We start from the raw sequence: 922746 nt of genomic DNA, 5'->3' as shown, positions 1-922746 counted from the left end.
GACTTCGCGCTGGTCCGCCTCGCCGGGCTGATCGAGAAGCTCCTGGTGTACCCGTCGAACATGCAGAAGAACCTCGACCGCCTCGGCGGCCTCGTGCATTCGCAGCGGGTGCTGATCGCGCTGACCCAGAAGGGCGCGAGCCGCGAGGACGCCTACAAGCTTGTGCAGCGCAACGCGATGCCGGTCTGGCGCGGCGAAGGCGACTTCCAGACGCTGCTCAAGAAGGACGCCGACGTGAAGAAGTACCTGACCGACGCGGAGATCGAGGAAAAGTTCGACCTCGGCTATCACCTCAAGCACGTCGACACGATCTTCAAGCGAGTGTTCGGCGAAAGCTGAAAGCACAGACACGTAGCCCGGATGGAGTGAAGCGAAATCCGGGGATCGTTTGGATGCCTGGATCCCGGATTGCGCTTCGCTCCATCCGGGCTACCGGCTGACGTCCTTCCGCGTGACAAAGCGGCGGGTTACGCTAGGCTCACGCGCCCTGCAAAACGCACAAACGGACCCTCCCCATGCCCATCGTCAACCGCGTCGCCGCCCTCTCGGACGAAATGGCCGCCTGGCGCCATGACTTCCACGAGAATCCTGAACTGCTTTACGAAGTCCACCGCACGGCCGGCATCGTCGCCGACCGACTGCGCGAGTTCGGCTGCGACGAGGTGGTGACCGGGATCGGGCGCACCGGCGTGGTCGGCGTGATCCGCGGCCGCAAGAATACGTCGGGCAAGACCATCGGCCTGCGCGCCGACATGGACGCGCTGCCGATCGAGGAGACCTCGGGCGTGCCCTACGCCTCGAAGATTCCCGGCAAGATGCACGCCTGCGGCCATGACGGCCACACCGCGATGCTGCTGGGGGCCGCGAAATACCTGACCGAGACGCGCAATTTCGACGGCACGGCGGTCGTCATCTTCCAGCCGGCCGAGGAAGGCGGCGCGGGCGGCAAGGCGATGGTCGACGACGGGCTGATGACCCGCTGGGGCGTCCAGGAGGTCTACGGCCTGCACAACATGCCGGGCCTGCCCGAGGGCCATTTCGCCACCACGCCGGGCCCGATGCTCGCCTCGTCGGACACGGTGCAGATCACGATCCACGGCAAGGGCGGTCACGCCGGCGCCGCTCCGCATGAGGCGATCGACAGCGTACTGATCGGCGCGCAGGTGATCAATGCGCTGCAGTCGATCGTCGCGCGCAACGTCGATCCGCTGAAATCAGCGGTGATCTCGATCACCATGTTCCAGGCGGGCACGGCCTTCAACATCATCCCGGAGACTGTCAAGCTCGCCGGCACCGTGCGCACGCTCGATCCCGAGGTGCGCGATCTGGTCGAGCGCCGGATCGGCGAGATCGCCGACAATGTCGCCCGCGCCTATGGCGGGCGGGCCGAGACGACCTACTCCCGGCTCTATCCGGTGACGCTGAACCATGCGCGCGAGGCCGGCATTGCCGCGGAGGTTGCCCGCGACGTGGTCGGCGCCGACCGCGTCAACGAGCGGGTGGTGCCCGTGATGGGCGGCGAGGACTTTGCCTTCATGCTGGAAGCGCGCCCCGGCGCCTTCGTGTTTCTCGGTATGGGCGACGGCCCGATGTGCCACCACCCGGCCTACAAGTTCAACGACAACATCCTCGGCCACGGCGCATCCTATTGGGTGCGGCTGGTCGAGAAGCAGATGCCGGCGGGATAAGGACCGCCTGCCCGCACGGCGTTCAGCCACGAACCATCGGGCTGCGTTCCCCTGCGGTCCGTTCGGATTTTGCATGTCACAGCAATGGCTTGCGCTGACAGATAAAGATATCGGCCGAGGCTATCCGAAATTCCCTGACACCACCGCCTTGTGCATGCCCCAATGGTCGGACAGGCAGCACAACCGAATGGTAACCCTGGACCGGATAATCTTCTGGACGTGTCTACTTCCTCAACCATCCTTGTCTTCGATTCCGGCCTTGGCGGCCTCACGGTGCTGCGCGAGATCGTCCGGGCCCGGCCCGACGCGCATTACATCTATGTCGCCGACGACGCCTTTTTTCCCTATGGCCATCACGGCGAGGACGAGATCGTCGCCCGCGTGGTGCCGCTGGTCGGCGAACTGATCGAGACACATGCGCCCGACCTCGTCGTGATCGCCTGCAATACCGCGTCCACGATCGTGATGTCGCATTTGCGCGACGCCTACCGGGTGCCCTTCGTCGGCACGGTGCCCGCGATCAAGCCGGCCTGCGCCTTGTCAAAGACGCGGCGGGTCTCGGTGCTCGGCACCAGGGGCACCGTGAAGCGAGAATATACCCGCAAGCTGATCGCCGATTTCGCCCAAGGCTGCGAGGTAACGCTGGTCGGCTCCGGCGAGCTCGCCTCGCTGGCGGAGGCGGCGCTCAGCGGGCAGATGGTGCGCGACGAGGACATAGCGGCCGAGCTCGCGCCCTGCTTCGTCGGTCACGGCGCCGACGACCCCGCCCGCACCGACACCGTCGTGCTCGCCTGCACGCATTATCCGCTGTTGCTGGAGCGGCTCGCCCGGCTCGCGCCGTGGCCGGTCGACTGGATCGATCCAGCACCCGCGATCGCCCGCCGCGTCGCCGACCTGCTCGGCCCGGCCAATGGCAAGGGCGATGCGGCCGGCGCCGAGATGATCTTCACCTCCAAGCGCCCGCACAAGCTGAGCGAGGCGATCACGCCATTCTTCGGCGGCCGCGTCCCGGCCTGATCCTTTCCGCCGTCACGGCGTGCTGCTAGTTTTCCCTCGCCTCACCGAGGGAGGACTGCCTTTGACATCCGCACCGCTGACGCCGCTCAACCGCCTGCGCAAGCAGTGGCGCGACAAGCGCCCGACCTTCGGCGCGATCGCCACCATTCCGAGCATCCAGACCGTGCAGATCATGGCGCAGTCGCTGGACTGGATCATCGTCGATCTCGAGCACGGGCCGATCGACCTGACCACCGCGCATGCGATGATCGTGGCCACCTCTGGCACGCCGTGCGTGCCGATGGTGCGGATCGCGGCCAACGAGCCGCACCTTGCGAAGGCGCCGATGGATCTCGGCGCGCTCGGCATCAACTTCCCGATGATCTGCAACCGGCAGGATGCCGAGAAGGCCGTGCGCAGCGTCCGCTATCCGCCGAAGGGCGACCGGCTGTGGGGTCCGTTCCACGCCCCGTTCCGCTGGGGCGTCTCGATGACAGACTACATGGCGACCGCCGATGACGACATGATCTGCATGATCACGATCGAGCATGTCGAGGCGGTGAACCGCATCGACGAGATCATGGCGACGCCGGGCATCGACCTTGCGGTGATCGGCCCCGGCGATCTCGCCACATCCATCAACAAGCGCGGCCTGCCCGACGACCCCGAGGTCGTCGCGCTGATGCAGCGCGCCGAGGAAGGCATCATGAAAAGCGGCGTGCCGATCGGCGGCGTCGCGCGCACCGCGGAGCAAGCCAACGCGATGATCGACCGCGGCTATCTCGCGCTCGCGCTCGGCTTCGACTGGTCGCTGTTCCAGCGCGGCATCGCCGCGGCGTTCGCCGGGATCAAGCGCTGAGCGCAAGCCGGCTTGATCCGGATGCGCGAGCGATTCGCGCAACGAACCCGCCGGACCTCGATGTCCCGGCGCGCGACAACACCGCAATCGCGATTGCCGAAGTCCCGCCGAGGTGCGTCGGGAGGTCACACCCATTCCGGGGTGGGAAGCGAAGGCAAGCTCGAACTTCCCCTGAAACTGAAGCGGGCCGTTCCTGCGGGATTCCGGAAGGTGCGATGCATCACACTGGAATATCCTGACAAGCCCCTCAAGGTGTTCGGGATTCACCCGAGCAAGGCTTTCGAGCCCCAGGCGAAACCCGTGCCACAGATAGGACTAAGAGATAGGTAGAACCGACTGGCCCTAGGCCAGTTAGTTCGTGCTATCAGTGGCTTGGCGAGCAGTCGATTTTGCTCGCCGGGCGCCTGACTTTTTTGCCGATTGCAGGGATTTGAGCAGAACGGATGCGCGGTACGCCTCGGAAGATCTCATTGCCGCGCCGCCTTGTTGCCGATCTGATGTACGCATCGGTCCGTGTGCCGCTCGTCACATTGACGCGTCCATTGAACGTCAGCGCGGTGATCGAGGCCCGCGCCCAGGCGGGCCGGTCGGCGGGTTGGGCCGCAATCTTCGTCAAGGCATTCGCGCTGGTTGCCAAGAGCGAGCCGATCTTGCGGACGCTCTATGTCAGATGGCCCTGGCCGGCCCTGTATGAATTGCCGCGCAGCGTCGGCATGGTGGCGATTGCCCGCGTCGAGAACGGCGAGGATTGTGTGATGTTCGAGCGCGTCTGTGCGCCGGACCAGATGACCCTCGCCGACATCGACGCGCTGATCCGGCGCGCCAAGACTGCCCCGCTGCTCGAAGTCGACGCGTTCCGCAAGATCCTGTGCGTGGAACGCCTGCCTTTGCCGCTGCGGCGCCTGGCCTGGGCGATCGGGATGAATGTCGGCCGGCAACGCGCCAATTTCTGCGGCAGCTTTGGCGTGACCTCGGTCGCGGCTTATGGTCCGGGTGAGCTGCACGCGCTGAGCCCGGGCCCCTTTCTCGTCAGCTATGGCGTGGTCAAGCCGGACCACACCGTCGATGTCGTGCTGCGCTGGGACCATCTGGTCTGCGATGCCGCCATGATCGCCAAGACCCTGACCAGGCTCGAAGAGGTGCTGAACAGCGAGATTGCCGCCGAACTGCGCGCGATCCGGCCGCAGGCCGAAGCCCGCCCCGTCCGGGTGGTCGGAAACCGGCCGTAAAGGGCCCAAAATAGCCGGTTTGGCGCCAATCGGCCCGAAAAATCGGCCTATTTGTTTGACATGACGGCACAATGACCTTAAGACCACTCCTGCTCGCGGGCCGGTTTCGGCCCGCGAAGCGTTTCGCGACCCGTGGTTCGTCCCCGAGCTTTCGAGGCGGATCTGTCGGCACAGGCCTTTGGGCCGGTGCACAGGAGGGCGCGTCTCCTCAAACCTGAAACCAGACAAAACGCCGGCGCACTGTGCGACGGCTATGCAAAGAGGACGCGATGACAAAGCGCAGTGAGGCGAAGTACAAGATCGATCGCCGCATGGGCCAGAATATCTGGGGCCGCCCGAAGAGCCCCGTCAACCGCCGCGAATACGGCCCCGGCCAGCATGGCCAGCGCCGCAAGGGCAAGCTCTCCGACTTCGGCGTGCAGCTCCGCGCCAAACAGAAGCTCAAGGGCTACTACGCCAACATTTCCGAGCGCCAGTTCCACGGCATCTATGTCGAGGCCAGCCGCCTGAAGGGCGACACCGGCGAGAACCTGATCGGCCTCTTGGAGCGCCGTCTCGACACCGTGGTCTATCGCGCCAAGTTCGTCTCCACGATGTTCGCCGCGCGCCAGTTCATCAACCACGGCCACGTCAAGGTGAACGGCCGCCGCGTCAACATCGGCAGCTACAAGCTGAAGGTCGGCGACACCATCGAGGTGAAGGAAGCCTCCAAGCAGCTCACGCCGGTTCTGGAAGCGACCCAGCTCCCCGAGCGCGATGTGCCCGACTTCATCGAGGTCGATCACTCCAAGATGACCGCGAAGTTCGCGCGCATCCCCGGCCTCTCCGACGTGCCGTTCCCGGTGCAGATGGAGCCGCACCTGATCGTCGAATTCTATTCGCGCTGATCGCTGCAGCGTTGCGAGATACGAAAGGCCCCGGTTTTGCCGGGGCCTTTTTGTTTGGCTAGAGCATTTCGGTTCTGATTGAATCAGAACCGAAGCTCTGGATTCTTGTCTTGACGCGTTTTCTTCACGCGAACCGGTATCCACTTCGCTCGAAAACGCTCTAAAATCTGCGCGCACCGACCGAGAGACACATCATGCATTACACCCCTGCCCCGCCTGATCCCAAGGCGCCGCCCGTTCGCATCAACCTGTTGTCGGATACGGAGACGAAGCCGACGGCTGCGATGCGCGAGGCGATGGCGAAAGCGGAGGTTGGCGACGAGCAGGTCGGCGACGATCCGACCACCAATGAGCTCTGCGCCCGGGTCGCCGATCTGCTCGGCAAGGAGGCGGCCGTGTTCATGCCGTCGGGCACGATGTGCAATGTCGCGGCGACGCTGGCCTATTGCCGCCCCGGCGACGAGATCCTGGCGCATGCGACCGCGCACATCATCGCCCGCGAAGGCGGCGCGCATGCCGCGCTCGGTGGCTTCCAGATCACACAGCTCGCGGGCGACGACGGCCAGTTCACGCCAGAGGCGCTCCGCGCCGCGCTGCATCCGCGCACCCGCTACCAGCCGCCGCAAGTCCTCGTCAGCGTCGAGCAGACCGCCAATATCGGCGGCGGCACGATCTGGAAGAAGGCCGCGCTCGACGAGGTCGTCAGCATCGCCAAGGCCCATGGCCTTGCCACCCATATGGACGGCGCGCGGCTGCTCAATGCCACCGTCGCATCTGGCATCTCGCCGCGCGACATGACGGCGGGCTGGGATTCCGCCTGGATCGATTTCTCGAAGGGACTGGGCGCCCCGATCGGCGGCGTGATCGCCGGCACGCGCGCCTTCATCGACGACGTCTGGCGCTGGAAGCAGCGGCTCGGCGGCTCGATGCGCCAGTCCGGCGTCTGCGCCGCGGCCTGCATCTACGCGCTCGACCATCACGTCGATCGCCTCGCCGACGACCACGCCAATGCGCGCGCGCTGGCGCGCGGGCTGTCCCAGATCAACGGCATCCAGGTGCAGGCGCCCGAGACCAACCTGGTCTTCTTCGAGCCCGACGGTGCCGGCGTGCCCGGCGACAAGATGGTCGCCGAGCTGCGCAAGCGCGGCGTGATGCTGGCGATGATGGACGGCCGGATCAGGGCCTGCACGCATCTCGACGTCACCGCCGCGATGATCGAGGAGGCCATAGGCCACGTCAGAGACATCGTGCGCGCCGCATAGCTCTTGTAGCCCGGATGGAGCGCAGCGCAATCCGGGAGAGCATGATCCACGGGGAGACTGCCCCGGATTGCGCTTCGCTCCATCCGGGCTACCAAACTACGAAACGAGCGCTTCCTACCGCCCCATCGCCTGGTAGATCAGCGTCTTCAGCCTGAGCTGGATCCGGCCGCGCTCCGACGGCGTCTGCACCAGGAATATCCCGATCAGGTCATCCTCGGGATCGATGAAGAAGAACGTGCCCCCGACGCCGTCCCAGCGATACTCGCCGAGCGGCCAGGAGGTGTTCGCCGGAACCGAGGTGCGCACTGCGAAGCCGAGACCGAAGCCCGAGGTCTCGCCTGGATAGTAGTTCTTGTCCCGCCTGATCCCGGTTTCGGGCCCGACATGATCCCGCGTCATCAGCGCGATGGTTTCGGGCTTCAGGTAGTGCCTTCCCTCATAGGTGCCTCCGTTCAGCAGCATCTGCGTGAAGCGCGCGTAGTCGCCGACGGTGCCGACCATCCCGCCGCCGCCCGACTCCCGTTTCGACGGCCTTCGCGGATCGCTGATCTGGTTGGTCGGGCTGAGCGCGCGATCGTTCGGCATCGGCTCGGCAATCAGCCGCCACTTTGCGGGATCGGCGACATAGAACGCGGTCTCCTTCATGCCGAGCGGATCGAGCAGCCGTTCCTTCTCGAACTCGAGCAGCGACTTCCCCGAGATTACCTCGATGATGCGACCGAGCACGTCGGTGGAATAGCCATAGTCCCAGAGCGTGCCCGGCTGCTCGGCGAGCGGCAGCTTGGCAAGCTTCGCCACGAAATCGGCGTTCGTCATGTCACTGCCGAACAGGCCCGCGTCGGCATAGACCTTGTTCACCAGACCGCCGCCATAATAGCCATAGGGCAGTCCGGAGGTATGGCGCATCAGGTCCTCGATCGTGACAGGACGCTTCATCGGCTCCATCACCATCATCGGCTTGCCGTCGTCCCCGGGCTTCTCCACGCAGACCTTCATGTCGGCAAAGGCCGGAATGTATTTCGAGACCGGATCGTCCAGCCCGAGCTTGCCCTCCTCGACCAGCATCATCGCTGCGACTGATGTGATCGGCTTCGACATCGAATAGAGGCGGAAGATGGTGTCGGCGCTCATCGAGAGCTCGGTTGCGACGTCGCGGACACCGAAATTCTGGTAATAGACCGGCTTGCCGTGCTGCTGCAGCAGGAGGATCGCGCCGGGAATCTTGCCGGTCGCGATCTCATTCCTGATGTAGTCGGAGACCTTGGCCAAACCTTCCGGCGAGAACCTGTGCCCGACGTGCCTCTCGGCGCCCGCCTTCGCACTGGTCGCGCCAACCGTAAGCACGAGCGCTGCGACGATCGCGCGGCGCCCGGGCAGGTCAATTGTCCATTGCTTCATAGATCAACTGCTTCAGGGTCCGCTGGATGCGCTGGCGCTCGCTCGGCGTCTGCTCGAGCAGGATGAAGAACATGTCCTGCTTGCGGTCGATCACGAAGTAGCAGCCGCTGGCGCCGTCCCATTTCAGCTCGCCGAGGTCGCCAGGCGGTGGCGGCTTTGCATTGCCGGGATCGGTGCGCACCGCGAGCCCCAGCCCGAAGCCGAAGCCGTCACCGGGGAAGTAGAAATAGTCGCGCTCGACTCCGGAGCCCGGACCGACATGGTCGGTCGTCATCTCCTTGAACGTCTCCGGCTTCAGGATGGTCTTGCCTTCGAAGGTGCCGCCGTTGAGCAGCATCTGCGCGAAGCGCGAATAGTCAGCCATGGTCGAGACCATGCCGCCGCTCGCGGACTCCCACTTCTTGACCTTGGTCGGATCGTTGATCCGCCCGACCCGGAAATCGCTGTCGTTCGGCATCGGCTCGGCCATCAGCTTCTGCTTTTCGGGATCGGTGACGAAGAAGCTGGTGTCCTTCATGCCGAGCGGATCGAGCAGTTTCTCGCGCTCGATCGTCGAGAACTTTTGGCCGGTCACGACCTCCATCACACGCGCCAGGATGTCGGTGGAATGGCCGTACTGCCAAAGCGCGCCGGGCTGGTTCTGCAGCGGCAGCTTGGCGATCCGCTCGGCGAACTCGGCGAGATCGAAATCGCCGGCATAGATGTTGGCCGCGCGATAGGCCTTGCGCACCAGGCTGTCGCCATAGAAGCCATAGGTGATGCCGGAGGTGTGCCGCATCAGGTCGAGGATAGTCGGCGGCCGGTTCGGCGGCACCAGCTCGAGCGTCTTGGTGCCGTCCTCGGCCTTCTTCTCGACGCCGACCTTCACATTGGCAAAGGAGGGAATGTATTTCGAGACGGGATCGTCGAGCTTGTACTTGCCCTCCTGCAGCAGCTGCATCGAGACCACGGCGGTGATCGCCTTGGTCATCGAGAACAGTCGGAAGATCGTCTTGTCAGTGATCGGCGCCTTGCTGACCACGTCCTGCACGCCGAAGGCTTCATGGTAGACCGGCTTGCCGTGCTGCTGGATCAGGACGATCGCACCGGGAATCTTGCCGGTCGCCACCTCGTTCTTGAAGAACGCGCCGATCTTGGCGAGCTTCTCCTGATTGAAATGCGCGCCCGCCGGAATTTCGTAGGTGCCTTCGGCGTGCGCCAGAGGCGCCGCCAGCAGCACCGCGCCAGCGGCTGCCGCGCGCAACAATCCTGACAAAGTCATCTATCTCCCTCCCCGGAAATCACGGGGAAGTGTAGCGACCACGGCATCAGGCACAAGGGCTGCCAAAGGTGGACAAAGCGGCCTCGTGCAGCTTGCCGCCCTGGGCGGAGAAGCAGCAGAAGATGACATGCGTGACATCGGGAGCGGCGGCCAGGGCATCGACGACCGCCTTGATCGCAATGCCGGCCGCACGGTCGGGCGGAAAATGATACACGCCGGTCGAAATGGCCGGAAATGCCACTGAGGCGAGCCGGTTGGCCTGACACAGCTCGATGCCGCGGCGATAGCAGGACGCGAGCAGCGCATCCTCGTTGTGAGTGCCGCCGTGCCAGACAGGGCCGACGGCGTGGATCACGTGCTTGGCGGGAAGCCGATAGCCTCTGGTGATCTTGGCGTCGCCGGTGCTGCAGCCGTTGAGCGTGCGGCACTCGGCGACCAGATTCGGTCCGGCTGCACGATGGATCGCGCCGTCCACGCCACCGCCACCCAAGAGCGACGAATTGGCCGCGTTGACGATGGCGTCAACGCGCAGGGTTGTGATATCTGCAACGATGACTTCAAGCCGCGCCTTGCCGATCTGGCGCGCGGTCAAGCTCAGGCCGCCGCGTCGACCGGGATGCCTTTGTCGGCGAAGAGCTGCTGCAGTTCACCGGCCTGGAACATCTCGCGCACGATGTCGCACCCGCCAACGAATTCGCCCTTCACATAGAGCTGCGGAATGGTCGGCCAGTTCGAATAGACCTTGATGGCGTTACGCAGCTCGGCCGACTCGAGAACGTTGAGACCCTTGTAGCCGACACCGATGTGATCGAGGATCTGCACGACCTGTCCGGAAAAACCGCACTGCGGGAATTGCGGCGTGCCCTTCATGAACAGCACGACGTCGTTCGACTTCACTTCATTGTCGATGAATTGCTCGATGCTCATTTTCGCTTCCTTATGGGGCGGCGCTCTGAAGCCCGACGGGCCGGCCCGCCCTGCTTAACCCGTGACATGCCATATATGTAGCCCAAACCATTGTGCATCCAAAGCAAAATGGCGGAAATCTGGCATGCGGCAGGAGCCGGACGGTGTCCCTCTAGGGGCAAATCATAGTCTGACGGCACTAATATAATCACCGGGGGAGGCTTTTTTCCTGAACGGTAGCTCCTATCTAGGACGAACTGTCCGTCAGGAACCAGTTCGCCGAAGCAACGTTCTCCTGAAGAATCGGAGATCACCGTGACGAAACCAGCCTCTGCTGCGGCCGCCAAAGCCACCGCTTCCCCGTCACTGTCGTCCGAGTCCGGGCCCCTCGCCCAGAGGCTGGTGGACGCTTACCTTGCGGTCCGCGGCGAGACTGAGCGCCGGGCGGCGCCATTGTCGCCGGAGGACCAGTTGATCCAGTCGATGCCGGACGCGAGCCCCGCCAAGTGGCACCGCGCCCATACGACCTGGTTTTTCGAGCAGTTTCTGCTTGGCGAGCATGTCGACGGCTACACGCCGTTCCATCCGGACTACGCTTATCTGTTCAATTCCTATTACGTCAGCGCCGGCCCGCGGCATGCCCGCCATCAGCGCGGCCATCTGACCCGCCCGACCGCCGACGAAGTCACCGCCTACCGCCGTCATGTCGACGCCGAGGTCGTCAAATTCTTCCAGACCGCCGAAGAGGCGAAGCTTCAGGCATTGGTGCCGCTGGTCGAAGTTGGTCTCAATCACGAACAGCAGCATCAGGAATTGATGTTTACCGACATCCTCCATGCCTTCGCGCAGAACCCGATCCCGCCTGCCTACGATCCGGCGTGGCGTTTCCCGGCGTCCAGCCGCGCGACCGAGCAATGGGTGACGCTGAACGAAGGCATCCACACCGTCGGCCACGCCGACGACAGCTTCCATTTCGACAATGAGAAGCCCGCCCATCGCGCCCTCGTCGGCCCGGTCAAGCTCGCCAAGAACCTCGTCACCAATGCCGAGTGGCTCGCCTTCATGCAGGACGGCGGCTATTCGACCGCGACACTATGGCTGATGGACGGCTTTGCCACCGTCAATAGCGAGGGCTGGCAGGCGCCCGGCCACTGGCGCGAGATCGACGGCGAGTGGAAGATCATGACGCTCGGCGGCCTGCAGCCGATCGATCCGCAGGCCCCCGTGTGCCACATCAGCTATTACGAAGCCGACGCGTTCGCCCGCTGGGCCGGCAAGCATTTGCCGACCGAGATGGAATGGGAGGTTGCGGCCCGCGCCGGCCTGCTCGACGACGCCTACGGCATCGTCTGGCAATGGACACGCAGCTCCTATTCACCATATCCGGGCTACCGCGCCATTGAGGGCGCGCTTGGCGAGTACAACGGCAAGTTCATGGTCAACCAACTTGTGCTGCGCGGCTCGTCGCTGGCGACGCCGGCCGGACACAGCCGCGTCACCTACCGCAACTTCTTCTATCCGCACCATCGCTGGCAATTCACGGGGGTACGCCTCGCTGATTACGCCTGATTGAGTCCTGTCGACATCAATAGCGCGCCGGTAAGCGCGTTCGGGAGAGTACCATGAATGTGCATGCCGCCGCTTTGGCAAAAGCGTACCCGTTCGACGAGGCGACCTCGGCATTTGCCGGCGACGTAATCGGCGACCTCGCCCGCCATCCGAAACGGCTGTCGCCGAAATATTTCTACGACGCCGCCGGCTCCGAGCTGTTCGAGCAGATCACGGTGCTGCCGGAATATTACCCGACGCGGACCGAGCTCGGCATCCTGCGCGACCGCGGCGACGAGATCGCCGCGATCATTCCGCACGGCGCGGCGCTGGTCGAATTCGGCGCCGGCGCGACTACCAAGGTGCGGCTGCTGCTCGATCACTGCGAATTCAGCGCCTATGTGCCGGTCGATATCTCGGGCGACTTTCTCAATGCCCAGGCCGACGGCCTGCGCAAGGATTTCCCGGATCTCGGCATCTATCCGGTCGCCGCCGATTTCACCACGCCGTTCGCCTTGCCCGAGGCCGTCGCCAGCATGCCGAAGGTCGGCTTCTTCCCGGGCTCGACGCTCGGCAATTTCGAACCGCACGAGGCCGCTGCCTTCCTGCGCAGCGCGCGCAAGATCCTCGGCCACGGCGCGCAGATGATCATCGGCGTCGACCTCGAGAAGGACGAGCGCGTGCTCTACGACGCCTACAACGACGCCGCCGGCGTCACTGCACGCTTCAATCTCAATGTGCTGGTGCGGATCAACCGCGAGCTCGGCGGCAATTTCGACCTGTCGGGATTCACGCACCGCTCGATCTACAACCGTGATCGCCATCGTATCGAGATGCACCTGATCAGCCACAAGGCGCAGACGGTGCGCATCCTCGGCAACACCTTCGCGTTCCGTCCCGGCGAGAGCATCCACACCGAGAACAGCTACAAATACAGCCTCGACCGTTTCACCGCGCTCGCCCGCAACTCCGGCTGGCAGGTGCGCGAAAGCTGGACCGACGCCAACAAGATGTTCTCGGTGCATGCGCTAGCCGCGGAGTAAATCGACGCGGGTGGCGACGGCTGCCGCATAGGCTCCTCATGGTGAGGAGCGCGCAGCGCGTCTCTGGACGATGCAGCGCATCGCCAGGCGAACCATGAGACCCGTCTGCGGGCTACATCCTTCGAGACGCCCGCATACGCGGGCTCCTCTGGATGAGGAGATAGACCATTGATGAGATAGTGAATCGCCCATATGCGGTTACGCTTGCTCTTCACCTTCCGCCGCCGACGACCCCAGCGAGATCGATTCCCACGCTGCGACCACAATCATGATCGCGGTGGTGACGATCGAGAGCCACAGCGGCGACAGCTCGCTTGCGAAATAGGCGGTTATGGCGAGCGCGACGATGCCGACGCAATGCGAGAGCTGCAGGAAATTGCGGATCACATGCTTGAACAGGATGGTCCCGACCAGGAACAGCAGCGGACCGCCTACCGAGCTCACGATCGTCTTGAGATCGGAATGCCCGCTCGGGTGCTTCAACACCAGCTCGTCGGCGACCGCGGTGAGGATGATGCCGCCGACGATCGGCATATGGAGATAGGTGTAGGCGATCCGCGCCACGCGCCCGGACTCGGCCGATTTCGAGATCATCTCCGAGCCGGCCTCCGCCCCCTTGTGGAAGTAGATCCACCACATCGCAATGCTGCCGACCAGGGCGGAGACGAAGGCGGCAACGTTCTCCGGCGTCCAGGCCAAATCGGCGAAGGTCGCGCCGTCGACGACGATGGCCTCGCCGAGCGCGATGATAACGAACAAGGAGCAGCGCTCGGCCATATGGCCGCCCTCGACCGCCCAGGCCTCAATCGAGGAGAAGCCGAGGTTCGGCGTCCAGAACCGCGCGGCCGGCGCGACATATTCGATCACCAGCGCCGCGATCCACAGAAGCAGCCGGGTGTCGCCCTCGGACAGGCCGCCTGATATCCAGAGCACGCCCGAGCAGGTCAGCCAGGTCAGGATGCGGATCGCGTTGTGGCGTACCGCCGTCCGGTGCCGCGGCGTCGCCAGCAGCCAAAACAAGGTCCGCCCAGTCTGCATGACGGCATAGGTGGCGGCAAACCACAGCCCGCGCCCCTCGAACGCCGTCGGGATCGACGTCGACAGCACGAGCCCGCCCAGCATCATCAGGAAGAGCAGGATGCGGACCGGCGTCAGCTCGGGGTTGAGCCAGTTGGTGACCCAGGTGGTGTAGACCCATACCCACCAGACCGCGAGGAACAGCAGCGTGACCTGGACCGCGCCGAGCGGGGTGAAATGGTGCAGCAGCGTGTGCGACAGCTGCGTGACGGCGAAGACGAAGACGAGGTCGAAGAACAGCTCGGCGTTGGTGACGCGGCTGTGCTGGTTCGGCACGACAACGCGGAACATCGCGCCGTCTGGGTTGTCGGCCATCGATCAGGCCTCCGCCGGCCGGACCTAGCCTTCCGGCACGCCGGTCTGCAGGGCCAGCGCGTGCAGCACGCCGCCCATCTGCCCTCTGAGCGACTGGTAGACGATCTGGTGCTGCTGAACGCGGGACTTGCCGCGGAAGGACTCTGAAATCACAGTGGCCGCGTAGTGGTCGCCGTCGCCGGCCAGATCGCGGATCGTTACCTCGGCGTCCGGGATCGCGGCCTTGATCATCGATTCGATATCACGGGCGTCCATCGGCATCCCAGTCCACCTCCATCAGGTCATTCGAATCATGGCTGGATCGGCAGCCATGCAGGTAAAACCTAGCGCCAGTGGTCTTCTAGGTCATCCCCGGCAGCACTATATTCCCATTCCCAGCGATTTAAACCTGCATCAATCGGTCACAAGCATTCACGTCGAAATGACCAGAAAGGGCGCAGAACCATGAAGCTCCCCGGCCCCGACCATCCGATCACGATCACGCCCAATGCGAAGCGCGTCCGCGTCACCGCAGACGGCGTTGTCGTGGCCGAGACCAGCCACGCGCTGACGTTGAAGGAAGCAAGCTATCCCGCCGTGCAATATATCCCGCGCCAGGACGCCAACATGGAGTTGCTGGCCCGCACCGAGCGGACCACGCACTGCCCCTACAAGGGCGACGCCAGCTATTTCAGCATCAAGGCCAACGGCAAGACGCTGGACAACGCGATCTGGACCTATGAGACGCCATTCCCGGCCATGACCGAGATCGCCGGCCACCTGGCGTTCTATCCGGACAAGGTGACGATCGAGGAAGTATCCTAGGGGTCAGTCTTCCCCTGTCGTGGTTGGCCTGGCTCGCCCCGGACTGTCACGCGGTCCCTTCCCAGCCCGCAAGACGTGAATGCCCGGGACAGGTCCGGGCACGACGACGAGGGTGTTCGACCCGGCTCAGGCTACGCTCTGAATATCGTGAGCCCGAGAATCAGAAGCACCAGGAAGATCACGACGAAAACGTAGAACAGGAAGCGCGCGATGTCGGCGGAGGCGGCCGCAATGCCGGTGAAGCCCAACAAGCCCGCGATGATCGACACGACAAGGAAGATCAGCGCCCATTTAAGAATAGTCATTACCAACTCCTCCAAACCGTGCGGCATGCGCGGCCGCCAGTCGCCGCGACAACGTCCGCGAATGACGGCAGTTCCTGAAACGAAGCAGATGCACGCAAATGATGGACCTCGACGCCACGGAATCGAGACGAATGGGCCTTGCTGAATCGGATTCCCGGTTGCAACATCCGATCACTCACCCTGCTGGGGGTACCATGAAATCGATCGCTCACGCCGCTCCGGCCGTCGACATTCAGGCAGCCCCGAAGGCTCATGCGCGCAATGTCGCGCTGGACCGTGCGCGCACATTCCTGACCCTGGTCGTGCTGCTGCATCACTCGGTGATCCCCTACACCTATTTCGGGCACACCGATCCGACGTCGTGGATCGGCTTCGACTGCGTGGTGCTCGCCACCGACAGCTTCTTCATGGCGATGTTCTTTTTCCTGTCGGGGCTGTTTGTCTGGCCTGGGCTTGGCCACAAGCCGCTGCCCATTTTCCTGCGCGACCGCCTGTTGCGGCTCGGCCTGCCGTTCGCGATCTGTGCCTTCACCGTGATCCCGCTCGCCTATTACGCGATCGCGTTGCGCGAGACGCCGACGCTGACCTTCTCTGAGTTCTGGTGGAAGACGGTGACTGTCGGACCATGGCCGAGCGGCCCGATCTGGTTCGTCTGGGTGCTGCTGGCCTTCGACGTGACCGCGAGCCTGCTCTACCGGGTGTCGCCGCGCCTGCTCGATCCGATCAACCGCCTGTCGCAGCAGGCATTCGATCGCCCCGCAACGTTCTGGCTGCTGATCGTCGTCGGGAGCGCCGCCGTCTACCTGCCGATGCTGGTCTATTACGGCCAGAACCGCTGGTTCGAGTTCGGACCATTTTCGGTGCAGGCCAGCCGCGTGCTGCTCTATGCGTCCTATTTCTTCATTGGCGCAGGCATCGGTGCGGCAAACTTCGAACGCGGCGTCCTCAGCGCGAACGGACGGCTGACCAGGACTCCGCTGTTCTGGGCGATCATCACGCTGATCCCTTACGCCGGGATGTGGATGATGATCTACATCAAGCGCGCGATCATCGGTAATCCCGATCCGCTGCCGGGCTGGTATCTCGCGTTCTACGGCACCTTCTTCGTGCTGTTCAGCGCCTCGATCCTGTTTGCGATCCTGGGCTATTTCCTGCACTCGAAGGCGTCGGGGCCGACGCTGCTCGATCGCATGCAGGGCGACGCCTATGGCATGTTCCTGGCGCATTATCCGATCGTGCTGTGGCTGCAATACTGGCTGTTCGACTTCGACCTGCCGGCGATCGCAAAGGCGGCGATCGCGTTCTTCGCCACGGTGGCGCTGAGCTGGGCCGCCACGGCGGCGCTGCGCAAGCTGCCGGGCGCCAAGCAGGTGCTGTAGCCTAGAGCATTGAGTATTCAACACCGGGACTGCGTCCCAGCGCGAACGGCGCCGCCAGCGCGTCTTCGCCTGGACGCATTGTGCGAGTAAGCGGCATCTGCACCGCCGCCAGGTCAACGCGAATCAAGCCGCACACGGCCGGAACCGAGCCTCACTCCACCATCCCGGCTTTTCGTCCACGGATTTCGCAGCGTGACGCGAGTTCGTCACAAACAGTATTGCACCGGAGATATCCGTGCGCATCGCCTTGGTGCGATTGGAGTCTTTCGTTCATCCTTGCACTCTTTCGTTGCTGCAGGTCGGCAGCAAGGCCTGCGGCGCGCGTGCATGCGATTGCGGGTGAATGGTTCTCGGTTATGCTGATCGCATTGGTGGACCGCACACGGAGACTAGGATGAACGACCCTCAAATCGGATGGATCGCCGCAATCATCGTCGGCGGGCTCGCCGGCTGGCTTGCCGAGATGTTCATGAAGTCCGGAACCGGCATCGTGATGAACATCATTCTCGGGATCGTCGGTGCGGCGCTGGCGAACTGGCTGCTCGGTCTCGTTGGCGTGTCGCTCGGCGGTGGATGGATCAGCTACCTCGTGGCCGGTTTCATCGGCGCCTGCATCATCATTTTCGCCTGGCGCGCGGTCCGGAGCGCGACCTGATTGCGATCTTCAATCGCGACAAGCGCAAAGCGTTTGCGCGAAGATCGTGCCCATACAAAAAGTAACAGCGCGATGATGCTTCATCGCGCTGTTGCCGTCATCTTACCTTCACACTGTGACGCCTGATCAGGCAGCAGCGCCGCGCATATAGTTCGGCAGCCAGTGTTCGAACGCGTGCGAGAGAGTCTCGACCGATACCGGCGGCTCGCCGGCGACGGCGATTGCGTCGCCCCCGGTGGTGCCGATCCGCACGCAGGGCACGCCCGCGCCCTTCATCTTGGCGAGCACGAGGCCGGCTTCCGCTGCCGGCACGGTGACGATGTAGCGCGCCTGATCCTCGCCGAACCAAAAGGCATGCGGCACGATCGAGCTCGGCGCAGCCAGAAGCTGCGCGCCGATGCCGCTCGCGATCGCCATCTCGGCCAGCGCGATCAGAAGCCCGCCGTCAGAGACGTCATGCACCGCGGTGGCGGTGCCGGCGTGGATCATGCCGCGCACGACGTCACCATTGCGCTTCTCGGCGGCGAGATCGACCGGAGGTGGAGCGCCCTCCTCGCGGCCGCAGATGTCGCGCAGATAGACCGACTGGCCGAGCCAGCCCTTGACGTCGCCGATCAAAAGGATCGCTTCGCCCGCAGCCTTGAACGCCAGCGTCGCCGACTTGGTGAAATCGTCGAGCAAACCGACGCCGCCGATCGAGGGTGTCGGCAGGATGCCGCGGCCGTTGGTCTCGTTGTAGAGCGAGACGTTGCCGGAGACGACCGGGAAGTCCAGCGCGCGGCAGGCTTCCGAAATGCCCTTCAGGCAGCCGACGAACTGGCCCATGATCTCGGGTCGCTCCGGACTGCCGAAATTGAGATTGTCGGTGATCGCGAGAGGGCGGCCGCCGACCGCGGTGATGTTGCGCCAGGCTTCGGCCACTGCCTGCTTGCCGCCCTCGAACGGATCGGCCTCGCAATAGCGCGGCGTGACGTCGACGGTGAGCGCAAGGCCCTTCGGCCCCTCCTGCACACGAACAACGGCGGCGTCGCCGCCCGGCCGCTGCACGGTATTGCCGAGAATGACGTGGTCGTACTGCTCCCACACCCAGCGCTTGGAGCAGAGCTCGGGCGTGCCGATCAGCTTCTCCATCGCCGGCGCGATGCCGAGCGGCGGATTCACGTCCTGCGCGCGGATCACCGGCAGCACGTTCGAGGCGACGTGCGGACGGTCATAGACCGGCGCCTCGTCGCCGAGCTCCTTGATCGGCAGGTCGGCCATCACGTCGCCGCCGTGCTTGACGACGAAGCGCTTGGTCGACGTGGTGTAGCCGACGATGGCGAAGTCGAGCCCCCATTTGCGGAAGATCGCCTCGGCCTGCTTCTCCTTCTCGGGCTTCAGCACCATGAGCATGCGCTCCTGGCTTTCCGAGAGCATCATCTCGTAGGCGCTCATGCCGGTCTCGCGGGTCGGCACCGCGTTGAGATCGAGCTCGATGCCGAGATCGCCCTTGGCGCCCATCTCGACCGCCGAGCAGGTCAGACCCGCCGCGCCCATGTCCTGGATCGCGATCACGCACCCCTGCTCCATGATCTCGAGGCAGGCTTCCAGCAGCAGCTTCTCGGCGAAGGGATCGCCGACCTGCACGGTCGGGCGCTTCTCCTCGGAGGCGTCGTCGAACTCGGCCGAGGCCATCGAGGCGCCGTGGATGCCGTCGCGGCCGGTCTTGGAGCCGAGATAGACGATCGGCATGTTCACGCCGGACGCCGCTGCGTAGAAGATCTTGTCGGCGTCGGCGAGGCCGACCGCCATCGCGTTGACGAGGATGTTGCCGTCGTAGCGGGTGTGGAAGCGCACCTGGCCGCCGACCGTCGGCACGCCGAACGAGTTGCCATAGCCGCCGACGCCCGCGACCACGCCGGACACCAGGTGCCGGGTCTTGGGATGCTCCGGCGCGCCGAAGCTCAGCGCATTGAGGCAGGCGATCGGGCGGGCGCCCATGGTGAAGACGTCGCGCAGGATGCCGCCGACGCCGGTGGTCGCGCCCTGATAGGGCTCGATGTAGCTCGGGTGGTTGTGGCTCTCCATCTTGAAGACCACGGCCTGGCCGTCGCCGATATCGATCACGCCCGCGTTCTCGCCGGGGCCCTGGATCACCCAGGGCGCCTTGGTCGGCAGCCCGCGCAGATGGATGCGCGAGGACTTGTACGAGCAGTGCTCGTTCCACATGGCCGAGAAGATGCCGAGCTCCGTAAAGGTCGGGACCCGCCCGATCAGCTTCAGGATGCGCTCATACTCATCCGGCTTCAGCCCGTGGGCGGCGACGAGTTCGGGGGTGATCTTGGGCTCGTTCTTGGGCTCGTTCATGGGTCCCTTAATAGGTAGATCGAACGGGGGCGAAAAGGCCTTTTACGGGGCATTTTCGGCCTGTCCAGAGCTTTGCGGCGGCTGGCCGCGGATCGCAGGATTTGCACATCGCGGATGGATCGGATTTAAGGACCGAAACCCGATAATTGAAGGCCAATTTCGTGAACGAGCTCGCCAAGACCGCAATAGAGACCGCATTCAATCGCCGCCCCGATCTGCACGTCGAAACCGAGGGCGAATTCGCCGGCTGGCGAACGTGGACTCGCGACAATTTCGAGACCCATACCGGCCCCTTCTACCACCGCATGGACGAGAATGGCGTCATCACCTGCGCGTTCCGGGTCGGCAAAAAGCACCTCAACGGCTCCGGCAACGTCCACGGCGGCTGCTTCATGACCTTCGCGGACTACTGCCTGTTCGCGCTCGCCGCCTCGGTGCTCCAAGGGCCCGGCGTCACGGTGTCGTTTTCCTCGGAATTCCTCGACGCGGCCCGCGAGGGAGAGCTGATCGAATGCACCGGCGAGGTCACTCGCGCCGGCGGATCGTTGATTTTCGTGCGAGGTATGCTGACCTCGGGCGAGCGGCCGCTGTTCACCTTCTCCGGCACCATCAAGCGGGTGAAGCGGAAGGCGCCGGCGGAGGCCGGCGCGTAGGGTTCGGAAAGCGCGATGAGACGAGGATGAACCGTCATCGCGCTTTGGCCTCTTTGATCCTTCCCGGAAGCATTCTACCGGATCGTACTCCAGGAATCGGAAACGGATGCAGCCGAAGAGCCTGGCGACGATGCGGCCACTCTCTGGCGCGACCTCAAGATCTCGTAACTACGACTTCGAGATATTCGCCGGGGACGATGAGGCTGCCGCCACGGCTCCAATTCGATCTTTCCAGCAGGTCGAGAATGTCGGCTTCAAGTGCGGCCGCCTTCTCGGCATCCAGCGCCGCGAACGCACGGTTCGTAGGACCGTAGCAGGTGCGGAAGACCTCGAGCCAGTGCTCCGGAGATTCATACCTGAAGGTGAAGATCTGCACGGAGCTATCGATTTCATGCCCTTGGAACAGCTCTCCGAGGCGGGCCGCAGTTCCCCAGAGCGTAGGCGACTTGATGCCGGCCGGCGGCGGCACGTAGCTTCCAACGGTTTTGAGAAGCTGGCCGATAAAGCCATCCGGCGTCCAATTGGCGAGCCCGATCTTACCTCCTTTGCGGACGACGCGAATGAGCTCGGCGGCCGCCTTCTCCTGATTTGGAGTGAACATGACACCGAACGTGGACAGCGCCGCGTCGAAGCCGCCATCAGCAAATGGAAGCGCTTCGGCGTCGGCCTCCTGAAAATTGACGGCGAGACGATCGGCGGCGGCGCGCTCCTTGCCTCGCTCGAGAAGTTCACCGACGTAGTCGGTGGAGGTGACGCGCGCGAAACGGCGTGCTGCGGCCAGGGTCGCGTTCCCGTTGCCGGCTGCAACGTCGAGCACGGTACTGCCGGCGCGCATATCGACAGCCTCGCAGAGCCGCTCGCCGACGATCTGAAGGGTCGTTCCAATGATTGCATAGTCGCCTGCGGACCAGACGGCCTGCTGGCGTTGCTTGATGGCAGTATAATCAAGGGGTAGCGTCGCAACCGACATAAGCGATCTCCTTTGCCTAAATACCTCCGCCTGAAGGCGGACCCCGCAACTTGCGAGCGGGCGGGAGCATCTCATCACGTCCCGGAAAGCGGCCAGTTCAGGATCTGAATCGGGGTGGTACAGATTTTGAACTGGCCCCGTTGGATCGATCGTAGCATTCTTCCCGTGCGGGTTATGGTCGGAGGAACGCTGCAATGTCCGACAGCGGCTACAATCAGTTCTGTCCCGTCTCGATGGCAGCAGAGATCATCTGCTCCCGTTGGACGCTTCTCGTACTGCGCGAGCTCGTGCTGGGTTCGAACCGTTTCAATGAACTGCGGCGCGGGTTACCGAGCATGTCGCCCGCGCTTCTCTCCAAGAGGCTAAAGGATCTCGAAGCCGCCGGGATCGTCGTGCACGCCGCCGCTGAACGCGAGCCTGGCGTACTTGAATATCGTCTCACCGAAGCAGGAAACGAGCTGCGTTCCATCATCGAAGCGATCGGCGTCTGGGGACATCGGTGGGTTACGACCGAAGCTACGCTGAAGAATCTCGATGCCAATCTGCTGATGTGGGACATCAGGCGAAACATAAACACGGATCCAATGCCCGCTCGCCGCAATACAATCCAGTTCATCTTCAATGACAGGCCGTCCTCGGAGCGCAATTATTGGCTCATCGTGGAGCCGGGCGCAGGAGTTGACCTGTGTCTCGTCGATCCCGGCTTCGATGTCGATCTTTACGTGTCAACGGATCTGCGGACGATGACCGAGATCTGGCTCGGATATGCGGCGATCAGCGCTGTGTCTGAAGATGGCCGGCTCATCCTGACAGGAAACCCGAAGCTCGCCGCCGACCTGCGCACGTGGTTGAAGCTCAGCATGTTCGCAAACAGCGAGAAGAGGGTTGCCTGAAGCCGGGCGCCATCGCGCTGGCATCGCGCGGCGCGCCAGTGTTGCTCCCACACCGGTGTGAAAGACGCATGGCTCGATTGAGATGCAGCACGCATGCGTCGTTCTGATATGCCGCGTGACAGAATTGCGAGTGAGCCGATGCCACTGTCGATCTCCGCGCCACGCCGCATAAGCGAAAATTCCTCGCCACGGCAAACCGGCTTGTCGACCGTCCGCCGAGACTGTGCCGCACCGAGATGATCCGGTGAGGCGCGGACGATTTATCCTCTGGCCTCCGCTGCGGTCCCGAAGTATCAGTGTCCCGGCGCGCCAATGCGCCGGGAGCCAATCAAGGTGCCGAAGAGCACAGCTAGAGCGGGTGGCGTGACGGCTCCCGTGCGAACGTCCACTGTATCCACGACAGCACCATACGTGCGCGGCTGGCGCGACTACGCACTGCTGCTGGCGCTCGCCTGCTGCTGGAGCTCGACCTATCCGCTGACCAAGATCGCGCTGGGCTCGATCCCGCCAGTCACCTTCATCTCGGCCCGCTCGCTGATCGCCGCGCTCTTCCTGCTCATCGTGCTGCGCATCCGCGGCATCCGCGTCCCGACCGACCTGAAGGCCTGGAAGCTGTTCGCGTTCCAGCAGACCATCAACTCCACGATCCCGTTCCTGGTGATCACCTGGGCGCAGCAATTCGTGCAGGCATCGCACACCGTGGTGCTGGCCTCGACGACGCCGATCTTCGCCTTCCTCATCACCTGGGCGATCACGCGGCACGAGCCGGCCTCGCTCATCAAGCTGCTAGGGGCGATCCTCGGCCTCACCGGAACGGTCGCGATCATCGGTCTCGATGCGCTCAGCGGTTTCGGCAAGGAGATCGCTGCCGAGATCGCGATCCTGCTCGCCACCATCTCGTTTGCCTGCGCCACGATCTTCGGCCTGCGCCTGTCGGATTACGACCCGATGGTTGTCGCGGCCGGTTCGCTGCTGTTCGGCGGAACGGTGCTGCTGCCCGTCGCATTGATCCTCGAACACCCCTGGACGCTGCATCCGACGCCGCAGGCGCTGGTGGCCACCGTCACCATGGGCGTCTTCTCGAGCGCGCTCGGCCTGATGCTGTTCTACATGTGCCTGACGCGGCTCGGCACGCTCGCCACCAACGCGCAGGCCTATCTGCGCATCCCGATCGGCGTGGCGCTGTCGGTCGTGCTGATCGGAGAATCCGTGCCGTCGAACCTCGCGCTCGGCCTCGTGCTCGTGATGGCCGGCGTCGCCGCGATGACCGTGCCGGCCGACGTGCTCAAACGCGGACTAAGTCGCTTACGGGGCACGTAGCTTCCGGTCGCGCCAAGGGGCATCATTCCAGGGCGCCGCGAGACGCGAACCTCATATCAGGTGCGCAATTGCGCATCGGGAATTTTGAGATTCTCAGGCGCGCAAATGCGCGCCATAGTTCGATGCTGACGCAACGCCGCGGAATGACGGGCATGCGATGACGTCTGACCGTCCGCCAGCAGCGGGCGGTATTCGCGACGTCGCGCGAGAAAGCACGATGCGCCTTACGCCGCCTTTTCGTGATGCTGGACCAGCCCTGCGAACAGGCCGCGACCGTCGGTGCACCCCATGATCTCTTCGACGTGGTTCTCGGGGTGCGGCATCATGCCGAGCACGTTGCCGCGCTCATTGACGATGCCGGCGATCGAATGCGCGGCGCCGTTGAAATTGAAGGCCTCGTCGACCACGCCTTCGGGCGAGCAGTAGCGATAGAGCACCCGGCCCTCGCCTTCGAGACGCTTCAGCGTCTCCTCGTCCGCCTCGTAATTGCCCTCGCCATGCGCGACCGGCACGCGGATCACCTGGCCGGCATTGTAGCCGCGGGTGAACGGCGTGTCGGAGCGTTCGACGCGCATATGCACGTCGCGGCAGACGAATTTCAGCCCGGCATTGCGCATCAGCACGCCCGGCAGCAGGCCGGACTCGCAGAGGATCTGGAAGCCGTTGCAGACGCCGAGCACCAGCCCGCCCTTGGCGGCGAAGTCGCGCACCGCGTCCATCACGGGCGCACGCGCCGCGATCGCGCCGCAGCGCAGGTAATCGCCGTAGGAGAAGCCGCCGGGCACCACCACGAGATCGATGCCCTTGGGCAGGGACGTTTCGGCGTGCCAGACCATCGCGGTCTCGTTGCCGGAGGCGAGCTTGAGTGCGCGCGCCATGTCGCGCTCGCGGTTGATGCCGGGGAAGACGAGGACGGCTGATTTCATGGATTGCGGCCTAGAGCAGTTCGACCCGGTAATTCTCGATCACGGTATTCGCCAGGAGCTTGTCGGCGGCGGCCTTCAGCGCAGCTTCCGCCCTCGCCTTGTCGGTCGCGGCGAGCTCGATGTCGAACACCTTGCCCTGGCGAACGCTGGCGATGCCGTCGACGCCAAGCGATTTCAGCGCACCCTCGATCGCCTTGCCCTGCGGATCGAGGATGCCCGACTTCAACGTCACAGTCACACGTGCCTTCACGATCGCCCCTTCAACTTTTCACCAGCACCGGGCCGGTCCCGGCCGGCCGCTCGTTTTCCATGAGAATGCCGAGCCGCTTCGCGACCTCGGTATAGGCCTCCAGCAGGCCGCCGAGATCCCTGCGGAAACGGTCCTTGTCCAGCTTCTCGTTTGACTTGATGTCCCACAGCCGGCACGAATCCGGCGAGATCTCGTCGGCGACGATGATCCGCATCATCTCGTTCTCGAACAGCCGCCCGCACTCCATCTTGAAGTCGACGAGGCGAATGCCGATGCCGAGGAAGAGGCCGGTCAGGAAGTCGTTGACGCGGATGGCGAGCGCCATGACGTCGTCGATCTCCTGCGGCGTGGCCCAGCCGAAGGCGGTGATGTGCTCTTCCGACACCATGGGGTCGTTGAGCTGGTCGTTCTTGTAATAAAATTCGATGATCGAGCGCGGCAGCTGGGTGCCCTCCTCGATTCCGAGCCGCTGCGACAGCGAGCCGGCAGCGACGTTCCGCACCACCACCTCGAGCGGCACGATCTCGACCTCGCGAATCAGCTGCTCGCGCATGTTGAGGCGGCGGATGAAGTGGGTCGGCACCCCGATGTCGTTGAGGTGCTGAAACAGGTACTCCGAAATCCGGTTGTTGAGGACGCCCTTGCCCTCGATCACCTGGTGTTTCTTGGCGTTGAACGCGGTCGCGTCGTCCTTGAAGTGCTGGATCAGGGTTCCCGGTTCGGGGCCTTCGTAAAGGACCTTGGCCTTGCCTTCATAAATACGGCGTCGACGGCTCATTGGGATGTACCGTGTTTTGTTGAAATCCATGAATTTGGGTGCTCCGGATGACTTGGGGTTACGACCCACGACGGAGCTGCCGCGGAGGCCTGGAATCTTGGTACTCCAACTGGAAACAGAACAAGAACCAAGCCTGCTGGCAACCTACCCGATTGGCCCATCCAGCACAATCGATACGACCCCATCGGGCTGACTTATACCGCCATATGATAAAGGGCCGATTCCGCCTGTTTTGCCTGCGGCTTAACGGCTCGTTGTGTTGCCGATTCCTCTTGCATATCTAGGCAGGGATCGGGGCTGCCGCAACGAGCTGCGGCCCACCATTCAGCAGGGGATTGGAACTTCGGCCATGAACGAATTCAACAAGCGCGAGGAAGGTTTCGAGAAGAAGTTCGCCCTCGACGAGGAGCAGAAGTTCAAGGCCGAAGCCCGCCGGAACAAGCTGCTCGGCCTATGGGCTGCGGAAAGGCTCGGCATCACGGGCGATGCCGCCAATACCTACGCCAAGGAGGTGGTGGCCGCCGATTTCGAGGAAGCCGGCGACCGCGACGTCCTCCACAAGGTGCTGAAGGATCTCACCGCCAAGGGCAACGCCGTCACCGAGGCCGACATCCGCGCCAAGATGGATGAACTCCTGGCACAGGCCGTGGCGCAGGTGAAGGCGGGCACCTGAGGACCCAATCCAACGCCTGCACGCGGCGGATGTCGATCCGGCGCGCTTGTGCGGATTTCGCCATGGTGAAGTCCGCACGCATGATCTCCAGAAGACAGCGGACGATGGCGCGCGACGCGCTTGCTGCGCCTGTCGCAATTCCGCTTCAGCTTTCCCTGAAGCCGTACTCCGGCACGTTGCCGCTGGCGCCGTAATATTTGTACGGCAGGAACTTGCCGCTCATGGTGATCTTGACGCGGTCGCCCTTCGGGTTCGGCAGCCGCTCCATCACCATGTCGAAGTCGATCGCCGACATGATGCCGTCGCCGAACTCTTCCTCGATCAGCGCCTTCCAGGCCGGGCCGTTGATCATCACGAGTTCGTAGAAGCGATAGATTAGCGGATCGGTCGGCGGCATCGGAATGCCCTGCCCGCGCATCGGCGTCTCGTTCAGCATCGCGACCTCCGATGGCGACAGCCCGAACAGTTCGCCGGCATTGGCCGCCTGCGGCTTGGTCAATTTCATCTGGCCGAGGATCGCGCCTGTTATCAGCACCTCCGAATAGCCGCCGATCTTTTCGCAAATGTACTTCCAGCTCCAGCCCTTCTCGCGCTTGATGTCGAGCAGCTTTTCGGTGAGCTCGGATCGTTTCATGGGTCGTCTCCTTGGGCGTTGCACTGTCCAACAACGAGCAAGGAGCATGCCAGCAATCGCGTGGCTTGCGCAGGCCTACGTTGGTAAAGATGCCGGCATGCCCGAGGCAGAGATCCCCGCGACATTGTCCGGATGAAGCGGCGGGATCGCCTCTAGAGATCGAAATTCGTCGGCAGCATGACGACGTCGCGGATGGTCATGCCGCGCGGCCGCGTCAGCATGAACATCACGACGTCAGCCACCTCGCTCGCCTCAAGCAGGCTTCCCGCCGCCTTGGCCTCCTCCAGCTTCTCCGCCGGCCAGTCGGCGAGCAGCGTAGTAATCACCGGTCCGGGCGAGATCGAGCCGACGCGAATGCCGTGCTTGAACACCTGCCGGCGCACCGTCTGCACGAAGCAGTTGATGGCCCATTTCGACGACGCATAGACCGGCTCCCACGGCGTCGGAAAATGCGCAGCGAGCGAGCTCGTGACGATGATGTCGCCCGTCTTGCGCGCGATCATGTGCGGCAGCACGTCGTGCACGTTCTTCATCACGACATTGACATTCAGGTTCAGCATCCGGTCGATGGCGCCGGTGTCGGCATCCACCAGGTCGCCGCCGATATAGGTCCCGGCATTGGCATGCAGGATGTCGAGCCGGCCGGCCTTCTCCAGCACGCCCGGCAACAGCGTCGCGCAGCCGTTCGGGTCGAGCAGGTCGACGACCAGCGGGATTGCGGCGTCGCCGTGCCTGTCGCGGAGCGACTTCAGCGCCGCCTCGTCGCGGTCGACCATCACGACGCGCGCCCCCGCCGCCAGCATCGCTTCCGCGCTCGCCAGACCGATGCCCGAGGCGGCCCCGGTCACGGCGGCGACTTTCCCTTCCAATTCTCTCGTCATAGGTCCCACCCTGCTGAACTCACCGCGCCTTGTGGCGGAGTATAGCAATCCGTCCGTTGTTGTCGGCGTCGGAGGCGGCCTGCCACTTGCCTCGCTTGGTTGCATACATTGCGCCGACCGGACAATCTGCCGCGGGGTAGAGGCTTTGCCCCATCTCAACCTGTCGTCCTATTTTGCAATCTAACGTCGGCGCCGATGGAACAGATCGGCGGCTTGGGGGTCATTTGTTCGCATCCTCCCAAGGAGATCGGCATGCAGCTGACGACACCCCCAGGCGAACAAGCCCGCACCGACGATCTGGAACTGCTCGACCGCTACTGGCGCGCCGCCAACTATCTCTCCGTCGGCCAGATCTATCTGCTCGACAATCCGCTGCTCAAGGAGCCGCTCAAACCCGAGCACATCAAGCCGCGGCTGCTCGGGCATTGGGGCACCACGCCAGGCCTCAACTTCATCTACGCCCACCTCAACCGCGCGATCCGCGCATCCGATCTCAGCGTCATCTACATCTGCGGTCCCGGTCATGGCGGACCCGGCATGGTCGCCAACACCTATCTCGAGGGCACCTACACCGAAATTTATCCGGAGGTGACGCGCGATGCGGATGGCTTGCGCAAGCTGTTCCGCCAGTTCTCCTTCCCCGGCGGCATTCCGAGCCACGCCGCGCCCGAGACGCCCGGCTCGATCCACGAGGGCGGCGAGCTCGGCTACGCGCTGGTGCACGCCTACGGCGCCGCCTTCGATAACCCCGACCTGATCGTGGCCTGCGTGGTCGGCGACGGCGAGGCGGAGACCGGCCCGCTCGCGGCCTCCTGGCACTCCAACAAGTTCCTCAATCCGGTGCATGACGGCGCGGTGCTGCCGATCCTGCACCTCAACGGCTACAAGATCGCCAACCCCACCGTGCTGGGGCGGATGAGCGATGACGAGCTGCGCAGCCTCTTCACCGGCTACGGTTACGAGCCGCTGTTCGTCGAAGGCGACGATCCGCCTGCGATGCATCGGCTGATGGCCGACACGCTCGACACCGCGCTCGCCGGCATCCGCTCGATCCAGCAAGGCGCGCGCCAGCAGGCCGCGGGCGTCCAGCGGCCGAAATGGCCGATGATCGTGCTGCGCAGTCCGAAGGGCTGGACCGGCCCGAAAGAGGTCGATGGCTTGAAGGTCGAAGGATTCTGGCGCGCCCATCAGGTGCCGATATCAAATGCACGCAGCAATTCCGATCACCTGAAGTTGCTCGAACGCTGGATGAAGGGCTACGAGCCGGACAGACTGTTCGGCGCGGACGGCCGGCTGGTGCCGGAATTGCAGGCGCTCGCGCCGACCGGCGATCGCCGCATGGGCGCCAATCCGCATGCCAATGGCGGCCTGCTGAAGCGCGAGCTCAAGCTGCCGGATTTCCGCAAGCATGCCATCGAGGTGCCCTGCCCCGGCGGCGTTGTCGCCGAAGCCACGCGCGAGCTCGGCAAGCTCCTGCGCGAGGTGGTGAAGCTGAACGCGGATGCCCGCAATTTCCGCATCATGGGTCCGGACGAGACCTCATCGAACCGGCTCGACGCGGTGTTCGAGGCGACCGACCGCGTCTGGATGGAAGGGATCGAGTCCTATGACGTCCACCTCGCCCATGACGGACGGGTGATGGAGGTGTTGAGCGAGCATCTCTGCCAGGGCTGGCTCGAAGGCTATCTGCTCACCGGCCGGCACGGCTTCTTCTCCTGCTACGAGGCCTTCATCCACATCGTGGATTCGATGTTCAACCAGCACGCCAAATGGCTGAAGGTGTCGCGCGCGCTGCCCTGGCGGCGCCCCATCGCCTCGCTGAACTATCTGCTCACTTCGCATGTCTGGCGCCAGGATCACAACGGCTTCAGCCACCAGGATCCCGGCTTCATCGATCTCGTCACCAACAAGAAGGCCGATATCGTCCGCGTCTATCTGCCGCCGGATGCGAATACGCTGCTCTGGGTCGCCGATCACTGCCTGCGGACCTACGACCGCATCAACGTGATCGTCGCCGGCAAGCAGCCCTCCCCGCAATGGCTTCCGATGCGCGAGGCCATCACGCATTGCGAGGCAGGCATCGGCATCTGGAAATGGGCCGGCACGGAGCCGGCAGACGCCGAGCCTGACGTGGTGATGGCCTGCGCCGGCGACGTTCCGACGCTGGAGACGCTCGCCGCGGTCGACCTGCTGCGCAAGGCGCTGCCGGACCTGAAGATCCGCGTCGTCAACGTGGTCGACCTGATGACGCTGCAACCGAAGGAGCAGCATCCGCATGGCCTGTCGGAGCGCGATTTCGACAGCCTGTTCACCCGCGACAAGCCGGTGATCTTCGCCTATCACGGCTATCCCTATCTGATCCACCGCCTGACCTACAACCGCACCAATCATTCGGGCATGCATGTCCGCGGCTTTGCGGAGGAAGGCACCACCACGACGCCGTTCGACATGGTGGTGCTGAACCAGCTCGACCGCTTCCATCTCGCCATCGAAGCGATTGAGCGCGTGCCGGGGCTCGACGTCGTCGCCGCCCACGTCACACAGCAATACCGCGACGCCCTGATCGAGCACTCCCGCTACGTGCGCGAGCATGGCGAGGATATGCCGCAGATTCGTGACTGGGTCTGGCCCTATCGCGCAGCCGGCGCGACACCGCGCAAGTCCGGAGACTGAGGCGCAGCGAACGCGAGAGAGGCCGCCGATGTCCGACAGCGTCCTGGTGCTCAATGCCGGCTCCTCCAGCGTCAAGTTCGGCCTGTTCGACATCGCGCCGGTCGAGCCGGAGCTCAAATGCAAGGGCCTGCTCGACGAGCAGGAGCAGGTCCCGCGCGTCGTGGTGAGCGATGCGTCGGGCCATCAGTTGTTCGAGAAGCGCCGCGCGAGCGGCGCGGCGAAGGACAACGGCCTGTTCGCCGACATACTGGCCTGGATCGAGGACTATCTTGCGAACGGCAGGCTCGCCGCGGTGGGCCATCGCATCGTCCATGGCGGGCGCGACTTTTCCGGCCCCGTCGTCATCACTGAGCAAACTCTCGCCGCGCTGGATGCGCTGACACCGCTTGCGCCGCTGCACCAGCCGCGCTGCCTCGCGCCGGTTCGCGCGGTGCAATCGCTGCAGCCGGAGCTGACGCAAATCGCCTGCTTCGACACGGCCTTCCATCACGGCCTGACGCCGCCGGCGAGCCGCTTTGCCATCCCGCGGAATTTGGAAGCGCGCGGCATCCGCCGCTACGGCTTTCACGGCCTCTCCTTCGAATATGTCGCGGGCCGCCTGGCCGCGATCGCGCCGCAATGGGCCGGCAAGCGCGTCGTGGTGGCGCATCTCGGCAACGGCGCGAGCCTGTGCGCCCTGCATCGGGGCAAGAGCGTCGACACCACCATGGGCTTGACCCCGCTCGACGGTCTCGTGATGGGCACGCGCTGCGGCACGATCGATCCGGGCGTGCTGCTGTATCTGCTGCAGGAAGAGAAGATGTCGGCCGACGAGGTGCAGCATTTGCTATACGAAAAGTCCGGCCTGCTCGGCATATCCGGCGTGTCGGCCGACATGCGCGCGCTGCTGGCAAGTCGGGAGGCTGCCGCGCGTGAAGCCGTCGACCTCTTCACTTTCCGCGTCGCCGCCGAGGTCGCCGTGATGGCGAACACGCTCGCCGGTCTCGACGGCCTGGTGTTCACCGGCGGCATCGGCGAGCATGCCGCCGAGATCAGGCAGCAGGTCTGCGAACGCCTCGCCTGGCTCGGCGTTCGCCTCGATGCCGCAGCCAATGCCAAGGCGCAGCCACGCATCGCGGCGGCAGACAGCGGGGTCGACGTGCTTATCGTCCCCACCAGCGAGGAGAGCAGCATCGCGCGGCACTGCGCGGCGCTGCTCAGTTCGCGAGCGAACCCGTAAAGTTCCGGTAGCGTCCGCGCTCGTCAACCGGTAGTGGAACGATGCACCGCCGAACTTGTCTACCCGAGTAGACAAGCTAAAGTGTCATCGATTCCATTTAGATTTACTGCAGCAATGGCCAAGTCATCCAAGCTGGTGGCCGCGAAGCGCGGCAAGGTTCTTCTGGTACGACGCCGATCCGACGGTCTGTGGATGTTCCCCGGCGGGCGCAGGCGCGCTCGCGAGTCGGGAAAGGATTGTCTCCGGCGCGAGATCAAGGAGGAATTGCCAAAGCTCAAGCTCGGCAGGCTCAGCCTCTGGAGGGAAGTGAAGGCAAGGAATAAGCGCTCCGGCCGCAAGATGAGCGACGCGATCTTCATTGCCAAGAACGCCAAGGGCAGGCTGGCGATCGGCGACAAGAAGGAGATCGACCGCGCGGTCTGGCAGAAGCCCCGGGGAGTCCGCCTGACGCCGACCTCGCGCTATATCCGTGACCGCCTGTTTCCGAGGAAACGACGGCGGAGATAAGCGGCGGGATATTCGACCGCAGCGGAGGCCGCAAGCTTCCGCATTGCGATCAACCCCAACGCCACCCCCTCATCGGTACGTCAGCTCGATGAACGCTCGCGCGAGGCCAGGCGAATGGCAGGGCCTTTCGCGGACCTTGTCTTGGCGTGCGCGACGACGTGGCGCACCTTGCCGAGCCGGGCAGCCCCCGGTGTGGTCTTCTTGAGCAGGATCGCGAGCCGCTTGCGCACGCGGCCGGCCGCGGCCCTTGCCGCCTGCTCTGCGGCCTCGGCCTTGCGGATGATCATGGTCACACCGGGCGCGGCCAACGCCGAGACGAAGGCGACATCCTTCGACTTCGACAAGCCGCCGATCCCTTCGCAGGGTGCTTCGCGCGGCAGATCGATGCGGATCGCGAGCCGGTCGGCGTCCTCGATCCAGTCCTCCGCCCTGGTTCCGGTGATGATCCGGACATAGTCGCGGGTCTCACGCGGCAGTTCGCCCTGCCTGGAGAGCCACTTCTGGATACGGCCGGGGCCGGCGTTGTAGGCAGCAGCCGCAAGTCCGAGATTGCCGAAATCGTCGCGCAGCTTGCGCAACAGTTTTGCGGAGGCGGGCAGCGCCTTGAGCGGATCGAAGGGATCATCGAGGCCGACTTCCGCAGCCGTCTCCGGCATGAACTGCGCAACGCCCTGCGCACCCGCACGGCTCACTTCGTTCAGGCGGAAGCGGCTCTCCTGCCAGATCAGGCGCGCAAAAAACGCGACGGGTATTTTGCTCGCCTCGGCGGCATCCCGCAGGGTACGGCAAAACGCATCGATCGCGGATGCCTGCGGCTCGGCTGCGGTATTGCCCGGCTGGCCTGCAGGCGCAGGCGTTTCACCCTCGACCGTCGCACTCTCGACCATCCAACTCGGCTGTTCGCTGGCAACCGCGCTTTCGATGAAGCGGGCGGCGAAGGGAACGGCGTCGGATACGGAGTCCTCCGAAACAGGCGACGCTTGGGTTGTTGGGGTATCGTTTGGAACTGGGCTTGGCGAACGATCGACATCGACCATCAAGGCGAGAAACGCGGCAAGCACCGCGACGATGAATCGCATTTGCTTCGGAGGACCTGAATCGTGCTGTGAGTTGAATTGTGGTGTGAGTTGCGCGCAGAAATGCGCTTCCGATAACGACTTTTTAACGGGTCGATTGCGGCGAAGCTGCGATCTTCCCTGTTCCATCTCGGAACGTCGCCGGTGTTTGCGATGGAACTTCGAAGCTCCCCGTAACTTTACCGAATGATCCACGCATCGGATGCACGATGTTCCGATCGCTTGCCATTGTCCTTCTGCTTGTGTCGGCCGAGCCGGCGATTGCAGCACGGCTCGATGCCGCCTCCATCAATGACGCGGCGGCGCCGGCAAAAATGCCGGGCCATAACCAGCTCAGCGCCTCCATTGCCAAGCTCGAGATCCTGCTCGATCGCGCGCATTTTTCCCCTGGCGAGATCGACGGCAAGCTTGGCGAGAATGCACAGAAGGCGCTTGTCGCGTTTGCCGAGGCGAATGGATTGTCGTTCGACAAGGCCGTCACGACGGATCTCTGGGACAAGCTTGCCGCCGCCAGCGACGGTGCCATGATCGTCAACTACGAGATCGCCGGGGCCGACGTGAAGGGACCGTTCCTCAAGAAGCTGCCTGCAAAGATGGAGAGCATGAAGAACTTGCCGGCGCTGAACTACACCAGTCCACGCGAAGCACTCGCCGAGAAATTCCACATGAGCGAAGAGTTGCTTCAGGCGATCAATCCCGGGAAGAAATTCGACAGGGCCGGCGAAACGATTGCGGTTGCGAACGTCCTGCAAACCGGAAATTCGGTGCCGGTTGCACGCGTCGAGGTGGACAAGGCGCGGCAGACGGTCCAGGCGTTCGACGCAACGGGGAAACTGCTCGCGTTCTATCCCGCGACGGTCGGCAGTTCGGAGAAACCGACGCCCAGCGGAACGCTGAAAGTGACGGCGATCGACAAGAATCCGACCTATCGCTACAATCCCAAATACCACTTCAAGGGCGTCAAATCGAAGAAGCCCTTCACCATCAGGCCCGGTCCGAACAATCCGGTCGGCTCGATGTGGATCAACCTCTCGGCGGAGGGCTATGGCATTCACGGCACTGCCGATCCCGGCAGGATCAGCAAAGCAGCCTCACATGGCTGCGTGCGATTGACCAATTGGGATGCGCATGCGTTGGCTGCGGGCGTCAAGCGCGGCACGCCCGTGACCTTCCTGGATTTGACGAGCCGGACGTGATCGGGATTGCGGGAAAAGTGGAGCGTGCGCTCGGCCGCGATGTTCGATCGGATTCCCCTCGAGGGCCGACGGCCCCTTGTCCTCGCCGTCCGCCATCGAATACTTGGTGTCTCATAAGGCCAGGGGGCGCATTTGCTGAGCAACGAGACATTGGCCAAGCTGGTCGTCACCGCCCTGCTGCTCGGAGGCTTTCTGATTTGGCGGGTGCTGGATAAGGCCGACTTGTCGTGCCCAAATTGCCCGACGGAGTTTTCCGCCAATCGACGTTAGCTGTGGGCGGGCCCCCAAGGCGCCCTTTTTTTGGGGCCACGTCACGGTCCTGCTGCAGGGCATCCCTGATCGCGTGTCGGCAGGCAAAATGCTTGATCCCGCTCCATTGGCTCCTACTTCCCGCAATAGGGGCCATGAGGAGGTTCGCATGAAACTCACACGCCTTGTCCTCGCCTGCTCCGTTCTTTCCTGCGTGCTTGCGGGCCATGCAATTGCACGCGATGCAGCGACCGGTCACGGTCGCAGCCCAACCGGCACCGTTGGCGCAGATACTGCCACACCGCCGAAAGGTGCTGGACACGCTTCCAGCAAAGACAACCCGCGCAAATCCGACGACAACGCCGGCCGCAAGGGCGTCTCATGTCAGCGGGACATCTTCTTCAAGGGTGACGACGGCCAAATGCATCTCTGCAAATGAAGGCGTGAGACTCGATCGCCAACGCATGGCGGTCGCAGGAACAAATTGGGACAGCGTGCGTTACCGGTCCGTACTGCCATCTGGAGAGGGCCCTGGCGCATCAGCCCCTGCGTCGGGGCCTTTGTGTGCGGCGAACACGTGTGCGCCAAACAACACAACGCCGCCCGCTTGAAATACGCGCGAGCGGCGCTGGCTCTAGGCAGTGTGGACTCTAAGGATTCCCTTTTGAGAGCAAATCAGATTCAAGTCTGCTTTTGGGGAGGCAGTCTTGGGTGTGATGGATCGTTTGGTATTGAGCGACGCGGCCTGGGAGCGCATGGCGCCGCTGATCATCGGCCGGCCCGACCAGAAGGGCTCGACCGGGCGAGACAACCGGATGTTCGTGGAAGGTGTGCTTTGGATCGTGCGCACGGGCTCTCCCTGGCGTGATCTTCCGGAGGTGTTCGGGGACTGGAACAGTGTGTTCCGGCGCTTCAGCCGATGGAGCGCCAAGGGTGTTTGGTGGCGGATCTTCGAGGCGATGTCCGATGATCCGGACTTCGAATACCTGATCGTCGATTCCACCATCGTCCGGGCGCATCAGCACGCCGCCGGCGCGAAAAAAGGGGGCCTGAAGATCAGGCGCTTGGCCGCTCGCGCGGCGGCCTGAGCACGAAGATCCATATGGCCGTTCGCGGCTTGGGATGTCCTGTCCGGTTCACGCTCACCGCAGGCCAGAAGGGCGATGCACCGCAAGCCGCTGCGTTAATCGAGGGACTGCCTGCCGAGGTCGTCATCGCCGACACGGCCTATGACGCCGATCATTTGCGCAAACACATCGCCGCCAAAAACGCGCTCGCCGTCATCCCCAACAACCCGTCACGCGCGCTCAAATATCCGCTCGACAAGCATCTCTATGCCCAGCGCCATCTCGTGGAATGCTGCTTCTCCAAACTCAAGCAGTTCCGTCGCGTCGCTACCCGCTTCGAAAAAACCGCCCGAAATTACCGAGCCGTCGTCACTCTCGCTGCCATCGTCCTATGGATGCGATAAGTGTCCACACTGCCTAGCCCCAGGAAGGGTGATGCAAAATCCTGGTAAGCATACGTCTACATACCCCGCGCCAAGGTTCATGTCCCAAATGGGCTATCCGGGACGTTGGTGATCAAGCGCACGTGAAACGGCCTGCAGCGACCGGCGTCTAGCCGAACGAAGGGGGTCAATCCTTGATGCGGTTTTCGACGCGATTTTCATCCTGGGCCTCGAATACCCGTTGCGCATAGCTCTCAAGCAGCGCTTCACAGGCTTTGAGTTTCTGCTCTGCCTCGGCGGCAAGCGTTGCGCCGTAGAAGTCGAGCTTCTTGATTTTCTCCAGCCATCCCTGAAGCTTCTTGAGATCGGTATCTTCCTCCTCGAGCTCCGCGTAGGTGAACTTGTTGATCGAGAATTCCTTCGCGATCTCCTTCTCGAAATCGGCGCAGCGCCCGAGGAATTCGCGATATTGCTCATCGCGGTCCGCCTTGAAGCGGTCGACGACCTTGTCCTCCTGACTTTTGTCGAGCGCCACCGTCTCCAGGATGACGGCTTCACCATCCATCTCGGCGACCTCGTTCTCGATCATCTTCAGCTGCCTGATGTGCGCATCCGTTTTCGGAAGCAGGCAAACACCGTTCTGAAGATAGACCGCGCCCATTGCTTTCACGCGACGCCATAATGCGACCCGCCTGGCGCCGGGTTCGGGCGGGACTTTGTAGGTGAGAAGCAGCCAATTTGATTGTGACATGGCAACAATATGATGTTACGGTGGTTACAAATCAACTGGAACGCGCCCGAGGAAAGCGAAGTTTTCGGCTATAATGATGCCAAAGCGCGCCAACCACGCATCAGTCAGACACTCGAGACTTGACCGTGAATCCGGGACGAGCTTGGTCGGGGACGCTACATGAGCGGGAAGGAATCGGCAGTATCGTGGTCGGTGAGACTGCTGGTTGCGGCGGCCGTCGTCGCTTGCGGTGCTCTGTTGGGTTGGGGACTCGTTGCGGGACGGGAGAAGGCCGCAGTCGAGGAGCAGCAGGAAGGGGCTATCAAGGTCCCGGTTCGAGTCTCCGATAAGAACGGCGAACGAGTGATCAGGCTCGACGCCGAAACGCAACAACGCAGCGGCATCGAGACACGTGTTCTGTCTTCGGCTCCCCATCCAGAGCAGCTTCGCGCCTACGGAATGGTTCTCGATGTCGCGCGACTGACTGAGCTGAGCAACAGCTACGCCAATGCCAAGGCGCAGGTGCAGACCGCACAGGCGAAGCTTGCGATGTCGAAACCGGCATACGACCGCGCGCAAAAGCTTTTCAACGAGACTCACGTCGTCTCGCAGGCCCAGGTGCAGGCCGCCGAGGCGGCTTTCGGTACGGATCAGGCCAGTCTGGTCGCAGCCGAAGCTCAGGTACGCACGCTCAGCGCAACGGCCTACCAGGAGTGGGGCGCCGTTCTCGGCAAATCGCTGATCGAGGAGTCGCCGATGATCAAGGCGCTGATCGAGCGGCAGAGTTTCCTGTTGCAAATCACCTTGCCCCCCGGCGTGGTGCTCCCGGCACCACCTGCCACGGCTTCGATAAAGGTCGGCGACACTCGACAACAGATCGCCTTCGTATCGCCAGCAACGCGCATCGACCCAAGGATTCAGGGCGTCAGCTTCTTCTACACCGTGGCGGCGGCAAGTGGCGTTCTGCCCGGGATGAATGTGCTCGCCTTCCTGCCCACCGGCAAATCGATCGAGGGCGTCGCAGTGCCGCCCTCCGCTGTCGTCTGGTGGCAGGGTCGGGCCTGGATCTATCGGCGCACAGACCCGTCGAGTTTCACACGCCTGGCAATCGCAACCGACGCGCCAGCACCTGACGGCGGCTACATCGCAAACAACGTGGCGAAGGACGCGGAGATCGTCACCCAAGGTGCGCAGTTGCTGCTGTCCGAGGAGTTCCGCGCACAAATCCAGGTTGGCGAGGATTCGCAGTGAGCGCCGCCTCGCGTTCTGGTCCACAGGCCGCGATCCTCGCTTGGGCGATCCGATTCCGCGGCATTGTCGTCGCGCTCGCTTGCGTTCTCGTCGCCTACGGGGTCTATGGGCTCGGCCGCGCCAAGTACGATGTCTTCCCCGAATTTGCGCCGCCCCAGGTCAGTATTCAGACCGAAGCCGTCGGGCTGACGCCCGAGCAGGTCGAGGTCCTCGTCACACGTCCGATCGAGAACGCCATCAGTGGCGTCCCTGGCGTCCGGACCCTGCGCTCCACGTCGATCCAGGGGCTATCCGTCGTGACGGTCTTTTTCAATTCGTCGAGCGACATTTATCGCGACCGGCAAGTTGTTGCCGAACGTTTGGCGGCTGCCGCGCAGCAGCTTCCGCAGGGGGTGCAGGCGCCCGTCATGACACCGCTCACGTCTTCGACCAGCCGAATGCTGGTGGTTGGCTTGACGTCCGAGACGCGCTCATTGATGGAGCTGCGCACGGTCGCGGACTGGACAGTTCGCTTGCGCCTGCTCGCCGTTCCCGGGGTGGCCAGCGTCACGGTGTTCGGGGGCGACAAGCGCTCGATCCAGATCCAGGTCCACCCTGACGAATTGATCCGATACGGCCTGACGCTCAATGACGTGCTGACCGCAGCGCGCCGGTCGACCGGCGTGCGCGGCTCGGGCTTCATCGACACAAGAAACCAGCGGATTGTCTTTCAGACCGAGGGACAATCGCTCAAGCCAGATGCCATCGCGCGAACCGTGCTGCTGAGCCGGGGGGCCGCGAGTGTCACATTGGGCAACGTGGCCGATGTCGTTGACGCGCCCGTCCCACCCATCGGCGGTGCCGAGATTGGAGGAAAGCCCGGCGTCATTCTCAATCTGGCGGAGCAATATTCCGCCGACACGCTCAAGGTCACGCAGGACGTCGAAGCGGCGCTGGAAGAGCTGCGGCCGGGTCTTGCGGCGGATGGCATCACGCTCCACGGCGATCTTTTCCGACCGGCAAATTTCATCAATGTGGCAACCAGCAATGTCCGGGACTCGCTGGTTCTGGGCGGCATTCTGGTGATCGTCGTCCTGTTCCTCTTTCTGTTCGACATGCGGACAGCCGCGATCTCCTGCGCCGCGATCCCGCTTTCGCTCTTTGCCGCCACGCTGATCCTCGAGCGCATGGGCGCCTCGCTCGACACGATGACCCTTGGCGGGCTGGCCATCGCGATCGGCGTTGTCGTGGATGATGCGGTGATCGACGTCGAGAACATCGTGCGGCGCCTGCGCGAGAACAGAAGGCTGCCCGAGCCGCGGCCGTTCGCTCAGGTGGTCCTCGATGCAACGCTCGAGGTTCGCGGCGCCGTCGTCTATGCAACCTTCGCCGTCATCCTGGTGGTTCTGCCGGTGATGACATTGTCCGGAGCGGTTGGACGCCTGTTTGCTCCGCTCGGGCTCGCCTACGCTACCGCCGTCATGGCCTCGCTTGTCGTCGCACTGACCGTCACACCCGCCTTGTCGATGGCGCTCCTGCCGGGCCGGATTCCCGCCAGCGATCCACCCGTGATCCGCTGGGTGCGCGCTGGCTACCAGGGCCTGTTGCGGAAGCTTGCAGAATGGCCGCGTACGCTGATCACGGCCGCTGCCGCGCTGACGATTGCCGGCTGCGCTGCGCTGCCGTTTTTCGGCCGCGGGCTCATTCCCGAGTTGAAGGAGGGGCACTTCGTCGTCCACTTGGCGACAGTGCCGGGCACATCCATCGAGGGTTCGCTGCAAGTTGGCGCGCGCATCGCCGATGCATTGCTGAAATTGCCGGAGGTGCGGTCGGTTGCGCAGCGCGCAGGGCGGGCGGAAGAGTCCGAGGACACCTTTGGGCCTCACTACAGCGAGCTGGAAGTTGCTTTGAAGCCGGGGTTGTCGGGAGACGACACCGAGAAGGCCGAAGCAGACATTCGCCGAACGCTCGCCGGCTTCGTCGGCGTAAGCGCCTCCGTCATGACTTTTTTGACCGAGCGCATCGAGGAAACGCTCTCGGGATACACCGCGGCCGTTGTGGTCAACATCTTCGGCAATGATCTCGACCTCCTCGATCGCAAGGCACAGGAAATCGCCCAGGTACTGAATGAGGTTCCTGGCGCGACCGATGTTCAGGTGCAGTCGCCGCCAGGCCTGCCGCAGCTCACGATCCGCCTTCGCAATCCCGATCTGGAGCGTTGGGGCTTCGACGCGGTGGAGGTGCTCGAATTGATCCGCACCGCCTATCAGGGCGACGTCGTCGGGCAGACCTATGAGGGCAATCAGGTCTTCGACGTCATGACGATCCTGGACGCTGCCAGCCGGGACAACATTGCCAAGGTCGGCGATCTGCCATTGCGCAGTCCGAGTGGCGTGTATGTCACGCTCAGGCAGATCGCAGACATTTACCAGAGTTCGGGACGCTACCAGGTGGTCCACGAAGGAGCGCGTCGCGTTCAGACCGTGACAGCCAACGTCACAGGGACCGATGTGGTTTCCTATGTTCGCGCGGCGAAGGCGATGATTGCCTCGAAGATCCATCTTCCCTCCGGAGCGTACCTCCAGTTCGCCGGCGCAGCGGAGGCGCAATCGCGGTCGCAGCGCGATCTCATCGTCAACTCGCTGATCGCCACGATCGGCATCGTCCTCTTGCTGTCGGTCGTCACCCGAAACTGGCGCAATCTGCTGCTGGTGCTGGCGAACCTGCCGTTCGCGCTGGTGGGCGGCGTGCTGGCAGTCTTCGCGACCGGTGGGGTTTTGACCCTGGGCGGCATGGTCGGCTTCATCACGTTGTTCGGCATCAGCCTTCGCAATTCGATCCTGATGATCGCGCATTACGAACATCTTGTTGAAGTCGAGGGCTGGGCATGGGGATTGGAGGCTGCGATCGCGGGCGCCGCCGATCGGCTTACGCCTATCCTCATGACGTCGATCGTGACAGGGCTCGGCATCCTGCCGCTCGCGATCGGCATGAACGAACCCGGCCGTGAAATTCAGGGACCGATGGCAATCGTCATCCTGGGCGGCCTCGTAACGTCGATGGCGCTTAACCTGATCGTGTTGCCGACACTGGCGCTGCGCTATGGACGCTTTGAACCCAAACCTGAGGAATTCACTCACTTGGCTTCATCTCATCGCTCCAAGGCTGCTGAGTGAGGTGCCCGAACGAAACTGCGTTCGCTCAGCCGCCGGTGAAACTTGTCAAGCCCTCGCGCGCAAAATATTTCTGTTTTCCAGAAGTGCAATTCAGTGTATGAATAGCCCGTCTCACCCGCCTGAGGGGCGCTTCGCGATCGTCACGAGTGCTGGGTCGAGATGCGGTGGACGCTGACTGCGCGACTGACGACGGCGCACGAGGCGGACGGTGAAGTCGTGCAGGCCTGACGCCCTAGTGGCAGGTGTCTCCTCGCAAGATGCGAAGCATCTTTGCGAAGACGGTGACAACAAAGCCCAGTCTCGCCGGGGCGAGCACGTATAAGCCGTAAACCATCGCGCAGGGAAAGCCGGGATTGCTCCGGTTTCACCTGTGGTCCTACCTCCCGAGCTTTCCATTTGCTCGGGACCCATGGGTGCGATCGGCACCCGGCTTTCCCTGCGCCCTCTGATCAATGGGAGGGCGAAACGAGATGCAAAGCTCGGACGCATCGTGTCGCGAGAATGCAAAGCTGCGTCCCCATCCACTTCTGTCATCGCCCGGCTTGACCGGGCGATCCAGTACGCCGCGGCCTCTCGGCTCAAGTCCTGACGTCTCTGGAATACTGGATCACCCGCTTTCGCGGGTGATGACACCGAGCGAGCTGCTTACACCTCGAAACGAGAACTATCCGACTTGATCCCAACGGTGAAGTTATCGCCCTTGCTAAGCTCAACGCCGCTGCCGAAGACTTTCCTCCAGCCGCGCCAGCTCTCCGTCGAGATCGCGCTCCACGTCGGCGACCTGCATGTCGACGACGCGATAGTCGCGCGCCTCGAGCCAGGCGCGGCGCTTGGCGCGGTCGGCGGCGATCGCCTCGCTCTCATTCGGATTAACCAGCTCGATCGCGATCCGGTGGGTGAAAGAAACGAAATCCGGGATGTGGCGGCCGACCGGGGTCTGGCGCTTGAACAGGCCGGCGAAGCGGCGGTCCCGCGTCAGCGCCTGCCACAGGATCCGCTCAGCATCGGTCGGGTTGCGGCGGAGCAGCCGGGCCAGCCCGCGGACGGTGCTGCTGTTGTCGGCGGTCGCCCCGCCCTGCCCCTGCTCGGCCAGCAGCGCACGCAGGCGCGTCGCTTGGGCGCCGTCGAGCACGCCGCCCTTGGCCGGGCCTTTGCGCCCTTCGGCGATCGCCATCACCACCCCGTGCAGCGTGTGCATGTCCTGTTTGGTCGGGTCCATCCGGGTGAAGATGTTGCGCAGGTTCACCAGCATGGTGTCGCGCTTCTCCGCCGGCCGCAGGAACTCGACCTTGTCGAGCTCGGCGACGAGATTGTCGAAGAAGGCCTGGATCTGATGCTGGGACGCCGGCTCGGACCGCTCGGGCATCGCGAAGGGCAGCGCGCCCGCGGTCGAGAGCTTGAACCACTCGTAGCCCGTCAGCAGCACTGCCTGTGCGAGGTTGAGCGAGGCGAAGCCCGGGTTCACCGGGAAGGTGATGATGCGGTTGGCAAGCGCGACCTCCTCATTGGTCAGGCCGGAGCGCTCGCGCCCGAACAGGATGCCGGCGCCGCCGCCATGCCCGACATGGCCAACGATCTCGCGTGCTGCCGCCTCGGGCCCGACCACCGGCTTGGCCTGGTCGTGGGCGCGGGCCGTGGTCGCGAACACCAGCGTGAGGTCGGCAATCGCCTGCTCGACGGTGTCGAACAGCTCGACGGAACCGATGATGTGGTCGGCTCCGGCGGCGGCGCGTTGGGCGGCGATGTTCGGCCAGCCGTCGCGCGGCTTGACGAGGCGAAGCCTGCTCAGCGCGAAGTTGCCCATCGCGCGCGCGGCCATGCCGATGTTCTCGCCGAGCTGCGGCTCGACCAGGATGACGACGGGACCGGCAAGGTCGTGCCCTGCCTTGGTCTTGTCGGTGCCGGACATCTCACTTCACTTTCTGATTCAACGTCTGGAAGGTTTTGAATCAGTTTCCGAACAGGCTGATTCAAGACCTTACGCCGAGGCCGCGGACCGGCTTCGCACCGGTTTCGCCCAAGACCATTTTCTCCAGGGAGATAACAGGGTTAGCGGCGTTTGCGAATCCTCAATCGGAATTCCGGCGGCGCCGCCGCGGGCTGCGCCCTGCGCGCCCTTCGTCCTCGAACGGGCTATCAACCACAATCAAAGCGAAGCTGTAAAGCCGGGCTTGAGACGCCACTTTAACGGCGTGGCGCAAGATGAGAAGCGAATTCGGGGCAGATGGACGCTGGCCGGGCGCGCTGATCACCGGGCTGGTCGTGACGTGATATGTCGTCGCGGGCACCGCCACGCAGGCAGCATTTTAGGCCAAAAGATGGGCTTAAACTGCATAACCGGTCCGCTTCCGCCCGCCCCCGGGCGGTGCTATAGCGCACGCGTATTCCAACCCGCGGTCAAAAGCGCGCTGTTCCCAAGAGGGCCTCTCCGTCATGGCAAAAATCAAGGTGTCCAACCCCGTCGTCGAACTCGATGGCGACGAGATGACCCGGATCATCTGGCAGTACATCAAGGACAAGCTGATCAACCCGTTCCTGGATGTCGAACTGCTCTATTACGACCTGGGGATGGAACACCGCGACGCCACCAATGACCAGGTGACCATCGACGCCGCCCACGCCATCAAGAAGGTCGGCGTCGGCGTGAAGTGCGCCACCATCACCCCGGATGAGGCCCGGGTGAAGGAATTCGGCCTGAAGGAGATGTGGAAGTCGCCGAACGGCACTATCCGCAACATCCTCGGCGGCTGCATCTTCCGTGAACCGATCATCTGCAAGAACGTGCCGCGCCTCGTTCCGGGCTGGACCAAGCCGATCATCATCGGCCGCCATGCCTATGGCGACCAGTACCGTGCCACCGACATCAAGTTCCCGGGCAAGGGCACGCTCTCGCTGAAGTTCGTCGGCGAGGACGGCACCGTGATCGAGAGGGAAGTATTCAAGGCGCCTGGCGCCGGCGTCGCGATGGAGATGTACAATCTCGACGACTCCATCATCGACTTCGCCCGCGCCTCGTTCAACTACGGCCTGATGCGCAACTACCCGGTCTACCTCTCGACCAAGAACACAATCCTGAAGGTCTATGACGGCCGCTTCAAGGACATCTTCCAGGACGTGTTCGACCGCGAGTTCAAGAAGGAATTCGACGCCAAGGGCCTGACCTACGAGCATCGCCTGATCGACGACATGGTGGCCTCGGCGCTGAAGTGGTCCGGCGGCTATGTCTGGGCCTGCAAGAACTACGACGGCGACGTGCAGTCCGACACCGTGGCGCAGGGCTACGGCTCGCTCGGCCTGATGACCTCGGTGCTGCTCACCCCGGACGGCAAGACGGTGGAAGCCGAAGCCGCCCACGGCACGGTGACCCGCCACTACCGCGAGCACCAGAAGGGCAAGGAGACGTCGACCAACTCGATCGCGTCGATCTTCGCCTGGACCCGCGGTCTCGCCCACCGTGCCAAACTCGACAACAACCCCGAGCTGGCGAAGTTCGCCTCGACCCTGGAGAAGGTCTGCGTCGCCACCGTCGAGGACGGCTACATGACCAAGGACCTCGCGCTGCTGGTCGGCGCCGACCAGCGCTGGCTGTCGACCACCGGATTCCTCGACAAGGTGTCCGACAACCTCGTGAAGGCGATGGCGGCCTGAGGCTGCCGTTTCCGGACTGCTCGCGGCGAGCGTCATCATGGCCCTCTTCAAAGGCGCGACGCTCGCAACGTTCTTGCTGACCGGGTCGGCGGCGCTCGCCGCCGACCCCCTGCCCACCGCCGTCGCGGCACCAGGCGAGACCGCGGTGCTCACCGTCCACGCCGAGGGCGTGCAGGTTTACGAGTGCAAGCCGGTCACCGACGGCAAGCTCGCCTGGTCGTTCCGCGAGCCGATCGCGACCCTGATCGCCGACGGCCGCACCGTCGGCCGGCACTTTGCCGGGCCGAACTGGGAGCATGTCGACGGCAGCGCCGTGACCGCGCGCACCGCCGGCGACGCGCCCGGCGCCACCGCGTCCGACATTCCCTGGCTGAAGCTCGAGGTGATTTCCCGCCGCGGCGAAGGCGTGCTCACCGGCGTCACCACCGTGCAGCGGATCCATACGTCTGGCGGCCAGCTCAGCGGCGCCTGCGACAGGGCCGGCGCGCTGAAGAGCGCGCCCTACACCGCGGATTACGTGTTCCTGCGAAAGAACTGAGCCGTCTATGCCCGGTCAGGCGCCGGCCATCGCCTGTTCGATCGCCGTCAGCGCCGCGTTCGCCTTGGCGCCGTTGGGACCGCCGGCCTGCGCCATGTCGGGCCGGCCGCCGCCGCCCTTGCCGCCAAGGGCTTCGGAGCCCTTGCGCACCAGGTCGACCGCGTTGAAGCGCGAGGTGAGATCGGCGGTGACGCCGACCACGATGCCGGCCTTGCCGTCCTCGGTGACGCCGACGATCGCGACCACGCCGGAGCCGATCTGCTTTTTGCCGTCGTCAACCAGGCTCTTGAGGTCCTTGGTCTCGACCCCCTCGATCGCACGCGCCAGCAGCTTGACGTTGCCGACCTCGCGGACGCCGCCGGCCGCGCCGTTCGACGCTGCGCCGCCACCCATCGCGAGCTTCTTGCGGGCATCCGACAGGTCGCGCTCGAGCTTCTTGCGCTCCTCCATCAGGACCGTGATGCGCGCCGGCACGTCCTCGATGGTGGTGCGCAGTTCAAGCGCGGCGGTCTTGGCCAGCGCGATGGTGTCGTTGGCGTGCCTGCGCGCATGGCGGCCCGTCAGCGCCTCGATGCGACGCACGCCCGAGGCGACCGCGCTCTCGCTGGTTACCGAGATCAGGCCGATATCGCCGGTACGGCGCACATGGGTGCCGCCGCAGAGCTCGACCGACCAGCCGAGCGCGTTCTGGCCATGCTCGCGGGCGCTCTTGCCCATCGAGACGACGCGGACCTCGTCGCCATACTTCTCGCCGAACAGCGCGCGGGCGCCGGCCTCGCGGGCGTCATCGACGGCCATGATGCGGGTGATGACCTCGTCATTCTCCAGCACGACGTCGTTGGCGATGTCCTCGACACGCGCGAGCTCCTCCGCCGTGATCGGCTTCGGATGCACGAAATCGAAGCGCAGCCGGTCCGGCGCAACCAGCGAGCCGCGCTGGGCAATGTGGTCACCGAGCACCTGGCGCAGCGCCTCGTGCAACAGATGCGTCGCCGAGTGGTTGGCGCGGATCGACGAACGCCTGGCGTGATCGACCTCGAGCTGCAGCGCGGTACCGACGTTCAGCGTGCCCTGCTCCACGGTACCGAGATGCACGAACAGGTCGCCGGCCTTCTTCTGCGTGTCAGTGACACGGAAGGTGACGCCCTCGCCGCTCAGCACGCCGATGTCGCCGACCTGACCGCCGGACTCCGCGTAGAACGGGGTCTGGTTCAGCACGATCGCGCCGCTCTCGCCCGCCTTGAGGCTATCGACTGCGGTGCCATCCTTAATGAGCGCGATCACCGCGCCCTCAGCGCTCTCGGTCTCGTAGCCGAGGAATTCGGTCGCGCCGAGCCTCTCGCGCAGCGGGAACCAAACGCTCTCAGTCGCGGCCTCGCCCGAGCCGGCCCAGGAGGCGCGGGCCTTCTCGCGCTGCCGATTCATCGCATCGTCGAACGCCGCCTGGTCGACGCCGATGCCGCGCGACTTCAGCGCGTCCTGTGTCAGATCCAGCGGGAAACCATAGGTGTCGTAGAGGGTGAAGGCGGTATCGCCGTCGAACATGTCACCCTTCTTCAGCTCCGCGCTCTTCTCGTCGAGGATCGAGAGTCCCCGCGCCAGCGTCTTGCGGAAGCGGGTCTCTTCCAACCGCAGCGTCTCTTCGATCAGGCTCTCCGCGCGTACCAGATCCGGATAGGCTTGGCCCATCTCGCGGACCAAGGCCCACACCAAACGATGCATCAGCGGCTCCTGCGCGCCGAGCAGTTGCGCATGGCGCATCGCGCGGCGCATGATCCGGCGCAGCACATAGCCGCGGCCCTCGTTCGACGGCAGCACGCCGTCGGCAACCAGGAACGCCGACGAACGCAGGTGGTCGGCGATCACCCGGTACGAGGCGACGGTCTGCTCGGTCGGTCCATGCCCGAGCGCGGACGCGGTGGCATCGATCAGATGGCGGAACAGGTCGGTCTCGAACACGCTGTCGACGCCCTGCAGGATGCAGGCCATGCGCTCCAGTCCCATGCCGGTGTCGATCGATGGGCGCGGCAGCGGCACGCGCTCGTCCTTCGTCACCTGCTCATACTGCATGAAGACCAGGTTCCAGAACTCGAGGAAGCGATCGCCGTCCTCCTCCGGGCTGCCGGGAGGCCCGCCCCAGATGTGCTCACCGCGATCGATGAATATCTCGGAGCACGGACCGCACGGGCCGGTATCGCCCATGGCCCAGAAATTATCCGAGGTCGCGATGCGGATGATACGGTCGTCCGAGAAGCCCGCGATCTTCTTCCAGTGGCCCGCCGCCTCGTCGTCATTGTGGTAGACGGTGACCAGCAGTTTGTCCTTCTTCAGCCCGAAATCCTTGGTGATCAGGTTCCAGGCGAGCTCGATCGCGCGCTCCTTGAAGTAGTCGCCGAACGAGAAATTGCCGAGCATCTCGAAGAAGGTGAGATGGCGCGCAGTGTAGCCGACATTATCGAGGTCGTTGTGCTTGCCGCCGGCGCGCACGCATTTCTGCGAGGTTGTGGCGCGCTGGTAGGACCGCTTCTCGACACCGGTGAAGACGTTCTTGAACTGCACCATGCCGGCATTGGTGAACATCAAGGTCGGGTCGTTGCGCGGAACCAGCGGCGACGACGCCACGATCTCGTGACCGTTCTCCTTGAAGAAATTCAGAAATGTCGCCCTGATGTCGTTGACGCTGCTCATGTTCATCCAATCGGAAAATGGGCCGGCCAGGCGCAAAATAGCGTCAATTTCCGGCCGAACGCTTTTAGACATTGCCAGCCGTGGTGTCCAGAAACTGTGCAGGCGGATCATGGGCTTGCCGCAGGAGCACAAAGCCCGTTGATAGCAGCTTGGGCCGCGTTGACAGCCTTGGCGAAGGCGTGGTTCTGTCCTACCTATTGTTAAGTCACGTCGGGAGAGACCGGCCTTGCCGGCGCCGAAGGAGCAACCGCCCCGGAAACTCTCAGGCAAAAGGACCGCGTGACGTCTGACATCTGGAAAGAGGCGCTGACGGGCTAGGGCCCGATGCGTCCGCCGACGGGATAATACTCTCAGGCAAAGCGACAGATGGGGCTTTCTGCAGGTTTCTCAAGGGGAATGGGTCCCCGGCGGGAACCTCGAGGGCCCAGTGATGCTTGCACCCGATAATTCCCCGCTGAAGCAGACTCCGCTGCACGCGCTTCACCTCGCGCGCGGGGCCAAAATGGTGCCCTTCGCGGGCTACGACATGCCGGTGCAATATGCCGCAGGCGTCTTGAAGGAACACCTGCACACCCGCAGCCGGGCGGGCCTGTTCGACGTCTCCCATATGGGCCAGCTCGTGCTGAAGCCCAAATCCGGCAAGGTCGCGGACGCGGCGCTCGCGCTGGAAAAGCTGGTGCCGCAGGACATCCTGGGCATCGCACCGGGACGGCAGCGTTACGCCCAGTTCACCAACAATGACGGCGGCCTGCTCGACGATCTCATGGTGGCGAATTTCGGCGATCATCTGTTCCTGGTGGTCAACGCCGCCTGCAAGGCCCAGGACGAGGCCCATCTCCGCGCGCATCTCTCAGATACCTGCGAGATCGTGTCGCTGGCCGATCGCGCTCTGATCGCGCTGCAGGGGCCCAAGGCCGAATCGGCGCTGGCGACGCCTTGTGCAGAGGTCACGGCGATGAAGTTCATGGACGCCGGGCCGCGCCGGGTCGGCGACGTCGACTGCTTCGTCTCGCGCTCCGGCTACACCGGCGAAGACGGCTTTGAGATTTCGGTGCCCGCCGACAAGGCCGAGGCGTTGGTCACCGCCCTGCTCGACAATCCCGACGTGCTGCCGATCGGGCTCGGCGCGCGCGACAGCCTGCGGCTCGAGGCCGGGCTTTGCCTCTATGGCCACGACATCGACACCACGACCACGCCGGTCGAGGGCGCGCTGGAATGGTCGGTGCAGAAGGTCCGCCGCAGCGGCGGCGCCCGCGCCGGCGGCTTTCCTGGGGCGGACAAGATCCTCGCGCAGTTCGCGCAAGGCGCATCGCGCCGGCGCGTCGGCCTCAAGCCGGACGGCCGCGCCCCGGTGCGTGAGGGCGCCGCGCTGTTCGCCGATGCCAGCTCGAGCGAGCAGATCGGCAAGGTCACCTCGGGCGGCTTCGGCCCAAGCCTCAATGCACCTGTTGCAATGGGCTACCTGCCCACCGCCCTTTCCGCCATCGGCACCACCGTTTTCGGCGAAGTGCGCGGTCAGCGGCTGCCGCTCAAGGTCGCCGCCACGCCCTTCGTCCCCAACACCTATAAGCGCTAGAGGACATCCATGACGACGCTCTACACCTCCGATCACGAGTGGCTCCGCATCGAGGGCGACGTCGCCACCGTCGGCATCACCGACTACGCGCAATCGCAGCTCGGCGACGTCGTGTTCGTCGAACTGCCCAAGGTCGGCCGCAGCCTGAAGAAGGCCGAGGCCGCCGCCGTCGTCGAATCCGTCAAGGCCGCCTCCGACGTCTACGCGCCGATCACCGGCGAGGTGATCGAGGTCAACGAGGCGCTCGCGGCCGACCCCGCGCTGGTCAATTCGGATGCCGGCGGCAAGGCCTGGTTCTTCAAACTGAAGATTGCCGACAAGAGCGAGCTCGGCGGCCTGATGGACGAGGCCGCCTACGCCGCGCACACGGCCTGAGAGAATGACAACATTCGCGACCACGCACTCACTGTCATCGCCCGGCTTGACCGGGCGACCCAGTACGCCGCGGCCCTTCGGCTCGATCGCTGATGTCCCGGCGGTACTGGATGCCCCGCCTTCGCGGGGCATGACGGCGAACAGAGAGGATTCTCCATGAACGCGCCCTTCAAGCCGACCAACGAAGCCGCCGCCGATTTCGTGCGCCGTCACATCGGCCCGTCGCCCCGCGACATCGATGCGATGCTGGAAACGGTCGGCGCGCAGAGCCTGCAAGCGCTGATGAGCGAGACGCTGCCGCCGTCGATCCGGCAAAAGGCGCCGCTCGATCTCGGGCGCGCACTGAGCGAGCCCGAGGCGCTGGCGCATATGAGCGAGCTCGCCGCGCAGAACCAGACCTTCACCTCGCTGATCGGCCAAGGCTATTACGGCACGATCCTGCCCACCGTAATCCAGCGCAACATCCTGGAGAACCCGGCCTGGTACACGGCCTACACGCCGTATCAGCCGGAGATCAGCCAGGGCCGGCTGGAAGCGCTGTTCAACTTCCAGACCATGATCTGCGATCTCACCGGGCTCGATGTCGCCAACGCCTCGCTGCTCGACGAGGCGACCGCGGCGGCGGAAGCGATGGCGCTCGCCGAGCGTCACTCGCAGGTGAAGGCGAAGGCCTTCTTCGTCGACAAGGATGTGCATCCGCAGACGCTGGCGGTGATGCGCACCCGCGCCGCGCCGTTGGGCTGGGCCCTGATCGTCGGCGATCCCCTGACCGAGCTCGACAAGGCCGATGTACTCGGCGCGTTGCTGCAATATCCCGGCACGTCGGGCGCGGTGCGCGATCTCCGGCCCGCGATCGCGTCGCTGCGCGCAAAGGGCGCGCTCGCCATCGTCGCAGCCGACCTGCTGTCGCTGGCCTTGCTCACCTCGCCCGGCGAGCTCGGCGCCGACATCGCGGTCGGCTCGGCGCAGCGCTTCGGCGTACCGATGGGTTACGGTGGCCCGCACGCGGCCTACATGGCGGTGCGCGACACGTTGAAACGCTCGCTGCCGGGCCGCATCGTCGGCCTGTCGGTGGACTCGCGCGGGCTGCCCGCCTACCGGCTTGCCTTGCAGACCCGCGAGCAGCACATCCGCCGTGAGAAGGCGACCTCCAACATCTGCACCGCGCAGGTGCTGCTTGCCGTGATCGCCTCGATGTACGCGGTCTATCATGGCCCCGAAGGCCTGATGCACATCGCGCGCACCGTGCATCGCCGCGCCACGGTGCTCGCAGCGGGCCTGCGCAAGCTCGGCTTCGCGCCTGATAGCGAGGCGTTCTTCGATATCCTCACCATTGAGGTCGGCGCGAAGCAGAATGAGCTCATCGCCCGCGCGCTCGCGGAGCGGATCAATCTGCGCATCGGCGAGACCACGCTCGGCATCGCGGTCGACGAGACCACGACGCCCGAGACCATCGAGGCCGTTTGGCACGTGTTCGGCGGCAAGCTCAGCTATGCGGATATCGAGAGCAGCGCGCGCGAGGCGCTGCCGAAGGATCTGAAGCGCACCAGCGCCTTCCTGACCCATCCCGTGTTCAACACCCATCGCTCGGAGACCGAGCTGTTGCGCTATATGCGCAAGCTTGCCGACCGCGACCTCGCGCTCGACCGCGCGATGATCCCGCTCGGCTCGTGCACGATGAAGCTGAACGCCACCACGGAAATGATTCCGCTGACCTGGCCGGCGTTCGGCAATCTGCATCCGTTCGCGCCGGCGGACCAGGCCAAGGGTTATCACGCGCTGTTCAAGCGGCTGGAAAAGTGGCTGTGCGACATCACCGGCTATGATGCGGTCTCGCTGCAGCCGAATTCCGGCGCGCAGGGCGAATATGCCGGACTTCTTGCAATCCGCGGTTATCATCTCGCGCGCGGCGAGCCGCACCGCAAGGTCTGCCTGATCCCCTCCTCCGCGCACGGCACCAATCCGGCATCCGCCGCGATGGTCGGCATGGATGTCGTGGTGGTGGCCTGCGACATCAGAGGCGACGTCGATGTCAATGACCTCCGCGCCAAGGCCGAGAAGCATTCGAAGAACCTTGCCGCTGTGATGATCACCTATCCCTCGACCCATGGCGTGTTCGAGGAGCATATCAGCGAGATCTGCGACATCGTTCATGCGCATGGCGGACAGGTCTATCTCGACGGTGCCAACATGAACGCGCAGGTCGGGCTCTCCCGGCCCGGCGATTACGGCGCCGATGTCAGCCACCTCAATCTGCACAAGACCTTCTGCATCCCGCATGGTGGCGGCGGCCCCGGCATGGGCCCGATCGGCGTGAAGGCGCATCTCGCGCCCTATCTGCCCGGCCATCCCGCGACCGACGGCGCTGTGGCGCATCCGATCGGCCCGGTGTCGGCCGCGCCGTTCGGCTCGGCGTCGATCCTGACGATCTCCTACATCTACATCCTGATGATGGGCGGCGAAGGTCTGACGCGGGCGACCGAGATCGCGATCCTGAATGCGAACTACATTGCCGCACGGCTGCAGCCGCACTTCCCGGTGCTGTACCGCAACGCGCGCGGCCGCGTTGCGCATGAATGCATCGTCGACCCGCGGCCGCTGAAGACGAGCGCCGGCGTCACCGTCGACGACATCGCCAAGCGGCTGATCGATTACGGCTTCCATGCGCCCACCATGAGCTTCCCGGTCGCGGGCACGCTGATGATCGAACCGACGGAATCGGAATCGAAGATCGAGATCGACCGCTTCTGCGACGCCATGATCGCGATCCGCAACGAGATCGCCGAGATCGAGAACGGACGCTTCAAGGTCGAAGCCTCGCCGTTGCGTAACGCACCGCACACCGTCCACGACATCGCTGACGATGCCTGGAACAGGGCCTACACCCGAGCCGAGGGCTGCTTCCCAGACGGAGTATCGCGGTCCGACAAATACTGGAGTCCGGTCGGACGCGTCGACAACGTCTACGGCGATCGCAACCTGGTGTGCTCGTGCCCGCCGGTGGAGGATTACGCACAGGCCGCTGAATAAAGGGCCGCTGTTGTAGGATGGGTAGAGCGCAGCGAAACCAATCACTGCCAATCAAGCGCCGTGAAAGATGGGTTTCGCTTCGCTCTACCCATCCTACGAATCTACGATCCGGCCAACATAAGGTCCCCACTGACCGCGGGACGAACAACATAGGTCGTTCGCCGCAGGAGGATTCATGCGCCAGGATTTCTGGTTCCATTTCCCGTTTCGCGTCCGCTATTCCGAAGTCGACGCGCAGGCCGTGGTGTTCAATGCCCACTATCTGACCTACTTCGACACCGCCATCACCGAGTATTTTCGCGCGCTCGGCTACGACTACCTCGGTGAGGTGGCGAGGACCGGCATCGATTTTCACACGGTGCGCTCCGTGGTCGAGTACAAGGCGCCGATCCGGTTCGACGAGGACATCGACGTCTGCGTGCGGGTCGCGCGGATCGGCCGATCCTCGATCACGCTGGCGCTTGCGATCTTCGCCAAGGGCTCGGACGATCTGCGCGCGACGGGCGAGATCGTGTGGGTGGCGACCGATCAGAAGACACATCAATCGATCGCCGTGACAGAGGACTTGCGGGCGCTGATTGCAGGCCGTGAAAAGATGCCTGGCTGAGCGGGCTACGGCTTGATCAGCGTTGGAGCCCACCGCCAGAGATTATCGTTGGTGAGGTGCGTGCCGCCCCACCAGCGATCGATCGGATTGTGGCTGCTGAAATCCTCCTTGTGCGCGATGCCCCCCCGACCGAACTTCGTCAGAGAAAGCTCGCTTCGGCGATACGCGAACAAACGAGCCCGCAGCGCGTCCCTATCAAGGGTGCGCAATTCGTCATCAAGGCCCGCCACGGCTGGTCGCGGGCCGAGGGCAAGTCCGTCAAGCAGATAACCAAGCTCGTTCTCGTTGAAAATGCGAGTCTGGCGCAAGTTCTCGAGATAGAAGAGCGCGTTCGTTAGCGAGCATCCTCTTGCGACCATCTCAAGCATCCGCATTTCCGTGGCGCCAAGTCCTGTTGACGGCGACGGCAGGTCGGCGAGCAGATCGATCAAAGCCGGCTTGAGCAATGGCAATGCGCTCAAATCCCGACCGAGTAGATCAAAGCAGCCTTCCGGCCTCGCCGCCCGATATGCGAGCCATGCCGCACTCGCAATCGCGAACTCTGTTTCGGTAACGTCAACGACCGGCGGTCGCCACTTGTCGAGTGCCCCCGGGCGAAGCCCCTTCATCTCGGAATCGACCAGGCACAATCTCAACTTGGTCGCAGCTTGCGGATGGGACCGGAAATGATCGAGCAGCCAGACCAGTTGCAACTGAGCCTTGGGGTCCATATCGAACCAAAGTTCGACTATCTCATACTGTTGGCAGGCACCCGCCAAGCTGAGGTTCCTGGCACTTTCGTTGCGCTCATTCCATCGACTGGCAAAATCCGACCAATGGAAGCCTGGACGGAGATCGGGTGTGCGCGCACCGAGATAGGCTGCGAGTTCGCCCGGAGATGGCAGCGGCCCCCAAACGAAGCGGAACGCAAAATCGACCGCCAGGTCGGCGAAACCCGACTTGGCGAACTCCGGGGTCGGCCAGCCGGTCAGTATCAGACGCTTCATAAGTTTACTGCCACGCGCAAAAACGAAACGGGCGCCGAAGACGTCGGCAACTCAACGTCCTCAGCGCCCGCCTGCAGCGAAATCATTCAAACCTTTAAGGCTTACTCCCCCGGCTCTTCGCCGTCGGCGTCGCGTTCGGGCGTACCGGCGAGGATCTGCTCGGCGATCAGGCCGGAGTTCTGACGGATCGCAGTTTCGATCTTGGCGGTGATGTCCGGGTTTGAGCGCAGGAACGCCTTGGCGTTCTCGCGTCCCTGGCCGAGCCGCTGGCTGTCGTACGAGAACCAGGCGCCGGATTTCTCGACGAGACCGGCTTTGACGCCGAGGTCGAGGATCTCGCCCATCTTGGAGACGCCCTCGCCGTACATGATGTCGAACTCGACCTGCTTGAAGGGCGGCGCCAGCTTGTTCTTCACCACCTTGACGCGGGTGGTATTGCCGACGACCTCGTCACGCTCCTTGATCGCGCCGATGCGGCGGATGTCGAGGCGGACGGAAGCGTAAAACTTCAGCGCATTGCCGCCCGTAGTGGTCTCCGGCGAACCGTACATCACACCGATCTTCATGCGGATCTGGTTGATGAAGATCACCATGGTGTTGGATTTGTTGATCGAGGCGGTGAGCTTGCGCAGCGCCTGGCTCATCAGACGCGCCTGCAGACCCGGCAGCGCATCGCCCATCTCGCCCTCGAGCTCGGCCTTCGGCACCAGCGCCGCGACCGAGTCGATCACCAGCACGTCGACCGCACCGGAGCGCACCAGCGTGTCAGCGATTTCCAGCGCCTGCTCGCCGGTGTCCGGCTGCGAGATCAAGAGCTCGTCGATGTTGACGCCGAGCTTGCGCGCATAGACCGGATCGAGCGCGTGTTCGGCGTCGATGAAGGCGCAGATGCCGCCCTTCTTCTGGCCTTCCGCCACCGTGTGCAGCGCCAGCGTGGTCTTGCCCGAGGATTCCGGCCCGTAGATCTCGACGATGCGGCCCTTCGGCAGACCGCCGACGCCGAGCGCGATGTCGAGTCCGAGCGACCCCGACGACACCGTCTCGACATCCATCGAGCGGTCGTTCTTGCCGAGCTTCATCACCGAGCCCTTGCCGAACTGGCGCTCGATCTGGGAGAGCGCGGCTGAGAGGGCCTTGGACTTGTCCATGGAGGATCCTTCGACGATACGCAGTGCAGTGGCGGACATTTGGGATGTGCTCCTTATGGCGGGGATTCGCTAGCGGGACAAACGGCGATAAGATCAGACGGAATGCGTTGTTGCTGGGAACTGCGTACCACGTTTGTTCCATGTTCGCAATATGTTCTTTCTGTGCGCGCGGGCGCTGGCCCGCTTCCGGCTCTAGTGGCCTAGTTTGATTTTCGCAGTGGCCTGAATTGGTTAGGCCCCGTTCTCAGTAGGATTACTGAGAGGTCAAAGAACGTTCCGACCACAAAAAATTTTATGGCGTAAAAAGTTGTTCTGTCCGGAGTTCTCCGGAGGTGCCTCCGTCCAGCAACCGATAGGATGCCCGATATTTCAGGTGTGGGAGCATCTGATGAAAGGCATATTGATTGCCCTGGGCGTCATTCTGGCCCTCTACGTAATCGACCAGCAATTCGCTGACGGCCGATATACCGACGCGCTCCAGCGTATGATGATTCAGATCAGACGCTCTTTCGGAGTATGAGGCCGCCTCGGTTGGCGGCCCCTTCCTTAAACGGCAACGGCAGCATTCCGTCGTCACGCGGATGGATGCGGTCCAATTTCAATTCGAAATCCCAATTGACGAAGCCCCCGCCGAATTTGATCTGGCCTCTGGGACCATCAAGACGGCCGGGATTTAGGACTTGCCCAATTCGCCTCCGCGCTCGCCCCAAAAGAAGCGGCCCCAGCGCGGTTGCTGCGCCGGGGCCGAAGGGCGGAACTCACTCGAAGTGAGACCCCAATCCGGGGCGATGTCGTTCGTTCCTATCCGTGCCCGTAATCATACGGGGCGTGATGTCATGAACCTTTGGCCCGCTTCGTGCAGACTTATAGAGGTCAGGATTTTGCCACGACCCTCCTGGGGCTAGAGCAGACGCCGCCCGTACGTATTTCAAGCGGGCGGCGTTGTGTTGCGATGCTTCGAAACGGCCCCGGCGCACCTTCCGGGGCTTGGCGGCACGCGCCGGAGCCGTCCCACCATTGCGCTCCACCGGAGCGCCATTCACAGTACCGGGAAAGGGTGGCAACGGAGATGCCCTCCCGGGTTACCTCAATTGGTAGGTGTCCTAGCTTCCCGCGGCGCGTGTCCTAATTAGGGCAGCACCGATGCCTGAGCGCTGGCCTGTTTATCCCCCTTGGCCCAAGTTGATTTGGGAGCGGCCTAGCTCGGTTTAACCGAAAGAAAACCACGACTTAGCAGCGTTCCGAGTAGTCCTGCTGAGATGGGTAGCAAATGTTCTCCCAATCCAATCTTTGGAAATTCGCGGAACCCCGTAATCATACGGGCCCAAACGCATGAACCTTTTTGGCACATCGTGCAGACTTATGTGGGCCAGGATTTTGCAGCAACCTTCCTGGGGCTAGAGCCGACGCCGCTCGCACGTATTTCAAGCGGGCGGCGTTGGGTTGAAACGAAATCGCCCGGCGCCCTTGGACACCATCGGGACTTGTGCTTGCGCCGTCGCCTGATCCGCGGCTAGCACAGAAGACATCGTTGATGCTGCGCGGTCGCTTGCGGTTCCCGCATTAGCTCGTGCATCCGAAGCTCCCGGTATCGCAGACAGCGCACGATCCGGCGACGAGGGCCACGTCAAGGTCCGTAGTTCTCCGGGCAGAACAAAGTTCCTGAGGCAACACGGCCTCGCCTAGAACATATGTTATCTCTATAAATCAAACCCTTAATGAGCAGCCGAAAATGCATCCCGAACCCACTCCAGCCCGTTTTCGGAAATCTGGTTGAGGCATCGATCCGTTTTTGCACGTACTACCTTGGTACGCCTCCTACCCCTGAAAAATGTGCGTAGCCTTCAAGGGAACACACCGGTTCCATCGGTGTTTGTCACAGCAGGTGCCCGGACAATGTCGCTCGACCGTGCCTGCGCGCGAATTGCGAGCCCCCTGGACGCGCGGGCGACCGCTAGCGGACGGATCCCCGCGAAGGTCCGCTACAAAACTGAAATCCGAACTTGGGGCAACGCGCCGCAATGCGCGTCTGACGAGCTTTATTTATTAATACAACCAATCGTTTAAGCGCCCGCCTTTGATTTCCGCGGAGCTCCATCAATGATCCACAAGGGCGTCGAATTCAGCGTCACCGAGGTTGCGGCCGGCGTCTGGACATGGCGCTTCCAGATCGGCGATAAGGTCTTCACCGGCAGGACCGAGACAAATCTCAATCTATTGGCGATCCGCCGCGTGCAGTTGCGGATCGACCGCGAGCTGAAGAAGATCGGGCAGGACCGGCCTCGTGGACGCGGCGATACGGATTGAGCGCGATCCGGACAAGACCGCAGCACTTTCCCGAACGAACCGATGAGACACACTCGTGCCGAGATCAACTTGACCGACGACGCATGCCGGATTCCGGTAGCCGCATCAGGACCTAGTCCGCGCTCGCAAGGCGCCGCATCGTGAACTCGATGTCGCCACCGGGCAGCTCACGCCAGCTTTCGACGGCGCTCATATAGGCGGCCTTCGGGTAGCGCGCGAGAAAGTCGCGCGCCCGCAACCGCGCCTCGTCGCGTGGCAAGGTGAAGGTCTCGCGCACATAGCCGTCCTGCGGGCTCCGCCGCTCGGCCATTCGGCTGGCAAGATCGCGCGGGCGAAAGGCCATTGTCGCAACTCCAAACCATCTGACGACCCTTCCAATATAGGGACGGCGCCGATGGAATCCGAGTCCGCGAGATGATCGATGCCGGGTGGTCGTGCGCTACTGGCCGCGCTGCGCGGTGCTGCCGGTCTTGGCCTTCGGCTTGGCGGGACGGGCGGCCGCCTTGGGCGCATCGCTGCGCACCGCACCCCAGGGATCGGACGACGTCTTGGCATCCGGGATCTTGCTGAGCGAGTCTTTGTAAGCCTTGTCGTTAGCCGCGTCCTGATCCTTTTCTTCCTGGGTCTTGCTCTTGACCTCGGGCATCAGGTTGATGTTGGGCATCTGCGCATAGGCCGGCGCCGACAGCAGCACCGCGACCGCAACCGCGCACAAAACTCGCATGAGAACGCTCCCTCGCATTGTCGTCAGCGGTATATCACCGCAAAAAAGGCGCCGCCAAGCGCGCCTGCGGCGGACCTCTCATGCCCGCTAGAGATTGTCCGACTTGCAGGATTTCGGCGACTGCACCCAGTCATCCCAGATCGGTCCGCACTTCGTGCAGCCACTGAGCGCAAGCCCGATCGCGATCACGCTGCCCAGCATCACCAATCTGCGGAACATGAGCGGCCCCATCCCCTGACGGGGGCAATAGGCCCCAAAACTGGGGCATTTTCAAGCCGGCGGGCGCAGCGCCCGGCTCCCGCGCCGCCACACGCTTCGGATGGTTTGACCCGACGCCCGCTCAATTTACAGTGCGAAACAAAGCAGAAAAGGAATCGACAACATGACTTTGGCGATGAGCTGGGACGAATGGGCGCAGCACGATGGAACGGCACTCGCCGCCCGCGTCAGCACGGGCGAGCTGACGCCCCGGGAATTGGCGGCCCAGGCCGCCGCCGCCGTCGCCAGGGTCGATCCTGCGCTCTCAGGCGTGGTCGAACTGTTCGATGACGTGATTGCCGACCCGGCGCGCGACGGCACTGATCTCGACGGCCCGTTCGCCGGCCTGCCCTTCCTGATGAAGGACCTCGGCCCGACGCTGAAGGGCCGTCTGCAGGAAATGGGCTCGCTGATGATGCGCGGCAATCGCGCCGCGGAAGACACCTTCCTGACGACGAAGATGCGCAAGGCCGGTCTCAACCTGATCGGCCGCACCACCACGCCGGAGTTCGGCGTCTGCAGCTCGGCCGAGAACCCCGCGGTCTATGTCACGCGCAATCCCTGGAACACAGATTACACCACCTGCGGCTCGTCGGCCGGCAGCGCGGCGATGGTGGCGGCCGGCGCCGTCCCGATCGCGCATGCGACCGACGGCGGCGGATCGATCCGCATTCCGGCAGGCGTGAACGGCAATATTGGCCTGAAGGTCTCGCGCGGCGTGTTCTCGCTGGCGCCGCATCTCTCGGACCTCACCGGGCTGGTCTCGATCCAGGGCTGCCAGTCGCGCTCGGTGCGCGACACCGCGGCCTTTGTCGATGCCTGCCGCGGCCCCGGCCCAGGCGAGTTCATGCCGTTCTGGACGGTGCCCGAGCCGTACACCGCGACCATTGCCCGCGATCCGGCACGGCTGAAGATCGCGCTGTCGCACCAATGGGGCGACCATCGCGCGACGCCGCATATCGCAGCCGAGCTCGAGCGGGTCGGACGCTTCCTCGAAGGCCTCGGACATCACGTCGACTACGCATTGCCGTCGGTCGATTACCGAGAGGCCTTCGCGGCGCAGACCACCTGCTACATCAGCAACTTCGCCGTTGTGATCAGCAACATGCTCGCCGCGCGCGGCCTGCAGCGGCCGCCGGCGGACCTGATCGAGCCGATCAACATCCGGATCTGGGAGCACGGCCGGCACACCAGCTTTGCCGATCGCGCCCGGATGCAAGCCACCTTCAACACGACATCACGCGGCTTCGGCGCGTTCTTCGAGGATTGGGACATCATCCTGACGCCGATCACGGCGCTGCCGACGCCGAAGGTCGGCACGACCGAATTTCTTACGATCAGCGACAATCCGTCGGTGCTGGACTGGTTCGCCAATCTCTGGCGCAACTTCGCCTTCACGCCGCTCGCCAATCTCTGCGGCATCCCCGCGATCTCGCTGCCGCTTGCCACCAACGAGCATGGCCTGCCGCTCGGCATTCAGGCGATTGCGAAGCAGGCCAATGACGGGCTCCTGTTGCAGCTCGCCGCCCAGATCGAGCGGGCGATCGACGGCAACTGGAATCGCGGCGAGACGCCGCGCGTGCATGTGACGCGCGACTAGAACAAGATAGCCATCTGGGGAGGAAACGGGACATCATGCAGCAGCAAGCCGGAGAGTTCGGGATCGGCGATGCGCGGCGCCTGCTCGGCGACGTGTTTGCGCCGTGGGTGCAGGATCTCAACCTGTCGATCGAGCAGTTCGACTTCGCGCCGCCTTCAGGCAATGCCGCCGACTGGCAGCCCGGCGCCGTGCTGCGCATGCCGTTCTCCGAACGGCTCTGCCGCACCGGAGGCATCGTCTGCGGCCAGGCTTTGATGGCGTTTGCCGACACCGCGATGGTGCTGGCCAACCTCGCCGCCAACAAGGCCTACCGCCCGATGACGACGGTCGACCAGACCACCCATTTCATGCGCGCGGTGACTGCGTCCGACGTGCTCGCCGACGCGCGCGTGGTCCGGCTCGGCCGCACCATGAGCTTCGGCCGCGTCACGCTGCTTTCCGCCGCCGACAACAAGCCGGTGGCCATGGTGTCGAGTGCATTCGCGATGCTGCCCGGCTAGGTACTGGCTCGCAGGGAGTCATGCGCCCGACCTCGGCTATCCGGCCCTCACACGACGCCGCCGCCAGCGCCGCAACAGCGCGACGAGTGCGATGAGCACGATGACGGCCGCGGCCGCCTTGGCCGCAAACCGCCCGCCTGGACGATCGATCATGAGCGACCACAACGAAGGCCCCTCGCCCACGCGCGGCAGGCGGAACGCCACCACGCTGTCGCCGATCGAGGTGCCGGCTTCGGAATGGCCGCCAGCGCCGATTGCGACATATTGCTCGTCCTTCCAGAGATAGGTCATGGGATTGGCCACACCCGGCACCGGAAGACGGCCTTGCCATAGCTCCTGGCCCGACCTGGCATCGAACGCGCGCAGATAGGCGTCCATCGCGCCGGTGAAGACCAGCCCGCCCGCGGTGATCACGACGCCGTTCACCAGCGGTGTGCCCCAGTGGAATGCGAGGCCGAGCGGCGCGAGATCCTCGCTGGTGCCGACCGTCGAATGCCAGAGGATCTTGCCGGCCTTCAGGTCGACCGCCACCATCTCGCCCCATGGCGGCTTGTTGCAGAGCAAGCCGAGCGGCGACATCGCAAGCGCCCGCGACATCGCAAACGGCGTCCCTTCCTGCCGGCCGAAGTCATGGCCCGGCGGCGGATTGAAGCCCTTCGCCTCGTCGCGCGGGATCAGCTTGACGATATGCACGGCGTGGCTGGTGTTGGCATAGAGGATCTGATGAACGGGATCGAAGGCTGCGCTGCCCCAGTTCACGCCGCCGCCGGTCATCGGATAGACCACCGTGCCCAGCGTTGATGGCGGCGTGTAGAGGCCCTCGTTGCGGGATTGGGCGAGCAGCTTTTCGCAGGCGCCGCCGTAGCCCGGCACCAGGCTGAACGCATCGGCGGCGGAGATATGCTGCGGCAGCAGCGGCGGCACGTGGGTCGGAAACGGCTGCGTCGGCGACAGCCGCTCGCCCTCCGCGCTGTCCTGCGGCACCGCGCGCTCCTCGACCGGCCAGACCGGCTTGCCGGTGTCGCGGTCGAGCACGAACACCAAACCCTGCTTGGTCGGCTGGATCACGACATCGCGCAGACCAGCGCCGGTGTCGATCCGCGCCAGCGTGGGCTGCGCCGGCAGGTCGTAGTCCCAGACATCATGATGAACGGTCTGGAACGCCCAGACGAGCTCGCCAGTCTCGATCTTCAGCGCCACCACCGAGTTGGCATGCTCGTCGTTGCCCGGGCGCTCGCCACCCCAGAAGTCAGGACTGGGTGACGTCGTCGGCAGGAACACCAGGCCGCGCGCCTCGTCCACCGACATCGGCGCCCAGACATTGCTGTGGCCGGCGGCGATGCCGTCATGCACCAGCGGGTCGAAGCTCCAGCGCGGCTGTCCGGTCCGCGCGTCATAGGCGCGGACCGCGCCGACCGGCGCGTCGACCCTTCGGTTGTCCGCGATCGCCGATCCCACCACGACCACACCGCGCCCCGTCACCGGGGCCGACGTGATCTGGAATTCGCCGGGCCATTCCAGCTTCATCCCGGCGTCGATACGAATCTCGCCGCCGGTCCCGAAGTCGGCGCAAGGCTTGCCGGTCCTGGCGTCGAGCGCGATCAGGCGCACGTCGTTGGTGCCGGTGAAGATCCGCGAGCGGCAGGCGACGCCGTCAGGTGCATGATCGTCGACCCAATAGGCGACGCCGCGGCAGACGAAGCGGTTGGCCGGCCGCTGCGCGATGCTGATCTTGGGGTCGAAGCGCCATTTCTGTGCGCCCGTGCCGGGATCGAGCGCAATCACTTCGTTGAACGGCGTGCAGAAGATCACGCTGTCCTCGACGAACAGCGGCGTCGCCTCGAACTTGGTGCGCTTCATCACATCGTGCGGGCGCCTCTCGAGATCGCCGGTGCGAAACTCCCAGGCGCGCACGAGGCTGCCGACATTATCAGGTGTGATCTGCGTCAGCGGTGAGAATCGCGTGCCGCCGCGGTCGCCGCCCCAATGCTCCCAGGCCAGCGCGGGTGATGCGACAAGCAACAGCAGCGCAAGCAGGCGAAACAGCGATCGCATCGCACCCTCCGGCCGATGCGATCGTTGACCGATTTGTCGCACCTCGTGCGCCGGAGGATTTAAGCCATCAGCGCGTCAGTATCCACCCCTGCGAACACCTCCGCCGCCATAGCGGCCATAACCGCCACCGATGCCAATTCCGATGCCGACGCCAATCGGCGGTCCCACAGGCGCGTACACGACGGGCGGAGGTGGCTCGCGCACCACGACGACGTCACCGTCATCCACATAGCGCTTCTTCCGCGAACGCGGCGGAGGTTCGCGATCCGCGCGCTTCTTCGTCACGGCGCCGGCCTTCTTCGGCTGCGGCGGCGCCGCGTTGCAGGGACAGGTCGGCCCAGCGAGCGCGACATTGGTCGCGGCGGCCATGGCGTCGGGACGGTAGCGCAGCCGCTCGATCAACTTGCGCGCGGTTGCGGTCAGATCGCTGTCGGGATACTGCGCGAGGAACGCGCGATAGGCCGCGGCCGTGTTGGCGAGAACGGCATTATTCCAGGCGACCATGCGGCGATGGCGATCGAGCCAGTCGCGCGCCTGCAGGCCGCGCGGCGTGCCGGCATAGAGCGCGACGAATGCCTCATAGGCCTCGTCGGTGCCGTCGACGACGATCAGCTCGTTCGCGGCCTCGACCGGCTTGCCCCGCAATTCGCGCTTCCAGTCCGCGACGGTGCGCTTCGTCGCTTCTGGCTTCGTCGCTGCTGGCTTTGGCGCATCCGCGAGCGGTGGCGTGGCAGCACCGGCCGTGAAGCGGAAATCCTCGGTGAGCGACGAAGAATCCCACGGCGTCTGCCGGCCGTCGGTCGCCTTGTTCACGGCAAGACGCACGCGCTTGAAAGTATCCTCGATCGGAATGCCGGGCTCTTTCGCCGTCGCCAGCAGGGCCGTCGTGTAGGGGCTGTTGCTGCCGCTGCCGTCCTCGGCCTCGGCGCCCGGCGAGGTCGAGAACGACACGAAGGTCCCGGGCGCGCCGACCTTGGCATCGATGATCGCAAGCCCATGGCCCGCGGTCTTGCTGAGCTCGGGGAACGGATTGTTGCGGCAGGCATCGAGCAGTAGGATGCGCATCCGGCTCGGCACCGAGGTCAGCGTGTTCAGGATGTCGTTGAGGCGGACGGCCTGGATCGGGATGTCGGCCTCGCGCTTCGGATCGATATCGACCGGGATCAGGTAGTTCTCGCCGTCGATCTGCAGGCCGTGGCCGGCATAGAACACGAGCGCCACCGTGTCGGCGCCCCTTGCGGCGACCTCGCCAGCGAAGTCACTGATTTTTGCCCGCATCTCATCCTGGGAAAGGTCGGATGCCGATGTCACGGTAAATCCGGACTCGGTCAGCATCTGGGTCACAGCCCTGGCGTCATTGGCCGGATTGGGCAACGCAGGAACCGATTTGTAGGCCGATTGCCCGATGACCAGCGCAAGGCGGCTCTCCGCGAAGGACGCGGTGCTGCCGAGCAGGATCGAGACGGGAATAATCAGGCTGAGGAGCGAGCGGCGAAGCATGGTGACCTCCGACGACAACGTCAAGAATAGGTCGAAATCTCCACGCGAAGGTTCATGACGAGCGGCCGTGTGCTGTCTGGCCGGCATTCTCAACAGTCGAATTGTCGCAGCGACCGACGGCGGACCGTAACGGAATCACTTCGGCTTCCTGGCGGTATTGGCCGGCTTGGTGACGCCCTACGGATCGTATTTCTCGTTGGGCTCGGGAATCCGGTCGAGCGCGGCGTTGTAGACCTTCTCGTCGATCTGCGGCTTCTTTTCGGTCGTCTTGTCCTGCTGATGTCCCCGCCGGCCCTGCGCCAACGCAGGCGTCGCGATCAGCGCAAGAATGACCGCAGCCACCGTGAAGCTCTTCATGTCAACCCCTCCCCGCCCCGCAGAAACATCCGGCAACACCGGGGCGTCAAAAATAACTTGTCCATCGACATCTGTTGATCGACAAAGCGCGCCTCGCGAAGCGAATTCAGCGCCTCCAAGGGGCGCAATCTTGGCGGCGGTACATTAAGTAACTTCCATGGGACAGGAACGTATTTCCATAGCGGCGCTGCTGACCGGCGCCATGTTGACCTTGAGCGGCTGCGGCCTGGCCGATAGCCACGCGGTGTGGCCGGAGTTCTTGAAAGCCAAGGCCTCCGATCCAGCGCCGCTCGAAACGCCGCCGGATATCAAACAGTTGGTCGGCACGAAGCTGGATTCGGTGTTCGCCGCGGGCTCGCAGCCGACCCATGTCAGGGTCTCGGCGCCGCTGCACGATCCGCGCGGCCCCGGCTGGACCGCCTGCGTGCGCGCCGAGCTGACATCGGTGATCGGCAAGCCGCTCGGCACCCAGACCTACCGCATCTTCATCGACGGCGGCACGATCCAGGATCGCCGGCTCGTGGATGCCGACGACAACTGCCTCACGGAAAATTACGAGCCGATCGAGAGCTCCGGTCCGATGGAAGCGCAACGAAACCCCAAATCCTAGTCGCGTGGCCTGGCGCGAACCGGCATCCACTTCGCTCGAAAGCCCTCCGGCGCGGCGAGATCGATTGCGTCCACCGGTTCGCAATGCCGGCAAACATGATTCCGCTCTCTCGCGACATCATCTGTCCGAGTTCTGCATCTCGTTGTCCCTCACCTAGAGAGCAGAGGGCGCAGGGAAAGCCGGGTGCCGATCGCACCCATGGGTCCCGTGCGAATGGAAAGCCCGCTGCGTGCGGCAGCATTTTCATTTCAGCCAACTGAATGTGGCAAGTCAGCGTCACTGACTCGTTCTGCGGCTGGTCGCAGCAATCGCGCCCACGACCTATTGGCATCCCGTGCGGAGACTGCAGCTCTCACAGATGTCCGGAGCTGGATCCTCTGCGACATGACGAAGTGATCAATTGACGTCAGCTTGCAACGGAGACTGACCGTGTCACGGATTGTGCTGCTATGCTATGATGGCGATGACGAGACAAGGTTCGCAATGACGTCCAAGTCTTGGATCTGCCGGGTCGGCGCACCGCTCATCGCGCTTGTTTTGACGGTCGTGCCGTCGGTTTCGACGATGCACGCGGTTGAGGACGCTCGCAAGGTGAGCGTGGTGTCCTTCGGCCTTTTCGGCGATCAAGGCGTGTTCAGAAGCGAGGCGACCGGCGCAGCACAGGTCGTAGCGGGCCGTTTCGGGAGCGGCCCAGTCAATGTGCAATACAATTCGAAGAAGGGCGGAGGTGCAACGATCGAAGCCCTGGCCATGTCATTGCAAGTTGCCGCCAATGGGATGGACGCCGAGAACGACGTTCTGTTTTTGATTCTGACCTCGCACGGCTCCCGCGCCGGTCTTGCAGTCAAAGCGGGGCGGCTCACGCAAACGCTCACGCCGTCTAACCTCGCTGATATGTTGGCGCGGACGGGCGTACGACACAAGGTGGTGGTCATATCAGCCTGCTATTCTGGAGTCTTTATCCCTCGTCTCGCGAACCCCGATATGTTGGTCATCACCGCGGCCGACGCCGACCATCCATCGTTCGGCTGTCGGGACAAGGCCAAGTGGACCTATTTCGGCGATGCCTTTTTCAACGTTGCGCTCCGGCAAGCTAAAAGCCTGAAGGACGCCTTTGTTGTTGCGCGCGCGCTCGTCCGGAAGCGAGAACTGCGCGAGCACTTCGAGCCGTCGAATCCCCTAATGGCAGGCGGCGCAAACGTGGAGCCGTTGCTCATGGCGAGTCCTTGAACTGCACTTCTGCTTTTGGGCCCCCAGCCGAACAGAGTTCAAGCCGTTGTCACGTCGGCTGTCAGGGGTAACCGGACATCAGTCCGCGCTCGCCTCCACCGCCGCTTGTGACCCACAGCGGTCCAACGCGCGCTCCGGCGTGCCGATATCTCGGGTTCCGTCCCGCCGCGCGTCGTCAAGCCGATCCTCGATAGTAAAACTAACTTGGATGTCAGAATCTGTCACATCAGTCATTTGACGTTTCAGAATAGTTTTGGCCTCCTCATCGTTGTTCTTGCTGCGACAGGCGCTCTCACTGTCGCGTCAACAACGGAGGATTATTCGATGAGCAACAGGCTCGCAAGTTACCTCATTACGGGTGCGCTCGCCTCCACGCTTGCCCTTGTATCACCGGCCCTTGCCCAGAGAGGGGGTGGCGGTGGTGGTGGCATGGGTGGCGGTGGCGGGCATGCTATGGGAGGAGGCATCGGCGGCGGTGGCGGGCATGCTATCGGCGGCGGTGGTGGCTTCGGCGGCGCACGCTTCGGCGGCGGTGGCGGCTTCGGCGGCGCACGCTTCGGTGGCGGTGGCGGCTTCGGTGGCGCCCGCTTCGGTGGCGCGGGCCTAGGCCCTCGCACCGGAGGCATGACAGGCCCGCATTTCGGCGGCGCCCGCTTCTTCGGCACGGGCATCGGCCCGCGTACCGGAGGCATGAGAGGCCCGCATTTCGGCGGCGCTCGTTTCGCGGGGGCGCCCTTTGCGGCGCGTGCGGCATTCGTGCCGGGTCAACGCTTCGCGTTCCACCCCGGCTTCCATCACCGCTTCTTCCATCGTCGCTTCCACCGCTTCGCCTTCTTTGGCGCGCCCTTCTTCTACGCCGCCTACAACTACGACTATTGCTGGCGCAGAGTGTGGACGCGATATGGACTGCAGTGGGTCAACGTCTGCTACGACTACGGCTACTAAACGCTGGCGAACCGACGTCATTGTGATGATCGCCACTGGCGCATTTTCTGGCGAAGAGAAACTGGATAGGCTGGTGGCGATCGTCGGAGAAAGACGATGACGGGTGGCCACCGCCGCATTCTGGTCGTCGAGGACGACCCGGAAACCGCCGGTCAGCTCATGGAACAGCTCACGACCAGCGGCTATGAGGTGGATTTGGCTTCCAGCGGCAACGAAGCGCTGAGCCACGGTGCGGCACACGACTATGCCGTGATCACGATCGACCGCATGCTTCCCGACATCGATGGCATTGCGGTGATGCGCCAGTTGCGCGACGGCGGCGTGGCCGCCCCCTTCCTGATCATCAGCGCGCTCGGAGAAGTCGACGACAGGGTCCGTGGGTTGCGCGCCGGCGGCGACGACTATCTGGTCAAGCCTTACTCCTTCCGCGAGCTGTTGGCGCGAATGGAAGCGCTTGGCCGGCGCAGCGACACCATCGCCAAGGAGACGATCCTGCGCGTCGGCGATCTCGCAATCGACCTGATCTCGCGGACCGTCAGCCGGCGCGGCAAGGAGATTCTCCTTCTGCCCAAGGAATTCCAGCTTCTGGAATATCTGGTGCGCAACGAAGACCGCATCGTGTCGCGCGCGATGTTGCTGCAGCACGTCTGGGATCTTCATTCCGATCAATCGATGAATATCATTGACGTCTATGTCGGACGCCTCCGTCGCAAGGTGGACGACCAGCAGGCCTATCCGCTGATCCATACGATTCGCGGTGTCGGATACTGTCTCCGTGGTCCTGGCTAAGACGCTCAGCTCAACGACTTTCAAGCAGGCGCTGATCGCGATCGGCGGGAGATTGAGGTCCTGGTGCCTCCACCCCTGCTCGGCAGCGCCGACGAGCTGATCGAATAGAACGTAATTTGCTGCGATGCATGAGTCCGGAAGTGGGCCCTTAGCCGACATGTATCCAGGTCCGATTTGGCGTCCGCTCGGCAAGGTAAAGCGGACCACCCCTGGTCGTTTAGCCGCCCGTTCGGGCTTCGATTTCGGATTCTCCCCGGAGCCATTGCTGCCACCGTGTCGGAAAGCCCCTATAAGACGCGGCTTTCTCTGATTTTCGATGGAATCCGAATGGCGATAGCGAAGCCGCTGTCGCGTTCGGATTCCGTGCGACCACGAACGGCATTTGCCGGGAATTCCGCTGGTGCCGATCGCGCCGCGCTGGCTAGGGTGTCATTCGAAGTTGCGCGACCGCGGTCCCGCCGATTGCGCGCCACCGCCCGGCCAACCCCTTGAGAACCCGTCACTTCCCGGTCAATCCCGGCTAATCCCGGAACTGGCCAAAGGGTGTCACCCGTAATTGCGCGTAACACGTCAGTATGGAAATATACCGAGGATCGAGACGCAACAGTCATGGCATACGGCCGAACGGAACGTGGCGGCGGCGCTGACCCGTACAATTGCGCTGGGGGTAGAATTTTTTGACTGGCGCGGGGCGACTGTTTTCCAACCGCGTTCCTCGCATTGCTTGATAAACTAGGGATCGATCCTCGTAAGGACGCTGAGGTGTATCACAATGCTCAGTTGCTCCGGGCCCTCACGTTTATGGTGGACGGTACCACTTCATAGGTACTCTGGACCCAACCGGAGATTTATCGCCTGCTGATCTGGGAGGCGGCTTTACCGTTTGGATGTGGCACGCCTCGGCACCAAGACTGCCAAGCCTAGAGGGCATGGAGGTTATGCAGGTGGAATTTCATGCCGAGGCTGTGCCATGGCGCTTGGATGAGCCTGAAACAGTTTAGTGCTCATGGATCGACCAAGGTTCGCTATCGGCCCCGATCAGCGATCTCATTGAGGTTCGCTTAGTGGGGGCATAGCGGGCTAGATTTGCTCGACTGAGCGACACGCTTTAAGTCGGTTGCATCAACGAGGTAACGTGTCAGCGCTCAAACTTGGGAAGCCGTTTCCATCCATTGTTCTGGCCGCCTGCATTGCTGCGCTGTCGTCGATTGGAATGACAGCCGCGCAGGCGAAGCGACAATGCAGTGTCGCGGTGCCATCAGATGCGCACGGGCAATGGTGGTCCTATCGTCTCATCGATGGACGAAAATGCTGGTACGAAGGCAAGCCCGGGCTTTCGAAATCATTGTTGGAGTGGCCTAAGGAAACATCCGAACAACCGGGCTCCGACAGAGAAGTTACAGGCACCGTCCCAGTGAAGCCCGGAAATCCATTAGATTCGCAAGCGTGGGCACCGGAAGGCTCTCACACCTTACGCCGCTTTGGTGATTGGACTATCACCAAGAAGGACTCGGTGATCACGCTTCACTCCGACACTGGGAATCTTGCTGTCAGGTGTTCCGACGCCGCAATGACGTACATGGTCTTTATTAGAATTCCTGATCCCCGCGCGACTACTGGACGCCCTGAAGCCGAACCTCCCCCCTACTTTAATTTTACAGCACGGGCGGATTCAAACGAGCCGGCGAATTTCGTCTTTTTGGTGCCTTACGCAAGCGATGTGTACGCGACCGGAATAGTGCTGTTAAATCCTGAGTTCGCTGATCAGAACAACAAATTCTGGGCCATCCTGAAATCAGCGAGATCCCGGTTCTCGTATAACACCAGCACAGGAACTATCTCAGTGAACGCAGTCGATTTATCGCCTGCTATTGCGCGCTTCCAAGAGGAGTGTTTTAAGATTTTTAAGGCTAATGCTCACCACCGCCTGCGCGAGCCAGTTCCCCTTGACTGGCTGCGTGGTTAAGCTGGCCGCACAGTTTGTGCTGACCAGGTCATGCAGCCGCCTGACGTGGCCCCGATACTAAGGCCTAACGTATCCACGGTGCCGACATAGGCCTTGGCGGTGCAGGAGTCCGCTGTTGGACCCGGAGCCGACCATTGATCGATCGCGCTTACGCGTAGTGCGCGACCTCGGAGGCAAGCCGCTTCCCGACATCAGTCGTCACATCGTGATACGGTAACGAAGTCTCCTTGGCCCCTACCTGGTACGATCCTCCCTTGGGTTTTGAGTTTCCTCGTTTGTGTGCCTGAGCATCGCTTCCAGTTCTTGTTCGAGCGATCGCGGCGAAATTCCGAGTAGATCAAATCCCGGCTGGCTGCCCGAGGCCGTCGTGTCGATCTGCATAAGCTCAACCTGATTCCGCGTGAGCGGCGGGTGCGGCAGGATCTCAGCGAGACCGGCGGCGGCATTCCAGAAAGCAAAGGGTATTCGCACCAGCACTGGCCGCAACCCGGCGGCGCGCGCAATGGTCCGCAACAGCTCCCCGTATGAGTAAACGCGCGGGCCGGCCAGTTCGTAGATGGGATAAGGTCTTTGTGTTTTCCGCAGGACTTGTGCGATCGCCGCGGCGACGTCGTCCACGTACACCGGCTGAAGCCTTGTCCTGCCGTCGCCGAATAGCGGATAAGCCGGCAAGGTCCGAAGCAGCCCAAGAATTGTCGTCAGAAAGGCGTCGTCCGCCGCGAACATTACCGCTGAGCGGATAACGACTGCGCCAGGGAATGCGGCTTGCACGGCCGCCTCGCCCTCGCCGCGATTGCGAATATAGGGCGAAGGTGATGCGGGGTCAGCGCCAATTCCTGACAGGTGCACAAATCGTTTGGTCCCGGCCCGCCGCGCCACTCTAGCGATCCTGGCGGCCGCTTCGACGTGCACCGAATGAAATGTGTCGCCTCCACGCTCGGCGTAAAGGCTGATTGCGTTGACGACGCCGTCGGCACCCATAACGGCGGCCTCTACGGAGCGCTCGTCATGTGCATCAGCGATGACCCGTTCCGCGTCGTCGCCGTCGACCCGCGCAGGATGCCGCGAGGCTATGCGCACCGTAACGGTGAAGTCGCTCAAATGGCGAACAACGCGACGACCAACAAACCCAGTCCCGCCAAACACGGTCACGCGGTTCATTCCCTGGTCCATCCCACGGTCCTGTGCGACGTCTATATTGACGCGCCGAGCGCCGGGTACACTGCCTCAGCGGCCTCCGCCGGCGAACTGCCTTTGTTGAAATGATGTAAGATCACATCAATCAAAATTTGCGCTGCGGGGCCGACCGTCTGCCACTCCTTTCCTGGCTTGATCGATCAGCGACTGCGCTTCATTATAGAGCGTTTCCACCTGCTCGATGATCGGATGGCCTTTGATTTGGAGCATACTCTGAGAGAGATTGCTCGTGGTTCAAGTATTTTGGGGGCATTCCGATGGCTTGGCTCTTCCTGTTCACTGCCGGCCTGTGCGAAATCGCCTGGGCGATCGGCCTCAAATTTACGGACGGCTTCGCGCGCATTTTGCCGACAATCGGCGCAGTCGCCGCTATGGCGGCCAGTATTGGGTTCCTCGGACTCGCCCTTAAGTCGCTGCCGGTCGGTACGGCCTATGCGGTATGGACGGGCATTGGCACTGTTGGCACCACGGCGCTCGGCATCTATCTGTTTAACGAGCCCATGACGTTGCTTAGGCTTGCCTGTATCGGCTTTATTCTCTTGGGCATGATCGGACTGAAAATCACCTCTTAGGCGGAGCGGCGCGACGAGACCTGTTGGAAGTCGGCTCAAAAGTAGCTCTCCAACGTGCCGCGCCGCCGGACGTCGAGCGTGGCGCAATGGAAGGCGCCACCAAATGCTGCATAGTGCAAGAACTCGCAGGGAATCGGCTCGAATCCCCAATTCTCCAACGCACGCATCGTTGCGGTATGATGTGGATCTACGATGACGCGCCTCTCGTCCACCATCAGTACGTTCATGTTGAGCCATTTCCCGCATAGCGAAGTGATCCTGAGCATGGGATCGGTTATCCGGTCGGGCTCGGGGGCCACGAGGATGTCCCATCCTTTCAAGATGGCCGGAAGATGGTCGACGTCAATGTATTCGGGATTGATCAGAATCTTGCCGGGTCCAAGCGGCAGTATGGTGGTATCGATGTGCATCGGATTGGGACAGCGGCTCTCGATCTCATGGATGCGATAGCCGTCGCCAAGGTGGCGGCGCAGCCATTCAATACCGGACGCATTGGTGACGTTGCTGCGGGTCACGAACAGGTCGCGCCCGCAGCGAAAGAAGTCGGCGGCGTCAAAGACCGGTTCGAATTCGGTGAGGATGTATGAGATCGGCTCGCCTTTCTTGGGGACGCGAAATTCAGGGTCGAACAGTTCGTCCGTCAGTTGCGGTCTGGGCGCGCACGTCCACCGCGCGCCGCGTTGGAAATAGTCCTTCAGAATCGGACGATAGGAGTGTGTCTCGAAGTAGCGACAGGGCCACACCATTGGGGTTTCAATGATCTCGTCGCCGATCACGAGCATGCTGTCGCGCGGGCAGGAATTGCAGAAGCCGCGCGAGGACCATTCCGGCGTGCTGAAGTTCTTCCTGTGGTCGACGGCGTCCGGCCGCCTTACGACGATGTCCAGCGACTGCAGCAGCGCAACAAAGCCATCAAGCTCACGCTGGGCCGGTTCGATCATGATCTTTGGGTAGCGGAAGCCTGCCAACAGCGACTGCGCACGCGCTGCCATACCCGGAATGTTGCAGGTAACAACCGGATGATCGGACGGGATAACCGCACCTTCAAGCCTTCCCACTATCACTTCCTCCAGCGTGTCCCACTCGTTGTGTGAGTTCACCGGAGACACTCGTCCCGCCGGGACGGCATCCGAACCGCGAAGGCGCGTGACCATGTCCATGCATTAGGCCCTCCGTGCGCTACAACAGCCGCCGGTCCTGGAAGTTCCAGCGCGCTGGCAAGGCCAGTCACGCTGGGCCGAGGGCGTGCGGCTCTTCACGGAGTTCGTAGCGAGCAAGCACGCCGCGCATGTGCAACTGATCGCGGGGGCGTTCTATCCGCAGTTCCCATCATCGTAACTTCTGCCGTTTCCCGGCCTATTTCGCGTCTCCCGCGGGCCGCATGCTGAACGCCCCGTTAACGTGACCGCTCAAATTGCTCGCCCGTCCCAACGGCATTGTCCATCTCTTTCCGCTAGCGTTGCCCTGACGACCGCGGGCCGCTCGGGAGAGGCCTTGCGCACGGGGAAACAGGGACATGGCCGATATCGCGCACCAGGCAGTGAGCCGTGGCGCATCGCGCAAGGGTGCTGCCGACAGGCATGCGCTACCGCCGCTATCAGCTACTCCGGTCGGCCAATGGCGCGCCCTCGCCGACCGCGCGATCGAGGCCAATGGCTACTACCAACCCGACTGGGAATTGGCGGTCGATGCCTCCGCACGCGGCCGCACCGGCGCCAAAGCGCTCAGCGCCTTCGGCGACGCCGGCCAATTGATCGGCTTCCTGCCGGTCGTGCCGATGCGGCGGATCTATAGAATCCCCCTGCCCGCCCTCGTCGGCGCCGAGCCTTACGGAACGCTCTGCACGCCGCTGCTCGATCGTCATGCCGCCGAAGATGCCGCGGCAAAATTGCTGCGCCAGGCGCGCAGCGCGGGCGCGCATGCGCTGATCCTGCGCACCATGTCGCTGGAAGGGCCGGCCATGGCGGCAATCCGCGCGGTGCTGGCGCGCGGCGGCTTGCAGCCGCGCGTGCTGAGCGCGTGTCAGCGCGCGGAGCTCGATGCGACGCGCGACGCCGACGAATTGCTGCGCGATGCGCTCGGTGCCAAGAAGCTGAAGGAGCTGCGGAGGCAACGCAACCGCCTCGCCGAGCATGGCGCGGTGCGGTTCGATGTCGCCCGCACGCCGCGCGCCGTCGCGGCCGCGCTCGAGACGTTCCTTGCCCTCGAGGCCGGCGGCTGGAAGGGCAAGCGCGGCACCGCGCTCAGCCAGCATCCCGGCGATGCCGCCTTCATCCGCCGCGCGACGTCAGCGATGGCCGAAATCGGCCGCTGCGAGATCGTCACGCTGCACGCGGGCGGCACGCCCGTCGCCGGCGGCATCGTGCTGCGCCATCAGGACCGCGCGTTCTTCTTCAAGATCGGCATCGACGAGCGCTTTGCGAAATGCTCGCCAGGTATGCAATTGACGCTCGACCTGACCCGTCACCTTTGCGCCGATCCCGCGATCGTCTCGGCCGACTCCACCGCCGCGCCCGGCCATCCCATGATCGACCCGATCTGGCGCGCGCGCTTCGCGATCGGCGACGTGCTCATCCCGTTGCGACGCCGCGATCCGCTGCTACCGGCCATTCGTGCCGCGCTGACCCTGAGAGATCTCGCCTACAACGCCGCGCGCGGCGGGGCCCGCTTCATCCGCAACCGGCGCGGCAAATCCGGATAGGCGTGCCGCGTCACACGATCAGGTCGTGCAACGCGTGGATCACGTGGCCGTTCTGGCCTGAGGCATCATGAAAATGGTCCGTTGGGTGTTGGGCCTGTGAAGACAGGCCAACGGCTTGTGCGTCGTCTAACCCCGGGGGCATGTTGCTGCCTTTCGGATCACCGGAGGCTGCTGGAGCTTGATTGAGCTCTGCGAGGTCGGTGGCGGCCGAACCTTTGGGGCTGGAGCCTCCGCTCTTGAACTGGAAGGAGTCGCCGGCCATAGCGGACGTCTCGCCTCCCACCGGGGCCGCCTGCGATCCCTGAGCTACCGCAGCGTCGTCGTGATGGCCCTTCGGCGCCGGGTTATCGTTGGGCTTTGCAGCGTCATTGACGTCCGACCCATCGGCCCCCGAAATGTTGTCCTTGAAATGAAATGCGTTCCAGGGCGTGCCGGCAAAGTCCTCGGACTTGGCCTGCCCCGGAGGGGATGATCCATCGTCATGCGTGCTAGCACCATGCGTGGACGCAGCGTCTTCGCCTGCATCGCTTGCAGTCGGGTGATTGCCGTTGCCATTACCGTTGCCGGCATTCGTGGCGTCCGCGTCCTTCGCGGGCGAGGCTCCATGATCTTGGTTCTTCAAGCTCGTGTCTGAATCGTCCTTCCAATCGCTCCCGGACGGCACGAACCAGTTGCCGCTCTCCGCTGCCGCACCATGCAGCGCGGCTCCGTGGTCGATCGTCATCGCGTTGGCGCTGTCGAACGCCGGCGCCTGATCAAACACGAAGCTCGCCTGCATCAGTGCCATCATGGCAACGTGTGGTAGCTCGAGCGACAGTCCGCTGGGCAGGCTTGTCGCCGCGTCATCGACGCTAGCCGGCGTCCCGCTGTGGGCAAAGCCGGCAGATTTGCCATCGTCGATCGCATCCCGCGCGGTATCGAAGCCGTGATGCGCTTTCGCCTGGGACGAAACGTCGCTGCTTGTCGTGTCGGATGCATCGACGAGAGTAATCGTCGCGTCGTCGTGGGTCGCCGCTGTCGTCGTCGCGAGCACGAAATCCGACAAGTGCACGTTCGACACACCCGGCAGATGGATTGCCACGAGACTGGAATCGCCAATGCTCAGGGCGTGGTCGGTCGGATTGACATACACAATCGCCTGGTTCGTCGCGCCGTCGTAGCACCAGGCGATGGTATGCGCCGGGACGCTCGTGCTTGTGGGCGTCAAGGCCAAGAGAGCGGAGGAGAACGAGCCGAAAGCCGTCAAATCGATCTTGTCGGACCCGGATACGAACCAGGTCAGGTCGGAACCTGCCGGGGACGATTTGGCGAATACGTGGCTTGCGTTTGCGCCTGTCAGCAGCACCGCACCAAGTCCGCCGAGGACGTCGGTCAGCGCGTCGCGGCCATTGAGCGCGCTTGCCGCGCCGTGATTGGCGGTCGTGGGGACCGACGCGGCGGTCGCCATTGTCGGGACAGAGCGATAGCTACGACCGCTCTTGGTCGCCGAGCTGACCGATGTGAGGACGTCGGGCGTCGTGTCGACATTGGTACCCGCGGACGTGCTGGGCGTGGCGCCGGCTATTGCGGTCGCCGTGCCGGTGGTGGCGCTGGAAGAGATGGTCGTCGCGCCAGTGCCGCTGCCGCCAGCCGGCACATTGCTGCTCGACGTGCTCGTCGATGTGAGAGCGGACGCCCCGGTCGTGCTGCCCTGGAGATTGACCTGCAGGCTGGTCGTGGCCGAATCGCCGTCGGCGTCGACTGCCGAGACATTGAACAACAGGTCGGTGCTCGGGATCGTCGTCTCCTCGTCGTAGGTGATGTTGTTGACGGTGAACGTCGCGTTCCCGGTTGTCGCCTGATCGTAGTCGACCTGGGTTTGATTGAACGTCTGTCCGACGTAGAGCGTATAGGTCAAGGTCGCGCTATCGAACGTGTAGGTGCCCACCAGCGCAGCATTCGACGTTTGTTGCACCACGATGTTGGCGCTGCCGCCCGCGGGCTTCGGAATATTGATGTTGAAGTCGTGGATGTCGTTGCTGCCGTCAAGGATCCTGAAGATGACATCTGCGGTGCCGTTGCCTTGCCACTGGGTCAGAACGAAGCTGACCTGCGATTGCTCCTGCACGAAGACGAGATGCAACTCCTCGTTGGGATCCATTTGCAGCCCGGTATCGCCGACCGCGATGCCGTTGCTCGACGCCTTGACGTCAAGCGGATTGCCGCCGCTGTCAGACCCGGTGATGACGAGGTTTCCGTCCGGAGCAGTGAGTGACGGCGTGCCGCCGCCGGAGGCGCCGAAATCGGAGCCAGCCACGGTGACCTGCTTCAGGAGCCCGACGTTCTCGACGTCAAAGGTGTACGTCCCGTTTGGATTGATCAGCAGCGTGAAGTACGGATTTCTCAGCGTCCCGTTGACATCCGTCAGGTAAGCGTCCAGTTCGACACCGCCGCCGGCCACCGCGTGGCTCGAATAGTAGAAGGTGTAATCGTCGCCATTCCCGGTCACATGCACCGAGGTGATTCCACCGCCCAGGCTTGACGTGGCCAGATTGTATCCAGTGCTGCCGACCGCGCCGTCGCTGATAGCAACGCGCATCGCCGCCTCGCCGTCCGCGCCGAAATTGACGCTGTAGGTACCATTGACGACCTGATTGTTCTGAGCGGCGACGAACGCTTGCTCGAACCCGCCAATCGTCGGGCCGTCGTCCGTGATGGTCAGCTGCTTGCCAAGGTCAAGGCTCGCCGTCTGGAAGTCGCCGTCCCTGTCGGTGATGGTCGCGACCAGATCAACAATCCCCGGCGTCAGCGACACGCCTTCCGCGGTGTCAGGGTTAGTTCCGAAGGGCTGGGTCACCGCACGATACTCGGTGAAGGTGACAAGCCCGGTCGCCGGATCAACGGCGATGGTGAACGCCAGCGCGCCGCCGGCGGCGCCGACATGGCCTTCGATGGTGTTGCGGTTCAGAACCAGCACGTCGGCCAGGCCGGTGTGCGAGTCGATCAGGCCCGACGCAGTGCCGTTGCCGCCGACGATCGCCAGCGCATAGCGGATGGTGGCGCCATCGGCGCCTTGAACCGAGGTGAAAGCGGTCGAGAAGTCGCCCGACGTCGTGGTCAATGCGGCGTTCGGCGTCGACCCGACGCTATTGTCGTCCAGCGCCGTCGCCGTCAGATGCGTCTCGCTCAGCGTCAGCGACGGACCCGTTCCCGTCGTCCTGATGCTCGGACCGTCGTCGGTGATGGTCAGCTGCTTGCCAAGATCAAGGCTTGCCGTCTGGACGTCGCCGTCCCTGTCGGTGATGGTCGCGACCAGGTCGACGATCCCTGGCGTCAGCGACACGCCTTCCCCGCCGTCCGGGTTGGTTCCGAAGGGCTGGGTGACCGCGCGATACTCGGTGAAGGTCACAATCCCTGTCGTCGGATCAACCGTGATGGTGAATGCCAGCGCGCCGCCGGCGGTGCCGACACGGCCTTCGATGGTGTTGCCGTTCAGAACCAGCACGTCGGCCAGGTCGGTATGCGAGTCGATCAGGCCCGACGCGGTGCCGTCGCCGCTGGTGATCGCCAGCGCATAGCGGATCGTGGCGCCGTCGGCGCCTTGAACCGAGGTGAAAGCGGTCGCGAAGTCGGCTGACGTCGTGGTCAGCGCCGCGTTCGGCGCCGAGCCTGCGGTGTTGTCGTCCAGCGCCGTTGCCGTCAGATGCGTCTCGCTCAGCGTCAGCGACGGAGCCGTTCCCGTTGCCCCGATGCTAGGACCGTCGTCGGTGATGGTGAGCCGACCGCCAAGATCGAGATTCGCGGTCTGGAAGGCACCGTCCTTCTCCGTGACCGTCGCAATCAGGTCGACAATCCCTGGTGTCAGCGACACGCCTTCCCCCGTGTCCGGATTGCTGCCGAAGGGCTGGGTCACCGCACGATACTCGGTGAAGGTCACAAGCCCGGTCGCCGGATCAACCCTGATGGTGAACGCCAGCGTCCCGCCGGCGGTGCCGACACGGCCCTCGATGGTGCTGCCGTTCAGAACCAGCACGTCGGCCAGGCCGGTATGCGAGTCGATCAGGCCTGACGCGGTGCCGTTGCCGCCGACGATCGACAGCGCATAGCTGATGGTGGCGCCATCCGTGCCTTGAACCGAAGCGAACGCGGTCGAGAAGTCTCCTGAGATTGTCGTCAGCGCAGCATCCGGCGCGGAGCCCGCGATGTTGTCGTCGAGCGCCGTTGCCGCCAGATGCGCCTCGCTCAGCGTCAGCGACGGACCCGTTCCCGCCACCCCAATCAGCGGACCGTGAACGGTAATCGTCACCACCTGCGGGGTGCCGCCTATCGTAGTCACCGTGAAACTGTCGGTCAGCGTGCCGCCGACCCCGAGCGCCTGCACCGCGCTGTTGGCGTCGTCGAGCGTGTAGGTCCACACGCCGTCCGTCGTGATCGTGAACGTGCCGTAGCCACCGGCGCTTCTGATCGGCGAATTGACCGCCGTAAAGGTGTTGGCCGGATCGTCGACGTCGGTATCGGTGAGCAGGCCAGTCGCGATCAGCAGGCCGGGCGAGGCACTGGTGACGCCGACGGCTGCCACCACCGAACCCGTCGTGGCGCCGGAAATGATCGAGGCGTCGTTGACGCCGACGATGGTGATGTTGAAGGCCTGCTCGGTCGAGAACGAGCCCGCCGATACCGTGATGACGAAGGTTTGAATCGTGTTGGACTTCAGTGCATTGATTGCGTCGTTGTTCGGAATGAACGTGTAGGCGCCGCTTGCGCTGTTCAGGTAAAATGTGCCGAACGCGCCAGTCTCCGACTCGTTGTATGTCACCCCGCCCAGCACCGTGTTGCCTGCAATGCCCCCGCTGATGCCGAAAACTGGTGTGAAGCCATTGGTGTTGCCGGCGGAGAACGCCCCGCTTGTCGCGGCGAACGTGTCAAATACCACCGTATCGTTTTCGGTCGGCAGCGCTCCCAGATTCAGCGTGAGAGGAAGGATATCCGGGAGCTTGAGGGCCGCGTTTTCCAACGGAGGAAGCTGATTTTGCGGGGGGCCAGGATCAGGCTCAACGTATTTGATCGGCTGCAGCAAATCCTGCGGATTGGGAAAAGGAGATGCGCCGGAGCCGATTCCCCATCCTTTCGCGTAGTTGGCCAGCGCGTCCTGTTGGGCGATCTGCAACAACTGCATTTGCGCAGGCGTATTCGCGACGGTGTTCACGCCGACCGAAGACCCTGTCCTGCTCAAGACAACCGTCTCACCGGGATCCTCAACAACGAGGTGTCGCGGGATTGCCTCCTTGGTTACGAGTTCGAAGACGCCGTGATGCAGGTCCTTGTACGTGACGCTGTCGTCATCCAGGAATGTGACGTTCGGGTCCGCGGCCTGGGCTTCCGTCACGAATGAGAAGATCAGCGTCGCGAGCGACAGCAAGCCGAAACCGCTGGCCTGGCTCCGGCTGCGAATACTGCCAATGGGCGTGTCCACGGTCAGCGAGCCGGCTTTCGCCAGTTCGCCCGCCGCGAAAGCGAAGGCGCCTCTGGTCACTGTAAACAGGGCCGACCGCAAGCTACCGTTGGTGTCGCGCGCGAAATCGCCCAGCACCACGCCGGCGTCGTAAGACAGGTTGAACACGGTGCCATCAACGAAGCGGATTTCGATCCGTCCGTCGGTCGCGGTCTCGATGACGTCACCCGGACAAACGGGATCGCCAACCATAGCTTGAACGGGAATGCCGTCCGCACGCCTGATGGTGGCGCAGCCGATCGCCGTCTGAATATTGCCGATGATATTGCCCAATGCCGGGGAAAGCTGGCCCAACGCGGCCGTGCTCGCGTCCCCGAACTCCGCGCCGGACGCAACAAACATGGACTTTCGACCTCGCCTGCTGAGTAACTCAGGCTCGGCGCGGTGCCGCAGTCTTCTTGCTCTGGCTTGCCCACGCCACGCGGTCAAAATATCTTTGGCGCTGGCAGCCTTGGGCCTGCCCGCCGAAACGTCCTGATTGAACTCAATTACGACAGTGAATTAATCGCAAAAAATCAGGGACGCCTTCGCCGATCCGACAGTATTGCTGTCGTTCTGTTGCGAATGCGATCCCATAAAACTTATAGTATAGTTTAGCGACGAAATGTCTACTCGTTAATTGCTCGACGCCCGGCTCTTGGGTGAGCTTGGCGGAAGCACTTTTTTGACGTCAAAGTTATTTGGCTCGAGGACCAATCATCATCGAGCACCACACAATAAGGTCTTCTCAAGAAGGAGGGGATCATGCGCATTCATTCAATGAGCGTATTGGCCGCAAGTTTCATTTTGGCGCTGGCAAGCCTGGCGCCTGCTCCAGCGCAAGCACAAGCCGATTCAGCCCAACCCGCCGCTCAGGACTCTTCGTCAACGCCGATTGGGAAAGTCGTCACCGTCGCCGGTTCGGTCACGATCGAACATGTGAATGCCGTGGTCGTTCAGGCGAATGTGTCCGGTCAAGCTTCCCAGACGAAGGTTGGCGATCTCGTCTATTTGGGCGACGTGGTCCTGACGGGAGCCGATGGGCGCGTCGGAATCAATTTTGCTGATGGCACCTCGTTCAGCCTGTCGCGCAACGCCCGCATGGCCTTGACCGAGTTCGTCTACGCCCCACACGGAAAGTCGAATTCGAGCTTGCTCACCCTGACCAAGGGCACGTTCACCTTTGTTGCCGGCAATATCGCGAAGACCGGCGACATGAAGATCGACACCCCCGTCGCGACGATGGGGATTCGCGGCACCACGCCGCACATCGAAATATCGGATGATGGAACCGTCAAATTCGCAACGCTTATTGAAGAGGGCAAAACCAAGATTGTGAAAAAGTTCAAGGCACCCGCGGCGCAGCCACCTGAGCAAAGGGTCGACCACACGTTCAATCCCCGCATCTGTCGAGGGTGCTGAAGAGTTGGGCTTCGCCACAGATCGGCGATCTTGCGGCCATCAGCGGCCGCACATTGCAAAATCGGGAAGCCTGATATGGACATTCGTGCAGTGACCGGGGCTATCGACAGCCTGGCGCAGATCCTCGTCGTGCTCCTGCTCGCGTCACCGGCGGCAGCGCAAGATGCGAAGAAAGAAGGCTATCTCCGGAATATTGAGCTCTGCAACGGGCTGAACCGCACGCCATTTGAAGTTCGCATCAATGGTTGCACAGCACTCATCGATGCGGGCGATGACATGACGACGACCGGTTTGGCTATCGCATATAACAATCGTGGCAGCGCCTATGCCGCAGAACGTGACTATGATCGCGCCATCCGGGACTTTGATAGCTCAATCAAGCTCAATCCAAAGTACATCAAGCCTTTCAACAATCGCGGCGTGGCCTTCCTCAGGAAAGGCGAATACGATCTCGCGATCGGTGCTTTCGATCAGGCGATCAAGCTCAACCCCAACTACGGCGAAGCCTTCGCCAACCGCGCAGAAGCCCATTTGAAGAAGCACGAATACGATCGCGCGGGGCGCGATTATGATGAAGCAATTCGCCTCGAGCCCAATTTGGCAGGAGCGTGGAACGGACGTTGCTGGACGCGAGCCGTGCTTGGCGCGTTGAACGCGGCGCTGGAGGATTGCAACAAGGCACTTCAGTCGGATTCCGCCAACGCCGCGACGTACGACTCGCGCGGCCTGGTCCACCTGAAGATGGGCCAGATGTCAGCGGCGATCGATGATTACAATTCTGCACTCCGGTTGGACCCGAAGCTGGCGAGCGCGCTCTATGGGCGCGGGCTTGCCGAGCTCAAACAGGGCAATAAGGCCGGCGGCAACGGCGATATCTCCGCGGCAAAGGCAATCCGCGGCACCATAGGCAACGAGTTCGCGCGGTATGGCGTGCGATAGTCACAGCCTTTGAGGATGGTTCGGACCAGCGCGTCCTTGCGCGAGGGGCATCGCGCAACGCAATGCCGCCCTGGCTGTTGTGATGCCGACGAGCGCCTCCGCTACTGCAACGGCGAATGCGGCGCCGGCAGCATGATGGTGGAGTGCATCTCTTCCAGCAGCAGCGTGCCCTTGCTCAGGAATTCCAGCCACGCCGGATCCTTCATCGCGTTGGCGCGCGCCTCGGCGCGGGCGTTGAGGCTGGGATAGGCCCAGATGTGGCAGACCTCGTTGGGCTGCCCGGCCTCGGTCTGCCAGAGGCCGACGATCTTCGAGTATTTCTCGCGCGCCGGCAGCACGCCCTTGACCAGGTCGAGCCATTGCTTGGCGGCGCCGAGCGGCTTGGCGCGATAGTTGCGAAATTCGTAGACGTTGCCTGACGTAGCGGGCGCGATCGGCGCAATGATCGCGTTGAGCAGGCGGACCTCCTGGCGCACCAGCAGCGGCCGGATCGCCGGAATGTACTCGCCGGTCCAGCGCGGGTTCTTGGCGAGCTCGGCGCGCAGCCGGGTCCGTTCGTTGAGGTCGGCATAGCTCCACAGGTGCATGACCTGGTTGAGCGGGCCGATCTCGGTGATCCAGTAGCCTTCGAGCTTGCCGAAATTATCGCCGCGGATGTCGCGCGACAGCGTGCTCGCGAACTTGACCATGTCGCCGACGGTGCCCGGGTGCACCGTGTAGGTCCGCAGCTCATAGATCATGGTGGTCTCCCTGGTTGTTTCTGATTGATCCTGACGCAAACGAAAAGCCCGGCGCGAGCCGGGCTTTGAGGAAGGACTGCAATCTAATCCGCCACCTCGGCGTTGATCTCGGCCGAGACCTGGCGGATGGCGCGGGCGAGCTGCTCGGCCGGCTGGGCGCCGGACACGGCATATTTCTGCGCGAACACGAAGGTCGGCACGCCAGAGATGCCCTTGTCGGACGCTTCCTGCGCCTGCGCCGTGACGAGGTCCGTATCCTCGTCGGTGGCAAGGCGCTTGCGGATGTCATCGGCATCGAGCCCGATATCCTTGGCCGCCTGCACGAGCACGTTGGTATCTGTGAGATCGCCGCCGTCGCGGAAATACAATTCCATCAGCCGCTGCTTCATCTCGGCCGCCTTGCCGTTAGCCTCGGCCCAGTGGATCAGGCGGTGGCAATCGATCGTGTTGGGCTGGCGCTTGACGAGCTCGGGGTGATAGCTCAGCCCCTCCTCGCCTGCGGCCGCGACCACGCGGCCGGCGATGCCCTTGTAGGCATCGACCGAGCCGAACTTGGCGGTGAGATATTCCTCGCGGCTGATGCCCTCGCGCGGTACCCAATTGTTGAGGAAGAACGGCCGCCAGTGCACCTCGACCGGAACGTCGGGCACCAGCTTGAGCGCATCCTCGATGCGGTGCTTGCCGATATAGCACCAGGGGCAGACGACGTCGGAGACGATGTCGAGGCGAAGCGGCTTCAGGTCGCTCATGGCAGGCTCCTCGCGGAAGTGGAACCGCAAAGGTAGGCCGAAAGCGTCCCGAGACAAGCCGCTATTTCATACTGGCTGCTATCTGCCGCATCCGCTCCGCGGTCAGCTCATCAGCCGGAAAGAAGGTTTCCAGCGCCAGTTCCTGCAACGTGACGTCAACAGGCGTGCCGAACACCATGGTGGTCGAGATGAAGCTCAGCACCTCGCCATTGTGGCGCAGCTTGAACGGGATCGCGACGTTGTTGTCGGGGGTGATCGGCGCCGAGCGCGCCGGGATCGGATAGGACTTCAGGTCCTGGTAGAGTTTCAGCAGTTCCGGATCGGCGGTCGCCTCGCACTGCCGGTGCAACCGCTCCAATAGGTGCGCCGCCCATTCGGGCAAATTGACGGTGCGCGGCGCCAGCCCCTCAGGATGGAACGCCAGCCGCAGGATGTTAAAGGGCTGGCCGAGCAGGCGCTGCGGCACGCCCTCCAGCAGCGGCGCCACCATCCGATTGGCAGAGACCAGATTCCAGTGCCGGTCGTAGGCCAGCGCCGGGTTGGGCTCATGCGCCTTCAGGACCAGGTTGATCGCCTCGCGCGCCGATTTCAGCGCGGGATCGTCCAGCGAGCGTTGTGGGAATGCGGGCGCGAAACCCGCGGCGACCAGCAGCACGTTGCGTTCGCGTAGGGGCACGTCCAACCGCTCCGCCAGTTTGAGGACCATGTCGCGCGACGGCGCCGAGCGCCCGGTCTCGACGAAGCTCAAATGCCGCGCCGAGATCTCGGCGTCGACTGCAAGGTCGAGCTGGCTGAGATGGCGGCGCTGCCGCCACTCACGCAGGTGCTCGCCGATATGGATGGGTCTTGCGGGCTCGGCCCGCACCGTGGATGCGTGTGCGTTCATGGTGGAAAACCTACCACGCGGATTTCGCTCGTTCCATTACGCGTGAGGTAATCGAATTGGCGCGCGCGGCGGATCATCTTCCCAAGCCACAGGAGATGACCATGCTGATGCTATCCCTCATCCGCGCCTCTGCCGTCCTCCTCCCGTGGCTGGTCCATCTGGCCACCTGGCTGGTCGCGCGAAGCCTCAACATGCCCCAGCCGCTCGTGCACGACACCGGCGTGTTCGTGGTCGCGCAGGTGCAGGCGGTGGAGACGAGGGTCGGCAAGGCGCTCTGCCCGCTCCGCCTGTGGCGCCAGCTGCAGTCCTGGTTCTGCTGACAACCCGATCCCAACGAGAGGAGACTGCCATGATCCATTCGTCCCAGTTCCTGCGCCGCGCGCTGCTCGCGGACGCCGTCTTCAGCGGCGTATCCGCGGTCGCCATGACGCTCGATGCCGGAATGCTGGCGTCGTTCCTGAACCTGCCGGAGGCGCTGTTGCGCGAGACCGGCCTGTTCCTGATCGCCTACACCGCGCTGGTCGGCTGGCTCGGCACGCGGACCTCGGTGCCAAAGGCGCTGGTGATGCTCGTGATCATAGCCAACGCCGCCTGGACGCTCGCCAGCATCGCATTGCTGTTCTCGGGCGCGGTGTCGCCGAATTTGCTTGGGACGATCGTAGTCGTGGCCCAGGCGATCGCCACCGGTATATTCACCGAGCTGCAATATGTCGGCCTGCGAAAGAGTGAGAGCGTGGTGACGGCGTAGACGCTATCGTCATTGCTGTGCATGTTCACTAATTCGCTATTGTGCCGCTCTCGTTTCCGCTCGCCGGTAACGCTCGCCGACGCCAAGCATGACGCCCTGCCCGCTGGCGACACCCATTTCCAGGCTCGCGGCGATGCGCCGGGCGCGGTCGACGAAATGCGCGGCTGCCGCAGGCGAGCACAGTTCGGCTGTGGTCGCCTCGAACAGTTCGAGCCAGCGATCGAAATGCGCGGCATCGATCGGCAGCGGCATGTGTTTGACCATCGGCGTGCCGTGATAGCGCCCGGTCATCAGCGCAACCGAGGACCAGAACGCGCACATCTGCGCCAGATGCGGTTCCCAATTGGTGATCCTGGCCTCGAACACCGGCCCGATCATCGGGTCCTTGCGGACCTTTGCGTAGAACGCCTGCACCAGCTGCTCGATGACAGCCTCGGTGATCCCGGTCCGCGCGACAATCTCGGCGGTGATCTGCTCGCGGCGCTCTGCTCCTGTCATGGCTTGCATCCCAAATAGGTATTTCAAATGCCCATTTAGACTGGTATAGCTGATCCGCCAAGTGCTGATTTCGAAGGGCTTCCATGCGCCTGACATCGTTCACGGATTTTGCGCTTCGCGCGCTGATGCGGCTGGCCGGCGAGCCGGACCGGTCGTTCGCGACAAGCGAGATCGCGGCCGAATTCGGCATCTCCCGCAATCACCTTGCGAAGGTGGTGCGCGACCTGGCCGAGGCCGGTTTCATCACGACCCAGCGCGGCGCGGGCGGCGGATGTTTGCTGGCGCGGCCGGCGGAGGCCATCACGCTCGGCCAGGTGGTCCGCGCGCTGGAGGGCAGCGGCGCGCTGGTCGAATGCTTCAGGGACGATGGTGGAGGTTGCGTGCTGCTGCCGCGCTGCCGGCTGAAGGCGAAGCTCGCCGCGGCGCGCGAGGCCTTCCTGCGCGAGCTCGACGGAACGACGCTCGCGCAATGCGCCTACCTGCCAGCCCCCGCCCGCCATCCTGCGAGGGCGTCATGACGACGATTGCATTCGCAGACGGCGCATTCGAGGTCGACGCCGCTATCGTCGCCGAGGGGCTCGGCATCGCGGTTCCGCTGCTGCAGGCCGGGATGCGCGAGGGCAGGATCACGACGCTGTCGGAGCGCGGGATCGAGGCCGATCAGGGACGGCATCGCCTGACATTCTTCTCTGAGAACAGGCGTTTCCGTCTCGTCATCGACGAGCACGGCACGATCATCCAGCGCTCGACGCTGGATTTCGGCAACTCGCCGATGCCGAGCTCGGCGCACCGGCCCGGCTAGAGCGGGATGAGTTTGGGTTGAATCGACTTGCGGCGGCTCCGGTCCACCTCTCCCCGTCGGGGAGAGGTGACCTCCGACGCTGTTTTAGTCAACCTAATCCCATCATGCTTTAGGCCCGTTCTGGGGATCAGGCGTGCAGCGCCCGCGCGGCGCCGCGCTTCGAAGCGGCCGCCTTCTTGCCCGCTGCCTTGGTGAGGCTGTGACCATTCAGCTGCTTGCCGTTCAGCGCCTTGCCGTTGGCCTTGGCGCCATTCGCCTTCGCCCGGGCCTTGGCTTTCTCCTGGGCGGCCTTCTCGGCCTTCCGCTCGGCCTTTTCCTTCAGGCGGAGCCGCTCCGCCCTGGCCTCCGCGCGCTTCTTCTTGCGCTTCTTCTCGCGCTTCTTCTCGCAGGCATCGCACTTGCAGCCGATCGGCTTCAGGTAGGCTTTGAAATAGTCGGTGCCGTAGTCGTAGTTGATCTCCTCGCCCGGCTCGATGTTCTTGATGGCGCGGATAAACACCTTGCGCTTGCGGGGCTTGACGTCCGATTCCGCGTTCGGCCTGCAGGCGTGGTTGATATAGCGGGCGATGTTCTCGCGGATCGAGCCGTCGATGGTCCAGCGATTGGTGAGTTCGAACAGATATTTGTTCTCGATCGCGTCCTCATCCTTTTTTTTCGAGTCGAGGAGCGGCCCGAAATAGCGGATGATCTTGGTGCCTTTCTTGATCGGCTTGGTGGCGAAGAGGCCAAGTCCGGTGCGGGACCGGCCGACGCGATAGGGCTTGTTCGGTGATATCGTGGGCATGGCGATCGAGGCTACAGCACGCAAGGCGCAAGCGACAGAAATGGCGAAGCCGCCCTTCTAGGACGATTCCGCGCCCCTGTCAGGTATTTCCAGCGTGTCTCTTGAACCTTCCCCAGATTGTACATGTCAGACACAAAAGTAGGTCCGGATCGCAGGCTTTCCCGATGAAATACCTCACTTTTGCAACAGCTGTTGTGGCCATCATCAGCGCGAGTGGCTGCCAGGCTGAAGCCGAAACGATCAGCAGCTTCTATACGTCGACTGCGCCGAAGGACTGCCGCACATGATCGGCAAGCCCAATGAAGAGGACGGCAGCGCGAGCCGGGTCTGTCCGGGGAGGTCCGGTCTTGTGGTGCTGATCAACGAGGGCGATCTGCGCGAGGCGGTCTCGGTCGGCCGAAACCATCAAGCTGCGGTCAGGGAACCGGCCGCGCAGGCTTGGTTCGGGCCGTTCAGTTCGACCGGCGATACCGTCGAGTGGCGCGCAGCCGACGGCAAGCCCTTCGCGATCATCCAGCGCTGGCTGATCGCCGACAACAGCGAGCAGGACAAGAGCGGGAGCCCCAAGTCGCGAGCGATGCTCGCGGTGACACGGCTGCCGCCGGGCGCCGTGTGCCACGTCGCCTATGTCGATGTCGCGGCCAATCCCAACGCCAACGAGCTGGCGCGGCAGGCGGCCGACGATTTCGCGCGCGATTTCAGGTGTGACAAGGACGAGGTGAAGACGATCGGCCAGAGCGGCCGGAGCACCGCGCTGACCAGACGCTAGGCCCCTCGCCTTAGCCTGCTTCCTTCGCGCGACCAGCGTTTGTCCCGGATCAAGTCCCGGACAGGCTTTCGCTTGAAAGCGCTTTGGCTAAGAGCCCGGTGGCTTGCTGATCGACCCCTTCAGCATCGCCTCGAGCAGCATCTCGACGGTGTTTCCTGGCGGCATCCGGTTCAGCACATCGGCCAGCCGCCCGTCGAGCAGCAGCATCGTGAAGCCATGGACCAGCGACCAGGCGCGCACGATCGCGCCGCCCTGCTCGAGCGTCAACGCGCTTTCCTGGATCTGCTCGTGACGGCTTTCGCCGATCGAGCCGGCGAGCCCGGCGAACGAGGCATTGGCTGCCTCATGCAGCGACGGCCGCTTCATGTCGAGCCGCTCGGTCCGGAACATCAGCCCGTACATGCAGGGATGCGCCTGCGCGTAGGCGATGTAGGCCTTGGCGCGCGCCAGCCCCTTCTCGTTCGGCGTTGAGCCGGTCGCGCCCGCCGCGATCATCGCCTCGTTGAACTGGCGGAAGCCGATCGCGGCGAGCTCGCTGACGAGCCCGGTGAGATCGCCGAAATGATGCGTCGGTGCGGCATGCGACACGCCGGCCTCGCGCGCCACGGCACGCAGCGTCAGGCCCGCGAGTCCGTCGCGCTCGAGCACCAGCTCGGCGGCCTTCAGCAGCGCCTCGTGCAGGTCGCCGTGATGGTAAGGCGCGTCGCCGACACGCCGCCGCGGAGCGGGACGATCGGCCGCAACGTGGGCGGCCCGCCGAGCGCGCCTCGGCGCCGGTCGGCTCGCCTTGTTTTCCTTGGACAATCTCGCCATGACCTTCTTATATGACGCAATTTTGACAGTGTAAAGATTTTGCTTGACGATCATGTGCCTTGCACCTACCAACATCTTTACGATGTAAAGATAAAAGCGGAGGAGGCGTGAGATGCTCGACCAGGTGACGTCAAACGCGGCACGGACCAATCTGGCGCCGATTCCCTTTGAAGCCGATGCGCCCTTCCCGAAGATCACGGGCGAACTGCCGCGCGAGCTGAACGGCACACTCTATCGCAACGGCCCCAACCCGCAGTTCGATGCGGCGGGCGCGCACTGGTTCGTCGGCGACGGCATGCTGCACGCCTTCCATCTCGCGAACGGCCGCGCCAGCTACCGCAACCGCTGGGTCCGCACGCCGAAATGGCAGGCCGAGCACGACGCCGACCGCGCACTGTTCGGCGGCCTCGGCCGCAAGCTTGCGGACGCGCCCGCCACCACGACGACCGACGGCGGCGTCGCCAACACCAACATCATCTTCCACGCCGGCCGCCTGCTCGCGCTCGAGGAGGGCCATCCGCCGACCGAGATCGAGCCCGGCACGCTCAATCGCCTCGGCTACTGCGATTACAAGGGCGCGATCACGGGTCCCTTCACCGCGCATCCCAAGATCGATCCCTTAACCGGCGAACTGGTGTTCTTCGGCTACAACGCCGCAGGTCCGCTCACGCCGGCGCTGTCGTACGGAGCGGTCAATTCGTCCGGCGTGGTGACGCGGCTCGAGCGTTTCGAAGCGCCCTATGCCAGCATGGTGCACGACTTCATCGTCACCGAGAACCACGTGCTGTTTCCGATCCTGCCCATCACCGGCAGCATGCAGCGCGCGATGCGCGGACAGGCACCCTACGCCTGGGAGCCGGAGAAAGGCGCCTATGTCGGCGTGATGAAGCGCAGCGGCTCCTCGAAGGACATCGTCTGGTTCCGCGCCGAGACCTGCTACGTCTTCCACGTCATGAACGCGTGGGAAGAGGGAAACCGCATCATCGCCGACGTGATGCAGTTCGAGGAAGCACCGCTGTTCAACCATCCCGACGGCTCGCCAACCGATCCGAAGAAGAACCGCGCGCGCCATTGCCGCTGGACCTTCGATCTCGCCGGCAATACCGACCGCTTCACGCAGACCTATCTCGACGATCTCACCGGCGAATTCCCCCGCGTCGACGACCGGCGTGCAGGAATGACGAGCAATCACGGCTGGTACGCCTGTGCCAATCCCGATCTGCCGATGTTCGGCGCGCTGTCGGGCATCGTGCATGTCGACGGCAAAGGCAAGCGGCTCGGCCACTACCTTCTGCCGGCCGGCGACACGATCTCCGAGCCGGTATTCGTCGAACGCGGCCCTAATGCCGCCGAGGGCGACGGCTGGCTGCTCACAGTGGTCTGGCGCGCGCGAGAGAACCGCAGCGACCTCGCCATCTTCAACGCGACCGATGTCGAGGCGGGACCTGCGGCACTGATGCATCTCGGCCATCGTGTGCCGGATGGCTTCCACGGCAATTGGGTCGGGGCGGAATAACCCCTCGTCCGTCGCTCTGGACTCTCGCGACATCAAACATTCCGGGCGGCGCACGGCGCGCGGTCCGGATTATCGCCGTCAAGCCGCTAATCTCCCGTCTTTGCGCGCTCCCTCACGATTTTGACACTGTAAAGATTTCGCTTGGCGACCTCGCGGCCCGCCTTTAGGCTATCTTTACAACGTAAAGATTGGCCTCCGAGGCTGCTCATGACGATCTTCCTGATCCTCGCTCCCTACGGCGTCCTCGCCGTGCTGTCGCTGCTGACGTCAGCCACCGTGAGCATGTTCTGCGCCGCCCTGATCTGCCTTGCCGTGATCGTGCTCGACGTCGCGCGCGGCCGCACCATCAAGATCCTCACCGTCGGCTCGGTGACCGTGTTCACCGCGATCGGCTGCTATCTCACCTTTGTCGATGCGACGCTCAGCAACAACGCGGTGAGTTTCGCCGTGAATGCCGGCCTGCTGTCGGTGGCGTTGCTGTCGATCGTCTTCCGCCACCCCTTCACGCTGCAATATGCGCGGGAAATGGTCGACGCAGAGACCATGCAGCATCCCGGCTTCGTGCACACCAACTATCTGCTCACCTGGGCCTGGACCGGCGCATTCCTGCTGATGGCGATCGGCGACATGGCCGTGCTCTATGTGCCCGGTTTGCCGCTATGGTCGGGCCTCTTGATCGCCTTCGCCGCCCGCAACAGCGCGATCTATTTCACCAAATGGTATCCGGAATATCGCAAGGCCAGATATGGCGCGCCGCCGGCCAACGCCCTGCCCTCGCCCTAGGCCTTTCGGTTCTGGCTGACCCAGAACTGACGTCACGCGATTGAACAACCGCACCGCCACAACGATCAAGCGCCAGAGGAAGCGGAAGACACGACGATGAAGAGCGTATTGGCCAAGCTCGCGAGCGATTTTCTCTCCACCATCGTGTTTCTGGTGGTCTACCTCAGCACCGATAATGTGCTGCTCGCCACCGGCGTTGCGATCGCAGGCGCGATCGCGCGGGCGGTCTATTCGCGGATCAAGGGTGAGGCGCTGGGCTTCATGACCTGGGCCAGCCTCGCGCTCGTCATCGTGCTCGGCACGGCGACGCTGCTGACCCACGATCCCCGCTTCGTGCTCGCCAAGCCCGCCATCGCGCATTTCGCAATCGGCGCCATCATGCTCAAGCGCGGCTGGATGCTGCGCTACATGCCGCCGCGAGTGACCGAGGTGATTCCGGAATATGTCACGCTCGCAGGCTATGCCTGGGCCGTCCTGATGTTCGCGCTCGGCGCAGGCACCATCGCCGTTGCGGCGACCGGCGACGTCAGGCTGTGGGCGACCTACGTGACCGTGGTTGCGGCCGGCGCCAAGATCGCCGCCTTCGCGATCCAGTACCTCGCCTTCCGCATTCTGATCACGAACCGGCTGCGCGCCGCCGCCCGCGCCTGATCGCCGCAGGCGCAAAGGGTTAGGCTTGCGCAGCGAGATGGGTTATACCGCCCCGCACGCTTTCATCTCGAGGGGAGACCTACATGGCGGTGGACGGAAACTGGAATCTCACCATGACGACGCCGATGGGCGAGCGCAAGGCGACGCTGTCGCTGAAGGCCGCCGGCGGCACGCTCACGGGCACGCAGGGTGCCGAGGGCAATTCCACCGAAATCTTCGACGGCACCGTGAATGGTGACGACGTCGCCTGGAAGGTCTCGATCACCAATCCGATGCCGCTCACGCTCGACTTCAGCGGCAAGGTCGCTGGCGACAGCATCTCCGGCGAGATGGGCATCGGCCCGATGGGCAGCTTCCCGTTCACCGGCAAGCGCGCCTGAGTCATCCGATGGACGGAGAGACACTCCGTCACGCATTAGGGCCGCGCCGGTCACCGGCGCGGCTCTCATTGTATCCGGCGCATGCTGGTCCGGATCGTTGCCGAAGGCCTGTAGCCCCGCGCTAGAACCAGATCTGCATCGGCAGGCCGTACGCGTCACTGAGCGGCGCCCCTGCGGGAAGGCAGCCATGAGGCTCATATGCGGCCAGCGCAACGGCACAAGCATCCAGCACATCGTCGCGCTTCGCGCCGGTGCCGATCCGCGCGTCACTGAGCCAATGATCGATCTCGCGAAAGCCCTCCCGCTTGAGCAGCCTGCGGCGCAGCGCATCGCCCTCCTCCGACTTCTTGCGCGGCAGCGGCTTGCCGCCATTCAACCGCAGGAACACCAGCTCGGGATGGACCTCGCGGATGTCGCGCGTGCGATCTGCGCGCATGAAGGCGTCGACCTCCATGATCTTGACCCCGATGTGCCAAAGCTGACGCGAGACCCGCATCTCGCCGCGGCGCAACGCATCCGCATTCGCCTTATCGGGATCGCGAAATTCCTGCCACAGCCAACGCCGCGCACCGGTGAAGACGCGCGACGTGTGCGGCCGCAGCCTTTCGCGCGCGAGCCGGTCGCAATCGCGCGCGCCGTCGTCGGTCATGCCGATCGGAATATCGATGCCGGCACGATCGAACGGAGCGGCCAGCGCGTCCGCGATATCAGCATGGAAGGAAATCGTCCGCCGGTCGCCGTCGATCGTGACGGCGACCCAGCCCCTGGAGAACCCGTCGAGGCCTGTTACCCTCAACCCAGGTTCAATTCCTTGAAGAAGTCGTTGCCCTTGTCATCGATGATGATGAAGGCCGGGAAGTCGACGACCTCGATGCGCCAGATCGCCTCCATGCCGAGCTCGGGATATTCAAGCACCTCGACCTTCTTGATGCAGTGCTCGGCGAGGTTCGCCGCAGCACCGCCTATCGAGCCGAGATAGAAGCCGCCGTGCTTCTTGCAGGCCTCGCGCACCGCGACCGCACGGTTGCCCTTGGCGACCATCACCATCGATCCGCCCGCGGCCTGGAACTGGTCGACGAAGGAATCCATGCGCCCCGCCGTGGTCGGGCCGAATGCGCCGGAGGCATAGCCGTCGGGCGTCTTGGCAGGACCGGCGTAATAGACCGGATGGTTCTTGAAATAATCCGGCAACGGCTCGCCCTTCTCCAGCCGCTCGCGCAGCTTGGCGTGTGCGGCGTCGCGGGCCACGATCATGGTGCCGGTCATCGAGACCCGGGTCTTGATCGGATATTGCGACAGCGTCGCCAGAATCTCCCTCATCGGCTTGTTGAGGTCGATCTTGACCACCTCACCGCCGAGCGACTGTTCGACCGCCGGCAGATACTGCGCCGGGTTGTGCTCGAGCTCCTCGAGGTAGACGCCGTCCTTGGTGATCTTGCCGAGCACCTGGCGGTCGGCCGAGCAGGACACGCCGAGCCCGATCGGCAGCGAGGCGCCGTGGCGCGGCATGCGGATCACGCGCACGTCATGGCAGAAGTACTTGCCGCCGAACTGCGCGCCGACCCCCAGGCTCTGCGTCATCTTGAGGATTTCCTGCTCCATCTCGAGATCGCGGAACGCGTTGCCGTCAGCTGAGCCGTGGGTCGGCAGCGCATCGAGATAGCGCGCGGAGGCGAGCTTCACCGTCTTCATGCAGAGTTCGGCCGAGGTGCCGCCGATCACGATGGCGAGGTGATAGGGCGGGCACGCCGCGGTGCCGAGCGTGAGCACCTTCTCCTTCAGGAACGCGAGCAGGCGGTCCTTGGTCAGCACCGAGGGTGTCGCCTGGAACAGGAAGCTCTTGTTGGCCGAACCGCCGCCCTTGGCCATGAACATGAACTTGTAGGCGTCGTCACCCTCGGCGTAGATCTCGCACTGCGCCGGCATGTTGTTGGCGGTGTTCTTCTCCTCATACATCGACAAGGGAGCCACCTGCGAATAGCGCAGATTGCGGCGCAGATAGGCGTCGCGCGCGCCTTCGGAGAGCGCAGCCTCGTCGTCGCCGTCGGTGATGACGTTGCAGCCCTTCTTGCCCATGATGATCGCGGTGCCAGTGTCCTGGCACATCGGCAGCACGCCGCCAGCCGCGATATTGGCGTTCTTCAGAAAGTCGAAGGCGACGAACTTGTCGTTGTCGCTGGCTTCCTTGTCCTCGAGGATCGAGCGGAGCTGCTTCAGGTGGCCCGGTCGCAGGTAATGGTTGATCTCGCCGAAGGCCGCTTCCGAGAGCGCCCGCAGCGCCTCGCGCGACACCACCAGCATGTCCTTGCCCAGGACCTTCTCGACCCGCACGCCCTCGCTCGTGACCTTCTTGTAGGGCGTGGTATCCGCGCCAAGCGGGAACAATGGGGTGTGCTTGTAGGGCGGAACGGGCTTCTGCTGGTCGGGAAAGGCGGTGGGGGCGTTCATGGGCTGCTCTTTGGGCTGCTCGTCGGTTCGAAAGGCCGCCTCGGCCACGAGGGCCGCCGGCAACATAGAGCGTTCTAAGCATTTTTCGGACAAAGGAAAGGGAAGCCGGCTGCCCCCAGCCATGCACGGGGAACGGCAATCCGTGTGATATTCTTCGCGGACGTGTAATCTCTGGTTGCTGTATCGCGAGCACGCCAGAAATCGGTCAACGGAGGCCATCATGAAGGCAGGGCTTCTCGTCTCGTTCGCGGCGCTCGCGCTGCTGGTCCCGCTGGCGACAGGCGCCAATCCTCGGCCAACGCTGCTGCGGCCTCGCCGGCCCGCAATGCCGCTCCGACCAGTTCTGCCAGTTCAAGTCCGGAACGTGCGGCCGCTCCGACCGGACCGGCATCTGCACGCGCAAGCCGAGGTTCTGCAACAAGATCTTCAAGCCCGTCTGCGGCTGCGACGGCAAGACCTATGGCAATGACTGCGAGCGCATGACGGCCGGGACGTCCAAGGCGCACGAGGGCAAGTGCGCCTCGTGATGTGCTGGTCCGCCACATTACCTGAGGTTGACGGCGTATTGACGCGCCGCGCGGGAGTCTGCATGAACCTTCGCGCATTTCATGCCGCGGGGGTATCATGATCGGACGATCGCCGTTCAATATTCGCTCCACTTTATCAGTTGCGCTGCTGGCGCTGGTCGCAGCCTTGGCCGCTGCGCCGGCGCATGCCGATCCTTGCGCTGATATCGCCAAGCAGCTCGCAGGCCAGATCGAAGGTCTGAAGATCAATTTCTCTGCCGGCAACATTACGTACCTCACGCATCCGGCGGCGAAGGAAGTGTCGCTCGGCTGCCGCGGCAAGGACTATTCGATCGAGCTCTACGCCAAGACCGACCGCAAGATGAAGCCGGAGTTCTTCAACCTGGTCGGCTCCGCCACCGCGCTCGTGTTCACCGTGCCGAAGGACGACACCATGACCGGCACCTCGCGCTGCCTGAAGCGCATGGGCATCTTGCGCGGCAACACCATCACGATGCGCTATCGCCGGCTCAATCTGGAATGCACGCGCACCAGGACCGAAGCCTCGATCACCGTCCGGCGCGGCAAGAGCGAGTGAGCAGCGCCGTTCTGATTCAATCAGAACCGAAGCTGCCTTAGCCTCCGGTCTCCGCGGTCACGCGCGCGATGCTGTCGAGCACCCTGCCCCAACCCGGGCTCATCATGTCGAAGGCGATCTGGTTACCCGGGAAGACGAAGCCGTCATGCACCATGCGCAGATGCGCGCCACCCTCGACCGGCGTCAGCGTCCAGGTCACGATTGAGTCGAGCTTCGAGCCGTAGGCGGGATTGCTGTCGGCGCCCCCCTTCCAGGAATAGCGCAACAGGCGCGGCGGATCGCAGTCGAGCACCTCGCAATGTACGACGCCGTCCCAGTCGCCCATCGGCGTGGTGCGGAAATTGAACTTGTGGCCGACGGCGGCGACGAAATCGTTCGGCATCAGCCACTTTGCGATCGTCTCGCTGACCGTCAGCGTCCGCCAGATTGTCCCGGGTGCATAGGGCAGCACCTTCTCAACGGTGATCGCATGTTTCGCACTCATCACTCGGTCTCCTTCAGAAGTTTCTCGAGGTTCGCGAACCGTTCGGCCCAGAACGTCTGGTAGTGGCCGAGCCAGTCGATCAGCGGGCCGAGCCCCTTCGGCGCCACGCGATAGTGGATGTGCCGGCCGTCGCGCCGCTCGGCGACGAGACCGGCATCGCGCAGCGCGCGCAGATGCTGCGACACCGCCGGTTGCGACACTTTTGAGCCGCGCACCAGCCCAGTCGCGGCGATCTCGCCCTCCTGCGCGATCCGCTCGAACACCGCGCGCCGCGTCGGGTCCGCGAGAGTCTTCAATACATTGGTGAGCTGCATCGCGCTGGTCATGCCAATATATAAGTATATACTTATACATTTGTCGACAGTGGAATGGCGCAGATGATCGGAAAGTTGATGGCTGCCGTCGCACGTTCGCAGGAAAACATGCGATGATTTGTTTTCCGTTTCAGGGGTCGCACGGAGCCGCCAATGATCGCCAAGCTCCTCCTGCAAAACACCGCCTTCGTCATCGGCATGGGCGCATTGCTGTTCGCCTCTGCCGGCACGCTGCAATGGCCCGGCGCGTGGGCCTATCTCATCGGCTCCGCCGTGCTCGGCCCGGCCGGCGGCGTTTGGCTTGCCAGGGTCGATCCCGGCCTGCTTGCCGAACGCATGCGCCTGACGGCGCGCGAGGAGCAACCCGCCGCGGACAAGTACTTCATGCTGGTGCTGATCATTCTTGTCGTGATCTGGCTGGTCGCGATGGGGCTGGATCGGCGGTTCGACGGCGCCAATGCCGGCACGGCGCTGATGCTGCTCGGCCTCGTCCTGTATCTGATCTCGATGGTCCTGATCCTCTGGGTGTTCCGCACCAACTCCTTCGCCGCGCCGGTCGTGAAGGTGCAGGCCGAGCGCGATCATCGTGTGATCTCGACCGGTCCCTATGCCCTGGTGCGGCATCCCATGTATGCGAGCATCATGCTGTTCTTCATCGGCGTGCCGCTCATGCTCGGCTCATGGTGGGGCCTTGCCTTCGTGCCGGTGTTCTTTCTGATGTTCGCGATCCGCACGCGCATCGAGGAGCGCACGCTGGCGGCGGGACTGCCCGGCTACGCCGACTATGCGACGCGGGTGCGTTATCGTCTGGTCCCGGGGCTCTGGTGAGGACACATCATGCCTGACAGCAAAACCTATACAGGCGGCTGCCATTGCGGCCAGGTTCGCTTCGAATGCACCACCGACATGGCTGTCGTCACCGCCTGCAACTGCTCGATCTGCACCAAGAAGGGCCTGCACTTCGTCTTCCTGGCGCCGTCGAGCTTCCAGCTCCGTGCCGGCGGCGAGAATTTGAAGGAATATCTCTTCAACCGCCACGTGATCCGCCACCAGCTCTGCATCGACTGCGGCGTCGACGTATTCGCGCGCGGCAAGAAGCCCGACGGCAGCGACATGGTGGCCGTGAATGTGAGCTGCATCGACGGCATCGACCTGTCGAAGATCGCGATGACGCCGGTGGACGGACGGAGCAGATAGCGCACGCCGCGGTGTCATTCCGGGGCGATGCGGAGCATCGAACGTCAGATGCGCAATTGCGCATCGGGGAATTTCGAGATTCCGGGTTCGCTTCGCGCTCCGGAATGACGAAATCACAAATCCAGCGCCTTGTAGCGCCGGAAGATCCCGTCTTCGTTGAATGCAATCCGCCGCTTGCTCGCAAGATAAGTCTTGATATTCGGTCGCTCTGCGACGCGGTCACGCAATGCGACGAGGCGCGGAATGTTCTTCTCGAACGCCGCCATCCGCTGCGGAAATGCATAACGCAGGCCTTCGATGATCTGGAATAGCGAGAGATCGGCATAGGTCACACGGCGGCCGGTGACGAAGGCGCCACCATTGGCTTGCACCAGATCCTCGAAGTAACCAAGATATTTCGGCACGCGCGATTTCCAGAACTCCTCGGTGCGCTTCTTCGCCGGCGCCTTCTGGTCCTCGTAGTAAAGCGACGGCCCGAGCGGATGATGGGTGTCGTGAATCTCCAGCACGAAATCGGCGATCGTGAGCTGGAGCTGGTGCACCCACAGCTTTCCCGCCTCGGCCTTCGGCGCCAGGCCGTGGCGCGCACCGAGATAGAGCAGGATGTTGGCGGTCTGCCCGATCACGAGACTGCCGGCCTTGAGGAACGGCGGCGCAAACGGCGGCGTCCCCTTGTGGCCCTCCATCATCTTCATCATCGCGCCCGTGCCGCCCTTTTCGCGCGCGACGTCGGTGTAGCCGGCACCTGCATCCTCCAGCGCGAGCCGGATATATTCGCCACGGCCCTGAATGAAGGGCCAGTAGTAGAGTTGATAATGCATGGACGATCCTTGGGATGGCCCTTGGGCGTGAACAGAAGCCTCGACCTGCGGTAGCGCCCCGCAATCTGCGGCGCGCTATCGCAGGCGTCAACGCACCAATCCGGGATCAGTTCGCCGCGAAGCAGTACAACAGGCCGTCGCCGCCGGTGCTCTTCAGGTCGGCCCGCGAGCAGCCGCCGTCGGGACCGCGCGAGGGATGCGACATGTTCCAGGATTTTGACGGCTCGTCGTCGCGCAAGCCCTTGCGGTCGAGATGCCCGACCATGGCGGCACCTTGCGTGCTGCTTGTCCAGTTCTTGCAGGTGCGGTCCTCTCCGGCAGGAAACGCGGTGCCGTCCGCCTGCGATCCCGTCAGCACGTCATGGCGGTTCGGCGTATCGCCGACACCATTGATGACCTCGCCCTTCTCGGACAGGGCAGTCTGCTTGGTGAGATTGTTGTTGGCGCTGTGCAGGTCGGCGACGTCTTTCGCAATCACGACGCCCTTGACGTTCTTCCACGGCCCCTTGCCGATGCGGTCGCGCGCATTCACCGCGGGCTGGCCGTCGGCCGCCTGCGTCGAGAGATAGGCGCGCCACGTCTTCGGCGCTCCGAAGCCCGCGGCCTGCGCCAGCGTCTGGCAGTGATTGTCGGCGCCGGCCAGTCCGCCGAGATTGCCGCCATTGCCGATACCCTTGCTGGTCACAAAGAAGCTGGCGTCAGTGGTCTGGGCCAGCGCCGGCGGCGCGGCAACCACGGCAAGCGCAAGACAGGCGGGAACGGCAATCCGCGCAACGACGTTCATTCCATCCTCCAATGGTTGTTGTGGTTCGCTGACATCAACCCGCGGCGGCGCTGGATATTCCGATGACGCGACGCGCTCGTGAAACGCGCAAAACAAAGGCGCCGCGGATTGGAGCCGCGGCGCCTTGCATCGTCAGGACCGGCAATCGGTCAGTTGGTCTGCTGGATCGCCGAAAGCTCCCAGGGGCCGCCGCGCTGGCGCAGGAAGGTCCAGACCTCCGTGACCTCCTCCGGCTGCTCGCTGCCATCGACCATGCGCCCGGTGCCGCGATCGAGCATGGTGTCGACCAGCGAGTAGCGCATCGCGACCGTCGCATATTCGCTGTCGCCTTCGCGCCAGGCTTCCGCGAGGTCGCCCTGCAGCAGCTTCACATTGGTCACCTTGTTGGTGACGTTACGGGCCTTGTTCTCCTCGAGATCCTTCGAGAAGTACGACACCATCTCGGGCGTCGCGAGCGTGTGCAGCTTCGCGATGTCCTCGTTCGACCACGCGGTCTGGATCTCGCCGAGCAGCCGCTCGAACGTCTCGTAGTCGGCCGGCGCGATCTCGACAGGTGCGCCCGAGGCGCCGCCGAGGCCGAAGCCGAAACCGGAGCGGTAGTTCGGCTGCGGGCCGGCGCCGGCGGCAGGACCGCCGGCATAGGCCGGCGCATTGCGGCGCTGCCACCACGACATCGCCAGCCGCACCACCAGCACGATCAGGCCGATCTGCAACAGCAGGCCGAGGATCGACGACAGGCCGCCGAGACCGGAGAACAGGCCGCCGCCGAACAGCATGCCGAACAGGCCGGCGCCGAGGAAGCCGGCGGCCAATCCACCGAGCAAGCTGCGGCCCATGCCCGGACGGCCGAACAGGCCGCCCGAATTCGTCGCCGGCGCGCCCATGTTAGGGCTGCCAGGCTGACTGAAGGTACGGTTCATCGGGGCGACCGAGCCCGGCGCCGTATTGGTGCTAGGCGGCGCGGAGAAGGTGCGCGAGCCGCGCGAGCCTCCGCCGCCGACGCGTGCGTCGGCCGCCGAAGCAGTCATCACGACAGGCAACGCCAACGCCATCGCGACGGCGATCGCCCGAACTATTCCACGGGTGCGTTGCGAGAAATTCATGTTGGTTTCCTCAAAGGTTCCCCAGCATGGGGACGCGCCCTAAAGATGGGCAGCGATAGATAAAAGTGAAGCGGGAAACGGGAACCGCGGCTGCGGCCCTCAGTCGCGGAGATGTGACACTATGATCCTTGTGGATGCAACAGCGCACCCTATTGGAGCGTCATGGTTTCCTTCACCGCGGCGACCAGCTGGGTCAGCGTGAACGGCTTGGGCAGGAAGGCGAACTGCTGGTTCTCGGGCAGGCTCTTCTCGAACGCATCCTCCGCATAGCCCGAGACGAAGATGATCTTCAGGCTGGGGTTGCGGCTGCGCATCTCCTTGAGCAGCGTCGGCCCATCCATCTCCGGCATCACCACGTCGGAGACCACGAGATCGACCTCGCCATTCTTCTCGTCGAAAGCCTCCATCGCCTCGACGCCGTTCGCGGCCTCGATCACGCTGTAGCCGCGTGAGCGCAGGCCGCGCGCGTTCAGCGAACGCAATCCGTCTTCGTCCTCCACCAGCAGGATGGTGCCCTGCCCGGTGAGATCGGGTTTCGGCTTGGCAGCTTCGGCTGCGACGGCGGTGTCCTTCGCCGCGCCGTTGCCGGCATGGGCTTCGGGTACGACCTCCTGCTCGGGCATGTGCCGCGGCAGGTAGATCCGGAACGTGGTGCCCTCGCCCGGCCTGGAATCCACATAGACGAAACCGCCGGTCTGCTTGACGATGCCGTAGACCGTGGAGAGGCCGAGGCCGGTGCCCTTGCCGACATCCTTGGTGGAGAAGAACGGCTCGAAGATCTTGTCGATGATCTCGGGCGGGATGCCGGTGCCGGTGTCCGAAATCTCGATCTTCACATAGTCCGCCGCCGGCATGCCCTTGTTGGCGAGCTGCGCGGCTTCCTCGGTCGGCACGTTGGCGGTCCGCACGATCAGCTTGCCGCCGTCGGGCATCGCGTCGCGCGCGTTCACCGCGAGGTTGACGATCACCTGCTCGAACTGGGAGACGTCGACCTTGACCGGCCACAGATCGCGGCCGTGCACCAGGTCGAGCTTGACCTTCTCGCCGATCAGCCGGCGCAACAGCATGGTGAGGTCAGAGAGCGCATCGCCGAGATCGAGCACCTGCGGCCGCAGCGTCTGGCGGCGCGAGAACGCCAGCAGTTGCCGCACCAGCGTCGCGGCGCGGGTGGCGTTCTGCTTGATCTGCATGATGTCCTGGAACGACGGATCGGTCGGCTTGTGCGCGTTCAGCAGGAAGTCGTTCGCCATCATGATGGCTGACAACACGTTGTTGAAGTCGTGCGCGATGCCGCCGGCAAGCTGGCCGACCATCTCCATCTTCTGCGACTGGTTGATCTGGTTTTCCAGCGTGCGCCGCTCGGTGGTTTCGAGCATGTAGACGATCGCGGTCTCGGCGTCGCGCTCGTCCTTCTTCTCGACGGCGGTCACGAAGAACTGCGCGAAGCGCTCCTTGGGCCCGTCGAGCATCACCTCGACCGGCGGGATGTCGCCCTGGCCCTCGGCCGCATGGTTGATCGCCGCGATCAGGAGACCGCGGTCGCGCGGATTGACCGCGCGGAAGATCGACTTGGCCGCGCCGCCTTCGCCGTTCAGGCCTTGCGCGAGCTTGGCATAGCGCGCGTTGGCGCCGACCACGCTGCCGCCGCGATCGACGGTCGCGATCGCCATCGGCGTGTGGTCGAAGAAGCGCATGAAGCGCACCTCGGCGGCGCGCTCCGGATCGGAAGGCTCGTCGCGGGCACGGCTGATCACCAGCGTGCGCGAGGCGCCCGGCGCGCCATCGGCGCCGAAGGCAAGCTTGTGATAGAGCCGCACCGGCACGGTCCTGCCGCCGCGCATCCGCAGGTCGATGTCGAACACCTCGGTCTTGACTTCGCCCGGCACCGGAACGATCGAGGTCAGCAGCGCCGCGCCATCGCCGGAGACGATGTCGGTCAGCTTCAGGCCGCCCGAGCCGATCTCGGCAAGGTCGTAGTCGAGCCAGTTCGCCAGCGTCGCGTTGACATAGGCGATCTCGCCAGCCGGATTGACCGAGAAGAAGCCGCAGGGCGCATGATCGAGATATTCGATCGCGTGCCGCAGCTCCTGGAACACGTCCTCCTGGCGCTCGCGGTCGCGTGTGATGTCGGCGATCGACCACACCGCATATTTCCCGTCGCGCTTGCCCTGGCCGAGCGGGCGCACCCGCAGCCGCAGCCAGCGGCCCTGGCTGCCGTCATGGCCGGCGATCCGGACCTCCTCCTGCTGCCGCTTGCCCTCGCGTGCCGCCTTCAACAGGCGGAACACCGCTTCCGAGACGTCGGGATTGCCGATGAAGACGCGCTCGACGGGACGGACGTCCTGCGGCCCGGCCGCGCCGGTCAGCGCGAGATAGGCCGCGTTGGAATAGACCACGTGGCCGCGGGAGTCGGTGACCACGAGCCCCTCCTGCGCATGGTCGGCGATACGCCCCATCACGGGATCGTCGGTGGCGCGGTCGGAGAAGCGGATGATGCCGGCGGCAAAGGCGAACAGGTTGAACAGCCCGACGGTCGCGAGCAGCGCCAGCAGGCCGAGGATATAGGGCTGTGCCTGGTTGCGGCCGATGGTCATGAGCCAGACCGCCACCGCGACGATACCCGCGGCGATCAGCAGCACCAGCAGGATGCTGCCGCCCCGCCGCACCGGTCCATGGGCCACGAACGGCTCGGTCGCGGGATGATCGTTGGAATCGGCAGTCATCTGGAGAGACATGGCTCGTCTGCATCAAGAGGACGTCCGGACCCGGACGCCTGCTCCCTGAGTGCCTGAATCGGACCCGAAAACCAAGTCCATCAGGCGGCAATTTCGCAAGTTACGCGCATTTCAAGCGGATAACAGCCGGCTTTTACGACCGCAGGCCGGACAACCCGCGCCTCAGCCGCATCACGTAGCCGATGATTTCGGCGACCGCGTGATAGTGTTCGACCGGGATCTCCTGGTCGACCTCGACGGTGGCATAGAGCGCGCGGGCGAGCGGCACGTTCTCCACGATCGGAATGTCGTGCTCCTTGGCGATCTCCCTGATCCTGAAGGCCAGATTGTCGACGCCCTTGGCGACGCAGACCGGCGCCGACATGCTGCGGTCGTAGGCCAGCGCCACCGAGAAGTGGGTCGGGTTGGTGATGATCACTGAGGCCTTGGGAACCTGCGCCATCATGCGCTTCTTGGCGCGCTGGACCCGCAACTGCTTGATCTTGCCCTTGACGTGCGGGTCGCCTTCGGACTGCTTGAACTCCTCCTTCATCTCCTGCAGCGACATCTTGTGGCGCTCGTACCAGGTCCGGTACTGGAAGAAGTAATCGCCGATCGCGACCGCCGCGAGGATCGCCACCACCGCGGCCATCAGGTGCACCGTGATGCTGACGACGGCGGGCAAGAGCTCGGCCGGCTCGACATGCAGGAGCGCTTCCATGCGGAAACGATCGGGCCACAGCACCGCGACCATGACGGCGCCGAGCGCGATCAGCTTGAGCACGCCCTTGAGGAAGTTCGCCACCGCCTGCTTGCCGAACAGCCGCTCGAGGCCGGCGCCCGGCGAGATCTTGGAGAACTTGGGCTTGAGCTGCTCGCCCGACCACACCAGGCGGTGCTGGATCATGTTGCCCGCGATCGCCGCCAGCGCCAGCATCAGGAACGGCACACCGATCGCGGCAACCACGGCATAGCCGAGCGATTGTGTAAGCTGGAGCAGACCGGCACCGTCGGTGCGGATCATCCATGAATTGGCGATCAGGTCGCGCAGGGGCATCAGGATGCCGCCGCCGATCGAGCCCGAAAAGGTCGACAGCACCAGCGTCGCGCCTGCGATCACGAACCAGGTGTTGACCTCCTGGCTCTTGACGACGTCGCCCTTTTCCAGCGCCTCATCGAGACGTTTTTGCGTAGGGTCTTCTGTTTTGTCTTCGGTATCCTCGGCCATCTCGGCTCCTTGATGCCTAGTTCATTGGAGCGAGCTGGCGCATGACGCCGACGAAGTAATCGAGATAGCTGCCCATCATCGCCGCGAGCACTAGGCCGAAGATCAGGAAGCCGACGATGATCGAGAGCGGCACGCCGACGAAATAGACCTGCATCTGCGGCATCAGCCGCGCGAGCACGCCGAGGCCGATGTTGAACACGAGGCCGAACACGAGGAACGGCGCCGACAGTTGCAGGCCGATCTTGAACGCGGCGGCAAAGGCGCTGGTGGCGAGCGCAGCGACATCGCCGGTCGGCATCACCTCGCCCGGCGAGAAGATGCGGTAGCTCTCGCTCAGCGCCGCGATGACGAGATAGTGGGTATCGGTGGCAAACAGCAGCGTGATGCCGAGGATGGTGAGGAAGTTGCCGATGATCTGGCCTTGCTGCCCCTGGGTCGGATCGACGGCGGTGACGAAGCCGAGGCCGAGCTGCTGGGCGATGATGGAGCCCGCGACATTGAGCGCCGACAGCGTCACCCGCGCCGTCGCGCCGAGCACGATGCCGATGATGAGCTCATGCACCATCAGGACCCCGATCGAGGCGATCGACGTCAGGTCGACATGATAGGCGTTGCGATGCAGCGGCAGGATGATCAGCGTCAGCAACAGCGCGATCGACAGCTTCACCCGCGCGGGGATGTTGGTCTCGCCGAAGCCGGGCAGCAGCATCACCATCGCGCCCACGCGGGCGAACACCAGCACGAAGGTTGCGGCCAGCGCCGGCAGGAGCGAGATGTCGATGCGCATGACCGGGGCATTACTGCATCATCCGCCGATGATTCGCGACGAAATCCGCATCATGTGGGCGTGCAGCGAGTCGGCCATGAACGGCAGCGCGAGGAGTAATGTAACGAAGATCGCCAGGATCTTCGGCACGAAGACCAGGGTTTGCTCCTGGATCTGCGTCAGTGCCTGGAACAGCGACACCACCACGCCGACCACGAGGCCGACCACCATCAGCGGTGACGACACCACCACGATGGTCCAGATCGCATCACGCGCCACGTCGAGAGTTTCAGGGCCGGTCATTTTGAGTTCTCACTGTTGTTCGTCCTCATGGTGAGGAAGCGCGAAGCGCCGTCTCGAACCATGAGGCCTGTGGTCCATCCTTCGAGACGCCGGCTTCGCCGGCTCCTCAGGATGAGGATCGGTCAAATCGGCATCTTCATGATGTCTTCATAGGCCTGGATCACGCGATCGCGGACCGAGACCAGCGTCGACACCGCAACGTCGGTGTCTGCAACCGCGGTCACCACGTCCATCACATTCGCCTTGCCCGAGGCCATCGCCATGGTCTGCGCATCGGACTTCCTGCCGACCTCCATCACGCCGCCGACGGCGTCCTTGACGAGCTCGCCGAACGAGGGTCCGGCGACGGGATTGCCGGACTTCTCAAGCCCGCCCCGCTCCATCAGCTTGGCGAAATTGGCATAGGCGTTGGCGGCGATTGTCGGTGAAGCCATGATCTACGATCCCTGCTGTTCTTGTTGTGTCAGGACTTGAGGATGTCGAGCGTGCGCTGGATCATCCGCCGCGTCGCGCTGATGATGTTGAGGTTCGCCTCGTAGGAGCGCTGGGCGTCCCGCATATCGGTCATTTCGACCAGCGCATTGACGTTGGGGTATTTGACGTTGCCGGAGGCATCCGCTGCCGGATTGCCCGGCTCATGCTTGATCCGGAACGCCGACCGGTCGGGGCTCACCCTGCCGAGCGACACCACCTGGGCATCGAGCGTGCGGTCGAGCGTGGATGAGAACGTCGGCACCTTGCGGCGGTAGGGGTCGCCGCCCGCGGTCTGCGCGGTCGAATCGGCGTTGGCGATATTTTCCGAGATCACCCGCATCCGCCCGGCCTGCGCGCGCAGGCCTGACGTCGCGATGCTCATCGAGCGGGCGAAATCGCTAATCTCATTTGCCATGACATCCTCCCGCCGCCCTCAGGCGGCCTAGCCCTTGCCGATCGCCGTTTTCAGGAGGTGCAGGCTCTTGCTGTAGAGCGAGGTGACCGCCGCGTAGTCCATCTGGTTGGCCGATACCTTGAGCATTTGGTCTTCGAGATTGACCGCGTTGCCGGCCGGGCGGGTCTCGAAACCGCTCTTGCCACGGTCATTGTCGAATGTGTCGGGCGCGCCCGACGCCGCCATGTGGGCGGCGCTGGTCTGCGTCATCGGCAGCGTTCCGAGGCCGCCGCCGATCGTGGAACCGGCCCGGTCGAACTTGGGCTCGGCCAGGTCGCGGGGTCGGAAGTTCGGCGTGTCGGAATTGGCAATGTTCTCGGCGAGCACCCGCTGGCGTTCCTGGTGCCATTGCATCTTGGTGCGCAACGCCGACAGGATCGGGAGGTCGTTCATGGACATTGGCGCGGCTCCGTTAACCCCTGGAGGTAGGCAGAATTTGCCCGGTGTATGGTTAACGGAGAGTTAAAAGTGCCGATGGATCCGTGGAGAACGCCGCAATTGCGGCTTGCGAGCGCATTTTCGCCACGAAAGCTGCGTTAACCAGCCCGGACCAAGCCGGCGTGACGCGCCGAGAAGTCGTTTTGGGACAAGCGATTCTTGGTCTATTAATAGAACAGTCGGCTGCAAGCCGTGGGGAATTAAGGAATAAGGCGGATCTCGGGCGCGATTCGCTGCGCAATCCGCGATATCAGTTCGCGCTCACTGACGGCGGTAGCTGAGGATGGCCACCATGGCCGGGGACTCCAGTATGCAGGCACTTACATTCGTCTTCGCATTCGTAGCCGTGCTGGCGCTGATCTTCGTCGCCGCGTGGCTCGTCCGGCGCTTCGGAGCGAATCGTCTCGGCGCCAACGCCAATCGCGGGCGGATGCCGCGACTCGCCGTGATTGACGCTGCCGCTGTCGACGGCCGCCGCCGGCTGGTGCTGGTCCGCCGCGACAATGTCGAGCATCTGTTGATGATCGGCGGTCCAAGCGACATCGTCGTGGAGCCCAACATCGTGCGGGCGAGCCCGGGACGCGACCAGATGTCGGCGCGCCCGGCGGTCGCAGCCGACTCCGCCCCGCCGCGGGTCGCGCCGCTGCCAGACGCGGCCTGGAACGAGAGCGAAACCGCCCGCACTGACTTCGATCAACCGGAGCCGCAGCTGCCCGAACTGCCGTCGCGCCCGGCCCGCCCCTCCTTTGCCGACGAGGTCCGCCGCTCCGCGCCGGCTTCCGAACGCCGCCCTGATCCGCTCGCGGGTTTCACGCCCGAGCGCACCGAACCGATGCCGCCGCGGCTGCCGCGCTCCGAACCGGTGATCCCGCGTCCGCCGCGCGCCGCCGAGCCGCCCAAGGCGCCGCCGCCGCTGCGCGCGCCCGATCGCGCCGCAGCACCGCCGCCACCGCCTGCTCCGCCGCCACCGGCCGCAACGCCCGCGCCTCTGGCTCCGCCGCCGAACGCCGACGCCAATCTCGCCGAGATGGCGCAACGGCTTGAGGCGGCGCTACGCCGACCGTCCGGCGGTGGCGACGCCGTCGCGCCGCCGGTTGCGCCCGACGCTCCGCCGGCGCGTCCGCCGCGCAGCGAGCCGCCCGCGTCTCCGGCGCCGCAAAAGAGCGGCTTCGAGAATCTCGAGGACGAGATGGCATCGCTGCTCGGCCGCCCGAAGAATCCTTCGTGAGGTCCACAAGCCTTCCGCGTAGAGTTTTTTTTATCGCTGTCCTGATCGCCGCCGGATCGTTCGCCGACCCGGCGATGGCGCAGGACATCAGCATCAACCTCGGTGGCGGCAATGGCGGCGTCACCGAACGCGCGATCCAGCTGATCGCGCTGCTCACGGTGCTGTCGATCGCACCGTCGATCCTGATCATGATGACGTCGTTCACGCGCATCGTGGTCGTGCTGTCGCTGCTGCGCACCGCGCTCGGCACCGCGACCGCGCCGCCGAACTCGGTGATGATCGCGCTCGCCATGTTCCTCACCGCCTTCGTGATGGGGCCGGTGCTGCAGAAATCCTACGACGACGGCATCAAGCCGCTGGTCACCAACCAGATCGGCGTCGAGGAAGCGTTGCAGCGCGCCTCGGTGCCGTTGCGCGGCTTCATGCAGAAGAACGTGCGCGAGAAGGACCTCAAGCTCTTCATGGACCTTTCCGGCGAGCCGCCGCCGGCGACGCCGGACGAGATGTCGCTGCGCATCCTGGTGCCGGCCTTCATGATCTCCGAGCTGAAGCGCGCCTTCGAGATCGGATTCCTCTTGTTCCTGCCGTTCCTGATCATCGACCTCGTGGTCGCCTCGGTCCTGATGTCGATGGGCATGATGATGCTGCCGCCGGTCGTGGTCTCGCTGCCGTTCAAGCTGATCTTCTTCGTGCTGGTCGATGGCTGGTCGCTGGTCGCCGGCAGCCTGGTGCAGAGTTACGGGGGGTAGCCCCGCGAAACATTCATGGCCTGTTCGCTGGATCGGCCGCCGCATTGCACTATCATGTGCGGCGTCGCATCCGGAGAGCCGCGTCCATGCAACAGCAGTTCGACCGCGCCGCAGAAGACCTCGGCAACGCCATCCATCTCGAGCATGTCAACGTGCAGGTACCCGACCAGCGCCTGGCCACGCTGTTCTACGTCGGCGGCATCGGCCTGACCCGCGATCCCTATCTGATGGTCTCGGACAGCAACATGTGGGTGAATGTCGGCCGCAGCCAGTTTCATCTGCCTAGCGGCAAGCCGCAGGTGCTGCGCGGCCACATCGCACTCGTGATCGCCGGGCGGCAGGCGCTGCTCGACCGCCTTGCCTCCGTCGCGCCGAAGCTCGAAGGCACCGCCTTCACCTATCGCGAGCACAATGATCATGTCGAGGCCACCTGCCCCTGGGGCAATCGGCTGCGCTGCTACGAGCCGGACGCCGGCCGCTTCGGGCGCATCAGGCTCGGCATGCCCTGTGTCGAGTTCGACGTGCCGCGCGGCAGCGCGGAGGCGATCAGCCGGTTCTATCCGGAGATCATGGGCATCCCGGCGAGCGTCGCGAACGGCGACGGAATGGTTGCGCGCGTGAAGGTCGGCAAGGATCAGTATCTGCAATTCCGCGAGAGCGAACAGGCGCAGCCGGAGTTCGACGGCCATCACGTCCAGATCTACATCACCGACTTCTCGGGCCCCTACCGGCGGCTGCGCGAGCGCAACCTGATCTCGCGCGAGGACAATCAGTACCAATACCGCTTCTGCGACATCGTCGATCCCGCCGACGGCAGGCACCTGTTCACCGTCGAGCACGAGGTGCGCAGCGCCACGCACCCGATGTATCTGCGGCCGCTGATCAACCGCAATCCTGCGCAGACCAACCGCACCTTCGCCCACGGCCATGACCAGGCGCTCTGGGCCATGGGGCCTGATAAGTACGACGGATAACGGCCTGTGCCTCCCGCATCCAGATCTCATCCGAAAACCGCCAGCAACGAGCCGCCATGCTTCCTTCGCAGCGCCATCTGTTCGATGTTCCGCAAGACGTTTGCTACCTGAACTCGGCCTCCTACAGTCCGCTGCCGCGGAAGACGCTCGACGCCGGCCGCATCGCGGTGGCGCGGAAGGGCCAGCCCTGGACGCTGGATGCGGACTTTGCCCACCGCCAGCATGAGCGCGCCCGTGTCGCGGCCGCGCGCCTGATCAATGCCGATGCTGACGACATCGCGCTGATCCCTGCGATCAGCTATGGCGTCGCAACGATGGCAAAAGTGCTGACCATCCCGCGCGGCACGCGCGTCATCGTGCTGGAGAACGATCACTCCTCGCCGGTGCTGGAATGGCACGCCCGCGCCGACGCGCAGGGCTTTGTGGTCGAGACCATCAGCCAGCCCGCCGACGGCGACTGGACCTCGGCGGTGCTCGCGGCGATCGAGCGCTCCGGCGCGCCGCCGGTCGGCCTCGCCTCGATCTCGTCGGTGCACTGGTCGGACGGCGGCCTGATCGACGTCGAGAAGGTGCAGGCGGCACTGCGGCGGCAGGGCGCCATGTTCGTGATCGACGCGACGCAGGGCGCGGGCGTCGTGGCGATGGATGTGAAGCAGCTCGATCCCGACGCCGTGATCTTCCCGACCTACAAATGGCTGATCGGTCCCTACGGCCGCGCGTTCCTCTATGTCGCGAAGCGCCACCAGAGCGGCGTGCCGCTGGAACAGACCTCGGCCGGCCGCCGCAACGTCAACTCCGAGAATCCGATCTATTTCGGCGATCTCGCCTATGTCGATAGTGCGCGGCGCTACGACATGGGCGAGCGCGATCATTTCATCTCGCTGGAGATGGCGTCCATTGGCATGGAAATGATGGCGGATTGGGGGGCGGCCACCGTCAGCGCGCGGCTTGCGATGCTGACCCAGCGGATCGCCGACGGCGTGCGCGACCTCGGCGTCGGTGCGCCCGACCAGCGGCTACGCGCGCCGCACATCGTGAGCCTCGGCATGGCCGGCGGCGTGCCGAAGCACCTGATCGCGCGCCTTGCCGCCGAGAACGTCCACGTCGCGCTGCGGCTCGGCCGGATGCGCGTCTCGCCGCACGTCTTCAACGACGAGGCCGACACCGACCGGTTCATTGCCGTGCTCGCGCGCGCGCTGGACGGCTAGCGAATGATCTGGCAGACCGGAAACGGATGTCGTTCCGGGCGCGGCACCGCCAGCATGCGGCACCACGCCCTTATGGCAAGTTCTCAGCTTGGGAATGGATTGACGACACGGAACGTATAGTAAGATCCAACCCCCGCGATATCCTTCGAATCGATCAGCTTGAACCGAACAGCATCGTCGCCCGTCAGCGGCTTCGATGGCGTGAAGAAGATGTCATTCGCCCCCATCTTTCCTACGACGGTCGCGTCCAACGCATCAGATGGCACAAACACCAGGAACGACGCGCCCATCACCCAGTTCTTTTCGTCGCTCTTGTCCACCAGCTTGAGCGCTTGCTGCTGAAATATCTTCAGCGTGATGAATACTCGCCCGCCGTGATTTTTCGCGTCGTAGCGGACATGGTGATCGTCGATTTGTGTCAGATGAACAAAATCAACGAATGCGCATGGATTGTTCTCCGGGCCGGGAGAACAGATAAATGAGCTATCCGCATTGTCGAAGGATAGTTTCTTGTCGGCCGCAACGACGCTCCCGCTGTAGGTCTCTGGGTGCTCCGCCGTCCTGTCGTTCATCGGAAACCCTGGCAATGGGTCCATCAGCACGCGCTGGTCCGACCAGCCGTTCCGCACGATTTCCAAGTGCCACGTGCCGACATTCGTCCCGTCTGAAATCGCTTTGTCCAACATATCCTCCTGTCTTCCATTAACTCGACCGCCCGGCGCTGCCGTTCGGCCATCCAAGAAGGCAACAATGGTGAGATGGTCGCCGTCCGAGATCTGGGTGTCTCGTGAAGGCAAACCACGCCGCCGAAGGCTGAGAAATTCAGGGAGGCCGCCTACGCCTCGCTGTCGGCAATCGCAATCCTTGCTCTGCCCGTGGCAGAGATGAATCGTTTCGCGAACGACTTCAGGCGAAAGCGTACGCTGACCGCCCCCTCCGTGACGAGACGCCTACGATGGCTACCGGTTTGCCACTCGATTGAATTCGTTCAGCTGGTGGGGGACGCTCGGAATCGAAACCTTCTGAAATTCGCCGTCGATTTGAGCGGACGGATCTTAGACTCTGCAAAAATACCCGCGTAATACTTCACTCAAAAGAATATGACCCTTAGGTTGTATGACGGAAAGCAAAAAAAGCAACTGAAATTTTCGCCGGATTCGCGACAACGAGTCCTGGATAGGCGATCCTTCGCGCCTGCCAAATCGGCATCGCGACGCGTCCGGGTCAGCAGAGCGTAATCGCCGCGACCTCTCGCAGCGCCAGCGATTAGATCGCGCGCCCGCGCGCCGATATGACGGCGCTGATCAGCTCGAGCGCCAGCGCCACGATCACCGCGGCCGCGCCGATCACGAACAGCAGCGCATAATTGCCCCCGCTCTGGGCGAACAGGAACGACATCCCATAGGCGCCGGCCGCCTGGAACAGCGCGAATGTCGTGGTGGCCTGCGCCCACGCGGTGCGCTGGCTGGGGGCGGAATGCGGGATCAGTTCGTGGATGCGGCCTATGACCAGTGGCACGATACCCGGCGTGAAGCCGCCGACGATGATGCTCGACACGATCAGCGCGACGGCCGACGTGCTCACTGCGGGCAGCCCGACCGCCACGCCCTCGACCACGAAGGCCACGCGAAGCGCCGCGGCAAATCCGGAGCGATCGGCGAGATGGCCCGTCAAGAGCGGACCAACGACGGCGCCCAAGCCGTACAGCACCCAGTAATACGATCCGGCCGAAATCCCCTGCCCGAGCCCGCGGGCCACGAAATCGACCAGGAACACCATGTGCGGCACCAGCGCCAGCGCGTTGAGGCCGTATTCCAGGCTCAGCAGCAGCACCAGCGGTGATCGCGCGCCGTGCGCCGCGACGCGATGCTCGACGGCGGCATGCGCCGCTGATGTCTCCGCCGGCCACGCCTTCCAGCTGATCAGCGTCAGCAGCGCCGACAGCGCGCCAAGACCATACCAGGCCTGCGTCAGCCCCTGCCGCAGCAAGAGCGGAACGAGCGTGCCCGAGGCCGCGACGCCGAGCCCGACGCCGGCAAAGATCACGCCGCCGACGAAGCCGCGCTTGCTCGGCGCGGTGTGCGGCAGGATCGCCGTTGCTGCCAGCACCATGATCACGCCGCCGGTGACGCCAGCGAGGAATCGGAAGCCGAAGAACCAGACGAACGAGATCGGCACGGCGCAGGCAAAGCAGCAGAGCGCGGCGAGCACCATCATGCCGCGCAGCGCGCGCACCGAGCCGATGCGCGCCCCGAGGTCGCGGGCGATCAGCGCACCGGCGAGATAGCCGGCAAGGTTGGCGGCGCCGAGATAGACGGCTTCCGCCGGCGTGAACCATTTGGCCGCGATCAGTGCCGGGATCAGCGGCGTATAGGCGAAGCGCGCAAGCCCGAGCCCGACCAGCGAGGCGCAGAGCCCGGCAGCCGCAGGCAGCCACACCGGCCCGCCCGCATCCTGATGCGGCGCGGCGTGGTGGTGCCGGCGATCGACATTGGCAGACATGGACCCGCCAGTAGGCCCGGGGATCGTTCTTGAAAAATGATTAGTTACGATCGCAGCGATCGCTCACAGCGATCACGGACACTTCCGATAAGGCGCGAGGCGCTCAGATCAATTGGCCAGGGCCGTCAGCTGGCAGATGTCGGCGGAGCGGCCGCGGCGAGCTTCCTGCGATAGTCGAGCGCGGGCAGCCGCCCCAGCCCCAATTGTCGGTGTCGACCTCCTCGATAGTGACGAAGGTCGATTCCGCGCGGTGCCGGCCGGCGTCGCTCAGCTTCAACGACCGCGTGGTGCGATGAAGCAGCTCGGCACCGACATGATGCTCGAGGAACGCGATCGCGCGGCTGACCGCCGCAACAGCTGCCGGGCGCCGGCCAGGCAATCGCTTATGACGTCCGCGAACTCTGGGCTGACGTTTCCGCGTAGTCATGGCCGGGCGCCCGGGACAAGCCCGAGCACGACGAGTTTGTGGGGAGACTAACCGAACCGCGGGCACCGAACGCGCAGCATGATCAGCATATGCGATTGCCCTGCGGCGCCGGCAAGGCTGCCCTTGTCGACAACAGCGACAAAAACATTCATGGCGTCAATGCGGTCCATGAGTTTTCCTCAGCGCGTCCTCAAGCCCTCATGGTGAGGAGGCGCGAGCGCGGTCTCCTTCAACTCGGCCCGCGCCATAGCGATGAGTTCGGCTTCGGTCTTGATCGGCTTGCTCATGGTGACGACGTCTCCCAGCAGAGCAAAACGGCGCTGTTGCCAGCGCCGCTTCGGTGCACCTCACGCGTGGAATCGGCCCACTTTGACTGGCGCTGGCGGGAGCGACCCGCTCTGGCTCGGCTGGCGTGGGAGGCCTGCTCGCGATCCGGCGACGAGGCTACGCCGCGTCCAAGCAGAGTCAATTGGACCGACGATTATTTTAGGCCAAGGCCGATCCCAATCACGGCGTCGCAGCATACGCCCGTCATCGTTGGCACCCATGTTCAAATTCGGCCCCTCAATAGCCAATTGTGACACTGAGTACTTCAAAAGCTCACGTCGCCTTGGATATTGCAGACTCTATGGAACTTCCGGAGTACAGCTGGCCATCGCTCAATAGAAGGGCAATCGCCTAGCGATTGTCCGGATTCCCGATCAGAGGCCATCCAGGTCTCTGTTAACCGCCCACTCGCGGACGGCCTCCGGAAGACTTTCTGGCGGGTAAGTCCGTATCTCGCTATCCTGATCTTGATCCAGTCTTTGTGACCCCGAATGCCCGTGGTGCTGCCTTCCGTCAATATCAAAGCGATCGCAGCCGGCAGCCGCAAATCGTTGCCGGAGGAACGACGGGTGAGCCTGCTCGTTCTCTGTGGCCTCGCGCTGGTTATCGGGGTGATGACTGGACTCGGCGCGGTCGTGTTCCGCGCGTTGATCGCCTTCGTGCACAACATGTCTTACAACGGCAGGCTCAGTTTCGTTTACGACGCCAATATCAGTGAGGGTCCCAGCCGGTTTGGCGACTTTGTTCTGCTATCCCCGATCGTCGGAGGCCTGATTGTCGTCTTTCTCGTGAGGCGCTTTGCTCCCGAGGCAAAAGGGCACGGCGTCCCCGAAGTGATGGATGCAATCTTCTACAAGCGCGGCAATATCCGCGGCACGGTGGCCGTGATCAAAGCCCTGGCTTCCGCAATATCGATCGGTAGCGGCGCTGCCGTCGGGCGCGAGGGGCCGATCATCCAGATCGGCTCGGCGCTTGGTTCGGCCTTCTCTCAATTCATCGGGCTCTCCACGCGGCAGAAGATAACGCTATTGTCCGCCGGCGCCGGCGCAGGTATCGCCGCAACGTTCAACACGCCGCTTGGCGGCGTGCTGTTTGCTCTCGAAATTCTCCTACCGGAAGTGTCGAACCGTACCTTCCTTCCCGTCGTCGTGGCGACTGGTGCTGCGACGACGATCGGACGAATTCTAATCGGCCCGGATCCGGCTTTTGCGGTGCCGGACGTACAATTTCCCATGGTTGCGTCGTTCAATCTGCAGGAGGCAGTTGCGTTCGTCCTGCTTGGATTGCTCTGCGGCGTAGCAGCCTGGTCTTTCATCCGGCTGCTCGTCTTCATGGAGGATGGATTTCCGAAACTGTTTGGCAACGAGTACGTCCAGAACATCATTGGCATGGTGGTTATCGGCCTGATGATGGTGGGACTCACTCGCGCGTTCGGCCGTTCCTACATCGATGGGGTGGGCTATTCGGTCATTCAGGACATCCTTGACCACAAGATGACAGCAGCAGGCCTTCTTGCACTGCTATTTGCGCTGAAGCTGGTTGCCACGACCGTCAGCCTTGGCTGCGGGGCCTCGGGCGGGATCTTCTCTCCCTCGCTGTATCTTGGCGCCACGCTGGGTGCGGCATTTGCGGCCGGGAGCAGCTCGATTTTGCCTCATTCCGGGCTGACGCCTTCCTCGGCCGCTATCGTTGGAATGGCAGCCATGGTCGGCGCGGGAACAGGCGGCGTGATGACGGCCATCGTCATGGTGTTCGAAATGACGCGTGACTATGCGATCATTGTACCGGTGATCGTCGCGGTGGCGCTGGCTGCAGGTGTAAGACGCGCGCTTGTCAATGAGACGATCTACACCGTCAAGCTGCGTCATCGCGGTCACCGTATCCCCAAGGAGCGACATATCAACCTTTACCTGGTCAGACAGGCGCAAGACATTATGGAGCGTCGCTTTATCGTAGCCAGGGCCGGCACAACGCTGAAGCAAGCCATGCCTGCGGAAGATACCGATGACGCGCGCGCTATCGTCGTGGAGCGGGATGGTCGGATCGTGGGGCTGATTCCGCCGCGCTCGGGTCTGTGGATGGAATCTCGAACCGATCCCGACCTCGTCATCGAGACGTTCGCCGAACGGCGAATCGTCATTTGTCGCGATCAGGACCTCCTGAGCTTGGTATTTGCGAGACTCAAGCGTCACCGCGCCGGCGCCGCGATCGTTTTTCGGGGCGGCGCCCGCCCGCGGGTAAACGATATAGTTGGTATCGTCACCAAGCGTGTGATCGCTGACGCGGTCATCGACAGCTACGAAGACTGACCCGCGTGGGCATCTAATCGACGCCGACCAGAAATCGCCGTTCTTTCAGGCCGTTCTGCGCTGGCTCGCGGGCGATATTGGTTGCGGGCCGGCCCGACCGGCATGGAGCGCATTGGACGAGACGATCCGCTGACGCTGACGCAGGCGGGCTGCGTCGAGCAGCATCTGCGCCGCCCATCGATAAACGTTCCGCTCGCGCACGAGATCGCGCATCAGCCGCATGCGGTCGCGTTGCTCCGCGTGTGACATCTGCAACGCCTGCACGAACGCCTCAGCCATGCCGTGCGTGTCATATGGATTGACGATCAACGCTTCCGACAGTTCCCGCGAGGCTCCCGCGAAGCTCGAGAGGATCAGCACACCATGCTCGTCGTCGCGCGCGGCCACGAACTCCTTGGCAACCAGATTCATGCCGTCGTGCAGGCTGGAGACAATGCACATGTCCGAGGCCCTGAAAAGCTCGAAAACCTCGCCAGGCTCGTGATGTCGCACGACAAGACGAATCGGCTGAAAACCTTTGTTGCCGTGCCGCGCGTTCACCTCCGTAACGAGCTGTTCGGCCTCGCCCTGCAGTGAGCTGTAGGTGGCGAGCTTGCTGCGAGTGGGAGCCGCCGCCTGAATGAAGACAAGCCGCCCGATCCATTCGGGGTGGCAGGTCAGCAGGTCGTCGACCGCGCGGATGCGATCGAGGATTCCCTTGGTGTAGTCGAACCGCTCTATGCCGACGGCGATGCGGACATCGGCAGGCAGAGAGAAGCGCCGCCGGACCGCGTCGCGGCACTCCCGAACAGGCGCCTGCTCGACAAGCGCCGCCGGCGGCCATTCGATCGAGATCGGATAGGGTCTGATCAGCGTCTCATCCCCGCGGAAAGTGACGGAGTCATGCTCGCGATCGATGCGGCTCTCCATGAAGCGGTCCGCCGTTTCGAGAAAATTGTTGCAGTGGAATTGCGTATGGAAGCCAAGGATGGTGCTCCCCAACAGCCCGTCGATGATTTCCCGCCGCCACGGGCAGATTCCAAACGTCTCGGCGTTGGGCCACGGGATATGCCAGAACGCGATGACCGTTGCCTTTGGCAGCCGATCGCGGATCATCCTTGGCAGCAGGGCGAAATGATAATCCTGAACCAGCACGATCGGATCGTCGCAGGTCGCCTCCTCGACAATTGCGTCGGCGAACCGCTCGTTCACCTTCCGGTACTGGGCCCAATCCTCCTCTCGAAAGGTCGGGCGTACGAATGCGATGTGACAAAGCGGCCATAGCCCTTCGTTGGCCAGCCCATAGTAGTATCCGCTCTGCTCCTTTTCCGAGAGCCATACCCGACGCAGCAGATAAGTCGGTTCAGCGGGAGGCACACGCAGTCTGTCGCTGGCATCGACAGTGTCGCGATCTCCAGAACCGGAGCCGTGCGCAATCCATGTTCCGCCACAAGCCCGCATCACCGGTTCGAGAGCGGCCACAAGGCCGCTCGCCGGAATCTGCAACGTGAGTTCGCCGCCGGAGCGGTTGTGAATGTAAGGCTCGCGATTGGAAACAACGAGCACCTGAGCGTCCGGCAGTTCCTCAACTAGCAGGCGATGCAAGGTCTTGGGCGACCATTCGACATGGATGCCATTCGCAAAACGACGCTCCATTCGCAGTTCCGAGAGGGCCGCGTGAACCTCGCGACTGATCGGAAAAGGGCTACGCGCCAAAGCTTCGCCGACGGCTCCGTGTCGGACCTCGGTGAGAGCGCCTCGAATCGAACGGGTCCATGCCCGCATAAGTGCGAGGACGATGGCTGTGGCGAGCAGCCCCAGGCCTGATGTCACGCCGACGAGAGCAAGCAGCGTGTAGAGGCGCGCCTCGTTCGTACGCGCCTCTATATACGCCAGATCGTGCAACACCAGCAGGTGGCCGGTCGAGTCTGCGACGGTAATCGGAAAGGAGCTGATGTGGATGTGGCGGCCGGAATCCGCGACCGCAGCAAAAGTGCTGGACTTGGTCCGCTTCAGGCTGTCGCATGTGACAGACTTCGGAAACTCCTTGGTCGCGTACCGCAACTGGCCCTGCGCGGAGCAGAAGCCCAGAGCCAGTATTCGTTCATCCTCGGTAATCCGCTCGAACACTTGAGCAAGATCGATGTCCGGCTTGGCCGTCATCGCCATCGCGACCTGGTCCCGGATCGACCGGAATACGAGGCGGGAACGCAGATCGATGTCACGCTGGGACCAGTCCTCGACCATGACCGCAGCGAGCAAGGTGAGCGCCGCAATCACGACTCCGGCGGCGAAGAGACCGAGCAGCGTGTAACGAGCGAGCGGATCGCGGAGCAGCCGCCGGGCTCCCATGTGTCGCATCCAGCTACGACTACGCCGTTCGAATTCGCTGCCGATACGGTCCATCCGATCTTCCATTGCTCTTCCCCAACCGCACTGGCATGCCGCACAAATGTCTCATGGACCCGCTAATATTCCGGCCCCGATGTGCGTGCCTGAGGATGCGCCTGATCGCCGTGCTTCTCGCCGACCGCCTGCAGGTAGGCAATGATATCGTGGCGAGACGGAGCATCGAGCACGCGAACCGGCATTCTTGCTCCAGGCACCAACTTCTGGGGACCGGCCAGCCATTCGTCCAGCTTGTCGGTAGACCAGGTGAGATGGGCGTTCTTCAATGCTGACGAGTAGCTGAAGCCAGCAGCGGAGCCGGCCGGGCGGCCGACCACACCGCCCAGCATGGGACCGGCCATGTTCTTGTCCAGCGCATGGCATGCGCTGCAACGCTGGGTAAAGAGCTCGAGGCCATGAACGGCATCCGGAGCAGCATTGGCGAGAAAGCGCGACAAATTCTTTGCGTCTAACGGACTCGCCGATCGGCCAAATGTATAGCTGAGTGTGATGGCATCGACGTGGTCCATGTCCGAGTCCTTGGCGAAAGCCGAATCGACATAGAAGACGACGGGCATGTCCACCTTCTGGTGGGGATCAAGACGCTCTTCATTGAAGCAGAAGCACTGAATCTTGTTGAAGTAGATCCCACTCGTCGGAGGCGTGACGTTGAATGTCGCATGCCCGACGGTCGTCTTGTCACTGAGATTCTCGGCACTGAAGAATACCAGCTTCTGCTCGCCGAGATGAACGGTAACCGAGCGCTGCTCCGGTTCAAAGCGCCACGGCAGCCCGGGCGCGACATTGCTGTCAAAGTCGACCGTCACAGTTCGTCGCGACGTGGTGGTTGGATCGGTATAGGCTCTTTGTGTCGTTCCGCCATATCCCGTTGCGCCGCAGAATGCACGGTAGAGTTCCGGCGAATAGGCCACCAACCCGGACATGATGGCGAGCGCGACAAAGCAAGGCACCAGAACATTCATATTTCGGTAGCGCACGTCCATTTTTCTCTCCGGTGCCGCCCAAGCCCTTGCTCTGCAGATCAACCGCGCCGAGGCAGGGCACCCAGGAAGGCTTCAGTGCTTGACAATATTGTGACCTTGAAATGCGCTCCCGAAGAGCGACTCATGTAACGAGGCGGACGACCGCTGGAGCTGTTCCCACATCAAGCATGGAACGCGAGAAGGTCCGCCGGATCCCGGCCGGAAGCGTTATGGAGAACATTTACCCGGAAGGCCGTTTTGGCTCTCGGTCCACGAGTGCGGACTCGCCCGCAGCGACAGGAGCCGAGAGCGAGACAGGCGGTCGTTGGCGGGAGCCGATGTCAAGCGCAGGCAGTAGATGGCGGCGATATTCGCGCTCGATCAGCTTGAAGCAATCGCAAGAAAGCTTCGATAACTCGGTAGCATCCTGTATCTTCACGGAACCGCGTCTGGTTATTACCGTTCCATCCCTTTGGAAGACTTCCAGACATTCCGTAACGCTGGCACGCCGGACGCCCAACAATTCGGCCAGAACTCCGTGAGTGAGCGGAATCTCGTCTTCGCCCGTGGCGTTCTGGGCAATGAGCAGCCAGCGCGCCAGTCGCTGCTTGAGGCTATGATACGAGTTGCAGGCGCCCGATTGTGAAGTCTGGGCCAATACGACTGCCAGATATCTCTCGACCACCGAGCGCAAGTGCGGAAGGGATTCCAAAAGTTCGCAAAACTCGGCGGTCCTGATCCGCCATGCATCGCCCGTCAGCTGGACGGTTCTTCTATGCAGTGGCACCCCTCTGGCCGCAAGAACGACCGGAGCGCCGACCAGTCCCTCGGATCCGATCAGCCACACCTCGACGAATTTCTCGCGGCCCACTTTCGCAGCCACCGACACCAGTCCGCTTTCAACAAAGTATACGTGCTCCATTGGCAGCATGTAGTGATGAAGAACCTGGCGTGGCGCAAGCTTGACCCGCTCGCAGACGTCCATAACGCGCAAGAGTTCATCATTCGGGATAAGGCGCAACAGACTGTTTCTAACTTTGGGCGTCATCGCTTTCTGTGTAGTGCGCAACACTGATCGAAGAAGCGTATGGCGGGTTGAACACCTACACAAGACGCGGTCGAACGGGTCTCAGTAGCATCTTGCCGCACGTAGATATCTGTTCCAGCGGGCACGGGCCGCATTTTCAACTTAGGTATGATCCGGCCTTCGAGGGTCTCGCGACAGCGCGGTCAGCTCTATATGTACGCTACCGTACCTTCTGTGGCGACGATCTAGCTAATGGGAGAAAGTCCGCTTTGTGTCATAGTCGAGCATTCGAAGCGCAGGTGCATGATGTCAGACTATGAGTCCGTGATCGCCGCAATCGAGGAAGCTCAGCGGCTCCTGGCTGTCTATGACGAGGCGACTTCCAGGAAAAATCAAGAAGACCTTGTTGCGATGCTCCAGTTCATCTTGTGTGATCCATCCGTTGCCCTCGCGGTGAGACGATTGAAAAACCGATCGCGCCTGAGCCTGGTTGAGTGATGCAACAGGCATGTGGCTTGAAAGCGCGCGTGCCCGATCGTCTCGGCTCAATCCAATCTTGGATTCCTGATATGCGGTCGAGGTGACGCTCGCCCGAGGTCGCTGAATGTCCAAAGCACCAATGCCGGAAGAGGTCCGGGATTTGATTGTAAGACACATCGATTCCGTGGCTCAACTCGAAGCGCTTCTCTTCCTGCACGCACGTTCAAGCGAACAATGGGACGCCGCTTCCGTGGCCAAGCGGCTCTATGCGCCTCCTTCGGATATGGCTGCAGCCTTGGCTGGGCTCGCCGATGACGGATTTCTCGTGCGAGATGGCGGGCAATATCGCTATGCCCGGCGTTCGGATCGAGACGCCGCCGTCGAGGCGCTCGCAGAGGCCTATGCGCATTACCTGATTCCCATTACGAATCTGATCCACTCAAAACCCCGCCATATCCGAACATTCTCGGATGCGTTCAAGTTCCGAAAGGACTAGGAAGCTATGGCCGCGGTGATCTACAGCTTGTGTGCGATCACCGGAGCGCTGTGCGCTTGGTTGATGGTTCGCGCATCTGCGGACGCACTCCAGGCTTCTGCTGTGGAGCTCGATCTGCTTTGCGGGTCTTGCACTGAACAACGTCGCACTTTGGGCGGACAAGCTGGTGTTTCCCACGACGGATCTTTCAGTCCTCAGGATATCGATCGGCCTGCTGGCAACGCTGGTCCTGCTGTATGGGTTGATTTGGGAGGAGCGTTGATAACACACCTCGCCGACGTTCTCTCAGGCGCCGCCTCAATGGCCTCTCTGGCCGTCGCCCTGTTCTTCCTGAAGTTCTGGCGACGAACGCGAGATACCTTTTTTCTGATTTTTGCGGCGGCTTTTGCCATCGATGCCATATCGCGCTTCGCGCTGGGAGTGAGCCAGGTTTCCGATACGACGGAGCCCATGTATTTCTTGCCGCGTCTGGTGATGTTCGGACTTATCGTGGCAGCCATCATCGGCAAAAATGCGGAGCGCAGCGGTCCCTGAAGCAGACGCGCTGGCTGCCGGATCGCAATGCGTCGCCGGCATGCCGGGCAATCCCGATTATCGGTATCGTGCCGATCGTTTCCAGACGGGACGCGTCCGTTCACCTTGGCCGCGTGCGCCTGGTCTTGCTGTAGCAGGCGTCCATGCTTTGCTTTGCCGAAGGATCGTCGTGCACAAAGTCGGTACGATAACGTACGGCTCCGCGAATCGGTTGTCTTTCAAAGTTGCCCTGAGTGGGAGGGAAGTGATTGTTATGCGCGGGGGCGATTCGTGGACACTTCAAGAGAAATTGCATTGCGGTTGCCGCGCGCATACTGCGAGTCCTGTACGATGAGGACTCCGCACGTCCACGAACGGTTAGCCATCAACGGAGTTCAAGTAGCACGCTCGGTCTGCTTCATATGCAAGAGAGAGCGGCCTAAGGAACAACCGCACGAGCCGCGGTCGTAGCTTGCCACCGCACGAATGGGCTGGCGCCGATAATTTTCGGCGCGCAGCATCGGCAGTAGCCGTCAGGCCGAACAGGGAGAACCGCTAATGGCCGCGAATGTTTTCGACGAGCATGAAGGTCGCGTGAGGTTCATCACTGCGATCGCCATGGAGGTGAAAGCCCTCACTTTGAGCGAATCCGGTGACGCGCCGGTCTCGATGACCGATCCAGATGCCGAAAAGTTGGTTTATGCCAGGGCTTACCAGGCCTGGGCCGATTGCAAGATCGAAGGAACGGCAGACGACATATTTGAAGCAGTCCAAGAGGTGCTGGACACCTGAAGAAGATGCGCCGTGGCGAGCGACATCTCATGAGGACTGTCATCGTCGGCGTGAAAACAGAGAAGCAAGGACCGCAACCTCGCGCAGGTTCCTGAAGGCACATCCAAATTGACACCTGTCGGCTGTCGCGTCTTGATTCAGTTCAATGTAGGTGAGCGGCCGTTGTCTCTCGCCGAGCCGAACATTCGAGTTCTGTCTCTGCAACGAACTGACGCCGCCTATCGAAACAGCGTAATTTGGTGCACAAAATCGAGCGATGGCGGAGAGTCAGTCAATCCCCATTGAAAGATCAAACATTTTCGACTTTCCGGAGCCGAAACCCACCAATTGAGCTACGGCCAGAAATAGAGTTTTCGCCTGCCGCAAAGGGTCGAGTAGAGGCGGCGATCGCTCGCCGCCCACCGGGTCACCGGAGGCAGTTGCCCGCCTCCGGCTCCCTCAGAACGTAGCGTGCGGGTTTCCCACACTACGCTCTTTGACAGTTGGTTCACAGCACTGCAAGAGCCTGCAACTCCGCATGTGGGAGGCGCAGCTTTGGCTTCAGTAACGGCGTCCTTGCTTTGATCTGGTGATACTGGTCCCAGGTCAAGCGTCGCCCGGCCCAGCTGCGGCTGCGCAACATCTGACGCCAGTAACGCTCCACGGCGCGGTACACCTTCACGAGACACCGAAGATTTCCGGCGACCCTGTAATAGGCATAGTGGCCGCGTAGGAAGTCGTTGATTTCGCCGACTTGGTCACCGATCGTGTGATGTCGTATTCGCCGCATAAGCTCCTGCAGTGACAAAAGGCTGCGCCGCAGCCGAGATTTCTCGGTGCGCATCCCAATCTTGAAGTTACCTTTCAGGTTTCGCGTGCAATACAGCGTCAGCCCCAGGAAGTAGATGGTCTCCGGGCGCTTTCTGCCGCGTTTGCCTGCGTGTCGCTGCGCGAACCGTCCAAATTAAACGGTGATTTGCTCTGCTCTATGCGCATGTCGCCACAGCCCCTAAGGGCGGACATCGCGCTCTTATAATGCTAATGGTAATGGCGCACGCTAGCGCGAGGCGCTAGCGCGCCGCTCGCCCTTGATGGCCGTCAAGGCGCTCACCGGCGCGGCCTTCGCCTTGTCCGGCAGCGATCCGGTCGCGACCGGGTCCGGCAGCGGCGCACGGGCGGTGGCGTCGGGGAAGCGGATCTTCATCTCGCGGATGAAGCCGTCCAGCGTGTCGACGCTCGCCGCCATCCTGGCGATCAGGGCGAACTCCGCGCTCGAGGTCGCAACCGGCTTGCTGGCGGTGTCGAACGCCAGCTTGTCGGCCTCGCCCGACATCAGGGGAGCGTATTTTTCGCGGAACCGCGCCAGGCCGATGGCGTCCTCGGCCAGCGCGTAGCCGACCACGGCGCGGATGATGTCGGCCTTCTCGGCGGCATTGAGCGGGGTGAAGTCGCGCCAGCGGTCGCCGTAATACAGTTCGATCTGCTCGGACGCCTCGCGCCAGCGCCGCGCCGCCCAATAGATGTCCGAGCGCAGCCGGATCGCCTCGCGGCCGGTGATATTCGAGATGATGTCGAGCGCGAGGTCGTGGCGACCGACGTCGCTCTGCGCCCGCGCCTCGAGCAGCAGCCGCTGCTGCCGCAGTTCGCCGGACAGGTCGGCGATCCGCGTCGAGCGCAGCGCGGCGATCGCGCGATCGGGCTTGCGGTTGGTCAGATACACCATGGCAAGGCGCGCGGCGACCTGGGCGCGTGCCGCGCCTTCCAGCCGCTTGTCGACCTGGTACTGCAGGAGGTCGGCGGCCTGGTCCAGCAGGTCGACGCCGACGAGGCGATCGGCCAGCCGACGGATCATCTCGTCGCCGCGGCGGCCGATCGGGGTCAACTCGCGATATTCGTAGAAGGTGCTGAGCGCGTCGATCGGCGACATCTCGTCGCCCTTGGGGCCGAGAAAGAGCTGCACGAACAGCGCCGATGCCGCATCCTGCGCCTGCCGCGACTCCGGTGCATTGGGCTGCAGCCGCGTCGCTGCGCGGCTTACGGCAAAGGCATCGGCGTAGCGTCCGGTCTCGGCATAGATCTTCGACAACACGAACAGCGTCTTCAGCTCGATGTTGTCGCCGCGCCACATCATCGACAATAGCTCCAGCTCCTTCAGCACCTCGTCCTGGCCGATCTCGCCGCGCTTCTGCCGCAGCAGGGTTTCGAGCAGCTTGCCTTCCGCAGCCGCCTGACGATCGGAGGAGATGGCGGCGAAGTGATAGGAATCGAGTGCATCCTTCTCCTGGCCGAGGGCTTCCGCCAGCCGGCCCTTCAACACAGCCGTCGCGGGCTTGAGGTCGTCGGGGACGCCGACCACGTCGAGATCGCTCTTGCGCCGCGCGGCGCCGGCATAATCCTTGACCTCGAGTGAGGCCTTCATCGCATTCATGGTGACGATACGCTGCAGGTCGGACGGCAGCGTCGCCACCGAGAACTCCACGTTGTTGAACTTCTCGCGCGCCTCGACCCATTTGCCCTCGCGCGCGAAGGCGAGCCCCTTCCACAGTTGGGCATCGTAACCGTTGCCGATCACCGGGCTGGCAAGATCCTTCAGACCCTGCGCCGGCCGGCCGATCAGGATGCTCGCGATGGCGTGCACCATCACCATCGCCGGCGTCTCGCTGCCGCGCTTGCTTTCGGAGAGCATCAGGTTGGTGACGGCATGGGCTTCCTCGTACATGCCGCGAGCCATGTAGAAGTCGGCGAGATCGAGCCGCGCCTGCGGAAGCTGGTCGGCATTGGCCGACGCCGTGGCGTCAATCAAGCTGTCGAGCCGATTGAGGAAATTCTCCGATCGGTTCTTGTGCCATTCGTCGATGTCGAACAGCGGCTTGACCGCAGCGGTGGCGCGCTCGGCGGCCACATCGGCCGACGACAGCGTCAGCCCGCCGGGACGTCCCAGTGTCACCTTGTCGTCGCCGATCTCCGCCTTCACGTCGTCGGCGTTCGGACGAACCACCAGGCCATGGATCGATTCCATCAGCGACAGTTCGACGAAATCCTGCCGCTTCAGGATGCCGCGGGTCGGAGGCGGCGCGGTCACGACCCAGAGTGTGTCGCCGGCATCGGGATCGACCAGTCTGTGGAATTGGCCGGGATTGGCGAGCGGCACGCTGACATTGGCGAGCGCGGGCTCAGTGATGTTGCGCACCACCGTGAGCGGCAGCGGCGGCTTCTGCACGCGATCGGCGAAGGTCAGCGTCCAGCTGACGCCGCGCGATCGGTCATCGCTCTCGAGCGACGGCATCTGCGGCCGGTTGAGGCGGAAGCGCACCGCCTGGCCCTTGTCCAGGGCAAACCGGGTGACATCGGCAATGATGGAGCCACCCTTGGCGCGGATCGGATCGACGTCGATCACGTCAGGCGTGTCAAACACCATCCACACGGCATCGGCACGGCGGAACAGTGCAGCCGGAGTGGCCGCGGGGAACGAAAACGTCACGCGCAGCCCGTCGCTGGCGCGCTGTGCCTCAACCGAAGGCTTGCCGTTCGCGCGAGCCTCGGAGGATGACTGCGGCGCCGCGGCCGGCGTCACCACGTTCTCGGCAGCCGGTGCTTTCTCCGCCGGCGCGGCAGCAGCCTTGGGTGACTCCGACTTGGGCGGCTCAGACTTGGCTGGCTCAGACTTGGCTGGCTCCGACTGGGGCGGCGCGGATGTCTGCTGTTCGGTATTGCCCTGCTCCGGCTTGGCCGGTTCGCCCTGCGGCTGATCGGATTTCGGCTGCTCGGGCTTGATCTCGATCTTGGCCTGCTGCGCGATGCCTTCCGAGGTCACGGGCGGGATCGCGGCCAGCTGTTGTGGCATCGCGGCTTTCGGCTTGCCGCGCGGTGCGGGCATCAGCGCGGTGAGCGCAGGCTTTGTCTGAGCCTGCTGGTCGCTCTGCTGGAAGGCGACATCGACGATATAGTTCTTCTCGTCGCGGAACGAATGCACGTCGACATCGCCGACCAGCGTCATGTCGACCGCCGACGTATCGGTATCTGCGCGTGCGCTGATCGACGCGACATTGGGGGGCGCGGCGATCTTGGCGTCGGCGAGGTCGAAGGTCAGCACCGCATTGAAGGACAGCGTCAGCTTCTGCTCGTTCAATACCGAGGATACGCCGACACCGTCAGGAACCTCGAAGACGAAGCGGACGAAGGTGGGCTGCAGCAGCGCGCGGACGCGCACCGGCGGCCGCTTCTTCGCGGCATCGGCCGCGCGCTGCAGGCGAAGCAGGCGCTCGGCGTTGCGGGCACGTTCGGCGAGTTCGCGGATCACTTCCTGCGGCAGCGGTGGCGGCGGGCCGGTCCAGCTGTCGGGCAGGAAGTCGACGAAGATCCGCTCGCCGGCGGTCATGGTGTTAATGGTGACGCGGCGCGCCAGCGACAGGCGGATTGCCGAGCCGTCGGGATCGCGCCGCGCCGAACCGACATAGTCCGGCACCGCATCCGATAGCTTCTCGACGGGGATGTCGACCGGGCGCTTGAAGCGGATGACGATGATCGAGCCCGCCGTCGTCACTTCGGAGTCGACGTCTTCCTTCAGCTTGAGCACCAGCCGGGCAAACCCGTTCGCAGCGGAGAATGTCGCTTCCCCGGGCACGGGCACCGGATCGTCTGCGCGCGCGGCGCCGGCAGATGCGACAGTGGCGACAGCGAGGCCCGCGGTCAGCAGACACAGCCGCGCGACCCGCGTCCAGGCGCGGCCCAGCGACCATGTTCCAGCGGCAGCCGTTCGCGCCATCTCGAAACGTCTTGTTAATGCCTTAACGATGCCAGCGCGAAGCGCCCTCGCCCACGCGTTCCAATCTTGGATTGGCGGCGTTAAGGAGCTGTTAACGTCAACGCATTGCGAACACCGTATTGAGGGCTAGGAAAAAGCCTGGGACAAGCAATGAAAACCGCCTCGCCGTCTGGGTAGGTTTATTGCTGGGCCAGTGTATTTATGTGTAGAAAATATGAGCGTTCGTGTGTATAAATACACGCATGAGGTCGACAGACCTCATCAAGGCCATGCTGGCCGATGGTTGGAGACAGGTCAGCCAGAAGGGTAGCCACGTTCAGTTCAAACACCTAACCAAGCCCAGCCGCGTGACAGTCCCTCACCCGAAACGGGATATCCCTGTTGGGACCTTCAAGAGCATTGAGAAGCAGTCCGGCCTGAAACTGAAATGACATCGCATAGAGAGGGCCAACGGCCCGTCCCAAGGACCATGCGACACTACATTGCCCTGATCCATAAGGACGCCGACAGCGATTACGGCGTCTCGTTTCCCGATCTACCTGGCGTCATCACTTCGGGTACCGATCTGGACGACGCGCGCACGATGGCCGCGGAAGCCTTGGCCCTCCATCTAGAAGGTTTGGCCGAAGACGGTGAAGCCGTGCCTGAGCCTTCCTCTCTCGAGAAGATCATGGCCGATGTCGAAAATCGAGATGGCGTAGCCGTGCTCATTCCGGCTCCGTCGGAGGGCGTGAAGAGTGTTCGTGTCAACATCACTCTTCCGTCCGACATACTCAACGAGATCGATCGTCGTGCCGAACAAGAGGGATTCACTCGCTCGGGCTTTCTCGCTCAGGCTGCTAGGAAAGCTTTGGCAGCCTGAGCCAGCGTAACGAGGCGATCGCGGTTGGCAACCGCGGTTAGATTTCTTGCGAGCCGCTGTTGATAGACGGAAGAGCTACGTCGTCCGTCAATTCGTCTTCGGTGCCAGCAACCTGCCTTCGATCTTGGGAAGATCGTCAGCCGCTGCAGAGGTGTCACCGCTGGCGCGGCGGGCGAGCTCGACCGTGAGCCGCTCGGCGGCTTCGGGCTGCATCTGGCCGAGGATGTCGGACATCTTGCGCGGCTGGATCTGCGAGGCGATCTGATAGAGCACGCCCATGTCCAGCCGGTCGAACACCTTGGCGGCGTCCTTCGGCTTCATGTTCTCATACATGGTGACGATGCCCTTGAAGCGGGCGGCCTCGGCCGCAGCCTTCGCCGCTGCATCGGCGCTCGCCTTGGCATCGTTGGCCTTGGCCTCCTCGACCTTGGCCTCGATGCGCTTCTCGGCGGCCTTCAACAGGCTTTCGCGGATCTCGACCTCGCGTGCGCGCTGATCGAGCTCCTGGCGGCGCGACTGCAGCCGTTCCAGGATCGCGCGCTCCGTCGCCGACACCGGCGCGGGTTGATCCATGTTGACCGCCACGCCGTCGGGCTTGGGCGGCGCCGCCTCGGGAACAGCGGGCTTCGGCGGCTCGTCCTTCTTGGTCTCCTTGTTCTCGACCGATCCCGTGATATCGGAGGGATCGCCCTTGACCTTATTGTCGGCAGCAACCTTGCTGCCGCCGGGGAAGTTGAAGTTCTGCTGAGCCCACGATTGCCCTGTCGGCTGCGGAGCATCATCGAATACATAGCCGCCATCGAGCACAAGGCCGGCGATCTTCAGCACCATCAGGCCGAAGACCGCGACCAGCACGACAGGCATCACTCGGATGTCACGGAACGACTTCATGCAGCGAGGCCACCGGCCCTCCTGCGCTCGGTGAAGGCCTCGGCGGCCGCGGCCACGGCACGCGCGGCTGAGACGCGCGGGGCCGGCGCCACTGGTGCTGGCGCCTGTACCGGTGCCGCCGGCGCGGGTGCCGACGGCCGCGCGGCAAGCGCGATCTTGGACAGGCGGCGCACCACGTGATCACCTTCGGCGAGCTGGTTCTTCAACTGCATCGACATCTGCGTCGCCGCGTCGAGCTGGTTGCCGAGATTCTCGTTGACGTCGCGCACGGCGTGCTTGAGCCCGCCGATCGCCCGCTCGGCGATCTCGGTCGCGGTGATCAGTTCGGCGATCGTCGCCTTCAGCGAATGCTCGTCGGCCTTCAGCCGCTGCAGGCGCTTGTTGAGCAGCCAGCAATAACCGATCGTCAGCATCAGAAGCACGGCCACCAGGCTCTCGATTGCTAATCCAAGCACATGACTCATGGTGCCTCCATCATTTTGGTCTGCTCGTCCGCCTTCTCGAACATCGCGAAGGTGGTCTGCGGCTTGCGCAAATTCTTGGTGACGCGGATCGCGACGCGGTCGCCGACGCGGCCCATCCGCCCCTCCGTCAGGGTGACGTTGCCGCAGCGCACCGACACCAGGGAGTCGGCGCGGATCTCGAGCGGCAGCGTGTCGCCGACCTTCAGCCGCATCAATTGCTTCAGCGGAATGTCGGCCTCATAGAGCACGGCGTCCACCGAGATCTCGGCCTGCGCCACCTCGGTGGCGAAATGACCTTCCCAGATCGGATCGCGGCCGAATTTTTCACCCATGAACATCTGCAACAGCACGTTGCGGATCGGCTCGATGGTCGCATAAGGCAGCAGCAATTCGATGTTGCCGCCGCGGTCTTCCATGTCGATGCGCAGGCGCACCAGGATCGCGGCGTTGGCCGGACGGCTGATCGCGGCGAAGCGCGGGTTGGTCTCGAGCCGGTCGATGGTGAAGGTCACCGGCGACAGCGGCCGGAACGCCTGCTCGGCATCGGCCAGCACCACCTCGACCAGCCGCTTGACCAGGTTGGTCTCGATCGTGGTGTAGGGCCGGCCCTCGATCCGCAGTTGCGTCTGGCCGCGGCGGCCGCCAAGCAGCACGTCGATCATCGAATAGATCAGGCTGGAATCGACGGTGGCGAGACCGAAATTCTCCCACTCCTCCGCCTTGAACACCGAGAGCACCGCCGGCAGCGGGATCGAGTTCATGTAGTCGCCGAAGCGCACCGAGGTGATGCGGTCGAGCGAGACTTCGACATTGTCGGAGGTGAAGTTGCGCAAGCTCGTCGTCATCAACCGCACCAGGCGGTCGAACACGATTTCGAGCATCGGCAGGCGCTCGTAGGACACCATCGCGGAATCGATGATGGCGCGGATGCCGGAATGGTCGTCGACGTTGACGTCACCGACGGTGAAGCCGAGGAGATTGTCGATCTCCTCCTGCGACAAGACGCGCTCGCCGTTGGTGTTCCTGCTGCCGAAGTCGCGGCTGCCGTCCTCGACCATGGCCGCCCATTGCAGCGCCATGCTCTCGGTGAGCTCGTTCTTGGCAGCCTCCGCCGCCGCGGCGACGGGATCCTCGGAATCGAGCGAGGCTTCCCACTGCGCCGCAATGGCGTCCTGGTCCATCTGGTCGTTGCCGGCCATGGCTTTACATCCGCCCTGTCACTGGATCACGACTTCCTTGAACAGCACCGCGTTCACGTGGTTGGGTGCGAGTGCCAGATTGACGCGCTTGGTCAACTCTTCCTTGAGGCGGAACAGGCCGGCGGAGCCGTTGAGGTCGCTCGGGCGCAGCTCGCGCATATAGGTCTGGAACAGGTCGGTGACGCGCGGCAGCGACGGCTTGATGGCCTCGGCCTGCTTCTCTTCCTTCACTTCGAGCACGAGCTTCAGTTTCAGATATTGCACGCGCTCGCCCGGTGCGCCGACCAGGTTGACCAGCATGTCGGGAACGTCGACGAAGGACGGCGGCTTCGGCGGCGCCGCCGCGGCGTGCTGCTCGTCGCCATGGCCGCGCATGAAGAAGAACCATCCGGCCGCGCCGGCACCGACGATGACGAGGAAACCGACGGCGGCAATGATCAGCTTGAGCTTGCCCTTCTTCGGAGCGGCCGCGCCCTCGCCGCCCTCCGTCTTGTCCTCGTCCGCCATCGTCCGCCCGCTTCAATTGAAGGATGCGAACGCGATTGCCACCAGCCTTGGCTTGAAGACGCGATACAAATGCCGCCGGCGCACACGCGCCCCAATGCCGGCAACGCTAGGGCCATAATGGTTAACGGAAGCTTAGGATTACCCCTCAACTAGGAAAAAACTGCCGGGCAAGCATGGTCAACAAGACCTTTCTGCCGCCCCTCTCGAGGCCTGGCGGAATATCTAACCCATTCAAACATCATCATATTTCGAGTTGGCACGGCTTTCGCTGAGAGATTGGCGTAACCCGCGGGTTTGGGAGAGCCCAAAGGTTAACGACGGTCCGGGGTGAAGGCTTGGGAGAGCCTCTGCAACGGATCACCTCACAGGGGAGAACCGCCGATGCAGAACACGCTTCTGATCGGACTATCGAAGCAGATGGTGCTGGAACGGCAGATCGACGTCGTTGCCAACAACATCGCGAACATGAACACGAACGGCTACAAGGCCGATCGGTCCTTGTTCCAGGAATACCTGTCGTCGAGCGCGCGCGAGAACAATTTCGCTGGCAACGACCGCCGCGTCTCCTTCGTGCAGGACCGCGCGACGTACCATGATTTCTCGCAGGGCTCGACCGAGCAGACCAAGAATCCGCTCGACGTCGCGATCGACGGCAGCGCGTTCCTCGTGGTGCAGACGCCTGGCGGCGAACGCTACACCCGCGACGGCAATTTGCAGATCAACAACCAGGGCCAGCTCGTCACCGCCGACGGCTACCAGGTGCTCGGCAGCTCCGGCCCGATCACCTTCCAGCAGACCGACCACGACATCAGCATCGCCCCCGACGGCAACATCACCGTGATCGAGGGCACCTCCACCCTCGATTCGGTGCGCGGCCGGCTGCGCCTGGTGTCGTTCCCGGAGGCGCAGCGCCTGCTGAAGGAAGGCTCCAACCTCTACGCGCCGGGCGAAGGTGCCGTGCCGGTGGTCGATACCAAATCGGTGCTGCGCCAGGGCTTCATCGAGAAGTCCAACGTCAATTCCGTCACCGAGATGAGCCGCATGATCGAGATCACGCGGACCTACACCCAAATCGCCTCGCTGCTGCAGCAGCAGAGCGACCTGCATAAATCGGCGATCGAAAAGCTCGCCGACGTGCCGACCTGATCGGAGGCTGATCCATGCGCGCACTCTACACCGCTGCGACCGGGATGGCCGCCCAGGAACTCAACGTCCAGGTGATCTCCAACAACATCGCGAACCTGCAAACCACCGGCTACAAGAAGCAGCGCGCCGCGTTTCAGGACCTGATCTACGATCACGTGCGCCGGGTCGGCGCGCAGGCCTCGCAGCAGAACACCATCCTGCCTGTCGGCATCGATCTCGGCGGCGGCGTCAAGACCGTCGGCACGCCGCGGATGATGACCCAGGGCACGCTGTCGCCGACCGGCAACGATCTCGATATCGCGATCCGCGGCGAAGGCTTCTTCAAGATCCTGATGCCGGACGGCACCTTCACCTACACCCGCGACGGCTCGTTCCAGATGGACAACCAGGGCCGCATCGTCAACGCCCAGGGCAACCCGGTGCAGCCGACGATCACGATCCCGCAGAACGCCTCCGGCATCACCATCAACACGCAGGGCCAGGTCTCGGTGACGCTGCCCGGCCAGACCGCCTCGACCACGATCGGCCAGATCGGCCTGACGCGCTTCATCAACAAGGCCGGGCTGAACCCGATCGGCGACAATTTGTTCACGGAGACCCCGGCGTCCGGCCAGCCGCAGGACGGCACCGCCAACACCGACGGCTACGGCGACATGCAGCAGGGCAACCTCGAGCAGGCCAACGTCGAGGTGGTCTCGGAAATCTCCAATCTGATCGCCGCACAGCGCGCCTACGAGATGAACTCCAAGGTGATCTCCGCGGCCGACCAGATGATGCAGTCGACCTCCAACCTGTTCCGCTGAGGATGATGTCGATGATCGCCCGTTCGCTCCTCGCCGCCGCGCTGCTCGCAGTCACCGCGACGGCGTCAATCGCGCAAAGCCAAAGCGAGACCATCGCGGTGCCGACGCTGCGCGCCAGCGTCACGGTCGCGGACGACATCGTGCGGGTCGGCGACCTCGTCGACAATGCCGGCAGCGCCGCCTCGATCGCGGTCTATCGCGCGCCGGATCTCGGCACCACCGGCACGCTGCCGGTGGCCCAGGTGCTGACCACGCTGCGCGCGCGCCAGATCATCGGCGTCGACACCCGCGATCTGAAGGAAGTCACCGTCACCCGGCTGGCGCGCACCATCGACGGCAAGGAGATCGAGCAGCAGGTGGCGCGCGCGCTCGAGCGCCGCCACGGCCTCGGCAATGCCGCCGACATCGCCCTGACCTTCGACCGCGATCCCGGCGACATCAGGCTCGAAGCCACCAACACCGGCGCGTTGCAGCCGGTCGCCGTGCGCTACGACCCGCGCAGCACGCGCTTCGACGTCACCTTCGAGATCGGCAACGGCGATGGCACCGCGCCGGTCAAGCTGCGCTTCACCGGCACCGCAATCGAAACCGTCGAAGCCGTCATCCTGACCCGCAGCGTCGAGCGCGGCGACGTGCTGAAGGCCTCCGATGTGGTGGTCGAACGCCGCCCGAAGGCCGAAGTCGGCAGCGATGCCGCGGTGCGCGACAGCGCGGTCGGCATGCAGGCCCGCCGTCAGATCGGCGCCGGCCGCGCGCTGCGCGTCACCGACCTCGCCAAGCCCGATCTCGTCACCCGCGACCAGAACGTCACGCTGGTCTATCAGAACGGCGGCCTCTACCTCACGATCCGCGGCAAGGCGATGGACAACGGCGCCGAGGGCGACGTCGTCAGCGTGATGAATCTGCAGTCCAAGCGCGTCATCTCCGGCGTCGTCACCGGCCGCGGCGAGGTCTCGATCGCGGTTGCGACGCCGCGTCCGGTGCCGGTCGCCGACACCACCGAGCCAACGTCAGCCCCGATCAAGCTCAGTTCAGTCGCTCCAAACGCCGAGTAAAGTTCATGTCCTGGTATCGTATCAACCGCCTTGTCCTGACCGGCGCCCTGCTGGCACTTGGCACCATCGCCAGCGGTTGTTCGTCGATCGACCGGCTCTCCCAGATCGGCGAGCAGCCGAAGCTGTCGGCGATCGACAATCCGACCACGCAACCCGGCTACAAGCCGGTGCAGATGCCGATGCCGAAGCCCGAGGTCGCCTCCTACAGCCCGAACTCGCTGTGGCGAAGCGGCTCCAGGGCCTTCTTCAAGGACCAGCGCGCCTCGCGCGTCGGCGACATCCTGACCGTCACCGTGAACTTCACCGACAAGGCCGCGATCGCCAACGAGACGCAGCGCAGCCGCACCAATACCGAAGACTCCGGCGTCACCAACTTCCTGGGCTCGCAGACCATCACGCAGGCGAACAAGATCCTGCCCGGCCGCATCCTCACCGCCGACTCGTCGTCCAACAGCGACGGCAAGGGTTCTGTGAACCGCCAGGAGGCCTTGCAGACCAACGTCGCCGCTGTCGTCACCCAGGTGCTGCCGAACGGCAACCTCGTGGTCGAAGGCAAGCAGGAGATCCGCGTCAATTACGAGATTCGCGAGCTGATCGTGGCTGGCATCGTCCGCCCGGAGGACATCCAGAGCGACAACACCATCGACTCCTCGAAGATCGCGCAGGCTCGCATCGCCTATGGCGGCCGCGGCCAGATCACCGACGTGCAACAACCACGCTACGGTCAACAGGTCCTCGACGTGCTGCTGCCGTTCTGACCTCTTTCAAGAGCTCCCACATCACGTCGCGAACCTAGGCGCGGCGCGGTGTACCAACGCGGCCTCCGTTAGCTCCCCTGACGGAGGCCGCGGCTTTTCCGCACTCCGAACAAGTTGCGTCGCCGCCTTCTCGGTTCATTAACCTTCGCCACAGAGCGCAGTAGCCGTTCGCTCGATTGCAACGTAGCTAGACGACCACGCAGGGGTTGCAGTTCGACAGCCATGATCAGAGACGGTCAATATGCGGCGTGGTTCCGGACGCCGCGCGGCGAAGGCACCGGGATAGTCTATCTCACGAACGGCAAGATCTCCGGCGGCGACAGCATGTTCGCTTACGGCGGATCCTATGAGGTCGACAACGACCGCTTCACGGCGACGTTGACGACCCGCCGCTATGCCGATGGCCCGACCACCGTGTTCGGTTGCGACGAGGTCGAGGCGCAGCTGGTCGGCTGGATCCGCGGCAACCGGGCGGTCTGCTCGGGCACGGCCAAGCAGGCGCCCGGGGTGCGCTTCGAGGCGACGCTATTCCTGCAGCAGCAGGAGTCGCCGCCCGCGCCCGGCCCGAAGAAATCCACGCCGGCGCGGACTGATGTGACCAGGCTGCCGAAGCTCCCGTCCGACCGCCGCACGGCAAATCCGTTCGCAAGCAAGCGTTTCGGCTGATCCCCGCCCCCGATGCCGATGGCGTCTCCGTCCGGGCAGGCGTACGATCGCGCATGCGCGAAGCGCAGCCCGATCGATGCAGCCGGAAGGAGGATCCCATGTATGCCGCCATCCGTCAGGCCAAGGCGAAGGCCGGCACCGCCGAAGAACTCGCGCGCCGGATCAAGGAGGGCGCGATCCCGATCATCAGCGACGTCGAAGGCTTCATGGCCTATTACGTGGTCTATGCCGGCGACGACACGGTCACCGCGATCAGCGTCTTCAACAACCACGCCGGCGCCGAGGAGGCCAACCGTCGCGCGCTGGCCTGGATCGACGACAATCTCGGTCCGTTGCTGGTCGGGCAAGCCTCCGCGGTCGCGGGTCCGGTGATCGTGCATACGATGGCGTGACCGCCGGCAACGCAAGCGAGGGCGCGTGCGGGTTGCGCGCATGCTTTTGCGCGGCCGCGACCGGGCAAACTTCACCCTGGCAAAACCTTCCTGCCGCGCGCCGATGACGTCGATCTCAGCCGTAAGCCTCACCCCTTCTTCCGCGCCGGCGCGCGAGCCGATGCAGCTGCCTTCTTTGCCGGCTTCTTCGACTTCGCCTGATTGAACGCGATCGCGGCGCGGATCAGGTTCTTCAACGCGCGATCGTTGATCTTGTCGCCTTCGAGGAAATCGATGGCGCGCCGCGCATTGCCTTCCAGCCCGGCGTTGAAGAGCTTGTCGGGATCGGGAAGGCTCGCGCCGTACATGAAGGTCAGCTTCACCTTGCCCTTGTGGGCATTGGCGACCGCGATGATCCCGTCGCGATACCACACCGGGCTTCCCATCCACTTCCATTCCTCTGTGATCTCAGGGTCGGCCGCGAGGATGGCCTTGCGCATGCTGGCAAACATCTTGCCGCGCCAATCCGTGAGCTCCGCGATCATCCGGTCGATGCGTTCCGATGGGGTCATTCATGCCTCGTGGTGTGGTCCCGCGTCATGCAACCACAACCGTGATACCGGGGTCGAGGCAAAAGTCGAAGGCGGCGACATGTTCGTGTGATCTTCGCCGCCGCCCTCGATATCGCGCCGCTATTCGGTTCGCACTGCTCCGCTCACGGCATATCCGCTGCGCCCCTTCGCGGCATAGGGCAGCGCGAACATGTACAGGCCGGTGAGCAGCAGGAAGATGAGCGGGAACAGCGCCAGCAATCCGATCCAGAGCGCTTGCACCTGTTGGATCATGGCGACGATGTTGACGATGACGGCCAAGGTAAAGGCGATCGACAACCAGCGGTGAAGCTGCCGAATCCAGTTATTCCAGTTCAATGAGACCTCCTCCTGAGACGAACTGATGCGGATCGGTGAGCCGCCACGCGGCGGCTCACTCTGTAGTGCGGCGAACGTCAGTCTCCCCGCGCCAGGAGATCATCGAGCTTGCCAAGGAACTGCTTCCATCCGGCCTGAGCGCCGGCAAAAGCCTGCTTGTGATGCGGCTGGAAGCCAGCCTGCTCCACGCGCAGGTGAGTGCCGCTGGCCGTGGGCGTCAGCGTGAAGGTCACCACGCTCTGCAGATTGAAAGCCGGGTCGTCGTTCGCAAAATTCCAAGTGTATGACAGTGTCTTGTTCGGCTCGACGGTTAGCACCTTGCAGTCCAGCACGCCGCCCCAGTCGCCGCGAAGATTGAAGCTGTGTCCGACGACAGGCTTGAAGTCGTTTTTCATGAGCCATTCCTCGATCAGATGCGGTTGCGTCAGCGCGCGCCAGAGCTTCTCCGGCGGATGAGGAAATTCACGCTCGACAATCGCGGAGCGTGTTTCAGTGGCTTGCATGGTCATTGGTCTATCCTTTTGAGGAGATCTTCGAGGTGGTCGAACCGGTTCTGCCAGAAGCCGGCCATCTGGCTGGTCCAGTCGATCAGCGGGGCCAGGGCACCAAGCTGCGCGCTGTAGTGCGTCTGGCGGCCCTCGTGGCGGTCCCGCACCAGCCCGGCCTGCTTCAGCATGCCGAGATGCTTCGAGACGGCCGGCTGCGAGATGTCGGCATGCAGGGTCAGAGCTCCGACCGTCTGCTCTCCGTTGCGGCACAGCCGCTCGAAAATGGCCCGCCGCGTTGGATCGGCGAGCGTCCTGAACAGCACATCGTGAGCTTCAGACATTAATCAATAACCCGCTGGCTATGGATTGACGTATAACTATCCAGCTATGTATGAGTCAACCCGAAATGTGAGCGCTGCGAGCAAACGCGGCCTCGCGGCGGCATCGTCCGGGGAACAGGCCGCCGCAAGCGATAACCCAGAGGTTATGGTGGAGACGGTCATGCGCCGCGCCCGGCGCGAAGTCCATTTGGCCACGCGCTCCGTGGATGAATGGATTCCGGGCCCGACGCTACGCGTCGCCCCGGAATGACGCGTGGATAGAAACTGCCCCTTGGCACTGAGTTGCCCGACGGCGCAAGGCCTCGCGCGCAAAATATTTCTGTTTTCCAGAAGTAAAAATTCCGTGTATGAATCGCCCGTCTCACCCGCTTGAGGGGCGCTTCGCGATCGTCACGAGTGTTGGGTCGAGATGCGGTGGACGCCGAGCGCGTGACTGACGAGCGCACGCAAGGCGGACGGCGAAGTCGTGCAGGCCTGACGCCCTAAGGTTTGTACTCAATCAGATGTATAATTTTACGTGGAGATATGATTCAAGCTCTGCATTTGCGGGGCTTGGATCATGGCGGGCGAGTTTTGGTTGAATGATCGGCAGTGGGCAGCAATCGAGCCCTTGCTGCCGCAAAATCAGCCCGGCGCTCGTCGAGTCGATGATCGCCGCGTGATCAGTGGCATCATCCATGTGTTGAAGTCCGGCTGCCGCTGGCGCGATTGCCCGGCAGTGTTCGGCCCTTACACGACCGTCTACAATCGCTGGAACCGCTGGTCGGATCGTGTCCCTGAGCGTGGTGTAACTGGCGGTGGGACACCGCGTTCGCCGGCAAGAGCCGGACTGGTCAGCTGGCGATAGCCGGGAGACTGACGGTTGGATCATCGCTCAACGGCGCGATGGTTTCCAGCGTCATGTAACGGGCGCGCTGGACGGCCCATTCATCATTCTGTTCGAGCAGGATCGCGCCGATGAGGCGGACGATGGCGTCCTCATTGGGGAAGATGCCGACGACCTCGGTCCGGCGCTTGATCTCGCCGTTGAGGCGCTCGATCGGGTTGGTCGAGTGCAGCTTGGTGCGGTGCTGCGGCGGGAACGTCATGTAGGCCAGCACATCGGTCTCGGCCTCGTCGAGGAAGCCGGCGAGCTTGGGTAGCTTGGGGCGGAGCTGATCGGCGACCTTTCGCCATTGCGCTCGTGCGGCTTCGGCATCGTCCTGGGCAAACGCAGTGGCGATGAAGGCGGAGACGACACGCCGTCCGCTTTTGCCGGCATGGGCCAGCGCGTTGCGCATGAAGTGCACGCGGCAACGCTGCCAACTGGCGTTGAGCACCTTGGCGACGGTCGCCTTGATGCCCTCGTGGGCGTCGGAGACGACCAGCTTGACGCCGCGCAGGCCGCGGCGGGCGAGCTTGCGCAGGAACGCCGTCCAGAATGTCTCGGCCTCCGAGGGACCAATGTCCATACCGAGAACTTCGCGCCGGCCATCGCTGTTGACGCCGACCGCGACGATCACCGCGACCGACACGATGCGCCCCTGCTGGCGCACCTTCACGTAGGTGGCGTCGATCCACAGATACGGCCAATCGCCCTCGATCGGGCGAGCGAGGAACGCCTTCACCTTGTCGTCGATCTCCGCGCACAGCCGCGAGACCTGGCTCTTGGAGATGCCGCTCATGCCCATCGCCTGCACCAGGTCGTCGACCGAGCGGGTGGAGACGCCCTGCACATAGGCTTCCTGCACCACGGCGGTGAGCGCCTTCTCGGCCATCCGGCGCGGCTCCAGAAAGCCGGGGAAGTAGGAACCCTTGCGCAGCTTGGGGATACGCAGCTCGACCGTGCCGGCGCGGGTCTCCCAGGTCCGGTCGCGGTAGCCGTTGCGCTGCGCCAGGCGCTCGGAGCTCTTCTCGCCATAGGCGGCCCCAGTCTGGCCTTCCACTTCCAGCTCCATCAGGCGCTGGGCGGCAAAGCCGATCATCTCGCGCAGCAGATCGGCATCAGGGGTCTTCTCCACGAGCGTGCGGAGGTTCATCATCTCATCGGTCATCGGTGGTTCCTCGAATCAGGTTGGTATCAGCAACCCGACCCTACCGGCGAACTGCCGGTGACCACCGCAAAGCCGCCCGCCCGCTACGGCGCCATGGGAGGGCGCGCGTGCGGACGGCTTTGCTCTACCGAGCTACACCACCAATGGGGACACGACCGCTGGTCGCGGCGCGAGGTCTGGCGCAATCTGTTCGAAGCACTTCGGGGCCTGTCGCCCGATGACGACTTCCAGGCCATCGATTCCACGACCGCCAAGGCGCACCGTGCGGCGGCCGGTGGAAAAGGGGGGCGGAGGCTCAGGCCATCGGTCGTTCCCGCGGTGGCAGGACCACCAAGATCCACGCCGTCTGCGACAGTCTCGGACGCGCCATCGCGCTCGAAGTAACGCCAGGTCAGCGTGGTGACATCCGCGCGGCGCTGCCCCTGCTCAGCTCTCTGCCACCACCGCGTTGCTGTGCGGCCGACACGGCCTATGACGCGAACGAACTGCGGCAATTCCTCATCGAACGGGGAACAACCCCGGTCATCCCAAACAATCCCACCCGAAAACGCTTCCATCCGTTCGACCGCGCCGCATACAAGCGGCGCAACCTCGTCGAGCGCATGTTTTGCAGGCTCAAGGACTGGCGGCGCATTGCAACCCGCTATGACAAGCTCGCCAGAAACTTCCTCTCGGCCGTCAATCTTGCTGCCGCTATCATTTGGTGGACCTGATTGAGTCCGGACCTTAGTGGCAGGTGTCTCCTTGCAAAGCGCGAAGCGCTTTTGCAAAGACGGTGACAACAAAGCCCAGTCTTGCCGGGGCGAGCACGTATAAGCCGTAAAGCCATCGCGCAGGGAAAGCCGGAGTGTTTTCCGGTTTCACCTGTGGTCCTACCTCCCGTGCTTTCCATTCGCACGGGACCCATGGGTGCGATCGGCACCCGGCTTTCCCTGCGCCCTCTGATCCTCAGAGTGGCGAAGACTTGACGAAAACCTCGGACGCATCGCGCCGCGAGAACGCGGATGTACGACTCTCAACCAGCGCCACACATTCAGTGTCGTCCTGGCGAAAGCCAGGACCCGTTACCCCCAATGTTCATTATGCTCATTGTTGCGCGACGCTGGGGCCAAGATCTCATTCATCATCAAATGCGGTGGTTATGGGTCCTGGCGTTCGCCAGGACGACGAACGGCGAGTCCCGTTCACAACACAAGCCGCGGCGTATGGGCCCCGGCTTTCGCCGGGACGACAGCGGTGGACGCTGCTCCGGCCTTCGTGGAACGACGGCCGTTGGCGAGGCGGCCGCCCTACTCCGCCATCTCGACCGCCGGCCGCGTGGCGGGGCCGGCGAGCGGGCGCTCTTCCATCGTGATCATGCAGATGGAGGCGGTGGTCAGCAGCACGGCAGCTGCGGTGAACACATAGCGGAAGGCAGTGATCATATCGGCGACCGGGATCGCACTCACGACGCCCGCGCCCGCCGCGTGATGTTCGCCGGCAAGCGAGATATCGGGCCCCAGCGTCATCAGCAGGATCGCCGCGAAAGCAGCGACGGTGAAGGAGGCCATCAGCGCGCGGAAGAAATTCATCGCGCCGGTGACTGTTCCGACCTGCGCGCGCGCCACCGAGTTTTGCAGCGACACCACGCTGACCGGGAACGTGGTGCCGAGCCCGAGCGCGAACACGCCCATCAGAACAAGCAATCCCCACAGCGGCAAGGTCGTGACGGCCATCCCGACGGCGCAGATCGCGGCGACAGAGGTGCCGACGATCGCCACGCGCTTGTAGTGCTTTGCCTTCGCCATGGTTCGTCCCGCGATCGCGGCCCCGCAGGTCGAGATCGCGGCGAGCGGGATCAGCGCAAGCCCGGCCTCGCTGGCGCTGAGGTGATAGACCACCTCGTAATAGAGCGGCAGGTGGACGGTCAGGCCGACGATGGCGCCAAGCGCGCAGCCGCCCGCACCCATCGCGAAAGGAACCACCGAGCCGCCGAGCAGCGACAGCGGCAGGAATGGCTCATCCGCGCGCCGCGCATGCCAGACGAAGGCGCCGGCGAGCGCGACCGAGGCCCCAAGCATCGCGGTAATGGTGGGCGACAGCCAGGAATAGCGGGTGCCGCCCCAGGTCAGCACCAGCATGAACACGACGGCCGATGCCATCAGCAGGATGCCGCCGAGCCAGTCGACCTCGCGCTTGCGGTGGAACACCGGGATCTTGGCCATCTTCGGCAGCAACAGCGCGAGCGCAGCCGCCGCCAGCGGCAAGTTGATCCAGAAGATCATCGACCAGTGCAGATGCTCCGCGAACACGCCGCCGATCACCGGCCCGAGAATGCCGCCGGCCATCCAGACGCTGGAGAAATAGGCCTGGTAGCGGCCGCGTTCGCGCGGGGAGACCACGTCGGAGATCACGGTCTGGACGACCGGCATGATGCCGCCGCCGCCAAGCCCCTGCAGGCCGCGGGCGAGGATCAGCATGGTCATGTTCGGCGCGATCGCGCACAGGATCGAGCCGACCACGAACAGGCTGAGCGAAGTGATGATCATGGCGCGGCGGCCATAGATGTCGCTCAACGTGCCGAACACCGGCGCCACGGCGGTGGACGCCAGCAGATAGGATGTGATCACCCAGGACAGATTGGTGACATCGTGAAACTGGCGGCCGATAGTCGGCAGCGCGGTGGCGACGATGGTCTGGTCGAGCGCCGCAAGAAACATCGTCAGCATCAGGCTGATCACGATGGTGCGGACTTCGTCGTGATTGAGCGCGGCAGGCGGCGCGATGGGCGGGGCCTCGCTGAGTTCAATCACCTCGCTCGGAAGACCAGACAACTCTACGGCAATGTCGTCGGGCAATGTCTGTTGGTCGGCAGGAAAACGGCTCTGCCGTTCATACTTGTTCATTTGGGGCGTATAAGTGCTGCGCGGGCCGTGCCCGCGATGGAATGATTCTGCAAGCGGCAATTTATGCAGCAATTCGTTACCGAGGCAGGCACCTCCGCGCATGGGTGCTTCCCGCCGGGGCATTCTCGCGATGACGTGATTGAAAGCCGCGTGGCCCCACGTCTTACGACGTCACGCCTTCGTCGTTTTCTGACGTTTCTTCAGCCGTGCCCGCTTCGGCAGCAGCGCCGGCCACCGCACAATGTGATCCTCGAGATCGGCGTCGTTGACGTCGAGCTCGGTGCCCTGCACCCGGCCACGCACCGAGACGCCCGCTTCATGAACGGTGTTGGGATCGCCGGAGATCAGCGGGTGCCACCAATAGAGATCCCGTCCCTCGGCCACGAGGCGGTAGGCGCAGCTCGGCGGCAGCCAGTTCAGGGTGCGGACGTTCTCAGGCGTCAGGCGGACGCAATCCGGAACCTTGTCGGAGCGGTTCGCATAGTCCTTGCAGGTGCAGAGGCCGGCATCGAGCAGTTTGCAGGAGATATGGGTGAAGTAGATCCTGCCCGTGTCCTCGTCCTCAAGCTTCTCCAGGCAGCAGCGTGCGCAGCCGTCGCACAGGCTCTCCCATTCGGCGTTGGACATCTCTTCCAACGTCTTGGTTTTCCAGAAGAATCCCTCCTGGTCCGACGGGCGCTTGGGCGGTGCTGTCATGATTCCCTGAAAATGCCGATGCCGCTCTTCTTGGGATGCCGCCAAAGCCCGCGCAAGGGGGTGGTTTTTGCGGGGTCGAAAAAGCCGGTGGGCGACGTTAGCCCTCTCATTAAATTCACGAGCCGTGCCATTGGTTTATAGCTGCCGCTCGGATAGAACAGCCTGCGAGTCCCCAATGACGCAAAAGCGCCTTGGGTTTGCCGCAACCTCCAAGCAAGACGCTCGTCGGTGCCCCCGTGGGGCGCCTGCAGCGCTGTCGAACTGATCAAGGGCCACGGTGCGCCAGATCCTACCGCCGCATTGGAAGCAGAAGGTCCGGAACTTCTTCCTCGACCTCGATGCGCGTATCGACTCGACCCTGTTCTCGTCGGGCAAGGGGCTGCGCGAGCTCTACGAGCGCTACTCGACCTTCATGGACCGCTTCTATGTCGGCCGCTGGAAGCGCTGGGTGTTTATAGAGCCGCTGTCGGAGGCCGCGACCATCGGGCTCGCCGGCATGGTCCTGATGCTGACGCTCGCGATCCCCGCCTTCCGCGAGACCGCCGACGAGGACTGGCTGAAGAAATCCGATCTCGCGGTGACCTTCCTCGACCGTTACGGCAACCCGATCGGCAGCCGCGGCATCAAGCATAATGACTCGATCCCGCTGGAAGACTTTCCGGACAACCTGATCAAGGCGACGCTCGCCACCGAAGACCGCCGCTTCTACGACCATTTCGGCATCGACGTTCCGGGCCTGGTGCGCGCCCTCGTCACCAACGCGCAGGCCGGCGGCGTTCGCCAGGGCGGATCGTCGATCACCCAGCAACTCGCCAAGAACCTGTTCCTGAACAACGAGCGCACCATCGAGCGCAAGGTGAAGGAAGCCTTCCTCGCGATCTGGCTGGAGACGCGCCTCACCAAGAACGAGATCCTCAAGCTCTATCTCGACCGCGCCTATATGGGCGGCGGCACCTTCGGCGTCGACGGCGCGGCGCATTTCTACTTCAACAAGTCGGTGCGCGACGTGAACCTCGCGGAGGCCGCGATGCTCGCCGGCCTGTTCAAGGCGCCGACCAAATACGCCCCGCATATCAACCTGCCCGCGGCGCGCGCCCGCGCCAACGTCGTGCTCGACAATCTCGTCGATGCCGGCTTCATGACCGAAGGCCAGGTGTTCGGCGCCCGCCGCAACCCCGCGGTCGCGGTCGACCGGCGCGACGACAACTCGCCAAACTACTATCTCGACTACGCCTTCGACGAGATGCGCAAGCTCGTCGACACCTTCCCGAAGTCCTACACCGAACGCGTCTTCGTGGTGCGCACCGCGATCGACATGAACGTGCAGCACGCGGCGGAGGAAGCGATCGAGAACCAGCTGCGCCAGTTCGGCCGCGATTATCACGCGACCCAGGCGGCAACCGTCGTGTCCGATCTCGACGGCGGCATCCGCGCCATGGTCGGCGGACGCGACTATGGCGCAAGCCAGTTCAACCGCGCCGTCGACGCCTATCGGCAGCCGGGTTCGTCGTTCAAGCCCTACGTCTACACCACGGCCTTGCTGAATGGCTTCACGCCGAATTCGAAGATCGTCGACGGCCCGGTCTGTATCGGAAATTGGTGTCCGCAAAACTATGGGCACTCGTATTCCGGCTTGGTGACGCTGACGCAGGCGATCACCCGCTCGATCAACGTCATCCCGGTCAAGCTCTCGATCCTGCTCGGCGGCAAGGCAGGGCCGAAGGCCGGCCGCGCCAAGATCGTCGAGGTCGCGCGCCGCTTCGGCCTCACGGCGCCGCTGCCGGACACCCCGTCGCTGCCGATCGGCTCGGACGAAGTCACCGTGCTTGAACACGCCGTCGCCTATGCGACCTTCCCGAACAAGGGCAAGGCCGTCACGCCGCATGCGATCCTCGAGGTCCGCACCGGCGCCGGCGACCTGGTCTGGCGCTGGGACCGCGACGGGCCGAAGCCGCGTCAGGTAATTCCGCCGAATATCGCCGCCGACATGGCGGGCATGATGAGCCACGTGGTCAGCGAAGGCACTGCGCGCCGCGCCGCGCTCGACGGCATTCCGACCGCGGGCAAGACCGGCACCACCAATGCCTACCGCGACGCCTGGTTCGTCGGCTACACCGGCAACTTCACCTGTGCGGTCTGGTTCGGCAATGACGACTATTCGCCGACCAACCGCATGACCGGCGGCTCGCTGCCGGCACAGACGTGGCACGACATCATGCTCGCCGCGCATCAGGGCGTCGAGGTGAAGGAACTGACCGGTGTCGGCATGGGTCAGAAGCTGCCGCAGCCGCCGCAGGCCAATGTCGCGGCCAATGCTGCGCCCAAGGTGCTGGAGACGCGGCCGGGCCCGCCGCCGGTGCTGACCAAGCGTGGCGCCGATGTCCTGGTCCGCGTCGAGAAGGAGCTCGATGACGCCGCCAAGACCATCGGCAAGACCACGCTGAACGAGCCGTCCAACGTCACGCCCAAGCCGGAATCCTCCAGCGCACTGGCCTTCCCCGAAAACTATGTTGCCGCGGCCGGGCCGGACGGCGCGACGGCGACCGTGCCACGTAAGAACTGACGTGCGGCTACTCTTCTCCACCTTGCTGGCGCTGTTGATCGCCGCCGCTGTCGGGCTCGGCCTGACCTACATGACAGCGACGCGCGGCACTGATCTCGGCACCCTGAAGATCGGCGCCTGGACCGCGCGGCCGAAGAACGGCACCTCCGACGTCGACCCTTATTCCCGCGCGACCATCGCGCGCAGCGGCGAGCTGCCGATCGGCACCGGCGACGGTATCGCATTCACCGCCACCACAGACGACAAGAACAAGCCGCTCGACGGCCGCTGCGATGTTGTCGTCAGCGGCGTGACGCCGGCGGCGCGGTTCTGGACGCTGACGCTGTTCGATCGCAAGGGCCATCTGGTCGCCAACGCGCTGCAGCGCTATGGCTTCACCAGCCAGGAGATCATCCGCGCCTCCGACGGCACCTTCGAGATCCACATCGCCTCGCGCGCGCGGGCCGGCAACTGGCTCCCGACCGGCGGCATCGAGCGCTACGCGCTGATGCTCCGCCTCTACGACACGCCGGTCGGAGTGGCGACCCGCACGCAGCGTGATGCGCCGCTGCCGGCGATCGCAACGACAGGCTGCCCATGATCCGCTTGCTGCTCACCATCATCGCGGGCGTGCTGCTGGGCGGCGTGGTGCATCTCGTCAGCGTGCTGGCGCTGCCGAGCATCGCCTCGCAGGACGCCTATTCGCGGCTGACGCCGATGACCAAGCTCAACGAGGTGACGCAGCTGCCGCTGGCCGATCCCAACAACTCGCCTATGCCGTTGATGGACCCGGCCTTCGCGGTCGCGATCTGCCGCTACGATCTGTCGACCGGGCCGATCAAGCTCACGGTGCCGGTGAGCCAAGCCTATACGTCGGTGTCGTTCTACACCCGCCAGGAGATCGCCTATTACGCCATCAACGACCGCTCCGCCGGCAAGAAGGTGATCGAGCTCGACCTGATGACGGAAGCGCAGCACAGCGACCTGCCAGAGGACGAGGACATCACCTCCGCCGACCGGCTGATCATCGACTCGCCGACGACCACCGGGCTGATCCTTTTGAAGGCGCTGGCGCCGGAGCCCGGCCTGATGCCGCAGGCGCAGGCCTCGCTGGCAGCCGCGAAGTGCAAGGTGCAGTCAGAGCCCGCGACCGCGAAGCAGGACGCGCCGCCGCCGGTCGCCCCGGCTCCGGCACCGCCCCCGGCGCGCAAGCGCTAGGCCGCGGCGGCTGGCGCCGTATGCCGGCCGCAGCGGCAGGCCTCGTAGTCGACGGGGTCGTGGCTGTTGATGATGGTGACGGTGTCGCCATGGGCCGCCTTCAGCGCCCGCAGCCGCTCCTGGTTGTGGATGCGCGCCGCGCGATCCATGTCGACGCGGCGCTGGAACATGCCGAGCACGAGCGGAATCCTCGGCCTGGCGTCGAGCTGCGCGTGATGGAAATAGGCATCGCCAGCGTGCAGCAGCCACCTGCCCCCATCGCGCACCGCGATCGTGCAGTGGCCGAGCGTGTGGCCCGGCAGCGGGATTACGAGAATATCGGGCTCGCGGTCGCCGAGCGCGCGCACGCCCGCAAAACCGAACCAGTTCTCTCCACCTTCGTCATGGAGCGCCCAGTCCGGCCCGCGCCGCCACTGCGCCGTGACGTAGCGACCGGGCGGCGGCGCAATCTGCCGCGTCACCGCCATCTCGTACTCCTTGCGGTGGACGTGGACCTTGGCCTTCGGAAAGTCCGCCACGCCCCCAGCATGATCGCGATCGAGATGCGTCAGCAGGAGATGCCGCACGTCGTTCGGAGAGAAGCCGAGAGCCTTGATCTGCCGCACCGCGGTCTCCGCCGGGTCGAGCCGCGGCGTGGTCTGCCTGACCCATTTGCGGCCGAGCCGCGCCGGGTCCGCGATATCGTCAAGCCCGATGCCGGTGTCGACCAGCACAAGGCCGTCATTGCTCTCGACGAGCAGGCAGTGACAGACCATCCGCCCGCGCCGGAACAAGCCGCCGATGCCGTTCACAAGCCGCTGTCCGATCGGACACATGGTGCCGGTGTTGAGATGATGGATGCGCATGATGAACCCTCCGCTGAACCAGCTCACGGCTTGCCACGCGTCATGACATAGGTAAAATATTGTATTCTGATCTATTCGATAGTCACTTCCTATGGATATCCGCGAGCTACGCTACTTCGCAGCGGTCTATCGCGAGCGCAACCTGACGGCCGCGGCAAAGCGCTGCTCATCTCGCAGCCGTCGATCTCGGCGGCGATCACCAATCTCGAGGCCGAGCTCGGCACCACGCTGTTCATCCGGCACAAGAAGGGCATGGCGCCGACGGAATCCGCCGCGCAATTCCATGCCGTCGCCCGCAGGATCATCGACGAGGCGGACGCGGCGCGAAACCTGTTTCGCAAGCCGGCGACGCGGCAGGCGCTGACGCTCGGGCTGTTGCGGACGCTCGATCAGGCGCGCACGATTGCGCTGCTGAAGCCGCTGACCGGCAACACCGATCTCGCGCTGCGCCTGGTCGGCGCCAACGAGAAGGCCGACGCACGGATCGTCGCGAAGTCCATGATCGACGCCGGCGAGCACTTCATCCCGCTCTGGAGCGAGCGCTACGTCGCGGCGCTGCCGCCATCGCATCCGCTCACCTTGAAGGAGACGCTGCGGACCGCCGATTTCGCCGGCGTCCCGATGATCGATCGCTGCCATTGCGAGCAGCAGGAATTCTTCAAGCGCGCCTCGCCGCCGCGCGCCCCAGTGGCGATCGCCGAATCGGAGGATTGGGCGATGGCGCTGGTTGCCGCCGGCGTCGGCGTTGCGATCGTCCCCGAAGGAGTGGCGCGCGGCAATCCCGACGTCGTAGTGCGCGCGATCGAGATCGACGTGACGCGGCAGGTCGGGCTCGCCTATCCCGCAGCCCGTCCGCCGTCCGATGCGCTGAAGGAGTTCATTGCGACACTGCCGCGGCAGCAGGCCAAGGGCGGCCGCGCAAGACTAAAGGAAAGGAAGCCTAGCCCTTCGACACCACGGCGCGGCCGATGACCGGCGCGGAGACGATCGGCGCAGCGGCCGCGAGACGCGCGAGCTCGCCGATCTGGCGGTCGGCGTCTGCCGCCATGCCATCAGGCGCCTGGATCACCAGCCGCTCCAGCGCCCAGCGATAGGACGAGATGCGCCGCTCCAGGCTCTGCTGGACCCATTGCACGATCAGCGCGTTCTCTTCCATCCGCGCGACTGCGTCGGCGCGCTCGCGCGGCGACACATCCGCGATCATGTTGAGACTGGCGTTGCGCTTGCGGTCGAGGTCGATCACCTGGCTCGCGGTGGCGAAGAACGGTTCGAAGCGCGTGATGTCGTCGCGGACATCGTCGATCAGCAGCGAATAGCGCGAGGCAAAGGAGCGGTGCGGCTCATCGATCAGGTTGCGGCCGTAAGCGGTGCGGTCGAACACCACTTTCTGCCGCCATGGCGACGGCAGCGGCTGGTAGTCGCCGAACACGCTCTTCCAGGCCGGGCGCGAAAGCGGCGCCTCGACGAACTGATAGGCGAGGTCGCGCAGCTGCCGCTCATTCTCGGTGAGCTGGAACTGCGAGGCCTTCATGCCGATGCTGCCGGTCGCTTCCGCACCGAGCCAGCGATGCATGTCGTCGTTGCGGAAGTCGGCGCGGGTGCGGCCGAAGTCACCGCCGCTGCAGCCGCCGAGCGTGGCGCCCGCCAACAGGAGGATCAGCGCTGGGAGTGACCGCCGGCCAGCGATCCGCTGCGCAAGCTCCGGCATCGCACGATGTCCGCAATCAGGAGCGCCGGCGGCGACGGCGCCCCGGTGCAGTCCCCTGTTCGGGTCCACGATCACCGCCGGTCTGTTCGGCAGCTCGCTCGATCCGAACGACGGGGAGGATCAGCACGATTCCCATACCTTCGCTTGCAGCGCCGTCCATCATGCTCGGCCGCCGGGTAGCCGCATCCGCCGGAAACTCGATGATGGTGCCCATGTTCCGTTCTCTCTGGCCGCCGCACGGACATGATTTGCCCTGCGCTGCCCGAATTAAGAACGGGCATGGTTAATGACATCTTAATCTGCAAATGCGGGCGGTTACGGATGTGGCGTTGTGCCTTATTTGACACGCGCAAATTGTAGCCTTCGCCTTCACGACTTATTTTCCTTAACTGCCTCTTAAAGCAGCCCGCGTAGGCTCGCTTGCACGAGGATTCCCAAACTCGAATCGATACCGACGTCGCGTAACGCCCGAGATGAGCGCAGCTCCACTATTTCCCGGCTTTGATGGGCTGATGACGCTCTCCCGACGCGAGGGTGTCGACATCCGCCCCACCCTGTTGCGCGTCTTGACTGACCTCTATGTACAGGCAAGCGCCCACTCCGCCGACGAAGAGCAGCAATTCGTCGAGCTGACGTCGCGCCTGATCGACGAGGTCGACGACGCGACCCGCGCTGCCGTCCGCGCCCGCCTTGCGATCTATCCGGCAACGCCCGCCAGGATCCTCGACAAGCTCGGGCTGCGGCGCGCCGATGCCGGCCAGCCGATCGCGGCTGCGTCTCCCATTCCCGCTCCCGCGCCGCCAGCGCCAACCGTCAGGATCCCGACCGAAGCCGAGATGCGGATAGCGGCGAGCCTGTCGATGCGGCCGAACGATGCGGCCGAAATCTCCGACATGTTCTTTGCCGCCGGTGCCAGCGAGCGCGCGCGGATCCTGCATAATCTGCAGGACACGCCGCTGAAGGCCGCCGCGCGAATTCCGGCCGACCGCGCCGCGCGCGCGATCCACATCCTGGAGATGGCGGCGTTCGCCGAGGACGTCGAGAACTTCACGCTGGAACTCGGAGAAGCGTTGATCCTGTCATCGCCGATCGCCGCGCAAGTGGTGAACGATCCCGGCGGCGAGCCGCTCGCCTGCGCGATGCGGGCGCTCGACGTGTCGAGCGCGGCGTTTCAGCGGATCCTGATGTTCCTCAACCCGGAAGCGGGTTCATCGGTCAACTATGTCTATCGCCTGTCGCGGCTCTACGATCGGCTGAGCGAACGCTCCGCACTCGTGATGCTGGCGGCGTGGCGCGGCTCGACCATGGCGGTGGCCCGCGCCAAGTATCGCCCCTCGCTCTATGACGATGAGCTTCATCGCGCGCGTCCGGCGTCGTCGCTGACGCGGCCGACCGTGCAGCCCGGCAGCGCGCCGGCCATTCGCAACCACAAATCCGGAAGCTAGCTTTTCGCCAGATCGAGAAGATGCCGCCCCGCGCGGTCCTCGGTCTCGACGATCCATGCATCGGGGTCGAAGCGGACCTCCTTGACCAATCGTTGCTCGACCGACGGCTCGGGCAACGGCTCCGGCGCTATCGGAACAAACAAGCGTTCGACCGGGCGGCTGTCGTCATAAACCGTCTGTGGCGCCGGCGCATACAGCATTGCGTTGCCATCCATCAGCGCCACCTTGACGAAGACGGCACCGGCCTCCTCGGCACCCTTCTTTCGGATCGCGCCGAACACGCCCTCCGTCTGGCAACGGCGCAGATAGGCGGCCACCCATATGCTGGTTTTCAATCGCATGCGCGACCTATAGGCCAGCGGCGCGGCTCCGTGCAATCGCGGCGTCGAGCACCCCTGCAGGTTGCCCCTCGCACCAGCCGTCCATATCCTCGCTGTCGCAGTGTGAGCCGCGCCTGGGTCGACGGGGCCATTCCGGATCCCGACGATCCGGAATCGGTGTTGGTTTGGGGGGGGGGACGCAAGAAAGAGTTCTCCGACGAGGTCAGAGAGGTCCTGCTTGAGGACGTCAGTTGACGAGCGGAATCACTCGATCGGGTGGCCTATCATCGCGGTGAGTTCGTGGACGAGGCGATCGGACATCTGTCCGGTCACCGGGATCTTCCGCGCCCGCTCGAACTTCGCGATCGCGGTCTGCGTATCCGCGCCGATCGTGCCGGTCGGCTTGAGCTGACCATAGCCATATTCGGTCAGCGCACGCTGGACCGCGGCGATGCGTCTTCCGGCCGGGCTCAGATGCGGGGTCGGGATCGGTGTCGGCGGACGAATGACGTTGGACGGCGCGGCGGCCGGCGGCGCAGCGGTCGACTTCATCACCAGATTGGTCATGGGGTCGGACGCCTTCGCCTCGGCCGGCTTGGCTTCAGCAGATTTTACCTCGGCGGCCCTGGTTTCAGCCGGCTTCGTCTCCACCGGCTTCACCTCGACCGGCCTCGGCGTCTCCACGGCAGCCGGCTCGACCGACCGCGCTGCGGCTTCAGCCGGGCGCGGACGCGGCAACGGGCTGGTCACGGCGACGACCGGCACCGGCGGCGGAAGCGTCACGACCGAGCCGCCAAACATCGGCGACGGATGACGGCCAGCCTGCAGGAACAAGGCATTGATCAGGATCGCAACGATGACAGCCGCTGCCAGCACGCCCACGACCATGTCCTTCGGACTGTAGAGCAGCACGCGCAGGAAGAGGCCACGTTCTTCCTCGGCCTCGATCGCCATTACCTTCGCGCCGCGGCGACGGCGCGGCGCCTCATCATCGTCCAAAGTCTTTCTAGGCACTTTTCTTCACCTGATGGGCTTGCTCTTGTAATCCGGACCGCAGCGCGGGCTTCAGCGGCGAGACATTGCTGGACGGTTCGGCCGCTGCCAGCGGCGTGAACGCGAGCGGCAGCGCGATCGACACCGTGGTGCCCTCGCCGACCTTGCTTTCCACGCTCAGTTCGCCGTGATGGAGGCTGACCAGTCCCTTCACGATCGAGAGGCCAAGGCCCGTGCCTTCGTGCCGACGCTGATAGGTCTTGCCGGCCTGGAAGAATGGGTCGCCGATCCGCTTGAGGTCGTCGGCGGCAATGCCGACGCCGGTGTCCGAGACACGCAGCTGCAGCCGCGATCCTTCGACCGCTGCCGACACCGTCACCCTGCCACCGCGTTCAGTGAACTTGATGGCGTTGGAGACGAGATTGAGCACGATCTGCTTGAACGCGCGCAGATCGCCATTCATGACCGGCAAATCATCGGGGACGCGGGTCACGAGATCGACGCCGTTCTCGCGCGCCTTCAGCGCCACCAGGTTGCAGCAATTGACCAGCGCCGGCCGCGGGGCAAACGGCTCGGGAGAAATCTCGAAATTGCCGGACTCCATCTTCGACATGTCGAGGATGCCGTTGACGACGGACAGCAAATGCTGGCCGGAGTCGTGGATGAGTTGCGCGTACTCCTTGCGGCGCACGGCATCCAGGCCCAGGGCCTCCTCCTGCGCGATCATCTCGGAGAAGCCGATGATGGCGTTGAGCGGCGTCCGCAGTTCGTGGCTCATGGTCGCGAGGAAGCGCGTCTTGGACGCATCCGCCTGCTCTGCAGCGTTGCGTGCCAGCTCCAGGGCTTGCTCCTGCACCTTGCGATCGGTGACGTCACGGATCACGGCGACGACCTCAGCCTCGCCGGAGGTCTGATCGAGCGGACGGCAGCGCATCTCCACCCAGATGAAGTCGGCCGCGACGGTCTGGCCCCGCGCGGCGTCGCGGCGCAGGCGGAACTCGACGCTGCGCGGCTCGCCGCCGCGCGCGGCATCCGAGAGTGCGGTGAGATAGGCTGGGCGGTCCGCGACATGAACGCGGTCGAACAGACCGTGGCCCAACAACCGCGGTGCCTGAACGCCGAGCATGATCTCGGCTGCGGGCGAAATGAAACGCACCGCACCATTGCGGCTGTGCCGCGACAACACATCGCTGATGTTGTGCGCGAGCAGCCGATAGCGCTCTTCCTCGACGTAGAGCAGCGACACGGTGGTGCGCGCCAGCGACTCGGCGCCAAAGGCGAGCCCGGCTGCATAGAATATCGCCGACACGACGCCGAAGCCGCCCAACATGCTGCTCGCCGCGATCGCGGCGTCAGCAGCCGGCAGCACGTGATAATATCCGAGCGCGCTCAGCAACGCCGCGCAGGTCATCGCCAGCGCGAATGCAAAGGCCACCACGCGCCGCGACGCCGACAGCGCCGCCTCGATCGGAATGACGATGAGCCATACGGCGGCGAAGGACGCAATTCCACCGGTGTTCGCCGCGATCATCATCACGAGACCGGCGAGCGCCAGCGACGACAGCACATGCGCACCCTCGTAGCGGCCGGTGCGCGACAGGAACCATGACAGCAGGATCGGCGCGATCAGCCAGGCGAAGGCCGCGACCTCGATCGCCGTAGGCGCACCGCGCATCGCAAGGAAGGCCGGGAAGGACGCGAGCGCAGCCAGGCTGCCGAGCAGCCGCGGCGCCATGAAGGCGCGATGGCGCGCACGCGTCAGCGCATCATATTGCGCCGACGGATGCAGCAGCGCATCGAGGCAATCGCGAATTAGACTCACAACACTCACAGCACTCGCGCTTCGGCTCGATCGTCGGACAGACGCGCCGGAACGCCTCCTTGGTGATTGTAGGTCAACGTGTCAGAGCGAACTTAAGCGAACGCTAAGGCGAGGCGTCCCGCCACCAAACACCGTGCATTCGCGAAGCTTTGGCGCGCTATTCACCGCGCATTTGTCAGGGATGGTGAACGGCAGGTTTCCGGACGTGACGATCTATGGTTTCGAAATGGTGGACACGCCCGATCCGGCACATCAGGCCTCGCCGCACGTCATCAATCGAAAATTTACGCCGAATCAAATCAGGCGGATTTTACGCGTTTTTTCGGCGGATTTACCTCAATGCAAACACTTCCGATTTATCGAGCGATGCTACGTGTGAGCCAAATGCGGCATCGACCGCATGTGAAGCAAAAGACAAGACAGACGACCGGGGTCGCGCCATGTTTTTCCTGTTGCGCTTGGCATTCTGGCTCGGGCTGGTGCTCGTGCTGCTACCGAGGGACAAAACACCTGAATCGGACAAGGTGCCGCAGATCAGCGCATCGGACGCGGTCTCGGCTGCGACCGCGACGATTAGCGACATGGGTCAGTTCTGCAAGCGCCAACCCGCTGCCTGCGAGGTCGGTGGCCAGGCCGCGACCGCGATCGGCCAGCGCGCAACCGACGGCGCGCGCAAGCTCTATCAGATCATCACCGACAAGAAGGCCCCCGATCACACGGACTCGATCGGCGGAGACGATATGGATGCTGCGTCGGCCATGGCCGCATCCCGCGACACCCTGACGGCGGACGATCAGGCGATCGAATTCCACCCGCCGCCGGCGCCGTAACCCGCAAATTAAGCGGGGAACCAGGTCCATTTCCGTCGCTTTCGCGGCCCGCCTTCCTATATAAGCCGGTAAGAACGGAACGCAGGCCGCAATGACGACGATCGACGAAATCAGGGACAATTTTTCGCTGCTCGACGAGTGGGACGACCGTTACCGCTACGTCATCGAGCTCGGCCGTGCGCTCAAGCCCCTGTCGGAGGCAGAGCACTCGGCCGAGAACAAGGTGCAGGGCTGCGTCAGCCAGGTCTGGCTGTCGAAGCGGATCGAGCGCGACGCCGATGGCGAACCGCGGCTGATCTATCTCGGCGACAGCGACGCCCATATCGTGCGCGGCCTGGTCGCGATCGTGCTGACCCTGTTTTCCGGTCACACGCCGAAGGACATCCTGGCCACCGATGCGCTCGCGCTGTTCGACGAGTTCGGCTTCCGCGACCACCTGACGCCGCAGCGGTCCAACGGCTTGCGGTCGATGGTCGAGCGCATCCGCAACGATGCGCGCGAGGCGCTGGCGTCCGCCGCGTAAGCCACGCTTCCTTCACGCGGACCGCGTCCGCGTCGCTGGAAACGCTCTACTTCCGCTTCCGCGCCTGCTGGCCCAGTCCCATCTTCTTGGCGAGCTGCGAACGCGCCACCGCGTAGTTCGGCGCCACCATCGGGTAGTCGGCCGGCAGCCCCCATTTGTCGCGATACTGCTCCGGCGTCATGTTGTACTGCGTACGTAGATGACGCTTGAGCGACTTGAAGCGCTTGCCGTCTTCAAGGCACACCAGATATTCGGGCGTGATCGACTTCTTCATCGACACCGCAGGCTTGGCCGGCTCGAGCGGCGCATCGTTGCGTCCGGTCGAGACGCGCAGCAGCGCGGCGTGGACCTGGCTGATGAGGTTGGGAATATCCGAGGCCGGGGTCGGATTGTTGCTGAGATAGGCCGACACGATATTGGCCGTCAGTTCGACCGGACTCTTGCCCGACGTATCAGACATGGCTCAACCTTCCCTGTGCTCTCGAAGGGCGCGGCACCCGCGTGCCGACCGGTCAGTATCCGGCCGCAACAATACGTCCGCAGAATCTCGTACTACTTTGCGAATATGAGCGAACTACAGGGAATCTGACAAGAACGGCGATGGTCTATGTTCAAAACCGGGCTTGCCGCAAGTATTGGCCTCAAATTAAGGCCGCTGCTCCAGGTGCGACCGGAGTTCGTCGATCGAGGCAAACCGCATCATGCCCTCGGGCATCTGCGCTTCGATCGATCCGTCCGAATAAAGCGAATAGGCCATACCGTCCACGACACCGGACTTGAGCACCGTCACCGGGGGCTGCTCCTGGGGCGCCGGCGGGTGGCCAGGCGATGGCGGGGCAGCCGATGGCGGGGCGGCCTGGGCCTCTCCGAAAGTCGAGGGCGTGCGGGCGCCCCGCCGCGGAGCAACATCGACCGACCGCGGTCGCTCCGCTTTCGGCCAGGCATCGTCGAAGGTGGCGGGTGAGGACTCGCCGGCCTCAGCCGGATTCGGGCGAAGCTCCGGCGACAACAGGTCCGGAGGCAGTGGCTCGGCAGTCCGGGTCTGGGTACGCTCGCGCTCCTTCCGCGAGGTCGAGGAAAACAGCAGGTTGCGCCGTTTGGGCGGCGCCGGAGGGGCGTCTGGAGCCGCGCCGGCAGGCGCGGGCGATGGCACCTCGCCAGGGGACCCGCGCGAGGCGATCTCTTCGTGCCACGGCGGCCGGGCGGACGAAGCCGGCGATGACGGCGCCAGCGGCGGAGGCGCCACGGCGTGGGGGTCCCGCTGGGACGGGAAAGGGATGTCACCCGGGCTGCGCGGGGAAATTGCAGGCGCCGGCAATGGGAGCTCGGGCTGCGCACCCGCCGCAACGGTACCAAGCCGCCGGGCGATGTTCTGGAGTTCCCGGACGGCTACGGCGATCGCCAGCACGATGGCGCCGGTGCACACTCCGGTCACGCCGGCCATGATCAACGTGCTGCCGACACTGAATTCCTTGTAGGGAATTCCCAAGCCGATCGCCGCCAAGCCTGCCAACACCAGGCCTGCGCCGACGACCCACAGAGCAACCATCATCGAACTAACCCCCGGGCGGCCCGCATGAAAATCTGCGCGGCCACCAACGCCACGATACCGTCATATTGCCCACACCGCCAACCGCCAATTGTGGACAGAGTTCCCGAAAATCTCATTACAACCGGCAGTGCGGGCCTCCCGTCAGGCCTGGCGCCGGTCCTCCCGGCAGCGATTCCTGTAAATCTACTGCCTACGAAATACTGCTAATTTATTGCAACGCTTCGGGGAAATTACGCCACAATTACCAATTACTTGGAAATGGAACTGCGCTATATGGACGCCGGGGAATGAGGCCCTAAAGCGCCAACTGGGCCACAGGGACGCCGGTACCAATAGCCATGTCATCCATCACGACGTCTGCCATCGATACGCCGGCGCGGCGCTCGGTGGAAAAGACCTGCGACGATCTCGCCATCCTGGTCCTCGGCGTGGTCGCCGTCGTCGCTGGTCTCACCTTTCGCGATTACGGACTGGGCTGGGACGACTACACCCACGCCGAATACGCCGATCTCCTGCTGCGCATGTACCGTTCCGGCTTCAAGGACACCAGTGCGCTGTCCTTTGCCAACCTCTACATGTATGGCGGCGGCTTCGACATGGCGGCGGCATTGCTGCACAAGGTCATTCCGCTGGAGCTGTTCGAGACGCGCCGGCTGCTCGGCGCCATCGTCGGCGTGATCGGGCTTGCGGTCACCTGGCGGCTGGCACGGCGCGTCGGCGGTCCGCTGGCCGGGCTGGCGGCGCTCCTGCTGCTGGCGCTGTGCCCGACCTTCTACGGCCACATGTTCATGAACCCGAAGGATGCGCCGTTTGCCGTAGCAATGGTGTTCCTGATAATGGGCCTCGTTCGTCTCGCGGAAGAATATCCGGCACCCTCGCCGCGCACGATCCTGATCGTCGGCTTCGGCGCCGGCCTGTCGCTCGGATGCCGGGTCCTCGGCGGCCTCGCGCTGATCTACGCGGCGATCGGATTCATCCCGCTCTGGATCGATGAGTACCGCAGCCAGGGCCCGCGCGAGGCCGTCCGGCGCTTCGCGCATGTGGTCTACGTGCTGCTGCCGGGGCTCGTGTTCGGCTATCTCGTGATGGGCCTGATCTGGCCCTGGTCGATCATGGAGCCCGGACATCCGCTGGAAGCGGTGACCTACTTCTCGCACTTCTTCGAGAAGCCCTGGAAGGAGATGTTCGACGGCGCGCTGGTGTCGGTGCCGGACATGCCGTGGTCCTATCTGCCGACCCTGTTCGCGCTGCAGCTTCCGGAGGTGCTGCTGGTGCTGCTGATCGCGGCTGTCGTCATCACCTTCATGTCGCTGTCGCGCAAGGAGGTGCCGGCGCGGCGCAAGACCATCATGCTGACGCTGATGCTGGCGGCGATGCTGCCGCTCGTCATCGCGATGGTGAAGCGGCCGGCGCTCTACAACGGCATCCGTCATTTCATCTTCGTGATCCCGCCGATGACCGTGCTGGCCGGCGTCGCATTCGCCCGCGGCATCGATTGGCTCGGCGAAAAGCGCCGCGCCTGGCAGCCAGCCGCACTCGCGGTGTTCGCGTTCGGCCTGCTGCTGCCGCTCAGCGAAATGATCCGCCTGCACCCGTATCAGTACACGCACTTCAACCACATCGCCGGCACGGTGCGGACCGCCGACAACTACTTCATGCTGGACTATTGGGGTCTGGCGCTGAAGCAGGCGTCCGACGGGCTGCGCGAGCAGTTGACCGAGCGGCAAGAAGTCCCGCCGCAGGACCGCAAGTGGAAAGTCGCGGTCTGCGGTCCGCAACGTCCGGCCCAGGTCGCGCTCGGCCCCGACTTCACGATCGGCTGGGACAGCAAGGGCGCCGACTTCGCGATGACGCTCGGCGAGTTCTACTGCAAGGGCCTGGCCGCGCCCGTGCTGGTCGAGATCAAGCGCGACGACGTGGTGTTCGCCCGCGTCTACGATATCCGCGGCCGCAGCATTTCGAGCCTGCTCACGATCCCGGCTCCTTAAGGGCCGAGGTCTTCACAGCAAATCCATCGCGCGTCGGCGCGGTGTTGGAGCATGATCGTTTCCGATCATGCCCCAGCCGTCACACGGCGGCATGACTGTCACGCCGGAGCGCGGCCTTGCTGCGCTCAGGCCGCAACGCTAGGCTTCCCTTGAACAGCAGCAGCCATCAACGGAGCAAATCGACCATGTCGCCAGCGGAAGCGCGCCTGAAGGAAGTGCCGTCGGATATCAGCGCGGCGGAGTGGGAGCAGCGGATCAACCTCGCCGCATGCTACCGGCTGGTTGCCCTCTATGGCTGGGACGATCTGGTCGACACCCACATTTCCGCACGAGTGCCGGGACCGGAGCATCACTTCCTGATCAATCCCTACGGCCTGATGTTCGACGAAATCACCGCGTCGAGCCTGGTCAAGGTCGATCTCGGCGGCAATCAGCTTTCCAAGAGCGACTACAGCATCAACCCGGCCGGCTTCACCATCCATTCGGCGATCCACGAGGTGCGCGAGGACGCCGGCTGCGTGCTCCATCTGCACACGATCGACGGCACCGCGGTGTCGAGCAGCCCCGAGGGGCTGCTGCCGCTGAACCAGACCGCGCAGCTCGTCACCCACGACCTTGCCTATCACGACTATGAGGGCATCGCGCTCGATCATGACGAGCGCCCGCGCCTGCAGCGCGACCTCGGCAACAAGAACCACATGCTATTGCGCAATCACGGCACGCTGACGGTCGGCCGCTCGGTCGCCTCGGCGTTCGAGCGCATGTACCATCTGGAGCGGGCCTGCTCGATGCAGGTGGCGACCCGCGCGCTCGGCCCGATCGCGTATCCGGTCGAGCAGCAAGCGATCGACAAGAACACCGAGCTGCTGTCCAATCCCGACCGCGCCGAGCTGCGTTCGACCCAGCTCGTTTGGCCGCCGCTGTTGCGCAGGCTCGACCGGGTCAATCCCGGTTACCGCAGTTGAATTTTCACAATCTTCGCGTAGATTAGCTCCAACACCCTCTGCACTATCGGAATCAAACGCCGCCCAATTCCGGGCGGCGTTTTTACGTTCGGCGGGTGCTGTGCGCTTCGCGCCCTACTTGGCGTCCGCGAAGGCCGCGAGGATTCGCGCCCAGGAGCGGATGCCCTTGTGGAAGCTCTTGAGGTCGTACTTCTCGTTCGGCGAATGGATGTTGTCGTCGTCGAGGCCGAAGCCGACCAGCACGCTGTCGAGCCCGAGCGTGCGCTTGAAGTCGGCGACGATCGGGATCGAGGCGCCGGAGCCGATCAGGAGCGCCTCCTTGCCCCATTCGTCGGTCAGCGCACGCCGGGCGGCCGCGAGCGGCTTCATGTTCCAATCGAGCGCGATCGCCGGCGCGCCGGCATGGTCGATGAACTCGGCCTTGCAGTCCGCCGGCACGCGCGCCCTGACGTAGTCGCGGAACGCCTGCCGGATCTTTTCCGGGTCTTGTCCCTCGACCAGGCGGAACGAGACTTTCGCCGATGCCTCCGCCGGGATCACCGTCTTCGAGCCCTCGCCGGTGTAGCCGCCGACGATGCCGTTGACGTCGCAGGTCGGACGCGAGGACACCTGCTCGATCAGGAGCCTGTCCTTCTCGCCGGCCGGCACCGAGAGGCCGATCGGCTTGAGGAAGCTTTCCGGCGTCAGATTGAGCTGCTTCCACTGCGCCAGGATGTCCGGCGGCAGATCCTTCACGCCGTCGTAGAAGCCGGGAATGGTGATGTGGCCGTTCTCGTCATGCAGGCCGCCGAGGATGCGCGTCAGCACGCGGATCGGATTCTGCGCGCCGCCGCCGAACACGCCGGAATGCAGGTCGCGATTGGCGGCCTTGATCTTGACCTCGTCATACACCAGTCCGCGCAACGAGGTCGTGATCGCTGGCGTGTTCGGATCCCACATGCCGGTGTCGCAGACCAGCGCGAAGTCGGCCTTCAGCTCGGCCTTGTTCGCCTCAAGGAACGGCACGAAGTTCTTCGAGCCGACCTCTTCCTCGCCCTCGATGATGACGGTGATGTCGACCGGCAACGACCCCGTCACCGTCTTCCAAGCGCGGCACGCCTCGATGAAGGTCATCAGCTGACCCTTGTCGTCCTCGGCGCCGCGCGCGACGATGATCTTGCGGCCGTCGGCGTGGTCGGTGACCACAGGCTCGAACGGCGGACGATGCCAGAGATTCAGGGGATCGACCGGCTGGACGTCGTAATGGCCGTAGAACAGCACATGCGGGCGCCCGTCGGTGCTGCCGGTGAACTTGCCGACCACGGCCGGATGGCCCGCGGTCGGCCGCACCTCGGCCTGGAAGCCGAGCGTTGCGAGATCCGCGGCAAGATGATTGGCGGCCGCCTTGCAGTCCTTGGCGAAGGCCGGATCGGCCGAAATTGACTTGACCCTCAGGAGCGTGAACAGCCGCTCGAGACTGTTGTCGAAATCGGCATCGATGCGGTCGAGGACCGGCTGCAGCTTGACGTTGGACATCGCGGACATCCTCTTGGTGAACGTGGCACCGGGTTGTAGCCCGCTGCCCGCCGGAGGCAAAGCGCCGGCCCTTATTCGTGGCGCGCCGGCGCGGGATATTACCTGCGCAACAATCCGCCGAGCGCACCGCGCACGATCGCGCGCCCGATCGACCCGCCGACGGAGCCGCCGACCGACTTGCCGAGATCGGCAACCACGCCGCCAACCACCTTGTCGGTCACCGAGCGCGTGACATTGCGCGCGATCACCTGCCCGGTCGACAGCCGGCCACGCTTGACGTTGGTGCCGAAGATCGCGGCGGCGATCGCACCGATATGGCCGAGGATGCCGCCGCCCTCCGCGCCTTCTGCCGGCGCCGCCGTTGCGGCGAGACGCTTCTGGATGATCTCGTAGGCGGATTCGGCGTCGATCGCGGTGTCGTATTTGCCCTTCACCGGACTTGCATCCATGATCGCCTTGCGCTCCTCGGGCGTGATCGGCCCGATCCGCGCCGATGGCGGCCGGACCAGGATGCGCTCGACCATCGACGGCGTGCCGCCGCCCTCGAGGAACGAAACCAGCGCCTCGCCCTTGCCGAGCTCCATGATCACGCGCGCGGTGTTGAACTTCGGATTGGGGCGGAACGTTTCCGCGGCCGCAGCAACGGCCTTCTGGTCGCGCGGCGTAAAGGCGCGCAGCGCGTGCTGCACGCGGTTGCCGAGCTGCGCCAGCACCTTGTCGGGCACGTCGATCGGATTTTGCGTGACGAAATAGACGCCGACGCCCTTGGAGCGGATCAGCCGCACCACCTGCTCGATCTTGTCCATCAGCGCCTTTGGCGCATCGTTGAACAGCAGATGCGCCTCGTCGAAGAAGAACACCAGCTTCGGCTTCGGCAGGTCGCCGGCTTCCGGCAATTCCTCGAACAATTCCGAGAGCATCCAGAGCAGGAACGTGGCGTAAAGCCGCGGGCTCTGCATCAGCTTGTCGGCGACGAGAATGTTGACCATGCCGCGGCCGTCGCGGTCGGTCCGCATGAAGTCCTTCAGCGTCAGCGCCGGTTCGCCGAAGAATTTCGTGCCGCCCTGGTTCTCGAGCACCAGAAGCTGACGTTGAATGGTGCCGACCGTCGCCTTGGACACGTTGCCGTAGCTTTGCGCAGCCTTACGGAGCGGCGCCAGCGGATCTTCCTCATCATCGGCGGCCTTCTTGCTCCCGTCGGGAGCGACCGCATCGAGCAAGGCGCGCAGATCCTTCATGTCGATCAGCGTAAGGCCGTTCTCGTCCGCGACACGGAAGGCAACGTTGAGCACGCCTTCCTGCACGTCGTTGAGATCGAGCATTCGCGAGAGCAGCAGCGGACCCATTTCGGTGACGGTGGCGCGCACCGGATGCCCCTGCTCGCCGAAAACGTCCCAGAACACGGTCGAGAACTGGTCGGGCTGGAAGGTCAGCCCCATCTCCTGGGCGCGCTTGATAATGAAGTCCTTGGCCTCGCCGACTTCGGAGATGCCGGAAAGATCGCCTTTGATATCGGCCGCGAAGACCGGGACACCGGCACGCGCAAAGCCTTCCGCCATGACTTGAAGCGAGACGGTCTTGCCGGTTCCGGTCGCACCGGTCACGAGGCCGTGCCGGTTGGCCAGCGCGAGCGTCAGCCACGCTGTCTCGTCACCCTTGCCGATAAAAATCTTCTCGTCGGTATCGGCCAGCTTGTTGTCGGAAGTCGCCATCGCTTGGTCTCTTCGCAAAGATAGATCGGCCTCGGTTGCCGAACCCACAGCAATCATATTGCATCTTGCCGGTCGAATGAAACTGTCAGTGTGCGCTGACATACATTGTCGCTCCGAGGTTCCTCATACTTTCTTCCCTGTCGCGCGAAGAAAACGAGTGCGCATTGCGACAAGATGGCGTGAATCCGGCGCTCACTCTTGCATCGGTGCAACACTTGCAATGCGATCGAAAACTGAAATGCGCGGATCGCTTGTATTTCGTGGCGCAGACGCTCAAGATGAATTGTTAATAAATATCCGGCAAGAACCGGATGAGGCGGGGCAAGATGGACGAACTGGTTGGACGGCTGGCCGCGAAGGCCGGCATCGATGGCGCTGTCGCTGAAAAAACCATCGGCATCGTTCTGGGTTTCCTCCGTAACGAGGGACCTTCCGACAAAGTCCAGGCTCTCATCGACCAAATCCCCGGCGCCGAAGCGGCAATCGCCGCCTCCAACAACAGCGGTGGTCTATCGCGGTTGATGGACGGCGGACTGATGGCCGTCGGCACCCGACTCATGGCGCTCGGCTTGAGCATGAGCGAGATTCAGAAAATCGCGCGAGAACTTTTCGTGTTCGGTCGCGACAAAATCGGAGCTGATCAAATGGGCGAGATCATTTCGGGGACGCCGGGCCTTAGCCAATTTGCCTGAAGCACGTCTCACGCCTTGCGGATACGCTCCCTTCTACCTGCATACGAGTATCATGACATACCCCCTCTCCGAGATCGACGGCCTGTCCCCCTATTGCGCAGCAAAACTGAAATCACAGGGTATCCGCACGACCGAAGCGCTGCTTGAAGCCGCCCGCACCGTCAAGGGACGCAAGGCGCTCGCGGCCACGACCGGGATCAGCGAACAGCAACTGCTCGAATGGGCCAACATCTCCGACTACATGCGGATTCCGGGTATGGGCAGGGCGAAAGTCGGCCTGATGCGTGCCGCCGGTGTCACCACGGTGCGCGAGCTCGCGCACCGCAATCCGTCGCGGCTGGTGCAGAGCATGAAGGACGCCAACCTCAAGCGGAAGCTCGTCCGCGTCATGCCGTCCGAGAAGTCGGTCGAGCTGCTCATCGAACAGGCGCGCAAGCTGCCTCCCAAGATCACCTACTAGCCCGCCTGAAGGCTCCAGGTCGCCGCCGGCGCCAGCCTTGCTTCGCCATGCCTTGACTTGCCGGCGCTGTCAGCGCAAAGCGACCGCATGATGGCGACCAAGCCCATATCGTCAGCCGCAGCCGGCCTGGCCGGACGCGCGCTGCTGCAGACGTTGCCGTCCAAGCCCTATCCGGCCGTGATGGGCATATTGAACGTGACGCCGGATTCATTCTCGGACGGAGGGCAGTTCATCGCGCCCGAGCAGGCGCTGGCGCAGGCCCGCAAGCTGGTCGCTGACGGCGCCGACATCATCGACATCGGCGCGGAGTCGACCCGCCCCTACGGCTCCCAACAACCAGTCTCGGCGGACGACGAGTTGAAGCGGCTGAAGCCGGTGCTGGCCGACGTCATCGCGCTCGGCGTACCGGTCTCGATCGACAGCATGAAGTCGGAGGTCGTGGCCTGGGCGTTGGACCAGGGCGCCGCGATCGCCAATGACGTCTGGGGCCTGCAGCGCGATAGCGGCATGGCCCCCCTCGTCGCCGCACGCGGCGTGCCCGTGATCATCATGCACAATCGCGAGCAGGCCGATCCGGCGATCGACATCATGCATGATATTGCGGCCTTCTTCACCCGCTCGCTCGACATTGCGGCCGGCGCCGGCATTGCGTCCGACCACATCGTGCTCGATCCCGGCATCGGCTTCGGCAAGACGCAGGAGCAGAGCATGACGGTGCTGGCGCGGCTTTCCGAGCTCGACGCGTTCCGCCTGCCCGTGCTGGTCGGCGCCTCGCGCAAGCGCTTCATCAGCACGGTTGTACCGTCGGAGCCGCGCGAGCGGATCGGCGGCTCGATCGCGGCGCATCTGATCGCCGCGCAGAATGGCGCCCGCATCATCCGCGCGCATGACGTCGCGGAAACCGTTCAGGCGCTGCGGGTGGCTGCAGCAATCAAGGGACAGCAATGACCGATACGATCTTCATCACCGGGATCGTCATCCATGCCCGTCATGGCGTGATGGAACATGAGACCGAGGTCGGGCAACGTTTCGTCATCGATCTCGAGCTCTATACCGATCTCTCGGAGTCCTCGCGCACCGACCGCCTTTCCGACACCGTCTCCTATTCCAACGTGGTGGCGACCGCGACGTCGGCGTTCAAGGACACGAACTACAAGCTCTTGGAGCGCGCCGCCGGTGCGGTGGCCGACGACATCCTCAGTGCATTCCCGCGCATCAGGGCCGTCAAGGTCACCGTCCACAAGCCGCACGCCCCGATCGCCGCGATCTTCGACGATGTCGGCGTGGTGTTGACGCGCTCACGGCATCCGCCGTCCCATGGCTAGCGTCCTGATCGCGCTTGGCGGCAATGTCGGCGACGTCCGCACGACGTTCCGCAAGGCCATCGCCAATATCTGCGGCATGGCGCAGGCCGCCCTGCTGGCGCGCTCGTCGGACTATTCGACGCCGCCCTGGGGAGAGGAGCAGCAGCAAAGCTTCATCAATGCCTGCATTGAGATCGAGACCAGCCTCGATCCGCATGCGCTGCTGTTCACGCTGCACAAGATCGAGACCAGGTTCGGCCGCGACCGCGCCAACGAGCGGCGCTGGGGGCCGCGCACCCTCGACCTCGACCTGATCGCCTATGACGACGTCAAGCTGGACAAGCCGGAACTGACCCTGCCGCACCCGCGCCTGTTCGAGCGCGCTTTCGTGCTGGTGCCGCTGGCCGAGATCGTTCCCGATCGCCTGATCTCCGGCCGCCGTGTCGCCGACGCGCTGGCCCAGGTTTCCGCCGACGGTATTTTCCGTCTGCCGGACCTCGATTAAGGTCAAATTTCCCCAAAACAACTGTTTGGCTTGGCCGCCCGCCCGTGGCAATTTCCGGCCAAATCAGGAGGCCCCTTGCGGGCTGGCGAAGGATATTTTGGGCGGATGACGACCACGACTGACGATTTGCGGCTGGCAGCGGATTTTCAATCAGCGACCTATGAGGACTGGCGCAAGCTGGTCGACGGCGTGCTGAAGGGTGCGTCGTTCGAGAAACTGGTCGGCAAGACCTATGACGGACTGAAGATCGATCCGATCTATCGCCGCGCCACCAACACCGGCCCGATCGCCGGCCGCGCAGCCGCGGCCCCCTGGCGGATCCTGCAACGGATCGACCATCCCGATGCCGCGCAGGCCAACGTGCAGGCGCTGCACGATCTCGAGAACGGGGCGACCGGCCTCGAATTCGAATTCGCAGGTGGTCCCGGCGCGCGCGGCTTCGGCCTCGCCGACGCCAGCAAGCAGACATTGGCCAAGGTTTGCGACGGCATCCATCTAGACGCCGGCATCATGATCGCGCTCAACCCGGTGATCGGACGCGAGAACGCCGGCGAAACGTTTGCCGACGTCGTAGAAGCCCGCAAGTTCGATCCGGCCAAGCTCGACCTTCACTTCAACTATCAGGCGCTCAGCACGGTCGCTGTGCGGGGCGCCGCGGCTGCCGCCTGGGCCGATTACGAGAAGCCGTTCGGCAAGGTCGTCAGCGAGCTGATCAAGCGTGGCTTCAAGGGACCGTTCGTGCTGGCCGATGGCCGGCCGATTCACGACGCCGGTGGTTCCGAAGTGCAGGAGCTTGCCTTCACGCTCGCGGTGGCGCTCGCCTATCTGCGCATGCTGGAGGCGGCCGGCATTGATCTCGATGCGGCGCGCACCGCAATCTCGTTCCGGCTCAGTGCCGACGCCGACCAGTTCCTGACGCTGGCGAAATTCCGCGCGCTGCGGCGGCTGTGGGCACGGGTCGAGCAGGCCTGCGGGCTTGCGCCGAAGCCGATCTTCGTCAACGCGCAGACCGCGTGGCGCATGCTGACCCAGCGCGACGCCAATGTGAACATGCTGCGCGCGACCATGGCGACGTTTGCGGCCGGCCTCGGCGGCGCGAATGCGATCACCGTGCTGCCGCATACTCTGGCGCTCGGTTTGCCCGACGAGTTCGCCCGGCGCGTGGCGCGCAACACGCAACTGGTCCTGCTTGAGGAAGCAAACCTCGCAAAGGTCTCCGATCCCGCGGCGGGCTCCGGCGGCATCGAGACGCTGACGTCGCAGCTTTGCGAAGCGGCCTGGGCGATGTTCCAGGAGATCGAGAAGGCCGGCGGCGTCTTCGCTGGGCTCCAGCAAGGCCTGATCCAGAACAAGGTCGCCGCGACCCGCACGGCACGCGAAGCCAACGTTGCGAAACGCCGCGACGTGCTGACCGGCGCCAGCGAGTTCCCGAACCTGCATGAGGCCGACATCGCGGTGCTGGACGTGAAACCTTCACTCCCGATCGCCCCGGCCGATGCGACGATCAAGTTCGACGCACTGGCGCCGACGCGCCTTGCCGAACCGTTCGAAGCGCTGCGCGACAGGTCGGATGCGGCGCTGAACGCGAAGGGTGCGCGGCCAAAGATCTTCCTTGCCAATCTCGGCACAGCGGCGGATTTCACCGCACGCGCCACCTTTGCCAAGAGCTTCTTCGAGACCGGCGGCATCGAGGCGATCGACAGCGAGGGCTTTGCCGACGCGGCGGCGCTGGCCACGGCCTTCAAGGCCTCCGGCGCGGCAATGGCCTGCATCTGCTCCTCGGACAAGGTTTATGCCGACCGTGCGGCTGATGCCGCCAGGGCCCTTCACGGAGCCGGAGCGAAGCATATCTATCTAGCAGGACGGCCCGGCGACCAGGAAGCGGCGTTGCGGGCGGCTGGCATTGGTGAGTTCGTCTTCGCCGGCGGCGACGCGCTGGCGACATTGCGCGACGCCTATCGGCGGCTGGAGCAAGCATGACGGCTGAAGCACCATCAAAACCCGTTCTGACCGGCGGCTGCCAATGCGGCGCCGTCCGCTTTGCAGTATCGACAGCACCAACCCGGATCAGCATCTGCCACTGCCGGATGTGCCAGAAGGCCTCCGGCGCGCCGTTCGCCTCCTTCGCTGAGGTCGATCGCAACGATTTCACCTGGACCCGCGGCAGGCCCGCCGCGTTCAGGTCCTCGTCGATCGCCGAGCGCGACTTCTGCGCGGCTTGCGGCACACCCTTGAGCTTCCGCCGTATCGACGGGCCGCGGATCGAGATCATGACCGGCGCCTTCGACCGGCCGGACCGGGTGGTGCCGACGCAGCAATTTGGAAGCGAGTCCCGGCTCGGCTGGGTGGTTGGTATTGCCAATCTGCCGAGCCAGACCACGATGCAGAATTACGGCCCGGAGAAGATGGCGACCATCGTCAGCCACCAGCATCCGGACCATGATTGAGGGCGTCGCAAGACGATCCGAGTGATATGATGGACAACATGAGCCGCATACCAAATTTTGCCGATATCGCTTTTGAGAAGGTCGGCGGTGCAGCGCCCGCAACGAACGCCGAGCCGTGGCTGACGCCCGAGGGCATCCCGGTCAAATCCGTCTACAGCGAAGCCGACCTCGAAGGCATCGACTTCCTCGAGACCTGGCCGGGGATCGCGCCTTATCTGCGCGGTCCCTACCCGACCATGTATGTCAACCAGCCCTGGACGATCCGCCAATATGCCGGCTTCTCCACGGCGGAGGATTCCAACGCCTTCTATCGCCGCAACCTCGCGGCCGGACAGAAGGGCCTGTCGGTGGCGTTCGACCTCGCCACCCACCGCGGCTATGACTCGGACCATCCCCGCGTCTCCGGCGACGTCGGCATGGCCGGTGTCGCGATCGATTCCATCTACGACATGCGCACGCTGTTCGCCGGTATTCCGCTCGACCAGATGAGCGTGTCGATGACCATGAACGGCGCGGTGCTGCCGATCCTCGCGCTGTTCGTGATCGCCGCCGAGGAACAGGGCGTGCCGCCGGAGAAGCTGTCGGGCACCATTCAGAACGACATTCTGAAAGAGTTCATGGTGCGCAACACCTATATCTATCCGCCGGTGCCCTCGATGCGGATCATCTCCGACATCTTCGCCTACACCTCGCAGCGGATGCCGAAGTTCAACTCGATCTCGATCTCCGGCTACCACATGCAGGAAGCCGGCGCGACGCAGGACCTCGAGCTCGCCTATACGCTGGCCGACGGCGTCGAATATCTGCGCGCGGGTCTCGCCGCCGGCCTCGACGTCGATCGCTTCGCGCCACGGCTGTCATTCTTCTGGGCGATCGGCATGAACTTCTTCATGGAAGTCGCCAAGATGCGCGCCGCGCGGCTGTTGTGGGCCAAGCTGCTCAAGCCGTTCAATCCGAAGGATCCGCGCTCGCTGTCACTGCGGACGCATTGCCAGACCTCCGGCTGGTCGCTGACCGCGCAGGATGTGTTCAACAACGTGATGCGCACCACGATCGAGGCGATGGCGGCGACGCAAGGCCACACCCAGTCGCTGCACACCAACGCGCTCGACGAAGCGCTGGCGCTGCCGACCGACTTCTCGGCGCGCATCGCCCGCAACACGCAATTGTTCCTGCAGCAGGAGAGCGGCACCAACCGCATCATCGATCCCTGGGGCGGCTCCTATTATGTCGAGCGGCTGACCCGCGATCTCGCGGCGAAAGCCTGGGGCCATATCCAGGAGGTTGAGGCGCTGGGCGGCATGGCGAAGGCGATCGAGGCCGGCGTGCCGAAGCTGCGCATCGAGGAGGCCTCCGCCAAGACGCAGGCGCGCATCGATGCCGGCCGCCAGGCCGTGATCGGCGTCAACAAGTACAAGCCGGAGAACGAGAAGCCCATCGACGTGCTGAAGGTGGAGAATTCCACCGTGCGGCGGCTGCAGATCGACAAGCTCGCGCGGCTGAAGAAGGAGCGCAACCAGAAGGACGTGGACGCGGCGCTTTCGGCGCTCACCCGCGCGGCCGGCGAAGGCAACGGCAACCTGCTGGCGCTGGCGATCGACGCGGCGCGGGCCAAAGCGACCGTCGGCGAGATTTCGGATGCGATGGAGAAGGTGTTCGGCCGGCACCGCGCCGAGATCAAGTCGATCACCGGCGTCTACAAGCGAGAGGCAGCGACCATGTCCAACCGGGTCGGGAAGGTGCAGGCCCTGATCGATGCGTTCGAGGAGGCCGAAGGCCGCCGTCCTCGCATCCTGGTGGCAAAGATCGGCCAGGACGGTCACGACCGCGGCCAGAAGGTGATCGCGTCCGCTTTCGCCGATGTCGGCTTCGACGTCGATATCGGGCCGCTGTTTGCGACCGCGGACGAAGCCGCCCGCCAGGCGGTCGAGAACGACGTGCACATTCTCGGCGTCTCGTCGCTGGCGGCCGCGCACCTCACGGCGGTGCCGGAGCTGAAGGCCGCGCTGAAGAAGCACGGCCGCGAGGACATCATGATCATCGTCGGCGGCGTGGTGCCGCCGCAGGATTACGATGCGCTGTACAAGGCCGGCGCCGAGGCGATCTTCCCGCCGGGCACGGTGATCGCGGATGCCGCCGAGGAGCTGATCCACAAGCTCAACGCGCGGCTCGGCCACAGCGAGGCGGCAGAGTAGCTCTGCCGCCTCCGTCCCGAACGGAGTTTTCCATGCGCGCCGCTCGCATCACGACGCCTGCCCGCATCCTATGTCTTGCCGGCGTGCTTGCCTGCCTCAGCCTTCCCGCGCGTGCCGACGATCCCAAGCCCGATGCATCGGTCAAGAACAACAGCGTTGAGGCCAACGTCTATCTCGACGACAAGATCAAGGCGGATGCGGCCCTTGCCGCCGATTGCCTGGCCGAAGGCCGGAAGTGGATCGACAAAAATGCGGCGGAGGCGGCTTCCGCCCGCAAGGAGGAACCGGAGTTCTTCAAGGACCGCGGCGGCTGGTCGTTCGGGCGCAAATATTCCGTGCGCTCCGTGGTCGACAACCGCTATGTGAGCGTCCTGCGCGACGACTATATGGACACTCACGGCGCGCATCCGAACTCCGATGTCAACACCATCCTGTGGGACTCAGCCGAGAAGAAGCGCATCAGCATCCGCCCCTTCTTCACTGAGACCGCCGACAATGGTCCGACCCTGAAGGCGATGCGGAAGGCCATCGTCAGCGCGCTGAACGCGGAGAAGAAGAAGCGCGGCGCAAGCGAGACGGCAACGGCCGAGTGGTACAAGGAGCTCAAGCCGACGCTGCTGAAAATCGGCGCCGTGACGCTGGCGCCGTCGACGGAAGCCGGCAAGAGCTCCGGCCTCACCTTCCATTATCCGCCCTATGCCGTCGGCCCCTATGCCGAAGGCCAATATGTCGTCTTCGTGCCGTGGGAGACGCTGAAGCCCTATCTCACGCCGGAAGGCACAAAGATTTTTGCCGGTGCTCGGCCGAGGAGCGACGAGGACGATCAGCAGTAGTGGTCCTCAGCAAGCCTGGCCGGCGCTGACACGCGTTCCTCTCGCCTGCGATGACCGGCCGGTGTAAACCAACGTCATGATCGCCTCGAAGTCTGTCTCTCCCGACATCCACGCCCTCGCCCGGCAGCTCCGTGCCGGCCAGCGCGCTGCGCTTGCCCGAGCGATCACGCTGGTGGAGAGCCGCCGTAGCGACCACCAGGCGGCGGCGCGCGACCTGGTGCAGGCGCTGCTGCCCGACACCGGCAAGGCGGTGCGGGTCGGCATCACGGGCTCACCCGGCGTCGGCAAGTCGACCACCATCGATGCTCTCGGCATGTTTCTGATCGAGCACGGTCACAAGGTCGCGGTGCTGGCGGTCGATCCTTCCTCCGCGCGCACCGGCGGCTCGATCCTCGGCGACAAGACGCGGATGGCGCGGCTTGCGGCCTCCGATCAGGCCTTTATCCGGCCCTCGCCTTCCTCGGGTACGCTCGGCGGCGTCGCGGCGAAAACCCGCGAGGCGATGCTGTTGTGCGAGGCGGCCGGCTTCGACGTGGTGCTGGTCGAGACCGTCGGCATCGGCCAGTCCGAGACCGCGGTCTGCGATATGACCGATTTCTTCCTGGCGCTGATGCTGCCTGGCGCCGGCGACGAGCTGCAGGGCATCAAGAAAGGCCTCGTCGAGCTCGCCGACATGATCGCGATCAACAAGGCCGACGGCGACAATATCAAGCGCGCCAACCTCGCTGCGGCCGAATATCGCAGCGCGCTGCACATCCTCTCGCCCCGCTCCGAGCATTGGCATCCGCCGGTCGAAACCTATTCGGCGCTGTCGGGTACCGGCCTCGACAAATTGTGGAAGAAGATCCTCGAGCACCGCGCCGCGATGGCCACCTCCGGCGAGTTCGCCAGCCGCCGCCGCGAGCAGCAGGTGAAGTGGATGTGGTCGATGTTCGAGGGGCGGATGATGGCGCGACTGCGCGCCGATGCCGCGATCCGGGCGAAGGTGAAGAAGATGGAGAGCGACGTCGCCGACGGCCGCATCGCTCCCGCGCTCGCCGCCGAACAGATCGCAGAGATGCTGAGGTGAGCGGCAAGCTGCGCCTCCTCGTCACCGGCTTCGGGCCGTTCCCGGGCGCGCCGTTCAACCCGACCATGGCGCTGGTGAAGCGGCTGACCGAGCTGCGCCGCCCGACCTTCGACGACGCCGCGCTGACGAGCCATATCTTCGATGTCACCTATGCTGCCGTCGATCGCGAATTGCCGGAGCTGCTCGCAACGCATCGCCCGCAGGCGTTGTTGATGTTTGGGCTGGCCGGCCGCACCGGCTATTTGCGGATCGAAACCCGCGCCCGCAACGCGGTGACCACGCGCTTTCCCGATGCCGGCCGCCAGCACGCGCGCAAGGGATCGATCGCCGACGGCGCCGATGCCCGAATGTTCGGGCCGCATTCGGAGAAGCTGCTGCGCGCCGCGCTTGCAACCGGCATCGACGCGCGCCTGTCGCGCGATGCCGGCAGCTATCTCTGCAACTATCTGAGCTGGCGCGCGATCGAGGCCGTGGGCCGCAACGGTGGCCTTCACCTTGCGCAATTTGTCCACGTTCCGCCGCTCGCCCATGACGGAACGGCGGCGCGTGGCATGTCGTCGATTGCGCTCGAACAGCTTGTCGATGCCGGCGAGGCGATGCTGATGGAGCTGGTGAAACTGACCCGGCAGGCTACGCTCACCGGCATGCATGATCGCTGCACCGGGGGTTAACCCTACCGCCAACAATTGCCCTGTTCCGCCGGCCCATTCACCATGCAGCGCCGCGTTTCGCGCTACGTAGCAAGGGCGAACGTCATCGCTCGCGTCTGCGAGGGCCATGCAGCATGGACGTCAACCGCCGTCATCTCATTGGAGCATCCGCCGTCGGCGTCGCCGGCGCGCTTGCGATGTCGCCGGACGCCGCGCGCGCGGCGCCAGCGGCCGGGTCGCTCGGCCGCGATGTCACGCAATATGGCGTTCGCCCCGGCAGTCCCGACGATCAAACCCGAAATCTGCAGCGCGCCATCGACGAGGGCGCACGTGCCCAGGTGCCGCTGGTGTTCCCGCCCGGCGTCTACCGCACCGGCCTGCTGCGGCTTGCGCCCGGCAGCCAGTTGATCGGTGTGCGCGGCGCGAGCCGGCTGGCCTTCACCGGCGGCGCGTCGATGCTCTCGGGTGAAGGCGCCGACGGCGCCGGCCTCACCGGCCTGACCCTGGACGGCGGCAACATCCCGCTGCCGACCCGGCGCGGCCTCGTGCATTGCCTGGCCGGCCGCGACATCCGCATCAGGGATTGCGAATTCAAAGGCAGCGGCGGCAACGGCATCTGGTTCGAGCAGGTGTCGGGCGATGTCAGCAACAACATCTTCACCGACATCGCGACCACAGCGCTGGTCTCGTTCGACGCGCTGGGCCTGATCGTCGCGCGCAACACCATCAAGGGCACCAGCGACAACGGCATCGAGATCCTGCGCACTGCGATCGGCGACGACGGCACCATCGTCGCCGACAATCGCATCGAGGACATCAAGGCCGGCCCGGGCGGCTCAGGGCAGTATGGCAACGCCATCAACGCCTTCCGCGCCGGCAACGTAATCGTGCGCGGCAACCGCATCCGTAACTGCGACTATTCGGCGGTGCGCGGCAATTCGGCCTCCAACATCCACATCACTGATAACAGCGTCAGCAATGTCCGCGAGGTCGCGCTCTACTCGGAATTCTCGTTCGAGGCCGCCGTCATCGCCAACAACACCGTCGATGGCGCCGCGGTCGGAGTCTCCGTGTGCAACTTCAACGAAGGCGGCCGTATCGCGGTGGTCCAGGGCAACATCATCCGGAACCTGATCCCGAAGCGTCCGATCGGCACCGCGCCCGACGATGACGCCGGGATCGGCATCTACGTCGAGGCCGATAGCACCGTCACCGGCAACGTGGTCGAGAACGCCCCGTCGTTCGGCATCATCGCCGGCTGGGGCAAGTATCTACGCGACGTCGCGATCACCGGAAACGTGATCCGCAACGCCTTTATCGGCGTCGGGGTCTCCGTGGTGCCGGGCGCGGGCACGGCGCTGATCAACAACAACATGATCTCGGAAACGCCGCGCGGCGCGGTGGTCGGGCTCGATCACGCCCGCGCCGTGACCACCGACCTCTCGGCCGGCGGCGCCCAGCAATATGCGCAGCTGATGGTTGGCTCCAACGCCGTACGGCGCTAAGGCGCGATACGCGCTAGAACGAGTTGCGTAGCAACGGATAGCGCGCCTGGATCGCGTTGAGATCAAGCACCGGCGCCGGCATCTTGAGCGGCGGCGCATCCTTCACGGCGGATGCTTCCTCCAGCACCTCGGCCGCCGTATCGAGCGCGGCCGTCATGGCCGTCATGGTGGATTCCGCGAAGGTCAGGACCTCCGGCTCGCGGTCCGGCGCGGACAGGGTGACCCGCGGCGGCAATTTCGCGCGTCCGCGCCCCAGCCACGACAGGTCGATCGGCGAGTTGTCAAGCGAGGCCTCGCGCGACAGAAGCTCGCGCCAGATGTCGACCGCCGCCCTGGCTTCCCTGATATTTTCGAGAAAGGCGTCTTCGGTGTGATAGCGGCGCCAGCGCCCGGTCTCGAACAGTTCGGTGAGGTGTTCCAGCCTTTGCTCGGCAAGGTTGCACCAGCGCGCAACAATCTCGTGACCCCTGGCCACGTCGGTCCGATGTGTCATTCAACTTGCCCGGAAAGAGAGAAGGCGGACGCAGACGCAACCGAACCGAATCAACTGGACGTGACGGAGATATTCTGTGGAAAAGGTAAATAAAGTCTAACTAAATTCCTAATCTCCTCAGGTCGACGAAGAAAGTCCGCACCACTAAACCACTAAGGAGTTTCTCGCTCGATCCGCAGTGAGGTCATGGGCTTGCGTGACAACGATGCCGGGATCACCAGCTGCATCGGGTCAACACCGTCCAGGGCATGCCCAAAATGAAAGACCCGTCCGGGGGGACAACCGGACGGGTCAAAGCCATATGGGCGCTTGGGGTGGATGGGCGCTCGCGCCTGATATAGCCGGGGAGGGATAACCGCTCCCACACACATAAGTCGTGACAGGAACGCCGACGTTCAAACCCTCGACGATTTTTTTAACTTTCTCGCCCCGAGGTTCCCTGCGTGAGCCAGCGCGTTCAGCGCCGAAAAATCGCTGCGGAGCAGCGCGATTTGCATCATTTGCAGCGGATTTGTCCCATGCCGTCGATGGCGCTGCGTTGTCCTGCGCGCGGGCTCACGGAAGTGTTATTGAATGCTGCAAGGCCTTCGGCTGCTGCGACGGTTTGTCCGGCGTCGCAGACATCCGCCCTGCCCGCGGCTGTTGGTATTGACATGCGGCTCAACGCATAACCGATAGCCTACGACGCTTCGGCCGCGAAGCTGACGATCTTCTCCTTCTGCAGCCTGGCGACCAGCGCTGCGACGTCGCCCCTGGACATCGCGCGGTTACCGAACTGCAGGCGGAACAGCCCACCCTTGGCGCCATCGACGATCGACGCCTGATAGCTGTCCAGCAACGCGCTGATGTCGGCGACCTTGGCATCCGGCGTGAAACGCACCAGCACGCGCGACGGCGCGGCCGCCGGGGCAGCCGAGAGATCGCGGGTCAACGGCGCGCTGCGCTCGGCCGTCTGCGGTGGCGTTGGCGCCGGGCTAGAGAGGTCGCGGGTGACCGGTACGCCGCGGTCGGCCTCGTCCAGTGACGCGGTCTGAAACGACGTCGGCTGGCTCCGCATCAGCACCGTGCCGATCACGCCGGCCTGCAACAGCACCAGGATCGCACCGAGCGCGGACGACCAGGCCAGCGTCCGCGGCGACAGCTTCGCGAAGAACTCCGAGATGCCGGCCGACATGCGCGCCACCATCGACGGCTTGCGCTCCGGCTCGGCATCGATCGCTGTAAACAGCTTCTGCATGGCGCGCGTCGAGGGCGCACCGAGGCTCTCGTTCAGACGAATGGTCTCGGCATATTCATCGCGGGTCACGGCATATTGCCTCGCTAGCTCGGGATCGCGGGCGAGCGCGTCCTCGACACGGCGCGCGTCACGCGCGTTCAGCGTGCCGGCCGCGTGCCAGGGCAGCAGCAGCTCGATATCGCCCGGCTCCTGATCCAGCACCTTCCTGTTCGCTGCCGTCATGGCCAACCTCGCTCGACGCCGGCTGCCTTCAGCAACTCGGCGAGTTTCTTGCGCGCGTAGAACAGACGCGTCTTCACGGTGTTCTGCGGAATGCCAACGATTTCAGCGACGTCTTCCACGGATTTCTCGTGATAGTAGACAAGATCGACGATCTCCCGATGTTCCGCCGACAATGCCGTCAGGCACTTGCGCAGCGCTTCACCGGTATCCTTCTTCTGCACCACCGTTTCCGGATCGTCGGACGTATCCTCGATCGCGTTCGCGGCCTCATCGTCCAGTTCCGCGTCTTTCCTGCGCCGCAGCGCGGACAACGCCTTGAACCGGGTAATCGCCAGGAGCCAGGTTGAAACGGCGGATCGACCCTCGAACTTGCCCGCCTGACGCCACACGTCCAAGAACACCTCACTGATGAGGTCTTCCGCCACCTGTTCGTCCCGCACGAGCCGAAGCCCGAAACGATACACCCTGACATGGTGCCGTCCGTACAGCACCTGCATGGCAAGCCGGTCGCCTTGGCCGATCCGGGCGATCAGAATTTCGTCTGAAGCCGCCTGTGTCGCGCTCAATGGCCGTCTCGCAAGATTGGTCTAAAGGGGATGGCGCGCGGTTCGACGCGGAAGCCAAGATTCTTCACATTACGGCAATGCTCTAACCGCATGTGTGATCTACACCACAGACGAACTTCCGACTGCAGAAAAAATCGTTGGGAGCGATCGGGGCCCCAAAAACGGTATCATAATAACGAAAACCCTCTCTGACACCGCGCTCTCCGGCACGACCTTACCAGGGCTTCACCCGCAAGCCAGCGCCACTTGCAGTCTGCACCCCCAACGCGAGAGCGCCCGAGCGGCCTCTCGCGGCACCGTTGGCAACACGGATTTCCCTTACGAAACAAGGGCGAGGACCGGATTCCAATGGAGCGGATTCGACTCCAAAAGATACCAAACCTAAAGGCTTTCCCAGGTAGATTTTTGCCGGATTTCACCAATGGCGAGACCATGGCCGGCGCTGCGTCGTCATTTCTCGGCCCGATCGCGGGCGCACTGGACGGCGACCGTCCCAAGCTGACGGCTGAACGTCTGGCGCTCCGGGCCAGACAACGCCGCCAAATCCAGGCGATGATCGCCGGCTGCTATTTGCTCGATGCCGTTGTCCTGCTGATCTACGCCCATGCCGGCACCACTACGGTCGAAATCGCGGCCAGCTATGCTCTGGCCGGCCTCGCTTTGGTGGCAATTTACGTGCTGCTTTCGGAGCGCGGCTTCCACGAGCGCTTCCGCGACCACTATCTGGTCACGCCGCAATCGGCCATCAACATGGCGAACCTGCTCGCGTTCACCTACATCGCGCCGGAAGTTGGCGTGCTCTTTCTCTGCAACCTGTTCGTCGTGTTCGGCTTTGGCGCGCTGCGCATCTCGGCGCGGCAGACCGCCATCGTCTGGACCGTCATGGTGTTGGGCCTGGCGGCGCTGCTCCTGGGAACCGACAAGCCGATCGGCATGCCGACCGGCACCACGATGGAGCGCCTGGCCACCATGCTGGTGTTCGCGCTGACCATCGGACGCTGCATGTGCCTCGGCATCTTCTCGAGCTCGATGCAGCAATCGCTGTATCAGAGCGGCTTAAAGCTCAAGGAGGCCTATCGTCGTATCGAGGAGCTCGCCGAGCTCGACGAGCTGACCGGCGCGTTCAATCGCCGCTGCATCATGCGCATGCTCGATGAGGAGATCGCGCGCTGCACCCGCAACGGCAGCTCGTGCGCGGTCGCGCTGATCGATCTTGACCATTTCAAGCGGGTCAACGACGTCTACGGACATCCGATGGGCGACGAGGCGCTGCGCACCTTCGCGATCAGCATGTTCGCCAATCTCCGCAGCATCGACCGCTTTGGACGTTACGGCGGCGAGGAATTCCTGCTGGTGCTGCCTGACCTGTCGCAAGACCAGGCCATGCGCGCGCTCCAGCGTCTGCGCGCGATCATCGCCGATCTCGACTGGAGCGCGTTCTCGCCGGGCATGCAGGTGACGATCTCTGCGGGCGTCACGACGCTACGGCCGCGTGAAAGCGCCGACACGTTGCTCGCGCGCGCCGACGGCGCGCTCTACACGGCCAAGGCCCGGGGACGCAACCGCATTGTAGGTGCCTGATCGCCCCCGTTCTGCAAGCGGCGCCGGAGAAACCGTCGCCATCGCTCCAGGATAGAGTCATGAGTTCGAAGTCCGCGACCGCCCCCGCAAGCCTGCTCGACGAGCTGCAGGCGACGCTCGCCCACGGCCCCGTCGCACGCCGTGTCGAGACGTTGCGTCGCGTGACCGACCTCTTCATCAGCGGCTCGGTGGACTATTCGCACGAGCAGATCGGCCTGTTCGACGACGTTTTCCAGTGTCTGCTCGAGCACATCGAAAGCTCGGCCAGGGCTCTGCTCGCCAATCGGCTCGCCCCTATCGACACCGCGCCGCCGCAGACGATCCGCACACTCGCCTTCGACGACCTGATCGAGGTCGCGGGCCCGGTGCTGGCGCAGTCGGCGCGGGTCGACGACGACACCCTGATCGAGACGGCGCGCAGCAAGAGCCAGGCGCATCTCCTGGCCATCTCGACCAGGAAAGCACTGAGCGGCGCCGTCACCGACGTGCTGGTGCTGCGTGGCAATGACGAGGTGATCCAGAGCACCGTGAACAATCCCGGCGCGGAATTCACCGAACGCGGCTTCACCCGCCTGGTCAGCCGCGCCGAGGGCGACGACAACCTGTCGACCTGCGTCGGCCTGCATCCGAGCATTCCGCGGCACCTTTATCTCAAGCTGGTCGCGAAGGCATCCGACGCCGTGCGGCAGCGGCTCGAGGCCGCCAACCCGCAGCATGCCAAGGAGATCCCGATTGCGGTGAAGGAAGCGACGCGACGCGCGCGCTCGGCCCCCGCGGCCGTGACCCGCGACACCACCATCGCCCGTGCCCTGGTCAAGTCTCTCTACGAGGACGGCCGGCTCGACGAATTCCAGCTCGCGGCGTTTGCCGAGGCCGGCAAGTTCGACGAGACCAATGCCTCGCTCGCCGCGCTCGCCAATGTCACGGTCGGCGTCGCCGAGAACATGATGATCGAAACCCGCGCCGAGGGCGTCATGATCCTCGCCAAGGTATCGGGCCTGTCGTGGTCGACGGTGCGGGCGATCATCAATCTGCGCGACGACATCTCGGGCGGCGAACCGACCGACCTGCAGGCCTGCAAGGACACCTACGAGCGGCTGCGGCCCTCGACCGCGCAGCAGGTGCTCCGCTTCCACCGTATGCAGCAGTCCGCGCCGGCGGCCTGATTTCTCAGCCTGATCTCCCGTAGCCCGGAAGCAGCGCGGCGAAGTCTGGGATCAAAGACTCCTGGGTTTCATGAAGCCTGCCATCGGGCGCGCATTCGCGCGACCCGTTGGCTCCATTCGCGCTACAATCGGTCAGTATCTCAGCACCCGCCGTCCAGCGAACGCGCCGACGGTCGCGACGATCGCAGTTGCGAGCGTGTACCAGGTCGCGACGAACAGCGGCGAATCATCGGTGCAGTGCGACGCATAGATCGTCGCCGCCAATCCTGCCGACAACATGCCCGCGACCGCGCCGGCCACCGCCGGCCGCGACGGCGCGCCCTGCCGGAGCGCGCGCAGCGCGCCCGCGAGCAGCGGCAGCGACATCGCGGGGATCGCGGACATGCAGGCCGTCGAATTCTTGCCGATCAGCCGCGTCATCATCGGTGCGCGCTGCGGCATCATCATCTCGCCGCTGATCGCGGCAACGAGAATGCCGGCGGGAACCAGCAACCACCAGCCGAAGCCGCGTAGCGAGGCTTCGGGCCGCGACAGATGCAGGCTGACCGCGATCGCGGAGGCCGCAAGCGCCAGCGTGACGGCGAATTTCAGGTCGAAGAACGGGTTATGCATTGCCGTCATCACGTCGGGGCGGACACCAAGCTCGGCAAAGAAGATCAGGAGCGAGACCGGGGCCGCGGCAAGCAGCGCCAACATCAGCGCAAGACCGATCGGCCGCGGGCGGTAGGCATTGTCGGCGGCCAGGGTTCGAATGAGTTGATCCGTGTCCATGCTCATCGGTCCCGTAGTTTCGCAGTGAGGCTCGCCAACCCACGATGCAGCGCGACCCGCACCGCGCCCTCGCTCATCGAGAACTTCGCCGCAGTGTCCTTGATCGAGGCGCTGTCGACCGCGATCGATCGCAGCACGTCGCGCTGCCGCGCGGGCAAGGACTGCAGCTGGGCCGCCACCTCGTTCGCCGACGCGGTCGGCTCGGGCGTTTCTCCCGGCAACGTCTCGGCAAAGTCGTCGATATTGACAAAGATGCGCTTGCCGCGACGGCGCAGCGCGTCGATCAGCTTGTTGCGGGCGATCGCGAACAACCACGGCGCAAATGGAGCGTTAGCGTCCCATGTCTCCCGCTTCAAATGCACCGCCAGCAAGATGTCCTGCACGATGTCCTCGGACTGATCGACCGGTTGTCCCGCGCGCGCCAATCCCCGGCGCGCCGCGGCGCGGAGCACCGGCGTGATGGCCTTGAGCAGACGATGATACGCTGCCTCATCGCCTGAAATGGCCGACCGCATCAGGTCGGTCCACTCGTCCTCACGTTCCCGCACGCCTGCTCCTGAGTTGCAATTCGGTCGACCTTTCAATTCGTTACGCGCAGAGCAAGCGCATCACGAATTCGTGATATCAGGCTCCGGCGAGGATGGCACCGACGACCGGCTGGCAGAATCGCCCCCGTGGGGTTCCAGGGCCTCTGGCTCATAACACCGATCGGAGCGACAAGCATCGGTGCCGCTCCAGGCCATCAAGTCGGCAACGCAGGAATTGCCCAGCTTTCGCCCGTTGTGGCCCGAAGATTCCCTTTTTCTGCCCCGGTGTGGACACGCAGCAGGGTCTCTTTTCGCCCCGGGGCCAGGCGAATGGGGAGATAATCAAATGAAAATCAAAGCCAGCGGGCGCTTGGCCTTGATGGTTGCTACAGGGTTCCTCGTGTGTGTCACCGGCTCCTCGCCGATGCGTGCGGCTGGTGCGGACACCACGGCGTCCAAATCCAGCAGCGCCACCGCTGACAAATCGGTCCGGCACGACAAGCGACATGCCCACCGCAAGTCCTCCAAGAACGCCGACAAATCCGAGAGCAAGGCCGCTGTCGGCGACGCCGGCAGCGTCACGTCGAAAGGCATCCCGGCCTCCGTTGCCAACGCCAATGCAGAGCTGACCGCCGGCGACACCCACGCCGCACCCGCCAACGCCAATTCCACTGTAGCCGCAGCCGACAAACCAGCCGATTCGCAGCCGCAGGCCGCCGACACTGACGTGGTCGCGTCCGACCAGCTCAACGACGTCGATCGTGCCTTGCAGCAGGCACAGCCGACGGAACAGCAACAACCAGCCCAGCAGCAGGCAGCTCAGCCCGAAACCCGGCCGGCGCAGCCGCAAACCGTGGCAATGGCTACCGCCACGGCAGCACCGGTCGTGGCCAGCGGCGACGGCTCGACCTGGGACCAGACATCGCTGATCGGGAAGATCTTTATCGGCTTTGGCGCCCTGCTCACCGTGGCCTCCGCCGCGCGCATGTTCATGGCGTAAGTCTGTCGACCATCGCGGGCGCGGCGCGAGTAGCGCCGCAACCGGCCCGGCCCTCCCTTCAGCCACTTGAAGCGCATCCCGCCAGCGGGCACATTGCCGGGCAAATCAGGCACGGGGTTTGCGTCCATGGCTACGTTCGAATTCATCATCGTCGAGAGCAAAGGACCGGTCGGCGTCATCACGCTGAACCGGCCAAAGATGCTCAATGCTCTGTCTTTCGGCGTGTTCCGCGAGATCGCCGCAGCGGTCGACGATCTCGAGGCCGACGACAAGATCGGCTGTCTTTTGATCACCGGCAGCGAGAAGGCATTTGCGGCCGGCGCCGATATCAAGGAGATGCAGCCGAAGGGCTTCATCGACATGTTCACCAGCGACTTCGCCTCGATCGGCGGCGATCGTATCGCCAGATGCCGCAAGCCGACGATCGCGGCGGTGGCCGGCTATGCGCTGGGCGGCGGCTGCGAGCTCGCGATGATGTGCGACGTCATTATCGCCGCCGACACCGCCAAATTTGGCCAGCCGGAAATCACCCTCGGCACGATTCCCGGCATCGGCGGCACGCAGCGCCTGACACGCGCGATCGGCAAGTCGAAGGCAATGGATCTCTGCCTCACCGGGCGAATGATGGACGCTGCCGAGGCCGAGCGCTTGGGCCTGGTGTCGCGGATCGTGCCCGCCGACAAGCTGATGGAAGAGGCGCTCGCCGCGGCCGAGAAGATCGCCTCGATGTCGCGCCCGGCGGCTGCGATGGCCAAGGAGGCCATCAACCGCGCCTTCGAGACGCCGCTCTCGGAGGGCATGAATGTCGAGCGCAACCTGTTCCACTCGACCTTCGCGCTGGAAGACCGCTCCGAGGGCATGGCCGCGTTCATCGAGAAGCGGAAGCCGGTCAACAAGAACCGCTAGCGTCCCCTGCTCCGCGCGAGCGCCGCGCTGACCAGGGCGCGATAGGCGCGCTCGGCAAAGTGGGTAGGCTTGTCGAGACCGAGCCGCGCCAGGCATTCGCGGTCGGCGGCGTCGGGCGGATGCCGCATGCCCTGCCATAGCAGGCTTGGCAGCTGCAGCGGTGTGCGCTGCGCCTGCTGCAGGATCTGCAAGGCGGGGATCAGCCGCTGCTCGACCGCGGTGAAATCGCTTCCGAACGGGAACGGCGACAACAGGCCGGCGTCACGCGCGGGCTTCAGCGCAGCGCTGATCCGCTCGGGATAGTTTTCGCGGTGGGCGACCGGAATCTCGTAATTGCGCGGTAGCTTGCCGGCATCCTTGGCCTGCCGCATCAACTCGCCCTGGAAGCGGGAATCCGCCACCTGCAGCATCGCTGCAATGACATCGGCATCCGATTTCCCGCGCACGTCGGCGACGCCATATTCGGTGACGAAGATATCGCGCAGGTGCCGCGGAATGGTCTCGTGGCCGTAGCTCCAGCGGATGTTCGACTGTATCTGTCTTGCGGACGGATGGGTGGACTCCAGCGTCAACACTGAGCGTGCGCCCTCGAGCGCAAACGCCTGTGCCACGAAATTGTACTGGCCGCCGACTCCGCTCACGACCTGGCCATTCTCCAGACCGTCCGAGATCGCCGCGCCGAGCAGCGTCGCCATCATCGCATTGTTGACGAAGCGTGCATCGACGCGGGCGCGCCGCTTGGCGTCCTCGTCACCGAAGATCTCGTTGGTGAAGGACACCGGCATCATCTGGATCCGCGCCAGCTGCTCCGCGGACATTTCGCGCAGCGCCCGATAGAACGATTGCGGGCCCAGGAAGAAGGCGCCGTGCAGGATCACGCCGTCGACGTCGCGCTTGAGGATGCCGGCGTCGATCAACCCGAGGAACGCCTCGAACAGCATCTCGCTGACGCCGTAGAGGCCCTTCTCGAACGGTCCGGTTTCGGCTGCGGCGAACTGTTCGCTACCGGGCGCAAGCCGCTTCATGATGCCGTGGAACTGCCCATTGTCGCGATGACGGACCACCAGCCCCTGTGCCAGCGCATCGCCGACCTGACCGATGCCGATTTGCAGCGTGCCGCCGTCGCGCACCAGGCCCGCGGCATGCAGCCCGATCGCATATTTGGTGTCGCTGATCGGCTCAGACGGCGGCGCGAACAGCGGAAAGTCGACCGTGGGGCTGTCGAGCACAGCCGCGAATTCATCGGCCGGCAGGTCGCTGGCGCCGGGCATGAACGGCAGCTCGGAGTTGACCTGCGCGATCAGCTTGAACGCCGCACGCCCGCCGCTGCGGGCACGCAGAACGTCCAGGGTCGTATCTGTGTTGCAGCTCAGGCTGTAGCGCGCCTCGCCATCGACCACGCGTTTGGCGACGAGCTGGGTAACGACATTCAGTCCACGCGACAGCAAACAGGATGCCGCGTGGGTGTAGTTCGCGGAGATGTAATGCTGTTGTGCGAATGGCTGATGCAGCCACTGCCCTGCGAGGAAGAAAAACTCGATCACCTTGATGTTGGGCGGCAGGGCGCCGGCATGCAGCGCCTCCGCATAGGCGAGATCCGGATAGCCGCCGAACAGCCGCTCGATCACCGGACCGATGAAGCGCTGCTCGAGCAGGTTCTTCGGCTTCGGCTTTTCCAGCGTGAGCGCCGAGAGCAGCGTCAGATTGATGGAACGGTCGGCGGCGGCCCGCGCATACAGCGCATTGACGATGTGGTTGGCCTTGCCAAGCCCGAGCGGCAGCCCGACCACCAGATCGGTTCCGACGTCACGGATGATATGTTCGGCGATCGCCTCGGGATCGGAGAAGATTTTCGGCATCACGGTTGAACCCGGCGAGGCTGTGGACAACCGGCATCCAGAGTCGGCCGCCGGTGGCCGGAATTTATACTGCATATGACATTGAGGTTCGCCTGTGACGAACCGGCAACAGACAACAATTGAATTGATGTGCAGATGTCGCGCTGCGGTTTGCCAGTGGCGATGCCGCCCCTTAAACAGGTAGTAGATGTGTCGAACGCGCCGGCAGGGGCGGCCTGCCGGGGTTGGGTTTGCGGGATCACATGGTTGAGCGTGCCGCCAGGTTTGGCGACGTCAAGAGACGCGTGCCGTTGTCGGGCAGTTGCGTTGGCGCACTCGTGTGCACGCTGCTGCTGGCCCTGCCCGCCGCCCGCGCCGAGAGCCTGCCGGAGGCGCTGGCCAAGGCCTATCGAACCAACCCGCAGCTCAACGCCGAACGCGCGCGCCAGCGTGCGACCGACGAAAACGTGCCGCAGGCACTTGCCGGTTACCGGCCCCAGATCGCGGCCAGCCTCTCGGTCGGCCTGCAGGCGGTGCGCGACCAATTGCCCGGCAATGTCATCCAGACCGCGACCTTGAAGCCCTGGCAGATCGGCCTGACCGTCACCCAGACCCTGTTCAACGGCTTCAAGACCGCCAACAGCGTACGCGTCGCCGAATTGCAGGTGCAGTCCGGCCGCGAGGCGCTGCGCAATGTCGGCCAGGGCGTGCTGCTCGATGCCGTCACCGCCTATACCAACGTGCTGGCCAACCAGACGCTGGTCGATGCCCAGCGCGCCAACGTCGCCTTCCTGAGGGAGACCCGGGCGATCACGCAGCGGCGCCTCAATGCTGGCGACGTCACGCCGACCGATACCGCGCAAGCCGAGGCGCGGCTCAATCGCGGCCTGGCCGATCTCAATGCCGCGCAGGTCAACCTCGCTGTCAGCCAGGCCACCTACGCGCAGGTGATCGGCAACCCGCCGTCGCAATTGCGCCCCGCCGAGTCCATCGACCGGCTGCTGCCGCGCAGCCGCGAGGAAGCCATCGCGTTTGCGTTGCGCGAGCACCCGGCCGTGCTGGCGGCCGGCTACGACGTCGACGTCGCCTCGACGTCGATCCGCGTCGCCGAAAGCAGCCTGATGCCGAATGTCACGGTGCAAGGCAGCGTCAGCAAGAGCCGCGATACCGATACGACGCTCGGCACCTTCGGGACCGATCAAGCCTCGGTGATCGGCCAGGTCACCCAGCCGATCTATGACGGCGGCACGGCGGCATCGCAGACCCGGCAGGCCAAGGAAATGGCGGCGCAGAGCCGGCTCGTGCTCGACCAGGTCCGCAACCAGGCCAAGACCGCGGTGGTCAGCGCCTGGGTCGCAAGCGAGGGCGCCAAGATCGCAGTGTCGGCCTCCGAATCCGAAATGAAGGCCGCCGAGGTTGCGCTGGCCGGCGTACAGAAGGAAGCCGCCGGCGGCCAGCGCACCACGGTCGACGTGCTCAATGCGCAGCAGGATTTGATCTCGGCACGCGCCCGGCTGATCGGCGCGCAGCGCGATCGCGTGGTCGCCTCCTACACGCTGCTCAGCGCGATCGGACGTCTCGACGTCAAGACGCTCAATCTCAAGACGCCGGACTATCTGCCCGAGGTTCATTACCATCAGGTCCGCGACGCCTGGCATGGCCTCCGCACGCCGTCGGGACAATAGACGTCGACGCGGAACCGTTCGCACAGCGAACGCCGAGCCCTTCCCGCCCGAGCGATCCCCCGATAACCTCCCTCCCCACCGGCGGCAGATAACGCCGAGGCGCGGATGACGCGCATAACAGCCGAGCACGCAGGGAGACGTCCAATGCTGACGCGACGCAGTATGATGCTGGCTTCCATCGCGGCGGGAGTGACCATGACCAGCAGCAACGCATTTTCCAGGGCCTCGCAGCCATCGACCCCGGTGAACTTCGATGTGCCGGCCGGGGCGTGCGACTGCCACACCCACATCCATGGGGACCCCGCGAAGTTCCCGTTCTTCGCCGGCCGCGTCTACACGCCGGAACAGGCCTCGCCCGAGGAGATGAGTGCCCTCCACAAGGCGCTAAACATCGAGCGCGTGGTGATCGTGACCCCGAGCGTCTACGGTCCGGACAATTCGGCGACGCTGTTCGGCATCATGGCCCGCGGCCCCACCGCGCGCGGGGTGGCCGTGATCGACGACAAGACCAGCGAGAGCGATCTGGACGCCATGCACAAGGCCGGCTTCCGCGGCATCCGCCTCAACCTCGCGACCAGTGGCGTCAACGATCCCAATGTCGGCCGGCAGCGCTTCTCGGCCGCCGTAGACCGGATGAAGGCGCGGGGCTGGCACATCCAGCTCTTCACCAACCTCGCCGTGATCTCGGCGATCAAGGATCTCGTCGCCGATGCCCCGGTGCCGGTCGTGTTCGACCATTTCGGCGGCGCGGAGGCCGCGCTCGGCGTCGCGCAGCCGGGATTTGCCGACCTGCTCGAGCTCGTCAAATCCGGCAAGGCCTACGTCAAGATCTCCGGCGCTTACCGTGCCTCCAAGCTCGCCCCCGACTATCCGGACGCCGTGCCGCTGGCGCAGGCGCTGATCGCGGCCAATGCCGAGCGGATCGTCTGGGGCACCGACTGGCCGCATCCGGATTCGGTGACGCCGCCGGGCAAGAAGGTCACCGACGTGACGCCGCTGTACCAGATCGACGACGGCCGCCTCCTCAACCAGCTGCCGGTCTGGGCGCCGGATGCCGCGGTCCGCAAGACGATCCTGGTCGACAATCCGGCACGGCTCTACGGCTTCACCTGATTGCCTGCCGGATCGCTCCCTAGCGCTCCCGCGGCCGGCGCGAGAAATACGAGATCAGCACCGGCAGCGTGACCAGGATCACCAGCGGCGCCAGCATCATGCCGGTGACGACGACGATCGCGAGCGGCTTCTGCACCTGGGAGCCGATGCCCTCCGACACCGCCGCCGGCAGCAGTCCGACGCCAGCGACGACGCAGGTCATCAGCACCGGGCGGAGCTGCAACTCGCCGGTGCGGATCACCGCGCGCATGCGGTCGTAGCCCTCGTCGATCAGCTGGTTGAACTGCGACAGGATGATGATGCCGTCCATTACGGCGATGCCGAACAGCGCGATGAAGCCGATCGCCGCCGACACGCTGAACGGAATGCCCGAGATCAGGAGCCCGAGCACGCCGCCGAAGATCGCCATCGGGATCACGCTCATCGCGAGCAGCGTGTCGACCATCGAGCCGAAATTGAAGAACAGCAGCGCCGCGATCAGCGCGAGGCTGATCGGCACCACGATCGACAGCCGCTTGATTGCGTCCTGCAAATTGCCGAACTCGCCGACCCATTCGAGATGCGAACCTGGCGGCAGCTGCACCTGCTCGTTGATCTTCTGCTGCGCCTCCAGGATCGCGCTGCCGAGGTCGCGGTCGCGCACCGAGAACTTGATCGGCAGGTAACGCTCCTGCTGCTCGCGGTAGATATAGGCGGCGCCCGAAACCAGCTTGATCGAGGCGACTTCGCTCAAGGGAATCTGGGTGATGCCGCCATTACCGTTGGATACGCCGACACGGAGGTTCTGGATCGCCTCCGCACTCTTGCGATATTCGGGTGCGAGCCGAACGATAATCGGGAAATGCCGGTCGCTGCCGGGCTCGTATAGGTCGCCGGCGCTGTCGCCGCCGATTGCGACCTTGATCGTTGCGTTGATGTCGCCCGGCGACAGGCCGTAGCGCGCCGCCCGCGCACGGTCGACGTCGATCTGGATGGTCGGCTGGCCGAGCGAGGTGAACACCGCGAGATCGGTGATGCCCTGCACGGTCGCCAGCACGGACTTGATCTTGTTGGCGGTGTCGGTCAGCGCCTGCAGGTCGTTGCCGTAGAGCTTGATCGAGTTCTCGCCCTTCACGCCCGACACCGCCTCCGAGACGTTGTCCTGCAGGTACTGCGAGAAGTTGAATTCGACGCCGGGGAACTTGTCCTGCAACTGCGCGAGCAATTGCGCGGTCAGTTCGTCCTTGTCATGCGTGCCGGGCCATTCGCTGGCCGGCTTCAGTGGCGCGAAGAACTCGGCATTGAAGAATCCTGCGGCGTCGGTGCCGTCATCGGGCCTGCCATGTTGCGACACCACCGACACCACCTCGGGCCGGCTGCGGATCAGCCGCCGCATCTCGTTGACATAAGTATTGCCTTCCTGCAGCGAGATCGTCGGCGGCAGCGTGGCACGGATCCACAGATTGCCCTCTTCCAGCTTGGGTAGGAATTCGAGGCCCAGGAGGCGCGCGAAGATGATGGTCATGACCACGAGGCCGGCCGCGCCGGCCATCACGACCCTGCGGTTGGCGATCGCCCAGTTGAGCACTGGCAGATAGATCTGGTTGAGTTTCTCGACGATCCACGTCTCGGTTTCGTGAATATGCGCCGGCAGGATGATCGCGCTCAGCGCCGGCGTGATTGTGAAAGTCGCCAGCAGACCGCCCGCCAAGGCGTAGGCATAGGTTCGCGCCATCGGCCCGAAGATGTTGCCCTCGACGCCGCCCAGCGTGAACAGCGGCAGGAAGGCGGCGACGATGATGGTCGCGGCAAAGAAGATCGAGCGCGAGACGTCGGCCGCGGCCGACAGGATCGCGTGGCTCTTGATGCCCATCACCGTGTCCTCGGAGATGTGGCTCTGCTCCGCCTCCGAGAGCGCGGTGGTCTGCGACAACCGCCGGAAGATCGCCTCGACCATGATGACGGTGGCATCGACGATCAGGCCGAAGTCGATCGCGCCGACCGACAGCAGGTTGGCGGATTCGCCGCGCAGCACCAGGATGATCACGGCGAAGAACAGCGCGAACGGAATCGTCGCGCCGACGATCAGCGCGCTGCGGAGATCGCCGAGGAAGATCCACTGCAGCAGCACGATCAAGAGGATACCGACCACCATGTTGTGGAGCACGGTGTGGGTGGTGAGTTCGATCAGGTCCTTGCGGTCGTAGATGCGCTCGATCTTCACACCTGGCGGCAGGATCGAGGAATTGTTGATCTGGTTGACGAGCTGCTCGACGCGGGCGATCGTCGGCGAGCTTTGCTCGCCGCGCCGCATCAGCACGATGCCCTGCACGATGTCGTCGTCATTGTCGATGCCGGCGATGCCGAGCCGTGGCTTCTCGCCGACGGTGACGGAGCCGATATCCCTCACCAGCACAGGATTGCCGCCGGACTGCGAGATCATGGTGTTGGACAGGTCGTCGATCGAACGGATCAGGCCGACGCCGCGCACCACGGCTGATTGCGAACCGATGTTCACGGTGTTGCCGCCGACATTGATGTTGGCGTTGGAGACCGCCTGCAGCACCTGCGGCAAGGTCAGGCCGTTGGCGACCAGCTTGTTGAAATCGACCTGGACCTCATAGGTCTTGGTCTTGCCGCCCCAGCCGGTGACATCGATCACGCCGGGCACCGCGCGGAAGCGGCGCTGCAGCACCCAGTCCTGCAGCGTCTTGAGATCGAGCACGCTGTAGTTCGGCGGGCCCTTGAGCCGGTAACGGAAGATCTCGCCGATCGGGCTTGTCGGCGAAATGCCGGGCTGCACATTGCCCGGCAATGGCGCAAGCTGCGACAGGCGGTTCAACACCTGCTGCAACGCCTCGTCATAGGTGTAATCGAAGGAGAACTGCAGCTTGACGTCGGAGAGGCCGTACAGCGAGATGGTGCGGATGGTGCGCAGGTTCTTGATGCCGGCGACCTGGGTCTCGATCGGGATCGTGATGTAACGCTCGATCTCCTCCGCCGAGAGGCCCGGGCTCTGGGTCACGACGTCGACCATCGGCGGGGTCGGGTCGGGGTAGGCCTCGATGTTGAGCTGCTTGAACGCAAGCAGGCCGCCGATGAGGACGGCGGCGAACATGGCCACCATCAAGTAGCGGCGATTGACGGCAAGGGCGACGAGGCGATCCATTCAGATCGGAGCTTTCAGGCTGGAAGGACTGCTTTGATTGAGCATGATCTCGCCGGAAGACCGACCCCACTTTTCCGGATCATGCTGTATTAAGTGCCGGATGCGGCGCGGTCGATGAAGAGGCTCCCCTTCGTCACGATCTGCTCGCCGGGCTTCAGATTGCTGGCAACCTCGACAAGGTCGCCATTGGTGAGGCCGGGCTTGATCTGCCGCAGCTCGATCGTCTTGTCGTCGCGCACGACCCAGACCCGAACCTGGTCGCCCTCGTAGATCAGCGCCTGCTTCGGCACGCCGACCGCCGGGTGATCGCCGGTCGAATACAGCGTCACATTGGCGAACATCTCAGGCTTCAGCCGGTTGTCCTTGTTGTCGATGGTGGCGCGGACCAGAAGCCGGCGCGAGGTCGGATCGATCGCGGCGGCCACGTAGTTGATCCGGGCGTTCAGCACCTTGCCCGGCAGCGCCATCACGCTGAAGCTGACGTCTTGCCCGACAGCGACGTTGTCGGCGTCGGATTCGCGGACATAGGCGATCAGCCAGACCGTGGAGAGGTCGCCGATCACGTAGACCGGATCGCTGGCGCCGGTCGAGACGTACTGACCCGGGCCCGCCTTGCGCTGGACGATGGTGCCGGCGATTGGCGCGAACACCGTCGTCTCCGGATTGAGGCGGCCCTTCTGCTGCAGCGTCGCGATGGCGTCGTCGCCGAAGCCGAGGATGTGCAGCTTGTTCTGCGCGGCTTCCAACTGGGTCTGCGCCGAGCGGGCGTCATTCTGGGCCTGTACCAGCGCTGCCTGCGCCTGCTGATAATCCTTCAGCGGGATCGCCTTGCCCTCGGACAGGTCCTTGGCACGCTTCTCCTGGATCTGTGCGAGGTCGAGCGCCGATTGCGCCTTGTTGAGGCCGGTCATCGCCGCGACATAATCGTTCTGGGCCTGCACGGTGTCGGCCGCCTCGATCACGAACAGCGGCTGCCCCTTGGCCACGCTCTCGCCCGGCCGCACCAGCAGCCGGGTCACCCGGCCGGTATAGGGCGAATAGACCGGGGTGGACCGGTCTTCATCGATCCCGATCTTGCCCTCGGTCACCAGCTCGGAGCGGAAGGTGTGTTCGGTCACTGTCTGGAAGGTCAGGCTGGCCCATTCGGCCGCGGTCGGGGTATAGCGCGAGCCTGCCTTGCGGGACTGGCTGGAGACCTCCGACGGCGTCGGTTTGGCCGCGCTGAGATACGCGTAGCCGTAGACAGCGGCCCCGGCCAGCGCCAGCACCGCCACGGCCGTCACCAGTCGTGGGCGGCTAAAGCTCTGTGTTCGTTTGGTGAATTCTTTAAGCATGCGGTCCGGGGGTCGATCGTTTCAGCTTCCGACGGGACGGCCCCAGCGGTGCGCTAATAGTGCTGATTTGGTGTTGTAAACAACCTAAAAATCGCCGTTCGGCAGCGGCTGCGGTTAAAGATTGGATAGTCTGAACGACGCCTGAATGCTTCATCCGGGAAACTCCGGGGGATGGCTGCCGAGCGGCATCGCTGGACGCGACCAGCGGGCCGGCGTTTTCGACAGCACGGCCGCGTGCCCGACTGAGCTCAGGGTGCCAAAACCGGACGGGAGTTGCTCGATGTACGGCGTCACCGCATCGGCCTTCAGGTCCTCGGTGGCCAGACCGCCCGCGACGCGGTCGAGATTCCACAGCCAGCGCCCGGTCTGAGCCAGCGACACCCGAACGTGCCAGCTGCCGCCCTCGCGCGCCTGCCGGGCCTTCGCCATCATGGCGCCGAACGCCATGAAATATCCGGTGGCGTGGTCGAGCATCTGCGCCGGCAGCTCCTTCGGCCCCTCGATCCCGGCGGCCTGGCCTTCGGCGTGATTGAAGCCGGTCGTGGTCTGCACCAGCGAATCGAAGCCGCGGCGGTCCGCCCACGGACCAGCGTGTCCATAGGCCGAGAGCGTCACATAGACGATGCCGGGGCTGATCCGTGCGGCCTCCTCCGGCGAGAAGCCGAGACGCGCGATCGCCTGCGGACGATAGCCCTGTGAGAAAATATCGGCCTGCGCCACGAGATCGCGCATCACGCGCCGGCCCTCCTCGCTCCGCAATTCGACGAAGCTCGAAAGCTTGCCGCGGCCGATGTCGATGGTGAGCCACGGGATCGCGGGCAGATCGGGACCCGAGATCAACAGCACGTCGGCGCCATGCGCGGCGAGCGTGCGGCCGGCGACGGGGCCCGCGATCACGCGCGAGAGATCGAGCACGCGGATGCCGGCCAGCGGCCGGTCGCCCGGGGCCCAAGGCTTTGGCGCGGCGTCGCCGATCTTCTCGATTTCGATCAGCGGCAGTTTTGCGAGCTCTTTCGCGTGCGGCGTCGCGGACCATTCGTCGTGCGAACGCATCAGCGCGACGACGGCGCCGGCGGCGTAGGCCGCGGTCTCGAACGCCTCGCCGTCCCACTGCATCAGCGCGGCCTGGACGTCGTCACGTTCCGCCTTGCAGGCGAGCACCCGGCAGACGGCGTCGCGGTGATGCGGGAAATTGGTGTGGAGGCGGACGAAGCGGTTGTCGCGTGTGCGGTAAACGCCGGCGATCTTGTCCCAGGCCGGTGGCGGCGGCTTGCCGTCGACGCGCAGGTAGCGTTCGCTGCGGCATTCGACGACGGCGTGGCGCATATCGACCGCGACGTCCTGCGTCTCGGCGCTGCGCGATCGCCAGATCTCCGCAGCCGCCAGGCCCGCCGCGGCGATTGAGGCCTGCGCCGCCGCGCCGACACGGAACGACGACGGCAGTTGCGGCTCGGCGCCGGTCAGCCTGACTGCATCGAGCGCGGACGGCGCGCCGCCGGCACCGGTCCAGATCTCGGCAAGGATTTCACTGACGTCCTGCATGCGCATGCCTCTTTCCGACCGTTGTATGCCCGAGCATGATGACAGAAAGGCGGTGCCGGTTTGGCCCGTCAAGTTGGGCTTTTCAAGGGCTTCGCCCGACCGGAACAGGAGTTGCAATGGCTGCCATCGATCCCCTCACCGCCGGCGGCGTTTTTCTTGCGACCGCGGCCACCGACGCGGTCTATGTCATGTTCACCTCGGCAGTCGTCGCGCGCAAACGCGTGCCGGCCGCGACCTGGAGCAGCATTTGGTACCTGCTCTCGTCCTATGCCGTGATCAGCTACACCGAGAACTGGGTCTATGTCGCCTTCGCCGCCGCCGGCTCCTGGGTCGGCGCCTATGCATCGATCACCTTCCTGCATCGCCCGCCGGGCGGACCGCCGGTGGGTGCCGCGGTGGAATAGTGTGCGGCTGCTGAAGAATTCATCCGCCGTCCCTGCGAAAGCAAGACCCATCCGATAGGGACCACTTGTAAGCTACACGTCAGCTGTAAGCTACACGTCAGCATTCTCGCGACACGAATTGCCCGAGCTTTGCATCTCGTTCCGCCCTCTCTTGATCAGAGGGCGCAGGGAAAGCCGGGTGCCGATCGCACCCATGGGTCCGGTGCAACAAAAAGCACCGGAGGTAGGACCACAGGTGAAACCGGAGCAATCCCGGCTTTCCCTGCGCGATGGGTTACGGCTTACTTCGCGCTCTCCCCGGCGAGACTTGGCTTTTTTGTCACCGTCTTCGCGAAGACGCTTTGCATCTTGCGAGGAGACACCTGCCACTGGGGCGTCGAGACCACACGACTTCACCGTCCGCCTCATGCGCACTCGTCAGTTGCGCACTCGGCGTCCACCGCATCCCGCCCAACACTCGTGACGATCGCGAAGCGCCCCTCAAGCGGGTGAGACGGGCTCTTCATACACTGAGTTGCGCTTCTGGAAAACAGAAATATTTTTGATACGAGGGCTTGCGCCGTCGGGCAACTCAGAGGTAAGGGCGCGCCGCATCCCTCACCCATCATTCCGAGGCGACGAGCGACCGTTGTTCAGCGTCGCCGCGACCGACGCTATACTTGAGCAAAGTGAACGAAAGGAGAGCTCAGGTGAGCGTTTCCGCCTCGAACAAGCTGACGTGCACGCAGACCATCATGCATGGGTGCCAGTCGGCCGACTCGTCGGCGTTTGCTGGGATTCAGGAGGCTGGTCGCAATACCTTCGACGGATACCTCAAACAGATAGACGACAGACTAAATGGGCGGCGTTGGTTCTCGGACCAATATACGGTCGCAGATCCCTACTTGTTTGTTTTCTATGTCTGGGCCCTGCGAAGGGGTTATCCGGTTCAGGAACTGAAGAACTTTACGACGTTGAAGGACAGCTTGTTACAGCGTCCGGCCGTGCAGCGCGTTCTTGCGAAGGAGAAGATCAGTTTGCCCGCGTAACGCAGGGCCGACGGATCAAAGGACGTAATCCGTCCTCCAATCGACATCAATGAAAATCGCGCGACGGCGGCAGGATGCGGACGTTGCGCGGGTGGCGGATTTTTTGCGCCGGCGCATCGGCATGATCGCGGCGGTCGTCGTTGAGCGGCTCGACCAGCGCGGGGCCCACCGGCACCGGGTGCTTGCGGCTGAGGGAATCGTTGGCGAGACCGATCAGACCGTGGGAGCGATCGATCATGCGCCGCGCCACCAGATGGGTCACCCCTTCCGGGCTGCTCTGGATATAGCCCTCGACCAGGATCAGGCGCGCGCCCATCACCTCTTTCCGGTACTGCTCCATCACCTTTGGCCACACCACGATATTGGCGATGCCGGTCTCGTCCTCCAGCGTCATGAACACGACGCCCTTGGCGCTGCCCGGCCGCTGCCGCACCAGCACCACGCCGGCGCAACGAACGCGGCGGCGATCATTGTCGCGATTGATCTCGTGGCAGGCGACGACGTGCTCCTTCGTGAACATCTCGCGTAGGAACTCCATCGGATGGCCCTTCAGCGACAGACGGATGGTCTGATAATCGGCGACCACCTGCTCGGGGCGCGGCATCTCCGGCAGCGGCTTTGCGTTTTCATCCGGCTGCTCGCGCGCCGTCGCCGCCTCGAATAACGGCAGCGGCACGTCGTCCGGCAGCCGCCGCACCGCCCACAGCGCCGCGCGGCGATCGAGCCCGAGCGAGCGGAACGCATCGGCGTCCGCCAGCAGGATCAGCGCCCGCTTCGGCAGGCCGGTGTCGCGGGCGAAGTCTTCCAGCGAGGTGAAGGGCCGGCGGTTGCGCGCGGCGACGATGCGATCGGCCCAGTCTTTCTCTTGCTTCACCTCCCCCGCTCGCGGGGGAGGCCGCAGCGCGGATGCGCTGCGGGTGGGGGCTCTCTCCATAATGGGACTCGCGGAGACACCCCCACCCCAGCCCTCCCCCGCAAGCGGGAGAGGGAGTGCAAGCGTACCCCGGAACGACTGCTGAACTTCCTTCAGCCTCTGCTCGTCCGGATCCAGCCAGTGAAAGCCGTCGATCTGGCGGAAGCCGAGCCGCACGGCGCAATGATCGCCAACCTTCTCCTCCAGCGTGTTCTGCGCAAAGCTGTAGGAGACGTCGACCTCGCGCACCGTGACGCCGTTCTTGCGCGCGTCGCCGACGATCTGCGCCGGCGCGTAAAAGCCCATCGGCTGCGAGTTGAGCAGGCCGCAGCAGAAGGCATCGGGATGATGGTGCTTCAGCCATGATGAGATGTAGACGAGCTGGGCGAAGCTCGCAGCATGGCTTTCCGGAAAGCCGTAGGAGCCAAAACCCTTGATCTGGTCGAAGCAGCTTCTGGCGAAGTCCGGCGAATAGCCGCGCGCGACCATGTTGCCGATCAGCTTGTCCTCGTATTTGCCGATGGTGCCGAGGTTGCGAAAGGTTGCCATCGAGCGGCGCAGGCCGTTGGCCTCCTCGGATGAGAAATGTGCCGCCTCGATCGCGATCCGCATCGCCTGCTCCTGGAACAGCGGCACGCCGAGCGTCTTGTGCAGCACATTGTAGAGTTCGTCCGGCGGGCCGTGCTCGGGGGACGGTGATGGATAGCTTTCCTGCTCCTGCTTGTTTCGCCGGCGCAGATAGGGATGCACCATGTCGCCCTGGATCGGCCCCGGGCGCACGATCGCGACCTCGATCACGAGGTCATAGAACTCTCGTGGCTTCAGGCGCGGCAGCATGTTCATCTGCGCGCGGCTCTCGACCTGGAACACGCCGAGCGACTCCCCGCGGCACAGCATGTCGTAGACGTTTTTGTCGTCCTGCGGGACGGTGGCAAGCTCCCAGCGTTTGCCCTTGTGGCCGTCGATCAAGTCGAAGCATTTTCGGATGCAAGTCAGCATGCCCAGCGCCAGCACGTCGACCTTCATCATGCTGAGCGCATCGACGTCATCCTTGTCCCATTCGATGAAGGTGCGGTCGTCCATCGCGGCGTTGCCGATCGGCACATAGGTGTCGAGCCGGTCCTGGGTCAGCACATAGCCGCCGACATGCTGCGAGAGGTGACGCGGAAACTCGATCAGCTCGGTGGCGAGCTCGACCGCGAGATTGATCATCGCGTTCTTGGGATCGAGTCCGGCCTGCCGCACCTGCATGTCGTTGAGGCCCTTGCCCCAGCTGCCCCACACGGTATCGGCGAGCGCCGCGGTGACGTCCTCGGTCAGCCCAAGCGCCTTGCCGACGTCGCGGATCGCACTGCGCGGGCGATAATGGATGACGGTGGCGATGATGGCCGCGCGGTGGCGGCCATAGCGGCGGTAGACATATTGCATCACCTCCTCGCGCCGCGAATGCTCGAAATCGACGTCGATATCGGGCGGCTCCAGCCGCTCCTTGGAGATGAAGCGCTCGAACAGCAGATCGACCTTGGTCGGATCGACCGAGGTGATGCCGAGCACATAGCAGACGGCCGAATTCGCCGCCGATCCCCGCCCCTGGCACAGAATGCCCTGGCTGCGCGCATAGTGCACGATGTCGTGCACGGTGAGGAAGTAATGCGCGTATTTCAGCTCGGCGATCAACGCGAGCTCTTTCTTGAGAGTGGCGTGAAGCTTGGTGTCGATGTTGGCCACGCCGCCGAAATATTTGTCGACGCCGGCCCAGGTCAGGTCCTCCAGATGCTGCTGCGCGGTCTTGCCCGGCGGCACCGGCTCGTCGGGATACTGGTATTTGAGCTGGTCGAGCGAGAAGGTGATGCGCTCGGCAAAGCGCATGGTTTCCGTGATCGCGTCGGGCAGATCGCGGAACAGCCGCACCATTTCATGCGCGGGCTTGAGATGACGCTCGGCATTGGCCTCGAGCTTGCGGCCGACCGCCTCGATCGTGGTCTTCTCGCGGATGCAGGTCAGCACGTCCTGCAGCGGGCGGCGCGCCGGATGGTGATAGAGCACCTCGTTGGTGGCGAGCAGCGGCACGTCGGCCTCGGCGGCAAGCCCATGCAACTGCGCGAGGCGGCGCCTGTCGTCGCCGCGATAGAGCAGGCTTGCCGCGAGCCAGACGCCGTCGGCGGCGCTCTCCTTCAACCGTGCGAGCAGATCGAGCGCCTGCGCCGGATCGAAGCGATGCGGCAGCGCCAGCACCAGCAGCTGGCCTTCGGCGTAGTCGAGCAGGTCGGACAGTTTCAGATGACACTCGCCCTTCTCGATGCGCACGATTTCTTGTTTTGACGCGTTTTCTTCACGCGAACCGGTGTCCACTTCGCTTGAAAACGCTCTGTCGTCGTCGCCACGCTTGCCGCGGGTCAAGAGCTGGCACAGCCGGCCGTAGGCGGCGCGATCGCGCGGATAGACCAGGATGTCGGGTGTGCCGTCGATGAAGACGATGCGGGCGCCGATCAGGAGCTGGGGTGGATGCTTGACCTCGGCATTGTCGAGCTCCTTCCAGGCGCGCACCACGCCGGCCAGCGTGTTGTGATCGGCGATGCCGATCACGGGAATCCCGAGCTCGCTCGCCTGATGCACATAGGCGCGCGGATCGGAGCCGCCGCGCAGGAAGGAGAAGTTGCTGGTGATGCCGATCTCGGCATAGTCGGGCACGGGCGCTTTCATGCGAACAGCCCGTGCACATACCAGTTGGCGGGAACAGGCTTGCCGTCTTCGTCCCTCAGCTCGCTCTCATAGAGACCGTCGCGGAAGATCCAGAAGCGTTGGCCCTCGGCATCCTCGACGCGGAAGTAATCGCGGGTCAGCGGTTGGCCGTCCTGCTTCCACCATTCCATCGCGATGCGCTCGGGGCCCTCGACCCGCACCACCTCATGTCGCGCGCGGCGCCAGGTGAATTGATGCGGAGGGCCGTCGGGCACGGTCGCGAACGGCACCTTGATCGGCTCCGGCCGGTCGAACAGTCGCAAGGGGCGCAGCGGCGGCTCGCCCGCGACGCGCTCCGGCCAGGCGGCCGCGCTCGCGGCGGCGAGATGATGCTGCGCCGGCACCGCGAGCGCTGATCGTTCGGGGATGTGGCTCTCCAGCGGCAGATGCACGACCACGCGTTTGCCGCCGATGCGGGCGGCGATGCGGTCGATCAGCGCGGATACCTCGTCGCTGTCATGGACGGTGGCGTCGAGATCGCGCTGCTGCTGTACCACGAGCTCGGTGCGGCCGGCGGCGAGACGGATGAGATCGAAGCCGAAGCCGGGATCGAGCGGATCGTTGAGCGCATCGAGCCGCTCACGGAACAGGCGGTCGATCATCTCCGGCCGCGTCACCGGACGCCCGGTCTCGACCGCGATCGAGCGCACCGCGCCGTCGGTGCGGAAGAAGCTCGCCTCCAATTGCCGCGCGCCCTTGCCCTGCTTGTCCATCGCCGCGACCAGCATCCGGGCGAGGTTTTGCAGCGTCAGCGCGATCACGGTGTCGGTTGCAACAGGCTCGGGGAAACGCTTTTCCACGATGTAATCCGGCAGCGGCTTGCGCGGGCTGATCGGGGCATCGCCCTGCCCCAGCGCATGACTGAGCAGCGTGGTGAACGCGGCGCCGAACCGCGCCGAGATCTCGTGCGGTGCGCGCGCGGCGACATCGCCGATGGTCTTCAAGCCGGCGCGACGCAGGCCGGTCGTGATCGCGGCATCGGCGCCGAGCGCGGAAACCGGCAGCGGACCGACGGCCTGGGCCTCCTCGCCATCGGCTGTGATTTTCCCCGAGGCATGCCGCGTCAGCGTGCGCGCCGCAATCGAGGTGCCTGATATTGCGGCACTAACGGCAAAGCCGCGGCGGCTCAGCGCGTTCGTCGCGATCTGCAGCAGCGCGCGCTCGCCGCCGAACAGATGCGCGCAGCCGGTGATGTCGAGGAACAGGCCGTAAGGCGGATCCAGCGCCACCAGCGGCGTGAAGCGGTCGCACCAGTCGGCGATGTCGTTCAGCGTCTTCAGATCGGCGGCGGGATCGGCGTCGTAGACGGTGAGCTCCGGGCAGATCGCGCGCGCATTGGCGAGCGGCAGCCCGATCGACAGCCCCGCGCGCACCGCGGCCTCGTCGACGGCGTGGAGCAGGATCGCGTTGTGATCCTTTGCGACCACGACGCTGGGTGCCACTTGCGCTTCTGTCTCATTCCCTCCCCCCTTGCGGGGGAGGGGCAGGGAGAGAGGTAAGCCACATACGCCGGCGTCCGTGGTACCCCTCTCTCCAACTCTCCCCCGCAAGGGGGGAGAGAGCCCTGCCACCTCCCGAGTGGAAACTCTCTCCTCACGAAGAGCATCGCTCGTGGCGAGACCCCCACCCCAGCCCTCCCCCGCAAGCGGGAGAGGGAGCCCGACGACCTCCCGAGCGTCAACTTGCGAGACGCTGCGCTGTGCGAGCTTCCGCTTGATGCGGTCGATGGGCAGGCGTGGCAGCCACAGGCTGAGGATACGCCGACGGTTCACTGAATTGGCACTCATCACATTTCCATTCCATGATCCATCGCCCGACCGGGCCATGACGATTGCGCACGAGTTTGGCGTCGAAGCGCGGCGCGCCCCAGGCGCTGGCGGCGGTGCCAGGCGGCGAATGCGCCGCGCGCACGATCCAGCGCGTCTCCGCGGTCGAGGGGGTCGGGCTCGCCGCAATCCGCAGCACCAGCGCGGTGACGCCAGAGGCTTGCGCGGCCAAGGTCAATTTGCGGCTGGCGACGAGATCGAGCTGACGCACATTGCCCCAGACCTCGAGCACGACCGCGCCCAGCGCATCGCAGGCGAGCGCGTCGGCCGTGGTGCGCAACGCGGCATCGACATCGGCGGCGCGCACCGTGACGAGCAGGCGCGGATCGAGGCCGAGCTCGGCAAGCCCGCTCATCGACAGCGCGCCGCTTTCAAGATCGGAAAAATCCTGCCGCACCCAAACCAGCGGCTTGCGCGGTGACATCAGTCCGGCAAGCCCCGCGATGAAGCCGGTCGCGGCCCCGCCCTGATGGCCGCTCGCGAACACCTCATGCAGCACTGCGGGCACAAGTCCGCCGCGCAGCATCGCATCCGCGCCCACATGCCCGAGCGCGACGCGGTTCAGTATGGTCGCATCCGATGGCGCCTCGATGCGCGCGATGCTGCCGCGCAGGGACGCAAGCGTGCTCATGCGTGCGCCGTTCATAGCGCCGCTCCTTCCCAACCAAGATTTGAAGCCGTCACTGGTCTGAACAGAGAACCAGGGTCTGGCTCATTTGTTCATGGTATGTTCTAATATAAAGCTAACAGGACCGGCGGAGTCAATCGGATTGGTGGGATCGCCGATTCATGAGCGAAATCAAGGAGATTCAAGCGCGTCGACGCGGCCCTCACATCCTCTCCCCGCGTCACCGGACGCGCGGGCCCCGAAATGACGGCGAGACGGAAACGGAGCAGATCGCATGCATATCATCATGCTCGACAGCGACACCGATTTCGAAGGCTGGCGCAAGGCCGCGCGACGACTGGCGCTGAATGACGTGAGGCCATCTGATGTCGCGTGGACGGTGCGCGGCAAGGCCGAATTGTTTTCGTCATCTCACGCGAACGACCTGCCCGATGCGCCGCATGCGACGTTCAACGTCCCCGCCAGCTTCGTCGAGCTGGCAAGGACCGCGATCCTGCATCGCCATGACGAACGCTTCGCCCTGCTGTATCGCCTCGTATGGCGGCTGCGCAGCCATCACGATCTGCTCAGCGCGACGATCGATCCCGAGGTCGCCGAGGTTAACGCGATGGCGCGCGCGGTCTATCGCGACATGGACAGGATGCACGCGCTTGTGCGCTTCCGCGAAATCGGTCGCGAGAAGGCGCATTACGTCGCTTGGTTCGAGCCGGAGCATCACATCGTCGAGCTCGCCGCGCCCTTCTTCGCCAGCCGCTTCGCCGACATGCCGTGGTCGATCCTGACCCCCGACGTCTGCGCGCATTGGGATGGGCATGCGATCTCGATCACCTCCGGCGTTGACAAATCCGAAGTGCCGACCGAGGAGCGGCTCGAAGAGATCTGGCGGCGTCATTACAGCGGTCTTTTCAATCCCGCACGGCTGAAAGTGATGGAGATGCCGCAGGCCTATTGGAGGAACCTGCCCGAGGACTCGATCATTAAGCCCTTGCTCGAAGACGCGATGCGGATGACGAGCGGCGCCTTCATCGCAAACAAGGCGTCGAAACCGCAGGCGCCGCAAAAACCGCAGGACACGCCGATGGCCCGCAGAGACGCCCACGACACGATCGCGACGCTACGCGCCGAAGCCGCCGATTGCCGGGCCTGCCCGCTGTGGAAGGATGCAACCCAGACCGTGTTCGGCGAAGGGCCGCAAAGCGCAACCCTGATGCTGGTCGGCGAGCAGCCCGGCGACAAGGAAGATCTCGCCAGCAAGCCGTTCGTCGGTCCGGCCGGATTGATGCTCGATCGCGCGCTGGACGAGGCCGGCATCGACCGCGGCAAGGTCTACATCACCAATGCGGTGAAGCATTTCAAATTCGTGCCGCGCGGCAAGATCCGGCTGCACCAGAAGCCGAGCACGTCGGAAATCCGCGCCTGCCGTCAATGGTACGAGCGTGAACTGGCGGCCATCAAACCGGAACTGGTGGTGGCGCTCGGCGCGACGGCCGCACAGGGCGTGCTCGGCAAGATCACGCCGATCAACAGGAACCGCGGCCGCCTGATCGACCATGATGGAACCAAGGTGCTGGTCACCGTGCATCCCTCCTATCTGCTGCGGCTGCCCGATGAGGAGACCAAGGCGAAGGAATATCAACGCTTTGTCGACGACCTGAAAATCGCGGCCGGCTTGCTGCGCCGTTCCGCTCGCGCGGCCTGATGTGCCCGCGCAACAACTCGTCCCCGAAATTCACACCTTGATGTGAAAAGTCAGAAACGGGCCGAGAAAAACCTACAACCTTTAATTGATCCATGATAGTATCACAGGCTCAATAGGCATTGGGCGTCATGTTCACGCCATGACGTACCCTGAGGCCAGCGCGCTGCGCGGTTCGACTAGCCCCAACCGCGTGGCGCGCGACCTCTACCCGCCGGCCCGCCGGATCCTTTGGCCATACGCTGCCTGATCCTTCCAACGCAGCCTCCGCGGTTTCCTGGTCCGCAAGACGCAGTCCGCACCGGCGTCTGCAATCAGTGACGTTTGTTACTGATGTTACTGAAGATTGCCGCGTCTGAAATCTTCAGGGCCTGTGCGTGGATTGCATTGCAAGCAATGACTCGACCCACGCCATTATGGCCGACCGGCCGCGCCGGATTTCAATTGCTTGTCATGTGCATCGATCAAAATCGGCGCCATTGCAATAGGAGATTACCCATGAGCGACGTGGCGTTACCCGGCTCGATCGAACCTGCCTTGAAGAAAGGTCCCGATCTCGACAAGGGCTTTCACCCACTGACCGGCATCATCTACATGGGCGTGGTCTCGGCAGCGCTCCTCTTCGTCGCCTACAGCATCTACGCTGACATCGACGCCACTGGCGCTCGCGTCACCTCCTATCTCCCCTTCATCCTGCTGTTCGTCGCCCTGCTGATTGCGCTCGGCTTCGAATTCGTCAACGGTTTCCATGACACCGCAAATGCGGTCGCGACCGTGATCTACACCCGCTCGCTGCCCGCCCACGTTGCCGTGGTCTGGTCGGGCATGTTCAACCTGTTCGGCGTGCTGCTCTCGAGCGGCGCGGTCGCGTTCGGCATCGTGTCGCTGCTTCCGGTCGAGCTGATCCTGCAGGTCGGCAGCAGTGCGGGCTTCGCGATGGTGTTCGCGCTCCTGATCGCCGCCATCATCTGGAACCTCGGCACCTGGTGGCTCGGCCTGCCGGCCTCGAGCTCGCACACCCTGATCGGATCGATCATGGGCGTCGGCATCACCAATGCGCTGTTGCGCGGCCGCGACGGCACTTCGGGTGTGGACTGGTCGCAGGCGGTCAACATCGCCAAGGCGCTGCTGCTGTCGCCGCTGTTCGGCTTCGTGCTCGCGGCCCTTCTGCTCTACGTCCTCAAGGCCGTGCTGCTGCGCGCGACGCCCAAACTGTTCGGCGAGCCGGTCGGCGACCAGCCGCCGCCGTGGTGGATCCGTGGCATCCTGATCCTGACCTGCACGCTGGTCAGCTTCTTCCACGGCTCCAATGACGGCCAGAAGGGCATGGGCCTCATCATGCTGATCCTGATCGGCACCGTGCCGACCGCCTATGCGCTGAACCGCGCGCTCCCGAGCAGCCAGATCGAGCAGTTCGCCGCGCATTCGGCTGCGGCCAGCAAGGTCATCGAAGGCAAGGCCTCCGGTTACAACGTGATCGGCAACCCCCGCCCCGCCGTGACCAACTATGTCTCCCAGCACCAGATCAACGAAGGCACCTTCCCGTCGCTCGCCGTGCTGGTCCGCGACATCGGTCAGCAGGTTGCCCAGTACGGATCGCTGGCCAAGTTTCCGGCTCACGCGGTCGGCAACACCCGCAACGACATGTACCTGGCCTCCGAGGCAATCCGCTTCCTGATGAAGGACAAGGAAGCCGAGCTCTCCGCCGCCGATGTCGCCACGCTGAACGAATACAAGGGCTCGCTCGACAACGCGACGAAGTTCATCCCGAGCTGGGTGAAGTTCGCCGTCGCCATCGCGCTCGGCCTCGGCACCATGGTCGGCTGGAAGCGCATCGTCGTCACCGTCGGCGAGAAGATCGGCAAGACCCACCTGACCTATGCGCAGGGCGCTTGCGCCGAGATCACGGCGGCCGCGACCATCGCTGCCGCCGACGGCTACGGCCTGCCGGTTTCGACCACGCACGTGCTGTCATCGGGCATCGCCGGCACCATGGCGGCCAACGGGTCCGGTCTGCAATGGACGACGATCCGCAACATCGCGATGGCGTGGGTGCTGACGCTGCCGGCCGCGATGATCCTCTCGGGCGTTCTGTACTACGTGTTCTGACGACAACGCCGTCGGCGCGATGCCCCGCGCCGGACGACAAGGCCCGCACCATCCGGTGCGGGCCTTGTGCATTTGGCGCGTGAAGCAATGGCCACCGCGCAGGGCCGGATGCTCAGGCGGCGTAGCCCTTGGCCACCTCGGCGAGCAGACCGCGCGCCCATTTGTGCAAGCCTGACTTGGCGGTCCTGGCGCTCCAGTACATGTCGATCGAGATCGGCACCCGGAACGGCAGGGCAGCGACATGCAGCCCGCCGCGCATCGCGCGCGCCAGATGATACGGAATGGTGGCGACGAGCCGGGTGCCGGCGATGATGCGCTCCAGACTGTCATGATTGGGAAGGGTTACCGCCGGCTCCAGCGCAATGTCCTTGGCCTTGAGAACATCGAGATAGAGCGGCTGCCACTCGCCGCTATGGGTCACAAAGACATGCTGCGCCCTGGCATAGGCCAACAGCGCGACGCGACCGCGCGCGAGCGGATTGTCCGGATCCATCACACAAACATAGTGATCAGTAAGAATGTGGCGCCGATAGAAGCTCCCGCCGACGATCCCGACCGGACCAAGGACGATGTCGCACTGGTTCTGCTTGAGATGGACGTTGCCATGTCCGGCGGCATCGAGCAGCACCAGCCGCGCCTGCGGCGCGCTCGCGCGCAGCCGGGCGCAGAATTGCGGGATCAGCGTCTGGCGTTCGTGATAGTTGCAAGAGATCGTCACGGTGCCCTGCGCGACGGCCGGGTCGAACTCGGCCGGCACGGCAAGCCCCTCCATCTCGCCGATCATGTCCCGCGCCCACGCGACCAGCGCCGCGCAGCGCTCGGTCGCGCTGACGCCATTGCCCTGGCGGACGAACAGCGGATCGCGCAGCACGCCGCGCAGTCGTTCGATCGCGTAGCTGATCGTCGACTGATTGACGTCGAGCCGCTTGGCCGCAGCCGAGAATGACTGCAGGTCGTACACCAGCACCAGCGTCCGCAAGCTCCCGATGTCGATCGGATCGATCGATGAATTGCCCGCCACCCGTCGCCTCCCGCGTTGGCCGGTGCCCGCAGCCTATCACATGTCATGCAGAATTTCGATGGCCTGAATTGGCTCTATCGAATTGAGCGATTACGCGCCCGCGGCTAGCCTTTGCAAAAAAGCCGCCCGGGAGGATCAATGACCAGCACCATGCCCGTCGTCACGGATATCTCGTATCAGGATCTGCTCGACGACCCCTATCCGATCTTTCGCCGCCTGCGCGCGACGGCGCCCGCCGTGTTCGTCGAGACGGCGAAGCTGACGCTGGTGACGCGCTTCGACGACATCACGAAGATCGAGCGCGATCCGGCAACCTATTCGGCCGACAACCCCACCTCGCTCGTCAACAAGGTGATGGGGCCGACCTTCATGCGCAAGGACGGCGCCGAACATGCGATCGGCCGCAAGGCGATCGAACCGTCCTTCCGGCCCGCGATGGTCAAGGAGCATTGGGCGCCGAAGTTCACGGCGATCTGCGAGCGATTGATCGACGCGCTCGCCGGCGCGGGCGAGGCCGATCTGTTCAATGCGCTTGCCGCACCGATGGCGTCCCTCAGCCTGATGGAGATGATCGGCTTCGAGCCGATGCCGTGGCAGACCCTTGCCGAATGGTCGCAAGCGCTGATCGACGGCGCGGGCAATTATGCCGGCGATCCCGAGATCGAGCGCAAGGCGATGCAAGCCGGGGCCGCCGTCGACGCCGCGATCGAGGTGGTGCTCGATCATCACCGCAGCCATCCCAATCCCTCGATCCTGTCGTCGATGGTCAATGCCGATCCGCCGATGTCGATCGAGGCTGTCAGAGCCAACATCAAAGTGATCATCGGCGGCGGGCTGAACGAGCCGCGTGACGCGATCCTCACGCTCGTGCTCGGCCTCCTGGAAAATCCGGCGCAGAAGAGAAGCGTGCTGGCGAAGCCGGAGCTGTGGCCGGCCGCGCTCGAAGAAGCGGTGCGCTGGATCTCGCCGATCGGCATGTATCCGCGCCGCGTGACCCGCGACGTCGATCTTTCCGGCGTGACGCTGCCGCAGGACCTTCAAATCGGGCTCTGCATCGGCGCGGCGAACCGCGACGACAAGCGGTTTGCCGACCCTGACAACTTCGACGTCTCGCGCCCCAAACAGTCGCATTTGGCATTCGGCGCCGGGCCGCATTTCTGCGCCGGCACCTGGGTCTCGCGGCTCACCGTCGGCAAGATCGTGGGGCCGATGCTGTTCGAGCGCCTGCGCAATTTGCGGCTCCGCGACGACGCCCCGCCGGTCGTGCGCGGCTGGGTGTTCCGCGGGCCGGTCTCGCTGCCGGTGAGGTGGGATGCGTGAGGCAGCAATGACGACTGGGAGAAATCACGCCGCCAGCGCGTTCTCCACGATCTTCACGAAATACGATGTGCCGTAAACGATCGCCTCGTCATTGAAATTATAGGCGGGATGGTGGAGGCCCGCGCTGTCGCCGTTGCCGCAGAAGATGAAGGCGCCGGGCCGCGATTCCAGCATGTAGGAGAAATCCTCGGCGCCCATCAGCGGCGGCATCTCGTGCACGTTGGCGGCGCCGGCGACTTCCTTCGCGACGTGGGTCGCGAATTCGGTCTGCGAACCGTGGTTCACGGTGACCGGATAACCGCGCTCATAGGTGAGATCGATTTTCGCGCCGGTCATCTTCGCGACGCCGTCGACCACCTCGCGCACGCGCTTCTCGACGAGGTCGCGGACCTCCTTGGTCAGCGTGCGCACGGTGCCGCGCAGCTCCGCGGTCTGCGGGATCACGTTGCGGGCGTTGCCGGCATGAAATTCGCACATCGAGATCACCGCGGAATCGAGCGGATCGACGGTGCGCGAGACGATCTGCTGCAGCGCGGTGATGAGCTGCGCACCGACCAGCACGGAATCGATGCATTTGTGCGGCCGCGCGGCGTGACCGCCGTGCCCCTCGATCTTGATGTCGATCGCGTCGGTTGCGGCCATGATCGGGCCGGTGCGGATCGCGAACGAGCCGATCGGAATCCCCGGGCCGTTGTGCATGCCGTAGACCTGCTCGATGCCGAAACGGTCCATCAGGCCGTCCTTGATCATCGCGGCGGCTCCGGCCCCGCCCTCCTCGGCCGGCTGGAAGATCACGACGGCGTCGCCGGCGAAATTGCGCGTCTCGGCGAGATAACGCGCGGCGCCGAGCAGCATCGCGGTGTGGCCGTCATGGCCGCAGGCGTGCATCTTGCCGGGCGTCTTGGAGGCGTAAGGCAGGTTGGTTTCCTCGTGGATCGGCAGCGCATCCATGTCGGCGCGGAGCCCGATCACCTTGATGTCGCCCTTGGCGGGTCCCTTCTTGCCCTTGATCACCCCGACCACGCCGGTCTTGCCGACGCCGGTCACGACATCATCGCAGCCGAACTCCCTCAACCGGTCAGCCACGAATGATGCAGTGCGATGCACGTCATAGAGCAGTTCGGGGTTTTCGTGGATGTTGCGGCGCCAGGCCTGGATATCGGGTTGCAGATCGGCGACGCGGTTGACGATGGGCATGAGAGTTCTGACCTCGAAGGTTGGACTGCAGTTATCCTCTCTAGCATGCAAGGACCGGTCCACCCAACGGCTGTGGCATGCCTTAGACCGGGTCCGGCGGAGCAGCAAATGCAGAGCCGACCGACCGCCGGTTGCGCGCGCGGCGCAGCCCGGATGATTTCGGCTAACCCGACGTGAGCATCTGGCTGCGGATTTCCTGTGCGGTGCGGCGCAGCGGAAGCAAATATTTCTTGCGCGCGCCGGCCTCGCTGACCGTGCCCGAGATGGTGTTGACGCTGAGCGCTGCGACCACCGCGCCGGCCGGATCGCGCAAGGGCACCGCGATGCCGCAGATCGCCGGATCGAGTTCGCCGTCGACCCAGGCATAGCCCTCGCTCTCGACGCGCGCGAGCAGCACGCCGAGCCGCGCCGGATCCGTGATCGTCCGCGGCGTGACCTGCCTGAAGGTGCCGGAGGCGAGATAGGTGTCGCGGCTCGCGGGCGGCAGCGCCGCGAGCAGCACGCGGCCGAGCGATACCAGATGCGCCGGCAGGCGGCTGCCGACGCCGAGATTGGCCGAGAGGATACGGCGCGCGGGCAGGCGCAGCGCGTAGACGATTTCGTCCTCGTCGAGCACGGCCATGGCGCAGGACTCGCCGATCTCGCTGCGCAGATTTTCCAGCGCGCGCTGCGCATGCGCCCAGTACGGCAGAGCGTTCAGGTAGGACAGGCCGAGCCCGAGCGCGCGCGGCCTCAAGCTGAAATAGCGTCCGTCGGAAGCGCAATATTTCAGCGCCACCAGCGTCGCCAGGATGCGGCGCGCGGTGGCGCGGTTGAGGCCGGCGGTATCCGCTGTTTCCGCCAGCGTGTGCCGTCCCGGCGGCTTCCCGAGCGCCTCGATGATCGAGAAGCCGCGCGCGATCGCGCGTACGAAGCCGTCGCTCTCTTTGCTCATGGCGTCATTTTGTTGGGGGCGTCGTTTTGCTCATGACATCGCAGCCCGCATGGCAGCCCGCACGTGAGCGGCTCTCCGCGCTTGTCAGGGTCCCCCGACCGCGCTAGCGTCAGTTCAAATAGCGAATGAATAGTTCGCCTGGCGAACTAGCAGGAGAAACAGAGATGGCGCAAGCGGAAAGTTCTGCGGCCGGCACCTTCGAAACCGATTTCTGGAAGGACGCGAAGCTGCGCAAGGTCTGGGACGAGATCGTTCCGGGCGAGCCGCGCAAGACGCTGCCCTACAAGCTGACGCAGGAGGCGATCGCGCTGTATTGCCGCGCGGTCGGCGAGACCAATCCGCTCTATCTCGACGAAGCGGTGGCGAAGGCCGGCCCCTATGGCGGGCTGATCGCGCCGCCCTCGATCCACATCCTGTTGATGTTCGCCTGCACGCCGGCCGACGACTGGATGCGCTCGCCGGGCACCGTCAATGCCGGACAGTCCTGGAGCTACAACATCCCTGCTCGACCCGGCGACACCATCACGCTGCAGGCCCGCGCGCTCGACAAGTTCATCAAGCGCGAGCGGCTGTTCGTGGTGCACGACAACGTCTTCTTCAACCAGCATGGCGACGTGATCTGCTCGGGTCGCGGTCAGACCATCCGTCCGATGTAAGGAAGTTCAGGATGACCACAGTGAATTTCGATCAGCTCAAGGCGGGCGACACCATCGACGGTCCCGCGTTTGCCATCTCGCGGGAATCCATCCGCCTGTTCTGCGATGCCTCGCTCGACTACAACCCGCTGCATCTCGACGACGACTACATGAAGGGCAATTTCGGCAAGACCAATTTCGGCGGCATCATCATGCACGGCATGAACAATTTCGGCCTGATCTCGCGCATGCTGACCGACTGGGCGATGCCCGCGGGCGCGATCCATCGCCGCCTCGAGACGCGCTGGCTGAAGCCGGTGAAGCCGGGCGACACGGTCCGCCCGGCCGGCACCATCAAGGCCAAGCAAGTGACGACCAAGTCGCGCTGGGTGCTGGTCGATGTGTCCGTGCAGAACCACCGCGGCGAAACGGTTGCAGCCGGCGAAGCAATGCTGGAGTTCCCGGCGAGCGCGAAAGCGGGCTAACGGAGTGCGCTGAAGCAGCGAACTCCACTTCGCCTCTCCCCGCCTGCGGGGAGAGGCCGGAACGGATCGCCAGATGCGTTCTGGGTGAGGGGGAGCCTCCACGAGCGCAGCTATCACCGCGTTTGCCGAGACAGCCCCCAAGCGTTCCCAGGCCCAGGCAGGAGGTCGCGCTGGCCGAACCCGGTCGTCCCTGAATAGCCTCCCCGCCCCGCCACCAACCTGAAGCTTTCGCAACCATTCGGAACGCCGGGAACTTTCGCGAATGAGATAGGTTCTCACTGCAAACCAGAGGCCTCGTCCATGCGCAGCATCCGCTGGCTCGCCGTTGCCCCGTTCCTCGCTCTCCTCGTCGGTCCGTTCTTCGTCAACCGGGCGACGCCGCTCATCCTCGGCCTGCCGTCCCTGCTGGCCTGGATCGTGGTGTGGATTCTGCTCACCTCCCTCATCATGGCCGTGATCTACGCGGCCGATCCGATCAACCGGGAGGACGAGCCATGAACGCAGCACTGCCCTTTATCGCCGCCGCCGCGCTGCTGGCGCTGGTCCTCGGCTTTCTCGCCCGACGCGGCAAGGACATGAACCTCGAGCAGTGGACGGTCGGCGGACGCGGTTTCGGCGCGATCTTCGTGTTCCTGCTGCTCGCCGGAGAGATCTACACCACCTTCACCTTCCTCGGCGGCAGTGGCTACGCTTACGGCAAGGGCGCGCCGGCCTATTACATTCTCGCCTATGGTACGCTCGCCTACGTGCTCTCCTATTTCATGCTGCCGCCGATCTGGCGCTACGCGAAGGAGAACCGGCTCTACTCGCAGTCGGACTTCTTCGTGCACAAATACGACAGCCCGACGCTCGGCGTGATCGTCGCGCTCGTCGACATAGCGGCGCTGATCCCCTACCTCGTGCTCCAGTTCAAGGGGCTCGGCATCATCGTCGAAGTCGCCGGCTACGGCGCGATCTCCTCGACACTTGCGATCTGGATCGGCGCCGCCATCGTCGCCGCCTACGTGATGGTGTCGGGCGTGCACGGTTCGGCATGGACCTCGGTCGCCAAGGACACCTTGATCCTCGGCATCGTGATCTTCCTCGGCATCTATTTGCCCTATCATTATTACGGCGGACTGGGGTCGATGTTCGCGGCGATCGAGCAGGCCAAGCCGGGATTCATCGTGCTGCCACCGCACGGCGAGAGCCTGTGGTGGTTCTCCTCGACCGTACTGCTCACCGCCCTCGGCTTTTACATGTGGCCGCACACCTTCGGCTCAATCTACACCGCCAAGAGCGCCACGGTGATCCGCAAGAATGCGATCGTGCTGCCGCTTTATCAGCTTATCCTGCTGTTTGTGTTTTTCGTCGGCTTCGCGGCGACCCTGCAGGTCCCGGGGCTCACGGGCTCCAACATCGATCTTGCGCTGTTCAAGCTGTCGGTCAAGACGTTCGATCCCTGGTTCGTCGGCGTGATCGGCGCGACCGGCGTGCTCACCGCACTGGTGCCGGGCTCGATGATCCTGATGACCGCCGCGACATTGATCGCCAATAATCTCTACCGCGCTGTCAAGCCGTCGGCCGATGACGAGCAGGTATCGCGGCTTGCGAAGATCCTGGTGCCGCTGGTGGCGCTGGTTGCGGTGTTCTTCACCTTGAAGGGCGGGGAGACCATCGTGGCCCTCCTGCTGATGGGCTACAGCTTTGTAACGCAGCTGTTTCCCGCCCTGGTGCTCAGCCTCGCGCACCGCAACATCGCCACGCGCGAGGGTGCGGCGGCGGGCATCATCGCCGGCGTCGCCACGGTCGCCGTCGTCAGCCTGAGCGGTGCAAACTTCCACAAGCTGTCGTGGCTGCCGGCCCAGGTCCAGGACCTCAACATCGGCATCGTCGCACTGGCGGTGAATCTCATTGTGCTGATTGCGGTCAGCCTGACGATGCGGCTCGCCGCGGCGCCGGCGCGCGCTGCCGCGGAATAAGTCCGAGAAAGCGACGCGAAACCAGACATCGCTGATGTTCTGAGAGAGGCCATCCGCGTCGGCTTTGGCGATTCGCAGCATGTCTGGTAAGTGGGTAATCTCGGGCTTGACGCCGCAGATTTCGATTCAGGCTGACGAGATATCGGTCTAATAGTCTGAGCAAAGATGACCGCCGGGAAACGAGGACATGCCGCGAAGGCTCGAGGGTGATTTCGACTACATTGTCGTCGGCGCGGGTACGGCCGGCTGCATCATGGCCAACCGCCTGTCGGCCGATCCGAACAAGCGCGTGCTGCTGCTCGAGGCCGGCGGCAAGGACAACTGGATCTGGTTTCACATCCCGGTCGGCTATCTCTTCGCGATCGGCAATCCGCGCTCGGACTGGATGTTCAAGACCGAGGCCGAGCCCGGCCTGAATGGCCGCGCACTGAGCTATCCGCGCGGCAAGGTGATCGGCGGCTCGTCGGCAATCAACGCCATGATCTCGATGCGCGGACAGGCCGCCGATTACGATCACTGGCGCCAGCTCGGGCTCACTGGCTGGAGCTACAGCGACGTGCTGCCGGTGTTCAAGCGGCTCGAGGATCACTTCCTGGGCGAAAGCGAGCATCACGGTGTCGGCGGCGGCTGGCGCATCGAGGCACCGCGGCTGTCGTGGCAGGTCCTCGATGCGGTCGGTGATGCCGCGGAAGAGATGGGCATCAAGCGCATCCCGGACTTCAACACCGGCGACAACGAAGGCACCAGCTACTTCCATGTCAACCAGAAGCGCGGCCGGCGCTGGTCGTCGGCACGCGGCTTCCTCAAGCCGGTGCTCAATCGCCCCAACCTGCGGCTGGAGACCAATGTGCTGGTCGACCGCCTGATCATCGAGAGCGGCCGCGCCGCCGGCGTGCTGTTCCGCCAGGGCAACGATGTGGTGGAGGCGCGCGCGAAGGGCGAAGTGATCCTCTGCGCCGGCTCGATCGGCACGACGCAAGTGCTGCACCGCTCCGGCATTGGCCCGTCCGAGTGGCTGTCACCGCTCGGCATAGATATCGTGCTCGATGTGCAGGGCATCGGTCGCAACCTACAGGACCATCTGCAGCAGCGCGCGATCTACAAGGTCTCGGGCGTTCGCACGCTGAACGAGACCTATTACAACCTGGTGCGCCGCGGCCTGATGGGGCTCGACTACGCCTTCCGCCGTCGCGGTCCGCTGACCATGGCGCCGTCGCAGCTCGGCATCTTCACGCGCTCCGATCCGACGCGATCGCGCGCCAACATCCAGTTCCATGTGCAACCGCTGTCGCTCGACAAGTTCGGCGATCCGCTGCACCGCTTCCCTGCGATCACGGTGAGCGCCTGCAATCTGCAGCCGACCTCGCGCGGCACCGTGCGCATCCGTTCGTCCGCGCTGGATGACAAGCCGTCGATCGCGCCGAATTACCTCTCGACCGACGACGACCGCCAGGTCGCGGCCGATGCGATCCGCACCACGCGGCGGCTGATGAAGCAGAAGGCGCTGGAAAAGTACCACCCTGAGGAATTCCTGCCCGGCCCCTCCATCGGCGACGACGATGCCGCACTCGCAAAGGCCGCGGGCGACATCGGCACCACGATCTTCCACCCCGTCGGCACCGCGAAGATGGGGACGGCCAACGATCCCCTGGCGGTCGTCGACGAGCGTCTGCGCTTCTACGGTCTCCACGGCCTGCGCATCGCTGACGCCTCCGTGATGCCGACGATCACCTCGGGCAACACCAACACGCCGACCGCGATGATCGCCGAGAAGGCTGCGGGAATGATCCTGCAGGACGCGCGATAGCTCGATGACGCAGCCGCACCGCATTGTCGTGGGCCGCGCCGAGGCGCCGCTTGCGCTGGCACAATGGGGCGAGCCCGCCTCAGGCAAGCCGCCGGCGCTGCTGCTGCACGGCACCGGATTTGTCGCCGAGGTCTGGACCGAAGTCGCGGCGGCGCTGGCGTCAGACTACACGGTCTACGCGCTCGACCGTCGCGGCCATGGGCTCAGCCACAAGCCGCCCGCCGATCGCTATCACTTCCAGGATTTTGCCGAGGACGTCTGCACAGTGGTCGAGAGCCTCGACTTCCGTTGCATCTTCGGCATCGGCCACAGTGCCGGCGCCACCGACCTGTTGCTCGCGGCGAAACTGATGCCCGGACGCTTCGCGCACCTGTTCGTGATGGAGCCGACGGTGATGGATCCGCGCACGCGGCGCACCGGCGGCCTGAGCGAGTTAGCCATGGCATCGGTGCAAGGCGTGCTGCGCCGCCAGGCCGAATTCGACAGTCCGGACGTCCTGTTCCAGCGGCTGCGCAAGGCGCCGGCCTTCGCGCCATGGACCGAGCCTGCGCTCTGGGCCTATGTCCGCCACGGCTTCGCCGAGCTCGACGATGGCCGCATACGGCTGCGCTGCACGCCCGAGATCGAATCCGCGCTGCTCAAGCCGATCTTCCAGGCGATGGAGCAGACCTATAGCGGCGATACGCGCGGCAATCCGTTTCCCTGGCTGTCCGAAATCAGCTGTCCGGTCCGCATCGCCACCGCCGAGCAGTCATGGCCGATCTACAAGGAGATGGCCGCACGTGCCGCCGCGCTGATCCCGCATGCAACCCGGTGGACATTCGAGGGCATCGGACACTGCGTCGCGCAGGAAGCGCCCGATCGGCTGCTCAATGCGCTCAGGACGTTCACCGCTGAAGTCGATGGGCACCCGCGCAACGATCCGGCGCCATCGTCGTTGTAACGGCGTGACCAGCAGCCGGGTGGTCGGCCACTTGCTCGGGACGTCATGACGATGGTAGCAGCGGATGCCCTTTTCGACGATTTCTGCCCTGGACGACAAGACTGGCTTCACCGGCACGGCGCACAGCCGGTTTGAGCAGGCGCCGAGCGCGACCAGCATCCTGCTTGCCCTCGGCATCGTCTATGGCGATCTCGGCACCAGCCCTCTCTATACGCTGCAAACCATCGTTCACCTGATGGGCGATAGCTTCACCCCGGAAGCTGCGCTCGGCTCGCTGTCGCTGATCGTCTGGGCGCTGATCATCACGATCTCGATCAAGTACTGCCTATTCGTGATGCGCGCCGACAATCATGGCGAGGGCGGCATTCTGGCGCTGATGGCGCTGACCGGCTCGCGATGGTCCGGCCACGGCCGATGGCTGATCGCGCTCGGGCTGTTCGGCGCCACCCTGATCTATGGCGACGGCATCATCACGCCGGCCATCTCGGTGCTGAGCGCGGTCGAAGGCCTGAATGTCGCAACCGACGTGTTCAGGCCGTATACGATGCCCATCGCCGCCGCGATTCTGATCGGGTTGTTCGCGTTTCAGCGTCACGGAACCGCAACCGTCGGCAAGGCGTTCGGCCCGGTGATGCTGCTCTGGTTCCTGACCATGGCGACGCTCGGCATCAGCGCGGTCGCGCGGCATCCCGACGTCTTGCGCGCGCTCAATCCGGAACACGGCTTTCTGCTCCTGACCACCCATGGTCTGCTCGGCTTCACGCTGCTCGGCGGCGTTTTCCTCGCGCTCACAGGCGGCGAAGCGCTCTACGCCGACATGGGACATGTCGGCCGCAAGCCGATCCGGCTCGCCTGGTACGGAATCGTGCTGCCGGCGCTCGTGCTGAACTACGCAGGCCAGGTCGGCAATTTCATCGCATCGCCTGATCATGGCGCCAATCCGTTCTTCAAACTCGCACCGATCTGGGCGATCTATCCGCTGGTGGCGCTTGCGACGCTGGCGACCATCATAGCAAGCCAGGCCATCATCACCGGCTCGTTCTCGATGACGCGACAGGCCATGCAGCTCGGATGGTTTCCGGGCGTGCGGATCAACCAGACGTCGGCCGAGGAATACGGCCAGATCTACGTGCCCTTCGTGAACTGGACGATGATGTGCCTGACAGTTGCGCTCGCGGTCGGCTTCGGCAGCTCCGATCGGCTCGCGGGCGCCTATGGCGCCGCCGTCTCAACGACCATGGTGCTGACCACCGCGCTGCTCTTCCAGGTGATGCGACGCACTTGGCACTGGAGCGCGGTGCGGGCGGCCGCGATCACGGGCGTGCTGCTCACGGTCGATCTTGCGTTCTTCCTCGCCAATCTCTTCAAGATCGAGGAAGGCGGCTGGATTCCCCTGCTGTTCGGCGCGCTGGTATTTGCCATCATGACCACCTGGCATTTCGGCATCGACGCGCTGCATCGGCGAAGCATGGCGCACGCGCAGCACGTCGATGCGTTTGTCGCTGGCCTGCGCGAGCAGCACATCGTGCGCGTGCCGGGGACCGCGATCTTCCTCACCCGGCTCGGCCACAGGATTCCGCCGATCATCGTCGACTATGTCAGGCAGGCGCATTCGCTGCACCGGACGGCAATCGCGCTAACCGCAAGCTTTGAAAGCGTCCCCCGGATCCGGCCGGCCGATCGCATTCGCTGCGAGCAGCTCTGCGAAGGCCTCTGGCACATCACCGTGCATTTCGGCTTCGTCGAGATCCCGGATCTCCCGACCGTGCTGGCGAATGCGAAGCAAGTCGGAGTGCCGGTCCAACACGACACGACCTACTACATCGAGCGCCACGATCCCGTCAGCCGCCCGCGCCGCAATCCATTGGCCCGATTCCAGATTGCCCTGTTCGCCTTCATGGCACGGAATTCCGCGCACGCGATCGATCGCTTCCGGATCCCGCGCGGCTCGCTGATCGAGATCGGCAGCCGGATGGAGATCTAGCAACTGATATGAGCCGCCGGTCGCGACGCGGCAGCATGATGGGCATTGTCGGGCCGTTCCATCACCAACGCTGCACGAAAAATGCCGCCCCCTTGCGGGGACGGCAGACGCTACTCACGCAGTACTGGAACCGATCAATGCTTGCCGTGGCGCTCGGCGTGATGCCGGCTGGCCTCGGTGTGGTGATGCTGGGCATGGCTTGCATGGCCATAGGCGCTATGCGCGTGGTGCGCCGCCTTCTCATGATCGCCGGCTTCGTGGTGCCTGGCAGCTTCGCGGTGATGGTGCGCCGCGTGTTCGTGATGCTCGGCCGCCTTGTTGTGATGCTCAACGCCTGCGCGGTCGCTCATAGGGCTCTCCAAGTGTGGCGAAGGAAGTCTGCCATCTTTGCGCAGGAGCGCTGACACTATGCTGACGGTTGCAAGACACCTTTGTTGCGGCCGTTCATGTTCGGAAGCGTTTGGCCCCATTTCGAAGGCGCCCCTCACGAAATCGTCATCTCCCCTGTCCCGCCCGGGATGGCGGGAATAAACGCCCCCGCCAGCCGATCACTTCCCCGGAAACCCAATCCCTGGGCCCACGGGAGACTTTGCCATGAGCGATCACGACCATCACGATGAGGAAAAAGGCGTCAGCCGACGCAAGGTGCTGGAATGCATGACCTGGGCCGGCACCGGCGTGCTCTGGACGATCACCGGGGGCGTGCCGCATTCGCTGGGCATTGTCGACTCGGCCGCGGCCGCCGAGGCGTCCGGCATGACGTTCATGCAGATCAGCGACAGCCATGTCGGCTTCGACAAGCCGGCCAATCCGAACGCCATCGGCACGCTGGAAGAGGCCATCAACAAGGTCAAGGCGATGCCGGCCAAGCCCTCCTTCATGATCCACACCGGCGATATCTCGCATCTGTCGAAGGCCTCCGAGTTCGACGACGCCGAGCGCATCATCTCGCAGGCCAAGCTCGACGTGCACTACGTGCCGGGCGAGCACGATTTCATCGACGAGGAGGTCAAGCTCTACAAGGAGCGCTACGGCCGCGGCACCACGGGCGCCGGCTGGTATTCCTTCGATGCCGGCGGCGTCCATTTCATCGGCCTCGTCAACGTCGTCGACCTCAAGGGCGGCGGCCTCGGCAATCTCGGCAACGAGCAGCTCGAATGGCTGGAGAACGACCTCAAGGGCCGTTCGAAGTCCACGCCGATCGTACTGTTCGCCCACATCCCGCTGTGGACTGTCTATCCGCAATGGGGCTGGGGCACCGAGGACGGCGGCCGCGCGCTTGAATATGTGAAGGGCTTCGGCTCGGTCACCGTGCTCAACGGTCACATCCACCAGGTGATGCAGAAGGTCGAGGGCAACGTTACCTTCCACACCGCGCGCTCCACCGCATTCCCGCAACCGGCGCCGGGCTCTGCCCCCTCGCCCGGCCCGATGAAGGTCGAGGATTCAAAGCTGCGCAGCATGCTCGGCGTCGCCAGCATCAACTTCAAGCAGGGCACCGAGCGGCTCGCCATCATCGACACGCCGCTGCAGGGCTAAGAAAAGGACGACAAAGCCATGACTTCAATCAACCGCCGCGACTTCGGCATCGCCGTGGTCGCGACCATGCTGCTGCCTGTCTCCGCGGCCCGCGCAGACGACGTCGCTGTCCACATCGACAACTTCGTGTTCCAGCCGGCCCAGCTCGACGTGAAGGTCGGCACCACCGTGACCTGGACCAATCGCGACGACATCTCTCACACCGTGGTGTGTGCGGGCAAATTCCGCTCGAAGCCGATGGACACCGACGGCACCTTCTCGTTCACCTTCACGGAAGCCGGTGAGTACAAGTATTTCTGTTCGCTGCATCCGCACATGACAGGCAGCATCAAGGTTGGGTAACGTGACCAGCCAGGTCATCACAACCAGGCCCGGCCGGTGGGGTTCGGTCCTCGGCCGGGCGAAAGCTCCTTCTGGAAACGCCGGGCAGAACACGATGGCGGTCAGAGCGTCGGACGACGACCCCGATAGAGCGCGGCGCTTCCGCGAGGCCGCGCTGCCCTATCTCGACGAGGCCTACACGCTGGCGCGCTATTTGCTGCGCGACGCCGCCGACGCCGAGGACGCGGTGCAGGAGTGCTATCTGCGCGCCTACAAGCATTTCGACAGCTATCGCGGTCCGGCGATGAAGCCGTGGCTGTTCGCAATCCTGCGCAACGTTTGCCGCGCCGAATATGCGCGGCGCAAGACCGCCCCCACCACCGTCGAGGAGATGCCCGAAAGCGCCGAGCAGGCGCCGCTGTGGCACGAAACCCCGGAGACGCCGGAACGGCAGATGCTGCGCCGCTTCGACGGCGACACCGTGCGCAAGTTGATCGCGGCGCTCGCCGAGCCGTTCCGCGAGACCTTCGTGCTCAGGGAAATCCAGAATCTTTCATACCGCGAGATCGCCGATGTCGCCGCCGTGCCGGTCGGCACCGTGATGTCCCGCCTCGCGCGCGCCCGCGCCATGCTGCGGTCAGCCTGGCTTGCGGAACAGGAGCAAGCGAAATGACCTGCGAGGAAGCCGAAGTGCTGCTTCACGCGCTGATCGACGGCGAGCTTGACGCCGGCCATGCGCGCGAGGTGGAGACCCATATCGAGGGCTGCGCGCATTGCGCCGCGCTGATGAAGGAGTATCAGGAGATCCGCCAGGCAATGGCCGAGACCGATCTGCACTATAAGGCGCCGCTCGAATTGCGCCGTCGCATCGAGAAGGCGTTGCCGCAGCCTCAGCCGCAGGCGACGCCGAGCCGCCGTTCGGTGCTGCGCGGCTTCGCGATGGGCTCTGCGGTTTCGGCGATCGCCGCAACCGGCCTGTTCGCGATCGTACTGCGCAACGACGACGAGCAGCGCATCGAGGCCGAGGTGGTGTCGGCGCATCTGCGTTCGCTGCAGGCCGGACACCTCACCGACGTGGTCTCGACCGACCAGCACACGGTGAAGCCGTGGTTCAACGGCAAGCTCGACGTCTCGCCGCCCGTGATCGACCTCACCGCTCAGGGCTTCACGCTGATCGGGGGCCGGCTCGACTACGTCAACGCCCGCGAGATCGGCGCCGTGGTCTACAAGCGGCGCCAGCACGTGATCAACCTGTTCGTGGCGCAGACCGCGAACACCGAACGCCGCCTGGCGACGATGACGACGCTGCAAGGCTTCAACATCCGCCGCTGGAGCGATCACGGTCTGAAGTACTGGGCGGTGAGCGATATCGGCGCCGACGAGCTGACGGAGTTCGGCGAGAAGTTCGAGACCGCGATGCAGGCGAACAAGGAGGGATGAGAGTCGTAGGGCCGATTAGCCGGAGACGTAATCCGCCGGCTCTGTCGCAAGCAAGTGGCGGGTTACGGCTTCGCCTAACCCGCCCCACGCGAGCTTCGCTCCATCCGGGCTACCAAGTCTTCGGGCTTACGCCGACTTGCGCACCGCGTTGTCGACCAGCGTCTTGCCAAGCGACCAGATCGCGCCGGGCACCTTGTGGCTGCCGGCGATCACCTCGTCGAACGCCTTTTCGATCCAGGTGCAGTCCTCTTCGGTGATAACGAGCGGCGGCAGCAACTTGATGGTGTGGCTGCCGTGGCCAGCGACCTGGGTCAGGATCTTGTAGTCTTTGAACAGCGGCACCGTGATAAGCTGGCAGAACAGGCCCTTGTTGGCGGTCTCCAGCAGATTCCACGACGCCTTCAGCTTGAGCGATTTCGGCGGGCCGAACTCGACACCGATCATCAGGCCCTTGCCGCGGACTTCCTTCATCAGTTCATAACCGGGCACCATCCGCGTCAGCGCGAGGCGGAGCTCGGCGCCGCGCTTGGCGGCCTGCTCGACCAGCTTCTCGGCCTTGATGACCTCGAGCGTCGCGATGCCGGCAGCCATCGCCAGATCGTTCTTCGCAAAAGTCGAGCCATGCACGACCGCGCGATCCATCTGGTTGAAGATCTTGTCGAAGATGTTCTTGCGCGTCAGCAGCGCGCCGATCGGCACGTGACCGCCGGAGAGCGCCTTCGCCAGCAGCACCATGTCGGGCTCGATGCCCCAATGCTCGATCGCGAGGAATTTTCCGGTGCGGGCGATGCCGGTCTGGATCTCGTCGGCGATAAACAGCGTGCCGTATTTGCGGCACAGCGCCAGCGCGCCGGGCAGGAACTCGTCGGTGGGCAGGTTGACGCCCTTGCCCTGGATCGGCTCGACGATGAACGCGCCGACTTGTCGCGACGACAAAGCCCTTTCGAGCGCTTCGAGATCGTTGAACGGGATCGGCGTGCAGCCCGGCAGCAGCGGTTCGAAACCGGTGCGGAAGTTCGTGTCATCCGTCAGCGAGAGCGCGCCATATGACAGGCCATGAAACGAATGCGAGCAGTAGACGATCCCGGGCCGGCCGGTCGCGCTGCGCGCGAACTTGATCGCGGCCTCGACGGTTTCAGCGCCGGAATTGGCGAAAAACACCTTGTCCAGATATGGAACATGTTCCAGCAGCCGTTCCGCCAGCACGCCGGCGAGCGTGGAGACGTCGAGTTGCACCAGATTCGGCAGATCGGCATCGAGCACGCTTTTCAGCGCCTTGCGCAACGCCGGATGATTGCGGCCAATCGCAAAAACGCCAAATCCGCTCAATAGATCGAGATAGCGGGCCCCCTGACGATCGAAGAGATATTGACCTTGCCCCCTCTGGAAGCCGACATCATAGCCGATGGTCTTGAGAACGCGAACGAGCTGCTCGTTGAGGTGTCGGGTATGCATGGCACCGCGCTGCCCCTCGCGCTCCACAAAAATCTCGGAAACGTCTAAATTGGAACTTACCATTCGTTACATACGTCGGTTGATGGCCATCTCGTCAACTTAAAACGCTCCATAGCGGCGTTTTGCCCCCCGCTCTGATCGTCCAGTTAAGCACAGGTTTGGACCATGTTGCACTGCCCAAGAACTTTCGCGCGTACAATAGCCTGTTCAGGTTTATTTTTGGCCACCGTATTAACACCGGCCTTGGCTGCGGATCCTACCGGTGACTGGAAAGACGCGGACGGCTTCGCGAACATCCGCGTCGCCCAATGTAATGGCAACATGTGGGGTGCAGTTGTCTGGGAAAAAACCCCCGGCGGCAAGGATAAGAACAATCCTGATCCCGCAAAGCAGACCCGGCCGACGCTCGGCATGCCGATCCTGATCGACATGAAGAAGAAGCCCGGCGCCGATGCGTGGGAAGGCCAAGTCTATAACGCCAAGGACGGCCAGCTCTACAGCGCGACGATCAAGCCTGTCGGCACCGATCAGCTCGAGATCCAGGGCTGCGTGCTCGGCTTCCTCTGCGGCGGCCAGACCTGGACCCGCGTCGGTCCGCCGATTCCAGTGAGCACCGCCAGCAATCCGCCGAAGGGCGCAGCCCCCAAATCGGCGGTACCGCCAAAGACCACAGGCTCGGTGGCGCATGGTACCAAGCCGGGTCAGAAGCAAGCCGCCAACGTGCCAGGTGCGCCTGGTGACACCGTCGGCGACATCTGTCTGCTTCCCGACATTGCGCACCCGACGCAGTAGCGCCGGCGACAGACGCGTCAGCGCAGCCTGCAACACAGCAGCACAGTCGCAAGCGAGAGCACAAGCAGCTTGCCTGTGCTCACTGGTGGCGGGATGCCAGCATAACCGCACGCGACGAGACCGACCGGCCCGGTGGCGCTTGCGACCGAGCCGGATCAGCAGCAGACCGCCAATGCATCAGGTGACGTCGTTGCCGATATCCGAGTCCTTCGCGACCTCGCGCGGCTTGCCCATCAGCGCGGGTTGGAACAGCAGCACCGCAGCGAGCGTGGTGACCAGCGACAACGCCAGCAGCTTGCCCATGCTCGCAGTCCCAGGATGACTGGATAGCCAGAGGCTGCCGAACGCTGTTGCCGTGGTCAGCGCGCTGAAAAAGATCGCGCGCGTCAGGCTCGACTGCAGCAGTTTCGTCCTGCCCTGCCGCCACGCAGTGACATAGTAGATCTTGAAGGCGACGCCCACGCCAAGCAGCAGCGGCAACGCGACGATGTTGGCGAAGTTGAGCGGCAGGCCGATCAGCACGCAGATTTCCAGGGTCACGACGCCGGCGAGCAGCAGCGGCACCAATGTCAGCAACACGTCCGTCACCCGCCGCAGCGTCAACCACAGCAGCAGGCTGATCACCAACAGCGCCCAAATGCCGGCGTGGATGAACGCCTTCACGACGACATCGCCGGATTTCAGGATCGAGACCGGTCCACCGATCGCGGTCGGTGCGGCGGCGAGCACGGCATCGGCGAAGCGGCGCAGATTGTCATTGTCGTTCGGATCACCCTTCGGCTCCGCCTCGACGCGCATCAGGCCGTCCTTGGTCTTCCAGCTCGCCACCAGCTCCGGCGGCAGGTTCTGCAGCGTGACCGTCTGCGCTTGCAGCGTGTTCCTGAGCTGATCGAACACGATCTTCATCGGTGCGACGAAGATGTCCTGCGCCTTGTCGCGGGTCGCTTGGTTCGAATCGGCGAGCTTCTGCAAAGCGTCGGCCAGGCGACGCGCGGCAACGCCGCCCGGCCCCTTGTTGTCGCCCGCCGTCTTGCGCAGGCTGTCGACCGAACTCTTCAGCGACTCGACGTTTTCCTGATCGGAGGGCGCCGGATCGATCGATTCGGGGTTGAGCGCCGGACCCAGCACCTTCGCGGCCTGCGCGATCAGCTGCAGCTTGGCCGGCTGGTCATCCGGCACGAAGCTGTCGAGCGACATCACGCGCGCCACCTCCGGCAGCTTCTCGAGCTTCGCCTCGATCTTCTTGGCGTCGGCCTCCGAGTTCGTCATCACGTTGATGGCATTGGCGCCCGTGTTCGGATCCTTCCTGAGATCGAGAAAGGTCGCGATCGACTCCACCTTGGAACTACGCAGATTGATCGGGTTGAAGTCGAACTTCATGTACTGGAGCAGTGGCATGCCCGCGAGCGCGACCAGCAGCGTGCCAACGATGATCGGGATGCGATGCTTCTCAAGGAAGTCGTCGACCGGAGCGAGGAAGGCATAGCCGACCGGCTCTCTCTCGCCCGGCGGATTGAGCAGATCGAGCAGCGCCGGCAGCACCGTGATGCTCGAGACGAACGCCACCAGCATGCCGGCGCCGGCGATCTTTCCGAGCTCGGAGATGCCCCGGTAATCGGTCGGCAGGAAGCAGAGGAATCCGGCCGCGGTCGCCATCGCCGCGAGCGACAGTGGCACCGCCGAACGGCGCGCCGCGTTTTCCAGCGCCAGCGTCAGATTGTCGTTCTTGAAGCGCTCGGAGCGGTAGCGGACGCTGAACTGAATACCGAAGTCGACGCCGAGGCCGACGAACAGCACCGCAAAGGCGATCGAGAGCAGGTTCAGCGACCCCACCATCATCAGGCCGACCGCCGTGGTGATGGCAAGGCCGATGAACAGGTTCACGAACACGGCGAAGATGATCTTGCCGGAATGCAGCGCCAACCAGAGGATGACCAGCACGATCAGCACGGTGCCGATGCCGTTGACGATCGCGCCGTCCTGCACCGTGGCATATTCCTCGTTGGCGATCGGCACCGGTCCGGTGAGCCGGACGCGCGCGTGATATTCGGTCGGGAATTTCAGGTCGGCCGCCGCCTGCCGGATCGCATCGGTTGCGGCCTTCCCAGGCTCCAGCGCCGAATAATCGATGATCGGCTTGATCTCGATGAACGCACGTTTGTCGGAATCGGTCAGCGGCTTGTCGCTAGTGAGCTCGCGCCAGGAGAAGGTGGCGTCACCCTTGGCGAGGATGGTCTCGACGGTCTCGGCGATCTGGTTGAAGGGACGTGCGGTGTTGTCGAGTTTGACCTGCCCGCGCTTGACGCCGGCAAGGCCGGTTTCGAGCGCACCGGTCAGGCCACGGATCGAGGGATCGCCCGCCATGATCTCGATCAGGGGTGCCGCCTGTTCGAGCTGGCCGGTCGTCTTGCCGACCTCCTCGGTCGGCAGGAACAGGAGCCCGTTCTTCTCGAAGAATTCGCCGGAGCCGAGCGGCGTCACCGCCTCGAAGTTCTTCTTGTCGGCGATCAGTTTGTCGGCGAGCGCCTTCGCCGCAGAGCTCGTCAGTTCTGGCGTCGCAGCCTCGACGACGGCAAGAATCAGCCGCTCGCGGTCAAAGGCTTGCTCGAACTGATTGTCGCGCTTGCGCCAGTCCAGGTCGGGCGAGATCAGCTTGTTGATGTCGGTGTTGATCGAAAAATTCCGGGCCGTGTAGTAGCCGGCGCCGACCGACAGGAGCAGAGCGAAAATGACAACAGGAAGGGCAAAACGCGTACACGTCCGAACAACGGAGACGACAATATTTGTCAGCACTTCGTATCTTTCTAATCTCGGGAAGCATGGCCGAAAACGCCCGCTGTCTAGCGGAGTTCCCGGAGCCGATCTAATGTTGTTTTGGTCATCTTCCTCGACACGACGGCGAGGAGTACCGAACAGCACACACGGCTACGAGCCGCCGGTATAAACCGCCTCGATGGGCGATAAAGTGACGAACAAGTGAGCGGACGGACGTTCGCAAGGAAGGACTGCGGTTACCATAATACCTCAAAGTGACCTTCCTCACAGATGGCGTCCCTTTTCGGGGCGCTTAGTTTTTGACACAAAGCCTTGTACTTCCATGTGCTTGGGACGTGGATTAAGTGCAGGAACTGCGTTGGTTCGGATGTTGCAATCCGCGTTGCCGATGTCCGGCGGGGTGGAGTGCGGCGTCGAAAATGCCGCAACGGCATTGAATAAGACGGGTGCAATTTGCGTAACGGACGTCCTATGGAAGTTTTTCTTGCCCAGCCGCGCGGCTTTTGCGCGGGCGTCGTGCGTGCCATCGAGATCGTGGAACGTGCGCTCGAGAAGTATGGCCCGCCGGTCTATGTCCGCCACGAGATCGTTCACAACAAGCACGTGGTCGAAAGCCTGAAGAAGAAGGGCGCGATCTTCGTCGAAGACCTGTCGGAAGTGCCGCCCAAGTCGGTGACCGTGTTCAGCGCCCATGGCGTGGCCAGGAGCGTCGAAGAAGAGGCTGAGGCCCGCGACCTGCCGGTGCTCAATGCCACCTGCCCGCTCGTCACCAAGGTCCACAACCAGGGCAAGCGCTACATCGCCAAGGGCCGCACCCTGATCCTGATCGGCCATGCCGGCCACCCCGAGGTCGAGGGAACCATGGGGCAAGTTCCCGGGCCGGTTTTCCTGATCCAGAGCGTCGAGGACGTGGCGGAACTGACCCTGCCGGCCGGTACTCCGGTAGCGTACATCACGCAGACCACCCTGTCCGTCGACGACACCAAGGACATAATCACGGCTCTTCAGGCAAAATTTACAGATATTCAAGGCCCAGACATCCGGGATATCTGCTATGCGACACAGAACCGCCAATCTGCGGTAAGGGACCTGAGCAAACTCGTCGACGTCATATTGGTGGTGGGGGCTGCCAATAGTTCCAATTCAAACAGGCTTCGCGAAATCGGCACCGAGGTCGGCGTCGCGAGTTACCTTATTGCCGATGGAAGCGAGCTCAACCCGGATTGGCTGAAGGATGCGAAGGCCGTCGGCATTACGGCGGGCGCCTCGGCGCCCGAAGTTCTGGTCGACGACGTGATCGAGGCCCTGAGGCAAATCGGACCGGTTACGGTCTCGGTGCTCCCGGGCCGGGAAGAGAACATCGAATTCCGGCTACCAGCCGAACTAACTGCAGGCTGATCGAAATACACCTTACGTAAAGTCCAGAAAGAAAACCGTCTAATGGCTATACCGTTCTTCAAGGAAATCCGTATCGGCGGCTACCTGATGAAGCAGAAGCTGCTTGGCCGCAAGCGTTATCCGCTCGTGCTGATGCTGGAGCCGCTGTTCCGCTGCAACCTCGCCTGCGTCGGCTGCGGCAAGATCGATTATCCGGATGCGATCCTCAACCGTCGCATGACCGCACAGGAATGCTGGGACGCGGCCGACGAATGCGGCGCGCCGATGGTGGCGATTCCCGGCGGCGAACCGCTGATCCACAAGGAGATCGGCGAAATCGTGCGCGGCCTCGTCGCGCGCAAGAAGTTCGTCTCGCTGTGCACCAACGCGCTACTGCTGGAGAAGAAGCTCGATCTGTTCGAGCCGTCGCCCTATTTGTTCTTCTCGGTGCATCTCGACGGCCTGAAGGACCACCACGACAAGGCGGTGTCGCAGAAGGGCGTGTTCGACCGCGCCGTCTCCGCGATCAAGGCGGCGAAGGCCCGCGGCTTCACCGTCAACGTCAACGCCACGATCTTCGACGGCCATCCGGCCGAGGAGATCGCCAAGTTCCTCGACTTCACCACCGAGCTCGGCGTCGGCGTCTCGATGTCGCCGGGCTATGCCTATGAGCGTGCGCCCGACCAGGAGCACTTCCTCAACCGCACCAAGACCAAGAAGCTGTTCCGCGACGTCTTTGCGCTCGGCAAGGGCAAGAAGTGGAACTTCATGCACTCCGGCCTGTTCCTCGACTTCCTCGCCGGCAACCAGTCCTACGAATGCACGCCTTGGGGCATGCCGGCGCGCAACATCTTCGGCTGGCAGAAGCCCTGCTACCTGCTCGGCGAAGGCTACGCCAAGACCTTCAAGGAGCTGATGGAGACCACCGACTGGGATTCCTACGGCACCGGCAAGTACGAGAAGTGCGCCAACTGCATGGCGCATTGCGGCTACGAGCCCACCGCCGCCACTGCGGCGCTGAGCAACCCGCTGAAGGCGATGTGGGTGGCGCTGCGCGGCATCAGGACCACCGGCCCGATGGCGCCCGAGATCGACCTCTCCAAGCAGCGTCCGGCCCAGTATATCTTCTCGGAGCAGGTCCAGAAGAAGCTCTCGGAGATCCGTCGCGACGAGGCGCTCGCTGCCCAGCAAAAAGCCGCGGCTGCCGCGCAGAAGGCCTCCACGGCCGCGTAAACCGCGCGCTGAGCCGAGCATCAAAAAAGGCCCGGTCGCGATGCGATCGGGCCTTTTGCTTTTGATGCTCTTGAGCGTGATCCGGCGCGGAACCGTCCAGCCTGCGACGGAAATCAGGCCGCCTTCGCCGTAATCAGAACGTCCTCCACCGGAGCCAGCACGTCGTTTCCGAGCAGGAAGCCGCGGCAACCGCGCAGCGAGCGCAACGCGCGGTTGAAGTCGATCCCCGTCGACACCAGCGCGCGCAGCGTCCGCGGATTGCGCACGATGCCGCGCAGCACCTTGCGCAGGTCGATATCGCCGTTCGGCTTCACCGCGGACTTGGCCAGTTCGGGCAGCGCCCGGTGGGCCGGATCACTGATCACGCGCAGCGCGGCAAATGGAATGCCCGCCCTATCGGCATAGGCCGCAGCGATATGGCTCTCCATGTCGACCGCGGCCGCCCCTGTGATCGAGCGTAGCGCGGCCTTGCAGGCCCGAGCCACGACGACCTGCTCCACGCCTGCGAGCCCACCGCGCACGATCCTGCGGCGCTTCAGCGCGGCGCTGGCGATCATCTCCTCGTTCAGCGCGGACGCCGCCAGGAAGCGCGTATCGCCGGACATCACCTCGGTCGCGACCACGACGTCGCCCGATTTGAGCGACGGATCGAGCCCGCCGGCCACGCCGAACGAAATCACGCCGCGGAATGTCGTTGGATCCAGTGTCGCCAGCAATGCGCGCAGTTGCTGCGGATCGCTGGAACTGCAGATCACGATCATGCCGGGACCCGCCGCAATGCGGGCCTCCTGCACCAATCCAGTCACAATCAATACCGGCCGAGGATCAATTCTGCTGCCCACGGTTCCGGCGGCCCCCGCCCCCAAAATCACATTCCGACCCCTACCACCCTGCTATTGGTGCTTCTCAAATTCCGATACCGCGCCATTGCCCAGAGCGGAAAGAATTTCGAGTAGCCATGATATCGCAAGTAAAATACGCGCGGAAACCCCGTAGCTGTGTATCGCTGCTCGTCCCAGAGTCCTTTTTCCGTCTGTGTTGCCTTTAGGTACTCCACCCCGCGGGCAACGGCCGGATTTTCGACTTCTCCGGCCGCCATCAGTCCAAGCAAAGCCCATGCCGTTTGCGAGGATGTGGACGGCGCGATCTCATAGCCCTTGTAATCCAGCCGGTAGCTGACGGCGTCCTCGCCCCAGCCACCGTCCTGATTCTGGACAGACACCAGCCAGTCGACCGCCTTTCGAATCATCGGATCGTTGCGATCGATGCCTGCGACATTTAGCGCGGATAATACCGACCAGGTGCCGTAGATGTAGTTCAGTCCCCAGCGGCCGTACCAAGACCCTTCCGCGAGCTGGGTCCGGCGCAGATAGGCGACGCCGTCGGCCATCGCCTTGCTGGTCTCTACCGTCTCGCCAAGCTGCCCCAGCATCGAAATGCAGCGCGCGGTGACATCCTCGGTCGGCGGATCGAGCAGCGCGCCGTGATCGGAGAACGGGATGTTGTTGAGGTAGTATTCGAGGTTGTTGACGTCGAATGCAGCCCACCCGCCGTCGCGGCTCTGCAGCCCCTCGATCCATTCGCGGCCGCGCGCGATCGCCGCGTCGTATTCCTTGGTCCCCGTGTGCCGCCGCGCGCGGTCCATCGCCATCACGACCACGGCTGTGTCGTCGAGATCCGGATAATGGTCGTTGTTGTACTGGAACGCCCAGCCGCCGGGACGAACGTTCGGCGCCTTCACCGCCCAATCGCCCTTCAGCTCGAGCACCTGGCGCGGCTTCAGCCAGTCGAGTCCCTGCTTCGCCTTGGCAAAGGTGTCCTCGCCGCCCACCTCCTCGAGCGCGTGGCAGGCCAGAGCGCTATCCCACACCGGCGAAACGCACGGCTGGCAATAGGCTTCGTGCTCGCCGATCACGAGCAACTTGTCGAGCCCACGGCGCGTGGTGGCGCGCGGCGGATAGTGTTCGTCCTTGCCGAGCGCGTCGTACATCATGATGATGTTGGCCATCGGCGGATAGATCGCGCCCATGCCGTCTTCGCCGTTCAGCCGCTCCTCGGTGAAGGCGAGCGCGGCGTCGATCGCGCGCCGGCGCAGGCTCTTCGGAAACATCGGCTCGACCACGCGCAGCACCGCGTCGAGCGATCGGAACAGATAGAACCAGGACGCGCTCTGGTGCGGCGCCTTCGGCGCCATGCGGACCGATTGCGGATCCTCGAGGAATAATTCGTCGATGCCGACGCCCTTCGGATTCTTTGCACGCGGCTTCAGCGCGGCGAGCACCATCAGCGGCACCATGGTGGTGCGCGCCCAGTAGGAGATCTTGTTGATGTGGAAGGGCGACCACATCGGCAGCAGCATGATCTCGACCGGCAATACCGGCGTTGCGCGCCAGCTCATGACGCCGAACAGCGCGAGCAGGAAGCGCGTGAAGACGTTGCTGCCCGCCGCGCCACCGCGCGAACGGATCGCTTCGCGCGCCCGCACCATGTGCGGCGCATCGACGGAATCGCCGATCATCTTCAACGCGAAGTACGACTTCACACTGGCGCTCATGTCGAACGGGCCATCGTGCACCAGCGGCCAACCGCCGTGTGCGCCCTGCACGCGGCGCAGATAGTTGGCGATCTTGGCTTCGAGCTCGGCGTCGACGGGTTCGCCGAGATAGTGGCGCAACAGAATGTATTCGGCCGGAATGGTGCTGTCGGCCTCCAGCTCGAACACCCAGTGTCCGTCGGACTGGCGATGACCGAGCAACGCCTCTGTCGCCCTGGAGATGCTGTTCTGCAGCGCGACCGGGTCGACTGTGATGCTGTGATCTCTCGAAAGCATTTCGCTCGATATCCTCTTCATCGCGGCCCCGCTCACGAAGGGTCGAAAGCCGCTACAACAGGTCAAATCTAGCGCGTGGCAAGAACCAGATCGGCGGCGCGATCCCCCGACCGCACCGATCCCTCGATGGTTGCCGGCAACCCGGTAGCAGTCCAGTCGCCCGCAAGGAACAGGTTTCTTTGCGCAGTCGCAGGCCCCGGACGCAGGGCATTCTGCTCCGGGGTCGCCTCAAATGTGGCGCGGCGCTCGCGCACGATCTGCCAGGGCGGCAATGCGCCGGAAACGCCGGACGCCTTGCAGATATCCCGCCAGATCGCCTGCGCGAGCTCCTCGCGGGGCATGTCGACCAGGCGGTCGCCGTTGCTGATCGTCACCGACAGCCGCTGCGGGAACGCGAACAGCCATTCGACGAGCCCGCCGACGACACCGAGAATGGGCACAGCATCGCTCGGCGGATCGATGCGGAAATGCGCGTTCACGATGGCGCGGAATTTCGAAGGCGTCTTGAGGCCGGGCAGCAGCGCCGCGGCGGCGCGCGGCGGCACCGCGACCACGACAGCATCGTCGGCCGCGAGCGCGAGCTTGTCGCCGCCGCCGAAGTCGAGCTCGCCGACGTGATCGCCGGACATGCCGAGCGCGCGCAGCTCATGGCTGAACTGGACGCTGTTGCCTCGCTCCTGCAGCAGCTTCACGGCGGGCTCGATCAGCACCGAGCTCAGGCCGTCGCGCGCGATCAGCGGACGGCAGGCCTGCCCGCCCGCCAGCAGCGTCTCGCGCACGATGGCGCCGGCGAGCCCGGCCGAGCCTTCCGGGGGATCGACGTTGAGCGCAGCCAGCAGCAACGGCTGCACCAGACGGTCATACAGTGTGCCCTTACAGGGGATGGTGTTGCCGACCAGCGCCTCGGTACCTGCCCAGGCCAGCGGCGCCAGTGCGAGATAATCGCGCAGGCTCGTATCGGGGACGCGGCGCGCCTCGTCGAACACCCAGAGCGGCAGCCGGGACTCGCCGAGGTCGAGCTGCCAGCGCCGGCCGGTCGAGAGGTCGACGAACGGAAACTGCGCGCGTTTCGGTCCGACGAGTCCGGCCTCGGTGCCGATCGAGCGCGCGTAGCTCAGCGCATGACTGTTGCCCGACAGCAGGAGATGGTTGCCGTTGTCGATGGTGAGATTGGTTGCAGCGTCGAAATAGGAGCGGCAGCGGCCGCCGGCCTGCTGCGTCGCTTCATGGACAGCCACCCTGTAACCGGCATTGGCGAGCCGCACGGCCGCTGACAGGCCGGAGATGCCGGCGCCGATGATATGAACGGTCTTTTGCATCAGATGATCGCGTAACGAAGAAGGATGCCGATCTTGGCGGCCTTGGACACACGGACCGGCGCGCGCGGGGCGGCAAAGCCGCGCGCAATCAGCAGATCGAGGATAGCGCGGTAGTATTTCGACATGATCCGCGGCGCGCGCACGGCGCGGCGCGAATTGCGCTTCATGATCTCGTCCGCCTTCTGGAAGTGCATCTTGGCGCGCTCGGCGAGCGGCACGCACACCTTCGGCAGCGCCCGGTCAGCGGTGACGCGGGCCGGATCGTTGTTGGTGATGCCGGCGTGCCACAGCCATTCGCGCGGCAGATAGAGGCGGCCGAGACCGGCATCCTCGTCGATGTCGCGCAGGATGTTGGTGAGCTGCAGCGCGCGGCCGAGGTGATGGGCGAGCTCGATGCCGTCATCCTCGGGCAGGCCGAATACGCGCACCGACAGCCGGCCCACGGCGCTCGCGACACGGTCGCAATAGAGATCGAGCGTCGCAAGATCGGGCGCACGGATATCCTGCGGCACGTCCATTTCCATGCCGTCGACGATCGCGACGAAATCCTCGCGTTTCAGCCCGAAGGTCTTCACCGAGGCGACGTAGTCCGCAAGCCGCGGCGGCGGGTTGCCGGCGTAAAGCGCATCGATGTCGTCGCGCCATTGCTGGAGCGCGGCCAGCCGCTCCGGCCGCGGGCCGTCGGAATCGGCGATGTCGTCGACCTGCCGGCAGAAGCTGTAGATCTGGAACATCGCCTCGCGCTGCGCGCGCGGCAGGATGCGCATCGCGGCGTAGAACGAGCTGCCGGACGCGGTGCTTCCGTAATTTGCGTTGGCCGCCGCCTCGACGCTCATGCACCGGCCGCCGTCTTGGACGCCGAGCGCCGCCCGGTCGCACGGCGCGCGGTCTCGCTCGCCACCCCGCCGAGGCTGTGCAGCAACAGCTCGATCGGGCTCAAATGGACGCGCTCGCTGAGCGGATCGCGCACCTTCAGCATGTTGACGATCCTGTCCGCGAAAGCCTGGATCACGCCGATCTCGAGTCCGAGCCTGAAATTCTTCACCTCGGCCGCGAGCGACTTGCTGTCATCGAGCAGCGCAGCAGTCTGCACCGCGAGCCCCTGCAGGCACGTCAGCAATGGCGGCGGCGATTTCGCTTCGCCGAGCATCTCGACGGTCGCGCCCGATGCGGCCAGCGCATCCCGCGGCAGGTAGACGCGGTTCAGGTTCTTGTAGTCCTTGGCGCAGTCCTGCAGGTGGTTGTTGATCTGCAGTCCCGCGCACAGCGCATCCGACGCCGTCCAAGTGGACGTGTTCTCGCCATGCACGTCGAGCATGAAGCGCCCGACCGGCATCGCCGAATACCGGCAATAGTCGATCACATCGTCCCAGGTCTCATAGCGCAGCTTCGTGACATCCATGCGGAATGCCACCAGCACGTCGAGCGCATGCCGGGGCGGCATCCCGCGCTCAGTGAGGGCGCGGCGCAGATTGACGGCTTCCTTCTGGGTGTCGCCGCTGCCAAGCAGCTCGGCCTCCAGAAGGTCGAGATAGCGCAGCTTCTCCTCGGCGGGCAGCGTGGCGTGGTCGGCGATATCGTCGGCGGTGCGGACGAAATTATAGAAAGCCAGGATCAGGGCGCGATGCCGCGGATGAATGATCCATGACGCGACCGGGAAGTTCTCGTCGCGGTGGGTCTTTCCTGATCGCAGGTCGCTCGCGGTGGTCATTGGAATTTTGGGCTACACTGGTCATGGCACGGCGCAGGCGCGAAGTGTCAGGCGCGCGTGCTGGGATTGCGAGCCCCATATAGGGGAATACGCCGCCAAAACCAATGCTGTCTGTGACCGCCAGCATATGCGGCCCGCGGCCGGCAGCAGGTGCCGACCATGGGCTTCGCGGCGGTCCCTTGAGGCCTGAACGCGGCCTTATTGGCCGTGGTTCTTCAGAACCAGGTCGCAGGCGGTGCTGATCTTGGTGCGGTTCTGCTGCAAGCAGGCGAGAATGGTGAAATCGCCCTGATCGATCACGGCGCGGCAGTGACGCTGCACGTCGCGCGCACAGGCCTTCTGCTCCTCGGGCGTGCCGCTGCGCTGCGGCTGCTGCTGGGCGAAGGCATTCGATGAAAGCGGGAGCGACAACAAGGCGAGAGCCAGAAGAAATTTACGCATCGTATTCCTTCATTTCCGACAGCAGAGAATCTGTCCTCGAAAGCGCTTCGGCAAGGCCGGGACGGATTTGTGGGGATTGTAGACGCCGCGTAACGCAGCAACGAGCCGACGACAAGGACCACTAAATGCGGCTAAATTTGCGACGCTGTAAACCATCATATAAGTTATTGATTTTGAACGATTATTTAGGCCGCTCGTCGACGGCTGTTAGGTGATTGCGGAGCGGGCATGTGCAAACTAGATGCGATGGCATTGTCCGCGGTTTTTGATTCGGTTCGGCGACGTATCAGCGTCACGCTCACCGGTGCTGCTGTTTGAACCTAACATGCCGCGATGACACTAACCTTCGGTGCGGAGCGACGTTTTCTTTCACGAGAAGCGTTGATTTTGATGGGATTATTCACGATGAATACGTCTGGTTCGGGTCTTTTCGGTCAGGCTCTGAAGGCTGCCGGCATCGGCGCCGCACTCTTGCTGTCGGTCTCCGCGGGCCACGCCCAATCCAGCGGGCCGTTCGCCGGCTTTGCTGGCTCGTGGGCCGGCTCGGGGACGGTCGCACTGTCCAACGGCACCACCGAACGGATTCGCTGCAAGGCGAACTACAAGGTCGCCGCATCCGGCATGGCGCTGAAGCAGAGCCTGCATTGCGCGAGCGACAGCTACAAATTCGACCTCTCCAGCGACGTGACCAGCCAGGGCGACCGCATCTCCGGCAACTGGAGCGAAGCCAGCCGCAATATCTTCGGCAACCTGCAGGGCACCGCGGGTGGCGGGCAGATCGATGTATTCGTCGAGGCGTCCGGCTTCGCCGCGAACCTGAACCTGCGGACCAACGGTTCCAAGCAGATCGTGCAGATCGACTCGAAGGGCGAGATCCGCGGCGTCACGATCACGATGACGAAGAGCTGAAGCTCCAGCTTTCTCGCCTGCCGACAAAAGGCCCGGATCCGAAACGAGCGGATCCGGGGCTTTTTTGTCAGGCCTTCTCGATCGGCGCCGGCTGCCCGCCCTTGCCGCGGAGCCTTTGCGACAGGTTGATCAGGAACATCGAGGTCGGCCGCAGGATGAAGAGATCCGCGACCAGCGCCGCAACCATCGAGAACGCGCTGAGCCAGCCGAACAGGCGCAGCGACGGCAGGTCGGAGAACACGGTGACGACGAGGCCGCAGGCCAGCACCACCGTGGTCAGGATCAGCGCCGGACCGACCAGGACCGTGGCGCGCTCGACCGCAAGCTGCGGCGTCACGCCGGGCTTGGTCTCAAGCCGCAGGCGGTTGAGGAAGTGGATGGTGGCGCTCAGGCCAAGGCCGAACGACACCGTGAGCGCCACGACGCTGGCGAATTGCAGCCCCTCCCCCATCAGCCACAGCACGGTGCCCGACAGCACCACGGGAAAGATGCCGGGCAGGATGCAGGAGAACATCACCACGATCGAGCGGAACGCCAGTCCGATGAAGATCGCGACCAGCGCGAACTCCACGGTAAGGCCCCGATTGAGCTTCTCGATCATGCTGGCGCTGTTGCGCGCGGCGATCGCCGAGAGGCCGGTGACCGCGATCTCATAGCCGGGATGCTCGGCGCGCACCTTGTCGAGCTCATGGTCGAGCTTGTTGACCACCGGCAGGATCTGGCTGGAATCGAGGTCAGGCACGCGGCCCGACACCACCACCGCGTCCTGGTTCTTATCGATAAAGCGACGCACCAGGTGTTCGGGGATCAGGTCGACATATTCCTTCAACGTATTGACGTCCGTTGTGCCGGCCTTCTCCACAAGCCAACGGCGCAGGGTCTCCAGCGACCATACGTTGCCGACACCGGCGGTCTTCTCGACCATCGCATGGACGTCGGCGATCGTCTTCAGCGTCTCCGGCGCGTACAGCGAGGCTCCTTGCGGGAATTGGATCAGCACGTCGATCGGGTTGGCGCCGGTCAGCTTGGCGTCGAGGCGGTTCGACGCGGCCACGGCCTGCCGCTTGTCCGGCACCTGATCGGCAAGCCGGTAGCGCGGCTGCAGGTTGGCGTAGATGAGGCCGAGGCTGCCGACGACGAGCAGCGCGATCAGGCTGAATAGCCCGGGACGGCCGACCATGCGCACGGCGATCCAGTAGCAGAAATTTCGCAGCGCCTGCACGCCGGCGTCGGCGCTCTGGAATTTGACCGCGAAGATCCGCTCGTTGCGCACGAACAGCACGCCGAACACCGGCACAAGGCTCAACACCGCGATCAACGCGATGATTGTGGCGGCAAGGCCCGCCTCGCCGAATTTGCGGATCAGGTCGGAATCCGAGAACTGCAGCGCGATAAACGAGATGCCCGCGGTGCCGTGGGTCAGCACGCAGGCGGGACCTACCACCAGCACCGCGTTCTTGAAGGCAGTGAACTTGTCCTGGCCCGCGATCAGCCGGTCGCGCGCCGCAAAGGTGAGCTGCATCGAATCGGAGAAGCTGATCACCATGATGAGCGGCGTCATCACGTTGAGGAACATGTTGAGATTGAAATTGGCCCAGCCGAGGCCGCCGAGCGCGAGCAGGATCGCGATCATCGGTGGAAATGCCGCCGCCACCATGAAGGAGATCTTGCGGAAGAAGACGATCGCGATGATGCAGCCGGCCAGGATGCCGAGGATATTGTAGGTCAGTCCGTCGCGCTCGACCGCGTTGCGGATTTCGAGCTGCATGACCGGCACACCGGAGAGTTCGGCATTGAGCCCGCTGCCGCCGAGATCTTCGGCCATGATCTTTCTGATGTCGCCGACCACATCGCTGAGCTTGTTGCTGCTGACCACCTTGGGCTCGAGCGACAACACGATCAGCGCAAGCGTGCCGTCTTCCGACAACAGCTTGCCGCGGATGATCTCGTTGCTTTTGACGGTCTCGATGAACTTGTCGTAGGCCTCCCCTTGCGGCAGCTCATTCGGGAACAGCGCCGCCGGCAGCTTGCCGGGCGCCGGCGCCTGCCGCGCTGAGAACAGCGAAACGAGGCCGCGGACCCCATCGACGAGCTGAAGGTCGGTGACCATGTCGCGCAGCTTCTGGAGATTGTCACGCGCGAGCAGCGTCTTGCCTTCGACCACGACCAGAACGTCGAATTCGGTCGAAGGGAAGCGCTTGGTGACCGCCTCGTACTGCTTGAAGTCCTTGGAGTTGGACCGGAATAGCTGTGACAGCGAGTCGTCGATCTTGATCCGTTGGACGCCGAACACGGCGCCGATCAGCAGGAGGACGAGAACGATGCAGGACAGGATCGGCGCCCGCATTGGGATCAGGCCGAGGCGCTCGATCCCGAACGCAATGCTCGGCCCAGACCGCGGCTCTTCGACCTTCTCGACGTGGACCTGACTTTCGGAATTCTTTTCGAGCATGCCCTGTCCAGTTCTGAAAACGGCTCAATCTAGCTTGGGTGTTGGGTCCTCAGGCGCGAATGAGGCTCGTGGGCGCAGCCGATCGGCGCTAGTCCTTGAAAACACGCGAATATTGACCGGCGCCTGTTTACAGGCCCACCACCATGCTCGCAAGCGCGAGCATGGTGTCGAATCGGCGGGGAACCGCCGAAAACAACCATTAAGTAGCTGATTTGTCACACCCTGGTAACGCATTCCGAGACGATCCACCGCCGCTTTCATCTTTCAGTGCGACTCCCGTGATCTGGCGTGCCAGGCCCTCGCGTACAAGCCAGGAAATCCTGAATGCGGCCTCCGGGTAGCTCAGCCCGGCACCGTGAATATTGGAGACGCAGTTGCGCTCGGCGTCGGTCAGCCCGATGCGCGGCGCGAAGGTGAGATAGGCGCCAAGGCTGTCGGGCGCCGAAAGGCCTGGCCGTTCGCCGATCAGCATGACGAGCATGCGCGCGCCGATGACGGCGCCGATCTCGTCACCGAGCGCGACCCGCGCCCCGGACGCGATAACCGCCGCGCCGACCTCGATCTTGTCCGCGGCGAGTCGCGGGACGAGATGCCGGAGCAGCTCGACGGCGCGGACGTTGACCGCGGTCGGCGACAGGCCGTCGCCGATCACGATGGCGCAGGGGCACGGGGCGATACCCCTGCCGTCCAGGGTTCGCAGCGCTGCGGGATCAAGCCTGCGCCCGAGATCGGGACGGCGCAGATAGTCGCGCCGGCTGTGTGCCTGGCTCGACACCTCGACCGGTGCGAAACCGAGGCTGGCGAGACTCGCAGCGATGCCGGCGACATTGAAGGCGGCGTGAACGGCGTCGCGGGCGCGCGCGTGGTCGAGCGTGAAGGAGAGCAGCGCATCGGTCGACAGGCTGGCGCCGGATCGGCCAAGGCCGACGCGCGCCGGCGTCAGCTCGCGGAGATCAGCAAGGGAATGTGATGATGGCGCCGGGGCTTTCATGCTCTATTCGGCGGGCACGGACGCCTCGCGCAGCCGGATCGAATAGTTCGACGCGTTCTGCCGGCCGCTGGAGGCCGCACGCGCGAACGTGATCAGATGATGCCCGACCAGCGTCGCCGAGATCAGCCCCTCGATGTCGCCGCGCTTCAGCCGTCCCAGCGCAAATTTCCAGAACACGCGCCTGTAGTCGCCGAGCACGCCGACCTTCCAGAAGATGTTGCGCAGCATGATCAGGCCGCGCCGGATGTTGGCCCAGCTCTTCATCTCCGGGCTGACCGGCACCTTGATGCGGTTGGCGTAGGTATATTCACATTGATACAGGTAGCGCGCGTACAGCTTCTCGGGCTGGTAGGCGACCTCCATGCATTTGCGCCAGGAATTGACCACCTCGTCGTAGGGCAGCAGGAACTGCACATTGGAATCGCGGCTATCATCGTGGACCAGCCGCCCGGCCTTTTCGAGGCGATCCCACAGCGGCGTCTTGGGCAGCGCCTGCAGCAGATTGATGGTCAGGAGCGGAATGCGGGACTCGTCGATGAAGGAGAGCAGCGCATCACCGGTCTCAGGCTTGTCGGTATCGAGCCCCATGATGATACCGGAGACCACCTCCATCCCGTAGGAATTGATGGTGTGCACGCCCTCCAGGATCGGGACCATCATGTTCTGATCCTTGTGCATTGCCTTCAACGCGTCGGGGTCGGGCGTCTCGATGCCGACGAAGATCGTGACGAAGTACGCTTCACGCATCTTCTCCAGGATCTCCGGCCGCTTGGCGATGTTGAGCGTCGCCTCGCAGGCAAGCCGGGTGACGTAGCCGGTCCGCTTCTGCCACTCGATCAGGTGCGGAAGCAGCTCGACCGCCGCCTTGCGGTTGCCGATGAAATTGTCATCGACGAAGTAGATCGTATCGGTCATGCCGCATGCGCGCAGCTTGTCGAGCTCGGCGACGATCTGCTGTGGTGTCTTCAGGCGCGGATTGCGGCCATAGAGGCTGGGGATGTCGCAGAACTCGCACTGATACGGGCAGCCGGACGAAAACTGGATGCTGCCGAGGAAGTACTTTTTCGTTTCGGCCAGTTCATAGGCCGGCAGCGGAAAGTCCGTCATCGGCACGCGGTCGACGGTCTTCAACACCACCTGCGCGTCCGGACGCCGAGTATCCTTCGCCAGGCGCCGGATCAGCTCGTCGGTGGCGTCGCCGAGCTCGCCAACATGGAGGTAGTCGAACGACGGATAATAGTCCGGGCAGGCGCTGACCGACGGGCCGCCGATCGCGACCGGTAGGTCATGGTCATGGGCGCGGTGGCAGATGTCGTTCATCTGCTGGCGCTGGATGTGCATACCGCTGACGAACACGGCGTCCGCCCACGCGAAATCATCATCCGACGCCGGACGCAGATTCTCGTCGATGAAGCGGACCGACCAGCTCTCGGGCAGATAGGCAGCGATCAGCAACAGCCCCTGCGGCGGCATGAACGCCTTGACGCCGTCGGTGAGCGGATAGGAATACTCGAAGGTACCAAAGGCCGACGTATAGCGCGGAAAGACGCAGAGGATACGCCGCACCGTCTCAATGCCTTCAGCTCTCATCAAACATCCTCAAGCGAAGCACCAACAAATCTAACCACGCCATTGAACGGTGGGCCAGAAATTCTTCAACATTGTGGCACCTGCTAACGTCACAACGTCGGGAAGGTTGCTACGGAGGAGTCCGTTTTCGCGTCAGGCCAGCAGCCTGGAAGCAAATTCGGGCAGCTGCCCCGCGTCGCCAACTAGGCGAAAGTCCTGACCCGCAAGGCCGGCGCGCATTAGCCAGTCGTCGAATTCGGGCGCCCGCTTCAGGCCGAACAGGTCGCGGATATAGAGCGCATCGTGAAACGAGGTCGACTGGTAGTTCAGCATCACATCGTCGGCGCCCGGAACGCCCATGATGAATGTGACGCCGGCGGCCGCCAGCAATGTCAGGAGATTGTCCATGTCATTCTGGTCGGCCTCGGCGTGATTGGTGTAGCAGACGTCGACACCGAGCGGCAGGCCGAGCAACTTGCCGCAGAAGTGATCCTCGAGCCCAGCACGAATGATTTCCTTGCCGTCATAGAGGTATTCCGGACCTATGAAGCCGACCACGCTGTTGACGAGCAGCGGATCGAACGCGCGCGCCACCGCATAGGCCCGCGCCTCGCAGGTCTGCTGATCGACCCCGTGGTGCGCGTTGGCCGACAGCGCCGCCCCCTGCCCGGTCTCGAAATACATGACATTGTCGCCGACCGTGCCGCGGTGCAGCGAGCGTGCCGCCTCGCGCGCTTCCCGCAGGATCGAGAGGTCGACGCCGAAGCTGCGGTTGGCGGCTTCGGTGCCGGCGATCGACTGAAAGACGAGATCGACCGGCAGTCCCTGCCCGATCAGGCCGAGCGTGGTCGTGACATGCGTGAGCACGCAACTTTGCGTCGGGATCTCCAGCCGCGTGATGATGTCATCGAGCAGCCGCAGCAAGGCCGCGATCACGTTGGGATCGTCGCTCGCCGGGTTGATACCGATGCAGGCATCGCCCGATCCGAGCAGGAGTCCGTCGAGGATCGATGCAGTGATGCCGCGCGCGTCGTCGAAGGGATGGTTGGGTTGCAGCCTTACGCTCATCCGCCCGCGCAGGCCGATGGTATTGCGGAAGCGGGTCGTCACTTCGCACTTCCGCGCGGCCAGGATCAGGTCCTGGTTGCGCATCAGCTTCGAGACCGCCGCCACCATCTCCGGCGTGACGCCGCGCGAGATCTTCGTCAGGGCGTCGGCGGTCGCGGTGTCCGACAGCAGCCAGTCGCGGAAGCCGCCGACGGTGAGCGACGACATCGGCACAAATCCCGCAACGTCATGGCTGTCGAGGATCAGACGGGTGACCTCGTCGTCCTCATAGGGGACCACCGGCTCGTTGAGGAACTGACTGAGCGGAACGTCGGCCAGCGCGAGGCGTGCGGCTATCATCTCCTCGGCGCTGTCGGCCGCGATGCCGGCCAGCCGGTCACCGGAACGCGGCGGCGTCGCCTTGGCGAGCAATTCGCGCAGGTCATCGAAGACGTATGAGGTTGCGAAGACGGTGTGACGGTAGACCATGGCATTTCGGGTCTCGGAGGGAGGCGGGACGGCGCAGCGTAGCACCTCTTTGCTAACAGCTCCCCTGAAGCGTCGATGATGACTGGCAGATGCCTGCAAGGTTCCAGCAACGCTGCCGCGCGCCTCCAGCGGAACTCGCAGCATCAGAGTAAACGCCTGGCATCACTCGTCAAACCTCGCAGGTTGCAACTGCGAAAAGCTCGCGCATTAAGGAATCCTCCATGAAGATTCTGCATAATTTTTGATCGGCGAAGGGGTTCGCCGACCTGCTGGGGTGCCCTTGATGCCCATCTCGAACGTCTCCCGACCTCCTCTCTCCGGCGTCCCATGGCATCCCGATTCTCGCTCGCAGCCAAGCTGTACTCGATCTTCGCCCTGATCGCGGCGCTGACCGCAGCCATCACTTTCCTGTCCGACCACAACACGCGGCGGAACGCGGAACTGACCGAGGCCGTCGACCTCGCGAGCCGCGCCGCGCTCAACGTCGAGCGGGTCAACTCGCTGGTCTATGCCGTGGTGATGGAATCACGTGGCATCTACATGTCGACCGAACCGGCGACAGTGAAGAAATATGGCGATGGCTTGTTGAAGTTCAACGAACAGATCCTCGCCGTGGTCAGGAACTGGGAAGCGCTGGTGCAGGCCGACGACGCCGAGCAGTTCGCGACGTTCAAGAAGCGCATTGAGCAGTTTGTCGATTTCCGCAAGGAGTTGGTCCGCCGCGGCGTCGAGATCGGCGCCGCCGCCGGACGCGAATGGGGCGACAACGACGCCAACCGCCAGGTGCGCTCCGCCCTGAACAAGGATCTCGAAGCGCTGTCCAGGGTCTACGCCGAACGCAGCAAGAGGCTCGCGCGGCAGGCCGCCGTCAACCGCGACATGGCCCTTGTCCTGACTTGCCTCGGCGCCGTGGCCCTGATCGTGGTTGTGCTCGGCGTGCTGATCATCGCCCGCTCGGTCGCACGCCCGCTGTCGCAGATCACCGCGACCATCAAGCGCGTGGCCGAGGGCGCTAACCACGTCGATGTTCCGCATATCGGCCGCGGCGATGAGATCGGCGCCCTGGCGCGCGCCATCAAGGTTTTCCAGGAGGCGATGCAACGCAACCGCAGCCTCAATGCGCAGGTCGTGCAGGACTCCGAGGCGCGCGACGCCCGCAGCCGGCACATCGAGACCTCGGTGGAGGCGTTCCGCGGCACGATCGGCTCGGTGCTTCGGGCGGTGCACGACAATGCGGCCACGATGCGCGACACCGCGCAGACCATCGCGAGCGTCGCAGCGAATGCGAGCGGACGTGCCGTTACGGCGGCGAGCGCGACCGAGCAGGCCTCAAGCAACGTCTCCGCCGTGGCCGGCGCCGCCGAGGAACTCTCCGCTTCGGTCCAGGAGATCGGCCGGCAGGTGAACCAATCCTCCGCTGCGGTCGAGCAGGCAGGTGCGCGCACCGACAAATCGATCAGCGAGATCGAGGGCCTTGCCGCCACCACCCAGCGCATCGACGGCGTGCTCAACCTGATCCAGGCGATCGCCGAGCAGACCAACCTGCTCGCCCTCAACGCCACGATCGAGGCCGCGCGCGCTGGCGAGGCCGGACGCGGCTTTGCCGTCGTCGCACATGAGGTCAAGGCGCTGGCCGCGCAGACCGCGAAAGCCACCGCCGAAATCAGCGAGAATGTCAGCCTGATCCAGACCTCGACCCGCAACTCGGTCGGCGCCGTCCGCGAGATCGGCCACGCCGTGCGCGAGATCAGCGATGTCACTTCGACGATCGCCGCCGCCGTCGGCCAGCAGGATACAGCCACGCGCGGGATCTCGGTCAACGCGCAGATGGCCGCGCAAGGCAACGAGACGCTGGTCGCAAACATCGGCTCGCTTCGCGACGACATCGGCCAGACCAGCAAGGCTGTGGAATCGGTGCTCACGGCATCGAACGACCTGACCGCGACCGCCGAAACGCTGTCGCGCGAGGTCGAGCAATTCTTCCGCAACCTGCGCACCGATGCCGCCGACGGGATGCGACGGACCGGGACCTGAGCGCAGGGTCGGCGCGACGCCGCATTCTCTCCGCTACGGTTAACGACACCCTAACCGGCTCGCATAAATTGCCAGCTGTTCGCGCCGGCTTTTTCAATTTGATGCCCCTATCAGAAAAGCCAAAGCGCGGGGGCGCGGAATTTGGAAGCGAGTCATGGACGGGCTTTTGCCTCGGCCGAAAGCGGTGCCAGCCAAACGGCTCCTTGCGCTCGGCATCGGCCTCGTTCTGGGCTTTTCAGTCGTCTGCGCGTCCATCCTCTGGGAGATGGCGCAGAAGGACTACCAGCACGCGAAGGAAGGCGCGACAAACTTGATCGCCTCCATCGCAAGCGAAATCGAGCGCAACATCGAGCTCTACGATCTCTCGCTACAGGCGGTCGCCGACGGCGAGAAGCTTCCGGAGATCAATAGCATCAGCCCTGGGCTTCGCCAGGTCGTGCTGTTCGACCGGGCTGCGACTGCCAAGGATCTGGGCTCAATCCTCGTCCTCGACACCGCCGGCAACGTCATTCTCGATTCCACGACGCTGACGCCCCGGAAGGCGAATTTCGCTGATCATGATTTCTTCCGGATACACCGGGCACGATCGGATGCCGGACTATTCATCAGCCCTCCCTGGGTGACATCGGAGGGAGAGTATCTGATCAGCCTAAGCCGGCGCATCAGCAATAATGACGGCTCCTTCGCCGGCGTGGTTGCCGGCAGCATGCGGCTCAGCTACTTCCACAACCTGTTCCGGAAGCTAAATTTCGGACCTCTTGACAGCATGGCGCTGTTCAATAGCGACGGCACCATGCTGATGCGCACGCCGTTCGAGATCGATCGCATCGGCCAAAGCATCAGGGATGCCCAGGTGTTCCGGCTGTTTCCGCGCCAGCGGTCCGGGTCCTATACATCGAATTCGATCGTCGATCACGTCAATCGGCTCTACGTCTTCCAGCAGATCGGGAACCGCCCGCTGCTGATCGCCGAGGGCCTCGCGCTCGACGGCATCTATGCGGACTGGTGGCAGCAATTCTGGCTGATCAGCATCGTGGTCGTTGCACTTGGCAGCTTCGCGATCGTGCTGATGTTCTATTTGGTGGCCGCCGTGAAGCGGCGGGCCGCCGCGGAAACTCAGCTGGCACACCTCGCCGGCACCGACGGATTGACCGGGCTCGCCAACCGCAGGCGGCTCGACGAGACGCTGGCCGTCGAATGGCGCCGCGGCCTGCGCGCACAAGCACCGCTCTCGCTGTTGATGATCGATGTCGATCACTTCAAGGCCTTCAACGACACCTACGGGCACCAGGCCGGCGATGCGGTGCTGGCCACCGTGGGCCAATGCATCGCGACGAGCATCAAGCGCGCGTCCGACCTCGGCGCACGTTATGGCGGCGAGGAATTCTCCGTGCTGCTGCCCGGCATCGGCAGGGCCGGCGCGCTGGAGATTGCAAACCGGATTCGTGAGCTCATGGCAGCGTTCCGCGAAACCCAGCATGAGTTGCCGACCGTGAGCATCGGATTGGCCTGTATGACACCGGCCGAGGAAGGCGCCTTGCACGACCTCGTTTCGGCCGCAGATCTTGCGCTCTATGAGGCCAAGCACGCGGGCCGCGATCGCGTGGTCGTCAGCCCCGCCGGGCGCAACGGCTCGCGTGAACGTCATGCGGCGTAGGCTACCGATTCGTCCAGCGGCATGCCGGCTCCATCCGGGCTACGCGATCGCGCTACATCGTCGCCCCTAACACCCAGGGCGCGAACTCGGCGCCGCCGAAATCAAAGCTCTCGCTCTTGGTCGGCTGGCCCGACGCGGTCTTGAGGATGAGGTCGAAGATGCGCTGGCCGCATTCCTGCACGCTCTCCTCGCCGTCAAGGATGGTGCCGCAATTGACGTCCATGTCGTCTTCCATCCGCTTGTACATCGGCGTGTTGGTGGCAAGCTTGATCGACGGCGCGGGCTTGCAACCGAACACGCTGCCGCGGCCGGTGGTGAAGCAGACCAGGTTGGCGCCGCCGGCCACCTGCCCGGTCGCGGCGACCGGATCGTAGCCGGGCGTGTCCATGAACACGAAGCCCTTCTTGGTCACCGGCTCGGCATAGTGCAGGACGTCGACGAGGTTGGTGCTGCCGGCCTTCGCCATCGCGCCGAGCGACTTCTCCAGGATGGTGGTGAGACCGCCGGCCTTGTTTCCGGGGCTCGGATTGGCGTTCATCTCGGCGCCCTCGCGGCTCGTGTATTCCTCCCACCACCGCATCAGGCCGACGAGCTTCTCGCCGACCTCGCGGCTGACGGCGCGGCGGGTCAACAGATGCTCAGCGCCATAGGTCTCCGGCGTCTCCGACAGGATGACCGTTCCACCGTGACGCACCAACAGATCGCTCGCCGCGCCCAGCGCCGGATTGGCCGACACGCCCGAGTAACCATCCGAGCCGCCGCATTGCAGGGCGACGGTGAGTTCACTCGCCGGCACGGGCTCGCGCTTGACCTTGTTGGCGTCGGCGAGCGCTTCCTTCACGAAGGCGACGCCGGCCTCCACGGTCTTGCGGGTGCCACCGACCTCCTGGATGTCCATCGCACGCAGACGGCCGGCTAGCTTCTGTTCCTGCATCAGGCCGCCGATCTGGTTCACCTCGCAGCCGAGGCCGAGGACGATGACGTTGGAGAAATTCACGTGCCGCGCATAGCCGCCGAGCGTGCGGCGAAGCAGCGCCAGCGGCTCGTCCTGGGTCATGCCGCAGCCGGTCTTGTGGGTCAGCGCGACGACGCCGTCGACATTGGGAAAGTCGGCCAGCGGATTGTCGCCGGTGAACGGGTTCTTCTTGAAGACGTCGGCGACGAGGCCCGCGACATGGGCGCTGCAATTCACCGAGGTAAGGATGCCGATATAGTTGCGCGTGGCGACGCGCCCATCGGGACGGCGGATGCCGTCGAAGGTCGCCGGCAGATCGAAATTCGGCACCGGCTTGACGTCGACACCATAGGCATAGTCCTTGTCGAAATCGCCCATGCCGCAGTTCTGCGTGTGCACATGCTGGCCCGGCGCGATCGGCTGCGTCGCAAAGCCGATGATCTGCCCGTAGCGCTTGATCGGCTCGCCCTGCGCAATCGGCTTGATCGCGACCTTGTGGCCGGCCGGAATGCGGTCGACCGTAGTAACGCCGTCGGCCACCACCAACCCCGGCGGCAGGCTCGCGCGCGCGATCAGGACGCTGTCGTCGGGATGCAGGCGGATCACTTGTGCCGGGGCCATGTGGGTTCTCCTTTGGAGTTCTTCACCTCTCCCCGCCCTTTACGGGGAGAGGTCGGATCGCGACAGCGATCCGGGTGAGGGGCAAGGCAAAGTGCCAATTGCAATGACGGTGCTCGGCGGATGGAAGCCCCTCACCCCAGCCCTCTCCCGGCAAAGAGCGGGGCGAGGGAGCAGAGCTTAACGCTTTGCCGGCGAGCTTACGCCTTGCCGCCGGACTTCTCGCGGGTCTGGTTGACCTGCATCTTGGCGTAGGTCTGCATCAGGCCGACCTCGTTCGACAGCGTCACGAGCTTGAAGCCCATGTTGATCGCGCGCACCGCGCCTTCCGCGCCGGAGCAATGGATGCCCGGGTTGAGGCCGCGCTTGCCGCACTCCTTGATGATCTTCTCGTAGATCTTCAGGATCTCCGGCTCGTCGCGATCGAGCTTCGGCACCAGGCCGTAGGAGAAGCCGAGGTCGGACGGGCCGATATAGACGCCGTCGATGCCCTCAACATCGAGGATCGCTTCCATGTTCTCGACCGCAGTCTTGGTCTCCATCATCGGCAGCAGTACGATCTCGTCATTCGCGGTCTGCTGGTAGGTGCCGGCCGAGCCGTACATGCCGGCGCGGATCGGACCGTTGGAGCGCACGCCCTTCGGCGGATACTTGGAATAGGAAACGAGGTTCTTGGCTTCCTGCGGCGTGTTGACCATCGGGCAGATCACGCCGTAGGCGCCGCCATCGAGCACCTTGCCGATGATACCGGGCTCATTCCAGGGCACGCGGACCATCGGCGTGACCGGGTGGGCATGCATCGACTGGAAGCACTGCACCATCGAGAGATAGTCCTGCACGCCATGCTGCATGTCGACGGTGACGCTGTCGAAGCCGCACTGCGCGATCACCTCGGCCGAAAATCCCGACGGGATCGCGAGCCACGCGTTCACCACCGCCTTGCCCGATGCCCAGACCTGTTTGACCTTGTTTGCCATTGATCGCGTTTCCTTTTCGCGTTTCTTGGAGGGCGAGCCTTAGCTGGTCGCCCGCTGGATAGAGACTTCGCTGACGCCGACTTCGCGCGCGGTGTTCACTATCGCCGCCCAGGTGTCGTCAGGCAAGGGGATGCCGTTCCTGGTGCGCTCGGCGCGGGTTTTCCGCTCGGGATCGCCCGGAACCAGCACGGAATCCGTGCCCGCGATCGGCTTGGTGGCGCGGATGAAATCGGTATAGCGGGTGATTTCTCCGTCGAAGAAATTGCTGGTGTCGACCACCTTGGGATCGATGTAGAACGCCATCATGCCGTTGGCGAAACGCCGGTCCCACGACGTCGCACCTGTGCCTGTGAGCGCGCCGCCGAGCAATTCGCAGATGAAGGCAAGGCCCGAGCCCTTGTGATCGCCGAAGGCGCGGATCGCGCCGGTGCCCTTGGTGTGATCGCGCGGACCGTCGGGCGTGTATGGGCCATACAGCACGTGCGGATCCTCGCTCAGCGTGCCGTCGGCATCGACGAGTGCGCCGGTCGGCAGCTTCTTGCCGCCGCGGCTTGCAACCAGGCATTTGCCCTCAGCGACGACGGAGGTGGCGAAATCGAGCACGATCGGATCCTGGCCCTGCCGCGGAATGCCGACGCAATACGGCGCGGTGGACAGGCGCTTTTCGACGCCGCCATAAGGCGCGACCAACAGCGAGCCTGCCGCGGTCACGAAATGAATCGAGACGAGACCTTCCGCGGCCGCCATTTCGGCCCAGTCGCCGACGCGGCCAAGATGGCCTGAGTTGCGCAGCGCGACCGCGGCAAGCCCTGCCTTCTTGCACTTCTCGATGCCGATCCTGACCGCGATCGGCGTGACGGTCTGGCCGTAGCCGAACTTGCCGTCGACCACGGCGAGCGACGGCGTATCGACCACGACCTCCGGCGTCTGGTTCGGCACGATCGAGCCCATCTTCTTCCAGCGGACATAGACCGGCACGCGGATCACGCCGTGGCTGTCATGGCCGGTGAGGTTCGCGGTCGTCAGGTAGGTCGCGATGCGCCGCGCCTCTTCCGGAGAGGATTCCGAATGGGAAAAGACCTCGGAGACGAAGTTGATGAGGTTCTCAACCTTGATGGTGACCATGAAAGACTAGCTCGCTCGGTTGTTGAAGCATGATCTGATCGGAAAGCCGGGACCAACATTTCCGGATCACGTAGCTTTAGGCACGAGCCTTGGCGTGACCGCCAAGATAGGCCGCGGCGATGGCTTCGTTGCCCCACAATTCGTCGGGTTTGCCGCCCAGCACGATCCGCCCGGTTTCCAGGACGAAGCCGTGATCGGCGACCGAAAGTCCCATGCGCGCATTTTGCTCGACGAGCAAGACCGTGGTGTCCTTCCTGATCTGCGAAATGATGCGGAAGACGGCCTGCACGATCACTGGCGCCAGCCCAAGCGAGGGTTCATCCAGCAGCAGGAGTCGCGGCTTGGCCATCAGGCCGCGCGCGACCGCGACCATCTGCAACTGACCGCCGGACAAGGTCCAGCCGAGCGCATTGGAGAACGTACGGATCTCCGGGAACAGGTCGAACATCGCGTCCGCCTCGCGCGAGATCTGCGACGGGGACACCTTCCGGTTCGACGCGCCGAGCATGATGTTCTCTTTCACGGTGAGGCCCGGAAATATGCGGCGGCCTTCCGGCACGTGCGAAATGCCGAGCCGGACGATCGCTTCCGGCCCGAGGCCCGCGATCGATTGACCGTCGAAGATGATATCGCCCGAGGTTGGCTTGGCGAGACCGCTGATCGCGCGCAGCGTGGTCGACTTGCCGGCGCCGTTGGCGCCGAGCAGCGTCACCACTTGGCCCTGCTCCACGGCGATGGTGACGCCGCGCAGCGCCTCGATCTCGCCGTAGCGGACCACGAGATTGCGGATTTCGAGCAGCGGCATCATTCGCTCCCGAGATAGGCGGAGACGACGTCGGGATGGCGCAGCACCGCCATGGATTCGCCGTCCGCGATGCGGCGCCCGAAGTTCAGCACCGTGATGTGCTGGGCGGCTTCCGAGACCAGCGTCATGTCGTGATCGATGATCAGGATGGTGAGGCCCTGCGCCGCGATGCGCTTGAGCAGTTCGTGCAGCTCGAGCTTCTCGGTCGAGTTGAGGCCGGCGGCCGGTTCGTCGAGCAGCAACAGCGTCGGATTGGACGCCAGCGCGCGTGCGATCTCGATCAGGCGCTGGTGGCCGTAGGAGAAGCTCGAGATCAGCTCGTTGGCCCGGTTGCCGAGGCCGACGAAGGTCAAGGCCTCCATCGCGCGTTCGGTCAGCGCGTCCTCGCCCTTCCCGATCATGGTGTTGCCGGGACGCTCCGCGCCGATCTCGACGTTCTCCAGCGCCGTCATCGAGCGGAACAGGCGGATGTTCTGGAAGGTACGTCCGAGGCCCGCCGCCGTGCGCTGGTGCGGCGCCATGTTGGTGATGTCGGTGCCGTCGAGCACGATCTTGCCCGCGGTGGCCTTGTAGAGGCCGGACAGCACGTTGAGCGTCGTGGTCTTGCCGGAGCCGTTGGGACCGATCAGCGCATGCACGCCGCCGCGCTTCACGGCGATATCGACGCCGTCGACCGCCTTGAGGCCGCCGAAGTGCTTCGAGAGCCCGGTCACCTCAAGCACGATGTCGCCACCCGCGGTCGCGGGCTTGAGCTGCAGCGCGGCGGCAGCCGGCGGCGCCTTGGTGCGCGCGCGCCAGCGCGTGAAGGCATCCGAGACGAAGCCCCAGATGCCGTCGGGCATGAAGCGGATGATGAGGATCACGAACAGGCCGTAGATCGCGAGATAAAGGCCCGGCACGCTCTTGAGGAAGCGCAGCCATTCCGGGATCAGGATCAGAAGGCCCGTACCGATCGCTGCGCCGATCGGCGAGGCCACGCCGCCGAGCAGCGACATGGTCAGGAAACCGATCGATTCCGCGAACGAGAACTGATCCGGGCTGACATAGGCGAAGCCGCCCGCGAACAGACCGCCGGCCAGGCCGCCGAGCAGCGCGCAGATGCCGAAGGCGTAGACCTTGGTGCGGAATACGTCGATGCCGTTGACGCCGGCCGCGAGCTCGTTGTCACGCACCGCGCGCATGGCGCGGCCGAGCTTGGTGTCCGGCAGGTGCCAGACGAGGTAGCCGACGATCGCCAGCACCGCGACGCAGAAGGCGAGATAGCTCTGCGAGCTCTGGAACAGCGCCGGCCGCTGGATGTTGGCGACGCCGTCCGGCCCGTGGGTCAGGCCGATGGCATTGATCATCACCAGCGTCACGATCTGCTGGAACGAGATCGTCACCATCGCCAAATAGTGGCCGCCGAGCCGCAGCGTCGACATGCCGAGGAACGCGCCGGCAATCAGCGCAACCGCGCAGCCGCCGACCAGGCAGGGCCAGAAGCTCATGTGCAGGTCGGTCGTGCCTAGACCAACCGCATAGGCGCCAAAGCCGAAGAATGTCGCCTGCGCCAGATTGATCTGGCCGCAGAGGCCGAGCACAACCGACAACCCGAACACCGCGATCGAGAAGGTCGTCGCCTGCAACAGGATATTGAGAACGTAGCCGTCGAATCCCATGCTGGCGGCAAGCGCGACCAACACGGCGGCGCCGATGAAATACGGCAAGTGACGGATGACCAGCGGCTTCGAGCGCACCGCAGGCGCAGGGATCTGAATGTTGTCGCTGACGCTCATGCTTTCTCCGCGACGCGTTCGCCGAAGATGCCCTGCGGCCGGAAGATCAGGAAGGCGATCAGAACCAGGAAGGCGAAGCCATCCTTGTATGGCACCGAGATATAGGCGGCGCCGAAGGTCTCGATCACGCCGAGCGCAAGGCCGCCGATGATGGCGCCCGCCACATCGCCGAAGCCGCCGATGATGGTGGCGGCAAACGCCTTCAGTGCGATCGTCGAGCCCATCTGGATCGACACGAACAGCACAGGCGCGACCAGGATGCCGGCGAGACCGCCGAGCACCGCCGAATAGATGAACGTGATCATGATCATGGTGGAGACGGAAATGCCGAGCAGCGAGGCCATTTCCTTGTCCTGCGAGGTCGCCTGCAGCTTCTTGCCGAGCAGCGTCTTCTCGAAGAACCAGAAATTGAATAGCACCAGCAGGATCGTGACGCCGATGATCAACAGATACTGGCTGTCGAGATAGACCGGGCCGAGCTGGATGCCGGGCGTATCGAACCAGCCCTGCAGCACCTGCGGCTGCGGGCCGTAGATCGCGAGCACGGAATTGGAGAGCAGGATCGAGGCGCCGATGGTGGCGATGATCACGGGCAGATAGGTGCGGTGGCGCAACGGATAGTAGACGCCGAGATTGAAGATGACGCCGAGCAGCGCCATGCCGGCGAGCGCGATCAGGAACGACAGCCAATAGGGCCAGCCAAGATCGACGGCGAACACCACCATCAGATAGGCCGCCACCATCGAGAATTCGCCTTGCGCGAAGTTCACGACGTTGGTGGCGCGGAAGATCAGCACGAAGCCGAGCGCGACCAGCGCGTAGACCGCGCCGATGCCGATGCCCGTGAACAGGAGTTGAAGAACCAGATCCATGACAAGCGTTCGGTTGAAGGATAAATCGTTTCAACGGCTGGCCGGCGCGGCCTCCCCGGCTATTGCCGGAGAGGCCCGCACCCGCATCAGCCGTTGGATTCGATATGCTTGTCGAAGACGATCTTGCCCTTGTCGTTCTTCACGATGTTGTAGCCGTGAAGCCCGTCGCCGTTCTGGTCGAAATTGTATTCGCCCTCGGCACCCGGGAATTTCTTGATCGCCAGGATCGCCTCGCGGATCTTCTCGGGCTCGGTCGAGCCGGCCTTGTTGATCGCGGTGGCCAGGACGGTGACGGCGTCATACGTCCAGGCACTCTGGTTGTCGGGCGCGACCTTGACCGCATCGCGATAGAGCTTGCCGAACGCCTTCGAGGCGTCGGAGGAATCCTCCGCATAGTCGGCGACGCCGTAGGTGTTGTAGAGCGCAGGACCGGCAAGCTTGAGCGCGGTGATATTGACGATTGAGGGCGAGCCGACCCACGGAATATTCACGCCGAGCTGACGCAACTGGCGGGCGAAGATGCCGAGATCGTTCTCGAAGGTGAAATAGGAACCGAGGATATCCGCGCCCGACTGCTTGATCGCAAGCACGACGGGCGTGAAGTCCTGGCTCTGGTTGGCATAGCCCTGGTCCAGCACCGGCGGCGCGCCGAGCGTCTGCAGCGCTTCGGTCAGCGCCTTGCCGCCGGCGGTGCCGAACGCGTCGGTCGAATGCAGCACGGCCCATTTCTTCTTGCCGAGCGTGTTGACGCCGTATTCGGCGATCACGCGGCCCGAATAGCTGTCGTTCGGGCGGAAGCGGAATAGCCACTTGTTGCCCATGTGGGTGAGATTCGGATCGGTGCCGCCGATCATCACGGGCTTGCCGAGCTTCAGCACGTCGGGCGCCATCGCATGGACCTGGGTCGAACGGATCGAGCCGAGGAAGCCGACGATGTCGGACTGGGCGGCGAGCTTGGAAAACGCGAGCACGATGCCGGGGTTGGTGGTCTGATCGTCCTCGATGATCAGTTCGCCCTGCTTGCCAAGGATGCCGCCGGCCTTGTTGACGGCCTCGAGCGCCAACTTGGCGCCCTTGATGGCGTAACCGCCGGATTCTGCCGCGGGACCGGTGACGGGCGCGCACATGCCGATCTTGATGGTCGCGCCTTGGGCCCACGCGCTACGGAGCAGCGCAGGAGCAGCGAGACCTGCCGCCAAACCGGCGGAAAACTCACGTCTCGTCAGTTTCATTCAATCCTCCCTGTATAACGCCGAGCTTGCATGTCGGCTGCATTGAAACGAGCTAGACGCGTAGACTTGTTGCCCCACCCATGGCCATTGCGCAGCGCAACGAACAAACGTTTGCGCCGCTGCAGCGCACCCGACGTGCAACGGCGATCATCAATCTAGGCGTATAAGGCAGCTAATCATGATTGCACATTGCACGCAATAGTCAAAAGTTCATCATGAACGGTGCGTAAATGCCTGCAACGAGCGACCACGGCCCGATCACGTGATAGTGTGACCGGCAGGGCAGCCATCCATGTCGATGCCAAGAGCGAAATCGCGGACCAGACGGAAACAGCCGGCCTATGCGCTGATCAAGAATGCATTGGCAAAGCGCATCCGCACCGGTGACGTTCCGGCCGGCACCGTCCTCTCCGAATCGGCGATTGCGACCTTGTTTGGCTCCAGCCGCTCCCCGGTACGGCAGGCCTTCGAGCAGTTGGAGCATATCGGCCTGGTGCGCCGGTTCGACGGCCGTGGCGTGATCGCCGGCAAACGCAAGGTCGAACCCCGGCGCGTCCCGATCACGCCGGAAATGCTGGGGCTGACCGACGGGCCGGTCGAGGCGGTGCGAAGCGATGCCTGGGACGCCCTCTATTACGAGCTCGAACGCGAAATCATCTACCGGTCGCTGTTCGGACGCTTCCGAGTCAGTGAGCTCGCATTGGCGCGGCATTTCCGGGTGGGGCGCACGGTTGCCCGCAACCTGCTGCTACGTGCGCAGGCGATCGGAATCCTGGAGAAAGGCGCCAAGGCCCACTGGTATGTGGTGCCATTGGACGAGGACCGCGTCCGCGACATCTTCGAGGTGCGGGCAACCCTCGAGCCGCTCCTGCTGAAATCCGCTGCTACGAGGATTCCGGCGGCGCTGCTGGACAAGATGGCGGAGCGGCTGCGCGAGGGAATCCGGTTCCGCGACCGCGTCGGCGTCGCCGAGCTCGACGAGATCGAGGGTCATCTCCATATCCAGTGCCTGGGTTACGGCACCAATCGCGAGATGATCGAAGCCCTCAAGCGCACCCACTGCGCCTTCGTGATCGGCAAGCACATCCAGGTGGCCTTGACCGCGCCGCAGATCGATTCCTTCATGGATGAGCATCTGGTGATCATTGAAGCATTGCGCGCGCGCGACGGCGACGCGGCGGCCGCGACGTTGCGCCGCCATATCGAATGGTCCCACTCGAAGGTTGCCGGCTGGATCGCCGAATTCCGCGCAATCAACGTAATTTCGCGCGTGCCTTATATGGCCTAGATTGTATGGCCTAGATTGCCGCACACCATCGTGCGAGTCTTGGCTACTCGTCGGCCTCGACCTCATCATCATCGGCGGAGGTCATTCCGGCCAGACTCGCCTCCAGCGCGCCCAGCATGTCCTGGAGCTCCGCAAGCTTGCGCGCCCCGTAGCGCCGGGTGATCGCGGCATAGATGGCTTCCGATGTCGGCGCCACCACCTCGATCAATTTCAGGCCCTTGGTCGAGATCGAGACGACCGCGCGCCGCAGGTCGTTCTCCGCCGCCTTGCGCTCGATCAACTGACGGGCCTCGAGATCGCGCAGGATTCGCGACAGGCTCGGCCCGAGCAGGAACGCCACGCGCGCGAGCTCGGTGACTTCGATCTCGTCGACGGAAGTGAGTGCGCGCAGGATCCGCCATTGCTGCTCGGTCAGCCCATGATTGCGCAGCGAGGGGCGGAATTGCCGCATCACGGCTTCGCGCGCCCGGAGCAGTAACATCGGCAGCGAGCGCGAGAATTCGCGCATCGGCGCGCGGCGGGGTGACCCGGCCTCGGTCGGCGCTGATCGCAGGTCGTTCGATGATTTCTTGCGCGCCATTGCTCAATCCACTGCCACGAATTTTTGCGTTGCAGCATAACTCGATTCAGTTTGCGGGAATTCACTTAACATGTTAATCATCTCCCGACATCCTAAATTTGGGTATCACGATGGCCCTCTCCCAGGACGATATCCGCACTGCCGCCGCAAGGCTCGACCAGGCGGAAAAGACCCGCAAGCAGATCCGCCAGCTCTCACTGCAATATCCCGGCATCACCCTTGAAGATGCCTACGCGATTCAGAAGGCCTGGGTCGAGATGAAGGTGGCGCAGGGCCGCGTCATCAAGGGCCACAAGATCGGCCTGACCTCGAAAGCGATGCAGAGCGCGCTCAACATCGACGAGCCCGACTCCGGCATCCTGCTCGACGAAATGTTCTTTGCCGATGGCGGACTGGTGCCGAGCGATCGTTTCATCGGGACCCGGGTCGAAGCCGAGCTCGCCTTCGTGATGAAGCATCGCCTGGCGGGACCGAACTGCACGCTGTTCGATGTGCTCAACGCCACCGACTTCGTGGTGCCGGCGCTTGAAATCCTGGATACGCGCGTCGAGCGCGTCGATCGCGAGACCAAGGCGACGCGCAAGATCTTCGACACCATCGCCGATAATGCCGCCAATGCCGGCATCGTGCTCGGCGGGCGGCCGATCCGCCCGCTGGACGCCGATCTGCGCTGGATCGGCGCGCTCTGCTTCCGCAACGGGCAGCTCGAGGAAACCGGGCTCGCCGCCGGCGTGCTGAACCATCCGGCGACCGCGGTGGCGTGGCTCGCCAACAAGATCGCGCCCAACGGGCTCGCGCTGGAGGCCGGCCAGGTGGTGCTGGCGGGCTCCTTCATCCGCCCGATTGAGACCCGCAAAGGCGACACGATTCAGGCCGACTATGGAGCTTACGGTTCCGTGAGCTGCTACTTCGCCTGACGCCGGACGCAATCGCAAGGAGACTGCTCATGCCGCACTTCACGCTTGAATACTCCGCCAATCTCGACGGTCTCGTCGACATGGCCGAGACCGTCGAAGTGGTGCGCAAGGCAGCGATCGAAACCGGCATCTTCCCGCTCGGCGGCATCCGCGTCCGCGCCGTCAAATGCGAGCACTATGCGATCGCCGACGGGCGCAAGAACTACGGCTTCGTCGACATGGTGCTGCGGCTCGGCGAAGGCCGCGATCTCGCCACCCGCAAGAAGGCCGGCGAGCACATCTTCAAGGTGCTGTCGGCCCATCTCGATCCGGTGTTCGCCAAAGCCAAGTTCGCGCTGTCGTTCGATATGCAGGTCAACGACAAGGAGACGAGCTGGAAGCGCAACAACATCCATGAAGCGCTGAAAGTGGAGACCGTCAATGGATAAGGCCAACCAGAAATCCGCAGACCTGTTCCAGGCCAATCGCGACCGCGCAGTCCCCCTGCTTGCCAAGCTGAAGGCCGAAGGCATCGGACACATGATCGACGGCAAGGTCGTGCCGTCGGTGACGGGCCAGACTTTCGAGACGAAGTCGCCGATCGACGGCACGGTGCTGGCGTCGGTCGCAAAGGGCAATGCGGAAGATATCGATCGCGCCGCAACCGCTGCTGCCCGCGCCTTCAAGGCCTGGCGGGACGTGCCGGCGGCACAGCGCCGCAAGCTCCTGCATCGCGTGGCCGATGCGATCGAGGAGCGTGCCGACGACATCGCCGTGCTCGAATGCATCGATACCGGTCAGGCGCACCGCTTCATGGCCAAGGCCGCGATCCGCGCCGCCGAGAACTTCCGCTTCTTTGCCGACAAATGCGCCGAGGCCCGTGACGGCCTGAACGCGCCGAGCGAAGAGCACTGGAACATCTCGACCCGCGTGCCGATCGGCCCGGTCGGCGTGATCACCCCGTGGAACACGCCGTTCATGCTCTCGACCTGGAAGATCGCGCCGGCGCTCGCTGCGGGCTGCACGGTCGTGCACAAGCCGGCGGAATGGTCACCGGTGACCGCTGACCTGCTGGTCAAGCTCGCAGAGCAGGCCGGCATCCCCGATGGCGTGTTCAACACCGTGCACGGCTTCGGCGAGGACGCCGGCAAGGCGCTGACGGAACATCCCGCCATCAAGGCGATCGGTTTTGTCGGCGAGAGCGCGACGGGCTCGGCGATCATGGCGCAGGGCGCGCCGACCCTGAAGCGCGTGCATTTCGAGCTCGGCGGCAAGAACCCGGTGATCGTGTTCGACGATGCCGATCTCGACCGCGCGCTTGATGCGGTCGTGTTCATGATCTACTCGCTCAATGGCGAGCGCTGCACGTCCTCCAGCCGCCTGCTGGTGCAGCAGAGCATCGCCGACAAGTTCATCGAGAAGCTGACGGCGCGGGTGAAGGCGCTGAAGGTCGGTCACCCGCTCGATCCAGCGACCGAAATCGGGCCGCTGATCCATGAGCGGCATCTCGTCAAGGTCTGCAGCTATTTCGACATCGCGAGGCAGGACGGCGCCACCATCGCGGTCGGCGGCAAGCCGCATGAGGGTCCAGGCGGCGGACACTATGTGCAGCCGACATTGGTGACCGGCGCCAATGCCACGATGCGCGTCGCGCAACAGGAAGTGTTCGGTCCGTTCCTGACCGTGATCCCGTTCCGCGACGAGGCTGATGCCATCGAGATTGCCAACGGCGTACAGTACGGTCTCGCCGGCTATGTCTGGACCGGCGACATGGGCCGCGCGCTGCGCGTGGCGGATGCGCTCGAAGCCGGCATGCTCTGGCTCAACTCGGAAAACGTCCGCCATCTGCCGACGCCATTCGGCGGCATGAAGGCCTCGGGCATCGGCCGCGACGGCGGCGACTATTCGTTCGATTTCTACATGGAAACCAAGCACGTCTCGCTCGCGCGCGGGACGCACAAGATTCAGAAACTGGGAATCTAGCCAACCGTCGTTCCGGGCGATGTGGAGCATCGAACCCGGAACTTCGAGATTCCGGGTTCGGTCCTGACGGACCGCCCCCGGAATGACGATCCAGAGGGGAAACATCAATGCCCGTTCCGCAGCACGTCTTCGATCCGCCGTTCAACATCATCCGGTGCAGCCACGCCATCCTCGACGTCACGGACCTCGACGCCAGCGCCGCGTTCTACGAAAAGACCATCGGCCTGCACATTGAGGACCGCGACGACAAGGCGGTGTACCTGCGGGCCTACGAGGAGCACCAGCATCACTCGGTGGTGCTGCGCAAGGCGCCGAAGGCGACCTGCAACCGACTCGGCTTCAAGGTCGGCAATGACCGCGACCTCGACAAGGCGGCGGCGTTCTGCTCCGAGAACGGCATCGAGCATGCCTTCGTCGACCAGCCGTTCCAGGAGCGCACGCTGCAGTTCACCGACCCGTTCGGCTTCCAGATCGAGCTCTACGCCACGATGGAGAAGCGCCCGCATTTGCTCCGGCGCTACGATCTCTACAAGGGCTGCCATCCGCAGCGGCTCGACCATTTCAACGTCTTCGCCGCCGAGGTGCAGGACACCGTCGATTTCTACGCCCGGCTCGGCTTCCGCCTCACTGAATATGCCGAGGAGGACGGCGCCAACGGCCGCATTGCCGCGGCATGGATGCATCGCAAGGGCAATGTGCACGACTTCGCCATCACCAACGGCAAGGGTCCGCGCCTGCACCACATCGCCTATTGGGTGCCGACCGCGATGAATATAGTGCATCTCTGCGACGTGATGGCCTCGTCTGGCTTCCTCAAGAATATCGAGCGCGGTCCCGGCCGGCACGGCATCTCCAATGCCTTCTTCCTGTATGTCCGCGATCCCGACGGCCATCGCATCGAGCTCTACACCAGCGACTACTTCACCGGCGATCACGACCACGAGCCGCTGCGCTGGTCGCTGCGCGATCCGCGCCGCCAGACGCTGTGGGGCGCGCCGGCGCCGCGCTCCTGGTTCGAGGAAGGCTCGCCGTTCGCAGGCCAGGCCGTGCGCGAGCCGCGCTTCGTCGCGGACGTGCTGGTTGCGGACTGACGGGAATTGCAATGCCTGCTCCTCGCCTCGCCACCTATTCCGCCAACGGTGCAATCCGATATGGCGCCGTCACCGACACCGGCTTCGTCGATCTCTCTTCGCGGTTCGCCAAGGACTATCCGACGCTGCGCGAAGCGATCGCCGCGGGCGCGCTGATGAAGCTCGCGGACGCCGCCGCCGCCCGCTCGCCCGATCACGCGCTAGACGCGGTCGCCCTCCAGCCGCCGATCCCGTCGCCGGAAAAGATCATCTGCATCGGCGTCAACTATCCGGACCGCAACGCCGAGTACAAGGACGGCTCGGACGCACCGAAATATCCGAGCATGTTCCTGCGCGTGCCGCGCTCCTTCGTCGGCCATAACGCTCCCCTGGTGCGCCCGCGCGCCTCGCCGCAGCTCGACTATGAGGGCGAGCTCGTGCTGGTCGTCGGCAAGGCCGGCCGGCACATCCCGGAAAGCGCTGCGCTCGACCACATCGCGGCGGTTTCGCTGTGCAACGAAGGCACCATCCGCGACTGGGTGCGCCATGCGAAATTCAACGTCACCCAGGGCAAGAATTTCGATTCCACCGGCAGCCTCGGCCCGTGGATCGTGCCCTATATCAACGAAGCGCAGATCGCCGATATCCGCCTGACCACGCGGGTGAACGGCGAGACGCGGCAGGACGACCGCACCTCGCGCTTGATCTTCGGCTTCCGCTACCTCATCAACTACATCTCGACCTTTACGACACTGGTTCCTGGCGACGTCATCGTCACGGGCACGCCGACCGGCGCGGGCGCGCGGTTCGATCCGCCCCGCTATCTGAAGCCAGGTGACGTCATCGAGGTCGAGGCCGAGGGCGTCGGAACCTTACGCAACGGCGTCGTCGACGAAGCCAACTAGCAAACGAACGGACAGTGCCATGACCTCAACATCCGGCGGCGAAGCGATCGTCAACGGCCTTGTCGGCCACGGCGTCGACACTGTGTTCGGCCTGCCCGGCGCGCAGATCTATGGCCTGTTCGATGCGTTCCACCAGGCGCAGCTCAAGGTGATCGGCGCGCGGCATGAGCAGGCCTGCGGCTATATGGCGTTCGGCTATGCCCGCTCCAGCGGACGGCCAGGCGTGTTCAGCGTGGTGCCCGGCCCAGGCGTGCTGAATGCCTCGGCCGCGCTGCTCACCGCATTCGGCTGCAACGAGCCGGTGCTGTGCCTGACCGGACAGGTGCCGACGCAATTTCTCGGCAAGGGCCGCGGTCATCTGCACGAGATGCCGGATCAGCTTGCGACCTTGCGCACCTTCGTGAAGTGGGCCGACCGCATCGAATATCCCGACAATGCACCGGCGATGGTGTCGCGCGCTTTTCAGGAGATGCTATCCGGACGGCGCGGGCCGGCCTCGCTGGAGATGCCGTGGGACGTGTTCACCCAGCGCGCCCAGGTCGCGGCCGTAAAGCCGTTCGACCCGCTGCCGGCGCCGCAGCCCGATCCTGTCCGCATCAAGGCGGCCGCCGACCTGATCGCCGGCAGCAAGGCGCCGATGATCTTCGTCGGCAGCGGCGCGATCGACGCACGCGAGGAGATCCTGGAGCTTGCCGAGATGATCGACGCGCCGGTCGTTGCCTTCCGTAGCGGCCGCGGCATCGTCTCCAATGCGCATGAACTCGGGCTCACGATGGCGGCGGCCTACAAGCTCTGGCCGAAGACCGACCTGATGATCGGCATCGGCACCCGTCTGGAATTGCCGACGATGTCGCGCTGGCCCTATCGGCCGGACGGGCTGAAATGCGTCCGCATCGATATCGATCCTGTCGAGATGCGCCGGTGGCCGGCGGATGCCGCCGTGATTTCCGACGCGAAAGCTGGCACCGCCGATCTCGTCGCCGCCGTGCGCAAGGCCGGTTACAGCAAGACGAGCGGCCGCCGCGCCGCGATCCGCGAGGCGACCGCTGCCGCCGAGCATGAGATCCAGCGCATCCAGCCGCAGATGGCTTACCTGAAGATCCTGCGCGAGGTGCTACCGGCGAATGCCATCGTGACCGACGAGCTGTCGCAGGTCGGCTTCGCCTCGTGGTACGGCTTCCCGATCTACGAGCCGCGCACCTTCGTCACCTCAGGCTATCAGGGCACGCTCGGCTCGGGCTTTCCGACCGCGCTCGGGGCCAAGGTGGCCAATCCGAACAAGCCAGTGGTCGCGATCACCGGCGACGGCGGCTTTATGTTCGGCGTGCAGGAGCTTGCGACGGCCGTGCAGTTCAAGATCGGCGTGGTGACGCTGGTCTTCAACAACAACGCCTATGGCAATGTCCGCCGCGACCAGCGCGAACGTTTCGACGGCCGCGTCGTCGCCTCCGACCTGGTCAATCCTGACTTCGTCAAGCTCGCGGGGTCCTTCGACGTGGGGGCGGCGCGCGTTACCTCGCCCGATCATTTCCGCCCCGTGCTGGAAAAGGCGCTGGCGGACGGCGGCCCCTACGTTATCTCGGTCGAAGTGCCGACGGATTCCGAAATCTCGCCCTGGGCGTTCATCCACCCGGCGAAGAATAACTGATTCCATACATGACGGCCGGCGGCCTAAAGGCCGGCGGCGCGCCGACGCACCTTGCGAAAGGTCAAGTTGATGCGCTGGCGGCCAAGCACGCCGTGCTCGCCTTCGGCGAGCGGCGCGACGCCGTGGAAGACGAGCCGCGACGGCCCGCCCCACACCACGACATCGCCGTGCTCCAGGCGGTAGCGCCGCGTCGGATCGCTGCGCTTGAGGCCGCCGAACAGGAAGATCGCCGGCAGCCCGAGCGACACCGAGACGATGGGTGCGGCGAAATCCAGTTCGTCCTTGTCCTGATGCAAGGACAGTTTGGCGCCGGGGACATAGCGGTTGATCAGGCAAGCCTCCGACGTGAAGCCAGTGAAGCCACCCTCGGCCGCGGCGTCGGCGGCGAGCTTACGTAACACCGGCGGCATCGGCGGCCACGGCGCACCCGAATTCGGATCGATGCCATCATAGCGATAGCCGCTGGGGTCCGAGACCCAGCCGAGACTGCCGCAATTGGTCATCGCGACCGACATCCGGTGGCCGCCCGGCGTGATCAAATGGCGGAACGGCGCCTGCTTTACGATCTCGCGCAGGGCTGGGATCAGCTCGGCCTCGAACGGCCTGGCGAAGCCGCGCAGCACAACGGCGCCCTCCGCCATCGTCTCGCGCGGGGGCCGTGCGTCGCCAACGGTCTCGAACAGATCAGCGGTCACGCTTGTGCGCACTCACGTCGCATCGTGGAAGATCACACCAACGGTGTGGCGATGGCCGGAGCGGATCCGGCTGACGCCGTGGCGCAGATTAACGCGATAGGAGCCGCGTGTCCCCTGCACCGGGCGATGATGCACGGCAAACGCCACGGCGTCGCCTTGCGTGAGCGGCACCACCTCGGGCCGCGACTGCATCCGCGGCCGCTGTTCCGTCAGCACGAATTCGCCGCCGGAGAAATCGCGCCCCGGCTGCGACAGCAGGATCGCGACCTGGATCGGGAACACGTGCTCGCCGTAGAGATCCTGGTGCAGGCAGTTGTAATCGCCCTCGCCATATTGCAGCAAAAGCGGCGTCGGCCGCGTCTGCCCGGCATCATGGCAGCGCTTGAGGAACGCCGCATGCGATGCGGGATAGCGGATGTCGATCCCCATCGTCTGGTTCCAGCGATTGGCCGTGGCGGTCAGCTGCGCGTAAAGCGTCGGTCGGAGTTCCGCGATCAGATCCGGCAGCGGATAGGAGAAGTATTTGTACTCGCCGCGGCCGAAGCCGTGGCGGCCCATCACCACCTTGCTGCGGAACAGACCGTCATCGGGATAAAGCGCGGCGATCGCATCACACTCCTGCGGGGTCAGCAGGCCCGGAAGGACGGCGCATCCCTGCCCATCGAGATCAGCCGAGATCCGGCCCCAGTCCAGCGCGTCGACGCGCGTGGGGATATCTGATGGTGCGCCATGGGCGGCGATTTTGGCTGTAGCTTTCATGGGGCGAAGTCTCGCGCAGTATCACATCCGGCGCCACCCGATTTCCGATCGTCCGACCGTCATTGCGAGCCAACGGGTCGGCGCAAAGCGCTGCCCGATGACAGGCTCCGCGAAACAATCCATCTCACAGCAAGTGGAGAAATGAATTGCTTCGTCGCTTTGCTCCTCGCAATGACGCGTTGCGGAACCGGTTAGCCCAGCACCGGCAGCGTGATCACGTCGTAGCCGTGCCGGATCGTGCGCTTCAGCACGGGGTCTTCCATCTCGAACTCGAAGCGGCTCGCCGGGCGGATACCGCTTTTGGCCGCGAAGGTGCCGCCGAACATCGCGCAGCCGTCGGGCAATCCGCCCGCGCCGAAGCCCCTGTTGATCAGGTCCTGCACCGGCAGCATGTGGTCCAGCGTGCCTTCCTGGTAGAGTACGCGCTGGCCGCCGATCACGGCCCAGGAGCGCAGGATCAGCTGGTCCCAGTGGCCGATCACATCCTCGAGCTCCCACAGCTCGGACGCGATCGGCTTGTCGCACATCTGCTTCGAGACGGTGACGTTGTAGCTCTCGACCTTGCGGTCGGTGTGGTCGGAACCGCAACCGACGAAGGTGCGGCCCTGCCAGCCGATCAGCATGAACTCAACCTCGCCGCTGGAGTCCCCGCCGCATACCTCGATCGCATCGGCGAAGGTGAGCCGGCGCGCCGAGCAGCGGTAATAGATCGGCGTCGTCGCGGGCCGCGCGATGCCGAGCGCCTCGAGCTCGGCGATATGTTTGTCGCGCGCAACCGGATCGCGGCCGGTCCAACCGGCGATCACGGCCTGCCTGATCTCGAGCGTGAGCGGCGTCGCGACGCCCTTGTCGTCGACGTTGAAGGTGAGGTCAAACACGGATCACGGTCTCCATCCCGGCCGCAAGTTCGAAGATGCGGCGATCCGTGCCACCGGCGGCGGCGAGCATCAGGCCGACCGGCGCCTCGCCCTCGCGATGCGCCGGCAGCGATATCGCGCAACCGTCAAGCACGTTGATCAGCGAGGGGTTGCGCAGCGCACGCAGGTTCTGCGCGGCAAACGCCTTGTCGTCGGCGAGATCGGCAATGGCCGGCGGCAGATTCGCCGTGGTCGGCAATACCATCGCGTCATAGGGTGCGATGCGCTTTTCGGTGCGTGCGATGAACGACCGCCGCGCATCGCAGAGATCGATGTAGTCGGCGGCAAGGAAACCCTCGCCGCGCAGAATGCGCACCGACACGCGGGGATCGTAGATGTCGCCCTTGCTGGCGATCAGGAAGCGATGCCAGGCGTAGCTTTCGGCCGCGGAGAAGCCACCGTTTGCATTCATCACGCCGACATCGAGCAGCTCCGGCAGCTCGATCCGCTCGATCAACGCACCGGCACGCGACAATGCCGCCACAGCGCGCTCGAAGGTCTTGGCCACCGCGTCATCGAGATCATCGAGCACGACGGTGGTCGGCACCGCGAGCCGCATGCCCTTCACCGGGCGCGGGGTGAGCGGCTCGACCTTCTCGTCGGCGAGCACTGCATCGAGCGTCGCGCAGCAGGCCACCGAATTTGCCAACGGCCCGTAGCTGTCGAGCGTGAACGACAGCGGCACGCCGCCATCGAGCGGAATGCGGCGCTGCGTCGGCTTGTAGCCGACGATGCCGTTGAAGGCCGCCGGAATCCGGCAGGAGCCGCCGGTGTCGGTGCCGAGCGCACCATAGGCCATGCCGTCAGCGATCGAGACCGCAGCGCCGGACGACGAGCCGCCGGGCACATGGCCGACATTCCGATTCCAGGCGCTCTTCGGCGTACCGTAATGCGGATTGATGCCGATGCCCGAATAGGCGAACTCGGTCATGTTGGTGCGGCCGATCACGATGAAGCCGGCGCGCCGCAGCCGCGCCACGACGGGTGCATCCGCCTCCGCCGGCGCGGAATCGTCCAGCGCCCGCGAACCGGCGCGCGTCACCTGCCCCTTGATGTCGAACAGATCCTTGATCGAGACCGGGATGCCGGCAAAGGGTGACGGCGCGGCGTTGGCCTTGCGCAGCCTGTCCATGGCGTCGGCGGCCTCAAGGGCAGCGTCCTTGTCGACATGGATGAAGGTGCGCTGGCCCTCCCCAGCGGGATCAGCGATCCTGGCGATGCACTGCTCGACGAGCTTGCGGGCAGAGGTGGCGCCGCTGGCGAGATCGGCGGCAAGGGCGGCGAGGGTCGGATTGTTCGGCATGGCTCTCATTTCATGGCTTGCATCTGATTGTCGCGCGAACCGGCGTCGATTTCCAGATGGCTTGCGCCAGACCCGGCCCTGACCGTCCGCATCACTTCAACCCGAAATAGGCGCGATGTAGCTCCTCATTGCCGCTCATCTCGGCAACCGTGCCGGAGAAGCGGATCCGTCCACCCTCCAGCACGAACACGCGGGTGGCGACGTCAAGGAAACTGATATTTTGCTCAGCAATCAGGAGCGCCAATCCCCGCCCCTGCAGGCTGGAGAGAGCGCGGATCACCTCCTTGACGAACAACGGCGACAGCCCGGCCGAAGGCTCGTCCATGACCAGCAGCTTCGGATCGGCCGACAGCGCCTTGGCGATGCCGAGCATCTTGCGCTGGCCGCCCGAAAGGCTGGAAGCCGGATCGCGGCGCTTGTCGCGCAGCACCGGGAAGAGGCCGTACAGTTCGTCGACCCGTGCCCCCGGATTGGCATGCCCCAAGGCTTGCGCTCCGACCCGGATGTTCTCCTCGATCGACAGATCGGGAAACACCGCGAGCTCCGACATATAGGTCATGCCGCGCTTCATGCGGTCTGACGAGCGCATCCGCGTGATGTCCTCGCCGCCGAGATTGATATGGCCGCTGCGCGTCTCGATCAGGCCGACCAGCGATTTCAGGAAGGTGGTCTTGCCCGCGCCATTGGCGCCGAGCAGCAGCACGGTCTCGCCCGCGCGGACGTCAAGATCGACGCCCCACAGCACCTGCATGGTGCCGTAGCCTGCATTGACGCCCTCGGCGTCCAGAAGCGGCGCCGCGTCAGTGAGCATGCTCGCCTCCCAAAAACACTTCGATCACCTGCGGCTCGCGCACTGCGGTCGCGAGCGTGCCTTCAAAGATCTCCTTGCCCGCATTGAGCACGATGACGCGGTCGGTGATCTGCTCGATGAAGCCCATCAGATGCTCGACCACGATGATCGCCATCCCGGTGGCGGCCAGCGCCTTGATCCGTCCGGCAATCCAGTCGAGCTCGGCCGGGTTGAGGCCGGCGGCGAGTTCGTCGAGCAGCAATAGCCGCGGGCGCGTCGCGAGCGCGCGGGTGAGATCCAGCATCTTCTGCTGCGCACTGTTGAGATCGGCTGCGGGGCGGTCGGCGACCTCCTTCAGCCGGTATTCGTCGAGCAATTCCGCCATCGACGGCGGCGCGACGCCGGCATGGCCGGCAGCGTGCCCGTAGGCCAGGGCCACCTGGATGTTCTCGCGCACCGACAGCGACAAGAACGGCTTCGGCACCTGGAAGGTGCGGTTGATGCCGCGGTGAACCAGCTTGTGCGAGGCGATGCCGCCGGCCGTGGTGCCATCGAAGACCACCTCGCCGCCGTCAGGCGCATAGAGGCCGGAGATTACGTTGATCGCCGTGGTCTTGCCGGAGCCGTTGGGACCAACGAGGCCGAGGATCTCGCCGGGCACGACGTGAAAGCTCAGGCCATCGAGCGCGTAGAAACCACCGAAGCGCTTGACCAGCTTGGAAACCTTGAGAAGGGGCGCTTGCTCAGGGGACATACCACCCCCTGCGCGTTGCCAGCGACACTAGCCCTGCGGGCAGGAACAGCACCAGTCCCATGATCAGGAGGCCGTAGATCAACTGGAAATACTGCGGCGTGGTGAAGCCGATCAGGTTGTAGATGCCGTAGAGGATGATCACGCCGACGATCGGTCCGGTGATGGTGGCAACGCCGCCGAACAACGCGAACACGATCGCGAAGATGCTGAACTCTCCGGAGAACACATTGTCCGGATAGAATACCGAGACGTACCAGGCATAGATGCCGCCGGCGAGGCCAGCGACCAGCGCGGAGGCGAGCCAGGCGATCACCCGCATCTTGACGATGTTGACGCCGGCCATCGAGGCCGAGACCCCGTCCTCGCGCACGGCCTGCAAGGCGAGGCCGAAGGCCGAGTTCCGGAGATAGACGACGCCGCCAACCGTCAGCGCCATCACGGCGACAGCAGCATAGTAGGCGTGCGTCGGATTGAACGTCCCGGTGAGCGACACGCCGTAGGGTCCCTTGGTGATGCCTTCGAGCGCCGGATTGGCGACGAAGTGCAGCACGGCAAGCGAGGCCGCCAGATTGGCGATCGCGAAATACGCGCCGGACAATCGCAGCAGCGGCGTCAGCAGCAGGCCAAGCGCGACGGCGACCAAGCCACCGACCGCGACCGCGAGCGGCGCCGGCGTCTGCAGATGCATCACCATGATGGCGAAGCCATAGGCGCCGGCGCCGAAGAAGCCGACATAGCCGAACGGCAGATAGCCGGTGAAACCATAGATGATGTTCACGCCTTGCGCGAGGATCAGGAAGATCACGAAGTTGAACAACAACAGATGGTTCTGATAGACGCCGGGCAGCAGTGCGAACACCACGACCAACGGCGCCAGGATGAACAGCAGGTGTTTCGATGCGTTAGGCAACGCGCACCCGCCTTCCGAGCAGACCGCTCGGGCGCAACAACAGGATCACGATCAACAACACATAGGGCAAGAGGTCGGCCCAGGAACTGAGATAGGTCTGCACCAGCATGTAGCAGACGCCGTAGACGACGCCGCCGAGTGCGGTGCCGAGCGGATTGCCGAGCGAACCCAGCACCACGATCGCAAACGACGTCACCGTCGCGTCCGCGCCGAAGGCCGGCGTCACCGAGCCGAACATGAAGGGCGCGAACACCCCGGCGATGGCCGCGAGCCCCAAGCCGATTCCGAACGCCGCCGCCGACACGCGGTCGACGTCGATGCCGGTCGCCAGCGCCTCGTCGCGCCGTGACATCACCGCGCGGGTCAGCGTGCCGAGCCGCGTGTGGTAGAGATAGAGATAGACGAACGCGATCACGATCAGGCTGGTCACAGCCGCGATCACCCAGGGTGCGGGAAAACCCTGGCCGAAGATCTGGATCGGCCCTGCCCCGGCCTTGCCGCCGAACCACTTGACTTTGATGGTCGTGAATACGGTTCCAAGCAGCCGGCTCTGGATCGACCGCTCGCTGGTGCCGGCGAAGATCGTGGTGACGGCTTCGATCACCTGTGACAGGCCGAAGAACAGGATGATCGACAGCATTTCCGGGTTGGCTGAGCCCTGCAGACGCGGCACCAGCACCCAGTACAACAGCAGGCCTGCGAGGATGAAGACCACGAAGGCCAGCGGCACCGCGAACAGTGGGTCGAGGCCGGCGATGCCGACCACGCCCACCGCGATGAAGGCGCCGAGCATCAGGATGTCGCCATGCGCAAGGTTGACGATGCGCATGACGCCGAACACGAGATTGAGACCGATGCCGACCAGGCTGAAGTACAGCCCGAACAGCACGCCGGCGACGAGCGCGTAGGTCATGCTACCGCCCGCCCCCGATGACCTCGATTGACGCCGATGACTGCATTATGGCGCCGGATAGACCGGCTTGCCGGTCGCGGTCTCGTGCGGATAGATCGAGACGAACTTGATGTGATCGTGCTCGTCGACCGTGAGCTGGCCGAGCGGCGTCAATTCGCCGACCTGCCCGCCCGTATCATCCAGCGCGAAGGTGCCGTCGAGCGTCTTGAGCTTGCCGTTGAGCGAGAACACCGCGCGGCGCAGCTCCATCTGGTCGAGGCTGGTCGCCTCCGACAGCGTCTTCTCGATCACCAGCGCCGTGGTGTAGCCGGCCACCGCATTGAAGCCGAACTCCATCTTGCCGTCGCTGTACTTCTTCTCCCAGGCGGCGCGGAAATCCTTCATGTTCATCCCGAAATTGACGGGATAATCCAGCTCGGACGGCGGCACATAGGTCCAGATGTGCTCGAGCCCCTTGGCGCCAACATTCTTTTCGAGCAGCTCGGTCTCGAGGCCGGCATAGATCGAGAAAAGCATCTTGAACTTGATGCCGACGTCCTGGACGTTGCGCAGGAAGGCGATGTCGTTCGGCGCGTAGCCGAAATGGATCACCGCGTCGGGATTGGCGTTGTTGATGTTGTTGATGATGACGTTGTAGTTCGTGGTCTCGGTCGGTACGCCCTGGTCGTAGACGATCTCGATCGGCGCGCCCGAATCCTTGACGAACTTGCGGAAGGCGTTGGCCTGCGTTCCCGTGAACTCGTTGGTCGCGTAGAGGATCGCGATCTTCTTGATGCCGAGACCCGGACCGTCATGGCTGATGAAGTCCGCCACCGGCTTCGGCCAGATGGTCGACACCGGGTCGGCCATCAGCGCGATATACGGGTTGTCTTTGGAGAAGAAGCTCGCGCCGGTGCCCGTCTGATCGAACAGGAACATCTTGTGGTCGCGCGCGATCGCAACCGCCGGCGCCGTCAGCACCGATCCGGAATCCGCCACCAGCAGATCGACCTTATCCTGGGTGATGAGCTGGTTATAAAGAGTCGCGGCGGTCGCGGTGTTGCTCTGGTCGTCGTAGGAGACGAGCTTGATCGGAATCTTCTTGTCGAAGGCCTTCACAAAGACGCCGCCATCGGCGTTCTTCTGTTCGACCCAGAATTTCAGCGAGCTGTAGACCGGCATCGAGATCGAGGCGTAGCGCCCCGAGGACGCATAGAGCGTGCCGATCTTGATCTCGGACGGCGCATCTGCCGCCATGGCCTGCGTGGCAATTGCGAGGCTGGCAGCGAGTGCCGCGCCGGTCATCCTCAGCATGATCTTATTCCTCCCGGATGCTTGGTACCGGCGCCCTTCTACGCGCGAGACCGGAGGGACACAAGCAGGCCGGCCTTATCAATTGTGCGAGGGACGGAATATGCGGCATGCGCGTGGCACAGGCGGCTGCGCGCTGCACGTATAGACCGTTGACGGGCCTTGGTCCGATGTCGCATCAAGATTGGAACGATTTCGGGAGGATTTTCAGACATGGCCGAACCCGCGCGCGCGAAACCAAAACCGACACCGGAGACCCAGCACTTCTGGGACGGCACGAAGGCGGGCGAATTGCTCCTGCAACGTTGCGATGCCTGCGCCAATGTCTACTTTCCGCCGCGGCCGTTCTGTCCCTCCTGCGCCTCGCGCAAGGTCTCGGTCTTCAAGGCCAGCGGCAAGGGCAAGCTCTACAGCTATGTCATCAATCATCGCCCCGCCGCGCCCGGCTTCACACCGCCTTATGCGATCGCGGTAGTCGAGCTCGACGAAGGCCCGCGCATGATGAGCAACATCATCGATTGTCCGCAGACGCCGGAGGCGCTCGAACTCGACATGCTGCTCGAGGTCGCGTTCCAGCAGCTCGACGACAAGATCACCCTTCCCGTTTTCCGTCCGGCAAAGGGGTAACGCGATGCGCAGGAACCAGGTTGCCGTCGTCGGTGCGGCTGAAACCACCGAGCTTGGCGTGATCCCGAACGTGTCGCAGATCCAGCTCCACGCGGATGCGGCGCTGAACGCGATCGCGGATGCGGGGCTGAAACTGTCCGACATCGACGGCTTCGCCACCGCGGTCGAGACGCCGCAGCAGATCGCCCACTATCTCGGCATCACGCCGACCTGGGTCGACGGTACGTCGGTCGGCGGCTGCTCCTTCATGCTGCATGTCCGCCATGCGGCCGCGGCGATCGAGGCCGGCCTCTGCAAGACCGTGCTGATCACCCATGCCGAGAGCGGCAAGTCGATGATCGGCAAGCAGCCGCGCTTCACGCCGCCCGACAGCCTCAACGGCCAGTTCGAGGCGCCGTTCGGCGTCTACGGTCCACCGAGCATGTTCCCGATTCCGGTGCTGCGCTTCATGAAGACCCACGGCATCACCCATGAACAGCTCGCCATGGTCGCGGTCGTACAACGCGAATGGGCGGCGAAGAACCCGCGCGCGACCATGAAGGACCCGATCACGGTTGCCGACGTGCTGAATTCGCGGATGATCGCCTATCCGTTCCGCCTGCTGCAGTGCTGCCTCGTCACCGACGGCGGCGGTGCGCTGATCCTGACCTCGGCCGACCGCGCCAAGGATTTCCCGAAGAAGCCGGTCTACATCCTCGGCACCGGCGAGAGCGTGGAAACGCCGATGGTCAGCCAGATGAAGACGTTCGACTCCTCGCGCGCCTTCAAGGTGGCCGGCCCCCTGGCCTTCAAGGAAGCCGGCATCACGCACAAGGACGTCGATCACCTGATGATCTACGACGCCTTCGCGCACCTGCCGCTCTACGGCCTCGGCGACCTCGGCTTCATGCCCTATGAGGAAACCGGCAAGTTCATTGCCGACGGCAACACCCGCCCCGGCGGCAAGCTGCCGCTCAACACCAATGGTGGCGGCTTAAGCTACATGCACTCCGGCATGTACGGCATGTATGCGCTGCAGGAGAGCGTGCGGCAGATGCGCGGCATCGCGCCGGCGCAGGTCCCGAATGCGAAGATCTCGGTCTGTCACGGCGTCGGCGGCATGTTCGCGGCATCGGGCACGATCATCTTCACGAACGAGAAGTGAGTCATCTGTGAGAGACACACTGCTCCTTTCCCTCCCTCTCCCCGCCCTACGCGGGGAGAGGGAGGGGGTGAGGGGCTCTCTCGACAAGGACAGACTCGCGGAGAAGCCCCCTTCACCCGGATCGCTCGCTTGCGCGTGCGATCCGACCTCTCCCCGCAAGCGGGGCGAGGTAAGCGCGCACGGTCACTCAATCAGGAGAACCACATGGCAAAATCACTGCAGGATAAAGTCATCATCGTCACCGGCGCGGGCCGCGGCATCGGCCGCGAGATCGCGCTGCTCTGCGCGGCCGAAGGCGCGAAGGTCGTCGTCAACGATCCCGGCGGCGCCGCCGACGGCGCCGGCTCGAGCGCGGCGCCCGCCGAGGAGGTGGTCGAGGAGATCAAGAAGCGTGGCGGCACCGCCGTCGCGAACTTCGAGTCGGTGGCGGAAGCAATTCCCGCCAGCAAGATCGTGAAGACCGCGACCGATCATTTCGGCCGGCTCGACGGCGTGGTCAACAATGCCGGCATCCTGCGCGACATGATCTTCCACAAGATGAGCGTGGAAGCCTTCGAGGCGGTCATCAAGGTGCATTTGATGGGCTCGTTCTACGTCTCTCACGCTGCGGCGCGCATTTACCGCGAGCAGGAGAGCGGCTCCTTCGTGCACTTCACCTCGACCTCGGGCCTGATCGGCAATTACGGCCAGGCCAACTACGCCGCCGCCAAGCTCGGCATCGTCGGTCTGTCGAAGTCGATCGCACTCGACATGGGCCGCTTCAACGTGCGCTCGAACTGCGTATCGCCGTTCGCCTGGACCCGCATGATCGGCACCATCCCGACCGAAACCGACGCCGAGAAGGCGCGTGTCGAGAAGATCAAGCAGATGGGGCCGGAGAAGATCGCGCCGGTATGCGCCTACCTGCTCTCGGACGCCGCCAAGGACGTCACCGGGCAGATCTTCGGCGTGCGCATGAACGAGATCTTCCTGATGGGCCAGTCGCGCCCGATCCGCTCGGTGCATCGCGGCGAAGGCTGGACGCCGGAGACGATCGCCGAGCACGGCATGCCGGCGCTGAAGGGATCGTTCTACAAGCTCGACCGCTCGGCCGACGTCTTCACCTGGGATCCGATCTGACAATTTTATGAAACGTCGTCTCGGCGCACTCCGTGCGCAATCGCGCACGACGCCGGGACGACACACTCTTTAGTTGCTTCATGGCAACTTGCCCGCTTTGTGCCAGATTGCGGGCGCATGAACGGCCTCCCCATAACAAAAGCCTGGGAGGACTTCATGACTAATCCAATCCAAACATCTGACCATCAGGGCGACGGCGCGAAGGCATTCGACCGTCGGACAATCTTGCGCGGTGCAACCGCGCTGGCCGCGACCGCGATGGCCGCGTCCGATGCGGCTGCGCGCGACTACGGCCGCAATGCAGAACCGCAGCGCTATCCCGACCCCGATATCGTCGTGATCGACGACAAGCGCTTCAAGGCCAAGGTCGGCAACACCGCGATCAAGCGGCTCTACACCGGATGTCTCTGGGCGGAGGGTCCGGCGTGGAATGCGCAGGGCCAGTATCTGGTGTGGAGCGACATCCCGGCCAATCGGCAGTTGCGCTACCTCGACGATGACGGCCACATTTCCGAGCAGTTCCACAAGCCGTCGAACGAAGCCAACGGCTCGACCTTCGATTTCGAGGGCCGGCAGATCACGGCCGAACGCACGCGGCTGGTCCGCTACGAGCACGACGGGACCATCACGTCACTGGCAGAACAGGCCAATGGCAAGCAGCTCAACGGACCGAACGACATGGTCGTGCATCCCAACGACAAGTCGATCTGGTTCACCGATCCCGGCTACGGCGCGATCTCGATCTATGAGGGTCAGCGCGCCAACACCGGCTCGAACCAGCCCTACCAGAAGGAAGCGGTCTATCGGATCGACGCATCGACCGGACAGATCACCAAGGTCGCCGACGAGCCGTTCAAGCCGAACGGCATCGCCTTCAGCCACGACTACAAGAAGGTCTATGTCTGCGACACCGGCATCACGCATTATCCGAACGCAAAGAACATCGTCTGGCAGTACGACCTCAACGGCGACAAGCTCTCCAACCCGCGCACGCTGATCGACATGACGCTGGACGGCAAGTCAGGCTTCCCGGACGGCATGCGCGTCGACATCGACGGCAACATCTGGGTCGGCGCCGGCTGGGTCGGCCCCGGCTATGACGGGGTGCAGGTGTTCGCGCCCGACGGCCAACGCATTGGCCAGATCCTGCTACCGGAGACCTGCGCCAACCTCACCTTCGGCGGCAAGAAGCGCAACCGCCTGTTCATGACCGCGAGCCAATCGCTCTACGCCGTCTATGTGGAGACCAGAGGCGCGCATAATTGCTAGTGTTGTCATCGTCCCGGCCTAGTGTGCAATTGCGCACTAGGCCGGGACGACGTGTGATTATCCGCTGTTTCTAAGCCCCGCCGAAATCCCGTTGATCGTGATCTGAATCCCGCGCAGCACCTGCTCGTCCGGGTTCTGCGCGCGATGCTCCTTCAACAGTTCCACCTGCACATGGTTGAGCGGGTCGAGATAGGGGAAGCGGTTGCGGATCGAGCGCTCCAGCAGCGGATTGCCTTGCAGCAGGCGATCCTGGCCCATGATGTCGAGCAGCGTCTCGATCGAGAGATGCCATTCCCTGCGGATGCGGCCGAAGATCTCCTCGCGCAGCGCGACGTCGGAAACCAGTTCTGCATAGCGCGAGGCGATCGCAATCGAGCTTTTCGCCAGCACCATGTCCATGTTGGAGAGCAGCGTGCGGAAGAACGGCCATTCCTTGTAGAGCTCCTGCAGGAAGGACATGCCCTGCTCCGGATGGTCGGCGATCCATGTCTCCACCGCGCTGCCAAAGCCGTACCAGCCCGGCAGCATCAGCCGGCACTGCGCCCAGGAGAACACCCAGGGGATGGCGCGAAGATCCTCGATCTCGCGGGTCTTCTTGCGCGACGCCGGGCGGCTGCCGATGTTCAACGTCGCGATCTCGTTGATGACGGTCGAGCCCCAGAAGTAGTCGGCAAAGCCCTCGGTCTCGTAGACGAGGCCGCGATAGGCCTTGAAGGCGAGCGCCGAGATCTGCTCCATCGCCTGCAGATATTCGGGCCGCGGTGCGCTCTTCCGCGGCTGCAACAGACTGGTCTCGAGCGTCGCGGCGGCGAGGATCTCGAGATTGCTGCGGCCAACCTCGGCATTGGAATATTTCGAGGAGATGATCTCGCCCTGCTCGGTGATGCGGATCTGGCCGTTCACCGCGCCGCCGGGCTGCGCGATGATCGCGTCATAGCTCGGGCCGCCGCCGCGTCCGACCGAGCCGCCGCGGCCGTGGAACAGGCGCAAACGCACGCCGTGGCGCTCGAACACCTCGACGAGGCCGATCTCGGCCTTGTAGAGCTCCCAGCCCGAGGTGACGAAGCCGCCGTCCTTGTTGCTGTCGGAGTAGCCGAGCATAACTTCCTGCACGCTGCCGAGGCTGTCGACCAGCTTGCGGTAGTCGTGCAGCGCCAGCATGCGGTCCATGATGCCGCTGGAAGCCTGCAAGTCCTCGATCGTCTCGAACAGCGGCACGATATTGATCGCGCTGCGGCCGGATGGATTGACCAGCCCGACCTCCTTCAAGAGCACCGCGACCTCGAGCATGTCGGACACGCCCTTGCACATCGAGATGATGCATTGGGAGATCACCTCGGAGCCGAATTTGGCGTGCGCCTCGGCCGCTGCGCGGAACACTGCGAGCTCACCCTGGGTCTCCTCCGAATACTTCACGAAGGGTGAAGCGAGCGGCCGCGCGTTGCGCAACTCATTGACCAGCAGGCTGACACGGGCGTCCTCGCCGAGCGCCAGATAGGACATGCCGGCATTTGCGGTATCGAGCAGCTCAGCAATGGTGCGCTCGTGCACCGCCGAATTTTGGCGGATGTCGAGCCGCGCGAGGTGGAAGCCGAAGCAGTCAACCGCGCGCCGCAGCCGCCGCAATCGGCCGCGGGCGATCACGCCGGAGTTGTTCGCGATCAGCGAGCGGTTCAGCACATCGAGATCGGCCTGGAATTCCTTGACGCTCGCATACGGCTCGGCCTTGCCGACCGGCGGCCGCCTGGTCTCGACCTCGAGCCGGGCGGCGGTCGCGGCGAGCCTGGCATAGATGCCCGACACCGCGAGACGGTAAGGCTCGCCGCTCCGGTGCGGCGAGGTGTCGGGCGAACGCTCGGCGAGCGTGCGCAGCTCGTCCGAGACATCAGCGAGATGCGCCGCCAGCGACAGCTCGGCACCGAGAGCGTGCAGCTCCTCGAGGTAGAAGCTGAGTGCGCAGCTCGACTGCAGCCGCAGCGTGCCGCGCATCACTTCCGCGGTGACGAAGGGATTGCCGTCGCGGTCGCCGCCGATCCAGCTTCCGATCTTGAGGAACGAGGCGAGATCGCCAGCCTCGCCGCCCTCCTTGTTCAGGCGATCCTCCAGCGCGCAGTGCAGCCGCGGGACTTCCTGCAGGAAGGTGTAGTCGTAGAAGGACAGGCCGTTGGCGACCTCGTCGAGCACGGTCAGCTTGGTCCGGCGCAGGAGATTGGTCTGCCACAGCGTCACCACCGCGCGGCGGAGCTGCTCGTCGGCGGCCTCGCTCTCGTCCGGCGTCATCTTCAGCCGCTCGCGGCGGTCGAGCAGGTTCGCGATCTCCATCTCGCGGTTCATGGTGCTCTTGCGGCGGACCTCGGTCGGATGCGCGGTCAGCACCGGGCTGACCAGGGCGCCTTTGAAGAAGCTGCGGAGATCGGCCGGGCTGATGCCGGCGTCCCTGGCGTGCTTGAACGTTTGCTCCAGAAGGCTCCGCCGTGGCGCCCCGCCCGGGCCGCCACTGCGCATCTGGCGGATGTTGTTCTGGTCCTCGGCGATGTTGGCCAGATGGGAGAAGTAGCTGAAGGCGCGGACGATCCGCAGCGTCTCGGCGATCGACATGCCGTCGAGAATGGTTTCCAGCTCACGCCGCGCCAGCTTGTCCTCGTCGCGGTGGAACCGGACCGAGGTCTGGCGGATGCGCTCGACCAGTTCGAACACGTCGGCGCCTTCCTGGTCCCGCACGGTATCGCCGAGGACGCGGCCCAGCAGGCGGATGTCGTTGCGGAGCCGCGCATCCTCCTCCTGAGCCGTTTTCTCAAAGAGGCTCGCTTCCTCGGCGCGCTTGGCGCGGACTTCGCTCTCGGAAGGCATGGTCTGGGGAGGCATGGCTGGCTACTCCAGAAGCGGCCCGGCAATACCTCGGAGTGTGCAACTTTTTTACCGCAGCGCAAGATGAACTTGCGCGGTGCACACACCGAGGCGAGCTGAGGCGTCCGGCCCAGTTCCGATCTCGCCCCGAGGAGCGGCCGCAAGGCCGCATCTCGCCACGAGGGGCGAGAGCTAGATCCTCCTCCCCGCCTGTTCCCAATACGGGTCGCGCAGGCGGCGCTTGAAGATTTTGCCGGAGTCCTCGCGTGGCAGGTTGGTCTGGATCTCGACGTGCTTGGGCACCTTGTAATCGGCAAGCGAGGTCTTGAGCTCTGCGCGGATCGCGGCCGTGTCGAGCGTCACGCCGGGTTGCGGCTCGATCACGGCCATCAGAGCCTCACCGAACTCTGCGTCGGGAATGCCGAACACCGCGCAATCGTGCACGCCGGGAACCGCATGCAGCACCGCCTCGATCTCGGCCGGATAGATGTTGACGCCACCCGAGATCACCATGTCGCGCTTGCGATCGCAGATGAAGACGTAGCCGTCCTCGTCGATATAGCCGACGTCGCCGGAGGTGATGAATCCCTCGCGGTCGATCTCGGTGCGCTTCTCGGGCTTGTTGTGATAGGTGAAGTCGGGATTGCCGGCGATCCGTGAATAGATCTCGCCGATCTGCCCTTGCGGCACCTCCTTGCCGTCATCGCCGATGAAGCGCAGCTCGGCGCCGGGCGAGATCTTGCCGACCGTGCCGGGCTTTTTCAGCGCATCCTCGGAATTGGCGAAGGTGACCGCGCCGGATTCCGTCGAGCCGTAGAATTCGTAGATCACCGGTCCCCACCACTCGATCATCGCGCGCTTGACGTCGGGCGGACACGGCGCGGCGGCGTGGATGATGTGGCGCAGCGACGACATGTCGTACTTCCTGCGCACCTCCTCCGGCAGCTTCATCAGGCGGATGAACATGGTCGGCACCATGAAGATGGTGTCGATCTTCTCGCGCTCGATTAGCCGCAGAAATTCTTCCGCGTCGAACCGCGGCATCAGCACCAGCACGCCGCCGAGCCGCCCGGAGCGCAGCCCGAAGGAATTCGGCGCGGAATGATAGAGCGGACCCGGCAGGATCGCCCGCGCGCCCGGCTTCAGGCCATAGATCATCGCCCGCATCGCTTCGGCATTTGCTGTCTGCGCCGGCGTCGGCGCAAAGCGGCGCACGCCCTTGGGATGGCCCGTGGTGCCGGAGGTGTAGATCATGTTCTGCGGCTGCGGCACCGCCGGCCCCTCGTAGCGCGGGTGCTGCACCAGCCAGGACTCGAAATCGATCGCGAAATCCGGCGTTGCGAGATGATAGGGATCGATCTTGTAGTTCGCCAATATCTCCGGCGGCGTCGGCACGCTGAGCACGGTGACACCTGATGGAATGGCGCCGCGCAGCGCATGCAGCATATCGGCATGGGCGATCAGGACGCGCGTGCCGGAATCGGTCAACACATAGTTGATCTCCTCCGGCTTGAAGTGCCAGTTGATCGGCACGCCATAGGCACCGAGCCGCATCGCCGCATAGGCGGCCTCGATGAAGGCGATGTCATTGCGCATCAGCATGCAGACGCTGTCGCCCGGCCTGACGCCGAGCCTGTGCAAGCCGCTCGCGATGCGGTCGACGCGCTCGGCGATTGCGGCGTGATCACGCTTGCGCTCGCCGCTGATGATGCCGTGGAAGAGTTGGGACGTTTCGCTCATTCTTTCTTCTTTTTGGTCAACTCGAATAGCTACCCTCATGGTGAGGTGGCGCATCGCGCCGTCTCGAACCATGAGGCCCGTGGCCCATTCCTCGAGACGCCGCTTGCGCGGCTCCTCTGGATGAGGTCGGAAGCTGGCTCACGCATCCGCAAAGCGCGGCGCGCGCTTCTCGAGATTCGCGCGCACGGCTTCGGTCTGGTTCGGGCTGCCAAGCAGCTTCTGCTGCTCGACGGACTCCGCAAGCAGCGCCGCAGCCGGATCGACGGAGAGATTGTTCAGCATCCGCTTTGCCGCGCGGATCGCATCCGGGCTCTTGTCGGCGATCTCGCGCGCAACCTCGAGCGCCGCGGCGCGGGGATCGTCGCATACGCGGGTGGCGAGGCCGTAGCTCTGGGCCTCCTGTGCCGAGAAGATGCGCCCGGTGTAGGTGAGTTCGCGCAGGATGTCGTCACGCACCAGGCTCGCAAGGATCGGCGTGCCCGCCATGTCGGGCACCAGGCCCCATTTGATCTCCATGATCGACATCCGCGCGTCCGGCGAGAGGAAGCGCATGTCGGCGCCGAGCGCGAGCTGGAAGCCGCCGCCGAAGGCGACGCCGTGGACCGCGGCGATCACGGGCACCGGAAGCTGGCGCCAGCCCCAGACCGCCTGCTGCGGGAAGTTGGCCTTGCCATGGGTGCGAACGGTAAGGTCCCGCTTTTCACCGCCCGGCACCCCGTTACCGCCCTTCTCCTTCATCGCGGCGAAGCGGCCCATGTCGAGGCCGGCGCAGAAGGCCCGGCCCTCGCCGGACAACACCACCACGCGCAGGCCTTTTTCCTTGGAAAGTCGGTCGGTTGCGGCCACCAGCGCCTCGAACATCGCGGCATCGAGCGCGTTCATTTTGTCCGCCCGCACCAGACGGACATCGGCGATACCGTCCGAAATCGATATCGAAACGCGATCTTCCATTGAAATCTCCTCCGCTTTCCTCGTTGGCGCTTTACAGAAAGGCTGTTGTTCGGTTTTAGTCAATCGACCAATTAACTGACAACCCCCGTGGGTGGAAACGATGTTTAGCGATCAGCTTCTCGCCGGGCGGCGCATCCTGGTAACCGGAGGCGGCACCGGCCTCGGCAAGTCCATGGCCTCGCGGTTCCTGCAGCTCGGGGCCGAGGTCCACATCTGCGGACGCCGCAAGAGCGTCTGCGACGAGACCGCCACCGAGCTGATGGGCGAATATGGCGGACGCGTCGTCAGCCACGGCGTCGACATCCGCAACGCGCAGGCCGTCGACGAGATGATCGAGGCGATCTGGACCACCAGCGGGCCACTCACTGATCTCATCAACAACGCCGCCGGCAATTTCATCTCGCGCTCTGAAGAGCTGTCGCCGCGCGGCTTCGATGCCGTCGCCAACATCGTGATGCACGGCACCTTCTACGTGACGCACGCCGTGGGCCGGCGCTGGATCGCCGGCAAGCACCGCGGCAACGTGGTGTCGATCACGGTGACCTGGGTGCGCAATGGCTCGCCTTACGTGGTGCCGTCGGCGATGAGCAAGTCGGCGATCCACGCCATGACGATGTCGCTCGCGGTCGAGTGGGGCAAATACGGCATCCGCCTCAACACCATCGCGCCCGGTGAAATCCCGACCGAGGGCATGAGCAAGCGCATCAAGCCGGGCGACGAGGCCGGCGCGCGGACCAAGGCGATGAATCCGATGGGCCGCGTCGGCAACATGGAGGAATTGCAGAACCTCGCAGTGTTCCTGATCTCCGGCGGCTGCGACTGGATCAATGGCGAGACCATCGCCATGGACGGCGCACAGGCGCTCGCGATGGGCGGCAACTTCTACCAGCTTCGCGACTGGAGCGACGACGACTGGACCAAGGCGCGCGAGTCGATCAAGGCGCAGAACGAGAAGGATCGCGCAGCGCGGGGCTAATCTCGTCCCTGTGGTTCGGGACGGCATCCGCCTCGACCTCTCGTGTCTTCCCGGTGCAGGCCGGGACGACGACGTTGAAACATCGCGGCCCCCTCTCCCGTATTGTCTTTGCTGTCGGATGCCGCCACACTCCGCGCAAGCAAAACAAAACACCACGGGAGAAACATGTCCGCTGCACAGCCACTGGCGAACCTTGCCGACATGGTGCGCGACCGCGCCAAAAGCCGCGGCGATGCGCTGGCCTATGAGTTCGAGGGACGCCAGACCACCTTCGCCGAATTCGACATCAAGACCAACCGCGTCGCCAATGCGTTGATCGCGATGGGCGTGAAGAAAGGCGAGCGCATCGCCTATCTCGGCAAGAACAGCGACTTCTATTTCGAGCTCTTGATGGGCGCGATGAAGGCCGGCGTGGTGATGGCGCCGGTGAACTGGCGGCTTGCAGGCCCCGAGGTCGCCTTTATCGTCGACGACTGCAAGGCGCCGGTGCTGTTCACCGGTCCCGAATTCATCACGCAGGTGCGCAATATCAGAGACATGCTGCCGAACGTGCGCACGATCATCACGACCGAAGGCGGCGCCCCGGAATGGCCCGATTATCTCGCCTGGCGCGACGCGCAGAGCAGCGACGATCCACGCGTGCCGATCGCGCCGAAGGACATCGCGATCCAGCTCTACACCTCGGGCACGACGGGCAAGCCGAAGGGCGCGATGTTGTCGCACGCCAACTTCCTCAACCTGGTGCAGTCCGGCAACGAGGCCGACAAGCCGGACTGGAACAAATGGACCACCGACGACGTCTCGCTGGTCGCGATGCCGATCTTCCACATCGGCGGCTCCGGCTGGGGCGTGATGGGCCTCTATCACGGCGCCCGCGGCGTGATCGCCCGCGAGTTCGATCCGACCAAGGTGCTCGACTTCTTCGAGCAGTCCGGCATCACCAAGCTCTTCATGGTGCCGGCCGCGATGCAGTTCGTGGTGCGGCAGCCGCGGGCGCGGCAGGTCGATTTCTCCCGCCTGAAATACATGCTCTATGGCGCCTCCCCGATTCCCGCAACGCTGCTGAAGGAATGCATCGAGGTCTTCAAATGCGGCTTCGTGCAGATGTACGGCATGACCGAGACCACCGGCACCATCGTCGCGCTGCCGCCCGAGGATCATGTCGAAGGGCTCGACCGCATGCGTTCCGCGGGCAAGGCCCTGCCCGGCGTCGAGCTTGCGATCCTTGACGCCGAAGGCAACCGCCTGCCGCCCGGCGAAGTCGGCGAGATCGCAACCCGCTCCGGCTCCAACATGGCCGGCTACTGGAATCTGCCTGAGGCGACGGCGAAGACCATCGACAAGGACGGCTGGCTGCGCACCGGCGATGCCGGCTACATGGACAAGGACGGCTATCTCTACATCCACGACCGCATCAAGGACATGATCATCTCCGGCGGTGAGAACATCTATCCGGCCGAAGTCGAGAGCGCGCTCTGCGATCACCCCGACATCGCGGAAGCCGCGGTGATCGGCATCCCCGACGAGAAATGGGGCGAGGCGGTGAAGGCGGTGGTGGTGATGAAGCCGGGCAAGACGGCGACGGCGACCGACATCATCAACTTCACGCGCGAGCGCATCGCCGGCTACAAGACGCCGAAGTCGGTCGACTTCATCGCGGCGCTGCCGCGCAACCCGTCGGGCAAGATCTTGCGCCGGAACTTGCGTGATCCGTACTGGGCGGGGAAGGACCGTCAGGTGAATTAGTCACCGTTGAGCCGGCGGCCAGTGCCGTCGGCCTCATGGTTCGAGACGACCCAGGTCGTGGGTCTCCTCACCATGAGGAGATCGATTTCCGGTGCCGCACGAACGTTTCCCTTCATGGTGGGGAGGCGCAACGCGCTGTCTCGAACCATGAGGCCCCGCTGGTGCCGAATGGCGCTGCGCATCACTTCTTCCCCGCCTTCTCCCGCATGATCCGCCGCCGCTCCTTCGCCTCGTCAGACCACACCTCGTTGAGGTCGTAGAACTCGGCGAAGACTTTTGCGCCCGGCGGCAGCGTCACCCAGGGCTGCTTGGTCGAGGTGAAGATGTGGACGTCGGGCGGGCACTGGCTGGGATCATCCATGGTGCCGACGCGGACGAAGCGCACCGCCGGCCCCGAGCCCGGGTAGTTGCTCCAGACCGCGACCTTGCAGATCGGGCAGCGCGCGATCTTCTGGCCCTTGCCGCTGGCCGACGGCGTATCGATAATATCAGGCTCGGCCGCGAGGTGCTCGACCCGCTCGGCTTCGTACATCGCGTTGACCGCATGCACGGTGCCAGTCTCGCGCTGGCACCAGGTGCAGTGGCAGGCATGCACGATCAGTGGCCTGCCGGTCAGGCGGTAGCGGATGTGTCTGCAGGTACATCCACCTTCCATGCTCATGCCGCCTCCTCCATTGGATGGCTCAGTGCTTGCCGGCTCCCATGTAGCCGAACAGGAAACCCGCCACCTTGCGCTTCTGGATCTCCTCGCTGCCCTCGGTGATGCGATAGCGGCGGTGGTGGCGATAGATGTGCTCGAACGGCTTGTGGCGCGAATAGCCCATGCCGCCATGCACCTGCATCGCGCGATCGGCGGCATCGCAGCACAGCCGGTTTGCCCAATAGTTGCACATCGAGACCTTGTCCGACAGGGTGTGCTCGACCTGCGCCTGGGTGAGCTGGTCCATCTCCCAGGCGGTCTTGCGGATCAACAGCCGCAGCATCTCGGCCTGGGTTGCAAGCTCAACCAGCGGCCACTGGATCGCCTGGTTCTCGGCCAGCGCCTTGCCGAACGGCTTGCGCTCCCGCGCATATTTGACGCTCTCGTTGATGCAGTAGACCGCAGCCCCCAGTGAGCTTGCCGCCTGGCGAATGCGGTTCTCGTGGACAAAGCATTGCGCAAGCGACAGGCCGCGGCCGACTTCACCGAACTGGGCATCCTCAGGCACGAACACATCGGTAAAGCTGACGCGCGGATGATCGGTCGGCATGTTGAAGGTCCACATATACTGCTCGACCTTCACGCCCGGCGATTTCGCCGGCACCAGGAAGCAGGTGATGCCGCGGGCATCGCCGTCATTGCCGGACGTGCGGGCAAACAGCGCGCAGTGTGTGGCGACATGCATGCCCGTCGTCCACATCTTCTCGCCGTTGATGATCCAGCCCTTCACATTGTCGCGGGTCGCCGGCACCGCCCTGGTTTCCATATGCGTGGCATCGGAACCGTGATCGGGCTCGGTGAGCCCGAAGGTGATGCGGTACTTGCCGGTGATCGAACCATCGATCATCGCCTTCTGCTCGTCGGTTCCGTAACGGTCGAGCATCGTCACGACGGGGAAATTGCCAACGATCGAATGCTCGTTCTGCAGGTCGTTGTGCAGGCCGAGCCCCTTCGAGGCGAAATGCTCGCGGATCACGGCCATCCAGAGGTTGGAGCCGTCCTTGCCGCCATAGCGCTTCGAGATCGCAAAGCGCAGGTGGCCGGCGGTATCGGCGCGATCCTTGGCCTTCCGCAGCAACGCTTCCCATTCGTGGCGCGGCAGGCCGCCATTGTCGAAATCGGTGCGAGCCCATTCGCGGCGATGGTCGAAGAAGCGGATGTTGTCGTCGGCCTCTTCAAGCGGCTTGATCTCGCGTTCGATGAAGCGATCGAGCTCGCCGAGATAGGCTGTCAGGTCAGCCGGCAGATTGAAATCCAAGGCAGTCTCTCCCGGAAATATCGTTGTTTTTGAGTTTGTGTTTAGACGCTATCGCGCCCGCGCGTTCGGATCGATTAAGGTGAGAAGCCCACGTCCAAGTCAAGCACGCGGATGACGCTTGCATGCGCGGTCGCGTTGCGCAATTGGATGACACGGAACGGCGCGCACGCGCTAGGATGCCAACCATATTCTTCGCCGCAGAAAATCGACGGGAGCAAACATGGACCTCAAATTCTCCAAGGTGACGCGCAAGGGCCCCATCACCATCGTGACGCTGTCGCGCCCCGAGGTTTACAACGCGCTGCATATCGACGCGCATTTCGAGCTCAACAAGGTGTTCGACGACTTCTCCGCCGACCCCGATCAATGGGTCGCGATCGTCACCGGCGCCGGCGACAAGGCGTTCTGCGCCGGCAACGATTTGAAATGGCAGGCCGCGGGCGGAAAGCGCGGCTGGGACAAGGGCGGCTTCGCCGGGCTGACCACCCGCTTCGACTGCGACAAGCCGATCATCGCCGCCGTCAACGGCGTCGCGATGGGCGGCGGCTTCGAGATCGCGCTCGCCTGCGACCTGATCATCGCCTCTGAGAATGCAACCTTCGCCTTGCCCGAGCCACGCGTCGGGCTTGCGGCGCTGGCCGGCGGCCTACACCGGCTGCCGCGGCAGATCGGGCTGAAGCGCGCGATGGGCATGATCCTTACTGCGCGCCATGTCAGCGCCAAGGAGGGCCTTGAGCTCGGCTTCGTCAACGAGGTGGTGCCGCAGGGCGAAGCGCTGGCTGCCGCCGAGCGTTGGGCGGAGACAATTGCCAAGAACTCGCCGATGTCGATCCGCGCCTCCAAGCAGACGATCCAGCGCGGCCTCGAAGTCTCGCTGGAGCAGGCGATCACCGAGCAGCGCGACTATCCGGCGGTGAAGGCAATGGTGGCCTCGCAAGACTACATCGAGGGCCCGAAGGCGTTTTCGGAGAAGCGCCCGCCGAAGTGGCTGGGGCGGTGAGCGAGCCGTATTGTCATTCCGGGATGGTGCGCAAGCACCAGACCCGGAATCTCGAGATTCCGGGTTCGATGCTTCGCATCGCCCCCGAATGACGGCGAAAGCGTTGCTACCCCTTATTTCCCAACTCCCTCTTGTACGACGCGTAGTTCGGCTGATCGACGGCGAGCTTGTCCATCGTGGTCTGCCAGAGATGCTCTGACAGCCCCGGCGTCTTCAGATCGACCTCGCCGCGCGCGATCTTGTCCGATAGCTCCCGGTTCAGTTCCATCAGCGAGCCGTCGGCGTCGAGCAACTGCTTCAGCCGCGCGGCCTCGGCCGTATCGCTTGCTTCGGCAAGCGCGAGCTGCCGCGTCACCAGGTCGAGCGCATTGATGCCGACGCGCAGCTTGAAGGCATTGTGACCCTTGATGACAGGCGTGATCTCGCTGCGCAGAAAGTCGGCGACGGCCTTGATCAGTTCCGTGGGTGTCGGTTCGTCCTGCATGTCAATTGCCTCGCGGAGCAAGTAGCCGCAACAAATCGATCTCGGTTTCGGACGCACGCCGTCCGATCATCGCGCGCTCCATCGAATGGTCGGGGCCGGTGCGGAAGCGCTGCATCATGCCGCAGCACATCACACCCCAGCGCAGCGTGCCCATCACTTCCCAGAACATCACCCGTTCCGGGTCCGCCTTGCGGCCGGCCTCCTCGTAGCCTGCGAACAGGTCCTCGCGCGAACCGAAGCCGCCGACCGGCTTGTCGATCTCGCCGAAGCGCCAGGAGTTGACGCAGATCCATCCCAAGTCCTCCATCGGATCGCCGAAATGCGCGAGCTCCCAGTCGAGCACCGCGCGCACCCCGTCGGGGCCGATGATCAGATTGCCGTGGCGGAAATCGCCATGGACCAGCGTCACCTCGGACGACGGGCCGGGATCGTGATCGCGCAGCCAGCGCAGCGCCAGCTCGAACACCGGCCGCGGCCAATTGAAGCTGCGATATTCGCGTTCGAGATCCTCGATCTCCCTGGTCGCGGTCATGCTGCGCAGCTTCGGCAGCCCGGCTTGCGGCAGGCCATGAATGCCGGCGATGACCCGGCCGAGCTGGCGCGCCAGGATCGGCCGGGCGCTCGCAAATTCCTCGTCGCGCAAAATCTTGCGCGCGATGGTCTCGCCCTCGACACGCGCCATGATGAAGCCGCGGCCGAGGCCGTCCTCCGGCGTCAGGACGTGCATCACCTTCGGCGACGGCAGGCCCGCGTCATGCGCGAGCTGCATCAGCGTGGCCTCGGCCTCGAGCCCCGCCGCGCGCGAGGGCGAGGCGCCGTAGCCCGGCGGTGCGCGGCGCAGGATCGCGCCGACATTGCCGCTGGGATGGACGATGTCGAAGCTCCAAGTCTCCTGGCTGGCGCCGCCGGAGAGCTTTGCGGCACCAGCGACGCCGGTCGCGCCTGGAAAGAACGACGCGACGCAGCGCCCGAGGTCGGCCTCGATCATTTGCCCCGAAACTTCGCCGGCCGCTTCTCGAGGAATGCGGTGACGCCTTCCTTGAAATCCTCCGCCCTGCCGGCGATCCGCTGCGACTCGAATTCAAGGTTGAGCTGCTCCTCGAACGAATTCTCCGGGCTATCCCAATAGAGCTTCCTGATCAGCGACAGCGCAATCGTCGGACCGTTGGCGAGCTCATGGGCCAGCTTCATCGCTTCCTCCATCAGCGCGCCGTCGTCATAGACGCGGTTGACGAGGCCCCATTCCAGCGCCTTCTCGGCCGACAGCCGCTCGCCTAGCAGCGACAGCTCGACCGAACGCGCCTTGCCGATCAGCCGCGGCAGCAGCCAGGTCGAGCCGCAGTCCGGTACCAGACCGATGCGGCGGAACGCCTGCAGGAAATAGGACGAGCGCGCGCACAAGATCATGTCGCCCATCAGCGCGAAGCTCATCCCGGCGCCAGCCGCGGGGCCGTTCACCGCCGTGACGATCGGGCAGTGCAGCTTACGCAACCGGCGCAGGAACGGATGGAACGCAGTCTCCAGCGCCGCGCCGGCATTGCTGCGGCCGGGCTTTTGCTGCGTATTGCGGCCCTGCAGATTGGCGCCGGTGCAGAACGCCCTGCCCGCGCCCGTGATCACCAGACAGCGCACCTCATCGCGCTTGTCGTCGATCGCATCGAGCGCCTCGCCAAGGCCGCCCAGCATGTCGATCGACACCGCGTTCATGACCTCCTGATGGTCGAGCTTGAGGATCGCGACCGATCCGTCGAAGTCGAGCGTGACGTGCTTGAACTGCATTGTTTCCTCTATCTGTTGTCCCGCATTGGTAGTGCGGTAGGTCGAACGTGATGTCTCGACCCATATTTGATTTTTGCGTCGGGCTTGTCCATGGTGGCCGCAAGCCCATCCTCGAACGCGTGATTAGCGCGCGCCCAACCAAATGGAAACCCCAATGAGTGGCATCTTCGATCTCACCGGCCGCGTCGCGGTCATCACCGGCGGCAATGGCGGCATCGGCCTCGGCATCGCGCAGGCCCTGAACGCCGCCGGCTGCAACGTCTCGATCTGGGGCCGCAACGCGGACAAGAACGCGAGCGCGGCCGCGTCGATGGCGGCCGGTCCCGGCAAGGTCGCAACGCAGATCTGCGACGTCAGCGATCCCGCTTCCGTCAAGGCGGCGATGAAGGCGACGCTCGACAGGTTCGGCCGCGTCGACGGCTGCTTCGCCAATGCCGGCATCGGCGGCGGCGGACGGCGCGCCTTCATCGACCGCACCGAAGAGGAATGGCGCAGGATGTTCGCGACCAATCTCGACGGCGTCTTCCATGTCTTCCAGGCCGCGGCGCGCCACATGACCGCGCGCGCCGAGGCCGGCGACAAGTTCGGCCGCCTGGTCGCGACCTCGAGCCTCGCCTCGCTGTTCGGCACCGCGCGCAACGAGCACTATGCCGGCACCAAGGCGGCGCTGAACGCGCTGTGCCGCGCGCTCGGCGTCGAGCTCGCGCGCTACGGCGTCACCGCCAATGCCATCCTGCCCGGCTGGATCAAGAGCGACATGACCGCGGGCATCATGGCCAACGACAAGTTCGTCGCCAACGTGATGCCTCGCATCCCGGTGCGCCGCTTCGGCGAGCCGAGCGATTTCGGCGGCATCGCCGTCTACATCATGAGCAGGGCCTCGTCCTATCATACGGCCGACTGCTTCGTGATCGACGGCGGATATACGGCGTTCTGATCGCCGTCTCGGCTGTCCCGCGCCGGGATAGTAAATCCATCATCCTGAGGAGCGCGTAGCGCGTCTCGAAGGATGCACGGCCCCGCTGGTGGCCGTTGTGCTTCGAGACAGCCGCTGCGCGGCCTCCTCAGCATGACGGAATTCGCTTCTGTTTCGATTGTCAAATATCGATGAGGATGCACGTCCGCATTCTCGCGGCGCCGGTGCGTCCGAGTCTTGCGTTGACTTGCTCCTCCGCATTGAGCAGAGGGCGCGGGGAAAGCCGGGTGCCGATCGCACCCATGGGCCCTGTGCAACAAAAAAAGCACAGGGGTCGGACCACAGGTGAAACCGGAAAACACTCCGGCTTTCCCTGCGCGATGGCCTTACAGCTTATACGTGCTCTCCCCGGCGAGACTGGGCTTTTTTGTCACCGTCATCAGCAAGACGCATCGCATCTTGCGAAGAGACACCTGCCACTAGTTGTGAGCTTTCAGGAGGTTGTCCATCTGGTCTGAACCGAGGAAGCTGAGGCTGCGACGCTTCAGGGTTCCCCGGAGAGACCAGATGAACATCCACAAGAATGCGCCTTTGACGCCAAAAGGTCGAGCGGCGATGGCGCGGAGCGTGATCGAGAGCGGCCTGACGAAGGCCGCCGCCGCGCGCCAATTCAATGTTACGGCGAAGACAGTCGCCAAATGGGTCAAGCGCTTCCGCGCAGAAGGCGTCGATGGTTTGCAGGATCGGTCCTCACGGCCGCATTCCTTGCCAAGCCAAACCCCGGCCGCCACATGCGCCGCTGTCGAGACGTTCCGCCGGCAGCGCCACACCGGCAAGCAGATCGCGCGCGAGGTCGGGGTCTCAGCAGCAACCGTCAGCCGGATCCTGCGCCGGCTCGGTTTGAACCGGCTGGCTGCGCTGGAGCCGGCTGAGCCGATCCGGCGCTATGAGCGCCAGCATCCTGGTGAGCTGATCCACATCGACATCAAAAAGCTCGGCAAGTTCAATCGGATCGGCCATCGGATCACCGGCGATCGACGTGGGGCGAGCAACCTGCGTTCTCGCCGTCAAGGACCAGGTTGGGAATACGTCCATGTTTGCATCGACGATGCGTCGCGGATCGCCTTCAGCCAGGTCATGAAGAACGCGCGAAAGGGCTGTGCCGTCGCCTTCCTCAAGGCGGCGGTGGCCTACTACGTGAGCCTGGGCGTGAAGGTCGAGCGCGTCATGACCGACAACGGCGCGTGCTACAAATCCGCCGCCTTCCGAAAGGCATGTCAGCGCCTCGGCCTCAAGCACATCCGCACCAAGCCCTATACGCCCAAAACCAATGGCAAGGCCGAACGCTTCATTCAGACCAGCCTGCGAGAATGGGCCTACGCGCAGGCCTACAACACCTCAACAGAAAGAGCCGCGGAGCTGCCACGATGGCTTCACCGCTACAACTGGCATCGTCCTCATGGCAGTATCGGCTCAAAGCCGCCGATCAGCAGGCTCGGATTAACCGGGAACAACCTCTTGAGGCTCCACAACTAGGGCGTCAGGCCTGCACGACTTCGCCGTCCGCCGCATGCGCACTCGTCAGTTGCGCAATCGGCGTCCACCGCATCCCAACCCAGCACTCGTGACGATCGCGAAGCGCCCCTCAAGCGGGTGGGACGCGCCATTCATACACCGAGTTCGCTGCGGGGTCTTGCGCCGTCGGGCAACTCAGTGCCAAGGGCCAGCCTCCATCTCCTCCGTCATTCCGGGCTCGCGAAGCGAGACCCTCAGGTGCGCAAGAGCGCACCATAGTTCGACGCTGGCACGTCGCCCCGCAATGACGATTGAGGACGACATTGCATCAGAATGCAGCGCGACGCGGCGCCCGCTTCCGTTGCGAGAAAACTGCTGCTAGCGTTCGGGCCGCAGCACGCACCGGACGGTCACTTCCCGACATTGCGCATCGTTGCGGCTGTTGCAAGCAACAGGAGGATTCTTGAGATGTTTTCACACGTGATGGTCGGCACCAACGATCTGGACAAGGCCAAGGCGTTCTATGATGCGCTGCTGGCCACCCTCGATGTCCGGCCAGCCAGGGTCGACGGTCACCGCATTTTCTACATCACCAAGACCGGCGTTTTCTCGGTCTCCAAGCCGATCAACGGCGAGCCGGCGACGCACGCCAATGGCGGCACGATCGGCTTTGCCTGCAATTCGCCTGAACAGGTCGAGGCCTGGCACGCGGCCGGCGTCGCCAATGGCGGCAAGTCCTGCGAGGATCCGCCGGGCGTGCGCGAGGCCGCGGTCGGCAAGCTTTACCTGGCCTACCTTCGCGATCTCGATGGCAACAAGCTCTGCGCCATGCATCGGCTGGGCTGACACCGCTCGGCCAAAGTTTCGCAGCGCGCGGCGGCGTTCAAACAACGTTTTAAACGCCGTCGCCAAATTCCGTGATGCGGCACGGATCGTCTCCGAAAATCGGTGCTCGCGCTTCGCATCGGCCACGTCTATTGTCCGCCGCGAAGCGCCTACGTCGAAGGGAGAAACGACAATGAAACACGCCTACGTGCCCCGCACGACCAACTACACGCTCAACCCGGGCGACGAGCTCAACGACCTGCGCATGTCGGATCAGGTCCGGCCGCTCTACGACCATGTCAAGCAGTTCATCCGCGACGTGGTCGAGCCGATGTCGGTCGAGTTCTACCGCCTCGGCGAGAAGAAGACCGATCGCTGGAGCTTCACGCCCGAGCAGCTCGCGGTGCTGCAGAAGGCCAAGGACAAGGCGAAAGAGGTCGGCCTCTGGAACTTCTTCCTGCCCGATGCCGAAACCGGCGAAGGCCTCAAGAACCTCGACTACGCCTATATCGCCGCCGAGCTCGGCAAGAGCCCGCTGGCCTCCGAGACCATGAACTGCTCGGCGCCCGACACCGGCAACATGGAGGTGCTGGAGCGCGTCGGCACCAAGGAGCAGAAGGAGAAGTGGCTGAAGCCGCTGCTCAACGGCGAGATCCGCTCGGCCTATGCAATGACCGAGCCGAACGTCGCCTCCTCCGACGCCAAGAACATCTCGACCACCGCAAAGCTCGTCGGCGACGAGTGGGTGATCAACGGCGAGAAGTACTACATCTCCGGCGCCGGCGATCCGCGCTGCAAGATCATGATCGTGATGGTGAAGACCAATCCCGACGCGCCGCCGAGCAAGCAGCAGTCGCAAATCCTGGTGCCGATGGACACGCCCGGCGTCGAGATCCTGGGGCCGATGCAGGTGTTCGGCCACGATCACGCGCCGCGCGGCCACATGCATCTGCGCTTCAACAATGTGAAGGTGCCGAAGGCCAACATGCTGCTCGGCGAGGGCCGCGGCTTCGAGATCTCGCAGGTCCGCCTCGGCCCGGGCCGCATCCATCATTGCATGCGCACCATCGGCAAGGCCGAGAAGGCGCTGGACATGATGGTGCAGCGTGGCCTGACCCGCGAAGCCTTCGGCAAGAAGATCGCCCATCTCGGCGGCAACACCCAGATCATCGCGCAGGCGCGCTGCGAGATCGAGGCAATGCGGCTGATGGTGTTGAAGGCGGCCAAGGCGATGGACGTGCTCGGCAACAAGGAGGCGCGCGTCTGGGTCTCGATGGTCAAGGCGATGATCCCCGAGCGCGCATGCAAGGTGATCGACCAGGCGATCCAGATGCACGGCGCCACCGGCATCTCACAGTGGACGCCGCTCGCCGAAATGTACCAGGACGTCCGCCATCTCCGCTTCGCCGACGGTCCGGACGAGGTGCACTGGATGGTGGTCGGTCGCCACGAGCTGAGCATGCCGTAGCGCCTATCTTCCCCTTCTCCCCGCGTGCGGGGAGAAGGTCGGGATGAGGGGGAGTCTCCACGAAGACGGTGAGAGACGGGATTTGCGGACGGCCCCCTCACCCGGAATTCAAGCTACGCTTGAATTCCGGCCTCTCCCCGCAAGCGGGGCGAGGCAAGCAAGCGAGAAAGCGTTCCCATGGAATACACCCCCGAGAATCTCACCCAGCGCGAGCGCTACAAGGTGCTGACCTCGTTCGTGCTGCCGCGGCCGATCGCCTGGGTGACGAGCATGGGAGTGGACGGCGTCGTCAACGCGGCGCCGTTCTCCTTCTTCAATGTGTTCTGCGAAGATCCGCCGCTCTGCATGTTCGCGGTGAACCGCCGACCCGACGGCCGCGAAAAAGACACGCTCTCCAACATCCAGGCCACGTCCGAGTTCGTGGTCAACCTCACCGACGAACCGCTGGCACGCGCGATGCACGAGACCAGCGGCGACTTTCCGCCGGAGATCGGCGAGCCCGCCTATCTCGGGCTCAAGCTTGCGCCCTCGAGCAAGGTCGCGGTGCCGCGCCTCGCTGACACGCCGTGGGCGATGGAGTGCCGGACCTGGAAGCTGATCGACGTCAACGGCAACCGGCAGCTCATCATGGGCGAAGGCATCAACTTCTACATCCGCGACGAGCTGTGGGATCGCGAGGCGATGCGCGTACACATGGAGCGCTACCATCCGATCGGGCGCATGTTTGCCGACCGCTACTGCCGCACCGATGACCGCGTGGTGTTTCCGACGGCCGAAGGCGCGAAGAAATAAAGGAAGAGACAATGAGCGAAGCATTCCGCGACAACGAAGCGCAGAGCCGGTTCGAACTTGCGGTCGACGGCGCGACAGCCTTTGTCGTCTACCGCAAGACCCCTGACACCATCACGCTGGTTCACACCGAGGTGCCGCCAGAACTCGGCGGCCGCGGCATCGGCTCGAAGCTTGCCCGCGCCACGCTCGACGCGGTGCGCGCGGATGGCCGTAAGCTCGTCGTCAAATGCGAGTTCATCCAGGGCTTCATGAAGAAGCATCCGGAGTACAACGATCTGCTGGGGTGACGCTGAGCAATGGTCTTGCGACGTCACAAACCCTCATGGTGAGGAGCGCGGACGCGCGTCTCGAACCATGAGGCCCAGTCCGTGGCCTACATCCTTCGAGACGCCCGCTTCGTGGGCTCCTCAGGATGAGGGGCGGAAGCATAGCGAGGATTATGATGCCGTCGCCTCGCCGATCTTGTCCTGCGTCTTCGTGTCAAAGTCGCCGGCCTCATGGCGCTCGTGGAGCTGGCTTGCGGGATCGCCCCAGGTGCGGTTGACCATGCGGCCGCGCTTCACCGCGGGCCGCGCCGCGATCGCATCGGCCCAGCGTTGCACGTTCTTGTACTCATGCACCGAGAGGAATTCGCCGGCACCATAGAGCAGTCCCTTGGCCAGTCCGCCATACCAGGGCCACACCGCCATATCGGCGATCGTGTAGACATTGCCGGCGAGATATTCGTTGTCGGCGAGCCGGCGGTCGAGCACGTCGAGCTGGCGCTTCACCTCCATCGCGAAGCGGTCGATGGCGTATTCGATCTTGGTCGGCGCGTAAGCATAGAAGTGACCGAAGCCGCCGCCGAGATAGGGCGCAGCGCCCATCTGCCAGAACAGCCAGGAAAATGTCTCAGCCCGCGTCTTGACATCGGTCGGCAGGAACGCACCGAACTTCTCGGCGAGATAAACCAGGATCGAGCCCGACTCAAACACCCTGATTGGCTCCGGCCCACTGCGGTCCATCAGTGCCGGGATCTTCGAGTTCGGATTGACCGCGACAAAGCCGCTGCCGAACTGGTTGCCGTCGATCTTGATCAGCCAGGCATCATACTCGGCGCCCTTGTGCCCGGCCGCCAGCAGTTCCTCCAGCATCACGGTGACCTTCACACCGTTCGGCGTCGCCAGGGAATAAAGTTGCAGCGGATGACGTCCGACCGGCAATTCCTTCTCATGCGTGGGACCGGCAATCGGCCGATTGATGCTGGCAAAGCGCCCGCCGCTCTCCTTGTTCCAGGTCCAGACTCTCGGCGGCTCGTAGGCAGGGGTATTTGTCATGCAATTGGCTCCGACGCAAAAGGCGCGTCAGTTGTAGCTAGCCTCGAAACCGTGGTTGGCAAGGGTGCTGGGCGAGCGACCGCCCTTTCCCGTCGTCATGCCGGGCATGACGAATCTGGATCTCGCGTTGCCCCACCGGTCATTGCGGGCGAAGCGAAGCAATCCATCTCTCCGCTTGCTGACGCATGGATTGCTTCGTCGCTTCGCTCCTCGCAATGACGGAAACTATGATGCCGCTGCTCGTTGCCTCTGCTCCAACCCCGTCATGACGAAGCCTTCATACCCCTTCGCCGCGACCTCGTTGCAGATCTGCCGGTAGGGACCGACGCCGCCGATATAGGGCATGAAGATGCGCGGCTTGCCCGGAATGTTGGCGCCCATGTACCAGGAATCCGCCTGCGGATAGAGCGTCGCGAAGGCGACCTCGTTCACATGAGCGACCCATTTGTCCTCGGCGTCCTTCTCTGCCTCGAGCATCGCAAGGCGATTGTCGCGCATGTAGCTCAGGCAATCGCTGATCCAGTCGACGTGCTGCTCGATCGAGACGATCATGTTCGACAGCACCGATGGACTGCCGGGGCCGGTGATGACGAACAGGTTCGGGAAGCCTGCGCTCATCAGGCCGAGATAGGTGCGCGGCCCCTCCGCCCATTTCTGGTTCAGCGTCAGCCTGTCGCAGCCACGGATATCGATCCTGGCCACCGAGCCGGTCATCGCGTCGAAGCCGGTCGCCAGCACCAGCGCGTCGAGCTCGTAATCCTCGCCGCCCGAATGCACCGCGGTCTCGGTGATCTCCTCGATCGGGTTGGTCTTGATATCGACCAGCGTCACGTTCGCCCGATTGAAGGTCGCGAAATAATCGGTGTCGATGCAGATCCGCTTGGTGCCGATCGGATAGCTCGACGGCGTCAGCAATTGCGCGGTCGCGGGGTCCTTGACGATCTCGGCGATCTTGCCGCGCACGAAGTCGGCCGCGGTGTCGTTCGCCGCCTTGTCGAGCGCGAGGTTGTTGTAGACCGTCATGAAGGTGAGCCCGCCGCGCTGCCAGCGCGCCTCGTATTTGGCGCGGCGCTCATTGTCGCCGTCGTCGAGCGCGCCGCGATCGGGCAATTCGGTGTAGATGCCGTTCTTGGCCTGTTCGCGGGCGAACCTCCTGATCTCCGGATAGTTGGCGCGGAACCAGGCGCGCTCCTCGTTCGTCAATTTGGCGTTGCGCGCGGGGATCGAGAACTGCGCCGTGCGCTGAAACACCGTGACGTGCCTGGCCTGCTCGGCGATCACGGGGATCGACTGGATGCCGGACGAGCCGGTGCCGATCACGCCGACGCGCAGGCCGGTGAAATCCACCGGCTGATGCGGCCAGTGGCCGGTGTGATAGACCTTGCCCTTGAAGCGCTCGAGCCCCTTGATGTCGGGCTTGCGGGCATTCGACAGGCAGCCGGTCGCGAGCACGACGAACCGCGCCGTCACCGTCTTGCCGTCCGATGTCGTCACCTGCCAGAGATTGTCGCGCTCGTCGAACTCGGCGCGCTCGACGCGGGTGTCGAACTGGATGTCGCGCCTGAGGTCGAAGCGATCGGCAACATGGTTGGCATATTGCAGGATCTCCGGCTGCGGCGCGTAGCGCTCGCTCCAATTCCATTCCTGCTGCAGCTCTTCGGAAAAGGAATAGGAGTACTGCATGCTCTCGACATCGCAGCGCGCTCCGGGATAGCGGTTCCAGTACCAGGTGCCGCCGACGCCGCTGCCCTGCTCGTAGACACGCGCGGAAAAGCCGAGGCCACGCAGACGGTGCAGCATGTACATGCCGGCGAATCCGGCACCGACCACGACGACGTCGTAATGTGCTGCGCTTGTCTTGGCGGCTGACGATTGGGCGGACATTCCAGCAAACTCCCCGATGAATTCTTCTCGCTTTGCCGAACAGAATTCTCTCTCGATCGCGAAAGCGCAAGAGGGCAATGCGCGCCCCTTCGATCCGCATATTTTGCCTTGCGGAATGCGTTGCGCGCAGCGCCATTGCCGTAGCGCCTGCACGCAAGATCGCCGCCGACGAAAGCCGCTTGGCTTCGCCGACCATCAGGGCTAGCGTCGCCGAGGCTGATGCCACCGAAGCAGGACAAGCAGCCGTCGAAGCTGCCGCCGGGGAGAGAACGCATCCATGAAATCACCGATCTGCGACATGCTGGGAATCGAATTCCCCCTGCTCGCCTTCAGCCATTGCCGCGACGTGGTGGCGGCGGTCAGCCGCGCCGGCGGCTTTGGCGTGCTCGGCGCGACTGCGCATACGCCGGAGACGCTGGAGCAGGAGCTGAAATGGATCGACGCGCATGTCGACGGCAAGCCCTATGGCATCGACGTACTGATCCCCGAGAACATCTCGACATCAGGCGAGAAGAACGTCACCTGGAAGAGCCTGGAAGCGCGTGTCTCGCAGGAGCACCGCGACTTCACCCGCAATCTCCTGAAGAAGTACGACATCGAGCTGACGACCCGGAACGTCGCCGACAACCAGCCGCAGCCGTTCGATGCCGAGACCGCGCTGCAGCTGCTCGAGGTCTCCTTCGGTCATCCGATCAAGCTGATCGCAAATGCGCTCGGCGTGCCGCCGAAGGCGATGATCGAGATGGGTCGCAAGCACGGCGTTCCGGTCGCAGCGCTGGTCGGCTCCAAGGAGCATGCGCTGCGCCAGGTCGCGGCCGGCGTCGATATCCTGGTCGCGCAGGGCACCGAGGCCGGCGGCCATTGCGGCGAAGTCTCGACCATGGTGCTGGTGCCGGAGGTGATCAAGGCGATCAAGAAGGTCCGCGACGTGCCGGTGCTCGCCGCCGGCGGCATCATGACGGGAAGCCAGATGGCCGCTTGCATGGCGATGGGCGCGGCCGGCGCCTGGACCGGTTCGGTGTGGCTCGCGACCGTTGAATCGGAGACATCGGAGATCTTCCGCGAGAAGATGATCGCGGCGTCCTCGCGCGACGCGGTGCGCTCGAAAGGCCGCACCGGCAAGCCGGCGCGCCAGCTCCGCTCGGTGTGGACCGATGCCTGGGATCGCGCGCCTGATAGCCCCGGCGCGCTGCCGATGCCGCTGCAGAGCATCATCAGCCGCGACGCCTTCAACGCGATCGACCGCGCGGCCGCCGCCGGCAACGAAAAGGCGCGCGATCTCGTCAGCTACTTCGTCGGCCAGGGCGTCGGCCTGATCGACAGCGTGAAATCCGCCGGCGCCGTGGTGCAGGAGTTCAAGGAGGATTTCATCGAAGCCGTCGAGCATATGAACGCGCTGGTCGCGGAGTAACGTAACCCGCCACCGTCATTGCGAGCGAAGCGAAGCAATCCATCTATCCCTCAACTGAGATATGGATTGCTTCGTCGCTTCAGCGCAAAATTGCTCTGCAATTTTGTCGCGAGCTCCTCGCAATGACGCAACCTGCGTCATCAAATCCAGAGAGCGAAACAACAAGAATGTCGAACAACCTTCCCGAAGACCGCATTCCCGTCATCGTCGGCGTCGGCGAGATCGTCGATCGCCCGAACGACATCGCCGCCGGCCTCGAGCCGCTCACGCTGCTGGAAGAGGCGCTGAAACGCGCCGAGGCCGACAGCGGCGCAAGGCTGCTCGGCGACATCCAGTCGCTCGACATCGTCAACTTCCTGAGCTGGCGCTACCGCGATCCCGAGAAGCAGCTGGCGCAGCGTCTCGGCATCAATCCGACCCATCTCTATTACGGCCCCGTCGGCGGCGAGAGCCCGATCCGCTATCTGCACGAGGCGGCACAGCGCATCGCGCGCGGCGAATGCAGCGTCGCTGCGGTCTGCGGTGCGGAGGCGCAATCGACCGCGACCAAAGCTCAGCGCGCCAGCATCGAGCTGCCCTGGACGCCGTTCGCGCATGACGTCGAAGAGCCGAAGCGCGGCGCGGCGTTCCAGAAGCCGATGGCGGTGACGCTCGGCGTCTTTCGGCCGATCACGGTCTACCCGCTCTACGAGTCAGCGACGTCGGCGCATTGGGGCCAAACGCCGCGCGAGGCGCTGAAGGAATCGGGCGAGCTGTGGTCGACCTATGCGCGGGTCGCGGCCGACAACCCGAACTCCTGGCTGAAGCAGCGCTTCACCGGCGACGAGGTCACGACGCCGACGCCGGACAACCGGATGATCGCCTGGCCCTACACCAAGCTGATGGTGGCGAACCCGACCGTGAATATGGGCGGCGCGCTGATCCTGACCAGCCTGGCCAAAGCGCATGCCGCGGGCGTGCCGGAGGACAAACTGATCTACCCGCTCGGCGGCGCCTCCGCCGAAGAGCCGCGCGACTATCTGACCCGCGATCAGTTCGTGGAGAGCCATTCGCAGACCGCGGTGCTGAAGGCGGTGATGGACCTCGTCGAGGGCGACGGGAGGACATTCGACGCGATCGAGCTCTATAGCTGCTTCCCCTGCGTGCCGAAGATGGCGCGCCGGACGCTGGGCTTAGGCCGTGACGTGCAGCCGACCGTGACCGGTGGGCTGACCTTCTTCGGCGCGCCGCTCAACACCTATATGACGCATGCGGCCTGCGCGATGGTGCGCAAATTGCGCAGCGGCGGCAAGCTCGGCCTGCTCTACGGCCAGGGCGGCTTCGTCACCAAGCATCACGGCCTCGTGCTGTCGCGCCAGGCGCCGAAGGCAGCGCTCAAACAAGACACCAGCGTGCAGGCGGAGGCCGATCGCCATCGCCGCAAGGTGCCGGAGTTCACGACCGAAGCCCGCGGCAAGGGCAAGGTGGAGGCGTTCACCGTGATCTATCGCGGCAATGGCGAGGTCGAGCACGGCGTCACCATGCTGCGCACCGAAGACGACCGGCGCACGCTCGGCCGCATCCCGGCCAGCGACACGGCAACGCTGGCGCATCTGCAGAACATGGACCGCACGCCGGTCGGCACGACAGGTGACATCGTCACCGCCGGTGACGGCATGCTGGAATGGCGAGTGACCTAAGATTCCTTCGGCGTCATGGCCGGGCATAGCCGTCCGAAGGACGGCGTCGCCTCCGCTCGCCTATGACCCGGCCATGACGAAGAGGAAGCAGCTCGCGTCCTCTGCTTACCCCTTCACGTCCTGCTTTTCGGAGGCCGTCGTCGGCTTGCCCTTGGTACCGACGCCGACCACCCGCACCTGCTCGCCGTCGTTGAGGCCATCCGGCGGAGCGGTGATGACGCGGTCGTCGGGCGCAAGGCCCGAGGCCAGCTCGATCTCCTTGCCGAGGTCGCGCCCGATCTTCACCGTCTTGAACACCACCTTGTCGTCCGGGCCCACGGTCGCGACCCGCAGCCCGCTGGCGTTGAAGATCAGCGCGCTGGCGGGGATGCTGAGCGGCGTGGCATCGCGATGCAGGTTGAGCTTCACGCTGGCGTAGCCGCCCGGCATCAGTTCGCCCTTGGGATTTTCCAGCCCGAGCTGCATTCGCGTCGTGCCGGAGGCAACGTCGACTGCCTGCGACGAGGCCTCGACCGTCGCCTCGAACGTCCGGTTCGGATATTCCGGCAGCGAGATCGTGGCCTTGGCGCCGAGCTTGATCGCCGGTACGTAGTTCTGCGGCACGTTGACGTAGACGCGCAGCTTGCTGATGTCGGAGATCGTGAACATCGCAGGGCCGGTGCCGCCGCCGGCGTTGATCAGCGCGCCGACGTCGGTATCGCGCGACGTGACCACGCCGTCGAACGGCGCCGTGATCTTCTTGTAGCCGGCGAGCGCTTCCAGCCGCTCGACATTGGCCTGACCGGCCTTGACCGCGGCATTCTTGTTGGAGAGGTCGGCGGTGCGCTCGTCGATCTCCTGCGCGGAGACGAAGTTCGACGCCACCAGCGTCTTGCGCCGGCTCAGCGTGGCCTCCGAGAGCCTGGCGCTGGCCTGTGCGCTGGCGAGGTCGGCGCGCGCCTGCAGCAATTGCTGGTCGAGGTCGGGAGCCTCGATCTCGGCGATCACCTGGCCGGCCTTGACCCGCGCACCGATGTCCGCGTTCCAGCTCTTGAGGTATCCCGAAACCCGCGCGAAGATCGGCGCACGGTAATAGGCCTCCAGCCGTCCCGGCAGATCGATGGTCGGGCTCAAGGCCTTGGCATTGGGCAGCGCCACGGCAACGGTCGGAATGGCCTGGTCGTCGGTCCATTGCTTCAGCCGCGTGTCCTTCTCCTCGCGGGCCCGGATACCGGTGCCGACGATCAGTCCCGCGCCGATCAGTGCGACCACGCCGAATATGCCCAGTTTCCGGTGAGAGACCGGCGGGTGCTGTTCAGTGGGCGGCATGCGGGATCTCCGACGGGGCGGCGGCTTTGGCGCCTTGTTTCTTGTGTACCATACTGAATACCACGGGAACAAACATCAGGGTCGCGAACGTCGCGAAGATCAGGCCGCCGATCACGGCCCGGCCGAGGGGCGCGTTCTGCTCGCCGCCCTCACCCAGCCCCAGCGCCATCGGCGTCATGCCGATGATCATGGCGAGCGCCGTCATCAGCACCGGGCGGAACCGGACGAAGCCGGCCTCCAGCGCCGCCGCAACGGGATCGCCGAGCTCCTCGTAGCGTTCGCGGGCGAAGCTGATCACCAGCACGCTGTTGGCGGTCGCCACGCCCATGCACATGATGGCACCGGTCAGCGCCGGCACCGACAGCGTCGTCTGGGTCGTGAACAGCATCCACACGATGCCGGCGAGTGCGGCGGGCAGCGCCGTGATGATCACGAACGGGTCCGACCAGGACTGGAAGTTCACGACGATCAAGAGGTAGATAAGCACCACGGCGCCGAGCAGACCGAACAACAGGCCGGTGAAGGCGCTGTTCATGGTCTGCACCTGGCCGAGCAGCACCACGGACGAGCCCTTCGGCACCTCCTTGGCGGTATCGGCAATCAGCTTGCGCACGTCGGTTGCGACTCCGCCGAGGTCGCGGCCCTGCGTCGTCGCGTAGATCTGCACCAGCGACTGGATGTCGTATTGCGACACCACCGCGCTCGAGGTCGAGCGCTTGATGTCGGCGATGCCGCCGAGGATCGGCGCCTGCGTGTTGCCCGTCGCCGTGATCGGCAAGGTCTGCAGCGCGCTCAGCGAGTCGATCTGGTATTGCGGCGTCTGCATCACGATCGAATAGGACACGCCGTTGTCCCGATTGAGATAGTAGGTCGGCGCGACCTGCGACGAGCCGGCGAGGTTGACGACGAGGGCGTTGGTGACGTCACGCTCGGTCAGGCCGACATATTGCGCGCGGGTGCGGTCGACATCGATGTTGAAGGTCGGGCTGTTCGGCGACTGCTGGATGCGCGCGTCCGCAATGCCGGGGATGCGGCGGATCTTGGCAAGCAGCTTGTTGGCATAGGCGAAGTTGGCTTCGAGATTGGCACCGCGGATCTGCAGGTCGATCGGTGCCGGCGCGCCGAAGTTCAGGATCTGGCTGACGATGTCGGCCGGCAGGAATGCGAAGCTGGTGCCCGGGAACAGCCGCGGCAACTGCTCGCGCAGCGTCTGCACGTGTTCCGCGGTCGGCTTGTGACCTTCCTTCAGCTTGATCTGGATGTCGCCGTCCTGCGGACCGATCACGCCGGTGTTGTTGTAGGTCATGTTGATGCCGGAAATCGGCATGCCGATGTTGTCTGTCAGGGTCTCGATCTCGCCGGGGACCAGCTTGCGGATCGCCTTCTGGATATCGGCGAGCTGATTGGCGGTCTCCTCGACGCGGGTGCCGACCTGGGTGCGGACATGCATCAGGATGTTGCCGGCGTCGACCGACGGGAAGAAGTTGCGTCCCAGGAACGGCACCAGAAGGAAGGACGCGGCGACGATCGCCAGAAACCCGGTGACGAACACCGCGCGGTGGCCGAGCGCCATTGCGAGCAGGCCACGATAGCCGCCGCGGATGCGCTCGAACCGCGCCTCGAAGCCACGCTGGAACCAGACCAAAGGATTGCGCGACGTCGGCGGTTCGCCTTCGTGATGCACATGCGCCTGCAACAGGTAGTTCGCCATGGTCGGCACCAGCGTGCGCGACAGGATGAACGACCAGATCATCGCGAACATCACCGCTTCAGCCATCGGCACGAACAGGAAGCGCGCGACGCCGGTCAGGAAGAACATCGGCACGAACACGATGCAGATGCAGAGCAGCGAGACGAAGGCCGGCGTCACGATCTGATTGGCGCCGTCGAGGATCGACTGCTGGACCGGCTTGCCCTGCTCCAGATGGTAATTGATGTTCTCGATCGTCACCGTGGCGTCGTCGACGAGGATGCCGACCGCAAGCGCCAGGCCGCCGAGCGTCATGATGTTCAGCGTCTCGCCGATCGCCGACAGCATGATGATGGCGCCGAGCACCGACAGCGGGATCGACACCGCGATGATGATCGTGGAGCGCCAGCTGCCCAGGAACAGCAGGATCATGACGCTGGTGAGCAACGCGGCGATCACGCCCTCGAAGGCGACGCCCTCGATTGCGCCGCGGACGAACAACGACTGGTCGCCGATGAAGCCGATCTTGAGCGCGTCGGGCATCTGGTCCTTGACCTCGATCACCTTCTGCTTGATGCCCGAGATGATATCGAGCGTCGAGGTCGCGCCGGCCTTCAGCACCATCATCAGCACCGAACGGTTGCCGTTGACGTGCACGATATTGGTCTGCGGCGGGTTGCCGTCACGCACGGTGGCGACGTCGCGGATGAAGACCATCGCGCCGTTGACGGTCTTGATCGGCAGGTCGCCGAGCTCCTCGAGCTTGAGCGGCGAGTTGTTCAGGTTGATGGTGTATTCGAACTCGCCGATCTTCTGGGTGCCGACCGGCGTGATCAGGTTCTGGGCGGCGAGTGCGTTGGCGACGTCTTGCCCCGACAGGCCGCGCGCCTGCAGCGCCGTCGAATTGAGGTCGATCTGGATCTGGCGCTGCTTGCCGCCGAACGGATACGGGATCGCCGCGCCGGGCACCGTGACCAGCGGCGTACGCAACTGGTTGATGCCGATATCGGCGAGGTTCTGCTCGGTCAGGCCCTCACCGGACAGCGCGACCTGGATGATCGGGACCGTCGAGGCGCTGTAGTTCAGGATCAAGGGCGGCGTCGCACCGGGCGGCATCTGCTTGAGCAGGGTCTGCGAGATCGCGGTGACCTGCGCATTGGCCGTGCGGATGTCGACGTTGGGCTGGAAGAAGATCTTGATGATGCCGACGCCGTTATAGGAATTGGCGACGATATGCTCGATGTCGTTGACGGTCGTCGTCAGCGCACGCTGGAACGGTGTCGTGATACGACCGGACATCTGGTCCGGCGGCAGACCAGTGTACTGCCAGACCACGCCGATCACGGGAATGCGGATATCAGGGAGGATGTCGGTCGGCGTGCGCAGCGCCGCCAGCGGTCCGATGATCAGCAGCAGGACCGCGAGCACGACGAACGTATATGGCCGGCTCAGCGCGATACGGACCAGTGCGATCATAGAAAGCGTATTCCCGAAATTCTCGAAGGAGCCTGCCCATGCAAAGGAATCGGCGCTGGAAAAAGGCCGTTGTGCACAGGCCGATTTACCCGAACGACCGTGAAACGCCAACCCGTCGCGGGCCGGCCGCCTTCACTTCCTTGGCATAGCGCGTGAGCGAGCCCACCACGACGCCTCCCGCGCGAGCAAGTTATCGCCCAAAAAGAGACTGACCTGCTCTGAAAATCGGCACCGCAACGACATTGTTTTGACCCCACGAAGCCGATGCATCGCAGGTCTGCGAAATTGTCAAACGTGGTGCGCAGATCCGACGCGCCACGTTCTGTTGCAGCTCGTCAATGCGGGTTCCGGCCGCCGCTCGGGGACGATGCCTTTGCGGCCGCTTGATACGCAAGCGCCTCAGGCGGCGCAGACCGCGTTCAGGAATCGGCCGACCTCGAGCTTGAGACGGTTGCTGTCACCCGACAGCGTCTGCGCCGCCGACAGCACCTGGCTCGAGGCCGAGCCGGTTTCGGTCGCGCCGTGCTACACGTCGGTGATGTTGGCCGAGACCTGCTGGGTGCCCTGCGCCGCCTGCTGCACGTTGCGGGAAATCTCCTGCGTCGCGGCGCCCTGCTCTTCGACCGCGGCCGCGATCGTGGACGAAATCTCCGACAGGCGCTCGATGGTCGAAGAGATATCCTTGATGGCGCCGACCGACTCCTGCGTCGCGGCCTGGATGCCGGAAATCTGCTGGCTGATCTCGCCGGTCGCCTTCGCGGTCTGCTCGGCCAGCGCCTTGACCTCGGAGGCCACGACCGCAAAGCCACGGCCCGCTTCGCCGGCGCGTGCCGCCTCGATGGTGGCGTTCAGCGCGAGCAGGTTGGTCTGGCCGGCAATGGTGTCGATGAGCTCGACCACGTCGCCGATCCGCGCGGCCGCCTTCGACAGCTCGCTGACGCGATCATTGGTGGTGCGCGCTTGACCGACGGCGTCAGTGGCCATCCGCGCCGACTCCTGCACCTGGCGGCTGATTTCGGTCACCGACGACGACAGCTCTTCGGTCGCAGAAGCCACAGACTGCACGTTGGCGGACGCTTCTTCAGAGGCCTCGGCGACCGCGGTGGTCAGTTCCTGCGAACGCGTGGCCGTCGCCGACAGCGTGCCGGCCGAGGCCTCGAGCTGGGTCGAGGCCGACGACACGGTCTGCACGATCTCGCCGATCATCTGTTCGAAGTTGCGGGTGATGGCGTCGACCCGGCGGCCGCGCTCGATCTTGGCTTCAGCGTCCGCCGCGGCGGTCTCGTCGGCGGCCTTCTTGGCGATCAGGGCTTCCTTGAACACCTGCAACGTATCGGCCATCGTGCCGATCTCGGTCTTCTCGCCCTGATGGGGAACGACCAAGGTCAGGTCACCGCGTCCGAGCGCCTGCATCGGCGCGACGATCGAGGCGATGCCAGCCGAGACGTCACGAACCAGGTAGAAACTGACGCCGACGCCGATCAGGACGGGGACGCCGAGAATGACCGCAAGCACGATGAAGGCCGAATTGTAATTGTCGGCAGCATCCTGTGCAGCCTTGTCGGCGCCGGCGTTGTTGAGTGCGATGTCCTTGCGCAGGATCTCATCGGCCTCGAGGCCGATATTGTTCACGACCTTGGTGTTGAGCTGATGCGCTTCTTGCGGAAGCTTGCCAGCTTCCTTGCGCGACAAGGCCAGCACGTCCTCGGTCCCCTTCTGGTACCTGTCCCAGGCCTCGGACCACTGCTTGTAGAGCGCCTGCTCCTCCGCCGAAGCGATCATCGGCTCGTAGCTCGCCCGCACCTTGCCGTTGGCCTCGACTACGCCGGCGAGCGTCTTCTCGGCCGCCAGCTTCTCTTCAAGAGTCTCTGCGAGCATGTGCTCGCGGATCACGTTGCGGTAGGTGATGACGCCGGCGCGCAGCTCGCCAAGGACGCGCACGCTCGGCAGCCAGTTGGTGGTGATGTCGACCGTATTGGCGTTGATCACCTGCATATCCCTGACGGCAAGCAGCCCCATCCCCGCCATCGCGACAAGCAGGAACGCCACCACGGAAATGATCTTGGCGGATCGAGAGTTTGGTGGACGTCGTGATGTCTCTGGCTGGTGGGCGCGGCCTGGCGGCAATCAAACGGCGACGCGACGGGACGCCACAGGCATCAAAGCCTGCGCCGTTCCTTCGGTTGGGTTAATTTGAAACTCTGTTGAACTACGCACCCGCGAATTGCCGCCCGTGACGGCATGCGCGAGGCGCGCTCAGCGCATCAGGGCGAGCGCGTCCGAGAAGAATTCCGGTCCGCCGAAATTGCCCGATTTCAGGGCAAGCAGCATGTCGCCGCTGTTGATTCCGACGGCACGCAAGACCGGAACGCCGGCGGCGATTTCCGCACCGACGAGGAAGCCGGGGATGCGCAGGCGATCGACCACGGCGCCTGACGTTTCACCACCGGCCACCACCAGCCGGCGTACGCCCGCCCGCACCAGGCCTTCGGCGATGTCGGCCATCGCCTGCTCGATGGCATGTCCGGCTGCATCGCGGCCATGACGGGATTGGAGAGCTGCGACCTCGTCGGGGGTCACGCTGCTCGCGATCAGGATCGGGCCGTCGCCGATCCGATCCTTTGCCCAGGCCAGCGCGCGCTGCGCCTCGTCCTTGCCGGTGACCACCCGCTCGGGATCCAGATGCAGCACCGGCATCACCTTCTCGGCGTTCGCGATCTGCTGCAGGGTCGCCTGCGAACAACTGCCGGCGAGACAGGCCGCCGGCCCGCCGACTGCAGCATCGGGCATCGCGCTCGAGGCATCCGGTTTCACTGTCCCGGCCGCGACCAGCGCCCGCGCCAATCCGAGGCCGATGCCGGAGGCGCCGACCGAGACGCGATGGTCGAGCGCCACCTGCCCGATCGCTTCGAGGTCGCGGTCGAACACCGCGTCGACGATCGCAGCGCCAATGCCCCTGGCTGCGAGCTCGGCGAGCTTGGCCCTGACGGCATCGACGCCACGGGTCAGCGTCGCGAGATCGACCAATCCCACCTTCGTCCTGCTCTGGCGCGCCAGCACCCGCACCAGGTTGGAATCGTGCATCGGATTGAGCGGGTGGTCCTTCAGCGGACTCTCGTTCAGCGGCACCGAGCCGACGAACAGATTGCCCTGATAGACGGTGCGGCCGGTCTCCGGAAACGCCGGCGTCACCAGCACGATTGTATCGCCGGAATCGGCGCACAGCGCGTCCATCACCGGACCGATATTGCCGGCGTCGGTGGAATCGAAGGTCGAGCAGACCTTGAACAAAATATGAGCAGCGCCGCGGCCGCGCAGCCATGTCTCCGCCGCGCGCGAGCGCGATACTGCGAGATCAGCCTCGATGGAGCGGCTCTTCAGCGACACCACGACGGCATCGACCTCGGGCAGCGCGAGATCGCCAGCGGGCACGCCGATGGTCTGCACGGTGCGCAGACCGGCGCGGGTCAGCGTGTTGGCGAGGTCGGAGGCGCCGGTATAGTCGTCGGCGATGCAGCCAAGAGACAGTTTCGCTGCTGGTGTCACGGCTTCACTCCGGCGTAGGGCTTGAACCAGGCGAGACCGTCCGTGGTCTTGCCGCGCGGATTGTATTCGCAGCCGACGAAGCCGTCATAGCCGAGCCGGTCGAGCTCGCCGAACAGGAACGGATAGTTCAGCTCCTCTCCGTCGGGCTCGTTGCGCGAGGGGATCGATGCGATCTGGATGTGGCCGATAATTGGCATCATCTCGCGCAGCCGCATCGTCACGTCGCCATGGATGATCTGGCAGTGATAGATGTCGAATTGCAGCTTGAGGTTTGGAATCTTCAACTCGTTGACCAGGTCGCGCGCGAAGGTGAAGTCGTTGAGGAAGTAGCCGGGCACATTGCGCGGATTGATCGGCTCGATCACGACGTCGAGGCCATGCGGCGCGAAGAACTCCGCGGCGTAAGCGACGGATTTGTAAAAGGCTTCCACCGCGCGCCGGTCTCCACGGTCTGCGATGCCTGCCATCAGATGCAGCCGCTTCACCCCGGTCGCCTGCGCATAGGGCAGCGCGGTTGTCAGGCTCTGTTGCAGGTCGGCGAAGCGATCCGGCAGCGCGGCGAAGCCCTTCTCGCCGGCGTTCCAGTCGCCCGGCGGCAGATTGAACAGCGCCTGCGTCAGGCCGGCCGCCTTCAGCCGCTTGCCGACCTCCTCGGCCGGATGATCGTAGGGAAACAGGAACTCGACCGCGGTGAAGCCCGCTTTCGCCGCCGCCTCGAAGCGGTCGAGAAACGGGACTTCGTTGAACATCATGGAGAGATTGGCGGCAAAGCGGGGCATCTGGAGATCCTCTTATTTCTCGCCGGGCAGTTTGGTACCGGTGACCTGCGCATACATCCGCGCCACTGACGCATCGTCGTCACGGCCCATGCCGGCCGCCGCCGTCATCAGGAACATCTGCAGCGCCGCGGCCGAGACCGGCACCGGGAAGCGCGCATTGCGCGCCATGTCCTGGATGATGCCGAGGTCCTTGACGAAAATCTCCACCGCGCTGCGCGGCGTGTAGTCGCCCTCGAGCACGTGCGGCATGCGGTTCTCGAACATCCAGGAATTGCCCGCGGAGGCCGTGATCACCTCGTAGACTTTCCGGATATCGAGGCCCTGCTTGGCCGCGAACGCGATCGCCTCCGAGGCGGCGGCGATATGCACGCCGGCGAGCAGCTGGTTGATCATCTTGAAGGCGGCGCCCTGCCCTGCGGCATCGCCGAGCTCGTAGAGCTTCGCCGCCATCGCATCCAGCGCCGGCCGCGCTTTTGCAAATGCCGCAGCGCTGCCCGACGCAAGGATGGTCAGCTCGCCCTGCGCCGCGCGCTGGGCGCCGCCGGAGATCGGCGCGTCCAGATAGTGCCGGCCGCTCGCCTCGAGCTGCTTGGCGAGGCGCCGCGCGATATCGGGGTCCATGGTGGCCGACGACACGAACACCGCGTCCTTGGGCAGCGTCTCGGCCACGCCGCCGGCGCCGAACAGGATAGCCTCGGTCTGCGCCGCGTTGACGACGACGCTGACCGCGATATCAGCATCCTTCGCGGCCTCGGCCGGCGTCTTGGCGCCCTTGCCGCCGTCGGCAACGAACCGCCCGACCGCCTCCGCCGAAACGTCGCAGCCGGTGACGTCAAAGCCGGCGCGCTTGAGCGAGGTCGCCATGCCGAAACCCATCGAACCGAGCCCGATGACGGCAACGCGCGGTGTGGCGGAACTGGACATGCGGCGATCCCTCGAAACGTTATTGGCGGGTTTAGCTGTCTGCCTATCACGGCTTGGCCGCGCTGCCAAAGCATGAGACAAAGTGACAACAGGGGAGGCTTGCGCGTCATGAACGAAACAAAGCTTCGTGAGGATATCTGCCGCTTCGGCCGCTCGCTGTTCGAGCGCGGGCTGACGCCGGGCTCCTCGGGCAATATCAGCGTCCGGCTCGATGACGGCGGCTGGCTGGTGACGCCGACCAACGCCTCGCTCGGCTTCCTCGATCCGGCAAGGATGTCCCGGCTCGCGGCCGACGGCCGGCTGGTCTCCGGCGACGCCCCAACCAAGGAAGTGCCGCTGCACACCGCGCTGTACCAGACCCGCTCCGCTGCGCGGGCCGTGGTGCACCTGCACTCCACCCACTCGGTCGCGCTCTCGATGCTGCCCGAAATCGACCCGCGCGCCGCGCTGCCGCCGATGACGGCCTACTACGTGATGAAGTGCGGCCAGACCGCGCTGGTGCCGTACTATCGCCCCGGCGATCCCGCGGTTGCCGACGCGATCAAGGGGCTGGCCGGGAAATATTCATCCGTGCTGCTCGCCAATCACGGTCCAGTGGTTTCGGGCGACACGCTGGAAGCCGCGGTGTTCGCGACTGAAGAGCTGGAGGAAACCGCCAAGCTCTATCTGCTGCTGCGCAGGCTCAATCCGCGGTACCTGTCGTCGGAGCAGGTGGCGGATCTGACGAAGGTGTTCGGGCTGACGCTGCCGGAACACTGGCACTAGCTCGTAGCCCGGACGCCGCTCACCACACGCACCGGCGTCATCCTGTGAGGCGCGCGCCCCTTCGGCGTGCCTCGAAGGATGGCCGCGGGCGTTTGCAGCTCATCCTTCGAGGGTCGCTCCGCTCGCACCTCCAGGATGACGGCTGGGTGGGTGCGTGGAAATATCCTGCTGATTACAGCCCCAAATACGCCTTGCGCACGTCGGGATTGGTGCTGATCTCCGCGGCCGCGCCCTGCATCAGCACGCGGCCGGTTTGCAGGATGTAGGCGCGGTCAGCGATCTCCAGGCACTCGGCCATGCGCTGCTCGACGATCAGTACCGTCATGCCGGCGTCGCGGATGCGCTTCACGGCCTGGAAGATCTCGTCGACCAGCTTCGGCATGATGCCCTGCGACGGCTCGTCGAGCATCAATAGCCGCGGCCGCGTCATCAGCGCGCGGCCGATCGCCAGCATCTGCTGCTCGCCGCCCGACAGCGTCTCGGCGCGCTGATCGAGCCGTTCCGAGAGCCGCGGAAACAGCTTGAAGACCAGATCGAGCGGCTCGTCGCGATTGGCCTGGCTGCGATAGAGATAGCTGCCGAGGCGCAGATTGTCGCGCACCGAAAGCCGCGGAAACAGCCGGCGGTTTTCCGGCACGAAGGCGATGCCGCCGGCGGTGATGACGTGCTGCGGCTTGCCATCGATTCGGTTGCCGTCGAAGGTCACGGTCCCCGAGCGCGGGCGCTCGGCGCCGGCGATCGATTTCAGGAGCGTCGACTTGCCCGCGCCGTTGGCGCCAGCGACGCAGACGATCTCGCCCTTGGCGACGTCGATCGACACCGAGGAGATCGCAACCAGGCCCTGATAGGCGGTGGTGACTTCACGCACCGACAGCATGACGATCCCCGAGATAGGCAGTGATGACTTTGGGATTGCGGACGACCTCAGTGGGCTTGCCTTCGATCAGCACCTTGCCGAGATCGAGCACGATGGCGCGGTCGACCAGCGGCATCACGATCTCCATGACGTGCTCGACCATCAGCACCGTGATACCGGTGGCGCGCACCTTGCGGACCAGCTCGACGCCGGTCTGCGCCTCGACCGGCGTCAGCCCGGTGAGGACTTCGTCGAGCAGCAAGAGCTTCGGCTCGGTTGCGAGCGCGCGCGCAACCTCGAGTCGACGCTTCTCCGACGGCACCAGGTCGCTGGCCAGCACATCGGCGCGCGCGGCAAGGCCGCAGAACTCCAGCACCTCGTAGGCCTTCTTCCGCGCCACCCGCATCACCGTGTTGCGGATCAGCGCGCCGACAATGACGTTGTCGATAACAGTCATGGTCTCGAAGCTCTTCACCACCTGGAAAGTGCGTCCGATGCCGCGCTGGCAGCGTTCCGCCGCGCGCAGCCGGGTGACGTCCTCGCCGTCGAAGATGATCGAGCCTTGCGTCGGCGGCAGCACGCCCGCGATCAGGTTGAACAGTGTCGACTTGCCGGCGCCGTTCGGACCAATCAGGCCGACGATCTCACCGCGGCCGACCGAGATCGAGACGTCGCTGTTGGCGACAAGGCCGCCGAAACGCTGCCAGACGCCGCGGGTTTCAAGAAGCGTCGTCATCGCGCGGCCCCCTTGCGCAGGGAGAACACACTCACCAGCCCCCGCGGCAGCGCCAGCGAGATCAGGACGATCAGGGTGCCGTAGACGATCAGGTCGACGCCGCGCCCCGAACCGCCGACGAACGACCGCGTCAACTCGGTGAGCGGGATCAGGATGACGGCACCCAGCATCGGCCCCCACAACGTGCCGATGCCCCCGAGCACCGCAGGCAACGCCATCAGCAGCGAGAACTGGAAGCCCATCACGCTTTCGGGGTCGATATAGGAGACGAACTGGGCGTAGAAGCTGCCGCCGACCGCGACCAGGAAGGCGGACACCGCCGCTGCGCCCATCTTGGAATTGAACACGACCACGCCCAAGCTCTCAGCAGCATCCGGATTGTCCTTCACCGCACGCCACCAATAGCCCCATTTGGAGTCTTCCAGCCACCAGGTGACGAACCAGGCGATGCAGGCCAGCGCCAGCGCGAAATAGAAGTACGGCAGCTTGGAACGGGTGAACTGGAATTTCAGCCAACTGTCGCCGCGCACCGGGATGTCGATGCCGAGCGCGGCACCCGCCCAATCCCAGTTCTGGATCAACAGCAGCGCGATCTCGGCGATCACGATGGTCGCGATCACGAAGTAATGGCCGCGCAGGCGGAAGCAGGGATAGCCGAGCGCCATCGCGATCACCGCGGAGATCGCACCGCCCGCCAGCATGCCGAACCACGGCAGCACGCCGAACTTGGTGAACAGCAGCGCCGTGGTGTAGGCGCCGAGCCCGAAATAGAGCGCGTGGCCGAGCGAGATCTGCCCGCAATAGCCGGACAAGATGTTCCAGCTCTGCGACAGCGCCGCGTACATCAGGGTCAGAACCATGATGTTCTGGACGTAGACGTCCTTGACGAACAGCGGCACCAGCGCGGCGATCATGGCCAGGCAACCGGCCATGATCAGGTCACGCCTGCGGCGTTGGGCGAAGTGCTTGTCCATCACATCGATCCGAACAGGCCGCGCGGCCGGATGAAGACGATCAGGAGGTAGACGGCATAGATCCCGACCGATTTCAGCGACGGCGGCAGGATCAGCGCAGTGGTCGCTTCCACCAGGCCGACAATGATGCCGCCGGCAAAGGCGCCGAACACGCTGCCGAAGCCGCCAAGCGCCACCGTGACATAGGCGATCAGGGCGAAGGACGCGCCGACATCGGGATAGACGTAGAAGAAGATCGCCATGATGGCGCCGGCGAGCCCGACCAGCGCGGCGCCAAGGCCCCAGCCCAGCGCGAACACCCTGTTCTTGTCGATGCCGACCAGCGCCACCGCGCCGGCGTCCTCGCGGGTCGCCTCGAGCGCGCGGCCGAAATCGGTGCGATGGATGAAGAAATAGAGCGCGACAAAGGCCGCAATCGAGACGAACGCGCCGACCAGTTGCGGCTCAGGCAGATAGATGCCGGCGACCGCCACCGTCTTGCCGCCGAGCCACGAGTGCGTGACGCTGCGATAGTCGGGCGTGAAGAAGAACTGCGCCAGACCGCGCATGACGATCGCAAGACCGAAGGTCGAGAAGATCTGCACCATGCCGGCATTGGCTTTGGCGCGCACGGCGAAGCGGACGACCAACAGATAGACCACCGCGCCGAACACGAACAGCGCCGCGGCGACCAGCGGCGCCGACAGCAAGGGATCGATCGCGAAGAACGCGAACAGGAAGAAGGTCGCGTACATCGCGATCATCAGGAACTCGCCGTGCGCGAAATTCACGACGTCCATCAATCCGAAGATCAATGCGAGCCCGGCGGCGATCAGTCCGTAGAGCAGCCCCATCAGCAGGCCGCTCGCCAGACTCTGGATGATGGTCTCGGCTGTCACCGTTGCGCCCCGATCAATGCACGGCTCCAGCGTCGTCCTGGCGAATGCCAGGACCCATAACCACAAATGCATCGAGAGGAGAGACAGCAACCAATCATCGCAAAACGCCTGCCTGGGGTAATGGGTCCCGGGTCGCGCTTCGCTTGCCCGGGACGACGAAGGAGAGTGGCCGACCGATCAGCTGTTCATCGGCCAGATCGCCTCGGAGACGGCGGCCTGTTCCGGGAAGATCGTGACGAAGTTCTTCGCGGCATATTGGAGCAGCACCGGATCGGCGAAGTTGTTCTGCCCCATCTCGTCGAACTTGACGCGCCGCCACGGCATGATGGTCTGCTCGCCCGGCATGTCGGTCGCGGCCAGCGCCTCGCGGATCTTCTCGCCGTCGGTCGACTTGGCGCGGTTGATCGCATCGGCCATCACGATCAGGCCCATGAACTGGCGCGACGAATAGTCATTGAAGTCCTTGCCGGACTTGGCGCGGTACATCTCGTTGATGAGCCCCACCATCGGACGCTTCTGCGCAAGGTCGAGCGAGAAGCTGCCGCGCGAGATCACGCCTTCGAGCTTGTCGCCGACCGCGTCGTACAACGCCTTTTCCGAGAAGCCGGCATCCTGCGCTACGATGTTCTTCGGCTTGTAGCCGAGCTCGGCCATAGTCTTGACCAGCAGGATCGCGTCGGTGGTGTAGCTCGACGGCATCAGCACGTCGGCATTCGCGGCCTTGAGCTGCTGCACCTCGGCGGTCAGCGACGGCGAGTTGGCGCGATACTTGATGTCAGTCACCACCTTGTAGCCGCGCTCGTTGGCGAGCTTGAGCTGCGCGTTGGACGAATCGGTGCCGAAAATCGTGTCCTCGTGGAACAGCGCCAGCGTCTCGATCTTCTGCCCCTTCTTCTTCATCGCGTCGAAGAAGTCGAACATCGCGGTCGAGAACATCTCGTCATGCGGCGCTGCGCGGAAATAATACTTCAGGCCGCGACGATGCAGGCTCGGCGAGGAGTTGTCGGCCGAGATGAACGGCACCTGGTAGCGTTCGCAGATCTGGCTGACGGTGACGGCGACCGCGCTCTGATAGGTGCCGATCACGGCGCAGACCTTGTCCTGCGTGATCAGGCGCTCGGCTTCGGCGCGGCCCTTCTGCGGATCAGCCTGATGGTCGGCGAACACGAGCCGCACCTTGGCCCCGCCGAGGCCGGGCAGGCCTTCGCCCTTGGCCAGCGGCAATGCGAAATCATAGTTCTTGTTGATGATGTCGGCCGCGGTCTCGAACGCACGCTGCGCGTCGACGCCGATCTGTGCGCTGGAGCCGGACAGCGGATAGATCACGCCGATCACCACTTCGCTGGTCTGCGCGCGTGCGGCCATCGGACCGAGCGCAGCGGCGGCAGTGGCACCGAGCAACACGTTACGGCGAGAGATCGTCATTCCCAATTCCCCTAGGTCAGTCTGTTTTTATCGATGAAGTGCTTGTAGCGCGCAGTAAAGCCTCAATGAATTGCACGAATTGCCTATTCAAAGCACAGCGAGCTGTTTGTTCCTGAGATCCGTGACAAGCATCAATCCGGGCGCGTGCGTGATTGCGAACGGCAGCTTCGCATTTGCGATCACCGCTTGCGGAGTCACACCGCAGGCCCAGAACACCGGGATCTCGTCGTCCGCGACCGGCACCGGATCGCCGTAGTCGGGTTTCGCGATGTCCTTGATGCCGATCGAGTGCGGGTGGCCGAGATGGACCGGCGCGCCATGCACCGAAGGAAAGCGCGAGGTAATCTGCACCGCGCGGATCGCGTCCGCCGGCTTGAACGGCCGCATCGACACCACCATCGGTCCCTGGAACGGCCCCGACGGACTGCACGCGATGTTGGTGCGGTACATTGGCACGCGCACATTGTGCTCGATGTGACGAATCGGCAGCCCCTCGTCCATCAAAGCCTCTTCGAACGAGAACGAGCAGCCGAGCACAAAGGCGACGAGATCGTCGCGCCAATATTGCATGATGTCGGTCGGCTCGTCGGCCACCTCGCCGTCGCGCCAGACCCGGTAGCGCGGCACATCGGTGCGGATGTCGAGATCGAGGCCGAGCGCGGGGATGCGGGGATCGCCGACATCGGACATACCGATGATCGGGCACGGCTTTGGATTGAGTTGGCAGAACCGGTGGAAGGCGCCGGCGAGCTCTTCCGGCAGGATGGCGAGATTGCCCTGGACGAAGCCCTTGGCGACGCCGGCGGTGGTGGAGGCCATGCCGTTGCGGCAGGCCTGGCGGGCCTCAACGCTCGGAAGCACCGCTTCCCCCTGAGATCGCTGCACTGCCGCAAAAACAGTCATGGGACCCTCCTGCCCATAATCTCGACAAGGACAAGCCAACACCAAGCGTGGTATAATGTCTAATCGTCCTTTCTAATCAAAATCGATAACTCTGATTTATCGATTGGAAAAATGCTTCCAGTGACCGACTTCCGCTCGATCGAAACCTTCCTCTGGGTCGTCAAGCTCGGCAGCTTCCGCGGCGCCGCCCAGCGGCTCAACACCACCCAGCCGGCGATCTCGCAACGTATCGCCCAGCTCGAGCGCGAGATGGGTGTCAAGCTGTTGAACCGCGACCATCGGGTGGCCTCGCCGACACCGAGCGGGCGGCAGATGATGATCTATGCCGAGAAGCTGATCGGGCTGCGTTCGGAGATGATGGCCGAGGTCGGCGACCGGTCGGCGATGCGCGGCGCGCTGCGGCTCGGTGTCGCGGAGACGATCGTGCACACCTGGCTGCCGCGGCTGGTCAAGAGCGTGAACGAGATCTACCCGAACCTGTCGCTGGAGATCGAGGTCGACATCACCCCCAATTTGACCGCGCGGCTGCTGGCACAGGAGATCGAACTCGCCTTCGTGCTCGGACCGGTCTCGGCTTCCGGCGCGCACAACCGCGTGCTCTGCGACTATCCGATCGGTTTCCTCGCGAGCCCTGCGCTCGGCCTCGGCGCCGGCCCGGTGGCGCGGCAGGATCTGGCGCGGTTTCCGATCATCACCTTTCCGCGCAAGACCCAGCCCTACGAGACCGTGCGCGCGCTGTTCAACGGACCCGATCTGCCGCCGATCCGCCTGCACGCCAGCACGTCGCTGGCGACCGTCATCCACATGGCCAATGAAGGTCTCGGCATCGCCGTCATTCCGTCGGCGATCGTCGAGAACGAGCTTGCCGACGGGCGGTTGCAGCTGCTCGATACCGACCTCAAGCTGCCGCCCCTCACCTTCACCGCAAGCTGGCTCGCCTCCCCCGATGCGGTGGCCATCGAGCGCGTCGCCAATCTCGCCGGGCAGATCGCACAGCCAAGCGTGGCGGTTGACGGGGCGACAGTGGCGCGTCATGAAAAAACGATCGCGTAAAGGGAAGAGCCGCAATGAGCCGAGCCGCCACCAACCTGCAGATCGATTCCGCCCGCCTCTGGGGCACCATCCACGAAACCGCGCAGTTCGGCGCCACCCCGAAAGGCGGCGTACGGCGGCTGACACTGAGCGCCGAGGACAAGCAGGTGCGCGACTGGTTTCGCAAGGCGTGCCAGGATGCCGGCCTCGAGGTGCATGTCGATGCGCTCGGCTCGATGTTCGGCCTGCGCAAGGGCCGCGACATGTCGAAGCCTCCGATCGGCGTCGGCTCGCATCTCGACACCCAGCCGACCGGCGGCAAGTATGACGGCGTGCTCGGCACGCTCGCCGCGCTCGAAATGGTGCGCACGCTCAACGATGCCGGGATCGAGACCGAGCTGCCGATCTGCATCTGCAACTGGACCAACGAGGAAGGCTCGCGGTTCGCGCCGGCGATGATGGCGTCCGCGGCCTATGTCGGCGACTTCACCACCGACGACATTTTGTCGCGTAAGGATGCCGACGGCATCACGGTGGCTCAGGCGCTCGACACCATCGGCTATCGCGGCGACAGCCCGGTCGGCCGCCAGAAGTTCACCAGCTTCGTCGAGCTGCATATCGAGCAGGGACCGATCCTTGAGGCCGAGAACAAGACCATCGGCGTGGTCGATTCCGGCCAGGGCGTGTTGTGGTACGATGGCAAGATCACCGGCTTCGAGAGCCATGCCGGCTCGACCCCGATGCCGCTGCGGCGCGATGCCCTGGCGACGCTGTCGGAGATCGTGCTGGCGATGGAAAGCATCGCCAAAAAGCACGGCCCGAATGCGGTCGGCACCATCGGCGAGGCCGTGATCGCAAAGCCCTCGCGCAATGTGATTCCGGGCGAAATCGCCTTCACGGTGGATTGCCGCAGCGCCGACGCCGCGATCATGGACGCACTGGATCGCGACCTGCGCGCGGCGGTGGCCGAGATCGCGACGCGCCGCAAGGTCGAGGTTCAGCTCGATCTGGTCTGGCGCAAGGCCCCGACGCATTTCGACCCGAAGCTGGTCGATGCGGTCGAGAATGCGGCAAAGCAGCTCGGCTACTCGCACCGCCGCATCACCTCCGGCGCCGGCCATGATGCCTGCAACCTCAACACGGCGATGCCGGCGGCAATGGTGTTCGTGCCCTGCAAGGACGGCATCAGCCACAACGAGCTGGAGGACGCGACGCAGGCCGACTGCGCCGCCGGTGCCAACGTATTGATGCACACCGTGCTGGCGCTCGCGGGCGTCGCATCCTGATCATCATCTTTCCCTTTGGACGGAGGCTTTCGTGCGCGGAGTGTTTGTCGACGCCAATGAAGCGCTCGCTGCGATCACGGAGCGGCTGGAGAAGCCGGGCGATCCCAAGGTGCGGATCAACCGCAATCCCGACATCAAGCCCGAGGATTACCCGGCAGTGCTCGACGGCGCGGAGATCGCGATCATCGACCACACCGCGCTGCCGACCGACATCGCCAAAAAATGCTCCGGGTTGAAGCACGTCGTGTTCCTCGGCACCGGCGCGCGCAGCTACATGAACCCGGAGGAGCTCGCCGAGCTCGGAATATCAGTGCATCTGATCAAGGGCTATGGCGACACCGCGGTCGCGGAATCCGCGATCGCGCTGATGTGGTCGTCGGCGCGTGTGATCGCGCAGATGGATCGCGAGATGCGCGCCGGCAACTGGCTGCGGGAGGACGGCATGCAGCTCACCGGCAAGACGCTCGGCCTGGTCGGCTTCGGCGGCATCGCCGCCGAGGTCGCCCGCATCGCGCTCGGCAGCGGCATGAAGGTGATCGCCTGGAACCGGTCGCCGAAGTCCCATCCGGGGGTCGAGTTCGTCGATCTCGACACAGTGCTGGCGCGGAGCGACGTGGTCTCGATCCATCTGCTCCTGAACGACGAGACCCGCGGCCTGATCACGCGCGAGAAGATCGCGAAGATGAAGAAAGGCGTGGTCCTGATCAACACCGCACGCGGCGCCATCGTCGACGAGCAGGCCATGATCGATGCGCTGAACTCGGGCCACATCCGCCACGCCGGCCTCGACGTCTATAACATCGAGCCGCTGCCGAAGGATCATCCGCTGACGAAGATTCCCAACGTGACGCTGTCGGCGCACTCCGCATTCCGCACGCCGGAAGCGAGCGAAAACCTGATCCATGCGGCGTGGGAGCATTGCCGAAGGATCGTGAAGTCATAGATCGTAGGGTGGGTTAGCCGAAGACGTAACCCACCGATTTCGTGACTGCGGGAAGAATGGGTGGGTTACGCTTCGCTAACCCACCCTACGCAGGCGATCTTAGTCCACCATCTCCGCGACCGCCTTGCCGCAAGCCGTCGTGTCGGCATTTCCGCCGAGGTCGCGGGTACGCAGCGTGCGTTCGCCGAGCGTGCGCTCGATCGCGCCGACGATCGCGTCCGCCGCCTGCTTCTCGCCGAGATGCTCCAGCATCATCGCGCCCGACCAGATCATGCCGATCGGGTTGGCGATGCCCTGCCCCGCGATATCGGGCGCCGAGCCGTGCACCGGCTCAAACACCGAGGGGAATTCGCCCTCCGGATTGATGTTGCCGGACGGCGCGATGCCGATCGTGCCGGTGCAGGCCGGGCCGAGGTCGGAGAGGATGTCCCCGAACAGGTTGGAGCCGACCACGACGTCGAACCAGTCCGGATGCAACACGAAGTTCGCGGTCAGGATATCGATGTGGTACTTGTCCCACTTCACGCCAGGATACTTCCTGGCCATCGCCTCCACGCGCTCGTCCCAATAGGGCATGGTGATGGAGATACCGTTCGATTTGGTCGCCGAGGTCAGATGCTTCTTCGGCCGCGACTGCGCCAGATCGAATGCGAACTTCAGGATGCGGTCGACGCCGGTGCGCGTCATCACCGTCTGCTGGGTCACGAATTCGCGGTCGGTATCCGGGAACATGCGGCCGCCGACGGAGGAGTACTCACCCTCGGTATTCTCGCGCACCACCCAGAAATCGATGTCGCCGGGCTTGCGGTTCGCCAGTGGCGACGGCACGCCGGGCATCAGCCGCACCGGGCGCAGGTTGACGTATTGATCGAACTCGCGGCGGAACTTGATCAGCGAGCCCCACAGCGAGATGTGATCCGAGATCTTGGCCGGCCAGCCCACCGCGCCGAAATAGATCGCGTCGTGCTTGCCGATCTTCTCCTTCCAGTCCGGCGGCATCATCTCGCCCTGCTTCTCGTAATAATCGTAGGAGGCGAAGTCGAAATGATCGAACTGCACGGCGACGCCGTGCTTCTTCGCCGCCGCCTCGATGACGCGCAGCCCCTCCGGCATCACTTCCTTGCCGATGCCGTCGCCGGGAATGACCGCAATCCGATACTGTTTCTTGCTCATCGAGAACACCCTTGTGATTTGCCCGGCCGGCAATGCCGCCTATCCTGATCGCCCTGCAATGGACCAAACTTCGCGTGAGCGCAACGCTGCAGTGCAATGTTGACCGCTGCGCGACCCTGCCCCTACGAATTCGCCGACATCCGTTCCTCATAGCAAGTGAGTCATCCCATGGATCTGCATCTGCGCGGCAAGCGTGTCCTGATCACCGGCGCCTCGAAGGGCATTGGCGCGGCCGCCGCCGAAGCCTTTGCCGAGGAAGGCGCCAATCTGCTTTTGGCCGCCCGCAATGGCGATCAGCTCAAGGCGCTCGCCGAACGGCTGCGCTCCGCGCACCAGATCGATGCGGCAACCAGCGTGGTCGATCTGCGCAAACCGGAGGATCGCGCCCGGCTGGCCAACGAGGCGGCCGACATCGACATCCTCGTCAACAACGCCGGCGATATCCCCGGCGGCTCGCTCGACAAGATCGACGAGGCGACCTGGCGTCACGCCTGGGAGTTGAAGGTGTTCGGCTATATCAACCTGACACGCGCAATCTATGCCCAGATGAAGGCGCGCGGCGGCGGGGTGATCGTCAACGATATCGGCGCGGCCGGCGAGAAGTTCGACGCCAACTACATCTGCGGCAGCGCCGGTAACGCCGCGCTGATGGCCTTCACCCGTGCGCTCGGCGGAAAAAGCCTCGCCGACAACATCCGCGTCGTCGGCATCAATCCGGGTCCAGTCGGCACCGATCGCCACGTCACGCTGCTCAAAACCCGCGCCAAGCACCAGCTCGGCGACGAGAATCGTTACAAGGAGTTCCAGACGGGCCTGCCGCTCGGCCGCCCCGCGCATGCGCGCGAGATCGGCGACCTCATGGCGTTCCTCGCCTCCGACCGCGCCGGCTATACGTCGGGCGTGATCTACACGGTGGATGGCGGGCTGACTGCAGGATGGGGTTAGGCACGTCCTTCTCCCCCGTCATTGCGAGGAACTCGCAACAAAATTGCAAAGCAATTTTGCGCTGAAGCGACGAAGCAATCCATCGCACTACACGCGCAGATCGATGGATTGCTTCGCGGAGCCTGTCATCGGGCGGCGCTTTGCGCCGACCCGTTGGCTCACAATGACGCGCGTGGCTCGCCTCCCGCGCATTGCCACGACTGCGGAAAATGTTCTACAGCAGCAAGAACAGAAGACTTATAAGAGATGGAGACAAGCAAGTGGCAGATCAGGGGCTCATTCGGGAAACGGCCTGCGCCGTCGTCGATAAGCTGAAGGCCGGCGAGGTCACGCCGCTGGATCTGCTCGACGTGCTGGAAAAGCGCATCGCCGAGGTGGACGGCAAGGTGAATGCGTTGCCCACCCTCTGCTTCGACCGCGCCCGCAGCCACGCCAAGGCCCTGATGCAGAAGCCCGCCGCCGAGCGTGGCCTGCTCGCAGGGCTTCCCGTTCCGATCAAGGACCTCACCGCTGTCGAGGGCGTGCTGACCACGCAGGGCTCGCCGATCTTCAAGGATAACATCCCGGCAAAGTCCGATCTCCTGGTCGAGCATCTCGAAAACAATGGCGGCGTGATCTACGCCAAGTCGAACACGCCGGAATTCGGCGCCGGCGCCAACACGTTCAACGAGGTGTTCGGGCCGACGCGCAATCCCTGGGACACGTCACGCTCGGCGGCCGGCTCCTCCGGCGGCGCGGCCGTGGCCCTTGCGACCGGCACGGCCTGGCTCGCGCACGGCTCCGACATGGGCGGCTCGCTGCGCAACCCCGCCAGCTTCTGCGGCATCGTGGGCTTGCGGCCGAGCGTCGGCCGCGTCGCGCACACGCCGAAGTTCGGGGTCGACCGCACGCTCGGCGTACAGGGACCGATGGCGCGCAACGTCGAAGACCTCGCGCTGCTGCTGGATGCGATGAGCGGAGAGCACGCGGCCGATCCGCTGTCGCTGCCCGCGCTGCCGACGTCGTTCCTCTCGGCGGCGCGTTCGAACCAGAGGCCGAAGCGCGTTGCCTATTCGCCCGACCTCGGCATCACGCCTGTCGATCCCGAGGTCAAGGCGATCACGCGCAAGGCGGCGGAGCGCTTTGCAGAAGCCGGCGCAATCGTCGAGGAGGCGCATCCCGACCTGCATGAAGCCCACGAATGTTTCCATGTGCTGCGCGCGTTCGATTTCGCGATCAGCAAGGCCGCGCTGCTGCGCACCAAGCGCGACCTGCTCAAGCCCGAAGTGATCTGGAATATCGAGGAAGGGCTGAAGCTCACCGTCGAGAAGCTCGAGCGCGCCGAGGCCCAGCGCGTCGCGATGACCGAACGTGCGCTTGCCTTCTTCGACAAGTATGACCTGCTGCTGGCGCCTGCGACCATCGTGCCGCCATTCCCGGTGGAGAACCGTTATGTCGCCGAATGCGACGGCAAGAAATTCGACAACTATGTCGAATGGCTCGGCATCGTCTACGCGATCACGCTGGCCTGCTGCCCGGCACTGTCGCTGCCCTGCGGTTTCACCGCGTCCGGCCTGCCGGTCGGTTTGCAGATGGTCGCGAAACCCCGTGCCGAAGCGAAGCTCTTGGCCGGGGCGAAGGTGCTCGAGGATATTCTCGGCCTGCGCGGCACGACGCCGATCGATCCGCGGCCGCCGAGGTAAGGACGCGACCTACTCCGTCACCAATTCTCATGGTGAGGAGCGCGGAACGCGCGTCTCTGGACGATGCTGCGCATCGCCAGGCGAACCATGAGGCCATGCACGGGCCTGCATCCTTCGAGACTCCGCTTCGCGGCTCCTTAGGATGAGGAAATGAAGTCGCCACTCGTATGGTAACAAGGCAGCGTCCTAGGCCTTCTCTTCCGTCGCCTTCAGCGCGACGGTGAGCGCAAGCTTAGTCTGCTCGACGATCTCGTCCAGCAGCTCCTCGCGGCTGATCTGCGCGACCTCGCCGGTAAGCAGTCCCTGCTCGGCTAGCATGACGATGCCGTGCAGCCCGGCCCAAATCTTGAGCGCCTGGCGTTCGCGCAACAGGCCGACGGCCGGTGCCTCGAACGCCTCGATCAGGAGCGCGAGCGTTTCCATCGCCGCGGTATGCAACTCGCTTCCCTTCGGCGCACAGGCCATGGTTCGCGAGGCAAACATCAGCCGGTAGACGCCGTGGCGCTGCAGCCCGAAGGCGAGCGCAGCCTGCGCGAAGCGTGACAATTTGGACTGCTTGCCTGGTTTGTCGATCGCCTCGCGCATGATCACGTTGAATTGCCGGAACGCCTCGGCGGTGACCGCCTGCAACAGCGCGTCGCGATCGGCGAAATGCCGATACGGCGCCGGCTGTGAGACGCCGAGTTGCTTGGCCAGCGCCTTGATGCTGATCGCCTCCGGCCCGCCAAGCTCGACCTCCTGCAGGGCAGCCTGGATCAGGGCTTCTCGCAGATCGCCATGGTGGTAGGTCTTGAACGGCTTACGAATGATTTGTCCCATTGCGGTGATGATCGCTGGTCGTCAGGCAACAGAGAACGTAACATTAGCGATATCAACCGCTTACGTCACTTCCTCCAAACGGCGCGTACGCAATCTGCAGGCCATTAACCGCGAAACCGGCAGGTCCGTCCATCAAAAACAGCTGCCCGAACGCCACGGAAATACCACCGGGCGATCTGCGTCCCACGCAGTACGGACGAGACGTGTCAACGGGTGGCAGTCGAGAGGGCCGCGCCTGGGCGTCCAGCGGTCCGGCCCTGCCGCTCTTGAAGGCAGCCCAATCCGGCTTCCGCGTCCTCAGGACTCAATGGAAAGCCGACCTCCGGAAACAAGCTCGAAGCCCTCGCTTTGCGAGATGGCGAACGCCGCGAGAGCCGTTCGATTGCTGATCTCGAGTTTCTGGAAAATGTTGTGCAGATGAACCTTGATGGTGCCGTCGGCGATGTTCAATCGGCGTCCGATTTCCTTGTTCGACAATCCCGCAGACACCAGATGCATGATCTGCCGCTGGCGCCCCGTCAGCGATGCCAGCCCCTTTTCCGCGATCGTGCTCATCTCCCGGGGAGCAAGCGGACTGGATGACCGCGGCAGCAGTCGTTGGCCATCGGCAACCTGCCTCAGGGTCTGAACCAAGATGTCCGGCTCGGCATCTTTCGGAATGACGGCGTAGGCTCCAGCCTCGACCAGCGCCACCCAGTCTTCCTCTTCGACCGATGCTGTAAAGAACACAATTCGCGTTGCGACGTTCGCGGCATTTGCCGCAGAAAGTATTTCTCGCCATGACATGTCGAGGATCGAGAAATCCAGAATAGCGATATCAGGCGCAAACCTGCGGATCGCGTCGAGACAGTTCGTACCGTCGATACAACGCGCGACAATTTTGAAATCACGCTCCGCACTCAGCGCGCTACTGAGGCCTTGCAGGACGACAGGATACTGGTCTGCAATCACCACACTCGTACAACGCATCCGAACCTCGGTTCGCCCTCCTCGCGACATGCGCACTGTCTACCCCTCACCCATACAACTTCCCTTTTTAGCCTACCTCATTTGGAGAGATAATCTTTCATAAAATTGCACGTTGCATTGCAGCAACGCGAATTTCCGCGCTCTTCGCGGAGGTCAAAAGACCACAATGTTTGATGGTCACATATCAAACTTTCATCCGAAAGGTGCGCCATGTCCTCGCGCATCGTTGATCGTGCGGTCGATCGGCCTATACCCAAAGGCATATAGGGATATCGTGCATTCGAATCTAAACTTTATAAATGGCGTCACAGTGAACGGAGGTTCCGCACGAATCGGAAACTGCATCCAACAGATATTGACGAAGCCTTCAAATTTTTTCCGCCACCGCATTAGCCACCGCATCAAGGCGTAAGAGTCGGATTTCAACCGCGCCCCCACTGTAATTTTGGCAGGGAGTTTCATCATGAGGCGGCAACATTGCTTTTCAGTCGTACTTGTCGGCAAAAACGGATTACGCAGGGAAGGTCTGGCTGGCATCCTCCGATCGGCGAATTTTCGCATCCTGACTTCAGTTTCAAGCGCCGATGATTTGCACGCACGCAAGGCTCCTTCTTGCGAGGTGCTGTTTCTTGTCGTCCATTCGGGCGACGAATTTGACGCCACCGTCGAGCAGATCGAACTTTGCAGGAGCCATCGTCCGGACGGACGCATCGCCGTCGTGGCCGATCGCTACCAGATGAACGAGCTGGTTTTGGCATTCCGCGCAGGCGCCACAGGCTACTTCGTCGACATCACGACCCGCGACGTGTTCATCAAGTCGATTGAGCTCGTGATGATGGGGGAAACGGTTTTCCCGGCGACGTTCCTGTCAGGGACCCTCGATCCCGCGGCGGATGGCCCGAACGGGACAGGTTCGCGCGACAACAGGGACACCGCGATCATTGCATCGGACGACAGGACCTCTCCCCAGCTTTCGCCACGGGAGAAATCGATTCTGCGCTGCCTCATCGAAGGCGATTCCAACAAATGCATCGCGCGAAAGATCAATATCGCCGAGGCCACCGTGAAGGTCCACATCAAGGCGATCCTTCGCAAAGTCCGGGTCCACAACCGGACGCAGGCGGCAATTTGGGGGATGAACAATGGGTCGCTGACGCGACCGGCAGACGACAGCTCTCGGCCCTTGATCCCGGATTCAAGCAACCCCGATTCCAACAAGGTCATCGGCGAAATCAGACAAGTTGAGGGGCCGACACTGGCATGCGCGGTCAATCACCAGGCAAACCACGTCGACGTGGCTCACATCGAAAGCCTAATCCCTCGAAGGACTCTCGGCACGACGCAAAAATAGGCACCCACGTCAAGGCTGCCGACAGGAGCAGTCGGCGACCTCCCCGCTGTTGAAGAGGGCTGGGAGCCATCTGGCGCTGTCCACGACGGCCGGAATTGAGGTGCCCGGCCCGACCTCAATTGCTTCCCGCGGACACGAGGCGTCAGCACAAGACATCAGAATAGGTAAACTGAGCAGGCACCCAAGGGCCGGTCCCGCGAGGGACCGCAACCGTGCTCTGTGCCGGTCGATGCGTTTTGTCCGAGCAAACGGCAACCAATCACGTCATAACACATCGCGGCCTCTCGCTAATCGTGGAGCGCATTCAGCTGGCCGTAACCCTGAACCCCCGCCAGACCGGCTCGTGATGTTGCGCGCGATAGACCATGACCGAGCCTATTCCGAAGCCGATCAGGCACCAAAACCAGACGCCCTGCACGGGCGCCTCGAGCGTGACGTCGAATGTAGCATTGATGACAATCGCCATGACATAGCAGGCGATGAAAAGGAACAGAGCGGCCCAGTCGGTCTGCCCGCGGCGGCGAGCGATCCACATCGTGCGCATCATCATACCGAGCCAGGAGGCGAGGAAGGCACCCCACAGCGCCAAGCCCGGCACGCCGGCCCGCGCCAGGATCGTCATGTGCACATTGTGCGGACTTCGGAGTGGACGCGTCAGTCGGTGGTTGTCCGAAATGCCAGCCGCTTCGGCCAGATTCAATCCGAACCCGCGTCCGGTCCAGAAATATGGACCGTAGACCGTATTGTTGACAATCACGTTCCACCATTCCACGCGCCATTCCTTCGTGCCCTCGGTCTGCTCTTGCCCCTCGCCGGCTATGCTCACAATGTTGTTGACAATCTGCCGCGTGCTGATCGGACGCTCTATTGAGGAGGCCGTCTCGCGATAGTGAGTGAAAATCGGCTCGAGGACGTAAGCCACAGCAAAGATCCCCAGCCCGGCCACAAGAACAATTGCCAGTTCGCGTATCTTCCCGAGCACGAGGGCCGCAAACGTGACGGGAACGGCAAAGGCAAGCATACCGCCGCGACTCTGGGCGCAAACCATCGCGAGCGCCGCGACCAGAAGAGCAATCCACGGCGGCGTCGCCTTGCGAAATCCCACAACGGCGAACACCGCAGCTCCGGCCAAATGCGTCCCAAGCTCGCTAGGTGCAATGAGAATTAGGGGAACATCTGTTCCGGGCACATTCGGAATGTAGTTCTCCATGAAATGATTGAACGCGAAAATGAAAGGAATGGCCAGAACATAGATCTTCGAAAATCCGCCATAGCAACGAACTATCGTATTGATGCGGTGCGGGTCCTCCAGCAGGAGCGCGATGATGATGAAGGCGAAGCCTCCGTACATGATCACGACACTGTCGCGCAGCGCATCGAAGCCATACATGCCAACAAACGGCAGCGTTCGCAGCATCACCCAAGCCATCGCCGCAGCAAGGAAGAGGCTCGGCAAACTCGCAAGTGCAGCGATGAGGCAGCTGGTCCGCAAAAAGATGATAAATCCGGTGAGGAGGGCTATCTCTCCGATATAGAGGGGCGGAAATCCGAGGTATGCAAAGCCCTTTCCAATGAACGCGTATCCGAGCACCACGCCCCAGAGCAGCAAGAGATAACGGTCGCCCAAGTTGGCCGGTCGTAATGTGCTAGAAACGTAATCCATGCGTTTTCCAAACCAACGGACACAAGGACTGCCGCGCATGAGCGCGATGTGGCTGCCTCAACTGCTTGTTCGGCGACGGCCGTCCGAACACTAGCGGCCTGGCGCGCGCGGTCCCGGTCAATTTGTGGCTAGGCTAGTTCTTCATGAGTACTCCCTTCTGGACGCATCATGACTACCCCCCGCTCATGCACTATTGCCCCCTATGAGCAGTTATCAATCGTTGTCCTGTCAATCATCATGCGACGGCGCATTGAGGCGCGATCGGCCTCGCAGAGACCAAGCGCCAGGCGCCTCCTCTGGATGCAGCGAAACGGACTTGAATGGCTGTTTCGGCGGTGCTCGGAACCGCGCCGCCTAGGGCGTCGCTATGCCTACGCGGTCCCCGGCTTTCTTGGCGAGCCCCCTGCATCGTGCAATCGGAAGCAGCGGAGGGAGATCGCTGCCTGAAGCCGGGGAAGCGCCACCTGGGAAGGAGGAAGGTTGAACTGGGATTTGAAAGACAGCCTGCGGATCACGGAACTGCGCACCCCCTGGGCAACTTGGCAAACGCACGCCTTGGCCCTGGCAGATCAGGCGGTGGTGAGCGGTACCAGCTTTCTGACAATGGTCGTGGTCGGCCGCTCGACCTCTGCGAGCGAGCTGGGGCTTTACTCGATCGCAAGTTCCCTGCTGGTCGCGTTGGTTACAATCCAGGATTCGCTGATCTCGCTCCCTTACACGATCCAGCGGCATCGGCTGCTGGGAAAGCCGGCTGAACACTCGAACAGTTCGCTCAAACTAAGCTTTCTGCTGTCGGCACTTTGCATTGTCGTTCTGGTCCTGACCGCTCGGGGCCTGTCCTCATGGAACGCAAAGGCCAAGCTGGTGGCAATGATCTGGGCGCTGGCGGCGGTGGCACCATTCGCGTTGTTGCGAGCATTCTGCCGGCGGTTTGCTTTCGCGCACTTCCAGATGAACCAAGCGCTGATCCAGGACACTGCAGTGGCCGCGATCCAGCTTGGTGGACTCGGCGTGCTGGCATGGACTGGGCTGTTGTCCGCCACCACGGCGTTCGCCGCAATCGGCGCAGCGAGTGCTGGGATCGGTGTCGTTTGGTTGTACCGCGCGCGCGCCACTTTTGCGGTCCGCGGGGACAATCTGCCGGAAACGATGCGGCAAAGTTGGAATCTGGGAAAATGGCTCTTAGCCAATCAGCTGATCATGGCAGCGCAAACTAATGCTACCTACTGGCTGTTGGCATCGGCCGCTGGCACGAGCGCGACAGGTGTCTACGCCGCGTGCATGAGCATCGCCTTATTGACAAACCCTCTGATCATGGGGCTTAGCAACGTCTTGGCTCCGAGAGCCGCCTTGGCCTTCAAGGAGGGAGGTGGCGCGAGGTTGCGGCGCGAGGTCATTCAGGAATCGCTGGTGCTTGGCCTAGTGATGGCCTTGTTCTGCATCGTGACCCTGTTCGTCGGCGAGCAGCTTATGCATCTACTCTATCACGGCAAGGAGTACGAGGGGAACGGCCACACCGTCACGGTCCTGGTCCTGGCGACGCTGGCGGGGGGGATGGGAATGCCTGCTTTCAACGCCCTGGCAAGCGTTGAGCGTGCGCGTGAGAGCTTCTGGATCGGTGCATTCGGAGGCATTCTCGCCGTTGCTCTCGTCTGGTGCTTGGTGCCCGGGTGGGGCTCGTTGGGGGCCGCCTGTGGATTCCTGGTGGGCACCGCGATCCGGGCGGCGGGAAGGTGGCTAGCGTTCTTGGCCCTCGTCCCGCGGCACGGCCCGGAAGCGGTTCGGAGGACACTTCCGGATGCAGGTCCGAGGACGATCGGCTCGGATTCCATCTCTGCACCGCTGAAGCCGGTGCTCTCCCGTCCCATGGACGCAAGAATTCAAGACCGAACTTGAGAGATCCGGTCCGAACTAACTGTTCTGCCAGCAAGCAATGAGTGTCGCGCGGTGACTATGAAGCAGACATACATCACGACCAGTTGGGACGACGGTCATCCATTGGATTTGCGCGTGGCGGAATTGCTCACGAAGTATCGCCTGCACGGCACGTTTTACATACCGAAGGCGGCAGAGAGCGGGACGATGACGGCGGCGCAGGTCCGGGAGCTGAGCTGCGCTTTCGAGATTGGCGCACATACCCTCCATCATGTTGTTCTCACCAGTACCACCGACCAGCAGGCTTGGCAGGAAATCATCGGTTCCAAGTCTTGGGTTGAAGAAAACACCGGTCTGCCGTGCCTCATGTTTTGTCCGCCGACAGGCAAGTATTCGAATTGTCACCTGGAAATGGTCCGAAAGGCCGGCTACCTCGGCTTGCGCACCGTCGAGATGGTTTCTCTCGACTTCCCACGACAGAAATCTGGACTCATGTTGCTGCCGACCACGATTCAGGCTTATCCGCACAGCCTCCTCGCCTTCGCGAGGAACAAGATCAAGCGGGCCGCCTTCGGCAACATGTGGCGGTTTGTTGCTCACGGCTGCACGACTGAGTGGCCGACGTTGGCGCGATCCTTGTTGCGTCAAGCCCTCACATCCGGCGGCGTGTTCCATCTCTGGGGCCATTCATGGGAGCTGCAGGAAACCGGCCAGTGGCAGCGTCTGGATGAAGTCCTGCGATTCATGGGTGAGTTCGCGAGCCAAGCCCCCGCGCTTACAAACGGGCAAATCTGTCTGAAGGCTGCCTCCTCCCACGAAACAGCGCGAGCGGGAGAACTCATCAGAAACGAACGATGAAAGCTGGCCCCAACGGGATCAATGTTCCCGCGGCCGAGACTTGCCCACGATACAGTCTTCGTCGGGATATCCTCTGTGATGAAAATTCTGGTAGCCCACAATTTCTACAAGATGCCCGGTGGTGAAGATCAATGCGTGGCCACCGAGGTCGCCATGCTCAGAGCGCATGGGCACGAGGTGACGCAATACTGCATGCGCAACGAATCGATCGATTCCATGAGTCGCCTTGACCTCGCCTCGCGCACGATCTGGAGCCGGCCGGCGTTCCACGAGCTACGACAGCTGTTCCGAGCGCATCGGCCGCAGATCGCCCATTTCCACAACACGCTGCCTCTAATCTCACCGGCCGGCTACTATGCGGCACGGGCGGAAAATGTGCGCGTCGTCCAGACCTTGCACAACTTTCGTCTTCTCTGCGCCAATGCGCTTTTGTTCCGTAACGGAGAAGTCTGCGAAGACTGTCTGGGAAAATCGATTCCCTGGCCGGGCATCGTCCACAAGTGCTACCGCAACAGCCGCGCGGCGAGTACTGCCATCACGACGATGCTCACGACGCATCGAGTACTGGGCACCTGGCGGAAGGCGGTCCATGTATACGTCGCGCTCAGTGAATTCTCTCGACGCAAACTTGTCGAAGGGGGCCTCCCCGCGGACAGGATCGTGGTCAAACCCAACTTCGTCTACCCGGATCCTGGCCCCGGTGCGGGGACAGGCGGGCATGCCGTGTTCGTTGGGCGACTATCAGCAGAGAAAGGGGTGGGCACGCTCCTCGATGCTTGGCGGCATCTCGGTGGCAGTGTGCCCCTGAAGATCATAGGCGATGGTCCAATGTCCGCGATGGTGCAGGAGGCCGCGGCGAACGACGCCTCGATCGAATGGTTGGGAACTCTCCCGCTCGAGGCGGTTTTTAAGTTGATTGGAGAAGCGGCATTCTTGGTGCTGCCATCCCAATGCTACGAGAATTTTCCCCGCGTCATCACCGAGGCGTTTGCAAAAGGCACACCGGTGATTGTTCCCAAGCTGGGGTCAATGGCCGGGCTGGTCGACGATAACCGCACGGGGCTGCACTTCACGCCGGGAGACCACGCCGATCTCGCCGCGAAGGTGCATCGGCTCGTGGCGGAGCCGTCACAACTGCCGCCGATGCGGCAGGCCGCTCGCCAGGAATTCAACGACCACTTCACCGCTGACGCCAACCATAAGATGCTCATGACGATCTATGAGCGGGCCCTCTGTGGCCGCCCCAAAGTCGAGTGCGGGGCGTTGGCGCCGGGCATTGGGCCACTACCGCCTCACTGATCGAGACCTGCAAACTCAACAATATCAATCCGCTCGAGTATCTCGCCGACGTCCTCATCAGGATCGTCAACGCCCACCCCAACAGCGATATCGATCAACTGCTTCCGTGGGCCTACCCGCGTCAAAACCTCAAAGCCGTGGCCTGAAAAGCGACGCTTACGTTGTAAACGAGGACATCGCGGACAATCGGCAAGTGAGCGCCGCGTCGAAGGCGGAGCGACACCACCGCTGGTCTGCTTCTGGGACTGTTCCAGGCCGGGGATCGTGGCGGGAAAATGCCTTGGCGCCGAACCAGAATGCCAACGCGACCGCCCTGCAATCCAGGGGCAAGTCTGAAGGCTGCTAACGCGCAGCGGCGGCGTTGAGTTGTGCGCCAACCAGAAGGTCATTCGGGTTACCCCCGCTGCAACCCTTTTTGATGCGGATTACCCCCAGGGAGCCCTTTTCATCAATCTTCATCGGGCGTTCACTTCTATCAGTTTGGGGCAACCTCAGACTGAGCGGTATGTCTCGTACCGCAGCTGAAACCTGTCATCCTTAAGGTAACAGGAATATCCGGAATGACGGTTCAACTCAAGATCGAGACCAAAGAGACCGCTGACTTGCCTGCCCATTATGAGCAACTCGCGCACGACACACTGCGGGTCCTGTGGCAACGGAAGTTGCTGATCTCAGCGATCCTCGTCGCGGCCGTTTTGCTCGTGTCAGTCATGCTCGTGCTATTAGGGCCACGTTATTCGAGCGAGGCCATCATCGAGTTCGATTTCAGCCGCGAGGCGCCGACCGCCGGTGCGCAAATCCAACCGACCGCCTCGGTGGAGGCGGCGGCCATTGTAGACAGCGCAGCGCGCGTCATTCGCTCGCGGGCGACCGCCAGCGCGGTGGTGACTCGGCTCAGGCTCGACAAGGATCCTGCTTTCGCGCGCCGGTCGGCCTTTTCGTATGTCCAATCAGTGCTCGGTTCGTACGTCCAATCAGTGCTCGGTCTGGAGGCGGCGGCGACGCCGTCGCCCCACGACCTTGCAGTGAGTGAGCTCATGCGGAAGATCACGGTGACAAACGAGCTACGTAGCTATCTGATATCGATTGCCGTCACTACAGGAGATCCGGAACAATCCGCCAATCTCGCCAATGCTGTTGCGGTGGAGTACCTTCGAGGCGAATTGCTGCAACAGCTGACCGACGCAAAAGCCTCGGCTGAGCGCGACCTAAATCACCTTGCTTCGCTCTACGGCGTACGCCACCCGAATTACGTGAACGGCCGGACAAGGCTCGAAGATTGGGACGCGCAGTTGAGGGCCCTGCCCGGGTTGCCAGCCGATGACGTGGTCAAGCTCGTGAGGGGGCTGTCGCTCCTTACTGCCGAAAAAGTCATGGTTCCTTCCGGCCCCAATATCACGTTGATCCTCGGGCTTACGATTGTCGCCGCGCTCGGGGTTGGGATCTGGCTGGCTCGGTGGCTTGGGCCGCGCAGGCCCGTCCGGTCGCAGCGGCTCGCCGTCCTGGGTGAGCAGTTTTCAGGGCCCGTCCGCGGATAATCGATTTGGCTTTCGGCTTCCTTCACGGGGAGTGGGTCGCCACTGAACGACTGCGCCGATGTTCGATCCGTAAAGCCGCTGCGAGAGATTCGACGCACCGGCAGGAACCATAGGGAGCGGATCTGATGCGAGCGGTCCCCCATCGCCGGTGCCTGGCAAATGCAGCTGCGTTTTCGCTTTTGTTTCTCGGGAGCGCCATACTGGCACTGTATCCGGATTGGTTGAACAGGCCCGTCGCAAAGGCCATCAATAGTCTAACAATGGACTGGCAGTTCGCGAATGCGCTTGCCTTCAGTGTCGCATATCCAATACTGCAGGGTTTGGCCGTAGTATCGCTGGTCTGGTGTTGCTGGTTCTCTGGCATCAAAGCGGAATTGCGAGCTCACATAGTCAGTGGCACTTTTGCGGCTATCCTTGCTGGGCTCATCGCTCATCTATTGCATCGAACGCTGCCCTCATCTCCGCGGCCCATTTTCGATCCACTGCTTCAACTTCACGTACCGGCCGTCCTTGGCGATATCGACACCCTGAGGACCACCTCATCTCCTAACTCGCACACTTTTCCGAGCGAGCGTGCGACCATGTTCGCGGGCTTGGCAATTGCCGTGCTTCTAATTCGACCCAAGCTTGGATTACTCGCGCTTGGGTGCGCGATGTTGGCGGATGTTTCGCGCATCTACTTAGGTCTTCACTACCCGACTGACATCATAGGAAGCTATTCCCTGGCCGCTGCTATGGTGTGGCTCGCGCAAATGCAGTGGAGTTCTGAACTGGGTCTTCGATTCGTCAGATGGGAACGTATCTCCCCATCGACCTTTTACATGTGTGCTTTCGTTGCGTCCTACCTAATCACCACCGCGTTCCAGGATTTGCGCGATCTTGCGGGCATTCTTCTTCCGTAACCGGCACGAAGCGCCCGTCTCGCCATGAGGTTCGCCTGCGATACGCCCTGGCACGAGCTGATATGTGGGTATCCATTCGGCGTAGGCCGCAGGGTCACCGCTTAGGCAGTCCGGGTTTTATCTTTGTAGATCAGCTTAGGCATTTACCGTAGCCCAAGAGCGTATGGATGACGGGCTGCCGAAAAAGAGCGTGTCTTGCTCCCGGCGCAGGGCGTCGCACAACCGGCCCACCGGAATCTCGACGTCATCGTATCCGAGCACGTGGTCTCGCGTGACGTTCCGCCGAAGACGACAGCCTTCGGCGAGACCGATCGGAAGAAGGCGCTCGGCGTGAACGATCTGCGCGTTCTCGCACAAGCCGTAAGTCATGTAGTGGCCAAGCCCATCCAGGACCTCTCCGGCCTTGAGATCCCTCTTCGCGGCTGCAACCACGTCGACGTGCGGCGCGCCGAGCGGCGTGATTGCTGCATCTCGGAAGATCGCCGCGCGGGCAATCGTGAACGGGACCTCAAAGTGACAAAGATGATAGGGCCAGTAAAAGCAGTAGAGTGGGCCCGCTCCCATCTTGTAGAGCGATAGGTAGTGCTTCTCGACCGTATCGTTTGTTGTCCCAAGTACGAATATGCCCGGGTTTGGCATAGCTCCGACACAGTAATCCACGATACCGGGGCCATCGAGAAGCTCGTCGATCGGGTACCAGTTGACCGCTTCCTGGATCGGCGTGCCGGCCTCGACGACGGGACCGTGCATCCCGCGCCTGGCAACCCGCATGCCCGTTGCATTGGCAACGATCGCGTTCTCGAAGGATATCTTGGTGCCGTCTGCGAAAGACGTGACCATCGGGGCCTTCATCCCCCATCTTCTGGCGAACCCCTCCTGGGTTGTGGGATTGCGGTAGGGGTCGTGCAGACCTTTGATGTTCCCGCACAGAACCGGCCTGATACCCAATCCCTTCACCCACCGGTACAGGTTCATGATGACGCCTGGCTGGTCACCTTCCGTGTTCGTGATGACCACCCCGGCGCGGTCGGCATAAACCTTCAGGATCGGGCCGAGGGTGCCGTCGAGTTCGGCGTTCATCATGACGACGTGCTTAGCTCGGGCGATCGCCCGCATGACCACATCGGCCGCGAATTCGATCGTACCGGTGACCTCCAGGATCGCATCGATCCCATTAGCGTTGCAAAGAAGCATTGGATCGTCGGTGATCGCGCGCTGGCCCCGGGCGATGCAGTCGTCCAGTTCGTCCACGCTGCGCACATGTGTGACATTGCTCTCGCCGGATTCGGCGTATGCCCTACTGGCTCCCTCAAGATGACGGTTGGAAATCGCGGCGAGCTCCATGCCCTTGGTATAGTGCAGCATCTGACGCGCGATGCCTCTGGCCATGAACCCGGCGCCCACCATTCCCACCCTGATCGGGGTGCCGGCCCGTTTCAGCCGCTCGAGCTCGCGGTCGACGATGAACATGGCTGTCTACTCCTGATCGGCGGTCGCGACGAGCCTGCGCTCGTCCACAAAATCAGGCCAGCTGCAGTCCTTTTCGGAGATGACGGCGGGCTCGGCGGGCCACTCGATGCGAAACGCCGGATCGTTCCAGCGCACACCCCGCTCAGCGGCCGGCGTATAGAACTCAGATACAAGATACGTGACCTCCGTCTCGTCCGCGAGCGTCAAAAAGGCGTTCGCGCAGCCTTTCGGGACGAGGAGCATGCGGTAGTTTTCCGCACTAAGCTCGACCGCTATGTGACGCATGAAGGATGGCGAGTCCGGCCTCAGATCGAGCATCACGTCGTGCACGGCGCCGCGAACGCAGCGCAGGAGCTTGTCCTCCTGGTACGGGGCGACCTGGTAGTGGAAGCCGCGCATCGTGTGCTTGCGGCGGTTGAAGGAGATATTCATCTGGACGATCCGGTTGGGGAGGCCGCGATCGTCGAACTCCTGGCTGCACCAGCCGCGGGCAAAGAAGCCGCGGCTGTCGGCTCGCTTGTCAAGTTCTACCGTATAGGCGCCCTCGATTTCGGTGGTCTTAAAAATCATCTGATCCTCCGAGACCAGCCTCACCCGGCCGGGTAAAGCACCCGCGAGCCGTGTACCTCGTACCCAAGCGACACCAAGGGGAGGTCCGAGAGCGCCTGACGCACCCGCTCGCGTTTCTCCGGCTTCACGATGAACATGAGGAAGCCGCCACCGCCGGCGCCGCAGAGTTTGCCACCTTCGGCACCTGCCTCAAGGGCTCGCGCGTAACAGCGGTCGATCTCCGAGGTGGTAATCTTGGAAGCAAGACCCCGCTTCATCACCCAGCCGCGGTGAAGAGCCTCGCCCACCTGCTCAAGCTCGATGTGGTGACCGGCGCAGAGGGCACGAAACTCATAGGCGTCGTTGCGCATGTGCCGAAGGACGTCCAGGTTTCGCGACGTGTTGCTCCTCTGCTCGGTGAGCACCGAGGCGGCCGGGCGCTGATGACCGGTCCAGAACATCATGATGTTGCTGAACAGGTAGGCAGCGGAACCGTTTCGGACCGGCTGCGGCTCGACCGTAACGCGGCCGCCGCGCCCGAACCGAAGCAGATTCAGGCCGCCGAAGGCGGCGGCGTATTGGTCCTGCTTGCCGATCGGCTCTTTAAGAACCTCCATCTCAATATAGCAGGCCTCTTCAGCTAGTTGACCCGCGGTGACGCGCTCGCCACGGAAGGCGTGGAGCGCGTGGAGCAACCCCACCGCAAAGGAGCTCGATCCCCCCATGCCGGTCGAGGCCGGCATGTCGGCAACGGTACTGATGAAAATCGGAGGCTCGATGTTGAGAAATTTGAGGCACTCGCGGGCGATGTTGTTGTCAATCTCCGCAATAGTGTTGACCTGCTCGGTGCGCGAGTAGTTGAGCCGGATCGGCTCGTTGAAGAGGTCGCTGTGGCGCTTCACAGTGACGTAGACGTATTTGTCAACGGCCGCGCTCAGGACGGCGCCTTCTTCAACCTCGTAAAACTCCGGCAAATCCGTGCCGCCTCCTGCAAAGCTGACGCGCAGCGGAGTCCGCGTCATGACGATGCTGGTCGGACGCCAGTTGGCGTAAGCAGGTCCGTGCCCCTCCTCATCGAGGATTACGGATGCAGGCTCGAGTTCACGCGTCGATAGAGTTTTCACTGCGCTCGGCCTCCTACCCTGTTGAGAGACTCAGGCTCGATTTCGGCTCACATTGGCTCTGATCTCAGTCCACCTGAGCGACTCGTCGATCGATCCGCTGTCGAGCAGATGCCGCAACCAGCTCAGACGCGTAAAACGCTTGTCCGTGAATACGCCATGCTTCAGACCGATTCTTTGGAACGCGGTGTAAAGCTCCTTCGCTCCGTCCCTCGCCGTCCATCGGAAGCGGAATCCCGGAAAGGTTCGCTTGAACTTGGCAAAATCCGCCTTGTAGGTGCGCTGATCCGCGCCGGGCTGCGGCACGCTCGCGAGTTCGCAGCCGGGAACCCTTTCCGCCGCAATCTGCCCGAGATCACGGATCTGGTGATTGAGTTCGTCCGCACCGATGTTGAAGGCCTCGTTGTGGACCGTCTCTAGTGGCGCCTCGAGCACCGCCTGAAACGCGCGCGCAACATCCTGGACATGAACGACTGGTCGCCAGGGTGTGCCGTCGCTTTGGATCACAATGCGGCCAGTCGTAAAGGCATTGCCCATGAAATCGTTGAGGACTGTGTCGAACCGCATCCGCGGCGATAGGCCGTAGACAGTCCCGTTGCGGCAAAACGTCGGGGAGAAACGATCATCGGCGAGCGTGCGCAGCGCCATCTCCGCCTCGACTTTGGAGCGGGCGTATTCGGTGCGCGGCGCGAGCGGCGCATTCTCGTCGACAACCGCCGCTTCCGACGTCCCGTACATGATGCAAGAGGATGAAAAAATGAAGCGCGGGACGCCCGCCTGCTTCGCGAGTTTCGCAAGCCGGATCGTCCCCTGCCAGTTGATCTCCCGCGTCCAGGCTTCGTTCAAGTTGCCGATCGGATCGTTGCTGAGTGCCGCCAGATGAATCACCGCGTCGAAACCGGCGAGATCCTTGGCGGTAACCTCTCGTAGGTCCTCGCGGATTGTCGGGACGTCAGCGAGGTCGGGGACGAGTGTGCAGACAGAGAAATATCCGGTGTCGAGACCAACCACGTCGAATCCCTGGCCCTGGAGCCAAGGCGCCATAACCGATCCGATATAGCCGTTGTTGCCGGTGATCAGGATCCGCTTGTTGTTAGGCATATGCGGGGGTGCCTTTCCGTTCAAGCAGTTGTCGGGTGACGTCGAGGAGCGAGCACGCACTGGTCACGCGACGGAAGGGGCAGTCAGCCGCCGCCGCAGCCGCGGCGTCGCGCTCGTCGTCGCCAACAAATAGCGTGCGCGTGAGGTCAAGGTGGAAGTCCCGCTGGGCTTGGTAAAGGAGGCCGGGTTTCGGCTTGCGACACTCGCAACCGTCTCCCCAATCGTGCGGACAATAATATATTGCGTCGATGCAGCCTCCCGCCTGCGCGATCTCACGCTTCATGCGGTCATGTACGGCTTCGAGGTCGGCCTCGTTCATGACGCCGCGACCGATGCCGGGTTGGTTGGAGGCGACAATTGTGCGGTAGCCCCGGTCGTGCAGGAGCCGCAGTGCCTCGAGAGAGCCCGGGCACCATGTCCACTCACTCCAGTTCCGTACGTATTGCGCCGGCGGCGGCTTGTGGTTGAGCACGCCGTCGCGATCGAGGATCACGGTTGGCTTGCGCCGCATGAAGGCTTCCGTTGCCGGGAGTCGCTCCAGCGAGCCGACGCCGTAATAGCGGTGATCGCTCGAATACGCCGTGAGCCGCCCCTGTTGAGCGAGCGGCGTATAGATCGCCTCCTCGAACAGCGTGTCCTGCTCGGGTAGCAGCGCGAGGGCGAGGTCTGTAAGGATCGCGTAACTGATTTCGACCTGCTGCAGCCCGGGGGTCGTGCGCAAACGATCGAATACGCTCACGTGGCCGTCGTGGTCGAGGAGGACGCTGCCTCGGGAGTAACCGTCCTTGTTGCCGTAGACGGTGATCAAACCGGGCTTCCCGGCCTCGCGGAACCGCGCCCACAGCCGGTTCATCTGCATCGGCCAGTAGTTGTCGCAGTACAACAGCAGGAAGCAAGGATCGATCAAGTGCCGAGCAGTCGCCACTCGGCTGCTGGTCAGTTGGTCGGGAGCCGTTACCGAGTACTCGATGTGCACACCCCAGTCACGACCATCGCCGAAATGGTTCTGTACGACCTCTGGCAAATACCCCAGGAGGATCAGGACTCGTTCAAAACCCTGGTCGCGCAATTGCTCGATCTGGTATTCTAGAAAAGGGCGCCCCAGAACCGGCACCATCGGCTTGGGCCGATCATCCGTGATCGGCCGCATTCGGGTGCCACGTCCACCGGCAAGGATGACTGCCTGCGTCGGCCGATCATAGATCCGGCCTTCGATACGCGCGTGGAGGGAAGTGTCGTCGAGGGCGGCCATTAATTAGGACCTGGTCTGTCGGCAACGAGGCACCTTGTGGCCGCGTGACAGATCGCTGAATGGACGTCCTCGACGAGCTCGTACCTGCCCTTCTCGGTCTCGACGCACACTGGCTCGTCGACCAGACCCTTCAGCACGCCCCCATCAAATCCGAGTAGGGCCACGGTGGTGAGCTTCAGCCTTCGCGCCAATTCGACCGCGCGCACCAGGTTCGGGGAGTTGCCGCTCGCAGAGATGCAGGTCAGCACATCTCCCGGGGTCGCGAAATTCTCAAGCTGGCCCGCGAACGCCCTCTCGTAACCTTCGTCGTTTGACAGAGCGGAGAACCAGGACATGTTGTCAGATAAGCACATGACCTTTAACGGTCGGCAGCCCGAGCGTTTGGTTGCCTTGCCAAGGTCATTCACCCAGTGAGAGGCGGTTGAAGAGCTACCGCCATTGCCGGCGATGTAAATGAAGGCCCCTCGGTCGCGGGCCTCACGGAAAATCTCGACTAGTCTCTGGACCGCGTACACTTGAACTTCCGCCAGCACGCGGCGCACACTCTCAAAATGCATCGAGATGACGTCTGACGTCTCCAGTGATGTCGAAATCACCGGCGGCACATGTGGTGATTCAGACCGAATTGTGCGCATGCGCCCGGTTCTCCAGGATGAACAACGGCTCAAACCTCTGGATCCATTAGACGCCAGATCTTGCCGCCCGACATCCACTCTTTGGGGGTAGGCCGGATTGGCCAGCACAAGATCATTGCGGCCAAATAGTCCTCAGTGAACAAGCCTCTAAGCGATTGAGCGGGGAGTCTGTTTTCGGATGCGAGGGCATTTGCGAACCATGATTCTGCGGTGCATCGGAGGAGACCATGCGGCCGAAGAAGCACCAGACGACGGGGCCGAACGATCGACGGCGCCGGCTACGGCCCATGCCAAGCAGTTCAAGCGGCATCGGCGGCAGTTGCGCATCCTGCGCAGCCGGCTGGGCCGGATCATCCGCGACATCCGTTGCAAGATCGAAGGTGAAGCTGCGCTCGAAGAGGCGTTCGCGCTCCCGCGGCGACGATGCGCAAAATCCCCGCCGCATCTTCATCTCGGGCCAGAAGCACGGGTATCTCAGGCGGCTGCGCTATCGGGCGATGGCGACATGGCGGCGGCTGCGACTTCGCTCAGCCGGGACTTGCGATCATGGAGCTGCGGAAGCGGCTCCATTCCGATTGTGGCCAAGATGTGCTCCCAGCGGTAGACCCAATCGTGCCGTAGCAGGCAACGCACGGCGTTCGTCCGGCGCACGCGCTCTATCCGCTCGGGCTGCGCATCCAATTCGTCGATCACGGCGGCGATATCGCTTGACTGTGGAGAGACCTCAATCACCGCATCTGGCCAATCGAAGCACTCTCGGAACTCGGCACATTGCGGCGTGGTGCCAAGGATGACGGCGCCCCCGGCGGCACCCTCGAACAGACGTGACGGAAGGACCTGCTCGCCTACGATCTTGTGCGATTTTGCACCCACTACTGCCGCGGGACTGAAGCCCATGAAGTAACGGGTGCGCTTGATAGTGTTGGCGAGAAGCAGTCGATGCTCCCGCCAATCCTTGACCTGGGAATCGCCGCTCGAGAGCGAGTCATAGAGATAGAAGAAATTGCGCCGTTCAGCCAGCGCCACCAATTGCCGATGTAGTCCCGTTGCGCGATTGCCCATCGAATATACATCGACGACCCGTTCGGGCGGCGAGGGATACGGTGTGGCAATCAGGCAATCGACGCCCGTCGCCAGAAAGGAACAGGGAGCGGACGTGTATGGGGAAAGGCGCGGTACGCTTGCGCTGTGAAGCAGAAACACGTGGTCGAACTGGTCCAATAGTCTCAAGTAATTGCTGTCCTGTTCGAGTGTGCTGGACCAGAGCTCGAACAGATATGCCACGGCGATCTTGCACCGTCCGCGCCAATTTTGGATGCGCGAGAGCTCAACGAAACTTTGCGGACTCCAGGCCACAAAGAAGAAGACGTCGTAGTTCTGGTCGAGCTCGACCCGCTTGATCGTCGGCGCGTTCTTCAGTCCAAGCCCCTTACGGACACCATTGACCAGCCTGTTGAAGTCGCGCTGGACGTTCAGACTGTCGTGAGGTGGCAGAATGCCACTGAGATACCTCGTCAGGTAGTTGTCGATGCCAGGCGCGACGAGGTCTGCATGATCACATTCGGTGACGATACTGCAGAACTCGTAGGACAATGCGAAGTGAGCTCGATCTTTCGCGTTAAAGTCAGAAGCAACGAGGATTCGTCTCTTCAAGGACAGGTCCTCCATGTTACCTTTTTGGCCACCTCTAGCCTCTGGATTGCGATCTACGCCTGTACGGCCGGCTGAGCCGGACGCTGGACCCAGTCGGAGGGATCAGAACGCATTGCGGGCAAAGGATGCCGTCCCAGAATCATGTCCGCGGCCTTTTCTGCGATCATGAACACAGCCGCGGACGTGTTGGCGGAGGGCACAGTGGGCATTATCGAGGCATCCGCTATCCGCAGGCCCTCCAAACCGTGGACACGTAATTGATCATCGACGACCGACGCCGGGTTGTCCTGCGGGCCCATTTGGCACGTCCCGCACACGTGATATGCTGTCAGTCCAGCTTCCCGCGCGTATTCTAGGCACTCGGAGTCGTCCGTGACCGAGGGACCGGGCAACTCCTCCCCGCAGTAGTAAGGCTGAAGCTCTGGGGCGCCGAGCAGCCGCCGAACCGTCCTGATGCCGTCGACAGCAACACGCTGGTCCCTTTCGTCCACGAGATAGTTGGGCTGAATGATCGGGGCACGGAAGGGATCGGGCGAGCACGCGCGGACGAATCCGGTGCTGTTCGGCCGCAGCTGATAGAATCCGGGCTTGAGGACGGGAAAACTTTCCAGGGTGTGGTTCGTATAATTCCCAATGGCAATATCCAGCTGAATATCCGGAGTGGAGGAGAGATCCCGCGAATTGGCGAAACCGTAGACGAGAGACGGACTAACGGCGAGAATGCTCGGACGGCCGAAGGCCCATTTGGCGCCTTCCCGAAGCAGAGCAAAGCCGTGCCCGCTGATCGTCTTGCCCTTCACCCGGACGATGAAATGGATCATGTAGTGGTCCTGCAGGTTCGCGCCGACGCCAGGCAATTCATGCAGGATCGGAACACCAAGGTCTGCGAGCAATGCTTGTGAACCGACCCCTGAAATCTGCAGCAGCTTCGGCGTATTCGTAGCCCCGGCGGTGAGGATCACCTCGCGGCGTGCTTGCAAGTCACGAGCAGGACGGCCAGGTCCTTGCGCGTAGCGAACCCCGATCGCGCGCTTTCCCTCGAACACCACCGCAGTGGCTTGGGCTCTGGTCCGAATCTCCAAGTTCCTCTTCTTGGTAACTGGTCGCAGAAATGCCCGCGCCGCACTTACGCGCCAGCCGTTCTCGATATAGCGCTGATAGTACCCGACCCCCGCCTGCCTTGCGCCGTTGTAGTCGGAATTGTGCGGCAGTCCGAGGTTGTGCGCAGCCTCAATGAAAGAATCGCAAAGCGGGTGTTGCCAATCGCAGTCCGTGATGGGAAGCGCTCCTTCCAGGCCTCGGTACGTGGTATCGCAGGTCCCGATTCTCCGTTCGGTTCTTTTGAAGTACGGAAGCACGTCAGCGTAGCCCCAGCCCCGGTTGCCCCGGCGGGCCCAACCATCGAAATCCTCGTAATGGCCCCGGTTGTAGTTCATTCCGTTGATCGCGGTCGAACCACCGAGCGTCTTGCCCTGCGGGATCGGTATGGCGCGGTTTGCCGTCGCTGGGCTCGGCTCCGTTTCGAACTGCCATGCGTATTTCGGAATTGATGAGGCCTTGTAGACCCCGGCGGGGACACGCAGGAAGACACTGTAGTCGGGCGGGCCCGCCTCGAGCAGGCAAACGGTGCGGTCTTGTGCGGCCGCGAGTCGATTGGCCACCACGCACCCCGCGGCCCCGGCGCCGACAATTACATAGTCGAAAACCTCTGTTTCCGCCGACATTGTTTCTACCCCACGGGTTCCACTGCATGGAGAATGTTAGCGGATGGGTCTTCGCGTCACTTGGCTCATCGGTGTTACCCCTTCGGAGCGCTTTTTGAGATTGTCATTCGCAGGCATGCTCCGGAGTGCCGCGCGGCTCACCATGAAAGAGGGGCCCCCGGGGGGTGATCGGCGTTGCTTCACTCTCTAGGGTGCGGTGCGGCTCACGGCTCCGAACGTGTTCGCCAATGCAGCGCAAGACGCTGTTCACCAAGCTCAGATTGGCGACGCCTGGGACGTGTAACCGGGCGTGTCCAGAGGCAAGCCATGAACTTCTTTCGGCAATCGCGACGCGGGCTGACCTCCCGGACGGCTCTCTGCTCGTCACGACGTCAGCGGATGGTGGCCATCCCCTCAGAGATTGGTATCGCGGAGTCGCTCAAGGAGCATGGGCTGAGCGGGATTCTTCCCACTTCTTGCGCCATTTCAGACGCCAAGCCGGTCATGCGGCTGGCTGAGATTGCTGAATACGGGCGGGGATTTGAGATCAGAGGCTACACCAAAGACCACATCAGCCTCACCAGGATCGCTCCGCGTTTAGCCCCGCATCAGATTCAACCAACAAGCGCAGGCTTGAGGATCTCCTTGGTCGGGACGTCTACGGCTTCGCCTGCCTGGACGGAGTCAGGACTTATGGGACTTCCCTCGGTGAGGTCTGCTTATGAGCCTGCGTAAGCAAGCGGCCAGCTTAGCCATTATGCATGCGGCGGACGTCCTGCAGCCCCTTCTCATTCTGCCATATGCCGGCAGGGTTCTGGGGCCCCTTCAGTTTGGACAATACGCATACGCCCTGAGCGTCGGATGGCTCGCAGCCACGATCGTGGAGTATGGTTTTCATTGGACTGCGCAACGTGCGGCGGCGTCCGCCCGGCATGAGCCAGCCGTGATCGCCTCTCTCTTCGCGGAGGTCGCTGCCACGAAAGCTATACTGTGCTTCGTGGTGACGCTCGCTGGCGTCGCTGCCCCGGACGGCCTCCTCGCTGTCAGCAAGCCCATGTTCTTGTGCGCCATGCTGACCTCGGTGGGAGGCATCCTGTTTCCGACCTGGCTGTTCATCGCTCTGGAACGCGCATGGCAAGCGGCCGTCGCGGTGGTCGTCGGCCGCAGTTTGGCTCTGGTGTGCTTCCTGACGATGGTGACCTCGTCCGCCCAAATCGAACTTGCGGTGGCGATTCAGAGCTCGATACCCCTGGTCGCGGGCCTTGTCAGCCTGCCGTTCATCGTTCCCATCGGCTTCAGCGGCTTCAGGGCCGTGACACCGTCCACGGTTGGAATGCAGCTTCGCAACGGCTGGCGAGGATTCCTCTTTACTCTTGTCGAGAGGCTGTTCGTGACTCTGCCTGTTCCGCTTGTCGAGCATTTTGCGGGTTACGTTGCCGCCGGGCACTATTCGATCGCCGAGAAGTTCGTGAGCGCCACACGGCCTTTTTTCAGAGCCATGTGCGAAACGCTTTTGCCCAGAGTCGCATATTGCGCGCACCACGACCCGGAAGCTGGGCTCGTTCTGATTCGGCGTTCCTTGCTGACCCTCGTCGTTGGTGCGGCACTCAGCCTTTTTTTGTTCTTTCTCGCCCCATATGTCATCCTCTTATTATTCGGCGAGAGTTTTTCGGGTGCGATCCCGATCGTTCGGGTGATGTCTGTCATCCCTATTCTAATAAACGCGAATACCTGCACGTCAAACCTCTATATGTTTAACTACGGCCACGAGCGCGCTTGGGCCTCTCTCAACGTATCCGGCTTATTGATATTCCTCGCCGTAGCATACCTACTTTCTCTCCAACTCTCGAACGCGGCCATCGCCGTCGCGATCGCACTAATCGCGAGGGAATGCTTCGTGCTGGTGGTTTCGGCAGGTTTCTTCTTGGTGTTTGGCACTGCCAGAGTGCGGATTCCCGCAACTCAAGGTGACGGCAAGGCGCGCGCAAGCGACGTTGCAGCGGGTTCCATGCTCGCGTCCCCCACCAGCGCCGTGCCGCCTTGGCGTGGTCAACTTCGTTCCGAACGCTAACTCGACGTGCTTCCTCCAGGCTTACCGCCTCACGAGTTAGCCGAGGATCCTCTAGAGCCAGGCGATCCGGCGGCGGCGTAAGCACCGCCGCACACGTGGATGGCTGCTTCAAGGCGGGCGTCACGAGCGTATGGAGTACTCCTCTGTTGACGGTTGAACCTATGCCCTTTGTAATTCACAATCGACAGACGGAAAGGTCGATCGCATGCGTGTTGTCCTCACTCGGCGCGAGGCTCTCGACTCGCCGGACGGCATCAATATTTTCATCGTATCGCTTGCTCAAGCCCTGTCCGATCTGGATCACGAGGTGAAGATCGTTGTGGGGAGCCTCCAGAGCCATGCGGAGTACAGGCGCCTTCTAACTCCTCGTCTCGATCTGCCGATCCTTGCATTGAGTCGCACGCCTTCGACGGGGCTTGCCTCCGTCGCGGCCTGGCTTCGCGCGAAGTGGATTATCGATCGCTTCAGGCCGGACCTTGTCATCCACAGCGAGGCAGTTCCTCTCCCGCTCCGCGGCACAATCGTCCAGGTTGTCCACAATCTCGAGCTTCGCAGTGGGCGACTTGCTCCGGTGTGGCGGATCATTCGGCGGTTCAGCACCAAGCGGTGCGACTACGTGGTCGCTACGACGACTGAGCTTCGTGATGAACTCGTCCGCGATCTTGGCATGCCACGGCACCAGCTTGCCGTGATCCCCAAATGCATCGACCTTCAGGCCTACCATGGGATTGACCTTGCAGCCCGTGAGCGGGCGATCCTCCATTCCGGGACCCTGCCCTACAAGGATCCCGGCGCCACGATCCGGGCATTCGGTGAGCTCGACGATCCGTCAGTAGGACTCTACGTTGCAGGCGACATCACTCAACCGACGCAAGCGGCGGTGGATGCTCTCCCGGATCGGATTCGCAGGCGCGTTACCCTCCTGGGTCCCGCGGATGGGCAGACGGTGCGGAGGTTGCATGGTCGGGTTAGGGTCGCTGCCTTCCCCACTCGCTATGCGACCCCTGTCGCGTCTGCAACTGTCATGGAGGCGATCGCTAGCGGAACGCCTATTGTCGGTTCTTCACGGCTCAGCCGGGATGTGCTCGTGAATGGCGTGAACGGGCTTGTGGCCGATACAGACCCAAGCGCGATGGCGATTGCGCTCAGATCCGTCCTGAACGATGACGCGTTGTGGTTACGGCTGTCCGCAGGCGCGCGCCGAATGGCCCAACGGTTCGATGCCTTTCGCGTCGCGCGGCAGTACATCGAACTTGCGTCTGCGACGAGCCCGCGGCAGCTACCGTCTTATCGACTGCGAAAGCGGTTCCAGTGATAATCTAATCAGCTCTGGGCGGGAGAACCCACATTCGCCGCAGCGGTTGTCGAGCAACGGTTCGTGTCTCTAGAACCCGTAAAGCCGAGCAGGGTTCTCCACCAAGATGGTGCGGCGGATCTCCGCGTCGGGCACCCACCTCGCAAACAGATTGAGAAGATGCCCGGTATCGACCGGAAGGTTGGGCGCGAGATCCGTGTTGGATCGACCAGCGACAGGGGTCGAGTCAACGTGTGGCCAACCCGAGCCCCATAGCAGCCGATCCGGGTTTGCGGCCAGAAGAGCCCGAACCACAGGTATGAGGTCCCCATAGTCGGGAGCTTTCTTGGAGAGCCGATATGGTTCTGCGAGTTTGACATAGGCGCGCCCCGATTTGACCAGCGACAGCACCGCCTCGAAGCCGGGCTGCTGCACGCCACCGGCAACCCATCCGAAGTAATCGAGAACAAGGGGCACAGGGCACGCGGCGAGTTGCGGCGCGAGAGCTGCGACCACGTCGGGAGGTGCCGAGATGTCGAGGTGCCATCCCCGTACGTTAGCAAGATCGATTGCAGTCTGTAGGTGCTTTGCTGCAGCCGCCGGACGGAAGACGCCGGCGCCGCCGAGGAACAGCCGCATGCCGGTGATGCCACCCTTCATCATTGAATCGAGCCTCTCCGACGAAGTGGCCTTGTCGACCAAGGCAACGCCGCGCGCGCGATCTCGCCCGAGCTTCTCGATGGCCGCAAGAGTCACTGAATTGTCATTTCCATAGATGGTCGGCGTGACGATGACCGCACGTTCGATACTCAGGAATTTCAGCATTTCAACCAAGTCGTCGGCGGTCGCGGCGGGAGGGGTGTAGTCCCGTTCCGGCGACATGGGGAATTCCTCCGGCTGGCCAACGACATGGACGTGCGCGTCGCAGGCGCCGCGCGGGACATCGAAAGCGACCGTTGTATTCGGCTTTGGGCCGGCGGCAGAAACCCGCTTCAAGTTGGCCATCGAGACGCATAACGCGCTTGCGGTCTCAAATAGCGCTCGACGTGTCAGCATGAATGTCCAAAGCCTCGGCTTCTTACGTGGCGTCCCGCCGCACTCCGGAAATGGCCGTCACCGTCCGCGCCACCAACCGATACTCAGGTCCCACAGCACAGACCGCAGCGGGGAAGCGCCAAGTGACCAAAGGGGCGCCGATCCGAGGATCATACGTCCGGTCGTGGTGCTCGTGTCAATCGGCGTACCGAGGATGCGAAGGCCGACGCCCTTGCGGCCCAGCCGCTCGATGAGCGCCAGCACCCCCCGGGTCGAACGCGCCACTCGATAGGGTTTCGTGATCGCTATCACGTCCCCTTTCCGAGCGGACTCGATCGCCCGCTCCAACTCCGGCATCTTCCCGAAGACACTGGCCTTCTCGCAGAAATACTCCTGCGCCCCGATCGCGGCCAGATCGCGCCTCTGAGCGTCAAGTCGCCCGATAGGTTCGAGTGGACCAATGCGACAATAGCCCACGATCACGGACTTTCCCCCTGGCAGCCACACACAGGCCCGAAACACGTGCCGCTTTGGACGGTAGTTCTGGACAGTCTCTCGCGGCAACCACTTTGAGCCAATCTACTTTCCGGCGCAAGTTTCGGATTCTTGATGGGTTGGTCTGCACCACCGTAGGTGTTGAGGGTGATCACCAATACTGAGCACAACTCAATACAACACTCTTTGACGGGTTTATTGCGAACGGACTCGCGCTGCGAGACCAGCGGTTTCGGCGGTGATGCTGGCACGCCCCGAATGGAGACTGACTGTCCAGCTAACCAAGCGCTACTTCACCAAAGTACGTCCGGTGTAGTCGATGCGATGAAGCAAAGGCGACATGCTCTGTTCTTCGAAGTATTGGTCTACAGCCTTTCGCGCTCCGGCCCAGTGCCCATAATCGTCAATGATGAGAACTCCGCCCGGTGAGAGCCGCGGGAAAAGGTGAACGAGTTCGTGATAGGTGGATTCGTACCAGTCTGTATCCAGTCGAAGCAGCGCAATTCTCTGCGGGGCCTGCTTTGGGACTGTGCTCTCAACCGGGCCCTGTACGTAATTCAGGAGGTGCGGCGGGTAGCCGGTCGACGCGACATTCCGCTTGACCTCATCCAACGGGGCGGCAGCCCAAATATGACTTGTGTCGCGGGGTTCTGCCGAAAGCAATGTGGCGGCCGATTTTCCTCGTAGATCGCGGTCGGCATCGGTTGGCTGTGACATGCCTTCAAACGTGTCGAACATCCAAATATCGCGCAAATCTCCCGCATCTAAAAGCGTGAGGGCGCAAGCCATGACGCTGCCGCCCTTCCAGACGCCACATTCGAGGATGCTGCCCGGGATGTGATTGCGGACAACATATCGGACCGCTTCGCGCAACGCGGACACCCGTTCTGGTGTCGTCATGGTGAAGGGTTTGACTCTGTTGCAGAGGGAAACGGCTTCTGGACTGAAGTCAGGGGGACAACCCGTCTTTGTGCGTGCGGCGATCGTGTATCCAGCCTTCTCGATCAGCAATCTAATCACCCGTCTCGCAACTCTTCTCATTTACCCCTCCATTAGTCGGGGTTTCGCTGTTCTTTCTGCACTCGTAGCGTATTCAGATTGAGACTGGCCGCTTACGGCAACTAAGGAGTAACCCGGTTTCTCTTGCGTTCGGCGCGAGGCTCTTCATGCTGGCCGTACCGCCTGCCAGTATCGCGCGACAGATCCTTCAGCGCAGCGTCAACCAGGTCGCGAATCGCACGCAGCAGGTGATCCACCAGACCGCTGCTCCAACCGCACGCAACTTTTCAACAGCCTGTTAGTGGCCTCTCTAACGGATGCCGATCCCGAACGCATCTGCTGTCAACTTTTTCTCCCAGTTGTGAGCATGCTCAATCATCTTTGACAGATCGTCTAATTCTGGCCTCCATCCCAGTTTCATAAGTTGACGGCTATCTGCCACAATTGAGGCGGGATCTCCCGCTCGACGGGGCGCTTGGCGAATTTCGAAATCAACTCCCGAGACCCTCCTTACCGCATCAACAACTTCTCTGACCGAGTATCCTCGTCCATAGCCGCAATTAAGGGTCCGGGACTCACCACCGTCCCGCAGATGATCGAGCGCCGCAAGATGCGCACGAGCCAAATCGGAAACATGCACGTAATCTCGCACGCATGTACCGTCGGGTGTTGGATAGTCGCTGCCAAAAATACTCATGCAGGAGCGTCGGCGAAGTGCCGTCTCAAGTGCCACTTTGACGAGATGCGTCGCACCAGGCGTCGATTGACCAAGGCGTCCGGCCGGATCGGCTCCGGCGACGTTAAAGTAACGTAGCGTTACATACCGCAGATTATATGCCGCGCTTGCATCACGCAGCATATACTCCGACATTAGCTTTGACCTTCCATAAGGCGAAAGCGGCGCTGGATCAGCTGTCTCACTTACGGGCGTAAAGCTTGGATTTCCATAAACTGCTGCAGTTGAAGAGAAAACAAAATGCTTTACGTTTCCTCTCACCGCTGCTTGTAGCAGAGCATGTGTTTTGACCGTGTTGTTGAAATAATAGCTAAGCGGATCGGCTATCGATTCCGGAACGACTATTTTGGCCGCAAAATGCAGGATCGCGTCAATCCGATGATTTTGTACAAGACGCAATACCAAATCCATATCTCCGACATCGCCGGCAAAGAAAGGGACACATGACGGAACTGCCGCCCTGTTGCCAGTCGATAGATCATCCAAAACAATCGGAATCTCGCCCCGATCGAGAAAGGCGAGAACTGTATGGCCGCCGATGAAGCCAGCGCCCCCTGTGATCAGTATCGTCATTCGGTAACTCCCTTCGATGAGTTACATTTTGGATCGAGATCGTGCCGGACCGAGGAGCTCGCGTGATCGTCGACAATGGCGTCGAAGCGGCGGGCCTGCGCCAGGTTCTGAACGTGTTGAAGCGATCTCTGAGCGGGCGCGGGTAAGGGCTTGCGACCGGCCACGCCGACGTGAGGAAGAGCTTTGCGAACGAGCCGTTTCTGATGCAGGAAGTGTTGCAGCGCGAGAGCCCGGCATCTCCTTCGGACTGCGCGACGAACGATGCCGCTGGATCGTGCAAGGCATCAGGATGCGGGCGTCCTGCACCGCGAGCACCGATCTCAAGATGGAGAGCCCGATGGTGTAGACGCCGAGTTGACTGGGCTGGGCGCAGCGACCGACCAGCACCGTCGACAGCAGGCTGGTGCCGCTGACAACCGCCTGGTCCGCCAGCGTCAGGGCGTGTGTTCCGAAGATGACGCGCGTGATCTCGGCCACGCTGCTGCGCTCCGACTTCCGGATTCTTCCAGGACATGGAGTTTCGGCTGCAGCAGCGCAATACGGTCCGCTCCAAGCGCCAAGGGCCGGTCTTTCACTCCGACTTCCTGCATGCCAACCTTCTCAACCCGTCTCGCGCGACGGCATCGCGCCGGCGGACTCCCGGCCACGCATGGCGCGTCGCAACAGCTCGCCCGCCGCGAGACAAGAGAATCCCGGCACGATGTAGACATAGCGTCGCCACAGGCGCCGCGGCTCCGAGCACAGCCGGAACAGCCATTCGAGGCAGTGACGTTGCATCCACCTCGGCGCCTGGCGCTTGGTTCCAGCCAGGAAATCGAATGCCGCGCCGACGCCAATCATGACCGGCGCCTCGATGAGGCCGAGATGCGCGGCCATCCACCGTTCCTGTTTCGGCGTGCTCAACCCGACCCAGACGATGTCCGGCCGCGCGGCATTGATCATGTCGATGACCGCGCGATCCTCGTCCGGCGTGAGTGTCCGAAACGGCGGGGAGTATGTGCCGACCACCTGGAGCCCCGGAGTCGCGCGGACCAGCGTTTCCTTCAGCTTCTCGGCAAGGCCGACATCTCCACCGTAGTAGAATTGCCGGTAACCTCGCCTTGCGGAAACTGCCGTCACCTCCCGCATCAGGTCCGGCCCATAGACCCGTTGCGTGCGCTGCTTGCCGATAAGGCGCAGGAAATAGACGAGTGGGACGCCGTCCGGGGTCACCATGCCGGCGTCATTGTGGATCCTGCGCAGCGACGGATCGCGCCGGCATTCCATTACACCGTGGGCTCCTGTGACGCAGACATATTCGCGGCGCCCCTCCTCGATCCAACCCTCAAGGGTCGCGATCGCGTCGTCCATGGTAATGGCGCTCACGTTGACGCCAAGCACGTCGCCGCGATCAGGAACAGGGCTGGCCGAGGCATTCACTGGGGGATCTTCCACACGAGCTTGTCGGCCTCGCGCGGGTCGGCCAGCAGGTTGTCGAAATAGGCGATCGTCCTGCTCAGCCCCTCCACCACGCTCACCACGGGCGACCAGTGCAGAAGCTCACGCGCGCGGGAGATGTCGGGCCGGCGCTGGCGCGGATCGTCCTTCGGCAACGGGCAGAACTCGAGCCGGGAGCGCGACCCCGTCAGTGAGATGATGAGCTCCGCGAGCTCGCACATCGTCATTTCGGCGGGATTGCCGAGATTGACCGGTCCCTCGATGTCCACGGACGCGTTCATCAACCGCGTCAAGCCGTCGATCAGGTCGTCGACATAGCAGAACGATCGCGTCTGCGTGCCCGTTCCGAAGACCGTGATCGGTTCGCCCCTGAGCGCTTGCACGATGAAGCTGGAGACGACGCGGCCGTCTTGCGGATGCATGTTCGGGCCGTAGGTGTTGAAGATGCGGGCGACGCGGATATCCAGCCGGTGCTGCCGCCGGTAATCGTAGAACAGCGTCTCCGTGCAGCGTTTTCCCTCGTCGTAACAGGCACGCGGTCCCGCGATATTGACGATGCCGCAGTAATCCTCGGTCTGGGGATGGACATCCGGATCGCCGTACACCTCGCTGGTCGACGCCTGAAGGATGCGGGCGCGGAGTCGTTTGGCGAGGCCAAGCATGTTGATCGCGCCGAGCACGCTCGTCTTCGTAGTCTGGATGGGATCGCGCTGGTAATGGATCGGAGATGCCGGACATGCGAGGTTGTAAATCTCGTCGACCTCGACATAGAGCGGGAACGTCACGTCGTGCCGCATGACCTCGAAGGCCGGCTCGCCGAGAAGCGGCTCGATGTTGCGGCGCATGCCGGTGAAGAAGTTGTCGACGCACAGCACCTCGCATTCCTGCCTGAGCAATCGCGCGCACAGATGCGAGCCGAGGAAGCCTGCGCCCCCAGTCACCAGAACACGTTTTTTCACGTTGCGTCTCCGCCCGTTTGCATGTTCGCCGGACGGTCTCCGGCGTTCTTGATCTTGAGGGAAGCAAGACGCCGGCAACAATCGCGCTCATGGATCAGCAGCAGCGAATAGGAGCTAACCGACGTGGACCGCGGGTTACCCCCAGCGAAGTACCGCAGACGCGTGCGCCGATAGTCCGTGTTTTTCCGCAGCTTCGCTCACGCAACCACTAGTCTAGAGGCGGCCGGCCGCGGAACCCCTGCGCGTGCCCGGTCGGAAACGCATGGAGCCTTCGTGGACCGCGATCGCCAACCAATAGCCTCCGGACGTGCCGGACTCGCCACGCCCATCTGGCGTCTGTTGCGCTTGTTATCGGCGGTGAGCCTTTCCGTCCTGCTGTGCACTGCCGCAGCGCCGGCGGGCGAGACGACCTACCGGCTTGCGCCGGGCGACCGCATCACGGTGACTGTCTTCGGCCAGCCGGAACTCTCCGGCGACGTGCAGATCGACGATGCCGGCACCATCAATCTTCCCTTGGCTGCGCCCATCGAAGTCAAGGGCCTTACCGTGTTTGAATGCCAGAAGCGGATCAACGACCGACTGCTTGCCGACGGGATCCTGCGGACACCCTCGGTCGGCGTGCGCATCGCCGAGCTGCGGCCGCTCTACGTGCTGGGCGACGTACGGCTGCCAGGCGCCTACCCCTTCCGCTACGGCAGCACGACGCAGAGTGCGGTGGCGCTCGCCGGAGGATATGGCCCAGGCGCCGCGCTACGCAGCACCGCGCTCTCCGATTATCTGACGGCGGAAGAACGTGTCCGCCAGCTGACCCTTCAGAAGCGCACCATGCTCGTCCGCGAAGCGCGCCTCGAGGCGCAGCGCGACGGACAAGACAGCTTCTCGCCACCGGATCTCGGCAACGCGGCCAACGACAAGGACACGCTCCTGATCATCGCAAGCGAGCAGGACATCTTCCGCGTCCAGGCCGCGATCTTGCGGGGCCAGATCGACCTGCTTCGGTCGCAAAAGCCCCTGCTCAAGGAACAGATCGACGCCAACACCGAACAGAGCAACGCCGGCAAGAAGCAGCTCGACCTGATCCGTCAGCAAATCGATCGATATGGCGCCCTTCTCAGGCAAGGATTGGGAACACAGAACAACGACTTCAACTACCGCGTCCTCGAGGCGAACCAGGAGGCGGCGGTCTGGCGGTTGCTCTCGGACGTCTCCCGGCTGCAGGTCGACGCCGGAAACCTCGACTTCAAGATCAAGGATATCGAAGCGGCATTCAAGCGCCAGGTCGCGACAGACCTGCAGCAGACCCGCGATCGCCTCAACGACCTCGAGATCACGCTGCCGGCTGCGATCGCGGAGCGTGACGCCAGGCTGCAAAATGTCGGCGGCGCGACCGGCAACGGCGTCAGACATTTGATCCGCATCACGCGCATGCGGAACGGTCACGCCGTCGTTTCGGACGCGGACGAAACGACCCCCGTCGAGCCCGGTGACGTCATCGATGTCAGGAATGAGATGCCGGCCGGCCCTTTACCGAGCGGCGAAGCGAGCGCGCAACCGCCAAGATCACGATCATCCAGGACCGAACAGGCCAGCGGCCAGGACTCCATCAACCCGATTGCCAGATAGCAGATCGCGTTGCCGAGACGAGCCGCCGCCATGACATGAGATCGCGCCTTCGGGAGTCATGACCACAAACGCCTCAATCCCGCGTATCTTACCTCCCGGAGACCGCTACGTCCTGCTGCCGTGTTGCGTTCTCATGGGCTATGCGCTGCTCGGCAAGGGCTTCGTCTATTTTGGCTACCGGCGTGCGTGATCAACGGCTCTTTCGACGTCGCGCTCGAAGCGCCGACGCAAGGCGTCTGGTTCTGCAGCCTGTTCGGCTTCGGCATCGGCACGACGATGATCTATCGTTACATGGAAGGCCGCGGTCTATGGCGCGCACCCCCCTCTCGCGAGCCCCTGCCGGCCAGCGCACGCTGAAGCTCACGGTCTGCCTGACGGCGTTGATCTGGCTCGTCTCGGTGGCGCCGGCGCTGTGCGGCGTCGTCGACGAGCCGTGCCCGGCCGATGCCATCCCGGTTCTGCCGGGCGAACCGATCCAGGCCGCCGTCGATCGTGCCGGAGCGGGCGCGGCGTTTTGCCTGAAGAACGGCGTCCACCGCAGCCAGGCCGTCCGGCCACGCGCCAACCAGCGCTTTTATGGAGAAGGTCGAACAATCCTGAACGGCAGCCGCCGGCTCACCGACTTCAGCCGCGAAGGAAGTTATTGGATTGCCGGAGGTCAGAACCAACAGGGACGGCGGGTCGGATCATGTGTCAGGTCGATGCCGGCCTGCAACGTGCCGGAGGCGGTCTTCATCGACGACGCACCGCTCGTTCAAGTGCTGACGAAGAACGAGCTCACTCCGGGACGCTTCTACTTCGACCATTCGATCGGAGAGATCTTCCTCGCCGACGACCCTTCGGCCCACAAGGTCGAAGTGACCGCCGCCGCGTTCGCCTTCGAGAGCACCGCACCCGGCGTCCTGATCAGGAACCTCATCATCGAGAAATATGCCAGTGTCGGCCAGAAGGGTGCAATTCAGGCCCAGGACACCAACGGCTGGGTGGTCGAGAATTGCGAACTGCGGCTGAACAGCGCGGCGGGGATCGCGGCGGGATCAGGCACCCGGATCCGCGACTGCGACATTCACCACAACGGCCAGATCGGGATCACGGGAGCAGGCCACGACGTCGTGATCGAACGCAACCGTGTCTTCGAGAACAACACCCGCGGCTTCAGCTCCAACTGGGAAGCCGGCGGCGTCAAGCTTGCGGTCAGCTCAGACGTCGTCTTGCGCGGCAATCTGGTCTACGACAACCGCGGCCCGGGCCTATGGTGCGACATCGAATGCCGCGACGTTCTCTACGAGGGAAATATCATCGAACGAAATCGCGACGCCGGAATATTCCACGAAATCTCTTTTTCGGCCGTGATCCGCAACAACAGGGTTCGGCACAACGGCCTCGGCAAGGGTTGGTTCTGGGGCAACAACATCCTGATTGCCGCGTCGCAAGACGTCGATGTCCATGACAACGCGCTGGCCGTGAGCGCCGGAAAATGCGGGATCATCCTTGTCGATCAGGGCCGCCGCATGAAATCCGGCGATCTCTACAAGACGCGCAACAACAACATCCACGACAACGACATGACATTCGAAGGTGCGGTTTGCGCCGGCGCCGCCTCCGACGTCGGGCCCGACAACGCAAACGCCAACGTCATCGAGACCGGCAACAATCGGTTCGACAGCAACGTCTATCGCGTCTCCCGTGGAAGCGCGCGGGTCAGGTTCGCGTGGGGACATGCCGTCTTCGACTGGGACGAGTTGCGGCGCGCCGGACTCGAGCACAACGGCAGTCTTCTCGTCTATTGAGCGAGCAAACGGCTCGACGCACTTGCGGCGATTCCGGACTACCACCTCGTTCCAATCGGGACTCCGAAACAGTCCGGCTAAGATCGACGCTCGACGTAGCTTAATCCCTTCCGCGACTGATGCAGCTGAGGCAGGACACCACCAGGACAACACGGAGGCGCGAAAATGCGAGGCAGGAAAACGGCGCTCGTCACGGGTGCCGGCGGATTCATCGGCCACCATTTGGTCAAGTATCTGGTCGGGCTCGGATACTCCGTGCGCGGCGCCGACATCAAATGTCCCGAATACGAGGAAACCGCCGCCGACGAGTTCATGATTGCCGACTTGCGTGACCCTGCGGAATGCCTGCGTGTCACGAATAAGATGGACGAGGTTTATCATCTTGCCGCCGACATGGGCGGCATCGGCTATATCACCGCGCAGCACGCGGAGATCACGATCAACAACACCCTGATCGACGCGCATATGCTGCAGGCCGCTCAGCATCACGGGGTCAAGCGCTTCCTGTTTTCCTCATCGGCCTGCGTCTACCCGCAATATCTGCAGCGAGATTCCAACGTCGTTCCTCTGCGCGAGGACGATGCATTTCCGGCCGACCCGGAAGAAGGCTATGGCCTCGAAAAGCTCTATACGGAAAAGCTCTGCCAGTACTTCACCGAGGACTGGCACCTGCCGACGCGCGTCGTCCGCTTTCACAACGTCTACGGTCCGCTCGGCACCTATGACGGCGGCCGCGAAAAGGCGCCTGCAGCGCTGTCGCGCAAGATCGCTGTTCTCCACAGCGGAGACGAGCTGCAGATCTGGGGGGACGGCAAGCAGACACGATCGTTCATGTACATCGATGATTGCGTCGAAGGCATTCATCGCATCATGCAGTCCGACTATTCCCGCCCGCTGAATCTCGGCACGGACGAGTTGGTGACGGTCGATGAACTCGTCGACATCATTGCCGCCATCGCCGGCAAGTCGGTGATCAAACACCACGACACCTCGAAGCCGCAGGGCGTGCGCGGGCGTAACAGCGATAATTCGCGGCTAAGGACTGTGCTCGGTTGGGAGCCGAAGACAACGCTGCGACAAGGACTCGTTCCCACCTACCGCTGGATCGAGGAGCGCGTTCTCGGCAAACCGGATCTCTCCAGCATCGCAGCCGCATAGCAGCGGACGTCCTCCGGTATCGCAGCCGGAGGACGTTGTCTATTGGATCGAACGGAAGCAAGTACCAGCATGGCGGACCAGGGGCTGAACCTGCATCAAGCGAGCCGCCCGAGCCTGCGCTCTGGCAGCGACCGCGGTCTCGGATTGGTCCGGCGACACCGTAAGTCGATCGTCATGGCTTCGCTGGTCAGCGGCGACGTCGCCGCCGCGTTCGCCGCAGGCTACTGTACCGGTTTGCTCGCACGAGCGGCCGGACTGCCGGCGCCCCAGCATCTTGAGGTCACGGTTCTCCTCGTCGTTTTCGCGTTCTTCGTGGTCGGACTCTACACCGGATCCGGTCCGGGGCCTTACCAGCGCTTCCGGCAGCGCGCGCTTGGCATTGGCGTTGTCGTCGCGGTGTGGAGCATCGCCACGATAGCGCACGACGGCGGGGGAAAAATCGCCGACCTCATCGTTGTACAAGCCGCTTACGCGGCCTGCCTGTTGTTGATCGGCCACTACGTCGAGGCCGCGTCCCGGGCTCTGCTGATGCATGTCGACCTCTGGGGCGCCTCCACCGTCCTGGTGGGTACAAGCAGCCAATGCCGCGACCTTGCACAGTTGCTGACGCGCAAATCCGAGCTCGGCCTGAAGCCGATCGGGCTGATCAGGACTGCCGATGATGATTCCTCTATGGCAGGGTTATTCCCGTTGCCCTTGATCGGGACGACGACCGACCTTGCCAGCATCAGGCCGCGCACCGAAATCGAAGTCGCCATTTTCACGACCGCGATCGGACTCGCCGCGATCCAGCGCGATTGCCATGTGCTCGCGCAGCCTTGCCGCTTCATGTTGCTCGAAGACATCCGCACCGCTCAGAGCCCATGGCTGCGTATGCACGCGCTTGAGACCATGCTGGGCATCGAAACTCCCCGCAACTCTCGCTCCCTGCAGAACTGGCTCCTCAAAAGGATGTTGGATATCGTGCTCGCCGTTCCACTGGCGCTGCTCGCGCTGCCTGTCGTCGCGCTGGCGGCGATTTCGATCAAGCTGATCGACCCGGGTCCGGCCTTCTTTGTCCAGGAACGCATCGGGCATCGGGGACGGCTGGTGAAGATGCACAAGCTGCGCACGATGTATGCCAACAGCAATCACCTGCTGGAAGAACATCTCAACCGCAACCCGCAGGCACGCGCCGAGTGGCGGCAATTCTTCAAGCTGCGGAATGATCCGCGGATTCTACCGGTTATCGGCAACTTCCTGCGCCGCTCCAGCATCGATGAACTGCCGCAGCTCTGGAATGTCATCCGCGGCGACATGAGCCTGGTCGGGCCGCGCCCGCTTCCCGCATATCATGCCGAACAGCTGGATGAGGAATTCCGTTCGTTGCGCACCAGCGTTCTGCCGGGCATCACCGGGTTGTGGCAGGTCTCGTCGCGCAGCGACGGCGATCTGCAGGTGCTGCGAGAGCAGGATCTCTTCTACATCCGCAATTCGTCGCTTTGGCTCGACGTGTACATCCTGCTGCAAACGCTGCCGGCCGTTCTGGGCGCCAGGGGAGCCCGTTAGTCGCCTGGCGTAACGCCCGCTCTCGTCTCACAATCTTAGAAGCAACCGTGTCGCAGCAACGCGCCAAAGTTGAGAATCTTTATCCACGTAGTGCGCTTTAGTCGCAGCAGCGTTCTCGCCATCGGGGTCACTGCCGTCAGCCCAACGGATTCTACGGTGCTCTTCCAAATTGGGCCTCGAAGAGCGGCCATCGGGAGCGATGATATCCGTCGTTATGCTAATTGCGCGCCCGTCCAATCGGTCGGAACCTCGTGGCGGAGTTGATGTTTCCATGTTCGGACCCGACAAGACCGTCTGAAGGCGGCAAGGGCACGAAGTTCGCGCTGTACTGACGGGGGCGGACTGGAGGAAGCTGTGGCGCAAGCCGCCGCTCAAGCGGACACATTCCCTAAGCTATTGATTCGCAACGCCCTTTTGTTCGGCTCCCGACCGAGCATGCGGCACAAGGACCTTGGCATCTGGCAGACTTGGACTTGGAGCCAGGTGGCCGAGCTTGTTCGTGCTTACGCCATCGGTCTGCAGCGGCTCGGCCTCAAGCCCGGCGAGACGATTGCCATCGCCGGCAATAACCGGCCACGGCTTTATTGGACGATGATGGCGGCGCAGATGCTCGGCGCCATTCCGGTACCGGTCTATGCGGATGCGGTGGCCAACGAGCTCGCCTTCGTGCTGGCACACGCCGAAGCGCGTTTCGCGGCGGTCGAGGATCAGGAGCAGATTGACAAGATCATCTCGGTCCAGCAGCGCCTGCCCAAGCTGGAACTTGTGCTCTACGACGAGAAACGGGGACTGCGCGACTACGACCACAGCCGCCTGCACTGCATGGACGAGGTGATCGCCGATGGACAGCAAGCGCTCGCCAAGGATCCGCACCTCTCCATTTGGCTCGATGCCGAAATCGAGAACGGCAAGGGGTCTGATCCCTCCATCATCCTTTACACCTCCGGCACCACCGGCAACTCGAAAGGCGTGGTGTTTACGAGCGCGCGCTCGATTGCCGCAGCCACCGACACGGTGGCCTTCGACAAGCTGACCGAGAGAGACGTCGCGCTTGCCTACCTGCCGTCGGCCTGGGTCGGCGACCATTACCTTAACTATGTGCAGGGGCTGGTGTCCGGCTTTTGCATGGCCTGTCCGGAGAGCCCCGACACAGCCATGGCCGACCTGCGTGAGATAGGCCCGACCTTCTATTTCGCGCCGCCGCGGACGCTCGAGGCGCTGCTGACCCGCCTGATGATCCGAATGGATGATGCCGGCTATCTCAAGCGCAAGATGTTCCACTATTTCATCGGCGTCGCGCGCGCCTACGGCGAACGCATCCTCAACAGGCAGCCGGTGCCCCCAGCCGGACGGCTGCTCTACGCGCTCGGCAACATCCTAGTCTACGGCCCGCTAAAGAACGTGCTTGGCTTCTCGCGTGTACGCGTCGCCTATACCGCAGGCGAGGCCATCGGGCACGATTTATTCAGCTTCTATCGCGCGATCGGGCTTAATCTGAAGCAACTTTACGGACAGACGGAAGCTTTCCTGTATCTCACCGCCCAGCCCGACGGAGAAATCTACTCCGACACCGTCGGACCCACCTTCCCCAACGTCGATATTCGCATCGCCGAGAACGGCGAGGTGCTGTTCAAGTCGCCGGGCATGTTCACCCGCTATCTCAAGGACGAGGAAAAAACCGCCGAAGCGTTCACAACCGACGGCTATGTGAAGACCGGCGATGCCGGCTACTTCGACGAGCGGACCGGCCACTTGAAGATCATCGACCGCGCCAGGGATGTCGGCAAGCTCAATGACGGCACGCTGTTCTCGCCGAAATACATCGAGAACAAGCTCAAGTACTATCCCAACATCCGTGAGGCGGTCGCCTATGGCAATGGCCGCGACTTCGTCGCCGTCATGATCAATATCGACCTCACGGCGGTCGGAAACTGGGCCGAGCGCAACAATGTGACCTATGCCTCCTATCAAGAGATGGCCGGTCACCCGCAAGTCTACGACATGATCGAGAAGAATGTCGCCGAGGTGAACCGCTCGCTTGCCGCCGACGGCAAAATGGCGAGCGCGCAGATCAAGCGCTTCTTGATCCTTCACAAGGAGCTCGACGCAGACGACGGCGAGCTGACCCGCACACAGAAGGTACGCCGCCGCTTCATCGCGGAGCGCTATGAGCCATTGGTGAAGGCGATCTACGACGGCTCCAAGGAAGCCAACATCGCGACCGAGGTGACCTTCGAGGACGGACGCAAGGGCACCATCAAGGCGCTGGTGAAGATCCGCGAGATGGAGATCCAGCCGGCCGCATCCGCGATGGAGAAAGCGGCATGAGAGCCCCCGGCGGAACTGAAGCTGCTGTCGACACCGTACTGCTGTCGATGGAGCAGGTCTCGCTGGCGTTCGGCGGTGTCAAGGCGCTGAGCGGCGTATCGTTCAACATCCACAAAGGGGAAATCTGCGCCATCATCGGCCCCAATGGCGCCGGCAAGACCTCAATGCTCAACGTCATCAACGGCTTCTATCATCCGCAGCACGGCCGCATTACCTTCAAGGGCGAGACGCGCGCCGAGATGCACCCGTACGAAGCTGCGCGCGGTGGCATCGCCCGAACCTTTCAGAACGTGGCGCTGTTTCGCGGCATGACCGCGCTCGACAACATCATGGCCGGACGCTCGCTGAAGATGCACAGGAACTTCTTTTGGCAGCTGCTGCGCCACGGGCCTGCCATGAAGGAGGAGATCGAGCACCGTCTGCGAGTCGAGGAGATCATCGACTTTCTCAAGATCCAGGAAATCCGTCGTGTGCCGGTCGGCCGATTGCCTTACGGCCTCCAGAAGCGCGTCGAACTCGGGCGCGCGCTCGCTATGGAGCCGGACTTGCTGCTGCTCGACGAGCCGATGGCTGGCATGAACCTCGAGGAAAAGGAGGATATGTCGCGCTTCATCCTCGACGTCAATGACGAGTACGGCATCACGATTGCGCTGATCGAGCATGACATGAGCATCGTGATGGATTTGTCCGACCGTGTGGTTGCGCTCGATCACGGCATCAAGATCGCCGACGGCGCGCCCGACGACGTCAGGAGCAATCAGGCCGTGATCGACGCCTATCTCGGCGTCGCGCGCTAGGGGAGATGTCATGGAGCTTCTCCACATGGCCTTCATCGAACCCTTCGTGCAGATGGCGCGGGCGCCCGATCTCTTGGCGCAGACGTTGTGGGAGGGGCTGGTCAGCGGCACGCTCTATGCGCTGATCGCCCTCGGCTTTGTGCTGATCTTCAAGGCATCGGGCGTGTTCAACTTCGCGCAGGGCATCATGGTGGTGTTCGCCGCGCTGACGCTAGTTGGCCTGCACGACGCTGGCGTTCCGGCCTTTCTCGCGCTCGCGCTTGCGGTTGCGGTGATGTTCTGCCTTGCCCTCGCTGTGGAGCGGCTGGTGCTGCGACCGTTGGTGAATCAACCCGACATCATCCTGTTCATGGCCACCTTCGGCATCACCTACTTCCTCATAGGCTTCGGCGAATTGGTGTTCGGCGGCGACCCGAAGGTGATGATTACGGACGAGCTGTACCTGCCGCAGGGACCCATCACCTACCGCACGTTGGGTGGAATCGTCCAGTTGCAGAAGCTCGACATCGCTTCCGCCGTTGTCGCCTCGTTGATGGTGGCAGGGCTCGGCCTGTTCTTCTCCATGACGCGCATCGGACGCGCGCTCCGGGCGGTTGCGGACAGTCACGCGGCAGCACTTTCGGTCGGCATCTCGCTCGAGCAGATCTGGGTAATCGTCTGGTTCGCTGCCGGGCTGGTGGCTTTGGTTACCGGCATCTTCTGGGGCGCGCGCTCGGATGTCTCGTTCGCACTCGACGTGATCGCACTCAAGGCACTGCCGGTGCTAATCCTCGGCGGACTCACCTCGATTCCGGGAGCCATTGTCGGCGGTCTCATCATCGGGGTCGGCGAGAAGCTCGCCGAGTTCTACTGGGGGCCATTAGTCGGCGGCGGCACCGATGCTTGGTTCGCATATGTGATTGCGCTGATCTTCCTGCTGTTCCGCCCGCAAGGGTTGTTCGGCGAGCGGATCATCGAGCGGATATGAGCTGTAGCGGGTAGTTCGATGCTTTATCGCGAAACCGGACAATTCAAGACCGACTACGCCAGCGATCAGGCGATCTTTCCGATCCTGCAGGACCGCATCGGCATCGCGGTCATCCTGGCAATCGCGATCGCCATTCCATTCACCGGGCACGACTTTCTCGTCAACGCTGTGCTGATCCCGTTTCTTATCTTCGCACTCGCGTCGATCGGGCTCAACCTGCTCACAGGCTACACCGGGCTGTTGTCGCTAGGCACAGGCGCCTTCATGGGGGTTGGCGCCTATTCGTGTTACCGGCTGACGTCGTCGTTCCCGGACGTGAACATCCTTGTCTGGATCATCGCTTCGGGATTCATCACCGCAGCGGTGGGCGCGGTGTTCGGCATACCTTCGCTGCGCATAAAGGGTTTCTATCTCGCCGTCGCGACATTGGCAGCACAGTTCTTTCTGGAATGGTGCTTCATCCGCATCCCCTGGCTCTACAACTACAACATCTCGGGCGCCATCGAGGTGCCGCAGCGCGAATTGTTCGGCGTCATCATCACCGGGCCGCGCGCCACGTCGGAGACTCGCTACTACGTCGTGCTGGCCTTCGTGATGGTCATGACCTGGCTCGCCTCTAACCTTGTCCACGGTCGCATCGGCCGCATGTGGATGGCGGTGCGCGACATGGACATCGCCGCAGAGTTGATGGGCATCCGCCTGCTGCCGACCAAGCTTCTCGCCTTCGCGGTGTCCTCCTTCTATTGCGGCGTGGCCGGCGCGTTGATGGTGTTCCTCTGGTACGGCGGAGCGGAAGCTTCTGCTTTCAACATCAACCAGAGCTTCACTGTCCTGTTCATGATCATCATTGGCGGTCTGGGCAGCCTGCTGGGCTCCTTCATGGGTGCCGCGCTGATCTACATTCTTCCGATCGTCGTGCGCCTGCTGCCGGAATCGCTCGGCCTGCCGCTGCAGGCGGACACGGTGGAACACATTACCTACATGACAGTCGGCGTGCTGATCATCGTCTTCCTGGTTGGTGAGCCGGCCGGGCTGGCGCGTCTGTGGCAGATAGGGAAGCAGAAAATGAGGGTGTGGCCATTTCCGTATTGATAGAGCGAGAGGAGCCAATTTTCGACCGCAGCCGGTTTGAGGCCGCGGCTCCCAAATTGTCGCCTTGCAAAGCGGGGGCGAAGCTAGACGCGCCGGCTGTCGGCGCGGTTGATGGGAGGATGTCATGAATACAAGACCACTGCTTATCGTCATTGCCTGTGCCGGGTTGCTGGGAACCACAGCGCTGACCAGCCCAGCTCTGGCGCAGGACTCGATCTACGTGCCACTGTTTACCTACCGTACCGGTCCCTATGCCAATTCCGGCATCCCGATCGCCAACGGCATGCACGACTATCTCACCATGCTTAACGAGCGGGACGGCGGAATCGGCGGCGTCAAGCTCAAGGTGGAGGAATGCGAAACCGGCTATGACGTCAAACGGGGCGTGGAATGCTGGGAGTCGGTGAAGGACAAGAACCCGACAGTCGTCAACCCGTTCTCGACCGGCATTACGCTGCAGGTGATTCCGAAGGCCGCGGTCGACAAGATCCCGGTCCTGTCGATGGCCTATGGATTATCGGCTTCGGCGATCGGCGAGGACTTCCCGTGGGTGTTCAATCCGCCCGCCACTTATTGGGACGGCATGTCGATGATCATCCGCTACATCGGCGACAAGGAAGGCGGCCTGGCAAAGCTCAAGGGCAAGACGATCGGCTTCATCTATCTCGACGCTGGCTATGGCCGCGAGCCGATTCCGCTGCTTGAGCAGCTGGGCAAGGACTACGGCTTTACGGTGAAGCTCTACCCGGTGGCCGGCAAGGAGATGTCGGATCAGTCCGGACAATGGCTGTCGGTTCGCCGCGACCGTCCGAACTGGATGATCATGTGGGGCTGGGGCGCCATGAATCCGACTGCGGTCAAGCGCGCCGCTGAGAATGGTTATCCGATGGACCACTTCGTCGGCATCTGGTGGTCGGGAGCCGACAGTGACGCGAGCGCCGCGGGTCAGGAGGCCAAGGGCTATCTCGCGCTCAATATCAGCGGCTTGGGCTCGAACTATCCCGCGATCCAGGACATCAAGAAATACGTTGTGGACAAAGGCAAGAGCCAGGTCGCAAGCGATCAGTTCGCCAGCACCTTCTACGATCGGGGCGTCTACAACAGCGTGCTGATCGCGGAAGCGATCCGCAATGCACAAAGGATCACCGGCAAGAAAGTCGTGACTGGCCCGGATGTCCGGCGCGGCCTCGAAACGCTGGACATTTCGGAGGCGCACTGGAAGGAGCTCGGCCTCCCGAACTTCGGAACAGTTGTCCACTCCACTTGCACCGACCATAACGGCCACAGCCCAGCCTACATGCAGCAATGGGATGGCACCAAATGGGTCAAGGTCTCCGACTGGATCGAGCCGATGAAGGACAAGGTGCAGCCGTTGCTGGAGAAGGCTGCTGCCGACTACGTCGAGAAGAACACCGGCTGGCCGAAGCGCACCGAGGCTTGCGACAAGCCAGCGTAACTGAGAAGACCCTTATCCTTCCGAGCGCGGTGGGGCGCGTCTCGAGAAAGGAGAGACGATAGATAGGCCAGTTGCCCTCATCCCTCGAGGCGTGCGCACCTCGTCGGGATGAGGGCGGCTTCAAGGGAAAGACCGGCATGCCCACCGCCGAACTCGCCGCTTCTAAGCCAGTGACCACGCCCGCCGCCCTCTTGCTGTCGGTCAACAATATCGAGGTCATCTACGACCGCGTCATCCTGGTGCTCAAGGGCGTATCGCTCGGCGTGCCCAAAGGCGGCATCGTGGCATTGCTCGGCGCCAACGGCGCTGGCAAGACCACCACGCTAAAAGCGATCTCCAATCTGCTGCACGCCGAACGCGGCGACGTCACCAAGGGCATCATCCAGTTCGACGGCGCCGAGGTGCAACATCTCTCGCCCAACGAGCTGGTGCGGCGCGGCTGCATACAAGTGATGGAAGGCCGTCATTGTTTCGGCCACCTCACCATCGAAGAGAATTTGCTCACTGGCGCCTTCACCCGGCGCGACGGCAAGGCCGCGATAAGCCGCGATCTGGATCTGGTGTATAATTATTTCCCCCTCCTCGCCGAGCGGAAGAATGCGTTGTCCGGCTACACCTCCGGCGGCGAGCAGCAGATGTGCGCCTTGGGGCGCGCGTTGATGTCGCGCCCGAAGATGATTTTGCTCGACGAGCCCTCTATGGGGCTGGCGCCACAGATCGTCGAGGAGATCTTCCGCATCGTCAAAGACCTGAACGAGAAGGAAGGCGTGTCGTTTTTACTCGCCGAGCAGAACACCCATATGGCGCTGCAATTCGCGCGTTACGGCTACATCCTAGAGAACGGTCGCGTGGTGATGGACGGCGAGGCCAGGGCGCTCGCCGCCAACGAGGATGTGAAGGAATTCTACCTCGGCATTTCCGAAGATCGCCGCAAGAGTTTCCGTGACAGCAAGCACTACCGCCGCCGCAAACGGTGGCTCGCCTAGCTAACTCGTTAGTCCGGGAGGACCTTTTTTTGGCGGAGAATTTATCTTGAAAGACTGACGAGTTTTAATGTTGTTCCGTTGAAACGGAGCGGCGCGGTATTGATCTGACAGCGCAAATGGGTTGCCTGTACCGTTCGAGCGCACATGGCGAAGCCGACTGCAGACTCTGCGGGTCGCGCAGGCGAGACCGATTGCCGGGTCAGACTGTCCTCGGCTCATCACCTGGCGGCGCAAGCTGCGATGCGTCCTGCGATACTTGGTGGGAATGCTCGGTCGCGATCAGGAGATAAATGGCCGGCACCACGAAGAGCGTGAACAGTGTACCGATCGAGATTCCGCTTGCGATGACAAGTCCCATGTTGAAGCGCGAGACCGCTCCAGCGCCGCTTGCGAGGATCAGCGGAACCACGCCAAAGACCATTGCCGCGGTGGTCATGAGGATCGGCCGCAATCTGATTCCGGCCGCCTGCTCGATTGCTTCGCGCTTGGCGACGCCGCCGCGCTGCAGCTCGTTTGCGAATTCGACAATCAGAATGCCGTGCTTGCTGATCAGGCCCATCAACGTCACCAGGCCGACATCGGTGTATATGTTCAGCGATGCGCCGCCGATGCCAAGGCTCACGAAGATCAACGCACCGGCGATCGACATCGGCACCGATACCAATATGATGCATGGATCGCGGAAGCTTTCGAACAGCGCCGCAAGCGACAGGAAGATGATCACCAGCGCAAATCCGAACGTGGCGACAAAGCCGGAGGATTCCTGGATATATTGCCGGGACAAGCCGCTGTAATCGACGGTGTAGCCTCGCGGTAACGTCTTGGCAGCAAGATTCCTGAGGAAGTCCAGTGCGTCGGACTGCGCGACGCCGGGCGCCGCAACTCCCTGAATGGTGGCGCTGTTAAGCTGCTGGAAATGATTGAGCGTCTCCGGGACCGTTTTGGTTGCGATGTGCGCGATCGTCGACAGCGGCACGGGAATGCCCGATACGTTGGCCACGTAGTAGTTGAGCAGCTGATCTGTATTCAGGCGAAACCGTCGATGGACTTGCGGGATTACCTTGTAGGAACGCTGGTCAAGGCTGAAATAGTTCACATAACCACCGCCCAGCATCGCCCCCATCGCGTTGCCGACATCGCTCATCTTGAGCCCAAGTTGCGCAGCCTTGTCGCGATTGATCTCGACGACTGCTTCGGGATTGTCGATCTTCAGATCTGTGTCGAGGAAGATGAACATTCCGCTGTCGATCGCAGCTTTCAGGAACTGCTGGGCGGCATTGTCGAGCTTGTCGAACGAATCGGTCGTCTTGATCACGAACTGTATCGGCAGCCCCTGGCTGCCCGGCAGCGGAGCCAACTGAAAGGCGGCGATCCGCGCCCCGGCAACCTGGTCGAGTTGGTGCTGAACGATCGGCTGCAGCTGGTTGCTCGTCCTTGTGCGCTCGTCCCACGGCGTCAGCACCATGCCCGAGACCACGCGCGCAGGCGAGTTGATCTGGAAGACGTGATCGGTCTCAGGATATTTCTTCATGATCTGGAAGACCTGCCGCGCATACAGCACCTTTTGCTGTAAGGTCGCGTCCGGCGCCAACGTGGACGTCGCAATCACCACACCCTGGTCTTCCTGGGGAGCAAGTTCGCTCTTGGCGCCTGCATAAAGGAAATATATGCTGGACAGCACAAGCAGTGCGAAGACGCTTGTTATAGGTATATAGTCTAGGCTGTCGTGCAGCCAGCTCAGATAAAGACGACGTAGCGCCTCAAAACGGCGTTCAATGAGGGCAGTGAATCGTGCCTGCCAACCGCGCGTTGCGCCATGCGGCTTGAGCAGACGGGAGCTCATCATCGGCGACAGCGTCAGCGCGGCAACGGCCGATATTGTCACCGTGCCGACCAGGGTGAATGCGAATTCCGTGAACAGCGCCCCGGTCAGACCGCCCTGGAACGCGATCGGGACATAGACCGCGACAAGGACAACCGTCATGGCGATGATCGGGCGGCCGAGTTCTCGCGTAGCCTCGATCGCCGCAACGACCGGCGCCTTGCCGGCCTCAAGGTGACGATTGACGTTTTCGACGACGATGATGGCATCATCGACCACGAGCCCGATCGCAAGCACCAGCGCCAGCAGCGTCAAGAGATTGATCGAGAAACCGACCGCCAGCATCATGGTGAAGGCGCCCACCAGCGACAGCGGGATCGCGACCATCGGGATCAGGACGGAACGCCCCGACCCCAGGAACAGGAATACGACGAGATTGACGATCAGCAGAGCCTCGACGAGCGTCTGTACGACGTCATAGATCGCCGCGCGCACGAATTTGGTGGAATCGTAAACGATCTGGCCGTGCAGTCCGTTGGGCAGCTGTTGTTGAATGCCCGGGAAAATCCGGTGCACGCCCGCGATCACGTCGAGCAGGTTGGCAGTCGGCGCCACCTGGATGCCGATATAGACCGCCGGCTTGCCGTCGAATGCGACCTGTGTGTCATAGTCGTCCGCGCCGAGCGAGACGTTTGCGACATCCTTCAACCGCACGATCGCGCCACCCGCCTGCTTGACAATCAGGTTGGCAAATTCGCTCTCCGAATGTAGGCCGGTCGATGCTGTGAGATTCACCTCCACCATCTGCCCCTTGGTGGTGCCGAGCCCGGAGATAAAATTGTTCTGCGTCAACGCAGCCGCTATATCTGCGGCGCTGAGGCCATAAGCAGCCAGCTTTTTCGGGTCGAGCCACGCCCGCAGGGCAAAGTTCTGTCCGCCCAGAATTTCCGCAGTCTGAACGCCCGGTACGGCCTGCAGCTTCGGCTGAACGGCGCGGGTGAGATAATCGGTGATTTGATTCCGTCCCAGCACGTCGCTGTCGAAGCCGAGATACATGGCGTCGATCGTCTGACCGATCTGCACCTTCAGCACCGGTTGCTGCGACCCCGAGGGAAGCTGGTTGAGCACCGAGCTGACCTTGGTGTTGATTTCCGTCAGTGCCTTGTCGGCATCGTAGTTGAGGCGGAGGTTGATGGTGATCGTGCTCACGCCGCTTGCGCTATTCGAACTCATGTAATCGATGCCGTTCGCCTGGGCGATCGCGTTCTCGAGCGGCGTTGTAATGAAGCCGGCGATCACATCGGGGGCAGCGCCGTAATAGGTGGTAGTAACGGTGACGACCGCATTCTGCGTGCGCGGATATTGCAGCACAGGCAGCAAACTCATGGCGCGCAGGCCGAGCGCGAGGATCATCAGATTGACCACGGTGGCAAGAACGGGCCGGCGAATGAAGAGGTCGGTGAAGTTCATGGCAGGCCTCTCATTGTTCGGAGACCTGAGGGTTCGCGCTGAAAGGCGTGGCGACTTCGTTATTGATCCGGACCGGCGATCCGTTGTGCAGCTTGTTCTGCCCGGCCGTGACCACGACATCGCCGGGCTTGATTCCATCCAGCACCGCGACCTGGTCGCCGCGGGTCTGGCCGGTTTTCACGAAGACCTGGTGCGCAATCTTTTGCCCCTGCCCGCTCTCGTCCCCGCCGGCATCTTTGATCAGATAGGCAATATCTCCATACGCGTTGTAATAGATCGCCGTCTTCGGCAGTGTCACGTAATCCTTCTGCGTCCCCACATCGATATCGACGGTCGCAAACATTCCCGGCAGCAGCTTCTCGTCGGGATTCCTGAGTGTCGCCCGGACCTGGACATTCCGCGTCGCCGCATTGACGAGGGAGTTGATCGCCATGATCGTGCCGGTGAATGTCTCATCAGGATAGGTGTCGACCTTCGCAATGACGGGTTGGCCGACCCCGATCTTTGCCAGGTCCTGCTGCGGCACGTAGAAATCCACGAAGATCGGATCGAGCTTCTGCAGCGTTACGATCGGCGTCCCCGGCGCGATATACTGGCCGAGATCGACCTGACGGATGCCCATTCGGCCGGAGAAAGGTGCCCGGATCGACTTGTAGCCGACAAGCGCCTGTTGTTGCGCAACCTGCGCCTGGTTGTTCTTGAGCGTTGCCAGGTCCGTATCAGCAGTCTGCTGGCTCACGGACTGGCTCTTGAGCAACCTGACGTCGCGATCGTAGTTGAGCTGCGCCAACGCCGTCGTCGCCTCGAGAGCGTGCAAGTGCGCGACGTCATCGGCGTCTTCCAGCTCGACGAGCAATGTTCCCTGCTCGACTTCTTCGCCGGACTGGAAGTGGATGGCTTTGACGATACCGGCGACCTGCGGACTGAGGTCGGCCCCCTTTTCCGCCCGGGTGCTGCCCACGGCCTCCAGGCGGTCCTGCCACCGCTGCGTGCCGGCCGTGATCGTGGAAACCGTCTGCGGCGGGTTGCGCAGTCCGGCGATCGACTTCTGGATCATCCTGGCCCGAAAAGCTTCAAACCCGAACACCGACCCCAAAGCCAGTCCGACAGCGACCAGCATGATGGCCATGCGTCGAAGCATCCGGGAGTTCTGGCTTTTGGAAGAAACGGCGCTTTTCATTGCCGTTGACCATCAGTTATGGCGCCCGCGGCGCGCTTCGTCCCGCTTGGATGGCCCCACCGACTTCCGGGATGCAGTTCCCGGACTGATCTCGAAACGACTATTGAATGCGACGGTTCCCGACACCTGCTTCCCGGCGGGAACAAATCGTCGCGATCCGCGGCCAGAGTTCGTAGCCGGGAGGCTATCGATGACCGTGGGCTGGTTGGGCATCAGGAACGCCCCGGGGCGCCCCTCCCGCCCGTGCATCGACCGAATGGTGAGCGGCAGGGAGAGCGCACGGCAGCCGGTATCTTGCGTGAGCCGCTCGCGCCGTTCTCAGTTCCGCTCAGGGTCCGGATTCGGACATCAGCCGCTCACTCGATCAACTCGTCGGCGATCGCGAGGAGGTTGTCCGGGCCGAGCGCCCCGGCGTACGCCAGGCAGCGTCCCAATTCAGGCGACAAGAGCCTTGGACACGACTACCATCGTAATCGAACGGAAACGGGCACAGAAACGGGCACACATGGCTGAGCACAAGGAGGCCGTAGTCGTCGGAGCGCTCGGAGTGATCGGACGCTACATAGTCGAGCGGCTGCTCAGGCAGGATGACTGGTCCGTCATCGGTCTGTCGCGCCGTGCGGCCGGCGCCGTGCCCCGCTACCGCCACATCAGTGTCGATCTATTGGACCGTGAGGACGCGGCGGCGAAGCTCGCCGGCCTGACGGAAGCCACGCACGTCTTCTACGCGGCGTTTCAGCCTGCGGCGGGCGCCGCCGCGGGCTATGCATCGAACATCGCTCCAAACCGCGACATGCTGGTTAACGCCGTGACCGCGATCGACAGCGCGTCGTCTGCGCTGCGCCGCGTGGTGCTGGTCACCGGCACAAAATATTATGGCTCACACCTCGGGCCATTCAAAACACCGGCACGAGAGAGCGACCCGCGCCACATGGGTCCCAACTATTATTTCGAGCAGATCGACTGGCTCGCCGCCTTCCAGCGCGGCAAGCGCTGGGACTGGGTGGAGCTGCGACCACAGACCTTGTGCGGCTTTGCGCCGGGCACGCCGATGAGTCTGGCGCCGGCGGTCGCGGTCTACGCCGCGATCAGCAAGGAGCTTGGGTTGCCGCTGCGTTTCCCGGGAAAGCCTGGCGCCTATACATCGATCTACCAGGTCACTGAATCCGCGCACTTCGCCAACGCAGTGCTCTGGGCGGCGAGCACGCCTCGGTGCGGGCTCGAAGCTTTCAACATCACCAACGGTGACTATTTCCGCTGGAAGAATCTGTGGCCGAAGCTCGCGGCCGCTTTCGATATGCCAGCCGGCGACGTGCAGACGATAAGCCTTACCGCACACATGATAGACAACGCACCACTCTGGCGCGTCATGACAGAGAAACATGGGCTGAAGCCCTACGCCTACGATGAGCTCGTGGCCTGGCCCTTTGCCGATTATGTCTTCAGTTGCGACTGGGACGTGATGTCGGACGTTACTAAATCCCGCCGCTTCGGCTTCCACGATGTGATTGATAGCGAAGAGATGTTTGTGCAGCTCATGCGCGAGTTCCGCGCGCAGCGGATCGTTCCCTGAGACGCATCGGTCATCTCTGTCGATTTGGCCAAGCTTCGGCGATTTCCGATCTACCTCCAACATCTGACACGCGGATTTCGTCGATATGTATCATTTCCAGCGTAGCGTAAAATGCTTTACGATTGCGTTCGCGTTTTGAGGCGGGCAGATGACAGCTGAACAGCACCGTATTCGCCTTGCCTGCACCGTTGTAGCGGCGACCTTGACGATTGGGTCTACGGTCTGGAGCGCCGCGGCCGCACCTCCCGCTGCATCAACGAGCAGCACGTCAACGGAGAGCCCAGTGCTTGCCACACACGAACCGCGCACCGGGCGGTTCCTCTACGCTGTCAATCAGGCGGCGGCCATACGGGGTTCCATATCGGTCTACGACATGGATACCGAGCATCGTCTAGTTAAGACCATCGAGACCGTTCGTGAGGTGGACGACGTGAAGGGGGTCGCCGCTAGCGCGGCGACCGGCCGGCTCTACGTGGCCTACCGCACCCGCTCAGGAATCGGGATGATCTATTGCCTTAATCTCTACGATGACGTGGTGCTCTGGAATCGCGCCATCGATCCCGATGTCGATCGGCTGGCGGTTCATCCGGGCGGGCAGCTCTTGTACGTTCCGACCTGGGAAGGCCGCTCGGCCGACTTTCTCAACGTTGTCGATGCCAGCACGGGCGATGTCATCCGCAAGGTGCATTTCTCCAGTCGATTGCACGATACCCTGTTCCCGCTGTCTGGGCCGCTCTTTCAGGAGACCAAGGCCGATGACGGAAGCGGGAAATACCTCTATTTGATCGATCCGCAGAGCTACACAGTCTCCCGCGTCGGCCCTTACGCTGGCATTCTCGGGCCCTACGCGGTCGATGGCATGAGCCGCTACGTGGTGAACAACGTGACCGGCCTGTGGGGGATGCAGGTTGCGGACCTCAAGAGCGGCCGCATCGTCACCGCCAGACTTGCGGAGCATCCAGCCGGCGAAGCTGGGCTGCTGCACGGGATTGGATGGACACCCGATGAGCGCGAGGTGTGGCAGAGTAGCAGTGCGGACGATCCGCACATCTGTGTGTGGAGCATGCGCGATCCGATGGCCCCGGTATTGAGCGAGCGGGTCAGGATGAAAAGTCGCCACGGGGCGCATTGGGTGACCTTCGACATCGAAGGCGACTACGCCTATGTCGCGCCCAACAAGAATAGCGATGACGCCACCGAAATATTCGACGCTCACACCCACAAGTCCGTGGGCCTGATCGGCTCGTCGGAGGACATGATCGAGATCGATTTTGGCCACGGCAAGGTCAGCCGCGTCGGCGATCAATTTGGCATCGGACGGGTCGTCCGTGCCTCGACGAACTGATCGATACGGGATATCGCCCAGCGATCATCCCGGTAGCACCCAGCCAAAATGTCGTCATAGCCGGAAACAAAGCTCTTCCGCGTCACGTCCGGTCTACCCTGTGCCGGCATGTGGACGAAACGCTAGATCCCGCCGCTGTGGGCCAAAAGGCGACGTCACCGAAACAGCCGGTTCCCCACGCCAGATGGGGCCGACTGTCAGTTGGCTTTCGAATACTTCACGGGCGACGAACGGGTTTGCGCGGCCTAATCAGGTCTGGCGCTGCGGCCAATAGTGCGGTCGACGTCGGCAACCGCCCCGTAGAGGTGCTGCCGCGCGAGCCAATGAAGGTCGTCCATGCGTTGCACGACTCCTACCACAACTGGCACCTGGTGGCGTCGCGCGAGCTGCTCAAGCGAGAAAACGGACCACCAGGCGCGAAAAGCGACTCGCGTCCAAGCGCGCGCGTCCCAGCCGAGCAGGAGGACATCCGGCGCAAACCTGCGCACCGCACGATTCAGGTTCCACGGGTACGTGACGATGATGCCCAGGCGCACCGGTCGCGCACCCTCCCACGGAAAGGATCTTGCGACGGCGGCAAAGGCAAATACGACCGAGCGACGGGCCACGTTGCTGGCAACCAGCCTCTCGATGACTTTAGAGACAAGTCCCGTCTCCTTCACCTCCACAAACAGTTCAAGGTCAGTCGGCGAAAGAAGCGACAGTGCCGCATCGAGGGTAAGCGCATTCTCGACATGACGCGGCGGCTCGTGTGACACCACCAATGTGTCGGATTCCGCTGCAAGGCAGACGTCGAATTCGACACCAGATATTCTGCCGTCACGGGCGGCACGTGCGAACGCGGCGAGCGAGTTTTCACCCCGACCCGCAGACCATCCACGATGCGCAATAAGCTTCATGACGAAGTCCGTAAAGCCAAGCTGCGCACGCCATGCAATCTCCCCGTAGAGAGAGTATGACTAACCCGGCGTTCGGCGATCACACAGGAGTCCGTTTTGAGTAGGTCGCTTTTACGGATTCGAATGACCTTGAGGACGCGTATCGAAAGCGGCGTTGATACCGGCATCGACGAGACACCAACTGGACACCGCCTGACCATATCCGACCAAGTTATTGAAATTATGGAGAGGCCGAGGCCGAACCGGCACTCTTCAAAAACCCGGCCGGCACGCTTGGAAATTTTCGCAGTCTATGGTGACGTTTTCTCAGCCTTTGCCGGATTGTCCACCGGCTGAATTTTCGCTTGACGCGGAAACGCGACGATAATGTAATACGCTATAACTTGGCGGACTAAGAAGCTGATCGCCCAAGCAAGATAAAACTTGCAAAATGAAAATGAGGAACCCAGCGCGCACCATGGCGCGCGAGAGCTGAGGGAGAGCACAGGCATGTCCAGGCTGAAGATCCGCGTCGACCAGGACAAGTGCCAGGGTCACGCCCGCTGCAAATCACTCGCCCCTGAACTGTTCGAGCTCGACGAATACGGCAACGCCCATGAAGTCGGCGACGGATCCGTCCCGGCCGGGCTCGAGGACAAGGCGTGGCTCGCGCAGACCAACTGTCCGGAAATCGCGATCGAGGTCACCGAGGAGTAGCCGCGGCCGAGGGGCACGCAGCATTCCATAAAGCCGACCAGCGTTTGAACGAACAAGGAAACGAGCCGATGTCCGATTCCCCGTCCGCAAGCTATCTGCCCGAGCATCCCCCAGTCACCGACTGGGTCAACGATTTCGACCATACTGATCCGACCTGGACCGAGAACCCGTTCCCGATCTGGGAGGAACTGCGCGCGGCTTCGCCCGTCGTGCACACCGAGCGTTTCCTCGGCTGCTACATGCCGACCACCTATCAGGCGGTGAAGGAGATCGCCTACGACACCGAGCACTTTTCCTCCCGCCGCGTGATCGTGCGCGACGTCCGCCCCGACCTCACGGCCAAAGCGCCGCCGATCACCTCCGACCCGCCGGAGCACAAGCCGGCCAAGCAGTTGCTGCTGCCGCCGTTCACCCCCGATGCGATGAAGAAGCTGGAGCCGCGGGTGCGCGCGATCTGCAACGAGCTGATCGACGAGTTCATCAATGACGGCCAGTGCGACGCCGCGGCGCGCTACACCAAGCACATCCCGGTGCGCGCGATCGCCCGCATGCTCGGCATTCCCGAAAAGGATGGCGACCTCTTCATCAAGTGGATTCACCAGATCCTCGAGCTCGGCATCAAGGACGACAACGAGTTGATGACCGCCGTGCGCGAGATGACCAGCTACTTCATGACCCATCTCGAGCAGCGCAAGCAGCAGCCGGGCGACGACCTGATCTCGGCGCTGATGCAGGCGAAGGGACCGGACGGTCAACCGCTTTCCGACGATCATGTGCTCGGCTCGCTGCGGCTGCTCCTGATCGCCGGCATCGACACCACCTGGAGCGCGATCGGCTCCTCACTCTGGCACCTGGCCCGGACGCCGTCCGATCGCGAACGCCTGATTGCGGAACCCGGATTGATCCCGACCGCGATCGAGGAATTCCTGCGCGCCTATTCGCCAGTGACGATGGCGCGCGAAGTGATGAAGGAGACCACGATCAGCGGTTGCCCGGTGAAAGCGGGCAACATGGTGCTGCTGTCGTTCCCGGCCGCCAACCGCGACCCCGCCATGTTCCCCGACGCCGATAAGGTGGTGATCGATCGCAAGGAGAACCGCCATGCGGCCTTCGGCCTCGGCATCCACCGCTGCGTCGGGTCCAACCTGGCGCGGATGGAGATGACGGTGGCGATCGAGGAGTGGCTGAAGCGGATTCCGGATTTCCGCCTCGACCCGGCCGGCAGGGTCACCTGGTCGGAGGGCACGGTCCGCGGTCCGCGTCAACTGCCAGTGCTGTTCGGCAGGAACGCCTGAGGTCATCCGCGACCGGTTACATCGTGCCCGCCAAATGAGGTAGCTTGGCCCCGGAATCGAGCCAAAGAGTCCGGGAGGCCACGCTATGTCCGATCAAACCGCTCAGCCCGCGAGCGATCATCTCGACATCCACGACGTGGAGCGGCGGGTGAAGGCGATCTTCATCGGCTCGGTCGGCAATCTCGTCGAGTGGTAAGACTTTTACGCCTATACGGCGTTCGCACTCTATTTCGCGCCCGCGTTCTTTCCGCACAGCGACCCCGTGGTCCAGCAGCTCAACGCGGCGGTGTTGTTCGCGGCCACCTTTCTGATGCGCCCGCTCGGCGGCTGGCTGTTCGGCTTCATCGCTGACCGCTACGGCCGCCGCCTGTCGCTGACCGTTTCGGTGGTCTGCATGTGCTTCGGCTCGCTAATCATCGCGGTGACCCCGACCTACGAGACCATCGGCTTTGCCGCGCCGGCGATCCTGGCGCTGGCGCGCATCATCGAGGGCTTGAGCTTGGGTGGCGAGTATGGTGCGAGCGCCACCTATCTCAGCGAGGTGGCCGACGCCAAGCATCGCGGCTTCTATTCGAGCTTCCAGTACGTCACGCTGATCGGCGGCCAGCTCACTGCGATCATCGTCCTGTTGTTGCTGCAGAAGGTGTTCCTGACGCCGGAGGAACTGAAGGCGTGGGGCTGGCGGATTCCCTTCGTGATCGGGGCGATGCTCGCAATCTTCGCCGCGGTGATGCGCCGCAGCCTGCACGAGACCGAGGCCTTCATCGAAGCCAAGAAAGTCTCGAAGCCGACCGGCTCGATCGTGGCGCTGTTGAACCATCCCCGCGAGCTGCTGCTGGTGGTCGGGCTCACTGCGGGCGGCACCGCGGCGTTCTACACCTTCACCACCTATATGCAGACATTCGTGAAGCTCTCGGTCGGCCTGACCGAAGACCAGACCACCTTCGTGATCTTCGGCTCGCTGATCTTCGCCACCATCCTGCAGCCGACCTATGGCGCGATCTCCGATCGCATCGGCCGCAAGCCGCTGCTGATCTTCTTCGGCGTCACCGGCACGCTGGCGACGGTGCCGATCCTGAGCACATTGAAGGAGAGCAAGTCACCGCTGATCGCCTTCCTCCTGATCTGCGGCGCCTGGATCTTCGTCGCCGGCTATACCTCGATCAACGCGATCGTGAAGGCCGAGCTGTTCCCGACCAATGTGCGTGCGCTTGGCGTCGGCCTGCCCTACGCGATCACCGTGTCGGTGTTCGGCGGCACCGCACCGGCGGTCGCACTTTATTTCAAGAGCATCGGGCATGAGGATTGGTTCTATTACTATCTCAGCGGCATGATCTTCCTGTCGCTCCTGATCTATGCGACCATGCGCGACACCAAGCACGACTCCGCAATGCATCGCCACGAGTGATGACAGCAAGCCGATGACCGACGACCGTGAGCCGCCTGCCGAAAGCAAGCTGACGCGCAGCAAGCAGCGCTGGGCGCGCGAGGGCAAATTCCTCACCGGCAAGGTTACCCGGCCCGACGAGCAGCGCCTGCCGCCGGGCCAGCACCTGACGCGGGATTGGCCGGTGCTCGACCTCGGCCTGACGCCCAATATCCTGCACGCGCGCTGGCGGCTCGATGTCTATGGCGCGGTCGAGCACACGATCTACTGGACGTGGCAACAGTTCCTGGTGCAGCCGCAGACGCAGTTCGTCTCCGACATCCATTGCGTCACCACATGGTCGCGCTACGACAACCAGTGGGAGGGACTTGCCACGCGCGACCTGCTCGCCGCCTGCCGGCCTCGCGAGGATGCGCGCTTCGTCGTGCTGCATTCCTATGACGGCTATACGACGAACCTCTTGCTCGAGGACTTCGCCGCGGAGGACGCGTTATTGGCCCATCGCTGGTCCGGCCAGCCGCTCGAGCAGGAGCATGGCGGTCCGGTACGGCTCGTGGTGCCGCATCTGTATTTCTGGAAGAGCGCCAAATGGCTGCAGCGCATCGAATTCCTGACCGAGGACGCGCCGGGCTATTGGGAAGTGCGCGGCTATCACAACCGCGGTGATCCCTGGGCTGAACAGCGCTATTCTGGCGACTGAGCTTCACGGGTAGTGAGGTTGGACCGGTGGCTTCATCCTTCGAGACGCGGCGATGCGGCCGCTCCTCAGGATGAGGTCATCCATCGAGCAAGGTTTCAGACCCTTGTGATGAGGAGCGCGGCAACGCCGCGTATCTCGAACCACGAGGCCATGGATGGCAGGGAGAACCATCGTGCCGCACGAACGCTTTCAATTCACCGGCGTGGGCGGCCATCAGCTCGCCGCAGCCCTTGATACGCCCGATGGCCCGATCAAGGCCTACGCGCTGTTCGCGCATTGCTTCACCTGCGGCAAGGACGTACTCGCCGCGAAACGCATCGCGGTCGCGCTTGCCGCCAAGGGCATCGCGACGCTGCGGTTCGACTTCACCGGGCTCGGCTCCAGCGAAGGCGATTTCGCCAACTCGACCTTCTCGTCGAATGTCGCCGATCTCGTCCGCGCTGCCGACCACCTGCGCGAGACACGCGCGGCGCCGGCGATTCTGATCGGCCACAGCCTCGGCGGAGCGGCGATCCTGGCCGCGGCCGGGCAGATTCCGGAAGCGAAAGCGGTCGTCACCATCGCTGCGCCGTCCGATCCCGCCCATGTCACGCATCTCTTCATGGACAAGCTCGACGACATTCGCACACAGGGCGAGGTCGAGGTGTCGCTGGCCGGCCGCCCGTTCCGCATCAAGCGGGAATTCCTCGACGACGTCGCCGAGCAGAACCTGATGGCGCAGGTGCCTCAGCTACACAAGGCGATCCTGATCATGCACTCGCCGACCGACGACACCGTCGGCATCGAGAACGCCACCCACATCTTCGTCGCGGCGAGGCACCCGAAGAGTTTCGTCTCGCTTGCTGGCTCCGATCATCTCCTGAGCGGCAAGCAGGACGCAGCCTATGTCGCCGACATCATTGCCGCCTGGGTCGAGCGCTATGTCGAGTTCGCAGCGCCGCAACCGGCAGCAGATACGGGCACCGCCCCGCGCAACGTCGTGGTACAGGAGACCAGGGCCGGCAAGTTTCAGCAGATTGTCACCACGGGTCCACACCGGATGCTGGCCGACGAACCGGTGGCCGTTGGCGGCCAGGATACCGGCCCGGGACCTTACGATTTTGTGCTGGCTGGGCTCGGCGCCTGCACCTCGATGACCATGCGCATGTATGCCGACCGCAAATCGCTGCCGCTCGATCGCGTCACCGTGACGCTGACGCACAGCAAGATCTACGCGAACGATTGCGCGGAGTGCGAGACGCGCGAGGGCATGCTCGACCAGATCGACCGCGTCATCCGGATCGAGGGCGCGCTCGATGATGACCAGCGCAAGCGGCTGATGGAGATCGCCGACAAGTGCCCGGTGCACAAGACGCTGACGTCGGAGGTACGGATCGTCACCAAGGAGGCGGAATAATCAATCTAGCCTACTGCACCACAGGCTCCTCACAGGAGGTGATACGCACCCCTGCACCCACGTCATTGCGAGCGAAGCGACGCAATCCATAGCGCCGCAAGCGGAGAAATGGATTGCTTCGTCGCTATCGCTCCTCGCAATGACAGCGTTGCAAAGTGTCACAGGATGAGGGGGAACGGGCGGAGTTAGACGCGCGCCGCGCGCTTGCCGGTCAGGCAGTTCGCCATGATCCGCACCGCGGCGCCGATCTCGTCTCGCGCCAGGCGGCGAAGCCGAGCAGCAGGCCAAAGTCGCGCGGCCGCTCCAGCGCAAGGCTCGACAGCGCGCGCACCTCGACGCCAGCTGCGACCAGCCGCGTCACGGCTTCGCCATCCGTCGCGCCGTCCTTGAAGCGGGCGATTAGCTGCATGCCGCCCGGCGGGACCTCCGCCGCAAGGACGTCCCCAAGCTGCCGCGCGAGCGCCGCGGCAAGATGATCGCGCCGTGACCGGTAGATGCGCCGCATGCGCCCGGTCGCCGCATCTTGTGCTGCTGTTCCTCTATTCCGGTTTCATCGGCACCGCGCTGGCCTACTGGGCGATGTCGATGGTCAACAAGAGCCTGCCAGCGCTGACGACATCGCTGGGCACGACCGCGACGCCGATCATCGGCATCGTCAGCGCAGCGCTCCTGCTCGGCGAACCCGTCGATCTCTCGCTTGCGCTTGCCGCGGCCCTGATCGTCGGCGGGATCGCCCTGAGCACGCTTGCGGACGCGCCGTCGCGCGCATGAGGTCAGGCTGTTGCCAGCGGCCTCACCCGCAGCGCCCCGCGCAGGCCCGCACCGGTGCCGAGCAGGATGCCGGCAATCGCGACGAGGGACGACAGCGATAGCGTCGACAGGCCCGTCAGTCCCTGCCCGACCGAGCAGCCGAATGCCATCACACCGCCTGTCCCCATCAGCGCCGCGCCGCACGCCGAACGCAGCATGTGCATCGGCGACTGATAGGCCTCGAGGTGGAATCGCCCGGTGACGAGGGCCGTGAGCAAGCTGCCGGCGAATACGCCGAACACGGTGACGATGCCGAAATTGAGCGTCGAGCCGGTCGACAGCATCACATATTGCAGGGCGTCCGCGATCGGCGCGATGAAGGTGAGCGAGGTCACCGGCGTCGGGTTGAAGTCGTCGGCGCCGAGATGGCCGGTGGCGTACCAGCCTGCGGCAACGAGCCCACCGACGATCAGGCCGGCAACGATCTGGCCGAAGGATCTCCTGAACGGCGCGTGTGCGAATGCGAAGATGATTAGCGCGGCGGCAAGCACCGAGGCCGCAATCATCCGCGCTTGCGGAGCCGCGAGGCCGAGGCTTGTGAGCAACGCCGGCACCGAATTGCTCGCGACCGTTATCTGTGATGCCTGCACCATCGCGATGCGCGCCGGCGCGATCAGGCCCTTCAGCGTGATCTCGGCGAAGATACCGAGCACGATCACGACCACGAAGGAACGGAGATTGCCGCGGCCGAGCAGCACCAGCGCGCGCGAACCGCAGCCGTTCGACAGCACCATGCCGTAGCCGAACAGCAGACCGCCAACGAACATCACCGGCGCGGAAAAGGAGGGCTGCAGGTAGATCGATTTGCCGAGATCGACGAGGCCCGCGGTCACAAGCAGCTGCGAGGCCGCAATTGCGACGCCCATCGCCAGCGCGTAGGTGCGGACCAGCCGCCCGTCGCCTTGCGCCCACCAGCCGCGCAGGCTGCTCATCATGCAGAAGCCGCTGACGAGTCCGACCGAGCCGTAGATCAAGCCGATGATCAGGGCAGAGAGAATGACGATGGTGGTGGGGTCCATGCGCGTTCTTCCTATCCCGTCGTCACGGCCGCAGGATCACGCGGTCGCGCGACGAGCCGGCGACCGCGACGAACGCCGCTCTCGCCTGCTCCAGCGGATAGACCGCGCTCGGCTCGATCGGGAACGGCTTCAGATGTCCGCTGGCGAAACCCGGCGCGAGTTGGCGCAGCACCGCCCCGGTCGCAACCGACGACAGTGCAAGCGTATCGATGCCGACATAGGTGTGCTGGCCGCGATAGAATTCGAGGATGTTGAACTGAACGATGCGGTCGACCGCCGCGATCAGGATCTGGCGGCCGCGCAGCGCCAGCGATTTGTGCGCCGCCTGGAAATAGGGATCGCCGACCGTGTTGTACACGATGTCGGCGCCCTTGCCGCCGGTCAGCTCACGTACCCGCGCCGCGACATCAGTTGTGGAGGCATCGATCACCTCGACGGGCCAATTGGTGTGGCCCGCATAGGGCTCGTTCTTGCGCACGACGCCGATCACGCGCGCGCCGTGCCAGCTCGCGATCTGCACCGCCGCCTGGCCGACCTTGCCGTTGACGCCCATGACGAGCACGGTTTCGCCCTTCTGCGGCAGCCCGGCGCGGCGCAAGCCTTCCATTGCGGTGACAAAAGGCACCCCGATCCCGGCCGCCTCCTCCCAGGAGATGCCGGCTGGCTTCTCCACGACTGCATCGGCTTCGACCGCCAGATGCGTAGCATGGGTGCCGTCGCGGCGGATTCCGAGGTCGCCGGACGAGCCGAACACCTCGCGCCCGATCCAGCCGGAGGGTCCGTCGATCACGACGCCGGCGTAGTCGCGCCCCGAGGTGCGCGGGAACACGGCATAGGGCATCAGCCCGGTGGCCGCCTTGACGTCGGACGGATTGACCGCGGCCGCCTTCACCTCGATCAGGACGTCGGCGGCACCGCGCGACAGCGCGTGCGTCTCGACCACCGGCGCAACCGCTGCCGCGTTCTCCGCCTTGGCCAAAAGCCGGACGCAGCGCGCGTCGATCGAGAGGGCGTCAGGCTGAGGGGAAACCGGCATTGAGGGCAGTCCTGCTTAATTTCAGAGCAGGAGTTACCCCTTCGGCCGCCTGTCGTAAACACGTTTTGCCTTGCCGAGCGACCGTTCCAGGGTCTCGGGGGCGACGGCGCGGACGTGGGCGGTGATGCCGATCGTGTTCTTGATGAAAGCCGCGACCTTGTCGGCATGGACGACGAGGCCGGCGCCGTCCCAGCTGTCCGGGCGAGCCTCGGCGAGCACCGTCATCTCGTCCATCCGGCCCTCGCGCGTCAGCTCGATGATGAAATGGCCGCCGCACCAGTCGGTCGCCAGCAGGATTTCCTCGATCTGGGTCGGGAACACGTTGACGCCACGCAGGATGATCATGTCGTCGGAGCGACCGGTCACCTTCTCCATGCGGCGCATGCCGGGTCGGGCCGTGCCGGGCAGCAAGCGCGTCAGGTCCCGCGTGCGGTAGCGGATGATCGGAAAGCCTTCCTTGGTCAGCGAGGTGAACACCAACTCGCCCTTCTCGCCGTCGGGGAGTACCTTGCCGGTCGCGGGGTCGATCACTTCAGGGTAGAAGTGATCTTCCCAGATGTGCAGACCGTCCTTGGTCTCCACGCATTCCTGCGCAACGCCGGGTCCGATCACCTCGGACAGCCCGTAGATATCGGTGGCGTCCATGTTGAAGGCTTGCTCGATCTCCGCACGCATCGCATTGGTCCAGGGCTCGGCGCCGAAGATACCGAACTTCAGCGACGATTTGCGCGGGTCGAGTCCCTGCCTCTTGAACTCGTCGAGGATCGCCAGCATGTAGCTCGGCGTCACCGTGATGATGTCGGGCCTGAAATCGTTGATGAGCTGCACCTGCCGCTCGGTCATGCCGCCGGAAATCGGGATCACGGTGCAACCAAGCCGCTCAGCCCCGTAATGCGCGCCGAGGCCGCCGGTAAACAGGCCGTAGCCATAGGCGTTATGCATCAGCATACCGGTGCGGCCGCCAGCAGCGCGGATCGAGCGCGCCATCACCTCCGACCAGATGTCGATGTCGCTCCTGGTGTAGCCGACCACGATCGGCTTGCCGGTCGTGCCGGAGGAGGCATGGACCCGCACCAGTTTCTCGCGCGGCACGGCGAACATGTTGAAGGGATAGTTGTCGCGCAGATCCGTCTTCACCGTGAACGGAAATTTCGCAAGATCGGAGAGCTGCCTGAAATCGGACGGATGCACGCCGGCCGCATCGAGCGTCTTCTTGTAGTGCGCGACATTGTCATAGGCGTGCTTGAGCGACCAGGCGAGCCGCTTGGTCTGCAGCGCCATGATCTCGTCCCGCGAGGCGCGCTCGGCCTCGTCGAGCTCCGGGCGATAACCGCTCTCCTTGACCTTCAGCTTTGCCGTTGCCATCGCATTTCCCCTGAGATCGATCGTTATGTCTTGCTGTCTGTCTCCGGCAGCCACGTGCCTGGTATCACGCGTGAATGGCCGCGAAATTCGGCGATCACGGTGTCAGCAGTGGTGACGCGCACATCGTAGATTCCGGAACGGCCGCTACGCGAGATCTCACGCGCGGTCGCGACCAGGCGGTCGCCGAGCTTGCCGGGCCGGATGAAGGTGATGTCGCCTTGCGCCGCCACGACGCGCTCATTGTGGCTGTTACAGGCAAAGGCGAAGGCGGAATCGGCGAGCGTGAAGATATAGCCGCCGTGGCAGATACGCTGGCCGTTGACCATGTGCGGCTGCACCGTCATCGCCATCACCGCGAGCCCCGGCTTGATCTCGACGATCTCCATGCCGAGCCCTTTGCTGGCGTCGTCCTCCTTCCACATCGCCTCCGCGCAGGCGCGGGCGATGTCTTCGGGCGATAGCGTGGCCTTGACGTTCACATCGCACTCCCTGTCAGTCGAGCTCGTTGCAATGAGCCTCTTGTCAGCTTCAGTCTTCTGCGCAACGCCGACGACGTCAACGCTACTTCCGTCACTCCGTGATCGCGGCCAGCACCAGCCCCGGATCGACGATCAAAAGTCACACGTGGTCGTAATCGACCACGACCTTCTCGGAGCACGGCTTGGCCTGGCATGTCAGGATGAAGCCCGCCTTCAGCTCCCACGGCTCCAGCGAATAGTTCAAATCCATCGCAGCATCGCCTTCGACCAGCTTGGCACGGCAGGTCGAGCACATGCCGCCCTTGCAGGCGAACGGCAGGTCCATGCCGGCCCGCAGTGCGGCATCCAGGATCGATTCGCCGTCGGCCACCGGCACCTCGCGGCGCTTGCCGTCGATGATCAGGCTGGCTACCGCCTTCGGCGGTGCGCCGACCGGAACAACGGTCTTCGGCCGCGGCTTGCCGCCGAACTCCGAGACGAAGCGCTCGACATGAACGCGCTCGTCGGCGATCCCGATGTCGCGGCAGGCCGCCCCGATCGTGTCGCTCATCCCGGCCGGGCCGCAGATGAAGACATGATCGATACTTTCGGCGGGGACCAGCGAGCGCAGCAGCACCCTCACCTTCTCGCCGTCGAGCCGTCCATGCAGGATCGGAATGTCCTGCTCCTCGCCCGAGATGACGTGGAACACCGACAGCCGCTGCATGAAGCGGTCCTTCAATTCCTCCAGCGCCTCTCGGAAGAGCATGCCCTCGGTCGAGCGGTTGCCGTAGAACAGGAAGAAACGGCCCTCAGGCTCGCGCGCCAGCACGCCCTTGATGATCGAGAGGATCGGCGTGATGCCGCTGCCGGCGGCAAAGCCGGCATAGATCCGCGCCTGCTCCGGCGCATGCGCGATGCCGAAGCGCCCGGTCGGCGTCATCACATCGAGCACATCGCCGGCCTTCAATTCATCCGCCGCCCAGCTCGAGAATGCGCCGCCATCGACCTTCTTCACCGCGATGCGCAGCTCGCCGTCGTCAGGCCCGGAGCAGATCGAATAGGAGCGGCGGATCTCCTCGCCGTCCATCGTGGTGCGCAACGTCAGGTACTGGCCGGGCATGAAGCCGTAGTCGTACTCCAGTTCCTTCGGGATCGTGAAAGTCAGGGAGACGGCATCCGGCGCCTCACGGCGCAGATCGTGCACAGCAAGACGGTGAAAGCGAGGCGTAACGGACATCACCTGTCTCCCACCGTCATTGCGAGGAGCGACGCGACGAAGCAATCCATGACACGGATAGATGGATTGCTTCGCTTCGCTCGCAATGACGACATTGTCTCGTCGACTAAGCACGACATGGTCAATGACACTTGAAGTAATCGAAGGGTTCACGGCAGCTCTTGCAACGCCACAACGCCTTGCAGGAGGTCGAACCGAATTCGGACAGCAGCTCGGTATCGGCCGAGCCGCATTGCGGACACATCACCTGCTGTTCGCCGAACAGCGCGCGGCGCGACGAGCCCGGCAGCGGCGGTGCGATGCCGTACTCCTTCAACTTGCGGCGGCCGTCCTCGCTCATCCAGTCGGTGGTCCAGGCCGGCGACAGCACGGTCCGCACCTTGGGCCGCTGAATGCCCTCGCGCTCCAGCGCAAGCTCGATCTCCAGCGCGATCATGTTCATCGCGGGGCAGCCGGAATAGGTCGGCGTGATCGCTACCTCGACGTGGCCGTCGTGGACCGCGACATCGCGCAGCACGCCGAGATCAGCGATCGTCAGCACCGGGATTTCGGGATCGACTACCTGCGCGGCCGCGGCCCAGGCGCGCTGGCGCAGATCGGCGTCGTTGATCGCAGCCGTCACCATGTCGCCCCCGGAAAGGTTCGCTGCAGCGACTGCAGCTCGCTCAGGAGATGACCGAGATGCTCGCTGTGCCGGCCGCTGCGGCCGCCCTGCTGCATCCAGTCGTTCTTCGGCAATGTCAGCGTCGCCTCGTTGACCACGCCCGTGACCGTCTTCAACCAGCGCGGTTGCAGCGCCGCCGGGTCGATCGCGATGCCGGCGTCGATCAGGCCGCGCTCACTGTCGTCGACAGCAAACATCTCACGGGTGTAGGCCCAGAGGTCGTCGATCGCGATCTGCGCCCGGCGATGGCTCTCCTCGGTGCCGTCGCCAAGGCGGACCATCCATTCCGACGAATGCCGCAGGTGGTAGGCACTCTCCTTCTCCGACTTCGCCGCAATCGCGGCCAGCGTCGGATCTGATGATGCCATCATCGCGCGCCAGTAGAGATCGGCGAACGCCGCATAGAAGAACTGCCGCACCATGGTGCGGGCAAAGTCGCCATTCGGCTGCTCCACAAGCAGAAGGTTGCGATATTGGCGGACATCCCGCAGATACGCGAACTTATCCTCGTCGTTGTTCTTGCCTTCAACCTTGGCCGCATAAGTGTAGAGCTCGCGCGCCTGGCCGAGCAGGTCGAGGCCCATGTTGGCGAGCGCCATGTCCTCTTCCAGCGCCGGCGCATGGCCGCACCATTCGGAAAGGCGGTGACCGAGGATCAGCGCATCGTCGGCGCGGCGCAGCGCGTAGAGCACCAGCGGCGTTTCGGAGACCTCGATATTGGCGGCTGCCATTTTTCTATATCCACCTGCATCAAATTGTTCCGACCTCATCCTGAGGAGCCTGTGCAGCAGGCGTCTCGAAGGATGGGCTGCGGCTCTCATGGTTCGAGACGGCGCTGCGCGCCTCCTCACCATGACGGGCGAAAGTCACATATGCCCGACTTCGTCGGGTACGTCGTAAAACGTCGGATGCCGGTAGATCTTCGACTCCGCCGGCTCGAACATCATGCCTTTCTCGGAAGGATCGGACGCGGTGATCGCATTCGACGGCACCACCCAGATCGAAAGACCCTCGCCGCGGCGAGTGTAAATGTCGCGAGCGGCCTGCAGCGCCAGCGTGGCGTCCGCCGCGTGCAGCGAGCCGACATGCTTGTGCGCGAGCCCGTTGCGGCTGCGGATGAAGACTTCCCAGAGCGGAGTGTTCGGCGTGGCCATGTCGGCGCTCCCTTATTCGGCGGCTTGCGCGAGCTGGCGGCTCTTGCGCTTCTCGGCATAGGCAATCGCAGCCTCGCGTACCCAAGCGCCCTCTTCATGCGCCTTGCGGCGCGCGGCGAGGCGATCGCGGTTGCAGGGGCCGTTGCCGGCGAGCACCTGCCTGAACTCCTCCCAGTCGATCGGGCTGTACTCCCAGTTGCCGTTTGCGTTCTGCTTCATGCCGGGATCAGGAATGGTCAATCCCAGGAACTGAGCCTGCGGCACGGTGGCGTCGACGAACTTCTGGCGCAGCTCGTCATTGGAGAAGCGCTTGATCTTCCATTTGGTCGAGGTGTCGCTGTGCTGGCTGACCTTATCCGGCGGACCGAACATCATCAGCACCGGCCACCACCAGCGATCGAGCGCGTTCTGGGCCATCGCCTTCTGCTCCGCGGTGCCGCGGCAGAGGGTGAGCATGATCTCAAAGCCCTGGCGTTGGTGGAATGACTCTTCCTTGCAGACACGGATCATCGCGCGCGCGTAGGGGCCGTAGGAGCACCGGCACAGCGGGATCTGGTTCATGATCGCCGCGCCGTCGACCAGCCAGCCGATGGTGCCGATGTCGGCCCAGGTCAGCGTCGGATAGTTGAAGATCGAGGAATATTTCGCCTTCCCCGCAAGCATCGCATCGACGAGTTCCTCACGCGAGGACCCGAGCGTCTCGGCGGCGGCATAGAGATAGAGCCCGTGGCCGCATTCATCCTGCACCTTCGCGAGCAGTGCGGCCTTGCGGCGCAGCGAGGGCGCCCGGGTGATCCAATTGCCCTCGGGGAGCATACCGACGATTTCAGAATGGGCATGCTGGGAAATCTGCCGGGTCAGCGTCTTGCGGTAGGCAGCGGGCATCCAGTCGTTCGGCTCGATGCGCTCGTCGGCATCGATGCGCGCCTGGAACTGCGCGACACGGGCGGCATCCTCGATGGTGCGTTCATCGCCATCGGATGTGTTGAGCGCCTGCGTATACATGGCCGACCTCCCGGGATGTTATTGAGGTCAATATATAACACAATTATCAAAACACAAGATATTTTTGTAATATATTCACCCCCCTTCAAAACGGCGCGCAACGGCCCCATTGGGCTTCGGCAGCGGGCCATCCTCGTTGGTTGCGTGATCGTCAAGCCATTGTTCCGATGGCGAAAGCAGGCCCCGATAGATCTCGCCGCAGAGTTTTCGCGCCGCCCTGCCCGGCCAGTCGCCCGGCAAGAGTTGAGCGGGCAGCAGCGGATCGCGCAGCACGACGCGGCGGTAATAGTGGATCAGAAGGATCCGCGCGGTGAAGGCGTCGGCATCGCTTAGCGCTTCGCCGCGGGCGATCCAGCCGCGCAGCGGCTCGAAGGTCTTGATGAACTTCAGATAGGCGTCCGCGGTGCGGTCGAGCGGCCAGCTTTCGCTGAGCAACCGCCGCCCGCTGTCGTCTTCCGCCGACACTTCGAGACGGATCGCGTGCGCGGCCTCGTCGGGGACTGGCACGCCCGATGGCGCGACCCACACCCCGGGCAGCGGACTGCCGAAGCCGGCATTCTTCAGCGCCTCGCGCGAGGCGTCGCGATCCTCACCATTGCCGATCAACAGTAGCTCGAAGCGGCCGGTCCAATCCGACGGCGGCGGATCGTAGATATGCTTGGTCGCGGTATCGAAGGTCTGCCGTCCCTTCGCGTTCAACCGATAGAAGCTGTTGCGGCCGACCTTGTTGCGCTCGAGCCAGCCGTCCGCCGCAAGCCGCGACATCGCGGTGCGCACCACATTGCCGTCGATGTCGAGCGACTTGAAGAATTCGAGTAGCGTGCCGAGCCACACCGAGCCGCCGCGCGGCACGATGGCGTCGCCGAACACGGTGATGACGATCGAGCCGGTGCGCGACGGCTCGCGCTTCAACTGGTCAACGATGCGGGCAAGCGGCTGCGGCATACCTCAACGCATAGCGCGTTTTGTCGATTCACGACAATGCGGGCCTCTTCTCCTCCCCGCACGCGGGGAGAAAGCCTCGGGGCGAGGCAAGGACCCGCACTATCGGTTCGGATCTGGATAGACGATGCTGCGCCAGCCGCCGCGATCGAACGGGGCCCACTCGCCTTCCTTCTGCGCAAGCCGATCGGCGACCGCGTAAACCACGGCCGGATGATGGCCCATGCCGCAATGGCTGCTCTCGACCTCGATGCTCTCGGACATCGACGAGGCCTGCTCGCGGCAGCCCTGCCAGGCGCAGATGCCGTCGGTGCGGCTGAAGATCGCGGTGGTTGGCACCGGAGGCGCGCTGGCGAGCGAGCCGCCGAAGCGGGCATCTTCCTCCTCGGCTCGGCGGCCGCTGGCCATCTCATAGACGCGCCACGCGTTGGTCGATTTCGGGCCCGAGGCAAACGGACTGCCGAGCGTGATCACTTGGCGCACACGGGCCGGCATCATCTTGGCGAGCTGTCGCGCATAGAGCCCGCCGAGGCTCCAGCCGACCAGCGACACCTTGCGGCCGCTGGTGTCGTTCATCTCCTGCAGCAGGTCGAGCATCCCGTCCTGCACGCCGGCACGAAGTCCCAGATTGCGGCCCTGGCGCCAGCCGCTGACGGCGTAGCCCTTACTCCTGAGGAAATGGCGCAGCGGACGGGTTGAAACGTCCGACGCGATCAGGCCGGGCAACACCAGCACCGGATGTCCGTCGCCGCGCGGGGCGAGGCTCAACAGCGGCAATGCGCCAAGGAAGGCACCAAGCTCGTGGATGGCGCGGCCTTCCAGAAACATCAGCGTCCTGGATGGCGGGCGTAGCGTCTGCGCGGCAACGGACATTTCGGCTCCTCTTCCGGCCCGGCTCCTGACGTCCCGGTAGCCGGCAATACCGACAGGATGGGTCAACAGGATTGACGCTTACCCGTTCCGCGACGCAACAATCTGCCTTCAAAAGCTAGGGAACCGGCCACTTTCCTGCAAGCCGCTGGAATCACACTTGCCACAACTAAAGCGGCTTCCGTGCCCAATCGATCACAACAGTCGCAACGCATATTCCAGCGTGTAGAGCGCGAGCCCGGCCAGCCCGCCGATCAGCGAGCCGTTGAAGCGGATGTATTGCAGGTCCTTGCCGACATTGACCTCGATCAGGGAGATCAATTGCTCCATGTCCCAGGTTTTCATTTGGTCGGCGATGAAGGTCGAGACCCCGCTCTTCTGCTCGGCAATCACGGTGCGCAGGATGGCGACAAGGCCCTGGTTGATCTCGCCGCGCAGCTCGACATCGCCGGCCAGCGCATCGCCGGCCTCGACGAACATTCTCGCAAGCTGATGCTGCAACACCTGCGACTCGCCCGAGGCGCTGCGCTGGATGAAATCCTTGACATTGGCCCAGACAGTGCGCCCGAGATTGGCGAGCTCCGGCCGCGCCATCAGGTCGCGCTTGAGGCCATCGATGCGATCCGCGAATGCCTTGTCGCTGCCGAGGCGGTCGACGAAGGATAGCAACATCCGATCGAACTCGCCGCGGAACGGATGGTTCGGATCGTTTCGCACCTCCTCGAAGAACTTCGTCGCCGATGCGATGATCCGGTTCACGACGAACTTGTCGGCACGATAGAGCCTCAGCAGCGTCGGCATCTCCGCACGCACCTTATCGCGGATCACGGCCATGGTTTCCTTCTGCGTCAGCGTCTGGTGCATCACGCGCAGGATGTCGTCGAGCAGACCCTCATGCTTGCCCTCCTGCACGAAGCCGCGCAGCGCACCGGCGGCAAGCGGCGCGAGATCGATCGAGAGCACCTGTGTCGTGATCCGGCGGCTGACGAACTGCATCAGGCCCGACGTCTCGGTCGCCGCAAACGCCTCAGGCAGCATGCGCAACACGAAGCGCGCAAGGTCCTCACTGCGCTTGCGGTCGCGCAGCCAGTCGGCGATGAAGGCACCGAAATCGATCTCGCGCAGCTTGGCCTCGACCGGGCCGGCCTCCAAAAAGTTGTTCTCGATGAATTCGCCGAGCTTCTCGGCGATGCGCGCCTGATTGCTTTGGATGATCGCGGTGTGCGGGATCGGCAATCCCAGCGGACGCTTGAACAGCGCGACGACGGCATACCAGTCGGCGAGCCCGCCGATGGTCGCGGCCTCCGCGAACGCGGCGATGAAGCCGAACGCCGGGTGCATCGGCAGCAGCGCCTTCGCGGTGATGAAGATGACAAAGGTGGTCGCCAGTACGCCGGTCGCCAGCCACTTCACGCGCCGCAGTTCGGCGGCGCGTTCGACGTCGACGGGGGTGGCGATCAGGGTGGCGGGAAGGGTCATGGAGACTTTCGATCGAACGACACGACGACCCTCATCCGAGGAGCGCGAAGCGCGTCTCGAAGGATGAGGCCCGTATGGTGGCCTCATGGTTCGAGACGGCGCAAGAGCGCCTCCTCACCATGAGGGGATGTATTGGAGCCCGCCCAAAAAAGAAGGCCCGCAGAATGGCGGGCCTTCGAATTGGGCAGTTGGTCAGCGCGATCAGGCGGTCTTGCCGTAGACCTTGGCGAAGTTGTCCTGAGCAGTCTTGGCGCTGTCGGCGACAAGCTTGCCGAGATATTCGGTGGTGGTCTTCGCCCGCGAGATGAATACCTCGCCGTTGGCACGGACCAGGTCCGATTGGATCTGGGCGGCTTCGCTCAGCGACTTCGCGGACGCGAGCTTGTCGATGCCGGTGAAGAACGCCTCGGCGTCCTGGTAGATCGCCTGCTGGATGTTGCGGCTGATCTTGGCGGCCTCGGTCACCGAACCGGTGACGGCGGACTCGATCACGGCGGTCACCTTCTCCGAGCCCGCATAGGCATCCGCGGCGCGGGTCTTGGCGGCCTCGGCCTGCTTCTTCACGAACTCACGAGCGGATTCCGGAACTTCCAGGTTCTGGAGCTTGGCGAACGCCTCGGTGACGGGCGCGAAGGCTTCCTTGACGCTGTTCAGCACGGAATTGGTTTCGGTGGTCATTGCGGTCTCTCCATCCTCAGGTCCGAGCTATGGGCTCACCCCGTCCGCTATGGCCCAGGGCGAGAGTGTTGTGCCATAGCTAATGGTGCATCGCAACATAAATGTTGCATCGCGCCATCACGAACTGGTGATCACCGCAAATGTCCGGCCAGATTGCCGAGGGAACTGGGAGTAAGAGGTTCCAAATTACCTCTGAACGGCACCAGGAAGCCCGTAGGCCTCCATTTGCGCCCGGACCAGCGCCACATTGTGCCCCAGCACCACGATGTCGTGGGTCCTGCCCTCGGCATCGCGGACGTGGTCACGAAGCAGCGCCTCTGCCTTGAAGCCGAGGCCCTCGAACAGCGCGATTGCCGCCCGCTGGTCGACCGTCATCTGCACAGAGAATTTCTCCAGTCCGGCGCCCAGCGCGATGGCGAAGGTCTCCTGCGACAGCGCCCGGCCAACGCCCTGCCCACGCACGTCGAGCGACACCACCATCCGGATTTCACCGACATGCGGCGACCAAGAGTGCGGGTCGCGGACCAGCGTGCCGCAACCGACCACCTTGCCGTCCTTGATCGCGAGCAGGCTCATGATGTCGCCACGCTCGATCTCGTTGATCCAGGCCGACAGCACCTTTGGCTGGCTGATGTTGCGCGGCAGGAACAGGAGGTCATGCGTCGGCAGCTTTTGCGCAAAGGCCAGCACCGCGGCCTCGTCGGCGCGCGTCATCAGGCGAAACCCGATGTCACCGGCATCTGGCTTGACGTGGCGCGGATAGGAACGTTGTTCGGTCATGTCGATCTCTTGCCCAACCAGGAGTCCAGTTTCGGCCACAGCCGCTTGATTGCATTGGCGCCGGCGACGAGCGAGACGTGACCGCCTTTCAGCATCACCTCCTCCTTGTCCTCGGAGCCGATCTTGGTGATCAGGTGTTTGGCCGCATCATACGGCACGATGTGATCGTGCTCGGCGACCGCGTGCAGGATCGGCACCTTGATGTCGGCAAGCTTCGCCTCGCGGCCACCGACCGTCATGGTGTCGTTGAAGAGCTTGTTGTCCCACATCAGGTCCTTGGTGATAGCGCGGAAATATTCGCCCGCGAGCGGCAGCGTGTCGGTCGCCCAGCGGTCGAACATCCGGTAGGACTTCACGAACTCGTCGTTCCAGATGTTCTCCCAAAGTTGCACCTGGCTGGCGACGCGCGAGGCCGGCCGCAGCATCTCGAACGACTGCAGGATCAGTTCCGGCGGCATGTTGCCGGCGCTCTCGAGCAGGCGGTCGACATCGAAATAGCGGCGGTCGGCAAAGTTCGAGAACAGCTTCATCTCGCGGAAGTCGATCGGCGTGGTGAAGCAGATCAAATTCTTCATCGGTCCGTCGTTGAAGATCGAGCCGTAGAGCAGCGACAGCACGCCGCCGAAGCAATAGCCGATCACCGAGACATCCTTCTCGCCGGAATCCCGCTGGATGCGGCGAACGGAGTCCGGGATGAAGTCGAGGACGTAATCCTCCATGCGGAGCGATTTCTCCTCCGGCTTCGGCGCGGTCCAGTCCAGCATGTAGACGTCGTAGCCGCGCTTGAGCAGGAATTCGATGAAGCTCTGCCCCGGCATCAGGTCGAGGATGTAGCCGCGATTGGTGGTCGCCATCACGATCAGGATCGGCACGCGATAGACCTCGTCTGCCAGGGGCCGGTAGTGATAGAGGTTCATGGTGCCGCGCGAATGCAGCACGTCCTTTGGCGTCGAGCCGAGCGACGGACCCGAGGTCGAGAAATACTCGACGCCCTTGATGCTGCGCTGGATCGCACGTTGTACCTCGGATTGAACCCGCTCGGAGATCGAGGCGAAATCAAACCCGGTGGGAGCGTTCATTGCGGCTCTCCCTCCGACGGCGGACGTTTGGTGCGCGGCGGCCGCGGCGCGGCGCCATAGCCGCCCTCTGGTGCCAGCGAATTGTGGTGCACCTGCTGCAGCAGTGACTTGATCTCGTTGAGCTGCCCCTCGATCGACTGCAGCCGCTCGGCCATGCCGACGAGCTGGGCGCGGCTCGGCAGGTTCATCGTCAGCAGATATTTCTCCATCAGCTCGGAAAGCTGCTTCTGTGCGCCCGCCGCGACGCCGCCGGCTTGGTTCATCATCTTGGAGAATTCAGGCGACGACATCGCCTGGTTGGCGAAGGAGTTGAAGCCCTTCTCCATCTCGCCCATCATCGTCTGCCAGATCACGGCAGGGTCGTTGCCCTTGTCGGCCATTCGGCGCTCCTCCACACCAGTTCCGAGCGCTTGCCGCGCTTCCGCTTGTTTCGAGCATACGACACCGTTGTCGCAGACCGGTCAACTCCACGCCGTCGTCAACCACATCGAAAGCCTTCTGCGCTGCGTCAGACCGTGGCATAGAGTTTCCTGACCGCGATACCAGCAGGGGGATGCCCGTGACCTCGCTCGCTCATCAGCCGCCGCAGATCGTCCGCGCCAATGGCATTGACATCTGCTACGAGATCTTCGGTCATGCGGATGCTGAACCGTTGCTCTTGATCATGGGCCTCGGCGCCCAGATGATCCACTGGGACGACGAATTCTGCCGGCAGCTCGCCGCGCGCAGCTTCCGTGTCATCCGCTTCGATAACCGCGACATCGGAAAGTCCTCGCATCTGAGCGGCGGCAAGCGTCTGACGGCGCTCGAGCTGCTCAAGCTGCGCCTCCTGAGGATTCCGGTCGCGGCGCCCTATAAACTTATCGACATGGCGAGAGACACGATCGGGCTGATGGACGCGCTCGGCATCAGGACGGCGCATATCGTCGGCGCTTCGATGGGCGGCATGATCGCGCAGGAGATCGCGATCACCTTTCCGGAGCGCGTGCGTTCGCTGACATCGATCATGTCGACCACCGGCAATCCCAAGGTGCCGGGGCCGACCCGTGAGGCGGCCGCGGTGCTGATGGCGCCACCGCCGGCAACCAAGGACGAGTATTTCGCGCGGTTCGCGCAGACCTGGAAAGTGCTGCGCAACGGCTCGTTCCCGGAGGATGAAGCACTCGACCGCTCGCGCGCGGAACGCACTTATGCACGCGGGCTCAATCCGGCCGGCGTCGGCCGCCAGCTCCGTGCGGTGCTGGCTTCCGGGAGTCGCAAGGAGCGTTTGCGCAGCGTCAAGGCCCCGACGCTGGTGATCCACGGCACGGTCGATCCGCTGGTTCACCCCGAAGGGGGCAAGGATACCGCGGCCTCGATCCCCGGCGCAAAGCTCGTGATGATCGGAGGCATGGGCCACGCGCTGCCGATCCCGATGTGGACAGAGATCATCGACGCCATCGACAAGCACGCCCATGGTGCAGCCGCCAAGGCGGCGTGAACCAGGTTTCTCCCGGCAACCATGTGACCTCGAGGTGCGCAATCCGAACGCCGCCGACGGCCCGGAAGGCCTCCGCAAGTTCATCGCCTTCCTGCGCGAGAAATTCCCGAACTCACACCGCAAGATCAAGCGATCATTCGTCGATGGCGACTATGTGATCCTCCACGTCGACGCGGTGCGCGAGCCCAGCACCCGCGGCATCGCGATCATCGACATCTTCAAGCTGGAGAGCGGCAAGATCGTCGAGCACCGGGACGCGGTGCAGCCGGTCCCGGAGACTGCGACGAACAACAACACGATGTTCTAGCAGGGAGCCGGATGGAGCCAACGGGTCGCGCGAATGCGCGCCCGATGACAGGCTCCGCGCAATCCGGGACGGCTCCGCCCGCGGATCGACGTGCTCCCGGATTTCGCTTCGCTTCATCCGAGCTACGCCTCTGTCTCATGTGGGCTAACCGCCGGCCCATCCTTCGAGGCGCGCCGAAGCCCGCGCGCACCTCAGGATGATGCTTACCCGAACCTTCGTTTACGCCACTCGATCAGCTTGGCGCTGACTTCGTCCGGCTTTTCCTGCTGCGTCCAATGGCCGCTGTCCCGCACCAGGTATTTCTCGAGGTCCGGCACCAGCCTCTCCATGCCGTCGGCGGCCGACGGCGGCAGCACCGCGTCGTTCTCGGCCATGATCATCAGCGCCGGCACCCGCACATGATGATCAAGGCCGGCCGAACGTTCCCAGTTGCGGGTGAAGTTGCGATACCAGTTGATACCGCCGGTGAAGCCGGTCTTCGTGAAGGTATCGACGAACACCTTCTTCTCCTCCGCCGACAGGATCGGCGTGCGCGGATCGTGTCTGGCGTCGTAGTTCGCGATCATCTGCGGAAACGCGAGGTTGAGCCGGGCCGACGCGCCGACGCCGGCAATCGGCTGCTCCTCCGGCGTGCCCGGAGGACGCGTCACGGGCTTGCGCATGAATGCGTCGAAAGTCTGCTCGACGCGGCTGCCGAAGATGCGGTCCGGCTCGCGTGCCGGATCCTGGAACTGGACGATATACATCTGGTCGCCGAAGCGCTGGCGGAACAGCGCGATCGGATCCATCGGTGCGCGATCCCAATGCGGCGTGTTGACGCCGACCACGCCGGCGACCCGCGACGGATGCCGGAGCGGCATTTGCCAGACGACGAACCCGCCCCAGTCGTGACCGACGAAGATCGCCTTGTCGATCTTGAGATGATCGAGCAGGCCGACGAGGTCGCCGGTCAGATGCTCCATGTCATAGGCCTCGACCCGCTCCGGCCGGTCGGTCGCGCCATAGCCGCGCTGGTCCGGTGCGATCACGCGGATGCCGGCCACGCCCAGCGCCTTGATCTGGTGACGCCAGGAAAAGGCAAGCTCCGGCCAGCCATGGCACAGCACCACCGGCGGGATGTCGGTCTTGGGGCCTGCCTCGTAGAACCCCATGCGGATGCCGTTGGTCTCGGCGAACTGCAGCTGCGGCATTTCAATCATTGAGAGCCCCTCCTATTCGGCTGCGCCCTTGACGTCCGCAGGCAGAGGCGCGAACGCCGCCTCGAGTGCATCGAACTCGAACGGCAGCATGTCGCACAAAACCTGCACGTGGGGAATGATGTTGGCGCCCACGATGAAGCCGAAATCAAGCTGATCGCGGTAGCTCTGCACGGTGATGTTGAGTGCGACTCCGTGGGTCGAGATCGAGACCGGGAAGATGTGCAACAGCTCGGCGCCGGCGGCGTACAGCGTCTGCCGCGGCCCAGGTACGTTCGAGACCGTGATGTTGACCGCCGGCGGCAGAACGTTGGAAAGATCCGAGCGGCTGTACAGCAGCGACAGGACCTGGACCAGGATCGGTGCGCCCAGCAATGAGATATTGGAAACCTGCGGCACCAGGGCGCGCAGCGGATGCGACATCTCCTTGGATTTGGTGGATTGCGCGATGATTGTCTCCAGCCGCTTCCTGGGCTCTTCGATATTGGTCGCGATCGAGCAGATCATGCCGAACACCTGGTTATTGGATTCGGCGTTGCCCTCCTCGCGCAGCGAGATCGGCACTCCCGCGGTCAGCGACTTGTTCGGCAGTGCGCCCTGGCTGATCAAATAACGCCGCACCACGCCGGAAGAGAGCGCCAGCACGACATCGTTGAGCTTGCCGCCGGACGCCTTCGCCACCGCCTTGGCCCGCGACAGCGAGATCGAGGTCCCGGCGAAGCTGCGTTCGGACGAGATCGCCTTGTTCAGGATGGTCGGCGGCGAGGACATCGCCTGCAGGCTCTCGCGCGACCTGGGATCGGCGACCTTGGCGACGACATCAGACAGGCTCTTCAGCACGGTGGGCATGCTGCCGGCGAACTTCACCGCGTTCTCGATCTGGAACATGGCGTTGTCGAACAGGATCGAGCCGAGGTCGCTCTTGCCCGAGCGCGGCAGCTCCAGGCTCTTCTGTGCCGTGGCCGCCGCCTCGAAGGGCTGGGTCCAGAGCTGCTGATAAGCGTCGAGCAGATTGGCGGCGATGTCACGCGGCTCCTGCGCGACCTTTTTCGCACTCGGCGGATCGACCTGCCGTGGCACCGGCGTCACGTCGTAGATCATGCTGGTCAGCGCAGCTCCCGCGCCGCCGTCGATGCAGGCGTGATGCATCTTGGAATAAAGCCCGATCTCGTTGTCCTTCATGCCCTCGAACACGTAGAACTCCCAAAGCGGACGGGCGCGGTTCAACAGCTTGGCGTGCATCCAGCCGACGATGCGCTCGAGCGTCGCGCGGTCGCGCGGCTCGGGCAGGCTGGCGCGGAAGATGTGGCGGTCGATGTCGAACTGGTCATCCTCGACCCAGGACGGATGATCGATGTCGAGCGGCGCCTTCTGCAGGCGCGCCTTCAGGATCGGCGCGATGTGCAGCCGCGAGGCGAGCATCGCCTTGAATTCCTCGAAGAAGTCGCCCTTATAATCCTCGGGCAGGCGGAAGATCGCCATGCTGCCGACATGCATCGGCATCTCCGGCGTTTCCAGATAGAGAAACGATGCGTCCAGCGAGGATAGCCTCTTGGCGTCGCCCATGGTTTCCTCCCGAGAGCAAGAACTCATGCGGGCGCCCTGGCGGCGCTTCTTGTTATCCGGTCAGGATAGTGCCTGTTCCGCGGGCCCATAGGCAATGGCAAAGGGGCCGGACCGGTCAAAATGACGGAATTCGCCTTCCGGCTGCGCCAGGCGGTCGGCGAGCGCCCACAGCGCGGCCGGATTGACGCCGAGCCCGATATGGCTCGCGAAATGCACCTCGATGTTCTCCGCCGTCGCCGACGGCCGCACCCGGCTGGTCCGCCAGTTCACGATGCCGTCGGTGCGGGAATAAATCGAGGTCGTAGGCACCGGCATGTCGCCGGCGATCGCCGCGCGAATTTCGGGGATGTCGTCCACCGCCTCGCCGGACAACAGCTCATAGAGCCGCGTCGCGTTTGTCGCACGAATGTCATCGGCAAACGGGCTGCCCAGCGTGATGATGGAGCGCACCAGCTCCGGCATCTGCACCGCGAGATCGCGCGCATAGACGCCGCCCAGACTCCAGCCGACGATCGAGACCTTGCGCCCGGACGCCTCGTGAATCCGCTTCAGGAGGTCGCGCAACGCGCTCCGCCTGGTGGCGATGCCGCCGAAATTGCGGCCCATGTTCCAGGCATAGGCGTCATAGCCGAGTTCCTTCAGATAGCGCCGCATCGGCGCCATCGAAAGGTCGCTGGCGAGGAAGCCCGGCAGCGTCAGGACCGGATGGCCGTCGCCTCTCGGCGCCTGCATCAAGAGCGGCGACAGCAACAGGCTGGAATTGAATTCGAGCACGCCGCGCGCTTCGGCCAGCATCAGGAACAGGCTCGGTGGGCGCAACCGGCGTCTGGCCACATCGGCGCTCCTGTCCATGGCGGCCACTATTTCTTGTCTTTCTTGCCCATGCCGCCAAGGCCAGCCATCGCCACGAACATGTCCTGGAAGCGCTCGGCGAGCTTGGGATCGAAGGTAAACCAGCTTTGCATCAGCGATTCCGGCGAGATCTTCTCGATATTCGACAGCATCTGCTGCTGCAGCTTGTCCATGACGGCGGTCTGCATCGGCGCCACGTCGGGCAGACCGAAGAACTGCCGCGCTTCGAGGGGCGTGCAATCTACCTCGACATTGACCTTCATATCCGCCTCCTCACATGCGCCTGATCTGCATCAGTATCACCGCGACAGGGTGAGTCATGCAAGCGACCACAACCTGCCGGAGGCCCCAGTCGGCCTCAATCATCCGTTATGGTCAACCAAACCGCTCCGCGGAAATGGACCGGTATCTGCGAACGGCGCCTCGCCGGTCATCATCTCCGCGAGCAGCCGGCCGGTGACCGGTCCAAGCGTCAAGCCATGATGCTGATGGCCGAAATCGAACCAGAGGCCCAGATGCCGCGGCGACCGAACAGGCGGCATAGGCCTTGGCGAGCCCGCCGGGATCCGGAACGAAGCCCGGCGTCGGCAGATACACCCCGCCCGCGAACGCGCCGGTCAGCTGCGGCTCGCGCGCCGCGATCGCCTTGGCGTCGAGCACCTCATTGTCGACGCCGTAATCCCGTGCGCGCGTGACCTCGTGCACCGCCTTGGCCAGTGACGCCTCGGAGCGATACAGTTTCAGCCAGCCGGTCTTGCGCAGCAGACGCGGCACGCCCGCCTCCGCGACCAGCGCCTCATGCTCGATGAGGCTCTGCCTGATCAACGCAGCTCGGCATGCGCGCTGGCGAGCGCCCGCGGCGGCGACGAAGCGAGGTAGTAACGAAATAGCCCCGGCAGGAAATCCGGCAGGTCGATGACGCGGTAGCGCATGTGCGGCGTGCAGTTCAGCGCGTAGTTGAGGATCTCGCCGACGTCGCGCGGAAACATGTAGGGGAAGATCAATGCGTATTCGACGATGCCGGCATTGCCGAAGCTCGTCTCTTCGCCCGCGACATTGTGACGATCGATCAGGGCCACGTCGCGGCCCCGTTTTTGCAAGTGCAAAGCGGCACTGACGCCGACCATTCCCGCTCCCAGGATCACAGTGTCGGCCTTCAATTCCGCCATCCGGCACTCCGAAAGTTGAATGTCGCGCGCTCGCGGCTAACCCTTATCCTGAAATCCTAGTCATTGCGGCGCACCCGCGCAAACCGGCTAACCCTTTGAGAAATCGCGCTTGCGTGGGCAGCAAACTCTGGCAACATGCACCGTAATATCAGCCGGACGTCAGCAACCGGCAGACAATAACGGGGGAATAGAATCACATGTCGGTACGTTGGCGTTTGTTTGCGGCGACAGCCGTCGCATTTCTCGTTTGTGCCCTGCCGGCATCAGCCCAGACCTTGCGCTACGCCAATCAGGGCGAGCTCAAATCGCTGGATCCCTATACGCTGAAAGAAACCACGACCATCGCGCATCATGCCCATGTCTATGAAGGACTGATCGCGCGCGACAAGGACCTGAAGATCATCCCGGCCCTGGCGGAAAGCTGGGAGAATCTGAGCCCAACCAAATGGCGTTTCCATTTGCGCAAGGGCGTGAAATTCCACAATGGCGACTCCTTCACCGCCGACGACGTGCTGTTCTCCGCAGATCGCGTCCGCGCCAAGGGCTCCAACTTCCTCAGCAACGTTCCGGCCGATGCCAAGTTCACCAAGGTCGACGACTACACCGTCGATGTGACGCTGGATTCGCCCAATCCCATCCTGATCTCGCAATGGGATAGCTGGTACATCATGGACAAGAAGTGGTGCGAGGAGAACAACTCCCTCGCGCCGACCCCGGCGTCTGCGACCACGCCGAGCTACGCCTCGCTGCACGAGAACGGCACCGGTCCCTTCATGATCGAGAGCCACCAGCCCGGCGTGAAGACCGTCTTCAAGGTGTTCCCGGGCTACTGGCGCAAGCCGGAGCATAACCTCAAGGAGATCATCTTCACGCCGATCGCCTCCGACGCCACGCGCGTCGCCGCGCTACTCTCCGGCGAGGTCGACGTGATCGAGCCGGTTCCGATCCAGGACATCCAGCGCGTCAATTCAAGCGGCACCGCCAAGGTGCTGACCGGGCCGGAAATCCGAACCATCTTCATCGGTATGGACGAGTCGCGCGACGAACTCCTGTACTCGAACGTCAAGGGCAAGAATCCGTTCAAGGACATCCGCGTCCGCGAGGCGTTCTACAAGACGATCGACGTCGATCTGATCAAGACCCGCGTCATGCGGGGCATGTCGACCCCCTCGGTGCTGATGATCGCCCCCCAGCTCTACCCGCTGTCGAATGAGTTCACCCGGCCGAAGGTCGATCCGGAGGCCGCCAAGAAGCTGTTGGCCGAGGCCGGCTATCCGAGCGGCTTCGAGGTCACGATGGATTGCCCGAACGACCGCTACGTCAACGACGCCGCGATCTGCCAGGCGGTGGTCGGCATGCTCGCCCGCATCGGCGTCAAGGTGAATTTGCTGGCGCAGCCGAAGGCACAATATTTCGCCAAGGTCCTGAAACCCGGCGGCTATCAGACCTCGTTGTTTCTGCTTGGCTGGACGCCGGCAACCTCCGATTCCCACAACGTGCTGCACGACATCCTCGGCTGCCGCAACGATCCGAAGGATCCGACCCGCGGCGAGGCCAATCTCGGCGGCTACTGCAACAAGGAGGTCGACGCGCTCACCGACAAGGTTCTGGTCGAGACCGACAACGCCAAGCGCGACCAGTTGATCAAGCAGGCCTACGACATTGTCATCAGGGACTACGGCTACATTCCGCTGCACCAGCAGTCGCTGGCCTGGGGCGTCTCGAACAAGGTCAAGCTGACCCAGCGTGCGGACAACCAGGTCCTGCTCTATTGGGCGACCAAACAGGGTGATTGAGTGCGCCTTGCGAATTGGGTCCCGGAAGCGCCTGCTTCCGGGACTTCTCGCTTTCCGGCCGCGCAACCCCGCGCGCCAAGCTTGAAAAGCAGTGAAAGGTAGAGATGCTCGCTTTCACTCTTCGTCGCGTGCTCCAGGCCGTCGGCGTCATGCTCGCCGTGGGCGTCATCGCGTTCGCGATGTTCCGCTTCGCCGGCGATCCGGTCAACCAGATGGTCTCGATCGACACCTCGGCTGCGGAACGCGCCTCGATCCGGCAGTCGCTCGGCCTCGACGATCCCGTGCTCGTGCAGTTCAGCCGCTACTTCATCAACGCCCTGCAGTTCAAATTCGGCGTGTCGTATCAGTTCCGCCTGCCGGTCTCCTCGCTCTTGATGGAGCGCATGCCGGCGACGCTGGAGCTCGCCATCTGCGCAACGCTGTTCGCCATGGTGGCCGGCATCCTGATGGGGGTCTATTCGGCGCTGCGCCGCGACACTATCCTTGCCAGATTATTCCAGGCGATTTCGCTGATCGGCATTTCGCTGCCGACCTTCCTGATCGGCATCCTTCTGATCTATCTGTTCGCGGTGACACTGGGCTGGCTGCCGTCCTTCGGACGCGGCGAGGTCGTGAAACTCGGCTGGTGGACGACCGGGCTCCTCACCGTCTCCGGCCTGAAGGCGCTGATCATGCCGGCGATCACGCTCGGACTGTTCCAGATGACGCTGATCATGCGGCTGGTGCGTGCGGAAATGCTGGAGGTGCTGCGGACCGACTATATCCGCTTCGCCCGCGCCCGCGGACTGACCACGCGCGCGATCCATTTCGGCCATGCGCTGAAGAACACGCTGGTTCCGGTCATCACGGTCGCCGGCCTGCAGTTTGGCTCGGTTATTGCATTCTCGATCATCACCGAAACCGTGTTCCAATGGCCGGGCATGGGGCTTCTGTTCGTGCAGGCCGTGCAAAACGTCGATATCCCGATCATGGCGGCGTACCTTTTGATGGTCTCGCTGATCTTCGTCACCATCAATCTGGTGGTCGACATCCTCTACACCGTGGTCGATCCGAGGCTGCGCGCGACCGTCAGCCGCGCGACGTAAGGCGAGAGACCGATCCATGTCTGACGCCGTCGTTCCCCATCGCAGCGAAAACAGCGCGGAAGGCCCGCGTGCCGCCGCCGGCTGGTTCAGGCGCGCGCTCGACAGCGACATCTTCTATTCGTTCCGCCGCTCCAGGCTGACCATGGTGGCCGCCGCGATCACCGTGCTGCTCTTCCTGCTCGCGATCTTCGCGTCCTGGCTTGCGGTCCAGAACCCGTTCGATCCGGCGCAGCTGCAGCTGATCAACTCGCGGATTCCGCCGCTGTGGACCGCCGACGGCCAAAGCCCCTTCCTGCTGGGCACCGACGAGCAGGGCCGCGATGTCTTCTCGGCGATCCTCTACGGCATGCGCATCTCGCTCGCGGTCGGCGTGTCGGGCGTGATCTTCGCCGGCGCGCTCGGCATCGCGCTCGGACTGGTCGCAGGCAATTTCGGCGGCGTGGTCGACAGCGTCATCATGCGGATCGCCGACGTGCAGCTTACCTTCCCGGCGATCCTGATCGCGCTGCTGGTCAACGGCGTCGCCAAATCTCTGCTCGGCAACCGGCTCGACGAGACCGCCACGCTCGGCGTGCTCGTGATCGCCATTGGCCTCAGTTTCTGGGTGCAATATGCCCGCACCGTGCGCGGCTCCGTGATGGTCGAGAAGAACAAGGATTACGTGGCGGCCGCACAGCTGATCGGCCTGCCGGCACCCAAGATCATGCTGCGGCATGTGCTACCGAACACGATGGGCCCGATCCTCGTCATCGCCACCATCAACCTCGCACTCGCAATCATCACCGAAGCGACGCTGTCGTTCCTCGGCTCCGGCATGCCCGACACCATGCCGTCGCTCGGCACCTTGATCCGGATCGGCAACAATTATCTGTTCGCCGGCGAGTGGTGGATCGTCGCCTTCCCCGGTGTTGCACTCGCCGGCCTGATCCTGTCCATCAACCTGCTCGGCGACTGGCTGCGCGACGCACTGAATCCGAAGCTCCGATGACCCAGCCCGTTCTCTCGTTGCGCAACCTCGAGGTGGAATTCGTCACCCGCCGCGGCACCCTGCGTGCGATCAACGGCGTGTCGTTCGACATCGCCAAGGGCGAGGTGCTCGGCGTGGTCGGCGAATCCGGCGCCGGCAAATCGGTGACGGGACTCGCCGTGATCGGGCTGATCGACCCGCCCGGCCGCATCTCCGGCGGCCAGATCGAGCTGTCAGGCACACGGATCGACCATCTTCCGCCCGAAGAGATCCGCCGCGTCAGGGGCAAACGGATCGGCATGATCTTCCAGGATCCGCTGACCAGCCTCAATCCGCTCTACCGGATCGGCGACCAGATCATCGAAACGATCCGCACCCACACCGATCTCAGCGAAAGCGCCGCGCGCAGGCGCGCCATCGATCTGCTCGCCGAGGTCGGCATTCCCGCGCCGGAAAAGCGCATCGACGGCTACCCCCACGAATTCTCCGGCGGCATGCGGCAGCGCGTGGTCATTGCGCTCGCGATCTGCGCCGAGCCTGAGCTGATCATCGCGGACGAGCCGACGACGGCGCTCGACGTTTCCGTGCAGGCGCAGATCATCGCGCTGATCAAGCGGCTCGGCCGCGATCACGGCACCGCCGTGATGCTGGTGACCCACGATATGGGCGTGATCGCAGAGACCTGCGACCGCGTCGCGGTAATGTATTCGGGCCGGATCGCCGAGATCGGCCCGGTGCAGGACGTGGTGCGCAATCCGCTACATCCCTACGCCAAGGGCCTGATGGGCGCGATCCCAACGCTTGCGGGCGAGGACAAGCGGCTGGTGCAAATTCCGGGCTCGATGCCCCGGCTGTCGGCGATCCCGCCTGGGTGCCCGTTCAATCCACGCTGCGCGTTCGCCTTCGACCGTTGCCGCGTCGAGCGACCTGAGCCGATCCAGCAGGGTGCGCAATCCGTCGCCTGCCATCTGTTCGAGCCTGCGAAGGAGACGGCGGCATGAGCGCGGCGCTGATCGAGGTCAAGAACCTGCGCCGCGTCTTCGACGTCTCGAAGCCATGGCTCAACCGCGTGCTGGAAGGCGGCCATCTCGAGTTCCTGAAAGCCGTCGACGGCGTCAGCTTCGACATCAAGCGCGGCGAGACGCTGGCGCTGGTCGGCGAATCCGGCTCGGGCAAGACCACGGTCGCACGCATGGTCGTCGGCCTGTTGCCGCCGACCTCGGGCGAAGTCGTGATCGACGGCATCTCGATGACCGATCCGCGGCAGGCACAGGCGCGCCGCCGCTTGCGCCGGCGCATCCAGATGATCTTCCAGGATCCCTATGCGAGCCTCAATCCGCGCTTCCGGGTCGATGCCATCGTCGCAGAACCAATCCGCGCCTTCGAGCTGATCCAGGGCGAACGCGACATCAAGGCACGCGTCGGCGAACTACTCTCGCTGGTCGGGCTGCATCCCGACGACGGCCTGAAATTCCCGCATGAATTTTCCGGTGGCCAGCGTCAGCGCATCGCGATCGCCCGCGCGCTGGCCTCGGAGGCCGAATTCATCGTCTGCGACGAGCCGACCTCGGCGCTCGACGTCTCCGTGCAGGCGCAGATCCTCAACCTGATGCGCGACCTGCAGGACAAGTTCGGCCTGACCTATCTCTTCATCAGCCACAACCTCGCGGTTGTCCGTCACATGGCGAGCCGGATCGGCGTGATGTATCTCGGCCACATCGTCGAGATCGCCGACGGCCGCAAGCTGTTCGACAATCCGCGGATGCCCTACACCAGGATGCTGCTCGGCGCGGTTCCCGATCTTGCGATGTCGGGCCGCCGGCGCATCCCGGTCAAGGGCGAGATCCCCAACCCGATCGACCCGCCGCCGGGCTGCGCCTTCAACCCGCGCTGTCCCCTCGCTTTCGACCTGTGCCGCCAGAAGACGCCGGAACTGATCGACGGGGTCGCCTGCCACGCCGTCAACAGTCCGGCCGCAGCCGTTCCGGCATAATCACGTGGATGGGAGCGGCCATGTCAACCAACCGGTTGGCATCCCAGCCCGCCTGTGATCAAGTGCGCGCGCCACAAGACGCAGCTGGAAGTGAAGCCTCATGAGCAACATCAACCCCGATCCGTTCACGACAAGGCCCGAGATCGAAGGCACCTTCGGCGTCGTCACCTCTACGCACTGGATCGCCACCGCAGTCGGGATGGCCACGCTGGAGAAGGGCGGCAATGCGTTCGATGCCGGCGTCGCAACGGCCTTCACGCTGCAAGTCGTCGAGCCGCATCTGAACGGTCCGGGCGGCGACGTCCCGATCATCGTGCACGACATCAAGCGCGGCAAGACCGAGGTGATCTGCGGCCAGGGTCCGGCGCCGGCCAAGGCGACGATCGCGCATTACCGCAGCGAAGGCCTGGAGATGGTGCCCGGCACCGGTCTGCTCGCCGCCTGCGTGCCCGGCACATTCGAAACCTGGATGTTGCTGCTGCGCGACTACGGCACGTTGAAGCTGCGCGACGTGCTGGAGCCTGCAATCTCGTACGCCCGCAACGGCTATCCGCTGGTCGAGCGCGCATCGGCAACCATCAAGACCGTCGAACAATTGTTCCGGAAGCACTGGACCACGTCCGCTGACGTGTATTTGCCTGATGGCGCGGTGCCGAAGCCTGGCACCATCTTCACCAACAAGCGGCTGGCGGAAACCTATGCGCGCATCCTGCAGGAGGCCGAGAGCGCCGGAGGCGACCGCGTCGCCCAGATCGAGCGCGCCTGCCAGGCCTGGTCGAAGGGCTTCATCGCCGAAGCGATCGACAAGTTCTGCCGCACCCAGGAGGTCATGGACGTCTCCGGCTCGCCGCATCGCGGCGTGCTGAGCGCTGACGACATGGCGCGCTGGCAGCCGACCATCGAGGCGCCGCTAGCCTATGATTACGGCCGCTACACCGTGCAGAAGGCCGGCGTCTGGAGCCAGGGCCCGGTGATGCTGCAGCAGCTCGCGCTGCTGAAAGGCTTCGACCTCGACGGCCTCGATCCCGTCGGCCCCGACTTCATCCATCTGCAGATCGAATGCGCCAAGCTCGCCTATGCCGATCGCGAGACCTTCTATGGCGATCCAAAGTTCACGGACATCCCGATCGAGACGCTGCTGTCGGATGCGTATAATGACGAGCGGCGCAAGCTGGTCTCGCGGGACAAGGCATCGCTCGACTTCAGGCCCGGTTCGGTTGAAGGTTTCGGCGCAGTTGTAAAACTGCGGCGCGCCGAAGGGCATCGCGAGGCGGTCGGCGCCATGGGCGCGGGCGAGCCGACGGTCGGTCGGTTCGGCGAGGTGCGCGGCGACACCGTGCATTTCGACATCATCGACGAGGCCGGCAACATGATCTCGGCGACGCCCTCCGGCGGCTGGCTGCAGTCCTCGCCGGTGATTCCCGAGCTCGGCTTCTGCCTCGGCAGCCGCGCCCAGATGTTCTGGCTGGAGGAGAATCATCCGGCCGCACTCGCGCCGGGCAAGCGGCCGCGCACCACGCTGTCGCCGAGCATGGCGCTGCGCGACGGCGAACCGTACCTCGCCTGGGGCTCGCCCGGCGGCGATCAGCAGGATCAGTGGATCACGCAGTTCTTCCTGCGGCATGTCCACGCCAAGCTCAATCTGCAGGAGGCGATCGACGCGCCGGCCTGGCACTCCGAGCATTTCCCGATCTCGTTCTGGCCGCGCACCGCGCGTCCCGGCGTGCTGGTGCTGGAGAACCGGGTTCCGAAGTCGACCATCGACGAATTGAAGCGCCGCGGCCATGTGGTGGAGATTGGCCCCGATTGGTCGGAAGGCCGGCTGACCGCGGCCTCGAAAGTCGGCCCTCGCCGCCGCGCCGCCGCCAACCCGCGCGGCATGCAGGGTTACGCCGCGGGCCGCTAAGACGAGATGACCGCCGCAGCATGATGATGTCGGATCGAAGTGCAGCGCGAGCCTCAACCCTCTACCTCGCCCCGCTTGCGGGGAGAGGTCGGAAGTCAAGCCCAGCTTGGCTTCCGGGTGAGGGGGAGCCCCCGCGAACTCGATTTGTATCATCCCTGCGGTATGAGCCCTCACCCCAACCTTCTCAGAGCGAGCCTCGCTCGTCACGCCCCCGCGAAGAGCGGGGAGAGGGAGAGCACAACTGACATGACCTGGTCGATCATCGCCCGCGACAGCGCCACCGGCCAGTTCGGCATCGCCGTTGCGACGCGTTTCTTCGCGGCCGGCGCACGGGTGCCCTATATCGCCGCCGGCTTTGGCGCGATCGCGACGCAGGCAATGGTCAATCCCTACTACGGCATCGACGGCCTCGCGCTTCTGCGCGACGGCAAGAGCCCGCACGACGTCATCGCCGCGCTGCTCGCCGCCGACGCCGGCCGCGAGAGCCGCCAGGTGCATGTCATGGACGCCAGGGGCCGCATCGCGGCGCATTCCGGCAAAGACTGCGTCGACTGGTTCGGCAATATCGCAGGCGACGGTTTTTCGATCGCCGGCAACATGCTGGCCGGTCCCGCCGTCCTCGACGAGACCGCGCGGGCCTATGCCGCACATGAGGCGCTGCCGTTCCCGCAACGGCTGATCAAGGCCATGCTCACTGGTGAAGCGGCGGGCGGCGACAAGCGCGGCAAGCAATCGGCAGCGCTCCTCATCCACGGCGCGGAGGAATGGTCTGATCTCGACCTGCGGGTCGACGATCATGCCGATCCCCTCCACGAGCTGGAACGGCTCGAGGCCGTCAGCCGCGAGCACTGGGTGCATTTCCGCCGCTTCATGCCGACGCGGGATAATCCGGCGGGCATCACCGATCGCGCCATGATCGACGCCGAGATCCAAGCCGCGACAGCGAGCCGGCAATGACGGTGCGTCCGCTGATCGAGATCGAGGGCCTGCGCGTCAGCTTCCAGGGCGACGACGGCCGCACCACGCATGCCGTCGACCGGGTCGATCTCAGCGTAGCCAATGGCGCCACGCTCGGCCTGGTCGGCGAATCCGGCTGTGGCAAGAGCGTGACCTCGCTGGCGATCATGGGGCTCTTGCCGAAGCAATCCGCCGCGGTCTCGGGCGCGATCCGCTTCGACGGCCTCGACCTGCTCGACGTTCCGGACGACACGCTGCGCGACCTGCGCGGCAATCGCCTGGCGATGATCTTCCAGGAGCCGATGACCTCGCTCAACCCGAGTTTCACGATTGGCGACCAGATCATCGAGACCATCCTGCGCCACCGCGGCGGCTCGCGGCGCAGTGCGCGCGAACGTGCTGTCGAGCTGCTCCGCCGCGTCCACATCCCCTCGCCCGAGAAGCGCATCGACGAGTTTCCGCACAAGCTGTCGGGCGGCATGCGACAGCGCGTGATGATCGCGATGGCGCTGGCCTGCGACCCGCAGCTTCTGATCGCGGACGAGCCGACCACCGCGCTCGACGTCACCTTGCAGGCCCAAATCCTCGACCTGATGCGCGAGCTTAAGGCCGCAAGCGGTGCTGCGATCATCCTGATCACCCACGACCTCGGCGTGGTCGCCGAGGTCTGCGACGAGGTCGCGGTGATGTATGCCGGCGAGATCGTCGAGCGCGCGCCCGTGGACGAGCTGTTCGCCAATCCGCAGCACCCCTACACGGTCGGCCTGCTGGGCTCGATCCCGCGGCTCGACCGCCGCACCACCCATCTCGCCACCATCGAAGGCATGGTGCCGAACATGGCGAACCCGCCCGCGGGCTGCCGCTTCGCCGCGCGCTGCCCGTTCGTCGAGGATGCCTGCACCAAGACTCCGCCTCCGCTCGCGATGCTGAACGCAACCCACGCCTCGCGCTGCATCAGGGCGCCGCTGGAACGGCTGCTGTCATGAGCGCGCTGCTCGAGGTCGAGGGACTGGTGAAGCATTTCGTCGCCGAGCGCTCGGTGTTCGGCCGGCCGACCGCGCATGTGAAGGCGGTCGACGGTGTCAGCTTCAAGGTCGAGGCCGGCAAGACGCTGGCGCTGGTCGGCGAATCCGGCTGCGGCAAATCCACCGTGAGCCGGCTCGTGCTGCGGCTGATCGAGCCGGACGCCGGCACCGTCCGCTTCGAGGGCCGCGATCTCGGCGCGCTCAACGCCGGGCAGTTGCGCGCGTTCCGCCGCGACGCGCAGATCATCTTCCAGGACCCTTACGCCTCGCTCAATCCGCGGATGACGGTCGCCCAGATCCTGACCGAGCCACTGGCGCTGCACGATCTGGTGCCGCCCGCTCGCCGCCGCGAGCGGGTCGAGGAGCTTTTGCGCCTCGTCGGTCTCGAGCCGCGCTTCGCCCGCCGCTATCCGCATGAGTTCTCCGGCGGCCAGCGCCAGCGCATCGCGATCGCCCGTGCGCTCGCAGTCGAGCCGAAGCTGATCATCTGCGACGAGCCGGTGTCGGCGCTCGACGTCTCGATCCGCTCGCAGATCCTGAATCTGTTGCGCGACCTGCAGGATCGGCTGAAGCTCGCCTACATCTTCGTCTCGCACGATCTGGCGGTCGTCAAACACATCGCCGACCGCGTCGCCGTGATGAATCTCGGCACCATCGTCGAGACCGCGGACGCGGAGGCGCTGTTCGCCGCGCCGCGCCATCCCTATAGCCGCGCGCTGTTGTCGGCAATCCCGGTGCCGAAACCGCGCGCCAAGCGCAGCCGCATCGTGCTGGAGGGCGAGCTGCCCAGCGCGCTCAATCCGCCGCAGGGTTGCCGCTTCCACACCCGCTGTCCTTTCGTGATCGCGCGCTGCCGCAGCGAGGTGCCGCAATTGCTGGCGGATGGCACTGGCCACGCCACGGCCTGTCACCGCGTCGCGGAGCTGCCGCCGCCGGAGAGCATCGTGCCCACGGACGGTGCGCTCTCGCCCGTGCTGGAAAAATTGGTCGCCGCCTTTGGCGCCACGGCGGAAGGGACCGGACGTCCCGGGGTTGGTCAGGTCAGGACGACGCCACGGACATGAAGATAGGAGCTGTGTGATGAGGATGCTTCGTTTGGCGGCGACCGCCGCGGCCCTGTTGCTGTCGCTGGCCGCAAACGCCCATGCCCAAACCACGCTGCGGATCGGGCTTGCCGAGGACCCCGATGTCCTCGATCCGACCATGGCGCGCACCTATGTCGGCCGCATCGTGTTTGCCGCGCTCTGCGACAAGCTGTTCGACATCGACGAGAAGCTCAACATCGTGCCGCAGCTTGCGCTGTCGCACGAGACCTCCGCCGACGGCAGGGAGGTCACGATCAAGCTCCGCCCCGGCGTCAAGTTCCAGGACGGCGAGCCGTTCGATGCGGAGGCCGCAAAATTCTCGCTGGAGCGCCACCTGACCTTCCCCGGCTCGTTCCGCAAGCCGGAGCTCGCCAGTGTCGATCATATCGACGTCGTCGATCCCCTCACCATCAAGCTGGTGCTGAAGGCGCCGTTCTCGCCGCTGATCGCGCAGCTGACCGACCGCGCCGGCATGATGGTGTCGCCCAAGGCCGCGAAAGCGGAGGGTGACAAGTTCGGCCTGCACCCGGTCTGTGCCGGCCCCTACAAATTCGTCGAGCGCGTGCAGCAGGACCGCATCGTGCTGGAGAAGTTCGCCGACTACTGGAACAAGGACAACGTCTTCATCGACCGCATCGTCTATCTGCCGATCGTCGACGCCACCGTGCGGCTCGCCAATCTGAAATCCGGCGGGCTCGATCTGATCGAGCGCGTGCTCGCGACCGACCTGAAGGATGTGCGCGCGGATTCCCGCCTGAAAGTGTCGAGCGCGATTGAGCTCGGCTATCAGGGCGTCACGCTCAACATCGGCAAGGACAAGGCCAAGGGGCCCTTGAGCCAGTCCGCCAAGGTGCGGCAGGCGCTCGACCTATCGATCGATCGCGACGCCATCAACCAGGTGGTGTTCAATGGCGAGTTCAAGCCTGGAAACCAGTGGGTCAGCCCCGACCATCCCTATTACCAGAAGGACTTCCCGATCCGTCCGCGCGACGTCGAGAAGGCCAAGACGCTGCTCAAGGAGGCCGGCGTCACGCCGCCCGTGACGGTTGACTTCATGGTGCCGAAGGGGCCCGAAACCGAAGGCACCGCGCAGGTCATTCAGTCGATGGCGGCGGAGGCCGGCTTCGACATGAAGATCAGGGTCACCGAGTTTGCGACCTCGCTGAAGCAGGCCGAGGCCGGCGACTACCAGGCCTTTATGCTGGCCTGGAGCGGCCGCATCGATCCGGACGGCAACTCCTATGTCTTCCTGCACAGCAACGCGCCGCAGAACTACAGCGCCTGGAGCAATCCCGAGGCCGACAAGGCGCTCGATGACGCTCGTCTCACCACCGACATGGCGCAGCGCAAGGCGATCTATGCGAAACTGACCAAGCTCGAACTCGATGACGAGGCCATCCTCTACCTCTACCACCGCCGCATCATCATCGCGCACACCACCAAGCTCGAGGGGTACAAGCAGATGCCCGACGGCCTGGTGCGCGTGGTCGGGCTGAAGCTGAAATGATCGCGGGGGCGGCCGGAACACGAGCATCGCCATGCTGAACTTTCTCGCCAAGCGGCTGCTGCAGATCGTCCCGACGCTGTTCTTTGTCTCGATCCTGATCTTCTCCCTGCAACATTTGCTGCCGGGCGATCCGGCGCTGGTGATGGCGGGCGAGGAGCGCGATCCCGCCGTCATCGAGCAGATCCGCCAGCAGTACCATCTCGATCGGCCGATCCCGGTGCAATATGCCTACTGGGTCAAGGGCGTGCTGTCGGGCGATTTCGGCGAATCCCTGCGCAACAAGATGCCGGTGCTGAGCCTGATCGCACAGAAGCTGCCGGTGACGCTGCAACTCGCCGGCATGGCGATCGTGATCGCCTTCCTGATCGGGATTCCCGCCGGCATCATCTCGGCGGTGAAGAAAGGCAGCGCCTGGGACTACGGCGCCAATCTGTTCGCGCTGTGGGGCATCTCGACGCCGAACTTCTGGCTCGGCATCATGCTGATCTTCCTGTTCTCGATCGAACTGGGCTGGCTGCCCGCCTCCGGCTATGTGCCGCTGACCGAGGACTGGCGCGCCAGCCTCGCGGCCACCATCATGCCGGCCTTCGTACTCGGCAACGCAATCGCGGCGATCCTGATGCGCCACACCCGCAGCGCCATGCTGCAGGTGCTGGAGAGCGATTATGTACGCACCGCACGCGCCAAGGGGCTCTCCGAGCGCGCGGTGATCCTCAAGCACGCGATGCGCAACGCGCTGACGCCGATCATCACGCTCGGCGCGCTCGAGCTCGGCACGCTGTTGTCGGGCGCAGTCCTCACCGAGCAGATCTTCTCTATCCCCGGCTTCGGCAAGCTGATCGTCGACGCCGTGTTCAACCGCGATTACGCCGTGGTGCAGGGCGTGGTGCTGACGACAGCGACGATTTACATCACGCTCAACCTGATCGCCGACATCGCCTACATCCTCGTCAACCCGCGGCTGAGGAGCTGATCGGATGACAGCGCTTGGGACAACCGCTTCGCTTGCCGCCGCCGAGACGCTGGAGAGCCCGGCGCGGCGCGCCTGGCGACGGCTCGTCAGACGCAAGGGCGCGGTGCTCGGCCTTGCCGTGATCGCGATCTTTATCCTGCTTGCCGTATTCGCGCCGCTGATCGTGCCCTACGATCCGATCGCGACGAGCTGGTCGCTGGTGCGCAAGGCGCCGTCAGCGCAGCACTGGTTCGGCACCGACGAACTCGGCCGCGACGTGCTGGCGCGCGTCGTGTTCGGCGCCCGTGCCTCGCTGCTCGCGGGCGTGATCTCGGTCGGCATTGCGCTGGTGATCGGCGTCCCGCTCGGGCTCGTCGCCGGCTATCGCGGCGGCTTCATCGATGCGCTGATCAGCCGCATCACCGACGCGATGCTGGCCTGCCCGTTCCTGATCCTGGCGATCGCGCTTGCGGCCTTCCTCGGGCCGAGCCTCGGCAATGCGATGATCGCGATCGGCGTCTCGGCCACGCCGATCTTCATCCGCCTGACCCGCGGCCAGGTGATGAGCGTCAAGGTCGAGGACTATGTCGAGGCGGCGCGCGCCATGGGCAATCCGCGCTGGCGCATCGCGCTGGTCCACATCCTGCCGAACATTCTGGCGGCGCTGCTGGTGCAGGCGACGCTGTCGATCGCGGCCGCGATCATCGCCGAGGCCGCGCTCTCCTTCCTCGGCCTCGGCCAGCAGCCGCCGGCGCCATCCTGGGGCAGCATGCTCAACGCCGCGCAGCGCTTCCTCACCAGCGCGCCGTGGATGGCGATCTGGCCGGGGCTCGCGATCTTCCTGGTGGTGCTGTCGTTCAACCTGGTCGGCGACGGCCTGCGCGATGCGCTGGACCCCAAGGCGCGGTAGCGTCGCCGTTACGACCACTGGTCCTTCACCGTCATCCTGAGCCGGCCACCGGCGCGGGATGTCGCGGGACAAAGAAGAGGCGGCAGTGGCCTTCGCCAGTGCCGCCTCTCCTGCGAACATGAGCTTGGAGGGCTCAGGTCGGTTTCAGTGCGCCGCGGCCGCCTTCGAGATCGAAATCGGCGATCTGCTTGGCGCGTTCGGAGTTCGACTTGGCCTGGTGGTCGGTCGCGATCGTCATGTAGACGGCCGGCAGCACGAACAGCGTGAACAGCGTGCCGATCGTCATGCCGGCCACGACCACGAGACCGATCGAGAAGCGGCTGGCGGCACCGGCGCCCGAAGCGGTGAGCAGCGGCAGCAGGCCGGTGACCATCGCCGCCGTCGTCATCAGGATCGGACGCAGGCGGATACGGGCTGCCATCTCGATCGCCGAGCGACGGTCGAGCCCCTCGTTGAGCTGCAGCTCGTTGGCGAACTCGACCATCAGGATGCCGTGCTTGGTGATCAGCCCGACCAGCGTCAGCAGACCCACCTGGGTGTAGATGTTCATGGTCGCGACGCCGAAGAACAGCGGGATCAGGGCACCGACGATCGCCATCGGCACGCTGATCATGATCACGAACGGATCGCGCAGGCTCTCGAACTGCGCCGCCAGCACCAGGAAGATGATGATGATGGCGAACGCGAAGGTGACCAGCAGCTGATTACCTTCATGCACGTACTGCCGGGAGTCGGCCAGGAAGTCGTAGCTGAAGCCGGACGGCAGCTTCTTGGCTTCACCCTGCAGGAACTCCACCGCCTGCCCCATCGAGACGCCCGGCATCGGCACGGCCTGGAAGGTCGCCGAGTTGAGCTGGTTGTAGTGGGTCAGCGCGTTCGGATCGACGCCGGTTTCGACCGAGACCACGGTCGACAGCCGCACTAGCTGTCCGGTCGCTGACGGGACATAGTAGTTGTCGAATGACTCCGGCGCCAACCGGTTGACGCGCGCCACCTGCGGAATCACCTGATAGGAACGTCCCTCCAGATTGAAGCGGTTGACGTAGTTGCCACCGAGCAGCGTCGCCAGCGCATTGCCAATCGACTGCATGGTGATGCCGAGGTCGCTCGCCTTGGTGCGGTCGACCTTCACGCGGACCACCGGCTGATTGAAGTTGAGGTCGCTGTCGGTGACGATGAACAGGCCGCTCTTGCGCGCGGCGTCCTTTAGCTTGTCCATCTGCTCGAACACCTGTTGGAACCCGGACGTCGAGCTGATCACCATCTGGACCGGCAGACCGCCCGGACCGCCGGGCAGCGGCGGCAGGCTGAACGCGAACGCGCTGACGCCCTCGATCTTCGACAACTCGTTCTGCACCAGCGGCTGAAGTGTCTGCGCGGAGCGCTTGCGCTCATTCCACGGCTTGAGCAGCATGCCGGCGAAGCCGCCCTGCGGACCGGTGATGCCGTTCAGCACGAACCGCAAGTCGGTCTCGGGAAACTTCTTGAATTCCTTGTCGATCTTGTCGCCGTAGTAGTCGATATAATCGATGTTGGCGTATTTCGGCGCCTTGGTCACCGCGAACACGATGCCCTGGTCTTCCTGCGGCGCCAGCTCCTTCTGCGTATGCATATAAAGGAATCCGACCAGGCCGAGGATGGTCACCGCAAACAGGCCGGTGATCGGGCGATAGTCGAGTGAGCGGTCGAGCTGGCGGCCGTACCAGCGCGTCATCGCGCCGAACACGCGGTTGACGAGCCTGGCGAAACGCCCCTCGTCGGCACTCTTGAGAAACACCGAGCACATCATCGGCGACAGCGTCAGGGCGATCACGCCCGACACAATCACCGAGCCGGCCAACGTGAAGGCGAATTCGCGGAACAGCGCACCGGTCACGCCGCCGAGGAAGCCGATCGGCGCGTACACCGCCGCGAGCGTGATCGTCATCGAGATGACGGGGCCCACGATTTCGCGCGCCCCCTTCAGCGACGCCTGTACAGGTGGCATGCCTTCCTCGAGATGGCGATGGATGTTCTCCACCACCACGATCGCGTCGTCGACCACGAGGCCAATCGCCAGCACCATCGCCAGCAGCGTCAGCAGATTGAAGCTGAAACCGGCGGCAAGCATCAGGATGCAGACGCCGATCAGCGACAGCGGAATCGTCACGACCGGGATGATCACCGAGCGGATCGACGCCAGGAACAGGAAGATGACGACGACAACGATGATGACCGCTTCGCCGAGCGTCTTCTGCACCTCGTCGATCGACGACTGGATGAACTTGGTGGAGTCATAGGCCACCTTCATCTTCATCGAAGGGGGCAGATTGCGCTCAAGCTCGGGGAACAGCGCACGCACGCCCTTCACCAGCGTCAGCGGGTTGCCCTGCGGCGTCGCCTTGATGCCGATGAAGATCGCATGCTCGCCATTGAAGGCGACGCTGGCATCCGTGCTCTGGGCCGCCAGCTCCACCGTCGCGATGTCCTCGATGCGCACGAAGCCGCCGTCCTTGGACTTCACGATCATCCGCTTGAACTGATCGATGCTCTGAAGGTCGGTATTGGCCGAGACGTTTGAGACGATGAAGAAGCCCTTGGTCTGGCCGGCGGCCGCCTGGAAGTTGTTGGCGGCGATCGCGGCGGCGACGTCGTTCGGCGACACACCGCGGCCGGCCATGCGGATCGGATCGAGCCAGACGCGCATTGCGAAGGTCTGGCCGCCGAGAATGTCGGCGGATGCGACGCCGTCGACGGTTGACAGCACCGGCTGCACGACGCGCGTCAGATAGTCGGAGATCGCCGATCCGGTCAGCTCCTCGCTGGAGAAGCCGAGATACATCACCGCGATGGTATCACCGGTCGCCTTGGTCACGACCGGGTCGAAGGCTTCTTTCGGGATCAGGTATTTGACCGAGTTGACCTTGGCGAGGACCTCGGTCAGCGCTTGGTTCGGATCGTGATTGAGCTTGATGTAGACCTGGATCGTCGAGGTGCCGAGCACCGAGTTCGACGTCATGTAGTCGACGCCCTCGGCGGAGGCGACCGCCTGCTCGATCGGCGTGGTGATGAAGCCGTTGATCAACTCCGGCGACGCACCGGGATACGAGGTGGTGATCGTCACCACTGTGTTCGACAGGTTCGGATATTGCCGGATCGGCAGGACCATCGCGGCGCGCAGGCCGATCAGCAGGATCAACATGCTGACGACGATCGACAGCACCGGCCGCTTGATGAAAATGTCAGTGAAGGCCATTGCCAACCCTACTCGTGTTCTCTGCCGATTGCGGCGACATGTGGCGGAGGGCCCAATGGCCCTCCGTATTCAGGTGATCGCCGTTAGTAGCGCGGCGGCTCGGCTGGAACCGGCGGTGGCGGATCGGTCGAAATCGCGACCGGCATCCCCGACTGCAGCTTGATCTGGCCGACGGCGACGACACGGTCGCCGGGCTTCAGGCCCTTCAGGATTTCGACACGGCCTTCGACGCGGTTGCCCGTCTTCACGAAGGTGCGGTCCGCGGTCAGCGTGGTCTTGCCGTCATCGCCCTTCTTTTCGTTGATCAGGAACACCGAGTCTCCGTACAGCGTGTAGTCGACCGCCGTTTCGGGAACGGTGACGACCGCCGGCTTCTCGGGCAGCACGATCGTGGTGGTCGCGAACATGCCGGGCTTGAGGATGCGGTCCGGGTTCTGGATCGTCGCCTGAACGCGGATGTTGCGGGTATCGGTTGCGATCTGCGGCTCGATCGTCGTGATCTTGCCGTCGAAGGTCCGGCCCGGATAGGCGTCGACCGAAACCCGCACGGTCTGGCCGACCTTGATCTGCGAGCTCTGCTTCTCGGTGACGGTGAGGTTCGCATAGAGCACCGACAGATCGGTCAGCGACACGATCTGCGTCCCTGCCGTCAGGTACTGGCCGACTTCGACCTGGCGAACGCCGAGGTCACCATCGAACGGGGCGCGTACCAGCTTCTGCGAGATGATCGCCTCGGTCCTGGCAATGCCCGCCTTGGCTTGGTCGAATGTCGCCTGTGCCTGATCGACGGTGGACTGCGGCCCGAACTGGCGCGCCGCGAGCTGCTTGGCGCGGTCGAGCTGAAGCTCCGCCACGGTTGCCTGCGCCTTGTAGTTGGCGAGGTCGCCCTGTTCAGGTGCGTCGAACAATTGCACGAGCGGCGTACCCGCCTTCACATGGCTGCCGGCCGTGAACAGGATGTTGGTGATGCGGCCCGACACATCGCTGGTGACGTTGACCTGGTGCACCGCGACGAGATCGCCGACCGCGGTCAGGAGATTCGGAATCACCTCGGACTTCGCCTCGACGGCGGAGACATTCGACGGCGGCGGTTTGTTGTTGGCAAAGAACTGCGCAATCATATGGCTGCGGAAGGCGTTGAAGCCGACCAAGCCACCGACCAGCACGGCCAGCAGCAGCCCCACGATGATGAACCAGCGCACCATGCGGACAGGGCGCTTGACGGTCTTTTCCTTAATCGGTTGCCCCGAGATATGGCTTTCGGTCTGAATATTCATGTCATGCACTTTCTGCAGTTACCGACTTTCCCTGACCCGGTGACGGCTGGCGGCCCAAATGTGTGGCAATTGCGGCTTCGGTAAGTCCGATACCGCGAAGGATGAACTGGCACAGCTGCCGCTCCGCGGCGGCAGCATCGCTGTAGGAGAGACATGGTGTCGCAGGGAGCTGCGTGAGCGCTCCCATCAGCACGGTGTGATGGGCGAACCAGAACAGGTTGAGCGGCTCGCCGCCGATCCGCGTCGCGTCGCCCGCGGCAATCGCGCGCTCGATCGAGGCGGCAAAGGTCGGCCCGATCAGCTTGCCGACCTTGTCATAGAGGAGGCGTGCGAATTCGCCATCGTCGAGATGGCTCGTCACCATCAGCCGCAGGCGCTGCGCCTCTTCCTGGTCCGGCGCGTTGCGTAGCTGCATGAAGTGGCCGACCATGCCCTCCACCAGCTCGACCAGCGTCGCGGTCGACGGCTCCTGCCCGAGCAGGTGCACGAGGTCCGGATCCGCCTCGCACTCCTCGGCGAGGATCTCGGCGTACAGCGCCGCTTTCGAGGGGAAGTGCTTGAACAACAGCCCTTCCGAAATCGCAGCCGCGGCCGCCACGCTCTTTGTCGTGGTGCCGGCAAAGCCGTTGCGGGCGAAACACCGCTTTGCGGCGCTCAGTATCAACTGACGCCGCAAGTCACTCGTCATGCGTAAGGTAGACATTTGGGTCGTGAGTAATCACTCACCTTACCAGATGTCAAGGTTCTATCGCACCGCGAAAGCCGTTTTATATCGGAGTGTGCCCGAGGGACCCGCGGATGCGGTTGACGATGTAGGTGCCGTCGCGGCTGGACAGCACGCGCTCCAGATTGGCACCGTCGATCTTGACGCTGGCGAACCGAGGCCCAGTCGTAACGTCTTGTAAAGACGAGGCAAACGCCTCAACCTCGGCCAGGGTCGTGATGTTGCTCGTATCCTTGATTCCACACGCTTTGGCAACGCCGACCAGGTCGGCGGTCGACCCGGTATGGCTCGCCTGGCCGCCGGTCTCGCCATAGGCCTCATTGTCGAGCACGATGATCGAGAGGTTCTTGGGCTGCTGCAGGCCGACGGTGGCGAGGCTGCCCATGCCCATCAGCATCTCGCCGTCGCCGGTGATCACCACCACCGGCAGTGTCGGTTGCGCCAGCGCGAGCCCGAGCCCGATCATCACGGCGCCGCCCATGCCGCCCCACAGATAGAAGTTGCGGTCGTGGTCGCCGGCGGCGGCGATGTCGTAGGTGGAGGCGCCGAGGCCGCCGACGGCGATGGCGCCCTTGCGGTCCTTGAGCAGTTGCGAAACGACGGCCCGGCGGTCGAGGAGATTGGCTTTGCTCATTTGGTGAAGACCTTTGCCCCGATCAGGCGCTGTGACAGCAGAACGGCGGTTGGCGTGCAGGCGTTGTAGGCTTGGGCGGCGCCGGCCTCGACCACCTCCCGCACCTCATCCGGGTGCGAGGCGCGCAGTACCTTGATGCCGGACAGTTCGAGGACGGCCTGGGTGCTCGAGCCCATCGGCACCTGCCAGGGATTGAACTCGCCCCATTCGCCGCGCATCGTCACCAGGGCGAAGAAGGGCAAGCGGAAGATCTGCACCAAGGACAGCATGTTGATACAGTTGCCGACCCCGCTCGACTGCATCAGCAGCACGCCGCGCTGGCCGCCGGCCCAGGCGCCCGCGAGCAGCGCGACGCCCTCCTCTTCGGTCGTCAGCGCGACGCCGCGCATCGAGGACGAGCCGAGCACGCGCTCGATCAGCTGCGAATGGCCGGCATCCGGCACATAGGGCACCTGGCGCACATCGAAGCGCTGCAATATCGAAAAGATCTCCTCGGGCCAGGAGGCCGCGGTCTCGGCACGGGCATGCATCGGCGTTTCCGGTTTCAGACTGTTTAGCCTGGGACTGTAGTGGCGCCCGCGCACTTCATCAAAGCGCAAAACCGCATATGGCTCTGCGATTTACTCGCACCGCACGAGCGCTTTTCGGTTCTGATTGAATCAGAACCGAAGCTCCCGAATCTTGGCTTGGACGCGGTTTCTTCACGCAAGCCGGTATCCACTTCGCCTGAAAACGCTCTGGCGTGCGGCGAAGTGTCCCGGATGCACCGCAAATTGTGTTGCGCGGCGGCGGGGCGCGGCTTACGATAGTTGCAATTGAAACTAATCAGATTGGGCATTCGGCATGGATGTGCAGGCGCGAGAGCTGTCCGATCGTTTCGACCTCGAAAGACTGACGCCGGACTTCTACGCGAACCCCTACCCGACCTATCGTGCGCTGCGGGAGAACGCGCCGGTTAAGCGGATGCCGAACGGCTGCTACTTCCTGACCCGCTACGACGATCTCGTTATCGCCTACAAGAACACCAAGGCCTTCTCATCCGACAAGAAGAAGGAGTTCTTGCCAAAATACGGCGACTCTCTGCTCTACGAGCACCACACGACAAGCCTCGTCTTCAACGACCCGCCGGCGCACACCCGCGTGCGGCGGCTGATCATGGGCGCGCTGTCACCGCGGGCAATTGCCGGCATGGAGCCCGATTTGATCGCGCTGGTCGACAGCCTGCTCGACCGCATCGCCGCGAAAGAGCGCTTCGAACTGATCGGCGATTTCGCCTCGGCGATCCCGGTCGAGGTGATCGGCAATCTGCTCGACGTGCCGCGCGACGAGCGCGAGCCGTTGCGCGACTGGTCGCTGGCGATTTTGGGTGCGCTGGAGCCGGTGATCGGCGAGGAGGCGTTCGACCGTGGCAACAGAGCCGTGAAGGATTTCCTCGCCTATCTCGAAACCCTCGTCGAACGCCGCCGCGCCAGCCCCGGCAATCCCGACCGCGACGTGCTGACACGGCTGATCCAGGGTGAAGACAATGGCGAGCGATTGACGGCAAAGGAGCTGCTGCACAACTGCATCTTCCTGCTCAACGCCGGCCACGAGACCACCACCAATCTGATCGGCAACGGGCTCGTCGCACTCCACGAACACCCCGACCAGAAGAAGCGCCTGATCGCACAGCCTGACCTGATCAAGACCGCCGTCGAGGAAATGCTGCGCTACGAGAGTTCGAACCAGCTCGGCAACCGCATGATCGTGGAAGAGATCGCGCTTGGCGGCATCAGGATGCCGGCCGGCACGCTTGTCACGCTGTGCATCGGCGCCGCCAACCGCGACCCCGCACAATTCCCCGACCCTGAAAGCTTCGACGTCGCGCGCACGCCGAACCGCCATCTCGCCTTCGGCACCGGCGCGCATCAATGCGCCGGGATGGCGCTGGCGCGGCTTGAAGGCGCGATCGCGATCTCGCGGTTTCTTAAGCGCTTTCCGAACTACGCGCTCGACGGCGAACCAGTGCGCGGCGGCCGGGTGCGCTTCCGCGGCTTTCTCAGCGTGCCCTGCAGCATCAACGCCTAGTGCATTTTCGGCCAAGGCACTTCTCCGCGGGCGGTCCGATGCCCACATCAAGCCAAAGAGCGCTCGGGCGTTCTGTCCGGCGCGCTGCAGCAGGAGTGACGCAGGATGAGCGCATCGGTCACCGATTTCCTCGCAACCGAAGCACGCTTTGGCACCTACAATTACGAGCCGATCGGGGTCGTGCTGTCTCGCGGCGAAGGCGTCTGGGTCTGGGACACCGACGGCAACCGCTATCTCGACTGTCTCTCCGCCTATTCGGCGGTGAGCCAGGGTCACTGCCATCCGAAGATCCTGGCAGCGATGGTCGAGCAGGCGCGCCGGCTGACGCTGACCTCGCGCGCCTTCCATAACGACCAGCTCGCTCCCTTCTACCGCGAGCTCGCGGAGCTGACCGGCTCGCACAAGGTGCTGCCGATGAACAGCGGCGCCGAGGCGGTGGAGAGCGCGATCAAGACGGTGCGCAAATGGGCCTATGAGGTCAAGGGCGTGCCGGACGGGCAGGCCGAGATCATCGTCTGCGCCAATAATTTCCACGGACGCACGCTCGGCATCGTCGGCTTCTCGACCGATTCGGCGACGCGCGACCATTTCGGCCCGTTCGCGCCGGGCTTCAGGATCATCCCGTTCGGCGACGCCACAGCGCTCGAGCAGGCGATCACGCCGAACACCGCGGCCTTCCTGGTCGAGCCGATCCAGGGTGAGGCCGGCGTCATCATTCCCCCGCCGGGCTATTTCACCCGTGTGCGCGAACTGTGCACCGCGCACAATGTGATGCTCGTGCTCGACGAGATCCAGACCGGGCTCGGCCGCACCGGCAAGCTGCTCGCCGAGCAGCACGAAGGCATCGAGGCCGACGTAACGCTGCTCGGCAAGGCACTGTCGGGCGGTTTCTATCCGGTGTCTGCCGTGCTTTCCAACAACGCCGTGCTCGGCACGTTGCGGCCCGGCCAGCACGGCTCGACCTTCGGCGGCAACCCGTTGGCCTGCGCGGTGGCGCGCGCGGCGCTGCGCGTGTTGATCGAGGACGGGATGATCGAGAACGCTGCGCAACAGGGCTCGCGTTTTCTTGCAGGATTGCAGGACATCCGCGCCAACGTGATCCGCGAGGTGCGCGGGCGCGGACTGATGCTGGCGGTCGAGCTTCATCCGGAGGCCGGTGGCGCCCGCCGCTACTGCCTGGCGCTGCAGGCACGCGGCATCCTCGCCAAGGACACTCACGAGCACACCATCCGCATCGCTCCGCCGCTGGTGATCACGGCCGATCAGGTCGACTGGGCACTGGAGCGGATCACGCCTGCCCTCACGCAGGAGGTCTCCTGACAGTTCCCTGCGTCGGAAGACCGCAACGCTGGCTGTGGCCAACAACGAACGATTCCGACGTCTGTGCGTTAAAGTGCTGCGGGCGACTGGTGAACGGAGAGCTACGCTCATGCTTCCCCGGAGCGTTCGCTTTGTCGTATTTTTGATTGGTGTTTCGATGCTGGTGGCGAGCGGCGGCGCATCCGCCCAGCCACGTGGGAGGGGTGTGCCGCCGGGACTGGCGGCAAGACCGGCCGCACCGCCCGCGGCGGTGCGTCCTGCCGCTCCAATGGCGCGCGCCGCCTCTCCCGCAATGGCTCGGCCGCCTGCAATGGCTAGGCCGCCTGCAATGGCTAGGCCGCCTGCAATGGCTCGGCCACCCGCAATGGCTCGGCCGGCCGCACCTGCGTTCCGTGCGCCACAGCGACCGGCGATGGCGCCGCGCCCGGCACCGCGTTTCGCCGCCCCGTCGCCGCGCCGGGCTCCCCATATCGCCGCGCCGCGCGTAGCAATGCCTCGACCCGAATTCCGTCGTGGGGCACCGCCGCGGCGCCCGGCTCCCCATTTGGCCGCGCCGTCACGACCGAGCCCGCCGTCGCGCTTGAGCGAGCGGCCGTCGCCGACGGAGCGGATTCAACAGCGCGCGCAACAGCGTCAGCAGTTGATCCAGCAGCGCCAGCAGACGGCGCAGCAGCGGCAGCGCGAGACGCTCTCGCGCCAGACCGCGGAGCGGCAGACCCGGATCGATCGGCTCCAGCAACGCGTGCAGCAGTTGCAGTCGCAAAAGGTCGAGGGCGCGCGCGCGCAACGCGTCCATGACCGGGCACTACAGGCGCAGAACCGCCTGCTGCAACGCGAGCAGCGCGCACAGCAAGCCGACCTTGCTCGCCAGCAGCGATTGGGTCTGGCGGCGACGACGGTCGGAGTCGCAGCCGCGACCACCGCCGCCGCGCAGGCAGCTCAGCGCGAACGATTTGCCGCGCACTTCCGCGAGCAGGCGGGAGCGCAAGCCCAGGCGGCGCTTGTCGCGCGCCAAGGCGGCTGGGCACCCCGGCATTCCTGGCGACGCGGCCACCGCGCGGTGTTCGTGGCGTGGCTTGGCCCGGTGTTCTGGCCTTACGCCTATTCGGATATTTTTGACTACACGTTCTGGTCCTATGCCTACGAGCCCAGCTATTGGGCCTACGCCTACGACGACTTCGTCGACACCGTGTTCTGGGACACCAGCAGTCCCTACTCCGCCTATGCCAGCATCTATCCTGGCAACTATCCGGCGACCGGAGGCCGCTATCGGTCCCGCCAACGCGCCGAGACGAGTCCGCAGGCCATCAAGCAGCTCTGCGGAGAACCGGACAAGGGCGTCACGGCCTGGCCGCTTGCCGACATCGCGCGGGCGGTACGGCCGAACCAGGAGCAGCGCGCCCTGCTCGACGACTTGAAGACTGCCGCGGCGAAGGCTGCCGATGTCTTCAAGGACTCCTGCACGGACAGCTATGCCCTGACGCCACCCGGCCGGTTGCGGTCGATGCTGAACCGCATCAGCGCGACGCTTGAGGCGATCAAGATCGTGCGGCCCGCGCTGGAGAATTTCTACAACTCGCTCAGCGACGAGCAACAGGCCCGCTTCAATGCCCTCGGCCCGCATGTCGGCGAGCGTTCGCAGCAACAGCAGGAAGCGGCTGCGCAATCCGGGAATTGCGGCGATTCGAAATCCGACCTGGCGCAACTGCCGATCAACAGGATCGAGGCCTCGCTTCATCCGGCGGGCAAGCAGAAGGACGCGCTCGAGCGCCTGAGCGATGCGACCACAAAAGCCATCGCGGACCTGCAGGCGGCCTGCCCGAACGACGTGCCGCTGACGCCGGTCGGCCGGCTAGAGGCGATGCAGCACCGGCTCGAGGCCATGCAGAAGGCCGCCAGGCTGATCGAGCCTGCGCTGGACGAGTTCTACGCCACGCTGAGCAGCGAGCAGAAAGCACGCTTCAACACGCTGCAACAGGTCGCGAGCCACTGAGGCGGCCGGCATGCGCTGAGACCGCCGGGGGGCGTGCCCGCGCGATGCCAATCCTCCGCATTGCCTTTGCGGCCGCCGCGCAGCAATGTTTGGCACCGGCATCCTGATGTCATGCCGAATGACGGGGCAGGAATGAAGCGCGGTTGGATGAGCATCGGTGAGCTGCGCGAGCGCTGGGGCGATTCCCTGCTGACGGTGCTCACCGTCCTGATTCTGATCATGATGTTCGTGGTGGCGCCGCTGCAGGCGCTCGGCCTGTTCGAGTTCCAGATCTTCGAACTACTGCTGGCGCTGTTCCTGGTAGCGGGCGTGTTCGTGATGTCGGGCAGCGCGTTCGCGGTGGTGGCCATGCTCGTCGCGCTCGCGATGATAGTGATCGGCGCGATCTTTCGGCTGCGTTCGCCTTCGATCCTCGACCTCAATCTGTTCGCCGGCTCCTGGCTGATCGTCGGCGTCACCATGGCGGTGACGGTGGCGCGCGCGACCTTCGCGCCGGGACGCGTGACCTATCACCGCGTGATCGGTGCGATCCTGCTTTACCTCATGGTCGCAGTGATCTTCTCGGCGCTCTACACCTTCATCGGCACGCTGGTGCCGACCGCATTTTCCGGCATGAAGATCGCCGACAGCCCGACGCTGGCAAGCCAGCTGATCTATTTCTCGTTCGCCACGCTCACGACGACAGGCTATGGCGACCTCGCGCCGCTTCACCCCATCGCGCGCAGCCTGTGCAATGTCGAGGCAATCTTCGGCCAGCTCTATCCCGCAACGCTGCTGGCGCGGCTCGTCACGCTGGAGCTCGCGCACCGCGATCAGGATTCGTAACACTCAACCGTCATAGTGAGGAGCAGCGTTCGCGCCGCTCCTCAGGATGAGGTCAGACGACGGTCCGGTGCCGTTCGATGCAGGTCTTTAACACCTCGTCCATCGGCCGGCCCCACCAGTCGTCGGAAAAGATCTCGATCTCCGAATAGCCGGCAAAGCCCTGCGCCTCGACGGCTGCGCGGACCGATTTGATGTCGATCACGCCATCGCCCATCATGCCGCGGTCGTTGAGGATGTCCCTGGTCGGCACCAGCCAGTCGCAGACATGGAATGCGAGCAGCCGGTCCTTGCCGGCGCGCACGATCTGGGCGTTCAGCTCCGGGTCCCACCAGATGTGATAGACGTCGAGCGCGACGCCGATCGCGCCGGTGCGGCCGGGATCCAGCGCATCGCAGATGTCGAGCGCCTGCTTCGTGGTGTTCACGCAGGCGCGGTCTGCGGCATAGGCCGGATGCAGCGGCTCGATCGCGAGCGGCAGCTTCGCCTGCTTTGCATACTCCAGCATCTCGGCGATGCCGTCATGCACCTGCGCCCGCGCCGCCGCGATGTCCTTCGACGCCGTGCTGCCCGGCCGTGAATATTGCGGCAGGCCGCCGACCACGAGCACGATGCAGCAGGCGCCGAGCGCCTTGGCCTCGTCGACCGCGCGGCGGTTGTCGTCGCGCACAGCGCTCTGGTGCGCGGCGTCGGCCGAGAACATGCCGCCGCGGCAATAGCCGGAAAGATCAAGCCCGGCGTCCTTCACCGCGCGCACTGCGCGTTCGAGCCCGATGCTGGCGACCTGGTCGCGCCAGGGATCGATGGCGCGGATGCCGTGCCGCGCGCAGGCCTCGATGATGGCGACGAGATCACCCTGCTTGCGGACGGTGGCCGTGTTCAGCGACAGCCAGCGATGATCGTTGGAAAAGTCGCGCATCAGGCGTCGATGCCGCGCATGGCGAGGATCATCGTCATCCGGCGCGTCGCTAATTCCGGATTCGCGAGCAGCCCGGCCTTGTCGGCGAGCCGGAACAGCTCGGCGAGATGCAGGGTCGAGCGCGCGCTCTCCTGTCCGCCGACCATCGTGAAATGATCCTGATGGCCGTTGAGATAGGCCATGAGCACGATGCCGGTCTTGTAGAAGCGCGTCGGCGCCTTGAAGATGTGCCGCGACAGCGGCACCGTCGGCCCCAACACGTCGTGGAAGCCGGCCTCGTCGCCCACCGCGAGCCGCGACAGCGCGTAGGACGCGGCCGGTGCGATCGCATCGAAGATGCCGAGCAGCGCGTGGGAAAAGCCCTTGTCGTCGCCGGCGATCAGTTCGGCATAGTTGAAGTCGTCGCCGGTATACATCTTGACGCGCGGATCGAGCCGCCGTCGCATGTCGATCTCCCGCTGCTTGTCGAGCAGCGACACCTTGACACCGTCGACCTTGGCCGCGTTGGCGTTGATGATCGCAACCGCGGTGTCCATCGCCTTGTCGAGATCGGCGGCACCCCAATAACCCGTCAGCGCCGGATCGAACATGTCGCCGAGCCAGTGAATGATCACGGGCTCGCCGACCTGCGACAGCACGCGGTCATAGACTTTGGCGTAATCCTCCGCACTCTTGCCGAGTTTTGCCAATGCGCGCGAGGCCATCAGGATGATGCGGCCGCCGACCTTCTCCACTGCGGCGATCTGCTCCTCATAGGCGCGGATCACGTCGTCGATCGTCTTCGCATCCTCTACCGCGAGATGATCGGTGCCCGCGCCGGAGAACATCAGCGCGTTGCCCCGCGCCTTCGCCGCCTTCACCGAACGCTGGATCAGTTCCAGCGAGGTCGCCCAATCGAGCCCCATGCCACGTTGCGCGGTGTCCATTGCCTCGGCGACACCGAGGCCGAGGTCCCAGACATGCTCACGGAATGCGATGGTGCGGTCCCAGTCGATTGCCGCGGTCAGCCACGGATCGACGTCGGCGTGCGGGTCGGCCACCACATGCGCGGCCGAGAACGCCACGCGGTTCAGCGTGCCCTCGAGCTTTGCCGGAAAGCTGCGGGAGGCTGCGAGGCGATAGGTCTCGAGGCCACCGCCTGCGGTCGGCAGCTTCAGCGACAGGGATGATTTCGGCAGGACCGGCTTGCTCATGACGAAGTCCTCATCTCAGACCACGATCGGTGCGACATCAATCCAGCGCCGCTCCCTCCAGCTCTTCAGCGCGCATTCGGCAAGCTGCACGCCCTTGGCGCCTTCGAGCAGCGTGTATTTGTAGGGCGCATCCTCGCAGACATGGCGGATGAACATCTCCCACTGCTCCTTGAAGCCGTTGTCGTAGACGACGTTCTCAGGCAGCTTCTGCCAGTCGGCATAGAAGTCATGCAGCCGCTTCTCGTCGGGATTCCACACCGGCCGCGGCGTCGCCTGGCGCGCCTGGATCATGCAGTCGGTCAGGCCGGCGACCGCCGAGCCATGGGTGCCGTCGACCTGGAAGGTGACGAGGTCGTCGCGATAGACCCGCGTCACCCAGCTCATGTTGATATGCGCGATCACGCCGCCCTTCAGCTTGAAGGTGGCATAGGCGGAATCATCCGCTGTCGCCTGGTACTTCTTGCCCTTCTCGTCGTAGCGCTCGGGAATGTCCGTCGTGCCGATGCAGACCACGCTCTCGACCTCGCCGAACAGATTGTCGAGCACGTAGCGCCAGTGGCAGACCATGTCCAAAATGATGCCGCCGCCGTCCTCGGCGCGGTAGTTCCACGACGGCCGCTGCGCTTCCTGCCAGCCGCCCTCGAACACCCAGTAGCCGAACTCGCCGCGCACCGAGAGCATGCGGCCGAAGAAACCGGAGTCGCGCAGGAAGGCAAGTTTCTTCAGTCCCGGCAGGAACAGCTTGTCCTGCACCGTGCCGTGCTTGAGGCCCTTCGCGTTGGCGAGCTTCACGACCTCGACCGCCTCTTCCAGCGTGGTCGCGATCGGCTTCTCGCAATAGACGTGCTTGCCGGCGTTGATCGCCTTGGTCAGCAGCGAGGGCCGCGCCTGCGTGGTCGCGGCGTCGAAGAACACGGTGTCGCCCTTGTCGGCCAGTGCGCGATCGAGATCGGTGGTAGAGCGCGCGATGTTGAAGCGCTTTGCCAATGCGGCCACTTTCTCCGCATCGCGACCGACCAGGATCGGATCCGGCATGATGCGGTCGCCGTTCGACAACAGCACGCCGCCCTGGTCGCGGATCGCGACGATCGAGCGGATCAGGTGCTGGTTGAGCCCCATTCGGCCGGTGACGCCGTTCATGATCAGGCCGAGGCGTTTGGTCGTCATAGTGCTTGCTCCTGCGAAACGCGTGGGGTTGGCCGCTGCAGCGGCTGCATGGTGGACCAGTCCGGATGAACGGAGCTGGCAAAGCCGGGTGCCGTCAGCGATCCCGTCAGGAGATCGCCGTCATGGATCGAGAGGCGCACCTTGCCGCCGTCGCGGGTGTAGAGATCCGGGTGCGCCGTGAGGAAGGCGTCGGCTTCTGCCGCCGGCGTCTCGGCAAAGCCATCGACATAATGGTGCCCGTTGCGCTCGGCATGAGTAACTCCGATCAGCGCGCCCAGCGCGAGATCCTGCTGCACGCCGAGCCCGGCCTGGCAGGTCAGATCCTCGCCGCTGATGAAATGCCGAGCCCCATTCACACTCCATATGGTCGCGCGCGTCGCGTTGATGATCGACTTGTAGATCCCCTTGCAGGATTTCGACGAGATGCCGCGATAGCCGAGCGCACGCGCCACCGGGAACGCGTCATAGGAATCGTCGGCCTCGTCGATGATGAAATTGCGCGCGGCGAGCCCGCCGAGCGGCGCGGCTTTCGTGATGTCGCGCGGCATTGGCTGCTCGATATAGAGCAGGTTCGATGAGATCGGCGCGAGCGCTGCGTCATGGTCGAGCCGGTCGACCAGCGCGTTCAGCGCGGCGAGATCGGCGTATTGCTCATTGGCGTCGAGCGTGACCTTGGTGGCGTACGGTAGCCGAGCCAGCTCCTTGCCGATCCGCGCCAGCCGCGCCGCGTCATGCGCGGGATCGCCGTTCAGCTTGAGCTTGAAGTAGCGCGCGCTGGCGTTTTCCTTGGGGTCAGCGACGCCGCCCTCGCCTTCGATCCTGTCGTCCATTCCGACCGTATGCCTGACGGCAACACGGTCGAGCCGCCGGCGGGTCGCGAGGAAGCGCGCGATCGCCGCATCATCGAGATCGGGCGTCAGCCGTGCATCGATGCCGGCAATATTGGCGGCCATGCCGTCGAAAAAGCTGACCCCGACGCCGCGCAACAGCGCATCCAGGATCGCCTTGTCGATCTCGGCGGGGCCATAGGCTGCGGCAAGCGGCGGGACGTCCTCCTTCGCACAGGCCGCCACCTGCGCGCCAATGCATCTGGCGTGCAGGCCGAACGCGGTGTCAAAACCCGTGTTTGCCAGATACAGCTCGCGCGCGATCGCGAGCGAGCGGCGCAGTTCATCGACCGTCTCGTCCGGCGCCAGATGCGGCCGCTTGTCGAACCATTTGGGCGCCATCATCTCGGCGCTGGCGCCGGTCGCGTGTCCCTTGCCCTCCACCTCGATCTCGACCCACACGAACATCTGCGGCGCCGCATTGATGGTGACCGCGCCAAAGCGGAACGGCCGGGCGAAAGCGACCGGACGTTCGAAGAAGGCGATATCACGAACTGCGAGACGAAGCGGCATCACAATGTATCGTGGAGCGTTGCGAACATGGGTCGCGGCACGCTGGTCGCCTCTCCCTCCCCCCGCTCTTGCGGAAAGGGGGTTGGGGTGAGGGGCGTCTCCGCAAAGGCGGACTCGCGGATAGCCCCCCTCACCCGGAATTTGCGTGTCGCGCAAATTCCGGCCTCCCCCCGCAAGCGGGGCGAGGTAATCGGAAAGCTCCTCGCGATCTGTATGCCCATCTCAATCCAGCGAGCCCTGCGTGAAGAAATGCTTCCGGATCTGCTGCACCAGCTCGGTGAAGACCGGATCGGACATCGAATCCAGCGAGCGCGGCCGCGGCAGCGGCACGTCGTAGATCGCGGCGATCGCGCCGGGCCGCTCGGTCATCACGAGCACCCGGTCGGCGAGGAACACGGCTTCCGGAATCGAGTGCGTGATCAAGAGCACCGTCTTGCCGGTCTCGCGCTGGATCCGCATCAGCTCCACGTTCATGCGCTCGCGCGTCATGGCGTCGAGCGCGCCGAACGGCTCGTCCATCAGCATGATCTTGGGATCGTGCACCAGCGCACGGCAGATCGAGGCCCGCTGCTGCATGCCGCCGGAGAGCTGCCAAGGCAGCTTCTTCTCGAAGCCTTCGAGCCCGACCAGCTTCAAGAGCTCCTTGGCGCGATCGAGATATTTGTTCCGCGGCAGCTGCTTCATGTCGATCGGCAGCATCACGTTGGAGAGGATGTTGCGCCACGGCAGCAGCAGCGCGTTCTGGAACACGATGCCGACATTGCCGTGCGGCTTGGTCACGGGCTCGCCGTCGACCAGCACCTCGCCGGTCGTCGGCGGCAGCAGGCCCGAGATCATCTTGAGCAGCGTGGACTTGCCGCAGCCGGACGGGCCGACCACGACGAAGAACTCGCCGTCATTGATGGTGAAGTCGAGCGGCCGTAGCGACGGCACGTCGCCGTCGCGCGACCGGTAGGTCTTCGAGACGCCGGAAAGCGTGATCCCCGGCGTGGCGCCGTCCACACGGTCCGAGACCAGGCGCAAATGGGCAGCGGGCTGGTCGGCAGAGCTTAGTTTGGTCGCTGGCTTCATACGGCTAGGCCCAATTCAAAGCGGTTAGTCCTCGTCGTCCTTCCGGGATGGTCCGAAGGACCAGACTCGGAATCTCAAGATTCTCAGATGTGCAATTGCACATCATAGTTCGATGCTTCGCATCGCCCCGGAATGACGGCGCCAGTTGCGCTCACGAGTCGCCCTTCGGCAGGTAGTCGTTGGTATAGAACGCCTTCGGATTGTCCTTGGCCTTGGCGTCGAGACCGCCATACTCGACCATCAGATTGACCGAGTCGGTCATGTTCTGGTCGGTGACCTGAAACGGCCGCTTGGTCTTGGTCTCCGGCGTGCGGTAGAGCGGGATCGTCAGCTCGAAGCCTTGCGTCAGCGTGTCGATCTTGCCACCCTTCGGGTTGGCGTCGAGGATCGATTGCGCGGCAGCGTTCGGATCCTTCTCGGCGGCTTCCACCGCCTTCGTGGTCGCCGACATGAAGCGGCGGACGAGATCGGGATTGGCCTTCACATAGGCGGTGTTGGCGATGATGCCCGACGACACCATGTTGATGCCGTAGTCGGCGAACTTGATTGGATAGACGTCCTTGCCGGTCGCATCCTTGATCTTCATCGACTGGTCCATGACGTAGCCGAGCAAGAGATCGGCCTGCCCGTTGATCACGGCGTTGAGCTTGGTCTGGCCGTCGCCGGCCACGGTGTGGAAATCGCTTTCCTTCAGGCCGGTCTTCTTCAGGAACAGCGGCCAGATCTGCGTCATCGAATCCGCCGGCGTGATCGCGACCGTCTTGCCCTTGATGTCCTCGGGCTTGCGGATGTCCTTGTCGGCAAATCCCATCGCCGACATCGGGCTGGTCTGCAGCAGCACGCCGGTAGCGATAACGGGCGCGCCCTTCACTGCCGCGCGCATCATGGTGGGCACGTCGACATAGCCGAAATCGGCGGTCTTGGCGGCCACGGCCTGGGTGGTCGCGGCCGAGCCGCGGCCTTCCTGGATCTCCAGGTCGATGCCTTCGGCAGCATAGATGCCCTTGGCCTTGCCGTAATAGAACGGCGCATGCTCGCCATAGACGTACCAGTTCAGCATCAGCACGACCTTGTCGGCGGCGGATGCCGGCACTACCCCTGATATAGTCCAGGCCAGCGCGGCAATGACAGCAATGATCAATCGCATCAGATAATCCTCCCGTTGTTTCTTGTCGTCACGGCGAGGGGCGCCAGCGACGACTTGTCCGCCGAAGCCTTTGGCGAAGGCGGAAGCAATCCACTCCTCTGCTTGTGGCGCCATGGATTGCTTCGCTTCGCTCGCAATGACGGCTGCTCGTCTCTTTGTGTAGCTCTGCGATAACCCTACGAAGCGAAGATGATGTCGTCGCGCTGGCTGACGTGCCAGGGGATCACCAGCCGCTCGATGCGGTCGACGATCCAGAACAGAATCACCCCGAGCAGCGCCAGGATCACCAGCGCCGCGAACATCGTCGGCAGGTCGAACGTGCCGATCGAGCGCTGCATCACATATCCGATACCGGAGTTGGAGCCGACGAACTCGCCGACGACGGCGCCGACCACAGCGAGCGTCACCGACACTTTCAGGCCGGAGAAGATCGCGGGCATCGCATGCGGCAGGTTGACGGCGCGGAATACCTGGAAGCGGCTGCCCTGCATCGCGCGCGCCAGATCGACCATGTCGGGGTCCACGGACTTGAAGCCCTGCACCGCCGAGACCACCACCGGGAAGAAGCCGAGCAGGAACGCCGAGATCACCTTGGGAATGATGCCGAAGCCGAACCACACGACGAACAGCGGCGCGATCGCGATCTTCGGCACCGACTGCGAGAACACCAGCAGCGGATAGACGTAGCTCTCCACCGTCTTCGAGCCGGCGATCAGCATCGCGACGGGAATGCCGAACAGCGCCGAGAGCAGGAAGCCGCAGATGGTGGCATAGGTGGTCGGCCAGGACTGCTGCAGCAGCTCCGGCCAGTCGCTCCAAAGCACCGCGACGACATCGCCGGGCGACGGGATCTGGTAGGCCGGGATTTCGAACAGGCGGATCGAAAGATCCCAGGCCGCCACGATGACGACCAGGAATAGCAACGGGCGCACCCACGCCGCATTCAGCACCTTCGACACGCCTGAAGGGCTCTTCGCCTCCGCCACGCCACGCTCCCCTGGATCACTGTTCTTCGTATTTGAAATTAACCCGTTGGATAAATACTGTCCAGTCCCTGGCGCGCAGCGAAATCCCGCGAAATCCCCCTACTTTCGTCAGATGAGAATTTTAGCGCTGATGATCCGTAGCCCGGCGTGATGACACCACGCGCCAAGCCGGCGGCGTTCACACCGCCTGATGGACCGGCTGCAGCGCAGACATCTTCGCCGCGCCGAACGTGGCCGTGGACTTGCCGGTCAGCGCCGCCAGCACCAGCGCGATCATATGCTCGAGGCGCTCGTCGCGCGCCTCCTTCCTGAGCAGGTCGCGGCCGAAGATCACGCTGAGCGTCGCGCTGTTGGAGAGATAGAAAAACGCCAAGCCGGCGATCGAGATGTAGAGCTGCACCGGATCGACCGCGACGCGGAAATCGCCGCTCTCCACCCCGCGCGTCACCACGGTGCGGATCATTTCAACGAAGGGCGAATGCATCGACTTGACCTTGGTCGAGCGCTTCAAATGCTTGGCCTTCGACAGGTTTTCCGTATTCAGCAGCGCCAGGAACTCGGGGTTACGCAGAAAATAGTTCCAGGTGAAATCGATCAGCCGCGCGATCGCCTCGGGCGGATCGAGATGTTCGAGATCGAGGGTGCGTTCCTCGGCGCGGATCTTCTCATAGGCGCCTTCCAGCACCTCGAGATAGAGATCCTCCTTGTTGCCGACATGGTAGTACAGCATGCGCTTGTTGGCGCCGGCCATCTCCGCGATGCGGTCGACGCGCGCGCCGGCCAGGCCATGGGCGGCAAATTCCTGCTTCGCGGCCTCGAGAATGCGCAACCGCATTCCTTCCGGGTCGCGCTGCCATTTCAATATTCGCTTTGCCTTGGCCAAAATCGATCGCTCAGTGATGCCGAGTGGACGAATGTATCATGACACGCGGCGTTTGAGAATGAATGTTATGATGATCGTGAAGTGAACGTCCGAGCATCATCCTGCCGGTTGCAGCGCCTGCTCTCCGTCATTCCGGGGCGCGCCTCGTGGCACGAGCCCGCAATCCATCAAGCCACATGATTTATGGATGAATGGATTCCGGGTTCTCGCGGGCCTGTCATCGGGCCACGCGTTGCGCGGACCCCGTTGGGCCTCGAAATGACGTGAGGATGGAGGTCCCCCTTGGCACTGATTTGCCCGACGGCGCAAGGCCTCGCATCAAAAATATTTCTGTTTTCCAGAAGTGCAGCTCGGTGTATGAATGGCCCGTCTCACCCGCCTGAGGGGCGCTTCGCGATCGTCACGAGTGTTGGGTCGAGATGCGGTGGACACTGACTGCGTGACTGACGAGCACGCACGAGGTGGACGGCGAAATCGTGCAGGCCTGACGCCCTAGTGGCAGGTGTCTCCTTGCAAAGCGCGAAGCGCTTTTGCAAAGACGGTGACAACAAAGCCCAGTCTCGCCGGGGAGAGCACGTATAAGCCGCAAAACCATCGCGCAGGGAAAGCCGGGATCGTTCCGGTTTCACCTGTGGTCCTACCTCCCGAGCTTTCCATTTGCTCGGGACCCATGGGTGCGATCGGCGCCCGGCTTTCCCTGCGCCCTCTTCACAAGAGAGGGCGGAAAGACAAGCAAACCTCGGACGCAGTGCGCCGCGAGACTGCGAACGCATGATTCAGGCACGACGCAACGAACTCGCCTCACTCGCTCCTGCCCGGCGAAGGTTGCACCAGGACTGTCGGCACACCGCAGGTGCCGCTGCGCACCGTCATCACGCGGGTGCCCGGCTTGCGGCCGGTGCGCACCTCGGAGACGTCGACTCCGGCGGCAATGAGCCGCGCATGCGTGGCGTCGATATCGGCGACACGCCAGCAGATGCCGCGCAACCGGTCCGGCGCATCGGCATCGGCCTTGCCCGGCTTGTGCGTGACCTCGACGATCAGGTCGCCGCAGCGGAAGAACATCAGCCGGCCCCAATCCGGATGCGAGCGGTCGAGCGCCATGTCGAGCCCAAGCCGTGCGCCATACAGCGCAGCGGCGCTTTCCGGATCGGCGGTGGAGACCACCACATGATCGATCGCGGTGATCGAGGCAGGCGTCGTGCGCACCGAAAGCGGCCGCTCCTTCTCGCGCTCCAGGAAGAACATGCGGATGCCACGCGTCGCGTCGGTCGCCGCCCGCGTGCGTCGCCACGACAGCGTGGCGCCGCTGATCTCGTCGCGGCTTTCGGCCTCGGCGACGGGCTCGGGCTTCAGCGCTAGGCGGTCGAGCCGGCGATGCATCTTCGCAATATCATTGGTGCGGAAGCAGAGGCTCGCCAACCCTTCGCCCTGCGTGGCAAGCGCACTGCGGACGCGCTGCGCAGCGGCATCATCGCCGCGCGGCGCCATCAGTTCCAGTGTCGTGTTGTCGAGCGTGAACAGCACACGGTCCGCGCCGTCGCCGCTGTTGCGCCAGGCGGGCGCGCGCGCAAACAGCGTCTCATAGGCGGCGCCGGCAGCGGCAATGTCGCCGGTCAGGACGACGACGTGATCGAGACCGCTGATCATGGCCGCCGCCTCCCCGATTTTGCCGTCATTGTGTTCTCCTTACGCTGCAACCGGGAACCGCGGAGCGCGGCCGGCCGTTATGCCGAATGCCAGAATGGCCATCAATCCGTGCTCCCGCTTCATCTCTACCCGCAAATCAGGCAGGGTTGCGAATATTTTCAGCGATATCGCCCGACCAACGAGCGTTTTCGAGCGAAGTGGACACCGCTTCGCGTGAAGAAAACGAAGAATCTGGAGCTTTGGTTCTGATTTCAATCAGGACCGAAAATGCTCTAGTCTGGACCACCGGCCGGGACCACACTAAGCCACGACGGAAAGCGAATGCAGGCTCTCTTCATCGGACAGACCTATATTGACGTCACCTTCATCACCGACCACATGCCGACGGGCGACGACAAGCACGTCGCCGACGCCTACGCGGTGTCGTTCGGTGGCAACGCCGTGACCGCGGCATTTTGCTGCGCCAAGCTTGGCATAGAGCCGGACCTGATCGCCACCATGGCCAATGACTGGCTGGGGCGGATGTTTTGGGACATGGCCGACAGGTATGGCATCTCGTTCCATCCGCGCAAGGTCAACTCCTCCTCGCTCTCCTTCATCATGCCCAATGACGGCAAGCGCGCGATCGTGCGCTGCCGCGACGACCGGCACATCCATCCGTTTCCGCTGCTCAACCTGAAGGGCTGCCGCGCGCTGCACATCGACGGCCACCAACCGGACGCCGCGATCCACTACGCAAAGCTCTGCCGCGAGGACGGCATTTTGACTTCGCTCGACGGCGGCGGGTTGCGCACCAACACCCACGAGCTGCTCGAGTTCATTGATGTCGCGATCGTCGCCGAACGCCTGTGCGAGCAGATGGACAAGACGCCGGAGCAGATGCTCGACTATCTCAGGGGCCGCGGCTGCCGCGTCGGCGGCGTCACCATGGGCGAGCGCGGCCTGCTCTGGTATGACGAGGCGGGCGCGGTACGCACCCTGCCGGCGCTGCCGATTTCGCGCGAGCGCGTGATCGACACCAATGGCGCCGGCGACGTCTTCCACGGCGCCTACATCTATTCCTATCTCGTAAATCCCGGCAAATCCTGGCGTGAGCATTTCGAGTTCGCCCGCGCCGCATCGACCTACAAGATCCAGAAGCTCGGCAACGAGGCCGGGCTGCCGTCGCTCGCCGACATCGAGGCGGTCAGGCGCGAGTTCGAGATCAAGGTCTGATCGATAGTTGGGGGAAACAGCAATGCGGCGCGTCTTCGTCGCAGGCAGCATCAACATGGATGTGGTGGCGACCGCGGAGCGCCATCCGCGGATCGGCGAGACCGTGGCCGGTGATGCCATGCTCTACTTCCCAGGCGGCAAGGGCGCCAACCAGGCCGTGGCATCGGCCAAGCTCGGCGTGCCGACCACCCTGGTCGGCCGGCTCGGAGCAGATGCGTTCGGGCAGGAGTTGAGGACCTTCCTTGCCGCGCAAGGTGTCGACCTCGCCTTCGTCAAAGATACGCCCGGCACCCATTCCGGCACCGCGATCATCACCATCGCCAATGCCGACAACACCATCGTGGTGGTGCCCGGGGCCAACGCGAAGGTCGATGCCGACGACGTCGCAGCGCCTATTCTCGCCAAGGGTGACGTCGCGGTGAGCCAGTTCGAGATTCCCCTACCGGCGATCGCAGCTTTCTTCGCACGCGCCCGCGCCGCCGGCGCCACCACGGTTCTCAATCCGGCGCCGGCGAAGAAGGCCGACGCCGTGCTGCTCGATCTCGTCGACATCCTGATCCTCAACGAGACCGAGCTCGGCTTTCTCAGCGGCATGGAGCTGCGCGACGGCGACGCGCCCGCGCGCTTCGCCGAAGCGGCAAGAGCCCTGGCGCCAGACAAGATCGTCTGCGTCACGCTCGGCAAGCGCGGCGTGCTGGCGCTGGTCGAGCGCCAGCCGCTGCTGATTCCGGGCCGCGAAGTGAAAGCCATCGACACCACAGGCGCCGGCGACTGCTTCGTCGGCGCGCTCGCCTCGCAGCTCGCCGTCGGCAAGCCGCTGCGCGATGCCCTCGCCTATGCCAACATTGCCGCCTCGATCTGCGTGCAGCGGATGGGCGCCGCGCCGTCGATGCCGACGGCGAAAGAGGTGGAGGACACTCTCTCGCCACGTCGTCCCGGCGACCCATAACCACGAATGTCAAATGTTGCGCAACGCTGGAACGACGATCCCGTTCACAACACAGGCCGCGGAGTATCGGTCCCGGCCTTCGCCGGGACGACGAGGTTGTCAGGAAAGCGCGCTCTTCAGATCGAAACTCGTATCCGCCGCCTGCTCCGGCGTGATCGAACCGCCCGCGCCGAGCAGCCGGCGGCCGAACATGTGATCACCGGCGCGATTGACCGATTCGATGCCGAGCAGCGTGTCGCCGCGGTAGCAGAACGCGGAGAACTGGCCCTGCGCGCGGTCGCCGCGCACCACGACGCGGTCGTAACCGGTGGTGAGGCCAGCCATCTGCAGCTTGTCGGGGCCCTGGTCGCTCCAGAACCACGGCAAGCCGTCATAGACCTCCTTCTTGCCGGTCAGCCGCGACGCCACGCAGCGCGCATGGTCGGTCGCATTCTGCACCGACTCCAGCCGCAGCGATCCGCCGAAGCGCTTGCTGGTGTAGAGCGCGCAATCGCCGATCGCGGAGATGTTGGGATCAGCGGTCGCCAGATACTCGTCGACGATGATGCCGGATGCCACCGGCAGCCCGGCCTCCGCGGCGAGTTCGACATTCGGCAGCACGCCGACGCCGACCACGACGAGATCGGCGGGGATGTGCGTGCCGTTGCTCAGGCTGACGCCGGTGACCTTGGCGCCGTCGGCCTCGATGCCGGTCACCTGCACGCCGAGGTGGATGCGGATTCCGGCTGCCGTGTGCCGGGACTGCGAGAACTCGGAGATTTCCGCGGTCACAGCCCGCGCCATCACGCGCGAAGCCAGCTCTACCACGTCGACCTCGAGGCCCTTGCCGCGCGCGGTGGCGGCAAATTCGAGCCCGATGAAGCCGGCGCCGATGACGACGACGCGCATACCAGGCGCGAGCAGATGGCGCAGCGCCTCGCTCTCGTCGAGCGTGCGCAGATATCGCACCGCCTCGAGCTTGGCGTTCGGAATGTCGAGCAGCCGGTTCCGCGCACCAGTCGCGAACACCAGATGACCGTAGTCGAGCGAGCCGCCGGAGGCGAGCGTCACTTTGCGCGCATGACGATCGACCGCATGGGCGCGATCGGTGACCAGCTCGATCCGGTTGTCCTGGTAGAACTTGTCGGGCCGGAACATCAGGCTGTCGGGCCCACCGGTTCCCTTCAGATAGGCTTTGGACAGCGGCGGCCGCTGATACGGCAGATGCCCCTCATCGTTGAGCAGTGCGATGCGCTCGGCGAAGCCGCCCTGGCGCAGCGACGCGGCGAGCTGGAAGCCGGCGTGCCCCGCGCCGACGACGATGACCGGACCCGTCGTCATCGGAACAACCCAGATACGAGCGAGCAGGAGTGACCCATGCCGTTTTCCTCTCTGTCGATGTTAGCTTGCTTGCCCCGTCCCCACAGCGCTCGTGTCTGCGTACCGAAGGCGGGCGCCATTTGGCCTCATGGCTCGCGCCGACGCAAGGGGGTCTCGGCCAAATCGGGGCGGCGAAACGTCCAACCCGGACGCACGGGCCGGATTGCCACCTGCCCCGCCAGGGACTTAAATGGCCGGAAACAACAAGCCCAAGGTCTTCGATATGCCCGACCCCGCCTCCACCCCCGCCGCTGAACCCGCCCTGCTCCGGATCGACGGCCCGGTCGCCACCATCACGCTGAATCGGCCGGCCGCGTTCAATGCGATCGACATGTCGATTGCGAAGAAACTCGAGCAGCTCGGCGCCGAGGTCGAGGCCAACAAGGACGTCCGCGTGCTTGTGATCGAGGGCGAAGGCCGCGCCTTCTGTGCCGGCGGCGACTTGCAGACCATCGGCGCGGCGGCCGAGGCCAACACCATCGCGCCCGTCGTCGGCGAGATGCTCAAGCACTACCATGCCTTCATCACCACGCTGCGGCGGATGCCCAAGCTGGTGCTCGCAAGCGTGCACGGCTCGGCCGCCGGCGCCGGCCTGTCGCTCGCCTTCGTCGCCGATCTCTGCATCGCCGCCGAGGACGCTCGCTTCACGCCAGCCTACGCCAAGATCGGCGTCTCGCCGGATGGCGGCGGCACAGTAGGCCTCGCCGCCAGCGTCGGCCCGCGCCGCGCGCTGCAGATCTTCCTGGCCGAGGACAGCTTTACCGCGCAGCAGGCCCAGCAGTGGGGGCTGGTCGCCAAGGTCGTGCCCGCCGTCGAGTTGAAGGCGGCCACGCGGGAATTCGCGCTGCGGCTGGCGCAGAACGCGCCGGCCGGGCTTGCCGCCACCAAGGCGCTGATCCATCAGGCGCCGACCACGTCGATCGAGGCGCAGCTCGACGCCGAGCGCGACGCGATCATCGGCTGCATGAACACGGAGGAGTTCCGTGTCGCGGTGAAGAAGTTCACCAGCAAGTCGAAGTAAGGGGCCGGCTACTTGCCCTTGGCGCGCATGAAGTCGAAATCGCAGCCTTCGTCCGCCTGCAGGATGGTCTCGTTGAAGAGATGCGCATAGCCGCGCTTGGCCCAGCCCGGCGTCGTGGCCGGCGCCAGCGCGGCGCGGCGCCTCTGCAATTCAGCTTCATCGACCAGGAGGTCGATGCTGCGCTTGGCGACATCAAGCCTGATCATGTCGCCGTTCTTCACGAGCGCCAGCGGGCCGCCGACCGCGGCCTCCGGCGTGATGTGCAGCACGATGGTGCCGAACGCGGTGCCGCTCATTCGCGCGTCGGAGATGCGGACCATGTCCTTGACGCCGGCCCGCGCGAGCTTCTTCGGAATCGGCAGGTAGCCCGCCTCCGGCATGCCCGGCGCGCCCTTGGGACCGGCGTTGCGCAGGACCAGCACGTCGTCGGCTGTCACCTCCAGCGCGGGATCGTCGACCCGCAGCGTCATGTCCTCGACGGACTCGAACACCACCGCCTTGCCGGTATGTTGCAGCAGCTTCGGGCTCGCCGCCGACTGCTTGATCACTGCGCCGCGCGGCGCGAGGTTGCCGTGCAGGATCGCCATCGCGCCCTCGGACTTGATCGGATTGGCCTTGGGACGGATCGCATCCTGGCCCGGCACCTCCTCCGCGCCGGCAACGACCTCGCGCAAGGTCTGGCCGGTGATGGTCCTGGCGTCGAGATCGATGAGATCGCCGAGCTGCGCCATCAGCTTCGGCACGCCGCCAGCATGATGGAAATGCTCCATGTAATGCTCGCCAGACGGCTTCAGATCGACCAGCACCGGCACCTCGCGGCCGAGCTTGTCGAACGCCTCGAGATCGATCTTGTGGGGCGTGCGGTTGGCGATGGCGGTGAGATGGATGAGCCCGTTGGTCGAGCCGCCGATCGCTTGCATGACGATTTGCGCATTGCGGAACGAGGCCGGGGTCAGGATCTCGCTCGGCTTCGGTCCCTTGGATTTCGCCATCGCCGCCGCGACGCGGCCGCTGGCTTCTGCGGACCGGAAGCGTTCAGCGTGCGGCGCCGGGATCGTCGCGCTCATCGGCAGCGACAGCCCAAGCGCCTCCGTGAGGCAGGCCATGGTGGAGGCCGTGCCCATCACCATGCAGGTGCCGACCGATGGCGCGAGACGGCCGTTCACCGCCTCGATCTCGTTGTCGTCGATCTCGCCCGCGCGATACTTGGCCCACAGCCTGCGGCAATCGGTGCAGGCGCCGAGCACCTCGCCCTTGTGATGACCGACCACCATCGGCCCGACCGGAATGACGACCGTCGGCAGATCGGCGCTGACGGCCGCCATGATCTGCGCCGGCAAGGTCTTATCGCAGCCGCCGATCACGACCACGGCATCCATCGGCTGCGCGCGGATCATTTCCTCGGTGTCCATCGCCATCAGATTGCGCAGATACATCGAGGTCGGATGCGCGAAGCTTTCGGCGATCGAAATCGTCGGAAACACGAACGGCATCGCGCCCGACAGCATCACGCCGCGCTTCACCGCCTCGATGATCTGCGGAACATTGCCGTGGCACGGATTGTAGTCGCTGTACGTGTTGGTGATGCCGACGATCGGGCGATTGAGCGCATCGTCCGAATAGCCCATCGCCTTGATGAAGGCCTTGCGCAGGAACAGCGAGAAACCGGCGTCACCATAGCTCGTCAGTCCCTTGCGAAGTCCGTCAGCCATGTTGCAGGTTCCCGTGATTGTTTGCCGCACTAAAGGAGCCGAGGGAATTGTTGTCAATACGCGATCATGCAGCGCCGAATGGCGTCGTAAGAGCTTCGCGGACAGCGAAGACGGCGACGGTCTCGCCCGCATCGCCAACGAGAAAAAGCCGCAATAGCTGGATACGTGCCCCGCTGATCGCAGAGGAGACGGCAATGCGCCACTGGCTTTTCCTGCTTGGGTCGTTCGCCGCGTCCCTCACATTTCCGGCAGTTGGCGAAGCGGCCGACGCGCGCGCGACGCAGCTGACCTATGAGCCCTGGGCCAAGGTTTGCCTGACGCAGACAAGTTGTTTCGTCGGCGTCAGCGCGCGAGGCCAATGCTCGCCGTCGGGCGGCACCATCAGCATCTCGCCGCAGAGCAGCAAGCGCGTGCTTCTGACGGCGAATGTCGGAACCCGAACCATGCTGGAGGGCACGATCAGCCTCCGGATCGACCAGGATGAGCCGATCCAGATCGCCAAGCCGCATTGCTACACCCTGGGCTGCGGCGGCACGTACGAAGGCGACGGCGAGCTGGTCACGCGGCTGAAGCATGCGCAGGCGATCACGATGGAAGCAAAGACTTTGACGGGTCGGACGATCAACCTCTCCTTCCCGCTGACCCACTTCGCCCAGGCCTTTGACGGACCTGGAAGCCCGCAAAGCGTGAAGCAGACTCCCCACCAGCTCCCGTCGTGCGAAGACTGACTACGTCTTCCAGTCGATGACCCTTCCCGTGTCGCCGTCAAACTCCATGCTGCAGAACGAGCCGCCCTGGTAGAAGTCGCCGACCGGATCCGGAGGCAGCTTGGCCTGCTCGGCCATCGCGTGCTCGCGGAAATCCTCGGCGCGGCCGGTCGGGCGATAGCCGAGATCGTAGGCGCGGTGATTGTCCCACCATGCGCGCTCGTTGTAGGACGCGCCGTAAAAGATCTCGAAATGGATGTCGGGATGCTCGAGCCCGATGCGGCAGAGCTGAACGAGATCGTCCGGCTTGAGCCAGATCGAGAGCCGCCGATGGTCGAGCGGCTGGTCGCCGAAATTGCCGATCCGCAGGCAAGTGACCTTGAGTCCGTGCTTGTCGGCATAGAGCGCGCCGACGGCCTCGCCGAACACCTTGCTGACGCCATAGCGGCTGTCCGGCCGCGCGGTGACGTCGGTGCCGATGCGATGGTGGCGAGGGTAGAAACCGACGGCGTGGTTGGACGAGGCGAAGATCACCCGCTTGACGCCCTTCTTCCGCGCCGCCTCGAACAGATTGTAGCAGCCGACGATGTTGGACTGCAGGATCGAATCCCAGGGGCCTTCGACCGAATAGCCGCCGAAATGCAGGATGCCGTCGACGCCCTCGCAGATCGCCTCGACCTGCGCGAGATCGGCGAGATCTGCGGCCTTGAACCTTTCGTTCTTGCCGAGATCGGCCGGCGGCTTGATGTCGCTCAACAGCAGGTCCGGATAGATCGGCGGCAGCAGCTTGCGCAGGCTGGTGCCGATTCCACCCGACGCGCCGGTCATCAATATGCGTGGCATTCCGTCCCTCGTTCCTCGTGCTTGCCGTGACCGAATTGCGGTCGCGGGCCGGCAATGATAGCAAACCAACCGCCCGAGGAAACACCAAGCAAACACCATCGAAACACAACAACGAGAACAGCAAATGTCCGATGCCCATTCCGCCGGCTGGCGTCCGGCGACCTGCTATCCCGATCCGGCCATCCACGCGCTCGACCCGCGCTTCGAGAAATACTGGCTGAAACTGTCCGCGGTGGAGCGGCTCGCCACCGGCCTGCGCTGGGCCGAAGGGCCGGTATGGTTCGGCGACGGGCGCTATCTGCTGTGCAGCGACATTCCGAACCAGCGCATCATCAAATGGGAAGAAGAGACCGGCGCGGTCAGCATCTTCCGAAAACCTTCGAACTTCGCCAACGGCAACACCCGCGATCGCCAGGGCCGGCTGATCACCTGCGAGCATGGCGGCCGCCGCGTGGTGCGCACCGAATATGACGGATCGATCACGGTGCTGGTCGACTCCTTCGACGGCAAGCGGCTGAACTCGCCGAACGACGTCGTAGTGAAATCCGACGGCTCGATCTGGTTCACCGATCCGACCTTCGGCCTGCTCGGAAACTACGAGGGCTACAAGGCCGAGCCCGAGATCGACCCGAACGTCTACCGGCTCGATCCCGCGACCCGCAAAGCCACCATCGTCGCCGAGGGCGTGCTGGGGCCGAACGGGCTCTGCTTCTCGCCGGACGAGAAGATCCTCTACGTCGTGGAATCCCGCGGCGTGCCGAACCGCAAGATCCTTGCCCATGACGTATCGCCGGACGGCACGACGATTTCCAACAAGCGCGTGTTCGTCGATGCCGGCCCGGGCACGCCCGACGGCATGCGCTGCGACATCGACGGCAATCTCTGGTGCGGCTGGGGCATGGGCGATCCCGAGCTCGACGGCGTCGTCGTATTCGCGCCAGACGGCGTCATGATCGGCCGCATCGCGCTGCCGGAGCGCTGCGCCAACCTCTGCTTCGGCGGACTGAACCGCAACCGCCTGTTCATGGCGGCGAGCCAGTCGATCTATGCGCTCTATGTGAACACCCAAGGTGCGCTCGGCGGTTAGAGCGTTTTCAAGCGAAGTGGACACCGGTTCGCGTCAGAACGACTATCTCGATCCGCGTCAAGGGAAGGCAAAAATACAAAGCTCTGTCTCCAAATGTCCGACGCCGGAGCGGTGATCCACCCCGGCGCCAAAATCTCGTCTCTCGTGGATCAGCTTACGCCGCGTTGTAACCCGCGACGGCCTTGGCCTCGAGATACTCTTCCAGACCGTAGCGGCCCCACTCGCGGCCGTTGCCGGACTGCTTGTAACCACCGAACGGCGCGCTGCGCTCGTTCGGCACGCCCTGCAGATTGACGTTGCCGGCGCGGATCTGGCGGCCGACGCGGCGCGCGCTCTCCACGGTGTCCGCCGAGACGTAACCGGCGAGACCATAGGGCGTGTCGTTGGCGATCCTGACGGCGTCGGCTTCGTCCTTGGCGCCGATGATGGTCAGCACCGGCCCGAAGATTTCCTCACGGGCGATCGTCATCTCGTTGGTGACGTCGGCGAAGATGGTCGGACGGACGTAGAAGCCCTTGTTGACGCCCTCGGGCAGGCCCGGACCACCGGCGACCAGCGTTGCGCCCTCGTCGATGCCCTTCTGGATCAGCGCCTGGATCTTGTCCCACTGGCCGCGATTGACGACCGGTCCGATCGTCGTGTCGGCAGCGCGCGGATCGCCGGCCTTGGTCTTGTCGGCGACGCCCTTCGCGATCGCGGCCACTTCCTTCATCTTGGAGAGCGGCACGATCATGCGCGACGGCGCGTTGCAGGACTGGCCCGAGTTGTTGAACATGTGCATCACGCCGCCGGTCACCGCCTTGGTCAGGTCGGCGCCCTCGAGGATGACGTTCGGCGACTTGCCGCCGAGCTCCTGGCTGACGCGCTTCACGGTCGGCGCGGCACGCTTGGCGACGTCGACGCCGGCGCGGGTCGAGCCCGTGAACGAGATCATGTCGATGTCCGGGTGCTCGCTCATCGCGGCACCCACCTCCGGGCCGAGGCCGTTGACGAGGTTGAACACGCCCTTCGGCACGCCGGCCTCATGGAGGATCTCGGCGAAGATCAGCGCCGAGGTCGGGGTGAACTCCGACGGCTTCAGGATCATGGTGCAGCCGGCGGCGAGCGCGGGCGCCACCTTGCAGGCGATCTGGTTGAGCGGCCAGTTCCAGGGCGTGATCATGCCGACGACGCCGACCGGCTCGCGCACGATCACGGCGGTGCCCATGGTCTCCTCGAACTCGTACTTCTTGAGCACTTCAAGGGTATTCATGAGATGGCCGAGGCCGGCGCCGGCCTGCAGCTTTTCGGCCATCGGCAACGGCGCGCCCATCTCGTCGGAGACGGCGGCGCCGATCTCCTTCATGCGGCTCTTGTAGACCTCAACGATCTTGGTGAGCAGCGCGACGCGCTCCTCGCGGCTGGTCTGGGAATAGGTCTCGAACGCGCGCTTGGCGGCGGCGACCGCTTTGTCCAGATCGGCCTTGGAGCCGAGCGCAACCTCATACATCGCCTCTTCGGTCGCCGGATTGACGACCGGGGTGGACTTCTTGACGACCGGGTCGACCCAGGCGCCATCGATGTAGAATTGCATGCGATTGACCATCGGAAACCTCTTGTAGGGGGCGTATGGAAAGGGAACGGAAGCGTTCGGCAGGCATCCTTGCACGAAAGCCAGGCGAATTGAACCCGCCATATATGCGGGACGCGGCTCGTGCGCGCACCGCGGATATAAGGTCGCCGCCGCTCGCGTGGCAAGCCTTGCCGCCCGCCCCTCACCCGTAGCGTCACACCGCCATCTTGCGATGCCGGACCGGGGCGCCGACGGAGAGGCTTTCCGCCGCATCGATGATCGCGTTGGCGTCGATGCCGTAGTGGCGGTAGAGGTCGCCGATTGTACCGGTCTGGCCGAAATGCTCGACCCCGAGCGCTTCGACCCGATGACCGCGCACGCTGCCGAGCCAGCCGAGTGCGGCCGGATGGCCGTCGATCACGGTCACTATGCCGCAGTCGCGGCCGAGCGGCGCCAGCAACCGCTCGATATGACTCAAATGCAAATGCTGCACGCCGCGCCGGCCGCGGCCCAAATTCCGCGCTGCGGACCACCCCGCATAGAGCCGGTCGGCCGAGGTGACCGCGAGTAAACCGACGTCGCGGTGGCTTTCGCCGATCAGGCCGACCGCCTCGATCGCCTCGGGTGCGACCGTGCCGGTATAGGCGACCACGAGGTCGCAGTTCGGGCCCGGCTTGCGCAGCCAGTAGGCGCCGTCGGTAATGTCGCGCCGCAGGTCCGGCGTCATGATCCGCTGCAGCTGCTCGATCGTGCGCGTCGAGAGCCGTAAGTAAACCGACCCGCCCTCCGCGCCCTCGCGCTGCATGTGCTGGAATCCCCAGCCCATGATCACGGCAAGTTCATCAACGAAGGCCGGGTCGAACGCGGCGAGCCCATCCTGCCCGAGCCCGATCAGCGGCGTCTTGATCGACTGGTGCGCGCCGCCCTCCGGCGCCAGCGACACGCCTGACGGCGTCGCCGCCACCATGAAGCGCGCATCCTGATAGCAGGCGTAGTTCAGCGCATCGAGGCCGCGCTCGATAAAGGGATCGTAGAGCGTGCCGACCGGCAGCAGGCGCTCGCCATTGATCTGGTGCGACAGGCCGAGTGCCGAGAGCATGATGAACAGGTTCATCTCGGCGATGCCAAGCTCGATATGCTGCCCCTTCGGCGAATACTCCCAGGTGTAGGCGGACGGGATCTTCTCCTGCCGGAACAGATCGTGGTTCTCCAGCTTCGCGAACAGGCCGCGGCGGTTGACCCAGGCGCCGAGATTGGTCGACACGGTGACGTCGGGCGACGCCGTGACGATGCGCGAGGCCAGCGCGCTGTCGCCGCGCGCGAGTTCATGCAGCACGAGGCCGAAGCCTTGCTGCGTCGACATCTGCGGCGAGGCCTTGAAGGCGAGCTGCTCCGGCACTTCGATTTCAGGCGCCGACAGCCGGCGGCGTCCCTCGCGGTTGAACGGCGCCTCCGCCAGGAAGGCCTCGAGCTTCGCGGGGTCCTGCGACAGGCCCTCGAACTTGTCCCACTCATGGCCGGCGCGGATGTTCTGCGCGGCGCGCCACTTCTCCATCTGCGCTACCGTCATCAGGCCGGCGTGGTTGTCCTTGTGGCCCTGCATCGGCAGGCCGACGCCCTTGATGGTGTAGGCGATGAAGCAGACCGGACGATCGTGATCAACGGCTTCGAACGCCTCGATCATGCTCGCCATGTCGTGGCCGCCGAGGTTCGACATCAGCGCCAGCAACTCATCGTCGCTGCGGCGATCGATCAGGGCCGTGACCTGCCCCTGATCGCCGATGTCGTCCTGCAAGTGCTTGCGGAAGGCTGCACCGCCCTGGAAGCACAGCGCCGCGTACATCTGGTTCGGGCAATTGTCGATCCAGCGCCGCAAAGCCTCGCCGCCCGGCTCGGCAAACGCTTCCAGCATCAGCTTGCCGTACTTCACGATCACCACGTCCCAGCCGAAATTACGGAACATGGTCTCGAACTTGGCCCACAGCCCTTCGCGCACCACGGCGTCGAGCGACTGGCGGTTGTAGTCGACGACCCACCAGGTGTTGCGCAGGCCGTGCTTCCAGCCCTCGAGCAGCGCCTCGAAAATGTTGCCCTCGTCCATCTCGGCGTCGCCGACCAGCGCGATCATGCGGCCCTCGGGGCGGTCCTTCATCCAGCCATGCGCCTTGACGTAATCCTGCACCAGCGAGGCGAACAACGTCTGCGCCACGCCCAATCCCACAGAGCCGGTGGAGAAGTCGACGTCGTCGGTATCCTTGGTGCGCGACGGATAGGATTGCGCGCCCTTGTAGCCGCGAAAATTCTCCAGTTTATCGCGGGTCTGGTGCCCGAACAGATATTGAATTGCATGGAACACCGGACTCGCATGCGGCTTCACCGCGACGCGGTCCTGCGGGCGCAGCACCGAGAAATACAGCGCCGACATGATGTTGGCGAGCGAGGCCGAGGATGCCTGATGGCCGCCGACCTTCAAGCCGTCGGTGTTCGGCCTGACGTGGTTGGCGTGATGGATGGTCCATGACGACAGCCACAGCACCTTGCGGGCCAGCGCGGACAGCATGTCGAGGCGTTCAGGCGCGATTCCCATGGCGGAGCTCCGAGGCGATCTGACAGATGTTACCGCCGCGAGCGGCAGCGAAAATCTCAATTCCACGCGACAGCACAGGAAAAATTGGGATAAATTTCCACGATCCGGCCTCAACCTGCGAGTTCATCCCAATGCCTGCCCTCGATACCATCGACCGCAAGATCCTCAGCCTGCTCCAGACCGACAGCCGCATGACCATGCAAGAGCTTGCCGACAAGGTCGGGCTGTCGGTGTCGCCCTGCCATCGCCGGGTCAAGCTGCTCGAGGAGCGCGGCGTGATCAGCCGCTACATCGCGACCGTCGACCAGAAATCGATCGGGCTGCATGTCAGCGTCTTCATCTCGATCAAGCTCGCGCGGCAGAAGGAGGAAGACCTCAACCGCTTCGCGCGCGCGATCTCCAAATGGGACGAGGTGCTCGAGTGCTATCTGATGACCGGCAACCGCGACTATTTGCTGCGCGTCGTCGCCGCCGACCTCTCCTCCTATGAGGCGTTCCTGAAGAACAAGCTGACCCGGCTCGACGGCATCGCCTCCATCGAGTCGAGCTTTGCCTTGAGCCAGGTGAAGTATTCGACCGCGCTGCCGGTGTGAGCGCGGCTTGTTTTGGCCTCGCAGCGGTGGGGACTGGCATCATCAACACACTCGGCTGTCATACCCCGCGCATGCGGGGTATCCAGCACGCCGCGGCCTTTAGGATCAGTCACGGCTGCCTCTGGAATACTGGATCGCCCGCCTTCGCGGGCGATGACAGTTGCTGATGAGGATATGGCATCGCATTCCCGCGGCGTGAATCGCCCGAGTTTTGCCTCTCGTTTCGCCTCTCTTGAACAGAGGGCGCAGGGAAAGCCGGGTGCCGATCGCACCCATGGGTCCCGTGCAAATGGAAAGCACGGGAGGTAGGACCACAGGTGAAACCGGAAAACACTCCGGCTTTCCCTGCGCGATGGGCTACGGCTTATACGTGCTCTCCCCGGCGAGACTGGGCTTTGTTGTCACCGTCATCAGTGAGAGTTCTTGCCCCTACTGATGAGACACCTGCCACTAGGTGTGAGCTTTCAGGAGGTTGTCCATCTGGTCTGAACCGAGGAAGCTGAGGCTGCGACGCTTCAGGGTTCCCCGGAGAGACCAGATGGACATCCACAAGAATGCGCCTTTGACGCCAAAAGGTCGAGCGGCGATGGCGCGGAGCGTGATCGAGAGCGGCCTGACGAAGGCCGCCGCCGCGCGCCAATTCAATGTTACGGCGAAGACAGTCGCCAAATGGGTCAAGCGCTTCCGCGCAGAAGGCGTCGATGGTTTGCAGGATCGGTCCTCACGGCCGCATTCCTTGCCAAGCCAAACCCCGGCCGCCACATGCGCCGCTGTCGAGACGTTCCGCCGGCAGCGCCACACCGGCAAGCAGATCGCGCGCGAGGTCGGGGTCTCAGCAGCAACCGTCAGCCGGATCCTGCGCCGGCTCGGTTTGAACCGGCTGGCTGCGCTGGAGCCGGCTGAGCCGATCCGGCGCTATGAGCGCCAGCATCCTGGTGAGCTGATCCACATCGACATCAAAAAGCTCGGCAAGTTCAATCGGATCGGCCATCGGATCACCGGCGATCGACGTGGGGCGAGCAACCTGCGTTCTCGCCGTCAAGGACCAGGTTGGGAATACGTCCATGTTTGCATCGACGATGCGTCGCGGATCGCCTTCAGCCAGGTCATGAAGAACGCGCGAAAGGGCTGTGCCGTCGCCTTCCTCAAGGCGGCGGTGGCCTACTACGTGAGCCTGGGCGTGAAGGTCGAGCGCGTCATGACCGACAACGGCGCGTGCTACAAATCCGCCGCCTTCCGAAAGGCATGTCAGCGCCTCGGCCTCAAGCACATCCGCACCAAGCCCTATACGCCCAAAACCAATGGCAAGGCCGAACGCTTCATTCAGACCAGCCTGCGAGAATGGGCCTACGCGCAGGCCTACAACACCTCAACAGAAAGAGCCGCGGAGCTGCCACGATGGCTTCACCGCTACAACTGGCATCGTCCTCATGGCAGTATCGGCTCAAAGCCGCCGATCAGCAGGCTCGGATTAACCGGGAACAACCTCTTGAGGCTCCACAACTAGGGCGTCAGGCCTGCACGACTTCACCGTCCGCTTCACGTGTGCTCGTCAGTCACACGCGCCGCGTCCACCGCATCTCGACCCAACACTCGTGACGATCGCGAAGCGCCCTCAAGCGGGTGAGACGGGCCATTCATACACCAAGTTGTATTTCTGCAAAACAGAAATATTTTTGCCGCGAGGGCTTGCGCCGTCGGGCAACTCAGTGATTGGCGCTCGATCGGCCTCGGTGGAGGCCTTGCCCGCAGCAACCATTGTCGCGGTGATAAAGCAGCACCGCCTCAATCGGCGGAGATGCAGCGCCGATCAGCCTTGCCCCGCCAGCTCGCGGGCGCATAGAGAGGCTCGGGCTGCGAAGACGTTTGCGTTCGTGACGACGGCTCGTCACGCGCCACAGGCTGAGGCACCTCGCGCGACCCTTGCGCCGATAACGCCGACGCCGACCGTTCCACTGCCGTCACTTGTTTGAGGCCGAATTGCCTTGGCATGGGCTCCTCCGAATCAAGGTCTCTGCGTCGTCGATCGCAGCGTGAGCGGTTTGCAGCGCGAAGGGAAATGCTTTGTCCGGTTTCTCAACCTCTTTATGAAGGAACCTGCCCGGATATTTCCGAAGCTGGCCTTGGCTCGTCGCTACGGCATGTATGCGTGGAGATGCAGCCCGGTCTCCTCGCAGGCTTCGCAGCCGTCAGCCCAGGACCGAATTCGACGTTGGCGATCTCTGCGGAGGGGCGCGCTCGCAAACAGTTGCTTGCGATGCACACCGCGGCGGGAACCGAGCGGCGACGTGGGGTGTTGATGTTGGGCCTTGTTGAGTGCCTTGACGCGAGGTGAGAACCACCATGGCTGGAGCTGCCCGCAAACACGTGTGGTTGACGCTGGTCGCAATTCTCGCGGCCGCAGCATCGGTGGCGCTGCTTGCGGATCCTGCCCAGGCGGCCCGTGGCGGCGGACCTGGCGGAGGTCACGGCGGTGGCGGTGGTGGCGGCGGATTTCACGGCGGCGGTGGCGGCGGTTTCCACGGTGGTGGCGGCGGAGGTTTCCACGCCGGCGGTGGCGGCGGCGGATTTCATGGCGGCGGAGGCGGCGGTTTCCGCGGTGGAGGTTTCCATGCCGGCGGTGGCGGCGCCTTCCATGGCGGTGGCGGCTTCCGTGGGGGCGGGGGTAGTTTCCACGGCGGCGGGCTTCGCGCCGGTGGTTTTCATGGCGGAGGCGGCTTTCACACCATTCATCCCGCGCCTCATGCCGCCCCACGAATCGGCCGCAGCACCGGCGCGCGACAATTCCACGCCACTCGCACTCCGGGCGCGACCCACAATCCAGCCCTCACGCGCAATCCGGCCACCTCGAACGGCGTAGCCGCCGGCCGTCATGCGCCCTCCGCCGCGGTGATGCGGCACAACGCCAGCGTTGTCGGTCGCACCCTGTCCTCGCGTCAGATTACGACCGCGCTGCACAGTCCCGGCGGCTTGCGAAACCCGATGGCGCGCGCGGCGATTACGACGGCCGCTGCGGGGGCCGCGTGGGGATATCAGGGCGGAGGCTGGTGGTGGCGCCATCCACATGGCGGCTTCGGCTGGGTCGGGCCGGTGTTCTGGCCCTACGCGTACTACGATCTTTATGACTACACCTGGTGGGGCTGGGGCTATGACCCGTACTTCTGGGACTACGGCTACGGCGATATCTATGCCGGCCTGTTCGGTCCCTATGATTACGATGCCTTGAGCGGCTACGCCGATTATCTGCCGGGCCGCGGCGGATCACGGCAGGCGACCGCGCCCAGCCGTTCCGGCGGTCAGACAACAGCGACGCTCGCCGACATGTGCGGCAGCGACAGCCGCGACATCGCGGGGTTCCCGATCGACCAGTTCCGCAGCGCGATCGACCCCGACGCCGAGCAGAGCGCCGCGCTCGACGACCTCGCTGCCGCTTCGCAGCAGGCGTCCGAGATCATTCTCAATTCGTGCCCGAAGGACGTGCCGCTGACCGCACCGAGCCGGCTTGCCTCGATGCAGCAGCGTCTCGAGGCCATGCGCAGCGCGGTGGAGACGCTGAGGCCGCCGCTCGACAAGTTCTATGGGCTATTGAGCGACGATCAGAAGGCCAAGGCGACCGCGTTGGTGGCAGAGCAGCAGCGCGCGCGGCGTGAACGCGCTCCACGCGAAAACACCGTGGACACCGCGACCTGCATTGCTGCACAGCCCGCCGCCATCGAATGGCCCGGCGATCTCATCGAACGCAATGTGAAGCCGACCGACGCCCAGCGCGCGAGCCTCGACGCGCTGCGGGATGCGGCGACGAAGGCCGAGGACACCCTGAAGTCGTCCTGTCCGCCCACCGAGGCGCGAACGCCGCCGGCGCGGCTTGCGGCCGTGGAAGCAAGACTGGATACGATGCTGCAAGCGATCGGGACGGTGCGTCCGGCGCTCGATGCCTTCTACAACTCGCTCAACGACGAGCAGAAGGCCGCATTCGACGCGATCGGCCCCGAGCGCTACGGCGGCAGAACGGCGATGGCCGCTGATACCGACGAGCCACGGCGCAGTCATCATCGCCGCCACCACCATTACGGGCCCAATATCGGAGGCATGATCTTCCGGATGATGGGCTTGTGAGGCTCGTGCGGTCGGGCAGCAACCGCGGAGAAACTGTGCACCCCGATTGCTTGCGGTGGAGGGCAATCGCGTAACGGCTTGTCCCCGGGCATCCACGTCTTTGGTTTTCCATGTAAAGAAAGACGCGGATGGCCGGGACAAGCCCGGCCATGACGACGTGGAAACGCCAGCCCCGGACCCGTCTCACACCTTCCCGCGGTATCGCAGCGCCTCGACCAGCAGCGAGAACGCGGGTGAGGCCTGCCGGCGGCTCGGATAATAGATGTGATAGCCGGAAAACGGCGGGCACCAGTCGGCCAGCACGCGCACCAGCCGGCCGGCCGCAAGATGCGGCTTCGCCTGCCCTTCGGTCAGATAGGCAAGGCCAAGCCCGTTCAGCGCGGCGCTCAGCAGCGTGCCAGAGCCGTTGAACACGAGCTGGCCCTCGACACGCACGTTGAGCTCGCGTCCGTTCTTCTCGAACTCCCACGCATAGAGGCGGCCGCCATGGGTCGGCAGGCGCAGGTTGAGGCAATTGTGCTCGGTCAATTCCTGCGGCGTGCGCGGCTTCTTGCGCGTCGCGAAGTAGTCGGGCGAGCCAACCACCGCCATGCGCAGGTCCGGACTGACCCGCACCGCGATCATGTCCTTCGCGACCAGCTCGCCCGGGCGGATGCCGGCGTCATATTGCTCGGCCACGATGTTGCTGAGGCCGTAATCGATCACGACCTCCACGTTGATGTCGGGGTATTTCGGAAGGATCGCGCGCAGCGCCGGCATCAGGATCGCCTCGGCGGCGTGCTCGGTCGCCGTCAGGCGGATGGTGCCCGCCGGCTTCTCGCGCAGCGCGCTGAGTGCCGCGAGCTCGCCGTCCATCTCGTCGAATTTCGGCCCGATGGTGCGCAGCAGCCGCTCGCCGGCCAGCGTCGGCGCGACACTGCGGGTGGTGCGGCTCAACAGCCGCACCCCGAGCCGCTCCTCCAGCGCCCGCACGATCTGGCTCAATGCCGACTGCGAGAGGCCGAGCTTGGCGGCGGCGCGCGTAAAGCTCCGCTCCCGCGCCACCGCAAGGAAGATCAGCAGGTCGCTCGCATTGTCCCGGTCCATTGATTAGCGAGCCTCATGAATGCATGCAGTTTTCATCATCTAATCCGCGAGGGGCGGAAGCGCTAGCTTCGGCGCAGCACAGAATTCAGCCACCCCGCCCATGTCCGTTACGACGTCAGATACGCGAGGCGCCATACCCTCGGTCGCCGCGACCCTGTTGCCGGTCATCGCCGTGATCTTCACGGGCTATCTGGTGATTGGCATCGCCATGCCGGTGCTGCCGCTGCATGTGCATCGGGATCTTGGATTCGGCACCTTCGTCGTCGGCCTCGTCGCCGGCAGCCAGTTCGCCGCCTCGCTGATCTCGCGTTTCACGGCCGGTCACCTGGCCGATACCACGGGCACCAAGCCCGTCGTGGTGAGCGGCCTGATCGCGGCCGCGGCCGCGGGATTGCTCTACGGCCTTTCGCTCGAATTCGTCGAGATGCCCACGTTGTCGCTCGCCGTGCTGCTGCTCGGGCGGGCGGTCCTGGGGGGCGCCGAAAGCTTCATGGTCGCGGGCGCCCTGAACTGGGGCGTAGCGCTCGCCGGTCCAGCGAACACCGGACGCGTGATGTCGTGGGTCGGCACCGCGATGTATGTCGCCTTTGCCGCCGGCGCGCCGGTCGGCAGCGCTCTCTTTGCGCGTCACGGCTTCGCCGCGATCGCGTTGACGACCATGCTGATTCCACTCGCGACGCTCGTGCTGGTGGCGCCGCTACGCGGTATCCCGCCGCAGCACCATGCGCGGCGGGCGGTGACGAAGGTGCTCGGCGCAGTTGCCGTGCCCGGCCTCGGCCTTGCGCTCTCATGCGTCGGCTTCGGCGCGATCACCACCTTCGTGGCGCTGTTGTTCGCGCACAACGGCTGGACCGCGGCATGGATCGCACTGACGGCGGTCAGCACAGCCTTCATTGCCGGGCGGCTCGCCTTCGGCCATCTGCCTGACCGCATCGGCGGACCGCGCGTCGCGCTCGTCTGCATCCTGATCGAGGCGGCCGGGCTCGTCGTGATCTGGCTCGCCGCGACACGGCTTGCGGTGTTCGGCGGCGCGGCGCTCGCCGGGCTCGGCTACTCGCTGGTCTATCCGGGATTCGGCGTCGAAGCGATCCGCCGCGCGCCGCCGGAAAGCCGCGGCCTCGCCATGGGCGCCTACACCGCATGCCTCGACCTTGCGCTCGGCATCACTGCGCCGCTGCTCGGGCTGATCGCCGGAGGCGCCGGGCTCAACGCCGTATTCCTCGCCAGTGCGTTGATCGTGCTGACTGGGGGTTGCATCGCGCTGCACCTGATGCGGTCGGCGGCGACAGACACGCGAGCCTGACAGGAGATGACCGTGAAACGGATAGCCGCCGTAATCGGCGCCTTTTGCCTGATCGCTTCGTACCCTGCGCTGGGGGAACCACAAGGATCAAGACCCATGCCCAATATCGACGACATCAGGGCGGTCGCGCCCGCGCTGGAGAAATACCGCCAGGACGTCCTGCTCGGCGATCTCTGGAAGCGTCCCGGCCTGTCGCCGCGCGACCGCAGCCTGGTCACGCTCGGCGCGCTGATCGCGCGCAACCAGACGATCGAGCTTGCCTTCTACCTCGATCGCGCGCTCGACAATGGCGTGACGCCGGCCGAGATCTCCGAGGCGATCACCCACCTCGCCTTCTACACGGGATGGGCCAATGCGATGTCGGCCGTTGCCAATGCCAAGGACGTGTTTGCGGCGCGCAAGATCGGAGCCGATCGGCTTCCGGCCACGTCCGGTCCGCAGCTTCCGCTCGACGAGGCGGCCGAGGCGCAGCGCGCAACGCGCGTTGCGCAACAATCCGGCGACGTGGCGCCGGGCCTCGTGCAATACACCGCCGACGTCCTGTTCCGCGATCTCTGGCTGCGGCCCGCCCTCGCGCCGCGCGACCGTAGCCTCGTCACGGTCAGCGCGCTGGTCGCGACCGGACAGGTGGCGCAGATCACCTATCACCTCAACCGCGCGATGGATAACGGGCTGACACGCACCGAAGCCGGCGAGATGCTCGCCCAGCTCGCTTTCTACGCCGGATGGCCGAACGCGTTCTCGGCGCTGCCGGTCGTCAAGGACGTGATCGCCCAACGGCCGCGATGACCTCGCTGTCGAGGCGCGGTCTGCTCGCCGGCACTGGCGGCGCGCTTGCTGCGTTGACATCGCTGCGGCCGGCCGGCGGCGCCGTGCCAATTCAGACAACAGACCACAGGAGCAAGAGCATGCAGATCACCCGCATTGGATCGCAGCCGTCCCGCAAGGGACCGGACGACTATTTCACCGGCACGGTCCGCGTCGACCCGCTGTTCCAGGCCCCCCATCCGGCGCGCGTCGGCGGCGCCAGCGTGACGTTCGAGCCCGGCGCGCGCACCGCCTGGCACACCCATCCGCTCGGCCAGACCCTGATCGTCACGGCCGGCTGCGGCTGGGTGCAGCGCGAGGGCGGGCCGATCGAGGAGATCCGGCCCGGCGACGTCGTCTGGTTTCCGCCCGGCGTCAAGCATTGGCACGGCGCGACGCCGACCACCGCGATGACGCATATCGCGATCCAGGAAACGGTCGACGGCAAGAATGTCGACTGGCTGGAAAAGGTCAGCGACGCGCAGTATCGCAGGTGATCGTCCCGGCTAGATCACCTTGCGCTGCGCCAGGTTCCGCAGCAGCGCGCCGACGCCGAAGGTCCAGTGCTCGCATTCGTCGCTGCCGCGCATGCGGTTGACGAGCTTGCCGAGCTGCGGCGCGGCGATGGTGACGATGTCGTCGCGCTTGTGGGTGAAGCCCTGGCCCGGCGCATCGCGGTCCTTGACCGGCGCGAACATCGTGCCGAGGAACAGCGCAAAGCCATCGGGATATTGATGCACCGGACCGATGGTCTGTGCGACGAGATCGGTCGGGTCGCGGCTGATCTTGCTGATCGAGGAATGGCCCTCGAGCACGAAGCCGTCGGTCCCCGTCACGGTCAGGCCGACGTCCATCCTGCGCACGTCGTCCAGCGTGAAGGTCTGGTCGAACAGCCGCAGCAGCGGGCCGACCGCGCAGGAGGCGTTGTTGTCCTTGGCCTTCGACAACAGCAGCGCCGAGCGGCCCTCGAAGTCGCGCAGATTGACGTCGTTGCCGAGCGCCGCGCCGACGATCCGGCCAGTGCTGGAGACGACGAGCACGACCTCCGGCTCCGGATTGTTCCAGGTCGATTTCGGATGCAGCCCGGCATCCATGCCGGTGCCGACCGACGACAGCGTCGGCGCCTTGGTGAACACCTCGGCGTCGGGACCGATGCCGACCTCGAGATACTGGCTCCAGGCGTTCTGCTCGATCAGCACCTGCTTCAATCTCATCGCCTCCGCCGAGCCCGGCTTCAGCTTGGAGAGATCGTCGCCGACGAGGCGCACCACCTCCTTGCGGATCGCCTCCGCCGACGACGGATTGCCGCGCGCCCGCTCCTCGATCACACGCTCCAGCATCGAGATCGCGAAGGTAACGCCGGCCGCCTTCAGCACCTGCAGGTCGACCGGCGCCAGCAGCCACGGCTTTTGCCGGTCGCGGCCGTCGGGCGGCGTGTTGGCGAGGATCGCCGCAAGGTCGCCGATCCGTTCGCCCCTGGTGGCGCGCAGAGCGGCGGCGGGATCCTGTTCCTCGCAGAGCGCGCTGACCGTCGGAAAGCGCGCGGTGACGTCGAACACCCCGTCATCGCGGACCGCCACCACGGCCGGGCCGCCAGCCTGCGGCAGCCAGACCCGCCCGACCAGCGCGCCGCGGGTAGCATCCTCCGGCAGGACATCTTTTGGCGTGAGCGAAAGCATCGGACTCTCCCCTTTTGGTCTTGTTGGCGCTTCCTAGAGCCTTTTCGGTTCCGATGGAATCGGAACGGGGCTCTAGATTGTTGTTTTGACGCGTTTTCTTTGCGCGAACCGGTATCCACTTCGCGCGAGAACGCTCTACCACAATGCTAGCTGCGATGTGAGGCGGTCGTCATCGCGATGTCACACGAAGGTAACACGCCCCGTCAATGCTCCCGCGCGATCCACCTGACATGGAAAGACGGATGTCGTGACTGCCTCCGCCCTCACCGACGAAGCCTTGCACGACGAAGCCTTGCGCGCGCGCATCCACCAGGAGATGGCCGACACTCTCGACGAGGAACTCGAGCTCGAGCTCGACGATGCCAGGCTCGACGACCTCGACCACTAGGCAAGGTCCGGCGAACCGGCGTTCGACCGCAAGCTCTATTTCCGCGAATTGCTGCGGCTGCAGGGCGAACTCGTGAAGCTGCAAGACTGGGTCCAGCACGAGAAGAAGAAGGTCGTCATCCTGTTCGAGGGCCGCGATTCCGCCGGCAAGGGCGGCGTCATCAAGCGCATCACCCAGCGGCTCAATCCGCGTGTCTGCCGGATCGCGGCGCTGCCGGCGCCGAGCGAGCGCGAGCGCACGTAATGGTACTTCCAGCGCTATGTCGCGCATCTGCCGGCCGGCGGCGAGATCGTGCTGTTCGACCGGAGCTGGTACAACCGTGCCAGCGTCGAGCGCGTGATGGGGTTCTGCACCGAGGAGCAGTATCACGAGTTCTTCAAGTCGGTGCCGGAATTCGAGCGCATGCTGATTCGCTCCGGCATCATCCTGTTGAAATACTGGTTCTCGATCACCGACGAGGAGCAGCAGTTTCGCTTCACGATGCGGATCCGGGACCCGCTGAAGCAGTGGAAGCTGAGCCCGATGGACGTCGAGGCGCACAGCCGCTGGGAGCAGTACACCAAGGCCAAGGAGATGATGCTGGAGCACACGCATCTGCCGGACTCGCCCTGGTGGATCGTCGACGCCGTCGACAAGAAGCGCGCCCGGCTCAACTGCATCTCGCATTTGTTGGGCCAGATCCCCTATCAGCAGGTCGCGCACGATCCCGTTGTGCTGCCGCCGCGGGTGCGCAACCCGGATTATCACCGCGGCCCGATCCCGCCGGAGATGTACGTGCCGGCGAGGTACTGATCTCAACGCGCGCGACTTGCGCCCCCTCTCCCGCTTGCGGGGCGAGGTAAGAGACCAAGACATAGGCAATGACCCCACCATCTCGCCAACTAATGGCGCAGGCCGGTACTATTGCTGCAACCATAGGCCGACGCTAGGCTTCCCCGATTTGGTGCAGGGAGGCCTACGTGACTCAATCCGACGACCTGAAGATTTCCGAAGACCGCCGCGACGCGCTGCGCTATGCGCTCGGGATCGGCAGCGGCGCCGCGCTCGCGGCCGCGATGGCAACCCCGGCTTCGGCTGATACCCAAGCCGACAACACGCTCGACCGTATCAGAGCCAACAAGATGCTGCGCATCGCCGTGCTGCCGGGCGAGTTGCCCTACTTCAACAAGGATCTCGCCACCGGCACCTGGTCCGGCTTCTCGATCGAGATGGCGAACGATCTGGCAAAACTGCTCGACGTCAAGTTGGAATATGTCGAATCGACCTACGGCAATTCGATCCTCGATTTGCAGGCCAACAAGATCGATCTCGGCTTCGCGCTCAATCCGACCCCGCAGCGCGCGCTGGTGGTCGATTTCACCAATTTGGTGTTTCCGCATCCGTTCGGCGCGATGCTGAAGAAGGGTCTGGAGGCCAAGACCTGGGCCGACATCAACAAGCCCGAGGTCAAGATTGCCGTCGACGTCGGCTCGGCCAACGAGGCGGTGGCCCGGCGCTTTGCCCCCAATGCCACCATCAAGTCGCTGAAGTCGCGCGACGAGGTGATGCTGGAGATGTCGTCGGGCCGCGTCGATTGCGTCGTCAACGCGCTGGTGCTGGGCCTGACCGCGATCGCCAAGAACCCGAACCTCGGCACCTACAAGATCCTGCAGTCGCCCTCGGTCACGATCGCGAGCGGCACCGCGGTGCGCCGCGAGCCCGACAAGCGCTGGCGCGATTTCCTGTCGGTGTGGATCGACTACAACCGCGGCATCGGCCAGATGCGCGAATGGTTCGTCAAGGGCCTCGGCCTCGCCGGCGTCAAGCCGGAGGACGTGCCGGTGGAGTTGAATATTTGAGGTGGGCTTGCCGCAAGTGATCCCCTCTCCCGCTTGCGGGGGAGGGTCGGGGTGGGGGTGCCGCCGCGCGACGCTCCTTGTGTGGGGAAAGCCCCCACCCGGATCGCACCTTCGATGCGATCCGACCTCCCCCGCATGCGGGAGAGGTGAACCACCGATGTGGCGACTCTGTAGGATCGCTCACACCTTGTCGTAGGTCAGCCCGCGCTCCAGCCGCCGCGCCAGCAGCGTCGAGGGGAACAGGATCGCGAAGTAGATCAGCGCCACGATCGTGTAGACCTCGAGCGGCCGGTAGGTATCGGCGTTGATCAGGGTCGCGTTGTAGACGAGATCGGGCACCGCGATGATCGAGACCAGCGAGGTGTTCTTAAGCTGCGTCACCGACTGGTTGACATAGGGCGCCATCATCGGCTTGAGCGCCTGCGGCAGGATCACGAGCCGCATCAGCGGCCAGCCGCGGAAGCCGAGCGCCTTGGCGGCATCCCACTGCCCGACCGGCACGCTCTCGATGCTGCCGCGCACGATCTCGGCATAGAATGCGCCGCCATAGAGCGAGAGCACGCTCATCGCCGCGACATGCGCCGGGATGTTGACGCCGATCACGACCGGAAAGGCGTAATAGAACCAGATGATCTGCACCAGCAGCGGCGTGCAGCGGAACGCTTCGATATAGGCGATCAGGAGCCAGTCGATCACCGGGATCCGCCGGAGGCGCAGCATGCCGACGATCAGGCCGATCAGCGTTCCCAGGATGATGGTGCCGAGCGTGTAGGCGATGGTCCAGCCAAGCCCGAGCCAGAACAGATGGCTGTATTTGGCAAGGATGCCGAAATCCCAAACGTAGTTCATCCTGCCCCTCGATTGCCGGGTATCCCGCGCCCGCCGATCATCCGATGCTCCAGCATTGCAGGCGAACCGGCGGGAGTCACGCGATATAGCGGCTCGGCGCAAAGGCCTGTGTATCGAACGGCGGCGCGCTGCCTGCGATCATCGCCGCGATTGCAGCGCCGGTGCCGGGGCCCGTGGTGAAGCCGATGTGCTGGTTGCCGAAGGCGAGCCAGAGGCCGCGGTGCCGCGGCGCCGGGCCGATCATCGGCAGGCTGTCCGGCAGCGTCGGCCGCGCGCCGCGCCAGCGCTCGCCGACGGCGTCGCCGAACTCGATCACGCTGCGCGCCAGCGGCACCACCGTGTCGAGCTGGGAGAAATTCGATGGCGCGTCGCGCGCCGCCAGTTCGACGCCGCAGGTCACGCGAATGCCCTGCTCCATCGGCGTCATCACGAAGCTGCCGTCCGCATCATGGATCGGCCGCAGCAATTTGCGTGCCGGGTTCGGCGCGAAATGCTGATGATAGCCGCGCTCGAACGCCAGCGGCACGCGATAGCCGAGCGGCCGCAGCAGCTCCGCCGACCACGGCCCGAGCGCGACCACGACATGGCGCGCCGCGATCTCGCCGTCGCCGAGCTGCACGCGCCAGCCGTCGCCCTGCGGTGCGATCCGCCTGATCTCGGATAGCCGGATCACGCCGCCGCCAGCCGCAAGCATGCTCGCGTAGTCCTTGACCACCGCACCGGGCGAATCGACCGATGCCGTCTGGGTGTGCAGGAGGCCGACGCTATAGGCAGGGATGATGTTGGGCTCGAGTGCGGAGATGGCCTGGCGATCCAGCACTTCGCTCTTGATGCCAAATTCGGCGAGCGCCGCCTGCTCCGCCCTGGCGTTCGCGAGCCCATCGCCGCGCCAGGCCTTCAGCCAGCCGGTCTCACGAATGCGGCTCCCTGCGCCTGCCTGCACGATCCAGCCGCGATGCAGCTTCAGCGACGTCCCGATCAGCCCGCGCAGCGCGACCGCCCGCGGCTTGGTCTGCGACGGCGCGGTGCTGGCGAGGAAGCGCATCACCCAGCCGGCATTGGCAATGGCCCAGGGGATATTCCAGCGCAGCGCCGGATGCTGGTTGGTCAGGTATTTCGGCAGGTTCTTCCAGAGCGCGGGCGTGTTGAGCGGGAAGATCGAGCCCGACGAGAGAATCCCGGCGTTGCCGTAAGAGGTTTCGCTGCCGGGCTCGCGGCGGTCGACGACGATGACCGACAGTCCGCGCTGCCGCGCCGCGAGGCCCGCGGAGATGCCGACCATGCCGGCGCCAAGCACGGCGACATCAACCTGTTGTCCCGGGGCGTCCTCCGTCATGCCATCACATCAAGGTCAGGCCGCCATCGACCGGCAGCATGGCGCCGGTGACATGTCCCGCCTCCGGCGACAGCAGGAACGCGACCACGGAAGCGACCTCGTCGGGCTGCCCCAGCCGCTGCATCGGATTGGCTTTCGCCACGCGTTCCCAGGCCGCAGGATCCAGCGCACCGACCAGGCCGGGATCCTTCTGCGTATAGCCGGGCACCACGGCGTTGGCGGTGGCGCCCGAGGCGGCGAGCTCGATCGCCAGCGACTTCACCAGCACTTCGAGCGCGGCCTTGGCCGCGGCCGATCCGGGAAAGGTGCCGCCGGGCACGAAGCGATGCGCCCCGAAGCTTGAGACCGCGACGACGCGCCCGCCGGCGCTGCGCGCGAAATCCGGCAGCGCGGCAGCGGCCATTTCATGGAATGCCGCAGCCATCACCGCGAAGGCCCGCTCCAGCGATTCGCGCGGCAGGCTGGCGAAATCGCGCCGGTCGGCAAATCCCGCCGCGTGCACGATCGTATCGATCGGCCCAAATTCCGCGTGCGCCGCGTTGACAAGCTCGGCGCCCGTCCCGGCCTTGGCGAGATCGCCGCTGCGGACAGCGACCTTCGCACCTGCGCGCCGGCACGTCTCGGCGACCGAATTCAGCCGTTCGCGCCCGGCCGCCTCGGCGCCCTGCCCGTGCAGCATCAGGCACTGATCGGGGCCGGCCAGACGGCGCGCAATCGCAGCACCAATGCCCGAGCCGCCTCCCGTGATGATTGAAACCCGCATGAACCGCTGCGCTTTCGAGGACAGCGAACTATAGGTTCGGTGTCACGAAATGCAAATCGGCACGCGCATCGCCGAAAGGTCTAACGCCAGGGCTCGACCAGTATCTTGGTGTGCGCTTCCGGATTGGCGAGATCGGCAAAGGCCTGCGCCACGCCATCGATGCCGACGCGGCCGGTTACCAGCGAGGCGGCATCGACCTGCCCTTCCGCGATCAAACGCAGCGAAAAGGCGAACTCCTCCGGCGTGTAACCGAGCACATACTGGACGTTGAGCTCCTTCAGAATGCCGAGCATCGGCTCGGAGCGGTCGGTCTCCATGCAGACGCCGACCACGATAATGCGGGCATCGCGCGGCGCGCCCTCGAACACCTGCTGCAACACACCGGGCACACCGACGCATTCGAAGATCAGCGCCGGCTTCAGCGCCGGCAGCATCGCCTGCATGGGCGGCCGCGCGGCCTTCTGCTCCGCTGTCATCTGGGCATGCTCGGCCCAGCTCGCATAGGGCTGCGTCTTCGCGGGATCGACGACGACGTCGGCACCCATCTTTTCTGCGAGCCGGCGCCGCGCCGGCGAGTAGTCGGCGGCCACGATCGGACCGAGGCCCTTGATCTTCAGCGCGGCGATCACCGCGAGCCCAACCGGGCCGCAACCGATCACCAGCGGCACCTCGCCGCCGCGAATATCGGCCTTCGCCACCGCATGCACGCCGACCGCAAGCGGCTCGGTGAGCGCGGCATGCTCGGCGGCGAGCCCGTTCGGCACTTCAAGCAGCAGCGCCTCGCTGAGCAGCATCTGCTCGGCATAGCCGCCGACATTCTCGTTGGAATACCCGACGCCCTGCGGTCCCCGTGGCGTGAGCAGCGCAGGCACGGAGCACACTTTCGTCCCGGGCTTCAGCTTGCGCGTGGTGTCGGACCCGTAATCCAGGATCTCACAGCAGAACTCGTGGCCGAACACGACGTCGCGGGAGAGGTCCATCGGCTGGCGGCCGGGAAAGAATTTCGTCAGCTCCACCATGCGGTGGGCATGCTTGCGCGCGTGCAGATCGGAACCGCAGATGCCGCAGGCGAGCGATTTGACCAGCACCTGCCCGGCGCCCGGCTTCGGCTCAGGCAAGGTGTCGACGACGATCTCGCCGTTCCTGAAGATGGCTGCGCGCATGATTCCTCCCATGTGGGCTTTTCCCACTTATAGAGCCTATCGGTTCTGATTGAATCAGAACCGAAGCTCCCGATTCTTGCGTTGAGGCGTTTTCTTCCCATCAGCCGGTCGCCATTCCGGATCAAGTTCGCGACACGCTTTCGCTCGAAAACGCGACCGAGGATCACTGCGCACAGCGCCGTTGCCGGGATTCGTGCCCGGCACACCGTGGCGGTCAGGCGTTTGGCGACGGCTCGCCCGCGACGGCGAGCAACTGCGAGCGGCGGATTCGCTCACGGTGCGCGGTGTAGAGGCCGGAGGCGACGATGAAGGCGGCGCCGACGATGGTCCAGCCGTCGGGCACTTCACCGAAGATCAGGAAGCCGAGGATGCTGACCCACAGCAATTGCGTGTAGGAGAACGGCGCGAGCACCGAGGCGTCGCCATACCGGAACGCCAGCACCACGATCCACTGCCCCGCGGTGGAGGCCACCCCGATCAGGATGCCGAACATGATGTCGTGCCAGGTCGGCGTGACCCAGACGAACGGCACCAGCGCGCTGACGATGGCAACACCGACGATTGCCGAATAGGCCATGATGGTGACGGAGCGTTCGCCGCCGCTCATCATCCGCGTCATGATCAGCGTGACCGCCCACGCCAGCGCCGAGACGATCGGGAAGAACGCCGCCGGATGGAACGCGCTGGTGCCGGGCCGCAGGATGATGAACACGCCGACCAGACCGACCGCGGTCGCGATCCAGCGGCGCAGACCGACCTTCTCGCCGAGGAAGGCGATCGACAGGGCGGTGACGAACAATGGCGACACAAAGCTGGTGGCGGAGGCCTCCGCGATCGGCAGGAAGCTCAGCCCTGTGATGAAGATCAGCGAGGAACCGAGCAGCGCCGCGCCGCGCAGCACATGCAGCCCGGGGCGCCGGCTCTGCATCGCAAACAGCGGCGTGCCCGGCAGCATCGCCGGCGACATGATCAGCGCGAACACCAGAAAGCGGATCCAAGCGATCTCGATCGAGGACAGCGTCGACGACAGATATTTCGCGGTGACGTCGGAGGTGCCCAGAAACACCGTCGACAGCAGGATCAGCGCGATGCCCTTGAACGGCCGGTCCGTGCGCGCCGGCGCCTTCGGCGCCGCGGACTTCTTTTCGGGCAATGGCAAAAGGGCGCTGTCCAGCCTGGCGGCTGCGGCGGGGGGCGGCGTCACGGCAATCTCGAGAGCAAAATAAAGCGAATCTGCTGATGCCCACAAAACGCCAATTCCGCCACAAGGACAACGGCTGAAAACGGGACTCGGATATGCGTCAGCGCGCGCGGCGGCCCGTCACGGGCGGTGCACAGGCGCGATTGAAACAGTTTGTTAAGAACTGTGTGCGCGCTGAGACCTCGCATACGCGATTGAAGCAACGCGACTGCAGCTTCTGCTTACCTCTCCCCAGCGGGGAGAGGTCGATTTGCGCAGCAAATCCGGTGAGGGGGGCAGGTCCCACGATAGTGCGCAACCCCTCACCCGCGCCTTCGGCGCGACCTTCCCCTATGGGAGAGGTTTGACGCCGGACTTGCGGAGATTGCTCAACGCAATCTCGCGCTCTACAGCATCGGCAGTGACCGCGGCTTCGGCCCGCGCGGAAACGCCTTGTCGAGGGCCGCGATCTCGCTGTCGCTGAGCTTCAGGTCTCCGGCTGCGGCATTCTCCGCCGCGTGGTCCGCGCTCGACGCCTTCGGGATCGCAAGCACTGATGGATTGCGGGTCAGGAAGCTCAGCGCGACCTGGCGCGCGGTGGCCTTATGCGCCTGTGCGATCGATTGCAGCACCGTGCCGCCCCTACTCGATGGCGACGGGAAATCGTCGTGGCCGAACGGTGAGTAGGCGACCGCAGCAACGCCATGCTGCACGCACCACGGGATCACGGCATGCTCGATCGCGCGCTCCTGCAGATGATAGAGCACCTGATTGCAGGCGATCCTGCCTTCGTCCGCGACATCGAGCAGCTCATCGAGATCGTCGGCGTCGAAATTGCTGACGCCCCAGGAGCGGATCTTGCCGGCCGCGATCAGATCGTCGAAGGCGGCGACCGTGTCGGCGAGCGGATAGGATCCGCGCCAGTGCAGCAGGTAACAGTCGAGGCGATCGGTCTGCAGCCGCTTCAGCGAGCGCTCGCAGGCGGTGATGGTGCCGCGCCGCGAGGCGTTGCTCGGCAGCACTTTCGAGACGAGAAACAGCTCGTCGCGGCGGCCGGCAATGGCGTCCGCGATCACAAGCTCGGCGTCGCCATACATCTCCGCGGTATCGATATGGGTCATGCCGGCGTCGATGCCGCGCTTCAGCGCAGCTACGGCCGCCTTGCGGTCGCCGTGATCGAGATACCAGGTGCCCTGCCCGATCGCCGAAACCTGCGGGCCGCCTTTGCCGAATGATCTTGTCTGCACGATCGCCTCGTCGTTCCATAGAACTGCGCACCAACCATAGACCATACAGGCAATGCTGTCGCCACGTCGCAGCCCCCGCGAAGGCAAGGGCCATGATCACGCCAGTCGATGCATTCCACGCGCTGATCAGCTACGCTCTCGGCGGCTGGACTCGCCGTAATCCGCCACGCTATGTTCCATTTTACCTAACGATAGGACTGGACATATAAGATGCGGTCACGCCGCTCCGCCATTGCCATCCGCCACGTGGCGTTCGAGGATCTGGGGCTGCTCGCTCCGATCATGGAGCGCGCGGGCTGGAGCGTGTCGTTCTGCCATGCGCCGGTCGACGATCTCTCCGATCGCGCGATCAGGGATGCCGATCTCCTGATCGTGCTGGGCGGCCCGATCGGGGCCTATGAGACCGACAAATATCCGTTCCTCACCGCCGAGATCGCGCTGCTGGAGCACCGGCTGCGCCGCGAATTGCCGACGCTCGGCATCTGCCTCGGCGCTCAGTTGATGGCGCGGGCGCTGGGCGGTCGCGTCTTCCCCGGCGACGTCAAAGAGATCGGCTGGGGAACGATCGATCTGACGCGTGAGGGCGCGTCATCCTGCCTCAACAAGCTGGGAACCGACCCCAAGGTGCTGCATTGGCATGGCGACACCTTCGATCTGCCTGAGGACGCCGTACGGCTGGCCTCGAACGCCAATTACGCGAACCAGGCGTTTGCCTATCGCGGCAACGCGCTCGCACTGCAATTCCATCTCGAGGCCGATCCGCGGCAGCTCGAGGAATGGTATGTCGGGCATGCCGTCGAACTGTCGGCCGCAAACATCTCGATTCCCGAATTGCGCGCCACGACGCAGGCGCTCGCCATGACCGTCGTCACGCAGGCCGAACAGGTTTTCAGCGACTGGCTTCGGACCATCGCGCAGACCGACGACGCACTTCGGTCCGGCGCAAGTACATAGGCCGGATTGCGTCGTGATGTGCCTGCTTGAGAACGCAGCACGCGTCCAGGGGCCGTTCCGCTACCGATCCAGCCTGCTGATATCAGCCACCAGCACCGAGCCCGTCACCGATTCCGTGATGTAGAGCCGGTCGCGGTTGGCGCCGCCGATCGCCACATTGGTGCAGCTCTGTCCGGCACAGGACTTGATCCGCGCGATGCACTCGCCGTTCGGTGCGAACACGAAGACGTGGCCGAGCGAGGCGTGCGCGACGAACAGCCGCCCGTCCCGGTCCATCGTCATGCCGTCGGGCCCGCTCGGGCCGAACAGCGAGCAGAAGCGCCCGACCTTGGAGACACTGCCGTCTTTCATGAACGGCGCGCGCCACACCGCGTTGTCGCGCGTCATGGCGACGAACAGCACCGTCTCGCGCGGATCAAGCACGAGGCCATTCGGACTGATCCCGGTATCGATCAGGCAATCGAGCTGGCCGTTGGTCCGCAAGCGATAGACGCGTCCCGTCGGATCGTGCAGGCCGGTCTGGCCCTGGTCGGTGAAATAGATGTCGCCGTTCGACGCGATGTGCAGGTCGTTGCAGCCGCGGAACGATTCCGAGTTGCGCGACCGCAGCACCGGCGTGACCTTGCCTGCCTTGGCGTCGAGCTCCATCAAGCCGTAATCGGCGATCAGGATGCGGCCCCTGGCGTCGATCTTCAGCCCGTTGGGCCAGCCGTCATATTCCGCGACCTGAGACCAGGTCTTGTCCGGCGCGATACGGAAGATACGGCCGAACGGGATATCGACGATGTAGAGATTGCCCGACGCATCGAATGACGGCCCCTCGATGAAGCAGTCGGTGATCGCGCCCGGCCGGTTGGCATCCGCCCATTCGGTCGCCACCTTGCGGCGGAATTCGGCCGGCACGGCGGAGAAGATTTCGGTCGGGATCAGTTTTGGCGGCGTTTCCAGGTACATCATTATTGGTTCACCCGTTGGCGGAACGGGTGGACCATAGATCGATCCTTTCATCATTGCGAGAAGCGATCGCGACGAAGCAATCAACACCTCCCGATTGCTTCGTCGCGATCGCTTCTCGCAATGACATGGAAAGGCGTTCAGTTCATCGCGGAACTATGCCGCGCGGCAAGCACCAAGACGATGACCGACCTACTCCGCAGCCTGCGCGCTGCCACAGGCCTTGCTCAAGCCGTTGAATTCAGGCGTCCTCGGCGACCTTCGTGCCCAGCGGCGCGGGCGCCATTCCGCCGCCCGGCTTCACGTGGAATTCGTAGGTCATCAGATGCCACGGACCGTCCGTGGTCTTGCCGTCCGGCATCACGGATTCGCTGCGCTGCTCGACCTTGGCGATCAACTCGTCCTTCACGCCGAACACGACGTCGGAGTCGATATATTTGTCGCCATCGATGAAGACGTGCGTGATCAGGGGCTCGTAGCCCTTCGCATTGACCAGGAAATGCACATGCGCTGGCCGCATCGGGTGGCGGTTGGTCTGCGTGATCATTTGCCCCACCGGGCCGTCGGTCGGGATCGGATAGCTGCACGGCAGGATGGTGCGGAAATAGAAGCGGCCGTCGGCATCGGTGATGAAGCGCGCGCGCGACGATGGCCCTTCGGTGGCGTAACCCGCCTTCTGCGAGTCATAGAAGCCGTCGTCGTCCGCGTGCCAGACGTCGACCGGCACATTGGCCAGCGGCTTGCCCTTGAGGTCGGTGACGCGGCTCTGCACGAACATACGCTCGCCGGGCAGGTTCGCGGAAATGTCGGTGCCATGCGGCGTCACCTTGTGCTCGCCGACATAGAACGGGCCGAGCACCGTGGTCTCGGTGGCGCCGTCGCGATCGCGGTGGTTGACCGCGTCGACCAGCATCGACACGCCGAGCACGTCCGAGAGCAGGATGAATTCCTGGCGGATATCGGTGCACTTCTGGCCGGTGCGGGTGAGGAAATCGATCGCGTAGTCCCACTCCTCGAAGGTGAGATCGGTCTTGCGCACATAGTCGTGCAGCGACTTCACCAGTTCCTGCAGCAGGAACTTGGCCCGCGGACTGGGCGTCTGGTCGAAGCTGCGGATGACGGCGGCGGTGAGCTCGGTGTCGTTGAACTGGGTCATCTGGCGTTTCCCTGGCGATCCCTTTGGGGCGCGATTGCAGGTCCCAGCGTACACCACCAACCCTGGGCAGGTAAGCGGCGACCGATTGGTGCAGAACACACTTTTCGGCTATCAAGGCGCACTCGCCAGCCGGAGAAGAGCCTGATGTCAGCCCCTACCCTTGCCTCCCCCGAATCCGCGGGAATGTCGACCGCCGCGCTCAACCGCCTCGAAGCGCATCTGAAGAGCCGCTACATCGAGTCCGGCCGCTTTCCCGGGACGCAGCTCCTGATCCACCGCCGCGGCAAGCTCGTCCATTCCACGGTGCAGGGCTTTGCCGATCTCGAGCGCAAGGTGCCGGTCAAGGACGACACCATCTTCCGCATCTATTCGATGACCAAGCCGATCACATCAGTTGCCTTCATGATGCTGGTCGAGGAAGGCCGCGTCGCGATCGACGAGCCGGTCGCCAAGTACATCCCCGAATGGAAGAACCTCGGCGTGTTCGCCGCCGGCACCGCGCCGGCCTTCCTTACCCGCCCGCCGTCGCGGCCGATGCTGATCGTCGACCTGTTGCGCCACACCTCCGGCCTCACTTACGGCTTCCAGCAGCGCTCCAATGTGGACGCGGCCTATCGCGAAAAGAAGATCGGCGAGGTCGTCAAGGCCGGCACGCTCGACAGCATGATCGAAGATCTGGCGAATATCCCGCTGGAGTTCTCGCCGGGCGAGGCCTGGAATTACTCCGTTTCGACCGACGTGCTCGGCTACCTCGTCGGCAAGATCTCGGGCCAGCCATTCGAGCAGTTCCTCAAGGAGCGCATCTTCAAGCCGCTCGGCATGAACGACACCGACTTCTTCGTGCCGGCCGACAAGGCGCATCGTCTGGCCGCCTGTTACTCCGCCGATCCGCAGGGCGGCTTCAACCCGCTCGCCGCCGAGCGCAAGGGCACGCTCACGCTGCAGGACGACCCGGCCACCAGCTCATTCCTCTCGCCGCCCTCGCTGATCTCGGGCGGCGGCGGGCTGTGCTCGACCGCGGCCGACTACCTCACCTTCTGCCGGGCGCTGATCAACGGCGGCGAGCTCGGCGGCATCAGGCTGATCGGCCCGAAGACGCTGAAGCTGATGACCTCGAACCATCTGCCCGGTGGCGTCGACCTGCCGGCGATGTCGCGCTCGATGTTCAGCGAGGCGGCCTATAACGGCATCGGATTCGGCCTCGGCTTCGCCGTCACGATGACCCCGGCGCAGACGCTGATCGCGGGCAGCCCCGGCGAATTCAACTGGGGCGGCGCCGCTACCACGTCGTTCTTCATCGATCCGGCCGAAGAGCTCATCACCATCTTCATGACCCAGGTGCTGCCGTCGAGCGCCTATCCGCTGCGGCGCGAGCTGCGCACGATGGTCTACGCGGCGATCACCGAAAGCAATCTCTGAGACGACGTCATGCCGCGGCGCGCGCCGAGCGCCGCGGCGCTCTCCTGGCAAGTCGGCCGCTCCCCGGCGGATTTTCCGCTTCTTTCCTGACTGAACTAATGCCATTCAACTACGGAATGGCTTGCGCGGCCTGCTGCGATGCAGCGGGCCGGTTTCGGGCAAAGCCGAAACGTCGGATCACGCGACATTCTGGCACGCAAGTTGCTGAGCTGGAGCGGGGTTCCGGGCCAGCCTAAATCGAGGGGGAAGACATGTCGACCATCGCAACCGCAGTCGCCGAGACACGCAAGCCGCTTTACACCTCGCTGTTCGTTCAGGTGCTGGCCGCGCTCCTGCTCGGCATCATCATCGGCGTGGCCGCGCCCGATTTCGCCATCGGGTTGAAGATCTTCAGCGACGCCTTCCTGAAGCTGATCTCGATGATCGTGGCGCCGATCGTGTTCTGCGTCGTGGTGCACGGCATCGCGGGCGCCGGCGACCTGAAGAAGGTCGGACGCGTCGGTGTCAAGGCGCTGGTCTATTTCGAGGCGATGACGACGGTCGCGCTCGTGGTCGGGCTGCTGCTTGCCTATCTGTTCGGGCCCGGCCACGGCATGAACATCGACACCTCCACGCTCGATGCCAAGGCGCTCGGCAGCTATGCCGGCAATGCCCAGAAGCTGAAGGGCGAAGGCATCGGCAGCTTCCTGCTTAACATCATCCCGACCACCTCCTTCGATGCGCTGTCGCGCAACGACGTGCTGCAGGTGCTCTTCTTCGCCATCATCTTCGGCGTCAGCCTGGCCCTGGTCGGCGGTGAAAAGGGCGAGAAGATCTCCTCCTTCATCGACGCGCTCTCGACCGTGCTGTTCCGCGCCATGGGCCTCATCGTGCGGTTCGCGCCGATCGGCGTGCTCGGCGCGGTCGCCTATACCGTCGGCAAATATGGCGTCGGCTCGCTGAAGCAGCTCCTGTCGCTGGTCGCGCTGTTCTACGTTTCGGTCGCGATTTTCGTGCTCGGCGTGCTCGGTGCCGTGATGGCGCTTGCCGGCGTGAACATCCTCAAATTCCTCGCCTACCTGCGCGAGGAACTGATGATCGTGCTCGCGACCGCCTCCTCCGACGCGGTGCTGCCGCAGGCCATGCGCAAGCTGGAACGGCTCGGCATCAAGGATTCGGTGGTCGGCCTCGTGATCCCGACCGGCTACTCCTTCAACCTCGACGCCTTCTCGATCTACCTGACGCTGGCCGTCGTGTTCATCGCACAGGCGACCAACACGCCGCTGTCATTCGGCGACCTGCTCCTGGTGCTCGGCGTGTCGCTGATCACCTCGAAAGGCGCGCATGGCGTGCCGGGCTCGGCGATCGTCATCCTGGCGGCAACGCTGAACGCGGTGCCGAGCATTCCCGTGATCGGCCTCGTGCTGGTGCTTTCGGTCGACTGGTTCATCGGCATGGCGCGCGCGGTCGGCAACCTGATCGGCAACTGCGTGGCGACCGTCGTGGTTGCCGCATGGGAGGGCGATCTGAACCGCGACCAAGCCCGCCGCGTGCTCGACGGCACCGAGACGGTGGATGTGACCGCGGGCTGAGGCGCGCGGCATGGCGCGCCCCGTACGGGGCCCGCCACCGCCGATTGAGCGCTACTTGACGAGCTTCAGATATGGCGGGAACCGCCTGGCTGTGGCGGGCTCCTGCAACTGCCTCTCCGACGCCACCATGTCACACAAGGCCTTCAGCTCGGAGTCCGTGACCTTATGCAGTTCCATCCGAAGCTCAAGGATGGCAAGCGACAGCAGTCGCGCGGTCTCCGCGTTCGCCCGGTCGACCAGAAATGTCTGACATTCTTCCAAGGTCGCTAGCAGCGCCAGCAACCGTTCTTCCGTGCTTGCGACCGGCATATCGTCCACTCCCGAAGCCCTGAGGTCGAGCCAAGGTGGCTCCCTCTTTCGCTTCATTGCCTCTCCGCAAGAATTCGCCGGCTTGTGGTAGGCGTCCATCTCTTGTTGATGATCGAGAACTTTTGGGCAATTGTCCAGCAACATTCCGAAAGCCTGACTTGCACTTACGTCAAACTCTGCCGAAGCGGGCCGTCCCGCGCAACTGCGCCAGCCTTCGTGATCCGCGACCGCACCAGCAGGGGTTGCATCCAATCCTCGATGCCCGTACAATAGTTTCGGCCCGTAGAAATACGGGTAACATATCATTGCCGCCCGGTAAGCATTCGCAAAATCTGTTACGATCAAACTCGCGCTAGTTGTGGTTCGGTCAATATTTTGCCAAATGTAGAGGGCGGGGTGTCGACAGACACCTTGGCGCAATCGACTTCAGGTAGTCGAGAGCGCCGTTACTAGGGTGTCTCCAAATGCGCGAATGCGTTTGGATACAATCCCGCGGCCTTCTTGGATTTTCGTGGTTCTCACGACGAACTGACGGTCCACACGAAACTTAACGCGGTACATCATGGACGAATCCCTGACCTATCCGGGCCAGGGCTTCCCGATTGAAGGACGGGTCACCAGAATGAACAGATCAGCAGCAAAGAAGATGAAGCAGCGCAGTGCCGGCAAACCTGACATCGAGTTGGGCAAGCGGATCCGCCTACGACGCGTGGAGCAGAAGATTTCGCAGGCCGAACTCGGCGACAAGCTCGGCGTCAGCTTTCAGCAGGTCCAGAAGTACGAGAAGGGCGTCAATCGCGTGGGCGCTGCCCGCCTTCAGCAGATTGCGACCGCGCTCGATGTGCCTGTGACCTTCTTCTACGACGGTGACAACAAGGCTCGCGAAGTCGAGAGCCTCCTGTTCCTCGACAGCGCCTTCAGCCTGCGGTTGCTGCGCGCCTACAGCAAGATCAAGGATCAGACCGTTCAGCGCCAGCTGGTGTCGCTGATGGAATCGATCGCCGCCAACGAGGACTGAGCGACACTCAACGTCAGATCGCGGCGCCGTGGACGCGATCGACCAGCTTGAGCGGATTCGGCCGGCAACCGGCCGCCGCGACACGCGATCCGCGGGCTGGGCTCGGAGACCATCGAAGCGCTGCCATCGTGAATGGCGGCGCTTTTTTCTTGTGCCGACGCTACTGGACCGGGCGCCGGACCTCCGCACGATCATGGCCCAGCGCTCGGTCTCCGCCTTGATGTAGGCCGCAAAACCATCCGGCGTCGATGCCGGCAACGCTGCAGCCCAGCGTGGCGAGAAGATTACGGCAACGCAGGGGGCGGAAACCAAAACTTAATCGAGACGCAACGGTCTTGGGATAGATCATCGCCTCCGTACGAATGTGCCGCCCCAGCGTTCGTCGGGCCGGGGCCAGGCTTTCCGATTTCGATGCACGCGCCGCAGTCCGGGGAAACGCGATATGCAGAGAGTGACACTCGTCGCCATGGCCACGATGCTCGCGGCTCTGCCGGCAGTTGCCCAAACCGCCAGCGCGCCCGGCCCGGCCGCGGCGGTCCCGCCTCGTCACACTGCGCCGGCTGCGGCGACGGCGACGACGCCGTCAAACAAGGCCAAGCCGGCCGCATCCACTTCGGCTGCCGAAACGCGGTCGGCCGCCGCGCTCGCGCTGTCGCGCGAGCCGACCTACGACCCTGGCAGCGCGCAACGGATTCGCGAAGCGCTGACGGCTTATTCCGATCTCGCCGCCCGCGGCGGCTGGCCCACGATCCCGGCGGACGCGAAATTCGCATTGGGCGTTCCGGGCGCCAACGACGATCTCTTGCGCAAGCGTCTGATCATCACCGGCGACCTCGCCGCCGACAGGGCCAGCGGCGCCTTTGACGAGGTGACGGCCGAGGCGGTGAAGCGCTTCCAGACACGCCACGGTCTGGCAGCGACCGGCACGGTGACGCCGCGGACGCTGGCCGCGCTCAACGTCCCCGTGCAGAAGCGGATCAAGCAGATCGAGGCCTCGCTGGAGCGGCTCGCCCAGATGGATTTCCAGTTCGGCCAGCGCTACGTCGTCGTCAACATTCCCGCCACCTTCGCCGAGGCGGTCGAGGACGACAAGGTCGTGCGACGCTATCGCGTGATCGTCGGCAAGACCGAGAAGCCTTCGCCGACGCTGACGTCCGAGATCACCGACATCATCCTTAATCCGACCTGGACGGTGCCGTCATCGATCACAAAGACCGAGATCGCGGCGCATATGCGCAAGGACCCGACCTATCTGTCGCGCATGCACATGGACGTGCTCGACGCCCACGACAACCAGATCGATCCGCGTTCGGTGGACTGGTCGGCGCCGAACGTCACGGTGCGGCAGCAGAGCGGTACATGGAATGCGCTCGGCGCGGTCAAGATCGACATGCCGAACTCCTATTCAGTCTACATGCACGACACCAACCAGCGCAGCCTGTTCAGCGACGACTATCGCTTCGATTCGCACGGCTGCTCGCGCGTCGACAACGTCCGCGATCTCGCGGCATGGCTGCTCAGGGACCAGCCGCAATGGACCCGCGCCGCCATCGATGCGGCAATCGCTACCGGACAGCGGCAGGACATCCGCATGCTGAAGAAGGTCCCGGTGGCATGGATCTACCTCACGGCGTGGATGACGAAGGACCGGACCATCCAATTCCGCAACGACGTCTACGACCAGGACCAGCAGCTCCTCGAGGCCACCGCCGAGGAAGCCGCTTTCTTCAACAAGGCCGCCGAGCATCCGCTGGCCGCGCATCTCGCGCAGTAATCAAGACCGTAAGCGTCCACGCCGCTCGCATCTCGCCATTCTGTCGCGCGGCCAATTGTCGCCCGCGACGACGGGCGACTTCAGAACTCCGCATTTCCCGCGTTGATCCGGCACTCGTAAAACCAAGTGCACTGGCTCGTCTTTTTGTCGCAGCAACCAAGCGGCCGCATGGAGGTTTTCAAGCTTCAACCAAGGAGATCTCAATGAATATCAAGCTTGCTGTTTTTGGATTGGCCGCTTTGGGAAGCGTGGCTATGACCTCCGGCTCCGCCTCCGCGATGCCGAACGGGCTTCCGCAGGCCAGCCATATCGCAGGCGAAACATCCTATGTCGACCAGGTGCGCCAAGTCTGCGATCGCTGGGGCCGTTGTTACTGGCAGCCGGGCGCATACGGCTATTACCGACCGCGCCATCACGGATGGCATCATCGTCCGTATTTCCATCGCCCCCATCATTACGGGCCGCGCCATCACGGCGGATATGGTCACGGCGGATATGGTCACGGCGGCGGTCATCGCCACGGCGGACATCGCCGCTAAAGCTTGATCCGGATAAGTCGTCGCGCCTTGTGCTCAGCGAGGGGGCTTCGACCCCCTCGCGCTATAGCGCCGCCAGCACGGCTCTTGCGACATCGGCGGTGCCGTTGCTGCCGCCGAACTCGAACGGCTTGATGCCGCCAGCATAAACCTTGTCGACCGCGCGTTCGATGCTTTCAGCCGCTTCCGCGGCACTCTCCAGTCCATGCTTGTCGGCGAGCCAGTCCAGCATCATCGCCGTCGACAGGATCATCGCGGTCGGATTAGCCTTGCCCTGCCCCATGATGTCGGGCGCGGTGCCGTGGCACGGCTGGAAGACCGCGTAGCGATCGCCGATGTCGGCCGACGGCGCCATGCCCATGCCGCCGATCAGGCCGGCGGCGAGGTCGGAGAGGATATCGCCGAACATGTTTTCCGTGACCATGACGTCGAAGTCCCACGGGCGCTTCACCAGCATCGCCGCGGTCGCATCGATGTAGAGGTGATCGGCCCGGACGTCGGGATGACGCTTCGCTGTCTCGTCGAAGATCTCGCGGAAGAAAGCGAACGCCTTGAACACGTTCGCCTTGTCGACGCAGGTCAGCCCGCCGCCCACGCGGCCGCGCGCCTTGCGGCGTTCGGCGAGCCGGAACGAGAACTCGAACAGCCGCTCCGAGGTCCGACGCGTGATCACCATCGTCTCGCGCGCCTCGCTGTCGGTGACGACGCCCTTGCCCATCGAGGCGAACAGGCCTTCGGTGGATTCCCTGATCACGACGAGGTCGATTCCCTTCTGATCGGCGCCGACGATCGAGCTCGAGACGCCCGGGATCAACCGTGCCGGGCGCACGCCGGCATAGAGGTCGAAGATCATGCGCAGTTCGATCTGCGGCGCGATCTCGGTATTGTCGGGGTAGCGTACCGACGGCAGGCCGCAGGCGCCCAAGAGGATTGCGTCGGCCTCCTCGCACAGCCTGATCGTGCTGTCCGGCATCGACTTGCCGGTTTCCTTGTAATGGCCCGCGCCGGCCGGCGCCTCGGTCAAGCGGAATTTCAGACCGGTCGTCGCCTCGATCCTCCGCAGGACCTCGAGCGCGGGCGCCATCACCTCCGGGCCGATGCCGTCACCGCCGAGGACGGCGATATGGAATGCGTTGTTGGCGGACATGGGATTCCCTTGGGTTGAACAAAAAAGATGTTCTCGTCATTGCGAGCGAAGCGAAGCAATCCATATCACCACACGGGGAGAGATGGATTGCTTCGTCGCTGACGCTCCTCGCAATAACGGCGGAGAGTTACGGCGTCAGCACGGCGCGCCCGACGAGCTGGCCTTTCTGCAGGTTGACCAGCGCATCATTCGCCTTGGCGAGCGGCATCGGCGTCACCGGGATCGCCGGGATCTTCTTCTCGCGCACGAGATCGAGCAGCTCCTGCGTTTCGCGCAAGTTTCCGACATAGCTGCCCCGGATGGTGACGGCCTTGATCGGGATCAGCGGCAGCGCCCAGGTCGCGCCGCCGCCGAACAGGCCGACGATCACGAGCTTGCCGCCCTTGGTGAGGCAGTCGAAGCCGAGTTGCGTGGTCTGGGCGTTGCCGACCAGATCGATCGCGGCGCGGATCGGCTGGCCGGCCTTCTTCATCAATTGCTCCAGCGCGTCCGGCGCCTTGCCGTCGACGGTGGCGAGCGCGCCGGCCGCCTCGGCGGCCTCGCGCTTCTTGGCATCGATATCGACCACGATCGCGCCCTTGCCGCCCATCGCCTTCAGCAGCGACAGCGCCATCAGGCCGAGGCCGCCGGCGCCGAAGATCACGATCGGGGTGTCAAGGTCCTTCTCGACCTTCTTCAGCGCACTGTAGGTCGTGACGCCGGAGCACGCATAGGGCGCGGCCGTGACCGGATCGAGCCCCTTGAGGTTCAGCAGATACTTCGGATGCGGCACCGTCATGTGGTCGGCGTAGCCGCCGTCACAATAGACGCCGAGCGCGCTCGGTTTGATCGCGCACATGTTCTCGTCGCCGCCGAGGCAGGTCGGGCACTTGCCGCAGCCGAGCCACGGATAGGCCAGCGCGACGTCGCCGACCTTGAGGCCGCCCTTGTCGGCCTCCTTGACGTCGGGCCCGAAAGCGACGACTTCGCCGACCGTTTCGTGGCCCATCGTGCGCGGCAGCGAGACACCGCGATCCTTTAACGACAGCGGCTTGCGGCCGTGGCCGAGATCATAGCCGCCTTCCCAGATGTGCAGGTCGCTGTGGCAGACGCCAGCCGCCTTGACCTTGATCAGCACCTGCGTGCCCTCCGGCTGCGGCGTCGGACGGTCGACCTCCTTCAAGGGCGCGTTGAAATCGACAACTTGAAAGCTCTTCATCGCTGTTCTCCCGAGAGACTTGTTCGTTGCGGCCGACCTTGCCACGCCCGCGCGCCGAGGACAAACGTTCAAGGCCGCAATTTCCAGCCAACCGCCATGCGCGCCGCTCGAACAATCTCAGCCGCCACCATCTAGATCAGCGGGTGGTGGCACGCCGCGAGCTGGCCGGGCGCGACCGCGCGCAGTTCCGGCACCTCGCCGGCGCAGCGCGCATCCGCGCGCCGCGCGCGGCAAGACCGTAGCCAGGATGAAAGGCCGCAGGTTAACTCCGCGCGGCTTTCGGCCGTTGCGTGGCGAAGCCTGCGATCTCGTCCTCAGTGAGACCGATCTCCTTCAGGTAGGACAGCGTGTGCTCGCCAAGCGTCGACATGCGCTTTGCGGCGGCAACCGTCGCCCCCGACATGCGGAACGGCAGATTGAGCACCTTGAATGTGCCGCCGCCATCCTCGACCTCGGCGAGCCCGCCGCGATGCGCGAGTTGCGGATCGGCGAGCGCTTCGCGCACGGTGCGATAGGCCGATGACGGCACGCCATATTCATTGAGCGCGGCAAGGCAATCCTGCGTGCTGACGGCGCGCGACCACGCCTCCACGCCCTCCATCAGGCTCGCCCAGTTTTCCCGCCGATCCGAATATTTCGCAAAGCGCGGATCGGTCACCCATTCGGGGCGGCCGATCACCTGCATCAAGCTCTGGAAAGTCTTTTCGCTGGCGATCGCCACCATGACGTAACCGTCGGTGGTCTCGATCGGCCCGAACATCGGCCGCTGGGCCGGCTTCACCTCGAATTGCGACCACTGCAACTCGTTCAGGGTCAGGCTCAGCATCGATTCCAGCATCGAGACGTCGATGTGCTGCCCCTTCGCGCTTACGCTGCGCTGATAGAGCGCGGCCGAGATCGCACCGAAGGCGTAGACGCCGGTCAGCACATCGGCGTGGTAGATACCGCAATAGTCCGGCCGCGAGCGGCCCGGCTGATAGGCGAGATGCGCCATCTCATAGCCCGAGGCGGCATGGATCACCGGCGCATAGGCCGGCAATTCCGCCGACGGGCCGGTCTGGCCGTAACCCGAGATCGAGCAATAGATCAGCTTCGGGTTGATGTCGCGGACGGAGGCGTAATCGAGCTTCAGCCGCCGCATCACGCCGGGGCGGAAGTTCTCGACCAGCACGTCGGCGGTCGCGATCAGCCGGCGCACCGCCTCGATGCCAGCCGGCGACTTCAAATCGAGCACCAGGCTGTTCTTGCCGACGTTGAGCTGGCCGAAGGCGGTCGAGCAGTTGTTCCTGACCGGCGGGCGGGTCCGCATCGTCTCGCCTTCGGCGGGCTCGATCTTGATCACCTCCGCGCCCATGTCGGCCAGCATCCGCGTGCAATGAGGTCCGGCGATCGTGGTCGAAAAATCGAGCACGCGAAGGCCGCCAAAGCTCCTTGTCAAATTCCCCTCATCGTTGTCGGCTATTGTCATTCCCAAGGCTTCCTCTGTCGCGCGGTGCATCATTGTTCGGCGCCGCGTGACCCTAAAGTGAGCCGTGCCGGCAGGAAAGCGTCTCGTCCAGATCAGGCCCGCGGGTCGTGTTGCATTTTACTCAACGGCAAACTGGACCCAATCTTGCATAGCCCAGTTATGGGGAGGAACGAGGGCGCTTGTTGAAGGTCTTGTTCGTCACGACGGAGATGGACGATTTCGTCCGTGTGGGCGGGCTCGCCGCCGTTTCCGCAGCGCTACCCCGGGCGCTTCGCACCTGGAGCGACGTCAGGATCATGCTTCCCGGCTACCGGGACGTGGTCGAACAGTTCACTCACATTGAAATCGTTGGCCAATGCCCCGCTCTCGCCGAGATGCCGGCATGCACGCTGGGGCGCGCATCGACCAAAGACGGGCTGCCGGTCTATGTGCTGTTGTGCCCGCAGCTCTATGATCGGCCCGGCAATCCCTATGGCGATGAGTCCGGCCGCGACTGGCCCGACAATGACATCCGCTTCGGCCGCTTCGCTTCCGCCGCTGCCGAACTTGCAGCAGGCATGCTGGACAAGAATTGGGCAGCGGACCTCGTGCACGCCAATGACTGGCAGGCCGCGCTCACACCGGCCTACCTCGCCTGGCGCAACTTGCGGATTCCATCGATCCTGACGATCCACAACCTCGCCTATCAGGGCCTGTTTCCAAAGGACTCGTTGCGGCGGATCGGCGCACCGGAGAGCTCCTTCCACATCGACGGGCTGGAATTCTACGACAAGTTGTCCTTCCTCAAGGGCGGTCTTGTCCATGCCTCGCACCTGACCACGGTCAGCGCGACCTATGCGAAGGAGATCACGACCGCGGAGCTCGGCTGCGGGCTCGAAGGCCTGCTGCGCATCCGCTCGGATGCCGACCAGCTCACCGGCATCCTGAACGGTATCGACGAGAGCTGGGACCCGCGCCATTGCGCGCAGCTTGCCCAGCCGTTCGGCGCCGGCGACTGGAAGGGCAAGCAGGCCAACGCCGACTATGTCCGCAGGCAGTTCGGGCTTGCGGTCTCGCGCGGGCCGATCTTCGGCCTCGTCGCCCGTCTCGTGCATCAGAAGGGCGTCGACCTCGTGCTGTCGGCTGCCGACGAGATCGTCGCCGCCGGCGGGCAGATCGTCGTCACCGGCAGCGGCGAGCCCGCCATCGAGGATGCGCTGGTGGCTGCGCACCGGCGCCGGCCCGATGCGATCGGCGTCGTGATCGGCTTCAACGACGCGCAGGCGCGGCGGATTTTTGCCGCCAGCGATTTCACCCTGATGCCGTCTCGTTTCGAGCCCTGCGGCCTCAGCCAGATGTACGCGCAGCGCTTCGGCTCGCTGCCGATCGGTCACCAGACCGGCGGCCTCGCCGAGACCATCGCCGACGGTGAGACCGGGTTCCTGTTCCCGCAGCCCTCGGCCGAGTCCTTCCTCGGCGGCGTCAGGCGCGCCTTCGACACCTTCCGCGCCAAGGATCGGCTCGACACCATGCGCCGCAGCGCGATGGCGAAATCCTATAGCTGGAGCCTGTCGGCCGCCTGCTACGGCGCCCTTTATAAGAAGCTGGTCATGCCACGGGCGGCCACCTAACCGGCAATCCCGACGTTTCAGGCCGCTTTCTCCACGACGCACGCGGGAGAAGCGTCCGTCCGAGGATTGGCCTTCAGCGCGCCACAGATACCATCCAAAATACCGCTGCGAATGCGGCCCAGCGCTGCGCCGCAACATGTTGAAACAGAGGGCCAGCCGGCATAGAGGCACACGGCCAATTGTTTCCGTCGCCCGACCGACATGTGATACGGTCGGGCCGTTGGGGATCATCAGTTTTCCTTGTCTTGCGACCCAAAGGGGGCACCCGATGAACGTCCTTGTCAAAACCTCGCCCACGAGCCTTGCGGACGAGCTGACCGCGCACGCCGTGGCGAGCATCGAGGCGGCCGACTATTTTGCTGCCCCGTTCCCCCACGTCGTGTTTCGCAATTTCTTTCCCGCGGACTTTTATCGGGATCTGACGAAAAGCATCCCCACCGAGGGCTATGATCCGATCACGGGCACGGGAACCCGCATGGCGCTTCGCCTCTACGGCGACAATGTCGACAAGATAGATGCAGATCTGCGCCCGCTCTGGGCCGCAGCGTCGACCATGTTGACCTCGAAGCCGGTCGAACAGGCGATCCGCACCAAGCTGCACGATGGGCTCGAAATTCGTGCCCGCGGCGACAAGGTGTCGGGCGTCGACGACGTCAAGCTTGTGGCGAAGCCGGTGCTCTATGTCGACCGTGACGGCTACCAGATCAAGCCGCATCCGGATACGCGCAAGAAGGTCGTGACGATGCAGCTTTATTGTCCCACCGATGCCAGCATGGAGGCGCTCGGGACGACGCTCTATCAGGCTTCGCTCAAGGGACTGTTTCACGTCAACTCCTACTGCCTCGAGCCGGTGAAGACCATTCCCTTCCTGCCCAACCTTGGATATGCGTTCGTGGTTCTGAAGGCCTATCATTCGCTCTCAAAGATGAGCTGGCATGGCCGCCCGCCGATCAAGACCGATCAGCAGCGGATATCCATCCTGAACACGTTCTACATGAACGAGACCGTCGGGTTCTGATTTTGGCAGTCGATCTGGCTGCGCAAATATCCGTTCCCGGAGTTTGAGTGCGCGCTCTCGCCGTCACTCGGTCCGCCGCGTCTCCGGCATGATCAGCCAGATCAAGAGAAGCCCGAGCCCGGCGACGCCGGCAAGGCCCGTGAAGGCAACGCTGCTGCCGAGCTTGTCGCTGACATAGCCAGCCAGCACCGTGCTGAGCGATGCGCCGATGCCGACGGCCGTGCCGACAATGCCCTGCGCCAGGTTGAAATGGCCGCTGCCGAACGCGACATCGGCCACCACGAGCGGCACCATCACGCTGAAAACAGCTGCGGTGATGCCGTCAAGAACTTGCACCACCACCAACAGATAAGGATCGCGCACGGTTGCGAACAGCAGGCCGCGGACCACGAGCGCGCCGAACGCGATCAGCAGCAGCGGTCGCCGGCCCCATTCCTGCGCCTTGCGCCCGACCGATGGTGACGACAACGCCACGATCGCCTGAGGCACGATGATACAGGCCGCGATCAGGATCGGCGCCCATTGGCTCGACCGCGACGTGACCACACCCGCCATCAGCGGCAGCATCGCGGCGTTGGCGAGTTGGAACAGCATCATGCCGCCGGCAAAGATCAGGAGTGGCCGCTGCCCCACCAGGCTCCAGACGCTGGTCGCATTCTTGTCGGGGACTTCGCGCTTCACCTCGCCATGGGCTTGGGCGATATCGATCTCGCGTTCGCGGATCCGCGACAGCGACAACAACGTCGGGACCGCAAGGATGAAGGTGACGAGGAACACCGCGCGGCTCGACAACAAATAACCGCAGGCGCCCATCAGCGCCGCGGCCGAGCCGTTGCCGAGCGAAGCGAAACGCGCGTTACGGCCCAGCCGCTCCCCGATCACGCGTGGCCCGACCAGGCCGAGGCTGATGGCGGCGATCGCGGGGCCCAGCACGCAGCTCGCCAGCGCGTGCATCGTCGCGGCCAGCGTCACCACGGGAAAGATCGGCCAGAGCGCATAGGCCAGCGCGCTGCTGCCGATGGTGGCAACCGCAAACCCCGCGACGATCCGCTCCGAACGCGCCGCATCGACGATCGCGCCGCCCGGCATCTGGCCAAGAAGGCCGATGATGCCGCCGATCGAGAGCACGAAGCCGATCTCGACCTGGGTCCATTTTTGCGTCGTCAGATAAACCGCGAGGAACGGACCGAAGCCGGTTTGCACGTCGGCCAGGAAGAAGATGAACCAGTCGAGGCCGCGCTGGCTTTCGCGCGAAGGCGTGCCCGGCTGCTCCGGCTTGGGCGAATTCGGAACCGGAGGCACAAGGTTGGTACTACCGGCTGATCGCTTGCCACGATCGTCGTCAACCGTCTCGAAGGAAGAATTCGGACGCGCGACCAGATCCATTCCCCTAGTGCTCGTTATCCCACGGTTGGAGGCTTCCGGCCGCACCCAATACGATCAGTGGCGCGTCTTCCTTGTATTCGGGCGCCGCGCTGACCTGCTGTTTCGTCAGATCAAGGGTGATGCTGTCGCTCTTGTTGCTGACGCCGGAAAAACGCAGCGCCTTCCAGTCGACCACAATCTTGCGGCTGCCGACACCCAGAAATCCGCCGAAATCGATCACGGCCGCGCGAACCTGGCCATCGCGGTCCACGATGACGTCGACGATGCGGCCCATGTCTTCATTGGCCGCGCTGCGGACGTCGCGTCCGAGAATGCCGTGCGCATCGCGGGCCCCGATCACGGTGACCGATGGCGGCGGCGACGGTTCCTTGGCCCGCTCCTTGGGGATTGCCTGGGCTGCCGGCGGCGACGGCGACGGCGATGGTGACGGCGACTCGTCGGCAGCGCGAACGCCGGCGCAGGTGACCAATGCCACCGCGACGAGCGAGATGATGATCCTCGAACGCATGAAACTCTCCCACAATCTTTCTTTCCGGCCTCGCGCGAGGCGGTGGTGCGACGCCGCTCAATGCGTCAGCACGATCGACACCTGGATCTGCCCGCGCGTGCGCAGCACTTCGAGCGATACTTCATCGTCATGGCGGCGCAACCTCAAATCGACGCTGGACGCGCCGAGCCGGAGGTCGCGCAACACCACCTCGTTGAGGAAATCCGGCAGGCGCGGATTGCGCAGGCGAATCTCGCCGCGTGCCGTGTCGAACTCGAGCCCGAGTGCCGCTTCCAGCAGGGTGAAGGGTGTCGCACTCGCCCAGGCCTGCGGCGCGCAGGCGACCGGATAGAGCACCGGGCCGCGCCGGAGCTCGCGGCGGAAGCCGCAGAACAGTTCCGGCAACCGCCGCAGCTCCATATAGCTCGCGGCGTCGAACAGCCCCTTGAACAGTTGCGCCAGCGAATGCTTCAGGCCGTAGCGCGCAAAGCCGAGCGCGATCAGCGCGTTGTCATGCGGCCAGATCGAGCCGTCGTGATAGGACATCGGATTGTAGCGCGCTTCGCCGACCGCGACGGTGCGGATGCCCCAGCCCGAGAAGAACTTCTGGCTCATCAAGTCGGCGGCAACCCGGGCTGCCCGATCCTCGCGCACGATGCCGGAAAACAGCAGCTGGCCGGCATTGGACGTGCGCACCTTGCAGGGCTCCTTGGCGCCGTCGAGGGCCAGGGCATAGGTGCCGAGCTCCTCGCACCAGAAGGCGTCCTCGAAGCGCTCGCGCAGCCGCTCGGCCTCGGCTTCGAGCCTGGCGGCCTTCTCGGGCATGCCAAGCCGGCGCACCGCATTCGCGGCAAGCCGCTTGCCGGCGAACACATAGCCCTGCACTTCCGACAGCGCGATGTATCCCTCGGCGAGCCTGCCGTCGGCGTGGAAGATGGCGTCGTAGGAGTCCTTCCAGCCCTGGTTCTGCAGGCCCTGCTCGGTCGCGCGTTGATATTCGATGAAGCCGTCATGGTCCGGATCGCCCGGTCCGTCGATCCATTGCAGCCCGGCCTCAATCGCCGGCCACAATTCGCGCAGCGTCGCCTCGTCGCCGGTGCGCTCGAGATAGAGCCCGGCGAGCAGCACGAACAGCGGCGTCGAATCGACGCTGCCGTAATATTGCGCGAACGGCACCTCGCGCAGCGCCGCCATCTCGCCGCCGCGCATCTCGTGCAGGATCTTGCCCGGCGCGGCATCCGCCAGCGGATCAACCGCCTTTGCCTGGAAGACGGCGAGCCGCTTCAGCACGCCCTGCGCGATGCGCGGGTCGATCCACAGCATCTGCAGCGCGGTGACAAGGCCGTCGCGGCCGAATGTCGTCGAATACCAGGGGATGCCGGCATAGGGATAACGGCCCTGCGGTGTCTCCGTCATCAGCATGTTGAGGTCGGCCATCGCCTGGCACATCACCTCGTTGAAGATGTTGTTCGAGGTCTCGACGTTGGCCGCGCCGCCCGACAGTTTCCGCATCTCGCGGCGGTGGGCCAGCAGCCCGCGGAAGAACGGCGGCGGCTTGTGCATGATCGGCTTGTTGCAGGAGACCGCGACGAACAGCGACGTGACCTTGCCGGGCGCGAGGTCGAAATGATAGGTCGCAGCATTCACCGACAGCCGTGTCGGCCGCGGATCGAAATGCAGCGCCGTGACCCGCGACTGCTCGTCGAGGCCGCAATATTCCAGCACAACATCGGTCGGCCCCAACAGCTTGCTCGAGCCTGTGCCACGCCGCGCCCGGCGCTCGCCGCGGACCTCGAACAGGTCGGCGAAGTCGTTGTCAAACAGCAGGGTGAGATCGAAGCTCGCGGGATGGTCGCCGTGGTTCTGCAGCCCGATGCGCTGGTAGGCGGTGCCGCGCCACAGGAAGATCGAGCGCACGATATGCAGCGTGTCTTTCTGCAGGGTCAGGCGGTCGTTGCGATAGACGTCGGAATTGGTGAGGTCGACCGTCAACGCCGAATTGTCGTCGCGCAGATTGGAGCCGAGCAGCAGCGGCTGCACGTCCTCCAGCACCATTTCCAAGCGCGCAAGATAGCGCGTATCGGCGTTGAACAGACCGTCCGGCCCGCCGGCCGAGGCGCCGATATCGCCATGGCTGTCAAGCACGATGAAGGTGTCGTCATGCTTGAGCGAGCGCCGCGGCCGCGCCGCGGGCCCGGTCATTGGAATATAGAACGGCGATTCTGCGATCCGCTCGACGATGCGGGCGGTAATCATTTGCGTAACGACGTCGGTTGCCATCTGAACCTCGGGCGACCCTTATTGCTGCGACGAACGCACCGGAACGCAACAACACGTGATGACGCGCGGTCAGGCCGCGCTGGTGGAGAGGCGGCCCATCTCCCGTGCGACCAGGTCGCGATAGGGGCCCCTTCCCTTCACGAGGATATCGGGCGGGCCGTCCTCGACGATCCGGCCACCCTGCAGCACGACCACGCGGTCGAAGCTGCGCAACGTCGCGAGTCGGTGCGCGATCGCCACCACCGTACGCCCGCGCATCAGCCGCGACAACGCCTCTCGGATCGCCTCCTCGGATTCCGCATCGAGCGCGGCGGTAGCCTCGTCGAGCAGCAGGATCGGCGCGTCCTTCAGGAAGGCGCGCGCGATCGCAATCCGCTGCCGCTGGCCTCCGGAGACCTTGACGCCGCGGTCGCCGACGATGGTGTTCATGCCTTCCGGCAGAGTTTCGATGAAGTCGCAGCGCGCCGCGATCGCCGCCCGCAGCACTTCGTCATCGGTGGCATCGGGACGACCGTAGCGGATGTTCTCCATGATCGAGCGATGGAACAGCGAGATGTCCTGCGGCACCACGGAGATCGCCGCGCGTAGGCTCTGCTGGGTGACGCGGGAAATGTCCTGGCCGTCGACCGTGATGCTGCCGCGGTCCACGTCGTAGAAGCGCTGCAGCAGCGTGAACAGAGTGGACTTGCCGCCGCCGGACTGGCCAACCAAGCCGAGCCTCTGGCCGGGCTGAATGCGCAGGCTGAAGCGCTCGAACACCTGCACCCCGCCAGGATAGCCGAACGAGACATTGTTGAACGCAACCGCCGCACCGCTCTTCACCAGCGGCTCGGCCTCCGGATGGTCCTTCAGCTCGTGCGGCTGCAACAGCGTCGCAAGCGCTTCGGTCAGCCGTGCCAGATGCTGGGTGGCGTCGACCAGCGCCACCGCAAGATCGCGGGTCGCGCTGAGGATCGAGATGCCGAGCGTGCAGACCAGCACGACGTCGCCGGTGGTCGCCGCGCCCTGCTGCCAGAGATTGATGGCCCAAGCGAGCATCGCGACCGTCAGCACCACAGTTACGGCTGCGTGAGTGAGGCGCAGTTTCTCCAGATAACGAAGAGAACGGCCGCGGGCGACGAGTTCCCGGTTCACGGTCGCATCGAAGCGATCGTGCTCGTAGCCCAGACCGCAGAACGCCCGCACCAGCGGCAGGTTGTTGATGACATCGACCATTTCGCCGTCGACCGAGGCAGCCTTGTTGGCGTAGTCGTCATGCAGAGGCCTGCCGGCGGCGGCCATCCGGAACATCGCCACCACCATGGTTCCCGATATCACGATCAGGACGGAGGACATCGTCGCGCTGACGGTTCCAATCAGCGCGATTGCCGAGAAAGTCGCGATGCACGGCGGCAGCACGTTCCAAACGAACATGTTCTCGACGGTGAACACTGCGTTTGAGGTCGCGGTGATCCGGCTGGTCAGCATGCCCGGCAGCCGATCCGAGAAGTAGCTCGGCGCGTGGCCGGTAAGATGGCGAAACATGTCGCGACGAAGGTCGCCGGTGACGCCGACAAAGGTGAAGCTCGCTGTCCAACTTGCAACTCGCCACAGGAAATTGTCAGCCGCGATCAGCGACATGAGCAAAGCGAATGCCAGCCATACGCCACCTGCGTAGGACGGTCCGGCCGACAAGGCATCGACCAAGCTCTTCACGCCGTATTGCGTGCCCACGGAGCAGGCGACTGCCCCAACGACGGCCGACAAAATTACAACATGCGAGGCGAGCCGCCGGCGCAGATAGCGCAACACGAATGGAAAGGGGCGGTGCGCATATCCTGAGAGATGGTCCATGACGTCCTGCAAAACCTGTTGAGGGTGAACGAGAAACTTCTAATCGCTCCTCTCGTGCACGATGACGTGAAGGGCGGCGGTTGGATTCCTTGATGCAGCCATCACTGCGCAACAATTTTGCAACTCTGGCGTCGGCAAAAACCTGTTGGAGCGAGATGGCATCAGCAAGACCACAGTGTGATGGAAGAAAGAAGCGCCAGAACCTGCATACCTAAGGAACCTCGCACGTGCGAGAACGTTCCCGTCTTCGGCATGCCAGTGCCATCGGAGGGCTGAGGGTCTTGTTCATCCACATTACACAAAGGAGATGGAGAAATGCGCATCGCGCAGGTGGCCCCGCTGACGGAGGCTGTCCCCCCCAAGTTGTACGGCGGGACCGAACGGGTCGTGCACTGGTTGACCGAAGAACTTGTGGCTCTCGGCCATGACGTCACCCTGTTCGCCAGCGGCGACTCCAAGACGTCGGCGAAGCTCGATGCGACCTGGTCCAAGGCGTTGCGCCTCGACGGCTCCGTGCGCGATCCCAATGCGCTGCACATGGTCATGCTGGAACGCGTCCGGCAGAAGTGCGACGAGGACGAGTTCGATTTCCTGCACTTCCACCTCGACTATTACCCGTGGTCGCTGTTCGCGAGGCAGCCGACGCCGTTCGTCACCACCTTGCACGGACGGCTCGATCTCCCCGAACACCAGCCGGTGTTCAACACGTTCTCCAAAATTCCCGTCATCTCGATCTCCAACGCGCAACGGCGGCCGGTACCGCAGGCGCATTGGGTGCGCACGATTCATCACGGGCTGCCGGAGAACCTGCTGACGCCACAGCCGATCAAGCCGTCCTATCTCGCCGTGCTCGGACGCATCGCGCCGGAGAAGGGCGTGGATCGCGCCATCAGGATCGCAACCCGCTGCGGCATCCCGCTGAAGATCGCGGCAAAGGTCGACCGCGCCGACCAGGAATATTACGACGAGCTGATCAAGCCGCTGATCAAGGAGAATCCGCTCGTCGAGTTCATCGGCGAGATCAGCGACCGCGAGAAGCCTGATTTCCTGAGCGGCGCGATCGGACTTCTGGTTCCGATCGACTGGCCGGAGCCGTTCGGCCTCGTGATGATCGAGGCGATGGCCTGCGGCGCGCCGGTCATCGCCTATAATCGCGGCTCGGTGGCCGAGATTATCGAGGATGGCGTCACCGGCTTCATCGTCGAGGACGAGATCAGCGCCATCTCGTCCGTCGGCCGTCTCGGCACGCTCGACCGCAATGCGATCCGCAAGCAGTTCGAGACCCGCTTCACCGCGCGCCGCATGGCGCTGGACTATCTCGCCACCTATCGCGGCCTGATGGAAGCCAAGCCGCGCTTCCAGCTGGTGGCGAGCGCCGAGTAACGGTTGCAGCGGCCGATCGAATGATCCGGCGGGCCGGCCGGCAAATCCTTGCCGGTCCGTCGGGTCGTTCGATTGTCACGACACACCACCCGTTACGTCACCACTGTCCGCTTCGGCTCGACGATCTCAAACATTCGCGGAAATTCGTCCATCAGCGCCATCAACTCGGCGAGCCGCGCCGCATCGCCCACAACCTTGATCTTGCCGGCGCTGACCGCGTCGGGGAACGTCGTCAGCTTGGCGATGACCTCGTCGAGCGTGCCGCGCGCCAGCGTGAAGCCGGCATGGGCATCGGACGCCTGCGCGCCCTTGACGTAGGTCAGCGCCGAGTTTTCCAGATTGAGGACGAAGGTCTCGCCGGTATCGGTGAAGGTCCAGTTCAGCACGATGTGCTTGCCCTCGGCCTTGGGGCCGTTGAGGCGGACACCGAGCACGTCGAACATCTGCTCGGTGCGCAGCGCGGCCAGCGTCTCGCGCGGCATCGACGAGCGCGGCGGCGTCTTCGGCATGCCTTGCCGAAGCTCCTGGGCACCGAACAGATAGGCGTTGCGCCAGGTCGAGCTCTCCGCGGCGTAGCCGAGCTGCTCGAAGGTATCGGCCAGCATCGCGCGGGCGGCCGCATTGTCGGGCTCGGCAAACACGAGGTGGCTGACGGCCTGCGCCACGAAGCGGAATTCGCCCTTGGCAAAATCCGTCGCAGCGCGTTTCAGGATCGCGTCCGCCCCGCCCATATACTCGACATATTTCTTGCCGGATGCGACCGGCGGCAGCGGATCGAGATTGACCGGATTGGCGTCGTACCAGCCGAGATACTTCTGATAGATCGCCTTCACATTGTGCCTGATGTGGCCGTAATAGCCGCGGCCGTGCCAGGCGCCTTCGAGACTCTGCGGCAGGCGGATCGTCTCGGCGATCTCGGCGGCGTTGAGCCCGTGGTTCATCAGACGGATGGTCTGGTCGTGGGCGTACTTGTAGAGGTCGCGTTGCTGGCGGATCATGGTGTCGATCCGCTCCCGCCCCCACACCGGCCAGTGATGCTGGCCGCACATCGCCTCCGCCTTGCCGCCCCACATCTGCAATGCCTCGCCCAGATATTTCGACCAGGCCAGCGCATCGCGCACATCGGCGCCGCGGAACGGCAGCAGATTGTGGAAATTGTGCGTGCAGTTCTCGGCGAGGTTCAAAAGCTTGTAGCGCGGGATGAAGAAATGCATCTCCGCCGGCGCCTCGCTGTTCGGCGCCATCTGGAATTCGAACTCGACGCCGTCGATGATGCGCTTGTCGCCGGTCGCGATGATCAGGTCGGTCGGCCGCAACAACGCCACCCCGCCCGCGGCCATGGTCTTGCCGAGACCGCAATCGACGTGACCGCGCACGCCCTTGGCGAGGAACGGCCCGAACTGGTATTGCGCGCGACGCAGCATCGCCGGCCCCGCAATGATGTTCTCGGAGACCGCGTGCTCCATGAAGAAGTTCGGCGCGATGATCGGCACGCCGGCCGCCAGCATCGCGTCATCGACCACGCCGCGCGCGCCGCCCCAGTGGTCGGTGTGGGTGTGGGTGAAGATGACGGCCGCGACCGGCCGCTTGCCGCGGTGCTGGAAGTACAGCTCCATCGCGGCGCGCGCGCCCTCGATCGAGGTCAGCGTGTCGACCACGATCACGCCGTTGTCGCCTTCGATCAGCGTCATGTTGGCGATGTCGAGCCCGCGCACCTGATAGACGCCTGATACCACCTCGAACAGGCCGTGATGCATGTTGAGCCGCGATTGCCGCCACAGGCTGGGATCGACGGTCGGCGGCGCGGTCTCCTCGGCGAGGAAGCCGTAGGGTTCGAGGCTCCACACCATCCGGCCCTGTGCCGAGGTGATCTTCGCGTTCTCGATGGTGCCGAGGAAGCCGCGCGCGGCATCGTCGAAATCCCCGGTGTCGGAGAACGGCAGCGTCGTCAGCGTCGCCGCGTGCTGCGCGATGACGGAGGCGGACGCGGCCTTCGGGCTTTCCTGCGTCACGTCGGTTGTCTGGGTCATACTCGTGTACTCCCTCGCAGATGGAGATCGGATTGCGATCGCGCGTCGCTCAACGGAACTGAACGCCTTCGAACCGGCCGCTGCGGCGCCATTCGTCGATATATTTGAAGTAGGCCGAGGCGCCGGCGGGATGGCCGACATTGAGGCGGGCGGCCGGCCCCGGCTCGCGGCCCTCATTGTTGTAATAGCCGGGCGTGCAATCGGGCCCGCCGATCATCCGGCCGACGCCGGTCAGCAGCAGCTCGACCCAACGATCCTCGGCTTCCCTGCTGACCTCGATGGCCTTGAAGCCGTTGTCCCGCGCGTGGCTGACCATCAGGGCGATGGTCCGCGCGGCCTCCGTCAGATTGTGCGGCACGTTGGAAATGAGATTGGCGCCCTGCGTCGGCTGCACGAAGAACACATTGGGGAAGCCATGGACGTGGATGCCGTGCTTGGTGCGCATGCCCTCCCCCCAATAGTCCGACAGCTTGACGCCGTCGCGGCCGGTCAGGTCGAAGCCGGCGCGGCGCTTGTACTCGGTGCCGACCTCGAAGCCGGAGGCGTAGATGATGCAGTCGAGCTCATATTCCTTGCCGGCGACGACGACCCCGCGCTCGGTAATTAGCTCAACACCCTTGCCGTCGGTATCGACCAGATGCGTGCCCGGCGTGTTGAAGGCCTGAAGATAGGCGTCGTGGAAGCACGGCCGTTTGCAGAGTTGGCCGTACCAGGCCTTGAGGTTTTTGGCGGTCTCGCGATCGCGGACGATGGCGTCGACCCGGTTGCGGATCTCCTCCATCTTCTCGAAGTCGGAGTCCTCGAACGCGGCCCGCATATTCTCCACGGTCCTTTGCTCACGCGGCAGCAGCACGATCTTGGCGCGGATCCGCTTCGACAAATCGGTCCAGCCGTCCTGCACCAGATCCTCTTCCGCCGAGCCGCCGGCCTGGTTGGCGGTGAAGTTCTCGAGCCAGCGCTGCTGCCAGCCGGGCGTCGCGATGCCTGCGAACCATTCAGGGTCGATCGGCGCATTGCCGCGCACATCGACCGATGACGGCGTGCGCTGGAACACGTAGAGCTCCTTGCAGGCGCGTGCGAGATGCGGCACGCACTGCACCGAGGTCGCGCCGGTCCCGATGATGCCGACGCGCTTGTCGGCGAGCTTCCGCATCGGCGCGCCATTGGGATCGCCGCCGGTGTAGCCGTAGTCCCAGCGGCTGGTGTGGAACGAATGCCCCTTGAAGTTCTCGATGCCGGGAATGCCGGGCAGTTTCGGCACATGCAGCGGGCCGGTACCGATGCCGACGTACTGCGCGGTGAAGGCGTCGCCCCGGTTGGTGCGGATGAGCCAGCGCGACTGCGCCTCATCCCAATCGAGGCTCGTCACCTCGGTATGAAACAGCGCGTTGTCGTAGAGGCCGAAATGCCGGCCGATCCGCTGGCAGTGCGCGAGGATCTCAGGCGCATGCGCGTATTTGTCCGACGGCATGTGGCCGGTCTCTTCCAGCAGCGGCATGTAGACCATCGACGCCGTGTCGCACTGCGCGCCGGGATAGCGGTTCCAGTACCAGGTGCCGCCGAAATCGCCGCCCTTCTCGACGATGCGGACGTCCTTGACGCCGGCTTCGGTGAGCCGCGCCGCGGTGGCGAGCCCGGCAAAGCCGCCGCCGATGAAGGCGAAGGTGACGTGATCGGTCTTCGGCGCGCGCTCCGCGACCGGCGTGTAGGGATCATCGAGGTAATGCGCGAGCCGTCCCTTGATTTGCAGATATTGGTCGTTGCCGTCCGGACGCAGCCGCTTGTTGCGCTCCTCCACATACTTTTGCCGAAGCCGCTCCTTGTCGATCGCGGCGGGTTTTGCGTCCCGGACCTGGTCGGTCGTCGTCATCGGAAGGCGCCTCACTCCAGCGGCCATTTGTCGTTGTCCGCGGGACATAACCAGATATTGGAACGATTGACAAATATATTTCGATATATTGACAGTAACAGCCAATCGAGACAATTATTTTGCATGACAGCCTCCTCCCCGGCCGAAGTTCAAGCGGATCCCTCCTTTGCGACCACCCTGGCGCATGGGCTCGATGTGCTGGCGGCCTTCCGCAATCACCCCGGCTCGCTGTCGAATGCCGAGCTCGCGCTGCATACCGGCCTGTCGCGGCCGACGGTGTCGCGGCTGACCTATACGCTCGAGCAGCTCGGCTATCTCAGGCGCGACGCCAAGGGCCGCTTCGTGCTCGGGCTCGGCGTGCTCGCCGCCGCCTACCCCGTCCTGTCGTCGCTGAAGGTCCGCCAGCTCGCGCGCCCGCTGATGCGCGACTTCGCGGCCTATGCCGGCGGCACCGTGTCGATCGCGATGCCGTTCGGGCTCGACTTCATCTATGTCGAGACACTGCGCACAACGGATGCCGCGCCGCACGTGCCTGACGTCGGCTTCGTCTCTTCGCTGGCGCCGACCGCGGTCGGACGCGCGCTGCTGTCGCTGTTCACCAGGGACGAGCTCGACACCTATGTGGCGCGCGTGAAGGCCGAGCGGCCCGACGACCTTGACTACGTCCGGAAGCGGACCTTGCCCGACATCGAATTGTGCAGGGAGCGCGGCTTCGCCGTCTCGATCGGCGAATGGCGGCGCGAAATCTTCGGCGTCGCGGCACCGCTCTATCGCACGCCGACCGGCGAATGCCTGTCGGTCAATTGCGGCGTTCCCTCATTCCGCTTCAGCCCGGAGCAGATCGAGCGCGAATGCGGGCCGCGCATCCTCGGGCTCGCCCGTAGCATCCGCGCGCTGGTCGCGGAAGGCTAGAGTACACGTCGGCGACAAGGCCACGGGCGCGACGCCGGCGATGCTGCTCGCGATGGCCCTTGACGGCTCGTGAGATAGCTGCAACTGCCCAATGCCGCCCCAGAGCGGATTTGGGTGATGCATATGGCATTCCAGGGAACCTGAGCAAGGTTCCGGGCGTTAGCTCGCAGGGCGAGGAGTGACCCCAATGACCGCAACCTCACAAACCGATCCGCCCGTGGAGCGGGCTTCCGAAGCAACCCGTTGGAGCCAGCTCGTAATCGGCATCATCTGCATGGTGATGATCGCCAACCTCCAATATGGCTGGACACTCTTCACGATTCCCATCAGCCAGAAATTTGGTTGGAGCCTGGCGTCGATCCAGGTGGCGTTCACGCTCTTCGTGCTCTTTGAAACCTGGCTGGTACCCGCCGAGGGCTACCTCGTCGATCGCTTCGGGCCGCGGATCGTCGTCTTCGCGGGTGGGTGGCTCACCGGGCTCGCCTGGGTTCTCAACTCCTTCGCAACCTCGCTTTGGATGTTATACATAGCCCAGATCATCGGCGGTCTCGGGGCAGGAGCTGTTTACGGCACCTGCATCGGCAACGCACTCAAATGGTTTCCGGACCGCCGCGGGCTCGCGGCCGGATTGACCGCCGCCGGCTTCGGCATCGGCTCGGCGCTTACGATCATTCCCATTCAAAGGATGATTTCAACGCATGGCTACGAGAATACGTTTTTGACCTTCGGCATCGGCCAAGGCGTCATCGTCGTTGTACTCTCGTTGTTGCTGTTTGCACCGCGGCGCGGACAAGCACCGGAAGCCTCGCGACTCGTGCAGCAAGGTCGCCTTCAATATCAACCGTTGCAGGTGCTCAGAGAACCGACCTTCTGGGTCATGTATCTGATGTTCATGCTGATGGCGGCGGGGGGATTGATGGCAACGGCGCAACTCAAGCCCATCGCCAAGGACTTTCATCTCGACACCACGCCAGTCGCGTTGATCGGCATCACCCTGCCGGCGCTGACGTTTGCGTTGACGATCGATCGAGTCCTCAATGGACTTACACGGCCGTTCTTCGGCTGGGTCTCCGATTTTCTCGGTCGGGAGAACACCATGTTCATTGCCTTCCTGTTGGAGGGCATCGGCATATGGGCCCTGTACGTGTATGGGCAAAACCCACTGGGATTTGTGCTTCTGAGCGGGGTCGTATTTTTCGCCTGGGGCGAGATTTACAGCCTCTTTCCCGCCTCCTGCACCGATTGCTTTGGCGTCAAGTACGCTACGACCAATGCGGGCTTGCTGTACACCGCGAAAGGAACAGCGTCACTGCTTGTACCGCTCGCCAACGTGTTGGTGGTGGAGACCGGTGGCTGGAAGGGCGCCTTTATCATCGCCTCGCTTTTCAACATCATTGCCGCGCTGATGGCCATCTTTGTTCTCAAACCGATGCGGCACAAGCTCCTGACGCGCTCAAGCGAAGAGCAAGCATGGGTTGAGGGAACGCAGCCGACCTGACAAGAGCCTGGCCGTTTGGCGGTTTGGGTTAGGTTTGCCCGGATGGCAATGGTGAAGCCGCGCATCAGATTCACGTTCGACTGCCGCGGCGCGCACGGGTGGCATGTCCCCTCGCCGATGGCGTCGATCTTGGCATGTCTGCTTCAAATTATCAGTACGCGGCTTGGACTCACTTCTTCACCTTGCTCGCATCCATCTTGATGCTGCCGTCGAGCATCCTGGTCGTGAACGCGGTGTTGACGTCGAACGGCTTCTCCATGCCGAGATAGGTCTGCACCAACTCGTAGTCCTTCTTCATCCGCTCACCGTCGATCCAGCCGAGCGCCTTCGTTGTCGTCAACTCGTCGGTCATCAGGTGCTTGATGCGCTCCCACTGCCGCTCCTGGTTCTCCTTGTCGAGGCCGGAGGCCTGGCCGAGCAGCGCCTTCAGGCACGGCCCGACGTCGGCGACGCAGGCGGCATAGGCCTTCTGGGTGATCCGCACGAAGTCTTCCACCAGCTTCGGGTGCTTCGCCATGTAGGCACCGTTGACGACAAGCGAATTGCCGTAGGGGTTGAGGCCGATGTCCTTCCAGTTGAGGAAGCCGAGGTCCTTGCCGAACTCGATCACCTTCAGATCGTGCTCGTTGTAGAAGTCGCTGATGATATCGACGGTGTGGCTCTTCAGCGCGGCGATCTTGGCGGTCGGGCCGACATTCACGAACGTCACGGAGTCGGGCGCAATCCCCGCAGCCTTGGCGAAGGCCGGCCACATCACGCGCGAGGCGTCGCCGGGCGGGTTGCCGATCTTGTGGCCGGGAAAATCCTTCGGCCCGTTCACGCCGTAGCTCTTCAGCCAGTAGAAGGTCTGGCCGGTGTTGGCGTAGATGCTCATCAGCGCCACGACGTCGGCACCCTTGCCCTTGGCCACCAGCATGGTCGCGAGGTCGGCGATGCCGAATGGCGAGCCGCCCGAGCCGACCTTCAGCGCCGAGACCCCGGAGCCCTTGCCGACCTCGATGGTGAGATCGATGCCGGCCTTCTCGTACCAGCCCTGCGCCTTGGCATAATAGAACGGCGAGTGATCCGCGGTCGGCGTCCAGTTCAGGATCAGGTTGACGGCCTCGCCCGCAACGGACGGTGCCGCCGGCATCGCGAGCGCGATCGCCAAAGCCACCGCTCTCAAACCTCTCATCGCATCCTCCTCAAGCCACAAGGGCTGGCCTTGTCGCCGCACCTCCCTGACGCTACCAATGCAACAGAGGACGAGACGAGTTGTCAACTGTTTGGTTGGAAATGCTCAAGAGACAATCGGACGACACCAAGCCGCAGCGCCGCGACCCCGTCGCCACAAGGAAGAAGCTCTTGACCGCGGCGCGGCGCGAGTTTGCGGAGAACGGGCTGGCCGGCGCCCGGGTCGACGAGATCGCGGCGCGCGCCGGTGTCAACAAGCAGCTCGTCTATCACTATTTCGGCGACAAGGACGCGCTCTACCTCGCCGTGCTCGAATGGGTCTATGAGGAGATCCGCGAGCAGGAGCGCAAGCTCAATCTCGAAGGCTTGCCGCCCGATGCGGCGATCAAGACGCTGATCGAGGCCTCGTTCGACCATCTCGCCGCGCACCCCGACTTCATCGTGCTGCTGAACGACGAAAACCGCGGCGGCGCCCGCCATGTCCGCGGCTCCCGCAGGCTCGAGGCGATGCATTCCCCGCTGGTCAGCATGGTCTCGAAGATCCTCGCCGAAGGCGTCCGCGCCGGGACCTTCCGCAAGGGCGTCAATCCCGTGCACCTTTACATCTCGATTGCCGGGCTGAGCTACTTCTTCTTCTCCAACACGCCGACATTGTCGGCCATCTTCGGCAAGGACCTCTCCAGCCCGACCGAGAAACGCGCGCGACGCAAGCATGTCGTCGATCTCGTGATGCAGTCGCTGCGGCCGTAGCGGGCAGTCGCAACAGTAAGGTGAGCACGCTCTTCAGGCTCCCTCCCCCTTGCGCTGTTTGACAATCGAATCCGAGCCTGACTTCAACGGTGTCCTGGCTTTTCGCCAGGACGACGCGGCACGTGCCCTTGCGCAAATCGTGTCGGGAAGGACCTGAATATGTTTTCGCCGGGACGACAGGACCCTAATCAACCATATGGTTGAAAGCTATCGAGGACCGCGATAGGTTGCCCGGGCGCCCGAAGGACATGCGCAACGACAGGGAGAAACCAGGTGTTCAACGGCAGAGGACGGTCGGCGCGGTCATTTGCGATCATCCTGATCGCGCACCTGGCCGTGATCGTGCTCTGGCAGGTCGTGGTCGACGCCTTCCATATCCCGAAATTCATCCTGCCCTCGCCGCTGGAAACCGTGACGACGCTAGGCGCCGCCAAATATGCCTGGCTGCAAAATCTGCTGGTGACCGCGGCCGAGATCCTCGGCGGCTTCTGCCTGGGGGCACTGGTCGGCGTCGCGCTCGCGGTGGTGTTCACCTGGTCGCCGCTGGTCAGCCTGCTGCTGCTGCCGCTGTTCGTGACTATGAACATGATCCCGAAGGTCGCACTGGGGCCGCTGGTCATCGTGTGGTTCAGCTACGGCATCGTGCCCAACATGCTGATCGCGTTCTCGATCTGCTTCTTCCCGATCCTGCTGACCACTGCGCGCGGCCTGAGCGAGGTCGAGCCGGATCTGCTCGATCTGGTGAAATCGCTGCGCGGCTCGCGCTGGACGGTGTTCCGCAAGATCCAGCTGCCGGGGTCGCTGCCCTACGTGTTCTCCGGCATGAAGGTCGGCGCTATCCTCGCGGTCGCCGGCGCGATCGTCGGCGAATTCATCGCCTCCGAGCGCGGGCTCGGCTACCTGATGATCCAGGTGCAGTCCTCGCTCGATACGCCCGCGATGGTGATGGCCGTGGTGCTGCTCACCCTGCTCGGCGTGGCCCTCTACGGCCTCGTGCTCGGGCTCGAACGGCTGTTCGTGGTCCGCGACGTCAGGCTGCAATAACAACAGGAACGACCCATGCTGCTCACCCGCGACACCCTGCCTGACACGATCCCCGACGTCGCCGCGCTCGACGAGCTCTTGTGCCGGCCGAGCCAGGCGCTGATCGACGATCTCGGCAAGGTCGACGGCGACATCATGATCCTCGGCGTCGCCGGCAAGATGGGCCCGACCCTGGCCGGGCTGGCTCAGCAGGCCCTGCCCGATCGCCGCGTGATCGGCGTCGCGCGCTTCAGCGACGCGAGCGTGAAGGACTGGCTGCAGGCCCGCGGCATCGAAACCATCAATTGCGATCTGCTCGACGAAGCCGCGATCAAGGCGTTGCCGAAGAGCCCGAACGTCATCTTCATGGCCGGCCGCAAGTTCGGTGCCGAAGGCGATCTCTCGCTGACCTGGGCGATGAACGCGCATGTCCCGGCGCTGGTCGCGCAGGCCTTCGCGGGCTCGCGGATCGTGGCGTTCTCGACCGGCTGCGTCTATCCGTTCGTCTCGGTCGACGGCAAGGGCTCGGACGAGGATATGGCGCCGAACCCGCCCGGCGAATACGCGCAATCCTGCGTCGGACGCGAGCGCATGTTCGAGTATTTCTCCCGCAAGTTCTCGACGCCGGGCCGGCTGTTCCGCCTCAATTACGCGATCGACATGCGTTACGGCGTGCTGCACGATATCGCCAGCAAGGTGTATCTGGGCAAGCCGATCGACGTCAGCCTCGGCCATGTCAATTTCATCTGGCAGGGCGATGCGGCGGCGCAGGCGCTGCGCTGCCTCGCGCATTGCGACACGCCGACCTCGCCAATCAATGTCAGCGGCCACGAGATCCTCGCGGTGCGCGACCTCGCCGCCAAATTCGGCCAGCGCTTTGGCCGCGCGCCGGTGATCGTCGGCAAGGAGGAACCGACCGCCTGGCTCACCAATACCGCGCAGGCCGTGAAACTGTTCGGCCTGCCGATCGTCGATACCGACCAGCTCGTCGCCTGGACCACCGACTGGGTTGCGCGGTCGATGCCGAGCTTCGGCAAGCCCACCAAATATGAGGTGCGCGATGGCCGATACTGACGACCTCGCAATTGTCGAGCTCGGCGTCGATGACGCGCCGGCCGGCCTTGCGCTGTCGACGGAAGCGCGCTGGAACCAGAACGAGGCCGACTGGCAATTTTTCCTGAGCCACGGCATCGTGTTCGGCGTGCGCGACGGAGATCATCTGATCGCGACCGCAGCGCTATTGCCCTACTCTGGCGGCAACGCCTGGATCAGCATGGTGCTGGTCACCGCGAGCTGGCAGCGCCGCGGCCTCGCGACCCGGCTTGTGGATGCCTGCTTGGACGCGGCGCGGCAGCGGAAGCTGACGACATGGCTTGACGCGACGCCGGCGGGTGCTGGGGTCTACGGCCCACTCGGCTTCACGCCGACGCTGGAGCTGCGCCGGCTTCGCCTGACCAATGCGACGGGAGGACGTGAAGGCACAAAAGCGTCGTTAGCTGGACAGGCTGACGATCTGATAAGGCGCGATCGCAGCGCCTACGGCTTTGAACGCAAAACGTTGCTGCAGGAGTTTTGCGGTCGCTCCGGCTCACGCCTCGCGTCGAACGACAAGGCGATTGCGCTTGTCCGCGACGGCCGCGTCGCCCGCCATGTCGGGCCGCTGTTTGCGGATGATGCCGCGGGCGCCATCGCGCTGGTCGAAGCCATCGCGCAATCCGAGACGCGGCCGCTGATCATCGACGCCGTGCATTCGCAAACCGATTTCCTGAAGGGTCTCGTCGTCGCGGGGTGGACCATCGAACGGCCGTTCCAGCGGATGCGGTTCGGCCCGCGGACAACGCCGGGTGCGGAGCAACCCTTTGCCGTCGCGGGACCGGAATTTGGATAGGACACGCCATGCATCATAGCGACATCAAGCCAGAGATCCGCAAGCTGATCGCCGATGGCACGGTGGTGCCTGCGCATCCGCTCGCGCTCGATGCCGACCGCCGGCTCGACGTCAGGCACCAGCGCGCGCTGACGCGCTACTATATCGACGCCGGCGCAGGCGGGCTCGCCGTCGGCGTCCACACCACGCAATTCGCGATCCGCGACGTCGGTCTTTACAGACCGGTGCTGGAGCTTGCCGCCGAGACGGCCGCGGCCTGGAGCAAACGACCGCTCGCGATGGTCGCCGGCCTCGCCGGCCCCACCAGCCAGGCGGTTGCGGAGGCGAAGGTCGCGCGCGGCATCGGCTATCACGCCGGCCTGCTCAGCCTTGCGGCGATGAAGTCCGCCTCCGAGGACGAGATCATCGCGCATTGCGAAGCGGTGGCAAACGAGATCCCGCTGGTCGGCTTCTACCTGCAGCCGGCGGTCGGCGGCGTGATTCTCAGCGTGGACTTCTGGCGGCGCTTTGCCATGATCGACAACGTGATCGCGGTCAAGATCGCGCCGTTCAACCGCTACCGCACCCTCGACGTGCTGCGCGGCGTAGCCGCCGCCGGCGCGCTCGATCGCGTCGCGCTTTACACCGGCAATGATGACCACATCCTGCTCGACCTCACGCTGCCGTTCGATCTGCGCGAGCAGGGCGTCACCACGCGGACCTGGTTCAAAGGCGGCCTGCTCGGCCACTGGTCGGTGTGGACCGCGAGCGCCATCAGGCAGTTCGAGGCCTGCAAGGCGGCGCGCCACAAGGAGACCGTGCCGGCAGACCTGCTGGCGCTCGACGCCCGTGTCACCGATTGCAACAGCGCCTTCTTCGACGTCGCCAACAATTTCCACGGCTGCATCGCCGGCTGCCACGAGATCCTGCGGCGCCAGGGGCTGATGCAGGGCATCTGGTGCCTCGATCCGAATGAGGGCCTGAGCCCCGGCCAGATGGCCGAGATCGATCGCGTCTGCCGCGAGCATGCCGATCTCTCCGACGACGCCTTCGTCGCCGCCAACCTAGAGAAATGGCTGGCATGACGGCGGAGCCCTTCATCAGCCTGCGCAACGTCCGAAAGCTCTACCGGTCGAAGGGCACCGAATTCCTCGCAGTGTCCGACGTCACCATGGACGTGCAGGAAGGCGAGCTGGTGTCGCTGGTCGGCCCGTCCGGCTGCGGCAAGACCACCGTGCTGAAGATTTTGGCCGGCCTGCACGCCGCCGACAGCGGCACCGTGAAAATCGGCAACGCAAAGACGCCATTCGATCCGGCCCGCGACATCGGCATGGTATTCCAGCAGGCGCTGCTGCTGAAATGGCGCACCATCCTCGACAATGTGCTGCTGCCGGCGGAGATCGTGGGCCTCCCGATCAAGGCGGCGCGCGAGCGCGCCCGCGACCTGCTCAAGATGGTCGGCCTTGCCGGCTATGAGGACAAATATCCCCAGCAACTCTCCGGCGGCATGCAGCAGCGCACCGCGATAGCGCGCGCCTTCGTCCATGATCCCAAACTGATCCTGATGGACGAGCCGTTCGGCGCGCTGGATGCGCTGACCCGCGAGCAGATGAATCTGGAAATGCTGCGCATCTGGCGCGAGAGCGGCAAGACCATTATCTTCGTCACGCACAGCATCCAGGAAGCCGTATTCCTTGGCTCGCATTGCGCCGTGCTGACGGCGGGGCCGGCCCGCATGTGCGAGTATTTTCCGATCGACCTGCCCCTCCCGCGCGACCTGCCGATCAAGACCACGGATGCGTTTGGCGCCTATGCACGGCGGATCTATGCAAGCCTGGGGCTCGGCGCACACAGCTAGAATTTTGGAGGACCAATCGTCCGGCCATCGCTAGTCGTAGGACGTCGTGCCGCTGTCGCGATAGGCCCACAGGCATTCGCGCGGCAGCGAGACCGGCGCCTCGACGCCGACCTGATGGCGCGCGGCCGTGCCGAGCTCGATCGCCTCCAGCCGCTTGCCGAACAGCTCGATGCTGTAGGCGGTCTGGGTGCCCTGATAGCGGCGGTCGAGCACCTTGGCCGGGAACGTGTTGGCACCGTCGGGGCGGCCGATCGCGATGTTCTCCGGTCGCAGCGCCACGCGCACCTTGTCGTCCGGTCCGAGCGCCTGCAGCAGCGCCACCTCGCCCTGCCTGCCATCGCCGAAATCGACCACGCCGTAGCCGCCGTTGCATGCGACCAGCGTGCCCGCGAGCTCATTGGTGGCACCGGTGAAGTTGGCGACGAACAGGTCGGCCGGACGGTTGTAGATGGTGTCGGGCTTATCCATCTGCAGCAGCCTGCCGTCACGCATCACCCCGATGCGGTCGCCGAGCACGACGGCCTCGGCTTGGTCGTGGGTGACGTAGAGCGCGGTCATGCCGGTCCGCTTGAGGATAACGCGGAGATCATCGCGCAGCCGCAGGCGCAGCTTGGCGTCGAGGTTCGACAGCGGTTCGTCCAGCAGCAGCAGTTGCGGCCGGTAGACCATGCTGCGCGCCAGCGCCACCCGCTGCATCTGCCCGCCGGAGAGCGCGACCACCGGGCGGTCGGCATATTCGGACAACCCAACCAGCGCGAGCGCCTCCTCGACCATGCGGTTCGCCTCGGCGCGCCCAATGCTCCGGTGCTTCAGCGGATAGACCACGTTCTGCCGCACTGTCATGTGCGGCCACACCGCATAGGACTGGAACACCATGCCGAGGTCGCGCGATCGCGGCGGCACCAGGATGCCGCGCGCCGGCGACGACACCACGCGCCCGGAGATGCTGATCTCGCCGCCGGTCGGATGCTCGAGCCCGGCGACGCAGCGCAGGGTCGTGGTCTTGCCGCAGCCCGACGGACCAAGCAGCACCACGATCTCGCCGGCCGGCACTGTGAAGCTGACGCCGTCGATGGCCGGGCGGCCGATTGCGAACTGCTTTCTGAGTTCGGTGACCTCGAGCGTCGCCGTCATCGCCGTACCCATCGCCTATTGCCGATAGCCGAACGTCTTGTCCCAGTCCGCCACCCACACGGCATGCAGCTTCACATACTGGTCGAAGTTCGGATACCAGAGCTTGACCACCTTGGGATCGAACCCCTCGGGGAAGGCCGGCGGATCCTTCAACGAGGTGAGGTTGCCGAGTTCCTTGATCATGAAGGTCTGTCCCTCCTTCGACAGGCACCAGTTCAGGAACAGTTTCGCCGCATTCGGATGCGCGGCCGTCTTCGGAATGCCGGTGGCGTAGGGATTGACCGGCGCGCCCTCGGGCGGGAAGAAGATCTCGACCGGGGCGCCGTCCTTCTTCTTCTGGTAGATCACGTTGTAGAGCAGCGGCCCTATCGCAATCTCGCCGCGCACCAGCGCATCGGCCATCGGCGCGCCGGAGGGATAGAGCACCGGATGTGTCGCGGCCTGCTTGGCCCAGTAGCCTTCGCCGAGCACCTGGCGCTCGAACATGATCCGCGTCCAGGTCGTGCCGCCGGACTGCGCGAACACCTGCCCGATCATCTTGTCATATTGCGGCTTGGTCAGATCCATCCAGGATTTCGGCGGGTCCTTCACCAGCTCGGTGTTGTAGGCGATCGACCAGGCGAGGGTCGCGCGCGGCCAGAGCTTTGGCGAGATCAGCGCGTCCTTGCTGTAGTCGGCCGCATTCGGCGGCGCGTAGTCCTGGAACAGATTCTCCAGCGGCTGCATCAGCGCGCGGTCGGAGTGATCGACCACGTCGGCGATCAGCTTGCCCGCTGCAGCCTCCGTCTTGACGCGGGTGATGAGCTGGCCGCCGGGCGCGCGGACCATCTCGATCTGGATCTCGGGGAAGCGCTTGTTGAAGGCCTTGATCACCTGCTGCTCGATCTCGGCGAAGTTCGCCGTGTAATAGACGAGCTTGCCCTCGGCCTTCGCCGCCTTGATCAGCTCGGGCGAGCCGAACTCCTCGGCTCGTGCAGCCGGCGGCAGCGCGAGCGCCGCGACACCAGCCAAGGCCATTGTGGTGAAGGTCCGTCTATCCATCGCCAATCCTCCCCTCGCTCGTTGTTATCCGGTTCGCGTCACGTTGCGCTGCGCGGCGCCGCGCGACAGCCAGTTGGCGCCGCCGATCAGGACGCCGAGCAGCACCGTCTGCACCAGGCTGAAGGCCGCGGTCTTTCCGACATTGCCGCCCTCGTAATAATCGAGCAGCAAGACCGACATCACCATGGTGTTGCTGGTGTAAAGGAACAGCGACGAGCCGAGCTCGCGGATCGCAAGCACGAACAGCAATGTCATCGCGGCCAGCACGCCCGGCCGCGCCAGCGGCAGCACGATCGTCCCGATCGTGCCGAGCATACCCCGGCCGCAGACCCAGGCCGCCTCCTCGAGCTCGCGATGGATCTGCATGAACGAGGTCGAAAGCGCCTTCACGGTGTCGGGCATGAAGCGCGCGATGAAGGCGAGCGCGAGAATCCAGATCGTGCCGTAGAGCCCCCCAGGCACGCCGATCCAGGCCCAGAGATAGGCGACGCCGACCACGAGGCCGGGGATCGCGACCGGCAGCGTCGAGATCAGGTCGATCGCGCGCCGTCCGCTCACTCGCGTCCGATGGATGGTGTAGCCGATCGCAAAGGCCAGTGCGCCGCCGGCGACCGCGGTGATGATTCCGACCTCGACGGCGTTGTAAATCGATCTCATCGTCAGCGGATTGTCGAAGATGCTCCGGAAATGCATCAGCGAGTACTGCCGCATGTCGAACAGGCTCGCGACGTCGCGGATGAACATGAACTTGCGGAAGGCGGCGACGATCAGCGCCAGCGACGGCAGCACTACGACGACAAGCAGGTAGACGACGCCGAGCGCAAAGGTGAGCCAGCGCCAGGGACCAAGATCGAGGCTGCGCGGCCGGAACGCCTTGCCTGCGACGGTGGTGTAGCTGCGCCCGCTCAGCACCTTCTGCTGGAGATAGACCAGCAGCCCCGTCACCACCATCAGCAGGATCGCAACCGCGGCCGCGGTGTTGTAGAGCGGCGGCGACCAGTTGGTGAGCTTGAAGATATAGGTCGTCAGCACGTTGATGTTGCTCGGCGCGCCCAGCACCGCGGGGATGCCATAGATGCCGAGCATCACGATGAAGGACAGCAGCATGCCCGACACGATCGCGGGCATGATCAGCGGGAACGTCACCGTGAACAGTGTCGCGAACGCGCTGGCGCCGGAGATTTCCGCGGCCTCCTCCAGGCTCGGATCCATGTTGCGCAGCGCGGACGAGGTGAACATGTAGACATAGGGCGCGTAGTAGATGCCGAACACGAACACCAGGCCCCACATCGAATAGAAATCGACCCGCAGGTCCGATCCCATCCACTTGAACACCGTGTTGATCAGCCCGGTCTTCGGCGAGCCGAGAATGACCCAGGCGACGCCCGCCACAAGAGGCGGCGCGAACAGCGGCAGGATGCTGGCCGCGGCGATGAAGCCCTTGAACGGCGTGTTGGTGCGAACGACGATCCAGGAAAACAAAAGCCCGATCGCGACGGCGATGGCCGTGCCCCCACCGCAGGCGATCAGCGTGTTGAGCAACGCCTCTCCGACATTCGGGTTGGCGAGCACGGTGAGGAAGTTGGTGATCGACAGGTGGCTGAGGCTGAGACGGATGCCGTCGACCACCGGATTGGTGTCGGTAAGCGCGCCGAGCAGCAGCATGAAGACGGGATAGATGACCAGGAAGGTCAGCAGCGCCAGCAGCGCCGTGACCCAGAGGCCGGAGAACGCACGGCGACGAGCGCCCTCGCTGGCGCCACGCTTGACTTCGCTGCGCCGGTCCGCCTGTCCGTGCAATGCGCTTCCCCTCTGCAGCCGCGTTCTCGACGCGCGGCGAGCTTGTATGCCAAGGGTAGTCGATCGCTGCGATGACGCAAGCTATCCGAAAGTCGCCACCGCGCGATTCTGTGACGCACCGGCGGACACAAGATGACATGCGGCGAAGCGGGACTGGCGGGCCCGTCAAGGGTGACGCCATCGAAGACCTGATCGTGATCTCCGGCGTCATGGTGGATCATGCGCTCCAGAATGACCTGGCGCTCGGCGCGGCCGGCCGCCGGATCCTGCGCGCCATTGAGGGCACCGGGACGCGACGGCCTCCGGCAAGGCCGCATACGCATCATGCAGTGGAACCGCTGTGGAACGCGACGCCCGCGTAGTACATGGCGACCCTCGGAGACATCTAAGACATGCTCGAAAAGACCCCGACGGCCGGCGCACCCTCGGCGCCCAAGACCGATGGATTGCCCTGGGAACGCCGACGCTGGGCGGTGGCCGCGATCTTCACGGCGCTGGCAATGGCCTCGCTCGATACCGCGATTGCCAACATCGCGCTGCCTGCGATCGCCAACGATCTCCATGTCAGCCCCGCCGAGGTCGTCTGGGTCGTCAATGTCTACCAGATCGCCCTGGTCGCGACGCTGCTGCCGCTCGGCGCACTCGGCGAAATCGTCGGCCATCAGCGCATCTATCTCGGCGGCCTCCTGCTGTTCACAGTGGCGTCACTCGGCTGTGCGCTGGCGTGGTCGCTGCCAAGCCTTCTCGTCGCGCGAACCCTGCAGGGACTGGGTGCCAGCGGCCTGATGAGCGTGAACACCGCGCTGGTGCGCTTCGTCTATCCCAGCCGGATGCACGGCCGCGGTTTCGGCCACAATGCGCTCGTCGTCGCCACCGCCTTCACCCTGGGGCCGACGATCGCCTCCGGCATCCTTGCGCTCGGACCATGGCCCTGGCTGTTCGCCGTCAACATTCCGTTCGGCCTGATCGCCGTCGTGATCGGCCTCAAGACGCTGCCGCCGACGCCGCGCGCCACCCACGCCTTCGACTTCCTCGGTGCGGCGCTCGCCAGCGCCTGTCTCGGCCTCTTTATCACCGGCATCGGAAGCGCCGCCCACAAGGCGGCACCGGCGCTGGTGATCGCCGAACTCGTCGGCGCCCTGGCGTTCGGCTGGATCCTCACCCGGCGGCATGCCGATCATCCCGCGCCGATGCTGCCGATCGATTTGTTCCGCCGGCCCGTCTTTGCGCTCTCTGCCGCCACCGCGATCTGCTCATTTGCTGTGCAGGGGCTCGGCTTCGTGTCCTTGCCGTTCTACTTCGAAGACATATTGCACCGGTCCCAGGTCGAAACCGGCTTCCTCATGACGCCCTGGCCGCTGGTCGTCGCCATCATGGCGCCGATCGGCGGACGGCTCTCCGACCGCTACCCGGCCGGCACCCTCGGCGGCATCGGCCTGCTGCTGCTCGGCATTGGCATGATGCTGCTGTCGACGCTGCCGGCGGAGCCCAGCATCGCCAACATCGTCTGGCGCATGATGATCTGCGGCCTCGGCTTCGGTTTCTTCCAGACACCCAACATGAAGGCGATCATGTCGAGCGCCCCGACACATCGCAGCGGCAGCGCCAGCGGTATCGTCGCAACCGCGCGGCTGATCGGACAGACCACGGGCGCTGCGTTGGCCGCGCTATGCTTTGCGATAGCCGATCGCGAAGGCGCGACGCTCGCGCTTGCGCTGGGCGCAGGCTTTGCGGCGGTCGGCAGCGTCATGAGCTTCCTGCGGCTGGCTGTCACTTCACCGAAAAAAGCATGACAGCTATGTGGCGCGAGGGGTGCGGCTCAACACCGCGCCATCAACAATCTTCCCGCGCTGAAAACGAATTTTCTTGATTTCAACCGTTCAGGGTTCACGGCCAACGTCGCGGCGAAGTTCAATCGGTGGATTGGACCAATCAGGTGGAAGCGATGGCAAACCTCAAAATAAACGGCAAGACAATCAATGTAGACGTCGAGGACGACACGCCGCTGCTCTGGGCTATCAGAGAGAACGTCGGGCTGACGGGGACGAAATACGGTTGCGGTATCGCGCAATGCGGCGCTTGCACCGTGCATATCGACGGCGTTGCGATGCGCTCCTGCGGCGTCACGGTCAGCGAAGCCGCAGGCAAGGAAATCATCACCATCGAAGGCCTCGGCGGCAACGGCGCGCGGCACAAGGTGCAGCAGGCCTGGATCGCCAATGACGTGCCGCAATGCGGCTATTGCCAGAGCGGCATGATCATGGCGGTGGCGGCGCTGTTGAAGGAGAATCCCAAGCCGACCGACCAGGATATCGACGCAGCCATCACCAATATCTGTCGCTGCGGCACCTTCCATCAGGTGCGCGAGGCGATCCATGCTGCCGCGAACGCGTGAGGAGGCAGCCATGAACCAGCACGTCATGCCAAACCTCAACATGCCAAGGCTCAATCGCCGCGCCTTCGTGATCGGCACGGCCACCGCCAGTGTCGGTCTTGCACTCGGCCTCGACCTTCCCTTCGGCGGGCCGCCCGTGGTGCACGCCGCGGACGGCTCGCCCGAGGTCAATGCCTGGGTCGTGATCCGGCCCGACGACACGGTGGTGATCCGCATTGCCCGCTCGGAGATGGGCCAGGGCACACTCACCGGCCTCGCCCAGCTTGTCGCCGAGGAGCTGGATTGCGACTGGTCGAAGGTCACGACCGAATATCCGACGCCCGGCCAAAGCGTCGCACGCAAGCGCGCCTGGGGCGATTTCTCCACCGGCGGCAGCCGCGGCATCCGCTCCTCGCAGGACTATGTCCGCAAGGGCGGCGCCACGGCACGCATGATGCTGATCCAGGCGGCCGCCAACGATTGGAAAGTGCCTGCCTCGGAATGCAAGGCATCCAACAGCGTGATCACGCACGCGCCGTCCGGCAAGACCACCACCTACGGCAAGGTCGCGGAAGCGGCCGCCAAGCTCGAGCCGCCAGCCGACGTCAAGCTGAAGGATCCGAACGACTGGACCATCGCGGGCAAGGGCCTGAAGCGGCTCGACACCGTCGACAAGAACACCGGCGCGATGGTCTATGGCATCGACGTCAAGCTGCCGGGCATGCTGAACGCCGCGATCAAGGATTGCCCGGTGTTCGGCGGCAAGGTGAAGAGCTTCGATGAAGCCAAGATCGCCAACATGAAGGGTGTCAAGAAGGTGGTGCGCGTCGGCGATAGCGCGGTCGCTGTCGTTGCCGACACCTGGTGGCACGCCAAGACCGCGCTCGACGCACTGCCGATCGTCTGGGACGAAGGTGACAACGCGAAGGTCTCCAGCGAATCGATCGCGAAATGGCTTGCCGAAGGGTTGGATGACGCCCAGCCGGCCTATGTCGGCAACAAGAATGGCGACGCAAAGGCTGCGATCGCAGGCGCCGCCAAGAAAATCGAGGCGGTCTACAGCTATCCCTACCAGAACCACGGCACGATGGAGCCGATGAACGCCACCGCGCTCTACACGCCGGACAAATGCGAGGTGTGGTGCGGCACCCAGAATGGCGAGGCGGCCTTCGCGGCGGTGCTGGAGGTGTCCGGTTTGCCGGCCGAGAAATGCGACGTGCACAAGCTGATGCTCGGCGGCGGCTTCGGCCGGCGCGGCATGACCGACTATGTCCGCCAGGTGGTCGCGATCGCCAAGCAGATGCCGGGCACGCCGATCAAGCTGCTGTGGTCGCGCGAAGAGGACATGCAGCACGGCAAGTATCACCCGATCACGCAGTGCAAGCTGACCGGCGCGTTCGATGCCGACAACAACCTGGTCGCGCTGCATTACCGCCTGTCCGGCCAATCGATCCTGTTCTCGGTGCGCCCGGAAGCGCTGCAGAACGGCATGGATTCGGCCGCGTTCCAGGGCGTCGCGCAATCCGGCGAGGCCGCGATCGGCTATTCGGTGCCGAACCTGCTGATCGAACATGCGATGCGCAACCCGCATGTCCCGCCAGGCTTCTGGCGCGGCGTCAACGTCAATCACAACGCGATCTACATGGAATGCTTCATGGATGAGCTGGCCCAGGCCGCAGGTCAGGACCCGCTCGAATTCCGCCGCAAGCTGATGGGGAAACATCCCAAGCATCTCGCCGTCCTCAATGCCGTGGCCGAGAAGATCGGCTGGGGTACGCCGGCGCCGCAGGGCGTGTATCGCGGCATCGCGCAGGTGATGGGTTATGGCAGCTATGTCGCCGGTGCCGCCGAAATCTCGGTGACCGACGGCAGCAAGATCAAGGTGCATCGCATCGTCGCCTCCACCGATCCCGGCTACATCGTCAACCCGGCGCAGGTGGAGCGGCAGATCGCCGGCTCCTTCGTCTACGGCCTGAGCGCGCTGTTCTATGGCGGCTGCACCGTCAAGGACGGCCGCATCGAGCAGACCAACTTCGACACCTACAACTCGATGCGCATCAACGAAATGCCCAAGGTCGAGGCGGTGATGGTGCCGAGCGGCGGGTTCTGGGGCGGCGTCGGCGAGCCGACCATCGGCGTTGCGGCGCCCGCGGTGCTGAACGCTTATTTCGCGGCGACAAGAAAGCGGATCCGCACATTCCCGCTCCGCGACCAGAACATCACCTTCGCCTGAGCCACGAGGAGCGGCGGCCCCGACCGGCCGCCGCTCCCTTTTTCCGGATTGTCATGATGGCCGTCACGCGTCGTCCGACGCGCAGGGATGTCGTCCGCGGCGCCGCTGTCGCAGCAGCGGCGGCACTGGCGCGCCCGTCATTCGCGCAAGCCGTGCCGCGCGTCGCCGTGATCGGCGGCGGCTTTGGCGGTGCGGCCTGCGCGCGGGCGCTGCGGCGGTTCGACGCCAGGATTCAAGTCACGCTGATCGAGCCGAACAGGACGTTCACCGCCTGCCCGTTCAGCAACGAGGTGATCGCCGGATTGCGCGAGCTCCCTTCGCAGCAATTCGCCTACGACAGGATCGCGGCGGAGGGCATTGCGGTTGCAGCGCAGGCGGCCACGAAAATCGACGCGCAGGCACGTACGATCGGCCTCTCGGACGGCAGCACGCTGTCCTACGACCGGCTTGTGCTGGCGCCCGGCATCGACATGCGCTTCGACGCCCTGCCTGGCTATGACGAGGCGGCCGAAAAGATGCCGCATGCCTGGAAGGCCGGCGAACAGACCTTGCTGTTGCGCAGGCAACTCGAAGCTATGGACGATGGCGGCCTTGTCGTGATCGCCGTCCCTGCCGCGCCGCTGCGCTGCCCGCCTGCACCTTACGAGCGCGCCAGCCTGATCGCGCATTACCTGAAGGCGAGGAAACCGCGCTCGAAGATCCTGGTCCTCGACCCCAAGGACAATTATTCGCAGCAGAAGCTGTCCGAGAATGCCTGGAAGGTGCTCTATCCCAACATGATCGAGCGGATCGCGCTGTCGCAAGGCGGACGAGTGACGTCGGTCAATCCGGCAACGAAGGAGATCGTCACCGACTTCGGAAACTACACCGCTGCCGTCGCCAACGTGATCCCACCGCAGAGGGCCGGCCGCATCGCCGAAATCGCCGGCGCCGCCGACCGCACGGGCTGGTGCCCAATCGATCCAATTACTTTCGCCTCGAAGCTCGTGCCCAATGTTCACGTCATCGGCGACGCCTGTATCGCCGGCGGGATTCCGAAATCGGCCTCGGCGGCAAGCGCGCAAGCCAAGGCATGCGCGGCCACAATCGTGCATGCGTTGGCCGGCAAGCCTGTCGACACGCCCCGGCTCGATGGCGCGTGCTACAACATCGTGGCGCCGGCGCGGAAAATCTCTGCGCCGTTGTAGCGGCAGGTGAAGCTCGTGATGATGTTGCGCGGCACCGCCTCGCCGGACGCGGTGTGACGATAACCGGTCTCCATGATGTGCGACATCAGTGTTTTGATCTCGATCACGTCGCCGCGCTTGGCCTTCTTCACGCGCAGTTCATGCAGCGGCAGGGCCAGCTCAATCTCAGCGCTCGGCGAACGCCTTCTCGACCACGAACTGCGCGGGCTCGCCGTGATTGCCTTCCACGAAGCCGCGGCCGCCCAGCAGCGCGCGGGTGTCGGCGACCAGCGCCGGCGACCCGCAGATCATGACGCGGTCATGGGCGGGATCGAGCGCCGGCAGGCCGATGTCGGTGAACAGCTTGCCCGACGTGATGAGGTCGGTGATGCGGCCGCGATTGCGGAACGGATCGCGCGTCACGGTCGGATAGTAGATCAGCTGCTCGCGCACGAGCTCGCCGATCAGTTCGCCGTTCGGCAGCTTCTCGGTGATCATCTCGCCATAGGCGAGTTCCTTGACGCGGCGGCAACCATGTAGCAGCACGACCTTCTCGAAGCGGTCGTAAGTCTCCGGATCCTTGATCACGCTGAGGAACGGAGCGAGGCCCGTGCCGGTGCCGACCAGGTAGAGGTTGCGGCCGTCCTCGAGGTTGTCGATGACCAGCGTGCCGGTGGCCTTGCGGCTGACGATGATCTCGTCGCCTTCCTTCAGGTGCTGGAGGCGCGAAGTGAGCGGACCGTCGGGCACCTTGATCGAGAAGAACTCCAACGTGTCTTCGTAGTTCGCGCTGGCGACGCTGTAGGCCCGCAGCAGCGGCTTCTCGCCGACCTTGAGCCCGATCATGGTGAACTCGCCGTTGCGGAAGCGGAACGACGGATTGCGGGTGGTGGTGAAGGAGAACAGCGTGTCGGTCCAGTGATGAACGCTGAGGACGCTTTCCTGGTTGAAATTGCTCATAGCACCAATCCCTGATTTGTGCTGCGGCTGGAACGACTTGAACCCCGTTGACCGGCCGGATCGTTTGTATACGATCATTCGTATACAAACGAATAATCCAACTTGATCGGAAAGTCAAGCCGGGCTCAAATTCGCGAGCAATTTCAACAACAGAAGGAAACCACCCATGGCCCATGACGCGCCCCAGGCCACCAGCCCCAGCAAGCTGGTGATCCGCAATATCGGGCTTTTGCTGTCGGGGGCCCTGGAGAAGCCGATCCTCGATGCCGACACGATCGTCGCCGAGAATGGCAAGATTACCGCGATCGGCCGTCTCAAGGACGTCAATACCGAAGCCGCCACCACGATCGTCGATGCCAATGGGACGACGGTGGCTCCCGGCCTGATCGACAGCCACGTCCACCCGGTCGCCGGCGACTGGACGCCGCGGCAGAACCAGATCAACTGGATCGACAGCTATCTGCACGGTGGCGTCACCACCATGATCTCGGCCGGCGAGGTCCACATGCCCGGCCGTCCCCGCGACGTCGTCGGGCTCAAGGCGATGGCGGTGTTCGCGCAGCGCGCATTCTGGACGCTGCGGCCCGGCGGCGTGAAGGTGCATGCCGGTGCGCCCGTGATCGAATGCGAGATGGTGGAAGACGATTTCAAGGAGATGGCCGCCGCCGGCGTCAAGCTGCTCGGCGAGGTCGGGCTCGGTGGCGTCAAGGACGGCCCGACTGCGCGGAAGATGGTCGGCTGGGCGCGCAAATATGGCATCCAGAGCACGATCCATACCGGCGGTCCCTCGATTCCCGGCTCCGGCCTGATCGACAAGGACGTGGTGCTGGAAGCCGACACCGACGTGGTCGGCCATATCAATGGCGGCCACACGGCGCTGCCCGACGACCAGATCCGCTGCATCTGCGAGGGCTGCAAGCGCGGGCTCGAGCTGGTTCACAACGGCAATGAGCGCTCCGCGCTGTTCACGCTGCGCGCCGCGCGCGAGATGGGCGATTTGCATCGCGTCATCCTCGGCACCGATGCGCCGGCCGGCTCCGGCGTGCAGCCGCTCGGCATCCTCCGCATGGTCTCGCTATTGTCCTCGCTCGGCGAGCTGCCCGCCGAACTCGCCTTCTGCCTCGCGACCGGCAACACCGCACGGATGCGCGAGCTCGATTGCGGCCTGATCGAGGTCGGCCGCGCGGCGGACTTCGTGCTGATGGACAAGGCACAGCACTCGCCGGGCAAGAACATCCTGGAGAGCGTGCAGCTCGGCGACCTCCCCGGCATCGGCATGACCATCATCGACGGCATCGTCCGCACCCAGCGCAGCCGCAACACGCCGCCGGCGGGCAAAGTGCCGGAGATCGTGGCGAAGTAATCGATAGCCCGCAACCCGCCCCGTCACCTCTGGGGTGCACGCGCGAGCGTGCCGCGAAGGGTGAACGGGGCGCCTTTGCCCACCCTATCGGATCTCCGCAACCGAACCCTGCTTTCTCCGGGCATCGTTGAGGTGTATTGTCGCGGTCAGCGAACCTAGCCGGCGGAACTCGCAAGAGGCATTCGACGATCCGGATTAGATCTTGCTGCTGCATGCCGCCGCGCCGTGTTGGTCCACATCAGGCAACCAGGAGGCAGCACGATGACGATGAGACCAGATCCCACGTTTCACGCATCGCCGAAGCTTGCGATGGAAGCTCCGGCCGAGAACTTCGCCTACACCCTGCTGCTGAGCCCGGACTTTTCAAAGCCTGACGCACTCGCCGTCATCGACGTCAAGCCGGGCTCACCGACCTACAGCAAGATCGTCCATACCGTGACGATGCCCAACAAGGGCGACGAGTTTCACCACTTCGGCTGGAACGCCTGCTCCTCGGCGCTGTCCCCGCTGGCAGGACACGCCTTCCTCGAGCGCCGCTATCTCATCATCCCCGGCCTGCGATCCTCGCGGGTCTACATCGTCGACACCAAGCCGGATCCGACGCAGGCCAGGATCCACAAGATCATCGAACCCGAGGAGGTCTTCAAGAAGACCGGCTACTCGCGGCCGCACACGATTCACTGCGGACCGGAAGGCATCTATGTCAGCACGCTCGGCGGCAGCGGCAAGGACGGCACCGAAGGGCCACCCGGCGTCTTCATCATGGACTGCGAGACATTCGAAGTGCTCGGGCGCTGGGAGATCGATCGCGGCCCCCAAACAAAGCATTATGACTTCTGGTGGAATTTGCCGCGCGATTACATGGTGAGCAGCGAGTGGGCCTTGCCGCCGCAGTTCGAGAACGGAATCGTGCCTGAGGATCTGCTGTCGAACAAATATGGCCATCGGCTGCATTTCTGGGATCTTCGGGCGCGGCGCAATGTCCAGACCATCGACCTCGGCGCCAATCATCAAATGGCGCTGGAGGTGCGTCCCGCCCACGATCCGGTTCGCGAATACGGCTTCGTCGGCGTCGTGGTCGATACCACCAACCTCGAGGGTTCGGTCTGGACCTGGTGGCGCGAAGGCGGCAAGTTTCACATCGAGAAGACGGCGACGATCCCACCCGAGCCCGCGCCGAAGGATCAGTTGCCGCCGCTGCTGCAGGGCTTTGGCGCAGTGCCCCCGCTGGTCACCGACATCGACCTGTCGATGGATGACAAGTTCCTCTACGTCGCCTGCTGGGCCACCGGCGAGATGCGCCAATACGACGTCAGCGATCCCCGCAAGCCGAAGCTCGCCGGATCGGTCCGCATCGGCGGCATCGCCCGCCGTGCGCCACACCCGAACGGACAGGCATTTGCAGGTGGTCCGCAAATGGTCGAGATCAGCCGCGACGGCAAGCGGGTGTACTGGACCAATTCGCTCTACTCGACATGGGACGACCAGTTCTATCCGCAAGGTATTCCCGGCGCCGAGGTGATGGCGAATGCAAGCCCGGGCGGTGGCCTCGAACTGGCAAAGGACTACTGGGTCAGCTTCCCCGACGGGTATCGGGCGCACCAGATCCGGCTCGACGGCGGTGACTGTTCGACCGACTCGTTCTGCTATCCGTCGGCCTGAATGTGAGTGCTGCCGACTGGACACCGGCTTGGCTGTGGGTGGCTGTCATCGCAAGCGGCCTCTACCATGGGATCAATCCCGGCATGGGGTGGCCGCTCGCTGTTTCGGCTGGATTGATGCAAAGGAGTTCGCGCGCGCTCGCGGCCGCGCTCGGGCCGCTCGCGATCGGTCACCTGCTCGCGATCCTGCTCGTGCTCCTTCCATTCGCGCTGCTGGTCGCCCTTGCCGAATGGCAACGCGCGATCCGGATCGGCGCCAGCTTTCTTGTCATCGCCTTCGGCATCTATCGGCTCGTGGACCGGCGCCACCCGAAGGCTTTAACGCGGATACCACCGACGCAACTGGGGCTTTGGTCCTTCGCGGTGGCCATCGCCCACGGGGCGGCGTTGATGCTGGTGCCCATCTATCTCGGGCTGTGCCAGGGGGCCGATCCCGCCCAAGGCCACGTGGCAGCCGGCGCCCTGATCAATGCCAACCTCACGATGGCCGTGCTGGTCTCCATCGTTCACGCCGGCGCGATGATCGCGGCCGGCGGGTGTGTGGCGTGGCTGGTGTACCGCTATCTTGGCCTCAAATTCGTATCGCAGAGCTGGTTCAATCTGGATACCGTTTGGGCCGTCAGCCTCATCCTGGTGGGAGCCGTCGCGCTGGCGTTCGGCATCGCGGAATAGCCTGCCTACCAGGGACGCGCCGGTCAGCGCAACTTGCCGAGCAGCGCGATCAGCGTGTCGCGCTCCCTGGCGTCCAGCGGGGCCAGCGTCTCCTTGGAGATCGCGAGCGCATTCGGGATCGCCTTCTCGGCCAATTGCTGACCCATCCGCGTCAGGCTCACGAGCAGACGCCGGCCGTCGTCCGGATCGGGTGAGGTCTCGGTCAGCCCGCGCGCGGTGAGCCGGTCGATCACGCCCTTGATGGTTGCAACATCCATCGACGTCAAGCGCCCGAGCTGGTTCTGCGAGCACGGTCCGACTTCCGACAATTTCGACAGCGCCGCCCATTGCGTCGGCGTCAGGCTGATGCCGATGTCGCGCGCGAAGATCATGGCGTGACGCTGCGACACCTGGCGCAGGATGAAGCCGATCTGCTCGTCCAGCACGTAGGCCGGCTTGGCCGCCTTCACGCTTCGCTTCTGGACACTCGCCCTGGCCATCGTCCCGCTCCGCCCTCTTACAACGACAAATGCGCGTCACGAACGTCCGGACGCGCGTCGAGTTCAGCCATGGTGCCGCCGAAGCAGATCCGGCCACGCTCGATGATATAGGCGCGATCCGAGATCAGCCGCGCGAAGTGCAGGTTCTGCTCGGAGACCACGATGCTGACGCCCTCCTTCTTCATCGCGAGGATCGCATCGACCATCTGCTCGACGATCTTCGGCGACAGCCCTTCGGACGGCTCATCGAGCAGCACCAGCGACGGATTACCCAGCAGGGTGCGTGCAATCGTCAGCATCTGCTGCTCGCCGCCGCTCATGCGTCCGCCGGGCCGCCCGCGCATCTCGCCGAGATTGGGAAACAGCTTGAACAGCTTGTCGCGATCCCATTGCGGCGCGCCCGCCCGCTTCGGCTGGCGACCGACCTCGAGATTTTCCTCGACCGTCAAGTCGGTGAAGATGCGCCGCTCTTCCGGGACATAACCGAGGCCGCCGCGCACGATCGCGTGCGTCGGCTCGCGCGAGACGTCCTTGCCCTCAAACACGATCTGGCCCGTGCGGTTCTCGACCAGGCCGACGATGGAGCGGAAGGTCGTCGACTTGCCGGCGCCGTTGCGCCCGAGCAGCGCGACCACCTCGCCCTCGCCGACCTCGAGCGAGATGTCGAACAGGATATGCGCCGGGCCGTAGAAGCTGTTGAGATCCTTCACCGCGAGCTTCATGCCGATGCTCCTTCGCGATGCCGTGCGTCATAGACCAGGCCCTCGCCGAGATAGATCGCCCGGACCTGGGCATTGCCGCGGACCTCTTGCGGCGAACCTTCGGCGATCAGGCTGCCGCGGTTGAGCACCAGGATGCGGTCGGCATGCTCGAACACCACGTCCATGTCGTGCTCGGTGAAGAGCACGCCGATCGAATGCTCGCGCGCGATCCGTGCCGTCAGCCGCATCAGCTCGATGCGCTCGCGCGGCGCCATGCCGGCGGTCGGCTCGTCCATCAGCAGCAGCTTCGGTTGGTTTGCGAGCGCGATCGCGAGCTCCAGCCGCTTGAGATCGCCATAGGCGAGCTCACCACAGGGCCGCTCGGCATAGGCGCCCATGCCGACCAGGTCGAGCAGGCGTCCGGCCTCGTCGCGCGCATGGTTCGCGGTCGAGCCCCAGAGATTGAACAAGTGCCGGCCATACGACACCAGCGCGACCTGCACGTTCTCGCGCACCGTCATGGTCGGGAACGTGGCGGTGATCTGGAAGGTGCGCCCGACGCCCATCCGCCAGATCACCCGCGGCTTCTTGCCGGTGGTTTCCTGGCCAAGCACACGGATCCGGCCGGAGTCCGGGACATTCTGGCCGTTGAGCATGTCGAAACAGGTGCTCTTGCCTGCACCGTTCGGTCCGATCAGCGCCAGGATCTCGCCGGAGCGCAGCTCGAACGAGACGCCGCGCACAGCGTGCACGCCGCCATAGGATTTGGTCAGGCCCTCGACCGACAGCAATGTGGGGACCATGCTCATTCGGCAGTCTCGATGCGCGAGGTGAGGATTGATGACGCCGACGATGAGGATTTGCGGCGGCGATGCATGAACGCCTCCAGCGTGCCGACGATGCCCTTCGGGAAGGCGACGACGATCAGCACCACGAACGCGCCGAGCACGAGCTTGGAGAGATCGGTCTGGCTGACCAGCCAGATGTTCAAGGCCTTGTAGACGATCGCGCCGATCACCGCGCCCGACACGGTCTCGACGCCGCCGAGCAGCACCATGACGAGCGCATCGACCGAGAGCGAGATGCCCATATTGTCGGGGAAGACGCTGCCCTTGAGATAGGCGAACAGCGCGCCGGCGAGACCGGCCACAGTGCCTGCGACCACGAAGGCCGTCCACTGGATGCGCTTGCCATTGATCCCGATCGCCTCGCTGCGCAGCGGCGAGTCCCGCGTGGCGCGCAGCGCGAAGCCGAACGGCGAGAACACCATGATGCGGAGGATCACGACCGCAAGCGCAGCGATGCCGAGCGACAGCCAGTAGAAATGTGACGGGCTCGCCGCCCATTTTTCCGGCCAGAGCCCGAGGATGCCGTTGTCGCCGCCGGTGACCGACACCCACTGGAACGCGATCGACCAGACGATCTGCGCGAACGCCAGTGTCAGCATCGCGAAATAGACGCCGGAGAGCTGAACGGCAAAGAAGCCGAACACGGCGGCACCAAGCAGCCCCAGCAGCGGGCCGAGCAGCAGGCACGCGATCATCGGCAGCCCCGCCATCTTGGCGAGCAACGCCACGCCATAGGCGCCGAGGCCGAAATAGGCCGCATGACCAAAGGATGCGAGCCCACCGACCGCCATCAGGAAATGCAGGCTGACCGCAAAGATCACGAAGATCGCGATTTCCGAGCCGACGGTGAGTGCGTAGTTGCCCGCAAAGAACGGCAACGCGGCGGCGATGACCAGCGCCGCGACCGCGGCGAACCGTTCGTTCGCCGTCAGCGGCCGCCACGGATTGACCGATAGCCCCGGCGTGCGCCGCGCTGGCGCTTCGGGCTTGCCGAACAGTCCCCAGGGACGCACGATCAAAACCACCGCCATCACCAGGAACACCAGGATGATGGAGATCTTCGGAAAGATCAGGATGCCGAACGCGTTGAGCTCCGACACCAGCACGGCGGCGACGAAGGCGCCGGTGATGCTGCCGAGGCCGCCGATCACGACCACGACGAACACCTCGACAATGACGCGCAGATCCATCGCGTGATTCACCGCATCGCGCGGAATCTGCAACGCGCCGCCCAGGGCTGCAAGGAAGACGCCGAGGGCGAACACGCTGGTGAACAGCCATTTCTGATTGACGCCCAGCGCTGCGACCATGTCGCGGTCCTGCGTCGCCGCGCGCACCAGAATGCCCCAGCGGGTGCGCTGGAACAGCAGCCAGAGGATTCCGAGCACGACCGGCCCGAGCACGATCAGGAACAGGTCGTAGCTCGGAACGTTCTGGCCGAAGAAATCGATCGCCCCGCGGAAGCCCGGCGCACGGCGGCCGACCAGATCATCCGGCCCCCAGATCAGCACCACGAGATCTTCGACCATCAGCGTCAGCCCGAAGGTCGCGAGCAGCTGGAACAGCTCGGGCGAGTGATAGATCCGGCGCAGCAGCAGCATTTCCACCAGCACGCCGACCGCCGCGACGATCACCGCCGCGGCAACGATGCCGCCCCAGAAGCCGAGCGCGCCGTCGAGGCGCTCGGTCAGCGTGAAGGCGACATAGGCGCCGAGCATGTAGAACGCGCCATGCGCGAAATTCACGATCCGCGTCACGCCGAAGATGATCGACAGGCCCGAGGCGACCAGGAACAGCGACGCCGCGCTGGCAAGACCGGTCAGGAACTGGACGACGTAAAAGGCCATGGGCGGTCCGCGTTGGAGTTGTTGCGCCGATCGAGATCGCCGCGTGTGGTTTCTTCACCTCGCCCCGCCTGCGGGGAGAGGTCGAATTCAAGTGTGAGCTCGAATTCAGGTGAGGGGGACTCTCCGCATGCTCACTCGCCGAGAAAGCCCCTCACCCCGACCCTCTCCCCGCAAGAGCGGGGCGAGGGAGAAGTCGACTCAATCCTTCGGCCGCATCTTCTCGACTTCAGCGTCGCTTGGCAGATAGTCCGAGCCCTTGCGATAGGCGGTATCGACCATGATGCCCTTGCCATCCTTCAGCGCGGTCTTTCCGGTGAAGGCCCCGAGCGTCGACTGGTGATCGATCTTGCGGAAGGTGATTTCGCCGAACGGCGACGACACCGAGATCCCCTCGGCCGCGGCGATCAGCTTCTCCGGATCGGTCGAGTTCGCCTTCGCGAGGATCGCGGCCGCCGACTTGATGGTCTGGTAGCCGACGATCGAGCCGAGCCGCGGATAATCATTGTACTTGGCCTGATAGGCCTTCAGGAACGCCTCATGCTCCGGGGTCTTGATCGAGTACCAGGGATAGCCGGTGACGATCCAGCCCTCTGGCGTCTCGTCCTTCAGCGGATCGAGATATTCCGGCTCGCCGGTCAGGAAGCTGACCACCTTGCGATCCTTGAACAGGCCGCGGGTGTTGCCCTCGCGCACGAGCTTCACGAGGTCGGCGCCGAAGGTGACGTTGAGGATCGCTTCCGGATTGGCGGCGGCAACCGCCTGCACGACAGGGCCGGCGTCGATCTTGCCCTGCGGCGGCCACTGCTCGTCGACCCATTGGATATCGGGCCGCTTCGCGGACATCAGCTTCTTGAACACCGCGACGGCCGACTGGCCATATTCATAGTTCGGCGCGATCGTCGCCCAGCGCTTGGCGGGCAGCTTCGCCGCCTCCTCCACCAGCATCGCGGCCTGCATGTAGTTGGAGGGTCGCAGGCGGAACGTGTAGCGGTTGCCCTTCGACCAGGTGATGGCGTCGGTCAAAGGCTCGGCGGCGAGGAAGAACACCTTCTTCTGGTTGGCGAAATCGCTCACCGCGAGCCCGATATTCGACAGGAAGGTGCCCGTCAGCATCGCGACGTTCTCGCTCGAGACCAACTCGTTCGCGGCGGTCTGCGCGTCGGCCGGCTTGCCGTTGTCATCCTTGGAAATGACGACAAGCTTCTTGCCGTTGATGCCGCCGGCGGCGTTGATTTCCTCCACCGCGAGCTGCCAGCCCTTGCGGTAGGGCTCGGTGAACGCCGGCAGCAGCGAGTAGCTGTTGATCTCACCGATCTTGATTTCGCTTTGCGCCATGGCGCTGCTCGCCATGGTCGCGACCGCGATCGCCAATCCGGCGCTTACGAAATACCCACGCATCCCATCCTCCAGTTTTTTCTTCAAACAGATTATCGCAATCCGTCTTCGCCCTTGATCTCGTCAATCGTCAGCCCGCCAACGCGAGGCAGCGGCCGCCCGCTGTCGGTCACGGCAACCGCGACCATGATCTCGTTTGCGCGCGGTGCATCGTTGATCTGGACCTCCATGCCGTCGAAATGGCTGCGCACGAAGGCTGCGTCCTTGTGGCCGAGCGGAATATCCAGCGTCGTGCCCGGACCGGAGCGCTTCTTCGACGAGGGGATCAGCGCTGCGCCCTTGGACAGCACTTTCCGCACCGGCGCCCCCATCTTCGGATGCAAGATCGCGGCCGCATGCTCGAGCTCGCCATTTTCGCCGACGGCGGCGGCTTTGCCGTAGCTGTGCGCCTTGGCGCCGTCGATGCCGAGCGCGGCCACTGCCCGCTTCGCGAGCAGTTCGCCGAGTTCCTCGCCAATCGCAATCAGCGGCGACAAATCCTCGACATAGCGGCCGGCGAATGGGTTCTCGATCACGGCAATCGCAGCGGCCCGCCGGGTCGGCGGTGCGATGGTCTTGCCCATCTCCAGATGGGTTTCCTCCACCACGGTGACGATCTTGCGAATGACGGCACTCATCCCTTGCTCCCGGTCATGCCTGCAGCATGTTTGCTATCGTTGTTTTTTGAAACGCGTGCGATACCGGCGCTCTGTTTACAGTTGCACCGACGAGACGCGTTTCACCCAGTAGACGCAATACCGCGCCCTCGATCAATCCCGACATCAGGAGGTCTTGCGCCTGCTTGACGCCCGCCTCCAGCGCCTGCCCGACCTCGGCCTCCGACAACTGTCCGACCTCACGGGTCACAAGCCGCGCACCGAGATCACTGTCCGGCTGCAGTTCATTCGCAGGAAGACGGACGATCGCGGGATGGCCTGGCAGATCGATGGCATTGGCGATCACGGTCGCGGCGGCATCCGCCTGCGACGCGCTGCGCGCCAGCACCGTGACGGCGTCCGCAATACCGAGCGAGAAGCTGCGGCCGTGACGCCCACTGGTCGCGATACCGCGGACCGGCATGTCGGCATCGATGGTCATGGTGCGCATCACGCCATGGCGGTCCGGCCGGTCCATCAGGCCGACGATGAACTGTTCGCCACCGGTCAGATGCAGCGCTATATCACCGCCATTGTTGACATAGGCGCGGTCGAGCGGCGCCGCCCGCAGCATCGCACCAAGGATTTCTTCGGCGACGGAACCGGCCACCGCCGCCATCGGCGTGATGAAACAGTCGGCGGCAAACGGCGCGACAGCCGCATGCATCCGCCGCGCAACGACGCCCTTCAGCGCACAATGCCGGGGATCGGCTGCGCTGCGTAGCAAGGCGAGCTCGGCACAGAGCTCGTCCAGCAATCCGGTGAAGCGCTGCGCAGCCGCCTGATAGGCGGCACCGACGTTGGCATCCCCGCCCTTCGCCTCGATGATCAAATCAATGGGACCGTCCTGCAAATGCAGCCGCTTGCCGTCAGGAAGAAGCGCGATTTGCGGGAGCCGGATCATGCGCGCCGCCCGGGGATATAGGGCATCGGCCGAACCTCGGCGGTGTCCCGCAGCGAGGACAGCGGCCGGACATAATCCATGTGGCCGCCGAGCGCCGCATAGTCGGAAAGTTTCATCGTGAACTCGATCGGCGCCACCAGCGCCGGCGTCGGCACATAGCCGAACGCGCCTGCCGGCATCTGCGTGACGTCGACCATGAAGGTGATGCCGCCGCCCGGCCAGACGTACACCGGCGCGCCGCCGCTGGTCACCCGCGTCAGCGCGTCCTTCACCGAGCGCGTGAGCCGCACCGGGTTGTCGGTGACGCCAGCACGCAGCGATCCGCCCGCTCCGCCCATGAACAGCACGGTGCACAGCGCCGGTTCGCAATTCTCCTGGATGCGCTCGACCGAAAGCCTCAGGTCAGCGGGCATCTCGGTCTCGATCGGCCTCAGCGCCTCATCGAGCACATAGTAGGACGCATGCTCGCCCGTGGTCGAGACCATCAGCATGGTCAGTCCGGGCCGCGCTTCCTTCGGGTTGAAGGGCCCGAGGATCGACAGTGGATCGGAGATATTGGTGCCGCCCCACCCCGTGCCGGGCTCGGCGACCTGGAAATAGCGGCCCGGCGTCGAGCGCCGGCCCTTCATCTTGATGCCGGTGTCGGCGATATCGAGCAGCTTGCCGGCCTGATGCTCGCTGAGCACGCCGGTGATGTGGTCATCGACCACCACGACCTCGTCGACCTTGCCGTGCCATTGCTTGGCGAACATGCCGATCGTCGCCGAGCCGCAGCCGACCCGCATGCGCTCCTCGGCCACGCCATTGACGATCGGCGGCTTGCCGGCCTGCACGACCACCGTGGCGCCGCCGTCGATCGTCAGCTCCACCGCCTTGCAATTGGAGAGGTCCATCAGCGTGTCGCAGGTGACGCGGCCTTCCTTCTTCGAGCCGCCGGTCAGATGATGCACGCCGCCGAGCGAGAGCATCTGCGAGCCATATTCGCTGGTCGTGACGTGCCCGACCGCCTCGCCGTCCGCGCGAACAGCCGCCGTTTCGGGGCCGAGATAGCGGTCGGTGTCGATCTTCACCTTGACGCCGCAATACGAGAAAATGCCCTCGGTCACGACGGTGACCATGTCGACGCCGTCGACCTCCGACGACACGATGAAGGGCGCCGGCTTGTAGTCCGGATAGGTGGTTCCCGCGCCGATCGCGGTGACGAAGATATCGGGCTGACGGACGATCTTGCCGTCCCAGTCGCCGCTCACCTGGAACGGCACCAGCTTCCCGCCATGCGAGACAGTTCGCTCCAGCACGACATGCGGATCGACGCGAACCAGCGTGCCATCTTGATTGGCATAGCGGTCGCAAGCCCCGGCCGCGCCCGGCTTGATGTAGCACATCACCGGGCAGGCATCGCAGCGGATCTTGTCGCCGGCAGTGACCGTCATTGTGTCAGCCATCGTGACCAAGCCTGGACTTGTGGCGGCGGTCGATCATACTGCGCTTCCGTCCGCCCGCTGATATCGTTCGTATACGAATGATCCTGCGCGTGAGCTTAAGACCTGTCAAGCGGCCTTTGCAGTCAAAAGCTGCCGCTGCCGAATAATAGCTCATTTGCCTAGGCGCCCTGTTCATTAAGCGGGCACACGCTGCAGCGCGGCATGCCGCCGCTTGCACGTTTGTATACAAACGTTATCCTCCTCAGCGGTTTGACGCTGACGTTGCAGCGCAAACGCGAGGGGAGAACCAAGGCAATGCGCCTGACCGTGAACGGCAGGAATCATGATGTCGACGCTGCTCCCGACACCGCGTTGCTTTACGTGCTGCGCAATGATCTTGAACTGAACGGACCGAAATACGGCTGCGGGCTCGGCGAATGCGGAGCCTGCGCGGTGCTGATCGACGGCGTTGCCGCGCGCGCTTGCGTGATTCCGATCGAAGGCTGCATGGGACGCAACATCGTGACGCTCGAAGGCCTCGGCACGCGCGAGCATCCCGATCCCGTGCAGGATGCCTTCATCCGCGAGCAGGCTGCGCAATGCGGCTACTGCCTCAACGGCATGATCATCACCACCAAGGCGCTGCTCACCCGCAATCCGAGCCCCTCCGAGCATGAGGTGCTGGAGGCGCTGCGTTACAATCTCTGCCGCTGCGGCGCGCATATCGAGATTGTTAGAGCCGCTATGCGCGCCGCCGGACATTCGCTCGAGGCGCGCGATTGATGACGGCGCCCGGGGCATCAGAGCAACGCCTGCGCGGCGCGCTGTCGGTCGTTCGACCCTTGACACAGGGCGCGGACGGCGCATTCGAGACGTTCATCACGATCACCGCCGATGGCGCGGTGAACGCCTACAACGGCCACGTCGATCTCGGCACCGGCATCCGCACCGCGCTGGGCCAGATCGTCGCCGAAGAGCTCGACGTGTCCTTTGCCCGCGTCGTCGTTGTGCTCGGCGACACCGCCGTGGTTCCGAACCAGGGCGCGACGATCGCGAGCGAGACGATCCAGATCACGGCCATTCCCCTGCGCAGGGCCGCAGCTCAAGCGCGACATTTCCTGGTCTCGCGCGCGGCCGAACGGCTGGAATTGCCGGTCGATGATCTCTCGATCGAAGACGGCCTGATCCGCGGCAAGGACAATCGCAGTGTCAGCTATGGCGAACTGATTGCCAACGAGACCATCCGACTTGAACTGGCTGACGACATTCCCGTCAAGGCTGTGAGCGCTTATTCCATCGTCGGCAAGTCGGTGCCGCGGGTCGACCTGCCGGCAAAAGCCACCGGCGAGCTGGTCTACGTCCACGACGTCCGCCTGCCCGGCATGCTGCACGGGCGCGTCGTCCGCCCGCCCTATGCCGGTGTCGATGCCGGCCCCTTCGTCGGCACCAGCCTGATCGCGGTTGACGAGAGTTCGGTGCGCGACATTCCGGGCATCGTCGCCGTGGTGCGTATCGGCGATTTCGTCGGCGTGGTCGCGGAGCGCGAGGAGAACGCGATCAAGGCGGCGGCTCAGCTCAAGGTGACCTGGAAGCCGGGCCCGGCGCTGACCGATCTTGCTGATCTCGACAAGGCGCTGCGCGCCAATCCATCGGCGCCGCGCCAGCTAATCGACAAGGGCGATGTCGACGCTGCGATCAAGGCTGCTGCCAAGCCCATGCAGCGGACCTATGTCTGGCCCTACCAGATGCACGGCTCGATCGGCCCCTCCTGCGCGGTCGCCGATTACAGCGATGGCGCGATCCGCGTCTGGTCCGGCACGCAGAACCCGCATATCCTGCGCGGCGATCTTGCGCTGCTGCTCGAGCGGCCCGAGACCGAGATTGACGTGATCAGGATGGAAGCGGCCGGATGCTACGGCCGCAACTGCGCCGACGACGTCTCCGCCGATGCGCTGCTGCTGTCGCGCGCGGTCGGCCGTCCTGTCCGCGTCCAGCTCACCCGCGAACAGGAGCATGCCTGGGAGCCGAAGGGCACCGCGCAACTGATGGACGTCAATGGGGGGCTCAATGCCGACGGCAGCGTCGCCGGTTACGATTTTGCCACGCGCTATCCTTCGAACGGCGCGCCGACACTGGCGCTGCTGCTGACCGGACGGATCGCGCCTGAAGCGACCGTGTTCGAGATGGGCGATCGCACCGCGATCCCACCTTACGACTACGAAAACCTGCGCGTGGTCGCCAACGACATGCCGCCGATCGTGCGCGCCTCCTGGCTCCGCGGCGTCTCGGCGCTGCCGAACACGTTTGCCCATGAATCCTATATCGACGAGCTTGCCGCCGAAGCCGAAGTCGATCCGATCGAGTACCGCCTGCGCTATCTGAAAGACAAACGCGCGATCGATCTCGTCAACGCGGTCGCCGAGCGCGCGGGCTGGACGCCGCGCCCGGTGCGCAAGGAGCCGGAGGCCGAAGGCGACATCGTTCGTGGCCGCGGCTTCGCCTATGCACTGTATGTGCACAGCAAGTTCCCCGGCTACGGCGCGGCATGGTCGGCGTGGATCGCCGACGTCGCCGTCAACAAGACGACCGGCGACGTCAGCGTGACGCGCGTCGTCGCCGGTCAGGACTCCGGATTAATGATCAATCCGGACGGCGTGCGGCACCAGATCGAGGGCAATGTCATCCAGTCGACCAGCCGCGCGCTGATGGAGGAAGTGTCCTTCGAGCGCGGCGCGGTGACCGCGCGGGAATGGGGTGCCTACCCGATCATCAAATTCCCCGACGTGCCCAAGATCGACGTGCTGATGCTGCCGCGGCAGGATCAGCCGCCGCTCGGCGTCGGCGAGTCCGCTTCCGTGCCGAGCGCCGCTGCAATTGCAAACGCGATCTATGACGCGACCGGCGTTCGCTTCCGCGAATTGCCGTTCACGCCGGAACGCATCCTGAAGGGATTGCGCGGTGAGCAGCCGACCCCGCCCGCTTCTCCCGCTCCACCCAAACCCGCTCCGCTCGACCGATGGCAAAATCCGTTCGTCAAGCGGGGCGGTCTCCTTGCCGGCATTGCGGCCGCCTGCGCCGCGGTCATCGGCATCGGCGCGGCCATGCTGCCCTGGCGCGCGATCGCCCCGATCGCCCGGCCCGACGCATCGGTTTATTCGGCGGCGACGATCGCCCGCGGCAAGGAGCTGGCGGCGCTCGGCGCCTGCGCGGTTTGCCACACCTCCGATGGCGGAGTTCCGAACGCCGGCGGTCGGCCTCTGGAGACGCCATTCGGCACGATCTACACCACCAACATCACGCCCGATCTTGAGACCGGTATCGGCACCTGGTCCTACCCCGCCTTCGAGCGCGCGATGCGCGAGGGCATCCATCGCGACGGGCGGCACCTCTATCCTGCATTTCCCTACACACATTTTGCCAGAGCTGATGATGCCGACCTGCAGGCGCTCTACGCCTATCTGATGGCGCAGGCGCCCGTGCGAGCCGAGACACCGAAGAACGAGCTGGCGTTTCCGTTCAACCTGCGTCCGTTGCTTGCCGGATGGAACGCGCTGTTCCATCCGGCAAGCCCGTTCCGGCCAGATCCCGCCAGATCCGCGGCGTGGAATCGCGGCGCCTACCTGATCGAAGGTCTCGGCCATTGCAGCGCCTGCCACTCGCCGCGCAATGCGCTCGGCGCGGAGCAGCAGGGCGCCTATCTCGCCGGCGGCTTTGCCGAGGGCTGGGAGGCGCCGGCGCTGACCTCACTGTCGAGGGCGCCGATTCCCTGGAGCGAGGACGAACTGTACGCCTATTTGCGCACGGGCGAGTCCCGCTTCCACGGCGTAGCTGCGGGGCCAATGGCACCGATCGTGAAGGAGCTCGCCGCGCTGCCCGACAGGGACATCCGCGCGATGGCAGTCTACCTCGCCTCGTTCAACGAGAGAGCAACCGATCGGCCGACCCATGAGGCCCTGGCTGCACGGCTCGAAGCCGCCACCGCGGTGACCACGGCCGCTTCGACCGGCGGGCGGATCTATCAGGGCGCCTGCGCAGTCTGCCACGAGGTCGGCGGACCGCCGCTGTTCGGCAGCCGGCCGTCGCTGGCGCTGAACAGCAATCTGCACAGCGACACGCCGGACAATTTGATCCAGGTGATCCTGCACGGCATCGCCAAGCCGGCGGTCACCGATCTCGGCTATATGCCGGCCTTCAAGGACAGCATGACCGACGGCCAGGTCGCCGAGCTTGTCTCCTTCCTCAGGCGGCAATTCGCCCCGGACAGACCGGAATGGGCCGATATCGCCGCAACGGTCGGCCGTATCCGCCAGAACATAGCGCGCTGACCTGCCATGTTCCGGCCGAAACCCACTGGGCGGGCGGCGTCCGGCAGGCTAAAGTTCCCGCATGACGGTCACAGATATTGCAACCCGAACCTACAATCACGGCTGGCGGCTCGACCCGATCGTGCGCAGCCTGCTCGACACCGATTTCTATAAGCTGTTGATGCAGCGCATGATCCGGGAATGCTACCCGGACACGCACACGACCTTTTCGGTGATCAACCGCTCGACCCATATCAAGCTGGCCGAGATCATCGACGAGGGCGAGCTGCGCGCCCAGCTCGACCATGCCCGCACCATCCGTTTCACCAAGAAGGAGCTGATCTGGCTGGCCGGTAACACGTTCTACGGCAAGACCCAGATGTTCTCGCCCGATTTCATCAACTGGCTCTCGACCTTCCGCCTGCCCGAATACGAGCTGAGGAAGGTCGACGGCCAGTATGAGCTGCATTTCCACGGGCCGTGGACCCACACCACGATGTGGGAGATCCCGGCGCTCGCGATCCTCAATGAGTTACGCTCCCGCGCGGCGACAAAGGTGTATGGCCGCTTCGCGCTGGACGTGCTCTACGCCCGCGCCAAGGCCAAGCTGTGGACCAAGGTCGAGCGGCTGCGCAAGCTGGAGGGCCTGCGCCTGTCCGATTTCGGCACCCGCCGCCGCCACGGTTTCCTGTGGCAGCGCTGGTGCGTCGAGGCGGTGAAGGAAGGCCTGGGTCCGTGCTTTACCGGCACCTCGAACGTCCTGCTCGCGATGGACAACGACCTCGAGGCGATCGGCACCAACGCGCATGAGCTGCCGATGGTGGCCGCGGCGCTCGCCAATTCCGATGAAGAGCTGCGCTGGGCGCCCTATCGCATTCTCGACCAGTGGCGTCACACCTACGGCGGCAACCTGCTGATCGCCCTGCCCGACGCGTTCGGCACCAAGGCGTTCCTGCGCGATGCGCCGGAATGGGTCGCCGACTGGACCGGCTTTCGTCCCGACAGCGCGCCGGCGATCACGGCCGGCGAAGAGATCATCAAGTGGTGGAAGCAGAAGGGCCGCGATCCAAAGAAGAAGCTTTTGGTCTTCTCCGACGCGATGGATGTCGGCTCGATCGAGGAGACGTTCCATCACTTCAAGGGACGCGTCCGCATCAGCTTCGGCTGGGGCACCAACCTCACCAACGATTTCGTCGGCTGCGCGCCCGACGGCTCCGCCGAGCTCGACCCGATCTCGATCGTCTGCAAGGTGACGTCGGTCGACGGCCGGCCCGCCGTGAAACTCTCCGACAACCCGGAGAAGGCGACCGGCATCCCGTCCGAGGTCGAGCGCTATTTGCGCGTGTTCGGCAATGCCGGCCGCGTTCGCACTGCAGTTCACGTCTAAACCGGCACGCACATCACTTTCATCGACTGACCTGACGAGTTTCGCATGCCCGCACCCAAGCCGCCCGCCTTCGAAACCCTGAGCCTGCATGCCGGCCAGCGGCCTGATCCCGCGACCGGCTCGCGCGCGGTTCCGATCTATCAGACCACGTCCTACGTGTTCCAGGATGCCGACCACGCCGCCGCATTGTTCAACCTGGAGCGCGCCGGCCACATCTACACCCGCATCTCCAATCCGACGACCGCCGTGCTGGAGGAGCGCATCGCCGCGCTCGAATGCGGCGTCGGTGCGATCTGCACCGCGAGCGGGATGGCCGCGATGCATCTTGCGATCGCAACATTGCTCAATGCCGGCGACCACATCGTCGCCTCCGCCTCGCTCTATGGCGGCACCATCAACCTGCTCGCGCACACGCTGCCGCGTTTCGGCATCACCACCACGTTCGTGAAGCCGCGCGCGCTGGACGAGTTCCGTGCCGCGATCAGGCCGAACACGCGGCTCGTGATCGGCGAGACCATCGGCAATCCCGGCCTCGAGGTGCTCGATATCCCGGCGGTGGCGAGAATCGCGCATGATGCGAAGATCCCGCTGCTGATCGACAACACCTTCGCGACGCCCTATCTCAGCCAGCCGATCGAGCTCGGCGCCGACATCACGATGAACTCGGCGACCAAATGGATGGGCGGTCACGGCATCGCGATCGGCGGCGTCATCGTCGACGGCGGCCGCTTCGACTGGCGCGCCTCCGGCAAGTTCCCGCAGCTCACCGAGCCCTATGGCGGCTATCACGGCATCGTCTTCGACGAGCAGTTCGGCAAGGCCGCCTTCATCATGCGCGCCCGCACCGAGGGCCTGCGCGACTTCGGCGCCTGTCTGTCGCCGACCAACGCCTTCCAATTGTTGCAGGGCATCGAGACGCTCGGCGTCCGCATGGACCGGCACATGAGCAACACCCACGCCGTGCTCGACGCCCTCGCCGCCAACAAGGCGGTCGACTGGGTGCAGCATCCGGCGCTGGAGACCCATCCGGATCATGCGCTCGCCAGGAAGCTCCTGCCGCGCGGTGCCGGCTCGATCGTCAGCTTCGGCATCAAGGGCGGCCGCGCCGCCGGCAAGAAGTTCATCGAGTCGCTGAAGCTGATCAGCCATCTTGCCAATGTCGGTGACGCCAAGACGCTGGTGATCCACCCGGCCAGCACCACGCATCAGCAGATGGACGCCGAGCAGCTCAAGGCCGCCGGCATTGGCGAGGAGCTGGTGCGGCTGTCGGTCGGCATCGAAACCGCTGAGGATATCATCGACGATCTCGGCCAGGCGCTGCGCGCCTCGCAAAGGACCTGAGCCATGCAGCTTTCCGTCAACGGTATCGACACCTTCATCGCCACCGGCGGCAAGCCGTTCGATCCGTCGCTGCCGGCCGTGGTGATGATCCACGGCGCCGGCTTCGACTCTTCGACCTGGGCGCTGCACAGCCGCTGGTTCGCCCATCACGGCTTCTCCGTGCTGGCGCCCGACCTGCCCGGCCATGGCCGCTCGTCCGGCAAGCCGCTGCCGACCATTGCCGAGATGGCGGACTGGACCGCGGCGCTGATCACGGCAGCCGGCGCGTCGAAGGCCCGGCTGATCGGCCACTCCATGGGCTCGCTGATCGCGCTCGAGACCTCCGCACGGCACCCCGACAAGATCTCCGGCCTCGCGCTGATCGGCACCGCCGCGACGATGACGGTCGGCCCGGATCTGCTGAAGGCTGCCGAAGCCAACGATCCCGCCGCGATCGACATGGTCTCGATCTGGGGCCTCGGCTTCAAGGCCGAGCTCGGCGGCAGCCTCGCGCCGGGGCTTTGGATGCACCAGGGCGCGCAGCGGGTGCTGCAGGAGGCGAGGCCCGGCGTGCTGTACAACGACCTCAACGCCTGCAACGCCTACCAGAACGCGCTCGCTGCCGCGGCCGCGGTCAAGGTGCCGGCCACCTTCGTGCTCGGCGAGCGCGACATGATGACACCGGCCAAGGCCGGCAAGACACTCGCCGCGGCGACGCCGAACGCCCGCACCGTGGTGCTGCGAGGTGCCGGTCACATGATGATGGTCGAGCAGCCCGACGAGCTGCTGGCGGCGCTGCGGTAGCGGAACCGCAGGCTCCCCTTCCCTTCCTGTGTGGGAGAAGGTCGCTCGGACGCAAGTCCGCGCCGGATGAGAGGTCTGCGTCCGCGGATACAGCCACCTCAGCCGGCTCCGATGCTTTTGCATTCGAACTGCCCTTTGCCGCCACCACTGCTGGTGATGTTGGAGAACTTGCTTCGAAGGTGAGCACCCCCCAATATCGAAAACAACCCCATGCAAAGTAGCAGGGCGGCCGCCGGCACTCGGACAAGCAACTTGACGTGTCGGGCAACTCAGCGATATCTTCTATTATTCCGAAATTCTGCACCCCAGCGCCTACGCGTACGCGTCCGTCGCGATTGCGGCCGAAAATTCTCATGCCATTGCAAGGGCGACTTGGCGGGTAAGCACTCGATCGGTATGGCGGGTCGTGTTCAGGTGGACCGGGTCCGGAGGACGTGGAGATAATCGACTATCACGAGCCAGGGCGTGTACTCATAAATCGAGGCGGCTCGGATCACGCGCGTTGGATGTCTGCTATGGCCCTAACAGGAGCGCGAAAGCGGACATTGCCGTAAGTCCGAGAGGGGCCAGAAGGCGACATCACCTAGGGTGGGCATCCGATCAGAGCACGTCTGGCACTGCCGTCGGATCCATCATAGAGTGCGCCGTCGATTAGATTGCGGGCCAATGGTACAAGAACGGCCAGTGCGGGTTGAACGCAGATTATCGGCGATCTTGGCCGCCGATGTGGCTGGCTATTCGCGGCTCATGCATGATGATGATGAGGCTACCCACGCTAGGCTAACGGCGCTCCTCGCGGACACTGTCGCCCCTGCGATTGCGGAGCACGGCGGCCGTATCGTGAAGAACACCGGTGACGGGTTCTTGGCGGAGTTTCCGAGCGCGGTCGAAGCGGTACGCGCTGCCGTGCAGTTCCAGACCCGCATCAAGGAACTTACTATCTGCGAGGAAGACAGGCGCATTGCCTTCCGCGTGGGCATCAATATCGGCGACGTAATCGTCGAGCCCCATGATGTCTTTGGAGACGGCGTTAACATTGCGGCGCGGCTTGAGAGCATCGCGGAGCCGGGCGGCATCTGCATCTCGGCTTCTGCTTACGATCAAGTCCGAGGTAAGGTTGGGGCTGAGTTTTCCGATATGGGCGAGCAAAATCTCAAAAACATCGCTTCCCCGGTCCGAGCCTATGCCATGGTCGGGGACGGATCGAACCGGACAATACAGGGTGCTCGCGCCAAGCCGAACCTGCTTTCACCGCCTCGTCTCTCCATCGTTGTGCTGCCTTTCCTCAACCTCAGCGGCAACCCCAAGCAAGACTACTTCGTCGATGGTGTGACCGAGAGCCTCACGACCGACTTGTCGCGCATCTCAGGCTCGTTCGTGATCGGCCGACACACAGCATTCACGTACAAAGGCAAAGCGGTCGACCTCAAACAGATCGGCCGCGAATTGAACGTTCGCTACGTGCTCGAGGGCTCGGTGCAGCGAGGCGGCAACCGGCTGCGAGTGAATGTGCAACTGATCGACGCAGAGACCGGCAATTACCTTTGGGCCGAACGCTTCGACGAACCCGTTGCTGATCTTTTCGATATGCAAGACGAAATCGTATCGAGACTCGCCAACACATTGAATACTCAACTTATTGAGGCTGCGGCCCGGAGAGCCGAGCGTTCGCTCAATCCGGACGCATTGGATTTGTTTTTTCAGGGGGAAGCTTGCCTCAACAAGGGGATGACGTCCGAGTACATGATGCAAGGGCGGCACTTTTACGAACGTGCCTTGGCGCTTGATCCCGACAATGTTGACGCGCTGGTCGGAACAGGAAGGGTCGACGTGACATGTGCTTCGACCTCCATGGTTGACAACCGTGACGCTCTCCTCGCAGCGGCCGAGGCTGCACTGACCAAGGCTCTGTCGATGGCTCCGAGGTATGCTCTGGCCCATCTGTTTCTGGGCGTCGTCCAGATGGTTACGAACCGTCCCGCTCAAGGCATTCGCGAATGTGAACAGGCATTGACGCTTGATCGCAATTTGGCCGAAGCTCACGCCTGCATCGGCTTGGGGAAATATTTTCTTGGTCTTGGCGCGGAAACCGAAGCGCACGTCAACGAAGCATTCCGCCTTTCTCCTCGTGATACTGGCGCGTTTCGCTGGATGCAGTTTATTGGCATCGCCAAGTTGCAGATCGGCGCCGATGCCGAAGCAATCGCTTGGCTGCAGCGGTGCCTAGAGGCAAATCGAAATCACGCCGTTGCTCATTTTCAGCTGGCTGCAGCGCTCGCGCTGCTCGGCAAGCTAGATCAGGCACAGGCCGCCGTGAATGCTGGACTTGTTCTCAACTCGACTTTCACTATCCGCCGCTTGCGCACCACCGCCTCAAGCGACAATGCGGCATATCTCGCTGGACGCGAGCGCATCTGTGAGGGCATGCGTATGGCCGGGGTGCCTGAGACGTAAATGTCCGAGTTGGGTCACACCCCGTAAAGCTCAGGACGAGCACAAGATTTCCGCTTCGCTTCCAAGACCCGACATTTTGCACGTTTATGCGTACACGCCCTAGCACTACTTTGGCAGAATGTGTTTGCGCGACTGCTTTTCAAGGATTTGCTTTCGGCAATATGGGCACTGCTGAGACGGCGGCCGAAGGATGAGATCGACGATGGCGTGACGTACGGCGGGCATGGTTGGTTGAGGCGGAGGCCCGTTGATTCTTTTTTTTCCGCCCCGCGTGTGCGAGGCGACGATGTTGCAGGAAGGCGTAGGCAATCATGGTCATCAGGGCGTGGCGATGAAGACCTTGCCATGATCGCCCTTCGAAGTGATCCAGTCCAAGCTCCTCCTTCAACTGCTGATGCGCCTGCTCACAAATCCACCGTGCCTTGATGGTTGCGGCCAGCGTGCGCAGATCCGTCGCCGCCGGGAGATTGGCGAGATAGTATTTCTTCTCCCCGGAGGCGCGTTGCTCGCCAATGAGCCAGGCCTCGTCGCCTGGGAGATGCTGCTGACCCTTGTCCCAAATCCGCTGCGGAGGGCCGTCGGCGGTGCGGACACGGACAGCAGCAAATCGGGCTGTCAGACGACCTTTCGTTCCGCTGCGCCAACTCACGGTTTTCCATTTGGCGCTGGCCAGCATTTGTTCTGCCGCAATCGATAAGACATCTGGTACGTGGTGCTTTCGTGGCTTCCCGCGGACTTTGGTAATCGGCCAAATGAGCTGTACATCAACCGGATACACCTTGAGATGCCGAGGGATGCCGACGGCCCAGGCCAGGCCGCGTTCTGTTAGCCCCTGTCGAAACGGTGCGCTAAGCCCGTATCCTGCATCCGCCAGCACGCATCCAAAGCGCACGTTGGCTGCCATCGCTCGGTCAACCTCGGCCAAAGCAATTTCCGGCTTGGATCGTGCCGTTCGGTGTTCGATCGGCACGCGAGCACGCTTCAAACGAGACACATTGCTCGTCCAGCTTTCGGGCAAAAAGAGACGCAGCGCGACCATTACTGGCACTTCGCCGCGCGCAAGGGTCAGCGACACCAGCGTTTGGCAATTTGCCGTTTTGCCAAGAGAGGACGCATATTGAGGCGCGACGCCAACCGAGCGTTCGCCCTTCTTCGGCATTGCGGTGTCGTCAATAACGAGCACCGCGTCCTTGCCGCCGACAAGCCGGTCGGCCTGATTTAACAGTTCAGATTCCAGCGGAGTCGCGTCCCAGACACCGTCGGCAATGAAATGGTGCAACTGATCGTAGTTGCCCGCGGCAAGGCGCTCCGCCATCGGCTGAACGCTTTTGCGGTCGCCGGGACCGATCAATCCCGCAACGTACAATGGACACATCCGCCGCCGGGTCCTATGACCCAACCGATCCAGGAACGGCTTCAGCCAGCGTTCGAGTTCGTCTTCCCACTCCGCCATGGTCAGCCCTCCGAGAGCCGACCACCCATGAATCATTGAAAAATCGATTCGGGAATCCTAAAAAACGCAGTAAAAGCGATAATCTGCCAAAGTAGTGCTAGCCTAGTCGGTCCACACGGATCGCGTAGCCAAAACGCTTACGAGCACGACCACGCAGGTGGTCGGAAAGAATTTCCACGCGGGTGCCAGCGGCACGCCTCGGATGGCGAAGGCGCAGTTTGGCGGACGATGCCGCGACGCCGAATGCCCGCATTGTGGTGCTGCCGGCCACATGATGATGGTCGAGCAGCCCGACGAACTGTTGGCGGCGTTGCGGTAGCGCTGCCACAGACTCCACTTTCCTTCTCCCCTTGTAGGAGAAGGTGGCACAGGCGGCTAATGGCCGCCGTTTCTAAGCAACGCCGACGCGGAGCGTCGGCTACGGCGCCGGATGAGGGGTTCTCTCGGCAGACGAACTCGCGGATAGAATCCCTCACCCGGCTTCATCTCGCTTCGCTCGATTTCGCCACCCTCTCCCACATCCGCCTTCGCCAAGGCTACGGCGGACATGAGAGGAGAGGGTGCACCTCACGCGCGGCTAGGATTGTCGTCACTGTTTCGCAGGCTTGCGCTCGATCGGATGAATATCGATCGCACGAAGACGGCCGAGACGCAGCACGTCCATCGACAGGGTCCGGCCGATCCGGCTGTGATCGAGCGCGCGGATCAGATCGTCGACGCCGTTGATCTCGATCCCGTCGAGCCTGATCACGACATCGCCCGGCAGCAGGCTTGCCCGCGCGGCAGGACTGTCGGGTTCGATCTGCATCAGCAGCGCGCCCATCTTGTTCTCGACGCCGGCGAGCACGGCATGCCGCCGCGGCACCGGCGCGGTCTGGCCGGCGACGCCGATATAGGCGCGGCGGACATAGCCGTGGCGGATGATCTCCGACAGCACGAACTGCGCGGTGTTGCTGGCGACCGCAAAGCAGATGCCCTGCGCGCCATTGATGATCGCGGTGTTGATGCCGATCACCTCCGCCTTTGACGACACCAGCGGCCCGCCGGAATTGCCGGGGTTGAGCGCCGCATCGGTCTGGATCACGTCCTCGATGGTCCGTCCGCTGACCGAACGGATCGAGCGGCCCAGCGCCGATACCACGCCGGCGGTCACGGTCGATTCAAAGCCGAGCGGATTGCCGATCGCGACCACGAGCTGGCCGCGCCGCAAGGTCTTGGAATTGCCGAGCGAGGCATAGGGCAGATCGCGCGCGCCATCGGCCCGCAGCAATGCGAGGTCGGTGTCGGGATCGACGCCGAGCACATGCGCGTCGGTGACGAAGCCCTCGGTGTCACGAAGCCGGATCTCCTTCGACGATCCGACCACGTGGCTGTTGGTCAGCACGAGCCCGTCGGGCGAGATCACGATGCCCGAGCCGAGCCCGCTCCGCTCGCGGGCGTTGCGCACCTTCGGTCCGGTTTCGACGCGGACGACCGCCGGTCCGACGCGTTCGGTCACGTCGATCAGGGCATTGGAATAGGCATCCAGCAAGACCCGGTCATTGTCCCGGGAAGCGTCAGCCGTTCGCGATGACGGCCTGTCATCGGCGATATCTGAAGTATAATCCAACATGGCGAGAGTCCTTTGGTCTCCTCAGATGGTGACCGGTTCCCGCCGCCGCAAGTGGTTACATCTGGCGCAGGTCAGCCCTGCTAGTCCGCCCGCCTCAGCGTGCCGCCGCGCGCCCTGACCGGATCGAGCAGCGACCAGTCGCCTTCGGGCAAAACATGCCCCTTCGGGAATGGCGCGCGGAGCTCGAGGCCGAGCGAGCGCAGCACGCGATCGTCGCGGTAGTAGCACTGCAGCACCACGCGGACGAGCGTCGCGGCCGCGGCGCCGCCGCTGGTCCGAAACTCCTGCGCCACGGCGTCGCGCCTGGCATTGTCGAGCTCGGCGAGCGGCCTGCCGGCGAGCCGCGCCAGATGGTCCAGCGCTTGCGCGACCAGCGCGGTGTCGCGGCCGAGCGTCTTGAGCATGTCCGCCTGGATCGCCGGATCGTCAGCACCCGGCACCTTGTACTCGTCGCTGGCGGGAATGATCATCGCGGCGATGGTGCGAAGATCGGCGCACTGGGCTGCAGTCAGTTCATTGCTATCGGACATGGCGGTCTCAGTCGAACAGGTTGGCGAGGCGCTGCTTCATCTGGTCGGCGATGTAGAGCGCGAGGGCCTGGATGGTGGAGGTCGGGTTGACGCCGCCCGAGGTCACGAAAATGCTGCCGTCGACGATGAAGAGGTTCTTCACGTCGTGCGAGCGGCCCCATTCGTTGACGACAGAGCGTGACGGATCGGTGCCCATCCGCGCGGTGCCGAGCAAATGCCAGCCGCCCCACGGGATCGGATCGTTGATGCAGATGTCGGTGGCGCCGGCAACCTCAAGAATCTCCCGGCCACGTGCCAGTGCGTGGTCCATCATCTTCCGGCTGTTCGCGCTGATCGTGTAGTCGATCTTCGGCGCCGGGATGCCATGGCTGTCCTTCAATACGGGATCGAGCGTGACGCGGTTGTGCTCTTCCGGCAGGTCCTCGCAGATCGCCGAGACCGCGAGACGATGGCCGTTGAGCTTGCGGAAGACGCGGTGGTGGTCCGCGCCCCATGGCAGGATGCCCTTCTGCTCGCTCGCGACCGCCTCGAACACCGGCCCGGCGCCGCGGCCGAACTGGATGCCGTAGCCGCGGACGAAGCCGCGCGACAGATCGGTGTCGTAGAACTCCTTGCTCCACAGGCAGGTCGGCGGCGCGCGGTTGCTATCGGTCGGCTCCTTCACGAAGCCGTAGATCTGCGCGTAAGGGTGGAACATCAGGTTCTTGCCGACCAGGCCGGACGAGTTGGCGAGGCCGTTCGGAAACTTGCCGGACGCCGAGTTGAGCAGCAGCCGCGGCGTGCCGACGCCATTGCAGGCGAGGATCACCACCTCGGCCGGCTGAAACTGCTCGACGCCATCCTTGTCGTAATACACGACGCCCGAGGCCATGCCGTGCTCATTGGTCAGGATCTCGCGCACCCGGCAATGTGTCTTGAGCTCGACCCCGGCGCGGATCGCATGCGGCCAATAGGTGATGTCGGTCGACGCCTTGGCACCCTGCGCGCACGCCGGCGTGCAATGGCCGAGATTGATGCAGCGCGCCCTGCCCTCGTAGTCCATCGTCGCCACCGTGGTATCCGACGGCCACCAGTGCCAGCCGAGCTTGTTCATCGCCTTGCCGATCAGCGGACCGGACAACCCGAGCGGCTGCGGCGGCATTGGCGGATGGCTCAACGGCGACAGCGGATCGCCTGACAGGCCCGAGACACCCATCATGCGGTCGTTCTCCTCGAAGAACGGGGTCAGCGTGTCGTAATCGATCGGCCAGTCGTCGGCGACGCCGTCGAGCGTCTTCACCTTGAAGTCGGAGGGATGCAGCCGAGGCCAGTGCGCGGTGTACATCACTGTCGAACCGCCGACGCCGTTGAAGTTGACGACCTTGATCGGGGAGTTGTCGTCGTTGATCGGATAGTCCTCGGGCCGGCGGCGAATATTCGGGCTGGTCGACCAGTCACCGTAGAATTTCGCCTCCCAGTCGCGTCCGGTGCTCGGATATTCCGCCGGGTTCATCCAGCCGCCCTGATCGAGGCAGAGGATATGCATCTTGGTATCGGCGAGGCTCCAGGCCACCGCCGCGCCGGAGGCGCCGGCGCCGATGATCAGGACGTCAACGGGATCGTTCATTCGGATTCCTTGTTCTTGATTGTCTCGTCATTCCGGAATGGTCCGAAGGACCAGACCACAGATGCGCAATCGCGCAACGGGAACTCTCGAGATTCCCCGATGCGCACAGCACATCATAGCTCGATGCTTCGCATCGGCCCGGAATGACGTGCATAAAATCGCAGCGACGATAGAGGAAATCCCAAGGTCGAGTAAAGGCACCGGGCGTGCTGTCCGCCGCACGGAATGCCGCGCTCGAACAGCGCACCCGGCAAATCGCGATGGCTGCCCCGCTCTGCTCGGTTTGTCGGCCGCGGCAAGACCGGCTAGCCTTGCCGGCAATCAACACGTCAGGGAGCAATGTCAGGTGGCCGCACCGCGCCAGGATCACGCCCCGTCGCAGACGGCTGCGCTCGACTACGACGTCATCATCATCGGCGCTGGCCTCTCCGGCATGTACCAGCTCTACCGGCTGCGCGAGATGGGCCTGCGCGTCCGCGTGTTCGAGACCGGCACTGGCGTCGGCGGCACCTGGTACTGGAACCGCTATCCGGGCGCGCGCTTCGATTCCGAGAGCTATTCCTACGGCTACTCCTTCTCCAAGGAGCTGTTGCAGGAATGGGAATGGTCGGAGCATTTCGCCGGCCAGCCGGAGACGCTGCGCTATTGCAACTACGTCGCCGACAAGTTCGATCTGCGCCGCGACATCCAGTTCGAGAGCCGCGTCACCGCCGCCATCTATCAGGACGACGTACGAAGCTGGCAGATCACGCTCGAGAGCGGCGCGCGCCATACCTGCCGTTTCCTGATCACCGCGATCGGGCCGCTGTCGACGCCGACGCTGCCGCGCATCGAGGGCCGCGACAGTTTCAAGGGCCAATCCTTCCACACCGCGCGCTGGCCGAAGCAGAAGGTGGATTTCACCGGCAAGCGCGTCGCTGTCATCGGCACCGGCGCGACCGGCATCCAGACCATCCAGACCATCGCCGCCGAGGTCGGGCACCTCACCGTGTTCCAGCGCACCGCCAATTGGGCGGCGCCGCTGCACAACGGCAAGATCGATGCCGAGACCCAGGCGAAGATCAAGGCCGGCTATCCCGAGATCTTCGCGCGCTGCAAGGAGACCTTTGCCTGCTTCGTCCACACCCCGGACCCGCGCGGCGCGTTCGAGGTCACCGACGAGGAGCGCGAGGCGTTCTATGAGAAGCTCTATGGCGAGCGCGGCTTCGGCATCTGGCAGGGCAATTTCAATGACATCCTGATCGACCGCAAGGCGAATGCGACGATCAGCGATTTCGTGGCGCGGAAGATCCGAGAGCGCGTCAAGAACCAGGCGGTGGCAGAGAAGCTGATCCCGAAGAACCACGGCTTTGGTACGCGGCGGCTGCCGCTCGAGACCTTCTATTACGAAGTCTACAACCGCGACAATGTCGAGCTCGTTGATCTGAAGCAGACGCCGATCGAGCGCATCACGCCCGAGGGCATCCGGACCAGCGAGAAGGACTACGCGTTCGACATCATCATCTATGCGACCGGCTTCGACGCCATCACCGGCAGCTTCGACAGGATCGATATCCGCGGCGCCGGCGGTGCGCTGTTGAAAAAGAAGTGGAAGCACGGGCCGGAGACCTATCTTGGCCTGATGATCGACGGTTTCCCCAACCTTATGATGCTGATGGGCCCACACACCGCGCTCGGCAACATCCCGCGCAGCATCGAATACAGCGTAGACTGGGTCACCGGCCTGATCCGCTTCGCGGTCGAGAAAGGGCTGACCTTCCTCGACGCCACGCCCGAAGGCACCGCCGACTGGACCGATCATGTGAAGGCGCTCGGCGTCGGCCTGCTGTCCAACGAGGTCGATTCCTGGATGACCGGGATCAACCGCAACGTCGAGGGCAAGCAGACCCGCATCGTCGCCCGCTACAGCGGCAGCGCCCCGGCGTACCGCGCGCGATGCGACGAGGTCGCCGCTAAGGGGTATGTTGAGTTGCGGCTGGGGTAAGCTCGTTCCAACAGTATCGAGCACGTGGGCGCGCTCAAAGCGAGAACCCGGAATCCATTCATCTACAACACGCGTGGCCCGATGGATTCCGGGTTCATGCTTCGCATGCCCCGGAATGACGGAGGAAATGGCGCAGCGCTCCGGAGGAAGCGCCCCTACCACGCATCGATGCATGGGCGCTTGCGGTGGGTGCGCGGCTCCGGCTTGGGCACCGAGCGGAGGCCCGCCATGATCCAGTGGCGGGTGTCCGCGGGGTCGATCACCTCATCGATCTCGAGCACGGAGGCGATAGAAACCGCCTTGCCGTTGGCATAGAGCTCGGCGACCTTGGTCTGGAAATATTTCTCGCGCTCCACCGGGTCCTCGATCGCTTCCATTTCCTTGCGGAAGCCGAGCCGGACATAGCCTTCCAGCCCCATGCCGCCGAATTCGCCGGTCGGCCAGGCCACCGTGAAGAACGAGGCGTGGAAGCCGCCGCCGATCATCGATTGCGCGCCGAGCCCGTAACCCTTGCGCAGCACGATACCGAACAGCGGCACCGTGATGCTCGCGCCGGTGACGAACATCCGCGCGACGTGACGCACGATCGCGGCCTTCTCCGCCTCCGGGCCGACCATGAAGCCCGGCGTGTCGCACAGCGAGACGATCGGGATGTCGAAGGCGTCGCAGAGCTGCATGAAGCGCGCCGCCTTGTCGCCGGCCGGCGCGTCGATCGCGCCGCCGAGATGCTTGGGATTGTTGGCGATCAGGCCGAACGGCTTGCCTTCGATGCGGATGAAGGCCGTGATCATGCCGACGCCGAAATCGCGCCGGATCTCCAGCACCGAGCCCTCGTCGGCGATCAGATCGATCACGTTGCGGATGTCGTAGACCCGCAAGCGATTCTCCGGGATCGCGCGGCGCAGCAGCCGCTGGTCCGGCGCCTTCCAGTCCTTCACGGCGCCCTGGAAATAGGACAGATATTTCTGCGCGGTCGTCGTCGCCTCGGCCTCGTCCTCGACCAGGATGTCGATCACGCCGTTCGGCGACTGGAACGTAACAGGGCCGACCTCGGCCGGATGATAGACGCCGAGCCCGCCGCCCTCGATCATCGCAGGCCCGCCCATGCCGATCGAGGCGTTCCTGGTGGCGATGATGACGTCGCAGACGCCGAGCATTGCGGCGTTGCCGGCGAAGCAGTAGCCCGAGACGATGCCGACCACCGGCACGAGACCGGAGAGCCTTGCGAATTGCACAAAGGACGGGCCGTCGAGGCCGGTCATGCCGAGCCGATCAGTATCGCCGGGACGGCCGCCGCCACCTTCGGCATAAAACACCAGCGGAAGCCGCCACTGCTCGGTGAGCGTGAGCATGCGGTCGATCTTCTTGTGATTCATGTGGCCCTGCGTGCCCGCCAGCACGGTGTAGTCATAGGCGATCACCATGCAGCGCGCGCCTTCGGGGCCGAAATCCTTGGCATTGACGGTGGCCACGCCTGCGATCAGGCCGTCGGCCGGCGTGTTCTTGATGAGGTCCTCGACCTTGCGGCGGCGGCGTTGTGCCGCGATCGCGAGCGAGCCGTATTCGACGAAGGAGCCCTCGTCGACCAGATGCGCGACGTTCTCGCGCGCGGTGCGCTGGTTGGTCTTGCGGCGGCGCTCGACCGAGGCCGGGCGGTTCTCGTCCAGCGTGATCGCCTTGCGCGCGATCAATTCGGCAAGATCGGGGCGGATGTGGTCGAGATCGATCGCCGCCTCTTCTTCCGTCTGGTGGCCATCGACCTCGGCGGGCTCGAGGAACAGGATCGGCTCGCCATGCATCAGCGTGACGCCGGGACCACCGGCGATCTTCATCACCCGGCCGCCCTGCGGCGCGGCGACGAGGTGCTCCATCTTCATCGATTCCAGCACCGCGATCTGCTGGCCCGGACGGACGAGATCGCCTTCTGCGACATCGATCGCAACGATCGTGCCTTGCAAGGGCGCCGGCACCGGGAGCGAGCCCTCCGGTGCGGCCTCAGTTGCCGCCGGCGTGGCGGCCACCGTCGGATTCACCTCGACCAACGGTTCGGCAAGATCCTTGGCCGCGCCGACGAGCGCCGCGACATGGGTATCGATGAAGTTCGTGCTGATCTTGTTCCGGACAAAACTCTGGTGCGCCAGCACCGCGCCGAGGAACGGGATGTTGGTGGCGACGCCGCCGATGCGGAATTCGCGCAAGGCGCGCGCCGCCTTGTGCACGACGTCGGGCCACCTCTCGCTCGGCGAATGCACGATGACCTTTGCCAGCAGCGAGTCGAAGGCCGCGCTGGTCTTGTAGCCGGAATAGCCGAACGTATCGACGCGGACGCCGGGGCCGGACGGCAGGTCGAACACCGCAAGCGTGCCGCCGGTCGGCTTGGTCAATCCCTTCTCGTCCATCACCTCCATGTTGACGCGGAGCTGCATGGCATAGCCGCGCGGCAGCGGCACCGCAGCTTGCGCGAGCCCGAGGGAAGCCAGCGTCGCGCCGGCCGCCACCGCGAGCTGCGAGCGCACCAGATCAATGCCCAGCACCTCTTCGGTGACGGTATGCTCGACCTGGAGCCGCGGATTGGCCTCGATGAAGGCAAAGGCGCCCTCGCCTTCACCGGCGTCGTCATCCACGAGGAATTCGAAGGTGCCGAGGTTGTCGTAGCGCGCCGCTGCCGCGAGCTGCTTCGCCGCCTCGATGATGCGCGCACGCAAGACCTCGCTCAGAGACGGGCTCGGCGCCACCTCGATGAGCTTCTGGTTGCGGCGCTGGATGGTGCATTCGCGCTCCCAGAGATGGCTGATCGTGCCGTGGCGATCGCCGATGATCTGCACCTCGATATGGCGGGCTTTCCGGATCAGCCGCTCGACATAGACGTCGCCGCTGCCGAACGCAGCCTTGGCCTCCGATTGGCAGCGCGCATAGGCTTCGTCGAGCTTGGCCGCGTCGTCGACCACGCGCATGCCGCGGCCGCCGCCGCCGGCGATCGCCTTGATCATCACCGCCGCGCCCGCGCCCAGCGAGGTGAAGAATGCCCTGGCCTCGTCGAGCGTCGTCGCGCCCGAGGTCCCGGCAATGATCGGCACGCCGCATTTTTTCGCCAGCGCCTTTGCCTGGGCCTTGTCGCCGAACAGCTCGAGCGCCTCCGGCGACGGACCGACGAAGGTGATCTTCTCCTCCGCGCAGCGCCGCGCGAGCTGGGTGTTCTCGCTGAGGAAGCCATAGCCGGGATGGAGCGCATCGCAGCCGGCCGCCTTGGCGGCCGCAACCACCGCCTCGATGTCGAGATAGGCCCGCGCGCCGCGGCCGGGGATCTCGCGCGCCTCATCGGCGGCGCGGACATGCCGCGAGGCCGCATCGTCGGCGGGATAGATCGCGACGGTGGCAAGGCCGCTCTCACCAGCGGCGCGGGCGATACGGATCGCGATCTCACCGCGGTTGGCAATCAGCAATTTCTTGAAGGACATGACTATTCCACCAGAGGTCAACGATCCTTCATGGTCGGATCGAGCACGACACGCAAGGACTCCCCGAGCGCATTGAACGCCAGGGAGACGACGAGAATGGCAAGGCCCGGCGCGTACATCTGCTCCGGGGCGATTTCCATATACTGATAGGCGCGCGCCAGCATGGCGCCCCAGCTCGGGTCCGGCGGCTGGATGCCGAGGCCGAGGAAGGAGAGGCTGGCCTCCGCCAGCAGCGCGGCGGCGAGCAAGAGCGTCACCTGCACGATCACCGGCTGCAGCGTGTTCGGCAGCACATGGCGCCAGAGCACATGCCAGGTCGGCGCGCCGAACCCCTTCGCGGCGTCGACATAGAGCTCCTGCCGCACGATCAGCGTGCGGGCGCGAACGATGCGCGCCAGCGCCGGGAACATGGTGATGCCGACCGCGATCATGCCGTTGGTGAGGCCGATGCCGAGCGCGCCGGTGACCGCGATTGCGAGCACGATTGCCGGGAACGACAGGAAAGTGTCGATGATGCGGCTGACGATGTCGTCGATCCAGCCGCCGAAATAGCCGGCGACGAGGCCGACCGGCAGGCCGATCGCAACCGCGACGCCGACCGCGAGCAGGCTGGCGTAGACGGTGGCCGGCGCGCCGTAGATCAGGCGGCTGAGAACATCGCGGCCAAGATCGTCGGTGCCGAGCCAATGCGCCGGGCCCGGCGGCGCCAGCATGTTGTTGACGTCCTGCGCGGTCGGCGCATAAGGCGCGATCCATGGCGCGCCGATCGCCACGATGACCAGCAGCAGCAGCACCAGGATCGACAGCGCAGCGCGGACATCGCCGGCGAGCCAGCGCAGGACGCGGCGCAGCCGGGTCGGCTTGGCGGGCGGCTTAAGCTCGGCGAGCGCGAGGTCGGTCATTGCTCGATCCTCGGATCGATGGCGGCGCAGAGCAGATCGGTGATCAGGTTCACCGCGATCACGACGACCACCATCGTGAAGACGACGCCCTGCACGATCGGGAAATCGCGCTGGATCGCGCCACGCACAATGAGGCTGCCGAGCCCGGGAATCGCGAACACGGCCTCGATCACGACAGTTGCCGCCAGCATGCGGTTCACCAGCAGGCTGATGATCGTGAGCAGGTTGACGCTGACATTCTTCAAGCCGTGCTGCCAGAGGATGCGGGACATCGACAGGCCCTTGGCGTGCAGCGTGCGGACATATTGCGACGACAGTACCTCGAGCAGCGCGCCGCGCAGCTGGCGCGCGACTTCGGCCATGCCGTAGGCCGCGATCGCGATCCCCGGCAGCAGCGCGTACCTGATCGCCTCGATCGGCGAGGCGGTGAAGGATTTGGCGCCGGTCGCCGGCAGCCAGTTCAGCTTCAGCGAGAATTCCGCCACCAGCATCATGGCGAGCCAGAAGCCGGGAATCGCGACGCCGAGCGAGGCGATCAGACTGACCAGCTTGTCGATCCAGCCGTTCGGCTTGATCGCGGCGGTCACGCCCATCGGGATGCCGGTGAGGAGCGCCAGCACCATGGCGATCACGACGATCAGCAGCGTGTTCGGGAAGGCGCGCCCGATCGAGGTCGCGACCTTCTCGCCGGTCAGCAGTGATTGCGAGAGATCGCCCTGCGCGACCTTGCCGAGCCAGGCGCCATATTGCACCAGGAACGGACGGTCGAGGCCGTAAATGCCCCTGATCTCGGCAATGCGCGCGTCGGTGGCATTGTCGCCCGCCAAGGTCACGGCAACGTCGCCGGGCACGAGCTTGAGGAGCGCGAACACCATGAAGGTCGCGAGCAGGATCACGGGCAGCGCCTGCACCAGGCGGCCCCCGATGACCTTGACCGGTGACCGTCGCGCCATTGTTCTCAGCTCTCGAGCCAGACGTCGTCGTATTTCGGCTTGCCCAATAGGTTGGGCTTGTAGCCCTGCACCTTCTTGTTCATCGCGACAAGCTCGAACTGGAACGCCAGCGGCACCACGAAGGCGTTCTCCATCACCAGGCGCTGCACGGTGGCGAAAGCCTTGCGCCTGACATCGATGTCCTCCGACGCCCGCGACTCCCTGATCGCGGCATCGAGCTCCGGCGGCACCGGCGCGCGGCCGCCATTGTAATAGGCGTCCTTGGTGAACATCAGTGAATAGGTCAGGCTCGGATCGGGGCGCCCGGTCCACGCGGCAAGCAGGCCGGAGCCCTTCTTCTCCGGGCCGAAGAAGGCCGCCGAGGCTTCCGCGATCGGCGCGTTGACGAAGCGGACGTTCATGCCGGCCTTGCGGAGCTGCTCGATCAGAATTTCCTCGCGCTGCACCGAATCCTGGTCGGAATAGCCGCCGATCTCGATCTGCGTGCCCTCCTTGAATCCGGCCTCCGCGAGCAGCTTGCGCGCCTTGGCGGGATCATAGGGATAGAGCTTCGCAACCTCGGCGTCATAGGCCCAATGCGACTTCGGCAGGTTCATGTAGGCCGGCTCGGCAAGACCGGCGAGCGCAGCCTTGACGAAGGATTCGCGGTCAACAGCGAAATTGAGCGCCTGACGGACCTTGACGTTGTCGAACGGCGGCTTGGCCCAGTTCAGAAAGATCTGGAACACGTAGAGCGTCGGGCCGTGCACGACCTTGACGCTGGAGGCGCGCTCGATGATCGCCTTCTGTCGCGGCGGGAGCTGGTAGATCAGATCGTTCTGGCCCGCCGTGACCGAACGCGCGCCGGTGGTGAGCTCGGGGATGATCGAAAACTCGATGCCGTCGGGATAAGGCCGGTTCGGCTTCCAGTATTTCTCGTTGCGCTTGACCACGATCTTCTCGCCGTCGGCCCAGCTCACGAACGCATAAGCGCCCGCGCCGACCGGCTTGCGCGTGACGACCCCGCCTTCGGCCGCCTTCAGCGCCGTCGGCGATACCATCATGCCGGCGCGATCGGACAGGATGCCGGGCAGCGCAGTATCCGGCGCGTTCAGCTTCAGCGTCACCTGCTGCGGTCCGGTCACCTCGACCGAGGCCACCGACAGCAGGTCGGCCTTGATATTGGACTTCGGATCGCTCTTGTTGCGGTCGAGGTTGAATTTCACAGCCTCCGCATCGAGCGGCGTGCCATCATGGAAGGTGACGCCGGAACGGATATTGAGCACGAGCGTGGTCGGATCGGTGAACTTCCAGCTCTCGGCCAATCCCGGCCTCGGCTTCAGCGTCTCGAACTCCCATTCAACCAGCGTATCGTACATCGTGAACAGGAAGGCGTGATCGGAGCCGGCGCCGCCGGTTGCGGGATCGAGGCTCGACGGATTGGCCGGCGCGGAGATGCGCAAGGTGCCGCCCTTCTTCGCCGCGCCTTGCGCGAAGGCCGGACCGCCGAGACTTGCGCTCGCGAGCGCGCTCGAGATCAGCGCAATGGCCTCGCGTCGTGTTGTCATTGTCATGGCAGGTCCTCCGGTGGTCTAGTTCGGCGAAAAATTCGGGCGGTCGGCGAAATGGCACGCCACCCAGTGATCGGGCTTCAGCTCGCGCCACTCCGGCGCATGTTCCGCGCAGAGCGGCTGCGCGTGCGGGCAGCGGGTGCGGAAGCGGCAGCCGGTCGGCGGATCGATCGGGCTCGGGACCTCGCCCTGCAGCACGGTCCGCGTCTCCTGCCGCAGCGACGACGGCAACGGCCGCGGCTCGGCTGACAGCAGCGCCTGCGTATAGGGATGCAGCGGCCGCTCGGACACCGCCTCGGTCGGGCCGAGCTCGACGAACTGGCCGAGATACATCACCGCGACGCGTTCGCTGATGTGCGAGACCACGGCGAGATCGTGGGTGATGAAGACGTAGGTCAGGCCGAGGTCGCGCTGCAAATCGGCGAACAGGTTGAGCACGTCGCCGCGGATCGACATGTCGAGCGCCGCCACCACTTCGTCGCATACGATCAGCTTGGGCTTCAAAGTCAGCGCGCGGGCGATCACCACGCGCTGCTTCTGGCCGCCGGAGAGCTGGTGCGGATAGCGCTCGCCGATCTCGGCCGGCAGACCGACGCGCTCCAGCGCCTCCCGCGCCTGCCGCTCGCGCTCGGCACTAGCGCCGACGCGCGCAAGCTCCAGTGGCTCCAGCACCGAGGCGAGAATCGTCATCCGCGGGTTCAACGCGGCATTGGGATCCTGGAAGATGATCTGGTAGTCGCGGCGGTGGCTCTGGAACTGCTTGCGCGGCAGCGCGAGCGGATCGATGCCGTCATGCAGGATGGCGCCGGCACTGGGCTTCAAGAGGAACACCAGCGTGCGGCCGATCGTGGTCTTGCCTGATCCGGACTCGCCGATGATGCCGAACGTCTCGCCGCGGCGGACGTCGAAATTGACGCCATCGACCGCCTTCAAGGTGGCGCGGCGGTCCGTGGTCTGGAAGCGCACCTCGAGGTCGCGCACCGAGACGATGGGGTCGCGGCTGGGCTCGGCCGAGGCTGCGGTCATTGCGTCGCGACCCTGGCTGCGACGGATGTCTCGGGCGGATGCAGCGCGCCGGGCAGATTGAGCTCGGCAAAGCGCCAGCAGCGCACTTTGCGGCCGCCGCCGGCATCCTGCAGCTTCTGTTCGGTCTCGCAGCCCCTGGTCGCATGCGCGCAGCGGGCGCGGAAGCGGCAACCGTTCGGCATGTCAGCGATCGACGGCACGCGGCCCGGGATCGACGGCAGCCGGCCGTGGCGCGGGCTCAGATGCGGCAGCGAGCGCAACAAGCCCGACGTATAGGGATGCAGCGGCCGCACCAGCGCCTCGTCGACGGACGCGTCCTCGATCACCTCGCCGGCATACATCGTGATCATCCGCGTGCAGGTCTCGGCGACGACGCCGAGATCGTGGGTGATCAGCATCAGCGCGGTGCGCGAGGTCTCGCTGATGTCGCGCAAGAGTTCGAGGATCTGCGCCTGCACCGTGACGTCGAGCGCGGTGGTCGGCTCGTCCGCGATCAGGAGTTGCGGCCCGCAGATCAGCGCGGCTGCGATCATCACGCGCTGGCGCATGCCGCCGGAGAGCTGGTGCGGATAATCGTCGATGCGCCGCTCGGGCGAAGCGATGCCGACGCGGCGGAGCATCTCCAGCGTCTTGGCGCGCGCCTCCTCGTATCCGATATTGGTGTGGACGCGCAGCGTCTCCGCGATCTGATGACCGACGGTGAAGACCGGATCGAGCGCGCTCATCGGCTCCTGGAAGATCATCGCGATGCGCTTGCCTCTGATGTCGCGCATCTGCCGCGCGCTGCAGCTGGCGAGATCGATGCCGTCGAAGATGATCCTGCCGTCGAGGCCGGCGAAATTGCCCGGCAGCAGCCGCAGGATCGACAGCCCGGTGATGGTCTTGCCGCAGCCGCTCTCGCCGACGATGCCGACCCGCTCGCCCGGCGCAATGTCGAAATCGATCTTGCGCGTCGCCTGCCAGATGCCCTGCGAGGTCTTGAAGCGGATGCCAAGCCCACGCACGGACATCAGCGGCCGCGCACGATCGCGCGCACCCTCCGCCTTGCGCTCTGCCGGCTGGCCTGCCTGCATCAACCCGCCGCCCGCTTCTTCTCTTTCACCAGTTGCTCCTCCATCAGCATCTCGGTGCCGATGATGCCCTCCCGCGCAAGCTCTTCAAGCTCGGCATCGCTGAGGCCGAGCATGCCCCCGAGGATCTCGCGGTTATGCTCGCCGAGCGTCGGCGGCACCGAGCGGATCGCAAAGGGTTCGGCGCCCTCGCGGAACGGCATCGACGGCTGCGGATGCTTGCCGATAAAGGCACGGTCGACCTCCTGGATGAAGCCGCGGGCATGGAGCTGCGGGTCCTTCAGGAGATCGATCGGCAGCCGCGCGACGCCTGAGGCGACACCGGCCGCCTGCAGCGCGGCCATCGCAGCATCTGGATTGCGCGCGGAGGTCCAGGCCGTGATCGCAGCCTCGATCTCAGCCTCGATGGCGCGGCGGCCTGCGGCCGTCTTGAACCTTGCATCGGCGGCCCAGTCCTCGCGACCGAGCAGCCGCGCGAGCCTGCGCCACATCGCATCATCAGACACCGCGACCACGATCCAGTTATCCTCGCCCGCGCAACGGAAGCAGCCATGCGGCACGAAATCCGGATGGCGATTGCCGTATTTGACCGGCGGCGTGCCGTCGATCGAATGCGCAACGATCCAGGGCGCCGCGAACGGCATCATGCATTCGATCTGGGCGAGATCGATGAACTGCCCCTGCCCCGTCAGCCTGGCATGGATCATCGCGGTCAATACCGCGGCGCAGCCGTTGAGACCGCCGACGGCATCGCCGAACGCGGTGTGGCTCATCACCGGCGGCCCGCCGGCATCGCCGACCACGCTCGGCAGGCCGGAGCCCTGCTCCAGCGTCGAGCCATAGGCGCGGCAATCGCGATAAACACTGCCGGCGCCGAACGCCGACATCGACATCATCACGAGCTTTGGATTCATCTTGCTCAGCACGTCGTAGCCGAGACCGAGCTTCGGCAGCACCTCGACCGAATAATTGTCGACCACGAGGTCGGCATCGGCGAGCAGCCGCTTGGCCAGCCCCAGCCCCTTCGGCCGGGTCAGATCGAGCGTGATGCCGCGCTTGTTGCGGTTCATGATGCAGTAGCGCACCGACTTCTCGTACATCTGCTCCAGCACGTAAGCCGGGCGGCGATCGACGCCGCGCCACCAGTCCGGATACTGGATCGCCTCGATCTTGATGACGTCAGCGCCGAGATCGGCGAGCGTGCGGGTGCAGATCGGGCCGGCCCAGCCCATCGAGAAATCGACGACGCGGATGCCTTCGAGCGGCAGGCGATTGGCCGCAACTGGCTTTGGTGCCGCTGCGCGCGGTGCCGTCTCGCGTTTTGCCTGCTGCTCGCCGATGCTGGGAACCCGGCCACCGCGAAGCGGCGGCGTGCCCATCAGCCGCTGCATCGTGCCGGCGCTGAAGCCGGCCTCATCGCCGACAGTGATCGGCACGATGGCGCCGCGAGCGCGCTTCTCCTTATCGGCGATGAGATCCGAGATCTCAGGCACCGGCACGATCGGGATCTTGCGCTTGAGGCACTCGGCGAACCATTCCTGCGCGGTCCGCTGTTTGAGCCTCGGCAATATTTTGCCCTCGATCTCGGCGACATGTTGCAGCCGGTCGACGCCGAGGAACAGCGTCGGATCGTCACGCAGGTCGGTGAGATCGAGCATCTCGCAGAAGCTGCGCCACTGCGCCGGTGTCACCGTGGTGACGCCGAGCCAGCCCTGCTTCGTCTCGTAGATGCCGACCGGAAAGGTGGGCCAGAAGCGGTTGACGCCGATCCGCCGCATGATGTCGCCGCGCGAGAACGCCTCGAACATGATGTATTCGGTGACGGCGATGCTGGCCTCGAACAGGCTCAGATGGCTAGAGCGGCCGCGCCCGTCCTGCATGCGCCCAATCACCGACGAGCTGGCGGCGATGAAACCCCAGAGCCCGCCGAGGATACCGGTCTGGAAATCCGGCGCGTGCATTGGCGGTCCTGCTTCCGGGCCGACCAGCTTCACCAGGCCGGACAGCGCGCGGATCGTGGCGTCGGTCGCGGCGAACTTGGCATACGGACCGCGATCGCCGAACCAGGAGAGGTCGAGATGGATCAGGCCGGGATTGTTCCGCTTGATCGCGTCGAGATCGATATCGGGACAATCCGCCGCATCGAGGCCGCGCCCATCGAGCAAGATGTCGCAAGCTCCGATCAGCTCGTTCAACCGCGACGCAGCATGCGCATCGCTCCTGTCGAGCACGACGCTCGCTTTGTTGAAGTTCAGAAACGCGAACCACGCGCTCTGCCCGCTCCGCGTCAGCGGCGCGGTGCGGCGAAGTGGATCGCCCTGCGGCGGTTCGACCTTCTGCACGTCGGCCCCGAAGTCGGCGAACAGCCGCGCGCAATAGCTTGTCGCAGCCGCGCTTCCAATCTCGACAATCCGCAGATGCGACAACGCGCCCATCACGCTTCCCCGCGAGCAAAATGACCAGCCGATGACAGCGGCTGATTCAGTTTCTTGTTGTCTGAACTTGAAGCCGCGCCAGCGCGATGATGCAAGCGGAATTTTTTCTTCCGCTCGACGGAATTCATCAATGGCGACGGCACTTAGCGGCACGCGCAGCGTCATGCGACCGTCGCTCGACAATTCCTCGGCTGTGCGCGAGGCAAATCTGCGTTGGCGGGGTGCTGCCGTGCGATTGACGCATTGCTCGATCCGCTATTCTACTCCTCGAGAGAGAAACACACCGGGCAGGAAACCATGACCAAAGCAACAACAGTCAAAAGCGTCGAAACGCTCGCCTGCGATGCCGGCTGGCGGAATTATCACTTCGTCAAGGTGACGACCCAGGACGGGCTGGTCGGCTGGAGCGAATATGACGAGGGCTTTGGCGCGCCCGGCGTGACGGCGGCAATCGAGCGGCTGTCGGCGCGGGTGGTCGGCAGGAACGCGTTCCAGCATGAGCGGATCTATGCCGAGCTGTTTGCCGCGACGCGTCCGGCCGCCGGCGGCGTGGTCGCGCTGGCGCTGGGCGCGATCGAGAACGCGCTGCTCGACGTCAAGGCCAAGGCGCTCGGCGTGCCCTGCTACGACCTGCTCGGCGGCAAGATCCGCGACCGCGTACGAGTCTACTGGTCGCATTGCGCGACGTGGCGCATCAATCATCCCGACTGGTACAAGCCGGCGATCACTGATCTCGACGGCGTGAAGGCGATCGGCCGCGAGGTGCGCGAGAAGAAATTCTCGGCGATGAAGACCAACATCTTCGTCTACACCGACGGCAAGCCCCAGGGCTGGCGGCCCGGCTTCGGTTCGCCGTTCGAGCCCGAGATCAATGTCGACCGCACCGTGCTGCGCAATCTCTGCATGCATCTGGAAGCGATCCGCGACGGCGCGGGGCCGGACGTCGATCTGCTGCTCGACCTCAACTTCAACGCCAAGACCGAAGGCTATCTGAAGATCCTGCGCGCCATCGAGAAGATGGACATGTTCTGGGTGGAGATCGACACCTTCAACCCGCAGGCGCTGGGCTATATCCGCCGCCAGAGCCCGCATCCGATCTCGTCATGCGAGACGCTGCTGGGCCTGCGCGAGTTCCTGCCCTATTTCACCGAACAGGCGATGGATGTCGCGATCATCGACACGCCCTGGAACGGCGTCTGGCAGTCGATGAAGATCGCCAATGCCGCCGAGCATTTCGAGGTCAACGTCGCGCCGCATAATTTCTACGGCCACCTCTGCACCATGATGAACGCGCATTTCTGCGCGGCAGTGCCGAACTTGCGGATCATGGAGACCGACATCGACCGCCTCGCCTGGGACCACGAGATGTTCACCCATGTGCCCGAGTTCGTCGACGGCCATCTCGTGATTCCGGATCGCCCAGGCTGGGGTACTGAGCCAAACGAGGAAGGCCTGCGCGCCCATCCGCCGAAGAACAAGGGCGGGTTGTTGAACTACGGGCTGAAGAAGTAGGTCTCTCCACACCGTCGTCCCGGCGAAAGCCGGGACCCATAGCCACCGCTGCGTGATGTGAACGGGACTATTGCCCCAGCGGCGTGCAACAACTGAGAGTTGGGGTAATGGGTCCCGGCCTTCGCCGGGACGACGCAATCCTCAATCACCGTGCCTCAATTATCATCCCGCACGGTCGCGAATGCGCTGTCGATCACGTCGCCGATCGGCTGCCAGGCGTTGCCGTCGAACTGCACCAGCCGCATCTGCTTGATCGGGCGGAAATCCTGCGGGCCGGTGTTAATGACGATGCCCGGCAACGCGACCGGGGTGTGGTAGTTCCGCAGCGACGCCGCCTGCCGCATGATGTTCTCGCGCGACAGGTCGTCGCCGCATTGGCGCAGGACCTGGAGCAGCGTGTCCGCCGCGGCGTAGCCGAACACGGCATAGAGATCGTCCTTGTCGCCGTCGGGGAAATACTTGTCCATGAAAGCGAACCACGCCTTGATCTGCGGATCCTCCTTCCAGGAGGCATCGCTGGCGTCCTTCAGGAACGACGTCGAGATCACGCCGAGTGAATTCTGCAGGCCCGCCGGCCGCAACGCGCTGGCGATCGAGGCCGACGCATTGTCGAGGATGAACACCGGGTGCCAGTCGAGATCCGCGGCGCTGCGGATCGCACGCGCGGCGATCGCCGGCGCGCCGTCGAACACCAGGATGTCGGCGCCGGAGGCCTTCAATATTCCGAGCTGGTTCTCGATCCTGGTCTCCGACGCGTCGAAGGCAAGGTCCGCGACGATCATGCCCGCGGTGTCGCCGAGCCCCTCCTGCAATCCCTTGAACAGGTCGCGGCCGAACTGGTCGTTCTGCCAGAGCACGGCGATCTTGCGATCGGGATAGGACGCCTGGATGTAATTGGCATAGATCCGCCCCTCGGCGCGGAAGGTCGGCTGCCAGCCCATGGTCCACGGATAAGTTCTGGGATGCGCCCATGCCTCGTCGCCCGAGGCGACGAAGAGCTGCGGGACCTTCTTCTCGTTGAGATAGGTCCGCGTCGCCAGATTGTCCGGCGTGCCGAACGAGCCGAACATCAAAAGCACGTTCTGCTTCTCGACGAGATCGCGGGTCTGCTCCATCGCGGTCTTCGGATTGGAGCTGTCATCGACCGAGATGAACCTGATCTTGCGCCCGTTGATGCCACCATGCTCGTTGATCATGTCGAAATAGGCCGCTTCCGCCCGCCCGATGGTGGCGAACGCCGCAAGCGGCCCTGTGTAGGGCATGATGTTGCCGATGCGGATGTCGTTGTCGGCGGCGGTCGCCGGTGCCTGCTGTGCGCGTGACGGCGTGGCGGAGACCAGCGCTGCCGCCAGGACAAGGGACATCGAAAAGGCGGTCTGTGTTCTTGTTTGTATCAACATCGCCACAAACGCCGGCAACGCGACCGGCGCTCCTCCCGAGCGAGCCAAGCTTATCGCCCTAGGCAACGGCGGAAAAATGAAATGTTGATGGCGGAGTTCCGCTCAGCGCAACGTTATGTCGAGCCAGCCGAGCGCATTGACCACCACGCGATCGTCAGTGTCGACCAAAACCGTCGTGGTCTCGGCCTCGATGATCGCCGGCCCCATGAGCGACTGGCCAGGCTTGAGATCGTCAAGCGCATAGACCGGCACCTCGCGCCAGGCGCCGAACCAGGCCTGCCGCTTGCCACGCGGCGCGCACGGCGCGGTTGACGTCACCCGGCCGACATCGCCGCCCGCTGGCGCGACCTTGCCGACGGCGGCGACGCGCGCGTTGACGAACACCACCTCCTGACCGCGCGAGGCGTAGGTGTAGAGTTCCTCGTGGCGGCGATGGAAGCGATCCTCGATCTGCGCGACCAGGTCGGCAGCACCGAGATCGAGGTCGCCGAGCGGCACGTCGATCTCGAACACCTGCTCGCCATAGCGCATCTCCGCCGAGCGCTCGATCGCGATATCGCCCTTGAACCAGGAACGCAGGCGACCTGCGGCCTCCGCCTCCAGCCCGGCGAACAACGCGCGCACCTCGTCCGCGGAAATCCGGCCCGTGCCGTAATGCGTGCGGCTGACCTCGTAGCGGAGGTCGCTGGTCAGCATGCCCCAGGCGGAGAGAACGGAAGCGACCGTCGGCACGATGATGCGTTTGATCTCGAGCTCGCGCGCTACCTCCGCGGCATGCATACCGGCCGCGCCGCCGAAGCTCAGCAATGCGAATTTCCGCGGATCGACGCCGCGACGCAGCGTCATCAGACGGATGCCGTCGGCCATCTTCAAATTGATCATCTTGTAGATGCCGGCCGCCGCCTCGAGCCGCGAGAGCTCGAGCGCTTGCGCGATACGATCGACTGCGGCCTCTGCGGCTGCGCGATCGAGCGGCCGCGCCCCGCCCATGAAGGCGGCGGCATCGAGATAACCGAGCACGACATTGGCGTCGGTGACGGTGGCGGCGATGCCACCATTGCCGTAACAGGCCGGGCCCGGCACCGAGCCTGCGCTCTCCGGCCCCACGCGCAGCGTGCGGCTGCCGTCGACGCTCGCGATCGAGCCGCCGCCGGCGGCGATGCTGGCGATGTCGAGGCTGCGCAGCGCAATGCGCTGGCCGGCGAGCATGCCGTCGGCGGAGAGCGAGGCCTGGCCATCTGATATCAGCGAGATGTCGGTCGAGGTGCCGCCCATGTCGAACGGCACGAAATCGGGAATGCCGAGCATATCAGCGCAGCGGCGGCTGCCGGAGATGCCGCCGGCCGGCCCCGACAGCACCGTGCCTGCGGCGAGGCGCGAGGCCTCCTCCACCGGCGCCATGCCGCCATGCGACAGCACGACGAACAGCGAGCCCTTGAAGCCCGCTTCATGCAGGCGTTGCTCCAGATTGGTGAGATAGCGCCGCACCGTCGGTTCGACATAGGCGTTCACGATCGTGGTCGAAACGCGCTCATATTCCTTGATCTGCGGCAGCACGTCGCTCGAGCGCGACACGGTGATATCAGGCAGTTCGCGCGCCAGACGTTCGACCGCGGCGAGCTCATGCACCGGATTAAGATAGGCGTGCAGGAAGCACACCGCGACCGAGGTCGCGCCCGACCGCTTCACCTCGGCGATCGCATCGTCGAGCGCGGCAGCATTCAGCGGGATTACGGCGCTGCCGTCCGCCTTCAGCCGCTCGCGCACGCCGAAGCGGCGCTCGCGCGGCACCAGCGGCTCGGGCGGCGGCGTGCGCAGGTCGTAGCGGTCGGGCTTCAGACCTTCGCGCATCTCGACGACGTCGCGATGGCCCTCGGTGGTGAGCAGCGCGACCTTGGCGCCCTTGCGCTCCAGCAGCGCATTGGTCGCAACCGTCGTGCCGTGCACGAGGCGATCGGTCTCCGCCAGCATCGCCGCGCGCGTCACGCCGAGCCGTCGCGCGAGCTCTTCCAGCCCCGCCATGACGCCGATCGACTGGTCGGCCGGCGTGGATGGCGACTTCGCGAAAACGGTGCGTCCGGTTTCATCAGTGGCAACCAGGTCGGTGTAGGTGCCGCCGATGTCTATTCCGATCGTGAACATGCTCGCCTACACCGCTTTCGAAACCAGACCCTGGGCTGCGTCGCGCGCACGCGCCTCCGCCGATCGCTGCTCGGGCGGCCCCCAGCCGCCGCCGCCGGAGGAGCGGACCTCAAGGCAGTCGCCGGGGCGCAGCTCGATGCCGACCTCCTTTGTCTTCAGCACGCGCGGCGCGCGGCCCTCCGACAACAGGCGATAGTAATGCGGCTCGCCGTCCTTGCCGCCGAGCATGCCGCAGGGGCCGTGGCGCGCGCCGTCGCCGGCGGTGTTGCCCTTGGCGGGCCTTTGCGTCTCCAGCACCATGTCCAGAGCGACGCCGAGACCGCCGCGATGCTTGCCGTCGCCGCCGGAATCCGGGCGGAACTCGTGCCGGCGGAAATGCAGGGGGAAGCGCACCTCGGCGACCTCGATGCTGCCGAACTTCAAGCCTCCGACAGTGTGCCATTCGCCGATCGACGAATAGCCGTCGCCGCCGATCGAGGCCCCGCCGCCGGGCCGCGCCTGAAACATGTGCCAGATGAAGTTTCGTCCGTTGCGCGGATCCTCGCCCTGGATCGCGATGCGGAAGCGGCGGCCCCAGCCGCCCATCACACGGTCCGGACAGGATGCCGACATCGCCTTGATGATAGCCTCGACGATCTCGTTCGAAGGATGGCTGGTGCACAGCGTGACGGGACGGCCGGGATCGGCCCAGACGATGGTGCCCTGCCTGGCCACCACCTTCAGCGGCCGCAGCGCGCCGGTGTTCTTTGGGATGTCGGCATCGATCAGATAGGCAAAGGCCATCGCGACCGCGGCCTGCATATTGGCGTGCGACGAATTGACAAAGCTGGTCGACTGCGGATCGGAGCCGGTGAGATCGACCTCGATATCGCTGCCCTTTTTCGTCACCTTGGCCGCGATCTTGATGTCAGTGCGGCCGTGGCCGTCGTCGTCCAGGAAAGCTTCGCCGTAGAACACGCCGTCCTTCCAGCTCGCGACGACGGCGCGGGTCTGCTGCTCGGTGGCATCGAGGATCGCCTCGATCGCGGCCTCGACAACCTCGGCACCGAACTCGCTGAACAGCTTCGACACCCGGCGCTCGCCGAGATGCGCGGCACCCAGCATCGCGGCGAGATCGCCACGGAATTCTCTGCGATTGCGGATGTTCAGCGCCAGCAGGTCGAGCAGATCCTCGCGCGGCTTGCCAGCTTCATAGAGCTTGATCGGCGGAATGCGGATGCCTTCCTGGTAGATCTCTGTCGCGCCGGGATTGTAGGCGCCATGGGTGGCACCGCCGATATCGCTTTGATGGGCGCGCACGATGGTCCAGAGCAGCCGCTTGCCGCCGTCGAACACCGGCACGAAGGCGGTGAGATCGGGCAGATGGCTGCCGCCCTGATAGGGATCGTTGAGCAGGATGACGTCGCCCGGTGCGACATCCTTGAACCGCTCCTCGACCGCCAGCGTTGCCCAGGGCAAGGCGCCGACATGGACCGGGATGTGGTCAGCCTGCGCGATCAACCGGCCACGCGTGTCGCAGATCGCCAGCGAGAAATCACGGCTGGAATTGAGGATCTGCGAATAGGAGGTGCGAAGCATGGCTTCGCCCATTTCCCTCACGATCGAAGACAGGCGATGCTGAACGACGGAGCGGGTGATCGGATCGATCTTGGCGGGCGCGGTCACGTGACTTCCGAAGGCGGTGGAACGAACCGCTATCTTATCGCCACCGTCGCCGAGGTATAGACCCAAAACAGCACGGTCCCGATGAGCAGCGCGGCTGCCATGTACAGGAGCATCGCGGGCAGTCCGTACAGCGCCGCGACGCCGGCGGTGCTCGACTGCATCAGCGCAGCTCCAAGGAAGAAGGCGAGGTTGACGGCCGACAGTGCCTTGCCGGTGTTCTGGGGATCGACGAGCTGCCGCGTCATGCCGTAGAGCAGCGGCTGCGCCGAGGTGACAAAGCCGATCAGGATCAGCAGCACCAAGTCATATTCCGACGGCATCGCGGCGACGCCGAACAGGTTCGAGATCGGAAAATGCGGGGCGCCCGCGGCCATCAGTACGAACAGCAGCGCTGCCAGCGCATGGCTGGCGCCGACCACGGCGCGGCGGTGCCCAAACTTGCGATCGAACACGCCGATACAAATCGGCCCGACCGTCATTGCCAGCGTGAACAGGCCGAGCACATTGCCGGCCTCGATGCGGCTCAGGCCCTTCACATCCATCAGCCACGGTCCGCCCCACAGCGCACGCAGGGCCAGCACGACGCCGAGCGAGACCAGCGACAACGCGATCACTCCGCGCAAGCCGCGCGAGACGCCGAGCCGCAACACCTCGGCCATCTGATACAGCGGCGAGGAATCGTCGGCATGCGCGGCGGGCTGCTGCGGCACCAGCGCGAAGACCGCGATCAGCGCGGCGATGCCGAGACCGGCCGAACCAAAGAATCCGGCCCGCCAGCCGAACTGGTCGACGACGAAGGCAAGCGGACTCGACGACAGCAGCATGCCGGTGTTGCCGATCGAGAGGATCAGCCCCGACCACAGTCCGAACTTCGCCGCCGACATCTGCTTGGCCGCAAGCGTCATCGGGCACATCAGCATGCCCGAGGTGGCGACGCCGAGCAGCAGCTGCCCGAGCACAAACGTTGATGGCCCGACGGCAAGTGCCGACACCAGCGCGCCGACGATCGTTCCGATCAGAAGGCTGATCGACACTGGACGTACGCCGAAGCGGTCCATGGCGGCACCGACCGGAACCTGCGAGGCCGCAAAGGAAAAATGATAGATCGAGGTAAGGCTCGCCAGCACCTGCGGCGAGCTGCCGAAATCGGACGCCATCAGGTCGAGGCTGATCCCCGGAATCGTCCGCAGCAGGGTCGACAGCATATGGCCCGAGGCCAATGCCAGAAGTGCAAGAACCAGTGCGCGGAAACCGATCCCCGCCTCTTCCGTTGCCGCCGCGCCGTCCACGATTCGTCCAATCCCCAAACGTCTGGGGAGGGCGTAACATTATTGGGCAGCGGGTGCCAACCTTCGAGGCACAGTGACTTCAGTTCAGCCTATCGGGCGCACCTCGCCTCTCCCGCTTGCGGAGGAGGTCGGATCGCCTCGCCAGATGATATCCGGGTGGGGGCTGCCTCCATTACGGGATTGTCACTCGCGGTGAGCCCCCACCCCAGCCCTCCCCCGCAAGCGGGAGAGGGAGTGCACCTTCCACCTGGTTACTGCTTGTGGAACACCAACGTCCGCAGCTCGATGCTCTCGCGCGGCGGCGCGTCGGCCGGCGTGGTCGGATCGACGAACGCGGTGTGCGGCCCAAAGCGGGTGCGGCCGTCGGTCGCCGAGTCGTAGCATTTGAGCAGGATCGCCTCATTCGGCGTCATCTCGGGGATGTAGAACCAGCGGTGGTTCGGATTGTACTTGACCGAGTAAGTTTCGCCGCTGCGGTTCGGATAGATCAGGTCGGAGGCGACGAGATCCTCGGGCGCAACCGTCGTGCCGTCAGCCATCGCGAGCGGTGAATCGCGCAACGGTCCGCGGATCGGACGCCACAGATTGATCACCTGCACGCGGCCCTTCACCAGTTCTTCGGCCTCGTTGGGCAGGTGTTCGAACACGCGGTTGCGGCCGGACACGGCGGTCTGGTCGACGTGGACGCGGGTCGCGGGCTGACGGGGTCCGGCGCCGCGGACATCGGCTGCGCCCTCCACGCGCTTGCGCACGGTGTGGTCGAAGATGAGGACACGGTCCGCCTTCAGCGTCGCCTTCAGGAACGCCTCGACGGCGGGGTAGTAGACGTTGCGGACCTCGTTGTCGTCGTAGAAGTTCTTGACGACGGTCGGATGCTTGACCAGCGCAAATCCCTCACGGTCGAGCGAGAAACTGTTGGCGATCAGGCGTCCGTCGAAGATCGGGACGTTGTGGGGCTCAGGCAGCGCGGTGGATTTTGGTTCGCCGGGCGGCGGATCGAAGGCGTAGGTCCGCGGCTTGCCCGGCGTCGGCGCGAGATAGTTGAGTTCAGCGGTCACGAACGGCAGCGACTCGATCTGAGTTTGTTGAAGGCCCATGGTGATCTCCCGGACTCGATTGTTCGTTTGTTTGATTTTGGCGTTGCGAGGAGGACCGGCAAGGCCGCGGCGAAAATAGCAACGTTGCTATTCCGAACTGTGAGGCATAGGGAAAATCCTTGTCGGCGCCTGACGCCGGACGAACGGATATTCCTGGGATCACGGTTTCGTTGGCTTAGCGGCACGTCGCCTTGAAGCGTGTTGTTCGCGGCTTCACTTCACCCCACGAGCGAGAACCTGAACCCGCGGCTCACCTTCACCTCCCCTTGCCTTGCGCTGATCGTCACGGTTCATCCGGCCCGTGAGACCTTGTTGGCGCTGGTTTCGGCTTGATACGGTGCTATCCGGGATCATGCCCACGGAGACAACAAGGAGAACAACAATGAACCTATCGATGAAGGACCGCGTCGCCGTCGTGACCGGCGGCAGCAAGGGCATCGGGATCGCGGTGGCGCGGCGGTTTGCCGAATCCGGCGCCAGGGTGGCGATCCTCGCCCGCGGCGCGGCCGACCTCGCAACCGCGCGCGAGACGCTGGCCAAGGACAGGCTTGTGGTGCGCGATTACGTCTGCGACGTCTCGAAGCCTGCCGACATTAGCAAGGCCCATGAGCGGATCGTCGCCGATCTCGGCGGGATCGACGTGCTGGTCAACAACGCCGGGACGGCGCGCACCATGGCCTTCGAGAGCATCAGCGACGAGGCCTGGCAGGAAGACCTCGACCTGAAGCTGTTTGCGGCGATCCGCTTCAGCCGGCTGGTGTGGCCGGGGATGAAACAGCGCAAATGGGGCCGCATCATCAACGTGCTCAACACTTTTGCCAAGGCGCCGGCGGGCCACTCCGCGCCGACTTCGGTGTCGCGCGCCGCCGGCATGGCACTGACCAAGGTCATGGCCAATGAAGGCGGCGAGCACAATATCCTGGTGAACGCGCTGCTGGTCGGCCTGATCATGAGCGATCAGTGGGTCAAGCGCCACGCCGCCCAAGCGCCGACCACGGATTTCGAGGAGTTCGCGAAGGGCCTTGCCAGGGGCACGCCGCTCGGCCGCATCGGCACGGCGGAGGAGTTCGCCAACCTCGCCTGCTTCCTCGCGTCCGAGCAGGGCTCCTACATCACCGGCACCGCGATCAATGTCGACGGCGGCCGATCGCCGGTGGTCTAGGGCGCCGATCCCGATTCAGTCAGGACCGGCGCTCCAGGTTGTGCTTTGGCGCGCTTTCTTCACGCGAACCGGTGTCCGCTTCGCTCGAAAACGCTCTGGCGGGCAGGCAACCGACGGCTCAAAAAGCAAAAGGCCTCCGTCACCGGAGGCCTTCTATTCTTAAACCGCGTCCTTGGCGGCCTTGACCGGCCGTGCGCGGACGATCTTCCGGGCCGGCTTGGCCTTGAACATCATCTCTTCGCCCGTGAAGGGGTTGGTGCCCTTGCGCGCCTTGGTCGCAGGCTTCTTGACCACGACGAACTTCGCGAAGCCGGGGACGAGGAACACCCCGTTCTTCTTCAGCTCCTTGTGGCCGACATCGACGAGCGTGTCCAACACGTTCTTGACATCGCGCTTGGAGAGTTCGGTGGTGGTCGCGATCTTCTCGATCACTTGCGACTTCGACAATTGGGTAGCCATGGTTGCTCCATTGATTCTGGAGTGGGCACGATATGGCGGAAAATGCCGAAAAAGACAGGGTTTTCTGCACTCCCCCCAGCAATATCGCTGTGGACAGCCTCCGAATCAGCGATTTTTTCGGGGTTTTTCCAAGTCAAGGCGCTTCAGACCCCTGAAAAAACAGGGTTTGCGCGCATCGCGACACGCGCAAAACCGGCCCCCTGAGAGAATCACCGCGCACGATTGATGCCATCGACGCGCGGCGTGACGCAGGGCAAATGCCAGTTGCGGATCGCCGTAGCGTGCGACTTCAGGTTTTGGAAATGATCCTCCAAAAGGCCGAGGCTTTAGAAAATGACTTGCGTTCCCTTTCCATCGTAACATCGGCGAAAGCCCGCCGTGACCAGATGGCAGGCGATCCGATGTAGCCTTTATGTAAGCCTTGGAGACCCGCGTATGGACTTGACCCGTCTCGAGATCAACCGCCGCATGGCCCTTTTGACCTCGGCCGCCATCGCGGCCAACGTCATCAATCCGGTGCGGGCCTTTGCTCAGGAGACCCCGCGCAAGGGCGGCGTGTTCAACGTCCATTACGGTGCCGAGCAGCGCCAGCTCAACCCGAGCATCCAGGCTTCGACCGGCGTCTACATCATCGGCGGCAAGATCCAGGAGAATCTGGTCGACCTCGATGCCAACGGCCAGCCGGTCGGTGTGCTCGCCGAGAGCTGGGAGGCGACGCCGGACGGCAAGACCATCACCTTCAAGCTGCGCAAAGGCGTCACCTGGCACGACGGCAAGCCGTTCACCTCGGCCGACGTCGAATTCACCGCCATGAACATGTGGAAGAAGATCCTCAACTACGGATCGACGCTGCAGCTGTTCCTCACCGCGGTCGACACGCCCGATCCGCAGACCGCGATCTTCCGCTACGAGCGGCCGATGCCGCTGAACCTGCTGCTCCGGGCTCTGCCCGACCTCGGCTACGTCTCCGCCAAGCATCTCTATGAGAGCGGCGACATCAGGCAGAACCCGGTCAATCTGGCGCCGGTCGGCACCGGCCCGTTCAAATTCGTCAAATACGAGCGCGGCCAGTACATCATCGCCGACCGCAATCCGGATTACTGGCGACCCAACGCCCCCTATCTCGACCGCATCGTCTGGAAGGTGATCACCGACCGCGCTGCCGCAGCCGCGCAGATGGAGGCCGGCGAGCTGCAGTACAGCCCGTTCTCCGGGCTGACGATCTCCGACATGGCGCGGCTCGGCAAGGACAAGCGCTTCATTGTCACCACCAAGGGAAATGAGGGCAACGCCCGCACCAACACCATCGAGTTCAACTTCCGCCGCAAGGAGCTGTCCGACATCCGCGTCCGCCGCGCCATCGCGCACGCGATCAACGTACCGTTCTTCATCGAGAACTTCCTCGGCGATTTCGCCAAGCTCGGCACCGGGCCGATCCCCTCGACCTCGACCGACTTCTATCCTGGCCCCAACACGCCGCAATACCCCTACGACAAGGCCAAGGCGATCGCGCTGCTCGACGAGGCCGGTTACAAGGCGACCGGGGGCAATCGCTTCTCGCTGAAGCTCTTGCCGGCGCCGTGGGGCGAGGACATCTCGCTGTGGTCGACCTTCGTGCAGCAGTCGCTCTCCGAGGTCGGCATCCAGGTCGACATCGTGCGCAATGACGGCGCCGGCTTCCTCAAGCAGGTCTATGGCGACCACGCCTTCGATCTCGCCACCGGCTGGCACCAGTACCGCAACGACCCCGCGGTCTCGACCACAGTCTGGTACCGCTCCGGCCAGCCCAAGGGCGCACCGTGGACCAACCAGTGGGGCTGGGAGAACAAGACGGTCGACACCACCATCGACAACGCCTTGACCGAGCTCGATCCGGCCAAGCGCAAGGCGCTCTATGCCGAGTTCGTCAAGGAGGTGAACACCGAGCTGCCGGTCTGGATGCCGATCGAGCAGATCTTCGTCACCGTCATCACGGCGAAAGCACGCAACCACTCCAACACGCCGCGCTGGGGTTCGACGAGCTGGTACGATCTTTGGCTTTCGACCTGAGGGTTCACCCCTCATCGCGAGGAGCGCGAAGCGCGTCTCCGGACGATCCTCGGATCGCCAGGCGAACCATGAGGCGCGGCAAGCGGCCTCATCCTTCGAGATGCTTGCTGCGCAAACTCCTCAGGATGAGGAGTTGGCCGGCGCGGACTAGTCGGCTGAAATCAGTTTCTTGACGAATAGATCGAAATGGCGCGACGAAAATCGTCGCGCTCTAACCCCTTATCAGCCACAATAAGGCATGCGTATCCTGAGCCTCGCGGGGCGGCGACTTGCCGCCTCGATACCGACCCTGTTCCTGATCCTGATCGGCGTGTTCCTGCTGCTGCAGCTCGCGCCGGGCGACACCGTCGACGCGCTGATGGCGCAGATGGGCAGCGGCGACGCCGCGACCGCGGAGGCGCTGCGCAAGTTCTACGGCCTCGACGTCTCGGTCCCGGTGCAGCTTGCGCAATATCTCTGGCGGTTGGTGCGGCTCGATCTCGGCTTCTCCTCGATCTACGGCAAGCCGGTGGCGACCGTGATCCTGGAGCGGCTCCCGCCGACCATCCTTTTGATGACCGCGTCGCTGTCGTTCGCGTTCTTCTTCGGCCTGGTGTTCGGCGTGATCGCGGCGCGCGGCGTCAACCGCTGGCCTGATACGCTGATCTCGACACTGGGCCTGATCTTCTACGCCACGCCCTCCTTCTGGTTCGGCCTGATGGCAATCGTGGTGTTCTCGGTTTACCTGCAATGGCTGCCGCCGGGCGGTTTCGAGGACATCGGCACCGTGCAGACCGGGATCTGGCACCTGCTCGACATCGCCGCTCATCTCGTGCTGCCGACGCTGACGCTCGGGCTGATCTTCCTCGCGGTGTATCTGCGCATCATGCGCGCCTCGATGCTGGAGGTGCTGAACCTCGATTTCGTCCGCACCGCGCGCGCCAAGGGGCTGGACGAAACCCATGTCATCACCCGCCACGTGCTGCGCAACGCGCTGCTGCCGATGGTGACGCTGATCGGGCTGCAGGCCGGCACCATGCTGGGCGGCTCGGTGGTGGTGGAAAGCGTGTTCTCGCTGCCCGGTCTCGGACGCCTCGCCTATGAGTCGGTCGTGCAGCGCGACCTCAACACCCTGCTCGGCATCGTGTTCGTCTCCGCCCTGCTCGTCATCTCCGTGAACTTCATCGTCGACCTGCTCTACGCGCGGCTCGATCCGCGCATCGCGGCGGAGGGCTAGCGATGGACGCCGTGAAACGCTACTTCCGCAGCCCCGCCGCCGTCGTCGGCCTGATCCTGCTCCTGCTCGTCATCGCGATGGCGATCAGCGCGGGTTGGCTCTATCCGCGCGATCCGCTGGCGCTCGCCGGGCGCCCACTGATCTGGCCGTTCTCCAACCCGCGCTTCCCGCTCGGCACCGACAATTCCGGGCGCGACATCGCCGCGCAGATCTTCCATGGCGCGCGGATCTCGCTTCTAATCGGCGGGGTCGCCACCGTGATCGCGATCCTGATCGGCATCCTGGTCGGCGCCTTCGCGGGTTACTACGGCGGCTGGGTCGACAATGTGCTGATGCGGATCACCGAAGCGTTCCAGACATTGCCGAATTTCGTGCTGCTCCTGGTGCTGGTCGCCGTGTTCGGCTCGACGCTGACGACGGTGACGATCGCGGTCGGCGTGGTCTCGTGGCCCGCGCCGGCACGCCTGACCCGCGCCGAGTTCCTGTCGCTGCGCAATCGCGAATTCGTGCAGGCCGGCAAGACGCTTGGCATGCGGGACATCCAGCTCATCCTCGGCGAAATCCTGCCCAACGCGCTGCCGCCGGTGATCGTCTATGCCAGCGTGGTGATGGCGGTCGCGATCCTGCTGGAAAGCGCGCTCGCTTTCCTGCGGCTGTCCGACCCCAACGTGGCCTCCTGGGGCAATCTGATCGGGCTCGGCCGCGACGTGCTGCGGGTGCAGTGGTACGTCTCGGCGATCCCCGGCATTGCGATCCTCGTCACCGTGCTCGCGGTCTCGCTGGTCGGCCAGGGCCTCAACGACGCGTTCAATCCGAGGTTGAAGAGCCGATGAGCGACGCCGTTCTTTCGCTCGACGGGCTGACGGTCCGCCTGCCGAAAGGCGCGGACCGGACGTATGCGCTCGCCGATGTCTCGCTCTCGATCGCCTCCAACGAGATCCTCTGCGTGGTCGGAGAATCCGGCTCCGGCAAGTCGATGATGGCCAACTCCATCATGCGGTTGTTGCCGAACGAGGTGACCATCGAGCGGGGCCGGATGATGTTCGACGGCCGCGATCTCTGCGCGGCAAGCCCTGCCGAGATGCGCGACGTGCGCGGCGCCGGGATCGCGATGATATTCCAGGAGCCGATGACGGCGCTCAATCCGCTGCGCACCATCGGCGACCAGATCGGCGAGATGTTCTCGATCCACTCCCGCCTGTCGAAGGCCGAGATCAATGCGCGGGTGCTGGCGCTGCTCGACGACGTCCGCATTCCCGATCCCGAGGCCGCCACGAAGGCCTATCCGCACGAGCTCTCGGGCGGACAGCGCCAGCGCGCCATGATCGCGATGGCGCTCGCGCTCGACCCGAAGCTCCTGATCGCAGACGAGCCGACCACGGCGCTCGACGTCACCACGCAGGCGCAGATCCTGAAGCTGATCCGCGACCTGCAGCAGCGCAAGAAGACCGCGGTGCTGTTTATCACCCATGATTTCGGCGTGGTCGCCGAGATCGCCGATCGCGTGGTGGTGATGCAGCACGGCGCGATCGTCGAACAGGGTACGGCCGACGGGGTGCTGAGCGATCCGCAGCATGCCTATACCAGGCAGCTGATCGCCGCCGTGCCGCCGCTCAAGGCGCCGCCGCCACGTATCCTCTCGGGCAAGGACGTCCTGACCATTGATCGCGTCTCCAAGACCTACCGCACCGGCGGCTTCCTCGGCCGCGGTGCGCGGGTGACGGAAGCGGTGAAGAACGTCTCGCTGCATTTGCCGCGCGGTGCGACGCTCGGCATCGTCGGCGAATCCGGCTCGGGCAAATCGACGCTGGCCCGCTGCATCGTGCGGCTGATCGATCCCGACACCGGATCAATCCTGCTCGACGGCAAGGATTGGGCGAAACTCAGACACGACGAGGTCCGCCGCGAGACCCGCCACATCCAGATGGTGTTTCAGGATCCCTTCGCCTCGCTCAACCCGCGCCGCAAAGCGGCCGAGCTGGTCGCGCAGGGACCGATCGTGCATGGCGCGGATCCGGCCGTGGCAATCGCGGAAGCCAAGACGCTGTTCGAGCTGGTCGGCCTCGACCCATCCGCCAGCGATCGCTTCCCCCATGAATTCTCCGGCGGCCAGCGTCAGCGCATCGGACTGGCGCGCGCGCTTGCGCTGAAGCCGGATGTGCTGGTCGCCGACGAGCCGGTGTCGGCGCTCGACGTCTCGGTGCAGGCGCAAGTCCTTAAATTGCTCGCCGGGCTGCGCCAGCAGCTCGGGCTTTCCATCATCTTCATCACGCACGATCTGCGCGTCGCGGCGCAGATCTGCGATCTCGTTGCCGTGATGAAGGATGGCGCCGTGGTCGAGCAAGGACCGACCGCCGAGGTGTTCGGCAATCCGCAGGCCCCCTACACGCAGGCGCTGCTATCAGCGATCCCAGGCGGCGCGTTCGCTCGCGAGCACGACACGGCAGTCGTGTAGCCAGACACCCGCGGTCCGCGGGAGCTCTCTACTCGGCCGCTTCCGGCGCGCGCTCCTCGCGCAGCCGGAAACGCTTCAGCAGTCCGGACACCGTGTCGCGGAAGCCGCCATATTCCAGCTCGGAATAGGGCAGCATCGCGGCACCAGACCAACCCTGGCTGCGCATCTCGATTGCCTTGCGTTGGGCGCGCTGGCGGACCTCGTCCCACGCCGGGTTGTCAAAGAAGTCGGTATAGGACTCCGAAAACTTCCCTTCCCTGTCGATCGAAAAGCCGACGCAGGAAACGATCGGCAGGCAGTACATCCCCGTCACCGGCGTGTTGAGAGGCACAGGCATGAGCGGCATCACATGCGAGCCGCGCGCATCGCCACCCACGAAGTGCGCCTTGGCGAACGGCGAGATGATTTCTTCAGGCGCCGCGAAAATCCCCTGGTTCCTGACGATCGCGACCGGATCATCCTTGCCGGTATACTTGCCCGCGATCGCGTGAAGGCGCTGCGCTGAAACGGCCACGGCGACCTCGCCATAGGTTTTCGAGACGATGCGATCGATGCCGAAGCGTTCGTTGTCGCGAAGCAGCGCGGCAATGTGGTAACCGTCCGCGGGCGCGTCGAGTTCGATCACACTGTCGCCGGCCGTGTTGTCCATGTCGATGATATGGAAACGGAACCCCTTGATCATCGGGGGCAGCATCAGCCCCGCGCAATACATGGGATCGGCAAAGGCCAGATAGAGCGGCAGGTTGTAGGCACCGGGACCGCATTTGTCGGCAGCGAACACCATGAAGGACTCCGCAGGTCTTGCGCCCGCGAGGCTGTGGTCGAAGCTGAGTTCGGCGACGGCCGGGCCGGCGCCGCGCACGTTTCCGGAAGGGGCGTCGACGAGAAGATCCTGGCCGGCGCCGTAGAGCCCGGAGGTCTTCGCAACCGCAGTGGCCGCGAGAAACGTCTTCCAGGCGAATTGATGGACTTCGGAGCTCCCTTCGCCCCGCGTGTGCGTCATGATGATCGCAATGTCGTCGCCGGTATGGCGAACGAAACTGTCGATCAAGAGACCATTGTCGATCGCATTTGCGACCTCCCCCTCGACAGCCGCCATCATGCGCGCAGATGGTTTCGTATGTCCCCCAACGGAGCCAATGTCAGCCTTGATGACCGAAATGGTGAGTCTCATGAGCATCCCTCCGACCACAGCTCAGCGCCTTCGCCTCGGCGCTCGCTGCGCCGGGGGCGACGGCGCTGCCTATTCGAGAAAGAACCTATACTGTTACGATAAGTTCCACTCTGGATTATGGCCCGTCTGGAATCCGTGTCGATACGCGCCAACGACGCATTTGGAATAATCGGTCATGCTCGATGGGGTTACCACCTCCCGCGCTATGACGCGCGGGTGAGAAAGATCGGCAACCCCCGCTTGTTGGAATAGAGAGGACGGTAGCGTTCCTTATTGTACGAGCTGGCCACATCCAGTTTGCGCGGTCCGAGCTTGGCGTCGGGGATGGGGACGAGGTCGTAGCGGCCCTCGACCAGCGCCGACATCAGGCCGGACTTGCCTTCCAGGATGGCATCGTAGGCCATGTTGCCAAACGTCAGCGCCACAAGCTTGTCGATGAAGTCCGGATCGCCCGATCGCAGGTCGTAGGTGAGGTCAGAGACGATGGTCTCCTCGCCGGTGCGCCGCTTGATCTCGTCGGCGAACGCTTCAGCTACGCTCGCCTTCCTGCGGTGACCGTAGGCGTCAGGCTCGCCGTATTCCTGCACCTTGTAGTCCTCCCACTCGGCTCCCTCACTGAGCACGATCAGCGCGTAGTTGCTCGGATTGGCGTGCTTGTCCTCGAGGAGAAGCCGGATCAGTTTGTCGAGACTGACCTTGTACTCCGGTATGGCGCATCGGATCGAGGTCGCGTATGCGGTGTAGAGTGCCGTAAATCCGGCATCGCGACCAAAGATGCGGAAAATGCCAATTCGCTCGTGCGAGCCAACGGTGGTGCGTTGCCGCTGGATGGCATCGCTCGCTCGCGTGATCGCGGTCGAGAAACCGATGCAGTATTCGGTGTTGCGGACGTCGTTATCCATCGTCTTGGGAATGGCAATGATCTTGACGCCGAGTCCATTGAGCTTGTCCGCATAGCTGAGCGTATCATCTCCGCCGATGGCGATCAGATGTTCGATGCCGAGCCCCGTGAGGTTTGCCAGCACCTGGCCGGTGAGGTCCCACGTCCTGGTCGCGATACCCCCCTTGGTGCTCTGGGAAACCGGAAAGCCCTCGCCCGCGAGATGATCAGGCAACTTCTTCATTTTGGAGGGATTGGTGCGGCTCGAGTGCAGCACGGTGCCGCCGCGCCGGTCGATGACGCGCGTGTTTTCGCGGTTCAGCGGGATCACGTAGTGGGACTTGCTCGCGGGGTCGTCGAGGTTCAGGTGGGTAAGGGCTTCCCAACCACGGCGGAGACCGACGACCTCAATGTCGTCCTCACTGCCGCGATAAGTCACGCTCTTGATCACTGCGTTGAGGCCGGGGACGTCGCCGCCGCCCGTGAGAATACCAATGCGCTTCCTCGCCATGCCCTCCTCCCAGGATCGGTATGTGGCAATAACGCCTGCGTCAGGTCGTGGTTTCCATGAGATTGTCCACCAGCGGCGGAATCCTCGTGAACGCAGCGCTCGGCCGCACCTGATTGGCCTCCATTCTTCGGAGCGCGACGTTGTCTGACCAGTCTCCAACTCGGGCGGCCGGCCCTCCATTCTCTACATCACATCTCCCGCGCGTCGCGGCGGCGATAGACCAAGAGCATCAGCGGCGCGAGCTTGCGCATCAGGCCGTGCGCCGGGATCGTCACCGGCTCGGTGAAGGGCAGCGCGAGCTCGCCGTCGGGCACGCCCTGCACCGCCTTCGCCAGCTCCCGGCCGAGCGGCATCGTCAGCGCAACGGCGCGGCCGTTGCAGCCGGTCCAGCCAAAGGCATTGGGCCCAAGCCGGTGGATGCGCGGCAGGAAGTCGGAGGTCATGCCGACATAACCGTTCCAGACGTAGTCGAACGAAACGTCGCCGATCTGCGGCCACAGCCGCTGCAGCCGCTCCGTCACCCGCGCCTTCAGCCGCGCGGCCTTGTCGCCTGGACCGATCACCGCGCCGCCGGTGACGAGGCGGTTGCGGGCGTCGTAGCGCGCGAAATAGAGCTCGCCATGGGTGTCCGACATCGCAAGCCGGCCAGGGATAATGATCTTGCGGACATTGTCCGACAGCGGCTGGGTCGCCATCTGCCAGGACAGCACCGGCATCACCTCATGGGCGATCTGCGGCACTAGCGATGTCGAAAACTCGCCGCTATAGGCGTTGGTCGCGACCACCAGCGCACGGCCGGAGATTTCGCCCCTCTCCGTCTTCACCACCCATCGGTCGCCGCGTCGCTCGAAACTTGTCGCCGGCGAACGGGCGTAGATGCGCGCGCCGAGACCGAGCACGGTGCGCGCCAGGCCCCGCGCCAGCGCCAGCGGATTGATGTGGCCGCCGGTCCTGTTCCAGAACCCGCCGTACCAGGCATCCGACCCGAGCATGTCCCGGACCTGGTCGCGTGACAGCAATTCGACCGGCGCACCGAATTTCGACCATTGCCGGACGCGCCGCTCCGCGATCTTGATCCGGCCCGGCGAATGCACCGGCTGCACCCAGCCGGCCTGCTCGTGCTCGGCCTCGATATTGTAGCGCCTGACGATGTCGAACAGCGTTGCGGCGCTGTCGCGCAGCATCGCGACGAAGCGCTCGCCGGCCGCGCCATGCCTGGCGACGATATCCTCGGGATCGGGACGCGACAACGTCGGGATCACCTGCCCGTTGTTGCGGCCCGAGGCACCCCAGCCCGGCTCGGCGGCCTCGACGATCGCGACATCGACATTGGCCTCACGCAGATGCAGCGCCGTCGACAGGCCGGTGAAGCCGCCGCCGATGATGACCACATCGGCCTGCTGCGCGGCGGTCAATTCGGGACAATCAGGGCCGGACGGTGTCACCGCGGCCCAGAGCGAATTGGGCCAGCGTACGGCATTGCTGCTCATCATGATCCTTTCTTGCGGGCGCCCGATCGTTCTGGTTAGCTTTATTCCTTCATTCCAGCCGGGGAAAGACAAGAAGTGGCACTCAAGAACGTCATCGGAATCGATCACGCCGTGGTCATGGTGAAGGACCTCGACAAGGCCGCCGAGAACTACAAGCGGCTCGGCTTCACCGTGTCGCCGCGCGGCACCCACAGCGCGCATATGGGATCGGGCAACTACACCATCATGTTCGATCCCGACTACATGGAATTGCTCGGCGTGCTGACGCCGACAGAACATAATGCTCCGGCGCGTGCCTTCCTGGAGAAGCGCGGCGAAGGCATCGAGCGGATCGCGTTCACCGCGGTGGATTCGGCGGCCGGCGCCGAGGAAATCCGCGCCCGCGGCTATGCGCCGATCGGCCCGACCGATTTCGAGCGTCCGGTGACGCTGCCGAACGGCACGGTCTCCGCGGCAAAATTCCGCACCTTCCAATGGCCGACCGCGGAAGCGCCCGGCGGCGTCCGCATCTTTGCCTGCCAGCACAAGACGCGGGAGACAGTGTGGATCCCCGAGCTGATGACGCACGCCAATGGGGCAAAACGCCTCAGGCAGGTGCTGATCGTCTCGCCGGACCCGACAACCGAAGCGGCGCATCTGTCTGACATGATCGATGTCGCTGTGAGGAATGAGGCCGACGGCGCGATTGCGGTGCCCTCCGGCGGGGATCGCGCCGACTTCGTCTTCCTGACCAAGGACCAGCTCGGCAAGCGCTATCCCGGCGTCTCGCTGGATGGCCTCCCCGATCGCGGCGGCGCGGGCCTTGTGATCGCGGCCGACCTCGCGGCGACGAAAACGGCGCTGGGCGGGACTGGAGTGAGCAGCGGCAGCAGCATCTGCGTGCCGCCGGCTGCGGCCAACGGCACCCTGCTCGCCTTCGTCCAGGCATAGCCGGCCTGACTTGAACTACCTGCTCTCGCTGGTCGGCCTGCCGCCGCAGCTCTGGGTGTTCAACCCGACGACGGTGATCCCGTCGCTGGTGCTGGTCGAGACTTGGCAGTGGACGCCGCTGGTGATGCTGATCGTGCTCGGCGGCCTCGCCGCGATCCCGACCGAGCCTTACGAGAGCGCGCAGATCGACGGCGCCAGTTTCTGGCAGGTGTTCCGCTTCATCACCCTGCCCCTGATCATGCCGTTCCTGTTCATCGCCGGCATGATCCGCATGATCGATGCGGTAAAAAGCTTCGACATCATCTTCGCGATCACACAAGGCGGACCTGGCTCGGCGTCGGAGACCATCAACGTCTATCTCTACAGCGTCGCCTTCGTCTATTACGACCTCGGCTACGGCTCCGCCATCGCCGTGGTGTTCTTCCTCCTGATCGTCGCGTTGGCTGCCCTCCTGCTCTATTTGCGCAAGCGCATGCTGTGGACAGCAGAGCTTGGAGGCGGCGCATGAATCTGCGTCAGTTCCTCGGCCAGATCGGGCTGTGGCTGTCGGTGTTCGTCATCGTCTCGCCGGCGATCCTGTTCTTCCTCTGGATGGCCTCGCTGTCGCTGAAATTCGAGATCGACAACGCCCTACCCGTCGGTGTTCATCCTGGAGAATTTTGCCTGGAAGAACTATGCCGACGTGCTCGCCTCCAACCGTTCCCTGATCTACTTTGTCAACAGCCTGATCGTCACCGGCTCTGCGACCGGGCTCGCCATGCTGGTCGGCGTGCCCGCCGGTTACGGCATCGCACGGATGGCCGCGCATAAATCGGCGATCGTGATCCTGATCGCACGCATCACGCCCGGCCTGTCCTACCTGATCCCGCTGTTCCTGCTGTTCCAGTGGCTCGGCCTGCTCGGCACGCTGGTGCCACAGATCATCATCCATCTCGTGGTCACGGTGCCGATCGTGATCTGGATCATGATCGGCTATTTCGAGACCACGCCGCTGGAGCTCGAGGAAGCCGCGCTGATCGACGGCGCCACGCGCTGGCAGGTGTTCCGCCACGTCGCGCTGCCGATCGCCAAGCCGGGGCTCGCAGTCGCCTTCATCCTTGCCGTGATTTTCTCCTGGAACAACTTCGTGTTCGGCATCGTGCTGGCCGGGCGCGAGACACGCACGCTGCCGGTTGCGGTCTACAACATGATCTCGTTCGACCAGTTGAGCTGGGGCCCGCTCGCCGCGGCCGCGCTGATCGTGACGGCGCCGGTGCTGCTGCTCACCGTGATGGCGCAGCGGCAGATCGTCGCTGGGCTCACCGCAGGCGCGGTCAGGGGCGGCTAGTCGTCAAGCGCTTTCAGCATGGCGGCTGAATCGGCGACACAGCCGAAGATGCCACCTTAGGCCTTGATCATCTTGAGGCCTTCGGCCGCGATCGCCCCTCCGGGGCAGGACTCCTGTGCTTATCTGAAGAAATGCACCAGCCCAATGCTCAGGCCAAGCAGCAGCAGGAGCGACAGCGTGACGGCTGCCGTCACCCGGCCGCCAACGGTCGAGAGCACGCGCACGTCGACGCCGAGCCCGAGCGCGGCCATCGAGACGACGGTGAGGATCGCCGCGGTCTTCGTCACCGGCGCGATCACGATGTCGGGCACGAGCTGGAGCGAGCGCAGCGCGGCCAGCACCAGAAAGCCGATGATGAACCAGGGCACCAGCTTGAACGGGCTGATCGACACCGCCTTGTCGGCGTTCGCCTTGCGCCTGCGACGCCGCGCGACGAACAGCGAGAGGCCGACCACGATCGGGCCCAGCATCAAGACGCGCACCAGTTTCACCAGCGTGCCGAGCTGCGTGCTGACGATGCCGGCCGGAACGGTCGCCGCCAGCACCTGCGGCACGGCGTAGACGGTGAGCCCGGCGAGGATGCCGTATTGCGTGGCCGAGAGCTGCAGGAGCGGAATCAGCAGCGGCAGGCCCAGCACCATCAGCACACCGAGGATGGCGGTGAACGAGATCGAGGACGCGATATCGTCGCCGTCGGCCTCGATCACGGGGGCAACGGCCGCGATCGCGGAGTTGCCGCAGATCGAATTGCCGCAGGCGATCAGGACGGAGAGCTTTGCCTTGAGCCCGAGCATCCGGCTGAGGCTGTAGCTCACCGCCAGCATGATGACGACGGTCACCGCGATCGCGCCGATCAGGCGATAGCCCGACGCCACGATGGCCGCGAAGCTGATGGAGGCGCCAAGCAGCATCACGGCGACCTCGAGCAACTGCTTGGCGCTGAAGGCGATGCCGGAGCGCCAGCGCTCCGACGGCTGCCAGACGGTGCGCACCGCCATGCCCAGAAGGATCGCAACGACCAGGGCCTCGATATAGGGATGGTCGAAGATGCGCTCCTCGGCGGCCTGGACGCCGAGCGAGATGACCGTGATCACTCCGCAGAGGAGGATGCCTGGAATGAGGTGGAACGCCCGCTTGAGCGGGTCCTGCTTCTGCCCCTGATCGTTGGATGGTTCCGGCACGAAATCTCCTTTTCGGAGAAGATTTTATGCGCCATCGCGCGCTCTTTGGCTAATATCTTTTCGGATTGCCCCGATAGAGAGAAGTTATGTCCCTCAACCTGCATCTGCTCCGCCTGTTCGCGGCCGTGGCGAAGACCGGGAGTTTCTCCCGCGCCGCCGACCTGCTGCACATCAGCCAGCCGGCGATCTCCAAGGGCGTGCGCGATTTCGAGCTGCAGGTCGGCTGCCGCCTGCTCGACCGCACGCCGAAGGGGGTGCGCCCGACCCGGGAGGGCGCCGCGCTGGCCCGGCATGCGGAGACGCTGTTCGCGGCCGAGCGAGCCGCGGAGGACGCGTTGCAGGCGCTGCGCAACCTCGACAGCGGCTCGCTGCGGATCGGCGCCAGCACGACGATCGCGACCTACATGATCCCGGAATATCTCGGCATCTTTCACCGCGCCTTTCCCGGCATCGACCTGCACGTGGTCAGCGCCAACACCAGCGATATCGCCGCACTGATGCTGGGGCATGAAATCGAGATCGCCCTTGTCGAGGGTCCGGTGGAAGACGAGAACCTGACCAGCGCGGCCTGGCGCACCGACGTGATGGGCCTGATCGCAGGCCCCGACCACCGCTTCGCGGCGGCCGCAGGGCCGATCGACATCCGTCTGCTCAACGACGAGATCCTGATCGTGCGCGAGCCCGGCTCAGGAACGCGCGAGGTGGTCGCGCAGGCGTTTGCCGCCCACCGCGTCGAGCCGCAACGGAAACTCGAGATCGGCAGCACCGAGGCGATCAAGCAGGCGGTGGCCGCAGGCGTCGGGGTCGCGATGGTATCGATGGCGACGATCGACGATCAGGTCAGGCTCGGAAAGCTGAAGGTGATCCCGATCAAGGGGATCCACATCGAGCGCACGCTGTGGCAACTCAAATCGCCCGGCCGGCTGGAGGTGCCGGCGGCGGTCGCGTTCGAAGGGATCATTCGGGAGGCGCGGGCCGCGAGGATGGTGCCGCACAAGCCGGCACTCAAAGCGCGGCAAACAGACCCTGCGCCCAGGCCACGGCACGCTCGAAGCTGAACACGTCCGGCTCGAAATAAACGGCGCGCGCCAGCACGATGCCGACGACCAGCGCCCAAAACACGCTGGTGCCTGCCGTCTTCAGCCATTTCGACGCGCGCCCGCTCGCGATCGAAGGATCGATTGCGGGGACCGGCTCGCCGAAGGGATCGAATGCGGATTGGCTCATTGTCGCGACCATCTGGAATGCCCTGAAGATGTCGCTACAACGGGTGCAGAAGCAAGGGTAGCGCAATGCCTTTTGCGCGGGCGGATTGGAAGGGTCTTTTGCGCGACGAGGCCGAGGGAGAGTTTTTTTCTCCGACCCGAAAATGCCCGATTCAGGCCGATCCTGCGGCTAAGGTCCGGACTCAATCAGGTCCACCAAATGATAGCGGCAGCAAGATTGACGGCCGAGAGGAAGTTTCTGGCGAGCTTGTCATAGCGGGTTGCAATGCGCCGCCAGTCCTTGAGCCTGCAAAACATGCGCTCGACGAGGTTGCGCCGCTTGTATGCGGCGCGGTCGAACGGATGGAAGCGTTTTCGGGTGGGATTGTTTGGGATGACCGGGGTTGTTCCCCGTTCGATGAGGAATTGCCGCAGTTCGTTCGCGTCATAGGCCGTGTCGGCCGCACAGCAACGCGGTGGTGGCAGAGAGCTGAGCAGGGGCAGCGCCGCGCGGATGTCACCACGCTGACCTGGCGTTACTTCGAGCGCGATGGCGCGTCCGAGACTGTCGCAGACGGCGTGGATCTTGGTGGTCCTGCCACCGCGGGAACGACCGATGGCCTGAGCCTCCGCCCCCCTTTTCCACCGGCCGCCGCACGGTGCGCCTTGGCGGTCGTGGAATCGATGGCCTGGAAGTCGTCATCGGGCGACAGGCCCCGAAGTGCTTCGAACAGATTGCGCCAGACCTCGCGCCGCGACCAGCGGTTCCAGCGATTGTAGACGGTCGTGTAAGGGCCGAACACTGCCGGGCAATCGCGCCAGCGGCAGCCGGACTTCAACACATGGATGATGCCACTGATCACGCGGCGATCATCGACTCGACGAGCGCCGGGCTGATTTTGCGGCAGCAAGGGCTCGATTGCTGCCCACTGCCGATCATTCAACCAAAACTCGCCCGCCATGATCCAAGCCCCGCAAATGCAGAGCTTGAATCATATCTCCACGTAAAATTATACATCTGATTGAGTACAAACCTTAAGAGCGAACGGGCTCGTGACACATGCACTGCCTTTTCGCCGTCATTGTGAGCCAACGGGTCGCGCGAACGCGCGCCCGATGACAGGCTCCGCAAAGCAATCCATCTGTCCGCAAGCTTGGACAGATGGACTGCTTTCGTCGCTATCGCGCCTCGCAATGACGAGCTGCGACGGTGCACAACTTCTCAGGCCGGCTGCGGCCGGAAGTTCTCGATAAAGCGCAGCAGCACCCGCGCGCCGGTCTCGGCGTCGGCGAGTTCGACATGCTCGGCCGGGTTGTGACTGATCCCGCCGCGGCAGCGCACGAAGATCATGCCGATATCGGCGATATCGACCATCGCCATGCCGTCATGCCCTGCCCCGCTCGGCAGCTCAAACACAGGAAAGCCTTCGGCCGTGACGGCATCGGCGATCTGCGACGTCAGCCATGGCGCGCAGGGCACGCTGCGGTTCTCATGAGTGACATCGACCTGCAGCGTCAGTTCGCGGCGTTTTGCGATCGCCTCGATCCGCTGCAAGATACCGGCCACCGCGCGCTCGCGATGCGCATCGCTTTGCGAGCGGATATCCATGGTGAAGGAGACTTTCCCCGGGATCACATTGGTCGCGCCCGGCATCGCGCTGATACAGCCGACGGTGCCGACGAGGCCAGCCGTGTCGGCCTTGCAGAAGTCCTCGATCGCAACGATGCATTCCGCCGCACCGGCCAGTGCGTCGCGCCGCAGCGCCATCGGCACGGTGCCGGCGTGGCCGGCGACACCGGTGAGGTTGGCCACGAGCCGGGTCGCGCCCGCGATCGCGGTGACGACGCCGACGGGTAATCCCTTCTCTTCCAGCACCGGCCCCTGCTCGATGTGCAGTTCGACATAGCCGAGCAACTCGCGGCGGGCGCGCGCCGCCTTGCCGATGTGATCGGGATCGAGCCCGAACTCGGTCAGCGCATCGCGCATCGATGTGCCGGCGCGGTCGCACGTGTTGAGCACGCTCTCGTCGAAGGTGCCGGCCACCGCCCGGCTGCCGAGCAGGGTGGAGGCGAAGCGCACACCCTCCTCGTCCGCAAAGCCCACAACCTCGACCGCGAATGGCAGCCGCTTGCCACGCCGGTTCAGATTAGCGACGCAGGCGATCGCCGTGATGACGCCGAGCGGACCGTCCCATTTGCCGGCGTCGCGCACCGTATCGTAATGCGAGCCGACCATCAGGCACGGCAGGTCCGGCCGCTCGCCCTCGTAGCGGCCGCAGACATTGCCGATGGCGTCGAGATGCGCGCTCATCCCGGCCTCACGCATCCACGACAGGATCAGATCGGCGGCCTTGTGGTGCTCTTCGGTCAGAAAAATCCGCGCCAGATGCTCAGGCGTTTCGGAGATCGCAGCGAGCGCGTCGACCCGCGCCACGATCTCTTCGCCGAGCGATGACCGCTCGTGTCCAGCTGCTGCTCCCATCTCGCTCATGCCGCTCCTTTGCGTGACCGCATCAATCCTATCCGTCCGAACTGACGCGACCGCGCTCGCACCGATGGCATGCTATCCGATCTCAAACGCATTGTCCGCCAGATGCTTCAGATGGGCGTGCCAGTGCTCGGCGATCGCAAGCCGGGTCGGCACCCAGACCCGCTCGTGCTTCTGGATGTAGTCAAGGAAGCGCATCAGCGCGGCGGCACGGCCGGGGCGGCCGACCACCCGGCAATGCAGGCCGATCGACATCATCTTCGGCGACGTCGCGCCCTCGGCATAGAGCACGTCGAAACTGTCCTTCAGATAGGTGTAGAACTCGTCGCCGCCGCCGAAGCCCTGCGGGTTGACGAAGCGCATGTCGTTGGCGTCGAGCGTATAGGGGATCACCAGATGCGGCTCGGTTCCCGGAGCCTTGATCCAGTACGGCAGATCGTCGGCGTAGGAGTCGCAGAGATAGCGCAGGCCGCCGGCCTCCATCAGCAGCCGCAGCGTGTTAATCGAGGAGCGGCCAGTGTACCAGCCGAGCGGCCGCGCGCCGGTCGCCTCGGTATGGATGGCGATGGCGCGAGCGATCTCCTCGCGCTCCTCGGCTTCCGACATGTCCTTGTGCTCGACCCAGCGCAGGCTGTGGCTTGCGATATCCCAGCCCGCCTCCTGCATCGCGGCGACAACGTCCGGGTTGCGCTTCAGCGCCATGGCGACGCCGAACACCGTGACCGGCATCTTGCGCTCGGTGAATATCCGCCACAGCCGCCAGAAGCCCGCACGCGAGCCATATTCGAACATCGATTCGATGTTGGCGTGGCGTTGCCCGACCCAGGGCTGCGCGCCGAGCACGTCCGACAGGAACGCTTCCGAAGCGCGGTCACCATGCAGGACGTTGTTCTCGCCGCCCTCCTCGAAATTGACTACGAACTGCACGGCAATCCGCGCGCCCTCCGGCCACTTCGGATCGGGTGGATTGCGGCCGTAGCCGAGGAGATCGCGCGGATAGCGGGGCTCGGTCACATCACACTTCCTCGAAGCGGATCTTCTGCGCGCCCTTCCAGAGCACGGTCTTGCCGAAGGTCGTGAGGTTCTCCAGCCCCGATGTCAGGGTGATGAAATGGTTGCCGGCGAGCTGGCCCATCTTGCTGGCGAAATGCACGCCGCCATAGGCGAGCAGAATCTCGGTCTCGCTGATGCCGCCGGGATAGAGGATGATCTGGCCCGGCGCCGGGTAGCTGGTGTGGTTCTCGTAGGAGACACCGAAATCGAGATCGCCGAGCGGCATCCAGACGCCCTCGCCGCTCCAGCGCACATGGATCGCCTGGCTCTCGAACGGCATCGCCCTGCGGAAGGCGGCGACCGTCTTCGGCGCGAGCTGCTCCTCGAAACGGGCGTCAAAGGTGAACTCGCCGGCGCGGACAATCAGTTTGCTCATCGATCTCTCGTGGGTGGCCTTTGCGGGAATGATGTCTCCACCATTGCCGCCGGCCCGCGCCTGACGCAAGGCCAATTCCGGCCGCCAGGCCGGGTTTTTCGCCGCAGAACAGGCCCCCAACGCAGATTTGAGCAAGGTTGCATTGCGCCGCGCAGCGCGGTTTGCGAACCTGAAAGGAGATGCGAAAGAGGTGTCTCCATGACGACAAATAGCCTGCACGGACATGTGGCGCTCGTGACCGGAGGGTCGCGCGGCATCGGCGCGGCGATCGTCAAGATGCTGGCGGAAGCCGGCGCCGCGGTCGCAATCAACTATCGCGAGCGTGCAACCGAGGCCGAAGCGCTGGCGAAGGGCATCACCGCGGCCGGTGGCCGGGCTGTCGCGATCGGCGCCGACGTGTCGGAAGCCTCAGCCGTCGCTGATATGGTCGAGCGCGCACGATCCGAACTCGGCCCGGTCGACATCCTCGTCAACAATGCCGGGATCGCGATCGTCAAGGGCGTCGACGATCTCACGGAGGAGGACTTCGATCGCACCATCACGGTCAATCTCAAATCGGTTTTCCTGTGCACGCAGGCCGTACTGCCGATGATGCGAACCAAGCAATGGGGCCGCATCGTCAATATCTCTTCCGGCGCCGCGCGCGGTGGCGGCGCGATCGGGCCGCACTACAACGCATCCAAGGCCGGCATCGAAGGCTTGACCCGCGGCTATGCCGCGCGGCTCGTCAAGGAAGGCATCACCGTGAACGCCGTCGCGCCGTCGCTGATCGAGACCGACATGATGAAAGGGCAGACCGCGCTGGTCAGCCGGATTCCGTTGGGACGTTTCGGCACCTCCGAAGAGGTCGCGCAGGCCGTGATGCTGCTGGTCAACAATCCCTACATGACCGGCCAGACGATTGCGATGAGCGGCGGCATGGCGTTCAACTAGCACACGTCTCCTTGCCGTCTTGACCACATCGCCGGTTTGCCCTACGCGTTAGCGTATGAACCGTTCGATCCTGATCGCCAATTTCTGGTGGCGCGCCTTCTGACAGGCGGGCCGAACGCGTTCATGCATTTTCGGGGCCGCCGCATCGGCCGGCCTTTTTTATGTCATCCAGCTCGCAATGCGGCGTCCCCATTCCAAATCGAATGGAGATACCGATGACCAAGTCAGTCATTCTCACCGGCGACCGCACCACCGGCCCGCTGCATCTCGGCCACTATGCCGGCTCACTGAAAAGCCGGCTCGCGTTTCAGGAAACGCACGAGCAGTTCTTACTGCTCGCCGACTTGCAGGCGCTCACCGACAATGCCCATGACGTCGGCAAGGTTCGCAACAACGTCATCGAGGTCGCGCTGGACTATCTCGCCGTCGGCATCGATCCGGCCCGAACATCGATCTGTCTGCAATCCCAGCTGCCCGCGCTCGCGGAACTGTAGATGCTCTACCTCAACCTCGTCACGGTCGCGCGACTCGAGCGCAATCCAACCATCAAGGATGAAATCCGCGCGCGCGGCTTCGGGCGCGACATACCGGCCGGCTTCCTCTGCTATCCGGCGGCGCAGGCCGCCGACATCACCGCCTTCCGCGCAACCATCGTTCCGGTCGGTGAGGACCAGGCTCCCTTGATCGAGTAGACCAACGAGATCGTTCGGCGTGTCAACGCGCTGGCCGGCCGCGAGCTCTTGCCGGAGGCGCAGGCGATCATCCCGCGCGCGGGACGGCTGCCAGGTATTGATGGACGTTCAAAGATGAGCAAGTCCGCCGGCAACGCCATTCCTCTCTCGGCCTCGCCCGATGAGATCTCGGCCGCCGTGCACGCGATGTTCACCGATCCCGATCATCTGCACGTCACCGATCCCGGCAAGGTCGAGGGCAATGTCGTCTTCACCTATCTCGACGCGTTCGACGACGATCGCGATGCCGTCGAGGATTTGAAGGCGCGCTATCGGCACGGCGGCCTCGGCGATACCACCGTCAAGCGGCGTCTGGAGGGCATTCTCCAGGAGCTGATCGCCCCGATCCGGGCGCGGCGCGCCGAACTGGCGACAGATCCTGATCACGTCGTCGGTATCATCAGGCGCGGAACCCTGAAGGGCAGAGGGATCACGGAGCGCACCAAGCGCGACGTGATGGAGGGGCTCGGCTTGTTCCAGCTGTGACGCAGTAAGGCTGTCATCAAACCGTGCGGGAACCGTGCTTGTCTGCAGTCGTTGATTGCCAGGCGAAACCGGATTTGGAGCTTGCCGTGATCGATCCGAAAGCGCTTCTCGAACGGGCCTCGCAATTGGCCGACCAGGCCAAGGACGAGAAGGACCAGAGCATCCGCGAACGGCTGCTGCGCATGGCTGACCACTACCGGGATCTGGCAGCGCATGAGGCATGGGCGCGCGAGAACCCACCATCGGTCAGCGGGATCACGAGCGTGCTCGGAGGCCGCGCGCATTGATCACCTGTTTTGCAGCCTAATGAGCCGCGGTCCGGCATTCAGCTGACGCGGATGCGATAGCTGAGCGACCGTCGCGTACCCGGCGCGATGTGCATCAGGCCGGGCTTGTCGGCAAATTCGCCGTCGAACTCCGCCGGGCTTGCGAAACCATGCCAGGGCTCGATGCAGAGGAACGGCGCACCGCCCACCTTCGACCAGATGCCGAGTTCGCGAAAGCCATTCCAGGAGACTTCGATCGCGGGGCCTTGCCCGGCGGTAAAGCGAACCGACGTGCTCGCGACCTGATCGAGGATCATGGCGTCGTCGTCGAACAACCGTTCCGACAATGCGAGCGTCCTGCCCCTAATCGGGCTGGGTTCGGCTTGCGGCCGCATCAACCCATCCTTCAAACCGCGGACCGGTGCGGGCTCGTCCTTCTCGAAGCTCAGCGTGTAAGCCTCCTTCGGCAATTCCGGCAGCAGTGGCCAGTTGAAGGCCGGATGACCGCCGAGCGAGGCCGGCAGCATCACCTCGCCGGTATTGATGACATCGAAAGTAACTTCGAGATCTGCGCCATCGATCCGGTAGGTGACTTCGAGCCTGAAGGCGAATGGATAGCGTGCGCGGGTGTCGGCGTCGTCGGTGAGCGCGAGCTTGCAGGACCGCGCCCCCTGCTCCAGCCATGCGAAGCGCCGGTCCCGCGCAAACCCGTGCTGCGTCATTGGATAGGTCTTGCCGTCGTGACGCAGCGCGTCGTTCTTCAGCCGGCCGACGATCGGGAACAGCACGGGTGCGTGGCGTGGCCATTGCGACCCCGCCTGCCACAGCAGCTCAGCGCCATCGGCCCCCTTGAGCGACGACAATTCGGCGCCCTGCGCCAGAATGGTCGCGGCGATCCTGTCGCCGTGCAGCGTGTGACTGTCGCTCATGCCCGCCTCGCCGGATTAAGGTGTGCCGCGAAAGGAGATGTTCGACCACGGCCGCGGCGTCAACCTTGTTGACGCGCACCGGCACGGTTTGATCGGTGGCACGAGCCAGCTCCGCCTATCCAGCAATCTTGGAAAAATCGGGCTGACGACGCTCGGCAAAGGCAGCAAAGGCCTCGCGCGCCTCCGCGCTCATCAGCCGCTCCTGGAAGATCTCGCCTTCGCGCGCCATTTGCGCTGATATCCTGGCGGTGTCGCGCATCAATGCCTTGGTGTGCAGGAGCGAGCCGAGCGGCCGCTTGGCGAGCGCCTCGGCCGCTGCCCGGGATTTGGTACGGAGATCGTCGAGCGGCACGACCGCGTTGGCAAGGCCGATGGCGACCGCAGTGTCAGCTTCGACCGGCTCGCCGAGCGCGAACATCGCGTACGCTCGCGCATAGCCGATACGCTGCGGCAGCAGATAGGTCGAGGCAGCCTCCGGCACCAGCGCAAGGTTGACGAACGGCGTGATCAACCGCGCATTCGACGCGAGATAGACGAGGTCGCAATGCAACAACATGGTGGTGCCGATGCCGACCGCATTGCCCTGCACGGCAGCAACCAGCGGCCGCGTCGCAGCCGCAAGCTTCGCGAGAAAGCGCGTCACGTGCCGCTCGCCCTGCGCGCCTTGCGAGGCCGCGGCGAAGTCTGCGAGATCGTTACCCGCGGTGAAGCTGTCGCCGTCGCCCTGGAACAGCACGGCTCGGATCTCGGAATCGCCTTCCGCGCGTTCCAGCGCGTCGGCCATCGCGCCATACATCGCGTTGGTGATCGCATTCTTCCTGTCCGGACGCGCCATCGTTACGGTAAGGACGCCCGCGTCCAGCACCACGTTGACCAATTCACTCATGCCTCACTCCTGTTGCTTGCTAGGCGTCTTTGTCCTTCGGAAATTTCTCTTGCAGGCTGGTCAGCCAGCGCGACACAACGTCGATCTCGACTTCCGAAAACCCCTCCATCAGGCGGTTGTTGATCAGCCTCGTCCGCGTCGCGGCGCGTTTGCCGAGTTCCTGTCCCGCCACAGTCAGATAGAGCCGCTGGCTGCGCCCATCGTCACCGTCGCGCCGGCGCTTCACGAGTCCCGCACGTTCCATCCGGTCGGCAAGTCCGGTCATCGCCGACGGCACGATGTCGAGCGCCTGCGAGACGTCGCCGATCAGCGCGCCATCGTTGCGCCCGAGAAAGAACAGCACGCCCGCCTGAGCCGACGTCAGGTCGTGCGCGGCCGTCTCTTGCTCGATCGCGCGCTGCAACCGTCGATAGGCCACGGTCAAAAGAAAGATCAGCCGGTGCTCTGCCTTCATGCGTATCGGTATATACTTCGCATGCGAAATATCAAGGTATTTCGTATACGAAATACCTTGCCGTCACGGAATCGCGCGCGCAAGACCGGTGGCCCGTCGCCGGGGAGACGGACACGCGCTCGCGGCGGGTGGGTTCGCGCAAAGCTCTCCCGCCTCAGTCGCATGTGCGCAATTCTTTTCGCTATGCAGCATCGTTGGATTGGCAGAAAGCTCTTGATCGAAATCGATCAACCCGGAAAGCTTCGGGCCCAGGGTGCCGCTTTGTCGGGTTTTGCGGCTCCGACGGGGTCGCGAGAGAGTCCATGACGCCATCGGCAAGTCCGGCCAAGGGACGCGCTGTCCGCCCGAAGCGGCCGCGCCATCTCAGTCCAGCCATGCGTTGCGAGACCGCATTTCGTCTGATCCTGTCCGAATGTCTCGAGGAAGTCGCAACCAATCACGAAGCCGTCCTTGCCGGCGATCAGACAGCACTGCACCACACACGCGTCGCGCTGACGCGGCTGAAGGCCGCGATCGCATTTTACGGACGAATGGTCGCGGATCCCGAATGGTCCCGGCTGAAATCCGAGCTGAAATGGTTGAGCGGATATCTCGGAGCGACGCGTGATCTCGATGTCGCGATCGAGAACAGCAAGGGCGAGCCCGAAGAGCGTGTGTTCGTGGCTGCGCGGGGCGAGGCTTTCGAACGGCTCAAGGATGCGCTCGGCAGCGAGCGTTACATGCAATGGTTCGAAGCGATGTGGAACTGGGTCGGCAGCGGCCCATGGACCGCAAGGCAGGATCGTCGCGCAGCGCAACGGCGCGCCGTTCCGGTGTCGGATTTTCATGCCGGACGCCTTGCGCGATGGCACAAACAGCTCGCGCAGAAGAGCCGCGGCTTGCAGGGCATGGGCAAGAACAAGCGGCACCGGGTGCGGCTCGCCAGCAAGCGGCTGCGCTACGCCATCGAGTTCTCCGAAGGAGGATTGCCGGAGGACGACTACGCGTCGTGGAAGGTCGTTCTGAAGTATCTGCGCAAGGGGCAGCAGGTCCTCGGCGAACTGAACGATGCGGATGTTCGCCTTGCGCTCATCGGAAGCGTTGACGACCAGGAGCAGCGAGGCGGGAGAGCCGCGCACAAGAAACTGGGCGAACGAAAGAAGAAGAGCCGACTCTTGCGGCGGGCTGCGGCGATCTATCGAAAAATCTCCGGTTGAGCGCGTGTCGGCGCGCTTGCATCCGCATCCGGTGCGGGCCCGGCTGAGGACTTGGTCTAAAAATTGATGTTTAAGATATCATTTATTGTCCTTGTAACATCATTACTTGATGTGCATAAATGACAATCAAACAGACCCGAATCTCAAGCGACGACCAGACCGATGATCACTGCGGCGCAGCTGCGAGCTGCGAGGGCCCTGCTCGGCATCGACCAGCGACAGCTCGCCGAACTATCCGGACTTTCGGTGCCGACCATCCAGCGCATGGAGGCGAGCGAGGGCACAATTCGGGGCAATGTCGACTCGCTCGTCAAACTGATCGACGCGCTCGGCGCCGCCGGCGTCGAGGTCATCAACGAGGGAGCCGTCAGTAGCGGCGGCGGCCGCGGCGTACGACTGAAGACCGGATCGAGTTCGCCGAAGGTGCAGATGTGATGCCGGCGGTCGATCAGCAGATCTGGTGTGTGGCCGCACTGCTGGGGACGACCCTTCTCGCGATCGGAACGATCAGATCGCGCAAATCGACAATTATCGTCTACGGCGCAACGTTTGCGATTTCGTTGATCGCGTTCGCCGGCGCCCTGTTCTCCCTCATCGCCCACGCCGAGGCGACGGAATTGGTGCTGCCGATCGGCTTGCCCTGGCTGGGATCACATTTCCGTCTCGACGCGCTCGCCGCATTCTTTCTTGCCGTGGTCAATCTCGGCGGTGCGGCAGCAAGTCTTTACGGCCTTGGCTATGGCAGCCACGAATCTGCGCCGCACCGCGTCCTTCCCTTCTTTCCAGCATTCCTGGCCGGGATGAACCTCGTCGTGCTTGCGGACGACGCGTTCACCTACCTGCTGTGCTGGGAGTTCATGTCGCTCGCGTCGTGGGCGCTCGTCATGGCGCACCATCGCGAAGCGGACAATGCGCGATCGGGCTACGTCTATCTCGTGATGGCAAGCTTCGGCACGCTGGCCCTGCTGCTGGCCTTCGGCCTGTTGTCGGAAGGCGGCGTAGGCTACGGTTTTGCCGCCATACGCAGCGCCCAGCACGCGCCATCCGAAGCCGCGCTGGTGCTTGCGCTGATGTTGCTCGGCGCCGGATCGAAGGCCGGTCTGGTCCCGTTGCACGTGTGGCTGCCGCTCGCCCACCCCGCGGCTCCGAGCCACGTCTCGGCGCTGATGAGCGGCGTCATGACGAAGGTCGCGATCTACGGATTCATTCGGGTCGTGTTTGATCTGCTCGGTCCACCAAGCTGGTCGGCAGGTGTCGTTGTGCTGGTCCTCGGCGGTGCGACCGCTGTGATGGGAATCCTCTATGCGCTGATGGAGAACGACCTCAAGCGCCTTCTCGCCTACAGCACGATCGAGAACGTCGGCGTCGTCTTCACGAGCCTCGGCCTTGCGCTCGCCTTCCAGGCGAACGGCCTTGGCCTGGCCGCAGCCCTCGCCTTCACGGCCGCGCTATTCCATGTCCTCAACCACTCGTTCTTCAAGAGCCTGCTGTTCTTCGGGGCCGGCGCCGTCCTGACGTCAAGCGGCGAACGCGACATGGAGAAACTGGGCGGCCTGATCCACCGCATGCCGCTCACGAGCTTCGCCTTTCTCGTCGGTTGTGTCGCGATCTCGGCGCTTCCGCCGTTCAACGGGTTCGTGTCGGAGTGGCTGGTCTTTCAGGCCGTTCTGCAAAGCCCCGATCTGCCGCAATGGAGCCTGAAGATCATGGTGCCCGCGGTCGGCGCCTCGCTGGCCTTGGCGGCAGCACTCGCGGCCGCATGTTTCGTCAAGGCCTTCGGCGTCACATTCCTCGGACGCGCGCGAAGCCCCGTCGCGGCAGCCGCCGACGAGGTCGATCGTTATTCGCTGGCAGCGATGTACAGCCTCGCGGCGCTCTGCTTCCTGGCCGGAATTCTGCCGAGCCTGGTCATCGACGCCCTGTCACCGGTCGCACGGGCCATGATCGGCCACCGGATGCCGGTCCAGGCGAACGACCCCTGGCTCTCGATCGTTCCGATCGCAGAGAGCCGCAGCTCCTACAACGGATTGCTCGTTTTCGTTTTCATAACGGCCGCGGCGTCGCTTGCGGTCTATTTCATCCATCGCTTTGCGTCGCGCGCGATCAAACGAGGTCCCGCCTGGGGTTGCGGCTTCGCCGATCCGACACCCGCGGCGCAGTATTCCGGAGCCAGTTTCGTGCAGCCGATCCGCCGCGTATTCGGCACGCTGATCTTCCAGGCCCGTGAACATGTCGACATGCCGCCGCCGGGCGACCTGCGGCCGGCTCACCTCAAGATCGACATGCGCGATCTGGTTTGGGAGGGGCTGTACGTACCGCTGACGGAAGCGGTGCGGTTGCTCGCCGAACGGTTGAACCATCTCCAGTTCCTGACCATCCGCCGCTATCTCAGCCTCGTCTTTGCAACCCTCGTCACATTGCTGCTGGTGCTGGCGATATGGTCGTGATCTCTGACATGCTCGTGCAGTTGGGGCAGTTGGGGCAGATGGCACTGGTGTTGCTGCTCGCGCCGCTGCTGACGGGCTTCGTTCGCAAGATCAAGGCCCGCCTGTTGCGGCGGAAAGGGCCATCGGTTTTCCAACCCTATCGCGACCTGCTGCGACTGCTTCGCAAGGAGGTCGTGCTCGCCGAGAACGCGTCCTGGCTGTTCCGCGTCACGCCCTATGTGACGTTTGCCGCCATCTGGGTCGCGGCGGCGCTGGTCCCGACGTTCGCGACCGGCCTGCAGTTCAGCTGGAGCGCCGACCTGATCGCAATCGTCGCCCTGCTGGGAAGCGCGCGCTTCTTCCTTGCGCTTGCCGGCATGGATGTCGGCACCAGCTTCGGCGGCATCGGCTCCAGCCGCGAGGTGATGATCGCCGCTCTCGCCGAGCCCGCGATGATGCTGATGGTATTCTGCGTTGCGCTCATTGCCGGCTCGACCCAGCTGTCGACCGTCGCAACCTTCATGGCCTCGTCGGAGGTGGGACTGCGCGTCTCGCTCGGAATGGCGATGATCGCGCTCATCATGGTGGCGCTCGCCGAAAATGCCCGCATCCCGGTCGACAACCCGGCGACGCATCTGGAGCTCACCATGGTGCACGAAGCGATGATCCTGGAGTATTCCGGGCGCCATCTCGCCATGATCGAGTTCGGCGCCTTTCTCAAGCTCCTGCTCTACGTCTCCCTGATCATCTGCGTGTTCTTCCCGTGGCAGATCACGATCGTCGGCGCGGGCCCGCTGTCCTACGTTGTGAGCGTCGGCGCCTATCTGCTCAAGCTTGCCCTCGCAGGCTTTCTCCTCGCCGTGTTCGAGACCGCGACGGCTAAGATGCGCGTCTTCCGCGTTCCCGAGTTCCTCGGCGCGGCGCTGATGCTTGGTCTGCTCGGTACGCTTCTTCGTTTCGTGTCGGAGAGCTTCTGATGCCAAATCTCGCTTTTGACATCGCCCATCTGCTCGCCGGCGGCCTCGTCCTGATCAGCTTCATGATGCTGTACCAGGACCGCTTGTACGCCTTGCTGAACATCTTCGCGCTTCACGCCTTGGTGCTCGCGTTTTCGGTCGCCTGGCAGGCGTTCGTCCAGAATGCACCGCATCTCTACGTAACCGCTGTCATCGCCCTGGTGTTCAAGGCCATCGTCATCCCGGTGGCGCTGCATCGGATCATCAAGCAGCTCGGCATTCACCGCGATATCGAGACTGCAGTGGGCATCGGGCCCACCATGCTGGCGGGGATGGGACTCGTCGCACTCTCGATGGTGCTGATGCTGCGCGTGACCGGCGCGGCCGATCCCCTGGCCCGGGAAGACCTCGCCTTCGCGCTGTCGGTCGTGCTGCTGGGACTGCTGGTCATGGTGACGCGGCGGAACGCCGTCAGTCAGGTGGTCGGCTTCATGTCGCTGGAAAACGGGCTGGTGCTGGCCGCGACGGGCGCCAAGGGCATGCCGCTCGTCGTGGAGATCAGCGTGGCCTTTTCGATTCTCATCGCTTTCATCGTGATCGGCGTGTTCCTGTTCCGCATTCGGGAACGCTTCGACACCGTCGACATCGGCGCTCTGGACGAATTCAGGGGAGAGCGGCGATGACCGCGGCGTCGGATGCCGTCGCCTGGGTTCTCTTGATACCGCTTTGCGCCGCAGCGGTGCTTGCGGCGCTGCCTGGCTACCGGCTGACCGCCGCGCTCAACATTCTTGCAAGCCTCGGCACCCTCCTGGCCGCACTTTCGCTGTTCATCATCGCGCGCCCGCAGCCTGGTCAGTACCTTCTGGTGGATGACCTGAACATCGTCTTCATCGTGCTCAATACCTTCGTGGGATTCACCACCAGCGTGTTCAGCGCGAGCTACATCGCTCACGAAATCGAGACCGGACGACTGACGCCGGGCTATTTGCGTTTCTACCACGCCATGTATCAGGTCATGATGTTCGGCATGAATCTCGCATTCGTGTCGAACAATATCGGCCTGATGTGGGTCGCGGTCGAGGTCGCCACGCTCACCACCGTCCTGATGGTCGGCATCTATCGGACGCACGCCGCGCTCGAGGCGGCCTGGAAGTATTTCATCCTCGGCAGCGTCGGCATCGCGCTCGCGCTGTTCGGCACGATCCTGGTGTACATGGCCGCGCGGCCGGTTGTCGGCGAGGGGCAGGACGCCATGGTCTGGACCGTCCTGATCGACCGCGCCGCGACGTTCGACCCGGCGCTGCTCAACGTCGCCTTCATCTTCCTGCTGTTCGGGTATGGCACCAAGGTCGGCCTGGCGCCGCTCCACGCCTGGCTTCCGGATGCGCATGCCGAGGGCCCGACCCCGATCTCGGCCGTACTCTCCGGCCTGCTGCTCAACGTTGCGCTTTATGCAGTGCTCCGCTTCAAGATCTTGCTGGCCGCCAATACGGACGCGATCTCGCCGGGCCCGCTGATGGTGACGATGGGACTGACCTCGCTGCTGTTCGCGGCCTTCATGCTGTACCGCCGTCGCGACATCAAACGGCTGTTTGCCTATTCCTCGATCGAGCACATGGGCATCATCGTGTTTGCGTTCGGGATGGGCGGTCCGCTCGCCAACTTCGCCGGCCTGCTGCACATGGTGATGCACAGCCTCACCAAGTCGGGGATCTTCTATGCCGTTGGCCACATTGCACAGGTGAAGGGCACGCAACAGATCGCCAACATCCGCGGCCTTACCGAAACGCATCCGGCGCTCGGCTGGGGCCTTGCGATCGGCGTGGTCGCGATAGCCGGTCTGCCGCCGCTCGGCATCTTCATGAGCGAGTTTCTCATCGTCAGCTCCACCTTCGCACGCCAGCCGCTGCTCGCTGTCCTGCTGGTTGTCGGCCTGCTGCTCGCTTTCGGCGCGCTCATGCTGCGCCTGACGAGCGTCGCCTTCGGCGAGCCGCGTGGCAGTACCGCCCCGGCGGACGCATCCTACCTGCCGATGTTCGCGCATTTTGCGCTTGTCCTGACTGCGGGCATTTACCTTCCGGGACCGCTCGTCGTCTGGTTCCAGCACGTCGCCAACCTGCTGGGTTAGCGCGAGGGAGAACGGGATATGCCGGCGTTGATCGATTTGATCCAGGCGGGCCGCGGGGTTGAACGGCACCATCCATGGCCGCGCGCAGTCGTGGACGGCGAAGTCTGGCGCTCCGCCGCCAGCTCCCTTGCGGACGGCGCGTTGAGCCTGCTCGGGCTATGGGGCGAACCGTCACGCGTGAATATGGCCATTCTCGACGACCGCACTGCCGATATCGGCGTGCTCAGCCTGGATTGTCCCGATCGCCGTTATCCCTCGGTCGCGGCCTTTCATCGTCCGGCGCTTCGACTGGAGCGCACCATCCACGACCTGTTCGGACTGGAGGCTATGGGAACGCCGGATACACGCCGCTGGCTCGATCACGGTCGCTGGCAAATGCGCGCCCCGCTGGGCGAACGTCTCGACGCATCGCCGGATGCTTCGCCTTATCCGTTCCTTCCGGCCGAGGGTAATAGCCTGCATCAGGTTGCGGTCGGCCCCGTGCATGCCGGCATCATCGAGCCCGGGCATTTCCGCTTCACCGCAAGCGGAGAGACCGTGGTCCGCCTGGAGGAGCGGCTCGGCTACACGCACAAGGGCGTCGAAGGACTGATGGCGGCGAGCACCGTCGAGCAGGCCGCGCGCCTCGCCGGCCGGGTATCCGGCGACAGCACGGTCGCCTACGGGCTGGCATTCTCGCAAGCCGTCGAAGCCGCGTTGCAGATCACGGTGCCGTCCCGTGCGCTGTGGCTGCGCGCGCTGATGGCCGAGCTCGAGCGCCTCGCCAATCATCTCGGCGACATCGGAGCGATCTGCAACGATGCATCGTTTGCGCTGATGCACGCGCATTGCGGCGTGCTGCGCGAGTGCGTGCTGCGCGCCGCCGAGGCTGCGTTCGGCCACCGCCTGATGCGGGACCTTGTCGTCCCGGGCGGCCTGGCGCGCGACATCGCGGGCGACGGACCGGCGGCGATCCGCGCCGCGCTGGGCGAGATCCGCCGGCATTTTCCGGCGCTGGTCGATCTCTACGACAACACCGCCTCGCTCCAGGACCGCACCGTCGGCGCCGGTAGCCTCAATCCTGCGCTCGCCCGGCAATTCGCGGCCGGCGGTTATGTCGGGCGTGCGAGCGGCCGCAATTATGATGCCCGCCGCAAGCCCGGTTACGGCCCCTACGACGTGCTGCGCTTCGAGGTTCCTGTCCTCAACGACGGCGACGTCAATGCCCGCGTCTGGATCCGGATCCGCGAGGTCGAGCAAAGCCTCGCGCTGGCCGATCAGATCATCGATGGGCTCGAGGCCGGACCGGTCAGGGTACCGCTGCAAGGTGGGTTCGCGGCTTCCGAAGGCATGGCGATCGTCGAGGGTTTCCGGGGTGACATCCTGGCATGGCTGCGCCTGCGCGGTGACCGGGTCGAGCGATGCCATCTGCGCGATCCGTCATGGTTTCACTGGCCCCTGCTGGAGGCCGCCATCGAAGGCAACATCGTGGCGGATTTCCCCCTCTGCAACAAATCGTTCAACTGTTCCTATTCAGGGCAGGATCTCTGAGGACTGGACGAGATGCGCAAACTTCTGTTTCAGAGCCTGCTTCGACAGCCATTGACCGAACAGGCGCCGCGTCCTGACGACGCCGCGCTCGCGGAGCTCGCGGCAATGGTTGGCTGCACCGCAAGACGCCGCCTCGGCCGCAGCCTCTCGATCCGAGAGGTTGATGCAGGCTCATGCAACGGATGCGAGCTGGAAATTCACGCCCTGAACAATGCGTATTACGACGTCGAACGGTTCGGAATCCGGTTCGTCGCCTCGCCCCGTCATGCCGACGTCTTGCTCGTCACAGGTCCCGTCACGAAGAACATGCGCGAAGCGCTGGAACGCACGTATAACGCGACCCCCAATCCCAAGTGGGTTGTCGCAGTGGGCGATTGCGCCAGGGACGGCGGATGCTTTGCCGGCAGCTATGCGGTGGTTGGCGGGGTTTCCGCGGTCGTGCCGGTCGATCTTCACATTCCGGGCTGTCCTCCAAGCCCGATGACCATTCTGCGTAGCCTTCTTGCCTTGCTCGCAGATGTGGACTCGGGCATCGCGGCACGCTGAGAAAAGAGTTGGTGGCCTGTGATCACGCCGCACCGGCGAAGATCGCCAGAGCATGATCCGGAAAAGTGTGAAGCGGTTTTCCCTCGCGACAAACGCGGAACGCGTTTGCGCGGAGATCATGCTCAAAACAAAAAGCTAAAGCGCGATGACGATACAACGTAATCTCATCGCGCTTTAGCCGCTGTCGCGCAGCACCAGCTCGAAACCGAGGTCGACGCGGCGCTCGCCGCCCCGCTCAAGCGTCAGCGTCGCCGCAGTGCGGCCGATCGCGTCGCCATGCACGCTGATCGTGCTCAGCGCAGGCGAGATCAGCCGCCCCATTTCGAGATCGCCGAGACCGATGACGGCAACCAGCTGCTCCGACGCCGGCCCCTCGCGTAGCAAGCCCGCCTTGCGCAAGCCTGCCATGAAGCCGATCGCATGCGCGTCGTTGGCGGCGAACACGGCATCGACACCAGGCAGGCGCGCATGCGCCGCGACACTGCCCGAGGCGTTGCGATCGAGGATCAACCGGCGTGGTTCGGCAAGGCCGCTCGCCAGGATCTCGTCCCTGAAGCCGAGCCAGCGGCGCGTCGCGCGCGGATCGTCGCCGCCGATGAAAGCGAGTTGCTTGCGTCCCTGCGCGACCAGATGTTTCGCGACGGCCACGCCGGCCTTGTAATTGTCGAAGCCCGCGACCGCATCGATCGGCGTTGCCGGCAAATCCCAGGTCTCGACAATCGGAATGCGCGCGTTGCGCAGCAGGCGGCTGCCCTCCTCCGTCGCGGGCGACCCCACCATGATGATCGCCTCGGGCCGCCGCGACAGCAGCGCCGCGAGCATGCGATCTTCGCGCGCCGCGTCATAGCGCGACTGTGCGAGGATGACCGAGAACCCAAGCGGCTCGAGCTTGTCGGATAATCCCTGCACCGTGTCGGCGAAGATCGAATTGGCGATCGTCGGCACCAGCACGCCGACCGAATTGGTCCGCGCGCTCGCCAGCGCGCCCGCGACCAGGTTCGGGATATAGCCGAGCTCGCGCATCGCCTGCTCGACCCGCGCGCGGGTCTCGGGAGCGACAAGATCGGGCATCCGCACCACGCGGCTGACCGTAATCGAGGAGACGCCGGCGCGCTTGGCCACCGCTGAAAGCGTGGGCGCGGCATCGGCCGGGTCGGCCTCGGGATCGGTCTGTTCGGAGCTCATGGCCGGACCCTGCCCGATTCCAGATTGCCAAGCCATAATGTTAGCGCTAACATGACCGCATGTTAGCGCTAACATGCGTGAAGAAGGGAGAAACGGGATGATTTCGGACGAACTGGTTCAGGCCTACAGGCGCGACGGGGTGATCGTGGTCCCCGAGGTGCTCGACAAGGAGACCCTCCGGCGGGTGCGCTCGGTGCTTGCAGATCTGGTCGCGGGCGCGGCTGATGTCACTGGACACACCGACGTCTACGACCTCGAACCGGGTCATACCCGCGAGACCCCCCGCGTCCGCCGCATCAAGGCGCCGCACAAGGTGCACCCGATCTTCGACGAGATCGTCCGCAGCCCCGCCGTGATCTCGATCCTCACCAAGCTGATCGGCCCAGGGCTCCGCCTGCACGGATCCAAGCTCAACATGAAGTCGGCGCAGTACGGCTCGCCGGTCGAGTGGCACCAGGACTGGGCGTTCTATCCGCACACCAATGACGACATCCTCGCCATCGGCGTTTTGCTCGACGATTGCGACCTCGAGAACGGCCCGATGCTGGTGACGCCGGGATCGCACACCGGCAACACCATGTGGGACCATCATGGCGACGACGGCTGCTTCGCCGGCCTGATCGATCCCGACCTGATCCAGGACGACATCAAGCGCGCGGTGCCCTGCATGGGCAAGGCCGGCAGCATGTCGTTCCACCATGTGCGCGCGCTGCACGGGTCGGCGACCAACACCTCGGACAAGCCGCGCAACCTTTTGCTCTACGAAGTGGCCGCCAGCGATGCCTGGCCGCTGATGGGGGTCAAGGACTTCGACGAGTTCAACAGCCGGCTGCTCGCCGGGCCTCCGGTGGTCTCACCGCGGCTCACCGACGTACCGGTGCGGATGCCGTTGCCTCCGGCGAAACGGCAAGGATCGATCTACGAGACCCAATCGGCGGCGAAGAAATCCTACTTCACGCGCGCCGCCTAAGACCGACGACAATGCCCGCGGCCAGGCCGCGGGCATTGCTGCTTTCGATACATAAAAACACACAAACGGGGAAACGAATGACCAAGATGGCAGATGGCGCCAGCAAATCGCGCCTGCGTGTGATTCTGGCCGCAAGCGTCGGCTCCGCGCTCGAATGGTACGACTTCTTCCTCTATGGCACCGCCGCCGCGCTGGTGTTCGGTGAGCTGTTCTTTCCGAAGAGTGATCCCATCGTCGGCACGCTGTTGTCGTTCCTCACCTTCGGCGTCGGTTTCGTGGTGCGGCCGCTCGGCGGCCTGCTGTTCGGCATCCTCGGCGACCGCTATGGCCGCAAGCCGGTGCTGGTTGCGACGCTGCTGATGATCGGTATCGGCACCACCGCGATCGGCCTTCTGCCGACCTATTCGCAGGTCGGAGTCTGGGCGCCGCTCTTGCTGGTAGCGATGCGCGTGATCCAGGGTCTCGGCGCTGGCGCCGAGTATGGCGGCGCGGTGATCTACCTCGTCGAGAACGCTCCGCCGAAGCACCGGGGCTTCTGGGGCGGCTTTGCGCCGCTCGGCGTCTCGGTCGGCAATCTGCTTGCCGCCGGCGCCTTCGCGCTGGTGACGGTACTGCCGCGCGAAGACCTGATGAGCTGGGGCTGGCGCCTGCCGTTCCTGGCAAGCTTCCTGCTGATCGTCGTCGGCATCTTCGTCCGCATGCGCGTGACCGAGACGCCGGTCTATACCGAGGCCGTGGTCGAACGCGGCAAGGTCGAGAGCAATCCGGCAATGGAAGCGTTGCGACGTCATCCGCGCAACTTCCTCGTCGTGCTCGGCGCGCGGATGGCCGAGAACGGGCTCGGCTATTTCTTCCCGGTGTTCGGCCTGAGCTACGTGATCACCACCCTCGGCGTGCCAAAATCGGAGGCGCTGAGCGCACTGATGTTGGCCTTCACGGTCGAGCTATTCGCGATCCTGGGCTTTGCCGCCTTGTCCGATCGGATCGGGCGGCGGCCGGTCTACATGTTCGGCGCACTGGCCGGCGTGGCGCTCGCCTTCCCGTTCTTCTGGATGGTCGGCACCAAGAGCTGGATCATGATTGCGCTCGCCTTCATCCTGGCGCGCGCCGTCGTGACCGCCGCGATGTTCGGGCCGCAGGCCGCCTATTTCGCCGAACTGTTCCCGCCGCAGCGCCGCTTCGCCGGCTTCGCCTTCGCGCGCGAACTCGGCTCGCTGCTGTCGGGCGGCCCGGCGCCGTTCGTCGCGACCGCGTTGGTAGCAGCCTATGGCACCTGGTGGCCTGTTGCCTGCTACGCCATGTTCCTGTCCGCCTGCACGGTGGTCGCGATCTGGATCGGGCCTGAGACCTATCAGGAGAACATTGCGGCGGACGAGACCGCGCGGGAGGAACTGCCCGCGGCGATCCCGTCGCGGGCCTGATCCATGGCGCAACAGCTTCGCGTCCTGCAGTCGCTCTGGGCGATGGAGCGGCGGCTGACCGACGAGCCGGAATGGCCGTTGCAGACCCAGCTCGCGATGATCCGCGACGCCGGGTTTGACGGCGCCGGCGTGCGTTTCATCGATCCGTCCTTCGCGCGTGAAGTCACGAGCTTCCTTCGCGCGCACGGCATGATCTGGCAGGCGCAGTGCTATCCGAAGACGGTCGATGACCTGAAACCGGTGCTCGAGCTGGTGGCCCAGCTCGGCGCCGATCACGTCAACCTGCAGCCGGATGTCCGCCCGCGGCGGCTTGCGGATTGCATTCCCCTGCTCGAAGGCTGGCGGCGGCTTGGCGAGCGGGCGCGTGTTGCGGTGCATGTCGAAACCCACCGCGACCGCATGACGACCGATCTGTTCTTCACGCTCGACCTGCTCGACTGCTTTCCCGATCTGCGCCTGACCGCCGATCTTTCACACTACCTGGTCGGCCGCGAATTCGCCTGGCCGGTCGACGACGTCAACCACGCGCTGATCCATCGCATCCTCGACAACGCCTGGGGCATCCACGGCCGCATCGCGAGCCGCGAGCAGGTGCAGATCTCGCTCGGCTTTCCGCAACATCAGGGCTGGGTCTCCCTGTTCATGGGCTGGTGGGACTACGCCATCCGCTCCTGGCGGAAACGCGCCGGCCCTGATGCGACACTGACCTTTCTCTGCGAGCTCGGTCCTCCACCTTACGCCATCACGGGACCGGACGGCCGGGAACTGTCCGATCGCTGGCAGGACGCGCTGGTCATGAAGGACATGATCCGTGCGCTTTGGGATCGCATCGTGAACGAGCCACAGGACCAACGCTTACGTTGATTCCACGTCACCCCAGCGGCATCCTGACACGAACCGGAGTTCAGGACGCTGCGAGGACCCTTGCGCGCGCATGGTCGAACCCAATCGCTCCGATGCTTCGCGTGCATCGTCGCCGCGATCACGGCGGTCTTCGCGTGCACAAGAGCACACGCAGCGGAGCTGACGCTGAATGTCGCGACCATGCCGCGCGTTGCGACCGTCGACGCGCGCTTCCAGTCCTACAACATCGAGATGGTCGAGGTAACCGGCGGACGGTTCTGGAGGCCCTACGCCGCAGCCGATGTGCAAGCCACCGCGAAAGCCGACCGGTTCGCAACGCGCGCCCCGATCGATCTCCACGATGTCAGGCTGCGCAGGCTCGCCGCGGCGCTGGCTCCCGCCTATCTTCGCGTCAGCGGGACCTGGGCCAACAGCACGTTCTTTGCAGATACAGACACCCCACCATCCGCGCCGCCTGCGGGCTTCAAGGGCGTTCTCACACGGCAGCAATGGCGCGACGTCATCGACTTCTCACGCACTGTCGACGCGCCGATCGTCACGTCATTCGCGATCAGCGCCGGCACACGGGATGCCAACGGTCGCTGGACATCGCAGCAAGCCCGACAGCTGCTCGCCTTCACCCGATCCATCGGTGGACATCTCGCCGCGACTGAATTCATGAACGAGCCCGATCTTCCGGCGATCGGCGGCGCCCCTCGCGGCTACGATGCTGCGGCCTACGGCCGGGACTTGGCCACGTTCCACGCATTCATGAAGAGCGCAGCGCCTGATGTCACCATCCTCGGCCCGGGTACGGCCGGCACCGGCGCGGACGCCGCGGCGCTTTTCGCGGCGGCGGCACCAGGCGTCGATACGATTTCCTATCATCACTATGGTGCGCTGTCGACCCGATGCGCCGGCGATCGCACACCGGAGGCCGCATTGTCGGACGAATGGCTGTCCAGAACCGGCAAGACGTTTGCCTTCTACAAGGCGCTGCGCGATCGCCTCGCACCGGGCAAGCCGATCTGGTTGACCGAGACCGGAGAGACGGCATGCGGCGGCAACCGCTGGGCCGCTACCTTCACCGATACGTTCCGCTACCTCGATCAGCTCGGGCGGCTGGCGAGGGCCGGCGTCCGGGTGGTGATGCACAACACGCTCGCAGCGAGCGATTATGGGCTGCTCGACGAGCACACCCATCTGCCGCGGCCGAACTATTGGGCCGCACTGCTGTGGCGGCGATTGATGGGAACGACCGTGCTGGATCCCGGTATCGCAGCGCGCCCCGGCTTCCACGTCTACGCCCATTGCGCGCGCGACACGCCAGGCGGCGTCGCCCTGCTCGTCATCAACAACGACCGGGACAAGCCGAGTGGACTGGTGTTGCCGGCGACCGCGCAACGCTACACGCTGGCGAGCGACAATCTCGCTGATGGCTCGGTTCGGCTCAATCGAACGACACTGGCGCTGGATGCCTCGGACCAGCTTCCGCCGCTCACCGGCGAAGCGACCACCGCCGGAACGATCATGTTCGCGCCGGCAACGATCACATTCCTGGTCGTAGCCAAGGCTGGGAATGCGGACTGTCCGTAGCGACCGGATGCCTTACGCGGCGCTGCGGTCGGCGTCGGAGGTCTCCGGCGGTCCCGCAATCAGATGGCCGAGCATGATCGCCGTCATCAGCCGCTCCATTTCGAGCCGCGCCGTGACATGCGACATCGTTGGACGCGCTCCGGGCGCGAGTTGGCTGATATCGTCGACCGCCGTCAATCCGCGCGGATAGAATTCGCGGAAGATCAGCCGCTCGGCCAATCCGTCGACGAGGCGGAAGTTCAGCGTCTTCGACAGTTCGCTCAGGGCGTCGCCGACCAGGCGCTTGTTGCGCGAGCCGAGCGTGGACAGGCGATTGCGCAACACCACCCACTCGAACGCCGGCTGATCATTGGCACTGCGCTCGCGCCGCGCCTCCTCCACCATCTTCGAATAATGGCTGATGCCGGTCACCTTGAAGTCGTTCGGGTCGACAGTCCCGAGCACATCGAAATCGAGGAAGCTGTCATTCAGCGGCGTGATCAGCGTACTCGCCAGCGAATGCGTGAACGAGGTCAGGTAAGTGTCGTGACCGGGACAGTCGACGACGACGAAATCATGCGACCGGCTGAGCCGCTCGACGATTTCGGCAAGCGCGCTGCGCCCGAGTGTCTCGACCTCGCTGGTCCTTCCGTTCACTGTCTCGAAGCACATATGCGTCGGACCGTCGAGGTCCAGCGACGCTTCCCGCGCCCAATCCCGCCGATTATCGACGTAGTGCGTAAGCGACTTCTGCTTGTTGTCGAGATCGATGGTGGCAACGCGCTGCCCCGCCTTGATCAGCGCGATGGCGACATGCATGGCAATCGTCGATTTGCCCGAGCCGCCTTTGTTGTTTCCTACGACAATTACACGTGCGTTTGTCATGCGAATCCATACCGGACGCTTGAGCCAAAGCAGGATGAAGTAGAATTTAAATAATGGATTCGAGTCTCCCTGATTCGATGAATCTCGACAAGAGTCGTCGCAATGCCGTCATGATAGAAAGGCGGCGGGTGCGACATCATTGCCACAACCGCACTTTGTCGGGCACGTATCGTGAACGCAGCTAGCGGCCCTGGAACACGGCGGCGCGGCGCTCCACAAACGACCTGATACCCTCGGCCGCGTCGGCGGTGTTGAGCACGCGTTCGCGGATCTGCGGAATGATCGCAATCGCGGCCTGCTCGCCGGCCTCGATGAACTTGCGGCCCGCTTCCTTCGTCACCTGGATCCCGAGCGGCGCGTTCCGCGCGATGATTTCGGCCAGCGCCATCGCGCGCTCGACCTGCTGTCCCGCCGGCATGACTTCCTGCACGAGGCCGATCCGATGCGCTTCGGCCGCCGAGAACTCGTCGCACAGCAGGAGATGGTACATCGCATCACCCCACCCTGCGCGGCTGATGTAGCGGAAATGCGCGCCCGCCAGCGGTGCGATCCCGCGCCTTGCCTCCATCTGGCAGAAGCGACAATCATCGGCGGCGACAACGATGTCGCCCGCCAGCATCATCTCGATGCCCACCGTGAACACGATGCCCTGCACCGCGGTGACGATCGGCTTCCGGCATCGCTTCGAGAGCCCGAACGGGTCGACATTGCCTTCCGGCAACGGCTTGCGCGTCGCGGTCGGACCGAAGAATTTCGGCATGTCGAGGCCGGCCGTGAAATTGTCTCCGGCCGCGCAGAGCACGCCGACCCAGAGACTTTCGTCGTTGTCGAGCAGCGTGAGCGCGTCCGACAGCTCCGCCATCATCTCCGGGCTGAACGCGTTCTTCTTCGCGGGATTGTCGATGACGATCTTCAGGATTCGGTCATGCCGTTCGTGACGGACCCGCCCTTCGCTCGCGCTGCCAGACATCGGTTCCTCCCATTCTTGTGACACGTTCATTCTGGATTATGCTTGTCATGTAGATGTATGATGGTCATAATCCTCACGAAGAGTCAAATTGCTGAGGGTGACGCAAGATGGGCCATTCCCAGGCCGACAAGGCCAGGAGTCGCGAGCGAATACTGAACGAGGCCGCGACGCAGATCCGTGACAAGGGACTGGACGCAATCAGCATCGGCAGTCTGATGCAGAAGGTGAATCTCACCCACGGCGGTTTTTACGGGCACTTCGCTTCGCGCTCCGACCTGATCGCAGCGGCACTGGAACAAGCATTGGCCGCCGGTGAAGCCGCGGCGCGCGCATCACGCGATCCCGACAAGCAGGTCAGCCTGAGTTCGATGGCCCGGAGCTACCTGAGCCGCACACATCGCGACGCCCGCAAATCCGGCTGCGCGATTGCCGCATTGATCTCGGACGTCGGCCGCGCGGACGAAGAGTGCCGCGCAGTGATGGAGCCGCATATCGAGGCGTTCATCGCCAAGGTCGCACAGGCGCTCGGCGACGACGACGATACCCGCGCGATGATGGCCGTCAGTGCGATGGTCGGCGCGCTCGCAATCTCGCGGGTGATCACGGATCAGAAACGGTCCGATGCCGTCCTGCGCACGGTGCGCGACGGCGTCGTCGCCATGGCGTCGAACCAATGAACAGGCCCGCGACGCGGGCCGAGCCGATGGAGTGAGCAATGAATGATCGATCCATCCTCGAGCCGGCCGCCGTGCAGGGCAGCGTGCTGATTGCAGGCGTCGGTGCGTCGAACGGGCTCGGCGCCGCGATTGCGCGTCGCTTTGCCGCCGGCGGCTATCCCGTTGCAATCGCCGGCCGCAACGCCGAGAAGCTTGCCGCGACCGCGACCGAGCTCGCCGCAACCGGCGCGAAGGTCGCCCACGTGGTTGGCGACGCATCCACGGCGGCCGATGTTGCCCGCTTCGTCGAGGTGGCCGAGCAGCTCGCACCGCTCGCCATGGCCGTGCACAATGCCGGCTCCAACCGGCCCGCGCCGTTCCTCAAGGTCAGCGCACAACGCTTCGAGGAGCATTGGCGCGAGCACGCGCTCGGCGGTTTCCAGCTGGCACAGGCCGCGATCCCGGCGCTGCTGAAGCGCGGCGGCGGCACCTTGGTGTTCACCGGCGCAAGCGGCTCGCTGCGCGGCAAGGCCAACTACGCGCCGTTCGCCGCAGCCAAGGCTGCGCTCCGCGCGCTGGCGCAGAGCGTGGCACGCGAATTCGGCCCGCAGGGCATCCATGTCGGCCATGTCGTCGTGGATGGCGGCATCGAGGGGTATCGCTTGCTCAGCGTGCGGCCGCAGTTGAAGGAGGACCGCGGACCGGACGGGCTGCTCAACATCGCGGCCATCGCGGATGCGTATTGGGTGCTGCACCACCAGCATCGCAGCGCCTGGACGCTTGAGCTCGACCTGCGGCCATGGGCGGAGTCGTTCTGACGGCTGCCGGCGACGCCGATCTGGTCGTCCCGGACTGACGTAAGGTGGCCTGCCGACGGCCACGCGCCCGCGAGACGCGGAAACCCTGCGTTTCGCGGCACGGCCTTGTCCCGCTGCCAACAGCCATTAGTTGCTCTCCATCCCAACCGAAGCCGCTATCGCGCACGGACTTGCGGACACGTTGCCGCAGGCCGATCTCCCCACTCGTGCGCGGTTGGCGGCCCGTGGCGGATGCCCGCCACGCCGACAACTGGATTGACCGATGACCACCTCCCTCGAATTTGGGCTCGACACGTTCGGCGACGTCACCAAGGACGCGGCCGGCGCAGCGCTTCCGCATGCCCGGGTGATCCGCAACGTCGTCGACGAGGCTGTTCTCGCAGACGAGATCGGGATCGACTTTATCGGGCTCGGCGAGCACCACCGGGCCGACTTCGCGATCTCCTCCCCCGAAACCGTGTTGGCGGCGATCGCCGCCCGCACCAAAAACATCCGCCTCGGTTCGGCGGTGACCGTGCTGAGCTCGGACGACCCGATCCGCGTGTTCCAGCGGTTTGCCACCGTCGATGCGGTCTCGAACGGCCGCGCCGAGGTGATCCTCGGCCGCGGCTCCTTCACCGAGTCGTTCCCGCTGTTCGGCTTCGACCTGCGGCAATACAACGAGCTGTTCGAGGAGAAGCTCGACCTGTTCACCGAGCTCCTCAAGCAGGAGCCGGTGAGCTGGCAGGGCAAGCTGCGTCCGCCGCTCAATAACCAGTCGGTCTATCCGCCGGTCGAGCACGGCCGGCTGAAGACCTGGATCGGTGTCGGCGGCAGCCCCGAATCGGTGGTGCGCGCCGCGCATTACGATCTGCCGCTGATGCTCGCCATCATCGGCGGCGATCCCAAACGTTTTGCGCCCTATGTCGAGTTGCACCAGCGCGCCTACAGCCAGTTCGGCCGTGAGCCGAAGCCGATCGGCGTGCACTCGCCGGGCTATGTCGCGGAGACCGACGCCCAGGCCAGGGAGGAGCTGTGGCCCGACTACAAGGTCATGCGCGACCGAATCGGCAAGGAGCGCGGCTGGCCGCCGATGGGGCGTGACGAGTTCGTGCAGGAGGCCGAGCACGGATCGCTCTATGTCGGCGCGCCGGAAACCGTTGCGCGCAAGATCGCGGCAACCGTGAAGGCGCTCGGGCTGGCGCGCTTCCAGCTGAAATATTCGGCGGGGCCGCTGCCGCACGAGCAGCTGATGAAGAGCATCGAGCTGTATGGCCGCAAGGTGGTGCCGATGGTCCGCGACATGCTGGCGTCGTGACTCGTCGCCGGCATTGCCAAAAAAAAGCAAAACCCCCGACGGTTTCCCGCCGGGGGTTCCGTTAGATCCTGATCAGATCAACCGGTATTACCAGTTGCGCTGAGCACGGAGGAGCAGGAGCACAGTGTCCTGATCCTTCAGCTCATACAGAGCTGCTGGCTTGGCAACAGTAGCGTTGGGTGCCACGGCGACGCCGGTGTACTTCTGGTCGAGGTGAGTGTAGGTCACGTCGGCCGAGAAGGTCAGGTTCTTGACCGGGGTCCAGCGGGTGATCACACCAAGCTGCGCAATGTTGTAGTCGGGGTTGCAGTTGACGACGCCGGCACCGAGAGCCGTGCGGACTGTACCGCCGACACCGCCAACGCCGCAGAGCAGGGTCTTAGCCGTGTCGTTGTACATGACCTGCGCGTAAGCACCGTAGATAGCGGTGTTCCAGTAGGGATCCCAGTTGTGGGTGTAGGCACCACGGAAGCCCCAGGTCTTGACCGTCTGCTGCGAAATGCCGGGAGCGAAGACCGTGTCAGGCGCAAAGCCGATACCGACGCTCTGGTAGACGCCAGGGATGTTGGTGCCACCGTAGATCTGGTTCGCACCAGCCTGACCAGCGAGATCCTGGATGTTGTAACGGGTCGCACCGTCCGTGTAGACACCCTGCATGTTGATGGTGTCGCCAGGCCCGGTCGGGATGTTCTTGATCGACAAGGCCAACTGACCCGCCCAGCCCCACTTGTCGTCCGGATGACCGGTCAACTCGGTGCCGCCGTAGTAGGCAGCGTGGTTGTCATGCGCCGCGAACGACGCCTGGAACAGACCCCAAGCCTGATCGACCCGCAGCATCGCCACGAGATCCGGAGCGATCGTTCCGGCATAGTCGCTGGTGCCATATCCGAGGGCACCGGGAACGGCGAGGTTGTTCACACCAGCCTGATAGTACTGGGTCTGATCCTGAGCCGACAGAGACAGCGACACGCCGTTGCCGAACTGCGCGGTGTAGGTGAACTGGTTCACACCAGTGATCGTGCCGCCGCCGCCGACGAGACCGTCGAAGTTGTTGCCCGGATAGTTGGCCCAGGGAGCCGAGAACTGCGAGACGGCCTTACCGATCGTGAAGCCGGCGAACTGGATGAAGGCGTAGTAGACGCCGAGCGAACCGCCCGCGACAGCGTCACCCGAGTAGGTCGTCGTCCCATTACCGGCACCGGCGAAGCTGCCCGAGGTCCAAGTGAAGGTCGCATCGAAGAACGTGCGGAGCACGCCGTATTCGGTCGCGGTGCGCGTATCGATGTTCAGGTCTTCACGAGAGCGCCAGGTGTAGCCGTTGGTGAAGCGGTTGTTCGCGCTGGCCGGAAGACCCGTGTTGCCGGTGTCGCTCGAGTTGGTGTTCGCCAAGACGTCCACGCGCAGGTAGCCGCCCAGCTTGATACAGGTGTCGGTGCCCGGAATGTAGTAGAAGCCGGGACCATACAGGGAGCAAACCTTCACGTATTCAATGGCCTTGGCCTTGACGGGAAGGTCAGCCGCCTGAGCTCCGCCGACCGCGACCAGAGCCGCCGCCGAGCCGAGGATAAGGCTCTTAACCATCTTCATGTTAAACCTCCAAGTTGCTCTATCTCAGGGAAGGTTCCGGATCCGCCGGGTAGAACACCCTCAGGTTGGTTCCCTTGTCCCCTAAATCCCCGCTTGGCCATTTCGCGCCTTCGGACACACCCGCATGAACGCGAGGGACTTAAGCGAACCACCTAGAACGGGACGACCTCGGGATGCCCCCCTCCGTCGTAGTTCCATATGAGACAGAAGGCCCCCGATCACGCAACAAAAGACCGCTCGGTTTTGGGCCGGTTGCGGCTGTTTTCGGGCAATTGTTGCACAAATATCACGGGCTTTTGAACTGCGGCATCTTCTTAAGCCATTGATATAGAAAGAAAATATCTGAGATTGGATTGACCGGCGCAGATTTGGGCAACATGATGGGGAACGGTGTGCAAAACGCGTCGTCCGCCGGAAAGCGCGGACATTTTGCGCCCCACTGAGCCACGCTGATTCCGGTTTCCGGCCAGACTTTCGTACGGAAAGTGCCGATATCTGAGCGACATAGCGGCCGTCCGATACCGCCGACTCGTGCACCGAACGGTGCATAGCGACCGCTGAAGGCGCGGAACGATCCGCCACGCCAGAGGCGTTGCGCCAGGTCCGCTGGCATTGGCGGCACCGTTCCAGGCGGGCGATAGCCTGGACAAGCCCATGCAGCGGCGCCCGCCATCCTGGGACGTTTGGTTGATGGACCGGCGACGCGTCCAGCACGCGCGATCGATAGCTTTGTTCTTCGCAGATGATCGGCGATGGAAGATTCTCCGCTTCCGACCAGAAATTCGCCGGGCAAGAGCAGTCTGTGGCTGGGGCGGGAGGGATCGAACCTCCGAATGGCGGAATCAAAATCCGCTGCCTTACCGCTTGGCTACGCCCCAACGCGCCGATCGAGGGCAACGCCGGTCTATAGAGTGAGGGCGGCCATTTCAACAGGGCGCCGATCGAAATCGCGCCAAAGCCGCAGGATGATGTCCGCGCCACCAATATAATGGTGTGATACCGCGACGGCCGATGCCGCCCGCTTCCATCGCGCCGGACGGCGTCGAACAGTTGAGAGGCGCCGGGTTTCATGGGAAGACAATTCCCAAACGCCTCGTCGGGAGTAACGCCATGACCTACCGTGCGCCGATCAACGATATCCTGCTCTCGCTCAATCACGGTGCGGGGCTCGCTGCCGCCGTGAAGGCCGGCCACTACGGCGATTTCGACGGCGACATCACCGGCGCCGTCCTGGAGGAGGCCGGCAAGTTCGCATCCGATGTGCTGGCGCCGCTCAACCGCGTCGGCGACGAGCACGGCATCAAGCTCGACAACGGCAAGGTCGTGACCGCGCCCGGCTGGCCCGACGCCTATCAGCGCTGGACCGCCGCGGGCTGGAACGCGGTGTCGGGACCGGAAGCGTTCGGCGGCCAGGGCCTGCCGCTCGCGATCAACGCCGCCTGCACCGAGATCTGGAGCGCGTCGAACATCGCCTTCGGGCTCTGCCCGCTGCTCACTTTGTCCGCGATAGAGGCGCTCGACGCCCATGGCAGCGAGGAGCTGAAGAAGATCTATCTGGCGAAGATGATCAGCGGCGAATGGACCGGCACGATGCAGCTCACCGAGCCGAGCGCCGGCTCCGACGTCGGCGCGCTGCGCACCCGCGCCGAGCGCGCGGCAGACGGCACCTATCGCATCAAGGGCACCAAGATCTTCATCACCTATGGCGAGCACGACATGACCGACAACATCGTGCATTTCGTGCTTGCGCGATTGCCCGATGCGCCCGCCGGCACCAAGGGCATCTCGCTGTTCCTCGTGCCCAAATTCCTGGTCAACGCCGACGGCTCGCTCGGCGAACGCAACGACATCTACGCCTCCGGCGTCGAGCACAAGCTCGGCATCCACGCCTCGCCGACCTGCACCATGACCATGGGCGACAAGGGCGGCGCGATCGGCTACCTGATCGGCGAGGAAAACCAGGGCATGCGCTGCATGTTCACGATGATGAACCAGGCGCGGCTCGGTGTCGGCCTCGAGGGCGTCGGCATTGCCGACCGCGCCTACCAGCAGGCGCTGGCCTACGCGCAGGAGCGCCGCCAAGGCAAGGCTATCGGCAAGGCGGTCGGCCACAAGGGCGACGGGATGGATCCGATCATCGTGCATCCCGACATCAAGCGCATGCTGATGCAGATGCGCAGCATGACGGCGGCGGCCCGCTCGATCTGCTACGCCACTGCGGTCGCGCTCGACGTCGCCGTGCGCGCCAAGGACGCCAAGGTGCGCAGCGACGCCGCCGCGCGCGGCGCGCTGCTGACGCCGATTGCGAAGGCGTTCTCCACCGATATCGGCAACGAGGTCGCCTATCTCGGCGTCCAGATCCATGGCGGCATGGGCTTCATCGAGGAGACCGGCGCCGCGCAGCATTATCGCGACGCCCGCATCACCTCGATCTATGAGGGCACCAACGGCATCCAGTCGATCGACCTCGTCACCCGCAAGCTCGGCGCCAATGGTGGCGCCTCGGTGTGGGCGCTGCTCGATGAGCTCGCCGCTGTTATCAAGCAGGTCGAGGCCTCCAACGATCCGGCGTTCGGCACGACCGGCGCAAAGCTGCGCGACGCGCACGCCGCGCTCGAGCGCACGAGCAAATGGCTGCTCGAGCGTCTCGCGACCGCGCCGAACGATGCGCTCGCCGGCGCAACGCCGTACTTGCGGCTGTTCGGCGCCACCCTTGGCGGCTGCATGCTGGCCGGCGAAGCGCTGGCCGCGAAAGCCAACGGCGAGGCCGAGCCGCAACGCTACGTCGCGCTGGCGCGCTTCTTCGCCGAGAATGTCGCGGTGCAGGCGCCGTCGCTGGAGAAGACCGTCACCGACAGCGCCGACGCCGTGAATGGCGCGGACGCGGTGCTGGCGGGGTAGCCGATCGCTCGAACAGGGCGGCAAGTTCATTGTCGTGCCGCGGGATAGCTCCACATGCACCGCCGTCGTCCCGGCCTAGTGCGCGATTGCGCGCGGGGGCCGGGACCCATACGCCGCGGCCGGTGTTGTGAACGGGACTCATCTTTCCAGCATCGCGCAACAATAATCATTCGTGAGTATGGGTCCTGGCTTTCGCCAGGACGACAGCAAATATGTGGCGCGCGCCTGCACCAAACTGCGTCACTGCGAGGAGCTCGCGACAAAATTGCAAAGCAGTTTTGCGCTGAAGCGACGACTTGTCCGCCGAAGCCTCGGTGAAGGCGGAAGCAATCCATCGCTCCGCCCCGCCGTCATACCCCGCGCATGCGGGGTATCCAGTACGCTGCGGCCTCTCGGTTCAATCACTGCTGCCTCTGGAATACTGGATCGCCCGCTTTCGCGGGCGATGACAGTCGTGGAGATATGGCCTCGCGTTCTCGCGACATGATTTGTCCGAGCTTTTGCCGTTCGTTTCGCCCTCTCTTGAGCAGAGGGCGCAGGGAAAGCCGGGTGCCGATCGCACCCATGGGTCCCGCGTAGTAAAAAACGCGGGAGGTAGGACCACAGGTGAAACCGGAGCAATCCCGGCTTTCCCTGCGCGATGGGTTACGGCTTATACGTGCTCTCCCCGGCGAGACTGGGCTTTGTTGTCACCGTCTTTGCAAAAGTGCTGCCTTTGCAAAAGCGCTGCGCGCTTTGCAAGGAGACACCTGCCACTAAGGTTTGTACTCAATCAGATGTATAATTTTACGTGGAGATATGATTCAAGCTCTGCATTTGCGGGGCTTGGATCATGGCGGGCGAGTTTTGGTTGAATGATCGGCAGTGGGCAGCAATCGAGCCCTTGCTGCCGCAAAATCAGCCCGGCGCTCGTCGAGTCGATGATCGCCGCGTGATCAGTGGCATCATCCATGTGTTGAAGTCCGGCTGCCGCTGGCGCGATTGCCCGGCAGTGTTCGGCCCTTACACGACCGTCTACAATCGCTGGAACCGCTGGTCGCGGCGCGAGGTCTGGCGCAATCTGTTCGAAGCACTTCGGGGCCTGTCGCCCGATGACGACTTCCAGGCCATCGATTCCACGACCGCCAAGGCGCACCGTGCGGCGGCCGGTGGAAAAGGGGGGCGGAGGCTCAGGCCATCGGTCGTTCCCGCGGTGGCAGGACCACCAAGATCCACGCCGTCTGCGACAGTCTCGGACGCGCCATCGCGCTCGAAGTAACGCCAGGTCAGCGTGGTGACATCCGCGCGGCGCTGCCCCTGCTCAGCTCTCTGCCACCACCGCGTTGCTGTGCGGCCGACACGGCCTATGACGCGAACGAACTGCGGCAATTCCTCATCGAACGGGGAACAACCCCGGTCATCCCAAACAATCCCACCCGAAAACGCTTCCATCCGTTCGACCGCGCCGCATACAAGCGGCGCAACCTCGTCGAGCGCATGTTTTGCAGGCTCAAGGACTGGCGGCGCATTGCAACCCGCTATGACAAGCTCGCCAGAAACTTCCTCTCGGCCGTCAATCTTGCTGCCGCTATCATTTGGTGGACCTGATTGAGTCCGGACCTTAGCACTACTTTGGCAGAATGTGTTTGCGCGACTGCTTTTCAAGGATTTGCTTTCGGCAATATGGGCACTGCTGAGACGGCGGCCGAAGGATGAGATCGACGATGGCGTGACGTACGGCGGGCATGGTTGGTTGAGGCGGAGGCCCGTTGATTCTTTTTTTTCCGCCCCGCGTGTGCGAGGCGACGATGTTGCAGGAAGGCGTAGGCAATCATGGTCATCAGGGCGTGGCGATGAAGACCTTGCCATGATCGCCCTTCGAAGTGATCCAGTCCAAGCTCCTCCTTCAACTGCTGATGCGCCTGCTCACAAATCCACCGTGCCTTGATGGTTGCGGCCAGCGTGCGCAGATCCGTCGCCGCCGGGAGATTGGCGAGATAGTATTTCTTCTCCCCGGAGGCGCGTTGCTCGCCAATGAGCCAGGCCTCGTCGCCTGGGAGATGCTGCTGACCCTTGTCCCAAATCCGCTGCGGAGGGCCGTCGGCGGTGCGGACACGGACAGCAGCAAATCGGGCTGTCAGACGACCTTTCGTTCCGCTGCGCCAACTCACGGTTTTCCATTTGGCGCTGGCCAGCATTTGTTCTGCCGCAATCGATAAGACATCTGGTACGTGGTGCTTTCGTGGCTTCCCGCGGACTTTGGTAATCGGCCAAATGAGCTGTACATCAACCGGATACACCTTGAGATGCCGAGGGATGCCGACGGCCCAGGCCAGGCCGCGTTCTGTTAGCCCCTGTCGAAACGGTGCGCTAAGCCCGTATCCTGCATCCGCCAGCACGCATCCAAAGCGCACGTTGGCTGCCATCGCTCGGTCAACCTCGGCCAAAGCAATTTCCGGCTTGGATCGTGCCGTTCGGTGTTCGATCGGCACGCGAGCACGCTTCAAACGAGACACATTGCTCGTCCAGCTTTCGGGCAAAAAGAGACGCAGCGCGACCATTACTGGCACTTCGCCGCGCGCAAGGGTCAGCGACACCAGCGTTTGGCAATTTGCCGTTTTGCCAAGAGAGGACGCATATTGAGGCGCGACGCCAACCGAGCGTTCGCCCTTCTTCGGCATTGCGGTGTCGTCAATAACGAGCACCGCGTCCTTGCCGCCGACAAGCCGGTCGGCCTGATTTAACAGTTCAGATTCCAGCGGAGTCGCGTCCCAGACACCGTCGGCAATGAAATGGTGCAACTGATCGTAGTTGCCCGCGGCAAGGCGCTCCGCCATCGGCTGAACGCTTTTGCGGTCGCCGGGACCGATCAATCCCGCAACGTACAATGGACACATCCGCCGCCGGGTCCTATGACCCAACCGATCCAGGAACGGCTTCAGCCAGCGTTCGAGTTCGTCTTCCCACTCCGCCATGGTCAGCCCTCCGAGAGCCGACCACCCATGAATCATTGAAAAATCGATTCGGGAATCCTAAAAAACGCAGTAAAAGCGATAATCTGCCAAAGTAGTGTTAGGGCGTCAGGCCTGCACGACTTCGCCGTCCGCCTTGCGTGCGCTCGTCAGTCACGCGCTCGGCGTCCACCGCATCTCGACCCAACACTCGTGACGATCGCGAAGCGCCCCTCAAGCGGGTGAGACGGGCCATTCATACACTGAGTTGCATTTCTGTAAACCAGAAATATTTTCGCATGAGGGGCTTGCGCCGTCGGGCAAATCAGTGCCTGGGTGCAGCGCGGGGTATCCTCAGACCCGCCCGCTCCATTCATGATCCCCGGGCATTTCCAGCCCCAGTTCATTCGCCAGCTCGAGCGCTTCCTTGACGTCAGGCGTAAGCAGACCTTCCGTGAACGTTCGGACGATGGATAGCAGCAGCTCAGCCGCTCGTGCGTGTTTGCCGGAATGTCGCCATAGGCACGCCAGGCTAACAGCTGACCGCAATTCAAAGGACCGCGCGCTTTGCCTGCGCGCCAGTTCGATCGAGGCGAGGAACATTCGCTCTGCGGATTCGACGGACGATGATTTCGAGTAATTGAGCGTCATTTCGCCTTGCAGACGATAGATCTCGGCTTCGTAAAAATGCTCTCCCGTTCTTCTCCCGATCGCCGATGCGCTATCGAGTTCGTGCAAGGCAGCATCCGGCAAGCCGGCATTTGCGTAAGCCTTCGCGAGCAGGCTCCTGAACCAGCAACTGGCGAGCCAGGAACTCATGCCCTCGTAGCCGTCGATGCCGATTCGCATCTGATTCAATCCCTCATCGACATTGCCAAACTCGGTCATCGCCCATCCTCGCAGGATGGTTGTCTGATGCTTCCAATGCAGGAAGCCGTGTTCCGATGAGAGGGCTAGTGCCCTGTTGGCGCAATCGCGGGTCCCTTCGACATCGCGAAGATGCTGGCAAACGTAAGCGCCGAAGGTCAAAGCAAACGACAGCGTGAAGGGGTGGCGAAGGTCTTCAGCCTCCGAAATGGCCTGCTGGCTATACTGGCGCGCAGCGTCAGGACGGCCCAGAAACCACGACAGATACCCGAGGTACGAGAGCGAGACGATGCCAGGATGGATGCCATGCGTTGCCGTCAGGGCGCCGTGCAGCTCCGGACTGTACAGGTTCCTGAAACGCTGAAGATGATGTTCGGCGGCGACAAATCGCCCGCGATACAGCATGGTCATCGCAATCGCCCGATGCGCCTCGATCAGATATCCCGTCTGTTGCGTCGCGGACGATCTTTGGTTCAATGCCTCCCGCCTTGCGAACTTCAGGAGCTCCGCGCTCAGCTCATGCGCCCGTGCGAGATCGCCGCGGATAAAGTGGCACACCCAAAGTCCGCGCGTCGCCGCAAAGACCTTCGCCATGTTGTCAAGATGCCGGCCGAGTTCGAGCGCGCGCACATAGTTCTCCTCGACTTCCTGCACGGCGTATCCCTTCGCCGCGATCAGGGCGGTGCCCAGGGCGATGCGAAGCTCAAGCTCGGACTCGTTCCGGCCCTGCATGCCGGGCGAGGCTTGCAGAACCCCGAGCCCACGACGCAAATGACCGATCGCCTCCAAAGTCGCGCCTTTCATTGCGGCCTGCTTGCCGGCCTTGAGCCAGAAACTCGCAGCCGGCTCGCTTTGGCCGGACTCGGTCAGGTGGTAGGCGAGAAGCTCCGGTTCGCGCTCGGTCTTTTCCGGATATTTTTCAGCCAGCACACGTGCGATCTTGGCGTGCAGCGTCCTTCTTTCGCTGTGCAACAGGCTTTCATGCGCCGCATTCTGGATCATTACGTGCTTGAATGAGTACAGCGCCTCCGGCAGGAAGCCGAAGCGGACGATCAATCCGGCTGCCTCCAGATGGTTCAGGGCGGCTTCGATCTGGTCCGCCGGCGCGTCGGCAACCTCGCGAAGGACCTCATAAGAGAACTCGCGGCCGACGGTGGCGCCGATCTGCGCGATTTTCTTGAACGATCCCATCCGGTCGAGGCGGGCCATCAGGGAATCGTTCAGTGTCGCGGGAATAGCGAGCTGATGCCACGGACCGGACAAGACGTAGCGTCCATGTTGCTCAGTCAAGACGTCGGATTCGAGAACGGCCTTGGTCAGCTCTTCAAGGAAGAGCGGCACGCCATCGGTTTTGATAATGATGTCCTCAATCACCTCTCTGGGAAGCTCCTTGTCTCCCGCCACACGTTCGACCAATATCGTGCGGACCTGTCGACCGAGACGCATGAGGTTCGCCGTGATGGTGTGCGCGTGACCCTTCCAGCCCGGCTGAAACTCCGGACGACAGGTGATCACGACGAGGATCGACGTGTTGCGAACGTTCTCCACCAGGAGATCGAGCACCTCACGCGAGGTGGGATCGATCCAATGTGCGTCCTCAAAATCGATCAGGAGCGGTTGCTCGCGCGCTTGCGCGAGCAGATGGTTGACGAGCGTGGCAATGGTCGCATCCTTCAGCTGCTGCGGCGAGAGATCCAGGGCCGCGTAGCGGTCCCCGGTGGGAATTGAAAGCAACGCCGCAAGGATCGGCACCACTGTTTTCGCCTCGCCATTCGAGGCGGCGACACCGGCTTCAAGGCTGGTCAGCCACAGCGCAGACGCGTTTTCGCCGTCAAGGCCGAGCGCGAATTTGAGATGCTCGATGAAGGGATGAAAAGCGGTGCTGCTGTAATAGGGAGAGCACTGCAACGAAACCTGTCCGTGCTGATCGCTTGCGATCCGCTCCCGGAGCTCCTGAACGATCCTGGACTTTCCAATTCCCGGCTCGCCCGTCAGCAGCACGACCTGGCCCTCATGGGCTTTCGCCTGCTGCCAACGCGTGAGCAGCAACGCCACCTCTTCGGTGCGGTTGACCAGCGGCGTCAATCTGGAGCCCATGGCTGCGGCAAATCGCGTCTCCGCCCGGGAGGGCCGAACCACGAGCCAGGCCTGAGCCTTCGCGGATATTCCCTTCAGCGCGTGAAATCCGAGGTCCTGGTAGTCGAACTTTCCTCTCAGCAGGGATTGCGTCGAAGACGCTATGACGACGCCGTCTGGAGGCGCCAGGGCCTGCAGACGGGCAGCCAGATTTGGCGTCCCGCCGACGGCGGAATCGCGCTCCTCTGTGTCCTGTCCAACCAGATCTCCGACGACAACAAGGCCGGTCGCAATCCCGATGCGCACACTGGGCCGATGACTTGTAACTTTGCGGGCGTCACTCGCTCTCGCCGACGACAGGCTCCGCACAATTTCGAGCGCCGCGCGCACCGACCGCTCGGCGTCATCCTCATGCGCATTTGGATAGCCGAAATAGACCAGAATGCCGTCCCCGAGGTAGCGGGCCACGAAGCCTTCGTACCGCTTGACCACGCTGACGCACTTTTCCCTGAAGCTTGCGATCATATCGCGGACGTCTTCGGGATCGAACTGTTCGGACAGCGAGGTCGATCCGACCATGTCGCAGAACATCACGGTCAGCTGGCGCCGCTCGGCGCTCACCGCTACGCTTTCTGCGACGCTCCTATCGCCGGCCGGACCTTTTGCCGAACGGGTCAGGGAAGCGACCGCGCGCTGCAAGCGCTTGCGATCACCGAGCGGAAGCCCAAGTTCGACCAGATCCTGCTCGGTCAGATCGGGCAGGACGTCCAAACCGATACGATGCTGCGCAAAGAGCTCGCTGTACCGGCCGAGGTCAACGGTTTCGAGCCAGTGCTTGAGAGCAGCCTCCATATCCGCGCTTGGCTGTTTCTCCGGCATGGTGATCCCTCCGACGGCAGGCCATCGGCGACTATGGGCCTCGTTCGACGATGCCAGGGCTTGGTTTACCCCAGACTGGACGCGTTCACAAAGTGCGAAAACAATGACCCAAGCCGATCGAGGAGGCACTCTGCCCTCAGTCGCTCAAATATTCGAGATAGCGCGCGCGATTTCTTGCAAGCTCATCGAGCGAGCTGGATGATCGACTGCATCGATAACGAGTGCGCATGTCCAATTGTGGCCGATCGCGACGAGTCCAGCAGGCAAAGTTGTATTTGAGCAAGCGGAGTTATCCGACAGCCACTCTGTCTCAACGCCGCCAGCCGTCATCGGATCGTTTCAGAACCGCGAAACGAAAGTCCTACTGCTCAAACGGAGTACTTCCGCTTGTGGTCCTAGCCGAACTCGCTGGCACGAGCGCTTGACGCTTCCTGTTAGGCGAAAAACAGACATTCAGGCAGCCAATCCACGTTGGATTCGGAGCAGCAGCCCTCTGTGGCGGGACGAAGATCGGCTGTCGCCCGCGACGTCTGCTCTCCGACAGAACGTCGTGCGCCGGCTCCATCTGATTGATTAATTCGCCCGCGGAAGTAGGACGCGGTGTAGCTCGACAGTCATCACATGCGCTAATGCGTGTCAGTTTGGGGGAGGCCAAATCTTACAGTCCGACCGAAGGGCTGCGCGCAAGGTCATCGAAATCGCACGCCCGTTCGGGTGCACACTCAAGTGCATTGGCGCGAGTGGAGAAAGACCCACTCCCCGACCTGGTAGACCTATCACCAAGACGTCATACGCCTCGGTTGGCGGGCCGAGCGCATCGCATCACCAAGGATCAGCAGCGCCAGTGGACAATATCACCGCTTCGCAGGTGGGCCGCTCTTGTTGCCGGGCAGACCTTTAACTTTTGAAGAATCCTGCTGCTGGACATGCCGGTTGTGAGAGTTCGAGCCCACTGTACTCTGTCCCGGCGCCGGTCCATTCTTACTTCCCTGCGCACCATGGATCCCGGTTCCAGAATTCTGGGCGCTCGGAGAACTCGTCGCGCCAGCGTGGTTTTGGGCAGCTGCTTGTTGAGCCAACGTCGGGCCGGCTGTGATGACGCCAGCGATGAGCAGTGCGATCGTGGAGGTCCTCATCCGCATCCTCCTCAAGGTTGCCCCAGCACACACAACGCGCGCCGCGATCATCATTTCCTTCGAAGCGAAAGAAAATCGCTGGAGCATCCATGAGTCCGTGGGCTAAACACAGGTTAAGATGGTCCCTGTTCCGTTCTGTAAGGAACGATTGCCACCGTGCCAGTTTGGAAGAGAGCAGGCATGCCGGCTGATCTTGTTCAGACCTATCGCGCCTTCGCCTACAACAACGCGTGGGCCAACCACCGCCTTCTCACGGCGTGCGCCCGGCTCAGTCATACGGAGTTTGCCGCCGAACGGACCGGCTTCTTCCCAAGCCTGCAGCGAACGCTGAACCATATCTACGTCATCGACCTGTTCTATGTCGACGCGCTGGAAGGCGGATGGCTCGGGCCAAGGGCCTGGGCGAATGACGTGCCCTGCCCGTCCGTCGCAGAGCTCAAGCAGGCGCAACGCGCGATCGATGAGCGCCTGATCGCCGTCTGCAATGCGCTGACATCAGACCTGCTGAACGATGTCGTTCGGATCAATCGCGACACCACAATCCAGATCGAGCGGCGCGACCGCCTGCTGATGCATCTCTTCCAGCACGCGATCCATCATCGCGGCCAGGCCCACGCTATGCTCTCCGCAACGAGCGTCGAGCCGCCTCAGCTCGACGAGTTCTTTGCAGCCGGCGAAGCTCCGCTCAGAGCAGGCGAATTCGCCGAGCTGGGGTGGACCGAAGCCACCGTGTGGGGCGGCTGACCGCGCGGTTCGAAACGTCGCCGCACCAGCGGACGCCTGACGGGTTGCCCGACCGGGTTGATTTCTCCCAGGCTACCCCATGCGCGTCGGCTTAGGGAAGGTTAGCCTTGGCGCTCTGACTGAAGGGGAGTGCATGGACGATCGGCTCAAGGACCCGAAGTACTGGCGCGATCACGCCGAAAGAACCGCGTCAAGGCCAACCAATTTTCGCTTATAGGAGAGAGGTTGCGAATGCTCCGGATCGCGGAGGAATACGACAAGCTCGCCGATCGCGCGGCGGAGCAGCAAAGGATTTCAAACCTGATGGTCGGTCCGCCGCTGACCTCCCGCGAGCGATGATGGAACTCGCCCGCCGCGATGGCGCCGGGAGTCAGGAGCATTGCCGACCCACTGAAACCGTCATCGCATCCCGAAAGCACTTGCGTCGTGATGCCGGCAATCCGGTCAGACTGCGCCGCAGCTCACGCGGCCTCCGGCATTCCTCCGAGCAGCTTGTCGAGCGTGATCGGATAATCGCGCACGCGCACGCCGGTCGCGTTGTAGACCGCGTTGGCGACCGCGGCCGCCACGCCGCAGATGCCGAGCTCGGCGACGCCCTTGGCTTTCATCGGCGACGATATCGGATCGGTCTCGTCGAGGAAGATCATGTCCTGGTGCGGGATGTCGGCATGGACGGGCACCTCATAGGCGGCGAGGTCGTGATTGACGAAAAAGCCGTGACGCTTGTCGACCACCAGGTCCTCCATCAGCGCCGCACCGACGCCCATGGTCATCGCGCCGATCACCTGGCTGCGCGCCGCCTTCGGATTCAGGATGCGGCCTGCGGCGCATACCGCGAGCATCCGCCGCACACGCACCTCCGCCGTGTCGCTGTCGACACCGACCTCGACGAAATGCGCGCCGAAGGTCGACTGCTGGTAAGTCTTGGCGAGGTCGCCGTACTCGATGGCGTCCTCCGCCGTGATGCCGCCGTTGCCGGCGGCCTGCGCCAGCGGCACGCTGCGATTGCCGGCGCGGACAACGCCGTCGGCAAAAACCGCCTCGGCGGAGTTGTAGCCGAGCTTCTGCGCGATGTTGTCGCGCAGCTTGACGCAGGCGGCGTAAACGCCGGACGTCGAATTGTTGCCGCCCCACTGCCCGCCGGAGCCGCATGACACCGGAAAATCGGAATCGCCGAGCCGGACCACCACCTTGTCCAACGGCACGCCCATCATCTCGGCCGCGGTCTGCCCGATGATGGTGTAGGAGCCGGTGCCGATATCGGTCATATCGGTCTCGACCGTCACCCTGCCGTCCTGATCGAGCCGCACGCGCGCCGCAGATTTGGTCAGGAGATTGTTGCGGAAGGCAGCGGCAACGCCGATGCCGACCAGCCAGCGTCCATCACGGATCTTCGCGGGCTGCGGGTCGCGCCGGCTCCAGCCGAACCGGGCGGCTCCCTCGCGCAGGCATTCGACGAGCTGGCGCTGCGAGAACGGCCGCTCCGGATGCTCCGGATCGACCTGGGTGTCGTTCTTGATGCGCAGCTCGATCGGATCCATGCCGAGCTTCTCGGCGAGTTCGTCGATTGCGATCTCGAGCGCCATCATGCCGGAGGCCTCGCCGGGCGCGCGCATCGCGTTGCCTTCGGCGAGATCGAGCTCGGCGAGCCGCATCGCGGTCATCCGGTCGGCGCCGGCATAGAGCAGCCGCGTCTGATTGACCGCCACCTCCGGCTCCCCATCCTTCACGTTGCCCGACCAGCTCTCGTGTCCGATCGCGCTGATTTTGCCGTCGCGGTCGGCGCCGATGCGGATGCGCTGGATCGTCGCCGGCCGGTGCGTGGTGTTGTTGAACATCAGCGGACGTTGCAGCGCCACCTTGACGGGACGGCCGGCGGCGCGGGCGCCGAGCGCGGCGAGCAGCACGTCGGCGCGCAGGAACAGCTTGCCGCCGAAGCCGCCGCCGATATAGGGCGAGATTAGCCGGACATTCTCCTTCGGGAGACCGAGCGTCTTCGCCATGTCGGTCGCGCCCCAGGCGATCATCTGGTTGGAGGTCCAGACCGTCAGCTTGTCGCCCTGCCACGCCGCGATCGAGGCGTGCGGCTCCATCATCGCATGGCCCTGATCGGGTGTGGTGTAGGTCGCATCGAGCTGGACCGGGGCCGCGGCGAACGCCGCCGCAAAGTCGCCCACTGCGGTGTCGGCCGGGCCGCCGATCTTGGGCTTGGGGATGAAGGCCTTGTCCCTTGACGCCGCGAGATCAAACCGGCCGTCGCCCGGCGCGTAATCGACCCGGACCAGCTGCGCGGCGGCGCGCGCCTGCTCGAAGGTCTCGGCAACGACCACGGCAATGGCTTGATGGTAATGCGCGATGTCAGGGCCGCCGAGCAGCGGCGCCGCATTGCGCTCGCCCTTGCCAAGCTTGCCGGCGTTCTCAGCGGTGACGATGGCGAGCACGCCCGGCGCCGCCTTGGCAGCGGCGAGATCGATCGCCTTGATCCGCCCCTTGCCGATCGCCGATCCCACCACGTAGCCATAGGCCTGGTTGGTCGCGACGTCATGCCGCTCATAGGCATAGGGCGCAGTACCCGTCGTCTTCAACGGCCCCTCGATCCGGCTGGTCGGCTGGCCGACCACCTTGAGCTGGTCGATCGGATTGAAGGTGGCGGGATGTTCGAATCGCATGCTCTAACCCCTTGTCTAGCCCTTGGCCTCGCGCAGCACCGCCGACAGCGTTCGCTCGGCGAGCGGCAGCTTGAATGCGTTGTCCTGCGTCGGCTTTGCGTCGGCGAGCAGGCGCGCGGTGACCGCCTTGGCGCCACGCGGCAATTCCGCCTCCGCCGGCTCGACGCGCCATGGCTTGTGCGCGACGCCGCCGAGCGCGACGCGGCCCGAGCCGTCGGGCTGCACGATCGCCGCGACCGACACCAGCGCAAACGCATAGGACGCGCGGTCGCGAACCTTGCGATAGGCCTGCGCGCCGCCGACGGGTTTTGGCAGCACCACGGCGGTGATCAGCTCGCCCGGCTCAAGCGCGGTCTCGATCTCGGGGTGGTCACCCGGCAGCCGATGCAGCTCGGCGATCGGGATCATCCGCGCGGTGCCGTCCGGCCGCACGGTCTCCACAACAGCGTCGAGCGCGCGCATCGCCACCGCCATGTCGCTTGGATGGGTCGCGATGCACGCATCGCCGGCGCCGATCACCGCATGCTGCCGGCTGAAGCCGCCGATCGCGGCGCAGCCGCTGCCGGGCTTGCGCTTGTTGCACGGCAGATTGGTGTCGTAGAAATACGGGCAGCGCGTCCGCTGCAGCAGATTGCCGGCGGTGGTCGCCTTGTTGCGCAACTGGCCGGAGGCGCCCGCCAGCAGCGCGCGCGACAGCACGGCGTAGTCGCGGCGCACGCGGCCGTCCGCCGCGAGGTCCGTGTTGCGGACCAGCGCGCCGATGCGCAAGCCGCCGTCCGGGGTCGCCTCGATCCGGTCCAGCGCCAGACCATTGACATCGATGAGATGCGCCGGCGTCTCGATCTCGAGCTTCATCAGGTCGAGCAGGTTGGTGCCGCCGGCAATGAATTTCGCGTTCGCGGTTCGCGCGGCGGCCGCGGCCGCTGCGCCCGGCGACGCAGCGCGCTCATAGCTGAACGTTCTCATGCACTCCTCCCGGCGACCTCACCGATCGCCTCGGCGATGTTGGAATAGGCGCCGCAGCGGCAGATGTTGCCGCTCATGCGCTCGCGCAGCTCGGCATTGCTCAGTCGCATCGGGGCATTGAGATCATCAGTCACATGGCTCGGGATACCGGCCCGGATCTCGTCGAGCACGGCCACCGCCGAGCAGATTTGCCCCGGCGTGCAATAGCCGCACTGGTAGCCGTCATGCTTGACGAACGCCGCCTGCATCGGATGCATATGCTCCGGCGAGCCCAGCCCCTCGATCGTGGTGATCTCGTCGCCCTCATGCATCACCGCAAGCGTCAGGCACGAATTGATGCGGCGGCCGTCGACGATGACGGTGCAGGCGCCGCACTGGCCGTGATCACAGCCCTTCTTGGTGCCCGTCAAATGCAGGTGCTCGCGCAACGCATCGAGCAGCGTAGTCCTGGTGTCGAGCTCGAGCTGATATGGTTCGCCGTTCACGTCAAAGGACACTCTTGCCATCACGGGCGCTCCGGTCGGGGTTGTTCGGTCGGTCGCCGCCGGGGAGGCGCGCGTTGCGACGGACGACGCGGCAAGCGAGGCGGCTCCTACAATCAACAGATGGCGTCGGGATAGTTCCAAATGGCCGGAAATTTGCAACTTGGATCTCCTTTGGCTCTCCTGATGGATCTCCTGCTGCTCGGCCGCGATCGCGCGCGGAACCGACAACAGGACTGAAGTCCGCACGTGCCTGTGGGCCGCATGGTGTGAATGCGATCGGCTGCGGAATGTTTCTCGTAACCCGCCAAACGAAATCGCGAGCGATTTGGCATCGCCGCGCGGAATACCGACCACCCGCCGGCGCTACGTGACAAAAGATCGCGCGGCGGTGGTATCATCCGCATGCGCGCCGAAAGGGAAAAGCAGCACGAAACCCTTTGGGCTTGCAGAAGATCATGTAGGATGACGGGCACGAGCTCGCGCCCGCCGACCCAGGACCGCCTGATGACCGCGCATGTGATAGTGACCGATGAAGCCGCAACGCGCGTGATCCGGCTGCGCCGGCCCGAGAAAAAGAACGCGATCACCCACGAGATGTTTCGTGCGATGAGGGAGGCGATCGACACGGCGCAGAACGATCCGAAAATCCGCTGCCTGATCGTCACCGGCGGCTCCGGCGTGTTCACCGCGGGCAACGACATCGAGGACTTGCTCGACCAGAGCACATCCGCAGGCGAGTTGCCGCCCGCCTCCGATTTGGTCAAGTTCCTTTATTCGCTGGCCCACAACGTCAAGCCGATCATCGCCGCTGTCGACGGCGTTGCGATGGGCATCGGCACCACCATGCTGTTCCACTGCGACTACGTGCTCGCCAGCACGACCGCGCTGTTCTCGACCCCATTCTCCAGGTTCGGCCTGGTGCCGGAGGGCGCGTCCAGCCTGCTGATGCCGCGTAGCATGGGCCACCAGCGCGCGTTCGCGATGCTGGTGATGGGACGCACCATGACGGCCGACGACGGCCGTGAGGCCGGCTTCGTCAACACGGTGGTGGCGCCGGGCCATGTCGAAGTCGAAGCGCGCAAGGTGGCGCGGGAGATCTGCGCGCTGCCGGCCGACGCGGTCGCGATCTCGCGCCGGCTGCTCAGGCTTCCGCCCGAGGACGTCACCCGCCGGATCGACCAGGAGAACCATGTGTTCAGCGAGCGCATGCGCTCCACGGAAGCGATCACAGCTTTCAAGACGTTCATGTCGCGCACGAAGGATTGAACGGCCGCGTCGCAAAAATGTAGTGGCGCCGCGTCATGATGGCGTGTTCCATGGACAGCTCATGAGACGTTCCCGCCGTTCGCTCCTCACCGCCGCCGTCTGCTCGTTTGTCGCCGTCGCGGCCGGCCCCGCGCCGGCGCAGACCGCGGCACCGGTGGATTTGCGCATTCTCGCCATCAACGATTTCCACGGCTATTTGCGGCCGCCGCCGGGCGGCATCCGCATCACCGATCCCGCCGACAACAGCAAGAAGATCATGGTGCCTGCCGGCGGCGCCGAGCGGATGGCGACCGCGGTCAAGCAGCTCCGCGAAGGGCACAAGAACAACATCTTCGTCGCGGCCGGCGACCTGATCGGCGCCAGCCCCTTCCTGTCGGCGATGTTTCACGACGAGCCGACCATCGAGTCGCTGTCGATGATGGGGCTCGCGATCTCCTCCGTCGGCAATCACGAGTTCGACGAGGGCAAGGCCGAGCTGCTGCGGATGCAGAATGGCGGCTGCCACCCGGTCGACCAGTGCCAGGGGCCGCATCCCTTCACCGGCGCCAAATTCCACTATCTCGCCGCCAGCACGATCGACAAGACCACCGGCAAGCCGGTGTTTCCGCCTTACGAGATCAGGGAGTTCGGCGGCATCCCGGTCGCCTTCATCGGGCTGACGCTGAAGAACACGCCGAACCTGGTGTCGCCGGCTGGCGTCGCAAGCCTCGAATTTCGCGACGAGGCCGAGACCGTCAATGCGCTGGTCCCGGAACTGAAGGCGAAGGGCGTCGAGGCCATCGTGGTCTTGATCCACGAGGGCGGCTTTCCGACCGGCGACTACAATGAATGCCCGGGCATTTCCGGGCCGATCGTCGACATCGTCAAGAAAATCGATCACGCGGTCGACGTCGTGATCTCCGGCCACACCCATCAGGCCTATATCTGCGAGATCGACGGGCGGCTCGTCACCTCCGGCGACAAATACGGCACGCTGGTCACCGCGATCGACCTGCAGCTCGATCCGAAGACCCATGACGTGATCAGCGCCAAGGCCAACAACACCATCGTTCGCCTCAACGCGTTCAAGCGCGATCCCGAGCAAAGCGCGCTGCTGGAAGCCTACGACCGGCTGGCGGCGCCGATCGCCAACCGCGCGGCGGGCGCGGTGACGGAAACGCTGTCGCGCACGCCGAACGACGCCGGCGAAAGCCCGCTCGGCGACATCGTCGCCGATGCGCAGCTCCTGGCGACCAGCGCGGAGCCGAACGGCGGCGCGGTGATCGCCTTCACCAATCCCGGCGGCGTGCGTACCGACATCACCATGCGCGAGGACGGCGCGGTGTCCTATGCCGACATCTTCGCGAGCCAGCCGTTCCGCAACCAGCTCGTGACCATGACGCTGACCGGCAGGCAGCTCAAGGACGTGCTGGAGCAGCAATGGGCCGATCCGAAGCGGCCGCGTCCGCTGCAGGTCTCCAAGGGCTTTTCCTATGCGTGGGACGCGACCAGGCCGGACGGTGCGCGCATCATAGCCGAGCGAATGTCGCTCAACGGCAAACTGATCGACCCGGCCGCGAGCTATCGCGTGACTGTGAACGATTATCTCGCCGAGGGCGGCGACGGCTTCACGGTGTTCAAGGACGGAACAGCGCAGCAGTTCGGCGTCTACGACGTCGACGCGCTCTATGCCTATTTCAAGGCCAACAGCCCGGTGGGGCCGACGGCGGGCCACCGCATCGAGCGGATCAATTGAGCCAGCCGGCGCGGATGGAACACTCGTCCATCCCGTCATTGCGAGGAGCTCGCGACAAAATTACAAAGCAATTTTGCGCTGAAGCGACGAAGCAATCCATGCTTCCGTGCGCTCGGTGACAATGGATTGCTTCGCTCCGCTCGCAATGACGGGGAAGGAGTTCGGCCCTTTGCGGTGGCTTTTTGAAGGATGAGGTCGAGAGACAAAGCTGGCCCTTTCCGGGCGGCCGGTAACGGCCTACATTAGGCGTTCCTCGTACGCGCGCCGGTTGCGCCGGGAATTTGCATGACACTGCTTCTGACGCATTCCGCCTGCCTCAACCATTTGACCCCTCCCGGACACCCCGAACGCCCCGATCGGCTGCGGGCGATCGACGAGGTGCTGGCCGAGGACCGCTTCAGGGAGCTGGTGCGTGACCAGGCGCCGGAAGGCGACCTGGATTCCGTGCTGCTCTGCCATGGCGAGCACTATGTCGGCGAGTTGCGCCACATCGCGCCGACCTCCGGCATGATCTATGTCGACGGCGACACCTCGATGTCGCCGGGCACCTGGGAAGCGGTGATGCGCGGCGTCGGCGGTGCGCTCGCCGCTACCGACGCCGTGGTGACGGGCCGGCATCAGAACGCCTTCGTGGCGGTGCGGCCGCCCGGCCATCACGCCGAGAAATCGACGCCGATGGGTTTCTGTTTCTTCGACAATGCCGCGATCGCCGCGCGCCACGCGCAGCGCAAGCACGGCATCACGCGCGCCGCGGTGGTCGATTTCGACGTCCATCATGGCAATGGCACGCAGGACATCTTCTGGGCCGATCCGACCGTGATGTACTGCTCGACGCACCAGATGCCGCTGTTTCCGGGCACCGGCGCAATGGGCGAACGCGGCGAGCACGACACCATCGTCAACGCGCCGCTGGCGCCGGAAGACGGCAGCGCCAGGTTCCGCGCCGCCTTCGAGAACCTGATCCTGCCGCGGCTGCAGCAGTTCTCACCGGAACTTATCATCATCTCGGCCGGCTTCGACGCGCATCATCGCGATCCGCTGGCGTCCATCAACCTGAAGGCCGACGATTTCGGCTGGGTGACGCGCAAGCTGATGGATATCGCCGACAAGAGTGCCGGCGGCCGTGTGGTCTCGGTGCTGGAGGGCGGTTACGACCTGCAGGGCCTGAAAGAGTCGGTGGCTTCCCATGTTGGCGCATTGATGGCCGGGTAAATCCCCGCCACAATAAGCTCGCAAAAATTCGATTGATTCTGCGCAGGGACGAGCATGATCCCGAACGGCGGGAACCGGTTTTCCCTCGCGACAGACACGTAGCGTTTGCGCGGAGATCATGCTCAAACACGTCTGTGCAACCGGGAACACGAGATGGCCGAAAATACTCAAGCCGACGTCAAGAAGCTGTCGTTCGAACGCGCGATCGAGGAACTCGAATCGATCGTCAAGCGGCTCGAGGACGGCAAGGTCCCGCTCGAGGAGTCGGTCGCGATCTACGAACGCGGCGAGGCGCTGAAGCGCCGTTGCGAGGAATTGTTGCGCCAGGCCGAAGCCCGGGTCGACAAGATCACCACCGACGCCTCGGGCCAAGTGAACGGCACCGAGCCGCTCGACGTGCAGTAGCGACGCGAGCGGCCGTCGCGACAATCCGGCGGCCTGGCCGCTGAGCCGACCGTACCCCAGCCGGCAATTGTTGCTGCGCGTTTCCGTGATCTCCACGAGCCGGGGGATGGCGATCCCCTCGGCCAGCTGCTTTTTTGCGCGCCTGCCCGACCGCAGAATCGGCCGATCGGGGTCCGCCGGCTTGCCGCCAAAATGAGCAGAATGGACCCCGTCACCAGCTCCACCCATTGAAAAGTCTAGCTTTTTTGGCGCAAAGCATGGGAACCTAGCGCGTCGAGCGGGTTGGCTTTGGTCACAACTTTGGTGTAATGCTTCCAGCCTATGGGCATTTGAAGGTGACGAGCGGCCAGATTCGTCCTGGCGGCAAGCGCCTCAAATGGTTCGACAAAACTGAACCGGGACGGGTGAAGAGCGACCAACGTGATGCTTATCACGTGGTTCAATCCGGAGTGAATCTAGGCTTTCAAACCAGGCACCGGCCCTGCCGGGGCGGCACCCAGTGTCTGGCTTTCGCTGCGCGGAGCGCAACCCTTCTCGCGTCGGGCCGTTGGTCTCGACCTTCAAAAATTGGAACATCGCTGTGACCACATTTAGTAATACGCCGCTTCTTGACACCATTCGCACGCCGGAAGACCTGCGCAAGCTGAAGGTCGAGCAGGTGCGGCAGGTTGCCGACGAGCTGCGCCAGGAAACCATCGATGCGGTGTCGGTGACGGGCGGTCATTTCGGCGCCGGCCTCGGCGTGGTCGAGCTGACCACCGCCATCCACTACATCTTCGACACCCCGCGCGACCGCCTGATCTGGGACGTCGGCCACCAGGCCTACCCGCACAAGATCCTGACCGGACGCCGCGACCGCATCCGCACGCTGCGCACCGGCGGCGGCCTCTCCGGCTTCACCAAGCGCACCGAGAGCGACTACGACCCGTTCGGCGCCGCGCACTCCTCGACCTCGATCTCGGCCGGTCTCGGCATGGCCGTGGCGCGCGACCTCTCCGGCGGCAAGAACAATGTGATCGCCGTGATCGGCGACGGCGCGATGTCGGCCGGCATGGCCTATGAGGCCATGAACAACGCCGGCGCCATGAACTCGCGCCTGATCGTGATCCTCAACGACAACGACATGTCGATCGCGCCGCCGGTCGGCGCGATGAGCGCCTATCTGTCGCGGCTCTATTCCGGCAAGACCTATCGCACGCTGCGCGAGGCGGCGAAGCAGATCAACCAGCGCCTGCCGAAGGTGCTTGCCAACCGCGCCAACCGCGTCGAGGAATATTCCCGCGGCTTCATGATGGACGGCGGCACGCTGTTCGAGGAGCTCGGCTTCTATTACGTCGGCCCGATCGACGGCCATAACCTCGACCATCTGCTGCCGGTGCTGAAGAACGTCCGCGACATGGAAACCGGGCCGATCCTGGTCCATGTCGTGACCCAGAAGGGCAAGGGCTACGGTCCGGCCGAGGCATCCGCCGACAAGTACCACGCCGTGGTCAAGTTCGACGTCGCCACCGGCACCCAGGCCAAGGCCAAGCCGAATGCGCCGGCCTACCAGAACGTGTTCGGCCAGAGCCTCGTCAAGGAAGCGCAGAAGGACGACAAGATCGTCGCGATCACCGCGGCGATGCCGTCCGGCACCGGCGTCGACATCTTCAACAAGGCGTTCCCCGATCGCACCTTCGACGTCGGCATCGCCGAGCAGCACGCGGTGACCTTCGCGGCGGGTCTCGCCACCGAAGGCTACAAGCCGTTCTGCGCGATCTATTCGACCTTCCTGCAGCGCGGCTATGACCAGGTGGTGCATGACGTCGCGATCCAGGGCCTGCCGGTCCGCTTCGCGATCGACCGCGCCGGCCTGGTCGGCGCTGACGGCGCGACCCATGCCGGCTCGTTCGACAACGCCTATCTCGGCTGTCTGCCAAACTTCGTGATCATGGCGGCCTCCGACGAGGCCGAGCTCGTGCACATGGTGGCGACGCAGGTCGCGATCAACGATCGCCCGAGCGCGCTGCGCTATCCGCGCGGCGAAGGCCGCGGCGTCGATATGCCGGAAGTTGGCGTTCCGCTGCCGATCGGCAAGGGTCGCATCATCCGCGAGGGCAAGAAGGTCGCGCTGCTCTCCTTCGGTACCCGTCTCGCCGAATGCGAGAAGGCGGCCGACGAGCTCGCTGCCCATGGCCTGTCGGCGACCATCGCCGATGCGCGCTTCATGAAGCCGCTCGACGAGGACATGATCCTGAAGCTTGCGCGCGATCATGAGATCCTGATCACGATCGAGGAAGGCTCGATCGGCGGTTTCGGCTCGCATGTGGTGCAGTTCCTGTCCGAACACGGCATGCTCGACAGCGGAATGCTGAAGTTCCGCTCGATGATCCTGCCTGACGTGTTCCTCGACCACGACACGCCGGCGGCGATGTATGCCCGCGCCGGTCTCGACGCCAAGAGCATCGTCGCCAAGGTGTTCGACACCCTCGGCAAGGATTTCAAGATCGAGACCGTGAAGCTCGCGTAATCCACCCGGGCGGCGCTTTGGGCGCCGGCAAGTCCATGATCATCTATCTGGCAGGTCCTGACGTGTTCCTGCCGGATGCCGTGGAGATTGGCCGCCGCAAGGCGGAGATATGTGCGCTGCACGGACACACGGGGCTCTATCCGCTCGACAATGCGGTGACCCCCGCGGCCGTCGGTGCATCTCTCACCATCTTCAAGAGCAATGAAGCGATGATGGAGTCCGCCGACGCCATCATCGCCAATTTGACGCCGTTTCGCGGCCCCAGTGCCGACGCAGGCACTGTCTACGAACTCGGCTACATGGCGGGACGCGGCAAGCTGTGCCTCGCCTATTCGAACGATCCCGCGTCCTACGCCAATCGCGTGGCGCGGCTGCAGCAAGTGGCGGAGGCGCCCGACGGACGCCTGATCGACGCGGAGGGGCTCACGGTGGAAGAGTTTGGATTGCCCGACAATCTGATGATGATACATGCGCTCGATCTGCACGGCAGTCCGCTGGTGACGCCGAACGAAGCCCCGTCGGACATCTGGCGCGATCTCGCTTCCTTCGAGGCTTGCGTGCGGCTCGCCGCCGGGCGCGCGCGACGCTTGCCGGGCTTCATCAATTGACCGGGACAGGCGACAGCCATCGGCCGGCCGGGAAGCGCGTCGATGTGCTTCTGGTCGAGCGCGGCCTGTTCGAGAGCCGGGCGCGGGCGCGCGCGGCGATCGACGCAGGCCTTGTGACGGCGGGCGGCAAACAGATCGTGAAGGCCTCCGAGATCGTGGCCCCCGACGCCGAATTGACCGCCGAGCCGGCGCACCCTTACGTCTCGCGCGGCGGCGTCAAGCTCGCCAGTGCGCTGGAGCACTATCCGATCGACGTCGAGGGCCATGTCTGCCTCGACGTCGGCGCCTCGACCGGCGGCTTCACCGAGGTGCTGCTCGCCAACGGCGCGAGCCTCGTCTTTGCCGTCGATGTCGGCCACGGCCAGCTGCACCCCTCGTTGCAGGGACACCCGAAGATCGTCTCCATGGAGGAGACCGATATCAGGAGCTTTGAAGGTAAGCGCCTGCCGGCGCGGCCCGACATCGTCGTGATCGATGTCAGCTTCATCTCGCTCAAGGCGGTGCTGCCGGTGGCGCTGTCGCTCGCGGCCGCGCCGATGCATCTGCTCGCGCTGATCAAGCCGCAATTCGAGGCTGCGCGCAAACATTCCAAGCGCGGCATCATCCGCAACGCGATGGTGCACCAGGAGATCTGCGACGACATCGCCACCTTCGCCGCCTCGCTCGGCTGCACCGACATCCAGGTGTTCCCGTCCTCGATCAAGGGCGGCGACGGCAACATCGAGTTCTTTCTCGGCGCGCGGCGTGGCTGAGCTGATTACCATCGACCATGTCGGCCATCGCGGCGACGGCGTCGCGATCGATGGCGCGCAGTCGATTTATGTGCCTTACGCGCTGGCCGGCGAGACGATCGAGGTCGCCGACGTCGCCGGTCACCATCCCGACCGGCGCCGACTCGTGCGGGTCGCGCGCGCCAGCCCCGAGCGCATCGCGCCGTTCTGCCCGCATTTCGGCGTCTGCGGGGGCTGCGCGATCCAGCACTGGAACGACGAAGGCTACCATGCCTGGAAGCGCAACATCGTCGTCGAGACGTTGGCGCAGGCCAAAGTTGCAGCCGAGGTGGCGCCGCTGATCGACGCCCACGGCGCCGGGCGCCGCCGCATGACGCTGCACGCGCGCGTGGGCACCCACGAGATCCTCATGGTCGGCTTCGCCGCGGCGGGCTCGCATGACATCGTCCCGGTCGACCGCTGTCCGATTCTCGATCCCGCGCTTGACGGCGCGCTCGAGGCGGCCTGGGCCGTCGCCGAGCCGCTGACCTCCACGGGCAAGCCGCTCGACATCCAGGTGACCGCGACCCTCAACGGTCTCGACATCGACGTGCGCGGCTCGGGCGCGCTGCCGACCAGCATGATCACCGCCCTGTCTCGCGCCGCGGAGAAACACCGGCTGGCGCGGCTGACGCGGCACGGCGAACTGGTGCTGATGCGCGGCTCCCCGGAGATCGCGATCGGAAAGGCGAAGGTCGTGCTGCCGCCGGGCTCGTTTCTGCAGGCGACCGTCAAGGGCGAGGAAACCCTTGCCGCCCTCGTCGTCGAGCGTTGCGGACGCGCAAAACACATCGCCGATCTGTTTTGCGGCGTCGGCCCGTTCGCGCTTCGCCTGGCGGAGAGGGCCCGGGTCGCGGCTCTCGACAGCGATGCCGGTGCGATCACGGCCCTGCAAAAGGCCGCGAAGTCAACGCCGGGGCTAAAGCCGCTCAAGGCCGAGGCGCGCGACCTGTTTCGCCGCCCCCTGGTGCCGCAGGAGTTGCGCGACTACGACGCCGTCGTGTTCGATCCGCCCCGGCAGGGCGCGCAGGCGCAGGTCACGCAGCTTGCGGCGAGCAAAGTGCCCGTGGTCGTGGCGGTGTCCTGCAACGCAGCGACCTTCGCGCGCGACGCGAAGATCCTCATCGATGGCGGCTACCGGATCGAGGGCGTTACGCCCGTCGACCAGTTCCGCCATACCCCGCATGTCGAGCTGGTGGCACGGTTCGCGCGCTGAGGCCGTGTGACTGATATCGCAGAGCACGATATGGTCCGCATTCCATGCCGCACGATCCGCTACTCGCCAGCATCACTCCGATCCTCGCAAAGGTCCCAGGCGTTGCCGCTATCGTGCTCGGCGGCTCACGGGCGCGTGGAACGGCGCACGATGCATCCGACTACGACATCGGCCTCTACTACACAGACACCACAGCCCTGGACACCGACCGGCTGCGCGAGGCGATGACCGAGATCGTCGACGTTCCGGACGCGGTGCATGTGACGCCGATCGGCGAATGGGGGCCGTGGATCGTCGGCGGCGCGTGGCTTGCGATCGGCGGCCGCAAGGTCGACCTGCTCTATCGCAGCATCGACAGAGTGAGCGCGACGCTCGACGCCTGCCGGAACGGCGATATCGCCATGCACTACCAGCCCGGCCATCCGCACGGATTCTGCCCGGCGATCTGGATGGGCGAGGTTGCGCTCTGCCGTTCCCTGCATGACCCGAGCGGCCTCATCGCAGAGCTGAAGGCCAGGACCGTGCCCTACCCGCGCGCGTTGCGCGACGCGCTGATCCGGCGCTTTCAATGGGAGATCCTGTTCAGCATCGAGAACGCCGAGATCGCTTTGCCGCGCGGCGACAGCACGCATGTCGCCGGCTGCGCCTATCGCGCGCTCGCCTGCATGGGCCAAGTGCTGTTCGCCCTCAACGGGCAATACCTGATCAACGAAAAGGGCGCGCTGAGCGCGGCCGTCGGCTTTCCGGTGACGATTCATGGTCTGACCGAGCGCGTCGCGGAAGTCTGGCGGTCGATTGGATCAGGCCGGCATGCGGATGCATTGCAGACGCTGAGGATGCTGGAGCAGGACCTTCGGGAGATATCGTAGAACGAAGCGTAACCGACGTGACCGCTCAGCGTCCCCACCTGTCCTGCCAGATCTTCTCGCCGATCATGCAGTTGACGCGCGGCTCCTTCTCGGCGGCCCGCACCACGGGCGGCTCGGGCGTGTTGCCGGCGACCTCGAGCAGGAGCTTGGTGCGGATCGCCTCCTTGAACTTCTCGCGATCCTTGATCGACACCACGAAGGAGCCTGGACCGCCGATCACGCAGTCCTCGTAGTACCAGTCGAGATTATCGATATCCATCGTCGAGTAGGACGGCTCCTTCACCATGATCGGCAGGCCGTTGATGACGATGCCCTTCTCCAGCGCCATGTCGCGCGCGGGCTGGATCGGCGCGCCGTTGTTGTTAGGGCCGTCGCCGGAAATATCGATCACGCGCCGCAGGCCGCGATGCGGGTTCTCGTCGAACAACGGAACCGCGAAATAGATCGCGCCCGAGATCGAGGTGCGCGAGGCCCGGCGGACCGGCGTCTTCATGATCTCGGCCGAGACGGCATCCGCGGATTCAGGACCGTCGATCACGCGCCAGGGGATGATGATCTTCTGATCGTTGGAGGCGGCCCATTCGATATAGGTGATCGCGATCTTGCCGTTCGGCCCGGCCTTTAGTGCCTGCAGGAACTCCTTGGAGACGAGCGCCTGCGCGTAGCCCTCGCGCTGGACCGCGAGCTCTTCCAAGTCCATCGAATAGGAGACGTCGACCGCAAGAATCAGCTCGACATCGACGCTCGGGGTGGATTCCTTCTCGACCAGTCGCTCGTTGGGCTGTGTTCCCGGTCCGGGTGCGGCAACACCGGCCACATCGCCGCCGGCCAGCATGCCTGCGACAAGCACCGCTCCGATCGAGACATACCAGCGCATCGCTGCCCTCCCGTCGTGTGCCCATCATCGTGACATGCAAATCAGGCGGCGCAAAGCGCGAACATCATCCGCGCTTCACATTCAGGTTAAGCCCGTTCGCCTTGATTTGGGCGACGATGGCGTCGCGCGCCGTGCCGTGACCGCAATGAGCCCGTGCAAATCGACCGGTTCCAACGAAGCCCGGAAGGCATTATTCTTTGGGCTGCAACCGTGAGGGAGGTGCCGGGCAATGCCCGATACCATCGTCAAGCCGAAAACCAAGGCAAAGACCAAGGTCGAGCGGCCGCGTCTGCACAAGGTCATCCTGATCAACGACGACTACACGCCGCGCGAATTCGTCGTGACCGTGCTGAAGGCGGAATTCCGCATGACCGACGATCAAGCCTACAAGGTGATGCTGACGGCACACCAGCGCGGCGTCTGCGTGGTCGCCGTCTTCACCAGGGACGTCGCCGAGACCAAGGCGACACGCGCCACTGACGCCGGCCGCGCCAAGGGCTACCCGCTGCTGTTCACCACCGAGCCGGAAGAGTAGCAGCCCTCACCGCTCCACCGGCTGCGCGAGCTGCGCCCGCCGCCTCTAAGGTTTGTACTCAATCAGATGTATAATTTTACGTGGAGATATGATTCAAGCTCTGCATTTGCGGGGCTTGGATCATGGCGGGCGAGTTTTGGTTGAATGATCGGCAGTGGGCAGCAATCGAGCCCTTGCTGCCGCAAAATCAGCCCGGCGCTCGTCGAGTCGATGATCGCCGCGTGATCAGTGGCATCATCCATGTGTTGAAGTCCGGCTGCCGCTGGCGCGATTGCCCGGCAGTGTTCGGCCCTTACACGACCGTCTACAATCGCTGGAACCGCTGGTCGCGGCGCGAGGTCTGGCGCAATCTGTTCGAAGCACTTCGGGGCCTGTCGCCCGATGACGACTTCCAGGCCATCGATTCCACGACCGCCAAGGCGCACCGTGCGGCGGCCGGTGGAAAAGGGGGGCGGAGGCTCAGGCCATCGGTCGTTCCCGCGGTGGCAGGACCACCAAGATCCACGCCGTCTGCGACAGTCTCGGACGCGCCATCGCGCTCGAAGTAACGCCAGGTCAGCGTGGTGACATCCGCGCGGCGCTGCCCCTGCTCAGCTCTCTGCCACCACCGCGTTGCTGTGCGGCCGACACGGCCTATGACGCGAACGAACTGCGGCAATTCCTCATCGAACGGGGAACAACCCCGGTCATCCCAAACAATCCCACCCGAAAACGCTTCCATCCGTTCGACCGCGCCGCATACAAGCGGCGCAACCTCGTCGAGCGCATGTTTTGCAGGCTCAAGGACTGGCGGCGCATTGCAACCCGCTATGACAAGCTCGCCAGAAACTTCCTCTCGGCCGTCAATCTTGCTGCCGCTATCATTTGGTGGACCTGATTGAGTCCGGACCTTAGGCGTGAGCGGTGCGCGGCGCCTCGTCGTGCAGGCCATAGACCCGTTCAGCCTTCGAGAATCCGGCAATCGGAAACTCGCCGAGATCGCTCCAGCCGCCGTCGCAAATGCCGGCGAAGCGCGCGGAGGCGACGACGGTGCGGCCGAGCCGGCCGGCGATCCTCTCCAGCCGCGCGGCGAGATTGACCGCGGGCCCGATGCAGGTGAAGTCCAGCCGGTTGCCGCCGCCGATATTGCCGTAGAGCACGCGCCCAAGATGCAGGGCGACGCCGAAGCGGAAACGCTCGACGTCTTCGCCATTGGGGAATTGCAGCGCCGCGACGCCGGCGCGGGATTCGCGCACCGCCTCCAGCACGCGCGAGCAGACCTGCGCCTCGTCGCCGACATATTCGTCGACCGGAAACACCGCGAGCAGGCCGTCGCCCATGAATTTCAGCACCTCGCCGCCATGGGCGCGGATCGCGGACACCTGGCAATCGAAATAGAGGTTGAGGATCTCGACCACCGTCTCGGCCGGCAAGCGATCCGACAACGCGGTGAAGCCGCGCAAATCGGACAGCCAGATCGCGGCATCCATCGTATCGGCATGGCCGCGCCTGATCTGGCCGCCCATGATGCGCTCGCCGGCGCGGTTGCCGACATAGGTGTCGAGCAGCAGCGTGGCAGTGCGGCGCAGGGTGACGATCTCGATGTAACGCGCCAGCGGAACGGTGAGCGACCGGATCACGTTCAGTTGCTTCTCGGTGAAGCCACCCGGCTGCTTGGTGGTCCAGCTCGAGGCATTGACAAAGCCGTCCATGTAGACGAGCGGCAGGGCGATATAGTCGGTGACGCCCTCCGCGCGCAGGTCCTCGACGATCGGGAAACGCGCACTTGCCGGGTCGCCGACCCGCGCCCTCACCTCAACGCCCTGTCTGAAGACGATCGCCAGTGGACTGGCGACAAATTCCGGCGACTCCAAAATCTGGTAATCGACTGTGCCGACCTCGACCTCGGCACCGGGCTTCCAGATGAAATTGCGGCCGGCGATCTCGGGATGCAGCGTGCGAACAAAGACGCCGACGCGCCACAGCGGCAAGCCTGCGCGAACCACGCGTTCGCAGCATTCCGCCATCATCTGCGACGGGGTGGGCGCCGAGCGCGCGCCGCTGATCATCCACGCGATGATGTCCCGCAACTCCGACGCGTTCATGGCAGCACCCCCGGCGTGCACCCGACCTGGAGCATTTTTCGGTTCTGATTGAATCAGAACCGAAGCTCCAGATTCTTGTTTTGACGCGTTCTCTTCACGCGAACCGGAGTCCGCTTCGCTCGAAAACGCGGTAGCGACCGCCACTATACAGGAATCAGCGGCCGGTCTGTCCGCGATGGCGCAGAAAATGATCGGCCAGCACGCAGGCCATCATGGCCTCGCCGACCGGCACCGCGCGAATGCCGACGCAGGGATCGTGGCGGCCCTTGGTCAGGATGTCGGTGTCGGCGCCCTTGCGATCCACGGTCCGGCGCGGGGTCAGGATCGAGGATGTCGGCTTGACCGCGAAACGCACCACCACCGGCTGGCCGGTCGAGATGCCGCCCAGGATGCCGCCGGCATTGTTGGACAGGAACCGGGTGCCGTCATTGCCGGTCCGCATCTCGTCGGCATTCTCTTCGCCGGAGAGCTCGGCGGCACCGAAGCCGGCGCCGATCTCGACGCCCTTGACCGCATTGATGGTCATCATCGCGGCCGCCAGCTCGCTGTCGAGCTTGGCATAGATCGGCGCGCCGAGCCCGGCCGGCACGCCTTCGGCGACGACCTCAATGACGGCACCGATCGAGGATCCGCTCTTCCTGATGCCGTCGAGATAGCTTTCGAAAAACGCCGCCTTGTCCTTGTCCGGGCAGAAGAACGGATTCTTGGCGATCTCGTCCCAGTCCCACTTGTCGCGGTCGATCTTGTGCGGGCCCATCTGCACCAGCGCGCCGCGCACCTTCACGCCAGGCAGGACCTTGCGCGCGATCGCGCCAGCCGCGACGCGGGTCGCGGTCTCGCGCGCCGAAGAGCGCCCGCCGCCGCGATAGTCGCGTAGGCCGTATTTCGCCTCATAGGTGAAGTCGGCGTGACCGGGGCGGAACTTGTCCTTGATCTCGGAATAATCCTTGGAACGCTGGTCGGTGTTCTCGATCAGCAGCGCGATCGGCGTGCCCGTCGTCACCTGCACGCCGGTCTCCGGGTGCGCCATCACGCCGGACAGGATCTTCACCGCATCCGGCTCCTGGCGCTGGGTGGTGAAGCGCGACTGGCCGGGGCGGCGGCGATCGAGGTCGTGCTGGATCTCCTCCACGCCAAGCGGGATCAGCGGCGGGCAGCCATCGACCACGCAGCCGATCGCGACTCCATGGCTTTCACCGAAGGTCGTGACGCGGAACATATGGCCGAAGGTGTTGAAGGACATCTGGTTGGTCCGGAAGTAAAGCGATGCCTGACGTTGGTAGCGCCACGCGTCACGTGGGTCAAACCTCCCCTTCGGGCTTGTCCCGGCCACGACGGGTGGCGTGGTGGGCGCCTACCTTAACTATATTTCCGCAAGCCGGCCTCATCGAACACATAGACCGCACCCTGCTCGACGGTGAGATCCGCCGCGCTGGCCGGGGTCTCGAAGCCGAGCGCCACCATCAGCGCCCGCGCGGTGCCGCCATGGGCAACAGTGACCATGTCCGAGGCCACCGAATGGTACCAGTCGGTCATCCGCGCCTGCACGTCGACATAGCTTTCACCGCCCGGTGCCGCCACTGTCCACTTCTCGACCAGGCGCCGGGCATAGAGCGCGGGATCGGCGGCCTGCGCTTCCTTGAGCGTCGAGCCTTCCCATGTGCCATAGCCGATCTCGCGCAGCCGATCGTCGAGCGCATAGCCGCCCGGCGGCACGCCGAGCTCCGCGCGCACGAGCTCCATGGTTGCTCGCGCCCGGATCAGCGGGCTTGCAACGAAGGCGAGCTGCGCCTGGTCGCGGCCGTCGCGCGCGAACAGGTCGGCGAGGATGCGCCCGGCATGCGCCGCCTGCCGGCGTCCGAGCTCGTTCAGCGCAATGTCCTGCACGCCCTGCAGCCGGCCTTCCGCATTCCAGGAGGTCTCGCCGTGGCGGATATAGTAGATCGTCGGCACCGGCATTGCGTGATGACTAATCCTTGCTGAGCGAGATGTGCTGCTTCATGCCGAACACGTGGTAGCCGGAATCGACACACCGGGTACAGCCCAAATCGGCTCTTGGCTCACGCGCCGTGCGGACAAATCCACGCAATCGGAATAGTTACGTCATTGGGGTGTTATGTTGCGCAAGGCGGCTGCCGCCGGAACCATCGAAGACAGGGATGCATGACCGCCTTTCGTCAAAGCGTCGAGGCCATGATACCGGCGCTCCGGCGCTACGCGCGCGCGCTCGCGCGTGACGCCGACATCGCCGACGATCTGGTGCAGGACACGCTGGTGCGGGCGCTGCGCTCGGAGCGGCTGTTCCTCGGCGGCGATATCAGGAGCTGGCTGTACACGATCCTGACCAACCTGAACAAGAACCGCCGGCGCTCGCTGGCGCGGCGGCCGCCGCTGATGCCGCTGCTCGACAACAATGCCGACGCCAGCGGGACCGAGGCCGAGGGACGCGATATTGAGCGCGCGCTGTCGACGCTGGTGGAGGAGCAGCGCTCGGTGCTGCTGCTGGTGATGCTGGAAGGCCTGAGCTACCGCGAGGTCGCCGACATCCAGGGGGTACCGATCGGCACGGTGATGTCCCGGCTCGCCCGCGCCCGCGCCCATGTGAGAGCCTCGCTGGACGGCGAGCGCCCGGCGCTCAGGCGGGTGAAATGACACTGTGCATGATGGACGGCGTTGCGCGTGAACGATTTCCAATCAAGATTTGACAGAGACGACTGATATGACCGACCCGAAGATTCCCGTGACCGAAGATGAGCTGCATGCTTACGTCGACAACGAGCTGCCGGCCGAACGTCGCGGCAATGTCGAGGCGTGGCTCGCGGCGCATCCCGACGAAGCGGCGCGGGTGCAGTCGTGGCGTGCGATGGCGGATGCGCTGCATGCGCGCTACGACTCCGTGCTCGACGAGGCGGTGCCGAAGCGGCTCGAACTCGAGCGGCTGGTACGCCAGCCACGGCGCTGGATCTATGGCGCGGTTGCGGCAACGCTCGTCGCCTTCGTCGCCGGCGGCGGCCTCGGCTGGGTCGCGCGCGGCGTGGCGGCGGCGCCGTCGACCTTCCAGAGCTTCACGCTCGATGCCCTCGATGCACACCGGCTCTACGTCGTCGAGGTCCGCCATCCCGTCGAGGTGCCCGGCAGCGAGCGTGCGCATCTGCAGGCATGGCTGACCAAGCGCTGCGGCTGGGACGTCCGCGCGCCGGAGCTTGCCGGGCTGAAGCTGATCGGCGGCCGGCTGCTGCCCGGGCCGAGCGGGCCGGCGTCGTTCCTGATGTATGAGAGCGCCTCCGGCGAGCGCTACACGATCTACACCGCGAAGGCGAAGACCGAGGCGACGCAGATGCGATACGCCGTGCAGGGCAATGACGGCGCCCTGTTCTGGGCCGATCGCGGCGTCGCCTATGTCGTCAGCGGCGGCACCGACCGCACCCGCCTGACCCAGGTCGCGCAGGCGGTCTACGACCAGATGGAAAGGAGCGGCGGGTAGCCCGCAATTCTACGGAAGAAGCCACGACGTGCCGACGTTGAATGAATCTTGCCTCATTCGACGTCCCAATTCGGACATTGAAAATTTCGAATCGTGTCATTGGCGCGTCTCAATATCGCACCGGATGATCACGCGAAGATGATCTGCGCTCGATCCGCCGATCGGCGCTCGCGGCCTCGATTGGGGTTTTGTACCGCGCTGGTCCCCCTCTCGAGGCCGCACTCCTTCATGCGCTGCCCGGACCGTCTGCTCGCCGCAGAACCGGACGGAGCGGCCTGCCATGCTTTAACGCGGTTGCGATGCACACCGTCTACCCCGGACGAGTCCGGGGCAGTTCAGTTTCGCATCTCGAGCGCTGTCGGCTGTCAGCCGAGATCGCTGCGCGGATTGTAGGGGTGTCGATCCCGCCACGCCTGCATCAATGCCTCAAGATCGCCATCGTTGCCGTCGGGAAGGATGATGCGGGTGGTGACGTAGAGGTCGCCGGTCGCGCCCGCCTTGGGTAGCCCCTTGCCCTTGAGGCGGAAGGTGCGGCCGCTGGAGGTGTTCTTCGGGATCGACAGTTCAACCGCGCTGCCGAGCGTCGGCACGCGGACCTTGCCGCCGAGCACGGCCTCGTAGAGCGTGATCGGCAGGTCGATCCTGAGATCGTTGCCGTCGACCTTGAAGAACGGATGCGGCGCGATCGAGATCGTGATCAGGAGGTCGCCGGGCGGATGGCCGGGCGCGGTCTCCCCCTGCCCCTTCAACCGGATCTGCTGGCCGCTCGCGACGCCTGCGGGGATCTTGACGTTGAGCTCGCGGCCCGTCGGCAGCCGAACACGCTTCTCGCCGCCCTTGGCGGACTCCTCCAGTGACACGGTCATGGCAACCGAAAGGTCGAGGTCGACCCCGACCCCGCCGCCGACGTCGAATTCGAACGGGCTCGATCGGCCGCCGCGGCCAGCACGGGTCGCGTTGCCGAACATGCTGTTGAGGATGTCCTCGAAGCTGCCGCCGCCCATGCCACCGCCCGGGCCGGTGCGGAAGCTGTACTCGAAACCGCCCGGACCGGCACGGCCGCCGGCACCGGCGCCGCCGCCAGGGAATCCCTGGAAGCGCGGCTTGCCTTCGGCATCGATTTCGCCGCGGTCGAACTGACGGCGCTTGTCCTCGTCGCCAATGATCTCGTTGGCGGCATTGATCTCGGCAAAGCGGGCGGCCGCCTTGGGATCACCCTTGTTGTTGTCGGGATGATGCTTCTTGGCGAGCTTGCGATAGGCGCTCTTGATCGTCGCAGCGCTGGCGCTCCGCTGCACCCCCAAGACTTCATAGGGGTCGCGCATCCGTCAGGTCTCCTTCACGGGAAAATCAGTCCAGAATCAGGAACCCGTCCGGGCCCACTTTGCGTTCATCTGGGGGTTCAGTGGCATTTTTGCAACTAGCCCGGCGCCGTCGCCACGTCAAAATACCGACGGCGCTCAGGACCTTCTCCACGGCGTCATGCTACGGATTTCCCACCGTCCTCGTCCAGTCTTGCAGGCAGCGCCCTGCAACCAACTCTCGGTAGTTCCGTTGACGTAGCTTGCGAGGAAGTCGCGGCAGACCCGGCCGTCCTCGCCCGAATAGGCCTGCGCCAGCGGCGTCACCGATCCGCGCGCACCGGTCTGCGGATTCTCCCAAGGCTGGCTGGAATCCTTGTCGCCCTTGGTTAGCACATCGGAGGCGGCGTTACGGGCGAAAGCAAGGTCGCTGTCGGTCGGCGCCACCGCGTTAACCGGCATCGGGCGGATTGAGCCCGTCACATCCCTGTCGTCCATCCGCGCGAAGGCATCGACCTGCGACAGGCTGCAGCCGCTTGCGCCGACACCGATGAGAATCAGTATAACCACCGTGCCTGCGGGACGGATCGCCGATAGGCCAATGCGCCCCCATGCCCTATATAGGGCGAGCAACGCGTTTTGTGACGCGGGCGGAAGCAAATCGGGACCCCTGACATGACCGACACGACCTCCATCAAACACCCGACACCGTTAACATCGGGTGATTTTACAGCGGCGGAGGAGCCGTTCGTGCTGTTCGGTGAATGGCTTACCGAGGCCGCCAAGTCCGAACCGAATGATCCGAACGCGATGGCGCTCGCCACCGTCGACGCCGACGGGCTGCCCGACGTTCGGATGGTGCTGATGAAGGGCTTCGATGCCGACGGCTTCGTCTTCTACAGCCACATCGCCTCCGCCAAGGGCCGCGAATTGGCCGCAAATCCGAAGGCGGCTTTGCTGTTTCACTGGAAATCGCCGCGCCGGCAGGTGCGCATACGCGGGTTGGTCGCGCCGGTGACCGATGCGGAGGCGGATGCTTATTTCGCCACGCGGCCGAAGCAGGCGCAGATCGGAGCGTGGGCCAGCAAGCAATCGCAGCCGCTGGAGAGCCGCTTCGCCTTCGAACAGGCGATCGCCAAGGTCGGCGCGAAATACTTGATCGGCGAGGTGCCGCGTCCGCCGGGCTGGAGCGGATGGCGGATCACGCCGCTGCGCATCGAGTTCTGGCATGACCGACCCTTCCGCCTGCACGACCGCATCGAATTCCGCCGCGACGGCGCCGGCAGCGCGTGGTCGAAAGTTCGACTCTATCCCTGATGCCAACGGACACTGACGCCGTTCAACGCTGAAAGGTCCCCATGTCTCCCACATCCAACGCGCCCCGCCGCACGCTGCTCCTGACCGGCGCCAGCCGTGGCATCGGCCATGCGACCGCGATCCGGTTCTCATCCGCCGGCTGGCGCGTTATTACCTGCTCGCGGCACGCCTTTCCCGAAGTTTGCCCATGGGGCGCGGGGCCGGAAGACCATATCGAGGTCGACCTCGGCAGCCACGACGACACCGTGCGCGCGATCTCCGAAATCAGGCGACGGCTGGAGAACGACGAACTCCACGCGCTGGTCAACAATGCCGCGATCTCGCCGAAAGCTCCGGGCGGGGGACGCCTCGGCACCATGGATACCGATGTCGAAACCTGGAACCAGGTTTTTCACGTCAACTTTTTCGCACCGATCATGATCGCGCGCGGGCTGATCGAGGAGTTGAAGCACGCGCGAGGCGCGGTGGTGAACGTCACCTCGATCGCGGGCTCCCGCGTGCATCCCTTTGCCGGCGCGGCCTATGCGACGTCGAAGGCAGCGCTGGCGGCGCTGACGCGCGAGATGGCATCGGACTTCGGCCGCGTCGGCGTCCGCGTCAACGCGATCGCGCCGGGCGAGATCGACACCGCGATCCTGTCGCCGGGCACCGAGAAGATCGTCGAGCAGCAGATCCCGATGCATCGCCTGGGCACGCCGGACGAGGTCGCCAAGATCATCTACGTGCTGTGCACGGAAACCAGCTCTTACGTGAACGGTGCGGAGATCCACATCAACGGTGGTCAGCACGTATAAGAGTGGGTTGGGACGTCATTGCTGGGAGGGAGAGCGGCGAAGCGATCCCCGGCCGCCGCCGCGGCCGTATTCCAGGGATTGCTTCGATTGCGGATGCAACGACGCAAGGAGGCTTCTGCCTCCGAGGCTTCTGCCTCTATTCCGCGTAGAACCTGCGCGGCTTCTTCTCAAGCGGCCGCAGCGCGACGTCATTCAACGCGCTGGAGCAGTCGTCTTCGTCTTCACCGTCCAGCAACGCAGCGCCACAGTATCGACAAAGCCTCGGCGAGATCGCCTGCACCTTGCCTGCTGCGCGGTCTCGTTGATAGCGCGCAAAATCGATGACGTTACGCCGTGGCGTTATGATTTTCTCAACCATTGCTGTCCTCCGGCTTCGAGACTGGCGTTATCGCAGACAAGTTTCGCCCAAACGTTCAGCGCAACACTCAAATTTTAGGAGAGGAAATAAGGCAGCCCGCCTCAATCCCAAAATGCGAGGCGCGCGCCGCAAACAGGCCGTTACAGCCACTTCTTCCACTTGAAGATCCAGTACGGCACGATCGCTGCGGCGAGCATGGCGATGAGTGCCAGCGGATAGCCGTGCGTCCATTCGAGTTCCGGCATCACCTTGAAGTTCATGCCGTAGACCGAGGCGATCAGCGTCGGCGGCATCAACACCACCGCCATCACCGAGAACAGCTTGATGATGTTGTTCTGCTCGAGATTGACGACGCCGAGCATGGCGTCGAGCACGAAGGTGATCTTGTTGGAAAGATAGGAGGCGTGGTCCGTCAGTGACGCGACGTCCCGCTGCATGGTCTTGAGCTGCTCGCGCATGTCCTTCGACCATTTCACCCCTTCCACGACGGCGGACAGGAAAGTGACGAGGCGGCCGATCGAGACCAGGCTCTCACGGACCTTCGAGGTCAGGTCGCCCTTGCGGCCGATGGCGATCAGGATCTGCGAATATTGCTTGGCGTGGCCATGGCGCTCGCTTTCGGGTTCGAAAATGTCATGCGAGACCTGGTCGATATCGGCGCCGCAGCGCTCCAGAATGTCGGCGCAGCGGTCGATCACCGCGTCCAGGAGTTCCATCAGCACCTGCTCGCCGGTGATGCCGGGGGAGCAGGCGCGCGCCAGCTTGTTCTCGACCAGCGCGAACGGCTTGGGCAGATCGTAGCGCACCGTAACCAGGCGATGGCCGGTCAGGATGAAGGTGACGGCCGTGGTCCGCGGCATGTCCGTGTCGGACTGGCACATCAGCGTCGCGGTCATGTAGCGCGCGCCACTCTCGATGTAGAGACGGCTGGAGATCTCGATCTCCTGCATGTCTTCCCGCGTCGGAACCGCGATCTTGGCCAGCCTCTCGACGGCCCGATCCTCCTCCACGGTCGGGTTCACCAGATCGACCCAGACCGCGTTGTCGGGCAGCCCCGCCAGGTCAGTGATGGCAGCCTTTTTGAGGGACACATCGGAGGGGACGAACACCGACAGCATAAGGAACTCCGGGAAACGGCTGGCAGACCCGTGGACTTAGCCCGATTCTGGCTGGCGGTTCATGACTGGGACATGAATCGGGCGCCCCTTTTGTAGCGGCCGAGTGCTGGCGGCGCGACACCCGCTCCGACCGTTGCCGATTTGCACAGAAAGGCGGCCCGGCGCCCGAAAACTTGCGGCAAAAAAGCCACAGACGGCGTCCCGCAACGCGGGAGAAGCATCTAAACGCTGGGATTGACGGGAGGTTTCGGCAATAATGCTTTTAATGGAATCGTGGCGTTTGGGGCGCATTATTGGCGCTTTGGGGCGCGGATTTTCGATTGGACTGTATCATGTCGCTCAAAGTTACCTTGGGAATTCTGGCCACGGGCCTGATGCTGTCTGGTTGCATGCAGGCCACAACCTACGAGGCAACTAACACCGCGAACTTCAAGCCGCATGACAAGGAACTGCTGGCGAAGAGCACCTTCGTCAAGACGCCGGTTCCCGAGCCGTTCCGCCGCGCCATCGTCGAGTACCACCGCAAGGAAGCCCCCGGCTCGATCTTGGTCGATTCCGACAATCATTACCTCTACTACGTGCTGAACGACGGCAAGGCGATCCGCTACGGCATCACCGTCGGCGAAGAGGCGATGGCTTGGTCCGGCATTGCCAAGGTTGGCGCCATGACCGAATGGCCGGCCTGGCACCCGACCCCCGGCGAAATCTCCCGCCTCGGTGTTCCCACCTATGTGGCTCCGGGCCCGGATAATCCGATGGGCTCGCGCGCGATGTACCTCTACTCGGGCGGCAAGGACACGCTGTTCCGCATCCACGGCACCAATCAGCCGGAATACATCGGCGCGTCGATCTCGTCGGGCTGCATCCGCATGACCAACGAAGACGTCATCGACCTCTACAACCGCGTCAAGCTCGGCACCATCGTGGTGGTGCTGGAGCCGAAGCATGGCGACTCGCCGTTCAACTCGCGGATGGCGCTGCAGGGCGGCGGCGGCAACACGACCTACTGATCCGCTCGACCATCGCGGACGACGTCAAGGGCGCCGGCTTCGCCGGCGCTTTTTTGTTGGCTGCGGCTTGGCCGCCGCGGCGGCGTCGGGTGCGGCCGCATCTTCTGCTTTCGTTGCGTCCGGTTTGCTGCCGTCAGCCTTTGACGTGTCACGCTTGGACGTGTCAGCGTCGGGCGCATCACGCTTCGACCCATCAGATTTTGCCGCCACTTCGCGCGGCGGAGCATCCTCCGGGCGCGCGGCCGGCAACAGCGGCGCGACCTGCGGCAGCGGGTCGTACACGTTCCACTGACAGATCCGGTAGTTGTTGCGACGCTCCATCAGGTCGAGATGGATGTGGTCCTCATGGTACCAGTCCGAGCCCGGACCCAGCACGGTGGAGAAGCGGGCGCAGACCGAATGCAACACGGTCTCGCGCAAGCTGCGCGGCACCGTGCGGTCGGTCAACGAGATCGATCTGCCGTTGGCGAGCTTGAAGGCGCGCACGTCGAGCGCATTGGCGCGGCCATGCTCGGAGAGTTGCGCGCCGACCACGCGGTTGCGGCCGCGGCACTCGAAGGAGTCGAAATTATCGAGATCGCTGACCGTGCTGCCGAGGCCCTCGGCGAGCGGGGCGATGTCGGTGCGAACCCAATCGGCGATCGCGGTTGCCATCTTGCAGCGGAGGATCGCAGCCGGCTTTACCGCGACCTTCCGCTTGTCCGGCAGCACGATCGCCTCCAGCCGCACAAGGTCCTCGCCGCCGCAGCCGCCGGGCCCGTGGATGTCAGGGACGCTCGGCGCGATCGCGATCTCCTCGGTCAACGCCTGCCGGCAGGCCGAGGGCTGCGGTGCGGCGGGCTCCGGCGGCTTTGGGGGCTCCGCAGGCTTGGCAGGCTCCGTGGGCCGCGCCGTCTCAGCCGGGGGCTGCGTCACGACAGCGGGCTGCTCAGGCTCGGCCACAGCCGGCGCCTCGGCGGGGCGCGGCTTCGGCAATGGCACGGCGGCGCGGCGCTTGATCGCGCGCGGCTTCGCCGGGCGGGTGCGGAACAGGTCATCCCATGGAAAGCCTGCCGAATGCCGGGCGGCCTCTGCCGGACTAGCTTGCATGCCAAGCCAGAGCAACGCTGCAACGGCGGTAACTATTGCCGCGCCTCCGCGACGAAACGCGCCATCAGCCCATTTTCGGCTTGCTTTCTCCGCGCTAAAGTTCATGTCAATTCCATGATTTCACTGCCGGCCGCCCAAGATGCCGGCGGATCATGCGCGAGGATTGAGGAGGGATTTGCGTATGCTTGGCTTGATGCAAGATTGGCCCTTGCTGTGTCACAAGATTATTGAGCACGCCGCGAAATATCACGGCACCCAGGAAGTCGTGACACGGTCGGTCGAAGGACCCATTCATCGCACCACTTACGCCGAGATCCATGCCCGCGCGCTGAAGGTTTCGCAGAGCCTGGAACGCAACGGCATCAAGCTCGGCGACCGCATCGCCACCATCGCCTGGAACACCTGGCGCCATCTCGAGGTCTGGTACGGCATCATGGGGATCGGCGCGATCTGCCATACGGTGAATCCGCGCCTGTTTCCGGAACAGATTGCCTGGATCGTCAACCACGCCCAGGATCGCATCGTCGTCACCGATCTCACTTTCGTTCCGGTGCTGGAGAAAATCGCAGACCAGCTGCCGAGCGTCGAGCGCTACGTGGTGCTGACCGACAAGGCGCATATGCCGCAGACCACGCTGAAGAACGCGGTCGCCTATGAAGACTGGATCGCGGCATCTGACGGCAAGTTCCAGTGGAAGACCTTCGACGAAAACACCGCGGCGGCGATGTGCTACACCTCCGGCACGACGGGCGATCCAAAGGGTGTGCTGTATTCGCACCGGTCCAACGTGTTGCATGCGTTGATGGCCAACTCGAAGGACGCGCTTGGCACCTCCGCCGCAGACACAATGCTTCCGGTGGTCCCGTTGTTCCATGCCAACAGCTGGGGCATCGCCTTCTCCGCCCCCTCGATGGGCACCAAGCTCGTGATGCCCGGCCCGAAGCTCGACGGCGCCTCGGTCTACGAACTGATGCAGACCGAGAGGGTCACGCATACGGCCGGCGTGCCGACGGTGTGGCTGATGCTGCTGCAATACATGGCGGCCAACAATCTCAAGCTGCCGGATCTGCAGATGGTGGTGTGCGGCGGTTCGGCGATGCCGCGCTCGATGATCCAGGCTTTCCTCGACATGGGGACGCAGGTGCGCCACGCCTGGGGCATGACCGAGATGAGCCCGCTCGGCACGCTCGCCACGCTCAAGCCGCCATTCTCCGAGCGCACCGGCGAGGAACGGCTCGACGTCCTGCAGACCCAGGGTTATCCGCCGTTCGGCGTGCAAATGAAGATCACCGACGATGCCGGCAAGGAGCTGCCGTGGGACGGCACGACCTTCGGGCGGCTGAAGGTCTCCGGACCTGCGATCGCAAAGGCCTATTTCAGGGTCGACAGCAACATCCTCGACGAGGAAGGCTATTTTGACACCGGCGACGTCTCCACGATCGACCCGTACGGCTACATGCGGATCACCGACCGCTCCAAGGACGTGATCAAATCCGGCGGCGAGTGGATCTCCTCGATCGATCTCGAGAACCTCGCGGTCGGCCATCCGGCCGTTGCGGAAGCCGCCGTGATCGGCGTCCATCATCCGAAATGGGATGAGCGCCCGCTCCTGATCGTGCAGCTCAAGCAGGGCCAGAGCGCCACGCGCGAGGACATCCTGCAATACATGGACGGCAAGATCGCGAAATGGTGGATGCCCGACGACGTCGCTTTCGTCGACGGCATTCCGCACACCGCAACCGGCAAGATCCTGAAAACGGCGCTGCGCGACCAGTTCAAGGACTACACGCTCCCGACAGCAGCGGCGTAGGGTTGTGTAGCCGCCATGCCCGGGCTTGCCCCGGGCATCCACATCTTTGGTTTCCGGTGTGAAGAAAGTTTCCGGTGTGAAGAAGGACGTGGATGGCCGAGACATGGGCGAGCGGAAGCGACGCCGCCCTTCGGACGGCTATGCCCGCCATGACGACGAGGAGACGTCAGCCGGAGCCCGCTGATGTCCTATGCGATTGCCATGCCCTCCAGATGGGGGTGAGAACATCGCCCAAATTCCCTTGAATTTGCCGCAGGTCCGTGGTCTCACACGGATCAGTCACGGCGGCATTGGTCGCCCCGGCGAATCTCAACCGGGAGTTTTTCGACGATGGCGCGCAGGTTTTCCGCTCCCTACCAGCAGGAGCCCGTGTCCGGTCTCGCCACCTGGTCACGCAACCTCGCCATCTTCTCCGTCGTCGCGGTGCTGGTCTCGGTCCTCATCGTCCGCTTCGGATTCCTGGAGGTGAAGCCGGCGCTGGCGACCTTCTTCGGCGCGCTGGGCTGCGCCGGCCTGTCGATCCTGGTCGGCCTCGGCGCCTTCGCTGCGATCTGGCAGAACGGCACCCGCGGCATGGGCCGGATCCTCCTCGCCTTGCTGATCGATGCTGCCGTGCTCGCCTACCCCGGATACCTCCTCTATCAGTATCGCAAGCTGCCGCGGATCTACGACGTCACCACGGATCCGATCGACCCGCCGAAATTCGAGGCGCTGGCGCGCTTGCGCACCGGCGAAGGCACCAACCCTGCGGTCTATGCCGGCCTCTATTCGGCCGAGCAGCAGCGCAAAGCCTACCCCGATATCGAGACCGTCGAGCTCGAGGTGCCGGCCAGCCGCGCCTTCGATCTGACGCTGCGGCTGGTGAACCGCCGCAAATGGCTCGTCATCGACGAGCGCGCGCCGCAGCCGCCGCGCGGCATCGGCCGGATCGAGGCGGTGGCGCGCACCCCGATCATGGGGTTCCGCGAGGACGTCTCGATCCGGGTCACGCCCGATGGCGAGGACTCGCGCGTCGATATCCGCTCGGCCTCGCGTTACTTCGACGCCGATCTCGGCAGCAACGCCGCGCGGGTGACCAGGCTGATCGAGGACATCAACACCGCGGTCGACAACGACAACTCCAAGCCGGTGAAGAAGCCGCAGGCTCCACTGAAGCCGCCGGCGAAGACGGTGAAGAAGTGACGCGTCAGCGTCATTCCGGGGCGTGCGACAGCACGAACCCGGAATCTCGAGATTCCCCGGGGCGCAATTGCGCCCCCTGAGGTCTGGTGCTTACGCACCATCCCGGAATGACGTGGGGATGGGCCTCGCCTCTTTACGCCAGCCGATACGTTCCGCTGATCACGGGATCGCCGTCGGTCACGACAATGCCGCGTCCGACAAGGTCCTCCAGATGTGCCAGCACGGAATAGCCGGCGGCGGTGGCGAGGCGCGGATCGAGCCCGATATAGATCGCACGCACCATCGTCGGGATGTCCGCCTCGCCCTTGCCGAGGCGATGCAGGATCGACGCCTCGCGCGCCCGACGATGCCGCGCCAGGAAGCGGACGTAGCGCGGACCTTCGGTGATCTCCGGCCCATGGCCCGAGAAGTAGAGCTGCTCGGGCCGCTGCTCCAGCCGCTCCAGTGAGGCCATGTAGTCGATCATCGAGCCGTCGGGCGGCGCCACGATCGAGGTCGACCAGCCCATCACGTGGTCGCCGACGAAATTGATGCTGCGCTCGGCCCATGCAAACGCCAGATGATTGGCGGTGTGCCCTGGCGTTGCGACCGCCTCCAGCGCAAAGCCCGCGCCTTCGATGACGTCGCCGTGTTTCACCTGCACGTCGGGACGGAAATCGCGGTCGGCGCCGGATTCCGGATTGTGCTTCTCGCTCTCGAAGCGCGGACGCGAGGCGCGATGCGGCCCCTCGGCATAGACAGGCGCGCCGGTCGCAGCCTTGATCCGCGGGGTGTTCGGCGAATGGTCGCGATGGGTATGGGTGACCAGGATGTGCGTCACGGTCTCGCCCCTGACGGCATCGAGCAGCGCTTTCGCATGCGCCTCGTCATCCGGGCCGGGATCGATGATCGCGACCTTGCCCTTTCCTACGATGTAGCTGACCGTGCCGGTGAAGGTGAACGGGCTCGGATTGTTGCAGAGGACGCGGCGCACGCCCGGGCGAACCTCTTCGACCACGCCGGGCTTGAGCGGGAAGTTGCGGTTGAACGGGATGTCGTCGTTGTCGGTCATGGTGACCTCCCTGCATTTCGATCGTCATGCCCGGGCCCTGCCCCGGGCATCCATATCCTTTCCGCAAGCCAAGACGTGGATGGCCGGGACGAGCCCGGCCATGACGACATCTGTGGTTACTTCCGGTGGATCACAACCCAAGCGCCGTTACGAGAACGCCTGAATGCCGGTGATCGCGCGGCCAAGGATCAGGGCGTGGACGTCGTGGGTGCCCTCGTAGGTGTTCACGGTTTCCAGGTTCGCGGTGTGACGCATCACGTGATACTCGATCTGGATGCCGTTGCCGCCGTGCATGTCGCGCGCCATGCGGGCGATGTCGAGCGCCTTGCCGCAATTATTGCGCTTGACGATCGAGATCATCTCCGGCGCCATCTTGCCTTCGTCCATCAGCCGGCCGACGCGCAAGGAGGCCTGCAGGCCGAGCGCGATCTCGGTCTCCATGTCGGCGAGCTTCTTCTGCACGAGCTGGGTGGCGGCGAGCGGGCGGTTGAACTGCTTGCGGTCGAGCGTGTACTGGCGCGCACGGTGCATGCAGTCCTCGGCGGCGCCCATCGCGCCCCAGGAGATGCCATAGCGGGCGCGATTGAGACAGCCGAACGGCCCCTTCAGGCCGGAGACGTTGGGCAGCAGCGCGCTTTCCGGCACCACCACATTGTCGAGCACGATCTCGCCGGTGATCGAGGCGCGCAAGCTGAGCTTGCCGCCGACCTTAGGCGCCGACAGGCCCTTCATGCCCTTCTCCAGGATGAAGCCGCGGATCTGGTTGCCATGTGCGGCCGACTTGGCCCAGACCACGAAGACGTCGGCGATCGGCGCGTTCGAGATCCACATCTTGCTGCCGTTGAGCTTGTAGCCGTCGGGCACCTTTTCGGCGCGGGTCTTCATGCCGCCGGGATCGGAACCGGCGTCCGGCTCGGTCAGGCCGAAGCAGCCGACCCACTCGCCGGTCGCGAGCTTGGGCAGATATTTCTTGCGCTGGTTTTCGTCGCCATAGGCGTAGATCGGATACATCACCAGCGACGACTGCACCGAGTTCATCGAACGATAGCCGCTGTCGACGCGCTCGATCTCGCGCGCCACGAGGCCGTAGGCCACATAGCTCGCATTGGCGCAGCCATATTCCTCCGGCAGCGTGACGCCGATCAGACCGAGCTCGCCCATCTCGTTGAAGATCTCGCGGTCGGTCTTCTCTTCGAGATAGGCTTTGGTGACGCGTGGCAGGAGCTTGTCCTGCGCATAGGCCCGCGCGGTGTCGCGGATCAGGCGCTCGTCTTCGGTGAGCTGGTCGTCGAGCAGGAACGGATCATCCCACTGGAAGCTGGCGGCAGCCGGCTTGTCCTTGGCCTGGGGGCGCACGCTCATGAAACATCCTTTCGCATAGGTCTTTCGGAATTTGGTGGATAAATTAAAGCGCTATGCTGCAAAGCGCAATTGAATTGGGATCACGGTCGTTCCGGGGCACGCGGCAGCGTGGACCAGGGTACGCAATTGCGCCCCCGAAGTTCGATGCATGCGCATCGCCCGGAATGACAAGTGCTAATGCTCGAGCTTCTCGTTGGACACGATCTCGATGCCGAAGCCGGACAGGCCCTTGTAGTCGTGCACCGACGAGGTCAGGTTTCGGATCGAGGTGACGCCGAGATCGCGCAGGATCTGCGCGCCGACGCCGACCTCGCGCCACTGCCTGTTGCGATCGGCTTCCGCGCTGTTCGGCTCGCCGACCGGTTCGACCGGAACGCCCGCTGCACCATCGCGCAGATACACCAGCACGCCACGGCCCGCATTCTTGAACTGCCGCAGCACGGCTTCCATCCGCGCCTGTCCCGTGAACAGGTCCTTGACGATGTTGGGCTTGTGCAGCCGCGTCAGCACGTTCCTGCCGTCGCCGATGCCATTATAGACGAAGGCGGCATGCATGATCTCGTCGAATGGCGAGCGATAGGCATAGCCCTGGAGCGGCCCGATCGGGCTTTCCGTGGTGAAGGTCGCGACCCGCTCGATCAGCTTCTCGCGCGCCTGGCGGTAGGCGATGAGGTCCGCGATCGTGACATGCTTGAGCTTGTGGGCGGCGGCGAATTTCGCGACCTGCTCGCCCTTCATCACGGTTCCATCGTCATTCATCAGCTCGCTGATGACACCGACCGGCGGCAGGCCGGTGAGCTTGCAGAGATCGACCGCGGCTTCGGTATGGCCGGAGCGCATCAGCACGCCGCCGTCGCGGGCGATCAACGGGAAGATGTGACCGGGCCGCGCGAAGTCGTTGCCGCCGGCATTGGGATTGGCGAGCGCGCGGCAGCAGGAGGCGCGCTCCTCCGCGGAGATGCCGGTGCCGCCGTCGGGCTTGTAGTCGATCGAGACCGTGAAGGCCGTGGTGTGGCTGGACTCGTTGTGCGCCACCATCGGGTCGAGCCGCAGCCGGCGCGCGTCGTCGGTGGTGATCGGCGCGCAGACGATGCCGGAGGTGTGGCGGATGATGAAGGCCATCTTTTCCGCCGTACAGAACGACGCCGCGACGATCAGGTCGCCCTCGCCCTCACGGTCGTCATCATCGGTGACGACGACGAGTTCTCCCCCCGCAAACGCCTGCAGCACTTCCTGGATCGTATCGGCCATTGTCCCAACATCTCGCTATGTGCAGGCAGTGGATTAGCCGGGTTCCGAAGCCCGCGCCAGTATCATTATGCAACCCGGTATGCGTTGAACAGGCATACCAGGAAAAGGTTGCCCCTGCGGGAGGTCGGAAGGAAACCGAGCGCTTTACGGCAAGACCTCGCGCCGATCGGCCAGCCGGGCATCCATCTCGGCGCGCTTGTCGTCGAGCAGGCCGGCGTCGGTGGCCTCGATCACGGCATAGAGCTCACCGGCGTCGCTGATCCGGGTCACCGTGACGTAGTCGGCGCCGGCCTTGTAGAGATCCTCGACGTCGGCCAGCAAGTCGGCGGTCGCGACGATCCTCGCGGTCGGGTTCAGGGTCCGGACGTGACGCACCAGCTTCTCGTTGTCGGCGCCAACGAGCAGGAAATCCGGCACGCTGAGGATGATAATCTCGGCCTTGCCGATACCGGCATGGACCAGCGTGTCGACATTGCTGATGTCGCCGTAGATCACGTGCAGCCCGCGGTCGGACAACGTGCGGAACACCAGCGGATTGAAGTCGATGACGCTGATCTGCTCGAGCAGCGACTGGTTCTGCCGCTCGATCTGGCTGAGCAGCGCGCTCGCCGCGCGGAAAAAGCCGAGGATGACGATGCGCCTGATCTCGCCATGGCCGCCCTCGCCCGCCCCCTCGGTTTCCTGGGCGTGGCCGAGGTCGCGCAGCCCGATCCGTTTCAACGGACCGATCAGGCCGCGCACGATCTGGTCGCTGCGCCCCATCGCAAAGGTCGAGAGCACCGCCAGCACCACGAACGCGAACGAGGCGGCGCTCGCGGTCTCGGTCGAGATGTGGCTGGCGGCGGTTCCGGTCTGGATCACAACCAGCGAGAACTCGGAGATCTGCGCCAGGTTGATCGCCGGCAGCAGGCTGGCACGCAGGCCCTGCTTCATCAGATAGAGCGGCGTGAACGTCGTCGCCAGACGGCTCGCCACGGTGAATGCCGCGATGACAAGCGCCAGCCCGATCACCGAGAGGCCCGGAATCGGGATCGTCATGCCGAGCGCGACGAAGAACAGGGTGATGAAGAAATCCCTGAGCGTCGTGACCTTCGCGGTGACGTCGAGCGCATAGGGGAAGGTCGAGATCGAGACGCCGGCGACCAGCGAGCCCATCTCGCGCGACAGATGCAGCCGTTCGGCGATCTCGCCGATCAGAAAGCACCAGGCGAGCGCGCCGAGCAGCACCAGTTCGGGCCGGCGCGCGATCTGGTGGAACAGCCGCGGCAGCACGTAGCGGCTCAACACCAGCGCGGTCGCGACCAGGACGGCGACGCGAGCGATCGACAGCAGCACCACACCGATCTGCAGATTGTCGAGGCTCGGCTGCACCGCCAGGAACAGGATCGCGAAGATGTCCTGCAAGACCAGCACGCCGAGCGTGATCCGGCCCGGCAGCGTGTCGAGCTCGCGCTTCTCGTAGAGCACCTTGACGATGATCACGGTCGAGGACAGCGCGCAGGCGACGCAGAGATAGAGCGCATCGAACCTGCCGCCGCCGATCGCGAGCCCAATTCCCGCAAAGAACAGGATGCCGAGCAGGCAGCCGCCGAGAAGCTGGCCCGCGCCGGCGAACAGGATCACCTTGCCGGCGCGGACGATCTTCTTCAGGTCGATCTCCAGCCCGATCATGAACAGCATGAAGATCAGGCCGAGCTCGGAGATGACGCTGATCGACTCCTGCGACTCGACCCAGCCCATGCCGAATGGACCAATGAAAAAGCCGGCGATAAGGTAGGCCAGGATCAGCGGCTGCCGGGAGAAATGGGCCAACAGCCCGAGCCCCCAAGCGAACAGGATACAGAGCGTGATATCGCGGATAAGTTCGTGCATGCGTCAAAATTTCCCGATGCCGCAACCTAGAGGGCTGGGCGTGAGGATCAAACAAGCAATGTGTCACATCCGCGCAGGCGGCTTTTTGCTGGCGACTCTGGCCTGTCTGCTCACGTTGCACATGGGACGGGCGACTGCGCAAGCCGCCGGAAGCATTGAGCAAAATTTTGCGAATTCGCTCACCACAATGCCGACCGGGGACCTCTCCGTCTCCGGCGCATTCTACGTGCCGGCCTATTCCAGCGTGTCGATGAGCCAGGGCAAGCTCAGGGCAGATTTCTCGGTGACGCTCAGCGTGCACAACGCCTCGCAGACGAGGCCGCTGGTGCTGAAGCGGATCGCCTATTTCGACACATCAGGCAAGATGGTGGAGAGCTACCTCAAATCGCCGGTCGCGCTAAAACCGTTTGCGACTATAGAGGTCGTCATCGCCACCACGGATACCCGCGGCGGCACCGGCGCCAATTTCGTGGTCGATTGGGCGGCAACCAACGAGATCGCGGAGCCGGTGGTCGAGGCCCTGATGATCGGCAGCGTCGGCGCCGGGCACTATGCCTTCATCACCCAGGGCCGGCCGATCAAGCTGCTTGGCAAGAGCTAACCTTACGAGAGGCCGTGACACGGCCTTCGCAACGACAACAAGACGGAGCGAAACACCCATGTCCACCTCAGCCCAGTTCGATTTTGCACCCCTGCTCCCGGCCGGCCTGCCCGCGCCGGCCGCGCGGTGGACCGGTCTTGCCAAGTACAGCTTCGTCGGCGGCAACAACGATCCCGAGCAGGTCCCGGTCGACGGGCTGCTAGAGGCGGTCAATGCCGTGCTGAAGCGCGAGGGCCGCAATCTCGCGACCTACAACCTCGCCCACGGGCCGCAGGGTTACCTGCCCTTGCGTGAATTCCTGGCACAAAAGCTGAAGCGCGACGCCGCTATCGCCTGCACGCCGGACGAGATCATGATCGTGTCCGGCTCGCTGCAGGCGCTCGACCTCGTCAATCACACCCTGCTCGCCAAAGGCGACACCGTGCTGATCGAGCAGGAGACCTATCAGGGCTCGCTGAACCGGCTGACGCGGCTCGGCGTCAACGCGGTCGGGATTCCGCTTGATGGCGAAGGCATGCGGATGGATGCGCTGGCCGCAGCGCTCGCCGACCACAAGCGCCGGGGCATCACGCCGAAATACCTCTACACCATCCCGACCGTGCAAAACCCGACCGGCTCGATCCTTCCCGAAGGCCGCCGTGCCGAGATGCTGAGGCTCTCGCAGGAATACGGCGTGCCGATCTTCGAGGACGATTGCTACGCCGACCTGATCTGGAGCGGCGAGCGGCCGCCCGCGATCTACGCCATGAGCAAGCATGGCGGCGTGATCCATATCGGCTCGTTCTCGAAATCGATCGCGCCGGCGCTGCGCGTCGGCTTCATCGTGGCGCCCTGGGAGATGATGTCGCGGATGCTGGCGCTAAAGACCGACGCCGGCTCCGGCGCGCTGGAGCAGATGGTGCTCGCCGAATATTGCGCGCCGCATTTCGCGACCCACGTGCCGCGGCTGACGCGCGGCCTGCGCGCAAAACTCGACACGCTGATGGAGGCGCTGAACGAGCAGTTCGGTACCGTGGCCGAGTTCGAGGCGCCCAAGGGCGGCATCTTCCTGTGGGTCAAGCTGCCCGACAATGTCGACACGATGAAGCTCTATCAGGCGGCGCTCGCGGCCGGCGTCTCGATCAATCCGGGACCTGAATGGTCGACCAACAAGGCTCACTCGGGCAGCCGGCTCAGGCTCTGCTTCGCGAGCCCCTCGCATCAGCAGATCCGCGAGGGCATCGCCGTGCTTGCGGAGGTGTGCCGGAAGGAATTCGGCGTGCCGACGCGGAGCAGCAACGTCGAGAAGCGCAGTTAGCGATCGGCTCGTAGCACGATGGATCGATTCGTTCCGGTCGCAGTAGCGAGTCGACGCGCACTTGCTGAACAAGCGTTCAGAAAACTCTCTGAGTTTCACAGGAACGTTTCAATAGGCTGCGCTGTTTCATTCTCGCTCAATTGAGGAGGATGAGATGAAGCAGTTTGGATATATTGCTGCTGCAATCGGCGCACTCGCATTGGCGGTGCCGTCGATCGCGAGCGCCGAAACCGTTGTGGTGAAACGTGGCGGCCATTATTGGGACCATGGTTGGCACGCCCGCGCCGAAATGCGCGATCACGGCTGGCATCGCGGCTGGCACCATCATGATCGCGTCGTGGTGATCAAGCGACATCGCTATTAATCAAATAAGGCCGACACAAAGGGAAAATGGCTCCTCGCGGAGCCATTTTCTTTGTGGAGGCGCGACAAAGTCGCTGCGAGAGTAATGCCTGCTCATCAATCCCAGGCCGGCGCGAAGCCCGGATTGACGCAACGCATGTCCTTGGGCAATGAGGCAATTGCCTTGCGATCGTCATCGTCAAGCCTGACCTTCAGTGCGTCGAGATTGGCCCTCTGGCTTTCGGCACGCGAGGCTTTCGGAATCGCCGCGACACCGTCCTGGTCGAGCAACCATCTCAGCGCCACTTGCGCCGCGGTCGCGTCGTGCTTGCGGCCGATCCTGCCGAGCGTTTCGTCCTTGGCGATACGGCCCTGCGCCAGCGGACAGTAAGCGACCAGCGGGATGGATTTTGCGGCGAGATATCTCTGCACCGGCGTCTGGTCCAGCATCGCGTGATATTCGATCTGATTGCAGGCGATCGGCGCCCTGACGTCCTCGACCACTGTCTTGAGCAGCGCCGTCGTGAAGTTCGCAACGCCGATCGCGCGGGTGCGGCCTTCCTCCTTCAGCTGCATCAGCGTTTCGAAGATCGCCGGCAGGTTCATGGAGCGCGACGGCCAATGCACCAAATAGAGATCGACGTGATCGAGGCGCAGTTTCTTCAGGCTGGCATCAAAGGCTTTTCGGATCGCATCGAGCGCCAGATTCTCGTGCCAGACCTTCGTGGTCACATGCAGGTCCTTGCGCGCGACCTTCGAGGCTGCGATCGCGGCCCCGATCGGCTCTTCATTGGCGTACATTTCCGCGGTGTCGATATGACGATAGCCGAGCACGAGCGCACTCTCGACCGCCGCGCGGCAGGCGTCGCCCTGCATGCGGAAGGTGCCGAGCCCGAGCCGGGGCAGGCTGATGCCCTGTGTCTGCAGATTGTCCATGGAGTGCTCCTGACGCATGGGATGCCGACGCCATCGACGACGTCACGCCAGCAAATCGTTTGGTGGGAATGAAATTGGCAAGACTGCCGACGCGTAGTCTGCCCGCAAACCCGCCGCTTCCGCAAGACGTCGGTCATCAAGATGTCGCGACGCGCTTAGATGTGTTGCGCCATAATCTCGCTGGGACGCGGCGCGATCGGCGCGGGCCCAGATCACCGCGCGAGAACAGCGAACTCGTCATTCCGAGGAGTGCGCTCTTGCGCGCGTCTCGAAGAATGCACGGCCCTGATCTTGCAGCCGGGCCGTTGATCCCTCGAGACGGCACTGATGCACCTCCTCAGGATGACGGATTTGGTATTGACGCGGGAATTAAGAGAGTAGAGATGCGAGGAGTGTCTCAGCGTTTCCAATTGCAGATGCCGCCGGAGCGGCACGGCCAGGTCTGGATCCGCGTGTCGCGGGCCTGAGCATTGAGCGGGTTGGTGTGGCGACGCGCCAGCTTGGCCCGTGCGGGAACGCGCCTTTCCGCCCGCTTCTTCTCGACCGGCGCCTTCTTCTCGACCGGCGCCGCCGTCACCCTGGCGGTGCGTACCGCCTTCTGCGGCGCAACCTTCGTGTCCTCAACCTTCGGTTCGGCATTGGCCTGCGGCGTAGGCCCGTTCGCGCTGCGGTCGGAATTGGCTTCGACAGGGACCGGCTCGAACTGGGCGGGGGGGCCGAGCCGCTTCGGCGACAGCACGGCCTTGGAGAGATCGAGGCTGAAGAATTCGTCCGGGCGGTACTCATCAGCAGACGCCACGCCACCCAACAGCAGGGACGCGGTACAAACGGTGACAACAAAAGCGCTTTTCAGGACCATCAGACGGCCTCCTGAAATCACTCAAATACTTCAAATATTAACCGTGATTATGTAGGAGCCCGGCCGCCCAAATCCAGCCGATGCTGCGGGCAGGGTTACCGCTCAACGATGCCGGCCGCGGAAAGTTCCCACCGCGGCCGGCCTCATCGGTCCTATTCGGCCGCCTGCGCCACCGGCTGGCCGATTGCGCTTTCCAGCCGCGCGCATTCGCCGCGGTAGCGGGCGACGTTGGCTTCCTTGATGTGGCCGTAGCCGCGCACGAGATCGGCTGCCTTGGCCAGCGCCACCAGCCGCGGCAGGTCGAGCCGCTGCTTGCCGTCGAGGTGACGCAGGATCATCGCGGAGTACTCGCCCGGCAATGCGCGCTCCATCCTGCGCTCGGCCGTGTAGCCGAAGATGTCGAACGCGGTGCCGCGCAGGCGCTTCAGCCGCGCCAGGATGCTGAAGGCCTGGAACACCCACGGGCCGAACTCGCGCTTCTGCAGACGGCCGGTAACGGGATCGCGCTGCGCGAGCAGCGGCGGCGCCAGCAGCACCTTCGGTTTCGGATTGCCGTCGAACTGTTCCCGCAAGGCCCTGGCGAACTCGCCGTCGGAATAGAGCCGCGCGACCTCATACTCGTCCTTGTAGGCCATCAGCTTGAACAGGCCCTTGGCGAAGGCCTCGGTCAGCTCCTGCGAGCCCGGCGCGGTCGCAACCTCGGCCGCACGCACGCGCGCGACGTCGTCGAGATAACGCCTGGCGTAAGCCTCGTCCTGATAGTCGGTGAGGAACTTGGCGCGGTACGCGATCGCCTCGTCCAGCGTCCGCTTGGCGGGCGCAGCACCCGCGCTCTTGAACCGCGCGGCGCTGACCACGCGCTGCAGGTCGTGCGCGGCGAGCCGGCCCCATGAGAACGCCGTCTTGTTCATCTCGATCGCTGCACCGTTGAGCTCGATCGCCTTCAGGATCGCCTCCAGCGACAGCGGGATCGCGCCGCGCTGGAACGCGAAGCCGAGCATGAAGGCGTTGGTCGCGATGCTGTCGCCCATCAGCGCGGTGGCCAGGCCCGTGGCATCGAGGATGTCGAGATCAGCAGGTGTCACCGCGCCGTTCAGCGCATCGCGCATCGCGCCGGCCTCGAAATCGATGTCCGGATTGATCACGAAGCTCGCGGTCGGCAGCAGGTCGGCGTTGACGACTGCGCGGGTGACGCCGCGCTCGGCCCGGCTCAACGCCGGGGCGCTGGTCGCAACGACAAGGTCGCAGCCGAGGATCAGATTGGCATTGCCGGGCGCGATGCGCACCGTGGTCAGCATGTCAGCGGCCGGCGCGAGCCGGACATGGCTCATGACCGCGCCGTTCTTCTGCGACAGGCCGGTGAAGTCGAGCGTCGAGCAGGCCAGCCCCTGGACATGCGCGGCCATGCCGAGCAGCGCGCCGATAGTGATGACGCCGGTGCCGCCGATGCCGGTGATCAGGATGTTGTAGGGTCCGGCGAGCGCCGTCGCAGGCGGCGTCGGCAGGTCGGCGAACAGCGCCTTCGGATCGGCCGCGGTGCGGTCCGCCTTGCGCAGCTTGGGATCGAGCACGGTGACGAAGCTCGGGCAGAATCCCTCGATGCAGGAGAAATCCTTGTTGCAGTTCGACTGGTCGATGCGGCGCTTCCGGCCGAACTCGGTTTCCAGCGGCTGCACCGAGACGCAGTTCGAGGCCTGCGAACAGTCGCCGCACCCCTCGCAGACACGCTCGTTGATAAAGATGCGCTTCGCTGGATCGGGATAGAGCCCGCGCTTGCGGCGGCGGCGCTTCTCGGCGGCGCAGGTCTGGTCGTAGATCAGAACCGTCAGGCCCTTGATCTCGCGCAAGCTCCGCTGCACGGCATCGAGCTCGCGGCGATGATGCACGGTTGCACCGGCCGGGAAATAGTTGGCCGGGTACTTGTCGGGATCGTCGGAGACGATCGCAAGCCGCTTGGTGCCCTCGGCCGCGACCTGGTGTGCGATCTGCGACACGGTGAAGCCGCCTTCAGCGGGCTGGCCGCCAGTCATTGCGACCGCGTCGTTGTAGAGGATCTTGTAAGTGATGTTGACGCCGGCCGCGGCGGCCGCACGCAGCGCCAGCAGACCGGAATGGGTGTAGGTGCCGTCGCCGAGATTCTGGAACACATGCTCTTCGCTGGTGAACGGGGCCTGCCCGATCCAGCTCACGCCCTCCGCGCCCATATGCGAGATGGTCGCGGTGCGGCGGTTCGGCACCGACAGCGCCATGCCGTGACAGCCGATGCCGGCCATCGCGCGGCTGCCCTCGGGGATCTTGGTGGAGGTGTTGTGCGGGCAGCCCGAGCAGAAATACGGGGTGCGCGCCAGCTTGACGGCGCCGGTGCCTTCGGCCGGCCGGTCGAACGCCTCAAGCTTCGCCAGCCGCTGCTCCAGCATCGGGCTGCGATGCCCGAGCTTGCGCAGGCGCGCGACCACGGCGGCCGCCACCATGGTCGGCGTCAGCTCGCCTTCGCTCGGCAGGAGCATCGCGCCGCTCTCGTCGCGCTTGCCGGCCACCGAAGGCCGCTTCGAGGCATCCATGTTGTAGAGGATGCGGACGAGCTGGTCCTCGATGAAGCCGCGCTTCTCCTCGACCACGAGCACGTCCTGCAGCCCCTCGGCGAAGGCGCGCGCACCGCGCTCCTCGAGCGGCCAGGTCAGCGCCACCTTGTAGATGCGCAGGCCGAGGGCTTGCGCGTCCGCATCCGTGATGCCGAGATCGGCCAGCGCCTGGCGCAGATCGAGATAGGCCTTGCCGGTCGCCATGATGCCGAGCCGCGCCGGCTTCGAATCCAGCACGATGCGGTCGAAGCGGTTGACGCGGGTAAACGCAGCCACCGCCTCCATCTTCGGCCCGTGCAGCCGCCGCTCCGCCTCGAGCGGCGGATCCGGCCAGCGGATCGACAGTCCGCTCGGCGGCATCTCGAAATCGTCGGGCATGATGATCTTGATTCGATCGGGATCGCTGACGATCGAGGCCGAGCTTTCCACCGTCTCCGAGATCGCCTTGAAGCCGACCCAGCAGCCGGAATAGCGCGACAACGCAAAGCCGAGGATGCCGAGATCGAGATAATCCTGCAGCGTCGCCGGATTGACCACCGGCATCAGTGCCGAGGCGAACACCTGCTCGCTCTGATGGGCCAGGGTCGAGGACTGGCAGCCATGGTCGTCACCGGCGAGCGCGATCACGCCGCCATTGGGCGAGGTGCCGGCAGAATTGGCGTGCTTGAGCGCATCGAGCGAGCGGTCGACGCCGGGGCCCTTGCCGTACCAGATGCCGAACACGCCATCGACCTTGGCGCCCGGAAACATGCCGACTTGCTGGCTGCCCCATACCGCGGTGGCCGCCAGGTCCTCGTTGAGACCCGGCACGAATGCGATGTCATGTTCTTTCAGGAAAGACTTCGCGCGCCACAGCGCGTGGTCGTACATGCCGAGCGGCGAGCCGCGGTAGCCGGAGATGAAACCTGCGGTGTTCAGCCCGTGCGCACGATCGCGTTCGCGCTGCAACATGGGCAATCGGACCAGCGCCTGGGTACCGGAAAGGAAAATTCGTTTCGCGTCTAACCGGTACTTGTCGTCCAGTCCAACTTCCATCAACCCCATTCGTCAGGCTCCCCATCCCGTCTCTGCCGCGCCGGTCCGACCCGGTCTCATTTCGCTTCGGACAGGATCATGCATCAGCATGCAGTGATTTTGTTATGCATGAACAGCCTTGTCCCCTTGCGGCAAGACATATCTCCTCTCCCTGCTGCATATGCGAGGCCTTGCCGAACCGCGCCTTCTTTGAAACGGTGGCGCGCAAAGGGAGACCAAGGATGATTACAGTCGAAACCGCGTTCACGACCGAAATCGTGGAGAACGGCGATCTGCTGGTGGGTCCCTGGCGCAGCCCGAAGCAGATGCTTCAGGCCCAGGTCTACGACTCCCACGCGTCGATCCACGATGATGCAACCGCGCAGAAGCTCGGCTTCCGCGGCGGCACGATCGAGGGGCCAGCCCACTTCAGCCAGTTCGCGCCACTGTGCGAGCGGATCTGGGGCCGGGCCTGGTTCATGACTGGATGCCTATCCGCGCATTACCGCAATCCCGCCTTCGAAGGCGAAGAGGTCCAGGCCCAGATCGAGAAGCCGAAACCGGGCCAGACCGTTTGCGCGATCGGGATGATCAAGCGCGACGGCACCGAGGTGTTGCGCGGCTCGGCATCCATTGACGGCGACGGCACGGAGACGGCCCTTAGCCACCGGCTCGACGAGTTGAAGCCGCTGATCGATCCCGTCATCCTCGCCGACATCAAGGTCGGCATGAAGACAACCCGGCAAGCGATCAAAATGGATTTCGACCAGAACATGGGCGATCTCTATCCGTTTTCGCTGACCGACAAGCTGAAGGTGATTACTGAGCCTTCCGACTACTATTCGCTGGAGCACAATCCCTGGGGCCGCGCCATCATCCCGATGGAGATGCTGAGCGTGCTGTTCCAGTACCGGGCGCGCGAGGACCGGCTGCCGGTCCGCGGCCCGGCCGTCGGATTGTTCGCGGACCAGGAGATCCGGCTGCTGCGAGGCCCGTTATTCCCGGGCGAGACCTATTGGGCCGAGCGCGAGGTCGTCGCACTCTCCGGCAGCAAGCGCACCGAGAGCATGTGGGTGCGCACGACCGTGTTCGATGCCGACAACATCCCGGTTGCGACCATGCTGCTCAACGGCGCCAGCATGAAGGACTCCTATGCCAACTATCAAAGCGAGTACAAAGCGCTCTACGGCTGAAACGATCGCCGCGCATCCCGCAAGCCGCCAAACCAAGGACAACAACAATGGCCCGCCTGCCCTATCTCGAAGCCGATCAGGTTGCGCCCGAATATCGGGACATGCTCAAGCGCAACACCAACCTGCACAAGCTCCTGGTCAACTCGCCGGACATGGCGCGCGCCTTCAACGGGATCGGCGGCTACATCCGCTTCAAGAGCAAGCTCGATCCGCGCTTGCGCGAACTTGCAATCCTGCAGGTCGGTTGGCTCGAGAAGTCGGAATATGAGTTCACCCATCATGTGAAGATCGGCAAGGAGTTCGGCGTCACCGACGCTGATATCGAGGGCCTGATCGCGGAGACCGATGGCAAACCGTCGAAGCTCGAGCCGCTCGCCAGGGCGATCCTCAGAGGCGCCCGCGAGATGGTCCGCGAGCTCGCGATGTCGGATACGACCTTTGCCGAGATCAAGGCGCATCTCTCCGACGAGCACATGACCGACCTCGTGTTGACGATCGCGTTCTACTGCGCCGTGGTGCGGGTACTCGCCACCATGAAGATCGACAATGAACCGACCTACAGAGAGGTACTGCAGCAGTACCCAATGCCGGGAGTGAAATGACATGCGCCTGCAAGATCGTGTCGCCATCGTCGTCGGGGCCGGACAGAGCCCCGGCGAGGGCATCGGCAACGGCCGCGCCACCGCACTGACCTTCGCCCGCGAGGGCGCGAAGGTGCTGTGCGTCGACCACAATCTGGCTTCGGCGCAGGAGACCGTCGACTTGATCGCGGCCAAGGGCGGCACCGCCGTCGCCTTCAAGGCCGACGTCACGCGGAATGCCGACATCAAGGCCATGGTGACGGATGCGCATACGCGCTGGGGCAGCGTCGACATCCTGCACAACAATGTCGGCGTCAGCCTGTCCGGCGGCGACGCCGAGCTGCTCGACATCACCGAGGAGGCGTTCGATCGCTGCGTGGCGATCAACCTGAAGAGCTGCGTCCTCGCCGCCAAGCACGTGATCCCGATCATGCGGCAGCAGCAGCGCGGCGCGATCATCAACATCTCGTCGATGGCTGCGATCACGACCTATCCCTACGTCGCCTACAAGGCGACCAAGTCGGCGATGATCGCCTTCACCGAGCAGCTCGCCTACCAGAACGCGCAATACGGCATTCGCGCCAATGTGATCCTGCCTGGATTGATGAACACGCCGATGGCGGTCGACACCCGCGCCCGCGAATTCAAGAAGAGCCGCGCCGAAGTCGAGGCCGAACGCGACAGCAAGGTGCCGCTGCGCCACAAGATGGGTACCGGCTGGGACGTCGCCAACGCCGCGCTGTTTCTCGCCTCCGACGAAGCCAACTTCATCACCGGTGTCACGTTGCCGGTCGACGGGGGCGCGAGCGTGCGGCGCGGTTAACCCTAGCGGTTAACCTGTGTGACGACATCACGCGTCGCTGCGCTACGCGATTCGAAAAAGTTGAAATAATCCAATGACACGATGATGTGACGGCGGGTCCACATAAATCGAAATCCTGACTCGTTGTGGTCGCACGAAATTCATCTGCGCTCTGTATCTCGCAGCCCGTGAATTGCTGGAGTGCAAAGATCCATGAGCGAAGAACTCGAACTCAGACCTGATCAGTGGGACGCGTTGAAAGCGCTGCGGGCTCCCGCGGCAAACCCTTCAAAACTGAGCCGGTTTGCGGTCGAAAGCCTCATCACGCTCGGCTATGTTGCGGTGCGGGGTGATTCGTTTGTGTTGACGCCGGCGGGCCGCAAGGTGCTCATCCGCGGTTCCTCGCAACTGCTGCTGGACATCGCAGCCTGACCTTTCGAAAAGTTCATGAAGGCGCACGCGGCATCATGCCGCGTGCGCCTTGTTCGGGATTGTCGCCTCGCCGTGCTGCGTCAACGGCTTCATCCCGGTGAGGCTGCGCAGCAGCACATAGAACACCGGCGTCAGGAACAGGCCGAAGATCGTGACGCCGATCATGCCGGAGAACACCGCGACGCCCATCGCGCGCCGCATCTCCGAGCCCGCGCCGGTCGAGAGCACCAGCGGCAACACGCCCATGATGAACGCCATCGACGTCATCAGGATCGGCCGCAGACGCAACCGGCTTGCCTCGATCGCGGCACGGATCGGCGAACGCCCGGCGAATTCGAGCTCGCGCGCGAACTCGACGATCAGGATCGCGTTCTTGGCCGACAACCCTACCAGCACGATCAGGCCGATCTGGGTGAAGACGTTGTTATCACCCTTCGAGAGCCAGACGCCGAACATCGCGGCCAGAAGGCCCATTGGCACGATCATGATGATCGAGAGCGGCAGCGTGAGACTCTCATAGAGTGCGGCCAGCACCAGGAACACCAGCAGGATCGCCAGCGGAAACACCCAGAGTCCCGAATTGCCCGCGATGAACTCCTGATAGGTCAGGTCGGTCCATTCGAAGGCAAAGCCGGGCGGCAGCACTTCGGCTGCGATCCGCGTCGCCGCCTGCTGCGCCTGGCCGGAGGAATAGCCTGGCGCCGCGGCGGCGTTAATGTCTGATGACAGGAAGCCGTTGTAGCGGATCGCGCGTTCCGGGCCTGCGCTCTGACGGACCTTCAACAGGGCCGAGAGCGGCACCATGTCGCCTGAGGACGAGCGCACCTTCAACTGCCTGATATCGTCGGCCCGCGCGCGGAACGGAGCGTCGGCCTGGACATAGACAGAATAGGTGCGCCCGAACTTGTTGAAGTCGTTGACATAGTACGACCCCAGATAGATTTGCAGCGTGTTGAAGACTTCGGTCACGGGCACGCCGAGTTGCAGCGCCTTGGTGCGATCGATGTCGGCAAACAGCTGCGGCACGTTGACCTGGAAGCTGGAGAACACGCCGGCGATTTCCGGCGCCTTCTGCATCGCCGCCATGAACGCCTTGGTCGCATCGTTCAGCGCCTCGTAGCCTAGGCCCGCGCGATCCTCGATCTGCAGCTTGAAACCGCCGATGGTGCCGAGGCCGTTGACCGGCGGCGGCGGGAACATAGCGATGAAGGCCTCCTGGATGCCGGCATATTTCTTGTTCAGCTCGGCTGCGATCGCAGGACCGCTCTGCGAGGGATCCTTGCGTTCGTCAAAAGGCTTCAGCGTCGAGAACACGATGCCGGCGTTGGAGGAGTTGGTGAAGCCGGAGATCGACAGGCCGGGGAACGCCACCGAGCTCTCGACGCCCGGCTGCGTCAGCGCGATGTCGCTCATCTTGCGGATCACTTCCTCGGTGCGGTCGAGCGTGGCGCCGTCGGGCAGTCGGGCAAAGCCGACCAGATATTGCTTATCCTGGCCCGGCACGAAGCCGCTCGGCACCTGCTTGAACAGCACGCCGGTGACGCCGATCAGGAGCACGTAGAGGCCCGTCACCGCGGCCTTGCCGAAGATCACCTTGGAGACGGTGCGGCCATAATTCTCCGAGGAGCGGGTGAAGACGCGGTTGAAGCCGCGGAAGAACCAGCCGAGCCCCTTCTCCATGATCAGCGTCAGCCGGTCCTTCGGCTCGTGATGGCCCTTCAACAACAGCGCCGACAGCGCGGGCGACAGAGTGAGCGAGTTGATCGCCGAGATCACGGTCGAGATCGCGATCGTGAGCGCGAACTGCTTGTAGAACTGCCCGGTGAGGCCGGAGATGAAGGCAAGCGGCACGAACACCGCGATCAGCACCAGCGCGATCGCGATGATCGGCCCCGACACCTCCCGCATTGCTTGATTGGTGGCGTCGCGCGGCGACAGGCCGGACTCGATGTTGCGCTCGACATTCTCGACCACGACGATGGCGTCGTCGACCACGATGCCGATCGCCAGCACCAGACCGAACAGGCTGAGCGCGTTGATCGAGAATCCGAACACATGCATGACCGCGAAGGTGCCGACGATCGACACCGGGACGGCGAGCAACGGAATGATGGATGCGCGCCAGGTCTGCAGGAACAGGATCACGACCAGGACGACGAGCGCGATTGCCTCCAGCAGCGTGTGGATGACGGCCTCGATCGAGGAGCGCACGAACTGCGTCGGGTCGTAGACGATCTGGTAGGACACGCCTTCCGGCATGTTCTTCTTGATCTCGGCCATCGTGGCGCGGACGTTGTCCGAGATCTGCAGCGCGTTGGAGCCGGGAGCCTGGAAGATCGGCAGCGCGACCGCCTGCTTGTTGTCGAGCAGCGAGCGCAGGCCGTATTCGGAGGCGCCGAGCTCGATCCGTGCCACGTCATGCAGCCGCACTACCTCGCCCCGCGAACCGGTCTTCACGACGATGTCGCCGAACTGCTCCTCGGTCGACAACCGCCCTTCGGCGTTGACGGAGAGCTGCAGATCGATGCCCTTGACACTGGGCGACGAGCCGACCACGCCGGCGGCGGCCTCGACGTTCTGCGCCTGGATCGCGCGCACGATGTCGCTCGCGGTCAGGCCGTGCTCGGCGGCCTTCTGCGGATCGACCCAGATCCGCATCGAATAGTCGCCGGCGCCGTAGATCTGCACGTCGCCGACACCATCGATCCGCGCCAGCCGGTCCTTGACGTTGAGCACCGCGTAATTGCGCAAATACGTCATGTCGTAGCGGTTGTTCGGCGACAGCAGATGCACGACCATGGTGAGGTCGGGCGAGCTCTTCTTGGTGATGATGCCGAGCTGGCGCACCACCGCCGGCAGGCGCGGTTCGGCCTGCTGCACGCGGTTCTGCACCAGCTGCGTCGCCTTGTCGGGATCAGTGCCGAGGCGGAAGGTCACCGTCAGCGTCATCGCGCCGTCGGTGGTCGCCTGGCTGCTCATGTAGAGCATGCCCTCGACGCCGTTGATCTGCTCCTCGATCGGGGTTGCGACCGTCTCGGCGATCACCTTCGGATTGGCGCCGGGATAGGTCGCGCGCACCACGACCGACGGCGGCACCACGTCGGGATATTCCGAGATCGGCATCGCCAAGAGCGATATCAGGCCGGCCAGGAAGATCAGGATCGACAAGACGCCGGCAAAGATCGGCCGGTCGATGAAGAATTTTGAGAGATTCATGGTGATGCCCCCGGGCGCAGCAGGTGCTTAGCGCTGCGCCGTGTGCTGGTTGGCCTCGGCGGATGCCTGTTGCATGCCCCGCGCGCCCATCGCGGCGACTTCGGTCTTCAGGAGTGCGCCGGGACGGACGCGTTGCAGACCATTGACCACGATGCGGTCGCCCGATTTCAGGCCCGCCGTCACGACGCGCAGCCCGTCGACCGAGCCGCCGAGCGTGATCGAGCGGTAGACCGCGCGGTTGTCGTCGCCGACGACCATGACGAACTTCTTGTCCTGGTCGGTGCCGACCGCGCGCTCGTCGATCAGGACCAGCGTCTGCTGCTGCGGCTGGCCCATGCGCACGCGCGCGAACTGCCCGGGGATCAGCCGGCCGTCGTCGTTGCGGAACACGGCGCGGACGCGGATGGTGCCGCTTTGGCCGTTGACCTGGTTGTCGATGAGCTGAATGTGCCCCTGGGCGCTGAGGCCGCCGGACGTCGTCATGTCGACCGGGATCCGGCCGAGATCGCCGCGCTTGCCGGAGGCGTCGGCGATCGAATTCAGCGCGCGCAGGACCACCTCTTCGTCCGCATCGAAGCTGGCGTAGATCGGATTGACCGAGACCAGCGTGGTCAGCACCGGCGACGCGGTGCCGGCGGCGACGAGATTGCCGACAGTGACCTCGATCCGGCCGACCCGGCCGTCGACCGGCGCGCGCACCTCGGTGTAGTCGAGGTTGAGCTTCGCCGTCTGCAGCGTGGCTTCGGCCGCCTTTACATTGGCGATCGCCTCGCGGTTGGCGTTGTCGCGCTGGTCGAAGTCCCGCTTGGTCACGATGTTGTTGCCGACCAGCTGCGCGCCGCGCTCGACCTCGCTGGCGGTGAACATCGCGCGGGCCCTTGCGGCCTCGAGCTGCGCCTGGGCCTTGTCGACCTCGGCGGCATAGGGCGCCGGATCGATCTTGAACAGGACATCGCCGGCCTTCACCAGCGCACCCTCGGTAAAATTGGTCGCGAGGATCGCACCGGCGACCCGGGGCCGAACCTGGACGCGGTCGACGGCCTCGAGCCGGCCCGAGAAATCGTCGAACAGCGTGGTCCGGCGCGGCTCGACGACCGCGACCGTAACGGCGACCGCCTGTTCGGGAGGGGTCGCGGCGGTGGTCGCCTGCGCGGCATAGAAATAGCGGCCGGTCGCGATTGAACCAGCCACTGCGACGGCACCAAGGATCATGATACCGCCGACGGTGCGTCGGAAACGGCCGGAACGGGGATTTTGAGTTGACGAGGGCATTCGCGCGCTCCAGATAACTGTAGTGTTCGCTACAGATGTGGAGCTGGACGCTGATCTGCAAGATATTTATGTATCGAACGCTAGGAAATTCTTAGCAGACTGTTGGGGAAACTGGAAGTCAGGGGAAAGATCAAATTCAACAAGAGGATAGAGTGGGGAAAATCGTCACAGAAACGGCACCCGGCTCAGGGAGTAACGCAAGATGGCTATGGGACGTCCCCGCGCTTTCGACGCCGACGCGGCATTGGATCGGGCAATGGAGGTGTTCTGGCGGCACGGCTATGAGGGCGCGACCATCGCGCAGCTCACCGAAGCCATGTGCATCAATCCGCCGAGCCTCTACGCCGCCTTCGGCAGCAAGGAGGGGCTCCTGAAGGCCGCCCTCGATCGCTACACCGAAAAGCGCAACGCCTGGATGGAGAAGGTTCTCAGCGCGCCCACCGCCCACGATGTGGCGGAGCGGATGCTGATGGAGACCGCCGACACCCAGACCGATCCCGCCAACCCGCCCGGCTGCCTGCTGGTCCAGGGCGGCCTCGCCTGCGGCACCGGCTCGGAAAACGTCCCGTTCGAACTGGCCGCACGGCGCGCACAGACCGAGGACCAGTTGCGCGAGCGCTTCGTGCGCGCGAAGGCCGAGCATGATCTCGGCGAGGCCGCCGATCCCGCCGCGCTTGCGCGCTATCTCTCCGCCGTCACCGCCGGCATGGGCGTGATGGCCTCCTCGGGTGCCGACCGCGAGGCATTGCGCCAGGTCGCGGCGGTGTCATTGAAGGCGTTCGAAGAGCAATCGAAGGGCAAACGATCCGCCGCCTAGCACGCGATGAATTTGGATCGAGCCAGTTGGCCGCGAATTCGGTTCACCTCTCCCCGTTGGGGAGAGGTGAACCTCCATTGCGGCTCCAGCTCAATCTCATCATGTTCTAGCCATCACCACATCGTCTGCCGCGCGCGCTCGGGCCATTCCCGATCGTATTTTTCGCCACCGATTGTGTTCTCGCTCATCTCCGCGAGGATCTGGCCGGGCGTCGGCAACGTCTTGGGATCAACCCGCTTGTCGGGATTCCAGAGGTCGGAACGCACGATTGCGCGGGCACACTGGAAATACATCTCCTCGACGGTCATCACGATGACCGCGTGCGGCGCCTTGCCCTCCATCTTGAACGAGGCAAGCAGCTCAGGCTCGGCTGTGACATAGGCGCGGCCGTTGACGCGCAGCGTGCTGCCCGAGCCCGGGATCAGGAACAACAGCCCGACGCGGGGATCGCGGACGATGTTGCGCAGTGAATCGCAGCGGTTGTTGCCGCGGCGATCCGGCATCATCAGCGTCTTCTCGTCGCGGATGCGCACGAAGCCCGGCAGGTCGCCGCGCGGCGAGCAGTCGAGCCCCTCGGGTCCGGCGGTTGCAAGCGACACGAACGGCGATTTTTCGATGAGCGCGCGGTAGAGCGGCGTCACACGGTCCGCGACCTTCACGGTCGACGCATCGTTCGGGAAACCGTAGATCGCCTCAAGCTGCTCGATCGTTTCAATCACCGACATCAGTGCCCTTTCTCGTTTGGAAGTTGCCTAGCCGTCCCAGCGCTCGCCCTTGATGACGCGGACAAGCTGCCGCGCGTGATATTCGGCGGTGCCCGAATTGACGATGGTGAAGTCCGGCGACGCGGTGGTCTCGTCGATCGTGCGCGCCAGCCGCTGCTCCAGCCGTCCGTCGCTGGCGCGTGCCCGCATCGCGAGCCGCGCAGCGAGGACATCCGGCGGCCCGGTGATCAAAACGACCACGACATTGGCATAGTTGCGGCGCGCGGCCGATATCACCGTGCGCGAGACGTTGGCGATCACGGTGCGGCCGGCACCGATCTCGTCGTCAATTGCCCGCGACAGCGCATAGCGGTGCCCATGGGCTTCCCAGTGCATGGCATAGTCGCCGCCCGCCACCGCGCGCTGGAAGGCCTCCGCGCTGACCTCCTCGTTGTCTTCCGAAGACGACGCCTCGCGGGTGATCAGGCGGCGCGGAAACACGATGTTGCGGTCGTCGGCGCAGGCCGTCTTCGCCAATCCCAGCAGCGTGTCCTTGCCGGCACCGCTCGGACCGACCACCAGCACCAGCCGTCCCGGTCCGATCGCGCCGGCACGCGGCTCGGTGAAGGCGGGAGCATTACTCATGCGACCCGCCCCCCTTCGCGCCAGACGCTGCGCACGACCGGCAGGTCGCGCGCGATGTGAACGCGGATCAAATCGGCGCGCTTGCCGACTGCGATCTCGCCGCGATCGGCGAGGCCGACCGCCTCTGCCGGCGTTTTCGTCACGGTGCGGACGGCGGACGCGAGATTGATCGTCGGCACGCGCCGCGGCAATTGCAGCGCCGCCATCAACAGGCTCGACGGGATGTAGTCCGACGACAGAATGTCGAGCATGCCCTCGCGGGCCAGATCGACGGCCGCGATGTTGCCGGAATGCGAACCGCCGCGCACGACGTTCGGCGCTCCCATCAGGATGTCGATGCCGGCGGCGTGCAGCCCACGCGCGGCTTCCATCGTGGTCGGAAACTCCGCGACCGACACCTTGTCGTTGACGGCGTCGGCGACGTTCTCGTCCGTGGTGTCGTCGTGGCTCGCCAGCGGGATCTTGTACTCATGCGCCAGCGCGACGATCGCGCGCATATTGGTCGCGGCATATTCCTTCTGATAGGCGAAGCGCTTTGCGAAGAGCACGTCGAGCTGGGCGTCGGTCATGCCGCCGCCCTTGCCGCGGTAGTAGTCGCGCAGCTTCACCTCGTCGCGGAACTGGCGCTGGCCCGGTGTGTGGTCCATCAGCGACATCAGCCGCACATCCGGGCGATCGATCAGCTCCTTGGCTTCCGCGACCACATCGGGCATCGGGATTTCGCAGCGCAGATGCAGGAAATGGTCGGCGCGCAGCAGGTTCTCCTCGCGCGCCGCCGCGATCGCCTCGGCCAGCAGACCGGCGCGGCCATCGACACCCTCCGCGCCCTCCTCACGCCAGACGCGGAGCGAATCCAGCACCGTGGTGATGCCGGAGGTCGCGAGCTGCCCGTCATAGGAGATCACGGCCGCCACCGGATCCCAGTACACCTTGGGCCGCGGCACGTAGTGCATCTCGAGATGATCGGTGTGCAGCTCGATCATCCCGGGCATGATCAGATCGCCGCCGGCGTCCTCAGCTGCCTCGGGCGCCCGGCCCTCGCCGTAACAGGCGATCTTGCCGTCGGCGATGGCGACCCAGCCCTGCTCGATCACGCGATCGGCGAGGACGACCCGGGCGTTGCCGATGATGGTGTCTTGCTTGGCAGTCATTTCAAACGGTCCTTCAGGCGGCAGCGGCAAACGAGGTCACGTCGACGATGCGGTCGGCAATCGAACGGCGGATCTCATCGTCATGAACGATCGCGACCATCGCAACGCCCTTTGTCTTCTTTTCGCCGATCAGCTCGACCACCACGGCACGATTCGCGGCATCGAGCGAGGCGGTCGGCTCGTCCAGCAGCAGTATCGGCAAATCCGAGATGAAGCCACGCGCGATGTTGACGCGCTGCTGCTCGCCGCCGGAGAAGGTCGAGGGCGGCAGCGGCCACAGCCGCTCCGGAATGTTGAGCCGGCGCAGCAGGCGGCCGGCACGCTCGCGAGCTTCCTCGCGCGCGACGCCGTTGGCAATCAAGGGTTCGGCGACGACGTCGATCGACGCCACCCGCGGCACGGCGCGGAGGAACTGGCTGACATAGCCGATGGTCGAGCGGCGGATGCTCAGCACCTGGCGCGGCTCGGCCGTGGCGAGGTCGATCACCGTGCCGCGGTGGCGGATGCCGATCCGGCCGCTGTCGCAGCGGTAGTTGCCGAAAATCATCTTCAGGATCGAGGATTTGCCGGCGCCCGAGGGGCCCGACAGCACCACGCATTCGCCCGGCTCGACGTGGAACGAGACGCCGCGCACCACAGGCAGTTCGACACCGCCCTGCAGATGCATGATGAAGGTCTTTTCGGCGTTGGCAAGTTCGATCATCGCGGTCATTGGCGGGCTCATGGCGGCAGAATCGAGGAAACGAGCAGTTGCGTATAGGGCTCGCGCGGATCGTCGAGCACCTGGTCGGTCAATCCGGTCTCGATGACGCGGCCGCCCTTCATCACCATCACGCGGTGCGACAGCAACCGCGCGACGGCGAGATCGTGGGTGACGACGATGGCGGCGAGGCCGAGCTCGCTGACGAGGTTGCGCATCAGGTCGAGCAGGCGTGCCTGCACCGAGACGTCGAGGCCCCCGGTCGGCTCGTCCATGAACACCAGCCGCGGCTCGGTGACGAGATTGCGCGCGATCTGCAGCCGCTGCCGCATGCCGCCCGAATAGGTCTTGGGTGCATCGTCGATACGGCCGACATCGATCTCGACCCGCTCGAGCCAGTTCGACGCGGTGTCGCGGATCCGGCCGTAATGATTCCAGCCGACCGCCATCAGCCGCTCGCCGACATTGGCGCCGGCCGAGACCGCCATGCGCAATCCCTGCGCTGGATCCTGGTGCACGTAACCCCAATCGGTGCGGAACAGAAAGCGCCGCTCGGCTTCGCCTAGGCCGGCAAGATCGCGCAGCGCGCCGTCGCGCATCCGGTAGGACACTCGTCCCGCGCTCGGCGCGAGTTGCGCCGACAGAAGCTGCAGCAGGGTCGACTTGCCCGAGCCGGACTCGCCGACGATCGCCAGCACCTCGCCGGCATAGAGCGAGAAGGAGACGTCGCGGCAGGCCGCGAGCTGGCCATAGTTCTTGGCAAGCCCTTCGGCGACCAGCAGCGGCTGGTCGTTGTCGAGGCGGGACAGCTCAGACATGCGCCTTCTCCTTGTGCGGCGCCGCGCTCAGCGTGCCGTGATGTCCGGCCGCCTGGCGCTGCTCGCAGAAATCGGTGTCGGAGCAGACGAACATCCGCCCGCCCTTGTCGTCGGTGACGATCTCGTCGAGATAGGAATCGTCGGCGCCGCACAGCGCACACGGCGCATCGAAACGGTAGCGCGTGAACGGGTGATCCGCGAAATCGAGCGAGACCACCGTGGTGTGCGGCGGGATCGCGTAGATGCGCTTCTCGCGGCCGGCGCCGAACAGCTGCAGCGCCGGGCAATTGTCCATCTTCGGATTGTCGAATTTCGGCGTCGGCGACGGATCCATCACATAGCGCGCGTTCACCTTCACCGGATAGGCGTAGGCGGTCGCGATGTGGCCGAACCGCGCGATATCCTCGTAGAGTTTCACATGCATCAGCCCGTATTCGGCGAGCGCGTGCATACGCCGCGTCTCGGTCTCGCGCGGCTCGAGGAAGCGCAGGGGCTCCGGGATCGGCACCTGATAGACCAGCACCTGGCTCGCATGCAGCGGCGCCTCGGGAATGCGGTGCCGGGTCTGGATCACGGTCGCGTCCGTGGTCGAGGTCGTGGTCGCAACGCCCGCGGTCTTGCCGAAGAACTTGCGGATCGAAATCGCGTTGGTGGTGTCGTCCGAGCCTTGATCAATCACCTTCAGAACGTCGTCGGGGCCGAGGATTGCTGCGGTGACCTGCACGCCGCCGGTGCCCCAGCCATAGGGCATCGGCATCTCGCGGCTCGCGAACGGCACCTGGTAGCCGGGAATCGCGATCGCCTTCAGGATCGCGCGGCGGATCATCCGTTTGGTCTGCTCGTCGAGATAGGCGAAGTTGTAAGTCGGCGCGTTCATTCCGCGGCCTCCTGCATTTCGGGAGCCTCGTTCGCCTCGGCGAATTCCTGCCGCAGCTTGCGCAGCAAGCCGAGCTCGGACTGGAAGTCGACGTAATGCGGCAGCTTCAGATGCTCGACGAAGCCGGTCGCCTGAACATTGTCGGAGTGCGACATCACGAACTCCTCGTCCTGCGCCGGCGAGGTCACCTCCTCGTCGAGCTCGCGCGCGCGAAGAGCGCGATCGACCAGCGCCATCGACATCGTCTTGCGCTCGCTCTGCCCGAAGGCCAGGCCATAGCCGCGGGTGAAGCACGGCGCTTCGGTCGCCGAGCCCTTGAACTGGTTGACCATCTGGCACTCGGTCAGTTCGATCGAGCCGAGCGGAACGGCAAAGCCTGCGTCCTCGGCGAAGAACTCGACCTCGACATCGCCGAAGCGGATCTCGCCCGCGAACGGATGGTTGCGGCCATAGCCGCGCTGCGTCGAATAGCCGAGCGCGAGCAGGAAACCTTCGTCGCCACGAGCCAGGTTCTGCAGCCGCAGGTCGCGGTCGGCCGGAAAGTTCAGCGGCTCGCGCGTGAGGTCGCCGACCGGTGCGTCGGCGTCCGCCTGCGGCGAGCCTTCGATCAGGCCGTCACGGCCGAGAATGTCGGTCACGCGCGGCGTCGCGGCCTGCGACGCCTCCGCCGTCAGCGGCTGCTCCGGCACGAAACCCTCGGCAAGCTGCGGATCGAGCAGGCGATGGGTGTAGTCGAAGGTCGGCCCCAGGATCTGGCCGCCCGGAATGTCCTTGAAGGTCGAGGAGACACGACGCCGCACCTGCATCTCGCCGGTATTTACAGGCTCGGTCGCGCCGAAGCGCGGCAGCGTGGCACGGAACGCGCGGACCAGGAAGATCGCCTCGATCATGTCGCCGCGCGCCTGCTTGATCGCCAGCGCCGCGAGCTCGCGATCGTAGAGCGAGCCTTCGGTCATGACGCGATCGACGCCGAGCGAGAGCTGTTCGGCGATCTGCGCCAGCGACACCTCCGGCACATCGCGGTCGCCACGCCGTTCATGCGCGAGCAGGCGGTGGGCGTTCTCAATGGCGCGTTCACCTCCCTTGACGGCTACATACATCGCTTACACTCCGCTTGCGACCAACCGCGTGGTGCGGGGGATCGCGACAATGGCATCGTCATGGACCAGCACGACGTCGATGCCGCGCGGGAACAAGGCTTCGTTAATCGCAAGCCGCCCGAACAGGTCGCGCGGCTGGATCATCGCCTGCAGCAGCGCCGTGCCGTCGATGCCCGGCCCCTTCAGCTCAAAGGCCGGCCCCTGCGTCAGGCTGTCCACCTGCAGGATCAGCGTGGTCGAGCGATCCGGATATTCGCTGCTGCCGAACGCAAAGCGATCGAGCGCCGGCAGGCTCGCCGCATCGCCGATGAGCGCGAAACTGGCGACCATAGAATCCGCAATCACCGGCGCGCTGGTGTGAAACTTCAGCCATCTCGCGACATCCGGCGTCGCCGACATCGCGCCATCGAGCCAAATCGGCGTGTCGTGATCGAACAGCGTCAGCGCAATCGCAGCCGTGCCGCGCATCATGCCGGCGGGCGTCCCCGCCTGCGCCGCGACGCGCTGGACGCTGCCCGGGCGCGCCATCGCGTCCATTACCGAGCGGAACGTCGACTGCGCCGACAACACCTTGTCGGCAAAACCTGCGGGCAATTCGGCAACCGTCGTCATCGTATCATCCTTCCCCGCGCACCATGGTGTAGAAATCGACCCGCGTCGCCGCGGTCTCGGCGGCCTTGCGGCTGCGTTCAGCGTCGACCGCCGCACGCAGCGGCGCGATCACCTTCGCCTCCACCTCGCCGGACAACTCCGCCGATTGCACCATGGCGTCACACAGCGCGATCATCTGCGCCTTTTGTGCATCGCGGCCGAGCGTGTAGCCGAAGCCCACCTCGCCGGTCGCAAGCCGCACCGCGGCGCGCGACACCGTCGCCTCGCCGAGATTGAACGGCGCGCCGTCGCCGCCGACCCGGCCGCGCAGCATCACGAGGCCATTCTCGGGCTCGCGGAGATTTTCATGCGCCGGCACCGCGATCTGCCGCATTCGCTCCGCGATCTCGGCGGCGCCGGAATGCGCCAGCACCGCCATTGCGGCCTTGCGCTGCGCCTCTTTGCTGTTCCGACCGGCCGAACTCATGAGCAACCTTGCCCGACTCAAGTTGTCTATGTTAATAGACAACTTGATAGCGAAGCGCCATGACTGTTTCGTGACAAACTGAAGATTTCTGGTATCACGGCGCCATGAGCATGCAGGAAAGTTCCGGCGTCGCCTTGTGGCGGCAGGTCGCCGACGGCATCGAGCGCGGCATCGCTGACGGCCGCTTCGTCGCGGGCGAAAAGCTGCCCGGCGAGATGGAGATCGCGGAGACCTATCGCGTCAACCGCCACACCGTGCGGCGCGCGCTCGCGGCGCTGGCGGAACGCGGCCTGGTGCGCGCCGAGCGCGGCAGCGGCACCTATGTCGAAGCGCAGCGCCTCGCCTATCCCCTGCGCTCACGCACCCGATTTTCCGAGATCGTCGGCGCCGGCGGACACGAGCCGCGCGGCCAGCTGATCGACGCCCGCGGCGACGTCGCCACCCGCGAGATCGCCCGCGAGCTGGGCCTGAAGATCGGCGCCCCGCTGGTCCGGATCGAGTCGGTCCGGCTCGCCGACCGCACGCCGATCTGCGTCTCCACCACCTGGCTGTCGGCCGAGCGCTTTCCCGATGCCGGCAACGTGTTCGCCAACGTCCGCTCCATGACGAAGCTGCTGGCGCATTACGGCGTCAGGGACTACCGGCGCTCCTCGACCCGGATCACCGGAGCGATCGTCGATGCCACCGATGCGGTGCGGCTCAATCTCGCGCTGGGCCACGCGGTGCTCGTCGTCGATGCCACCGACGTCGACACTGCTGACAAGCCGCTGGTCACCAAGCGCTCTCGCTTCGCCGCCGAGCGCGTGGAGTTTCTGGTGGAGAACAGTTGAGTATCCCTCCCTCTCCCCGTTCTTGCGGGGTCGAGACGAGCGAAGCTCGCTCTTAGAGGGTCGGGGTGAGGGGGGCCGCCTCCGCAAATTCGAGAGTTGAGAGTGCGCGGAGAGTCCCCCCTCACCCGGACGCAATCCGACCTCTCCCCGCAAGAGCGGGCGAGGTGACTTCCTAGGCCACCGCCCTTTGCCCGATGATGGCGAAGCGCAGCCTGCTCGAGATGAAGTCGATCGCGGCGACCGCGATCAGGATCATCAGGATCAGGAACGACACCTTCTGCCACTCCAGCACGCGGATCTGCTCGGCGAGCTGCAGGCCAATGCCGCCGGCGCCGACGATGCCGATGATCGTAGCCGAACGGGTGTTGGACTCGATGAAATAGAGCACCTGCCCCGCGATGACCGGCAGCACCTGCGGCAACAGGCCGAAGCGGATTTCATGCAGCGCATTGCCGCCGGAGGCCCTGATACCCTCGACCTGCTTGCGGTCGGCCGCCTCGATCGCCTCGGAGAACAGCTTTCCGAACGCACCGAAATCCGACACCGCGATCGCCAGCACGCCGGCAAACGGGCCGAGACCAACGACGTTGATCCAGACCAGCGCCCAGATCAGCGTATCGACGCCGCGGATCGAATCCAGGAAACGACGCACCGGAAAGCGGATCAGGTTCGACGGGATGATGTTGCGCGCCGCCAGCAGGCTGACCGGCAACGCCATCAATGCCGCAAGCGTGGTGCCAAGCAGCGCAATCGACAGCGTCTCGCCGAGTGCCTGCATGTAGAGCGGAAAGGACGAGCCGGGATTCGGCGGGATCATCATCATGGTGATCCAGCCGAGCTGACCGATCCCGGTAATCAGTTTCGTCGGCGAGAAATCGAGATCGACCAGGCCGAACACGAAGATCGCTAGCGCAGCTGCGATCATCGCCGGTGTCGCCAGCCGCGCCGAGGCGGGCCGGTTGAAGACATCGGGGTACTTCGCCCGCAGCTCGCCCGTATCCGGCTTCGGCAGCTGGCTCATCGGCGCGTCTCCTTGCCGAACAACCGGACACGCAGCCAACCGGTCGAGATGTCGATGATAAAGACCGTGACGATGATCATCACGAGGATGGCGCTGACGTCGGAATAATAGAACTTGCGGATCGCGACCACGAGCTCCTGACCGATGCCACCGGCGCCGACGAAGCCCATGACCGAGGCCTCGCGGACGTTGATCTCGAACCGCAGCAGCGCATAGCTTGCATAGCCGGCCACAACCTGGGGCAGCACCGCAAAGCGCATGCAGGAGAGCCAGCTCGCGCCGGTGGAGCGAATGCCTTCGACCGGCTTCATGTCCGCGTTCTCGACGATCTCGGCGAACAATTTGCCGAGCGCGCCGGTGGAGTGAATCGCGATCGCCAGCACGCCGGCCATCGGTCCGAGGCCGAAGGCGATCACGAAGATCAGCGCGAGCACGATGCCGGGCACCGTGCGGGCGAATTCCAGCAGGCGGCGCACCGTGAAGCGGAGCCACGACGACGGCGAGGTGTTCTGGGCGGCGAAGAAGTTCAGCGCAAAGGCGAGCACGGCACCGATGAGCGTGCCGACATAGCTGATCAAGAGGGTCTCGCCGAGCAGCCTCAACCATTTCTTCCAGCCCCAGAACCACTCGGCCGGATTGGTCCAGACCCGCCCACCGGAATCGAGGGTGAGGATGCGATCGAAATAGCTGACGAAGTTGCCGAAATAGGTGAACAGCGTGCGCAGATTCACTTCCGCGCCGAGCGCTGCGATCAGAAGCGCCGCACAAAAGACGGCGATCACCAGCGTCGCCTTCAGCCGCTTGCGCGCGACCGCCTTGCGGTAAGCGTCATTCAGCGCCGCCAGTTGCTGGCCTGGAAGTATGGATACGGCGGTCGTCATCGACGCGGGGCCCATCTGCTCGAGAAGTTAGACGGAAAAAGGGCCGGGTCATGGAACCCGGCCCAATTCAATGCCTGCGCGATCAGGACGCCTTCTTGCGCAGATTGTCCACGAACTTGATCAGCTCGATGGTCTTGTCATAGTCGGCGTTGGTGATCGGCTGCCACGGACGGTTCTTGCCGTCGGACAGCTTCTTGAACGCCTCCGGGTCCTTCGTCGCGGCATCCAGGAACGCCTGCTTGATCGCGGCCTTCATGTCGTCGGGGAGGTCGCGGAGGTAGGCATAGGGCGAGTTGATGATGAGGTCGGACTTCGAGATGATGCGGAAGTCTTCCTTCTTCATCAGCGTGCCGTCGCTCGACTTCACCATGTTCTTGTTGAGCATGCGAGTGAGATTGGAATCGTCGTCGGCGTTCCACCAGTTGGCGGCAACGTCGACGGTGCCCTGCGCCAGCGCCAGCACGGCGTTCTCGTGGCTGCCGGTGAAGATCACCTTGGAGAAGAAGCTGTCGGGATCGATGCCCATCTGGTTCAGCTTGAAGCGCGGCATGTTGTTGCCGGAGGTCGAGTTGGGATCGACCAGGCCGAGATTCTTGCCCTTGAGGTCCTCGACCTTCTGGTACGGGCTCTTGGCGAGCACGTAGAACACCGAATAGTAGCCCTTGGAGCCGTCGGCATTGACGTCGATCACGAAGGCATCGGTCTTGACGCCGGTGAGAAGGGCACGCGAGAACGATGCCGGACCGTAATAGCCGATCTGGATGTTGCCGGCGCGCTGGCCCTCGATCACGGCCGCGTAGTCGTTGGCGACGCGCAGGTTCACCTTGATGCCGAGCTCCTTCGACAGGTAGCTGATGAACGGCCCGAAGCGCTCGGTGACGCCGGAACCGTTCTCGGCCGGAATCACGGCGAAGGTGATCTCCGGATATTTCGTCTTCCAGTCCGAGGCCGAAGCCGAGCCGGCGAACGCCAGCGAGGCAGCGCCGGCCAATACGGTGCGACGAGTGATCATGATAAACCCCTTGTTGTGGTTACGCGTCCTTGGCCGGGCGAAATGCCCGTCCATCCTGATCGGAAAATGCGTCGCTCAGGCCGCAGCTGCGGTGCCGAGCGCCGGAACGTTTGCACCCTCGGGCTCGGGCAACGGCGCCGCGCCGATGACGTCATTGGCCTCGAGGTCGTAGAGCTCTCGGGCGATGTGGTCGGTCAGCATCGATGGTTGACCGTCGAACACCACGCGGCCGGCCGCCATGCCGATCAGGCGGTCGCAATAGGTGCGCGCCAGATCGAGCGAATGCAGGTTGCAGAGCACGGTGATGCCGAAATGCTTGTTGATGCGCAGCAGCGCGTCCATCACGATCTTGGTATTGCGCGGATCGAGCGACGCGATCGGCTCGTCGGCCAGGATGATGTCGGGTTCCTGCACCAGCGCGCGGGCGATCGCGACGCGCTGCTGCTGGCCGCCGGAGAGCTGGTCGGCGCGCTGCGCGGCGAGTTGCGCAATGTCGAACTGCTCGAGCGCGGACATCGCAAGCGCCCGGTCGTGCTCCGGCCACATCTGCGCCAGCGAGCGCCACGACGGGATTTCGGCAAGCCGCCCCATCAGCACGTTGGTCAGAACATCGAGCCTGCCGACGAGATTGAATTGCTGAAAGATCATCGCCGAGCGCGCGCGCCACTGCCGCAGCGCCTTGCCGCGCAGCGCGGTGACGTCGGTGCCTTCGAACAGGATACGGCCAGAGGTCGGGGCGGCGAGGCGGTTGATCATCCGCAGCAGCGTCGACTTGCCGGCACCGGAGCGGCCGATCACGCCGACGAAGCTGCCCGGCCCAATCGAGAACGACGCGTTATCAACCGCGGCTTTTGCGCCGAAACGGCACGTCAGACCTTCCACCACCAGCATGCAATGCTCCACCCGCGTCTCGATGGGGCCATCGCTATCCCCGCTGTCTTACAGTTATGTGACGATGCTGCTGCGGTGCGGCGATCGTCCACACCACCTCTCTTGCTGTCATCGCAACGTCATGATCTTGTCATCAAGCACCGTGAAGACGAGCGCATCTCCCCAGAAGCCATGATTTGCGGAGGCCCCGATGGCTGGCAAGAAACTCTCGGTCGTACCGACGATCGATCCCAGTGCGTCGGTGCGCGAGAGCAAGCTCGGCACCTATACCGAGGTCGGCGCGCGCACGATCCTGCTCGAAGTGAGCATGGACGACTACTCTTACGTCGTGAATGATAGCCAGATCACCTATGCGACGATCGGAAAGTTCTGCTCGATCGCAGCAATGACCCGGATTAATCCCGGGAATCATCCGATGCATCGCGCCACGCAAGCGCATTTCACCTACCGCGCCAGCGCCTATTTTCCCGGAGAGAGCGACGACACCGACTTCTTCAACTGGCGACGTGCGCATCACGTGCATATCGGCCATGACGTTTGGATCGGTCACGGTGCGATCATATTACCGGGCCGGAACATCGGCACCGGCGCCGTCGTCGCCGCCGGCGCGATCGTCACCAAGGACGTGCCTGCCTACACGATCGTCGCCGGCAATCCGGCGCGGCCAATCAAGCCGCGCTTCTCCGCGGCAATCGCGGATCGTCTCATCGCACTGGCGTGGTGGGACTGGGACCATGAGACGCTCCGCCGCGCCCTGCCCGATTTCCGCAAGCTTCCGGTGGAAGGTTTCCTCGACAGGTACGAAACTGAGAGCGCTTCCGAATCACAGGACGACCAGCGGAGTGCCGCATCGTGACCGACATTTTCATCGAAGGCGGCCGCGCGCTGATCGACGGGGCGTTCGTCGAGACATCGCTTCGAACTGCGGGACGCGACATCGCGTCGCTCGACGCCGAGCAGGGCCGCGCCGCATTTCATCTTGACGCCAACGGGCTGTTGATGCTGCCCGGCATCGTCGACCTGCACGGCGATGCCTTCGAGCGGCAGATGATGCCGCGCCCCGGCGTCGACTTCCCGACCGACGTCGCGCTTGTCGACAGCGACCGGCAGGCGATCGCCAACGGCATCACCACCGTGTTCCACGGCACGACCTGGTCGTGGGAGCCCGGCCTGCGCAGCGCCGACAATGCGCGGAAACTGCTCGATACGATCGAGGCATTGCGGCCGCAGCTTGCCGCCGATACACGCTTCCATCTGCGCCACGAGACCCACAATCTCGATGCCGAGGCCGAGATCACGCAATGGCTCGCCGAGGGCCGCATCGATCTGTTCGCCTTCAACGATCACAGCAACGTCAAGCCGAACAAGCGCAACCAGCTCGCCGACCGCGCCGGGCTCTCGGTCGAGGCGATCAACGAGATGCTCGACCGGGTCGTCGCCCGCCGCCCCGACGTGCCCACCTCGATCGCGCGTCTGGCCGCCGCGGCGCGCGCGGCCGGCATCCGCATGCTCTCGCATGACGACAGCAGCCCCGCCATGCGCCGGGAGTTTCGCGCACTGGGCGCCGCGATCGCCGAATTCCCGATCAACGAGGAGACCGCGCGCGACGCAGCCGCAGCCGGCGACTTCATCGTGTTCGGCGCCCCGAATGTGGTGCGCGGCGGCAGCCATACCGGCTGGACCAAGGCATCCGACATGATCGCGAAGGGCCTCTGCTCGGTGCTGGCATCGGACTACTATTATCCAGCGCAGCTGCTCGCAGCGTTCCGCCTGGCGGCCGACGGCACCCTGCCACTCGCCAAGGCCTGGGACCTGATCTCCTCGGCACCGGCGCGCGCCGCGGGGCTCGATGATCGCGGCGTGCTGGCCACGGGCCGCCGTGCCGACATCGTCCTCGTCGACGACATGATGCCGCTGCGGCCGCGGATCGTTGCCGTGATTGCCGCCGGACGATTGGTCCATCTAGCTGATGCAAGCTGCCTCGTTCATTCGCTCGCGCCGCGCAAGACGGTTGCGGCGGCGTAACCCCAATCTATTCTGCTGCCATGGCCAATCATCCGCGCTACGCGATCTATTATGCGCCGTCACCGGACAGCCCGCTGCACCGCTTCGGCGCGACGCTGCTCGGCTACGATGCCGCATCGGGCGACGACCTGCCCTTCCCCAATGGTGTCACACCCGACTGGCACGAGGTGACGCAGGACCCGCGCAAATATGGGTTTCACGCCACGCTGAAGGCGCCGTTCACGCTCGCCGACGGCAAGCGCGAGGGCGATCTCATTGGGGCCAGCGCCGCCTTCGCCGGCCGCGCGCGACGCATTCCGGTGATCGAGCCGGCCGTCGGCGCGATCAGCGGCTTCATCGCGGTGATCCCGGCTCGACGTTCGGATGATCTTCAACAGCTTGCCGCCGACTGCGTCACCGATTTCGACGCCTTCCGCGCGCCGCTGACGCCGGAAGATCGCGCCCGCCGCAAGCCCGAGAAGCTCTCGGCGCGGCAATGCGAGCATCTCGACCGCTGGGGCTACCCTTACGTCATGGAGGAGTTCCGCTTCCACATGACGCTGACGGGGCGGTTGAGCGACGAGCGACGCGGCCCGATCATGGCCTGGCTGCGCGAGCGATTCGCGACGCTCGGTCTCACGGCGCTTGTGATCGACCGCCTGGTGCTGTTCAAGCAGGACGACGCCGCATCGCGCTTCCGGATCATCGCAAGCTGGCCGCTGCGCTCTGATCGAGATTGATCACACGGCAACTCTCGTCGTCCGGGCTCGCGCGACGCTTGCCGGAGACGAGGGAACGCCTATTCTTTCGGCCGGGTGCGCGCGATGATCTCGGCGGCGCCCTTCTCCAGCAGCTCCATCCCGACAGCGCGGCCGAGCTCGCGCGGACGGCTCGCCGGGCCGCGGCGCGTCGCTTCGATGAAGCGGCCGGCTTCGTCGAGCACCGACGCTCGCAGCGTCATCTCGGCGCCGGCGAGCGTCGCGTGACCGGCGATCGGCGAATTGCAGTGACCGTTGAGCACCCACAGCACCTCGCGCTCGGCCTCGGCGCTGAGCCGCGACTGGACGTTGTCGATTGTCGCGAGCCGCGACCGCGTCGCCCAGTCGGTTTCGACACATTCGACCGTGACGATGCCCTGCCCGACCGCCGGAAGCATTTCATCGACGGAAAAATCATGCGCGACGCGCGCGGCCATGCCGATCCGCTCGAGGCCGGCGCGCGCCATCACCAGCGCATCCGCCGGCCCCACCGCGCCGCCATCCGGCAAGCGCTGCTTGTCGCCGCGATCGAGCTTGGCGATCCGCGTATCGGCGGCTCCGCGGAAATGGATCACGGTCGCTTCGGGGAACAACCGGCGCAGATAGGCGGCGCGCCGCACCGCGTTGGTGCCGATCATGAAGCCCTTGCCGCGCGCGGCGCGGAGGGTCTCGAGCGACAGCCCCGGTCGCAGCACAAGCGCATCGTTGGCGGCATTCCGCGGCAGCATCGCGGCGAGAACCAGACCCGGCGTCTCCTCGTTGCCCGGCACGTCCTTCAGCGAATGCATGGCGGCCTGCAGAGTGCCGGCGCGCATCGCCTCGCGGATCTCGGCGACGAAGGCGCCGCCCTTGCCGCCGTGTTGCAACAGCTTGCTGGTCTGATCCTGGTCGCCGCGGGTCTCGAACTTGACGACTTCGACGGCCAGATCCGGCGCGGCAGCGCGCAGCAGGCGCGCGACATCGTCCGTCTGCGCCAGCGCCATCGCGCTCTTGCGCGTTCCGATCCGTAAAGTCTGTCCCGACACAGCGTCTCCGTTGCGAATGACCATCAGCGGCTGGGATTAAAGCAAAAGACCAGTCAAAACAACGGTTTTTGCCCCGAAGAGTCACGCTCAGGCGATGTCGTCGACCAGCACGACGCCGGCCGAAAGCATAGCCGCCGTGGCGGTCGCGAGCGAGCCGCCAAGATCGATGGCGCGGCAGCCTGACAGCACCACCGTAGCCTCGAAGCCGAGCCGCCGTGCATCCAGCGCCGAATAATGCACGCAGTAGTCCGTCGCGAGCCCCGCCATGACGATCCGCGTCAGGCCGCGCTCGCGCAGATAGCCGGCGAGCCCGGTCGGTGTGGTCCGGTCGTTCTCGAAGAAGGCCGAATAGGAATCGATCGCCGCGCGGAAGCCCTTGCGGACCACAAGCTCGGCCCTGTCGGTCGCGAGCTGCGGATGGAAGGCAGCGCCCGGCGTGCCCTGCACGCAATGATCCGGCCACAAGGTTTGCGGACCGTAGGGCATGGTGACGGACGAGAAGGCCGCCGCGCCGGGATGCGATGACGCAAAGGAGCTGTGACCTGCCGGATGCCAGTCCTGGGTCAGCACCACATGGTCGAACCGCTCGGCGAGCCGATTGACGACGGGCACCACGGCATCGCCATCCGCGACTGCCAGCGCGCCACCGGGGCAGAAATCGTTCTGCACATCGATGACGAGTAAGAGATCGTCGGGCCGGATTGTCATCGTCGCCTCACGTTCCAATCCGAAGCGGTGCGCGCAGCTTCCGCAGGCAGGCAATCACCGACAGCGCGGTGATGCGGCCGGTCTTCGGGTTCTCCGAGGGGATGTTCTCGATCGTCATCGAGAACCGCGCGGAATCGGAGTCGACCTCGATGCGGTGAGTATTGCGCGTCACCGTCGGGTCCGCCCAGATCTCGACCCGGGTGCGATCGGGGCCGATGCCGGCGAGCGACAGCGCCACCGCGACATTGAGATTGGCCGGAAAGCCCTTCGCGGCCTCGCGCGCGCTGCCCTCGAAGACCCGCAACGGCTCCGTGATGCCTTCGATCCGGATGTTGTTCTCGACCAGATGCGGCGCGCCGAGCAGGCCCGCGACCGGCTTGCGCGTCACGATCCTCGCCGAATGGATGGTCCCGACCGCTGCAGCGGTCACGGCATCGAGCCCGATCAGCGCGCCGGTCGGCACGATGATCTGGCCGCCATTCGCGCGAGCAAGGCCGATCAGGTCTTCGTTCTGCAGCAGCGCGCCGACACTCAGCACCACGGCGGTCTTGCCGCGCTCGACCACCGGCGCCACGATCGAGCGCATCAGCTTGCTCGGCGCGCATTCGACGACGATGTCGGCAGCGCCGGCGAGATCGGCGATCGGCAGCACCTTCGGCTGCGGCTTCAGTTCGGCGAGCCACGCGCGATGCTTCGCAGGATCCTGCGACGACACCGCCACAAGCGCCAGCCCGTCGATACCGCGATCGAGCGCCTTGACGACATCGGCCCCGATCGCGCCGAGGCCGGCCACCGCCACGCGGGTCCTGGTCCTGGAATCTGCCATTGCGTTACGACTTGCCTCCGGCGAGCATCTTGACCAGGCGATAGAGGTACTCCTCGCCCTCGTAGAACGACTTTACGAGCACGCGCTCGTCCTTGCCATGATTCCTGTTGTCATTGATATCGGCGGCAAGCCCGGAATGGCCGTAGGTCGGAATCCCGGCATTGCGCAGATAGCTGCCGTCGGTCGCGCCGGTGCTCATGACCGGGATGATCGCGGCATCCGGCCAGAACTCCTTCGACAGCTTGTCGATCGCCCCCATGACCTCCTCGTTCAGCGGCGACGGCGGGCTCAGCACCGCCTTCCCGGTCGGCGCCACCGCGATCTGCCTGTCGTCGAGCACACGCTCGATCGTCGCCTGCACGCCCTCGACCGGCTCACCCGGCATGATCCGGCAATTCACCTTGGCGGTCGCCAGTTGCGGCAGCGCGTTGATGGCATGGCCGCCCTGCAGCATGGTCGCGACGCAGGTGGTGCGGAGCTGCGCGTTGTAGCCGACATTCTCCGACAACCGTGCTAACGCTGCGGGATCGGGTTGCGGCGACAGGGCCGCACGGATGTCGTCCGCGGTCTGCTTGGTCTCCAGCTCCGCCATCCGCGTGAAATAAATCTGCGTCGTCTCGTTGATATTGAGGGGAAAGATGAAATTGGAGAGCCTGACGAGCCCTGCCGCGAGGTGATAGATCGCGTTGTCCTTGCGCGGCAACGAGCTGTGGCCGCCGCGATCCTTGACCGTCAGCTGATAGCCGATCGAGACCTTCTCGCTGGTCTGCACGGTGTTGCGGATCGCCTTGCCGTCCCTCAGGCCGACGCCGCCGCCCTCGTTCAGCGCAAACTCGGCATCGATCAGGTCGCGATGGTTCTTGATCAGCCACTGCATACCGAGGCCGTTGGCATCGAGGATCTCCTCGTCGGTCTCCAGCGCCACGATGATGTCGCGGTCGGGCTTGTAGCCCTCCTTCTTGTAACGGATCAGATTGGTGATGAAAGCGGAGGCCATGTACTTGTCGTCGCTGCTGCCGCGCCCGTAGAAATAGCCGTCCTGCTCGGTGAGCTTGAACGGATCGACCGACCAGTCCTCGCGGTTGGCGGGGACCACGTCGAGATGGGCGACGAGCAGGATCGGCTTGCGCGCACCGGAACCGTGCAGCCGCGCCACCAGATTGCCCTTGTGCGGCGCCGGCGAGAACACGTGCACGTCACTCTCGGGGAAGCCCGCCGCACGCAGCCGTGCGCCCATCGCCTCGGCCGCCTTCTGCGTATCGCCGGTCGCGGTGGTCGTATTGATCTCGACCAGCTCCTGGTAGATGCCGCGGGCGAATTGCTGCTGCTCGGTCAACCCTTGCGCCGCGACGCCGGTTGCCAGCAGCACCGGACCGAGGGCGGCCGACAACAGGAGCGATCGACTGGCTTTCTTGGCCTTGTGCGACATCGTGCTCTCCCGGAATTCCACCACCTCACCGGCCGAATTCAGACAGGCGACACCTGCTTTGGCAAGACGCCGAGCCATTCAATTTGCGCGCGCATGCCACCGCTGTTTCGCGTGCATTACTTCGCAGCCGTATCCTTGGCCGCGACCACCTCGATCTCGACCAGGAAGCCGGGATTGGCGAGCGCGGCAACGCCGACCACGGAGCGTGCCGGCAGGTTCGGCTGGCTGCCGCCGAAGAACTGCGTGTAGCCTTCCATGAAGGCCTTGAAGTCCATCGGCGCCGACGGAGTGTGAACCAGGAACGCCTGCATCTTGACGACATCGCCCATGCCAAGCCCCTGGCCTTCGAGGATGCCCTTGATGCGATTGAGCACGCCGACGGTCTGGGTCTTGGTATCGCCATAGGCCTGCGGGGTCGCCGGATCGGCATCCTTGTTGACCACCGGCGGCACCTGGCCGCTGACATAGACGGTGGTGGCGTTGCCGGTGACGGTGACGGACTGCGCTATCGGGAATATCGAGCTCGGAATCGAATGCCTGATCACATCGGCAGAGGCTGCGGTCGCCACGGCCGACAACGCGGCGCCCAGCACGATCGTGGCGAATTTCATCAGTCTCTCCCCGAACTTGTGCCGCGGTTAGCGGCGCGCGTCCTGAACGTCCTTGGCCGTCACCACATCCTGAAAGCTATTGCCGAAATGCGTCCGCAGATAATTCACAACGGCGGCGACCTGACCATCGGTCATCATGTCGCCGAATGCCGGCATGCCGCGGCGGCCGTTGACGACAAGGAAGACCGGGTAGCTGCGGGCTTCGAGATTCTTGTTGCCGGCCAGCGAGGGATAGCTCCCGGCGCCGATCGCCCCCGTTGCATCCGGCATGTGGCAACCCTGGCAGACATTGGCGAACAATTCCTCGCCGGTCATCTCGACGAAGCGGTAACCGGAAGAGAAGGTTCGTGGGCTCGTTGCGCTATCTTGCCCAATGGCTGCGGTCGCCGACAGCAGCATCAGCGCGGCAACCGCCGATGTCCTTGGCAACCTCATCACGTCTTCACCACACGTTCGTGCAGCCGGCTGACGGCGTCGAGCGAGGACAGGATCGCGCCCTCCTGCCATGCCGGCAGGTCAGAAGCATGCTCGCCCGCCAGCACAATGCGGCCGTCGATCTGGCAGAGATTGCGATAGTGCTGGGCCCGCCCCGCGTCGCTCCATTCGCCGCTGCAGCCGAGCGTGAAGGGCACGCGATGCCACGCCACCGCGACGCCGGTTTCGAACTCGTCCTTGTACTGTGGATGGATCACGGCGCCGAACTCGACCGCACTCTTGACCCGCTCGGCGGGCGTCATCGCGGTGAACTCGTAGGAATTGGCGCCCTCGAACACATAGCCGCCGAGCAGGATGCCGCGGCCGTTGCGGTTGAAGCCGTAATTCGGATAGGCAATCTGCCGGATCGGCAGGTCGGTGAAGCTGATGCCGCCATAGATCGCCTCGTCCTCCTCCCAGAAGCGGCGCTTGAACTGCAGCCCGATCTTCACCGAGGCGGCATAGGGCAGCGCATCGATCGCGTTTTTCATCGGCGTGCCGACATCGATCGGCAACTGGCTCAGGATCGACAGCGGGATGGTACAGATGCACCAGTCGGCGATCGCCTGCTGCACGGCGGACGGGTTGGCCGTATCGACATAGCTCACGGTGACGCCGGTGCCGTTCTGCTGGACCTGCGTCACCTTGGCGTTGTAGCGAATGAGATCGCCGACTTCGCGCGCGAAGGCTTTGCCGATCATGTCCATGCCGCCGACCGGCTGGAACATCGTGGTCTGGAAATTGTAGCGCGCAAAGGCCTGCAGATAGCGCCACAGCTGCGAGCGCAGGATGTCCGAGAGCGCGATCGGGTCGCTCGGCAGCGGATCGGCCGTAAGCCCGCCGCCGGGATCGCGCGTATAGCCGCGGAATGCCGCGGAGTCGAGACTGGCGCTGTACTTGTAGTCGCGATCGAGCGCGCCCCAGGCCCGCAGCGACTGCAGAAGGATCTCCTGGTCTTCCTTGGTCACGGTCTCGTCGAGCTTGCCTTGTTGCGTGACCTTGGCAAGCAACTCCGACACCCAGCCCTGGAAATCCGCCTTGATGCTGCGGATGCGTTGCGGCCTGCTGTTGAATGCACGCGTCGCGTGCAGATACGCATTGTGATTGAGCTGGATGAAAGGCTCCAGCGCCACGTTGAGCCGTCGACAGTAATCGAGCAGTGCGCGATGGTGATAGGGAATCCGCCACGGACCGGGATTGATGTACAAGCCCTGCTCGAACTCGCATGTCTGCCTGAAACCGCCGAGCTCGACAAAGCTGTCGCCGCCGCGGATCGTCCAGTTGCGGCCGCCAGGGCGGCTGTTGAATTCGAGGATCTGGACCTTGTAGCCGGCCTTGCGCAGCTCCAGCGCCGCCGTCATGCCCGCAAGCCCCGCGCCGAGTATCAGCACGGATGCCCCTTTCGAGTTACCTTCGAGCTTGAGCGGGCCCTTGTAGGCGGACTCCGACGCGAAGCCGAGGCTCGTCATCGCGTGATACATCACCGAACTGCCGGCGATGGTGCCGATCAACGCGAGCAAATCGCGCCGCTTGATCACAGATCCGTTCTGCACCGGCGCTCACCCAGCCGCATTGATCGTTTGAGAAAGGAAACGGTTGATGCGACCGGTGTCAAGAAAGGGCGCACCCTCGCGCGCGCACCCACACGCGCTTTTGATGGGTCAGACCACGCGTTCGAGATGCACGCGACGGCAATCCATTTCGTAGTCGAGCCCGACCACCGGCGGCCGATTGAAATGCCAGGTGAGGCCGTTGCGGAACACGCCGCGGCGGCCGAGCTCGCTTTCGAGGATCGGATAAGCATCATGCACCGTGTAGAGTTGCACTGCGGTGGTGTCCTTCCAGGTGGCGTCGAATGCGCTCATCCGGCGCTCCATCTCGTCCAGCACCCATTTTGCCTTGGCGAGCATGCCGGCCGGGCTGGTGTCGCCGGGCGCGACGATATAGTCGCGATAGTTGCCCTTGCCCTCGACCGACTCGCCGCTGCCGGCGACGATGAAGCTCGCCGGCGCGTCCTTCGGTGCCGGCACCGTGTACGAGAAGGCGTGGAAGCACGGCTCCTTCGGCGGATCGATTTTCGGACAGACATTGCTGCGCGCCACCGGATTGACGCCGTCCCGCATCACGCCCCATTCGATCAGGGTCTTGATATAGACGTCGTTGAACGCCTTGAAGCCCTCCTCGGTAAACGGAGCCGGCGAGCGCAGCTCGCAGGCACCAAGTGCCGTGAGCGGACGCCCCGCCGCCTTCAGAATGTCCGCGATCCCAGCGAAGCCGGCCGTGAGCGGCACCGGCTCGCTGAACCTGACGCGCTCGATGGCAAAGCCGGGAAGCGCGCCGATGCCGCAGGAATACTGGCTGACGCCGGGCATGAAACGATAGCCGCTGTCGGGAGCCTCAAGGGTGCTGGTCATGTCGCCTCTTGACGTGAACGTGGTGAATGCAGTCGTTGCGATGACGTCCAGCACCGGAGGATACTCTCGAACAGCGCGATGTCATCACGGCTGTCGTCCCGGCGATGGCCAGAGGCAATATCGTGCCCAATCCACCGCCGTCGTCCTGGCGAAAGCCAGGACCCATAACCACCGCATTTGATTGTACCGGAACGTGACCCCAGCGTCGCGCACAATGGGCATTTGGGGTAATGGGTCCTGGCTTTCGCCAGGACGCTGAGTTTGTTGCACCGCTTGTGAGTCATACGTTCGCATTCTCGCGACATGAATTGTCCGAGCTTTGCTCTTCATTCCGCCCTCTCGTGAACAGAGGGCGCAGGGAAAGCCGGGTGCCGATCGCACCCATGGGTCCCGTGCAATAGAAAGCACGGGAGGCAGGACCACAGGTGAAACCGGAGCAATCCCGGCTTTCCCTGCGCGATGGTTTACGGCTTATACGTGCTCGCCCCGGCGAGACTGGGCTTTGTTGTCACCGTCTTCGCAAAGATGCGTTCCGCATCTTGCGAGGAGACACCTGCCACTAGGGCGTCAGGCCTGCACGACTTCACCGTCCGCCATCTGCCACGCTCGTCAGCCGTGACAGCGGCGTCCACCGCATCCCGACCCAGCACTCGTGACGATCGCGAAGCGCCCTCAAGCGGGTGAGACGGGCGGATTCATACACCGAGTTACACTTCTGTAAAACAGAAATATTTTTGCTGCGAGGGCTTGCGCCGTCGGGCAACTCAGTGATTGGGCAAATGAGGGAGGCACCGGCGGAAGGGTTCCCTCTCCCCTTGCGGGGTCTGAGGCGAGCGAAGCTCGCTCTCGAGGTTAGGGAGAGGGGTGCCACACGACGCGCACTCTCCGTATCCGCGACAGCGACACGCGAAGGCAATTTGCGAGGTCAACGTCCGCGTCGATCAGCTCAGTCCGCGGCTTACCCCTCTCCCCACCCCTCCCCCGCAAGGGGAATTATATACTTGACAAGTACGTCAGGGATTCTTGGGCGGCGATGGCGCAGGCGTAGGCACCGGTAGCGGCGCGACCGGGCGAGATAGCGAGGATGGGATTTCACGCAGCAACTGCGTCTTCATCTGATTGATTTGATCGCCGATTAGCCACCAGACGATTGCGCCGCAAATGGGTATGAGGATCAGCGCAGCCGCTCCGAATCCCTTTGCCCATGCAAAGGAAGATTTGAGATCTGAAACGTGGCCGTCTGTTTCCTTAACATCGGTAATCAACCGATCAACCTTTGCGCCTTGGGCAGCAAGCTCCTTCTGTATGGTGACGAGCAATTGGATGACGTGTGAGGGCTCATAACTGGAGGGGCGCGGGTCTGGAATTTCTATTCCACGATCCGGCGCCGCAACTTCAGAGTGCTCCGGCCTTCGAGGTTGTCTAGCCATTTGGTGACAATTGGACTTTCATCCACTCCCAAAAATCAGACGGCGCGCGACCGCTATATCCGTCAAAAGAAACTACTAGCCCAGAACCCGTGGTGCCCTCGCGAATACCCAATTTGTCGGCAAGCTCGCGTGCGGTGCCATTATACTTGATGACAAAAAGATCAAATCGAAGTTCGTATACAGTCAGATCAAGCGACTGGATGGCTTGCTTGATCTTTTCCGGATTGCGTGTGGCGGCAACTAAGAACATCTAATCGGGCTTCCTTTTCGCCGCCGGAACATGTGGCTTTGGCGGCTTCTTTGCAAGCCTTCCCATCAACTCATCGGCGGCTGACTTCTCTTCGTCCGCGCCGATCTCTCGCGCCTTCTCAATGAAGGCTTTCGACTGCTCGGGATCATCCGGCTTCTGCGGTTTTTGTCGCGCCATTCTGACTTCTCTCTCTGCGATCCGCCGCCTTGAACAGATCGTCTGTCTCTTGTTCTTTCCGCTTCGCAGCCCGCTCCGCTCGCACTCGTGACTGATCGGCTATTTGCCGCTGCATCTTCTCCAGCTTCAGATCATGGTTGGGAACGGAGCGAAGTTTTGCGTTCTCCGTTTTTGGCCATGTTGCAGGTATATGCCAGAACGAGCCGGGCTTAGCGGTTTTCATTTGCTTTACAACCATTGGCCACCAGTGCAACAACAGCGAGCACTTGTGGAAGTATCCCCATTGATTCCAGCTATTTTCAAAGAAGATTACGACGACACCCTCTTCTACAAATGCCAAACGTTCATGAGGATTGGTTTTCATCCTGGTATTGCCAGAGATGACAACCTTGCCGCCAGACTTGGCAAATCTCCTGACCCATGGAGCATCACTGCGCCTTAGGTAGTCCGGGTCTGTTGGCTTCGGGTAATAGATTTGCGCTTTTTCGAGAACGAGATCGGAGCTCAATTTTAGCAACTGCTTATCCGTGGCGAAGGTTTGAAAAACCCTCACCATTGTCGGTGGTATGTGCTCGTCAAACGCTACTTTCAAGCGGCCTTATGCAATGCTTGCTCAAATCTGATTGCTTCGCGAACTTCTTTTTCCGTCACTTCGTACATCCATGCGGCAGCCTTCGCGCTCCTCTCTGCCTTCGCAGCAGCGACAATCGTGGCGGTAGGAATATGGCTGTGCTGTAGGATGGGCTGACCGAAAGAAAAGGATGGATGCACTACAACGTTTGGTGCGATCTTGCGGCGCGGTCTCCACGCCGTAGCTTCGCCCCTTGGATCATAGATCACGTCATCCTTTAGAGATTTCATCACAACGGGATGCATTTCATAATTTCTGCTGCGGAGATCGTAGATATCCTTGACGCCGTTCTTGCGCCCAATCTGTGCAACGATCTTTCTACCATCCGTTCTGAAAACGATCTCGGTTGCAAATGGATGAGGATGGTCCAAGGAGTATCGGACTTCACTCATGATTGCGCGGATATCTTGGAGGCGAACGCCAGCACCGTGGAACAACGCAACAAAGCGAAGCTCCATCAAATTATGAAAGCTGACAGCTACCTTGCCATGTATGCGGCCAAGATCATTGATGATTACGGGCTCTTGCTTGCCCTTGTGGCCGCCGACCCAGATACGAACAAGCTGCGCGGGAGCCTCTACAAGCTCCGCAGCGTCTGGCACTGTGTAGATGCCAGATTCCAGTAAGTCAGTATCGGCCATGATCTTCGTCCGCTTTCCTACGAGTCCCGGTAGGTCAACCTTTTCCCGACAATACCGCGAAGCGCCTTGGTTGCGCGAGCTTCATCGGACACGCCGAGAGCCATCCTTTCGTTGTACCTGAAATCAAATTCCGCCAGATAGCGCTTCAAATGCTGCGGGCTAACGTGGTGATACGTGCCCGTAATTCCGCGCTTCAGGATAGAAAAATAACCTTCAATTGTGTTCGTGTGGGCGTCGCCCCGCACATATTCTCCGATGCCGTGGTTAACGACTTCGTGCGCAAAATCCTTGTGCATATGGCGGTACTGGCCAGCGTCGTCCGTCATCAGCTTAGTATCGGCATGAAGCTGAGAAACCAACGCTTCGCGCAGCGTCTTGGAGGTCACGCTCGCAATATGCTGGCTGCGAACTTTGCCGCCACGCTCTACAAGAGAGAAAGCAATCTCCTTACCCATGCCGCCGATATTCCCGGCATTGCGCTTGCTGCGGTGCTTATTCTTCTCTTTGCCGCCGATGTAGGTTTCATCGACCTCGACGGTTTTGCCTTCTCCGCCCATGATCGTGAAGTGACCGTCACGCATTGCTTCGCGTAGGCGATGTTCCATGAACCAAGCGGTCTTGTACGTGACCTTGAGCGTGCGATGTAGTTGATGGGCACTAATGCCCTTCTTGCTGGACGCCATGAGGTGCGCAGCCTGAAACCAAATGTGCAGCTTGACGTGGCTGCGCTCGAAAATGGTTCCGACAGTAACCGTGAATTCGCGCTTGCATGGGCCGCAGCGCCGCAGGCCAGCCCGACCGCCCTTCACGTCCGTAATGCGGTCAAAGCCGCCGCAGCGCGGGCAATGAGGCCCCTGCGGCCACACGATCTCTTCCAGCCGGGCAATGGCTGCGGCTTCATTGTGGAAGTGCGGTGCGGACAGGACGGACATAGCGGATTCCCTCTATGGTTGATTCAACCACAGAGCGCCCGTACTTGTCAAGTATATAATTCCCCCCGCAAGGGGGGAGGGAGCCTGGGCCGCGTGCTCACCTCACTGGCATTCCGCGGCATGCGAAGCATGAGCCCGCAATGACGAGAGCATCACTCACCCGTGGCCGCGCTGCGCCTCGAGGCTGCGGCTGTAGCGCGACATTGCAAAGCAGAACAGGAAGTAGATCACGCCGACGAAGATGTAGACCTCGACGCTGAAGGACTGCCACGCCGGATCGATGATCGCGGTCTTCGCGGTGGTCAAGAGGTCGAAGATGCCGATGATCAGGACGAGGCTGGTGTCCTTGAAAAAGGCGATGAAGGTGTTGACCAGCGGCGGGATCACGTGGCGGATCGCCTGCGGCAGCACGATCAGCGCGTTCTTCTTCCAGTAGGACAGCCCGAGCGCGTCCGCCGCCTCATACTGCCCGCGCGGCACCGCCTGCAGCCCGCCGCGCACCACTTCCGCAAGGTAGGCGCCCGCATAGAGAATAAAGGCGATCTGCGCGCGCAGCAATTTGTCGATGTTGAAGCCGTCGGGCATGAACAGCGGGAACATCACGCTCGCCATGAACAGCAGGCTGATCAGCGGCACGCCGCGGATCAGTTCGACATAGAGCACGCAGAGCGAGCGGATCGCGGGCAGCTTGGAGCGGCGGCCGAGCGCGACCAGGATCCCGAGCGGGAAACCGAAGGCCAGCCCGAAGGTAGCAAGGATCAGCGTCACCGGCAGCCCGCCCCAGCGCTCCTGCGAGACGTAGGACATGCCGAAAAAGCCGCCCCACATCAGAGACCCGATCACGACCAGCGCCGCGGCCCAGAGCAGGAACAACTCCTTGCGCCAGAAGCTGCGACGGCTCGAGACGGCAAATAGCGCGATGAAGATCGCCACTGCGAGCGCCGGCCGCCATTGCTCGTCGAACGGATAGGTCCCGAAGAGGATGAAGCGATATTTCTCGGGGATCACGGCCCAGCAGGCCCCTAAGCCGTGCGCCGCGCGGCACGCGCTGCTGTCGCTGCCGGGAACGTGCCAGATCGCGTTGGCGACGCCCCATTGCCAGAAGCCGACAGCCGCCTTGCCGATCACGAACACCAGCAGCAGCGTCACGACGGTCGAGGGAATGGACCGGAACAGGTTCGCGCGCAGCCAGGCGACGATCTGACCGCCGAGCGTCCGCCGCACGCGCGGCCGGCCGACGGGAAGCGGATCCTGCGGAACATGTGCGACCGAGCTCATGTCAGCGCTCCACCAGCGCGATCCGCGCATTGTACCAGTTCATGAACAGACTGATGCCGAGGCTGACGGTGAGGAACACCATCATGATCAGCGCGATCGACTCGATCGCCTGCCCGGTCTGGTTCAACGTGGTGTTGGCGATCGAGACGATGTCCTGATAGCCGACGGCGACCGCAAGCGAGGAGTTCTTGGTCAGGTTCAGGTACTGGCTCGTCATCGGCGGAATGATCACGCGCAGCGCCTGCGGCAGCACGATGTGCTGCAGCGAGAAACTCGGCTTCAGCCCCAGCGCCTTGGCCGCATCCCACTGCCCGCGCGGCACCGCCTGGATGCCGCTGCGCACGATCTCGGCGATGAAGGCCGAGGTATAGGTGACGAGCGCGATCAGCAGCGCGAAATATTCCGGCGCCAGCGTCAGCCCGCCGACGAAATTGAAGCCGCGCAGCTCGGGCAGCGTGACAGTCCAGCTCGCGCCGGACAGGAACGACACCAGCGCGGGCAAGGCGACCACGAGGCCAAGCGCGTAAGGCCACGCCGGCCGCGCCTTGCCATCGAGCATCTGCTGCGCGATCAAGCGCCGCCTGATGAAGTGCAGCACGATCAGCCCGGCGACCAAAGCGAGAATCGTCCACCAATTGGCTTCGTGCAAGGGAACCGACGGCAGCACCAGCCCGCGGTTGGACAGGAACACGCCCTCGACCGGCTTCCAGGCTTGACGCGCCGCCGGCAGCCCCTGCATCAGCACGTACCAGAACAAGAGTTGCAGCAAGAGTGGCAGGTCGCGCAGCACCTCGACGTAAACGGCGGCGAGCCGCGACAACAGCCAGTTGGTCGACAGCCGCGCGATGCCGATCAAGGTACCGAGCATCGTGGCCAGCACTATGCCGATCACCGCGACCCGCAGCGTGTTGACGATGCCGACGATGAAGGCGCGCAGATAGGTGTTTTTCGGCGTATAATCGATCCAGCTGTCGGCGATCGGCATCCCGGCTTCACGGCCGAGGAAGGCAAAACCGGTCGAGATGCGGCGGACCGAGAGATTGTGAACGGCGTTCGACCACAGCCAGGCGACAATGGCGACGGCGATGCCGACCACCAGGATCTGCCAGAACAGGCCGGCAACGCGCGGATCGCTCAGCGAAAGGCGCAAGGGCCGGGCGGGAGGGCGTTTCGGCGTCGTTGTCGTCACAGCACAAGAATCCTTATGAGAAACGATCTTCTGCCATGCGCGGGTGTGCGCACTTCATATGTTGCACCAAATTGATATTCGTGCAACATATGTTTCATGGCGCAGGCTCAGGCGAAACCATCGCCCCTCAACGAATTGTGCAGTGCACTGCCGTCGCTGCCGATGCGGCTCCAGGAAGTCGGTCGTTTTGTCGCGGCCAACGACTACGACGCGACCACCCGCTCGATGCGCGAGCTTGCCTCCGTCGCTGGCGCCGATCCGGCCTCCTTCACCCGGCTTGCCAAGGCGCTCGGCTATTCCGGCTGGGACGAACTGCGCGCCGCGCTGACCGAAGCTCGACGGCCCGCGCAGGCCTCGCCTTTCTCCGGCCGTGCGAAGGGCCGCCGCCCTGGACCTAATGCCGATGTTGCGCTGATCAAGGAGAAGCTGGCCGCCGAAGCCGCGGGCCTTGCGCGCATTTCGGCGAGCGCGATCGCGGAAGCCGCGCGTGCGCTGCACAGCGCTGACAGAATCTGGATATCCGGTTTTCGCAGCTGCCGCAGCGTCGCGGAACTCTTGAACTACCAGCTCCGCCTGTTCCGCCCCGATGCCGTGCAACTGGTCGGCGGCTCGGGTCCGTTCGATCTGGATCACGGCGCCTTCCGTGCGGATGATGCCGTCGTCGCGATCGGCTTCGCGCCCTACACGGCCGTCAGCGTCGAGACCGCGCGTGTGGCGCACAACGTCGGCGCCACGCTGATCGCCATCGCCGATACGATCACCGCGCCGATGGCCGAAGGCGCCGATCATCTGCTGCTGTTCGAAGCCGCCTCCTCGCCCGGCTTTTTCCCGAGCCTCACCGGCGCGATCGCGGTTGCGCAGTCGCTGGCCGCCGTCACCTTCACGCTGGGAGGCGCGAGCGCCAAGCGCAAGCTGGAACAGACCGAGGGACGGCTTGCCGAGATGTCGCAGTATTTTGTCGAGGAAGGATGAGTGTCATGGCCGCGACCAGGACCCGCGTGATGCATCGAAGCCTGCGCGAGACGCCACCGAAGGCGGTCGGCGGCGAAGGTGTCTGGCTGATCGCGGAGGACGGCCGCCGCATTCTCGATTCCTCCGGCGGCGCCGCGGTCTCCTGCCTCGGCCATCAGCATCCGCGCGTGCTTGCCGCGATCGCCAAGCAGGCCTCCACCCTCGCCTATGCCCATACCGGCTTCTTCTCGTCCGAACCCGCCGAGGAACTCGCCGAGCGGCTGGTCGGCCAGGAGCCAGGCGGACTGGCCTACGCCTATTTCGTCAGCGGCGGATCGGAGGCGATCGAGGCCTCGATCAAGCTGGCGCGGCAATATTTCATCGAGCGCGGCGAGCCGAAGCGCGCGCGTTTCATCGCGCGTCGCCAGAGCTATCACGGCAACACGCTGGGCGCGCTGTCCGCCGGCGGCAATGCCTGGCGCCGCGAGCCCTATGCGCCGCTGCTGTCGCCCTCGTTCAGCCACGTCACGCCGGCCTTCGCCTATCACGAGAAGCGCGACGATGAATCGGAGGCAGCCTTCGTCGGCCGCCTCGCGGCCGAGCTCGAGGCCGAATTCCAGCAGCTCGGCCCCGACACCGTGGCCGCCTTCATCGCCGAGCCCGTGGTCGGCGCCACCGCCGGCTGCGTGCCGGCGCCGGAAGGCTACTTCAAGGCGGTGCGCGAAATCTGCAACCGCCACGGCGCACTGCTGATCCTCGACGAGGTGATGTGCGGCATGGGCCGCACCGGCACGCTGCATGCGTGGGAACAGGAAGGCATCTCGCCCGACATCCAGGCGATCGCCAAGGGCCTGGGCGGCGGCTATCAGCCGATCGGCGCGATGCTGGCGAGCGGCACGATCGTCGACACCGTGCGCAACGGCTCCGGCGCATTCCAGCACGGCCATACCTATCTGGCGCATCCGTTGGCCTGCGCCGCCGCGCTCGAAGTGCAGCGGACCATCAGCGAGGAAAAGCTGCTCGACCGGGTCAAGGAGCGCGGCAAGCAGCTCGAGCAGCGGCTGGTCGAACGCTTCGGCAATCACCGCCATGTCGGCGACATCAGGGGACGCGGCCTGTTCTGGGGGATCGAGCTGGTCGCCGATCGAGCTCAACGTCAGCCGTTCGATCCCAAGCTGAAATTGCACCAGCGGATCAAGTCCGCCGCCTTTGCGGGCGGGCTTGCCTGCTATCCATCGGGCGGCACGGCCGACGGCCAGCGCGGCGACCATGTGTTGCTGGCCCCGCCCTATATCGCAACTTCCGGCGACATTGACATGATCGTCGAAAGACTCGGCGCTGCAGTAGACAGCGCGTTGAAGGACGTTGGTCACTAGAGGAGGATGGAATGTACAGGGGTATCATCACTGCAACACTGCTCGCCGCAGGCATCACCAGCGCAGGCGCGGCGACGCTCGACACGGTCAAGCAGCGCGGCACGCTGGTATGCGGCGTCAGCACCGGCTTTGCCGGTTTCTCGGCGCCGGACTCGCAGGGCAACTTCAAGGGTCTCGACGTCGACTATTGCCGCGCGCTGGCGGCCGGCGTGCTCGGCGATCCCAACAAGGTGCGCTACGTCGCGCTCACCGCGCAGAACCGCTTCACCGCGCTGCAGTCCGGCGAGATCGACGTGCTCTATCGCAACTCGACGGAGACCTACCTGCGCGGCGTCACGCTCGGCCTGCGCCAGGGACCGATCAATTTCTACGACGGCCAGGGCTTTGTGGTGAAGAAGGACCTCGGCGTGAAGGAGCTGAAGGATCTCAAGGGAGCCACCGTCTGCGTCGCGCAGGGCACCACGCACGAAGTGACACTCGGCGACTATGGCCGCGCCAACGGCATCGACTGGAAGCCGCTGGTGTTCGACCGCGTCGACACCATGTACCAGACCTTCTTCGGCGGCCGCTGCGATGCCATGACACAGGACGCGTCCGCGCTGGCCGGCGCAGTCGCGACCGCGGCGCCGAAGCCGGATGACTACGTCGTGCTGCCGCAGACCATCAGCAAGGAGCCGCTCGGCCCGTTCACCCGCAACGGCGACGAGGTCTGGAGCGACATCATCACCTGGCTGCATTACGGCCTCGTCGAGGCCGAGGAGCTCGGCGTCACGCAAGCCAATGTCGAGGAGATGGCGAAGTCGCAGACGCCCGCGATCCAGCGCCTGCTCGGCGCCTCCGGCGATCTCGGCTCGCGGCTCGGCCTCGCCAACAATTGGCTGGTCGGCGCAATCAAGGCCGGCGGCAATTACGGCGAGATCTTCGAGCGCAATGTCGGCAAGGCAAGCCCGCTGAAGCTCGAGCGTGGCCTCAACGCCACCTGGAGCAAGGGCGGCCTGATGTACGCCATTCCGTTCAAGTAACCACAAGCGAAGGCGCGGCGACCCTGGCGGCGCCGCGCCGCCTTTGCGGCAAGCTGATGCGCATTACCCTCATCCATGCCCTGAAACACTCGATCGTTCCGATCGAAGCATCGTTCGCGCGGCTGTGGCCGCAGGCGCGGCTGATGAACCTGCTCGACGACAGCCTCTCGGCGGATCTCGCGCAGGACGGCAAGCTCACCCCGCGCATGACCGAGCGCTTCCTGACCATGGGCCGCTATGCGGCTGATACCGGCGCCGATGGCATCCTGTTCACCTGCTCGGCGTTCGGTGCCTGCATCGAGGCGGTCGCGCGCGAGCATGCGCCGATGCCGGTCTTGAAGCCGAACGAGGCGATGATCGAGCAGGCAGTCGCGAACGGAAAGAAGATCGGCCTGCTCTCGACCTTTGCGCCGACCCTGGTCTCGATGCCGCCGGAGTTTCCGTCGTCGGTCCAGCTCGTGCCGAAACTCGCCGAGGGCGCGCTGGCCGCGCTCGACCGTGGCGACCGCGCCGAGCACGACCGCATCGTGGTCGAGGCATCAAAGGATTTGCGCGACTGCGACCTGATCGCGCTCGCGCAATACAGCATGGCGCCCGCGGCCGAGCACGTTGCCGAGGTCACCGGGAAGCCGGTGCTGACCACGCCCGACAGCGCCGTGCTGAAGCTGAAGGCGATGCTCGGGGTCGCAAGCTAGCCGCTGGTCTCGGCGCGGCACCGGTCGCGCCGAGACCGCGCGCATCGATCATGCGCCAGTGTCGTGAACGTTCAGATCGACGCCTTGCGGATCCCTGATCGTCGACACCGTGATCAGCGAGATCAGCGACAGCACCGCGATGTAGACGCCGACGCGCCAGGATTGGCCGTAGGTGCCGATGATCCATTGCGCGATCATCGGCGCGAAGGCGCCGCCGAAGATGGCGCCGAGCGCATAGCCGATCGAGACGCCGGAATAGCGCACCTTGGCCGGAAACAGCTCGGCATAGAGCGCCGCCTGCGGCCCGTAGGACAGGCCGAGCGCAATCGTGAGGCCGACGGCGCTGACGAAGAACAGCAAGAGGTTCTTGCTGTCGATCAGCCACCACATCGGCACCGCCCACAGCACCATCAGCCCGTAGCCGATCTGGAAGGTGCGCACGCGCCCGATTCTATCGCCGAGGATGCCGCCGAGCAGGGTGAAGATGAACCAGCTCACCGCGGCGAGCGTGCCGATCAGCAGCAGCTGATCCGACGGCATCTTCAGCGTGTTGGCGCCGTAGCTGATGATGAAGGCGATCAGGATGTAGCCGGCCGCGTTGTTGGCCATGAAGATCAGCGCCGTGCGCAGGATCTCCTTGCTGTGATGGCGCATGAGGTCCTTCAGCGGCGCCGAGGATTCCTTGCGGCGGCGGCGCATCGCCTGGAACACCGGCGATTCCTCGACGGTGCGGCGGATCAGGATGCCGATGACGACCAGCACGATCGACAGCAGGAACGGGATGCGCCAGCCCCACTCCAGCATCGCCTGCTTGCCGAGCAATGTGGTGAGCAGCCACAGCACGCCGGTCGCCAGGATCATGCCGAGCGGCGTGCCGATCTGCGGGAACGAACCGAAGAGGCTGCGCTTGTTGCGAGGTGCCGATTCCACCGACATCAGCGCCGCGCCGCCCCACTCGCCGCCCGCCGAGAAGCCCTGCAGGATGCGCAGGAGAATAAGCAGTGCCGGCGCCCAGGCGCCGATCTGCGCATAGGTTGGCAGCAGACCGACCAGCGCGGTCGCCGCGCCCATCAGGAGCAGCGTGACGACCAGCATGTTCTTGCGCCCGAACCGGTCGCCGAGATGGCCGCAAACGATGGCGCCGAGCGGGCGGAACAGGAACGACAGGCCAAGCGTGGCAAACGAGACGATTTGCGCCAGCAGCGGATTGTTCTGGTTCATCGGCGCGAAGAACAGCGCGCCGAACACCAGGCCCGCCGCTTGCGCGTAGACGAAGAAGTCGTACCACTCGATGGTGGTGCCGATGAGCGTCGCGGTGAGGACCTTGCGTTCCTCATCCGACAGTTCAGCGCCGCGCGACCGCGCGGACAGTTCGATGGACATGTAGCCTCCCCAATACCCCGTTTCTGTCTGTGCGGGGGTTGCCCGATCTGCCGCGATGCGCCTGCCCCGCACGGTGCTGGTACCGGGATAGCAGAGCTTCACGCCCGGCACGAGCAAAATAGTTGCAGAAGCAACGATGTAGCGACGGCTACGCCAGTCGTGGCCGCGCCCATGACCCGGCTACCTAACCCGCCGCCGACGGGCACCCATCCCAAAACGCCGATTGTGCAGCGCAGCAAGACCGGTATGATCGCGACCCTCCAAGAGGTCGCTAAGTGTCTGACATCAATGCCGATGCCTGGGTTTCCTCAGGCCACCGCCCGATGGGCTTTCCCGAATTCGTCGTCGTTATCGCTTCCATCATGGCGCTGAATCCGCTGGCGATGGACATGATGCTGCCGGCGCTGCCCAACATCCGCTCCGCCTTCCACCTCGCCGACGCCAACCGGCCGCAGATGGTGCTGTCGATCTTCCTGGTCGGCTTCGGCGTCGGCCAGTTCGTCATGGGCCCGCTGTCGGACCGCTTCGGCCGTCGCCCGGTGCTGCTCGGCGGCATGACCGTCTACACCGTCGCCGGCCTGCTCGCGATCATGGCGCCCTCCTTCGAGACGCTCTTGCTGGCGCGCGCGCTGCAGGGGCTCGGCACCGCGGCCACCCGCGTGATCGCGACCTCGATCGTGCGCGACTGCTACGCCGGACGGCGCATGGCGAGCGTGATGTCGCTTGCGATGATGGTGTTCATCGCGGTTCCCGTGATCGCGCCGTCATTCGGCCAGGCCGTGATGCTGCTGACGCAATGGCGCGGCATCTTCGTGCTGCTGATGATCTATGGCGTGATCGCGCTCGCCTGGAGCGCGATGCGCATGCCGGAGACGCTGCCGTTCGAACTGCGCAAGTCGCTGGCGATCCCGGAGGTGCTGTCGGCGTTCCGCCAGACCGTCACCAACCGCCAGACGCTCGGCTACGCGCTCGCCGCCGGCGGCGTGCAGGGCTCGCTGTTCGCCTTCGTGTTCTGCTCGCAGCAGGTGTTCACCGAGATCTTCAAGCTCGGACATTACTTCCCGGTGGCCTTCGCAGGCTGTGCGGTCGGCGTCGCGATCGCAGGCTTCCTCAATTCCCGCATCGTCGGGCGCATCGGCATGCGCGTGATCTCGCACGCCGCGCTGACAGGTTTTGCCGTCGTCGCCGCGGCGCTGCTCCTCGCCGTAAAAACCGGGACGCTGACGCTGCCGCTGTTCATGGCGCTGTCGGCGCTGATGATGTTCGCATTCGGCCTGATGATGGCGAATTTCACCGCGCTCGCGATGGAGCCGCAAGGCAAGATCGCCGGAACGGCCTCGTCGCTCTACGGCACCATCACCACCCTGCTCGGGATCGGCATCGGCACCACGATCGGCCAGGATTACGACGGCACGCTGTTGCCGTTCGCGTCCGGCTTCTTCCTGTGCACGCTGGCCGCGCTCGCCGTCGTGCTGGTGACGGAGAAGGGCCGGATGTTCCGGCCGCATCACCACCCGGTTTGATTTAGCCGAAGGCGTAACCCACCATCTTCGTGCGAGCAGGATGGCGGATTACGCTTTGCCAATCCGCCCTACGGGTCCGACGCTCGCCTGCCCCCATTGCTCGCCACTCGCACCCGAGCCACCGCTCGCCGCGACGTCTCGAACCCGTGCATGCCGGTCTGCCATTGCAGGCCGACGATCGCGCCCTTCGTCGGCTGCAGCAGTGCAAGCGAACTAAACAACGTCACCGGCAGCCAGATCGCGAGTTGCAGCCAAGCCGGCGGCGCGTAGTTCATCTCCAGCCACAGCAGCGCCGGCACCACGATGTGGCCGACCACCACGATCACGAGATAGGCCGGAAAATCGTCGGCACGCTGCGGGGTGAAGTCCTCGCCGCAAACCTCGCAATGATCGGCGACCTTCAGGAAGCGGCCGAACAGATGGCCGCGCCCGCAGTTCGGGCACTTCATCGCAAAGCCGCGCAGCATCGCCTTTTGCAGTGAAACCATTTCCGTCATTGCCATGATCCTTGACCTGACCCGTTGATCCATACAATATGCGTCGCGAGGCATACAATCAAAGGCGAATCGCTAGATTGCATGGATTGGATCCCTACAGTTTCGGAATGGCAGGGCCCGATGTTCCTGCGCATCGTCGACGCGCTGGCGGCCGATATCGCCAGCGGCCGGCTGGTGCGCGGCGAACGGCTGCCGACCCACCGCGCGCTGGCGTCAGCGCTTGGCATCGATCTCACCACCGTGACGCGCGCCTATGGCGAGGCGCGCCGGCGCGGATTGCTCGACGCCCGCGTCGGCCAGGGCACCTTCGTCTCGGAGACCACGGCGCGCGCTGCTTCCGACCTGCCCGCACCGGTCAATATCGACCTGTCGATGAACCTGCCGCCGCAGCCGGTTGAAGCCAACCTCGATCTGCGGATCGCGCAAGGATTAGCCACCATCCGCGCCGACGCCGGCTTTTCCGCCTATCTCGGCTATGCGCGTCCCGGCGGCACTGCCGACGAGCGCGAGGCCGCCGCCTCCTGGCTGCAGCCGCGCGTGCCGCAAGCCTCCGCCGACCGCATCGTGATCTATCCGGGATCGCAGGCGATCATCTTCAACGCCCTGCTGGCGCTGACCTCGCCGGGCGACGTGGTGCTCACCGAAGCGTTGACCTTCCCCGGCGCGAAGGCCGCCGCGGCGCGGCTCGACATTCGTCTGGTCGGCGTGGCGATGGACACTGAGGGCATCAGCCCCGACGCGCTCGACGAGGCCTGCCGCAAGCACAAGCCGAAGGCGATCTATCTGGTGCCGACGCAGAATAATCCCACCACGGCGACGATGAGCGCGCCTAGGCGCAAGGCGATCGCCGACATCATCCGCAAACGGGGCTGCGTACTGATCGAGGACGATGTCTACGGCCCGCTCGAGCCGCAGATCGCCCCGATCGCGACGCTGATTCCCGAGCGCACCTATTTCGCCGCCAGCATCGCCAAATGCATCGCGCCGGCGCTGCGCGTCGCCTATCTGCTGGCGCCGGATGCCGCCGCGGAGCAGCGCATGCGCGCGAGCCTGCAGGCCACGATGCAGATGCCGCCGTTGCTGATGGTCGCGCTGGTCACGCAGTGGCTGCGCTCCGGCGTCGCCGCCGAGATCATCCGCGCCATCCGCAACGAAGCCGCCGCACGCCAGCAGCTCGCGACACGCTTTCTCAAGGGCGTGACCTATGCGGCGCGGCCGGCCAGCCATCATATCTGGATGCCATTGCCGAGACGTTTCGACGGCACAGACCTGCTGTCGCATCTGATGCGCAACGGCCTCGCCGTCGTCGGCGAAGATGCCTTTGCGGTGGGCGATGCCGCACCGCGGGGCCTCCGCGTCTCGCTCGGCGCCGCGCGCAACCGCGCCGAGCTGAGCCAGGCGCTGCAGGTGCTGTCGCATGCCGTGCGCGCTCCGGTCGGCGCGACGCAAATCGTGTAAAGTTCGACGCGCGACGCAAAGCCAAACCGCAGGAAAATACTAGGTCGCGCGTGATGCTCGCGCTAAAGTCCTCGCGCCTGAAGGGATTGCTTTGGGCAATCGGGGCTCACTCTTCAATGTCACGCAGATTTCATCCTGCATGCAATATCCTTTCAATGCCGAAGCGTTTCCTCGGCGTAGTGGCGCTCTCGGCTGTGCTTTTCACGAACGCCACCGCGTGTGCCTCGGAAATCCCAGCACCGTCGCCCGAGGGACTCGAACGCATCACCGGGTTCTTCAACAATGAAGTCGCAACCGGCCGGCTGCCCGGCGCCGTCATCCTGATCCAGCAGCACGGCAAGCCGGTCTATCTCAAGACCTTCGGCTACCGTGACGTCACGACCAAGTCGCCGATGCGGCCGGACACCATGTTCGCGCTGCATTCGATGACCAAGCCGCTCACCTGCACCGCCGCGATGATGCTGGTCGACGAGGGCAAGCTGTCACCGCAGGACTCGCTGTCGAAATACATTCCGGCGTTTGCCGACGTGAAGGTCGGCATCGAACCGGAGGGCGGCAACGATCCGAACAAGCTGGAGCTGGTGCCGCCGATCCGTCCGGTCACCATCGAAGACCTGATGCGTCATACGTCGGGCATCACCTACGAGTATATCGGCGCGGATTGGATCCAGAAGATCTACCGCGACGGGCATCTTTTCGACGGAAAATTCGACAACAAGGAGTTCGTCGCGCGGCTGGCCAGGCTGCCGCTGTCGCGGCAGCCTGGCACGCTGTGGCGCTATGGTCATTCCACCGACGTGCTCGGCCGGGTGATCGAAATCGTCTCGGGCAAGACGCTCTATCAGTTCGAGAAGCAGCGCATCTTCGATCCGATGAAGATGAACGACACCAAATACGTGCTCGATCCGCAGACCGAACGGACGCGCCTGGCCGAGCCGCTGCCGTCGGACACGATCCTGATCGAAGGAGAGCGCGACCGGCGCGCGCACCCGGAGTGGGAATCCGGTGGCGGCGGCCTGGTATCCACCGCGCTCGACTATGCCCGCTTCGCCCAGATGCTGCTCAACGGCGGCGAGCTCGACGGCAAACGCTATCTGAGCCCCGCTGCCTTCAAGGACATGACGACGGACCATGTCGGGCCGGGCTCCGGCGTCGGCCGCGACTACTGGTACTTCCCCGGCGACGGCTTCGGCTATGGCTACGGCATCGCCGTGCGCACCGATCCCGGCATCGCCAAGCCGCCACCGCCGGGCTCGATCGGCGAGTTGAAATGGGACAGCGGCAGCGGAACCTATTTCGGCGTCAATCCAAGACTCGACATGATCTACATCATGCTGGAGCAGACCCAGAACGAGCGCCAGCGCATCACGCCGGCATTCAGGAAGCTGGTCTACGACGCCTTCGGCACCAACTGAACGCAGCGATCGCGCGTCGGCCATTTCCGGTGGACCATCTCCCGCTTGCGTAGCGCTGCCGCCCGAATCAGGCTTGCGGTGCACGCATTGCAGACGAAAGCGCATTCGTCAGAGAACAAGCCGATCCGGGCTTCGATCCCGGTCGCACCGTCATCGGTAAGACCGTCGATAACGCCGCCGCAGCACAGGCACCGGCGCGACGTCGTCAGTCCCAGTTCCATCACGCGATCTCGCGCCCCCCGCTTCTTTCCTGACGCTGTATACTATCGTATATACCGATAACGACAAGGCAGGGGTGAACAATACGGTCGGAAACCTGCGAAGACCAACAAGCCGCCGACCGGCGACGATCGCCTCAAGACCTCCTGCCGGGTCGCACCGGGTCTCATCAGGAAACGCGATCATGATAAAACAAAACGGCGGCGCGGAACGTGCGCACGCACAGGGAGAACTGCTCGAAGTCCGTCACGCGGTCGCGCTCGGCGCGGCGGCCATTTTCCTCAGCCTTGGTACCGTCGGCACCGCACGCGCCGAGACGGCGCCGATCGGCCTTCCCGCCGACAGCTTTCCGGAGAGCGTCACCTCGACCTCCGATGGCACGCTTTACGTCGGCAGCTTCAATCTCGGCGGCGTGACGAAGGTCGCGCCGGGCGGCAAGCCCGAGCAGCTCGTCAAGCCGGGCGCCGGTGGCAGCCGCTCCACGCTGGGCGTGCTCGCGGACGAGAAGAGCGGCACGCTCTATGTCTGCTCCAACGACCTCAGCGGCTCCGGCGTCGCCGGGCCAAGCGACACCAAGGGCGCCTGGCTGAAGACCTTCGATCTCAAGAGCGGTGCGCCCCAGGGCAGCTTTGCGCTGAGCACTCCAAAGTCGTTCTGCAACGATATCGTGGTCGGCAGCGACGGCACCGCCTATGTGACCGATTCCTTCGCCCCGATCATCTACAGCCTGAAACCCGGTGGCACGGCGCTTGCGACCTTTGCCACCGATCCGCAGCTTGCTCCGGCCAAGGACGGCGTCGGTCTCGACGGCATCGCGATCGGCGCCGACGGCGACCTCTATGTCACGACCTTTATCCCGGCCAAGCTGTTCAGGATCTCGGTCAAGGACGGCAAGCCGGGCGCCGTGACCGAGTTGAAACCGTCCCGCCCGCTCGATCACGCGGATGCGCTGCGCGCCTTCGGCAGCAGCTTCCTTCTGATCGAAGGCAACGGCAAGCTCGACAAGGTCACGATCAACGGCGATCAGGCCGAGATCGACACCATCAAGGACGGATTTACCGGGCCGGTATCCGTGACACAGGTCGGCGATACCGGTTGGGTCGCCGAAGGCAAGCTGTCCTATATCATCGGCCCCAACAAGGGAAAGGATCCGGGCCCGTTCGCGCTGAAGCCGGTCACGCTGCCGAAGTGAGCGTCGAATAAGCGGCGGATTGGCCGCTTCTGCACCGCTGCGTGGTGGACGGGAGCGAGCCAGCCGCCCCGCGCGTCAGATCACATAAAACCCGTGCGTCGCGTCGCGACGAAGCTGGTCGACGAGGCCGTACTCCCAGTCGAGATAGGCCTGCATCGCCTGCTCGGTGACGCTGGTGCCTTCATAGGGGCGCCGGTAGCGATGCGCGGGATCGCCCTTCGGCAGGACTTGCGGCGGCCCCGCCTCCAGCGGGCCGTCATAGCCGCCGTCGAGCACGTAAACCTCCCACCCCATCTGAGCGAGCCAGGAGGCCGTCATGTCGGCGCGGATGCTCCTGTCGTCGGTCAGCACGATGCGCGCGCCACGGACGGGAGCGGCCATATCGATCTCCTGGACGAGCTGGCCGCCCGCGTAATGGCGGAAGCCGGCGAGATGGCCCGCTGCATATTCGTCGGCCTCGCGGACGTCGAAGCGATAGAGCGTACGATGCGTTTCCTGCTGAAGCGCCGCGAGCTCGCTCGTGCCGATCCGACGCACGCCGGCGCGGTAAGCAACGTCGCGCGCATTGTCGCTTGCGCCGTCGAACGGCCCGATGCCGCCGCGCCTGTCGGCGCCGTGTTCAAGGTTGTGCCTGGCGAGCGTCCAGCCGATCGTGCCGTTGCGCAGCGCCCGCACCTTGTTGGGCAACCCGGCATTGATCAGTGACTGCGTGCCGATGATTGAGCGGGTGCGGCCGGCGCAATTGACGATGATCGTGGTGTCGGGATCGGGCGCCGCGCGCCCTGCGCGCAACACGAGCTCCGCGCCGGGCACGCTGACCGAGCCCGGAATGTTCATGGTGGCATATTCGTCGAAGCGGCGGACATCGAGGATCGCGATATTGGCCTTCTCCGCGATCAGCGCGGCGACCTCGTCCGCGCTCAGCGACGGCGTGTGACGCCGCGCCTCGACCAATTCGCCAAACGCCTTGGCGTAGGAGTTGACGTCCTGGAAAACTTCGTAGCCGGCCGAACGCCAGGCCTGCAAGCCGCCGGCAAGCTCGCCAACGTTGCTGTAGCCCAGCGCCTGCAATTGATTGGCTGCGGCTGTAACCAGTGCTTCGTCACCATCATAGAGAACGATCGGCACGTGCTTGCGCGGCAGCCGCAGCTCGGCCTCGAGCGCGATCCGGTCGGCCGCCATGTTGGCGGCAAACAGCGGATGGCCGGTGGCGAATTCCGCTTCATGCCTGACATCGAGCAGCGCGATCTCCCGGCGCAGCAGCAACGCGGCGCGGATCTCCTGGGGTGTGACAGAGGAAAGGGTCATGAGCTGGCCTGGGCAGGAACGATAGGCTGGCTTCCTCTAGGCCGAAATGACGCTTCGTCAATAGCCTTAACCAAGTCGCAACCCCGACCTTCACCAGCGGAAAGCCACGGAACGAAAATCCATCATGCCGCTTTGCTCAATAGGGTTGCACTTGCTACGTTCGCACTCGGCCCCGCTGGCGCCCGATCAGGCCTTCCGGACAAGAGAAGGCAGCGGGGCCATGCCCTGAAGCCCGGGAGGATGACCATGAGAACCGTTGGAAATGAGCCTCTGTCACGCTACGCCCTCGCCTTCGTACTGGCCGGCGGACGCGGCAGCAGACTTCAGGAGCTCACCGATAAGCGCGCCAAGCCGGCGGTCTATTTCGGCGGCAAATCCCGCATCATCGATTTCGCCCTGTCCAACGCGGTGAACTCCGGCATTCGCCGCATCGCGGTGGCGACCCAGTACAAGGCGCACAGCCTAATCCGGCATCTGCAGGGCGGCTGGAACTTCTTCCGCCCGGAACGAAACGAGAGTTTCGATATCCTGCCCGCGAGCCAGCGCGTCTCCGAAACGATGTGGTATGTCGGCACGGCGGATGCGGTCTATCAGAACATCGACATCCTCGAAGCGCACGGCACCAAGTACATCCTGGTGCTCGCCGGCGACCACATCTACAAGATGGATTACGAGATCATGCTGAAGCAGCATGTCGAAAGCGGCGCCGACGTCACGGTCGGCTGCCTCGAGATGCCGCGGGCGGAATCCAGCGGCTTCGGCATCATGCATATCGACGAGAGCGGCCTGATCCAGTCCTTCCTCGAGAAGCCGGCCGATCCGCCCCCGATGCCCGGCAAGCCCGACAAGTCGCTGGCCAGCATGGGTATCTATGCCTTCAATTCGGAATTCCTGTTCGACGAATTGCGCCGCGATGCCGCCGACCCGAACTCGGCCCACGATTTCGGCAAGGACATCATTCCCTATATTGTAAAGCACGGCCGGGCGATCGCGCATCAGTTCAACGATTCCTGCGTCCGCTCGGGCGACGATCCCCGCGCCTACTGGCGGGATGCCGGCACCGTCGACGCCTATTGGGGCGCCAATATCGATCTCACCGATGTGGTGCCCGAGCTCGATCTCTACGACCGGTCGTGGCCGATCTGGACCTATGCCGAGATCACCCCGCCAGCCAAGTTCGTCCATGACGAGGAAGGCCGGCGCGGACAGGCGGTGACCTCGCTGGTGTCGGGCGGATGCATCATCTCCGGCGCGGCGCTGCGGCGCTCGCTGCTGTTCACCGGCGTGCACGTCAATTCCTACGCCTATGTCGAGAACGCCGTCATCATGCCCTATGTCAATGTCGGACGCGGCGCGCGCCTAAGGAACGTCGTGATCGACCGCGGGGTCCGGATACCGGAGGGCTTGGTGGTCGGCGAGGATCCCAACCTCGACGGCCAGCGCTTCCGCACGACCTCGCAAGGGATATCACTGATCACGCAGCCGATGATCGACAGGCTCGGGACATGACGCCGATCCGCGTCCTCGCGGTCGCCTCGGAGATCTACCCGATCGTCAAGACCGGTGGGCTTGCCGACGTGGTCGGCGCGCTGCCGGCGGCGCTCAACGAGCATGGCGTCGCAACGCGAACGCTGGTGCCTGGTTATCCCGCCGTCCTCGGGACGCTGTCATCAGCCGAGACGCTGCTGCAATGGCCGGAATTCTACGGCGGGCCGATCCGCGTGCTCGCCGGCACGCATGACGGCCTCGATCTCTACGCGCTCGACGCGCCGCATTTGTTCGCGCGCCCCGGCAATCCCTATGTCGGCCCCGACGGCACGAACTGGCCCGACAACGGCATCCGCTTTGCGGCACTGTCGCGGATGGCGGCCGAGATCGGCCAGGGCGCCATTGCATCCTTTGTGCCCGACATCGTGCATGCGCATGATTGGCAGGCGGGACTCACGCCCGCCTATTTGCATTATGGCAGGCAGCCGCGGCCGGGCACCGTGATAACCGTGCACAACCTTGCCTATCAGGGACAGTTTCCGCCGGACATGCTCGCGACCTTCGGACTGCCTGGTGAATCCTACACGATCCACGGCGTCGAATATTACGGCACGATCAGCCTGTTGAAGGCCGGCCTGCAATTCGCCGACCGCATCACCACGGTCTCGCCGACCTATGCGCAGGAGATCCAGGGCGACGAAGGCGGGATGGGGCTCGGCGGCCTGCTGCGCGAACGATCCAATGTGCTGAGCGGCATCCTCAACGGCATCGATGTTTCGGTCTGGAATCCGGCCACCGACCCGAATATCGCCGCCCGCTATGGTGTGGAGCAGTTGGCTGAGCGCGCCGCGAACAAGCTCGCGCTGCAGCAGCGCTTCGGCCTTCGACCCGATCCGGACGCGCTGCTGCTCGGCGTCATCAGCCGGCTGTCGTGGCAGAAGGGCCTCGACCTGCTGCTCGAGACCGCGCCGACGCTGCTCGGTGAGGGTATCCAGTTCGCGTTGCTCGGCAGCGGCGATCACGATTTGCAGGATCGCTATTCCGCGCTCGCGCGTGCCCATCCCGGACGGATCTCGGTCGTGATCGGCTATGACGAGGCGCTGGCGCATCTGATCCAGGCCGGCGCGGATGCGCTCGCCGTGCCGTCGCGCTTCGAGCCCTGCGGCCTCACCCAATTGTGCGCATTGCGCTATGGCGCGATCCCGATCGTTGCCGATGTCGGCGGTCTTGCCGACACCGTCCTCGACGTCGACGACGTCGCGGTCCGCGGCGGCGCGGCGACCGGGGTCAAGTTCGGCCCGGTCACTCCGGATGCGCTCGCCCATGCCCTGCGCAAGGCGAACCTGCTGTTCAACGACCAGGTGACCTGGCGCCGGCTGCAGCAGGCTGGGATGGCAACGGATGTCTCCTGGCAGAACCGCGCCGGCAGCTACGCGGCGCTCTATCGCGATTTGGTCGCGGCGCGCCGAGGCTAGAGCATGATGAGATTAGATTGAGTTGGCGCGGCAGCGAAAGTTCACCTCTCCCTTGGGAGAGGTCGGCGCATGGCGCCGGGTGAGGGGTTACGGTCTCTAATTGGATACGCAGCCCCTCACCCGATTTGCTCCGCAAATCGACCTCTCCCCGATGGGGAGAGGTGAACCCAAGGCCGCCGTCAAACCGATTCAGTGCAGGCTCATCTCGCTCTGGCTGCCGACGCGATCAGTGCAGCAGATCGCAGGCCGCGATGCGGTTGACGTCGGCGAGGCGCCGGTCGGCATTTGCCGTGAGATCGAGGCTTGCGACGAGATCGAGCAGACGGCCATAGGCGCGGTCGGCGACCGCGACGGGCAACGGCTCTTCGTCGAAGGCCTCGATATAGCTGCCGACGAGACCGCTCAGCAGCCGGCATACGGCCCGTTGCTCGGGGTCGTGGCTGCTCAAGGTCTCGAGTTTTTGCTGGAAGGTTTTGAAGGTCCGCAAGCCGTGGTGCTGTTGCGAAAGCCACGTATGCAAATCGGACGCATTCGGATCGGTCATGTCAGCCTCTTCAGGTAGGAGAAGAAGCTACCGGCTTATACAGCCGATCAGGGAGCCGCGCCATCGCAATTTTCGCAAGGCTCCTCCCCGTTTGCGCCTCCGCCTCATCGCAACATGATCAGAGCCGTGCGAGCGCCGGAAGGATCCGGTAACGGGCGATCTCGTGCGGATATTCGCCGCGATTGGCGAGCAGCGCGATGCCGAGCTTCCGCGCCGGCACCAGGCCGATATAGGCCGAGGCGTTGTTGAGGCCACCGGGCTTGTCGACGACGGTGACGTCGGCAACGCGCACATTCTCCCACGCCATCGCCTGCCCGAATTTTTCATCGACACGAAAGCTCTCGCGTTCGGTCATCTGCAATGCGGCACGCAGCTCGGGATCGATCACCGCACCGTCGAGGCAAGCACGAAGCAGAATGCCGAGATCGCGGGCCGAGGAAAACATCTGGCCTGCCCCCGGGAAGTCGTAGTAACCTTGCTGGTCGCCCGGCGGACCGATCGGCATGCCCTGATCGGAATAGCCCTGAACCATGCGCTGCATGATCTCGGGGGGCACCAGCGCGCGATTGCCCTCGCCGTGCTCCGGAATGAACGTCGATGTCATGGCGAGCGGCTTCAGGATGCGGCTTTCGATCAGCGCGCGGATCGGCATGCCGTAGCGCCGCTCCAGTACGAGCTGCAGCAGGACGTAGCCGGCGTGGGTATAAATCCGCTGCTTGCCGGGCTGCTCTCCGGCCTGCGGGGTCCATGCATTGAGCATTGCAATGAACTGATCCCGGCTGAAGCTCGCATTCGGCCAGGGCGGATGATCGGTCGGCAGCAGCAGTCCCGACGTATGGGTGACGAGCTCGCCGATGGTGACGCGGCTGATGTAATCGCCGTGCAGCTCGGGCAGAAATTTGCTGACGGGATCATCCAGCCGCAATTCGCCACTGCTGGTGCCGAGCGCGACCAGCGTCGCCTCGAAGATCTTGCGCAGCGATGCGAGGTTGAACAGCGTGTCCTGCGTGACCGGTCGCTTGGCATCGGCGAAGCCGTAGTTGAAGAACGCGAGCTGGCCGCCGGCATAGACGACTGCGGAAAGACCGCCGGGATCAGCCGCGGTCGCAGTCGGCGCGAGCTCGCGCGTCACGACGTCCCGGACCTCTGCAGACATGTCGGCGTCAGCCACAGCGCGCGGCACCAGGATGAAAGGCACCGCAAGCAGCAGCACCGCGATCCGGGCCGAGAACCACAGTCTCATGGAAGCGATCGTCCAGATGCAGAGGCTCCGTACAGGCTCGACGAAACAGTCGACATGCGGCGACCGATCGATCTTACCCGACGACCTCGGCGCCCGAAGTCACGATTGCGCGCGCCGCCATTGCCGATAGTGCCGACCGCCAGGCCCGGAAGGCATGAAAGCGCTCCGGCGCCTGATCGCACCGATGACGCCGCGATCGCTTGCCGATTCCGGCCCGCGCGCTTTCCGCAAAGTTCCACGTCGTGTTGAATCCCGGCAACACCACTGAACAAAATGCGCGATCTCGCAGATTGTAGGTTGTTGAACCACGACTGTGCCGCATCACGGTCCAATCCTGCCCGCGGGCGGGATGCAAACACGGCAATTGGGGAAGAGCCTTCATGCAGCATGGACCGTCGGGCGCACGGAGCGCAGAGTCATCTGGATTTGTTTTCCATTTCCAGCTCGCCAGCAATGGCGCGAGACGCGCGTGTAGCCTCACGATCCAGGCCGAAAGCGCGAACGAGGCGACGCGGATCTTCCGCGAGAACTGGAGCACTATCGAATCGATGGCGCGCGACGGTGTGAGCGCGGGGACGGTCAGTTCGACGCCCGTCTGCCTGGAGATGTCCTGACGCGCAGCGCGTGAGGATTTGCCGGGGCGCAACACGCGCGGTTCGAGAATTCACGGGACCCCGGACCGCCGGAGATGGCGTTCGGCGGCCCATGCCCCAGGAGCATCTTGTAACCCGCGACGGTTTGACGCAGGCTCACGCAACGTCGCTCCTCGTTCCGTCGACACGCCGATCAATGCAATTGATGCAGGCCCGCGCACGCAAGCTGACTTCAGGTGCATGAGCAACGCGCGCGACGTCTCACCTTAGAGAGATTCAAGTCCAGTCCAGTTCTTTTCATGCGCGGCGGCTGCTAGAGGCGCGTGCGCGAATGTGTTCTTGCTGACTGAAAGTATCGGAAGTGACTCTCAACGCTGATGGCCGGCTTGTCGGACACCATCGAAATCCCGCCGACAAAGGCCGCACCCATCTGCTCATCGGCGCAGTCATCCTGCTCGCCGACGTCTCGTCCTCGGTGATATCAGCGAACGCGCAATCGAGCGTTGCGCTGCCACCCGTCACGGTGGAATCGCCGACGCAAAAGCGCAAGCCCACTATAGCGGCGGCAAGATCGGCGCAGCGGCCACAAGCCGCGGCCGCCGCGCGCCAGCGCAACCGGAATGCCCAGCCGGCGCAACCGACGCCGTCCGAGCGTGCCACCGTCGCGGCGGCCGTGCTGAACGAAGCCAAGCTCGGCTATCGCGCGATGCCAAGCGCGACGACGCTGCGCAGCGGCGCCTCGCCGCTCGACACCTCGCAGGCGGTCAACGTCGTGCCCGAGCAGGTGCTGAAGGATCAGCTGCCCCGGAACATCGACGACGCGCTGATCAATGTCAGCGGCGTCACCCAGACCAACACGCTGGCCGGCACCCAGGACGCCGTCATCCGCCGCGGCTTCGGCGACAACCGCGACGGCTCGATCATGCGCAACGGCATGCCGCTGGTGCAGGGACGCAGCTTCAATCCCGCGGTCGAAAGCGTCGAGGTGCTCAAGGGCCCGGCGTCGCTGCTCTACGGCATCATGGACCCCGGCGGCATCGTCAACACGATCAGCAAGCGCCCCGAGCTCTATCAGCACGGCTCGGTCACCCTGCTGGGCTCGACCTACGGCAACTCCAAGAGCGGCGCCGACGGAACCGTCGACATCACCGGCCCGATCGGCGATGGCGGCCTCGCCTATCGCTTCATCGGCTACGGTGTGAGCGAGGACTACTGGCGCAACTTCGGGCGCCACCGCGAGATGCTGGTCGCACCGTCGCTCGCATGGTACGGCGAGAACACGACGGTTCAGCTCAATTACGAGCACCGCGAGTTCATCACTCCGTTCGACCGCGGCACCGCCTTTGATCCGGTGACCAAGGCGCCGCTTGCGATCCCGGCGACGCGCCGGCTCGATGAACCCTTCAACAACATGTGGGGAACCTCCGACCTGATGCAGGCCTCGGTCGAGCACCGCCTGAACCAGGATTGGAAGCTGTTTGCCGGCTACAGCTACAACACCGAGACCTTCAGCGCCAACCAGCTCCGCATCACCGGCATCAATGCCAAGACCGGCGTCGAGACGCGCAGCAATGACGGCACGCAGGGCTCGCTCAGCAATGTCAGCTACGGCACATCCTATCTGCAGGGCAACGTCTGGATCGGCAACATGCGCAACGAAGTGCTGTTCGGCGGCGACGGCCAGTATCGCACGATCTATCGGGACAATCTGATCCGGCAGGCGACGCCGAGCTTCAACTTCTACAATCCGGTCTATGGGCTGATCACGCCGGGCACGACGGTATCCGCCCGCGACAGCGCCCAGACCGACAAGCTCGGCCAGTGGTCGCTGTTCTTCCAGGACACGCTGCATCTGACCGAGCGGTTCGCGCTGGTCGGCGGCGTGCGCTATATGGATTACGACCAGATCGCCGGCAGAGGGCGGCCCTTCGTCGCCAACACCAACGTATCTGCCGACAAGGTGCTGCCGCTCGGCGGCGTCATTCTCAAGCTCACCGACCAGGTCTCGCTCTATGCGAGCTACACGCAGTCGCTGAAGCCGAATTCGACGATCGCTCCGTTGAGCAACAGCGGCGGCGTCGTGCTCGGCTCGAACATCGCGCCCGAGGAAGGCGTGCAGTACGAGACCGGCATCAAGTTCGACTTCAACAAGCGGCTCTCCGGAACGGTCGCGTTCTACGACATCGACAAGAGCAACGTGCTGGTCAGCCAGCTCGACACCACCACCGGCCTCAACGTGTACACGACCGCAGGCAAGGCGCGCTCGCGCGGCGTCGAGGTCGACGTCACGGGACGCCTCACCGACAACTGGAGCATGATCGGCAGCTACGGCTACACCGACGCGCGGGTGACCGACGATCCGACCTACGCCGGCAAGCAATTGCAGAACGTCGCGATGAACACGGCCTCGCTCTATCTCGTCTACGACTTTGGCACGGCCCTGCCCGGCCGGCTTCGTCTCGGCGGCGGCGCGCGCTATGTCGGCGACCGGGCCGGCGATGCCGCGAATAGCTTCGTGCTGCCGTCCTACACGGTTGCGGACGTGTTTGCGACTTACGAGACGACCTACCAGACCTTGCCGGTCATCTACCAATTCAACGTCAAGAATCTGTTCGATACCGTCTACTATCCCTCCGCCGTCAGCAACCTGGCGGTAGCGATGGGCGACGCGCGGCGCTTCTCGCTATCGGCAATGGTGAAGTTCTGACATGCGCGCAGCGCGGACAGCGATCGGACTGCTCGCCGCGCTGGCGGCGGTTGTCGTCGGCAGCATCGCGGTCCGCGCCGACGAGATCACTCTTTACGCGACCCGCGAGGCCCATCTGCTCGAACCGGTGACGGCTGCCTTCACGAAGGCAAGCGGCATCGGCGTCAAGACCGTCTTCGTCGAGGACAGCCTGGTCAAGCGTCTGACGGCCGAAGGCGACGCATCGCCTGCCGATGTCCTGCTGACCATCGGGCTCGACAAGACTACCCAGCTCTCCAATCGCGGGCTGACGCAGGCCTTCGTATCCTCGGAGGTCGATCAGGCCGTTCCGTCGCACTTCCGCGGCGGCGGCTTTCAGTGGATCGCGCTTGTTCTTCGTCCGCGCGTGGTGATGGCGCGCCAGAACAACCCGCTTGCCGCGATCGATTATGAGGATCTCGCCGATCCCAGATGGCGCGGCAAGCTCTGCATGCGCTCCGCGCTGCACCAGAACAACGTCGCGCTGGTCGCGGCCTACCTCGCGCATCACGGCGTCGAGGCGACGGAAGCCTGGCTTAACGCCCTGAACGCCAATCTCGCGCACAAGCCTGCCGGCAAGGACAACGACATGATCCGCGAGATCGCGCAAGGAAACTGCGAGATCGGCATCGGAAACACCGTCGCCCTCGCGCAGCTTCGCGACGGCCGTGAAGGCGCCGAGTGGCGCATCCAGGCCGGGACCGTGAAAGCAGTGCCGACCGTGTTCAAGGGCGGCGGCACCCACGTCAACCTGACGGGCGTTGCCATCGCAAAGCACGCGCCCCATCCGGCGGCCGCCAAACGATTCATCGAGTTTCTCCTGACGCCGGCGGCCCAGCAGACATTTGCCGCCGCCGAGCTGGAATATCCGCTGCTGGCAGCGGCGCAGCCGCACCCGATCCTCGACGAGCTCGGGTCGTTCCCGGCCGATACCCTGCCGATCGACCAGATCGCCGCGCATCAGCAGGCCGCGATCGCGCTGATCAGAAAGGTCGGCTTCGATGAGTGACCCGCGACATCAGATCAAGGCTGCATTGTTGCAGGTCCATTCCATCGCGGGCCTCGCGCTCGCGCTGCTGTGGGCCCTGGTCGGGCTCACCGGCGCAACGATGAGTTTCGAGGATGAGATCGAGGCAAGCCTGAACAGAGACATCATGCATGTCGACACCAGCGCGACGCGACGGCTGACGCCGGATGAGTTGATCGCGCGGCTGCAGGCCGCCGGCGAGACCGGCAAGGTCTCGGCCGTGATGATGACGAGCGATCCGTCCGCCGCCGTGCGCATCCGCTTTGCCCGCAGCGAAGGCGGCTGGCGGCCGTCCTCGGTCTATATCGATCCCTATAATGGGCATGTGCTCGGCTCGCCGCGCGGCGAGCCGTTCTTCGCCACCGTCCGCAAGCTGCATCGTTGGCTGCTGCTGCCCGGCGACGGCAACGGCTATGGCCGCAAGATCACCGGCACGGCCGCGATCTGCCTGATCGTGATGCTGATCTCCGGGCTCGTGCTGCGCTGGCCGCATCGCGCCGGCAGCGTGAAGATATGGCTGAAGCCAAATCTGGCGCTGCGCGGCCGCGGGCTGCACCGCTCGCTGCACGCCGTGACCGGCACCTGGGTGCTGCCGATCTATCTGGTGATGACGCTCACCGGCCTCTGGTATTCGTTCGAATGGTACAAGGTCGGCGCCAACTGGCTGCTCGCACGCCCTTCGACGTCAGCCGCAGGCCAGCCCAAATCGCCGCGCGGCATGGTCCCGGCGGACCCCAAGGGCGAGGCCAAAGGTGACGCCAGGGGTGACGCCAGGACCGGCATCACGCCGCCGACCTTCGATCGCGTCTGGTCCACCTTCCTGCACGAACAGGGCAGCCGCTATGCAAGGGCCCTGCTGACGCTGCCCGCCGGCGCCGGTACGGTGGTGCGCGTCAGGTCGTGGGCGCGCGACTCGACGCTCGAAAGCGTCCGTGACGAACTTCGCATCGATGCCGTCACCGGCCGCCTGGTGTCGTCGGACCTCTACGCGAACAAGACGTTCGGCGAGCGCATCCTCGCCGGTGTGCTCGACATCCACCGCGGCGCCATCCTGGGATGGCCCGGCAAGCTCGCCTTCATGCTGGCCGCGGCGCTGATGCCGCTCTTCACGGTGACGGGCCTCCTGCTCTATTTGTCGCGCCGCAGGCATCGCCGCCTCGCGCGGCCGCCGATCGGAAGCCTCGTTCCGGGCGAATGAGATTCACTTGCCCGGTGGCGGCTTCGGCCCATCGCCGGCGGCGCGCAGGGCGGTCAGGCCCTCGCGAAAGGTCGGATACCGCAGCGCGACGCCCAGCTCGTCGCGCAGAAGCGTGTTGCGGACCCGCTTGCATTCGCTGAAGAAGGTTCGCGACATCGGCGCCAACTCCGCGCGCTCGTACGGGATGTCCGGTGGCGGCGGCAGGCCGCAGAGCTCGGCGGCAAATGCCACCACATCCTGCGGCGGAGCCGGCTCGTTGTCGGCACCGTTATAGATGGCGCCGGCCCGCGGCCGGCCGAGCGACGCCTCGACCATCTGCGCGATGTCTTCGACATGGATCCGGTTGAACACGTGCCCGGGCTTGACGATCCGTCGCGCCTTGCCTTCGGCGAGTTGAACGAGTTGGTTGCGACCGGGGCCATAAATCCCCGCCAGGCGGAAGATGTGGACGGGAATGCGGTGCGCGTCGCCGAAGTCCAGCCACTGCCGTTCCACGTTGAGCCGGCGGCGCGAGGCCTCGCTCATCGGCGTCGGCACCGTCGCTTCATCGACCCATCCGCCACCGTGATCGCCATAGACCCCGACCGTCGACAGATAGCCGATCCAGCGCAGGTGCGAGGCCGCCGCCAGATCGCCGCGATAGACCTGAAGCACAGGATCCTGCTGCGCGCCTGGAGGCACCGAGACCAGCACCGCGTCGCTGTCCGCGAGCTCGCGAGCAATCGCCGCATCACGCTGGGCGGCTACGAACAACCGCATCGCATAGCCCGCGCCGGACAGCAAATCGGCCTTCGCCTGCGAGCGGACCGTTCCCGCGATTTCCACGCCACCGGCCGCGAGCCTCCGCGTGACGTATGTTGCCGAATATCCCAGCCCGAAAATGAAAAGCTTCATCCGCGATCCGCTTCACCCGTCCAGAGCCTCATCTGTCGACGAGGGCTCGCGCCAACGTCCGGAGCCCCCGCACACGAATATCGCGGTGAGCAGCCGGCGTCCCTCTATGGCATGGTTCATCGCCTCTCCCCAAGCCATGAACTGCGGCAAGCCTTTCGCTGGCGTCACCGCCTGATCGATCCTGCCCCCCTGTTTTCACATCGGCGGCTGTCCGTACACGCGCAGCGATTTGGTTGCACCCCGCACCAATGATGGCTCCACGATGAAGCCACCGTCCGATAGCGGCTCATCAATGGCGTACGCCCGGCCATTTAGCGGCGCCAAGAAGGCCACACCGGCCACACCGCTCACTTTGCGTCCGCGAAGCTGCAACCGTAAGGCTGATGTAAGTCTCGACGAGTAACATGATCGCAAGTTCTGGCGGCTCGCAAAAGGCGCAAATGGCAAATTCGAAAGCATATTCAGCCTTGCGGGGCCGTGCGTTTTGAACCGAAGGCAGTGGCTAGTCGGCGCGGCTGCTCTCCTTGTGAGCGAGCGAGGTCAAGCCTTCGGCATCGAGCAGCTCGAGCCGAGTGAAGACGACCTCGATTCCTCCGGGAAAGCGAGGAGTGGCAGCGGTGATATCGTTCTCCCGAACTTCGCGTTCGAGCCCGAGACCGAGGCGCTTGCTGCAGCATGGGCTGCGGCCGGCACGACGATGACGCGCCGTCGCAAATGCACCTTCAACCGGGGCATCAGGCGGCTCAAGAGCTTTCCCGTCAGCGATCCGGTCTGGCCGTGTCTCGTCCACCTTGGCAAGGCCGGACCGACGCTTGCCACGTCAAGGATCAACATCAAGAGCCCCGGCATGTATGACCTTACGCAGGTCGGCAACGTCACGCTTGTTGCCAACACCACTGTTGCGGCCTCCGGAGGCGGCTACTTCCGCATGACGGGTCTGAAATGCTCCAGCCTCCCTCAGACGAGTCACGCGGCTGGCGTCTTCTCTTGCTCGCCAGGGGCTGTTGCCGGCACGTCTTCTGAAATCGGCGCCAACGATTCCACGAACGGCATCACCGTTGGTATCTGGAATAGCGCTGCAAACACGATGGCTGCGCGCTGCGGCGGCGCACTCGTTACCGCCATCGGACACACCGCGGATTGGGACGGCCAGTATTTCAACGCTGTCTCGCGAGGCAACTCTGACAACTTCCAGGCCTATCGCAACGGTCGCCTGGTCGCCGATGTCGCGTCCGTATCGGCGGCTTTGCCCGCGCAAGAGATGTACCTGTTGGCAGCCAACAACGACGGGACCCCGTCCGGCAGTGCCAGAGCGCTGTCCAGTTGGTTCGTTGCCGGCCGCAACCTCACCGCGGCGCAGATGCGAGAGCTCAGCGCGGTCCTTGCAATGTGGCATCAGGTCATGTCCACCGCTGAATTGGACACCTACGAAGCGGGTTACCAACCGCAGAACGTCACCACTTACGATGCGATCGTCTATGGTGCGACGGCGGCCGGCGTTCTCGCCGCGCGATCGCTTGCTCGGGAGGGACATTCCGTTTGTATCGTGGGCGGCTGGCGTGACTACAACGTGGGTGGGGTACCCGGCGTCGGTGGACTAGGGTGGACCGACAGCACGGCTCCGACCGCGATCACGGGGCTGCCGCGATATCTCATCAATCGCACCCAAACACTCGCCGGCGATTTGGGTTGGGCCGGCGGCACCGCTCCGACGGACTTCTCGGGGGTGGCGCGATATCTCGGCAAGCGCATCAAGACGCTCCTCAAAGGCACGTCGAACATCTCTTTCGAGCCTCGCCATTTCGAGCAGGCCAACCGGGAGCTGCTTGACCCGTCGTTCACGGGCGGTGCCGATATCCCGGTCTATTGGTCAACCGGTGCGGTCAGCGCAACCGTTGTGGATGGACAAATCACCGGCTTCACGACACGGGACGGCCGGACATTCAGCGGAAGTGTCTTCATCGATTGCTCATACGAGATGGACTTGGCCTATGTCAGCGGTTGCACCATGACGGTCGGTCGCGAGAAGGCCGGCGCCGGCGCGGAGGCGGCGAATGGCTTCCGGGGAGTTCAAACCACCTGCGGCTCGCGGCCGAACCAGGCAACCAATCATTCGGGCGCGGCAGTCGACATCGATCCGTGGAACACGCCCGGAGACACGAATTCCGGATTGATTGCTGGCGTGCAGGGCGTCTTCACCAACGGTACCCCCGCGAACGGTTCGGCGGACGGCAAGGTTCAATCAATGGCTTATCGCCTGACATTGACCACGACGCCCGCCTATATGATCCCGTTCCCGTCGACTCCACCTGCCGGCTACTCGAAGTCGAAATATGAGATCCTGCTGCGCTTGTTCGCCGCGGACCCCACGCTGGTCCTGACCGACATCTTCAATATCCAGCCGCTGGCGGCTGACGTTTTCGATTTCAATACGAAGAACATCATGTCGAGCGACTTCGTGGACCCGACCTCGACCGAATACGCGACGGCCAGCTATGCCCGCCGCGAGGAGATTATCCAGCTCCAAAAGAGCTACATCTTCGGGCTCTGGTATCTCCTGCAACACGAGGAGGACAGCCGCGTCCCCGCCGCGATCCGCGCTTCGGCGCTGACCTACGGTCTCTCGGCAAAGCACTATGTTTCTCCGAATTGGGGCGATCAGCCCAACTTCAACAGCCAGATTTATGTCCGCTCCGGTCGCCGTATCGTCGGCGACTACGTGCTTACGGCCGAAGACCTCAACGCGCCAGACGGTACCACGCCGCGCTCGACCAAGACGATTGCGGTTGCGGCCTACGACATGGACAGTCACGCCATCGAATATCGGGCGTATTTCGACGGCACGAACTGGAAGGTCATCATCGAGGGCAATCTCTACATCACCCCGACCAGCGGCGCGGACAAGAAAGCTCCGATCCCTTACGAATATATGCTTCCCCGAAAGGGTGACCCCTCGAATCTTCTCTGCCTGTTCGGCGGTTCGGCAACCAACGTCGCGATCAGCGAAATCCGTATGGAGCCGCCGTTCTGGCAGATGGGCCAGTCAGCCGGAGTTGCAGCCGCGCTCGCTATCGAGAACGGCGACAACAACGTCAAGAACCTTGCGGCCAACTACCCCAGGCTGCGCGCCCGGCTTCTCGAAGTTAAACCGCTGCTTGCCGGAGAGACGACGCTTTCGCTGCCAATGGTGAACTAGGACGCGGATTCACAAACTCGGGTCCGCCGACAAAGCGGCAGCAGCAGTGATCCCGGGAGAGACCGATCTCGCCACAGCATTTTCGGGCGGATCGAATCCTCCGCGATCTTCGCCAAGCGCTGGCCGACTAGCGTGAGATGAACACTAGCATCAGGAGTGCACAGCACGCATCTGCGCTGCGAACTCGCCATACGTCTCGGCAAGCTCGTCGAGCACCTTACCGCGGAGCAGCTGTAGCGTTGATGCGTCGGGCAATGCCGTTCGACCTGGCTGGTCAGCATGCTCGAATTTGAAACCGGTCGACGCCTTGATTTCATCGAGATCGTGCCCCGGATGAACGCTGTCGAGGACGAATCCAGGACGGGACTTGTCGAAGCGAAAGAGGCCCTTGCCCGTTAGCAGCGCGATAGGTCCTCCAGTTCGGAATACGCCTTCTCCGCTCACTCCGGGAGCGCTCACAAAATCAACCTTGTCGACCAGAACGCGCGGGGAATGTTCCTCACGGAAAAGTATGACTCGCGGCACGACAAAATACAGATAGGCTGACCCAAAAGATCCGGGCCAGCGCACGTTCGACTGCGGATAACCTCCCGCTCCTACAAGATTGACATTGCCGAGCCCGTCAATCTGTCCTCCGCCGAGAAAGAATGCGTCGATACGTCCCTGAGCAGCGCAATCGAAGAGCTCCGCCGAGCCGTTGGTAAAGAAGTTGTGCTCAACCGATCCGAGAATCGAGATGCGCGGGCCAGGTTCTCCCTTGGCAGCTTTCAACGCGCGCAGAAGCATAGCCCCTGCGGCAGGAATGGGTGACGAAGCGCCCACGGCCACATGTTTGACGCCGTCCAATAGCTGCGCGATCGCATGGATCAATATCTCGCGCGGAAGGACACCAGTCACGATACCGCCTCCGATCTGACGTCGGTCATGTATCTAGAAAATCCCTCGACCGTCGGCGCCGCCTGAGCATAGCGAGCGATCTCTGCCGTATCCGGGGGATATTCGCCCCAAAGGCCGTAGGGCCACGCGCCTCGCGGAGCTCGCCCGACGGCCGTGATGTAAAGGGCAGGAAGCACCCCTGCGGCCGTCAGCTCGTCCGCCAGCAGGTTCTTCTCCACGATGCGCTCTACGGTGACGATCGTGATACTTGAGGCATAGGCCATGGCCGCGAGTTCGCGTCGCCGCCCGATCCAGACGTTCCCGAAACGGTCAGCCATGGGGGCGTGGAAGATAGCCACATCCGGCTTGATGGCAGGAATCAGGACGATGGGATCGCCCCCGTCGGCGAGAGGATTGTCGATTGCGCGCCAGTCTGCCCGGTGCCGAAGCAGGTCTGTTCCGATCAGCCCCCGCATCGGCATGAACGGAATGCCTTTCTGAGCCGCCATCAAGCCGGCATGAATGGCGGGACAAGTCGCATCCATCAATCGAATTGAGCCGTCCTTGACGGCGGCATTGAACCGAGGCGCGCCGCCCGCCTCGCCCAATGAAACCGCGCTCGTCTCGACTGTTCTGACCAAGCCGGCTCCAATAAGCTGATCGACCTGTAGGCCTCCAGTCGGCACGCAGACCAGGTGCAAATCATTCGCACCGTGCCTGATCATTTCGCGCGTCATGGCCATCGATACGCCAGCGTAATCTACCGGAAGCGCGACGGTCATCCCACGCTCGATGTACTTCGCCATTGCATTAGGTGAACGCATCGAGAATACCTCCACTTGCTCAGCGCGACAGAGCGGAGTTTCCTTGAACCGGCTCCAACGCACGAATGATCTGCGCGGCATCGCCGCATGCTATGCACGCGATGCCATCGATTTTCGCAGCCTGGCCTGCTTGTATTCGCTCTCGTGGCTGCCTGGCTTCAAGAATCTGCGCTCCTGAAGTAGCTTCTGAGCGAGCGGAATCTTGTTCGCGCGGAGCGCGGCCTCAAGAAGATACTGATCGAAAATGTCGCGCTGTGCGTGGCTTGCGCCGACCGCGCCGGTGACGTGACGCAACGGCATAATTTCATTGACCACATCATCATATCGGCCTCGCTCGAAGGCGATGATGCTCTCGCAAAGCGGGATGCCAAGCTTTTGAATGACGCCACTTACGTATTTCGTCTCGTCGTTAGAGTAGGTCTTCATTGATTCGATCAACCGTCTGGCTGCGTCGAAGCGGCCTTCGCGCGCCAGCGACATAACGAAATGGATGTCAGTGAAGACTAACGCGTGATCATCGATGTGATTCTCGGCGTAATCGGCCAGCTTCTCCCAGCGAGCGCCGACATCAACGCCGCAGAATTCCAGGCGGGCCAACAGCGACGCCGCATTTTGGATGTCGAGATAGAAATCCGATTTTTCGCCCATGACGGCCGAGTCATACAGCTCAAGGGCGCCGTCGAGCCTTCCCGCATCAATGTGGAAGAGTGCGTTGTGCCACCAAAGGTGCCGCCGGAACGGATTCCGATCGTTCCATTTGTCGAGTGGATGGTTAAGCCAATCCAACCCATCCCTGTGCCGCCCCTGCATCTCGAGTACGTGCGCAACGGCATGCAACGCCCACAGGTCATCCGGACTGACCTCAGCCGCCTGCCGCCCGTAACGTTCGGCGTTCCCGTAGTCGCCGTTTTCTTCGCACCCAAAGGCGAGCATGCCGAGAAGATTCCCATACCCCGGCATGTCCTTTCGCCAGTCCGCCAGTACGGATGCGGGGATCGATCTCAGAGCGCGGGTTTGCCCCATCCAGAAGCTGTTGAAGTGGTGGAGACGCAAGGCCAGAAGATCGTGCGGATAGTCGGTGAGAATGCGCTCCCAGCATGCGTTCGCCGCCATCAGATCGCTTTCGATCCAGAGGCGCAAGGCTTCGAGATGCCTCCTTTCGCGATCTGTGGCTCCTTCGGAGGTCCGCTCGGACTGTCCGAGGGCTGCCCTAGCTTTGTCGAGTACCGCGAGCGTTCCGAACATCATGAAGAAGTAGCCACGCAAGCAGTGCGCGAGGCAAAACTGCGGGTCCAAGTCCGCCGCCTGCTTCGCCAAGGGCATTGCTGTCGTCCGATACTCAAGGAAGCTCCTGATCGCCTCGTTATAGGCGGTCACTGCGCCCTCATGCTTGGAGCTCAGCTCCAATCCTCGATCATCAAACATAGGATCTCCGTTCTGCGAATTTCGTGAGGAATGATCGTGACCTCAGATTGAAAGCAACGATCCGGCGAGTGTGGGCGCCGCGACTACCCGGACGCTATGCGGCCGTCTTCAATCATGTCAGCGATTGTCTGGTCCGCGTATCCAAGGACTTGCGAAAGCACGTGACGGGTGTGTTCGCCCAGCTTTGGCGCGGGCCGTTGCCCATCGTCCTTGTCGGTAGCGAAGGGCAAAGCTCGCGGCATTCTCACCGCGCCCAGAACTGGATCACTTACCGGCTTCAAACCCCTGAAGTTGAGGTGCTCGTCGCTCGCCATATCCTCAATGGATTGAATTGGTCCCGCGCCGAGCGACTGCGCTTCGAAGGCAGCCAATGCCGTTGTCCGGTCCATGCTCCGTATCCATTTCGAAACCCAGGCCTCGATTTCACTACGGTGCTCGGTCCTACCAGAAAGGGTCGCGAAGCGAGGATCTGAAACCCATTCCGGGCGCCCCACCAAGCCGGCGCAGCGGGCAAACTGCTCATCGTTCTGAACCGAGAGACATATCCACTTTTCGTCGGCAGTCATGAAGTGGCCTGTCGGAGCACCACCGAGGCTGTGATTTCCATCTCGCTGCCAGGCCTTTCCGGAGGCTTCGAAATATGCGAGCAGCGGGGCGATCATCCTAAAGGCCACGTCGTATAGCGCGACGTCGACGGCAGGTATCGGGCTTAAACCAGCTTTCCGTTGCTGAAGTGCCAGCATGGCGCCGAACGTGTCGAGAAGCCCCGTCATGAAGTCACAGACCGGGACCGCGCCTCCTGCGCGCATCGGCGGGCCATCACGCTCTCCGGTCAGATAGCTGAGACCGCAGAAACCTTGCGCAACAGGATCGTATCCCCCTCGTTTCGACTTTGGCCCGATTCGACCAAAGGCAGACACATGTACAACGACGATTGCGTGGTTCAGCACCCGAAGGGCCTCATCGCTCAAGCCTCGTTGCTCCAGCACGCCGGGCCTTAGGCTGCCGATCAGGATATCGCACTTCTTGATCAGGTCGCGCAGTACGACGAGCCCTCCGTCCCGGGTGATGTCGACGACCACCGATTTCTTGTTACGGCTGTTGACCTGCCAGAATGCGCTGGTGCCTTCTACGATCGGACCGAACTGGCGCAACACGTCGCCGCGCCCCGGTCGCTCGACCTTGATAACTTCCGCACCGTTGTCGGCGAGCAGTGTGCCCACAAAGGGGCCTGCGATCAGTTCACCCAGCTCGATCACCCGGATGCCAGCCAGTGGTTTTGTCAAGGGCACGTCCCTCACGAACTGGTCTTCTAAATGCCGGACAGACCCACGCGGCGACTGGCGGCGGCGGAGAGCTCGAAAAAAGCCCAGCATGGGCCGATGCTCACGCCGGGCCCAGTGAGCGAGATCTACAGTGAGAGACCTCAGACCCGACCGGGAGGACGGCCGAGGCCGATAATCGTCGAAAGTTGGCTACCTGGATCGAGGCTCGCGTTCACTCGGCAGCATCGCGGAGTGAGGTGGTCGACTTGTTGTAGCCACCTCGCGTTTGTGGAAGCTTCATGTCGAGCACCCGAGAGGCGACCAATGTCCTCAGTACTTGGGCTGTACCGCCGGCGATCGTGAACATGCGAGCGTCCCTGACGGCGCGTTCCATCGGATAATCCCGCGAATATCCGCGTGCTCCGAAGAGCTGCAGCGCCTGATTCGTGACCGTGTTGGCTGTCTCCGACGCGATAATCTTCGCCTGAGCCGCCAAAAGAGCATCGGGAAACGGGTCGGCGCTCAACGCCGCCTGATGAAGAGAAAGCCGTGCTGCATTGATGGCGACAGCCATGTCAGCCACCATCCATTGGAGGCCTTGAAACTCGGCAATGGGCCGCCCGAATTGCTCGCGCTCCTTCACGAAGGCCACGGCCTTCTCCAACGCGCCTTGAGCGATCCCGAGCGCTACCGTGCCGGCACCGACGCGCTGACTGTTGTACGCATTGATCAGATCGGCGAAGCCGCGACGCAGGCCCCGCGGCGGCAAGACAAGCATGTCCTCTTTGATCTCGAGATCCCTAAAGATGATCTCCGTCTCGGGGATCCCGCGCAGCCCCATGGCTGGCTCGCGCTTACCTACGATCAATCCGGGAGCGCCGGCTACTGCGATGAACCCACCAATGCCCTGCTCGACTCCGCTCTGATCGAACACGCGGGCGAAGATCAAATGAAGCTTGGAGACGCCGCCTCCGGTAATCCAATGCTTCTTGCCATTGATAACATAGGTTCCGCCGCGCTTGTCCGCACGCGTCGTCATTTCAGTCGCGGCCGAACCGGCATTCGGTTCAGTGATGCAGATCGCAGGTTTGTCGCCGGCCAGAACCAACTCCGCAGCCAAGCGCTTCTGCTTTTCGGTGCCGTACTGCATCACGGCCGAAATGGCGCCCATGTTTGCTTCAACGGCAATTCGCCCCGTAGCACCGCATACGCGGGCCATTTCCTCGATGATCAGCGCCGCCTCAAAGAAGCTCCCACCGCGGCCGCCATACTCCTTCGGAATTGTGTATCCCATGAAGCCGGCCTGCTTTAGAGCGGTCACGTTGTCGAACGGATAGGCTTCCGTCCTATCGACTTCCGCCGCTTTTGGAGCGAACTCCGCCTCGGCAAGTTCGCGGGCGGCTGTTCGAAGCTTCAGTTGCTCGGGCGACAGCTTCATGTGCATGGGTTGGTCCTCTTTCGGTCGCTAGGACGTCCGTCGCAATTCGCCCCGAAGCCTGTCAAAACGCAAACGAATATTTTATGAGCCCGACTTCAAAATATGTTAAGTCGATGCTCATGAGCATCAGACAACTCCGAACGCTTGTGGCCATCGCCGACGGAGGCAGCTTCAACGTCGCCGCACAGCGACTCTACATGACTCAGTCTGCAGTCAGCATGCAGATGAAGGCTCTTGAAGTCGACATGAGAACGAAGCTCTTCGACCGGACGAGCAGACCTCCGGTGCTTAATGCCAACGGCTGGCGGCTTGTCGACGAAGCGCGCCATATCATCGAGCGGTACGACGCGCTCCGGCTGCTCGCTTCGGCGCCCGCGACCGGGCTCACCGGATCGTTGAGGCTGGGCGTGATCCCATCGGTTGCAACGCACTTGCTTCCGCAGACCCTGTCGAAATTGCGAAGTGACCACTCAAGCTTACGAATTCAAGTGCAGAGCGGGCTTTCACCCGAGCTCGCATTCAAGGTCGAGGAGAAGCATCTGGACGTCGCCGTCGTCACAGAACTGGAGAGATTCGATCCAGCCGTTGTCTTCGAACAGATCTCCGAAGAGGAGCTGAAAGTCGTCATTCATAAGGACTTGGTCCGCGGCTCGACCGGCGATTTGCTACGGACTTATCCGTTCATTCGTTTCAATCCCGCAATGGGAGTTGGCCGAGTAATCGATGCTACTTTGCGCGAGAGACGTATCCTTGTGAACGATTTCATGGAGTTTGACAGCATCGAGACGATGGTCAGAATCGTGAAGTTGAAGCTTGGTGTCGCCATCATTCCAGTCGGTTTGTTCTCCTTCGAGCCGGCCGATAAACTCAAGTCCATATCGTTCGACCCGCCTGTCCATCGAAGGATAGGGGTTGTGGCTCGCCGGGGAATGATCGATGCTCCAACAGTTCGGGCCGTGACCGAAGCGTTCAAATCCTTCGTAAAGGTGTCCCGCCCTCAGTCTCGCATCAGGAAGAAGCGATAGGTCGGCCCGGCGCGACACACGCGCTGATCCCCGTGCGCCCGCGATTGTCGGCGGGTGCCATCGCGTCAGGGGAGCCCCTTCGCGATCTCGGCTAAAAATTATAGCCGATGGACGCCGATCGACCTCATGGCAGTCGGCATACGTCCGGATGGAGAAGGGGTGCGTCCTTCAACCAGACCTTCGCGCCTTTCGCACCGGCAACGGTGCTCAGCGCCTGCCCAGCCGGCAAGCGAGCCCAGCTTTGCGACGTCAGCGCCTGGCCGCCGATCGACAAGCTCCCCGCGAGAACAAGCATTTCGAGACCGCGTGGGTTCTCAACCATGATCATCCTGCCGGGCATCCAGCTCTCGAAACGTACATTTTCGAACCCATCGTCGAACAATTCGATGGCGGTTGCCGCGCCCGGTCTCGGCTCGAGCTGACGACCTTCCGCGGGCCGTCGTACGATCTGGTCGCGATCGCCGTCCCGGAATTGCCAAAGCCGGACGAAGATCGTGCAACCGCCCTTCGATGCTGGAACGTGTGAGGTCCCGGGAGGGTTGCGGAAGTAGCTGCCCACCGGGTAATCGCCGTGCTCGTCCTCAAAGACGCCGTCGAGAACAACGATCTCCTCACCGCCGCCGTGCGTATGGCGAGGGAACGCGCTACGCGGTGCGTATCGCACAATCGACGTGGCCCGCGCCACCTCGTCGCCGACGCGAAACAGCATGCGCCGGTCGACGCCGGCCGCCGGGCTTGATGTCCACGGGAGCTGCGCGGCGTGAACGATCACCGGAACAGTCAGGTCGTCATTGATGCGCATCGCGCTCCTCCGTCATGGTCAGTACTATCCTGAAATTGACCTGCCGGATCTCATCCGTGCAACCGCCTCCGCGGCTCTCTGCAATGGCATGGTCTCGATGCGCGGACGTACGCCCGTGAGCACGCTGAAATCGCGTCTCGCGTTCCGCAATTTCGAGCGTACGCGGTTCTGAGACCTGCGCGACGCGATGGGATCGCTTCATGGTGGTGCCTCCGATAATCGTTCTCTCCAGATCTTTCCCTGGGACGAGGTTCCGTATGACGACGTTTTTGCCGCAGGCGATCGAAGCGGTCTCGACGACATCAGGCCGCATCGTCGCGGAGCGGTCCAGCCGACGCCAGCACCAGCGCTGCGACGGCGAATATGAGAGGCGGAAACGAAAGCCACAGAACCATGTCCCAGCCATATGCGGAGAGAAGCCCTCCCGACAGGAACGAGCCGAAAGTCATGGTGCCGAACACGACGAAGTCGTTCAGCGACTGGACGCGCGCCTTCTCTTCCGGCCTATGGCATTCGAGGACCATCGCTGACGCCCCTACGAAGCCGAAATTCCAGCCGACTCCCAGGAGGATCAATGTCGCCCAGAAGTGCGCGACTTGGACGCCGAGGAGGCCCACCGCCGACGAAGCAGCGGTCAGCAGCAGGCCTGTCGCCACGACTTTCGACGCACCGAACCGGCTGATCAGTCGTCCGGTCCAAAAGCTTGGTCCGTACATGGCGATCACGTGCCATTGCAGGCCAAGGTTCGCCGCTTGCTGCGGGAGGTTGCAGAACTTCATCGCGAGCGGCGCCGCCGTCATGAGGAAATTCATCAGCAGGTAGGAGACGACGCCGCATACGACCGCGCCAATGAAGCGCGGTTGGCGCGCGATGACCGAGAGTGGACGGCCGTTGCCGGCCTCGGCAGCCGCCGGCAGGGGCAGACGTACACCGGCGAGAACCAGCAACGAAACCGCAGCGACCGCCGCCTGCCCGAGATAAGTGGCCGCGAAGAGATAGGGTTGCCAGAGGTCCATCGTGTACGTGACGAGCTGCGGCCCGATCACGCCGGCAAAGACTCCGCCCGCCATTACCGCCGACAACGCGCGAGGCCGCCGCTCCGGCGCCGCACAGTCGGCGGCGGCGAAACGGAAGGACAACACCACTGCGGCGTAGACGCCGCCGAAGAACGTCGCGACGCAGAACAGCCAGAACGATGCTTGCAGCACCGCCAACGTTCCGATCAGTCCGCCTAGGACGCCGCATCCCGTCCCGGCCATGAATGCCGCCCGGCGACCGTAACGCTGTGCGACCGCTCCGGCGGGCAAGGTGCAGGCGGCCATCCCGACTACGAAGATCGAGATCGGAAGCGTCGCCAACGCCTTCGCGGGCGCCAGCATGTCTCCGACCACCGCGCCGGTCGCGTAGATGACGGTCGAGTTCGCGCCAGCCAGCGCCTGAGCGATCGCCAGCCTAATGACGTTGGCGCGCTCGAAGCGGAACGCTGGCGGAGCGTCCACCAGACCCTGCACGACGACTTGAGACATTCAGACCTCGACTTGACGCATCCAGCGCGCGTCGCGCTGGGAAGGACGACGGTGAAGGCGACGATCGAGCAGATCGCGCGCTTTGGCGGACTGGCCGCTTCGCATCAAAGAGAGCAGCAGCATGTCCTCGATGACTTCCCTCTGCGCGCCGCTGCCGCCGACGCGAGCGACTTCTCCGGCCACGGGCTCGAGGATTCGCACGCATTCAGCGTGATCGGCGTTCGCAAAAGCGAGCGCGGCCGAACCGATCGCCGGGACGACGGAGCCGGCCGGCAGTGCGCCGTCCGCGACGCGCTGAGCGTTTGCGTCGATACGGTCGGTCGCAGCCACGTGTCGTCCGGTCGCCGCCACCAAGAGTCCCATGTGGACTTCGACGAAAGCGAGGCCAGGGTTCGGATATCGCGATCGCGCGTAGCTCTCGGCCTCCTCCCACAAGCCGGAGGGCACGTCGTAGCCGTATGCCTGCAGCCGCCACAACAGTGAGACGGTGTCGCTCACGACGTTGATCGGAAGGCCGAGCGAGACCGACGGCCGCACATGCTTCGAATAGATCGCGAGGGCGTGCTGCGGATCGTCGCGCTCGAGCGCGGAGAGCGCGGCGTGCCAAGCCAAATGTCCGTGCAACATGCCTGCCCGGTCGTACTCCGGCAGCCAGCCTTCGAGCAGCGTCTCCGCCTCCCGGGTCGCGCCCTGCTCGAACATGGCGTGCGCGACCGCGTGCGCGGCGTTCGCGTTGGCGCGGCGTTGTTCCAGACCGCGCTGCGCGAGGTCGCGGCCTTTGGCGACCGATCCGTTCTCGGCGTGGGACCAACCGCGATAGGTCAGAAACCACCAGTCGTCCGCGTCGTAGCGGTCCGCGAGCGTTTCGCAGAGATCGACGCGCGCCTGATCGTGGTCGGTCATCCCCGAGAAGGCGAACAATCCGAAGGCTCCCAACGGCAGCGAGAGGATCAGGACGTCGCGGGGCCATTGATCGAGATGGGCGAGCGTGGTTTCCAACGCCTTGACCGATTGACCGGTCACAGCAAGCGAGAGCACCGATACATGACTGATCTCCCGCGGCGAACCGTTCCGAGCGACGATCGCCTGCGCCGTCGCGATGCTCGCGCGCGCGTCCGCGGGCTGCCCCTTGATCGCGCACAGACGCGCGAGGGCGGCGTGCGCGAGCGCGAACTGCGGATCATGATCGATGGCCTGCCGCAGCGCATCCTCCGCTCCCGGCCAGGCCGATAGAAGCAGGTCGACACCGGTGCGGTAGCTGCCCGCTGCTTGCGGCGAGCCCGTTGAAATCGGAAGGCCGCGACTGTCGAACTCGGCCATGCTCGGCTCCTGGTACGGAAGATGGGCTGGCGAGCTTTCGGAGGTGCCACCCCTTGATTTCGATCGCTACCAGAGCGAAAAGCGGCTGTCTTTCGACGTTTCGCCAATTTATGTATAATACCAGCCAATCGGAGACGGCATGTCATGGACCCCGATATCGGCTCCGCCGGACGCCCTGCCCCCGCGCCCGATTACGATGCGGGCCCAGTCGATCCCGCCACGGCACGAATTTCCGGAGCACGCGCATGAATGGCATCAGGTCGTCTACGCGGTCGACGGCGTGCTTATGGCAATCGCGGAGAACCGGTCCTTCGTCATCTCGCCGGAGCAAGCTGTCTGGTTGCCGAGTGGCATCCGCCATCGGGTAGGTTCGCTGCTGGGTGCCGAATTCCGCAGCCTCTGGATAGCCGCCGACTCCGGACGAAATCTGCCGTCAACTCCGACGGTGCTGGCCGTCTCACCTCTGTTGAAGGAGCTGATCGTCGAAGCGGCTGCCATCGAAGGACACAAAGACGACGACGGCTACACGGACCGCGTCACGACGCTCATCCTCGATCAGCTCGGCAGGGCTCGGGCGCTGACGGCAGGATTGCCGTGGCCGCGCGGCGAACGCTTGCTGCGTCTTTGCGAAGCCCTTTACGTCGATCCGGCGGACGCGCGAAATTTGGACGATTGGGCCAAGTTGCTCGGCATGTCGTCGCGGACGCTCACGCGTCAGTTTGAAGCGGAGATGGGCTCGAGCCTCCGATCGTGGCGACGACGGGTACGGCTGCTGCGTGCAATCGAACTGTTGAGAAGCGGCATGGGAGTAACCGAAGCAGCGATGCAACTGGGCTACGGCTCCGCGTCAGCTTTCATCTTCGCCTTCCGGACGGAGATGGGGTCCAGCCCCCACGCCTACACGCGAAACGCGCCGAGCGCGCATTATGATGGCAGGCGCGCCGCCACATAATTGCTCCCCCACACAGTACGGCCGTGGGCTACCAATGCAGCGACCGGCGTCATGCCGCCGCGCAGATCGTTCTGCACCATAGCACCTGCTCAGCCGAATAGCTTTATCGACTCTGCGGCCGGTTCTGGTCATACAGCACCCGCGCGCGGATAGTGCCGCGAACGGCTTTCAGCTCGGCCAAGAGTTCCTCGCCCTCGCCGCCGACAACGTCGGTCTCGAGCACGACGTAACCGACTTCCGGATCGGTCTGCAGGTATTGCGCCAGGATGTTGATCCCGTGCCGGGAGACCGCGTCGTTGACCTGACGCATTACGCCGGGATTGTTGCGGTGAACATGGATGAAACGGGTGCCGGTCGGCCGCGCCGGCAATTGCACCTGCGGAAAATTGACTGCGCCGAAGGTCGAGCCGACATCGGAATAATCGATCAGCTTGCGGGCCACCTCGCCGCCGATGCGGTCCTGCGCTTCTTCCGTCGAACCGCCGACATGTGGCGTGAGAATCACATTGGACAAGCCTTGCAACGGCGATACGAAGCGGTCTTCGTTCGATGTCGGTTCGACTGGAAACACGTCGACCGCGGCTCCTGCCAGCCGGCCGTCACGCAAGGCGCTCGCCAGTGCATCGAGGTCGACCACGGTGCCGCGCGAGTTGTTGATCAGATAGGCCTCGGGCTTCATCAGCTGAAGCTGAGCCGCGCCAATCATATTGGCGGTAGCTGGCGTCTCCGGCACATGCAGCGATACGACGTCACTCGCCGCGAGCAAGTCGTCAAGCGTGTCGGTCGGCTCGGTATTACCGTGACGCAGCTTATCGGTCTGATCGAAATAGATCACGCGCATGCCCATGGCTTCCGCGAGGTTCGATAGTTGCGAGCCGATGTTACCGTAGCCGACGATGCCCAGCGTCTTGCCGCGCACCTCGCGGCTGCCTTCGGCAGACTTGTCCCAGCCGCCAGCATGTGCGGAGATCGAACGCGGAAATATCCGGCGGAACAACATCACGACCTCGGCGATGGTCAGTTCAGCCACGCTGCGAGTGTTGGAGTATGGCGCGTTGAATACAGGAATCCCAAGTTTTCGCGCGGCGTCGAGATCGACTTGATTGGTGCCGACTGAAAAGCAGCCGACAACGAGCAGGCGATCGGCGGTTTCCAAGATTTCCGCGGTGAGCTGTGTCCGCGAGCGAATTCCCAACATGTGGATGCCAGAAAGAGCTCGCTTGAGTTCTCCAGTTCCCAGCGCCTTGGGCAGGCGTTGCAGCTCGGTATAGCCATTGGCTTCGAACATCCGGGCCGCAGAATCGTTCACGCCCTCCAGCAGCAGGACGCGAATCTTCGTTTTGGGAAGCGATAACATCATCGAGATCCACTTTTGTAAGCTCGGGGGCAGGCTCTCGCACGAGCGCAATTTCGACCAGTCACGTGATAATATAGAGGGCGATTGCGTCAGGGTCCTACGGAAAACGCTTCTTGTCGCGGTATATCTGACAAAATTAATGGGAAGGGTGTGCCCCGCCCCCAGAAAAAGACAAAATCGGATACCTGGGCGGTTTGCGAGTCAGGCCACCTTGGACGCCCCTGGACTGGTCCGTGATATGGCCGGCCATCTGAATCACGACGCTTCCTCTCGAGTGCGCCCCTCTGACATATCTCCCACCCAATTTAATTGGCACGAGGTCCAGGGAACGCCGCCATTGTTGCAACGTTCAACAGCGCTCCTCTTCGCGGTCCACGAGCAGCAGGAACTATTTGAAGGCCTCGGCAAGTGATCGCGGACTGAGCTTCAGGCTGCGATTGGCGTCGTCCCTGTCCAGCGTGAGGAATTCGTCCCGCGCGGGCGCGTTGTAGCCGCGTGTCTTGCCGTTGAACAGCTTGACCGAAACGAGGTAGCTCTGAACCGCGTCGGGCAGCTGCATGACCTTGCTGTCGCCCCACGAGGGCTGCCCATCGAACAGAACTCCGGGCGTCGGCTTCGAGACTGACCTGGTCTCGTTCCACTCGACATGGCCATTGGCCCAGCCGCGAGCATCGTATGAGACGACCGTCCCCATGATCTTTTCGCAGTTGCCGCTGTTGTGCCCGACCGCGTAGACCTGAAAGCCTCTTGGCGTCACGCTCCGCAACTCGCTGCGCTCGCCGCTTTGTCGTACCTGGCGGTCCGGTGATTGCTCTCCACCTGCTGGGGCAATCTGACCGCCGACGCCTTGACCGTGCCGAACGTGTCGCCGATGACTCCGATTGAGCTCAAGCCGTTGTCACGTCGGCTGTCAGGGGTAAACTGGACATCGGTCCGCGCTCGCCTCCACCGCCGCTTGTGACCCCATAGCGGTCCGCAGCCACAACGCGGCATCACGATGCGCGGTTTTGTCCCGGCGTTGCGCTTCACCTCTGCGCCCGTCAGGGGACGATCACCACTTCCCCCGGAATGCATCTATTTGGCGTGATTGCTGTTCACCACCAGTATGGCCACCGCCACCCCTCATAGCGGACCCACGACGACACCAGGGGCGGGCCGTATGGATCGACTCGGTCGTCTTCAGGGCGATAACGATATCGTGGAACAATATAATAATCCCACGGTGTTGGCCTTATCACGGGCACCGGGATAACAACCCTCCTTGGTTCATGAACGACCTGTGCCTTCCGCGCCCGGGCTTCAGCACCAGACGTCCCGAGGTTACACAGCACCAGGGCCGCTCCGAGAGCGCACTCGACGGTCATTATCTTCATGCATCGGCCTCCTTGCCTGAGAGTGCAAAAGGACTCAAAGCAAGGCAAGCTAATTCGCTCTCGACTGGCTTGAATGACCGCTTATGAGCCTTCGCGTCGTTTGGCTGCGCTGCGGAATTTGGACGCTATCGGGGGATAGCGGACTCTGGCGAGCAGTCCGCCTGCGAGATTTACGGGTTCACGGCCTGGGAAGCCCGTCCGGGGCAACTCGGTCAAAAACCTGTCAAGGTCTGGCGGCAGAAATATTTCTGTTTTCCAGAATCGCAACTCAGTGTATGAATGCGCTCGTCTCACCCGCCTGAGGGCGCTTCGCGATCGTCACGAGTGTTGGGTTGGGATGCGGTGGACGCCGAATGTGCAACTGACGAGTGCGCATGAGGCGGACGGTGAAGTCGTGCAGGCCTGACGCCCTGGTGGCAGGTGTCTCATCAGCAAGAAGCTATGCCTCTGCTGATGACGGTGACAACAGAGCCCAGTCTCGCCTGGGAGAGCACGTATAAGCCGTAAACCATCGCGCAGGGAAAGCCGGAGTGTTCTTCGGTCTCACCTGTGGTCCTACCTCCCGCGTTTTTTACTACGCGGGACCCATGGGTGCGATCGGCACCCGGCTTTCCCTGCGCCCTCTGATCGAGAGGGGGCGAAACGAAGATGCAAACCTCGGACGATTCACGTCGCGAGAACGCGGATACATGCCCCACAAACAACGTCAGTCCCCCAGAGAGCTGCGCGCTCAACGCCATCCCGCGTCGGCTGCCGCCTTGTATCTCGATGGCCGGCTAGGCACTGCTCACGATAAAGGAACCGAGCGGCCGCGATTCGCGCACGACCGCCGCCCCGGAAGCTGATATGACATTGGGGTGAAGCAGGCGTTGCCGGTTGACTTGGGAACCGCCAGCAATCAGAAAACGCCTGAAAAATGAATGGTCGGAGTGGCAGGATTCGAACCTGCGACCCCTGCGTCCCGAACGCAGCGATTATTTTCTAAGTTATTGAATTTTCTTGATCTGATACGCTCCTCTGTCCCGTTTTGTTCACGGTCGTTTCACCCATTTCGTTGCGATTTCGTTGCGGCACTTTTTTGGACAGAACGCTCCGTCGGAGCCGGATGGCGCCGTGCAAAGCGCGAATCCTCGCGTAGCATCGAAGACGGACGAGGCTCGGCGGATATCTGACGAGATGGAAGGCCGTTCCGTCAATTCGTCGACAGAACCAGCGGGCCCCGTTTGCGCGGGCAGAAATTGAATGACGCCCGGCGAAACGCGAGCCTGGGTTCGTCTGCGCATCGGTGACCAAGATGGGCACGCCAGGGTAGACCGTGGGCCATTCCGAGGTGTCATTGATCCAGGCCGTGGCACTGGGCGATAACTAGCCCGTCAAGGTCGTGATGTCGGCATACCGCTGGGCCAGCCGCAGCGCGACGATCGGCTCGTAATGCGCCATCCGGTTGCGCAGGGCGCGAAAATCGTCGAGCTGCAACGCGATGCTGTTGCGCTGAATGCCCTCGCCTGGAAGATCGGCCGCAGGTCTTGCCACAACTGGTGGCTGCGCCGGCCGAACAGCGAACCCCAGAACCCAAAGTTCAGCTCGGCCCACCATCTGGCCGTGGGTGGCGGGCTTGCCGTCGCGTGTTAGGTTGTCGCGTGCCTCAGCCACGCAACCGATTGACATTTCAAGATGAGCACCTGAGGGTCGTCGACGCCGCGCTTGGTGGCCAGCTGACAATCGGCGACGTTGCGCAACGCGACTTCGAGCATGTGTAGAGGCCCGTACAGAGCCGCAGATAGTTGGACGAAGGTGTAGAGTGGTTTGGCCAACGCCTCGTCCTGATCGGCCCAAAGCCGGTAGATACTGAACCGGTCGGCCGATATTGCGCCTGTGAATGTTTTCCAAGTCGTACGCTATAGTCAGGTACGCCCGGCTTGGTCCCTGCATTTGCATACCTTCGGGCAAGCCTTTTAGAGGAGGCCCGGTCGAGCGCAAAGCCCGGGCCTGTTTTCATTTTCATTTGCCCTTGAAGCTTCAGCGGTTACCCCGGTGCCGATCAGGCTCGCCGGGGGCTGCTTGGTTTTTCGGCCAATATCAAAAATCGCCAACAAAATCGGCACTTGATTGACGGATCCGGAAAAATCTCTTACATATACTGGCTTGGATTGGGAAGAAGGCGTTTTTCATTGTCCGTTATGGAGCCATATATGTTCAATCACCGTCACTACGTGCCCATTTTGAAGTGGAAAATGGGCGAATATCAGGCCCTCAGCCGGCTGGCCACGCCGGTCAAGGACCGCATCACGCCCCTGCTGGAGATTCCGCCGGTCGGCTTCGACTTCGAGACCGGCGCCAACAAAGAGAGCGCCGACGACCATCTTGGCGACTTCGGCAAGCGGCTGAAATCCAAGTGGCAGGCCCGGCCCTGCTTCGTTGACCTGAAACACCTGCCGCCCGCGACCCGCTGTGCTGGGGGCCGCCATTGCGTCGAGGTCTTGTTCGACACCGTCCGCGCCGAAGGTTGCTCGGCGATCCCGGTGGTCAGTTTCGCCAACGATGCCGCCTTCCTCGCGGCCGTCGCCGCTGTCGCCCGCCAAGACCGGCGCGGTGTTTGCCTGCGGCTGTCGCTTCCCGACTTCGACCGGATGAACTTGCAGGCCGATATCGAGAACCTGCTGCGCCCGATGGCCAACGGCTACGGCGAGTGCGACCTGGTGATCGACCTCGGCGCGCCGACCTATGTGCCGATCGCCATCATGGTCACGATCATGCAGACGCTTATGGGCCGGGTGCCGATGCTGAACCAGTGGCGCACCGTCACCATCGCTGGCACGTCTTATCCAAACTCGGTGGCGAACATCGCCTCGCCCTACCAGCTGCTTCCGCGCCACGAGTGGCAGGCCTATCGCGCGTTCATCGCCACGCTCGGCCACGACACCCGCATTCCGACGTTCGGCGATTACGCCGTGGCTCATCCCGACCTGGTCGAGCTCGACATGCGCATGATCAAGCCGTTCGCGAAGCTGCGCTACACCATCACCGACCACTGGCACGTCGCGCGCGGCACGCCGGTTCGGACGCATGGGTTCGGGCAGTATCAGCAGATGTGCGCGACCCTGGTGCGCCTGCCCTATTTCAGCGGCCGCGCGTTTTCGGCGGGTGACGCCTATATCGAGGACTGCGCGGCGGGCACCGCTACAACGGGGAATCTGTCGACGTGGGTGTGGGTGTCGACGAACCGGCATCTGACGAAGGTGATCGATGACCTCGCCAGCGCGCACGCGCTTTCAATCGCTGCCGAATAAGCGGCCGGAGTTCATCGAGTTCGACGGTTTCGGCGAGGTATTTGTAGAGGACGCCGCGCGGCTTGCGCAGTAAGGTCGGCGGCGCCTCGCGCTCCTGCAGAATCTCGACGACTTCCGGGCGCCATAACAGCTCGGCGAGAGCGAGCGGGTCGATCGTGGGGTTCTGCGCAAACGGCTGCGCGGTCTCGAAGCTGATGCCGCCCCGTGGCCCGGCGGTCACGACCTTGATGCCCCACCACGCCGGCAGAAACGGTTTGGCCTTCGCCAGATGGCGCTCGCCAACGACTAGGGTTGCCCGGTCGAGCACCAGACCGTACGTCACCACCTGTGACGGCAATCGCTCCAGCGTGTCGGCATCGCTCTTGATCTCGTAGCCGTGCAGGTAGCCGTTGACTACGGCGATATCGACCCGGCAGGTGCCATGGCGCAGGCCGAGCTCGTCGAGCACCAACGTATCGGCGTCGCCGTGATGCTCTTTCAGCACCTTGCGGTGCAGAGCTTGCCTGACGTCACGATCTCGCACGACTAAATCCTCAGGGTGGGAGCGGCCTCAAGATGCCGCGACAAAGCCCAACAAACCGTTGAATCTTCGCTAGCGATCGACCTCATCGAATCACCATAGCGCCGAAGAACCAGCGCTGACCACCCCCGTCTGCGGCCCGGGCGGGCACAAAGCTGTGGCCCGAGTCTTCAAGGCAACAGGTGGCGGCAGGGTTCCGATCGACGACGGCGTGTTACGCTTTTAAGGGTTTGTTAGGGAACGCCGTCCGGCCCGCTGCATATTGAGCTTGGACGATCGAACTTCAATGCAAGCAGGGGCGAATCTTGGGACGCCCGAGGGAGAATTCTGGTGCATCCAGCGGGCGAATTTCAGGACAGGCGGGGGGCGTCGGTACGGAGACCCAAAGCTCAACTATACGCATCGTTCAGAACCATCCAGGATACTCATAGACCATTAGAGGGCACGTCCTCCGGTTCGCCCCCTCACCGTCCCCTGAGAGCGGTTGACGTGTGCGAATCCGGTTTCCTGAGCTGCAGCGGCTGATTTCTGAGCCTTTGTCCGGCCAAACCACTTGCCAACGTCCCAGCCGCCGTCAGTTCTTGTTTGATTGCTACGTCAAGGTCCGTAACCATCAGGTGGTCGACGAGTGGCACTCTCTTGTCAATCCGCAGCGGCCTATCCCCGCGAAGATCGTCGAACTGACCGGCATCACCAACCAGATGGTTCGGGATGCGCCGGTGTTCTACGAAATCGCCGACAGTTTTATGGCGTTCATGGGCGACGGCATTTTCGTCGCCCACAACGTGAATTTCGACGACGGCTTCCTGTCGTATGAGTATGAACGGGTCGAACGGCGCTTTCGCTTTCCGAAGCTGTGCACTTGCGTGGGAATGCGGCGTCGATATCCCGGTCACAAATCGTACGGACTCGGAAAGTTGTGCGCGATCTACGACATCGAGCTCCAAGCCACCATCGCGCGCTATGCGACGCTCGGGCGGCGGCCCGGCTTTTGAACCTTATCAACAAAAAGCGCGACGACGGCGTCTCGGCGGAGGCGGAGCAGACCGCTTAGTTGCATTCCGGGCAGGTATCACCTATGCCGTCCAGGACTTCTGCGACTGCGTTGACGGCTGCCTGCGGCGAGATGTCGGGCGGCGGATCGCGCCTAGCGATATCGAAGGCGCGTTCGCGTGCGTGAGGATCGGCGCGGTCCTGCATCCAAGCGTGCTCTTCGCACTCGCGAATCGCGCCGGCCTCATGCAGCACCGGCGAATCCGGAGGTGCCGCACAATACCCCACGGCGTCGTTCGCAACGTATAAAAAAGGCACGGTTCAAGGGCTTTTCGCGCACGATCATGGATCTCGGTCGCGTTGCGGATCGCTCACGTGTCGGCGTCGAATTACGTTGAAGTTGACCGGCGGAATGGGTCTTTTCGACCGGCATTGTTTCGCACCATCATCGCCATCGACTCGAATTCGGAACAGTCTTCGAGACTGACGTACAGCCCACGGAAGACGCCCGAACGATTGAGAATGAGCGGACGGTAGCCTTCGGGGAAAAGCCTATTGTCGAGTTTCGCGACGATGCGGAATCCGGCCAAGCCGAAGCCGTAGGCGTTCAACTCGCCGAACGGCTGCCGCACCGGCTGAAAGTACCACTTCGTCGTGTCCATGTGGTCGCTGCGGTAGCGCTGAATGATCACTTCGAATGCGCGCAGGCTGGAGAGGGGTGTAGCCCCGAACAACACGCCCCTCGCCCGATCCTCATAGGGTCCGAGATCGATCGAACTGAAATTTGGGCGACGACTGATCGAAGCGCGCCATAGGACGGACAGGACGAATTTGCAGAAGCGCTCGCAATCGACGCCGGGAAGCTCAAAAATGCCCTGATCCAACTTTCGGTGATCGGATTCGAAGCGTTCGCAAATGCCCAGCGCGTACTCGTCGTCCAGGCCTAAGAATCGGTCGCACGGGCCGCAAAGTATGTCGTGATCGTATTCTCCTAGTTGTGGCATCGCTACGCCGACCCTTTCCGGCGTCATCTTCACGTTGGCGTTCGTGCCACGGATGAATCGGCCGAAGCTGGCGGGGATTATGTGCGCCTTGATCAGTTCTTCGCTGGTGCAGTTCAACCCGTGACAGGGCATGGAAGCGAGCTCGTCTCTTTCGCCGTTCCCTGATCTATATAGGGAGATTGAATTGCGCGCCTACCCGATTGCGTCTTTGCGGAATTTTGCGGATCGGCTGCTGCCTGGTAGGATTCCCGGCGAGCAGGGGAAGCGATCAGTGGACGCCGAGAGCACAGCGTCGGGAGCCAAGGGCACCGACTGGACGGCCGAGCAGGTCGCAATCGTGGTCGCGAACTATTTCCTGATGCTTGAGCGGGAGCGCGCCGGCGACAAGGTCAGCAAGGCCGATCTGTATCGGAGGCTGGCGCCAGAGGTTGGCCGCTCCGAGAAGTCGATCGAGCTCCGTAACGTGTCCGCGGTTCTAGCGAGCTCGGGATTGCCTGGCTCCCGGGGTTGCTGCCCGCCCATAATTACCAGGACGCGTTAGTGGAGGCCGTCGAGGCCCAGTTGGGACTGCATCCGAAGGTTCTTGCTGACCCGGCGTCGATACAGCCGCGCTTCACGTCGGCGGGAGGGCCGGCGCTGGTGCCGCCACCGGCATTTCTGAATTCGGACCTGCAGGACCGTCATCCGGCGCTGCGGCGCCTGGTCAGCAGGTACGACCCGGCGGCCCCGGACGAGCTCAACCGCTCCCTCGGGCGTGCCGGCGAGGAAATGGTGTTCAGGTTCGAATTCGATCGGCTGTGCCGGGCCGGTCGGCGCGACCTGGCCAAGGAGATGGATTGGCCCGCCGATCGCGGCGAAGACCATCGGGGCTACGACATTCGGTCCTTCGAGTCGGAAGGCGAGGAAAGCCTTCTCGAGATCAAGACCACCAACGGGCACGCGCGGACGCGGTTCTGGCTGTCCCGCACCCAGTACGAAGTTGCCGCCCAGAATCCATCGACCTACCGCATCCGGCGGGTCTTCCACTTCCGGAACCGCGCCGAGATGTTCGACATCAAGCCGCCGCTCGACGCCGGCCTGTGGCTCATCCCGGACAAGTACGTGGCCGTACCCAGGTGACACTGTCCACGTGAGGGCGGCGGCCATGAAGCCGTGAGCCCGAGAAGTCGGCAGCCAAGCCGCAACGGAGTTGACCTAGGGGGCTCTGGCCTCCGCAGCGACAGCCACCGAGTCCTAGCGGTGGTTTCTGAAGGATCTTGCCGATTCAGATATCGACGCCGGATTTGCACGTCTTCTACGTGATCAAGGCGTTGTTGGCGTCGCGGCCGTCGTATGACACCCACGGGTTCGGACCAGAACGTCGTACCCGCTGACGGCCTTTCAAAGATAAGATGCTGCAAAATCAATGACCGGCAGGTTTCGCGCAGCGGGGCGCCGGTCCGGGACCCAACGCTCTCAACCAATAGAACTATGGACTTTTCGCCCTTGGAAGTTGTAAGAGTGCATATTCATTGAGCAAAATTAGGTAATGGGGGGCTATATGACTAAGAAATCAAAAGTTGTGCTTTCGCTTGGCGCTGCGCTCGCATCGCTCACCGGAATGTCGGTTCAGGGCGCAGAGGCCAAGGCAGTAGTTGCCAACGACACAACCGCGGTAGCGGCCGAAAACGCTGTCACCAACCTTCAGGCAAACGCCCATTATCAGGTGGGTGAGGACCTTCTCGGCTTCGTCATGACGAAGCAGGCCGATGGCACCATCGTCGCCCAGCATGCCTCCCACGCGTCGCATGCTTCTCATGCGTCCCATGCCTCCAGCCGCTAAGCTTCCTGCGGCGTCCCCGGTCGAGGTAGCTGTTGATTTCGATTCAAGCATCCAAAGCCTCAGCGCTTTGGATGCGGCAGCTTATCGTCTGATCGGAACGGCGACCTGCCAGGTTGACCGGACGGGCGACCGCTATGTTTGCCGCCTGGTTGCCTCTGCAAGTACGCCAAAGGGAGCCGCGCTCAGTTCGGACGAACTGAAGGAGCGGTTTCTGAATCTTGTCGCCGACGAAAACTTGCGGGCTCGCGTCGCTGAAAGAACAGAAGGCGTTCGCAACGTCATCCTCGCACTTGCCTTCGGGGCCTTGGCCGCTAACCAAAATGATGCCCAATAGAGTCCCGACGGAGGACCATGGCGCGGTTCTTACCTCCTGAAACCTTCAGCGCGGCAACCGAAGATCTCTCGTTGTTGCCATTCAATTTTGAGCGCGCCGGCGCGAACCGGTACCTCGTCGCCAACATGGTTGGCGATTTCATCCGCCTGACTGAAGACGAACTGAACAGGCTGGTCGACCTTCAGGTTCGGCCCGGCGACGGCCTCTACGAAAAGGCCTATGCGGCTCATCTGGTCACAGGGACGAACCAGAAGGCGCAGCGGCAGCTTTTGGCGGCTCGGCTGAGAAGCCGGATGTCGTTCCTGCAGCAGGTGACCCCGCTGCATATTTTTGTCGTAACGCTCCGTTGCGAGCATTCTTGCCCCTATTGCCAGGTTTCGCGCCAAAGCACTGATCGCTCGCGCTTCGATATGAGCGAAGAAACGGCGATGCGCGCCCTGGACATTGCCTTCGCCAGCCCATCGGCACGGATCAAGATTGAGTTTCAGGGCGGGGAGCCGCTTCTCAATTTTCCGCTGATCAGGACGATTGTTGCCGCTGCGAAAGCTCGGTCCGGCAAGAAGCTCGACTTCGTCATCGCCTCAAACTTGGCCTTGTTGGACGATGCCGTTCTTGACTTTTGCAAGACGAACAACGTGCTGCTGTCGACGTCCCTCGATGGTCCCGCCGACCTGCACAACAAGAACCGTCCGCGACCCGGCGCAAACAGTCATGAACTAGCTGTCGCAGGAATCCGGCGAGCCAGGGAGTTTCTAGGTCCCGACGGAGTCGGGGCCTTGATGACCACTACGGAGGCGAGCCTCGATCGCGTCGATGAGATCATCGACGAATATCTGCAATTGGGGCTGGATGGCATCTTCCTGCGCCCGCTTTCGCCCTTCGGATTTGCGATCAAAACGAAGCAGTTCGCCAAGTACGACGCACAGAAGTGGCTTGCCTTTTATGAGCGCGGGTTGCGCCGGGTTCTGGAGATCAACAGACAGGGCACCCCGTTCCGGGAGTTCTATGCGGCGCTCCTTCTCACACGGATGCTCTCGGATCGCGCCATTGGCTACGTTGATTTGCGCAGCCCAGCCGGCGCAGGCCTTGGCGCACTGGTCTACAACTATGACGGCAATGTTTTCGCGTCGGACGAAGGCAGGATGCTGGCCGAGACCGGCGACGACGCTTTCCGGCTCGGTCACGTTGAACACGACAGCTACAATTCGCTCATCCTGTCGGACACGCTGATCGGCGCGATTTCGTCGTCGCTGACGCAGTGCGCTCCCGAATGCTCGACCTGTGTGTATGAGAGCCACTGCGGCGCAGACCCGGTCTATCATCACGCGACGCAGGGTGACGCCTTGGGAATCAAGCCTCTGTCGGCATTTTGCGCTCGCCAGAAAGGCATCATGGGCCTGCTGCTGGACATTCTGGAGAACTCTCCGGAAGATGCTGCCATCTTGCGACGATGGGCCGCCCCATGACACTTCCTCTCTATGGCACGGCCTCGCAGAGCGCTGGATTTTCCTCGGACAAGGCCCGATCGGTCCTCAGGCTCCGGTCGGTCGACAGTACCGCCGAACGTCACATGGCTGATTTCGCGCTCGCCAGAACGCCAGGCGAGATCCGGCGCGCGATAGAAGCCGATTGGCCGTCCATCCTTGTTGTCTCCGACGGCGCAATCGATCTACCCGGTACGTTCACAGGACGGCTCGTCGCCGTTCCCCCGAAGTATGACTATCTATCGGACGGCGATGTCATCGGTTTCGATCATGCATCGAGGAAATTCCGGACGCTGTATCGCCGAAACTCGGTGCACAACTCGTTTCTGGTCACGGAACGGTGCAACAACTACTGCCTGATGTGCTCGCAACCACCGAAAGATGTCGATGACCGCTGGATCCTCGGCGAAATCAAGGAAAGCCTGCCTCTCATTGATCGGGCGACCCGTGCGCTGACGTTTACCGGCGGAGAGACCTTGTCCGATTGGGAAGATTTCATCGCCGTCCTGAAGGAGTGTCGCGACCGGCTGCCAGCGACCGCCATCCAGGTGCTCACGAATGGCCGCGCATTCTCGGACTCGCGGATTGTCGACGCTTGGAAGGATATCGGCCACCCGAACCTGATGGCTGCCATTCCGGTCTATGCCTCGGTCGATCATGTCCACGATCACGTGGTGCAGGCCAAGGGTGCGTTCGACGAGACGATCCTGGGTATTCTGAAGCTCAAGGACCGGGGACAACGGGTCGAAATCCGCGTCGTCCTGCATGCATTGACCGCGCTGATCATCGAGGACACGGGTCGGTGGCTTGCCCGCAATCTGCCGTTCGTCGACCACGTCGCGTTGATGGGCCTCGAAAACACCGGCTTTGCAATTGCAAACGATGCCATGCTCTGGATGGATCCGGTGGACTATGGCGACGGACTCGCGAGGGCCGTCGATCACTTGAGCGCCGCTGGCGTCAACGTGTCGGTGTACAACCTTCCCAAGTGTGTTCTTCCAAAGTCTGTTTGGCCGCACGCGCTCCAGTCGATCTCGGACTGGAAAAACGGCTTCGTGGAAGAATGCGATCGCTGCGACGCCAAGACCACCTGCAGCGGCTTTTTTACAACCGGACGTCCGCGGTTCAGTCGCGGCGTACACGCGATCACTGCCCAACGAGACGAATTGACCACTTTGGCGGATTAGCAGGCCACGGAACCAGGAGAACGAACATGAAGATCGGTAATGGTCTCATCGCTGCTGCGGTTGTATGCAGCATCTCGGCGGCTCCGGCCTTCGCAAAGACTGCGAAGGAATGCACGGCGGAGTGGCGCGCCGACAAGGCCGGCATGCAAGCTCGGGGCGTGACCGAAAAACCCTACGTTGAACAATGCAGGGCTGGGGCGGAGCCAACCGCCGCCGCGCCGGTAGCTAAGCCAGCAGAGGCGCCGCCGGCGGCGGCGACAGCCACCGGATCAAAAACCGCAAAAGAGTGCACCACCGAGTGGCGCGCTGATAAGGCCGGCATGCAAGCCCGGGGTGTGACCGAAAAAGCGTACGTTGAACAGTGCAGGGTAGGTGCGGCGCCAGCGACCTCCGCCCCTCCGCCGAGGCCGAGCGCCGCGACGCCTCCGCCCGCTGCGGCACCGTCACCGTCGACAAGTACCTTGTCTTCCCAGAAGACCGCCAAGGAGTGCATCGCCGAATGGCGAGCTGACAAGGCGGGCATGCAAGCCCGCGGCGTCACCGAAAAGGCCTATGTCGAGCAGTGCAAGGCCGGCGGCACTACGCCGAGTGCGGCTGCTCCCCAACCCAAGCCGGCACCTGCTGCGCCCCCACCGGGTCGGCCCGCACCAACCGCGACGCAAGCCGCGCCAGCCCCAGCGCCACAAAAGCCGGCCTCGACGACGACGACTGCGGCGCCTATGCCGGCTCCGGCACCGCAAACGTCCGCGCCGAAAGACCAGGCAACGCTGGAGGCCGGGCAGTTTGCAGATGAAGCTTCCGCAAAAGCCCGCTGCCCGACCGACACCGTCGTCTGGGTTAACCTACCGTCGAAGGTCTATCACTTCGCGGGAACGAGGAGTTACGGCACGACGAAGCGCGGCGCGTACATGTGCGAGAAGGAAGCAATCGCCGCCGAAGATCGCGCTTCGAAAACCGAAAAACATCCCTGAGGTCAAACGCGGGTCTGACGTAGGGAGACATTCTACATGTTTCGGTTTGCCGTCCTATCGCAGCTTCTCTCGCCGGCGCCACCTGGGCGGCGGCGGAGACCATCGACGTGAAATACTACGGTAAGCTGGATCTTGCGCGCTTCGCCTGCACCGACGTCTCGCGGAGCAGTTTTATCAGCCGAGCCTGCTATGACAAATCTCAGCAGTTCATGGTCGTTCAACTGAAATCGGTCTACTACCCCTATTGCGAGATGCCCGCAGCGACCTTTGCTGCCTTTTTGGCGGCGCCGTCGATGGGGCAATACTACAACGCCAACATCAAGGGCTCTGGCTCAGACGGGCCTTTCGATTGTCGGACGCATCGCGTTCCTCAATATTAGATCTCGATTGGCGACATTCGGTTCCACGGAAGATCCTGGCGCGCTGCGTCTGCTCAGATGAATCCTGGGCCGCCGGCTCCACTTTAGTCTTTTGGCGCTCCTCGAGCTCGGAAGAGTTCGTCGAACATTTGATCCGCCCCCCAAGCCTGCGCAGACGTATAGGCAAGCTTGCGCTTTTCGTCCGCGCTAAGGGGCGTGGATCCGGGCTTATAGCCGAGATCGTGTTCCGCTTCGGACCAGGCGTGCTGAAAGAGCGTCTTGATCTGGAGTTCGAAGAAGTCGGGCAGCTTCGATTTGTCGATGGAGTCGCCTTTGACGTCACTCGGCAGCACCAGAACGTAGTGTCTGCCGAAGTAGCCGAACTCCCATTCGGATTCCGGAATCCGATCGCGGAATTCGATGGTCTTGAAGTAGCTTTTGATGATGCCGTCCAGCCGTTCCACGTCGGCCCGGAAGAACGTGATGATTCGGGCGCCGATTTGATCCTGGATCTGAGAGAGCGGCTCGGAGTATTTGCGCTTGCCTTCCGTCTTCGCGGCAGCTTTCTTGAGGAAGCTTGCCGGATCCTTCGCGCGCGCCGTAACGCGATCGATCCTCGGCTCCTCTTTGAGAAGGTCGGCCAGATGTTCGCGCAACGCGATCGCCGCGGGCTTCAGCGCGTTTTCGTAACGGTCGCCGTATTGCTTCTTGAGCGCGTCACCGCGCTGTCTTGAGCTTTTCATCGATCACTTGGCCCCGCGTCACGAACTTGATTTCGTCCTTCGAGCCTTCGACGGGCTCCTGCTCGAAGACCTTGTCGAACTTGTCGGTATCGGCGGTTAGTAGCGCGCCGTTGCTGAGTTCGACCGATTTGAAGGCGACGAGGCTCCTGTAGGTGCCGACGTCGAACTGAAAGACTTCCTGCGCGGCGGCGGAGGACCTGAGCTCGTTCTTGATCGCGCTCTTGGCTGCTTCCGAGAGTCCCAGGCGGTTCGCGAAATCGTCGATATTCAGCCGTTGTCCGGCCAGACCGCTCGCGAGCGTCCCGGCGGCGGTCAACTCCTGTTTGATATCGAGAGGCGCCTTCTTCGCCGCGTCCCGGAGCGCGACCGCGAGGCGCCGCGTGCCGGCGGCCGGTGTGGTGGTGAAGTCGGACAGCAGAAAATCGTTGATCCAGTAGTTCGACGGTTCGCCCGACAGCGTGTTGAGTTGCTTGTCGATCGCGCGTCCGGACCAGAAGCCGCCCTGCAGCGACGAGTGCTTGTAGAGCACGGCCTTGTAGGAGGTCTTGCTCTTCATGAAGACGCGTTCGAGGAATTGGACGGACAGCGTGCCCGGCGTCTCGTCGACGTAGATCGCGCTGTCCGTCGGGAAACGGGACAGGACAATCTTGTGATCGCGCCCCTCCTTGCCCGCGATCAGGAACAGCAGGCCGAGGCCCGAACGGCCGTCGCTGTGCTCGGCGAGCCGGTCTGCGATCTTCCGTCCCTTCGGCAAATCCGGCTTGCTCAGATACGCAACGACCAGATCCCTACAATCGTTCTGCTGCTTGCCGTCGGCGGTCGGGCTGAAGGTGATGTCAACGTCGCACTCGGTGTCCGACTTGGCATAGATCCCATTGAGGAGGTCGAACATGCTGCCGGTCAAGGCTACCGTCGTGCCTACTATCTTCGCTTTTCCCGTCGCCTTTCCCGGATGCACCAGAAAGGTATGAATGTGCTGTACAGCCAAGAATCCCCCCGCTCCCCAGTTCGCTCTTTTTGACGCCGAATATAACGACGCAACGTCAGCGAGCACAACGAAAACCGTTGCGGTCGGCGTGGGCGTACTCCCGGCTCCCCTTTTCACGGGCGGATGGCGATCGCGGTGCAACGCGTGTCGGACGGCTAGGACTCCCCGCCCGGGTCTTCCTTCTCGCCGGTCGCGACTATCTTCAGTGCGCCGTCCGGGAGCGGCCGCTGCAGCGTCTTGGCTTCGTCCCACGGCGCGCGCATCCAGACTTCGTGCTCCTCCGTCGTCGTCAGGATCACCGGCATCGCCTTCGGATGCACGCGCTTCACCTCGGCGTTGGGCTCCGCCGCGAGAAAGGCGAAGATGTCGGCGGTGACCTCGCCTTCCTTCGCCTTGCGGACCGACGTCCAGCTGGTCCAGAGGCCCGCGAAGGCCAGTAACGGCCGGCTTTCGTCAGAAGCGAACCAGACCGGTATCTTCTTGCCGTCGATGGTATCGTACTCGCTGAACGAGGTGAACGGCACCAGGCAGCGATGCTCCGGACCCAGCCACCGCTTCCAGTGCGCGCTGTTCACGTTGCGGATGTTGGTCGTTCCGGAGTCAGGCTCCATGCGGAGCAGCTCCTTGAAGTCGACGGTGTTGCCCTTGGCCTGCAGTTTTTCGGCGCGCTTCCTGGTCGCGTCCATGAGCGCCCGCTGCGAGCTCGGCATACCCCACCCGCCATCGCGATCTCGCGCCCGTCGGCGGCGTTGCGCACGACCGGCGCAGGATAGTCCGGAAAGATGCCCGGCATCGAGGGCAGGTTGCCGACCTTGCTGTTTAGCGCCTCAAAGAGACGGCAGATCGCGTCGACGTTCTTCGTCATGGAGTACAGGTTGCACATCGTCAGGTCTCCGGAGCGGCCTGGCGAGGGCGCTGCGTCAATTGTGGCAGCGTGGCCGCCGGGCGGCGATTGGCCTTGGCGCACTTGCTGCAGCGGAGCCGGCTCGCCAGGTCGTGGACGAAGGTGGTCGGCGGATGGCACAGCGCGGCCAGGTCGACATCCCGCTTGGTCTTGCAGCGCGAGCACTCGATCTCGAGCCACGGGTAGCCGCCGTTCAAGGCCTGATCGATCGCCGGGGACGGATCGATCGGCTGGCCGTCGGCCCACATGCGCTCGTTCCAGCTTTCGCATAGCAGCTTGTCCGCCGTCCGGATCAGCCTCGCCCTTGGCCCGTGCCTCGGCGAACTGCGCCGCGAGGATTGTCGTCATCGCGTGTGCCCGGCCGAGCTCCTTGGCAAGCGCCTTGCGGTCGCCGCCGCTGAGAGGAGTCGGGTGGTGTTTCGGTGCCATGGCAGCATCCCGGCCGCGCCAGCGACTACTCGAACGCAGGCCAGCAGCCGTCCTGCTCATGTCGCCCCGTGCGGAACGCGCAAGTGTTGTCCAGCAGGCGTTGGCCGACATCCCGCCAGATCGAGCTCGGACCGTAGAGACGGACGGCGTCGACCTTCTGGATCTCTACGATCCTGCCGCAGCGCCGGCAGCCTATCCTGAGCAGATGCTTAGGAATTTTGTCCAACCGCAGCGCCGCTCCGGAGAGGCCGGTCCTAGCCTCGGCGCGCGGGTCGTCCAGGAGCGCCTGCCAGTATTCCGCCGGCAGATCCGCGTCCGGAGCCAACCCGGGCTTCGGCGGCGCGTTTCTGCCGACGAGAGCGGCCATCTTTTCCATCTGCTTGGGTGTCGGCATGCGCCAGCTCGCGGGTCGGTCCGTCATGACTCTATAGAACATAACAAGAACACGAGAGTCGATACCAGATGCGATAAATATCCGCTTGGGGATCCTCTGCGCTGTCGGAACCATGCCCTGCCGTTCGTCTTGAATCCGGCGCCTGCAATCGGAGTTCTGCGTACTCATGGCCCCTCGCGCGAATTGGAAAGGCTTCCTGAGGCTGTCCCTCGTCACGTGTCCGGTCGCGCTCTATCCGGCAACATCCGAGAGCGAGAAGGTCTCGTTCAACCAGCTCAACAAGCAGACCGGGCATCGGATCAAGTACGTGAAGGTCGATGCGGATACCGGTGACGAGGTGCCGAACGAGGACATCGTCAAGGGCTTTGCCCTCGATAGGACACGTTCATCGAGGTCAGCAAGGAAGAGCTCGAGGAAGCCGATCACTCCGAAGGAGCGGCCGCGCGGCGAAAACGTCGTAGATCTGATGGAGGCGCTGCGGCGGAGCGTCGGCGGCGCCTCGGCGGGACCAAGGCTCCGAAGAAGCCGGCCAAGAAGGCGAAGAAGGCGGCCGGGCAGAAGGAGATGCTGATGCCGATCGGGCAAGAAGCAGGCGAACGAGGCGGCCGCGAAGAAGCCTGCAGGGCGGCAGCGGAAGTCCGCCTGACGCGAAGGAGAGCCGCATGGACATGAATGAAGCATCGGCAATGACGGAAGCCTCCGGGCTCGTCAACGAGCAGGACGGCAGCGAGCCGAGATCCGCAGCGCGCCGGCGACCGCTCCAGGAGCCTTCTCAGGACGTCGCGCTGCGCTGGGCCGAGCGGCTGCGCAAGGTGACGGTAAAGGCGCCCTTGCAGTCGCTATTCATCGCCTTCGTACTCGGCATGTGGGTCGCGCGCCGGCGCTAGTGGGGGGCATGGCCAAGGAGACGGACGATCGGGACGTCGTCGCTGCGACGATGTCGAAGCCGGGCGTGGTGCTCAAGCGGCCGGCTGGTTCAAGCGGACGGTTCTCGGAGCACTCCGATCTGCCGTCCGACCTTGGGACGGAAGGAAGGGGGGCGCGGCGCAGGAAGGAGCAATCGAAGCCGCCGAAGCGCTCCGCTCCCGCGATCAGCGAGCGAGACGCCAAGAAGGCCGCCGCCGATTTCGAGAAGGAGCAGAGGCTCGGCGAGGCCGAGCGCCGGCGCGAGGAGGCCGCCCGACAAAGGGAGCGCGAGCGACGCGAGAAGGCGACGGCGAAGGCGCAGGCGGCGCTGGACAAGGCCGAGCGCGAGCATGCGAAGAGGGCGGCGGACCTTCAGGCCGAAGCCGAAGCTATCGAGAAGCGGTCTCGGGCCGAGGACGACCGCTGGGAAAAGGAACGAGAGCGGCTTCAGGCAGCGCTGCGGCGCGCGCGGGACTAAGTCGCGGTTGGGCAATCCCGGTCCGCGACTTCCCTTAGCCTAGAAGGTTATTCCAACGCCTCGCCGAATGGGCAAACCTAAAGGGCCGCTCCCGGCCGAGGCTCATGAAATCAAGGGACAGTCGATGGCTTCAGACCGACGAAAGAAAGCGAATGACACGAAAAGGAAACCGACCGACGAGGAGAAGAACATTGGGCAGAACATAGGCTTTTTGTTCGAAGAGCTGGGCGAGAACTCGCTCAAGCGCTTTGGCAGCAAGTTTGGCGTTAGTGATGATACGGTCGGTCGCTGGATCAAAAGCGGCACGCGAAGCTTTGATGACACGATAACCATCAAGCGCACTTTTGAGTAGAGGACCAATTCACTTCGCCTCGATCACGAGGACTTTGTCCACTATTTCAGGAACCGCCTGACGGATCCGCCGCCCCTGCCGCAGCCTCAGGCCACCGCCGGCTCATGGAGGAAAACGGTCGAGTTCGCCGCGAAGATGAAAACGCTGGAGCCTCTCTTCCTCTACTACTGGTCCAGCGTGGACGAAGCGATCATCGCCAACCGCTGCAAGCTGACGTTCACCCCGGAGACAGGTATCGGATTTTCGTTCTTCAACCCGCTTCACGAGGGACCGAAATCTTCGACGAAAATCGGAGAACTGGAATTCTCGGGCTATCTCCGCCTGATTGGGAAAGCGATTACCTTGAGGTCTATTCGCACCAAGAAGTGCCGGAACCCGCGTCCGGCATAGGAATGCCAGGTACTCCGACCGCGCCGGCGGTCGCTCGAGGCCGAATGGTTGGATTCCAAACCACTATTCAGCCTCAACCCGCGATAGGCGCAAGAAACCCTTCTGAAGGGAATTCCTACCCTAACCGGCGGCGCACCCTCGATGAGGAAGCTCTTGAGTTCGGAAACGCAGTCACGCAACGCGACGTCAATCGGGCTTCCGCGACCACTACGACGTCGCGACCGCTTCCGCACGCTTCCTCTGGTCACACTGGCGCCCATCCCGACGCTCACCCGCCGCGACTTCATATTTTGGCAGCTTCCGGATCTCCGAAAGCATCACATCGGGCGGCACTTCCCCATAGTCCTCGCCTTCCGTGCGGGGAGCGTGGCCCTGGATCGCGTCTCGCACTTCGGGATCCATCCGGACCGTTCGGGCGACCATCTTAAACCTATGTCTCCATCCGAGGTTCGGGGCGACCGTCGAATCCTTGATGCCGAGACCTCTGACCCACTCGGCCAACTTGTTGCCGACCGAGGCGTAGGTCGGGTTCTTCCGATCGACCTTGCGCTGCCTCTCCAGCGAGTAGAACAACGGCGCATTGCCTCTCTTCTTGCGGGCGAACGCGAGGAAGCCCTGCTCGAGCAGATGGGGATGGAGCAGCACGGTCCGTTCCCGACTCGTCTTCACGGTACCGGCTTCCGGTGTGATGCGGATGCACGGGATTCCGTCGATCAGCTTGACGTCGGATGCCCGTAGTTGGGTGATTTCGTTCACCCGCGCTCCCGAGTAGCAGCAAAGCCACGGCACCCAGCGGCGTGCTGCAGCGTTCTCAGCGCTCATCGGCGCCCGGGCGGCCGAGAGGATGATTGTTGCCTCCTCGTCGATAAAACTCGAATTTTCGGGGTTTTCGCGGGCTTGCTGGCGGAGAGGGAGGGATTCAAACCCCTGATAGCAGGATCCGCTGGACCGGTGAATACTGGTCGACGACCTTCTCGCGCAGTGGCCAGGTCGAACCGGGAGCAAACGTCCGAGCAGGCCGAGCGGGCTCGCCCCTGCGAGGCCCTCAATCACATTGTCGAGAGATGTTTTTCTGTAGCTTAGCATACACCGTTTGAAAAACCGTTTTAGTCCGGCCTTCTCAAACGGTGCGTCCGCGTAAGTCCTTGAAAGGATTGGTGGGCGCACCAGGGCTCGAACCTGGGACCCGCTGATTAAGAGTCAGCTGCTCTACCAACTGAGCTATGCGCCCGGAACTTGTCCGGAAGTGACCCTCGCAAGAGAGCCGCCGTTTAGCAAAGCGAGCCCGGGATGTCCAGCAAGCTCAAGCGAGTTTTCCCGACTTTTGGCAATTTGCTCCGACGGGCAAAAGCCGCCGGATTCCGGCGGCCTTTGCCTGGCTTTGCGCGGACGCCGCAACCGGTGCTCAGAGACGGCCCGACCCCTCCTGGTCCGGGCCGTCGTCGTGGTCGTAACGATCATGGTCATAGCCGCGGCCGCCGCCGTGTTCCCAGCGGTCCATGCCGCGCTCGAAGCGGTGGCGGCGCCACCCCTCGGCGCCGAACCCGTGCCCTTCCATATGGGTGAGCATGGTGAGCCGCCGCCTCTGGTTGTCGTCGAGGATCTTGTAGAGCGGATCGGCGGCATCGGCGATCTTCTTCAGCGACGTCGCGGTCGTCGCCATGTTGTCGGCGCGCTCGCGTAGGCGCGCCACGGGATCGTCCGGCTTCTGCGCATTGTCGGCCTCGTTCTTCTCCGCGGTCATCCGCGCATTGGCGCGATCGATCCGCATCTTGGCGAAATCGCGCACCGCGGCCTCGACCGGCGGCCACAGCTTCTCCTGATCCGCGTTGAGCTTCAGACCGGCGTGGACGGCGGCGATGCGCGCGTCGAGGAAGGCAGCGCGGTCCTCGGGGCTCATCCGCATCTGACCATGGAACCACGGACGATGCTGGGCATAGACCACGGTCGAACCGGCAATCGTGAGTGCCGCGACACCGGCGAGCAGGACTTTCTTCATGCGAACCTCCTTTGAAGGTTGCCTGAAGATGAGGCGCCCGGCCGCCGCCTTCAACTTACGGATTGGACAGAGAGACCTCTCTCACCAAGATATAATCCCTTTCATTGCCCGCCAGAAATAAAGAGCCGCGTTGATCCATGCTTTCGTTTCCCGTCCGAGCACGAACTTTTCGGAAGACCGCGAGACGCCCTGCGCTCACGCGGCCTTCCGGCTTGCGGATCCGCGCTAGATCATTCCCAGCAATCGCGGCAGCCACAGCGAGATCTCTGGCACATAGGTGATGAGACCGAGGAACACCAGCATCGCGCACAGCCATGGCAGCACCGAGACCGTGATCTCGCTGATCCCCATCTTGGCGATACTGCTCGCGATGTAGAGATTGAGGCCGACCGGCGGATGGCACAATCCGACCTCGGTGTTGACGATCATCAGGATGCCGAGATGCACCGGATTGACGCCGAGCTTGGTCGCCAGCGGGTACAGGATCGGCGCCATGATCAGGAGGATCGACGACGGATCCATCACGTTGCCGGCGAGCAGCAGGATGACGTTGACGACCAGAAGGAACATCCAGACCGAGAAATTCTTGTCGATGATCCAGGCGGCCATCTCCTGCGGGATCTGCTCATGCGTCATCAGGAACGAGAACAGCACCGCGTTGGTGATGATGTAGAGCAGCATCGAACTCATGCTCGCCGCCTGCAGCAGCACCTTCGGCACCTCGGAGAGCTTGAGCTCCTTGTAGACGAACACCGTGATGAAGAAGGCGTAGGTCGCGGCGACCGCGGCCGCCTCGGTCGGCGTGAAGATGCCGCCATAGATGCCGCCGAGCACAAGCACGATCAACAGCAGGCCCCAGATGCTCTCGCGGAACGCCTTGAACTGCTGGGCGATCGTTGCGCGCGGCATCTTCGGATAGCCGTTGCGCTGCGCGACGAAGAAGGTCACGCCGGCCAGCATCAGCGCGAGCAGCACGCCCGGCACGATGCCCGCCATGAACAGCGCGCCGATCGAGGTGTTGGTGGAGACGCCGTACAGCACCAGGATGATCGAGGGCGGCACCAGGATGCCGAGCGCGCCCGAGGTCGAGATCACGCCGACGCCGAAGCGGCGCGGATAGCCGTGATCGACCATCGCCGGCATCATGATCGAGCCGATCGCGACCACGGTGGCGACGCTCGAGCCGGAAATCGCCGCAAACATCGCGCAGGCAGCGACGCCCGCGAGCCCGAGGCCGCCGGGCAGATGGCCGACCAGCGAGGTCGTGAACGCGATCATGCGCCGCGCGACGCCGCCGCGGGTCAGGAAGGTGCCGGCAAGAATGAAGAACGGGATCGCCATGATGCCGAAATTGTCGAGGCCCGAAAACAGCTTCAGGCCGACGCTCTCGATCGGCACCTCCGTCATGGTGAACAGGAAGGTGAGCACGGTCAGGCCGAGCGAAATCGAGATCGGCATGCCCGTCAGCATCAGGGCAAACAGCAGTCCGAAGATCAGTGCGGCGCTCATCACGCTTCTCCAAGCGCGATCGGCGCGTTTTTGCTGGTCTCGACACCGTCGACATGGGAGGCGTCATGGTGCGGCAGGTCGTCGGTCCACCAGTAGTTCCAGCACACCTGCAGGAAGCGGAAGCACATCAGGTAGGAGCCGAGCGGGATGCAGGCGTAGACGATCCAGCTCGGAATCTCCATGTCCGGCGAGACCTGATCGGTGTGCATCAGCTCAATGACGAACTTGGCGCCCATCGTGCCGACGATGCCGGTGAACAGCGCACCGCCGAGCAGGCCGAAGGTGATGGTGCGCTTGCGCCAGTAATCGTTGAGGCGATTGATCAGCACGTCGACGCCTACATGGACACCGGCGCGCACGCCGTAGGCGGCGCCGAACTTCGCCATCCAGATGAACATGTAGATGCAGAGTTCCTGCGACCAGGCGAGATTGATGCCGAACAGGTACGGATAGAGGAACGGCACGTCCACCAGGAAGCGGTGCATGACGGTGACGAAGGTGAGCACCGTCGCGGCGCCCATCAGGCTCGCGATGATGATTTCCTCAAGCCTGTCGAGAATTTTGAGCAGCATTGATCTCCCCAGTCATGGCCGGACACGGCAACCGGCCACGCCCAGTTGCCGCGGCCTGATCCAGCCGCGGCGCTCATTAGATTTGCGAGAGGGTTCTCGACTGAGAGGCCCATCCGCGAACTCGTTGCACCTCTCCCGCTTGCGGGGGAGGTCGTATCGCATCGAAGATGCGATACGGGTGGGGGCTCTCTCCAACGGAATGACTCGCGGAGATAGCCCCCACCCCAACCCTCCCCCGCAAGCGGGAGAGGGGGCGCACCGCCTTCCTGGCGGCTATTAGGCTATTCGCCTTAGTTCATCGGGCCGCGGCCCGTTTCCTTCAGGAACTCGTCGATCAAGGGCTGGCCGACGCGCGACGCGACTTCCTTGTAGACCGGCAGCATCGCCTTGCGCATCGCCTCGTTCTGCTCCGGCGTCAGGCTGATGATCTCGGTCTTTCCGGCCTTCTTGATCGCTTCAAGCGCATCGTCGTTTTCCTTGGCGGACTGGCTGTTGCCGAATTCGGTCGCCTCCTTCATCGCCTTGGACAGCTCGTCCCGGATATCGGCCGGCAGGCCGTCCCAGAACTTCTTGTTCACGATCACGACGTAGCCGATATAACCGTGGTTGGTGACGGTGGCGTATTTCTGCACCTCGTGCATCTTCTGGGTGTAGATGTTCGACCAGGTGTTCTCCTGGCCGTCCACGACGCCGGTCTGCAGCGCCTGGTAGACGTCCGAGAACGCCATCACCTGCGGGATCGCGCCGAGCGATCGGAACTGGGCTTCCAGCACCTTCGACGACTGGATGCGGAACTTCAGCCCCTTGTAGTCGGCGGGCGCGACGAGCTTCTTGTTGGCGCTCATCTGCTTGAAGCCGTTGTCCCAGTAAGCAAGGCCGGTCATGCCCTTGGAATCCAGCTTCTTGAGCAGCTTGGCGCCGAGCGGGCCGTCGGTCACTTTCCGCAGCGCTTTCAGGTCGGGCAGGATGTAGGGCAGATCGAACACCTCGAATTCCTTGATGCCGATCGGCCCGAACTTCGAGTTCGACGGCGCCAGCATCTGGACTGCGCCGAGCTGCAGCGCCTCGAGTTCTTCCTTGTCCTTGTAGAGCGTCGAGTTCGGATAGACCTCAACCTTGACCTTGCCGTTGGTGTACTTCTCGGCGAGTTCCTTGAACTTTTCCGCCGCCTTGCCCTTCGGCGTGTCCGAGGCGACCACGTGGCTGAACTTGATGATGATCGGCGATTGGGCCGACGCCGGCCCCACAAAAGTCAGTGCCGCGATCGAAACCGCAGCCAAGATCAGTTTACGCATCTATCCTCCCGCGCAATTGCGGGGCACGAACCGCCGGCCCCGAGACATCCGGCCGCACCATTACAGAGAAGCTTCGGCGAATGCCATTGCCCCTTTAGCAGGGTTTGATTTTCATCATTGCTGCACTGCAAAAGCGTGCAGCGGTATCCACGTCTGCGCGCCGGTGTAAGCGAACGACACCGAAACGCGTGGTCCGCTGTGCCCGGCGGAGGCGCTGCCGTCAATGTGGGGTTCGGAAATGGCGGGTTCGCGCGGCACGAACGCTGTCGCCGGTTCAGGGCCGGGATGACGCCGAGAATGTGGTGCATCTTTCCGGTCATACACCAGCATTCTCGCGACACGAACTGTCCGAGCTTGCATCTCGTTCCGCCCTCTCAATCAGCAGAGGGCGCAGGGAAAGCCGGGTGCCGATCGCACCCATGGGTCCCGAGCAAATGGAAAGCTCGGGAGGTAGGACCACAGGTGAAACCGGAGCAATCCCGGCTTTCCCTGCGCGATGGGTTACGGCTTATACGTGCTCTCCCCGGCGAGACTGGGCTTTGTTGTCACCGTCATCAGTGAAAGCTCTTGCCCCCACTGACGAGACACCTGCCACTAAGGTTTGTACTCAATCAGATGTATAATTTTACGTGGAGATATGATTCAAGCTCTGCATTTGCGGGGCTTGGATCATGGCGGGCGAGTTTTGGTTGAATGATCGGCAGTGGGCAGCAATCGAGCCCTTGCTGCCGCAAAATCAGCCCGGCGCTCGTCGAGTCGATGATCGCCGCGTGATCAGTGGCATCATCCATGTGTTGAAGTCCGGCTGCCGCTGGCGCGATTGCCCGGCAGTGTTCGGCCCTTACACGACCGTCTACAATCGCTGGAACCGCTGGTCGCGGCGCGAGGTCTGGCGCAATCTGTTCGAAGCACTTCGGGGCCTGTCGCCCGATGACGACTTCCAGGCCATCGATTCCACGACCGCCAAGGCGCACCGTGCGGCGGCCGGTGGAAAAGGGGGGCGGAGGCTCAGGCCATCGGTCGTTCCCGCGGTGGCAGGACCACCAAGATCCACGCCGTCTGCGACAGTCTCGGACGCGCCATCGCGCTCGAAGTAACGCCAGGTCAGCGTGGTGACATCCGCGCGGCGCTGCCCCTGCTCAGCTCTCTGCCACCACCGCGTTGCTGTGCGGCCGACACGGCCTATGACGCGAACGAACTGCGGCAATTCCTCATCGAACGGGGAACAACCCCGGTCATCCCAAACAATCCCACCCGAAAACGCTTCCATCCGTTCGACCGCGCCGCATACAAGCGGCGCAACCTCGTCGAGCGCATGTTTTGCAGGCTCAAGGACTGGCGGCGCATTGCAACCCGCTATGACAAGCTCGCCAGAAACTTCCTCTCGGCCGTCAATCTTGCTGCCGCTATCATTTGGTGGACCTGATTGAGTCCGGACCTTAGCACTACTTTGGCAGATTATCGCTTTTACTGCGTTTTTTAGGATTCCCGAATCGATTTTTCAATGATTCATGGGTGGTCGGCTCTCGGAGGGCTGACCATGGCGGAGTGGGAAGACGAACTCGAACGCTGGCTGAAGCCGTTCCTGGATCGGTTGGGTCATAGGACCCGGCGGCGGATGTGTCCATTGTACGTTGCGGGATTGATCGGTCCCGGCGACCGCAAAAGCGTTCAGCCGATGGCGGAGCGCCTTGCCGCGGGCAACTACGATCAGTTGCACCATTTCATTGCCGACGGTGTCTGGGACGCGACTCCGCTGGAATCTGAACTGTTAAATCAGGCCGACCGGCTTGTCGGCGGCAAGGACGCGGTGCTCGTTATTGACGACACCGCAATGCCGAAGAAGGGCGAACGCTCGGTTGGCGTCGCGCCTCAATATGCGTCCTCTCTTGGCAAAACGGCAAATTGCCAAACGCTGGTGTCGCTGACCCTTGCGCGCGGCGAAGTGCCAGTAATGGTCGCGCTGCGTCTCTTTTTGCCCGAAAGCTGGACGAGCAATGTGTCTCGTTTGAAGCGTGCTCGCGTGCCGATCGAACACCGAACGGCACGATCCAAGCCGGAAATTGCTTTGGCCGAGGTTGACCGAGCGATGGCAGCCAACGTGCGCTTTGGATGCGTGCTGGCGGATGCAGGATACGGGCTTAGCGCACCGTTTCGACAGGGGCTAACAGAACGCGGCCTGGCCTGGGCCGTCGGCATCCCTCGGCATCTCAAGGTGTATCCGGTTGATGTACAGCTCATTTGGCCGATTACCAAAGTCCGCGGGAAGCCACGAAAGCACCACGTACCAGATGTCTTATCGATTGCGGCAGAACAAATGCTGGCCAGCGCCAAATGGAAAACCGTGAGTTGGCGCAGCGGAACGAAAGGTCGTCTGACAGCCCGATTTGCTGCTGTCCGTGTCCGCACCGCCGACGGCCCTCCGCAGCGGATTTGGGACAAGGGTCAGCAGCATCTCCCAGGCGACGAGGCCTGGCTCATTGGCGAGCAACGCGCCTCCGGGGAGAAGAAATACTATCTCGCCAATCTCCCGGCGGCGACGGATCTGCGCACGCTGGCCGCAACCATCAAGGCACGGTGGATTTGTGAGCAGGCGCATCAGCAGTTGAAGGAGGAGCTTGGACTGGATCACTTCGAAGGGCGATCATGGCAAGGTCTTCATCGCCACGCCCTGATGACCATGATTGCCTACGCCTTCCTGCAACATCGTCGCCTCGCACACGCGGGGCGGAAAAAAAAGAATCAACGGGCCTCCGCCTCAACCAACCATGCCCGCCGTACGTCACGCCATCGTCGATCTCATCCTTCGGCCGCCGTCTCAGCAGTGCCCATATTGCCGAAAGCAAATCCTTGAAAAGCAGTCGCGCAAACACATTCTGCCAAAGTAGTGTTAGGGCGTCAGGCCTGCACGACTTCACCGTCCGCTATCTGCCACGCTCGTCAGCCGTGACATCGGCGTCCACCGCATCTCGACCCAACACTCGTGACGATCGCGAAGCGCCCCTCAAGCGGGTGAGACGCGACATTCATACACTGAGTTGCAATTCTAAAAAACAGAAATATTTTTGATGCGGGGACTTGACGGGTTTTGCTGAGTTGCCCGTCGCGTCCAATCGGCAACAGGCTTCCGGGCGAAAGTGGCGCCCTGCGGCGCGTGGGCGAGTTACCGCCTGTGCTCACAAGTCCGGAAAGGGCCGATAGGCTCAGCCGCGTTCTCGCACTCGCTCAAAAGCGGACCTTTCCGGCTGGCCATCAACACGGGGGACGCAACACTCGTCAGCAGAGATCCTCCGTGCATATCGCCCGTCAAGTTTTCCGATATAGTTAGATCCGCTTGGCTCAAGCAGCAGATTCGACCGGCAGGCCTGCGGCCTTCCATTCGGGGTATCCATCCTCGAGCCGGCGGACGGAATAGCCCTGGGCCCTGAGCGCCGCGACGGCTTCAATCGAAAAGACGCAATAGGGACCACGGCAATAGGCGATCACTTCGCGGCTTTTTGGAATTTCCGCCAAGCGTCGCTCCAGTTCCGCGAGCGGTATGTTGAGCGCGCCAGGGAGATGACCAAGCGCGAACTCGTCCTCGGGGCGCACATCTAGCACCGTCACCAGATGGTCGTGCAACCTGGCGACCAAATCCTCTCGCGACACAGGTTCGAGCGCATCTCGGGCGTGAAAGTAATCAGCAACGACGCTGCTGATTTCGGCAATGTTCCGTTCACCCACGCGACCCAGGGCTTTGAGCAGCGTAACCACTTCAGTCTCGCCGGCCAGGCGATAGAGAACGTGTTTGCCGCGCCGCGTCGTCTCTACGAGGCGTGCTCGCCTGAGAATCTGCAAGTGTCTCGATGTATTGGCGAAGGTCAGATGCGCCCGGGCAGATAGCTCCTCGACGCTGCGCACGCCCTGCGCCAAATGTTCCAACAACTCCAGCCGGTGCGGATGGCCGAGCGCCTGCGCCACCTCGGCGAGGTTCTCATAGATCGCTTGTTTCGGCCCGATGCTTGACACGTCATCTCCTGGATATATCATTCAGCTGATCGATTGAATGTTAATCTACGTTCTCTGATAGAGGAGTGCAAGCCCATGATCCTGCGTCAATTCTTGCACAATAGCCCCGTTGGCATTTCGTACCTTTTCGGCTGCGGCGGCAAGGCCGCGGGTGCGGTGGTTGATCCGGTCGGTGACATCCAGCCCTATCTGCAAGCTGCCGACAACGCCGGGATGCGAATTCACTTCGTCGTCGACACGCATGTTCATGCCGACCATCTCTCGGCGGGTCGAGCCCTCGCCGACGCGGCAGGGGCCGAATACGTGCTATCGACGGAGGCAGGCGTATCATTCTCATACAAGGGCGTGCGGGACGGCGAGGTTCTCCCGCTTGGCAACGTCTCAGCGACGGTGCTGCACACCCCAGGCCACACACCCGAGCACATCTGCCTTCTCGTGACAGATCGAACGCGCGCCAACGAACCCTGGTTCGTCTTGACTGGCCACACGCTGATGGTCGGCGATCTCGGCCGCACCGAACTCGCCGCCAATGCCGAAGAAGGCGCAAGGCAACTGTTCTGCAGCGCGCGCAGACTGAAAGGCCTTCCCGACTATGTGGACGTCATGCCCGGCGCTTATGCGGGCTCGGTCTGTGGTCGCCGCCTCAGCGGAAAGCCGTGGTCCACCATCGGCTTCGAGAAGCGGCACAACCAGGCGCTCATGATCGAGGACGAGGCCGAGTTTGTCCGGTTCATGGTCGCGGAGATTCCGCCGGCGCCGCCAGAAGCCGCGCAGATCAGAGCCGCCAATGCAGGTGTCACGGCTGCTACGGCCTGATTCCATGAGCGAAGCAGTGTCCGCGCCGCAAGCGGCCCCATCGGTTCGGCTAGGGCTCCGGGAGAACTGGCCACAGTTCGCGCTGCTGCTCCTGATCAACGCGTTCGTCGGCGGGATGGTCGGGATCGAGCGAACCGTCGTGCCGCTGATCGGTGCCGAGGAATTCAGGATCGGCTCGACGACGCTTGTCGTCTCCTTCATCGTCAGCTTCGGCGTCGTGAAGGCGTGCGCCAACCTGATCTCCGGCCAGCTGGCCGACGCCTGGGGACGCAAGCGTGTTCTCATCCTCGGTTGGCTGGTCGGCCTGCCGGTGCCCTTCATGATCATCTGGGCGCCGAGTTGGAAATGGGTCGTCGCCGCCAACGCCCTTCTGGGCATCAACCAGGGTTTTGCCTGGTCGATGACCGTGATCATGAAGATCGATCTGGTTGGGCCCAGGTCGCGCGGTTTGGCGGTGGGCCTGAACGAGTTCGCCGGTTATCTCGCAGTCGGCGTGACCGCATATCTCACTGGATACATTGCGTCGGAATCGGGGCTGCGGCCGGCGCCGATCTATCTCGGTGTTGCCTATGCGATGCTCGGCTTCGCGCTCTCGATCTTGCTGGTACGCGACACCCGCGATCATGTTCGGCTCGAGACTGCGGGCCATGCGCGGCAGGTGGTTCCCATCAGTTTTAGGGAGATCTTCCTCCTCACCTCATTCAAGGATCGCAACCTGTTCGCCGCATGTCAGGCCGGACTCGTCAACAACCTGAATGACGGTATGAGCTGGGGCATCTTTCCGCTGTTCTTCGTGTCCTTTGGCCTCTCGGTCGAACGCATCGGTATTCTGAAAGCGATCTATCCGGCAACCTGGGGCATCCTGCAGACTGCAACAGGCCCGCTGTCGGACCGCTGGGGCCGCAAGGGGCTGATCACAGCCGGCATGTGGATCCAGGCTGCAGGCCTATTCCTGACCGCCGTGACCAGCCATTTCGAGTGGTGGCTGGTCGGCAGCCTGCTCCTCGGAATTGGCACGGCCATGGTTTACCCGAGCCTGATCGCTGCCGTCTCCGACGCATCGCATCCGAGTTGGCGCGCCCGCTCGCTCAGCGTCTACCGCTTCTGGCGCGATCTCGGCTACGCGATCGGCGCGCTGTCGGCGGGCATTGTCGCCGACCAATTCGGGCTTGCAGCGGCGATCATCGCGATCGCCGCGCTCACCCTCATCTCCGGCGTCGTCGTCGCGGTGCTCATGCGCGAACGTGCTGGTTCGGGAACTGCCACAGGCACCTAGGCCGCCGCAAAAGCGAATTAATGGAAGAAGTAGGCGTGGCGAGATGTTTCGCGGGAGCATCCTGATCGTCGCCCTCGTATCAGTACAGTATTGCCCCCTCGCCCACGCGCGATAACGGCCGCTATGCGCGCTCGCCATTGAGGACGCAGTTCGAGCATCTCTCGAGCAGAAAAAGTCCATGCCGTGCGTTGAATGCACGGAGAAGCGGGTAGCCTGCCGCGAAGACTTGACGGACTTTTGCTGAGTTGCTCGCCGTGTCCAATCGGCAACAGGCTTCCAGGCTAACCGCCGCTCCATCCCGCCCGGCGGAGGCACCAGCGCTCTTCCAAGGCACTTCTTAGGAAGCCCGTTCCCAAGATCTGCCACCCGATCCGTCTAAAGACTCAGGGGCCGCTTTTAGGGTTCTCGGCCCGTGAACGAAGTTCCGTGGTATAACCGGAACCCACGTCATGGATGGGGCGGGCCAATGCCGATCAACCGCATGCTGAAAACCGGCAAATATACGCCTGAGGAAATTGAGATTTTGAACAAAGCTTTCGACCTTGCCTTACGCTCGATGGGCCTCGTTGATCGCAATGATCCGCTTTGCGAGATGGTGGCTCGCAAGGTTATCGAGGCTGGCGCAACCGGCATGAGTGAGCCGAAAGAGATAGCGGACACGGCCGTAGCCAGGATTGGCCTCCGATAACGCCGCTCCAGGTGGAGGCCCGCGCCTGTTGGAGTGCCGGCCAGCAAGCCTGCGCGCGGATGAAACAAGATCTGAGTTGCCCCGTGTCGCGCTACGGGGGCGGGCGCAGATCGATCGCAAACGGACGACTGTCCTGCCATGTCTCCTTCGACGCCATCACTTCAAGCGGGACCGCTTCGGACAAGACGTGGACTTCGAAATCTTTGCGGCGAGAACAGTAGCTTCGATAGTAGCTAGTCACCGAGAGGTTGTGAGATTGACCAAGTGAGTGGCCGGATGCAAGGTTCCGAGCACCGCGACAATAACAAGGATGCCCAGTCCGAGCGCTGTCTCAATCGCACTGTTACGGATCAGGTGATGAAGCGCGCGAGACGGTTGTTCTTTTCCGGTAGAGACGAGCTGTGGCGTCAAGCGAAACCGGTTGATAGCGGCGAAGGCGAGCATCACCGCGAACATCGCAATTTTGAACATCAGCAGGCGCCCATATTCGGTGGCCACCAGCCCATAGAACGAGCCGACCAGAATGGCGCCGTTGACAATGCCACTGAGCAGGATGATGGCCACGCAAACCACGCCCATCGTCGAAAATCGTCCGATGGCATGCCGGACGAGCGATATGTTTTCGCGTACCTGGACGGTCGTCAGGAAGGTGATCAGTGAGACCAGACCGCCGATCCAGGCTGCCGCAGCAACGACGTGCAGCGCGTCTGCCGTGAGATGCAGGTAGCCGGCCATGCCAACAGTCGAGCCGGCGTGGCCGGTCCAGGCAAGGCTGCCGGCAAGCCCGGTCGCCGCCGCAAGCCCTAGCCATTGTGCGGCTACCGCACGGTTATAGATGAGGCAGACGGCCAGGCAGATCGCCAGACCTGCGCGAATGATCGTCACCCGACCGAACTGAGTTTCGTTGAGCACCGTCGACAGCATGTCTGCCGTCAGAGCCTCGTTGAAGGGCTTTCCACTCATCGACGACGTTTGCAGCAACAGCCACAACAGGCCCGAGATCACCGCCACGACAAGGCAGGCCCATGTTCCCCGCCGCGCTCGCTCCCGGAATAAAATCGCCACCGTCGCATGGTGCTGCAAGACAGGGCCAGCGATGAGCACCCCGAAGATAACGCTTCCAACCGCCACCGCGGTCGCCGCGAAGTGCACGGCGCGCGTCGCGACCATCGGCGCTCCAGCTGCGGACCAATCCATCGCAACGGTGCTCTATCGACCGACCTGGAAGGTGAAGCTCCCGTCAGTCTTGTGGGTATCCACGGACAACACGTGCCAATTGACGTGGTAGGTCCCGACACCGCCGCCTTTTAACATGACGGACATCTGGCTGCCGTTCACACGCGCCTTTCCGGCATCGACACGCTGGCCGGAAGGACCGGTGACCGTGACCGAACTGAACGCCGGTTCGAGCTTCTGGGTGAAGTAGAGCGTCACCGCGCGCGGCGGGCTTGCCACCTTGTTGCCGACGCGCGGCTCGGCATGATCGAGAAGAGCATGGGCGTATGCTTTGCCGGTCGCCAATGACAGCAGCGCGATGATCCAGATCAGAGATGAGCGTCGCATGATCATTTCCTCGCAAAAGGACTGGCAGGCTGCATCGCCCCGCCAAAGATTGGCCTGCCGATTCCGTGGGGATCGATATCGTCGAGATATAGGTGGAGCTGGGCGATCACGCCGACGCGGGTCCCGCTTTGCCGATTGACCGGGACAAGCGCCTCGACACCGAGTTGATAGGTATTTCCGACCCAGAGAACGCCGGGGTTGATGGTGCCGGTCGTCACCGTCCCCGATGTCAGCGTGTTTGCGACCGGCGTCTGCATCTTGGCTTCGACCAGAGGGATCAGGTGATTGAAGAAATCGGGCAGCCCGAGATCGATGACCGCGGATTTCAGATAGGGCATGCTGTACTGGATGGTTCCGCCCCAGTTCAACACCTGCGGATGAAACTCGGTGTCGGCTGTCGGTTCACCGGTGTCGGGATCGACCCCGAAGGTTGTGGTGGAATGGCTGCCAGGGATGGCATAACCAACCTGTCCGGTGACCGCGACGGGGCGCAGCCACGACAAGGTGTCAGGCAGGTCACCGAAACCTTTGCCGAAAAAGACGGTCGGCGTGTAAGTGTTGAACGGATCGGCTCCGACGCTATCCGAGCCAGTGCCGCCCCATTCGATATTCAAGCCAACCGACATCACGAATTCATGGGCTGGGTCCTTGAAGACCCGATACTTGAAAGTCGTCTCCAGGTTCTGGAACCCATGAGCACCCATCCCGGTAGGGCCGCCTGGCGGGCTGAAGACGCTGTAGGTCGAGCCGATCGAGATCGCGAATGCCTCGGTGATCCGCTTGGCAAATTCGCCGGAGAAGTCGCGCTGTCGAAATGACAGGTCGTCGCCGATGTTGAAGCTTGACACCGTCGGCAGGGAAAGCTCGTCATTCACGCCTGGGTCGTCGATGCCGAGCGTAGCCGGAAAGAACCGGTTGCCGACGATTTCGTGGGCTGTGCTTCCGGAAAAAGGAATGAGCGCGATGGCAAGTCCTGGCAAGGCTGCACGCGCATGACGGATGAACATGGAAATCTCCGCGAGCGTTGATGTGTAAAGGGCTCAGCGGCCTTTTGGCCGCGCAGCTTTACGACGGAAACGGCGGCGCGCGCGCCTGAGCCTCAGAAGCAATTCTCGAACCGAAGAGACCCGGCGCCCAGTCCTGCCAGGCTATCTGGCTTGTCAGGCGATCCACCGCGATCGAGGCTGATGCCTGCCGAGTGTCGATCAAGGCGCCAGTCTGCAGTACATTGCAGGCGACGCAGAAGTCATGGACATGCTGGCCGGTCTGATCGTCCTGCTCGGGTCCTTGTGCTGCACTCGCGTGGCAGATGACTGCGCCTGCAAGCGGATCGGAGGCCGCAAGACTGGCCGCCCAGCATGCGCTGATCGGTGCAAAGATCTGCACCAGCAGGGCAACCAGGACTATAGGCAAGAGATTGTTCGGCTGTCGGCGCATCGGTCTCCCCCGCGGCAATCTATCGCGAGGGAGAGCCCCCGTCGAGCCAAGGGACAATGCACAGGCGTTGGAGGGAGGGTGGCTGACGATTTGGTGGAGTGTGTTGCGCGCCAGCAACGGCGCGACCTCGATTTCAGAGACCCGCATCTCCGCCCAATCCACTTGGGCTCGACGCAGACGACTCCGCACGGCAGGTGCGCGCTGTACCTATCGCTCCTTCAACGCCTCGGATGCGATCTTGGCAAGCGGGGAAAGCAGATAGTCGATCACGCGGCGGCTGTCGGTCTTGATTTCGACAGTCACGGTCATGCCCGGCGTTAGAGCGACCATCGCGCCGTCTATGTCCATCGCCTGCTCGTCGAGCGCGATGGTCACCGGAAAGACGAAGCTCTGGGGCTGTCCAGCCTGACTGGCAGGCGGGACGCCAGCCGTATTGGCGGTGGCGGGCGCGTTGGCGAGACCGCGCTTGGCCTCCTGTTCCTCGACCGCCTCGGAGGCGATGCGCACGACCTTTCCATGCAGAACGCCGAAACGGGTGAAGGGGAAGGCGTCGACCTTGATCGCCGCGGTCTGGCCGGGTTTGACGAAACCGATGTCGAGATTGGCGACCAGCGCCTCGATTTGCAGCGCCCCTTCGGTCGGCGCCACGACCAGGAGCTGCTGCCCCGTGGTGACGACCTGGCCGACTGTCGTCACAGCGATCTGCTGCGCGACACCGTCGACCGGCGAATGGAGCCGGGTGCGCGCCAGGCGTGCCCAGGCCTTGACCACCGCCTGCTTGGCTTCGTCCGCCTTGCGCTCGGCCTCGGCCTGCTTGTTGCCATTATCCGCCACGAATTGCGAGAGCGTCTTGATCTTCTCGCTCGCGAGTTCCATCAGCGCGGCTTCGGTTTCGATCAACTCGCCTTCGTCGGAGGCCCGCGAGGATTGCGATTTCTCCAGCTCCCCCTTGGCGTCGTAGAGATTGATCTTGGTCCCGACCTTGAGATCGTACGACTGCTGGCGCACGCTGAGGAGCGCGGTCAGCGTTTCGATCAGCTTGTCCTGGTAGGCGATCCTCATTTCCAGGCGCTGACGCGTCGCCTCCTTCTGGGCCATCTGCTTGTCGAGGCTTTGCAAGGCGCCGATGAGCTGGTTGACGTCCGCTGTCAACACCGCAGCCTCGCGCAAGCGGATCGCCTCCGGCAGTTCGACACCCCAGACAATTCGCGGCGCAGGGTCGGCGGCGGCTTGCATGAGGTCGGCGATAACGGCTTCGCGTGCGCCCGCCTCCTTTGATTTCGCTGGACGGTCGAGCACGGCTCGCGCAGTTGCGATGGCGAAACGCCGGCGCGCGATTTCGGCGAGGTCCGCATGGAGCGCATCGCGCTGGGCATTGGCCTCCGCGGCCGCCTCCGCGGGATCGAGCTCCAGCAGCAGGTCGCCCGCCCGCACGTGCTGCCCGTTCTCGACGTGGAGGGCAGCGATCTTGCCGGGGTCGAACGGCTGGATCACCTTGGCGCGCCCGGCCGTGTCGATTTTGCCGGGCGCCACCGCATGCACGTCGAGCCGACCGTAGAACGACCAGGCAAGCGCTGCTGCGAAAAACACGCAAATCGTCACCATCGTAACGATGGACAGAGGCGGCGCCGGCGTTTCCAGGATCTCGATCGCGGCCGGCAGAAATTCGCGGTCGCGGCCGGCGACGACCGCGGCAGGCGGCGGGACCGGCTGGCGGGGCGGCGGAGGCGGCAATGCGGCTCTTTGGTTCATGCCCCGGCCCTCGCCTGATCCGACTGCAGCGCCCAGAGTCTTGCGTAGAGGCCGCCTCGACGCGCCAGGAGCTCCTCGTGAGTCCCGATCTCGACGATCTCGCCCTTGTCCATTCCGACGATGCGCGTGCACGGACGCACCGCCGCCAAGCGATGGGCGATGATCAGCACCGTGCGGCCACGCACGATCGCGCGCATGTTCTCCTGGATGACACGTTCGCTCTCGTAGTCCAGCGACGAGGTCGCCTCGTCGAAGATGAGGATGCGCGGATTGGAGGCGAGTGCGCGAGCGATGGCGATGCGCTGGCGCTGGCCGCCCGAGAGATTGGCGCCGCGCTCCTCGATAATCGTATCGTAGCCCTGCGGCATCTGCGCGATGAACTCGTCGGCGCCGGCGAGCTTCGCCGCCTGGATCACCCATGCCCGCGGTGCCGCGGGATCGCCGAGCGCGATGTTCTCGTGGATCGACCGATTGAACAGGATGTTCTCCTGCAGCACCACGCCGATCTGGCGGCGGAGCCAACCTGGGTCGAGCTGGGCGATGTCGACGCCGTCAAGCATCACCTGCCCTGCCTGCGGCGCATAAAGCCTCTGCACCAACTTGACGAGCGTCGACTTGCCCGAGCCCGACGAACCGACGAAACCGATGACTTCGCCCGCGGCGATCGACAGGGTGACGTTGCGCAGCGCTTCGGCCGCATCTGCCCGATAGCGCAACGACACGCCCCGCAGCTCGATCGCGCCCCTCGGCGGCGGCAGGGTCAACAGGTTCTGCGGCGTGGGTTCCGGCGGCGTGTTCAAGATGTCGCCGAGCCGCGCCACCGAAACCTGGACCTGCTGGAAGTCCTGCCAGAGCTGGGAGAGGCGGAGAACCGGCGCCACGACCTGGGAGGCGATCATGTTGAACGCGATCAGCTCGCCGACCGTCATCGCACCCTCGATCACCGCCTGCGCGCCGAACAGCAAGATCAGCGCCGTCGTGGCCTTGCTCACATACTGGACGAGATTCTGGCCGAGCGCGCCGGTGATACCGGCATCGAACGACGTGCGGACATAGGACGCCAGCCGTTCCTCCCATTGGGCCTGCATCATCGGCTCGACGCTCGCCGCTTTCAACGTCGGCGCTCCGACGATCGACTCGACGAGAAACTGCTGCGATCGCGCTCCGCGGTTGAACTTTTCGTTGATCTGCTCACGCAGAACCGGCCTGATCAGCACCGCGATCAGCAGATAGACGGGGATCGTGCCGAGCACGACCAGCGTCAGTCTGGCCGAGTAGATGAACATCACCACGAAGAAGACGAGGGTGAAGACGAGGTCGAGCAGCGAGGTCAGCCCCTGCCCGGTCAGGAAGCTGCGGATCGTCTCGAGCTCACGCACGCGCGCAACGGTCTGGCCGGCCGCGCGCGTCTCGAAATAGGCCAGCGGCAGGCGAAAGAGGTGATGGAACAGACGCCGGCCGAGCTCGACATCGATCCGGTTGGTGGTGTGGCTCAGCGTATAGGCGCGGAGGAATTGCAGCACCGATTCGAACAGTCCCAGCGTGACCATGCCGACGATCAGAACGGTCAGTGTCGACAAGCCCTTGTGCACCAGCACCTTGTCGACGACGAGCTGGAAAAAAATCGGCGTGACGAGTGCGAACAGCTGCACGAAGAGGGACGCGACAGCGACCTGAGCCAGAGGCCGCCGGTAGCGCAGGATCGAGGGCAGGAACCAGCGGAATCCGAATGTGCGTGGGTCTGTCCCCGCCCCGCCCAGGCGGCGCGTGATCAGCACCACCTCACCTGATGACAGCGCCACGATCTGCTCGATCGGCAGCTCCCGCCCAATGCGGGCAATCGGATCGAGCAGCCGCGCGAGCCCTTTCGTCGGTGAGGCCGCCAGCACGTGGAAGCCGCCGTCCCTAAGGCCGATCAGCGCGGGATAGGGAATGGCGGCGAGGCGCTTGGCCGTGACGCCGCGCAGGATGCGCGAGCGCAATTTCAGTTGGTTGGCGCCGCGGATTATATCCTCGGCCTCGGCAAAGCGGCCAGTGAGCGCGAGCTGATGGCGCAATTGCGCCGGATCGGCGGCGATCCGGTAATATCCCGCGATCACGGCGAGCCCGGCCAGTCCGGAGTCCATTGCCGTGGTCGCGGACGACGGTTCGACCTTGGGCGGCGCGGTCGGCATTCGCTTGACCGCAAGCGCTTCCTTGATCTGCGCGATTACATCGTTCACCTCGTGCACCGTATAGCCCGGTGCCGCGCCGGCGCTCAGGCCGGGCTCCTCGCCCGACCCAAGATCGCCGACGTGTGCCGATCGCATGGCAGCCGTCATGCGTGCGTCGGCGCGGTCAGGTTGATGTTGAGCGTGCCTGTCCCTGCCTCCGTGAGGTTGCTGTTCGATCCGCTATGGAACGCGTCGTAGTCCTGCAGCGCGAGGTTGAAGGACATGTTGAGGGGTTGGCCGGCGTTGAAGGTCGAGACCGACACCGCGCCCATGTCGAACGAGTCCTTGTTGCTGTAGACAGTGCCGATGTTGGTCGCCAGCAGGCGATCGAACCCGGTCGCCGTGCTGACCAGAATGAACTCTCCCGGCACCTGTTTAAGGCCTTGCAAGTCCACGCCATTACTGTCGCCTGTTGGTGCGAAGTCCGCAATCACGCTTTGGCTGACGCCGCCATTGGTGAACGTCGCCGTCCCATCTGCGGTGAAGTCCGCAAGCGTGCCGGTTACGTTGCCACTGCTGTCCTCGGTCACGATCTTGACCTCGGTGATCGCCTCATGCGTGGCATCGCTCGGGAACGTCCCTCCGGGGGAGAGCGACGTCGATTCCGGGACCTCATAGGCGTCGAGGCGGATGTCGACGGTCTTTCCGTTCGGATTGACTTGCGAGAGCGTGAAGCCGCTGTTGTTGACCTCGTAGTGATCGAGATAGCCGAGGGTGCTGAGCGACTTCAGGTCGGTGGTGGTGGTGATCGAATGGACGTTGTCGACGAAGTCGATGCGGATGGCTTCGCCCGGGGCCACCGCCTGCTTGTCGGTGCCGACGCCGATATTGCTGGGGTTGACGGTGTCGACGCCGGGGCTAAGCCCGGTGAAGACTACCGACTTGCCGGGGCTGACGGGCTCTTTCGTCGTCGGGTTGAACGGCAGCGAGAACCACGCGTAGTCGCCGGCGGGCACGTCGGCGAAGTCACTGAACGTGAATCTCGCGCCGTTGCCGATCGGCTGGAGCATGTCGAAGGTGTACTGACCGCTCGTGTGGTCGAGCGTGATGGTGAACACCTCATCCGCCGTGATGGGGGATCCGCTCGCGCCGCCGGGAAGCCCGGCGCCGGTCGAATCGGTCGTCGCGGTCAGCGTGCCCGTGCCGAACCCGAACAGGTAGATGTCGCTTCCGTTCGCTTGCAGGTTCTGGCTCGAGCCACCGTCGAGTTGGCCCGTCAGCTTCGAGCCGTTCGTACCGGTGAAGGTCAAAGCGCCGAAGCCGTCGGCACCGGCATGCTGGTCGATGGTGAGCGACGAATTGGGATCGACCGTCCCGTCGGCCGAATCCGTGTTGACGAGCTTCCCGGTGAAGGTGGAGCCGGCGGCATCCTGAACGTCGTCCGCGGCGACGATCGCCTCTGGGTTGAAGTTCACCGGCACGTCGTCGATGACCGTGACCGTCAGCGCCCCGGCGCCGGCGGTGGCCGTATCGCCGGCGCCGAAATTGCCGTCGGCGTCGGTCGCCAGGATCAGCGAGCTGAAGTCGATCGTGGTATTACTCGAGTCGTTGGCTCCTGGGCCCTGATCGACGGGCGCCGAAAGCGTGAAGGTCCAGGCTCCCGTCGCCTCGGTCAGCGCGAGCGTGAACACGGTCGTCGTCGTCAGGCCCACGGTGTAGCTGGCGGTCAGGGTGTCGACGCCGCCGCTGCTCGTAACGGCATAATTTAACGCATTCCCGCCGGACGTAAGGCCTTGGCTCGTCAGGCTGCTCGTGTCGGTCGCCAGCCTGTAAGTGAGCGGCGTGTCGACGCCCGGATTGAACAGCGTCGTCACCGAGCCGGTCGCCGTCGCGCTGCCGTCCTTGTCGGGAAGGAGATTGGTCGACAGCTGGTCTTCATCGACGGTCCCCGTCACCTTGCTCGTGCTCGCGGTCGGCACGCTGTCCTCGAAGATGATGTGCGAGCCGACTTCCTGGGTGTCGGTGATCGTGGTCGTGGTCGTCTGCGTTTGCGTGACGTTGAGAATGTCGAAGCCCGGCGTGTTGCCGGTTCCGGTGACGTTTTTGGCCACGAACTGGTCGAACTGCGCACCATTGGCCGCAATGAAGTCGACCGTCTCGTTGACGGTCAGGTGATTGACGGTCACGCTGCCATCGGCGTTGAAGGTGAAAGTTATGCCGTGGTTCAGGTTGCTCGCCTGCGCCGAATCGGCAATCAGGTTCCCACCAACACCGCCGGTCCAGACCTTGACCTCGCCGATCGTCACCGGGTTGGTGGACGTGCTCGTGTTGGTGCTGCCGAACGTGCCGTTCGTCTCGTTCTGGGCGATGATCAGCACGTTAACGAAACTGCCGGTGGGAGTCACCTGGCTGATGTCGAACGTCGCCTCGTTTCCTTCGGTATAGACGAGGCTGTTGAGCGAACCGTCGGTGAGGAAGGTCTTATCCTTGGTGGAGCCGCCGGTGAAGCTCGAGACGAAATCGAAGCGCAGGGCCTGGGTGGGGGTGATCGCCTGACTGTCGCTGCCGTCGCCGACCGAGCTGGTGTTGACGGTATCGGGACTGCTCGCGCTCTTGTCGAGCCCGGTCACGATGACCGTCGCTTTCCCGTCGGTGCTGGTGAATGGCAGCCAGTAGTTCTGTCCCGGCTGCTTGGTGCCGATCACGAACGACTCGGTGCTGGTGGTGCTGGACGTCCCGCTGACATAGACCTTATTGGTGAGATCGAGGGTGTTGGCGTCCTCCCCCACGGCCGGATTCGTGTTGGTGAGTGCCTCGTACTGCACGACCCAGATTGTCGCGCCGCCGCTTGTCGGCTGTAGCAGGAGAGCGAAGGCAACCGCTCCGCTGGGGTTTGCGGTCGTTCCGTTCCCCTCGATGCCGAGCACGATATCGGGATTGCTCGAGTCGGAGTAGAGGAAGATCTCGTTGTCGTCGAGGGCCGTGAAGCCGGTGGAGACGGCGCTCAAAGTGCCACCGGTGCTGTTGGTGAACTGCAAGTTCTGGTCAGTGGTGCTGACGATCGCATTCTCGGCGATCCCGATCGCCTGGGTCGTGCCGTTGGCGGAGTTCGTCGTCGTATCGGGATAAATGCCCAGCGACTTGAGCTCAGCGCCGAGCGACGATGAGGTGGAAATACTGCTCTGGAAGCTGGAGAGAATGACGTTGTTGTCGGCATCAGTGGCGTCGCTGTCGGCGGCCAGGGTTGTCAGTCCGAGGTTCTCGTCCTCAATAACTTTACCGGTGATGGTGAGTGACATGGCAAGCTCCTCAGCAAATTGTGAAAACCTGAGATCAGGCTGATGGCTACTGCACGGCACAATCATTTGCGGCACGTCGCTCTCCGGGCGTGTCCGCACGGAGAGCCGTCAGTCCTGCACAATCAGAAGACCAAACGAACGCGGGGCCTGGCGGGGAGCTTGTTGCTACTCCTCGCCCGACCGACTGACCTTGCCCGGAGCGCCAGTGGAGACACAGAGCTCCGATAAGTGAATGATGGACTGCTGCTGCATGCTCCCTCCTATCCGCTGCAAATATCTGCCGCGAGGACGAGCAAACCGGGAAATCCAAACACTATAAAATGGTGTGGCGATACTGCCTGCGACCTGGCGCAATCCAATCATCGCGCATGTAATGAGCATAGGCTGGTCAATTACAGCGCCTCGGTAAATACCAAAGACGGAGTACCACGTTTGGCGCGGAGCCAGGTGCATTGGCTCGCGCCCTGCGCACGCAGGTCGCATGCCGGCGCTTGAGGTTGCAGCAGCCCGTGCTTCCTGAAGGCACACGCAGACCAGATGGCGCATTTTGCTGCAGCAGACTGAGCACACCGGCGCCAAAGAGCCGCCGGTCGCGCGCGCAAATTCGCCCCGGTCAGCTCAAAGTAAAAGCGCGGCGCCGAGGCGCCGCGTTTTCCCGCAACGAAGATGCAGGACGCCGGTCAGAGGGCTCCCGGGTAGCCAGCGACCAGCTTCACGAGATCGGCCTGTCGTTTCGTGGCGGTCTTTTCATAGATGCGATGCAGGTGGGTCTTGACGGTTTGCTCGGAAATGCCGAGCACCGGGGCGACCTCGGGCACGCCGCCGATCTCGACGATCGCAAACATGACACGGACCTCCGCCGGCGTCAGCTTGAACTCGTCGGCGATAGCCTCTGGCGGTGACGGCAAGTCCACCCCGGCCTTGCGGACGAACACCGCGGCCGCCGCCGAATATGAAATGCCGGCCTTTCGGCGCGCGCCTGAGGTCAGGGGCAGCACGTGGGCAACGTAGCGCCCGCCGGTTCGCGCGGTCAGCGGCATGGCGATCCCTTTCTTTCCGACGGCCGAATCGCCGGCCTGGGCCGCCGCGAATATCTCGAGCAGATGCCGGTTGCCCTCCGAATCAAGCGCCGCGATCCGGCCGTTGGTGGCGCGCAGCACATTGGCCTCGGCGACCAGGCGATGCGCGCTGGCATTGGCATGGATGATACGGCCGGTCTGATCGACAATGAACATGCCCGAGGCGAGCTCGTCGAGACTGTCCGCCAACACCGCCGCCTCGACGCGATGCAGATCGATCATTTTGCCAATCAGCATGGCGCGCCGGACGTGTGGCGTGATCAGTTCGAACCGCTGGCGCATGCGGTTGTCGACCTGGCCCTGGCCAGCGTGACGCATGGCGGTGAACAGCGCGCAGCTCGTCACCCCCTTCTCCAGGTTCGAAAACAGGCCGTCCATCAGGCTTTGCGGCGCGAGCCATTCGCGAAAGAAGCGCGTCCGAACGTACTCTTCGCAGGAAATCACGTCGGGGACGGCGACCGATTGCTCCACGTCGAAAAGGACGACGCCTGGAAAGATCGGATTGATCTTGCCGTAGCTCTCCAGATAGAGCTGGAAATAGTGCGGCGCATTGGGCTCGCGGCCCCACCAGAACAGCGCGTCGGTGGCCCTGCTGACCGCGTCCTGCGAATGCAGGCTGGCGGAGGCCGCGCCGATATAACCGCAGATGCTTTCGATCGCGCTCGGCCACAGCGCCGGATCGAGCGAGGCATCGTAGACGTCGCCTATGACCCGCGAAAGCTCGTCCGCTTCACGCATGTCGGTGGCTCCAGCCCGCCGGGCCAACCCCGCCGCAGCGTAGCACGCCCGGGGAACCGGCAGCCAGCATCTCCATCGATCGGGTGACGCGGCCATTGCGCCAGCGTGCCAAGTTATCGCCGTCGGGCGAACCGGCAGAACGCCAGCAGGTGGCAGGCCAGTTCCCATGGACGGACGCAGGAGGCCGTAATCGGACAGCCCGACTGACCCGTGAGATCAGGAGAGCATCATGCGTGACGAAGCCAAGACCAAATTGCGTGAGAGCCTGCGTGGCACCGTGATCGAGCCTGGCGAGGCCGAGTACGACGAGGCTCGCGCGCTCTATAACGGCATGATCGACAAGCGGCCATTGCTGATCGCGCGCTGCGCCGATGTCGCCGACGTCATCGCGGCGGTGAAGTTCGGCCACGACAATGAGCTGCGGATCGCGATCCGCGGCGGCGGCCATAATGGCCCCGGTCTCGCCAGTGTCGATGACGGATTGGTCATCGACCTCTCGACCATGAAGGGCGTCCGCGTCGACGCAGTCGCCCGCACCGCGCGGGTCGGCGCGGGATGCACTCAGGGCGACGTCGACCATGCCACCCACGCGTTCGGCCTCGCCGTGCCCGCCGGCATCATCTCGACCACCGGAATCGCCGGCCTGACCTTGAGCGGCGGCCACGGCTACCTCACCCGCAAATACGGACTCACCATCGACAACATGATCGAGGCCGACGTCGTGCTGGCCGACGGCAGCGTCGTAGTCGCCAGCAAGAACCAAAACCCCGACCTGTTCTGGGCGCTGCGCGGCGGCGGCGGCAATTTCGGCGTCGTCACCTCCTTTGTGTTCCAGCTCCACCCCGTCACCACCGTGTTTGCCGGGCCGATCGCCTGGGACCAGAAGCACGCGCGCGCCATCATGCAGCGTTATCGCGACTTCCTCCCGGCTGCACCGGAGGAGCTTGGCACTTTCCTCGGGCTCAAGACGATTCCGTCCAGCCCGCCGTTCCCCAAGGAGCTCTGGGGAAAGCACATCTGCCTCCTGATGTGCTGCTACGACGGTCCCGAGGATGCGGCCAAGACGGCCCTGGCGCCGTTCCTCGACGCATTGCCGGAGCCATGGCTCAACTGGATGGGAACGATGCCATATCCCGCGGTGCAGAGCATGTTCGACGGGCTCTATCCCAAGGGCATGCAGTGGTACTGGCGCGGCGACTTCGTCAAGACGCTGCCGGACGCCGCGATCGACATCCATCTCGAGCAGGCCGCAAAAACCCCGAGCGAATTGTCGCTCATGCATCTCTACCCGATCGACGGCGCCGTGCACCGCGTCGGAATCGGCGAGACCGCCTGGAATTGCCGTGATGCGACCTGGTCGATGGTGATCGCCGGCATCGATCCGAATCCGCAAAAGGCAGGGCCGATCACCCGATGGACCAAGGCCTATTGGGAGGCGGTTCACCCATTCGACCTCGGCGGCGCCTACCCGAACTTCATGATGGACGATGAGGGCGACGCCCGCCTCAAGGCGACCTACGGATCCAATTATGCGCGACTGACCGAGGTGAAGCGCAAATATGACTCTGCCAATCTGTTCCGGGTCAACCAGAACATCAGGCCGGCCGCCTGACGTGGTGGCCCGCGACGCCGCGAAGGTGATAGCTTCGTGAGATGATCGAAAGAAAACGCGGCGTCCACGACGCCGAGTTTTCGAAAGCGTCGGTCCAAGGCGATGTCGGCCTCCGACCCTGGCCGGCGCTTGCAATCATCTTCAGGCGGCCTAGCATGGATGGCATCTAGCTCATCCTGAAGGAGCGAAGCGATGGAACTCACAGTGGTGCCCATCGTCAAGCCGGATGACGTCAACTTCATCTTCGGCCAGTCGCATTTCATCAAGACGGTGGAGGATCTTCACGAGGCGCTGGTGGGCGCGGTTCCGCGTATCCGCTTCGGGGTGGCCTTCTGCGAAGCCTCCGGCAAGCGATTGGTGCGCTGGTCCGGCAACGACGAAGCCTCACTCGCCCTGGCACGCGACAACGCATTGGCCATCGGCGCCGGCCACACTTTCTTGATCTTCCTTGGTGAAGGTTTTTTTCCCGTCAACGTGCTGGCTGCGGTGCGCGCCGTGCCGGAGGTCTGCCGGATCTATTGCGCGACGGCCAACCCGACACAGGTGATTGTCGCGCAAACGGAGCTGGGGCGCGGCGTGCTCGGTGTGGTGGATGGCGCCTCGCCGCTGGACATCGAGACCGACGCCGACATTGCGTGGCGGAAAGACCTGCTGCGAAACATCGGCTACAAGCTGTAGCGGCTGGAGGAGGCGGCGAAGCGCGCGCCAGAAAGCAAAAACGCGGCGCCGATGACGCCGCGTTTTTTATTCTTCGGTCATTTCTCTGGACGTCAGCTCGCGGCCGCCGCCGGGACGTCGCGCTGGCGCTTCATCACGATCTTGTTCAGCGCACCGAGATAGGCCTTGGCCGAGGCAACCAGCGTGTCCGGATCGGCGGCGCGCGCGGTCATCGAGCGGCCCTCATGCGCCAGCCGCACCGAGACTTCGGCCTGGGCGTCGGTGCCTTCGGTCACCGCGTGCACCTGGTACAGTTCGAGCTTGGCGTCGTGCGGCACCAGGCGCTTGATGCAGTTGAAGACGGCGTCGACCGGGCCGTTGCCCTCGGCCTCCTCGATCCTGGTCTGGCCGTCGACGTCGAGCTTCATGGTGGCGCGCTGCGGGCCATGGGTGCCGGCGATCACGGTCAGCGAGGACAGCTTGATGCGGTCGTGCGCGGCCGCGATCTCCTCGTCCAGCAGCGCCTCGATGTCCTCGTCGTAGATGTCCTTCTTGCGGTCGGCCAGGGCCTTCATCCGCGTAAAGGCATCCTCCAGCTGGTTGGGGCCGAGCTTGTAGCCCATCTCCTCCAGCTTGTGCACGAAGGCATGGCGGCCGGAATGCTTGCCGAGCACCAGCGACGACTGCTTCAGGCCGACCATCTCGGGCCGCATGATCTCGTAGGTCGAGGCGTCCTTCAGCACGCCGTCCTGATGGATGCCGCTCTCATGGGCGAAGGCGTTACGCCCGACGATCGCCTTGTTGTACTGGACGGGAAACGAGGTCGCGGCCGACACCAACTTGGACGCACGGGTGAGCTGCGTGGTGTCGATCTTGTTCCAGTACGGAAACTTGTCGTTCCGCACATTGATCGCCATCACGATCTCTTCCAGCGCGGCGTTGCCGGCGCGCTCGCCGATGCCGTTGACGGTGCACTCGACCTGGCGGGCACCGCCGACGATACCGGCCAGCGAGTTCGCAACCGCCATGCCGAGATCGTTATGGCAGTGAACCGAGAACACCGCCTTGTCCGAGTTCGGCACACGCTCGATCAGCGTCTTCATGAAATGGGTGTACTCTTCCGGCACCGTATAGCCGACGGTATCGGGGATGTTCACCGTGGTGGCGCCGGCCCTGATCACGGCTTCGACGATGCGACAGAGGAAATCCATCTCGCTGCGGGTGCCGTCCTCCGCCGACCATTCGACGTCGTCGATCTGGTTGCGGGCGCGCGCGACCATGGCAACCGAGGTCTCGATCACCTGCTCCGGGGTCTTGTTCAATTTCACGCGCATATGCAGCGGCGAGGTCGCAATCACGGTGTGGACGCGGCCGCGCTTGGCGAACTTGACGGCTTCGGCGCACCGGTCGATGTCGGCCGGATGCGCGCGCGACAGCCCGGCGATGACAGCATTCTTGGAGCGGCGGGCAATCTCGCTGACCGCCTGGAAGTCGCCTTCCGAGGTGATCGGGAAGCCGGCTTCGATGACGTCGACGCCCATGTCATCCAGGAGCTCGGCAACCTCGAGCTTCTCCTCGAAGGTCATGGTGGCGCCGGGGCACTGCTCGCCGTCGCGCAAGGTGGTGTCAAAAATAACGACGCGGTCCTTCTCGGACTTGTTCACGGTGGCCATGTAAAAAATTCCTTTAAGCTTGTGCGCCCGTCATGTTGCTGGGGCGATATCAGGGTCCGGTGATCTCGTACAAACCCCTGAGTGCCCAGGCACAAACGCCCAGCCGGCCCTCAGGGGCAGGTAAGAAGAAGGCCGCCAATAAGGAGGGTGGGCAGCGCAGCCGGGATCACGGCGGTGCTGATGGCCAAGGCCACCTCCCCCGAAATCCCATCAATTTGGCCGCGAATCAGCATTGCCAGACCCTTTGGAGCACCAGATCCTCGGTCAAAACCGTTGATAGTCGGTTGCCGGACGGCGCCGTGTGGGGTGTTTCTAGACGATTATGGCAAGCGGCCGCAATGGGGAAAGATGGTCAGGTGAGCTGACCTAATGCGGACAGCACTGGACGATAGCGAGTCGCGCGTGAGTGGCGCACCGGCGGATGGGTTCCCCACCCTTGCGGGCCCCCACAAGGGTGGAGGGAGCCTTTACCTCACGTTACTGGCAGCCCAAGCGACCGCACTTCCATGCCTACTTCCTCGCAACCGCCTTCGCCGCCCCGCCCTTGCCTTCCTCGAGCGCCGCACGGATGCGCTTGAACTCGCTCAGGTCGGCCTTGTCGACGTCGGGGAACTTCAGATTGAGCCGGTCGAGCGCGGCGACGATGGTCGAGCCGATCACGACGCGGGCGAACCATTTGTGGTCGGCGGGCACGACGTGCCACGGCGCGTCCCTGGTCGCGGTGTGGTGGATCATGTCCTGGTAGGCCGCCTGGTATCTCGCCCACAGCACGCGCTCGGAGATGTCGGCCATCGAGAACTTCCAGTTCTTGGCCGGCTCCTCCAGCCGGGCGAGGAAGCGCTGGCGCTGCTCCTCCTTGGAGACGTGCAGGAAGAACTTCAGGATCACGATGCCGTTGCGCGACAGATAGCGTTCGATCGCCGAGATATCCTCGAAGCGCTCGCGCCAGATATGCTTGGTCACCAGCCGCTTCGGCAGCTTCTGCTTCTGCAGCACCTCGGGATGCACGCGCACCACGAGGCATTCCTCGTAGTAGGAGCGGTTGAAGATGCCGATGCGGCCGCGCTCCGGCAGCGCGACCATCGCGCGCCACATGAAGTCGTGATCGAGCTCCTTGGTCGAGGGCTGCTTGAAGGACGACACCTCGCAGCCCTGCGGATTGACGCCCTCGAACACGCTCTTGATCGCGCTATCCTTGCCGGCGGCGTCCATGCCCTGGAAGATCAGGAGCAGCGACCAGCGGTCCTGCGCGTAGAGCTTCTCCTGGAAGTCGCTGAGCCGCTTGCGGTTGGCTTCGATGATCTTGCCGCCCGCGTCCTTGTCGATGCCGCCCCTCTCGGCGGTCGGATACGATTTCAGGTGGAATTGGCCCGTGCCGTCGAATCGGAACGGCGCGACGAAGGGTTTCAGTTCATCGGCGAGTGATGGGGACGGCTGCCTGCTCATGATCTCTCAGCGGCTTGCGTGGCGATTTGATCCAGTCGATGACGCTACCAAGAATGCCCTTGGGCAGGAAGATGATGAAGAGCACCAGCAGCACGCCGTAGACGAGATTGTCCCAGCCGACCGCCTCGGTCCCGAAGCTGACGCGCAGCACCTCCGCGAGCAGGATGGTGATGATCGCGCCGACGGTCGGCCCGAGCGCAACATAGACGCCGCCGACGATCGCCGCGAACACCATCTGCAGCGAGACGGCGATGCCGCTGACCGTGTCAGGCGAGATGAACATCTGGTACTGGCAATACAGCGCGCCCGAGAGTGCGGTCATCAGCGCGCTGATCAGCGTGATCTTGAGCTTCTCGGCCGTGACGTTGACGCCGGCCGCGGCGGCCGCATCCTCGTCCTCCGAGATCGCCTCCATGGCGTGGCGGCCCATACTGCGGTCGATCCAGTGCCAGATCACGATGCCGGCGAGCCAGACCGCGAGCGCGATCAAATACCAGGTCGTCTTGTCGTCGAATTGCAGCGCAAGCAATCCCTTGCCGCTCGGCGCGCGCTGCGGCGTGTAGCCGAGCGAGCCGCCGGTATAGTCGCGGGTTGCGGTGATGACCTGCAGCACGATGCCGGCCAGCGCCAGCGTCACCAGCACGAAATAATGGCCGGTGATCCGGAAACGGAAGCAGGGATAGGCGACGACAAGCGCGAGCACGCCCGCCGCCAGCATGCTGAGCGGAATGCCGATCCAGGGCGACAGCCCGAAATTATTCCACAGCAGTGCGGTGACATAGGCGCCGGTCCCCATGAACCCGCCATGGCCGAGCGACACCAGGCCGAAGCGGCCCATGATCGACCACGACGTGTAGGCGAACGACCAGATCAGGATCAGCACCAGGAGGTGCAAGTGGTAGGGATCGCTGTGCACGAAAGGTAGCGCCACCAGCACGGCAAGCGCGACGATCCACCCTGCGACCCGCTTGTTCACGAGCGCCTCGCGAGCAGGCCCGCGGGCCGGATGAACATCATCACGATGAAGAAGGCGAAGGCCAGCACATAGCCCCATTCGAGATCGGAGAACAGACCGCCGAGCGAGATGATCTCGGCGAACAGGAACGAGGCGATGAAGCCGCCGATGAAATTGCCGAGCCCTCCGAGCACGCAGATCAGGAAGGTGATCGGCCCGAACGACAGGCCGACGAAGGGATGCACGTCGTATTGCAGCACGAGCAGGCACGCCGCGAGGCCGGCCAGCCCGCCGCCGATCGCCGAGGTGACCAGGTAGATGCGTTTCGCGTCGACGCCCATCAGCGGCATGATCTGGCGGTCCTGCGCGATGGCACGGATCGCGGTGCCGGTGAAGGTGCGGGTCAGGAACAGGTAGACGCCGACCATGCCGAGCAGCGCCGCGGCAAACGAGAGCAGCCGCGCGTAGCTGAAATTCATATCGCCGAGCGACAGCACCGGCAGGCGGATACCGAGATTTTTGAAGTCGATGCCGAAGGCGACGGTGGCAAAGCTCTGCAGGACGAACAGCACGCCGCCGGTCGCCAATAGCTGGTTGATCGGCGGCGCGGTCAGCAAGGGCGCGATGACGAAGAAATGCAGCGCCGCGCCGAGCAGCGCGACCAGCATGATGACCAGCGGCGCCGCGGCCCAGTATGACAGGCCGAAATACTGCACCAGGTAGTACATGCCGTACATGCCGATCATCACGAGCTCGGCGTAGCAGATCCAGGTGACGTCGATCACGCCGAAGATGAGGTTCAGGCCGAGCGCGAGCAGCGCCAGCACGCCGCCGAGCAGGATGCCGTTGATGACGGCCTCGAGAAAGTAGATGTCGAAGATGTCGAGGAAGGATTGCATGGTGTTTCCTCTCCTTACCTCTCCCGCTTGCGGGGGAGGTCGGCGCGCGCGAGCGCGCCGGGTGGGGGCTCTCTCCTCAATGCGACTCGCGGAGATACCCCCACCCCGCCCCTCCCCCGCAAGCGGGAGAGGGAGAACACTGATCGAGCGGACAGTGTCATCCTCACACCCCCAGATACGCCTGCTTGATGGTGTCGCTCGCGGCAAGGTCCGCGGACGTGCCGGCGGCGCGGATGGTGCCGGCCTCGATCAGGTAGGCGCGGTCGACCACGCGCAGCACCTGCTGCACGTTCTGCTCGACGATCAGCACCGTGAGCCCGCTGGCGCGGATCCGCTTTACCAGCTCGAACACCTGCTGCACCACGACCGGCGCGAGCCCCGCGGAGGGCTCGTCGAGCAGCAGCAGCTTTGGGTTCGACATCAGCGCGCGGCCGATCGCGCACATCTGCTGCTCGCCGCCCGACATGGTGCCGGCCATCTGGTGGCGGCGCTCCTTCATGCGCGGGAACAGCTCGAACACGAAGTCGAGCCGCTCGGCGTAATGGGCGCGCGCGCCGGGCATATAGGCGCCCATCTTCAGATTGTCGGCGACGGTGAGCCGCGGAAACAGCCGCCGGTTCTCCGGCACATGGGCAATGCCGAGGCTGACGATGCGATGCGGAGGCGTCGCCACGACGTCGGTGCCCTGCATTGCGATGGTGCCCCTGGCCGGGCGGATCAGGCCGGAGATCACGCGCATCAGCGTCGTCTTGCCGGCGCCGTTCGGGCCGATCACGCCGACGGCCTCGCCTGCCTTGACGTCGAGGCTGACGTCGAACAGCGCCTGGAAGCTGCCATAGCCCGCATCGATCGATCTGAGCTCGAGCATGCCGGTCACGCCTCGATCCGGCGGCGCGCCTGCGCGGCGGCGGCCGCCGCAAGGCTCGCATCGGCATCGGTGCCGAGATAGACCTCGATCACCCTGGCGTTCCCAGCGACATCGGCCGGCAGGCCTTCCGCGATCTTCTCGCCGTGATCGAGCACCATCACGCGATCGACGACGCGCATCAGAACACCCATGATGTGCTCGACCCATATGATGGTGATGCCGAGTTCGTCGCGGATCCGACGCAGCATGTCGGCGGCCTGGTCCATCTCCGCCTCGTCGAGGCCGCCCAGGCTTTCGTCGGCGAGCAGCAGCTTCGGCCCGGTGGCGAGCGCCTTGGCGAGCTCGAGCTTCTTCAACCCCGCGGCGCCAAGGCCCTCGACGCTGGCGTGACGGTCGGCCGGCAAGCCGACCATCGCGAGCGCGCGCTCGGCCGCTTCCTCAGCTTTGGCGCGGCTATAGCGGCCCTGGCCGTAGAAGCCGGCGAGTGTCACGTTCTCGAAAATGCTGAGCCGGTGAAACGGCCGCGGGATCTGGAAGGTGCGGCCGACGCCGCGATTGATGATCCGGTGCGGGGGAAGCCCTGCGATCTCGCGGCCGTCGAACAGGATGGAGCCCGCGGTCGGTGGCAGCGTGCCCGACAGCATGTTGAAGATCGTGCTCTTGCCCGAGCCGTTCGGACCGATCAGGCCAAGGATCTCGCCCTGCTCGACGCGGAACGACACATTGTTGACGGCGCGAAAACCGCCAAACCGCTTGACGAGACCTTCGACGGCGAGCACGGCGGCCCCTTTCGAAATGCGGTCTATGTCTGGCTAGAGGTCATGCTGGCCGGCCGCAGCACGGTCGCGCGCTGCATCCGCGCCGCGGCACCGGCGCGCCGTCAGCCTGCGTGGCGCCTTCGTGACCCGCATGAATCCCTCCCCGGAGATTGTGCACTGCTTCTTTGTTTCTTGGTGCCGCCTATCACAGGGGGACCGGCCGATGATGTCAAGCGCCATGGCCGTGTCGGTGCGGCGCAGTTCCTTCAGCACTTGGTTGCAGGCGCGCGGCGCTAGACCGGAAGCTGCGCCTCGATGAACGCGGTCACGAAGCACGGCATCGCGGTGCTGAAATCGTCACGGCTGCGCACCAGATGGATCGCGGCGAGCTCCGGATCGTCCTGCCGCGCCAGATTGGCCTCCAGCCGCGCACGCAGGGCATCACCCGGCATGTCGGCGCGCAGGATGCGGATCATCGCAAGCGCAGGCCCGGTGTAGACGCAATACCAGTCCGCGTCCGCTCGGTAGTCTGCGGCGGAAAGACCGGTCTCCTCTTCGAGCTCCCGCATCACGCTGCCGGCGATATCGACCGTCTCGCCCCTGATGTCGTCGAGGTCGGGCGTGCCGGACGGAAAATAGATCCGCCCGGGATTGGAGGTGTGCTGGCCCATCTCGCCGAGCACGAAGGCGCCGTCGCTCGCGAGCAGCGCGCCCATGCCGAAGCCGTTGAAGATCTCCCGGTCGGGAAAGCCCCAGTCGCGCCAGGCGAGGAAGCTGGCAAAATCGGTCTCGAAATAATTGGCGCTCAGGCGCCCGCCCGCAAACACGGGATCGCGGCCGAGCAGCACGCGGCCATTCCACAGGCTTGGCTTTGCACGCTGCTGGGTCGCGAAATGCGCGTCGATCTCGGCGCGCCGTTCGTCGGCAAACGGCCAGGGCCGATTCCGCAACGTCAGATCAAGCGCGGTGACGCGATGAATGACCGGAAACTGCATGTCGTTCATCGCACCTTGATTCCCTTGGCAGCATGGTCTCGCCGGAAAACCGCTACACGCCTTGTGTGACAGCAGCTCCCCGGATCCGGTCATGCCCCCTACTTCGCGTTCATTCCTGTCGTTTTCTTGACCTGCTCGACATATTTGTTGGTGTAGGTCTTGGTCACGTCGACGCCGGCCTTCGCCACCTCCGGCGAGCCGGTGCTGAACACCGCAAGCACGGCCTCTGCGCCCTTCGGGTCCATCTTGCCGCTCTCCGAATACATCGGGATCGTGTTTTTCAGTGCGGCGAGATAGAGGTCCTTGTTCTTGCCGACGATCTCGTCCGGCATCTTGGCCATGATCTCCTCGGCCGAATGCGAATGGATCCAGGACAGCGTCGCCATGATGGCGTTGGTCAGCGCCTGCGCCTCCTTCTCGTGTCCGTTCACCCAGGCCGCGGTCGAGTAGAGCGCGCCGCCCGGATATTCGCCGCCGAACACCGCGAGCGTGTCGCGCTGGGTGCGGGTGTCGCTCAGGATCTTCAGGTCGGGATGGCTGCCCTGCAGCACGGTGACCGAAGGATCGAGCATCACGGCGGCATCGATCTGGCCCTGCTCCATCGCCGCCACCGCGGTGGCGCCGAGGCCAACACCGATCACCGACGTGCCCATCGGGTCGAGGCCGTTCTTCTTCAGCATGTACTTCAGGAAGAAATCGGTCGAGGAGCCCGGCGCGCTGACGCCCACCTTCTTGCCGGCAAGATCCTTGATCGAGTTGATCTCGCCGGTATGCTTCGGCGAGACCACCAGCACGAGGCCGGGATAGCGGTCATAGACCACGAAGGCCTGCAGCTCCTGCTTCTTGGCCGCGAGGTTGACGCAATGGTCGAAATAGCCAGAGACGACGTCGGCGCTGCCGCCGAGCACCGCTTTGAGCGCATCCGAGCCGCCCTTCAGATCGACCAGCTCGACCGAAAGCCCCGCCTTCTCATACTCGCCGAGCTGCTTGGCCAGCACCGTCGGAAGATAGCACAGGCAGGCGCCGCCGCCGACCGCGATGGTGATCTTGCTTTGCGCTGCGGCCAGGCCCGTGCTCATCACGAGCGCCACCAACGCGCCCGCGACCTTGCCAAACATCGTCCTCATGACGTCCTCCACTCGAAATTTGCCGGCAAGATAAAGCAGTGCGGCAGGCTTGAGAAGGCAACTTTCCGATAGCTGGTCACGGCTGCGGCGGCGGCATAACACGGCGATTGCGATCAAGGCGCCTCCGCAGACGCCTGACGATACGAAGCTGCTGGATTGATTCACATCTTGCAGCCGTCATTGCGAGCGAAGTGAAGCAATCCATCTCTCAGCGGATGCGGGCCGATGGATTGCTTCGTCGCTTCGCTCCTCGCAATGACGCTGATAGCATCACACCGCTCTCCATGCTACTGCGCGAAATACGCGGGATGATCTATATCGGCGAGCAGTCCCGGCTGCTCCGGCTGCCAGTCGAGCCGCGCCCTGGTGCGCGCGCTCGAGGTTGGCACGTCGAAGGCCGCGAACGGGCCGAACCAGCCGAAATGCTCTGCAGCTTCTTCCGGCGATTTCGAGACCAGCCGCACGTCGAGGCGGCGCGCGATCACCGCGGCGATGTCCTTGAACGGCACGCCCTCGTCTGCCACGGCATGGAAGGGCCCGCCTTCGACGCCGCGCTCGAGCGCCAGCCGATAGACGCGCGCCGCGTCGAGGCGGTGCACGCCGGGCCAGCGGTTGCGCCCTTCGCCGATATAGGCGGAGACGCCCTTCTCGCGCGCGAAGGCAACGAGCAGTGGCACGAAGCCGTGGTCGCCATGGCCGTGCACCGAGGGCGGCAGCCGCACGACGCCCGCACGCACGCCGCGTGACGCCACGGCCATCGTCGTCGCTTCCGATGCGCGCGGATAAGCGTCGGAAACCGGGATCGGCGCATCCTCTTCGGTCGCGACGCGGCCCTGCGCCGCGCGCGCGACGCCCGATGTGGTGATCAGCGGGCGCTGCGAGCCTTCGAGCACGGCGCCGAGCGTCTCGATCGCGCGCCGGTCATCCTCGCAGTTCTTGGCGAATTTCGAGAAGTCGTGGTTGAAGGCGCAGTGGATCACAGCATCGGACTGCGCGGCGCCGCGCTTCAGGCTATCCAGATCCTCGAGCGTCCCGTAATGCGGCTCGGCGCCGGCAGCGGTCAGGTCTCCCGCCCCCTTGTCCGAGCGGGTCATGCCGAGCACCAGATGGCCGGCGGCGATCAGATCCTTGGTGACGGCCGAGCCGACCCAGCCGGTGGCTCCAGTGACGAATACGCGCATAAGCAAATCTCCAGGTTTCGCTGGAGACAAATCTCGTCGCTCGGGTTATCCTGGTAAAGTAGGACATTATCATGGTATAATAGCTAACAGGATGAGCGTTTCGGCCGCGCACGACAACCTGCTCGGGACCTATCTGAAGGACCGGCGCAGCAAGCTCGATCCGGCGGCCTTCGGCTTTCCCGCAGGCCGGCGGCGCACGCCCGGCCTGCGCCGCGAGGAAGTGGCGCAACGCGCCAATATCAGCCCAACCTGGTACACCTGGCTCGAACAAGGCCGCGGCGGCGCGCCGTCAGCCGACGTGCTGGATCGCATCGCGCGGGCGCTGATGCTGACCGATGTCGAGCGCGAGCATCTCTTTTTGCTCGGCCTCGGCCGCACGCCCGAGGTGCGCTACCAGAGGAGCGAAGGCGTCACGCCGCGGCTGCAGCGCGTACTCGACGCGCTATCGCCGAGTCCGGCCGTGATCCGCACCGCGACATGGGACGTCGTCGCCTGGAACAGGGCCGCGACCGTGATGCTGACCGACTACGGTTCGCTGCCGCCGAACCAGCGCAACATCCTGCGCTTCATCTTCCTCGATCCGCGCGTCCGCGCGGCGCAGCGTGACTGGGAGAGCGTGGCGCGGTTCGTGGTCGGCGCGTTCAGGGTGGATGCGGCGCGCGCCGGCGCTGCGGCAGCAGTGCAGCCTTTCGTCGACGAGCTCTGCCGGCTGAGCCCGGAGTTCGCGGCGATGTGGCGCGACAACGACGTCCGCACCCATGGCGAGGGCGTCAAGCATCTCCGGCATCCGATCCTCGGCCCGATCACGTTCGAATATTCAGCATTCGCGGTCGACGGCCGGCCCGATCTCAGCATGGTGGTCTACAGCCCGACCGAGCCGGAGGTCGCGGACAAGATCCGAGCGCTGATTGACGCGGCACCGACAGCCGAGCGGGCGTGATCCGGCATTGGCGGACGGTGGATCGCATCGCTCCGCCGCAATGACGATCGACCTACTGCCTGCCGCCCCCGACAGTCGGCCGCCAGACCAGCAGCCGCTTCTCCACGACGGTCACGCCCATGTCGATCAGGATGACGAATGCCGAGAGCACGAACATGCCGGCGAACACGCCGGCGACGTCGAACACGCCTTCGGCCTGCTGGATCAGATAGCCGAGGCCGGCCGCGGCACCGAGATATTCGCCGACGACGGCACCGACCACCGCGAAGCCGACGGAGGTGTGCAGGGAGGAGAACATCCAGGACAGCGCCGAGGGCCAATAGACGTGCCGCATCAACTGCCGCTCGTTCATGCCGAGCATGCGGGCGTTGTCGAGCACGGTGGCCGAGACCTCCTTGACGCCCTGATAGACGTTGAAGAACACGATGAAGAACACCAGCGTCACGCCGAGCGCGACCTTGGACCAGACGCCGAGCCCGAACCACAGCGCGAAGATCGGCGCAAGCACCACGCGGGGCAGCGCGTTGGCCATCTTCACATAGGGATCGAACACCGCGGCGACGCGCGGCTGCCGCGCGAACCAGAAGCCGACCAGGATGCCGCCGGCCGAGCCGATCACGAAGGCGAGGATCGATTCCCACAAGGTGATCGCCAGATGCTTCCAGATCACGCCGGTCGAGAACCATTTGACGATCTGGCTGAACACGTCGACCGGGTTGGAGAAGAAGAACGGCGGCAGCAGGATCTTGCCGAACACCGGCACGGTCGAGAACAGCTGCCACAGCACCAGCACGACGACGGCGACCAGAAGCTGCAGCGCCAACAGCGTCACGCGCGACATCAGGCCGCTCCCGCCTGCGAGGACTGCACGTAGCCCTTCATCACCTCGTCCTTCAGCACGCTCCAGATCTCCCGGTGCAGGGCGTGAAAGTCCTTCTCCATGCGGATCTCGGAAATGTCGCGCGGCCGCGGCAGTGCGATGCGCCAGTCGCCGATGATGCGGGCGGAAGGACCCGCCGACATGATCACGACGCGGTCGGCGAGCGCGATCGCCTCCTCGAGGTCGTGGGTGACGAACAGCACCGCCTTGCGATCGGCGGTCCACAGTTCCAGCAGCAGGTTGCCCATGATCTGCCGGGTCTGCGCGTCGAGCGGACCGAACGGCTCGTCCATCAGCAGGATCTTCGGATCGCGGATCAGCACCTGGGCAAGCCCGACGCGCTTGCGCTGGCCGCCGGACAGCATGTGCGGATAACGGTTGGCGAAGGCGCCGAGGCCGACCGACGCCAGCCATTTCTGCGCGCGCTCCAGCGCCTCTGCGCGCGGCGTACCCCTGATCTCGAGCCCGATCGCGACATTGTCGATCGCGGTCTTCCACGGGAACAGCGCATCGGCCTGGAACAGGTAACCGGCGTCGCGGTTCAGGCCCGTAAGCTGCTTGTCGAAGATCCGGGCCGTACCCGACGCCGGCCTCAACAGGCCGGCCGCGACATTCAGCAGCGTCGATTTCCCGCACCCCGTCGGGCCGACAATGGCGACGAACTCGCCATGCGCCACTGCAAGATTTGCCTTCTCGACCGCGGTATAGACCCGTCCATCCGCCAACCGAAACGCCACCGTCGCGTCGTCAAGCGCGACCGCCGTCGGCTCTGTCATCTCCACCGCGTTGCCTCCCGAACTTCGCAGGATGGCTTAGCCATTTAGGCCGGCAAGTTCAACGCAGGAAGATGGCGCCGATCGACGAAGGCGACCGCGGGTTCACGCGGTTTTCAGGACGAGCGGGTTGAGAATTGGCCGGACATCGTCGAGGCTGCTGCACCGGCCACTGGGAAGGACCAGACAGGAGATACATTATGCGGATTGCAGTCGTTGGCGCCGGAGGCGTCGGGGGTGGTTTTGGCGCAGCGCTCGCCCATGCCGGAGCCGACGTCACTTTCATCGCGCGCGGCGCCCATCTGGCCGCCATGCGGAGCGAAGGGCTGAAGGTCCAGGGCGGCCGCGGCGAAACCCATCTGGTGCCGACCCGGGCGACCGACGATCCGGCCAGCGTCGGCCCCGTTGATGTCGTGCTGTTCTGCGTCAAGCTGTGGGACGTCGAGAGCGCCGGTCAGCATATCAAGCCAATGGTCGGTCCCGACACCGTGGTCATCCCGCTGCAGAACGGGATCGACGCGCCGGAGCGGCTGATCCCGATCCTGGGACGGAAGGCTGTGATGGGCGGCGTCGCGCAGATCAGCGCTTCGATCATCAAGCCCGGCGTGATCAACCAGGTCGGCACCTTCATACGGATGATCTTCGGCGAGCTCGACGGCAGCATCACGCCGCGCGGCAAGGCCTTTCTCGAACTCTGCCTGAAGGCCGGCTTCGATGCGACGCTGAGCGAGGAGATCATCACCGAGCTCTGGATGAAGTTCATCCTGCTCGCCAGCAATGCCGGCATGACGGCCGTCACAAGGCAACCGATCGGCAGACTGCGCGACGATCCCGATCTCCGCCCGCTGTTCGTGTCGACCTGCCAGGAAACCATCGCCGTTGGCCGCGCCAGCGGCATCAAGCTGCCGCCCGACGCGCTCGAGAAGGCGCTCGACTTCATCGGCCATGCGCCACCGGCCATGAAGGCGTCGATGGCGCTCGATCTCGAGCGCGGCAACCGGCTCGAACTGCCCTGGCTCAACGGCAAGGTGGTCGAGCTCGGCCGCAGGCTCGGCGTCGCGACGCCGACCCACGGCTTCCTCTATGCGGTGCTCAAGCCCTATGCGATGGGTACGCCGGCGTAGACCGGGATGAGACTGGAGTAGGTAGAGCGGCAACGGACGCTCACCTCTCCTATAGGGGAAGGATCAGCGCTGCGGCATGCCTTCGGGGATCACGGTCGCGACGAAGCGTACCGGTCTGACGGAGAGCCAACGGCACGCCCGGTACAGATGCTCCTCCGTCAGTGAGCGTGATGTCGCCTGCGATGCCCCCGGCGCTTGGGGGGCTCCGGCGGCGCGTAAAAGGGATTCTCCGAGCACGACGCCGATCGCCCCGAGGCTGTTGCCTGACACTGCGGGATCGAGGTGAAGCTGCAATCGATGTAGTCCTCCGTCAGCCGACCCCCGTAGACGTGCATGCACACGGGATAGTTCGGATCGTAGGCCTGTGCGAAGGCGGGGCCGGCAAGACAAACGCCAAAGGCGGCAATCGCGTAGATTCTCAGGCGCATCGAATTCTCCTTGATATTCGAACCGTTTCCTCACAACCGCCGGAGTTAGTCAACAGGCGGTCGCGCAAAGCCGCAAGATGCGAACGCTCTGCGCCGCGAGCAACCTTGCTTCGACGATCGAGCCAAAGCGTGTGCAGCGCCGTTATTGCTGATCGCCCGGCGGCTTGCCGTCGTCCTCGCCAAGGCAACGGATGATGAAGGCGGTGGTATCGCGCGGCAGGACTCCCGCGGCACGGGCCTTGAGGCGGCACTCGAGCTGCGCGATCTGGCGCGCGCGCTGCCGCTCGCTCGGCAGCGACGACTGCCGCAACCGGCGCAGCGTCATGGGCGAGCCGTCCGACTCGAAGCTCAGCTCGTAGCTCTTGCCGTTGTGATCGGTGGCGGCGCAGGTGATGCTGGACACCTGCCGCGTGACGAAGCTTCCGACCTGCCGGCACGAGCCGGTCGACATTTCCACCAGCGGCACCGGCAGGCCGTCGACCCGCGGCCGGTCGCTCGACTTCAGCAACATGCGGTCGACCGTGAGCTCGAACAGATTGTCCTGGGTTCGCGCCGCGCTCTCGCCGGAAAACGAGACGATGTGGCTCTTGTCGGCGGGATCGTCGAGCACGACGACGAATTCGGAACGGCCGCGCAGGGTGTGGAAATAGGCGACCGCCTTGCAGGTGTAACCGCGTCCGGCGATGTTGACGTTGCGGCAGGTGCCCGACATCAGCGCGTACAGATCGACATCATAGACCGGACCGGCCGCGGCGAGCACCGGCCAGCAGGCGATCGCGATCGCAATCAGCCGCGCAAAAAGGGATGTCATGCTGGATCGATCGAAAATACGGTCGACAGGCCGGTCCATGGCTCAGCGTCGCCGATTTGCATCATCAGTGCAACCGGTGAAACGGGTACAATGTGGACGTTGCGGGACGAGGGAACGGGACGCAGTCGGAGCGACAGCAGCCGATCGGCGACGGCGTCAGATTTGCGGACCGGACAGCGTGACCTCGCGCTCGGCGCGGAAGACATTGCTGTAGAGATTGGCGATCCACTGCCGGCCGCTTGCGGTCATGTTGAGGCAGTTTATGGCGCCCTGGATGTGCGGGGCCACCATGCTCCAGTAGAACTGGGGATAGCGGTCCACGATGTCGGCCGGCGATTCATAGCCGAGCTGGCGATTGATGCCGACCTCCTCGAACTCGTGGTAGAGCGCGTTGGCCTTCCGGATGTAGTTGGGATCGCCGAGCTGGCCGATGAAATCGGCGGCGCGAACGATCGCCGCCTCGTCGTCATATTCCTGGCCTTCGGGTGCCGGAAAGCGGGTCCCCTCAATGTCGCGCGCGATCCGCTCGCGATCGATCGGAATGACGGCCTCGAGGCGATCGAGAACATAGAGCTTCGACCGGTCGACATGATAGGGCATCAGGCCTGCATCCGACGAACCGCGGGGCAGCGTCACCTTCTTGCCACTCGCATCGATCACGTAACCGTCAGGCCCATCCCCCTTCAGGAGGCCGCGGACATAGCCGATATCGTGGGTCAGGCAGGCGATGATGGTATGTGTGTAATCCTCGGCGGTGACATGGGTGTGCAACGCACGGCCGCGGATGATGTCGTGGCCGGCCAGCGTAACGAGCATCGTATGTTCGACATTGTGATAGAGCGCATCGCTGTTCCCGATGCATTCCAGCGCGATGCGGGCAGCGGCGGGAAGCAGCTCGCCGAAGCGCGCCTGCGAGGCCCCGAACGTGCGGCTCACATGCTTGGCAAGAAACTTCTCCAAGGCATTTGCTGCCAACTCAGGCAACGTCATCATCGATGCAGCCCCCGACCACGCAACGTTCCTCGCTGGCCCCGATCTCGCGTCGTAGTTGGATGACAAGTATAGCGTATCCGCAGGCGGGCGGCTATGCGCCGCCTGATGTCGCGACCGATCCGGCCGTACTTTCCCGGTCTTGCTCATCGCGATGCCGCAGGCGCCGATAGTGGCATGAACCCTGCATGAGTCGGTTCAGACCGGGGTATCCTACCGACAAGGCCGTTATGCTCGTCACGCTCGTCGCTGTCCTCTGCAATGCCCAGCTCTGCATGGAAAAGGTCGTCACCACCAGTGACCAATCCGGCATCACCATGAGCGCCTGCGCAGTCAATGCGCAGATCGGCCTCGCCGATTGGCTCGCCAAGGGCCCGTATCACGCGTGGCGCCTGCAAAGCTACAAATGCATTATGGGCAAATACGTACCCAAGAATGAAGTGTGATGTGCTCACAGGTCCGCTGATCCAGACCTGATTCTCAGGAACATCGAACCGGGAACACCGGCCCTGCGGCCCGGCTGCCCGAGGCCCGAGTCAAAGCCCGTTTTATGGGCTATCACTGTCATTGATGACCGTGAGACCTGAGGCCCCGGAATGCCCGCAACGCCGCTGATCGCCTACGTGCATGTCGGCAAGAGTTTTGACGACGGCCGCGTGGTGGCCGTCGACGATGTCTCGCTCGACGTGGCCGAGGGTGAATTCCTCGCCGTCGTCGGCAGTTCCGGCTCGGGCAAGAGCACGCTGCTCAGGCTTGCCAACCGGCTGATCGAAGCCGACCGCGGCCAGATCACTGTCGAGGGCGAGGACGTCAGTCGCGCGGATCCGATCCTGCTGCGTCGCCGCATCGGCTATGTCTTCCAGAGCGGTGCATTGTTTCCGCACCTGACCGTCGCGGGCAATATCGGCATCACGCCAAGACTGTTTGGCTGGCCGGCGGCGGAGATCGCGGCGCGGGTCGACGAACTGCTCGACCTCGTGCGGCTCGAACGCGCGCAGTATCGCGACCGCATGCCGCATGAGCTTTCCGGCGGCCAGCGCCAGCGTGTCGGCGTGGCGCGTGCGCTCGCTGCGAAGCCGCGCATCGTGCTGATGGACGAGCCGTTCGGTTCGCTCGATCCCCTCACCCGCGACGCGCTGGGTGACGATTATCGCACCCTGCATCGCAAGCTTGGCCTGACCACGATCATGATCACCCACGATATGACGGAGGCGATCCTGCTGGCGGATCGCGTCGCGGTGATGCGCGCCGGCCGGTTGCTGGCGCAGGGCACGCCGACCGAGCTTTCGGCCAGCACCGACGCCTATGTCGACGAGCTCCTGCATACACCGCGGCGGCAGGCCGAGCGGCTGGGCGCGCTGCTGCCGCGGGAAGGCACAGCATGAGCCTGCTCGCCGATCCACGCTGGAGCGAGGCGCTTGCACATCTGCCGGATTACCTCGGCAATCATGTTCGGGTCAGTGTCGCCGCGCTGGCGCTCGGGCTTATTGTCAGCCTGCCGCTGGCGATCATCGCCCGCAACCGGCCGTTGCTGCGCGGCGCGCTGCTCGGGCTCGCCAGCATCGTGCAGACCGTGCCGGGTCTCGCCTTGCTCGCGCTGTTCTATCCGCTGCTGCTCGCGCTGGCCGCATTGACCGCCGGATGGTTCGGCTTCAGCTTTTCCGCCTTCGGCTTCCTGCCGGCGGTGCTCGCGCTCGCGCTCTATTCGATGCTGCCTGTGCTGCGCAACACCATCACCGGACTGTCGGGCGTCGATCCGGAAATCCTGGAGGCGGCGCAGGGCGTCGGCATGACGGAGCGACAATCGCTGCTGATGGTCGAGTTGCCGCTCGCGCTGCCGGTGATGATGGCGGGGATCCGCACCGCGGCGGTGTGGGTGATCGGCACCGCGACGCTGTCGACGCCGATCGGGCAGACCAGCCTCGGCAACTACATCTTCGCTGGACTGCAGACCCAGAACTGGGTGTTCGTGCTGTTCGGCTGCGTCGCCGCGGCGGTGCTTGCGCTCGCCGTCGACCAGTTGCTTGCGCTGATCGAGAACGGCTTGCGCTACCGCAGCCGCACGCGGGCCGGGCTCGGCGGCCTCGGGATTGCCGCGCTGATCGCTGCGACGCTGGTGCCGGCGATCGTGCGGCCCCATGCGGGCTATGTCGTCGGCGCCAAGACCTTCACCGAGCAATACGTGCTTTCGGCGCTGATCGCCGAGCGGCTGCGATCGGCCGGGCTGCCGGTCACGACGCGCGCTGGCCTCGGCTCCAACGTGATCTTCGATGCGCTGACGGCCGGCGATATCGACGTCTATGTCGATTATTCCGGCACGCTGTGGGCCAACCAGTTCCACCACACCGACATCAGGCCGCGCGCCGAGCTGCTGGCCGCGCTCAAGACCACGCTGGCGGAGCAGAACATTACCCTGCTCGGCGAGCTCGGTTTCGAGAATGCCTATGCGCTGGTGATGCCGCGCAAGCGTGCCGAGGCGCTCGGCATCCACTCGATCACTGACCTCGCGGCACGGGCACCGACCATGTCGATCGCCGGCGACTATGAATTCTTCTCGCGGCCGGAATGGGCCGGCATCCAGAAAGCCTATGGACTGTCGTTCCGCACCCAGCGGCAGATGCAGCCCGACTTCATGTATGCGGCGGTCGCCTCCGGCGACGCCGACGTGATCGCGGGCTACACCAGCGACGGCCTGATCGCGAAATACGACCTGGTCACGCTCGCGGACGACAAGCACGCGATCCCACCCTATGACGCGATCGTGCTGCTGTCGCCAAAGAGACGCGACGACGAGACGCTGAAATCGGCGCTGCAGCCGCTACTCGGCAGGATCGACATTGCTGACATGCGCGAGGCAAACCTGCGTGCGTCGGGCAACGATGCTTCATCGTCGCCCGACGCCGTGGCGCGCTGGCTGAGGGAAAAGATCAGGGCGCGCTGAGCAGTCCGCGCTCCTCAGGCGCGGACCTCTTGCCGCTGGAACAGGATGTAACCGGCGACGAACAGCACGATGGTGCAGGCGATCAGCCCCACCGTCTGCGGCCAGGCAATCATCACGCTTTCGCCAAAGGGCAGCGGCGCACCCATCACGGCGCCGCGCAGCTGATCGAGGAACACCGGGCCGAGCGTGCGTGTCGTCGGCGACAGCACCGCAAGCATCGCCTCTCCGAACAAATCGTTCGGCGAGAACCGCTGCAGGAGCTGCGTCCAGATCGCGGTATCCGGCGTGTCGAGGCCGAGCGCGGCGAAGCGCGGATCGGGCGGTGAGATCACCTGCGCGAACGCCGGCGCCAGCATCGGCCACAGCACGGTCAGGAACAGCCAGATGCCGAGCGCCACCAATGCCGCGGTCGCCGGCGAACGAAACACGATCGAGAGCAACATGGCGAGCGACAGCCAGACGCCGGCATAGAAGATCGCGATCACCAGGAACGCGAGCGAGCGGGCGATCTCCTCGCCGCCCGGCGGCACGCCGAGGAAGATCAGGCCAAGCCCGATCACCATCAGCCACAGCGCCGTCAGGCTGATCGCGATCGTAGCGAGGCCGGCGAGATATTTGCCGAGCAATAGCGCATCGCGATAGATCGGCTGCGCCAGGATCCGCGACAGCGTGCGCCGGTTGTGCTCGCTGTTGACCAGGTCGAAGCCGAGCCCGATCGCCATCAACGGGATCAGGAAGCCGAGGATGGCGACAAAGGACGGCAGCGGCGCACGGCTCACCGTGAACAGGCGCAGCAGCAGGAACGGATCCTCCGCGGTGCTCTGACGCAGCGTGTCGATCGCCTCATAGAGCGCCGCCATCGCGGTGAGCACGATCAAAAGCTCGAGCATCAGCATGCGGACGCTCGAGATGTTGTCCGACAATTCCTTGATGAAGACGGCGCCGACGCCCTGGAATGCTGAACCTTCACGCCGCATCACGCACGCCTCCGGACTGCGATGCCTGGAAATAATGGGCGTAGATCGACTCGAGGCTCGGCTCGTCGACCGAGAGCCGCCGCAATGCGCCGTTGGCCGCGACCACGGCGCGCGCCGCATCCGGCCGCACGTCGCGGTCCGCGGTCATGCGGAAGCGGTCCTCCGCAAGCGTCTCGACATTGCTGACACCCGGGATCGCGGCGAGCCGGCGAGCGATGCCGGCGCCGTCGGCCTCCACCTCGACGACAAAGCCCGCGCCGAGCACCTGGACCGCCAGCTCAGCGACCGAACCCATCATCACGATCCGTCCGGTACGGAACAGCGCGACGCGATCGCAGACGCGCTGGACCTGATCGAGCATGTGCGACGACAGCAGTACGGTGACACCCTCGGCCTTCAATTCCCTGATCAGATCGAGGAATTCGAGCGTCGCTTGGGGATCGAGACCCGAGGTCGGCTCGTCGAGGATCGCGATCTCGGCGCGCTTGACGATGATCTCGGCAAGCCCGAGCCGCTGCCGCATGCCGCGTGAGAAGGTTGAGACGCGCTTGTTGGCGACATTGAGCAGGCGCACGCGGGCGAGCGCCGCGGCGATCCGCTGCGACCGTTCGGCCACCGACAGGCCCATCAGCTTGGCGACGTAGGCGAGATTCTCCACCGCCGTCAGGTGGTCGTAGAAGCCGACGGCATCGGGCAGATAGCCGACGCGCCGCTTCACCTGCAGCGGCGAGCGCGCCGGATCGAAGCCGAGCACGCTGACCCGGCCGGCCGAAATCTCGGTGAGGCCGAGCATCATCAGGATGGTCGTGGTCTTGCCGGCGCCGTTCGGACCGAGCAGCCCGAACACCTCGCCCTTGGAGATGTCGAAGTTGATGGCGTCCACGACACTGGTCTTGCCGTAGCGCTTGGTGAGATCGCGCGCCGCGATGACGACGTTGGGCGACGCCGCACCGCCTTCGGGTTTCTGCTCGCTCATCGCCGTCCGAACCTTGCAACAGCACCAAGCATCAACAGCAGCGCGACACCGATCACGCCGGCTCCCGCCATGCCCCAGACCGTCGACGTATTGACCGTGACGCGGAACTGGCTCGACGCGGTCTCGCCACGCGAGGTGGCCCGCACCGAGAGCTGGTAGTCGCCCGCGAGCGACTTGTCGCTCGGCGTCACCAGCGCCTGGACCTCGGCATCCTTGCCGGGCACCAGCCGTTCGATGGTGGCGGGCTGGAACGTCACCTTCCAACCGCTCGGCGCCGTCGCGGCGAGCGCGATGTTCTCGGCCGGCGCGGTGCCGCTGTTTGTGACGACGATCGGGATCGTGCTCTGTTCCGCCGCGACCGCGCGCGCGCTCAACAGCCCGTCACGCCCGGAGAGCTGAAGTTGCGGCTGGCCGGCGATGTCGAGCGCCACCTCGGTCTGCGCCGATGCATCCTCGGCGTTGACAGTCACCTTGACCGGGAAATGCCCGGCATCGACCGTGCTCGGCGGCCGGACCTTGAGCTTGATGTCCTTGGATTGGCCGGCCTCGATCGGGATCGAGGACAATTCCTGGGTGCCATAGGCCTCGGTGAACGAGGTCTCGAAGTTTGAGGGCGCCGCGGCCGCGAAGCTCGCGACCAGGTTGCGGCCGCTATCGTTCTTGATGGTCAGCGTATACTCGAAGTTCGATTTCGGACTGCCGCGCAGTTCCGGAAGCTTCGATGACACCGAGAGCTTCGCCGGCAATTCCTTGGCAAGTGCGACTGCGATCGGCAGCGTCGCCTCGCTGCCCTGCCCTTCGGCCTTGACGGTCAATGTCTGCTCGGCGAGCGAGCTGCTGGCGGGCACGTCAAGCCGAAGCTGCAGCGGCACGCTGGAGTCGGGCGCCGGCATCGCCGCCGCGACCGGCTGGCCGCCGCCGAGCAGCGTTGCGGTCCAACCGCTCGGCACACCTTCGACCGAGAGCTTGTAGCGCTGCGGACCGAGGCCGTAGTTCTGAAGGCGCAGCGAGATGTTGGACGTGGTGCCGGGCCTGATGGTGACGGCCGGATAATCCGTCATCATGTAGAGCCCCTTGATGTCGTGGGGCGGCTCTGCAGCATAGGCTGAGGGAATAACGAATCCGAAGGCTACAACAAGGCGCGCAAGGTCGAGCGCTCGCATGGGCAAACACTCCTGCAAGAGAGGCAAGATTGGCGGGGTTGACGCTGCGCGTTGATGAAGACCGTGGCAGCGGCGCGACAGATCATGGAAACAATCGTGACGAAATCTCGGCGAAGCAATTACAAATGAGTAATGCTGTCCGCGCGCCGGCGCGACCTTCGTCTAACGACGTTCGTCGAGTTCATGCCGCGATCACCTCGATGTGTAGTACCACCATTGCGAGGAGCGTACGCGATGAAACAATCCATCTCGCCACACGATCGGTGAGAATGGATTGCGTTGTCTCGTTCGCAATGACGGGGACGGAGCTGCGCGTACGCCAACAACGCTCTGCGGCCTTGGATCTCGCTTAAAGCCCTTTGATCATGGCGGCATCGATCAACAATCGGTTGAAGCGCCGCGCCTCGGCGCCGTCCTTGCAGGAATAGAAGATGCCGCCGCACCGGAGCATGATGGCCTTCTGCTCCTGGAACGACGGATCGAGCGGAATGCCGGCGGCTTCCTGGATCACCAGCGGCAGATAGGCCGCGTCGATCGTGTCCATCACCGTCGGGCTCTTAACCGGCTCGAAGTTGATGGCGTCGATCGCGTAATAGGTCGCGTAGTAGCGTGGGTCGTAGCCCAACAGCTTCTTGCCGATGCCGGCTTCGTCGAGCTCGGGGTCGAGCAGTTGCGGCGAGAACTCCGGCTGATGGTCGCCATAGCGCACGATCAGGAACGGCTGCGCCGGGAACTTCTTCTTCAGTGCCGCCACGAACCCGGCATAGTCGATGGCGCTCATCGTCTGCCGGCGCAGATATTCGTCGACGAGCGGCGCATTGCCGGGGCGCTTCCATGACGGCAGCAGATCGGGACGGAATTTCGTCTCCCACGGAAAATGATTGGCGGCGAGATAGACGAAGGTGAACAGCGGCGTGCCCGCCGTCTTCTGCTCCGCCATCAACGTCAGCGCCTTGTCGTAGAAGAAGCTGTCGGGCTCGACATCCTTGGCGTGGAGGTCATGCGCGTCATAGAAATGCTGGATGCCGGTTGTCGTCTGAAAGCTGCGCGCGCTCATGAAGCCGCCATACGCCGGATAGAGCGAGAGCGTGTCGTAGCCGCAGCGGCGCAGCGCCAGCGGCAGGCCGCGTTCGACCCGGCCCGAGGCGATGCGGGTGACGAAATAGGCGAAGCGGCCGAATGAGCGTGACGACAATCCCGCGAGCACGTTGTACTCGGTGAACCAGCTCGGTCCGCCATTGCTCTCGGCCAGGAATTTCCGCTCGACCCCATCATAGGACTTGAACTGATTGCCATAGCCCGGCGGCACCTTCACGCCGGCGGCCGCGCGAATGTCGAAGCTCGACTCGTCATGGATCATGATGATGTTCGGTCGCCGGCCGGCGGGATGACAGGCATCGACCAGCGGCACCTTGAGCTCTTCGCTCGCGGTCGCATCCGATTCCATGAAGCCGTCAGCGACGAAATCGGACACCGACGTTACGGCCGAGCGCGCGAATTTCGACAAATAGCCGTCGTCGTAGTAACCGTGCCAGGCCTCGTCCGGCCAGGTGAAGGCATAGGCCGAAAGCGCCGCGGTGCAGGCAAGGCAGGCGGCCACGGCCGGCAGGCGGCGGATGCGGAACGGATCGAGCCACCACAGCGCGTACATCAGTGGCAGCGTGACAAGTCCGGCGCCGATGATCGACCAGCGCAGGGTGGGGAAGATGGTAAGCAGGAACGTCGCAGTGTCGCGGTCGATCACCATCAGGTCGACGAAATTCGCGGTCATCTGGACCACGTCGTGCTTGAACCGCGACAGCAGCACCAGCACCACGACCAGTGTCAGCGAAAGTGCGCCCGACAGTGCCGGCCTGCGCAGCAGCGCGATGAACAGGAAGCTCAGGATCCCCCAGGTGAACAAGAAGCAGATCCGCGAGCCGAAATCGGTCTCGGTCTGCAACATCACGATCAGGGCGCCGAGATGCGGCGCGGCGACCGCCATCAAGCGCCAGATACCGATCGCGACGAGGCCGCCGGCGAGCGCGGCGACAGAGGAATTCTGCTGTGGCGCGGGCGCCATGGGTGGGACGCAATACGAACCCGGCGCAATGCACGGCCTTGGCTGGCGAAGGCCAGGAGGCACACCGCACAGCCGGTACCTGCGCCGTGTCATAAAAACGTAATATAACTGTCATGAACACGCAATGAATTTGGGCGCGCGTCGGTCTGGCGCGCCCTAGATTTTCGCTGCAGGCGTCACGCGCCCTGCGATGCCAGCGATGAGCAGATCGATGATGGCTGCGGCCATCTGCTCGACCTGCATCGCTAACGCCCCGGCGCGGCGCAAGCGGGTTAAGCCCACACGAGCGCCGTACTATTCACACCAAGTGGAACTTGCGGCCAAGCTGGCGATGAACCGACATGACGGCGCGATCGACGTCGCTGATCAGGCTGTCGCCCAACACCACGTTCGGAATCTCCCAGTTGCGGCCGATCCGCACATGCGGCAGCGCGGCGACTGTCGGCACGCGGGCTGTCTCGCATCCGGGATGAGTGCGCAGCGCCTCCTCCGCAAGCAGGGTCAATTCGTTCTGGTTCTTTCCATCGGTCATGACGACGGGTGGTGACTCCGGAAAATGGCTCACTGATGGCCGGGATTTTCCAGTTCGCCGGCGGGCGCTTCCGTCACGCTGTACATGCATTCGCCGGCGTCGATCCGGGCGATGGTCCCTCTCCGAGGTCGTAGTAGAGGCAGTTGGCATCATGGTACTGGATCCACAACCGCTGCGCGGTGCGCAACTGTTCGCGCGGCCCGTCGGCGGCATCCTTGAGCGCTTGCTGGTAAGCGGCGTTCATCCGCTTGTCCCACTCCGCGCCCTTGGCCTTCAGGCACTCGACCATCTCGAACGTGCTGCCGTCGCGGGACTGCGCGGTGCTGCCTTGAGTCTCGGCGCGTGCTGCTGGGATGGCAACGGCGATGGAACCCGCGATCAATGCAGAAATTCGGCGATCAGGCAGCGGTCTTGCAGTGCCCCAGCCGATGTTGGCGGTCGCGCGATCATCGGGGCCAGGATGCCAGCAGGCCGCATCCTAAAGAAACTCTTAAGGCGGATCCTGATCGCCTCGAATGTCCGGGACATCGTTCGCTGCCCGTTAAGGATGCGATGCACCTGCATTTGCGCGAGGTTCCCACTTAACGCAGGTGTAATACCGCGCGCGGCATCGTGCGCGCGGGTGTCATCAACAACAACAGGCTGCCGATCAATGGCGCAACAGCCGGCACAATCGATCATTGCCGAACTCGAAGATGCTGTCCGGGACGGAACGACCGCAAAGCGCGTGCAGACGCTGCGGCGGGTCACCGATCTGTTCCTGAACGACGGCGACCACCTCAACGAGGAACAGGTCAAGGTGTTCGACGACGTGCTCTGCCTCCTGGTCGCACGCGTCGAGACGCGCGCGCGCGCCGAGCTCAGCAAGCGGCTGGCGCCGCTCGACTACGCGCCCTTCGAGGTGATCCAGCACCTCGCCTGGGACGATGACATCAGCGTCGCCGGCGAGGTGCTGACGCATTCCAGCCGCCTCAGCTCCGAGGCGCTGCTCCAGATCGCCGGCACCAAGGGACAGGACCATCTGTTCGCAATCTCGGCGCGGGAGAACCTGCCCAAGCGCGTCACCGATGTGATCATCAACCGCGGCGAAGACAGGGTGATCCGGCGCCTCGCCAAGAACGCCAGCGCGCAGTTCTCCGACGACGGCTATTCCAACATTGTCGCCCGCGCCGAGGGCGACGACGAGCTGATCGAGATCCTCGGCCTGCGCCTCGACCTTCCGGCCAAGCTCCTGCGCGACCTGCTGCGCCGCGCCAAGGATACGGTGCGCGCCCGCCTGCTGGCGATCGCGCCACCCGCGGTGCGGGACGAAATCCAGAAGGTGCTGAACGACATCGCCCAGGCGGGAGCGGCAGCGCCCCGTCGCAACTACGGCGTCGCCGAAGAGCTGGTCAAGCTGATGAAGCAATTGAACGAGCTCGACGACGCCGCGGTCTACAACTTCGCCGAGACCGGCAAGTTCGACGAGGTCACCGTCGCGCTCGCCGTGCTCAACGACATGCCGATCGAGATGATCGAACGGCTGATGCTCGGTCCCCGCTCCGACCTGATCCTGATCCCCTGCCGGTCCGCACGCCTGAACTGGCCGACGGTCGAATCCATCCTGTGCAAGCGGCCGATGACGCATCCGATCGACGAGGTGACGCTCAAGGTCGCTGAGCGGGATTACCGTCGGCTGTCGATGGAAACCGCGCAGCGCACGGTGCGCTTCTGGCAGCTGCACAACAGGCTCGAGAAGCAGCCGATGGCGGTCGGGTAGCCGGGGCTCAATTTCGCGACTTCACAAACGAAAAGGGTGGGCCAGGCGCCGCACGCCTCTGCCCACCCTTCTGCTCTTGGCGCGTCGGGTGGGCATGACGCCGCCCACCCTGCGATGTCGGCCCTAGTTCTTGGTCTTGTCGACCAGCGCGCCCTTCTTGATCCAGGGCATCATGTCGCGCAACTTGGCGCCGACTTCCTCGATCGGATGCGCAGCGAGCTTGGCGCGGGTCGCCTTGAACGAGGTCTGGTTGACCTTGTTCTCCAGCATCCAGTCGCGGGCGAACTTGCCGGACTGGATGTCGTTGAGCACGCGCTTCATCTCCTTCTTGGTCTCATCGGTGACGATCCGCGGACCGGTGACGTATTCGCCGTACTCGGCGGTGTTGGAGATCGAGTAGTTCATGTTGGCGATGCCGCCTTCGTAGATCAGGTCGACGATCAGCTTCACCTCGTGCAGGCACTCGAAATAGGCCATCTCCGGCGCGTAGCCGGCCTCGACCAGCGTCTCATAGCCGCCCTTGATCAGCTCGACCAGGCCGCCGCAGAGCACCACCTGCTCGCCGAACAGGTCGGTCTCGCACTCTTCCTTGAAGGTGGTCTCGATGATGCCGGCTCGGCCGCCGCCGATCGCCGAGGCGTAGGAGAGGCCGAGGTCATGCGCATTGCCGGACGAATCCTTGGCGATCGCGATCAGGCAGGGCACGCCGCCGCCGCGCTGATATTCCGAGCGCACGGTGTGGCCGGGGCCCTTCGGCGCGATCATCAGCACGTCGAGGTCGGGACGCGGGTCGAGCAGGTTGAAGTGCACGTTGAGGCCGTGTGCGAACACAAGGGCAGCGCCCTTCTTCATGTTGTCGTGCAGGTGTTCGCGATAGATGTCACCCTGCAGCTCGTCCGGGGTCAGCATCATCACGAGGTCGGCCCATTTGGCGGCCTCGGCGACTTCCATCACCTTGAAGCCGGCGTTCTCGGCCTTCTTGGCCGAGGCCGAGCCCTTGCGCAGCGCAATCGCCACTTCCTTGACGCCGGAATCCTTCAGGTTCAGCGCATGCGCGTGGCCCTGGCTGCCATAGCCGACGATGGCGACCTTCTTGCCCTTGATCAGGTTCAGGTCGGCATCGCGATCGTAGTAAACTCGCATCGTGGTTTTCCTCGTTTGCAAAGGGGGCCAAAATCGGCCGATGGATCAGGCTATCGGAAGGACAAACCGCCGGCCGCCCGTGAATTTCCGGCGTTGTCTAGAGCATTTTTCCCCTCAGGGGAAACCCCCATCTCGCATGGCGCGGTGCGGCATCATGCGTTCATGAAGACCGGGTAGAGCGAGGCCAGGAGCAGGACGGCCATCACCACGTTGAAGACGCGGATCGCCAGCGGCGAGGTCAGGATCGGCCGCAGCGCGGTGCCGAACATCGCCCAGACGGTGCAGGACACCGTCCCCAGGATCAGGCTCAGGCTGACCTGGATCGCGATGTTCCAGGGAAAGGCGGCAATCGCCGCATAGGCCGTGATGGTGCCGATCACCATCACCCAGCCCTTGGCATTGATCCACTGGAACATGGCCGCGCCCCAGAAGGTCATCGGGCCGCGGCCGGGCTTCGCGTGCTTGTCCGCCGAGGGCGGCTCGGCCATGGCGATGACCGCCGCGAGATAGATCAGGTAGGCCACGCCGGCGTATTTCAGGATCGTCTGCAACACCGGATAGGCGATGAAGACGGCGCCGAGCCCGACGCCGACCGCGCCAACCATGAAGGCGAAGCCGACCGTGATGCCGGCGATATGCGGCAGCGTGCGGCGGAAGCCGTAGGTCAGCCCCGACGACAGCAGCATGATGTTGTTCGGGCCCGGGGTGAAGAACATCACGACGGCGAACGTGACGAAGGCCAGCATCAACGAATTCGACATGATCTCCTCACACGACTTCCGGCAGAGGCTTGGGCGGCCTCGACAGCAGCATCACTGCGATGCCGCCGACAACCGTGATCATGCCCGCGAGCCGCAGCGGCCCGAACTGCTCGCCGAACACGATGCTTGAGGCCGCCGAGCCGACGAACGGCACCAGCAGCGCGAACGGCACCACCTGCGCCGCCGGATGGTCCCGTAGGAGCCGCCCCCAGAGCCAATAGGCGATGCTGGTCGAGATGGCGCCGACGAACAGCATCGAGACGATGCCGCGGGGCGACAGATGCGACAGCGCCTGCCACACCGGCTGCACGCCCAGCGTCAACAGCGACAGGGCGAACAACGGCACCGCCGCGCACAGGCACAGCCAGGCGAACAGGTCGAACATCCGCGCGCCCTGCGCGGGCCGCAGCAGCAGGTTGCCGATCGCGAACGAGATCGGCGAGATCATCAGGATGGCGAAGGCCGTGACGCTGAAATCATAACCGACGGTGCCGCAGATCATCAGCAGACCGATCGCTGATATCGCGATGCCGATCGCCTGCATGCGCGAAGGCAATTCGCCGAACACAAGTGCGGCAAGGCCGATCGTGAACAGAGCCTGGCTTTGCACGATCACGCTGGTGAGCCCGACCGGCACGCCATGTGCTATGGCGATGGATTGCGCCAGGAACTGGCCGAGGAACAGCGTGAAGCTGATGCCGATCAGGAGCGGCCACGAGACCTGTTTCGGCTTGGGCAGGAGCAGGCACGGCATCGCCGCGATGCCGAAGCGCAGCGCCGTCATCAGTTCGGGCGGCAGCTCATCGAGCGCAATCCGGCTTGCGACGAACGCAAGTCCCCAGATCACCGCGACCATGACGGCGACGCCAACATCGGCCGGCTTCATTGTTGTTCTTCTTTTGGTTCGGGTTCGCTCGGTTGGTCGGGATCTCTATCTGAGCATGAACTTTTTGGAAGACCGGTTTCCACTCTTGCGGATCATTCTCTAGATTTGTTCGTCCGGCTTCGGCTTGCGCAGGAGATAGGTGCCGTGCAACGGCGCATGATAATCGGCGGAGACCAGCGTGAAGCCGGTCTCGGTCAGCATCCGCTCCATCACCCAGCCAAAGGTCGAGTATTCGTCGCGCATGTGGGTCATCACGCTGTCGCGCTCGAAATCGTGATTCTTGATCGAGAAGTCGGCCCAGCCCTCGACGTCGCGCTCGACGCCGTCGGGCATGCTGACGAACACCATGTCGCGCAGATAGAAGTTTGCGCCGGGCTTCAGGGCGTTGAAAATCCGCGACACCGCCACCGCCTTCCAGAAATCAGGCAGATGGTGCAGCGTGAACTCGCTGACGATCAAGTCATAGGAATTCGGCTGGTAAGCGAAGGAAAGCAGTCCGGCCGGCTGGGTTCGGATCCGCGCCTTGCGGTCGCGCGCGTAGATGTCGGCGAGCCCGAGCATCGCGGGCGAGATGTCGATGGCGTCGACCTCGGCTCCGAGCAGCGCCGCCTCGGTCGCCAGCACGCCGTTGCCGCAGCCGATATCGGCGATCCGCCAGCCCGGCTTGACGCCCAGCATGGTCAGCGCCTGGCGGGCGCGGAGATCGGCGTCGTCATGCTGGCCATAAATCGAGGCGACCGCGGTATCGAGCCCGACCCGCCGCCGTTGCGTGTAGTACCAGTCGCGCGCCAACATGATTCACATTCCTTCCGGCCCGCGCGTGATGGCGGCCACCCCGGTTCGTGACACCTCGACCAGGCCCAGCGGACGCATCAGGTCGATGAACTGATTGATCTTGGATGAATTGCCCGTGATCTCGAACACAAAGCTCTCAGTCGTGGCGTCGATCACCCGCGCACGGAACGCATCGGCCAGCCGCAGCGCCTCGACGCGGTGATCGCCAGTGCCCCTGACCTTGACCATCGCGAGCTCCCGCTCGATCGAGTTGCCGGTCAGCGTCATGTCGACGACGCGGTAGACGGGGATCATGCGGTCGAGCTGATGCTTGATCTGCTGGATCACCATCGGTGTGCCGGTGGTAACGATCGTGATCCGCGAGAGGTGTTTCTGGTTCTCGGTCTCCGACACCGTGAGGCTGTCAATGTTGTAGCCGCGGCCCGAGAACAGGCCGATCACGCGCGCGAGCACGCCGGGCTCGTTCTGCACGAGCACGGACAGCGTGTGCGTCTCGTTGGGATCGTGGCGCTCTTCGAGGAAGTAGGCGGATGCGGGCTGGTTCATTTTGTGTGTCCCGAACTGATCAGACTCCCTCTCCCCGCCTGCGGGGAGAGGGTTGGGGTGAGGGTGAGCCTCCGCGAGGACGGTGTGAGATGAACCCGCTGAGAGTCCCCCTCACCCGCGCCTTCGGCGCGACCTCTCCCCGCAAGCGGGGCGAGGTGAAAAAAAGCGATCGTCAACAAACTGCACATCACGCCACCGCCCGCTCGGCGGCCGGCGCCGTATCCGTCCCGATCCATGTCCGAAACAGATCGAAATCGATATTGCCGCCGCTCAGGATCAAGCCGACCCGCTTGCCGGCGAGCCTGCCCTTTTCCTGCAGTGCGGCCGCGAGCGCCGCAGCACCGGCGCCCTCGGCGAGGTTATGGGTGTCGGTCCAGTAGGCGCGGATCGCCTGTCGCACCTCATCATCGGTGACCTGCACGATGCGGGATGCGCCGTTGCGGATCAGCGCGAACGCGTCCGGATCCGGAATCCGCGTCGCCATGCCGTCGGCGCGGGTGTTGCTGGTCTCGGTGGTCACGATCTTTCCGGCCGCGAAGGACAGCGCGTAGGACGGCGCTTCGGTCGACTGCACACCGACGATCTCCGTCTTCAGGCCGAGCAGGTCGCGCGCCATGATGCAGCCGCAGATGCCGGAGCCCTGCCCGATCGGCACAAAGAGAACATCGAGATCAGGCGCGGTGCGGAACAGTTCGAGCGCATAGGTCGCAACGCCGAGCACCAGGTCCGGATGAAACGACGGCACCATGTGGAGGCCGGCGAACTGCGCGCGGCGCTCGGCCTCCTCCCGCGCGGCCTGGAAATCCTCGCCGTGCTCGACCAGTTCGGCGCCGAAGGCACGCATGGCGCGGTTCTTCCCCACCGAATTGCCCCGCGGCACGTAGATCACGGCCGGCACGCCGTGGCGGCTCGCGGCAAAGGCAAGGCTCTGGCCGTGATTGCCGCGCGTCGCCGAGATGATGCCCGGCACATCGGGTCGCTCGCGCTTCAGCCGCTCGAGGTAGACCAGCCCGCCGCGCACCTTGAAGGCGCCGATCGGCGTATGATTCTCATGCTTGACCACGACGCGCGTGCCGAGCCGCTCGGCCAACAGCGGCCAGGCATGTACCGGCGTCGGCGGCACCGCGGTGCCGACGATCCGGTGCGCGCGCTCGAGTTGGCTGAGGTCAAACATCCTGTCTTCCCGTCTATCTTCCCTCTCTCGTGTCATCCCCGCGGAAGCGGGGATCCAGTATTCCAGAAGCGTCCGAAAGCGATCGGGACGCCGCGGCGTACTGGATCGCCCGGTCAAGCCGGGCGATGACAATGGAATTTGTGGCCTGCATCATCACACCAGCGCCTTGCCGCCCGCGAACGCGCTCGCGGTGGCTTCGCTGGTCGCCTCTTCCGGCAGCAGCATCTCGTTGTGCGCCTTGCCCGACGGGATCATCGGGAAGCAGTTTTCCAGCGCCGCGACGCGGCAGTCGAACAGCACCGGGCGCTTGATCGAGATCATCTCCCTGATCGCGCCGTCGAGATCGGACGGCTTCATCGCCTGCAGCCCGACGCAACCATAGGCATCGGCGAGCTTGACGAAGTCAGGCAGCGCCTCCGAGTAGGAGTGCGACAGGCGGTTGCCGTGCAGAAGCTGCTGCCACTGCCGCACCATACCCATGTACTGGTTGTTCAGGATGAAGATCTTGATCGGCAACTCGTACTGGACCGCCGTCGACATCTCCTGGATCGTCATCTGCACCGAAGCGTCGCCGGCGATATCGATCACCAGGCTGTCGGGATGCGCCACCTGCACGCCGACCGCGGCCGGCAGGCCGTAACCCATGGTGCCGAGACCGCCCGAGGTCATCCAGCGGTACGGCTCCTCGAAGCCGAAGAACTGCGCCGCCCACATCTGGTGCTGACCGACCTCGGTCGTGATGTAGGTGTCCTTGCCGCGGGTCAGCTCGAACAGGCGCTGGATCGCGTATTGCGGCAGGATGATATCGTTGTTCTTCTTGTAGGACAGCGAGTTGCGCGCGCGCCATTGCGCGATCTGCTGCCACCACGCCTTGATGTCGGGCTTCTTCGCCTCCGTCTTGAACACCTGCAAGAGGTCGCCGAGCACGTTGGCGGCGTCGCCGATGATCGGCACGTCGACGCGGATGTTCTTGTTGATCGAGGACGGATCGATGTCGATGTGTATCTTCTTCGATCCCGGCGAGAACGCATCGACGCGGCCGGTGATGCGGTCGTCGAAGCGCGCGCCGACGCACAGCATGACGTCGCAATCATGCATGGTCATGTTGGCTTCGTAGGTGCCGTGCATGCCGAGCATGCCGAGCCAGTTCGGTCCCGACGCCGGATAAGCGCCCAAGCCCATCAGTGTCGAGGTGATCGGGAAGCCCGTCGCCTCGACCAGCTGGCGCAGCAGCTTGGCGGCTTCCGGCCCCGAATTGATGACGCCGCCGCCGCTGTAGATCACCGGACGCTTGGCGGAGGCCAGCATCGCCACCGCCTTGCGGATCTGCGTCGCGTCGCCCTTCACCTGCGGCGTGTAGGAGACGTGCACGTCCGACTTGCGCGGCGGATGATAGGTGCCGGTCGCGAACTGCACATCCTTCGGGACATCGACCAGCACCGGGCCGGGTCGACCGGAGGTCGCCACGTAGAAGGCTTCGTGCAGCACCTTGGCGAGGTCGTTGACGTCGCGCACCAGCCAGTTGTGCTTGGTGGAGGGCCGGGTGATGCCGACCGTGTCGCATTCCTGGAAGGCGTCGTTGCCGATGAGATGGGTCGGCACCTGGCCGGTGATGCAGACCAGCGGGATCGAATCCATCAGCGCGTCGGTGAGCGGCGTCACCATGTTGGTAGCGCCGGGACCCGACGTCACCAGCACTACGCCGGGCTTTCCGGTCGAGCGGGCATAGCCCTCGGCGGCGTGGCCGGCGCCCTGCTCGTGGCGCACCAGGATGTGCTCGACTTCACTCTGCTGGAAGATCTCGTCGTAGATCGGAAGCACCGCGCCACCCGGATACCCGAAGACATGCTGCACGCCGTGATCGATGAGCGCGCGCACGATCATCGCGGCGCCGGTCATCTGATTGGGATCGTGGCTCTTGTCGGTCATGGTTCGCTCCGGATGCGCTTGTTTTTGCGCGACTTTTGTCGATTCTCTTGGTGCTGCTTCGGGAAATAAAAAAGGGCCCGAGAGGCCCCATGCACACCGCCCGTCTTTGGATGGCCGCTAGCCATCCCCGGCGGTGTGCCTGGGTACGACGGCGATAAGGAGTTTGGTAATAATGTTGCGCACTGGACGGCTCGACCTTCCCAAAGGTTGCGCGAACATAACGACCAAAGCCTGAATGTCAAGGCAAGGCAGATACTTTCGCGATTTTGGGAGTGTAACGAGGTTCCGCCCGTTCGGCGAGTATTTTTGCGCGGCGAAACACGCATGGCAGACGGGCGCCGGATCAAAAGCGAGGGAGCCGTAGCCCGATTGAGCGCAGAGCAATCCGGGTCATCTGGCTCGATCGACCATCCCGGATTCCGTGGAGCCTGTCATCGAGCGCGTTCCGCGACCCGTTGGCTCCTCCAGGCTACAGGCCGGCGTTCGCCAGCCACTGTTGCGCCGCCTCCGGCGCCACCCAGGCGAATTCCGGAAGCTGGTGGCGAAACCAGGTGAACTGGCGCTTGGCGTAATGGCGGGTGTCGGCCCGGCCGATCTCGGCGGCCTCCTCCCGGCTGATCTCCCCCTTCAGGTGTCGGATCAGCACCGGCACGCCATGGGCCTTCATGGCCGGCAACAACGGATCGAGCCCGCGGGCGGCCAGCGCAGCGACCTCGTCGAGCGCGCCGGAATCGAGCATCACGTCGAACCGCGCATCGATCCGCGCGTAGAGGCTCTCCCGCTCCGGCGCGAGAAACAGCGCGCGGAATTCACCCGGCGGCAGCAGTGGCGGCAGGCCCTCGCGGTGCCAGTCGGGCAGCGGCCGCCCGGTCGCCTCGACCACCTCGAGCGCGCGCGCGATACGGGTGCGATCGCGCGGCTTCAGACGCGCGGCGGACACCGGATCGCGCTGCGCCAGCTCGGCATGCAGCGCCTCGACGCCGTCGCGCTCCAGCCGCGCGCGGACATTTTCGCGCGCCGCGGCCGGGATCGGCGGCACCGCCGAGAGACCCTGTGTCAAGGCCTTGAAATACAGCCCCGAGCCGCCGACGAAGATCGGCAGCCGGCCCTGCGTGCGCGCCTCGCCGAGCACCTTCGCCGCATCGCTGACCCAGGCGCCGGCGGAGAAATTCACGCCGGCATCGACATGCCCGTAAAGCCGATGCGGAACCTGCGCCTCCTCCTCGGCCGTCGGCCGCGCCGTGATAATGCTGAGGTCGCGATAGACCTGCATGGAGTCGGTGTTGATCACGACCCCGCCGGTTTTTTGCGCAAGCTCGAGGGCCAGCGCCGACTTGCCGCTGGCGGTCGGCCCTGCGATAAGCACGGCCTTGTCCAACAATCCCGAATGCGCCTGCATGTCCCTCGTTGCCACGCTGATCTGCAATCCCGCAAGCCCCGCACTCGACTCCACCATCGTTGACGGCGCGCGGGCCGTATTGCCCTCTCCGGGCCCGGCGCAATGGCTGTTCAACGAGGTCGCGGTCGACATTCCCTTCGAGAGCCAAGACACCGGCAAGGACGACATCAAGGCGATCGAAGCCTGCCTGCGCGAGGCGCGCGGCGACCTGCCGATCGACATTGTCGTGCAGCCTCGGATCGCCCGGCGCAAGAAGCTTTTTCTGGCCGACATGGATTCCACCATGATCGGGCAGGAATGCATCGACGAGCTCGCCGACTTCGCCGGCCTGAAGGCCCATGTGGCCGCGATCACCGAGCGCGCCATGCGCGGCGAGATCGAGTTCGAATCGGCGCTGCGCGAGCGCGTGGCGCTGCTCAAGGGCCTGCCAGTCAGCGTGGTCGACGAGGTGCTGGAGAAGCGCATCACGCTGACGCCGGGCGGCCGCGCCGTCGTCATGACCATGCGCGCGCATGGCGCCTACACCTGCCTGATCTCGGGCGGCTTCACGCTGTTCACGAGCGTGGTCGCCGCCAGGATCGGCTTCCAGGAGAACCGCGCCAACCAGCTACGGGTCGAGGATGGCAAGCTGACCGGCGAGGTGATCGAGCCGATCCTCGGCCGCGCCACCAAGCTCGCCACGCTAGTCGAGCTGATGGAATCCTTCGATCTCGATGACATCGATACGCTGGTGGTCGGCGACGGCGCCAACGATCTCGGAATGATCCAGGCCGCGGGTCTCGGGGTCGCCTACCACGCCAAGCCGGCGGTGGCAGCCGCCGCGGCGGCGCGGATCGATCATGGCGACCTCACCGCGCTGCTCTATGCGCAGGGGTATCGTCGCGACGAGTTCGTCGAGGGATAGCTCTCAAGACACCGTCATGCCCGGGGCTTGACCCGGGCATCCATCCACCTTCGTTTGCAGAGTCTTGTTCGCCAATGGATTGCCGGGTCAAGCCCGGCAATGACGCAGTGTGCGGAACAGCCCTACTGCACGCTCAGCGCGACGAAGCGCAGCTCACCGTCACCGTTGGAGACGAGCAGCAGCACCGACTTCTTGCCGTCCTTCTTCAGCTTCTCGACCCGGCTCTTGATGTCGGCAGCGCTGGAGACGGCTTCCTGTGCCACCTCGACGATGACGTCGCCGGCCGACAGGCGCTTGTCGGCGGCATCGGAGGCGCCGTCGACGCCGGTGATGATGACGCCCTTCACGCTATCCTTGATCTTGTACTTGCTGCGCAGGTCCTTGCTCAGCGCCGCCAGGTCGAGGCCCAGCGCCTTCTGCGTCACCGGCTTCTCGGCCGTGTCGTCCTTGGGCTTGGCATTCACCTGCTGAACCTTGTCGGTGTCCTCGAGGCGGCCGAGGGTGACCTTGCGGGTCTCCTCATTGCCCTTGCGGATGATGACGACGTCGACCTCCTTGCCGACCGTGGTGTCGGCAACGATGCGCGACAGATCCTTGGGATCCTTCACGTCCTTGCCGTCGAACTTGACGACGACGTCGCCCGGCTCGATACCCGCCGGCTTGGCCGGGCCCTTGTCGTCGACGCCGGCGACCAGCGCGCCACGCGCCGGCTTGATGTTGAGGCTGTCGGCGATTTCGTCGGTGACCTGCTGGATGCGCACACCGAGCCAGCCGCGACGCAGCTCGCCATATTTCTCCAGCTGGTCGACGACGCCGGCCACCGTCTTCGACGGCACCGCGAAGCCGAGACCGATGGAACCGCCGGTCGGCGAGATGATCAGCGTGTTGACGCCGATCACTTCGCCATCGAGGTTGAACAGCGGACCGCCGGAGTTGCCGCGGTTGATGGCGGCGTCGGTCTGGATGTAGCTGTCATACGGCCCCTGGCTGATGTCGCGGTTCTTCGCCGAGACGATGCCCGCGGTCACCGTGCCGCCGAGGCTGAACGGGTTGCCGATCGCGACCACCCAGTCGCCGAGGCGGATCTTGTCGCTGTCGCCGAACTTGACTGCGGTGAGTGGCTTCGGCGGCTTGAACCTCAGGACCGCAAGGTCGGTCTTCTTGTCGACGCCGACTATCTCGGCCTTGACCTTGGTGCCGTCGTTAAGAATGACGTTGATCTCGTCGGCATCGGCGATGACGTGGTTGTTGGTGACGACGATGCCCGACGTATCGACGATGAAGCCGGAGCCGAGCGAGTTGGTCTTGCGCGGCTGGAACTCGCCACCCTTGTCGCCGCCCTTGCCGCCCGGTCCGCGGCGGTTCTTGAAGAAGTCGTCGAAGAACTCCTCGAACGGCGAGCCCGGCGGCAGTTGCGGCATCGCGCCGCCCTTGGCCTCGATCGTCTGCGAGGTCGAGATGTTGACGACAGCATCGATCACCTTCTCGGCGATGTCGGCAATGCCTTCGGGACCGCGCGCGAACGCCGGCACGGAGCTCAGCATGCTTGCAGCACCGATCGAGATCGCGGCCCCCATCAGGCGGAGGCGGCGGCTCAGGGCTGGTGTGGCAGCGGTCATGTCGGAAGCTCTCCAGGAAAACGGGTCAAAATCGTTGGTCACAGACTGCGCCTGAACAGGCGCGCGGCGCAAGCATCTCAGCTTGCCATTTCGGCGAAAAACCGGATGCAGGAGGCTCACGATTGCGTAGAGCTTGGTTGTCATTCGTTGTCATTCCGGGACGGTCCGACGGGCGAGACCAGGCGCGCAATTACGCTCTTGAGGAGTCCCGAAGTTCCCCGATCCGCATTTGCGGTCGTGCTTCGGATATCCTGGAAGGATGATTGACGCTTTATCGGCGCACCAGCCAGATCAGGATCAGCCCGCCGACCGCCGAGCCGATGCCGACGGCCCGCAGGATATTGTCGGGCGTGTCCAGCGCGCTCTTCATGGCCCGGCGCATCCAGGCCGGACTTGCGGCAAACAGGATGCCTTCAAGCACGAACAGGATTCCCAACCCGATGAGGAAGTCGCCGAACGCTATGGACCTCATCGGATCGCAGCCTCCCGCTTCATGCTTGTTTTTCTATGATGGCGGCGACGCGTCACTCGCATCGCAGCCTTGTGGCGTTACTGTTTCGGCGCGGCGGCCGCCGCCTCAGGCGGCTTGCCGTTCGCGCTGCCGAAGTACTTGAAGAATTCCGAATCCGGCCGCAACAGGAAACGCGTGTCGCTGGAACGCAGGCCATTCTCATAGGCCGTCATCGAGCGATAGAACGCGAAGAAGTCCCGATCCTTGCCGTAGGCTTCGGCGAACAGGCGGTTGCGCTCGGCATCGCCGGCGCCGCGCGTCTGCTCGGCGGTCGAATTGGCCTCGGCGACGATCACAGTTGCCTCGCGATCCGCCTTGGAGCGGATCTCCTGTCCCTTCTGCGCGCCCTGGGCGCGGAACTCGGCCGCCTCGCGCTGGCGCTCCGTCTGCATGCGCTGATAGACCGCCTGGCTGTTCTGCTCCGGCAGATCGGCGCGGCGGATGCGCACGTCGACAACCTGGATACCGTAACCGTCGGCCTCCTTGTCCAGCTGCTCGCGGATCCGCGACATCAGCTTCTCACGCTCGTCGCGGACCACCGCGATGAAGTTGACTTCGCCGAGCACGCGGCGCAGCGACGCGTTCAACAGCGTGGTGAGCTGCAGGTTGGCCGCCTGGATCGAGCCGACGCTGGTGTAGAAGCGCAGCGCGTCCTTGATGCGGTAGCGGGCGAAGGCATCGACCACCAGCCGCTTCTGGTCCGACGCGATGACTTCCTGCGACGGGTTTTCAAGATCGAGGATGCGCTTGTCGATCGAGATGACGCTGTCGGTGAACGGAACCTTGAAGTTCAGACCGGGCTCGGTGATGACGGCGACCGGCCTGCCGAACCGGACCACGAGAGCCTGCTCGGTCTGCTGCACGGTGAACATCGAGCTATAGGCAACGATTATCACGACGAACAGGACAATTAGGGCCACAATGCCCGCAACGGGGGACCTCATCGCGAGCCTCCCTGCTGCTGCCCGGTCGTGGCCGGCGCTGCCGGGCGCCGCGTCGTCAGTTCACCGAGGGGAAGATAGGGCACAATGTTCTGGCCCTTGCCGCCGTCGTAAACCAGCTTATCCGCGCCACCGAGCACGTGCTCCATGGTTTCCAGATAGATGCGTTCGCGCGTCACTTCGGGGGCCTTCTTGTACTCTTCATAGACTTTCAGGAAGCGCGCGCTCTGGCCTCTGGCCTCGGCGACCGCCTGCTCCTTGTAACCTTCGGCAGCCTGGATGATCTGCGCGGCACGGCCGCGTGCCTCGGGCACGACGCGGTTGGCGTAGGTTTGCGCCTCGTTCTGCGCGCGCTCGAGATCGGCGCGCGCCGCCTGCACATCGCGGAATGAATCGATGACCTGTGCCGGCGGGTCAACCTTCTGCATCTGCACCTGTGCAATCTGGATGCCGGCACCGTAGGTGTCGAGCGTCTTCTGCATCAGCTCCTGCACGGTTGTTTCGGTCTGAGTCCGCGCGCCGGTGAGGATCGGCTGAATCTCGGAGCGGCCGATCACCTCGCGCATCGCGCTTTCGGCAACCGCCTTCACGGTGCCCTCGGGGTTCTGGATGTTGAACAGGAATGCGCCGGCCCCGCCCGGCTTGATGCGCCACAGCACGGTGAAATCGACGTCGACGATGTTCTCGTCGCCGGTCAGCATCAGGCTCTCCTCCGGCACGTCGCGCATGGTGCGGCCGCGCCGGGCAGGATCGTCGATCAAGGTCATGCCGATCGAGGTCGTGTTCACGCGCAGCGCCTTCGGCAGCAGCACGGTCTCGATCGGATACGGCAGGTGATATCTAAGGCCCGGCTGTGCATCGCGCACATACTTGCCGAAACGCAGCACCACGCCGAGTTCTTCGGACTGAACACGGAAGATGCCGGTCGCGAACCAGATCGCCAGCACGGCAGCCAGGATCAGCGCGATGCCGACGCCGCTGAAATGCCCGCCGGGCAGCCATTGCTGCAGCCGGTCCTGGCCGCGGCGCAGCAGGTCCTCAAGATCCGGCGGCCTTGGCCCGACCGACTGCGGACCCGAGCCCCATGGCCCTTTCGGACCCGAGCCCCACGGACCCCCGCCCTGATTTTTCCACGGCATCAAATATCTCCTCGGCAAGTCCGGACGGCGACGCCCGGGCTCGAATGTCCGGCCCGGTTATAGGGGACCGTCGGGGCCCTTACAACGCAAGCTTCCTGGCGGGACGAGCTATGCCCCGGGGCACAATTGTCAATGCAAACATTGGTTAACGTCGGCCGCGCCGACGATATGTCACATAGGAGAAGTCGGCGCTGTCCTCCGGCCCTGCCGGATTTCGCACACGCGCGACCTCTTCCCACTCCTTCGCGTCAATGATGTCAAGCCGCGTGTCGCCCTCGGGCCTGGCGTGGACTTCGGTGATCTCGAGGCGATCGGCGACATCCATCCACTGCGCATAGATCTCGGCGCCGCCGATGACGGCGATCTCAGTGGCCGAACGCCGCAGCGCGTCGCCATGAGCAACGCCGCGGGCGTTCTCGAACGATGTCGTCACGACGGCCCCTCGTGCCTGGTAATGGGCATCGCGCGTCATCACGATGTTGGTCCGTCCCGGAAGCGGCCTGCGCAACGATTCAAATGTCTTGCGCCCCATGACCACCGGCTTGTTCAGGGTCATCGCCTTGAAACGTTGCTGGTCGGATTTCAGCCGCCACGGAATTGCGTTGTCGCGCCCGATCACGCCGTTCTCGGCGACCGCAACGACGAGCACGATCTCCATCAACGTGCTCCCTTCGCCAGCGCCGCGAGCGCCGTATCGGAGACGCGGCAAATAGTCCATTCGTCCATCAGCTCGGCACCAAGCGATTTGTAGAATGCGATCGACGGCGCGTTCCAGTCGAGCACCGCCCATTGCAGGCGTGACCAGCCGTTGGCGAGACACTCCTTCGCGAGGTGCACGAGCAATGCCTTGCCGATCCCCTTGCCGCGCAGTGCCGGCCGCACGAACAGATCCTCCAGATAGATGCCGTGGCTGCCGGCAAAGGTGGAGAAATTGACGAACCAGACCGCGAAGCCGGCGGGCTCGCCGTTCCATTGCGCGATGTCGCAGAACAACCGCGGATTGGGGCCGAACAGCGCGGCGTCAATGTCGGCCTCGCTGGCGCGAACCTCGTGCAGCAGCTTTTCGTACTCGGCGAGCTCGCGGACCAGCGAGAAGACCAGTCCGGCCTCATCAGGCCGCGCGCGGCGGATGGCGAGAGACATTCAATGCCTCACACCGCGACTTCGGCCTTGATGTGCGGATGCGGGTCGTAACCTTCGAGTTTGAAGTCCTCGTAACGGAACGCGAAGATGTCCTTCACGTCGGGATTGATCCTCATCGTCGGCAGCGGCCGCGTCGGCCGCGTCAGCTGCAGGCGCGCCTGCTCGATATGGTTCGAGTAGAGGTGCGCATCGCCGAGCGAATGCACGAAGTCGCCGGGCTTCAGGCCGGTCACCTGCGCGACCATCATGGTCAGCAGCGCGTAGGAAGCGATGTTGAAGGGCACGCCGAGGAAGACGTCGCCGGAGCGCTGATAGAGCTGGCACGACAATTTGCCGCCCGCGACATAGAACTGGAACAGGCAGTGGCACGGCGGCAGCGCCATCTTGTCCACCTCGGCCGGATTCCAGGCGCTGACGATCAGCCGGCGCGAGTCCGGGTTGCGCTTGATCATCTCGATGACGTTGGCAATCTGGTCGATGCTGCGTCCGTCCGGCGCGGGCCACGACCGCCACTGCGAGCCATAGACCGGGCCGAGATCGCCATTGGCGTCGGCCCATTCGTCCCAGATGGTGACGCCGTTGTCGTTGAGATATTTGATGTTGGTGTCGCCGGCGAGGAACCACAACAGCTCGTGCACGATCGCCTTCAGCGGCAGCCGCTTGGTGGTCAGCATCGGGAAACCGGCCGACAGGTTGAAGCGCATCTGGTGGCCGAAGATCGACAGCGTACCGGTGCCGGTGCGGTCGTGCTTCTTCGCGCCATCGGCGAGGATGCGTTCGAGCAAGTCGTGATACTGGTTCATGGCGTCTGTTTCGGGCCCTTCAGAGCGTTTTCAAGCGAAGTGGATACCGGTTCGCGTAAAGAAAACGCGTCAAAGCTAGGGTCTGTACCTAATTAGCGATTTCTGATTCCCTCGCGTTGGATTGATTCGGCACGGGGGAGTTAGGTGCGCAAGGGGCTGTTCTGGCTGAACGACAAGCAGTGGGCTCAGATTAAGCCGCATCTGCCAACGAACCAGACTGGCCCGGCGCGCGATGACGATCGACGCATTATCAGCGGTATCATTCACATGCTTCAGTGCGGCGCACGCTGGCGCGATTGTCCGCCCGACTATGGTCCTTACACGACGATCTACAATCGCTTTAATCGCTGGGCCAAGCGCGGACATTGGCAGGCGATCTTTGAAGCGCTCGCCCGCTGCGGAAAGGATGGCGTGACTTTGTCCATCGATTCCACCTCGATCAAAGCGCATCGCTCGGCGAGCGGCGGAAAAGGGGGGAGCATGAACAGGCGATCGGCTCCTCGCGCGGCGGGCGGACCACGAAAATCCACGCGCTGAGCGACCCTGATTGCAGACCTTGCGCATTTCATCTCACTCCAGGCCAGGACGCAGATATTGCCGCCGCGCCGGCCCTTTTGGAACTCGCGCCACCCATGTCTGCCCTCATCGGCGACAAAGGATACGACGGCGACGGCTTTCGCGCCGAAATCGTCGATCGTGGTGCCAAGCCCGTCATTCCAAACAAATCCAACAGGGTCATCCTCCACAGCTTCAACAAACGCGCCTATAAGGGACGCAACGTCATCGAGCGCTGTTTCTGCCGCCTCAAGGACTTCAGGCGTGTCGCAACTCGCTACGACAAACTTGCCAGAAACTTCTTGGCTGCCGTGCACCTCGCCGCCATCGTCGCCTATTGGATCAATTGAGTCTGAACCCTAGGATCTGGAGCCCTGTTCCGATTCAATCGGAACGGAAAGGCTCCAGGAAGCGGCGAATTTAGCGGCCGAGGCCGCCGATCGACACGCCGATTCGGCTGATTGCACCGATTATACCCCGAAAAATGAGCACCTCCCCGGCAAACGACAAGGGGCGGAACCAGTGTTCCGCCCCACCCTATCCGCTTGATTGTGCTGGTTTAAGTGCCGGCTTGAGGACCGGCGTCCACTTCGCGATCTCGCTCTTTACCAGGGTTGCCAGCGCCTCCGGCGTGCGGTTGGCGGGCGCCGGGATCACGCTGCCGAGCTCGAGCAGCCGCTTGCGCACCGCCTCGTCGTCGAGCGCCTTGGTGGCCACCGCGCTCAGCGTGGCGATGACTGACGGCGGCGTCCCCTTCGGCGCGAAGATCGCGTTCCATGCCTGGGCCTGGTAGGCCGGCAGACCGGCTTCGGCCGTGGTCGGCACGTTAGGCAGCGACGGGTTGCGCTCGGGCGTGGCGATTGCATAGGCCTTGATGGTGCCGGCGTTGATCTGCGGCACCGCGTTGACGATCTGGTCGCACATATAGTCGACCTGGCCCGCCACCAGCGCATTCATCGCCGGACCGGTGCCGTTGAAGGGAACTCCGACCGGCTTGACGTCGAGGATCGAGTTCAGCAGTTCGCACGACGCGTGCGAGACCGAGCCGACGCCGGCATGCGCCGCGTTGACCTTCTCGGCGTTGGCTTTCACGTAAGCCACGAATTCCTTGAGGTCCTTCGGCGGAAAATCCTTGCGCGCAAGGATCAGGATCGGCGTGCCGGCAAGCAGCGCGACCGGCTCGAAATCCTTCTCCGGATGATAGGCGAGTTTCGGATAGAGCGGCACCGAGGCGGCGTGCGTGCCCATGTGCCCGGTGATCAGCGTGTAGCCGTCATTGGCGGCGCGCGCGGCGCGCGTGGTGGCCGTGGTGCCGCCGGCGCCGACCACGTTCTCGATGACGATGCTCTGCCCGAGCGTCTGCGCCATGTTGGCGGTGACGATGCGCGAGATGACGTCGGTCGGACCGCCGGCCGCGAACGGCACGATCATGGTGATGGTGCGCGTCGGGTAATTCTGCGCCGAGGCGGGCGCGGCGACCACGCATAGCGAGGCGAACGCGGCAAGGCATGCGCCCGCGAGCGAGCGAATGGACATCATCTCGAATCCCCCTTGGAACGTCCAAGCAACAAAAATGCCGGCCCGATCGGGCCGGCATTTCCATTTCATGAAGCTGCAGCGAAAGTCTACTCGACTTCCGCCTGCGGCGCGCGGACGCAGGCCGACCTGCGATCAGCTCTCCGATTCCACGAACACCTCGTCGCGCTTGGCGCGCAGCGTCGGCAGCACCGCGAGCACCAGGAGACCGCCTGCGATCGCGAGCAGCACCGCCGACAGCGGCCGCGACACGAATACGCTCCAGTCGCCGCGCGAGATCAGAAGTGCGCGACGCAGGTTCTCCTCCATCAGTGGTCCGAGCACCATGCCGAGCAGAAGCGGCGCCGGCTCGAAATCGTGCTTGATCAGCCAGTAGCCCACCAGGCCGAACACGCCTGCCAGAATGACGTCGACCGGCGCGTTGTTCACGGAATAGATGCCGATCGAGCAGAAGATTACGATCGACGGGAACATCAGCCGATACGGCACGCGCAGCAGGCGGACCCAGATGCCGACCAGCGGCAGGTTGATGATGATCAGCATCAGATTGCCGATCCACATCGAGGCTATCATGCCCCAGACCAGATCGGGCTGCTTCTGCATCACCTGCGGGCCCGGCACGATGCCATGAATGGTCATCGCGCCGACCATCAGCGCCATCACCGCATTCGGCGGAATGCCGAGCGTGAGCAGCGGGATGAACGAGGTCTGCGCCGCGGCATTGTTGGCGCTCTCCGGCGCCGCCACGCCCTCGATCGCGCCGCGACCGAAGCGTGACGGATTCTTCGCAAGCTTCTTCTCCAGCGTATAGGCTGCGAACGAGGCGATCACGGCGCCGCCGCCCGGCAGAATGCCGAGGATCGACCCGAGCACGGTGCCGCGGAGGATTGCAGGCGTGGAATCTGAAATGTCCTTTCGCGTCGGCATCAACCCGGTGATCTTCTGCTGCACCAGATTGCGGTTCATCTCGGCGCCATGGTCGAGATTGCGGATGATCTCCGCGAAGCCGAACACGCCCATCGCCACCGTGGCGAAGCCGAGACCGTCGGCAAGCTCGGGAATGTTGAACGCCATCCGCGAGGCGCCGGTCTCGATGTCGGATCCCACCATCGAAAGCAGCAGACCGAACACGATCATCGCGATCGCCTTCAGCACCGAGCCCTTGGCGAGCACGACCGCGAAGATCAGGCCGAGCACCATCAGTGAGAAATATTCGGCCGGACCGAACGCCAGTGCGAGCTTGGTCAGCGGCGCGCCCAACACCGCGATCAGCACCGTGGCAACGCAGCCGGCAAAGAACGAGCCGATCGCGGCGATCGCGAGCGCCGGGCCGGCACGGCCCTGCTTAGCCATCTGATGGCCGTCGAGCGCGGTGACGACGGAGGTCGCTTCACCGGGAATATTGACCAGGATCGAGGTGGTCGAGCCGCCATATTGGGCGCCGTAATAGATGCCGGCGAGCATGATCAGCGCGCCGACCGGCGGCAGGCCGAACGTGATCGGCAGCAGCATCGCGACCGTCGCGATAGTTCCGATGCCCGGCAGCACGCCGACGAGCGTGCCGACCAGCGCGCCGATCAGGCACATCAGGAGGTTGATCGGCGAGAAGGCGACGGCGAAGCCGTGTGCGAGATTGGCAAAGAGTTCCATCACGTCCTCACTGGATCAGGAAGCGCGGGAACATCGGCATCGGCAGTCCCAGCACGTAAGGGAAAAGCAGCGCGCAGCCGAGCGTCAGGCACGCGCCGACGATGATGGCCTCGAGCCACTTCGTCTCATGCGAGCCGAGCGCCGCGATCAGGAAGCTCGAGAAGGCCGAGACGACAAGCCCGAGCGGCCTGATCGCCATGGCGAAGAACAGGATCGACAGCGCCACGAACAGCGGTCCGCGCCAGGAATAGGCTGCGATGGCCGGCCCCTCCTTGACGATTCCCATCAACGCAACGCCGGCCCCAAGCAGCAACAGCAGCACCGCGAAGATGCGCGGCGCCGTGCCGGCACCGAACGAGAAGCCGTGCATGCCCTGCAGATCGCTGGACGCCCACAGCGCAAACACGGCGAGCGCCATCAGGGCGATGCCGCCGACAAAGTCCTGCGGTCCACGCACCCATTTCGGCAAAATGGATTTGACTGGCGCCTGGCTCGGCGTGTCACTCATGATTTCGCTCCCCCGGCAGGGTTTTCCCGCCCGATCTGATTGGATGGCTTGTGTTGCTGACCCGACGCCTTGCTAGCGATTTTCATCAGACAACGCCAGCAAAACCAAAAATGCCGCCAACAAGCAATATCCAGAGCGGATTGACCCGTGTCGCGAAGGCAAGCGCGGCTGCGACAATCGTGATCAGGGCAGCGATCCAACTTTGGTCTGATGTCTGCGCCACGATCAGTCCGCTCGCCGCCATCAGCCCGATCGACAGCGGAACCAACGCCGCCTGCAGGATCGCGGGCCAGCTCGAATGACGCGATCGTTCGAGGAAACGGCTCACATAATAAGCAAGCAGTGCGGTCGGTCCGCACATCGCAACGGTCGCGGCCAATGCTCCGGCGACCCCTGCGACAGAATAGCCTATCAGCGTCACGATCAGCACGTTCGGTCCCGGCGACAATTGCGAGATCGCGAAGACATCAGTGAACTGCTTGTCGGTCATCCAGTGATGCACGTCGACCGCGGCACGATGCATTTCCGGAATCGCCGAATTGGCGCCGCCGACCGCAAACAGCGACATCAGACCGAAGGTCCAGAGCAGCGTTGCGGTCGGATTGGGATCTGCGCTCATGCCTTCACCCTGCGGCGCGTCAGGATCGTGATCGCAAGACTGAGCGGAATCGCGACCAGCAGCACGCTCTGCATCGGCCATCGGATCAGCCCGATCGCAGCGAACACCGCGGCCATGACGATGAGGCCGACGACGTCGCGCCGCCTGAGCAGCGGCATCATCATCTTGAAGACGACCGCGAACAGCAGTCCGACGGCCGCGCAGGACACGCCGGCCAGCGTGCGGCGCAGTGCATCGATCTCGCCGTAGCGCGCATAAAGTGCGGCGAGGACGGTCGCGATCACGAGCGGCGGGCCGACCAGACCGGCGAAGGCGGCGAGCCCGCCCGCGATGCCGCGAAACCGCGAGCCGAACACCACCGACAGGTTGACGATGTTCGGACCGGGAAGGAAATGGCAGAGCGCGAAGGTCTCGTTGAATTCCTCCGCCGTCATCCAACGGTGCTGCTCGACGATGCCCCGCCGGGCCCAGACCAGCACCCCGCCAAAGCCGGCGAGCGACATTTTGGCAAAGGCAAGGAACAGCTCGAGCAGGCCGGGCTCGCTGGGCTGACACGGCTGAGAAGCGTCCGGCGCCGGGGCGGCGACCGGAGAGGAATCCGGAGGCATGGCCGAAATCTAGAACGGCGTCCGGACGCCGGCCAACCCCAATCTGGCCGGTTTTCACACCTGAACGGCCTGAATCGCCTCTGTTTTTCTCCGCCCCCGCCGCCTATATTGGGGGTGCCGGTTCGCCGGCTATGGAAATAAATGACCGTCGCAATAAACCATTCGGACCCGGGGGCGGTACCCGGCGCCTCCACCAAAGTCCATCGTCAGGTGGCTTTTGGCGGGGGCGAAATAGGATCGACGAGGGCGTAAAGGGCGTGTTTTTTCTCGGTATGGTTCCGCCGACATCGGGCCATTGCAATAGTTGCCAACGACAACTTTGCTCCGGTTGCTCAGGCTGCGTAACGCAGTTTGAAAGACCATCTTAAAGTCCTAGTGGGTTAAGCTCCGCTAGGCGGGGTCCGGAGGCACCTGGCAACAGAAGCCTCCACTTCATTTTTGGCCGCGTGTTTCCGCACGCATTATCAAGTGCCCCCTGCTGATTTCCGGCTCCCGGCGGGGTAGCATGGCCCCAAGAGGGCGAGTCGGACGGCTCCACTCCCCTTGAGAGCGGCGATTTTCGAAAGCGACAGGATTACCATGGCGACCGATCACATCCGATATGACGTGCTGGCGCGGGATGCGCTGCGCGGGGTGCTGCGCCAGGTCCTGGCCGACGCCGCCGAACATGGCCTGCCGGGCGAGCACCATTTCTACATCACCTTCCTGTCGACCGCCGCCGGGGTGAAGCTCTCGCCGCGGCTGCTCGCGCAATATCCGGAGGAGATGACCATCATCCTGCAGCACCAGTTCTGGGACCTGGTGGTGACGGAGGATCGGTTCGAGGTCGGCCTGTCGTTCGGCGGAATCCCCGAGCGGCTGACCGTGCCCTTCGCCGCCGTGACACGCTTCCTCGATCCGTCCGCGCCGTTCGACCTGCAGTTCGACGCCTCGGATGCGGTGGCCGAAGCCGCTCCATCCCAGCTGCCGGCCGCGCCGCCGGTGAGCCCCGTTCCTGCACAACCTGCCCGCGTAGCGGCCGACACCAATGCGGCCGAGACCGAGGAAGAGCCGACGAAGCCCAGCGAAGGCGCCGAGGTGGTGCGGCTCGATCGTTTCCGCAAGAAATAATCTAGACACAGACCGATCCTCGACCTTGTAGGATGCTTGCGAAGACCGGGATGACGGATCGTCATCACGGATTATCTTCAGCATGAGCATGACCTCGCGCCGATGCTTCGCGTCATCGCGCGCGAAGGCCGGCGCCGACTGCCGGCTCATGCGCTGACGACGTAACGGAAAGCATCCATGGCCCGATCGACCACGCAATCCAAGGCAACCACCCGCAGCGAGACCGACAGCTTCGGTCCGATCGATGTTCCTGCCGACCGCTACTGGGGCGCGCAGACCGAACGCTCGCGGCAGAATTTCAGGATCGGCCACGACCGGATGCCGATTGCGATTGTCCATGCGCTCGGCATCGTCAAGCTCGCGGCGGCGATGACCAATCGCGAGCTCGGCCTGCTCGATGCGCGACGCGCCGGCGCCATCATCCGCGCCGCCAAGGAGGTCATCGAGAGCAAGCTCGACGATCATTTCCCGCTGGTGGTCTGGCAGACCGGCTCGGGCACGCAGACCAACATGAACCTCAACGAGGTGATCGCCAATCGCGCCAACCAGATGCTCGGCGGCGAGCTCGGCGCCAAGAAGCCGATCCATCCGAACGATCACGTCAACATGAGCCAGTCGTCGAATGATTCATTCCCGACCGCGATGCACATCGCGGCCGCGACGCGGATCGTCGCCGACCTGATTCCTGCGCTGACCGAACTGCATCGCGAGTTGCGCAAGAAGGAGAAGGCGTTCGCCAGGATCGTCAAGATCGGACGCACGCACACCCAGGACGCAACGCCGCTGACGCTCGGCCAGGAATTCTCCGGCTACGCTGCACAGGTCGAGAGCGGCATCGCGCGACTGCGCGTGGCGGTGAGGGATTTGTTTCCGCTGGCGCAGGGCGGCACCGCCGTCGGTACCGGGCTGAACTCGAAGCCGAAATTCGCCAGGACCTTTGCCGGGCATGTCGCCAAGATCACCAGGCTGCCGTTCACCAGTGCCGCTAACAAGTTCGAGGCGCTGGCCTCGAACGACGCTTATGTGCTGGTGCACGGCGCGATCAATTCGGTGGCGACCGGCCTGTTCAAGATCGCCAACGACATCCGCTTCCTCGGATCGGGCCCGCGCTCGGGTCTCGGCGAATTGATCCTTCCCGAGAACGAGCCGGGCTCGTCGATCATGCCGGGCAAGGTGAACCCGACCCAGTGCGAGGCGGTGACCATGGTCTGCTGCCAGGTGTTCGGCAATGAGACCGCGATCACGATCGCCGGCAGCCAGGGGCATTTCGAGCTAAACGTGTACAAGCCCATTTTGGCATATTGTATGATGAATTCCATTCAATTGCTGTCCGACGTCGTTCGTTCGTTTACCGAGCATTGCGTTGTCGGCATACGCGCAGACGAAAAGCGCATCAGCGAATTGATGCAGCGTTCGCTGATGCTGGTGACGGCGCTCGCGCCGAAGATCGGCTACGACAACGCGGCCAAGGTCGCGAAGGCCGCGCATGCGCGCGGAACGACGTTGAAGGAAGAAGCCCTGCGGCTTGGCTTTGTATCTGCAGATGAATTTGATCGCCTCGTACAGCCGGACAAAATGACACATCCGGGGTGAGTGAGCGGCGATGAGCCCGGGGAATTACGGCCGGCGCGCGTGATATAATTATGAATCATAACGCCTAAAGACTAAGGCGGGTGATCTATCAGCTCTGCGCTGACGCATGGTACAGCAGACAGACGTCAAGTTTTCGCAGAGCGAAACCGATTCTTTGGTGCTATCACGAAGCATCAAAACGGGGATTCTGGATGGATATCGAGCCAGGCGCACAGCGCGACCACTCTTGCTTTCGTCACGATGCATCACCAATTCGGATGAAGGGACGATGAGGACGAGCATGGGCGACGTGGTCAACTTGAAACGATTCAGGAAGCGCAACGAGCGCGAACAAGCAGCAAAGCAGGCCGACGCCAACCGTGCGCTATTTGGCCGCACCAAGGCCGAACGCGCGCGCGACGAGTTTCTCACCGAGCGCAGTGCGCGCCTGTTCGATCAGCATCACATCGATGGCGGAGAAGCGTCATGAAATCTCCCGTCGTCAAGCGTTCGATCGTCGTTGCCGGACACAAGACCAGCGTTAGCCTCGAAGAGGCGTTCTGGAACGGCATGAAGGAGATTTCCGGTCTTCGTAACATGACGCTGTCGGAACTGGTCGGCGAGATCGACAGCAATCGCCAGCAGGGCAACCTTTCCTCGGCGATCCGTCTCTTCGTGCTGGATTATTTCCGCTCGCGCGCCACGCCGGCCGTGCCGGCCGATGTCAGGCCGCAGCAGGTCGATACGCGCCAGCAGGCGTGATCATTTCGCTGGCCTCCGCGGCCGGATCGCTGCCATGCTATCAAGCAGGCGATCCTGTCACGGCGCGGACACCAGCATGAAAGTCAAACGCATCGTCGCCAACATTGCCGCCACCGACGTGGCGGCAGCGGGACGATTCTATCGGGATATCCTCGGGCTCGAGCCGCTGATGGATTTCGGTTGGATTGCGACCCACGGCTCATCCGAAACGATGCAGGCTCAAATCAGCATCGCATCCGAAGGCGGCTCCGGCACGCCGGTGCCCGATCTCTCGATCGAGGTCGACGATCTCGACGAGGCGCTTCGTCGCGTGACGGCGGCCCACATCAGGATCGACTATGGACCGGCGGACGAGCCATGGGGTGTGCGGCGCTTCTTCGTCCGCGATCCATTCGGCCGGCTGGTCAATATTCTCCAGCACCGTTGATAGGCCGGAGCGCAGGCGGAGGCCGGGTCGCGTGATGAAACGCGTGAAGCTCCAGCGCTTCGCGACGGATTCAAACCAGAACCGAAACCACCTACAGCATGATCCGGACCCGGAGGACCGCGTTAGCGCAAAGTGTGAAGCGGTTTCCCCTCGCGACAAACGTGGAGCGTTTGCGCGGACACCATGCTCAAACTCAAACAAAGAGATGAGATCGTGATGCGATTCAATCTAATCGCATCATGATCTAGTTCTGCATCGCTGGCCGCGGCGGCGGATTGGCGACCTGTGGCGTCAGCGACAATGGCGGCCGCAGCTTCGGCTTCGCCGTGCCGGGCGGCGGCTTGACCTCGATTGGCGGCGGCAGCGGCGCGACCTGCGACTGGCTTGCGATCGGCGCTGGCGGCGCAACAGTAGGCGCCGTGGCGGCCGGCGGACGCGGCGGCGCCACGATCTTCGGCTTCGGGGCCAGCAGGCGGCGCGGATCGCGACCGGGCAGCGGCACATCCGCAGGGGACAACGCCGCCGGATTGGCATTCGGCGCATCGGGCGAAGGTATGGCAGGTTGCGGAATCGCCGACGGCACGGAATCTGGTAACGGTGGCGGGTCGCCGCGCTCGATTGCGTCGAGCCGCCGCGTCTCGCGATCGATCGCACGCACCGCAAGCCAGGACGACAACGCCGCGATGTCGACGCTGCGCGTCAGTCCGTCGGGTGTGCCCACCGCAAGCAACTGGATTTCCGGACGGCTGTTGGCGGTGCCGATTTGCGTCGAAGCCAGCGCGGCGCGGATGTCGGCCTGATCGGCCGGAATGTCGTAGCCTCCCGATACGGTGGCATTGGCGCCACTGGCCGCGAGCGTGGTGGCGCCGACGCGGATGCGGCCGTCACGGATATTGAACGGAATTTGCGCTGACGCGATCGGCAGCGCGCCGCCCGCGAGCACCGGCTCGACGATCTGCTTCAGCCGCGCATCGTCGGTCGCCTGCCCGCTGTCGCTGGCGCGGATCGCGACATCGAACGCCCGCGGATCGAGGCCTGGGAGGCTCATCCCCTCCAGCGTCACGGTGCCGCTGCCGGAGAGCGCACCCATCAGCGCCGAGGTGCTGCGGCCCTGCGTCAACAGCGTCATCTGCATCGAGGCACGGCCCTTCGGCATCGCAAGATTGCGATAACGCAGCGCCGAGCCGTCGACGTTCGAGAGCTGAACGTTCGCGTTCAACGCCAGTCCGTTGACTCCCTGCCGCGCATCGATGCTGGCGGTCGCCTCGCCGCCGCCGATCTTGCCCTTGATGCGGTCGAAGGTCAGCGACTGTCCGTCGGACCTGAGCGTGCCGCTCACCGGCTGAAGCTCGGCGCCACCGAACAGCACGCCGCGCAACGCCTCGAACGTCACCTTGCCGCGCCAGCCCTTGGTCAATCCTGTGCCGAGCGGCGCCGTCGCATCATGGCCCGCGGCGCCGATTGCAGTCGCAAAGATCGGCGCCAGCGTGATCCGATCGAGACCGAGCTCGCCCTCGACGCTCTTCTCGTCGGCGAGCGTCAATGCGAGATGCCCGCGCAACCGCGAACCCGCAACGATGCTGTCGAGATCGTCAAAGGTCAGCTTGTCGCCGACAAGGCTCACCCGCGACGACAGGCGGATGTTTGCGGCCTGATCTGATGATTTCAGATCGAGCAGCGGACTGATGTCGGCGCTGCGAACGCGGAGGCTGAGGTTCGATTTGGCATCCTTCGCCCACGGCTCCGCGGTCCCCTCCGCATCCGCATCGAGTCCCGCGCCCCACAGCCTGGCCTTCACCCGCAACGGCGCACGCCACGCGCCGCTCACCGTGCCCTCGAACTGCGCAGGGCCGGCGCCGGCCGCAATCGCATGGTCAAGTCCAAGCAGCGCCAGCAGGGCGCTACCCTCGCCGGCCGAAAATTTGGCCTCGGCGGCAATGTCGCTGCGACCGAGCACATTGAGATCCAGCCCGCGGATCGCAGCGACCGGTGGCGTCGCCGATATCACCGTGCGCCCCTTGACCTGCGGCGCTTCGAGATCGAGCGTCGCCTGCGCGGTGGTGCGGTCGGCAGCCTGTCCTTTGCCCTTGCCGAGATCGAGCGCAAGCTTCGCGCGGACCGGCCCGGCATCCGCCCGGAGCAAGCCGAGCCGCGCGGCAAGCGACGGCGCGAATGGCTGAACCATCGCGGCAATCCGGCCGAGCGACGCAGCCGTGGCATCGATCGCCAGCTTGCCGGTCGAATTGACCCGGTCGAAGTTGCCGCTGCTGTCCAGCGTGACGTTGTCGGCTTGGCCGATCTTCAGGCGTTCAAGCACGATGTCCTTGGGGCTGTAGGCGATCTTCGCCAGCAGCGGCCGGAATTCCTGGCCTGCGGAGATGGCGCGCCCGACGTCGAGCGACAACCGTGCCTCGTCGGGCCATTCGGCCTGCGGCCCGAGCAGCGAACGGACGAAGGCCGCGGTCGCATCGAAATCGAGCCGGTCCGCCTTCAACTGCGCCTCGACCCTCGATCCCTTGGTCGCCTCGCGATGCGAGACTGCGACGCGGCCTTCGAGGGTACCACCCTCGAGCTCCGCCCTCATCGCATCGATCGCAAAGCCGGCGGGCGACACCGAGACGTCGCCGCGCAACCGCAACGGTTTCTGGCTGCGATAGGCGATGTCGCCACGCCCCTGCAGCCAGACCATTAGCGCATCGGGATCGGACGATTCGATATCGAGCGCGGTCTTGAAGCCGTTCGGCGTGCCGCTTTGCGCGCTGCCGCCGCTCATCGAGACCCGTGTCGATCCCGGCGCGCGGAACTCCAGGCGGCGCACCATCCAGGATTTCGTGTCCGACTGCAGCTCTGCCGAAACGTCCTGCAAGGGACGGCCGCCGAGCATGATCTGCTCGGATGCCAGCTCGATCTGCGCCGGAATCGGGCTTTGCGTAAGGCCCGAGAAGACCGCGCGCAATGTCGGCAACACGCGCGCCGGCTCTGCATTGCTGTCACTGGCGTCCTTGGCGACGAACTTGTCGGCGTCGAGTTGCCGCGCCGAGAGCGAGGCACGCAGCAGCGGCTCGGCGCCAAAGCGGACATCGCCGCTGCCTGCAAGCTTCAGCGCACGGTCTTCCGCGCCATAGCTCACCTCGACCTGATCGAGGCGTGCGGCCGAATGGTCGGCCCTCACCTTGCCCGCGATCCGCCACGGCGGCTCATCACTTCGGCCACGCTGGCTCGGCGCGCTCGCCAGCGCCACGGTCCCCTCGAACCGCGGTGCGCGCGCCTCGAAGGTGAGAACGCCATCGAGATCGGCCGACAGCGGCCGCTGGCCAGGATCGATGCCGACGTGCAGGCGGGTGCCGTTGCCGTCAGGCAACGGTCCCGAAGAAACCCGGAATGGATAGCGGTTTCCGCCGAACATGAAATTGCCGTCGCCGCGGATCGAACCGGCAAGCGAGCGGACATCGCCGCTGAAGGCAATATCGCTCAGCTCGAGCGTGCTGCGGCTCGCCGCATCATGCAGCGCAATGCGGCCAGTGAGGTTGAGACGGTCGATCGCGAGCGATGCCAGATTGAAGGTCCCGCTCGATACCGGCCAATCGATCCGCCCTTTCGGATCGAGCCCGAGATCGAGCGACACGCCGTTGATGGTGAGCTCGGTCGCGCGCCATTCGCCGCGCATCAGGGAGCTCAGGCTGAACTCGACGTCGAGCTTGCCGGCGCGGACCTTGCCGAGATCATTGGCGCCGCCGACGGTGACGTTGTTCAATCGTAGCGACGGCGCCGGCAGCAGGCGCGCGTCAAGGTCGCCGGCCACGCGAACCGGCGCGCCGATGATCTTCGTCGCCTCCTCCTCGAACTGCGGCCTGAACTGGTTCCAGTCGACGAAATATGGACCGACCAGCGCGGCCACCAGTGCAAGAATGACTGCGATTGCCAGGCCGAGCAGCGTCGTCTGCACGGTGTCTCCCTTTGAGCCCGCTCCGCTGGCGGCCTACCCATGCCGAACCTGACCCGGAGCAGCCCAATATATAGAGGCAAGTATGGCGAAGTCACAGCGCCTTTGCTGCTGCGACTGCAAGCCGGAGGCGGTTCTCCGCTCAACAGCGCGTGCGCCCCCTGCGGTTGCGGCGGGACCGACACCCGCCGCAAAAAGCGAGAAATCACCAGCTCGCAGGCAGCCGCTTCAGCCCGCGCAGCACGAAGGTCGGCCGCCATTCCGGATTTTCCGCGTCATCGAGCCGCAGGTCGGGAATCCGGCGCAGCAGGGTCAAGATCGCGACCTCGGCCTCGATCCGCGCCAGCTGAGCGCCGAGGCAAAAATGGATGCCACCGCCGAACGACAGCGGCTTGACGTTAGGCCGCTGGATGTCGAGCCGTTCCGGATGATCGGGATAGACCGCCGGATCGTGATTGGCCGAACCGAGCAGGCACAGCACGCTCTCGCCCTTCGGGATGCGCTTGCCGCCGAGATCCTCGATATCCTCGAGCGCAACGCGGCCGGTCAGTTGCACAGAGGAGTCGTAGCGCAGGAACTCCTCGATCGCATTGGTGATCAGGCCCGGATTGGCCTTGAGCAGCGCGAGCTGGTCCGGGTTGCGATGCAGCGCCAGCAGGCCATTGCCGATCAGGTTCACCGTGGTCTCGTGGCCGGCGCCGAACAGCAGGATGATGTTGGCGGTGAGCTCTTCGTTGGTCAGCTTCTGGCCGTCCTCCTCGGCCTGCACGAGCTGCGTGATGAGGTCGTCGCCGGGCTGCTTGCGGCGCAGCTCGAAGAGCTGGTGGAAGTACATCGCCGCCATCACGTTGCCGGCGTTGCCCTGCTTGATCTCCTCAGCCGAGAGTGGAACCGGATCCAGCAGGCGACCGCCGTCACGCGAGCTCTTGTAGAAGGTCTCGCGATGCTCCTCGGGAATTCCCAGCATGTCGCAGATGATCGTCACCGGCAGGCGGAAAGCGAAATCCTCGATCAGATCCATCTTCCCCTGCGGGATGATGCGGTCGAGCGTCTCGTTGACGATTTGCTGGATGCGCGGCCGCATGTCCTCGACCCGGCGCGCAGTAAAGGCCTTCACGACGAGGCCGCGCAGGCGGGTGTGATCGGGCGGGTCCTGCTGCAGCATCCAGTGGCTCATGCTGCGGAAGACCGGTTCCTCCATGATCTTCGGGCCATAGCGGCGGATCGTGCGGTCGACGTAGTCCTTGCCGAAGCGCTTGTCGCGCAGCACGAGGCTCACCTCGGCGTGGCGGCTGGCGACGAAGGCGCCGTGCGCGTTGACGTGCATGGGGTCCATGATCCGCAGCTGCTCGTAGTGCGGATAGGGGTTGCGGATGAATTCGGGCGCCAGTGGATTGAAGAGCGGTTCGCTGCGCGCCGACTGAACGTGCTCGTTCATGGTGACCTCGTTCGCTTGCCGCGCCAGCGTCAGCACCGTGGCGCGCCTTGGTGTCATCCTCCGGGCCAGACCATCGCGGCCTGGCAACTTGATGTTATCTTATCGAATGCAACTCGATACACTCTTGTATCGAGTTGCATTCTGCCCTAAACTGCACCGATGTCAAGGGTTCGAACCAGACCGACACGCGACAACACCTGCGAGAAGCTGTTCGAGGCAGCGGCGCAGGTGTTCGAGGAACAGGGAATTGGCGGCGCCAGCATCGAGGCGATCGCGGCGGCAGCCGGTTTCACGCGCGGCGCGTTTTATTCGAACTTCAAGAGCAAGGATGAATTGATCATCGCGATGCTCGAGGATCACGTCGAGCAATCGATCCGGCGCAATCTCGACCTGCTGACCAGGCACAGGACACTTCCGGACTTCCTCGAGGCGCTCAGGACGATGGATCGCAGCCGGCAGGATCCGCTCGGCCGCTCGCCGCTCCTGCACATGGAGATGATCCTGTTCGTGGCGCGCGCCGAAAAGCGCCGGCCCGAGCTCGCCAAGCGCCTGCGCGCGCGGCGCAAGCTGATCGCCGACATCGTCACGACCACACTGAAGAACTCTGGGCGGAACGGCGCGATCAACCCGGAATGGACCGGCGCGATCGTGCTGGCGCTGGAAGACGGGTTCCGCCTGCACCGGTTGATCGATCCGGAGACCACGCCGGCGGACAGTTGCCTGCGCGCGATCATCGATCTGCAGCGCGCGATCGGCATCTCGCCTAGCTAATCCTGCTCAAGCCCCGCTTGCGATCTTGTGCAACTGTCCCGCGACGGCGCGCACCTTGCCGGGCGCAGCCTGCCAGATCGCGATCGCCGACAGCAGGCTCATCGCGATCCCGAGCGTGAAGCCGGCCGTATAGCTGCCCGAGAGATCGTAGAGCTGCCCGGTCGCCCACGGTCCCGCGGCCCCGCCGGCCAATGCGGCGAGCATGATGGTGCCGAAGATGCTGCCGTAATGCTTGCCCTGGAAGATCTCCAGCACTACCGGCCCCATCACGGAGGTGAGGCCGTAACCCAGTGCCCCCTGCGTGAAGACCATGAGATAGATCAGCGGCATGGCCGGCCAATATCGTAGCGCGACCAGCGCGGCAAAGCAGATCACGAAGCCGAAGCAGGAGATCGCCCACACCCATTCGCGCCCGATGCGATCGGACAAATGCCCGAGCCAGATCTGGCCGGGAATGCCGAGCAGGCTGACGACGCCGAGCGCCCAGACTCCGACGCTGGAGCTGAAGCCGATGTCGAGCAGGAACTTGGTCTGGTGTACCTGCACCGCGTACCAGATGTACAGGCCACAGAAATAACCGACCGCGATCCACCAGAACCGCGCGGTGCGCAGTGCGCGAGGCAACGTCCAATCGGTGCCGGCCCAGACCGGATCGACGATGTTCGATGCCGGCTTGGCCGAGGTCGCGGTCGGCGCGGCATCGCCCTCCGGCCGCAGCCCGATATCCTCGGGCCGCTTGTGCAGCAACAGGTTGATCGGGGCGAGCACGACCAGCACCAGGATCCCCATCGCCGTACAGGCTGTGCGCCAGCCGGTCTGCTCGATCATGTGCTGCACCCATGGCAGCAGCGTCACCGAACCGATGCCGACGCCGGCGAAGGCCAACCCGATCGCCAGACCGCGGCGCCGGATGAACCAGTTCGGTACGAACAGCGACTGACCGGAATAGCCGAGGCAGACGCTGCCGGCACCGACCAGTACGCCGATCGTGAGATAGAGATGCCAGGGCTGCGTGGTCAGCGGCGCGAGCAACAACCCGGAGCCCATCAACGCGACGCCAAGCTCCATCACCGCGCGCGGCCCGCGACGGTCCATCATCCGCCCGATCAGCGGGCTTGCGATGCCCGACGCGACGAAGCCGAACGAAAACGCACCGGCCGTAACGCCGCGCTCCCAGCCGAACTCGCTGATGATCGGAGGATAGAACAGCGAGAACGCGGTGCGCGCGTTGACGCCGATCGCCATGGTGACGAAGGTCACCGCGACGATGATCCAGCCGTAGAAGAAGGGAAGTCGCATTGCAGTCTCTTATCCCGCGATCTGGTGACAAGATGTCGCGGCGTTTGAAATTCACAAGCCAGCTCAGTCGCTAAGCCCCCCATTGAACATCAAAAGCGCTCGACTTGTGAAGCGGGTCACATACTTCCCCCTGAGGATACATACAGAATGGTGGTTACCGAAGTCGGCGGTTCGGCTGCATACTCTCCCTGGACTTTCGCCTGGGAGACCTGAGATTGGTGCACTGGAATCGCTTGGCCTTGCCATCAACGGGGCCATGCCTGAAATGGCAACGTTCTCTCGAATGACCGGCACGGCAGATGGTTCAAAACGAACTTCCGAGTGCGTTGGACGATCCTGAGCGCGTCGTACGGACCCTGGTGTTCGTCGACGTCGTCGAGTCCGTTCGGCTCATGGAGGAGAACGAAGATGATGTGGTGCGACGATGGCGACAGTTCGTAGGCAAGGTGGAAAAGGACATCCTGCCGTCCCATCGAGGTCGTCTTGTCAAAAGCCATGGCGACGGACTGTTGCTGGAATTTCCCGTCGTCCCGCCCGCAGTCAAGGCCGCATTCGCCGTGCAGCGCGCGAGCGCGGACCTCAATGCGGGCGTGTCGCTGACACAGCACATCATGTTGCGCATGGGTGTGCATTTTGGCCATCTCATTGCGGACGAACACGACGTTTACGGTGTCGGAGTCAATCTCGCCGCCCGTCTTACGGGCCTCGCCGGACCGGGAGAGATCGTCGTTTCAGCGGACGTTCGAGACCAGCTCACGCCATCACTCGACGCGGACATAGAGGATTTGGGGGCATGCTATCTGAAGCATGTGCATGAACCCGTACGAGCGTATCGCGTGGGGCCACCAGGACCACGACCGGTGATCGAACCACACGCACGATCGACGCCTCAGCTGCGGCCCACCATTGCGGTGATTCCGTTCGTCGAGCGCGCCGACGCACAGGGACATCTCGTGGTGGGCGAGGTTCTTGCCGATGAGATCATCTCCGCGCTCTCCCGTGCGTCGGATCTGGACGTCATATCCCGGCTCTCGACCACAGTATTCCGTGGACGCGAGACGTCCGTCGACGAAGTCAGCCGGTACCTAAATGCAAACTATGTTTTATCCGGCAGCTATCGAAGGTCGGGAAGCAAGCTGCGGCTGAACGTCGAGCTGGCCGCATCCGCGCCCGGAACCATCGTCTGGTCCAACACGGTGGAGGGGAATGCGCACGCCCTCGTCAGCGGAAAAGACGATGTCGTCGCCGGCATCGTGACCGGCGTCAGCACGGCCATCATGGCGCGCGAGCTCCAGCGCGCTCAGTCCCAGCCGCTGCCCACGCTGGAAAGCTACACGTTGCTGATGGGCGCGATAACGCTGATGCACCGGCTCTCGCTACAGGATTTCGCCCGAGCCCGCCGAATGCTGGAAGCGCTGACCGAACGCATTCCCAGGCAGGCTATACCGTGGGCCTGGATGGCCAAATGGCACGTTTTACGGGTCCAACAAGGTTGGTCCGAAGATCCATCCGTGGACGCACAGCTGGCCCTCGATTGCGGACGCAGAGCGCTGGAGGCCGATCCCCAATGCTCACTCGCGCTGGTGATGTCCGGCTTCGTACACACCAATTTGTTACGGCGCCTCGACGTCGCCGAACAGCAATATGACCTCGCGCTTCACATCAATCCCAACGACGCGCTTGCCTGGTTGCTCAAGGGCACTTTGCTGGCGTTCAAGGGAGAAGGAAAATCCGCGATCAGCCATACGCAGCGCGCGCTGCGATTGTCACCGCTCGATCCGCACCGCTATTTCTACGATTCTCTCGCCGCGACCGCAGCTCTCTCCGCTGGGCAGTACAAGCGCGCAATCGAGCTCGCCAACCGATCCTTGCGCGCAAATCGCACCCACACATCAACATTCCGCGCGCTGGCAATTTCACAATGGCAGCTTGGGCTGCATGACGACGCGCGCAAGACGGTAAGCGAGTTGCTGAAGCTGGAGCCGAGCCTCACGGTCACACGATACCGGGAGCTGCATCCCAGCAGCGGTTTCGAGACAGGGAAGATTTGGTCCAACGCTTTAGAGGGAGCGGGAGTGCCGCTGTAACGTCAACGAAAGGGGCAGGTCGATGAGCACTGAAGGCGGAGCTGGTGGTGCCGGTGGAGCAGGTGGTGCGGCCCTGTTGGGTGGTGCCGGCGGTGCGGGCGGCGCAGGAGGAGCTGGCGGGGCCGGCGGCGCAGGTGGCGCGGGCTACGGCGGATACAGTTCGCCGATGACTGCCGGCGCGTTGATCATGCAACGCGACGGCATTGTCGGAAACTGGAAGGGCAAGACACTTCCTCCCACGACCCGGGCGTTGGAGGATACCGCCAACCTTCATGCGTGGGAACCCTGGGTACGAGCTGCGATCATCGATTTTGATCTGCTGTCCCACTTGTACTTCAACAATCACTCGGAAACATTCACTTACACGGATCACGGTAGCACTGTCTCTAAGACATCCAATCAGACGTCGGTAACGATCTGGCATCTCGATGCCACGTTTACGGCAACCAATCCGGCGCCCACGACCACCTCAAGTCGGGTCGCGACATTCATCCGGCCGACCGACGCGATATTCAAGGCGCAGCTTGACTTCCTTGATCAGTATTCGGACCTCCGGGAGGATCGCGCGGCGGAAATCCTCTGCGAGCTTGGACCGCAATACGCCTTCTGGAGTTCAGTCGTAAATCTGCATCCCGAGCGAACCAAAAAGACCATCGAGTTGATCGACGCGGCGTTGAGGCTCGCCAACTATGTCGAGATGCGCATCAAGCACGCCCTCGCGTGCCGCCGGCCGATCGAACTGTCGCCGCAGGTGCAGCCCATCATCCTGACACCTGGCCACGGCTCGTTCCCGAGCGGACACTCGACCGAAAATCATATGGTTGCCCGCATACTTTGGGAGCTGTGCGGGAAGGGAAACAAGGATCTCGGCGAGCAATTGATGAGAGAAGCCGCGCGGATCGCGGTCAATCGCACGGTCGCGGGCGTACACTTCCCCGTCGACACCGCAGCCGGACAGGTGCTCGGGCTGACCCTTGGACGCTATTTCATTCAACGCGCTCTCGGCGGCCGGAACTTCAATGCGTGGCGGTTCGACGGCGAGCGTTACCCCGGCAACCAGGACTTCATCTTCCACCATTTCCACTACGATCCGGGGACGGACAAGGAGACAATGGATCCCTATGTGGATCCGCTTTACGTGGATTCCATTCCCTCCAAGGCGCCGGCCAAGTCGCTGATCCTTGGATGGCTCTGGAAAGAGGCGGCCGACGAGTGGATATAGCCTGAGCCCGGCCACAGACCGCGCCATCAACATCTCGGGGGGTCTTCGATGCTCGGAAACGAAAACCTGATCGCTCCTTACCTGCAATGGGCCACCCTGACCCAGTTCGCCTATCTCGAAGGCGACTGGTTCCGGGTGCTTCTCGAAGTCGAGCGCTCCGTCAGTTCATTCATATCCACGGTGAAGAGTTTGAACACAGAGCGCGACGTTATCATCCCTGCCATCTATGATACGGCACCACGCGATCTGCAGCCGGCCGACGTCACCTTCTGCATGGGCATTATGAGTCGGAGGGCGCTTGAGCTCCTTGCAGAAAAAAGCCCGGGTGACTCGGGCGCCGAGAAACGGCTGTTTCAGACGATGCGGACATTGGCAGGTTCGATCAGAAGTATCGAGCTCTGCACGTCGATCACCGTGCCGCGGTCCGTCATCAAGCCCGCGCCAAAGAAGAGCAAGCCGGCCAGGATCAAGCGCCAGAAGGTCGTCGCCCAGGCTGCACGGCCCAACGTCGTCATCGGCATCATCGATGACGGTTTGGCGTTTGCTCACGAGCGGTTTCGGTTCAGCAACGGCAATACGCGCTTCAAATACTTCCTAAACCAGGACGACGTCGCATTCGCGAGCCCCGGACCGGGGCGCGAATTCACCGAAGCGGACATCAACAAACTGCTGCAGCAATGCAGATACGCGAACACAGTCGATGAAGACCAAGTGTACCAGCTTGCCGGACAAAACCTGGTCGGTCGTGGCGCGAAGCATGGCACCCATGTCATGGATATTGCCTGCGGACTTGATCCGAAGGACGCTGGAGCCGATGCCCCTTACCTGATTGGCGTGCAACTGCCGAAATGGGTGACGCAGGAAACGTCCGGCGCGCTTCTGACCGGGCCCGCACACTACGCCATCAGCTACATCGTCAATCGCGCCGACCAGATTGCGGCCGAACTAGGCACCGCTCTCCTGCCGATCGTGATCAACCTCAGCTATGGCAATATCGCCGGCCCCCACGATGGGACCGCGCCACTTGAAATCGCGATCGATCAACTGATCGCCGCCCGTCCAACGCCATTGCGCGTCGTCGTGCCCGCCGGAAATCACTACCTTGCGCGGTGCCATTCCCGCTTTGACCTTGCAGCAAGCACCTCTGCAGACGGTTCGACCGAGAAACTGCACTGGCGCGTCCAGCCCGACGACAAGGCCATGTGCTTCATGGAGATATGGCTTCCGCTGCTGGCGCCAGATCGGACACGCCCTCAAGTTGCCGTACGTTTGACTGCACCCACGGGTGAAAGCTCTCCCTGGGTTCAGCCAGGCACAGCGTGGCCGCCGTCGGGGACGACCAACATCCGCTTCGGAGTGCAATCGGTCGATCTGACAGGACAACGCCCACACATCCTGCTGTCGCTCGTTCCCACTGCGACGATGGAGACCAACCTGCCCGTTGCACCGTCTGGGACATGGCTGGTTGAGGTTGAGAACCTAGGTAGCCCTGTGACGGTCGATGCCTGGGTGCAGCGTGGCGATACACCATTCGGGTATCCCTTGTGGGGGCGACAGTCGCGCTTCGATGACGATGACGGGCAGTATCACCGCTTTGATCACGCGGGCCGGCTGGAGGAGGAGGACATCGGCGCGAGTACAATTCGCAGGCGCGGCAGCCTTAACGCGCTCGCGACCGAGCAGCGCGCCATCGTGATTGGCGGGTTTCGACGGAGCGATTGCCGTCCCAGCCGATATTCGGGCGCAGGCCCCGTATCGACACCGCCCGCAACCTTACCTCCGCGGAACGGACCGGACGCCGCCGCCGTGGCGGATGATTCCGTCGCGCTGCACGGCGTGCTCGCCGCAGGCACCCGCACGGGGTCTGTCGTGGCGATGGACGGGACAAGTATCGCAGCCCCGCAAGTGACCCGGCTAATCGCGGAATGGATGAAACTCGGGCAACCCAGCGATCGTGCTGCCGTGCAGCAGTTCGCGGCCACACGCGATAGCTGCCCGCCGCCGACAGCGCCCAAGCTGCGCGAGCGCATTGGAGCGGGCCGGATCGAGCTTCCGCCGAGGGTCGCCAAACGCTGGCAGCGCTGGTAGCAACGTTCGAATGCGTGGCCGGCCGGAAGGCCGTCCGAGTTACCCCAGCGCATGGCTTTTGTGGCCGAAATGGGCGCGCTCGAGCCGGTGTGGCAGGTCGCTTTCGCTCGTCGGCGCCTCCCGCGCGATCGCGCCTTGCACCGGGGCGTAGACCCGATCGGCCGCCGCCAGCGCCTTTTCCAGGAACTGCTCGACCAAAAGCACGGCCGTGCCCTGCTCGCGCAGCCTCCCGATGACGTTGAGCACCCTATCGACCAGCACGGGCGAGCCCCGGACACGGGTCTGTGACCATAGTTGAAGAGGCATACGACGAAACTTCTGGATTGTTGGCGGCGTACACGCCAAGACAGGACAACCACCTGCGAAGGTTCATTGATGCACGACGTCTCGATTCCGGCAGCCCTGATCGCCGGCCTTGTCAGCTTCCTGTCGCCCTGCGTGCTGCCGCTGGTGCCGCCCTATCTGATCTATCTGACCGGCGCGACCATCGAGCAGGTCAACCAGGATGGCGCGACCGCGACCTCCAAGCGCGCGGTGATGACGGCTGCGCTGATGTTCGTGCTCGGCTTCTCCACCGTATTCGTCGCGCTCGGCGCCAGCGCCTCATTCGTCGGCAGCCTGGTGCGCGCCTGGTCGGCCGAGCTGTCGATCCTGGCCGGCATCGTCATCATCGTCATGGGCCTGCACTTCCTCGGCGTGACCCGGATCGGCCTCCTGATGCGCGAGGGGCGGCTAACCGCGCCCAAGCCGGTCGGGCTGTGGGGCGCCTATGTCATGGGCCTGGCCTTCGCCTTCGGCTGGACGCCGTGCATCGGACCGATCCTCGCGGCGATCCTCTCGATCGCGGCCTCCACCGCCACCGTGACCAAGGGCGCCGGGCTGCTCGCGGTCTATTCCGCCGGGCTCGGCATCCCCTTCCTGCTCGCAGCGTTCATGGTCGAGCAGTTCTCGTCGCTGTTCGCGCGGATGAAGGGCCATCTCGACACTGTCGAGCGCGTGATGGGCGTCTTGATGGTGGTCACCGGCATCGGCTTCCTGACCGGTGCCGTCTCCAGCATCAGTGTCTGGCTGCTCGAGACCTTCCCGGCGCTGCAAAACATCGGCTAGGCCCATCAAGCTCCTCACGGTAGGAACGCAGCGCGTCTCCGGACACGCACAACTCCGCTGGCTTTTCGCCACACGATGTGGACTATTTCCTAAGGGCATCACAGCCGAGGAGAGCGCGGACCGATGGGCCAGGATCGCCCCACACACGCCAACTGGCCGATCTTCCGTTCACTCACCGCGTTCCGGCCGAGCGACCTGCCGGGCGACCTGATCGCCGGGCTGACCCTTGCCGCGATCGCGATCCCCGAGCAGATGGCGACCTCGCGGCTCGGCGGCTTCTCGCCGCAAATCGGCTTCTTCGCCTTCGTCGCGGGCTCGCTCGGCTTTGCGATGTTCGGCGCCAACCGCTTCCTGTCCTGCGGCGCCGATTCCACCATCACGCCGATCTTCGCCGGCGGCCTGGCGCTGATGGCAACATCGGGCTCGCCCGACTATCAGGCGCTCGCGATGGCGCTGGCGCTGATGGTCGGCGTGATCATGATCGCCGGCAGCCTGTTCAAGCTCGGCTGGATCGCCAACCTGCTGTCGACGCCGGTGACAGTCGGCTTCCTCGCCGGCATCTCGGTCCACATCCTGGTCTCGCAGCTGCCCGGCGTGCTCGGCCTGCACACACCCGACGGAGCGACGCTCTACAAGCTCGGGGTTCTCGCCCAGGAGCTCGGCCTGACCAATCCCTACACGCTGGCGATCGGCCTCGGCGTGCTGGCGCTCGTCGCCGGATCCGAGGCGATCAGCGCGCGCATTCCGGGTGCGCTGATCGGTCTCGTCGCCGCCACCGTCGCCGTGATCGCCGGCCATCTCGAAAGCAAGGGCGTCAGCGTGGTCGGCACTGTGCCGGGAACGCTGCCGAATCCGTCGTTTCCCGACCTCGCCCCGGAACGCTGGGTGAAGCTGTTGTCGCTGGCGCTGCTGATCGCAATCGTCGTGATGGTGCAGACGGCGGCGACGACGCGCTCCTTCCTCTCCGACCCGGACAAGCCGGCCGATGTCGACCGCGACTTCCTCGGCGCCGGCGTCGGCAGCCTGCTGTCCGGGGTGTTCGGCGCCTTTCCCGTCAATGCCAGCCCACCTCGCACCGGCATCGTGTCGGAGACCGGCGGACGCACCCAACTTGCCGGGCTGTTTGCCGCGGCGATCGTGCTCGCGCTACTGGCGTTCGGCGCGACGCTGCTGCAGCACGTGCCGGATGCCGCGCTCGGCGGCGTGCTGCTGTTCGTCGCGCTACGCATCATCCGCGTCAAGCAGATCGTCACCATCTTCCGGCAGTCGTTCTACGAATTCCTGCTCGTGGTGGCGACCGCCGCCGCGATCATCGTGCTGCCGATCGAGCAAGGCGTCGCCGTCGGCATCGCGCTGTCGCTGCTGCACGGCATCTGGACCACGACGCGCGGCCGGCTGGTCGAGTTCGTTCACGTGCCCGGCACGACGATCTGGTGGCCGGCGAGCCGGGATATCGCCGGCGGGCACCGGCCCGGAATTGTCGTCGTCGGCCAGCAGGCGCCGCTATCATTCCTCAACGCCGCGAACTTCCACAGCGACGTGATCAAGATGATCGGAGCATCGACACCGAAGCCGCGGCTGCTTGTGATCGAGGCCAGCGGCATCGTCGAGATCGACTTCACCGCCGCGCAGGCCCTGCACGATTTGTTCCGCGAATGCCGCGACGACGGCGTTACAGTGGCGATCGCCCGGCTGGAATCGACACGCGCGCAGGACGCGTTCGAACGCTTCAACCTCTACGATGTCCTGCCGAGGGATCACGTCTTCCACAGCGTCGACGAAGCCCTGCGTGCGCTTGGCGGCCAGGCATCGGCCGAGGCGCGGTGACGGCCGAGCCGTCCGTGTATCTCAAGCCGCGCGCACCGCGTCCAGGAACCTGCTCACCTCGACCTTCAGCCGCGTGCTATCGGGCGACAGCGATTGCGCCGCGGACAGAACCTGCGACGAGGCGGAGCCCGTTTCGCCGGCGCCACGCTCCACATCGATGACGTCCGACGACACCTGCCTGGTCCCCTGCGCGGCCTGCTGCACGTTGCGCGAGATTTCTTGCGTGGCAGCGCCCTGCTCTTCGACCGCGGACGCGATCGTCGATGCGATCTCGGACATGCGGCCGATGGTGTCGCCGATCTGCTTGATCGCCTCTACCGACTCCTGCGTCGCCGCCTGGATGCCGGAGATCTGCGCGCTGATCTCACCTGTCGCCCGGGCGGTCTGCTCGGCCAGAGCCTTCACTTCCGACGCGACCACAGCGAACCCTCGGCCGGCTTCCCCTGCGCGCGCGGCCTCGATAGTGGCGTTCAGTGCCAGAAGATTGGTCTGGCCGGCGATACTGGTGATCAGCTCGACCACATCGCCAATCCGGGCGGCGGCGCTGGCGAGTTCGCCGACGCGATCGTTGGTCTTGCGGGCCTGCCCGACGGCGTGACTGGCGATATCGGCGGATTCCTGCATCCGGCGACCGATCTCCGTGACCGACGCTGCCATCTCCTCGGTTGCCGACGCCACGGATTGCACGTTGGTCGACGCCTGCTCCGAGGCGGCGGCAACGGAGGTTGCGAGATGCTGTGAGCGCCCGGCCGTCGCCGTCAACGTGGCGGCGGATGCCTCCAGCTCGGTCGAGGCCGAGGAGACTGTCTCGACGATTTCGCCGATCATCGCCTCGAACTCGCGGGTGATCCGGTCGACGCGCTGACCGCGCTCAATCTTGGCTTCGGCGTCCGCCGCTGCGGCCTCGTCTGCTGCGCGCTTGTCGATCAACGCCTGCTTGAACACCTGCAACGCGTCGGCCATGGAGCCGATCTCGGTCCTCTCGCCCTGATGCGGCACGACGGCCGTCAAATCGCCCGCGCCAAGCGCCTGCATCGGTTTCACGATCGAGGCAATGCCGCTCGAGACCTCCCTCACCAGATAGATGCCGATGCCGGCGCCAACCACGGTCGCCACGCCGATGATGGAGATGATGATCATCAACGCCGAGTCATAGTTCTTCGCCGCCTCCGCTCCCGCGGTGTTGGCTCCTGCATTCATGAGCTCGACGCTCTTGGCGATCAGCGCGTCCGCCTTTTGTCCCTGCGGAATGGCCTGCGCCTCGTTCAGCTTAACCGCTTCGCGGGGCAGGCCACCGGCTTCATTGGCGCGCGAGAGCGCGATGACCTTCTCCGCGAGCTGCATGTAGACATCCCATTCGCGCGCCCATTCCGCATAGGCCGCCCGCTCTTCGGGCGAGGTGATCAGCTTCTCATATGCCTGTCGCGTCTTGTTGCTGAGCTCCACCTGCGCCCTCAGGCGCGTCTCGGCCTCCGCCTTCGCCTCGGCCGTCTCCGACAGCATGTGTCCGCGCAGGATGCTGCGATAATTATTGGCGCCGGCGCGCAAATCGCCGAGCGTGCGCACGCCGGGCAGCCAGCTGTTCTGAATCTCGACAGTCTTGGAATTGATGTCGCGCATCTTCAGGATTGCAAGCAAGCCCATGCCGGTCATGCCGACGAGAAGCAGCGAAATGACAATGGCGATCTTGTTGCGAATTGAAAGGCGGGAGAGCATACGTCTATTCCTTCGATCAATAATGTTTGGCATGAGCCCGAAGATGAATGGCTTAATTGGGCGGAGCGTCAGTATTGAGTTGTGTCGTCGTACGATCACTCGCCGGCCGCGATTGAATCGGCCCGAGGTTAAGAACACGTAGCGACTTCGGCCATGGCACGTCCGCGCCGTCAGATCGGCATGAGGTATTTTGTCGCGCGCCCGGATATTTACGGGGAGCACAGGCAGCGGCGCAAAGCCATCCGGCACGACAATCCGGTGTGATGACGCCACCGGCCTTGAGGCAGCATCCGACCGACGACACGCAGTGCCCGGTATCGAAGCTTGCGCCGGGCTACTCGCCTTGCAGCGTCGGGTGCTCCTTCAGGACTTCCGCCTTGATCGAGCTGGCCTGGATCGCGCGGAACAATGTCCGCGACGTCTTGATGTTGTGCGCTTTCATGCAGAGGCCGACGATCTCGCGCACGGCGGCGTCGCGCACCAATCCGTCCGAGACCTTCATCGCGATCTCCATCGCGACCCGGGCGGCACGCTCATAGCGATCGCGTTCGGGCTGATCGTTGTGCGGCGAGTTGCCGCTGGACGCGCCGACCTTCTCGGCGCTGTCGGCTGCCGCACGGCAGATGGTGCGGATCTTCTGCGCGGCCTCGATGTCGCCGAGTGGCTGCTCGACGGGATCGTCCCAGATATCCTTGGGCTTCGCCCTGCTGAACCACGACAACATCGCCACATCCTGTGGCCGGAAGGATTCGAAATTTAGGCAGCAGGAACGATCTTTCCGGGATTGAAGATGTTCTGCGGATCGAGTGCGCGCTTCAGCGCACGCATCGCGTCGAGTGCCTCGGGGCCGAGCTCGGCCTCAAGGTATTTCTGCTTACCCTGGCCGATGCCGTGCTCGCCGGTGCAGGTGCCGCCCATCGATTGGGCACGCTCGACCAGGCGATGCATGAACTCCTCGCCGCGCGCCATCTCGTCCTTGTTGTCGACGTCGCAGACCAGCGAGCAGTGGAAATTGCCGTCGCCGACATGGCCGACGATCGGCGACAGCAGATTGAGCCGCTTCAGATCGTCCTCGGTCTCGGTGACGCAGTCGGCGAGCCGCGAGATCGGCACGCAGACGTCGGTCGCGACCACGCCGGCGCCGGGACGCAGCGCCTTCACCGACCAATAGGCGTCGTGCCGGGCCTGCCACAGCCTGGTGCGGTCCTCCGGCTTGGTGGTCCAGCTGAAGTCGCCGCCGCCGCATTCGGCGGCGATGTCGCGGAAATTCTTCGACTGCTCGGCGACCTCGACCTCGCTGCCGTGGAATTCCAAAAGCAGCAGCGGCGTCTCCGGCAACGACAGCTTCGAATAGTTGTTGCAGGCCTTCACCTGCTCGGCGTTGAGCAGCTCGATGCGCGCCACCGGGATGCCGGTCTGGATCGCGAGGATCGTGGCCTGGCAGGCGCCGCGCACCGTCTCGAACGAACAGGCGGCGGCCGCGATCGTCTCGGGAATGCCGCGCAGGCGGATGGTGAGCTCGGAGATGATGCCGAGCGTCCCTTCCGCGCCGACGAACAGATGCGTCAGATCGTAGCCGGCGGACGACTTCTTCGCTCGCGTGCCCGTGGTGATGATCTCGCCGTCGCCGCGCACCACCTTCAGCGCCAGCACGTTCTCGCGCATGGTGCCGTAGCGCACTGCATTGGTGCCGGAGGCTCGGGTCGAGGTCATGCCGCCGAGCGAGGCGTCGGCGCCGGGATCGATCGGGAAGAACAGGCCCTGGTCGCGCAGATACTCGTTCAGCGCCTTCCTCGTCACGCCGGGCTGGATCACGCAGTCGAGGTCCTCGGCGTGGACCTCCAGCACCTTGTTCATGTCGCGCAGGTCGATGCAGATGCCGCCGGCCGGCGCGTTGACCTGGCCTTCGAGCGAGGTTCCAGTGCCGAACGCGATCACCGGCACGCGATGCTGCGAGCAGATCCGCACCACGTCCTGGATGTCTGATGTTTCCTGCGCCATCACCACGGCATCCGGCGGCTGGGTCGGCAGCCACGTGGTGGTATGCGCGTGCTGCTCGCGCACAGCCTGCGACGTCACGAGCCGGTTGCCGAACCGCGCCGCCAGCGCGTCGATCGCGCTCTTCAGGGCCTGCGGCTCCGGTTGCGTCACATTGCTCGAAATCGTTGTCGCCACGTCAAAATTCCTCCGACTTTGGCCGACCGTGGCAAAGCTTGTATAAGGGGTCAAGAGAGCATGATCCAAAAAATAGCCGCCGATCGCTCGCCGAAAACCGTGCTCGAATGGGTCGAACAGACAGGGACGAATAATGACTTCAGTGACTGCCGCCAAGGGGATCTCGAACGGGATCTCGCTTCCGCCCGCCCCGTTCCTGTCCTCGGTGATGCAGATCGACCCGCAATGGATCGATTACAACGGCCATCTCAACATGGCCTATTACAATGTGATGTTCGACCGCGCGATCGACGAGATGTGGCTGCAGATCGGGATCGGCCCGGCCTACATGAAGGAGCGGCACTGCTCGACCTTCACCGCCGAATGCCATGTGCGCTATTTGCGGGAGATCCATCTCGGCGATCCCGTGCAGGTCTCGGTCTACCTGCTCGGCGCCGACGAGAAGCGGCTGCACACATTCGAAGAGCTGCGCCACGCCAGCGAAGGCTGGATCTCAGCGACCTCGGAGAACCTCACGCTCCACATCGACATGGAAGCGCGCAAGGTGGCGCCGTTTCCGCCTGATATCCGCGCCCGCGCCCAGGCGATCGTGGACAGCTACGCGGGTGTTCCGCGTCCCGAAGGCATCGGCCGCAACGTGGCGATGCCCTCGAAATAGATCCATCGCAGCTTCTTGTTTGAAGTGGTCTCGCCGCGAGTTCGTCACCTTTCCCCAACGGGGAGAGGTCGATTTGCGTAGCAAATCGGGTGAGGGGGTCAGGTCCCGCGATAGAGCGTAACCCCTCACCCGCGCCTTCGGCGCGACCTCTCCCTATGGGAGAGGTTTCGCACTGCCGTTGCGGCCGCCATAACTCCCTGTTCATACCCTTGTGCGGCCACGCGCCAAGCCGATCACGGCCGACACCAGGAACAGGATGACGGCGATGAAGAAGATCGTCTTGGCGATCTCGATGGACGTGCCGGCGATACCGCCAAAGCCCAGAATGCCCGCGATCAGGGCGATAACCAGGAAGGTGACGACCCAGCTCAGCATGATCAAACCTCCGCCTCGTTTCGCTTGCCCGCGCGGGCTCACGCCGACGCATGACCTGGGGAAACAATCCGGCGGCGAAAGGCTGGTTCCTGTCGCCGAAACCGCGAAATTTTCGCCGATTTCTGGAACCAAACCGGCGAAAAAGCCGTCAGCGAAGCCGTTCCGGCGCAGCCCGATAAAACCTGTCAAAACGGCCGATCAGGCCCTATATGACCGGCAATCCCTGCTAAGAAGGCTCCCCTTCACCGTCCCGCGGTGCCATCGTGGGGCCGAGACGATTCGCCTATGACCGAGCCGAGCAAACAGCCCCATCACGGCGTTCCCGAGCACCAGCCGGTGGCTGGCGGCATTGCCGCGCGTGCGCGCGCAGCCGCGGGCGGTCCGCAATATCTCAGCGGCCTCAATCCGGAGCAGTGCGAGGCGGTCGAGACGCTCGACGGCCCAGTGCTGGTGCTCGCCGGCGCCGGCACCGGCAAGACGCGGGTACTGACCACGCGCATCGCGCATATCCTGAGCCAGGGCCGCGCGCGGCCGCACGAGATCCTGTCGGTGACCTTCACCAACAAGGCGGCGCGCGAGATGAAGCTGCGCCTCGGCCAGATGCTGGGCCAGGCGGTGGAAGGCATGCCGTGGCTCGGCACCTTCCACTCGATCGGCGGCCGCATCCTGCGCACCCATGCCGAGCTGGTGCAGCTCAAGTCCAACTTCACCGTGCTCGACGTCGACGACCAGGTGCGGCTGTTGAAGCAGCTCTTGCAGGCCGAGAACATCGACGACAAGCGCTGGCCGGCGCGGATGCTGGCCGGCCTGATCGACAGCTGGAAGAACCGCGGGCTCACGCCTTCGCAAGTGCCGTCTGGCGAGGCCGCTTCGTTCGGCAACGGCAAGGGCGGCAAGATCTACGCGACCTATCAGGAGCGGCTGAAGATCCTCAATGCCGCCGATTTCGGCGACCTCCTGCTGGAGAACATCCGGTTGTTCCGCGAGAACCCGGATGTGCTGCGGCAGTACCAGAACCGCTTCAAGTTCATCCTGGTCGACGAATATCAGGACACCAACGTCGCGCAGTATCTCTGGCTGCGGCTGCTGTCGCAGGCGCCGACGCGGCCGGGCCTTCCCCTTTCAGCAGTCATTCCGGGGCCCCTCGAAGGGGCGAACCCGGAATCTGGAGTCAATAAGGACTCATCTCGAGATTCCGGGTCTGCGCCGCCGGCGCATCCCGGAATTGCGGAGTCTGCACCACCGGCAGCGCCGCCGAAAAACATCTGCTGCGTCGGCGACGACGACCAGTCGATCTATGGCTGGCGCGGCGCCGAGGTCGACAACATCCTGCGCTTCGAGCACGATTTTCCCGGCGCCAAGGTGATCCGGCTGGAGCGCAACTACCGCTCCACCGGCCACATCCTCGCCGCCGCCTCGCATCTGATCGCGCACAATGAAGGCCGGCTCGGCAAGACGCTGCGCACCGAGGATGTCGACGGCGAGAAGGTCACCGTCACCGGCTCCTGGGATTCGGAAGAGGAAGCGCGCGCGATCGGCGAGGAGATCGAGGAGCTGCAGCGCTCCGGCGAGAACCTCAACGACGTCGCCATTCTGGTGCGCGCCTCGTTCCAGATGCGCGAGTTCGAAGACCGCTTCGTCACGCTCGGCCTGCCCTATCGCGTGATCGGCGGCCCGCGCTTCTACGAGCGCGCCGAGATCCGCGATGCGCTGGCGTACTTACGCACCATCAATTCGCCCGCCGACGATCTCGCCTTCGAGCGCATCGTCAACGTGCCGAAGCGCGGGCTCGGCGATGCCACCGTGCAGATGCTGCACGATCACGCCCGCAAGCGCCGCATTCCGCTGTTCGAGGCGGCGCGCGCCGTGGTCGAGACCGACGAATTGAAGCCGAAGGCGCGCGGCAGCTTGCGCGATCTCGTCGCGCAGTTCGACCGCTGGCGCGTCCAGTCCGAGGTAACCGCGCATACCGAGCTCGCCGAGATCGTGCTCGACGAGAGCGGCTATACCGAGATGTGGCAGAAGGACCGCTCGGCGGACGCCGCCGGCCGGTTGGAGAACCTGAAGGAGCTCGTCCGCTCGATGGAGGAGTTCGAGAACCTGCAAGGTTTCCTCGAGCACATCTCGCTGGTGATGGACCGCGACGGCGACACCGGCGACGAGGCGGTGTCGCTGATGACGCTGCATTCGGCCAAGGGCCTCGAATTCGACAACGTGTTCCTGCCGGGCTGGGAGGAAGGCCTGTTCCCGAGCCAGCGCACGCTGGACGAACAGGGCCGCGCCGGGCTCGAGGAAGAGCGCCGCCTCGCCCATGTCGGACTGACCCGCGCCCGCCGCCGCGCGAAGATCTATTTTGCCACCAACCGCCGCATCCATGGCACCTGGTCGACCACGATCCCCTCGCGCTTCCTCGACGAGTTGCCGGCGCACAATGTCGAGATCACGGAATCGAAGGGCGGCTCCGGCTGGGGCGGCACCGGCGGCTATGGCGCGTCGCGCTTCGACAATCTCGAATCATTCGGCTCGAGCTACACGACGCCGGGCTGGCAGCGCGCCCAGGCGAATCGCAACCGCGGCGGCGGGTTCGAGGAGCGGCAGTCGTCCTTCTCAGGCTCGCGCAGCGATGCCTTCGGCCCGCGAGGCAATGCCGCGTCCGGCGGCTTCGGCCGCAACAAGCGCGGTCCGCTGGTGATCGAGGGCGAGCTGGTGGCGAAATCGACCGGCACGGTGTCGGAATTCTCGCTGGATGACCGGGTGTTTCACCAGAAATTCGGCTACGGCCACGTGGTGAAGATCGACGGCAACAAGCTGACCATCGCCTTCGAGAAGGCCGGCGAGAAGAAGGTGGTCGACAGCTTTGTGGAGCGGGTGTGACCGGAAGGCCTCCTCTCTTCGTACCCCTTGACCGTCGCTGAATTCATGGGTTGAGATGGCCGCATGGTCCGGGCAGGGTTTTTCCTTTTTGTCATCGCGCTCACTGCGCCGTCGCTGGCGGTCGCGGAGACGATGAGCTTTGGCGATGCGGCGGCGCAGCTCGCCAAGGCCTGCGGCGCAGACATCACCGCCAACTGCCGCGGCGTCAACCTCGACTCCAACCGGCTCAAGGAATGCCTGTCGCGCAATCGGGACGCGATCTCGGCCGATTGCAAGGCCACCTATTTCTCGACCTTCGACGCCATCCAGAAGCGGATCGCGGCGCGCATCACCGTCGCCGGCGCCTGTAGGCACGAGATCGTCAAGGTGTGCGGCGGCTCGACCAAGGAGACCAGCAAGTCGGTCGCCTGCCTCGTCACCGCAAAGGGCGTCAGCCGCAATTGCGCGCAAGCCATTTCCGACGCGGGGTATCAATGATGCGCAGGCTGACGCGAGGCTTGCGCGACCTCGGCATGCTCGGCGCGCTGATGCTGCTGGCGGCGCCGCTCGCTCCGGTGAGCGCGCAAACGGCGATCACGCGCGACGACGTCATCGCCAAGCTCGACCATGTCGAGCACGCCGCTGACATCGACGTGCCCGCGCTGCGCCAGCAGGTGCTCGAGCGGTCGCGCTCGCGGTCGAAGAACGAACCGCCGCCGCAGAAGCGGCCGCCGATCGTACCCGAGCTGACCGGCCTGCCGGCCTTCAACGCCGCCATCCAGTTCGACGTCGATACGCCGATCGTGCTGCCGGAATCCTACCAGACCGTCGGGCGTATCGCCGACGCGCTGGTGCACGTCTCGCTGCAGCCCTACAACTTCCTGATCGTCGGCCACATCGAGGCAACCGGCAAGCGCGAGAGCAACGCGATCCTGAGCCAGCGCCGCGCCGACGCGATCCGCGACATCCTCGTCAACACTTTCAAGATCTCGGCCAAGCGCCTGCAGTCCGTCGGACTCGGCGAGGAGCAACTGCTCGACCCCGCGCATCCCAACGCGCCGGTCAACAACGAGATCCAGATCGTGACCCTCTCCAAGGTCGCCGAGCAAAGCGAGCCGCCGCCCGCGCACCCGGCGCCGGCCGCCGCTGCCAAGAAGCCGACGAAGAAGCGCTAACGCGGCCTTTCGGCCACATCCGCAGAATAAATTTTCTGCCCGATCGGGTGATTGCAGAACGGATTGAGCGTCCCTATCTGCCGGTAACCTTCGCCCCGCCCCGTTTCCGGGCGCCGCTTTGCGCGCCCCTTCCCTTACGCTCTCAACCGTCCATGTCGCCGATCATTTCCGTCTCCAACCTTTCGAAAACCTACGGCTCCGGCTTCAAGGCGCTGAACAACATCAATCTCGATATCGCCAAGGGCGAGATCTTTGCGCTGCTCGGGCCGAACGGCGCCGGCAAGACCACGCTGATCAGCATCATCTGCGGCATCGCCAATCCGAGCCAGGGCAAGATCTCGGTCGGCGGCCACGAGATCATCAGCGACTATCGCGCGGCGCGGTCGATGATCGGACTGGTTCCGCAGGAGCTGCACACCGACGCCTTCGAGTCTGTGTGGGCCACCGTCAGCTTCAGCCGCGGCCTGTTTGGCAAGCCGAAGAACCCCGCCCACATCGAGAAGGTGCTGAAGGACCTGTCGCTCTGGGACAAGAAAGACAGCAAGATCGTCACCCTGTCCGGCGGCATGAAGCGCCGCGTGATGATCGCCAAGGCGCTGTCGCATGAGCCGCAGATCCTGTTCCTGGACGAGCCAACGGCCGGCGTCGACGTCGAACTGCGCAAGGGCATGTGGGAGGTGGTGCGCGCGCTGCAGGCCTCGGGTGTCACCATCATCCTGACCACGCATTACATTGAGGAAGCCGAGGAGATGGCCGACCGCATCGGCGTCATCAACAAGGGCGAGATCATCCTGATCGAGAACAAGGCGACGCTGATGGAAAAGCTCGGCAAGAAGCATCTCACGCTGCAACTGCAGAACAGGCTCGACGCCATTCCGCCGACACTAGCCGCCTACAATCTCGAACTGTCCGGCGACGGCCGCACCGTGACCTACGACTACGACACCAAGGGCGACCGCACCGGCATCACCAGCCTGCTCAACGATCTCCGCAATGCCGGCATCCGCATCTCCGATCTTGATACCAAGCAGTCATCCCTCGAGGACATTTTCGTCAGCCTGGTGCGGCAAGTTTGAAGTTCGTATCAATTTTGCCGCGCCCCTGTCATAGGAACTTCAAACTCTAATGCCGCACCAGAGTCCTAAATTTTCTAGCGCTCCTTCGATTTCGAAGTTCGCATCGGAGGCTCCCCGAGAGCATGCGAACTTCGAAATCAGAGCGCTAGGGAGGGCGCCATGAATTTCCGCGCCATCCGGGCTATCTACCTGTTCGAAATGGCGCGCACCTGGCGCACGCTGCTGCAAAGCATCGTCTCGCCCGTGGTGTCGACCTCGCTCTATTTCGTGGTGTTCGGCGCCGCGATCGGCTCGCGCATCACCCAGGTCGAAGGCGTCAGCTACGGCACCTTCATCGTGCCGGGGCTCGTCATGCTGTCGGTCTTGACGCAGAGCATCTCCAACGCCTCGTTTGGCATCTACTTCCCGAAATTCGTCGGCACGATCTACGAGATCCTGTCGGCGCCGATCTCCTATTTCGAGATCGTGATCGGCTATGTCGGCGCCGCCGCAACCAAGTCGATCATCCTCGGCCTGATCATCCTGGCGACCGCCGGCCTGTTCGTGCCGCTGCACATCGCCCATCCGGTCTGGATGCTGACATTCCTGGTGCTGACGGCCGTCACCTTCAGCCTGTTCGGCTTCATCATCGGCATCTGGGCCGACGGCTTCGAGAAGCTGCAGATGATCCCGATGCTGGTGGTCACGCCGCTCACCTTCCTCGGCGGCAGCTTCTATTCGGTGAACATGCTGCCAGCGGGCTGGCGCACCGTCACGCTGCTCAATCCCGTGGTCTATCTGATCTCCGGCTTCCGCTGGAGCTTCTACGAGATCGCCGATGTCAGCGTGGTGCTGAGCCTCGGGATGACCGTGGGCTTCCTGGTCGTCTGCATGGCCATCGTGGCGTGGATCTTTAGGACCGGCTATCGGCTGAAGAACTGAGAATCGTAGCTCGGATGGAGCGAAGCGCAATCCGGGACAGCTCTGCGACCCGGCGATAGCGGCCCCGGATTTCGCGGAGCCTGTCATCGGGCGCGCGTTCGCGCGGCCCGTTGGCTCCATCCGGGCTACAGGCGTTCGAATCTATGGTGCGATTCCGGGTTCACACTTCGCGTGCCCCGGAATGACGACCCTGCCTACCGATAGCAATAGAAGTGGCCGTGGCGATAATAGCCGCGGCAGCGGTGGCCGCGCCGCCAGCCGCGATCGGGAATGCCAAACACGCCCTTGACCGCCCCCACGGCGCCGCCGACGCCGGCACCGACGGCTCCGCCAACCACGCCGCCCACCGGCCCGGCGACCCGGTTACCTTCATAGGCGCCCTCTTGGGCTCCGCGGACGATTCCCTGGGCATAGCCGGCATGGGGGATCGCCAGCAACGAGAGGGCGAGGGCTGCGGCCGCAAACAGGAGCCGCACGGATGGGCCGGCTGGGACGACGGCCGCGGTCTTAACCTTGCTGTTGTTCATCTCGATTCCTTAAAACATGACGCGAATGCGCCGCTTGGCGGGATTGTGAAACGCTCTTGCGACCAAATGGTTGCGCATTGGCGGCCAATTGGGGCCGATGTCGCGACTTGCTCGCGAAAAAGTCAGGACGACGTGACAGACAAACCCGCTGTCGGCCTTGTTTGCGCCGCGGCCCCGATTAACGATGGGTTTGCCCTGCCACTGGAACCAAAAACGGATTCCGGGCATATTGGTTGCCGGGGATGGAGAGCCACGGCGCTGCGATCAGGCCTGGAGGCCAAAGGTAAGATGCGTTCCTTCCTCGTTGCATTCACCACAGTGATGCTTTTCACCGCCGGCGCCGCGCAAGCCAAGGTCGATATCACCATCGACAAGGACAATCAGCAGATGACCGTCGCGGTCGACGGCGTCGAGCGCTATCACTGGCCGGTCTCCACCGGCATCCCTTCCCGCGAAACGCCGAACGGCACCTTCCGCGCCTTCCGCATGGAGGAGGATCACTTTTCCAAGGAATTCGACGACGCGCCGATGCCGCACTCGATCTTCTTCACCAAGATCGGGCATGCGATCCACGGCACCGACTCGGTCAGCCGACTCGGCACGCCGGCGTCGCACGGCTGCGTGCGGCTGTCGCGCGAGAACGCCTCGACGCTCTACGCGCTGGTCGAGAGGCAAGGCGTGCTCAACACTACGGTGACGCTGACCGGCTCGGCCCAGGTCGCACTGGCGCGCACGCGTGGGCGCAACGGCACCGCGGTCGCCCGTCGTGCGCCGCAGGACCAGGACTATGGCCAGCAATACAGCGCCGCGGGCGAGCCGGTCGTCCTGACGCCGCAGCCGCGCGAATATCCGGCGGCGCGCGCCGACGACGGCTATATCTATCCTGCCGACGGCAGCTCGACCGACCACCGCTATCCGGCGCCGCCGTCAAGCCGCCGCGTCTACGACGCGCAGGGCTACGGCCAGTATTACGGCAACCAGGGCTACGCGCCGGCGCCGCAGGGCTACTACCAGCCACGACCCTACTATCAGCAGCAGCGCGGGTTCTTCACCGATCAGGACTGAGACGACCGAGCCGCGCGTCCATCTGAACGCGCGCTCGCCGCGTTCTGACCTTTGCGCACAGCGTCCGCATTCACCTGCTTGTGGCCCTTGCCCGGCATCGCCACGTATCCGGGCGGTGGCCTGTCGTCTGACCGTCATCTCACTGTAAAGATTGCGCTCGATATTCCGCAGCCAGAACGCCCGCTCGGCCCCCGGATGCACTTCGTATGGAGTGCCGACCATGTCCGAGCCAGAGCGCATCAGGTTCCGCAATCCCAGAGGTCGAAATGAAACGGGGCATCATTGTCCTTTGCCTGTGCGTGGTGGTGATCGCCGCCTATTACACGACGGACAGGTGGGCGATCCGCCACACGACGATGACGTTCCACGACATTCTGCGCGATGACCGCAACGTCACGGTCGAGATCGCAATCCGTCGTGACCGCGAGATGCAGGCCCTGGCCGAGATGATCGACCTGCCGGTTGCGATCCTGAGTCACGGCAACACCGTCAAGAACACCGAATATTCGTTCCTGACCAACGTTTTTGCCTCTCGCGGCTACCTCGTGATCAGCGTTCAGCACGACCTCGATACCGATGCGCCGATGGTGACCAAGGTCGGCGAGGAATATGTCGGCCGCCGCATGCAATACAATCGCGGCATCTCCAACATCATGTATGCGATCGAGGAGATGAAGAAGCTCTATCCGAGCGCGGATTTTCGTCACCTGACGCTGATCGGCCATTCCAACGGCGGCGACATCTCGATGTTCTTCGCCAAGCAGCATCCCGACCTGGTCAGGAAAATCATCACGCTGGACAATCTGCGCGTCCCCTTCATCACCAACGGCAAGATCAAGATCCTGTCGTTCCGCTCGAAGGATCCGCAGTTCAAGACCGACCCGGGCGTCGTTCCTGACGACGCAACTTGCAAAAGACTCGGTATCAAGGTGGTCAGAACCGAGTTCCAGCACAACGATCTCAGCGACCGCGGCTCCGACAACGTCAAATCGTCGATCCAGGCGTCGGTGGAGCAATTCCTCGACGAGGACGAGGGCTCGCCGACTATGCCGCTGCTCGCCGCCGCGTCGGCAGCAAACCCGGACAAGGCGGCGGCCGACGACAAGAAATGACGGACGAGCAGAGAAGCAGCTACTGCTCGCTGTCGCGCAGGCGACGGTAGACCGCGCCCAGCACGTTCGAATAGTCGTCGGTCCAGATCCGCTGGTTTTCGTTGGCAGGGGTCTCGGTCCAGACGCTTGACGAGGCGAGCTTGCCGATGTCGGCCTCATCGCGGGCGGAGACCACCACCGAGGTCGCGAAAATATACTCGTTGTCGCGGCCCGAATCCTCGCCGTACACCCAGCTCTTCATGTCGTTGGCATCGGCGATGCCGACCACGACGCTTGCCAACTCGAGATGCCGGTTGGAGACATGCATCACAACCGCACCGTGCGGCGCGAGCTTCGCCTTGTAGATCGCCATCGCCTGCTCGGTGGCGAGATGGATCGGGATCGCATCCGACGAATAGGCATCGACGATGATGAGATCGTAGACGCCGTCGGGCTCCTTGGCGAAGGTCAGCCGCGCATCGCCGATCACCGGCTTCAGGTCGGGCTCGCAGTTCTGGATGTAGGTGAAATATCTGGGGTCGCGCGCGGTATCGACCATGCTCTGGTCGATCTCGAAGAACTTCCAGTCCTCGCCGGGCGCCGACGCACAAGTCAACGTGCCGGAGCCCAGCCCGATCACCGCCACCTTCAGGGGCGCACCCTTGCGCTCGCGCATCGCCGTGATCGCCTGCCCGATACCGCCATCCCTGTGATAGTAGCTGATCGGCTCCGGCCGCCCGGTGACCGGCATGCCGTTGTCGTTCTTGAACCTCTGGGCGCCGTGGATCGTCGTTCCGTGCATCAGCACGTGATACTGCCCGTTCGGCGTCACCACGATCTTGTGCACGCCGAAGAAGCTGCGCACCGTATCGACGCGGCCGTCGTCGGACGGATAGTCGCGCAGCAGCACCAGCGCGACGACGACGGTGGCGAAGATCTTCCATCGGCTGGCGTTCACCGCGAAGGCCAGCAGCGCGGACAGCACCCCGACCCCGCCGATCATCCAGACCCGCCGCTCGTCGAGCCGATCGAACAGCTCGCCGGTCGAATAGGACGGCGCAATCAGCGCGACCGCCAGCACAGCGAGGAACGGCCAATACCAGGCGCTCCAGCGCGGCAGCCGCTCGGCGCCGGAGGGACGACATAGCGCCGCCAGCGCCAGCAGGATCGGATATTCAGCGACCCATGAAAAGGTGAACGGCGCGATCAGCCCCGCAAACAGGCCGCCAACCATGCCGCCGAACGACAGCGCCACGTAGAAGCCGGTGAGGTATTTGGCGGCGGGGCGCGTGCGCGCAAGCTCGCCGTGACAGGCCATCGCGATGACGAAGAAGCAGAGCTGATGGCCGCCGAGCGTCAGCAGCAGATTCTGCTCGCCGCCGAACGCCAGCAGGACGACCACGCCTGATATCGCCATCGGCTGGGCCAGCAGCATCCATTTGTGCGGCAGCAACGGGCGCGACTGGAACACCAGCACCCAGGTGAGGAGATACAGCGAGAGCGGCAGCACCCAGAGCAAGGGGGCGGCGGCGACGTCGGTCGAGATATGCGCAGTCACCGCGATCAGCAGGCCCGACGGCACGGCGGCGAGCAAGATCCAGCGCGCGCGCAGCAGCCATGACGGCTCCGTCGCCGCGACATCGTCAACCTGCATGTTGCGCGCAGCGGCGTTGGCCGGCGCGCGCAGCAGCAGCGCGCCGCAGCCTGCGATCAGCACAATCAGGAGGCCGTAGCCGCCGGTCCAGATCAGGTTCTGGGTCCGCAAGGTGAACATCGGCTCCAGCAGCACCGGATATGACAGCAGCGCCAGGAAGCTGCCGATGTTCGAGGACGCGTAAAGGAAATACGGATCGGGGCCGTTGGGATGGCCGGTGCGCACGAACCAGGCCTGCAGCAACGGATTGTTGGCGGCGAGCGCGAAGAACGGCAAGCCGATCGAGACCGCGAACAGGCCGAGCAGCCAGAACGCATAGCCCGAATTCGGCGGCTCGCCCCAGCCGCTGCGGATCGCAAGCGGCAGCGTCAGCAGCGCGACCACCAGCAGCGCCAGATGCACCGCGACCGGAACCGCGCGGTTGCTCAGCTTCATCAGGACATGCGCATAGGCATAGCCGCCGAGCAGCAGCGACTGGAAGAACACCATCGCCACCGACCACACCGCCGGCGAGCCGCCGAGCCGCGGCAGCACCATCTTGGTGAACAACGGCTGCACCGAGAACAGCAACAGGGCGCTGACGAAGATCGCGGCGGTGTAGACAACCAGCACCAGCCGGTTTCGCGAGGCTGACGGCTCAGACGTCATGAAAGCTCCGGCATGAACCCGGCGGGCGCCGGAGGCGAGCGGTCCGGCAAGGCTGCACCGGACAGCTTGACCTGAGCATATGGCAGCATCACGGGCAAGAAAGGCCGATAACGAGGACTTGACGAAGTGTCGCAACGGCGCGCATTCGTCTTGAGCATGATCTCCGCGCAAACGCTCCGTGCTTGTCGCAAGGCATAACCGGCTTCCACTTTGCGCTAACGCGGACCTCGGGTCCGGATCATGCTCTAATCACTCCTTCTTGAAGCGGACATGAACGAAACGGACGTCGTCATCATCGGTGCGGGGCACAACGGCCTCACCTGCGCAGCCTATCTAGCGATGGCGGGCTTGCGGGTCAGGGTGGTTGAGCGCCGCAAGGTGGTCGGCGGCGCTGCGGTCACCGAGGAGTTCGCACCGGGCTTCCGCAACTCGGTCGCCTCCTACACGGTGAGCCTGCTCAACCCGCAGATCATTGCTGACCTGAAACTCGCGGATCACGGGCTCAGGATCGTCGAGCGCCGCGCGCAGAACTTCCTGCCCGCACCCGACGGCAGCTACCTGCTGACCGGCGAAGGCCGCACCAGGGAGTCGGTGGCGAGACTGAGTCAGCGCGACGCCGTCGAGATCGATGCGTTCTCCAGGGAACTCGAGGCGATCGCCGACGTGCTGCGCCAATTCGTGCTGCGCGCGCCGCCGAACATCGTCGAGGGATTTGGCATCGGCGCAATGCGCGAGGCCTTCAATGCGCTCGGCGCCGCGAACACCTTGCGGCGGCTGTCGCTCGAGCAGCAGCGCGACCTGCTCGACCTGTTCACGCGCTCGGCCGGCGAGATGCTGGACGAGCGTTTCGAGAGCAACCTGGTCAAGGCGCTGTTCGGCTTCGACGCCATCGTCGGCAATTATGCGAGCCCCTACACCGCAGGCTCGGCCTATGTGATGCTGCATCATGCCTTCGGCGAGGTGAACGGCAAGAAAGGTGTCTGGGGCCACGCCATCGGCGGCATGGGCGCGATCACGCAAGCGATGGCGCGCGCCGCGCGCGGCCATGGCACCGAGATCGAGACCGACGCCGGCGTGCGCGAGGTCATCATCGAGAAGGATCGCGCCTGCGGCGTCATCCTCGACAATGGCGAAACCATCCGCGCCAAATATGTCGCCTCGAACGTTAATCCGAAGCTGCTCTACACGCGGCTGGTGCCGGCGGACGCACTGACGCCCGAGTTCGTTGCGCGCATCTCGCGATGGCGGAACGGCTCCGGCACGTTCAGGATGAACGTCGCGCTCGATGCCCTGCCCTCGTTCACCGCGCTGCCCGGCCCCGGCGATCACCTCACGGCCGGGATCATCATCGCCCCAAGCCTCGGCTACATGGATCGCGCCTGGCGCGATGCCTGCGACCTCGGCTGGAGCCGCGCACCCGTCGTCGAGGTGCTGATCCCCTCGACGCTCGACGACACACTGAGCCCGCCGGGCCGGCATGTCGCGAGCCTGTTCTGCCAGCATGTCGCGCCGCAATTGCCTGACGGCAAATCCTGGGACGACCATCGCGAGGAGGTCGCCGATCTCATGATAGCAACGGTCGATCAGTACGCTCCCGGCTTCGCGGGCAGCGTGGTCGGCCGCCAGATCCTGTCGCCGCTCGACCTGGAGAGGCAGTTCGGGCTGCTCGGCGGCGACATCTTCCACGGCGCATTGACGCTGAACCAGTTGTTCTCGGCGCGGCCGATGCTTGGCTATGCCGACTATCGCGGGCCGCTCAAGGGGCTCTACCATTGCGGCTCCGGTGCTCATCCCGGCGGCGGCGTTACCGGTGCCCCCGGGCACAACGCGGCGCGGGTCATCCTGGCCGACCACCGGAGGCTGTTTCCGTAAGGCGATAGCGCCCCTGTCAGGTGGCCACCGCTCGGCAAACGGTGGACAGGCTGTGGAGAACCGGTGGATCAGCCGCGGACAGGGCTGTGCAGTCTGCCGGGAAAACGGGCGACACCGCTGTAGACACACTGTGGAACGCGGGGCCCGCAGGCCCGGCGTAGCCTTCTGGATACGTGTTGACGGATTGGGGTTCGGTCTGTGGATATCCAGTGGACGTCCGCACCTTGGCCACCGCGGAACGCCTCAGGTGCCTGCCTCCCGGCCGGGGCGGTCCCAAAAGACAAGCACCGGGCGACAAGGTCGCCCGGTGTGCCGAGAACGCCGTACGGTAGTTTGACTTACTTCAACGAGGTGCTGATCGAGCTGAAGGTTGTGCTCAGCGCCGTGCCAACGCCATTCACCGCAGCGATGATGGCGATCGCGATGCCGGTCGCGATCAGGCCGTATTCGATGGCCGTGGCGCCGGATTCATTCTGCAAGAACTTTGCGATAAATGCCTTCATAATAGCCCTGCCCTTGATGTGTGACCCTGTCGGAACAAGGGAATTGTTCCTGCCCACGTACTAATACGGGAAAATCTAAGGTTGTCTAAACGCGGCACGTGTAGAATCACGTGATAATCGAATGAAATCAAAGTTGAAATTTTAGCAAAAACCGCGCTACCGGCATTCGATGACCCCCTCCACGCACCGCGCCAGTGTCACCCTTCCCGATGAATCGACCGCAAAGCGCGTCGTCGACGCGCTTTCCGAAGTGTTTTTCGAGGATCAGGCCGCTTTTGCAGCATTCGAGCGGCCTGACGGACGCTGGGACGTCACGGTCCATTTTGCCGACGCGCCGGACGAGGCGCTGTTGCGCGAGCTGGTCGGGCACGCCGTGCGACGGGATGTCGCGGAGGCCGTGACATTCGATACCGTCGAAGCCAAGGATTGGGTGAAGGCGGGCCTCGAGGATCTCGTCCCGGTCCCGGCCGGCCGCTTCGTCGTCCACGGCCAGCATGACCGGACAAAGATACCGCCGAACAAGCTCGGCATCGAGATCGAGGCGGCGCTTGCCTTCGGCACCGGCCACCACGGCACCACGCGCGGCTGCCTGCTGCTGCTCGACCACGTGCTGAAAGCGTATCAGCCACGCCGCGTGCTCGATCTCGGCACGGGGACCGGGGTGCTGGCGATCGCCGCCGCCAAGGCGCTGCACGGCCGGGTGCTGGCGAGCGATATCGATCCGCCGTCGGTGCGAGTGGCCAAGGAGAACGCCCGGCTCAACGAGGCGGGACACCTGGTGGACGTGATCCAGGCCACCGGCTTTGCTGCGCCGCGGTTCGCCGAGGATGGGCCGTTCGACCTCGTGCTCGCCAACATCCTCGCCAATCCGCTCAGGCAACTGGCCGGGCCGATGGCGCGGCATCTCGCCTCGTCGGCGCAGATCATCCTCTCTGGCCTGTTGACCCACCAAGCGCCGGCCGTCATCGCCGCCTACCGCGCGCGCGGGCTGGTGCCGCTGCGCCATCTCAAGATCGAGGGCTGGAGCAGCCTTCTGCTGCGCGCCGTGCAATGACCGCACCGGGCAGACAGTGCGGCGACTGCACGCTCTGCTGCAAGGTGATGGCGATCGAGGAACTGGCCAAGCCCGTCAATGCGTGGTGCGCGCATTGCAGGCCGGGGCGTGGATGTATGATCTACCCAAACCGGCCGGCGGAGTGCCGCACCTTCGCCTGCGACTGGCTCGTCAATGAGCTCCTGGAGGAGCACTGGAAGCCGAGCAAATCAAAGCTCGTCCTGACGACGTCGGAAGACGGCCTCGAGGTCCGTTGCGATCCCGGCTTCCCCGATGCCTGGCGCAAGGAGCCGTTCCGGAGCGAGCTGCGGGAATGGGCCGTGTCCGGCGAAGCGCTCGACATGACCGTCGTCGTGATCGTCGGTCGGCGCATGACGCTGGTGACATCAGAGCACGAGTTCGATCTCGGCATCGTCGGCCCCGATGAGCGGATCGTGCGGGAACTCGAAGGCACCAAGGTCGTCAACACGACCGTGGTGAAGGCGTCCGACCTCGAACAGTAGTTGCCGATTATTCGGACGGCGCGGAGTCGCGGCGAGCGATCGTCTCGGCCTTGTCCTGCTTCAGCGTGCGCCTGACGCACGCCTCGACAATGCGGTCCAGGATCTGGACGATGACGCCACGTTGCTTCTGTTCGACGGGGGCAACCGGGCCACTGTGGACCGGCGGGGTAATCTTCTCAAACGTGAACGCAGGCACGGTGCATCTCCTCGCCGTCGAGTTGAGACACTCCTGGACACTCCCGGTATTTTTGACGGACGACTTGCCCGGAAAACCGTTCCGTCTTTTCTAATGGCGATGCCACGTTTCAAGCATAAGTTATGCCAAATTGTGGATATGCCTGGCCGCGTTGCGGAGCGGTCCAGGTGAACTTAGAGCATGAACGGTAGCCGTGGAAAGCAGTTTTCCCAGCGGGCCATGCTCGATCCAAAGAGAGTGCGAAGGCGATGTTCGAGGCTCATTTCCAGACGTTCGAAGAACCCGAAAGCGGCGTGGCGCTGACCGCCCGGCTGAGCGCACTCCGCGAGGAGCTGGCGCGGCGCAAGCTGACGGGCTTCGTGATCCCCCGCGCCGACCAGCAGCAGAACGAATATGTCGCCCCGTCCGAGGAGCGGCTGGCCTGGCTGACCGGCTTCACCGGATCGGCGGGGCTCGCGGTCGTGCTGGCCAGGCAGGCCGCTTTGTTCGTCGATGGCCGCTACACCCTGCAGGCCGGCAAGCAGGTCGACCGCAAGGCCTGGGACATCGAGCCGCTGGTCGATCCGCCGCCGGAGCACTGGGTGACGCGGCATCTCGCCGCCGGCGACCGCCTCGGATTCGACCCGTGGCTGCACACATCGGCGGCAGCCGAACGGCTGGCGGCCGCCTGTGCCAAGGCCGGCGCGGAACTGGTCGCGGTCGACCGCAATCCCGTCGATTCGATCTGGCACGAACGGCCGGCGCCGCCGCTCGGTCCGGTCTCGATCCACGGTCCGCAATTCTCGGGCGAGATCGAGGCGGAGAAGCTGAAGCGCATCCGGATCGAGATCAACAAGCTCGGCGTCGATGCGCTGGTGCTCTCCGACAGCCACGCGGTGGCCTGGACCTTCAACATCCGCGGCGCCGACGTCTCGCACACGCCGCTACCGCTGTCCTACGCGCTGGTGCCGAAGGAGGGCCGGCCGCTGGTGTTCATCGATCACCGCAAGCTGTCCAACTCGACGCGCGACCATCTCGAGCAATCCGCCGACGTCGAGGAGCCGGCGGCGCTGACGCCGAAGCTCACCGAGCTCGCCAAACGCGGCGCCTCGATCGCGCTCGACAGCGTGACCGCCGCCGACGCCTTGAGCCGGCTGATCGCGGGTGCCGGCGGCAAGCCGGTGCGCGGCAACGACCCGGTCAGCGCGTTGAAGGCGGTCAAGAACATGACCGAGATCGAGGGCACCCGCACCGCGCATCAGCGCGATGCCGTTGCATTGACGCGCTTCCTCGCCTGGATCGACCTCGAGGCCCCCTCGGGCGGGCTGACCGAGATCGACACCGTCGAGGCGCTGGAGACGTTCCGCCGCCAGACTGCGGCACTGAAGGACGTCTCGTTCCCGACCATCGCCGGCACCGGGCCGAACGGCGCCATCGTGCATTACCGCGTCACGCGCAAGAGCAACCGCCGGATCGAGCCCGGCGACCTGCTGCTGATCGATTCCGGGGCACAGTATGAGGACGGCACCACCGACGTCACCCGCACCATCGCGATCGGCCAGCCGACCGGCGAGATGCGCGACCGTTTCACCCGCGTGCTGCGCGGTCATATCGCGATCGCCCGCGCGATCTTTCCCGACGGCACCACCGGTGCGCAGCTCGACACGCTGGCGCGGCAATATCTGTGGCAAGCTGGCGTCGATTTCGAGCACGGTACCGGCCACGGCGTCGGCAGCTATCTCAGCGTGCACGAAGGGCCGGCGCGGATCTCCAAGCTCGGCACCACGCCGCTGAAGCGCGGCATGATCCTGTCCAACGAGCCCGGCTACTACAAGACCGACGCCTACGGCATCCGGATCGAGAACCTCGAGCTCGTGATCGGCACCGACATCAAGGGCGCGGAGAAGCCGGTCAACGCGTTCGAGACCCTGACGCTGGCGCCGATCGACCGCCGCCTGATCGAGGTGAGCATGCTGAGCGAGGACGAACTGACGTGGCTCAACGACTACCATGCCCGCGTCAATCGCGTGGTGCGCCTGCATCTCGACGACAACGCCACGAAACTGTGGCTCGATGAGGCGACGGCGGCACTGAAGTAAACAGCGCGAGCATCTCTCCTGTCATCCCCGCGAAAGCGGGGGATCCGGTACGCCGCGGCCCATCGGATTAAAACTGACGTCTCTGGAATGCTGGGTCCCCCGCCTCCGCGGGGGACGACAACGATGCCTGTTGCGCGAGGCGAAACACCTTCGACGGCGCCTCCCGGAATCGGCATGGGCGTATGCCGAAACACACGTATTCCGGGCGCACCAGAACGCTACAGTCGATTCACAATGCTGGATCGGACCTGAATGCACGGCGTGATGGGCAAGCCGCCCGGCGCGGCCAAGGAAAACGTCAAGGACAACATCGCGACATCGAAGGTCATGCTGCTGATGCTCGTCGTCATGACGGGCGTGGCGCCGATCTCGCTCTACATGCTGGTTCCGGCGCTGCCGGTGCTGGCGATGACGTTCGGCCGCGACATCTCGATCGCGCAGATGACGGTGTCGCTCTACATGGTCGGCATCGCCCTCTCGCAGCTCATCATGGGACCGCTGTCCGACAAGTTCGGCCGGCGGCCGGTGCTGCTTGCCGGCCTCGGCCTGATGGTAGCCGCGGGCATCGGCTCGGTGTTCGCCGAAAACCTGCCGCAACTGATCGCCGCGCGTTTCTTCCAGGCGCTCGGCGGCGCCAGCGGCATGGTGATCAGCCGCGCCATCATCCGCGATCTCTATCCGCGCGAGCGCGTCGGCGCGATGATCAGCCTCGTGGTCGCCGCGCTGATGATCGCGCAGATGGTGAGCCCGCTGACTGGCGGCCTCCTGGAAACCGCGTTCGGCTGGCGCGCGATCCTTTATTTGATCACGGCAGCATCGCTCACGATCACGATCTTCATCGCGCTGGCCTTGCCGGAAACCCGTCGCGATCGCGCCGAGAGCTCCAGCTTTCGCGGCGATCTCGGCAAGCTGATGCGCAGCCGCGCCTTCGTCGGCTACATGCTGTGCCAGGTGCTGGCCTCGCAGATCATCTTCGCCTTCGCCGGCGGCGGTCCCTATATCGTGGTGATGCAGATGGGCCGCACCAGCGCCGAATATGGCGCATGGTTCGCGACCACAGGCTTCGCCTACCTGGTCGGCAACCTGTTGTGCGTGCGTTTCGCGCCGCGCCATTCGCTGGAGAAGCTGATCTGGTTCGGCCTCGTGCTGCAGGTCGGCGGCAGCCTGCTGAACCTGATCTGGAGCTTGACCGGGGTGAACCAGGCGCCGCTCTGGCTGTTCGGCACCCAGATGATCGTGATGGTCGCCAATGCCTTCGTGATGGCCAATTCCGCCGCCGGCGCGATCAGCATTCGCCCCGAGGCCGCCGGCACCGCTTCCGGCGCCATGGGCTTCCTGCAGCAGGGGATCGGCTCGCTGATTTCGCAATTCGGCGCCTATCTCGGCGGCCACACCACCACCACGCTGCCGCTGACATCGGCGATATCAGCGATCTCGCTCGCCTGCGCCTGCACGATGATCTTCATCGTGCCGCGGCGGAATGTCGTGGTCAGCGAACGGCGGATCGAGCAGGCGGAAGAGGAAAGCGCGATGATGTGAGAGCGGCGCTCGCGCCCCAATCTCACCTCGTCATCCCTCGCGCAGGCGGGGGACCCAGTACGCCGCGGCTTTTCCGTATGTCGCTAGCGTCCCTGGGATACTGGGTCACCCGCATGCGCGGGTGACGACAACAGAGAATGCGGCGACGCCGCGCCTCACTCCCCGATCAGCTTCAGCCACTCGTCTTCGGTGAGCACCTTGACGCCGTGCTTCTGCGCTTCGGCGAGCTTCGAGCCGGCGCCGGGTCCAGCGACGAGATAGTCGGTCTTCTTCGACACCGAGCCGGCGGCCTTGGCGCCTAACCGCTCGGCCGTCGCCTTGGCCTCATCGCGCGTCATCTTCTCGAGCGAGCCGGTGAACACCACCGTCTTGCCGGCCACCGCCGAGTTGCTCTTCGGCTTCTCGGCATCGACGATCTCGTCCAGCTCCCCGGTCAGCCGTTCGACGATGCCGCGATTGTGGCTCTCGCCGAAATAGTCCGCGATGCTCTTGATCACGGTGTCGCCGATCTGGTCCAGCGCATCCATCTCCGCAATGGCCTCCTCGTCGCCCTTGGCGATCTTGAGGCAGACCTCATGGAACGTGTCCCAGGAGTGATAGCCGCGGGCCAGCGCCAGCGCCGTGGTTTCGCCGACATGGCGCATGCCGAGCGCGTAGATGAAGCGCTCCAGCCCGATCCTGCGGCGGCTGTCGATCGCGGCGAACAAATTGCGCACCGAGGTTTCGCCGTAACCCTCGATCTGCTCCAGCTTCAGCTTCGCATTGCGCTTGGGCAGTGTGAAGATGTCCGCGGGCTCCCTCACCCAGCCCTCGTCGAAGAAATACTGCAGCTGCTTCTCGCCGAGCCCGTCGATGTCGAAGGCGCGGCGGGAGACGAACAGCTTCAGATGCTCGATCTTCTGATAGGGACAGGCGAACTCGCCGGTGCAGCGAGCGCGCGAGCCCTCCTCGCCGGTCGCCGTCTCCTCGCGCACAACGTCGGTGTGCAGCGGGCACGGGCATTTCTTCGGGAAGTGGAATTCCCTGGCATTCTTCGGCCGCTTGTCGATCACGACATCGACGACCTGCGGGATCACGTCGCCGGCGCGCTGGACCACGACGGTGTCGCCGATCCTGATGTCGCGGCCCTCGCGCAGCACCTCGCCCTTGTTGCCGATGCCCTTGATGTAGTCCTCGTTGTGCAGCGTGACGTTCTGCACGATCACGCCGCCGACGCCGACCGGCTCGAGCTTGCCGACCGGGGTGAACGAGCCGGTGCGCCCGACCTGGATCTCGATGTCGCGCAGCACCGTCATGGCACGCTCTGCGGGGAATTTGTGCGCGATCGCCCAGCGCGGCGTGCGCGATATGAAGCCGAGCCGCTCCTGCCAGTCGATGCGGTCGACCTTGTAGACGACGCCGTCGATATCGTAGTCGAGCTCGGCGCGCTGTTCCTCGATCTTGCGATGGAACGCGATCAGCTGCTCGACCGAGTGACACAGCTTGGCCAGCGGATTGGTCTTGAAGCCGCAGCGCTCGAACCAGTGGATCATGCCGGTCTGCGTGGTCTCCGGCATCGCGCTCATCTGGCCCCAGGCATAGGCGAAAAAGCCCAGCGGGCGCGAGGCGGTGATGCCAGGATCCTTCTGCCGCAGCGAGCCCGCCGCCGAATTGCGCGGGTTGGCGAAGATGGTGTCGCCGGCGGCCTTCTGCCGCTCGTTCAGCGCCAGGAACGCATGCTTGGTCATGTAGACCTCGCCGCGCACCTCGCAGATGTCGGGCACGTTGCGACCCTTGAGCTTTTGCGGCACGTCCTCGAGGGTGCGGATATTGGCGGTGACGTCCTCCCCCTCCGCGCCGTTGCCGCGCGTCGCGGCGGTGACAAGCTCGCCACCCTCGTAGCGCAGCGACATCGAGAGACCGTCGATCTTCGGCTCGGCCGAGAAATCGATCTTGTCGTCCGGCAGCTTCAGGAACCGTGTAATGCGCCCGACGAAATCGACCACGTCAGCTTCCGCAAACGCATTGTCGAGCGACAGCATCGGCAGTGAATGGCGGACCTTCCTGAAACGCCCGGACGGCGCCGCGCCGACCTTCTGTGACGGCGACTCCGCGGTGACGAATTCGGGAAAGCGCTTCTCGATCGCGTTATAGCGTTGCCGCAGCGCATCGTACTCGGCATCGGTGATGCTCGGCGCATCTTCCTGGTAGTAGCGCCTGTCGTGGCCCTCGAGCTCGAGCGCGAGGCGCGTCAGCTCGACCTTGGCCTGGGCCTTGGTGAGCTTATCGATGTCGGGGAGTGTTTTCTCTTTTGCTGCTTTGGCCATGCAACGGTCGCGCTATAGTTTTCTGCCACACCGGGGCGGTCCGTCAGGACGAACCCGGAATGACGGTGAGACACTAACTCGCCGCGCGCAGCAGTCGTTCCGCCGCAGCGCGGGCCTCGGCCGTGATCTCGGCGCCGGCCAGCATGCGTGCGATCTCCTCGCGGCGGTGGTCGGCGGCGAGCGCGTTGACGCGGGTGGCGACGCGCTTGCCCTTGTCGAGCGCGTCCTTGGAGATCAAAAGATGCTGGCTGGCGCGGGCCGCGACCTGCGGCGCGTGCGTCACCGCCATCACCTGCACCTTGCCGGCAAGGCGCGCCAGCCGCGAACCGATCGCGTCCGCCACCGCGCCACCCACACCGGTGTCGATTTCGTCGAACACCAGCGTCGGCGCCGAACCGCGGTCGGCGAGCACGACCTTGAGCGCGAGCAGGAAGCGCGACAACTCGCCGCCGGAGGCGACCTTCATCATCGGTCCCGGCTTGGTCCCCGGATTGGTCTGGACCCAGAACTCGGCGCGGTCGATGCCTTGCGGGCCCGGCGAGGCCGCGTTGGTCTCGACCTGCGTCATGAATTTTGCCCGCTCGAGCTTGAGTGGCGCGAGCTCGGCATTGACGGCCTTGTTGAGCTTCTCGGCCGCCTTGGTACGCGAAGCCGACAGTTTTGCCGCAGCCGCGGCGTAGCGCTTGTCGGCTTCGCCGGCGGCCGCCTCCAGCTTCTTGAGCTGGTCGGCGCCGGCATCGATCAGCGCGACGTCGTTGGCGTATTGGGCGGCCAGCGCGGCCAGCAAATCGACCGGCGTCGAATATTTGCGCGAGGCCGCGCGCAGCCCGAACAACCGCTCCTCGATGCGCTCGAGCTCGGCCGGATCGAAATCGGTTGCGGCCAGCGCGGCATTGAGATGCTGGTCGGCCTCCTCCAGCGCGTTGATCGCAACGTCGATCGCCTTGACCGCGGGCTCGATCAGCTCGGGCGCATTGGCGGCGCGCCGCTCCAGCCGCCGGACCGCGGCCGACAGGGCCGGCACCGGCGAATGCGAGCCGCCGATCGCCTCCTGCGCCTCGCGCAGGTCGGTCGCAATCTTTTCGCCCTGCATCATGGTGGTGCGGCGGTTGGCAAGCTCGGTCTCCTCGCCCTCCCTCGGCGCCAGCGTCTTCAGCTCCTGGGAGGCGTGGCGCAGATAATCCGCCTCGCGCGCGGCGCGCTCCATGCCGGCGCGATGTTCTTCCAGCGCCGTATTGGCGGTGCGCCGGGCATCCCACAGCGCTTCCAGCGCGGTGACCTCCTTCTCGAGCCCGGCGAAGGCGTCGAGCAGCTGGCGATGGGTGGAGGCGTCGACCAGCGCGCGCTCGTCATGCTGGCCGTGAATCTCGACCAGAACGGCGCCGACCGCCTTCAGGGTCTGCACGCTGATCGCCTGGTCGTTGATGAAGGCGCGGGTGCGGCCGTCGGCGAGCTGCACACGGCGCAGGATCATCTCGCCGGTGTCGTCGAGGCCGTTCTCAGCCAGGATCCTGGCCGCCGGATGCCCCTTCGGGACGTCGAACATGGCAGTGACTTGCCCCTGCTCCGCGCCATGGCGCACGAGCGTGGCGTCGCCGCGGCCGCCAAGCGCCAGCGCAAACGCATCGAGCAGGATGGATTTACCCGCGCCGGTTTCGCCGGTCAGTACTGCCAGGCCACGGGAGAATTCGATATCGAGCCGTTCGATCAGGACGATGTCACGGATCGACAGACGCGCCAGCATGCGAGGACAATTCCTAGCCGAGACCTATCTTCTTGAAGGTCCGGCTGATCCAGGACCCCTGATTCTCGCTCGGCTCGAGACCGCCGGACTTTACTAGATTGTACGCGTCCTTGTACCAGCGGCTGTCCGGAAAATTGTGGCCGAGCACCGCGGCGGCGGTCTGCGCTTCGCCGACGATGCCGATCGCCATATAGGCCTCGGTGAGCCGGTAGAGCGCCTCTTCGACGTGGCGGGTGGTCTGGTACTGCGTCACCACCGTCTTGAAGCGGTTGATCGCGGCGGTGAAGTCGCGCTTCTCCATGTAGTAGCGGCCGACCGCCATTTCCTTGCCGGCGAGCTGGTCGCGCGCAGCCTGAAGCTTGGTCTTGGCCGAGGTGGCGTATTCCGAGGTCGGATACTTGCGCACCACCTCTTCCAGCGCCGCGATCGCCTTCTCGGTGCGGCCCTGGTCGCGGGAGATGTCCGGGATCTGATCATAATGCGATGCCGCGATCAGGTACTGGGCATAGGCCGCGTCCGGGCTGCCGGGGTGCAGCGTGACATAGCGGGTCGCAGAACCGATGCAGCTGTCGTAGTCGCCGGCCTGATAGTAGGAGTAGGCGGACATCAAGAGCGACTTGCGCGCCCACTCCGAGTAGGGATGCTGCCGGTCGACTTCCTCGAACTTCTTCGAGGCGGCCTTCAGATCCTTCTTCTCGTTCATCATGTACAAGCCCTCATTGTAGAGCTTGTCCGCGGGCTCATCGACGAACGTGTCGTCCTTGGCCATGAACTTGTCCCACAGCGCGCCCGTGCCGCAGCCGGCGAGCGGCAACGCCAGCACGACCAGGCCCGCCGCGAAACGCAGCGCGCGGGCGACCTGCTTCAGGCCGGAGACGTCAGAAGAATTGGGTTCGAGCGTCATACGCTTTGCCGACATGAAATATAGAACCTGACGCCTTTGATTGCGGTTAACGGCCAAGCCCACTTCATCCATGGACCGCGATCATGGACGCAATACACCCCCACCATTGGCGCCGTGTCGCAGCCGCTGGCATGCTTAGCCAAAAACTGGCCCTCGACCAACCGGATACGCAGCCATTCCGCCCGGAATAAGGCGACCGGACACGCCCGCGCCCCACTGTAGACACTACGGAAATTGGGGACGAAGGACGCCGGCCGCGGCGATCAGGACACGTCCGGGCCGTAGGCCGGGGCGATCAAGCCGCCCACCGTGCCGGCACCGGCCTCGACGTGGCTGCGGGACGGCCGCCGCGCGGTCTCCGCTTCGACCACCCGCCAGGCGCTGCGGTCGGCGAGAAGCGCCGTGAGCACCGCGTGGTTAAGCTTGTGACCGCCACGCTTCGAACGATAGATGCCAAGCAGCGGCAGGCCGGCCAGCGCGAGATCGCCGATGACGTCCAGGACCTTGTGACGGACGCACTCGTCGCCGTAGCGCAGTCCCTCGGGATTGAGCAGACGGGTTTCGTCGAACACCACCGTATTCTCGAAGGACGCGCCGAGCGCGAAACCTGCGCTCCAGAGCCGGGCCGTATCGCCGACGCAGCCGAAGGTGCGGGCGCGCGACAGGTCGCGGCGGAAGCCTTCCGGCGAAAGATCGAAGCAGAGGCTCTGGCGGCCGATCACCGAGTTGGCGAAATCGATCTCGACCTCGGCACGGAACCCGCCTGCAAACGGACGCAGCTCGCCGACCGATTCGCCGATCTTGACCTGCACCGGCTTCAACACCTGGATGAAGCGGCGCACGGCGGGCTGGGTGGCGATGCCGGCCTGATCGATCGCTGCGACGAAAGCCGCGGCGCTGCCGTCCATGATCGGTACTTCGGGACCGTCGACCTCGATGATGGCGTTGTCGACGCCCATGCCGCGCAGCGCGGCAAGCACATGCTCGGCGGTGGAAACCAGCGGCCCTTCGCGGTCACCGAGCACCGTCGCAAATTCGGTCGCGATCACGGCATCGGCATTGGCCTGAATTTCGCGGTCGGCACCGTCGAGGCCGGTGCGGACGAAAATGAAACCCCCATCGACGGGCGCAGGCCCCAAAGTCAGATTAACAGCTTGACCGGAGTGAACGCCGACGCCCGTCACGGTGGCTTGCGACCGAAGCGTCGTTTGGCGACTGAATTTCATTCGATAATGCCCACTACCCGACTTTCACTCAAATCAAGTGGCCCACTTTCCCCAAGGCCGACTCGCTTGAGCTCCCCAAGTCACGGCAGACCATAGTCACAGCCCCAAACCGCGCCAACTCACGCTTCTTTACCGATTGTTACCCCATCTCCGCCGCATTCACGCCCAAGGTTAACCAAATTGCGACAGCGAAAAGAGCCCGCCGGGACAGGCCATCTGATCACCGAAAGGATAATTAATCATTTAATTTCAGTCGCTTGGTCACCGGACTGCGACCCGATATCCGCTTAAAGACGAAGGCCCCGGCGGTTCCCGCCGGGGCCTCTCTGGTCGCCAAGATTGTAACAACCTTCAGTTTGCCTGCCGGCGCAGGAAGGCCGGGATATCAAGATGGTCGTCGCCCTGTGGCGCCGGCGCAACAGGTGCCGGCCGCCCATGAGCGTCCAGCCCCTGCGGCGCGGGCCGCTTCGCATATTCAGATACCGGTGATTCGTTCGAGGCGATCTGCTGCGCGACGCTGCGGGCCGGCCGGCGCTCGGGCAGCGGCGGCATCGAGGGCATCGCCGGACCGGAGGAACGGGCCGCGCTCGGCGGCTCGGTTTCTTCGTCGCGACGGCCGAGGCCGACATTGGCCAGGCGCTGCAGCAGCGACAGCCGGGTCTTCTGCGGATGTTCCTCCTCACCGCCGCCGTTGGCCTGGCGGATCTCGGCCTGCGCCGGCATCGGAAGGTCCTCGAACTTCGGCATCCGCGGGGCACGGACCGGGGAACGCTCGGCGGCCTGCGGGATGAAGGTCTCGGGCGGCATCGGCTCGTGCTGCTCGACCTTGGCGACGTCGTGATCCGGGAACAGCGACGGCTTCTGGGCGATCGGGCGCACGGTGACGTCACCGTAGGACGCCGGCTGCATCGGCGCGTTGTCCGGGGCAACCGCGGCGGCGATCGCCGCGAGCGCGGCGCGCTCGACATTGGCGCCCTGACGCGGCTGGGCCGCGGCAGGCTGCGGCGCAGCAATCGGCGCAACGATCACGCCGGTCGGCGGATCGAGCTTCTGCGCACGCTCGGCGAGTCGCTGATTGTCGGCGCGCAGGCGCGCGGTCAGGTCGGCCAGCCGGCTCTCCGGCGAGCCGTTGGACTGCTGCGCAGCGGGAGCCTGGGCGCGGGCGATCGCGGCCTGCTCGATGCCGGTCGCAACCACCGAGACGCGGATGACGCCGTCGAGCGACTCGTCGAAGGTGGCGCCGACGATGATGTTGGCGTCGGGATCGACCTCCTCGCGGATGCGGGTCGCGGCTTCGTCGACCTCGAACAGGGTGAGGTCCTTGCCGCCGGTGATCGAGATCAGAAGGCCGCGGGCGCCCTTCATCGAACTGTCATCGATCAGCGGGTTGGCGATCGCGGCTTCGGCGGCGGTCAGCGCGCGCTTCTCGCCGGTGGCCTCGCCGGTGCCCATCATCGCCTTACCCATCTCGCGCATGACGGCGCGGACGTCGGCGAAGTCGAGGTTGATTAAACCTTCCTTGACCATCAGGTCGGTGATGCAGGCGACGCCCGAATAGAGCACCTGGTCGGCCATCGCGAAGGCGTCGGCGAAGGTGGTCTTCTCGTTGGCGACCCGGAACAGGTTCTGGTTCGGGATGATCAAGAGCGTGTCGACCACCTTGTGCAGCTCGGCAATGCCGGACTCGGCGGTGCGCATGCGGCGCTGGCCTTCGAAGTGGAACGGCTTGGTCACCACGCCGACCGTGAGGATGCCCATCTCGCGCGCGGCCTTGGCGATCACCGGTGCGGCGCCGGTGCCGGTGCCGCCGCCCATGCCGGCGGTGACGAACACCATGTTGGCGCCGGTGAGATGATCGCGCAGCTCGTCGATGACCTCCTGCGCGGCGGCGGCACCGACATCGGGCTGCGAACCGGCGCCGAGGCCCTGGGTGACCTGGGTGCCCATCTGGATGATGCGCTGCGCCTTCGACATGGTCAGCGCCTGCGCGTCGGTGTTTGCGACAACGAAGTCGACGCCCTGCAACCCGGCGGTGATCATGTTGTTGACGGCGTTACCGCCCGCGCCACCGACGCCGAAGACAGTGATCCGCGGTTTCAGCTCGCTGATGTCAGGGGGGGTCAGATTGAGTGCCATGGTTGCCTCTCTCAATTACGCGCGCGTGGGTTCGCCCCGGCCGGCGGCCGCGGGAGTTGGTGAAAATGCCTTAAGCCGGGATGCGGTCATCAGAAGCCCTCGCGAAGCCATCGTCCGACCTTTCCGAAGTAGCCGTAGCCGTCAGTCCCTGTCTTGAGCTGCCGCGTGCGCCGCGGTTCGACATGTTCAAGATGAGCGTATTGCGGATAGACCAAGAGCCCTGAGGGCACCGAGAAGGAGGCGCCCTTCGCCTCGCTCGGCAGCCGGCCGAAGCCAAGCGGACGGCCGATGCGGACCTGCCGGTTCAGGATGCGGGTGGCAAGCTCGACGGTGCCGGTGAGTTGGGACGCGCCGCCGCTCAACACGACGCCCGCCCGCGGCTCAGCCGCAAAGGGGGAATCCGCGAGCCGGTCACGGACCATCTCAAAAATCTCCTCGGCGCGATGCCGGACTATGTTCGCGATCGTGGCGCGGGACACGATTTGCGGAGTCTCCCGATCATCGCCTGCAGTCGGAACGGACATCAGCTCACGCGAATCCGAGCCGCCGGTCAGCACCGTGCCGTATAAAGTCTTGATTCGCTCGGCATCCGCAATGCACGCTCCGATACCGCGTGCAAGATCCATCGTGATGTGTTGCCCACCGAGCGCAAATCCGGATGCGTGCACGAAGCGTCCGCCGGAATAGGTCGCGATCGTCGTCGACCCCGCGCCCATCTCGACGACGGCTGCGCCGAGATCGAACTCGTCGTCTGTCAGGACCGAGAGCCCCGCGACATAGGGGCTCGCCGCCATGGCTTCGACATTGAGATGACACCGTTCGACCACGAGCATCAGATTCTTGGCGACCGTCGCGTCCGACGTGACGACATTCATGTCGACGCCGAACTGCCGCGCCACCATGCCGCGCGGATCGCGGATGCCCTTGACGCCGTCGAGCGCGTAGCCGACCGGCAGCGCATGCAGAACGGTGCGGCCGGCGGCGGTGGCGTGGCGCATGCCGGCCGAGGTGACGCGGCTGACATCGTCCGAGGTGACCGAGCCGCCGCGGATATCGGCAGCGGCTTCAACAAGTTGACCATGCAGCCGGCCGCCGGATACCGACAGCAGGACGGATTCGACCCGGACCTTGGCCATGCGCTCGGCCAGCGCCACGGCATGGCGCACCGACTTCTCGCATTCGGCCAGATCGACCACGGCGCCGGCCTTGACGCCGCGCGACTGGATCTGGCTGTAGCCGATCAATTCCACCGCGTGGCTGCGGCCGCGCAGCGCCTCGCTCGGCGGCGAAGGCTTCAGCCGTGCGATCATGCAGGCGATCTTGCTGGAGCCGACGTCGAGCGAAGCCACCAGCGCGGTGCGCTTCTGCATCGGACGGGTCTTCGGGGTCAGGTTGCGATCGAGGCCGGTCATGCGGAGTCACCGGCCTTCTTCTTGGACTTCTTGTCCTTGAACAGCTCTTCGCGCGCCTTGGCGGCGTCGTCGGACAATTGCACGACCAGGCGATCCGGCAGGCGCATGTCGACGGCTACAATGTCGCGCGAGAACAGCTTCTCGTCCTTGTCGAGTTTGGAGAGCGCGGCCAGCGCGTTGCCGACGTCGTTCTCGGGCAGGCGGATATCGAGGCCGTCCTTGAGGCGCAGGTTCCAGCGCCGCTCGCCGACATAGATCGCAGCCTTCGTCACCGAACGCACCTGCGGATAACGGTCGAGCAGCGCGAGGAAGTCGTGGGCGTGGGTTTCGGCGCCCTTGCCCACCACCAGCGGCAATTTGAGGAAGCGGCGCGTGACGTAGGGCTCGAGCACCGCGCCATCAGAGGCAATGACGGCGAGCCTGCCGTTCTCCTGCCACAAGGCGAAGGCCGAGCGCTCGACGATGTCGATCTGCAGCCGGCCCGGATAAAGCTTGAGGATGGTGGCGTCCGCAATCCAGGGATTGGCCTTGAGCCGGTCGCGCACGGTTTCGGCGTCGAGGAACAGCAGCGAGGAGCGGCCGTTGATGCCGCCGATCGCGAGGACCTCGTCCTGGGTCAGCTGCTTGCGGCCGTTGATACCGACCGTGGTGATGCGGAAGCCCGCGGCATTGGCGAGCGCGTTGCGGGTGTCGTCCATGACAGCGACGAACGCGTCGACATGGCCGCCTTTGACGATGCCGAAACCTGCGCTGCCGAACAGGATCGCGAGCGTGGCGACAAGGCCGAGACGGCGCGGCAGGTAGCGCTCGATGGTCTGGATGAAACGGTTCGGCGGCTCGCGATCGATCACCGGCTGCCGGGCGGGACGCTTGCGCTTGCGGCGGGCGAGATAGGCGCCGGCATGCTCGCGCAGCAGCACCGCCGCTCCAATAGCGGCTGCTCTCAGGTCAGCTTGAGGCCCCAGCGATCGCACCGATCGAGCGAGGCGTCCTGCACCATCCATTGCACGAGCTCGTCACATGTTGTGCCCGCAAACCTTGCGGGTCCCGGCACAGGTGACGTCTCGGCGGTACCGGTGGGATAGAGTGACCCCCTGTTCCCCTGGTTGCGTTCCTCGAAGCGGTATTCCGCGACAGCTCACGCCCCGGCAGCCAAGCGCTACATGCGCCGCCAGCGTTAACTTTCGGGCTTCCTGGTAAACAAACGGTAAATGCGGTCCGCCTGATGCGTGTTTTGATCAACGCTGTGAGTGCCTTGCCGCGAACTCGTTAGCATTTTAGCAACACGCCGGTTCCAGTCCGCCTCCGCGGGCCAGGTTCCCTCTCCGCCGCCTACTTTCGTACGCGGCTCCGGGCGAGTTCGATCTGGTCGTGCAGGAAGTCGGCAAAGTCGATGCCCTGCGCCTTGAGGGCCTTCGGGTACAGCGATGCCACGGTGAGCCCGGGCAGCGTGTTGGTCTCGAGGTAGACCGGCCCCCTGGCCGACACGATGAAATCGCTGCGCGAATAGCCGGAGCAGGACAGCGCGCGATGCGCCTTGAGCGCGTGATCCATAATCGCGGCACTGACCTCGGGGGCGAACCGGCCGGGGCAGATCTCCTGGGTCGACTTCAGGAGGTATTTCGCCGTGTAGTCGAAGCCGCCTTCCGCCGGCACGATCTCGATCGGGGGCAGCGCGAACACCGCGCCATCGGACCGTTCGAGCACGCCGCAGGTCGCCTCCACGCCCGAGACGAACGGCTCGATCAGATAGTCTTCGGTCTTCGCGGCATTGCGGACGGCGACCAGATCCTGTTGCGCGTTGACGAAGATCAGTCCGTAGCTCGATCCGTCCTTCACGGGCTTTGCGATCAGCTTGCCATGCTCGGCGAAGGCTTCATCGATACGTTCGAGGGCAATGCCCTGCGGCGCATTCACGCCCGCGATCCCGGCAAAGCGCTTGGCGGACACCTTGTCGAAGGCAAGATGCGACGAGGCCGAACCGGAGCCGGTGAAGGCGATGCCGCGCATCTCGCACATCGCCTGCAACTCGCCATTCTCGGCGCGCCCCCCATGCAGGCCGAGCACCAGCACGCGCGCGTCCGCTGCAGCCTTGTCGAGCGCCTGCGCGAGGCTGATGCCGCGATCATCGGGCTTGAAATCGACCTCGAACGGCTGCGTGTGATTGAGCAGCTTTTCGGAGGTGACGGCGTGCACGGTGTCGCCGACATCCCAGAACCACAGATCGGCGTCGGGCAGCGCGCGGTGCAACGCCTGTGCGCTCGCCACCGAGACCAAGCGTTCCTTGTTGGTGCCGCCGAAGAGAATGGTCGCCCGCATCAGCTCTTTCCGATTCCGATCCGCTTGATTTCCCAATGTAGCTCGATTCCGCTGGTCTGCTTCACGCGCTCACGCACCGTCTCGCCCAGGGTCTCGATGTCGTGCCCGGTGGCGTTGCCGGTGTTGATCAGGAAATTGCAGTGCATCTCCGAGACCTGCGCGCCACCGACCTTGAGGCCGCGACAGCCGGCGGCGTCAATCAGCTTCCAGGCGCTGTTGCCGGGTGGATTCTTGAAGGTCGAGCCGCCGGTCTTTTCGCGGATCGGCTGCGCGGTCTCGCGATGGACCTGCACCTCGTTCATGCGCGCACGGATCGCGTCTGCATCCGTCATCGTCCCGCGGAAGCGCGCCGAAGTGAAGATCACGGAAGGATCGACCCCGCTGTTGCGATAGACGAACTTCATGTCGGCATTGCCGAAGACGTGCCTGGTGCCGTCGCGGCCGATGCCGGTCGCCTCCACCAGCACATCCTTGGTCTCGCCGCCATTGGCGCCGGCATTCATGCGCAGCGCACCGCCGATGGTGCCGGGAATGCCGAAGAAGAATTCCATGCCGCCGATGCTGGCCGCAGCGGCTGTCTCCGCCACCCGCTTGTCGAGCGCCGCGGCGCCAGCGGCGACGATGTCGCCCGTCGCGCTGGTCTCGCCGAAGGCGCGCGGCGCGAGGCGGATCACCACGCCCGGCATGCCGCCGTCGCGCACGATCAAATTGGAGCCGACACCGATGACATGGACCGGCAGCTCCTTCGGCAGGTTCTTCAGGAAGTGGGCGAGGTCATCCTCGTCCGCCGGCGTGAACAGCACCTGCGCCGGACCACCGACGCGAAACCAGGTCAGCTCGGCAAGCGACTGGTTGGCGAGCAGCCGCCCGCGCAGCTCCGGCATCGCGGCTTTCAGATCAGGCGTGATGTCGGGGAAGGTCATGCACGCCCTCTCAATCCGTCATGGCCGGGCTTGTCCCGGCCATCCACGTCTTGCAGTATCCCGGCATGGCGGGTGGATACGTCTATTTTCTGACCAACCGTCCTAACGGCGTTCTCTATGTCGGGGTAACGAGCGATCTCGTCCGCCGGATATTCGAACATCGCTCCGGCTTCGCCGATGGGTTCACTAAGCGATACGGGTTGAAGAGGCTCGTCTACTTCGAGCAATTTGACGACATTCGTGATGCCATTCAGCGCGAACACAACATCAAACATTGGCCGCGTGCATGGAAGGTTCGCAAGATCGTCGCGGCGAACCCCAATTGGGACGATCTCTTCGACACGATAGCGCAGTAAAGACGTGGATGGCTGGGACAAGCCCGGCCATGACGTGGTTGTAGAAGTGACTCCCATCACCCCAGCGCCTTCAGTTCGTCGGGCAGCGCGTAGGCCCATTGCGTGATGTTGCCGGCACCGAGGCAGACGACGAGGTCGCCGGGCTTGGCGAGACCGTGGACGATCTTCGCGAGCTCACCGGCGTCAGGCAGCGGGATCACGTTGCGATGGCCGTGGGCACGCAGGCCGGCGGCGAAATGGTCGCGGTCGATGCCGGGGATCGGCGCCTCGCCGGCTGGATAAACCTCCGCGACCACGACCGTATCGGCATCGTTGAAGCAGGTGCAAAACTCCTCGAACAGCGACTGCAGGCGGGTGAAGCGATGCGGCTGCATCACGGCGATGATCTTGCCCTGGTAGGACTCGCGCGCCGCCTTGAGCACCGCCGCAATCTCGACCGGGTGATGGCCGTAATCGTCGATCACAGTGACGCCGTTCCACTCGCCGGTCTTGGTGAACCGCCGTTTCACGCCGCCGAAGCCCGCCATGGCCTTGCGGATGACGTCGTCGGACACGCCGAGCTGATGCGCGACTGCGATCGCTGCCGTCGCATTCGAGGCGTTGTGACGCCCTGGCATCGGCAAGACGATGTCGGCAATCTCGTGCGTCGCGCCGGTGTTGCGATCGCGAATCGCGACCGTGAATTTGGAGCCGCCGCCCATCGGCGTCAGATCCATCAACCGCGCATCGGCCTGCGGGTTATGGCCATAGGTGATGATGCGGCGATCCTCGATCTTGCCGACGAGGCTCTGCACCACGGGATGATCGGTGCACATCACGGCAAAGCCGTAGAACGGCACGTTCTCGACGAAATTGCGGAACGCGTCCTGGATCGCCTCGAAGGTCTTGAAGTGGTCGAGATGCTCAGGGTCGATATTGGTGACGATGACGACGTCGGACGGCAGCTTCAGGAAGGTGCCGTCGCTCTCGTCGGCCTCGACCACCATCCAGTCCCCGGCCCCGAGCCGCGCATTCGAGCCGTAGGCGTTGATGATGCCGCCATTGATCACGGTCGGATCGAGCCCGCCGGCGTCGAGCAATGTCGCCACCATCGTGGTCGTCGTCGTCTTGCCATGGGTACCGGCAATCGCAACGCAGCTCTTCAGCCGCATCAATTCAGCCAGCATCTCGGCGCGGCGCACCACGGGAATGTGGAGCGCGCGCGCAGCCATCAGCTCCGGATTGTCGCGCTTGATCGCGGTCGAGACCACGACAACATCAGCGCCGTCGACATTCTCGGCCTTGTGGCCGACCGAGACCTTCGCGCCTTTCTTGCGCAGCCGATCGAGGTTGTAATTGTCCGAGGCGTCCGAGCCCTGCACGGTATAGCCGAGATTGAGCAGCACCTCGGCAATGCCGCTCATGCCGATGCCGCCGATCCCGACGAAGTGAATGGGTCCGATCTCGCGCGGCAGTCTCATGGCAGGTCTCGCGGTTGCTCCATCAGGCCGGGGCTTGCCCAGGCTTCGATGCCCTTATGAAAGACGCGGCTGGCCGGGACAAGGCCGGCTACGACGTCGGAGAGTCGAAAAATCATCGCGGGCCGCCTAGATCCCGGCCACTTTCGTCACCAGATCGGCGAGCCGCTCCGCGGCGTCGAGCCGGCCGGCGCCGCGCGCGGCTTGCGCCATCGCGGTCAGCTTGGTGGGATCCCCGGCGAAGGCCGACATCTCGGCGGCAAGCCGCTCGGGCGTGAAGTCGGGCTGTGCGATGCGGATTGCGCCGCCGGCCTGCGCCAGCACGCCGGCATTGGCGAACTGGTCTTGGTCGATCGCGCCCGGCAGCGGCACCAGGATCGCGGGCCGGCCGATCGCGGCGAGCTCGGCGATGGTGCCGGCGCCGGCGCGCGAGATCACCAATTGGCTCGAGGCCAGCCGTGCCGGCAGGTCGGAGAAGAACGGCGCAAGCTCGGCATTGATCTTGAGCCGGTCGTAGACGGCGCGCACCCGTGTCATGTCCTCTTCGCGCACCTGCTGGGTGACGATCAGCCGGCGCCACAGCGCGGGGTCGAGCTTCTCGATCGCTGATGGCACGATATCGCTCATCACCCGCGCGCCCTGGCTGCCGCCGACGACGAGCAGGCGCAGCGGCCCGCTCGCCTCGGGCGAGGCATAGTTCACCGCCGCGGCGGCAAGGATCGCCGGCCGCATCGGCGTGCCGACGGTGGTCGCCTTGCCGGCGAGCGCGGGATCGCGATCGAGCACGCCGGGCAGCGATGTCGCGATCGCGCTGACGCGGCTGGACAGGAAGCGGTTGGCGCGGCCGAGTACCGCGTTGGCATCGTGGATGATGCCGGGCACGCCGAGCAGGCGCGCAGCCATCAGCGGCGGCAGAGTAGGATAGCCGCCGAAGCCGACCACCGCGGCGGGTTTCAACCGCCGCACCACCCTGGTTGCAACCAGGGTTCCGTAACCGAGCGTGAACGCGGTCCGCGCCAGCGAGATCGGATTGCGGCCCCGCACCGTCGCGCTCGGCACCAGGTCGATGCTGTCGCGGGCGAACAGGCCGCCATAACGCAGCGCGCGGCCGTCGGTCGCCAGCCGGACGCGCAAGCCACGCCGCAGCAGTTCCACGGCGAGCGCTTCGGCCGGGAACAGATGGCCGCCGGTGCCGCCGGCCGCCAGTAGAATCAGGGGCGCATTGTCCATGGCTTCCAGATAGCCGAGGCTATCCTCGCAGTCACCTAAGCGTAGGCGCGCAGCGAACTGGCGCCTTCCATCGATTCGATTTCGGTGCGCGGCCGCTGCCGCGTCAATGCCAGCATCATGCCGACGCCATAAGCAAGCGACACGAACGAGGAACCGCCATAGGAGATGAACGGCAGCGTCATGCCCTTGGCCGGGATCAATTGCAAATTGACCGCCATGTTGATCGCCGCCTGCACGCCGAACATGATCGCAAGTCCCGACGCCGCGAAGCGCGAGAACATGTCCTCGGTGGCATAGGCGCGGGTCAGCGTGCGGATCACGACGAAGCCAAACAACGCAACCAGCATCAGGCAGAGGATGATGCCGAATTCCTCGGCGGCGACCGCGAACACGAAGTCGGTGTGGCTGTCCGGCAGGCTGCGCTTGGCGATGCCCTCGCCCGGCCCGAGGCCGAACCAGCCGCCGTTCCAGAACGCTTCCATCGCGGTGTCGACCTGGAAGGTGTCGCCGGAGGCCGGGTTCATGAAGCGCTGGATGCGGCCGGCGACGTGCGGCACCAGAAGATAGGCGCCGAACAGGCCGGCACCGGCCGCGCCGGCAAGCCCGAACACCCAGATCATCCGCATGCCCGCGATGAAGAACAGCGCGCCCCATACCGTCAGGATCAGCATGGTCTGACCGAAGTCGGGCTCCATTACGAGCAACGTGACCAGCAGCAGCAGCAGCACCAGCGCCATCGAGGTCGCCGGCATTTCCGGCCGCTTGGTCGATTCCGCAAACAGCCAGGCCGCGACGATCACGAAGGCGGGCTTTGCGGCTTCGGAGGCCTGGATGTTGACGCCAAGCAGCGTGATCCAGCGCCGCGACCCCTTGACCTCGGGCCCGACCAGAAGGGTCACCACGATCAGCGCGATCGAGATCGCGAACACGATCAGCGCAGTGCGCCGGATCTGCCGCGGCGTCAGGAACGACACCCCGATCAGCGCGATCAGCGACGGCACCAGGAACAGCACGTGGCGGTTGAAGAAATGGAAGGGATCGAGCCCGATGCGCGTCGCCACCGGCGGGCTCGCCGCCAGCGACAGGATCACGCCGGCCAGCATCAACGCAGCGATCGCCGCAAGCAGCAGCTTGTCGACGGTCCACCACCAGTCCGAGAACGGGGTGCGTTGGTCACGGGCGAGCATGGGTGTCCCCAGATAGCGGAGGTAACGTCCATTCGTGGCGCAGGATGGTTTCCAAGGGGTTAACGGGATGGATCACTTTTGATGGAGGCCGGCCACGCAACTTGACAGCGGCCGTGATCGGATAGGCGGCTCGCTCAGCCGTCATTTGCGAGCGAAGCGAAGCAATCCATGTCTCAACATATGCGGGGCGATGGATTGCTTCGTCGCTTCGCTCTTCGCAATGATCGCCGGCACCCGCACAGAAGTCCACGTTCTCGCGACACGATCTGTCCGAGGTTTTCATCTTCGTTGTCGCCCTCTTCAAGCAGAGGGCGCAGGGAAAGCCGGGTGCCGATCGCACCCATGGGTCCCGAGCAAATGGAAAGCTCGGGAGGTAGGACCACAGGTGAAACCGGAGCAATCCCGGCTTTCCCTGCGCGATGGGTTACGGCTTATACGTGCTCTCCCCGGCGAGACTGGGCTTTGTTGTCACCGTCATCAGCAGAGGCATAGCCTCTTGCTGACGAGACACCTGCCACTAGGGCGTCAGGCCTGCACGACTTCACCGTCCGCCTCATGCGCACTCGTCAGTTGCGCAATCGGCGTCCACCGCATCTCGACCCAACACTCATGACGATCGCGAAGCGCCCCTCAGGCGGGTGAGACGGACCAATCTATACACTGAGTTACGATTCCGAAAAACAGAAATATTTTTGCGCGAGGGGCTTGTGCCGTCGGGCAAATCAGTGGCAAGGGGCGACCTCCCTCGGCCCGTCTCCGCAAGTGCTTTAAGGCTCGTCCTGACGCCTCCAAGTCAACGGCGAGGAAGGATCGGGCAAGGTCAACTTGGTCCCCTCTCGCAGCGGTAAATGTGGTCACACCACCGGCTTCACACCCGGCAACGCGTTGACGAGATCCCGGAACGCGGCGCCGCGGATTTCGAAATTGCGGTACTGGTCGAACGAGGCACAGGCGGGCGACAGCAGCACGACAGCTTCAGCGAGCCCTGAGGCTTCCGCATCGCGCGCGGCGCTGGCGACCGCGACATCGAGCGTATCGGACATCTCGTGCGGCACGCGCTCGCCGAGTGTTCCGGAAAACTCCGGCGCGGCCTCGCCGATCAGATAGGCTTTGCGGATGCGCGGGAAATAGCCTGACAGGCTGGTGATGCCGCCGGCCTTCGGCTTGCCGCCCGCGATCCAGAAGATGTCAGCGAAGGACGACAGCGCATGCGCCGCCGCATCCGCATTGGTGCCCTTGGAATCATTGACGAACAGCACGTTGCCGCGGCGGCCGACCTGCTCCATGCGGTGCGCCAGGCCGGGAAAGCTGCGCAGCCCGTTCTGCAGCACGTCGGTGGAGATTCCCATCGCGAGCGCGCAGGCCGCGGCGCACGCCGCATTCTGCGCATTGTGCAGGCCGCGCAGCGAACCGATGCCGCCGAGCCGCGCCACCTCGCTGCGCGCCGCGCCCGATGCGCGCACGATGGTCTCGTGCTCGACATAGATGCCGTCGGGCAGCGGGTTCCGTACGGAGATGCGGACCACGCGCTTGCCGGAGCGATCGAGCCGGTCGGCGATGTCGCGGGACCAGCTGTCGTCGACACCGACGATCGACGTACCGCCCGGCTGCACACCGGCCACTAACCGCTCCTTCACCGCGGCGTAGTGCTGCAGCGTGCCATGACGGTCGATGTGGTCCTCGCTGACATTGAGCAGGATGCCGACGGAGGGATCGAGCGAAGGTGTGAGATCGATCTGGTAGGACGACATCTCGATCACGTGCACCCGCCCCATGCGCGGCGCCTCCAGCGACAGGATCGCAGTGCCGATATTGCCGCCCATCTGGGTGTCGTAGCCGGCAACCTTGGTCAGATGCGCGATCAGCGCTGTGGTGGTCGACTTGCCGTTGGTGCCGGTGATGGCGACGAACGGCGCATTCGGCGCATGACGCCGCCGCTCGCGGCAGAACAGTTCGATGTCGCCAATCACCTCGACGCCGGCCTCGCGCGCCTTCAGCACGCTCCAGTGCGGCGCCGGATGGGTCAGCGGCGCGCCGGGCGTGAGGATCAGCGCGGCGAAATTCGCCCAGGGCATGGTGCGCAAATCGGCGGTGACGAAGCCGGCCTGTGCCGCCTTTGCGACATTGTCGGCACTGTCATCGGCGGCGATCACGTCCGCGCCACCGGCCTTCAGCGCGTGGCAGCTCGCTAGCCCGGAGCCGCCGAGGCCGAATACCGCGACCGTCTTGCCTGCGAAGGAGGTGACGGGGATCATGGCCGAGGCTCAGCGCAGCTTGAGCGTGGAGAGGCCGGCGAGCGCCAGCATCACCGAGATGATCCAGAAGCGGATCACGATCTGCGGCTCGGTCCAGCCCTTCTGTTCGAAATGATGGTGCAGCGGCGCCATCCGGAACACGCGCTTGCCGGTCAGCTTGAACGACGCGACCTGCACGATCACGGAGACCGCCTCCAGCACGAACAGGCCGCCGATCACCGCGAGCACGATCTCGTGCTTCACCGCGACCGCGGTGGCACCCAGCATGCCGCCGAGCGCCAGCGAGCCGGTATCGCCCATGAAAATCGAGGCCGGCGGTGCGTTGAACCACAGGAAGCCGAGGCCGGCCCCCAGCACCGCGCCGCATAGCACGGCGAGCTCGCCGGTGCCGGCGACATAATTGATCTGAAGATAATCCGAGAACACCGCGTTGCCGGTCAGATACGAGATCATGCCGAAGCTCGCCGCCGCGATCATGACCGGCACGATGGCGAGACCGTCGAGGCCGTCGGTCAGGTTCACCGCGTTGCCGGCGCCGACCATGACGAAGGCGCCGAAGATCACAAAGAACGAGCCGAAATTGATCACGAGGTCCTTGAAGAAGGGAATGACAAGCGAGGTCGAGGACACGTCGCGCCCGAGCCGGACCAGCGCATAGCAGGCGGCGAGCCCGATCACCGCCTCGATCAGCAGCCGCAGCTTGCCGGCAAAGCCGCTGTGTGACTGCTTTGTGACCTTCAAATAATCGTCATAGAAACCGACGAAGCCGAAGCCGAGCGTCACCGCCAGCACGATCCAGACATAGGGGTTGAGGGGGTTGGCCCAGAGCAGCGTCGACACCACCAGCCCCGACAGGATCATCAGCCCGCCCATGGTGGGCGTGCCCTTCTTGGAGATCAGATGCGACTGCGGGCCGTCGGTGCGGATCGGCTGGCCCTTGCCCTGCCGCAGCCGCAAATGGTCGATGATCCAGGGCCCGAACAGGAACACGAACAGCGCGCCGGTCACGATCGCACCGCCGGTGCGGAACGTGATGTAGCGGAACACGTTCAGGGCGCTGCGAAACGGCGCAAAACCCGGGACGGTATTGGACAGATCGATCAACCAGTAGAACATTCAGAAGTCCTGTACCGCTTCTTCGTGCGCGGCCTTGTCGGGAAAGCGCTTTTCCAGCGCGCTGACGATGACCTTCATCTTCGACCCCAGCGATCCCTTCACCATGATCGCGTCACCGGTGCGGATCGCGGCGACCGCCTGCGCTTCCAGGGCCGCCGAACTCTCCGCATAGCCTCCCCGCTTGCCGGTGGAAAGGGCATCCCACAAATTCCGCATCAGCGGACCACAACAATATACGAGGTCGATCCGATTGGCCGCGACCGCCTCGATCAGGCCGCGGTGCAGCTCAGGCGCCGTCGGCCCGAGTTCGAGCATGTCGCCGAGAACGGCGATGCGCCGCCCGTGTGGCCCGACCGGAGCCTGGCCGAGCACGTTGAGCGCGGCCCCCATCGAGGCCGGGTTGGCGTTGTAGCTTTCGTCGATCAACGTGGCCTCGCCATGGCCGACCTCGAGCGTGCGCCGCACGCCGCGTCCCGAAGGCGCCTCGAGCTGCGCCAGCGACAGCGCCGCGCGCGCGATATCCGCACCGAGCAGCGACGCGGCGGCGAGCACCGCGAGCGAATTCATTGCCATGTGCCGGCCGGGCATGCCGATCTTGTAGGTGATGTCGTGATCGAGGATGTCGGCATGCACCGCCGAGCAGGTCGCGTGCAGCGAAAGGTCGATCAGCCGCGCGTCGGATCGCCCGTTGGTGCCGAACGACACGATGCGGGAGATGCCGGCCTTCTTCGCCCGCCGCTGCAGCCGCGCGAATTGCGAGTTGTCGCGGTTGAGCACGACGGCGCCGCCGGGCTCGACGCCGAGGAAGATCTCGGCCTTGGCATCGGCGATCGCCTCGATCCCGGCGAAGAATTCCAGATGCACCGGCTCGACGGTGGTGATGACGGCGACATGCGGCCGCACCATCCTGATCAGCGGCGTGATCTCGCCGGCATGGTTCATCCCGATCTCGAACACGGCAAAACGCGCGCCCGCCGGGCAGCGCGCCAGCGACAGCGGCACGCCCCAGTGATTGTTGAACGAGGCGGTCGAGGCATGGGTCTCGCCCTGCGCCGACAGCACCCGGCGCAGCGCCTCCTTGGTCGAGGTTTTCCCGACCGAGCCGGTGATCGCGATGATCTGCGTGTTGATGAGCCGGGCACGCGACGCATGCGCGAGCTCGACGAGACCGGCGAGGACGTCGTCGACCACGAGCAGCGGCGCATCGGCGGGAAATTTTGCGCGCTGTGCGGCTTCGACCACGGCAAGCCCCGCGCCGGCCTTCAGCGCCGCCGCGACGAAGCTGTGGCCGTCATGCACGTCGCCCTTGATCGCAAAGTAGGCTTCGCCCGGCGCAATCGTGCGGCTGTCGATGGAAAGGCCGGTGACTCCCTCCGGCAGCGCGCCCTGCGTCACGGCGCGCATCGCCTTCACCATCGCATCCGACGTCCACAACAATGCGCTCATGCGCTCCTCAGCTCTTTGGTTCCGCATGATCTTGCCGGAAAACCGCTGCACACTGTGCGCTAGCGCGGACCTCCGGGTCCGGATCCTGCGCCAGCGCCGCCGCCACCGCCTCATGATCGCTGAACGGCAAGGTCCTGTCGCCGACGATCTGCCCGATCTCGTGGCCCTTGCCTGCGACCAATAGCGCATCGCCGGGCTCCAGCTCCGCTATCCCGATGCGGATCGCCTCGGCGCGATCCCCGATCTCGCGCGCGCCTTTCGCGGTCGAAAGGATCGCGGCGCGGATCGCTTCCGGCCTCTCGCTGCGCGGATTGTCGTCGGTGACGATGACATGATCGGCGTTCCCGGCCGCGATCTCGCCCATGATCGGCCGCTTGCCCGCGTCGCGGTCGCCGCCGGCGCCGAAGATCACGATGAGCTTGCGCTTCGCGTAGGGCCTGAGCGCCTGCAGCGCCTTGGCGAGCGCATCGGGCTTGTGCGCGTAGTCGACGAAAATCGGCGCGCCGTTGTGCTCGCCGACAAGCTCCAGCCTGCCCTTCGCGCCCTCGAGATATTCGAGGCTGCCGAACACCTCGTCCGCGCCGCCGCCGGTGCCGATCACGAGGCCCGCCGCGACCAGCGCGTTCTCGATCTGGAACTCGCCCACCAGCGGCAGCCGGATCGTATGCCTCCGGCCGCGATGCTCGATGACGAGCTTCTGCGCAAAGCCGTCGATCGCGGCATCGACGAGACGAATGGCCTCGCCCGCATCGGCCTTGCGCCCGACCGTGACGATCCGAAGCCCGCGCGCGCGCGCCGCATCGATCACCTGCGCCGAGCAGTCGTGATCGGCCGCGATCACCGCCGCGCCGCCACTGGTGACGAGGTTTCGGAACAGGCGCAGCTTGGCATTCAGGTAATGCGCGACGTCGGGATGATAGTCCATGTGGTCGCGCGAGAGATTGGTGAAGCCGCCGGCGGTGATTCGCACGCCGTCGAGGCGATACTGATCGAGGCCGTGCGACGAGGCTTCAAACGCCAGATGCGTCACGCCGTCGGCCGCGATCTCGTCGAGTTGCCGGTGCAGCGCGATCGGATCGGGCGTGGTCAGCGAGCCGTACACGGTGCGCTTGTCCGACACCAGTCCGATGGTGCCGATGCTCGCGGAGACGTGGCCGAGCCGCCCCCAGATCTGGCGCGTGAAGGCCGCGACCGAGGTCTTGCCGCTGGTGCCGGTCACCGCGGCGATCGTTTCGGGCTGCCGCGGATAGAATCTGGCCGCGGCCAGAGCCAGCGCCCGGCGTGCATTGGTCGTGACGAAGAACGGCACGCGCAGCGCGCCTTGCGGCGGACGGTCGCCTGCGACCGCGACGGCGCCGGCCGCGATCGCCGCATCGACGAAGCGCGCGCCGTCGGTTTTGAGGCCGGTCAGCGCGAAGAACAGGTCGCCCGGCTTCACAGCCCGGCTGTCGACCGCAAGTCCGCCGACCACGACAGCATCGGCACGCGGATCGATCGTGGCGGCGTCATCGCTGAAGAGGTCGCGAAGTCTCATGATGTTCCAGTTGGCTGGCGCAACAGGCGCCGCTGTTTGAGCATGATCCGACTGGAAAAACCGCTATGCACTCTTTCCGGATCATGCTGTCTGGTACGCCTTACTGGGTTGTTCTGGATGCCGCAAGAATAAGGCGGTCGGACGGCGGCAGGTCGAATCGCGGTTCTATCCCCAAAATCGGCGCAATTCGGGCAATCACCTTGCCGCCGGTGGGCACCGCGTTCCAGCCGGAGGTGATGAACCCGTAGGTTTCCTTCAGCGCCTGCGGCTCGTCGAGCATGACCAGGAGCTGATATTTCGGATTGTCGGCGGGCAGGATCGCGGTGAAGGCGGTGAGCACGCGCTTCTTGGCGTAGCGGCCGTTGACCACCTTTTCGGCCGTGCCGGTCTTGCCGCCGATATAGTAACCCTTGACGTCGGCCTTGCGCGCGGTGCCGACCTCGGCGTTGAGGCGCATCAGATAGCGCATCTTCTCGGAGGTCTCGGGCTTGATCACTCGCTTCGCCAGCGCCATCGCTTCCGGCTCGGTCCGCTTCAGGAATGTCGGCGGAATCAAGTAGCCGCCATTGACCAGCGCATCGATCCCCATCACCGCCTGCAGCGGCGCCACCGCGATGCCGTGGCCGAAGGAGATGGTCACCGTGTTCAGCTCGCCCCAATGCTTCGGCACGATCGGAGACGCGCTTTCGGGCAGCTCGGTGCGCAGGCGGGTGAGCTGTCCCATCTTGCGCAGGAACGCCTTGTGAGCCTCGACTCCCTGCGCCAACGCGATGCGCGCCGCGCCGACGTTGGACGAGAAATAGAAGACTTCCTTCATGTTGAGGAAGCGTCCCTTCGGCTCGTCGTCGTGGATCGCGAACTTGCCATAATGCAGCGGGCCGCGCGCATCCCACAGCGAGTTGAGGTCGTATTTTCCGGTGTCGAGCGCCATCGCCAGCGTGAACGCCTTGAAGGTCGAGCCCATCTCGTAGACGCCGGTGGTCAGGCGGTTGATGCGGTCCGGATCGTGCGCTTCCTTCGGATTGTTCGGGTCGAAGTCGGGCAGCGACACCATCGCCACGATCTCGCCGGTGCGCACGTTGGACACGAGGCCGGAGGCGGCCTTGGCCTTGAACTTCTCCTTGGCCTTGATCAATTCGTCGCGCAGCGCGTGCTCGACGCGCAGGTCGATCGACAGCTCAATCGGCTTCTGCAGCCGGTCGGTGGCGAAGCCCGCGCGATGCAGATCGGCCAGACCGTTGCTGTCCAGCCACTTCTCCATGCCGGCGATGCCCTGGTTGTCGATGTTGACCAGCCCGATCAGATGGGCAACCTCGTTGCCGGTCGGATAGACGCGCTTGTTCTCGCGCAGGAAGCCGATGCCCGGGATGCCGAGGCGATGGATGTCGAGCTGCTGCTTCGGCGTGATCTCGCGCTTCAGCCAGACGAAGCCCTTGCGCGACGACAGGCGGTCGCGCACCTCGCCGGTGTCGAGATCGGGCAACGTCGCGGTCAACAGCTCGATCGCCTCGTCTTTGTCGATGATGCGGCGCGGCTCGCCGAACAGGCTCGGCGCCTTGACGTCGGTGGCGAGAATCGCGCCGTTGCGGTCGATGATGTCGGGCCGCGCGGTTGCGATCGCGTCCTGCGAGGCGGTGCGCCGCGCGCCATGGCTGTCGGCGCCGATCGCGAACAGCACCAGACGGCCGGCGAGCACACAATAGACCACGGCAAAGGCGAGGATCGCGAAGCCGACGCGGGCGCGCGCCTTCGCGGTGCGGTCGACATTGCGCCCGTACAGCAGGTTACGGATCAGCCGCTGGCGCCAGGGCTCGGCCGGTTTGTTGGCGGGCGCCGGATCGGTCGTTGCTGATCCAGTCATTGCTGATCTCCTGGGGCCTGCTCGGGTTCCGCCACGGGCGCCGTCTGGTCCGCGGCGGGCTGGTCGGCAGCGGGCGCCGAGATCGACCCCGTTGTGCCGTCGGGTTCGGCGGCCGCCTCGATCGTGTCGATCATGGCGCCGATCGGGTCGCGCGCGCCGGGCCGCGTAAAGTTCGGCGGCCGCTCAGGAAGGTTCTTCAGGGAATCGTACTGGTTGGCGTTGATCGGCTTAAGCGGCAGATGCCGCTCGACAAGGCCCTGCAGCCGCAACGGCGCATCGAGCTTGGCCCATTCGGCGCGCAGCATCGCGATCGCGTCGCGCTGCTTGCGGATCTCCGCGTTGAGCTGCAGGACGCGTTCGACGCGCGCGGTCGATTCCATCTTGATGCGGTAGACGTAGGACGCCGCGAAGATCAGCATGCCGATGACGAGAAAGTGGAGGATGCGCATCGTCAGCCTCCCCGCATCACGTCGGCGAGCCGCGGCCAGGACGGCAGGGCATCGGCCTCGTGCACCGGCGCCGCGGTCCGTTCGGCGGCGCGCAGCTTCGCGGACCGCGCGCGCGGATTGGCCGCGACCTCGGCGTCATCGGCCGCGACCGGGCGCTTGGTCAGGATCTTGAAGCTCGGCGCTGATTGCGCGACCTCGGGCATATGCCGCGATCCGGCGCTGATCTTGCCGCGCTCGGCGAAGAAGCTCTTGACGATGCGGTCTTCCAGCGAATGAAAGGAGACCACGACCAGCCGGCCGCCCGGCTTCAGCACGCGCTCGGCCGCCGCGAGCGCCTGATGCAGCTCGTCGAGCTCTTCATTGACGAAGATGCGCAGCGCCTGGAACGTCCGCGTCGCAGGGTGGATCTCGTTCGGCTTGGCGCGCACGACCCTGGCGACGATGTCGGCGAGCGCCTCGGTCGTCGTGATCGGCGCCTCCTTGCGGGCGGCGACGATCGCACGCGCGACGCCGCGCGAGTGGCGCTCCTCGCCGAAGATGTAGATGATGTCGGCGAGCTCGCGCTCGGATGCCTTCGCGACCACGTCGGCGGCGGTCGGGCCGCTCTGCCCCATCCGCATGTCGAGCGGGCCGCTGCTGCGGAACGAGAAGCCGCGCTCGGCCTGGTCGAGCTGCATCGAGGAGACGCCGACATCCATCACGACGCCGTCGACGGCATCCAGCCCCTGCGCCGCGCAAACCTCCGCAAGGTGGGAGAAGCGATCCTCGACCAGCGTCAGCCGGCCGTCGGAGCCGTCGACCAGGTCGAAGCCGCCCAGGATCGCCGTGCGGTCGCGGTCGATGCCGACCACGCGGGTATCAGCGACGTCGAGAATCGCGCGGCTGTAGCCGCCGGCGCCGAAGGTGGCATCGACATAGATGCCGCCCGCGCGCGGCGCGAGATACTCGACTGCCTCGCGGCCCAGCACGGAAATGTGACGGGAAGCATGCGCGCTCATCCGCCGCTCCCGGGCGGGGCTGCGCACGTAACATGGAATATGGACGCGCGCCGACTCATTGCGCCTCGAATCCTCGCGCCTTGGCAGGCCATTCCGATCGAAGAGCCGTTGCGAGATGCGCGCGCCGGTTCCCATTGTCGGCCGCAAATCCTGATGTCCGACCGGAATTCGCTGGGCTTCCATGGGATTTCGCGCAAAAGCGGACCTCGGCCGTCCCCCAAAGACCGGTTCGGCTCTTCACCTCTCAGTAACGGCACTTAGCGTTAAGAAACGGTTGATGATGCGTTAGCGGACTAGCAGGCCTTTTAACCGCATTCGACTGGTGCCCTTGGCACACATCCGGAGCAAAATGCGCCCGATGGAACCGGCTGGTCGATTGCACCGGCCCGCAGGGTAAAGGAATAGTAAACGCCTGTCCTTTTATACTTATGTCAAATTGCCGTTCTCCTACCGGGTTTGAGTGATTCGATGGCTTCTGGTTCGTCCACGTCTGCAAACGCTGATTCGAAGCGTCAACGGGCCCTTCCCGTCCCAAGGGCTGTTGCCGATATGACGACGTTCACGCCCGATTCCTCGATCGCGTCCGACGTGATTCCGTCGATGAACTTCGGCGAGCGCGCCAACAACCGCCAGCCCGACATGATCGTGCTGCACTATACCGGCATGCCCGACGTCGAGGGCGCGATCACGCAGCTCTGCACGCCTGGCACCGAGGTCTCGGCGCACTACATCGTGCTCGAGGACGGCCGCATCGTGCAATGCGTGCCCGAGAGCAAGCGCGCCTGGCATGCCGGCGTGTCATTCTGGGCCGGCGAGGACGACATCAATTCCTGCTCGATCGGTGTCGAGATCGTCAATCGCGGTCATGACTGGGGCTATCCGGACTTTCCGCTGCGCCAGATCGCGGCGGTCATCGCGCTGTGCCGTGGCATCATGCTGCGCCGCAAGGTGCCCTCGCATCGCGTGCTCGGCCACTCCGACGTCGCGCCGGCACGCAAGAAGGATCCCGGCGAGAAATTCCCCTGGCATTCGCTGGCCAATTCCGGCGTCGGCCACTGGGTGCAGCCAGTGCCGATCGTGCGCGGCGACGCGCTGATGCTGGGCGCGATCAGCGACGACGTCGCGAAGATGCAGGCGGCGTTCGCGCGCTACGGCTACAACATCCCGACCCACGGCAAATACGACGGCGCGACCATGGAAGCGGTCACCGCCTTCCAGCGCCACTTCCGCCCCGAACGCATCGACGGCATCGCCGACCGCTCGACCATGGCGACGCTTCACGCGCTGCTGGCGAGCCTGCCGGAGGACGCAACGACGGCGACGCCGGCGAGATAGCCGATCCACATCGCTAAGCTCACTGCGGTGCAGAGGCGCGGCCTCGCTTGCCCCTTGCGGAGCCTGCGCGACCTGCCCCGCAACGGCGAAATCGGCAAAGGAATCCGATCCGATAATTTCCGGCCGCATGAGCGTGCCCGAACGGGAACTTTTCACCATCGCGCCGATTTTTTTTGTTGGGGCAGTTTGACTGGAGATTGGTCCATGTTCAAAGCACTCATTGCAGGCGCTGTCGCCATCGGCCTCGCCGTCGCTCCGGCAGCCGCAGGCGCCATGACGATGCAGCACAAGACCCACAAGGTCCATCATGCGAAGAAGATGACACCCGGCACCACGACCGGCATGTCGAGCGGAAAATCGAGTGGAACAGCGACCCAAAAGCCGAGCGGAACGGCGAATCAAAAAACGAACGGCGGTGGAACGACAAAACAGGGCTATTGAGCACGTCGAACGTCGCGCGCCCGCTGGCGCTCGTTGATGGTTGATGCACGAAGATGAGGTGACGTCACCTCATCTCCGCTATGCGCCGTGCATAGAGTCGACGCAACGGCTCCAATTGCGTGGCATCGGTCGCGAGGAGATACGCTTTTCGCGCCTCCTCATTGCGGCCGAGCCGCCGTAACAGGTCGGCGCGCACCGCGGGGAGCAACTCGTACCCTTTCAGCCTGCCGCGTGCCTCAAGCGCATCGATCAGGTCGAGCGCGCGCGCCGGACCGTCGACCATCGAGACCGCGGCGGCGTGGTTGAGTTCGATCACCGGCGACGGGCTGATCCGCAACAGCACCTGGTAGAGGCCTGCGATCTGCGGCCAGTCGGTGTCATTATAGTTGGGCGCCCGCGCATGCAGCGCGGCGATCGCGGCCTGCACCGCATAGGATTGCGGCCGGCCGGGCATCCGCAGCGCCTGCTCGACCAGCCTCAAACCCTCGGCGATCTGGTTGAAATCCCACAATGTGCGGTCCTGCTCCTCGAGCAACACGATGTCGCCGCCCGTGGTCTGGCGGCCGGCGCGGCGCGCGTCGTGCAGCAGCATCAGCGCCAGCAATCCCTTGATCTCGCCGCGGGCGGGCATCAGTGCATCGAGCAGCCGCGCCAGCCGGATCGCCTCCCGCGCCAGATCCGGCCGCATCAGGTCCTCGCCCGCGGTGGCGGCATAGCCTTCGGTAAAGACGAGATAGATCACCGCGAGCACGCCGTTGAGCCGCGGCTCGAGCGCTTCGCGCTCCGGCACCTCATAGGGAATGCCGGCGAGCCTGATCTTCTGCTTGGCGCGCAACAGCCGCTGCGCCATCGCGTCTTCGCTCACAAGGAACGCGCGCGCGACCTGCGCCGTGGTCAACCCGCACACCGTGCGCAGCGTCAGTGCGACCTGAACCTCCTCGGCAAAGGCCGGATGGCAGCAGGTGAAGATCAGCCGCAGCATGTCGTCATCAAGCGTGGCATCGGCCGGCTCGGCCGGCGGTTCCGCATCGAGCTGCATCTGATGCGTCAGTTCCTGCTGCTTGCCGCGAAAGGTCGCGGCGCGGCGCACGCGGTCGATCGCCTTGTTGCGGCCGACATTGACGAGCCATGCGCGAGGATTGGACGGCAGCTCGCCGATCGGCCAACGCTGCAGCGCCACCGCGAAGGCATCCTGCAGGGAATCCTCGGCAAGATCGAAATCGCCGACGAGGCGGATCAGCGTGGCCAGCGCCCGCCCCGCCTCGTCGCGAAAGATCTTCTCGATGTCGCCTGGGGTCATGACGTGCTCTCGGAGAAACGTCGTTCCGGGGCGCACGCGCTTGCGCAAGCACCCCGGACATGACGGCTCCGTCATCAATTGTCGTAGATCATCACCGGCCGGACCTCGATCGAGCCGGTCTTGGCGCCGGGAATTCGCGCGGCGAGGCCAAGCGCGGTGTCGAGGTCCTTGGCGTCGACCAGATAGTAGCCGGCGAGTTGCTCGCGGGTTTCCGCGAACGGGCCATCGGTGGTCAGGATCTTGCCGTCGCGGACCCGCACCGTGGTCGCGGTGGTCGTGGGCTGCAGGCCGTCGCCGGCCTTGAAATGACCGCTCTGAATGATGGACTGGGTGTAGGCGGCGTACTCCGCCGAGACTTTCTTGCGCTCGTCCGGGTTCGTATGGGCCAGGTCCGCTTCGTTCCGGTAGATCAACAGCAGGTACTGCATCTGAAATCTCCTCTTGGTCGGCTGGATCGCCGACACCCAGTCGAACGGGCGACACGCACAACGACATCGTAGTGGAGAATTTTTTAGCGCGGCGCAGAAACCTAACTGCAAGCCGCGCCCGCGGCAATTCGGTCCGGTCTCATGGATGGGTTTTGGCCTGCTCGGACTGCGCCAGCCGGCGTCTCAACTCCTTCATCTCCTCGAAGCGTTTGGTCACGTCACGCATGACGGCCGCCGTGCCGACGACCTGCTGCCCGGCGTCGTGCAGCATCACAATGGTAAATTCGACGGAGATACGCCGGCCATCCTTGGCGAGAGCGGGCACCGAAAGCAGGTCGCCATGACCGTAACGGCTGGTTCCCGTCTCCATGACGTGGCGATAGCCGGCCCAGTGGCGTGCGCGCAGGCCTTCGGGAACAATGAGGTCAAGCGATTGTCCGACGGCTTCCTCGGCCGAGAAGCCGAAGATCCTGACCGCGCCGGGATTCCAGAACGTGATGCGGCCTTCGCGATCGGTCGCAACGACCGCATCGGACGCACCGTTGAGCACCGCTTCTCCCACGGCTGCAGCAATATTCATCGTTCATCTCCTGCTTATTCCGAACCTGCTCTGGGCCCGGACGCTCGCGCTGGCAAGCGCAGAAATGACAATGCGCAGCCGCCGCCGGCGTGGTTCCGGCGCTGCGCTCGACACCCTGCGCCGAAAATCACGGATGCGGCTGGATTAACTATCGCAACCGCTTGACGCGGCGCATCAAAACCCCCATGCCATAGGGCGTCAGTCGGCCGGACGGCCGTTCCCGCAAGTGCCGAAAGGCCGCGGGAGAGGAAAGTCCGGGCTCCATCGACATGCGGTGCCGGATAACATCCGGCGGGGGTGACCCCAGGGAAAGTGCCACAGAGAACGAACCGCTCCCTCCTCGGAGGAAGTAAGGGTGAAAAGGTGCGGTAAGAGCGCACCGCGTTTCCGGCAACGGCGACGGCATGGCAAACCCCACCGGGAGCAAAACCGAATAGGGACGGCAACGCGGTCAGTTCGCGACATCGCGATAACACCGCAGGGCGATGTCAGGCCCGCTGTCCGGGTAGGTTGCTCGAGGCAAGGTGCAAACCTTGTCCCAGAGGAATGGCCGTCACGTACCATTCGCGAGAATGGTGCCCTACAGAACCCGGCTTACAGGCCGGCTGATGCTCTGCAAATGAGGGGCTCGGCGCAGCACGCCGGGCCCCTCGCCATTTGGCGGTACCACTTCGCACGCGCTGTGATGGAGCCGAGCTCTTTGGTAGGGTGCCGAACCGGCGCTGCTGCATCAGGACAAACGGCATGACCTATTTTGATCTCGGGCCGTACAGCCGCAAAGTCACCACGTCCTCCCCCGACGCCCAGCTTTGGTTCGACCGCGGGCTCAACTGGGTGTTCGGCTTCAACCATGGCGAGGCCATCAAGTGCTTCCAGAAGGCGCTCCAGCATGACGCCGAATGCGCCATGGCGCATTGGGGCATCAGCTATGCCGCGGGGCCGAACTATAATCTGCCCTGGGTTCGCTATGACCCGCAGGGGCGCCAGATGGCGCTGTCGGCCTCTTACGATGCCATGCAGCAGGCGCTCGCGCATGCAGGGAAGGCGAGTCCAGTCGAACAGGCGATGATCAACGCCCTGCCCGCGCGTTATCCGCAACGCGAGGCGATCGACGACATGACGCCGTGGGACAAGGCCTTCACCGCAGAGATGCGCAAAGTGTTCAAGGACTTTCCCGATGATATCGAGGTCCGCGCCGTCCTTGCCGAAGCGATCATGAACGAAACGCCGTGGCAGATGTGGGACCTACCCTCCGGCAGGCCGACGGAAGGAGCCGGCACCGAGGAATGCAGAGCGCTCCTCGAAGGCGCGTTCGACAAAGTCCCGGCGTCGTGGAATCATCCGGGCCTGCTGCATCTCTACGTTCATCTGATGGAGATGTCGCCCTTCCCGCAGCTGGCGATGCGGGCCGGCGACCGGTTGCGCGCGATCGTGCCCGACGGCGGTCACCTGATCCACATGCCGACGCATCTCGATGTGTTGTGCGGTCAATACAACGACGTCCTGCTCTACAATCAAAAGGCGCTGAAGGCCGACCGGAGCTTCCTCGCCTATTCGGACGATCCGGGCGTCTATTTGATCTATGTCGTCCACAACTTCCACTTCGCTATCTACGGCGCGATGTTCCTTGGCCAGTACACACCCGCCATTGCAGCGGCCGAGGAGTTGATCGCCACGGTGCCGGAACCGGTTCTGCGAATTCAATCGCCGCCAATGGCCGATTTCCTCGAAGGCTATCTGACGATGAAGCAGCACGTTCTCGTGCGCTTCGGAAAATGGCGCGAGATCATCGAACAAGAGCTCCCGGAGGATCGCCACCTCTACTGCTCGGTGACGGCCATGATCCACTACGCCAAGGCGGTCGCGCATTCCGCGCTTGGCAATGTCGCCAAGGCCGAAGCCGAGAAGGCCCTGTTTGCGGCAGCGAAGGCCCGCGTGCCGGAGGGCAGACTCGTGCACAACAACAAGGTCTCGAACCTGCTCAATGTCGCCGACGCGATGCTCAATGGCGAGCTGGAGTACCGCAAGGGCAATTACGACATTGCGTTCGCGCATCTGCGCGGCTCAGTCGAGCTTTCCGACGCGTTGCCCTACGATGAGCCATGGGGATGGATGCAGCCGCCCCGCCATGCGCTCGGCGCGTTGCTGCTCGAGCAAGGACGAATCGAGGAAGCCGAGGCGGTCTACCGCTCCGATCTCGGCCTTGATGGCAAGCTAAGCCGGGCCTGCCAGCATCCCGACAATCTGTGGTCGCTCCACGGGCTGCACGAATGCCTGGCTCGGCGCGGCGAGAAGGTCGAGAGCGCGCTGATCAAGCAGCGGCTCGATCTCGCGCAGGCGCGCGCGGAGATCCCTATCAAGGCATCCTGCTTCTGTCGACGAACGGCGCTAGCTGCCGCGTAAGGGATTCCAGATGGACCTGCGGAAGATCATCGAGGCTGCACGTGAAATCAACGATCGGACAGGCGCTGTCACCTCCGATCAGCTCAACGAGCTGTGCCCGAAAGAGCTCTCGCTTGAGGACGTCCAAGCCCTGCTCAAGGCGCTGAGAGATGAAGGGATTCAACTCGCAGACAAGGAGACCTGACCAACGGGCCCGGAGCCGGATGTCGATCGCTTCCAGCGGACGCGGTTCGCCTGGCGTCAGAACGACCCGACTGCGGTTCCAATTGCGATCATGGCGGCGAGCGCGATGGTCAAGCGGCCTGAAGCTGATCCCGTCAGCGCCGCCAGCAGGTGCGTCGCGACGGCAAGCGACACCAGCGGGCCGCCGGGTCTTGGCCGATTGGTCAACGTTCTCGAAAATGCGACATGCACGCGTGGTGTGAGCCTGCCAGTTCCTATGCCGGCCGCGCCGCGACCTCCATCAACAGCGCCATCAGCGCTTCCGGCGCGGTGACGTTCGGCGAGTGGCTGGCGTCGATCTCGAAATAACGCCAGCCGGCTTCGTTCTTCGTGCGCCGGGCAAACTGGCCGAACGTGTCCGCCGGCGCGATGCGGGTGGCGTAGATGTAGCTGCGCGGCAACGTCGGTTCGCCGTGCTGCAGCTTCAGCTTCTGCTCGAAACATTTGAGCGGCATGCCGACGCGGCGCGCGGTCAGCCATTCGACGTCGGCGGGCGAGGTGTCCGGCGGTGTCGGCATCGGCGGGATGCGCCAACCGTCGCCGTTCCGCGCGGCGTCCCGCATCTGCTCGATCGCAACCTCGTTGAGGTCGAACAGCGATTGTCCGTCGCGCGGCACGAAGGCATCGAGATAGATCAGCTGCGCGACGCGCTCGCGCGCGCGATCGGCGACGCCAGTCGCAACCATGCCGCCATAGGAGTGGCCGAGCAGCACGATGTCGCGCAGATCGTCATATTTGATGACGGCAAGCACATCCTGGATGTGGGCTTCCAGGTCGATCGACGGATTGGCGAGATGCGCGCGCTCGCCGAGCCCGGTGTAGCTCGGGGTGACCAGCCGGTGCCCGGCGGCCTGCATCAGCGGATGCATCTTCTTCCACGCCCATCCCGCCGACCAGGCGCCGTGGCAGACCAGAAAGGTTTTGGACGAACTCGTCATCATGGGGCACGCTTCCAGTTTCGATTATGGTTGAAGAGCCGAGATTTCGAATAGTACCCGCTGCTGTCGTCGTGTAAACGTCGCCGCAATGACCAAGAAAATGAGACGACGATGACCGCCGCGAGCTACGCGATCCTGTTCTCCGGCGCGCTGGCCGGCGGATTCGTATCCGGCCTCGCCGGCTTCGGCACCGCGCTGATGGCGCTCGGCATCTGGCTCTACGTTCTGCCTCCGACGCTGGCGGTGCCGCTGGTGCTGATCTGCTCGGTGATCGCGCAGGTCTCGACGCTGCCATCGATCTGGAAGATGATCGATTTCCGCCTGATCTGGCCCTTCATCATCGGCGGTCTCGCCGGCGTACCGATCGGCATCCTGCTGATCGCGCATGCCGATCCGATCGTGTTCAAGCGGACCATCGGCGTGTTCCTGGTGGTGTTTCCCGTCGTGCTTTACTTCCAGCGGACGCCGACGGCGATCCGCTTCGGCGGCAAAAGTGCCGACACGGCGATCGGTTTCGCCGGCGGCATCCTCGGCGGCCTCGCCGGCCTGTCCGGTCCGCTTCCCATCCTGTGGGCCAGCCTTCGCGGCTGGGGCAAGGCGGAGCGGCGCGGCGTCTTTCAGACCTTCAATTTCACGATCCTTGCGACCGCGCTGTGCGTGCAGATTGCAAGCGGCCTGGTGAAGGCCGAGATCGTCTGGCTGGTGCTCTGCGCGTTTCCCGGCACGCTGCTCGGCGCCTGGCTCGGCTCCCGCGTCTATCACGCGATGAGCGACCGCAATTTTTCCGACGTCGTGCTGGGGTTGCTCGTCCTCTCCGGCATCGGGTTGCTGTGGAGCGGATTTGCGGCGAGATAGCGCGCGCGGAGCCGTCAGCGGAGCGCGACTAACCGGACATCAGCCCGTCAGCCGCGCGCCGCCATTCACTCCGCCGCGTCGATCCGGTCGAACTCGGTCACCTGGCGCTCGAACAGGCCGCGGTAGATGCCGCCCGGTCGCGCGGTCAGCGCCTTGTGCGTGCCCTGCTCGACAATCTCGCCGCGATCGAACACCAGGATCCGGTCCATGCTGCGCACCGTCGACAGCCGGTGCGCGATCACGATCGAGGTCCGGCCCTTCATCAGCCGCTCCATCGCCTCCTGGATCAGCGCCTCCGATTCCGAATCGAGGCTCGAGGTCGCCTCGTCCAGGATCAGCACCGGCGCATCGGCCAGGAAGGCGCGTGCCAGCGCCACGCGCTGCCGCTCGCCGCCCGACAGCTTGACGCCGCGCTCGCCCACCAGCGTGCCGTAGCCTTTCGGCAGCCGCATGATGAAGTCGTGCGCATTGGCAAGCCGCGCGGCCTGCTCGATCACGTCCATGCCGGCGCCGGGACGGCCATAGGCGATGTTCTCCGCCAGCGTCCGGTGGAACAGGATCGGCTCCTGCTGCACGATCGCGATCTGGCTGCGCAGCGACTGCTGCGTCGCATGCGCGATGTCCTGACTATCGATCAGGATCCCGCCGCCGGAGACATCGTAGAGCCGCTGCACCAGCTTGACGAAGGTGGTCTTGCCGGAGCCCGAGCGCCCGACCAGGCCGACGCGCTCGCCCGCGCGGATGTCGACCGACAGCCCGTCATAGAGCGGGCGGCGATGCCCGCCATAGTGGAACGTCACGTCGTCGAACACGATGCGGCCGCCCTGGATGTCGATCGGGCGTGCGTCGACGGCGTCGACAATGCCGAGCGGCTCGCCATGGATCTGCACCAGCTCCTCCATGTCGTTCACCGAACGCTGCAGGTTGTTGATGTGCATGCCGACATCACGCAAGTAAGCGTGGATGATGTAGTAGCTGGTCAGCACATAGGTGACGTCGCCCGGCGTGGCGTGGCCCGCCGCCCACAACAGGATCGCTCCGCCGATCACGGACGCGCGGAAGCACAACAGCACCAGGAGCTGCGCGGTCGCGGTGTGGTTGTAACGGAACCAGGTCCGCCGCACCCGCCTGCGCCAGCGGCTGATGACGCCGGCAAGCCGTGCGTCCTCGCGAATCTCGGCGCCGAACGACTTCACCACCGCGTTGCAGGTCAAGGCATCCGCCAGCGTGCCGCCGACCTTGGTGTCCCACGCATTGGAGACGCGCGCGGCCGGTGCGACATAGCTGACCTGGAACGCCATGGTCATGGCGACATAGATCACCGAGCCGACGGCGATCACCGCGCCGAGCTGCGGCCAGTGCATGCCGAGCAGGATCATCGAGCCGACCAGCACCACCAGGGACGGCAACAGCGCCATCAGGATGGTGTCGTTCAGGAGATCGAGCGCCCACATGCCGCGCGTGATCTTGCGCACGGTCGAACCCGCGAACGAGTTGGCGTGCCAATCCGTCGAGAAGCGTTGCACCCGCATGAACGCCTGCTGCCCGACATCGGACATCGTCTTCAGCGTGAACGGCACGATCGTCTCGATGCCCACGAGCCGCAGGATCACCGACAGCGCGCCGAGCGCGACAATCGCGCCGAAGGCGATCATCGCGGCATGGCGCGCGACGGGATCGGAGGCGCCCGCGGTCAGCGAATCGACCAGATGGCCGGAATAGACCGGCATGAACAGGTCGGCGGCGGTCGCGCCGAGGAATCCCGCCGTAACCACGGAGGCGCGCAACGGCTGTTCCAGCCAGTGGCGGAAGACGAACGGCAGCACGATCCGGATCGCGGCCGGTCGCCTGGTCTTTTCATTGATCATGGCACATTCCGGCCACGCTTTTGCCGCGCCGGCCGGCTCCATCTGGAGCGACGTGCGCACGGAATCGGAGCGCGAGCGTCGCTGATAACTATCGGTAACGTGTTGGGAAGCTTGAGTGATCGGGATCAGGCCCGATCAGAGCTGGGAGCTAACGCGCAAGCGCATCCAGCATCATCGAACGCGGGCGCGCGATCTGCGAATTAAACGACTTCATGCGCATCTCCCCGGTTCGAGTAAGGAAGTGCCGCTTATAAGTGCATCACGCGTGATTTGCAAGATGACATCCGCGTGAGTGCGTCAATGTGTCGGCGATGCGACCATGCCCCGTCACCTGCAGCGTACCCGCATGTCGCTTCGCTCATGCGGGCTACAACTGGCGACGTCACTCTATTGCGGACGCGTGTGCGCGCATCAATGCGCGTCGCCGCCGCCGGCGACCATCGACGGCGGCTTGTTGAC

Annotated in this window: 810 protein-coding genes, 3 tRNA genes, 2 other RNA genes, 21 pseudogenes and 1 riboswitch (2 of these 837 running past the window's edge); of the genes and pseudogenes, 386 read left to right on the top strand and 450 right to left on the bottom strand. The window is 64.2% G+C overall.

Going from position 1 to position 922746, the window contains the following annotated elements:
- The 7 genes from purB to MTX23_RS13260 all read left to right on the top strand — a co-directional run.
- Window positions 1-339 carry the 3' portion of an adenylosuccinate lyase gene (gene purB / locus MTX23_RS13290; RefSeq protein WP_280977109.1) on the top strand. It extends 969 nt beyond the left edge of the window, so 339 of the gene's 1308 nt are visible here — the last part of the coding sequence; its start codon lies beyond the left edge, outside the window; it ends in the stop codon at window positions 337-339.
- Between the two features lie 176 nt (window positions 340-515).
- Window positions 516-1688, top strand: coding sequence for a M20 aminoacylase family protein (locus MTX23_RS13285; protein WP_280977107.1), 1173 nt, complete (start codon window positions 516-518; stop codon window positions 1686-1688).
- Between the two features lie 219 nt (window positions 1689-1907).
- On the top strand, window positions 1908-2705 hold the full coding sequence (gene murI / locus MTX23_RS13280; RefSeq protein ID WP_280977106.1) for a glutamate racemase: 798 nt from the start codon (window positions 1908-1910) through the stop codon (window positions 2703-2705).
- Between the two features lie 61 nt (window positions 2706-2766).
- Window positions 2767-3543: an aldolase/citrate lyase family protein gene (locus tag MTX23_RS13275; RefSeq protein WP_280977105.1), complete on the top strand. Its 777-nt coding sequence runs from the start codon at window positions 2767-2769 to the stop codon at window positions 3541-3543.
- Between the two features lie 443 nt (window positions 3544-3986).
- Window positions 3987-4772 carry an acyltransferase gene (locus MTX23_RS13270; RefSeq protein ID WP_280977104.1) on the top strand — a complete coding sequence of 262 codons (786 nt, stop codon included), beginning with the start codon at window positions 3987-3989 and terminating at the stop codon, window positions 4770-4772.
- A gap of 269 nt (window positions 4773-5041) precedes the next feature.
- A complete protein-coding gene (gene rpsD, locus MTX23_RS13265) occupies window positions 5042-5659 on the top strand; it encodes a 30S ribosomal protein S4 (RefSeq protein WP_280977103.1) in 618 nt (205 codons plus the stop codon).
- 194 nt (window positions 5660-5853) lie between these two features.
- Window positions 5854-6921, top strand: coding sequence for a threonine aldolase family protein (locus MTX23_RS13260; RefSeq protein ID WP_280977102.1), 1068 nt, complete (start codon window positions 5854-5856; stop codon window positions 6919-6921).
- Window positions 6922-7035: 114 nt separating this feature from the next.
- Here MTX23_RS13260 and MTX23_RS13255 read toward each other — a convergent pair whose 3' ends face one another.
- From MTX23_RS13255 to grxD, 4 genes are read right to left on the bottom strand one after another with little or no spacing between them, the layout of a single operon-like run.
- Window positions 7036-8298 (bottom strand): serine hydrolase domain-containing protein, encoded by a 1263-nt coding sequence (locus tag MTX23_RS13255; protein ID WP_280978067.1) that lies wholly within the window; start codon window positions 8296-8298, stop codon window positions 7036-7038.
- A gap of 1 nt (window position 8299) precedes the next feature.
- Window positions 8300-9580, bottom strand: coding sequence for a serine hydrolase domain-containing protein (locus MTX23_RS13250; protein WP_280977101.1), 1281 nt, complete (start codon window positions 9578-9580; stop codon window positions 8300-8302).
- A gap of 46 nt (window positions 9581-9626) precedes the next feature.
- A complete protein-coding gene (locus tag MTX23_RS13245) occupies window positions 9627-10178 on the bottom strand; it encodes an O-acetyl-ADP-ribose deacetylase (RefSeq protein WP_280978066.1) in 552 nt (183 codons plus the stop codon).
- A complete protein-coding gene (grxD, locus tag MTX23_RS13240) occupies window positions 10175-10507 on the bottom strand; it encodes a Grx4 family monothiol glutaredoxin (RefSeq protein ID WP_280977100.1) in 333 nt (110 codons plus the stop codon). Before grxD ends, MTX23_RS13245 begins: the two co-directional genes overlap by 4 nt.
- A gap of 294 nt (window positions 10508-10801) precedes the next feature.
- On the opposite strand from grxD, the gene egtB reads away from it, so the two are divergent.
- Window positions 10802-12055: an ergothioneine biosynthesis protein EgtB gene (egtB, locus tag MTX23_RS13235; protein WP_280977099.1), complete on the top strand. Its 1254-nt coding sequence runs from the start codon at window positions 10802-10804 to the stop codon at window positions 12053-12055.
- Window positions 12056-12108: 53 nt separating this feature from the next.
- Entirely contained in the window at window positions 12109-13077 is a 969-nt protein-coding gene (gene egtD, locus MTX23_RS13230; RefSeq protein WP_280977098.1) for an L-histidine N(alpha)-methyltransferase, read from the top strand.
- A 198-nt stretch (window positions 13078-13275) separates the two neighbouring features.
- On the opposite strand, the gene MTX23_RS13225 is transcribed toward egtD, so the two are convergent.
- Window positions 13276-14469, bottom strand: a complete 1194-nt coding sequence (locus MTX23_RS13225; protein WP_280977097.1) for a low temperature requirement protein A — start codon at window positions 14467-14469, stop codon at window positions 13276-13278.
- Window positions 14470-14493: 24 nt separating this feature from the next.
- A complete protein-coding gene (locus tag MTX23_RS13220) occupies window positions 14494-14730 on the bottom strand; it encodes a BolA family transcriptional regulator (RefSeq protein ID WP_024518049.1) in 237 nt (78 codons plus the stop codon).
- A gap of 183 nt (window positions 14731-14913) precedes the next feature.
- Between MTX23_RS13220 and MTX23_RS13215 the strand changes: the two genes are divergently transcribed.
- Window positions 14914-15273: a DUF427 domain-containing protein gene (locus MTX23_RS13215; protein WP_280977096.1), complete on the top strand. Its 360-nt coding sequence runs from the start codon at window positions 14914-14916 to the stop codon at window positions 15271-15273.
- Between the two features lie 131 nt (window positions 15274-15404).
- On the opposite strand, the gene MTX23_RS13210 is transcribed toward MTX23_RS13215, so the two are convergent.
- Complete coding sequence (locus tag MTX23_RS13210) at window positions 15405-15578, bottom strand: DUF1328 domain-containing protein (protein WP_280977095.1); 174 nt, start codon at window positions 15576-15578, stop codon at window positions 15405-15407.
- 194 nt (window positions 15579-15772) lie between these two features.
- On the opposite strand from MTX23_RS13210, the gene MTX23_RS13205 reads away from it, so the two are divergent.
- A complete protein-coding gene (locus tag MTX23_RS13205) occupies window positions 15773-16957 on the top strand; it encodes an acyltransferase (protein WP_280977094.1) in 1185 nt (394 codons plus the stop codon).
- Window positions 16958-17351: 394 nt separating this feature from the next.
- Window positions 17352-17612, top strand: a complete 261-nt coding sequence (locus tag MTX23_RS13200; protein WP_280977093.1) for a GlsB/YeaQ/YmgE family stress response membrane protein — start codon at window positions 17352-17354, stop codon at window positions 17610-17612.
- 126 nt (window positions 17613-17738) lie between these two features.
- On the opposite strand, the gene purL is transcribed toward MTX23_RS13200, so the two are convergent.
- Window positions 17739-19958, bottom strand: a complete 2220-nt coding sequence (purL, locus tag MTX23_RS13195; RefSeq protein ID WP_280977092.1) for a phosphoribosylformylglycinamidine synthase subunit PurL — start codon at window positions 19956-19958, stop codon at window positions 17739-17741.
- Window positions 19959-20119: 161 nt separating this feature from the next.
- Between purL and MTX23_RS13190 the strand changes: the two genes are divergently transcribed.
- Window positions 20120-20611: a PaaI family thioesterase gene (locus tag MTX23_RS13190; RefSeq protein ID WP_280978065.1), complete on the top strand. Its 492-nt coding sequence runs from the start codon at window positions 20120-20122 to the stop codon at window positions 20609-20611.
- A gap of 154 nt (window positions 20612-20765) precedes the next feature.
- Here MTX23_RS13190 and MTX23_RS13185 read toward each other — a convergent pair whose 3' ends face one another.
- Window positions 20766-21581: a class I SAM-dependent methyltransferase gene (locus MTX23_RS13185; RefSeq protein WP_280977091.1), complete on the bottom strand. Its 816-nt coding sequence runs from the start codon at window positions 21579-21581 to the stop codon at window positions 20766-20768.
- A 194-nt stretch (window positions 21582-21775) separates the two neighbouring features.
- Here MTX23_RS13185 and MTX23_RS13180 point away from each other — a divergent pair, with 194 nt between their 5' ends.
- Window positions 21776-22474 (top strand): helix-turn-helix domain-containing protein, encoded by a 699-nt coding sequence (locus MTX23_RS13180; RefSeq protein WP_280977090.1) that lies wholly within the window; start codon window positions 21776-21778, stop codon window positions 22472-22474.
- 375 nt (window positions 22475-22849) lie between these two features.
- Window positions 22850-23794, top strand: a complete 945-nt coding sequence (locus tag MTX23_RS13175; RefSeq protein WP_280977089.1) for a DMT family transporter — start codon at window positions 22850-22852, stop codon at window positions 23792-23794.
- A gap of 224 nt (window positions 23795-24018) precedes the next feature.
- Here the strand turns inward: MTX23_RS13175 and purQ are convergent, their stop codons facing one another.
- From purQ to purC, 3 genes are read right to left on the bottom strand one after another with little or no spacing between them, the layout of a single operon-like run.
- Window positions 24019-24720 (bottom strand): phosphoribosylformylglycinamidine synthase subunit PurQ, encoded by a 702-nt coding sequence (purQ, locus tag MTX23_RS13170; protein ID WP_280977088.1) that lies wholly within the window; start codon window positions 24718-24720, stop codon window positions 24019-24021.
- A 10-nt stretch (window positions 24721-24730) separates the two neighbouring features.
- On the bottom strand, window positions 24731-24970 hold the full coding sequence (gene purS, locus MTX23_RS13165) for a phosphoribosylformylglycinamidine synthase subunit PurS (RefSeq protein ID WP_280977087.1): 240 nt from the start codon (window positions 24968-24970) through the stop codon (window positions 24731-24733).
- Between the two features lie 10 nt (window positions 24971-24980).
- Window positions 24981-25748, bottom strand: coding sequence for a phosphoribosylaminoimidazolesuccinocarboxamide synthase (gene purC / locus MTX23_RS13160; protein ID WP_280977086.1), 768 nt, complete (start codon window positions 25746-25748; stop codon window positions 24981-24983).
- A 349-nt stretch (window positions 25749-26097) separates the two neighbouring features.
- Here purC and MTX23_RS13155 point away from each other — a divergent pair, with 349 nt between their 5' ends.
- Entirely contained in the window at window positions 26098-26421 is a 324-nt protein-coding gene (locus tag MTX23_RS13155; RefSeq protein WP_280977085.1) for a DUF1476 domain-containing protein, read from the top strand.
- A 145-nt stretch (window positions 26422-26566) separates the two neighbouring features.
- Here MTX23_RS13155 and cynS read toward each other — a convergent pair whose 3' ends face one another.
- A complete protein-coding gene (gene cynS, locus MTX23_RS13150) occupies window positions 26567-27055 on the bottom strand; it encodes a cyanase (protein ID WP_280977084.1) in 489 nt (162 codons plus the stop codon).
- Window positions 27056-27207: 152 nt separating this feature from the next.
- Window positions 27208-27936, bottom strand: a complete 729-nt coding sequence (locus tag MTX23_RS13145; protein WP_280977082.1) for an SDR family oxidoreductase — start codon at window positions 27934-27936, stop codon at window positions 27208-27210.
- 252 nt (window positions 27937-28188) lie between these two features.
- On the opposite strand from MTX23_RS13145, the gene MTX23_RS13140 reads away from it, so the two are divergent.
- The 3 genes from MTX23_RS13140 to MTX23_RS13130 all read left to right on the top strand — a co-directional run bounded on the left by MTX23_RS13140 (window position 28189) and on the right by MTX23_RS13130 (window position 32335).
- Window positions 28189-30609: a phosphoketolase family protein gene (locus tag MTX23_RS13140; RefSeq protein WP_280977081.1), complete on the top strand. Its 2421-nt coding sequence runs from the start codon at window positions 28189-28191 to the stop codon at window positions 30607-30609.
- A 28-nt stretch (window positions 30610-30637) separates the two neighbouring features.
- Window positions 30638-31828, top strand: a complete 1191-nt coding sequence (locus MTX23_RS13135) for an acetate/propionate family kinase (RefSeq protein WP_280977079.1) — start codon at window positions 30638-30640, stop codon at window positions 31826-31828.
- A 114-nt stretch (window positions 31829-31942) separates the two neighbouring features.
- On the top strand, window positions 31943-32335 hold the full coding sequence (locus tag MTX23_RS13130; RefSeq protein ID WP_280977077.1) for an NUDIX hydrolase: 393 nt from the start codon (window positions 31943-31945) through the stop codon (window positions 32333-32335).
- Window positions 32336-32415: 80 nt separating this feature from the next.
- Here the strand turns inward: MTX23_RS13130 and MTX23_RS13125 are convergent, their stop codons facing one another.
- On the bottom strand, window positions 32416-33414 hold the full coding sequence (locus tag MTX23_RS13125) for a lytic transglycosylase domain-containing protein (protein WP_280977075.1): 999 nt from the start codon (window positions 33412-33414) through the stop codon (window positions 32416-32418).
- A 206-nt stretch (window positions 33415-33620) separates the two neighbouring features.
- On the opposite strand from MTX23_RS13125, the gene MTX23_RS13120 reads away from it, so the two are divergent.
- The 3 genes from MTX23_RS13120 (at window position 33621) to MTX23_RS13110 (ending at window position 36327) form a co-directional block, all read left to right on the top strand.
- Entirely contained in the window at window positions 33621-34607 is a 987-nt protein-coding gene (locus MTX23_RS13120) for a L,D-transpeptidase family protein (RefSeq protein WP_280977074.1), read from the top strand.
- Between the two features lie 418 nt (window positions 34608-35025).
- Window positions 35026-35295 carry a hypothetical protein gene (locus MTX23_RS13115; protein WP_280977072.1) on the top strand — a complete coding sequence of 90 codons (270 nt, stop codon included), beginning with the start codon at window positions 35026-35028 and terminating at the stop codon, window positions 35293-35295.
- Between the two features lie 268 nt (window positions 35296-35563).
- Window positions 35564-36327, top strand: a protein-coding gene (locus tag MTX23_RS13110) for an IS5 family transposase (RefSeq protein WP_280972717.1) whose coding sequence is annotated in 2 segments (ribosomal slippage) — window positions 35564-35905 and window positions 35908-36327 — 762 coding nt in all. Because the reading frame shifts where the segments join, the coding sequence is not laid out codon by codon here.
- A 166-nt stretch (window positions 36328-36493) separates the two neighbouring features.
- On the opposite strand, the gene MTX23_RS13105 is transcribed toward MTX23_RS13110, so the two are convergent.
- Window positions 36494-37057: a Chromate resistance protein ChrB gene (locus MTX23_RS13105; protein ID WP_280977070.1), complete on the bottom strand. Its 564-nt coding sequence runs from the start codon at window positions 37055-37057 to the stop codon at window positions 36494-36496.
- Window positions 37058-37216: 159 nt separating this feature from the next.
- On the opposite strand from MTX23_RS13105, the gene MTX23_RS13100 reads away from it, so the two are divergent.
- Window positions 37217-38287, top strand: coding sequence for an efflux RND transporter periplasmic adaptor subunit (locus MTX23_RS13100; RefSeq protein ID WP_280977068.1), 1071 nt, complete (start codon window positions 37217-37219; stop codon window positions 38285-38287).
- The gene (locus tag MTX23_RS13095) at window positions 38284-41442 is read left to right on the top strand and encodes an efflux RND transporter permease subunit (RefSeq protein WP_280977066.1); all 3159 of its coding nucleotides are present in this window, start codon (window positions 38284-38286) and stop codon (window positions 41440-41442) included. Before MTX23_RS13100 ends, MTX23_RS13095 begins: the two co-directional genes overlap by 4 nt.
- A 709-nt stretch (window positions 41443-42151) precedes the next feature.
- On the opposite strand, the gene MTX23_RS13090 is transcribed toward MTX23_RS13095, so the two are convergent.
- Complete coding sequence (locus MTX23_RS13090; protein WP_280977065.1) at window positions 42152-43351, bottom strand: TrmJ/YjtD family RNA methyltransferase; 1200 nt, start codon at window positions 43349-43351, stop codon at window positions 42152-42154.
- Between the two features lie 524 nt (window positions 43352-43875).
- On the opposite strand from MTX23_RS13090, the gene MTX23_RS13085 reads away from it, so the two are divergent.
- Window positions 43876-45090 (top strand): NADP-dependent isocitrate dehydrogenase, encoded by a 1215-nt coding sequence (locus MTX23_RS13085; RefSeq protein WP_280977064.1) that lies wholly within the window; start codon window positions 43876-43878, stop codon window positions 45088-45090.
- Window positions 45091-45127: 37 nt separating this feature from the next.
- A complete protein-coding gene (locus MTX23_RS13080; RefSeq protein WP_280977063.1) occupies window positions 45128-45628 on the top strand; it encodes a DUF3455 domain-containing protein in 501 nt (166 codons plus the stop codon).
- Window positions 45629-45643: 15 nt separating this feature from the next.
- Here the strand turns inward: MTX23_RS13080 and alaS are convergent, their stop codons facing one another.
- Window positions 45644-48316: an alanine--tRNA ligase gene (gene alaS, locus MTX23_RS13075; protein WP_280977062.1), complete on the bottom strand. Its 2673-nt coding sequence runs from the start codon at window positions 48314-48316 to the stop codon at window positions 45644-45646.
- Between the two features lie 200 nt (window positions 48317-48516).
- A riboswitch (glycine riboswitch) is annotated at window positions 48517-48604 on the top strand.
- 142 nt (window positions 48605-48746) lie between these two features.
- On the opposite strand from alaS, the gene gcvT reads away from it, so the two are divergent.
- The 4 genes from gcvT to MTX23_RS13055 all read left to right on the top strand — a co-directional run bounded on the left by gcvT (window position 48747) and on the right by MTX23_RS13055 (window position 53904).
- Window positions 48747-49892: a glycine cleavage system aminomethyltransferase GcvT gene (gene gcvT, locus MTX23_RS13070; RefSeq protein ID WP_280977061.1), complete on the top strand. Its 1146-nt coding sequence runs from the start codon at window positions 48747-48749 to the stop codon at window positions 49890-49892.
- A 9-nt stretch (window positions 49893-49901) separates the two neighbouring features.
- Window positions 49902-50267: a glycine cleavage system protein GcvH gene (gene gcvH / locus MTX23_RS13065; protein ID WP_280977060.1), complete on the top strand. Its 366-nt coding sequence runs from the start codon at window positions 49902-49904 to the stop codon at window positions 50265-50267.
- A 156-nt stretch (window positions 50268-50423) separates the two neighbouring features.
- A complete protein-coding gene (gene gcvP, locus MTX23_RS13060; protein WP_280977058.1) occupies window positions 50424-53297 on the top strand; it encodes an aminomethyl-transferring glycine dehydrogenase in 2874 nt (957 codons plus the stop codon).
- A 175-nt stretch (window positions 53298-53472) separates the two neighbouring features.
- A complete protein-coding gene (locus tag MTX23_RS13055) occupies window positions 53473-53904 on the top strand; it encodes a thioesterase family protein (RefSeq protein WP_280977057.1) in 432 nt (143 codons plus the stop codon).
- A gap of 5 nt (window positions 53905-53909) precedes the next feature.
- Here the strand turns inward: MTX23_RS13055 and MTX23_RS13050 are convergent, their stop codons facing one another.
- Both MTX23_RS13050 and recA read right to left on the bottom strand, forming a co-directional pair.
- Window positions 53910-54890 (bottom strand): hypothetical protein, encoded by a 981-nt coding sequence (locus MTX23_RS13050; RefSeq protein ID WP_280977056.1) that lies wholly within the window; start codon window positions 54888-54890, stop codon window positions 53910-53912.
- Window positions 54891-54991: 101 nt separating this feature from the next.
- A complete protein-coding gene (gene recA, locus MTX23_RS13045; protein WP_280977055.1) occupies window positions 54992-56077 on the bottom strand; it encodes a recombinase RecA in 1086 nt (361 codons plus the stop codon).
- 2061 nt (window positions 56078-58138) lie between these two features.
- Between recA and MTX23_RS13040 the strand changes: the two genes are divergently transcribed.
- Window positions 58139-58345: a hypothetical protein gene (locus tag MTX23_RS13040; RefSeq protein WP_280977053.1), complete on the top strand. Its 207-nt coding sequence runs from the start codon at window positions 58139-58141 to the stop codon at window positions 58343-58345.
- A 112-nt stretch (window positions 58346-58457) separates the two neighbouring features.
- Here the strand turns inward: MTX23_RS13040 and MTX23_RS13035 are convergent, their stop codons facing one another.
- From MTX23_RS13035 to MTX23_RS13025, 3 genes are all read right to left on the bottom strand, one after another.
- A complete protein-coding gene (locus MTX23_RS13035) occupies window positions 58458-58688 on the bottom strand; it encodes a hypothetical protein (protein ID WP_280977051.1) in 231 nt (76 codons plus the stop codon).
- A gap of 96 nt (window positions 58689-58784) precedes the next feature.
- A complete protein-coding gene (locus MTX23_RS13030; protein WP_280977050.1) occupies window positions 58785-59069 on the bottom strand; it encodes a hypothetical protein in 285 nt (94 codons plus the stop codon).
- A gap of 87 nt (window positions 59070-59156) precedes the next feature.
- Window positions 59157-59288, bottom strand: a complete 132-nt coding sequence (locus MTX23_RS13025; RefSeq protein ID WP_280977048.1) for a peptidylprolyl isomerase — start codon at window positions 59286-59288, stop codon at window positions 59157-59159.
- Window positions 59289-59451: 163 nt separating this feature from the next.
- Here MTX23_RS13025 and MTX23_RS13020 point away from each other — a divergent pair, with 163 nt between their 5' ends.
- The gene (locus MTX23_RS13020) at window positions 59452-60927 is read left to right on the top strand and encodes an amidase (RefSeq protein WP_280977047.1); all 1476 of its coding nucleotides are present in this window, start codon (window positions 59452-59454) and stop codon (window positions 60925-60927) included.
- Between the two features lie 35 nt (window positions 60928-60962).
- On the top strand, window positions 60963-61427 hold the full coding sequence (locus MTX23_RS13015) for a PaaI family thioesterase (RefSeq protein ID WP_280977046.1): 465 nt from the start codon (window positions 60963-60965) through the stop codon (window positions 61425-61427).
- 36 nt (window positions 61428-61463) lie between these two features.
- On the opposite strand, the gene MTX23_RS13010 is transcribed toward MTX23_RS13015, so the two are convergent.
- The 3 genes from MTX23_RS13010 to MTX23_RS13000 form a co-directional block, all read right to left on the bottom strand.
- Window positions 61464-63482: a pyrroloquinoline quinone-dependent dehydrogenase gene (locus MTX23_RS13010; RefSeq protein WP_280977045.1), complete on the bottom strand. Its 2019-nt coding sequence runs from the start codon at window positions 63480-63482 to the stop codon at window positions 61464-61466.
- Between the two features lie 75 nt (window positions 63483-63557).
- Complete coding sequence (locus tag MTX23_RS13005; RefSeq protein WP_280977044.1) at window positions 63558-64982, bottom strand: caspase family protein; 1425 nt, start codon at window positions 64980-64982, stop codon at window positions 63558-63560.
- Between the two features lie 177 nt (window positions 64983-65159).
- Window positions 65160-65339 carry a hypothetical protein gene (locus MTX23_RS13000; RefSeq protein WP_280977043.1) on the bottom strand — a complete coding sequence of 60 codons (180 nt, stop codon included), beginning with the start codon at window positions 65337-65339 and terminating at the stop codon, window positions 65160-65162.
- A gap of 157 nt (window positions 65340-65496) precedes the next feature.
- Here MTX23_RS13000 and MTX23_RS12995 point away from each other — a divergent pair, with 157 nt between their 5' ends.
- The 5 genes from MTX23_RS12995 to MTX23_RS12975 all read left to right on the top strand — a co-directional run bounded on the left by MTX23_RS12995 (window position 65497) and on the right by MTX23_RS12975 (window position 70879).
- Complete coding sequence (locus MTX23_RS12995; protein WP_280977042.1) at window positions 65497-65949, top strand: hypothetical protein; 453 nt, start codon at window positions 65497-65499, stop codon at window positions 65947-65949.
- A gap of 429 nt (window positions 65950-66378) precedes the next feature.
- A complete protein-coding gene (locus tag MTX23_RS12990; protein WP_280977041.1) occupies window positions 66379-67179 on the top strand; it encodes a C13 family peptidase in 801 nt (266 codons plus the stop codon).
- A gap of 324 nt (window positions 67180-67503) precedes the next feature.
- Entirely contained in the window at window positions 67504-68124 is a 621-nt protein-coding gene (locus tag MTX23_RS12985) for a hypothetical protein (RefSeq protein ID WP_280977040.1), read from the top strand.
- A gap of 96 nt (window positions 68125-68220) precedes the next feature.
- The gene (locus MTX23_RS12980) at window positions 68221-68913 is read left to right on the top strand and encodes a response regulator transcription factor (RefSeq protein WP_280977038.1); all 693 of its coding nucleotides are present in this window, start codon (window positions 68221-68223) and stop codon (window positions 68911-68913) included.
- Window positions 68914-70048: 1135 nt separating this feature from the next.
- The gene (locus MTX23_RS12975; protein WP_280977036.1) at window positions 70049-70879 is read left to right on the top strand and encodes a hypothetical protein; all 831 of its coding nucleotides are present in this window, start codon (window positions 70049-70051) and stop codon (window positions 70877-70879) included.
- 234 nt (window positions 70880-71113) lie between these two features.
- On the opposite strand, the gene MTX23_RS12970 is transcribed toward MTX23_RS12975, so the two are convergent.
- Window positions 71114-72040, bottom strand: coding sequence for a complex I NDUFA9 subunit family protein (locus tag MTX23_RS12970; protein WP_280990753.1), 927 nt, complete (start codon window positions 72038-72040; stop codon window positions 71114-71116).
- Between the two features lie 293 nt (window positions 72041-72333).
- On the opposite strand from MTX23_RS12970, the gene MTX23_RS12965 reads away from it, so the two are divergent.
- On the top strand, window positions 72334-72648 hold the full coding sequence (locus MTX23_RS12965; protein WP_280977033.1) for a multidrug efflux SMR transporter: 315 nt from the start codon (window positions 72334-72336) through the stop codon (window positions 72646-72648).
- A gap of 35 nt (window positions 72649-72683) precedes the next feature.
- Here MTX23_RS12965 and MTX23_RS12960 read toward each other — a convergent pair whose 3' ends face one another.
- Entirely contained in the window at window positions 72684-73808 is a 1125-nt protein-coding gene (locus MTX23_RS12960) for an amidinotransferase (protein ID WP_280977032.1), read from the bottom strand.
- A gap of 356 nt (window positions 73809-74164) precedes the next feature.
- Here MTX23_RS12960 and MTX23_RS12955 point away from each other — a divergent pair, with 356 nt between their 5' ends.
- The gene (locus MTX23_RS12955; protein ID WP_280977031.1) at window positions 74165-75349 is read left to right on the top strand and encodes a GNAT family N-acetyltransferase; all 1185 of its coding nucleotides are present in this window, start codon (window positions 74165-74167) and stop codon (window positions 75347-75349) included.
- A 10-nt stretch (window positions 75350-75359) separates the two neighbouring features.
- On the opposite strand, the gene MTX23_RS12950 is transcribed toward MTX23_RS12955, so the two are convergent.
- Window positions 75360-81182 (bottom strand): DUF5801 repeats-in-toxin domain-containing protein, encoded by a 5823-nt coding sequence (locus tag MTX23_RS12950; protein WP_280977030.1) that lies wholly within the window; start codon window positions 81180-81182, stop codon window positions 75360-75362.
- 402 nt (window positions 81183-81584) lie between these two features.
- On the opposite strand from MTX23_RS12950, the gene MTX23_RS12945 reads away from it, so the two are divergent.
- Window positions 81585-82241 (top strand): FecR domain-containing protein, encoded by a 657-nt coding sequence (locus MTX23_RS12945; RefSeq protein WP_280977029.1) that lies wholly within the window; start codon window positions 81585-81587, stop codon window positions 82239-82241.
- Between the two features lie 75 nt (window positions 82242-82316).
- On the top strand, window positions 82317-83180 hold the full coding sequence (locus MTX23_RS12940; RefSeq protein WP_280977028.1) for a tetratricopeptide repeat protein: 864 nt from the start codon (window positions 82317-82319) through the stop codon (window positions 83178-83180).
- Between the two features lie 101 nt (window positions 83181-83281).
- Here the strand turns inward: MTX23_RS12940 and MTX23_RS12935 are convergent, their stop codons facing one another.
- From MTX23_RS12935 to MTX23_RS12925, 3 genes are all read right to left on the bottom strand, one after another.
- On the bottom strand, window positions 83282-83920 hold the full coding sequence (locus tag MTX23_RS12935; protein ID WP_280977027.1) for an NIPSNAP family protein: 639 nt from the start codon (window positions 83918-83920) through the stop codon (window positions 83282-83284).
- Between the two features lie 83 nt (window positions 83921-84003).
- On the bottom strand, window positions 84004-84669 hold the full coding sequence (locus MTX23_RS12930) for a DsbA family oxidoreductase (RefSeq protein ID WP_280977026.1): 666 nt from the start codon (window positions 84667-84669) through the stop codon (window positions 84004-84006).
- Window positions 84670-84730: 61 nt separating this feature from the next.
- Entirely contained in the window at window positions 84731-85555 is an 825-nt protein-coding gene (locus tag MTX23_RS12925) for a helix-turn-helix transcriptional regulator (RefSeq protein WP_280977025.1), read from the bottom strand.
- Window positions 85556-85650: 95 nt separating this feature from the next.
- On the opposite strand from MTX23_RS12925, the gene MTX23_RS12920 reads away from it, so the two are divergent.
- Together MTX23_RS12920 and MTX23_RS12915 are read left to right on the top strand one after the other, a co-directional pair.
- Window positions 85651-85875: a hypothetical protein gene (locus MTX23_RS12920; RefSeq protein ID WP_280978064.1), complete on the top strand. Its 225-nt coding sequence runs from the start codon at window positions 85651-85653 to the stop codon at window positions 85873-85875.
- 29 nt (window positions 85876-85904) lie between these two features.
- Window positions 85905-86303: a hypothetical protein gene (locus tag MTX23_RS12915; RefSeq protein ID WP_280977024.1), complete on the top strand. Its 399-nt coding sequence runs from the start codon at window positions 85905-85907 to the stop codon at window positions 86301-86303.
- A 36-nt stretch (window positions 86304-86339) separates the two neighbouring features.
- Here MTX23_RS12915 and MTX23_RS12910 read toward each other — a convergent pair whose 3' ends face one another.
- Window positions 86340-86801: a group III truncated hemoglobin gene (locus MTX23_RS12910; RefSeq protein ID WP_280977023.1), complete on the bottom strand. Its 462-nt coding sequence runs from the start codon at window positions 86799-86801 to the stop codon at window positions 86340-86342.
- 83 nt (window positions 86802-86884) lie between these two features.
- Between MTX23_RS12910 and MTX23_RS12905 the strand changes: the two genes are divergently transcribed.
- Both MTX23_RS12905 and MTX23_RS12900 read left to right on the top strand, forming a co-directional pair.
- Window positions 86885-87319, top strand: coding sequence for an Rrf2 family transcriptional regulator (locus MTX23_RS12905; RefSeq protein WP_280977022.1), 435 nt, complete (start codon window positions 86885-86887; stop codon window positions 87317-87319).
- Window positions 87316-87603 (top strand): DUF6522 family protein, encoded by a 288-nt coding sequence (locus MTX23_RS12900; RefSeq protein ID WP_280977021.1) that lies wholly within the window; start codon window positions 87316-87318, stop codon window positions 87601-87603. The genes MTX23_RS12905 and MTX23_RS12900 overlap by 4 nt, the downstream gene beginning before the upstream one ends.
- 127 nt (window positions 87604-87730) lie before the next feature.
- Here MTX23_RS12900 and MTX23_RS12895 read toward each other — a convergent pair whose 3' ends face one another.
- Window positions 87731-88387, bottom strand: a complete 657-nt coding sequence (locus MTX23_RS12895; protein WP_280977020.1) for an SET domain-containing protein-lysine N-methyltransferase — start codon at window positions 88385-88387, stop codon at window positions 87731-87733.
- A gap of 164 nt (window positions 88388-88551) precedes the next feature.
- Here MTX23_RS12895 and MTX23_RS12890 point away from each other — a divergent pair.
- Window positions 88552-89156 (top strand): annotated as a pseudogene (locus MTX23_RS12890) (hypothetical protein).
- Window positions 89157-89243: 87 nt separating this feature from the next.
- On the opposite strand, the gene MTX23_RS12885 reads toward MTX23_RS12890, so the two are convergent.
- Complete coding sequence (locus tag MTX23_RS12885) at window positions 89244-89969, bottom strand: TetR/AcrR family transcriptional regulator (RefSeq protein WP_280977019.1); 726 nt, start codon at window positions 89967-89969, stop codon at window positions 89244-89246.
- A gap of 112 nt (window positions 89970-90081) precedes the next feature.
- On the opposite strand from MTX23_RS12885, the gene MTX23_RS12880 reads away from it, so the two are divergent.
- The 4 genes from MTX23_RS12880 (at window position 90082) to MTX23_RS12865 (ending at window position 93299) form a co-directional block, all read left to right on the top strand.
- Window positions 90082-91485, top strand: coding sequence for a carotenoid oxygenase family protein (locus MTX23_RS12880; protein WP_280977018.1), 1404 nt, complete (start codon window positions 90082-90084; stop codon window positions 91483-91485).
- A 207-nt stretch (window positions 91486-91692) separates the two neighbouring features.
- The gene (locus MTX23_RS12875) at window positions 91693-92268 is read left to right on the top strand and encodes a hypothetical protein (protein WP_280977017.1); all 576 of its coding nucleotides are present in this window, start codon (window positions 91693-91695) and stop codon (window positions 92266-92268) included.
- Between the two features lie 96 nt (window positions 92269-92364).
- Complete coding sequence (locus tag MTX23_RS12870; RefSeq protein ID WP_280977015.1) at window positions 92365-92919, top strand: septation protein IspZ; 555 nt, start codon at window positions 92365-92367, stop codon at window positions 92917-92919.
- 83 nt (window positions 92920-93002) lie between these two features.
- Complete coding sequence (locus tag MTX23_RS12865) at window positions 93003-93299, top strand: hypothetical protein (protein WP_280977014.1); 297 nt, start codon at window positions 93003-93005, stop codon at window positions 93297-93299.
- A 121-nt stretch (window positions 93300-93420) separates the two neighbouring features.
- Here MTX23_RS12865 and MTX23_RS12860 read toward each other — a convergent pair whose 3' ends face one another.
- The gene (locus tag MTX23_RS12860) at window positions 93421-94095 is read right to left on the bottom strand and encodes a DUF429 domain-containing protein (RefSeq protein WP_280977013.1); all 675 of its coding nucleotides are present in this window, start codon (window positions 94093-94095) and stop codon (window positions 93421-93423) included.
- The gene (locus MTX23_RS12855; protein ID WP_280977012.1) at window positions 94092-95747 is read right to left on the bottom strand and encodes a fumarate hydratase; all 1656 of its coding nucleotides are present in this window, start codon (window positions 95745-95747) and stop codon (window positions 94092-94094) included. The genes MTX23_RS12860 and MTX23_RS12855 overlap by 4 nt, the downstream gene beginning before the upstream one ends.
- A 624-nt stretch (window positions 95748-96371) precedes the next feature.
- Between MTX23_RS12855 and MTX23_RS12845 the strand changes: the two genes are divergently transcribed.
- Window positions 96372-96851: a hypothetical protein gene (locus tag MTX23_RS12845; RefSeq protein WP_280977011.1), complete on the top strand. Its 480-nt coding sequence runs from the start codon at window positions 96372-96374 to the stop codon at window positions 96849-96851.
- 37 nt (window positions 96852-96888) lie between these two features.
- Here the strand turns inward: MTX23_RS12845 and MTX23_RS12840 are convergent, their stop codons facing one another.
- On the bottom strand, window positions 96889-97335 hold the full coding sequence (locus tag MTX23_RS12840) for an SRPBCC domain-containing protein (protein ID WP_280977010.1): 447 nt from the start codon (window positions 97333-97335) through the stop codon (window positions 96889-96891).
- Window positions 97335-97661, bottom strand: a complete 327-nt coding sequence (locus tag MTX23_RS12835; RefSeq protein ID WP_280977009.1) for a metalloregulator ArsR/SmtB family transcription factor — start codon at window positions 97659-97661, stop codon at window positions 97335-97337. The genes MTX23_RS12840 and MTX23_RS12835 overlap by 1 nt, the downstream gene beginning before the upstream one ends.
- A gap of 141 nt (window positions 97662-97802) precedes the next feature.
- Between MTX23_RS12835 and MTX23_RS12830 the strand changes: the two genes are divergently transcribed.
- Both MTX23_RS12830 and MTX23_RS12825 read left to right on the top strand, forming a co-directional pair.
- Window positions 97803-98477: an isoprenylcysteine carboxylmethyltransferase family protein gene (locus tag MTX23_RS12830; RefSeq protein WP_280977008.1), complete on the top strand. Its 675-nt coding sequence runs from the start codon at window positions 97803-97805 to the stop codon at window positions 98475-98477.
- Between the two features lie 9 nt (window positions 98478-98486).
- A complete protein-coding gene (locus MTX23_RS12825; RefSeq protein ID WP_280977007.1) occupies window positions 98487-98846 on the top strand; it encodes a GFA family protein in 360 nt (119 codons plus the stop codon).
- A gap of 113 nt (window positions 98847-98959) precedes the next feature.
- On the opposite strand, the gene MTX23_RS12820 is transcribed toward MTX23_RS12825, so the two are convergent.
- The 10 genes from MTX23_RS12820 to flgB all read right to left on the bottom strand — a co-directional run bounded on the left by MTX23_RS12820 (window position 98960) and on the right by flgB (window position 107892).
- Complete coding sequence (locus MTX23_RS12820) at window positions 98960-99667, bottom strand: glutathione S-transferase (RefSeq protein WP_280977006.1); 708 nt, start codon at window positions 99665-99667, stop codon at window positions 98960-98962.
- A 106-nt stretch (window positions 99668-99773) separates the two neighbouring features.
- The gene (locus MTX23_RS12815; protein WP_280977005.1) at window positions 99774-100451 is read right to left on the bottom strand and encodes a lectin; all 678 of its coding nucleotides are present in this window, start codon (window positions 100449-100451) and stop codon (window positions 99774-99776) included.
- Between the two features lie 149 nt (window positions 100452-100600).
- On the bottom strand, window positions 100601-101554 hold the full coding sequence (locus MTX23_RS12810; protein WP_280977004.1) for a TIM44-like domain-containing protein: 954 nt from the start codon (window positions 101552-101554) through the stop codon (window positions 100601-100603).
- Window positions 101555-101703: 149 nt separating this feature from the next.
- Window positions 101704-104277 (bottom strand): ATP-binding protein, encoded by a 2574-nt coding sequence (locus MTX23_RS12805; RefSeq protein WP_280978062.1) that lies wholly within the window; start codon window positions 104275-104277, stop codon window positions 101704-101706.
- Between the two features lie 145 nt (window positions 104278-104422).
- Window positions 104423-105496 carry a flagellar biosynthesis protein FlhB gene (gene flhB / locus MTX23_RS12800; RefSeq protein ID WP_280977003.1) on the bottom strand — a complete coding sequence of 358 codons (1074 nt, stop codon included), beginning with the start codon at window positions 105494-105496 and terminating at the stop codon, window positions 104423-104425.
- Window positions 105497-105512: 16 nt separating this feature from the next.
- Window positions 105513-106283: a flagellar biosynthetic protein FliR gene (fliR, locus tag MTX23_RS12795; RefSeq protein WP_280977002.1), complete on the bottom strand. Its 771-nt coding sequence runs from the start codon at window positions 106281-106283 to the stop codon at window positions 105513-105515.
- 18 nt (window positions 106284-106301) lie between these two features.
- The gene (fliQ, locus tag MTX23_RS12790; protein ID WP_066514213.1) at window positions 106302-106565 is read right to left on the bottom strand and encodes a flagellar biosynthesis protein FliQ; all 264 of its coding nucleotides are present in this window, start codon (window positions 106563-106565) and stop codon (window positions 106302-106304) included.
- A 122-nt stretch (window positions 106566-106687) separates the two neighbouring features.
- Window positions 106688-106999, bottom strand: a complete 312-nt coding sequence (fliE, locus tag MTX23_RS12785) for a flagellar hook-basal body complex protein FliE (protein ID WP_280977000.1) — start codon at window positions 106997-106999, stop codon at window positions 106688-106690.
- A gap of 29 nt (window positions 107000-107028) precedes the next feature.
- The gene (gene flgC, locus MTX23_RS12780; protein ID WP_280976999.1) at window positions 107029-107454 is read right to left on the bottom strand and encodes a flagellar basal body rod protein FlgC; all 426 of its coding nucleotides are present in this window, start codon (window positions 107452-107454) and stop codon (window positions 107029-107031) included.
- A 27-nt stretch (window positions 107455-107481) separates the two neighbouring features.
- The gene (gene flgB / locus MTX23_RS12775) at window positions 107482-107892 is read right to left on the bottom strand and encodes a flagellar basal body rod protein FlgB (protein WP_280976998.1); all 411 of its coding nucleotides are present in this window, start codon (window positions 107890-107892) and stop codon (window positions 107482-107484) included.
- Between the two features lie 349 nt (window positions 107893-108241).
- Between flgB and MTX23_RS12770 the strand changes: the two genes are divergently transcribed.
- The 4 genes from MTX23_RS12770 to MTX23_RS12755 all read left to right on the top strand — a co-directional run bounded on the left by MTX23_RS12770 (window position 108242) and on the right by MTX23_RS12755 (window position 112090).
- Window positions 108242-109159: a flagellar biosynthetic protein FliO gene (locus MTX23_RS12770; protein ID WP_280976997.1), complete on the top strand. Its 918-nt coding sequence runs from the start codon at window positions 108242-108244 to the stop codon at window positions 109157-109159.
- The gene (fliP, locus tag MTX23_RS12765) at window positions 109156-109908 is read left to right on the top strand and encodes a flagellar type III secretion system pore protein FliP (protein ID WP_280976995.1); all 753 of its coding nucleotides are present in this window, start codon (window positions 109156-109158) and stop codon (window positions 109906-109908) included. The genes MTX23_RS12770 and fliP overlap by 4 nt, the downstream gene beginning before the upstream one ends.
- An 86-nt stretch (window positions 109909-109994) precedes the next feature.
- A complete protein-coding gene (locus MTX23_RS12760; RefSeq protein WP_280976994.1) occupies window positions 109995-110882 on the top strand; it encodes a hypothetical protein in 888 nt (295 codons plus the stop codon).
- Between the two features lie 56 nt (window positions 110883-110938).
- Window positions 110939-112090: an aminotransferase class V-fold PLP-dependent enzyme gene (locus MTX23_RS12755; protein ID WP_280976993.1), complete on the top strand. Its 1152-nt coding sequence runs from the start codon at window positions 110939-110941 to the stop codon at window positions 112088-112090.
- Between the two features lie 83 nt (window positions 112091-112173).
- Here the strand turns inward: MTX23_RS12755 and MTX23_RS12750 are convergent, their stop codons facing one another.
- The 4 genes and pseudogenes from MTX23_RS12750 to MTX23_RS12735 all read right to left on the bottom strand — a co-directional run bounded on the left by MTX23_RS12750 (window position 112174) and on the right by MTX23_RS12735 (window position 115189).
- Window positions 112174-112773 (bottom strand): hypothetical protein, encoded by a 600-nt coding sequence (locus MTX23_RS12750; RefSeq protein WP_280976992.1) that lies wholly within the window; start codon window positions 112771-112773, stop codon window positions 112174-112176.
- Between the two features lie 583 nt (window positions 112774-113356).
- Window positions 113357-114592, bottom strand: coding sequence for a YbfB/YjiJ family MFS transporter (locus MTX23_RS12745; RefSeq protein ID WP_280976991.1), 1236 nt, complete (start codon window positions 114590-114592; stop codon window positions 113357-113359).
- Window positions 114593-114845: 253 nt separating this feature from the next.
- Window positions 114846-115019 (bottom strand): annotated as a pseudogene (locus tag MTX23_RS12740) (LysR family transcriptional regulator); the annotation flags it as partial.
- Window positions 115020-115066: 47 nt separating this feature from the next.
- Window positions 115067-115189 carry a hypothetical protein gene (locus MTX23_RS12735; RefSeq protein WP_280976990.1) on the bottom strand — a complete coding sequence of 41 codons (123 nt, stop codon included), beginning with the start codon at window positions 115187-115189 and terminating at the stop codon, window positions 115067-115069.
- A gap of 648 nt (window positions 115190-115837) precedes the next feature.
- On the opposite strand from MTX23_RS12735, the gene MTX23_RS12730 reads away from it, so the two are divergent.
- Window positions 115838-117655, top strand: coding sequence for a chloride channel protein (locus MTX23_RS12730; RefSeq protein WP_280976989.1), 1818 nt, complete (start codon window positions 115838-115840; stop codon window positions 117653-117655).
- Between the two features lie 45 nt (window positions 117656-117700).
- Here the strand turns inward: MTX23_RS12730 and MTX23_RS12725 are convergent, their stop codons facing one another.
- From MTX23_RS12725 to MTX23_RS12715, 3 genes are all read right to left on the bottom strand, one after another.
- Complete coding sequence (locus tag MTX23_RS12725; RefSeq protein WP_280976988.1) at window positions 117701-120040, bottom strand: trehalose-6-phosphate synthase; 2340 nt, start codon at window positions 120038-120040, stop codon at window positions 117701-117703.
- A gap of 62 nt (window positions 120041-120102) precedes the next feature.
- On the bottom strand, window positions 120103-121026 hold the full coding sequence (locus MTX23_RS12720) for a cytochrome c oxidase assembly protein (RefSeq protein WP_280976987.1): 924 nt from the start codon (window positions 121024-121026) through the stop codon (window positions 120103-120105).
- A 220-nt stretch (window positions 121027-121246) separates the two neighbouring features.
- Complete coding sequence (locus tag MTX23_RS12715; protein WP_280976986.1) at window positions 121247-122053, bottom strand: Crp/Fnr family transcriptional regulator; 807 nt, start codon at window positions 122051-122053, stop codon at window positions 121247-121249.
- A 282-nt stretch (window positions 122054-122335) separates the two neighbouring features.
- Between MTX23_RS12715 and MTX23_RS12710 the strand changes: the two genes are divergently transcribed.
- The 5 genes from MTX23_RS12710 to MTX23_RS12690 all read left to right on the top strand — a co-directional run bounded on the left by MTX23_RS12710 (window position 122336) and on the right by MTX23_RS12690 (window position 124313).
- Window positions 122336-122530 (top strand): hypothetical protein, encoded by a 195-nt coding sequence (locus MTX23_RS12710; RefSeq protein ID WP_280976984.1) that lies wholly within the window; start codon window positions 122336-122338, stop codon window positions 122528-122530.
- Window positions 122531-122636: 106 nt separating this feature from the next.
- On the top strand, window positions 122637-123008 hold the full coding sequence (locus MTX23_RS12705) for a hypothetical protein (protein ID WP_280976983.1): 372 nt from the start codon (window positions 122637-122639) through the stop codon (window positions 123006-123008).
- A gap of 76 nt (window positions 123009-123084) precedes the next feature.
- Window positions 123085-123270 (top strand): DUF5985 family protein, encoded by a 186-nt coding sequence (locus MTX23_RS12700; RefSeq protein WP_348637568.1) that lies wholly within the window; start codon window positions 123085-123087, stop codon window positions 123268-123270.
- 38 nt (window positions 123271-123308) lie between these two features.
- The gene (locus MTX23_RS12695; protein ID WP_280978059.1) at window positions 123309-123542 is read left to right on the top strand and encodes a DUF5985 family protein; all 234 of its coding nucleotides are present in this window, start codon (window positions 123309-123311) and stop codon (window positions 123540-123542) included.
- A gap of 537 nt (window positions 123543-124079) precedes the next feature.
- The gene (locus MTX23_RS12690) at window positions 124080-124313 is read left to right on the top strand and encodes a hypothetical protein (RefSeq protein ID WP_280976982.1); all 234 of its coding nucleotides are present in this window, start codon (window positions 124080-124082) and stop codon (window positions 124311-124313) included.
- 487 nt (window positions 124314-124800) lie between these two features.
- On the opposite strand, the gene MTX23_RS12685 is transcribed toward MTX23_RS12690, so the two are convergent.
- Entirely contained in the window at window positions 124801-125136 is a 336-nt protein-coding gene (locus MTX23_RS12685) for a hypothetical protein (RefSeq protein ID WP_280976981.1), read from the bottom strand.
- 213 nt (window positions 125137-125349) lie between these two features.
- On the bottom strand, window positions 125350-129057 hold the full coding sequence (locus tag MTX23_RS12680; protein WP_280976980.1) for a tetratricopeptide repeat protein: 3708 nt from the start codon (window positions 129055-129057) through the stop codon (window positions 125350-125352).
- 242 nt (window positions 129058-129299) lie between these two features.
- On the opposite strand from MTX23_RS12680, the gene MTX23_RS12675 reads away from it, so the two are divergent.
- Window positions 129300-129488 (top strand): type II toxin-antitoxin system HicA family toxin, encoded by a 189-nt coding sequence (locus MTX23_RS12675; RefSeq protein ID WP_280976979.1) that lies wholly within the window; start codon window positions 129300-129302, stop codon window positions 129486-129488.
- Between the two features lie 38 nt (window positions 129489-129526).
- Entirely contained in the window at window positions 129527-129919 is a 393-nt protein-coding gene (locus MTX23_RS12670) for a YlcI/YnfO family protein (protein ID WP_280976978.1), read from the top strand.
- A gap of 87 nt (window positions 129920-130006) precedes the next feature.
- Here MTX23_RS12670 and MTX23_RS12665 read toward each other — a convergent pair whose 3' ends face one another.
- The 4 genes from MTX23_RS12665 to fliL are packed head-to-tail and all read right to left on the bottom strand — an operon-like array spanning window position 130007 to window position 132980.
- On the bottom strand, window positions 130007-130810 hold the full coding sequence (locus MTX23_RS12665; RefSeq protein ID WP_280976977.1) for a flagellar protein FlbB: 804 nt from the start codon (window positions 130808-130810) through the stop codon (window positions 130007-130009).
- Window positions 130807-131274, bottom strand: coding sequence for a DUF6468 domain-containing protein (locus MTX23_RS12660; protein WP_280976976.1), 468 nt, complete (start codon window positions 131272-131274; stop codon window positions 130807-130809). The genes MTX23_RS12665 and MTX23_RS12660 overlap by 4 nt, the downstream gene beginning before the upstream one ends.
- Entirely contained in the window at window positions 131271-132473 is a 1203-nt protein-coding gene (fliM, locus tag MTX23_RS12655; RefSeq protein ID WP_280976975.1) for a flagellar motor switch protein FliM, read from the bottom strand. Before fliM ends, MTX23_RS12660 begins: the two co-directional genes overlap by 4 nt.
- An 18-nt stretch (window positions 132474-132491) precedes the next feature.
- Window positions 132492-132980 carry a flagellar basal body-associated protein FliL gene (fliL, locus tag MTX23_RS12650; protein WP_280976974.1) on the bottom strand — a complete coding sequence of 163 codons (489 nt, stop codon included), beginning with the start codon at window positions 132978-132980 and terminating at the stop codon, window positions 132492-132494.
- A 381-nt stretch (window positions 132981-133361) separates the two neighbouring features.
- Between fliL and flgF the strand changes: the two genes are divergently transcribed.
- From flgF to MTX23_RS12620, 6 genes are all read left to right on the top strand, one after another.
- Entirely contained in the window at window positions 133362-134126 is a 765-nt protein-coding gene (flgF, locus tag MTX23_RS12645; protein WP_280976973.1) for a flagellar basal-body rod protein FlgF, read from the top strand.
- Between the two features lie 14 nt (window positions 134127-134140).
- A complete protein-coding gene (gene flgG / locus MTX23_RS12640) occupies window positions 134141-134929 on the top strand; it encodes a flagellar basal-body rod protein FlgG (RefSeq protein ID WP_280976972.1) in 789 nt (262 codons plus the stop codon).
- Window positions 134930-134931: 2 nt separating this feature from the next.
- Window positions 134932-135984 (top strand): flagellar basal body P-ring formation chaperone FlgA, encoded by a 1053-nt coding sequence (gene flgA, locus MTX23_RS12635; RefSeq protein WP_280976971.1) that lies wholly within the window; start codon window positions 134932-134934, stop codon window positions 135982-135984.
- 5 nt (window positions 135985-135989) lie between these two features.
- Entirely contained in the window at window positions 135990-136742 is a 753-nt protein-coding gene (gene flgH / locus MTX23_RS12630; protein WP_280976970.1) for a flagellar basal body L-ring protein FlgH, read from the top strand.
- 222 nt (window positions 136743-136964) lie between these two features.
- The gene (locus tag MTX23_RS12625; protein ID WP_280976969.1) at window positions 136965-137408 is read left to right on the top strand and encodes a hypothetical protein; all 444 of its coding nucleotides are present in this window, start codon (window positions 136965-136967) and stop codon (window positions 137406-137408) included.
- Window positions 137409-137506: 98 nt separating this feature from the next.
- A complete protein-coding gene (locus tag MTX23_RS12620; protein ID WP_280976967.1) occupies window positions 137507-137800 on the top strand; it encodes an antibiotic biosynthesis monooxygenase in 294 nt (97 codons plus the stop codon).
- A 128-nt stretch (window positions 137801-137928) separates the two neighbouring features.
- On the opposite strand, the gene MTX23_RS12615 is transcribed toward MTX23_RS12620, so the two are convergent.
- The 4 genes from MTX23_RS12615 to MTX23_RS12600 form a co-directional block, all read right to left on the bottom strand.
- A complete protein-coding gene (locus tag MTX23_RS12615; RefSeq protein ID WP_280976965.1) occupies window positions 137929-138351 on the bottom strand; it encodes a DUF1801 domain-containing protein in 423 nt (140 codons plus the stop codon).
- Between the two features lie 120 nt (window positions 138352-138471).
- Window positions 138472-138708 (bottom strand): hypothetical protein, encoded by a 237-nt coding sequence (locus MTX23_RS12610; protein WP_280976964.1) that lies wholly within the window; start codon window positions 138706-138708, stop codon window positions 138472-138474.
- A gap of 77 nt (window positions 138709-138785) precedes the next feature.
- Entirely contained in the window at window positions 138786-139217 is a 432-nt protein-coding gene (locus tag MTX23_RS12605) for an SRPBCC domain-containing protein (protein ID WP_280976963.1), read from the bottom strand.
- Complete coding sequence (locus tag MTX23_RS12600; protein ID WP_280976962.1) at window positions 139214-139537, bottom strand: metalloregulator ArsR/SmtB family transcription factor; 324 nt, start codon at window positions 139535-139537, stop codon at window positions 139214-139216. Before MTX23_RS12600 ends, MTX23_RS12605 begins: the two co-directional genes overlap by 4 nt.
- Window positions 139538-140096: 559 nt before the next feature.
- Here MTX23_RS12600 and MTX23_RS12595 point away from each other — a divergent pair.
- Window positions 140097-140309: pseudogene (locus tag MTX23_RS12595) on the top strand (transposase); the annotation flags it as partial.
- A gap of 61 nt (window positions 140310-140370) precedes the next feature.
- On the opposite strand, the gene MTX23_RS12590 reads toward MTX23_RS12595, so the two are convergent.
- The gene (locus tag MTX23_RS12590; protein ID WP_280973221.1) at window positions 140371-141570 is read right to left on the bottom strand and encodes an IS256 family transposase; all 1200 of its coding nucleotides are present in this window, start codon (window positions 141568-141570) and stop codon (window positions 140371-140373) included.
- Between the two features lie 57 nt (window positions 141571-141627).
- Between MTX23_RS12590 and MTX23_RS12585 the strand changes: the two genes are divergently transcribed.
- Together MTX23_RS12585 and MTX23_RS12580 are read left to right on the top strand one after the other, a co-directional pair.
- Window positions 141628-141954, top strand: coding sequence for a hypothetical protein (locus MTX23_RS12585; RefSeq protein ID WP_280990752.1), 327 nt, complete (start codon window positions 141628-141630; stop codon window positions 141952-141954).
- Complete coding sequence (locus MTX23_RS12580) at window positions 141873-142283, top strand: IS5 family transposase (protein WP_280990758.1); 411 nt, start codon at window positions 141873-141875, stop codon at window positions 142281-142283. The genes MTX23_RS12585 and MTX23_RS12580 overlap by 82 nt, the downstream gene beginning before the upstream one ends.
- Before the next feature lie 576 nt (window positions 142284-142859).
- Here the strand turns inward: MTX23_RS12580 and MTX23_RS12575 are convergent.
- Both MTX23_RS12575 and MTX23_RS12570 read right to left on the bottom strand, forming a co-directional pair.
- Window positions 142860-144455 (bottom strand): MDR family MFS transporter, encoded by a 1596-nt coding sequence (locus tag MTX23_RS12575; RefSeq protein WP_280976961.1) that lies wholly within the window; start codon window positions 144453-144455, stop codon window positions 142860-142862.
- A 171-nt stretch (window positions 144456-144626) separates the two neighbouring features.
- The gene (locus MTX23_RS12570; RefSeq protein ID WP_280976960.1) at window positions 144627-145151 is read right to left on the bottom strand and encodes a YcgN family cysteine cluster protein; all 525 of its coding nucleotides are present in this window, start codon (window positions 145149-145151) and stop codon (window positions 144627-144629) included.
- A 277-nt stretch (window positions 145152-145428) separates the two neighbouring features.
- Between MTX23_RS12570 and MTX23_RS12565 the strand changes: the two genes are divergently transcribed.
- From MTX23_RS12565 to MTX23_RS12555, 3 genes are read left to right on the top strand one after another with little or no spacing between them, the layout of a single operon-like run.
- Window positions 145429-147714: a PBP1A family penicillin-binding protein gene (locus MTX23_RS12565; RefSeq protein ID WP_280976959.1), complete on the top strand. Its 2286-nt coding sequence runs from the start codon at window positions 145429-145431 to the stop codon at window positions 147712-147714.
- A gap of 1 nt (window position 147715) precedes the next feature.
- Window positions 147716-148294: a DUF1214 domain-containing protein gene (locus MTX23_RS12560; protein ID WP_280976958.1), complete on the top strand. Its 579-nt coding sequence runs from the start codon at window positions 147716-147718 to the stop codon at window positions 148292-148294.
- Window positions 148291-148911, top strand: a complete 621-nt coding sequence (locus MTX23_RS12555) for a DUF1254 domain-containing protein (protein ID WP_280976957.1) — start codon at window positions 148291-148293, stop codon at window positions 148909-148911. Before MTX23_RS12560 ends, MTX23_RS12555 begins: the two co-directional genes overlap by 4 nt.
- Here the strand turns inward: MTX23_RS12555 and MTX23_RS12550 are convergent.
- The gene (locus tag MTX23_RS12550) at window positions 148908-149756 is read right to left on the bottom strand and encodes an MBL fold metallo-hydrolase (protein ID WP_280976956.1); all 849 of its coding nucleotides are present in this window, start codon (window positions 149754-149756) and stop codon (window positions 148908-148910) included. The genes MTX23_RS12555 and MTX23_RS12550 overlap by 4 nt on opposite strands.
- Before the next feature lie 91 nt (window positions 149757-149847).
- On the opposite strand from MTX23_RS12550, the pseudogene MTX23_RS12545 reads away from it, so the two are divergent.
- A pseudogene (locus MTX23_RS12545) lies at window positions 149848-150728 on the top strand (LysR family transcriptional regulator).
- Here MTX23_RS12545 and MTX23_RS12540 read toward each other — a convergent pair.
- Both MTX23_RS12540 and MTX23_RS12535 read right to left on the bottom strand, forming a co-directional pair.
- A complete protein-coding gene (locus tag MTX23_RS12540; RefSeq protein ID WP_280976955.1) occupies window positions 150697-151464 on the bottom strand; it encodes a hypothetical protein in 768 nt (255 codons plus the stop codon). The pseudogene MTX23_RS12545 and the gene MTX23_RS12540 sit on opposite strands and share 32 nt — an antisense overlap.
- A 16-nt stretch (window positions 151465-151480) precedes the next feature.
- A complete protein-coding gene (locus tag MTX23_RS12535; protein ID WP_280976954.1) occupies window positions 151481-151678 on the bottom strand; it encodes a hypothetical protein in 198 nt (65 codons plus the stop codon).
- A 298-nt stretch (window positions 151679-151976) separates the two neighbouring features.
- Here MTX23_RS12535 and MTX23_RS12530 point away from each other — a divergent pair, with 298 nt between their 5' ends.
- Window positions 151977-152909: a DUF2336 domain-containing protein gene (locus MTX23_RS12530; protein ID WP_280976953.1), complete on the top strand. Its 933-nt coding sequence runs from the start codon at window positions 151977-151979 to the stop codon at window positions 152907-152909.
- Here MTX23_RS12530 and MTX23_RS12525 read toward each other — a convergent pair.
- From MTX23_RS12525 to MTX23_RS12515, 3 genes are all read right to left on the bottom strand, one after another.
- Window positions 152906-153250: a DUF1491 family protein gene (locus MTX23_RS12525; protein WP_280976951.1), complete on the bottom strand. Its 345-nt coding sequence runs from the start codon at window positions 153248-153250 to the stop codon at window positions 152906-152908. The genes MTX23_RS12530 and MTX23_RS12525 overlap by 4 nt on opposite strands.
- Window positions 153251-153493: 243 nt before the next feature.
- A complete protein-coding gene (locus tag MTX23_RS12520; RefSeq protein ID WP_280976950.1) occupies window positions 153494-154243 on the bottom strand; it encodes a peptidoglycan-binding domain-containing protein in 750 nt (249 codons plus the stop codon).
- Window positions 154236-156053 (bottom strand): PAS domain-containing sensor histidine kinase, encoded by a 1818-nt coding sequence (locus tag MTX23_RS12515; protein ID WP_280976949.1) that lies wholly within the window; start codon window positions 156051-156053, stop codon window positions 154236-154238. Before MTX23_RS12515 ends, MTX23_RS12520 begins: the two co-directional genes overlap by 8 nt.
- A 431-nt stretch (window positions 156054-156484) precedes the next feature.
- Here MTX23_RS12515 and MTX23_RS12510 point away from each other — a divergent pair, with 431 nt between their 5' ends.
- Together MTX23_RS12510 and MTX23_RS12505 are read left to right on the top strand one after the other, a co-directional pair.
- The gene (locus tag MTX23_RS12510) at window positions 156485-156874 is read left to right on the top strand and encodes a DUF5330 domain-containing protein (protein ID WP_280976948.1); all 390 of its coding nucleotides are present in this window, start codon (window positions 156485-156487) and stop codon (window positions 156872-156874) included.
- Window positions 156875-156965: 91 nt separating this feature from the next.
- Window positions 156966-157397: a SufE family protein gene (locus MTX23_RS12505; RefSeq protein WP_280976947.1), complete on the top strand. Its 432-nt coding sequence runs from the start codon at window positions 156966-156968 to the stop codon at window positions 157395-157397.
- A gap of 46 nt (window positions 157398-157443) precedes the next feature.
- Here MTX23_RS12505 and MTX23_RS12500 read toward each other — a convergent pair whose 3' ends face one another.
- Both MTX23_RS12500 and MTX23_RS12495 read right to left on the bottom strand, forming a co-directional pair.
- Window positions 157444-157857: a MucR family transcriptional regulator gene (locus MTX23_RS12500; RefSeq protein ID WP_280976945.1), complete on the bottom strand. Its 414-nt coding sequence runs from the start codon at window positions 157855-157857 to the stop codon at window positions 157444-157446.
- Window positions 157858-158043: 186 nt separating this feature from the next.
- Entirely contained in the window at window positions 158044-158949 is a 906-nt protein-coding gene (locus tag MTX23_RS12495; protein ID WP_280976944.1) for a DUF308 domain-containing protein, read from the bottom strand.
- 338 nt (window positions 158950-159287) lie between these two features.
- Between MTX23_RS12495 and MTX23_RS12490 the strand changes: the two genes are divergently transcribed.
- Window positions 159288-160937, top strand: a complete 1650-nt coding sequence (locus MTX23_RS12490) for a glycosyltransferase family 39 protein (protein ID WP_280976943.1) — start codon at window positions 159288-159290, stop codon at window positions 160935-160937.
- Window positions 160938-161122: 185 nt separating this feature from the next.
- On the top strand, window positions 161123-161902 hold the full coding sequence (locus MTX23_RS12485) for a class II aldolase/adducin family protein (RefSeq protein ID WP_280976941.1): 780 nt from the start codon (window positions 161123-161125) through the stop codon (window positions 161900-161902).
- Between the two features lie 114 nt (window positions 161903-162016).
- Here MTX23_RS12485 and MTX23_RS12480 read toward each other — a convergent pair whose 3' ends face one another.
- On the bottom strand, window positions 162017-163417 hold the full coding sequence (locus tag MTX23_RS12480) for a M20/M25/M40 family metallo-hydrolase (RefSeq protein WP_280976940.1): 1401 nt from the start codon (window positions 163415-163417) through the stop codon (window positions 162017-162019).
- A 98-nt stretch (window positions 163418-163515) separates the two neighbouring features.
- Window positions 163516-165129 (bottom strand): helicase HerA-like domain-containing protein, encoded by a 1614-nt coding sequence (locus MTX23_RS12475; RefSeq protein ID WP_280976939.1) that lies wholly within the window; start codon window positions 165127-165129, stop codon window positions 163516-163518.
- A gap of 326 nt (window positions 165130-165455) precedes the next feature.
- Here MTX23_RS12475 and MTX23_RS12470 point away from each other — a divergent pair, with 326 nt between their 5' ends.
- The 12 genes from MTX23_RS12470 (at window position 165456) to MTX23_RS12415 (ending at window position 176789) form a co-directional block, all read left to right on the top strand.
- Window positions 165456-165821, top strand: a complete 366-nt coding sequence (locus tag MTX23_RS12470; RefSeq protein WP_280976938.1) for a DUF2267 domain-containing protein — start codon at window positions 165456-165458, stop codon at window positions 165819-165821.
- A gap of 52 nt (window positions 165822-165873) precedes the next feature.
- Window positions 165874-166281, top strand: a complete 408-nt coding sequence (locus MTX23_RS12465; RefSeq protein ID WP_280976937.1) for a DUF4332 domain-containing protein — start codon at window positions 165874-165876, stop codon at window positions 166279-166281.
- A gap of 87 nt (window positions 166282-166368) precedes the next feature.
- Window positions 166369-167229 carry a dihydropteroate synthase gene (folP, locus tag MTX23_RS12460; protein WP_280976936.1) on the top strand — a complete coding sequence of 287 codons (861 nt, stop codon included), beginning with the start codon at window positions 166369-166371 and terminating at the stop codon, window positions 167227-167229.
- Entirely contained in the window at window positions 167226-167606 is a 381-nt protein-coding gene (gene folB, locus MTX23_RS12455; RefSeq protein WP_280976935.1) for a dihydroneopterin aldolase, read from the top strand. The genes folP and folB overlap by 4 nt, the downstream gene beginning before the upstream one ends.
- Window positions 167599-168090: a 2-amino-4-hydroxy-6-hydroxymethyldihydropteridine diphosphokinase gene (gene folK, locus MTX23_RS12450; RefSeq protein ID WP_280976934.1), complete on the top strand. Its 492-nt coding sequence runs from the start codon at window positions 167599-167601 to the stop codon at window positions 168088-168090. Before folB ends, folK begins: the two co-directional genes overlap by 8 nt.
- 105 nt (window positions 168091-168195) lie before the next feature.
- A complete protein-coding gene (locus tag MTX23_RS12445) occupies window positions 168196-170070 on the top strand; it encodes a methylmalonyl-CoA mutase family protein (RefSeq protein ID WP_280976933.1) in 1875 nt (624 codons plus the stop codon).
- Window positions 170067-170537: a GFA family protein gene (locus MTX23_RS12440; RefSeq protein WP_280976932.1), complete on the top strand. Its 471-nt coding sequence runs from the start codon at window positions 170067-170069 to the stop codon at window positions 170535-170537. Before MTX23_RS12445 ends, MTX23_RS12440 begins: the two co-directional genes overlap by 4 nt.
- A gap of 38 nt (window positions 170538-170575) precedes the next feature.
- The gene (gene scpA / locus MTX23_RS12435; protein ID WP_280976931.1) at window positions 170576-172732 is read left to right on the top strand and encodes a methylmalonyl-CoA mutase; all 2157 of its coding nucleotides are present in this window, start codon (window positions 170576-170578) and stop codon (window positions 172730-172732) included.
- Between the two features lie 32 nt (window positions 172733-172764).
- A complete protein-coding gene (locus tag MTX23_RS12430; protein WP_280976930.1) occupies window positions 172765-173565 on the top strand; it encodes an RsiV family protein in 801 nt (266 codons plus the stop codon).
- A 76-nt stretch (window positions 173566-173641) separates the two neighbouring features.
- Window positions 173642-174634 carry a methylmalonyl Co-A mutase-associated GTPase MeaB gene (gene meaB, locus MTX23_RS12425; RefSeq protein ID WP_280976929.1) on the top strand — a complete coding sequence of 331 codons (993 nt, stop codon included), beginning with the start codon at window positions 173642-173644 and terminating at the stop codon, window positions 174632-174634.
- On the top strand, window positions 174631-175305 hold the full coding sequence (locus tag MTX23_RS12420; protein WP_280976928.1) for a pyroglutamyl-peptidase I: 675 nt from the start codon (window positions 174631-174633) through the stop codon (window positions 175303-175305). The genes meaB and MTX23_RS12420 overlap by 4 nt, the downstream gene beginning before the upstream one ends.
- 113 nt (window positions 175306-175418) lie before the next feature.
- On the top strand, window positions 175419-176789 hold the full coding sequence (locus MTX23_RS12415) for a TIGR03808 family TAT-translocated repetitive protein (protein WP_280976926.1): 1371 nt from the start codon (window positions 175419-175421) through the stop codon (window positions 176787-176789).
- 13 nt (window positions 176790-176802) lie between these two features.
- On the opposite strand, the gene MTX23_RS12410 is transcribed toward MTX23_RS12415, so the two are convergent.
- The 3 genes from MTX23_RS12410 to MTX23_RS12400 all read right to left on the bottom strand — a co-directional run bounded on the left by MTX23_RS12410 (window position 176803) and on the right by MTX23_RS12400 (window position 179307).
- Window positions 176803-177282: a TIGR03809 family protein gene (locus MTX23_RS12410; protein WP_280976925.1), complete on the bottom strand. Its 480-nt coding sequence runs from the start codon at window positions 177280-177282 to the stop codon at window positions 176803-176805.
- Between the two features lie 679 nt (window positions 177283-177961).
- Entirely contained in the window at window positions 177962-178741 is a 780-nt protein-coding gene (locus MTX23_RS12405) for a hypothetical protein (RefSeq protein ID WP_280976923.1), read from the bottom strand.
- Window positions 178738-179307 (bottom strand): sigma-70 family RNA polymerase sigma factor, encoded by a 570-nt coding sequence (locus MTX23_RS12400; RefSeq protein ID WP_280976922.1) that lies wholly within the window; start codon window positions 179305-179307, stop codon window positions 178738-178740. The genes MTX23_RS12405 and MTX23_RS12400 overlap by 4 nt, the downstream gene beginning before the upstream one ends.
- 432 nt (window positions 179308-179739) lie before the next feature.
- On the opposite strand from MTX23_RS12400, the gene MTX23_RS12395 reads away from it, so the two are divergent.
- Window positions 179740-180888: a GGDEF domain-containing protein gene (locus tag MTX23_RS12395; RefSeq protein WP_280978058.1), complete on the top strand. Its 1149-nt coding sequence runs from the start codon at window positions 179740-179742 to the stop codon at window positions 180886-180888.
- Window positions 180889-180947: 59 nt separating this feature from the next.
- A complete protein-coding gene (locus MTX23_RS12390) occupies window positions 180948-182054 on the top strand; it encodes a DUF2336 domain-containing protein (RefSeq protein WP_280976921.1) in 1107 nt (368 codons plus the stop codon).
- Between the two features lie 132 nt (window positions 182055-182186).
- Here MTX23_RS12390 and MTX23_RS12385 read toward each other — a convergent pair whose 3' ends face one another.
- Both MTX23_RS12385 and MTX23_RS12380 read right to left on the bottom strand, forming a co-directional pair.
- Complete coding sequence (locus MTX23_RS12385) at window positions 182187-182825, bottom strand: DUF1109 domain-containing protein (protein ID WP_280976920.1); 639 nt, start codon at window positions 182823-182825, stop codon at window positions 182187-182189.
- 2 nt (window positions 182826-182827) lie between these two features.
- Window positions 182828-183373 carry a sigma-70 family RNA polymerase sigma factor gene (locus tag MTX23_RS12380; RefSeq protein WP_280976919.1) on the bottom strand — a complete coding sequence of 182 codons (546 nt, stop codon included), beginning with the start codon at window positions 183371-183373 and terminating at the stop codon, window positions 182828-182830.
- A gap of 325 nt (window positions 183374-183698) precedes the next feature.
- Between MTX23_RS12380 and MTX23_RS12375 the strand changes: the two genes are divergently transcribed.
- Together MTX23_RS12375 and MTX23_RS12370 are read left to right on the top strand one after the other, a co-directional pair.
- Complete coding sequence (locus MTX23_RS12375; RefSeq protein ID WP_280976918.1) at window positions 183699-184352, top strand: hypothetical protein; 654 nt, start codon at window positions 183699-183701, stop codon at window positions 184350-184352.
- Between the two features lie 126 nt (window positions 184353-184478).
- Window positions 184479-185258: an enoyl-CoA hydratase gene (locus MTX23_RS12370; RefSeq protein ID WP_280976917.1), complete on the top strand. Its 780-nt coding sequence runs from the start codon at window positions 184479-184481 to the stop codon at window positions 185256-185258.
- Here MTX23_RS12370 and MTX23_RS12365 read toward each other — a convergent pair.
- On the bottom strand, window positions 185255-187117 hold the full coding sequence (locus MTX23_RS12365; protein WP_280978057.1) for an acetyl-CoA hydrolase/transferase C-terminal domain-containing protein: 1863 nt from the start codon (window positions 187115-187117) through the stop codon (window positions 185255-185257). The genes MTX23_RS12370 and MTX23_RS12365 overlap by 4 nt on opposite strands.
- 242 nt (window positions 187118-187359) lie before the next feature.
- Here MTX23_RS12365 and MTX23_RS12360 point away from each other — a divergent pair, with 242 nt between their 5' ends.
- A complete protein-coding gene (locus MTX23_RS12360; protein ID WP_280976916.1) occupies window positions 187360-188781 on the top strand; it encodes a TolC family outer membrane protein in 1422 nt (473 codons plus the stop codon).
- A gap of 144 nt (window positions 188782-188925) precedes the next feature.
- Window positions 188926-189894, top strand: coding sequence for an amidohydrolase family protein (locus MTX23_RS12355; RefSeq protein ID WP_280976915.1), 969 nt, complete (start codon window positions 188926-188928; stop codon window positions 189892-189894).
- Window positions 189895-189913: 19 nt separating this feature from the next.
- Here the strand turns inward: MTX23_RS12355 and MTX23_RS12350 are convergent, their stop codons facing one another.
- The 3 genes from MTX23_RS12350 to MTX23_RS12340 all read right to left on the bottom strand — a co-directional run bounded on the left by MTX23_RS12350 (window position 189914) and on the right by MTX23_RS12340 (window position 195918).
- Window positions 189914-193042: a CusA/CzcA family heavy metal efflux RND transporter gene (locus MTX23_RS12350; protein WP_280976914.1), complete on the bottom strand. Its 3129-nt coding sequence runs from the start codon at window positions 193040-193042 to the stop codon at window positions 189914-189916.
- Window positions 193043-193131: 89 nt separating this feature from the next.
- Entirely contained in the window at window positions 193132-194376 is a 1245-nt protein-coding gene (locus MTX23_RS12345) for an efflux RND transporter periplasmic adaptor subunit (protein WP_280976913.1), read from the bottom strand.
- A gap of 150 nt (window positions 194377-194526) precedes the next feature.
- Entirely contained in the window at window positions 194527-195918 is a 1392-nt protein-coding gene (locus MTX23_RS12340; RefSeq protein ID WP_280978056.1) for a CoA transferase, read from the bottom strand.
- Window positions 195919-196034: 116 nt separating this feature from the next.
- Between MTX23_RS12340 and MTX23_RS12335 the strand changes: the two genes are divergently transcribed.
- Window positions 196035-196322: a hypothetical protein gene (locus MTX23_RS12335; RefSeq protein WP_280976912.1), complete on the top strand. Its 288-nt coding sequence runs from the start codon at window positions 196035-196037 to the stop codon at window positions 196320-196322.
- Window positions 196323-197011: 689 nt separating this feature from the next.
- Window positions 197012-197350: a glutathione S-transferase C-terminal domain-containing protein gene (locus MTX23_RS12330; RefSeq protein ID WP_280976911.1), complete on the top strand. Its 339-nt coding sequence runs from the start codon at window positions 197012-197014 to the stop codon at window positions 197348-197350.
- A gap of 46 nt (window positions 197351-197396) precedes the next feature.
- Here MTX23_RS12330 and MTX23_RS12325 read toward each other — a convergent pair whose 3' ends face one another.
- From MTX23_RS12325 to MTX23_RS12315, 3 genes are all read right to left on the bottom strand, one after another.
- A complete protein-coding gene (locus tag MTX23_RS12325) occupies window positions 197397-200966 on the bottom strand; it encodes an error-prone DNA polymerase (protein ID WP_280976910.1) in 3570 nt (1189 codons plus the stop codon).
- Window positions 200963-202447 (bottom strand): DNA polymerase Y family protein, encoded by a 1485-nt coding sequence (locus MTX23_RS12320; RefSeq protein WP_280976909.1) that lies wholly within the window; start codon window positions 202445-202447, stop codon window positions 200963-200965. Before MTX23_RS12320 ends, MTX23_RS12325 begins: the two co-directional genes overlap by 4 nt.
- A gap of 235 nt (window positions 202448-202682) precedes the next feature.
- The gene (locus MTX23_RS12315) at window positions 202683-203477 is read right to left on the bottom strand and encodes a DNA repair protein (RefSeq protein WP_280976908.1); all 795 of its coding nucleotides are present in this window, start codon (window positions 203475-203477) and stop codon (window positions 202683-202685) included.
- Window positions 203478-203733: 256 nt separating this feature from the next.
- Here MTX23_RS12315 and MTX23_RS12310 point away from each other — a divergent pair, with 256 nt between their 5' ends.
- Window positions 203734-205158, top strand: coding sequence for a UdgX family uracil-DNA binding protein (locus tag MTX23_RS12310; RefSeq protein WP_280976907.1), 1425 nt, complete (start codon window positions 203734-203736; stop codon window positions 205156-205158).
- 495 nt (window positions 205159-205653) lie between these two features.
- A complete protein-coding gene (locus MTX23_RS12305) occupies window positions 205654-207264 on the top strand; it encodes an inorganic phosphate transporter (RefSeq protein ID WP_280976906.1) in 1611 nt (536 codons plus the stop codon).
- A gap of 112 nt (window positions 207265-207376) precedes the next feature.
- Here the strand turns inward: MTX23_RS12305 and MTX23_RS12300 are convergent, their stop codons facing one another.
- Window positions 207377-208285 carry a LysR family transcriptional regulator gene (locus MTX23_RS12300; protein WP_280976905.1) on the bottom strand — a complete coding sequence of 303 codons (909 nt, stop codon included), beginning with the start codon at window positions 208283-208285 and terminating at the stop codon, window positions 207377-207379.
- Window positions 208286-208423: 138 nt separating this feature from the next.
- Here MTX23_RS12300 and MTX23_RS12295 point away from each other — a divergent pair, with 138 nt between their 5' ends.
- A complete protein-coding gene (locus MTX23_RS12295; RefSeq protein WP_280976904.1) occupies window positions 208424-209605 on the top strand; it encodes a cytochrome P450 in 1182 nt (393 codons plus the stop codon).
- Between the two features lie 24 nt (window positions 209606-209629).
- Here the strand turns inward: MTX23_RS12295 and MTX23_RS12290 are convergent, their stop codons facing one another.
- Both MTX23_RS12290 and MTX23_RS12285 read right to left on the bottom strand, forming a co-directional pair.
- Window positions 209630-210802, bottom strand: coding sequence for a M20 aminoacylase family protein (locus tag MTX23_RS12290; RefSeq protein WP_280976903.1), 1173 nt, complete (start codon window positions 210800-210802; stop codon window positions 209630-209632).
- A 163-nt stretch (window positions 210803-210965) separates the two neighbouring features.
- Window positions 210966-211736 (bottom strand): IclR family transcriptional regulator C-terminal domain-containing protein, encoded by a 771-nt coding sequence (locus MTX23_RS12285; RefSeq protein WP_280976902.1) that lies wholly within the window; start codon window positions 211734-211736, stop codon window positions 210966-210968.
- Between the two features lie 164 nt (window positions 211737-211900).
- On the opposite strand from MTX23_RS12285, the gene MTX23_RS12280 reads away from it, so the two are divergent.
- The 12 genes from MTX23_RS12280 (at window position 211901) to MTX23_RS12225 (ending at window position 222851) form a co-directional block, all read left to right on the top strand.
- Window positions 211901-212392 carry a MaoC family dehydratase gene (locus MTX23_RS12280; RefSeq protein WP_280976901.1) on the top strand — a complete coding sequence of 164 codons (492 nt, stop codon included), beginning with the start codon at window positions 211901-211903 and terminating at the stop codon, window positions 212390-212392.
- Between the two features lie 11 nt (window positions 212393-212403).
- Window positions 212404-212856 carry a MaoC family dehydratase gene (locus tag MTX23_RS12275; protein WP_280976900.1) on the top strand — a complete coding sequence of 151 codons (453 nt, stop codon included), beginning with the start codon at window positions 212404-212406 and terminating at the stop codon, window positions 212854-212856.
- A 300-nt stretch (window positions 212857-213156) separates the two neighbouring features.
- The gene (locus tag MTX23_RS12270; protein WP_280976899.1) at window positions 213157-213354 is read left to right on the top strand and encodes a DUF3311 domain-containing protein; all 198 of its coding nucleotides are present in this window, start codon (window positions 213157-213159) and stop codon (window positions 213352-213354) included.
- Entirely contained in the window at window positions 213351-214817 is a 1467-nt protein-coding gene (locus MTX23_RS12265; protein ID WP_280976898.1) for a sodium:solute symporter, read from the top strand. The genes MTX23_RS12270 and MTX23_RS12265 overlap by 4 nt, the downstream gene beginning before the upstream one ends.
- A gap of 187 nt (window positions 214818-215004) precedes the next feature.
- Window positions 215005-216624 carry a GMC family oxidoreductase N-terminal domain-containing protein gene (locus MTX23_RS12260; RefSeq protein WP_280976897.1) on the top strand — a complete coding sequence of 540 codons (1620 nt, stop codon included), beginning with the start codon at window positions 215005-215007 and terminating at the stop codon, window positions 216622-216624.
- 4 nt (window positions 216625-216628) lie between these two features.
- On the top strand, window positions 216629-217567 hold the full coding sequence (locus MTX23_RS12255) for an alpha/beta hydrolase (RefSeq protein WP_280976896.1): 939 nt from the start codon (window positions 216629-216631) through the stop codon (window positions 217565-217567).
- 64 nt (window positions 217568-217631) lie between these two features.
- Window positions 217632-219551, top strand: coding sequence for a KUP/HAK/KT family potassium transporter (locus MTX23_RS12250; protein ID WP_280976895.1), 1920 nt, complete (start codon window positions 217632-217634; stop codon window positions 219549-219551).
- Window positions 219552-219586: 35 nt separating this feature from the next.
- Complete coding sequence (locus MTX23_RS12245; protein ID WP_280976894.1) at window positions 219587-219955, top strand: hypothetical protein; 369 nt, start codon at window positions 219587-219589, stop codon at window positions 219953-219955.
- Window positions 219956-220145: 190 nt separating this feature from the next.
- Window positions 220146-221090, top strand: a complete 945-nt coding sequence (locus MTX23_RS12240; protein ID WP_280976893.1) for a metallophosphoesterase — start codon at window positions 220146-220148, stop codon at window positions 221088-221090.
- 18 nt (window positions 221091-221108) lie between these two features.
- Entirely contained in the window at window positions 221109-221432 is a 324-nt protein-coding gene (locus tag MTX23_RS12235) for a cupredoxin family copper-binding protein (protein ID WP_280976892.1), read from the top strand.
- 94 nt (window positions 221433-221526) lie between these two features.
- A complete protein-coding gene (locus tag MTX23_RS12230) occupies window positions 221527-222084 on the top strand; it encodes a sigma-70 family RNA polymerase sigma factor (RefSeq protein ID WP_280976891.1) in 558 nt (185 codons plus the stop codon).
- Window positions 222081-222851, top strand: coding sequence for an anti-sigma factor (locus MTX23_RS12225; RefSeq protein WP_280976890.1), 771 nt, complete (start codon window positions 222081-222083; stop codon window positions 222849-222851). The genes MTX23_RS12230 and MTX23_RS12225 overlap by 4 nt, the downstream gene beginning before the upstream one ends.
- 126 nt (window positions 222852-222977) lie before the next feature.
- Here MTX23_RS12225 and hpnO read toward each other — a convergent pair whose 3' ends face one another.
- Complete coding sequence (gene hpnO / locus MTX23_RS12220; RefSeq protein WP_280976889.1) at window positions 222978-224369, bottom strand: aminobacteriohopanetriol synthase HpnO; 1392 nt, start codon at window positions 224367-224369, stop codon at window positions 222978-222980.
- 102 nt (window positions 224370-224471) lie between these two features.
- Here hpnO and MTX23_RS12215 point away from each other — a divergent pair, with 102 nt between their 5' ends.
- Window positions 224472-225098, top strand: coding sequence for a DUF2147 domain-containing protein (locus MTX23_RS12215; RefSeq protein WP_280976888.1), 627 nt, complete (start codon window positions 224472-224474; stop codon window positions 225096-225098).
- Between the two features lie 177 nt (window positions 225099-225275).
- Here MTX23_RS12215 and MTX23_RS12210 read toward each other — a convergent pair whose 3' ends face one another.
- The gene (locus MTX23_RS12210) at window positions 225276-227891 is read right to left on the bottom strand and encodes an MMPL family transporter (RefSeq protein WP_280976887.1); all 2616 of its coding nucleotides are present in this window, start codon (window positions 227889-227891) and stop codon (window positions 225276-225278) included.
- Between the two features lie 453 nt (window positions 227892-228344).
- Between MTX23_RS12210 and ispH the strand changes: the two genes are divergently transcribed.
- Both ispH and hpnH read left to right on the top strand, forming a co-directional pair.
- Window positions 228345-229271, top strand: a complete 927-nt coding sequence (gene ispH / locus MTX23_RS12205) for a 4-hydroxy-3-methylbut-2-enyl diphosphate reductase (protein WP_280976886.1) — start codon at window positions 228345-228347, stop codon at window positions 229269-229271.
- Window positions 229272-229313: 42 nt separating this feature from the next.
- Window positions 229314-230483, top strand: coding sequence for an adenosyl-hopene transferase HpnH (hpnH, locus tag MTX23_RS12200; protein ID WP_280976885.1), 1170 nt, complete (start codon window positions 229314-229316; stop codon window positions 230481-230483).
- Between the two features lie 113 nt (window positions 230484-230596).
- Here hpnH and MTX23_RS12195 read toward each other — a convergent pair whose 3' ends face one another.
- From MTX23_RS12195 to MTX23_RS12170, 6 genes are all read right to left on the bottom strand, one after another.
- Window positions 230597-231280, bottom strand: coding sequence for a phosphorylase (locus MTX23_RS12195; protein ID WP_280978055.1), 684 nt, complete (start codon window positions 231278-231280; stop codon window positions 230597-230599).
- Window positions 231281-231351: 71 nt separating this feature from the next.
- Window positions 231352-233313 carry a squalene--hopene cyclase gene (gene shc, locus MTX23_RS12190; protein WP_280976884.1) on the bottom strand — a complete coding sequence of 654 codons (1962 nt, stop codon included), beginning with the start codon at window positions 233311-233313 and terminating at the stop codon, window positions 231352-231354.
- Between the two features lie 68 nt (window positions 233314-233381).
- On the bottom strand, window positions 233382-234632 hold the full coding sequence (gene hpnE, locus MTX23_RS12185; RefSeq protein ID WP_280976883.1) for a hydroxysqualene dehydroxylase HpnE: 1251 nt from the start codon (window positions 234630-234632) through the stop codon (window positions 233382-233384).
- The gene (gene hpnD / locus MTX23_RS12180) at window positions 234632-235468 is read right to left on the bottom strand and encodes a presqualene diphosphate synthase HpnD (RefSeq protein ID WP_280976882.1); all 837 of its coding nucleotides are present in this window, start codon (window positions 235466-235468) and stop codon (window positions 234632-234634) included. The genes hpnE and hpnD overlap by 1 nt, the downstream gene beginning before the upstream one ends.
- Window positions 235465-236343, bottom strand: coding sequence for a squalene synthase HpnC (gene hpnC / locus MTX23_RS12175; RefSeq protein ID WP_280976880.1), 879 nt, complete (start codon window positions 236341-236343; stop codon window positions 235465-235467). Before hpnC ends, hpnD begins: the two co-directional genes overlap by 4 nt.
- A gap of 198 nt (window positions 236344-236541) precedes the next feature.
- Window positions 236542-236784, bottom strand: coding sequence for a hypothetical protein (locus MTX23_RS12170; RefSeq protein WP_280976879.1), 243 nt, complete (start codon window positions 236782-236784; stop codon window positions 236542-236544).
- A 405-nt stretch (window positions 236785-237189) separates the two neighbouring features.
- On the opposite strand from MTX23_RS12170, the gene MTX23_RS12165 reads away from it, so the two are divergent.
- Window positions 237190-237693, top strand: a complete 504-nt coding sequence (locus MTX23_RS12165; protein WP_280976878.1) for a hypothetical protein — start codon at window positions 237190-237192, stop codon at window positions 237691-237693.
- Window positions 237694-237760: 67 nt separating this feature from the next.
- Here the strand turns inward: MTX23_RS12165 and MTX23_RS12160 are convergent, their stop codons facing one another.
- From MTX23_RS12160 to MTX23_RS12145, 4 genes are all read right to left on the bottom strand, one after another.
- Window positions 237761-240145: an MMPL family transporter gene (locus MTX23_RS12160; protein WP_280976877.1), complete on the bottom strand. Its 2385-nt coding sequence runs from the start codon at window positions 240143-240145 to the stop codon at window positions 237761-237763.
- A 199-nt stretch (window positions 240146-240344) separates the two neighbouring features.
- On the bottom strand, window positions 240345-241136 hold the full coding sequence (eutC, locus tag MTX23_RS12155) for an ethanolamine ammonia-lyase subunit EutC (protein WP_280976876.1): 792 nt from the start codon (window positions 241134-241136) through the stop codon (window positions 240345-240347).
- A 3-nt stretch (window positions 241137-241139) separates the two neighbouring features.
- On the bottom strand, window positions 241140-242726 hold the full coding sequence (locus tag MTX23_RS12150; RefSeq protein ID WP_280976875.1) for a B12-binding domain-containing radical SAM protein: 1587 nt from the start codon (window positions 242724-242726) through the stop codon (window positions 241140-241142).
- 132 nt (window positions 242727-242858) lie between these two features.
- A complete protein-coding gene (locus tag MTX23_RS12145) occupies window positions 242859-244241 on the bottom strand; it encodes an ethanolamine ammonia-lyase subunit EutB (RefSeq protein WP_280976874.1) in 1383 nt (460 codons plus the stop codon).
- Window positions 244242-244568: 327 nt separating this feature from the next.
- On the opposite strand from MTX23_RS12145, the gene MTX23_RS12140 reads away from it, so the two are divergent.
- Together MTX23_RS12140 and MTX23_RS12135 are read left to right on the top strand one after the other, a co-directional pair.
- Entirely contained in the window at window positions 244569-246275 is a 1707-nt protein-coding gene (locus MTX23_RS12140) for a methyl-accepting chemotaxis protein (RefSeq protein ID WP_280976873.1), read from the top strand.
- Window positions 246276-246429: 154 nt separating this feature from the next.
- On the top strand, window positions 246430-247932 hold the full coding sequence (locus MTX23_RS12135) for a sensor domain-containing diguanylate cyclase (protein ID WP_280976872.1): 1503 nt from the start codon (window positions 246430-246432) through the stop codon (window positions 247930-247932).
- Between the two features lie 52 nt (window positions 247933-247984).
- On the opposite strand, the gene MTX23_RS12130 is transcribed toward MTX23_RS12135, so the two are convergent.
- From MTX23_RS12130 to MTX23_RS12100, 7 genes are all read right to left on the bottom strand, one after another.
- The gene (locus MTX23_RS12130; RefSeq protein WP_280976871.1) at window positions 247985-249508 is read right to left on the bottom strand and encodes an altronate dehydratase family protein; all 1524 of its coding nucleotides are present in this window, start codon (window positions 249506-249508) and stop codon (window positions 247985-247987) included.
- A 197-nt stretch (window positions 249509-249705) separates the two neighbouring features.
- Complete coding sequence (locus MTX23_RS12125; RefSeq protein ID WP_280976870.1) at window positions 249706-250482, bottom strand: aldolase/citrate lyase family protein; 777 nt, start codon at window positions 250480-250482, stop codon at window positions 249706-249708.
- A gap of 39 nt (window positions 250483-250521) precedes the next feature.
- The gene (locus tag MTX23_RS12120) at window positions 250522-251607 is read right to left on the bottom strand and encodes a malate/lactate/ureidoglycolate dehydrogenase (protein WP_280976869.1); all 1086 of its coding nucleotides are present in this window, start codon (window positions 251605-251607) and stop codon (window positions 250522-250524) included.
- Window positions 251608-251683: 76 nt separating this feature from the next.
- The gene (locus MTX23_RS12115) at window positions 251684-252412 is read right to left on the bottom strand and encodes an ABC transporter ATP-binding protein (RefSeq protein ID WP_280976868.1); all 729 of its coding nucleotides are present in this window, start codon (window positions 252410-252412) and stop codon (window positions 251684-251686) included.
- Window positions 252412-254187: a branched-chain amino acid ABC transporter ATP-binding protein/permease gene (locus tag MTX23_RS12110; protein ID WP_280976867.1), complete on the bottom strand. Its 1776-nt coding sequence runs from the start codon at window positions 254185-254187 to the stop codon at window positions 252412-252414. Before MTX23_RS12110 ends, MTX23_RS12115 begins: the two co-directional genes overlap by 1 nt.
- On the bottom strand, window positions 254184-255059 hold the full coding sequence (locus MTX23_RS12105) for a branched-chain amino acid ABC transporter permease (protein ID WP_280976866.1): 876 nt from the start codon (window positions 255057-255059) through the stop codon (window positions 254184-254186). The genes MTX23_RS12110 and MTX23_RS12105 overlap by 4 nt, the downstream gene beginning before the upstream one ends.
- An 86-nt stretch (window positions 255060-255145) precedes the next feature.
- Window positions 255146-256291 carry an ABC transporter substrate-binding protein gene (locus tag MTX23_RS12100; RefSeq protein ID WP_280976865.1) on the bottom strand — a complete coding sequence of 382 codons (1146 nt, stop codon included), beginning with the start codon at window positions 256289-256291 and terminating at the stop codon, window positions 255146-255148.
- Between the two features lie 361 nt (window positions 256292-256652).
- Here MTX23_RS12100 and MTX23_RS12095 point away from each other — a divergent pair, with 361 nt between their 5' ends.
- Window positions 256653-257579, top strand: coding sequence for a GntR family transcriptional regulator (locus MTX23_RS12095; RefSeq protein ID WP_280976864.1), 927 nt, complete (start codon window positions 256653-256655; stop codon window positions 257577-257579).
- Between the two features lie 43 nt (window positions 257580-257622).
- Here MTX23_RS12095 and hpaR read toward each other — a convergent pair whose 3' ends face one another.
- On the bottom strand, window positions 257623-258159 hold the full coding sequence (hpaR, locus tag MTX23_RS12090) for a homoprotocatechuate degradation operon regulator HpaR (protein ID WP_280976863.1): 537 nt from the start codon (window positions 258157-258159) through the stop codon (window positions 257623-257625).
- Between the two features lie 110 nt (window positions 258160-258269).
- On the opposite strand from hpaR, the gene hpaH reads away from it, so the two are divergent.
- The 6 genes from hpaH (at window position 258270) to MTX23_RS12060 (ending at window position 264661) form a co-directional block, all read left to right on the top strand.
- Window positions 258270-259076, top strand: coding sequence for a 2-oxo-hept-4-ene-1,7-dioate hydratase (gene hpaH / locus MTX23_RS12085; RefSeq protein WP_280976862.1), 807 nt, complete (start codon window positions 258270-258272; stop codon window positions 259074-259076).
- Window positions 259077-259105: 29 nt separating this feature from the next.
- A complete protein-coding gene (locus MTX23_RS12080; RefSeq protein WP_280976861.1) occupies window positions 259106-259504 on the top strand; it encodes a 5-carboxymethyl-2-hydroxymuconate Delta-isomerase in 399 nt (132 codons plus the stop codon).
- A complete protein-coding gene (gene hpaE, locus MTX23_RS12075) occupies window positions 259497-261038 on the top strand; it encodes a 5-carboxymethyl-2-hydroxymuconate semialdehyde dehydrogenase (RefSeq protein WP_280976860.1) in 1542 nt (513 codons plus the stop codon). Before MTX23_RS12080 ends, hpaE begins: the two co-directional genes overlap by 8 nt.
- A 107-nt stretch (window positions 261039-261145) precedes the next feature.
- Window positions 261146-262129, top strand: a complete 984-nt coding sequence (gene hpaD / locus MTX23_RS12070; RefSeq protein ID WP_280976859.1) for a 3,4-dihydroxyphenylacetate 2,3-dioxygenase — start codon at window positions 261146-261148, stop codon at window positions 262127-262129.
- A gap of 11 nt (window positions 262130-262140) precedes the next feature.
- On the top strand, window positions 262141-263013 hold the full coding sequence (locus MTX23_RS12065) for a fumarylacetoacetate hydrolase family protein (protein ID WP_280976858.1): 873 nt from the start codon (window positions 262141-262143) through the stop codon (window positions 263011-263013).
- Window positions 263014-263032: 19 nt separating this feature from the next.
- Window positions 263033-264661, top strand: a complete 1629-nt coding sequence (locus tag MTX23_RS12060) for a thiamine pyrophosphate-dependent enzyme (RefSeq protein ID WP_280976857.1) — start codon at window positions 263033-263035, stop codon at window positions 264659-264661.
- Between the two features lie 23 nt (window positions 264662-264684).
- Here MTX23_RS12060 and alkB read toward each other — a convergent pair whose 3' ends face one another.
- The 9 genes from alkB to MTX23_RS12015 all read right to left on the bottom strand — a co-directional run bounded on the left by alkB (window position 264685) and on the right by MTX23_RS12015 (window position 272995).
- Window positions 264685-265356, bottom strand: a complete 672-nt coding sequence (gene alkB / locus MTX23_RS12055) for a DNA oxidative demethylase AlkB (RefSeq protein ID WP_280976856.1) — start codon at window positions 265354-265356, stop codon at window positions 264685-264687.
- Window positions 265357-265368: 12 nt separating this feature from the next.
- The gene (locus MTX23_RS12050) at window positions 265369-266115 is read right to left on the bottom strand and encodes a 2OG-Fe(II) oxygenase (protein ID WP_280976855.1); all 747 of its coding nucleotides are present in this window, start codon (window positions 266113-266115) and stop codon (window positions 265369-265371) included.
- 191 nt (window positions 266116-266306) lie between these two features.
- Entirely contained in the window at window positions 266307-266993 is a 687-nt protein-coding gene (locus tag MTX23_RS12045; RefSeq protein ID WP_280976854.1) for a DUF2848 domain-containing protein, read from the bottom strand.
- Window positions 266986-268335 carry an amidase gene (locus MTX23_RS12040; protein WP_280976853.1) on the bottom strand — a complete coding sequence of 450 codons (1350 nt, stop codon included), beginning with the start codon at window positions 268333-268335 and terminating at the stop codon, window positions 266986-266988. The genes MTX23_RS12045 and MTX23_RS12040 overlap by 8 nt, the downstream gene beginning before the upstream one ends.
- A 91-nt stretch (window positions 268336-268426) precedes the next feature.
- Entirely contained in the window at window positions 268427-269146 is a 720-nt protein-coding gene (locus tag MTX23_RS12035) for an ABC transporter ATP-binding protein (protein ID WP_280976852.1), read from the bottom strand.
- Window positions 269136-269879 (bottom strand): ABC transporter ATP-binding protein, encoded by a 744-nt coding sequence (locus tag MTX23_RS12030; RefSeq protein WP_280976851.1) that lies wholly within the window; start codon window positions 269877-269879, stop codon window positions 269136-269138. Before MTX23_RS12030 ends, MTX23_RS12035 begins: the two co-directional genes overlap by 11 nt.
- Window positions 269869-270789: a branched-chain amino acid ABC transporter permease gene (locus tag MTX23_RS12025; RefSeq protein WP_280976850.1), complete on the bottom strand. Its 921-nt coding sequence runs from the start codon at window positions 270787-270789 to the stop codon at window positions 269869-269871. Before MTX23_RS12025 ends, MTX23_RS12030 begins: the two co-directional genes overlap by 11 nt.
- Entirely contained in the window at window positions 270782-271702 is a 921-nt protein-coding gene (locus MTX23_RS12020; RefSeq protein ID WP_280976849.1) for a branched-chain amino acid ABC transporter permease, read from the bottom strand. Before MTX23_RS12020 ends, MTX23_RS12025 begins: the two co-directional genes overlap by 8 nt.
- Window positions 271703-271747: 45 nt before the next feature.
- Window positions 271748-272995, bottom strand: a complete 1248-nt coding sequence (locus MTX23_RS12015) for an ABC transporter substrate-binding protein (RefSeq protein ID WP_280976847.1) — start codon at window positions 272993-272995, stop codon at window positions 271748-271750.
- A gap of 210 nt (window positions 272996-273205) precedes the next feature.
- Here MTX23_RS12015 and MTX23_RS12010 point away from each other — a divergent pair, with 210 nt between their 5' ends.
- The 4 genes from MTX23_RS12010 (at window position 273206) to MTX23_RS11995 (ending at window position 277151) form a co-directional block, all read left to right on the top strand.
- Window positions 273206-273619, top strand: coding sequence for a Zn-ribbon domain-containing OB-fold protein (locus MTX23_RS12010; RefSeq protein WP_280976846.1), 414 nt, complete (start codon window positions 273206-273208; stop codon window positions 273617-273619).
- A gap of 4 nt (window positions 273620-273623) precedes the next feature.
- A complete protein-coding gene (locus MTX23_RS12005) occupies window positions 273624-274763 on the top strand; it encodes a thiolase (RefSeq protein WP_280976845.1) in 1140 nt (379 codons plus the stop codon).
- A gap of 204 nt (window positions 274764-274967) precedes the next feature.
- Window positions 274968-275882, top strand: coding sequence for an SDR family oxidoreductase (locus tag MTX23_RS12000; RefSeq protein ID WP_280976844.1), 915 nt, complete (start codon window positions 274968-274970; stop codon window positions 275880-275882).
- A 156-nt stretch (window positions 275883-276038) separates the two neighbouring features.
- Window positions 276039-277151, top strand: a complete 1113-nt coding sequence (locus MTX23_RS11995) for an SMP-30/gluconolactonase/LRE family protein (RefSeq protein WP_280976843.1) — start codon at window positions 276039-276041, stop codon at window positions 277149-277151.
- 57 nt (window positions 277152-277208) lie between these two features.
- On the opposite strand, the gene ppc is transcribed toward MTX23_RS11995, so the two are convergent.
- From ppc to MTX23_RS11980, 3 genes are all read right to left on the bottom strand, one after another.
- Complete coding sequence (gene ppc, locus MTX23_RS11990; protein WP_280976842.1) at window positions 277209-280016, bottom strand: phosphoenolpyruvate carboxylase; 2808 nt, start codon at window positions 280014-280016, stop codon at window positions 277209-277211.
- Between the two features lie 174 nt (window positions 280017-280190).
- Entirely contained in the window at window positions 280191-281738 is a 1548-nt protein-coding gene (locus MTX23_RS11985; protein ID WP_280976841.1) for an acyl-CoA synthetase, read from the bottom strand.
- Window positions 281739-281876: 138 nt separating this feature from the next.
- Window positions 281877-282689 carry a crotonase/enoyl-CoA hydratase family protein gene (locus MTX23_RS11980; RefSeq protein WP_280978054.1) on the bottom strand — a complete coding sequence of 271 codons (813 nt, stop codon included), beginning with the start codon at window positions 282687-282689 and terminating at the stop codon, window positions 281877-281879.
- 100 nt (window positions 282690-282789) lie between these two features.
- On the opposite strand from MTX23_RS11980, the gene MTX23_RS11975 reads away from it, so the two are divergent.
- A complete protein-coding gene (locus MTX23_RS11975; protein WP_280976840.1) occupies window positions 282790-283665 on the top strand; it encodes an SDR family oxidoreductase in 876 nt (291 codons plus the stop codon).
- A gap of 165 nt (window positions 283666-283830) precedes the next feature.
- Complete coding sequence (locus MTX23_RS11970) at window positions 283831-285411, top strand: fatty acid--CoA ligase (protein ID WP_280976839.1); 1581 nt, start codon at window positions 283831-283833, stop codon at window positions 285409-285411.
- A 181-nt stretch (window positions 285412-285592) separates the two neighbouring features.
- Here the strand turns inward: MTX23_RS11970 and MTX23_RS11965 are convergent, their stop codons facing one another.
- The gene (locus tag MTX23_RS11965; protein WP_280976838.1) at window positions 285593-286072 is read right to left on the bottom strand and encodes a GFA family protein; all 480 of its coding nucleotides are present in this window, start codon (window positions 286070-286072) and stop codon (window positions 285593-285595) included.
- Window positions 286073-286094: 22 nt separating this feature from the next.
- A complete protein-coding gene (locus MTX23_RS11960; RefSeq protein ID WP_280976836.1) occupies window positions 286095-287369 on the bottom strand; it encodes an acyl-CoA dehydrogenase family protein in 1275 nt (424 codons plus the stop codon).
- Between the two features lie 220 nt (window positions 287370-287589).
- Between MTX23_RS11960 and MTX23_RS11955 the strand changes: the two genes are divergently transcribed.
- The gene (locus tag MTX23_RS11955; protein ID WP_280976834.1) at window positions 287590-288369 is read left to right on the top strand and encodes an enoyl-CoA hydratase-related protein; all 780 of its coding nucleotides are present in this window, start codon (window positions 287590-287592) and stop codon (window positions 288367-288369) included.
- Between the two features lie 106 nt (window positions 288370-288475).
- On the opposite strand, the gene MTX23_RS11950 is transcribed toward MTX23_RS11955, so the two are convergent.
- Genes MTX23_RS11950 through MTX23_RS11940 form a run of 3 tightly spaced genes read right to left on the bottom strand, consistent with a single transcriptional unit; the run spans window position 288476 to window position 290632 of the window.
- Complete coding sequence (locus MTX23_RS11950; RefSeq protein WP_280976833.1) at window positions 288476-288853, bottom strand: DUF6285 domain-containing protein; 378 nt, start codon at window positions 288851-288853, stop codon at window positions 288476-288478.
- Window position 288854: 1 nt separating this feature from the next.
- A complete protein-coding gene (locus tag MTX23_RS11945; protein ID WP_280976832.1) occupies window positions 288855-289841 on the bottom strand; it encodes a phosphotransferase family protein in 987 nt (328 codons plus the stop codon).
- A complete protein-coding gene (locus tag MTX23_RS11940) occupies window positions 289838-290632 on the bottom strand; it encodes an enoyl-CoA hydratase/isomerase (protein ID WP_280976831.1) in 795 nt (264 codons plus the stop codon). Before MTX23_RS11940 ends, MTX23_RS11945 begins: the two co-directional genes overlap by 4 nt.
- Window positions 290633-290786: 154 nt before the next feature.
- Between MTX23_RS11940 and MTX23_RS11935 the strand changes: the two genes are divergently transcribed.
- From MTX23_RS11935 to MTX23_RS11910, 6 genes are all read left to right on the top strand, one after another.
- Window positions 290787-291569, top strand: coding sequence for an SDR family oxidoreductase (locus MTX23_RS11935; RefSeq protein ID WP_280976830.1), 783 nt, complete (start codon window positions 290787-290789; stop codon window positions 291567-291569).
- A gap of 546 nt (window positions 291570-292115) precedes the next feature.
- Entirely contained in the window at window positions 292116-293084 is a 969-nt protein-coding gene (locus MTX23_RS11930; RefSeq protein ID WP_280972290.1) for an IS481 family transposase, read from the top strand.
- A 447-nt stretch (window positions 293085-293531) separates the two neighbouring features.
- Window positions 293532-293909 (top strand): VOC family protein, encoded by a 378-nt coding sequence (locus MTX23_RS11925; RefSeq protein ID WP_280976828.1) that lies wholly within the window; start codon window positions 293532-293534, stop codon window positions 293907-293909.
- Between the two features lie 172 nt (window positions 293910-294081).
- On the top strand, window positions 294082-295356 hold the full coding sequence (locus tag MTX23_RS11920) for an acyl-CoA dehydrogenase family protein (RefSeq protein WP_280976827.1): 1275 nt from the start codon (window positions 294082-294084) through the stop codon (window positions 295354-295356).
- Between the two features lie 177 nt (window positions 295357-295533).
- Window positions 295534-296148, top strand: coding sequence for a flavin reductase family protein (locus tag MTX23_RS11915; RefSeq protein WP_280976826.1), 615 nt, complete (start codon window positions 295534-295536; stop codon window positions 296146-296148).
- Window positions 296149-296159: 11 nt separating this feature from the next.
- Window positions 296160-296435 carry a GNAT family N-acetyltransferase gene (locus tag MTX23_RS11910; RefSeq protein ID WP_280976825.1) on the top strand — a complete coding sequence of 92 codons (276 nt, stop codon included), beginning with the start codon at window positions 296160-296162 and terminating at the stop codon, window positions 296433-296435.
- 150 nt (window positions 296436-296585) lie between these two features.
- On the opposite strand, the gene yghU is transcribed toward MTX23_RS11910, so the two are convergent.
- Together yghU and MTX23_RS11900 are read right to left on the bottom strand one after the other, a co-directional pair.
- Window positions 296586-297464, bottom strand: a complete 879-nt coding sequence (yghU, locus tag MTX23_RS11905; RefSeq protein WP_280976824.1) for a glutathione-dependent disulfide-bond oxidoreductase — start codon at window positions 297462-297464, stop codon at window positions 296586-296588.
- 225 nt (window positions 297465-297689) lie between these two features.
- Entirely contained in the window at window positions 297690-299348 is a 1659-nt protein-coding gene (locus MTX23_RS11900) for an NAD(P)/FAD-dependent oxidoreductase (RefSeq protein WP_280976823.1), read from the bottom strand.
- A gap of 277 nt (window positions 299349-299625) precedes the next feature.
- Here MTX23_RS11900 and MTX23_RS11895 point away from each other — a divergent pair, with 277 nt between their 5' ends.
- Window positions 299626-300759 carry a nitronate monooxygenase gene (locus tag MTX23_RS11895; RefSeq protein ID WP_280976822.1) on the top strand — a complete coding sequence of 378 codons (1134 nt, stop codon included), beginning with the start codon at window positions 299626-299628 and terminating at the stop codon, window positions 300757-300759.
- Between the two features lie 167 nt (window positions 300760-300926).
- The gene (locus MTX23_RS11890; protein ID WP_280976821.1) at window positions 300927-302438 is read left to right on the top strand and encodes an acetyl-CoA acetyltransferase; all 1512 of its coding nucleotides are present in this window, start codon (window positions 300927-300929) and stop codon (window positions 302436-302438) included.
- A gap of 105 nt (window positions 302439-302543) precedes the next feature.
- On the opposite strand, the gene MTX23_RS11885 is transcribed toward MTX23_RS11890, so the two are convergent.
- The 6 genes and pseudogenes from MTX23_RS11885 to ltnD all read right to left on the bottom strand — a co-directional run bounded on the left by MTX23_RS11885 (window position 302544) and on the right by ltnD (window position 312161).
- On the bottom strand, window positions 302544-303746 hold the full coding sequence (locus MTX23_RS11885) for an efflux RND transporter periplasmic adaptor subunit (RefSeq protein ID WP_280976820.1): 1203 nt from the start codon (window positions 303744-303746) through the stop codon (window positions 302544-302546).
- Window positions 303733-306912 carry an efflux RND transporter permease subunit gene (locus MTX23_RS11880; RefSeq protein WP_280976819.1) on the bottom strand — a complete coding sequence of 1060 codons (3180 nt, stop codon included), beginning with the start codon at window positions 306910-306912 and terminating at the stop codon, window positions 303733-303735. The genes MTX23_RS11885 and MTX23_RS11880 overlap by 14 nt, the downstream gene beginning before the upstream one ends.
- A 399-nt stretch (window positions 306913-307311) precedes the next feature.
- Window positions 307312-308940 (bottom strand): annotated as a pseudogene (locus MTX23_RS11875) (methyl-accepting chemotaxis protein).
- Window positions 308941-309168: 228 nt separating this feature from the next.
- A complete protein-coding gene (otnK, locus tag MTX23_RS11870) occupies window positions 309169-310458 on the bottom strand; it encodes a 3-oxo-tetronate kinase (protein WP_280976817.1) in 1290 nt (429 codons plus the stop codon).
- Complete coding sequence (gene otnI, locus MTX23_RS11865; RefSeq protein ID WP_280976816.1) at window positions 310455-311237, bottom strand: 2-oxo-tetronate isomerase; 783 nt, start codon at window positions 311235-311237, stop codon at window positions 310455-310457. Before otnI ends, otnK begins: the two co-directional genes overlap by 4 nt.
- Before the next feature lie 12 nt (window positions 311238-311249).
- On the bottom strand, window positions 311250-312161 hold the full coding sequence (gene ltnD, locus MTX23_RS11860; protein WP_280976814.1) for an L-threonate dehydrogenase: 912 nt from the start codon (window positions 312159-312161) through the stop codon (window positions 311250-311252).
- Window positions 312162-312269: 108 nt separating this feature from the next.
- On the opposite strand from ltnD, the gene MTX23_RS11855 reads away from it, so the two are divergent.
- Entirely contained in the window at window positions 312270-312926 is a 657-nt protein-coding gene (locus MTX23_RS11855; RefSeq protein WP_280976813.1) for an aldolase, read from the top strand.
- Between the two features lie 172 nt (window positions 312927-313098).
- On the opposite strand, the gene MTX23_RS11850 is transcribed toward MTX23_RS11855, so the two are convergent.
- From MTX23_RS11850 to MTX23_RS11825, 6 genes are all read right to left on the bottom strand, one after another.
- Window positions 313099-313803: an ABC transporter ATP-binding protein gene (locus MTX23_RS11850; protein WP_280976812.1), complete on the bottom strand. Its 705-nt coding sequence runs from the start codon at window positions 313801-313803 to the stop codon at window positions 313099-313101.
- A complete protein-coding gene (locus tag MTX23_RS11845; protein WP_280976811.1) occupies window positions 313787-314518 on the bottom strand; it encodes an ABC transporter ATP-binding protein in 732 nt (243 codons plus the stop codon). The genes MTX23_RS11850 and MTX23_RS11845 overlap by 17 nt, the downstream gene beginning before the upstream one ends.
- Window positions 314515-315492, bottom strand: coding sequence for a branched-chain amino acid ABC transporter permease (locus MTX23_RS11840; RefSeq protein ID WP_280976810.1), 978 nt, complete (start codon window positions 315490-315492; stop codon window positions 314515-314517). Before MTX23_RS11840 ends, MTX23_RS11845 begins: the two co-directional genes overlap by 4 nt.
- Window positions 315492-316325 carry a branched-chain amino acid ABC transporter permease gene (locus tag MTX23_RS11835; protein WP_280978053.1) on the bottom strand — a complete coding sequence of 278 codons (834 nt, stop codon included), beginning with the start codon at window positions 316323-316325 and terminating at the stop codon, window positions 315492-315494. Before MTX23_RS11835 ends, MTX23_RS11840 begins: the two co-directional genes overlap by 1 nt.
- A 222-nt stretch (window positions 316326-316547) precedes the next feature.
- Window positions 316548-317795, bottom strand: a complete 1248-nt coding sequence (locus MTX23_RS11830; protein ID WP_280976809.1) for an ABC transporter substrate-binding protein — start codon at window positions 317793-317795, stop codon at window positions 316548-316550.
- A gap of 87 nt (window positions 317796-317882) precedes the next feature.
- Window positions 317883-318698 carry a putative hydro-lyase gene (locus MTX23_RS11825; protein WP_280976808.1) on the bottom strand — a complete coding sequence of 272 codons (816 nt, stop codon included), beginning with the start codon at window positions 318696-318698 and terminating at the stop codon, window positions 317883-317885.
- 120 nt (window positions 318699-318818) lie between these two features.
- On the opposite strand from MTX23_RS11825, the gene MTX23_RS11820 reads away from it, so the two are divergent.
- The 3 genes from MTX23_RS11820 to MTX23_RS11810 are packed head-to-tail and all read left to right on the top strand — an operon-like array spanning window position 318819 to window position 321959.
- Complete coding sequence (locus MTX23_RS11820) at window positions 318819-319751, top strand: LysR family transcriptional regulator (protein ID WP_280978051.1); 933 nt, start codon at window positions 318819-318821, stop codon at window positions 319749-319751.
- A gap of 14 nt (window positions 319752-319765) precedes the next feature.
- A complete protein-coding gene (locus MTX23_RS11815; RefSeq protein WP_280976807.1) occupies window positions 319766-321016 on the top strand; it encodes a Zn-dependent hydrolase in 1251 nt (416 codons plus the stop codon).
- Window positions 321017-321047: 31 nt separating this feature from the next.
- Window positions 321048-321959, top strand: coding sequence for an NAD(P)-dependent oxidoreductase (locus MTX23_RS11810; protein WP_280976806.1), 912 nt, complete (start codon window positions 321048-321050; stop codon window positions 321957-321959).
- Between the two features lie 99 nt (window positions 321960-322058).
- Here MTX23_RS11810 and MTX23_RS11805 read toward each other — a convergent pair whose 3' ends face one another.
- Window positions 322059-323132, bottom strand: coding sequence for a tartrate dehydrogenase (locus tag MTX23_RS11805; protein ID WP_280976805.1), 1074 nt, complete (start codon window positions 323130-323132; stop codon window positions 322059-322061).
- Between the two features lie 168 nt (window positions 323133-323300).
- Between MTX23_RS11805 and MTX23_RS11800 the strand changes: the two genes are divergently transcribed.
- Entirely contained in the window at window positions 323301-324077 is a 777-nt protein-coding gene (locus MTX23_RS11800) for an SDR family oxidoreductase (protein WP_280976804.1), read from the top strand.
- A gap of 260 nt (window positions 324078-324337) precedes the next feature.
- Window positions 324338-325759 (top strand): amidase family protein, encoded by a 1422-nt coding sequence (locus tag MTX23_RS11795; protein ID WP_280976803.1) that lies wholly within the window; start codon window positions 324338-324340, stop codon window positions 325757-325759.
- Between the two features lie 186 nt (window positions 325760-325945).
- On the opposite strand, the gene MTX23_RS11790 is transcribed toward MTX23_RS11795, so the two are convergent.
- The gene (locus MTX23_RS11790; RefSeq protein ID WP_280976802.1) at window positions 325946-326578 is read right to left on the bottom strand and encodes a TetR/AcrR family transcriptional regulator; all 633 of its coding nucleotides are present in this window, start codon (window positions 326576-326578) and stop codon (window positions 325946-325948) included.
- Window positions 326579-326875: 297 nt separating this feature from the next.
- The gene (locus MTX23_RS11785) at window positions 326876-327547 is read right to left on the bottom strand and encodes a response regulator transcription factor (protein WP_280976801.1); all 672 of its coding nucleotides are present in this window, start codon (window positions 327545-327547) and stop codon (window positions 326876-326878) included.
- Window positions 327548-328010: 463 nt separating this feature from the next.
- On the opposite strand from MTX23_RS11785, the gene MTX23_RS11780 reads away from it, so the two are divergent.
- Complete coding sequence (locus MTX23_RS11780) at window positions 328011-328898, top strand: response regulator transcription factor (RefSeq protein ID WP_280976800.1); 888 nt, start codon at window positions 328011-328013, stop codon at window positions 328896-328898.
- A 304-nt stretch (window positions 328899-329202) separates the two neighbouring features.
- On the opposite strand, the gene MTX23_RS11775 is transcribed toward MTX23_RS11780, so the two are convergent.
- Entirely contained in the window at window positions 329203-330561 is a 1359-nt protein-coding gene (locus tag MTX23_RS11775; protein WP_280976799.1) for an O-antigen ligase family protein, read from the bottom strand.
- 480 nt (window positions 330562-331041) lie between these two features.
- Here MTX23_RS11775 and MTX23_RS11770 point away from each other — a divergent pair, with 480 nt between their 5' ends.
- From MTX23_RS11770 to MTX23_RS11745, 6 genes and pseudogenes are all read left to right on the top strand, one after another.
- Complete coding sequence (locus MTX23_RS11770; protein WP_280976798.1) at window positions 331042-332457, top strand: lipopolysaccharide biosynthesis protein; 1416 nt, start codon at window positions 331042-331044, stop codon at window positions 332455-332457.
- A 57-nt stretch (window positions 332458-332514) separates the two neighbouring features.
- The gene (locus MTX23_RS11765; RefSeq protein ID WP_280976797.1) at window positions 332515-333294 is read left to right on the top strand and encodes a polysaccharide deacetylase family protein; all 780 of its coding nucleotides are present in this window, start codon (window positions 332515-332517) and stop codon (window positions 333292-333294) included.
- Between the two features lie 21 nt (window positions 333295-333315).
- Window positions 333316-334593 carry a glycosyltransferase family 4 protein gene (locus MTX23_RS11760; RefSeq protein WP_348637553.1) on the top strand — a complete coding sequence of 426 codons (1278 nt, stop codon included), beginning with the start codon at window positions 333316-333318 and terminating at the stop codon, window positions 334591-334593.
- Window positions 334560-334739 (top strand): annotated as a pseudogene (locus MTX23_RS11755) (transposase domain-containing protein); the annotation flags it as partial. The gene MTX23_RS11760 and the pseudogene MTX23_RS11755, both read left to right, overlap by 34 nt.
- Before the next feature lie 414 nt (window positions 334740-335153).
- A complete protein-coding gene (locus tag MTX23_RS11750; RefSeq protein ID WP_280976796.1) occupies window positions 335154-336131 on the top strand; it encodes a Wzz/FepE/Etk N-terminal domain-containing protein in 978 nt (325 codons plus the stop codon).
- Between the two features lie 260 nt (window positions 336132-336391).
- Window positions 336392-337033 (top strand): phosphatase PAP2 family protein, encoded by a 642-nt coding sequence (locus MTX23_RS11745; protein WP_280976795.1) that lies wholly within the window; start codon window positions 336392-336394, stop codon window positions 337031-337033.
- Between the two features lie 135 nt (window positions 337034-337168).
- Here MTX23_RS11745 and MTX23_RS11740 read toward each other — a convergent pair whose 3' ends face one another.
- The 9 genes from MTX23_RS11740 to MTX23_RS11700 form a co-directional block, all read right to left on the bottom strand.
- The gene (locus tag MTX23_RS11740; RefSeq protein ID WP_280976794.1) at window positions 337169-338503 is read right to left on the bottom strand and encodes a Gfo/Idh/MocA family oxidoreductase; all 1335 of its coding nucleotides are present in this window, start codon (window positions 338501-338503) and stop codon (window positions 337169-337171) included.
- A 6-nt stretch (window positions 338504-338509) separates the two neighbouring features.
- Window positions 338510-339073 carry a dTDP-4-dehydrorhamnose 3,5-epimerase gene (gene rfbC, locus MTX23_RS11735; protein ID WP_280976793.1) on the bottom strand — a complete coding sequence of 188 codons (564 nt, stop codon included), beginning with the start codon at window positions 339071-339073 and terminating at the stop codon, window positions 338510-338512.
- A 20-nt stretch (window positions 339074-339093) separates the two neighbouring features.
- Window positions 339094-340176, bottom strand: coding sequence for a GHMP kinase (locus MTX23_RS11730; protein WP_280976792.1), 1083 nt, complete (start codon window positions 340174-340176; stop codon window positions 339094-339096).
- A gap of 30 nt (window positions 340177-340206) precedes the next feature.
- On the bottom strand, window positions 340207-341274 hold the full coding sequence (locus MTX23_RS11725) for an SDR family oxidoreductase (protein WP_280976791.1): 1068 nt from the start codon (window positions 341272-341274) through the stop codon (window positions 340207-340209).
- The gene (locus MTX23_RS11720) at window positions 341267-342526 is read right to left on the bottom strand and encodes an HAD-IIIA family hydrolase (protein WP_280976790.1); all 1260 of its coding nucleotides are present in this window, start codon (window positions 342524-342526) and stop codon (window positions 341267-341269) included. Before MTX23_RS11720 ends, MTX23_RS11725 begins: the two co-directional genes overlap by 8 nt.
- Window positions 342526-343161: an SIS domain-containing protein gene (locus tag MTX23_RS11715; RefSeq protein WP_280976789.1), complete on the bottom strand. Its 636-nt coding sequence runs from the start codon at window positions 343159-343161 to the stop codon at window positions 342526-342528. Before MTX23_RS11715 ends, MTX23_RS11720 begins: the two co-directional genes overlap by 1 nt.
- 112 nt (window positions 343162-343273) lie before the next feature.
- Window positions 343274-343606 carry a hypothetical protein gene (locus tag MTX23_RS11710; protein ID WP_280978372.1) on the bottom strand — a complete coding sequence of 111 codons (333 nt, stop codon included), beginning with the start codon at window positions 343604-343606 and terminating at the stop codon, window positions 343274-343276.
- Window positions 343607-343635: 29 nt separating this feature from the next.
- Window positions 343636-344829, bottom strand: a complete 1194-nt coding sequence (locus MTX23_RS11705; RefSeq protein ID WP_280976788.1) for a glycosyltransferase — start codon at window positions 344827-344829, stop codon at window positions 343636-343638.
- Between the two features lie 38 nt (window positions 344830-344867).
- The gene (locus MTX23_RS11700; RefSeq protein WP_280976787.1) at window positions 344868-346538 is read right to left on the bottom strand and encodes a GMC family oxidoreductase N-terminal domain-containing protein; all 1671 of its coding nucleotides are present in this window, start codon (window positions 346536-346538) and stop codon (window positions 344868-344870) included.
- A 700-nt stretch (window positions 346539-347238) separates the two neighbouring features.
- Between MTX23_RS11700 and MTX23_RS11695 the strand changes: the two genes are divergently transcribed.
- On the top strand, window positions 347239-348588 hold the full coding sequence (locus MTX23_RS11695) for an oligosaccharide flippase family protein (protein ID WP_280976786.1): 1350 nt from the start codon (window positions 347239-347241) through the stop codon (window positions 348586-348588).
- A 205-nt stretch (window positions 348589-348793) separates the two neighbouring features.
- Complete coding sequence (locus MTX23_RS11690; RefSeq protein WP_280976785.1) at window positions 348794-349903, top strand: glycosyltransferase family 4 protein; 1110 nt, start codon at window positions 348794-348796, stop codon at window positions 349901-349903.
- A 69-nt stretch (window positions 349904-349972) separates the two neighbouring features.
- Here the strand turns inward: MTX23_RS11690 and MTX23_RS11685 are convergent, their stop codons facing one another.
- The 6 genes from MTX23_RS11685 to MTX23_RS11660 all read right to left on the bottom strand — a co-directional run bounded on the left by MTX23_RS11685 (window position 349973) and on the right by MTX23_RS11660 (window position 356116).
- Window positions 349973-350764, bottom strand: a complete 792-nt coding sequence (locus MTX23_RS11685; RefSeq protein WP_280990723.1) for an amidohydrolase family protein — start codon at window positions 350762-350764, stop codon at window positions 349973-349975.
- 231 nt (window positions 350765-350995) lie between these two features.
- The gene (locus MTX23_RS11680; RefSeq protein ID WP_280976783.1) at window positions 350996-351400 is read right to left on the bottom strand and encodes a recombinase family protein; all 405 of its coding nucleotides are present in this window, start codon (window positions 351398-351400) and stop codon (window positions 350996-350998) included.
- A 300-nt stretch (window positions 351401-351700) separates the two neighbouring features.
- Window positions 351701-352423 (bottom strand): TylF/MycF/NovP-related O-methyltransferase, encoded by a 723-nt coding sequence (locus MTX23_RS11675; RefSeq protein ID WP_280976782.1) that lies wholly within the window; start codon window positions 352421-352423, stop codon window positions 351701-351703.
- Window positions 352424-352721: 298 nt separating this feature from the next.
- A complete protein-coding gene (gene galE / locus MTX23_RS11670) occupies window positions 352722-353720 on the bottom strand; it encodes a UDP-glucose 4-epimerase GalE (RefSeq protein ID WP_280976781.1) in 999 nt (332 codons plus the stop codon).
- A gap of 600 nt (window positions 353721-354320) precedes the next feature.
- Window positions 354321-355139 (bottom strand): WecB/TagA/CpsF family glycosyltransferase, encoded by an 819-nt coding sequence (locus MTX23_RS11665; protein WP_280976780.1) that lies wholly within the window; start codon window positions 355137-355139, stop codon window positions 354321-354323.
- Window positions 355136-356116 (bottom strand): UDP-glucuronic acid decarboxylase family protein, encoded by a 981-nt coding sequence (locus MTX23_RS11660; RefSeq protein WP_280976779.1) that lies wholly within the window; start codon window positions 356114-356116, stop codon window positions 355136-355138. The genes MTX23_RS11665 and MTX23_RS11660 overlap by 4 nt, the downstream gene beginning before the upstream one ends.
- A 357-nt stretch (window positions 356117-356473) precedes the next feature.
- Here MTX23_RS11660 and MTX23_RS11655 point away from each other — a divergent pair, with 357 nt between their 5' ends.
- From MTX23_RS11655 to MTX23_RS11610, 10 genes are all read left to right on the top strand, one after another.
- Window positions 356474-357739 carry a polysaccharide biosynthesis/export family protein gene (locus MTX23_RS11655; RefSeq protein WP_280976778.1) on the top strand — a complete coding sequence of 422 codons (1266 nt, stop codon included), beginning with the start codon at window positions 356474-356476 and terminating at the stop codon, window positions 357737-357739.
- 308 nt (window positions 357740-358047) lie between these two features.
- Window positions 358048-359529: a right-handed parallel beta-helix repeat-containing protein gene (locus MTX23_RS11650; RefSeq protein ID WP_280976777.1), complete on the top strand. Its 1482-nt coding sequence runs from the start codon at window positions 358048-358050 to the stop codon at window positions 359527-359529.
- A 165-nt stretch (window positions 359530-359694) separates the two neighbouring features.
- Window positions 359695-360687 carry an NAD-dependent epimerase/dehydratase family protein gene (locus MTX23_RS11645; protein WP_280976776.1) on the top strand — a complete coding sequence of 331 codons (993 nt, stop codon included), beginning with the start codon at window positions 359695-359697 and terminating at the stop codon, window positions 360685-360687.
- Between the two features lie 69 nt (window positions 360688-360756).
- A complete protein-coding gene (locus MTX23_RS11640) occupies window positions 360757-362235 on the top strand; it encodes an exopolysaccharide biosynthesis polyprenyl glycosylphosphotransferase (protein ID WP_280976775.1) in 1479 nt (492 codons plus the stop codon).
- Window positions 362236-362670: 435 nt separating this feature from the next.
- Window positions 362671-364563 (top strand): AMP-binding protein, encoded by a 1893-nt coding sequence (locus MTX23_RS11635; protein WP_280976773.1) that lies wholly within the window; start codon window positions 362671-362673, stop codon window positions 364561-364563.
- On the top strand, window positions 364560-365360 hold the full coding sequence (locus MTX23_RS11630; protein ID WP_280976772.1) for an ABC transporter ATP-binding protein: 801 nt from the start codon (window positions 364560-364562) through the stop codon (window positions 365358-365360). Before MTX23_RS11635 ends, MTX23_RS11630 begins: the two co-directional genes overlap by 4 nt.
- A gap of 10 nt (window positions 365361-365370) precedes the next feature.
- On the top strand, window positions 365371-366327 hold the full coding sequence (locus MTX23_RS11625) for a branched-chain amino acid ABC transporter permease (protein ID WP_280976771.1): 957 nt from the start codon (window positions 365371-365373) through the stop codon (window positions 366325-366327).
- Between the two features lie 18 nt (window positions 366328-366345).
- Window positions 366346-367419 (top strand): branched-chain amino acid ABC transporter permease, encoded by a 1074-nt coding sequence (locus MTX23_RS11620; RefSeq protein ID WP_280976770.1) that lies wholly within the window; start codon window positions 366346-366348, stop codon window positions 367417-367419.
- A 124-nt stretch (window positions 367420-367543) separates the two neighbouring features.
- Window positions 367544-368875 (top strand): ABC transporter substrate-binding protein, encoded by a 1332-nt coding sequence (locus tag MTX23_RS11615; protein WP_280976769.1) that lies wholly within the window; start codon window positions 367544-367546, stop codon window positions 368873-368875.
- A 137-nt stretch (window positions 368876-369012) separates the two neighbouring features.
- Complete coding sequence (locus tag MTX23_RS11610) at window positions 369013-369861, top strand: ABC transporter ATP-binding protein (RefSeq protein ID WP_280976768.1); 849 nt, start codon at window positions 369013-369015, stop codon at window positions 369859-369861.
- A 199-nt stretch (window positions 369862-370060) separates the two neighbouring features.
- Here the strand turns inward: MTX23_RS11610 and MTX23_RS11605 are convergent, their stop codons facing one another.
- Window positions 370061-373153 (bottom strand): efflux RND transporter permease subunit, encoded by a 3093-nt coding sequence (locus MTX23_RS11605; protein WP_280976767.1) that lies wholly within the window; start codon window positions 373151-373153, stop codon window positions 370061-370063.
- A gap of 10 nt (window positions 373154-373163) precedes the next feature.
- Complete coding sequence (locus MTX23_RS11600; RefSeq protein WP_280976766.1) at window positions 373164-374282, bottom strand: efflux RND transporter periplasmic adaptor subunit; 1119 nt, start codon at window positions 374280-374282, stop codon at window positions 373164-373166.
- A gap of 556 nt (window positions 374283-374838) precedes the next feature.
- Here MTX23_RS11600 and MTX23_RS11595 point away from each other — a divergent pair.
- Both MTX23_RS11595 and MTX23_RS11590 read left to right on the top strand, forming a co-directional pair.
- On the top strand, window positions 374839-375906 hold the full coding sequence (locus MTX23_RS11595; protein WP_280976765.1) for an SDR family oxidoreductase: 1068 nt from the start codon (window positions 374839-374841) through the stop codon (window positions 375904-375906).
- A 148-nt stretch (window positions 375907-376054) separates the two neighbouring features.
- Window positions 376055-377251 (top strand): hypothetical protein, encoded by a 1197-nt coding sequence (locus MTX23_RS11590; RefSeq protein ID WP_280976764.1) that lies wholly within the window; start codon window positions 376055-376057, stop codon window positions 377249-377251.
- Window positions 377252-377496: 245 nt separating this feature from the next.
- Here MTX23_RS11590 and MTX23_RS11585 read toward each other — a convergent pair whose 3' ends face one another.
- On the bottom strand, window positions 377497-378150 hold the full coding sequence (locus tag MTX23_RS11585; protein WP_280976763.1) for a glycerophosphodiester phosphodiesterase: 654 nt from the start codon (window positions 378148-378150) through the stop codon (window positions 377497-377499).
- A 489-nt stretch (window positions 378151-378639) separates the two neighbouring features.
- Here MTX23_RS11585 and MTX23_RS11580 point away from each other — a divergent pair, with 489 nt between their 5' ends.
- The 5 genes and pseudogenes from MTX23_RS11580 (at window position 378640) to MTX23_RS11560 (ending at window position 383624) form a co-directional block, all read left to right on the top strand.
- Complete coding sequence (locus MTX23_RS11580) at window positions 378640-378846, top strand: ferredoxin (RefSeq protein ID WP_280976762.1); 207 nt, start codon at window positions 378640-378642, stop codon at window positions 378844-378846.
- A 68-nt stretch (window positions 378847-378914) separates the two neighbouring features.
- Window positions 378915-380141: a cytochrome P450 gene (locus MTX23_RS11575; protein ID WP_280976761.1), complete on the top strand. Its 1227-nt coding sequence runs from the start codon at window positions 378915-378917 to the stop codon at window positions 380139-380141.
- A gap of 85 nt (window positions 380142-380226) precedes the next feature.
- Window positions 380227-381549 (top strand): annotated as a pseudogene (locus MTX23_RS11570) (MFS transporter).
- A gap of 13 nt (window positions 381550-381562) precedes the next feature.
- Window positions 381563-382228, top strand: coding sequence for a sulfite oxidase-like oxidoreductase (locus MTX23_RS11565; protein WP_280976760.1), 666 nt, complete (start codon window positions 381563-381565; stop codon window positions 382226-382228).
- A gap of 172 nt (window positions 382229-382400) precedes the next feature.
- Window positions 382401-383624 (top strand): bifunctional alpha/beta hydrolase/OsmC family protein, encoded by a 1224-nt coding sequence (locus MTX23_RS11560; RefSeq protein WP_280978047.1) that lies wholly within the window; start codon window positions 382401-382403, stop codon window positions 383622-383624.
- 185 nt (window positions 383625-383809) lie between these two features.
- Here MTX23_RS11560 and MTX23_RS11555 read toward each other — a convergent pair.
- Window positions 383810-384132 (bottom strand): annotated as a pseudogene (locus tag MTX23_RS11555) (PLP-dependent aminotransferase family protein); the annotation flags it as partial.
- Window positions 384133-384146: 14 nt separating this feature from the next.
- Here MTX23_RS11555 and MTX23_RS11550 point away from each other — a divergent pair.
- Window positions 384147-384395, top strand: a pseudogene (locus MTX23_RS11550) (EamA family transporter); the annotation flags it as partial.
- 2 nt (window positions 384396-384397) lie between these two features.
- On the opposite strand, the gene MTX23_RS11545 reads toward MTX23_RS11550, so the two are convergent.
- The 16 genes from MTX23_RS11545 to MTX23_RS11470 form a co-directional block, all read right to left on the bottom strand.
- Window positions 384398-385453 (bottom strand): YeeE/YedE family protein, encoded by a 1056-nt coding sequence (locus tag MTX23_RS11545; RefSeq protein WP_280976759.1) that lies wholly within the window; start codon window positions 385451-385453, stop codon window positions 384398-384400.
- Between the two features lie 22 nt (window positions 385454-385475).
- Complete coding sequence (locus tag MTX23_RS11540) at window positions 385476-386489, bottom strand: zinc-binding alcohol dehydrogenase family protein (RefSeq protein WP_280976758.1); 1014 nt, start codon at window positions 386487-386489, stop codon at window positions 385476-385478.
- A gap of 33 nt (window positions 386490-386522) precedes the next feature.
- Entirely contained in the window at window positions 386523-387854 is a 1332-nt protein-coding gene (gene paaK / locus MTX23_RS11535; RefSeq protein ID WP_280976757.1) for a phenylacetate--CoA ligase PaaK, read from the bottom strand.
- Window positions 387855-387877: 23 nt separating this feature from the next.
- Complete coding sequence (gene paaI / locus MTX23_RS11530; RefSeq protein ID WP_280976756.1) at window positions 387878-388333, bottom strand: hydroxyphenylacetyl-CoA thioesterase PaaI; 456 nt, start codon at window positions 388331-388333, stop codon at window positions 387878-387880.
- 139 nt (window positions 388334-388472) lie between these two features.
- Entirely contained in the window at window positions 388473-389552 is a 1080-nt protein-coding gene (gene paaE, locus MTX23_RS11525) for a 1,2-phenylacetyl-CoA epoxidase subunit PaaE (protein WP_280976755.1), read from the bottom strand.
- Between the two features lie 121 nt (window positions 389553-389673).
- Window positions 389674-390177: a 1,2-phenylacetyl-CoA epoxidase subunit PaaD gene (gene paaD, locus MTX23_RS11520; RefSeq protein ID WP_280976754.1), complete on the bottom strand. Its 504-nt coding sequence runs from the start codon at window positions 390175-390177 to the stop codon at window positions 389674-389676.
- Entirely contained in the window at window positions 390171-390947 is a 777-nt protein-coding gene (paaC, locus tag MTX23_RS11515; protein ID WP_280976753.1) for a 1,2-phenylacetyl-CoA epoxidase subunit PaaC, read from the bottom strand. The genes paaD and paaC overlap by 7 nt, the downstream gene beginning before the upstream one ends.
- Window positions 390948-391082: 135 nt before the next feature.
- The gene (gene paaB, locus MTX23_RS11510; protein WP_225711457.1) at window positions 391083-391370 is read right to left on the bottom strand and encodes a 1,2-phenylacetyl-CoA epoxidase subunit PaaB; all 288 of its coding nucleotides are present in this window, start codon (window positions 391368-391370) and stop codon (window positions 391083-391085) included.
- 12 nt (window positions 391371-391382) lie between these two features.
- Window positions 391383-392375 (bottom strand): 1,2-phenylacetyl-CoA epoxidase subunit PaaA, encoded by a 993-nt coding sequence (paaA, locus tag MTX23_RS11505; protein WP_280976752.1) that lies wholly within the window; start codon window positions 392373-392375, stop codon window positions 391383-391385.
- Window positions 392376-392450: 75 nt separating this feature from the next.
- Window positions 392451-393320 carry a phenylacetic acid degradation operon negative regulatory protein PaaX gene (gene paaX / locus MTX23_RS11500; RefSeq protein ID WP_280976751.1) on the bottom strand — a complete coding sequence of 290 codons (870 nt, stop codon included), beginning with the start codon at window positions 393318-393320 and terminating at the stop codon, window positions 392451-392453.
- A gap of 99 nt (window positions 393321-393419) precedes the next feature.
- Window positions 393420-394190, bottom strand: coding sequence for an alpha/beta hydrolase (locus MTX23_RS11495; RefSeq protein WP_280976750.1), 771 nt, complete (start codon window positions 394188-394190; stop codon window positions 393420-393422).
- Window positions 394191-394382: 192 nt separating this feature from the next.
- The gene (locus tag MTX23_RS11490; protein WP_280976749.1) at window positions 394383-395666 is read right to left on the bottom strand and encodes a DUF445 domain-containing protein; all 1284 of its coding nucleotides are present in this window, start codon (window positions 395664-395666) and stop codon (window positions 394383-394385) included.
- 201 nt (window positions 395667-395867) lie between these two features.
- A complete protein-coding gene (locus MTX23_RS11485) occupies window positions 395868-396344 on the bottom strand; it encodes a phasin family protein (protein WP_280976748.1) in 477 nt (158 codons plus the stop codon).
- Between the two features lie 186 nt (window positions 396345-396530).
- Window positions 396531-397124: a GNAT family N-acetyltransferase gene (locus tag MTX23_RS11480; RefSeq protein ID WP_280976747.1), complete on the bottom strand. Its 594-nt coding sequence runs from the start codon at window positions 397122-397124 to the stop codon at window positions 396531-396533.
- Entirely contained in the window at window positions 397121-398203 is a 1083-nt protein-coding gene (locus MTX23_RS11475) for an alpha/beta fold hydrolase (protein ID WP_280976746.1), read from the bottom strand. The genes MTX23_RS11480 and MTX23_RS11475 overlap by 4 nt, the downstream gene beginning before the upstream one ends.
- Window positions 398200-398583 carry a hypothetical protein gene (locus tag MTX23_RS11470; RefSeq protein WP_280976745.1) on the bottom strand — a complete coding sequence of 128 codons (384 nt, stop codon included), beginning with the start codon at window positions 398581-398583 and terminating at the stop codon, window positions 398200-398202. The genes MTX23_RS11475 and MTX23_RS11470 overlap by 4 nt, the downstream gene beginning before the upstream one ends.
- Before the next feature lie 173 nt (window positions 398584-398756).
- Here MTX23_RS11470 and MTX23_RS11465 point away from each other — a divergent pair, with 173 nt between their 5' ends.
- Together MTX23_RS11465 and MTX23_RS11460 are read left to right on the top strand one after the other, a co-directional pair.
- Window positions 398757-399683 (top strand): alpha/beta hydrolase, encoded by a 927-nt coding sequence (locus MTX23_RS11465; RefSeq protein WP_280976744.1) that lies wholly within the window; start codon window positions 398757-398759, stop codon window positions 399681-399683.
- A 40-nt stretch (window positions 399684-399723) separates the two neighbouring features.
- Window positions 399724-399990, top strand: a pseudogene (locus MTX23_RS11460) (nuclear transport factor 2 family protein); the annotation flags it as partial.
- Between the two features lie 203 nt (window positions 399991-400193).
- Here MTX23_RS11460 and MTX23_RS11455 read toward each other — a convergent pair.
- The 5 genes and pseudogenes from MTX23_RS11455 to MTX23_RS11435 all read right to left on the bottom strand — a co-directional run bounded on the left by MTX23_RS11455 (window position 400194) and on the right by MTX23_RS11435 (window position 404773).
- Complete coding sequence (locus MTX23_RS11455; RefSeq protein ID WP_280976743.1) at window positions 400194-401189, bottom strand: alpha/beta hydrolase; 996 nt, start codon at window positions 401187-401189, stop codon at window positions 400194-400196.
- Between the two features lie 12 nt (window positions 401190-401201).
- Entirely contained in the window at window positions 401202-402752 is a 1551-nt protein-coding gene (locus MTX23_RS11450; RefSeq protein ID WP_280976742.1) for a wax ester/triacylglycerol synthase family O-acyltransferase, read from the bottom strand.
- A gap of 60 nt (window positions 402753-402812) precedes the next feature.
- Window positions 402813-403604, bottom strand: a complete 792-nt coding sequence (locus MTX23_RS11445) for an alpha/beta hydrolase (RefSeq protein ID WP_280976741.1) — start codon at window positions 403602-403604, stop codon at window positions 402813-402815.
- Between the two features lie 8 nt (window positions 403605-403612).
- Window positions 403613-403867, bottom strand: a complete 255-nt coding sequence (locus tag MTX23_RS11440; protein WP_280976740.1) for a DUF6489 family protein — start codon at window positions 403865-403867, stop codon at window positions 403613-403615.
- 99 nt (window positions 403868-403966) lie between these two features.
- A pseudogene (locus MTX23_RS11435) lies at window positions 403967-404773 on the bottom strand (FAD-dependent oxidoreductase).
- Between the two features lie 197 nt (window positions 404774-404970).
- Between MTX23_RS11435 and MTX23_RS11430 the strand changes: the two are divergent.
- From MTX23_RS11430 to MTX23_RS11375, 12 genes are all read left to right on the top strand, one after another.
- Window positions 404971-406569: an ABC transporter substrate-binding protein gene (locus MTX23_RS11430; protein WP_280976739.1), complete on the top strand. Its 1599-nt coding sequence runs from the start codon at window positions 404971-404973 to the stop codon at window positions 406567-406569.
- 104 nt (window positions 406570-406673) lie between these two features.
- Window positions 406674-407654, top strand: a complete 981-nt coding sequence (locus MTX23_RS11425; protein WP_280976738.1) for an ABC transporter permease — start codon at window positions 406674-406676, stop codon at window positions 407652-407654.
- 16 nt (window positions 407655-407670) lie between these two features.
- On the top strand, window positions 407671-408642 hold the full coding sequence (locus MTX23_RS11420; RefSeq protein WP_280976736.1) for an ABC transporter permease: 972 nt from the start codon (window positions 407671-407673) through the stop codon (window positions 408640-408642).
- Window positions 408639-409622, top strand: a complete 984-nt coding sequence (locus MTX23_RS11415) for an ABC transporter ATP-binding protein (RefSeq protein ID WP_280976734.1) — start codon at window positions 408639-408641, stop codon at window positions 409620-409622. The genes MTX23_RS11420 and MTX23_RS11415 overlap by 4 nt, the downstream gene beginning before the upstream one ends.
- On the top strand, window positions 409619-410614 hold the full coding sequence (locus MTX23_RS11410; RefSeq protein ID WP_280976733.1) for an oligopeptide/dipeptide ABC transporter ATP-binding protein: 996 nt from the start codon (window positions 409619-409621) through the stop codon (window positions 410612-410614). The genes MTX23_RS11415 and MTX23_RS11410 overlap by 4 nt, the downstream gene beginning before the upstream one ends.
- A gap of 100 nt (window positions 410615-410714) precedes the next feature.
- Window positions 410715-412520: a gamma-glutamyltransferase family protein gene (locus MTX23_RS11405; protein ID WP_280976732.1), complete on the top strand. Its 1806-nt coding sequence runs from the start codon at window positions 410715-410717 to the stop codon at window positions 412518-412520.
- 246 nt (window positions 412521-412766) lie between these two features.
- The gene (locus tag MTX23_RS11400; protein WP_280976731.1) at window positions 412767-413477 is read left to right on the top strand and encodes a DUF1028 domain-containing protein; all 711 of its coding nucleotides are present in this window, start codon (window positions 412767-412769) and stop codon (window positions 413475-413477) included.
- A complete protein-coding gene (locus MTX23_RS11395) occupies window positions 413474-414463 on the top strand; it encodes an ABC transporter ATP-binding protein (RefSeq protein WP_280976730.1) in 990 nt (329 codons plus the stop codon). The genes MTX23_RS11400 and MTX23_RS11395 overlap by 4 nt, the downstream gene beginning before the upstream one ends.
- Entirely contained in the window at window positions 414460-415566 is a 1107-nt protein-coding gene (locus MTX23_RS11390; protein ID WP_280976729.1) for a dipeptide ABC transporter ATP-binding protein, read from the top strand. Before MTX23_RS11395 ends, MTX23_RS11390 begins: the two co-directional genes overlap by 4 nt.
- Before the next feature lie 16 nt (window positions 415567-415582).
- Window positions 415583-417094: an ABC transporter substrate-binding protein gene (locus MTX23_RS11385; RefSeq protein WP_280976728.1), complete on the top strand. Its 1512-nt coding sequence runs from the start codon at window positions 415583-415585 to the stop codon at window positions 417092-417094.
- A 31-nt stretch (window positions 417095-417125) separates the two neighbouring features.
- Window positions 417126-418067 (top strand): ABC transporter permease, encoded by a 942-nt coding sequence (locus tag MTX23_RS11380; protein ID WP_280976727.1) that lies wholly within the window; start codon window positions 417126-417128, stop codon window positions 418065-418067.
- A gap of 4 nt (window positions 418068-418071) precedes the next feature.
- Window positions 418072-418956 carry an ABC transporter permease gene (locus MTX23_RS11375; protein WP_280976726.1) on the top strand — a complete coding sequence of 295 codons (885 nt, stop codon included), beginning with the start codon at window positions 418072-418074 and terminating at the stop codon, window positions 418954-418956.
- Between the two features lie 133 nt (window positions 418957-419089).
- Here MTX23_RS11375 and MTX23_RS11370 read toward each other — a convergent pair whose 3' ends face one another.
- The 5 genes from MTX23_RS11370 to MTX23_RS11350 all read right to left on the bottom strand — a co-directional run bounded on the left by MTX23_RS11370 (window position 419090) and on the right by MTX23_RS11350 (window position 425356).
- Complete coding sequence (locus MTX23_RS11370) at window positions 419090-422191, bottom strand: multidrug efflux RND transporter permease subunit (RefSeq protein ID WP_280976725.1); 3102 nt, start codon at window positions 422189-422191, stop codon at window positions 419090-419092.
- A gap of 83 nt (window positions 422192-422274) precedes the next feature.
- Window positions 422275-423468 carry an efflux RND transporter periplasmic adaptor subunit gene (locus MTX23_RS11365; protein ID WP_280976724.1) on the bottom strand — a complete coding sequence of 398 codons (1194 nt, stop codon included), beginning with the start codon at window positions 423466-423468 and terminating at the stop codon, window positions 422275-422277.
- A gap of 1 nt (window position 423469) precedes the next feature.
- Entirely contained in the window at window positions 423470-424171 is a 702-nt protein-coding gene (locus MTX23_RS11360; RefSeq protein ID WP_280976723.1) for a TetR/AcrR family transcriptional regulator, read from the bottom strand.
- A 64-nt stretch (window positions 424172-424235) separates the two neighbouring features.
- Window positions 424236-424826 (bottom strand): thiamine pyrophosphate-dependent enzyme, encoded by a 591-nt coding sequence (locus MTX23_RS11355; protein WP_280976722.1) that lies wholly within the window; start codon window positions 424824-424826, stop codon window positions 424236-424238.
- Complete coding sequence (locus MTX23_RS11350) at window positions 424823-425356, bottom strand: thiamine pyrophosphate-binding protein (RefSeq protein WP_280976721.1); 534 nt, start codon at window positions 425354-425356, stop codon at window positions 424823-424825. The genes MTX23_RS11355 and MTX23_RS11350 overlap by 4 nt, the downstream gene beginning before the upstream one ends.
- 313 nt (window positions 425357-425669) lie before the next feature.
- Between MTX23_RS11350 and MTX23_RS11345 the strand changes: the two genes are divergently transcribed.
- The 4 genes from MTX23_RS11345 to MTX23_RS11330 all read left to right on the top strand — a co-directional run bounded on the left by MTX23_RS11345 (window position 425670) and on the right by MTX23_RS11330 (window position 431031).
- Window positions 425670-426893: a cytochrome P450 gene (locus MTX23_RS11345; RefSeq protein ID WP_280976720.1), complete on the top strand. Its 1224-nt coding sequence runs from the start codon at window positions 425670-425672 to the stop codon at window positions 426891-426893.
- Between the two features lie 105 nt (window positions 426894-426998).
- The gene (gene rocD, locus MTX23_RS11340; RefSeq protein WP_280976719.1) at window positions 426999-428213 is read left to right on the top strand and encodes an ornithine--oxo-acid transaminase; all 1215 of its coding nucleotides are present in this window, start codon (window positions 426999-427001) and stop codon (window positions 428211-428213) included.
- Window positions 428214-428625: 412 nt separating this feature from the next.
- Window positions 428626-430206: a Spy/CpxP family protein refolding chaperone gene (locus MTX23_RS11335; protein WP_280976718.1), complete on the top strand. Its 1581-nt coding sequence runs from the start codon at window positions 428626-428628 to the stop codon at window positions 430204-430206.
- Between the two features lie 147 nt (window positions 430207-430353).
- Window positions 430354-431031: a potassium channel family protein gene (locus MTX23_RS11330; RefSeq protein ID WP_280976717.1), complete on the top strand. Its 678-nt coding sequence runs from the start codon at window positions 430354-430356 to the stop codon at window positions 431029-431031.
- A 52-nt stretch (window positions 431032-431083) separates the two neighbouring features.
- Here the strand turns inward: MTX23_RS11330 and MTX23_RS11325 are convergent, their stop codons facing one another.
- The 9 genes from MTX23_RS11325 to MTX23_RS11285 form a co-directional block, all read right to left on the bottom strand.
- A complete protein-coding gene (locus tag MTX23_RS11325; RefSeq protein ID WP_280976716.1) occupies window positions 431084-431947 on the bottom strand; it encodes a sugar phosphate isomerase/epimerase family protein in 864 nt (287 codons plus the stop codon).
- The gene (locus MTX23_RS11320; protein ID WP_280976715.1) at window positions 431947-433140 is read right to left on the bottom strand and encodes a dihydrodipicolinate synthase family protein; all 1194 of its coding nucleotides are present in this window, start codon (window positions 433138-433140) and stop codon (window positions 431947-431949) included. The genes MTX23_RS11325 and MTX23_RS11320 overlap by 1 nt, the downstream gene beginning before the upstream one ends.
- Before the next feature lie 15 nt (window positions 433141-433155).
- Window positions 433156-434307, bottom strand: coding sequence for a Gfo/Idh/MocA family oxidoreductase (locus MTX23_RS11315; protein WP_280976714.1), 1152 nt, complete (start codon window positions 434305-434307; stop codon window positions 433156-433158).
- Entirely contained in the window at window positions 434304-435707 is a 1404-nt protein-coding gene (locus MTX23_RS11310) for a hypothetical protein (protein WP_280976713.1), read from the bottom strand. The genes MTX23_RS11315 and MTX23_RS11310 overlap by 4 nt, the downstream gene beginning before the upstream one ends.
- 222 nt (window positions 435708-435929) lie before the next feature.
- Entirely contained in the window at window positions 435930-436778 is an 849-nt protein-coding gene (locus MTX23_RS11305) for an ABC transporter ATP-binding protein (protein WP_280976711.1), read from the bottom strand.
- 151 nt (window positions 436779-436929) lie between these two features.
- Complete coding sequence (locus MTX23_RS11300) at window positions 436930-437925, bottom strand: ABC transporter substrate-binding protein (protein ID WP_280978044.1); 996 nt, start codon at window positions 437923-437925, stop codon at window positions 436930-436932.
- Between the two features lie 176 nt (window positions 437926-438101).
- Window positions 438102-438911 carry an ABC transporter permease gene (locus MTX23_RS11295; protein WP_280976710.1) on the bottom strand — a complete coding sequence of 270 codons (810 nt, stop codon included), beginning with the start codon at window positions 438909-438911 and terminating at the stop codon, window positions 438102-438104.
- Between the two features lie 178 nt (window positions 438912-439089).
- Window positions 439090-439794 (bottom strand): TetR/AcrR family transcriptional regulator, encoded by a 705-nt coding sequence (locus MTX23_RS11290; protein ID WP_280976709.1) that lies wholly within the window; start codon window positions 439792-439794, stop codon window positions 439090-439092.
- An 801-nt stretch (window positions 439795-440595) separates the two neighbouring features.
- A complete protein-coding gene (locus tag MTX23_RS11285; RefSeq protein WP_280976707.1) occupies window positions 440596-441444 on the bottom strand; it encodes a VOC family protein in 849 nt (282 codons plus the stop codon).
- Here MTX23_RS11285 and MTX23_RS11280 point away from each other — a divergent pair.
- The 3 genes from MTX23_RS11280 (at window position 441424) to MTX23_RS11270 (ending at window position 443608) form a co-directional block, all read left to right on the top strand.
- On the top strand, window positions 441424-441693 hold the full coding sequence (locus MTX23_RS11280; protein WP_280976706.1) for a hypothetical protein: 270 nt from the start codon (window positions 441424-441426) through the stop codon (window positions 441691-441693). The genes MTX23_RS11285 and MTX23_RS11280 overlap by 21 nt on opposite strands.
- Before the next feature lie 72 nt (window positions 441694-441765).
- Entirely contained in the window at window positions 441766-442659 is an 894-nt protein-coding gene (locus tag MTX23_RS11275; protein ID WP_280976705.1) for a sugar kinase, read from the top strand.
- 22 nt (window positions 442660-442681) lie between these two features.
- Window positions 442682-443608 (top strand): ribokinase, encoded by a 927-nt coding sequence (locus MTX23_RS11270; protein WP_280976704.1) that lies wholly within the window; start codon window positions 442682-442684, stop codon window positions 443606-443608.
- A gap of 99 nt (window positions 443609-443707) precedes the next feature.
- Here the strand turns inward: MTX23_RS11270 and MTX23_RS11265 are convergent, their stop codons facing one another.
- Window positions 443708-444928 carry an FAD-dependent oxidoreductase gene (locus MTX23_RS11265; RefSeq protein ID WP_280976703.1) on the bottom strand — a complete coding sequence of 407 codons (1221 nt, stop codon included), beginning with the start codon at window positions 444926-444928 and terminating at the stop codon, window positions 443708-443710.
- A 262-nt stretch (window positions 444929-445190) separates the two neighbouring features.
- Between MTX23_RS11265 and MTX23_RS11260 the strand changes: the two genes are divergently transcribed.
- Window positions 445191-445988, top strand: coding sequence for an enoyl-CoA hydratase-related protein (locus MTX23_RS11260; protein WP_280978043.1), 798 nt, complete (start codon window positions 445191-445193; stop codon window positions 445986-445988).
- 8 nt (window positions 445989-445996) lie between these two features.
- Here MTX23_RS11260 and MTX23_RS11255 read toward each other — a convergent pair whose 3' ends face one another.
- Entirely contained in the window at window positions 445997-447700 is a 1704-nt protein-coding gene (locus tag MTX23_RS11255) for an IlvD/Edd family dehydratase (RefSeq protein ID WP_280976702.1), read from the bottom strand.
- Here MTX23_RS11255 and MTX23_RS11250 point away from each other — a divergent pair.
- On the top strand, window positions 447699-447857 hold the full coding sequence (locus tag MTX23_RS11250) for a hypothetical protein (protein ID WP_280976701.1): 159 nt from the start codon (window positions 447699-447701) through the stop codon (window positions 447855-447857). The genes MTX23_RS11255 and MTX23_RS11250 overlap by 2 nt on opposite strands.
- A 37-nt stretch (window positions 447858-447894) precedes the next feature.
- A complete protein-coding gene (locus MTX23_RS11245) occupies window positions 447895-448428 on the top strand; it encodes an invasion associated locus B family protein (protein ID WP_280976700.1) in 534 nt (177 codons plus the stop codon).
- On the opposite strand, the gene MTX23_RS11240 is transcribed toward MTX23_RS11245, so the two are convergent.
- Window positions 448429-449250: an NAD(P)-dependent oxidoreductase gene (locus MTX23_RS11240; protein WP_280976699.1), complete on the bottom strand. Its 822-nt coding sequence runs from the start codon at window positions 449248-449250 to the stop codon at window positions 448429-448431.
- 124 nt (window positions 449251-449374) lie between these two features.
- Between MTX23_RS11240 and MTX23_RS11235 the strand changes: the two genes are divergently transcribed.
- Window positions 449375-450337 (top strand): SMP-30/gluconolactonase/LRE family protein, encoded by a 963-nt coding sequence (locus MTX23_RS11235; protein ID WP_280976698.1) that lies wholly within the window; start codon window positions 449375-449377, stop codon window positions 450335-450337.
- 154 nt (window positions 450338-450491) lie between these two features.
- On the opposite strand, the gene MTX23_RS11230 is transcribed toward MTX23_RS11235, so the two are convergent.
- Together MTX23_RS11230 and MTX23_RS11225 are read right to left on the bottom strand one after the other, a co-directional pair.
- Entirely contained in the window at window positions 450492-451922 is a 1431-nt protein-coding gene (locus MTX23_RS11230) for an aldehyde dehydrogenase family protein (protein WP_280976697.1), read from the bottom strand.
- Between the two features lie 181 nt (window positions 451923-452103).
- On the bottom strand, window positions 452104-454476 hold the full coding sequence (locus MTX23_RS11225) for a transketolase (RefSeq protein ID WP_280976696.1): 2373 nt from the start codon (window positions 454474-454476) through the stop codon (window positions 452104-452106).
- 131 nt (window positions 454477-454607) lie between these two features.
- Between MTX23_RS11225 and MTX23_RS11220 the strand changes: the two genes are divergently transcribed.
- The 3 genes from MTX23_RS11220 to MTX23_RS11210 all read left to right on the top strand — a co-directional run bounded on the left by MTX23_RS11220 (window position 454608) and on the right by MTX23_RS11210 (window position 459185).
- Entirely contained in the window at window positions 454608-455069 is a 462-nt protein-coding gene (locus tag MTX23_RS11220; protein ID WP_280976695.1) for an Lrp/AsnC family transcriptional regulator, read from the top strand.
- Between the two features lie 538 nt (window positions 455070-455607).
- Entirely contained in the window at window positions 455608-456576 is a 969-nt protein-coding gene (locus MTX23_RS11215; RefSeq protein WP_280976694.1) for an IS481 family transposase, read from the top strand.
- Between the two features lie 836 nt (window positions 456577-457412).
- Window positions 457413-459185 carry a Spy/CpxP family protein refolding chaperone gene (locus tag MTX23_RS11210; RefSeq protein WP_280976693.1) on the top strand — a complete coding sequence of 591 codons (1773 nt, stop codon included), beginning with the start codon at window positions 457413-457415 and terminating at the stop codon, window positions 459183-459185.
- Window positions 459186-459368: 183 nt separating this feature from the next.
- Here the strand turns inward: MTX23_RS11210 and MTX23_RS11205 are convergent, their stop codons facing one another.
- Window positions 459369-460271 carry a LysR family transcriptional regulator gene (locus MTX23_RS11205; RefSeq protein ID WP_280976692.1) on the bottom strand — a complete coding sequence of 301 codons (903 nt, stop codon included), beginning with the start codon at window positions 460269-460271 and terminating at the stop codon, window positions 459369-459371.
- Between the two features lie 100 nt (window positions 460272-460371).
- On the opposite strand from MTX23_RS11205, the gene MTX23_RS11200 reads away from it, so the two are divergent.
- The 3 genes from MTX23_RS11200 (at window position 460372) to MTX23_RS11190 (ending at window position 462878) form a co-directional block, all read left to right on the top strand.
- Window positions 460372-461574: an arabinose transporter gene (locus MTX23_RS11200; protein WP_280976691.1), complete on the top strand. Its 1203-nt coding sequence runs from the start codon at window positions 460372-460374 to the stop codon at window positions 461572-461574.
- 12 nt (window positions 461575-461586) lie between these two features.
- Window positions 461587-462363, top strand: a complete 777-nt coding sequence (locus MTX23_RS11195; RefSeq protein ID WP_348637552.1) for a carboxymuconolactone decarboxylase family protein — start codon at window positions 461587-461589, stop codon at window positions 462361-462363.
- A 119-nt stretch (window positions 462364-462482) separates the two neighbouring features.
- Window positions 462483-462878, top strand: a complete 396-nt coding sequence (locus MTX23_RS11190; protein ID WP_280976689.1) for a cupin domain-containing protein — start codon at window positions 462483-462485, stop codon at window positions 462876-462878.
- A 9-nt stretch (window positions 462879-462887) separates the two neighbouring features.
- Here MTX23_RS11190 and MTX23_RS11185 read toward each other — a convergent pair whose 3' ends face one another.
- Window positions 462888-464060: a fumarylacetoacetate hydrolase family protein gene (locus tag MTX23_RS11185; RefSeq protein WP_280976688.1), complete on the bottom strand. Its 1173-nt coding sequence runs from the start codon at window positions 464058-464060 to the stop codon at window positions 462888-462890.
- A 316-nt stretch (window positions 464061-464376) separates the two neighbouring features.
- Here MTX23_RS11185 and ppk2 point away from each other — a divergent pair.
- Both ppk2 and MTX23_RS11175 read left to right on the top strand, forming a co-directional pair.
- Window positions 464377-465240, top strand: a pseudogene (ppk2, locus tag MTX23_RS11180) (polyphosphate kinase 2).
- Between the two features lie 167 nt (window positions 465241-465407).
- Window positions 465408-466286: a transporter substrate-binding domain-containing protein gene (locus MTX23_RS11175; protein WP_280976687.1), complete on the top strand. Its 879-nt coding sequence runs from the start codon at window positions 465408-465410 to the stop codon at window positions 466284-466286.
- Between the two features lie 180 nt (window positions 466287-466466).
- On the opposite strand, the gene MTX23_RS11170 is transcribed toward MTX23_RS11175, so the two are convergent.
- The 6 genes from MTX23_RS11170 to MTX23_RS11145 all read right to left on the bottom strand — a co-directional run bounded on the left by MTX23_RS11170 (window position 466467) and on the right by MTX23_RS11145 (window position 472824).
- Window positions 466467-467135, bottom strand: coding sequence for an amino acid ABC transporter permease (locus MTX23_RS11170; RefSeq protein WP_280976686.1), 669 nt, complete (start codon window positions 467133-467135; stop codon window positions 466467-466469).
- Window positions 467136-467211: 76 nt separating this feature from the next.
- A complete protein-coding gene (locus tag MTX23_RS11165) occupies window positions 467212-468471 on the bottom strand; it encodes an FAD-dependent oxidoreductase (protein ID WP_280976685.1) in 1260 nt (419 codons plus the stop codon).
- A 4-nt stretch (window positions 468472-468475) separates the two neighbouring features.
- A complete protein-coding gene (locus MTX23_RS11160; protein WP_280976684.1) occupies window positions 468476-469234 on the bottom strand; it encodes an SDR family oxidoreductase in 759 nt (252 codons plus the stop codon).
- Window positions 469235-469314: 80 nt separating this feature from the next.
- Window positions 469315-470397, bottom strand: coding sequence for a zinc-binding dehydrogenase (locus tag MTX23_RS11155; RefSeq protein WP_280976683.1), 1083 nt, complete (start codon window positions 470395-470397; stop codon window positions 469315-469317).
- A 214-nt stretch (window positions 470398-470611) separates the two neighbouring features.
- Window positions 470612-471556: a DMT family transporter gene (locus tag MTX23_RS11150; protein WP_280978042.1), complete on the bottom strand. Its 945-nt coding sequence runs from the start codon at window positions 471554-471556 to the stop codon at window positions 470612-470614.
- 428 nt (window positions 471557-471984) lie between these two features.
- On the bottom strand, window positions 471985-472824 hold the full coding sequence (locus MTX23_RS11145) for an aldo/keto reductase (protein ID WP_280976682.1): 840 nt from the start codon (window positions 472822-472824) through the stop codon (window positions 471985-471987).
- A gap of 210 nt (window positions 472825-473034) precedes the next feature.
- Between MTX23_RS11145 and MTX23_RS11140 the strand changes: the two genes are divergently transcribed.
- Complete coding sequence (locus MTX23_RS11140; RefSeq protein WP_280976681.1) at window positions 473035-473778, top strand: glutamine amidotransferase; 744 nt, start codon at window positions 473035-473037, stop codon at window positions 473776-473778.
- 60 nt (window positions 473779-473838) lie between these two features.
- On the opposite strand, the gene MTX23_RS11135 is transcribed toward MTX23_RS11140, so the two are convergent.
- A complete protein-coding gene (locus MTX23_RS11135) occupies window positions 473839-474735 on the bottom strand; it encodes an SMP-30/gluconolactonase/LRE family protein (RefSeq protein WP_280976680.1) in 897 nt (298 codons plus the stop codon).
- Between the two features lie 238 nt (window positions 474736-474973).
- Window positions 474974-475888: an intradiol ring-cleavage dioxygenase gene (locus MTX23_RS11130; RefSeq protein ID WP_280976679.1), complete on the bottom strand. Its 915-nt coding sequence runs from the start codon at window positions 475886-475888 to the stop codon at window positions 474974-474976.
- A gap of 144 nt (window positions 475889-476032) precedes the next feature.
- Here MTX23_RS11130 and MTX23_RS11125 point away from each other — a divergent pair, with 144 nt between their 5' ends.
- Together MTX23_RS11125 and MTX23_RS11120 are read left to right on the top strand one after the other, a co-directional pair.
- Window positions 476033-477307 (top strand): serine hydrolase domain-containing protein, encoded by a 1275-nt coding sequence (locus MTX23_RS11125; protein WP_280976677.1) that lies wholly within the window; start codon window positions 476033-476035, stop codon window positions 477305-477307.
- Between the two features lie 251 nt (window positions 477308-477558).
- Entirely contained in the window at window positions 477559-478878 is a 1320-nt protein-coding gene (locus MTX23_RS11120) for a dicarboxylate/amino acid:cation symporter (protein WP_280976676.1), read from the top strand.
- A gap of 51 nt (window positions 478879-478929) precedes the next feature.
- Here the strand turns inward: MTX23_RS11120 and MTX23_RS11115 are convergent, their stop codons facing one another.
- The gene (locus MTX23_RS11115; protein ID WP_280976675.1) at window positions 478930-479331 is read right to left on the bottom strand and encodes a hypothetical protein; all 402 of its coding nucleotides are present in this window, start codon (window positions 479329-479331) and stop codon (window positions 478930-478932) included.
- 478 nt (window positions 479332-479809) lie between these two features.
- Between MTX23_RS11115 and MTX23_RS11110 the strand changes: the two genes are divergently transcribed.
- The 3 genes from MTX23_RS11110 to MTX23_RS11100 all read left to right on the top strand — a co-directional run bounded on the left by MTX23_RS11110 (window position 479810) and on the right by MTX23_RS11100 (window position 482518).
- Complete coding sequence (locus MTX23_RS11110; RefSeq protein ID WP_016844123.1) at window positions 479810-480205, top strand: helix-turn-helix transcriptional regulator; 396 nt, start codon at window positions 479810-479812, stop codon at window positions 480203-480205.
- A gap of 442 nt (window positions 480206-480647) precedes the next feature.
- The gene (locus MTX23_RS11105; RefSeq protein WP_280976674.1) at window positions 480648-481979 is read left to right on the top strand and encodes a L,D-transpeptidase family protein; all 1332 of its coding nucleotides are present in this window, start codon (window positions 480648-480650) and stop codon (window positions 481977-481979) included.
- A gap of 203 nt (window positions 481980-482182) precedes the next feature.
- Complete coding sequence (locus tag MTX23_RS11100) at window positions 482183-482518, top strand: hypothetical protein (protein ID WP_280976673.1); 336 nt, start codon at window positions 482183-482185, stop codon at window positions 482516-482518.
- 61 nt (window positions 482519-482579) lie between these two features.
- On the opposite strand, the gene MTX23_RS11095 is transcribed toward MTX23_RS11100, so the two are convergent.
- From MTX23_RS11095 to MTX23_RS11085, 3 genes are all read right to left on the bottom strand, one after another.
- Window positions 482580-483662: an isocitrate/isopropylmalate dehydrogenase family protein gene (locus MTX23_RS11095; RefSeq protein ID WP_280976672.1), complete on the bottom strand. Its 1083-nt coding sequence runs from the start codon at window positions 483660-483662 to the stop codon at window positions 482580-482582.
- Window positions 483663-483789: 127 nt separating this feature from the next.
- Window positions 483790-484860, bottom strand: a complete 1071-nt coding sequence (locus MTX23_RS11090) for an alcohol dehydrogenase (protein WP_280976671.1) — start codon at window positions 484858-484860, stop codon at window positions 483790-483792.
- A gap of 262 nt (window positions 484861-485122) precedes the next feature.
- A complete protein-coding gene (locus tag MTX23_RS11085; protein ID WP_280976670.1) occupies window positions 485123-486328 on the bottom strand; it encodes a CoA transferase in 1206 nt (401 codons plus the stop codon).
- Window positions 486329-486510: 182 nt separating this feature from the next.
- On the opposite strand from MTX23_RS11085, the gene glgA (MTX23_RS11080) reads away from it, so the two are divergent.
- Both glgA (MTX23_RS11080) and MTX23_RS11075 read left to right on the top strand, forming a co-directional pair.
- Window positions 486511-487938 carry a glycogen synthase GlgA gene (glgA, locus tag MTX23_RS11080; RefSeq protein ID WP_280976669.1) on the top strand — a complete coding sequence of 476 codons (1428 nt, stop codon included), beginning with the start codon at window positions 486511-486513 and terminating at the stop codon, window positions 487936-487938.
- 268 nt (window positions 487939-488206) lie between these two features.
- On the top strand, window positions 488207-488956 hold the full coding sequence (locus MTX23_RS11075; RefSeq protein ID WP_280976668.1) for a 2OG-Fe(II) oxygenase family protein: 750 nt from the start codon (window positions 488207-488209) through the stop codon (window positions 488954-488956).
- Between the two features lie 63 nt (window positions 488957-489019).
- On the opposite strand, the gene MTX23_RS11070 is transcribed toward MTX23_RS11075, so the two are convergent.
- The 4 genes from MTX23_RS11070 to MTX23_RS11055 all read right to left on the bottom strand — a co-directional run bounded on the left by MTX23_RS11070 (window position 489020) and on the right by MTX23_RS11055 (window position 494942).
- A complete protein-coding gene (locus tag MTX23_RS11070) occupies window positions 489020-490342 on the bottom strand; it encodes an MFS transporter (RefSeq protein ID WP_280976667.1) in 1323 nt (440 codons plus the stop codon).
- 4 nt (window positions 490343-490346) lie between these two features.
- On the bottom strand, window positions 490347-490850 hold the full coding sequence (locus tag MTX23_RS11065; RefSeq protein WP_280976666.1) for a PRC-barrel domain-containing protein: 504 nt from the start codon (window positions 490848-490850) through the stop codon (window positions 490347-490349).
- A 57-nt stretch (window positions 490851-490907) separates the two neighbouring features.
- Window positions 490908-493109, bottom strand: coding sequence for an amylo-alpha-1,6-glucosidase (locus MTX23_RS11060; protein WP_280976665.1), 2202 nt, complete (start codon window positions 493107-493109; stop codon window positions 490908-490910).
- 69 nt (window positions 493110-493178) lie between these two features.
- Window positions 493179-494942: an ABC transporter ATP-binding protein gene (locus MTX23_RS11055; RefSeq protein ID WP_280976664.1), complete on the bottom strand. Its 1764-nt coding sequence runs from the start codon at window positions 494940-494942 to the stop codon at window positions 493179-493181.
- Window positions 494943-495257: 315 nt separating this feature from the next.
- Between MTX23_RS11055 and MTX23_RS11050 the strand changes: the two genes are divergently transcribed.
- Window positions 495258-496325, top strand: a complete 1068-nt coding sequence (locus MTX23_RS11050) for a glycosyltransferase family 4 protein (RefSeq protein WP_280976663.1) — start codon at window positions 495258-495260, stop codon at window positions 496323-496325.
- Between the two features lie 92 nt (window positions 496326-496417).
- Here MTX23_RS11050 and MTX23_RS11045 read toward each other — a convergent pair whose 3' ends face one another.
- On the bottom strand, window positions 496418-498355 hold the full coding sequence (locus tag MTX23_RS11045) for an alkyl sulfatase dimerization domain-containing protein (RefSeq protein WP_280976662.1): 1938 nt from the start codon (window positions 498353-498355) through the stop codon (window positions 496418-496420).
- 49 nt (window positions 498356-498404) lie between these two features.
- Window positions 498405-500225, bottom strand: coding sequence for an NAD(P)/FAD-dependent oxidoreductase (locus tag MTX23_RS11040; protein ID WP_280976661.1), 1821 nt, complete (start codon window positions 500223-500225; stop codon window positions 498405-498407).
- Window positions 500226-500348: 123 nt separating this feature from the next.
- Between MTX23_RS11040 and MTX23_RS11035 the strand changes: the two genes are divergently transcribed.
- Window positions 500349-501137 carry an IclR family transcriptional regulator gene (locus MTX23_RS11035; RefSeq protein ID WP_280976660.1) on the top strand — a complete coding sequence of 263 codons (789 nt, stop codon included), beginning with the start codon at window positions 500349-500351 and terminating at the stop codon, window positions 501135-501137.
- A gap of 187 nt (window positions 501138-501324) precedes the next feature.
- Window positions 501325-502635, top strand: a complete 1311-nt coding sequence (oxlT, locus tag MTX23_RS11030; protein ID WP_280976659.1) for an oxalate/formate MFS antiporter — start codon at window positions 501325-501327, stop codon at window positions 502633-502635.
- A 169-nt stretch (window positions 502636-502804) separates the two neighbouring features.
- Here oxlT and MTX23_RS11025 read toward each other — a convergent pair whose 3' ends face one another.
- Window positions 502805-503809 (bottom strand): ABC transporter substrate-binding protein, encoded by a 1005-nt coding sequence (locus MTX23_RS11025; protein WP_280976658.1) that lies wholly within the window; start codon window positions 503807-503809, stop codon window positions 502805-502807.
- A 101-nt stretch (window positions 503810-503910) separates the two neighbouring features.
- Between MTX23_RS11025 and MTX23_RS11020 the strand changes: the two genes are divergently transcribed.
- The 6 genes from MTX23_RS11020 (at window position 503911) to MTX23_RS10995 (ending at window position 509306) form a co-directional block, all read left to right on the top strand.
- Window positions 503911-504558, top strand: a complete 648-nt coding sequence (locus MTX23_RS11020) for a TetR/AcrR family transcriptional regulator (protein WP_280976657.1) — start codon at window positions 503911-503913, stop codon at window positions 504556-504558.
- 273 nt (window positions 504559-504831) lie between these two features.
- Window positions 504832-505602: an ABC transporter permease gene (locus MTX23_RS11015; RefSeq protein ID WP_280976656.1), complete on the top strand. Its 771-nt coding sequence runs from the start codon at window positions 504832-504834 to the stop codon at window positions 505600-505602.
- A 15-nt stretch (window positions 505603-505617) separates the two neighbouring features.
- The gene (locus tag MTX23_RS11010; protein WP_280976655.1) at window positions 505618-506655 is read left to right on the top strand and encodes an NAD(P)-dependent oxidoreductase; all 1038 of its coding nucleotides are present in this window, start codon (window positions 505618-505620) and stop codon (window positions 506653-506655) included.
- The gene (locus MTX23_RS11005) at window positions 506642-507469 is read left to right on the top strand and encodes a GNAT family N-acetyltransferase (RefSeq protein ID WP_280976654.1); all 828 of its coding nucleotides are present in this window, start codon (window positions 506642-506644) and stop codon (window positions 507467-507469) included. The genes MTX23_RS11010 and MTX23_RS11005 overlap by 14 nt, the downstream gene beginning before the upstream one ends.
- Before the next feature lie 8 nt (window positions 507470-507477).
- A complete protein-coding gene (locus tag MTX23_RS11000; protein ID WP_280976653.1) occupies window positions 507478-508533 on the top strand; it encodes a dihydrodipicolinate synthase family protein in 1056 nt (351 codons plus the stop codon).
- A complete protein-coding gene (locus tag MTX23_RS10995; protein WP_280976652.1) occupies window positions 508521-509306 on the top strand; it encodes an ABC transporter ATP-binding protein in 786 nt (261 codons plus the stop codon). The genes MTX23_RS11000 and MTX23_RS10995 overlap by 13 nt, the downstream gene beginning before the upstream one ends.
- A gap of 30 nt (window positions 509307-509336) precedes the next feature.
- On the opposite strand, the gene MTX23_RS10990 is transcribed toward MTX23_RS10995, so the two are convergent.
- The 3 genes from MTX23_RS10990 to MTX23_RS10980 are packed head-to-tail and all read right to left on the bottom strand — an operon-like array spanning window position 509337 to window position 513281.
- Entirely contained in the window at window positions 509337-510452 is a 1116-nt protein-coding gene (locus MTX23_RS10990) for an ABC transporter ATP-binding protein (RefSeq protein ID WP_280990751.1), read from the bottom strand.
- Between the two features lie 3 nt (window positions 510453-510455).
- Window positions 510456-511481 (bottom strand): extracellular solute-binding protein, encoded by a 1026-nt coding sequence (locus MTX23_RS10985; RefSeq protein ID WP_280976650.1) that lies wholly within the window; start codon window positions 511479-511481, stop codon window positions 510456-510458.
- A 24-nt stretch (window positions 511482-511505) separates the two neighbouring features.
- Window positions 511506-513281, bottom strand: a complete 1776-nt coding sequence (locus tag MTX23_RS10980; RefSeq protein WP_280976648.1) for an iron ABC transporter permease — start codon at window positions 513279-513281, stop codon at window positions 511506-511508.
- 137 nt (window positions 513282-513418) lie between these two features.
- Here MTX23_RS10980 and MTX23_RS10975 point away from each other — a divergent pair, with 137 nt between their 5' ends.
- The 5 genes from MTX23_RS10975 to MTX23_RS10955 all read left to right on the top strand — a co-directional run bounded on the left by MTX23_RS10975 (window position 513419) and on the right by MTX23_RS10955 (window position 519075).
- Window positions 513419-513643 (top strand): hypothetical protein, encoded by a 225-nt coding sequence (locus MTX23_RS10975; protein WP_280976647.1) that lies wholly within the window; start codon window positions 513419-513421, stop codon window positions 513641-513643.
- Window positions 513644-513673: 30 nt separating this feature from the next.
- Entirely contained in the window at window positions 513674-515074 is a 1401-nt protein-coding gene (locus MTX23_RS10970) for an MFS transporter (protein WP_280976646.1), read from the top strand.
- Between the two features lie 152 nt (window positions 515075-515226).
- Window positions 515227-515676: a (2Fe-2S)-binding protein gene (locus MTX23_RS10965; RefSeq protein ID WP_280976645.1), complete on the top strand. Its 450-nt coding sequence runs from the start codon at window positions 515227-515229 to the stop codon at window positions 515674-515676.
- Window positions 515677-515686: 10 nt separating this feature from the next.
- Window positions 515687-517888, top strand: coding sequence for a molybdopterin cofactor-binding domain-containing protein (locus MTX23_RS10960; protein ID WP_280976644.1), 2202 nt, complete (start codon window positions 515687-515689; stop codon window positions 517886-517888).
- 56 nt (window positions 517889-517944) lie between these two features.
- Window positions 517945-519075, top strand: a complete 1131-nt coding sequence (locus MTX23_RS10955; RefSeq protein ID WP_280976643.1) for an FAD/NAD(P)-binding oxidoreductase — start codon at window positions 517945-517947, stop codon at window positions 519073-519075.
- Here MTX23_RS10955 and MTX23_RS10950 read toward each other — a convergent pair.
- Together MTX23_RS10950 and MTX23_RS10945 are read right to left on the bottom strand one after the other, a co-directional pair.
- Window positions 519048-519227 (bottom strand): annotated as a pseudogene (locus MTX23_RS10950) (thiosulfate oxidation carrier complex protein SoxZ); the annotation flags it as partial. The gene MTX23_RS10955 and the pseudogene MTX23_RS10950 sit on opposite strands and share 28 nt — an antisense overlap.
- A 13-nt stretch (window positions 519228-519240) precedes the next feature.
- Entirely contained in the window at window positions 519241-520014 is a 774-nt protein-coding gene (locus MTX23_RS10945; RefSeq protein WP_280976642.1) for a ferredoxin--NADP reductase, read from the bottom strand.
- A 166-nt stretch (window positions 520015-520180) separates the two neighbouring features.
- On the opposite strand from MTX23_RS10945, the gene MTX23_RS10940 reads away from it, so the two are divergent.
- From MTX23_RS10940 to MTX23_RS10930, 3 genes are all read left to right on the top strand, one after another.
- A complete protein-coding gene (locus MTX23_RS10940; protein WP_280976641.1) occupies window positions 520181-521377 on the top strand; it encodes an amidohydrolase family protein in 1197 nt (398 codons plus the stop codon).
- A gap of 261 nt (window positions 521378-521638) precedes the next feature.
- Window positions 521639-523039: a selenium-binding protein SBP56-related protein gene (locus tag MTX23_RS10935; RefSeq protein ID WP_280976640.1), complete on the top strand. Its 1401-nt coding sequence runs from the start codon at window positions 521639-521641 to the stop codon at window positions 523037-523039.
- Between the two features lie 2 nt (window positions 523040-523041).
- On the top strand, window positions 523042-523710 hold the full coding sequence (locus MTX23_RS10930; RefSeq protein ID WP_280976639.1) for a hypothetical protein: 669 nt from the start codon (window positions 523042-523044) through the stop codon (window positions 523708-523710).
- A gap of 23 nt (window positions 523711-523733) precedes the next feature.
- On the opposite strand, the gene MTX23_RS10925 is transcribed toward MTX23_RS10930, so the two are convergent.
- The 8 genes from MTX23_RS10925 to MTX23_RS10890 form a co-directional block, all read right to left on the bottom strand.
- Window positions 523734-524189: a MarR family transcriptional regulator gene (locus tag MTX23_RS10925; protein ID WP_280976638.1), complete on the bottom strand. Its 456-nt coding sequence runs from the start codon at window positions 524187-524189 to the stop codon at window positions 523734-523736.
- Between the two features lie 17 nt (window positions 524190-524206).
- Window positions 524207-524911, bottom strand: coding sequence for an ABC transporter ATP-binding protein (locus MTX23_RS10920; protein ID WP_280976637.1), 705 nt, complete (start codon window positions 524909-524911; stop codon window positions 524207-524209).
- Window positions 524908-525699: an ABC transporter ATP-binding protein gene (locus tag MTX23_RS10915; RefSeq protein ID WP_280976636.1), complete on the bottom strand. Its 792-nt coding sequence runs from the start codon at window positions 525697-525699 to the stop codon at window positions 524908-524910. The genes MTX23_RS10920 and MTX23_RS10915 overlap by 4 nt, the downstream gene beginning before the upstream one ends.
- The gene (locus MTX23_RS10910; RefSeq protein ID WP_280976634.1) at window positions 525696-527585 is read right to left on the bottom strand and encodes an ABC transporter permease; all 1890 of its coding nucleotides are present in this window, start codon (window positions 527583-527585) and stop codon (window positions 525696-525698) included. The genes MTX23_RS10915 and MTX23_RS10910 overlap by 4 nt, the downstream gene beginning before the upstream one ends.
- A gap of 198 nt (window positions 527586-527783) precedes the next feature.
- A complete protein-coding gene (locus MTX23_RS10905; protein WP_280976633.1) occupies window positions 527784-528983 on the bottom strand; it encodes an ABC transporter substrate-binding protein in 1200 nt (399 codons plus the stop codon).
- Window positions 528984-529012: 29 nt separating this feature from the next.
- Window positions 529013-529597, bottom strand: coding sequence for an amino acid synthesis family protein (locus tag MTX23_RS10900; RefSeq protein ID WP_280976632.1), 585 nt, complete (start codon window positions 529595-529597; stop codon window positions 529013-529015).
- Between the two features lie 13 nt (window positions 529598-529610).
- The gene (locus MTX23_RS10895; RefSeq protein ID WP_280976631.1) at window positions 529611-530519 is read right to left on the bottom strand and encodes a UPF0280 family protein; all 909 of its coding nucleotides are present in this window, start codon (window positions 530517-530519) and stop codon (window positions 529611-529613) included.
- On the bottom strand, window positions 530516-531964 hold the full coding sequence (locus MTX23_RS10890) for a 6-hydroxynicotinate reductase (RefSeq protein WP_280976630.1): 1449 nt from the start codon (window positions 531962-531964) through the stop codon (window positions 530516-530518). Before MTX23_RS10890 ends, MTX23_RS10895 begins: the two co-directional genes overlap by 4 nt.
- A 294-nt stretch (window positions 531965-532258) precedes the next feature.
- Here MTX23_RS10890 and MTX23_RS10885 point away from each other — a divergent pair, with 294 nt between their 5' ends.
- The 6 genes from MTX23_RS10885 (at window position 532259) to MTX23_RS10860 (ending at window position 542212) form a co-directional block, all read left to right on the top strand.
- The gene (locus MTX23_RS10885; protein WP_280976629.1) at window positions 532259-532726 is read left to right on the top strand and encodes a (2Fe-2S)-binding protein; all 468 of its coding nucleotides are present in this window, start codon (window positions 532259-532261) and stop codon (window positions 532724-532726) included.
- Window positions 532726-536268, top strand: coding sequence for a molybdopterin cofactor-binding domain-containing protein (locus MTX23_RS10880; RefSeq protein WP_280976628.1), 3543 nt, complete (start codon window positions 532726-532728; stop codon window positions 536266-536268). Before MTX23_RS10885 ends, MTX23_RS10880 begins: the two co-directional genes overlap by 1 nt.
- A 61-nt stretch (window positions 536269-536329) precedes the next feature.
- Window positions 536330-537634, top strand: coding sequence for a nicotinate phosphoribosyltransferase (pncB, locus tag MTX23_RS10875; RefSeq protein WP_280976627.1), 1305 nt, complete (start codon window positions 536330-536332; stop codon window positions 537632-537634).
- Window positions 537635-537679: 45 nt separating this feature from the next.
- Window positions 537680-538975 carry an O-acetylhomoserine aminocarboxypropyltransferase gene (locus MTX23_RS10870; RefSeq protein ID WP_280976626.1) on the top strand — a complete coding sequence of 432 codons (1296 nt, stop codon included), beginning with the start codon at window positions 537680-537682 and terminating at the stop codon, window positions 538973-538975.
- A gap of 3 nt (window positions 538976-538978) precedes the next feature.
- Window positions 538979-539758, top strand: a complete 780-nt coding sequence (locus MTX23_RS10865; RefSeq protein WP_280976625.1) for an alpha/beta hydrolase — start codon at window positions 538979-538981, stop codon at window positions 539756-539758.
- 666 nt (window positions 539759-540424) lie between these two features.
- Window positions 540425-542212 (top strand): adenylate/guanylate cyclase domain-containing protein, encoded by a 1788-nt coding sequence (locus tag MTX23_RS10860; protein ID WP_280976624.1) that lies wholly within the window; start codon window positions 540425-540427, stop codon window positions 542210-542212.
- A 139-nt stretch (window positions 542213-542351) separates the two neighbouring features.
- Here MTX23_RS10860 and MTX23_RS10855 read toward each other — a convergent pair whose 3' ends face one another.
- The 5 genes from MTX23_RS10855 to MTX23_RS10835 form a co-directional block, all read right to left on the bottom strand.
- Window positions 542352-543701, bottom strand: coding sequence for an IS701 family transposase (locus MTX23_RS10855; RefSeq protein ID WP_280972939.1), 1350 nt, complete (start codon window positions 543699-543701; stop codon window positions 542352-542354).
- Between the two features lie 61 nt (window positions 543702-543762).
- Window positions 543763-544002 carry a hypothetical protein gene (locus tag MTX23_RS10850; protein ID WP_280976623.1) on the bottom strand — a complete coding sequence of 80 codons (240 nt, stop codon included), beginning with the start codon at window positions 544000-544002 and terminating at the stop codon, window positions 543763-543765.
- A 252-nt stretch (window positions 544003-544254) separates the two neighbouring features.
- The gene (locus MTX23_RS10845) at window positions 544255-545277 is read right to left on the bottom strand and encodes a trypsin-like peptidase domain-containing protein (RefSeq protein ID WP_280976622.1); all 1023 of its coding nucleotides are present in this window, start codon (window positions 545275-545277) and stop codon (window positions 544255-544257) included.
- Window positions 545278-545357: 80 nt separating this feature from the next.
- On the bottom strand, window positions 545358-545807 hold the full coding sequence (locus tag MTX23_RS10840) for a hypothetical protein (RefSeq protein ID WP_280976621.1): 450 nt from the start codon (window positions 545805-545807) through the stop codon (window positions 545358-545360).
- A gap of 7 nt (window positions 545808-545814) precedes the next feature.
- Window positions 545815-547413 carry a GMC family oxidoreductase gene (locus MTX23_RS10835; RefSeq protein ID WP_280976620.1) on the bottom strand — a complete coding sequence of 533 codons (1599 nt, stop codon included), beginning with the start codon at window positions 547411-547413 and terminating at the stop codon, window positions 545815-545817.
- 346 nt (window positions 547414-547759) lie between these two features.
- Here MTX23_RS10835 and MTX23_RS10830 point away from each other — a divergent pair, with 346 nt between their 5' ends.
- The gene (locus tag MTX23_RS10830) at window positions 547760-549397 is read left to right on the top strand and encodes an NAD(P)/FAD-dependent oxidoreductase (protein ID WP_280976619.1); all 1638 of its coding nucleotides are present in this window, start codon (window positions 547760-547762) and stop codon (window positions 549395-549397) included.
- A gap of 155 nt (window positions 549398-549552) precedes the next feature.
- Here MTX23_RS10830 and MTX23_RS10825 read toward each other — a convergent pair whose 3' ends face one another.
- Genes MTX23_RS10825 through MTX23_RS10795 form a run of 7 tightly spaced genes read right to left on the bottom strand, consistent with a single transcriptional unit; the run spans window position 549553 to window position 560791 of the window.
- Complete coding sequence (locus tag MTX23_RS10825; protein WP_280976618.1) at window positions 549553-552855, bottom strand: carboxyl transferase domain-containing protein; 3303 nt, start codon at window positions 552853-552855, stop codon at window positions 549553-549555.
- A gap of 17 nt (window positions 552856-552872) precedes the next feature.
- On the bottom strand, window positions 552873-553757 hold the full coding sequence (locus MTX23_RS10820; RefSeq protein WP_280976617.1) for an ABC transporter permease: 885 nt from the start codon (window positions 553755-553757) through the stop codon (window positions 552873-552875).
- Window positions 553754-554710: an ABC transporter permease gene (locus tag MTX23_RS10815; protein ID WP_280976616.1), complete on the bottom strand. Its 957-nt coding sequence runs from the start codon at window positions 554708-554710 to the stop codon at window positions 553754-553756. The genes MTX23_RS10820 and MTX23_RS10815 overlap by 4 nt, the downstream gene beginning before the upstream one ends.
- Window positions 554711-554715: 5 nt before the next feature.
- Window positions 554716-556263 carry an ABC transporter substrate-binding protein gene (locus MTX23_RS10810; protein ID WP_280976615.1) on the bottom strand — a complete coding sequence of 516 codons (1548 nt, stop codon included), beginning with the start codon at window positions 556261-556263 and terminating at the stop codon, window positions 554716-554718.
- Between the two features lie 18 nt (window positions 556264-556281).
- Window positions 556282-557286: an ABC transporter ATP-binding protein gene (locus tag MTX23_RS10805; RefSeq protein WP_280976614.1), complete on the bottom strand. Its 1005-nt coding sequence runs from the start codon at window positions 557284-557286 to the stop codon at window positions 556282-556284.
- Window positions 557283-558359: an ABC transporter ATP-binding protein gene (locus MTX23_RS10800; protein WP_280976613.1), complete on the bottom strand. Its 1077-nt coding sequence runs from the start codon at window positions 558357-558359 to the stop codon at window positions 557283-557285. The genes MTX23_RS10805 and MTX23_RS10800 overlap by 4 nt, the downstream gene beginning before the upstream one ends.
- Complete coding sequence (locus tag MTX23_RS10795) at window positions 558359-560791, bottom strand: CoA transferase (protein WP_280976612.1); 2433 nt, start codon at window positions 560789-560791, stop codon at window positions 558359-558361. The genes MTX23_RS10800 and MTX23_RS10795 overlap by 1 nt, the downstream gene beginning before the upstream one ends.
- A 297-nt stretch (window positions 560792-561088) precedes the next feature.
- Between MTX23_RS10795 and MTX23_RS10790 the strand changes: the two genes are divergently transcribed.
- On the top strand, window positions 561089-562303 hold the full coding sequence (locus tag MTX23_RS10790; protein ID WP_280976611.1) for a mandelate racemase/muconate lactonizing enzyme family protein: 1215 nt from the start codon (window positions 561089-561091) through the stop codon (window positions 562301-562303).
- Window positions 562304-562458: 155 nt separating this feature from the next.
- On the opposite strand, the gene MTX23_RS10785 is transcribed toward MTX23_RS10790, so the two are convergent.
- The 5 genes from MTX23_RS10785 to MTX23_RS10765 form a co-directional block, all read right to left on the bottom strand.
- Complete coding sequence (locus MTX23_RS10785; protein WP_280976610.1) at window positions 562459-563667, bottom strand: ABC transporter substrate-binding protein; 1209 nt, start codon at window positions 563665-563667, stop codon at window positions 562459-562461.
- A 138-nt stretch (window positions 563668-563805) separates the two neighbouring features.
- Window positions 563806-565845, bottom strand: a complete 2040-nt coding sequence (locus MTX23_RS10780; protein WP_280976609.1) for a hydantoinase/oxoprolinase family protein — start codon at window positions 565843-565845, stop codon at window positions 563806-563808.
- A 6-nt stretch (window positions 565846-565851) separates the two neighbouring features.
- Window positions 565852-567510: a hydantoinase B/oxoprolinase family protein gene (locus MTX23_RS10775; protein WP_280976608.1), complete on the bottom strand. Its 1659-nt coding sequence runs from the start codon at window positions 567508-567510 to the stop codon at window positions 565852-565854.
- 29 nt (window positions 567511-567539) lie between these two features.
- Window positions 567540-568799 carry an MFS transporter gene (locus MTX23_RS10770; protein WP_280976607.1) on the bottom strand — a complete coding sequence of 420 codons (1260 nt, stop codon included), beginning with the start codon at window positions 568797-568799 and terminating at the stop codon, window positions 567540-567542.
- Between the two features lie 251 nt (window positions 568800-569050).
- Window positions 569051-569896 carry a CmcJ/NvfI family oxidoreductase gene (locus MTX23_RS10765; protein WP_280976605.1) on the bottom strand — a complete coding sequence of 282 codons (846 nt, stop codon included), beginning with the start codon at window positions 569894-569896 and terminating at the stop codon, window positions 569051-569053.
- A gap of 382 nt (window positions 569897-570278) precedes the next feature.
- On the opposite strand from MTX23_RS10765, the gene MTX23_RS10760 reads away from it, so the two are divergent.
- Window positions 570279-571058: an SDR family oxidoreductase gene (locus MTX23_RS10760; RefSeq protein ID WP_280976604.1), complete on the top strand. Its 780-nt coding sequence runs from the start codon at window positions 570279-570281 to the stop codon at window positions 571056-571058.
- A gap of 159 nt (window positions 571059-571217) precedes the next feature.
- On the opposite strand, the gene MTX23_RS10755 is transcribed toward MTX23_RS10760, so the two are convergent.
- On the bottom strand, window positions 571218-571517 hold the full coding sequence (locus MTX23_RS10755) for an HU family DNA-binding protein (RefSeq protein WP_280976603.1): 300 nt from the start codon (window positions 571515-571517) through the stop codon (window positions 571218-571220).
- A 435-nt stretch (window positions 571518-571952) separates the two neighbouring features.
- On the opposite strand from MTX23_RS10755, the gene MTX23_RS10750 reads away from it, so the two are divergent.
- From MTX23_RS10750 to MTX23_RS10735, 4 genes are all read left to right on the top strand, one after another.
- Window positions 571953-573566 (top strand): ABC transporter substrate-binding protein, encoded by a 1614-nt coding sequence (locus MTX23_RS10750; RefSeq protein WP_280976602.1) that lies wholly within the window; start codon window positions 571953-571955, stop codon window positions 573564-573566.
- 238 nt (window positions 573567-573804) lie between these two features.
- Window positions 573805-574782, top strand: coding sequence for an ABC transporter permease (locus MTX23_RS10745; protein WP_280976601.1), 978 nt, complete (start codon window positions 573805-573807; stop codon window positions 574780-574782).
- 2 nt (window positions 574783-574784) lie between these two features.
- The gene (locus tag MTX23_RS10740) at window positions 574785-575615 is read left to right on the top strand and encodes an ABC transporter permease (RefSeq protein WP_280976600.1); all 831 of its coding nucleotides are present in this window, start codon (window positions 574785-574787) and stop codon (window positions 575613-575615) included.
- The gene (locus tag MTX23_RS10735; RefSeq protein WP_280976598.1) at window positions 575612-577237 is read left to right on the top strand and encodes an ABC transporter ATP-binding protein; all 1626 of its coding nucleotides are present in this window, start codon (window positions 575612-575614) and stop codon (window positions 577235-577237) included. The genes MTX23_RS10740 and MTX23_RS10735 overlap by 4 nt, the downstream gene beginning before the upstream one ends.
- Window positions 577238-577265: 28 nt before the next feature.
- Here MTX23_RS10735 and MTX23_RS10730 read toward each other — a convergent pair whose 3' ends face one another.
- The 3 genes from MTX23_RS10730 to MTX23_RS10720 form a co-directional block, all read right to left on the bottom strand.
- Complete coding sequence (locus MTX23_RS10730) at window positions 577266-578411, bottom strand: fructose 1,6-bisphosphatase (protein WP_280976597.1); 1146 nt, start codon at window positions 578409-578411, stop codon at window positions 577266-577268.
- Window positions 578412-578614: 203 nt separating this feature from the next.
- The gene (locus MTX23_RS10725; RefSeq protein ID WP_280976596.1) at window positions 578615-579802 is read right to left on the bottom strand and encodes a 6-phosphofructokinase; all 1188 of its coding nucleotides are present in this window, start codon (window positions 579800-579802) and stop codon (window positions 578615-578617) included.
- Between the two features lie 188 nt (window positions 579803-579990).
- Window positions 579991-581292, bottom strand: coding sequence for an FAD-dependent oxidoreductase (locus MTX23_RS10720; RefSeq protein WP_280978039.1), 1302 nt, complete (start codon window positions 581290-581292; stop codon window positions 579991-579993).
- A gap of 75 nt (window positions 581293-581367) precedes the next feature.
- Between MTX23_RS10720 and MTX23_RS10715 the strand changes: the two genes are divergently transcribed.
- The 3 genes and pseudogenes from MTX23_RS10715 (at window position 581368) to MTX23_RS10705 (ending at window position 583549) form a co-directional block, all read left to right on the top strand.
- Window positions 581368-582222 carry a VOC family protein gene (locus tag MTX23_RS10715; protein ID WP_280976595.1) on the top strand — a complete coding sequence of 285 codons (855 nt, stop codon included), beginning with the start codon at window positions 581368-581370 and terminating at the stop codon, window positions 582220-582222.
- 10 nt (window positions 582223-582232) lie between these two features.
- Window positions 582233-582730, top strand: a pseudogene (locus MTX23_RS10710) (sugar ABC transporter permease); the annotation flags it as partial.
- Window positions 582727-583549, top strand: a pseudogene (locus MTX23_RS10705) (carbohydrate ABC transporter permease). The pseudogenes MTX23_RS10710 and MTX23_RS10705, both read left to right, overlap by 4 nt.
- Window positions 583550-583668: 119 nt before the next feature.
- On the opposite strand, the gene MTX23_RS10700 reads toward MTX23_RS10705, so the two are convergent.
- Window positions 583669-584730, bottom strand: a complete 1062-nt coding sequence (locus tag MTX23_RS10700; protein WP_280976594.1) for a putative sulfate exporter family transporter — start codon at window positions 584728-584730, stop codon at window positions 583669-583671.
- Window positions 584731-584816: 86 nt separating this feature from the next.
- Between MTX23_RS10700 and MTX23_RS10695 the strand changes: the two genes are divergently transcribed.
- Window positions 584817-585788 carry a LysR family transcriptional regulator gene (locus tag MTX23_RS10695; RefSeq protein ID WP_280976593.1) on the top strand — a complete coding sequence of 324 codons (972 nt, stop codon included), beginning with the start codon at window positions 584817-584819 and terminating at the stop codon, window positions 585786-585788.
- Here the strand turns inward: MTX23_RS10695 and MTX23_RS10690 are convergent.
- The 5 genes and pseudogenes from MTX23_RS10690 to MTX23_RS10670 form a co-directional block, all read right to left on the bottom strand.
- Window positions 585736-585957, bottom strand: coding sequence for a hypothetical protein (locus MTX23_RS10690; RefSeq protein WP_280976592.1), 222 nt, complete (start codon window positions 585955-585957; stop codon window positions 585736-585738). The two genes, MTX23_RS10695 and MTX23_RS10690, sit on opposite strands and share 53 nt — an antisense overlap.
- Window positions 585958-586142: 185 nt before the next feature.
- Window positions 586143-586897, bottom strand: a pseudogene (locus MTX23_RS10685) (IS5 family transposase).
- Window positions 586898-587157: 260 nt separating this feature from the next.
- Window positions 587158-588417, bottom strand: a complete 1260-nt coding sequence (locus tag MTX23_RS10680; protein WP_280978037.1) for an allantoate amidohydrolase — start codon at window positions 588415-588417, stop codon at window positions 587158-587160.
- Between the two features lie 81 nt (window positions 588418-588498).
- Complete coding sequence (gene puuE / locus MTX23_RS10675; protein WP_280976591.1) at window positions 588499-589437, bottom strand: allantoinase PuuE; 939 nt, start codon at window positions 589435-589437, stop codon at window positions 588499-588501.
- A 1-nt stretch (window position 589438) separates the two neighbouring features.
- The gene (locus MTX23_RS10670) at window positions 589439-589852 is read right to left on the bottom strand and encodes a DUF3830 family protein (RefSeq protein WP_280976590.1); all 414 of its coding nucleotides are present in this window, start codon (window positions 589850-589852) and stop codon (window positions 589439-589441) included.
- Window positions 589853-590050: 198 nt separating this feature from the next.
- Between MTX23_RS10670 and MTX23_RS10665 the strand changes: the two genes are divergently transcribed.
- From MTX23_RS10665 to MTX23_RS10655, 3 genes and pseudogenes are all read left to right on the top strand, one after another.
- Window positions 590051-590785: a 3-oxoacyl-ACP reductase family protein gene (locus MTX23_RS10665; protein ID WP_280976589.1), complete on the top strand. Its 735-nt coding sequence runs from the start codon at window positions 590051-590053 to the stop codon at window positions 590783-590785.
- 215 nt (window positions 590786-591000) lie between these two features.
- Window positions 591001-592002: pseudogene (gene trpS / locus MTX23_RS10660) on the top strand (tryptophan--tRNA ligase).
- A gap of 86 nt (window positions 592003-592088) precedes the next feature.
- Complete coding sequence (locus tag MTX23_RS10655) at window positions 592089-592289, top strand: hypothetical protein (protein WP_280976588.1); 201 nt, start codon at window positions 592089-592091, stop codon at window positions 592287-592289.
- A gap of 38 nt (window positions 592290-592327) precedes the next feature.
- On the opposite strand, the gene MTX23_RS10650 is transcribed toward MTX23_RS10655, so the two are convergent.
- The 3 genes from MTX23_RS10650 to MTX23_RS10640 form a co-directional block, all read right to left on the bottom strand.
- Window positions 592328-593197 carry an aldose 1-epimerase family protein gene (locus tag MTX23_RS10650; protein WP_280976587.1) on the bottom strand — a complete coding sequence of 290 codons (870 nt, stop codon included), beginning with the start codon at window positions 593195-593197 and terminating at the stop codon, window positions 592328-592330.
- Window positions 593198-593312: 115 nt separating this feature from the next.
- Window positions 593313-594083 carry an enoyl-CoA hydratase-related protein gene (locus tag MTX23_RS10645; RefSeq protein WP_280976586.1) on the bottom strand — a complete coding sequence of 257 codons (771 nt, stop codon included), beginning with the start codon at window positions 594081-594083 and terminating at the stop codon, window positions 593313-593315.
- Window positions 594084-594102: 19 nt separating this feature from the next.
- On the bottom strand, window positions 594103-594486 hold the full coding sequence (locus MTX23_RS10640) for a MarR family transcriptional regulator (RefSeq protein ID WP_280976585.1): 384 nt from the start codon (window positions 594484-594486) through the stop codon (window positions 594103-594105).
- A gap of 353 nt (window positions 594487-594839) precedes the next feature.
- Here MTX23_RS10640 and MTX23_RS10635 point away from each other — a divergent pair, with 353 nt between their 5' ends.
- The 8 genes from MTX23_RS10635 (at window position 594840) to nuoB (ending at window position 603319) form a co-directional block, all read left to right on the top strand.
- The gene (locus MTX23_RS10635; RefSeq protein WP_280976584.1) at window positions 594840-595733 is read left to right on the top strand and encodes a CHAD domain-containing protein; all 894 of its coding nucleotides are present in this window, start codon (window positions 594840-594842) and stop codon (window positions 595731-595733) included.
- Window positions 595734-595895: 162 nt separating this feature from the next.
- A complete protein-coding gene (locus MTX23_RS10630) occupies window positions 595896-596168 on the top strand; it encodes a helix-turn-helix transcriptional regulator (protein ID WP_280976583.1) in 273 nt (90 codons plus the stop codon).
- Window positions 596168-598180, top strand: coding sequence for a hydrogenase 4 subunit B (gene hyfB / locus MTX23_RS10625; protein WP_280976582.1), 2013 nt, complete (start codon window positions 596168-596170; stop codon window positions 598178-598180). Before MTX23_RS10630 ends, hyfB begins: the two co-directional genes overlap by 1 nt.
- On the top strand, window positions 598171-599136 hold the full coding sequence (locus MTX23_RS10620; protein ID WP_280976581.1) for an NADH-quinone oxidoreductase subunit H: 966 nt from the start codon (window positions 598171-598173) through the stop codon (window positions 599134-599136). The genes hyfB and MTX23_RS10620 overlap by 10 nt, the downstream gene beginning before the upstream one ends.
- Window positions 599136-599798 (top strand): hydrogenase-4 component E, encoded by a 663-nt coding sequence (locus MTX23_RS10615; protein WP_280976580.1) that lies wholly within the window; start codon window positions 599136-599138, stop codon window positions 599796-599798. Before MTX23_RS10620 ends, MTX23_RS10615 begins: the two co-directional genes overlap by 1 nt.
- Window positions 599795-601243 carry a hydrogenase 4 subunit F gene (locus MTX23_RS10610; protein WP_280976579.1) on the top strand — a complete coding sequence of 483 codons (1449 nt, stop codon included), beginning with the start codon at window positions 599795-599797 and terminating at the stop codon, window positions 601241-601243. Before MTX23_RS10615 ends, MTX23_RS10610 begins: the two co-directional genes overlap by 4 nt.
- 18 nt (window positions 601244-601261) lie before the next feature.
- The gene (locus MTX23_RS10605) at window positions 601262-602773 is read left to right on the top strand and encodes an NADH-quinone oxidoreductase subunit C (protein ID WP_280976578.1); all 1512 of its coding nucleotides are present in this window, start codon (window positions 601262-601264) and stop codon (window positions 602771-602773) included.
- Window positions 602774-602785: 12 nt separating this feature from the next.
- A complete protein-coding gene (nuoB, locus tag MTX23_RS10600) occupies window positions 602786-603319 on the top strand; it encodes an NADH-quinone oxidoreductase subunit NuoB (RefSeq protein WP_280976577.1) in 534 nt (177 codons plus the stop codon).
- 174 nt (window positions 603320-603493) lie between these two features.
- On the opposite strand, the gene MTX23_RS10595 is transcribed toward nuoB, so the two are convergent.
- Window positions 603494-604504: a LacI family DNA-binding transcriptional regulator gene (locus tag MTX23_RS10595; RefSeq protein WP_280976575.1), complete on the bottom strand. Its 1011-nt coding sequence runs from the start codon at window positions 604502-604504 to the stop codon at window positions 603494-603496.
- Window positions 604505-604601: 97 nt separating this feature from the next.
- Between MTX23_RS10595 and MTX23_RS10590 the strand changes: the two genes are divergently transcribed.
- The 4 genes from MTX23_RS10590 (at window position 604602) to MTX23_RS10575 (ending at window position 609334) form a co-directional block, all read left to right on the top strand.
- Window positions 604602-605474, top strand: coding sequence for a phytanoyl-CoA dioxygenase family protein (locus MTX23_RS10590; protein ID WP_280976574.1), 873 nt, complete (start codon window positions 604602-604604; stop codon window positions 605472-605474).
- 77 nt (window positions 605475-605551) lie between these two features.
- Window positions 605552-606895: an MFS transporter gene (locus MTX23_RS10585; RefSeq protein WP_280976573.1), complete on the top strand. Its 1344-nt coding sequence runs from the start codon at window positions 605552-605554 to the stop codon at window positions 606893-606895.
- Window positions 606896-606898: 3 nt separating this feature from the next.
- Window positions 606899-607759 (top strand): sugar phosphate isomerase/epimerase, encoded by an 861-nt coding sequence (locus tag MTX23_RS10580; protein ID WP_280976572.1) that lies wholly within the window; start codon window positions 606899-606901, stop codon window positions 607757-607759.
- A gap of 180 nt (window positions 607760-607939) precedes the next feature.
- Window positions 607940-609334, top strand: a complete 1395-nt coding sequence (locus tag MTX23_RS10575; protein WP_280976571.1) for a hypothetical protein — start codon at window positions 607940-607942, stop codon at window positions 609332-609334.
- A gap of 12 nt (window positions 609335-609346) precedes the next feature.
- Here the strand turns inward: MTX23_RS10575 and MTX23_RS10570 are convergent, their stop codons facing one another.
- Window positions 609347-610198 carry a division plane positioning ATPase MipZ gene (locus MTX23_RS10570; RefSeq protein WP_280976570.1) on the bottom strand — a complete coding sequence of 284 codons (852 nt, stop codon included), beginning with the start codon at window positions 610196-610198 and terminating at the stop codon, window positions 609347-609349.
- A gap of 181 nt (window positions 610199-610379) precedes the next feature.
- Entirely contained in the window at window positions 610380-611168 is a 789-nt protein-coding gene (locus tag MTX23_RS10565; RefSeq protein ID WP_280976569.1) for a crotonase/enoyl-CoA hydratase family protein, read from the bottom strand.
- Window positions 611169-611275: 107 nt separating this feature from the next.
- Here MTX23_RS10565 and MTX23_RS10560 point away from each other — a divergent pair, with 107 nt between their 5' ends.
- The 3 genes from MTX23_RS10560 to MTX23_RS10550 all read left to right on the top strand — a co-directional run bounded on the left by MTX23_RS10560 (window position 611276) and on the right by MTX23_RS10550 (window position 613939).
- Entirely contained in the window at window positions 611276-611845 is a 570-nt protein-coding gene (locus MTX23_RS10560; RefSeq protein ID WP_280976568.1) for a TetR/AcrR family transcriptional regulator, read from the top strand.
- Window positions 611846-611883: 38 nt separating this feature from the next.
- The gene (locus tag MTX23_RS10555; RefSeq protein ID WP_280976567.1) at window positions 611884-612642 is read left to right on the top strand and encodes an SDR family NAD(P)-dependent oxidoreductase; all 759 of its coding nucleotides are present in this window, start codon (window positions 611884-611886) and stop codon (window positions 612640-612642) included.
- A gap of 262 nt (window positions 612643-612904) precedes the next feature.
- Entirely contained in the window at window positions 612905-613939 is a 1035-nt protein-coding gene (locus tag MTX23_RS10550) for an LLM class flavin-dependent oxidoreductase (RefSeq protein WP_280976566.1), read from the top strand.
- Window positions 613940-614026: 87 nt separating this feature from the next.
- Here the strand turns inward: MTX23_RS10550 and MTX23_RS10545 are convergent, their stop codons facing one another.
- From MTX23_RS10545 to MTX23_RS10535, 3 genes are all read right to left on the bottom strand, one after another.
- On the bottom strand, window positions 614027-615526 hold the full coding sequence (locus tag MTX23_RS10545; RefSeq protein WP_280976565.1) for a porin: 1500 nt from the start codon (window positions 615524-615526) through the stop codon (window positions 614027-614029).
- A gap of 286 nt (window positions 615527-615812) precedes the next feature.
- Window positions 615813-616139 carry a hypothetical protein gene (locus MTX23_RS10540; RefSeq protein WP_280976564.1) on the bottom strand — a complete coding sequence of 109 codons (327 nt, stop codon included), beginning with the start codon at window positions 616137-616139 and terminating at the stop codon, window positions 615813-615815.
- Window positions 616140-616329: 190 nt separating this feature from the next.
- Window positions 616330-616404: transfer RNA gene (locus MTX23_RS10535), tRNA-Gln, on the bottom strand.
- 232 nt (window positions 616405-616636) lie between these two features.
- Here MTX23_RS10535 and MTX23_RS10530 point away from each other — a divergent pair.
- Together MTX23_RS10530 and MTX23_RS10525 are read left to right on the top strand one after the other, a co-directional pair.
- The gene (locus MTX23_RS10530) at window positions 616637-618427 is read left to right on the top strand and encodes an acyl-CoA dehydrogenase (RefSeq protein ID WP_280976563.1); all 1791 of its coding nucleotides are present in this window, start codon (window positions 616637-616639) and stop codon (window positions 618425-618427) included.
- Window positions 618428-619259: 832 nt separating this feature from the next.
- Window positions 619260-620014, top strand: a protein-coding gene (locus MTX23_RS10525) for an IS5 family transposase (protein ID WP_280972604.1) whose coding sequence is annotated in 2 segments (ribosomal slippage) — window positions 619260-619593 and window positions 619593-620014 — 756 coding nt in all. Because the reading frame shifts where the segments join, the coding sequence is not laid out codon by codon here.
- 53 nt (window positions 620015-620067) lie between these two features.
- On the opposite strand, the gene MTX23_RS10520 is transcribed toward MTX23_RS10525, so the two are convergent.
- The 3 genes from MTX23_RS10520 to MTX23_RS10510 all read right to left on the bottom strand — a co-directional run bounded on the left by MTX23_RS10520 (window position 620068) and on the right by MTX23_RS10510 (window position 626315).
- A complete protein-coding gene (locus MTX23_RS10520) occupies window positions 620068-621417 on the bottom strand; it encodes an IS701 family transposase (protein WP_280972939.1) in 1350 nt (449 codons plus the stop codon).
- 294 nt (window positions 621418-621711) lie between these two features.
- Window positions 621712-625152 (bottom strand): AAA family ATPase, encoded by a 3441-nt coding sequence (locus tag MTX23_RS10515; RefSeq protein ID WP_280978036.1) that lies wholly within the window; start codon window positions 625150-625152, stop codon window positions 621712-621714.
- Window positions 625153-626033: 881 nt separating this feature from the next.
- A complete protein-coding gene (locus MTX23_RS10510; protein ID WP_280978035.1) occupies window positions 626034-626315 on the bottom strand; it encodes a hypothetical protein in 282 nt (93 codons plus the stop codon).
- Here MTX23_RS10510 and MTX23_RS10505 point away from each other — a divergent pair.
- Both MTX23_RS10505 and MTX23_RS10500 read left to right on the top strand, forming a co-directional pair.
- On the top strand, window positions 626287-626421 hold the full coding sequence (locus MTX23_RS10505) for a hypothetical protein (RefSeq protein WP_280978371.1): 135 nt from the start codon (window positions 626287-626289) through the stop codon (window positions 626419-626421). The genes MTX23_RS10510 and MTX23_RS10505 overlap by 29 nt on opposite strands.
- Window positions 626422-626495: 74 nt before the next feature.
- The gene (locus tag MTX23_RS10500) at window positions 626496-627059 is read left to right on the top strand and encodes a DinB family protein (protein ID WP_280976562.1); all 564 of its coding nucleotides are present in this window, start codon (window positions 626496-626498) and stop codon (window positions 627057-627059) included.
- Window positions 627060-627520: 461 nt separating this feature from the next.
- Here MTX23_RS10500 and paoC read toward each other — a convergent pair whose 3' ends face one another.
- From paoC to paoA, 3 genes are read right to left on the bottom strand one after another with little or no spacing between them, the layout of a single operon-like run.
- Window positions 627521-629728 (bottom strand): aldehyde oxidoreductase molybdenum-binding subunit PaoC, encoded by a 2208-nt coding sequence (paoC, locus tag MTX23_RS10495; RefSeq protein ID WP_280976561.1) that lies wholly within the window; start codon window positions 629726-629728, stop codon window positions 627521-627523.
- A 15-nt stretch (window positions 629729-629743) separates the two neighbouring features.
- Complete coding sequence (locus tag MTX23_RS10490) at window positions 629744-630694, bottom strand: xanthine dehydrogenase family protein subunit M (RefSeq protein WP_280976560.1); 951 nt, start codon at window positions 630692-630694, stop codon at window positions 629744-629746.
- Window positions 630691-631338 carry an aldehyde dehydrogenase iron-sulfur subunit PaoA gene (gene paoA / locus MTX23_RS10485; protein ID WP_280976559.1) on the bottom strand — a complete coding sequence of 216 codons (648 nt, stop codon included), beginning with the start codon at window positions 631336-631338 and terminating at the stop codon, window positions 630691-630693. The genes MTX23_RS10490 and paoA overlap by 4 nt, the downstream gene beginning before the upstream one ends.
- A gap of 345 nt (window positions 631339-631683) precedes the next feature.
- Between paoA and MTX23_RS10480 the strand changes: the two genes are divergently transcribed.
- From MTX23_RS10480 to MTX23_RS10440, 9 genes are all read left to right on the top strand, one after another.
- The gene (locus MTX23_RS10480; RefSeq protein WP_280978034.1) at window positions 631684-632445 is read left to right on the top strand and encodes a crotonase/enoyl-CoA hydratase family protein; all 762 of its coding nucleotides are present in this window, start codon (window positions 631684-631686) and stop codon (window positions 632443-632445) included.
- A 61-nt stretch (window positions 632446-632506) separates the two neighbouring features.
- Entirely contained in the window at window positions 632507-634180 is a 1674-nt protein-coding gene (locus tag MTX23_RS10475; protein WP_280976558.1) for a bifunctional metallophosphatase/5'-nucleotidase, read from the top strand.
- Window positions 634181-634465: 285 nt separating this feature from the next.
- Entirely contained in the window at window positions 634466-635392 is a 927-nt protein-coding gene (locus MTX23_RS10470) for a histone deacetylase family protein (protein ID WP_280976557.1), read from the top strand.
- Between the two features lie 153 nt (window positions 635393-635545).
- Window positions 635546-635797: an exodeoxyribonuclease VII small subunit gene (locus MTX23_RS10465; RefSeq protein WP_280976556.1), complete on the top strand. Its 252-nt coding sequence runs from the start codon at window positions 635546-635548 to the stop codon at window positions 635795-635797.
- A 580-nt stretch (window positions 635798-636377) separates the two neighbouring features.
- Window positions 636378-638306 (top strand): 1-deoxy-D-xylulose-5-phosphate synthase, encoded by a 1929-nt coding sequence (gene dxs, locus MTX23_RS10460; protein WP_280976555.1) that lies wholly within the window; start codon window positions 636378-636380, stop codon window positions 638304-638306.
- A 35-nt stretch (window positions 638307-638341) separates the two neighbouring features.
- Window positions 638342-638914: a nucleoside 2-deoxyribosyltransferase gene (locus MTX23_RS10455; RefSeq protein WP_280976554.1), complete on the top strand. Its 573-nt coding sequence runs from the start codon at window positions 638342-638344 to the stop codon at window positions 638912-638914.
- Window positions 638911-639666, top strand: a complete 756-nt coding sequence (locus MTX23_RS10450; protein ID WP_280976553.1) for a TlyA family RNA methyltransferase — start codon at window positions 638911-638913, stop codon at window positions 639664-639666. Before MTX23_RS10455 ends, MTX23_RS10450 begins: the two co-directional genes overlap by 4 nt.
- Entirely contained in the window at window positions 639659-640900 is a 1242-nt protein-coding gene (locus tag MTX23_RS10445) for a methyltransferase (RefSeq protein ID WP_280976552.1), read from the top strand. The genes MTX23_RS10450 and MTX23_RS10445 overlap by 8 nt, the downstream gene beginning before the upstream one ends.
- A 44-nt stretch (window positions 640901-640944) precedes the next feature.
- Complete coding sequence (locus MTX23_RS10440; RefSeq protein ID WP_280976551.1) at window positions 640945-641769, top strand: nucleotidyltransferase domain-containing protein; 825 nt, start codon at window positions 640945-640947, stop codon at window positions 641767-641769.
- 25 nt (window positions 641770-641794) lie between these two features.
- Here MTX23_RS10440 and MTX23_RS10435 read toward each other — a convergent pair whose 3' ends face one another.
- Complete coding sequence (locus MTX23_RS10435; RefSeq protein ID WP_280976550.1) at window positions 641795-642646, bottom strand: DUF1194 domain-containing protein; 852 nt, start codon at window positions 642644-642646, stop codon at window positions 641795-641797.
- A gap of 229 nt (window positions 642647-642875) precedes the next feature.
- On the opposite strand from MTX23_RS10435, the gene clpS reads away from it, so the two are divergent.
- On the top strand, window positions 642876-643181 hold the full coding sequence (gene clpS / locus MTX23_RS10430; protein WP_280976549.1) for an ATP-dependent Clp protease adapter ClpS: 306 nt from the start codon (window positions 642876-642878) through the stop codon (window positions 643179-643181).
- Between the two features lie 122 nt (window positions 643182-643303).
- A protein-coding gene (locus MTX23_RS10425) for an IS5 family transposase (RefSeq protein ID WP_280972604.1) occupies window positions 643304-644058 on the top strand; the annotation gives its coding sequence in 2 pieces (ribosomal slippage) (window positions 643304-643637 and window positions 643637-644058; 756 coding nt in all).
- Between the two features lie 13 nt (window positions 644059-644071).
- Here the strand turns inward: MTX23_RS10425 and MTX23_RS10420 are convergent.
- The 3 genes from MTX23_RS10420 to MTX23_RS10410 all read right to left on the bottom strand — a co-directional run bounded on the left by MTX23_RS10420 (window position 644072) and on the right by MTX23_RS10410 (window position 647224).
- Window positions 644072-645265 (bottom strand): adenylate/guanylate cyclase domain-containing protein, encoded by a 1194-nt coding sequence (locus MTX23_RS10420; RefSeq protein WP_280976548.1) that lies wholly within the window; start codon window positions 645263-645265, stop codon window positions 644072-644074.
- A 154-nt stretch (window positions 645266-645419) separates the two neighbouring features.
- On the bottom strand, window positions 645420-646508 hold the full coding sequence (gene aroC / locus MTX23_RS10415; RefSeq protein ID WP_280976547.1) for a chorismate synthase: 1089 nt from the start codon (window positions 646506-646508) through the stop codon (window positions 645420-645422).
- A gap of 116 nt (window positions 646509-646624) precedes the next feature.
- Window positions 646625-647224, bottom strand: a complete 600-nt coding sequence (locus tag MTX23_RS10410) for a histidine phosphatase family protein (RefSeq protein WP_280976546.1) — start codon at window positions 647222-647224, stop codon at window positions 646625-646627.
- 204 nt (window positions 647225-647428) lie between these two features.
- On the opposite strand from MTX23_RS10410, the gene MTX23_RS10405 reads away from it, so the two are divergent.
- Both MTX23_RS10405 and MTX23_RS10400 read left to right on the top strand, forming a co-directional pair.
- Window positions 647429-647917, top strand: a complete 489-nt coding sequence (locus tag MTX23_RS10405; protein WP_280976545.1) for a sigma-70 family RNA polymerase sigma factor — start codon at window positions 647429-647431, stop codon at window positions 647915-647917.
- A 67-nt stretch (window positions 647918-647984) separates the two neighbouring features.
- A complete protein-coding gene (locus MTX23_RS10400) occupies window positions 647985-648749 on the top strand; it encodes an anti-sigma factor (protein WP_280976544.1) in 765 nt (254 codons plus the stop codon).
- Window positions 648750-649114: 365 nt separating this feature from the next.
- Here the strand turns inward: MTX23_RS10400 and MTX23_RS10395 are convergent, their stop codons facing one another.
- On the bottom strand, window positions 649115-650074 hold the full coding sequence (locus MTX23_RS10395; protein ID WP_280976543.1) for a DnaJ C-terminal domain-containing protein: 960 nt from the start codon (window positions 650072-650074) through the stop codon (window positions 649115-649117).
- 135 nt (window positions 650075-650209) lie between these two features.
- The gene (locus MTX23_RS10390; protein ID WP_348637551.1) at window positions 650210-650620 is read right to left on the bottom strand and encodes an RT0821/Lpp0805 family surface protein; all 411 of its coding nucleotides are present in this window, start codon (window positions 650618-650620) and stop codon (window positions 650210-650212) included.
- Window positions 650621-650725: 105 nt separating this feature from the next.
- Here MTX23_RS10390 and pdxH point away from each other — a divergent pair, with 105 nt between their 5' ends.
- Both pdxH and MTX23_RS10380 read left to right on the top strand, forming a co-directional pair.
- Window positions 650726-651367 (top strand): pyridoxamine 5'-phosphate oxidase, encoded by a 642-nt coding sequence (pdxH, locus tag MTX23_RS10385; protein ID WP_280976542.1) that lies wholly within the window; start codon window positions 650726-650728, stop codon window positions 651365-651367.
- 41 nt (window positions 651368-651408) lie between these two features.
- Window positions 651409-652161, top strand: a complete 753-nt coding sequence (locus tag MTX23_RS10380) for an SDR family oxidoreductase (protein WP_280976541.1) — start codon at window positions 651409-651411, stop codon at window positions 652159-652161.
- A gap of 136 nt (window positions 652162-652297) precedes the next feature.
- On the opposite strand, the gene MTX23_RS10375 is transcribed toward MTX23_RS10380, so the two are convergent.
- Together MTX23_RS10375 and MTX23_RS10370 are read right to left on the bottom strand one after the other, a co-directional pair.
- Entirely contained in the window at window positions 652298-652519 is a 222-nt protein-coding gene (locus tag MTX23_RS10375; protein ID WP_280976539.1) for a hypothetical protein, read from the bottom strand.
- Between the two features lie 140 nt (window positions 652520-652659).
- Entirely contained in the window at window positions 652660-653637 is a 978-nt protein-coding gene (locus tag MTX23_RS10370) for a magnesium transporter CorA family protein (protein WP_280976538.1), read from the bottom strand.
- A gap of 332 nt (window positions 653638-653969) precedes the next feature.
- On the opposite strand from MTX23_RS10370, the gene MTX23_RS10365 reads away from it, so the two are divergent.
- A complete protein-coding gene (locus MTX23_RS10365) occupies window positions 653970-654647 on the top strand; it encodes a L,D-transpeptidase (RefSeq protein ID WP_280976537.1) in 678 nt (225 codons plus the stop codon).
- 24 nt (window positions 654648-654671) lie between these two features.
- On the opposite strand, the gene MTX23_RS10360 is transcribed toward MTX23_RS10365, so the two are convergent.
- Window positions 654672-655841, bottom strand: a complete 1170-nt coding sequence (locus MTX23_RS10360; protein ID WP_280976536.1) for an extensin family protein — start codon at window positions 655839-655841, stop codon at window positions 654672-654674.
- Between the two features lie 76 nt (window positions 655842-655917).
- On the opposite strand from MTX23_RS10360, the gene MTX23_RS10355 reads away from it, so the two are divergent.
- Window positions 655918-657546, top strand: a complete 1629-nt coding sequence (locus MTX23_RS10355) for a 3-(methylthio)propionyl-CoA ligase (protein WP_280976535.1) — start codon at window positions 655918-655920, stop codon at window positions 657544-657546.
- Window positions 657547-657876: 330 nt separating this feature from the next.
- The gene (locus MTX23_RS10350) at window positions 657877-658728 is read left to right on the top strand and encodes a DUF1499 domain-containing protein (RefSeq protein ID WP_280976534.1); all 852 of its coding nucleotides are present in this window, start codon (window positions 657877-657879) and stop codon (window positions 658726-658728) included.
- 133 nt (window positions 658729-658861) lie between these two features.
- Here the strand turns inward: MTX23_RS10350 and MTX23_RS10345 are convergent, their stop codons facing one another.
- The 4 genes from MTX23_RS10345 to MTX23_RS10330 form a co-directional block, all read right to left on the bottom strand.
- Window positions 658862-659779 carry an MBL fold metallo-hydrolase gene (locus MTX23_RS10345; protein ID WP_280976533.1) on the bottom strand — a complete coding sequence of 306 codons (918 nt, stop codon included), beginning with the start codon at window positions 659777-659779 and terminating at the stop codon, window positions 658862-658864.
- A 147-nt stretch (window positions 659780-659926) separates the two neighbouring features.
- The gene (locus tag MTX23_RS10340; protein WP_280976531.1) at window positions 659927-661141 is read right to left on the bottom strand and encodes an acyl-CoA dehydrogenase; all 1215 of its coding nucleotides are present in this window, start codon (window positions 661139-661141) and stop codon (window positions 659927-659929) included.
- Window positions 661142-661315: 174 nt separating this feature from the next.
- Entirely contained in the window at window positions 661316-662392 is a 1077-nt protein-coding gene (ribB, locus tag MTX23_RS10335; protein ID WP_280976530.1) for a 3,4-dihydroxy-2-butanone-4-phosphate synthase, read from the bottom strand.
- A 144-nt stretch (window positions 662393-662536) separates the two neighbouring features.
- The gene (locus tag MTX23_RS10330) at window positions 662537-664264 is read right to left on the bottom strand and encodes a cation:proton antiporter (RefSeq protein ID WP_280976529.1); all 1728 of its coding nucleotides are present in this window, start codon (window positions 664262-664264) and stop codon (window positions 662537-662539) included.
- A gap of 121 nt (window positions 664265-664385) precedes the next feature.
- On the opposite strand from MTX23_RS10330, the gene MTX23_RS10325 reads away from it, so the two are divergent.
- The 3 genes from MTX23_RS10325 to MTX23_RS10315 all read left to right on the top strand — a co-directional run bounded on the left by MTX23_RS10325 (window position 664386) and on the right by MTX23_RS10315 (window position 666526).
- Window positions 664386-664865 carry a DUF3124 domain-containing protein gene (locus MTX23_RS10325; protein ID WP_280978032.1) on the top strand — a complete coding sequence of 160 codons (480 nt, stop codon included), beginning with the start codon at window positions 664386-664388 and terminating at the stop codon, window positions 664863-664865.
- A 58-nt stretch (window positions 664866-664923) separates the two neighbouring features.
- Window positions 664924-666162 (top strand): PLP-dependent aminotransferase family protein, encoded by a 1239-nt coding sequence (locus MTX23_RS10320; RefSeq protein ID WP_280976528.1) that lies wholly within the window; start codon window positions 664924-664926, stop codon window positions 666160-666162.
- A gap of 154 nt (window positions 666163-666316) precedes the next feature.
- Window positions 666317-666526, top strand: coding sequence for a hypothetical protein (locus MTX23_RS10315; protein ID WP_280976527.1), 210 nt, complete (start codon window positions 666317-666319; stop codon window positions 666524-666526).
- Window positions 666527-666621: 95 nt separating this feature from the next.
- Here the strand turns inward: MTX23_RS10315 and MTX23_RS10310 are convergent, their stop codons facing one another.
- The 3 genes from MTX23_RS10310 to MTX23_RS10300 all read right to left on the bottom strand — a co-directional run bounded on the left by MTX23_RS10310 (window position 666622) and on the right by MTX23_RS10300 (window position 671925).
- Complete coding sequence (locus MTX23_RS10310) at window positions 666622-667440, bottom strand: aldo/keto reductase (protein WP_280976526.1); 819 nt, start codon at window positions 667438-667440, stop codon at window positions 666622-666624.
- A gap of 397 nt (window positions 667441-667837) precedes the next feature.
- The gene (locus MTX23_RS10305) at window positions 667838-668299 is read right to left on the bottom strand and encodes a hypothetical protein (RefSeq protein ID WP_280976525.1); all 462 of its coding nucleotides are present in this window, start codon (window positions 668297-668299) and stop codon (window positions 667838-667840) included.
- A gap of 152 nt (window positions 668300-668451) precedes the next feature.
- Window positions 668452-671925, bottom strand: coding sequence for an indolepyruvate ferredoxin oxidoreductase family protein (locus tag MTX23_RS10300; RefSeq protein ID WP_280976524.1), 3474 nt, complete (start codon window positions 671923-671925; stop codon window positions 668452-668454).
- A 212-nt stretch (window positions 671926-672137) separates the two neighbouring features.
- Between MTX23_RS10300 and MTX23_RS10295 the strand changes: the two genes are divergently transcribed.
- From MTX23_RS10295 to MTX23_RS10280, 4 genes are all read left to right on the top strand, one after another.
- Window positions 672138-673088, top strand: coding sequence for a hypothetical protein (locus tag MTX23_RS10295; RefSeq protein WP_280976523.1), 951 nt, complete (start codon window positions 672138-672140; stop codon window positions 673086-673088).
- A gap of 47 nt (window positions 673089-673135) precedes the next feature.
- Window positions 673136-673690: a carboxymuconolactone decarboxylase family protein gene (locus MTX23_RS10290; RefSeq protein ID WP_280976521.1), complete on the top strand. Its 555-nt coding sequence runs from the start codon at window positions 673136-673138 to the stop codon at window positions 673688-673690.
- A 1-nt stretch (window position 673691) separates the two neighbouring features.
- Window positions 673692-674492 carry an SDR family NAD(P)-dependent oxidoreductase gene (locus tag MTX23_RS10285; protein WP_280976520.1) on the top strand — a complete coding sequence of 267 codons (801 nt, stop codon included), beginning with the start codon at window positions 673692-673694 and terminating at the stop codon, window positions 674490-674492.
- 192 nt (window positions 674493-674684) lie between these two features.
- Window positions 674685-674903, top strand: coding sequence for a hypothetical protein (locus MTX23_RS10280; RefSeq protein ID WP_280976519.1), 219 nt, complete (start codon window positions 674685-674687; stop codon window positions 674901-674903).
- 33 nt (window positions 674904-674936) lie between these two features.
- Here the strand turns inward: MTX23_RS10280 and MTX23_RS10275 are convergent, their stop codons facing one another.
- A complete protein-coding gene (locus MTX23_RS10275; RefSeq protein WP_280976518.1) occupies window positions 674937-678119 on the bottom strand; it encodes a multidrug efflux RND transporter permease subunit in 3183 nt (1060 codons plus the stop codon).
- Between the two features lie 27 nt (window positions 678120-678146).
- The gene (locus MTX23_RS10270; protein ID WP_280976517.1) at window positions 678147-679391 is read right to left on the bottom strand and encodes an efflux RND transporter periplasmic adaptor subunit; all 1245 of its coding nucleotides are present in this window, start codon (window positions 679389-679391) and stop codon (window positions 678147-678149) included.
- A 202-nt stretch (window positions 679392-679593) separates the two neighbouring features.
- Here MTX23_RS10270 and MTX23_RS10265 point away from each other — a divergent pair, with 202 nt between their 5' ends.
- Window positions 679594-680208, top strand: a complete 615-nt coding sequence (locus MTX23_RS10265; RefSeq protein WP_280976516.1) for a TetR/AcrR family transcriptional regulator — start codon at window positions 679594-679596, stop codon at window positions 680206-680208.
- Between the two features lie 113 nt (window positions 680209-680321).
- Here the strand turns inward: MTX23_RS10265 and MTX23_RS10260 are convergent, their stop codons facing one another.
- Genes MTX23_RS10260 through phnG form a run of 9 tightly spaced genes read right to left on the bottom strand, consistent with a single transcriptional unit; the run spans window position 680322 to window position 687281 of the window.
- Window positions 680322-680933, bottom strand: coding sequence for a pyridoxamine 5'-phosphate oxidase family protein (locus MTX23_RS10260; RefSeq protein WP_280976515.1), 612 nt, complete (start codon window positions 680931-680933; stop codon window positions 680322-680324).
- Window positions 680934-680960: 27 nt separating this feature from the next.
- Window positions 680961-681557 (bottom strand): phosphonate metabolism protein/1,5-bisphosphokinase (PRPP-forming) PhnN, encoded by a 597-nt coding sequence (gene phnN, locus MTX23_RS10255; RefSeq protein WP_280976514.1) that lies wholly within the window; start codon window positions 681555-681557, stop codon window positions 680961-680963.
- Window positions 681554-682708: an alpha-D-ribose 1-methylphosphonate 5-triphosphate diphosphatase gene (locus MTX23_RS10250; RefSeq protein WP_280976513.1), complete on the bottom strand. Its 1155-nt coding sequence runs from the start codon at window positions 682706-682708 to the stop codon at window positions 681554-681556. Before MTX23_RS10250 ends, phnN begins: the two co-directional genes overlap by 4 nt.
- A 13-nt stretch (window positions 682709-682721) precedes the next feature.
- Window positions 682722-683420 (bottom strand): phosphonate C-P lyase system protein PhnL, encoded by a 699-nt coding sequence (phnL, locus tag MTX23_RS10245; protein WP_280976512.1) that lies wholly within the window; start codon window positions 683418-683420, stop codon window positions 682722-682724.
- Window positions 683421-683428: 8 nt separating this feature from the next.
- Window positions 683429-684226 (bottom strand): phosphonate C-P lyase system protein PhnK, encoded by a 798-nt coding sequence (phnK, locus tag MTX23_RS10240; RefSeq protein WP_280976511.1) that lies wholly within the window; start codon window positions 684224-684226, stop codon window positions 683429-683431.
- Window positions 684219-685103 carry an alpha-D-ribose 1-methylphosphonate 5-phosphate C-P-lyase PhnJ gene (locus MTX23_RS10235; protein ID WP_280976510.1) on the bottom strand — a complete coding sequence of 295 codons (885 nt, stop codon included), beginning with the start codon at window positions 685101-685103 and terminating at the stop codon, window positions 684219-684221. Before MTX23_RS10235 ends, phnK begins: the two co-directional genes overlap by 8 nt.
- Window positions 685100-686203 (bottom strand): carbon-phosphorus lyase complex subunit PhnI, encoded by a 1104-nt coding sequence (locus MTX23_RS10230; protein WP_280976509.1) that lies wholly within the window; start codon window positions 686201-686203, stop codon window positions 685100-685102. Before MTX23_RS10230 ends, MTX23_RS10235 begins: the two co-directional genes overlap by 4 nt.
- Window positions 686204-686206: 3 nt before the next feature.
- On the bottom strand, window positions 686207-686815 hold the full coding sequence (phnH, locus tag MTX23_RS10225; RefSeq protein ID WP_280976508.1) for a phosphonate C-P lyase system protein PhnH: 609 nt from the start codon (window positions 686813-686815) through the stop codon (window positions 686207-686209).
- Window positions 686816-686819: 4 nt separating this feature from the next.
- Complete coding sequence (gene phnG, locus MTX23_RS10220; protein WP_280976507.1) at window positions 686820-687281, bottom strand: phosphonate C-P lyase system protein PhnG; 462 nt, start codon at window positions 687279-687281, stop codon at window positions 686820-686822.
- A 104-nt stretch (window positions 687282-687385) separates the two neighbouring features.
- Here phnG and phnF point away from each other — a divergent pair, with 104 nt between their 5' ends.
- On the top strand, window positions 687386-688111 hold the full coding sequence (gene phnF / locus MTX23_RS10215; protein ID WP_280976506.1) for a phosphonate metabolism transcriptional regulator PhnF: 726 nt from the start codon (window positions 687386-687388) through the stop codon (window positions 688109-688111).
- Between the two features lie 172 nt (window positions 688112-688283).
- On the opposite strand, the gene phnE (MTX23_RS10210) is transcribed toward phnF, so the two are convergent.
- From phnE (MTX23_RS10210) to phnC, 4 genes are all read right to left on the bottom strand, one after another.
- A complete protein-coding gene (gene phnE, locus MTX23_RS10210) occupies window positions 688284-689132 on the bottom strand; it encodes a phosphonate ABC transporter, permease protein PhnE (protein ID WP_280976505.1) in 849 nt (282 codons plus the stop codon).
- Window positions 689129-690013 (bottom strand): phosphonate ABC transporter, permease protein PhnE, encoded by an 885-nt coding sequence (gene phnE / locus MTX23_RS10205; protein ID WP_280976504.1) that lies wholly within the window; start codon window positions 690011-690013, stop codon window positions 689129-689131. Before phnE (MTX23_RS10205) ends, phnE (MTX23_RS10210) begins: the two co-directional genes overlap by 4 nt.
- Before the next feature lie 82 nt (window positions 690014-690095).
- Window positions 690096-691025, bottom strand: a complete 930-nt coding sequence (phnD, locus tag MTX23_RS10200) for a phosphonate ABC transporter substrate-binding protein (protein WP_280976503.1) — start codon at window positions 691023-691025, stop codon at window positions 690096-690098.
- A gap of 75 nt (window positions 691026-691100) precedes the next feature.
- Window positions 691101-691916, bottom strand: coding sequence for a phosphonate ABC transporter ATP-binding protein (phnC, locus tag MTX23_RS10195; protein ID WP_280976502.1), 816 nt, complete (start codon window positions 691914-691916; stop codon window positions 691101-691103).
- Between the two features lie 190 nt (window positions 691917-692106).
- Here phnC and MTX23_RS10190 point away from each other — a divergent pair, with 190 nt between their 5' ends.
- The 3 genes from MTX23_RS10190 to MTX23_RS10180 are packed head-to-tail and all read left to right on the top strand — an operon-like array spanning window position 692107 to window position 694660.
- Complete coding sequence (locus MTX23_RS10190; RefSeq protein WP_280976500.1) at window positions 692107-692772, top strand: chloramphenicol acetyltransferase; 666 nt, start codon at window positions 692107-692109, stop codon at window positions 692770-692772.
- Entirely contained in the window at window positions 692769-693941 is a 1173-nt protein-coding gene (locus MTX23_RS10185; protein ID WP_280976499.1) for an alpha-D-ribose 1-methylphosphonate 5-triphosphate diphosphatase, read from the top strand. The genes MTX23_RS10190 and MTX23_RS10185 overlap by 4 nt, the downstream gene beginning before the upstream one ends.
- 20 nt (window positions 693942-693961) lie before the next feature.
- Window positions 693962-694660, top strand: a complete 699-nt coding sequence (locus tag MTX23_RS10180; RefSeq protein ID WP_280976498.1) for a DUF1045 domain-containing protein — start codon at window positions 693962-693964, stop codon at window positions 694658-694660.
- 59 nt (window positions 694661-694719) lie between these two features.
- Here the strand turns inward: MTX23_RS10180 and hemC are convergent, their stop codons facing one another.
- The 15 genes from hemC to MTX23_RS10105 form a co-directional block, all read right to left on the bottom strand.
- Window positions 694720-695727: a hydroxymethylbilane synthase gene (gene hemC / locus MTX23_RS10175; protein WP_280976497.1), complete on the bottom strand. Its 1008-nt coding sequence runs from the start codon at window positions 695725-695727 to the stop codon at window positions 694720-694722.
- A 63-nt stretch (window positions 695728-695790) separates the two neighbouring features.
- Window positions 695791-696411, bottom strand: a complete 621-nt coding sequence (gene pncA, locus MTX23_RS10170; protein ID WP_280976496.1) for a bifunctional nicotinamidase/pyrazinamidase — start codon at window positions 696409-696411, stop codon at window positions 695791-695793.
- A 7-nt stretch (window positions 696412-696418) separates the two neighbouring features.
- Complete coding sequence (locus MTX23_RS10165; protein ID WP_280976495.1) at window positions 696419-697237, bottom strand: aspartate dehydrogenase; 819 nt, start codon at window positions 697235-697237, stop codon at window positions 696419-696421.
- A gap of 4 nt (window positions 697238-697241) precedes the next feature.
- A complete protein-coding gene (locus MTX23_RS10160) occupies window positions 697242-698666 on the bottom strand; it encodes a M20/M25/M40 family metallo-hydrolase (protein ID WP_280976494.1) in 1425 nt (474 codons plus the stop codon).
- A 116-nt stretch (window positions 698667-698782) separates the two neighbouring features.
- Complete coding sequence (locus MTX23_RS10155; protein WP_280976493.1) at window positions 698783-699277, bottom strand: RidA family protein; 495 nt, start codon at window positions 699275-699277, stop codon at window positions 698783-698785.
- A gap of 27 nt (window positions 699278-699304) precedes the next feature.
- A complete protein-coding gene (locus MTX23_RS10150) occupies window positions 699305-699712 on the bottom strand; it encodes a cytochrome c (protein WP_280976492.1) in 408 nt (135 codons plus the stop codon).
- A complete protein-coding gene (locus tag MTX23_RS10145; protein ID WP_280976491.1) occupies window positions 699712-701304 on the bottom strand; it encodes a flavin monoamine oxidase family protein in 1593 nt (530 codons plus the stop codon). Before MTX23_RS10145 ends, MTX23_RS10150 begins: the two co-directional genes overlap by 1 nt.
- A gap of 108 nt (window positions 701305-701412) precedes the next feature.
- Window positions 701413-702165, bottom strand: coding sequence for a hypothetical protein (locus tag MTX23_RS10140; RefSeq protein WP_280976490.1), 753 nt, complete (start codon window positions 702163-702165; stop codon window positions 701413-701415).
- Window positions 702166-703178: 1013 nt separating this feature from the next.
- Window positions 703179-703484, bottom strand: a complete 306-nt coding sequence (locus MTX23_RS10135; RefSeq protein ID WP_280976489.1) for a hypothetical protein — start codon at window positions 703482-703484, stop codon at window positions 703179-703181.
- A 103-nt stretch (window positions 703485-703587) separates the two neighbouring features.
- The gene (locus tag MTX23_RS10130) at window positions 703588-703845 is read right to left on the bottom strand and encodes a hypothetical protein (protein ID WP_280976488.1); all 258 of its coding nucleotides are present in this window, start codon (window positions 703843-703845) and stop codon (window positions 703588-703590) included.
- A gap of 145 nt (window positions 703846-703990) precedes the next feature.
- Complete coding sequence (locus MTX23_RS10125) at window positions 703991-704614, bottom strand: hypothetical protein (RefSeq protein WP_280976487.1); 624 nt, start codon at window positions 704612-704614, stop codon at window positions 703991-703993.
- Window positions 704611-705294: a hypothetical protein gene (locus tag MTX23_RS10120; RefSeq protein WP_280976486.1), complete on the bottom strand. Its 684-nt coding sequence runs from the start codon at window positions 705292-705294 to the stop codon at window positions 704611-704613. The genes MTX23_RS10125 and MTX23_RS10120 overlap by 4 nt, the downstream gene beginning before the upstream one ends.
- A gap of 17 nt (window positions 705295-705311) precedes the next feature.
- Window positions 705312-706226, bottom strand: a complete 915-nt coding sequence (locus MTX23_RS10115; RefSeq protein ID WP_280976484.1) for an IS1595 family transposase — start codon at window positions 706224-706226, stop codon at window positions 705312-705314.
- A gap of 156 nt (window positions 706227-706382) precedes the next feature.
- The gene (locus MTX23_RS10110) at window positions 706383-707504 is read right to left on the bottom strand and encodes an amino acid ABC transporter permease (protein WP_280976483.1); all 1122 of its coding nucleotides are present in this window, start codon (window positions 707502-707504) and stop codon (window positions 706383-706385) included.
- Window position 707505: 1 nt separating this feature from the next.
- The gene (locus MTX23_RS10105; protein ID WP_280976482.1) at window positions 707506-708693 is read right to left on the bottom strand and encodes an ABC transporter permease subunit; all 1188 of its coding nucleotides are present in this window, start codon (window positions 708691-708693) and stop codon (window positions 707506-707508) included.
- A gap of 96 nt (window positions 708694-708789) precedes the next feature.
- Between MTX23_RS10105 and MTX23_RS10100 the strand changes: the two genes are divergently transcribed.
- From MTX23_RS10100 to MTX23_RS10085, 4 genes are read left to right on the top strand one after another with little or no spacing between them, the layout of a single operon-like run.
- Window positions 708790-709665 (top strand): MurR/RpiR family transcriptional regulator, encoded by an 876-nt coding sequence (locus MTX23_RS10100; protein ID WP_280976481.1) that lies wholly within the window; start codon window positions 708790-708792, stop codon window positions 709663-709665.
- 5 nt (window positions 709666-709670) lie between these two features.
- Entirely contained in the window at window positions 709671-711020 is a 1350-nt protein-coding gene (locus MTX23_RS10095; RefSeq protein WP_280976480.1) for an aspartate aminotransferase family protein, read from the top strand.
- 11 nt (window positions 711021-711031) lie between these two features.
- Window positions 711032-712042: an amino acid ABC transporter substrate-binding protein gene (locus tag MTX23_RS10090; RefSeq protein WP_280976478.1), complete on the top strand. Its 1011-nt coding sequence runs from the start codon at window positions 711032-711034 to the stop codon at window positions 712040-712042.
- Between the two features lie 56 nt (window positions 712043-712098).
- On the top strand, window positions 712099-712737 hold the full coding sequence (locus MTX23_RS10085) for an arylsulfatase (RefSeq protein ID WP_280976477.1): 639 nt from the start codon (window positions 712099-712101) through the stop codon (window positions 712735-712737).
- A gap of 48 nt (window positions 712738-712785) precedes the next feature.
- Here MTX23_RS10085 and MTX23_RS10080 read toward each other — a convergent pair whose 3' ends face one another.
- Window positions 712786-714120 (bottom strand): MFS transporter, encoded by a 1335-nt coding sequence (locus MTX23_RS10080; RefSeq protein WP_280976476.1) that lies wholly within the window; start codon window positions 714118-714120, stop codon window positions 712786-712788.
- A gap of 275 nt (window positions 714121-714395) precedes the next feature.
- Between MTX23_RS10080 and MTX23_RS10075 the strand changes: the two genes are divergently transcribed.
- Entirely contained in the window at window positions 714396-715643 is a 1248-nt protein-coding gene (locus MTX23_RS10075; protein ID WP_280976475.1) for a multidrug effflux MFS transporter, read from the top strand.
- 68 nt (window positions 715644-715711) lie between these two features.
- Here MTX23_RS10075 and MTX23_RS10070 read toward each other — a convergent pair whose 3' ends face one another.
- Entirely contained in the window at window positions 715712-716146 is a 435-nt protein-coding gene (locus tag MTX23_RS10070; RefSeq protein WP_280976474.1) for a DUF983 domain-containing protein, read from the bottom strand.
- Between the two features lie 75 nt (window positions 716147-716221).
- Here MTX23_RS10070 and MTX23_RS10065 point away from each other — a divergent pair, with 75 nt between their 5' ends.
- Window positions 716222-717598: a PLP-dependent aminotransferase family protein gene (locus tag MTX23_RS10065; protein WP_280976473.1), complete on the top strand. Its 1377-nt coding sequence runs from the start codon at window positions 716222-716224 to the stop codon at window positions 717596-717598.
- Window positions 717599-717753: 155 nt separating this feature from the next.
- Window positions 717754-719013, top strand: a complete 1260-nt coding sequence (locus tag MTX23_RS10060) for a serine hydrolase domain-containing protein (protein WP_280976471.1) — start codon at window positions 717754-717756, stop codon at window positions 719011-719013.
- Here the strand turns inward: MTX23_RS10060 and MTX23_RS10055 are convergent.
- Entirely contained in the window at window positions 718989-719234 is a 246-nt protein-coding gene (locus tag MTX23_RS10055) for a hypothetical protein (protein WP_280976470.1), read from the bottom strand. The genes MTX23_RS10060 and MTX23_RS10055 overlap by 25 nt on opposite strands.
- Window positions 719235-719416: 182 nt before the next feature.
- On the opposite strand from MTX23_RS10055, the gene MTX23_RS10050 reads away from it, so the two are divergent.
- Complete coding sequence (locus MTX23_RS10050) at window positions 719417-720424, top strand: hypothetical protein (RefSeq protein WP_280976469.1); 1008 nt, start codon at window positions 719417-719419, stop codon at window positions 720422-720424.
- Between the two features lie 75 nt (window positions 720425-720499).
- Here the strand turns inward: MTX23_RS10050 and MTX23_RS10045 are convergent, their stop codons facing one another.
- Complete coding sequence (locus MTX23_RS10045; protein WP_280976468.1) at window positions 720500-721732, bottom strand: rhodanese-like domain-containing protein; 1233 nt, start codon at window positions 721730-721732, stop codon at window positions 720500-720502.
- Window positions 721733-721978: 246 nt separating this feature from the next.
- Here MTX23_RS10045 and glgC point away from each other — a divergent pair, with 246 nt between their 5' ends.
- Both glgC and glgA (MTX23_RS10035) read left to right on the top strand, forming a co-directional pair.
- Window positions 721979-723241 carry a glucose-1-phosphate adenylyltransferase gene (gene glgC, locus MTX23_RS10040; RefSeq protein WP_280976466.1) on the top strand — a complete coding sequence of 421 codons (1263 nt, stop codon included), beginning with the start codon at window positions 721979-721981 and terminating at the stop codon, window positions 723239-723241.
- The gene (gene glgA / locus MTX23_RS10035; RefSeq protein ID WP_280976465.1) at window positions 723238-724695 is read left to right on the top strand and encodes a glycogen synthase GlgA; all 1458 of its coding nucleotides are present in this window, start codon (window positions 723238-723240) and stop codon (window positions 724693-724695) included. Before glgC ends, glgA (MTX23_RS10035) begins: the two co-directional genes overlap by 4 nt.
- A 226-nt stretch (window positions 724696-724921) precedes the next feature.
- On the opposite strand, the gene MTX23_RS10030 is transcribed toward glgA (MTX23_RS10035), so the two are convergent.
- The 3 genes from MTX23_RS10030 to MTX23_RS10020 all read right to left on the bottom strand — a co-directional run bounded on the left by MTX23_RS10030 (window position 724922) and on the right by MTX23_RS10020 (window position 727131).
- Window positions 724922-725239: a hypothetical protein gene (locus tag MTX23_RS10030; RefSeq protein ID WP_280976464.1), complete on the bottom strand. Its 318-nt coding sequence runs from the start codon at window positions 725237-725239 to the stop codon at window positions 724922-724924.
- A gap of 118 nt (window positions 725240-725357) precedes the next feature.
- Complete coding sequence (locus MTX23_RS10025; RefSeq protein WP_280976463.1) at window positions 725358-726482, bottom strand: serine hydrolase; 1125 nt, start codon at window positions 726480-726482, stop codon at window positions 725358-725360.
- Window positions 726483-726555: 73 nt separating this feature from the next.
- Window positions 726556-727131 (bottom strand): hypothetical protein, encoded by a 576-nt coding sequence (locus MTX23_RS10020; RefSeq protein ID WP_280976462.1) that lies wholly within the window; start codon window positions 727129-727131, stop codon window positions 726556-726558.
- 374 nt (window positions 727132-727505) lie between these two features.
- On the opposite strand from MTX23_RS10020, the gene MTX23_RS10015 reads away from it, so the two are divergent.
- The 3 genes from MTX23_RS10015 to MTX23_RS10005 are packed head-to-tail and all read left to right on the top strand — an operon-like array spanning window position 727506 to window position 732025.
- Window positions 727506-729782 carry a TonB-dependent siderophore receptor gene (locus tag MTX23_RS10015; RefSeq protein ID WP_280978031.1) on the top strand — a complete coding sequence of 759 codons (2277 nt, stop codon included), beginning with the start codon at window positions 727506-727508 and terminating at the stop codon, window positions 729780-729782.
- 1 nt (window position 729783) lies between these two features.
- Window positions 729784-730809, top strand: coding sequence for an extracellular solute-binding protein (locus MTX23_RS10010; RefSeq protein ID WP_280976461.1), 1026 nt, complete (start codon window positions 729784-729786; stop codon window positions 730807-730809).
- A complete protein-coding gene (locus tag MTX23_RS10005) occupies window positions 730802-732025 on the top strand; it encodes a PepSY-associated TM helix domain-containing protein (protein ID WP_280976460.1) in 1224 nt (407 codons plus the stop codon). Before MTX23_RS10010 ends, MTX23_RS10005 begins: the two co-directional genes overlap by 8 nt.
- 3 nt (window positions 732026-732028) lie before the next feature.
- Here the strand turns inward: MTX23_RS10005 and MTX23_RS10000 are convergent, their stop codons facing one another.
- Entirely contained in the window at window positions 732029-732919 is an 891-nt protein-coding gene (locus MTX23_RS10000; RefSeq protein WP_280976459.1) for an SDR family oxidoreductase, read from the bottom strand.
- Between the two features lie 697 nt (window positions 732920-733616).
- On the opposite strand from MTX23_RS10000, the gene MTX23_RS09995 reads away from it, so the two are divergent.
- The gene (locus tag MTX23_RS09995) at window positions 733617-736115 is read left to right on the top strand and encodes an FAD-dependent oxidoreductase (RefSeq protein WP_280976458.1); all 2499 of its coding nucleotides are present in this window, start codon (window positions 733617-733619) and stop codon (window positions 736113-736115) included.
- Between the two features lie 150 nt (window positions 736116-736265).
- On the opposite strand, the gene MTX23_RS09990 is transcribed toward MTX23_RS09995, so the two are convergent.
- The 5 genes from MTX23_RS09990 to acdA form a co-directional block, all read right to left on the bottom strand.
- The gene (locus tag MTX23_RS09990; RefSeq protein WP_280976457.1) at window positions 736266-737012 is read right to left on the bottom strand and encodes a CoA transferase; all 747 of its coding nucleotides are present in this window, start codon (window positions 737010-737012) and stop codon (window positions 736266-736268) included.
- Window positions 737009-737773, bottom strand: coding sequence for a CoA transferase (locus tag MTX23_RS09985; RefSeq protein ID WP_280976456.1), 765 nt, complete (start codon window positions 737771-737773; stop codon window positions 737009-737011). The genes MTX23_RS09990 and MTX23_RS09985 overlap by 4 nt, the downstream gene beginning before the upstream one ends.
- 132 nt (window positions 737774-737905) lie before the next feature.
- Window positions 737906-739192 (bottom strand): tetratricopeptide repeat protein, encoded by a 1287-nt coding sequence (locus MTX23_RS09980; protein WP_280976455.1) that lies wholly within the window; start codon window positions 739190-739192, stop codon window positions 737906-737908.
- A 131-nt stretch (window positions 739193-739323) separates the two neighbouring features.
- A complete protein-coding gene (locus MTX23_RS09975) occupies window positions 739324-740526 on the bottom strand; it encodes a CoA transferase (RefSeq protein WP_280976454.1) in 1203 nt (400 codons plus the stop codon).
- Between the two features lie 211 nt (window positions 740527-740737).
- Window positions 740738-741949, bottom strand: coding sequence for a 3-sulfinopropanoyl-CoA desulfinase (acdA, locus tag MTX23_RS09970; RefSeq protein WP_280976453.1), 1212 nt, complete (start codon window positions 741947-741949; stop codon window positions 740738-740740).
- 107 nt (window positions 741950-742056) lie between these two features.
- On the opposite strand from acdA, the gene MTX23_RS09965 reads away from it, so the two are divergent.
- Window positions 742057-742968 (top strand): LysR family transcriptional regulator, encoded by a 912-nt coding sequence (locus MTX23_RS09965; RefSeq protein ID WP_280990722.1) that lies wholly within the window; start codon window positions 742057-742059, stop codon window positions 742966-742968.
- Between the two features lie 124 nt (window positions 742969-743092).
- On the opposite strand, the gene MTX23_RS09960 is transcribed toward MTX23_RS09965, so the two are convergent.
- Entirely contained in the window at window positions 743093-743770 is a 678-nt protein-coding gene (locus MTX23_RS09960; protein WP_280976451.1) for a cupin domain-containing protein, read from the bottom strand.
- On the opposite strand from MTX23_RS09960, the gene MTX23_RS36355 reads away from it, so the two are divergent.
- Complete coding sequence (locus MTX23_RS36355; protein WP_348637550.1) at window positions 743763-743942, top strand: hypothetical protein; 180 nt, start codon at window positions 743763-743765, stop codon at window positions 743940-743942. The two genes, MTX23_RS09960 and MTX23_RS36355, sit on opposite strands and share 8 nt — an antisense overlap.
- 130 nt (window positions 743943-744072) lie before the next feature.
- Here MTX23_RS36355 and MTX23_RS09950 read toward each other — a convergent pair whose 3' ends face one another.
- Together MTX23_RS09950 and MTX23_RS09945 are read right to left on the bottom strand one after the other, a co-directional pair.
- A complete protein-coding gene (locus MTX23_RS09950) occupies window positions 744073-745296 on the bottom strand; it encodes an MFS transporter (RefSeq protein ID WP_280976450.1) in 1224 nt (407 codons plus the stop codon).
- Window positions 745297-746616 (bottom strand): tetratricopeptide repeat protein, encoded by a 1320-nt coding sequence (locus MTX23_RS09945; RefSeq protein ID WP_280976449.1) that lies wholly within the window; start codon window positions 746614-746616, stop codon window positions 745297-745299.
- A 139-nt stretch (window positions 746617-746755) separates the two neighbouring features.
- Between MTX23_RS09945 and MTX23_RS09940 the strand changes: the two genes are divergently transcribed.
- Complete coding sequence (locus MTX23_RS09940) at window positions 746756-747568, top strand: helix-turn-helix transcriptional regulator (protein WP_280976448.1); 813 nt, start codon at window positions 746756-746758, stop codon at window positions 747566-747568.
- A 103-nt stretch (window positions 747569-747671) separates the two neighbouring features.
- Here the strand turns inward: MTX23_RS09940 and serA are convergent, their stop codons facing one another.
- The 4 genes from serA to MTX23_RS09920 form a co-directional block, all read right to left on the bottom strand.
- The gene (serA, locus tag MTX23_RS09935; protein WP_280976447.1) at window positions 747672-748928 is read right to left on the bottom strand and encodes a phosphoglycerate dehydrogenase; all 1257 of its coding nucleotides are present in this window, start codon (window positions 748926-748928) and stop codon (window positions 747672-747674) included.
- Window positions 748929-749313: 385 nt separating this feature from the next.
- Window positions 749314-749619: a hypothetical protein gene (locus MTX23_RS09930; RefSeq protein ID WP_280976446.1), complete on the bottom strand. Its 306-nt coding sequence runs from the start codon at window positions 749617-749619 to the stop codon at window positions 749314-749316.
- Between the two features lie 1600 nt (window positions 749620-751219).
- Window positions 751220-751315 (bottom strand) — tRNA-Pro (locus MTX23_RS09925).
- A 348-nt stretch (window positions 751316-751663) separates the two neighbouring features.
- Window positions 751664-751951 carry a hypothetical protein gene (locus tag MTX23_RS09920; RefSeq protein WP_280976445.1) on the bottom strand — a complete coding sequence of 96 codons (288 nt, stop codon included), beginning with the start codon at window positions 751949-751951 and terminating at the stop codon, window positions 751664-751666.
- Window positions 751952-752403: 452 nt separating this feature from the next.
- Here MTX23_RS09920 and MTX23_RS09915 point away from each other — a divergent pair, with 452 nt between their 5' ends.
- Window positions 752404-753588, top strand: a complete 1185-nt coding sequence (locus MTX23_RS09915; RefSeq protein ID WP_280976444.1) for a beta family protein — start codon at window positions 752404-752406, stop codon at window positions 753586-753588.
- On the opposite strand, the gene MTX23_RS09910 is transcribed toward MTX23_RS09915, so the two are convergent.
- Window positions 753479-754111, bottom strand: coding sequence for a sce7726 family protein (locus MTX23_RS09910; RefSeq protein ID WP_280976443.1), 633 nt, complete (start codon window positions 754109-754111; stop codon window positions 753479-753481). The genes MTX23_RS09915 and MTX23_RS09910 overlap by 110 nt on opposite strands.
- A 488-nt stretch (window positions 754112-754599) precedes the next feature.
- Between MTX23_RS09910 and MTX23_RS09905 the strand changes: the two genes are divergently transcribed.
- Complete coding sequence (locus MTX23_RS09905) at window positions 754600-755103, top strand: 3'-5' exonuclease (protein WP_280976442.1); 504 nt, start codon at window positions 754600-754602, stop codon at window positions 755101-755103.
- Between the two features lie 55 nt (window positions 755104-755158).
- Here MTX23_RS09905 and MTX23_RS09900 read toward each other — a convergent pair.
- Window positions 755159-755447: pseudogene (locus tag MTX23_RS09900) on the bottom strand (hypothetical protein).
- Between the two features lie 43 nt (window positions 755448-755490).
- Entirely contained in the window at window positions 755491-756237 is a 747-nt protein-coding gene (locus MTX23_RS09895) for a hypothetical protein (RefSeq protein WP_280976441.1), read from the bottom strand.
- Window positions 756238-756376: 139 nt separating this feature from the next.
- On the opposite strand from MTX23_RS09895, the gene MTX23_RS09890 reads away from it, so the two are divergent.
- The 8 genes from MTX23_RS09890 (at window position 756377) to MTX23_RS09855 (ending at window position 762283) form a co-directional block, all read left to right on the top strand.
- Entirely contained in the window at window positions 756377-756646 is a 270-nt protein-coding gene (locus MTX23_RS09890) for a hypothetical protein (protein ID WP_280976440.1), read from the top strand.
- Window positions 756646-757224 (top strand): DUF3883 domain-containing protein, encoded by a 579-nt coding sequence (locus tag MTX23_RS09885; protein ID WP_280976439.1) that lies wholly within the window; start codon window positions 756646-756648, stop codon window positions 757222-757224. The genes MTX23_RS09890 and MTX23_RS09885 overlap by 1 nt, the downstream gene beginning before the upstream one ends.
- A 421-nt stretch (window positions 757225-757645) precedes the next feature.
- Window positions 757646-757927, top strand: a complete 282-nt coding sequence (gene hxsA2, locus MTX23_RS09880; RefSeq protein ID WP_280976438.1) for a His-Xaa-Ser repeat protein HxsA2 — start codon at window positions 757646-757648, stop codon at window positions 757925-757927.
- Complete coding sequence (locus MTX23_RS09875; protein ID WP_280976437.1) at window positions 757911-758261, top strand: hypothetical protein; 351 nt, start codon at window positions 757911-757913, stop codon at window positions 758259-758261. Before hxsA2 ends, MTX23_RS09875 begins: the two co-directional genes overlap by 17 nt.
- Before the next feature lie 17 nt (window positions 758262-758278).
- A complete protein-coding gene (gene hxsB, locus MTX23_RS09870; protein ID WP_280976436.1) occupies window positions 758279-759727 on the top strand; it encodes a His-Xaa-Ser system radical SAM maturase HxsB in 1449 nt (482 codons plus the stop codon).
- Between the two features lie 104 nt (window positions 759728-759831).
- Window positions 759832-760932 (top strand): His-Xaa-Ser system radical SAM maturase HxsC, encoded by a 1101-nt coding sequence (gene hxsC / locus MTX23_RS09865; RefSeq protein ID WP_280976435.1) that lies wholly within the window; start codon window positions 759832-759834, stop codon window positions 760930-760932.
- Between the two features lie 26 nt (window positions 760933-760958).
- Window positions 760959-761903 (top strand): hypothetical protein, encoded by a 945-nt coding sequence (locus MTX23_RS09860; protein WP_280976434.1) that lies wholly within the window; start codon window positions 760959-760961, stop codon window positions 761901-761903.
- Window positions 761904-762010: 107 nt separating this feature from the next.
- Window positions 762011-762283: a KTSC domain-containing protein gene (locus tag MTX23_RS09855; protein WP_280976433.1), complete on the top strand. Its 273-nt coding sequence runs from the start codon at window positions 762011-762013 to the stop codon at window positions 762281-762283.
- An 83-nt stretch (window positions 762284-762366) separates the two neighbouring features.
- Here MTX23_RS09855 and MTX23_RS09850 read toward each other — a convergent pair whose 3' ends face one another.
- From MTX23_RS09850 to MTX23_RS09830, 5 genes and pseudogenes are all read right to left on the bottom strand, one after another.
- Window positions 762367-762918: a hypothetical protein gene (locus MTX23_RS09850; RefSeq protein ID WP_280976432.1), complete on the bottom strand. Its 552-nt coding sequence runs from the start codon at window positions 762916-762918 to the stop codon at window positions 762367-762369.
- A 61-nt stretch (window positions 762919-762979) separates the two neighbouring features.
- On the bottom strand, window positions 762980-763993 hold the full coding sequence (locus MTX23_RS09845; RefSeq protein ID WP_280976431.1) for a hypothetical protein: 1014 nt from the start codon (window positions 763991-763993) through the stop codon (window positions 762980-762982).
- A 155-nt stretch (window positions 763994-764148) separates the two neighbouring features.
- Window positions 764149-764876: pseudogene (locus MTX23_RS09840) on the bottom strand (SOS response-associated peptidase family protein).
- A 2-nt stretch (window positions 764877-764878) separates the two neighbouring features.
- Window positions 764879-765326: pseudogene (locus MTX23_RS09835) on the bottom strand (hypothetical protein).
- Between the two features lie 25 nt (window positions 765327-765351).
- The gene (locus MTX23_RS09830) at window positions 765352-765747 is read right to left on the bottom strand and encodes a hypothetical protein (RefSeq protein ID WP_280978029.1); all 396 of its coding nucleotides are present in this window, start codon (window positions 765745-765747) and stop codon (window positions 765352-765354) included.
- A gap of 139 nt (window positions 765748-765886) precedes the next feature.
- Here MTX23_RS09830 and MTX23_RS09825 point away from each other — a divergent pair.
- The 5 genes and pseudogenes from MTX23_RS09825 to MTX23_RS09805 all read left to right on the top strand — a co-directional run bounded on the left by MTX23_RS09825 (window position 765887) and on the right by MTX23_RS09805 (window position 767846).
- A pseudogene (locus MTX23_RS09825) lies at window positions 765887-766366 on the top strand (Ku protein).
- Between the two features lie 16 nt (window positions 766367-766382).
- Window positions 766383-766607, top strand: coding sequence for a hypothetical protein (locus MTX23_RS09820; RefSeq protein ID WP_280976430.1), 225 nt, complete (start codon window positions 766383-766385; stop codon window positions 766605-766607).
- Between the two features lie 8 nt (window positions 766608-766615).
- Window positions 766616-767104 (top strand): cell envelope biogenesis protein TolA, encoded by a 489-nt coding sequence (locus MTX23_RS09815; protein WP_280976429.1) that lies wholly within the window; start codon window positions 766616-766618, stop codon window positions 767102-767104.
- Window positions 767105-767171: 67 nt separating this feature from the next.
- Window positions 767172-767456, top strand: coding sequence for a hypothetical protein (locus MTX23_RS09810; RefSeq protein ID WP_280976428.1), 285 nt, complete (start codon window positions 767172-767174; stop codon window positions 767454-767456).
- Window positions 767457-767591: 135 nt separating this feature from the next.
- On the top strand, window positions 767592-767846 hold the full coding sequence (locus MTX23_RS09805; protein WP_280976427.1) for a hypothetical protein: 255 nt from the start codon (window positions 767592-767594) through the stop codon (window positions 767844-767846).
- A gap of 207 nt (window positions 767847-768053) precedes the next feature.
- Here MTX23_RS09805 and MTX23_RS09800 read toward each other — a convergent pair whose 3' ends face one another.
- From MTX23_RS09800 to MTX23_RS09775, 6 genes are all read right to left on the bottom strand, one after another.
- Window positions 768054-768668 carry a hypothetical protein gene (locus MTX23_RS09800; protein ID WP_280976426.1) on the bottom strand — a complete coding sequence of 205 codons (615 nt, stop codon included), beginning with the start codon at window positions 768666-768668 and terminating at the stop codon, window positions 768054-768056.
- A gap of 333 nt (window positions 768669-769001) precedes the next feature.
- A tRNA-Lys gene (locus MTX23_RS09795) sits at window positions 769002-769077 on the bottom strand.
- Window positions 769078-769251: 174 nt separating this feature from the next.
- Window positions 769252-769845, bottom strand: a complete 594-nt coding sequence (locus MTX23_RS09790) for a Spy/CpxP family protein refolding chaperone (RefSeq protein ID WP_280976425.1) — start codon at window positions 769843-769845, stop codon at window positions 769252-769254.
- A 225-nt stretch (window positions 769846-770070) separates the two neighbouring features.
- On the bottom strand, window positions 770071-771354 hold the full coding sequence (locus MTX23_RS09785; RefSeq protein ID WP_280976424.1) for a TRAP transporter large permease subunit: 1284 nt from the start codon (window positions 771352-771354) through the stop codon (window positions 770071-770073).
- On the bottom strand, window positions 771354-771926 hold the full coding sequence (locus MTX23_RS09780; protein ID WP_280976423.1) for a TRAP transporter small permease: 573 nt from the start codon (window positions 771924-771926) through the stop codon (window positions 771354-771356). The genes MTX23_RS09785 and MTX23_RS09780 overlap by 1 nt, the downstream gene beginning before the upstream one ends.
- 290 nt (window positions 771927-772216) lie before the next feature.
- Window positions 772217-773221, bottom strand: coding sequence for a TRAP transporter substrate-binding protein (locus MTX23_RS09775; protein WP_280976422.1), 1005 nt, complete (start codon window positions 773219-773221; stop codon window positions 772217-772219).
- A gap of 671 nt (window positions 773222-773892) precedes the next feature.
- Between MTX23_RS09775 and MTX23_RS09770 the strand changes: the two genes are divergently transcribed.
- Together MTX23_RS09770 and MTX23_RS09765 are read left to right on the top strand one after the other, a co-directional pair.
- A protein-coding gene (locus MTX23_RS09770; protein ID WP_280972604.1) for an IS5 family transposase occupies window positions 773893-774647 on the top strand; the annotation gives its coding sequence in 2 pieces (ribosomal slippage) (window positions 773893-774226 and window positions 774226-774647; 756 coding nt in all).
- Window positions 774648-774725: 78 nt separating this feature from the next.
- Window positions 774726-776075, top strand: coding sequence for an IS701 family transposase (locus tag MTX23_RS09765; protein WP_280972939.1), 1350 nt, complete (start codon window positions 774726-774728; stop codon window positions 776073-776075).
- Window positions 776076-776560: 485 nt separating this feature from the next.
- On the opposite strand, the gene MTX23_RS09760 is transcribed toward MTX23_RS09765, so the two are convergent.
- Complete coding sequence (locus MTX23_RS09760) at window positions 776561-777229, bottom strand: metalloregulator ArsR/SmtB family transcription factor (protein ID WP_280976420.1); 669 nt, start codon at window positions 777227-777229, stop codon at window positions 776561-776563.
- 75 nt (window positions 777230-777304) lie between these two features.
- Here MTX23_RS09760 and MTX23_RS09755 point away from each other — a divergent pair, with 75 nt between their 5' ends.
- The 3 genes from MTX23_RS09755 (at window position 777305) to MTX23_RS09745 (ending at window position 780009) form a co-directional block, all read left to right on the top strand.
- Complete coding sequence (locus MTX23_RS09755; protein ID WP_280976419.1) at window positions 777305-778045, top strand: MBL fold metallo-hydrolase; 741 nt, start codon at window positions 777305-777307, stop codon at window positions 778043-778045.
- A gap of 4 nt (window positions 778046-778049) precedes the next feature.
- Window positions 778050-779321 carry an MFS transporter gene (locus MTX23_RS09750; RefSeq protein WP_280976418.1) on the top strand — a complete coding sequence of 424 codons (1272 nt, stop codon included), beginning with the start codon at window positions 778050-778052 and terminating at the stop codon, window positions 779319-779321.
- A gap of 466 nt (window positions 779322-779787) precedes the next feature.
- Window positions 779788-780009 (top strand): hypothetical protein, encoded by a 222-nt coding sequence (locus MTX23_RS09745; RefSeq protein WP_280976417.1) that lies wholly within the window; start codon window positions 779788-779790, stop codon window positions 780007-780009.
- A 237-nt stretch (window positions 780010-780246) separates the two neighbouring features.
- On the opposite strand, the gene copD is transcribed toward MTX23_RS09745, so the two are convergent.
- The 8 genes from copD to MTX23_RS09705 all read right to left on the bottom strand — a co-directional run bounded on the left by copD (window position 780247) and on the right by MTX23_RS09705 (window position 792030).
- A complete protein-coding gene (gene copD, locus MTX23_RS09740) occupies window positions 780247-781179 on the bottom strand; it encodes a copper homeostasis membrane protein CopD (RefSeq protein ID WP_280976416.1) in 933 nt (310 codons plus the stop codon).
- A gap of 39 nt (window positions 781180-781218) precedes the next feature.
- Window positions 781219-781572 carry a copper resistance CopC family protein gene (locus MTX23_RS09735; RefSeq protein WP_280976415.1) on the bottom strand — a complete coding sequence of 118 codons (354 nt, stop codon included), beginning with the start codon at window positions 781570-781572 and terminating at the stop codon, window positions 781219-781221.
- A 2-nt stretch (window positions 781573-781574) separates the two neighbouring features.
- Window positions 781575-782579 (bottom strand): hypothetical protein, encoded by a 1005-nt coding sequence (locus MTX23_RS09730; RefSeq protein WP_280976414.1) that lies wholly within the window; start codon window positions 782577-782579, stop codon window positions 781575-781577.
- 58 nt (window positions 782580-782637) lie between these two features.
- Window positions 782638-783009 (bottom strand): DUF2946 family protein, encoded by a 372-nt coding sequence (locus MTX23_RS09725; protein ID WP_280976413.1) that lies wholly within the window; start codon window positions 783007-783009, stop codon window positions 782638-782640.
- 207 nt (window positions 783010-783216) lie between these two features.
- Window positions 783217-784761, bottom strand: coding sequence for an HlyD family type I secretion periplasmic adaptor subunit (locus MTX23_RS09720; RefSeq protein ID WP_280976412.1), 1545 nt, complete (start codon window positions 784759-784761; stop codon window positions 783217-783219).
- Window positions 784758-786935, bottom strand: a complete 2178-nt coding sequence (locus MTX23_RS09715; protein ID WP_280978028.1) for a type I secretion system permease/ATPase — start codon at window positions 786933-786935, stop codon at window positions 784758-784760. Before MTX23_RS09715 ends, MTX23_RS09720 begins: the two co-directional genes overlap by 4 nt.
- A 143-nt stretch (window positions 786936-787078) precedes the next feature.
- The gene (locus MTX23_RS09710; RefSeq protein WP_280976411.1) at window positions 787079-790213 is read right to left on the bottom strand and encodes a hypothetical protein; all 3135 of its coding nucleotides are present in this window, start codon (window positions 790211-790213) and stop codon (window positions 787079-787081) included.
- A gap of 680 nt (window positions 790214-790893) precedes the next feature.
- The gene (locus tag MTX23_RS09705; RefSeq protein ID WP_280976410.1) at window positions 790894-792030 is read right to left on the bottom strand and encodes a LuxR C-terminal-related transcriptional regulator; all 1137 of its coding nucleotides are present in this window, start codon (window positions 792028-792030) and stop codon (window positions 790894-790896) included.
- A 229-nt stretch (window positions 792031-792259) separates the two neighbouring features.
- Between MTX23_RS09705 and MTX23_RS09700 the strand changes: the two genes are divergently transcribed.
- Together MTX23_RS09700 and MTX23_RS09695 are read left to right on the top strand one after the other, a co-directional pair.
- Window positions 792260-793642 carry an FAD-binding oxidoreductase gene (locus MTX23_RS09700; RefSeq protein WP_280976409.1) on the top strand — a complete coding sequence of 461 codons (1383 nt, stop codon included), beginning with the start codon at window positions 792260-792262 and terminating at the stop codon, window positions 793640-793642.
- Window positions 793643-793834: 192 nt separating this feature from the next.
- Window positions 793835-794320, top strand: a complete 486-nt coding sequence (locus MTX23_RS09695; protein ID WP_280976408.1) for an adenosine-specific kinase — start codon at window positions 793835-793837, stop codon at window positions 794318-794320.
- 92 nt (window positions 794321-794412) lie between these two features.
- On the opposite strand, the gene MTX23_RS09690 is transcribed toward MTX23_RS09695, so the two are convergent.
- The 9 genes from MTX23_RS09690 to MTX23_RS09650 all read right to left on the bottom strand — a co-directional run bounded on the left by MTX23_RS09690 (window position 794413) and on the right by MTX23_RS09650 (window position 804201).
- A complete protein-coding gene (locus MTX23_RS09690; protein ID WP_280976407.1) occupies window positions 794413-795972 on the bottom strand; it encodes a 2-isopropylmalate synthase in 1560 nt (519 codons plus the stop codon).
- 510 nt (window positions 795973-796482) lie between these two features.
- Window positions 796483-797418, bottom strand: coding sequence for a polyphosphate kinase 2 family protein (locus MTX23_RS09685; RefSeq protein WP_280976406.1), 936 nt, complete (start codon window positions 797416-797418; stop codon window positions 796483-796485).
- Window positions 797384-798394: a branched-chain amino acid ABC transporter permease gene (locus MTX23_RS09680; RefSeq protein WP_280976405.1), complete on the bottom strand. Its 1011-nt coding sequence runs from the start codon at window positions 798392-798394 to the stop codon at window positions 797384-797386. Before MTX23_RS09680 ends, MTX23_RS09685 begins: the two co-directional genes overlap by 35 nt.
- Window positions 798391-799272: a branched-chain amino acid ABC transporter permease gene (locus MTX23_RS09675; RefSeq protein WP_280976404.1), complete on the bottom strand. Its 882-nt coding sequence runs from the start codon at window positions 799270-799272 to the stop codon at window positions 798391-798393. Before MTX23_RS09675 ends, MTX23_RS09680 begins: the two co-directional genes overlap by 4 nt.
- 163 nt (window positions 799273-799435) lie before the next feature.
- On the bottom strand, window positions 799436-800140 hold the full coding sequence (locus MTX23_RS09670; protein WP_280976403.1) for an ABC transporter ATP-binding protein: 705 nt from the start codon (window positions 800138-800140) through the stop codon (window positions 799436-799438).
- 5 nt (window positions 800141-800145) lie between these two features.
- Window positions 800146-800919: an ABC transporter ATP-binding protein gene (locus MTX23_RS09665; RefSeq protein WP_280976402.1), complete on the bottom strand. Its 774-nt coding sequence runs from the start codon at window positions 800917-800919 to the stop codon at window positions 800146-800148.
- 272 nt (window positions 800920-801191) lie between these two features.
- The gene (locus MTX23_RS09660; RefSeq protein WP_280978027.1) at window positions 801192-801893 is read right to left on the bottom strand and encodes an NUDIX hydrolase; all 702 of its coding nucleotides are present in this window, start codon (window positions 801891-801893) and stop codon (window positions 801192-801194) included.
- A 98-nt stretch (window positions 801894-801991) separates the two neighbouring features.
- A complete protein-coding gene (locus MTX23_RS09655; protein ID WP_280976401.1) occupies window positions 801992-803020 on the bottom strand; it encodes an ABC transporter substrate-binding protein in 1029 nt (342 codons plus the stop codon).
- A gap of 287 nt (window positions 803021-803307) precedes the next feature.
- A complete protein-coding gene (locus tag MTX23_RS09650) occupies window positions 803308-804201 on the bottom strand; it encodes an SDR family oxidoreductase (RefSeq protein ID WP_280976400.1) in 894 nt (297 codons plus the stop codon).
- A gap of 91 nt (window positions 804202-804292) precedes the next feature.
- Here MTX23_RS09650 and MTX23_RS09645 point away from each other — a divergent pair, with 91 nt between their 5' ends.
- Window positions 804293-805141: a helix-turn-helix transcriptional regulator gene (locus MTX23_RS09645; RefSeq protein ID WP_280976399.1), complete on the top strand. Its 849-nt coding sequence runs from the start codon at window positions 804293-804295 to the stop codon at window positions 805139-805141.
- A 52-nt stretch (window positions 805142-805193) separates the two neighbouring features.
- On the opposite strand, the gene MTX23_RS09640 is transcribed toward MTX23_RS09645, so the two are convergent.
- Both MTX23_RS09640 and MTX23_RS09635 read right to left on the bottom strand, forming a co-directional pair.
- The gene (locus MTX23_RS09640) at window positions 805194-805982 is read right to left on the bottom strand and encodes an ABC transporter permease (protein WP_280976398.1); all 789 of its coding nucleotides are present in this window, start codon (window positions 805980-805982) and stop codon (window positions 805194-805196) included.
- Window positions 805982-806797 carry an ABC transporter ATP-binding protein gene (locus MTX23_RS09635; protein ID WP_280976397.1) on the bottom strand — a complete coding sequence of 272 codons (816 nt, stop codon included), beginning with the start codon at window positions 806795-806797 and terminating at the stop codon, window positions 805982-805984. The genes MTX23_RS09640 and MTX23_RS09635 overlap by 1 nt, the downstream gene beginning before the upstream one ends.
- A 197-nt stretch (window positions 806798-806994) precedes the next feature.
- Here MTX23_RS09635 and MTX23_RS09630 point away from each other — a divergent pair, with 197 nt between their 5' ends.
- Entirely contained in the window at window positions 806995-807918 is a 924-nt protein-coding gene (locus tag MTX23_RS09630) for a 2-dehydropantoate 2-reductase (protein ID WP_280976396.1), read from the top strand.
- Window positions 807919-808076: 158 nt separating this feature from the next.
- On the opposite strand, the gene MTX23_RS09625 is transcribed toward MTX23_RS09630, so the two are convergent.
- The 3 genes from MTX23_RS09625 to MTX23_RS09615 form a co-directional block, all read right to left on the bottom strand.
- Window positions 808077-808346: a DUF3551 domain-containing protein gene (locus MTX23_RS09625; RefSeq protein WP_280976395.1), complete on the bottom strand. Its 270-nt coding sequence runs from the start codon at window positions 808344-808346 to the stop codon at window positions 808077-808079.
- Between the two features lie 142 nt (window positions 808347-808488).
- Window positions 808489-809157 (bottom strand): hypothetical protein, encoded by a 669-nt coding sequence (locus MTX23_RS09620; protein WP_280976394.1) that lies wholly within the window; start codon window positions 809155-809157, stop codon window positions 808489-808491.
- A gap of 156 nt (window positions 809158-809313) precedes the next feature.
- The gene (locus MTX23_RS09615; RefSeq protein ID WP_280976393.1) at window positions 809314-810150 is read right to left on the bottom strand and encodes a metal-dependent phosphohydrolase; all 837 of its coding nucleotides are present in this window, start codon (window positions 810148-810150) and stop codon (window positions 809314-809316) included.
- A 227-nt stretch (window positions 810151-810377) separates the two neighbouring features.
- Between MTX23_RS09615 and MTX23_RS09610 the strand changes: the two genes are divergently transcribed.
- The 3 genes from MTX23_RS09610 to MTX23_RS09600 all read left to right on the top strand — a co-directional run bounded on the left by MTX23_RS09610 (window position 810378) and on the right by MTX23_RS09600 (window position 813088).
- Entirely contained in the window at window positions 810378-810593 is a 216-nt protein-coding gene (locus tag MTX23_RS09610; RefSeq protein WP_280976392.1) for a hypothetical protein, read from the top strand.
- A 150-nt stretch (window positions 810594-810743) separates the two neighbouring features.
- On the top strand, window positions 810744-811532 hold the full coding sequence (locus MTX23_RS09605) for an ATP-binding cassette domain-containing protein (RefSeq protein ID WP_280976391.1): 789 nt from the start codon (window positions 810744-810746) through the stop codon (window positions 811530-811532).
- Window positions 811529-813088, top strand: coding sequence for an ABC transporter permease/substrate-binding protein (locus MTX23_RS09600; protein ID WP_280976390.1), 1560 nt, complete (start codon window positions 811529-811531; stop codon window positions 813086-813088). The genes MTX23_RS09605 and MTX23_RS09600 overlap by 4 nt, the downstream gene beginning before the upstream one ends.
- 14 nt (window positions 813089-813102) lie before the next feature.
- Here MTX23_RS09600 and MTX23_RS09595 read toward each other — a convergent pair whose 3' ends face one another.
- The 6 genes from MTX23_RS09595 to MTX23_RS09570 form a co-directional block, all read right to left on the bottom strand.
- Window positions 813103-814065, bottom strand: a complete 963-nt coding sequence (locus tag MTX23_RS09595) for an ABC transporter permease (RefSeq protein ID WP_280978025.1) — start codon at window positions 814063-814065, stop codon at window positions 813103-813105.
- Window positions 814055-815041, bottom strand: coding sequence for an ABC transporter ATP-binding protein (locus tag MTX23_RS09590; protein ID WP_280976389.1), 987 nt, complete (start codon window positions 815039-815041; stop codon window positions 814055-814057). Before MTX23_RS09590 ends, MTX23_RS09595 begins: the two co-directional genes overlap by 11 nt.
- A complete protein-coding gene (locus tag MTX23_RS09585) occupies window positions 815038-816204 on the bottom strand; it encodes an NEW3 domain-containing protein (RefSeq protein WP_280976388.1) in 1167 nt (388 codons plus the stop codon). Before MTX23_RS09585 ends, MTX23_RS09590 begins: the two co-directional genes overlap by 4 nt.
- A 349-nt stretch (window positions 816205-816553) precedes the next feature.
- Window positions 816554-818266 carry a sulfatase-like hydrolase/transferase gene (locus tag MTX23_RS09580; protein ID WP_280976387.1) on the bottom strand — a complete coding sequence of 571 codons (1713 nt, stop codon included), beginning with the start codon at window positions 818264-818266 and terminating at the stop codon, window positions 816554-816556.
- Between the two features lie 298 nt (window positions 818267-818564).
- Window positions 818565-818798 (bottom strand): hypothetical protein, encoded by a 234-nt coding sequence (locus tag MTX23_RS09575; RefSeq protein ID WP_280976386.1) that lies wholly within the window; start codon window positions 818796-818798, stop codon window positions 818565-818567.
- A gap of 73 nt (window positions 818799-818871) precedes the next feature.
- Complete coding sequence (locus tag MTX23_RS09570; RefSeq protein ID WP_280976385.1) at window positions 818872-819180, bottom strand: lysozyme inhibitor LprI family protein; 309 nt, start codon at window positions 819178-819180, stop codon at window positions 818872-818874.
- Window positions 819181-819450: 270 nt separating this feature from the next.
- Between MTX23_RS09570 and MTX23_RS09565 the strand changes: the two genes are divergently transcribed.
- On the top strand, window positions 819451-820557 hold the full coding sequence (locus tag MTX23_RS09565) for a DUF2336 domain-containing protein (protein ID WP_280976384.1): 1107 nt from the start codon (window positions 819451-819453) through the stop codon (window positions 820555-820557).
- A 123-nt stretch (window positions 820558-820680) separates the two neighbouring features.
- Here the strand turns inward: MTX23_RS09565 and ilvC are convergent, their stop codons facing one another.
- The 8 genes from ilvC to miaA form a co-directional block, all read right to left on the bottom strand.
- Window positions 820681-821700, bottom strand: coding sequence for a ketol-acid reductoisomerase (gene ilvC, locus MTX23_RS09560; RefSeq protein ID WP_280976383.1), 1020 nt, complete (start codon window positions 821698-821700; stop codon window positions 820681-820683).
- Window positions 821701-821852: 152 nt separating this feature from the next.
- Window positions 821853-822461, bottom strand: a complete 609-nt coding sequence (locus tag MTX23_RS09555) for a LysE family translocator (protein ID WP_280976382.1) — start codon at window positions 822459-822461, stop codon at window positions 821853-821855.
- 7 nt (window positions 822462-822468) lie between these two features.
- Window positions 822469-823347: an EamA family transporter gene (locus tag MTX23_RS09550; protein ID WP_280976381.1), complete on the bottom strand. Its 879-nt coding sequence runs from the start codon at window positions 823345-823347 to the stop codon at window positions 822469-822471.
- A gap of 99 nt (window positions 823348-823446) precedes the next feature.
- A complete protein-coding gene (locus tag MTX23_RS09545; protein ID WP_280976380.1) occupies window positions 823447-824142 on the bottom strand; it encodes a class I SAM-dependent methyltransferase in 696 nt (231 codons plus the stop codon).
- Window positions 824143-824145: 3 nt separating this feature from the next.
- Window positions 824146-824688: an acetolactate synthase small subunit gene (gene ilvN / locus MTX23_RS09540; RefSeq protein WP_280976379.1), complete on the bottom strand. Its 543-nt coding sequence runs from the start codon at window positions 824686-824688 to the stop codon at window positions 824146-824148.
- A gap of 187 nt (window positions 824689-824875) precedes the next feature.
- On the bottom strand, window positions 824876-825862 hold the full coding sequence (locus MTX23_RS09535; protein WP_280976378.1) for a threonine dehydratase: 987 nt from the start codon (window positions 825860-825862) through the stop codon (window positions 824876-824878).
- Between the two features lie 153 nt (window positions 825863-826015).
- Window positions 826016-827791, bottom strand: coding sequence for an acetolactate synthase 3 large subunit (locus MTX23_RS09530; RefSeq protein WP_280976377.1), 1776 nt, complete (start codon window positions 827789-827791; stop codon window positions 826016-826018).
- 469 nt (window positions 827792-828260) lie between these two features.
- Window positions 828261-829190, bottom strand: coding sequence for a tRNA (adenosine(37)-N6)-dimethylallyltransferase MiaA (gene miaA, locus MTX23_RS09525; protein ID WP_280978023.1), 930 nt, complete (start codon window positions 829188-829190; stop codon window positions 828261-828263).
- On the opposite strand from miaA, the gene serB reads away from it, so the two are divergent.
- Window positions 829189-830094, top strand: a complete 906-nt coding sequence (serB, locus tag MTX23_RS09520; RefSeq protein ID WP_280976376.1) for a phosphoserine phosphatase SerB — start codon at window positions 829189-829191, stop codon at window positions 830092-830094. The genes miaA and serB overlap by 2 nt on opposite strands.
- A 122-nt stretch (window positions 830095-830216) precedes the next feature.
- Here the strand turns inward: serB and MTX23_RS09515 are convergent, their stop codons facing one another.
- From MTX23_RS09515 to MTX23_RS09485, 7 genes are all read right to left on the bottom strand, one after another.
- On the bottom strand, window positions 830217-831713 hold the full coding sequence (locus tag MTX23_RS09515) for a Do family serine endopeptidase (RefSeq protein WP_280976375.1): 1497 nt from the start codon (window positions 831711-831713) through the stop codon (window positions 830217-830219).
- 271 nt (window positions 831714-831984) lie between these two features.
- Window positions 831985-832185 carry a DUF2065 domain-containing protein gene (locus MTX23_RS09510; protein ID WP_280976374.1) on the bottom strand — a complete coding sequence of 67 codons (201 nt, stop codon included), beginning with the start codon at window positions 832183-832185 and terminating at the stop codon, window positions 831985-831987.
- 77 nt (window positions 832186-832262) lie between these two features.
- Entirely contained in the window at window positions 832263-833168 is a 906-nt protein-coding gene (locus MTX23_RS09505) for a protease modulator HflC (RefSeq protein ID WP_280976373.1), read from the bottom strand.
- Window positions 833165-834304 carry an FtsH protease activity modulator HflK gene (gene hflK / locus MTX23_RS09500; RefSeq protein ID WP_280976372.1) on the bottom strand — a complete coding sequence of 380 codons (1140 nt, stop codon included), beginning with the start codon at window positions 834302-834304 and terminating at the stop codon, window positions 833165-833167. Before hflK ends, MTX23_RS09505 begins: the two co-directional genes overlap by 4 nt.
- A 145-nt stretch (window positions 834305-834449) precedes the next feature.
- Window positions 834450-834962, bottom strand: coding sequence for a dihydrofolate reductase (locus MTX23_RS09495; protein ID WP_280976371.1), 513 nt, complete (start codon window positions 834960-834962; stop codon window positions 834450-834452).
- On the bottom strand, window positions 834962-835447 hold the full coding sequence (locus MTX23_RS09490; RefSeq protein ID WP_280976370.1) for a GNAT family N-acetyltransferase: 486 nt from the start codon (window positions 835445-835447) through the stop codon (window positions 834962-834964). The genes MTX23_RS09495 and MTX23_RS09490 overlap by 1 nt, the downstream gene beginning before the upstream one ends.
- A gap of 8 nt (window positions 835448-835455) precedes the next feature.
- Window positions 835456-836250, bottom strand: coding sequence for a thymidylate synthase (locus MTX23_RS09485; RefSeq protein WP_280976369.1), 795 nt, complete (start codon window positions 836248-836250; stop codon window positions 835456-835458).
- 144 nt (window positions 836251-836394) lie between these two features.
- Here MTX23_RS09485 and MTX23_RS09480 point away from each other — a divergent pair.
- Window positions 836395-837155, top strand: a protein-coding gene (locus tag MTX23_RS09480; protein ID WP_280972083.1) for an IS5 family transposase whose coding sequence is annotated in 2 segments (ribosomal slippage) — window positions 836395-836728 and window positions 836728-837155 — 762 coding nt in all. Because the reading frame shifts where the segments join, the coding sequence is not laid out codon by codon here.
- Window positions 837156-837342: 187 nt separating this feature from the next.
- On the opposite strand, the gene MTX23_RS09475 is transcribed toward MTX23_RS09480, so the two are convergent.
- From MTX23_RS09475 to MTX23_RS09455, 5 genes are all read right to left on the bottom strand, one after another.
- Window positions 837343-838344 (bottom strand): tripartite tricarboxylate transporter substrate-binding protein, encoded by a 1002-nt coding sequence (locus tag MTX23_RS09475; protein WP_280976368.1) that lies wholly within the window; start codon window positions 838342-838344, stop codon window positions 837343-837345.
- A gap of 132 nt (window positions 838345-838476) precedes the next feature.
- On the bottom strand, window positions 838477-839991 hold the full coding sequence (locus MTX23_RS09470; RefSeq protein WP_280976367.1) for a tripartite tricarboxylate transporter permease: 1515 nt from the start codon (window positions 839989-839991) through the stop codon (window positions 838477-838479).
- 7 nt (window positions 839992-839998) lie between these two features.
- On the bottom strand, window positions 839999-840499 hold the full coding sequence (locus MTX23_RS09465) for a tripartite tricarboxylate transporter TctB family protein (protein ID WP_280976366.1): 501 nt from the start codon (window positions 840497-840499) through the stop codon (window positions 839999-840001).
- A gap of 85 nt (window positions 840500-840584) precedes the next feature.
- Window positions 840585-841118, bottom strand: coding sequence for a chromate transporter (locus MTX23_RS09460; RefSeq protein WP_280976365.1), 534 nt, complete (start codon window positions 841116-841118; stop codon window positions 840585-840587).
- Window positions 841115-841726, bottom strand: a complete 612-nt coding sequence (locus tag MTX23_RS09455) for a chromate transporter (RefSeq protein WP_280976364.1) — start codon at window positions 841724-841726, stop codon at window positions 841115-841117. The genes MTX23_RS09460 and MTX23_RS09455 overlap by 4 nt, the downstream gene beginning before the upstream one ends.
- A 77-nt stretch (window positions 841727-841803) precedes the next feature.
- On the opposite strand from MTX23_RS09455, the gene ssrA reads away from it, so the two are divergent.
- The 6 genes from ssrA to MTX23_RS09425 all read left to right on the top strand — a co-directional run bounded on the left by ssrA (window position 841804) and on the right by MTX23_RS09425 (window position 845597).
- Window positions 841804-842158, top strand: a transfer-messenger RNA (tmRNA) gene (gene ssrA / locus MTX23_RS09450).
- Window positions 842159-842305: 147 nt separating this feature from the next.
- On the top strand, window positions 842306-842836 hold the full coding sequence (locus MTX23_RS09445; protein WP_280976363.1) for a ClpXP protease specificity-enhancing factor SspB: 531 nt from the start codon (window positions 842306-842308) through the stop codon (window positions 842834-842836).
- A 177-nt stretch (window positions 842837-843013) separates the two neighbouring features.
- Window positions 843014-844429 carry a class II fumarate hydratase gene (fumC, locus tag MTX23_RS09440; RefSeq protein WP_280976362.1) on the top strand — a complete coding sequence of 472 codons (1416 nt, stop codon included), beginning with the start codon at window positions 843014-843016 and terminating at the stop codon, window positions 844427-844429.
- A gap of 280 nt (window positions 844430-844709) precedes the next feature.
- Window positions 844710-844898 (top strand): DUF4169 family protein, encoded by a 189-nt coding sequence (locus tag MTX23_RS09435; protein ID WP_280976361.1) that lies wholly within the window; start codon window positions 844710-844712, stop codon window positions 844896-844898.
- Entirely contained in the window at window positions 844895-845170 is a 276-nt protein-coding gene (locus MTX23_RS09430) for a ribbon-helix-helix domain-containing protein (RefSeq protein ID WP_066499077.1), read from the top strand. The genes MTX23_RS09435 and MTX23_RS09430 overlap by 4 nt, the downstream gene beginning before the upstream one ends.
- A 76-nt stretch (window positions 845171-845246) precedes the next feature.
- On the top strand, window positions 845247-845597 hold the full coding sequence (locus MTX23_RS09425) for a VOC family protein (protein ID WP_280976360.1): 351 nt from the start codon (window positions 845247-845249) through the stop codon (window positions 845595-845597).
- Between the two features lie 244 nt (window positions 845598-845841).
- Here the strand turns inward: MTX23_RS09425 and MTX23_RS09420 are convergent, their stop codons facing one another.
- Together MTX23_RS09420 and MTX23_RS09415 are read right to left on the bottom strand one after the other, a co-directional pair.
- On the bottom strand, window positions 845842-849543 hold the full coding sequence (locus MTX23_RS09420; RefSeq protein WP_280976359.1) for an AsmA-like C-terminal region-containing protein: 3702 nt from the start codon (window positions 849541-849543) through the stop codon (window positions 845842-845844).
- Window positions 849544-849745: 202 nt separating this feature from the next.
- Window positions 849746-850978, bottom strand: a complete 1233-nt coding sequence (locus MTX23_RS09415; protein WP_280978021.1) for a cytochrome P450 — start codon at window positions 850976-850978, stop codon at window positions 849746-849748.
- Between the two features lie 159 nt (window positions 850979-851137).
- Here MTX23_RS09415 and MTX23_RS09410 point away from each other — a divergent pair, with 159 nt between their 5' ends.
- The gene (locus tag MTX23_RS09410; protein WP_280976358.1) at window positions 851138-851749 is read left to right on the top strand and encodes a TetR/AcrR family transcriptional regulator; all 612 of its coding nucleotides are present in this window, start codon (window positions 851138-851140) and stop codon (window positions 851747-851749) included.
- 6 nt (window positions 851750-851755) lie between these two features.
- Here MTX23_RS09410 and MTX23_RS09405 read toward each other — a convergent pair whose 3' ends face one another.
- On the bottom strand, window positions 851756-853048 hold the full coding sequence (locus MTX23_RS09405) for an MFS transporter (protein WP_280976356.1): 1293 nt from the start codon (window positions 853046-853048) through the stop codon (window positions 851756-851758).
- Window positions 853049-853347: 299 nt separating this feature from the next.
- Between MTX23_RS09405 and MTX23_RS09400 the strand changes: the two genes are divergently transcribed.
- From MTX23_RS09400 to MTX23_RS09390, 3 genes are read left to right on the top strand one after another with little or no spacing between them, the layout of a single operon-like run.
- Window positions 853348-855135: a tetratricopeptide repeat protein gene (locus MTX23_RS09400; RefSeq protein WP_280976355.1), complete on the top strand. Its 1788-nt coding sequence runs from the start codon at window positions 853348-853350 to the stop codon at window positions 855133-855135.
- A 22-nt stretch (window positions 855136-855157) separates the two neighbouring features.
- Window positions 855158-856357 carry a phosphatase PAP2 family protein gene (locus MTX23_RS09395; RefSeq protein ID WP_280976354.1) on the top strand — a complete coding sequence of 400 codons (1200 nt, stop codon included), beginning with the start codon at window positions 855158-855160 and terminating at the stop codon, window positions 856355-856357.
- A gap of 48 nt (window positions 856358-856405) precedes the next feature.
- Window positions 856406-858445 carry a hypothetical protein gene (locus tag MTX23_RS09390; RefSeq protein ID WP_280976353.1) on the top strand — a complete coding sequence of 680 codons (2040 nt, stop codon included), beginning with the start codon at window positions 856406-856408 and terminating at the stop codon, window positions 858443-858445.
- 39 nt (window positions 858446-858484) lie between these two features.
- On the opposite strand, the gene MTX23_RS09385 is transcribed toward MTX23_RS09390, so the two are convergent.
- Window positions 858485-858706 carry a hypothetical protein gene (locus MTX23_RS09385; protein ID WP_280976352.1) on the bottom strand — a complete coding sequence of 74 codons (222 nt, stop codon included), beginning with the start codon at window positions 858704-858706 and terminating at the stop codon, window positions 858485-858487.
- 114 nt (window positions 858707-858820) lie between these two features.
- Here MTX23_RS09385 and MTX23_RS09380 point away from each other — a divergent pair, with 114 nt between their 5' ends.
- The gene (locus MTX23_RS09380; protein WP_280976351.1) at window positions 858821-859552 is read left to right on the top strand and encodes a cytochrome c biogenesis protein CcdA; all 732 of its coding nucleotides are present in this window, start codon (window positions 858821-858823) and stop codon (window positions 859550-859552) included.
- 123 nt (window positions 859553-859675) lie between these two features.
- Complete coding sequence (locus MTX23_RS09375) at window positions 859676-861379, top strand: SulP family inorganic anion transporter (protein WP_280976350.1); 1704 nt, start codon at window positions 859676-859678, stop codon at window positions 861377-861379.
- 21 nt (window positions 861380-861400) lie between these two features.
- On the opposite strand, the gene MTX23_RS09370 is transcribed toward MTX23_RS09375, so the two are convergent.
- From MTX23_RS09370 to MTX23_RS09360, 3 genes are all read right to left on the bottom strand, one after another.
- The gene (locus MTX23_RS09370; protein WP_280976349.1) at window positions 861401-863095 is read right to left on the bottom strand and encodes a methyl-accepting chemotaxis protein; all 1695 of its coding nucleotides are present in this window, start codon (window positions 863093-863095) and stop codon (window positions 861401-861403) included.
- Between the two features lie 334 nt (window positions 863096-863429).
- Complete coding sequence (locus MTX23_RS09365; RefSeq protein WP_280978019.1) at window positions 863430-863816, bottom strand: hypothetical protein; 387 nt, start codon at window positions 863814-863816, stop codon at window positions 863430-863432.
- A 35-nt stretch (window positions 863817-863851) separates the two neighbouring features.
- Window positions 863852-865270 (bottom strand): FAD-linked oxidase C-terminal domain-containing protein, encoded by a 1419-nt coding sequence (locus tag MTX23_RS09360; protein WP_280976348.1) that lies wholly within the window; start codon window positions 865268-865270, stop codon window positions 863852-863854.
- 133 nt (window positions 865271-865403) lie between these two features.
- Here MTX23_RS09360 and MTX23_RS09355 point away from each other — a divergent pair, with 133 nt between their 5' ends.
- Window positions 865404-865928 (top strand): thioesterase family protein, encoded by a 525-nt coding sequence (locus MTX23_RS09355; protein WP_280976347.1) that lies wholly within the window; start codon window positions 865404-865406, stop codon window positions 865926-865928.
- Window positions 865929-866129: 201 nt separating this feature from the next.
- Here MTX23_RS09355 and MTX23_RS09350 read toward each other — a convergent pair whose 3' ends face one another.
- Window positions 866130-866303 (bottom strand): DUF1328 domain-containing protein, encoded by a 174-nt coding sequence (locus MTX23_RS09350; protein WP_280978018.1) that lies wholly within the window; start codon window positions 866301-866303, stop codon window positions 866130-866132.
- A 285-nt stretch (window positions 866304-866588) separates the two neighbouring features.
- On the opposite strand from MTX23_RS09350, the gene MTX23_RS09345 reads away from it, so the two are divergent.
- The 5 genes from MTX23_RS09345 (at window position 866589) to MTX23_RS09325 (ending at window position 872328) form a co-directional block, all read left to right on the top strand.
- Window positions 866589-869177 (top strand): UvrD-helicase domain-containing protein, encoded by a 2589-nt coding sequence (locus MTX23_RS09345; protein WP_280976346.1) that lies wholly within the window; start codon window positions 866589-866591, stop codon window positions 869175-869177.
- 63 nt (window positions 869178-869240) lie between these two features.
- Window positions 869241-869654: a hypothetical protein gene (locus MTX23_RS09340; RefSeq protein ID WP_280976345.1), complete on the top strand. Its 414-nt coding sequence runs from the start codon at window positions 869241-869243 to the stop codon at window positions 869652-869654.
- The gene (locus tag MTX23_RS09335) at window positions 869651-870331 is read left to right on the top strand and encodes an OmpA family protein (protein WP_280976344.1); all 681 of its coding nucleotides are present in this window, start codon (window positions 869651-869653) and stop codon (window positions 870329-870331) included. Before MTX23_RS09340 ends, MTX23_RS09335 begins: the two co-directional genes overlap by 4 nt.
- A 152-nt stretch (window positions 870332-870483) precedes the next feature.
- Entirely contained in the window at window positions 870484-871407 is a 924-nt protein-coding gene (locus tag MTX23_RS09330) for an ABC transporter ATP-binding protein (RefSeq protein WP_280976343.1), read from the top strand.
- Between the two features lie 159 nt (window positions 871408-871566).
- Window positions 871567-872328, top strand: coding sequence for an ABC transporter permease (locus tag MTX23_RS09325; RefSeq protein ID WP_280976342.1), 762 nt, complete (start codon window positions 871567-871569; stop codon window positions 872326-872328).
- Window positions 872329-872522: 194 nt separating this feature from the next.
- Here MTX23_RS09325 and MTX23_RS09320 read toward each other — a convergent pair whose 3' ends face one another.
- The gene (locus MTX23_RS09320) at window positions 872523-872855 is read right to left on the bottom strand and encodes a hypothetical protein (RefSeq protein WP_280976341.1); all 333 of its coding nucleotides are present in this window, start codon (window positions 872853-872855) and stop codon (window positions 872523-872525) included.
- 288 nt (window positions 872856-873143) lie between these two features.
- Between MTX23_RS09320 and MTX23_RS09315 the strand changes: the two genes are divergently transcribed.
- Together MTX23_RS09315 and MTX23_RS09310 are read left to right on the top strand one after the other, a co-directional pair.
- A complete protein-coding gene (locus MTX23_RS09315; RefSeq protein ID WP_280976340.1) occupies window positions 873144-873920 on the top strand; it encodes a L,D-transpeptidase family protein in 777 nt (258 codons plus the stop codon).
- A gap of 266 nt (window positions 873921-874186) precedes the next feature.
- On the top strand, window positions 874187-875032 hold the full coding sequence (locus MTX23_RS09310; RefSeq protein ID WP_280976339.1) for an alpha/beta hydrolase: 846 nt from the start codon (window positions 874187-874189) through the stop codon (window positions 875030-875032).
- Between the two features lie 19 nt (window positions 875033-875051).
- Here MTX23_RS09310 and MTX23_RS09305 read toward each other — a convergent pair whose 3' ends face one another.
- Complete coding sequence (locus tag MTX23_RS09305) at window positions 875052-877313, bottom strand: fused MFS/spermidine synthase (RefSeq protein ID WP_280976338.1); 2262 nt, start codon at window positions 877311-877313, stop codon at window positions 875052-875054.
- Window positions 877314-877583: 270 nt separating this feature from the next.
- Here MTX23_RS09305 and MTX23_RS09300 point away from each other — a divergent pair, with 270 nt between their 5' ends.
- Entirely contained in the window at window positions 877584-879185 is a 1602-nt protein-coding gene (locus MTX23_RS09300; protein ID WP_280976337.1) for an NAD(P)/FAD-dependent oxidoreductase, read from the top strand.
- A 338-nt stretch (window positions 879186-879523) separates the two neighbouring features.
- On the opposite strand, the gene MTX23_RS09295 is transcribed toward MTX23_RS09300, so the two are convergent.
- Entirely contained in the window at window positions 879524-879688 is a 165-nt protein-coding gene (locus MTX23_RS09295; RefSeq protein WP_280976336.1) for a Flp family type IVb pilin, read from the bottom strand.
- A gap of 169 nt (window positions 879689-879857) precedes the next feature.
- On the opposite strand from MTX23_RS09295, the gene MTX23_RS09290 reads away from it, so the two are divergent.
- Window positions 879858-880742, top strand: a complete 885-nt coding sequence (locus MTX23_RS09290; RefSeq protein ID WP_280976335.1) for a 50S ribosomal protein L11 methyltransferase — start codon at window positions 879858-879860, stop codon at window positions 880740-880742.
- 116 nt (window positions 880743-880858) lie between these two features.
- Entirely contained in the window at window positions 880859-881245 is a 387-nt protein-coding gene (locus tag MTX23_RS09285) for a hypothetical protein (RefSeq protein ID WP_280976334.1), read from the top strand.
- A 7-nt stretch (window positions 881246-881252) separates the two neighbouring features.
- Here the strand turns inward: MTX23_RS09285 and MTX23_RS09280 are convergent, their stop codons facing one another.
- Window positions 881253-881441 carry a hypothetical protein gene (locus tag MTX23_RS09280; RefSeq protein ID WP_280976333.1) on the bottom strand — a complete coding sequence of 63 codons (189 nt, stop codon included), beginning with the start codon at window positions 881439-881441 and terminating at the stop codon, window positions 881253-881255.
- Between the two features lie 248 nt (window positions 881442-881689).
- Here MTX23_RS09280 and MTX23_RS09275 point away from each other — a divergent pair, with 248 nt between their 5' ends.
- On the top strand, window positions 881690-883519 hold the full coding sequence (locus tag MTX23_RS09275; protein ID WP_280976332.1) for an aminopeptidase P family protein: 1830 nt from the start codon (window positions 881690-881692) through the stop codon (window positions 883517-883519).
- A 252-nt stretch (window positions 883520-883771) separates the two neighbouring features.
- The gene (locus MTX23_RS09270) at window positions 883772-885058 is read left to right on the top strand and encodes a multidrug effflux MFS transporter (protein WP_280976331.1); all 1287 of its coding nucleotides are present in this window, start codon (window positions 883772-883774) and stop codon (window positions 885056-885058) included.
- A 155-nt stretch (window positions 885059-885213) separates the two neighbouring features.
- Here the strand turns inward: MTX23_RS09270 and ligA are convergent, their stop codons facing one another.
- From ligA to murB, 9 genes are all read right to left on the bottom strand, one after another.
- On the bottom strand, window positions 885214-887364 hold the full coding sequence (ligA, locus tag MTX23_RS09265) for an NAD-dependent DNA ligase LigA (RefSeq protein ID WP_280976330.1): 2151 nt from the start codon (window positions 887362-887364) through the stop codon (window positions 885214-885216).
- A 73-nt stretch (window positions 887365-887437) separates the two neighbouring features.
- Window positions 887438-889108: a DNA repair protein RecN gene (recN, locus tag MTX23_RS09260; RefSeq protein WP_280976329.1), complete on the bottom strand. Its 1671-nt coding sequence runs from the start codon at window positions 889106-889108 to the stop codon at window positions 887438-887440.
- 13 nt (window positions 889109-889121) lie between these two features.
- Window positions 889122-890027, bottom strand: a complete 906-nt coding sequence (locus MTX23_RS09255; protein ID WP_280976328.1) for an outer membrane protein assembly factor BamD — start codon at window positions 890025-890027, stop codon at window positions 889122-889124.
- Between the two features lie 248 nt (window positions 890028-890275).
- Window positions 890276-891238, bottom strand: coding sequence for a UDP-3-O-acyl-N-acetylglucosamine deacetylase (gene lpxC / locus MTX23_RS09250; protein ID WP_280976327.1), 963 nt, complete (start codon window positions 891236-891238; stop codon window positions 890276-890278).
- A gap of 351 nt (window positions 891239-891589) precedes the next feature.
- Complete coding sequence (gene ftsZ / locus MTX23_RS09245) at window positions 891590-893374, bottom strand: cell division protein FtsZ (protein WP_280976326.1); 1785 nt, start codon at window positions 893372-893374, stop codon at window positions 891590-891592.
- A gap of 89 nt (window positions 893375-893463) precedes the next feature.
- Entirely contained in the window at window positions 893464-894786 is a 1323-nt protein-coding gene (ftsA, locus tag MTX23_RS09240) for a cell division protein FtsA (RefSeq protein WP_280976325.1), read from the bottom strand.
- Window positions 894783-895790 carry a cell division protein FtsQ/DivIB gene (locus MTX23_RS09235; RefSeq protein WP_280976324.1) on the bottom strand — a complete coding sequence of 336 codons (1008 nt, stop codon included), beginning with the start codon at window positions 895788-895790 and terminating at the stop codon, window positions 894783-894785. Before MTX23_RS09235 ends, ftsA begins: the two co-directional genes overlap by 4 nt.
- A gap of 328 nt (window positions 895791-896118) precedes the next feature.
- Window positions 896119-897105 carry a D-alanine--D-alanine ligase gene (locus tag MTX23_RS09230; RefSeq protein WP_280976323.1) on the bottom strand — a complete coding sequence of 329 codons (987 nt, stop codon included), beginning with the start codon at window positions 897103-897105 and terminating at the stop codon, window positions 896119-896121.
- Complete coding sequence (murB, locus tag MTX23_RS09225) at window positions 897105-898028, bottom strand: UDP-N-acetylmuramate dehydrogenase (protein ID WP_280976322.1); 924 nt, start codon at window positions 898026-898028, stop codon at window positions 897105-897107. The genes MTX23_RS09230 and murB overlap by 1 nt, the downstream gene beginning before the upstream one ends.
- Before the next feature lie 20 nt (window positions 898029-898048).
- Here murB and MTX23_RS09220 point away from each other — a divergent pair, with 20 nt between their 5' ends.
- Entirely contained in the window at window positions 898049-898384 is a 336-nt protein-coding gene (locus tag MTX23_RS09220) for a GIY-YIG nuclease family protein (protein WP_280976321.1), read from the top strand.
- A 56-nt stretch (window positions 898385-898440) separates the two neighbouring features.
- On the opposite strand, the gene murC is transcribed toward MTX23_RS09220, so the two are convergent.
- The 10 genes from murC to rsmH all read right to left on the bottom strand — a co-directional run bounded on the left by murC (window position 898441) and on the right by rsmH (window position 911917).
- On the bottom strand, window positions 898441-899844 hold the full coding sequence (murC, locus tag MTX23_RS09215; RefSeq protein ID WP_280976320.1) for a UDP-N-acetylmuramate--L-alanine ligase: 1404 nt from the start codon (window positions 899842-899844) through the stop codon (window positions 898441-898443).
- A 126-nt stretch (window positions 899845-899970) separates the two neighbouring features.
- Window positions 899971-901071 (bottom strand): undecaprenyldiphospho-muramoylpentapeptide beta-N-acetylglucosaminyltransferase, encoded by a 1101-nt coding sequence (murG, locus tag MTX23_RS09210; protein ID WP_280976319.1) that lies wholly within the window; start codon window positions 901069-901071, stop codon window positions 899971-899973.
- 35 nt (window positions 901072-901106) lie between these two features.
- Window positions 901107-902258, bottom strand: coding sequence for a putative lipid II flippase FtsW (gene ftsW / locus MTX23_RS09205; RefSeq protein ID WP_280976318.1), 1152 nt, complete (start codon window positions 902256-902258; stop codon window positions 901107-901109).
- A gap of 854 nt (window positions 902259-903112) precedes the next feature.
- Entirely contained in the window at window positions 903113-904513 is a 1401-nt protein-coding gene (gene murD / locus MTX23_RS09200; RefSeq protein WP_280976317.1) for a UDP-N-acetylmuramoyl-L-alanine--D-glutamate ligase, read from the bottom strand.
- Window positions 904514-904522: 9 nt separating this feature from the next.
- A complete protein-coding gene (mraY, locus tag MTX23_RS09195; RefSeq protein ID WP_280976316.1) occupies window positions 904523-905629 on the bottom strand; it encodes a phospho-N-acetylmuramoyl-pentapeptide-transferase in 1107 nt (368 codons plus the stop codon).
- The gene (locus tag MTX23_RS09190) at window positions 905630-907075 is read right to left on the bottom strand and encodes a UDP-N-acetylmuramoylalanyl-D-glutamyl-2,6-diaminopimelate--D-alanyl-D-alanine ligase (protein ID WP_280976314.1); all 1446 of its coding nucleotides are present in this window, start codon (window positions 907073-907075) and stop codon (window positions 905630-905632) included.
- A gap of 7 nt (window positions 907076-907082) precedes the next feature.
- Window positions 907083-908609, bottom strand: a complete 1527-nt coding sequence (locus MTX23_RS09185; RefSeq protein WP_280976313.1) for a UDP-N-acetylmuramoyl-L-alanyl-D-glutamate--2,6-diaminopimelate ligase — start codon at window positions 908607-908609, stop codon at window positions 907083-907085.
- Between the two features lie 100 nt (window positions 908610-908709).
- Window positions 908710-910470 (bottom strand): penicillin-binding protein 2, encoded by a 1761-nt coding sequence (locus tag MTX23_RS09180; RefSeq protein WP_280976312.1) that lies wholly within the window; start codon window positions 910468-910470, stop codon window positions 908710-908712.
- Complete coding sequence (locus MTX23_RS09175; RefSeq protein WP_280976311.1) at window positions 910467-910919, bottom strand: hypothetical protein; 453 nt, start codon at window positions 910917-910919, stop codon at window positions 910467-910469. Before MTX23_RS09175 ends, MTX23_RS09180 begins: the two co-directional genes overlap by 4 nt.
- Window positions 910920-910921: 2 nt before the next feature.
- Complete coding sequence (rsmH, locus tag MTX23_RS09170) at window positions 910922-911917, bottom strand: 16S rRNA (cytosine(1402)-N(4))-methyltransferase RsmH (RefSeq protein ID WP_280976310.1); 996 nt, start codon at window positions 911915-911917, stop codon at window positions 910922-910924.
- Between the two features lie 468 nt (window positions 911918-912385).
- On the opposite strand from rsmH, the gene MTX23_RS09165 reads away from it, so the two are divergent.
- Window positions 912386-913252 carry an N-acetylmuramoyl-L-alanine amidase gene (locus tag MTX23_RS09165; RefSeq protein ID WP_280976309.1) on the top strand — a complete coding sequence of 289 codons (867 nt, stop codon included), beginning with the start codon at window positions 912386-912388 and terminating at the stop codon, window positions 913250-913252.
- A gap of 204 nt (window positions 913253-913456) precedes the next feature.
- Complete coding sequence (locus MTX23_RS09160) at window positions 913457-913693, top strand: hypothetical protein (RefSeq protein ID WP_280976308.1); 237 nt, start codon at window positions 913457-913459, stop codon at window positions 913691-913693.
- Window positions 913694-913757: 64 nt separating this feature from the next.
- On the opposite strand, the gene MTX23_RS09155 is transcribed toward MTX23_RS09160, so the two are convergent.
- From MTX23_RS09155 to MTX23_RS09145, 3 genes are all read right to left on the bottom strand, one after another.
- A complete protein-coding gene (locus MTX23_RS09155) occupies window positions 913758-914993 on the bottom strand; it encodes an RNA polymerase sigma factor (protein WP_280976307.1) in 1236 nt (411 codons plus the stop codon).
- 74 nt (window positions 914994-915067) lie between these two features.
- The gene (locus tag MTX23_RS09150; RefSeq protein WP_280976306.1) at window positions 915068-915421 is read right to left on the bottom strand and encodes a YciI family protein; all 354 of its coding nucleotides are present in this window, start codon (window positions 915419-915421) and stop codon (window positions 915068-915070) included.
- A 139-nt stretch (window positions 915422-915560) separates the two neighbouring features.
- Window positions 915561-916001 (bottom strand): PAS domain-containing protein, encoded by a 441-nt coding sequence (locus tag MTX23_RS09145; RefSeq protein ID WP_280976305.1) that lies wholly within the window; start codon window positions 915999-916001, stop codon window positions 915561-915563.
- A gap of 198 nt (window positions 916002-916199) precedes the next feature.
- Here MTX23_RS09145 and rnpB point away from each other — a divergent pair.
- The 3 genes from rnpB to MTX23_RS09130 all read left to right on the top strand — a co-directional run bounded on the left by rnpB (window position 916200) and on the right by MTX23_RS09130 (window position 918588).
- An RNA gene (rnpB, locus tag MTX23_RS09140) (RNase P RNA component class A) lies at window positions 916200-916614 on the top strand.
- A gap of 131 nt (window positions 916615-916745) precedes the next feature.
- Window positions 916746-918404: a hypothetical protein gene (locus MTX23_RS09135; RefSeq protein ID WP_280976304.1), complete on the top strand. Its 1659-nt coding sequence runs from the start codon at window positions 916746-916748 to the stop codon at window positions 918402-918404.
- Window positions 918405-918414: 10 nt separating this feature from the next.
- The gene (locus MTX23_RS09130; protein ID WP_280976303.1) at window positions 918415-918588 is read left to right on the top strand and encodes an RNA polymerase subunit sigma-70; all 174 of its coding nucleotides are present in this window, start codon (window positions 918415-918417) and stop codon (window positions 918586-918588) included.
- A gap of 253 nt (window positions 918589-918841) precedes the next feature.
- Here the strand turns inward: MTX23_RS09130 and MTX23_RS09125 are convergent, their stop codons facing one another.
- Window positions 918842-919564: an alpha/beta hydrolase gene (locus MTX23_RS09125; protein ID WP_280978016.1), complete on the bottom strand. Its 723-nt coding sequence runs from the start codon at window positions 919562-919564 to the stop codon at window positions 918842-918844.
- Between the two features lie 111 nt (window positions 919565-919675).
- On the opposite strand from MTX23_RS09125, the gene MTX23_RS09120 reads away from it, so the two are divergent.
- Window positions 919676-920419, top strand: a complete 744-nt coding sequence (locus tag MTX23_RS09120; protein ID WP_280976302.1) for a sulfite exporter TauE/SafE family protein — start codon at window positions 919676-919678, stop codon at window positions 920417-920419.
- A gap of 65 nt (window positions 920420-920484) precedes the next feature.
- Here the strand turns inward: MTX23_RS09120 and MTX23_RS09115 are convergent, their stop codons facing one another.
- Both MTX23_RS09115 and MTX23_RS09110 read right to left on the bottom strand, forming a co-directional pair.
- A complete protein-coding gene (locus MTX23_RS09115; RefSeq protein WP_280976301.1) occupies window positions 920485-922287 on the bottom strand; it encodes an ABC transporter ATP-binding protein in 1803 nt (600 codons plus the stop codon).
- Window positions 922288-922698: 411 nt separating this feature from the next.
- On the bottom strand, window positions 922699-922746 hold the 3' portion of the coding sequence (locus tag MTX23_RS09110; RefSeq protein ID WP_280976300.1) for a DHA2 family efflux MFS transporter permease subunit. 1542 nt of this gene lie beyond the right edge of the window; the window shows 48 of its 1590 coding nt (coding positions 1543-1590); its start codon lies off the right edge, out of view; the stop codon is at window positions 922699-922701.

Origin of the sequence: Bradyrhizobium sp. ISRA436 (assembly GCF_029910015.1) — a bacterium.
Lineage (GTDB): Bacteria > Pseudomonadota > Alphaproteobacteria > Rhizobiales > Xanthobacteraceae > Bradyrhizobium.
This window is presented reverse-complemented; position numbering and strand designations above follow the sequence as displayed.

Excerpts from the sequence above, each read along its gene's own strand:
- MTX23_RS13285 (WP_280977107.1), top strand. The coding sequence starts at position 516 with ATGCCCATCGTCAACCGCGTCGCCGCCCTCTCGGACGAAATGGCCGCC.
- MTX23_RS13270 (WP_280977104.1), top strand. The coding sequence starts at position 3,987 with ATGCGCGGTACGCCTCGGAAGATCTCATTGCCGCGCCGCCTTGTTGCC.
- rpsD (WP_280977103.1), top strand. The coding sequence starts at position 5,042 with ATGACAAAGCGCAGTGAGGCGAAGTACAAGATCGATCGCCGCATGGGC.
- MTX23_RS13260 (WP_280977102.1), top strand. The coding sequence starts at position 5,854 with ATGCATTACACCCCTGCCCCGCCTGATCCCAAGGCGCCGCCCGTTCGC.
- MTX23_RS13250 (WP_280977101.1), bottom strand. The coding sequence starts at position 9,580 with ATGACTTTGTCAGGATTGTTGCGCGCGGCAGCCGCTGGCGCGGTGCTG.
- grxD (WP_280977100.1), bottom strand. The coding sequence starts at position 10,507 with ATGAGCATCGAGCAATTCATCGACAATGAAGTGAAGTCGAACGACGTC.
- egtD (WP_280977098.1), top strand. The coding sequence starts at position 12,109 with ATGAATGTGCATGCCGCCGCTTTGGCAAAAGCGTACCCGTTCGACGAG.
- MTX23_RS13225 (WP_280977097.1), bottom strand. The coding sequence starts at position 14,469 with ATGGCCGACAACCCAGACGGCGCGATGTTCCGCGTTGTCGTGCCGAAC.
- MTX23_RS13220 (WP_024518049.1), bottom strand. The coding sequence starts at position 14,730 with ATGCCGATGGACGCCCGTGATATCGAATCGATGATCAAGGCCGCGATC.
- MTX23_RS13215 (WP_280977096.1), top strand. The coding sequence starts at position 14,914 with ATGAAGCTCCCCGGCCCCGACCATCCGATCACGATCACGCCCAATGCG.
- MTX23_RS13210 (WP_280977095.1), bottom strand. The coding sequence starts at position 15,578 with ATGACTATTCTTAAATGGGCGCTGATCTTCCTTGTCGTGTCGATCATC.
- MTX23_RS13205 (WP_280977094.1), top strand. The coding sequence starts at position 15,773 with ATGAAATCGATCGCTCACGCCGCTCCGGCCGTCGACATTCAGGCAGCC.
- MTX23_RS13200 (WP_280977093.1), top strand. The coding sequence starts at position 17,352 with ATGAACGACCCTCAAATCGGATGGATCGCCGCAATCATCGTCGGCGGG.
- purL (WP_280977092.1), bottom strand. The coding sequence starts at position 19,958 with ATGAACGAGCCCAAGAACGAGCCCAAGATCACCCCCGAACTCGTCGCC.
- MTX23_RS13185 (WP_280977091.1), bottom strand. The coding sequence starts at position 21,581 with ATGTCGGTTGCGACGCTACCCCTTGATTATACTGCCATCAAGCAACGC.
- MTX23_RS13180 (WP_280977090.1), top strand. The coding sequence starts at position 21,776 with ATGTCCGACAGCGGCTACAATCAGTTCTGTCCCGTCTCGATGGCAGCA.
- purQ (WP_280977088.1), bottom strand. The coding sequence starts at position 24,720 with ATGAAATCAGCCGTCCTCGTCTTCCCCGGCATCAACCGCGAGCGCGAC.
- purC (WP_280977086.1), bottom strand. The coding sequence starts at position 25,748 with ATGAGCCGTCGACGCCGTATTTATGAAGGCAAGGCCAAGGTCCTTTAC.
- MTX23_RS13155 (WP_280977085.1), top strand. The coding sequence starts at position 26,098 with ATGAACGAATTCAACAAGCGCGAGGAAGGTTTCGAGAAGAAGTTCGCC.
- cynS (WP_280977084.1), bottom strand. The coding sequence starts at position 27,055 with ATGAAACGATCCGAGCTCACCGAAAAGCTGCTCGACATCAAGCGCGAG.
- MTX23_RS13145 (WP_280977082.1), bottom strand. The coding sequence starts at position 27,936 with ATGACGAGAGAATTGGAAGGGAAAGTCGCCGCCGTGACCGGGGCCGCC.
- MTX23_RS13140 (WP_280977081.1), top strand. The coding sequence starts at position 28,189 with ATGCAGCTGACGACACCCCCAGGCGAACAAGCCCGCACCGACGATCTG.
- MTX23_RS13135 (WP_280977079.1), top strand. The coding sequence starts at position 30,638 with ATGTCCGACAGCGTCCTGGTGCTCAATGCCGGCTCCTCCAGCGTCAAG.
- MTX23_RS13130 (WP_280977077.1), top strand. The coding sequence starts at position 31,943 with ATGGCCAAGTCATCCAAGCTGGTGGCCGCGAAGCGCGGCAAGGTTCTT.
- MTX23_RS13125 (WP_280977075.1), bottom strand. The coding sequence starts at position 33,414 with ATGCGATTCATCGTCGCGGTGCTTGCCGCGTTTCTCGCCTTGATGGTC.
- MTX23_RS13120 (WP_280977074.1), top strand. The coding sequence starts at position 33,621 with ATGTTCCGATCGCTTGCCATTGTCCTTCTGCTTGTGTCGGCCGAGCCG.
- MTX23_RS13115 (WP_280977072.1), top strand. The coding sequence starts at position 35,026 with ATGAAACTCACACGCCTTGTCCTCGCCTGCTCCGTTCTTTCCTGCGTG.
- MTX23_RS13105 (WP_280977070.1), bottom strand. The coding sequence starts at position 37,057 with ATGTCACAATCAAATTGGCTGCTTCTCACCTACAAAGTCCCGCCCGAA.
- MTX23_RS13100 (WP_280977068.1), top strand. The coding sequence starts at position 37,217 with ATGAGCGGGAAGGAATCGGCAGTATCGTGGTCGGTGAGACTGCTGGTT.
- MTX23_RS13090 (WP_280977065.1), bottom strand. The coding sequence starts at position 43,351 with ATGTCCGGCACCGACAAGACCAAGGCAGGGCACGACCTTGCCGGTCCC.
- MTX23_RS13085 (WP_280977064.1), top strand. The coding sequence starts at position 43,876 with ATGGCAAAAATCAAGGTGTCCAACCCCGTCGTCGAACTCGATGGCGAC.
- MTX23_RS13080 (WP_280977063.1), top strand. The coding sequence starts at position 45,128 with ATGGCCCTCTTCAAAGGCGCGACGCTCGCAACGTTCTTGCTGACCGGG.
- alaS (WP_280977062.1), bottom strand. The coding sequence starts at position 48,316 with ATGAGCAGCGTCAACGACATCAGGGCGACATTTCTGAATTTCTTCAAG.
- gcvT (WP_280977061.1), top strand. The coding sequence starts at position 48,747 with ATGCTTGCACCCGATAATTCCCCGCTGAAGCAGACTCCGCTGCACGCG.
- gcvH (WP_280977060.1), top strand. The coding sequence starts at position 49,902 with ATGACGACGCTCTACACCTCCGATCACGAGTGGCTCCGCATCGAGGGC.
- gcvP (WP_280977058.1), top strand. The coding sequence starts at position 50,424 with ATGAACGCGCCCTTCAAGCCGACCAACGAAGCCGCCGCCGATTTCGTG.
- MTX23_RS13055 (WP_280977057.1), top strand. The coding sequence starts at position 53,473 with ATGCGCCAGGATTTCTGGTTCCATTTCCCGTTTCGCGTCCGCTATTCC.
- MTX23_RS13050 (WP_280977056.1), bottom strand. The coding sequence starts at position 54,890 with ATGAAGCGTCTGATACTGACCGGCTGGCCGACCCCGGAGTTCGCCAAG.
- recA (WP_280977055.1), bottom strand. The coding sequence starts at position 56,077 with ATGTCCGCCACTGCACTGCGTATCGTCGAAGGATCCTCCATGGACAAG.
- MTX23_RS13040 (WP_280977053.1), top strand. The coding sequence starts at position 58,139 with ATGATCCACAAGGGCGTCGAATTCAGCGTCACCGAGGTTGCGGCCGGC.
- MTX23_RS13035 (WP_280977051.1), bottom strand. The coding sequence starts at position 58,688 with ATGGCCTTTCGCCCGCGCGATCTTGCCAGCCGAATGGCCGAGCGGCGG.
- MTX23_RS13030 (WP_280977050.1), bottom strand. The coding sequence starts at position 59,069 with ATGCGAGTTTTGTGCGCGGTTGCGGTCGCGGTGCTGCTGTCGGCGCCG.
- MTX23_RS13025 (WP_280977048.1), bottom strand. The coding sequence starts at position 59,288 with ATGTTCCGCAGATTGGTGATGCTGGGCAGCGTGATCGCGATCGGGCTT.
- MTX23_RS13020 (WP_280977047.1), top strand. The coding sequence starts at position 59,452 with ATGACTTTGGCGATGAGCTGGGACGAATGGGCGCAGCACGATGGAACG.
- MTX23_RS13015 (WP_280977046.1), top strand. The coding sequence starts at position 60,963 with ATGCAGCAGCAAGCCGGAGAGTTCGGGATCGGCGATGCGCGGCGCCTG.
- MTX23_RS13010 (WP_280977045.1), bottom strand. The coding sequence starts at position 63,482 with ATGCGATCGCTGTTTCGCCTGCTTGCGCTGCTGTTGCTTGTCGCATCA.
- MTX23_RS13005 (WP_280977044.1), bottom strand. The coding sequence starts at position 64,982 with ATGCTTCGCCGCTCGCTCCTCAGCCTGATTATTCCCGTCTCGATCCTG.
- MTX23_RS13000 (WP_280977043.1), bottom strand. The coding sequence starts at position 65,339 with ATGAAGAGCTTCACGGTGGCTGCGGTCATTCTTGCGCTGATCGCGACG.
- MTX23_RS12995 (WP_280977042.1), top strand. The coding sequence starts at position 65,497 with ATGGGACAGGAACGTATTTCCATAGCGGCGCTGCTGACCGGCGCCATG.
- MTX23_RS12985 (WP_280977040.1), top strand. The coding sequence starts at position 67,504 with ATGAGCAACAGGCTCGCAAGTTACCTCATTACGGGTGCGCTCGCCTCC.
- MTX23_RS12980 (WP_280977038.1), top strand. The coding sequence starts at position 68,221 with ATGACGGGTGGCCACCGCCGCATTCTGGTCGTCGAGGACGACCCGGAA.
- MTX23_RS12970 (WP_280990753.1), bottom strand. The coding sequence starts at position 72,040 with ATGAACCGCGTGACCGTGTTTGGCGGGACTGGGTTTGTTGGTCGTCGC.
- MTX23_RS12965 (WP_280977033.1), top strand. The coding sequence starts at position 72,334 with ATGGCTTGGCTCTTCCTGTTCACTGCCGGCCTGTGCGAAATCGCCTGG.
- MTX23_RS12960 (WP_280977032.1), bottom strand. The coding sequence starts at position 73,808 with ATGGACATGGTCACGCGCCTTCGCGGTTCGGATGCCGTCCCGGCGGGA.
- MTX23_RS12955 (WP_280977031.1), top strand. The coding sequence starts at position 74,165 with ATGGCCGATATCGCGCACCAGGCAGTGAGCCGTGGCGCATCGCGCAAG.
- MTX23_RS12950 (WP_280977030.1), bottom strand. The coding sequence starts at position 81,182 with ATGTTTGTTGCGTCCGGCGCGGAGTTCGGGGACGCGAGCACGGCCGCG.
- MTX23_RS12945 (WP_280977029.1), top strand. The coding sequence starts at position 81,585 with ATGCGCATTCATTCAATGAGCGTATTGGCCGCAAGTTTCATTTTGGCG.
- MTX23_RS12940 (WP_280977028.1), top strand. The coding sequence starts at position 82,317 with ATGGACATTCGTGCAGTGACCGGGGCTATCGACAGCCTGGCGCAGATC.
- MTX23_RS12935 (WP_280977027.1), bottom strand. The coding sequence starts at position 83,920 with ATGATCTATGAGCTGCGGACCTACACGGTGCACCCGGGCACCGTCGGC.
- MTX23_RS12930 (WP_280977026.1), bottom strand. The coding sequence starts at position 84,669 with ATGAGCGACCTGAAGCCGCTTCGCCTCGACATCGTCTCCGACGTCGTC.
- MTX23_RS12925 (WP_280977025.1), bottom strand. The coding sequence starts at position 85,555 with ATGAACGCACACGCATCCACGGTGCGGGCCGAGCCCGCAAGACCCATC.
- MTX23_RS12920 (WP_280978064.1), top strand. The coding sequence starts at position 85,651 with ATGACCATGCTGATGCTATCCCTCATCCGCGCCTCTGCCGTCCTCCTC.
- MTX23_RS12915 (WP_280977024.1), top strand. The coding sequence starts at position 85,905 with ATGATCCATTCGTCCCAGTTCCTGCGCCGCGCGCTGCTCGCGGACGCC.
- MTX23_RS12910 (WP_280977023.1), bottom strand. The coding sequence starts at position 86,801 with ATGACAGGAGCAGAGCGCCGCGAGCAGATCACCGCCGAGATTGTCGCG.
- MTX23_RS12905 (WP_280977022.1), top strand. The coding sequence starts at position 86,885 with ATGCGCCTGACATCGTTCACGGATTTTGCGCTTCGCGCGCTGATGCGG.
- MTX23_RS12900 (WP_280977021.1), top strand. The coding sequence starts at position 87,316 with ATGACGACGATTGCATTCGCAGACGGCGCATTCGAGGTCGACGCCGCT.
- MTX23_RS12895 (WP_280977020.1), bottom strand. The coding sequence starts at position 88,387 with ATGCCCACGATATCACCGAACAAGCCCTATCGCGTCGGCCGGTCCCGC.
- MTX23_RS12885 (WP_280977019.1), bottom strand. The coding sequence starts at position 89,969 with ATGGCGAGATTGTCCAAGGAAAACAAGGCGAGCCGACCGGCGCCGAGG.
- MTX23_RS12880 (WP_280977018.1), top strand. The coding sequence starts at position 90,082 with ATGCTCGACCAGGTGACGTCAAACGCGGCACGGACCAATCTGGCGCCG.
- MTX23_RS12875 (WP_280977017.1), top strand. The coding sequence starts at position 91,693 with ATGACGATCTTCCTGATCCTCGCTCCCTACGGCGTCCTCGCCGTGCTG.
- MTX23_RS12870 (WP_280977015.1), top strand. The coding sequence starts at position 92,365 with ATGAAGAGCGTATTGGCCAAGCTCGCGAGCGATTTTCTCTCCACCATC.
- MTX23_RS12865 (WP_280977014.1), top strand. The coding sequence starts at position 93,003 with ATGGCGGTGGACGGAAACTGGAATCTCACCATGACGACGCCGATGGGC.
- MTX23_RS12855 (WP_280977012.1), bottom strand. The coding sequence starts at position 95,747 with ATGAACGCCCCCACCGCCTTTCCCGACCAGCAGAAGCCCGTTCCGCCC.
- MTX23_RS12845 (WP_280977011.1), top strand. The coding sequence starts at position 96,372 with ATGATCGGACGATCGCCGTTCAATATTCGCTCCACTTTATCAGTTGCG.
- MTX23_RS12840 (WP_280977010.1), bottom strand. The coding sequence starts at position 97,335 with ATGAGTGCGAAACATGCGATCACCGTTGAGAAGGTGCTGCCCTATGCA.
- MTX23_RS12835 (WP_280977009.1), bottom strand. The coding sequence starts at position 97,661 with ATGACCAGCGCGATGCAGCTCACCAATGTATTGAAGACTCTCGCGGAC.
- MTX23_RS12830 (WP_280977008.1), top strand. The coding sequence starts at position 97,803 with ATGATCGCCAAGCTCCTCCTGCAAAACACCGCCTTCGTCATCGGCATG.
- MTX23_RS12825 (WP_280977007.1), top strand. The coding sequence starts at position 98,487 with ATGCCTGACAGCAAAACCTATACAGGCGGCTGCCATTGCGGCCAGGTT.
- MTX23_RS12820 (WP_280977006.1), bottom strand. The coding sequence starts at position 99,667 with ATGCATTATCAACTCTACTACTGGCCCTTCATTCAGGGCCGTGGCGAA.
- MTX23_RS12815 (WP_280977005.1), bottom strand. The coding sequence starts at position 100,451 with ATGAACGTCGTTGCGCGGATTGCCGTTCCCGCCTGTCTTGCGCTTGCC.
- MTX23_RS12810 (WP_280977004.1), bottom strand. The coding sequence starts at position 101,554 with ATGAATTTCTCGCAACGCACCCGTGGAATAGTTCGGGCGATCGCCGTC.
- MTX23_RS12805 (WP_280978062.1), bottom strand. The coding sequence starts at position 104,277 with ATGACTGCCGATTCCAACGATCATCCCGCGACCGAGCCGTTCGTGGCC.
- flhB (WP_280977003.1), bottom strand. The coding sequence starts at position 105,496 with ATGGCCGAGGATACCGAAGACAAAACAGAAGACCCTACGCAAAAACGT.
- fliR (WP_280977002.1), bottom strand. The coding sequence starts at position 106,283 with ATGCGCATCGACATCTCGCTCCTGCCGGCGCTGGCCGCAACCTTCGTG.
- fliQ (WP_066514213.1), bottom strand. The coding sequence starts at position 106,565 with ATGACCGGCCCTGAAACTCTCGACGTGGCGCGTGATGCGATCTGGACC.
- fliE (WP_280977000.1), bottom strand. The coding sequence starts at position 106,999 with ATGGCTTCACCGACAATCGCCGCCAACGCCTATGCCAATTTCGCCAAG.
- flgC (WP_280976999.1), bottom strand. The coding sequence starts at position 107,454 with ATGGCAAATGAGATTAGCGATTTCGCCCGCTCGATGAGCATCGCGACG.
- flgB (WP_280976998.1), bottom strand. The coding sequence starts at position 107,892 with ATGTCCATGAACGACCTCCCGATCCTGTCGGCGTTGCGCACCAAGATG.
- MTX23_RS12770 (WP_280976997.1), top strand. The coding sequence starts at position 108,242 with ATGCAGGCACTTACATTCGTCTTCGCATTCGTAGCCGTGCTGGCGCTG.
- MTX23_RS12760 (WP_280976994.1), top strand. The coding sequence starts at position 109,995 with ATGCAACAGCAGTTCGACCGCGCCGCAGAAGACCTCGGCAACGCCATC.
- MTX23_RS12755 (WP_280976993.1), top strand. The coding sequence starts at position 110,939 with ATGCTTCCTTCGCAGCGCCATCTGTTCGATGTTCCGCAAGACGTTTGC.
- MTX23_RS12745 (WP_280976991.1), bottom strand. The coding sequence starts at position 114,592 with ATGTCTGCCAATGTCGATCGCCGGCACCACCACGCCGCGCCGCATCAG.
- MTX23_RS12735 (WP_280976990.1), bottom strand. The coding sequence starts at position 115,189 with ATGGACCGCATTGACGCCATGAATGTTTTTGTCGCTGTTGTCGACAAG.
- MTX23_RS12730 (WP_280976989.1), top strand. The coding sequence starts at position 115,838 with ATGCCCGTGGTGCTGCCTTCCGTCAATATCAAAGCGATCGCAGCCGGC.
- MTX23_RS12725 (WP_280976988.1), bottom strand. The coding sequence starts at position 120,040 with ATGGACCGTATCGGCAGCGAATTCGAACGGCGTAGTCGTAGCTGGATG.
- MTX23_RS12720 (WP_280976987.1), bottom strand. The coding sequence starts at position 121,026 with ATGGACGTGCGCTACCGAAATATGAATGTTCTGGTGCCTTGCTTTGTC.
- MTX23_RS12715 (WP_280976986.1), bottom strand. The coding sequence starts at position 122,053 with ATGACGCCCAAAGTTAGAAACAGTCTGTTGCGCCTTATCCCGAATGAT.
- MTX23_RS12710 (WP_280976984.1), top strand. The coding sequence starts at position 122,336 with ATGATGTCAGACTATGAGTCCGTGATCGCCGCAATCGAGGAAGCTCAG.
- MTX23_RS12705 (WP_280976983.1), top strand. The coding sequence starts at position 122,637 with ATGTCCAAAGCACCAATGCCGGAAGAGGTCCGGGATTTGATTGTAAGA.
- MTX23_RS12695 (WP_280978059.1), top strand. The coding sequence starts at position 123,309 with ATGGCCTCTCTGGCCGTCGCCCTGTTCTTCCTGAAGTTCTGGCGACGA.
- MTX23_RS12690 (WP_280976982.1), top strand. The coding sequence starts at position 124,080 with ATGGCCGCGAATGTTTTCGACGAGCATGAAGGTCGCGTGAGGTTCATC.
- MTX23_RS12685 (WP_280976981.1), bottom strand. The coding sequence starts at position 125,136 with ATGCGCACCGAGAAATCTCGGCTGCGGCGCAGCCTTTTGTCACTGCAG.
- MTX23_RS12680 (WP_280976980.1), bottom strand. The coding sequence starts at position 129,057 with ATGGCGCGAACGGCTGCCGCTGGAACATGGTCGCTGGGCCGCGCCTGG.
- MTX23_RS12675 (WP_280976979.1), top strand. The coding sequence starts at position 129,300 with ATGAGGTCGACAGACCTCATCAAGGCCATGCTGGCCGATGGTTGGAGA.
- MTX23_RS12670 (WP_280976978.1), top strand. The coding sequence starts at position 129,527 with ATGCGACACTACATTGCCCTGATCCATAAGGACGCCGACAGCGATTAC.
- MTX23_RS12665 (WP_280976977.1), bottom strand. The coding sequence starts at position 130,810 with ATGAAGTCGTTCCGTGACATCCGAGTGATGCCTGTCGTGCTGGTCGCG.
- MTX23_RS12660 (WP_280976976.1), bottom strand. The coding sequence starts at position 131,274 with ATGAGTCATGTGCTTGGATTAGCAATCGAGAGCCTGGTGGCCGTGCTT.
- fliM (WP_280976975.1), bottom strand. The coding sequence starts at position 132,473 with ATGGCCGGCAACGACCAGATGGACCAGGACGCCATTGCGGCGCAGTGG.
- fliL (WP_280976974.1), bottom strand. The coding sequence starts at position 132,980 with ATGGCGGACGAGGACAAGACGGAGGGCGGCGAGGGCGCGGCCGCTCCG.
- flgF (WP_280976973.1), top strand. The coding sequence starts at position 133,362 with ATGCAGAACACGCTTCTGATCGGACTATCGAAGCAGATGGTGCTGGAA.
- flgG (WP_280976972.1), top strand. The coding sequence starts at position 134,141 with ATGCGCGCACTCTACACCGCTGCGACCGGGATGGCCGCCCAGGAACTC.
- flgA (WP_280976971.1), top strand. The coding sequence starts at position 134,932 with ATGATGTCGATGATCGCCCGTTCGCTCCTCGCCGCCGCGCTGCTCGCA.
- flgH (WP_280976970.1), top strand. The coding sequence starts at position 135,990 with ATGTCCTGGTATCGTATCAACCGCCTTGTCCTGACCGGCGCCCTGCTG.
- MTX23_RS12625 (WP_280976969.1), top strand. The coding sequence starts at position 136,965 with ATGATCAGAGACGGTCAATATGCGGCGTGGTTCCGGACGCCGCGCGGC.
- MTX23_RS12620 (WP_280976967.1), top strand. The coding sequence starts at position 137,507 with ATGTATGCCGCCATCCGTCAGGCCAAGGCGAAGGCCGGCACCGCCGAA.
- MTX23_RS12615 (WP_280976965.1), bottom strand. The coding sequence starts at position 138,351 with ATGACCCCATCGGAACGCATCGACCGGATGATCGCGGAGCTCACGGAT.
- MTX23_RS12605 (WP_280976963.1), bottom strand. The coding sequence starts at position 139,217 with ATGACCATGCAAGCCACTGAAACACGCTCCGCGATTGTCGAGCGTGAA.
- MTX23_RS12600 (WP_280976962.1), bottom strand. The coding sequence starts at position 139,537 with ATGTCTGAAGCTCACGATGTGCTGTTCAGGACGCTCGCCGATCCAACG.
- MTX23_RS12590 (WP_280973221.1), bottom strand. The coding sequence starts at position 141,570 with ATGACCGATGAGATGATGAACCTCCGCACGCTCGTGGAGAAGACCCCT.
- MTX23_RS12575 (WP_280976961.1), bottom strand. The coding sequence starts at position 144,455 with ATGAACAAGTATGAACGGCAGAGCCGTTTTCCTGCCGACCAACAGACA.
- MTX23_RS12570 (WP_280976960.1), bottom strand. The coding sequence starts at position 145,151 with ATGACAGCACCGCCCAAGCGCCCGTCGGACCAGGAGGGATTCTTCTGG.
- MTX23_RS12555 (WP_280976957.1), top strand. The coding sequence starts at position 148,291 with ATGATCCGCTTGCTGCTCACCATCATCGCGGGCGTGCTGCTGGGCGGC.
- MTX23_RS12550 (WP_280976956.1), bottom strand. The coding sequence starts at position 149,756 with ATGCGCATCCATCATCTCAACACCGGCACCATGTGTCCGATCGGACAG.
- MTX23_RS12540 (WP_280976955.1), bottom strand. The coding sequence starts at position 151,464 with ATGCCGGAGCTTGCGCAGCGGATCGCTGGCCGGCGGTCACTCCCAGCG.
- MTX23_RS12535 (WP_280976954.1), bottom strand. The coding sequence starts at position 151,678 with ATGGGCACCATCATCGAGTTTCCGGCGGATGCGGCTACCCGGCGGCCG.
- MTX23_RS12530 (WP_280976953.1), top strand. The coding sequence starts at position 151,977 with ATGACGCTCTCCCGACGCGAGGGTGTCGACATCCGCCCCACCCTGTTG.
- MTX23_RS12525 (WP_280976951.1), bottom strand. The coding sequence starts at position 153,250 with ATGCGATTGAAAACCAGCATATGGGTGGCCGCCTATCTGCGCCGTTGC.
- MTX23_RS12510 (WP_280976948.1), top strand. The coding sequence starts at position 156,485 with ATGTTTTTCCTGTTGCGCTTGGCATTCTGGCTCGGGCTGGTGCTCGTG.
- MTX23_RS12505 (WP_280976947.1), top strand. The coding sequence starts at position 156,966 with ATGACGACGATCGACGAAATCAGGGACAATTTTTCGCTGCTCGACGAG.
- MTX23_RS12500 (WP_280976945.1), bottom strand. The coding sequence starts at position 157,857 with ATGTCTGATACGTCGGGCAAGAGTCCGGTCGAACTGACGGCCAATATC.
- MTX23_RS12495 (WP_280976944.1), bottom strand. The coding sequence starts at position 158,949 with ATGATGGTTGCTCTGTGGGTCGTCGGCGCAGGCCTGGTGTTGGCAGGC.
- MTX23_RS12490 (WP_280976943.1), top strand. The coding sequence starts at position 159,288 with ATGTCATCCATCACGACGTCTGCCATCGATACGCCGGCGCGGCGCTCG.
- MTX23_RS12485 (WP_280976941.1), top strand. The coding sequence starts at position 161,123 with ATGTCGCCAGCGGAAGCGCGCCTGAAGGAAGTGCCGTCGGATATCAGC.
- MTX23_RS12480 (WP_280976940.1), bottom strand. The coding sequence starts at position 163,417 with ATGTCCAACGTCAAGCTGCAGCCGGTCCTCGACCGCATCGATGCCGAT.
- MTX23_RS12475 (WP_280976939.1), bottom strand. The coding sequence starts at position 165,129 with ATGGCGACTTCCGACAACAAGCTGGCCGATACCGACGAGAAGATTTTT.
- MTX23_RS12470 (WP_280976938.1), top strand. The coding sequence starts at position 165,456 with ATGGACGAACTGGTTGGACGGCTGGCCGCGAAGGCCGGCATCGATGGC.
- MTX23_RS12465 (WP_280976937.1), top strand. The coding sequence starts at position 165,874 with ATGACATACCCCCTCTCCGAGATCGACGGCCTGTCCCCCTATTGCGCA.
- folP (WP_280976936.1), top strand. The coding sequence starts at position 166,369 with ATGATGGCGACCAAGCCCATATCGTCAGCCGCAGCCGGCCTGGCCGGA.
- folB (WP_280976935.1), top strand. The coding sequence starts at position 167,226 with ATGACCGATACGATCTTCATCACCGGGATCGTCATCCATGCCCGTCAT.
- folK (WP_280976934.1), top strand. The coding sequence starts at position 167,599 with ATGGCTAGCGTCCTGATCGCGCTTGGCGGCAATGTCGGCGACGTCCGC.
- MTX23_RS12445 (WP_280976933.1), top strand. The coding sequence starts at position 168,196 with ATGACGACCACGACTGACGATTTGCGGCTGGCAGCGGATTTTCAATCA.
- MTX23_RS12440 (WP_280976932.1), top strand. The coding sequence starts at position 170,067 with ATGACGGCTGAAGCACCATCAAAACCCGTTCTGACCGGCGGCTGCCAA.
- scpA (WP_280976931.1), top strand. The coding sequence starts at position 170,576 with ATGAGCCGCATACCAAATTTTGCCGATATCGCTTTTGAGAAGGTCGGC.
- MTX23_RS12430 (WP_280976930.1), top strand. The coding sequence starts at position 172,765 with ATGCGCGCCGCTCGCATCACGACGCCTGCCCGCATCCTATGTCTTGCC.
- meaB (WP_280976929.1), top strand. The coding sequence starts at position 173,642 with ATGATCGCCTCGAAGTCTGTCTCTCCCGACATCCACGCCCTCGCCCGG.
- MTX23_RS12415 (WP_280976926.1), top strand. The coding sequence starts at position 175,419 with ATGGACGTCAACCGCCGTCATCTCATTGGAGCATCCGCCGTCGGCGTC.
- MTX23_RS12410 (WP_280976925.1), bottom strand. The coding sequence starts at position 177,282 with ATGACACATCGGACCGACGTGGCCAGGGGTCACGAGATTGTTGCGCGC.
- MTX23_RS12405 (WP_280976923.1), bottom strand. The coding sequence starts at position 178,741 with ATGACGGCAGCGAACAGGAAGGTGCTGGATCAGGAGCCGGGCGATATC.
- MTX23_RS12395 (WP_280978058.1), top strand. The coding sequence starts at position 179,740 with ATGGCCGGCGCTGCGTCGTCATTTCTCGGCCCGATCGCGGGCGCACTG.
- MTX23_RS12390 (WP_280976921.1), top strand. The coding sequence starts at position 180,948 with ATGAGTTCGAAGTCCGCGACCGCCCCCGCAAGCCTGCTCGACGAGCTG.
- MTX23_RS12385 (WP_280976920.1), bottom strand. The coding sequence starts at position 182,825 with ATGGACACGGATCAACTCATTCGAACCCTGGCCGCCGACAATGCCTAC.
- MTX23_RS12375 (WP_280976918.1), top strand. The coding sequence starts at position 183,699 with ATGAAAATCAAAGCCAGCGGGCGCTTGGCCTTGATGGTTGCTACAGGG.
- MTX23_RS12370 (WP_280976917.1), top strand. The coding sequence starts at position 184,479 with ATGGCTACGTTCGAATTCATCATCGTCGAGAGCAAAGGACCGGTCGGC.
- MTX23_RS12365 (WP_280978057.1), bottom strand. The coding sequence starts at position 187,117 with ATGCCGAAAATCTTCTCCGATCCCGAGGCGATCGCCGAACATATCATC.
- MTX23_RS12360 (WP_280976916.1), top strand. The coding sequence starts at position 187,360 with ATGGTTGAGCGTGCCGCCAGGTTTGGCGACGTCAAGAGACGCGTGCCG.
- MTX23_RS12355 (WP_280976915.1), top strand. The coding sequence starts at position 188,926 with ATGCTGACGCGACGCAGTATGATGCTGGCTTCCATCGCGGCGGGAGTG.
- MTX23_RS12350 (WP_280976914.1), bottom strand. The coding sequence starts at position 193,042 with ATGGATCGCCTCGTCGCCCTTGCCGTCAATCGCCGCTACTTGATGGTG.
- MTX23_RS12345 (WP_280976913.1), bottom strand. The coding sequence starts at position 194,376 with ATGCTTAAAGAATTCACCAAACGAACACAGAGCTTTAGCCGCCCACGA.
- MTX23_RS12340 (WP_280978056.1), bottom strand. The coding sequence starts at position 195,918 with ATGCAGGACGTCAGTGAAATCCTTGCCGAGATCTGGACCGGTGCCGGC.
- MTX23_RS12335 (WP_280976912.1), top strand. The coding sequence starts at position 196,035 with ATGGCTGCCATCGATCCCCTCACCGCCGGCGGCGTTTTTCTTGCGACC.
- MTX23_RS12325 (WP_280976910.1), bottom strand. The coding sequence starts at position 200,966 with ATGAAAGCGCCCGTGCCCGACTATGCCGAGATCGGCATCACCAGCAAC.
- MTX23_RS12315 (WP_280976908.1), bottom strand. The coding sequence starts at position 203,477 with ATGAACGGCGCACGCATGAGCACGCTTGCGTCCCTGCGCGGCAGCATC.
- MTX23_RS12310 (WP_280976907.1), top strand. The coding sequence starts at position 203,734 with ATGCATATCATCATGCTCGACAGCGACACCGATTTCGAAGGCTGGCGC.
- MTX23_RS12305 (WP_280976906.1), top strand. The coding sequence starts at position 205,654 with ATGAGCGACGTGGCGTTACCCGGCTCGATCGAACCTGCCTTGAAGAAA.
- MTX23_RS12295 (WP_280976904.1), top strand. The coding sequence starts at position 208,424 with ATGACCAGCACCATGCCCGTCGTCACGGATATCTCGTATCAGGATCTG.
- MTX23_RS12290 (WP_280976903.1), bottom strand. The coding sequence starts at position 210,802 with ATGCCCATCGTCAACCGCGTCGCCGATCTGCAACCCGATATCCAGGCC.
- MTX23_RS12285 (WP_280976902.1), bottom strand. The coding sequence starts at position 211,736 with ATGAGCAAAGAGAGCGACGGCTTCGTACGCGCGATCGCGCGCGGCTTC.
- MTX23_RS12280 (WP_280976901.1), top strand. The coding sequence starts at position 211,901 with ATGGCGCAAGCGGAAAGTTCTGCGGCCGGCACCTTCGAAACCGATTTC.
- MTX23_RS12275 (WP_280976900.1), top strand. The coding sequence starts at position 212,404 with ATGACCACAGTGAATTTCGATCAGCTCAAGGCGGGCGACACCATCGAC.
- MTX23_RS12270 (WP_280976899.1), top strand. The coding sequence starts at position 213,157 with ATGCGCAGCATCCGCTGGCTCGCCGTTGCCCCGTTCCTCGCTCTCCTC.
- MTX23_RS12265 (WP_280976898.1), top strand. The coding sequence starts at position 213,351 with ATGAACGCAGCACTGCCCTTTATCGCCGCCGCCGCGCTGCTGGCGCTG.
- MTX23_RS12260 (WP_280976897.1), top strand. The coding sequence starts at position 215,005 with ATGCCGCGAAGGCTCGAGGGTGATTTCGACTACATTGTCGTCGGCGCG.
- MTX23_RS12255 (WP_280976896.1), top strand. The coding sequence starts at position 216,629 with ATGACGCAGCCGCACCGCATTGTCGTGGGCCGCGCCGAGGCGCCGCTT.
- MTX23_RS12250 (WP_280976895.1), top strand. The coding sequence starts at position 217,632 with ATGCCCTTTTCGACGATTTCTGCCCTGGACGACAAGACTGGCTTCACC.
- MTX23_RS12245 (WP_280976894.1), top strand. The coding sequence starts at position 219,587 with ATGATGGGCATTGTCGGGCCGTTCCATCACCAACGCTGCACGAAAAAT.
- MTX23_RS12240 (WP_280976893.1), top strand. The coding sequence starts at position 220,146 with ATGAGCGATCACGACCATCACGATGAGGAAAAAGGCGTCAGCCGACGC.
- MTX23_RS12235 (WP_280976892.1), top strand. The coding sequence starts at position 221,109 with ATGACTTCAATCAACCGCCGCGACTTCGGCATCGCCGTGGTCGCGACC.
- MTX23_RS12230 (WP_280976891.1), top strand. The coding sequence starts at position 221,527 with ATGGCGGTCAGAGCGTCGGACGACGACCCCGATAGAGCGCGGCGCTTC.
- MTX23_RS12225 (WP_280976890.1), top strand. The coding sequence starts at position 222,081 with ATGACCTGCGAGGAAGCCGAAGTGCTGCTTCACGCGCTGATCGACGGC.
- hpnO (WP_280976889.1), bottom strand. The coding sequence starts at position 224,369 with ATGGTAAGTTCCAATTTAGACGTTTCCGAGATTTTTGTGGAGCGCGAG.
- MTX23_RS12215 (WP_280976888.1), top strand. The coding sequence starts at position 224,472 with ATGTTGCACTGCCCAAGAACTTTCGCGCGTACAATAGCCTGTTCAGGT.
- ispH (WP_280976886.1), top strand. The coding sequence starts at position 228,345 with ATGGAAGTTTTTCTTGCCCAGCCGCGCGGCTTTTGCGCGGGCGTCGTG.
- hpnH (WP_280976885.1), top strand. The coding sequence starts at position 229,314 with ATGGCTATACCGTTCTTCAAGGAAATCCGTATCGGCGGCTACCTGATG.
- shc (WP_280976884.1), bottom strand. The coding sequence starts at position 233,313 with ATGCTTTCGAGAGATCACAGCATCACAGTCGACCCGGTCGCGCTGCAG.
- hpnE (WP_280976883.1), bottom strand. The coding sequence starts at position 234,632 with ATGCAAAAGACCGTTCATATCATCGGCGCCGGCATCTCCGGCCTGTCA.
- hpnD (WP_280976882.1), bottom strand. The coding sequence starts at position 235,468 with ATGAGCGTCGAGGCGGCGGCCAACGCAAATTACGGAAGCACCGCGTCC.
- hpnC (WP_280976880.1), bottom strand. The coding sequence starts at position 236,343 with ATGACCACCGCGAGCGACCTGCGATCAGGAAAGACCCACCGCGACGAG.
- MTX23_RS12170 (WP_280976879.1), bottom strand. The coding sequence starts at position 236,784 with ATGCGTAAATTTCTTCTGGCTCTCGCCTTGTTGTCGCTCCCGCTTTCA.
- MTX23_RS12165 (WP_280976878.1), top strand. The coding sequence starts at position 237,190 with ATGAATACGTCTGGTTCGGGTCTTTTCGGTCAGGCTCTGAAGGCTGCC.
- MTX23_RS12160 (WP_280976877.1), bottom strand. The coding sequence starts at position 240,145 with ATGCTCGAAAAGAATTCCGAAAGTCAGGTCCACGTCGAGAAGGTCGAA.
- eutC (WP_280976876.1), bottom strand. The coding sequence starts at position 241,136 with ATGAAAGCCCCGGCGCCATCATCACATTCCCTTGCTGATCTCCGCGAG.
- MTX23_RS12150 (WP_280976875.1), bottom strand. The coding sequence starts at position 242,726 with ATGAGAGCTGAAGGCATTGAGACGGTGCGGCGTATCCTCTGCGTCTTT.
- MTX23_RS12145 (WP_280976874.1), bottom strand. The coding sequence starts at position 244,241 with ATGGTCTACCGTCACACCGTCTTCGCAACCTCATACGTCTTCGATGAC.
- MTX23_RS12140 (WP_280976873.1), top strand. The coding sequence starts at position 244,569 with ATGGCATCCCGATTCTCGCTCGCAGCCAAGCTGTACTCGATCTTCGCC.
- MTX23_RS12135 (WP_280976872.1), top strand. The coding sequence starts at position 246,430 with ATGGACGGGCTTTTGCCTCGGCCGAAAGCGGTGCCAGCCAAACGGCTC.
- MTX23_RS12130 (WP_280976871.1), bottom strand. The coding sequence starts at position 249,508 with ATGGCCCCGGCACAAGTGATCCGCCTGCATCCCGACGACAGCGTCCTG.
- MTX23_RS12125 (WP_280976870.1), bottom strand. The coding sequence starts at position 250,482 with ATGGCAAACAAGGTCAAACAGGTCTGGGCATCGGGCAAGGCGGTGGTG.
- MTX23_RS12120 (WP_280976869.1), bottom strand. The coding sequence starts at position 251,607 with ATGGTCACCATCAAGGTTGAGAACCTCATCAACTTCGTCTCCGAGGTC.
- MTX23_RS12115 (WP_280976868.1), bottom strand. The coding sequence starts at position 252,412 with ATGCCGCTGCTCGAAATCCGCAATCTCGTGGTCCGCTACGGCGAGATC.
- MTX23_RS12110 (WP_280976867.1), bottom strand. The coding sequence starts at position 254,187 with ATGAGCGTCAGCGACAACATTCAGATCCCTGCGCCTGCGGTGCGCTCG.
- MTX23_RS12105 (WP_280976866.1), bottom strand. The coding sequence starts at position 255,059 with ATGGATCTGGTTCTTCAACTCCTGTTCACGGGCATCGGCATCGGCGCG.
- MTX23_RS12100 (WP_280976865.1), bottom strand. The coding sequence starts at position 256,291 with ATGAAACTGACGAGACGTGAGTTTTCCGCCGGTTTGGCGGCAGGTCTC.
- hpaR (WP_280976863.1), bottom strand. The coding sequence starts at position 258,159 with ATGGCGCGCAAGAAATCATCGAACGACCTGCGATCAGCGCCGACCGAG.
- hpaH (WP_280976862.1), top strand. The coding sequence starts at position 258,270 with ATGGCCCTCTCCCAGGACGATATCCGCACTGCCGCCGCAAGGCTCGAC.
- MTX23_RS12080 (WP_280976861.1), top strand. The coding sequence starts at position 259,106 with ATGCCGCACTTCACGCTTGAATACTCCGCCAATCTCGACGGTCTCGTC.
- hpaE (WP_280976860.1), top strand. The coding sequence starts at position 259,497 with ATGGATAAGGCCAACCAGAAATCCGCAGACCTGTTCCAGGCCAATCGC.
- hpaD (WP_280976859.1), top strand. The coding sequence starts at position 261,146 with ATGCCCGTTCCGCAGCACGTCTTCGATCCGCCGTTCAACATCATCCGG.
- MTX23_RS12065 (WP_280976858.1), top strand. The coding sequence starts at position 262,141 with ATGCCTGCTCCTCGCCTCGCCACCTATTCCGCCAACGGTGCAATCCGA.
- MTX23_RS12060 (WP_280976857.1), top strand. The coding sequence starts at position 263,033 with ATGACCTCAACATCCGGCGGCGAAGCGATCGTCAACGGCCTTGTCGGC.
- MTX23_RS12050 (WP_280976855.1), bottom strand. The coding sequence starts at position 266,115 with ATGAAAGCTACAGCCAAAATCGCCGCCCATGGCGCACCATCAGATATC.
- MTX23_RS12040 (WP_280976853.1), bottom strand. The coding sequence starts at position 268,335 with ATGCCGAACAATCCGACCCTCGCCGCCCTTGCCGCCGATCTCGCCAGC.
- MTX23_RS12035 (WP_280976852.1), bottom strand. The coding sequence starts at position 269,146 with ATGCTCACTGACGCGGCGCCGCTTCTGGACGCCGAGGGCGTCAATGCA.
- MTX23_RS12030 (WP_280976851.1), bottom strand. The coding sequence starts at position 269,879 with ATGTCCCCTGAGCAAGCGCCCCTTCTCAAGGTTTCCAAGCTGGTCAAG.
- MTX23_RS12020 (WP_280976849.1), bottom strand. The coding sequence starts at position 271,702 with ATGACCTACGCGCTCGTCGCCGGCGTGCTGTTCGGGCTGTACTTCAGC.
- MTX23_RS12015 (WP_280976847.1), bottom strand. The coding sequence starts at position 272,995 with ATGCTGAGGATGACCGGCGCGGCACTCGCTGCCAGCCTCGCAATTGCC.
- MTX23_RS12010 (WP_280976846.1), top strand. The coding sequence starts at position 273,206 with ATGGCCGAACCCGCGCGCGCGAAACCAAAACCGACACCGGAGACCCAG.
- MTX23_RS12005 (WP_280976845.1), top strand. The coding sequence starts at position 273,624 with ATGCGCAGGAACCAGGTTGCCGTCGTCGGTGCGGCTGAAACCACCGAG.
- MTX23_RS12000 (WP_280976844.1), top strand. The coding sequence starts at position 274,968 with ATGGCAAAATCACTGCAGGATAAAGTCATCATCGTCACCGGCGCGGGC.
- MTX23_RS11995 (WP_280976843.1), top strand. The coding sequence starts at position 276,039 with ATGACTAATCCAATCCAAACATCTGACCATCAGGGCGACGGCGCGAAG.
- ppc (WP_280976842.1), bottom strand. The coding sequence starts at position 280,016 with ATGCCTCCCCAGACCATGCCTTCCGAGAGCGAAGTCCGCGCCAAGCGC.
- MTX23_RS11985 (WP_280976841.1), bottom strand. The coding sequence starts at position 281,738 with ATGAGCGAAACGTCCCAACTCTTCCACGGCATCATCAGCGGCGAGCGC.
- MTX23_RS11980 (WP_280978054.1), bottom strand. The coding sequence starts at position 282,689 with ATGGAAGATCGCGTTTCGATATCGATTTCGGACGGTATCGCCGATGTC.
- MTX23_RS11975 (WP_280976840.1), top strand. The coding sequence starts at position 282,790 with ATGTTTAGCGATCAGCTTCTCGCCGGGCGGCGCATCCTGGTAACCGGA.
- MTX23_RS11970 (WP_280976839.1), top strand. The coding sequence starts at position 283,831 with ATGTCCGCTGCACAGCCACTGGCGAACCTTGCCGACATGGTGCGCGAC.
- MTX23_RS11965 (WP_280976838.1), bottom strand. The coding sequence starts at position 286,072 with ATGAGCATGGAAGGTGGATGTACCTGCAGACACATCCGCTACCGCCTG.
- MTX23_RS11955 (WP_280976834.1), top strand. The coding sequence starts at position 287,590 with ATGGACCTCAAATTCTCCAAGGTGACGCGCAAGGGCCCCATCACCATC.
- MTX23_RS11950 (WP_280976833.1), bottom strand. The coding sequence starts at position 288,853 with ATGCAGGACGAACCGACACCCACGGAACTGATCAAGGCCGTCGCCGAC.
- MTX23_RS11945 (WP_280976832.1), bottom strand. The coding sequence starts at position 289,841 with ATGATCGAGGCCGACCTCGGGCGCTGCGTCGCGTCGTTCTTTCCAGGC.
- MTX23_RS11940 (WP_280976831.1), bottom strand. The coding sequence starts at position 290,632 with ATGCAGTTCAAGCACGTCACGCTCGACTTCGACGGATCGGTCGCGATC.
- MTX23_RS11935 (WP_280976830.1), top strand. The coding sequence starts at position 290,787 with ATGAGTGGCATCTTCGATCTCACCGGCCGCGTCGCGGTCATCACCGGC.
- MTX23_RS11930 (WP_280972290.1), top strand. The coding sequence starts at position 292,116 with ATGAACATCCACAAGAATGCGCCTTTGACGCCAAAAGGTCGAGCGGCG.
- MTX23_RS11925 (WP_280976828.1), top strand. The coding sequence starts at position 293,532 with ATGTTTTCACACGTGATGGTCGGCACCAACGATCTGGACAAGGCCAAG.
- MTX23_RS11920 (WP_280976827.1), top strand. The coding sequence starts at position 294,082 with ATGAAACACGCCTACGTGCCCCGCACGACCAACTACACGCTCAACCCG.
- MTX23_RS11915 (WP_280976826.1), top strand. The coding sequence starts at position 295,534 with ATGGAATACACCCCCGAGAATCTCACCCAGCGCGAGCGCTACAAGGTG.
- MTX23_RS11910 (WP_280976825.1), top strand. The coding sequence starts at position 296,160 with ATGAGCGAAGCATTCCGCGACAACGAAGCGCAGAGCCGGTTCGAACTT.
- yghU (WP_280976824.1), bottom strand. The coding sequence starts at position 297,464 with ATGACAAATACCCCTGCCTACGAGCCGCCGAGAGTCTGGACCTGGAAC.
- MTX23_RS11900 (WP_280976823.1), bottom strand. The coding sequence starts at position 299,348 with ATGTCCGCCCAATCGTCAGCCGCCAAGACAAGCGCAGCACATTACGAC.
- MTX23_RS11895 (WP_280976822.1), top strand. The coding sequence starts at position 299,626 with ATGAAATCACCGATCTGCGACATGCTGGGAATCGAATTCCCCCTGCTC.
- MTX23_RS11890 (WP_280976821.1), top strand. The coding sequence starts at position 300,927 with ATGTCGAACAACCTTCCCGAAGACCGCATTCCCGTCATCGTCGGCGTC.
- MTX23_RS11885 (WP_280976820.1), bottom strand. The coding sequence starts at position 303,746 with ATGCCGCCCACTGAACAGCACCCGCCGGTCTCTCACCGGAAACTGGGC.
- MTX23_RS11880 (WP_280976819.1), bottom strand. The coding sequence starts at position 306,912 with ATGATCGCACTGGTCCGTATCGCGCTGAGCCGGCCATATACGTTCGTC.
- otnI (WP_280976816.1), bottom strand. The coding sequence starts at position 311,237 with ATGCCCCGCTTTGCCGCCAATCTCTCCATGATGTTCAACGAAGTCCCG.
- ltnD (WP_280976814.1), bottom strand. The coding sequence starts at position 312,161 with ATGTCCAGTTCCGCCACACCGCGCGTTGCCGTCATCGGGCTCGGTTCG.
- MTX23_RS11855 (WP_280976813.1), top strand. The coding sequence starts at position 312,270 with ATGAACGAAACAAAGCTTCGTGAGGATATCTGCCGCTTCGGCCGCTCG.
- MTX23_RS11850 (WP_280976812.1), bottom strand. The coding sequence starts at position 313,803 with ATGCTGTCGGTGCGTGAAGTCACCACCGCCTATCAGGGCCTGGTTGCG.
- MTX23_RS11845 (WP_280976811.1), bottom strand. The coding sequence starts at position 314,518 with ATGACGACGCTTCTTGAAACCCGCGGCGTCTGGCAGCGTTTCGGCGGC.
- MTX23_RS11840 (WP_280976810.1), bottom strand. The coding sequence starts at position 315,492 with ATGGACAAGCACTTCGCCCAACGCCGCAGGCGTGACCTGATCATGGCC.
- MTX23_RS11835 (WP_280978053.1), bottom strand. The coding sequence starts at position 316,325 with ATGGGGCTGCTCTACGGACTGATCGCCGCCGGGCTCGCATTGATCTTC.
- MTX23_RS11830 (WP_280976809.1), bottom strand. The coding sequence starts at position 317,795 with ATGACGATCTCTCGCCGTAACGTGTTGCTCGGTGCCACTGCCGCCGCT.
- MTX23_RS11825 (WP_280976808.1), bottom strand. The coding sequence starts at position 318,698 with ATGACTGTTTTTGCGGCAGTGCAGCGATCTCAGGGGGAAGCGGTGCTT.
- MTX23_RS11815 (WP_280976807.1), top strand. The coding sequence starts at position 319,766 with ATGAGCCGAGCCGCCACCAACCTGCAGATCGATTCCGCCCGCCTCTGG.
- MTX23_RS11805 (WP_280976805.1), bottom strand. The coding sequence starts at position 323,132 with ATGAGCAAGAAACAGTATCGGATTGCGGTCATTCCCGGCGACGGCATC.
- MTX23_RS11800 (WP_280976804.1), top strand. The coding sequence starts at position 323,301 with ATGGATCTGCATCTGCGCGGCAAGCGTGTCCTGATCACCGGCGCCTCG.
- MTX23_RS11790 (WP_280976802.1), bottom strand. The coding sequence starts at position 326,578 with ATGGGACAAATCATTCGTAAGCCGTTCAAGACCTACCACCATGGCGAT.
- MTX23_RS11785 (WP_280976801.1), bottom strand. The coding sequence starts at position 327,547 with ATGCGTTGTACGAGTGTGGTGATTGCAGACCAGTATCCTGTCGTCCTG.
- MTX23_RS11780 (WP_280976800.1), top strand. The coding sequence starts at position 328,011 with ATGAGGCGGCAACATTGCTTTTCAGTCGTACTTGTCGGCAAAAACGGA.
- MTX23_RS11775 (WP_280976799.1), bottom strand. The coding sequence starts at position 330,561 with ATGGATTACGTTTCTAGCACATTACGACCGGCCAACTTGGGCGACCGT.
- MTX23_RS11765 (WP_280976797.1), top strand. The coding sequence starts at position 332,515 with ATGAAGCAGACATACATCACGACCAGTTGGGACGACGGTCATCCATTG.
- MTX23_RS11760 (WP_348637553.1), top strand. The coding sequence starts at position 333,316 with ATGTTCCCGCGGCCGAGACTTGCCCACGATACAGTCTTCGTCGGGATA.
- MTX23_RS11750 (WP_280976796.1), top strand. The coding sequence starts at position 335,154 with ATGACGGTTCAACTCAAGATCGAGACCAAAGAGACCGCTGACTTGCCT.
- MTX23_RS11745 (WP_280976795.1), top strand. The coding sequence starts at position 336,392 with ATGGACTGGCAGTTCGCGAATGCGCTTGCCTTCAGTGTCGCATATCCA.
- MTX23_RS11740 (WP_280976794.1), bottom strand. The coding sequence starts at position 338,503 with ATGTTCATCGTCGACCGCGAGCTCGAGCGGCTGAAACGGGCCGGCACC.
- rfbC (WP_280976793.1), bottom strand. The coding sequence starts at position 339,073 with ATGATTTTTAAGACCACCGAAATCGAGGGCGCCTATACGGTAGAACTT.
- MTX23_RS11725 (WP_280976791.1), bottom strand. The coding sequence starts at position 341,274 with ATGCCTAACAACAAGCGGATCCTGATCACCGGCAACAACGGCTATATC.
- MTX23_RS11720 (WP_280976790.1), bottom strand. The coding sequence starts at position 342,526 with ATGGCCGCCCTCGACGACACTTCCCTCCACGCGCGTATCGAAGGCCGG.
- MTX23_RS11715 (WP_280976789.1), bottom strand. The coding sequence starts at position 343,161 with ATGCGCACAATTCGGTCTGAATCACCACATGTGCCGCCGGTGATTTCG.
- MTX23_RS11710 (WP_280978372.1), bottom strand. The coding sequence starts at position 343,606 with ATGCGGCGGGGATTTTGCGCATCGTCGCCGCGGGAGCGCGAACGCCTC.
- MTX23_RS11705 (WP_280976788.1), bottom strand. The coding sequence starts at position 344,829 with ATGGAGGACCTGTCCTTGAAGAGACGAATCCTCGTTGCTTCTGACTTT.
- MTX23_RS11700 (WP_280976787.1), bottom strand. The coding sequence starts at position 346,538 with ATGTCGGCGGAAACAGAGGTTTTCGACTATGTAATTGTCGGCGCCGGG.
- MTX23_RS11695 (WP_280976786.1), top strand. The coding sequence starts at position 347,239 with ATGAGCCTGCGTAAGCAAGCGGCCAGCTTAGCCATTATGCATGCGGCG.
- MTX23_RS11690 (WP_280976785.1), top strand. The coding sequence starts at position 348,794 with ATGCGTGTTGTCCTCACTCGGCGCGAGGCTCTCGACTCGCCGGACGGC.
- MTX23_RS11685 (WP_280990723.1), bottom strand. The coding sequence starts at position 350,764 with ATGTCGCCGGAACGGGACTACACCCCTCCCGCCGCGACCGCCGACGAC.
- galE (WP_280976781.1), bottom strand. The coding sequence starts at position 353,720 with ATGACGATACTGATCACAGGGGGCGCTGGCTTCATCGGCGGCCATACA.
- MTX23_RS11650 (WP_280976777.1), top strand. The coding sequence starts at position 358,048 with ATGGCGCGCACCCCCCTCTCGCGAGCCCCTGCCGGCCAGCGCACGCTG.
- MTX23_RS11645 (WP_280976776.1), top strand. The coding sequence starts at position 359,695 with ATGCGAGGCAGGAAAACGGCGCTCGTCACGGGTGCCGGCGGATTCATC.
- MTX23_RS11640 (WP_280976775.1), top strand. The coding sequence starts at position 360,757 with ATGGCGGACCAGGGGCTGAACCTGCATCAAGCGAGCCGCCCGAGCCTG.
- MTX23_RS11635 (WP_280976773.1), top strand. The coding sequence starts at position 362,671 with ATGCGGCACAAGGACCTTGGCATCTGGCAGACTTGGACTTGGAGCCAG.
- MTX23_RS11630 (WP_280976772.1), top strand. The coding sequence starts at position 364,560 with ATGAGAGCCCCCGGCGGAACTGAAGCTGCTGTCGACACCGTACTGCTG.
- MTX23_RS11625 (WP_280976771.1), top strand. The coding sequence starts at position 365,371 with ATGGAGCTTCTCCACATGGCCTTCATCGAACCCTTCGTGCAGATGGCG.
- MTX23_RS11620 (WP_280976770.1), top strand. The coding sequence starts at position 366,346 with ATGCTTTATCGCGAAACCGGACAATTCAAGACCGACTACGCCAGCGAT.
- MTX23_RS11615 (WP_280976769.1), top strand. The coding sequence starts at position 367,544 with ATGAATACAAGACCACTGCTTATCGTCATTGCCTGTGCCGGGTTGCTG.
- MTX23_RS11610 (WP_280976768.1), top strand. The coding sequence starts at position 369,013 with ATGCCCACCGCCGAACTCGCCGCTTCTAAGCCAGTGACCACGCCCGCC.
- MTX23_RS11605 (WP_280976767.1), bottom strand. The coding sequence starts at position 373,153 with ATGAACTTCACCGACCTCTTCATTCGCCGGCCCGTTCTTGCCACCGTG.
- MTX23_RS11600 (WP_280976766.1), bottom strand. The coding sequence starts at position 374,282 with ATGGCCATCATGCTGGTCGCTGTCGGACTGGCTTTGGGGTCGGTGTTC.
- MTX23_RS11595 (WP_280976765.1), top strand. The coding sequence starts at position 374,839 with ATGGCTGAGCACAAGGAGGCCGTAGTCGTCGGAGCGCTCGGAGTGATC.
- MTX23_RS11590 (WP_280976764.1), top strand. The coding sequence starts at position 376,055 with ATGACAGCTGAACAGCACCGTATTCGCCTTGCCTGCACCGTTGTAGCG.
- MTX23_RS11585 (WP_280976763.1), bottom strand. The coding sequence starts at position 378,150 with ATGAAGCTTATTGCGCATCGTGGATGGTCTGCGGGTCGGGGTGAAAAC.
- MTX23_RS11580 (WP_280976762.1), top strand. The coding sequence starts at position 378,640 with ATGTCCAGGCTGAAGATCCGCGTCGACCAGGACAAGTGCCAGGGTCAC.
- MTX23_RS11575 (WP_280976761.1), top strand. The coding sequence starts at position 378,915 with ATGTCCGATTCCCCGTCCGCAAGCTATCTGCCCGAGCATCCCCCAGTC.
- MTX23_RS11565 (WP_280976760.1), top strand. The coding sequence starts at position 381,563 with ATGACCGACGACCGTGAGCCGCCTGCCGAAAGCAAGCTGACGCGCAGC.
- MTX23_RS11545 (WP_280976759.1), bottom strand. The coding sequence starts at position 385,453 with ATGGACCCCACCACCATCGTCATTCTCTCTGCCCTGATCATCGGCTTG.
- MTX23_RS11540 (WP_280976758.1), bottom strand. The coding sequence starts at position 386,489 with ATGCCGGTTTCCCCTCAGCCTGACGCCCTCTCGATCGACGCGCGCTGC.
- paaK (WP_280976757.1), bottom strand. The coding sequence starts at position 387,854 with ATGGCAACGGCAAAGCTGAAGGTCAAGGAGAGCGGTTATCGCCCGGAG.
- paaE (WP_280976755.1), bottom strand. The coding sequence starts at position 389,552 with ATGTCCGTTACGCCTCGCTTTCACCGTCTTGCTGTGCACGATCTGCGC.
- paaD (WP_280976754.1), bottom strand. The coding sequence starts at position 390,177 with ATGGTGACGGCTGCGATCAACGACGCCGATCTGCGCCAGCGCGCCTGG.
- paaC (WP_280976753.1), bottom strand. The coding sequence starts at position 390,947 with ATGGCAGCCGCCAATATCGAGGTCTCCGAAACGCCGCTGGTGCTCTAC.
- paaB (WP_225711457.1), bottom strand. The coding sequence starts at position 391,370 with ATGGCCACGCCGAACACTCCGCTCTGGGAAGTCTTCATCCGCAGCCGC.
- paaA (WP_280976752.1), bottom strand. The coding sequence starts at position 392,375 with ATGTATACGCAGGCGCTCAACACATCCGATGGCGATGAACGCACCATC.
- paaX (WP_280976751.1), bottom strand. The coding sequence starts at position 393,320 with ATGCCGCAGCCGCTTGCCCGCATCGTTGACCAGTTGAAGCGCGAGCCG.
- MTX23_RS11495 (WP_280976750.1), bottom strand. The coding sequence starts at position 394,190 with ATGTCCGTTGCCGCGCAGACGCTACGCCCGCCATCCAGGACGCTGATG.
- MTX23_RS11490 (WP_280976749.1), bottom strand. The coding sequence starts at position 395,666 with ATGACCCTTCCCGCCACCCTGATCGCCACCCCCGTCGACGTCGAACGC.
- MTX23_RS11485 (WP_280976748.1), bottom strand. The coding sequence starts at position 396,344 with ATGACCACCGAAACCAATTCCGTGCTGAACAGCGTCAAGGAAGCCTTC.
- MTX23_RS11480 (WP_280976747.1), bottom strand. The coding sequence starts at position 397,124 with ATGACCGAACAACGTTCCTATCCGCGCCACGTCAAGCCAGATGCCGGT.
- MTX23_RS11475 (WP_280976746.1), bottom strand. The coding sequence starts at position 398,203 with ATGAACGCTCCCACCGGGTTTGATTTCGCCTCGATCTCCGAGCGGGTT.
- MTX23_RS11470 (WP_280976745.1), bottom strand. The coding sequence starts at position 398,583 with ATGGCCGACAAGGGCAACGACCCTGCCGTGATCTGGCAGACGATGATG.
- MTX23_RS11465 (WP_280976744.1), top strand. The coding sequence starts at position 398,757 with ATGCCCGTGACCTCGCTCGCTCATCAGCCGCCGCAGATCGTCCGCGCC.
- MTX23_RS11455 (WP_280976743.1), bottom strand. The coding sequence starts at position 401,189 with ATGATTGAAATGCCGCAGCTGCAGTTCGCCGAGACCAACGGCATCCGC.
- MTX23_RS11450 (WP_280976742.1), bottom strand. The coding sequence starts at position 402,752 with ATGGGCGACGCCAAGAGGCTATCCTCGCTGGACGCATCGTTTCTCTAT.
- MTX23_RS11445 (WP_280976741.1), bottom strand. The coding sequence starts at position 403,604 with ATGGACAGGAGCGCCGATGTGGCCAGACGCCGGTTGCGCCCACCGAGC.
- MTX23_RS11440 (WP_280976740.1), bottom strand. The coding sequence starts at position 403,867 with ATGAAGGTCAATGTCGAGGTAGATTGCACGCCCCTCGAAGCGCGGCAG.
- MTX23_RS11430 (WP_280976739.1), top strand. The coding sequence starts at position 404,971 with ATGTCGGTACGTTGGCGTTTGTTTGCGGCGACAGCCGTCGCATTTCTC.
- MTX23_RS11425 (WP_280976738.1), top strand. The coding sequence starts at position 406,674 with ATGCTCGCTTTCACTCTTCGTCGCGTGCTCCAGGCCGTCGGCGTCATG.
- MTX23_RS11420 (WP_280976736.1), top strand. The coding sequence starts at position 407,671 with ATGTCTGACGCCGTCGTTCCCCATCGCAGCGAAAACAGCGCGGAAGGC.
- MTX23_RS11415 (WP_280976734.1), top strand. The coding sequence starts at position 408,639 with ATGACCCAGCCCGTTCTCTCGTTGCGCAACCTCGAGGTGGAATTCGTC.
- MTX23_RS11410 (WP_280976733.1), top strand. The coding sequence starts at position 409,619 with ATGAGCGCGGCGCTGATCGAGGTCAAGAACCTGCGCCGCGTCTTCGAC.
- MTX23_RS11405 (WP_280976732.1), top strand. The coding sequence starts at position 410,715 with ATGAGCAACATCAACCCCGATCCGTTCACGACAAGGCCCGAGATCGAA.
- MTX23_RS11400 (WP_280976731.1), top strand. The coding sequence starts at position 412,767 with ATGACCTGGTCGATCATCGCCCGCGACAGCGCCACCGGCCAGTTCGGC.
- MTX23_RS11395 (WP_280976730.1), top strand. The coding sequence starts at position 413,474 with ATGACGGTGCGTCCGCTGATCGAGATCGAGGGCCTGCGCGTCAGCTTC.
- MTX23_RS11390 (WP_280976729.1), top strand. The coding sequence starts at position 414,460 with ATGAGCGCGCTGCTCGAGGTCGAGGGACTGGTGAAGCATTTCGTCGCC.
- MTX23_RS11385 (WP_280976728.1), top strand. The coding sequence starts at position 415,583 with ATGAGGATGCTTCGTTTGGCGGCGACCGCCGCGGCCCTGTTGCTGTCG.
- MTX23_RS11380 (WP_280976727.1), top strand. The coding sequence starts at position 417,126 with ATGCTGAACTTTCTCGCCAAGCGGCTGCTGCAGATCGTCCCGACGCTG.
- MTX23_RS11375 (WP_280976726.1), top strand. The coding sequence starts at position 418,072 with ATGACAGCGCTTGGGACAACCGCTTCGCTTGCCGCCGCCGAGACGCTG.
- MTX23_RS11370 (WP_280976725.1), bottom strand. The coding sequence starts at position 422,191 with ATGGCCTTCACTGACATTTTCATCAAGCGGCCGGTGCTGTCGATCGTC.
- MTX23_RS11365 (WP_280976724.1), bottom strand. The coding sequence starts at position 423,468 with ATGAATATTCAGACCGAAAGCCATATCTCGGGGCAACCGATTAAGGAA.
- MTX23_RS11360 (WP_280976723.1), bottom strand. The coding sequence starts at position 424,171 with ATGTCTACCTTACGCATGACGAGTGACTTGCGGCGTCAGTTGATACTG.
- MTX23_RS11355 (WP_280976722.1), bottom strand. The coding sequence starts at position 424,826 with ATGAGCAAAGCCAATCTCCTCGACCGCCGGGCCGTCGTTTCGCAACTG.
- MTX23_RS11350 (WP_280976721.1), bottom strand. The coding sequence starts at position 425,356 with ATGCATGCCCGTGCCGAGACCGCGGCCTCCTGGCCCGAGGAGATCTTT.
- MTX23_RS11345 (WP_280976720.1), top strand. The coding sequence starts at position 425,670 with ATGGATGTGCAGGCGCGAGAGCTGTCCGATCGTTTCGACCTCGAAAGA.
- rocD (WP_280976719.1), top strand. The coding sequence starts at position 426,999 with ATGAGCGCATCGGTCACCGATTTCCTCGCAACCGAAGCACGCTTTGGC.
- MTX23_RS11335 (WP_280976718.1), top strand. The coding sequence starts at position 428,626 with ATGGCGCCGCGCCCGGCACCGCGTTTCGCCGCCCCGTCGCCGCGCCGG.
- MTX23_RS11330 (WP_280976717.1), top strand. The coding sequence starts at position 430,354 with ATGAGCATCGGTGAGCTGCGCGAGCGCTGGGGCGATTCCCTGCTGACG.
- MTX23_RS11325 (WP_280976716.1), bottom strand. The coding sequence starts at position 431,947 with ATGCGCGACTTTTCCAACGATCATCGCTGGCTGTCGCTGAACACGGCC.
- MTX23_RS11320 (WP_280976715.1), bottom strand. The coding sequence starts at position 433,140 with ATGAGCAAGCCGGTCCTGCCGAAATCATCCCTGTCGCTGAAGCTGCCG.
- MTX23_RS11315 (WP_280976714.1), bottom strand. The coding sequence starts at position 434,307 with ATGACGACCAAACGCCTCGGCCTGATCATGAACGGCGTCACCGGCCGA.
- MTX23_RS11310 (WP_280976713.1), bottom strand. The coding sequence starts at position 435,707 with ATGCCGCTTCGTCTCGCAGTTCGTGATATCGCCTTCTTCGAACGTCCG.
- MTX23_RS11305 (WP_280976711.1), bottom strand. The coding sequence starts at position 436,778 with ATGAAGCCAGCGACCAAACTAAGCTCTGCCGACCAGCCCGCTGCCCAT.
- MTX23_RS11300 (WP_280978044.1), bottom strand. The coding sequence starts at position 437,925 with ATGCGATTGATCATTGCTGTCATTGCCGCGCTGGCCTGGACTATATCA.
- MTX23_RS11285 (WP_280976707.1), bottom strand. The coding sequence starts at position 441,444 with ATGATCAGCGGTCTCGATCACGTCGTCGTCCTGACCGGCGACATTGCC.
- MTX23_RS11275 (WP_280976705.1), top strand. The coding sequence starts at position 441,766 with ATGCAGGCTCTCTTCATCGGACAGACCTATATTGACGTCACCTTCATC.
- MTX23_RS11270 (WP_280976704.1), top strand. The coding sequence starts at position 442,682 with ATGCGGCGCGTCTTCGTCGCAGGCAGCATCAACATGGATGTGGTGGCG.
- MTX23_RS11265 (WP_280976703.1), bottom strand. The coding sequence starts at position 444,928 with ATGACGACGGGTCCGGTCATCGTCGTCGGCGCGGGGCACGCCGGCTTC.
- MTX23_RS11260 (WP_280978043.1), top strand. The coding sequence starts at position 445,191 with ATGCCCGACCCCGCCTCCACCCCCGCCGCTGAACCCGCCCTGCTCCGG.
- MTX23_RS11250 (WP_280976701.1), top strand. The coding sequence starts at position 447,699 with ATGTTGCAGGTTCCCGTGATTGTTTGCCGCACTAAAGGAGCCGAGGGA.
- MTX23_RS11255 (WP_280976702.1), bottom strand. The coding sequence starts at position 447,700 with ATGGCTGACGGACTTCGCAAGGGACTGACGAGCTATGGTGACGCCGGT.
- MTX23_RS11245 (WP_280976700.1), top strand. The coding sequence starts at position 447,895 with ATGCGCCACTGGCTTTTCCTGCTTGGGTCGTTCGCCGCGTCCCTCACA.
- MTX23_RS11240 (WP_280976699.1), bottom strand. The coding sequence starts at position 449,250 with ATGCCACGCATATTGATGACCGGCGCGTCGGGTGGAATCGGCACCAGC.
- MTX23_RS11235 (WP_280976698.1), top strand. The coding sequence starts at position 449,375 with ATGTCCGATGCCCATTCCGCCGGCTGGCGTCCGGCGACCTGCTATCCC.
- MTX23_RS11230 (WP_280976697.1), bottom strand. The coding sequence starts at position 451,922 with ATGGTCAATCGCATGCAATTCTACATCGATGGCGCCTGGGTCGACCCG.
- MTX23_RS11225 (WP_280976696.1), bottom strand. The coding sequence starts at position 454,476 with ATGGGAATCGCGCCTGAACGCCTCGACATGCTGTCCGCGCTGGCCCGC.
- MTX23_RS11220 (WP_280976695.1), top strand. The coding sequence starts at position 454,608 with ATGCCTGCCCTCGATACCATCGACCGCAAGATCCTCAGCCTGCTCCAG.
- MTX23_RS11215 (WP_280976694.1), top strand. The coding sequence starts at position 455,608 with ATGGACATCCACAAGAATGCGCCTTTGACGCCAAAAGGTCGAGCGGCG.
- MTX23_RS11210 (WP_280976693.1), top strand. The coding sequence starts at position 457,413 with ATGGCTGGAGCTGCCCGCAAACACGTGTGGTTGACGCTGGTCGCAATT.
- MTX23_RS11205 (WP_280976692.1), bottom strand. The coding sequence starts at position 460,271 with ATGGACCGGGACAATGCGAGCGACCTGCTGATCTTCCTTGCGGTGGCG.
- MTX23_RS11200 (WP_280976691.1), top strand. The coding sequence starts at position 460,372 with ATGTCCGTTACGACGTCAGATACGCGAGGCGCCATACCCTCGGTCGCC.
- MTX23_RS11190 (WP_280976689.1), top strand. The coding sequence starts at position 462,483 with ATGCAGATCACCCGCATTGGATCGCAGCCGTCCCGCAAGGGACCGGAC.
- MTX23_RS11185 (WP_280976688.1), bottom strand. The coding sequence starts at position 464,060 with ATGCTTTCGCTCACGCCAAAAGATGTCCTGCCGGAGGATGCTACCCGC.
- MTX23_RS11170 (WP_280976686.1), bottom strand. The coding sequence starts at position 467,135 with ATGAACTACGTTTGGGATTTCGGCATCCTTGCCAAATACAGCCATCTG.
- MTX23_RS11165 (WP_280976685.1), bottom strand. The coding sequence starts at position 468,471 with ATGACGGAGGACGCCCCGGGACAACAGGTTGATGTCGCCGTGCTTGGC.
- MTX23_RS11160 (WP_280976684.1), bottom strand. The coding sequence starts at position 469,234 with ATGCGGGTTTCAATCATCACGGGAGGCGGCTCGGGCATTGGTGCTGCG.
- MTX23_RS11155 (WP_280976683.1), bottom strand. The coding sequence starts at position 470,397 with ATGCGCGCAGCCATCTTCAGGAACGGCGAGATCGTCGTCGACACCTTG.
- MTX23_RS11140 (WP_280976681.1), top strand. The coding sequence starts at position 473,035 with ATGCGGTCACGCCGCTCCGCCATTGCCATCCGCCACGTGGCGTTCGAG.
- MTX23_RS11135 (WP_280976680.1), bottom strand. The coding sequence starts at position 474,735 with ATGATGTACCTGGAAACGCCGCCAAAACTGATCCCGACCGAAATCTTC.
- MTX23_RS11130 (WP_280976679.1), bottom strand. The coding sequence starts at position 475,888 with ATGACCCAGTTCAACGACACCGAGCTCACCGCCGCCGTCATCCGCAGC.
- MTX23_RS11125 (WP_280976677.1), top strand. The coding sequence starts at position 476,033 with ATGTCAGCCCCTACCCTTGCCTCCCCCGAATCCGCGGGAATGTCGACC.
- MTX23_RS11120 (WP_280976676.1), top strand. The coding sequence starts at position 477,559 with ATGTCGACCATCGCAACCGCAGTCGCCGAGACACGCAAGCCGCTTTAC.
- MTX23_RS11115 (WP_280976675.1), bottom strand. The coding sequence starts at position 479,331 with ATGTTGCTGGACAATTGCCCAAAAGTTCTCGATCATCAACAAGAGATG.
- MTX23_RS11110 (WP_016844123.1), top strand. The coding sequence starts at position 479,810 with ATGAACAGATCAGCAGCAAAGAAGATGAAGCAGCGCAGTGCCGGCAAA.
- MTX23_RS11105 (WP_280976674.1), top strand. The coding sequence starts at position 480,648 with ATGCAGAGAGTGACACTCGTCGCCATGGCCACGATGCTCGCGGCTCTG.
- MTX23_RS11100 (WP_280976673.1), top strand. The coding sequence starts at position 482,183 with ATGAATATCAAGCTTGCTGTTTTTGGATTGGCCGCTTTGGGAAGCGTG.
- MTX23_RS11095 (WP_280976672.1), bottom strand. The coding sequence starts at position 483,662 with ATGTCCGCCAACAACGCATTCCATATCGCCGTCCTCGGCGGTGACGGC.
- MTX23_RS11090 (WP_280976671.1), bottom strand. The coding sequence starts at position 484,860 with ATGAAGAGCTTTCAAGTTGTCGATTTCAACGCGCCCTTGAAGGAGGTC.
- MTX23_RS11085 (WP_280976670.1), bottom strand. The coding sequence starts at position 486,328 with ATGACAATAGCCGACAACGATGAGGGGAATTTGACAAGGAGCTTTGGC.
- MTX23_RS11075 (WP_280976668.1), top strand. The coding sequence starts at position 488,207 with ATGAACGTCCTTGTCAAAACCTCGCCCACGAGCCTTGCGGACGAGCTG.
- MTX23_RS11070 (WP_280976667.1), bottom strand. The coding sequence starts at position 490,342 with ATGGATCTGGTCGCGCGTCCGAATTCTTCCTTCGAGACGGTTGACGAC.
- MTX23_RS11065 (WP_280976666.1), bottom strand. The coding sequence starts at position 490,850 with ATGCGTTCGAGGATCATCATCTCGCTCGTCGCGGTGGCATTGGTCACC.
- MTX23_RS11060 (WP_280976665.1), bottom strand. The coding sequence starts at position 493,109 with ATGGCAACCGACGTCGTTACGCAAATGATTACCGCCCGCATCGTCGAG.
- MTX23_RS11055 (WP_280976664.1), bottom strand. The coding sequence starts at position 494,942 with ATGGACCATCTCTCAGGATATGCGCACCGCCCCTTTCCATTCGTGTTG.
- MTX23_RS11050 (WP_280976663.1), top strand. The coding sequence starts at position 495,258 with ATGCGCATCGCGCAGGTGGCCCCGCTGACGGAGGCTGTCCCCCCCAAG.
- MTX23_RS11045 (WP_280976662.1), bottom strand. The coding sequence starts at position 498,355 with ATGACCCAGACAACCGACGTGACGCAGGAAAGCCCGAAGGCCGCGTCC.
- MTX23_RS11040 (WP_280976661.1), bottom strand. The coding sequence starts at position 500,225 with ATGACGACGACCGACCAGGTCCGGGACGCAAAACCCGCCGCGATCGAC.
- MTX23_RS11035 (WP_280976660.1), top strand. The coding sequence starts at position 500,349 with ATGACAGCCTCCTCCCCGGCCGAAGTTCAAGCGGATCCCTCCTTTGCG.
- oxlT (WP_280976659.1), top strand. The coding sequence starts at position 501,325 with ATGACCGCAACCTCACAAACCGATCCGCCCGTGGAGCGGGCTTCCGAA.
- MTX23_RS11025 (WP_280976658.1), bottom strand. The coding sequence starts at position 503,809 with ATGAGAGGTTTGAGAGCGGTGGCTTTGGCGATCGCGCTCGCGATGCCG.
- MTX23_RS11020 (WP_280976657.1), top strand. The coding sequence starts at position 503,911 with ATGCTCAAGAGACAATCGGACGACACCAAGCCGCAGCGCCGCGACCCC.
- MTX23_RS11010 (WP_280976655.1), top strand. The coding sequence starts at position 505,618 with ATGCTGCTCACCCGCGACACCCTGCCTGACACGATCCCCGACGTCGCC.
- MTX23_RS11005 (WP_280976654.1), top strand. The coding sequence starts at position 506,642 with ATGGCCGATACTGACGACCTCGCAATTGTCGAGCTCGGCGTCGATGAC.
- MTX23_RS11000 (WP_280976653.1), top strand. The coding sequence starts at position 507,478 with ATGCATCATAGCGACATCAAGCCAGAGATCCGCAAGCTGATCGCCGAT.
- MTX23_RS10995 (WP_280976652.1), top strand. The coding sequence starts at position 508,521 with ATGGCTGGCATGACGGCGGAGCCCTTCATCAGCCTGCGCAACGTCCGA.
- MTX23_RS10990 (WP_280990751.1), bottom strand. The coding sequence starts at position 510,452 with ATGGGTACGGCGATGACGGCGACGCTCGAGGTCACCGAACTCAGAAAG.
- MTX23_RS10985 (WP_280976650.1), bottom strand. The coding sequence starts at position 511,481 with ATGGATAGACGGACCTTCACCACAATGGCCTTGGCTGGTGTCGCGGCG.
- MTX23_RS10975 (WP_280976647.1), top strand. The coding sequence starts at position 513,419 with ATGCGGCGAAGCGGGACTGGCGGGCCCGTCAAGGGTGACGCCATCGAA.
- MTX23_RS10970 (WP_280976646.1), top strand. The coding sequence starts at position 513,674 with ATGCTCGAAAAGACCCCGACGGCCGGCGCACCCTCGGCGCCCAAGACC.
- MTX23_RS10965 (WP_280976645.1), top strand. The coding sequence starts at position 515,227 with ATGGCAAACCTCAAAATAAACGGCAAGACAATCAATGTAGACGTCGAG.
- MTX23_RS10960 (WP_280976644.1), top strand. The coding sequence starts at position 515,687 with ATGAACCAGCACGTCATGCCAAACCTCAACATGCCAAGGCTCAATCGC.
- MTX23_RS10955 (WP_280976643.1), top strand. The coding sequence starts at position 517,945 with ATGGCCGTCACGCGTCGTCCGACGCGCAGGGATGTCGTCCGCGGCGCC.
- MTX23_RS10945 (WP_280976642.1), bottom strand. The coding sequence starts at position 520,014 with ATGAGCAATTTCAACCAGGAAAGCGTCCTCAGCGTTCATCACTGGACC.
- MTX23_RS10940 (WP_280976641.1), top strand. The coding sequence starts at position 520,181 with ATGGCCCATGACGCGCCCCAGGCCACCAGCCCCAGCAAGCTGGTGATC.
- MTX23_RS10935 (WP_280976640.1), top strand. The coding sequence starts at position 521,639 with ATGACGATGAGACCAGATCCCACGTTTCACGCATCGCCGAAGCTTGCG.
- MTX23_RS10925 (WP_280976638.1), bottom strand. The coding sequence starts at position 524,189 with ATGGCCAGGGCGAGTGTCCAGAAGCGAAGCGTGAAGGCGGCCAAGCCG.
- MTX23_RS10920 (WP_280976637.1), bottom strand. The coding sequence starts at position 524,911 with ATGAAGCTCGCGGTGAAGGATCTCAACAGCTTCTACGGCCCGGCGCAT.
- MTX23_RS10915 (WP_280976636.1), bottom strand. The coding sequence starts at position 525,699 with ATGAGCATGGTCCCCACATTGCTGTCGGTCGAGGGCCTGACCAAATCC.
- MTX23_RS10910 (WP_280976634.1), bottom strand. The coding sequence starts at position 527,585 with ATGGCCTTTTACGTCGTCCAGTTCCTGACCGGTCTTGCCAGCGCGGCG.
- MTX23_RS10905 (WP_280976633.1), bottom strand. The coding sequence starts at position 528,983 with ATGCGTGGGTATTTCGTAAGCGCCGGATTGGCGATCGCGGTCGCGACC.
- MTX23_RS10900 (WP_280976632.1), bottom strand. The coding sequence starts at position 529,597 with ATGAGTGCCGTCATTCGCAAGATCGTCACCGTGGTGGAGGAAACCCAT.
- MTX23_RS10895 (WP_280976631.1), bottom strand. The coding sequence starts at position 530,519 with ATGATCCGGCTCCCGCAAATCGCGCTTCTTCCTGACGGCAAGCGGCTG.
- MTX23_RS10890 (WP_280976630.1), bottom strand. The coding sequence starts at position 531,964 with ATGGCTGACACAATGACGGTCACTGCCGGCGACAAGATCCGCTGCGAT.
- MTX23_RS10885 (WP_280976629.1), top strand. The coding sequence starts at position 532,259 with ATGCGCCTGACCGTGAACGGCAGGAATCATGATGTCGACGCTGCTCCC.
- MTX23_RS10880 (WP_280976628.1), top strand. The coding sequence starts at position 532,726 with ATGACGGCGCCCGGGGCATCAGAGCAACGCCTGCGCGGCGCGCTGTCG.
- pncB (WP_280976627.1), top strand. The coding sequence starts at position 536,330 with ATGACGGTCACAGATATTGCAACCCGAACCTACAATCACGGCTGGCGG.
- MTX23_RS10870 (WP_280976626.1), top strand. The coding sequence starts at position 537,680 with ATGCCCGCACCCAAGCCGCCCGCCTTCGAAACCCTGAGCCTGCATGCC.
- MTX23_RS10865 (WP_280976625.1), top strand. The coding sequence starts at position 538,979 with ATGCAGCTTTCCGTCAACGGTATCGACACCTTCATCGCCACCGGCGGC.
- MTX23_RS10860 (WP_280976624.1), top strand. The coding sequence starts at position 540,425 with ATGGTACAAGAACGGCCAGTGCGGGTTGAACGCAGATTATCGGCGATC.
- MTX23_RS10855 (WP_280972939.1), bottom strand. The coding sequence starts at position 543,701 with ATGATTCATGGGTGGTCGGCTCTCGGAGGGCTGACCATGGCGGAGTGG.
- MTX23_RS10845 (WP_280976622.1), bottom strand. The coding sequence starts at position 545,277 with ATGTTGGATTATACTTCAGATATCGCCGATGACAGGCCGTCATCGCGA.
- MTX23_RS10840 (WP_280976621.1), bottom strand. The coding sequence starts at position 545,807 with ATGTCCGATAGCAATGAACTGACTGCAGCCCAGTGCGCCGATCTTCGC.
- MTX23_RS10835 (WP_280976620.1), bottom strand. The coding sequence starts at position 547,413 with ATGAACGATCCCGTTGACGTCCTGATCATCGGCGCCGGCGCCTCCGGC.
- MTX23_RS10825 (WP_280976618.1), bottom strand. The coding sequence starts at position 552,855 with ATGTCCTTCAAGAAATTGCTGATTGCCAACCGCGGTGAGATCGCGATC.
- MTX23_RS10820 (WP_280976617.1), bottom strand. The coding sequence starts at position 553,757 with ATGACCGACCTCGCGCTCGCCGAGCTTAAGCCGCCCGCCAAGCCGACC.
- MTX23_RS10815 (WP_280976616.1), bottom strand. The coding sequence starts at position 554,710 with ATGGCGCGACGGTCACCGGTCAAGGTCATCGGGGGCCGCCTGGTGCAG.
- MTX23_RS10810 (WP_280976615.1), bottom strand. The coding sequence starts at position 556,263 with ATGACAATGACAACACGACGCGAGGCCATTGCGCTGATCTCGAGCGCG.
- MTX23_RS10805 (WP_280976614.1), bottom strand. The coding sequence starts at position 557,286 with ATGACCGCAGCCTCGGCCGAGCCCAGCCGCGACCCCATCGTCTCGGTG.
- MTX23_RS10800 (WP_280976613.1), bottom strand. The coding sequence starts at position 558,359 with ATGCAGGCAGGCCAGCCGGCAGAGCGCAAGGCGGAGGGTGCGCGCGAT.
- MTX23_RS10795 (WP_280976612.1), bottom strand. The coding sequence starts at position 560,791 with ATGGGCGCGTTGTCGCATCTGCGGATTGTCGAGATTGGAAGCGCGGCT.
- MTX23_RS10790 (WP_280976611.1), top strand. The coding sequence starts at position 561,089 with ATGACCAAAGCAACAACAGTCAAAAGCGTCGAAACGCTCGCCTGCGAT.
- MTX23_RS10785 (WP_280976610.1), bottom strand. The coding sequence starts at position 563,667 with ATGTCCCTTGTCCTGGCGGCAGCGCTGGTCTCCGCCACGCCGTCACGC.
- MTX23_RS10780 (WP_280976609.1), bottom strand. The coding sequence starts at position 565,845 with ATGTTCACGATCGGAATAGACATCGGCGGCACCTACACCGACCTGGTT.
- MTX23_RS10765 (WP_280976605.1), bottom strand. The coding sequence starts at position 569,896 with ATGGGCCTTCAACAAACTCAGATCGAGTCGCTGCCGTTCGTGACCGCT.
- MTX23_RS10760 (WP_280976604.1), top strand. The coding sequence starts at position 570,279 with ATGAACCTATCGATGAAGGACCGCGTCGCCGTCGTGACCGGCGGCAGC.
- MTX23_RS10755 (WP_280976603.1), bottom strand. The coding sequence starts at position 571,517 with ATGGCTACCCAATTGTCGAAGTCGCAAGTGATCGAGAAGATCGCGACC.
- MTX23_RS10750 (WP_280976602.1), top strand. The coding sequence starts at position 571,953 with ATGGACTTGACCCGTCTCGAGATCAACCGCCGCATGGCCCTTTTGACC.
- MTX23_RS10745 (WP_280976601.1), top strand. The coding sequence starts at position 573,805 with ATGCGTATCCTGAGCCTCGCGGGGCGGCGACTTGCCGCCTCGATACCG.
- MTX23_RS10740 (WP_280976600.1), top strand. The coding sequence starts at position 574,785 with ATGGACGCCGTGAAACGCTACTTCCGCAGCCCCGCCGCCGTCGTCGGC.
- MTX23_RS10735 (WP_280976598.1), top strand. The coding sequence starts at position 575,612 with ATGAGCGACGCCGTTCTTTCGCTCGACGGGCTGACGGTCCGCCTGCCG.
- MTX23_RS10730 (WP_280976597.1), bottom strand. The coding sequence starts at position 578,411 with ATGAGACTCACCATTTCGGTCATCAAGGCTGACATTGGCTCCGTTGGG.
- MTX23_RS10725 (WP_280976596.1), bottom strand. The coding sequence starts at position 579,802 with ATGGCGAGGAAGCGCATTGGTATTCTCACGGGCGGCGGCGACGTCCCC.
- MTX23_RS10720 (WP_280978039.1), bottom strand. The coding sequence starts at position 581,292 with ATGAGCAGCAATGCCGTACGCTGGCCCAATTCGCTCTGGGCCGCGGTG.
- MTX23_RS10695 (WP_280976593.1), top strand. The coding sequence starts at position 584,817 with ATGTCCCTCAACCTGCATCTGCTCCGCCTGTTCGCGGCCGTGGCGAAG.
- MTX23_RS10690 (WP_280976592.1), bottom strand. The coding sequence starts at position 585,957 with ATGAGCCAATCCGCATTCGATCCCTTCGGCGAGCCGGTCCCCGCAATC.
- MTX23_RS10680 (WP_280978037.1), bottom strand. The coding sequence starts at position 588,417 with ATGGGAGCAGCAGCTGGACACGAGCGGTCATCGCTCGGCGAAGAGATC.
- MTX23_RS10670 (WP_280976590.1), bottom strand. The coding sequence starts at position 589,852 with ATGAGCAAACTGATTGTCCGCGCCGGCGAGTTCACCTTTGACGCCCGT.
- MTX23_RS10665 (WP_280976589.1), top strand. The coding sequence starts at position 590,051 with ATGACGACAAATAGCCTGCACGGACATGTGGCGCTCGTGACCGGAGGG.
- MTX23_RS10650 (WP_280976587.1), bottom strand. The coding sequence starts at position 593,197 with ATGAGCGACAGTCACACGCTGCACGGCGACAGGATCGCCGCGACCATT.
- MTX23_RS10645 (WP_280976586.1), bottom strand. The coding sequence starts at position 594,083 with ATGAGTGAATTGGTCAACGTGGTGCTGGACGCGGGCGTCCTTACCGTA.
- MTX23_RS10635 (WP_280976584.1), top strand. The coding sequence starts at position 594,840 with ATGACGCCATCGGCAAGTCCGGCCAAGGGACGCGCTGTCCGCCCGAAG.
- MTX23_RS10630 (WP_280976583.1), top strand. The coding sequence starts at position 595,896 with ATGATCACTGCGGCGCAGCTGCGAGCTGCGAGGGCCCTGCTCGGCATC.
- hyfB (WP_280976582.1), top strand. The coding sequence starts at position 596,168 with ATGCCGGCGGTCGATCAGCAGATCTGGTGTGTGGCCGCACTGCTGGGG.
- MTX23_RS10620 (WP_280976581.1), top strand. The coding sequence starts at position 598,171 with ATGGTCGTGATCTCTGACATGCTCGTGCAGTTGGGGCAGTTGGGGCAG.
- MTX23_RS10615 (WP_280976580.1), top strand. The coding sequence starts at position 599,136 with ATGCCAAATCTCGCTTTTGACATCGCCCATCTGCTCGCCGGCGGCCTC.
- MTX23_RS10610 (WP_280976579.1), top strand. The coding sequence starts at position 599,795 with ATGACCGCGGCGTCGGATGCCGTCGCCTGGGTTCTCTTGATACCGCTT.
- MTX23_RS10605 (WP_280976578.1), top strand. The coding sequence starts at position 601,262 with ATGCCGGCGTTGATCGATTTGATCCAGGCGGGCCGCGGGGTTGAACGG.
- nuoB (WP_280976577.1), top strand. The coding sequence starts at position 602,786 with ATGCGCAAACTTCTGTTTCAGAGCCTGCTTCGACAGCCATTGACCGAA.
- MTX23_RS10595 (WP_280976575.1), bottom strand. The coding sequence starts at position 604,504 with ATGAGCTCCGAACAGACCGATCCCGAGGCCGACCCGGCCGATGCCGCG.
- MTX23_RS10590 (WP_280976574.1), top strand. The coding sequence starts at position 604,602 with ATGATTTCGGACGAACTGGTTCAGGCCTACAGGCGCGACGGGGTGATC.
- MTX23_RS10585 (WP_280976573.1), top strand. The coding sequence starts at position 605,552 with ATGACCAAGATGGCAGATGGCGCCAGCAAATCGCGCCTGCGTGTGATT.
- MTX23_RS10580 (WP_280976572.1), top strand. The coding sequence starts at position 606,899 with ATGGCGCAACAGCTTCGCGTCCTGCAGTCGCTCTGGGCGATGGAGCGG.
- MTX23_RS10575 (WP_280976571.1), top strand. The coding sequence starts at position 607,940 with ATGCCGCGCGTTGCGACCGTCGACGCGCGCTTCCAGTCCTACAACATC.
- MTX23_RS10570 (WP_280976570.1), bottom strand. The coding sequence starts at position 610,198 with ATGACAAACGCACGTGTAATTGTCGTAGGAAACAACAAAGGCGGCTCG.
- MTX23_RS10565 (WP_280976569.1), bottom strand. The coding sequence starts at position 611,168 with ATGTCTGGCAGCGCGAGCGAAGGGCGGGTCCGTCACGAACGGCATGAC.
- MTX23_RS10560 (WP_280976568.1), top strand. The coding sequence starts at position 611,276 with ATGGGCCATTCCCAGGCCGACAAGGCCAGGAGTCGCGAGCGAATACTG.
- MTX23_RS10555 (WP_280976567.1), top strand. The coding sequence starts at position 611,884 with ATGAATGATCGATCCATCCTCGAGCCGGCCGCCGTGCAGGGCAGCGTG.
- MTX23_RS10550 (WP_280976566.1), top strand. The coding sequence starts at position 612,905 with ATGACCACCTCCCTCGAATTTGGGCTCGACACGTTCGGCGACGTCACC.
- MTX23_RS10545 (WP_280976565.1), bottom strand. The coding sequence starts at position 615,526 with ATGAAGATGGTTAAGAGCCTTATCCTCGGCTCGGCGGCGGCTCTGGTC.
- MTX23_RS10540 (WP_280976564.1), bottom strand. The coding sequence starts at position 616,139 with ATGCCAGCGGACCTGGCGCAACGCCTCTGGCGTGGCGGATCGTTCCGC.
- MTX23_RS10530 (WP_280976563.1), top strand. The coding sequence starts at position 616,637 with ATGACCTACCGTGCGCCGATCAACGATATCCTGCTCTCGCTCAATCAC.
- MTX23_RS10520 (WP_280972939.1), bottom strand. The coding sequence starts at position 621,417 with ATGATTCATGGGTGGTCGGCTCTCGGAGGGCTGACCATGGCGGAGTGG.
- MTX23_RS10515 (WP_280978036.1), bottom strand. The coding sequence starts at position 625,152 with ATGGAGGCTGCTCTCAAGCACTGGCTCGAAACCGTTGACCTCGGCCGG.
- MTX23_RS10505 (WP_280978371.1), top strand. The coding sequence starts at position 626,287 with ATGAGCAGTGCGATCGTGGAGGTCCTCATCCGCATCCTCCTCAAGGTT.
- MTX23_RS10510 (WP_280978035.1), bottom strand. The coding sequence starts at position 626,315 with ATGAGGACCTCCACGATCGCACTGCTCATCGCTGGCGTCATCACAGCC.
- MTX23_RS10500 (WP_280976562.1), top strand. The coding sequence starts at position 626,496 with ATGCCGGCTGATCTTGTTCAGACCTATCGCGCCTTCGCCTACAACAAC.
- paoC (WP_280976561.1), bottom strand. The coding sequence starts at position 629,728 with ATGCGATTCGAACATCCCGCCACCTTCAATCCGATCGACCAGCTCAAG.
- MTX23_RS10490 (WP_280976560.1), bottom strand. The coding sequence starts at position 630,694 with ATGAGAACGTTCAGCTATGAGCGCGCTGCGTCGCCGGGCGCAGCGGCC.
- MTX23_RS10480 (WP_280978034.1), top strand. The coding sequence starts at position 631,684 with ATGACCGCGCATGTGATAGTGACCGATGAAGCCGCAACGCGCGTGATC.
- MTX23_RS10475 (WP_280976558.1), top strand. The coding sequence starts at position 632,507 with ATGAGACGTTCCCGCCGTTCGCTCCTCACCGCCGCCGTCTGCTCGTTT.
- MTX23_RS10470 (WP_280976557.1), top strand. The coding sequence starts at position 634,466 with ATGACACTGCTTCTGACGCATTCCGCCTGCCTCAACCATTTGACCCCT.
- MTX23_RS10465 (WP_280976556.1), top strand. The coding sequence starts at position 635,546 with ATGGCCGAAAATACTCAAGCCGACGTCAAGAAGCTGTCGTTCGAACGC.
- MTX23_RS10455 (WP_280976554.1), top strand. The coding sequence starts at position 638,342 with ATGATCATCTATCTGGCAGGTCCTGACGTGTTCCTGCCGGATGCCGTG.
- MTX23_RS10440 (WP_280976551.1), top strand. The coding sequence starts at position 640,945 with ATGCCGCACGATCCGCTACTCGCCAGCATCACTCCGATCCTCGCAAAG.
- MTX23_RS10435 (WP_280976550.1), bottom strand. The coding sequence starts at position 642,646 with ATGCGCTGGTATGTCTCGATCGGAGCGGTGCTTGTCGCAGGCATGCTG.
- clpS (WP_280976549.1), top strand. The coding sequence starts at position 642,876 with ATGCCCGATACCATCGTCAAGCCGAAAACCAAGGCAAAGACCAAGGTC.
- MTX23_RS10420 (WP_280976548.1), bottom strand. The coding sequence starts at position 645,265 with ATGAACGCGTCGGAGTTGCGGGACATCATCGCGTGGATGATCAGCGGC.
- aroC (WP_280976547.1), bottom strand. The coding sequence starts at position 646,508 with ATGTCCTTCAACACCTTCGGCCATATGTTCCGCGTCACGACCTTCGGT.
- MTX23_RS10410 (WP_280976546.1), bottom strand. The coding sequence starts at position 647,224 with ATGCCGGTGCCGACGATCTACTATATCCGCCACGGCGAGACCTCCTGG.
- MTX23_RS10405 (WP_280976545.1), top strand. The coding sequence starts at position 647,429 with ATGACCGCCTTTCGTCAAAGCGTCGAGGCCATGATACCGGCGCTCCGG.
- MTX23_RS10400 (WP_280976544.1), top strand. The coding sequence starts at position 647,985 with ATGACCGACCCGAAGATTCCCGTGACCGAAGATGAGCTGCATGCTTAC.
- MTX23_RS10395 (WP_280976543.1), bottom strand. The coding sequence starts at position 650,074 with ATGCGCGACCCCTATGAAGTCTTGGGGGTGCAGCGGAGCGCCAGCGCT.
- pdxH (WP_280976542.1), top strand. The coding sequence starts at position 650,726 with ATGACCGACACGACCTCCATCAAACACCCGACACCGTTAACATCGGGT.
- MTX23_RS10380 (WP_280976541.1), top strand. The coding sequence starts at position 651,409 with ATGTCTCCCACATCCAACGCGCCCCGCCGCACGCTGCTCCTGACCGGC.
- MTX23_RS10375 (WP_280976539.1), bottom strand. The coding sequence starts at position 652,519 with ATGGTTGAGAAAATCATAACGCCACGGCGTAACGTCATCGATTTTGCG.
- MTX23_RS10370 (WP_280976538.1), bottom strand. The coding sequence starts at position 653,637 with ATGCTGTCGGTGTTCGTCCCCTCCGATGTGTCCCTCAAAAAGGCTGCC.
- MTX23_RS10365 (WP_280976537.1), top strand. The coding sequence starts at position 653,970 with ATGTCGCTCAAAGTTACCTTGGGAATTCTGGCCACGGGCCTGATGCTG.
- MTX23_RS10360 (WP_280976536.1), bottom strand. The coding sequence starts at position 655,841 with ATGAACTTTAGCGCGGAGAAAGCAAGCCGAAAATGGGCTGATGGCGCG.
- MTX23_RS10355 (WP_280976535.1), top strand. The coding sequence starts at position 655,918 with ATGCTTGGCTTGATGCAAGATTGGCCCTTGCTGTGTCACAAGATTATT.
- MTX23_RS10350 (WP_280976534.1), top strand. The coding sequence starts at position 657,877 with ATGGCGCGCAGGTTTTCCGCTCCCTACCAGCAGGAGCCCGTGTCCGGT.
- MTX23_RS10345 (WP_280976533.1), bottom strand. The coding sequence starts at position 659,779 with ATGACCGACAACGACGACATCCCGTTCAACCGCAACTTCCCGCTCAAG.
- MTX23_RS10340 (WP_280976531.1), bottom strand. The coding sequence starts at position 661,141 with ATGAGCGTGCGCCCCCAGGCCAAGGACAAGCCGGCTGCCGCCAGCTTC.
- ribB (WP_280976530.1), bottom strand. The coding sequence starts at position 662,392 with ATGGCCGATACGATCCAGGAAGTGCTGCAGGCGTTTGCGGGGGGAGAA.
- MTX23_RS10330 (WP_280976529.1), bottom strand. The coding sequence starts at position 664,264 with ATGCACGAACTTATCCGCGATATCACGCTCTGTATCCTGTTCGCTTGG.
- MTX23_RS10325 (WP_280978032.1), top strand. The coding sequence starts at position 664,386 with ATGGGACGGGCGACTGCGCAAGCCGCCGGAAGCATTGAGCAAAATTTT.
- MTX23_RS10320 (WP_280976528.1), top strand. The coding sequence starts at position 664,924 with ATGTCCACCTCAGCCCAGTTCGATTTTGCACCCCTGCTCCCGGCCGGC.
- MTX23_RS10315 (WP_280976527.1), top strand. The coding sequence starts at position 666,317 with ATGAAGCAGTTTGGATATATTGCTGCTGCAATCGGCGCACTCGCATTG.
- MTX23_RS10310 (WP_280976526.1), bottom strand. The coding sequence starts at position 667,440 with ATGGACAATCTGCAGACACAGGGCATCAGCCTGCCCCGGCTCGGGCTC.
- MTX23_RS10305 (WP_280976525.1), bottom strand. The coding sequence starts at position 668,299 with ATGGTCCTGAAAAGCGCTTTTGTTGTCACCGTTTGTACCGCGTCCCTG.
- MTX23_RS10300 (WP_280976524.1), bottom strand. The coding sequence starts at position 671,925 with ATGGGGTTGATGGAAGTTGGACTGGACGACAAGTACCGGTTAGACGCG.
- MTX23_RS10295 (WP_280976523.1), top strand. The coding sequence starts at position 672,138 with ATGATTACAGTCGAAACCGCGTTCACGACCGAAATCGTGGAGAACGGC.
- MTX23_RS10290 (WP_280976521.1), top strand. The coding sequence starts at position 673,136 with ATGGCCCGCCTGCCCTATCTCGAAGCCGATCAGGTTGCGCCCGAATAT.
- MTX23_RS10285 (WP_280976520.1), top strand. The coding sequence starts at position 673,692 with ATGCGCCTGCAAGATCGTGTCGCCATCGTCGTCGGGGCCGGACAGAGC.
- MTX23_RS10280 (WP_280976519.1), top strand. The coding sequence starts at position 674,685 with ATGAGCGAAGAACTCGAACTCAGACCTGATCAGTGGGACGCGTTGAAA.
- MTX23_RS10275 (WP_280976518.1), bottom strand. The coding sequence starts at position 678,119 with ATGAATCTCTCAAAATTCTTCATCGACCGGCCGATCTTTGCCGGCGTC.
- MTX23_RS10270 (WP_280976517.1), bottom strand. The coding sequence starts at position 679,391 with ATGCCCTCGTCAACTCAAAATCCCCGTTCCGGCCGTTTCCGACGCACC.
- MTX23_RS10265 (WP_280976516.1), top strand. The coding sequence starts at position 679,594 with ATGGCTATGGGACGTCCCCGCGCTTTCGACGCCGACGCGGCATTGGAT.
- MTX23_RS10260 (WP_280976515.1), bottom strand. The coding sequence starts at position 680,933 with ATGTCGGTGATTGAAACGATCGAGCAGCTTGAGGCGATCTACGGTTTC.
- phnN (WP_280976514.1), bottom strand. The coding sequence starts at position 681,557 with ATGAGTAATGCTCCCGCCTTCACCGAGCCGCGTGCCGGCGCGATCGGA.
- MTX23_RS10250 (WP_280976513.1), bottom strand. The coding sequence starts at position 682,708 with ATGACTGCCAAGCAAGACACCATCATCGGCAACGCCCGGGTCGTCCTC.
- phnL (WP_280976512.1), bottom strand. The coding sequence starts at position 683,420 with ATGACCGCGATGATCGAACTTGCCAACGCCGAAAAGACCTTCATCATG.
- phnK (WP_280976511.1), bottom strand. The coding sequence starts at position 684,226 with ATGTCTGAGCTGTCCCGCCTCGACAACGACCAGCCGCTGCTGGTCGCC.
- MTX23_RS10235 (WP_280976510.1), bottom strand. The coding sequence starts at position 685,103 with ATGAACGCGCCGACTTACAACTTCGCCTATCTCGACGAGCAGACCAAA.
- MTX23_RS10230 (WP_280976509.1), bottom strand. The coding sequence starts at position 686,203 with ATGTATGTAGCCGTCAAGGGAGGTGAACGCGCCATTGAGAACGCCCAC.
- phnH (WP_280976508.1), bottom strand. The coding sequence starts at position 686,815 with ATGACGACGGTTGCCGAATTGCCCGCAGGTTTTGCCGACAAGGTGTTG.
- phnG (WP_280976507.1), bottom strand. The coding sequence starts at position 687,281 with ATGAGTTCGGCCGGTCGGAACAGCAAAGAGGCGCAGCGCAAGGCCGCA.
- phnF (WP_280976506.1), top strand. The coding sequence starts at position 687,386 with ATGAGCATGCAGGAAAGTTCCGGCGTCGCCTTGTGGCGGCAGGTCGCC.
- phnE (WP_280976505.1), bottom strand. The coding sequence starts at position 689,132 with ATGAGCCAGCTGCCGAAGCCGGATACGGGCGAGCTGCGGGCGAAGTAC.
- phnE (WP_280976504.1), bottom strand. The coding sequence starts at position 690,013 with ATGACGACCGCCGTATCCATACTTCCAGGCCAGCAACTGGCGGCGCTG.
- phnD (WP_280976503.1), bottom strand. The coding sequence starts at position 691,025 with ATGATCACTCGTCGCACCGTATTGGCCGGCGCTGCCTCGCTGGCGTTC.
- phnC (WP_280976502.1), bottom strand. The coding sequence starts at position 691,916 with ATGCTGGTGGTGGAAGGTCTGACGTGCCGTTTCGGCGCAAAAGCCGCG.
- MTX23_RS10190 (WP_280976500.1), top strand. The coding sequence starts at position 692,107 with ATGGCTGGCAAGAAACTCTCGGTCGTACCGACGATCGATCCCAGTGCG.
- MTX23_RS10180 (WP_280976498.1), top strand. The coding sequence starts at position 693,962 with ATGGCCAATCATCCGCGCTACGCGATCTATTATGCGCCGTCACCGGAC.
- hemC (WP_280976497.1), bottom strand. The coding sequence starts at position 695,727 with ATGGTCATTCGCAACGGAGACGCTGTGTCGGGACAGACTTTACGGATC.
- pncA (WP_280976496.1), bottom strand. The coding sequence starts at position 696,411 with ATGACAATCCGGCCCGACGATCTCTTACTCGTCATCGATGTGCAGAAC.
- MTX23_RS10165 (WP_280976495.1), bottom strand. The coding sequence starts at position 697,237 with ATGGCAGATTCCAGGACCAGGACCCGCGTGGCGGTGGCCGGCCTCGGC.
- MTX23_RS10160 (WP_280976494.1), bottom strand. The coding sequence starts at position 698,666 with ATGTCGCACAAGGCCAAGAAAGCCAGTCGATCGCTCCTGTTGTCGGCC.
- MTX23_RS10155 (WP_280976493.1), bottom strand. The coding sequence starts at position 699,277 with ATGAAATTCGCCACGATCGTGCTGGGCGCCGCGTTGTCGGCCGTGGCG.
- MTX23_RS10150 (WP_280976492.1), bottom strand. The coding sequence starts at position 699,712 with ATGAGGTTGCCAAGGACATCGGCGGTTGCCGCGCTGATGCTGCTGTCG.
- MTX23_RS10140 (WP_280976490.1), bottom strand. The coding sequence starts at position 702,165 with ATGACCAGCACCCTTGAGGCTCCCGACAGCGGCTATCGTTTCATGCCC.
- MTX23_RS10130 (WP_280976488.1), bottom strand. The coding sequence starts at position 703,845 with ATGTTCTTAGTTGCCGCCACACGCAATCCGGAAAAGATCAAGCAAGCC.
- MTX23_RS10120 (WP_280976486.1), bottom strand. The coding sequence starts at position 705,294 with ATGGCCGATACTGACTTACTGGAATCTGGCATCTACACAGTGCCAGAC.
- MTX23_RS10115 (WP_280976484.1), bottom strand. The coding sequence starts at position 706,226 with ATGTCCGTCCTGTCCGCACCGCACTTCCACAATGAAGCCGCAGCCATT.
- MTX23_RS10110 (WP_280976483.1), bottom strand. The coding sequence starts at position 707,504 with ATGAGCTCGGTCGCACATGTTCCGCAGGATCCGCTTCCCGTCGGCCGG.
- MTX23_RS10100 (WP_280976481.1), top strand. The coding sequence starts at position 708,790 with ATGGCGCAGGCTCAGGCGAAACCATCGCCCCTCAACGAATTGTGCAGT.
- MTX23_RS10095 (WP_280976480.1), top strand. The coding sequence starts at position 709,671 with ATGGCCGCGACCAGGACCCGCGTGATGCATCGAAGCCTGCGCGAGACG.
- MTX23_RS10090 (WP_280976478.1), top strand. The coding sequence starts at position 711,032 with ATGTACAGGGGTATCATCACTGCAACACTGCTCGCCGCAGGCATCACC.
- MTX23_RS10085 (WP_280976477.1), top strand. The coding sequence starts at position 712,099 with ATGCGCATTACCCTCATCCATGCCCTGAAACACTCGATCGTTCCGATC.
- MTX23_RS10080 (WP_280976476.1), bottom strand. The coding sequence starts at position 714,120 with ATGTCCATCGAACTGTCCGCGCGGTCGCGCGGCGCTGAACTGTCGGAT.
- MTX23_RS10070 (WP_280976474.1), bottom strand. The coding sequence starts at position 716,146 with ATGGCAATGACGGAAATGGTTTCACTGCAAAAGGCGATGCTGCGCGGC.
- MTX23_RS10065 (WP_280976473.1), top strand. The coding sequence starts at position 716,222 with ATGGATTGGATCCCTACAGTTTCGGAATGGCAGGGCCCGATGTTCCTG.
- MTX23_RS10060 (WP_280976471.1), top strand. The coding sequence starts at position 717,754 with ATGCCGAAGCGTTTCCTCGGCGTAGTGGCGCTCTCGGCTGTGCTTTTC.
- MTX23_RS10055 (WP_280976470.1), bottom strand. The coding sequence starts at position 719,234 with ATGGAACTGGGACTGACGACGTCGCGCCGGTGCCTGTGCTGCGGCGGC.
- MTX23_RS10050 (WP_280976469.1), top strand. The coding sequence starts at position 719,417 with ATGATAAAACAAAACGGCGGCGCGGAACGTGCGCACGCACAGGGAGAA.
- MTX23_RS10045 (WP_280976468.1), bottom strand. The coding sequence starts at position 721,732 with ATGACCCTTTCCTCTGTCACACCCCAGGAGATCCGCGCCGCGTTGCTG.
- glgC (WP_280976466.1), top strand. The coding sequence starts at position 721,979 with ATGAGAACCGTTGGAAATGAGCCTCTGTCACGCTACGCCCTCGCCTTC.
- glgA (WP_280976465.1), top strand. The coding sequence starts at position 723,238 with ATGACGCCGATCCGCGTCCTCGCGGTCGCCTCGGAGATCTACCCGATC.
- MTX23_RS10030 (WP_280976464.1), bottom strand. The coding sequence starts at position 725,239 with ATGACCGATCCGAATGCGTCCGATTTGCATACGTGGCTTTCGCAACAG.
- MTX23_RS10025 (WP_280976463.1), bottom strand. The coding sequence starts at position 726,482 with ATGAGACTGTGGTTCTCGGCCCGGATCGCGGTGCTGCTGCTTGCGGTG.
- MTX23_RS10010 (WP_280976461.1), top strand. The coding sequence starts at position 729,784 with ATGCGCGCAGCGCGGACAGCGATCGGACTGCTCGCCGCGCTGGCGGCG.
- MTX23_RS10005 (WP_280976460.1), top strand. The coding sequence starts at position 730,802 with ATGAGTGACCCGCGACATCAGATCAAGGCTGCATTGTTGCAGGTCCAT.
- MTX23_RS10000 (WP_280976459.1), bottom strand. The coding sequence starts at position 732,919 with ATGAAGCTTTTCATTTTCGGGCTGGGATATTCGGCAACATACGTCACG.
- MTX23_RS09995 (WP_280976458.1), top strand. The coding sequence starts at position 733,617 with ATGACGCGCCGTCGCAAATGCACCTTCAACCGGGGCATCAGGCGGCTC.
- MTX23_RS09985 (WP_280976456.1), bottom strand. The coding sequence starts at position 737,773 with ATGACCGTCGCGCTTCCGGTAGATTACGCTGGCGTATCGATGGCCATG.
- acdA (WP_280976453.1), bottom strand. The coding sequence starts at position 741,949 with ATGCACATGAAGCTGTCGCCCGAGCAACTGAAGCTTCGAACAGCCGCC.
- MTX23_RS09965 (WP_280990722.1), top strand. The coding sequence starts at position 742,057 with ATGCTCATGAGCATCAGACAACTCCGAACGCTTGTGGCCATCGCCGAC.
- MTX23_RS36355 (WP_348637550.1), top strand. The coding sequence starts at position 743,763 with ATGCGCATCGCGCTCCTCCGTCATGGTCAGTACTATCCTGAAATTGAC.
- MTX23_RS09960 (WP_280976451.1), bottom strand. The coding sequence starts at position 743,770 with ATGCGCATCAATGACGACCTGACTGTTCCGGTGATCGTTCACGCCGCG.
- MTX23_RS09950 (WP_280976450.1), bottom strand. The coding sequence starts at position 745,296 with ATGTCTCAAGTCGTCGTGCAGGGTCTGGTGGACGCTCCGCCAGCGTTC.
- MTX23_RS09945 (WP_280976449.1), bottom strand. The coding sequence starts at position 746,616 with ATGGCCGAGTTCGACAGTCGCGGCCTTCCGATTTCAACGGGCTCGCCG.
- MTX23_RS09940 (WP_280976448.1), top strand. The coding sequence starts at position 746,756 with ATGTCATGGACCCCGATATCGGCTCCGCCGGACGCCCTGCCCCCGCGC.
- serA (WP_280976447.1), bottom strand. The coding sequence starts at position 748,928 with ATGATGTTATCGCTTCCCAAAACGAAGATTCGCGTCCTGCTGCTGGAG.
- MTX23_RS09930 (WP_280976446.1), bottom strand. The coding sequence starts at position 749,619 with ATGGGGACGGTCGTCTCATACGATGCTCGCGGCTGGGCCAATGGCCAT.
- MTX23_RS09895 (WP_280976441.1), bottom strand. The coding sequence starts at position 756,237 with ATGCCCTGTCACGGGTTGAACTGCACCAGCGAAGAACTGATCAAGGCG.
- hxsA2 (WP_280976438.1), top strand. The coding sequence starts at position 757,646 with ATGACTAAGAAATCAAAAGTTGTGCTTTCGCTTGGCGCTGCGCTCGCA.
- MTX23_RS09875 (WP_280976437.1), top strand. The coding sequence starts at position 757,911 with ATGCCTCCAGCCGCTAAGCTTCCTGCGGCGTCCCCGGTCGAGGTAGCT.
- hxsB (WP_280976436.1), top strand. The coding sequence starts at position 758,279 with ATGGCGCGGTTCTTACCTCCTGAAACCTTCAGCGCGGCAACCGAAGAT.
- hxsC (WP_280976435.1), top strand. The coding sequence starts at position 759,832 with ATGGCTGATTTCGCGCTCGCCAGAACGCCAGGCGAGATCCGGCGCGCG.
- MTX23_RS09860 (WP_280976434.1), top strand. The coding sequence starts at position 760,959 with ATGAAGATCGGTAATGGTCTCATCGCTGCTGCGGTTGTATGCAGCATC.
- MTX23_RS09830 (WP_280978029.1), bottom strand. The coding sequence starts at position 765,747 with ATGACGGACCGACCCGCGAGCTGGCGCATGCCGACACCCAAGCAGATG.
- MTX23_RS09820 (WP_280976430.1), top strand. The coding sequence starts at position 766,383 with ATGGACATGAATGAAGCATCGGCAATGACGGAAGCCTCCGGGCTCGTC.
- MTX23_RS09815 (WP_280976429.1), top strand. The coding sequence starts at position 766,616 with ATGGCCAAGGAGACGGACGATCGGGACGTCGTCGCTGCGACGATGTCG.
- MTX23_RS09810 (WP_280976428.1), top strand. The coding sequence starts at position 767,172 with ATGGGCAAACCTAAAGGGCCGCTCCCGGCCGAGGCTCATGAAATCAAG.
- MTX23_RS09805 (WP_280976427.1), top strand. The coding sequence starts at position 767,592 with ATGAAAACGCTGGAGCCTCTCTTCCTCTACTACTGGTCCAGCGTGGAC.
- MTX23_RS09800 (WP_280976426.1), bottom strand. The coding sequence starts at position 768,668 with ATGAGCGCTGAGAACGCTGCAGCACGCCGCTGGGTGCCGTGGCTTTGC.
- MTX23_RS09790 (WP_280976425.1), bottom strand. The coding sequence starts at position 769,845 with ATGAAGAAAGTCCTGCTCGCCGGTGTCGCGGCACTCACGATTGCCGGT.
- MTX23_RS09785 (WP_280976424.1), bottom strand. The coding sequence starts at position 771,354 with ATGAGCGCCGCACTGATCTTCGGACTGCTGTTTGCCCTGATGCTGACG.
- MTX23_RS09780 (WP_280976423.1), bottom strand. The coding sequence starts at position 771,926 with ATGCTGCTCAAAATTCTCGACAGGCTTGAGGAAATCATCATCGCGAGC.
- MTX23_RS09775 (WP_280976422.1), bottom strand. The coding sequence starts at position 773,221 with ATGCGTAAACTGATCTTGGCTGCGGTTTCGATCGCGGCACTGACTTTT.
- MTX23_RS09765 (WP_280972939.1), top strand. The coding sequence starts at position 774,726 with ATGATTCATGGGTGGTCGGCTCTCGGAGGGCTGACCATGGCGGAGTGG.
- MTX23_RS09755 (WP_280976419.1), top strand. The coding sequence starts at position 777,305 with ATGATCCTGCGTCAATTCTTGCACAATAGCCCCGTTGGCATTTCGTAC.
- MTX23_RS09750 (WP_280976418.1), top strand. The coding sequence starts at position 778,050 with ATGAGCGAAGCAGTGTCCGCGCCGCAAGCGGCCCCATCGGTTCGGCTA.
- MTX23_RS09745 (WP_280976417.1), top strand. The coding sequence starts at position 779,788 with ATGCCGATCAACCGCATGCTGAAAACCGGCAAATATACGCCTGAGGAA.
- copD (WP_280976416.1), bottom strand. The coding sequence starts at position 781,179 with ATGGTCGCGACGCGCGCCGTGCACTTCGCGGCGACCGCGGTGGCGGTT.
- MTX23_RS09735 (WP_280976415.1), bottom strand. The coding sequence starts at position 781,572 with ATGCGACGCTCATCTCTGATCTGGATCATCGCGCTGCTGTCATTGGCG.
- MTX23_RS09730 (WP_280976414.1), bottom strand. The coding sequence starts at position 782,579 with ATGTTCATCCGTCATGCGCGTGCAGCCTTGCCAGGACTTGCCATCGCG.
- MTX23_RS09725 (WP_280976413.1), bottom strand. The coding sequence starts at position 783,009 with ATGCGCCGACAGCCGAACAATCTCTTGCCTATAGTCCTGGTTGCCCTG.
- MTX23_RS09720 (WP_280976412.1), bottom strand. The coding sequence starts at position 784,761 with ATGAACCAAAGAGCCGCATTGCCGCCTCCGCCGCCCCGCCAGCCGGTC.
- MTX23_RS09715 (WP_280978028.1), bottom strand. The coding sequence starts at position 786,935 with ATGCCGACCGCGCCGCCCAAGGTCGAACCGTCGTCCGCGACCACGGCA.
- MTX23_RS09710 (WP_280976411.1), bottom strand. The coding sequence starts at position 790,213 with ATGTCACTCACCATCACCGGTAAAGTTATTGAGGACGAGAACCTCGGA.
- MTX23_RS09705 (WP_280976410.1), bottom strand. The coding sequence starts at position 792,030 with ATGCGTGAAGCGGACGAGCTTTCGCGGGTCATAGGCGACGTCTACGAT.
- MTX23_RS09700 (WP_280976409.1), top strand. The coding sequence starts at position 792,260 with ATGCGTGACGAAGCCAAGACCAAATTGCGTGAGAGCCTGCGTGGCACC.
- MTX23_RS09695 (WP_280976408.1), top strand. The coding sequence starts at position 793,835 with ATGGAACTCACAGTGGTGCCCATCGTCAAGCCGGATGACGTCAACTTC.
- MTX23_RS09690 (WP_280976407.1), bottom strand. The coding sequence starts at position 795,972 with ATGGCCACCGTGAACAAGTCCGAGAAGGACCGCGTCGTTATTTTTGAC.
- MTX23_RS09685 (WP_280976406.1), bottom strand. The coding sequence starts at position 797,418 with ATGAGCAGGCAGCCGTCCCCATCACTCGCCGATGAACTGAAACCCTTC.
- MTX23_RS09675 (WP_280976404.1), bottom strand. The coding sequence starts at position 799,272 with ATGCAATCCTTCCTCGACATCTTCGACATCTACTTTCTCGAGGCCGTC.
- MTX23_RS09670 (WP_280976403.1), bottom strand. The coding sequence starts at position 800,140 with ATGCTCGAGCTCAGATCGATCGATGCGGGCTATGGCAGCTTCCAGGCG.
- MTX23_RS09660 (WP_280978027.1), bottom strand. The coding sequence starts at position 801,893 with ATGCAGTTTCCGGTCATTCATCGCGTCACCGCGCTTGATCTGACGTTG.
- MTX23_RS09655 (WP_280976401.1), bottom strand. The coding sequence starts at position 803,020 with ATGAGGACGATGTTTGGCAAGGTCGCGGGCGCGTTGGTGGCGCTCGTG.
- MTX23_RS09650 (WP_280976400.1), bottom strand. The coding sequence starts at position 804,201 with ATGCGCGTATTCGTCACTGGAGCCACCGGCTGGGTCGGCTCGGCCGTC.
- MTX23_RS09645 (WP_280976399.1), top strand. The coding sequence starts at position 804,293 with ATGAGCGTTTCGGCCGCGCACGACAACCTGCTCGGGACCTATCTGAAG.
- MTX23_RS09640 (WP_280976398.1), bottom strand. The coding sequence starts at position 805,982 with ATGTCGCGCGTGACGCTGTTGGCGCTGCAGCTTCTGGTCGCCGTCGTC.
- MTX23_RS09635 (WP_280976397.1), bottom strand. The coding sequence starts at position 806,797 with ATGACAGAGCCGACGGCGGTCGCGCTTGACGACGCGACGGTGGCGTTT.
- MTX23_RS09630 (WP_280976396.1), top strand. The coding sequence starts at position 806,995 with ATGCGGATTGCAGTCGTTGGCGCCGGAGGCGTCGGGGGTGGTTTTGGC.
- MTX23_RS09625 (WP_280976395.1), bottom strand. The coding sequence starts at position 808,346 with ATGCGCCTGAGAATCTACGCGATTGCCGCCTTTGGCGTTTGTCTTGCC.
- MTX23_RS09620 (WP_280976394.1), bottom strand. The coding sequence starts at position 809,157 with ATGACATCCCTTTTTGCGCGGCTGATTGCGATCGCGATCGCCTGCTGG.
- MTX23_RS09615 (WP_280976393.1), bottom strand. The coding sequence starts at position 810,150 with ATGATGACGTTGCCTGAGTTGGCAGCAAATGCCTTGGAGAAGTTTCTT.
- MTX23_RS09610 (WP_280976392.1), top strand. The coding sequence starts at position 810,378 with ATGCTCGTCACGCTCGTCGCTGTCCTCTGCAATGCCCAGCTCTGCATG.
- MTX23_RS09605 (WP_280976391.1), top strand. The coding sequence starts at position 810,744 with ATGCCCGCAACGCCGCTGATCGCCTACGTGCATGTCGGCAAGAGTTTT.
- MTX23_RS09600 (WP_280976390.1), top strand. The coding sequence starts at position 811,529 with ATGAGCCTGCTCGCCGATCCACGCTGGAGCGAGGCGCTTGCACATCTG.
- MTX23_RS09595 (WP_280978025.1), bottom strand. The coding sequence starts at position 814,065 with ATGCGGCGTGAAGGTTCAGCATTCCAGGGCGTCGGCGCCGTCTTCATC.
- MTX23_RS09590 (WP_280976389.1), bottom strand. The coding sequence starts at position 815,041 with ATGAGCGAGCAGAAACCCGAAGGCGGTGCGGCGTCGCCCAACGTCGTC.
- MTX23_RS09585 (WP_280976388.1), bottom strand. The coding sequence starts at position 816,204 with ATGCGAGCGCTCGACCTTGCGCGCCTTGTTGTAGCCTTCGGATTCGTT.
- MTX23_RS09580 (WP_280976387.1), bottom strand. The coding sequence starts at position 818,266 with ATGGCGCCCGCGCCACAGCAGAATTCCTCTGTCGCCGCGCTCGCCGGC.
- MTX23_RS09575 (WP_280976386.1), bottom strand. The coding sequence starts at position 818,798 with ATGACCGATGGAAAGAACCAGAACGAATTGACCCTGCTTGCGGAGGAG.
- MTX23_RS09565 (WP_280976384.1), top strand. The coding sequence starts at position 819,451 with ATGGCGCAACAGCCGGCACAATCGATCATTGCCGAACTCGAAGATGCT.
- ilvC (WP_280976383.1), bottom strand. The coding sequence starts at position 821,700 with ATGCGAGTTTACTACGATCGCGATGCCGACCTGAACCTGATCAAGGGC.
- MTX23_RS09555 (WP_280976382.1), bottom strand. The coding sequence starts at position 822,461 with ATGTCGAATTCGTTGATGCTGGCCTTCGTCACGTTCGCCGTCGTGATG.
- MTX23_RS09550 (WP_280976381.1), bottom strand. The coding sequence starts at position 823,347 with ATGAAGCCGGCCGATGTTGGCGTCGCCGTCATGGTCGCGGTGATCTGG.
- MTX23_RS09545 (WP_280976380.1), bottom strand. The coding sequence starts at position 824,142 with ATGTTGGCGCGCGACTGGTACTACACGCAACGGCGGCGGGTCGGGCTC.
- ilvN (WP_280976379.1), bottom strand. The coding sequence starts at position 824,688 with ATGAACCAGCCCGCATCCGCCTACTTCCTCGAAGAGCGCCACGATCCC.
- MTX23_RS09535 (WP_280976378.1), bottom strand. The coding sequence starts at position 825,862 with ATGTTTGACCTCAGCCAACTCGAGCGCGCGCACCGGATCGTCGGCACC.
- MTX23_RS09530 (WP_280976377.1), bottom strand. The coding sequence starts at position 827,791 with ATGACCGACAAGAGCCACGATCCCAATCAGATGACCGGCGCCGCGATG.
- serB (WP_280976376.1), top strand. The coding sequence starts at position 829,189 with ATGTCCCTCGTTGCCACGCTGATCTGCAATCCCGCAAGCCCCGCACTC.
- miaA (WP_280978023.1), bottom strand. The coding sequence starts at position 829,190 with ATGCAGGCGCATTCGGGATTGTTGGACAAGGCCGTGCTTATCGCAGGG.
- MTX23_RS09515 (WP_280976375.1), bottom strand. The coding sequence starts at position 831,713 with ATGACCGCTGCCACACCAGCCCTGAGCCGCCGCCTCCGCCTGATGGGG.
- MTX23_RS09510 (WP_280976374.1), bottom strand. The coding sequence starts at position 832,185 with ATGAGGTCCATAGCGTTCGGCGACTTCCTCATCGGGTTGGGAATCCTG.
- MTX23_RS09505 (WP_280976373.1), bottom strand. The coding sequence starts at position 833,168 with ATGAGGTCCCCCGTTGCGGGCATTGTGGCCCTAATTGTCCTGTTCGTC.
- hflK (WP_280976372.1), bottom strand. The coding sequence starts at position 834,304 with ATGCCGTGGAAAAATCAGGGCGGGGGTCCGTGGGGCTCGGGTCCGAAA.
- MTX23_RS09495 (WP_280976371.1), bottom strand. The coding sequence starts at position 834,962 with ATGGAGATCGTGCTCGTCGTTGCGGTCGCCGAGAACGGCGTGATCGGG.
- MTX23_RS09490 (WP_280976370.1), bottom strand. The coding sequence starts at position 835,447 with ATGTCTCTCGCCATCCGCCGCGCGCGGCCTGATGAGGCCGGACTGGTC.
- MTX23_RS09485 (WP_280976369.1), bottom strand. The coding sequence starts at position 836,250 with ATGAACCAGTATCACGACTTGCTCGAACGCATCCTCGCCGATGGCGCG.
- MTX23_RS09475 (WP_280976368.1), bottom strand. The coding sequence starts at position 838,344 with ATGATGTCCATTCGCTCGCTCGCGGGCGCATGCCTTGCCGCGTTCGCC.
- MTX23_RS09470 (WP_280976367.1), bottom strand. The coding sequence starts at position 839,991 with ATGGAACTCTTTGCCAATCTCGCACACGGCTTCGCCGTCGCCTTCTCG.
- MTX23_RS09465 (WP_280976366.1), bottom strand. The coding sequence starts at position 840,499 with ATGAGTGACACGCCGAGCCAGGCGCCAGTCAAATCCATTTTGCCGAAA.
- MTX23_RS09460 (WP_280976365.1), bottom strand. The coding sequence starts at position 841,118 with ATGAGCGCAGATCCCAATCCGACCGCAACGCTGCTCTGGACCTTCGGT.
- MTX23_RS09455 (WP_280976364.1), bottom strand. The coding sequence starts at position 841,726 with ATGCCTCCGGATTCCTCTCCGGTCGCCGCCCCGGCGCCGGACGCTTCT.
- MTX23_RS09445 (WP_280976363.1), top strand. The coding sequence starts at position 842,306 with ATGGCGACCGATCACATCCGATATGACGTGCTGGCGCGGGATGCGCTG.
- fumC (WP_280976362.1), top strand. The coding sequence starts at position 843,014 with ATGGCCCGATCGACCACGCAATCCAAGGCAACCACCCGCAGCGAGACC.
- MTX23_RS09435 (WP_280976361.1), top strand. The coding sequence starts at position 844,710 with ATGGGCGACGTGGTCAACTTGAAACGATTCAGGAAGCGCAACGAGCGC.
- MTX23_RS09430 (WP_066499077.1), top strand. The coding sequence starts at position 844,895 with ATGAAATCTCCCGTCGTCAAGCGTTCGATCGTCGTTGCCGGACACAAG.
- MTX23_RS09425 (WP_280976360.1), top strand. The coding sequence starts at position 845,247 with ATGAAAGTCAAACGCATCGTCGCCAACATTGCCGCCACCGACGTGGCG.
- MTX23_RS09415 (WP_280978021.1), bottom strand. The coding sequence starts at position 850,978 with ATGAACGAGCACGTTCAGTCGGCGCGCAGCGAACCGCTCTTCAATCCA.
- MTX23_RS09410 (WP_280976358.1), top strand. The coding sequence starts at position 851,138 with ATGTCAAGGGTTCGAACCAGACCGACACGCGACAACACCTGCGAGAAG.
- MTX23_RS09405 (WP_280976356.1), bottom strand. The coding sequence starts at position 853,048 with ATGCGACTTCCCTTCTTCTACGGCTGGATCATCGTCGCGGTGACCTTC.
- MTX23_RS09400 (WP_280976355.1), top strand. The coding sequence starts at position 853,348 with ATGGTTCAAAACGAACTTCCGAGTGCGTTGGACGATCCTGAGCGCGTC.
- MTX23_RS09395 (WP_280976354.1), top strand. The coding sequence starts at position 855,158 with ATGAGCACTGAAGGCGGAGCTGGTGGTGCCGGTGGAGCAGGTGGTGCG.
- MTX23_RS09390 (WP_280976353.1), top strand. The coding sequence starts at position 856,406 with ATGCTCGGAAACGAAAACCTGATCGCTCCTTACCTGCAATGGGCCACC.
- MTX23_RS09380 (WP_280976351.1), top strand. The coding sequence starts at position 858,821 with ATGCACGACGTCTCGATTCCGGCAGCCCTGATCGCCGGCCTTGTCAGC.
- MTX23_RS09375 (WP_280976350.1), top strand. The coding sequence starts at position 859,676 with ATGGGCCAGGATCGCCCCACACACGCCAACTGGCCGATCTTCCGTTCA.
- MTX23_RS09370 (WP_280976349.1), bottom strand. The coding sequence starts at position 863,095 with ATGCTCTCCCGCCTTTCAATTCGCAACAAGATCGCCATTGTCATTTCG.
- MTX23_RS09355 (WP_280976347.1), top strand. The coding sequence starts at position 865,404 with ATGACTTCAGTGACTGCCGCCAAGGGGATCTCGAACGGGATCTCGCTT.
- MTX23_RS09350 (WP_280978018.1), bottom strand. The coding sequence starts at position 866,303 with ATGCTGAGCTGGGTCGTCACCTTCCTGGTTATCGCCCTGATCGCGGGC.
- MTX23_RS09345 (WP_280976346.1), top strand. The coding sequence starts at position 866,589 with ATGACCGAGCCGAGCAAACAGCCCCATCACGGCGTTCCCGAGCACCAG.
- MTX23_RS09340 (WP_280976345.1), top strand. The coding sequence starts at position 869,241 with ATGGTCCGGGCAGGGTTTTTCCTTTTTGTCATCGCGCTCACTGCGCCG.
- MTX23_RS09335 (WP_280976344.1), top strand. The coding sequence starts at position 869,651 with ATGATGCGCAGGCTGACGCGAGGCTTGCGCGACCTCGGCATGCTCGGC.
- MTX23_RS09330 (WP_280976343.1), top strand. The coding sequence starts at position 870,484 with ATGTCGCCGATCATTTCCGTCTCCAACCTTTCGAAAACCTACGGCTCC.
- MTX23_RS09325 (WP_280976342.1), top strand. The coding sequence starts at position 871,567 with ATGAATTTCCGCGCCATCCGGGCTATCTACCTGTTCGAAATGGCGCGC.
- MTX23_RS09320 (WP_280976341.1), bottom strand. The coding sequence starts at position 872,855 with ATGAACAACAGCAAGGTTAAGACCGCGGCCGTCGTCCCAGCCGGCCCA.
- MTX23_RS09315 (WP_280976340.1), top strand. The coding sequence starts at position 873,144 with ATGCGTTCCTTCCTCGTTGCATTCACCACAGTGATGCTTTTCACCGCC.
- MTX23_RS09310 (WP_280976339.1), top strand. The coding sequence starts at position 874,187 with ATGAAACGGGGCATCATTGTCCTTTGCCTGTGCGTGGTGGTGATCGCC.
- MTX23_RS09305 (WP_280976338.1), bottom strand. The coding sequence starts at position 877,313 with ATGACGTCTGAGCCGTCAGCCTCGCGAAACCGGCTGGTGCTGGTTGTC.
- MTX23_RS09300 (WP_280976337.1), top strand. The coding sequence starts at position 877,584 with ATGAACGAAACGGACGTCGTCATCATCGGTGCGGGGCACAACGGCCTC.
- MTX23_RS09295 (WP_280976336.1), bottom strand. The coding sequence starts at position 879,688 with ATGAAGGCATTTATCGCAAAGTTCTTGCAGAATGAATCCGGCGCCACG.
- MTX23_RS09290 (WP_280976335.1), top strand. The coding sequence starts at position 879,858 with ATGACCCCCTCCACGCACCGCGCCAGTGTCACCCTTCCCGATGAATCG.
- MTX23_RS09285 (WP_280976334.1), top strand. The coding sequence starts at position 880,859 with ATGATCTACCCAAACCGGCCGGCGGAGTGCCGCACCTTCGCCTGCGAC.
- MTX23_RS09275 (WP_280976332.1), top strand. The coding sequence starts at position 881,690 with ATGTTCGAGGCTCATTTCCAGACGTTCGAAGAACCCGAAAGCGGCGTG.
- MTX23_RS09270 (WP_280976331.1), top strand. The coding sequence starts at position 883,772 with ATGCACGGCGTGATGGGCAAGCCGCCCGGCGCGGCCAAGGAAAACGTC.
- ligA (WP_280976330.1), bottom strand. The coding sequence starts at position 887,364 with ATGGCCAAAGCAGCAAAAGAGAAAACACTCCCCGACATCGATAAGCTC.
- recN (WP_280976329.1), bottom strand. The coding sequence starts at position 889,108 with ATGCTGGCGCGTCTGTCGATCCGTGACATCGTCCTGATCGAACGGCTC.
- MTX23_RS09255 (WP_280976328.1), bottom strand. The coding sequence starts at position 890,027 with ATGTCGGCAAAGCGTATGACGCTCGAACCCAATTCTTCTGACGTCTCC.
- lpxC (WP_280976327.1), bottom strand. The coding sequence starts at position 891,238 with ATGAAATTCAGTCGCCAAACGACGCTTCGGTCGCAAGCCACCGTGACG.
- ftsZ (WP_280976326.1), bottom strand. The coding sequence starts at position 893,374 with ATGGCACTCAATCTGACCCCCCCTGACATCAGCGAGCTGAAACCGCGG.
- ftsA (WP_280976325.1), bottom strand. The coding sequence starts at position 894,786 with ATGACCGGCCTCGATCGCAACCTGACCCCGAAGACCCGTCCGATGCAG.
- MTX23_RS09235 (WP_280976324.1), bottom strand. The coding sequence starts at position 895,790 with ATGGATGGTGCAGGACGCCTCGCTCGATCGGTGCGATCGCTGGGGCCT.
- MTX23_RS09230 (WP_280976323.1), bottom strand. The coding sequence starts at position 897,105 with ATGCGGGCGACCATTCTCTTCGGCGGCACCAACAAGGAACGCTTGGTC.
- murB (WP_280976322.1), bottom strand. The coding sequence starts at position 898,028 with ATGACCTTCCCCGACATCACGCCTGATCTGAAAGCCGCGATGCCGGAG.
- MTX23_RS09220 (WP_280976321.1), top strand. The coding sequence starts at position 898,049 with ATGGCCGGGCTTGTCCCGGCCATCCACGTCTTGCAGTATCCCGGCATG.
- murC (WP_280976320.1), bottom strand. The coding sequence starts at position 899,844 with ATGAGACTGCCGCGCGAGATCGGACCCATTCACTTCGTCGGGATCGGC.
- murG (WP_280976319.1), bottom strand. The coding sequence starts at position 901,071 with ATGGACAATGCGCCCCTGATTCTACTGGCGGCCGGCGGCACCGGCGGC.
- ftsW (WP_280976318.1), bottom strand. The coding sequence starts at position 902,258 with ATGCTCGCCCGTGACCAACGCACCCCGTTCTCGGACTGGTGGTGGACC.
- murD (WP_280976317.1), bottom strand. The coding sequence starts at position 904,513 with ATGATCCCCGTCACCTCCTTCGCAGGCAAGACGGTCGCGGTATTCGGC.
- mraY (WP_280976316.1), bottom strand. The coding sequence starts at position 905,629 with ATGTTCTACTGGTTGATCGATCTGTCCAATACCGTCCCGGGTTTTGCG.
- MTX23_RS09190 (WP_280976314.1), bottom strand. The coding sequence starts at position 907,075 with ATGAGCGCATTGTTGTGGACGTCGGATGCGATGGTGAAGGCGATGCGC.
- MTX23_RS09185 (WP_280976313.1), bottom strand. The coding sequence starts at position 908,609 with ATGAGACTTCGCGACCTCTTCAGCGATGACGCCGCCACGATCGATCCG.
- MTX23_RS09180 (WP_280976312.1), bottom strand. The coding sequence starts at position 910,470 with ATGACTGGATCAGCAACGACCGATCCGGCGCCCGCCAACAAACCGGCC.
- MTX23_RS09175 (WP_280976311.1), bottom strand. The coding sequence starts at position 910,919 with ATGCGCATCCTCCACTTTCTCGTCATCGGCATGCTGATCTTCGCGGCG.
- rsmH (WP_280976310.1), bottom strand. The coding sequence starts at position 911,917 with ATGAGCGCGCATGCTTCCCGTCACATTTCCGTGCTGGGCCGCGAGGCA.
- MTX23_RS09165 (WP_280976309.1), top strand. The coding sequence starts at position 912,386 with ATGGCTTCTGGTTCGTCCACGTCTGCAAACGCTGATTCGAAGCGTCAA.
- MTX23_RS09160 (WP_280976308.1), top strand. The coding sequence starts at position 913,457 with ATGTTCAAAGCACTCATTGCAGGCGCTGTCGCCATCGGCCTCGCCGTC.
- MTX23_RS09155 (WP_280976307.1), bottom strand. The coding sequence starts at position 914,993 with ATGACCCCAGGCGACATCGAGAAGATCTTTCGCGACGAGGCGGGGCGG.
- MTX23_RS09150 (WP_280976306.1), bottom strand. The coding sequence starts at position 915,421 with ATGCAGTACCTGCTGTTGATCTACCGGAACGAAGCGGACCTGGCCCAT.
- MTX23_RS09145 (WP_280976305.1), bottom strand. The coding sequence starts at position 916,001 with ATGAATATTGCTGCAGCCGTGGGAGAAGCGGTGCTCAACGGTGCGTCC.
- MTX23_RS09135 (WP_280976304.1), top strand. The coding sequence starts at position 916,746 with ATGACCTATTTTGATCTCGGGCCGTACAGCCGCAAAGTCACCACGTCC.
- MTX23_RS09130 (WP_280976303.1), top strand. The coding sequence starts at position 918,415 with ATGGACCTGCGGAAGATCATCGAGGCTGCACGTGAAATCAACGATCGG.
- MTX23_RS09125 (WP_280978016.1), bottom strand. The coding sequence starts at position 919,564 with ATGACGAGTTCGTCCAAAACCTTTCTGGTCTGCCACGGCGCCTGGTCG.
- MTX23_RS09120 (WP_280976302.1), top strand. The coding sequence starts at position 919,676 with ATGACCGCCGCGAGCTACGCGATCCTGTTCTCCGGCGCGCTGGCCGGC.
- MTX23_RS09115 (WP_280976301.1), bottom strand. The coding sequence starts at position 922,287 with ATGATCAATGAAAAGACCAGGCGACCGGCCGCGATCCGGATCGTGCTG.